Genomic DNA, 902,679 nt, shown 5'->3' on the forward strand with positions numbered 1-902,679 from the left:
TGAGAACTCACGCTTCAATCGATTGGGGATATCTGGTCGCTCTAGCTTAGCTTGCTTATAGCGATGCGAGCCTGGTTGTTTGCTCATCAGCCCGGCTTCTTGCATAAGCTTGCGTACTTTGAAGCGTCCGACATCGAAGCCTTCAGACTGCAGCATAGAAGCAAGAGTCCGACTTCCGGCAGAGCCACGACTCATGTTAAAGAGCTGCTTAACTCGGCTGACTAACCGAATACGATTGGCATCCGGCTTTCGTTGTTTAAACTCGTAGTAGCAGGAAGAAGCTACATCGAACAGCTCACAAAGAACTTTGACCGGTTCATGCTCCCTCAACTGGTCAATTAGCGAGAACGTTCGAGTTCGTCCGACATTAAGAGAGCTGTGGCCTTTTTTAGTATGGATTTTCTCTTTCCAAGCGATTAATCCTAGCTTCTAACTCTTGGATCTTCTGCTGTTCTGGCGTTAGAGCTTTAACCGCTGGCGTTTCTCCGCCGCGCTCAATCTTTAGTTGATCTACCCAGCGTCGTAAGGCCGTATCGCCGATATCTAAGGATCGTGCCGCCTCAGATATTGAGTAACCTTGATCAAGAACCAAGCTTGCGGCATCTACTTTGAACTCAGGAGAAAATGTACGTCGTTGTCGTTTTGTCATTGAACACCTCATTTACGGTGGAGACTTTACCACCTAATTTGGTGTCCGGGATCATTAAACCACTACACAAGCTCCTCTAGCACGGCTTGAGGATTTTTTTTGGCCTAATTTCTTTTTCATGATCCGCTCGTCTTAGAAGAATTCAAAGACTTATTGCTTTATTCGTATTGAAAAAATCAAAACCAGAAACATCGAATTGCATTGACAAAAAACCAGCAGCCTCACAACCACTGGTTTCCGAATCTCCAATTACAAACAGACCTTACACCTCAGTCCGCCCAAACGAAATCACCACCCTTTGGTTCTTCGCTTTACCCACTGGCGATGCATTACTCGCGATAGGCCTGCGCTTACCATAACCCTGCACCTGAATGCGGTCTTTCGGCAACCCTAAAGAGTGGAAGTAGTCCTGTAAAATCGTCGCACGTTTTTCCGATAACTGCTGGCTTTCACTCTTCGACTCTGATGAATCAGTAAACGCAGAAACTAAAACTAAATCAATATCTTGGTTAAAGCGCACGTACTCAGCAATCTGCTGCAAACGATGTTGCGAGGTCTTATTGAGCTGCTCACTATTGCGGTCATAGTGCAAGATAGTGAAAGAAATATCTTCAAAGCTGTACGGAAGCAAGTTGGCGACACAATCACTAAACACGTTGTACTTAGTCTGGAATAACACAGAAGATAGTGACACTTCGATGCGCTCGTCTCGGCTTTGCCAATCTTGGTAGCTAAACGTTGGATAGCGACCTTTTTCAAGTTCACTCAGGATGCTCCAAGCGGCTTGCCCACCTACGTAACCGTCGAACTGTTTAAAGAACTGCAAGTTGGTGATGCGGTCAGCACTGTCACCAGGACGCCATGGTGGTGGCATCGACACTAAACTTACATTGCGCGTTTCCCCCATCGAGCGGCGCATTTTAAGTTCAAAATCAAGGTTCTTCTTTTTGCTAGCGCGAGCGACGAATTCCGCATCGCCAAAGTTTGGGATCGGATGTACAAGGCGGCACTCAAGCGGTGTGTTACTTACCATTTCCCACTGCGACTGAGTGGGCGTTGCCACATAGCGCTTTTCCATTGCCGCATCCGCCGTTGGGATTGCCAGCGTAGGTAGGAGTAATGTGGTAAGTAAAGCTTTTAATTTCATACAGATAGATAACTCGATAGCATTTGCATTAGCGGCATGTCCTTGCCGCCAAAGCATTTAGATGGATCTCCGTATAGGTTATTGCAATTTCCCCGCCAACATAGCGCTTATGAAAAACAAAGCGCTCGTTTCCTGATGGCGCATCTCAGACAAGTTAGACTCTGACTACTTTTTGTACCGACTTTGTTCAACCAATATCTTAGACGAACCTTAGTTATTGAACCAAAGCCATGAGCGCTTGCTATCAATAGCCGTATAGAAGGCAAATTAAATGCCCGGTTTAGTTTTTTATGCTGACATAATCTGCAATAATGCCTGCTTCGTCACACTTGAAAACTCAAACATGTCTGTAGAAAACGAAGCACTTACCCTAAAAAAGCGATTCCGTGGTTACTTTCCCGTTGTTGTCGACGTGGAAACAGCAGGTTTTAATGCTAGCACTGATGCGTTACTGGAAATTTGTGCCATCACTTTAAAGATGGACGAAGAAGGTAACCTTGAACCTGCCACTGTGATGCACTATCACATTGAACCATTCGAAGGCGCGAACTTAGAAAAGGAAGCGCTGGAATTTAACGGTATTCGCGACCCATTCAGCCCACTTCGTGGTGCGGTGTCGGAGCAAGAAGCGTTAAAAGAGATCTACAAAGTGATTCGAAAAGAGCAAAAGCAACACGATTGCAGTCGCGCCATCATGGTGGCGCACAATGCGAACTTCGATCACAGTTTTGTGAGTGCGGCGAATGAACGTGCCAAACTTAAGCGCGTTCCGTTCCATCCGTTTGCTACCTTTGATACTGCCACTTTGAGCGGTCTCGCCTTTGGTCAAACGGTATTGGCAAAAGCTTGTAAAGTCGCAGGAATGGAGTTCGATAACAAGGAAGCCCACTCGGCTCTTTACGACACTCAAAAGACGGCTGAGCTGTTTTGCCGAATCGTCAACAAATGGAAGGCTCTTGGTGGCTGGCCGATTGTTGACGACAACCAAGAATAAACAAACACACATTTTTTAGAGATTATTATGAATCCTGTCGTTATTTCCGTTTGCATCATGCTGCTGCTCGCACTGATGCGCGTTAACGTTGTCGTTGCGTTAACATTCAGTGCCATTGTTGGTGGTGTCGTATCTGGTATGTCTTTGACTGATGCTGTTAGTGCCTTTGAAGGCGGCCTCGGCGGTGGTGCCACTATCGCACTTAGCTATGCGATGCTAGGTACCTTTGCTGTCGCAATTTCGAAATCTGGTATTACTGATCTACTTGCACAGAGCGTTATTAAACGCATCCATGGCAAAGAGAGTTCAGCAGGCACAACGGGTCTTAAATATGCGGTTCTTGTTGCGCTTATCTTAGTGACTATGTCGTCTCAGAACATTATTCCAGTTCATATCGCCTTTATCCCAATTTTGATCCCACCTTTGTTAGGCGTATTTGCAAAACTTAAGCTGGATCGTCGTCTAGTAGCGTGTGTGCTGACCTTTGGTCTAGTGACGCCTTATATGGTATTGCCTATTGGCTTTGGTGGTATCTTCCTAAACAACATTCTGCTTAAAAACCTGCACGACAATGGCCTTGAGTCAATAACAGCGTCACAAGTACCAATGGCGATGTTGTTGCCAGCTGCTGGCATGATCACCGGTCTTCTAGTGGCTGTGTTAGTTAGCTACCGTAAGCCTCGCGAATACGCAGAAACCGAGCTAACACAAATTGATGAAGAGCCTTCGCACATCAACAAAAAGAACATTGTTATTGCAATTGCAGGTATCGTTGCGGCTCTCGCTGTTCAACTAACCTCTGGCTCAATGATCATTGGTGCACTGGCTGGCTTCATGGTGTTCACTTTCGGCGGCGTGATCGCATGGAAAGAGACGCAAGATGTGTTCACTAAAGGTGTACACATGATGGCGATGATCGGCTTTATCATGATTTCAGCAGCAGGCTTTGCTGCAGTAATGAAACAAACTGGCGGCGTTGAAACGCTGGTTGAGGCACTATCAACAAGCATCGGTGACAACAAGCCACTTGCAGCACTGCTAATGCTGATTGTTGGTCTTCTGGTCACTATGGGTATTGGTTCTTCGTTCTCGACGATTCCAATCATTGCAACGATTTACGTGCCTCTAGCACTTGCATTTGGCTTCTCGCCAATGGCAACAGTAGCCCTTGTTGGTACTGCAGCTGCACTCGGTGACGCCGGTTCACCAGCTTCTGACTCAACCTTAGGTCCAACGTCTGGCCTAAACGCAGATGGTCAGCACGAACACATTTGGGAAACCGTGGTACCGACCTTTGTCCACTACAACATCCCACTGATTGTATTTGGTTGGATTGCGGCGATGGTGCTGTAGTCATACTCGCTTTGAGTAGATCCCTGCCTACGCAGGGATGACGTTCCGTAAAAAAAAGGCTTGGTCAATGACCAAGCTTTTTTGTCTCTTCTAAACCAAGACTATTTCTTTGCTTGTCTTGCTTCAAACGCTGCTAGCTGTTCTGGCGTTGCCTTTGGTTGATGGTTGGTTTTCCATTCATCGTAAGTCATACCGTAAACACGTTCGCGAGCGTCATCAATGTCTAAGTCCAATCCAGCGGTTTCTGCTTCGGCTTTATACCACTTGCTAAAACAGTTACGGCAAAACCCTGCCAAAATCATAAGGTCGATGTTTTGCACATCTTTATTGCTGTCTAGGTGCTCTAGAAGGCGACGAAATACCGCAGCGTCGAGCTTATCTTGTTGCTCTTGAGGTAGATCTTTATATTTGAAATCAGCCACTCTACTTTCCTTTTATTGTTGGTTTTTCTTCCTCCATCCTAACCAACAAACAAAAAAATGCCCAGTCGAAACTGGGCATTTATGACCTATGCGTCGTTTAACTCACCATGACTGGTTCGCGCTTTCACATCGTGGCTAAGCGCTTTATTTAGCTCGGCCTCAACGTGACCTGGCGATTGAGTGCGCGCCGATATCAAACGATACATCGCTGGGATAACGAACAAGGTAACCAAGGTCGCAAACGCCATACCGAAGAAGATGACCGTACCTACCGCGACACGGCTCTCATAGCCCGCCCCTGTCGAAAGGATAAGCGGGATTGCACCTGCTAGCGTAGTAAAGGCCGTCATCATGATTGGACGTAGACGTCTCGCCGAAGCGTCAATGATGGCTTTTTCAAACTCAATGCCTTTGTCGCGAAGCTGGTTCGCAAACTCAACAATCAAGATACCGTTTTTGGTTACCATACCGATAAGCATGATCATGCCGATCTGACTATAGATGTTTAGCCCTTGTTGCATGATAACCATACCCAAGAAGCCACCAAATACACCCATAGGCACGGTAAACATCACCACTAGCGGGTTCACAAAGCTCTCAAACTGAGCCGCAAGTACAAGATAAGCAACCAGTAGTGCCAAACCAAAGACTACCAAGATACTCGATTGATTCTCTTTGAAGTCTTTCGACTCACCAGCATAGCTCACCGAGATATCCCCCGGCAGCATCTCAATAGCTTGACTGTCCATAAAGTCCAGTGCTTCACCCAAGGTGTAACCATCGGATAGGTTAGCCTTGATGGTAATCGCTTTCTGCTTATTGTAGTGCGACAAACGCGTCGAGGACGCCACTTCTTCAATCGACGTCACTGCATCAAGTGTAACAAGCTCACCGGATTTGGTTCGCATGTAGATTTGGCTTAAATCGTTGGCGTTATTAAAGTGATTCTCATCGCCGCGCAAATACACGTCGTACTCTTCACCGCGCTCAACATAGGTCGTTTCAGTTTTACCACCTAGCATGATTTCTAGCGTATCGGAAATATCTGCGACACTAATACCGAGCTCAGCTGCACGCTCACGATCAATGGTTACCACCAGCTCAGGAGTTTTCTCGGAGTAATTCGTGCTTGCCCCCTCCATATATGGCGATTCTTCCGCTGCTTGCTCAAGTTTTTCCGCCCATGTTTGTAGTTCAGAGTAATCTGAGCCACCAATCACAAACTGAACAGGCTCACTAGAACCACCCCTAAAGCCAGGCATAAATGGGTAAACTTTAACATCGGCAATACCCGCAAGTGCTTGTCTAGCTTCACCGAGTGCTTCAAGCGCTGTTACATCTCGGTCATTCCAGTCTTCTAGAATCATAATTACGAAACCAGTCTGGTCACCAGCATTACCGCCAAATGCAGGGGACTGAATACTAAACGACTTCAAGAAGCCTTGTCCAAGCAAAGGCATTAGCCTCTCTTCAACGATGTCCATGTTCGCTGCCATACGGTTATAGCTGGTCGCGTCGGCACCACGAACGAAGGCAAAGATTACGCCTCGGTCTTCTGATGGAGTTAACTGCGCAGGCACCTGTTGCATCAGTTGGAAACTGCCGCCAACACAAGCGATGATAACAATCGGTGCTACCCAGCGAAGCTTGAGGGCTTTCGCCAACGCCAGCTTGTAACCGCGTTCTAACTTTTTAAAGCCACGATCGACAAACTGTGTGAAGCGGTTTGGCTTAACATTCGCTTTTAGGATCGTACTGCCTAATACTGGTGTTAGCGTCAAGGCAATCAGTGAAGAGAAGATCACCGACATGGCTAGCAACACCGAGAACTCGGTAAACAGCAAGCCAATCATCCCGTCCATAAACGAAATAGGTAGGAAAACCATCACCAGTACCAAGGTGGTTGCTATAACCGCAAAACCAACTTCTCTAGTTCCCTTATAGGCCGCTAGCAGCGGAGATTCACCACGTTCAATATGGTGGAATATGTTCTCGACAACAACGATGGCATCATCCACGACTAGGCCGATAGACAGAATAAGTGCCATCAAAGTAATCAGGTTGATAGAGAAGCCAAAGAAATAAGCTGCGATAAATGATGAAATCAATGAAACGGGTACCGTCACCGCCGGAATCAACGTTGCTCGAGCCTGGCCAATGAAGATATAGAGAACCAGAATAACCAAGCCGCCAGTGATAAATAACGTGTTGTAGACCTCAGAGATTGAGCGATCGATAAAAACAGTTGAGTCGTAATCGATAGCCAATCGAGTGCCATTTGGCAGGAATTGCTGCAACTGCTCAACTTCTTTATGAACAAGATCAGCCATTTCTAGCGGGTTGGCATCAGACTGAGGGACGATACCCATACTGACGTTGACGACACCATCACTCTTAAAGGTAGAGTTTTCGTTCTCGGCACCGACATAGACATCAGCGACATCTTTTAGATAGATAGGTGTATTGTCACTTGCTCGCTTTACTACCAAGTACTCAAAGTCGATTGGTGTATTATAAGCACGAGCAGTACGTACCGACATCACTGTCGCATCATTACGCACTTCACCACCCGGGCTTTCAATGTTCTCGGTTCGCAGTGCCGAGGTAATATCAGACGTCGTCACACCTCGCCCAGCCATGTAGGCAGGTTTCAGTTTGATGTACATGACCTGATATAGACCACCAGAAACATCAACAGAACTCACGCCGCTTATTAAACTAAAGCGATCGACCAAAACGCGGTTAACGTAGTCGGTCAGCTGAGTACGATCCATTTCCGATGAGCTAAGGTTGATATAGACCGAGGCCTCACCACTACCATTGTTTTTGAAAACAAGCGGATCATCCGCTTCATCAGGGAGCGAGCGCTGCGCACGAGCAACCGCATCTCGAACATCGCTGACACCCGTGTTTAGGTCATAGCCGAGTTCAAACGTCACCGTAATACGGGACATGCTGTTACGCGTCGTCGATTCAATTTCGTCGATACCGCTTATGCCTGATAACTGGTCTTCGATAACCGACGTTATCTGACTCTCGATAATAGTGGCTGACGCCCCTTCATAGCGAGTAGAGATAGAGACTACAGGGTTCTCGATATCCGGCATTTCTCGCACGGCGAGTTTGCTAAACGACACGATACCGAACACACAGAGCAGCAAGCTCAGAACGATAGCCGCTACCGGACGTTTAACGGAAACATCAGATAACAACATTAGCTGGCTTCCTTATCCGTTGGCTTTTTGTTGCCTTTCATGCGAGCAGCACTTGGCTCACCATTCGCGTTGACTTCAGAGACGGAAGCACCATCGCGCATGTTAACAATGCCCTGCACCACAATGCGCTGACCAATTTCAATCCCTTTCTCAATCACAACTTGGTTACCCACACGAGCGCCCAAGAAAACTTCAGTGCGATGGGCTTTATTGTTATCGTCGACAACATACACGTAGCGTTTAGTGCCTGAATATTCCAATGCTTGAACTGGGATAATTGGCGCTTCAATTGGTGGGAACTCCATACGAGCCTGTGCCAGCATACCTGGTTTTAAGCGGCTGTCTTCGTTTTCAAAATGAATACGAACACGCAGGTTCAGCGTTTCTTGATTCACGCGAGTATCTATCGCAACAACTTTACCGGTGAATACTCGAGTGCCCCATGCTGCAGTAAGCGCGGTAACATCCATACCCCTCTCGAGCATTGGAAGATAGCTTTCAGGAACTTGAAGATCGAGCTGCATCGTCGATAAGTCATCTAATGTCAGCAATTCAGTACCTACATTCACTAACTTACCGCGGCTGAAATCAATAAGACCCACTGTACCTGCAAAAGGAGCTTCTATATAAAGATCGTTGAGGTTGGCATTAGCCGCATCTAGACGCGCGTTACCGATATCAACAGCGGCCTTCTGAGCATCGATTTCTGTTTTGGTAATCGCGTTGCGATCAACTAAGCGTTCGAACTCAGCAAGGATACGCTTTTGGTCACGGACGTAAGCGCTTGCTTCTGCAACCGCCGCGAGCGCTTTGTCGTCGTTCAATTGGACAAGGAGTTGTCCCTTTTCAACGGTTTGGTTCGCGGTAACCTGAATGCGGTCGACAATGCCATTGACTTCAGAAGAGATAATCACCGATTCGTCAGCTTCTAATTTGCCGACAAGAGACAGTGACTGGGAAACTTGATGAATGGCAACTTGCTCAGTCACGACAGAAACCGCCCTAGCGCCAGCCTTTCCTTTGGCTAAGGTTGCTGGTGAAACACAGAGAATAGACAGTGCCAGCAAACCCATTATGGTTTTATTTTTCATTGTGTGTGTCTTTTAGTGTAAAAACTATGGATATTCTAGCGAGTTATACGCCCTATAACGTCAAGAAGTGTAAATGTTAACGCGCTAATCTATTTACAATTGTGGCTAATCTTTTTTAACCGTGTTGGCGTAGAACCACTATAACTCCCTGCTGTTTAAATAATAATGACTAAAAACACGCTTTTTAGCCGTCTCTGCCCAAAAAGGCACCATTCAGTTCAAAATCAGCAAAAAAGAGTTTACAGTCATACGCAGTTTGTTATGATGCGCTCCGAACTTGAGGGATGTGTTGGGAAAACATCAAACAAGTATAAAACCCTGGGGGGGTTCCCGAGTGGCCAAAGGGAGCAGACTGTAAATCTGCCGGCACTGCCTTCGATGGTTCGAATCCGTCCCCCCCCACCACATTTTGTTAGTTGATGATGTCAGCTAACCAACTTGAATCGACGCGTTGGGAAAACATCGACCAAGTATAAAACCCCTGGGGGGGTTCCCGAGTGGCCAAAGGGAGCAGACTGTAAATCTGCCGGCACTGCCTTCGATGGTTCGAATCCGTCCCCCCCCACCATATTTTGTTAGTTGACGATATCAGCTAACCAACTTGAATCGACGCGTTGGGAAAACATCGACCAAGTATAAAAACCCCTGGGGGGGTTCCCGAGTGGCCAAAGGGAGCAGACTGTAAATCTGCCGGCACTGCCTTCGATGGTTCGAATCCGTCCCCCCCCACCATATTTTGTTAGTTGACGATATCAGCTAGCCAACTTGAATCGACGCGTTGGGAAAACATCGACCAAGTATAAAACCCCTGGGGGGGTTCCCGAGTGGCCAAAGGGAGCAGACTGTAAATCTGCCGGCACTGCCTTCGATGGTTCGAATCCGTCCCCCCCCACCATATTTTGTTAGTTGACGATATCAGCTAACCAACTTGAATCGACGCGTTGGGAAAACATCGACCAAGTATAAAACCCCTGGGGGGGTTCCCGAGTGGCCAAAGGGAGCAGACTGTAAATCTGCCGGCACTGCCTTCGATGGTTCGAATCCGTCCCCCCCCACCATACAAAAGAAAAACCGACTCGCTTGAGTCGGTTTTTTCGTTTCTGCTGTTGGCTAATTCAACTACAGTAAATAGTAAATAACTCAAACATCCCAACAACGACTCTATCCACCTATGGATTCACGCCCGTGTGGTGAATCGAGATCCAATTCAGGCCCAAGCGGCACTACTTGCGTTGGGTTAATTCCCGTGTGACTAAAGTAATAATGACGCTTGATATGATACATATCGGTTGTTGCACTCACCCCTTCGACTTGATACAACTCTTTTAGATAGCCTTGAATGTTCGAGTAATCCGCAATGCGTTTTTTATTACATTTGAAGTGACCAACATATACAGCGTCAAAGCGAACCAAGGTAGTAAACAAGCGCCAATCGGCCTCGGTTAATCGATCACCGACGAGATAACGCGACGTTGCTAGGTGCTCTTCGATCTTATCTAGAGCATCAAACAAGCTATGGAATGCTTCTTCATAAGCATCTTGAGAGGTGGCAAAACCGCAGCGATACACGCCATTGTTGATGTTGGGATAGACAAACTCGTTCCAGTGATCAATGCCAGCACGCAGTGATTCTGGATAGTAGTCGTCATGATTTCCGGTTAATTCGTTGAACGCGGAGTTAAACATTCGAATAATTTCAGAAGATTCGTTGCTTACTATGGTGTTGGTTTTCTTATCCCATAATACAGGCACAGTAACTCTACCAGTATAATCAGGCTTCGCTTGAGTATACACCTGGTGCATTTTGGTGAATCCAAACAGAGGCTCTGGAAGACCAAACGCCCAGCCTTCTGATAGCATATCGGGGCAAACGACAGTGACATCAATATGCGGCTCAAGCCCCTTAAGTGAACGGAATATCAGAGTTCTATGTGCCCAAGGACACGCTAACGACACATAAAGATGATAACGGCCAGATTCAGGTTGAAACTCAGCATCCGCTCGATTCTCAACCCAGTTGCGAAAACCAGCGTCTTCACGGACAAATTTACCACCAGAGGCTTTGGTGTCATACCAAACATCGTGCCAAACACCTTCTACTAATTTCCCCATGACTCTGTTCCTCTTTATCATTTGATGATTCAAAGTATAGAGCGAAGCAAGTTGGAACTTGATAGGAAGGGTTTAACTATGTCGTTCAAATTCTTTGAATAACTAGTGATATAGGAAATGGTTTCCGGATTTCAGATACAAAAAAAGCGCGACCAAACATCTCGTCGCGCTTAGGCCCGTCACAGGCTGAAAATAGCTGCCCTAACCACTCACACACAAATGATTAAGGCTTTTCCTTGCTATTACATTACTGGGATACTCTAAACAGTTACGTTTAGGCACGACACTGCGTGTACGTCCGTTCCCTGTATTGTTGGTTTTTGTTGTGCGCACTGCTCTGTCGCTTGTGGACAGCGCGTGCGGAACACACAACCCGATGGTGGGTTAATTGGTGAAGGTAGATCGCCTTCCAGCATTTGAATCGTCTTAAAGCGCTCTAGCTTAGGATCAGGTATAGGTACTGCTGACATCAGCGCACGCGTGTATGGGTGCTTAGGATCTGCAAACAGTGCTTCAGATTCACCTAACTCTACAGCGTTGCCTAGGTACATCACCAATACGCGATCAGAAATGTGTTTTACTACCGACAAATCGTGGGCAATGAAAACTAAACTCAAACCTAACTCTTTTTGTAGCTCTTTGAGAAGGTTAACTACCTGAGCCTGGATCGATACATCCAGTGCCGATACAGGCTCGTCACAGATGATCATCTTAGGTTTTAGAATAAGCGCACGAGCGATACCGATACGCTGACACTGACCACCAGAGAACTCGTGTGGGTAACGGTTAATAACGTTTGGTAGTAGGCCTACCTTAGTCATCATTTCACGAACACGGTCTTTGACCTCTTCTTTAGAAAGCTCTGGATAGAAGGTTTCTAGCGGTTCAGCGATGATGTCACCGACAGTCATACGCGGGTTAAGCGATGCCAAAGGATCTTGGAATATCATTTGGATCTCTTTACGCGTATTACGACGCTCAACTTCACGCATCTTAGTCAAGTCTTGACCAAGCCACATCACTTCACCGTCTGTTGCTTCAACTAGACCGATGATGGCACGCGCAAATGTCGATTTACCACAACCAGATTCGCCTACTACGCCTAGCGTTTCGCCTTCGTATAAACGAACATTCACGCCGTCTACCGCTTTAAGGTTGGCAGGTTTGCTCCAAGGCCATGCAGACTTGGAAGCAATGCTAAAGTGAACTTTAAGCTCTTTAACGTCTAGAAGTAGTTCTTTGTTATTTGTCATTGCATTCATTTGGCCCAAGCCTCCCAATCAGAAAAACACGCACGTTGACGACCTTGACCAAAGTTCTCTAGCTTTGGTGCTTCTACGCTACACTGAGGTGTTGCACGGTGACAACGCTCTTGGTAAGGACAGCCAGGTGGTAGGCGCAGCAAGTTAGGTGGGTTGCCTGGAATCGTTGGTAGAATTTCACCTTCAGTATCCAAACGAGGGATCGCTTTTAGTAGACCTTCTGCGTATGGGTGACTTGGGTTGTAGAAGATTTCATCTACTGTGCCGTACTCCATAGTACGACCCGCATACATCACTAGTACTTTGTCACAAGAACCTGCAACCACACCCAGGTCGTGGGTGATCATGATGATTGCGGTATTCAATTCTGATTTAAGCTCGTTCAGAAGATCCATGATCTGTGCTTGAACGGTTACATCAAGTGCCGTTGTTGGCTCATCGGCAATCAAAAGCTTTGGACGACATAGTAGCGCCATTGCAATCATTACACGCTGACGCATACCGCCTGAAAACTCATGCGGATACATGGTGATACGCTTACGCGCTTCAGGGATCTTAACGGCTTCAAGCATGCGAACTGACTCTTCGAATGCTTCTGCTTTGCCCATGCCTTTGTGAAGCATGAGTACTTCCATCAACTGGTCGCTCACCTTCATGTAAGGGTTTAGCGAGGTCATTGGATCTTGGAAGATCATCGCGATTTGTTCTGCACGAACCTTGTTTAGCTCTTTCTCAGGCAGGTTAAGGATCTCTTTGCCTTCAAACTTAGCACTACCAGAGATGATGCCGTTTTTCGCAAGCAGACCCATGATAGAGAATACAGTCTGAGATTTACCCGAACCTGACTCACCTACGATACCGAGCGTTTCGCCTTGGTTCAGTGAGAAGTTGAGGTCGTTAACCGCGGTAACAATACCGTCCTGCGTGGTAAATTCGACACGCAGATCTTTTACATCTAATAAGCTCATATTACTTCCTTAGTCTTTATTATCTGTCTTTTGGATCCAACGCGTCACGAAGACCGTCGCCCACATAGTTAAAGCAGAACAGGGTTATTACCATAAATGCTGCAGGGAATGTTAGCTGCCAAATAGCAACTTCCATTGTGTTTGCACCTTCTTGTAGTAGTGCGCCCCAACTAGTCATTGGCTCTTGAACGCCTAGACCAAGGAATGAAAGGAATGATTCGGTCAGAATCATGCTAGGGATAAGTAGCGTTGAGTATACCGCTACGATACCAAGTACGTTTGGAACAATGTGACGAGTAATGATTTTCCACTTACTCACACCACAGACGTGCGCCGCTTCGATAAACTCTTTGCTGCGTAGGCTGAGCGTCTGACCACGTACGATACGCGCCATGTCTAGCCAAGCAATCGCACCGATTGCCACAAAAATAAGCACAATATTACGACCAAAGAATGTCACTAGTACGATAACTAGGAACATAAATGGTACTGCGTACAGGATTTCTAGAATACGCATCATGATGCGGTCAACACGACCACCGATAAAGCCTGAAGCTGCACCGTAAAGAGTACCAATCACTACCGCTACTAGCGCACCTAGTACACCAACCATCAACGAGATACGACCGCCTACTAGAGTACGAACATACAAGTCACGCCCCAGTGCATCGGTGCCAAACCAGTGCGCCGCACTTGGCGCAGAGTGCATCGCAGACCAGTTTGTATCGTCAAATGCATGCTCAGCAAGCATAGGTAGGAAGACAACCGCAAGCGTCATTAAGGCAAGGATAAACAAGCTGACCATCGCGGCTTTGTTACGCATGAATCGAATGCGTGCATCTTGCCAAAGACTGCGACCCTCTACCTCTAGATTTTCTGAAAACTTTTCTACTGCTTCTAAGTTTTCTTTCTTCGTTAGTATCATTACTTAGCTCCTTTAGTAACGAATTTTCGGGTCAATCATGGCAAGCAAGATGTCCACGACTGCGTTGAACAGAATGAATAGGAAACCAATCAAAATGGTGATACCCATTACTAACGAATAGTCACGGTTAAATGCTGCGTTTACGAACAGCTTACCGATACCTGGTAGACCAAAGATGGTCTCGATAACGACCGAACCTGTGATGATACCGACGAAAGCAGGTCCCATGTACGATACCACTGGCAGTAGAGCTGGCTTAAGCGCGTGCTTCAGAATGATGTAACGGTAGCTCAAACCTTTCGCACGAGCGGTACGAATGAAGTTACTGTTGAGCGTTTCGATCATGCTGCCACGGGTGATACGAGCAAACGTTGCCACGTAGAGCAGAGACATACCGATGATCGGTAGCGCCATGTATTGAAATGAGCCGTCATTCCAACCACCAGCAGGCAGCCAACCAAGGTTAATTGAGAAGATATATATCAGTACCGGCGCGAGTACGAATGAGGGCATAACAACCCCGAGCATGGCGGTGGCCATCACCCCATAATCGAGCCAACTGTTTTGCCGCAGTGCGGCTATGGTTCCTACCGTTACCCCCATAATGACGGTAAAGATGAACGCTAAGAAACCGACTTTTGCTGACACTGGTAATGCATTAGAGACCAGTTCATTTACCGAGAAGTCTTTATACTTGAACGAAGGACCAAAGTCGCCTTGCAAAATGTTGGTTAGGTAAGTGGTGTATTGCTCAAACACCGGCTTATCTAGGCCGTATTTTGCGTTGATGTTCGCCATTACCTCTGGAGGCAGTGGACGCTCACTTGAAAAAGGGTTACCTGGTGCGAAGCGCATCAGGAAAAAAGATACGGTGATCAATACCAGTAGTGTTGGTATTGCTTCAAAAATCCGTTTCATAATGAATTTAAACATAAACTCATCCATCCAGTCTGTGACAATTAAAAATAGCAATAGACGCTGCATGTGTTTCCACATGCAGTGCCTTCATAGTTATAGTTTTATGTGAGTAGGAACTACTCTATTGAATTACTTGAGAAGCAATTACTCTACGATGTACATATCTTTAGAGAACAGCTTATCTTCAGCGTTGTTTACCGCGTAGCCACCAACTTTCGGTGAGACCAAGCGAGATGTAACGTACTGATAGATAGGTGCGATTGGCATATCGCGCGCTAGCAGTTTTTCAGCTTCGATGTATAGCGCTTCGCGCTCTTCGTCGCTAGTTGCAGCCATTGCTTTAGCCATTACTGCGTCATACTCTTCACTGTGGTACTTAGGATCGTTAGAGCTGTTGTTAGATTGCATTAGTGACAGGAAGCTTGAAGCTTCGTTGTAGTCACCACACCAACCAGCACGAGTCACGTCGAAGTCACCTTGGCGGCGAGTATCTAGGTACGTTTTCCACTCTTGGTTTTCAAGCGTAACGTTAACACCTAGGTCTTTCTTCCACATAGATTGAACAGCAGTGGCTACTTTCTTGTGGTTTTCAGACGTGTTGTATAGCAGTGTGAAGTTTAGAGGATTGTTCTCATCGAAGCCTGCTTCAGCAAGAAGCTTCTTCGCTTCAGCAATACGCTCTTCCTGAGTCATGTTGCCGTACGCTGGAAGTGCTGGGTTGAAGCCCGCTGTGATTTCTGGCGTTAGGAAGTAAGCTGGCTTCTGACCTTGACCCATGATTGCGTTAGCAACGACGTCACGGTCGATAGTGTAAGACAGTGCTTTACGAACGCGAACATCGTCGAACGGTGCTTTTTGGTTGTTGAAACCGTAGTAGTAAGAACACAGGTTACCTTTCACGTTAACCGACTCTGGGTGCTCTTTCTGTAGACGTTTGAAGTGCTCGATAGGCAGTTCGTTTGTGATCTGAATTTCACCAGATAGGAAACGGTTCATTTCCGCTACTTGGTTTTCGATCGGTAGGAACGTTACTTTCGTTAGCTTAGTGTTTGCGTTATCCCAGTACTGAGTGTTTGGCTTGAGCTCAATACGCTCGTTTACCACCCAGTTGTCTAGAACGAATGCACCGTTACCAACAAAGTTTTCTGGTTTAGTCCACTGGTCGCCAAACTTCTCAACAGTCGCTTGGTGTACTGGCTTAACCGTTGTGTGACCCATCATCTTAACGAAGTAAGGAACCGCTTGCTCTAGTTGTACAACAAGAGTGTGGTCGTCAGTCGCAGTCACACCTAGTGTGTCTTTGTCTTTCTTACCAGCGATGATATCCGCAGCATTTTCCATCGTCGTCATTTCTAGGTACCACGAGTATGGAGAAGCTGTGTTTGGATCAACTGCACGCTTGAAACTGTATACGAAATCTTGAGCAGTTACTGGGTCGCCGTTAGACCATTTTGCGTCTTTGCGAAGGTGGAAAGTGAACTTAGTGTTGTCTGTCGTTTCCCAAGACTCTGCAACACCTGGAGTGGTGTTACCATCTGCGTCTTGGTTTACAAGGCCTTCTAGTAGATCACGAATTACGTGAGACTCTGGAACACCTTCAGTTTTATGCGGGTCAATCGACGCGACTTCAGTACCGTTACCACGAACGAGTTCCTGAACATCTGCCAATTTAACTTCTGATGTATTTTCCACTGCAGCCGGTGCAGGTTGTTGAGTTTGCTTTTCCTCTGGCTTATCGCCACAACCTACTAGCGCTAGCGACATACCTGCACTCACAAGTATCGCTCGCGTGATCTTATTCTTATACATGTATTAAACTCCAAGTTTTATTTTTGCATCCATGACTTCTTCGAAGAATTGCTAGAACGGTCAGCATTTTAGAACTATTTAGCTCAATATTTGAGCATAAAATTCTAAATCCTTACGAAGATTGCGGTTCACATTACCAATCTTCAAAGCAATTTGCCATATTTTTGTAGCGAAAATGGCATAATTCTCCTAGGAGAGATAAATAATAGATAAAAACTCCACCAAGTGGTGAAGTTACTGACTGATATCACTAGTGGACAATTTAACACCAGCGATAAATCTCGATAATTCTAATTTTTAACCACTAAACAGCATGTTTGACTAAAATCCCACCACACCATTTAACAATTCGTTTTCATTTTACCTATCACTCAGAATTATCAAACACCTAAAAACCAAATGTGATTGCAATCACATACATTCGGGCTACTTCCGTGCAACCTCGGATTAAGATCACAAAAAACCCGACCTCTGACTACCAAGAGATCGGGTAAACTGACGGCGCTACGCGGCTCAAGCGTGCGCTCAGATAAGGAGATGTGTCACTAGCAGACGCTACTTTGTCGCGCTTACTGGTTCCAACCGTTACTATGTTAAATATTTTTAACACTCCACCCAATAACCCTAATAGGGGATAAAAGGTGATCAGTGCACGCTCTTGCCACCAAAATACAGGGTTAGCGGGTCAATATTGCTGTCAGCAGGCACCGTAGATGCCGCTTCTAAGAACAGAGAGAACAGCTCTGATTGGGAAGATATTTTTAACTTATTGTGGATTCGCTTGCGATATACCTTCACAGTTTCTGTCGAGACTTCTAACAAAGGCGCAATCGCCTTAGTAGAGTAACCTTGCAATACTAATTGGGTCACCTGACATTCACGTTCACTAAGGAAGTCTTTGCCAAAGTTACTGAAAATATCATTCAACTGATGACCAATAGTACGTTGTTCTGGATGGCCTACCTGAAAGTGCTTGCAAATCGCGACACTGATCAGCTCATAAAAAGTATTCACGACTTCCACTTCATCGACATCTACGCTCGCCTTATTGCGCAGTCCAAGTGAAAGCACTAAACGCAAATTATCACCACAACTGGTGATGACTCCCACTTCTTTTTGCAACCCTGTTTGTTTATATATTTGGTGGTAGTAATCGCTACTGTAGAATTCATCTGGAGCAATATCATCGAGACGATAGACTCCTTCTTTTACTCCGCGGCGGATCAACTGATAGAACGGATCCAGCACCAAAGCGCTCATAAACTCTTTGTCGATAGCTTGGTCTTCGAAAAAACTCGTATCGTTGTAAAGCAAAACAGGTGCGTTTTCTCCACCAAAGCTCATCACGACTAAACTGTCATAACCAACAATCGCAGTTGTAAGCTCAGACAGTCGCTGTAGAAATGTTGCATCTCCAATAGCGGCAATTAATCGTGGATAGTGTCGGTTGAACTCACTCCATGCACCTGCTTGTTCCGTCATTGTCGTAGGTTGAGACATAGACACTCCTTATCTTAACTTCACATGCCTATTCAATTACCATGATTCTCGATGCTTGCTCAACTCAGTACAGACCCAACGTTCCGCTCTTCGCGGTTTTCACCGTTAGAACTATTCGTTTGTACAATGGGATGCGATTCTGCAATGGTCGCTTCTGCAATCAAAGCGCATCGATGAGTAAATTATATCTTCCATCGTGACAAATATATTGAATGATAAAAAGTAAATTACCCCGCTTTTAAGGAGCTGTGTCAAAGTTTCTACTGCAGAGCCTGACACTTATGTGACTTCACAACTCAACTCGTAACTCTATTGGGGTACATACCCAAAGCCAATGCGATCACATACTATTCACATTCCAATAACAAACGGAGTTGCATAATGAAAGGTCAAATGATGAATGTCCCTCTCACCATTACTGAAATCATGCGTCATGCGGATAAAGTGAACGGTGATACTGAAGTTGTCTCGGTGACTTATGACAATCCTCGCCACAAATATACCCTTAACGACGCATTTAAAAGAACTCGCCAGCTTGCCAATGCGCTGCAGTCACTTGGTCTAGAAAAAGGGCAGCGCATCGCTACGTTTGCCTGGAACGATTATCGTCATCTTGAGCTGTACTACGCCATCTCTTGTTCGGGTGCCGTACTGCACACGGTCAACCCGCGCTTATTTCCAGAGCAAATCGAATACATCGTCAATCACGCCGAAGATACCGTCGTGTTTTTCGATCCGGTTTTTGCGCCGCTCATTGAAAAGCTGCAGCACAATTTCCCATCAGTTCGTCACTATGTTGCCCTTTGTGATAAGGCGCACCTACCCGATGTCAACATTGCCAATCTAACCGATTATGAATCCTTGATTGACGATCAAAGCGATGAGTTCGACTGGCCAGAACTGGCCGAAGATGATGCGAGCTCCCTATGCTATACCTCGGGTACGACCGGACACCCGAAAGGTGTGTTGTATTCACATCGTTCTACCGTGCTCCATTCACTAGGTAGCGCACTACCGGATGCATTTTCGCTTTCTATCGACCAAACCGTTATGCCAATTGTGCCCATGTTTCATGTAAACGGATGGGGGCTTGCTTACAGCGCACCTATGACCGGCACCAAGCTCGTGATGCCGGGACCTAAGATGGCCGATGGCGTAGTGTTAAGCGACCTCATCAATAGCGAGGGTGTCACGATGACCGCAGGGGTACCTGTCGTGTGGCTGATGCTACTCGAGCATCTTAAAAACAATGACATTCAAGTACCGACACTGGATCGCATCGTAGTTGGTGGCTCGGCATGTCCAGAGCTACTAATCAATGAATTTGATGAGCTGTTCAATGTCTCGGTTCACCACGCCTGGGGGATGACTGAGATGAGTCCACTTGGCACTTTTAATAAACTAAAACCGAGCCTCAAGCAGCAGTCAGAAAAAGAGCAGATGAACTATAAGCTCAAGCAAGGGCGTATTGTATTTGGTGTCGATATGCGGATCGAAGATTGGCAGGGTCAAGAAGTGGAATGGGATGGCCATCAATTTGGTGCAGTCAAAGTAAGGGGACCTTGGATTGCTTCTGGTTACTATAAGCAAGGCGAGTCCGTTGACGACAATGGCTATTTTGACACGGGTGATGTCGCCAGCGTGGATCCCCATGGCTATATGTTGATCACAGACCGTTCTAAAGATGTGATAAAGTCCGGTGGTGAATGGATTAGCTCGATTGAGCTTGAAAACATAGCCGTCGGCCACCCTGATATCAAAGAGGCGGCGGTCATCGGTGTTCCTCATAAAAAATGGGGAGAAAGACCGCTACTGATAGCCGTTACCCACGATGTAGAAATCTCTGCCGAAGCGCTGCTTGACCATTTTGACGGTAAAGTGGCTAAGTTCTGCATCCCGGATGCGGTTGAGTTTATTAAAGAGCTCCCCCACACCGCTACTGGCAAATTGAGCAAGAAAGATCTGCGCAGTAAATACGCCGACTATATTCTAGGTTAATCCGTCCTCGCCTTACCTCTCCTACCGGGTCTTTGTGTCCTCACAGAGACCCGAACCTGATATGAAACACAATAATTACATCCATTAACATCTCTGTAACCCAATTGGGTACTACATCAATTGCTAATTAACGCTCACTATTAACATGTCTATAACAAACTGTTCAAGGATGGATAGGAGCTCAATATGCTAAACACTTTTATTAGCCCAAAACGGACGATTGATTCAAAAGCGCTAATCATCGCAGCTATGATGCTGGTGATGTTTGCGCCTAACGCGTTTAACTTTTTACCCTTTATGCTTGGCGGCGCTGCAGAAGCTATGGCACTCGATGATGCGCAAATTGAAAGCATCGCGATGTACGAACTTCTTGCCACAGCCCTCTCTTCTCTACTTTTTTCGCTACTTCTGATTCGCCGTGTTAACTGGCGTTACATTGGTTACATTGCCGCTATCGCACTGATTGCGGGTAACTACATGAGTATGACTGCGCAGGACTTCGATAGCTTTATCACCAGTCGTTTGATTGCTGGTAGCGGCCAAGGCATCGGCTATTCATTAGGTCTGGTGGGAATGAGTGTGACTAAGCACCCAGGTCGTAACTTTGGTTACATGATTGCCGCCCTCAATGTTTGGCTAATCACTTGGTTCATTTTGATCCCAGAGCTCATGGCAGAATTCGGTCTCAACGCCCTCTACCAATTCTTTATGTTTGCCTCTGCGTTATGCTTGGTCGCTTTCTGGTTCTACCCTGATAATGGCCGTGTTGACAAGGACAAAGAACTCTCTTCTGTACACGGCGATAGCGTCGACAAAAAGAAATACGTTGTCCCTATGATTTGGGTTGGTGGCGCATTCCTGGTTTACAGCTTAAGCCTTGGTATCATTTATCCGTATATCGAGATCATTGGTGCAGACATGCAAGCGTCTACTGAAGATGTCGGTTTGGTGTTGGCGGTAGGTTCAGTGATGGCCGTGATCGGTGGCATTCTGACTGCGGTTGTCGACAAGAAATATAGCCATACCACCATCATTGTTTCTCTTAGTGTGATTAACGCGGCGGTCTGTTTTGGTATGGCAAGCACCAACGACACCACATCATTCCTTGGCTTCTCTGCATTTTACATTATGCTTTGGAACATGATGTACGCTCGCTACTACACAGCACTAGCGACCACAGATAAGTCAGGTTACTTTAGCTCATACGGCCCAGAGATCGGTACAGTCGGTCTAGCGGCAGGTCCAATCGTTGCGCAGGCAGCAACGGCGACGGGCGATTTCCAAGGGCAGGTCGGCGTTGGTGCTGTCTGTATCGCAGTGGCAACCGTAATGGTGTTTATTGGTCTTGGTAAGTCTAAGCTGATAGATCGCGGGGTGGCTCGCGACTCTGACTCAGGACAGCAAAAAGCTTAAATTTAAATACATAGTCTAGGTAAAGCGTCGGTGTCACTGCCAACTGTCCGACGCTTTCATTGTGTTTAACTGTAAATTATCTATTGAGAGTTAACATCTGCCGGAAACACAATGCCAGTCTGACGGCGAACTTCAGTAATGATATGGGCAATTGTCAGCGAGCGCTGAGTCGCGTGTTCATCCATTTCTCCTTTCAAAATCATCGATGCAAAGGCCTTCGCTTCATACATCATGCTGTTCTCAACTTGTTCAGTTTCAAAATGAGTACGCTCACCACTTCGAGCATACAAATCAAAGCCTAAACACTCAGAGAAGTCAGCAAGTATCAGGCTACCCTCTTCCCCTTGGATTTCACTTGTTGAGTAGCTATTACTTACCTTCGAATGGCTTAACGTCACATCAAACTCAGGGTAACGAAGCAAAACGCTACCATGAGCATCAACCCCTGACTCCAACAAATGAGCACTTGCTTGAATCTGAGTCGGTGCACCAAACAACTCCACTGCAGCCGCCACGGAGTAGAAACCAATATCCATGATTGAGCCATTGGAAAATTCAGGGTTAAAGGTATTCGGGTTTTCACCATCAAGATACTTTTGATAGCGAGACGAGTACTGACAGTAGGTCAAATGAGCCTTGTGCAATCTTCCTAGGTTCGCTAGCGCTTTTTTAGCTTCAATAAAATTAGGTAAATAAGCCGTTTTGAAAGCCTCCATCAACACCACGTTGTTGGCTTTAGCCACTTCAAGCATCGACTCTACTTGCGCTAAGTTGGATGCCATTGGCTTTTCGCAAATGACATGCTTCCCCGCTTGCATCATTTGTATTGCTTGAGCACTGTGAAGGCTGTTTGGTGAAGCAATGTAAACCGCATCAATCTCTTTTGACGCCGCAAGTTCCTCTAATGAGTCAATAAATAGAGTAGCGCCAAGCGGTTCGCCGAATGCACGCGCTTTATCAAGCGCACGTGAATAAACCCCTCGAATCACAAACTGTTCGGTTTGCAGTGCCGCGCGAGCAAACTTCTCGCTAATCCAGTTTGTGCCGATAATTGCAAGCTGAAGCATAGTGTTCCCTTATCCTTTTTATTTTTTACTTATGTAGCTGTGGCTAAGATTACTCTTTGGCATCATCAATGCCAATATAGCTATGTATTAATTTGAGAAACGAGTATGAATTTGAGAAATGGATGACCCCATTTCGTAAATAAAAAAGCGGAATTAGAAAAGGCGCCATAAATAGGCGCCTTCATATAAAAATAGTTACGATACAAAAGTGAGATCAGAGCTGCTCAATGGCCGATTGAACTTTGTCAATCAACTCAGCGTTGGTGAGCTGACCCGATTCAAGGTCAAAATTATCGTAAAAGCTCGGAACAGAGACACTCGCTTTGACATTGCCGCCAAAATAAGGCGCGGAGTTGGTTGCCGCCGCAAGCACGTTTGCAGCGCCTCCAGGTCCTGGTGAAGTAGCGAGGTAGACTGCAGGAATGCCCTTAAATACTTCGCGTTCGATACGTGTCGCCCAATCAAACAAGTTCTTATACGCTGCTGGATGGTGACCGTTGTGCTCAGCAAAAGAAATGACTAATGCATCCGCGGTTGCAATCGCATCAAGAAACGTTTTTGCCCCCTCTGCCTGACCGATTTCTTTCTCTTTGTCTTCCGAAAATAGTGGAACATCAAACTGAGTAAGGTCAAGCACCTCGACGTCAGCGCCTTCAATTAAATTGGCGCTGTAAGTTGCTAGAGCTTTATTAATAGAAGTACTGCTAGTGCTTGCGCCAAATGCGATAACTTTCATAGTCGATTCCCTTTAGTCTCACGTAATGTTTGATTAAAGGTTAACCTATCTGCTTGATCCAGCAAGAGAGAAAATCCTATCTAGTTCATCGAATTATTTGAACAAGTACATTTTGCCTACGTCTTCGTTGCTAGGCTTGCCGTATTAAATAACGGCTTGTAGCTCTGTCCACAAGTCATTGACGATAACGCGGTCCGCTGGGCTCAGCTCTGACTTGGCCTCATCTAGGCTTGCTTGGATTCGAGTTTTAAATTCACCAATATCAACAACACCATCTTCTTCACACGATGCGGCAGACAGTGAAATGTGACCACGCAAGTAACCACCGGCAAATAGCTCATCATCGGAAGCTTGAGTGATTCGTGAATCAATGGTTTCTAACAGTTTTTCTTCGTATTCAATAATCATGTTGAGGCTCTTTAATAGTAATTCGATGATGGAGGCTATGCGCTAACGCACCACAAAGGTGTTATGAGTCAATTCAGGGGTTTGATAAAAGCTGCGCAATGCATCTGACAGCTGTTTTACGCGAGGTGGAATACCCTTTTCGAGGATAGAGGCAACCTCGGCATGAACCTTCCCCATAAATCCAAGACGATCCGGTTCAAAGTCGCCACTTAGGTTGTCGCAACTGACTGAAAACGGGAATCCAGCACTGGCCGCAAGGATCCACTCATAGGCTTGAGGACGGATCTCTACTTTCTCGAACTCAGCTTGTACCTCTGCCGTCCGACCGTCTGGTTGATACCAATAACCAAAGTCTTCCAACAACCTTCTCTCAGGGCCAGCGACACACCAATGAGCAATCTCATGTAATGCGGAGGCATAGAACCCTCTTGCGAAAACAATACGATGATAGTCGACCTTATCATCAGCTGGAAGGTAGATTGGCTCATCGCCACCTAACTCAAGCTTGGTGCGATAATCATCGAAAAAGGTGTGATTGAAAACAGTAATAAGATCTTGGTACTCGTGGTGCATAACAGTAGCGTAGCTATAATAATTGGCGTTATTGTGTATTCAATCGCAGGCGACGTAAAGGGCAAACTGTACAAAGCCAACTGAGCGGCTATATCTTTGTTGCGAAAACCGTGACTCACCCTAAAAAAGATTAGTTTAAGTAATCCGAAAAACGTTTGCGTGACAAATCATTTCATTCGTCAATATTGACACAAATCACTACACTATCGCATCTTCATTTTTCGAGTGTTAGCGTTATGTTACTCACCGTCTTATATATCATCGGCATCACGGCAGAAGCGATGACTGGCGCGCTCAGTGCGGGCCGACGCAACATGGATTGGTTTGGTGTCATGCTCGTTGCCAGTGCAACTGCAATTGGTGGTGGTACAGTTCGTGATATCTTGCTTGGTCACTATCCGCTAGGTTGGGTAAAACATCCTGAGTTTTTGGCCATTACTTGCTTTGCAGGGATCCTAACAACGGGACTGGCAAAATGGATTATTAAATTTAAAGGTGTGTTCCTAAGACTCGATGCTCTTGGTTTAGTTGTGTTTACCATTATCGGCACCAATGTTGGACTTGGCATGGGCTTACACCCATTCATTTGTGTAGTATCTGGTCTCGTCACTGGCGTTTTTGGTGGTCTACTGCGTGATTTGATCTGTCGCCAAACGCCACTAGTGCTTCATCAGGAGCTGTATGCATCTATTTCTGTCGTCGCAGCCTGCCTATATTTGGCACTGCTTGAGTACGGGTTATCGACGCTATCTACCACCGTCATCACATTGGTGGTTGGCTACACATTGCGTATGGCAGCGTTGCGCTTCAAATGGCGTTTACCTTCGTTTCAGTTAGACAGCGAAGAAGCGCTACACTAATTCGATTTCTAGTCTCAAATGACGCTGAAGCTGATATTCGCAACTTGAATATCAGCTTTATTGTCTCCCTTATCGTTCTATATATCACCTGTCGGTATAGTGAGTGTCATCCAAGGCAATCACCAATCAACGCCTTACAACGAAAAGGCGTAACAATACAGGTAATATTATGCTTTCATCAAAACTGCTGACATCGAAAACTCTTAAAGCCTTAGCTCTTGTGATGGCGCTATTCGCAACAGGATGTGCATCAAACAAAGCCACGAATGAAGACACAGCAAACCGCAATGAAGCACGTAATCGTGGCGCAATTGGCGGCGCCCTAATTGGTGTGACTGCAGGTGTGTTAACGGGTAGTCCAGAGGTGGCTGTTAAGGCAGGTACCGCAGGTGCAGTTGCTGGCGGCGTATCAGGCTCGATGAAAGATACCGCAGAAGCGCGTGAAACTGAACGTACAGAAATTTTGGCTGAAAGCCTACAGAAAGACACGCGTTCAGACTCAGAAAAACGCGTGGCTGAGCTAGAAGCTGAAATCCGCATCAAAGAGCTAGAAAAGCAAATTTCAGAAATGGAAAAACAGCAGCCAGCACCAACAGCGAACTCGACATCATCAGATTCTGAGCAGGAAAAGAGTAAGTCTTAACACGTCTTTGGCTAAAGTGTTCTGCATAAAAAGGTCGGCTTAAAACATCGGCTCCAACGGTTTTCCGTTGGAGCCGACTTGTTTACTCTTGCTCCTCACACACTCGGTTTTGAATCATGGGCGGTGCCGGCTCATAGTGACTCAGAGTCATGCTAAAGCGCCCTTCTCCACCCGTTAACGCTTTTAGCCTGCGGGAGTAATCCGCCAACTCGTTAATTGGCGATTTAGCGACCAAAATGGTGCTGCCATAAGTGCCTTGTTCGCTTCCGACGATGAGCCCTCGATTAGCAGAAAGATCGCCGGAAACATCACCGACATGTTGAGTTGGAATTTCTAAAGACAAGTCGACAATGGGTTCCAATACGATAGGGCCTGCTGCTTCGACAGCCTGCAAGAAGGCTTTTTTGCCAGCAATGACAAACGCAATCTCTTTTGAGTCAACCGAATGATACTTACCATCGAACACCGTCACTTCTATGTCTTTGATTGGATTGCCGGATATCGCCCCTTCTTCTAATGCCTGAACTATGCCTTTTTCCACTGCTGGGATTAACGCGGTTGGAATCGCGCCACCAACTACTTTGTTAACAAATCGGAAGCCAGCGCCACGCTCAAGCGGCCTTACTTTCAGTTGAACCTCACCAAACTGTCCAGCGCCGCCACTCTGTTTCTTATGACGATATTGCGCTTCGGCAGGCTTAGTAATGGTCTCGAAGTATTCAACGCTTGGCTGACTGGTTTCTACATCTAACTTGAAGACTTTTTGCATCTTTTCAAGCGCGATCTTGAGATGGAATTCACCCTGACCGCTAAGTACCGTTTCATTAGTGCGTGTACGGTGCTCTATCTTAAGTGATGGATCTTCTGCGGCAATCTTGGCTAATACGTCAGACATTTTCTGCTCATCACCGCGTTTTTTCGGTGTCAGCGTCAGACTGTACATCGACTCAGGGAAGTTTAGCGTTTTGAACTGCACGCCGTCTTCATCGTGAGAATCATGGATCACAGAATCAAAGGCAAGATCATCCACTTTCACCAATACGCACAGATCCCCCGCTTTAGCAGTGGTGATCTCTTGACGTTTCTTACCTTGTAAGTTGTATAGGTGGCCAACTTTAAACGCTTTACTGCTATCACCAACGAATAGCTGACTGCCCGCGGTAATTTCACCCTGAAAAACACGCACGTAAGCAAGCTTGCCCATATAAGGATCCACATTGACCTTGTAAACGTGCGCGACAGTATGGTCACGTTTGTCACAATCAATCGCTACTTGCTTACCATTTTTCTCTAGCATCGGTGGATTGCCTTCGTCTGGCATTGGCATAATTTCTGCCAAAGTGCGCAGCAACAGCTCACAGCCAGCACCCGTATCCGAGGAGACAAAACAAACGGGTACCACGTGACCGGTTCGGAGCGCTTTTTCAAACGGATCGTGGAGCTGCTCTGGTGTTAGTTCTGAGCCTTGCTCCAAATAGAGCTCCATCAACGATTCATCCATTTCAACAACCTGATCGACCAGTAGCTCATGGGCTTCATCGACGCCACTAAACAACGTGGTTTGCTCAGGATTTGGCTCAAAGTAGCAATCGACGACTTCCGCCGGCTTTTGTGACGGTAAGTTAATCGGTAAACATTGTGCGCCGAAGCGCTGCTCAATTTCTTCAAGTAATGCCAAAAGCTTGTCGGGGTGCTGATCGATCTTATTGATGATCACCATCTGGCATTTTTTCTGATCTTTTGCGAATCGGAATAAGCGCTCGGAGACTTGGTTGATAGAACTACCTGCATCCAGCACCAAAGCAGAGGTTTCAACCGCTGGAAAGATACTCATCGTGCGGCCGAGAAGCTCGACTTGTCCCGGAGTATCGATGAAGTTCATTTGATGGTTGCGCCACGAAAGAGTGACTGGGGTTGCTTCAACACTGTGCTGATAGTGAATAGACTGGTCGTCAAAATCGGTGATCGTGTCACCATCTTCAACATGACCTAGGTTATTAATGGCGTGGGACTCAAAAAGTAGACGTTCAACTAAGCTGGTTTTGCCAGTTCCTGTTTGACCGACAAAGGCAATATTTCTAATTTCATGTTGAGACATAAGACGCTCCTTAAATGATTGGAAACAAGCACTGTTACATTGAGTCGGCGGTTTCCCGCCTACTCGTCTTCCAAGTCATTTTTCGGATCCTTCTGTCCAAACAATGCACTCCCACATGATGGCTGAGTGACTAGTGTGAACCTATACCCACACAAATATTGTGACTAATTTCATAACGTATGGATTTTTGGGTATTTATTGCTTAAGACGTGATTTGGGACAAAAAATCCCTGCTGTTAATTAGCACGGCTAGTGGGGTGACGACTATTTTAGGACACCACCAACACCGTCATTCCTGTGCAGACAAGAATCTACTTAAGGCTTGGTGCTCGCTGTAAGAAGCCCCCTGCCTGCGCAGGAGTGACGATACACTGGGTCTTTGAAGGTGCCGATATGTGGGAGAACGACAAACTCCAAAACACCGTCCTTCCTGTGTAGACAGGAATCTACTTAAGGCTTGGTGCGCTGTAAGAAGACCCCTGCCTGCGCAGGAGTGACGATACACTGGGTCTTTGAAGGTGCCGATATGTGGGAGAACGACAAACTCTAGAACACCGTCATTCCTGTGTAGACAGGAATCTACTTAAGGCTTGGTGCTCGCTATAAGAAGACCCCTGCCTGCGCAGGAGTGACGATACACTGGGTCTTTGAAGGTGCCGATATGTGGGAGAACGACAAACTCTAAAACACCGTCATTCCTGTGTAGACAGGAATCTACTTAAGGCTTGGTGCTCGCTATAAGAAGACCCCTGCCTGCGCAGGGGTAACGATACACTGGGTCTTTGAAGGTGACGATATGTGGGAGAACGACAAACTCTAAAACACCGTCATTCCTGTGTAGACAGGAATCTACTTAAGGCTTGGTGCTCGCTGTAAGAAGACCCCTGCCTGCGCAGGGATGACGATATCTTGGGTATAATGTTGAACTGATTAAATCACTGGTGTCTCTGTTTGCACGCCGTGGTTCTGACCACGATGACGCAATAGGTGATCAAGCAACACAATCGCCAACATAGCTTCAGCGATTGGCACAGCGCGAATACCCACACATGGGTCATGACGACCTTTGGTGATCAATTGCGTTGGCTCACCGGTTTTCGTGATGGTTTCACCCGGTACTGTAATGCTTGATGTTGGTTTCAGTGCGATATTGGCAACAATATCTTGACCGGTAGAGATACCACCTAGGATGCCACCAGCATGGTTGCTGCTAAAGCCTTCCGGCGTCAGTGGATCGCGGTGCTCACTGCCTTTTTGATTCACTACATCAAAGCCGTCACCAATCTCGACACCTTTCACAGCGTTGATGCTCATTAGAGCATGGGCGATATCCGCATCAAGGCGATCAAAAATTGGCTCCCCTAGACCCACAGATACGTTGGTCGCAACCACTTGTAGCTTGGCACCAATTGAGTCACCTTGCTTTTTAAGATCGCGGATCAACTGGTCAAAAGCGTCTACTTTGTCGACATCTGGACAGAAAAACGGGTTATTTTCGATTTCGTTCCAATCTACTTTATCAATAGATACATCGCCCATTTGTGATAGGTAAGCACGAATTTCAACACCAAACTCTTGTTTAAGGTATTTCTTCGCGATAGAACCCGCCGCGACACGCATCGCCGTTTCACGAGCTGACGAACGGCCGCCACCACGGTAATCGCGGATACCGTATTTTTGGTGGTAGGTGTAATCCGCGTGTCCTGGTCGGAACTTGTCTTTGATTTCTGAGTAATCTTTTGAGCGCTGATCGGTGTTTTCGATCAGTAGACCAATCGACGTGCCTGTGGTTTTTCCTTCAAACACACCTGAAAGGATTTTTACCTCATCAGGTTCACGTCTTTGAGTGGTGTATTTTGATGTCCCTGGACGACGACGATCTAAGTCAACTTGCAGATCGGCTTCCGTGATTTCCAATCCAGGAGGGCAACCGTCCACCACACAACCTAGTGCGATGCCGTGACTCTCACCAAATGTGGTTACACGAAAATGTTGTCCGATGCTATTTCCTGCCATTACTTCCTCTGTCTGTCCGAACAAGCGCAGTGTCCGCAGCCTCTCTCTCAGCAATTTATACTAAGTGATACCAAGGATAAGTGGTACCAAAGCTAACTGTTAACGCTTGTCCTTTGCCTGTCTATTCTTCGTGAATTCATAGTGACGACAAAGGCTGACGTTGTAAACCCCCAAACGAAAAAACGCTGCAATTCTCATTGCAGCGTTACTTTATCTTAGAGTCAGTACTCGATTAATCTTTGTAGATCGAGAACTCTTCTGCGTGCTCAAGGATCTGATCGCGCGTTAGCATGAATACACCGTGGCCGCCGTTTTCAAACTCAATCCATGTGAATGGGATATGTGGGTACTGCTCCATCATATGAACCATTGAATTACCTACTTCACAGATAAGGATACCGTCATCAGTCAGATAATCCGGTGCATTTGATAGAATTCGGCGCACCAATTTCAGACCGTCAGTACCTGCCGCTAGGCCAAGTTCTGGCTCATGGGTGAACTCTTCTGGTAGTGAGTTCATGTCTTCTTCATCCACATATGGTGGGTTAGAGACGATCAGGTTGTATTTTTCTTTTGGCAAATCGCGGAAAAGATCTGATCGAATTGGGAACACTTGCTGTTCTAGACCGTGGTCTTGAACGTTCTGCTCAGCGACTTCCAATGCGTCTGTTGAAATATCAATGGCATCCACTTCGGCATCAGGGAAAGCGTGCGCGCAGGCAATCGCAATACAGCCACTACCAGTACACAGATCCATAATGCGAACTGGCTCATCAGCAAGCCAAGGCTGGAACTGAGCTTCAATCAGCTCACCAATTGGCGAACGTGGCACCAATACACGCTCATCAACAAAGAACTCTAGGCCACAGAACCAAGCTTTGTTGGTTAAGTAAGCTGTTGGTGTGCGGTCGTTAATGCGCTTGATAACACGCTCAACAACACGCAGACGCTCGCTGCTGGTTAGGCGCGAGTTTAAAACATGTGGTGGCACGTCAATCGGTAAGTACAGCGTTGGCAGGATCAGCTGAACCGCTTCATCCCAAGCATTGTCGGTGCCGTGGCCGTAAAACAGACCTGCTGCATTGAACCGACTAACGGTCCAACGAATCAAGTCTTGAAGTGTATGAAGCTCAGAAACGGCTTCTTCCACAAAAATCTTATCCAAAATTGCCTCCAAAAAGCGCTACAATACTGCCAATCTAGATGTTTATTGAGTTGTCCCAGTCCATGAGCAAAAAAGACACCAACGCTGATGACGATTTCGCCCTCTTTAGGGATGCAGTACAAGGCGTAAAAAAGTTGCAACAGGATACCATAGTCCAGCAGCCAAACAGAAATAAGAAACAAAAAGAGCAGAAAAGAACCAACCGCGAAGCCAAAGACGCGGAGTTTTATTTCTCTGACGAATTTGAGCCACATCTGAGCGATGATGGTCCGACTCGTTATGCGCGTGATGATGTGTCCACGTACGAAGTGAAACGCTTGCGACGCGGAGTGTATGTACCGGATGTGTTCTTAGACATGCATGGGATGACTCAGCAAGAAGCCAAGCGAGAGTTGGGGGCAATGATCGCCCATTGCATAAGAGAAAATGTGCACTGTGCTTGTGTCATGCACGGCATCGGCAAACACATTCTTAAGCAAAAAGCACCACTTTGGTTGGCTCAACATCCAGACGTGATGGCGTTCCACCAAGCGCCGCTTGAGTTTGGCGGCGATGGCGCGCTTTTGGTTTTACTTTCGATTCCTGAGAAATAACCTTTCTTCAGTTATTCTCTAAGGGTGAATGTGCCAAAGCACTTCGCCCTGCCTTCTCTGAACATCGTATTCGATGCACACCAGCCCAGACGTTGGGAACATAGGCGCACTGATGTCGCCGACAAACTCTGCCGTTAAATAACCAACCAACGGTAAGTGTGAGACGAGTAAAATCGACTCTAGACTTTCAATCTCAGCAATCGTTGAGACATACTCCACTACATCCTCAGCCTGACCGTAAGGCGTAATGTCATCAGAGGTGACGACGTCATCACTACTAAACTCTTGGCTGATCGCAGCCCACGTTTGCTGCGCTCTTAGATAAGGGCTCACAAGTACCTTATCAAAACGACCATACCCTTGCTGCTTACACGCTCTGGCAACGACAATCGAGTTGTCTTTGCCATGCTCAGTTAGGGCACGCTGCTCATCCGTTGGTGCATAATGGACGGCTTCGCCATGACGCATAATAAACACTTTCATATTAACACCCGCCTATTCAATGGTCGCACAAAGCAATCATCTCTAGCGCTTAAACCCTGCGCTATCTCTCGCAATTGCCTGCATATTCCGATAACTAGGGTATATACTTATTTAAAAAAATTAATTATATCAATTCACTTGCTAAAGGCTTCGACTTTCTTAACAATTTAAAGGTTAATACTTAAAAAGATTGTAAGTTAGTTTTTGTCTGTCTCCATGAAAGATTGTAAATAGTTGTTGGTTATCCCTGTTAGTACCAATTGTGAGACATCACTTTTGTCGCCAGACGCTTGGTTAAGCTGTCCCAAGCCACCGCTTAATCCGGAGAAGATACGTGCATATAAGTCCAAATGATAATCGCTCATATCGCTACCTCACTCTAAGTAATGAGTTACGCGTCCTGCTCGTCAAAGACGAGCACGCCCAAAAGTCCGCCGCAGCGCTTGCAGTGAACGTCGGCCATTTTGACGATCCAGACGATCGAGAGGGTCTTGCTCACTACCTCGAACACATGCTGTTCTTGGGCACGGAAAAGTACCCTAAAGTCGGAGAATTTCAATCCTTTATCAGTCAACACGGCGGCAGTAATAATGCTTGGACTGGCACCGAGCATACGTGTTACTTCTTTGACGTCTATCCAAATGCGTTTGAGAAAGGCCTCGATCGCTTCAGTCAGTTTTTCACTGCCCCGCTTTTCAACGAAGAAGCGCTAGATAAAGAGCGTCAAGCCGTCGATTCCGAATACAAGCTTAAACTTAATGAAGACGGACGCAGGTTATACCAAGTACAAAAAGAGACTATTAACCAAGCGCACCCTTTCGCCAAATTTTCTGTCGGCAATATTGAAACGCTAAGCGATCGCAATGGTGAAAGCATTCGCGGCGAGATTCTTCGGTTCCACCAGCAGCAATATTCTGCTGACATCATGACATTAGCCATGATTGGCCCTCATGAGCTGGATGAATTAGAACAGTGGGCAACAGACAAGTTTGCAGACATCGTCAATAATCAACGCATCAGCAAGTCCATAGACGTGCCTTTCGCCACCAAAGACAATACTCAAGTCATGGTACGCGTTGAACCCATCAAAGAGCTTCGTAAGTTAATCCTTGCGTTCCCGTTTCCTGCGACTCAGCAACATTATCACCAAAAACCTTTGTCTTATTTTGCCAACTTGCTGGGCTATGAAGGCAAAGGCAGCTTAATGCTGCATCTTAAAGAACTTGGCTGGATCACGTCCCTGTCTGCCGGTGGTGGCGCATCTGGTAGTAACTACCGCGAGTTTAGTGTCAGTATGACACTGACACCAACTGGGCTTGAGCACGTCAATGAGATGATTCAAGCGGTGTTCCAGTACCTAGAGCTCATTAAAACTCAAGGCATGCAGGAATGGCGCTACTTGGAAAAGCGTGCCGTCATGGAATCTGCGTTCCAGTTTCAAGAGCCTGCAAGACAAATGGACATGGTCAGTCATCTGGTGATGAACATGCAACACTACCCACCAGAGGACGTCATTTATGGCGACTACAAAATGGTGGGCTATGACGAAGCTATGCTGCTTGAGTATGCCCATTTCTTAACGACCGGAAATCTCAAAGCAACGCTGGTTGCCAAAGAGCAACACTACGACAAACAAGCGAAGTGGTACTTTACGCCATACTCGGTCATGGCATTCACTGAAGAGGAACTGGCGTTTTTCAATCAGCCTCTAAAAGAAGCGGAGCAGCCCTTCTGTCTGCCCGAAAAAAACCCGTTCATCAACTACGACTTGTCGACCTATCCACTTGAAAGCGAAGAGGCGCATCCTCAGCTTATAGAGGATTTAGACGGTTTTCGCCTTTGGCACCTTCAGGACAGTCAATTTAAGGTACCGAAAGGAGTGGTGTTTATCGCTATCGATAGCCCCCATTCGGTCGCTTCTTCCCGTAACATAGTCAAAACAAGGCTGTGTGTAGAAATGTTCCTTGACTCGCTCTCTGAGGAAACCTACCCCGCTGAAGTCGCAGGTCTGAGCTACGATATGTACGCCCACCAAGGTGGTGTCACCTTGTCGATTTCTGGTTTTAGCAAAAAGCAGCCTCAGTTATTGGAGATGATACTCCAGCGATTTGCGTCACGAGAGTTTAATCCCGCACGCTTTGAGAGCATAAAAGCGCAGTTAATGAGAGGTTGGCGTAACTCGGCGAAAGATCGCCCGATTTCACAGCTATTCAATGCCATGACGGGCATTTTACAGCCAAATAATCCACCAAACTCTGTGTTACTTGATGCACTAGAAACCATCACGGTCGATGAGCTACCTAGTTTTGTACAAGCGATATTATCTGAGCTGCACATCGATATGTTCGTGTATGGCGATTGGCATAAGCAAGGTGCATACGACATCGCCACCACGCTCAAAGATGCACTTCGTATCCACAATCAAAAATACGAAGAGAGTTTGCGACCTTTGATCATGCTTGGACGCAATGGCAGCTTCCAAAAAGAAGTGTTTTGCGATCAAGATGACTCTGCGATTGTGGTCTATTACCAATGTGAAGATATCAATCCACGTAGCATCGCACTCTACTCTCTGGCCAATCATTTGATGTCAGCGACCTTCTTCCATGAAATCCGAACTAAACAACAACTCGGTTATATGGTCGGCACCGGTAACATGCCTCTCAATCGCCACCCAGGGATAGTGCTTTATGTACAATCCCCAAATGCGGCACCAAGCGATCTTATTCGCTCTATCGATGAATTTTTGAATGCGGTCTACATGGTGCTGCTTGAGCTCAATGACTATCAATGGCACAGCAGCAAGAAAGGGCTCTGGAATCAGATTGCGACTCCAGATACCACGTTACGCGGCCGCGCTCAGCGATTGTGGATTGCCATAGGCAATAAAGACACCAGCTTTAGTCAGCGAGAGAAAGTGCTTGAGGAACTCAAATCATTAACACGCGCCGATATGATTCGCTTCGTTGTCAATGAGCTGAAACCGCGCACTGCAAATCGTTTGATTATGCATAGCCAAGGCAAGGCACATGTCGATGCCGAAAAACTTGAGTTAGGACTTGAAATAGGCTCGATTGAAGAGTTTCAATTAAGACCAAAAGACACCGATTTAGGATAAAAAACACCCCCTCTGTTGAGGGGGTGAATGTTTGTAGACCCTAAGTTTTCTGTGTAACGCTCTCTAGATTACTTATAAAAGTTCTCTTCTAGGCCTGCTCTCGTCACGAGTCCATCACAAGGTGCAAAGCGGTCACCGTATTTCTGAGCATGCTCATTCATTAAGTCGACGACTTTTTTGATACCCAAAGAGTCCATGTAACGGAATGGGCCACCCAAGAATGGCGGAAAACCGATGCCGAAGATGGCACCAATGTCACCGTCACGAGGGCTGCGAATAATGCCTTCATCTAAACAGCGTACCGCCTCATTAAGCATTGGCAGCACACAGCGGATCGCGATATCTTTTTCTGACATTGTCGCTTCAGGCTTAAGACCTAACACGCTATACACTGAGCTATCAACGGTCTTCTTCTTACCTTTGTAAGTGTAAAAACCTTTACCGGACTTCCGCCCTTTTCGACCATCATTCAACAGCTTGTCGAAGACGTCAGGCCCTTGGAATCGCTCACCCAATTCATTGACCAAAATCGGCATGATCTTAGCGCCAATATCCACGCCAACTTCGTCAAGCAGCGTAATCGGCCCAACAGGGAACCCGAAGTCTAATAATGCTCTATCCAATGACTCAATAGGTTCGTTCGCAAGAAGCACGTTCGCCGACTCATTCATATAGGGCGCAAGAATACGGTTTACATAGAAACCCGCTTGGTCTTTCACCACAATCGGCGTCTTACCTTGCTTTCTTGCAAACTGAACCATAGTGGCGATGGTCTCTTCTGACGTCGTCTCATGAGGAATGACTTCCACTAGAGGCATTTTGTCTGCAGGGCTGAAATAGTGCAGACCAACCACATTTTCTGGACGCTCAGCTTTTTCTGCAATCTGTGCGATTGGAATCGATGACGTGTTGGTCGCAAAAATAGTGGTTGGCTTCGCGTGCGTTTCCACATCATTCACCATTTGCTGTTTTAGACCTAAGTCTTCAAACACGGCTTCAACCACTACGTCCGCTTTATCGAATCCGGTAAAGTCGGTGCCACCTGCCATTTGCAGCATTTGCGCTTGCAAATCTGCTTTAGAAATAATGCGGCGCTTGCGCTTTTTCTCTAATAGCTTGAAGTTGTAACCCAGCGCGTTGACGATACCATCATTAGACACATCTTTAATTCGCACTGGCACTTTAGCTTTGCTGACTGTGACATGAGTAATACCCGCCCCCATTAACCCGCCACCAAGGACTACAGCGTTATTTACCGTGTTTGGCTTAGCATCACTACCAAATTCTTTCTTCATTTCAGTGGTTGCAAAGAAGATAGAACGCAGCGCTTTTGACTCAGACGTCATGACGAGCTCACCGAAACGCTTAGCTTCGTTTTCTAGCCCTTTCTTCATGCCTTTCTCGAGACCATAACGAATCACATCCAAAATAGCGTCTGCTGCTGGATAATTGCCGCGGGTTTTTTCGTTAGTCTTTTTCGCTGCCTGATCAAAAATCACCTTGCGGCCAAGGCCAGTACCCGCCATTAGCACTTCTTTCTTGCTCAGTTTCTTGGCTTTGCGTTTTTTGCCTTTTTCCAAAAACTGTTTAGCCACATCTAGCAGAATAGTCTTCGGTACACTCGCATCAACCACGCCAAGCTTTTTGGCTTTTTTAGCGCGAAGCTGTTTACCCGTTAAGATGAGATCTAATGATGGCAGCAAACCAATCAAACGTGGCAATCGTTGAGTACCGCCAGATCCAGGCAATAATCCAAGCTGCACTTCTGGTAAGCCGAGCTTAGTAATACCAGCATCACTACAGACTCGGTAGTCACACGCCAGCGCCAGCTCAAGCCCACCACCTAGACAAGGTCCGTGTATCGCCGAAACAACTGGGAAGGGCAAATCTGAAAGCTGCTGGAACATCTCTTGTCCTTTAGCTGCTAAAGACTGAGCTTCTTCAGCTGAAGTACAAGCATCAAGCATTCTTACGTCGGCACCAGCGATGAAGTTATCCGGTTTAAGCGAGTGGACTATCAGTCCTTTTAACTCAGATTTTTTCTGCTCTAACTCTTCAAACAGCTGCGCCATCTCTTCCGCAAACGCAGCTTGTAACGTATTCATTTTTTCGCCTGGCACATCGATGCCAAGCCATGCGATGTTCTGCTCATCTACTGAAAGATGAAAGGCTTTTTGTTCACTCATTATTCTACCTCCAGAACCATTGCTGCACCCAAGCCACCTGCTGCACACGCAGTATTAAGAGCAAGCCCTCCCCCGCGTCGCTTCAGTTCATTCAGCGTTTGCGTAATCATTCGCGCACCAGTGGCAGCGAACGGGTGACCGTAAGCAAGGGAGCCACCAAGAACGTTGAACTTATCCATGTCAATTTCACCGATCGCTTGAGAGCGACCCAATTTTTCTCGAGCGAACTTCTCGCTGGCAAACATCTTCACATTAGAGAGCGCTTGCGCCGCAAAGGCTTCGTGCATATCAATCAGCGTTAGGTCGGACAAAGAGATACCCGCGCGATCTAGCGCCATCGGTGTGGCATAGGAAGGCCCCATCAACATATCTTCACGCACACCAATTGCTGAGAAGGCGTAAGAACGGATATAGCCTTTGATTTCAAGCCCAAGCTCTTTCGCTCGCCCTTCACGCATCAACATAATCGCTGCTGCGCCATCCGTTAGCGGCGTACTGTTTGCTGCTGTAACGCTGCCATATTGTCTATCAAATGCTGGACGCAGTTTGCTGTAGCTAGAAAGTTCAGAGTCGTGGCGGATGTTGTTGTCTTCATCCAAGCTCTTCTTATAAGGCTCTGGAAACGCCGACATGACTTCGTCGCGCACTTTACCTTCTTTCCATGCTTGAGAGGCGAGAGTGTGAGAGCGGTGAGCAAGCCCGTCTTGTTCTAAACGAGTGATACCATGCGACTTAGCCATTTGCTCGGCAGTTTGGCCCATAGAAAGGCCTGTCGAGTACTCTGCGACGGCAGGTGGCACTGGCATCAAATCTTTAAACGATAGCTTTTTAAGAATATTGAGTTTTTGACCGACCGTTTTTGTTTTACTCAGAGCCAATAGGTTGGCAGCAAGTTTCTTGGATACGCCAATTGGTAGCACGGAAGATGAGTCTGCTCCACCAGCGATACCGGCGTCTATCGTCCCTGCCATGATACTTTCACAAACGTTGGCAGCGGCTTGGAAGCTCGTCGCACAAGCGCGAGTTACACTGTAGGCATCAGTATTAATGTCCATTCCAGTGCCCAGTACAATTTCACGAGCAATATTTGGCGCTTCTGGCATTTGCACTACTTGACCAAACACCACTTGGTCGATCAACTTAGGATCAATGTTGGTGCGCGCCATCATTTCGGCTACGACCATTTTTCCTAAGTCCACCGCTGGTACTTGACTAAATTCGGTACTTTGGCGGGCAAAAGGGGTACGAAGCCCCGCCACAACAGCAATTCGCTCACCATTTCTAGTGGTGAGATCGATTTTCCCCACGTCCTTACTGCTCATAGTTTCTCCTTCCTAAAGAGGTCTGACCACACGCATTGTAACGAGATTGTTAAGGATTTAAAACAACCGTTTGACAAATATCACTGGTTTTATTGAATAACGTGATAGGGTCGACCAAAATGGAATATGAGAAACGCGTAAAGTCGGCAACAATATGATGTGGGAAAACAAGAAGATATCGGCAGGATTTCAGGCAAAAAAAAACCACACAGATAATTTGTGTGGTTGGAATCTCTAAAGCAATTAACTTGCGCCAATTGAAAATAATCAGTTTCCTGATTAGGAGAAAGTAAAGTCAGCCTTCAAAAGGAAGTGTCATCTTGCTCAACATGTTAGTCCCGAAAGACCAACGAGATGACAGGGTTCACTATAACTGCTCCACAGGTCGGAATTTTGAACTAGATCAATTTTGTGTGACTTTACTGACACTGCAGAACAAAAAACACGGTTCACAGAGCGAAAATGGGGGCTCCTGTGTCATTAATTAAAAATTTTGGAAATAAATTCTCCAAACGTCCGGTCAACTCGGATATGGACAGACAAAGAAAATACGAAGCACTGGTGCGTGCTTATCATCGCGACCTTTTCCGATACGCGTATTGGCTATGCAAAGACAAGCCTATCGCGGAGGATTTGGTTCAGGAAACTTGCCTTCGAGCTTGGAAGTCATTAGACAGCTTGCAAGATGAAAAGGCAGCGAAATCGTGGCTTATCACTATTTTGCGCAGAGAGAACGCAAGACGTTTTGAACGTAAGCAGTTCGATCTGGTCGATATTGATGACTACGGCAACGATGCAAAAGTCTCTGATGACCCTCACCACCAACAGGAATGGCTTCAAGCACAGATAATGAAACTCGACGTCGAGTATCGCGAACCTCTTTTTCTGCAAGTCGTCGGCGGCTTTAGTGGTGAAGAGATTGGCAACATACTCGACTTAAACAAGAATACCGTTATGACTCGATTATTTAGAGCTCGAAACCAGCTTAAAGAGATGCTTGAGTCTGAGGATGCACATAGGGGGCAACAAAATGGATGAGTTAGAATTCCGTCGTCGCGTTATGTCCGATCCTAAGGCAAGAGATCCGGAGCTGTTGGACGCGACCAAAAACAGTGAGGCTAACGCCAAATACCTGGATGATATTCTAGGCCTAGATGCGCGTATTGAACAGGCAATGAAAGTTGACGTGCCTGACGATCTTGCCGATCGAATTTTGTTCAACCAGCCACCGGAAAATAATGTCGTTAAGGTTAGCTTTAGCAAAAAAGCGCTATCATTGGCTGCTTCTGTGATGTTTGCGTTTGGTTTGCTTGTTGGTCAAATTAACTGGGGTAATGTTGTCGTGTCTGACGCGCAAGCATCACTGCCAGAAATGGCCATGGAGCACTTCAACGCTGAGAAAAGCTTTATTGACTCTTTGGATGAAAATCCCTCAAAAGAGCAAATCAACGCCAAGCTATTGCCGTTTGCCTATCAGTTGGGACAAAGCTTTCCGTATCATGTGTTTTACATTAATCATTGTGGTTTTGGTGATTCAAATGCAATGCACATCGTGTTTGAAGGCGAGAAAGGCAAAGTCACTATGTTTCTCACAGGTATTGCCACTGACCACGTGGAAAACTTCGATAAAGATGGCATGGCAGGCATGGTTAAGCCAATGGGCGACAGTAGCTTTGTCCTCGTTGGTGAAGAAGGCGAAGATCTAGCGAAAATCGGCGAAACAATCAAAAAAGTCATGAATCCTGCGTAGAAATGTTGACTTAATAAGGCTTATCCTTTTCGGGTAAGCTTTTTTTGTACCCTCACTCAAATTTAGAGCACCAGCTCTAATAATCCGCATATTCGATGCATTTACTGCCAGTTAGTCGTCATTTATATACTTTTTACGTCATTTTTATTACTGGTCAGATTTCTAATGTCTATACTAGCGATTAGGATCAGCCCCGAATTGAGTTTTAACTCAATTTACACTAACGCCCATAAGAGGCGATTACAAAAAAGGATGTATACTAAATGACTACTTCGCGTCTGTATAAAAAAACACTATTAGCAGTGGCAGTCTCGTCACTCACTTTCGCCTCCCAACAAGCAGCAGCCGCTGGTTTCCAGCTCAACTCTCAATCTGCAACCGGTCTAGGCCGTGCGTTTGCAGGTGATGCTGTTATTGCCGACAACGCGTCGGTAATGTCACGTAATGCTGCGGCTATGACTTTGTTTGATTCTCACCAGTTTTCTGGTGGTGTGAACTACATTAAGACAAGTATTGATGTTAAAGATGTAAACTACAGCCCAATTCCTGGCGTACTACCAACTCAAAATTTAGGTAGCACCAACAACTCTAGTGGTACTCCAGTTCCTAATATTTACTATATCCATAAGGTAAATGACCGTTTGGCTCTAGGTGCAGGCATCTATTCAAACTTTGGTACAAACAACGAGTTTGACTCAAACTTTGGTGCAGGTACCGGTGGTGCTATTGACTCTGATGGTGACGGTATCCCAGATACTCCTTATCCAGATGCGTCTGTTTTTGGCGGTACTACTAAAATTGCTAGTGTGAACTACACCCTAAACGCAGCTTATCGACTTAACGACCAATGGAGCATTGGTGGTGGTATTGACATTGTCAGTGGTTCAGGCGAGTTAAAGCGTGATTTTTACGCGAATCAAGTTAATGCTGTTGATATTGATGTATCAGGCACAGGTATTGGTTTCAACTTGGGTACTGTCTATGAGCTAGACGAGAATAACCGCTTTGGCTTTGCTTATCACTACAGTCCAGAAATCGAAGCTGGTGGTACACTCAAATTAGGTGGCGTTGATACTGGTGAAAAACTGAAGCTTCCTCTACCAAGTATGGCGGAATTCTCTGGTTACCATAAGATCTCAGACACTAAGTTTGCAGTTCACTATAGCCTACAGTGGATTGGCTGGAGTGTATTCGACAAAGTAGAAACCACTGGTGGTACAACAATCAAAGACTACGAGTGGAAAGATGGTTACCACGTAGCGATTGGTGGTACATATTACCTAAACGACGCTTGGACATTACGTGCTGGTTACATGCACGATACGGCAGCACAAGACAAGCTAACCTCTATTTCGGTTCCTGATTCAAACCGTAATTGGTTCTCTGCAGGTGTTGGTTACAACTTCAACAAGCACCATGTAGTTGATTTTGGTTTTACTTACCTAATGGGTGAAGATGTTAATGTTCAAGAGACTCAGGTCCCTGGTATTACACAGCTAACTGCAACAACTAAAGCTAACGCAATCCTAGCTGGTATTCAATACAGCTACAGCTTTTAAGCGCTAGCTAGTCATACCTCAAAAGGGTCGATAATTCGACCCTTTTTGCTTTTCTGTACCTACTCTCACCTTCCCTCCTTACAGCTGTACGCTCAAACTTTACAACATCTCGATAACAACCAGAATATTCACCTAATATATATAACTCACCGATAGATAATCTTGAATGTGCACTTTTAGCCACAAAATAGTTTTAAAGTCATTACTCTAAAAATAGAATCTGCGCTCTAAACGCAATTAATTTGAGCGAACAATAATGATAAATACCAAATACTCTCCCCTTGCTATTGCAGTGGTATTGGGAACACTAGCGTCTACGACTGCGTCTGCAGCAGGCTTTCAACTTGCTGAGTACTCTGCTACTGGCCTAGGCCGAGCTTACGCTGGTGAAGCCGCAATGGCGGATAACGCCGGTGCACAGTGGCGTAACCCTGCAATGCTTACCTACCTAGAAGGTACACAAATTTCCGGCGGTGTGTTGTACGTTGAGCCTAATATTGATGTTAAAGGTACAGCAACGATTTTTGGCCAACCTGTATACACCGAAGCAAAAGATATTGCTCACAGTGCACCAGTACCAAACCTTTATATTTCCCACCAAATTAACGACAAATGGTTCGCAGGTTTAGCTCTAAGCTCAAACTATGGCATGGAGACCGAGTTAGACAGCGAGTTCAAAGCAACTCAATATGGTAATGAAGCGAAGATCATGACCGTTGAAGCTGTGGCAAACCTTGGTTACCAGATAAATGATGCATTCAGTGTTGGTGGTGGTATTCGTTTTGTAACTGGTGAAGGTAAGATTGGCGCAACGGCACCTTTCACACTTCCTACATCAGCAACTACAGCGATTCAAAAAGGCTCATACCTTAAATATGTCGAAGGCACTGACAGCTCATGGGGCTATGTTCTTGGTGCCGCATGGCAAATCAACGATAACCATCGCCTCGGTTTTGCCTACAAATCAGAAGTCATGATGGATTTTGACGGATACGGCGAAGGCGAAGTCTTCCACTTTCAAGGTCGTCGCGACGGCAAGCTTAGCGTAGCACTACCTGCAACCGCAGAAATTGCCTCTTTCCACCAACTAACAGACCAATGGGCGATGCACGCAAGCATTAACTGGACCCAGTGGAGCAGCTTTGAAAAACTAGAAGCTGAGTTTGTTGATGGCGTCACTTCTCCAATCAAGAACGAGAACTGGAAAGACAGCTACCGCTTTGCATTGGGTACAACCTATCAGTTGAACAGCAAACTTGCGCTGCGTGGTGGTGTCGCCTACGACATGTCTGCGGTTGACGACAAATACCGTACTACAACGATTCCAGAGACTGACCGTACTTGGCTTAGTGCAGGTGTTAGCTACGCCTTTACTAAGCAATTTACTTTGGATGGCGGTCTGACCTACATCATGGCTCGCGACGCGTCTATTGTTGAACCACGTGATAAGCTGGATGAAAGCGCGGCCGTGTTTGGCACGTTTGAAGGTGAAATCTCAGGTGATGTTTGGATTGCGGGTATTCAAGCTAACTACCGTTTCTAATCTCCTGATTTAACATCAAACGCAGTAAATTGATCGTCATCCCCTTGCAAAAGGGGATCTCATACAGCGCGTCGCAAACTCAAATTTTGAGTTAGTCGAACAATCTAAGTTGGTCACGCGCTTGGGGAGATCTTCACTTTGGTGAAGATGACGACCAGTTATGGACAAATACGTCACTCGATTGAGTGACGTTTTTCTTTTTACTCACTAGAACGATTCTTTAAAGCTACTCATCAAAGCTATCCAAGTAGTCATCGATATACGCTTCTTGCTCTTCATCGACCTCATCACTTACCACTTCAGCATTGTAGTTCTGGCGCTGAATATAGATATCACGAGTCAGTGCATATGGATCCGGTGAGCGTTCCAACGTTGCCTCTTGAGACACAACGAGCGCACGTTTCTCCATACCTTCTAACGCCCATTTGCCAAGGCTTGCCCAGAAATTGAGGAATGAAATAGGTGGGTAAAGACCATCAACTACGTCAGCACCCTCACGCAAGGTAATCGGCCCATAACCGGGTACCATGAAGTAAGGACCGGTGCCTACACCGTAGTGACCAATGGCATCACCAAACTCTTTCTTGTCGTGTTTTTCTATACCTGCAGCCGAAGCGATATCAATAAAGCCTAACAAACCAAGCGTACTGTTGATCCAAAAACGATTGAAATGATCGAATGCTTTTGAGCCATTGCCCATCACCGCATTGTTCACAACACTAAATGGTTCATCTAAGTTGGCAAGGAAGTTACTCACACCTGAACGTACAGGAACAGGCGTGTAATTCACGTAAGCAAGTGATACGGGTCTGACGAAGTACGGGTCTAGATAGTCATAGTTGAAGGTAAACATCGCTCGGTTGAAACCTTCAAACGGGTCATAAACATCGGTGCCTACTGACGTGTCGCTATTAAGGTCGACGCTACTTTGGGAAGCCTCAACACTGTATTCATTCACTGCGTCTTTTGGCGCATTAGTATTCTCTACCGATGCGTCAGTAGATTGAGACACGATAGGAGTAGCCGTTGCTTCCTGAGTAGAAGGAACTTGATTGTCTTTTGGTGCTGAAGAGCAGCCAAATAGAAATACGCTAGATACAAAAACGGCAAAAAGCGTAGACTTTTTGCCGGTTATTGCTGATTGCATAACCTCATCCATAAGCCAGTACAATCTGCGTCTGATATGTTAACTATTTTTCTATTTACTTGATAAGTAAGTAATTAACGTCAGATTGTATTAATAACCACTATGGATGAGTATAGCGGCATGCGACCGTCCAAGCTAGTTAAAGCAACAAGTTGGACACATTTTATTTAATCACACGCCATAGTTTGTTGATTAGTACTGCTGGTCAATAACAAGCTCTACGGTATCACCAAGTGCGGCAGGCTGGCTTTCACCAAACCAATCGCCATCTCGTGTTGCAACATTCCCATCACTGTCAATACGAGCTCTAACAATCAAACCATCAAGGCTAGATAACTTACGACCTTGCATCATGCTGTTGTTGTCATCCAGTACTACTGTGCGAGGGAATGTTCCTAGCGGGTAACGAGCTGCCGCTACTGGCATTGGAGAACCATCAGCCGGGTGCACAGACACAATCAGCGCAGCATCTTGAGGAAGGCTCACGTCTGATGACACGGTAATCGTGACAGCGACAGATTTGCCTTCAACAATTGGCTCACCCATTTTGGCTTGCGCATTTTCAATACTGCGAGTCAACATTTCATAACGGCTATCATCAGGACCAATCATACGTTGCATAACAGACCAATAACGAACCGCGGCTGGGTAATCCTGACGCTCAAAAGCATCAAATGCGAGAAGAGAAAGGACGCGTAGATCAACATACTCTTCTTTCAACAAGCTGTTCAAAAGGCCTCGAGCCTGATTCTGCTCTAATTCGTCTTGTGACATCATCAAAGCCTGCGCATAACCCAGCTTCACATCTGCATCATTTGGCTCAAGACGGTAGGCTTTTTCCATTGCATCTGTCGCTGTTGTCACGTCGCGGTTAGCAAGTGCAATACGACCAAGTAACAACCAACCGGTTGAATCATCAGGCTGATAATGCAGACGAGTACGAAGCGCTAACGTTAGGTCTTGCATCTCGTCTTCTGTCATTGGCTCAGCAGACTCACCCATCAAACGCTTAGAAAGTTCTGGCAAACGACCAGATACTTCTTGCCAATCCTGAACCTTACCAGCGCCACCGAAATGCATGTACAACCCGTAAGTCATGACGACAACCAGCACCACTGAAGGCACAAGAATCGTCATTGGCGATAAAGAAGTTTTCTTTGTCTCCGCTTGATTTGGAATGTCATCAAGCAGTGACTGCTTAAGATCGTCAATCAGATCTTGCTGGTTTTCTACCAAACCTTCGTTAGTTTCTTCTTCGAGCTCGGTCAGGCGATCTTTATAGAATGCCTTGTTTAGCTCGTCACGAAGTTGGTCATCATTATTGGCTTTCTTACTGTTTAGCGTCAGAGCCAATAGCACAATAGCAACGACGACAAGAACGACAGTTGATATCCAAAATAGTGTCATTACTGCTTATCTCCAGTCTCTTTGTCATCGAGTAAAGCCTTTAGCTTGGCTTCTTTGTCATCGCTCCACTGCTCACTTTTCTGGGCTTTCTGAATGCGATTGTTGCGGCTTCGTACCACAATTAATCCAAAGCCAAGCACGATAACAAACAGCGGCCCAAGCCAAAGTATCGACGTTGCGAGCGTTAATGGCGGGTTATAGGTTACAAAGTTACCGTAACGAGCAATCATGTAATCAACGATTTCTTGCTTCGATTTGCCCTCTTTAGTCATCTCATACACTTTCTGACGCAAATCTTGCGCGAGTTCAGCGTTTGAGTCACCAATCGTGTTGTTCTGACACTTAGGGCACCGCAATGTGTGGCTCAATTCTTTAAACTGATTCTCTTGCTCTAGCGAATCAAATTCATGAATCTCAATTGTAGCGTTTACCGCAAATGCCAAGACTAAGCTTGAGGCCAGCGCAACTAACCATTTTTTCATTGCTTCGCCTCCTCTAGCATCTGCTGATACAGCGGCTGAAGTTTTTCACTCCAGTTTTGCGAATTAACATCACCTACATGGCGATAACGAATGACACCGTTCGCATCGATGAGAAACGTCTCTGGCGCTCCATATACGCCAAGATCCAGTCCAAGCATACCGTCACCATCAAAAAGACTGATTAGGTATGGGTTACCAAGCTCGTTTAGCCACTGAACCGCTTTATTACGCTGGTCCTTGTAGTTAAGGCCAATGATTTTCACGCCATTTGCAGCAAGTTCATTGAGATATTGATGCTCGGCATAACAGGTTGGACACCAGGTCGCCCATACATTAAGTAGTAGAGGCTCACCTGTAAACACCGCTTGGTCATACAACTTGCCAGGTTCCGCCAAGTCTTCTAGACGAAACTGTGGTACTTGCTTGCCAATCAATACCGACTCTAATTTAGTTGGGTCATCACCGGCTTGGTTTCGACCTAACTGCACAGCGAAGACCGAAACTAGAATCAGAAAGGCAACTAACGGAATAAACAGAATTTTTTTATTCATTATGCCTCTCCTTGCGCTTTATCGGTTTTTCTAAAACGATAACGCTTGTCGCTGATTGCCAGCGCACCACCAATCGACATCATGATGGCACCAAACCAAATCCAACGTACGAATGGCTTGTGGTAGATACGCACTGCCCATGATTTACCGTCATCCAGTCGCTCACCCATCGCAATATAAAGGTCGCGCGTTACGCCACGATCGATCGCCGCTTCCGTCATCATCGACTTCGCCGTGCGATAGAAACGTTTCTCAGCGTGCAAGGTGTTGATGTACTTACCATCTTTGGTAATTTCAAAGTCAGCAATGTAGCCGTCGTAGTTAGGGCCGTCTTTATCACGCACGCCTTGGAAGTAGAAGTTGTAATCGTAAACCTGATAGTTTTCACCAGGAGCCAAACGAACGTCACGCTCAATACTGTAAATTTGCACCATCGCAATACCGATAATACTTACAGCAAGACCAAGGTGACCAAGGATCATTGCCCAGTGACTGCGAGGTAGCTTCTTAACACCTTCAGCAAACGAGTGGCGATGAGTTGCACGCTCGTACAGCTCAAAGCCGTGCATCGTAATGATCCAAGAAGCCATCAGCCAACCAAGAAACGCCATTCCAGTGAAGTATTCAGCTAGGACTAACATCATCAGTGCAGAGAAGGCCACTGAGATAATACCGGAGACGAGCATAGGTTTAGCTAGAGTCGATAGTTTGTCACGCTTCCAACGGATCAGCGGACCAATACCAAGTAGGAACGAAAACGGAATCATCAACCATGCAAACAGCATATCGAAGAAAGGCGCGCCGATAGATACTGAACCTAAACCAATTTGTTTGTGTACCAACGGTAACAAAGTACCAACCAATACGACAACCAACGCCGCCATCAACAGCACGTTATTACCAAGCAACGCGTTTTCTCGCGACAGCAAATCAAAATTGCCGCGTGCACGCACTGAAGCGCCTTTCAAGGCAAATAACAACAGCGAACCACCGATGACAAATACCAAGAAGCCAAGGATGAACATACCGCGCGATGGATCAGAGGCGAACGCGTGAACGGATACCAAGATGCCTGAGCGAACCAAGAAGGTACCTAACAGGCTCAAAGAGAACGCAGAGATCGCTAGCAATACCGTCCATGCTTTAAAAGTGCCGCGTTTTTCCGTCACGGCTAGTGAGTGCATCAATGCCGTACCCGCAAGCCAAGGCATGAAAGAGGCATTTTCTACTGGATCCCAGAACCACCAGCCGCCCCAGCCAAGTTCGTAATACGCCCACCAAGAGCCAAGCGCAATACCCATAGTTAGGAATACCCACGCCGCTGTCGTCCAAGGACGAGACCAACGTGCCCACGCCGTATCAAGACGACCTGACATGAGTGAGGCAATAGCAAACGAGAACGCAACAGAGAAACCTACGTAACCCATGTAGAGCATTGGTGGGTGGATGATCAATCCCGGGTCTTGCAATAACGGGTTGAGGTCACGGCCATCAACAGGGAAGAAAGGTAATGTTCTTAAGAATGGGTTCGAGGTAACAATAATGAACAGTAGGAAACCTACTGTGATCATACCCATCACCGCGAGCACACGAGCGACAGATTCTTGCGGCATACCGCGACTAAATGTCGCAACGGCAACTGTCCACGCTGCTTGGATTAACACCCACAGCAATAATGAACCTTCGTGTGCACCCCATACAGCGGTTAGGCGATAATACCAAGGCAACTGGGTATTCGAGTTACTCGCCACATATTGCAAAGTGAAATCATTAACGTAGAACGCCCATTCCAAGATAAGGAATGAAATAAGCAGCATGATGAACATACCCCAAGACAAAGGTCTTGCAGTATTCATCAGCATAGTGTTGTTTCGAGAGGCACCAAACAGCGGCAAGATACTCAACAGCACAGACAAACTGAGCGAGAGTATCAGCGCAAAGTGGCCGATTTCAGCAATCATAGACCGCTTCCTTGTTTTTGTTCTTCAGAGTATTCCAGTGGGGCGTGAGTTTTCTTCATCGCTTCAGCAATCTCAGGTGGCATGTATTCTTCATCGTGCTTAGCAAGAACTTCGAAAGCCTCGATTTTGGTCGGTTCAACCAGTACGCCTTGCGCCACAATGCCCTGCCCTTCACGGAACAAGTCTGGAAGAATGCCATCGTAGACTACCGTAACCTTCGGCCCGACATCGGCAAGGTCAAAACTCACACGCAGTGATTCAGAATCACGACTGACCGAACCCGCAACCACCATACCGCCGATTCGAAGACGCTGGCCGATTTCTGGTTTGCCGCCATTTTCTTTACCGTTCACCAATTCCGTTGGCGTGTAGAACAAATCCATGTTTTGGTTTAGCGCATAGAGAATCAACCCAACCGTCGCACTGATACCAACGAAAATGGCTAAAATAATGCCAAGCCTTTTCTTACGTCTTGGGGTCATAGTGTGTTCTCCATATTTTTCGCCGCGTCGATGCGCGCTTGTCTATCGACTTTGGCTTGTACATCTCTGAGCAATTTCTTGCCGCGTGACACGCTTGTCACCCAAAGAATCAACATAGCTAAGTAAGTAATACCGAAGGCACTCCACACATACGCCGCGTAGCCGCCCATGGCAAAAAAGTCGCTCAAGGATTCAAAGTGCATGGTGGTTTACCCCTTCTGATTCGATTGCGCAGCCAAGGCAACCACCCATGGTCTGTGGCCTTCTTTACTGATGATTTCGTTACGCAGGCGGATCATCGTCAGCGCACCGAAGAAAAATGCAAAGCCAAAAATATTCAGTAGCAGCGGCCACAACATATCGTTGGAGATCGATGGCTTCGCAAATTTAGTAATGGTTGCGCCTTGGTGCAACGTGTTCCACCACTCCACTGAGAAGTGGATAATCGGCAAATTCACCACACCAACGATCGCGAGAATACCCGCCGCTTTAGCGGCCGTTTTTTGATCATCGAACGCATGGTAAAGTGCGATAACACCAAGGTATAAAAACAGTAAGATAAGCTCAGAGGTCAGGCGTGCATCCCACACCCACCATGCGCCCCACATAGGTTTACCCCAAACTGCGCCAGTGAGAAGCGCAATGAACGTAAACACTGCACCGATGGGTGCCATAGCCAGTGCCGCCATACTAGAGAGTTTCAACTGCCACACTAAGCCAACAAACGCGGCGATGGCCATCGACATGTACACACCCATCGACCAGATAGCCGAAGGTACATGAATATAAATGATCCTAAAGCTGTCGCCTTGCTGGTAATCCGCAGGCGCGTAAGCAAGCCCCCAAACGGTACCAATAGAAAGGCACAGCAATGCAAGGGTGGCAAACCAAGGCAGTAATTTGCCACACAGCTGATAAGTGGTTTCGGTTTTGGCGTAAGGATGAAGCCATTTCCACATAGTGTTTCTCACTCTTTGACGACATTTTTCCCATTGCTTTAAGCTGTGATATTCGCTTTGGACAATGATATTAGCGTTATTATATTAGTTGACGCTGACTCTCAAGGCTGCACTGATGGCAAAGGGAGTCAAGGTCATCGCGCCCACCAGCATGGCCGCGAGCAAAGCTAACTGACCATTATACGCAACCCCTAAGGAGGCAGCATCAATCGCTGATGTAGCAAATATTAGAATTGGGATGTAAAGCGGGAGCACCAGTAGACTCAGCAGCACTCCTCCTTTTTGCAGCCCTACAGTCAAGGCTACCCCAATAGCTCCAATAAAGCTCAGTGTTGGTGTTCCTACCAACAGGGTCAGCACCACCGCAATCCATGTATTGCTATCAAGAGACAACAAAATTGCCAGCAATGGGCTGATAATAATAAGCGGCAAACCCGTAAGTAGCCAGTGCGCGATGATCTTTGCCATCACTACTAATTGCAGTGGGATAGGCATCAGCATCATCTGCTCTAAAGAGCCATCTTGAAAATCATCTTTGAACAGTCGTTCTAAGGAAAGCAGCGCCGATAGCAGCGCAGCCACCCATACAATCCCTGCTGAAATTCGCGCTAGCAGATTAGGCTCTGGGCCGATACTAAGCGGAAACAGCGTGATCACTATGATAAAAAAACCACAATGGGTTGAAAATATCCGCTTGGCGACGAAACGCAATCAGCAGTTCGCGGCGAACAATTTTCATCATGGAAGACAACATCATCGTTTAAGCTCCCAAGGTGATTTTTTTAAGTTTAGGGTTGTCACTAAACATATCTTGGTGCGTGGTAAGTAAAACTATCCCACCTTTGTTAGCGTGCTCCAAAAACAAGTTTTCCAGTACCTTTACCCCTTGCTTATCAATCGCAGTCAGTGGCTCATCAAGGATCCACAACATTTGCTCACTTAACCACAACCTAGCCAACGCCACGCGTCGCTGCTGCCCCGCAGAAAGCTGAGCCACCGGCACGTCTTCACGACCAGCGAGTCCAACTTGCGTTAGCGCAGTAAAAATTTGTTGGTCCGAAGTGAGAGGTGCGTGTATCGATTGATAAAATCTAAGGTTCTCAAACGCAGTGAGATCGCGCTTTACGCCAGTTTGATGGCCAAGAAACAGCAGTGATTGATGGAAGTCTTCTCGATTGGATTGGATAGACTCACCATTCCATTTGATGTCGCCTTCCTCTTTATCTCCCAATCCCGCTACGATGCGCATTAAGGTGGTTTTACCGGTCCCGTTGCGACCCTCAATCTGAACGAGATCACCGCCTTGTAACGAAAATGATAAATTTTCGAACAATATCCGCTCATCTCGAATCGCGGTTAAATTTGTAACTTCTAACATTCAATTAAACACTGGCTCGACTGGGCGTTCATCTTACCATAGCTACTTATGCGTGAAAGTGTAATGTTTAAATCGGCTTCACGAAACTTAGTAATAAACAATAAATTACTGTTCTCTAACTGAAATAACTACCCACAAAGTAGTATGTTCCGACACAAAACTTCACATTCGGACGCATGATAGGATACCAGACTGCATTCAGTCGGCTAATTAGAAAGGGTAAAAGAGTGTTACGATTGTTATTGAGGTGTTTTAAGGGCGTCAATTAGACATTAACACCCCGTGAATAAACAGATCGTCTAGCGTGGTCGTTTTTGTGGTGGATAGTTCGTTGCCGCTCGGCGCGCAGGTTGTGCTCGCTCTTTGTGCAGCGGTGGTACTTTTTCTTTGCCAGCAATCTTTTTCTGCAAAGAAAGCATCAGCTCAGCTTCGGCTTTTGGGAGTTCGCACTCTTCAATAAGCTCGTTAATGTCGGCGCCCAAGCGTACCATCTTGTTAGCGCGAGTGTATAAGCGCCCATCGTTGTCGACGTTCTCAAGTTCAAGAATACGTTCGGTAAGGTGGACGATGATTTCCTCTTGTTCAGAAACCTTTTGGCCAAGCCCTACCAATACGGAGCGAACTTCAAGTAACTGCTTATTGCACTTCTCGACTTCCTTTTCAAACGATCGCTTCTGTTGTCGTGCATGTGCCTTGTGCATGTTTAAGCCACGATGCACTTTCACCAACCAAACGAAAAGGATAACGACAATCGCCACCCCTCCCCAAAGAAGAGGTGACGTTAAAGACACAGCGTCAAACATTATAGGTAAGCCATCTCATCCCACTCATCTTCAGAGAGCAGTTTATTGAGGTCAACAAGGATAAGCAGTTTGCCATCACGGTTACTTACACCTTGGATAAACTTAGCACTTTCATCGGTACCCACGCTTGGTGTGGTATCAATTTCTGACGAACGTAGGTAAACCACTTCCGCAACGCTATCAACCAAGATACCAATCACTTGGCGCTCAGACTCAATCACAATAATACGCGTGTTGTCTGTGATCTCACCTTGCATCAAACCAAAGCGTGAGCGAGTGTCGATAACCGTCACAACGTTACCACGCAGATTGATAATACCTAGCACGTAATCTGGTGCACCTGGTACTGGAGCGATTTCAGTGTAACGCAGCACTTCGCGTACTTGCATTACGTTGATGCCATAGGTTTCTTCTTCTAGTTGAAACGTAACCCACTGAAGAACTTCATCGTTTGATTGTTCTTTTCTTAGTTCAACATCCATCGTTTGAGACATAGTCTTCCTCTCAATTTCATTCTGATCAGCGACGCTCTACGTCGTTTGACATCAATTTATTCAATCACTGTACTGATTTAACATCTAATCCAGCGTTAAGCATATCTATTAGTTCAGACACATGAACCAGCGCACACATTTGCTGTTTCACCATGCCTGCAAGCCACGGCCGCTTACCTGCTTTCTCACGCCAACGAACGGCAACAGGCTGAAGTTGTTCCGTGCCCTTAAGTTCTGTTGCAGCAAGTCCCCAGTTACTCTCACCGAGCATGACAATGTATTGATAGTCTTCTTTGTAACTATCATCTTTGAGCACATCCGGCATCACCCACATTGCTGTGTCGACGACATCAAGCTGGCTCTCTCGACTCGACTGTAAACCTAAGTACCAAGCAGGTCGCCCAATCAAATGACTTAACTCGCCCATTTGATGAATACCACCTAGCTCATCTAAAGGCACCGCAAACGTCATTCCGCCAACGTCAAAGTAGAGCACTTGAAAGCTCTCGGTACGTTCGTTGTTTACCCAAACGTGATCCGCACCACCGCCATTCGCGACGTCAGGTTGGGTTTCAACCGCTACACTTTGAGCCACTTCTATACTATCGGCGACTTCCACCGTCTCTTGAGCGTTGATTGATGACTGTAGATTATCAAGTTCATTCAGCTCAGGCGCAATGACAGTGTCAGCTTCTAATGCTTCAACATCCCAGCCTTGGATTTCACTCTCACTGGCTGCATCTACTGTCGGCTGTTCAAGGCTTGGCTCAGCTTGCGGTTCAATTTCAATGTCCACTTGCTGCTGAAGGCCGCTGAACAGTTTTTCCAGATGTTGCAAATCTGGCTGCTCCGCAAACGCTTCAAACTCCGCCTCCACCGACTGCTGCACATCTGGTGCGGCCTGTGTCATAAGAGGTGGCGTTGTATCATTCCAATCTGGCTCTGGCTCTGGCTCTGGCTCTGGCTCTGGCTCTGGCTCTGGCTCTGGCTCTGGCTCTGGCTCTGGCTCTGGCTCTGGCTCTGGCTCTGGCTCTGGCTCTGGCTCTGGCTCTGGCTCTGGCTCTGGCTCTGGCTCTGGCTCTGGCTCTGGCTCTGGCTCTGGCTCTGGCTCTGGCTCTGGCTCTGGCTCTGGCTCTGGCTCTGGCTCTGGCTCTGGCTCTGGCTCAACAGGAACATCTTCGAGCGCTTGCTCTTCGTCAAGCTGCAATTCGTCTTGTTCTAAACCAAGCAGCGACGCAAAATAATCATCCAGCGCCTGCTCACTTGAGAGCGGTGCGGTATCAGCTTTCATCTTGCGCTAGCCTCTCCAAGTAAATCAGCAACTGTTTGTAGGCAAAGACACCTCGACTGCCCGCCGCAAAATGTGACGCAGGCAAATGCTTTAAACTGGCATCGCGAAATTTAGTGTCTATCGGTACTGCCGAGCTCCACACTTGCGATGGGTAATCTTGTTTAAGCTGAGTCAAGGTTTGCAGCGATGCGCGTGTACGTTTGTCGTACATGGTTGGCACTATGGTGACCTTAAACGGACGCTGACGCGACTTTTGCATAATCGCAAGTGTACGCACCATACGCTCTAAGCCTTTCATCGCTAAGAATTCTGTTTGGACCGGAATTAAGATGCGATCACTTGCCGCCAGCGCATTCACCATCATGACCCCAAGGATAGGTGGGCAATCAATCAACACGTAATCGTAATCATCACGAATAGTCATTAGAGCGCGTTTAAGGATAAGCCCCATACCACTACGATTACCCATCACTCGATCAAGCGTTGCCAGCGACATGTGAGCTGGCAAAATATCGATATTTTCGATGTTAGTGTTGTGGATTAACGGCTTAACTCGACTATCACTGAACTCTTTAAGCTGGAACAGATCAAACAAACTGTGTGATAGATGATCTGAGTCCATGCCTAAGTAAGTGGTCAATGAGGCATGAGGATCGGTATCGATAAGCAATACACGATTACCTTTCTGGCTCAAAAGCCCCGCCAACGTAACCGTGGTTGTCGTTTTACCGACACCGCCTTTTTGGTTAGCAACACTCCATACGATCATGTTACGACCTCTTCAACTCAACCAAAATGCGTTCGGCAATACGATCAAGAGGCAGATCTTCTGAAGATATCCCTGCCTTGGCGACTGCTTGTGGCATACCGTAAACCACGCAAGAGTCTTCATCTTGAGCCCATACCGTCGACCCAGCAGATTTAAGCATGCGTGCACCTTCTCGGCCATCAGCCCCCATTCCGGTCAGTACCATCGACAATACTTTGTCGTGGTAAATCTTGGCCGCCGAGCCAAAGGTAACATCAACACAAGGTTTGTAGTTCATGCGTTCACCGCCATCAAGAATGCGGATTTTCGCACTCCCAGGGCGCCCTTCGATCATCATTTGCATACCGCCAGGGGCAAGATAGGCCACACCTGGTTGCAGTACATCGCCATTAGCAGCCTCTTTCACCGTGATTTGGCAGAGCGAGTTTAGCCTAGCCGCGAATGCTGCGGTAAAAGTTGCTGGCATATGCTGGATCAGCAAAATCGGATGAGGGTAATTGGCTGGCAATTTAGTCAGGATTTTTTGCAGGGCAACAGGGCCGCCTGTCGACGTACCAATCACCGTCAACTGATAGCTTTTGCCGCTACTGCGAAAACGCGCTGCAGGTGCCGCCGTTTTAGACGCTGATGCATCATCATTAGAGCGAGTGACTGCTGCTCTTGGCGCAGTGCTTGGCGTAGACATAGTTCGGCGCTCCGCCGTGCGTCTCAATAACGCTCTGCGGCTAGCAATTTGCTGCACGCGCTGCTGCAGTAAGCTAACTGCTTCATCTTTATTTCGTGCGATGTCTTCAAACTTCTTAGGCAAGAAGTCCAACGCCCCAGCTTCTAGCGCATCCAGCGTGGCTTTTGCGCCTTCATGGGTCAATGAAGAAAACATCAAAATAGGGGTTGGCTGAGCGCTCATGATCTCACGGACAGCAGTGATGCCATCCATGACGGGCATCTCAATGTCCATAGTGATCACGTCAGGCTTTAGCGCCAGCGCTTTTTCTACCGCTTCTTTACCATTGATGGCCACGTCGATAACTTCCAGACGTGGCGCAGCATTGATAATGTCGCTGACTCGGCGACGGAAGAAACTAGAGTCATCTACAACTAATACTTTTAACGACATAGACTTCCTTATCAGATACGCGATGCTGCAGCGTACTGTTTAAGCAAGTCCGGCACGTCAAGAATAAGCGCAATATGACCGTCACTGGTGATCGTTGCACCAGCCATACCTGGAGTACCTTGTAGCAAGCTATCGAGCGGCTTGATCACCACTTCCTCTTGACCAATCAAGGTATCAACAACAAAGCCAACACGCTGACTACCAATTTGAACAATCACGACGTGACCATGGCCGGTGCGCTGCTGAGCGCGACCCGCGTGTGGTGCTAGCCAGTCCTGCAAATAGAATAGCGGGATAGACTTATCACGAACGATAATCGTCAACTGACCATCAACCACATTTGTGCGGCTTAGATCCAAGTGGAAAATCTCATTCACACTTGCAAGTGGCAGTGCAAATGGGTTTTTACCAACACCCACCATCAAGGTCGGTAAGATCGCTAAAGTCAGTGGGACTTTAATAGTGATCTTGGTACCTTTACCAAGCTCTGAATCGATATCGATTGAACCGTTTAGAGTGTTGATGGCGGTTTTCACCACGTCCATTCCTACACCACGGCCAGAGATATCAGAAATCTTCTCTTTGCTTGAGAAACCCGGCATAAAGATAAGGTTAAAGCACTCTTTATCCGTCAAGCGAGACGCAGCATCTTCATCCATCATTCCGCGTTTCACCGCAATGGCACGCAGTTTATCAGGATCCATACCGCCACCATCATCGATGATTGCGAGCTCAATATGGTCGCCTTCTTGCGATGCTGATAAGGTAATTTTACCGGTACGGGACTTGCCAGTAGATTCACGGACGTCTGGCATTTCAATGCCATGGTCAACCGAGTTGCGCACCAAGTGGATCAATGGATCCGCGAGTGCTTCGACTAGGTTTTTATCCAGATCGGTATCTTCGCCTTGCATCTCAAGTACGATGTCTTTGTTTAGGCTACGTGCTAAATCGCGAACCACGCGAGGGAAACGGCCAAACACCTTTTTAATCGGTTGCATGCGGGTTTTCATTACCGCACCTTGCAAATCTGCGGTAACAACATCGAGATTCGAGACCGCTTTCGACATCTCTTCATCGTTGCTGTTAAGACCTAAGCTCACCAAACGATTACGAACCAATACCAATTCGCCTACCATGTTCATAATGGTATCTAGTGTTGACGTATCAACGCGTACACTTGCTTCTGCTTGTGGTTTCTTAGGCGCAACCGCTGTCGCTTTTTTCTCAGCCGGTAGTGATTTTTCACTGTTACCTACGCTGACAGGTGCAACAGTTGTTGCAGCAACAGGCTCTGCGACAGGTGCTGCAGGTTCAACTGGCTTAGTGTCAGCAGGTGCTTCGTTCATTGAAGCAGGCTTAGTCGCAGCATCTAGCTCATCAGGAGAGGGACCTTTACCTACACCATGCAGTTCATCTAACAACTTTTCGAACTCTTCGTCTGTCATCAAATCGCCGCCATCATTCGCAGAGCTAGCAGCGGGGGTTGGCGCTGGTTTAGACGGAGCAACTGGCGCTGGCTGAACACCATCCGCTGCAGATGGGCCTTTACCAACACCATGAAGCTCATCTAGAAGCTTTTCGAACTCGTCGTCGGTTATATCCGATGAAGGAAGATTGCTCGGCGCTGACGCGGAAGCTGGCGTTTCAACCACTGTCATGGTCGGTTTAGCGGTTGATTTCGTTGGACTGCAACCTTTACCGTGAAGCTCATCCAATAAACGTTCAAATTCGTCTTGAGTAATATCATCAATCGAACCACTCGCGGAGATCTCCGCAGCTGGCGCTTCTGACACTACCTCAGGAACGGATTCTGGAACAACGTCGACGACTGGCGGCGGTGGAGGTGGGGCTGCAGCTTCGTCAGCAGATTCTGGGCTACTTAAACGATGAAGCTCTTCAAGCAGAGTAGGATCGGCAGGATCAATCTGCTCCATATTTTGAACTGACTGGAACTGAACGTTTACCGTATCCAGCGCTTTTAACATGGTATCCATTAAGCTAGCATTCACCGAACGCTGTCCGTTACGTAATATATCGAACACGTTTTCTGCGCCATGGCAGGTATCAACCAGTTCGGTCAACGCCAAGAATCCGGCACCACCTTTCACGGTATGAAAGCCTCTAAAGATCGCGTTGAGCAGATCTTTATCTTCCGGGTTATTTTCTAGCTCAACAAGTTGCTCAGAAAGTAACTCTAGGATCTCCCCCGCTTCCACTAGGAAGTCCTGAAGGATCTCTTCATCTAATTCGTAGCTCATAGTCACCCCTAAAACCCAAGACTTGACAGTAAGTCATCAACTTCGTCTTGCGAAGCAACAGCATCGTCACGCTCATGAGGATTTATGATTGGTCCTTCAACGCCAGAGGTCGCTTGCTTTGGTTTTGTTGTTATTGGTTGTTGTTCGTCACTGAACACTTTCAAGATTTCTACCAAGCGCGTTTCCACTTCACTCACTAACGTGATGACGCGTCGGATGATCTGTCCAGTAAGGTCTTGAAAGTCCTGTGCCATAAGGATATTGGTCAGTTGAGTACGCAATTCGGTACTGTCCCCTTCCACCTGACTGAGTAAGTCATCAATGCGATGACACAGGTCTTTAAACTGCTGTAGCTCGAGCCTGCCATGCATTAGCTCGTTCCACTGAGGGCGTACCTGAGTTAAACACTCATGTAAACTGTCCGCCATTGGCAAACAGCGTTCCACCGCATCCATGGTTGTATTCGCTGAGACTTCGGTCTTATTGATGACGTATTCAAGACGATCGCGCGCTTCTGGGATTTCGTCAGTAGCAATCTCGTTAAGACGAGTATCGTAACTGAATTCCGTCAGTGCATCGTGTAGGTCACGGGTTAGCGCACCAACTTCTTGAAGCACTTTGCGCTCACTGCCACCTTGAATCATCATGACCAGCTCGTCCGCTTCTTGTTGCTTGCCTTGTTCTAACAAATCAACAAGTTGCTTAGCTTGTTCCAATGAAATCATTCTGATGTAGCCGTCTGCTATTTATGGCGTCTTATAAACGCTCAAAGATTTTATCTAGTTTTTCTTTTAGTGTTGCCGCAGTGAAAGGCTTAACGATATAGCCGTTTACACCTGCTTGCGCCGCTTCAATAATTTGTTCACGCTTAGCTTCTGCAGTGATCATAAGAACAGGCAAATGCTTCAGCTCTTCGTCCGCACGAATATGGCGAAGCAGATCAATACCTTGCATGCCAGGCATGTTCCAGTCAGTCACCACAAAGTCGAAATCGCCTTTCTTGAGCATTGGCAAAGCCGTCAAACCATCGTCGGCTTCTAGCGTGTTGCTAAAACCCAAGTCGCGCAAAAGGTTTTTAACGATACGACGCATTGTTGAAAAATCGTCAACAATCAAGATTTTCATGTTTTTATTCAAAGTTGCCTCCACTGAAAGCAAAATCAGTGTTTATTAATTATTATCGGTCCAAGCGCTTAGCTTGGTGCGAAGACGCTGCATGGATTGACTTAGTATTTGGCTAACGCGCGATTCGCTGACGCCCAATACCTCACCTATCTCCTTCAAATTTAACTCTTCATCATAATACAGGGATAACGTCAACGCTTCACGCTCTGGGAGCGATTTTATTGATTCTATTAACGCTTCGCGAAATGCATCATCCGCGACACCCTGAAAAGGCGAGTTAACTTCTTCATCTGCAACAGATACAGAGTCTTCGGATATGCCAAGATCTTCAATACCAACAAGTTTTGAGCAGTTAATATCTGACAATGCCTTGTGATATTGTTCTAGGCTCATTCCTAAATGGTTGGCGACTTCCGTATCGGTCGGGTCACGATTAAGCTCCACCTCCAATACCGAAATCGCCTGCGAAATATCACGACTGTGCTTGTGTACCGAACGCGGCACCCAGTCACCTCGACGAATATCGTCTAGCATCGCTCCTCGAATGCGAATGCCAGCGTAGGTCTCAAAGCTTGCACCTTTGCTACCATCATAATTTTTTTGTGCTTCAATCAAGCCGATCATTCCGGCCTGAATCAAGTCTTCTACCAACACGTTAGGTGGTAAACGCCCAATTAAATGGTGAGCGATTCGTTTCACCAATACTGAGTATTTCTCCAAGAAAGCTTGCTGACCACTCAAATTGGCATGCTGGTCATAGGTCAAAGCTTTATTCACCAAACGGTTCCTCTAATACTTCCGGTCTGTTGAGTAGTCTCTCGACAAAAAACTCCAAGTGGCCACTTGGTACTTTTGGTATTGGCCAAGTCAGCGCTTTGTTGGCAAGCGAGCTCATCGCCAATGCCGCCGGTGAACGTGGAAATGCATCCACTACAATTTTTTGTCTCTTCACCGCTTGTCGCACTTTATCATCTAATGGAATACAGGCGACTAACTCCAGGCTCACATTCAAGAATCGCTCTGTGACTAGTGTCAATTTTGTGAACAATTCTCGGCCTTCTCGGTAGCTACGAACCATGTTCGCCACCACTTTGAAACGCTGCACTTGGTGCTCGCGGCTCAGCAATTTAATCAATGCATAGGCATCAGTGATCGACGTTGGTTCATCACAGACCACCACAACGACATCTTGCGCGGCGCGCGAGAAACTGACCACCATGTCAGAAATACCTGCTGCAGTATCCACCAGCAACACGTCCATTTCTTCTTCCAAGCTACCAAATGCACGGATAAGTCCCATGTGCTGCGCATGACTCAGTTCCGTCATGCTTTGGGTACCCGACGTCGCTGGAATGATTTTGATGCCGTGTGAGCCTTCAACGATAGCGTCTTTTAAATCGCATTCGCCCGCCAGAACATGACCCAGATTTTTCTTAGGTCGGATGCCCAGCATGACATCGACATTAGCAAGACCTAAGTCGGCATCAAGTACCATCACTTTCTTGCCTTGGCGCGCCATGCAAATGGCCAAACCAAGCGTTACGTTAGATTTACCTACGCCGCCTTTGCCGCCGGTGACAGAGATAACTTTAGTTAAAGTTGGTTTAGTCAAACGTCTTAGGCCACTGGCCTGATCATGTATCATGTTATTTGTCATTTTCGCTTGCATCTAAACCCCCTCCATATCACTGTTCCAGAAGTGAGGTTCATTCTCTGTCGACTTCTCTAATAATTCGTTGGCTTTCGCGACCATGTATTTTGGCTGCGCGATCACGATGTCTTCCGGTACTCGCTGACCATTCGCAATGTAGGTCACCGGTAGTGCATTTTGGACAACGACACTAATAAACTCACCCAAACTCAATGACTCATCCAGCTTGGTCATAATACAACCAGATAGCGGAATGCGTCTAAAGTGATCCAGTGTCTCTTGCAGTACTTGTCGCTGCGCTGTAGCAGGCAAAACAAGGTAACTGTGAATCACTTCGCCACTCTCTTGCATCAGAGTGTCTAACTGTTCGGACAAACGCACATCGCGCTGACCCATACCGGCGGTATCTATCAACACCAAACGTCGATTTCTCAACTGATAGAGTACATCGGCCAATTCTTCAGAATCTTTAGCGACTCTTACCGGGCAACCCATAATGCGGCCATAAATCGACAGCTGTTCATGAGCACCGATACGATAAGTGTCTGTAGTCACCAAGGCGACATTGTCTGAGCCATACTCCATCGCCGCACGCGCAGCGAGTTTTGCCACAGTCGTGGTTTTACCGACACCTGTAGGACCGAGCAGCGCAACGATGCCACCTTTGCGTAGAATATCTTGCTTACTAACAACAATCTGATCGGAAACCAAAGACAGCAACGCTTTCCACGCTTTTTGTGGCGGTGTGTCTTCTGGAATATAGCAAGCAAGCTGGTCAGAAAGCTCAGGGGAGATCCCCATGCGCTCAAGGCGTTTAATCAACATGGCACGCAGCGGCTCACGGCGCTCAACTTCTTGCCACATTAATCCGGAAACTTGATGTTCGAGCAAACGACGGATCGAGGACATATCCTCTTTCATCGCTTCGAGCTCTTCACCAAACTTACCATCGCGGCCACTACTTGATCTGCGTGTCTCACGAGCATTATCTAAATAGCCTTCGTCAGAGCGGTAAGCGGGACGAGCACTTTCTTGGCGGTCACGGAAAGCCGTCTCAGAACGGTTTTGCTGAGCATACTGCAAGCGGTCGCTGTTTTGATAGCCATCACTCACTGAACGAGAATCGCCGGCATACTTACTGCGCTCCGACTGACGTTCAAGTAATGCTGAGAGTGAATCTGGTGGTGTATTCTTCGGCTTGCTTTGCTCGTTGTCGTTGCCGCGATAGTTTTTTAGCATATTCGCGAAACGATCGGTCATCGATGGTAGTGCGCTACTGGTCGGTGCGGCGCTGCTCTTTTGCAAGTTCACCACATCCTCTTTGAGGTCGCGACCATAGCTCGGCAAAGCCGAACGCGATGGCGCCGCTAGAGCATTGCTGCCCATTTGACGCTCTGGCTGCGCAGTATCGCCATCAATAGCAGCCACGATTTCTACGCCGCCCGCCACTTTTTTATTCGACATGATCACAGCATCGGCGCCAAGTTCTTCTTTAACTTGGAGCAGAGCTTGCCTCATGTCTCTGGCGAAAAATCGTTTAATTTTCAAGTGTTACATCCATTCAATGTGCAATGTCCGGCTCATCGGTGTTAAGACCGGCGACCAGTACTAAGGTTAATTACCTACTGCCTGCACGATTCTAATCTGTTTCTCATCAGGGATTTCTTGGTAAGACAAGACTCGCAAGTTCGGAATGGTATTTTTCACGAATTTAGCGAGCGTCGAACGCAATACACCCGATGTTAGCAGCACAGCTGCCTCTCCTTTTAGCTCTTGCTCTTGAGTCGCTTGTGTTAGCGAAGCTTGAAGTCTTTCGGCTAATCCAGGTTCAATGCCTGCGGATTCACCGCCAGACGCTTGCATAGTTTGATGCAAAATTTGTTCCAGCTCAGGTATCAGGGTAATCACTGGAAGCTCTGGCTCTATGCCGTTGATTTCCTGAACAATCAGGCGTTTCAGCGAGATACGAACCGCTGCCGTCAATACGTCAGGTTCTTGACTCTTGCCGGAGTATTCCGCCAAAGTTTGGACGATAGTACGGATATCACGGATAGGAATCGCCTCATGCAGCAAGTTCTGTAGAACCTTGACCACAGTACCCAGCGGCAATTGCTCTGGGACAAAATCTTCCACCAACTTCGGAGCGCTGCGACCAAGCACTTCCAGAAGGTTCTGCACTTCTTCGTGCCCTAATAGCTGAGCGGCGTTGTTGGTCAAGAGCTGACTCAAATGAGTGGCAAGCACTGTGGATGAGTCTACGACGGTATAACCAAGCGCCTGGGCGTGTTCTCGCTGCGCTTCTTGAATCCACACCGCTTCTAGCCCAAATGCAGGGTCAATGGTTTGCTCACCATCAATCAGGCCATAAACTTGTCCAGGGTTAATCGCGAGCTCCTGATCGGGACGAATTTCGGCTTCTCCCACAGCGACCCCCATCAAGGTAATGCGATAAGAGTTAGGCGTCAGCTCTAAGTTATCGCGAATATGCACCGCAGGAATGAGAAAACCAAAGTCTTGGGAAAGCTTTTTACGAACACCCTTCACACGTTCAAGCAATTCACCACCTTGGTCTCTGTCTACTAGTGGAATTAAACGATAGCCCACTTCAAGACCAATCACATCAACGGGCTGAACGTCATCCCAAGAGAGCTCTTTTGGCGGCGCAGCCGGGTCATTGCTGTTGGCACCCACCTCCGCCGGTAGGTTCTTCTCATCCGCTTTAGCTTGCTGTTTACGGTGCATCCAATAGGCGCCACCACCAGCCAACGCAGCCAAAAGTAGAAACGCAAAGTGTGGCATACCCGGCACAATACCCATCACACCCAAAATACCGGCGGTGATAGTCAATGCTTTCGGGTTATCAAAAAGCTGGAATACAACCTGCTCCCCCATGTCTTCGTCAGTATTTTGACGGGTCACCATGATGGCGGCAGCAATGGAAAGTAGTAGCGATGGGATTTGAGCAACCAAACCATCACCAATGGTCAGCAACGTGTAGATTTGCAGGGCTTCGGTAAAGCCGAGCGAGTGCTGCATCATACCAATGCTGAGACCCCCAACGATGTTGAGAAACAGGATCAAGATACCTGCAATGGCATCGCCCTTAACAAATTTGGATGCACCATCCATCGAGCCGTAGAAGTCAGCCTCTTTGGTCACTTCGAAACGGCGCAGGCGTGCTTGGTCTTGGTCAATGAGACCAGCGTTAAGGTCAGCATCAATCGCCATCTGTTTACCAGGTAGGGCATCGAGGGTAAAGCGAGCACTTACCTCGGAAATACGTCCCGCACCTTTGGTAACCACCATGAAGTTAATGATCATCAAAATCATAAACACCACGAGACCCACGGCGTAGTTACCACCGATAACCACGTTACCAAACGCTTCAATTACGTTACCGGCAGCGCTGCCCCCTTCATGACCATAGAGTAAAACCACACGAGTAGACGCCACGTTTAGCGCTAAACGCAACAAAGTAGCAATCAGCAGTACGGTTGGGAATGCGGCAAAATCAAGAGGACGACGGGTATAGACCGATACCAGCAAGACCACCATGGCCAATGCGATATTAAAGGTGAAGAACAAGTCGAGCAGAATTGCCGGGATCGGCAATACAATCATCGCAAGCGCGGCAAGCACCATAACCGGTGCACCGATAGCAGGTAGCGCTCGACGCGGAATGTTCGGCAACTTATCGGCAAAAGGTAACGTCAATTTCATTACGGATAGTTCACTGCTGGTCTCCACTTTCCTTGGAGACTCGGGTTGTTTCTTTTAATACAGACTAATGTGCAAGAATTACGCCACTAACGCGCGCCATTTTTTTGACACCACTAATTTGCCACCCACGATGACAAAGTCGTATTAGTAACGCATATCTTTCGGGATAGTGACCTGCTCATTTTGCAGCTTAGGCCGCTGTCCACCCTTTTTGCGATACTGCTTAAGCTGATACACATAAGCGAGAATTTGCGCCACCGCAGCAAACAGTCCATCAGGGATTTCTTGTTCCAGCTCTGTGGTGTGATAAAGCGAGCGAGCTAATGGCGGTGACGGGATAACATAAATATTGTGCTCTCTCGCCACTTCACGGATCTTCAGCGCCATGTGATCCACACCTTTTGCGACCACAATTGGCGCTTTGTCTTGGCCTTGTTTATAGCGAAGCGCTACGGAAAAGTGCTCAGGGTTAGTCACAATCACATCAGCTTGAGGTACTTCTGCCATCATGCGCCGTTGAGCGGCTTCCCGTTGCAACATACGAATACGCCCTTTCACCTCAGGTTTACCCTCGGTATCTTTGTATTCGTCTTTCACTTCTTGCTTGGTCATTTTCAGTTGGTTGGCGTGCTGCCAGATCTGAAACGGGATATCTATCGCTACCACAATGAGCAACGTCGTACTTATCAGCAAAATAAAGTTAAGCAAGATATCCAGCGCGTGGAAGATGTTCTGGGGATAGACCTCCATACTGAGCTGGAATAAGTCCGCTCGCGAGGCGTTAACCAAATAAAACGCCATCCCGGCAACGAGCGCGACTTTTAAAATCGACTTGATAAGCTCCACCCAACTTTGCATCCCAAGCATTCGCTTCACACCGCTAAGTGGGTTCATTTTCGACAGCTTTGGCATCGCTGCTTCCGCCGAAAAACTAATGCCCCCGACGCCCGCGGCGCCGACAAGCGCAGCAACGAACAACACAACCAAGATAAGTGTCAGTGGTAGCAGCAAGCTCGACAGTGCACCGAGCACAACATCAAAGAGTTTGGTGGAGTCGTAGATTTCTTCTCGGGTTAAGGTGAATAACCGCGACATTGAACTAAACAATGCGCGCGCTAACCCTTCGCCAAACATCATCAGTGACAGCGAGCCAACAATCAGTACGGACACCGATGCTAGTTCTTTGGATCGCGCCACCTGTCCCTTTTCGCGAGCTTGTTTAAGCCGCTGGGGGGTGGCGTCTTCGGTACGTTCTTGGCCGTCGGATTCTGCCATGATCAGCCCTCCCCTAGCACGCGAGATCGATCAAGCGACACACCTGACCTTCTACTTGTAACCAATAGAGCTGATAGTGACTATACAGCCCCGCCATAATGTACCAACAGATCATCAAACCGATAAGTAGCGCAAACGCAAAACCGAGCGAGAAGATGTTAAGTTGTGGCGCTGCACGAGTCATAACACCAAAAGACAGGTTGACCGTTAAAAGCGCGATAATACCGGCCAGCGCCATACTCAATGCGGTCTGAAACATGATGCCTAGCCACCCAGCCATTTCGCGAAAATCCGCGCTGGACAGATGTCCCGAGCCCACTGGCAAGGTCTTAAAACTCATCACCACCAGTTGAATCATCTTAAGATGGCCATCGGTCGCAAGGAAAAACATGGTAGTGAGAAATAGAAATAGCTGACCTAACACCGGCGTATTTTGACCGTTCGCAGGGTCAACCATAGAAGCAAAACCTAGGCTCGATTGCATACCTAATATCTGGCCGAGCATAACAAAGGTCTGCACCATAAATACCGTCACCATGCCCATCGCAGTACCGATAAGTATTTGCTCAGCAACAGTGAGGAAACCTTGAAACGACAACAACTCAATGGTTTGAGGAATGGCTGGTATCGAAGGTGACACCGCCAGCGTCAGCGCAAGCCCTAAGAACAATCGAATGCGAGGTGATACAAAGTTCGCCCCAGTAACGGACATCACCATCAACATGGCGGAAATACGCACATAAGGCCAAAAGAAGTTGGTTAGCCAATCAAGGACGTCACTCGCTGGGTATTCCATGCGGGCTTACCATAGTACCAATGGGAGACGCTCGATGATTTCATAAAAAAACTCCATCATCATCTGCGTGCCCCAATGGGCAAACGCCATCAGTGCCAAAATAGTGACAATCAATCTTGGCAAAAAACTTAACGTCTGCTCGTTAATCGAAGTCGCGGCTTGAAAGATAGCCACAACAAGACCGACTAAAAGGCTCGGCACTACGATGGCACAAACCAGCAGCAATACCAGCCACAGCGCATCTCTAAACAGTTCGACAAACATCTCAGGAGTCATAATGCTACTCCAGCTACAAGGCGAAACTGCCGGCCAAGGTGGAAAGAATCAGATTCCATCCATCCACCAGCACGAACAACATCAGTTTAAACGGCAAGGATACAATCATCGGTGACAGCATCATCATACCCATTGCCATCAAAATGGACGCCACGACCAAATCAATGATAAGAAATGGCAAAAACAGCATAAAGCCAATTTGGAAGGCTGTTTTCAGCTCCGAGGTAATAAAGGCCGGGATAAGCACCGCCATAGAGACGTCTTCTGGGTTCTGTGCGGTTGAGCCAGACATTTCAACAAAGGTCTCCAAATCTTTGACGCGCGTTTGCTTTAGCATAAAGTCTTTGATGGGCGCTTGTGCTTGTTCAAAGGCTTGCTTGGCACTGATCTGCTCATTGAGGTAGGGCTGCACAGCTTGCTCGTTCACCTGATTGAGCACCGGGGACATAATAAAAAAGGTCAAGAATATGGCAATACCAATGATCACCTGATTGGACGGCGTTTGCTGCAAACCCATTGCTTGGCGCAAGATGGACATCACCACAACAATTCGGGTGAAGGAGGTCATCAAAATTACCATGGCAGGCAAGAAGCCTAGCATGGTCATCAGTGCCAATATTTGCAGGTTGACCGAATAGTCTTCACTGCCGTCTGGATTAGTCGTCATAGTAAATGCTGGAATGCCAGGCCCCGTGCCAAAGGCACTGGATGTGGTTGCACCGGCTGCGCCTCGGTCGCTGCGCATTTCGCTGACGGTAACGCTGCTACTTGGAGCAGCAGAGCTTGAGATAGGCGTTGCTAACTCTTCTTCAGCAGCACTCACACCAACAGAAAACAGTGGCGCAGCAATCAGCAATAAACAAACAACAACAAGTCGAATAGAGTTAGTCATTGTGAGTCTGCTTTTTCATGATTTTCGACAACTGACTAGCAAATGCAGGTTGAGAGACTTCACTCTCTTCAAGCGGCTTCTCAAGCTTTGAGATAAGTTGAATCGATTGTGAGGTAATACCCACTAAAAACTGCTCTTCACCCGCTTCTACGATCGCGATGCGCTCTTTGGTACCAACAGGGATTTGGCGAACAATCTTAAGCCCTTGCTGATTGACCAAAGAGGGCACTTTCATGCGTTTTAACACCCATGCCAAACCCAAGATCACAGCAATCACTAATACGAGTGAGCCAAGCGTGGCAGCAAAATCAAACGGCGAACCGCCGTTAGCTGAAACTTCTGCCGCGGCATTCGCGATTCCAGAAGTCATAAACAGCGCCGCCCCTATCGTGGACAACCAATATCGATTCAATGTCATCAGCCTAATTCCATTCACAAAATTTGATTAGCGCAACTTCTTAATGCGCTCTGTTTGACTGATCACGTCCGTTAAACGAATACCAAACTTATCGTTTACCACAACCACTTCGCCGTGGGCAATCAAGGTGCCGTTGACCATGACATCGAGCGACTCACCTGCAATACGGTCAAGTTCAACCACCGAACCTTGGTTAAGTTGTAGCAGGTTACGAATACTGATCTGCGAGCGCCCTACTTCCATCGAAATAGTGACCGGAATGTCCATAATGGTGTCGAGCTTACGACGCTCATCATCAGTAATTGGTGCAGGTGAATCTTCTAGCTCATCCAGTGGCGCCGCCAGAACTTCATCCACATCTACATCAGGCGCCATTGGATCTTCACCCAGTGCCGCTGCCCACTCGTCCGCTAATTTTTGGTCATCACTGATTGTCATTGGTTATCTCTACTTCTGTTATTCTGTTGCACCGCGCGCCTGCGCAGTTTGATTATTCTTGGTCTAAGCCTTCAACGTGCTCAAGCTCTGCCATGATGTCTTTACCAAGGAAAGCTAGGTCAGTTTTCACTACATCTGGTCGGCGAATTTTCTCCGACACTTGCACTGCGACTTTCTCGCCAGTGCGCCCCATCTTCACTCGGAAGGTTGGCAAATCTTCGACAAACATAGTGGCGTTCTCAGGCATCTCGATTGGGATAATATCGCCTGCTTGCAGCTCCATAAGATCGCGCAGCGACACATCTTTCTCTAATAAGTTGACGCGAAAGTTAACCGGAACATCCATGATTTCTTCACGCAGCGCGCTGCTCCAGCGTACGTCGGTTTCCATCTTGTCGGATTGGACACCCGCATCGAGCAGTTCACGAATGGGTTCCACCATGGAATAAGGCATGACAACGTGGAAGTCACCGCCACCACCATCGACTTCAATGTGGAAAGAACTCACCACAATAACCTCGGTTGGACTGACGATGTTCGCCATACTCGGGTTAACTTCTGAGTCTAAGTACTCAAACTCAACGCCCATCACCGGCGACCACGCTTCTTTGTAGTCCTCGAACACCGTTTTCATTAACAGCTGAATGATACGGCGCTCGGTTGGCGTAAACTCACGACCTTCAATCTTGGCGTGGAAACGGCCGTCTCCACCGAAAAAGTTCTCAACTAAGATAAATACCAAGCGTGCTTCCATCGTGATCAGTGCCGTACCTTTTAGTGGACGGAATCTCACCATGTTTAAGCTAGTCGGAACGTACAGAGTGTTTTGGTACTCACCAAATTTCATCATCTGAACGCCGTTAATCGACACTTCGGCTGTTTTGCGTAACATGTTAAACAAGCTGATGCGCATGTGGCGCGCAAAGCGCTCGTTAATCAGCTCAAGCGTTGGCATACGACCGCGAACAATGCGGTCTTGGGATGAGAAGTCAAAATGGACGACATCAGCTGGATCCTGACCCAGGTCGTCCTCTACCTCATCAACGTCGTCCACACCGTGCAGTAGCGCATCAATCTCATCTTGGCTTAATAAATCGGTCACAATGCACCTATTGGATTACAAAATCGGTAAATAACACACGCTCAACCACTGGCGAACCTACTACTTGGCTGAGGCTTGCTTGAACATCAGTGGTCGCCTGATCACGAAGCTCGACACGACCTGTCGAACTGCGCAGTTGCTCTACCGTCGCAGAGGCAAACGTTGAAAGCAGAGTGCTTTCAATTAATGGTGAATGGTAACGCGCTTGACTCTCGTTATCTAAGCCACGCACCATAAGCTGAACTTTGATCTGCACCATACGATCGCGCTGCTTGCCAGATGCATTAAACACAAATGGCTGGGCGAGATTGACATAAGAAATCGGGTCAACAGGTACCGCAGCACCTCCAGAAGCACTTTGGGTAGGCGATGATGCGCTCACTGTGTCATCTGAGCTCAAAATCCAGTATGCGCCACCTCCTACACCAAGTAGTACCACGACAGCGGCAACAATAATAATCAGCATCTTTTTGCTGTTGTTTTTTGCGGGTTGTAAACTTTCTTCAGCCATAACTCTTCAACTACTGCGTTACTTTGTTTTAGACATAGTCACTTCTACTTTATGCATCGTAATTTTTACCTTATGCATCGTAATTTTTACCTTATGCATAGTAACTTATGCCATCTTTATTCTGTTTTACTGCGACTTCAACGCTCGTGCCATTTTCAACACTGTCTACGTCACCGCTGCCATTTGATGCGCTATTCCCAGAGCCGCCCGTACCAGACCCGTTTGACGCATGGCGTTGCTGCTGACCTTGCTGCTGTACGGACGTGTCCGCCAACTGAATGCCTTGCTGTGACAACATTTCACGCAGCCTTGGCATCGCCTGGTCAACCATATCGCGAGTCTGCTGGTTTTGAACGGTAAAGTGCACCGTTGCCGAATCGTTGTTAAGGCTCATGCGAATTTGCATGCGTCCTAACTCAGGTGGATCAAGACGAATATCGACGTGCTTTAAGTTCTTCGACATCATCATTTGTACACGCTCAGCAACCTGATCACTGGCATTTTCTTTTGTCAGTACCATTGGTGATTGAACCGCAGAGGCGGCCGGCGTCTGCTGCTCAGCACGCAATTGCTGGGTCGCCGTTAATGCGCCTGTTGCTTGTAGCGCGGTGTCATTACCCAAACCCGCCGGATTTTGAGTTTTATTAGCGCCTTTAATTCCATTGATATTCGCCCCAGCCACTTGCGTGCCCATCGGCGAACCTGCTTTGGTTGCATCGGTACCACCAAGCTCTTTACCACCCGTCATCATCGCTGCGGCAGCGGCCATTTCACCAGCGGGTTGGCTGGCGGCTTGAGCACCTTGAACCGGTATTTGAACCGAACTGACTTGTGCACTAACTTGCGCCTGAGCTTGAGGAGCAGCGCCAGCAGAAAGTGTGCCAGCCTGAGACGTTGCTGCAGGCGGCATTTTATCCGCTGCCAAAGCAGTACCGGTAAGTGCTGCTTTCGCTTCTGATTTGGCGGCAAGTTCCGCGTCGGATTTACTCCAAGCAATGTTTGCTTGCGGCTTGCCCTCGCCTTCAGCGGCGAGCGTAGTTTTAGCTTCAGAGGCTTGCGTCAATTTACCGTCAGAAGCGTGGGCACCCGCCGCTGATGCCGCGAGTACTGTATTCGAACCTTGAGCCTGTTTACTGGCTAGCTCTGTCTTATCGCCAGTTAGCGAAGAGGTTATTTGTTCCGCTGTCTGCGAAGAAGGCTGCGATGAAGGCTGCGCTTGCTCGGCGGCGACAACGCCTGCTGCTACTGCGCCTGCAACTTTCTCAGTTTCACCATCAACGGGATTTTTTAGGGCTTTATTGGATTCGTCTAGACGCGAAAGCAGTTCTGCATTTTCAGACATGGCTTTCTCGGCATCTGCGCCAGTTTTCGTCGCATTGTTGCCAGGCTGGTCTACTGAAGCCTTGTTTTCTGATGAAGTCTTGGCTGCGGCTAAATCCGCGGACTCTTCAGCGTTAATTTGAGTAGCACCCGCCAGCGCTGCCTGATCTGTCATTTTTTTGACAGGCGAGTCTGAGTCTTCACCCTTCGCAGCACTCTCAACCTTATCCGTCTTTGCCGCTTTTACATCAGATACCTCTTCATCAGAGGAGTCTTCTTTACTGGATTTCGTCTGCGTTGCCGCATCTTCCAGCATGGCATCTGTTGACTGAGAGCTGGTCTTTGATTTGGCTACACTGCCCTCAACCTTTTGATCAGCTTCAGACTTTTCTGGAGATAGCGCGTCTTTGAACTTATCCCAAAATCCCGGGCTTTCGGCCGCATCACTCTCAGAGACTGAAGTTTTCCCTTCACTCTTTGGTAGCACGCTACTCGATACGCTGTTATTTGAAATCGACAGACTCATTCCATTTACGCCCGTTATTTAAAAAGGTTGCTGACTCGGCGGAAACTTGCCGCCCATATTCTCTAGGCAGGTCGATGCAATTTTTATACCGAGTATCATGCCTAGTTTCGTCGGAAAGTGGAGGCCAGAAAGTCTAGGTAGGGAAATTAACGTGCCTGGCGACGACGGGCGAACAACAAATTGGAGAATTCATCCATTTGCTTTTGATCGCGCTTCGCTTCGAGCTGAGCTTTCTCTTTGGCTTTTTTCTCAATCAACCACTCGTAAGACTGGCGCTGTTTGCGAGTGTTGTGCCAATACTCTTCACAGTCATCCACTTGCTGCTTAAAATGCCCTTCGGCTGATTTTTGCTTAGTAAGTGTTTCATCTAACTGAGTGAGGAAGCGATTGAGGTGTCCATATTGGCTAGCCGTTAATCCCTCTTGTCCGCGAGCGACCAACTGGTTGCAATAATCGAGTCGGTACTGCTCGATTTGTTGAACTTGCTGATAGTATCCTTCAAGCTCAGTGCGAGCTTTGTTTAGTGCCAGCACGGCTTGTTGTTCGTTATCTTTCGCTTGCTCAAGCAAAAACTCTAGGGCGTTTTCCATACAATTACGACTCTACGGACAGAAGCTGTTTCAACATGCCAAGGCACATATCGTAAGGCACGCTTTCTCGCATACTTTGTTGTAAGTATTGGTCGAGTTTTGGCTTCAATGTGAACGCGCTATCGATGGCCGGATCGGTTCCCGGCTTATAGGCACCAATCGATACCAAATCTTGATTTTTACGGCAAACGGACAGAATTTGTCGCACGGCTTTGGACATCAGGACATGCTGATCATCGGTAATTTGTGGCATGACACGACTCACCGATCTTTCGACATCAATAGCTGGGTAGTGACCGGCATCCGCCATTTCACGCGATAGCACAATATGGCCGTCTAGAATGGCTCGCGAAGCATCGGCAATCGGATCTTGTAGGTCATCCCCTTCCGTGAGTACCGTGAAAAATGCCGTAATCGAGCCCTGATTGACGTCACCATTACCGGCACGCTCGACCAAGGCGGGCAGTTTAGCGAACACCGATGGCGGATAGCCTTTAGTCGCTGGCGGCTCACCAACAGAGAGGGCAATTTCACGCTGCGCTTGGGCAAAACGGGTTAGCGAGTCCATGAGCAGCAATACATCTAAACCTTGATCGCGAAAATACTCTGCAATGGTCAAAGCCGTTTGACAGCCTTTCAGGCGCATCAGCGGTGAAGCATCAGCAGGAGCGGCCACCACTACTGAGCGCTGACGTCCCTCGGTACCTAAAATCTCTTCTATGAACTCTTTAACTTCGCGGCCACGTTCACCAATGAGACCCACCACAACCACCTGTGCAGTCGTGCCGCGAGTCATCATGCCAAGCGTCACCGACTTACCCACGCCGGAGCCGGCAAATAAACCAATACGCTGACCTTTACCTACGGTTAAAAGACCATTGATGGCTTTAAGACCAACATCCAAAGGTTCCGTGATTGGCTTTCGAGCCAATGGGTTGATAGGCTCAGCATTAAATGAAGCGCGCTTTTCCGTGTAGATGTCGCCAAGGCCATCGAGTGGATTACCCACGCCATCAATGACGCGACCAAGGAGCTCCATTCCAACAGGCAAACCCGTTTCTGACGCCATTGGGGTCACTTTTGCCCCCGGCAATACGCCCGTGATTTGCTCACTTGGCATTAGATAGAGATGTTCGCCCGAAAAGCCAACCACTTCGGCGTCCATATCACCATGCATGGTTTCCACTTTACATAGACTGCCGATAGGCGCTTTACAACCGATCGCTTCGAGCGTTAAGCCCACCACACGAACCAGTTTTCCTGACGCAGTCGCCCTGGATTTATGGCCTTCGAGCTTATAGTTGGCCAGTCGCTGAGCCAGCGGCTGCATTACTCGCCCCCTTGGTGGCGATTGGCACCGCAAAAGCTTTGCAGAACGTTTTTAACGCGATCTTCCAGTTTGTAACTCACGCTAGAATCGCCCGCTTCAATGTACATATCACCGCGATTGAGCGACGGCTCAACGGCCAATGTCCAATTGCGAATGTTTAGCTCATCATCACCATAAGCGGCACGCACGATATCAACATCAATTGGGTTGAGTTTTAAGGTGATCGCATGACCTAAGATAGGCAGAGCTTCCACAGACTGCTTGATGGTATCAAGGATGATCTGTGGGTTGGTTTGAACTTCGACATGCACCACTTCTTTGGTCAGTGCCAGCACCATGTCCACCAGCTGCTTTTCAACTTGGTTGTTCATTAGCTCAAGCGGGTTAGCGAATTGATTGGCTAACTCCATGAAGGTGTCGACTTGCTGTTTGATGTACTCTTCACCTGCTGCAACGCCTTCCGCTTTACCCAGCTCTAAACCCTCGCTATGACCGGCAGCAAGACCTTCCTCTTTGCCTTTGTCGTAACCTTGCTTAAAGCCTGCTTCTTGGCCTTGGAAAAGACCATCTTGGTAAGCGCCTTGTTTGATTTGCTCGATTTGTTCCTCGGTGAGCATCAACGGCTCTTCTTCCTGAGCGGCCTCTTCACGTGGAGTCCAGCTTGGGTCGTAGTTAAGCGCCGTTTCTCTGGCTTCTTGAGTCACTTGAGAGGTGTAATCAGGCAAGCCCCATGAGTGAGCTTGCTCTACAGTGTTATCTTCAGATGGGCGTAAAAAGCCGCGTTTTCGATCACCAGACATCGGCAAACCTTCCTTTAACTGGGATTACAAGAACTCGTCTGCGCCACCGGACAGCATGAGCTCTCCGTTGTCGGCCATACGCCTTGCAATGGTCAGCACTTCTTTTTGCGCTGCTTCCACATCCGCGACACGCACTGGCGGCATCGCTTCGATGTCTTCACGCATCATATCAGCAGCACGTTTCGACATATTGTTGAAGATCTTCTCTTTCAGACCTTCATCGGCACCTTTCAGTGCACGTTGCAACACATCTTGTGGAACGTCTCTAAGCAGCTTCTGAATACCTTGATCGTCAACTTCGATCAGGTTTTCAAACACAAACATGAGGTCTTGAATCTGGGTCGCCATGTCTTCGTCTTGGTCGCGGATTTGATCCATGAGGATACCTTCGACGTTGTTGTCTAGGTAGTTCATGATCTCGGCCGCTGCCTTCAAGCCGCCAATCTTGGCCGCTTGAGCGCCGGCTTGACCTGCGAACTGTTTCTCCATGATTTCGTTTAGCTCTGCCAATGCAGACGGCTGAACTTCTTCGAGGTTGGCAATACGCATCATCAAATCAAGGCGAACACGTTCAGGGAACTGTGACAAGATTTCGGCTGATTGGTCTGCTTCTAAATAAGAAAGCACAATGGTTTGGATCTGTGGGTGTTCGTTATGAATGATGCTCGCCACTTGGCGTGGATCCATCCATTTCAATGAATCGAGACCTTTTGAACCGGTACCCAGCAAGATTTGATCAACCAGGTTGTTAGCTTTGTCTTCACCGAGTGCAGCAACCAGTGCATTACGCATGAAGTCTTCACTGCCCATACCGATGTTGGTGTATTTCTGAATGTCTTCCAAAAATGCGCGGTGTACAACGCCGACTTTATCCTGGCTCAGGTCAGTTGCCTTCGCCATTGCGCTACCAACACGTTGAACCTGCTTAGGCTCAAGGTGGCGAATAATACTCGCCGCGTCAGATTCATTCAGACTCAGCAGCAAAATAGCCGCTTTTTCATCGCCACCAATCGAGGAAATATCAACGCTAGATTCCACTATTTGGCCACCATTGGCCGCTACAATATCGTTTGCCATTAGTTCTCAGCCATCCAGTTTTTCACTACTTGCGCAGCCAGTTCAGGTTCGTTGGCCACCAGTGCACGCACCGCTTTCAACACGTCTTCATCTTTATGTAGGTTCGGCAAATCAATGCCGGAGCTAAATTCAAACAGTTCACTGCCGTCGATATCGGTGCCAATCAAGCTAGTTTCTCCATCCGCACCAAGCGGTAGACCATCAGGGCCGTATAACTGCTCGTCTTCTTCTGCTGCGGCAGGGTTAAGCAGTTTCTTCATCGCAGGACGGATGAGCACCATCACGACAACCACGATAACGAGCGCACTTGCGAACCAGCGGATCCAATCATTGAAGTTTGGATGCTCCCAAATTGGCACATCTGGCAGAAGCTCAGCTGCTGGCTCTTCGAAGGTCATACTAAGAACATTCAATAAGTCACCACGATTTTCACTAAAGCCTACCGCACCCACGAGAATTTGACGCAGTGCTGCTAGCTCACTTTCAGAGCGCGGCTCGTAGGTCACTTCACCGGTATCGGGATTGACTTTCGCGCGGTTTTTGATGGCAACCGCAACGGTTTGGCGGTTAACAACACCTGTTTGTTTACGCTCATGGCTAATGGTGGTATCGAGTTCAAAGTTGCGCGTGGCTTCTTTATGTACTGAGCCTTGCCCCATCACAGAACCATCTTTCATCTGCGCCACATCAGTCGGAATCGACGCATCGGCGGGCGGTTGATTGCTCAGCGCACCTGGCACACCGGCAACCACATTGCCGTTGTTATAATCTTCTAGCGTGTATTCGCTTCGTGTAGCTGGGGTATTAGGATCGAAACGCTTGCGCGTTTGCTCTACAGCACTAAAGTCGAGTTCGATATCTACTTGAGCGGTGTAGTTGCCCAATCCCAAAATTGGGATAAGGACTGAATCAATTTTCTCACGCAATGCTTGTTCTTGGTTACGCTCAAGCTCTTGCTCTTTGCGTCTTACCATTGACGTCGCATCTTGAGACCCTGAGTTAAGAAGACGGCCATGCTGATCAGTAACGGTAATGCGTGATGGCTTCATACCAGGTACAGCACTCGCTACCATATCGACCACAGAATCGACTTCTTGCTGTTTGAGAGACGCCCCCATCGCCAATGTCAAAAATACCGAAGCAGACGCTTCTTGGTTATGGCGAACAAACACGCTTTGTTTTGGCAGTGCGAGCAGTATGCGCGCGGTGCGCACTTGCTTCATTTGTTCGATGGCTTTAGCAAGCTGCCTTTCACGGCTGAGTTTGAGGCGCTCTTGCTCAAGACGCTGAGACACACCAAACCCCATATCTTGCATCAAGATATCGTCACCAGCGTTCGACGAGCGGTTAAGTCCGGCACGCACCATATCGAGTTTGAGGCTGTTGTATTCGCTTGCAGGTACGCTCAAAGAGTTGCCACTAAGCTTATAGGCGACTTTTTTCTGATCTAGGTAATCGAGAACCGGGATCAATTCTTCGGTTTCGTATACCCCAAGCGGGCGCATTTCGGGCTCTTTGACCCAGAAAAATAGCATCACAATCAAAGCGACACAGATTGAGATAGACAGCACCAGTACAATTTGTCGTAGCAGATCGAGATCGCCGACGGCCAAATCAAACTTGGAGCTGCTTTTTTCATTAATGTCAGGATTTTGACTATCGCTTGCGATGTCTGTGCTGGAGACCATTGCGGTATCCGCACCACTGTCCATGACTGCGACGTCGGTCGACTGGTTATCTTGAGCCACTTATTATTACCTAGATTACACGGGCATATTCATGAGTTCTTTATAGGCTTCGACGAGCTTATTTCTCACTTGGATGGTTGCTTCGAAAGCGACACTCGACTTGTTGCGAGCAATCATGACGTCTGACAATGAGACATCTGCGTCACCACGGTCAAAACGAGTTTGTAGATCACCAGAGGTTTTTTGGAGACCATTTACGTTATTCACTGCTTGGGACAACATGTCGCCAAAGTTGGCACCCACTTGATGGGCGGTCGCTGTCGGCTTTGCGTTTGAGGCTTCAAACATCATCGCCTGCATTTCATGGTTTAGTCCGTCAACTTTCATGCTGTACCATCTCCTGTCAATAAATTGACAGTTTCCTTTCTAAAATCTGATTTTTCTGGTTGATTGAAATAAAACAGCAAAAATTATGCCACGCTTTCCCCGATGCTGACCAGCTCCGAGGTCAAATAAATTATGACGTTTAGCTAGGGATCTCAATTCCCGCATCGCGCATTTTAGCGAGCTTGTAGCGTAAAGTGCGTGGGCTGATGCCCAGCTTCTCTGACATCTCTTTGCGACGACCTTCACACTCTTTTAATGTGTCTAAGATAATCGCAAACTCTTGGTCACGAAGCTCGCCGCCAAGTCCTTCACCACTCGCCACCGGACGAGCCAGTTCAGACTCGACTTCGGCTACCGGAGCAACCATTGGAGTAGCGATGGATACTGGGTCGGATACTGCTATTTGTAGGCTCGATGCATCTTGCCAATCCACGCCTTCAAGCAAAATATGCTCAGCCGCAACTTGGCTTTGATCACAAAGAATCAGAGCGCGCTGCACCACGTTGTCGAGCTCACGTACGTTGCCAGGCCAAGGGTAGCTTTGCAGTTTCGCCAAAGCTTGTTCAGTAAACTCTGGCACCGGCATACCTAATTTCTTACAGTGACGCTCCGTTAAGTGGCGAGCGAGAGGCGCGATGTCACCCGTACGCTCGCGCAGCGCAGGCCACGCAATTGGGAACACGTTAAGACGGTAATACAAGTCTTCACGGAAGTTGCCTTCTTGAACGTACTGTTTGAGGTCACGGTTACTGGTTGCTAGAACACGAACATCAAGAGCGATACTTTTACGGCTTCCAAGACGCTCTACTTCGCGTTCTTGCAGAACACGCAGCAGTTTTGCTTGCAGATTAAGATCCATTTCACTGATTTCATCAAGCAAAATAGTGCCGCCCTGCGCCTGTTCAAACTTGCCCGGACAAGCTTGGATGGCACCGGTAAAGGCACCTTTTTCGTAACCAAACAGCGTTGCTTCTAGCATGTTGTCTGGGATGGCTGCACAGTTAATCGCAACAAAGGGACCATCAGCACGCAGTGACTTGTTGTGAATGTAACGAGACATCACTTCTTTACCTGAGCCGCTTGGACCCAGCACCATCACGCTGGCATCGGTTTTGGCCACTTTTTCCGCGAGTGTCAACAACTGAATACTTTTCGCATCCGCTACCACAGCGTCGCCATTGTCGTCCGACTTAACGGGTGCGTAACGGCTAACCATATTGAGCAGAACTTCAGGGGCAAATGGCTTCGCCATGTAGTCGATAGCACCTTCTTTCATTGCTGCTACGGCATCTTCAATGTTGGCGTATGCCGTCATTAGAAGAACAGGCAGATTCGGCCAGTGCTGCTTGATATTGCGAAGCAGCGCCAAACCACCCATGCCAGCCATCTGAACGTCAGAAACCACTATGTCTACAGGTTGCGTTTTTAGTTTCACTAACGCATCTTCCGCGCAATCCGCTTCAACCCATTCATAGCCAGCAAGCGCCAGCGTATCGACTAATGCTTCGCGAAGACCTTCATCATCTTCAACGATCAATACTTTGCTCTGAGCCATCAGTTATGTCCTTCGTCCGTTACTTCTTGATCCGACGGTGTTTTTGCCAGTGGCAAGCACATGGTAAAACAAGCACCATCATTCTCTTCTGATATTAATTCCAATCGTCCCTCGTGGGCACGACACACCATTTGCACCACAGCAAGTCCAAGACCCGTGCCTTGAGAGCGTGTGGTGAAAAATGGTTCCATGATTTTTTGTTGTAGCTCTTTCGGTATACCAGGGCCGCTGTCTTGTACCGAGATTTTCAACTCGTTATTTACCGGTCTAAAGAAAACATCGACCTGAGAGCCCTTGCCTGCAATTTGCACCGCGTTAAGCACTAGATTACTCAGTGCTGACGCTAGCGCGTTCACGTTGCCTAACAGCGGTGTCTGTTCTTGTTCGACTTCCAAGCAGTAGTCGATTTGATTGCTTTTAAGCGTTGTCTCGACCATAGGCTGATATTCGGCAACCAAATCACCAATAGTAAATGGCTTAATCACCTTGTTGTCGCCGCCCTTAGCGAACAGTAGCATGTCGTTAACCTGCTTTTCGAGATCATGCAGTCTATCGACCAATTTGACTTGAAAACGCTCGCGCGTCGCTTGTGGAAGGTTCGGTGCGGCTAAGTTTGATGCATATAGCATTGCACTCGATAGCGGCGTGCGAACCTGGTGTGCCAATGAAGCCACCATGCGCCCCAATGACGACAGTCGCTGCAAATCACTGACCCGTGATTGCAATAAACGAGTTTCCGTCAAATCGGTAATCAGGATCAGTTGCCCAGTCGATGACGCTGAAATAGCCAAACGTACTTTGCGGCCATTACGCAAAGATACCTCATGCCCGTCATCTTCTTTTGGGTCGAATACGACTTGAATAAGATGAAACCACTTTTGACCCACTAGCGGGATCTCGAGAATGCGGTGTGCTTCTGGATTCGCTTCACGCACTACCCCTTGGCTATCGAGCAAAATCACACCGGCGGGCATCGCTTCAATGACTTGCTGATAACGCTCAACTTGTGACTCAAGAGAATCTAAGTGCGAACTGGATTCAGGTTCAGACTGCGAGGTTTCGTTGACCATCTGATTCATGTACGAGGCTTTCCTTCCATTAATACTGCTCGTAGAAATACGTAAGCCCATAAAAGACTATAGCCCGACCATGCAAAAGACATGCCGAGCTATATTTGTTGTTTTTCAGACACTTAATGGCGTCAATTATTTGTCGTCAATTTTCAAGCGTGAGCTGCGTCAAATTTACTCTGTCTGTGGTGAAGAGAAAGCGATGAACACCTAGCGATGAATGGCGTACTTACGCATTTTCTCAACTAGGGTGGTACGGCGCATACCCAGCATATCAGCAGCACGAGCAACGATGCCATCTTGCGCATCCAGCGCTTGGTTAATCATATTAACTTCAAGATCTGCCAGCATCTCTTTCAGGTTCACACCTTCTGGAGGCAGTGACTGAGGCGCATGTTGTGAGTCAAACTCAGGTTCATCATCAAAAGAGAAGTCATCTGAGAAGATACTATCCAGTGCGTCTCGCTCCTGCTCTTCGATGGTCTTGAGTGTATTCATCTCTGGTTGGAATTCCGGGATGTCACTGTAGCGATACTTCACCGGAAGATGGTTTACATCAACTAGGCTGTTTGGATACAGGATCACCATACGCTCTACTAGGTTAGCGAGTTCACGAACATTGCCGGGCCAATCGTGCTCCATCAATGAGTTAATTGAGCGCGGTGCAAAGCAGATTGGTTGACCACCTTCCGCTTCCATGCGTGCTAGAAGCTCTTGAAGTAGCAGTGGAATATCGTCTTTGCGCTCACGAAGTGATGGCATCTCAATTGGGAACACATTTAGGCGATAGTAGAGATCTTCTCGGAACTGAGTCTCTTGAATCATGGTTTCAAGATCGCGGTGCGTCGCCGCTACAATGCGAACATTAGCCTTGATCACTGATGTACCGCCAACACGTTCAAATACTCGCTCTTGAAGTACACGCAGAAGCTTCACTTGCATTGGCATTGGCATATCGCCAATTTCATCGAGAAATAGAGTGCCGCCTTCAGCGAGCTCAAAGCGCCCTTTACGTGCAGTGATTGCGCCAGTAAACGCCCCTTTCTCGTGGCCAAACAGTTCACTCTCCAGCAGATCTGGTGGGATTGCACCACAGTTAACCGGTACAAACGGGCCTTTGCGACGACTGGAATGATAGTGAATATTGCGCGCCACCACTTCTTTACCAGTACCCGATTCACCTAAAATCAGCACATTCGCTTCTGAACCAGAGACTTGCTCAATTAGATGGCGAACCTCTTGGATACCAGAGCTTTGGCCAACTAGGCTGCGAAACAGGGTATTCTTGCGCGTCGCGGATGGGACTTGTACGCCTTTACGCCCCAAAAACTCGCGGCAATGACGCAAAGCATCGCTGAGCTGCGGGTAATTGAGCGGGAATTCAAGTTCACCAACAAAACTGGTCAGTGATTCAACTGCGCCCGTAAACTCACTAGTGACAAGGAGTGGGATGTGATTTGACACAGCAAGCTGAGCCAGCAAGGCGTTGGAGAGGGTCGCGCTTTGCAGTGCACCAACGATGCACCCAGACCAGGTCTGAGTCCAATCAATTTGATTGATGTCGCTCGATGAAATTGCAACGCAGTGCTCACCTACAAACTCAAGGATAGTCTGAAGGTTATTGCGCACTTGCGAGTCGTCAGCAATAACAAGAAGTTTAGCTAAGTCTTGCATGTGTCAGGAATAATGCCTTGGTAAGTCAACCTATTCATCTGCACACAGCCGCATAATTCGTGCGACAAATGCGCTTTATAAACGTCATAAGAGTTTTATAAAACAGATGCTTAGGTACAAAAAAAGCGCCATCAGGCTAAGAATGGCGTCTATTCTATTGGCATTAATATAAGAAGGCAACTGACACACCGCCAGTTTAAGAGGTTTATTCCGCTTAAATACCTACTTCTTGAGCAGTTAGGTTGTGATAGTTAGAAGGGATTTGGTCCCACGCTGACTTGATTTCACGGATGATCTCAATTACGTCATCAATTGGCTGCGGGTTGTTTTCATGGTTTGCCTCGGTAATCTGACCGATCATGAATTCGTACAATTGATCTAAGTTTTTAGCGATATCGCCACCATCGTCCATAGAAAGGCAGCTACGCAGGGCAATAATGATGTCGAGAGCTTTACCAATACGCTCACCTTTTACAGGAATGTTGCCTTGCTCCATCGCTGCTTTTGCTTGGATTAGCCTTTCAATAGCACCACCCATAAGCATTTGGATAACTTTGTGCGGTGAGGCAGCCGTCAACTGACTGTCTACAGAAACTTTCTTGTATGCTTGCAATGAACCACGCATCACTATCCTCTCAAATAAATTTTTTGTACTGCTGTAAGGAACGTTTACCGTGTCGGTATTTTCTTAACGACTGTCCCAGTTGTTCCGTTTTTGATTCCATCAGCTGGGCAATATGGCGAGTCGACTCGACCACATGCTGCCACTGAGCACTTTGCTGCAGGTTCGGATTCCTTTTGCAGACATCAATAATGGTTTTGATTAACTGTTCTCTTTTATCGACCAACTGATGAATTTCTTCAGTCTCTGGGTCAATATTTTCTATCAGAGATAATAAACGGTGATCTAAATCACTTAACTCATTGAAAACAAGCATTTAATTAACTCCATACGGATAAATATTATGATAGAGCATTCATCATGCCAGCAAGCTGCGCCTGCATTTTTCCGGTCGCATCTTGCATCGCGGCGAACTTGTCTTGGGTTCGCTTTTCAATGCCTTCCATACGCCTGTCTAGCGAGGTTTGGTCGTCATTGAGGCGATAGTTTTGCTCCGATAAACTCTTCTCTCGAGTACGGATAGAGCCGGTCATTCCCGTCATGCTATGAATCGCATCTTCGACCTTCTTGGCAAAACCGTTATTACCACCAAAGAAATCACCTAAATTGCCAAAGTTATTATTGAGCTGCTTATCAAGCAGTTGATAGTTAATTTCAAGACGCCCTTCCCGTGTCGTGGTGATACCGAACTCAGTGAGGGATTGCAGATCTTTTGGTGCGCCTTCGACACTGCTTGAAAATACGCTTTTTAGCCTGGAATCGGCGCTACGTACGATACTGTCACCCGCGAGTGGCCCTGCTCTTCCCGTGGTCGGGTCAACTTTGGATAAATCCTGAGAGACTTGGAAGAACTGGTTGTAAGCATTGACGAACTGTTCGATGTCGGCACGCACACTATCTCTATCGTACTCAACGCCGATTTCGGCCGCTCGCTCGCCAGGTTTGGTGGTACCTTTTAAGGTTAAGTCGACACCTTCAATCGCATCTTCAATGACATTGTTGTGGCTAGAGAGCTCAGCAACACCATCAAGAAGGACGACCGAATCTTGCGCAGATTGGACTTCAGACATCCCCATGTAAATTTGCATTGAACGTTGAGCTTCAGCGAGTTCTGACTGGATTGCCTCGACTTTTTCTAACCGTTCGCGCTCTTCTGGCGACAGTTTTTCGCGCTCTAGTTTTTTGGCCTCTTCTTCCGTCATATCGCCATCGGCCACGGCCTTCACGATCGCCGCTTTCTCAGCGGCAAGCTCATCTTCGAGTTTGGCTTGCGCCTCTTCAGGGGTGACGTAAGAGTCGGTTAAGGTACCAGAGGCGGTGTTCGACCAACCCGGGACTTGTTTCGATTTTTCAATCGCTTTTTCATCAAGCTCAGGTTCTGGAGCTTGATAGGAATCCATTAGGGTGCCAGACGCCGTTTCGGTCCAACCAGGAATGGTATCTTCAGGGCGGCCAGAATTTGCCTCCTGAGGGCTTTCGGGATTGGCTTCGCCTTCTTGCGCTGCCTGCTCAACACTTTGCGTGTCTTCAGCCGCTTTCCCATCAACGGTTTGACCATCGCCGGTTTCTTCACCTGGCAGAGACTCTTGAGCCTCACCTACAGCTTGCTCTTGTTCACCGTCTTGTGGCGGCAAGCCAAGTACACTTAACGCTTCTGCTTGCGCTTGTTCGAGATCGCGCACGCGCTGTTCTATGGTTTTGAACTCAAAACGGAACAGATCATTACCTGGCTCAGCTTCAACGCCAATCGTGAGCGCCTTCTCAGCACCAGATTGATCAGAGGCAGCAATGAGCCTTGGTCCATTACGGTCTTTGATGATTGAGGCTCGAACGCCGGGGTTGTCACTGGCGCCATTGATGGCTCTCACCACATCAGTGAGTCTGGAATTTTTACGAAGGGATAAATCGAATTGCTCGTCGCCAAGGGAAATTTGCAGCTTACCCGTCCCAAATCGCGTGTCATCAGGGATGACATCTGAGGCAATTTTGTGGCTTTGTGCAAGCTGCAAGACATCGACAGCGTATTTGCCAGCGATCGCATCTGTGGTCGCTGTGGCTGTGACAATATTTTCTTCAGTGCTGTTTACACTTCGCAGTGCAAACGCTTTTTCCTGACGAAAATTTGCCATCAGGTTTTTCATCGTATCGAGTGATTCTCGGAGCCGTCCATAGGCACTGATACTGGTATCAATTTTTACGCGTTCAAAATCAATACGTTGCTGCTTTGGTATGCGCTCCGCATCGACGATTTTGCTCACCATGGAATTGATATCCATGCCAGATGACATCCCTATCGGGCCCATTATTCACCAAACTACTTCAAATCTATACCCACCTGAACTCAATTGAGTCAGGCATTACACCAGCATGTCTATGGTTAACGAGCCATGCTGTTCGATGCGGCGTAAAACGTCGAGCAGTTCTTCATCCGGAAACTGGCGGATCACATCCCCCGTTTCCTTGGCATACACCGTGAAAATGTTGCGTCCAGATTCTTCGTCGACACTAAACGCTAATCCCGTATTCATGTCGCTTAAAAATTTATCCAGTCGCTCGACCATTTTCTCGCGCTCAACATCATTAAGTTGCTGTCGCTCGTTGGCAATGCGTTGAATGACTTCGGTGACTTTCTTGTTAGTCAGCTCCGGCGTCTCGGTTTTATTGACCTCGTCAACCGACTGAGATTTCTCTTTATTCTCGATCGTTAGCTGTTGCGAGGCGGCATCTTTAGTATTTTTTGAAGCAAGTTCTGTGCCACTCGATGAGGCAAAAGGCTGAAGGTTCGATGCGTAGGATGAAATGTCCATTCTCGCTCTCCCGTTTCTAACCTCGTATTGTCCAACTCCAACAAAGGTACTTCTTGTTGAGCAATAACATTGAAATTGGAAGTTGACGGTAAAGGGATGTTACCGCCAACCAACCTGCCTAAGGTCTACGACGAAATTAGCCTAGTAGGCTAAGTGCCGCCGATGGAGACTGTTTAGCTTGAGCAAGAATCGATGTACTTGCTTGTTGCAAGATTTGATTCTTAGTCATAGACGTCGTCTCTTTTGCGTAGTCCGTGTCTTTAATGCGGCTGTTTGACGCATTCACGTTCTCGTTGATGTTGCTAAGGTTGTTGATTGCGTGGTTGAAACGGTTTTGGAAAGCACCAAGTTCAGCACGCTGAGAGTCAACACTCTTAAGTGCGCCATCAAGCACTGCAACCGCTTCTTGAGCGCCAGCTACCGATGTTACATCGATATCTTTCACTGTCACATCTTGACCCGCGCCGATGCTAAGATCAGATGCTAGAGAGCCACCAAACGTCACATCGCCCGTTACTTTTTGCGTTGAAGCGTAAAGCTGCAGTTTGCCATCATCGCCAACAGACGCTTTCACATCTTCACTTTGACCATTGATGTACGTCGCTAGCTGCTCGATGTCATCACCTTCTTTTGCGGTGATATCCAAGCTAACAGCGTCGCCTTGTTTGTTGGTGTAAGACATCGTCAGGTTAGCACCTGTGCCAACAGCCCAATCTGCGTCTGCGCTGACTGTTGAACCGTAGCTCTTACCACCCATTTCAGCTGTATCAGAACGTAAGTTACCCATAGAAAGCATTACAGCTTCACCAGAGTCGGCACCGATTTGGAAAGATTGTGTGCCGTAAGTACCGTTAAGAAGACGGTTACCACCGAAAGAGGTAGTTTCTGCGATACGGTTAAGTTCGTCGTTAAGCGCTGTTACTTCTTCTTGAATAGCAACACGCTCTGACTTTGAGTTTGAGCCGTTAGAAGATTGAAGCGATAGGTCACGCATACGTTGCAGGATATTGGTGGTCTCGTTCATCGCACCTTCTGCAGTTTGCGCGATAGAAATACCATCATTCGCATTTTTCACCGCCATATCTAGACCGCGGCTTTGCGACGTCAAACGGTTAGAAATCTGTAGACCCGCAGCGTCATCTTTTGCGCTGTTGATTTTATAGCCAGAAGACAAACGCTCCATTGATTTTTGTGTACCTTCCGCAGCGGTATTCAGATAACGCTGGGCGGTCATTGCAGACACGTTAGTGTTTACATTAATTGCCATATTGATCTCCTTAGGCATTTAGGGGTAGATGGCCTCTGTGTCTCTCACCTCACGTTGGCACATCTGATTTCATTTCTCTCAATCCCTGTAACGGCGATTCATTTAGAAGCTTTAGAAAAAAAATGTGTTTTTTTTATCGCAAATTCAATTGATTGAATAAATGTGAGTTTGATCGTGATAAGCCAGGTGTATTGACAGTAGAAAATGACTAAGGCTGGGAGAAATCATGGGAGCGTTAAAAGGGCGAAAAAAAACCAGAGCCGAAGCTCTGGTTTGTATAACTGGTTAGGTATTTGATTAACCCAGTAGGCTAAGTGCCGCGTTTGGCGCCTGTTTCGCTTGCGCCAAGATTGAGCTTGATGCTTGCGATAGGATTTGGTTCTTAGTCATCGCCGTCGTTTCTTTCGCGAAGTCAGTATCTTTGATACGGCTCTTCGACGCGTTCACGTTCTCGTTGATGTTATCCAAGTTGTTGATTGCGTGGTTGAAACGGTTTTGGAATGCACCAAGCTCTGCACGGTGGCTGTCCACGTATTTTAGAGCTGAGTCTAGGATAGCAACCGATTCTTGCGCGCCGCCAACAGATGTTACATCAATCGTGTCTACTGTCACCGCTTGGCCTGCTTGCATGTCTAAGTCACTTGCTAGACCACCAGAGAATGCCACTGCGCCATCAACTTTGTTGTTACCAGCGAATACTTGTAGCTTACCATCTTGGTCAACAGACGCTTTCACCATGTCAGTTTGACCATTGATGTACGTCGCTAGTTGCTCAACGTCATCACCTTCTTTCGCGTTGATGGTGATAGATTGTGCGTCGCCAAAGCTGTCTGTTAGATCAATCGTTAGGTCGTTAGCACCTGCCGCTACGCTCCAGTCTTTGTCTTTCGCGTTAGCAGCTTGGTAGCTAGTGCCACCCATTTGTGCGTTGTCAGAGCGCATATCACGTAGGCTCAGCATAACCGCTTCACCGTTGTCAGCACCAATTTGGAATGACTTAGTACCGTGTGTGCCGTTAAGTAGCTTGTTACCACCGAAAGACGTGGTTTCTGCGATACGGTTTAGCTCGTCATTTAGCGCTGTCACTTCTTCTTGAATCGCAACACGCTCAGCTTTTGAGTTAGAGCCGTTTGATGATTGAAGTGATAGGTCACGCATACGTTGCAAGATGTTGGTGGTCTCGTTCATCGCACCTTCAGCGGTTTGTGCGATTGAGATACCATCGTTAGCGTTACGAACAGCAACATCAAGACCACGGCTTTGTACGTTCAAACGGTTAGAGATTTGTAGACCCGCAGCGTCGTCTTTCGCGCTGTTGATTTTATGACCTGAAGCTAAACGCTCCATTGACGCTTGCTGAGATTGGTTTGCGTTGTTTAGGTAACGCTGCGCTGTCATCGCTGATACGTTTGTATTTACATTCACTGCCATGTTGTTTCTCCAATTGATTTTCCGGTGTAGCGGTTTCCGACGTCTCGGAAAACCAAGTAGTTCTCTCAAAGTTAATCTTTTAACGACACGGTGAAAAAAACCTTTAGGAAAAAACGGAAAAAATTTAAATAAAACATCCGTTTGATTACGAAATGAGCAAACAGCAATAGATTGCAAAAAAAGTGCTAAAGATCTCTCATTGGCGGCCGAAACAATCAGATTTTTCGCTTTAAAATTGGCTTAGAGAGTACGGAATGGAAGAGGTTGAGGTGGCAAAAGGTTGAGTGGATAAACAGATTTCTGGTAACACAAAAAAGAAAAAGCCCCTATTCCTTTGAGAGAACTGGGGCTGGATGGAAGCCATGGCCTGTGTGGAGATCAAGAGAAATGAACACAATCCGGCGTTCCGACATACCTCATGGCCGTATCAGGGCAGGTTGAGAGAGAGAGCCCCAACACTTTCACAAGGTATGCTTGCCAAGCATTAAGATAATTGCGCCACGTCTGGCTAGGTATCTTCTGCTTTATCTGGATGTCTTACTATTGTAGTAGAGACATCGCAGAGTTAGGCAACTGTTTCGCTTGAGCAAGAATCGAGGTACCTGCTTGTTGCAGGATCTGGTTCTTGGTCATAGCGGTTGTCTCTTTAGCGAAATCGGTATCCTTGATGCGGCTATTCGACGCTTCAACGTTTTCTTGGATGTTCGCCAAGTTATTAATACTGTGACTCAGACGGTTTTGCTTCGCACCAAGGTCTGCACGCTGCGCGTCGACATACTTAAGCGCTGAATCGAGTACCGAGATAGCGTTTTGCGAGCCGGCTACCGTGGTCATGTCAATATCTTGTACCGTGGTTTGCAGTCCAGTGTTAGTCAGATCTAAGTCCGACGCAAGGCCACCAGAGATCGTTACATCTCCTTCTAAGTCTGGCTCCGCGATAAAGATTTGCAGCTCACCGTTATCACCCACCGATGCATTTACCAAGTCAGACTGACCATTGATGTAGGTCGCTAGCTGCTCGATGTCATCACCCGCTTTCGCAGCAATGTCTACGGTTACCGCTTCACCCGCTTTCGTGGTGAACTCGAATTTTAAGTCAGCGGCATTCGGTGCTACCGACCAGCTTGAATCTTTTGCATTCGCTGCAGTAAACGTGGTGCCGCCCATACGGAAGTCGTCAGCACGGATGCTAGTTAGGCCCATGATCATGGCTTCACCAGAATTAGCACCGATTTGGAATGATGCATCGCCAAACGAGCCGTTAAGCAAGCGACGACCACCAAACGAGGTGGTTTCTGCAATACGGTTTAGTTCCGCTTGCAGAGCTGTCGACTCTTCATTGATAGCCTGACGCTCTGATGGCGAGTTAGTGCCGTTTGACGATTGAATCGCGAGATCACGCATACGCTGCAGAATATTGGTCGACTCATTCATCGCCCCTTCTGCCGTTTGTGCAATCGAGATACCATCGTTAGCGTTTCGCATTGCCACGTCCAAACCACGAGACTGCGCAGTTAGGCGGTTAGAAATTTGCAGACCCGCTGCATCGTCTTTGGCACTGTTAATTTTGTGGCCTGATGACAAACGTTCCATCGACGTATTTAAGTCATTCGAAGACTTATTGAGATAACGCTGCGCGGTCATCGCAGAAACGTTAGTACTTACTGTAATTGCCATTTTGCTCTCCTAAATGAGTTCGCAAGCGCTTCAAGTTGGATTGCGAAGCGGCCAGATAGCCGTTGGCAACGACTGACCGTCTACATCCACCTGATACCCCGTATCAGATGGAGTATCTGTTCAAATTCTCTGCCTGAGCCCTGCCAAAACGGCAAAGCACAGTGGTTCAATTTAGTTAATACAAATCACGTGCCAAGTTTTGGAACCTGAATCATGTTTCGCTTAAGTTATTAACAATCAATAAGTTAAACCCATAGCATTCATCACACAGATGCATTCTGGGAAACTTATTGATAAGAGTGGCAATGTGGCTGTACGCTGTTTTGCCGCTCTTAACTTTGCATTCCTGCTCCTAAGGCTTGGCACATAGGGCAACCGAGAACACAAAGCGAAGAATTATAAATAGTTAAATAAAGTCAGATCTTTGGTCTTACCAAACGCAAGCTGCGAGGCTTGCAGCGCTCTTGAATTCTCTTCAAATTCAATCACCGCTTTTGAGTAATCCAGATCCTCAAAATTGCTTTTCGAGCGCGCTAGCGAGATTTTGAAATCTTCATGCTGCGCCTCTTGAATATCTAATGTCCCGAGCCTTGCGCCGGTATCAGTGCGCGCCTTAGTCAAATGCATAAACGCAGTATGAAATTGCTCTGTGGCTTGATGCAGCTCAGCACTGGCACTGGCATCGGCGACATCGTTATCCATTCCGACAATGGCATCGCGAAACGTATCGAAAACACTAAAGGTTTTTTGTGGTTCAAGCTCAATGGCATCACCCGGCGTGATTTGACCTCGAACGCGAATGTTCAACCCTTCGAACTCAACACCAGTTTTCGGATCGTAGTCGTCCGCTTTCACCACTGCGCCATCGCGCTCTAGCTGATAGCCAAAGCTATCATTGCCCATATCGACAAAAGTCACTTTGTAGCGGCTCTCATCACTGGCGTTACTGTTGGTGGCTCGTTGCAATAGCAGCTCTGAAGCATTTTGCAGCTGATAGTTTGCTGAATAGTCGCCAAATGGGTTTTCAATTTCCATAAACAGCTTGCTGCCAGGATCGCTGGTCGCAATTTCCATGCTGTTTGAAATACGCATCTTGCGTTGGTAGTCATCACCGGCGTACGACATCTTGCCATTGCTATCAACAAAAAACGGCTGAGTACGACTCTTAGTACCTGCAAACGTGTAGTTGCCGGATTCATCTTGCGTGTTTGCTAGTGCCAAAAAGTTCACCGCCAACTCTTCAATTTGGCGCGCCTTAGCTTCGCGGTCTTGTGGCGACAGCGCACCGTTGATCGCTTCCATGGTTAAGCGCTTGGCGTGGTCGGCAAATTGCTCGGTTTCACGCAGCATCACTTCTTGATGCTCTAGACGGTTACGAGACAGCACGATTGAGTCAGTATGCTGGTTTAGCTGTTCGGTTTGCTGACCCACTTTCTGCAGGTAGTGCACCGCTAGCGGATCATCCGCAGGCTTTTGTAGCTGTTTACCTGACGCTAGCTGCGCCTGGTTGTGGTGAATTTTATTTTCCTGACGACGCAGGTCATTTTGAACAGTTTGATAGTTATGAAAACTAGAAATGCGATTCATCATGTTCCATTACCTCCTATCGCAATGCCAAAATGGTATCGAAGGTTTCATTGGCCGCCTGCATCACGCGTGATGAGGCCATATACGCCTGCTGAAACTTCATCATATTTGCCGCTTCTTCATCTAGGTTTACCCCAGAGATGGACGCGATACGGCTTTTCGCCGATTCGTGTTCAAGATTGGCCACTTCTTGCAATCGAGTTGCCGTAGACGCTTTCAGGCCAACCTCGGTATTTAGATTGTGATAAACATCGATTACCGTCGAGTTACCACCATTCAACGTTTTGTCTGTTTGAATGTTGATCATTTTGCGAAGGTTACCGTTATCACCTTGCGCTGGGTTTAGGTTTGCGGCAAACCGGTCGTTGGGTAGCGCGCCATCAGTCAGCTCAAAGGTCGTGCCCAAGATGGTAACAGGATCGGTTGGCGGATATAGCTGAGGCGTCAGTAATACATTGCCTTGCTTATCCGTGACTGCAAATTCTTTCCCGGTTGGCGATACATGGACTTCGAACTCACGAAGTTGGCCTGCGCCAAGAATGGTAAATTTAGCGTTACCTTGAGCACGTGTAGAAGAAGCCTCAAAGCTGTTTGCAGCGATAGTTTTTGGATCATCGGTCGCCATTTTCATCGTCGCAGCGCCATTTCGCGTAGGTCTTAGCAGGACTTGCTCACCTACTTCAGGGGCGTTTTTGATGTTGACCAGCATGCCATCTAGATAAAACGCACCCGAGCTAACATTCACGTCCACGGTTTGCTTTTCACCATTTGGTTTGGTGACCAAGTAGTTATTGCCATCAAATCGCAGCTCGTATTCACCGCCTTGCAGTTCGCTCGTATCGGCAATGTATACCGCCATATCGGCTTTAGAGTTTGGCGCAGTCACCACTCGTGATTTGGCAATCACTTCGCTATTTACGTCAACGAAAATGTCGGCACCCACTTGACCATTAAGATCCAAACCTTGATTTTGCAACTTGTTGACTTCAAAAGAGAACGCGGTGGCGAGCTTACCTAACTCGTCCATAATGAATGGGATCTCTTTATCACGCAGATCCAACATCCCTTCGATCTTACCGCCAATGTCATCGGCTTTGATTGGTTTGATCCCCTTGCCTTCGACCATGGCTAAGCGTCTTTGGTGAACGTCGGGCGAGCCGTCGATCATCTTCAATTGGCTTGCTTCCGTGCCAGAGACTAGAGTGTGGCCATTGCCAATGTGAACATTAAACCCTTCTGATTGAGCCTTAGGTGTCACCGTTACTTTGGTGTACTCCGATAGCTCTTTGATAAGCAGCTCGTGCTTATCCATCAAATCAATGTGCGGCCCTGGTGTTCTCACCATTAGACGATGAACGTCGCGGATCTCATGAGCAAGCTGGTTAACACGCTCAATACCCATATCCAACTTTTTGTTGGCGGTATCGGCTTGCTGACGCATCGATTCGTGAAAGTTGTTCATGGTTTGACGAATCAAATCCGCCTTTTCAAGCACCACAGTACGAGCACCAATATCATTCGGTGTATCGGCAAGCGTTTTGACTGAATCAAACCAGTCATTAAGGTTTTCTGGAATTTTTTTCGACGCCACCGATGACAGCATGCCCGACAACAAATCGAGATTGGACAAGCTCTCATTGCGAAAATTCATCTGAGTGGTGGCCATATTGAGCTCTTTGACGGCAAACTGATCCCAAGAGCGGCGAACATTTTCCACATGCACACCCATACCGTAGGTTTGCCCACCAAACTGCCTAGGGTCACTGGTACCCTGAACTACAGATTGACGGCTGTAACCATCTGTATTTGCATTAGAAATGTTATGACCAGTCGTGGTTAACTGTCTCTGAGCTGTGAGTACACTTTGTGACCCTAAGTTCAGAAGATCTGACGCCATATCGCCCCCAAAAACCTCAAAATCGGGCAATAATCATCATGATTTGCCCGTCGTTGATAGTTAAAATGCAACATGTATGCCAGTTGCTAGAAAATGCCGGAAGCGAATGTTTTTATGGATAAAAAACGACCGATGAACGACCGTTTTCTTAAGCTAGAAACGACATCGCTCGGCAAAGATGCCGAGCGATGGTAATTAGAATCTTGATGACAACTAAAGCGCCATGTCATCAATCTGCTTTTTAACCCTAAGTACCTTATCGGCATAGCTTGGGTCGGTGGCGTAACCTGCTTGATGAATATCACGAATGAATGACTCAGAGCCTTCACTGCGATTTAGTGCCGATTGGTAGCGTGGGTTTTCATTCAAGAACTGCACATAGTCATTAAAGCTATCTTCATAGGTGCGATAAGAGCGGAATGCAGCACGCTCTTGCACTGGCACATTTTGGTGGTATTCCAGAGTTTGCGTTGCCACCTTATCACCACCCCAACTGCGATCTGCTTTGATGTTGAACAGGTTGTTACTGCTACCTTGGCTATTGTTGACCACTTTTTGTCCCCAGCCCGTTTCCAGTGCCGCTTGCGCTAGAAGGAGTGAAGAGTCCACACCCAAAGAACTCGCGGCGCGATCGGCGTAAGGTTTCAGTGAGCTCACAAAAGTCTCTGGCGTTGCAAAATCGACTTGTTTGGCGTTCGTTCTTGTTCCATCAAGTCCCAATGCTGCAGCTGTACGACGCGCCTTAGCTTCATCGTACTTGGCTTCACGCTCTGGCAAATCAAACGACTCATTGCGCACACGAAGTTCATGATTGCTTGCCGATTGAGCTTCAGGCGCACGTGCCGCACCAAGCTGAGCAACAATCATGTCCGCAAGCCCAAGAGAGCCATTCGCGCTTAGCTCACTCGACATCTGTTCATCGAGCATTTGACGATAAAACTGGTTGTTTTGGTTCATGGATAAGTCTGACTCGAAATGGGTATTCGCATCACGCATCGACTTAAGCATCATGGTGGTAAAGATTGACTCGAACTGACGCGCTGCCGCTTTCAGCGCTGCGTCATCGTCCCCTTCTTTACCGCTGACAGCTTGCTGACGAAGTTTGTCTAGGCTACCGATATCGTGAATAAATCCGATATCGTTGGGATTTTTCATCATGTTAGCGCTCCTAGATTACGATCAGCTGGCCTTCGATAGCGCCTGCTTGTTTTAACGCTTGTAGGATAGCCATGAGATCCGATGGCGCCGCGCCTACTTCATTCACCGCACGCACCAAATCATCCAGTGTTAAACCCGGCTCAAACTTAAACATTTTGCCTGATCCTTCAGTCACTTGAATGTCTGAATTAGGCACAACCACCGTTTCACCACCAGCGAATGCGTTAGGCTGACTAACACGTAGGTTTTCTTTAATGGCGACCGTCATACCGCCGTGAGTCACTGCCGCTGCTTTTAGCTTGACGTGTTTACCCACAACGATGGTGCCAGTTCGAGAGTTAACAATGATTTTTGCGCCGCTGTCGGCGGTATCAAATTCCACGTTTTCAACCGCAGATAGGAAGGCAACGCGCTGGCTTAAGTCACGTGGCGCACGAACGCGTACCGAAGTTGCATCCAATGCGTTCGCCATTTGCGGCCCCAAGAAGTCATTGATGGCATTCGCCATGTTTTGTGCAGTGGTAAAGTCTGACTCTAGTAGGTTAAAGGTGATGTAGTCACCGCGAGAAAATGGGCTTGGTACTTCACGTTCGACCGTCGCACCACTTGAAATCATACCTACAACTGGGTTGTTACCAACAATCTTTGAGCCATCTAGACCTTCGGCACTAAAGCCACTCACAACCAGGTTACCCTGAGCGACCGCATAAACCTCACCATCCAAACCTTGCATGAAGGTTTGCATCAGTGTGCCGCCGCGGAGGCTTTTTGCCGCGCCGATAGAGGACACGGTGACATCAATCTTTTGCCCCGGCTTTGAGAAAGCCGGCAACTCTGCGGTTACAATCACCGCGGCCACGTTTTTGAACTTAGGCTTGAAACCGATCGGCATTTGAATACCGAATTTTTCCAGCATTGAACGAAAGCTCTGCTCGGTAAACGGCGTTTTTTCACCGGTACCTGGTAGACCCGTTACCAGACCATAACCCACCAGTTGGTTACTACGCACACCGGCAACTTCTGACACATCCTTGATGCGTGCCGCTTGCACACTTGCCGCGGCAAAGCACAAACCCAATAGTAAAAACGTAAACTTTTTCATGATGTTACCCTAAAAACAAACAAACCCTCTTAGGAGAGGGTTTGCCGCTTACGATTCGATTAATCCACTCCTATAGGGAGACATTAAAAAATCGTGCCAAGAATCCAGGTTCTTGCATATCTTGTTGAGTTCCAGTGCCAGAATACTGAATTCGTGCGTTAGAAATACGATTTGACGCAATGGTGTTATCAAACTCAATGTCATCTGGACGAATGGTGCCACTAAGTCGAATGTACTCGTCACCGGTATTCAATGTTAACCATTTTTCGCCGCGAATCACCAGATTGCCATTTGCCAATACCTCAATGACTTCAACGGTAATTGAACCAGAAATGCTGTTGCTTTGGTTTGCTGATGCATTGCCTTTAAAGTTATTGTCGTTTTTAAGCTCATAAGAGAAGTCATAGTCGTTAATCGTCACCGGACGACCACCCACCGCCAATGGCTCCATAGATGAGTCATTGGCTTTCGACAAATCGGCATCGGCACTTTTTGCCGCTTTGGTGGCTTCATTCAGCTCGACAGTGATGATGTCGCCAATACCACGTGGTTTGGAATCATCATACCAATCGCGAGCGTAATTGGTGTTAAACAGTGAACCTGTCGCCGCCGCATAATGCTCTGGCTTATTTTTTGGGTGAATCGGCGCCCAGGCAGGATCGTCAGCAACCGGATCCGTTCGGCCGCGTAGCGTATCCACAATGCCAGTTGATTGAGAGCGATCACCCTCGACGGCATCAACCGCTGTGGTGCTATCAGCGACTTCGTCGACAGTTTCTTGCGGGCCAAACTGCGCACAACCAGACAACACAGCCAATAGCGAGATACAAAACAGTTTTTTCATAAGTCAGGCCTCTAGCTACAGCTGCTGGTTAGCAAAGCTCATCATCTTGTCAACTGACGAGATCACTTTGGAGTTCATTTCATACACGCGCTGCGCTTCAATCATGTTGACCAGTTCTTCCGTCACGTTCACGTTTGATGTTTCTAGTGTTGATTGACGAATTTTACCAAAGCCATCAAGACCTGGAATGCCTTCGTTTGGATCGCCACTGGCGCCCGTTGGCAAGTAAAGGTTTTGACCAATCGGCTCAAGGCCGCCTGGGTTAATAAAATCAACGGTCGTGATGTTACCGACCACTTGATTATCTTGTTGGCCACGCACACGTACTGACACTTCACCATCCGTACCCACGGTAATCGAAATTGCATCTTCTGGAATGGCAATTTCTGGCTCTAGCGCATAACCTGCACCCGACGTCACAATGATGCCTTCATCGTTTAACGTGAACTGACCATTACGGCTATAACCGATGTTGCCGTCTGGCATCAGTACTTGGAAGAAACCATCGCCTTCAATCATCATATCTAGACTGTTCGTCGTGGTTTGTGCATTGCCTGGTGTGTGGATTTTCTGGGTCGCAACCACTTTTGAACCGGCACCTAACATTAAGCCACTTGGCAGCTCTGTGTTTTGCGATGACTGACCACCAGGTTGATTAATGTTTTGATAAAACAGATCTTCAAATACCGCGCGGCTTTTCTTGTAGCCAACGGTTGAGGCGTTCGCCAAGTTGTTTGAGATGGTTGAAATATTGGTTTGCTGCGCGTCTAAGCCAGTCTTACTTACCCAAAGTGCCGGATGCATATTCTTCCCCTATGTCCTTACCAATTAACCCATGCGAAGCAGTGAATCAGACGCTTTGTCCATGTCTTCTGCTGTGCTCATGAGTTTCACCTGCATCTCAAACTGACGCTGCAGATCAATTAAACTTGTCATCTCACCAACGGCATTCACGTTACTGCCCTCAACCGCGCCGGTCATCACTTGCACGGCGGCAGACGCTTCAAAACCAAGCGCAGGATCTTTGCTGCGGAACAAACCGTTAGTGTCTTTGAATAGTGAGCGGTTATCTGTGTTGGTGAGTTTGATTCGATCCACCACTTCCATCTCATCTGCTGGCGCGTCTTGAGGAATAACCGATACCGTGCCATCACGGCCGATTTCGATTTTTCTTAGTGGGATTGGCACCGTGATCGGTGTACCACGCTCACCAAGAACCAAATGGCCGTTGCTGTTCGCTAGAAGACCATTTTGATCAACACGCAAACTGCCGTTACGGGTGAGGCCTTCTTTGCCGGTTTTATCCAGCACAGAAATCCAACCTTGGCCTTCAATGGTGACATCGAGATCACGACCTGTGGTCACAACACTGCCCTGCTCAAAGCTATGGCCTGGACGCTCTGTCATGCTAAACACACGGCTTGGCAACCCTTCGCCATACGCTTGCATTGAGCGCGCTTGGGCAAGGTCGGCACGAAAGCCAGGTGTGCTTGCGTTAGCAAGGTTGTTCGCTCTTAGCTGCAAAGCTTGCATATTTTGCTTCGCTCCGCTCATGGCGAGATACAGGGCACGATCCATTGATAGCTCCAACATTCAAAGTACTAGAGCGTTAAAGCAATCTCTGTGCCAAAAAATATTATTTATATTTATCAGTAATATAGGAAGATTTTATAGGCATAATTGCCAGATCGGCAAGGGCGGCAGGCGCGGCAATGGCAAAGGAAAACGGCAACGCGGCACCGGGCGGCAAAGCATTGCTGAAAAAACGCACAAAGCCGCGTGACAGGCAAACGCCCATCACGCGGTCAATCAATTGTCGAGCTAGGTCCGATTAACGAATTTGCAGGATGTTTTGTTGCAGCTGGTTATGTACATCCAATGCACGAGAGTTCGCTTGAAAGTTACGCTGCGCTGAAATCAAATCCACCAGCTCTTGAGTCATGTCGATATTCGACTGCTCAAGGGTGCCGTTATTAACGGTACCAAAAGAGCCTTTGTTGGATTCACCCCAGATCTTTTCACCAGATGCAGAAGTCGAATCCCACTGAGTACCGCCTTTCTTGTCAAGGCCTTGCTCGTTTGCAACTCGAACCAATGCCACACGGCCAAGGTTCACGTTTTTGCCGTTTGAGTAAGTACCCAACACGTTGCCTGCTTCATCAAAATCAACTTTAGTCAAAAAGCCTGGCATCGCGCCATCTTCATCCAGCTTAGTGATTTCAAACGGAGCAGCAAATGATGTATGTGTGCCCAGCTTCAGGTTAATTGCCTGTGAAGGATCAGCGTCGTTCAAATCAATACCTGCGGTCGCGAAATCAACGGTTTTCACTGGCGCGCCACCATTCACCTGGTTAAAGGTGCCATCATTTTTAAATGTAATGGAGTGACCCACGTGGCCGTTTGCTGCCGTCGTATCACCACCGTCAATGTTCAGTGGCTTTTCACCCTGACCATCCGTTAGTGTGTAGAACGCATTCCAAGTGTTTGGCGTGGCTGGGTTGCTTGACTTGAGGTAGTAGGTGGTCATCTTGTAAGACTGACCTTTTGAATCGGTCACTGTTACCGATGTTGCACGGTCATAAGACGTTTCATCGTTAAAGTTAAACAGTGTCGGATCGTTTTCTTCCGCGCTCGCTGGCAGGTTCGCACCTAGTTCAACGTTCTTCGTCGCTTCAGGAACACCATATTCCGCTCGAACTTCAATCGGCTCTGCTTCATAAGAAGTCACTTGGTCAGTTTTTGGATCGACCTTATAACCAAGCAGGAACTCATCGTTAGACGTTACGAGCATGTTATCTTTGTTTAAGTGAAACGCACCGTTACGCGTCAGTTCGTTTTGCTGCGGAGTAAGGCGATCTTTTGCCACTGCAAAGAAACCTGTGCCGCTGATACGAAGATCCATTGGGTTGTTGGTATAAATACTTGACCCTTCATGGAACTGCTGCGCGACTTTGCTCGCCTGCGCACCGCCACCCGGAGTGGTTTTTGCGTTAGTGAACAAAGAGTTTGAGTACACATCACCAAATTCAGCACGCGACTCTTTAAAGCCGTATGTGTTGGCGTTGGCAATGTTGTTACTGGTGGTGTTCAGATCTAGCTGTGCCGCAGATAGACCGCTTAAAGATACATATGACATTCCTAATCTCCTAATCTAACCAGCGGTTATGCTTTGCCGACTTCCAGTACTTCTGCTAGTCGAACTGGACTTTCAAAGCCAGCTAGGTTGAGCAGTACGTTTCCATCGCCTTTACCAAGAAGTACACTGTTGACGTTGGCGTACGTCGACACTTCAAACTCTCGGCTTTCTCCTTCCATCAAGCCAGAAGCTTTCACTCTGTACTTGCCAGCAGGCATTGGATTACCTTGATCATCTTTGCCGTCCCATTCTACGCGTGCATCGCCACCAGGCTGTGCACCTACATCGAAGGAACGAACCAATTGACCCATTTCATTTTCTACACGAACAAGCACGTTATCCATTGATTGCGGCAGCTTCACCATTGCAGCCATACCGGCATCAGCAGGTTTGATACCTGCTGCCCCAGGCACCAGAACGTCACGTCCTACTAACGAAGACGCCTGCAACGCTTGGTTAGAGGTCATTGATGAGTTAAGGCTTTCGAACTGAGTGTTCATTTTGCCAATACCATCAACGGTCGCGAACGACGCCATTTGCGCAATCATTTGGTCATTACTGACCGGCTTAAACGGATCCTGTTGAGACAACTGCTTAGTGAGTAGTGACAGGAAGTCTTCTTGCTTGAGATCCTGTTTACCCGTGCTCTCTTCAGTCTTGCTTTGATCTTGCAGTTTTTTTAATTGGTCAAGGTAGGATAAACTGCCTTGACCAACATTGTTGATTCCAGCCATGTGCTATCTCCTATCTCTATTTACCCATTCGCAGTGTGCTCATGAGCATCTGCTTACTCGCATCCGCCACCTGAACATTGGTCTGGTAAGAGCGAGATGCTGAGATCATGTTTGCCATCTCTTCCATCACGTTAACGTTCGGCTTGTAGATGTAGCCTTCATCGTTCGCCAATGGATGATCTGGGTTGTATTCCGCGCTAAGTGGTTTATCACTTTCCACAATGCCCATCACTTTCACAGGCACGGTGTGGTCGCGGTTATATTTTGCTTTGCTCAGCTCAGCACCAAACACGGCATGGCGTGCCTTGTAGGTGTCTTTCGCTGAACTACTAATGCTGTCGGCATTGGCGAGGTTACTTGAGGTGGTGTTTAGACGAACCGATTCGGCGCTCATCGCGCTACCCGTTACATTGAAAACGTTAAATAAGCTCATCTAAATTACTCCCCTTTGATCGCTTTGGTCATGTTTTTGAACTTGCTTCCTAGAAAATCAATAGAAGCTTGGTGACGCAATTGGTTCTGCATGAACAAGTTTCGCTCTAGATCCACATCGACGGTATTGCCGTCGCCCGTATCTGGTTGAGTCGGCGTACGGTACAACACTTCGCCAGAAACATTGGTGGAGGCAGAAATGTGCCGTCCATCGGTGCGACTAAGACCAATACTTGCCCCTGAGCTTGCCGCTTTTAACGCACGGTCAAAGTCCATCCCTTTCGCCTTAAAGCCAGGAGTATTTGCCTGTGCAATATTGGTAGAGATGACTTCTGCATTCTTTTCACGTACCCCGACGGTATGTTGGTGAATGCCTAGTGCATTGTTAAAAGAGATGGCCATTTAAACCTCATCGTTCAAAAACAGGTGCCTGTCATAGTTACAAAGCAATATCCGCGCCAAAAATGTTTACCAATGTAAAAATTGCCTTCATTTTCGTGCAAGCGGACGATTTAGTGAGTGCTATAACGATAACTGTCTAGCAAACACTGCGCCAATAAGGCGTTGGATGATTCGGAATGTCATCGCACCGCTCATCCAAAGCGGCGCTATGGGTGAGCATAGCAAATAAAAAAGCCTTGGTGATACACCAAGGCTTTGAGAAGGAGTAACCATTAACGTAAATAGTTAGGATTTGAGCTTGTAAATAATGCCCGGGTTACAACGCACCATTTCAAATTGGTCAGTCAAACCCGTCAGCGACTCTGACGCGCCTAGCAGCAAATAACCGCCAGGGTTTAGGCTACGTGCCATTTGGTTGAGTACTTTGGCCTTCATATCCGGCGAGAAGTAAATCAATACGTTGCGACAGAAAATAATGTCAAACTTACCCAGCAACGCGTAAGAGTCCATTAGGTTCTGAGGCCTAAAGTTGACCAAACGCTTGACGTTGTCTTTGACTTTCATCTTACCGTTGCCCGCATCTTCAAAAAACACGCGGCGACGCTCAGGCGACAATCCGCGTCCTAGCGCTAGATTGTCATATTCACCGACTCGGCACATGTCGAGCATGGTATTGGAAATATCCGTGGCAGTGATCGACACATTTGGAAGTAAACCAGGCTTCTTGGTTTGCGTCTCTAAAATGGTCATGGCCATCGAATACGGCTCTTGGCCTGATGAGCTTGCCGCTGACCAAATTTTTATTGGTCTTTTGTTTGCCGCCGCTTCAGGTAGGAGCTTATCGGCAAGCACCGTAAACGGATAACCATCGCGAAACCATAAAGTCTCGTTGGTGGTCATGGCATCTACTGCGGCAATGCGTAACTCGCGGTTACGTCCAATGACAACCTCTTTTAACAGCTGTGACAAAGTGCCTAAACCAAACTTTGATACCAATGGGCTCAAACGGCTACGCACTAAATATTGCTTGCTATCACCAAGCACAATGCCGCATTGGGATTCCAAAAAGCGGCTAAATTCACGATACTCTTGATCGCTAATGGTTATCGCTGTCATTCAATTCTCTATACTACTTTACTAAAGGCTTGCTTTTTAAGGCTGCATTTTACACAGCCGACAAGCTCTCATTTTTTACTTTTAGTCAGCGATGACTGCGGCTTTTACAGCGCCTCCAAGCTCTTCTGGGTTGAACTTGGCGATAAACTCATTGGCGCCCACTCGCTCAACCATCGCTTGGTTAAATACACCACTTAACGAGGTATGAAGGATAATGTGCAAATCTTTCAGCTCAGCGTGACGGCGAACCTCTGCCGTTAACGTGTAGCCGTCCATCTCTGGCATTTCAATATCAGAGATAAGCAGGGAAATTTGGTCGTGAATGTTACCTTCAGCGGCCATTTCTACCAGCTTGTTGTACGCTTCTTTGCCATCTTTAACCAAAATGGCTTCAAAGCCAATAGACTCTATCGCTCGTTGTACCTGTTTTCTCGCAACAGCCGAGTCATCGGCAATCATAATGCGTTTTACCATTGGCTTCTGCTTTTTCTGCTCTGCCACAGCAATTTCTTCGACAATGCGATGATCCATTTCCTCACGCACTGGTGAAATCTCCGCAAGGATCTTTTCTACATCAAGAATTTCAACCAGCTCATTATCAATATTGGTGACGGCAGTCAGGTAGTTTTCTTTACCAGCACCTTCTGGAGGCGGCAAAATCGACTCCCAGTGCATGTTGATAATGCGTTCAACAGAGCTGACTAAAAAGCCTTGTACACTGCGGTTAAACTCGGAAATGACAACAAAGCAATTCTCAATATCGGTGGTTGGTCGACCACCTACTGCTAAGCTCAAATCAATCACTGAAATAGTCTGACCACGGATGTGCGCGACCCCTTTCACTAACGGATTTAGGTTAGGCATACGGGTGAGCTTTGGACACTGCAGCACTTCTTTAACTTTGAACACGTTAATACCGTAACGCTGGCGGCCCATCAAACGAAAGGTCAACAGCTCTAGTCGGTTTTGACCTACTAGCTGAGTTCGTTGATTCACCGAATCCAAGATACCGGTCATAAGTTCATCTCCATCTCAAACTTTTAAGCTAAAAAAGTGATAGTCTATCTCGGCCTCAGAGAATCCGAGAAACAGAATGCTGTATTATAAGACATCTTTTTTGCATACTTCCAGCCGCACTTTTAGGCAAAAGTGTCACTGGCTTTGCCTCTTTATCGTCTGGCACGCGATATTCTTTAGCGTATTAACGCACGCAGCAACGCCTGAGCAAATAGAAAACATTCAAAAGGCTGCCCAAGCTCATGTTTTAGAGACCATTGAGCAGCCCCTTGGTGGTGAAATCGTGGCAACCCCTGGCCGGATAGACAGTCGCATCCATGCAACTGATTGCCCTTCACCACTCGAAACCTCATCGTCGACAACGAGAAATACCAGTAGCAATGTAACTGTATTGGTTGAATGCCCAGAAGATAACTGGCGTATCTACGTGCCGGTTAGAATGTCTATTTCGATGCCTCTGGTGACGGCGACAAGGCCACTCTCTCGCGGCAGTTTGGTGGAAGCTCACGATGTCTCCATGACCATGGTGGATAAGAACCGCGCACGACGTGGCGGTTTTAGCGACATGAACAGTGTCGTTGGTGCTAAACTTAAGCGCAACGTAAAACTGGGTGATGTTATCGAGCGCAACGATGTCTGCGTAGTTTGTCGCAACGAAAAAGTAGTGATTCGGGCTGTAAAAAGCGAGATGACCATCTCCACTAGGGGCACGGCACTGTCGGATGGCGCTCATGGCGATCAAGTAAGAGTGAAAAATGACAAGTCTCAGCGTATAATTGAGGGAATTGTCACCGGTGTTGCAGAAATTACCGTTAATTTTTGATTTTTTTCTAAAGATTTTGATTTGCACGTCGATATGGACGGTATACACAAATACATTGTGTGACATTCAAGGCTACAATACGTGGCCACAACCAACGCAATATTGAGCAATTTTATAAGGCGAAACTATGGCAGGCATTGATAACATTCGATCTGGACAGACGCTAACGACGACAAGTCGCGCACCTGCTCGTTCGGACGCCAGCAAAGAAAGCGCGTCAACTCAAGTTGGTCAACCTTCAGCAAAGCAAGACGCTGTCACATTGAGCCAAGGCGGTAAAGCCATTGGTCAAATGCATCAGCAAATGGCTAGCCAACCTAGCTTTGACTCGGCAAAAGTCGCAGCAATCAAAGACGCGATCGCAAACGGTTCTTACACCGTTGATGCAGAAAAGCTGGCTGATAACATGATGAAGTTTGAAGACGAACTTGGCGGATTACGATAATCGCGTCCGCAGACTCACTAAATTTTAGGTACAGGTAATGGCAGCACTTGTTGATTTGATTGACTACCAACTCAAAAACGCAAAAGCCCTGTCTCTTCTTCTTGCGGAAGAGACCAAAGCCATCGCGGCGCGCGAATCCAGCGAGATCGAACGCATTGCAAAAGAAAAGATGACGCTAGTCGGCCAATTACAACAGACCGATAAACGTTTAAGTGAACACCAAGACGTTCACCGTCTCACCGATGAAGCACCACTAGCCCAAAAAGTGGCCGACATTAAGTCGATCGTTCTCGACTGCCAACAACTTAACGACATCAACGGCCAAAGCTTGCAGCGCGCTCAGTTAAGTTTTAATAAACTCAACAACCTAATGCAGCAAAGCCACGGCAAAATAGGCATGACCTACAACGCTGGCGGGCAAACGCATACCTTATCGACACTCGGCACTAACCTAAAAGCTTAGAGCGAACGCTTAGAGTTGAACCTTTATCCTCACTATGCCATTGGCTCTGCAGCCAGATAAAACCCCGTCGACACTCGATTTTTTCCATCTTTTTTGGACTGATACAAGGCTTTGTCTGCTCGCTCAAGATTGTCTTGCAGTGTGGCACTCCTATCGACATTCGTTACCCCTACCGAGCACGTCACGGGCAAATAAAGGCTTAACTGGCTGTCGGCAATCGATTTTCGAAGACGCTCAGCAATCCGAGTGGCAACGGTGTGGTTTTTAGCACTGCAGATCACGACAAACTCTTCCCCACCCCAGCGGCCAATTACCGCATCTTCGCGCAAATGCGCTGTCAACGTGGTAGCAAGATTCACCAGTATCGCATCCCCTTCGTTATGTCCGTAGGTATCGTTAATGCGTTTGAAGTTATCGATATCCAACAGAATCAAAAACAGTGTCTCTTTAATGTCCAGTCGCTGTAAATAACGCTCCTGGACACCTTGACGGTTATAGAGACCCGTGAGTTTATCTAGCGAGGCCAGTTTTCTGTATTTGTCCCGCTCTCTATTGGCATGGGTTAAACTCATGTCCAGAAGTGACGCTCTATTCTGATTTGCCTGAAGAGAACGTTTGAGAGCAATAAGACGCACTAACACATCGACAGTGACGGCAAGCATCCATGCCGCCACCAGAACAAACTGGACTTCAAATAGCGTTAGCCATTTACCGACAAACTCCACAGAGCGCACCGTTATCGTGGTGTTTTTTCTGGCATGACTGTCGCCAGTCGCAATTTGAATGTCCGTGACATTATCAAGCCGCGCCGAATGGTCAGAAATTTTAGAGTGCAAAAATGACCACCATGAAGGCACGTAAAAGTTGGCAATCGGTAGCGAGTAGGAATAAGTGGGCTGATTAACAGGAATGATGGTTTGCAGATTGGCTCTAGAAATGGTCGCGGTTGATATTGCATCATGCTCGGCATTAAGCAAATAAACCAGTACCGAATCCTGAAGATCGGAGGCTTCTGAATAAGACAGCTTGATTTGCACAGAGTGAAAACGCCGTAAATCCAGCCCTTGCACTGCTCGTGAGGACGTTGGGATCATCACACTGCAAAAAGGAAACGTATTGGAGCGGCGAGTCTGACACGTAAAACTCAAGGTGCTATCGCGCTGAACAAAATGTCCGAGAGAGTTGCCGCCGTTGATGGCATCATTCATCATCGAGATTCCTGGAACATCAAGGTCAATACGCTGAGTGACGTTCATTCCCCAGTGATACCACGCCAGAAAGCTCAAACTTAGAACGGCCAGCACCGCATAGCCATTCTCTCTTCTAATAATACTCTGCCAATGCACTATACTTCCCTCCCTGAAAGAAAGCGCTTACTATATGTAGGGTATATTAGCTGATTTTAAATTACCCGTAATCAATAGAAACTGATCGTGAAACCGTGTTTTCAATCACATCTATAGTGACAAAATTGAGATAATAGACCACCATTCTCATACCCTATTATCGCTTTATTGATACCTTACACAATCCCATATATTGCCTTTTAATTAGATACTTACGCTACTTAATTTATTAGATCACAAAATTGAATTCCAATACTAGCCAGCCGGCAAGGCCTGTTGCTAATGTTGTCAATGTCATCATGATTTTATAAAGTCATCGTTTACCACAACACATGGACGTGGGGTTACACTATGAAAGCGCTTACCGAATATCGAGAGGCCATTACCTCTAGCGAGCTTAGGGAACACCCTCGCTTTGCTATGCGTTACGCAAAAGGCTCTATCAGGAAAACTGGCCTATTTTCAAGCTATACCACGATGAACATTATCGATATATCTAAAGGCGGCATCGGTGTGGAGTGTCAAAAAATGCTGATGGTAGGGGAACGCGTCGAGGTGAAGGTCGGTAACAAGAGGTACACTGGCCAAGTGGTGTTTGGTAGCCAGATGTTAGGCAGCCGTCAACTTAGGATTGGCATTCAGTTCACCGACAAGCTTGGCATCTCAGACATGCTGTTTTTTGGCGCCCCGGTGCAAATTGCGATGGCTTGACCCATAAACAAACGGGGCGGCAATGGTTTACATTGCCGCCCCGTCATATTCCAACTGCCTTTAGCAAGACCACTGTATTAGAACAAGGTTTGACGCTTCTTCTCTGGAACACGGCGAATTTCACCGTAATCACGCAACCTGTCCATTTTTTCAATATCCAGTATTAGCTCAGTGACGTAGCTGTCGCCGACTTTGTAGCTGCGTACAACTTCTGCTCCGCGGATAACGCCATCCACTGCACCAGTCGTCGACTCAACACCTAGACGCTGGTCTTGAAGATCCGCTCTTGCTGACACGCGCAGGCCATAAACTTGCTCTGCCAGTTCACGATACGCATCAATCTTTGAAGCGCGCATTGCGCGAACTTGCTTCTCTTCATCATTACGACCAGTCTGCTCACTGATGCTGGCATAGCCCACCGCGGTCAACGTATTCTGATCCATCGCGCCAATTGGAGTACAACCAATCATGACCATCGCGATTAAGGCGGCAAAAATTACTCTCATCTTTATGTCCTATGGGCGTAAAATCACTGTCGTTGGCGTTGTCATGGTTGGGTCTGAACGAATCAATACACCATCTTCAGTACGCATTTGATTAAGCGTATCTAGGTCACGGCCAATTCGATCTGCTGGCAAAAAGCCTTGCGCTGACGCAACGACAATTCTCGATTGCATCCCAATCACACGAGCGTTCACCAACACACCGCCCTCTTGACGCAGCATGGTACCAGTCAGGACAAATTGAATTTGCTGCTCTTGGGCAAGATCTTTCCAGTCACGACTGAGTGCAAAGTCACCCTGGCTCGTCACCTGGATGGAGCCTGTAGTCTTAAAATCCACCACCTTAAAGCCGCGACGCTGCAACTGATGAATAAACCCTTCTGACACAGAGTTACCCAGCCAGTTAGTCGCATCCATATTCTGCAAGTCAACAAAAGAAGCCACGGCAACCGGCGTGCGTGATGACACACTGGTGTTCGAATTCACCAACTCTTCCGTTAAGCTCTCTACAAAGTAATCCATGGTATGACGAGGACTCTCCATCAGCATAAACTTGCTGCCCGAGTACGACTCTTTACCGTTATAGATTGGTGAGTAGGCACAAGCAGTCAGCGTTAACACTGACGCCATCAGTAGCCACTTTTTCATTTCACACTCTCCAAAAAGTTATTAATTGGGTCAATTATGGCAACCTTGATTCAGGTTGGAACAATCTTTGCTTTTCTCATTCTGTCCTAAATAAGAAAGTCCACTCCAATATTCGCTAGAAAATAGTAAGCAAATATTGTTCCGCATTTGGAAAGGTTGTATGAAAAATATCGTTTCTTCTTTAATTTCAACAGCATTGCTGACATTAAGTGCCAGTAATGCCTATGCCGAGTGGTATGAAGTCACGGGCACGTCGACCATTGTCTCCTCTGAAAAGGCGGCAAGGATCTACGCGCTTGAAGATGCCGTATATAAGGCGGTCGACTTCTCTGGCGCCGACATCGGCAGCCTATCGACACTGGCGCCAATGCTAGAAGACGATAAGGAACAGTACCAGTTCATTGACTCCGAGGTTCGTCACATTGTCATCGACGACAAATACGTAAGCGGCAACCAGATGGTGGTAAAAGCGCGTATCGACATCTACCCAACGGCAAAGGCTTGCCATAAAGAGCAATATAAAAAGACCATTGGCGTTGCCATGTTCGACATTGTTGATCCGCAGCAAGCGGTCATGGGTCAGATCTATAAGCTGGGTGAAGATTACAGCGCCGTCATCGACAAGCAGCTTGCCGCGCGCTCTTACAGCTTCGTTTCTGTGGGCACTACCCGTTACGAAATCAACAAGCGCCAGCCTGAACGAATTAAGATGATCGCTGATGATCTTGGTGCGCAGTACATTGTCACTGGCGCGATTAAAGATCTCACTGCGACAATCGATGCAGGTGGCCTATTGAGAGATGATCGCATCAACCGCCAGTTCGCCATGGACATGGCTATCTTTGATGGCAAAACTGGCCACGAGATCTTCCAGCACACCTATCGCGAAATTGCCCAATGGCCATTTGCGAAAACCAGTAAAGTTGATACCAAGAGCGCTCGCTTCTGGACATCCACCTATGGAGAGATGATGCAACGAGTCAGTCGCAATATCATGCTCGACTTGGAAGCAGAGATTTCCTGCAAGATGACGCTACCTGAAGTGGTGGCCACCTACGGCAACAAAGTAACCATCGACCTTGGCCGCGTACACGGCGTACAAGCTGGCGACCAACTGCGCCTATGGCACACTGGTTCCTTCATTGACCAAAACGGCTTACCACGCAATAAGGTCAGCCGCAGCGACATTACATTAACCGTCTCACGCGTTTATGAGCGTGATGCTGAAGCGACGGTTGATCAGCCAACGTTGGCCAACAGTATTCAGATTGGCGATGTAATGCACAAACAAAACTAATAGTATGAATACGGGCTTAACTTATTCATATAATTGAGTAATATAAGCCCTAAGCTCCCGTGGCACAGCTGGATAGCGCGGCCCCCTCCTAAGGGGCAGGTCACAGGTTCGAATCCTGTCGGGAGCGCCATGTAAAACAAGGACTTAGCTATTGCTTCAGCTAAGTCCTTTTTGTTTGTGTCCACCAAACGTACACGGCTATACACCAAAAACAAAAAGCGGCTTTGTTGCACAAATCTAATACACTGAATATTAAGATGAGGGAGATTAATTCACAGACTATGATTTCATGCTTAAGTCCCGCTAAAAAACAACTTACTGGCACAAGTACAATAACGCTTTGATCAACAAAGGTTCACTCCTAAGCTCAATCAGGCAACAAATCCTCTGTGGGTGAAAGTGGTTTTCCTATAGCCATTTGGCACTTTTATGAACGCCACAACTTTTAGTTTTCTAGAGAAACCGCTGTTTATGACCTAGACTTCTCCGAGTATTGTTGAGGATTGTTTGTCTTCGATAAATCAACCACACCTTACTTAGGAGGTCGTATGAAAAAGTGCGCTGTTGCCGCATTGGCCATGTCATTATTGTTTGTTACAAATGTATTCGCCCAGCAGAATACCGCGGGCGGTGGCTTCAAAGGACCAAGCGCCGAAGACAATTTAAACACGGTGCAAGATATTTTGGATGCGACATGGCTATCTGATGGCACATACGTGACGGTTGTCGGAAAAATCACGATGTCGCTTGGTAATGAACTCTATACATTTACAGACAGCACAGGCTCGATGACAATCGAAATTGATGATGACGAATGGCGTGGGCAAACGGTAACCCCCGACCATACAATAAAGATCAAAGGTGAAATTGATAAAAACGACAGTGATAGTGCGGTTGATGTGGAATCGATTGAGATAGTCCAATAGATAGCTTTTGTCGCAATGAATGACCAAGAGACGTTGAAAAGACACACCTCACCATTACAAACAAAGCGACCTAAATAGGTCGCTTATCATTAATGAAATACCTGACTACAGAACCTGAAACATCGCCTATCCGCTATCAGTTCCTGAAATGCTGCCTTTTCAAGTTTCAGTGAGGTTTCATGAACACCCGCTTCAATGTACACATGATCAAGGTGAGTAAGTAGTTCATCAAATGCTAGGACATTGAAGGAGCGCACACTTCAGCATAAAAAGGACTATTACTTATACTCCATTAGGTAGTGAAGAAATAGTGGTGAGGAGCAAAGGGATATGCTACCCCATGAGGCGTTTGGTACGTATCCCTTTCTATGTTGGGCTGTCTCTGTCAAAACTGACGAAGTAGCCCCGACTGATAGCTCGATATATCAAGCTGCAAATTGTACGCTTCAGTCAATCCATCCAGTTTTGACTGCGCTGCATCTAGGCTCGTCATTACAATCGTATTATCATCAAGTTGCCACAACTGGCGTGATCCTTCGTAACTAAACTGAAGCGCTAACATGGCATCAGCATTGCCTTGTTCTGCCGCAGCCAACAACTTTCTGTTTTTCCGGTAAATAAGGTTAAGCTCTTTCTTTAACTGCCACACATACACGACTTCTTTCATTTTTGGGTGTTGTTTAAGTTTTAACAGGGTAAAACCTAGACCCAATGCACTCACCACTACGCCAAGAAGATTCCAATGAAAATGCGAGCCCGTGTCTGATGGTAAAAAGAATATCAAGCTTTGAGATATCGCTAAGCTGGAGACACTTAAGCTCACAATACATGCAACGATGACGATGTTTAGACGTGAGCGATATAACTGCTTGTCGATAGATTGTAATTGCATTTTGAATCCAATGGCGAATAAGGTGATTACGCTTTTCTAACCTTTAGAAGAACTGCTCTTATCAAAGGCTAGAAAACCAGTAGCTAGGGCAAACATTATCAAGCAACTGGCAATATATCCACTGTAAAAGTAAAGCATTAAAGCATTAAAGCATTAAAGCATTAAAGCATTAAAGCATTAAAGCATTAAAGCATTAAAGCATTAAAGCATTAAAGCAGCATTAAAGGGACAGCATTAAAAGCATTAAATAAAAGCATTAAAGGGACACACACCTTAAAAACCAAACGCAATCAAAATTGAAGCATTAGCAGACAGCCCTCTCGTTCAGACAAAACATGGAAGATTTGAGTACGTCAATACGTGTAGGAAGTAGTTTGATGAAAGTAAAGACGCTATCAGGCACTCATAAAGTAAGCACTTAGTGGTACTTTGAATTGACTTATAAATTGATTCGAAACTTTAAGCTTACTCTAAACGATACATGTAAAGCTTCTGCTTGTTTAGCACTGTTTTCGTCTGTTCAGCCAACATGGGCGCCCCGAGTGCGGTTGCCCGAGATTTCTCTATCTGCGTACATACTTTTAGCCAATTTAATTGATTGATGTTTAGACGCTCCAATACTGGTGGAATCTTGTCTCTCATGGAAGCTTTCCCATCCCGAAGTTGACGAGCGGTCCAATCCACTAACTCGATGTAATCGACTAATCGAAACGGAATACCATCCAACATACGATTGCCGGGGTTGCCCACAAAAGGATGAAGACAAGGCGCTGTTGCTTGATTACGATTAAGTGTGTCAATTCTGAGCTTTATGGATGTATATTCCGAATCTTCTGGCGTTTTGGCTATTCCAGCCCGCACTGGATTTAGATCGACGTAAGCCATTGCGGCGGCCAATGCTTTTTCGTCAAGCAATGCCTGGCTTTTGAATCGGCTTTCCCAAAAGTGACCAGTACAATTATCCTCTCGGTTTGCTCTACAGGCGATGTCAAAGTTGAGCTCTTTAATGAACCAACTGAGGCTCCACAGTCTTTCTCTCCACGTTTCTATTATCTCTAGACACTTTTCTTCCTCAGCGTGAGACGAGAGCTGCTGAGTCTGCCAACGTTGAATTAGACTAGGCAGTTTATGCTCACTGCCCCAACGCTCCACTACATCATCAAGAGTAAGTGTTTGGGCGGATTCCCTGTTGAGATTTAGAACCAAGTGATAATGATTACTCATGATGGCATAAGCACAAATGTCAATGCAGTAGACTTGAGCAAGCGCATAAATCTTTTGTTCAATCCATTTACGTCGGTGTTCATAACTCGTGTTGGTTGAGGCATCCTCACCACATAGGAAACTACGGCGAACACAGCGAGAAACGCAGTGGTAATAGGAAGTTGCATCTATAGAAACAAGTTTTTTTCGAGCCGTTGTCAACGTTTTATCCTCCGTTTAGTCTGAAGGAACTCTAGCAGTCAATCACTAGAAACACCGTTGACAGGCCGCCAAATTAGGCAAAATCATACTATTTTCATACTTTTTGGTGTGTGTCCTAGCAAACTCTCTTGCTAGCAAACTCTCTCCAAAAGAGTGTGAGATTGCTTTTCTGTCAAATTCCGTCACCATGGACACCATCAAAGTACCACATAAGAAAAACAATGAAATCATTACCATGGAACGCCTGGTTGCTTGCGCTAGTGCAGCCTTTTGTCCTGTCTGTTGGCGCATTGAATGTGTTTTTAGGCGGGATTGTCGGCGCGCAGCTTCATTCTGATCCTACGTTCGCGACCTTGCCAGTCACTGCGTTGATTGTCGGCGTATCGCTGAATGTTTTTCCCGCAGCTCGAATCCAAAAAAAGCTTGGCAGAAAGCGAGCCTTTATTTTAGCCGCTATCGTAAGTAGTGCCAGTGCTTTGGGTGCCGCTTGGAGTATCGAGGTTGGCAGCTTTTGGGGGTTCTGCGCGAGTGCATTCTTACTTGGTACTCAGTTGGCGTATGTGGGTCAGTATCGTTTTGCCGCGATTGAAAGCTGTGAAAGTCCTGCTCAGCACCCAAGTGTTATTAGCTTAGTTTTAGTCGGTGGTATCGCTGCGGCGTGGGTTGGACCCGAGTTACTCAACTTAGGACAGGCAATCACCCTATTCGATGCTGAATATGCGCGCGCGTATGCTGCGCTCGGTATTCTAGAGCTGATTGGCGCAGCTATACTTGCTGTTGCGATGAAGCCACTGAATATCCAAGAGAACATCACTGAAGCGGGTGACAGTAGAACCTTGTCGGCGCTATTTCAGCAGCCCGTGCTGTGGCTAGCGATAGGCTCTGGTCTCACGGCATACGCAGTAATGGCTTTTCTTATGACAGCAACCCCACTCGCCATGTCAGGACACGGGCACGATATTCAAAGTGCTAAGTGGGTTATCCAAAGTCATGTTATGGCGATGTACCTTCCCTCACTCGTCACCCCACTTATCATTAAACGTATTGGTGTCTATAAGCTCATTACTCTCGGCTGTGTGGTCTTCCTCGCTTGTATCGCGGTTGCGCTATTGGGTCACTCTGTTCATCATTATTGGTGGGCATTGGTTGCGCTAGGAGTCGGCTGGAACTTTCTGTTTATTGGTGGCACCTCACTATTGCCGCAAACCTATAAACCGAGTGAGCGCTTTAAAGTGCAAGCGGTGAACGATTTTTCAATCACGGCCTTTCAAGCTTCTGGTTCGCTCGGCGCTGGGATCGTGCTCTTTACTCAAGGCTGGACATGGATGCTGCTTGCCTCGCTATTCCCAGTAAGTTTGTTGCTGTTGCTCAACGTAGTAATCAAGAAACGGCAATCGTTTGAGGAGACGAGCATCTAATTATTTAGTCAGATTCACATCACCTAATTAAGTCATTATTTTAAATAGAATTAGACCGTAAAAAGCATTTATTCCTGCAGAGCAGGCGCATAGGAGAATCACTTGACCCAAAAAATACGCTGGGGCATCGCAGGCCTAGGCAACATTGCCCATCGATTTACAAAAGATCTCATCGCTCACGTTGAAAACGGAGAGCTCTTTGCCGTTGCGGCAAGAGATCTCGGCCGCGCCGAAGAGTTTTCTAAGCAATATGGCTGCGAAACAAGCTATGGCTCTTACGTTGAGTTGGCTAACGATAGCAATATTGACGCTATCTACGTGGCGACTATCCATCCGTTTCACAAAGAGCTGATAAAGCTTTTTCTTAAAAATGGAAAACATGTACTGGTTGAAAAGCCCGCTCTCACTAATTTGGCCGACTGGGATGCGATGGCTGCGCTCGCGAAAAGCAATGGTCTACTTCTCGCTGAAGCGATGAAAAGCGTTACATTTCCGGCGTATCGCGCAATGAAGCAGTTTATCCTCGACAATAAAGTTGAAATTACCTCAGTTGAAGCATCGTTTGGCAACTGGCACGAGTACGACGGTGCTTGGCATCTGTTTAACCCTAAGCTTTGTGGTGGCGCGACGTTAGATGTCGGCGTTTATGGTCTTTGGCTATACGCGGATCTATGTCGACTTGCAGGTTGTGCGATTAACATTCCTACTGTCGAGTACGTTCAAGACAATGAACAAAGTAAAGTCGACGAGAACGCTACCTTTTCATTTGATGATCCATTGAAAGGCCGCATTTGCGCCTCAATTACACGCGACCTGCCACGAAATGCCATTATTCGAGGGCCAGAGCTAGAAATCGTTATGCACGAAAAATGGTGGAGTTCTTCGACCATAGACATTACCTACCAAGGTGAAGTGACCCAAATCGCTATGCCAATCAAAGGTGGCGGATTTGCTAACGAAATCGAGCACTTCTCATCATTGTTGCAAAACAATGTCCATCAATCGGATCTCCTAAACCATGAAACGAGTCGAAATGTCGTTCGTGTTATGGAGACCTGTTTGAACCGTGGCGGTTATGCAAGTTTAGTTCAAAGCTCAGAGAAGTAATACGTTATTACTTGGCTTTTCATCTGCTTATTTAGACCGCCTAACAAGGCGGCCTTCGCTCCATATTCTCTCCGGCTGCCTCAATTCTTGAGATGTTCCTTTGCTGATTCTCAGCTTAATACTCAAATTAAAAAACCTTTCTGACACAAGTTTAAATAATTGTTTTTATTAACAAAAAATTGGCACATTCCGTGCATAAACTTCATCGCGTAGAAAGGAGACATTTTATGAAAGGATTAGCACTAGGAGTAGGACTTGTAAGCTGTGCGGTTACAGCGGCATGGAGTACTGAGTATCATTACCCAACAGGCGGTGCCGAAATTGGTTACAGTTTAATAGGCAAACCTGATGCAACCGTTAATGTTGGAGATTCCTTACCTACCGACTTATTAGAATGGATAGACAGCATGTTACCTCCGGGACAGAAAGTAAATCCGGGTTACATTGCAACGGATGCAAAAAGTAATATCGAGATTGATCCTGAATTTGCTGACACAGCTTGTGTTTCGTTTACCTTTCTCAATGAAGGGGCAAGCTTCAACAATGTGTTTGGCTATTTTGTTTTTGATACGGACACACCACCCACCACACGCAGCGAAGTTGCACAGCACCAAGTTGTCTTTCCCCAATGCCTCTAAGCCGCCCGCAGGGGAAATGCTACAAGGTGATCAACTCACTTACCAAATCCCCCTTCAAGCAGGTCAGAGCCTAGGTTTTTATGTGGTACCTAACGGTTGGGGTTGGCTAGGTGAGTACGGCAAAGTCCCTTATGACGGACTATGGCGACAACCTTTTTACTCTTTGTCGGCACTCAACCCTAAGAGAAGTAAAGCAGAACGCTATCACAATGTGGTTTTTGTCGATGAGGAAAACGAATTCTTAGTCATCGGTTTTGAAGATACTCTATACAGCAGTGGGGATAAGGACTTCAACGATTTATTATTCTCTGTCAACGTGACGCCGTTTGCCGCTTTGGATGGAATTGATGACGCTTCAGACAGCCAGTACATTCCTTTGACAGCTTCGGAAAACTCACAACAGGGTGAAAGTACAACGACTTATTATCCAACCGCCAGCACCTATGCGACGCTCGCTTTTGAAGATCATTGGCCTTACGTCGGTGACTTTGATTACAACGATGTCGTCGTCCGCTACCAGATGACGCTTCAAAAAACGCCATCCAACGAACTTAAATCCTTAGAACTGGATGCTACGATTCAATCTTTAGGAGCGGATTACCACAATGCACTTGCGTGGCGAATTCCTAACTTAGGCTCAGACAATATTGAAACGGTCACCCTTACACTCAACAACACGCCTGTGTCACACAACATTGTTCAAATGGATGGCGAAGACGCCCTGTTTATACTGAGTGAAGATCTGCACCAAGACGTGAACACAAGCTGCGGCTTCTTCCGCAGCAAACGAAATTGTCAAATTCCATCGAATGGTGAGGTTACATGGTTCAATTTGTAAATCACTGTAAAACAAATTGAATGACGGCTTGAAATTGGTAGCGTATAGACATGACTTCTTAACGCACGCGGTTTAATTCGGACACCTCATCATGCAAACAAGAACTTGGAAAGACAGCTTAGTCAAAACACAATACGTCATGGATAGCGTATTGCTGATCGGCTTCATTTTGGTCTGCATTCCCAAAGTCACCGGAACGTGGGCACACGAGTGGTTGAGCCTGCTGTTCATTATCCCGCTTATTATCCACTTACTGCTGCACTGGGACTGGATGATGGCCTTGCCTAAGAACTTTGTTCATCGCCAATCCAATAAAGATCGATTTAACGCTATTTGGGATGCCCTTTTCTATCTGGTTATGCTGATGGCGACATTGAGTGGCTTCCTTGTTTCAGAAGCACTGCTTCCACAATTAGGATTACCTATCGATATCTTGCCTGTTTGGTCTAAGCTGCACCACGACCTAGGTAATCTGGTTATGCCGATGCTTGGTGTACACCTTGCTCTGCATTGGACTTGGATCAAAACAATGACCAAAAAAATGATTCAGAAACGCGATACAAAGGCAGGTGCTCAATGAAATATCTGGCAAAAAACTGGCAGCAAAGAACGATCATTATTGTTCTTATTTCATTGATTTTCAGTGGATTGATGTGGACGATAGAGTTTTCTTCATGGGCGGAGTCTATTAACAATTCTGCCATGATGACTGAATCACATAGCGATGAAAAATCCGCGCCATTTATATTCATGCTCGTGATGTCCTTCGTGAAATTGCTCGTACTCACGTTAGTTCCCTTTACTGTCACTTACGGCCTTGTTGCGCTTGTCAATAAAGTGAGTAAAAGCCAAAAACGTTCCGCGAAGACGATGCACACTCAACGCAACCGTTAGCGACACACAAATAATCTGGTAATGAGGTAACTACCTCACGCTTCAAGCGCCAGCTAAAGCTAATCCTTTATTTTAACTGGCGTGGAGCGAACTCCTAGCTTACTGTTTATAAGAGGCACACTTGATATCACTCCTGAAGTAACACGAGTGGACAGCATGTAGGGGGAAATTTGGCCAGCGTTATCCAAGAATGCAACCGTGAACTCAATAAAGTTGTCCAGTATTATCCGGAAGAAGCGCGCGATAGTGTTGATTGCCTAATGGCACAACTATTATGCTGCGAAATCTTTTTGATCCAATTTCCAATCCTCAACCATTTTAGAGGTAAAAGCTCTCCTTGGTATCATGTGCAGAACTTGCGTCATGCCCTGCTAACTAGCCCTCATCAAGGTGCTGTAAAGTGTTATGAAGAGCCGATATTTCAGGGTTGGTCGATGGCAAAAATTGATGACGCCCGTGTCTATGAAAAACCAATTCCAGACAGAGTGCGAAAAGCTTATGTCGACTATCAAGGCTTTCTTGAGCAGCTAAAACCTTAAGGTCGCTAACACCTAACTTACTGGTCTTGATAAATAATACCATTCAACCTGTCAATACCAAGCTTCCGAAGCCCCCTCGATCATGTCACAGCACACACATTGCAACAGCTTGAACTCTCAAAAAACTTCTGAACCTGAATGCGCTTTGTGTTAGGATGCTCGACCATTTTATGATGTGGGTCACACTTTTAACTACATGGCCACATTTAAATCCACAGCGCGATAAATTAACAGCGCTCCGTGAACAGTGATAATTTAATGTCAAATTCCAATACGGTTGAGGCTTGCTCAACCGCATCGATATCAGCGTATGATGCGATTCATCCACCTGAACGCATCAAGAGCCTTGCTGAAAAACTAGAAATGAACAACCCTGTATTCTGGCTCAGCGGTTCTTTCCTAACCCTCTTTGTCCTCCTTGCATTGACACACCCTATTGCCCTCTCAAGCGCTGTGAACTCCGGCTTTGATCTCGCTACTCGTTATTTTGGTGCCTTTTGGCAGCTACTCTTAATGGCTAACTTCATCATTGGCTTGGCCCTTTGTTTTGGTCGAACTGGTGATGTGAGACTTGGTGGTATGGCGCGTCCCGATGTAGAGAGCTTCAAATGGATGTCGATTGTGCTCTGTACGTTACTTGCTGGCGGCGGCGTCTTTTGGGCGGCGGCCGAACCAATTGCCCACTACTTGTCTCCACCACCACTATTCGGCTCTTCGTCCCCGGAAAACAACGCTATCAACGCGCTGTCACAATCTTTTGTACACTGGGGCTTTCTCGCATGGGCAGTATTAGGGGGGTTATCGTCAATCGTGCTAATGCATCTGCATTACGACAAAGGCCTGCCACTTAAACCCCGTACACTACTCTACCCATTGCTCGGACAGCGCGCCATTGAAGGTTGGATTGGCAATACTATTGATGCTTTAAGTATCATCGCTGTTGCCGCAGGTACTATTGGCCCGATTGGTTTTCTTGGCCTTCAGATCAGTTATGCGATGCAAGCGCTGTTTTCTATTCCCGACACCTTTGCCACTCAGGCGACGGTGGTCGTCATTGCGATGCTTTTTTACACCTTGTCTGCACTGAGCGGCGTTAATCGTGGCATTCAATTAGTCAGCCGCTACAACGTCATTCTTGCTGCGGCGCTTATCTTGTTCATCTTAATCGCGGGACCAACCGGCTTTATCATCGACAGTTACGTTCAAGGTCTCGGTACCATGATCGATCAATTTGTACCGATGGCAATGTACCGCGGTGATACTCAATGGCTGAGTTGGTGGACCGTATTCTTTTGGGGCTGGTTTATTGGCTATGCACCTATGATGGCCATTTTTATCGCGCGTATTTCACGCGGCCGCACCATTCGACAGTTAATTCTCTCCATTAGCATTGCCGCTCCATTGGTGACGTGTTTTTGGTTTACCATCGTAGGTGGCTCTGGACTGGCCTTTGAGCTGGCTACACCTGGTATCATTAAAGCTGGTTTTGAAGGGTTCAATATGCCAGGTGCGCTACTGGCTATCACTATGCAACTGCCATTTCCGTTGCTGATTTCAATCCTATTCTTAATTTTAACCACCACCTTCATTGTGACCACCGGCGACTCAATGACCTACACCATTACTATGGTGATCTCCGGCGACAAGGAGCCCAATGCTCTGATTCGCGCTTTCTGGGGAGTCATCATGGGTGCAGTGGCGATCGTGTTAATTTCAATGGGCAGTGGCGGTATTTCTGCATTGCAATCTTTCATTGTGATTACTGCGGTACCAGCGTCATTCATTATCGCCCCAAGTCTTTGGTATGCGCCTAAAATTGCCAATAACATGGCGAAGGAACAAGGCTTATAAATCACGAAGCCGACCTAAAAGGTCGGCTTACTTTTTGTCATTAACGCTGAATCCAAAACCACTCAAACTACTATGGGCTATTTAACTTCCAATCCAATCACGGTTTGTTGATTGTCGAGTGTAAGGTGAATGGTTCCACTCCCGTCCAGCGGTGCTCGATTTTGAGTATCAACAACTTCCAGCGCTAACTTCACCATCGCACCACTGTTCATTTTTATCAAATAGGCTTTATTATTAACGTACGCACTATTCTCAATCGGCGGAAAATAGAGCACAGCGAACTCTTGTTTATAGTCTTCGTAGATAGAAAAGCAACGTTTAGAATCAGACTGACACTCTGCTATCTCTGCAGATATCGTGGTGCGGTATTTGTCCGTCGTATCACGCAAGATATGAATATACTGCGCTTGATTATGTGGCTTCCCATAGAAATGGTCATCATCTTGGCAATAAAGCCTAACCAGATCACCTTTGCTGCTGTGAGATACCGTAAGGTGCTTATCGACTGCATGATGGGTTAACGTACTCTCACTGATCCAAGGAACATCGTAACCGCGATGATCCATTTCTGATAGCAAATATACCGCTTCCATATCGCCATATAGCGCGTCGAGAAACGTGTATTGGTAGCTGCCATTTTGTGCCTGATACTCTTGCGCGGCGCCTTTGGAGTAGCTTTGACTCAATGTAAGCATAGTCCCTGATTTTGGCTCCGCGATTTCCAGTTCAAGCTTACTCTCGCGCCCGTATCGATAGGTTGTAATGCCATTGCTGGCCTTGCAAAAGCTGACCGATTTACCGTTTCTCAATTCACAGCCAGCAACACGCTGTTCCTCGGTCATACATAAATCGTTTGATTGCACCATGGTTGAAAATAAACAAAGCGCGGCGGCTAAACATAGGGCTTTGTTCATACTCTTCCTCTCTTCAATTACTGGAACCAGTTGTTTTTACACAACAATTATCGACAGTAATAAGAGGATTCGCCGCGCCGAGATCGCTAAATAAAGCTAAGATTGTCAATAGTTTGGAAAGTTTTCGAGTGAGCTATCAGTAAAGGAAAGAGACAATGAACACCCAGCTATCTTCATGCCAACTCACTCGCAAAATGTCACTGACTTATCATCGCAAAAAGTCGCGCTCTACTTTATCGTGAAATAGGCTTACTCGCTCAAGCACCGATTCTAAATGTTGGCGCTCCAACGTCGACAGCTTGGCCAAATCGATATCATCATTAACCTTGCAAAGATCGGTGTACTCGTCGATTTGGTTCATAAATCGTAGCTGCCATATATGATCAAAGATATACAGCATGTCACGAAGCGTCGGGGCGTCCAACTCCTGCTTTGCCGCCAAAAGTTTAAGACGAGTGACGGTATTACTCTCACGAATATCATGTTTTAACGCGTACAGACGACAGAAGATCTCCATTGGTCTTAAGCATTGCTTGAGGTTCAAGGTTAACTGCCCTTGATGATTCTCCACTTTGATCTGTTTCGTCGCGGTCAGTGGGATCTCATGCTGCAGGCAGTTATGTGCGTACGTTGTAAAAAACGATGGTTGGCGCTTGAGCTGATGTTGAATATTGTCGTGCATCGCATCCACTAGTGCCCCTTCACCATAGGTCGCGCGAATATCGAAAAACACATTCAGCTCCAGTATCGACTCAGCGGTAGCGTCTGCTATCCAGCGTTCAAAGTTGCGATTCCACTCATCAAGGCTCAAACACCACTGGTGATTCGACGCCATAATCAGTCCTTCGCAATAACGATATCCTGCACGATTGAGCATAGAGCAGACATTTTCAGCCAAGCTCAAAAAATAGCGGCGAACTTGCTTTAACTCAGTCGGCTCTAACGTGGCACCATCAAACACAATGGCGTTATCTTGATCGGAAAACAGCGTCATGTCGTGACGCGCGTTACTACCAAAAGAAATAAAGGTAAACGGTACCGGTGGCTCACCAAGCTCAATCGTCGCCAACTGGATAAATCGGCAGATAGCCGCATCGTAGGCAGTACCTATGGTTCGGCGCAATATTTCAGGACGGCAGCCAGACTCTATCATCTGACGGATAACGACCGTCAATTGATTCAGTGTTTCCACAGCATGGCCTGGCGAATGGCTTTGTTCTATCTTGCTGATGATATCAGCGACCATAGGCTGATAGTCACGCACCTCATCGATAACGCCAAAACTACCGCCATAAATCTTGCGGGTTATCGGCCTGAACGACAGTACGTGCCCCTGTTTTTCAGACAAGAAGATACGCGATGAGCTAACAATGATATCTAGGGTATTGCCGTGTTTAGTGATAAGTTGCGCTTCAAACTCCCCAGGCTCAACTCCACCATCAAACAGTGCCTCAAGGTGCGCCAGCACTTTGGTGTTTTGAGGTGATTGAGTAAATAATCGAGACCAAATATCTTGCTGCTCAAAATCGTGTTCACTATAACCTACCATGCGATGAAGACAGGCATTGGAGTATATGATCTGCCCATCGGTCTCCAAAATGTAGCCTTCATTCGATGATTCGACTAAAGCACGATAGCGATCTTTCGCTTCATGTAGCGCGATTTCGGCGCGCTTTTTCCGATTTTCAATCACTTTGCTTTGCGACATAACAAAGCCGATACACACTACAAGACCGGCAAAAATCGCGGCAAAAATGGCGTAAAGCGTCCCTTCTAGCTTGTCGATACCCTGCTGGACATCGTCCAAATAGACACCTGTACCTATGATCCATTGCCACTCGTCAATGCCCTCCACATAAGTCAGTTTCGGCGTGGTCACATCCGCTTGGTCATTCCACTGCCACAAGTATTCCAAAAAACCATGTTGGTGGTTATCGACTAGCTTAGTGAACTCGACAAACACAGCAACACCGTCGTTATCTCGATAGTCACTGAGGTCTTGTCCTGTTAAGTCAGCGCGATAGGGGTGCATCACCATCGTTGGCTTACTGTCGATAATGAAGAAGTAATCGCGATTGTTAGGCCCATAGCGCATGGTTTCAATTTCATTCTTCGCGCGGATTTGCGCCTCTTGGAGGCTGAGCTCGCCTTTTTGCTCAAGCTCAATGTAGCTATCGACAATACTCACCGCAGAGGAGGTCAGCTGCGCCAACATGTTGCGCTTTTGCTCGACCATCGACTGCTCAACAAAGGGGACAATGGCGAAAATAATCGCAGCAACAAATAACACCAGCGCCAAAATCGAGGGGGCAACAATACGCAAGGTAAAGCGGTTTAACAGTCCGCGATTTTCAGAATGACGTGCATGTAAACCATCAAAGTAATCCATCAATTCATTGGCGCTCAATACAGCACTGAGTTCATCGCCGTCATGGGCATCGTGGTATTTGGTTTGAAACGTGCCATTTTCAAAATCAGCACGGGAAGGAATATACCCGTCGTAATCATCACGAATATGAGTTTCAAACACATTGCGTATCTGCTGGCGCGAATACTGGCCACTGAACTCTTGATACGCCTCGTTCAGCGCTTCTTTACAGTGCCGAAATCGACGGTGATCGTAGGGATCGCGAGTCACTGTCCCTTGCTTTAGAGCATGATCAAATCGATCGTGTTCAAAAAAACCATCAATCCATTTATGAATGTCTTCGGCACGGAGTCCGAATAATTGCTCCGTTCGATTGGCGTGCTCTGATATCTTCATTATCGCTAGGTGTTTGATTTCATAAGTTAATAACAAGAACCTGTGCTCGGCCTCGCAACTACAACAAAAAACTCACTTTACCCCGCGATCATTGGTGACATGCTAATCCAAATCAATAAAAGCCGTTTTCAATTTATTTACCTTTCATTCAATAGTGAAACACGGATCCAGCTGGTACCGATCATGGGTGCTGGCTATCACTAAGGAGAACACAAAGTTATTAAGTCTCCCTTCTGGCATTAAAAGAAGGAGCGCGGTAGCGGCTGGGATGCCGACTCGTATCAATCGAAGGTTGGTATGCCGTGCGCAAGTAGCCTTAAGTGCCGACTGGTTGTTCTCCCTCTCACAAGGGAAAGAGACGTATGTCTGGAAGTAGTAAAACCTTTTATAGGGATATGCGCCGTAAAGCGCAAGAGTTTGAAAGCAGGGAAGAATTTCTGAACCATGATCTTAAGATCATGAGCTTCAGACGGTGGGGTATTCACTTACCCTTTCGTGATTACAGTATCGAGATAGAAGACTGGGTACCGGCGATTGCCGCCACCATAGGGAAAGTGGTCATGGTGACAGCCATGGTCGCAGTGTTCGCAGCACAGTTTGGCCTATCACCGGAATTTGTCGCAGAAAACGTCCGATACGAGCTACTCATTGCGGGTGCTCTATTCGTTATCTTGTTTTCTGCGATTCTTAACCCCAATGCGAACCTTGCTGGAACACATGGGCCAATGATACCGCTGATACCCCTTGTGGCTGCCGCAGGTGGACACCCACTCGCCCTAGGTATAATGGTGTGCGCATTCGGGATGATACTCGCGCTCACCAAAGGGGGCTCCAAGTTGATGACCCTCACCGGGGTCGGCGTACGGGGAGGCTTGCTGATTTACTTAGGAGCCGTCGGCCTAATCAGCCAAATCAATAAAACCGAAGCATGGGCAAGCGCTAGCGGCCATGGCTATATCTCGTTTGCGGTGATTGGTGTCACTGTGTTGGTGTACGCCTACCTGGCTAAAGTGAACAAACGCTGGCTAGCTATCCCGCTTTGCTCGGCGATTGCCGGTATTGTCGCGTACGCCATGGGCGCAGAGTTTGCTTTTACTACCGAACCTGGCTTACCACATTTAAGTCCATTCTACTGGTGGGGTGAAGACACAGGTTGGAAGCTGGGCTGGCCGACGCTTGAACACTACATTGCGGTTGTACCGTTTGCACTTTTGGCTGTGGCGATGTGGTCACCTGACTATTTAGGTCACCGTGTATTCCAAGAGCTGAACTATCCAAAAGAAGCCAAAGGCGTACTGATGAACGTTGACGATACCATGATGGTGGCATCGATTCGTCAAGGTGTGGGCTCTTTACTTGGCGGCTCGAATCTCGCCTCTTCTTGGGGTACCTACATGATCCCAGCGGCTATCGCCAAGCGCCCTATTCCTGGTGGCGCGCTGCTTACGGGTATTTTGTGTATATTGGCCTCAGTGCTGGGCTATCCAATGGATTTAGCCATGTGGGAACCGGTGCTGCGCGTTGCGCTGATTGTTGGTGTGTTCCTGCCTCTACTTGAAGCAGGCATGCAGATGATTCACAAACACAAAGACTCACTCAGTGCGGGTATCTGTATTTTCTCGTGCGCATTTGTGAACCCGGTGTTCGGCTGGGCAACGACTATGCTGCTCGATAACATGGGCTTCATTGGCGATAGCGAGCGCGCTAAAACCCTGTCCAAAAAGGACAAGTACCTAATCCCAGGTCTGGCGTTTGTGGTCTGTATTGGCTCACTCGCAGTCGTCGGTCAATTGCCGGGTATCCCTGCTTTGATTGGTAACTAATCCCACGCTTTATTGACTCTCACCCAAGCGCCTTGTTTTAGCAAGGCGCTTTTTCTCATCTCACTTTAATCGTAACGCGATGTCGCTCGGCAGAGAGACATAATGATCCCAAAGCACACACCCTGAGTAATCATTGCGGTGCCGCCATAACTGAAAAACGGCAACGGGCTACCCATGACAGGTAATAGACCACTGACCATACCGGTATTGATAAACGCGTACAAAAAGAAGCTGAGCGCTAGCGCACCGCAAACCAAACGGCTATAGGCATGATGGCAATGACAAGCGAGCCACAAGGCTCTCAGCGTAATGAACAGATAGAGCGACAGAAGCAAAACGCAACCAACAAACCCCCACTCTTCTGCAAACGCAGAAAAAATGAAGTCAGTGTGACTTTCTGGAATAAAGCCCAACGAGCTTTGAGTGGCGTTCGTCCAGCCCTTCCCCGTTACCCCACCAGAGCCAATAGCAATATGGGACTGGATAATTTGATACCCCGAACCGAGTGGATCACTTTGCGGATTTAAGAACTGCAAAATGCGTTTCTTTTGATAGGTTTCTATCACAAAGAACCATAACAAAGGGGCAGAGGTTGCCACTAGAGCGACAAAGCCTCCGATGATCTTCCAACTCATGCCAGCGAAATAGAGCACAAACAGCATGTAAATCACGCCAAAGATTGCTCCATCCAAGTCTGGCTGAATAAAGATTAGACCCGCGGGAATGGCAGTCATCAAAATAGCCGCAATCAGCCGTAAGCCACTTGGTCTTGTGCCTTCCCTTTGAATAAACCAAGCCACCATCATTGGAACCGCAAGCTTTACCAACTCTGAAGGCTGAAAGCGAACCCCAGCTATACTTAGCCAGCGCTGAGAGCCATTACTGCTATCTCCTGCCAGCACCACACCGATTAGCAGGATAATGGTGAGTAAGTAAAGATGCGGTGAGAAACGTCGATACTGTTTCGCCGGGATCGAAGACATAATCAACACGCAGGTCAGTGCAATGCCGCAGCGCATCAAATGATTGGTCATCATCGCTTCGCTGTAACCACTGGCACTCCAAATGGTGAGCGAGCCAAGCATCATGATCGAGATAATCGCCAGCAAGATACTAAGGTCGAGCTGCGGAGTCTTAAAATTTTTCAACATGGGATTCTAATCAGAGGCGCTGCAAACGCCTCCTATGTGTGAGCTAGGAAATAGGACAGTATTAAAACTTATTGAGACGACGTTTCTTGTCACCGATAAGCCTACGCAGACGCCAGGTCGCAAAGGTGAAGATCGCCGCACAGAGCGTTGCAACAGGTGCTGCCATCAACACCATGGTAGCAAAACGGCTAATAGGCTCAGGCAGGGAAGGTAAGAGAAATCCTACGCCGGCCAGCAGGGCAATCCACAAGCTGGCACTGAACCAAGCAAAGTAGTGGAAACGCTGTACTTCATGCAGTCGAATCCCCATCACCATAGGTACCAGGCAGCGAACACCGGGAGCAAATCGAGCCATGAAAAGGGCAATAAGCCCATGGCGACCCAAAAGGTTATCCACCATTTTCATGTTGCTCTCAGGGACTTTGTTTACCCACCCTTGGACGACAGGCAAACGGTTTAACCAGCGCCCTTGTAAATACGCAAGCCAACTGCCCACGGACGCGGCAATGATAAGCAGCGCAAACGCGAGAAATGGGTTAAGAACCCCTACCGCAGACAAGGTACCCACCAGCACCACGACACTATCGCATGGCAAAGGTGCCGCAGGCAGGAAGCTGCTTTCTAGAAAAATAAACAAAGAGACCAAAACATAGATCAGTACCGCACTGCCAGGCGACAGCAGTGCGTCGAAGTCTTGATGCCATATAGCAATCAACACCTCTTGAGTCGCATCAAACATAGACACTCCAAAAGCTTAACGAAATGAGGAAGTTAAATCTTTGAAAGTGTGACTAACGCGAGTGAATGAAACGAAATTGTAGGTTGGACTCTTGCCAGCCACCGAGCCGAGGATTAGCAAAGGCGAGATAGCTGCTTGGGAAGGTGCATCTTAACTGCGAAAGCACAAACCATGAGGTCAGTGAAAACGCGACAATCAACCAAGGCAAGGGATCGCTCGGTCGGAACTGAGCTTTGTGTGATGGTACTCGCCATGTAGAAGGACGTAAAAGTTGATTCTCGTTAGCGAGGTCGGGCGCCCGCTCTGGATTTACGACCGCAGGCTGATAGGAATACCTCGTCTCACTAATAGACTCGGCGACGCTGCTCAAAAGCAACATCGTTAGCAAAGTCAGCAGTAATGGGAAGAAGTTAATCGTTCGCTTCACACAGAAAGCCTAGTAGTGGGATCTGCTTATATGTACTGCTAAGCGCTCAAAAAAGCAATGAGAAATTAACGACTCTTGGTAGCCTTAAAACTCTCGATTCATCTTCGATAAGCACGAGATAAGCAAAGCCTCTTGCCCCTCATCAAAATGGCGGGTGATGTCTTTGACCAAACTCTGGTGCAATTGGTTGTGGTGACGGTGAATCGCTTGCCCTCCCTCGGTCAAACCCACCACAATCGCGCGGCGATCATTAGGGTGTGGGAAACGCTCAATCAAGTTTGCAGCAACCAGCTTATCGACCTGTACCGTCAGCGTGCCGGTCGTGATCCCCAACTTGTCAGCAAGCTCCTTCATTCGCATTGCACCATGAGCACCCAAAACCTCTACGGTGTGTACTTGCGCCAATGAATACCCTGTCTCTTTAACAACGGACTGCTCCCAAGATGACATCTTGTCGTAAAACTCGGTCAATAGCTGGTTTAGCGTTTCTAGATTCTGCATTAAGTCGAACGTACTTCTAGTGTGAGATGGCTAATCTTATCAAACTTACTGAGTTTTTGTTTATACGCCTGCAAAGAAAGCGGGTCTTTAGACACTAAGGTAATGGCCGCAGCATAATGATGACCGCTCACTCTCCACATATGCAAATCAACCACGTCTGCTGAGGGGGCGAGTTCATGACGAATCTCAGTTCGATACGTTTCCTCTACGCTCTCATCGAGCAAAATAGGGCTGGTTTGTTTCAAAAGGTTGAGCGTCCACTTACCAATAACCACAGCACCAACAATGCCCATAAATGCATCTAGCCAATTCCAACCATAGAGCTTGCCAAGAATCAAAGCGCCGATAGCTAACAACGAGGTCAATGCATCCGCTAAAACATGCATGTAGGCCGCTCTTAAATTGTGGTCATGGTGATGATGCGAATGTCCGTGCTCATGTGAATGGTCATTGTCATGCGAGTGATGATGAGAATGATCGTGATGATGATCGCCAAGCAAAAACATACTCGCGACATTCACGGCAAGTCCTATAAAAGCCACGACAATTGCCTCATTAAAATGAATCGGCTGTGGATTGAACAATCGATGCACCGATTCGACGACCATCATAAGCGCCACAATACCTAGAGCAATAGCACTGGTATACCCCCCAAGCACGCTGACTTTACCTGTGCCAAAGGAAAACCGCTCGTTGTCCTCATGTTTCTTAGCATAGCGATAGGCAAATAACGTGATACAGAAAGCAGCAGCATGTGTCCCCATGTGCCACCCATCAGCCAAGAGTGCCATGGAGCCGTAAAAGGTTCCCGCCACTATCTCGACGACCATAGTGGTTACAGTTAGCAGCAGCACATAGAGCGTTCGTTTTTCACCTTGGTGATTATGACTAGAGAAATTATGTGAGTGAGGGGCGGATTCAAAAGGCATTAGGCACACTTTGTTTGACAATCAAAATACTTGACAATCAATGTAGTTTGATTATCAAACAAAGTCAAAAGTTTAAACGCCTAGATCCTGATAATCTTTGAGAATCGACTCAATCCAAAGACATTGATAGAAATAAACTATCAACTAAATAGGAGTAATTTACTTCTGTTACTGAGAATTATTATCAATAATGACCTCATCAACACAGATTAACGTTCATGAGGGTAACGTAATGATCAAGACACTTACTTTTGCAGGTATACACTTCTCTATCGCGACTATGGTTGCGTTTTCTCTGACTGGAGACTTCTTGCTTGGTAGTCTGGTCGCTATGGTAGAGCCGACTATCAACACTGGCGCGTTTTATCTTCATGAGAAGCTTTGGCAAAAACTGCCTTACCTAAAACGTCATGAGTCAAAGACTCAAGTGAAAACGGCAAGCTTTGCTGTCATCCATTTTGGCGTGGCGTTTAGTGTTACTTACCTACTGACTGGCGATGCCTTTATTGGTGGTCTAATGGCAACGATTGAACCCGCTATTAACTCGGTTGCTTATTTCTTCCATGAGCGTGTATGGCAACGCAACAAACACAACGTGGCACCACTTAGCATCACTAAAGCGGTAGCGGCATAACTCGCAAAATCCTCACTATCCAATGTGTCAGCGCGCTCCTATCAAAAGTGCTGACATATTGGACAACGCATCACGAGCAAATCCAATAGGGGTCAAGTCTTGCGTTTTGCCTTTCAAGGTTGATCCTTTATAGTAGAACGTTCATACACTTATGAGACGACCCCCACCGTTATGAGCAGACCACTACGAATCGAATACCCAGGCGCCCTCTATTATGTGAACTCGAAAGGCAACGACGGACAGTCTGTTTTTCAAGACCGTGAAGATTTTGAACTGTTCCTTCAAGTGCTCGATCACACCGCAACGCGCTACAACTGGATGGTTCATAGTTACTGCTTGATGAAGAGTCAGTATCACCTGCTGATTGAAACGCCAGATGGCAACTTAAGTATCGGCATGCGCCAGCTTAACGGCGTCTACACACAGCGCTTTAATCAAAAACATGGTCGCAGTGGACACCTATACCAGGGGCGTTTTAAATCCATTCTGGTCGAAAGAGACGCGCACTTTCTCGATGTCGGTCGTGACATTTTGCTCAGCCCAGTCAAAGCGAATATGGTCGTGGATCCAGAAAGTTATCCGTGGAGCAGTTGGGGCTACCTCAACGGCAGCAAAACAGCACCAACATGGTTTGTCAGTAAGCCCACTCTCGAATCTTTTGGCACAGATCGCGAGCAAGCATTGAGCCACTACAAACAGTTTGTTCTCGAAGGGAAAGAGTGCAATCCATGGCAACATCTAAAACGTCAAATTTTCTTGGGCGATGAGGACTTTATTCAGCGCCACCTTACGCAACTTGAATCGCTGACCGGGGAGCTTGGTGAGATCCCAAGTGCCCAGCGACGCTCAGCACCTCTTAGCCTGAAAGAATATGAGCAGAAAGCCAATAGCCGAGATGAAGCCATTTGCCTTGCGTTTCGCAGTGGTGGCTACACACAAAAGCAGATCGGTGCCCACTTTGGCCTGCACTACTCACGCATCAGTCGAATCGTGTCTAAAGGGCAAGCTTAGTCACCAGCCGGTTAGTGCCATACGAACAAAAGCCAGCAATGTTCAAGTGACATTGCTGGCTTTTTTACAGGTAGGAGTCAGTTACTGGTTTGTGCCAAGCGGCGTACCATCCGCCGACACATAGTACTGATTGATAATGCGTCCGTATGGGTCAAGAGCGTTATGGAATATACGAACCACATCGTCCTTTTGGCCACCAGAAACTTGGGTCATCCCCTCACCAATGGTGACACGGCTACCCTCGCCTTCTTGCTGAGGATGATATAGATACAAATCGCCTTCAGTGACAAACGTACTTGGTCTTGACCATTGGTAGACAAACTCATCCTTACGTCCGTTAAGCTGTTTTACTTCAGCCATGTACGGCGTCATTTCCAGCTGTGATGCTGGCGGCTCAGTCAGATAAATCTGTTTGTCCAAAACTTGAGCATCAAAGTGGAATGCCACTGTATATGTTTGGTTACTCGGGATTGCACCAGCTTCACTTATTGGGTACCCAGAAAGCATACCGCTAACAAAGTTGCCACTATCGACGAGATGGCAACTGGTCGAGTTCGGCGTACGGTAGACTTTATCCATCTTAATCACCTGGTCGGACGGCGATGTCACGGTGACAGAATTTAAGCCATCAATTACCGAGCTAAGCGGCGCTAACTCATCGAAAAACTCTGGATTGCCGAACTGCCACTCCCCCACTTCAGGAACCAACTCGCAGTCAGAGGCCGTCAAAAAACCAGACGTTTCAAACACCCAATCAAACGTATCAAAGTCACCCCAATTATAAGGTTTCGTCGCTTGGTTTAACTTGTATACCGCGTAAAAAGAGGTCGGGTATGGCTTATCGTCACCAAGGAACTTCAGCTTGCCTTCATCAAGCTCAAACCAAGCTTGGTCGCGCGCAATACTACTAGACGTGCTGGCTTCAAATGCCGTGGTATACCCTACCAGATAACGCTTTATCTCAGGCTGACTGTCAAGCAGCACTAAATCGCGATAACGCTCTAAAGACGCATCCTCTTCATTCGGCAAAACATTAAAATAGTTTTGATGCAGCTCTGCTCGGTTTGCACCAAACCAATGTGCTTCTGGCGCTAAGAACGCTTCAAACCCGGCCTGATCATCTTTAAGAAGAATCATGGCTTCGAGTATCTGCGAGGCTTGATTAAGCAGCGCCAGTTCTAACTTGAGCGTCTCCATCCCATAGTCCTCAGGCAACAACTGCTCCCCTTGCCAACCTTGCGCATAGGTAAGCGTTAGAGAGTGTTTAGGGTTAGGCCGGTAAGTCACCACAGCGCCATCAGAGTGATACTCTAACGCTAAAGCGGATAAGATAGCATCGAGTTCAGTGTGATCAGCTGGATAATACTCACGAAGCAAGTCGCTGTTTAGACCCACTCCCGCTGCTTCAAACAATGGTTTTAGAGTGTACTTCAACTCAACTTGCGCGGCTTCAATCGCTGCCGCAGTGAACTTAGACTGGTGCAGCTCAAAATCTTCAAACACAAGCTCAGCATCAACGCCCGCAACCTTACCAATAAGTAAGCGTGTTAGCGGGTTTAGATTCAAGTGCTGAGACATGTTATCCATCAAAATGGTGTACTCGTTGATGGCTTTAACACCAGAGGCTCCATCGATCTTAAGCAGCGTTGGATACACCAATTGCCCAGCATTGGCGATGGTAAAATCACCACCTTTTGGCGCTGTGTACACCATGCTATTGAGAACCGTTGTTCTATTGGGGCTTGCATCGACCTGTGCCAAGGCGATACGCCCTTTGATCCCACCACCAGCCGATGCTAGCCCTTGAATTGTCGAAAAAGAGGGATTGGTTTCGTTGGTATCACTGTCTTGGCTACAGCCACCCAGCATCATCCCCAAACCAACCAAGATAGAAAGCGCTTTGATGTTCATTATGTTCCTAAGCCATTACTGCTAAACGACATTCCGTCTCGCATAAAAAGAATTTGGCGGAGTCTAACTCAACCTTATCCTGTGGCTCCAAACAATAAAATCTATCGTGATCATGATTGCCGTTAATCAACGACTAAACTCACCCACACTGCGTCTTTAGCAAAGCTCAAATGTCATAAATGCGTCCAAAAACATGCGCTGAATATCACAATTAATTGAAATTTAATCTTTTTGCACAAACCAAATGCAACACTTATCACACAAATACCTTCACTATGACAGTAGACTCTGGCGCTGAATTTATAAAAATAGAGCCAATTTATGAAGACAATAAAAACAACACTCGCATTACTTGTAGGAGCAGTGGTGCTCTCTGGATGCAATGACTCCGACAAGCAGGCAGTGGCAGAGTCAACTCAAGTGAAAATCGCAACCTACAACCTCTCTTTTGATCGAGCAACCTTTGCCGATTTAGTTGCGGAAATGCAAATAGCTCCAGAGACTCAGCAGCAACTGGTTACCACCTACCTTGATGGCACTATCGACGATGCTGACAAAAGCCAAGCGGAGAAGGTCATCCAAATCCGAAATGTTGCGGCGATTATTCAGAAAAACCGTCCTGACGTGCTCATGATGGCGGAGTACAACAATGATGGTGCCGGTGAAGACAAAGCTGCGCTGATCGGCTTTCAAACCAACTACCTCTCGGTCGCTCAAAGCCTAGATGGTGCGAGCGGTGATGCTAACTTAGAGCCGATTGAGTACCCTTTTTCGGAGTCTTACGCGACCAATACCGGCCTACTTTCAGAACTTGACCTTGATAACAATGGCGTTGCTGGCCAGCTACCGGGCGACGCTTGGGGCTTTGGGTTTTATCACGGCCAATACGCGTTTGCACTGATGTCCAAGTATCAAATAGATACGGCCAATACACGCACATTCCAAGAATTCAAATGGAAAGACATGGCAGGCGCTGAGATACCAACCATTACTCTTTGCGATGACGCCAACAACCCAATTCCTGCTGGTATGGCTTGCGGTGACAACTGGTATACCAATGAAGAGTGGCAACAGGTAAGACTGTCTTCCAAAAACCATGTGGATGCACCGATTATCATTCCAACAGCCGATGGTGATGAAGTGGTACACTTGTTGATGTCTCACCCTACACCACCAGTATTCGATACGGGTAAAAACAAAGCGCAAAATGCCGCGGAAGTAACGTTTTGGCATGACTACATTCAAGGTAAAGACTACTTCTACGATGATGACGGTAGCACAGGTGGACTTGATAGCAGTGCCAAATTTGTGATGATGGGCGACCAAAACCTTGACCCTGTTGCTGGCGATGGTATTAGCGCGGTTATGCAAGCGCTGCACAACGACCCACTCGTCAATCAAGCGGTTTCAAATGGTGAGCTGTACCCAACAAGCTCAGGTGCGGCAGAGCATGCTACTGACAACAGCTCTACACACCCAGCGCCTAATCGCCTCACTTCAACCTTTGGTCTAGCTGTCGACTATGCTCTCCCTTCTCAGACGTTAAACATCGTTGATTCTGGGGTTTACTGGGCAGCAAGTTACGAAGAAGGTCGTTTGCTGTTTAATGATTCACGTATCGGAAAATGGGGTAATGGAAAGGATGTCTCGTCCGATCACCGTATGATTTGGATTAAAGCGGAGTTCTAACTTTTCCTTATTCACATTCGCCTTAGCGGCCAAATCCGACGCTTAAGTCATCGCTAAGGCGAATGGTCACTACTGACTATCTGGCCTCGCCTCCTTTTTGCCTGCAAGCCGTCATTGGCATTCGAGTTGATTTCCCGTCAATGGTGCAGTCCACCAAAAAGCCAATTTTCCCGCCACTTTGACTGGCAAAGCTAGCACTTGAGAGCAAGAGTAGCGCCCCCATACCGGCGGCAATCATCCATTTCATAACGTGTCTCCTTACTTACAAAAGACACCATTAATTATGTATGAGAATGATCATTTCGCCACGCGTGTCAGCATGTGTCACCGGATAAAACTAGGCTCGATCGGAAACGAATTGTGCGATACAGCTCACTTACGACATTTAACTATCTGAATAAATGAACAATTTGTGCATGTTGACGGAAGAGTAAGTTAGAATCGGCAAGCCTAATAACATAGAGTCGGCATTAAGACTGACCCAAAAGGCATATCAGAGTAACAATAGCAGTAAGGTAAATAAATGAATCGAATCGTTCATGTACCCGCGCATTTTTGCGAAGTGGGAAAACATGAAGCTGTCGACTATAGCGATTCTCCCGTGTGGCGAAAAACGGGGTATTCCAAATCGGTAGTGGACAGTGTCCGTCTAGCAGAAGATCTGCAAAAAGCGGTCGCGACACTCAATCATGATGGCTTTGAGGTGGTCTCTATTACCCCAATCACGAGTGGTGACTATGACTTTAAAGCAATACTTGAGGCGGGTGGAAGAGGTGAAAATGGTTACGGTGGTTATGGCTATGGTTACGGCTTTAGTTATACGCAAGGACTGATTGTTACCGCCAAACGCATTCAAGCTGTCTAAACCTAATTAGAAGTCTCTAAACACGACCAAATGTTTCTGTAGAGAAGATTGCATACTGAATTTTACATTCTGCCACGCTCTGCTCATCGCGCTTTTTGAGCAACATGGTAAGATCGAGCTATACCAATTCGCTCCTTTTCCGCATCCTATTGATTGGTAAAAAGGCCGACCGGGATCAGCACCCAGTCGGCCTTTTTGTTTGTGCTTTATCAACCAAATAGCATTAAGAAGCGGTCGCGTGCTGCTCTAGCTCTTGGTGTGTCGCGGTTGTCACGTATTGACCATCTAGGTAGAAGTCAACGCTGTCTTGGCCGCTTACGCCTACCAACGTGCGTGCTTTGCCCGCATCATCCAAAAATTCCATTTGCATTGTGCTGTCGTCAAGTTTCGATAGTTTCACTGGCGCTGTTGAGAACTTCTTACCTACTTTGTGGTTTACTTTAATGTAAGCCTTAGCCGGTGTGTCAGCGACGGCTTTTTTCTTTGTGATAGGGTTCGTACCCGTCCAGAACTCAATAGAGTTAACAACAAATAGGTCAGCAGCCGCTGTGATCGCGTACACTGGTGACATCAAAGTATACAGACCTGCGCGCGCGTAACGGTTATCGACACCCTTTAGGTTCACTTCGTACATTAGTGCACCTGTTGTCGCCATTTGGCCGATACAGCCTGTTAGCATAGTAGACATTAGCGCCGCAGCAATTGTTGTTTTGATCAGTTTCATCACTTAAACACCTATTGCCTGTCCGCGTATTCAAAGACAAGCAAGTTGATTGAAATCATTAGAAAAACACCAGTCAATACCACTGACGTTTTCATTCTCACCACCAATAAATGGCGCGGGATTATAACTCCAATCAAATAGAGTGCTAGGAAGGCAAAACGGGAAAAATCGACGCGTTAACAAAGGTGATCAAATTCACCAATATTTGTACCAAAACGAGGACAAAACTAACTTTTTATTCAATAAGTTACGTATAATTCGTTTTTTTGTAGGCCAGCTGATGTGATCACCAGCTGGTTACAAAAAAGCAAACTAGGCCAGCCTTTCCCTACAACAGCACCAAACTTGCCGTGCCTAAGAAAGCGAAAAAACCGACGACATCAGTGACTGTGGTGAGGATAACCGAACCTGCCAGAGCCGGATCAAGGTCGAGTTTATCGAGGATTAATGGAATCAACACCCCAAACAAGGCTGCGGTGATAATATTAACGACGATCGCCAGAGCAATCGTGCCGCCAAGCAGTGGCGATTGAAACCACAGCCCTGCTACAGCGCCAATAATCAACGCCCACAGCAGACCGTTGATCGCACCAATGCCAAGCTCATTTTTTATCAGCGCAAACCGGTTTCCTGCAGTGATCTGATTTAGCGCCATAGAGCGCACCATCAAGGTCAAGGTTTGGCTACCTGCAATGCCGCCCATGGAGGCCACAATAGGCATCAGAACCGCCAGCGCGACCACTTGCGCGATCACATCTTCAAACAGACTAATAGTTACAGAGGCAAGAATAGCAGTGAGGAGGTTAATGCCGAGCCACACACCACGTTTTTGTGAGCTTTTAAGAATCGGCGCAAACAGGTCATCGCCTTCGTCCATACCAGTACCCGCCATAAGGCGCGTTTCGTAAATTTCACGCTGAGTACTTAGTGCGAACTTCCAATCGATCTCACCTAGCAGTCGTTTACGCTCATCTAGGACAGGAAGCGAGGTAAACGCAGAGCGCTCCATGGCATCGACGGCTTCAGCGAGCTCTAGTGTGGCACTTAACGTGCTCACATGCTCCAGCACTAAAGACTTGATGCGTGTCGATGACTCTGCGCCGACCAACTCAGCGTATTCGACCATACCGCGAAAGCGGTGCTGTTTATCGATCAGATAAACGTAACCCGATGGCTCATGGGTGTACTTATCCACCAGCACTTTGGCACGGGCGACGGAAATATTAAATGGCAGTGCCACCACTTTACGCTCAACCCAGCGACCCAGCTCTTCTTCTTGGTATTCATTCGCAAGGTCGTAAAGCTCTAGCTCTGCAGGCTCTAGGAAGGAGATGGCCTCTTCGATGATCTCATCAGGCAGTGAGTCAGCCCATTCAATCAACGATAAGTTGTCGAGCTTAGCAAGGGTAAGCTTTAACTCGGTTTCAGATAGAGCATCGAGGATCGATACACGCACTTCACCACGAGACTCGGTAAGGACATCAATGTGGCTTTCGAGCGGCAGCTCGCGCCAAAGCCTAACCCTTTGTTCAATGGGAAATGCTTCTAGAATAAGCGCAATCGATGCGGCATCAAGGCCTTGCTCGATATATTGATTGAGGATCTGTGGCTGCTGCGTGTCTTCGGCCTGTGAGATTTGATCGATGTGAATTGAGAGATCTTGAAATTCGCTCACTAAGGGCTCCCTGAAACCATTCGCGTTAATAGAGTACCCTCTATCATAGCGAATAGGTCACAGCGCCACATTCATAATATTGATAAATATGAGCAATTGTTCAACGAACAACCATTTTGATTACTGTTCTGTCCACTGAAAGACGATTTCGCCTTGAGTCATGGTTAACGTTACTGCGCTTTCGGCGATCGCCTCCGGTGATAGCTGACGAATGTCTTTTTCAACCACCACCAAGTCAGCCGACTTGCCGACTGTAATTGAGCCCGTGAAGCCGTCAATCCCCAAACTCTTCGCCGCATTCATGGTGTAGGCGTCAATGGCAGCATCAACCGATGGCAATCCCGTGTCCTGCATCATGATGCTGTTCGCGATACCAACCAAAGGGTTAATGTCGTGAACATTCCAATCACTGCTGAGAGTTAAATTTGCGCCGGTATCAAAAATAGCGCGCAAGTTCATAAGCCTGTGAGCACGCACAGCGCCCAAGAAGGCTTTTGCCCATGCATGGTCTTGAAAGGCCACATAGTCAGAGCCCACCTGAAAGTCTGCTGTCACCGCAAGCTTTGCAAAACGAGGGATATCTTGCTCATTGACCAACTCAACATGGGTCAAGGTGTACGGCTTATTGCTACCGAGGTTACGAACATGCTCAATGGCATTAAGTGATTCGTGCACTGCTCCATCACCAATGGCATGAATATGAGCACTATAGCCAAGCTTATCGAGAGCACTGAGCCAGGTTTTCATATTCTCAGGAGGAATGTAGTTGAGACCTTTAGGGCGATTGGGCAGATAGGTCTCTCTATAGGGCGCTAACAGCTTGGCTGTGCCATTGATAATGATGCCATCGCTGTACATCTTTACTTGATTGACGATCAGCTTGTCGCTTGGTGATACCTCAGCTGTGTAAATGGACTCGAGGAACTCAAGCTGCTCTTTCATATCCGCATCAGGATAGATCCACGGGCGCAGCAGCACGCGTGACGTCAACGCTTCTTGCTCTCGAGCATGTTGCCATACTTCAAACCAACCTCTTTTCCAGTAGAGCCTGCCATCACCAATGGTGGTAATACCGTGCTCTGCCGCAGCCGCTAAGCCATTGAGTAGCCCTTGATAGCTCTGCTCAAATTGTGCCTTCAAACTGTTCCAAGCGATTTCCATGATCGCATCCCCTGCACTGTCTAGCAGCACGCCATTGAGATTGCCCTCTGCATCGCGCAGCAATGCGCCGCCTTGAGGGTCAGAAGTATACTTGGTAATGCCTGCCAGCTTTAACGCTTGTGAGTTCACCCACATCGAGTGTGAGGTCTGCTCCATTAAAATCACCGGACGGTGAGGGAAAACAGAATCAAGCAGCGTAATTGGAGATAGCTCACTGCTCTCTTCCATTATCATTTCGAGGGAAAAACCATAGCCAAGTAACCATCCGTCAGAACTGGCTTGCTCACGACAGTATTCAAGGTAAGGCCGCAACTCTAAGAGACTTGCAGAGGCACTGAGTTCGCAATTGCCCCCTGCTTCAGAGGCGGCTTCAAAGACGTGATTGTGGTTGTCAATAAATCCTGGAAGCAGAAACTGCTGCTCGAGATCGATAATTATTGCACGAGAATCGACACTGGATAAAACTTCATCGGCTGTGCCTATTTGAGTTATTACCCCGTTTTCAATCACTACGCTATTAGCTTTAGGATGCTGATAGACAACAGCATTAACCAAAACCATATTTTGCGACGCAGTTAACGTTAAAGGATAAAGCAATAAAAGCGAGCTCAACAGCCAAGCTTTCATTCGACTAGTTGCAACTATCCACTGACTTCTAAGCTGTTTGTTTCTTCGCACGACGCATAACCTAGACCAATAACTAAAACCAAGAGATTATCAATAAAAATACTTTAAAATTATAAGCTTAATTGAATAACACAACAGAGTTTTCCGCTATTCACTTTTATTTATAGAACTGTAAGTATATACACGGCTTATATAAAATCTGAACCAATATCACACAACAACAACGTTAGGTATATTTTCATGTGCAAGTGTAAACGGCGATTCGCGATCGTTAGAATCAAGCGCAGTTTATGGCAAAAGCTCTCTGGCATCAAAGAGCTTTTCCGCTGCCGAGTTTGTGGGGAGGATCTGATCGTCCGCTAAGGTTTCCCCACTACCAATAGCGCTGTCTGGGCTGAAACTCAGGCGGCGCTTTTTTTCGCAGCGCGCTTTGCATCCGCCCAAAATTCCTTCCTAACATGATGCGTATCTGACTGTAGGTTTCATAGGCCAATAGCTTCCACGCTGGCGCTGTCCAATATCGAGTGTACATGTGTTTCATCGCTGCGTTCACATCGGGAGACATGCGTTTTACTTTGTTTGCTAGCGTTTGGGCTGCCTCCAGTGGCACTTCACAGACCTCTGTTACCAATCCATATTTTAACGCTTCTTCTGCTGACAACTCTTGACCACAGATAGAGATGAGCATCGCTCTGTCCTTTGGCATCACCTCACGCAAGGCAATAGAGCCAGCCATGTCCGATGTTAAACCCATCTTTGATTCCATAATGGATAGATTCGCCTTTGGCGAGCAAATACGAAAATCAGCACCAAGCGCAATTTGCATCCCAGCGCCCCAGCAGTAACCGTCGATTGCCGCAATGACAGGGACTGATAATTTGCGCCAGTTACTGCTTACCTGTTGAGCGCGGTTGGACTGACCCGGCCACCATTTGAACAACAGTTTCGCCGCATTGCTTTTATTGGTCATCATGGATTTAAAATCGAGACCCGAACTAAAGTTGTCCCCGGAACCCGTCAAAATCACCGCTCTGAGTTGGCGATCTTTACGTAGCGCACGACTCACGCGAATCAGCTCTTCGAACATCCCCATATCGACACCATTAAGCTTATCTGGGCGATTTAACGTCACAGTCACCACATCCTCAGTGCGGCTGACTTTGATCCTTTTATAGTCCATCCTTATTCCTTTATTTTGCTGGCTTTTTCATCAGTGTAGTGAGCGCTGGCAGAAGCGTTAGAATGTTTACTCAATAATGAGAACCCCATCGTGTATAGCACTGGCCTCATATACGCATTGCGACAAAGCCCCAACCGAATGTGATGTCTGACCAAAACTGACAATACAATCATTTATTTTTTCGATGTCGCTTACGTTATTGAGCTGTGTTACTTGTTTTGAGCATTTAGCGTGATTGAATGAAAGCGTTAGATTGGATGAATAGGAAGTAGAATCCATGATTAAGGAAAATCAGCAAAAACCTCACCACGACTCAACCACAGTGATCCAATATCAGGATAGCGATCCATGGTGGTTTAGTGTCTTATTAGTCGTATTTACCTACCTATTGTTAGCCTTTGTGCTCCCAGATCAATTGTCTAAGGGCGATCAAGATACCGCCGCCTTCATTGATACAGTAAGTCGTTTTGCACTCCCCATTGCGATGACATGGTGTATTCCTTCACTGGTAACGCGAGCTAAGCAACTTATCATTAGCAAAAGACAGTTCGCTTAAAAATTAGACATTTGTCATTTTTAATGGTGGATGCTTAATTCGTCCACCAAAAGTTTATTTTTTCACCTTATAGGCAGAACTTCTCAGGTTTACAAACAGTTAGCTCTAGCACGTTATATACCCCACAAAAATGTGAGTAAGATCACCTTGATCGTACTTTTTCATGGTGTTATCGTGGTTTTGATGACGAAAATGTGACCACAAAGGAGTGTGCTTTGCCGAATATTCAAGTGAGCCGTTGGCGTGTTGAATCTTGCCCTAAAGCATTAGAGCAAAAAATCATCTCAGCCGTCGCCTACAAGGAAATGAAGGGAACTATTTCTGATTTTGAGTTGTGTCAGATATTCGGAGAAACCGTTTGGAAGAGCGGTGAGGATTACCATACTCATGCAGTATCGGTGTTAATTAACGAAGCCGAAAAGTGCTGCAGAGTGATACCTAGACAGTTTGCTTAACTGTTTTAGTCGCATTAAAAAGGTCTACCCTAGGGTAGACCTTTTTTGTATCTGACTTTGTTGTCTCTGAAACGCGACTTAGCTTTGCGAATAAATCGTCTCTAGCGTCTCATCTTTACGCTTCCAGACCTCGTTGAGCCAATTGTGGAAACGGCGCTTGAATACTTTGTCATTAAAGTAATCACCGTTAAGATTTTCATCCATTTGATAGACATCTATCTTAACCACTACTTTGGTGAGCTTACCTTTCAACAAGTCCTTAAACGGATCTTCGCGGTTTTCTGGGTACGCCAGTGTAATGTCGACGACACCATCTAATAGATGATTCATAGCATTAAGTGTGAACGCAACGCCACCTGTTTTTGGCTTCAACAAGTGTCTATATGGCGTTTTAACCGTGACCAATTTTTCTTCGCTGTAACGCGTACCTTCAACAAAACTGATCATAGTGGTGGGTACATGTTCAAACTTCTTACACGCCTTACGAATCGCATTGAAATCATCGTTGCGGCGCTCTGGGTTCTTTACAAGGTAAGCTTGCGAGTGCCTTTTCATAAATGGCATATCAAGTCCCCAGCACGCAAGGCCAACAAACGGGACATACAATAGGCTCTGTTTAAGCAAGAACTTACACATCGGCATTTTATTTTTCATTACCGAGGTAATGATAACGATGTCCGCCCAACTGAGATGGTTAGACAGCAGCATGTACCACTGCTCTGGTGTCAACTCATCGCCGCCTTCTATATCCCATTCGATATTGTTGTTCAGATTAAGAAGCCACAAATTAATCGTTGCCCAAAGCCACATCTGCTTATTAGATAAGCTCGTCATCAGAGTCTTAACAGACGCAAGAGGTAGGGCTAATTTAATGATCGAGAATGTACAAACCACGACAGCCGTGATAGCCGTATTGACCATGACAAGAAAAGAATTAATGAAAAGACGTAGATTGCTAAACATACCAATTGTTACAGAGCGTAAAAGAGGCAGCAATCATAGCAACTTTTAACCAAACGTATAGTAAAGCTTTGTCATTCAGATATTGCTTTGTAAAAAACAACTAAGAAAACACTTAAATTACATAGTCTTAGAAAATTACCGAACAATAGTCCTCCGACCAGAAATGAAAAAGCCTTGTGAACAAACAAGGCTAAAGATCGTCATTTTAAGCCAACCAGCCAGCAAAATGTCCCACTAAATACAAACAGAGCCCTGCCATAATACCGGCAACAATATCATCAATCATAATACCGAGGCCGCCATGCATACGTTTGTCGAGCCAGCCGATAGGCCAAGGCTTTACCATGTCAAAGAAGCGAAACAGCACAAAGCCTGTGATTAACCACTTCCAATCATCGGCAGGCAATTTGAGTGCGGGTACAATAGCCATGGTGATCCAAAAGCCAGCAAACTCATCCCAAACGATTGAGCCGTGATCATGCACGCCCATGTCTTGAGAGGTGACGTCACAAATTTTTATACCAATGATACAGGCGATAACCACGGCAATGAGGTAAACGCTTAACGGCAGCTGAACCAGTAGCAGGTACAAAGGGATCGACGCGAGCGTCCCCATGGTGCCGGGGATAATCGGTGACAAACCACTACCAAAGCCTGTTGCTAGCAGGTGCCACGGATTTTTAAGTGAGATTAAGTCGAGAGGATTGCTCATTGATTTCCCTTAAAATGATCAAAACCGTCGAGTTGCCAGTCCACTGGCGCATCGTCGTTGTGAAGCTCTATATATTCTGTGCCGGTCAGTTGCCCAATACAGGTAAACGGCGTATTACTTAACGCCACTTCAAGTTGACCGCGATTGGCCTCTGGTACCGTAAAGCATAGTTCGTACTCTTCACCACTGGTCAGTGCATATTGCTGAGCAAGTGCCCGGCTACCGACAAACTGCAGCAGTTCTTTTGATGTCGGAAGCGCTGCAACATTAAGCCTTGCGCCAACCTTAGAGCGTTTCAGAATATGCCCTAAATCAGCCACCAGCCCATCAGAAATGTCGATGGCTGCTGAAGCAATATCTCGCAACGCTATACCCGCTAGTACGCGTGGCGTGGCTTCAAAGTGACGTCGTTGTAGCTCTTGATTGAGGCTGGTATCCGCGCTGATGTTGTTCTCTAAAATCACATCAAGTCCCGCTTTGGCATCACCAAGTTGTCCGGTGACATAGACCCAGTCTCCTGACTGGGCACCATGGCGAGTCAACGCCTTACCTTCAGGTAGTGTGCCTTGAACAGTAAGAGTGATAGTAAGTGGACCTTTAGTGGTATCGCCGCCAATCAGTTGAATACCATAGTAATCGGCAAGCTTAAAAAACGCATTGGAGAAACGCTCTAGCCATGCCGTATTGATTTCAGGCAACGAAATACCCATAGAAACCCAAGCAGGGGAAGCGCCCATGGCCACGAGATCACTGATGTTTGACGCGAGGGCTTTGTGAGCAATTTGCGCAGGATTAGCGTCAGCGAGAAAATGAGTGCCCGCCACTAAGGTGTCGGTACTAATGGCAATATGAGAGCCAGCAGTAGGGGCGACAATCGCACAATCGTCTCCTTGAGCGAGGATCACATCCTTTCGGTTTTGCTGCTTATGAGCAAAGTACTTATCGATTAAACTAAATTCACCAGACATCTTGTCGACTTGGCAACGAAAAGGTGAACAGAGTATATAAAAAAGGCCAGCAAATTGCTGACCTTTTTACGAATAGACAAACGTTGTTTGTTACTTCTTACGAACGTGTGGTGCTGCTTTATCTAGTACACCGTTAACAAACTTGTGGCTGTCTTCTGCAGCGAATACTTTTGCAAGTTCGATTGCTTCGTTAATAACCACTTTGTAAGGTACGTCTTCACGGCGTGTCATCTCGTACATCGCTAGGCGAAGTAGCGCAAGTTCCATCATGTCTAGGTCTTGCATTGGACGAGAAACAAATGGACGTAGCTTGCTGTCTAGCTCCGTGTGATTCAACGCGACACCCGTGAGTAGGTCACGGAAATATACAACGTCAGTCTCTGGCGCAGTCAACGCAGGCTCAGCAGCATGATGTTCTTCTTCATCATACTTACCACCTGATAAGAACTGTTCTTCAACAGTGGCAACATTTTCTTTAGTAATTTGCCAAGAATAAATTGCTTGCAGAGCAAATTGACGTGCATTACGACGTGCGGCTGGTTTCACACTGGCCCCCATTAGGAATCGATTTCAGAAAGAACGTTGATCATTTCAAGCGCGCTTAGTGCAGCCTCTGCACCTTTATTACCAGCCTTGGTTCCTGCACGCTCGATAGCTTGATCGATGGTATCAACAGTCAATACACCAAAGGCTACTGGTAGGCTATATTCCAGAGACACTTGTGCAAGACCTTTATTACACTCACTACAAACATAGTCGAAATGTGGTGTACCGCCACGAATGACTGTACCTAGCGATACGATTGCATCAAACTTACCTGTTTTCGCAACACGTTGAGCAACAAGTGGTAGTTCAACTGCGCCTGGGCAGCGTACAACCGTGATGTTGTCTTCGCTCACTTGACCGTGACGTTTCAAAGTATCGATAGCACCCGATAGTAGGCTTTCATTGATAAAACTATTGAATCGTGCAATTACAATAGCAATCTTTGCGTTCGGTGCTGGGAAGCCACCCTCGATAACTTTCATATGCTTTCCTTATAAACTATGTTCATCTCGCGAGAATCGACGGATTCTAGCACAAGTCATTTATTAATATCTACCGCTAACTTCGTCCAGACAAGGCTTTAGCAAGGTGTCCAAAAGTAGGGCGCAGTCTTGATAACAAAAAGCCTTTGCTTATCAGAAGCAAAGGCTTGATAGGTTACTCTGTGACGTATTCCGTGACCGTCAAACCAAAACCACCGAGGGCATGGTATTTTTTGTCTGCTGATGACAGCAATTTCATTTCATGCACGCCAAGGTCAGCTAGAATTTGAGAGCCCACACCTACGCGGCGAGATGTGCCCTGCTTTTTCGCCATAGTAGGTGCTGTGCCGCTATCTTGCTGTTCGAACATTTTCATCTTGTGAATCAAGAAGTCAGTGCTCTCTTCATTACCCAGTATGACCAGCACACCACCTTCATTGCCAATGCGCTTCATCGCTTTTTCCAGTGTCCAGCTGCGATCTGAGTTACGGTTTGAGCGCAGAATGTCAGTGAACGTGTCTTGCAAGTGAACACGAACCAGTGGCGTGTTTGCCGTCAAGTCACCAGCACACATAGCGTAGTGGATTTGGTTATCGATGGTATCGCGATATGTGACCAGCTCAAACTCACCAAATTCTGTCGGCAAGTGACACGCAGCAACGCGTTCAATCGTTGTTTCGTTGTTGTTGCGGTACTCGATAAGGTCAGCAATCGTACCTAGTTTGATGTCATGCTTTTCAGCAAACACTTCAAGATCTGGGCGACGCGCCATAGTGCCATCGTCGTTTAAAATCTCAACGATCACCGATGCTGGCTCAAGTCCCGCCAGTTTTGCTAAATCGCAGCCCGCTTCAGTGTGACCTGCGCGAGTTAGTACACCACCATCTTGAGCAGCAAGTGGGAAGATGTGTCCTGGCTGAACAAGATCGGCCGCTTTGGCATCTTTCGCAACAGCCGCTTGCACAGTGCGCGCGCGGTCGGCAGCAGAAATACCGGTAGTCACACCTTCAGCGGCTTCAATCGATACGGTAAAGTTTGTGGTGTATTGCGCGTTGTTGTCTTGCACCATAGGAGGCAAACCTAGGTTTTCACAGCGCTCTTTGGTCATGGTTAGGCAGATAAGGCCACGACCATGGGTTGCCATAAAGTTGATAGCTTCAGGGGTAATTTGCTCAGCGGCCATAATAAGGTCGCCCTCGTTTTCACGATCTTCATCATCCATTAGGATGACCATTTTCCCTAAACGGATATCTTCAATGATTTCTTGCGGCGTACTAATTGGCATTTCACGTTCCTGTTATTGCGCTTGTTTTTATCTGGGTTTTGCAATTCTTAGATTTTCGAGAACTAGATTCGCGAGATTAGGCAAAACCGTTTTGTTGTAAGAATTCCATCGTCAGTCTCGACTCAGGCTCAGAGTGAGTCTGCGCTTGAAGTAATCGCTCCATGTAACGAGCCATAACATCGACTTCAAGGTTTACTTTTCGCCCTACCTGGAACTGGTCGATGGTGGTCTCTTCTGACGTATGTGGCACGACAGTTAGCTTAAACGCATCTTTGCGAAGATCGTTCACTGTCAAGCTAATACCATCCACAGTAATCGAGCCTTTTTGGGCGACATACTTAGTGATTTCCGATGGCATCTGTACCCAATACTCAACTGCACGACCGACTTGCTGTCTGTCGACAATCTCACCCACGCCATCGACGTGACCAGAGACAATATGACCACCGAAACGCGTGGTCGGTAACATGGCTTTTTCAAGGTTGACCTTGTCACCCACGCTGTAGTTGGCAAAGCCGGTTTTCTTTAGCGTCTCTAATGATAAATCCGCTTGGTAACTACTGTCAGTGAACGCCACCACAGTTAGACACACACCATTGGTCGCAATACTGTCGCCGAGTTTTACATCGGCCATATCCAGTTTGCCAGCATCAACGGTAACACTGATGTCTTCCCCTTTTGGCGTAATCGCTTTTAGGGTACCAACGGCTTCAATAATTCCTGTAAACATCTTCTATTTCTTTTTTAGCTGTGGCGTGGCAACGATTCGAATATCACTACCCACCATACGAATGTCTTTAATATCGAGATCGATAACCTGTTGCATCGACTCAAGCCCAAGCGCGCCGATCAGTCCTCGGCCATCAGCCCCCATAAGCTTAGGTGCTAAATAGACGATAAGCTCATCGACAAGCTGCTGCTCTATCATAGAGCTCGCCAGAGTTGCGCCCGCTTCCACCCAAACATGGTTAATTTGGTGCTCTTCGGCTAGTACATCTAGCGTTTGGGCAAGGTCTAGCTGCTCGCTTGAACCTGCTGGGATGTTAAGATCGCCACCTTCATGAGCCACTCGGAGGATAACGCCTTCGGTGCTGAACAGTTTTAGATCAGAGCTGAGCTGATTTTGTCTGTCCAATATGACACGAACTGGCTGACGAAGCTCTGTGGAGTCAATCACCGAATGAACTTGGCTTGGCAGTTCATTCCAGCGAACATTTAGAGATGCATTGTCGTCAATAACGGTGCGGCTAGTAGACAAAATAGCGCCAGCTTCAGCACGATACGCCTGTACATCGCGGCGCGCTTCAGCGCCTGTGATCCACTGGCTTTGACCATTAGCAAGTGCGGTTTGCCCATCGAGACTGGCCGCCATTTTAAGCTGAACGAAGGGACGATTGGTTTCCATTTTCTTTAGAAAGCCTCGATTTAGTGCTCGCGCATCTTGCTCCAAGATGCCAACCTGCACTTCAATACCCGCCTCTTCAAGCATGGCAAAACCACGCCCAGCGACTTGCGGGTTTGGATCGGACATGGCACAGACGACTTTCGCGACACCCGCTTTAATCAGCCCTTCGGCACAGGGTGGCGTGCGCCCATAGTGGGAACATGGCTCTAGGGTGACGTACGCCGTCGCGCCCTTAGTTTGCTCACCCGCCATACGCATTGCGTGCACTTCGGCGTGCGGCTCACCCGCTTTCTTATGGTATCCCTGCCCCACAATGACATCATTTTGCGTTATCACGCAGCCGACATTCGGATTTGGAGCAGTGGTGAAGCGGCCTTTCTTGGCAAGGTCAATCGCTAAACTCATCATCTGATAGTCAATAGCGCTAAACTGACTCATAGTAATCCATACCTATCGCTGATTTTGGGGTGGCTGTTAGTCTTCCAAGCGAGCGATTTCTTCACCGAACTCGCGAATGTCTTCAAAACTACGGTAAACAGATGCGAAACGGATATAGGCCACTTTATCCAGCTCTTTCAGCTGAGTCATGACTAGGTTTCCTATCATTTCACTTGGGACTTCACGCTCGCCGGTAGCGCGAAGTTGAGATTCAATATGACTGATCGCAAGTTCAATCGAGTCTGCACTTACAGGACGCTTTTCTAGCGCTCGCTGAATGCCACCGACCATCTTATCCTTGTTGAAAGGCTCACGATTACCATTGGATTTAATCACCTTTGGCATAACCAGTTCGGCGGTTTCAAAGGTGGTGAAACGCTCACTGCACGCCAAACATTGACGACGACGACGCACCTGATGGCCATCGGCTACCAGTCTGGAATCGATAACTTTTGTGTCATTTTCTGAACAAAATGGACAATGCATAACACCTCCTATGGTTTAGACCACAGTTTAGCGAAAATTCACCTATTAAGAAATCCACTATTTAGTCCGTAAAGTAACGTAATTAGGTGTAATCTTGGATTGCGTCACACTCTTGCCAGCCAAATTCACTCATTAGACTCTGCCAAACCGAATCAAACCCTGCTTGAATACGTATTGGCTCGCCAGTAATTGGGTGGTTGAACGCCAAACAAGACGCATGCAACAGCATACGATGGGTATCGTAATGCTCCCTAAACAAGCGATTGTGCCGGCCATCACCATGAGTCGTATCACCGACAATCGGGTGACTTAAATGATGCATATGACGACGAAGTTGGTGCTTACGACCCGTCTTTGGCTTCATTTCCATTAAGCAGTAGCGGCTAGTTGGAAAACGACCTGTCGAGTATGGCACTTCAACCTTAGCCAATGGCTGATAGGCGGTGACCGCTGGCTGCGCCTCTTTTTCTTGGTCGGCAAACTTATCGGCAATTTTGTCGAGTTCCACTTTCAGTGGATAGTCTAAAACATCGCCTTGCTCAATCCAGCCACGAACAATGGCGTGATAGGTTTTCTCAATATTGTGCTCGGCAAACATCGGCATCGCTTTCGCTGCTATCTCACTCGAAAGTGCAAATAACAACACACCCGATGTTGGTCTATCCAAGCGGTGCAAAGGAAAAACGTGCTGACCAATTTGATCACGCAAAGTTTGCATGACAAAACGTGTTTCATTTTTATCTAGCCATGAGCGGTGTACCAACATACCCGCAGGCTTATTCACCGCAATGAGGTACTCGTCTCGGTAGACAATCTCTAGTAGCTCAACCTCTGGTAAAGCTGTCGATTCACTCATTTTGCGGCCTCATCTATCTGTTTAAGTACCATTAGAACCTCGGCCAACTCAGGACGTCGCTTCCACACTTCTTCAAAGTATGGCGTGATTTCAAACCCTTTTGGGGTGTCGCCACCGGCCTCAATCAGGGACTCCATTCGGGCAATAAAAATCCATTGCAACCACTCTTGGGGCTCAAGGGTATCTACTGCGAACGGCTGTTGGCTACTCAATGCCACTATATTTGGGGCGTTAAGCTGCCAAAGTGAGTGTTTTTTAAGCTGCTGTTTCAGCTCAACAAGTAATAACTTCATAGATCTATCTAGTAGCGCGACGAACTATTTCACGACTTTGCATCATCGCTATTGAAAATGGTCGTCAATGACTTGAAAATTGGCGATAGAATACCATTTATTGTTCTATACCCAAACCGTACTAGGAACCCCTCCATGGAAACCATTCATACTTTGACGGATCTATTGGTCAACAGTGGCTGCCAATATCACATCTACGATATCTCAAGACGCGTACAACTGATTGATAACGATCAGTTTGCTGCCGTCGAGCGCGCTAGTCAGCCTTACCCTTATCCGATTCAAAGACAGGCTCAGTTTGCCATCGCCTACTGGAACGAAGAAAAACAGCCTTGGATTTGGTTCCTTAAATTCCAGCTTGATGAGCGTGGATTACTGAGCCAAGTCGATGTCGGCCAGTTTCTAAAATACGTTCTTGAAGCAATGGGGACACGTCTTGGAAAAGAGATGAGCGAGGAGCAGCAAAAAAAGCTGTCAAACAACCCATTTACGTTTAAACCAACAGACGACAAGTTAGCTGTATTCCATAGCTTATTAAGAGCAGAATTGGATCTGACCACCAGCCAATACTATCAGCATGCACGTGACTACTTCCGTGGCGACCTTGGCTGGGATAACTGGCAAACGGTTGGACTGCAAGGCATCACCGATATGGCAACTAGGCTTGGACGTGATGAAAACGGTCGCTTGATCCGCACCAGCCTGCGTCACCTTGCCAGCGAGCCCCGCTATGCCCTGCTTGGCGCACTTGAGCATGTGGCGTTGCCAGAAAAGCTCTCTACAACGCTGCGCGAACTTGCTCAATTTGAATGCGAGTCCGACGAGCCGGATCTATTCTTGTTAGCCGCTTATGCTCGTGCGCTATCGGGTGGCAAGCCAGAGCAGCTAGAGTCATTAGTTACTGATATTTTAGCCAGTGCGCGCTTGAGTCATCTGGAAGTGCTGATTGCCATAGCAGGCCGTGCATGGCAGCCTCTGACTACGCCAGCCTTAGCCGAGAAGTTCTTGGTACGCTTGGCTCAAACTGGCAACCAAGGCTTGTTTAATCAATTATTTGCCGATCTAGTGATGATGCCGAGCCTGCGTTTAGTGCTTTTGCCACTGCTGCATTCTAGCCCATCACCAGAGCTCGCCAGCGCATTGATCGCGTTGCAACAGGCGGCAACACAAGGAAAAACTCACTAGGAAGGTGAAATGATAGATAATCTTTTGATGATATTGGCGCTGAGTGTGTTCTGCTTTGTATTTTGGCAGCAGCGGCGTCAATCTGAGATTGCCAAGGCGGCGGTGACACGTCGCTGTAAGGAGTTAGATCTGCAAATGTTGAGCGTCTCGTTTGGTGCTCACAGACTTAGAGATGCCAACGGCCGATTCGGTTGGCACACTATTTATGAGTTTGAGTTTTCAGCACTCGGTGACGACTATTACCAAGGAAAGCTGGTGATGAAAGGTTTTCATGTGCTGAACTTTCACTTTCCAGCACACCGAATGTAGATTGAAACTGATAGTACGGGCCATGCTCATCTTCCGCTTGTCCGTACTGTTCAAACCCGAGTTTACTCAGCAATCGAATCGAAGAGGCATGGTCAATATCGACGTTCGCTTCAAGCCTATTAAGCCCTAAAGTATGGACGGCATCAGGAATAAACGCTCTTAATACCTCTGTTGCAATCCCTTTGTTCCAATATTGCTTGTCAAAGATATAGCCTATCTCTCCTTCACCCTCCGCTCCGCGCTCAATGAAAATATGCCCCATATAATCGCGCGTACGCAGATCCAGAGCCGCCATCGCATAGAACTTTGAGTCGCTCAATATGGTATGAAACAATCGACGCGCAGTGGCTAGGGTATGAGGACCATTCATGTGTTTACGATTTTTCGCACACACGTTAAGCATCAGAAAATCCGACTCCAGATAGTCGGTATAGGGGACGAGAATGGTTCTGCGAGTAACTATTGTCATTGACTTCCTTTTCGTAACTGAATACCCAAATAACCTAATATAGGCTTTAGGCTCTGTGTTCTTTAGATTAAGTGCGACACTTACAAGAGAAGTATGAAAGTTAGGGTTTATAAATAAGAAAAGCCCCAACACTTGCGTATTGGGGCTATAGTCTTACTCGCAGCAGTCCGGCTACTAAAAATGCTCCATGCATCATCCGTAATAGTGGCTGAATCCTTCAGCTATATCCATTCGTCGCCGTCCTAGCGGTGTCCATCTCATCCAATGACGCTAACTATCCCAGTCAGCTCGCTTCACTTGTTCCTTGAGCGGTGTCCTTGACCATCATCCTGATGGGGTTCCTTGCACTCTTCCTGAGTGTATCCATTTCCCTAAAAATCACCGTCCTGATGATTGTTCGCTTCCCGCGCTATCCTAACTTCCGTGCTGGTTACGTTTCCCTTGGTAACCAAATCTTCTTCCTGAAGATGACCTTCCAATGTCATTCCTGTTCCGTGTCAGCATCCTTCCGACAGGTTCTAATTTACCCTAATGGCGATTCTGGACAATCTACCCAATTCAAAAAGTTTTTCGTCGACACTGTTAATTAAAGGTTAAATACCATATTTAACATGAGCTTATTGATTTTCTCTTCCAAATTTCTGGCGATTTTTTCTCTTTATCTCACAGCTCGTGTGAGAGATCTCGCACAGGGTGTTTCCAAATTGGCTAATGTCTTAGATTCACTCGCTTTAAGTCACTGGTGATGACCGTCACACAAGCTCCATCTGTACCTCCCTTAGATTCGAAGGTACTATTAATGGCTAGCCTATTTAACGGAATAACCAACATGATAACCAAAGATGTCTCCGCTGAGATTGAAGCTGCAATCAGCTCATTGCACGCAGAGGGAAAAGAGCCAACCGTCGCACTAGTAAAAGCGCGTTTGAAGACTAAAGTACCTATGCCTGCGCTGATCACCGTGATCAAATCTTGGAAGAGCAGTCAACATGTACCAAAAGTTGAAATCGCTGCTGAGAAAGCAGAGCAACCTCTAGAGCTAAGAGTGAAGGAATTAGAGCAGCAAGTTGCCACACTGACTCAGCGATTGACTGCATTGGAGCAATCTCGTGACTGAACCGTTAAAACAAGCCGTTAAGATTTGGGTCGATGCCGATGCATGCCCAAAAGTGATTCGAGAAACACTGTGCCGAGCCGCGGAACGCACTGGCTTAACCTGTACCTTTGTTGCTAACCACAGCGTACCTGTACCGAAACGAGACAATATCCACTCGCTAACCGTACCTGCTGGGTTTGACATTGCAGACAATGAAATCGTGAAAAGAGTCAACGCCGGTGACTTGGTTATCACGTCTGATATTCCTTTGGCAGATGAAGTGATCACTAAAAATGCTTTGGCGCTCAGCCCACGCGGTGAGCTTTATACTAAAGATACCATTAAGGCTCGTCTTAATATCCGTGACTTTATGGACACTATGCGCTCTAGTGGAGTTCAAACTGGTGGTCCGGCACCACTTGGGCAGACAGAGCGCCGTGAATTTGCCAACCATTTAGACAGATTTTTGGCAAGAGCAACACGCTAGGTTGAAATGACCACCTCAAAACAAAAAAAGAGTCAGCCGATATTCGACTGACTCTTTTTGTATTCAATGTAGTCAAGCGTTATGGACGCGGTAAGTAATCCGCTTTACCCACCCACTTGTAGCTGGTTAACTCTTCTAGCCCCATAGGGCCGCGAGCATGGAGTTTCTGCGTTGATACCGCAACTTCTGCACCAAGACCAAATTGAGCGCCGTCCGTGAAGCGTGTCGAAGCATTTACGTAAACTGCAGCTGAGCCTACAGAGTTAATGAATTTCTCTGAGTTAATTAGGCTGTTAGTCATGATCGCATCAGAGTGGCTAGCGTTATGAACGCGCATATGGTCGATGGCTTCTTCAACATCTGCCACAACTTTCACACCTAAAGTGAAACTCAGCCACTCGGTATCAAAGTCACCCTCACCTGCGTCACGCAAATCATCAAAACCTGCCAACATCGCTTTCGCTTTTGGCTCTGTGACCAGTGAAACTTTACCTTTCAAGCGCTCAGCGATCATTGGTAGGAATTCAGTTGCGACTTTCTCGTGCACAAGCAGAGTATCTAATGAGTTACATGCCGATGGACGTTGCACTTTTGAGTTCTCAACCACATCCAAAGAACGAGCAAGATCCGCACTATCATCAACAAAGATATGGCTAATGCCAAAGCCGCCGATGATAACTGGGATGTTACTGTTCTCTTTACACATTTTGTGAAGACCAGCACCACCGCGCGGGATGATCATGTCTACGTAGTCATCCAGCTTAAGTAGCTTAGAAACCAGTTCACGATCCGGTTTTTCAATGTACTGTACTGATGCCGCAGGCAGACCCGCTTTATCGAGTGCAGACTGGATCACTTTAACCAGTTCCATGTTAGAGAAGAAGGTCTCTTTACCACCACGAAGGATGCTGGCGTTACCGGTTTTCAAACACAGTGCTGCGATATCAATCGTAACGTTTGGACGTGCTTCATAAATCACACCAACAACACCAAGTGGCACGCGGCGGCGCGATAGGCTCATGCCGTTTTCAAGCACTTTGCTGTCGATTTCACTGCCAACAGGATCAGACAGAGTGATAACGTTGCGAACGTCATCAGCAATGCCTTTCAGGCGTTGTTTGTTCAGCAGCAGACGATCAAGTAGCGCTTCTGTTAGACCGGCTTCACGACCTAGGTCGATGTCTTTCGCATTCGCAGCCAAAATAACGTCGGCGTTTGCTTCAAGTTCATCGGCAATGATTTGCAGTGCGCGATTCTTTTGCGCCGTTGACGCGGTCGCCAAAGCAAAGCTGGCTTGCTTCGCGTTTTGGCCTAGTTTAATCATGTCCATAACGGTTCCCTTTATTCTTAATCTTGAATGACGACCATATCGTCGCGATGAATCACTTCTGCACCATAATCATAGCCAAGCGTATCAGCAATTTCTTTACTGTGCTTACCTGCTATTTTGGACAGATCGGCATCGGAGTAGCCACAAATTCCTTTTGCAACTAAAGCCCCGTCATTGGTCGTCACACGTACCACTTCACCACGAGCGAAGCGGCCTGAAACTTTTATAACCCCTTTAGCAAGTAAGCTACTGCCCTTGCCTATTACCGCATTCACTGCGCCTGAATCGATAACAATGTTACCGGTTGCTGCAGGGCCTGCGAGTATCCAACGTTTACGATTTTCCAATGCTTCTGGTAGAGGCAAGAAGCGAGTACCTTGAGGCTCATCAGATAGTGAGTCAAACACCACGTTTTCCGCACTACCCGCTGCAATAATAACTTCAATCCCTGCTCGGCGTGCAATGTCTGCCGCTTGAAGCTTGGTTGCCATACCACCGGTTCCTAATGTGGTACCGCTGCCACCTGCGATCTTGCGAAGCGTTTCATCAATCGTTGTCACTTCACGGATCAACTCTGCATTTGGGTCTTTGCGAGGATCGGCGGTAAACAAACCGCGTTGGTCGGTAAGCAGCAACAGCTTATCCGCACCACACAAAATACCCACCAATGCCGATAGATTGTCGTTGTCGCCAACCTTAATTTCACTGGTCGCAACTGCGTCGTTCTCATTCACCACTGGAATGATGTCGTTCTCAACCAAGGCATTGATGGTATCGCGTGCATTAAGAAAGCGTTCACGATCTTCAAGATCGGCACGCGTTAGCAGCATTTGGCCGATTTTAAGCCCGTAAATAGCAAACAAAGACTCCCATACTTGAATAAGCTGGCTTTGACCAACAGCGGCTAAAAGCTGCTTACTCGCCATCGTTTTGGGAAGTTCGGGGTAACCTAGGTGCTCGCGACCCGCCGCAATTGCACCTGACGATACCATTACAACGGAGTGTCCAAGCTTTTTCAGCTCAGCACATTGTCTGACCAGCTCAACCATGTGCGCTTTATTTAGCGCTAGGGAACCACCTGTTAGGACACTAGTACCTAACTTCACCACTACCGTTTTTTTGTCGGCAGTTTGACGAGTAATATCCAAAGTTATCTCTACTTGTTTGACGTGAAAAATTGAATAAGGAGTGATGTTTTAGCAATCAAACATCATTTGTACAAGTAAAAAAGCAAAGCGGGGGGCAAAGAGGCACAAAAAAGGCTCCAAAGCTGCTCAAGGCTGGCTCTGGAGCCTAATGACAGGCGGTTATACAAACTCTACTGAGTCGTCATGAATAGAGACAGCGAGTTCGAACTTATCCTTAAGTGTCGCTTCCAATTTTTGATGAAACACCTCTTGGGTGCGATTTATTTCGTTAATAGCCGATTTTGGTGCCGATTCTAAAATCCACTCGCCTGTTTGGTTGTAGCGACCGATTTGATACGTCGCCTCAAACTGCCCATCTACTAGGGCTAAATCGAGCCACCAGCCCCAAAACTCTCTATCTTCTGGAGATTTGGCATCATCCACGCACACCGAAAGGCAGTCAAAGTGATAGCTACCGTCTTTACTCAAGGTTTCTCGTAAATACGGACCAATAGCTTTAAACGCAGCAATTAAGCGATAGTGAGTAGGGGTTTTCGCCGTTTCTGACATAGGGAAACTCCGTTTCTATATGAAATAGGGATAAAACATAAATAGCGATAATAAATTGTGTTTAATTTATATTTTTATCATGCACTTGATTACACAATCATTTCACATAGTTCACTAAATTTGCACAAATGTCACTTTAAAAGTTCGTCCTCCAACCACTTGATGGCCATTTCGAGGGATTGCGCATATCCCTTAGCTATGCCTTTTGCAGGTATCTCACGTGCTTTGCCATATTGACTAAACATCGCTAACAAGCGGTTATCGGATAGCGGCGACACAATATCCCCTTCCATACTCATTGCCAAAATAGGCACTTTAGTTCGGCGAGATGATAAGAAGCCTTGAATTTTCAGCGACCATGCCATCAGTTGCCCAGCAAGGCTATTAATGTCTACCGCATCTTTCCCAAGACGAGACGCTAGCATATCGATATACATTTTCGGCATCGACTGAATGATCTTCGGTGTCGCTAAACAGTGGTGAATTGGTGCACCAAGCGTCACGCACGCTTTAATTTTATCTGGCTCAAGAAACGACAAACGAGCCATGGCGTTGCCGCCAAAACGAAAGCCGAGCAAACCCACTCTAAAATGGTCAACCCAAGGAATATTTGGCAGCTCTTGTATTACCGCTTGGTGCAGACAAGAGGTATCTTCGGTTAGTGGCCAGTGTGAGCTGTGCCCTATCGATGGCATATCCACCGTCAACATCGCGATACCGGCCGGCGCTAGGTAGTCTCTAAATAAACGCCACATATCGGTTTGCAACGAATCAAGTCCAGCGCTAACAATGACAACAGGCTGAGGTTTTTCGGTGCTTACCAGGTGAAGGTTAGCGGTAATGCGTCGATTCTGATAAGGAATCTCAACTTGCTTAATGATGTGACTGGTGTGTTTCGCGGCTTCATTGTAGGCGTTATTTGCCAGAACCTGAGCTTGCAGTGCCAAGTTGTCATTTTTAAGATGGGGGTAGCCTGCGATACTAAAGCTAAGCGATGCTTTAAACAGCTCTTCCGCCGCAGCATCGCCTTGCAAATCATTGGCACGCTTTTGATGCATCATGCCATGCTTAGTCCACTCATAGTTCCAGTTGCCACCGTGGTACCCCATAACGGTATCCAGCCACTCATCAACCGTTCTCGAGTGTTCTGAAGAGGCAATTTTTGCCAATACCGACTCTAATTCAATCGGATCCATCCCTTGCCAAACCCACTGCAAACGCAATAAGTTGCGATACCAAGAGGTTGGCTGCTGTGATCGACGCTCCTCAAGCACTCGGATACTGCTTGGCATATACCGGATAAGGTGGGAGGTTTCTTTAGCCTGCTTGTTTTTTTCAAACAAGGTTTCAGAGATGTTTTTGCTGACTTCTTCGGACATACGCGCACCTAGCATTACCTGTTAACAGCAACAATATAATCGAATAATCGCGATTATTCAGTGTTTTTGTCTCTCAATTGCTGCAAATTACTCGATGATTGACGCCGAAACTCAGTTGGCGTTTGACTTACTAGCTTTCGAAACTGGTGTCGGAAGGTACTTTCGGAGGCAAAGCCGCAATGGTAGGCAATGTGTGACACCGTTGAAGAGGTCGTTGCTAGCAGTTCTTTAGCGCGATCCACTCGTGCTCGCGTTAGCCATTCAATCACAGGGAGCCCTACAACATTCTTAAATGTTCGCTGAAAAGTACGCGGCGTCATATCCATCTGACTGGCAAGAGAGTCCACATTGTGAGGTTCAGACAGTCTCTCTCTTACCCAATCCATAACTTCCGCAATCTTAGTCTGCGAAGTCGCCATCGCTTCTTGAGAAACGATCTGTAGCTGTTCACCATCTCTGTATGCCGGTATCACCAAGCGCTGTGCCACCATATTGGCAATTCTATAACCATAATCCTGACGTACGATATAGAGCATCATGTCCAATCCCGCCGCTGAGCCCGCTGAGGTCAAGATATTGCCATCTTCGATGTACAGCGAAGATGGGGACACCCGAAGGCTTGGATAGCGTTGTGACAGTAGGTTTGAATGATGCCAATGTGTCGTCACCGCTCGACCATTGAGTAACCCTGCTGCTGCGAGCACAAATGCCCCTGTGCAAATACTACAAATACGTGCGCCTCGTTCATGAGCTCGCTTTAGTGCATTGACCAATACCTCTGGGGGCTGCTCATTAACATCTCGCCAACCAGGAAGAATGATTGTGTCGGCTTGCTCTAGTATCTCTGGACCGTGCTCAAACGTCACCGACACGCCCCCTATCGCTTGCACCGTACTTGACTCTATCCCACACACTTTAAACTGATACAAATCAACGCCAAGCTCTGGTCGTTCAAGTCCAAAAATTTCCACCGCACAGCCAAACTCAAAGGTTCTCAGTAACTCGAATCCCACTAAAACAACAGCGTGTGGCAACGAGTTGGCATGATCTTGATGCATTTTGTCCCTATCCATTCTGTTGTATGAGCCTTTTTGCTTATAGCCTTTGGTAAAGATTACCACACATGGACTTTAGCCAAGCGATGAACCTGACGACCTACTTCAAATTATTCCTTTCTGCTTTTTTTTGGGGAGGCTCGGCCATCGCAGGGAAAATAGCGATGGAGACCTTTTCTGTCTCTATGGTCACTATATTAAGATTCGGTATTGCCGCTTTGGTGTTAGCGCTGCTTTATCGGCGACAGATTCAGCGCTATTCCATGCCAATAATGCGCCATATCAAGGTAGCGCTCACCGCCTTCTTTGGGATCACCGCCTGCTACTACTTCTACTTCCGAGGCCTTGACCTATCAAGTGCATTCAACGCAGGTGTCATTGAAGCAACGATTCCTTGTCTAACACTGTTTATCGCTACTTGCAGCGGAAAACGAGAGAGTCTCACCAAAGTGGTTGGCTTTATCGCGGCCTATGTGGGGGTTATTTACATCGTATTTGATGGGCAATTGGATAAACTGCTCAGTATTGAGTATTCCGTTGGCGACCTGTTGCTTCTGCTTAGCACATTCTGCTTTGCTGTTTACAACATTTTTGTCGAACGCAACAAACAAGATACGCCAAACAATCTGTTTATGTACTATATCTTCCTGTATGGAAGTCTGTTGCTGCTTCCGTGGCCACTCATTGAATGGGCAATGACAGGTAATGCTATGGTATTGAAGCCAATAGGCTTCGACGCCATTGTTGCCATCCTATTTATGGCCTTGGGTGGCTCTGTAGTGGCATATCTATTTTTCAACCAAGCAATTTCCGTTATTGGTGCAGCCAGTGCGTCCTCATTTATTAATCTAGTACCCGTAATTACCGTGTTTCTGTCGGTGTTCTATCTCAAGGAAGACATCTCAGTCAGCCAATGGATAGGCTCCGCTATCATCTTTGTCGGCGTGGCTATTTCGAACTATGAACCGAAGCGTCGCCAAAAAAACATCAGCCAACAATCTAGCTGACGGATTTACAGACAGGACAATTCAAAGTGTATCGCCAGTGGTTCCAGTAATCGCTAGACGAAAAAAAACCGCGATATCAACTATCGCGGTTTTTTTAAACATCACTGTTTACTTTTGCTTACGGTTAATTGGCTCAACGTAAGACAGTGCCATATCCCATGGCTGCTCGATCCAACAATCTTGGTCGATATCAACAATATATTCGTCAACTAGCTCAACGCCAGCAGGCTTAGCACACACTGTTACTAGCTTAGCTTTAGGGTACATTTCACGGATTTTACGAGCCGTGTCGCCGCTATCCACTAGATCATCAACGATTAGGTAACCTTCACCGTCGTGCTCTGGTGCTTTTAGTACCGTCATATCACGTTGGTGATCGTGGTCGTAGCTAGAGATACATACTGTATCTACATAACGAATACCTAGCTCACGAGCTAGAATCGCTGCTGGTACTAGACCGCCACGACTTACACCGATAATGCCTTTCCACTGTTCAGCTGGCATTTGACGCTCAGCGAGTTGACGGCAATATGCGTGCATATTGTCCCAAGTGATGATGAATTTGTTAGCCATAATAATAACCTAATTAAACCGTATTCGAGACTTAAGCAGCCACAATGTACTTGATGACAAAGATTGCAGACATTACCCATACACTCATAGATACGTCACGACCTTTACCACTCAATGCCTTAATAGCCGCGTAAGCGATGAAGCCAAGTGAGATGCCTTCTGCAATTGAGAATGTAAATGGCATCAGCAAGCAAGTTACAACAACCGGTGCCGCTTCAGTAATGTCTCTCCAGTCGATACCAACTAGACCAGACATCATGAGAATTGCTACATAGAATAGCGCACCCGCGGTTGCGTAAGCTGGGATCATACCCGCCAAAGGCGAGAAGAATAAAGCAAGTACAAACAAAATGCCAACAACAACTGCAGTAAGACCAGTACGACCACCTGCCGCAACACCTGCTGTACTTTCTACATAAGAAGTCGTGTTTGATGTGCCGAGTAGCGCACCTACTGATGTTGCTGTTGAGTCAGCCAGTAGTGCTTTATTAAGACGTGGGATCTTACCATCTTTACCGATTAGGTCTGCTTTTTGAGCAACACCTACTAGCGTGCCTGCCGTGTCGAACAAGTCAACAAATAGGAAAGCAAACACAACAGAAATCATACCGATTTCGAACACTGCAGAGAAATCAAGCTGCATGAACGTTGGTGCAATGCTTGGTGGCGTAGACATAATGCCGCCCCACTGAACATCACCAAAAATAAGGCCTAGACCTGTTACTGCAAGGATAGCAATCATTACCGCGCCTTTCACACCACGGTGAACAAGAGCGATAGTAATGAAGAAACCTACAGCAGCTAACGTAGCTGGAAGAGAGGTAATGTGACCTAGAGATACAAGCGTCGCTGGGTTATCAACTACGATACCCGCGTTCTTTAGAGCAATCAGCGCTAAGAACAGACCAATACCCGCAGAGATACCAGTACGAAGCGACATAGGAATGGAGTTAATGATCCACTCACGGATCTTAAACACACTCAAGAGAATGAATAAAATACCAGAACAGAATACCGCCGCCAGCGCGACTTGCCATGTATAGCCCATGCCCAGCACTACCGCGTAGGTAAAGAAGGCGTTTAGACCCATACCTGGCGCTTGAGCAATTGGGTAGTTAGCAACAAAGCCCATGATAAAACAGCCAATCGCAGCTGCTAGACAAGTAGCAACGAATACTGCGCCGCGATCCATGCCGGCATCAGCTAGAATTGCTGGGTTAACAAAAATAATGTAAGCCATCGTCAGGAAGGTAGTAATACCTGCGATAATCTCAGTGCGCACTGTAGTGCCATTTTCACTGAGCTTGAACAGCTTCTCGAGCATAATCGAATCCCTAAAAAGTGTAAAAAGTAAACGGTTGCGTAAACGATTGGCGCGAATTATAAGGTTATCAAAACGCAAATTCCAGCTAGAATTTAGACTCTAATCAACATATTTTCCGCTTGATATGAAACCTATTCGGTAACGACTGCTAACAAATTGAAATAGTTACCGCGTTTGCGCCCTATTTCATCATAGCGATAAGGTGAGATAACTGGACAAAAATTCACCATCCTTTTTGAGATTAAGATGGCATTTCTTAGAAAAAGGCAAAAAAAACGCCACTCCAGAGAGTGGCGGTAGAATAATTTGGTCATCAATTGGGGTATATAACCAACAACAAATTCTCAATTTAGGGGAAAATCTTAATGACTATCTACCGTAGTAGACATTGTACGCGAAGTCTTTCGTGTATACGTTTTGGTTGGTCCAAAACATCGCGCTTGCTAAACCTTGCATAACATCACCTTCTAACAAAACAAATAATGGATAATGGATAAAGTTGCTTTGAATCTCGGTTCCTTGGAGGCGATAAATCGGGCTCAATCCTTGAACAAGCTATGTTGAATCACTCAACTGTTCAAAAGAATACCATATTGGATTTAAATTACAAGACTTATGGCGATCTAAGTCACATAAATTTCATAATCATTGAAATCCACTGCCAATTCTGTAATTTTATTACGGATGGCATTATCACCAATATGCATACCAGTGCATTTTATAAATCATTCCAGTAACACGCGACATTACATAATTGCTTTGCTTTTACTACTCGTTGTTTACAACTAATGGTATCCTTCTCTTTATCTTAAATAAGCTAGAAAACCAGATGTTCTCACCTCGAATCTAAACATCTGGGGAATAACAATCTAGCCTAGTCTGCATAAAGGAGAGTTCCGTGTCTGAATTCCATTCTGAAATCAGCAAGTTGTCACCGGCACCGGTTTGGCAATTTTTCGACAAAATCTGCTCAATCCCACACCCTTCAAAACATGAAGAAGCCCTAGCACAGTACATTATTGGCTGGGCGAAAGAGCAAGGTCTTGATGTAAAACGCGACGATACAGGCAACGTATTCATTAAAAAGCCAGCAACGGCAGGCATGGAAGACAAGAAAGGTGTGGTTCTACAAGCGCACATCGATATGGTGCCTCAGAAAAATGAAGACACTGACCACGATTTTACTCAAGACCCAATCCAGCCATACATTGATGGTGAGTGGGTAACCGCAAAAGGCACAACGCTTGGTGCTGACAATGGCATCGGTATGGCAACTTGCCTGGCTGTACTTGCTTCAAACGATATCAAACACGGTCCACTAGAAGTTCTATTGACCATCGATGAAGAAGCTGGCATGACTGGCGCATTCGGCCTAGAGGCAGGCTGGCTAGAAGGTGACATTCTTCTAAACACTGACTCTGAGCAAGAAGGCGAAGTGTACATGGGTTGTGCGGGCGGTATTGACGCAGCCATTACGTTCGACATCACTCGTGAAGCAGCACCTCAAGGCTATGTTGCGCGTCAGCTAACACTGAAAGGTCTGAAAGGCGGCCACTCTGGCTGTGATATTCACACTGGTCGCGGCAACGCCAACAAACTGCTCGGCCGCTTCTTAGCGGGTCACGCAAAAGAGCTTGATGCTCGCCTAATTGAATTCCGTGGTGGCAGCCTACGTAACGCTATTCCACGCGAAGGTTTTGTTACTCTAGCACTACCAGAAGAAAACCTACCGAAGCTAGAAGAACTTTACAGCTTCTACACTGAGCTAGTGAAATCTGAGCTAGGCGCTATTGAAACTGACATTGTTAGCTTTAACGAAGCAACTGATCTTAGCGATGTGTTCGAGTCTTACGCTCAATCGCGCTTTATCGCAGCACTGAATGCTTGCCCGAATGGCGTTATTCGAATGAGTGATGACATTGAAGGTGTCGTTGAGACCTCACTAAACGTTGGTGTGATCACGACGCAAGCGGATAAAGTTGAAGTACTATGCCTTATTCGCTCGCTTATCGATTCAGGCCGCTCTCAAGTAGAAGGCATGTTGGCATCGGTCGCAGAGCTTGCGGGTGCGACGATTGAATGTTCTGGCGCCTACCCGGGTTGGAAGCCAGATCCAGAGTCAGAGATCATGGCTATCTTCCGTGATATGTACGAAGGTATCTACGGTCACAAACCAAACATCATGGTGATCCACGCGGGTCTAGAATGTGGTCTATTCAAAGAACCGTATCCAAACATGGACATGGTCTCTTTCGTCCCAACTATTAAGTTCCCTCACTCGCCTGACGAGAAGGTGAAAATCGACACGGTTGAGCTATTCTGGAACCAAATGGTAGCACTACTAGAAACGATTCCAGCGAAAGCTTAATTAAGTCAGAACTGTGATTGATAAGCCGATGTTTAACCAAAACGTCGGCTTTTTTGTTTCACATCAATTGTGCCTTTTGAGTTTCCTCTGCAGCCTGTGTATATTGAGACCAGTTATCATTTATAGAGAAAGACATTATGCAAGTTTACGGTTGTTGTGATTTGGTTCGCGAAATCTACGCACAAATTGGCAGTGGCGATCAAGCCTACATTCCACAAGCAATTTCATGTGCCGTTCGTACTCTAAACGAAGTGGCTGCAAATGAAAGCCTACCAAAAGATATCCGTGAGCAAGCGGCATTCGCGGCAGCAAACCTTTTGATTTCGGATTTTGAAGATAAGTAGAAACTAAAGATGAATCTAGCCAACTTTGAAACTATGGATCCTGTGATGCTAATGAGTATCGTCAACATGAAACTGCGTGACGACTTTGGAGGAGATTTAGATAAACTCGTCAACTACTTCGACATCAGTAAACCTGCTCTTATCGAAAAGCTTGCCAGTGCTGGCTTTGACTTCCTAGAAGATGCCGGTCAGTTCCGATAGACAAAAACACCGCTAAGGGAAACCTAGCGGTGTTTTTTTCATTCTTGATTCATAGTCAGTGTTTAGCCAAATGACGCCCAAATCACGGTAACAACAAGTACTGGGCACACAAACTTCACGTACCAAGGCCATACCCTACCAAACCAGCCAAGTTGAAACTCTGGGCAGCCTTGTTCAAGCTCTTTAATCTTACTCGCGCGGCTCCAAACCCAACCACCAAACAAGCAGAATAACAGTGCGGCAATAGGCTGTAAGTATTGCGTCGCAACCATAGCGACAAATCCAAACAGATCACCAAAGTTAAATACGATGTAGATACTAAACAGCGCAATAAGCGCACCGAGTACCCAACTGGTTTTCTTACGACCGGTGTTAAAGCGCTCATCGACAAGGGCAACCGGACACTCCAGCATCGAAATAGATGACGTTAGCGCTGCAATGGTCAATAGCAAGAAAAACACCACTGAGAACACTAAACCAAGCATGCCCAATGACTCAAACATCAGTGGTAATACCGTAAAGACCAAGGTATCTGAGCTCAATAGAGAGCCATCTTCTGCATAAATCTGAACGCCTTTTTGCATCGCGACAAACATCGCCGGCATCACCACAAGGCCTGCAATAAACGCCACTGAGGTATCCACCAAGGTCACATTCATTGCCATTTTCGGCAGGTTCTCTTTTTTCGACAAGTAAGAGCCGTAAATAAGCATCGAACAGCCACCAATCGTCAGCGAGAAGAAGCCTTGTCCCATGGCCGCGAGGATGAGTTTTCTGTCCCACACTTTTTCAAAATCTGGGATCAGATAGTGTTTAAGCCCTTCAACTGCGCCCCGCTGCATCATGATATAGATAAACAGCAATCCAAAAAGGATGAACAGCGATGGCATCAAACGTGTCGACCATTTTTCAATGCCCTTCTTTACCCCGCCTTGAACAATCAACACCGTCAGCAAATAGAAAAGCACTGTACCAAATACATTTCTTTCGACACTAAAACCTTTGAACCAGTCCGCAAGTGACGTCAGACCGGCAATGTCTGCCAGTGCGCCAAACAAGAAGCAAATCAGCCAGCCGCCGACGATGGAATAGAACGCCAATACTGCGCAAGGCACCGCGAGGCCAATCCAACCGACTATGCCACCAACCACCTTGCCGATAGGATGGGAGGTAAGAGACTTCATGCTATCGACAGGGTTGGCTTGCCCATGTCGACCGATGGCCATTTCCACCACTAACATAGGAAACGCCACGACCAATATCATGACTAAATACACCAATAGGAAAGCACCACCACCGTTGCTGGCGGCTTGTGTTGGGAAGCCCCAAATATTACCCAATCCTACGGCTGCACCTGCAGCGGCTAAAATGAAGCCTAAACGAGAACCGAAATGCTCCCTTGGAGCCGTCGCTAAGTTTGAATTATCCACTGTAAAGATTCTTATGTACTAGTTTACTGGTACATTAAGATAAAAATCGATTATAAGCAATCAATTTGGCGCAATAAACTAACGAAGACAAAAAATGCAAACGTAAGTATTAATTTACGAACAATACTTAGAATAGGTTCGACTCGCTGTTTTTTTTGCACGCTATTTGTTCGGTTAACACTGTTACCCGTCTGCTCGGTCAGTTCATGTTGAGCGTAAGCCCCCCTAGTTCGTCATTCCTGCGCAGGCAGGAATCTACTCAAGGCTTGGTGCGGACTTAGAGATTAGATGGTAAAGACTTGATAGTCCTTAAGCTCCGGAATAGTTTTCTGCAACTGCTGCTCTTGCTCTGCGACATCATTTAGCGAGTCACAATAGTCTTCTGCCTGCTGCTTTAACGACTCTGATTGCTCTTTCATGGTGTCCAACATTTTTGCTTTGAGCTCATCCATCTGCTTAGAGAGCTCTGTAAGATTTAACCCACCCTCTTCACTCATCTTTTGTTGTAATGCGGTAAATGCGCTACTAAAGAACTCTTTGTTGAAGACCTCTTTTGCCTTGGCTAAATCTTGCTCCCAATTGTCCATAAAACTGCTAAAGGCTTCCGATTTGAGAACAAAATCACCGTTGTCTTCGTAGCGAGATTGCACATCAGCAAAAAACTCACCGACCGCTTGTTTGACGCTTTGAAACGCCTCAGAGTTATCGAAACTCTCTGCGACGTCATCGATGAGTTCATTGGTCAGCTCAAGACCATTGGCCGCGAGTTCTTTCGCTTGCGGCACGTACTTGTTCATATTCTCTCGATAGCTTTCCAAGGCATCTTGTTGTAGCTGACTCAATTCAATCGCTTTACCGTCAATGAACAGATTGTTGTCTTCATCAATTAGGACTTTAGAGCTGGCTTTAACGATTTCGACTTGCTCGCCATCTAGGTGAACTTCGTTCTTAATGTCCACTGCGCACTGTCCAAAAGCATAAGCATTGCCCGCCACTAATGCACTGCTAAGTACGACACCGCTAAGCAGCGCTGTTGTAGTTGGAAAAAGTTGAGGTAATTTCATAGCACACCCTATTGTTCAGATCGTCTGTACAATTCTCAAAGCGATCCAAAGTCTTTACTGAATCGAGATAATAGCATAGTGCTGCACGGAATCTCTGATGGCCAGACTCACTTCGTCGTCTTCATACTGCCCAAGCAAAGCCTTACCGAGTGGCGAATGTGGTGTCAACACAGTGAGTTCAGCCAACCCAGAGTTCGTTAATACCCTTGCATCCTTTATTGTGACGCCTCCGCCACAGGGCAACATCCAATACCATGCGATTTGCTCATCATCATTCTCGACACAGACTAAAGCTGTTAATCCAACACTGTCTTGTTCAGAAAATTCACGCAACGTCGTACGCTTTAACGTTGCGATGTCGTTCTTTATTTGCTCTAAACGCATCGCCTGACCATGTGCCAAATAGGACGCTTCCAGTGCTAACGTGTCATATTTGTGCTCTGGTACGGTTTCTTCATTGGTCGCAGCATCTACGGTTTGCTCCATGGCAGAGACCAGTGTTGTCACTTTGCTTTCAAGTTCATAAATCACTGCGGTCAGCAGCGCGCGCTTGTCCATATTATTCCTCAAACATTGACAGTTGCCGAGCTTGCTCTAAAGGCTCTAGCATCACGCTCAGCCCCAGCAGTCGAATTTCTCGTCCTTGTTGTCTCTCCAGTACCTCGCGAAGCAGGTCTTTGAAATAGGCGAGATCGAGCTGGTTGTGCACATGTTCAATGGTGGTTAACTTAAAGTCTGCAAACTTTACCTTAATTCCCTGTTTGATGACATTACGTTTCGGCGTCGCTCTTGCGAGGCGAGATTCGAGTTCAGGATACAGCTTGTCTTCAATCACCTGCCAACACTCATCGAAACTGGAGATATTGACGCTAAAGGTTCTCTCGACACCAATCGACTTTCTTTCCCGCTCTACGACAACTTGTCTCTCATCAATGCCATGACTTTTCTTCCATAAAGAAGCGCCCATACGACCAAAACGCACAATCAAGTCTCGGTAGTCACTATTGCGAATATCCAAGCAGGTAAAAAAGCCGGCATTATTGAGCCTATCTAAGCTGACCTTACCGACACCCGGTATTTTGCCCAAATCCAACTCATCGACCACTTGTTGTACTTGATCGGGAGGGATCACAAACTGCCCATTGGGCTTATTCATATCCGAGGCAATCTTTGCCAAAAACTTAAGCGGCGCCACCCCAGCAGAAGCGGTCAGTTGCAGCTCGTTCCTGATATCGGCACGAATACGCTCAGCAATGCGCGTCGCTGAGTTTTGGCAGTGAGGTGAGTCTGTGACATCCAAGTAAGCCTCATCTAGCGACAACGGCTCAATGAGCGAGGTATAACGAGCAAAAATCGCACGAATGTGCTTTGAGGTTTCTTTGTAGACTTCCATTCGCCCAGGGACGAGCAGCAAATTGGGGCACAGCTTTACCGCTTGAGCCGTTGGCATCGCCGAACGAACGCCAAACTTTCTCGCTTCATAATTACAAGTGCTGATCACCCCACGCTGGCGCTCACTGCCACCAACGGCAAGGGGCTTACCTTGATAATGTGGATTGTCGCGCATCTCTACCGCAGCGTAGAAGCAATCCATATCAACGTGGATGAATTTTCGAATAGAGTCAGACACGGCATTGAACTGTTTATTTATACAGTCAAAAGTATACGCCGATTTTGAGTGAGAACCAAACAAAAAGACCAGAGCGTTGCTCTGGTCTTTTTTATTCAGCTATCAGCTGGCTTATTGATTATGCAATGCGATCTTTTTCCCAAGCGGCCAGCTTCTCTGCTCGGGCTTGCTCACGTGCTTCACGCTTTTTACGAGCATCACATGGCTCTGGGCAGTTACAAACTTTATCAATGCTTAGCGCACCGAGACCACCACAGCTGCCTTTGACCACTTTCTTTTGGAAGATGTAACCAACAGACATGGCAACAATCACCGCAAGAAAAACGCCGAAAGTAATTAGAAATGTACTCATAGTTGTCACCCGTTACTTGTTGAGGTAAGGCTTGAACGCGCTTGATGCGATTTCATCAAACCCATCTTCTGTTTTTACAATAATAAACGCTGGAATACCATTTTGCTCGGCAACTTCCAGTGCTTGCTCTTCACCCAGTACCATCAAGCCCGTCGCTAAGCCGTCTGCTGTCATAGAAGACTTATCAAGAACCGTCACTGACACCACTTTGTTGTTGATAGGCTTGCCCGTTTTCGGGTCGATAATGTGTGAGTAGCGAACACCGTCTTGCTCAAAGTAATTACGGTAGTCGCCTGATGTAGCGATCGCCATATCACCTGGCTCAATGATTTCTTGAACACTACGTTCATCCGTCGCTGGTTTTTCAATCGCGATACGCCATTTCACGCCTTCACGGTTAAGACCTTTCAAGCGCATCTCACCACCGACTTCAACCATATAATCTTGAACGCCGATACGCTCTAGATATTCAGCGAGAACATCGACTCCCCAGCCTTTTGCAATCGTCGACAAATCCACATACAGACCATGCAGATTTTTCTTTAACGTCGTGTCAGTTGCAGAGAGATGCTGAATGCCCGTTTGCGCTTTGCGCTCTGCAAGCTGCTTAGCCGTTGGTACGACTTCTGGACGCGCCTCCGGTCCAAAGCCCCAAAGGTTAACCAAAGGTCCTACCGTAACGTCCAAAGCACCTAATGTTACTTCATTGAGACGAATAGCTTCTTTCACCACAATCGCGGTTTGTTTCGATACAGGAAATGCCTCTGTGCCGTAGAAACGGTTGAAGCGGCTCAACTCAGAATCTTGGCGATAAGTCGACATTTGGTCGTTCACCTGTTCTAGTAAGCGATTAAGCTCTGCCTGAATGGTTTCCGGTTTTGGGCTATGGTCGGTCGCAATGTATTTCACATTATAAATCGTCCCCATTGTCGGGCCGCTCAAATGCACTTGCTCACGATTGTTACCACAAGCGGTTAGAAGTACCGCAGCTAGCATTACGGCTAGCACTAATTTCAACTGTTTCGTTAGATGAAACTTAGTTAGATGAAACATGCCTTTACTCACCTAATGAATTTAAAATACTTACGTTTGCCACAGCTATTGATGTTGTCGCAAATGAAAGCACTCTGTCTATATCGATTTAAAAACAAATGGCCGGCTCCCATGAACCAGCCATGTTCTTTACTTCAATAAAGATTAACCACCGAAGTCATCTAGAAGGATGTTTTCATCTTCTACACCAAGATCTTTCAGCATGCCGATTACAGCCGCGTTCATCATTGGTGGACCACACATGTAGTATTCACAATCTTCTGGCGCTTCGTGATCTTTGAGGTAGTTCTCATAGATTACGTTGTGGATGAAGCCTGTGTAACCATCCCAGTTATCTTCTGGCATTGGGTCAGACAGTGCTACGTGCCACTGGAAGTTATCGTTCTCAGCTTGTAGGCCATCGAAATCTTCTACGTAGAACATTTCACGGCGAGAACGAGCACCATACCAGAATGACATCTTACGCTTAGAGTTCAGACGCTTAAGCTGGTCAAAGATGTGCGAACGCATTGGTGCCATACCAGCACCACCACCGATGAAGACCATCTCGTTGTCAGTCTCTTTCGCGAAGAACTCACCAAATGGTCCAGAAATCGTACACTTGTCACCTTCTTTCAGTGACCAGATGAACGAAGACATGATACCAGGTGGTACATCAGGATTATTAGGCGGCGGCGTAGCGATACGCACGTTCAGCATAATAATACCTTCTTCTTCTGGGTAGTTAGCCATTGAGTATGCACGAATGCACTCTTCGTTAACGACAGACTCATAGCGGAACAGGTTAAACTTGTCCCAATCTTCACGGTACTCTTCTGGTACGTCGAAGTCAGAGTATTTAACGTGGTGAGCAGGCGCTTCAATCTGGATGTAACCACCAGCACGGAAAGGTACCGATTCGCCATCAGGGATTTGTAGCTTAAGCTCTTTGATGAATGTCGCTTTGTTATCGTTAGAGATAACAGAACATTCCCACTTTTTAACGCCGAAGATCTCTTCTGGAAGCTCGATGTCCATGTCAGTCTTCATTGCTACCTGACACGCTAGACGCTCACCTTCACGTGCTTCACCTTTAGAGATATGGTCAAGCTCGGTTGGTAGAATGTCACCACCGCCAGATTTCACTTTTACGCGACACTGACCACAAGAGCCACCGCCACCACAAGCAGATGATACGAATACGCCAGCGCCGGCTAGTGCATTCAACAGTTTGCCACCTGGTTGTGTGGTGATCGCGAGATCAGGGTTTTCGTTTACAGAGATCGTGATGTCGCCTGTTGGTACTAGCTTAGATTTGGCGAACAAAATCACCAAAACTAGGGCTAGAACAATCAGCGTAAACATCACTACACCAAGAATAATGTCCATTGACTATTCCTTATACCTTACAGTTGAACACCAGAGAATGACATGAAGCCCAGTGCCATCAGACCTACCGTGATGAACGTGATACCAAGACCACGAAGACCAGGAGGAACGTCAGAGTACTTCATCTTCTCTCGGATACCTGCTAGCGCAACGATAGCTAGCATCCAACCCACACCAGAACCAAAGCCGTATACGACAGATTCTGCAAAGTTGTAATCACGCTGTACCATGAATGATACGCCACCAAAGATCGCACAGTTCACCGTGATTAGCGGTAGGAAGATACCCAGTGCGTTATACAAAGGTGGGAAGAAGCGGTCTAGTACCATCTCTAGGATTTGTACTAGCGCTGCGATTACACCGATAAAGGTAATAAAGTTCAAGAAGCTAAGATCGACACCAGCTACTAAAGCATTTTCTCTTAGAACTAGGTTGTACAATAGGTTGTTCACTGGAACCGCAACGGTAAGAACAACGATAACTGCTACACCTAGACCAAAAGAGGTCTTAACTTTCTTAGATACGGCCAAAAATGTACACATACCTAAGAAGAAAGAAAGCGCCAAGTTTTCAATGAAGATCGATTTAACGAGTAGACTAATATAATGTTCCATGACTACCTTACTCCTTCGCTTCTACTTGTGCTGGCTTAAAGATACGAATTGCCCAAATCATAAAGCCGATTAGGAAGAACGCTGAAGGTGCTAGAAGCATCATACCGTTTGGCTGATACCAACCTCCGTTACTCACTAGTGGCAATACTTCCATGCCAAATAGCTTACCAGAACCTAGAAGTTCGCGGAAAAACGCAACAGTTAGCAGCACAAAACCATAACCTAGACCATTACCGATGCCATCAATGAATGACGGTAGAGGTGCAGACTTCATTGCGTACGCTTCAGCACGACCCATTACAATACAGTTAGTAATGATCAAGCTAACGAATACTGAAAGCTGCTTTGAAATGTCGTAAAGATACGCTTTCAACACCTGGTCAACCACGATTACCAGTGAAGCGATAATCGCCATCTGCACGATGATACGCACACTATTTGGCATGTGGTTACGAATAAGAGAAACAAACAGGTTAGACAATGCAGTTACAAAAATAACCGCAACCGTCATAACAAATGCTGTCTCAAGTTTGGTGGTCACTGCCAATGCAGAACAAACACCAAGAACCTGAAGCGCAATCGGGTTGTTATCCAACACTGGTGCGAGCAAGCTCTTCTTCATTTCTTTAGCATCAGCCATTAGTTTAGACCTCCGTCACGAACGTTTGCTAGGAAAGGACCAAAGCCCATGTCACCCAACCAGAAGTCGAAAGTACCTTGAACGCCATTTGCAGTCAGTGTTGCACCAGATAGGCCATCAACACCGTGCTCAGAACCTTCTGGAGCACCACCTTTAACGATCTTAATTGCTGGTTTGAAGTTCTCATCGAAGAGTTTCTTACCAACAAATTGTGAACGCCACGTTGGGTTCTCAACTTCACCACCAAGTCCAGGGGTTTCGCCTTGCTCGTAGTAAGTAATACCGTTAACAGTATTACCATCAGTTTGTACTGCTACGAACGCGTACATCATTGACCAAAGGCCGTTGCCATGTACCGGTAGAATCACACTCGTGACTTCGCCACCCTGTTTAACTAGGTAAACAGTACCAACGTTTGCACGACGAAGAATTTTCGCTTTGTCTTCATCTGCGGTAAGACGAACTGACTGATCTGGATCTTTAGCAGCGCGACGCTGGTCATATGCTTCAGCGTTACCGTCAACGAACTCACCTGTTTCAAAATCAACCAAACGAGGTTCGATGAACTCATGATATAAGTCTGCAACAGAGCCTTCAGCGGTAATACCAGCTACGTCGACAATTTTAGACTGCTTATCTAATTTCGCATTAGCAACCTGTTTATCTTTTAGAAAGACTGCAGCGGTCGATACAACGATTGAGCAAACTAGGCTCAACGCGATAACAACAAACAGCGTCTTTTTAATGCTATCGTTATTACTTGCCATAGCGAGCTTCTCTCCGTTTGATGTTCTTCTCGATCACGAAGTGGTCGAATAGAGGTGCGAACAGGTTAGCAAATAGAATTGCTAGCATCATACCTTCTGGGTAAGCCGGGTTGACTACACGGATCATGACACACATTGCGCCAATCAAAATACCGTATGCCCATTTACCATTGTTAGTAAACGATGCCGATACTGGGTCTGTTGCCATAAAGAACATACCGAATGCAAAACCACCCAGTACTAGGTGCCAGTGCCAAGGCATAGCAAACAGAGCATTTGTGTCAGAACCAACAACATTAAACAGCGTTGCTACCGCAACCATGCCGATCATTACACCCGCAATAATGCGCCAAGACGCTATGCCCATGTACACGATCATTGCCGCACCAATCATAAGTGCTAGCGTTGATACTTCACCAATAGAACCAGGAATGTTACCGATGAACGCGTCCATCCAAGTGATTGTTTGGCCGGTGATGTTGTTGATTAGTGCGCCTTCGCCGCCTTGTGCCCATTGGCTAAGAGCCGTTGCACCAGAGAAGCCGTCAGCTGCAACCCATACCACGTCACCCGAGATTTGCGCTGGGTAAGCGAAGAATAAGAAAGCACGACCAGCAAGTGCTGGGTTAAGGAAGTTACGACCCGTACCACCAAAGATTTCTTTTGCAACAACAACACCAAAGGTAATACCTAGTGCAGCTTGCCAAAGTGGAAGTGTTGGTGGAACGATCAATGCGAAAAGAATAGAAGTTACAAAGAAACCTTCGTTAACTTCGTGCTTACGCACCATACAGAACAACACTTCCCAGAAACCACCAACAATAAACACTGTTGCGTAGATAGGCAGGAAGTAAGTTGCACCTAGAATCATCTTACTGCCCCAACCCGCGTCGGTACCTAGCGTGCCGCCAATACCTTGAGTTAGCCAGTAGTGCCAGTTACCATCGATAACACCCGCAAGCTCTGCGCCAGTGTAAAGATGGTTAAGTGCCATAACCGCTTGGTTACCCGCATTGTACATACCCCAGAACATTGCTGGGAATACTGCGAACCAAACCATGATCATGATGCGTTTTAGGTCAACGCTATCACGGACATGCGAGCTGCGCTTCGTGACAAGACCCGGCGTGTAGAATAGCGTTGCCGCTGCTTCGTACAGTGCAAACCATCTTTCATGTTTGCCACCTGGCTCGAAGTGATGCTCGATATCCTCGATGAATTTCTTAAGCATGGGATTACCCTTCCTTCTCAATCTTGTCTAGGCACTCACGTAGGAGTAGACCGTATTCGTACTTACCTGGACAAACAAAGGTGCATAGCGCCATATCTTCTTCATCCAGTTCAAGAGCACCAAGACGCTGAGCGCTGTCTAGGTCACCTGCACATAGATCACGAAGTAATAACGTAGGCTCCATATCTAGAGGCATTACTTTTTCGTAGTTGCCGATTGGAACCATTGCACGATCACTACCATTGGTTGTGGTTGTCATGTTGAACAACTGACCTTTGAATAGGTGACCAAGGAATGATTTGGTGATTGAGAACTTGTTCTTACCAGGCGTTGCCCAGCCAAATAGTTCCTTCTCACGACCTTCACGAAGTACAGACACTTGCTGGTGGTAACGACCTAGATAGGCGTGTGGACCAGTAGCATGAGTACCAGAAAGCACAGAACCAGAAATGATTCGAACTTCACCAGGCATCAACTCGTTATCTGTTACATCTTCTAGGCTAGCGCCAATCTGAGTTCTAACCAAACGAGGGTTATTGACTACAGGGCCAGCTAGAGACACAACGCGATCCGTATACAATTCACCTGTAGTGAAAAGCTTACCGAATGCAATCACATCTTGATAATTGATGCTCCAAGCAACGTTGTTCGCGCCGACTGGATATAGGAAATGCATGTGAGTGCCTACTAGGCCTGCTGGATGCGGACCATTGAAGACATGCTCTTCGACATTGGATTGAGTTGAGCGAGGAAGACTAGTGCCTGATTTGCAGACATACACTTTACCGTCTGTCAGTTTCGACAGTAGGTCAAGACCTGCAACAAACGCGTCTTTTTGCTCGTTGATAATCAATTCAGGCTCTGCTGCTAGTGGATTCGTATCCATAGCAGTCACGAAAATCGCTTGAGTCGTAGAATCGATCGCCGGAACCTTGCTGAACGGACGAGTACGCAACGCAGTCCACATACCAGACTCAACCAATTGAGTTTTGATCACGTCGCGATCAAGACCCGCTAGTTGGTCAGCTGTGTAGCTATCGAAAGTAACTTGCTCGTCGCCTGCCACTTCAATCACAACGGATTGTAGGACACGCTTCGCGCCACGGTTAACTTCAATAACCTTACCGCTTGCTGGAGAAGTAAACTTAACGCCTGGGTTCTTTTTGTCTTCAAAAACAACCTGACCTTTTTTCACTTCATCACCAACGCGAACATGCATCGTTGGACGCATACCCACGTACTCTTCGCCAAGCAAGGCGACTTTAGTGATGGACTTACCATCATTAATCACCTGGGAAGGAGTTCCTGCGATAGGAAGATCCAAACCCTTCTTTATTGTAATCATACGCACTTGCACTACTTTTATCGGGAAAAAGATTCTTTTAAATTGCGTAACATTTAGACACGACATTGAGTGTCTGGCTCTGGCTTCTTTTTTGGCCAAAGCAGCAACATCACTTTAACAATCTCGTCATGGGATCGATGCGAGATTTTTCTGGAGCGGTAGTTTAGCATCTTTTACAAAGGGTATGCCACGACCAATCCCAGCAATAGCCGCTTTATTTGGAAACTTTTGCTACATCTGGGGTTGCGAATATGTGTAACTTTGACCAAACGCACAAACTGCTATTAATGCTTTTAAAAATAAGCAATTGGCTTTTTCACAATCTGAAACATTCACCATCATCAAAATCACATAACATTATATGTTGATACGCTGTTAATTATTTACCCCCAAAGAGGTAGGCAAAGTCGCGACTTTACCAGAACAAATTGACGGTGATTATCAGTAAACCCTTACCTTGTTGCTAAACTGTGTCCTAAGTATCTATTGTTGGTACCGCATCACTAAACAGGTATGCCGTTACTTACCGCTACCAGCACAATTTGGACTAGCGGGGGCAAGTTGGTTCTCTTCGTTCCACTCTTCAGGAGTGTAGGTGTGAATCGCTAAGGCATGCACCGAACCTGCGAGCTCTTCGGCAAGCACAGTATTGACCTTACGATGCCGAGTAATAAGACGCTCGCTAGAAAAATCTTCACTGACGATAATGACCTTAAAGTGACTTTCTGAGCCTGGCGGGACATTATGCGTGTGACTTTCATTGCGAACATCGAGATGTGTTGGATGGAAAGCTTGATGGAGCTTGTGCTCGATAGATTGTTGAATCATCTTACTTCCTTGGGCTGAAACCGACATTTATTTTTATATTGTCGGTAAAGTATATACTTTACTTAATCAATAATCTTCCCTTAAATCACATTCTGCTTGGCTTAGTTGAGAGGATTTTGTCAAAATACAACCATTGTCACCAATTCAAGAAATTATGAAAACTGAACTGAACCTACTTGAGCGCAGCTACTCGCTTTTTCGCTACCCAAAACTTGCCAATGAGCAGCTCCAAGCATGGGATGCGGGTGACGAGTATCTGATTCAACACGTTGAAGAGCTCGCTTTGCCCAAGTCATCGAATATTCTGATCCTCAACGATAACTTTGGAGCCCTTAGCTGTTGGTTTAGTAAAGAGCATAAGGTGACTACCGTCACGGATTCTTTTGTTTCCCTGCAAGGTATCAAAAGCAACTTGTCGGCCAACCAACTCAGTGGAGTGACCCTTCTCAATTCTACGGATGCATGGCCAAGTGACATCGACCTCGTGCTGATGCAAATCCCACGCAATAATCGCTACTTAACTTGGCAGTTAGACCAACTTGCCCAAAAGTACGCAGGCCGCTGCCAGCTAATTGCGGTGAATAAAGCGAAAGAGATCCACTCCTCAACACTGAAACTGTTTGAGAAGTTTGCAGGCTCCACCACGACCTCGCTGGCGTGGAAAAAACACCGCCTAGTGTTTACTGAGCTATCTCGTGCTGCACAAAAACCCGCTGTGGAGGCCTATACGACTTGGCCGGTTGAAGGACACGAGCTAACTCTTGCGAACTTACCCAATGTTTACTCCGGTGAAAGCTTGGATTTGGGCGCTCGCTTCATGTTAGAACATCTATCCAAACTCGATGCGGACAATAAAGATGTCGTCGACCTTGGCTGTGGCAATGGCGTTTTATCGATAAAACTCAAGCAGCTTTCCCCAACCGCTCGCATTACTGCGGTCGATGAGAGTTTTATGGCATCAGCCTCGGCAAAACATAACTTTAAACTTAATCAGTTAGACGACGCTCAATGCAAGTTCATCACGAACAATTGCTTGGATGGCTTTGAAGCGGCCTCACAAGATCGTGTCATCTGCAACCCACCCTTCCATCAACAGCAAGCCGTCACCGATCACATCGCTTGGCAAATGTTCTGTGATGCAAAGCATGTTCTTCGCCCTAAAGGCGAATTAATGGTTATCGGCAATCGTCACCTAGGCTACGATAAAAAACTGACGCGTCTCTTTGGCAAGCACAATGTTAAGCTTGTCGCCTCCAATGCCAAATTTGTTATTTTACAGGCAACTAAGTAAAGATTGAGTCATAGTTGTCTCTAGGCAACGTGCATAAAAATAAGAATTCGCTATGATGCCAGCCATCGCTCGGTTTGGCTTCAATAGTATTAGAGTGTGAAAAGGAATCATTAATGAAAAAGCTCGTTTTAGCGGCTTCCGTCGTACTGCTTGCTGCATGTGCAAGCCCTCAACAAGAACAAGTCAATTTTGCGCCTAAAGCGACAACTAGTGCCGCTAAAGTCGTCGAAAACAAATCGATGTCACTCTCTAGTAAAGACGTACGAACAGCTCAATACGTCGCACTGCTCGACAATGGCCGCTCTAACATTACGCCAGTACATACTCGTCAAAATCTTCGTATCGGCATTGAAAATGCGCTAGTGAATCAATTTTCATCGCAGGGCTACCAAGTCACCGTCAACAGCGAAAATGCGCTTCAAGTTGAAGTGCAGGAGGCATTAGTCTCGGTTAAACATACCGTGATGGAAAATGACATGACTGCAAATGTTGTGCTCGAAGTTACCGCCGAGAATGCCAAAGGTAAGCTGGTAAAAACTTACACGGGTACGGCGAAGCGCTCAGGCCTTATGAGCGCATCTAACGACGATATCGAAACCGTACTGAACGACACTGTTAACTTGGTACTCAAAGAGATCGCTAACGACAAAGAGCTGCAAGACTACATGAAGGAGCGTTTCTAATGCTAAAAACGGCTATTGCTACCCTAGCGCTTGTTGCAACGAGCGTATTCGCTGGCCCTAAAGTTGCCGTGGATACCAACTTAGGCCGCTTTGTGGTTGAACTTAATCAAGAAAAAGCGCCGGTAAGCGTTGAGAACTTTCTAAAGTACGTGGATGACGGCAGCTACGTTAACAGCCAGTTCCACCGTGTGATCCCAGGCTTTATGGCACAAGGCGGTGGCTTTGCTAAAGACTTTAAACGTCTACCAACCTATGCGCCTATTGAAAATGAAGCATCAAACGGCTTGGATAACGATGCAGCAACCATTGCAATGGCGCGTACCCGCGATCCAAACTCAGCGACGCGCCAGTTCTTTATCAACTTCATTGACAATGATTTCCTCAACTACAGCGTGACTAACCCTGGCTATGCCGTATTCGGTAAGGTTGTTGAAGGTTTTGACGTAGTACAAAAAATGGGGCAAAAACCAACTCGCAGCACCCGCGGAATGAGCGATGTGCCACTCGATCCCATCATTATCACTAAAATGGAAAAAATCAGCGATTAACACCAAAAAGAGAGAGGTTCGCCTCTCTTTGCTTGTTATGCGTATCCATTCCTTTTCGCTGCACTCGCAAGGAGCACACCTGTGGAACAACAAATGAATTGGCTTGATACGGTCAAAAGTTACTGGGATAAAAGGCTACTTTGGGTCTTTATGATGGGGTGCTCAAGCGGCTTCCCATGGGTTTTGATTGGATCGAATATGTCTGGCTGGCTAAAAGATGCTGGACTCACTCGCGCTGCTATCGGTTACTTTGGTTCTGTGTTTGCGGTTTATGCCATCAACTTTCTTTGGGCACCTTTGGTCGACAGGGTAAAGCTTCCTATTCTGCATAGTACACTTGGTCAGCGCCGCAGCTGGATTTTCCTTTGCCAGAGCTTTATTTTGGTCGGGACACTGTTTATTGCAGGCGTAAACCCAGCGAACAACCTGATGTTTACATCTATGTTGGCACTGTGCATCGCCATTTCATCAGCGACGCAAGACATTGCGATTGATGCTTATCGTATCGATACTTTTCCAAAATCAGAGTCCAATAAACTACCACAAGCTTCTGCAATGGCTGTTATCGGTTGGTGGACGGGTTACTCATTACCTGGCTACTTAGCGTTTGTTAATGCTGACTCTATGGGATGGAATGGCGTTTACTATGGCATGGCAGGCATCGTTGTCATCCTTATGCTGTTTACTCTATTCGTTAGTGAACCTAAAACTGATCGCGAAGCACTGCAAGCACAAGCCGAAGCTCGTCACAACAAAGTGGTCGGCAGTCGCTTTACCAGCTGGATTTCCGTCACGGTCGTAGAGCCATTTTTGGACTTCTTTCGTCGCAATGGCGTTCAAGTTGCGATCACCTTACTGCTGTTCGTGTTCTTGTTTAAGATTGGGGAAGCCTTCTTAGGGCGCATGTCGATTACCTTCTACAAAGAAATTGGCTTTAGTAACGAGCAAATTGGCTACTACTCTAAGCTTATTGGTTGGGGGGCGACCATCGTCTTTACACTACTAGGCAGTATGGTCAACGTTCGCTTTGGCATTGTAAAAGGATTGATGATCGGCGGCATTGCAATGAGTGCCAGTAATCTGATGTTTGCATGGATAGCAAAAGTTGGACCAAACGAAACTTTGTTCTTAGCTACAATCATTGTTGATAACTTCACAACGGCATTTTCGACCGTAGCATTTGTTTCCTTCCTGACCATCCTTACCGGCCAAGCATTTTCTGCTACTCAGTACGCGCTACTCGCGTCTCTGGGTAACTTCGGTAGGACCACATTGGCATCGTTCAGCGGTGAAATGGTAGACGCCCTCAATGACTGGAGCTTGTTCTTTATTATTACATCGCTGATGGTGATCCCTAGCCTTATCATGCTGTATTCACTACGTCATTATTTTAATGACCTACTTGAAAAAGCGAGACATAGAGACGAGAGCCCAGCATCTAAAGAGCAAGAAAACCTGTCTCAGTAGCACTGCCATTACAACGAAAAAGGCTCGCATCAGTGCGAGCCTTTCATTTGGTTGAAGCTTTCATATCAAGCTCTAAGGATACATCCCTTTTCCGAAGCGGTTAAAGACTCTCGCCACCCCTTGGGTGAAAATCATAGGCTCGGTCAGAACTGACAAACACAAACAATCTTGTCCGGATGCTGTCTGAGGCGCGTGCTTGGTGTCGCCGTCTTCGCGAATGAAATCGCCTTCGTGATATTCACCATTCTCGTCACTGAAACTGCCATGGAGAACCAGAGTCGACTCAAAACCTTTGTGCGTATGTTGAGGTACTTGTACGCCTTCAGTGATATACAACAAACTCACTCTGCAGTCTTCGTCAATCTCAATGTTTGAGGTAAACACTTTACCGCCATAACTCTTCCACTCTCCCATTCGCTCTACGAAAGGTTTGAGCGTTGCAGGCACCTTAAACGACTTGCCATTCACCTCAACGGTTGCTGCCGTCCTAACCTTCGGTTTACTAAAGTCGGCATCTAACGTCATGATGTCGTTCATCATGGTATCGAACACTAGAGCGAGCTCAGAATCAGAGATGGCGCCCTCAGTACCGCTGGCGACCAAATCCTCAGCAGCCTCTTCCTCGTACTTAGCCACCAATTGACGGCAGTGAGAGCATGTTTCTAAATGCGTAGCGACGGCAGCTCCATGAGCGGAATCGATCTCCCCAGTCGCGTAGCACTTCAAAACTTGTTTATCTGGGTGGTAACTCATATTACTCCGCCTCCATTGAATGTCTTAATTTTTCTACAGCTAATCTGAGACGGGACTTAACAGTCCCCAGCGGGATATCGAACATATCGGCCACTTGCTGGTGAGGAAGCTCCTCTAAGTACACAGCTCTGACAACCTCTCTTTGTGCTTTTGGCAAATCCTCCAAAAAATTCAAAATTTGCTCTTTTAAACGATCAGTCTCAGGCGAATAATGCTCAACAAAATCTGGCGGACAATAATCTGTTGGCCAGATATCGTCAGCATGCACGTGCAACTCTCTACCCTTCTGTTTGCGAAGCATGTCGTAACACAAGTTTCGTGCGATGGTGTAAATCCAAGTCGACAGCGAGCTCTTACTACCGTCAAAAAGGTGTGCTTTCTGCCAAACCGTAGCCATTGCCTCTTGAACCATTTCGATCGCTACTTGCTCGTTGCCCATGTGCTTGTAAGTGAACTGCTTGAGGCGAGGAGAGAAGTAACTGAACACAGTGGCAAAGGCGCGCTTATCGCGCTGTTTTACCTTCTCCATACACTCTGCCCACTCTTGCTTGGTGAGCGCCTCTGGACTCTCTACTATCATGCTTATGTCCCTAAAGTTGATATCGCAACATTACTGCCTTACCAGATCATAATACGCTATGTTAAACGAATTGGATCACTAATTAGTCAGCTCAGTGCCGCGTTTCCTCTTGAATATCCCCCGACTTGAACGCTTCGGTGAGAAAATTGACCGCGGTACTGCAATCAGGTTGCGTCACTAAATGTTCGAAGTGGTTGCACTCCAGCGGCAAGACTTCAAGCCATCGCTGACTGACCCAAGCAGCGTCATCAAAAAAACGATGAAGATATAAGTCGCCAATTTGAGGGAATTTCTTATAGACGTCTTGCAAGCGTTCTCCGAGAATTTGGTTCTCATCGCTGAGCTCTTCTGTAGCCCACCCTTCTAACCAATTTACCGAGGCAAATCTAAGGCCGTCGTCATATGCCCCCACGTCGGTCACCCGAAACTTCTTGATACCGGATACCGTAATTCCCAACATACCGTCGTCAAGCGTTTCAAAATCGACAATGCTAACGAATGTCCCGATCTCCGAGACATTCTTTGGAATGGTGCTTGAGTCTCCACTTATAAGACAGACACCAAAGCCTGTTTCGTTCTTGAGGCATTCGGTGACCATTCTTTTGTAGCGAGGCTCAAATATCCTCAGCCTCATTTTTCCTTCTGGCAAAACCACTGAGCGCAGTGGAAAAAGCATAATCTGTGACATGATTGTTCCCTTTGTTACTACATCAGTGTTTACGCCTGTAATTAAAATACGATCAGCACCACATTGTTAACAAGTGCAATTGAATGTTAACTTCCAGCCAAAAAAAATTGATCGATTTGTGTACGTTTTATAGAAGTTCCCTTAATCCTTTTTGTTTTGTGATAGGTATCACAAACTTTAGTAAACGTTTGCGGTGTTGCACATTTACTTTGGGATATAAATCGCTATCATGCCCACCCATCGGATGAGTTCGCACGGACAGCGGCCAATTTACAGTACAACTTGAAGAGTTTTCACACTATGCGTAAATCACTTTTAGCTCTTGGCGTTGTTGCAGCAGTTGCTGCAGTGCCAGCATCTGCAGAATATCTATACGGTTTTGGTGGTGTTTACCTTGATCACCAGAGCTGGGATCACGGTCCAAACGCAATCCAAGATGGCCAAGACGGCAAAGGTCGTAACCAATTCGTACTAGGTATCGAAGGTGGTGCAGGTTTCACTTGGGGTGAGCTATATGGTTTCTACGACCGCGAGAGCGTAGAGAAAAGCTCTTCTGAGCAGAAAAACTCGATGAAAGGTACTGCGCACGTTTACCTAGGTGACTCTGGCGTTTCTCTATACGGTCAGGTTTACCACCACGATAACCCTAACCAAAGCGAAACTAACCGCGTTCTTGGTCTTGGTTACACAGCGCTTAAAGGCGATAACTGGTTCTTCAAACCATGGGTTGGTGTTCACGACATCACGTCTTGGGATTCTTTCTCACCAAACCAACGCGTTAACGGTAGCAACGGTTACATGGCTGGTTGGACCGCACGCTACGGCTTCGAAGCATTTGGTCAAAACTTCTCATTCGTTAACTGGAACGAGATCGAGTTCGATCGCAACGACGAATACGCTCAAAACCAAGGCGGTAAAAACGGCCTAAACGGTGCGTTGCTATTCAACTGGCACGCAACTGAGCACCTAACTGCTGCTATTCAATACCGTTACTTCAACAACAAACTTGGTGTTTACGGTTCATCAGGTAGCAACCAGCAACATTACGGTGACGCTATCATCTACCGTATGCAGTACAACTTCTAATTCTCAGAATGTTAGAAGTTCGAAAAAATGGCGCTCTCGCGCCATTTTTTGTATCTAAAATTCGCGCACTAAGCTTTCGACCAACTTAGCTAACTTTGCTATCCTTCTCGCTTCATTCACTACCCGTAGATAATTGTGAACATTACCATTCTAGGCCCTGGTGCCGTTGGTTCCTTATACGCTTACAAACTTCATCTCGCTGGTCATTCTATTTCTCTTTGGGGACGTACTTCATCTAGCAAAATCGAGGTAACTCTCGATGATGGGGAAAGCATTGCGTTCAACAATCAAAGCCTTGAAGATTTGGAACGATGTGACCTGTTGGTTGTGACTGTAAAAGCGTGGCAAGTGAAAAGCGCGCTACTGCCGCTCCTGACTCATCTTCACCCAGACGCTATCATTCTGTTTTTGCACAATGGAATGGGAACCGTTGATAGCCTATCGGAGCAGCTAGCACATCGGCCTGTGCTGCTGGGTACGAGCACACACGGTGCTCTCAAGGTAAACAGCTCTACCGTCCACCATACAGGTATCGGACAAACACTCATCGGCGCATGGAACAAAAAAGGTCAGCAGTGCGAATTTGTCGCCGAGGTCTTTGATCATGGTTTCTCTCCGGCACAGTGGCACAGCATTATCCAACAAGCGTTATGGACTAAGCTGGTAATCAACTGCGCAATCAACCCGTTGACCGCCATCCTCGACTGTCGCAATGGTCAACTGGCAAACCATGAGTATCGAGAGCAACTATTTAGTATCGTAAAAGAAGCGGTTACTTGCGCAAGGTTCGATGGGGTCGAGTTAGATGCACCGGTTTTACTCGACACCGTAGTGAATGTGGCTAAATCTACGGCACAAAACTACTCGTCTATGCACCAAGACATTTATAATAAAAGGCAAAGTGAAATCGATTTTATCAACGGTTACGTGGTCAATATTGCTACTAAACACCATGTCGATATACCGAATAACTTATCCCTGTATCAAAAAATTAAGCAAATAGAAGCAAGCTGGAGCCAGCATGACTAAAAAGGTACTTGTCCCTATCGCCCCAGGCACGGAAGAAATGGAAGCCATTACCATCATAGATATTATGGTGAGAGCAGGTTTTGACGTCACCGTGGCGAGCGCTGACTTCGATGGCGCATTGACGATGAAAGCCTCCCGTGGGGTAACCTTAACGGCCGATTGTAAATTGGTAGATATTGCAGACGACGAGTTCGACGTTATCGCACTGCCTGGCGGTGTCGGTGGTTCGGAAGTATTCCGTGATAGCACACTATTGGTAGAGATGGTTCGCCAACACAAATACGATGGCAAACTCTTGGCAGCCATTTGCGCAGCGCCTGCTCTTGTGTTACAGCATCATCAGCTATATCCAGATGCCCTAATGACTTGCCACCCAAGTTTTAAGTCTCATATCTCTGAAAATCGTTGGCGCGATAAGCGCGTCACCATGGATATCAACCACAACCTAATCACCAGCCAAGGACCAGGTACTGCGCTTGAATTTGCCATCGAGATCATCATTGCACTCTGCGGTAAAGAAAAAGCATGGGAAGTGGCTGAACCTATGGTTACCAACCCAACTCTGCACTACCACAAGATGGGAAAGTACGATGACTGATTTGCAAGCAATTCGTGACCAGTTCCCAGCGATTGATGGCGAGACAGTTTATCTAGACAGCGCGGCGACGACACAAAAGCCGCAAGCGGTGATCGATTGCATTACCAACTACTATCGCAATCAAAACGCCAACGTCCATCGTGGTACCCACTCGCTGACTGCACTGGCGACATCGCGTTTTGAAGCGGCACGTGAAACGGTCGCGCGTTTTATTAACGCCAGCAGCGAGAAAGAGATCATCTGGACAAGGGGAGCGACCGAGGCGCTTAACCTCATCGCTCAAACTTACGCTCGTAATCAATTACAGCCAGGTGACGAGATCTTGGTCTCTGAAATGGAGCACCACGCTAACATCGTTCCGTGGCAAATTGTCGCCGAGCAAACCGGTGCCAAAGTGGTCAAGGTACCAATGGGTCAAGGTTGTCAGTTTGACCTCAATGTATTCCGAACATTGGTAAGCAGCCAAACTAAAATCGTCGCCGTGGCTCAAGTCACCAATGTGACTGGAACCGTGCTGCCACTCAACGACATCATCGCCATTACTCGCACCAATAGCCAAGCCATCGTAGTAGTCGATGGCGCGCAAGGCGTGGTACATCAACCGACTGACGTTCAAGCGCTGGATGCCGATTTCTACGTCTTTTCGGGACATAAACTCTATGCACCTGCAGGTATTGGCGTGCTGTATGGAAAACTCGCTCTGCTCGAAGCAATGCCACCCTGGCATGGCGGCGGAAAAATGGTCGAGAAGGTCTCGTTTGAGGGGACAACATTTAGTGAGTTGCCAGGTAAGTTTGAAGCTGGAACACCCAATGTTGCCGGCGCTTTGGCGCTTGCCTGCTCTATTGAATGGCTAAGTCAATACAGCCATACCGATCTTGAAAAGCACATCTGTGCGCTACAAAAACGCGCCTACGACGCCCTTAACCAACTCGATGATATTCAAATCATCGGCTATCAGCCTGGTGCTAGCGTCATCACCTTTGTCATGGATGGCGTGCATCATCAAGATTTGGCCACGCTACTCGACCAGCAAAATGTAGCCGTACGGGCTGGACACCACTGCGCTCATCCGCTTATGGACGCGCTAGGCGTGAAAGGTACCGTGCGAGCCTCGTTCGCAATCTACAACTCTGAGCAAGATGTTGACCGCTTTATTGCGGCGGTAGAAAAAGCCGTTGATATGCTTTAAACGCAAAAGGCCACTGGTAGGAATGCCCGCCAATGGCCTTTTTATAATCACTGCATTCGATGCGGCTGCTAAACGCTGTTAGAGTGTGCGCTGCGCCTGTTCGCGAATTGTATTCACGATGGCCTTGAGGCCATTCCCGCGTGAAGGGCTAAGGTGGTTGATGAGGTTCAACTGCTCGAAATAGCCTTCGAGATCGAACTCAACGATTTGCTGTGAGGTTTTGCCATTGAAGGCGGCCAACACAATCGCAATCAAACCACGAACGATACGTGCATCAGAATCCGCTTTAATTACCCAAGCCTCATCAACCTGTTCAAGCACTAGCCACACTGAACTTTCACAGCCCGCCACCAGCACTTGCTCTTGTTTATCAGCGTCATCCATGATGGGTAATTTCTTACCCCACTGAATGACTTGGCGGTAACGATCTTCCCAGCCTTTCAACTGAGTCATCGTATCGACAATTTGCTGCGCTTGGATTTCACTGCCAAATGGATAGCTATTACTCATCTCGACTGCCTATTACTTCGCTGCGTACTTTTGCAGAATTTTTTCAACAATGCGCGATACCGCGACAAAACCAAATGTCGCAGTCACAACCGTTGCCGCGCCAAAACCGCTGGCACAATCCATACGTTTTGGACCTTCTGCTGTGGATTTCACGCCACACACGCTACCGTCCGCTTGAGGGTATTTAAGCTGCTCGGTCGAGAACACACAATCGATACCAAACTTACGAGCCGGGTTCTTAGTGAAGTTATGATGACGACGCAAGGTATCTTTAAGCTTTTTAGCTAGCGGATCTTGAATCGTCTTGGTCAAATCCGCCACCATGATTTGCGTTGGGTCAACCTGACCGCCCGCACCGCCGGTCGTGATGACCTTAATTTTGTTACTGCGGCAATAGGCCAGTAATGCAGCTTTCGGCTTGATGCTATCAATCGCATCCAGCACGTAATCAAAATTTTTGCTGATGTACTCGGCTACATTGTCTGGAGTAATAAAGTCATCCACCAGATTCACTTTGCACTCAGGGTTAATGAGCTTAACGCGCTCTGCCATCACTTCGATTTTACTTTGACCTACGGTACCCGACATCGCATGGATTTGACGGTTAATGTTAGTCACGCAAACGTCATCCATATCTATGAGTGTTAATTCACCCACGCCGGTTCTCGCTAGCGCTTCTACTGCCCACGATCCCACACCACCAATGCCGACCACACACACGTGAGCTGCACGTAAAATGTCGACCTCACTATGACCATAAAGTCGGCGTGTGCCACCAAAACGTTGGTTGTAGCTGTCAGAGGCAAGTTGGTTCAATTCGCGCATGGGTTACCTTGCATTGTCCAAGTAAAAAAGAAGAGTGCGATTTATACGCACTCTTACTAAAAAGGTCAACTCTGTCGGCGAAGCAGCCGCTAATTGCAATGGCCTATTTGCTTTTGCTATCCGCTTCGGTATCAGGCTTGTCTTGCGAAGAGGTAGAAGATTTAGCCGACGCTTCAGGCAGGTTTGCTGGAGTGGTCTTCTCTCCTGGCATCAACCAAGGGTCTGCCGTTGTCGAGTTTTCTAAACCCAATTTCCACACGCGGCCAAAATGCTTGTAGTGACCAGCTTGAGTGCCGGCAAACTCGCCCATACCATGATAGAGATCGAAGTGGTTACCCTTCACTGCGCCACCAGTATCGAGCACGATTAGCAGTCTTAACTCATGTGCACCACTCCAAGTACCATCGGCGTTAAGCAGTGGCACTTCCGCCAGTATCGGAGTCCCCATTGGAAATGCAGAGCGATCGCCCGCAACCGATGCCATCGGTAATAGTGGAATACCTGCAGTACCTCTTACTGGCGCTGCGTTTTGAGGCTGGAAGAATACAAACGATGGGTTTTCCTCTAACAATGCCTGAACCGTTTTCTCATCTTGTGCCATCACCCAATCTTTGATCGCTTTGAGTGACATTTTCTCTTTTGGCACTTCACCGCGTTCTATCAACACACGGCCAATACTCACGTACGCTTTATTGTTTTTTCCTGCGTAGGCAAAATACTCTAAGGTGTCGTCATCTTCAAAGTGAACGAAGCCACTGCCTTGCACTTCCATAATAAATGGATCGATGAGGTTTTCGGCATAACCTAGTTCAAGTCCCTGGCCATTGAGTGCACCGCCATAAATTTCTGCGCGAGTTGGACATTCTTGCTGACAATCTGGCATCGAGTACACCGGATAGCGGAACTTCTCATCCGGCTCGTGACGAAGCTCCATTACAGGTGAGAAATAGCCAGTGAAAAGTACATTACCTTTGTTATCACCGCCGCCAAGTTGCGCCGCTTGAACTCCGTAATTTGCCAACTGTTTAGGATCACCACTTTGAACAGCCCATACTTCTAGCTGTTCGTATAATGGTTGATAGGTTTTCGCCATAGATGGCGAGGCAGTGACCACCTCATTCGCTTGGGCAGCAAATGTATGAAAGTTGCGAGGTTTGTTGGATTCAATTTGCTCTGTTTTATTTAGTAGGCTAGTGAAATCACCATCGTGTTTCTGCTGAGCGCGATCGCTTTGCGCGCAGCCAAACACCAATAAAACAGAAGCAAGAGGCAATATACGTTTGATCAAGTTAGTCATCCCTTATGGTTCGTGCAATCAGGATGGCAAACTCTATAAAAAAGCGCAATAAAACCGACGCTTATCTCAGGTCTTTTTTGTGTTTTCCTGACAAAACAAACGTTGGGTTGTAATGAGTTGGTGAAAGCTGTCGAATCTCGGTCTTGTTGCGGTTAAGAAATTGATAACGATACTCGGTCACCCCAACGGTAAACCAAAGCTCTGTCGCGGACAGTTCAAAAGAGGTGGCGACCACTCGGTTATTGATCACCACCTTGTTGTCACCAAGCTCAAACGACGCTCTCGCATAAGGAGCTACATCTTTCTCTACCCACACCCCAAACACCTCGGCTTTGGGGTTAATGTGGTCTTGAACTCGGCCATATAAATCGTTGTATAGGCCAACCACAGAGGCTGTGCCCACTAGTGCCAACAAAATTAGTGCTCGTTCCAACCATTTATTGGGTCTAATCGTACTGCGAGGCGTTAACGTGACATCCACGTTACTGACAATACCACTCTCTTTGCCTTCACTCATAGTTCGCCTTCTTCGCTATTCTGGATCAGTGTGTCACTTGATTCATAACGGGGCAAGTCTCTCCATCGCTCCATGCTAAATTTCCCTTGCGCATTATTGAATAAAAAGTCATTATTTCAACATAAATAAACCACGAGTAATCATTGTGAAGATCCGCAGTACCGCCCTAGTAAAAGGATTTCGGCAGTCCACTCCGTATGTTAATGCTCACCGCAACAAAACCATGGTCATCATGCTGGGTGGAGAAGCATTCACCGACAAGAACTTCACCAATATTGTGAGTGACATCGCGTTGCTACACAGTTTGGGCGTCAAGTTAGTGCTGGTGCATGGCGCAAGGCCGCAAATAAACCAACTTCTTGAACACAATGATTGTCACTGTCCGTATCACAAGGGCATTCGCGTCACGACAGAAAAGTGCTTAGATTACGTGATGCAGGCAACGGGGCGTCTGCAACTGGATATCACTGCACGTCTCTCTATGAGCCTGAATAACACCCCCATGGCGGGCAACCAGCTCAATGTTATTAGTGGCAACTTTGTCATTGCCCAACCGCTCGGCATTGATGATGGCATAGACTACTGCCACAGTGGTCGCGTACGCCGCATTGATATTCAGGGTATCAATCGCGTTCTTGAGCAAGGTTCAATCGCTCTACTCGGTCCGGTAGCGGGCTCGGTAACCGGTGAGACCTTCAATCTTCTCTCTGAAGAAGTGGCGACCCAAGTTGCTATAAAATTAAATGCAGATAAGTTAATTGGCTTTTGTTCAGAGCAAGGGGTGCTCGATGAAGCCGGCAATGCCATCGCTGAGCTGTTCCCTTCTGAGGTCAATCAACTGATTGAACAGCTTGAAGCCAAAGAGCTGTCTGATGAAGGCCATAGTAGCGGGACTCTGCGTTTCTTACGCGGTGCGCAATCTGCTTGTCGTGCAGGGATTCCACGTTGCCACTTAATTAGTTATAAAATCGATGGCGCTCTGATTCAGGAGCTGTTCTCTATTGATGGTATCGGCACACAGATCGTAATGGCCAGTGCTGAGCAAGTCAGACAGGCTGACATTGATGATATTGGCGGCATTTTTGAGCTGATTCGACCTTTGGAAGAAAAAGGGATTCTGGTTCGCCGCTCTAGAGAGCAGCTTGAGCAAGAGATCCACCAGTTCACCTTGATCGAAAAAGATGGTCTGGTCATTGGCTGCGCAGCACTTTATCCCTACCAGCAAGAAAAGATGGCCGAAATGGCTTGTGTGGCGATCCATCCTGATTATCGCGATGGCAATCGCGGCGTCCTGCTCCTGAATCATATGAAGCAGCAATCAAAAATGATGGGGATTGAGCATATTTTCGTACTCACCACACACAGCCTGCACTGGTTTAGAGAGCAAGGTTTTCTCGAAGTAGGAGTAGAATCGCTGCCGATGGCGAAACAAGACCTCTATAATTTACAAAGGCGCTCAAAGATCCTATCGGTCTCGGTGTAGCTTTTACAAAAACATTCATGGCGACTTTCAATTTATGAAATCGATTGCTGTCATGAATTAGCACAAATCGTTTTACAAAAGGTCAACTCCTGTTTAAAATTCACCCAAATCACAGCTATTTATGTGACAGGACTCCCAAAAAGCAACGTGCTGGCGGGCAGTGCAAGGAATGCTAGGTGAACACCACATTCAAGAGTGACATCTATGCGAACGGTTATTTGTAATTCGATTCAAAGTTTCTGGGATATGGCGGAAAACCACTTCCTAGAAGGACTCAACGTCCACTGTGTTTTTCCTGTATCCGAAAAAGTCAAATCGTTAATGGCGATTTACCAGCAGCAGTATCGGATCAAGCAAATCACCTACTCTGAGGTCTTTAATCCAGCCTAACGCGGCCTAATTATTCCCAGACCAAATTATTACCAGAATAGGTACTGCCAAGGACGGTAGAGCTTCTCCCTTAGCCACTTTCCGATTTAGCCACACAATTATCTTTCCCAAAACTATTTATTAAACCAACCTCTATTACGCAAAACGCAATGACAGCCCACTGTGACGCAGCGTTTTATGACGTATCCCCTTACCCAAGACTTTGCCATCGGCCACTAAGGTGAAACGAGTTTTTGCGCGGGTAATTCCGGTGTAAATCAGCTCTTTGGTGAGCAGCGGGCTAAATTCGCCCGGCAATATCATAAAGGTATGTGCAAACTCACTGCCTTGAGATTTATGAATCGTCATGGCATAAGCCGTTTCATGCTCTGGCATTCGACTCGGCAATACCGACTTTATGCTGCCATCAGGGAGCTCAAAGAAGACCTTCAGCCTTGGTGTTTGCGCACTATGATCCCATAGACAAATTCCAATATCACCGTTGTAAAGCCCAAGCCCATGATCGTTTTTCGTCACCATTAATGGTCGTCCCACATACCAAAGCTCCTCACCGCGCGAAATCAAACCGCGCTGCTTAAGACGCGACTCTATTCTCTGGTTGAGTCCGGTCACGCCAAAATCGCCCTCTCGCACTGCACACAGCAATCGGTTTTGTGCGAATAGGCCTAAGACTTGACGCGCCACGCCGTGCTGCCAATTCACCAAAGCATCCGCGCTTTGCAACGATTCACCTTGTGGTGACGCTGCTCTGGATTCGGTCAAATACGGCTTGTAAGCCCGCACCATAGAATCAATCAGTTTTTGATAGCTATCACCACTGAGTGGCAGCCATTCAATATCCTCAAACCCTTTGATCCAAACTTGTTCGAAGCCCCGGCTACTTGCAGCGTTAACCTGTTTAGCCAGTTGGCCAATGCCGGAGCGCGCGTCAAAACGGTAGCTTTTTTGCAGAACGCAAAGACTATCAGCGAGTGGCGATACCAACTGCTTGGCAGTACGCCCAAACTGACAATCAAACTGAGTGAGTGCTTTCACCCGTTCGTTTTGTTTTTGGCTGTAACCTTGAGACGAGAAGTCACAGATATCGGATAGCACCGCACCCGCTTCTACTGAGGCGAGCTGATCTTTATCACCTAATAAGATAAGCCGCGCGTGGCTTGGCAGGGCATCGAGTAATCGGTGCATCATAGGCAAATCGACCATAGAGGCTTCATCGAGCACCAACACATCCAAATGCAAAGGATTGGTTTTATCGTGCCTAAACTCAACACGGCCAGGAATGGCACCAAGCAATCGATGCAGGGTACTCGAATCGGTTGGAATGCGCTGTTTAAGATCCGGTGACAGCGCCAAGACATCCACCGCTTTACCAATCGATTCAGTCAGACGCGCCGCCGCTTTCCCCGTTGGCGCAACCAACTTAATGGTGGGCGTTTCTCCTTGCGCGCTCGCCTGATGCACCATTGCCGCGAGCAGTTTGGTGACTGTCGTGGTTTTACCGGTACCAGGGCCTCCGGAAATGACGGCAAAACGACGCGTGAGCGCTACCGCAGCCGCTACCTTTTGCCAGTTCAAGCAGGCAGTGAGCGGAATTGCAACATCCAACAATTGAAGCTCACTGGCGGAGTTCGCTGACGTCACAATGCGATCCACCTGATCCCAATCGATCGAGCCATCATCAACAACGTCTAGGAAATCACACACCAATTGCTGTCGTGAAACTTGGTTGTTTTGTTCTGCAGGGATCAAAGCGATTGCCGAGTACAGATAGTGATACTCTCGGGCAAACAGCTGATCAAGGATCTGCGCCGCTTGCTTAAGTTGAGAGTTCGGCAACTCAATCGGCGTCGCCATCGACAACAGGCGCTCTGCGATGGTTTGCTCATAGTAAAAATAGCGCTGCAAATAGAGCCGATTTTGCTGCCAGACTAGAGGTGTGACCGTGCCTTCTAAGGATGCACCAGGCGCCAACACACTGATCGTTGACGCACTTTCCATGACCTGCTGCCAATTAACCTGATTGACCTTATCTTCCAACGGCGCAGCAGCGGCGCCATAGAGTCCAATCAGGCTTGGTAAAGGTGGTAGATCCTGCTCAGCTACGTCGCTATCTAAGTCACTATCTAAGTTGACACAAATGTGGCCTTGACCAAGCTGGCTACTTGCGAGTGCCGCCAGCCACATCACTTCATCGGGAAACTCAGTTTCAATAGATGCGACAAACTTGGCGAACTGATGATCCAGCGGTCGCAAACATTTTTTATCAACCAGATCGGCAATCCAATGTGAAAAAGCGCGCTGTGCAGTCATTAAAATCCAAGCCCCATTTGTTGATTCTCTCCGTCGCCGGTATCACTGTTATCAGTATCGATGGCATTCGCCGATAGTTCACCGGAAATAAGCGCATCAAGGTTTTCAATCATTGCCTTTGTAGGACGCGCGTTGAAAATTCCCGCGTCGGAGTTCGGCTCAATGCCGCGTAAGAACAGATAGTAGACGCCGCCAAAATGCTGCTCATAGTCGTAATCGCGAATACGCGTTTTTAAGAAGCGATGCAGCGCCAACGCATAAAGTTGGTATTGCAAGTCATAGCGATGATCGACCATGGCATGTTCGAGCTGAGCTCGCTGGTAACTGCTGCTATCTTCACCAAGATGATTCGATTTCCAGTCGAGGACGTAGTACTTGCCTTGATGCTCGAACACCAAGTCAATAAAGCCTTTCAACATGCCTTTGACCGTATAAAAGCCCAACTCATGAGCCTTGGCAGATAAGCTGTCGTGGCGCTGAATCACTCGATTAAGCGAAGGGGCATCCAGCACATCTACCGGCAATAGAAACTCCATCTCCACCAAGCGCTGCACGGGGCTTTTATCTCTAAGATATAGGTTCTCACCGTCTAGCGCTGTGTTCATCACCTGATCCACCAGCAAAACAATCACTGGCAGCCACTCTGCGTCATACTGCTCTTTGGCTAGCAGCTCGGCGATGACCTTTGCGTTATGCTCAGAGCCAGCGGGCTCGGTAAACTCGATTTCTTCAAATACCGTGTGAAGGAAGGTGCCTGGACGAGCGCCTTTTGGAAAATGGAAGATGGTTTTCTCCGGCTCCAACAGCGGGTCAAGCTGCTGTTCGTCTGAAGAGTCGATATCTAAACCCGACTCTTCAATAAACACCTCATCACTGTTGCCATGGTGACTCTGTTTTACCAAGGCCGAATAGCTCGTCAGACGCCAATCACGGTCAATGGTGTGACGCTGAATTTTCGCGCCGAGCTCAGGCGTGGATGCTAACGGTAAACGATACGACTCACCATCGGGCTCTGGTGGCGCAGTGATGGCAATATCACTGCAAGATTTAGCTAATTGGTTCAGCATGGTTTCTAGCTCGCTGACGCCCAGCTCTTGGCCATTTTGCACCAAGAAGCCTAGCGCACTGTGGTGCACGCCGGTGGGCTCTTTAGTAGAGCGGCCGTTGCGAAGCGGCGCAATACCGATAAAACAGCCATACACAGATCGAGTCAGCGCTACATAGATAAGACGTAAGTCTTCCGCTAGGCGTTCTTTGTCTGCCTGAGCCAGTGCAGCTTTGGACTTTCTAAGATCCAGCACCGATTCCTGATTTGTAGCATCATAGTATTTCGCTTCCATCGCCTCGCGATAGCTGACCACAAACGGCAAGTAAACCAAATCATATTCAAGGCCTTTCGACTTATGAATCGTGATGATTTGCACTAGATTTCGCTCCGACTCCAAACGCTGAATGTGCTCATCGGATGCACCTAACCCTTGCTTAGCATCTTCGATAGACTGGGCAAACCAACGTAGCAATGCGGTGTCACTTTCCACATCTTGCCTAGCGGCTTGCAATAGCTCACCCAAATGCAAATAGTCGGTCAGTAAACGCTCTCCACCTACGGTAGCCAATAGCCGATTCGACATTTCTCGCTTAAACAGCACCGAGCGCAGCATGGGCAATACACCGCGCGACTGCCACAACTGACGGTAATCGCGAAACTCAGCAATCACTTGCTCCCACAAATTCTCATCGTTGTTCAGGCCATCAAGCACGTCAGCGGGTAGCGCAAACAACTCTGAGGCGAGCGCACTTTTTAGTAGTCGTTCATCGTCTTGATACCAAATCGCTTGTAGCAGGCGCAGCATATCTTCTGCTACCGCGCTGGAGAAAACACTATCTCGATTCGACAGATAAACACTGGCAATGCCGCGCTCAGCCAGCGCTTGTTTGATCAGTTGCCCTTCACTTCCGGTTCGAACCAGCACAGCAATATCACCCGCTTCAACCGGATGTTCGCTATCACCATCGGCAAGCACTACCTGTTTGGTTTGCGATTCCATCAGCACCGTTTTGATGTGCTGAGCCGTGGCAGCAGCCATATGCTGCTGATAGTCACCTTTAGCGACAGGCGCATCGGCGTCTTGGAGCCAAAACTGCAGCGCAGGTTGACTCTCACCATGTTGTAGCCACTGACGTTTTCCAGCTTTAGGGCTGGCATTGACCGGATAAAAGGGTATGTCGCTGTCGTACAAGAACGGCGAATCTGCCTGTTCAAACAGCGCATTGACGCTGCTGACCATACGTTCACTGGATCGCCAGTTGGTGCCCAAGGTGTAGTGATCCACAACCTGATTTCTGGCTTGGATATAGGTGAAGATATCCGCGCCACGAAAACCGTAAATCGCCTGTTTAGGATCGCCAATCATAAACCAGCCACACTCGGGATTATCCAAATACACTGAGCTGAATATTTGGTACTGAAGTGGATCGGTATCTTGGAATTCATCGATCATCGCCACTGGAAATTGGCTGCGAATTTTTTCGGCTAAGCGCTCGCCGGATTCCAGCTCTAAAGCCGCGCTAAGCTGAGTCAGCAGATCATCAAAAGAGAGCCACTGCTTTTGCTGTTTGGCTAACGCTAATCGCTGTCGACACGCTTTAATCGCCATTGCGAGTAACGGGGTTTTCAGCTCAGGAGGCGTGGCTAGAAAGGCTTCAATCTCGGCAAAAATTGCCATCGTTGGCGGCTCGCCTTTGGGCGTTTTTTCAATCAGTACCGCTTGGGAGAACTTTTCAAGTGCGCTTGGTAAGCTGTAATCTAGCGTCTCTTGCTGAGCCCATTCAGTAATGCTTGCCACCCAAGTCGGCAGGGATTTTTTGGTGTAACTGCGTTTATTCACATCAGACTGGGCGATGCAAGTCACCACGTCGTCACTGACTGCCAACCAGCTAGCTTTTAGGGTTTTAATTGTATCTAAATTGGCTTGATGTAGAGCGGCAATGTCGACACCTTGACCATCGCTATCCGTGGCTGAGTCAATATCTTGCAAGGTGATCGCAGGGCCTGTCAGGTATCGACCGATATCACTTAGTAGCGCACTTGGCGTTGCCCAAATTTTGCGGATTTCAGACGCCATCGCAAGGTTTAGCGGATAAAACTGACTGCGCCAAAAATCTGCGGCGACCTGCGCTTTTAACCGGCTTTCATCCGTCACGAACTCGTTGTTAAAACGAGAGCCTGATTCGAACGCATTTTGGGTCAGCATGCGCTGACAGAAGCCGTGAATGGTGTATACCGCCGCTTCATCCATTTGGCGCTCAGCCTGAAGCAAGGTTTCTGTGGCGTAGCGATGATCACTCACTTCCAAAAGCAGTGGCTGAATAACCGGATCGTCACTTTCTCCTCGGGCAAAAGCAATACGTGCCTGATGGATACGGGCGCGAATACGGTCGCGAAGCTCTGCCGTCGCCGCTTCGGTAAAGGTCACCACCAAGATCTGGTCAACCGTTAGCGGTTGACGATGACCACTGCCATCTTTGCCATGACCGAGCAGCAATCTTAGATAGAGACCTGCGATAGTAAAGGTTTTACCCGTACCCGCGGATGCTTCAATCAGCCGGGCACCATGCAATGGAAAGGTCATGGTGTTCAGCGCAGTCGGTTTCGATACCGATGCACTAGCTAACGCTTGGCCTGCCGCATTCTCTGAATACTGTGGCGAATCGCTATCCAAAAATGGGTTGTCTGAAGAGTGCTCATTTGGCTTCATGTCTGAACTCTACTGTGATCTAACGCTTAAAATCTAATTTAAAACAATCGGATATAATTAATAACTATGTAAGTTGCGATCCCATTCACGGAATTAATCACCCTCACACTCTACTATTCCGCTCAGAAATACGGGTCCCTCTGACCCTCCCCGGCCGTCCAGCACTCTCCCTACACACTATAATTAAGACTGGCGGCCACTCCCTTTCAAAGGCCTTTCTTTCGATTAGAAAGGCTCTCAAGGATAAAGGCTTCAGCCCGTTGAGCTTGCCGAGTAGTACTCTTCTGCACTGATACTCATTGTTCGCGGCGCTTCCAATACTAAGTGCGCGAGTGTTTTAGCTTCACTAGCCAATGCTTCACTCCATTCATTCCAAACCCGAGAGATATAAGGGTTGTCTCCTTCACCGATCTGCATGAAGCCCCCCTGGAAACGGCCAGCCATTTTACTGAGCATTTTTTCATCACTCGGTGTCCACTGGCCGCGGCTGTAGTTAGCCTCAATACCCGCCAGTGCCGTTTCAGGGAAATAGCAAAGCGGCTTATCTAGACCTTGCAGATACAAGCTGACTAGCTGGGTTAAATAATCCTTGGCACTCTCAGCACTAAGCGCTGGATAAATGCGATGCACTACGCCTTCTTTTTTATCGTAAGCCAGCATATGAGTTTTACTTTGTCTGCCTGCCACGGCCACCAACAGATGATCTATCCATGCGGCGAGATAGTCGGTAGCGCGCAGCCTACCGCTTCGATAGCGCACCACACCGCTTTGATAACACCCGGTTACCCAGCCTTGCAGCGCGACATGACAATCATCAATGTCTAAGGTCAAGTCGACTTCGACATCTTCAGCTTCTTGGCTCACTAACGGCGCAGTAGCCTGCGCCAACTCTTGGGTTTGCGACACGTTTGCGGCAAACTCCAGCTCGCCAAACTCATTGACGGGCAAATAGCCCTTGGCTTTTTGTTCCGCTTTAAATGCGTGCAGTTTATCGCCTTCAATGTGACCTTTGGCCTCTATCATGGCATCTAATAAAGATTTACGAAGACCAAAACTTTCCAATCCACTCAGCGCAAATGGCTCTTCATCTTCTAGTCCGAGAAGGCTTTCCTCAAAGTTAACTTGCAGACGTCGATTAAACAGATACTGCACCGGCAAGCGCCAGAAGCGCTGTAACTCGGTCAACTCCAATTCGACCTTTTCACCTTGCGCTCGGGCAATGGGCTCTAAATTAAACGGCAGCGATAAGCTTTGCGTCGCCTCAAGCGTTGTTTGCTGCGCCGATGGCAACCACTCAGCGGCGTAACTTTGTAGTGCACTCGTAGCATCAAAGTGAGCAGCGCTGAATGGCACCATAGGGTATTCACGCAGCAGTGATTGAGTGAGCTTGGCGCCAGAGCTATCAACGTCTAACGCTTCATCACCTTGCAAACAGTAGTTTTGCTCACAGTATTCTAAAAGCTCTGAAACCAACACCGATGGCACGCGCTCAGTATTGTCTTGAATGGAACGCCCAACGTAACTGATGTAGAGGCTTTGCTGCGCTGAAAGCAGCGCTTCTAGGAATAGATAACGGTCATCGTCGCGTCTTGAGCGATCGCCTGGCTTGGTTCGTCCTACCATGAGGTCAAAGCTCTCAGGCGGCACACTCCGCGGGTATACCCCGTCGTTCATACCAAGCAGGCACACGGTATTGAACGGGATAGAGCGCATTGGCATTAGGGTACAAAAATTGACTTGTCCTGCCAAAAAGCGCTGACTAACGCGTGAGCCAGAAAGCTTATCAATGAAGTACTGACGCACGATGCGCGGTGCCAGTGCCTCGTCGTATCGCGCATCCAATAACTGATCGCCAAGTGCCGACAAAGTATCGCGAATCGACTTAACAACGACCTCACCTTCAATATCCACGGCAAAAAAGTCATCAACCAATTGATTGATGCCGCGCTGCCACTGCTCGATACCCATGGTGTGATTTAACACCTTGCGATAATGCGCCAGCTTATCGATAAACTGCGCCAGTTTACCGGCAGTCTCTGCTTGCATGCCTTGAGTTTGCTCGTAAGGAGAAATGCTCTCGTCGCCGACCATTAGTAGGCCTGCGTGCTCACTCACCGCATAACCCGCCAACATACGAGAAATACCAAACATCCAAGAGTTTTGACCAAATTCAGGCAAATCAAATTCGCTTGCCGTTTGGTTATCAATGCCCCAGCGGATCTGCGCCTCTTCCACCCAAGCACGCAGCAGCGAAAACTCTTGTTCACTGATATCAAATCGCGCCATGATTGCTGGCACTTCCAACAGCTCAAGCACTTCACTGCTGGTGCAGCGTAAGTCAGGCAGTTGCAAAAGCTGGTTAAAGGCGTTGAGTAGCGGGCTTTCTTTATCGGCCGTGCGATCAGAAATAGAGAACGGAATGTAACGCTCACCAGAGGCATTGCCGAACACCGCTTGAATCGCCGGGCTGTAGGCATTGATATCAGCCACCATGACGATGATGTCACGCGGCTTCAATTCCGGATTGCGGTCGAACATCGCCAGCAAATTATCGTGCAGCACTTCCACCTCGCGCATTGGGCTATGACAAACATGCACCGATAGCGAGGTATCTTCAGCGGCAATCGCTGGCTTGTGGCTTGATGAGAGCAGTAAGGCATCATCTTGATGCTCTTCCAGATTAAGAATATCTGCCTGAAGGTTGCCAAGCAGGGTGGCTCTATCGACATCAACAAAGGCTTCAATCTCGTTAGATTCAAGTTGTGACAATAGATACAAGTTATCCCTGCCGAGTTTACCGATCGACGCAAGCAAGCTGTTGCCCACTTCAGAGAGATGCAGCTCGTCGTCTACGTTCGCTTCCACATCGCCTTTGAGCTGCGGCGCCATCTCCCACTCGCCTTCTTGCCACTGCTGGCTGTCGGCAAAGGCATCGATATCATTAAGCTGCTTGCGCTTGGCCGCGGCAAGCTTTGCTAAGTATTTACGATCGCGCACCTCACCCCAATAGAATCGGCACGGATTGGTAAACATCAGATGAACATCAATATGCTCACCTAGGGCTTTTAACGCATCGAGATAACGAGGCGGCAGTGAAGAGATACCAAACACGAATAGACGCTTGGGAAGCTGATTGAGCCCTTGAGCTTTGATATCTTGATTGTTGGTAAGTACGTCAATGAAGTGCTCATATAAGTTGGCACGGTGATACGGAGACTGACCAAGCGCCACAGTATGATCGTACAGTGCTTGCCAAAGTTTTGGCTGCCACGGCTGCTCGTCTTCAAGCTCAAAAACCGGTAAACCGGCTTCCCACGCGGCTATCCATTCGGGACGATATACCAAGTATCCATCGTAGATATCGGCGATTTTTTCTGCCAGTTGATAGCGTTTCGATGCATCTTGGTCATCGGTTAAATATTGGGCGAGCGGCGCAAAGTCCGGGTCGTTTAAGTGCTCAGGCAAAAGGTGCATGATCTTCCACGTCATCGCTTCTTTGTTGAATGCACTGCGCGCAGGCACATCATCTAACACTTGAACAAAGCGATCCCATATAAAGGTGGCTGGAAGTGGGAAGTCAATGTTGGCCGCAATACCAAACTCTTGTGCCAACGCCATTTTCAGCCATTGAGACATGCCTGGGCTTTGGACGAGAATTTGTTCTTTCTCAAACGGGTTTTCAATAGGGTCGAGTTTGATGAGCTGAACCAACAAGGATTTAAGCACATCTATCTGATTTGAGTGGTAAACGGTGAACACGTGACGGCGCGCCTTTCGCTAATTTTCCTCCCTCAAGGTTAACACAGTCCCTGTGTATCTAAGACCTTTTACGCCGTGATATTTGCTTGTTTGGGTAAATAAGCAACGAGGTAACGAATCGCAACGTAGCTAACAACAATCGTCGCCACAACAAGCTCAATATTGGCAAGCGCGGTGATCTGTTTCACCATCTCAACTGGGGCGTGTTGTGCGCTCATCCAAGCCGCGAGTTTGTATTGCGCCGTTGCGCTGATCACCATTGGGAAGGTAAAAGCAGCGTAGCCCGGGCTGAATGGCAAGCGCATCAATTTGATAAACGCAAGGTAGATGAACAGTGTCATCAACACACCAATACCGAATAGCAGCGCAATAATGATAGCAGATGGCTCTGACGCAACCGTTAGGTAACCGGCAAGCGATAAGCTCGCTGGCGCTGCCATAATTGCCATGGTTGGTTTTGCTGCATCTGGGATCTCATGAGTAAACACCAAACGGTAAATCATGGTTGGCAGCATGACCGCGTAAGCAACAAGGCCAAATACTAGAGCACTGTTGGCAATCCATGCTAAATCTGGGTTACCCGAGAAAGCCACATCCGCAACGATAATGCCGACTGGTGGTACAAACCAACTTGGTACCATGTGGTGCAACTCGAAGTCGCGCATGCGGTGGTAAGTAAAGCTTGCCAAGAACACGATGTGCAGCGCCACAGCGCCAAGCCATAGTGCGTCACCAACATTAGGTGCAAATTGACCGACTGAGTGAGACACAACCATGGTTGCCATCGCAAACGTTGGGGCAACACTGCCTACCACAGGGTGTGCAAGTTCCTGACGCAATACGTGATTATGGAACAAGTATTTGTAGGCAAGGATAATGAGTAGCACACTGGCAATAGCAGCACCTGTCCACTGGGCAACATGATCAAGCGGAAGCGCATTTTCCCAGCTCCAGCCAAGGCTGGCGATACCTAGAGCCAATCCAGCCATTGGGGTTGGCGCCGCTTTTACTCTGTTATGTGCTTTTGTCACTCTCGCAATCATCACAATCACCTCAATTCTTCAGTTGAGGTGATTGTAAACCTTGCTTATGTTTATATATATTCAATTATTCAATCTACTCGTTAAGTTAAACTGAACATGAAACCACATATCTCGTTAAAACAGCTCAAGGTCTTTGTTGCGGTGACTCAGCACCAAACGCTTACTGCAGCTTCGGACACGCTTTTTCTCTCTAAAGCGGCGGTCAGCATGTCGCTGAGTGAGCTAGAAAAACAGATAGGTCACGCCCTGTTTGATCGGGTCAACAACCGCTTGGTCATCAATCAAGAGGGACAAAAACTGCTGCCCCTTGCCGATGAACTGCTCAGCCGAAGCCGAGATATTGAATCGCTGTTTGGTGATGAGCAGAGTTATCGCGGCGTACTGCGTATCGGTGCCAGTGATACGGTAGGCAACCAAGTCGCACCATTTCTGCTCAGTGATTTTCGCGACGAGCATCAGCATAAGTCCCAGCAACTGTTTATATCCAACACCGCTTTGATCTGTCAAAAGCTCATCGACTATCAACTCGATATCGGCCTAGTAGAGGGTAAAACCTTGCACCCTGAACTTGATAGCTACCCTTTTAGTGAAGATGAAATGTGCATAGTGGTGTCTCCCAAGCATCCTCTTGCTAAAAAATCGTGTGTCACCCTAGAGGACTTGGAAAATAGCGACTGGATTCTACGAGAACCAGGTTCTGGCACAAGGGAGTTTTTCCTAAGAACCGTTGCCCCCAGAATTGAGATTTGGCATGAAGCCTTTGAGCTCAATACCACCGAAGCCATTATTAACAGCGTATCCGCCAATCTTGGCTTGGCCTGCCTCTCGACTTTAGCGACACAAAGCGCCATTGATGATGGTCGCTTAGTGCCTATATCAGTTTCGCTCGACATGAAACGCCGCTTTTGGCTGCTGGTTCATAAGGAGAAGTACCAAAGCCCCCTACTGGAACGCTTTATCTTGTTTTGCCAGCAATGGCGTGCGACGACTATAGCCAAAAAAACGCGCCGCAATACGAGTAGGAATTAGGCAAACAGCTCTCACTTTTGCGCCCTCGACTGGACATTAACTTTGACCCTCTGTATAAACAGACAGTATTAGAATCTTAAATTTAACTAGAGGATTAACCATGGCTGTAATCGTCAAGTACGTGGTGGAACGCAACGGAGAAGAAAAGATGACTTTTACCTCTAAAGCAGAAGCTGACGCTTATGACAAAATGTTGGATATGGCGGATGAGCTGTTTTCTCTGCTAAGTGAAAGCAAGCTTATCGAAGATGAAGAGAAGCAAGAAGAGCTATCGCTATATCTTGCACAGCGTAAAGAAGAAGTGCTTTACGCTCTTGGTGCGAAGCGCAAGCCAACGCCAAAAAAGCCAAAAGTGGTTAAGCCTGTTGAAGAGCAAGATGCAGAAGACGCAGCCTAATGCGTTAACTTGCTAAAATTGCAAAAGTAAATCAAATAGCCAGTAGAACGCAGAGTTTTACTGGCTATTTTGCTTTTTGCGCCTGAGTAAGTATTTGCGAGCGAATAAGCGAATGCAAGCCGCTAAAATTTCTTATTAGGAAAAAACATCGCTGAAAAGACAAAGGGTATCGTTTTACAGACTTTTGTCGTTTTTGCCCTTTCATCTGCCATCACGTCTCTTTAAGATGATTGCTAACAAATCAGTCAAGGTCGCCGCCAATCGCTGCGGCTTTGAGACAAATCTATACATGGAGACATAGAGTCATGGCAGCATTCTCAATCGCTTTTGGTACTGCAACCAAAAACCGCGACGGTAAAATCATCGAAGCATTCTTTCCTCACCCACGCCTAAACCCATCTGATGCGCTTATCGCAGCAGTGGCAGAGGTATCTGGTTATGCGGAAGGCAACCAAGCTATCGAAATTTCTGCGGCGCAAAGCGCGGCTCTAGCAACCGCATTCTCTAGCAATGATGACGCAAAAAACGCCGCATTTGCCGAAAAAGCAGCAAGCTCTTCACAGCCGCTAGTACTGGTTGTACTGGCGACAGACGAGAAGCCTCAATCTGTTGCAGAAGGCTTCCTAAAACTGCAACTTATCTCAAACCGCCTAGTACAGCCTCACGGTACAGTACTTGATGGCATCTTCGGTCTACTTCACAACATCGCTTGGACTAACCAAGGTGCAATCGACCTTCCAGAGCTGGCTGAGCGTCAAATCGAAGCACGTCTAGCAGGGAAAACACTCACTGTCGATTGCGTAGACAAGTTCCCTAAAATGGTTGATTACGTGGTTCCAACTGGCGTTCGTATCGCAGATACGTCTCGCGTACGTCTTGGTGCTCACGTTGGCGAAGGCACAACGGTTATGCATGAAGGTTTCATCAACTTCAACGCAGGTACAACTGGCGTGAGCATGGTTGAAGGTCGTATCTCTGCAGGTGTTGTAGTTGGTAATGGCTCAGACATCGGCGGCGGCGCGTCTATCATGGGTACGCTATCTGGTGGCGGCACGGTTGTTGTCTCTATCGGCGAAAACTCACTACTAGGTGCAAACGCGGGTCTTGGTTTCCCACTAGGCGATCGTTGTACTGTTGAGTCTGGTCTTTATGTAACGGCAGGTTCTAAAGTACGTATGCTGGACGCGTCTGGCGCAGAAGTTGAAATTGTTAAAGCTCGCGACCTCGCTGGCAAGCCGGATCTTCTGTTCCGTCGCAACTCAGTAACCGGTCAGATTGAATGCCTGACGAACAAAACAGCCGTTGAACTGAACAGCGAGCTTCACAGCAACAACTAATTCTCGGTTGCTGAAGGGTTAATACCCCAAAACAGAAAACCTCAGTCCATCTTTTGGTACTGAGGTTTTTTATATCAACTAACGCCCAAACACTAAGTTATTGAGCGCGCTAGATATCCAGATCTTTGTTCTCGATGCTCACGGCAACCGGGCGACTTATCATATTCACTAACATGATCGAACGCGCTTCTCCGTCAGCTTCTTGGAAAATCGCTTCGATACCCGCGAACTGACCACCCGTTACGCGAACTGTCTCACCGTGCTTTGGTAAGCTGTCTGTTTCCGGTTCATCCGGAAGCTCCGCTAACAGCTGCAACTCGTCAATAAGTGCAGAGTCGACCTCTTTGGGATGAGAGCCAAAACGGATGAAATCGACCACACCGCGCGTAGAGCGCACTGTGGTGAAAGATGGACCTTGTTCGTAATCAAATTCTACAAACACATAAGAAGGAAAGAGCGGCTCTTTCACCTTCTGTCTTTTTCCTCTGAGGATCTTTTCTACTTCTACTTCAGGGTAGTAGCAGGATAAGCCTTGATTCTCGAGGTGCATTTTCGCTCGGCCTTGTTCACCGCGCTTACAATAAAGCAAATACCAACGTTTCATTTTAACTGTTCGATTTAACTATTTAATTTGATTATTCGATGTTTTTGTTTGTCTGCATCGTACCACTAAACCCAACACTGTGCCCGTATAACCCTCTCTTGTCTGCGATCAAACCGATGAAAAATCCGAATAGATGGTGAACGGTAAAAATGAAAAGTTAGATTGCAGCACGAAGATTACGTACCATCACTGAAAAATTTTCTTACATTTCATTGCTTTAAACATTTATTTCACAAACTCTACAAAATCAACCCCTTGCGGATTTTAATGTTGTCAGGTATACCATTTGGCACATTAAATTCTTTGATGATAAAAATTAGTAAAACTTATGACAGCACAACGCAACATCTTCGGCCACCCTCGCGGCCTATTCCTACTGTTCGGTACCGAACTTTGGGAACGTTTCTCATATTATGCTATGCGCGCAATATTAGTTTTGTTCCTAACAGACACCACAATCAATGGTGGTATGGGCTGGTCTACTAAAGATGCTCTAGATCTCTATGGTATCTATACTGGACTTGTTTACATCACTCCGCTTATCGGTGGTTACATTGCCGACAACTACCTAGGTCAACGTAAGTCCATCATCATCGGTGGCGTACTAATGGCTGCAGGCCAGTTTGTGTTAGCTGCTGCGGCATCTGGTGCACCAAGTGCCGAGATGTTCTACGGTGGTCTAGCACTGCTTATTGCTGGTAACGGTATGTTTAAGCCAAACATTTCGACCATGGTAGGTGACCTTTACGCTGAAGGCGACAACCGTCGTGATGGCGCATTCACTATCTTCTACATGGGTATCAACCTCGGTGCACTATTAGCGGGTATCGTTGTTGGCTCAGCAACCAACTCGTTCGGTTGGTCAGCAGGTTTTATCGTGGCAGGTGTCGGCATGGTAATCAGCCTAATAATGCAAATGACCATGGCAAACTCATGGCTAGGCGACATTGGTAACGTACCTGCAGCTGCACGTGCTCGTGAACTGAACCCATCAAAAACTAAAGCACCACTCACTCGAGAAGAGATGGATCGCTTGAAGGTTATCCTAATTATGGGTCTGTTCGTTATCGTTTTCTGGGCGGGCTTCGAGCAAGCGGGTGGTTTGATGAACATCTACACCCAGCAGTACACCGATCGCATGATTGGCGACTTTGAAGTACCAGCAGCCTGGTTCCAGTCTCTAAACCCATTTTTCATCATCACTCTTGCACCAGTACTTGCCGCTATCTGGGTGAAACTGGGCAAGCGTGAACCAAACTCTCCGGTTAAATTTGCACTTGCACTGTTTTTCCTTGCAGTAGGCTTCCTTTGCATGGTTGGCGCCGTACTTGAGCAAGGTGGCGACACCAGCGTTAAAACCTCAATGCTATGGTTAGTCGGCGCATTCTTCTTCCACACACTAGGTGAACTGTGTCTATCTCCAATTGGTCTATCACTGGTGACTAAGCTTGCGCCACTGCGCCTTGCATCTTTGATGATGGGTGCATGGTTTGGTTTCAACGCCATTGCGAACTACGTCGCAGGTGTAGTCGGCTCACACGTAGGCGAGCTAGGTGCTATGGCAATCTTTAGTGGTATCGCTATCACAGCTGTTATCTGTGGCGTTATCCTACTGTTGTTTGCTAACACCTTAGTAAAATGGATGCACGGCGCAGAGCAAAGCTCAGTGAGCAATGCAGAACAAGTAGAAGAGCAGCAAGCTCAAATCGCTTAATTGTTTATTCGTTGGATCGAATAGAAATGACAAAGGCCAGTCAACATGACTGGCCTTATTTGTTTAAACTCGTTTAATTTGACGCGCTAAGCGTTGTTCACCAACTCTGCCATCATGGCGACATGGGCATCTGAGTCGTTAAGACACTCGATGTAACTAAAGCGCTCACCTCCAGCTTCAATAAAGGTCTCTTTGGCCTCTATAGCGATTTCTTCCAGAGTTTCCAAACAGTCGACCGAGAATGCTGGCGTCATAACATCGATGGTTTTGATACCCTCGCCTGGCATCTTCTCTAGGGTTTTGTCAGTGTATGGCTGCAGCCACTCTTCACGACCGAATATCGATTGATAGCTCATTCCCATCTGCGATTCATCCAAACCGAGCTCTTGGCGCAGCAGGTCAGTGGTTGCCTGACAATGCAGTGGGTACACATCCCCGTTGTCTGCATAGCGCTTTGGTATGCCGTGGTAGGAACATAACAGGTAATCAGCACGGCCATTTTGCTCCCAGTGAACTCTGACCTTGTCAGCGAGCGCTTTGATGTACATTGGATGATCGTGATAGTCACGAATCATAGAAAAGGCCGGTAAGGTTGAAATCGACTTACACACCTTCGCGATACCATCAAACGCGGCTGCTGTTGTGGTGCCCGAGTACTGCGGATAAAGCGGCAGTACCACTATCTTTTCTACACCTTGATCGAGCAGTTTAGTGATCCCGCTTTGCAGCGATGGATTGCCGTAACTCATGCCAAGTTCAACAGGGAGGTTGATTGATTGAGCCAGCTTATCGGCCTGACGCTTAGAGTACACCATCAGCGGTGAGCCCTCGTCCATCCATACCGATTGATAAGCTTTAGCGACCTTAGGAGAGCGAATAGGAAGAATGATACCGTGCAGCACCGGACACCAAATCCAGCGGGTCATATCTACGACGCGATGATCGTGCAGAAACTGCTCTAAAAAGCGTCTCACCCCTTTTGCTGTCGGTTCATCTGGCGTGCCAAGGTTAACCAACAACACACCCATTTTTGACGAATCGCTCATAGACTTCCTTTGTTTTTAATAGTATTTCTAAGCGAATTATATACCTATGTGCGCTTTTCTTGGATCAAAAAAAACGACCTCGAAAGGTCGTTTTTTTAGCGAATTCACAAATGTCGATTAAGACAGTGCTTTTTCGATGTCTGCGCTAACGTCAGCCACTTGCTTAGTACCGTCAAATTTTAGGTACTTAGTGCTGCCTGCTTCTGCTTCTTTACCGTAGTAAGAGATTAGTGGTGCAGTTTGATCGTGGTATACACCTAGACGAGCACGAACGGTTTCTTCTTTGTCGTCATCACGTACCACTAGGTCTTCACCTGTTACGTCATCTTTACCTTCCACTTTAGGTGGGTTGTAAACAACGTGGTAAGTACGACCAGAAGCTAGGTGAGCACGACGGCCAGCCATACGCTCTACGATTACGTCGTCAGCAACGTCAAATTCGATCACGTAGTCTACATCTACGCCCATCTCTTTTAGGCCATCAGCCTGAGGGATCGTGCGTGGGAAGCCGTCAAGTAGGAAACCTTTCTCGCAATCGTCTTGAGCGATACGCTCTTTGATTAGACCAAGAATGATGTCGTCAGATACAAGTTGACCTGCATCGATAACTGCTTTCGCTTTCTTACCAAGCTCAGTGCCTGCTTTGATTGCTGCACGTAGCATGTCACCAGTAGAAATTTGTGGGATACCATATTTTTCCATGATGAATTGAGCTTGTGTGCCTTTACCTGCACCTGGAGCACCTAAAAGAATGATGCGCATGACTTGTCCTCTTATATAAAAAAAGATTTATACCGAAGCCTACTGCTTTGATGCCCAATGGGCATGTTTGCTGCGATACGTTTCGGTATAAACGGTTTATTCAAAAATAGTTGAATCTTTTACTTGGCGCGCATTCTATCATAGAAATCGCTTGCTTGACGCCAAAAGTGTCTAAAGATCCTGCTTTGCACTCTAAAGTTACCTAAAAGTGTGCGTTTAGCCCTGGGAAAACAAGAGCTCGAATCCTCGAGCTCTTGAATTAGACTAGGGTGTCAAACTCTGCAAGGGAATTAGACTTTAGCCAAAAGCTTGTTGATCGCACCCAAGAATTGCGAAGGGTCGGTCATTGAGCCACGCTCTGCGAGCATCGCTTGACCAAGTAGCACTTCAACCCAACGGCCGAATGCTTCTTCATCGGCTTCATCTGCCATGCGCTTAACCAGCTCATGCTCAGGGTTAATCTCAAAGATGTACTTCACCTCTGGTACTTCTTGACCCGCCGCTTCTAGCAGCTTCGCCATTTGTGTACCCATTTCGAAATCATCAGTGACGACTACCGCTGGTGTGCTTGCTAGCTTGAACGTGGTGCGAACTTCTTTAACGCGCTCACCTAGGTAAGTTTGCGTGCGCTCAACCACTGACTTGAACTCTTCTTCCGTCTCTTTTTGCTTCTCTTTCTCTTCTTCGCCTTCGAACTTGCTCAGATCAAGACCCGCTTTAGTGATTGACTGGAACTGCTTACCATCAAACTCAGTGAGGTAGTTCATTAGCCATTCGTCGATACGGTCATACATCAAGACAACTTCAATGCCTTTCGCTTTAAACTGCTCAAGGTGAGGGCTATTCTTCGCGGCTGCGTAGCTGTCTGCTGTTAGATAATAGATCTTATCTTGGCCTTCTTTCATGCGCTCAACATAAGACGCTAGAGAAATCGTCTGCTCAGCTGAATCCACTTCCGTCGAAGCAAAGCGCATTAGACCAGCGATTTTCTCTTTGTTCGCCATGTCTTCGGCAGGACCTTCTTTTAGCACTAGGCCAAACTCTTTCCAGAAAGACTGATATTTCTCTTCGTCATTCTTCGCCATGCGCTCAAGCATAGTGAGCACGCGCTTAGTACAGGCACCACGCAGCGATTGAGTCACTTTGTTGTCTTGAAGGATTTCGCGAGAAACGTTTAGTGGGAGATCATTTGAATCTATCAAACCGCGCACAAAACGCAGGTAAGACGGCATAAACTGCTCAGCGTCATCCATAATAAACACGCGTTGCACGTAAAGCTTTAGACCGCTCTTGTGGTCACGGTTCATCATATCCCATGGTGCTTTTGCTGGGATGTAAAGCAGGCTGGTGTAGTCGTTTTTGCCTTCAACACGGTTGTGGCTCCACACCAGTGGATCCGCGAAATCGTGAGAAACGTGTTTGTAGAACTCTTGATATTCTTCGTCTTTGATATCAGATTTATTACGAGTCCAAAGCGCTTGAGCTTTATTGATTTGCTCCCACTTACCTTGGTCGGTCTCTTTACCTTCTTCGTCACGCTCAAGGGTCCAAATAGACACTGGAATACCGATATGATCAGAGTACTTACTGATAACATCACGCAGGCGCCATTCTGATAGGAACTCTTTACCTTCTTCACGCATGTGAAGCACGATGTCCGTACCGCGAGTCTCTTTGGTGATGTCTTCGATGGTGTAATCACCTTCACCAGCAGAGTGCCATTGCACAGCTTGATCCGCTGACGTGCCTGCAGCACGAGTGCGCACGGTCACTGCATCAGCCACAATAAAGGCAGAGTAGAAACCAACACCAAACTGGCCAATAAGCTGTGAGTCCTTACTCTGCTCTTCAGACAGTTTGGCAAAAAACTCTTTGGTTCCAGATTTAGCGATCGTTCCAAGATGCTCAATCACATCGTCACGAGTCATACCAATACCGTTGTCCGAAACGGTCAAAGTATTGTTCTTTTCATCAAACGATAACTTAACGCCCAGGTCAGCATCGCCTTGATATAGCTCTGTATTAGATAGGGCTTGAAAACGCAGCTTGTCGGCGGCGTCTGATGCGTTTGAAATCAGCTCTCTTAGAAAAATTTCTTTGTTTGAATACAGAGAGTGGATCATAAGGTGAAGAAGTTGCTTTACCTCAGACTGAAAGCCACGGGTCTCTTTGTTCTTAGTCTCAACGGTGCTCATGCTATCTCCATTTACACATTTCATACCGAGTTTCGCTAAAGTCATACTCGATATCGCTACGATTAGTTGATTAAAGAGATGAGGATGAAGATTGTAAATTCAAGGTAAAGATAAATAAAAATACTGTTTTTTTGATTTGTTTTTATTATCCTACTGCACCTGACTATAAAAAAATCCTAAAATTCTATAATTGGCTCTGAAGACATGCAGCGCCTGAATATCTGTTTCGTCGCGTTGCGGCATTAAAAAGAAGAATGCAATGAGTAACATAGGCACTAAGTTTATACTCGGCCAGAGGTACATTTTTGACCCAAACAGCAATTCGTTGGTCGACCAAACCAATAACGATGAAGTCGTTCGTCTTGGTAGTAATGAAAGTCGCATCCTACTTCTACTTGCTGAAAGACCGAATGAAGTAATCACTCGAAACGAACTGCATGATTTCGTTTGGCGTGAACAAGGCTTCGAGGTTGACGACTCTAGCCTTACGCAAGCTATCTCTACGCTGCGTAAAATGCTAAAAGATCCAACAAAATCTCCGCAGTTTGTCAAAACGGTGCCGAAACGTGGCTACCAGTTGATCTCAGCCGTTGAACGCTCTGCACCCAAAGCGTCCTCTGACACACTAGATGAAGCACCGGTTGCCGAACTTCCAGCAGATAAACTGGAAGCAGTAACTATTGCAACTGCACCAACAGCAGCCACTGTTGCTATCGCACAAAAACCAAAAACACCACCCAGTGTTTGGGCGATGATTGCGGTAGCTATCTTGTTACCGATAGTAGTCTTAATGGTCACCAACCCTGCACAATCGACCTTTAAACCACTGAGCGTAGTCAATGAAGTTCAAATTGTGACGCCAGAAAGTCACCCTGACGTGACAAGCTGGTTGCCAAAAATTGAGCAATGCGTAGCGAAATACGTGGAAACACACACTGGTGACATGCTACCGGCACAAGTGATTGTCACTGGCGATCAAACCGATCAAATCGCTCTCAACTTCATTCACACTGTCGATCATTCAAGTGAGAACAGCACAATGCGTATCTTCACTGAACAGTCTGATTTGTCTAAAGTGTGCCAGTAAGGAGTCGTAACCGATGAAAATGAAATACGCCGCTATCTTACTGGCAATCTCAACTGCGTTGAGTGCCTGGCTATATTGGGGAAGCGATCTCAAGCTGGAGCAAGTGCTGACCTCCAACGAATGGCAATCGAACATGGTTGGCATTATTGCCGCAAGGCATTATCCAGATACGGATATCGGTCCATTGAGCCGTCTAGAAATGTCAGCAAACGTGAAGTACTTACCAGGCGGTGAGTATATTCGTGAGTCTTCGATGCGTCTTTTTGGTGACGATCCAGAGACTCACACGCTGATTAAAATTTCTGAAATGGGCACGTGGACAATCAGTGATAACTATCTTCTGATTTCGCCACGCGAGTTTAAAGACACAGCAACCGCACAATCTGATGAGTTTACTCATGAGCAACTTGCGATGATTAAGCAATTTCTGAAAATGGAAGCGCAGCAAAGTCGCCGTATCGATATTGTAAACGAGAACACACTGCTGCTGACCAGTTTAAACCAAGGTTCTTCAATCCTATTTTCAAACTAACTTAGTTCAGATATAAAGTATTCAAAGGAGGCGCAAGCCTCCTTTTTAATCATGATAACAGGGATGAATATGCAAAAACCGACCATCGACATTTACTATTGCCGTCAGTGTAACTGGATGCTGCGCGCCACTTGGATGACCCAAGAACTGCTGCACACTTTTAGCGAAGAAGTGGAAACGATCCGTCTACACCCAGACACCGGTGGGCGATTTGAGATCTATTGTAACGAAGTTCAAATTTGGGAGCGTAAGCGTGATGGCGGCTTTCCAGAAGCGAAAGTTCTTAAGCAGAAAGTGCGAGATATTATCGCGCCAGATCGCGACTTGGGACATGTGGACAGTACGATCCGCTAAAAATAAAAAAAAACAGAGCAAAAGCTCTGTTTTTTTTATTTTTAGAATAGGTTAGCCCAGTAGGCTCAATGCTGCATTTGGTGCCTGCTTCGCTTGCGCCAGGATTGAGCTTGATGCTTGCGATAGGATTTGGCTCTTGGTCATCGACGTCGTTTCTTTCGCGAAGTCAGTATCTTTAATACGGCTCTTCGATGCGTTCACATTCTCGTTGATGTTATCCAAGTTGTTGATTGCGTGATTGAAACGGTTTTGGAATGCACCAAGTTCGGCACGGTGGCTGTCCACGTATTTTAGAGCTGAGTCTAGGATAGCAACCGATTCTTGCGAACCACCAACAGATGTTACATCAATCGTATCGACCGTGACTGCGTTGCCTGCTTGCATGTCTAGCTCGCCTGCTAGGCCGCCAGAGAAAGCCACTGCGCCATCAACTTTATTGTTACCAGCAAACACTTGCAGCTTACCGTCTTGGTCAACAGAGGCTTTGACTAAATCCGTTTGACCATTGATGTACGTCGCTAACTGCTCAATGTCATCACCTGCTTTAGCGTTAATAGTGATGGATTGCGCATCACCGAAGCTGTCTGTTAGGTCAATCGTTAGGTCGTTAGTACCTGCTGCTACTGTCCAGTCTTTGTCTTTTGCGTTGCCTGCTTGGTAGCTACTGCCACCCATTTGAGCATTGTCAGAACGCATGTCACGAAGGCTTAGCATCACAGCTTCACCATTATCAGCGCCAATTTGGAATGATTGAGTACCATAAGTACCGTTGAGCAGCTTGTTTCCACCGAATGAGGTTGTTTCTGCGATACGGTTTAGTTCGTCGTTTAGTGCTGTTACTTCTTCTTGAATCGCAACACGCTCAGCTTTTGAGTTAGAGCCGTTTGATGATTGAAGTGATAAGTCACGCATACGTTGCAAGATATTGGTGGTCTCGTTCATCGCACCTTCAGCGGTTTGTGCGATTGAGATACCATCGTTAGCGTTACGAACGGCAACATCAAGACCACGGCTTTGCACGTTCAAACGGTTAGAGATTTGTAGACCCGCTGCGTCATCTTTAGCGCTGTTAATTTTGTGACCAGACGACAAACGCTCCATTGAGGTTTGTTGGGCTTGGTTCGCGTTGTTTAGGTAACGCTGCGCTGTCATCGCTGATACGTTTGTATTTACATTCACTGCCATGTTGTTTCTCCAATTGATTTTCCGGTGTAGCGGTTTCCGACGTCTCGGAAAACCAAGTAGTTCTCTCAAAGTTACTTTCTTTATCGTCCTTAAAACCTAACACTTGAGATAAAAAATGAACAAAATTGTGATTTTTTGAGCTATCGAATAGAAGATGTGACAGAAATGGTAAAAAGAAATGTTTTATCAAAAAAAGACTAAAGTTCGACTTTAAACGGTCGATGCCCTTAGCCTTGTAATAGAGTTAACGCCAAGTTCGGCGTTTGTTTCGCTTGAGCTAATACCGTCGTACTCACTTGCTGCAAGATTTGTTGCTTAAGCATTTGAGTGGTCTCTTTGGCATAGTCGGTATCGCGGATACGACTTTGTGATGCGGAAAGGTTCTCTTCCATATTGGCGAGATTATTGATGGTATGGTTGAGACGATTTTGAGTCGCACCAAGCTCTGCTCTGTGGCTATCAACAAACTTCATCGCTTTATCTAGCACGGACACTGACAGTTGCGCGCCGCCGACAGTACCAATGGACATGTCGTTGACGGTCACGACTTGGCCAGTCTGCAAACCGACTTCACTGGCAAAGGTGCCAGAAAAACTCACCGCTCCGGTCACTTTGTCCGAATCAGCGAAAATCTGAAGTTGGCCATTCTCATCCACCGAAGCGGCAAACACATCGGTTTGACCATTAATATAAGTGGCGACCTGCTCTATATCATCACCTTGTTTGAGTTCAATCGCGACAGATTGATTGACACCTTGAGCATCAACATAGCTGAATGCCAGAGCATTATTACTCTGCCCGACTCGCCATTCAGGTGGTGCGCTGTTTCCGGCTTGATACACAGCACCGCCCATGGACAATTGATCTGTTCGCAAATTCGCAAGCCCGACTTGCAGCGCTTCTCCCGATTGAGCACCAATTTGAAACTCTGAACTACCAAACGTGCCATTCAGGAGCTTCCGACCACCAAAGCTAGTAGTCTCTGCGATACGGTTTAGTTCATTATTTAGCGCAACAAACTCTTGTTCTAACGCTTGTCTGTCTTGTGAAGAGTTAGCACCGTTGGCACTTTGCAGAGAAAGATCACGCATGCGCTGTAGGATTTGTGTTGCTTCATTCATCGCCCCTTCTGCTGTTTGCATGATGGAGATACCGTCATTGGCGTTGCGCTGTGCGACGCCAAGCCCACTGATCTGAGCATCGAGTCGATTGGCAATCTGCAATCCCGCAGCATCGTCTTTGGCGCTGTTAATACGATGCCCAGACGACAAACGCTCTAAGGACTGGCTGAGCGCTTTGCTCGCCGCACCTAAGTGGTTTTGCGCCACCATTGCGCTGACATTGGTATTTACAGTGATCGACATGTCGCTTCCAAAAACAGGATGAATTGAATAGCTTAGTTATCGACCAACACTTTGGAAACTTGAGAGATATAGAGAGGAACTCTCAAAGACAAGTGATATGCCTTTGAGAGTATCTTATGGGAAATTGGCTGCGCTTAACCTTTGACGGTTAACGCCGCTAGCATTGTTTGTGACGGAGCAAAGAAGTAAGCACCTGTGACCGCTTTAGTAAAGCGAAGCAATTGATCCGTTTTGCCATCAGTAGCGCCGTACATGCTTTCTAGCATTGCGTCGAAGTTGTGAACCGTATTGCAGTAAGCAATGAACAGAAGACCGTGAGGGCCACTAACCGTGCCGTAAGGCAAGCTATGACGAACGATTTTCAGTCCCTTGCCTTCTTCTTTAATGTCAACTCGACCCACGTGCGAGGCAGCTGGAACATCCTCGAGCTCGATACTGTCTGGCTTAGTACGGCCAACAACTTTCTCTTGCGCAGCAACGTTCAAACGGTTCCAAGCTGGTAGGTTGTGCTCAAAGCGCTGTACCATGACATAGCTACCACCAGCGAACTCACCGTCTGCGACTAGAGCTACCTCAGCACGCTGTTCACCTTTCGGGTTCTCAGTACCGTCAACGAAATCTGTCATGTCTCGCGAATCCATAAAGCGGAAGCCTTGTGTTTCATCGACAATTGTAACGTCTTCAGCGATTTGACCCATTAACTTGCGCAGCAAATAGAAATGCAAGTCGTGGCGGTTCGAGTGACAGTGAGCCAGTACATCCACATCTGACGATGGTGCAAAAATATCGCCCTCACCAAGCTCAGTGAACGGCTTTAGCTCAGACGGCATGGTTTGTTCTAGCTGAGACCAAAAAGAGTGAGAGAAAGCCACAGATAGTGTTAACTGAGCACCGGGCTGAGCTTCATTCAGCTCTTCCACTAACGCGGGTAGCTTCTGAAGGGCATCTAGCACCTGTTGAGCATTCTGATTGACTTTGAGTTGGGTGTATAACGCAAAAGGCTCAGCCTCTGGCGCAATCGCACTTTGTGGTAATGACATTATCTTTCCTCTGTTTTTTCGCTCAGTGTATTTTTTAACAGTTGTTGATTGTATGACCTTGATCAGGAACTTAAGTGATTTTTGCTGGAAGCGCCAAGCTGTCTGCCACACGACGACTGTTGACCAAGTAGATCGCAAACCAAATCAAAGACACCAACGTCACCGCATTAGTCCAAGTAAATTGCCAATGCTGCAAATCAACCAAATAAACGGTGTGTGCGAGCTGAAGTATCACAATAAACAAAGTCACTGGCTTCAACTGACTGACAATGAAGTTGGTGTTTGTTGAGTCGCTTTTTCTGAGCCCAACCAGCCACATTCCAACCACGATAGGTAAGCCCATCGCCAGCCCGAGGTACAGCATAGTATGGTTTGGGTAAACATACTGTAATATGGTACTCCCCTCTTGGCGACTCGCCCCCGCGACGACAAAGACCACCCAAGCACGAATAAGGAACGCCCATCCCAGCCAAAGTAAAATCGGTGTCTTTAACAAGCCGTGTTGATCATATTGTTCGATGCCGTAGCGCATTGTACGTCTCTATTTTTAACTCATATCAAAGTATATGGTGCTAACCCGCGAATCATTCAAGGTTCGCGCAATCATTGTGCTAAGATGCTCGAAAACTCTCGCGCGGAAATAGCATGAAGAACGATAAAACTGCCCCTTCAGTGGAAACTCAGCAAGAAGCAATGAGAATTGCTAAAGCTACCCAAAAGCCAGGGCAAACCAAAGAGCAGACCAAATTAATCGCTCAGGGCATCGAAAAAGGCATTGCTCAATACAAGAAGCAGCAAAAAGAGCGCAAGCGTCAAGCGGATAAAGCGCTCAAGAAACAGAAACGAGCCAAGCAACAGACTCATCAAGAAGCAGTCAACGAGCCGCAACCCACATCAGTAGAAAAAAGCAAATCCCGTCAAGATATGCTGCCATGGGCACTACTTGTCGTAAGCTGGATAGGGTTTATCAGCTATGTCGCGATTTAATCGATTCCTAAGCAAAACAGGATGGGGAATAACGCTCGCTTCTTTTACCTTGTTATCAGGCTGCTCTCAACCTTTTAATCAATTGCAATCCGAGCGAGCTCAGACGGTTGAGGTAAGAGCCGATGCAAACATCGATGTATCTCAATGTCAGTGGAAAGGAGATGTAAGAGGCTCAGAAGGTCATTGGTATACCTACCTCTTCTTTAGCAACAAGTCTCTCACCGAAGGCGCGGTCAACGAAATAAAGAATCAGACGGCGGCTTTAGGTGGTGATACAGTGTTACTGCTCACCCCTGTCGACTTTGAAACCTCAGTTACCCTATTTGGCAGCGCCTATCGCTGCAAAAAATAAAGCCGAAGCTTAGCTTCGGCTTTATTTTTCATTCTCATGCACTTTGGGTTACCGCGCACAATGAGTATACAAACCCTTTTGCAGCGAGGCTATACGCCCAACGTGGTTTCAATATCGTCTTGACGATCAATAACCCACTGGCTGTCAAAAGGCCCCCAGTCTGATAACTGGTAATAACCATCATTGTGTCGACGCCCATCTTGAACAAACATGAGCTCAATGCCGATACCAGGTAGCGCTTTGATAACATCTTGAATGGTACGGCGAGGCCAACCCGTTTTCTCGATTAGTTTTGGCACATTCGGTCTTTCAATGCTCTCGACGAGCAAGGCAAGATAGAGACGACGTGCAAAAACAGGACTCAGTTCCATTGACACCTCCTATTTATGTGCTTTTCCAATATATTGCATTTCCATTTGGCCGTTTTGCGCTCGATCAAGTTCTCGCTCATCGTGTTAATTTCGAAATTCAACAATTTGTAACCTTAAGTGGCGAAAACAAGCATAAAAACTGTGACCACTGACAAGGTTTTGTTTAACACGGCACTTCTTGATAGGATGCTTAGACACAAGCAAGTGTTGAGCGCCAATTTCTATTTCTAAGCGCTCAACACACAATAATAAAGTAAACAGTTCAACGCCCATAAGGAAGTCATCATGGCCACAACGATGTTTGGTATTCCCAACTGCGACACGATTAAAAAAGCAAAAAAATGGCTTGAAGCCAATGAGTTAGACTATCAATTTCACAACTACCGTAAAGATGGTATCAGTGAAGAAATGGTTCGCCAGTTCTGCGAACAACTTGGCTGGGAACAAGTGGTCAATAAACGCGGCACCACCTACCGTCAACTGACTCAAGAGCAAAAGGACAGCTTGAATCAAGAAACGGCGATTTCGCTACTTGTTGAACACTCAGCAATGATCAAACGCCCTATCCTAGATGTGGACGGCACGCTGCATATCGGATTCAAAGCAGAGCAATACCAACAAGTGTTTAGTGTGTAATTTAGCCGCCAAATTAACTCCCTCTCATTAGTAAATTTAGAAACAAGGATCCTCAAGGATGAATGACAGCCCAGTATTGGCTCTTGCAAAAGATTTAATTAGCCGCCAATCCGTGACACCAGAAGACGCCGATTGCCAGAAAGTGATGATCGAGCGCCTAGAAAAACTCGGTTTTGATGTCGAAGTCATGGTATTTGAAGACACCACTAACTTTTGGGCTCGTCGCGGCACACAAGCGCCACTGTTTGCGTTTGCTGGCCACACTGACGTAGTTCCTGCGGGCAATCTCGACCACTGGCATACGCCTCCATTTGAGCCAACTATCATCGACGGTCATTTGCACGGTCGCGGCGCGGCGGACATGAAAGGCTCACTCGCCTGTATGATTGTTGCGGTTGAACGCTTTATTGAGAATCATCCAGATCACACTGGCTCGATTGGTTTCTTAATCACCTCTGACGAAGAAGGTCCGTTCATCAATGGCACTACACGCGTCGTAGACACCCTGATGGCACGCGATGAAATCATCGACATGTGTATTGTCGGTGAACCATCCAGCACGCACAGCGTTGGCGATGTGGTTAAAAATGGTCGTCGTGGTTCCATAACCGGCGATCTAACCGTAAAAGGTACGCAAGGTCACGTTGCTTATCCTCACCTAGCAAACAACCCAGTTCATCAAGCGCTACCTGCGCTAGCAGAGTTAACGGCAACTAAGTGGGATGACGGCAACGAGTACTTCCCTCCAACGAGCTTTCAGATCCCAAACCTGCATTCAGGCACTGGCGCGAGCAATGTGATTCCAGGTGAGTTCAACGTGCAGTTTAACTTCCGTTTCAGTACAGAACTGACCGATGAAACCATCAAGAGCCGTGTCCATTCAACGCTAGACTTGCATGGACTGGATTACGACCTTAAGTGGACGCTAAGCGGTCACCCGTTCCTCACGGATAAAGGTAACCTGCTTGATGCCATCGTTAGTGCGGTAGAAGAAGTGAATCACCATAAACCTGAGCTCCTAACAACCGGTGGCACCTCTGATGGTCGTTTCATCGCTCGAATGGGTGCGCAAGTTGTTGAGCTCGGGCCTGTCAACGCCACCATCCACAAAGTAAATGAGTGCGTGAATGTCGCTGATCTTGAAAAACTCACTGACATGTATGAACACACTTTGATTAACTTGTTCGCTAAGTCCTAAGTCACGTTGAGAGCACTAGGTAGAAGGTAATATGCAGATAGCGCAGCTTGTTGGGCAGTCCACAGATGCCTTGGTTGACACCACAATTGGGAGTAAGTCGTTTTTGGTGCACGAGCAGGTGCAAGCTGACCTACTGACACTAGTGAATGCAGCAAACCAAGCAGGATTTGAGCTATTCCTAGCAAGCGGCTATCGCTCGTTTGAACGTCAACTGACAATTTGGAACAACAAAATGGCGGGCACAACGCCAATTTTGGATCACAACAGTCAGCCGATGGCGTCAGAGCAAATGAATGAGCTAGAGAAAGTTCAAGCGATCTTAAAATGGAGTGCCCTACCCGGCGCGAGTCGCCATCACTGGGGCACGGATTTCGATGTCTACGCTGGTAATTTTCTTCCAAGAGACACTAAGTTACAGTTGGAACCTTGGGAGTATTTAAATGGCCACCAGCGTGAGTTTTACCTCTGGCTTAAAGAGTGCGCACCTTTGTATGGTTTTTTCTTCCCTTATGGCAAAGACCTAGGCGGCGTAGCGATGGAGCCGTGGCATATCAGCCACCGCCAAGCGAGTTCTACTTGCTTAGCGCACTTTTGTTGCAATAAATGGCGACAAGTTTTACAGCAATCGGATATTTTGGGACGTGAGGCGATACTTTCTGAGCTCGATTCCATCTACAATCAATATGTGACCAACATAAACCGTTAAGAGCAGACAATGATTGAATGGCTATTTAACCCTTGGGTAATCATAATCGTGGTACTGGCTGTGGTGATTGGCAACATTGCTGCGCTCAAACACACGGCAAACATGAAGTTTGATCAAAGTGACAAGGTTGATTCGCGTAAGAATCAGCTAGACCGTCTCAACGAGTTAGACAAAAAAAAGTACAGCGACACCCCGAATGATGAGCACAATAAGCCTCAGTAACCTTATCACTGTGGGTTGAAGCCACAGTTTAAACCCGTGTTATGCGCATAAAAAAGGACCTTAACGGTCCTTTTTCGTGAGTCTTGATGAAGGCTATACCTTTATCATTGCTCTTTCTTGATAACTGTCGCGATAAGCGGCTCAAGTGAACGTAGTAAGTTCTCAGCAACAGGTTTACCATCACTGTCGGTCACATTGATCGACGTACGGTTACCTAAATCACCAAACAAGAAAGTATACTCGCCCGGCTCAAGGTCTATAGGCTTAAGACCAACCTCATTCCAGAAGTCATCATCTGGTGACGCATATTTCGCTTTCGCTGTGCCTTGAGACTGGTTGCGCTCTTCAATGGTAAAGCCCATTTTCGGTAGTAGCGTTGGAAGCTCTTGCCACAAGACATTGTATGGCGTACGTGCAATGATGACCGGCAAGCCACTACGGTCTGTACCCATGCTGATTGGGATAGATTTAACCAACTCTTGAGCTCGCAGCGCCGCTTCTTCACGAAGGTCGCGGTCATAACGCGCCGTGACTAAGTTCGTCATCAAAGTGTTGTAACGCTCTTCATTGACGCGGGTAACTGGTTTCACTGAGCCACCTTCACGCCAATCGATCAGCTTCATTTTAAAACCATAACGATTACTGGCCTCAAAACGAGTGATTTCGTAACGGCTGCCAATTTCAACATCTTCGTCTTCCGACACCCAAGATACCCAATCAGTTTCGATGCGATCGTCGGCCTCTTCAACCGCTTGAACATTGATTTCGGCCAGCATGGTTTTCACCGTTGCCCAAACCTTGTCCATTTCATCTTGTTGAAGTAGCCATAGCGTTACTTCTGAGCCCTGTCGTTCTACACGAGCGCCTGGGATCAGCTCTAAGACTTGTTGCGGTGGACGAATATCGACTTCACGACCGATTCCACCAGAAAAGTCACCTTGAGGGATCTCATAGTTAGGGTAAAACTGAGGAGTCGCGCCTTCAGGTAACGTCCAGCTTCTTAGATCTGGTGATTCAAGGTAGTTGAAGTCATCTTTGGCTTCGCGACGGTTTTTCGGATCACTTGAGCACGCGGCTAAAACAATAACAGCTAACGTAGAGACCGCTAGCTGACGTGAAAATTTCATTGATACTCCCTTATATAAGAGGAGCGTATCGCTCCTCTTACTCATACAATTTAGTAAATGCAGGCTTCTGTCAGTGCTTTCGCCACAATCGGTTTCGCATTTTCAGACAGCTCTGTCATTGGCAGTCTCAGGTCGCCATTTGCGATGAGACCCATTTTGTGCGCCGCCCACTTAACTGGGATCGGGCTTGATTCAACAAATAAATTCTTGTGCAGAGTCATCAGGCGCTCATTGATAAGCTTAGCTTCTTCAAACTTACCTTCTAATGCTAAATGCATCATGTTTGCCATGTCTGCTGCTGCGATATTGTTGGTCACAGAGATAACGCCTTTACCGCCCATTTGAACAAAATCAAGGCCAGTCGCGTCATCACCACTTAATAAGATAAAATCTTCGCCACAAAGTTCACGATGAATTTGAACTCGAGACAGATCACCCGTCGCATCTTTCAAAGCAACAATGTTTGAAATCTCTGCCAAACGCGCAACGGTTTCTGGCTGCATATCCACACCAGTGCGGCCTGGTACATTATAAAGAATCTGTGGAATGTCAGTTTCTTCAGAAATCGCTTTATAGTGCTGGTACAAGCCTTCTTGTGTCGGCTTGTTATAATAAGGAGTCACACTCAAGCAGCCTGCAATGCCGACGTTGTTAAATAGACGGCTAAACGTAATCGCTTCATGAGTGGCATTGGCACCAGTGCCAGCAATAATTGGTAAGCGGCCATCAGCGAACTCAACGGTTTTCGCGACGACTTTTACATGTTCTTCAACCGTTAATGTTGCTGACTCCCCAGTTGTACCAACAGCAACAATGCCATCCGTACCCGCAGCAATATGATACTCGACCAGTTTTCGTAAACTAACAAAATCGACTTCGCCATCGGTGGTAAGAGGGGTTATAAGCGCAACAATACTTCCTGAAAACATGGTGATCTCCCTAAATTGATACTTACTGCATGGTACTGTAATGCTATTGATAAACACAAGAGCTGAAAAACAGATCCCATCAAGAAGTGGATGAATAATGTCAGATTTCAGATATGAGGCAGGTGTAAGATGCGCTATTTCGCCTAAAAGGTGTCAGTGGCGGGTTAATTTTGCTCTTGGGCACCCAAGCTGCTTACATAATCGGCACCTTAGCACTCACCACGGGTATTAAGATTTTTGATTTGCGAGAATCGGTTACATCAATCACAAGAGCTTTGCCCATAGCTATGCTAACATATAGCCAACAAGGAACTTAGAGTGACACTATGAATCAGTATTTAGTGATTACCGCAGTTGGCTCAGACCGACCAGGGATCTGCAATGAAATCGTCCACCTCGTTGCCAACGCAGGTTGTAATATCATCGATAGTCGCATCGCCATGTTCGGCAATGAGTTCACGCTCATCATGCTGATATCTGGTAACCCAAGCTACATCACTCGCGTAGAAACCACTTTGCCGCTTTTAGGTCAGGAACATGATCTGATCACCATGATGAAACGTACCTCCAAACACGACTCAATCCCGAATCAATACACTGTGGAAGTGTTTATCGAATCCGAGGATCGCGTTGGGTTAACCGAGGAGTTTACCCAGTTCTTCGCCGATAAAAACATTGGTCTCGCCTCGCTCAGCGCGCAAACCATTGTCAAAGAAAGGGCGGGTACCGACGTTGATCAGTTCCAAATTGCGTTAAGTGCCAACGTCGAAGAAGACTGCAATCTAATGCAGCTTCAGGAAGAATTTGAAGCGCTTTGCAATCAACTTTCTGTAAAAGGGTCGCTAAACTTCATCAGCGGCGGCCACTAAAAATAGCAATTCGATCTTCAAAGGAATTTCAATGAACACATTGACTGCGGGCACACCAGCCCCACAATTTTCACTGCTCGACCAAGATGGTAATACGGTTACTTTGGCAGATTTTAAAGGCAAGAAAGTCCTGTTTTATTTTTACCCTAAAGCGATGACACCTGGCTGTACCGTTCAAGCGCAAGGCCTTCGCGATACCAAAGCAGAGCTAGACGCTCACAATGTGGTTGTTCTGGGCGTGAGCATTGACCCAGTAAAGCGCTTAGGTAAATTTATCGAACGTGACCAACTTAACTTCACGCTATTGTCAGATGAAGACCACGCTGTCGCAGAGCAGTTTGGGGTGTGGGGCGAGAAGAAGTTCATGGGCAAAGTCTATGACGGCCTGCACCGCATCAGCTTTTTGATCAATGAAGAAGGTGTGATAGAGCACGTGTTCAACAAGTTCAAAACTAAGACTCACCACGAAGTTGTATTGGATTACTTGAACAGCTAAACCTTCCGTAAAGTTTGCTTATAGAAAAGCCGCTCTTTTGAGCGGCTTTTTACTATGAATGTTATTTGCTTCTATGTCGCGGGCTGTATTGGGTCATCATGGCTTGGCAGTGCATTCCATACCGCTTTCACAAGCGTCGCCAACGGTATCGCAAAGAACACGCCCCAAAAGCCCCATAGGCCTCCAAACACCAATACGGCAACGATGATCGCCACAGGGTGAAGGTTTACCGCCTCAGAGAACAAGATCGGCACCAATACGTTTCCATCCAGCGCCTGAATGATGCCATAAGCCACCAGCAGCCAGTAGAATTGTGGTGTTAACCCCCATTGGAACAAACCAACGATCGCCACAGGCACAGTGACAGCTGCAGCGCCAATGTAAGGAATAAGTACAGAGAAGCCGACAAGGACAGCAAGCAGTACCGCATAGCGCAAATCTAGAATCGCAAAGGTGATGTAACTGACTGTACCTACAATGAGGATTTCCAGCACTTTACCGCGAATATAATTAGAGATTTGTTGGTTCATCTCAATCCATACTTTGTTGGCTAAGCGGCGGTTTCTTGGTAGCACGCCGCTCGCCATATCCACCATCTCGTCTTTGTCTTTCAATAAGAAAAATACCAACAGCGGTACCAGAATCAAATACACGGCAAGCGCAGCTAAACTCACTAAAGACGCCACTGAACCTTTAACTACGTTCTCACCAAGCAGCAAGACTTTATCTTTAACGTTACTAAAAATAGTCTCGACGATATGCACTTCAGCAAGGTCTGGGTAGCGTTCTGGAATAGACGCCACAAACTGCTGTAAACCGCTGTACATGTTGGGAATATCATTGAGAAGGTTACCGATCTGATTCCATATGGTCGGTACCAAACCAAAGATAGCCATCAGCATCAAACCAATAAACGCTAGAATCACGGTTATGACAGCAACCGTACGCGGTAACCCGAGCTTTCTTAGCTGACTTACCGGCCATTCGAGTAAGTAGGCCAGAACAATCGCAACAAGCAGTGGGGCAATCAAGTTGCCAAAGAAGTAAATGGTGATAAAACCAAATAGCAAAATAACCACCAGACTTACCGCATCTGGATCTGAAAAACGTCGTTTGTACCAACGACGAACCATGTCTAGCATTCGCTATCCTTCTTATTAACTATCGTCATTACGGTAACCTCACCCTGCTGCTGGCACTGCACGTCAGCTTTATGCCTGAGCAGATAATTGCTGCAATCACGAACGGACTGACTGTCTACGATTCGAACCTTTAGTGTCTGGTTGAAGCCGAGTGCTTTATAAGCTCGCTTCACCAAAAGCAACGACATAGGACAACGCTCTTGCTCTAAATCGAGTTCAATGTGCGTCATCAGCTTGTTTTCACTCGTCATCTTGCACACGCAGTATGTGATTTACCTTCAATGCGTCTATTGTAAAGACTTTTTCAGGCATCCCCAACCTGTATGTGTTACAGAACGCCAATTACCTCAGCAATGTATCACCAACAAACAATACCCAAAGTCTATCTTTGTCACGGATAAGTCCTTTTCTAACGCCTATCCGTATGCAAAAATGTTGCCCTAGAGGATATGGTAGGAAACCCAGCGTCAGTTTTGTGGTCTTACTTACCAATTATAAAGGAGTTACCTCACCAGCATGTTGAAACGTACCCGCTCGTTGCTTTGCTTATGTATTGCAGCCACATTATCTACTCCCCAAGTGTCGTACGCCGAAATGGATCTGCCCGATATCGGCACGGCTGCGGGTGCAACCCTAACCATAGATCAAGAGCTTATCTATGGCGATGCCTACATGCGTATGATTCGTGCCAGCTCACCCATCATTAACGACCCTGTGCTCAACGAATACATAGACTCGGTTGGACATCGCTTAGTCTCCAGCGCTAACGATGTGAAAACGCCGTTCACTTTCTTTATGATCCGCGATCGAAACATCAACGCATTTGCCTTCTTTGGCGGATATGTTGCGCTTCATTCAGGCTTATTTCTGCATGCTCACTCAGAAAGTGAGCTTGCCTCTGTTATGGCGCACGAAATTGCCCACGTGACCCAGCGTCACCTGGCACGCAGAATGGAAGACGAAGCACGCCGCTCTCCGGCAACGGTTGCCGCGCTAGTAGGTTCACTACTGCTCGCTATCGCTGCCCCTCAAGCAGGCATGGCGGCGCTAACGGCAACAACCGCAGGCTCAATGCAGGCTTCTATCAACTACACCCGTAGTAACGAAAAAGAAGCAGACCGTTTTGGCATTGCCACCTTGGCGCGCGCTCAATTCGATGTGAATGACATGCCTCGCTTTTTCGGCCGCCTCGCCGATGAATATCGATACGCCAGTAAGCCACCACCAATGTTGCTGACTCACCCATTGCCAGAAGATCGTATTACCGATACCCGTGAACGTGCTCAGGCTTACCCACCGCTGCGTGTACAGCCATCAATCAGTTACCACTTGGCTAGAGCACGCATTGTTGCTCGCCATGCGGGCATCAAATCCGATGCGGCAATGGATTGGTTTAAGCGTACCGCCAGAAAGGCACCACCGAAAATTCAGAACTCGTTTGAGTATGGTAAGGCGTTGGTCTATCTCGACACGAACCAGCTAGACAAAGCCGAAGCAATACTCGATAAATTGCTCGAACATGATCCGAACAACAACTTCTATCTTGATGCAGCATCAGATCTTTACATCGCGAAAAAGCAGCCTGAAAAATCAGTCAAACTGATGGAAAGCTCACTCAAGGTCAAACCGAATAATGCGGTTATCACTATCAACTATGCCAATGCGCTGCTTGAAAGTGACAAAACGGATGAGGCTATCAAGGTATTGCAGCGCTTTACCCACGATAGGCCAAAAGACACCAACGGCTGGCACTTGCTATCTGAGGCCAATATTAAACTGGGTAACAGTGCAGAAGACTTGGCAGCACGCGCTGAACTTATGGCGTTAAACGCTCAGTGGGATAAGTCGATTCAGTTCTACTCGCAGGCCAGCCAACTCGCCGAACTCGGAAGTTTAAAACAAGCTCGCTATGACGCACGAATAGACCAACTATTGGTCGCCCGTGACCGTTTCATGGCACTACAATAAAAACAGAAAGGAAACCTTATGTCAGTCACCATTTTTCATAACCCACGTTGCTCAAAAAGCCGTCAAACACTATCGCTATTAGAAGAAAAAGGCATTGAGCCAGAGGTTGTGAAGTATCTAGACACACCGCCAACGGTTGAAAAGCTAAAAGAGATCTTTGAACAGCTTGAATTAGAAAGCGTGCGTGCGATGATGCGTACCAAAGAAGATATCTACAAGCAGCTCAACCTCGCTGACCCAAGCTTGACCGATGACCAACTATTCCAAGCGATGTTTGAGAACCCTAAGCTTATCGAGCGCCCAATCGTCGTGACTAACGGCAAAGCCAAACACGGCCGCCCACCAGAGCAAGTGCTTGAGATCCTATAATGTCTTGCCAAATATTGGTGTTGTACTATAGCCGTCATGGGAGTACCCAACGGCTGGCTCGCGCCATAGCCCGCGGTATTGAGTCGATAGAGGGCTGCGAAGCGCTGCTGCGAACCGTGCCAGAGCTGGAAGGTGAGCGAGAATCACAAACCGATGCTATCGCTACTCTCGCCGAGTTAAAAGCTTGTGATGGGCTCGCGATGGGAAGCCCAGTTTGGTTTGGCAATATGGCAGCGCCATTAAAACATTTCTGGGATCAAACCACCTCGCTTTGGCTCAGCGGTAGTCTCATCGATAAGCCGGCTTGTGTGTTCACTTCATCATCATCGATGCATGGCGGACAAGAAAGCACGGCTATGAGTATGATGCTGCCGTTACTGCACCATGGCATGATGCTGATGGGGATTCCTTATAGTGAGCCAAAACTTCACTCGACCACCACTGGCGGCACCCCATACGGTGCTTCTCATGTAGCGAACAACGGTGTACAGCTGAGCGAAGAAGAGTACACGTTAGCGACGGCGCTTGGCCAACGATTGGCGTCCACCGCAAGCAAGCTAAAAAACGCTAACTAAAAACTAATCTGTATCAAGGACTAGGTACAATCGATGAGCCGTAATTCCCCAATCAACACTGCAAACATGCGCGCCTTTGCCCTAAGTGCCAACTTTGCCCTGCTCTTTTGGGTAGGCTTATGGCACGGCTATTTGTCGCCGCACCCGCACATCAACCCGTACGCTTTAACTGTGGCCTGGTTGATCCCTTTGCTGCTACCTCTGCCAGGCATACTAGCGGGGAAACCTTATACCCACGCTTGGGCAAACTTTGTGTTGATGCTGTACTTTTTACATGCGCTGACTCTGCTATACGCCGATGAGGGCGAGCGATGGCTAGCTCTTGCGGAGCTAATTCTCACCAGTTTCGCCTTTGTAGGTAATACCGTTTATGCTCGCCTGAAAGGCCGAGACATGGGATTGAAGCTACCTAGGTTGTCATCGGTAGAAAAGAAAGAGCGAGAGCGCTTTGGAAAATAGCAAAGCACTCGTAGAAATGAGTTGAGTCATTGAAGAGTTTAGCGATAAATACAAAAAGGAGGCATCATGCCTAATGCCGATCAGTTAACAACTAAATGATCGGTTGAACGATCCATTCAAAGTGTCAAAATCCGAGTGTATTCAATGCACTCGGATTTTTTTTATGTTTTTAAGACAGGCTCTTAACCAAGTTCATCAATTCTCTGCAGAGCAACTTTCGGGTTTATCTGATCTGCTTTCTCCAGAACTCATTTCCCAGTGTTTGGAAGATACAGGAATTACGACTATTCGCAGACGAAGGTTACCAATGGAAATGATGGTTTGGAGTGTTGTTGGGATGTCTCTGTATCGCCATTTGTCCATGGAGAAGGTCGTCTCGAAGCTGGATATTCTTCTCCCAGGTAAGAAGCCATTTGTTGCTCCGAGTGCAGTAATTCAGGCAAGACAAAGGCTGGGCTCCGATGTCATGAAATCCGTCTTTACTCAAACGCAGAAACTATGGAATGACAAAACGCCCCACCCAGACTGGCATGGTTTAACACTTCATGCGGTCGACGGTGTAGTCTGGCGAACCCCTGATACTAAAGACAATGATGAGCGCTTCAGTCGAACTCGGAATCAAAAGTGCTCGTCCGAATACCCTCAGGTCCGAATGGTCTGCCATATGGAGCTGACAAGTCACCTTCTAAATAGTGCATCGTTCGACTCTACATCAAAGAGCGAAGTGGACTTAACTACGGAGCTCATTGAGCGCTCTCCCGACCATAGCCTAACTATCTTCGATAGAGGTTTTTACGCTCTAGGACTATTGCACCGTTGGCAGACAACAGGGTAGAGAGGCATTGGCTTATTCCAATGCGTAAAGGAGCTCAATACACAATGCTTCGCAAGTTAGGGCGTGGGCAAGAGTTGGTCGAATTAAAGCTATCCCCTCAAGCTAGGAAAAGTGGCACGATGCACCAGAAACACTGGAAGCTCGATTGATAACTAAGACTATTAAGGGTAAGGAGGTACGGTTGTTAACCTCGATGACTGACCCCTTGCGCTACCCAGGAAAAGACATCTCAGAGCTTTATGGACATCGATGGGAGATAGAGTTGGGTTATCGAGAGATGAAACAATATATGCTTCAAAACAACCTGACTCTAAGAAGCAAAAAGCCCGAACTAATAGAACAAGAACTGTGGGGGATGCTGTTGGCCTATAACTTACTTCGGTTCTTAATGTGCCAAATGGCCTACGACCAAAACAAGGTAATGCCTTACCAGATAGGCTTTAAACAAGCTTCGTTGTTCTTAATAGGACAGTTACAACTCCTTCCTGCCGTCGCACCTGGAAGAATCCCGGAGGTGATGAACTATATCCTAGATATGGCTGAGAGTTTTACGTTGCCAGAAAGGCGAGATAGGAGCTATCCAAGAGCGGTAAAAAGAAGGCCCAGTCGCTATGCGACTAGGCCTTCTAAAAGGTGTTAGCTTCTTAACTTACAAGCATTAGGCATCATGCCTCCTTTTTCAATGGGATAACGAAAGTTATTGTTACCGTTTAATACAGCCACTCAAAGCTAAGTTCAGGCTGCGCCGGCTTTCCCACCTCGGTCACACCTTCAGTCACAAATTCTTCGGTCACTGTATCGACTGGCGCTACCGCACTCTCACTCTGTTCAACTGCCAAACCTTGTTCTGATGCGTTTGCCTCTTCCGTTGCTAGCACTTCGCTGTCTTGAACGGGCGCTTGCACTGGAACCTCGACTGGTGCTTGCTCAAGTTTTTTCACCAAACCCAATTTCAGTACTTCTTCTTCAAACGCTTCTAGTGAGCCAAGCAGAGACACACGCATTGTCACAACATCACCACTCACTTCAGCTACATCGACTTTAGCTGTTGAGGCTAAGCGGCCAAGAGCACGCTCAAGTGTGAAAAAGGCATCTGCACTACTCATGCGTGAGAAAGACACGGTAACCATGCCTGCACTCTCTCCAAGCGTCGTCGCTGCATTTTGAGAGGCATAGTAATCGCTAATCTCATCAATAGCGCTAGCCATAGCCAGTTCACCGGATGTTGAACCCGTCACTGGCGCTAGTGTATTTCTACCTAATTTGTCTGGCGTTTGGTCGTACAGGGTGTAGCGAAGATTATTGCCTTGCAGACGAATCACCGCAATAGCATCAACCGGGTAGCGCGCCGTTGCCTCGGCAATAGGGTCGACAAACCCACCCCAAAGATCCGTGGTTTGGATCCCTGTGATATCGTCAAAGTCACCAATTGGGAACGTAATTGGCAACCCGCGGCGATTCGCTTCTTTTTTCAGCTGGCTAGCGGCTTGTGAGTTACTATGCTCCCAAACGATTGTGCGGTCATAGCCACTGTCTTCCACCAGCCATACCATGACATTCTTACGATCAACAGGCCATGACGGTAAATCAGCTTGCGTCAGTAGCGTATTGATTTGCTGGCTATTGAAGCTCAAGCGCATCGCCTGCTCACCATCCACTTGAGTGTAACCAAGCTGAGTAATGTATTGAGAGCTCTTACCTAATGCCTTTTTGACAACCGGGTTGGACGCTGCATTGAGATCGCCACTGGCCTTAATCAACACCTCTAACATGCCTTTTTGGCGTGCCAATTCATCGGCATTCGGCTGCTGGGCATCCACCACTACTTCCGTCGAATAGATATCGACTTTTGTCAACGCATACGCTGGCAAAGCACACGCGGCGGCCAACAACCAAGCTAAATAACGCATAAGCATCCTAAATTACAAACAGATAAGCGGAAATGATAAGCAAGTATGCGTTTTGGAGCAAGCTCACTACTTCAAGGTTTGGTCAATAAGTGGATTTACTGGCTCGCATCTATGGATCAAATAGTAACTCACTCAAGCTATTGAGATTCAGGCTACAAAAACGGCGTTCTCTTTAACTAGATCATTAAGTAAACGATTACAAGATGCTAGAATCCCATCCGTTTTGCTTAACTCTTTTTGACTTGCTTGGAAAATCATTATGAAAACGATCTTACAAGGCTCGCAAATGCTGTTTGTCGCATTTGGCTCCTTGGTACTCGTACCCCTTTTAACCGGTCTCGATCCTAACGTAGCACTATTTGGTGCAGGTGTCGGCACCTTACTGTTTCAATTAGTAACACGCCGCAGTGTGCCAATCTTCCTTGCCTCTTCGTTTGCTTTCATCGCGCCGATTATGTTTGGTGTGCAGACTTGGGGTATCGGTGCCACCATGGGAGGCCTAATGGCTGCGGGGGTCGTCTATGTCCTTATGGGGGCACTAATCAAAGTAAAAGGCGTGGAAATCATTCACAAGCTACTACCGCCAGTCGTTGTTGGCCCTGTAATCATGGTTATCGGTCTGGGTCTTGCCCCTGTCGCGGTAAACATGGCACTTGGTAAAACAGGTGATGGTGCCGTTCAGCTTATCGATGGCAACGCAGCACTGTGGATCTCTGCAATCTCTCTTATTGTGACCGTTGGTGTCAGCGTGTTCGCAAAAGGCTTCCTTAAACTTTTACCTATCGTAAGTGGTATTTTGGCAGGTTACGTAACGAGCCTCTTCTATGGTGTGGTTGATTTCACTCCTGTTGTTGAAGCATCTTGGCTATCGCTACCTAACTTCACTGCGCCAGAATTTAACATCAACGCGATTTTGTTCATGCTGCCAGTTGCCATCGCTCCAGCGGTTGAACACGTGGGTGATATGCTAGCTATTTCAAACGTAACCGGTAAAGACTACCTGAAGAAACCAGGTCTTCACCGCACAATTGCAGGTGACGGCGTGGCTACGATTGCAGCATCTTTGGTCGGTGCGCCGCCAAATACGACTTACAGTGAAGTAACAGGTGCTGTAATGCTGACTAAAGCATTTAACCCGGTAATCATGACATGGGCTGCTGTCACCGCTATCGTGCTTGCACTAGTTGGTAAGCTTGGTGCGATTCTACAAACCATTCCTGTTCCAGTGATGGGCGGCATCATGATTTTGCTATTCGGTTCTATCGCAACTGTTGGTCTGAATACACTAATCAAAAACAATGTGGATCTGCATAAATCACGCAACCTAGTGATCGTTGCGATTACCTTGGTATTTGGTATCGGTGGTATGGCATTTGGTATTGGTGACTTCAGCCTTCAAGGCGTGAGTCTGTGTGGTATTGTTGCGATTATCCTCAACCAGATCCTGCCTCACGATCTTGGTGAGAACAAGGTTGTCGATAACGCTCAAATGGAAGACTAATTCCTACTGATACAAAAAAGGCTGACCAGTTGTCAGCCTTTTTACTATTTCCTATTTACAAGCAGAAAGTCGGAACTTATAGCGTACCGAAGATCTTGTCACCCGCATCACCTAGACCAGGTACGATGTAGCCCTTGTCGTTTAGGCATTCATCGATAGCGGCTGTGTATAGCTCAACATCAGGATGTGCTTTTTCTAGTGCTTCGATACCTTCTGGTGCAGCAACCAATACTAGAACTTTAATGTGCTTACAGCCTTTCTCTTTTAGAAGGTCGATAGTCGCGATCATTGAACCACCCGTTGCTAGCATTGGGTCAACAACAAGAGCGATACGCTCGTCAATGTTTGATGCTAGCTTGTTAAAGTATGGCACTGGCTCAAGTGTTTCTTCATCACGATAGATACCAACCACACTAATACGTGCGCTAGGCATGTGCTCAAGAACGCCGTCCATCATACCAAGGCCTGCACGCAGGATTGGCACTACGGTCACTTTCTTGCCTTTGATTTGGTCAACTTCAACTGGGCCGTTCCAACCTTCAATCGTTACTTTCTCAGTTTCAAAGTCTGCTGTCGCTTCGTACGTTAACAAGCTACCCACTTCCGTCGCAAGCTCGCGGAAACGCTTGGTGCTAATGTCCCCTTCACGCATCAAACCAAGCTTGTGTTTTACTAGGGGGTGTTTAACTTCAACAACTTTCATTTCCAACTCCGGCAAAATTTCACAAAACCTGCAAATTATACATGGTTTCTTTAACTATTTCAGTTAGCAATGTGGGCAAAGTGGTATTTGTACGCAATAAAATGTCACAACAGACTGTAAATACACAGATTGATGCTTCGAGGAAATAGTTTGTATTTTCTTACGCAAACGTTTTCCTTTTTGGATAAACCCCTGTTAGAATAGCGCCGCTTTCACATCCATTTATTTATCGAGGACTGTCCCGTGAGCGGAAACAACACTTCCCTAAGCTATAAAGACGCTGGTGTAGATATTGATGCAGGTAACGCATTAGTTGACCGTATTAAAGGCGCGGTTAAGCGCACTCGTCGCCCTGAAGTAATGGGAGGCATCGGTGGATTTGGTGCTTTATGTGAGTTGCCAACAAAATACAAACACCCGGTATTGGTATCTGGTACTGACGGTGTAGGTACTAAACTGCGCCTAGCCCTAGACATGAACAAGCACGACACCATCGGTATCGACCTGGTTGCTATGTGTGTGAACGACCTGATTGTTCAAGGTGCTGAGCCGCTATTCTTCCTCGACTACTATGCAACGGGCAAGCTTGACGTTGATACTGCAGCTGACGTGGTATCCGGTATTGCCGAAGGCTGTATCCAAGCAGGCTGTTCACTCATTGGTGGTGAAACTGCAGAAATGCCAGGCATGTATGAAGGTGAAGACTACGACGTTGCAGGTTTCTGTGTAGGTGTCGTTGAAAAAGAAGACGTCATCGACGGTACAAAAGTCGCTGCTGGTGATGCACTTATTGCCGTGGGTTCAAGCGGCCCACACTCAAATGGCTACTCGCTTATCCGTAAGATCCTAGAAGTATCTGGCGCAGATAAAAACGAGAAACTAGGTGAGCGCACTATCGGTGAGCACCTACTAGAGCCAACTAAAATTTATATCAAATCAGCTCTTAAGATGATCGCTGAACACGATATCCATGCCATTTCTCACATTACTGGCGGCGGTTTCTGGGAAAACATCCCACGCGTACTGCCAGAAGGCACTAAAGCTGTTATCGACGGTACTAGCTGGGAATGGCCTGCTATCTTCAACTGGCTACAAGAGAAAGGCAACGTTGATACGTTCGAAATGTACCGCACTTTCAACTGTGGTGTAGGTCTTGTTGTTGCTCTTCCTAAAGCACAAGCAGATGCAGCGGTTGAACTTCTAAAAGCAGAAGGCGAGAACGCATGGGTTATTGGTGAGATCGCAACTGCAGAAGCTGGTGAAGAGCAAGTAGAGATCAATTAATTTCATGAAGAATATCGTTGTTTTAGTTTCAGGTAATGGAACCAACTTACAGGCCATTATTGATGCCTGTGAGTCGACTATCTCGAATGCGAAAGTGCGTGCTGTTTTTTCTAACAAAGAATCGGCATTTGCACTGGAACGTGCGCGTAATGCTGGCGCCGAGGCGGAATTTCTCGACCCTAAGCTAAGCGAAACACGAGAAGCATTTGATGCTGAATTGATGCGTCGAATCGATGTGCACAATCCTGATCTATTAGTACTAGCGGGCTATATGCGTATTCTTAGTGGTGAGTTTGTTCGTCACTATATGGGTCGAATGATTAACATTCACCCATCATTATTGCCTAAGTATCCAGGTTTGAATACGCATCAACGTGCGATCGATAACTGCGATGAACACCACGGCACCAGTATCCACTTCGTTACAGAAAAGCTGGATGGTGGGCCGATTGTTCTGCAGGCGAAGGTCCCTGTGTTCGATGACGATACGGTTGAAACACTAGAGCAACGAGTTCAAAGCCAAGAGCATAAGATTTACCCATTGGTAGTGAAATGGTTTGTCGAAGATCGCTTGGTCATGGATGGAAGTAGAGCCCTATTAGATGGTGTCGCTCTTGGGCCACAAGGCTATGCAGACAAATAGCTAAACCACGATACGGCTGTATAAACCAATCAAAAAAAGCGAGTGATGTTCATCACTCGCTTTTTCATTTTTCTAACCACGTTTTAAGAACGGCATAGCTGTACGAACTACAACGGCTCTATAGGTGCTTGGCTTTTGGGCTTAGCTTCTGCAAATTCTACGTCTACAAGCTTATCCACATTACCACCAACACGCTCACCAAAGTGGAACAGGTTATATTCTCCTGGCTTCATTCGATGCCACGTTTCATTACCTGTTAACGGCTGAGTTGCCACGACCGAAACAACATCATTCGGGGTCGTCTCTTCTTGAAAGTTAATCGTGACATCTTCATCCAATAAAGTTGCTTTACCAAACGGTGCTTTTCGCGTAATCCAATAAAGGTGATTGGTGCAATAAGTCATGACGTATTCACCATCACTCAGCAGCATGTTATAGACACCAAGCTCCCTTAGCTCGTCGCAACATTCTGCTACGTAGGCGAACATTGCCTCCATATCTTGCGGTGGCTCTGGAAAGCGCAGTTCTAGCTTTTGAAGCAACCAACAAAACGAGAGCTCGCTGTCCGTTTCACCCACGGGTCGAAAATGCCCCGTATTAAGTTTCTGGTAATCCGTTAACTGACCGTTGTGAGCAAAGGTCCAATAACGCCCCCACAACTCTCGAGTAAACGGGTGGGTGTTTTCCAAATTCACTTGGCCACGGTTGGCTTGTCGGATATGACTCACCACAGATCGACTTTTAATCGGATAGCTTTGTACCAGCTCAGCTATCTTCGAATCGCAGCTTGGCTGCGGATCTTTAAAGGTGCGAAAACCTTTCCCTTCATAGAAGGTGATCCCCCAACCATCTTTGTGAGGGCCAGTATTACCGCCCCGTTGAATTAGACCGGTAAAGCTAAAACAAATATCTGTTGGCACATTGGCGCTCATGCCAAGCAATTCACACATTGAGTTCCCTACTCTTTTGATTCCTAGTTGTCATCACAATAGCAAGCGGCTATTCCATCTCTTTTTCAACCAGCTGGATGATGATGTGGATGATTTTAATATGGACTTCTTGAATGCGGTCAGCGTAACCAAAGTGTGGTACGCGAATTTCAATATCCGCCAGACCCGCCATTTTACCGCCATCTTTACCCGTTAAAGCAATGGTTTTCATACCTTTTGCTTTCGCCGCATCTATCGCCTTAAGAATATTACCAGAGTTACCAGACGTTGATAGACCAAACAGCACGTCACCACGGCGACCTACTGCTTCTACGTAACGAGAAAAGACAAAGTCGTATCCGAAATCGTTACTCACACAAGAAAGGTGGCTAGGATCAGAAATCGCAATACCAGCGTAACCCGGACGGTTTTCACGATAGCGACCCGTCAACTCTTCAGCAAAGTGCATGGCATCACAGTGCGAACCACCATTACCACAAGACAGCACTTTACCCTCTTGCTTAAAAGAATCAGCGATCATCTTCGCAGCTGCTTCAATCTGAGCAATGTTGTGGTCGTCACTTAAGAATTTATTCAGTACTTCAGCAGCTTCAGTTAGCTCATTTCTAATCAAGTCTTGGTACATAGTGTTGTTCTCTTTGTTTTTTCGCCATACCTATGCGATGGCTGTTGATTCTGAGTTTACCTATAAACCGTCAACTCTGTCGATAGATGGCATATGACCACGGCACCAATTTCATCATTATTGTTGCTCAAATTGACCTTTGGCAGACAAAGTGCTGCCTAGGCCGCTTATTTTGCAATCAACTAGAGCAATTACTTGACAGATTTTACATCTGTGCAATATTTTAATTACAATTATTACTGGTACGACCTCTTACCTTCAACGTACAGATAAGAGTCAGTGCCACCGCAAACTGACCCAAAACAACAATAAGTACCTAGATAAAGGAACCATCATGGACATCTTGCTCTCTCTCGTCGCCTTACTCGGCGCTATTGGTATCAGCTTTTATCAACGAGCGTCGCTGGCAAAATCCCTTTTGTTAATCACCTCAGCAATGGTGCTTGGCACGCTACTGAGTGTATTCGGTGCTATCTCATGGGCGCTCTATATCGCCACTGTGGCCGTGCTGTGTCTACCATCGATTAGACAATCACTTGTCTCTGCTAAAGCGCTCGCAATGTTCAAAAAAGTCCTCCCTGCTATGTCGCAAACCGAGAAAGAAGCTCTGGATGCAGGCACGGTTTGGTGGGAAGCGGAACTATTTAAAGGTAAGCCTGATTGGCAAAAGCTGCAAAACATCACTCCATCAAAGCTCACAGAAGAAGAACAAGCTTTTCTAGACGGCCCTGTCAATGAAGTGTGTGCGATGATCAACGATTACCAAATCACCCACGAACTGGCGGATCTTCCACCAGAGATTTGGCAATACCTAAAAGACAATAAATTCTTCGCGATGATCATCAAAAAGCAGTATGGCGGTCTTGAATTTTCCGCTTACGCACAGTCTTGCGTGCTGCAAAAACTGTGTGGCGTATCGAGCGTTGTCTCGTCAACAGTAGGCGTGCCGAACTCATTAGGTCCAGGTGAGCTTCTGCAGCACTATGGCACAGAAGAACAAAAAGACTACTACCTGCCAAGACTTGCCCTTGGTAAAGAGATCCCATGTTTTGCCCTAACCAGTCCAGAAGCGGGCTCTGATGCGGGCTCGATTCCAGACTTTGGCGTCGTGTGTAAAGGTCAATGGGAGGGCAAAGAAGTATTGGGTATGAAGCTCACTTGGAACAAGCGTTATATTACCCTCGCGCCAGTAGCCACTGTGCTGGGTCTTGCTTTCAAACTGAGAGACCCTGACGCTCTGTTAGGTGACAAAGAAGATCTTGGCATTACCTGTGCTCTTATCCCGACTCACCTAAAAGGAGTGGAAATCGGAAATCGCCACTTCCCACTTAATGTACCTTTCCAGAATGGTCCAACCCAAGCTAACGAGCTCTTTGTTCCGATCGATTTCATTATTGGTGGCCAGAAGATGGCCGGCCAAGGCTGGCGCATGTTGGTAGAATGTTTGTCTATTGGCCGTGGTATCACCCTGCCATCAAGCTCAACGGGTGGCATCAAGACTGCGGCTCTCGCAACCGGCGCTTACGCTCGCATTCGTCGTCAATTTAAACAGCCTATCGGTCACATGGAAGGCATTGAAGAGCCACTAGCACGCCTAGGTGGCAATGCGTACGTGATGGACGCAGCAAGTCACCTAACCGTGACAGGCATCGACCTAGGGGAAAAACCATCGGTTATCTCCGCCATCGTTAAATACCACTGTACTCATCGAGGACAGCGCAGCATCATCGACGCGATGGACATTGTTGGCGGTAAAGGTATATGTCTTGGTCCTTCAAATTTCCTCGGTCGTGGCTACCAAGGCGCGCCCGTAGCCATTACGGTAGAAGGTGCCAATATCTTAACTCGCTCGATGATCATCTACGGTCAAGGTGCCATTCGCTGTCATCCTTACGTGTTGGAAGAAATGGAAGCCGCTCACTCAACGGCTTCAAATGCCGTGAACAAGTTTGATAAAGCATTAGCCGGTCACGTTGCCTTTACAGTGAGTAACCTAGTGCGCAGTTTCTGGCTAGGTCTAACCGATGGTCGTGGTTCTTCTGCACCCCATAAAGATGTCACTACACGTTACTACCAACAGCTCAACCGTTACAGCGCGAACTTAGCTCTACTATCGGATGTCTCCATGGCCGTACTTGGCGGCTCACTGAAACGCAAAGAGCGCTTATCTGCTCGCCTAGGCGATATCTTGAGTCAGCTTTACCTAAGCAGCGCAACGCTTAAACGCTATGACGTTGAAGGACGCAACAGTGAAGATTTACCTATGCTGCACTGGGGCATGCAAGATAGCTTGCTGCAAGCCGAGCAGGCATTGGATGACTTCTTAGCGAATTTCCCGAACAAAGTCATTGGCCGTCTATTGCGCATAATTGTTTTACCGTTTGGCACAGTACGTAAAGCGCCGTCTGACAAACTAGACAGCCAGGTTGCGCGTATTCTGCAAACTCCTAGCGCAGCACGTACCCGTTTAGGTTATGGTCAGTACTTCGAACCAACTGAGTACAATGCGGTTGGTCGCATTGAGCAAGCGCTAGACATAATTCTACGCGCCGAGCCTGTGTTTACTAAAGTGTGTAAAGCCATTGAGCAGCGTCGTCCATTTACCCAACTGGATAAAATAGCGGCAATTGGCTTAGAGAAAGGCATCATTACTCAAGAAGAAGCACAGCTGTTGACCACAGCAGAAGCGCATCGTCTATACACCATTAACGTTGATGACTTCTCACCGGAGGAACTGGCAGCAAAGCCCGTTTATCCAGCAATGGAGGAAGTTGCGTAATCGCTGATTAACGTACAAACAAAACAAAGCCAGCAAGGGAAACCTTGCTGGCTTTTTAATTGACAACTTTTGGTATATAGCTTTCAGTGTATCGTTTTTTAGTCTGTCGCTATTTGGCCAAGGCTAATATCAACCTGGCATTTTCAACTGCATTTCTGGCAACGACGCTTTAATGACTCTGCGGCGTCTGACGAACCACCAAATCAAACCACCCACCACAACCAACACCACATTACCCACCGCGATCGCGATGATGGCGTTTTGACGCACCTGTTGGCGATGTGCCAATACCTGTGCTTCTTGCTCCGCTTTTTTCCTTGCCTCACGGGCTGCCTGCTGCATTTGCTCCGCTTTCGCAAGATCAATAGTGCCCACTACACTAAAGGTACGATTTGGCAACTCAAACACTAGAGGTCGTCCGGAGGCCGATTCATTGGCATAGACGTTACCAGACCAGCTATAAGTACCGATTTGATCGCTATCGTGAAACGACACTACCATGTCATTTTTATCTTTATCTGCTTGACTCTGAGCGACGCTTTGGCTGTCATCTGGCTGTTGCAGTTCAATCGACGCGGCAAGCGAGCCGGTCTCCAAAGTCGCAGGTTCACCGCGGACCACTACCTGATGCGGACTCTCACCTTCCCCTTGAACAAAGCGTGTGACAAATGGTGTTGGGTAGATAAAGACTTCTTGTTCAAGCGCGCGCAAGAACACACCGTTGCCAGTGGTAATTCGAACGTTATATTTTCCCGGCTCGACCGAGATAGGCAACTCTACGGTAAACACACCGTCACCGGAGCGCTCATCTAACCCCTCACCACTATCAAAGAACTCGCCAATGACAATAGGCACCGGCGCTATCTTTTCACTCTGCTGGCTATTTTTCTGGGTCTGCTCTTCTAGATAACGGGTCATCACCACGCGAAGGTTAACCCTATCAAGAATGTTTTCTACAATTAGTGGCTCATCGTCACTCATCAACCGAGCGGTGAACTTTAGCTTTTCGCCTTGATAAATACGTTGAGGGAGTGTCTCTGCTTTGAGGCTTAACTGAGAAATGATTTGAATATTATTTTTCGGACTTACTTTGCCGATCGCCTGCCACGGCCCCGGCATAGGGCGCTCGATAGTAATCACATCAACCGTAGGCTCTTCTATCCAGCGAACATGAGACGGGTGACGCCAAGCATAGTATTTTTTACCATCGGGTCTAACGAGTGTGACAGGCTTAGAGCGCTCTTGCCGATAGACTAAGAAAGTAATCCTATCGACGGTTTCATCGACCCGAAAGCGGTTTTCGAGAAAAGGCATTGAGGATTCACTCGCGACCGCACCCACTGTCAGCAACAACCACATGGCTATCGCTAGCATTATCCTCTGCATGACTCTCTCCTACTGACGCCAGAGACAACTGCCGCCTTTTTCAACGATATCTAAACGCGCACTGTGCGCATCCAATTCATCGGCAGAGGCCATCAAAACCTTTAATGATTTTCTTGAAGATGTGAGGCGCTTAATAGATTCGCCATCAGCATCACTGCCATCTGACCGCCCCGCATTAAACTGCATTGACGTTTGACCACCGGTCATCGCCAGATAAACATCAGCCAAGATCTCCGCATCGAGCAATGCGCCGTGGAGAATACGTGCCGAGGTATCGATGGTGTAGTGTTTTGCCAAAGAATCGAGGTTTTTTCTCGCCGGCATATTGGCCATGCGCTTTGCCATGGCAAGGGTATCGGTGACCTTACAATATTGGTCGGTGGTGCCTATTGAGGCATCCAACATTCCGAACTCATTGTCCATAAAGCCCACGTCGAAGGGCGCGTTGTGCGCCACAAGCTCTGCGCCTTTTATGAAGTCTAAGAATTCTTCATGCACTTGCTTGTAAACCGGCTTGTCGAGTAGAAACTCATCGGTAATACCGTGAACGTCAATCGCATCAGGCTGGATTGGCATGTCAGGCTTAAGATAAACGTGAAAGTGACGACCAGTCAGTTTGCGATTGATGATCTCAACAGCACCAATTTCAATGATGCGGTGTCCCATATAGTGAGGACCACCCTCACGATTCATACCCGTGGTTTCGGTATCGAGTACCACGATTCGGCGCTGTTCTGGATTGTGACTGGTATTCATGGCGTTTTGTATGTCAGACTATGTGGATAAACGTTCAAGACTCTATAGTATCAAATCATGACGAAGCAGGTTGAAATTTTCACAGACGGCTCTTGTTTAGGCAACCCGGGCCCTGGCGGTTACGGCATTGTGCTGCGTTACAAGCAGAATGAAAAGACCCTAGCCAAAGGCTACACACTCACCACCAATAATCGTATGGAAATGCTGGCCACCATCGTCGCATTGCAAGCGCTTAAAGAGCCGTGCGAAGTGATCCTTACCACCGACAGCCAGTACGTGCGTCAAGGTATTACGCAATGGATCCATAACTGGAAAAAACGTGGCTGGAAAACCGCGGACAAGAAGCCAGTGAAAAACGCTGACCTTTGGAAAGCGCTCGATACCGAAACGGCGCGTCATACGGTTGATTGGCGCTGGGTTAAAGGTCACGCAGGTCATCGTGAAAATGAGATGTGTGATGAGCTTGCCAGAGCGGCGGCGGAAAACCCAACCGAAGAAGATACCGGTTATCAGCCTAGCTAACGTACGTCACCAGACTGCTGTTTATCTGCGGTTCGGTAACTGACGCTTGCGGGCGTCAGTTTCTTTTTCAAGCGCCAGTGCGGTTTGATCGGTTTTAGCGGATAGGTACGCTTTCTCGCGACGATAAAATATAAACTGCCCATTGGCGATGCCCAATCACCCATACTGCTCTCTAGCCAAGTCCACATCGTGCGATAACGTTTCATTGGAAACAACGCATAGGTGTCGGCATACACGACTTGGTAATTAAGTACCCCAAGCCAATCTTTAATGCGACCCGGCGTGAACATGCGGCCACTCCAAGGAAAATTGTTTTTACGCCATGGCATCAAGCTTGCCAATCCCGTAAAGCTCATGGGATTGAACCCGGTCAAAATCAAATAGCCATCATCCATCATCACCCGATCAACTTCGCGCAGTAAACGATGTGGATCTTCCGCATACTCAAGTTGGTGCGACATCACTATCGCATCAAAACTCTTTTCTAAAAATGGCAATTCGTAGCGGTCAGCGATAACATTGTGAAGAGGGTTTTTAACATCAAGATTAACTTGATGCTGAATATTGCAATTGCAGCTGGTTAACTCGCAGCTCAAACCACCTAACTTAAGTAAGTGGTAACCAAATAACTTAGGGCACCACTCGTCAAGGCGCGTTTGAATCGACTCTGATACCCATTGCCCATTGGCGAGTTCATCCCAGGAATGAGGATGGTCTACTTTTTTCTTGCTGCGAGCTGGTTTCATATTCGGGCAATCTCCCAAACCGAACTGGAGAAACAACAATGTTACATATCAAAAGCATACCTGCATTTAATGACAATTACATCTGGCTTATTCAAAATAACCAAAACTTGTGTGCCGTTGTCGATCCAGGCGACGCAGAGCCCGTAATTAACTACCTAGAGCAGCACGAGCTTGAGCTTGTAACTATTCTTGTGACCCACTATCATTGGGATCATACCGGCGGTATCGCCAAACTGATTGAGAAATATCCTTCTATCAGTGTCATTGGTCCTGAACACTCTGCTACTGAACACCTGACCCATAGGGTAGCCGAAGGTCACCGCATTAACCTTTTCCACGAAGAGTTTCTAGTATTGAACTTGCCTGGCCACACACTCGATCACATTGGTTATGTCGGTGATGGTAAGCTATTTTGTGGCGACGTTTTATTCTCAGCCGGTTGCGGGCGCATTTTTGAAGGCACGCCAGAGCAAATGTACAACTCACTGCAAAAGCTCACGCTTCTCCCGGAAGAAACCGAAGTGTACTGTACGCACGAATATACGCTGAGCAACCTCGCTTTTGCGCTAGCCGTTGAGCCGCATAATGAGTTCTTGCACCAATATCGCGATGACGCGAATCAGAAAAGAGCCAAAGGACTTCCGACTTTACCTACATCAATTGCCGTGGAAAAACGCATCAACCCGTTCTTGCGTACCACGCAAACCGAAGTTGTGAACTCGGTAGCAAATCGTAGTGCGAATAATGATCCTTTAGCCACTTTTACCGCATTACGTGAGTGGAAGAACGAATTTTAACGTTTTGCTGCTTGTTTGGCCCAACGCCTATTAGTATTATGCTCAGCCGTTCAAGTAAGAGGTTGTAGCAAACACAATGCATAAGAAATACAGTTGGGCATTTGCCCTGTTGCTGGCTGGTTGTCAAATGACTCAGCCAGATACAAGCAGCACCACAACAGAGCCAACCAACTCTCCTGCAGAAACAGCGACAACTAAAACAACAAAGCCCGTTTCCGTTAACACTCCTGAAGTAAAACCTGCATCGAAAGCACTCACGCCTCAACAACAAGAGGACGTTTGGAAGCGTATCGCGATGCAGTTGGAGATGGAGATCCCGGATAATGCGAAAGTCGATTACTATCGCAAATGGTACATCAAGCACCCTAATCACTTAAAAACGGTCTCGCAGCGCGCTAAACCGTTTTTATATCTCATTACTGAAGAGATCGAAGCGCGTGATTTGCCGCTTGAACTGGCACTACTTCCTATCGTAGAAAGCTCGTTTGATGCGTTTGCATACTCACACGGTAGTGCAGCGGGATTGTGGCAATTTGTTCCAGCCACTGGCAAAGCGTTCGGCCTAGATCAAACTTACTGGTTTGATGGTCGCCGCGACGTAACTCTGTCGACCAATGCTGCGCTCGATTACCTGACACAGCTTAACCGACGCTTTGACGGTAACTGGAATCATGCGATAGCGGCCTACAACAGCGGCGGCGGCCGAGTCTCTAGCGCGATTCGAAAAAATCGCAATGCAGGTAAACCTATCGACTTCTTCTCGCTAGATCTACCGAAAGAGACCAGTGGCTACGTTCCGAAACTGTTGGCTTTGGCTGATATTCTCGCCAACGCAGAGAAATACGGTGTTGATATCCCTGCGATTCCAAACCAACCCGCTCTTGAACTTGTCGAGCCAAATGAGCAGCTTGATCTAGCGATTGCGGCAAAGTATGCGGGTATCTCAGTGAAGGAGCTACAGAGCTACAACCCAGCATACAACCAATGGGCAACGGCACCAAATGGTCCACAAACCCTACTGCTGCCGGTCAATAGCGTTGAAAAGTTCCGCGTTGAGCTGGAGAAGAACCGTGGCAAAGGTATGCGTCTAGTACGCTACAAGGTGAAATCAGGTGATTCACTCAGTGTTATTGCTCAGCGCCACCAAACCACCACTAAAGTTGTTCGCAACGCGAATGGCCTAAGCAACAATAATATCCGCGCTGGTCAATACTTGTTGGTGCCGACGTCAACCAAAGACGATTCCACATACAGTTTGAGTGCGTCAAATCGCCTAGCCAAAACACAATCTACCTCACGCGGTAACTACAAAGTCACCCATAAGGTAGAAAGCGGTGATAGCTTGTGGTCGATTGCGAAAGCGAACAAGGTGTCACACCAGTCATTGGCAAAATGGAATGGTATGGGACCAAGAGACACATTGCGTGTTGGTCAAGAGTTAGTGATTTGGAAGAGTGCTAGCGATGGCGCTATCATTCGCACCATCTTTTACTCGGTTCGCAGCGGCGACACCATTAGCGGTATTGCTCACAAATTTAAAGTACGCACCAATGATGTAGTGAAGTGGAACAGCCTTCAGAAAAATAAATACCTTAAACCAGGTCAGAAGTTAAAACTGTACGTTGACGTCACTAAAACCAGCGCCTAACCGTTACTTCAGCGCTATAAATTGTAAAGCCAGTCTATTGACTGGCTTTTTTACACCTGTTGATCGTTCGAAAGGACTTAAACAAAAAAACGCCAAGCAGTTAGCTTGGCGTTTTTCTATTAAACTCGTCGAGTGAGCGAGGCGCGCCTCCCTATGGGCGGTACACTTTAACGTTGCTGAAGCCTTGTTCCTGCAAGTATAAGGCTTGCAAACGGCTCATTACACCACGGTCACAATACAACAGGTACGTTTTCGATTGGTCGAGGTCACCAAACTTAGTGCCTAGCTTGAAGAACGGCAGATGTTTCACTTCTACGTTATCAAGCTCTAACGGGCTTGCTTCTTCCTCTTCTGCACTGCGAATGTCTAGTACAATTGCATCGTTTTCAACCGATTCCACTTGCTCAACCTCCGGCGCCTGCTCTTGGCTCTCTTTCTCGATATCACGGATATCGATCATACGAGCATCAAGCACCACTTGTTCAAGTACAGCGAAATCAAATTTCTCTTCTTCCGCTTCAAGCTTCGCTTTAACTGCTTTGACCGTTGGCTTACGAGAGATCACGCCACAGTATTCAGGCATGGTCTTAGCAAAATCTTCGGTACCGATTTCACGGGCAAGATCGATGATGTCTTCTTTGTCCCAGTTGATAAGAGGACGAAGGATCAACGTATCTGTCACGCCATCGATATGGCGAAGGTTAGTCAGTGTTTGACTCGATACCTGACCCAAAGCCTCACCAGTAACCAAAGCTTCAATGCCGTATTTCTCAGCAAGCATACCACCCGCGCGCATGAACATGCGCTTGAGGACAACGCCCATTTGGCCGTCTTCAACTTTTTCAAGGATCTCAGCAACAACCGGCTCGAAGTCTACCGAGATGAACTTCACCTTCGCCGACGAGCCGTACTTGTTCCAAAGGAAGTGAGCTACTTGCTTTACGCCGATCTCGTGCGCAGGGCCGCCAAGGTTAAAGAAGCAGTAATGCGTTTTTGAACCACGCTTAATGTGCAGGTAACTAGACACGCCTGAGTCAAAACCACCCGAGATAAGGCTCAACACATCTTCTTGAGTTCCTAGCGGGAAGCCACCAAGACCTTTGTGACGTGCGATAACCTGATTAAGCTTGTCGTTCGCCACTTCGATATTGACGGTCACATCAGGCTTCGACAGCTTCACACGAGCGCTTTCTACCGCTTGGTTAAGGCCACCACCTACATAACGCTCAAGCTCAATCGAAGTAAAGTCATGCTTGCCACGACGCTTCGCACGTACCACGAAGGTTTTTCCCTCGATACGTTTGCCATTAAGATCAAGAACTTGCTCATAGATATCGTGCATATCAGTAAAGTCAGATTGCTGAACTTCAAGCACATGGTGGATACCAGGGGTCTGAGTCAGGATCTCCAATACTTCTCTATGATATTGGTCTGAACTTGCACTCACTTCAATGTGATCACGACGGTTAAACACCGCCACCGATTCCGTACGGCGCTGGATAATGATTCGCAGGTTGCACTCAAGGATCCTTGTAAAGCGCTTACGCACTGAATCGCTTTTTACAAAAATCTCTGGATGGGGCTTTACGATAAATCTCATAGTCTTTTCACATCTCGTTGCAATGCTGTCTGAGCGCGACAGTATGGGGAAACACATATCAACTGTAGTACAAATTCGCTCAACTCAGAGTGCAAACAATGAGACTTCACTGAGCGATTGTTCATTAGGGGCGCAAGTATACCCGCAACCTTTATAAGATGCGAGCAATCCACCCAATTCAAAAAAAGGGGGGTACTCAGCGATAAAAAAACAGAAACGCCAGAGCAAAGCTCTAGCGTTTTTAGAAGTCATGGCAATCACTTAACCATTAGTTGCCATCGGCCGATACCTCATCGGTATACACCGGCTCTCCTTGCATGATACTGATTTCAACTCTGCGATTTCGAGCCCGTTGTCGCTCGGTATCATTCGGTCCTAGCGGCTCTGTATCGGCGACGCCAATGACCCTAAGCCTTAGATGAGAGAAACCTTTCACCTTTTCCATCTCTTGCGCTACCGATACCGCGCGCTGTGAAGAGAGATCCCAGCTTGAGCGATAGAGCTCAGAATCGAGTGGCAGGTTATCTGTATGCCCGGAAACACGAACCTGACCTGGAATGTCTTTAACAAGATCGGCAACTTGCCTTACCAAGGGCCTAAACTTAGGCTGTAAGAACGCAGAATCTTCAGGGAATGCGCCTTTTTCTTGAATACGAATAACAAGCTGCTGCCCTAGGTTTTCCACCTCGACGGCACCTTGGTTGATCTCTTGCTGCAGCGCCTGCTTGATCACTTGCTCCAACTCTTCAAGATCTTCGTTTTGCTGTTCACTATCTGAAGATGCAGTACCAATCTGATTCTTTTGAGTACGGTCGGCGGTTTGACCGCCGGTGATCTTGCCATCATCACGCTGATTGCCCCCCGCCCTATCCGAATCTCCCTCTTGAAACTCTAAAGTCTGCTGGGTGATATCAATGGTTTGCTGCATGATCACATCAATTGGCGTCGGTTCAGGTCGGCCTGGTCTGAATTCTTGAGCAATAATACTGGTGCCCTTAGGAATGTCTTTCACCTCAAGGCGGTTTTGCACACCAAACGCAAACTTCATCGAACCTGCTATTTGTTTAAACTTCAGCACGTCCATTTCGGAAAACGACAGCAGCAGAACGAAAAAGCACATCAACAGCGACATGAGATCAGAGAAGGTCGCCATCCAAGCCGGAGCACCTGGAGGTGGACATTTACATTTGCCTTTCTGTTCCATCACTTAATCCCGTTACTAGTCACCACGGAAACGCTACTCGCCATCGAGATCGAACGCGCGCTTGTTTTCATTGATGTAATTTTTAAGGTAGCCATCGATAACGCGAGGGTTCTGGCCATCTTGAATTGCCAACACACCATCCATTATTAGACGACGATTAAGATTCTCTTGTTCCCTACGTAGAGTCAACTTATCGGCAATTGGAAAGAACAACATGTTCGCAAGCATCGCACCATAAAGCGTGGTTAATAGTGCAATCGCCATCGCAGGACCAATGGACTTAGGGTCGTCCATATTCGATAGCATCGCAACCAAACCAACCAAGGTACCAATCATGCCCATTGCGGGTGCAACATCTCCGTAAGCTCTAAACACTGCCGCACCTTTTTCGTGACGCTCGTCAGTAAGGGCGATGTCTTTTTGCATCGCATTGCGCACCACTTCTGCATCATGGCCATCGACGAGAAGATCAATGCCCTTTTGCATAAAGCTATTTTGAATGTCCATTTCCTCGAGCGCTAGAAAACCACCTTTACGCGCTGCGTCAGCCATTTCAACAATCTTAGCGATCAGATCCTCTGGTTCATCGGTTTTGAATATAAACGCTTTACTGGCGATTTTGGCGGCACCAAAGAATTGCCCTAGCGTGAATTTCATCAAGACGACAAATGTCGATCCCCCGATAACGATAAATACCGACGTAGTATCATAGTAAGTCATGATGCTGCCACCGAGCACCATCGCAATAATTATCGAAGCGACCCCACCAATGAGGCCTATCAGCGTTGCTAAATCCACTCAACACTCCATAGAAAATTTGACATCTTAGCCACTCAGACGAACCGAAAAGCAGCCCGAGTCTATCTCGTTACTTTTAGGTTATCGACCAAGTGGCCATATCTTTAAGTGATTTATGACCACAAAATCACAAAATTGCGTCGCCAACTGTCAGAACTCCTTCGCTTCCATTCGCTTTCTACAGAGAAGATAACGGCTTAGCTGGCAATATTGACGTTTTTTTTAGCAATCAAAATCCGCACAGTGGTTGTTAACAGCATTTTTCGCACCATAAGTTTGACCATCGCTAGCCGCTCATGTAACGTTCGATCATTTCATAAAAAATAAGTACGTTATGGCGACTAAGAAACCTGAGAACATGTCGTTCGAAGCGACAGTAGACGAGCTCGATACACTCGTAGAACAACTGGAAAACGGCGATCTGGCACTGGACGATGCGCTGAAGAAGTTCGAGCGTGGTATCGCCCTAGCGAGAGCTGGACAGCAAAAGCTGACCGAAGCGGAACAAAAAGTTAGCATCTTATTGGCTAAGGATGATGACGCCGATCTTCAAGACTTTACTCAGCCGTCAGAATAATTTCAAAAGTGAGTATCCCCATGATTGAGACTTTGAAGTCTTATCAAACCCGTAACAACCAGCAGCTGGACGCTTGGTTGGATGGCTACCCCTTTCAGCAACAACGACTGATTGAAGCCATGCGCTACGCCCTGCTTTTGGGTGGCAAGCGTGCGAGACCATTCTTAGTCTATGCCACTGGCTCTATCTTTGGTTGCAGTGAAGAGCAGCTCGACACACCAGCCGCTGCGATTGAGTGTATTCACGCCTATTCTCTCGTCCATGACGATTTGCCGGCTATGGACGATGATGAATTACGCCGCGGCAAAGCAACTTGCCATATAGAATTTGATGAGGCCACCGCGATTTTGACCGGTGATGCTCTGCAAACGCTAGCCTTCACCATATTATCAGAAGGGACTTTGGCGCCATTTGCCGAGTCGCAACGTATTACTATGGTAAAAGAGCTTGCGCGTGCTTCTGGTGCTGCGGGTATGTGCATCGGACAGGCATTGGATCTCGAAGCTGAAAACCGCCAAGTTACATTGGATGAGCTTGAGCGTATCCATCGCCACAAAACGGGCGCACTGATAAAATGCGCGGTTCAACTGGGCGCATTGGCAGCGGGTGATAAAGGTCGCGAATACTTGCCACAGCTTGAAACCTACGCTGAAGCCATTGGCCTCGCGTTCCAAGTTCAAGATGATATTTTAGACATTGTGGGTGACACCGAGACCCTTGGTAAGCCTCAAGGTTCAGATGTTGAACTGAACAAGAGCACCTACCCTGCATTACTGGGATTGGAAGGCGCTCAACAAAAAGCCACACAGCTTTTTGAAGAAGCACTTTGTGCTTTGCAAGCGATACCCTACAATACTCAACTTCTCGAAGACTTCGCCCGATACGTCATCGAGCGCAACAACTAGACTATATTAAAGCGCTAAATAACTATGACACTTGATATTTCAAAGTATCCGACACTGACATTAGCAAACACGCCAGAAGAACTTCGCCTAATGCCGAAGGAATCTTTACCTAAGCTGTGTGAAGAGCTTAGGACGTATTTGCTAAATTCAGTGAGCCAGTCTAGTGGACACTTGGCTTCCGGACTTGGCACGGTGGAACTCACCGTCGCCTTGCATTACGTCTACAATACGCCTTTCGACCAACTTATTTGGGATGTTGGCCATCAAGCCTATCCGCATAAGATCTTAACGGGTCGTCGTGAGCAACTTTCAACCATCCGTCAAAAAGATGGTCTGCACCCATTCCCGTGGCGTGAAGAGAGTGAATACGACACTCTGTCTGTTGGTCACTCTTCGACATCGATCAGCGCTGGACTGGGCATGGCGATTTCTGCCGCCAAAGAAGGTAAAGATCGCAAAGTCGTCAGCGTCATTGGTGACGGCGCAATCACAGCGGGCATGGCGTTTGAAGCGCTTAACCACGCTGGCGATGTGCATCCTGATATGCTCGTTATCCTAAACGACAATGAGATGTCGATTTCGGAAAACGTCGGTGCGCTGAACAACCACCTAGCTCAAGTACTGTCAGGAAGCCTGTACACCTCTATCCGTGAAGGCGGTAAAAAGGCGCTATCTGGCCTTCCGCCAATCAAAGAATTGGTCAAGCGCACCGAAGAGCACCTTAAAGGCATGATTGTTCCTGGAACCTTGTTTGAAGAACTCGGCTTCAACTACATCGGCCCTGTCGATGGTCACGATGTGAATGAACTGGTAAAAACGCTAAAAAACATGCGTGAGCTTAAAGGCCCTCAGTTCCTGCACATCATGACTAAGAAAGGTAAAGGTTATGAGCCTGCTGAGAAAGACCCTATCGGTTATCACGGCGTACCTAAGTTTGATCCGTCGCACTCAACCTTACCGAAAAGCAGCTCAAGCAAACCAACATATTCGAAAATCTTTGGCGATTTTTTATGTGATATGGCAGCTAAAGATCCATCGCTAATGGCGATTACGCCAGCGATGCGTGAAGGCTCGGGTATGGTTCGTTTCTCTAAAGAATATCCTGGTCAGTACTTCGATGTTGCTATCGCTGAGCAGCATGCTGTAACACTAGCAACAGGAATGGCTATTGCTGGTAATAGACCAATCGTCGCGATTTACTCGACTTTCTTACAGCGTGGCTACGACCAACTGATCCACGACGTTGCGATTATGGATCTGCCAGTGATGTTCGCCATCGACCGTGCAGGCCTTGTTGGTGCAGACGGTCAAACCCACCAAGGTGCGTTTGACCTTAGCTTTATGCGCTGTATTCCGAACATGGTGATCATGGCACCAAGTGATGAGAACGAGTGTCGTCAGATGCTTTACACCGGTCACATGCACACAGGTCCAAGTGCTGTTCGCTATCCTCGTGGTAGCGGTAATGGTACGGCACCAGAAGCTGAGTTTACCGCTTTAGAGATCGGTAAAGGCCGTATTGTTCGCGAAGGTGAGAAAGTAGCGATTTTATCATTCGGTACCTTCTTGGACAGCGCTTTGGTTGCAGCAGACAATCTCAATGCTACCGTGGCTGACATGCGATTTGTTAAACCTCTCGATGAGGCGCTTATCCGTGAACTGTGTGACAATCATGATGTGATCGTCACTCTCGAAGAAAACGCTATCGCTGGCGGCGCTGGCGCTGGGGTGATTGAGTTTATGATGAGTGAGAAGCTAATGAAGCCAGTGCTTAACCTTGGTCTTCCCGACAAGTTTATCGCACAAGGCACACAAGATGAGCTTCACGCTGAACTCGGCCTTGATGCTGCTGGCATCGAAGCCTCTATTCGCGATTACATCTCCAAGTAGAGACGCATCCACAAGTTAAGCAAAGAAAGCGACTCTAGGGTCGCTTTTTTATTGCTAGTTTGTCTCGTTCAGAAGACACAAAAAAAGCCGCAACCTAAGTTGCGGCTTTTCAAATTCATTGCATGGCAATTATGCGTTTGCTTCACGCTCAGCGATAAACTCTAGCGCCATCTTAATACGAGCAATCACGCGCTCTTTGCCAACAAGCTCCATAACAGCATCAACTGAAGGTGATTGACCACCACCAGTCACTGCAACGCGAAGTGGCATACCGATTTTACCCATGCCGATTTCTAGCTCTTCACAAACCGCAGCAATCACTTGATCTTTAATGTTTGCTGTTGTCCACTCTTCTAGCGCTTCTGTTTTAGCAAGCGCAACTTCTAGTGGCTGTTTAGCAACACCACGCAAGTGCTTCTTCGCAGCACCCGCTTCAAACTCAGAGAAATCTTCGTAGAAGTAACGGATCTGCTCTGCAAGCTCAACAAGCGTATTGCAACGCTCACCTACTAGCTTGATCACTTCTGTGATAGCTGGACCATTCTCTGTGTTTAGTTTCTGCTCATCTAGGTGCCATTGCAGGTGCTTAGCAACGTATTCAGGCTCAGATGTCTTGATGTAGTGGTTGTTCAGCCAGTTCAGCTTATCTGTGTTGAACGCTGATGCTGACTTAGAAATCGCATTCAGTGAGAACAAGTTAATCATCTCTTCTTGAGAGAAGATCTCTTGGTCACCGTGAGACCAGCCTAGGCGCACCAAGTAGTTGTTTAGTGCATTTGGTAAGTAGCCTTCGTCACGATATTGCATAACAGACACGGCGCCGTGACGCTTTGACAACTTAGCACCATCATCACCTAGGATCATTGCACAGTGAGCAAATGTCGGAACTGGTGCACCGAGTGCCTCGTAGATGTTGATTTGACGTGGCGTGTTGTTGATGTGATCTTCACCACGAACCACGTGCGTGATCCCCATATCCCAGTCATCTACGACCACTACGAAGTTGTAAGTAGGCGCACCATCGGTACGGCGGATGATAAGGTCATCCATTTGGCTGTTCGCAATCTCGATACGACCACGGATTTGATCATCAAATACTACGCTGCCCTCTTTCGGGTTGCGGAAACGAATCACACATGGGTCACCATCTTTAGCCGCCGCATTCGCTGCAACGATTTTTGGGTGGTTTGCATCGTAACGAGGGATCTCTTTGCTTGCTTCTTGCTCGGCACGGATCTCTTCGAGAAGCTCCTTTGGTGCATAGCACTTGTAAGCTTTGTCTTCAGCAAGTAGCTTGTCGACCATTTCGTTGTAACGATCAAAACGCTTCGACTGGTAGTACGGGCCCTCGTCCCACTCAAGTCCCATCCACTGCATACCTTCAAGGATCGCATCTACCGCTTCCTGAGAGTTACGCTCAAGATCCGTATCTTCAATACGTAGAACGAATTCACCGCCTTGGTTTTTAGCAAATAGCCAAGAGTAAAGTGCAGTACGCGCACCACCGACGTGAAGATAGCCAGTTGGGCTTGGAGCAAAACGTGTTTTAACCGTCATCGAAAGTACCTTGTTGTCAACGTCGCACAATGCTTGTCATCGTGCGTTGCAAATTTTGGGCGCTATTTTATCACCTTACACTAATTCTACAATCTCTATACCTAAATGAGATGAAACCACTTGACCTTACCCTTGAGGGAAGGTTTATGTTTAGCATTAATAGACAAGTATCGAGGTTGGTTATGGTTACTTACACACTCAATTTATCAGGCTTATCCTGTATGGGTTGCGTAAAAAAAGTGCGCAATGCACTGGAGCAGGCATCGGCTAACATTGAAATCAAACAGCTTGATAAACACGCGTTAACTGTCTCGACTGATGCCAACATCGATGACATTATCCAGCCTATCGCCAACCTAGGCTTTGAGGCAAAACCTGTATGGTATTTTGAGTTATCAGGTCTTAACTGTGGCAAATGCGTCGCAAAGCTTCAGGCTCAGCTTGAAACACTCGACTCAAGCAATATTATCGCGTTAAGTAAGCAATCACTTACCATTGAATCAAATCTTGGCGTTAATCTCATCCAAGACAACATTGAGCAAGTGGGCTTCCAAGCAGTATTGAGCGATGCCCCGCAAGCCGAGATCGCTAGCAGTGAGCTAAACAATACAACAGAAAACAAGCCTAGCGATTCCGTGAAGGCTTCAGCCACCAGCTCACCGGCTTCATCTCAATCAGATTCCAGCATTCAACTACTTATTCAAGGGATGACATGTGCCAGCTGCGTCTCGTCCGTCGAAAAAGCGCTGCAATCGGTAGTTGGCGTTGACAAAGCACGAGTCAACCTTGCAGAACAAAGCGCGTTAGTACTTACTAGCTTAACTAACTCAGATATTGAACAACCACTGCTTCAGGCGATCAAAGAAGCGGGTTATCAAGGTGAGATAGTTGAAGACTTAGCTTCAACACAAAAAAAACAGCAGCAATCGCTTCAACAGCATCAAGCACTGCAAAAACGCAATACGTATTGGGCATTGGCCATGGGCGCACCTCTCATGCTGTGGGGGTTACTTGGTGGCAGCATGACGATACAAAACTCTACGGATCAGCTTGCTTGGGGCGTTGTTGGCTTGCTGTGTCTGTGGCTTCTTGCCACCGCTGGTCGTGCCTTTTATGCCAACGCATACCAAGCCCTTAAGCACAAACGCGCAACCATGGATACATTAGTCGCCCTTGGCACGGGTGCAGCCTGGCTTTATTCCATGTTGGTTGTACTCATGCCATCTTGGTTTCCAGAAGCATCACGCCATGTCTATTTTGAAGCGAGCGCGATGATTATCGGTTTGATCTCCCTCGGTCACTTTATTGAAGCGAAAGCAAAAGCGAAAACCAACCAATCCTTACAGGCACTGATGAATTTGCAGCCTCAAGTCGCGACGGCCATTATCGACGGTCAAGACATTAGCCTTGCGGTGGGTGACATTCAACTAGGGATGTTGCTGCGCATTAAACCGGGAGAAAAAGTGCCCGTTGATGGCGAAGTCATTGAGGGTCATAGCTATCTGGATGAGTCGATGTTAACGGGTGAGCCAATTGCGGTTTTAAAAGGCGTTAAGGATAGCGTTTCCGCTGGAACCGTAAATACCGATGGCAGCTTGGTGATCAAAGCGACTGGGATTGGCGCAAATACCATGCTTTCGAGAATCATCCACATGGTAAGAGATGCTCAAAGCAGCAAACCTGCTATCGCCAAGCTTGCGGACTCTATTTCCGCGGTATTCGTTCCCGTTGTCGTAGCTATTGCACTGCTTGCTGCCTTGGTCTGGTTTTTCATTGGGCCAGAGCCTAAGGCAAGCTATATGCTTGTTGTGACCACCACAGTACTCATAATCGCCTGCCCATGCGCTCTTGGGTTAGCGACGCCGCTATCCATCACTGTGGGTATCGGTAAAGCAGCCCAAGCAGGCATACTGATTAAAGATGCGGATGCGCTGCAAAAACTCAGCAAAGTCAACGCCGTGGTATTTGATAAAACCGGCACCTTAACGCTCGGGCAGCCGAGAGTGCAAACCGTCCATCCTATCGGTATCAGTGAAACAGAACTGGCTAAGTGGGTTGTGCCACTTGAAAAACGCTCGGAGCATCCGCTCGCTAAAGCGGTTACCGACTATTGGAGTGGCGCTAATCCCCTTGAGCCAGAGCAGTTTGAGAACCTAAAAGGCAAAGGCGTGCAAGGCATTGTAGATGGAAAGCGAATCGTTATTGCTTCAATCAATCACATTAAAACACTGGGTATCGACCTACAGGCACTTGAAATCCCTCTTGCTCAGGCCGCCAATCAAGCACATACACCAATCGTCGTTGCTATCGAGGGTCAAGCCGTCGCATTAATTGCAATTGCAGACGGGATAAAAACCGATGCCGCGAATGCCGTCAACTCTCTAAAAACACAAGGTATTCACACTATTATGCTAACTGGCGACAACCAGCATGTTGCTAGTGTCATTGGAGAACAACTAGGCATAGATGAAGTCATTTCTGAGGTACTGCCGGACGAGAAAGCCGCGCACATTGCCTCACTAAAGGGCCGCCATCAACATGTTGCAATGGTAGGCGATGGTATTAACGATGCACCAGCACTTGCGCTGGCCGATGTGGGCATTGCAATGGGCACTGGCAGTGATGTCGCCATAGAAAGCGCTCCTATGACGCTACTCAACAGCAATCCAGCCAGTGTCAGTTATGCCATCTCGCTATCGCGCGCGACGGTACGTAACATTAAGCAAAACCTATTTGGCGCCTTTATTTACAACACCCTAGGGATCCCTATTGCCGCAGGTGTACTGTATCCTCTGTTCGGATTTTTGCTTAGCCCGGTTTTTGCGGGCGCAGCAATGGCACTTTCGTCGATTACTGTCGTAACTAATGCCAATAGATTGAGAAAGTTTCAGCACAAAGGCTAACCGCTGCCATATGCGATATTGATAGCTTTGCAGCTCATTGTTTCTAAAGATAATTACTTAAAAGGAAGGATTATGTCGACCACTAAACGAATGATAAAACTGGCTACATTATCACTGGCCGTATTCACTGGCTCGGCGTTTGCAACCAACGTACTGACCTACAAATCTCCTTACTGCGGCTGCTGTAAGGATTGGGTTACTCATATGAAAGATGCTGGCTTTAACGTCACGGTAGAAGACCATAAAAACATGAACCCGATTAAGCAAAAATTAGGGGTCACACCAGAGCTCGCCTCGTGTCACACCGCGGTGATCGGTGATTATGTATTTGAAGGTCACATCCCAGCAGACGATATCAAAGCATTTTTAGACAACCCACCTAAAGGCGCCAAAGGACTTGCAGTACCTGGCATGCCAGTAGGCTCGCCAGGTATGGAGTATGGCGATCAGAAAGACCCATACCATGTCTATGCTTACAATGAAAAGGGGCAGGTTTTTTCTTACCGCTCGCATAACATGTAATCAAAAGCGCCCACGTTACCGTGGGCGTTTTTACATGGAGCCAATGCATCAAACAGTTGGTTAGAAATGGTAGCTACCACCAACAACAAACGCCGAGTTTGCAGTACCACGCGGGTAATAAGGCGTTCTAAAGTGTCCCTGACTTTTGTATTCAAAATACGGCTGAAACGCATACTTGGTTAGCGTGAGCCTAAACTCATGATCCATCGCATTGTCGCGATAATTGTAATAAGGGTAGTAAGCTCCGCCCATATGAATCACATTGTTATAGTGTAATTTAATAGGATGCGATTTCAGTTGGTATGCGATCTTGTTGTCAAAGCGATAATCGATGTCCGGCTTATAACCGAAACGGTCATGCTGCGCATACGCTTCCACACGTGTACGGTGACTAAGCGAAACCCCCTCATCAAAGTCATAGCCAATCTTAAATAAAGGTCGATACTGCATTGTCTCGCCAAGCTGCATCAAATGCTCGTACCCGGCTCCTAGCCAAAAGTTTTTCGACATTTGAAACTTCTGCTCGATCCCCAAAGTCGTCAGAGGTGCCCGTGCTGAGTGACCGTAATAGACATTATCATGGTGATGATGGTGACTGTGTGGCGTTTGACCAATTGGAATATCTTCAATCTTAAAGCGTACTGTCGTATCCGTATCAAACGTGTGACCTGCTTCCATTTTAGCGGTGGTCTTTGATTCATAGAGATAGGTGCTGTTGAATTGGAGATTGCCCTCGATGTACGAAGAGGCGGCGCTGGTTCCAAAACTCGAGAGAGTGAAAAGCGCAATCAATAAGTGTCGCAAAAAAGCTTCCTTGTGCTTAAAAATTTGCGGCAATAATGAGGGGATATGAATGAAACGCAAGTTCTGACATTGTCATCGCCAAGCTAATTGAAAAAGAACAAAAATACATGTAAGAACTTATTTTTCAAACACTTAAAAACAAAAATCAAAAGTGCAAGTCAGATGCACGTCATCGCTGACGACTGTTCATACACAATACTGACTTGCCCGCTACCCTACTATACAACTCTTGTGTGCTTTAAAACTTTGAAAAAAACTACCAAAAAAAATAAGCCGGGCTGAACCGGCTTATCTCACGATATTTATGAACTCACAATCGGCCAAGGCTTTGGTTTGACCGACCATCGTTGTATCTCATGCGAAATCGCCAATCTAGTTCATCACACACTCCAGCATACGGCTTACCCATAATCCCTAACTTATAGGCATCCTGACTACAATACTCTTCTCGACCTTTCTCATAGCCATCTAAATAAGCAGCAAAAAGCGATTCCTGTGTGAGCTCTAGCCACTCCTGATCTTTTTTAATAAATCCTTTTTGGCCTTCTTCATATCCGAATTGACTCCATGACTCAGTAGAACCATCCGTTGGTAAGTTTGTCGCCGCGCATCCCGCTAATACCATGGTGAGTAACATGGCTCCCAGTGTCGTCCAGTTTCTCATGAACACCTCCAAACGTCAGAGTTGAGTGATTTGAGCGTTTGTACGAAAACGCACCGAATGTGTTCATTATCACGTATTCAAAAAAAGTCTTCACTACCCAAGAGACCAAAGCGGTGGTTATTGCGAGACATCACTTGAATTTAACACCAGATTTTACATTCATTACATACAAAAAAGGCTCCCGACGGAGCCTTTTTTCAGGGGCAAATAACTTCTTAGAAGCCGTAAGAAGCACCGAATACCAATGCATTGTTTTCGTTGTTCGCTTGGTTACGGTACTCGATGTATGGTTGAACACCGCTACGCGTCCAAGTTGCACGAAGCTCGTGATCCATAGAGTTGTCAGCATCACCTTGCTTGATCACATAAATGTTGTTGTAACTAACCGCTAGAGGCTGATCTTGGAAAGCGTAAGCGATTTTGTTGTCTAGACGAGTTTCGTCGTTAGTTTTTACACCGCCACGTACGTCATCCGCTTGGATGTGGTGACGAGTACGGTTGCTTAGAGAGATACCGTTGTCGAAGTTGTAACCGATTTTAATAAGTGGACGGTACTGGAACGTCTCACCCGCTTGAATTAGGTGATGGTAACCTGCTGCTACCCAGAAGTTGTCATTGATGTTGAACACTTGCTCTGCACCAAGAGTCGTGAACGGAAGAGGGTTGTTTGCAGCGCTTGGGTCAATTTTGCCTAGAGGAATACCATCAAACTCCACTAATAGTGTGGTGTTAGAATCAAAAGTGTGACCCGCTTCTAGTGTAGACGTCTGTTTTGCGCCTTGTAGGTAAGTAGAGTGAAATTGAACGTTACCAGTTACGTAAGAAGAACCAGCGAATGCGCTTGTTGAAGCTACTGCTAGAGCGGTAAGAGCGAGAACTTTTTTCATGGTTAAAACACCTTTAATTGATTGTGTGTGGGCGACTTATGTTGTCGTCTTGTTACATTGCCGATTTGGCTTGAGCACAATATAACGACATTTATTTCGCGCCAACAAATAATAAGCGCCCTTTAGTGATCTTTATCACCAAACACAAATCAAATAAAATATAAATACAATAAAAACAGAGATTTAAATGAATATAAAAACCAATATCTATTTTTGTAAAGCGATGTAACAAGATCGTCATCACAAAAAAAGCCCTAGAAATCTACAACAAATACTGAAAATGGCAGAAAACCGTAGACATCCCACTCACAACAGACACTAAAACTGTGATCTAGGTGATTAATTTTAGAAAAAACAACGCTGTTTTTTAACTAGCAACACCACTTAATTCACCACAAAATATAAGTATCAAATGCCCGACTTAGTCGACTAAGGGGTAACAAAGCCGACTATGTTCGTGTCTATTTTTGATTATGCTGGTTAATCAACTCAAGAAAGTCTTCAAACCCGACAAAACCTGAGGCATGTAGCACCGTCGCGTCAAAATCCATTGGGCTACCAGCTGTATCTAACAGTGAAAAGTCTAAGCTTTGTTCAAACGCTCGTGCATCCGCTTTGTCACGAAATAGACGATAAGATAACTGGCTCTCGCCTTTTGGCAGGGTAAACTCCAACACTATAGGGTTTGAGCGATGTTTTTCCTTCATGGTGTTATAGGGAACTGGCTGCTCAAGTGTCACTAGAATCTGATTCTCTCCTTTAGGTAAGTTCAGCAATTGCTGGCTGACTAACCACTCTTTATCGACCGCTTTACCATTAACCACATGTACCACGATACCTCTACTCAGCGATAGAACACTGTCCTCGTTCGCTTTTGCACCACAGGTGACTAACAATGCCATCAGAGCCATTACTATCTTTTTCATGCTTTACCTCTAGATAGGGAGGCATTGCCTCCCTGAAATTAACCAACGATTAGAAAACGTACTCTACGCCTACAGAAACTTCATTAAAAGAGTCCGACTTCCAGCGTCGGTAAGCAACATCTTGCCCACCTCGTACTGGCACCTTGTTGTCTCCCATACGCACATCTCTGGCACGAAAATAAAGAACCGCTGTTGGGTCAACATAATACATAGCTTGGAATGAGATCACGTCATCATCAGTACCCGCAAGCTTTTTGCCATTCACGTGCAGTTCCTCATTTTTCGCATAACCCAGTTTGAACTGCCAATCAGCAATGTCGTACATGATGGCACTTGATAAAGCGTTTTGTTTCTCTTTTCGTCCCGTGTCGATACCCGAGGTCACTGAAGCGTCTTGCCAGCGGTACTGAGTGAAGAATGAAATACCGTTGTCAAACCACCCTTGTAGACTTGCTAAGTAGGTGTTGTTATCCCAAATTCGGCTATCCGAAACCTTCTTTTCTGTCGTTCCCGGCTTTTCATAGCTCAAGGTTTCCTTGGTATTGCGGTTAAGCTCATACGCCCCCGACACCAAAAACGGCCCAACTTTATAGTGCGCTGCACCGCCCTGCCACCAGCCTTGATCATTACCAACCGCCGCTGCCTTAGTTCGACCGTAACCGAGGTCAACAGATAGGCCACCCCACTCCGGTGAATCCCAACGGACTGTATTGGATGAGCGATCTTGGAACTTAGCACCACCAATTAGTCCCCCCCAATCCCAAACGTCACCCATACCAGGGTTGGCACCAGGCCAATCAACAATTTCATACATAGGCGTCAGCACTCGACCTAAGCGAATTTGCCCAAACGAGTCCCAATCTTCGAAACCGACAAAGGTATCACGCTCCCCCAAGCCACCGCTTGCTTCATGGTTCTTATAGGAAGGGTCAACATAGCCCGATTCTATCTGCCATATAAACAGAGGCTTAAATTTGGCAAACTGTTTGCTGCCTCGAAAACCTATTCGGCTTTCATTATTGGTTTGAAAACCTTCTAAGTTCGGTGAGTTTTCATAATCACGAACGTGAGCTTGCAGAGCAATTTTTCCGTATACCTCGTATTTCATGCCTGCTTTGATTGCTTCAATATCGACAATGTTATCGGACGCAAAAGCCCCTGCCGACAAACACGTCAGCATTAGTACTGTTTTTTGTTTCATTGCTTTTTCTTAATTGTGGCCTCCCTTTCTCAAACATCCTTTGTTGTGCGCAAGAAAGGGAAGCGTTGGAGGAAAGGGATCTAGTTTTCAGAGGTTAAGGTGGTCACGCGGCTGGCTCTTTTAGCTTGATAATCAACACTGCGTATCCAAATTTCGCCGGAAACACTTGGAACACGGTTTACCTCATAGCTTTGCCAACTTGCGCCGCGGTCTCGCGAATACTGAAGTGCCACGCCGGGGAAGGCGCTATTCATATAGAGCTTACCTTGCTCAATCACAGCGCCTGGCACTGGCAACCTGTAGTGAACATTGGCTTTAGCGAGCTTATTCAGTTCACGCTGCCCTAGAGCATTGGCGAATCGATTGAAATCTTTGGTTAGTGCCGCTTCGTCTACATAGTTAGATTCTTGGCTGTACGCTCTTGTAGCCTGATAATCCAGCTCCCACTCTGCTTTGTGCCAAGCACGCTCAGCCGCTGCGATGACACGCGGGAACACCATATATTCATATTGTGCGTCAGTGCGAACAGTCTCTGACCATAACTGCGCTGACATGCCATAAAATGGTGCCGCCTCTACTGATCCTTTGGCACTAAATCCGTTTCCATCACGATCAACAGAGGTTTCGGCGTTTTGCGGCAGGTTGTCAGGTGCAAAGGCAAACATTTTTCTTGAATGGTTGTACCGTGTCGCCCAGTAGTAACCGCGCTCTTTTGGATCAAACTCATATGGAAAGTCCATATAAAGATAATCTGGACTCGAGATGATCACCTGATAACCTTTGTTCGCCCATTGATACGCTGATGTTGAGCCGCCCCAATAGAGCGTATCCCAGAAATTGACACGAGTTTGTTTCGTGGCGAATTCAGCAGCGCTGTTCGCTGTTTTAAGGCCATCTTGCCAAGCTTGAAATGCGCCGACATTCAATTCTGCCGCCGACTTGGCAACCTGCTTGGCAAAATAACTCGGTAGTGCCTGCACTGAGTCAACCGTGTTATTAGCAATAAGCGCCTGACATTTTGGCGACTTCTCAAATGGATGATGTTCTGCGCTGAGCTCAATCTCACCCTTGCCAAGCACTTTAGCTTTCGAGCTTACATCTTGATAACCACCTAGCTTTTTGATGTTTTTCGCTTCATCTCCGCCAAAATGCCAAGTCGTCAATGGCACTCCTGCTGCCTCATGCATAGCTAAAATTTCAGTCATTACTTTTTTCACGAAGCGGTGAGACGAATCAAGGCATGGATTTAGAAAGCTTTTACGGTCGTAGAACTGAACCGTCGTGACATTGGATGTATCTTGAGGATCGAGCAATCGAAACTCATTGGCCTTTTCCATCTCACCGAGCTTAGCGTACTTACGATGGCGCGCTTCCATAGACACTACAGCCGCTCTGGCGTGCGCTGGCATGTCGATTTCTGGAATGACTTCAATTTGACGCGCTGCGGCATATTGCAAGATATCGATGTAATCTTGTCGGCTGAAGAAACCCGATCCAAAGTTATCGCTAGTAGGCCCAGAGCCAAGCTGAGGCAACAAGCAGCGAGTTTCCGATTTATCGAAACATCGCTTAGCACCAATGTCTGTAAGTTCAGGCAAACCTGGGATTTCTAGACGCCAACCTTCATCATCTGTAAGGTGCAAATGAAGTTTGTTGAGCTTATACGCCGCCATTTGATCTAGGGTTTGGAAAATTGCGGACTTGGAATGAAAGTTTCGCGCCACATCCACCATCACGCCGCGATACTGATACCGTGGAGCATCGGCGACATCAACCAAAGGCAACACCGTCGGTTTTTGGATATCCACCAGAGAAAAAATGGACTGAACCGCATAATACAAACCAGTCTCATCAAAAGCGGTAATGGCTATGCCGCGATCGGTAACCGAAAGTTGGTAACCGCCATTGACCCGAAGCTTGCTATCTAGTGCATTGGGATCAATATCGCCATAAACCTTTTGCTCACCTTGCCCAGCCAGTCCCAACGTCACCGCTCGATGCTCAATGGCTTCTAACGCTTCGTTAGAGAGTGGCAATGACGTAAAATCTAGCCCTTGGCTTATGTCCAAATTTCCTTTGCTTAAGCGAACTTGATTAGGCGTTGGTACTATATGACTTGCGATATCGAGTTGGTCTAAGTCTTGGTTTTGCTCGAATCGCGTTTTTGGCGTCATCAGGGTATTGTTATCCGTCGACACACGTTTTAATAGGCTCGGTGCAATGGGTTTAACAAACTGACTTAGATCCTCAGTGTCCATTTGCTTGAGCACTCTAGGCTCTGCCTGTTCATGATTCACAAATGCTCGCGGCATGAAGTCCGATGCAAACAACTGCCAATATTCGCCGATCACCGGAATATCTAGACTTTCACCTTGCTCAAGACCTTTAAACGCAACTGTTGGTTTAAGCTCATATAAGTCACCTGTAAGGCGTGCTATCGTGAACTGTTCGCTATCCAAAGACAAAATAATACGCACACTGTGTATGTACAAAGACCAGTCTTTGTTGTTGATAGCTTGACCTTGATTGCTAAGCGTCATCACACTTTTATTGCATAGCGCCCAATCAGCTCCCAATGTTTGGCAAGGCAAGTTATTCACGTCTGAGGTGTTGGCCTCAACCTGATAATGAATCAACAGATCTTCTGAAATACGATCCACCAGTTGTTGTGGCGTTTGCGTCGCATGGGACATTCCTGATGCCAAGATGGCTAAGCTAATCATGCAGTTACGGAACATGAGTTCTCCGGATGGAAGTAAATTATGCGGCACAAGTTATCTTCCCCTTCAGCAGCTTCAATTAGCCCTCCAAATAACTGTGATCTCCATCGTTATCAGAAAAACAAACAAAAAGTAAAATCAATAATTACAGCAGCTTAAAACCATTGTGTCGTGATTTTTCAGAATACCCGCCCAACAATATGACGCTTTTGTTACAGTGAATTTTAGAACTTCTTCCCCATATTCAAACCAATTGATATCCTTTGGTTATCCCTTATTTTCATTGAGCTTAAAAATGTTAGTCGTCTCGCAATTCACCTGGTCAGCATTTAAACCCCAAAAGTCCATTTTGACGTTTTCTACGTTACTGATTTCATTACTTTCTTTTGTTGCCTCCGCAGAGCCTCTGCTATACAAAGCACAAAAGGGGTCACAAACACTGTATTTATTCGGCACCGTTCATGTTGGTTCTAGGTCTCAGCAAGCGATAAACCAGCCTGTAGAAATGGCAATCAAGCAAAGTGACGCGCTCATCTTAGAAGCTGAACTCGGGGGCAATATCAACTTTCCCAGCCTTGTTGAACATTCAGTGAGGGATGTATTAACAAATAACGAACTAGCGCAGCTCAATGAAATTGCCTCAGAGACCCAGCTTAATATTGATATGCTAAAGTCCCTGCCCTCATGGCAAGCCGCTTTGGCATTACAGCAACATGTTTTTACAGCACTCGACTTTCATGCTGAGTTTGGCGTAGAACACCAGCTCAGCAACTGGGCACAAACTCATGCCCTCCCTGTCAAAGGGCTCGAGTCGCTACAATTTCAAATAGACTTACTTGCGAATCAGCCGCAAGGCGGAAAGCAAATGCTGCTTCAAACAATCGAAGAATGGCCGTATACCGAAAACAACATCCTATGTTTGATCAAGTCATGGAGTCATGGCGATGTCGCTAACCTTGAGGCGATGCTGCATATCGACAGTGATAACGACGACTTTTACCAGCGGTTTCTAATCGACAGAAACAAAAGTTGGGTTCGAAGCTTAGTAACGTCATCGGAGTATCAAAAGGGGACATATTTTATCGCGGTTGGGGCATTGCATTTAGTTGGGCAAGAGAGTGTGGTGGCGTTACTTAAGCAGCAAGGATTTATTATTGAACAGATAAGTCATTCAAAATCGGCTCACTGCAGTATGAAAACGCATGTATAGCGTCTTAAACCTGAGACACTATAAGACAACAAAACGATGAAAAACTGCAAAGACGAGTGACTTTTTCGGAATTGACTGCTTTTGTCACAACAAGTCTGTGCACGTTAGTAAAAAAACGCTATAAATCAAATTATTAACCTCATCCTGAGTTAGATATTGTTAGAAACAAAGTAATGCTAGATAGGTTGTTTATTCGATTTCATTCATTTAGTCAGTAATGCTACTCTAAAACAATTCTTTTTAATTTCAGCATATTATTTATTCTCGCAAACAATTAAGTCATACTTATTTGGAAATAAAAATTTTTTTATTTTTTCAATATTTTTTGATCTTTATTCTCTGATACTCATACTTAGAACGACTCGCCAAATTTGCGAGATATATCACATTATCTGTATCGATTGAGAGGGAAGGTTATGAAATACATCAAAGCACTGTTGTTAGGAGGCGTACTCGCATTCTCATTGCCAAGCGCAGCATACCAAAGTTCAGCAGCCGGTCCATTTGTAGACTGCCAATTACCGGACGGCTCTCGTACTTTTGTACCACTTGTGGTTTGTCAGCGAGCCGGTGGGGAGAAACTGTTTTAGGTCATCGGTCTCTGTACAACAATCTATGGCTGTATGCAACTAGCGCGTGCAGCCCTTTTTTAAATCGTCAACAATCGGGCAAGTTGAGTTTTCGTCACCCGGACATAGAGATATCCAATCAATTAACTGACTCTCTATGGTGTGCAGTTCTAGAATTTTTTTCCTAACCTCATCTAATTTCTCAGTCGCCTTTTTTTTTACTTCGGCACTCATGCGCTGTTCGTTCATCGAAATAAGTACCAACTCACGGCACTCATCCAAAGTAAAACCTACACCTTTAGCTCTAGCAATAACCCTTAGTTCTTCAATATGATGCTCACCATAGACTCTATACCCATTACCTTCTCGTTCGGGCAATGAGATAAGCTGCTTGTCTTCATATAAGCGGATCGACTTTGCCGTTAGCCCGGTACGCTTGGCCACTTCACTAATGTTCATTACTTACCTTCGTTTCACATTGGACAACAGAGTGATAACTGTCTCGCAAAAATATGTTCTTCCTTCTCCAGTTTACATAGCACTGCTATTATTCGCGAAACAAAAAAACTAAAATCATGGTTACCCTACACAAAGATTGCCATACAGGCAAAGTCTAAAGGAGTGGCAATGAAGCTAAAATACCCTATGCTAGCGAGTCTCATGCTCGCACCATCAATCGCATTCTCAGCCGTTACCGTTAAAGTACCAAATGGCATTCAAGTATTAACCGTAAACGAAAAGGATTCTGGCTACTCGAGCTTTGGCTTTGATTCTAAAAACGACATTCAACTTGAAGATGGCGTCAATCAGATCGTATTCCGTATCTCCAAAATCGTCATGGAGACGGGCTCAGAAAAAACAAAGTATAAATCTCAACCTTTGGTGGCAACATTTGAAGGTAAAGATGCTGTTTTGGCATTTGATGTGCCCAACATAAAAACTCTCTATGAAGGCAGCATGTTTAATGACAAACCCACATTTGATATCAACGTAAGCTCCGGTGAAGTCGTTAATGTTAATAAGGGTCAACTAGGTCTCACCTTTAGCCTTGCAGCAGATATGGTAAAAGAGGTTGAAAACTACAACCAAACTGACCAACCTGCAAGCTTAAAAAATTACCGTAATCCTACGTTAGTAGTAAACGAAAAAACGACCGTTCACTATGATGATCTGAAAGCAACATTTAAGTCCGCATCATTGGAAGATAGAAAGAAATTCCTAACTTGGGCTATTAGTAATCTCGATGACTAATGGTTAGCATTTCCCGATATAGAAACTCGCTATTGAACTAGCGAGTTTTTTTGGGCATCTCAACTAGAAAACAAAAAAGCCGGCTCCAAGAGCCGGCGAATTAGGCAGTATAATGTATTGAGATTAGAAGTAGTATTCTAAGCCCAGACCCCATCCAAACTCAGCAGACGATTCATCTTTAGAGATCATGTAAGGACGAACATAGGTAATTGCTGAATCATCCAAGAAGTATAGTGCCTGCGCTGATACAATATAGTCAGCTAAACCAGACAATGATTCACCGTTAACTTCAGGATCCAAGTTAGCTGCATAATTAACTTTGAACTGCCAGTTCTCTACGCCACTATAAACAGCTCCCAAAGAATAACTGTTCTGTGAAATCTTGTCACCAAACTGAAGCAAGTCTACCTCTGTGTCTGGGTCTGTAGAAGTATCCGTCCAAGTCAACTCTTTATACTTAGCTTCTTCCATTTTAAATGCGCCATTAAACGCAAAGGTGTCAAAGTTTAACTCGAAGCCAACTAAAGCAGCATTAGTATCTGAGCGTCCAGTTACATCATCCTTATCGCCCACTAAAGGAGCACCAGGATTTTGCTTAAGGAAATTAGAATATGCGGTATTCAGCGTGTCAAACTTTCTGTCTTTACCATATTCATAGCCACCATGCAGTGTTAGAACGCCAACCGTATAATGCGCGCCCAAGCCATAGAAGTTAGAGTCAGCGCTTGCTTCGTCACCACGACCCGCAGCTAGGTTAAACGTAAAACCGCCTAGGTTAGCAGAGTCATAACGCACCATATTTGATTGACGATCGTAGCGTGCACCACCTAATACATCGCCGCCCCAATCAAAGATAGCACCAGCACGCTGACCTGAGTATGGCCAGTCAATGATTTCGTATAGAGGCGTCAGCATACGACCAATACGGATACGACCTGCATCTTCAAACTCAAAACCACCGTAGGTATCACGAACACCTAGACCGCTACCAGCGCCGTCGTCGCCAACGTTACCGCCTTCAAGTTGCCAAATAAACTTAGGACCGCGAGCCAATTCATGAGAACCGCGTAAACCAAAACGAGATTCATTTTCTAACTTAATTGGAGCATCACCGCCGCCAATTTTGTCTTCGCCAAATTGCCAAACAGAAAGTGCAATCTGACCATAAAGATCAACTGTATCTGTTGCTGGTTTCGCTTGAACTGCCCCTGCCATTGTTAATGACGCCACTGCTGCACCTAGAATGGTGCGTTTAAACATTTTTTCCATGGAATTAAACTCCTAAAAATGGGTATAGCTGCTTTCCATAATTCACACTTAAGTTGGCCGCCGAAGAGTGAATCATTTCCTTTTTATTTTAATCAGAACTTCTGATTAATTTTGCTGTCTACACTGTGTGTATCCATATTCACTAGACTAACTTCGCGAGAAAAAATATCAATTCAAGACTTATTTTGGGTAAAAAAAATAGGAGGCACTACAAATTTTGGGGTGAGTTATTGATGGAGATCTTATTTTTTAGACGCACTTTAATGAAATGCTTTACACTGATAAAACAACGCTATTTTGGTGGTTTATCAATACATTTCCGTGAAGTGACTCGCATGGTATTTATTTTATTTGAGTTATTAAAAATATAGAGATTGTGATATTTGATTTTCAATAACCATTGCACTAAGGCAGAATAATTTGATATTACTCGCAAAAAAAAGCCCCGCTAAAAGCAGGGCTAGTTTCCAATAAAGCAGCTTTAATTAATTAACGTAATCAAATCCGCTTCTGTTTTTATTTCAATACCTAACTCTTGCGCTTTCGCTAGCTTAGAACCCGCATTCTCACCAGCAAACAAAATATCTGTTTTCTTAGATACGCTGCCCGTCACCTTCGCTCCGAGTGCTTGTAGCGCTGCTTTAGCATCATTGCGGTTTAGTACTGATAGTGAACCGGTCAATACCACTACCTTCCCTGCAAGTGGCTGAGGAGCGTCTTCTGCGAGTTCTTCAATAGCTGGCCAATTTACACCCGCTTCAATTAATGCGGTGATCACTGATTGATTCAATTCTGCTTTAAAGAAGAACTGAATGTGCTTAGCGACAATTTCACCCACGTCTTGAACTTCAATAAGCTGGTCGTGAGTAGCTTTGCTTATGGCTTCTAGCGTTTTAAAGTGTGCAGCTAAGTTAGCAGCGGTGGCTTCCCCGACTTCGCGAATACCCAGTGAGTAAAGAAAACGAGCTAGCGTCGTTTCTTTAGATACGTTGAGGGCACTCACCACATTTTGTGCCGATTTAGGCCCCATACGTTCCAAGATTGTCAGTTGACCAGCAGACAATCGGAACAGATCGGCAGGCGTTTCTACCATCTCTTTATCCACCAGCTGCTCAATTACTTTTTCACCTAAACCATCTACATCGAGCGCTTTGCGCGATACAAAGTGCTTTAGCGCTTCTTTACGCTGAGCTTGGCAAACTAGGCCGCCGGTACATCTTGCTACAGCTTCACCTTCGATGCGCTCAACGAGCGAGGAACAAACTGGGCAGTGTGCTGGGAACGTAATCTCTTTGGCGTCGTCAGGACGACGCTCTGGCACGTAAGAAACGATTTGAGGGATAACGTCACCCGCACGGCGAATAACCACACTGTCGCCGATCTTAACGCCAAGACGTTCAATCTCATCTGCGTTGTGAAGCGTGGCATTACTTACCGTTACACCACCAACAAATACAGGCTCAAGCTTCGCCACTGGCGTAATCGCGCCTGTGCGACCCACTTGGAAGTCGACCGAGTTCAGCACAGTGATCTCTTCTTGTGCTGGGAATTTGTACGCAATCGCCCAGCGCGGAGCACGAGCGACGAAGCCAAGCTGCTCCTGAAGCGCAATCTCGTCAACTTTGATAACCACACCATCAATCTCATACGCTAGCTCATCGCGCTTCTCTTGAATGGCTTTATGGTATTGCTTCACTTCCTCAATACTGCTCACTCGTTTGGTCTCTGGCCCCATAGGGAAACCCAGTGATTTTAGTTTCAGGAAGCGATCATAGTGGCTTGTCGGTAGCTCAGTGCCTTCAACCACACCTAGACTATAGGCATAAAAGCTAAGCGGTCTTTTAGCAGTAATGCGCGAATCTAACTGGCGCAGACTGCCCGCTGCCGCATTTCGTGGATTAACGAATACTTTCTCGCCCTTTTTCGCAGCGATTTCGTTGAGCTTGTCAAAGCCTGCCTTTGGCATGAAGACTTCACCACGCACTTCGATACGAGCAGGGATATCATCGCCTTGCAGCTTAAGTGGAATAGCACTAATAGTGCGAACATTCTCAGTAATGTTTTCACCCGTCGTACCATCACCACGTGTCGCCGCTTGAACAAGGATGCCATTTTCATAAAGAAGGCTCACCGCTAAACCATCGAGTTTCACTTCGCAACAGTAATCACCGATGCTGGTTCGATTGAGGCGCTCGCAAATTCGCTTATTAAAGCCATCGAGATCTTCATCAGAAAACGCATTATCGAGAGAGAGCATAGGGATTTCATGCTGAACTTGGCTAAAGCTATCTAACGGTAAACCACCCACTCGCTGACTTGGAGAGTCCACCATCACCCATTCAGGGTGCTCCGCTTCAATCGCGATCAGTTCTTGCATCAGGCGGTCGTACTCGACGTCCGGGATCTCAGGGCTGTCTTCAACATAATACTTCACACCATGATAGTGGAGCTGTTGCTTGAGTTCGTTTAATCGTTGTTGCGACATGTTATACCTTGATAGTATTGATAAAAAAGGCTCCTTAGGAGCCTTTTTTGCTTCGAATTTATTGATTTAAGCGCTGGCTTTCGCTCGGTTAAAATCTTTGATTTGCTGGCGATAAGCATCCAGTCTTTGTGGCGTCATTAGATTGCGCAGATCATCAAGTACATTGCCGCCAAGATCGTCAGAGATCTGTTGTGCGGTACGCAGCATAAGCTTAAAGTTTTGATCAGCTTCGCCAAAACAAGGCAGCGTCATGAAAAATGAGATGCCTTTCGTTGTAAAAGTTGCAGGGTCATCATGTTTAAGCGTGCCTGGCTGCATCATATTAGCGACGCTAAATAGTACCTTACCAGTACCTGAGGGGTCAGTATGACGGTGGAAAATATCCATCTCGCCATAGATCAGGCCGTTTTGACGCATGCTATCAAATAGCTGAATACCGTTAAATGGCTCTTCGCCAGAGCAATGGACATTAAGAACCAACACCTGCATTTCAGGCTCTTTTGGCTCTTCCTTAACCTCTTTCGCGCTATCCGCCAAGTTAACCACGGCTTGAGGCTCTTGCTCTAAGTCTTCATCCAATGAATCTAGATCGATGCGAGGTTCACTCACATCAATGTCGTCATTTTCTTTACTTGCGGTAAATGAGGGCAATGGCTCTTGTTCATCTTTTTCTTGAGAAGAGACAAAATCTGGCTCAATTTCTTCAGCTTGTTTTGGCTGCTGTGAAGACTCTTCAACCAGAGATTCGGCTTTATACAAAGGCTCTGAAACGTCACTATCAGAAGAACTAGCCTCTAGCGGATCGTAAGCAGGCTTTTGCGCATCCAATCCAAAATCAGGCTCGGTGCGCGTTTTTCTGATGATTTCAAAGTCATCTTCAGGAGCGACGTATTCATCGTCGGCGTTATCATTGTCGTCCAACTTTCCTAGCGGTCTGTCACCGAATTTCTTTTGACCTTCTTTTTTACTCGACCACAAGCCGTGAAACAACAGCGCCGCGATAGCTAAGGCACCGACAATAATGAGTACGAATCGCAATTCCTGCATTGTTTGCTCTCAATGTTAAAAATAGTCCTTAAAGAAGCGCTTACACACTTCAACTTTGTCTACTTTACCAAAACTCTATAGATGATTAGAACACCTAAGTATAAGAAGTTTGTGATTTCGTAAACCCTTTTTTGTTATAGTCGAAATCATAAGCAACGCAAAAACCAGATAAAGGACACCAATTTTGAACAAAGCAAACACTGGGTTTGGCTACTTCATGCAAGGTTTTCAAATCGCTTTTATGCCCGGGATCAGACGCTATGTGCTGATGCCCCTTTTAGCCAATATCCTTTTGGTGGGGTCCGCGATGTATTATTTATTCTCCCACTTGAACGCTTGGATTGAAGGTTGGCTTGGCTACCTACCTGAGTTTTTATCTTGGCTAAGCTATATCTTGTGGCCTTTGTTAGCGCTTACTATCCTAGCGACCTTTTCCTACTTTTTTAGCACTCTAGCTAACTTTATAGCCGCCCCATTTAACGGCTTGCTGGCAGAGAAAGTAGAAGAAATGCTCACTGGTAATAAAATTAATGATGAAGGACTCATGAGCGTTGTCAAAGATGTGCCGAGAATTATGGCGCGCGAATGGCGCAAACTCCTCTACACCTTGCCTAAAGCTATTGGGCTGTTCTTATTACTCTTGATTCCAGCTATCGGCCAGACAATCGGCCCTTTCGCATGGTTTATCTTTACCGCTTGGATGTTGGCGATTCAATATTGTGACTACCCGTTTGATAACCACAAAGTCCCTTTCAACGACATGCGCCTGTCGATGAAACAAAAACAAGGTAAGGCTTACGGCTTTGGCATGCTGGTGTCTTTGTTTACTGCTATTCCAATTTTAAATCTGTTTATCGTCCCTGTCTCAGTATGTGGCGCGACGGCAATGTGGGTGCAAGAGTTTAAACAACATAGCTAGCAAACAAATAACTAAACATAAGCCCCTTGATTGGGGCTTGGTATCACTCAAGGTTTTAATGGCTTACGACTAAAGGACTTATTACCACATTTAGCACAATCGCCGATCACGGTTGGATGGTTGTACTCGGTTTTATGACCACACTGCTCACACACCAATACTCCAAGCCCTATCATTTCACCTGACGTGTAAACACCCTGATGCTCTAAATCTTGGAACAACTCGACCCATTCCACTCTCGTTCGGTCAGTAATGTCCAATAGCCCTTGCCAAATTGAGTTAGCAATCATTAGATAGAAGGGACCGCTTTTACTCTCTTCGTAATTATCAGCAAACTCTTTGAGATCCGATTTAACATACGCGGAGATCAGCGCCATCTCGTCCTTGGTCATGTCGTTCGCAGCTTCCACCACTTGTCCCGACTTTTCAAACACGTGCTGTAACTCTTCTGGACTATGTTTGAGGTTCTCAACCACATCTTCGATCATTTCTTCATAACTGGTTTTACGCTTAGGCATACATCCCCCTGTTATTGGCTATTGTTGACCGAGCTTCCTTTAGGTATTCTATGACGATCTATTAGTCTCTGTAGTAACAGAACTCACAAATTCCAAGATAACCGGACATCATCGATGCAAGAACAATACAACCCACAAGACATTGAACGTAAAGTTCAACAGCATTGGGACAACAATGAAACCTTTGTTGTAAGTGAAGACCCAAATAAAGAAAAATTCTACTGCCTGTCAATGTTCCCTTACCCAAGCGGACGACTGCACATGGGTCACGTACGTAACTACACCATCGGTGATGTGGTATCTCGTTTCCAGCGCCTGCAAGGTAAAAATGTAATGCAACCAATCGGTTGGGATGCATTTGGTCTGCCTGCAGAAAACGCAGCCGTTAAGAACAACACGGCTCCTGCGCCTTGGACTTACGAAAACATCGAATACATGAAAAACCAGCTTAAACTGCTGGGTTTTGGCTACGACTGGAACCGCGAGTTCGCAACTTGTACGCCTGAGTACTACCGTTGGGAGCAAGAGTTCTTTACTAAGCTATACGAAAAAGGCCTAGTGTATAAGAAGACTTCTTCGGTTAACTGGTGTCCAAACGACCAAACCGTTCTTGCAAACGAGCAGGTTGAAGATGGCTGCTGCTGGCGCTGTGATACTCCAGTTGAGCAAAAAGAAATTCCACAGTGGTTCATTAAGATCACTGAGTACGCACAAGAGCTTCTTGATGACCTAGACAACCTTGAAGGTTGGCCTGAAATGGTTAAGACCATGCAGCGCAACTGGATTGGTCGCTCTGAAGGTGTTGAGCTTAAGTTTGCCGTTAACGGTCAACAAGATCTAGAAGTCTACACAACTCGTCCAGACACTCTAATGGGTGTAACGTACGTAGGTATTGCGGCAGGTCATCCTCTAGCGGCGATCGCGGCTGAGAACAACCCTGAGCTTGCAGCGTTCATCGAAGAGTGCAAAAACAATAAGGTTGCGGAAGCTGAGCTTGCGACAATGGAGAAGAAAGGTATGGCGACTGGCCTTACTGCTATTCACCCATTGAACGGTCGTGAAGTGCCAGTTTACGTGGCTAACTTCGTACTGATGGACTACGGCACAGGCGCGGTGATGGCGGTTCCTGGTCACGATCAACGCGACTTTGAGTTTGCGACTAAATACGGTCTAGACATTCTTCCTGTGATTCAGCCTACCGATGGCAGCGAGCTAAACATCTCTGAAGAAGCTTATACCGAGAAAGGCGTTCTATTTAACTCTGGTGAGTTCGATGGTCTTGAGTTCCAAGCGGCATTCGATGCCATCGCAGCAAAACTGGAAGCAGAGGGCAAAGGCCACAAGACGGTAAACTTCCGTCTACGCGACTGGGGTGTATCTCGTCAGCGTTACTGGGGTGCTCCAATCCCAATGGTGACCACTGAAGATGGTGAAGTTCATCCAGTACCAGCAGACCAACTACCGGTTATTCTTCCAGAAGATGTGGTGATGGATGGCGTTACCAGCCCAATCAAAGCCGACAAAGAGTGGGCGAAGACCACATTTAACGGCGAACCAGCACTTCGTGAAACAGACACGTTCGACACGTTCATGGAATCTTCTTGGTACTACGCACGTTACTGTTCACCACAAGCAGATGACATCCTAGACCCAGAAAAAGCAAACTACTGGCTGCCAGTAGACCAGTACATCGGTGGTATCGAGCATGCTTGTATGCACCTTCTGTACTCGCGCTTCTTCCACAAACTGCTTCGTGACGCAGGTTACGTAACGTCTGATGAGCCGTTTAAGCAGCTACTATGTCAAGGTATGGTCCTCGCTGACGCGTTCTACTACGAAAACGACAAAGGCGGCAAAGAGTGGGTTGCACCGACTGACGTTGCTGTTGAGCGTGACGGTAAAGGTCGCATCACTTCAGCGAAAGACGACCAAGGCCGTGACGTTGAGCACTCGGGCATGATCAAGATGTCTAAGTCAAAGAACAACGGTATCGACCCTCAAGAGATGGTAGACAAGTACGGTGCAGACACAGTACGTCTATTCATGATGTTTGCATCTCCTGCTGATATGACACTTGAGTGGCAAGAGTCGGGCGTTGAAGGCGCTAACCGCTTCCTAAAACGTGTTTGGAAACTGGTGAATGAGCATTCATCGAAAGGCGCAGCAGAAGCAGTAGATACTGCCGCTCTTTCTGGTGACCAAAAAGCACTTCGTCGCGACGTTCACAAGACTATCGCGAAGGTAACGGACGATATCGATCGTCGTCAAACGTTCAATACAGCTATTGCAGCTATCATGGAACTCATGAACAAGCTAGCGAAAGCGCCTCAAGAGTCAGCGCAAGACCGTGCGATTCTAGATGAAGCACTAAAAGCGATAGTGGCAATGCTTTACCCTATCACTCCACATATTTCATTCGAAATGTGGGTCGCTTTAGGTGAGTCGGACGTCGACAACGCAGTATGGCCAACACACGACGAGAAAGCACTAGTCGAAGACGAGAAGCTGATCGTTGTTCAAGTAAACGGCAAACTGCGCGCTAAGCTGACTGTGCCTGCTGATGCGTCTAAAGAGCAAGTTGAAGAGCTTGGTCTGAACGACGAGAACGTCACCAAATTCACAGACGGTAAAACTGTTCGTAAAGTGATCTATGTACCTGGTAAGCTGCTGAATATTGTAGCGAACTAATCATCATCACTTTATGATACTAAGAGTCGCAGCGAACAACTGCGGCTCTTTCGTCCATTTTAAGCAAAGCCTTATTTAAGTTTCTACTTCGGAAATTTACATAAGCCTTTTCAACGAGAGCCTTCGGTAGCTATGTTTCGATTCAAACAAAAACTAACACAAGCCAGTTTTATTCTTCTTCTCTCTTCTCTACTGACAGCATGTGGATTTCAGCTACGTGGCGAGTACTCTGTACCCGAAGACATTACCGCTATCTCTGTCACGAGTTATGATAAGTACAGCAAAATCACTCGCTTGGTAAAAGAGCAACTGCGCCTCAGCCAAATTGAGCTAGTGACGCCAAACAAAGATGTTCCGAATATTCATATCATTGGTGAAACCATTACCGACCGTACTCTATCTCTGTACCAAAACACACGTGCTGCCGAGAAAGAAGTAGTGTACGAAGTCAACTATCGAGTCACCGTTCCTGATCTGGGCGCAAAAGATTTTACTGCGACTATGACTCGCAGCTACCTAGACAACCCACTTTCAGCGCTCGCTAAGTCGGCTGAGCGTAAGCTTATCGAAGATGAAATGCGCGAGTTTTCTGCGCAGCAAATGATGCGTCAAATGGCAAGACTTAAAACTGAAATTCAAGAGTTTGAGGAAAAGCAACACCTTGAAGAATCGAATAGCAATACGCAAGACAACTCACCGTCTTAACAGGTAACCGATTGTGAGAATTTTTGCTGACCGCCTTTCTGAGCACCTTACGAAGCAATGGCACCACTGCTTCTTATTGTTTGGTAATGAGCCACTATTCGTTCAAGAGAGTAGAGATGCGGTTATTCGCCACGCTAAGCAGCTTGGCTTTGAAGAGCATCACCGCTTTAGCGTCGATAACTCACTTGACTGGAATGAAGTGTATGATTGTACTCAAGCACTGAGTCTATTCTCGTCAAAGCAGATCATTGAACTCAGCATGCCGGAGACTGGTGTTAATGCCAGTATTGCCAAACAGCTCGCGGACATAGCACCTACTCTGCATGAAGATATTGTGCTTATCATCACTGGCACCAAGCTCACCCGAGCGCAAGAGTCTGCGAAATGGTTTAAGGCGCTGGGCGGCTGCCTAGTTAGCTGTAACACGCCAGATATTAAACAGTTACCACAGTGGGTCATGAGACGCTGTCGAGCAAATCAATTAATGCCTGACGGGGAAGCCGTTCAACTACTGTGCCAATGGCATGAAGGCAACCTATTTGCTTTGTCACAAAGCCTTGAAAAACTCGGCCTGCTCTACCCTGATGGCCAATTGACTTTGCTGCGGGTTCAAGAGTCGCTCAGCAGACACAATCACTTCACTGTATTTCATTGGGTTGATGCTGTTTTGGAAGGCAAACCAAAGCGTGCCCATCGCGTGCTAACCCAACTTGAGGCTGAAGGTGTAGAAGCAACAATTTTACTCCGTACGATTCAAAAAGAACTGGTACAGCTTGGTAAGATGCAAGCCATGTTAGCTCAATCGTCACTTGGTCAGGTGCTTGATCAGTTTCGAGTATGGCAAAATAAAAAGCCGATCTATAGCGCCGCATTAAACCGGTTATCACCAGAAAAACTGCGCAAAAATATCCAATTGCTCAGCGCCATTGAGGTGCAGGTGAAAACCCAATACGAGCAAAGTCCTTGGCCATACTTGCAGCAACTCTCGCTTAACCTGAGCAGTGCTGACAGCGGTCTGTCTTTGCAACCATAAAATCGTGATATAATTACCGATCGATTGAGTAGCGATACTCCCCTAACTATATACATACTGAGGAATCTCTTTTGCAACGCGAAGAATTGAAACTTTTTCTAGCTGATAAAGCGGACGATATGAAAGCACAAGACATTGTCACCCTAGATGTTGAAGGCAAGTCTAGCGTTACAGACTTCATGATCGTCTGTACCGGCACTTCTAGAAGACACGTCATTTCAATTGCGGATCATGTTGCTGCAGAAGTGAAAAAGGTAGGCCTAGAACCACTAGGTATCGATGGCAGCACCGAGGGTGAATGGGTTGTACTGGATATGGGTTCAACCATGCTACACGTAATGCAAGAAGAGCACCGTGAGCTATACCAACTAGAAAAGCTTTGGAGCTAACAGTTTGAAACTTCAACTGATCGCCGTTGGCACTAAAATGCCTAAGTGGGTAGAAGAAGGCTTTCAAGAATATCGCCGCCGCTTCCCACACGACCTGCCACTTGAGCTCATCGAAATAACCGCAGGTAAGCGAGGCAAAAATGCCGACATCGCGCGCATCCTTCAAAAAGAAGGTGAAGCGATGCTTGCTGCCGTGCCAAAGGGCAATCGTATTGTCACCTTGGATATTCCCGGTAAAAAATGGGATACGCCACAGCTCGCCGAGCAGCTGGAAAGCTGGAAGCTCGACGGCCGTGATGTTTCCATTCTGATTGGTGGTCCTGAAGGATTGGCTCCAGCTTGTAAAGCAGCCGCAGACCAGAGCTGGTCTTTGTCTGCGTTAACCCTTCCTCACCCGCTGGTGCGCATTGTCATGGCGGAGAGCTTGTACCGAGCGTGGTCAATTACCGCTAATCATCCGTATCACAGAGAGTAATTGAGCTAGCGATGAAACGTAAACGCAGCCAGATACGGGATCATCAGGCCGAAGCGCGACTATTTAAAAGTCGCGCTATTGTGGCGTTTGTTGGTATCGTTGTAATGATGTTGGTGCTCGTCGCTAACCTCTACAACATCCAGATCAACCAGTATCAAGACTATAAAACCCGCTCGAACGATAACCGCATCAAAGTCGTGCCTATCGCGCCTAATCGCGGGCTCATCTACGACCGCAATGGCATTTTGCTGGCGGAGAACCGTCCTGTCTTCAACCTAGAAGTCACACCAGAAAAAGTCAAAGACATGGATGCAACCATCCAGGCGCTAAGACAATATCTGGATATCTCACCTGAGCGTGAAGAAGCCTTCAATCGCGATCGCAAGCGTACTCGCCGTTTTAAATCGATCCCGCTTCTGACCCAATTGACTGAAGACCAAGTCGCGATCTTTTCCGTTCATCAACATAAGTTCCCTGGCGTTGAAATAGCTGCGAACCTAAAACGTTTCTATCCCTACGGTGATGTGCTTACTCACGTAATTGGTTATGTATCCCGCATTAATGATCGAGACATGCGCCGCCTGATCCGCGAAGAGCAAGACGCAAATTATCAGGCGACACGCGATATTGGTAAGCTCGGTATTGAGCGCTACTACGAAAATATTTTGCACGGCACCGCTGGCTATCAGGAAGTGGAAGTGAACAGCCGTGGACGCGTATTAAGAACCCTCAAGTTCGTGCCACCTCTTCCTGGTAAAGACATCGTTCTGAACCTGGACATAACGCTTCAACTTAAGGTTCACAAACTGCTCGATGGCAGACGTGGCTCAGCGATCATTCTTGATCCAAGTGATAACGGTGTATTAGCAATGGTATCCAGCCCAAGCTACGATCCAAATGCATTTGTGAACGGCATTTCGAGCAAAGGCTATCGCGCACTACTGGAAGATAAAAACCGACCACTAGTAAACCGCGCAACCCTTGGTATTTATCCACCCGCTTCAACGGTTAAGCCGTTTATCTCGGTCGGCGCACTTCAAGAAGGCGTCATTACCACCAAAACTACACGTAATGACCCGGGCTACTGGCGTATTCCAAACTCGAAGACACGTCCATTCCGTGATTGGTTGCGTTGGGGTCATGGTAAGGTTGATATTCTCAAAGCGATTGAAGAGTCGGTGGATACCTTCTACTACCAAATTGCTTACGACATGGGCATTGATCGCCTATCGAAGTGGATGATGATGTTTGGTTTCGGCGACTACACAGGCATTGATATCTTCGAAGAGAGCAAAGCCAATATGCCAACACGCGAATGGAAGATGGCCAGACACAGAACACCGTGGTATCAAGGTGATACCATCCCTGTCGGTATCGGTCAGGGTTACTGGACAGCAACGCCAATGCAGATAGCCAAAGCAACCTCAGTTCTGGTTAATCGCGGCGAAGTACTCTCTCCACATCTATTGCGTGCGACCATAAATAATGGCGACAGCTTTGATCATCAAACCTTAAGTGAAGTTGACTCGAGACCCCCTATTACCGGTGTACAAGAGCGCTACTGGGATATTGCTTTAGAAGGTATGCGCCGGGTAAACCACGGCGTTAAAGGCACAGCTCGACGCGCGTTCGCCAATATGCCTTTTCAAAGTGGTGGTAAATCGGGGACTGCACAGGTGTTTAGCTTGGCAGAAGACGAAGAGTACAACGCTGAAGAGCTCGCAGAGCATCTGAAAGACCATGCATTGTTTACCGGCTTCGCCCCGTTTGAGAATCCTGAGGTCGTGGTTACTGTCGTACTTGAGAACGCCGGTGGTGGTTCTAGCAACGGAGCGCCAGTCGCTCGACAGCTGTTCGACTTAGCATTGGCAGAAAAGGAAGAGAGTGAAGAAGAATGAGATTTGATCCTTCCACCGGTCAAAGCCGAGTGATGTTCGAACGCTTCCACATCGATTTGCCTTTGGTGCTCGGAATTCTGGCACTTATGGGTTTTGGTCTTGTAGTAATGTACAGCGCCAGCGGCCAAAGTATGGCTATGATGGACAGGCAAGCAATGCGTATGGTACTTGCTCTAGTGGTAATGGTTGTCCTCGCCCAGCTATCGCCAAGAACCTATGAAACCTTAGCTCCCTTAATGTTCTTTGCGGGCGTCATGCTGCTGTTTGGCGTGCTGTTCTTTGGTGAAGCCTCAAAAGGGGCTCAGCGCTGGCTAAATTTGGGCTTTGTGCGCTTTCAGCCCTCAGAGCTTCTTAAACTGGCGGTACCCTTGATGGTGGCTCGTTACATTGGTAAGCGTTCACTACCCATCACGTTTCAGACCTTAATCATCTCGCTAGTGATGGTGTTCGTGCCCACAATATTAATCGCCAAGCAGCCAGACCTTGGGACTTCCATTTTGATTGCCGCCTCGGGGATCTTCGTTGTCTTCTTAGCTGGTATCAGCTGGAAAATTATCTTTGGAGCCGTGCTTGCGCTGAGTGCCTTTGTCCCGGTGCTTTGGTTCTTTTTGATGCGTGAGTATCAGAAAGTACGCGTACGTACCTTGTTTGACCCCGAATCGGATCCACTGGGCGCGGGTTATCACATCATTCAAAGTAAAATTGCTATCGGCTCTGGCGGGATCACTGGTAAGGGCTGGATGCAAGGCACTCAATCACAGCTCGAGTTTTTGCCTGAGCGTCACACCGACTTCATCTTTGCGGTTATTGCTGAAGAGTGGGGAATGTTCGGAATTCTATTGCTGCTTACTCTCTATCTATTCATTATCGGGCGAGGCTTATATCTAGCCAGTTCCGCACAAACTGCGTTCGGTCGAATGATGGCTGGCAGTATCGTTCTTAGCTTCTTCGTTTATGTTTTTGTAAATATTGGTATGGTGAGCGGTATATTACCGGTAGTTGGTGTACCATTGCCGCTGATCAGCTACGGTGGCACCTCCATGGTGACCCTCATGGCTGGATTTGGCATTCTGATGTCAATTCATACACACCGAAAAGCATTCTCAAAGGCAACCTAATGAACAAACGGAATGACACATGGCGCCAGCGCCTTTCTTGGCTGGGTTTGGCCTTAGGGCTGACCGCCCTAGCTGGGTGCTCTTCGTCATCAGACAGTCGCTATGACCTGAAAGACGATGTGGCACCTAGCGCGCCTATTTCTGTCGATCATATTGAAGGCGCGGTGCCAAAGTATGAACCATACAGTCTCGGGGGTAATAAGAGTTACCGCCTGCGCGGCAAAAGCTACACCGTGATTAAAGACCCAACAGGTTTTACAGAGCGTGGCGAAGCATCCTGGTATGGCAAAAAGTTCCATGGACACTTAACCTCGAATGGCGAAGTGTACGACATGTACTCAATGTCGGCAGCCCATAAGACTTTGCCTCTACCGAGCTATGTTAAAGTTAAAAATCTTGATAACGGAAAAGAGACCATTGTTCGTGTTAATGACCGTGGTCCTTTCCATGACGGCCGTATTATCGACCTAAGTTATGCAGCAGCAAACAAGCTAGATGTGATTAAAACGGGTACGGCTAACGTCGAAATTGAAGTGATTATCGTCGAAAAACCATCTAGTCAACATGAGCTGAGCAAGCACCCGGAGTACACTATTCAAGTCGTTGCCTCACCTCATAAAGATCGCATCGACAACTTGTCCAAGCAACTGAGTGAAAAGCTATCTGTCGACACCTTTCTTACCCCGGTAAACAAGAACTATCGACTGATGCTTGTCCCCTTTAAAGATTACAAGCAAACTCAAGACGTACTGGAGCAGGTGCAAAAGATTGGCTACCCCTCAGCTTTCGTCAAAAAACTGTAAACATCATTGACATAAATAACCGTTGTTACTTAGTGTAAGCTATCTAGTTTGCAGGCAACATTCTGTTACTATACGAACTATTACTCAAACGCATTCGAAATGAATAAGAATAAATCTTCTATGAAATTTGTAACCACTATTGCTCTTTCCGCAACTTTGGCAGCAACTTCTGCCTTTGCGGCACCTGTTGTCATGCCTGATGCACCTCAAATCGCAGCGAAAGGCTTCGTTTTGATGGACTACAACTCTGGTAAGGTTCTCGCTGAGAAAGAGATGAATACTCAGCTCCACCCGGCAAGTTTGACCAAAATGATGACCAGCTATGTTATCGGCCAAGAGCTAAAGCGCGGTAACATCTCACCACAAGACGAAGTGACCATCAGCAAAAATGCGTGGGCAAAGAACTTCCCTGATTCATCAAAGATGTTCATTGAAGTAGGCACCAAGGTTACCGTTGATGAGCTAAACAAAGGCATCATCATTCAATCGGGTAATGATGCTTGTGTCGCGATGGCTGAGCACATTGCAGGCTCAGAAGATGCATTCGTTGACCTTATGAATGCATGGGCGAAGTCTATCGGCATGACCAACTCGCACTTTGCTAACGTGCACGGTCTAGACAATCCGAATCTGTACTCAACCCCTTATGATATGGCTCTTCTGGGTCGCGCGCTTATCAAAGACGTGCCAGATGAGTACCGTATTTACTCTGAGAAGAAATTCACCTACAACGGCATCACCCAATACAACCGTAACGGTCTACTTTGGGACAAGAGCATGAACGTTGATGGCATCAAAACTGGCCACACAAGCAAAGCTGGCTACAGCCTAGTGAGCTCAGCAACTGAAGGTAAGATGCGTCTTGTTGCCGTCGTGATGGGTACTAAGAGCGCCAACGCTCGTAAATCGGAAAGTAAAAAGCTACTGAGTTACGGCTTCCGCTTCTTCGAGACGGTTAATCCACACAAAGCAGACGAAACCTTCGTTGAAGAAAAAGTATGGATGGGTGACAAAGACGCCGTCGCGCTAGGTGTGAACCAAGACACTTATGTCACACTGCCACGCGGCCAAGCGAAAAACCTAAAAGCAAGCTTCGTACTTGAAAAGCAGTTAGAAGCACCAATATCTAAAGGCGATGTCGTTGGTAAGCTATACTATCAACTAGAAGGCGAAGACGTAGCTGAATACCCACTGCTTGCTCTTGAAGATGTTCAAGAAGGCAGCCTGTTCAGTCGCTTGTGGGATTACATCGTATTACTTTTCAAGAGCTTTTTCTAAGCCCTAGCGTTTAACGCCAAAGTAATCGAGTCATCGTAAAGCCGCTATAAGCGGCTTTACTTTTTCATTGGCTTGAGATCGTCCACGTAAGGCATTACTATTCGCACCGTTATAAAGAATTGGTATTTTTTGGAGTCCCTACTATGTTGACCATCAACTCTGATGCAAAACTCAAAGACCTACTCGAGTTCCCTTGCTCTTTTACCTTCAAAGTGATGGGTTACGCTAAACCAGAGCTTCCTGAAAAAGTGCTGGAAGTGATCCAACGCCACGCGCCAGGGGACTACAGCCCAACCATTAAGCCAAGTGCAAAAGGCAACTACCACGCTGTATCTATTAACATTACAGCGACCTCAATCGAGCAGGTAGAGACCCTTTACAAAGAACTTGGTGATATCGACATTGTTCGTATGGTTCTATAATAAATTGAAAGTTTCAAATTTATTTGAAAGCAGCTTAGGCTGCTTTCTTTTTATTTATCAATCAGATAAATATCCAGCATCATGTAATGGTTAAGAATTCGTTATTTATTAGTAGTTCAAAACCATCAACATGTTTATAATGCGAATACTTTATTAAGTAGCAGCGAGGTGACTGGTGGAAAATCAGCTAGTTGTAAGGAAGCTTGGGCGAAAAGACTACGAACCAGTCTGGAAAGCCATGCATGATTTCACTGACAATCGAACAGACGATACACGCGACGAAGTGTGGTTAGTGGAGCACAACCCTGTCTTTACTCAGGGACAGGCAGGTAAAGAAGAGCACCTACTCAACACTGGTGATATCCCAGTCATTCAAAGCGATCGCGGCGGACAGGTCACCTATCATGGTCCTGGTCAGCTCGTTGCCTACTTTCTTATCAATTTGCGTCGTAAAAAAGCTTGGCGTTCGCGAGCTGGTTACGCACATCGAAAACCTCGTTATCAACACACTTAACGCGTATGATATTGAGTCAGCGGCTAGGCCCGATGCCCCTGGAGTGTATGTCGATGGTAAAAAAAGTCTGCTCCCTTGGTCTGCGTATCCGTAAAGGGTGCTCATTTCACGGACTGGCGCTAAATATTAATATGGATCTCTCCCCTTTCCTTCGTATCAACCCTTGTGGCTATGCTGGGATGGAAATGGTTCAAGTGAGCCAACTGGGTGATCCAAAAGAGGTCTCGACTGTCGAAGACCAAATGATCAAAGCACTATTAGAAATACTTGATTACGAGCAAGTAGAATTCAGCGAAGAAGCATAAGACGATGAGCAAACCTATCCAAATGGAAAAAGGCGTCAAGTACCGTGACGCTGACAAGATGGCATTGATTCCCGTAAAGAACATGCCTACCGAGCAAAAAAAAATCCTTCGTAAGCCTGAATGGATGAAGATCAAGCTGCCAGCGGACAGTCAGCGTATTCAAGACATCAAGTCTGCAATGCGCAAAAACGATCTTCACTCGGTATGTGAAGAAGCCTCATGCCCTAACCTGGCTGAGTGCTTTAACCACGGCACAGCAACTTTTATGATCCTTGGTGCTATCTGTACTCGTCGTTGTCCTTTCTGCGATGTAGCTCATGGCCGTCCAAATGCGCCAGAAACTGGTGAGCCGCAAAAGCTTGCGCAAACTATTAAGGACATGAAGCTTAAATACGTAGTGGTTACCTCTGTGGATCGTGACGACCTGCGTGACGGTGGTGCTCAGCACTTTGCAGACTGCAACCGTGAAATCCGCGCACTTAACCCAGAGATCCGCATCGAGACCCTGGTACCTGATTTCCGTGGCCGTATGGATGTAGCGCTTGAAGCACTAAAAGATAACCCGCCAGATGTGTTTAACCACAACTTAGAGACAGCTCCACGCTTATATCGTAAGGCGCGCCCGGGTGCGAACTACAAATGGTCACTTCAGCTTCTTCAGAAGTTTAAAGAGATGCACCCTGACGTACCGACTAAGTCTGGCTTGATGATGGGTCTGGGCGAAACCAAAGAAGAGATTGTTGAAGTACTGAAAGATCTCCGTGCTCACGGCGTCACTATGCTTACACTGGGTCAATACCTAGCACCAAGTCGTCATCACTTACCGGTTGAGCGCTATGTACCGCCATCAGAGTTTGATGAGCTAAAAGAGATCGCCCTTGAACTTGGCTTTACCCATGCAGCCTGTGGTCCATTTGTTCGCTCGTCGTACCATGCAGACCTACAAGCAAAAGGCGAAGAAGTGAAATAGCATTACTTTTTAGAAGTAACATTGCCTTTTTCGGACATAAAACACGGATTCGCTGTTGAAGCAATCCGTGTTTTTTTTGAGAAAAATATGCAACATGACAATCTCATACTCGCATTTTTGCTATTTTTAGGTAGGCTTAAATAAAAAGTTTCACCCAATCAAGGACGTAACATGAAGTTATTGAAAATTGGTTTGCCTATTCTCGCGGCAACTGTGATTGCAGGCTGTGCGCAGAACACCCAGCAAGACAACTATTTAGAAGCGTCATTCGAGCTATGTAATACTGAAGTAAACCTATACTCGGTTAGCGACGATGGTCGCGTTCGTATCGTTTGTAAGGACGGCGCTAAGTTCGCACTGAACAGCGAGAAGACGCTGGATATCATGCGCGATATCAATATTGATTATTGTAATGGTGAAGGCCTAGGTCAGTTTAGCGAAAGTCGTAAATATTACTCATTCCGCTGTAAATCAGGCACTCTGCTCAACATTAATAAGTAACATTACCTACGACTTAAAAGTTTCAAGCACTAAAAAAGCGAGCATTTAGCTCGCTTTTTTTTTGTTCGCTTTAAAGCCGTAGAGAATTACGCGTAAACAGGCAGACGCTTACAGATCTCTAGTACTTTTGCTTTCGTTGCTTCAATCACTGATGCATCGTTGATGTTGTCTAGAACATCACACATCCAGTTAGCAAGCTCAGTCGCATCTGCTTCAGTGAAGCCACGGCGAGTAATCGCAGGTGAACCAATACGGATACCAGACGTTACGAATGGGCTGCGTGGGTCATTTGGAACTGAGTTCTTGTTAACCGTGATGTTTGCTGCGCCAAGAGCGGCATCCGCTTCTTTACCTGTGATGTCTTTGTCGATTAGATCAACAAGGAATAGGTGGTTTTCAGTGCCGTTAGATACGATGTTGTAACCGCGCTCTTGGAACTGTGCAACCATCGCTTTTGCATTCTTAACAACGCGCGCTTGGTACTCTTTAAACTCTGGCTCCATTGCTTCTTTGAACGCGACGGCTTTACCCGCGATAACGTGCATTAGAGGACCACCCTGACCACCAGGGAATACTGCAGAGTTCAGTTTCTTGTACATGTCTTCGCCTGCATTAGACAGGATAAGACCACCGCGAGGACCCGCTAGAGTTTTGTGCGTTGTTGTTGTTACCACGTGAGCGTGTGGCACCGGTGTTGGGTAAACACCTGCAGCGATAAGACCCGCAACGTGCGCCATATCAACGAATAGGTAAGCATCAACCTTGTCTGCAATTTCACGCATGCGAGCCCAATCTACGATTTGGCTGTATGCAGAGAAACCACCGATGATCATCTTAGGCTTGTGCTCAACAGCAAGCTGCTCCATCTCGTCGTAGTTGATTTGACCCGCTTCGTCGATACCGTAAGGAATCACGTTGTAGTGCTTACCAGAGAAGTTTACTGGTGAACCGTGAGTCAGGTGACCACCGTGCGCTAGGCTCATACCTAGAACTGTGTCGCCTGGGTTAAGCAGCGCCATGTACACTGCGCTGTTCGCTTGAGAACCAGAGTGCGGCTGAACGTTCGCGTACTCACAACCAAATAGCTCACACGCACGATCAATCGCTAGTGTTTCCGCTTTATCAACATACTCACAACCACCGTAGTAGCGCTTACCCGGGTAGCCTTCAGCATACTTGTTGGTTAGCTGAGAGCCTTGCGCTTCCATTACGCGCGGGCTGGTGTAGTTTTCCGAAGCGATTAGCTCGATGTGCTCTTCTTGACGTAGTGTCTCTTCTTGAATTGCTGCAAATAGCTCCGCATCGTAATCAGCGATGTTCATATCACGCTTAAGCATCTGTATCTCCTGACTCAGATTGTTCTGAAAGTTTCAAAAAAACCACACAATGACCAAAAGCAAACGTTTTCGTCACCACATTTGATGACTCGCATGATACATAATTTGATCTAGGTCATAAAGAGAAAATTGGAAATTTCTCATGCAGTTTTTTCATAGTGAACCTTAGGCTTCATCATATGCCCCGATAAAGTGCATCGTTCGAATGCGCTAAGTGTCAATAATTCCATTTACACAGTGTAAAAATTGAATTACATAGGTTTACCGTAAATTTACCCTTCAAGCTACCGAAAACATCAACTTTTCAATAATATTGCGGCGTTTATTGACTAGAAGAATTTAAAATTGATGCAAAAACACACACTCAAAGAAGACTGGATAGCGATTCTAACTGGCACCTTTATCGTCGCTCAGGGAATATTCTTTCTTCAGTCGGCTCAACTTTTAACTGGCGGCACCACAGGTCTTGCCCTTCTTATGAGCCAATTTGTACCAATTTCTTTTGGTACGCTTTATTTCGCCCTAAACAGCCCATTTTACCTACTTGCTTGGAAACGCTTCGGTAAACGCTTTGCGGCTAGCAGCGCCATTTCTGGTGCCTTAGTATCTATTATTACGGACAACATGCATCGAGTGGTCACACTGGATAACGTCAATACTATCTACTGCGCGATCGCCGGTGGCTTATTGATGGGTCTTGGTATGCTGATTCTATTCAGGCACCGCTCAAGCCTAGGTGGCTTTAATGTGTTGTGTCTGTTTATCCAGGACAAGTTTGGAATTTCGGTCGGTAAAACGCAGATGGCGATTGATAGTGCCATTCTTGTTGCGTCGTTCTTCTTTGTGTCGCCGTCGATTATTTCGATTTCGATTCTTGGTGCGGTGATGTTGAATTTGGTATTGGCGATGAATCATAAGCCGACTAGGTATGTGGTGACTTATGGGTGAGACTCGCTTCGCTCACTTTTTACCCCTCCTAGCCTCCCCTTATTAAGGGGAGGAACTACTGGCTCGCTATCGCATCGCCTTATGTAAAGGTGCAATGTTACGTCAGTAACGAGCAATGATTCTCCCCCTTTATAACGGGGCGCGTAGCCGGGGGAGCTAGAGGGGGTCAATCTCTTGATCTTGTTCTTAGTTTTTATCAACCAACAACACCAACGTCTCATAAGGCCTCAAAACCACCTCACCCTTCAGTTCAACCTCACCAACAACCCCACAATTACTCAACACAGCACGACTCACCAAGCCATCAAACTGCTCCGGCAACACCACGCTAGTTTCTTCACCATAATAGTTGTTCAAGCACAGCAGCATCGCATCTTCACTCTCACGCAAGTAGCCATGAACCTGAGTGTGCTCTGGGAACAAATCCACATAGCTACCGTCAGTAATCACCGCTAACTGCTTACGAAGCGCAATGAGCTCTTTGTAGAAGTAGAATACCGACTGCTCATCTTCAACCGCTGCCTCAGCGTTGATCTGAGGATAATTTTCAGCGACGCCAATCCAAGGCGTACCTTGGGTAAAGCCAGCGTGTTTGCTGTCATTCCATTGCATAGGTGTGCGAGAGTTATCACGAGATTTCTGTCTTAGGATAGCCATCATATCATCATGAGAGGTATCGCCCTGCTCAACCATCAGCTGATACATATTAAGGCTTTCGACATCTCGATATTGGCTCATATCCGTGAAGCTCGGATTGGTCATGCCGATCTCTTCACCTTGATAAATATATGGCGTGCCTTGCATCAGATGGACAGACGCTGCCAGCATTTTTGCTGACTCAGTTCGGTATTGCTGATCATTGCCAAGGCGGCTGACCACGCGAGGTTGGTCGTGGTTACACCAGAACAGTGCGCCCCAGCCTTTCCCATTTAGACCTGTCTGCCAGTGGTTAAAAATCTGTTTTAGCTGCTGGAAATCGAAGTCCGCTTTCGTCCACTTATCTCCATTTGGGTAATCGACCTTTAGGTGATGAAAATTGAACACCATCGAAAGCTCTTTGTTATCGAGTGAACTGTATTGCTGGCAATGCTCTAGAGTCGTTGAAGACATTTCACCAACGGTGACCGAGCCATACTTCTGGAATACCGCTTCGCTGATCTCCTGTAAATACTCATGAACGCGCGGACCGTCAGTGTAAAAACGGCGACCATCACCAATATCATCATCAGCAAAGTCTTGCTGTTTTGAGATAAGGTTGATCACATCAAGCCTAAAACCATCCACGCCTTTCTGTGCCCAGAACTCGATGACCTGTTTTACTTCTTCACGAACTGTTGGGTTTTCCCAATTAAGGTCAGCCTGCTCTTTGGCAAATAGGTGCAGATAGTATTCATCGGTGGCTTCATCTAATGCCCATGCAGAGCCACCAAACTTTGACTGCCAGTTGTTGGGTAATTTGCCTTCATTGGGTTTCCAGATGTAGTAATCACGGTACGGGCTTTGTTTATCTCCAAGTGCCGACTGGAACCATTGATGTTCGGTTGAGGTGTGGTTAACAACGATATCCATAATGATGCGGATACCTTTCTGATGGGCAGCAGCGAGCAACGCATCAAAATCTTGCATGGTGCCAAAGTCAGGGTTGATCGCATAGTAATCAGAGATGTCGTAACCGTTATCAATCATTGGTGAGGCATACACTGGAGTAAGCCAGATCGCGTCTACACCTAACTTCGATAAGTAATCAAGCTTCGAGGTAATCCCTTTGATGTCGCCCATTCCTTTATCACCGCTATCGCAAAAGCTCTTAGGGTAGATTTGATAAATCGTGGCTGTTTTCCACCAGTCTTTTTGAGCAGTTTGACTCATAGGTTTAATCTCACTTACCAATTTGGAAATTCGTCAAAATAAAAAGCAAAGAAGTGGCTCAATGTGAGCCACTAATGGGGGTTACGCGCTCGCAAGCTCTAGCTCACCTTTTGATTGAGCGCGTTTGTACAGGAACAAAGTCAGTAGAATCGGCACGGCCATTGCTACTAGCATCGCCATGAAATACACCATCCAGTATTGCGGCTGAATTGATAGGATGCCTGGTAGACCGCCGACACCGATACCGTTCGCCATCACGCCTGCACTGCCACAGATAGCTGCCGCAATTGCACTACCAATCATTGCACTCAGCATTGGGAACTTGTACTTCAGGTTGATACCGTACATAGCAGGTTCAGTGACACCTAAGTAAGCCGAGATAGCAGCGGGGACTGAGATATCACGCTCACCCTCACGCTTACTGATAATGATGATGCCAACAACAGCAGATGCTTGAGCGATATTAGACAGTGCGATCAAAGGCCAGATTGGCGTACCACCTAGGTCTTGCATAAGCTGAAGGTCAACCGCATTGGTTGTGTGGTGGATACCAGTAATAACCAGCGGTGCGTATAGGAAACCAAAGACCACAGAGCCAAGTACTGCAAAATCACCCGTCATCGCAGCTTTTGCCGCAAACGCAACACCATCACCTAGCACGCGACCAAACGGGCCGATGAAAGCATGAGCAAGAATGACCGACAGAATGATTGATACGAATGGCACCACAACCAGATACAAGTAGCTTGGGACAATACGCTTTAAGTTGGTTTCAATTAGCGCCAGTGCCACACCTGCCAGCATCGCCGGGATCACCTGAGCCTGATAGCCCACCTTCTCAATCACAAACAATCCGAAATCCCAAACCTCTGGCACTTCTTTACCTATGAGATAAGCATTCATCAGCTGGGGCGATACTAAGGTGACACCCAGCGTGATACCAAGAATGGGCGTACCACCAAGCTTTTTCACCGTAGACCAACACACACCAACCGGTAGGAAGAAGAAAATAGCTTCACCGATAAGCCATAAGAACGAGTGAACAGTTGCCCAGAACTGGCTGATTTCCACTAAGGTTTTGCCATCGAACATACGGATGTCGCCGATAACATTGCGGAAGCCAAGAATCAAACCACCTGTGATAATCGCCGGCAAAAGGGGAACAAAAATTTCGGCTAAGTGCGAGATACCACGCTCTAGAAAGTTCATGTTCTGGCGCGCAGCCAGCTTGGCATCGTCTTTAGATGCCGCTTTCTTACCTGTTGAGTCAATCAACATTTTGTAGACTTCATCAACTTCAGTGCCAATCACCACTTGGAACTGACCTGCATTGGTAAAGCAGCCTTTAACAATCTTGAGGCTCTCTAGTACCGACTTGTCGGCTTTATCGGTATCGTTAAGAACGAATCTTAAGCGAGTTAAACAGTGGCTAACACTGGCAATGTTGTCAGCTCCGCCAACACCGTCGATGATCGCTGCAATGTCTTGCTGGGCTATTTTGCTCATCGTTTGTACACCTTTTCCTGATATAGAGACGTAGGGTTAAGACGTCTAGGTCCATTTGTCTCGTTATATTAATAATATCGCAACATGCGAATGGGAACATTCCCAAAGATTGAGTTAAGTGTGCCATGGAACAATCAAAACAAAAATGGGAACAGTCCCATTAATTGAGTATGATCACAATAATTGTTGATAAATGCGTCAAGTTGATTAGTGGAACTGCTACGAAAAAGAAGCCGTGATTACACTGCTTCTTGCGTAAGATGAGAGATGGATTTATTGCCAGTAAGCTGACTAATCAATAGGTTAGCTGCTTTTTCTCCCGCTTGCTGATAGCCGGGATCAATGCTGTAAATATTAGGGAACAGGAAAGAGAGCAGTTCATTACCACCGACGCCAGTCACCACGATATCTTCTCGGCCAAGCTCTTGCAGGCGTTTGATCGTGCCAAGCGCTAAGGTATCACTGGCACACACGATCGCTTGTAATGAGTCCGTCACTACTTCATCGACAAGCTGATAAGCACTTTCATGATGAAGCTCACCGGTGCGATAAACAGCATGCTGATCGTTATCATCACACCATTTTTGAAATGCGTTAAGGCGTGCCAAGCCCGTGGTTTTATCCTTAGGATCGACACCAATATAGGCAAGTTGATTGACGCCTTGCGCCTGCAATTTATTCAAAACCGCTTGGATCAATCCTTGATTGTCGTAGTTGATGGAGGAGACTTGATCGGTATCCATGGCAATGACCACCACCTTCTCCTGCCACAAAGACACTCTATCGATATCAAGCTCCGTAAAACCAAACACAATGACACCTTCAACGTTGCGTTTACGCAGTACGCTTAGATGCTCGTTGGTTTTATCGGGATCGAACTGACTCTCCATGATCACCACATCGTAACCTGCAGAGTAAAGCACATTGAGCATGCTGCTCACCGCTTTGTTCTCTGAAGGCGAGTCGAGACGCGAGATAATGACACCAATGACCTTTTGCACTCCGCCCCCACGCATCGATTGCGCCGACTTAGAGGGCACATAGCCATGCTCTGCAATCACACGCTCCACTTTCTCGCGAGTTTCAGGTTTTACTTTAGGATCGTTAGTGAGCACGCGAGAGACGGTTGATTTACCGACTCCCGACAGCTTTGCAATATCAAGTATGGTGAGTTTTTTGCTCATGGTTATCTAAAAGCTTAGTATCCGTTTTTTGGTATGCTTCGTGTGGTCATCATACAGCTTTTATCGGTTTCACCCGCAATGGTAAGCATGCCCTTTCTGCCCTTACTAAACAGCTCAACCTCTGATTCAACTTGAGATTGACCATCAAGTGAATACTTCACGCCTGACGCAGAAGGGACGCGGTGCAGATGATATTCTTCGCCATCGATAAGCAGCAAGACTTGCTCACTCGATAACTGGGTTACCTGAAAGCTCTGGTTATCGCACTGATACTGGAGGACATGATAAGGGTTTTCAGGTTCCACCTGATCCGAACTACTGCACGCCACCAAACCGCCAACCATCATAGCCGTAACCAATCCATGTTTAACTAATGCACTCATAATGACTCCTTTAGGATCAAACGATTACTTAGTTAAGTATTGCGGCACATCGCGGATACTATCAAGTACCACAGTTGCGACAGACTCACCGCGCTCGGTGACCGGTTTGCCAGTACGTACTAAGATCTTGGTGCCAACGCCAGCTGCTTCAGCTGCCATCATATCTTCGGCTTTATCGCCGACCATGACTGAGTTTTCCATATCAATCTTTAGGAAATCACGAGCAGAGATAAACATGCCCGGTTTTGGTTTACGGCAGTCACAATCTTGTTTGTAATCACCAATGCCATGCTCTGGGTGATGTGGACAATAATAGATACCATCGAACTCGACGCCATTATCAGAGAAGTTCCAATCCATCCATTGAGTTAAAGAAAGGAAGCGATCTTCGGAGAACATACCGCGAGCAATGCCTGATTGATTGGTCACCAACACCAGCATATAGCCCATGTCCTGCAGTTTTTTCGTCGCTTCAAAAACGCCTTCAACATACTCAAAGTCGTGTTCATCGCTAACGTACCCATGATCAACGTTAATGACGCCATCACGATCCAAAAAAACAGCTGGTTTTGCCACAGTTCACTCTCTTGTTATAGATAGGTGCTAATAACCTGAATTATTACACGCTTTTATAGTCACGGCACTATGAAAATGCCGTTTAGACGTCTAGACGTAAAAATATCTATTGACACTAAAAGGTGAAAACCATAGCATCTTCTATCAATTGAGATGTAGTTCAAACTTTTATGCTACTCACGGACTTCAGGTTGCTTAGATGATCGAAATTAATCAAGTAAACAAAGTGTTTTATCAAGGCGCTAAGGAAATCAACGCCTTGGCAGACATCAATCTGCATATCGCAGAAGGTACCATCTTTGGTGTGATTGGCGCCTCTGGTGCGGGTAAGAGTACGTTGATTCGCTGCGTAAACATGCTTGAAGCGCCAACGTCGGGTGAAGTCATCGTTGACGGTGTTGACCTGACTAAGCTATCGAAATCCGAGCTTTCAGAAGCGCGCCGCAACATTGGCATGATTTTCCAGCACTTTAACTTGCTTTCATCTCGCACCGTATTTGAAAACGTGGCACTGCCACTTGAGCTTGCTGGCAAAGAGCGCTCACATATCGAGACTAAAGTGACGGATCTTCTAAAGCTCGTCGGGCTGGCAGATAAGCGCGATACTTACCCTGCCAATCTAAGTGGTGGTCAAAAGCAGCGTGTCGCGATTGCTCGCGCACTATCGTCAGATCCTAAGGTGCTGCTTTGTGATGAAGCCACCAGCGCACTCGACCCTGCGACGACTCAATCGATTCTTGAGCTACTGAAAGAAATCAACCGCAAGCTTAAGATCACCATTCTTCTAATTACTCACGAAATGGACGTGGTAAAAAGCATCTGTCATGAAGTCGCAATCATTGGCGACGGTCACTTAGTTGAGAAAGGTACTGTTGGTGAAATCTTTGCCCATCCGAAAACTGAACTTGCGCACCAATTCATCCGTTCAACGCTCGACCTGTCGATTCCAGAAGACTATCAAGCAAGACTGCAAGCTGAGCGCGTTGATGGCAGCTACCCGCTTGTTCGCCTAGAGTTTACCGGTGCTACTGTAGATGCGCCGCTAATGACGCAAATTGCACGCAAATACAATATTGATGTCAGCATCCTAAGCTCCGATCTTGATTACGCGGGCGGCGTAAAATTCGGCATGATGGTGGCAGAGCTGTTTGGTAATGAGCAAGACGACAACGCGGCGATTCAATATCTTCGTGACCACAATGTAAAAGTAGAGGTACTTGGCTATGTCCTTTAACACTGTCTCAGACTGGTTATCTCTAAACAGTAACCTACTATTAGGGGCAACATGGGAAACCCTATATATGGTTGCCGTAGCAGGAGTGGTTGGCTTCGCCGTCGGTATCCCACTGGGTGTTATTCTGCATACCACTAAAAAAGGTGGCTTGCTAGAAAACATGCGTTTAAACAGTGTGCTAGGTGCCATTGTTAACGTGGGTCGTTCGGTGCCTTTCTTAGTATTAATGGTAGCGATCATTCCACTGACCAAGATTTTGATTGGCACCTTTATCGGTACCACGGCAGCTATTGTTCCACTGACGGTTGGTGCGATTCCATTTGTGGCACGCCTTATTGAAGGCGCACTACTTGAGGTGCCAACAGGTCTGGTAGAAGCCGCACAATCAATGGGCGCAACACCATACCAAATCATTACTAAGGTACTGCTTCCAGAAGCATTACCTACGATTGTCAATTCGGTGACAATCACCCTAGTGACACTAGTAAGCTACTCAGCAATGGCGGGTACCGTCGGCGGTGGCGGGCTAGGTGACGTAGCCATTCGCTATGGTTTCCACCGATACGATGTGACCATTATGGCCGTGACCGTGGTGATGCTCATTGTATTGGTACAAATTATTCAGTCTATCGGTGATGCCGTTGTTCGCCGCGTAGACCACAGATAATCGAGATTTTAAGATTTATAACAAGGAGAGAGTCATGAAATTCAACGTTAAGAATTTACTCGCAATTGCAGCTGCTGCATCAGCACTTATTCTATCTGGCTGTGGTGAAAAAGAAGTCGACACCAGCAAGATCAAAGTCGGTGTGATGGCAGGTGCAGAAGCACAAGTTGCAGAGGTCGCAGCGAAGGTTGCTAAAGAGCAATACGGTCTAGACGTTGAGCTAGTCACCTTCACAGACTACGTAACACCAAACGCAGCACTGGACGATGGCTCTATCGACCTTAACGCATTCCAACATAAGCCATACCTAGACCAGCAAGTAACGGATCGTAACTACAAGCTGACTATCGCAGGCAACACGTTTGTATACCCTATCGCGGGCTACTCGAAGCAAGTTAAGTCTGTGGATGAAATCCAAGACGGCGCACGTATCGCAGTACCCAATGACCCAACAAACCTAGGTCGCTCACTACTGCTACTTGAGCAACAAGGTCTACTAACTCTACGTGAAGGTGTTGGTCTACTGGCGACAGTTCGTGATATCGAAGAAAATCCAAAGAACATCACTATCGTTGAGCTAGACGCAGCACAACTACCACGTTCTCTTGATGACGTAGCGCTATCTATCATCAACACAACTTACGCAAGCTCTATCGACCTAACACCTCAACGCGACGGTGTGTTTGTTGAAGACAAAGAGTCGCCATACGTAAACCTAATCGTTGCGCGTGAAGACAATGTGAACGCAGAAAACGTTCAGAACTTCGTAAAAGCGTACCAAACAGAAGATGTGTACAACGCAGCTTCTGATATCTTCAAAGGTGGCGTTGTTAAAGGCTGGTAATCTCACCACCTTTGCACCAAACATCAAAAAGGGGTTGAAGCTTAGCTTCAACCCCTTTTGTATTTTCAATCGATAAATCTGCTTACTTTAGGTGATCCCAAGAAATATTGGAGACGATTCGGCAAGAATCGCACTTAAAGTAAAAGATGTCGTGCAGCGGCTCATCAAGCAACCACTCTCCACCACATTTCGGGCACTTACGTGCTTTTTCTTCCTCGAGGCTCTTACCGCCCACCTTGTACAGATAGTAGTACGTTGGGATTTGGGTAATGTACTCGATACGACCGCGAATATCCCAGCCACGACGGAACAGGTCACTGCCTACCTCAGACAGCTCTCGCAATGCTGCGTGCTCTGCTTTACAGCCACCTGCCATTTGAATTTCATCGCAAGCTTGCCACTCGGTTTGCCATTTAATCACCGTCTTATGGTCGCCATTGAGTGTCGGTGGGTTACGGTACAGCGGGATTGGCAGCAAGGTTTCACCACTTCGAAGCGGTGAACAGGTGTGCACATACGTGGTGTACAGCACTTGCCAGCTCGGCGTTTCATCTTCTGCTGCTTGCTCTGAATTGATATCACGACCCAGCAAGCGAACCTTAGGTGCCAACAGGCAAGCATCCGATAAACGCTTTAAACATACTTTTACGAAATCTGAGTGGTTACTTGGATGCAAGCTATCTTGCTCAGGACATACCGCGCGAACAAAGAATTCCCCCTTCCCCATCACCACCGGAAACTCGCGCCCTAACACTTGGCCGTTATAGCGCAGCGCGTCCATCAGACCGTTAATGCCCTTCTCTACCGCGCTGATCGTAGTGTTATCAAAACACTCAAAATGAAGCTCTACCACATACATAATTAAACGTCAGGCTCCAGACCGTTGAGGAATGTCTCGATATTCTCGGCAACCACATCGCGGCGATCAGTACCCAGACGCTCAAGAATCACGTTACCAGAGATGTTACAGATAGAAATCACATCCATATCAGCATCGGTGGCCGCAATGAATACGGTTGGTTTGAGCTTAAGGCGGCGCTGAGTCACTAGGTGACCCAAAATGTTCTCTTGCAGGCGAGTGAAATCATCATCGCTCCACACTTGCAGCAGCGTCAACTCGTTGCCCTGCCATGTGGCATTCATATCTGCGCTATACTGATGCCCATAGAAAGCTTTAATGTCATCGTGTAACGTTAGCTCTATCCCTTGCTCGATATTTTCCAAACGCTCAGGGACGTCGCGGACGCAGGCACGCCAATACACCGATTCGTCATCTTTGCGATCAATACAAGGGGACACTAAGCCATGAAGCTCTTCACTGGCTGGTAGTGTTTGATGCTTTTCTTGCCAAGCCTGTTGATAGCGCTGTGAAAACGCCTCTAAAGCTTGTTGTACACTTTGATTCATATGCTCTCCACTCATCCTTCAATTGTTCGGCGATTTCCGAGCACAAAGGATGACAGCTATTCAGGGATCTCGTAAAATTCGTTTTATTCTAATCGAAATATCACACAATTATGAGCAAATATTCCAACGCGAAAGAGCTTTCAGGACTCACACTGGGTCAAAAGACCGATTATGCCAACCAGTATGATGCTACCCTTTTGCAACCTGTACCACGAAGCCTAAACCGTGACGACCTTGAACTCGGTGATAGCTTGCCATTCCAGGGCTGTGATATTTGGACTATGTATGAGATCTCTTGGCTCAATGCCAATGGCTTGCCACAGGTCGCTGTTGGTGAAGCTTACATCCCAGCAACCAGTACCAACCTTATCGAATCTAAGTCATTTAAGCTGTATCTCAACAGCTACAACCAAACGCGATTTGATTCATGGGATGAGGTGCAAAGCACCATCGCCGGCGATCTATCAATCTGTGCCGGTGAAACGGTGACGGTAAAGCTTATCCCAGTAGGTGACTTTGAAAACACCCAGATCGTTGGCATGAAGGGCGAGTGCATCGACAACCAAGATATTCGTATCGACAGCTACGACTTTGATGCAGCACTGCTTGAAGGTGCATCTGGAGAGGAAGTGGTTGAAGAAGCACTACATAGCCACCTGCTAAAATCCAATTGCCTTATCACCAATCAACCTGATTGGGGCAGTGTCGAGATCCAATATCACGGCGCAAAGATCAACCGTGAAGCCCTGCTACGCTACCTTGTTTCGTTCCGTGAACATAATGAGTTTCACGAGCAATGTGTTGAGCGTATCTTCACAGATATTATGGCGTACTGTAAGCCAACAGAGCTAACCGTGTATGCTCGCTACACGCGCCGTGGCGGTTTGGATATCAACCCGTACCGCTCAAACCAGCACAGCGCACCTTCTCACAACATGCGTATGGCACGACAGTAAGCACTCTCAATTAATGGAAACCGTCATGGGCTCAAAAATTTGGACAGTATTGGCTCTGCTTTGCTCACTGATTGCAGGAGCAGCGCACGCTAAAACGTCCTTTACGTCTCCGATTTTAGTAGAGGCGGATAAGTTGGTAGATATTGAACCGGCAAAAGCACTGGAGATTGCCAACAAGTATCTGACCGATCGTACCTTTGCTGAGCCTAATGACGACCGACTACCGAAACTCAAGCGTGATGACACTGACCAGCGTATTCGCACACCGCTAAGCAGTGTCAATGCGCTGCAGATCGTTGCCAAGGCTCAGTTCAATCTAGGTGATAGCCAAGCTGCCATGCAGAGTTTGCTGCTTGCTGAGTCGATGACCGAAAAATACCAATTGCTGTTTTTGGCGCTGGATGTGCGTATCCTGAAAGCTAGGCTGCACTGGCTTACCACGAACGAAGCAACCAAAGCCTTGGCGACACTCGAGCAAGTTGAGCGCGACCTTGAGTCAATTCGCAAAGGACAAAACATTGCCAATCGAACCAGCTATCGCATCAAGATTTTGCAAGCACAGATCGCTTCTAACGAAAACGATTTTGAGCTAGCCAATAGCCTGTTCCAAGCGGCGCTGTCTTATATTCCGAATGACAAGCTATCAAAATGGCAAATCGACTTTCATACCAAGTTTGGTAAGCACTATTTACATCACCGTCGATACAACGAAGCCCTGTCTGAACTGCTACTCGCTTACTGGTCTGCCATTGAGCTTAACAGTAGCGACCAGCTAGCGAGCATCAACCAACAGCTTGCACAACTATTTATGCAACGCCAAGTACTCGACAAAGCGCTTGAGCACTTGTCACAGGCGGCTGACTTCTACGGTACCTACCCAGAATCCCCAATTCTTGCTGATGTGCTCAAGCAAATGGGGGATGTGTATTATTTGCAAGGTAAATACAACCTAGCGTTAGTGCACTACTTCAACGTGATTGATCAAAAGAAGACTGATAAGAACATCGAAAAAGTTATCGATATTCGCCTCAGTCTTGCTTCTACCTATTTACAGCTCTACAACTACCCATTGGCGGAGCAGTATTTGGCACGTGCTGAAAAACTACTTAGCTACTCAGATCTGCCAGAGCTAGAAACCAAAGCGGCGCTGCTTGATGCGGGACTTGGTTACTTCCAGCAAGATAACAAGCAAGTAATTGGGCAAGCGAAACGAGCATTGACACTCAGCCAATCACTCGCCATGAGCGAGTCTCTTGAACAAGCTTCACTCGAGCAGCAAGCGTATCAATTACTTGCACTCGGTTATGAGCAAAGTGGCAAGTTTAAACAAGCACTCAGCAACATTAAAAAAGCCAACTCACTGCGTATTTATCAACAAGCTCAGCTCAATCAAATCAGTGAAGAAGCATTCCGTAAGCAAAGACAGTTTGTCGAGCAAGGTCTGCATTACGAAATCCAAGAGCAAGAGCTTGCTGAAGCGCTAGAAAAACAAAACAAATTTCAAAAAGTGGCGCTTGGCCTATTCTGTATAGCCTCGCTGTTGGCACTGATGGTCCTGCGCCTAAGCTACACCAATAGGCGCAATAAGAATGAAGTTGAACAGCTGAATGAAAACCTGTTTACCCACGCGCGTTCAGGTCTGCCGAATCTGCGTCTTCTCAATGCTAACTTGCCAAGCTCTCTGCAACGTACTCAGCGCTACTTTGAGCAGTGGCAAGTCGGCGAGCTTATCAATGAGCCGCTCAGTGACCGCTTACGCTTTGTGATGATTGATGTGCCGTTTCTTCGCAATATGTATCTGCAAAACGGTTACGAAGCAGGCTTAGAGTTGGAACGCGCATTTGGTGAGTTTATTCGCAGTAAAATTGAAGCGCCAGCTCGTATCTATCACTTTTCTGATGCTAACTTGCTGTATATCGAGCCAAGTATCAAGCCACGCACGGCGGAAAGCCTATTTGAAGAGATTCAAAGTTGGATCAATGAGTTTGAGCAAGATCGTAAGATCAATCGCATCGTACGAGTCGGCATGGCCAACTACCCATTCCTGCCTCGCGCATACACCGCCATCAACGACAAAGAGCTGCTCGATATCTTATTAGTCGCCACACACATGGCGCGCGAAGTCAGCATGCGTGAAAGCCAAAGTCATTGGGTTTACCTCAAGGCGATTGATAATGCGCCAGCAGCAAGCCTTGCCACCGACAATGTCAGACAAGCCTGTCGCACAGCGATAAAACAGGGGTTAATAAAAGTTCACTCTTCTTCTCAGAATGAGGACGGGTTCAAAAAATCGTTGATGAGTGAGTAAAAAGTCCGCAGTTGAACACTGAATAACGTGACGTTGTGATGTTTTTTGATATTATCGATCAATACATCAATAAGATTCCCATCTGGTTTGTTTTAAAGGATTTATGAGCTCACAGGATAGCGAGACATTAGAGCATCTCCACCAGCTTAAAGTGCAGGTGGAGCAATTACGTGTAGCTCACCGCGATGCTTCGCTTAAGTCGCGTCGTGAACAAGCCATCCTCAAACGTTTCATTTCGACACTCAGCAATAGTCATATTGGTGCCCACTCGCGCATTGACGATAAACTGATTGAACTCCGCCAAGAATTAGAGCATAACAAGGACATTAGTACTCTGGTGCCCAAGTTTGCCATCTTGGAGCGTCTCATCGGCCAAAGGTCCGTTTCGATGGAAAAACAACAGCTATCATTGGAAGAGCAAACAAGGCGCAGTGGCGAAACACTGCAGCGCATTGGTGGCTTGCCTGCTCAAATCAAACGCGACCTGAGGAACGTATTGGCTTTCAACGATAAAAGTTCGTTGAAGCTTACTGACAATGCCGTCAAGCTGCTGGCCATTTATGAGCGCGCGACCAAGATAATCACTTCCAACTCTGCATTATTACCAAAAGAATCGGAGCCAACCGAGAATAGTGGTTTACTACAGAATCTCAATGAAGAGCTGCAAAACCTCATTACTGAACTTGATTTCGATGGTGAACCGGGTGAACAGTTATTCGAGATCCGTTATAAACTACTAACGGACGCTTCATCGAATCAATTACTCGAGCATACCTTGCAGGTGTTAAGACTGGTCATTGACGCCACTAAATATGAACGCCGCACCTCGCAGCAGTTCCTAGAACAAGTCAACGGCTCACTTTCTTCGTCACTGAAGAACAACTCGCAAAACCTCGATCAAAGCCAGATCTACTTCGAGCAGCGCCAAAATATGAGCAAGGAGCTGCACAACCTGGTCTCTAGCGGTAAACGTGGCATTGCCTCAGTGCAAGACTTAGAGGAAGCCAAGCGTGCGATGACGCCATTGTTTGCTCAGCTTGCGTCATTAACGGAGCGTCTGCAACATGCCGAAGTAAGAGAAGCTGCGCTGATTGAGCAGATGGCACACAACAAGAACCAGCTTGAAGCACTTTACGATAACACACAAGACTATCGTCGCCGTTTAGAAGACCAGTCTCAACGTATGCTGCTCGACCCACTGACCAAGGTTTATAATCGCACAGCTCTTTTAGATAAGCTTGAAATTGAATACCGCCGCTGGCTGAAGAATCAGCACCCACTCTGGGTTGTGGTATTTGATATCGATAAGTTTAAGAGCATCAACCACAACTTTGGTTACAGTGCCGGTGATAAAGCACTAAAGATCATCGCCAAAACCATCGCCAACTCGGTCGACAAAACCGATACCGTCGCACGCTTCTCTGGTGAAGAGTTTATTTTGATCATGCCCGAGCAGAACGAAGCAACAAGTTTGGCAAAAGTACGTGAGATCCAGAAAAAAGTCAGTAATTTGCCGTTTAAGTTCCGCGACCAACTGCTCACGATTACCTTAACAGCAACCAGTGCGCTGTTTAGCCAAAATGACATTCCTGAAGATGTGTTAGAGCGCCTACACAAAACCTTGTCCCACACACAAAAGCTTGGCCCGAACCAGCTCGCGTGGAACCCATAATCTCGCTATATTTTTCAGATAGTTATAGAAACCTTCCTGACATTTGCTACTCTAATAGTTAATCGCTTGTAAATTTTGGCCAAAAGCGCCCGTATAAACCTTGCGATAGATAACTATAACAATGAACCCAAAACACCTGCGTTCTCGATTCAGTGGGCACCCGAACAACCAACTTTCTCTTGCCCCACACAAAAGATCGCAGTATTCGGTTCTAGATAAGGAATTTGCTTATGATCACTCACATTAGTCCCGCGGGTAGCATGGATCTTTTGTCTCAACTCGAAGTTGAGCGCCTTAAAAAGACCGCGTCTAGTGACCTATATCAGCTGTATCGCAACTGTACGTTAGCGGTACTTAACTCTGGCAGCCACACCGATAACTCAAAAGAGCTACTGGATAAACACCAATCCTTTGATGTCAACGTCATGCGTCGTGAGCGCGGCATCAAGCTCGAACTCACCAACCCACCAGAGCATGCGTTTGTCGACGGTCAAATCATCAAAGGTATTCAAGAGCACTTGTTTTCGGTGTTGCGTGATATCGTCTACGTCAACATGCACCTTGCAGACAATCAGCGCCTAAATCTGACCAACTCGACCCATATTACCAATCTGGTGTTTGGTATCCTGCGTAATGCAGGCACTTTGATTCCCGGTATCGACCCAAATTTGATTGTCTGCTGGGGCGGTCACTCCATCAACCCCACTGAGTATCAGTACACCCGTGAAGTAGGTAACGAGCTTGGTCTTCGTGAGCTGAACATCTGTACCGGTTGTGGTCCTGGCGCGATGGAAGGCCCGATGAAAGGCGCAGCGATTGGCCACGCCAAGCAGCGTTATACCCACCAGCGCTATCTAGGCCTGACTGAACCGTCCATCATTGCTGCTGAGCCGCCAAACCCTATCGTTAATGAACTGGTCATCATGCCAGACATTGAAAAGCGTCTTGAGGCGTTTGTGCGTATCGCTCACGGTATTGTCATTTTCCCTGGTGGCCCGGGTACAGCCGAAGAGCTACTCTACATACTGGGCATCATGATGCACCCGAATAATACTGAGCAGCCGATGCCAATCGTGTTAACGGGTCCAAAAGAGAGTGAAGCGTATTTCCGCTCTATTGATGAGTTTGTGCGCTCGACACTCGGTGAGGAAGCCACCAAATACTACGAGATCATCATTGCTGACCCAGAAAAAGCCGCCAAGATCATGAAGCAGGCCATGCCAGCAGTAAAAGAACACCGCAAGAAAAATGGCGACGCCTACAGTTACAACTGGTCACTGCATATCGAGCCGGAGTTCCAACTGCCATTCGATCCAACCCACGAGAACATGGCTGGACTCGATCTTCATCTGAATCAGCGCCCAGAAAACTTGGCGGCAGCACTGCGTCAAGCCTTCTCAGGCATCGTCGCTGGTAATGTGAAAGCAGAGGGTATCCGAGAAATTGAGCGCCATGGACCATTTATGATTGATGGAGACAAAGCCTTGATGAAGAAAATGGACAAACTGCTCAGCGATTTTGTGACTCAACAGCGCATGAAACTACCGGGTTCTGAGTACATTCCGTGTTATCGCATCGCGAATGGCGAATAAAACCTGAAACTCAGTAGCGTTTTATTTACAATAAAGCCACGTTTCCTCGTGGCTTTAATTTTATGTCAATTCATCTTGTTATCATCGATGCTCTAAACCTGATCCGCCGAGTCCATGCGGTGCAACCCGATCCCACTGACATAGAAAGAACCATACAGACTACCTCTCGTACACTACGCCGCATCGTTGATGAAGCGCAACCGACGCATATTATTGCGGTATTCGATCACCACGAACAAGACAGAGGCTGGCGCGGGGACATCCTGCCTGAATACAAGCAGAACAGAAAGCCAATGCCAGAGCCGCTCTACAATGGTCTAGATAAAATCCAAGATGCGTGGTGGCAGCTCGGTATTGATTCACTGCTCTCCGAAGGCGATGAAGCGGATGACTTGGTAGCAACACTTGCCGTTAAAGTTGCCAGTCATGGTGAGAAAGTCACGATTATCTCGACCGACAAAGGTTATTGCCAACTGCTCTCCCCGACTCTACAGATACGAGATTACTTCCAACATCGCTGGCTGGATGCGCCTTTCATTGAGCAAGAATTTGGCGTAAAACCAGAACAGCTTTCCGATTACTGGGGACTAACAGGCGTGAGTTCGTCACAGGTACCAGGCGTTGCTGGAGTTGGCCCAAAGGCAGCAAAAGAGATTTTGACCACGTACAACGACATTGAGTCGGCGTATGCCTCTGATGAGCTTGCAGCTAAATATCGTAAGAAGCTCGATGAGCACATCGAGATGGCGAGAAAATCAAAGCAAGTATCGGCACTCAAAACAGATATTGAGCTCGGTTTTAATCTGCAGGATATTCGATTTGAAGGCCTAGGCACGAATACCTAGACCTTTTAGAGACGCTCTAAACCAAATTAGTATGGTGAGATATTGGATAGCACTTGAATATGCACCGTGATTTCCTCACGGTCATGGTACAAGTGCTTCGCTTGCAGCTTGAACTTCACCTTGTTCTCAATCAGGAAGATCTTTAGGTTCTCAATGTCTTGTAGAACCTCATCATAACGACCTTTCATTGGCAGTTTAAGGTTGAAGATCGTCTCTTTCGCCCAGCCACGAATCAACCACTCACCCATTAACTGTGCAACGCGAGACGGCTTCTCGATCATGTCACACACCAACCAAGTGACGTTCTTGCGCGGTGGCTCAAACTTAAAGCCATCTTCTTGATGGTGCTTAACTTGACCAGTTTCCATTAGGCTATCTGCCATCATGCCATTATCAATCGCATGGACGAACATAGAGCGGCGAACCAACTGATACGTCCACCCACCAGGACACGCACCAAGGTCAACACCCCACATGCCTGATGCTAAGCGCTCATCCCACTCTTCTTTGGGAATGAACACGTGAAATGCTTCTTCTAGCTTTAACGTTGAGCGGCTTGGCGCATCTGCCGGGAACTTAAGACGTGGAATGCCCATAAAGAACGCAGAGTTGTTGTTCGGGTGAGAGTAACCCACATAACAATGACCCGGTGCGATAAAGCAGATGTGTAATACCGGCTTTTTAGCATGCTCTTTATTAAACAAGTAACCCTTGCCACGCATCGCTTGACGCACTGGCACGGTAAACTTACGGCAGAACTTGAGCAGCTCTTTCGCTTCGTTGGTGTCTGGAGTCTCAATACGGATATCGCCACAACGAGGGAAGCCTTCCACTTCATCGAGCGCAGCAAGTAGCGGAGAAATGCGATCATCGGATGGCAGAGCTTCAAGCTCGCTAGCAATCGCAAACATTTGACGAGCGAAGATAAGCGATTGGAAATCAATATCGCGGATAAGCCTGTCCGCATCACCGTCTTGGTAACACTCAAAAATCACGTAGCCTGAGTTGTTTTTGACTCGCGGGAAGCCGAATACCTCTAGGGCTGTCGCTTTGTCTTGAATTTCGCCTGCACACTCTTTCTCGAACCCAGAGCGGCAATAAAGCATTACCTGTTTCACTGATTGACTCCATCTTTGTTTGTTTCGTCAGTCATCTGATATCCAGCATAAGCGAGGAACCCCCAACCTATCATAAACATCACCCCGCCCAGTGGAGTAATGGGACCAAACCACTTCACTCCTGTTAGCGCTAGGGCGTATAGACTACCGCTAAAGAAAAGGATGCCGATGATAAAGCAAATCGCGGCGCGATGAAATGCCTTTTGCGCTTTCTCTGCCCGGCTATGTAATGCAAAAAGCGCACATAACAACAGTGCTAGGGTATGGATAAACTGATAGGTCACACCCGTTTCGAAAACGCCCAGAAGATAAGGCGACAGAAAGCTTTTAAGGCCATGAGCCGCAAATGCCCCTAGCCCGACACTAAGAAGTCCCGACAACGCAGCAATAATAATGAGTGTACGACTACGCACTGGCTTCTTCCATATCATTGATGCCTTTAATAAACAGCGCTAAACGATCGGCGGCCATTTGGCGGTTTTGCGCTTCGGTGAAACCCGACGATTTTCTTGGTTTAAAGCTGTGGTCGCCATCGGGTACAAAGCTCACTTCGACCTTATCTGAAAGAATAAAGTCTGCAAATTCTTCTTGCTTACCAAAGGTGTCACGCTCACCTTGTAAGATAAGACATGGCTTTGTCATCGTCGCCAAGTGGTCGCCTTTGAAGTTTTCTGGCTTACCCGGCGGGTGAAAAGGAAAGCCTAAACAGGCAATTGATTTCACTAGTTCGTGCTCAGAGAGCAGTGACGCCATTCGTCCGCCCATCGACTTGCCACCAATGACAATAGGCGCGCCGTTAGCAACGTGCTCTATTACCTCTGTCATCGCCTCAAGTAGCTTTGGCGCGCGATCTGGCGGTCGCTTTTTGCCGTCTTCTGCACGTTTCACCATGTAAGGGAAGTTGAACCTGACAACGCGGATACCCTTTGTAGATAAACGAGCAGCCATATCTTGCATAAAGTCATGCTCCATACCCGCGCCAGCACCATGAGCAAATAAAAACAGCGGACCGCGCTCTGGTCCATCAATAATAAGCTTAGTCATCTAATAATACCTCTTGCTCACTTTGTGCTTTAGCTAGCATCCAATCTCTGAATGTAGCGATTCGTCCCATGTCGGCCTGTTTATCATGGCACACTACATAGAACGCATTTTTACTGACCAATACTTCATCAAATGGCGCAATAAGTCGACCAGCATCCAGCTCTGGCTGAGCGAGAACATTATTTCCTAATGCAATGCCTTGGCCGTGTGCTGCGGCTTGCAGAACCATAGTGGAGTGACTGAAGATCGGACCATGATTGACGTTCACGCCTTCAAGGTTATTTTGTTTAGTAAACTGCTTCCAGTCTTTACGCGAGGTATCATGCAGCAATGTGTGCTTAGAGAGATCTTCAAGCGTATTGAGTGGTTTAGAGCCGAGCAAAAGAGCGGGGGCACACAAGGGAACCAAAAACTCTTGATACAGTTTGTCAGCACGCAGTCCCGGCCAGTTGCCGCGACCGTAGTAAATCGCAACGTCAACGTCGTCGGTTAACGACCCTTCATCCATATCCACCGCTTTAATACGCACATCGATATCAGGCTCTTGCTCATTAAAGTCAGCGAGGCGAGGCACAAGCCACTGAATGGCAAAGCTAGGTGGTAAGCTGATGGTCAGAGCGCCCTTCTCACTGCGCTCTAGCACCTTATCGGTCGCTTCGGCCAAAGATGTGAAAATATCTTTGATATCAAGAAAGTAGCTTTGGCCTTCTTCGGTAAGTAGCAACGAGCGATTTCGACGGCGAAACAGCTTTAGACCTAAAAATTCTTCAAGCGCTTTGATTTGATGACTGACTGCCGCTTGAGTAACAAACAGCTCTTCCGCCGCTCGAGTAAAACTCAAATGGCGCGCGGCGGCCTCAAAAACTTTGAGCGAATTGAGGGGAGGCAAACGTCTCGACATAACGACTCTCCAATGCATTAGTTTTTTTAATCTGAAACATTATAATTTGTCCATTGCCGAACAGCCAGAGAAATTCTATATTTCACCCCGTAAACGCGAGTCTGAACGGCTCGGTTCTCTCTAGAACCGATTGACTTGCGCTTGCGATGTTGTGTTTGCAATCTCGATTTTCGAGTTAGGTAGAATTCTACCACCACACCTTGGCTAGTTATCCCCTAGTTGATGTGTGTACTTCCTGTATTTTTGACCTGTCTGTCAAATTTTCTTACACCGCCTATATGGCGGTGTTTTTTTATCTAAATTTTATTCACTTACTCAGTGATAAATTGTCCCATAAAAAAACGGCCACCCAAGGTGACCGCTTTCTATAGTTTTGTTAATAGCTGAGCTAATCGTTTTTCGTCGGATTAGTCTTACAGACCTGCATCAGCAAAGACTTGATTCACAATCTCTTGTGCTTCAGCTTCGATCTGTTTTAGGTGCTCATCACCCTTAAAGCTTTCGCAGTAGATTTTGTAGATATCTTCTGTGCCTGAAGGACGCGCAGCAAACCAACCATTTGCCGTCGTCACTTTAAGACCGCCGATGGCTGCACCGTTACCAGGAGCGTGAGTTAGACGAGCGGTAATCGCATCGCCAGCCAGTGTTTCCGCCGATACCATTTCTGGTGACAACTTCTTAAGTACGTTCTTCTGCTCTGTATTTGCCACAGCTTGAATACGATTGTACTTAGACTCGCCGTGTTTAGCCGCTAGCTCTTCATAGTACTGCTGTGGGTTCTTACCCGTTACCGCGGTAATTTCTGCTGCTAACAGGCAAAGAATGATGCCATCTTTGTCTGTTGACCAAGGCGTACCATCTTTACGAAGGAAAGACGCACCAGCACTCTCTTCACCACCAAAGCCAAACTCACCGTTATAAAGGCCATCAACAAACCACTTGAAGCCAACTGGCACTTCGCACAGTGTACGGCCAAGGTCAGCAACAACACGGTCAATCAGTGCACTTGATACCAGCGTCTTGCCCACAGCAACATCATCACGCCATTCGCTGCGATGACGGTATAGGTAATCGATACATACTGCTAGGTAGTGATTCGGATTCATTAGACCTTTTGGTGTGACGATACCATGACGGTCATAATCTGGGTCATTACCAAATGCCAAATCATAATCATCTTTAAGCGCTAGAAGGCCTGCCATTGCATATGGCGATGAGCAGTCCATACGAACCACACCATCTTTATCAAGCGACATGAATTGGAACGATGGATCAACGGCTTCACTTACCAAGGTTAGATCTAGGTCGTACGCTGCACCAATTTGACGCCAGTAGTCGATGCCTGAACCGCCCAATGGATCAACACCAATCTTAAGGCCTGCTTTTTGAATCGCTTCCATATCGATAACGTTGACTAGGTCATCAATATAAGGCTTCACCAAGTCACGCTCTTCAAACAAATCATCCGCTTTAGCAACCGCGATAGGTAGACGCTTCACATCTTTCATCTCGTTGCTGATGATTTCGTTAGCACGATCTTCAATCGCTTGAGTGAGCTCTGCTTCAGCAGGACCACCGTGAGTTGGGTTGTATTTGATACCACCATCTTGCGGTGGATTGTGCGAAGGTGTGATCACAATGCCATCGGCTTTTTTATCGCTCATTAGATTGTGCGTTAAAATCGCATGTGAGATACCTGGTGTTGGCGTGTAGCCGTTATCTACTTGCGCAATAACATGAACACCATTCGCAACCAATACTTCAACCACAGTCGCGAACGCTGGCTCAGACAAGGCGTGGGTATCTTTACCCACAAACAGTGAGCCTGTCGTGCCTTTCTCTGCGCGCACTTCTGCTACCGCTTGTGCAATAGCAAGAATGTGGTTTTCGTTAAACGTCGCTTTGTCCGCGCTGCCGCGGTGACCAGAGGTGCCAAACTGAACACTTTGTGCCGTGTTATCCGCTTCTGGTTGAATTAGGAAATAATTGGATACTAGCGCTGGAATGTTATGAAGGTCTTGTTGCAAAGCCTTCTGGCCCGCGCGTGGGTGTATAGCCATAACTGACGTCCTTTCAAATTTAAGCTTAAAAATACAAAAAACCTCATAATACTCGTTTAAGTTTGAACATTATGAGGTTTAAATCGAAAATCTTAGATAGAAGCCGTGACTTTCTCGATGAGCTCAGCGGGGAACTCCATCATGGTCATCACCTGTTCGACCATCTGCCTTTTGCGGCTAGTATTGGTGTTGGTAATCACCCAAAGCGGCGTATTTGGAATGGCTTTTGGCTTGGTCGTATTACCGCTTTCTAGTAGCGTCGCTTCATTGTTTGCGAAGTAGACTCGCTTGCGGCCTTTTACTTGTGTCGCCTCAGAAAAGCTTTCTGGGTTCAAGCGATGCAACGTAGATAGCACCAGCATAAAGCGATCAATGGCTTTTTTCAGTCCAGCGAATTCGTCAGAAATCAGTAGAGAGCGCATCTCTTTTACTGAATCAACGGTTTCTGCTTTTGGTGCCTGTTTACTCACGACAATCGTCTTAGCGGCAGCGGGCCTCTGTTCCGTCTCGGCTGCATCTACCTTTAATAAACGTCGTAAGATATCTGAAGCACTTTCGCCAATGTGGTGGGTCTGGCTTGCAATGTAACGGTATAGATCCTCATCAACCTCAATTGTTTTCATTCGCTTTTCACAATCTCTATGTTTAAACTCTGGATGATTATAACGAGTTCCGCGATGAACCTCCACGTTAAACACATCACGAATAACAGAAAATGTCAGCTTTATTAAACTACAAAAGAGAAGGTCAAGGTACACCAGTCGTTCTAATCCATGGACTGTTTGGTGACTTGAATAATCTTGGCGTGCTCGCCAGAGAACTGAAACAGGATCATGATGTCATTAGTGTTGATCTCAGAAATCATGGTCGCTCATTTCATAGTAACGATCACGATTATGCATTAATGGCGAGTGATATCATCACGTTACTAGAAGATCTCAACGTCGAAAGGCCTATTATTATCGGCCACTCAATGGGCGGCAAAGTCGCCATGAAACTGTGTGACTTTGATTACCCGATTGAGAAGCTTGTGGTGATGGACATGTCCCCAGTTAAATACACCATCCGCCGTCACGATAATGTGCTCGCCGGCCTCAACGCAGTCTGTCAGCAAACTCCGAAGACTCGCGTCGACGCCATGGCAGTCATGAGTGAACATATTGAAATAGAGGGCGTGCGTCAGTTCTTGGGTAAGTCACTATACAATGCAGGTGAGCATATGGAGTGGCGCTTTAACCTTAAAGGGTTGGAGAAAAATTACTGGAACATTCTAGACTGGCAGCCAATCAGCAAAACCGACACACCCGTTTTGTTTCTTAAAGGTGCGGATTCCGATTACCTGCAAGTCGATCATCAAGCACAAGTACAACAGCAGTTTGCGCAAGTTAAGGTGCACATTGTTGCCAATACCGGACACTGGCTGCATGCAGAAAAGCCTAACGAAGTGCTACGTGCGATACGCAAATTCATTTAATTTTGACCTACATCGTAAGCAGGTTGATTTCCATGGATTAACTTTACCGAGCAACAATGGTATAGTTCCGCGCAAGCATATTGGCACAAAGGAATACCATGCTTTACGACTATATAGATAAACTCGAGTCCATTGGTTTGGATCTGTTGTTTGCATCGATCTTTTTTCTGATCGGCATGGCAATCAAAGATGTACTAAAACAAGGCAATGTCCCGGTGTTTGGTCGACGTATTGTGTGGCTTGTACTGTTCTTAGGCTGTGCAGGTTTTGTCGCGAAAGGCATTATTCAGCTAAGCTGGGAAGGTACAGGACTAGGCTAATTACCTCCATTCCTGAGTCCAACGAAGACAGATAAAAAGGTACTGAATTTATGGCAAGTGTAGGTCTATTCTTTGGTAGCGATACTGGCAACACAGAAGCTATTGCAAAGATGATCCAAAAACAATTGGGTAAACAGCTCGTTCACGTTCAAGACATTGCTAAAAGCAGCAAAGAAGACATCGACAACTTCGATCTTCTTCTACTTGGCATCCCAACTTGGTACTACGGCGAAGCACAAGCAGATTGGGATGACTTCTTCCCAGAACTTGAAGGCATCGACTTCTCAACTAAGCTAGTAGCTATTTTTGGCTGTGGTGACCAAGAAGATTACGCAGAGTATTTCTGTGATGCGATGGGCACAGTGCGTGACATCGTTGAAGCGAAAGGCGGCACGATCATCGGCTACACACCAACTGAAGGTTACGAGTTTGAAGCATCTAAAGCGCTAGTTGAGGGTGATGAATCTCAATTTGTTGGTCTATGTATCGATGAAGATCGCCAGCCAGAGCTTACTGACGAACGCGTATCAAACTGGACTAAGCAGATTTACGAAGAGATGTGCCTAGCTGAGCTAGAAGACTAATCTCTACGCTTTAAAAAAACCTCCTAACGGAGGTTTTTTTGTATCTGAATATGGCAACAACAAACCTTACGTCTAGGCATTAACCGACTCTGACTCCACATCCCGGAACTGCGCCTTTTTACGAATGTAGAGCTTACGCTGGATAGTCGACACTATCTCACCTTTGTCATTTTGAATATGACTGACAAACTCAGGAAAACACTTCTCACCTGTCTGAGTGCTCTTCAAAATGTCCTCTAGCATATCTTGGCTAATGACAAACTCTGCCCGCAAATCAGAAAACCCCGGCTTAATGAAGTCAATGCTCGCTTCCTTATCCCAAACATAATATTGCTCACGTAAAATCCCCATTAACATCAATGAGTAAATAGGATCCGTCATTGAAAAAATGCTGCCACCAAACTGAGAACGATTGGCGTTTTTGTTCCACCATCGCAATTTCAAACGCACTTTGACACTGCGAAAATCATCACTGATCTCCTCTATACGGATGCCCGCTCCCCAAAAAGGTGGCCAGATGTTCAGCGCGAACTTAACGTACTTAGGTTTGTATATTTTGGCGAGTCGTTTATCCATCTGATTCATCCATTACTGCAAGTCCATTAAATGTAAACAGATTGTAACTGGTCAGACGTGTTTGTAAAGTGACACAGTTCCACTTCTATGTTAATAGTTAGTAACCCTTTGAACTTCACGGTTTATTGTTACGCGCTAGTACCCTATAATGGACGGATACATGAAATCTGTTTATTGCTGCAGATCATCACAGGAAAGTTTATGTCAGACAATAACAAGGCACTTAAGGACGCGGGACTGAAGGTCACGTTGCCTCGACTAAAAATTTTAGAAGTACTGCAGAAGCCAGAGTACCAACACATTAGCGCAGAAGACTTGTATAAAAAGCTTATCGACCTTGGCGAAGAGATCGGTCTAGCGACAGTTTATCGCGTACTTAACCAATTTGATGATGCTGGCATTGTTACTCGCCACCACTTTGAAGGTGGTAAGTCAGTATTTGAACTATCAACTCAACATCACCACGACCATCTAGTCTGCCTAGACTGTGGTGAAGTGATTGAATTCTCTGATGACCTTATCGAGACTCGTCAGCAAGAGATCGCAGCGAAATACAACATTGAGCTGACTAACCACAGCTTATACCTATATGGTAAGTGTATTGGCGGTGCGTGTAAGACTGACCCTAAGGCACATAAGCCTAAGTAAGTCTTTATTTTGATACAAAAACCAGCCTAATGGCTGGTTTTTGTGGGTTGGGTTTGGTGAGTGCTGTTTTTTACCCCTCCTAGCCTCCCGGCTACGCGCCCCGCTTTTAAGGGGAGGGACTATAGGCTCGCTGCGCATCGCCTTATAAAAAGTGCAATGTTACGTTAGTAACGAGCAGTGGTTCTCCCCCTTAATAAGGGGGAGTTAGAGGGAGTAAGCTCTACAAGCTCTTAAACCTACTTCCCTTCAATCTTCGCCCAAGTATCACGAAGACCAACCGTACGGTTAAAAACCAAAGACTCAGCAGTAGAATCTTTAGAATCCGCACAGAAGTAACCCATACGCTCAAACTGGTAACCTTGCTCCGCTTTCGCTACTGCCAAGCTTGGCTCAACGAAGCCGTTAATTACAACCAGTGAATCTGGGTTGATGGTTTCAGCAAAGTTATCTGCCGCTGCCGGGTTTGCTACGGTAAACAGACGATCGTATTGACGAATCTCTGCAGGAAGACCTTTATCCGCTGATACCCAATGGATAACGCCTTTCACTTTACGGCCGTCTGCTGGGTTTTTACCTAGCGTTTCTGGATCGTAGCTACAGAAGATAGTCGTGATATTACCCGCGTCATCTTTCTCTATACGCTCAGCTTTGATCACATACGCGCCACGTAGACGAACTTCTTTACCTAGCACCAAACGCTTGTACTTCTTGTTCGCTTCTTCGCGGAAGTCTTCACGTTCAATCCAAACTTCACGAGTAAATGGAACTTCGCGAGTACCCATTTCTTCTTTATTTGGATGGTTAGCAAGCGTTAACGTCTCACCTTCGCCTTCGTAGTTTTCGATAACAATCTTAACAGGGTCAAGTACCGCCATCGCACGAGGTGCGTTCTCGTTGAGGTCTTCACGAATACAGGATTCTAGAGAACCAAACTCGATCATGTTTTCCTGCTTAGTCACACCAATACGCTTACAGAACTCACGAATTGATGAAGGAGTAAAGCCGCGGCGACGCAGACCAGAGATCGTCGGCATGCGTGGGTCATCCCAACCGTGAACCAATTTCTCAGTTACAAGTTGGTTTAGCTTGCGCTTAGACATCACTGTGTATTCAAGGTTTAGTCGGCTGAACTCATACTGACGAGGCTGACAATCGATAGTGATGTTCTCAAGTACCCAATCGTATAGACGACGGTTGTCTTGGAACTCAAGCGTACATAGTGAGTGCGTAATGCCTTCTAGCGCATCTGAGATACAGTGAGTGAAGTCATACATCGGATAGATGCACCACTTGTCACCTGTTTGATGGTGTTCAGCAAAGCGAACACGATATAGAACAGGATCGCGCATCACCATGAACGATGAGCCCATATCGATTTTTGCACGTAGACATGCCGTAGCTTCTTTGAAGCCGCCGTCACGCATTTTCTCAAACAGCGCTAGGTTTTCTTCAATTGAACGGTCGCGGTAAGGGCTTGGCTTACCTGGTGCGGTTAGCGTACCACGGTACTCGCGGATCTGCTCTGGACTTAGCTCGTCAACGTACGCTAAGCCTTTGTTAATTAATTCAACCGCATACTCGTAGAGCTTGTCGAAGTAGTTTGATGAATAGCACACTTCACCAGACCAATCGAAGCCCAACCAGCTTACATCATTCTTAATTGACTCAACGTATTCAACGTCTTCTTTTTCAGGGTTGGTGTCATCAAAGCGCAAGTTGCACTGACCCTGATAGTCCTGAGCAATACCGAAGTTCAAACAAATAGATTTTGCGTGACCGATGTGCAGGTAGCCATTTGGCTCCGGCGGGAAACGAGTATGCACGCTAGTATGCTTGCCATCCGCTAAATCTTTATCAATGATTTGGCGAATAAAGTTCGATGGACGAGCCTCAGCTTCACTCATCTATAACACCTCTATGTTTTAAGTATTGTCAGATATATAAACGCTAATGATCCACAATTCTTTGAGAAACCTCAACAAGAACTCGCATTTTCATTAGATTATTTTAGTACTGATTTATAGACAGGTGTAGTGGTCAACAAATTCCGGACACTAACTTAAGCCGATTTTCGGCAGTAACTGGCGATAGCCCATCATTTGCTTGATGAGGCCGTTGCCTATTGTAGTAATCCATCAAGTAATAGCTGATATCCTTCTTTGCCTGAGTTTGGGTCAGGTATCCAGTAGCTGGTATCCATTCGGTTTTTAAGCTTCTAAATAGCCTCTCCATAGGAGCATTATCCCAGCAGTTACCTCGACGACTCATGCTCTGAGTTATGCGATATCGCCAAAGCCTTTGACGGTATTTAAGGCTACTGTATTGGCTTCCTTGGTCTGAGTGGAACATCACGTTGCTAGGCCGTCCTCGTTGTTCCCAAGCCATATCCAAAGCTTTGCAAGTCAACTCTGCGTTGGGTTTGTCTGATAGCGCCCAACCCACTACTCTGCGACTAAATAAGTCGAGTACAACAGCCAGATAACTCCACTTTGAACCGGATCAGATGTAGTAATATCGCCACACCAAACGTCATTTGGAGTGGAAACTGAGAACTCACGCTTCAATCGATTGGGGATATCTGGTCGCTCTAGCTTAGCTTGCTTATAGCGATGCGAGCCTGGTTGTTTGCTCATCAGCCCGGCTTCTTGCATAAGCTTGCGTACTTTGAAGCGTCCGACATCGAAGCCTTCAGACTGCAGCATAGAAGCAAGAGTCCGACTTCCGGCAGAGCCACGACTCATGTTAAAGAGCTGCTTAACTCGGCTGACTAACCGAATACGATTGGCATCCGGCTTTCGTTGTTTAAACTCGTAGTAGCAGGAAGAAGCTACATCGAACAGCTCACAAAGAACTTTGACCGGTTCATGCTCCCTCAACTGGTCAATTAGCGAGAACGTTCGAGTTCGTCCGACATTAAGAGAGCTGTGGCCTTTTTTAGTATGGATTTTTCTCTTTCCAAGCGATTAATCCTAGCTTCTAACTCTTGGATCTTCTGCTGTTCTGGCGTTAGAGCTTTAACCGCTGGCGTTTCTCCGCCGCGCTCAATCTTTAGTTGATCTACCCAGCGTCGTAAGGCTGTATCGCCGATATCTAAGGATCGTGCCGCCTCAGATATTGAGTAACCTTGATCAAGAACCAAGCTTGCGGCATCTACTTTGAACTCAGGAGAAAATGTACGTCGTTGTCGTTTTGTCATTGAACACCTCATTTACGGTGGAGACTTTACCACCTAATTTGGTGTCCGGGATCATTAAACCACTACAAGGTGATTCGCAAGGTTCGGAAGGCATAAAAAAAGCCTCTCGGGAGAGAGGCTTTGGTATGGAAGTCAATGAGTCAGAGAGTGATTATGGCAGTTTCACTTCTGATAGGTCTTCACCAGCGCCGATAGACTTCATTTCGCCAGCGATGATTTCTGCTAGAGGGCCAAGGATAACTTGTAGGTTGTTTTCACCTAGTTTAACCACACCTTTAGCACCTAGTTTCTTAAGAACCTTCTCGTCAGCAACAGAGCGGTCTTTAAGCGTTAGACGTAGACGAGTGATACAAGCATCGATAGACGTTAGGTTATCGTGACCACCTAGAGCTTTTAGGTATTGGCGAGCTAGGTCACCGCTTTTGCCTTCACCAGCTGCAACTTCTACTGCTTCGTCATCGTCTTCACGACCAGGCGACTTCAGGTTGAATGCGCGGATTGCGAAGCTGAATGTGAAGAAGTATAGAGCACCGAATGCTAGACCGATTAGTAGTAGTACGAATGGCTTAGTTGCTAGACCCCAGTTTAGGATAAAGTCGATTAGACCTGCAGAGAAGCCGAAGCCGTGTAGCGTACCGAACATGTTAGCAACCACTAGAGCAAGACCAGTAAATACTGCGTGCATTGCGTATAGAGCTGGAGCTAGGAATACGAACATGAATTCTAGTGGCTCAGTGATACCTGTTAGGAAAGAACAGAAAGCTACTGAGAATAGAGCGCCACCAACTTGGCTGCGTTTTTCAGCTGGTGCTGCTAGGTACATTGCTAGTGCCGCACCTGGTAGACCAAACATCATTACAGGGAAGAAGCCGTTCATGAATACGCCAGCGCCTTTGTCGCCGCCGAAGTAGCGGTGTAGGTCACCAGACTTAACTGTTTCAGTTACTTCTTTCACTGTTGCAGTGATTTCAGGCGTTACTGAGTTAGCAAATTCGAATGTGTGAGACTGACCAGCGACTAGAGTCTTAGCAAGAGCAGGGTCAACACAAAGCTGTTGTAGTGCAGGAAGTGCTTGACCAGCAGCTTGAGCGCCAGTTACTAGAACTTCTTGACATGTACCCATGCCGAACCAGAAGTACGAGTTTAGTACGTGGTGTAGACCTACAGGGATAAGTGCACGGTTGAGTGTACCGTATACGAATTGGCCAACTGCGCCAGATGTAGATACTGCATGTGCTAGCGCGTCTAGGCCACCTTGGATTGAAGGCCAAACCACACCGGATACCGCACCTGCGACTAGAGCAAACAGACCTGCCATGATAGGTACAAGTCGCTTACCAGAGAAGAATGCTAGCCACTCAGGCAGACGAGTTGCGTGGAACGCGTTGTAACAGTGACCTGCGATGATACCTGCGAAGATACCGCCGAAGAACGACATGTTTACGTCAGCGTTGATAGTTGTTGCTGTTGCTGTCAGTACGAAGTAAGCAACCGCACCAGCAAGACCTGCTGCACCGTTACCATCTTTAGAAAGACCAATTGCAATACCTAGACCGAAAAGAAGAGGCAATTGGCCGAAGATCGCACCACCAGCTTGTGCCATAAATGGAATGTCTAAAAGGTCGCCTTGACCCAAACGTAGTAGAAGCGCCGCAATTGGTAGCGTTGCGATAGGTAGCATCAATGCCTTACCTAGCTTCTGCGCATATCCTAGAATATTCACCTTAAGTTCCCCCTATAGGATTTAAATTTTTGGACGACTTATTTTAGCCGTTCAATTTAGTCCTATTCAGTGTATGGAATTAAATTCGCCCCGCAAATTAAAACCTTATCAATTGTGATCCTAATCACCAGTTTTTGCCAAAATACAGGCTTTTTGCTAGCGAGATCATAAAACTTATTTTATCATACGAAAAAATAGCCAAATCTAAGTAGGATTCTGGCCATGAGAGTTGCAAACACAAGCAGTTAAATTGCGATATAAATCAAGTTTTATACCGTATTAAAACGCTAAAAAACGATAATAACTCTCATGTAATCATTGAGTTACTTTGATTACTTTAACTATTTACAACTTGCTGACTAAAAATTTGTTTCGTTACTAAGAGCTATAAATCAATATGATTCAAGCACTGCGTCGTAACGGGCTAGAGAGAATACAACACAAGGATTCACTAACTATGTATGCATTAACGAACGGTAAGGTCTTCACAGGTACTGATGTTCTGACCAATCATGCGGTGATCATTGATGGCGACACCATCCAATCTATCGTCCACGAATCAGAGCTGTCTGCCTCTATTGAGCGTATCGACCTTAACGGTGCGAACCTAAGCCCAGGTTTCATTGACCTACAGCTCAACGGATGTGGTGGTGTGATGTTTAATGACGAGATCACAGCAGAAACCATTCATATCATGCATAGAGCCAACCTAAAATCTGGTTGTACTAGCTTCCTACCAACGCTTATCACATCTTCTGATGAGAACATGCGTCAAGCTCTATCCGCGGCGCGCGACTACCACAACCAGTACCAAAATCACTCTCTAGGTCTGCACCTTGAAGGTCCTTACCTAAATGTAGCGAAAAAAGGCATCCACAGCCCGGACTTCATTCGCCAATCTGATGAAGCGATGATTGATTTGATCTGCGAGCACCGTGATTTGGTTGCCAAAGTAACGCTAGCGCCTGAGCAAAATGCTCCAGAGCATATCGAGAAGCTTCGTGACGCAGGTATTGTTGTCTCTATCGGTCACACCAACGCCACTTATGAAGAAGCGCGTAAAGGTTTTGATGCAGGTATCACATTCGCCACTCACCTGTTCAATGCGATGACGCCAATGACAGGCCGCGAACCCGGTGTTGTAGGTGCAATCTACGACTCATCTGACGTATACGCGGGCATCATTGCTGATGGTTTCCACGTGGATTACGCTAATATTCGCATCGCGCATAAAGTGAAGGGTGAAAAGCTCGTATTAGTGACGGATGCCACAGCTCCAGCGGGTGCTGACATGGAATACTTTATTTTTGTCGGTAAGAAAGTATATTACAAAGATGGTAAGTGCGTAGATGAAAACGGCACCCTAGGTGGCAGCGCACTGACCATGATAGAAGCGGTTCAAAATACAGTTGAACACGCTGGTATCGCTTTGGACGAAGCTCTTCGCATGGCAACGCTCTACCCAGCAAAAGCCATGGGGGTCGACAATAAACTTGGTCGCATCAGAAACGGCATGGTGGCTAACCTGACGGTATTTGATAGAGACTTCAATGTTCAAGGCACGGTTGTTAACGGACAATACGAGCAAAATTAAGCATGAATGGCGGACAAATAGGTAACGTAGATTTAGTAAAACAACTCAATAGCGCAGCGGTTTACCGTTTGATAGACCAGCAAGGGCCTATTTCGCGTATTCAAGTTGCAGATGTCAGCCAGCTGGCGCCTGCGAGCGTTACCAAAATTACCCGCCAACTGCTTGAGCGCGGCCTCATTAAAGAGGTCGCTCAGCAAGCTTCAACCGGCGGCCGTCGCGCTATCTCCCTCACAACCGCTGTGGAGCCATTTCACTCAGTAGCGGTTCGCTTAGGTCGAGACTACATCTCATTTTCTTTGTATGACCTAGGTGGCAAAGAGCTCGCGTTTTCTCACAAAGAGCTGTACTACACCAATCAAAACGAGCTAAGCGAAGGCTTACTTGTTGAGCTGCGTGAGTTCCTAAAAGAGCACAGCCCTAAAATCGAACAGTTGATTGCTATTGGCGTCACTCTGCCTGGTTTGGTTAACCCGACAACAGGTGTGGTCGAGTACGTACCGAATACCGACATCGATAAACTTGAGCTCGCCGATCTGGTCAAACAGCATTTCAAAGTCGAGTGTTTTGTTGGTAACGATGTGCGTGGCCTTGCGCTAGCCGAACATTACTTTGGTGCGAGCCGCGATTGCCAAGATTCAATCCTGGTCAGTGTTCACCGTGGTACCGGTGCAGGTATTATCGTTAACGGTCAAGTATTCCTAGGCCATAACCGCAACGTCGGTGAAATTGGGCACATCCAAATTGATCCGCTCGGTGAGCAATGTCAATGTGGCAACTTTGGCTGTCTTGAAACAGTCGCATCAAATCCTTCTATCGTTAAGCGCGTGCGCACACTGATCGATCAAGGCTACGAGTCAACACTGGCGCTCAAAGAGCACATCACCATTGAAGATATCTGCTCACACGCACTCAATGGTGACGAACTGGCGAAACAAAGCCTGGTTCGCGTGGGCAACCAGCTCGGTAAAGCCATTGCCATCACGATTAACTTGTTCAATCCACAAAAAGTGATCATCGCTGGTGACATCACCATGGCGAAAGACATTGTATTCCCGGCTATTCGTCGTAACGTTGAAAACCAATCTCTGACGACCTTCCACACTGACCTTCCGATTGTGGCGTCTGAAATTGATAAGCAACCAACGATGGGCGCTTTTGCGATGATCAAGCGAGCTATGCTTAACGGCGTTTTGTTACAAAAACTCCTTGAAGATTGAACAAATGTTGCGAAATAACTCAGCACGCTGAAGACAATTTCGAGTAGAATATAGGCCGCACAATCGTGCGGTCTTTTTTATCGTGGATAGTTAATAAAAAATATATGGAATTAATTCTCATCACTGTCGCCTTCGTCGCAGGCTTTCTCGCACTCAAATGCCAACTCCCCCCTTTAGTGGGCTTCCTGCTCGCTGGTTTCCTTTTGCATGACTTTGGCTTTGAGTCGACCCCCACTATTACCACTCTTGCCGATCTTGGTGTGACGCTATTGCTGTTTACCATTGGCCTGAAGCTCGATATTAAGACCTTACTGTCCAAAGAGATATGGGCAGGTGCCACAGTGCATAACTTACTGTCCACATTATTGTTCGCACTGTTATTGCTGGGGCTTAAGTTCCTAGGAGTGACTAGCCTTGCCAGCCTAGACATCAACCAACTCATTCTGCTTGGCTTTGCCCTATCCTTCTCGAGTACCGTATTTGCCGTCAAAACCTTGCAGGAAAAAGGCGAAATGAACGCTACCTACGGCACGCTCGCTATCGGTATCTTGGTTATGCAAGATATCTTCGCGGTGGTTTTCTTGACTGCTTCCACTGGTAAATTCCCAGAATGGTATGCCATCGCACTGTTTGGCTTGCCGCTACTGCGCCCGCTGATGTTTAAGTTCCTTGATAAAGCCGGCCACGGCGAAATGCTGGTACTAAGCGGTATTTTCTTTGCGCTAGTGATGGGAGCCGGTCTGTTCGAACTTGTTGGGATGAAAGCGGATTTAGGAGCGCTAATCCTTGGCATGTTGCTCGCATCGCATCGCAAAGCCTCCGAGCTGTCAAAGTCTCTCTTTAATTTAAAAGAGCTATTCCTCGTTTGCTTCTTCCTAAACATTGGCTTGGCCGACGAACCCACCATGCAGGGCTTTATACTTGGTGCGTTACTGGTACTACTATTGCCACTCAAAGGCATACTCTACTTCGTTGTCATCAACGCCTTTAAGTTTCGCGTTCGCACCTGCCTTCTTACCACGCTCACGCTATTCAACTTTAGCGAGTTTGGTCTAATTGTTGGCGGCCTGGCTTTCAAGCTTGGTTGGATCTCGGGAGACATTTTAGTCGCACTCGCCATTGCAGTATCGCTGTCGTTTATCATCTCAGCACCACTAAATCGTGTTGGTCACGCCATTTATCTGCGCAGCGCCAAGTGGCTCAAAGAGCAAGCCGCTGAGAATATCAACACTCGCGATCAATTTATCAACCCTGGTGAAGCTCAAGTGTTGATTTTAGGTATGGGTCGTATTGGCAGTGGTGCCTACGATGAACTGTTCGAGCGTTATGGCAAAGTCTGTCTCGGCGTCGAGGTGCGAGAAGAGGCGGCTAAGCAGCATCAGCAAGAAGGTCGCAACGTCATAGCAGGTGATGCCACCGACCCTGACTTTTGGGAGCGCATACTCGATACGGCTCATGTAAAACTGGTTTTACTCGCCATGCCCCACCACCAAGGGAACCAAACGGCGCTTGAACTGCTGCAAACCAAACAGTTTAAAGGTCAGGTTGCTGCGATTGCAGCTTACCCAGACCAACTTGCTGAACTCGAAGAGATGGGCGTAAGCGCTGCATTTAACATATACAGCGAAGCCGGCAGCGGTTTTGCTCGCCACGTATGTGAACAGCTACAACCTAACCTTAAATAATCGCCTTCAGTCAGCCACTTTTTAGTGGCTGACTTTTCCTTTCTGGCCAAAAAATAGCCCAAGATAGAAAATATTTACCATAAATCAGTTTTTAGTGAATGAATTTTAAAAAGACTCCACTTTTATTTTATTTTTCATTCCTCACGGTTGCTTTTTTTTGAGCAGATGGCAAATTGAACTCAACAGCGTTAAATTTCATCTAAAAGGAAGTTGTATGTGTTCAGTATTTGGTATTTTAGACATTAAAAGCGATGCCGCAGCCCTACGTCCAGTGGCTCTTGAAATGTCTAAGAAACTTCGTCACCGTGGCCCAGATTGGTCCGGTATCTATGCCTCAGATAAAGCAATTCTAGCGCATGAGCGTCTAGCGATTGTTGGTCTAAACAGTGGTGCGCAACCTCTGTATAGCCAAGATAAAAAACACATCCTTGCTGTTAACGGTGAAATCTATAACCACAAAGAAATTCGTGCACGCTATGAAGGTAAGTACGAGTTTCAAACCGACTCTGACTGTGAAGTTATCCTAGCGCTTTACCAAGACATGGGTGCAGACCTTCTTGAAGAACTAAACGGTATCTTTGCATTCGTACTTTACGATGAAGAGAAAGATGAGTACCTAGTAGGTCGTGACCACATTGGTATCATCCCGCTCTACCAAGGTTATGATGAACACGGCAACTACTACGTGGCATCAGAAATGAAAGCCCTAGTGCCTGTTTGTAAGACCATCAGCGAGTTCCCTCCTGGTTGTTTCTACGGCTCTAAAGATGCTGAACCTCAGCGCTACTACATTCGTGACTGGAACGAATATGCAGCAGTGCAAGGCAACACCACCAGCAAGGAGGAGCTAACTGAAGCGCTTGAAGCAGCAGTAAAACGCCAGCTTATGACTGACGTACCTTACGGCGTTCTACTCTCTGGCGGTCTAGATTCTTCTATTACTTCAGCGGTGGCTAAACGTTTTGCAGCTATGCGTATTGAAGATGATGAGCAATCTGCAGCATGGTGGCCTCAGCTTCACTCATTTGCGGTAGGTCTAGAAGGTGCACCTGACTTGAAAGCGGCTCGCGAAGTGGCTGACCAAATCGGCACCGTACACCACGAAATGACGTACACCATTCAAGAAGGCTTGGATGCGATCCGTGATGTTATCTATCACATCGAAACATACGACGTGACGACAATCCGCGCATCCACACCAATGTTCCTAATGGGTCGTAAGATCAAAGCAATGGGCATCAAGATGGTACTGTCTGGCGAAGGTGCTGATGAAATCTTCGGTGGTTACCTCTACTTCCACAAAGCGCCAAACGCGAAAGAGTTCCACGAAGAGACCGTTCGTAAACTGCTAGCCCTTAACATGTTCGACTGTGCTCGTGCTAACAAATCTCTAGCAGCTTGGGGCGTTGAAGGCCGAGTGCCATTCCTAGACAAAGAGTTCATCGATGTGGCGATGCGTCTCAACCCAGAAGACAAGATGTGTGGTAACGGTAAAATGGAAAAACACATCCTGCGTGAGTGTTTTGAGCATTACCTACCAGAGTCTATCGCGTGGCGTCAAAAAGAGCAGTTCTCAGACGGCGTTGGTTACAGCTGGATTGATACGCTAAAAGAAGTGGCGGAAGCTAAGATCACAGACCAGCAAATGGAAACCGCGGCATTCCGCTTCCCATACAACACTCCGACAACGAAAGAAGGTTATGCATACCGTGAAATCTTTGAAGAGTTGTTCCCGCTAGAGTCAGCAGCGAAATGTGTACCGGGTGGCCCATCTGTCGCTTGTTCTTCAGCGAAAGCGATTGAATGGGATGAATCGTTCCAAAACTGTGTCGACCCATCGGGCCGCGCGGTACAAACGGTTCATAACGACGCTTACTAATCGCTAGACACAAAAACCAGCCTCGGCTGGTTTTTTTGTGTCTACAACTTAACCTGGATGACCATCTACCCTTGGCGTCACGAGCATTTTTCCAAAATAGAAAACATACATGGCAAACGCCAGCGTCCAGAGACCCGCACTCACATCGACAAGAATGAACATATGCTGCGGCCACAAGGCTACGCCAGCACTACGTATCACCGCCGCTACAATTACGGCAACAAAAGCAATCGTCATATTCGGGCCTTTATATATTGCTCGCCCTGTGTGCCCCATCGTCACTCGGCTTATCATCGCAAGCACCACCCCACCCAGAGCACCAACCGCAAATAGATGCAACATTGCATGAGACGCAAACGCGTCAGAGAGTAACCCGCGACTTAACAAGCTTAACGGCAAACAGAGATACGTCAGCATCAATGACCACACTAGCGGTTCAGAGAGAGTTAACCAAGGTTTCCATCGAGCCCAACGAGCCAACTGAGTGACACCGGCGACGAGCATCAATGGTTGACCTAACGTCGCAAAAGAGAGGGGGAAAAAGCTCAATACAAACAGGGCCAGCAACGGCAAAGTTGCCCCCCACTCCAACCACACAATAGGCTGAGGCTTGTCATACTGAAAACGGCGAGCAGCAAAGAAAGGAATCACTCGGCCGCCCATTATTGACAGCAATAAAGTAAACCACCACAACATGGCTTGCCATACTGCGCTTGAGCTAAATGGCGGCATACCTTTGATCGTTGCGTAGCTAGCAAAGTTAGCAAAAATAGCCAACATAAACAGCGGGACAAAAAACAGGTTACGCCAACCTTTAGCTCGATAGACTCTAAAGCCGACTTCATAGGCCACCAATGCAATGAAAAGTGATTCAATCGATGAGATTAGCCACAAAGGCGTCGGTGTCCAAAATAGTACTCTCGTTATCGTCCAAAGTGCCACCAATAACAACAGTCGATAATGTTTAGTGCCGTTCACTCCCGTCCAGGTCTGCACGGCAGTGAGCACAAAACCAACCACAATCGCCATCGAAAAACCAAAAATCATTTCATGAGCATGCCACCACAAGGCAGGTACCGCCAATGCGCTCGGCTGACCATGCTGAAACATCACAACCCAAGCGACAACCGCAAATACCGCGTAGATGCTTCCCAATAAGAAAAAAGGACGAAACCCTAAACGCAGCCACGCAGGAATGGCTTCTTCTGCCTTTTTATCAACGATGTTAATCATACCAATCACTCTATAATCCAATCTTGTTGACTAAAGCACAAAATGTACCAATTAAAAAAACTATAATTATCAGATACGTAAAAAGTACCTAGTCATAAAAAGAGTCCTATTGACACGGAGTGTATTTGTGTCATTTTGACTCTAAAGGTGTCATGTGACTTAACTTCAATCGCCGACATTATTGTAACCTCGCCGGCGTGCGCCTTACCCCAAATGGAACAAAATTCGCTTTTTCACAGACAATAATTTCAAACTCAGTTTTTGCTGTGATTATTGTGTTGTGTTTATAGCCATTGAGAGTAAACTTGCCGCCCATTTAACCAAAACCCCAACAATACTAGGTGAAAACAATGTCGAACCGTGCTTCAGCGCTCAGTAATAGAATGAACATCGTTGCGCTGACGTGGCCTATTTTTATCGAGGTATTGCTGCGCACAGCCCTGAATACCACCGACGTATTCATGCTAAGTGGCTACTCCGATCAAGCGGTTTCTGCTGTCGGTGTGATCACTCAGATCAGCTTCTTCCTCATTGTGATCTCAATGATGGTCAGCAGTGGTACTGGGATCTTGATCGCTCAATACAATGGTGCCTCCAAATTCGCTGAGGCGGCACAAACAGGTGTCGCGAGTATTCTGCTGGCACTTGTTGTGGGTTTTGGATTGAGTTTAGCGCTATTTTTAGGTGCCGAGCATTTTATTGCCTTGTTTGGCCTAGAAGAGCAGGTGGCAGACTTTGGTTACGATTATCTGATCATCAGTGGTTCAATGACCTTTAACGTGACGCTGGGTATTGTACTGACGACCATTCTTCGCAGTCATGGCTATTCTCGCTCACCTATGATGATCAACCTGATCGCCGGTGTGATTAACATCGCAGGTAACTACATCGCCCTGTATCAGCCTTTTGGACTGCCTGTCTTTGGCGTCAGCGGTGTGGCTACCGCAACGGTGGTGAGTCAACTGATTGGTACTTTGCTGATGATTGGTATGGTGCGGGCGAAAAAAATCGAGCTACCCTTTGCCACATGGCGCGATATTCCAAATCAGCTTTATAAGAAAATCATTAAGATTGGCGTTATGAACGCTGGCGAAGTGCTGTCTTATAACATGGCGCAAATGGCGATTGTTTACTTTGTGGTGCAAATGGGTACCGCGTCATTGGCTGCGTTCACTTACACACAGAACATCACGCGTGTCTCGTTTGCTTTTGCCTTAGCGCTCGGTCAGGCGGGACAAATCCAAACCAGCTACTTCATAGGGAAAGGTTGGTCTGATGATATTCTCAATCGCGTGCAAAAGTACTATCTCGTCGGCCTTGCCGCATCGATCAGTATTGTGGTGAGCTTGTTTATCTTCCGCTACCCACTGATTGACCTGTTCACTCAAGATCCAGAGATCGTTACTTTAGTCGCACTTCTCATCGGTGGTTCTATTTTTGTTGAGTCTGGTCGCGTCTCTAACCTGATCTTTATCGCGGCTCTCAAAGGTGCAGGTGATATCAAGTTCCCGGTGCAAATGGGTATTTTAAGCATGTGGGGTGTTGCCGTTATGTTTGCCTACTTACTCGGTATTCACTGGGGCTACGGCATACTTGGCGCCTGGATAGCAATTGGTATGGATGAGTGGCTGCGTGGGATTGTGATGATCCGTCGCTGGCGCTCAAAGGTTTGGACACGCTTTGCGCTGACCTAGTCCTTCCGCACTCCCTAGACCTATCAATAAAGAGCTCGAGCCATCATGGCTCGAGCTACAAATTACTTTTCTCGTATCGAACGCAGTATGGATTCATACAATGCTTCTTTAAGCCACTTGGCCTTATCGTTAAGCTGAGACTGCTTTGGCCAAATAAGGGAAATATCAAAATCCGCTACTGGAACAGGAGGAGGCACAGCAGTAAGGTGCGATTGCATCAAACTGATTTGCGCCATTTTTTTCTGGAACGATGGCAAACATCGCTCGCCCACTGACAAGCCGACCAATCGTAAGAAAGTTGCGTGATACCGCAGTGACTGCGCGACTGAGCCCAACGGCATCCAAGTGCTTGTCCACATTACTTGAGAACGCGCCTTCTGGGCTAACCAAACAGTGAGGTAAAGAGACGAAAGTTTCGATATCGACCTGTTCAATATCTACCATAGACTGGTCATATATGCAGACATGCTTCTCGGTATACAACTTCTGACTTGCAAACTGCTCATCAAGTTCAGGAATGCTACCAATGATCATATCTAGGCTCTCCTGCTCACTAAGTTGCTTGTAGCTGTTTCGGTTCACATTGACAAAGCTAACTCGAGAATGAGGCGCATCGGACAAAATGGCATCGTAAATCACGGGTCCAAAAATGAACTCGGCATAATCGGTCAAACCAATTTTACACACCCCTCGATACTCATTTGGATCAAACTCACTGCTAGGTAGCACCTTATGCTCAACCAGATTAAGGATTTGTTCCACAGCAGGAAATAGCTCACTCGCTCTCTCAGTGGGCACCATTTGATGCCCTTTGCGCTCAAATAGCTTGTCCCCACACAGTTCACGCAGTTTTGCCAAGCTATGACTCATCGCAGACTGACTGACAAAGCATTTTTGTGCAGCGAGCGACACACTTCGTGTCTGATACAGCCGATAAAATACAATCAGTAAGTTGAGATCTATACGTTTCCAGTCCAGTTTTTCTTGTCCCATTTTATTCATAGTAGATATCAAAACTATCGATTTGAATCATTATATCTCAGGCTCTACTATCAGTACCAACTGAAAATTTGATTATCAATTGGGTTATATTGTGTCTACTCAACCTTCCGCTGCGCAAAACGAAGCACATGACAATGAGCAATCATCACTGTTTGCTATCTTCAAAATCTTTTTCGGCCTTGGCTGGGTAAGCTTTGGCGGACCTGCAGCGCACATTGGCTATTTTCGCAACACCTTCGTTGAAAAGCTCGGCTGGCTACGTGATGAAGAGTACGCTCAGATCGTTGCTCTGAGTCAGTTCCTCCCAGGCCCCGGCTCGAGTCAGGTTGGTTTTGCCGTGGGGTATCAACGCGCTGGCCTTGGTGGGGGCATCATGGCTTTTTTGGGCTTCACCTTACCTTCCGTGATACTTATGTTGCTTCTAGCGGTACTCAGTAGCCAGCTTACTGAATCCAGCTATTTTCAAAATGTCGTACATGGTTTGAAATTATTGGCTGTACTCGTGGTGGCCGATGCTGCATGGGGTATGTACAGGAATTTCTGTAAATCTCCGCTCACTGTCACTTTATGTATCGGTACCGCCATTGCCCTACTGCTATTTCAAAGCGTCGCAAGCCAAGTGTTGGTACTCGTGATTGCTGCAGCTGTTGGCGTGCGCTATCTCGCCCATGGTAATGTCACCAAAGACAAGCCAGCCTCTGCCACCCGCTCATTTTCATGGCTACCACTTGCAAGCTTTTTTGTGTTGCTGCTCACTCTTCCCCTTGTTGGCACATACTCATCATCGGTACAGCTATTTTCCGATTTTTATCAAGCGGGTAGTCTAGTGTTTGGCGGCGGGCATGTGGTTCTGCCATTGCTGCAAAATATTGTTGGCGATCAGCTTACGCAAGATGCCTTTTTGACCGGGTATGCTGCTGCTCAAGCCGTTCCAGGCCCAATGTTTACCTTTGCTACCTATATCGGTTATGAGCTTATGCCGTCAGCGCCTTTGCTCGGTGCCATCATTGCTACCCTTGGCGTTTTTGTGCCTGGCTTTCTACTGCTTGTTGGCGTGCTGAAAAACTGGCAACAACTGGCTGCTATTCCTGCTGTATCCGGTGCATTGGTTGGCGTCAATGCTGCTGTGGTGGGACTGCTGCTGTCCGCTCTGTATCAACCGGTGTTTACTAGCGCAGTCATCACACCGCTCGATCTCTGCTGGGTGCTATTAGGAGCACTATTAATGAAGCAGTTCAAGTTACCGATCGTTTGGATGGTCATCTGCTTTGCTGCTGCCGGATTCATGGCGCCAAGTGTTGCAAATTTAATCTAAATCAAAGTTATAGCGGATTACTGCTGTGATAGCTCGCAACCTATTAAAAGCATTTCTACACTAATTATTGGGGGCGAATGCCCCCTGTGATACTAGCAATAAAAGGGTTAATGGTAATAAAAGACAATTAATGACTCAATTCACCTAAGACATGCATGCTCCATCAGAGTACACACCACTCGATATGCCTCCATGACAAAGGGTGATATTCAGGAGGTGAGTTATGGATAGCACAAAACTAGGTCAATCTCTGCATACGAGCTCAAATGCCGATACTATTGGTGAAGCGATTAAACACACCCATCGCAAAATCTCTCATCAAGCTCCTGAAATTGTACGACTGGCTTTTGCCAGTTACGACGATGTGCGAGGCACACTGAAGACTTTTGCGCACAGCACAGAACTTGGCAGCCCACTACTTCATTACAGTGCGCCAATCAACAGTCAGTCCTCTCTTGGTAAAAGCATTACTCGCCAACAAGCGCGGGTGCTCAATGACATCCTATCAACCGTAACCAGTGCTAGTAGACATTCACATTGGTTGCTCGAACAAGGCTATCAATCATCGTTAACGCAACCTATTTTCGATGATGGCCAATTTCTTGGCATGCTGTTCTACGATGCCACTCAACCGCACTACTTTGACTCCGCGACCCGAGAAGAACTCGTCGCCCACTCAACACCACTGCTCGAAGTGATTACTCATCAACGTCGCTGCGTCAACGCGATGACAGACTTGGGTCATGTAGTGAGACGCACCAACTTTGAGCACCAAGATGAGAGCTTAGATCACGCCTACCGGGTTGGTCAGTTTGCTCATATTATCGGCACCGAGCTTGCGCAGCTTTATCAGTTGGATGATGAAACTTTGGATCATATCGTGCAGTTTGCTCAGTTGCATGATATTGGGAAATACTCAGCGCTTGGCACCTCTTCGCAAAGTCTATGGCTTGAAGATTGGGGGAATCACTTACAACTGACCGCTCAAATCCAACACGGTTTAAATCTAGTTAATGATTTGGCACGACAAATCCATGAGCAGCAACACACCTGTGTGCAATTGCTACGTGACATCATTCAATATCATCATGAATATTTAGATGGCAGTGGCGCCCCACTTGGTTTGCGCCACGCTGACATACCAGTGTCAGCTCGCATTGTTACTGTTGCTAACATTTTTGATGCTCTAACAAGTCATCGCTATTACAGCGAATCTTGGTCATTGACTCACGCCCTGCTTGAGCTCGAAAAAATGGTGGCCATGGGCAAGCTTGATGGTAATTGTGTACAAGCACTTCGAGCCCAGCAAGACGCTGTCAGGCTTGTGATGCAGTCGGTTCACGTACCAAGAGTTTAACGCTCATGTAAGCGCAAGTGATCTCATAGCTTGCGCTCGATGTTGAAGTGACTCCTCGTAAACAGATCTGAGTTTTTACTCAAATTATGTGCTAAAGGCCTCATTTATCAGTCACTCCCTTCTTGCAGTCCCTAATCACAGTGACTAGTATTGTATTGTTAACAATCAATTAACATAACTACAACTATAAAATCTATCGTTCTACACGCAAACGGAGTTCAAGAATGATACAGCCTAATAACGAAACGACTACTTCTAGCTGTACGCTACCGCCGCCCAATGAAATGATCCTAAAGTGGGCGCATGAAAAACCGAATGAGGTTTACCTCAAACAGATCATCAATCGTGAGTTCGTAGAATTTACTTATGCCGATGTTGCTGATAAAGCGCTGAGACTCGTCAGCGCACTACGATCACTTGGGGTGCAGCCGGGTGATAAAGTCGCACTGATATCGAAAAACTGTGCTGAATGGTTCATCTGTGATTTAGCTATGATGCTTGGCGATTATGTCAGCGTACCTATTTTCCCAACGGCCGGCCCTGACACTATTGAGTACTGCTTAACACACAGTGAGAGTAAAGCGCTTATTGCCGGTAAGCTTGATGACCCAACGGCAACCAGTGAAGTCATCAGTGGACTGGATTCGCTTATCACCGTTTCACTGCCTTACGATACAGCGCCGAGCTGCCAACACAGCTTTACTCAGCTTGTAGCCGATCATCAGCCAAGTGAAGAGCGTCCAGTGCACTATGACGACAAACTGATGTCTTTGGTTTATACCTCTGGTACATCTGGTCTTCCAAAAGGGGCGATGCTGACTTATGGCGCATTCAACTGGTCAGTACAAAGGTTGATTGACCACATAGGAATTGAGCCCAACGACCGCTTATTCTCATACCTACCACTGGCACACATTACAGAACGTGTCTACATCTTCGGCTCGTCGGTCATCGGTGGCGTACCAACAGCTTTCCCAGAATCTCTCGATACCTTTATCGAAGATGTGAAGATGCAGCGCCCAACGCTGTTTATCTCAGTACCACGATTGTGGAACTTGTTCCAACAGCGAATCCAAGACAAGCTGCCACAGAAAAAGCTCAACATCTTACTGAAGATCCCATTTGTAAATTCACTTATTAAGAAGAAGCTCGCCGATGGCCTAGGCTTAGACCAAGCTCGTGTGTTGGGCTGCGGATCAGCGCCAGTATCGCCAGCTCTACTTGAGTGGTATCACAGTGTCGGCCTTAACATTACTGAAGCTTGGGGGATGACCGAATCGTTCGCCTACAGCACGATTAATCATCCATTCAGAGCCGACAAAATTGGTAGCGTGGGTAATGGAGGGCCAGGGATTGAGCTGAAAATTGCCGACGATGACGAGATCATGGTGCGCAGTCAGGGTATGTTCTCCGGCTACTACAAAAATGACATTGCCACTCAGGAGTCTTTTGACAGCGACGGTTGGCTGCATACCGGTGATATTGGTGTTATCGATAGCGAAGGCTATTTAACCATTCGCGGCCGTAAGAAAGACACTTTTAAAACAGCAAAAGGTAAGTTCGTTGCTCCTGTACCGATTGAGAACAAGCTCGCAGAATACAGTCGTGTCGAGATGATGTGTCTGATCGGACTAGGCCTGCCAGCGCCTATCTTATTGGTCGTGCCTCACGACTTCCCTAACTTTGACCGTGAGCGCTACGCACGAACCGCAGAGCGCGTCATCAAGCGTATGAACCAAGAGTTAGAGTCCCATGCTCAAATCAAAGGTGTGTTGATGGTTAAGGAGCCATGGAGCATTGAAAATGGCTTGCTAACCCCTACCTTGAAAATTAAACGTCATCTTCTCGAGCAGAAATACCACGAAGTGGGTCAAAACTGGCCTAAAGGTCAGTTGGTGGTGTGGGAAGAGTAACTACTCTTTAATCAAGAATAGGCGACCTCAAGGTCGCCTATTTTATTTCCAGAAAGGTCTATGACTTTCTTGTTTCGCCTCATAGGGGCTAATGCCGACATCATCAAGCAATCGGTCTGACATCTCTGCAAGTGCTTTTCGAGTTCTGTAATTTCGATACCAAACGCTAAGTACAGTTAAGATATTCTTTCTCAGTTGAAATCCATCGTTTTCCAGCTCTGTACATTCGAGCTTCGTAATTGTTCTGTCCATTTGTTTTCCCTCCGTCTTTTCGTATAATTTTTGTGCACACAGAGAAAACTGACAAACGATCTATCCTGTCATTGAGTTAAGGAAAACTTAAGTGAAAGAAAAACTCCCTCCACTACAAGGGCTGTATTATTTCTATCAAGCAGCCAAGCTTGGCAGCTTTAAAGATGCGGCAGCAACGCTTTATGTCTCGGCAGCGGCGATTAGCCAGCAGATACGGCAGTTAGAAGAGCTGCTTGGTTGCGAACTGTTTTATCGACAGCACAGAAAAGTCATGCTCACTGCTGAAGGGCACTCGCTCTTTAAGGAGTTGAGTCAGGGGTTTGAACATATCCTGCGCGGCGTTCAGAGCATTCATAACGACGCAGAGCCCAATCGGCTTTCAATCTCCACCCTTCCCTCTTTTGCGCAGCATTGGTTGGTGCCTAGAATTCAGAGCTTTCGTGAGCAGCATTCAGAACTTAGTCTGCTTCTCGAACCAAACAACAAACTGGTTACTTTCAAAGACGATTCAGTGGATATCTGTATTCGCTATGGTGAGGGGCATTACCCTGATGTAGAGAGCCGACTTTTGATGGAGGATATTATCTATCCCGTTTGCCATCCCCTGTATCAGCAGCAATATGGAATCCACACTATCCATGATCTGCATAAAGCCGACTTAATTGAAGATACATGGCCTGATATGGATTGGAGTTTATGGCTCAATCATGTCGGCGCGCCTATCGGCACGCGAACGCTCCAGTATAATGGGGCGCACTTTGTGGTAGAGGGGGCACTGTCTGTGCAAGGTGTCGGATTGATTAAACACAGCCTGGCTTATCGATACATTAAAGAAGGGACATTAGTTCGTATTGGCGATTTCGCATTAAAGCCTCGATTCGCCTACTACGTATGTGCACCGGTAAATCATTTCAATCGCCCTAAAATCCAAACTTTTTTGTCTTGGCTAAGCAAAGAAGTGGATGAGTTTAAGCGCTGTGATATGTCGCACCTCACCATCATCGATACCGACTACGTTCTAAGACCAAGCTCTCTGTAGAACCTAATAATTAGGCTATAAAAAAACCCGCCGAATGGCGGGTTTTTACTATCTGAAGTTAAAGACCAATTACTTGTTGTCTTCTTTCGCTTTAGCGATAACTTCTTCAGCAACGTTTGCTGGACATGGTGCGTAGTGTTCGAACTCCATAGAGAACTGACCACGACCTGAAGTGATAGTACGTAGGTGACCGATGTAGCCAAACATTTCTGATAGAGGAACGTTAGCTTTAATACGAACACCAGTAGTACCAGCTTGCTGGTCTTTGATCATACCACGACGACGGTTAAGGTCACCGATTACGTCACCAACGTGATCTTCTGGAGTGAACACGTCAACGTGCATGATTGGCTCAAGAAGCTGTGCACCAGCTTTTGGCATAGACTGACGGAATGCACCTTTCGCTGCGATTTCGTAAGCGATTGCCGAAGAGTCAACTGCGTGGAATGAACCGTCGAATAGCTCAACTTCTACGTCTAGCGTAGGGAAGCCAGCTAGAACACCGTTGTCCATCATGCTCGCGAAGCCTTTCTCAACTGCTGGCCAGAATTCCTTAGGAACGTTACCACCAACAACTGAAGAAGAGAACGTGAAGCCAGAGTTCGCTTCGCCTGGTTTGATACGGTAGTCGATTTTCGCGAACTGACCAGAACCACCAGATTGCTTCTTGTGCGTGTAGCTATCTTCAACTGGTTGAGTGATAGTTTCACGGTAAGCTACCTGTGGTGCACCTACTTCTAGCTCAACGCCGTAAGTACGCTTAAGGATGTCTACCTTGATGTCTAGGTGAAGTTCACCCATACCTTTAAGGATAGTTTCACCTGAATCTTCATCAGTCTCAACTTGGAAAGATGGATCTTCTGCAACCATTTTACCGATCGCAATACCCATTTTCTCAGTAGAACCTTTGTCTTTTGGAGAAACAGCAATAGAAATTACTGGTTCTGGGAAGATCATAGCTTCTAGAGTACATTCGTGCTTAGGATCACATAGAGTGTGACCAGTTTGAACGTTCTTCATACCAACAACAGCGATGATGTCACCAGCTTGTGCTTCAGTAAGTTCGTTACGCTCGTCAGCCTGCATCTCACACATACGACCGATACGCTCTGTTTTACCAGTCGCAGAGTTAAGGATAGTGTCACCCTTCTTCAAGCGGCCTGAGTAAATACGGATGAACGTAAGAGCACCGAAACGGTCGTCCATGATTTTGAATGCTAGTGCGCGTAGTGGCTCATCTACAGATACTGTAGCAACTTCACCAGTCGCTTCACCAGTGTCTGGATCTGTTAGAGGTTGTGGGTCAACTTCAGTTGGAGCTGGTAGGTAATCTACAACAGCGTCAAGGATTAGCTGAACACCTTTGTTCTTAAATGCAGAACCACAGAATGTTGGGAAGAACGCTAGGTCACGAGTACCTTTACGGATACAACGCTTAAGGTCTTCGATAGAAGGCTCTTCACCTTCCATGTAAGCTTCCATTAGGTCGTCGTCTTGCTCTACAGCAGTCTCAACTAGCTCTTCACGGTAAGCTTCTAGATCGTCAACCATATCAGCTGGAACGTCTTGAACTTCGTAGTTTTCTGGAAGACCAGAATCATCCCAAACGTAAGCTTTACGGCTTAGTACGTCTACAACACCAACGAAATCGTCTTCACGACCGATAGGCAGAGTCATTACTAGTGGGTTAGCACCTAGAACGTTCTTAACTTGGTCAACAACGTTAAAGAAGTCTGCACCCATACGGTCTAGTTTGTTAACGAAGATCAGACGAGATACTTCTGATTCGTTAGCATAGCGCCAGTTTGTCTCTGACTGAGGCTCAACACCACCAGAACCACAGAATACACCGATACCGCCGTCTAGTACTTTAAGTGAACGATATACTTCAACTGTAAAGTCAACGTGTCCCGGAGTATCGATAACGTTTAGGCGGTGGCCGTTCCACTCACAAGTTACCGCAGCAGACTGGATTGTGATACCACGCTCAGCTTCCTGCTCCATGAAGTCAGTTGTAGACTCACCGTCGTGTACTTCACCAGTTTTGTGGATTTTACCAGTAAGCTTAAGGATACGCTCAGTGGTGGTAGTTTTACCCGCATCAACGTGCGCGAAAATACCAATGTTTCTGTACTTTGATAAATCTGCCATTGTCTTACTCTGTTTATAAGGTATAAATTGCGCGCAGAGTATATCACAATCTGTAAAGACCGATACCTCTGCGTGCATGTGTATTAAAAAAAAGTTATCCGAACCCGACTCGATAACACGCTACCTTGGGAGAAATGGTCTCTCAAGGCTTACGTCATCAAGCTTCAACGGGTTTGGGAGTTGTTACCAGATCGCAGTTAATTTTAGCTGCTCTTGGTGATTTTTCGATGTCATTTCGCAAAATCATACTTTCGTTGGCGGTATTCTACCTGAATTCAAGCAAAAACCACCATTAAAGTTCATCAAATGCTGAAATCGCTTCTGAAAGCTTCTTCACGCCGTGTATCTGCATGCCTTCAATGCCGCCTTTTGGCATGTTCGCCGCTGGAACAATCGCTTTTTTAAAGCCGTGTTTAAACGCTTCCATTAAACGCTCCTGGCCACTGGGTACCGGACGAATTTCACCCGCAAGACCCACTTCACCAAACACAACCACATCTTTTGGCAATGGACGGTCACGGAAACTGGAAAGCAGTGCCATAACTAAAGCAAGGTCAGCGCTGGTTTCTGTAACCTTCACACCACCCACTACATTGACGAATACATCTTGATCCGCCATTTGAAGCCCTCCGTGCTTGTGCAGTACCGCTAGTAACAACGACAAACGGTTTTGCTCAAGACCAACAGCCACTCGGCGCGGGTTCGCCAGTTGGCTATAATCCACCAGCGCTTGGATCTCAACAAGCAGCGGGCGAGTCCCCTCCCAAACCACCATCACTGAACTGCCCGAGGTTTCTTCTTCACCACGAGACAGGAAGATAGCCGACGGGTTACTGACTTCTTTTAAGCCCTGCCCTGTCATTGCGAACACTCCCAGCTCATTCACCGCGCCAAATCGGTTCTTGTGGCTGCGAAGTGTTCTAAATCGGCTATCGGTGCCCCCATCGAGAAGTACGGAACAGTCAATAATGTGCTCGAGCACTTTAGGGCCAGCTAACGTACCATCTTTAGTTACGTGGCCAACAATGAAAATCGCCACATTGTTTTGTTTTGCATAACGAGTTAATGCCGTCGCCGATTCGCGAACTTGAGCCACGCTACCAGGAGATGACTGAACATCAGCCACATGCATAACTTGAATCGAGTCGATAACCATCAACTTTGGCTGTTCTTTTTCAGCGATTTGGCAAATACGATCGACATTGGTTTCAGACAACATTTTAAGATGCTCTTTAGGCAGCCCTAAACGAGAAGCTCGCATCGCTACCTGCTGAAGCGACTCTTCGCCAGTAACATAAAGCGTCGGCATCTGTGAGGATAACCAACACATCGCTTGCAATAGGAGTGTCGACTTACCCGCACCAGGGTTACCACCAATCAGAATCGCTGCGCCTGGAACCACGCCGCCACCTAACACTCTATCTAGCTCTTTGAAGCCGCTGGTAAAACGTGGCACCTCTTGCAGGTCAATCTCAGACAGTGTTTGAATTGTCGATTCGTTTGCACCACCAGCATAGCCCGTTAGTCGCTCGTTGCGCGCGACTTGCGGAGATGCTGCTAAACGCACCTCACTGATCGTATTCCAACTGCCACAAGCATTACATTGCCCCTGCCAGCGTGGGAAATCTGCGCCACAATCATTACACACATAAGCTCTTTTCGCTTTTGCCATATTTTGAACTAACCTACTTACTCTGGTGCTATAAATGCACTGGGTTGCATTAATTATTGATTAATCTATTAGTTTTGAGCATCCAAACGCTCAAAGTATTGTCAAGTTATGACAATACACAAAGAATAAGGTGCAAGAATAACTTATCTTTCTTGTACATACCGTTAAGGTTTTCGGCATGGTAGCCGATATAGGGCATTACGCTGTACTTATTTTGATGAAATCCATCATCACAGGGACACTTTAACAAAACTCATGCAGCAAACAGAAATACTTTCCATCGCAGAGCGCTTGATATCAGCCTATCACGCAGAAGACTTCGAACTAGTGCTGAATCAAGTCACCGAAGGTGAATCTCCTTCTACCAAGTTGTTGGTAAAAATGGAGCTCAACCGTCTTATGGCACCGTGTCACAAGCGTATAGACTTACGTGGTCGCGTATCAACGAACTGCCACGAATATCAATTAGACGGACTGTCTCACTGGCTCGACGATCGTGCATTTAACTCCTACCATCACCTAACCCGGAAATACGGCGGTTATACAGAGGGGGTGTGGGAGCTTTTGGTCGATAAAAAAACCCTTAGCAACCTTGGTGATGAGCAGCGCAACGCCCACCGCGGCGATCTCACCGATCCACAAAGCCCATATGCTGCCAGCCCAATTAACTTAGGGTATGACCTAAAACGCAAAGAATGCCGTTTAAAAGTGGAATCGCAAGTCTCCATAACACTAGAAAATGGTGAAACCATCATTGGCCTCAGTGTCGACCTATCGAGTTCCGGTGCCAAATTCAAAGTCCCAGGCACCTTTGACTACGATTTAGGCCAGATCATTAGTGTGAGTTTCGATGAGCTTGCCGAAACCAGTCAGCTTAAAGAAATCACCAAGCCAATCGAGTATCGCGTTCTAGGCGTCGATGGGCTGCATGGCGTCTCACCTGTGAAATACTTGCGAACTCTAAGACTAACTCGCACTAACGCGGTTGAGCTTGTAGTTAATAACATGCTCAATACTGAGTCCAAAAAAGTTCGCCATGACAACCAAGATCGCATTACTCGTGCCCGTACCCGCGGTTTTGAACACACCTATCTTAAGCATGCTTGTAATCTACCGCTGTTTTTCAGCGGCAATGATCTTAAGGTCGCCTTGCTTACCGAAAACAACCAAGACATCTGGCGTTATTGGAATGACGAGCGTAACCAGCAATCACTGGCCTCATTATTCTCCACTGAACGTATGGAGATGTTGGTAAAGGCCGGAATCAAAGGTTGTAGCAACGTTCTTTATACCTTTACCCATGAGCACAACGGCATGAAGCTGTTTTACTCAATGATGATGCCAGAAGCCGAGCGCCAAGAGCGACAACTGTTCTGGCACGTGGGTGGACGACGCGCTAGCTGGCGCGCATTCCGTCTATCGGTGTTTGAACTTTCCACCGACGACATGCTGACTATTTCAAAACATTACGGCGAACTGGTTGGGCACGATGAAAAACTGACCCACTTTGGTATTTTGCAAGAGATCAGTGACGACAAGTCGGCCAGTGACTATCTGTTTACCGAAAAGCCGCGTCTACCAGCCAGTTCTTTGAACCGGTTTAGGCACCCGAGAAACGTCAAATCGCAGCCGCGTGGCCTGTATTTTGATGCAAAATCTCGTCGCAAGGAGCCCAGATATCAGTTTCGCTCCCCACTGGTGACGACAACACCGGACGGCACCACTATAGCAGGCGCCACGGTCGACTTATCCAAACATGGCGCCAGCATTCAGCTCACCGAGCCGCTTAACATACCTTCGGGCTCTCTTATCTCCATCGACTATCTAGAGCTAAAGCGCTACAACCAACGTATTCCACTTAACCAGGTGCCCTACGAAATCGTTCGTTTATCTGCAGATAGGAAGACCATTCACCTTAAAATTGTCGAGTCAGGTAAAACCGTCAAAACCATTGCGTTTTTCCGCGGTATTATCGAGAGCAATCAGGACAAATTGGTGGCTCAGCAAGAGATCTTGCCAAGCTCATCACTACTTGAAGCCCTGCATAATGTACTGCTTGGAAAGATGGTCTCGACACCCGTTTACGTCGATAAACGCGGCACATCTGTCAAATGTCGCTCGGTTGGGGTTAACTTCCCACTTCCTGGTTACTTACAGTTTTTTGAGCGTATCGGTCACGAGCAAAAGCTTGCGCTCGAACCTATCTTCAAAGGCCGCAGCAATTCGCTATTAGCTGAGCCTCTCAAGCGAAAGCCGGGAGCTAAGCCTGTCGCATTCGAACTGTACATAGGTGTGCTCAAGCTTGGGGATAGGATCCAATCGATTCACACCAAAGTACGCGATGAATTTGAATCAACCCAACAACGCATCAACTTTATTAAAGATGCGCTCAATATGGGGGAGCTCTATATCCTCCGGGTTACTTCAGGCCCAGTGTATGATGCCTTGACCACACTAATGAAAAAAGACATCAATGAACTATTGTCGTTAAGCCTCAGTCATGCGCGAAATCTTGAAAATGAAATGACCGCCATTATTGGCTATTGCGAATTGGTAGATATCACAGAAGAAGTGTTGATTCGCCTAGAGATGAATAGCTAACCGCGAAGCCTTGAACCGCTTACGAAAAACGGCCCCTACTAGGGCCGTTTTTATAAGCTTTACTGGATAAGCTCAAGCTTACCAGCCGATTTTTTTCTGCTTTGCCAGCAGCCCCGAAAGAATACAAACAATTCCGCCTAAACCTGCGTGCCTGATCGCTACCTGAGCCTGCGCTTCCACTTTTGGTTTCGCATGATAAGCGATGCCAAGTCCTGCTGCGCCCATCATTACTAAGTCATTGGCACCATCCCCTACGGCGATAGTGTTATGTGCTTCAACATCATACTCTTCGGCGAGATCTAGCAAGATGTCCGCTTTGGTTTGAGCCGATACCACATCACCCACGACTTCACCTAATAGCTTGCCTTCTTTGATTGCTAGTGTATTAGACTGAGCAAAATCCAAGTTCAACATCTCTTTGAGATGATCCGAAAAGTAAGTAAAACCACCAGAGGCAATCGCCGTCTTCCAGCCATAGCTTTGCAGCGTTTTGATCATCTCTTGAAGCTCTGGCATCAATGGCAGTGACTCACGAACCTCGGCCAAAATTGACTCATCGGCGCCTTTTAGCGCGGCGACACGTTGACGTAAGCTTTGCTCAAAGTCCAACTCCCCCTGCATCGCGCGCTCTGTCACCTCAGAGACTTGCTCACCAACGCCAGCAAGTATCGCGATCTCGTCAATACACTCGATTTGAATCGCGGTAGAATCCATATCCAGCACAATAACGCCTGGCTTGTTGAGATCAGGTACGTCGCACAAGCGTGCGTAATCGACATTCAATTCATCCAATATTTGGCTATGCTCAGCAGTTAAGTTGCCCTCCATTAGCGCAACCTCATAACGACCGACTTGCCAAATATCTAAAATGCGAGTGGTTTCTCCAACGTAAAAGTCCAAATCGTTGAACATGTCTGTCGACAGGTACTGTGCGTACACAATCCATGTTGCTGTACGTCGCTCTAAAGAATGAGCGAGAAGCGTCTCTGGGAATCGTTGTTTAAGTGGAATACGCTTACTGATTGCAAGCGGCTTAATAGCATCCATGGCTAATCCTTCCTTTAAATGTGCTCCCAAAACGTTACCTATTGCAATTTAGTTGTGCAAGCATCAATATGAACCAATTCGTCATTTCTTAGTACTTTTGCACTTTTATGGATGGTTCACTGTTTTCGTTTAGAAACTTTTTACGCTTAGTCGCGCTTTGTCTGATTGGTGCCATGGTGTTTTTTATCACCACCAATAGTGTGCTGATCAGTAAAGGCAACGAGCGTATTCAAGCCAATCAGCTCGAAGTTCTCTCCAAAGTTCTGATTTCTCAAGCCTCGCAATCGGCAAGACAGATGCTGATCGACCAAGATCAAGAGCGACTTGGAGCCTTGACCAACCAACTTGCTAGCGAGCGCCTAGTACTTGATGCGACCGTCTATGATTCAGAAGGGGTCAAAGTTGCAGCCAGTGATGCAGCAAAGACGGTTCGTGACGTGTTGGGACTCGATACCCCGCTGTCTACTGCGAGTATCGGCCGCCAGCAGCTCGTCGAACCGATCATTAACGACAACACCATTATTGGCTTCGTGCGCATTACCTTTGAGACCGGTAAAGTGACCGCTATCTCTGATCATCACTACCGCAAGAGTGATCGCTTTATGTACATGATGATCTTAATGAGTTTCTTATGTGGACTATTGCTGATGGTGCTGCTTCGCAAGCAGCCAAAGAATAAAGGCGAAAACCTATTGCTTAAGCAGCCTTAACAAAATAGTAGTCAAAACTAAAAAAGCCTCGCATTCGCGAGGCTTTTTCTATTCAGAAGGAACACTAAATTACTCAGCGTCACCCAGAAGAACGGAATCCAGTGCAATTTCCATCATTTCGTTGAACGTCGTTGCACGCTCATCAGATGTGGTTTGCTCACCCGTTTTAATGTGGTCTGAAACGGTACAGATAGCCAGAGCTTTCGCGCCATACTCTGCAGCAACACCGTAGATGCCTGCCGCTTCCATTTCCACACCAACAATGCCGTATTTGTCCATCACGTCGAACATTTCTGGATCTGGCGTGTAGAACAGCTCTGCTGAGAACAGGTTACCCACTTTTACGTCGATACCGCGTGCTTTTGCTGCTTCTTCCGCGTTTTTCACCATTTTGTAGTCAGCGATTGCTGCAAAGTCATGGTTCTTGAAGCGAATACGGTTCACTTTCGAGTCAGTACATGCGCCCATGCCGATAACAACGTCGCGTACTTTAATGTCTTCGCTTACCGCACCACAGCTGCCCACACGGATGATTTTTTTCACACCAAAGTCTTTGATAAGTTCAGTCACGTAGATTGAGCACGAAGGGATACCCATGCCGTGGCCCATTACTGAGATACGACGACCTTTGTAAGTGCCTGTGTAACCGTACATATTACGAACATCACACACTTGTACAGCGTCATCTAAGAAGGTATCCGCGATGTATTTTGCACGTAGTGGGTCACCCGGCATCAATACTACGTCAGCAAAATCACCCATTTCCGCATTAATGTGAGGAGTTGCCATTATTTTTTCCTTTATGTTGTTCGTGTAAATTTTAGGGTTGGAGCAAGATACGGCTAAGCACCTAAGGTACTCAGCCACTGTTAATTATAGGAAGTTCTTCCCGTAATCCATTGAGGATGTACCAAAGTAGCTTGCAAGGCTTTGACCAATATCAGCAAAGCTGTCACGAAGACCCAAAGAACCTGCTGGTACTTTTTGGCCGTAGACAATAACCGGGATATGCTCACGAGTATGGTCAGTACCCTGCCATGTTGGATCGCAGCCGTGGTCCGCTGTTAGAATCAGCACATCGTCTTCTTGCATCAGTTCAATGACTTCATGGATGCGTGAGTCAAAGTACTCAAGCGCTGCAGCATAACCTGCCACATCACGGCGGTGGCCGTATGCGGAATCAAAGTCGACAAAGTTAGTGAAAACGATGGTGTTATCACCTGCTTTTTGGATTTGCTCTTTCGTTGCTTCGAAAAGCGCAGGAATACCGGTTGCTTTCACTTTTTGAGTGATACCGCAATTGGCGTAGATATCGGCAATCTTACCGATAGAGACCACTTCGCCCTGCTTCTCTTCAACAAGCTTAGTCAGCACTGTTGGCGCTGGCGGCTCAACAGACAGGTCGCGACGGTTACCCGTGCGCTCAAATTGGCCTTTACCCGCACCGATAAATGGGCGCGCAATCACGCGGCCAATGTTGTAATCCTCTAGCTCTTCTCGGGCAATTTGGCAAAGCTCTAGTAGGCGGTCAAGACCGAAAGTCTCTTCATGACACGCGATTTGGAATACCGAGTCTGCAGAGGTGTAGAAGATAGGTTGCCCTGTCTTCATATGCTCTTCACCTAGGTCATCCAGCACTTGCGTGCCTGATGCGTGGCAGTTACCTAGGAAGCCATCAAGGCCCGCGCGATCAAGAATGCGGTCAGTCAGCTCTTTCGGGAAGCTGTTTTGCTTGTCAGTGAAGTAGCCCCAGTCAAACAGAACTGGAACACCGGCAATTTCCCAGTGACCTGACGGAGTATCTTTACCAGAAGATAGCTCAGCCGCGTGACCGTAAGCACCGATGATCTCAACGTCGTCGCGAAGACCAAGAGCAAGCTTACCGGTTGACTCTTTATGAGCCATCGCTAAGCCTAGTTTAGAAAGATTTGGAAGCTTCAATTCGCCGCTGCGCTGATCGTTGTCAGCCAGACCTTTCGCACACTGCTCTGCAATGTGACCCATTGTGTCTGAGCCGACATCACCAAATTTGTCCGCATCCGCGGTAGCGCCAATGCCAAAAGAATCTAACACTAAAATAAATGCACGTTTCATAACTTTCTCTCCGTCCTTATGCTAGGTCTTCCGCACGAATATGGCGGTATACACAAGGCGTTTCTGTATAAGGTTCATCTGAGACAGTAATCGCCGCTTTCAGCGCACTTGCCGCCTCTTGCCACTGAGCTTCACTGCGAGCATGAATCATCGCGAGTGGCTTGTCTTGGTTTGCCGTTTCGCCAAGCCTAATGAATTGGTCGAAACCGACCGCGTAATCGATAGCATCAGTAGCTACGCGGCGACCACCGCCCATACCTACTACTGCCATGCCGATTGCGCGCGTATCCATAGCAGAAACGATGCCTTCGGCATCTGCAAACACCGGCTTAATGATTTCTGCTTTTTCTAGGTAGTTGTCGTAGTTTTCAACAAAATCAGCTGGGCCACCAAGACCTTTCACCATTTTGCCAAAACACTCAGCCGCTTTGCCGTTATCGAGTACCTCGTTAAGCAAAGCTTCTGCTTGCTCTGTATCTTCTGCAAGCTTAGCCAGTACCAACATCTCACTACATAGCGCCATGGTCACTACGTACAAGCGTGAGTTACGGTATTCACCCGTTAGGAACTGCACTGCTTCCCGCACTTCAACAGCATTACCCGCAGACGATGCGAGTACCTGGTTCATATCGGTCAGGATAGCCGTCGTCTTAGTACCCGCACCATTAGCAACAGCAACAATAGAATTCGCCAGCTCTTCCGATGCTTCATAGGTTGGCATGAAAGCGCCCGAGCCCACTTTGACATCCATAACCAGAGATTCTAGGCCTGCGGCTAGCTTCTTCGACAAGATTGACGCTGTGATTAGCGAAATATTATCCACTGTTGCGGTGATATCACGAGTTGCGTAAACACGCTTGTCTGCTGGCGCAAGATCGCCAGTCTGACCAATAATCGCAACACCAGCATCTTTGGTCACTTCACCAAACACATCATTGGTCGGCGTAATGTTGTAACCCGGAATAGATTCCAGTTTATCCAGCGTACCACCTGTGTGGCCAAGGCCACGACCAGAAATCATAGGGACAAAGCCACCGCAAGCGGCAATCATTGGGCCAAGCATTAGCGACGTCACATCACCAACACCACCGGTTGAATGCTTATCGACAATCGGCCCGCCAAAATTCATATGGCTCCAGTCGATAACCATGCCAGAGTCACGCATGGCACAAGTCAGTGCAATACGCTCTGGCATGGTCATTTCATTGAAGAAGATGGTCATCGCAAATGCTGCAATTTGACCTTCTGATACCGTGTCTTTCGCAACGCCTTGAATGAAGAAGTTGATCTCTTCCGCGCTCAGTTCATGACCGTCGCGTTTTTTACGAATAATTTCTTGTGGTAAATACATTAGAGCCTCCACAGCGAAGTGCTGAAGTACAGAATAAGTGTAGGGTAGAAGTTGCGGGATTTGGGAGTGGTGGATTTTACCCCTCCTAGCCTCCCCTTATTAAGGGGAGGAACCACTGGTTCGCTTTCGCATCGCCTTATAAAAAAGTGCAACGTTACGTCAGTAACGAGCAGTGGTTCTCCCCCTTAATAAGGGGGAGCTAGAGGGGGTGAAAGCGCAGAACCAACGACCTACACTCCCGCAAAGTAACTTAGTAAGCGCTAGGATCCGCCGTCTCGTCAGTTACTTCTAATGTATTCAGTAGGTTGGTCAGTAGGCTTGATGCACCAAAGCGGTAGTGCATGTTGTCTGCCCAGTCTGCGCCTAAGATGTCGTCTGCCATTGCTAGGTACGCTGCTGCATCTTCTGCAGTACGTACGCCGCCAGCAGGTTTGAAACCAACTGTCTTTGCTACGCCCATATCGCGGATAACTTCTAGCATCATGCGAGCATATTCTGGCGTTGCGTTAACTGGCACTTTACCTGTTGAGGTTTTGATGAAGTCAGCGCCTGCTTTGATACAGATTTCTGATGCTTTCTTGATCAGAGCTTCTTCTTTTAGCTCGCCGGTTTCGATGATCACTTTCAGAAGAATGTCGCCACACGCTTCTTTACACTGTTTCACTAGCTCAAAACCCACTTCTTCGTTGCCAGCGATAAGTGCGCGGTATGGGAATACTACGTCTACTTCGTCTGCGCCGTAAGCAACTGCTGCTTTGGTTTCTGCTACAGCAATTTCGATGTCATCGTTGCCGTGTGGGAAGTTCGTTACCGTCGCGATACGTACTTCTGGCGTACCTTGTTCGCGAAGGGTTTTCTTAGCAATAGGAATAAAGCGAGGGTAAATACAGATCGCTGCTGTGTTACCCACAGCGGTTTTCGCGTCGTGACACAGTGCGATCACTTTTTCGTTTGTGTCGTCGTCATTTAGCGTGGTTAGATCCATAAGTTTAAGTGCACGTAGAGCTGCTGATTTTAAATCGCTCATTTCTATCTCCGGTCAATATATTCAATTAATTATCTGACAAACACGTCAGCAATAAATGAACGGACTTGGTTCCTTGAAGACTCGGTAGGGCAAACTCACTGCCTTACCAATTGCTATCCTTGTCACCGCACAGTACCTGCTCGTTAAGATCACCTGATTCCTATCTGGGTGAGAACTGGCTCTGGCTGTATAACCCATGAGTCTGCAATAAAGAAAAAACATCACGAGTTACTGAGTAGCCTATACAGTATAGGAGCGATATCTAAAACGGTAGTACTGATTAAAACGCAAACGGTTTGTATCTCAAAAAAAGTTCCGTTGTCCATCATTCATCCCTTATCCCAAAAGGACTATTGAGGTTTTCTGGTCCCCAAAAACCAAAAAAAGCCCCGCAGCAATCTCTTGCTACGGGGCGATTTATAATGGCGTCTATATACTGTTTAACCTAACGCGAGCAATTACATGCCAGCTAGAGTTAGACAGAAGCCTGCAATCGTTGCAGCCATCAGGTTAGATAGCGTACCAGCGATTACTGCTTTCACACCCATGCGAGCGATATCACCGCGACGCTTAGGCGCAAGGCTACCCAGACCACCTAGTAGGATTGCGATAGAAGATAGGTTCGCAAAACCACATAGAGCGAATGAGATGATTGCCTTAGTTTTCTCAGAAAGAACAACTGGCGCTGCTTCGCTTAGGTAAGGGGCAAACTGAGAGTATGCTACGAATTCGTTCGCAACGGTCTTCATACCGATGAACTCACCCGCGATAGTCGCTTCAGACCATGGCACACCTAGTAGGAATGCTAGTGGCGAGAACAACCAACCTAGAATCATTTCTAGACGTAGTTCAGGCATACCAACCCAGCCACCGATGCCACCAAGCATACCGTTAACTAGTGCGATAAGGCCGATGAATGCGATTAGCATTGCACCTACGTTAAGTGCTAGTTGAAGACCTGCTGATGCACCGCCCGCTGCTGCGTCGATAACGTTAGCTGGCTTGTCTTCGCCTTCTGCACTCATGTCATGTAGCTGATCAACTGGCTCTTCAGTTTCTGGCTTGATGATTTTAGCAAACAGAAGACCACCTGGTGCTGCCATGAATGATGCTGCAACTAGGTACTCGATTGGCACACCCATTGATGCGTAACCTGCTAGTACACCACCAGCGATAGAAGCTAGACCACCACACATTACTGCGAATAGTTCAGATTGCGTCATCTTAGGTACGAAAGGACGTACCACTAGAGGTGCTTCTGTTTGACCTACGAAAATGTTAGCTGCTGCTGACATAGATTCCGCACGAGAAGTACCTAGTGCTTTTTGCAGGCCGCCACCAAGAATCTTGATAACCCACTGCATAACACCTAGGTAGTAAAGTACAGAAATAAGCGCAGAGAAGAAGATTAGTGTAGGTAGTACACGGAAAGCGAAGATGAAACCGCCGCCGCCGAATACTTCAAACATTTTACCTGATACTAGGCCACCAAATAGGAATGACGTACCGTCATTACCGTAGTTGATAACGTTAGATACAGCGTCAGAGAAGCTGCGTAGTACTTCTTGTCCCCATGGAACGTAAAGAACGAATGCACCTAGTGCAAATTGGATAGCGAATGCGCCAGCCACGGTTCTGATATTAATAGCTTTGCGGTTGTCAGAAAGCAGTACTGCGATTGCAATAAGTGCGACCATACCAACCAGGCTCATAAACAGGCTCATAGTTTATGACTTCCTTATAATTAATAATTTGGCGTGTAACAAAATTTGAAGCTCAAAAGCGGGGGCGATTATACAAACCCACAGAAAAGAAAGTAGTACCCCCCTCACACTTTCGTCCTGAACACATGGGGGATACACTAAAGTTTGCGACCTAGATCACAAAAAGCAAGTGCAAACGATTTCGAATTCACAAATTAACGCATTTTTAGTCACAAAATCTAAACGTCAATTTGCCATTATTTGATAACTGTGAGGCAACCGTTTGCCCAGATTCATTTCGCAGCTCAATTAAAGACGTTAGCACCATGTTTACCATTTTGGGTTCGTTAGGAAGCCCTTGATAACCACTTAATGGCATATCAGGGGCATCCGTTTCTATTAACAAACTTTCCAACGGAATCGCGGCGATAGTAGCGCGTGTTTTCTTCGCTCTTGGATACGTGATCACACCGCCAACACCGATTTTTAACCCCAATTTGATGAAATCCATTGCCTGTTGAACGCTACCGCTAAATCCATGAACCACACCACTATATTTAGGAGGATTGCGTTTTAATAACGCCACCAAATCCTGATGCGCTTTTCGACAATGGAGTAAAATCGGCAATTGGCTCTGGTTAGCAATATCAATCTGAGCGTTGAGATACTGTTTTTGCAGCGTTTCATTTTCCCGGCCATGGTAGAAATCCAGACCGCATTCACCAATAGCGACACACTTTTCAGGCACTGAAGAGACAACCCTTGAGGCCAAATTATCCAGACTGTGTTCACTCAACCCATCGAGAAACTGTGGATGAAAGCCGAGTGCGTAATAGATGTCTTCATTCTGCTCACTAAGTATTTGAACGGCTGCCCAGTTACTTTCATTAATAGCAGGGACAATGATTTTCTCGACCCCTTGCTGTTTCGCATCGCTGAGCACTTGCTGCAAATCTTTTTGCTGTGCAAGTAAATCTAAATGACAGTGACTATCTATCATCGTCTTGCGGCTCTTTCTTGTATGGCACACAACTGCGCCTATTTTCTGGTGTTAAACCAAGTGACTCACACCATTGATCATATCTAGCAAGCCATCTCTTGAACAACTTCAACATGATGCTCCGCTCCTTCATCTAAAAACATTGTAATCGATTGCAATAACAAGATGTTGCGCTTCGATATACAAAGAATAGCTGTAATAGTTAGTGTTTTGTCACTAAGTTGTGACTTACACCTCAATGCTGCCATGCAAGGCGTTTTTTTTGCACACGCAAACGATAAAATGTCGCACATTGTTTGTAAACTGAACGGTTTGCTATCAGCATGACTGTTCATATATTTACAAACGACTACTTTCTAGGCACGAGTAATTTGGACATCGCCTAGCCTATCGAAACGTCAATGATGCCCCATCATTCGACACTATAAGGGAATTGATCGTGAAAAAAACTATTCTAAAAATGTCTGCACTTGCAGTGGCAGTAACTTCTTTTGGTGCATTCGCAGCAAAACCAGCAGTGGTTTACGATACAGCCGGTAAATTCGACAAATCGTTTAACGAAGCTGTATTCCAAAACGGTGTTAAAGTTTTCAATGCAGACAAAGGCATCAAAGTACGTGAATTTGAACCACAGAATGAAGCACAGCGCGAGCAAGGCCTACGCCGTCTAGCAAGCCGTGGTTTCACTCCAATCGTGGCGGTCGGCTTTAACATGGCATCTGCTGTTGAAAAAGTCGCGACTGAATTCCCAGACATTCAATTCACTATCATCGATATGGTAGTCGACAAGCCAAACGTTCAATCTATCGTCTTTAAAGAGCACGAAGGTTCATTCCTAGTGGGTGCGCTTGCCGCTAAAGCGTCTAAGACAGATAAAGTAGGCTTCGTTGGTGGTATGGATATCCCATTGATTCGTAAGTTCGAGTGTGGCTACCGCCAAGGTGCGAAATACGCAAACCCACAAATCGAAACCTTCCAAAACATGACTGGCTCTACGCCAGCAGCATTTGCTGACCCAGCAAAAGGCTCTGAGCTTGCGAAATCACAGTTCTCTAAAGGCGCTGACGTTATTTACGCAGCAGCTGGCGGCACAGGTATGGGTGTTTACCAAGCAGCGAAAGATGCGGGCAACTTCGCTATCGGTGTTGACTCAAACCAAAACCACCTACAACCAGGCACTATGCTGACTTCAATGGTTAAGAAAGTAGGCGTTGCCGCTTACAACACATGGGAAGATGCAGAGCAAGGCAATTGGGAAGCTGGCATCAAGGTACTAGGTCTTAAAGAAGGTGCGGTTGAGTGGGCATACGATGACTACAACAAAGATCTGATCACACCAGAAATGAAGACTTACCTAGATGGTCTTAAAGCTGACATCGTATCAGGCAAAATCGCCGTTCACGACTACATGTCTGACAACACATGTAACATCTAACGACTTCTCATTCAGAATGAAGGCCTAGGATTGGTATTTTTATCAATAACCTAGGCAACCATAACAACGCCGTTGCCCTCAAGCAGCGGCGTATAATTATAAGGCAGTATCTAGTGACACATGGACAACCTATTGCCATCGAACTCAAGCAGATCGATAAGCGATTTGGCGCGGTGCACGCCAACAAAACTATCGACCTCAAAGTTCCGCAAGGCACGATTCACGGCATCATTGGTGAAAATGGTGCAGGCAAGTCCACTCTTATGAGTATTATTTACGGTTTTTACCACGCAGATGCAGGCGAGATGACCGTCAATGGCGAACGTTACAAGCCAGCGAACTCTCAAGAAGCCATCAAGGCAGGCATCGGCATGGTGCACCAACACTTTATGTTGGTGGAAACTTTTACCGTACTCGAGAACATTGTTCTCGGCGCTGAAGATGGATGGAAGCTACAAGAGAGTCTTGGCAAGGCTAAGAAGAAACTCAAAGCACTGGCCGAAGATTATGGTTTGGAAGTCCCTTTAGACGCCATTGTTGGCGAGCTTCCGGTAGGTCTTCAGCAGCGAGTGGAAATCTTAAAAGCGCTCTATCGCGGAGCAAAGATCTTGATCCTCGATGAGCCAACCGGCGTGCTTACTCCTCAAGAAGCGGATCACTTATTTAAGATCCTCGACAAACTGCGTCAGCAAGGTACCACTATTATGATCATCACGCACAAGCTGCGTGAAGTATTGGCGATCACCGATAACATCTCCGTTATGCGCCAAGGGGCGATGGTAGAGCATGTTGTTACCGCCGACACCAATAAAGAGCAACTGGCTGAGCTGATGGTGGGACGCAAAGTTCGCCTCAAAGTCGATAAGTCAGAAGCCACTCCAAAGAAAGAGCTGATCAAAGTCGACAACTTACAGTACTTCGATGACGCAGGCGTCGAGCGCGTGAAAAGCGTGAGCTTCGGAGTGCGTCAAGGCGAAGTCGTCGGTATCGCTGGTGTTTCTGGCAACGGGCAATCAGAAATACTCGCCCTGCTTTCCGGCATCCTCCAGCCTTATTCTGGGAGCATTGACATCAACGGCAGCCACATTGATAAGCACACCATGCTCGATCCGCAGCAAGTTCGCGCGATTGGTGTGGGGCATATTCCAGAGGATCGCCACAAACAAGGGCTTATCAACAAGTTCGAAGCGCAGGAAGCCTATATCCTTGGCTACCATCACCTGCCGCAATACAACAAAGGTCTTTTGCAAGACAAGCAGGCCATCAAAGAGAGCTGTCAGGCGAGCATGGATAAGTGGGATGTGCGTCCTAACGACACCACTCTGAAAACCGCTAACTTCTCCGGTGGTAACCAGCAAAAACTGGTGATTGCCCGTGAAATGGAGCAAAACCCGGATGTGCTTTTGGTCGGACAGCCAACCCGTGGGGTTGATATCGGCGCCATTGAATACATCCACCAGCAAATCATTGCAGCGCGTGATGCCGATAAGGCAGTACTTTTAGTCTCGGTAGAGCTTGATGAAATCTTAAGCCTTTCTGACCGAATTCTGGTCGTGTTCGATGGCGCGATTGTCGGCGAAGTTTCGATTAAAGATGCCGATGAGAAAACCTTAGGTCTTATGATGGCAAACATCATGCCTGACCACCTTAAATCGGCAGCCGCCGATCAGCCACAAGGAGAAAGTGCATGAGCCAAGCAAAAGTTCCAGCTTGGGTAACCGTGGCTCTGCTACCAGCGATTAACGTGTTGGTGGCGTTCCTAGTGTCTGCCCTGCTGTTTATGTATATCGACATCAATCCGATTGATGCCGCAAAAGTGATGTGGACGGGTGCCTTTGGCTACGCCGAAGGCTTTGGCTACACCATGTATTACGCCACAGGCTTTATTTTTACCGGACTTGCTGTTGCCGTCGCGTTTCACGCGGGTCTGTTTAACATCGGTGGTGAAGGTCAAGCTTACATTGGTGGCCTCGGTGTCGGTCTTATCTGTCTCACCTTAGGCGAATATGCCCCTTGGTATATTGTGTTTCCGGTAGCGATTGTTGTCGGCGGCTTATTTGGCGCAGCTTGGGCATTTATCCCTGCTTACTTACAAGCCAAACGCGGCTCACACATCGTGATCACCACCATCATGTTTAACTTTATTGCCTCATCGCTGATGGCGTATTTGTTGGTCGATATCCTCAAGCCAGAAACGACAATGGCAACAGAAAGCCGTGTCTTTGCAGTTTCAAGTTGGCTACCAAAGATGCATGAGATCCTCGCGGTCGTTGGGATTGAGATGGCACCAAGCCCAATGAACCTGAGCTTTATCTTTGCTCTTTTATGCTGTGTGTTTGTGTGGCTACTGATGTGGCACTCACGCTGGGGTTACGAAATCCGCTCTGTGGGCTCTAACCCATCAGCTGCTGATTACGCAGGCATCAAGTATGTGAAAATCATCATCTTAACCATGCTTATCTCTGGCATGTTGGCAGGCTTCTTTGGCCTCAACGTACTTCAAGGTGAACTGCACCAAATCAAGCTGAACTTCGTTGAAGGCTTTGGCTTTACCGGTATCGCTGTCGCACTTATGGGTCGTAACCACCCGGTAGGTGTACTGCTGGCAAGCTTGCTGTTCGGCTTCTTATACCAAGGCGGTGCGGAGCTGAGCTTTGAGTACGGTGTTGACCGAAACATCGTTGTGGTACTGCAAGGTTTGGTGATCCTATTCTCTGGCGCACTGGAGCACATGTTCCGTCCTTCTCTAGAGAGAACCTACCTCAAACTGTTCGGCAAAAAACAAGCTGAACAACAAGCAGAGAAAGGAGTCGCTTGATTATGTTTGAAACGATTATTCTCATGCTTGATGCCACAATGCGTGTGGCAACCCCGCTTATCCTTGCCTCACTTGCCGGTATGTTTTGTGAACGCTCGGGTATCGTTAACATCGCTCTAGAAGGCAAGTTGCTCGCGTCGGCGTTTGCTGGTGCAGCTATGGCACATATTACTGGCTCGGCTTGGCTTGGTCTGTTTGCAGGCATTGGCGTATCTGTGTTACTTGCCCTGCTCCACGGCTTTGCTTCGATCACCCACCGCGGAGATCAAGTGGTCAGTGGTATGGCAATCAACATCCTCGCTGCCGGTCTCACCATTACCCTTGGTCGTCACTGGTTCCAACAAGGTGGTCAAACACCAGCACTATCTGGCAACGCACGATTTGCGCCTATCACCTTCCCGGGTGCTGATGCGGTTGCGGATGTGCCTGTGCTTGGTCTGCTTTACTCAGAGCTTATCAGTGGTCACTCGATTCTGGTTTACATGGTGGTGTTCATCGTCCCAGCTTGCTGGTACCTGCTATTTAAGACGCGCTTTGGACTTCGTCTGCGCGCGGTAGGCGAGTCACCATCAGCCGTTGATACCGCGGGTATCTCAGTGGTTCGTATGCGTTATGCTGCGGTCGCTATTTGTGGCGTACTGGTGGGTATCGGTGGCGTTTATTTGTCTGTAGCACAAACGGCGCAGTTCATTCCTAACATGAGTGCAGGTAAGGGCTATATGGCTCTGGCGGCGCTTATCTTTGGTAAATGGCGACCGTTTACGGCAATGGCTGCGTGTTTGCTGTTTGGCTTCTTAGACGCATTAGCGATTCGTATGCAGGGTGTATCGATTGGTGATTTCCCAGTTCCTGTACAAGCGATTGAAGCGATTCCGTATGTGTTGACGGTGTTCTTGTTGGCTGGGTTTATTGGTAAGGCGGTGGCGCCTAAGGCGATTGGGGTGCCTTATACTAAGGAGCGTGAGTAGAGCGCTGCTAACGCTTCGCGTTTACCCCCTCTAACTCCCCCTTATTAAGGGGGAGAACCTCGGGCTCGCTCCTATCGTCGCATCGCTGAACAACTATAGTCAGGCGACGCGTTAGCGAGCCAGTAGTTCCTCCCCTTTATAAGGGGAGGCTAGGAGGGGTAGGCTCTTAACTCCCCCCACTCGCCAAACAAAAAAAGCCGCTCTCCCGAGCGGCTTTCCCATTCAATCAACCAGCATTAGTGCTCACGCGTCGCACGGAACTTAACATCTGGGAAACGCTCTTGCGCTAGGTTCAAGTTCACCATAGTCGGTGCAACATAGCTTAGGTTGTTGCCACCATCCAACGCTAGGTTGGTTTGGTTCTTACGCTTGAACTCTTCGAGCTTCTTATCGTCATCACACTCAATCCAGCGTGCTGTCGCAACGTTCACGCTCTCGTAGATCGCTTCAACGTTGTACTCAGATTTTAGACGCGCAACAACCACGTCAAACTGAAGCACACCAACCGCGCCAACGATCAGGTCGTTGTTCTGTAGTGGACGGAATACCTGTACTGCACCCTCTTCAGATAGCTGAACCAGACCTTTCAGTAGCTGCTTCTGCTTCAATGGATCTTTTAGGCGAATACGGCGGAATAGCTCCGGTGCGAAATTTGGAATGCCAGAGAACTTCAGTGATTCACCTTGAGTGAAGGTATCACCAATCTGGATAGTACCGTGGTTGTGAAGACCAATGATATCACCAGCATAAGCATTTTCTGCTCGCGCACGGTCGCCCGCCATAAAGGTTACTGCGTCAGAGATGCTGACGTTTTTACCAGTGCGAACGTGGTTCATCTTCATACCTTGCTTGTAGGTACCTGATACGATACGCATGAAGGCGATACGGTCGCGGTGCTTAGGATCCATGTTTGCTTGGATCTTAAATACGAAACCAGAGAACTTGTCTTCTGTTGCTTCAACGTCACGCTCATTTGCTTGACGTGTTTGTGGCGCTGGAGCCCACTTAGTCAGACCATCTAGCATGTGGTCAACACCGAAGTTACCAAGAGCAGTACCGAAGTAAACTGGCGTCAGTTCGCCTTTTAAGAATGACTCTAGGTCAAACTCAGGGCATGCGCCCATTACTAGCTCAAGCTCTTCGCGCACGCTCTCTGCGAGATCAGCACCTACGGCTTCATCAAGATCTGGGTTATCAAGACCTTTGATGATGCGTACTTCTTGGATTTCGTGACCGTGGCCAGATTCGTAAAGAATCGTTTCGTCACGGTGGATGTGATAAACACCTTTAAACTCTTTACCACAACCAATTGGCCAAGAGATTGGCGCACACATCATGCCAAGTTCGCTTTCTACTTCGTCCAATACTTCCATTGGGTCACGAACGTCACGGTCGAGTTTGTTCATGAAGGTAACGATAGGCGTATCGCGAAGACGGGTAACTTCCATCAGTTTACGAGTACGATCCTCGACACCTTTCGCAGCGTCGATAACCATCAAGCAAGAGTCTACCGCCGTTAGTGTACGATAAGTATCTTCCGAGAAGTCTTCGTGTCCTGGGGTATCGAGAAGGTTTACCAAGCAGTCGTTGTATGGAAACTGCATCACGGAAGTTGTTACCGAGATACCACGCTCTTTTTCCATTTCCATCCAGTCCGACTTCGCGTGCTGTGCACTGCCACGGCCTTTTACTGTACCTGCTTTCTGAATCGCGTTTCCGAATAACAGTACTTTTTCAGTAATGGTGGTTTTACCCGCATCCGGGTGAGAGATGATCGCAAACGTTCTACGCTTAGAAACTTGTTGCAAAAATTGAGGATTTGACATGAATCTCGATCTTCTTGATTTGTAGAATAGCGTTTGAAGGCATTGGCTCAACCACTACTCGAAGGCGTCGAAAAAATAATGGGCGCTATTTTCACCGATCTAGCTTTGATTCTCAATCACTAGTTTCCCTCAGGCCGTCTTATCTCCGGACAGCTGATTGATATGGGAGGCTTTGTCTCTGAAGTTAACTGCTGCGCCGCAAGAATCATCGTCACGATGATTTTGGGGCTGGAGCCTTCCAGCCCACTTTTTTGATCATAACTGCCAAGCATGGCCGACGGTAATATAGTACGCCCACTCTTCTGGCCCTTTAGCTGCGTCGACACCCACCCTCATATTCAGTTGGCGCGCAACTAAATAGCGAAAACCACCACCGACAACGCTTTGATACTCCGCATCAGAAAAACTCTGACCATCCTCAACTGCTTTACCCGTTCCTGTAAACCCAACAATCGACCAACGTGGCGTCACATCATAGCGAGCTTCAAGCTCAGCCAAGGCCATGTCTTGGCCTTGGTAGCGCATCGCGGCAATACCACGCATATTGATAAAAGGACGTGCATAGTATGGCGCATCGTCGCTCACCGTTTGATAGTCGCCACGCACACCGATGATGAGATCCTCTCGCACTGGCGCAAAGTAATTCACCTGAGCTCGCGCTTTTTGGTAATCCACATCGCCGCCAAAGGCTGTATTGTGAAAATCCGTACTGAATTTCGCTTTTAGGCCATCATTAGGGGTAAAGATCGTATCGCGGCTATCGTAAGTCACTTTTAATTCGACACCAGCGTCTTCAAGATCGAAATCGATCGGTGGGATACCCGGAATGGCATTGCCTATATCAAATGTACTTTTAGAAGAAAGAAGTGAGTATTTCGCACCGACAAACCAATTGCTGCCGGCAATCCGATAATCGATATCTTGCATAAAGTAGAGACCATCGATGTTGAAATCGAACGGCACATCGCCTTGGTAATACTTTAAGTTGAACGAGCCGTAAAATAGACCGCCTTGGTAACGCCACGCATCTTCCTGCCAAGAGCCAAAGTGAAACGCTCCTGTGAGCCAAGAGCCATTTTCGGTTCCCGCGGCAGCGACCGCTGTCACGCTAGGTGGCAATCCAACGACTTCATCAGGGTTTTCTTTACGAAGCTGCTTGCGCTTTTCAGACTCATGGAAAAACAACATTGCAGCACCACCACCGACGCCGACCGCAGGATCAGTGATGATGATAGGTACCGGCATAAAACCAATAGCATTGTCCAACACCCATTGACTGGCATCGAACATACCGTCTTTGGGGTCAATGAATTGCTGCATCGCCCCTACATTTGTAGAAACACATAAGGCTGAAATAGCTGCCAGAAATATCTTACTATTCGTCTTTTCCATGACCTCTCCTTGCACGCAAAACGCACAATATCACTGAGTATTGATAGTTACATAATAATCACGTTTAGGTAACAAAAACCACTGAGTTAGCGGCATTTTTTAGTAAAAATGTCAGCCTATCCGCTCGCTGTAAGCATTTAGCTCGTCTATAGTTAGTAGTGATAAGTCCATGGTTTAGGTTATTATTTTAACGGCATGCATACCTTTATATTGGTATGAGTAGCGAGTGATATCTAGTTTTTCATCAAGAAGTGAACTCGTTACTATTTTTCAATGTCCTAAAGTGGCAAAATACGCAGATCCTACAAAAAGAGAGTCAGAAACGGTGTCAGAACAAGCTCCATTAGATATTCGAATCGAAGAAAATCAAACCCGTGTGAAGGATCAACTTAATCGTATTCTTTCCAGTAAAGCGTTCGACCAAAGCCCGAAGATGAAGCAGTTACTCTCTTTCGTCGTCGAACAGACTTTGGCGGGCAATGGAGATCGACTCAAACAGTTCACCATCGCGACCGAAGTGTTTGATCGTGATGCCGACTTTGATCACCAAGCTGACCCAATTGTACGTATTCAAGCGGGGCGTGTTCGCCGCACACTTGAAACCTATTACCTAACGGAAGGGGTAAACGACCCGTTGGTGCTATCGATCCCTAAAGGTCGTTATAGCCCGATTTTTACCCCGCAGATCCCTCAAGCGGCACGTCAATCAACTACACTAGCCCAAATGGTGGGTGACACCAATAAGGCACTCAACCCAACTCTGACTGTACTGCCGTTTTTGTCGCTCTCCGATGATGCCGAGAAGCGCTTCTTCGCCGAAGGTTTTGGTGAAGAGCTTGCCACTGAGCTAGCCCGTTTTGACATGCTTAAAGTGGTATCGATGCACGCGCTGGGTGACACCAATATCGACCCTCGCACCTCTGCTGACGTAAAAGGTCTGGGCGAAAAACTCAATGTCTCTTTTATCACCTCAGGCACTATGCAAGCCCTTGGCAACAAGGTACGCATTTACGCTAAGCTTTATCGCACTGACAGCGGTGAGCAAGTCTGGGCTGAGAAGTACACCTGCGATTTAGCCACCGACGATTTGTTCTCTGTGCAAGATGACATCATCGCCGAAATCGTCGCTGAGCTTGCTTCAAGCTTTGGCATTATCCACCGTGAGATCTACGCCAGCTGCAATCAGAAAAAGATTGAGCATCTGTCGACGTACGAAGCAACCTTGCGCTATCGTCATTACCTCATGACACTGACCGAAGATACCCACCTGCAAGCGATGCAGGCACTACTAAGCGCGGTGCAAAACGAACCGGATATTGCCCTGCTACATGCCATGCTGGCCGTGCTCTATTTCGATGCCGAAATGCTCGGTATGGGACAGGTAGACAATGCAGTAGAAACCGGTCTGAATCACGCTCGTCGTGCCGTGGAGCTTGAACCAAGCAACCAAGAAGCACAAATGGCGATGCTGATGGCGTATCAGCTAAAAGACGATGTGAGCGGCATTATCGAAACCGTTGATAAAGTACTCGCTATCAACCCGAATGCCGCCTATCAAATTGGCCTATGTGGCTGGGCATTGTGCATGGCGGGAGAGTTTGAACGCGGCCTTGAGCTTCTAGAAAACTCCAAAGCGCTCAACCCATTCCGCCCGCCGTGGTTTTCATTGGTTTCTGTGGTGTACAAAATCATGCAAGACGACTTTGACGGCGCGGAAAAATCCATCAGTAAGCTGTCGCTACGCCGCCTATTCTGGGTACCGATGCTGAAAGCTGTGATTCAAGTGTACAAAGGCGAGTTCAAACAAGCTCAAGCCAGCTACAAAGAGATGCTACAAATCCGTCCTGACTTTGAGGGCAATGAAGAGCGCTACCTAGGTGCGTTTATCTCCAGCCCCGCGATTAAGAACAAGCTGCTTGAAGGGCTTGCTCGTTTGTAATCCAAAGGAAGCAAATAGTAGATAGCAAAAGAGAGCCAAACGGCTCTCTTTTTAGTTTACGGTTCATTAGGTTGACAGTCAGTGCGAGCTAGTAATCGTAGATATCATCTTCATACGCCTCTTCAAGATAGTCCTCTTCGATTTGCTCCTCGACTATCTCTTCCGCGATGTACTCTTCTTCAATGATCTCTTCTGCCACCACTTCTTCGGCAATGTACTCTTCTTCGATATACTCTTCGGCCAAGTATTCTTCTGCGATGTACTCATCTTCAATGATCACATCGGTGGCTACTTCGCACTCAGCTTCATAATACGCGCCATCAATTGCACCGCCAACCGCGCCAGCGCCGCCGCCGATTAAGGCTCCCGTTTTTGCACCATCACTGCCATCAACAATGCCGCCAACAATCGCACCTGTAACCGCACCATCGACTGCACCAACGACAGCACCTTCGGCTTCTTGATCACAGTAGTAACCAAAGCTCATCGAGCTTAGCATCATCAAACAGGCACCAATAATTAGACTTAACTTGTTCATTCTACTCTCCTACTGCGCAAGCTGGTTGTAAGCATCGATACTCATGCCTGCGCTAAATCCGCCGTCGACACCAATCGACTGACCATTCACAAAACTGCTGTCTTCTGACGCTAAAAAGTGCACCACCGCCGCGACTTCCTCTGGCTTCGCAATGCGCCCAAGTGGTACTGCACGTTTTTCCATTCGAAGCTGAGGCTCACCGCCTGACGCGTAAGCGCGCGGGGTATCAACAGAGGTTGGGCACACGGCATTGACGCGAATTTGCTTAGTGCCAAGCTCAAGTGCCGCGGTTTGGGTAATGCCTAACACCGCCCATTTAGAGCTGGCAAGCGCGCCAAGATATGGCACCCCTTGAGTACCCGCCACAGAAGCGATATTAATAATGCTGCTGCCCTTTGGCATGTATGGCACCGCATGTTTAATGGTGAGTGCAGTACCCAGCGCGTTGACTTCAAAGTTGGCGTTATATTCGGACTTTTTGGATTCCATAATGGTGCTGTAACCATTGGTCGAGCCCGCACAGTTCACCAGTACATCAATTTGCCCAAAACGTTCAAACGCAATCGCCATCAACTCACTTAATGAAAACTCATCGGTGACGTCGGCATAGACATAGTGTGCCTCTAGGGTTTGCAATTCTGGTTCATTGGCATTGATGCCAGCAATCATCAGTTTGGCGCCAGCATTGATTAGACGTTTGGCTATCGCTTCACCGATACCCGAAGTACCACCAATTAACACCACAACTTTGTCTGTGAGCTGAAAAGGCATAGACATTGTTCTGCGTCCTCATTGATTAAACAGGGTTAAAATTTCACTGTGAACCAGTGTAACGATTGAGCGCATTTGACAGCAGTTAGTAACTGGAAACGATCCAGTAACAGGCAGTAAATAAGTTGAAAAATAAATGAATTTTATTAATGAAGGGATTTTTGAAGTATGAGACTAAGGCATCCTTGCCTTAGAGTTGAGAGGAACTGTTTTGACTACCGGGTTAGAAGAACCAAGTCGCACCAATGCGAACTTCACGGTTGCCATCAAGGTGTTTCATGCGTGACTCGCCACCCGCTTTGAAGAAGTGCTCTGAGTAGGTCAGGTTACCCCAAATACTGCCGTCAGATGTTAGCGGTACACCACCTTCAAAGTTAAGCTCAAGCGACTGCTCGTTCTTACCGAATGCGTTGTTGTAGTTAGCATATTGTGGGTTCACTGTTACGTAGTGACCTTGCTCTGATAGGTAGAACGAGTTGAACCAGTTTGCTTGCCAACCGTTCTCTGAACGACCGTTGTCGTACTCGTTACGCATCAAAGCCACATTTGGGTAAGAAACCCAGTTTTCAAACGGGGTGATCACTTTCGCGACCGCACCGACTGCTGCCGTTTGCTCAGTGCCGCTTTGTTTCGCTACCCAGTTAGAGCCATAGCTGATGTAATCAAGCGAGAAACCAATTTCAGGAAGCACTTCTGAGCCAGTCGCGTGTACTTGGAAGTAACGTGCACGGATACGAGACAGACCAAAGTCCTTCGACTTACCGTCTTGTCCGTCTAGGTTGGTTTGAAAATCAGTTTCAAATTGACCTAGGTAACCGATGTTCTCGTTATACGAACCTGCCATGTTCAATTGCAAGCGAGTTAGGCCATCTTTGCCTTTCGCGCCAGAATCGAATTTTAGGTAGGTTTGTGGGCGAGTTACATCAGCAGGATCATTCGTTTGCTCTTCAGTAGCTTGCGCATTGAACGCTAGCGCGGCAAGAATTGCTGCAGAAAGAGTAGAAAAGTGCTTCATGTTTTTAATCCCATGATTATCAATAATTGCTGGGAAGTATGAAGCACTGGTAGGGTAATCGAAGTAACTCTGGGTAATGTAACCTATATACAAACCAGAAGGATGAACATCATTTCTATCGCTACATTTTATACATGATGGACAATAGAACTACCTCGGCGTCCGACCGTCACTACACTGAAAACATGAAGTGATAGCACATGATGACTGCGTCTTCGCGCCCGTGCTCAGTTGGGTAATAGTCTCGGCGTCTGTCTACTTCGTTGAAGCCTTCTGATAGGTAAAGCGACACTGCGGCGCTATTACTTTCACGCACTTCAAGCCAAGCGCTGTCAGCTTGGCAAGACTCACAGTAGGCCAATAGGTGCTGAATCAACTGACGGCCATAACCTTGTCCTTGATGACGCGGCGACACTGCAACGTTGAGTAATGAAACTTCCCCTACCACATTCTGAGCGTAGAAGTAGCCCACCACTTTATCATCTTCAAGCATCACCACATTGTGGGCACCACGTCCATTTAGCTCAGTAAGCATCGACGTTTTCCAAGGGTGGCTGTGGGCTTGCTGCTCAATCGCGATGACATCATCAAGGTGTGTTTCACTCATCTGAGTGAAGCTAATATTACTGTTTGGCACGGATTTGATTCCAAAGTTGACGCTTGTGGGCATCTTGACCTTCTATCTCTGCCAGCGGTGGCGAGATTAAAGTACGTGGTGATTGGTTGAGCTGCTTGGCATGTTGTTCTGTCCATTGACCCAGCCGCTGTTGCGCCGATTCAACGCCACAAAGCCAAATCCAACCCGGCATCGGCTCTGCATCCAATTGACTGAGCATGTCCGGCGTAATATGCAGCGCCTGTGACAGTTCAAGCTTCATCGCTTTGAGGATCTTTTCGAAAAAGGCAACCTTGTCACCTTGTGGTTTCATCGGCGAGACAAGTAACAACTGACAAGATTCGGGCAAAGAAAAGCGAGCCTGAGCACTGTGCGGTAGTCGCTCAGGATGTGTCAATTCCCAGGTCTGGATCCCCATCAACTGTAACGTAGTGCGGTTATGCATAGATTGGCCTGTTCTCAGAGTTGAGCAAAGATGTTGCGCCGTCAGAGGCGATTGAGCGAAGTGTAACAGAGCAGATAGGGTTAGCCAAACGACGAGCCCTTCCAAAAACGTATGTAGGCCATAAGGGTATGGCCTACGATTAACGACAAACTTAGGCTGAGGTCGATTACAACTCTAAGAATTCAGGACTGTACTCAATGGTGCCCGTTTTGCCTTCCAATAACTCTGGAATCGTCTGTTCGGTTAATGACTGCACTTGGAATGCGCCCTCTGGCACTTCCCACTGGCACTTTAAGCCAAACTCACTGGCAGAGGTAAAACCAAATTTCGAGTAGTAGTTCGGGTCACCTAGCACCACACAAGCAGGATAACCAAAATCGAGTAACGTTTCGAATGCCTCTTTAACCAAAGCTTTCGCGATACCTTTACCTTGGTGTGACGTCGCCACAGCAAGTGGTGCAAGCCCTTGCCAAGACAGCTCTTCGCCATCTATCGATACTGGTGTAAACAGTACATGACCAATCACCTCGCCTTCATCACTGCACGCAACCAAAGAGAGCGTTAATCGGCTGTTTTCACGCAGCACCATGACCAGATTGGCTTCGGCGTCGGTTTCAAACACCGACTTCAGTAGGCGGTCAATCGCCAATATGTCGGCAGGTGCCTCAGTTCGAATAAGCATTGGACACCTCTTTCACCTCAGAGTCGGGTTGCAACCCTTTATGTACAAATTCAGCTAAGTGCATGAGTGCAGATAGCATCGGCTTTGGCAGCGCATCAAGATCGACACTGTCCATCAAGTTTTTCACTTCTAGACCCAACTCAGTATCGCCTTCGATACTTAAGCGGCGTTGGAAGAATAACGTATCCGGGTCTTCTTTACGACCAGCGATCAAAACTAAGTCATTGAGATTACCGCTGAAGCTGACATCTTCTTGTGGCTCAAAATCGGCAACAATCAGTGATTCATCGCTGTAGGAAATGTACCAACTGAGGTTTAGATCACGAATATGAACTTTCAACCACTTGTCTTCAAGAAATTCGAAGTCACCATCCTCAAGTGCTTCTTTAAAAACGGTTTTTAGTCCTTCAAGCAAGGCACGATTCTGAATTTTGTTCGGCAGAAAATGGACTGGAGATCGCAAAATTTGTGCTGCGTTTTTAACTAGTTGACTACGAATCTTGTCTAACACGCGGTTTTTCCGTTAGTTTGTACTTAAGAAACGCCATAATACGGTATTCGTACAAAAAAAATCCTGTTGTGCGTCAAAAATTTTTTGCTTTTGTCTTAACCCTTTCCTAACCGATAAATCACAGTTATAGTGTGTGGGTTACTGATATATAAGCGCTTCAGAGAACTGGTAGTACATTGATGTCATCCAAATTGTTAAAGGAATACTTTGCTAAGTTAACGTCTAATAGCCCCTTCTTTTTTGCTATTTTAGACGACGAGCACCGTTATTGGATGGTCAATGATCGCTACTGCGATGTGGCCGGACTTACTCACAGCGACCTCATAGGCATGAATGATCATGAGGTACTTGGCACCCGTTTCTACCACCAGCTCAAACCTTATTACGAACGCGCCTTTCTTGGTGAGTCGATTGAGGCAGAAGTCACACTCGACGAATCGGACATCGAATCTAGCCTGCATTTTAGTGTCTCTCCCATTGAGCTCAATGGTGTGGTTGAGTATGTGGTTTTTCATGCTATTGATACCTCTGAAAAACAGATCATTACCCGTTCACTCGAAGAGTCTGAAACTAAGTTTTTAAAGCTGACAGAGCTGATTCCTGATGGGCTATTGTTAGTCGAAGATGGTTGTATTATCTCAGCCAACCCAGCGTCGGCACGACTATTTGGTTACTCAAGCCAAAGTGATTTACTGGGCGAGTCACTCACGCGTTTGCTTCGCAACGAAAGTGATAACCAGCGAGTGCAACTCGATCTGCATCAGGTCAATGCCAAAGTGCCACTGCACTTTATGACCAGTGAGTATTGTGGCATCCAACGACGCTTGGCGTTGCATGTCGACACTGCGAATTTATTTGGTGCCAATGCGCACTTAATCTTAGTGCAAGACCTAGATGAAAAGCCAAGCCCAGTGACACAAACCAGTCACGAAGATGCCAACATTGATGCGCTAACGAAACTCTATAATCGCCTTGGTTTTACCCGCTGTCTCGATCATTTTATTGAGGCTGGTACGCCGTTTGTCATGCTCTATCTGGACATAGACAACTTTAAAAATATTAACGATTCACTTGGCCACCACATTGGTGACCGAGTTATCCAAGAAGTGTCGGCACGTCTTAAGCGCTACTTGCCGCAAGAGGCGGTGCTCGCTCACTTAGGCGGTGATGAATTTGGCATCATTTTGCCGGAACCCGATAGCAATATCGCTGCCGACGAACTGGCAGAAAAAATCATCGGCTTAATTAATCAGCCCTTCGATCTACACCACTTTAGCAAACGACTCGCCTGCTCCATCGGTAGCGTACAATCGCCGAACGACGGCAATGATGCGCGTATCCTGCTGCAAAATGCCGACACTGCAATGTACGAAGCCAAGGCGCGCGGTCGTAACCGATTAGTCAAGTTCAATGACCAGATGAACAAAGAGGCGCGAATGCGTCTATGGCTGGAAATTGAACTGCAAAAGGCGCTGCAACAAAATGGCCTCGAGGTTTGGTATCAGCCTAAAGTTAACGCGCGCGATTTCAGCATCAATGGCGCAGAAGCTCTGGTGCGTTGGAAGCACCCTGTAGAAGGCTACATCAGCCCAGCCTCTTTCATCCCAGTTGCTGAGCAAGCGGGCTTGATCGAAAGTCTTGGCCGCGTGGTCATGCGCGATGTGTTTACTACCGTTAAACGCTGGAAGCTACAGGGCATTTTACCAGGTCGCGTGGCGATCAACTTATCCCCAGAGCAGTTTGGTAACCCTAAACTCATTGATTATATGGAGCGCCTACTGCGCAGCACTGGACTCGATCCTAGCTGCATTACCTTCGAGTTGACCGAAAGTGCCGTCATGAGCAACAGCGAACACACGCTGCAAATGCTGAACTCTATTAAAAAGCTTGGCTTTGCACTGTCGATTGATGACTTTGGGACGGGCTATTCTTCGCTCTCGTATCTGGCTCATTTCCCTATTGATGAACTTAAGATCGACCGCGCTTTCATCATGGATATTGATACCCTGCCTAAGCAGCTAACGGTGATTGAAAACATCATCAACTTAGGTAAATCACTCAACTTGTCTGTGGTGGCCGAAGGGGTGGAAACGCGTCATCAGGCGACGCTGCTGTCAAATCTCAACTGTAACTCTATTCAGGGTTTCCACTTCCACCGTCCGCAGCCTAAGCACGAAGTGGAAGCGCTATTTGCCCAAAATCGTCGCCACCGAAACTAGTTATAATTGTTATCCAAAGAGGCCCGATGTTGACCTTTCAGCAAACTTACCTCTTTGGTGTTAATTCATTGCTTATTAAGCGAAACCTGCCTTATATCAAACTCGCCTACAGTAACTTTTCATAAAATGCGCTCTACTGAAAGAATTATGGTATTGAGCATATGGAACTCTTATGCCCAGCGGGTAACTTACCTGCATTAAAAACGGCAATTGATTGCGGTGCCGACGCCGTCTATATCGGCTTTAAAGACGACACCAATGCCCGTCACTTTGCGGGTCTTAACTTTACAGGTAAGAAGCTTGAGCGCGCGGCTCAATATGTTCACGACCACAACAAGAAACTGCACATAGCACTGAACACGTTCGCTCACCCGAATGGATTTGAACGCTGGACTAACGCGGTCGATCAAGCCGCCGATCTCGGTGTGGATGCGTTGATCGTTGCCGATATCGCAGTACTCGATTATGCAGCAAACAAATATCCGGATCTTGAACTGCACCTATCCGTTCAAGCCTCAGCGACCAACGTGGCAGCCATCGACTTCTATCACAAGAACTTCAATGTCAAACGCGTCGTACTGCCGCGCGTGCTGTCGATCCATCAAGTAAAACAGCTCTCTCGAAACATGACCTCTGATGTCGAGTTAGAAGTGTTTGCCTTCGGCAGCCTTTGTATTATGTCGGAAGGTCGCTGCTACCTATCTTCTTACCTGACAGGCGAATCACCAAACACAGTAGGCGCATGTTCTCCGGCAAAATATGTACGCTGGCAAGAAACAGAAACCGGCTTAGAATCACGTCTAAATGACATTCTGATTGACCGCTACGCACAAGGTGAAAACGCCGGCTACCCTACTTTGTGTAAAGGCCGATTTGAGGCGGAAGTGGATGGTGAGCGTAAGCGCTACCATGCTCTTGAAGAGCCAACCAGCCTGAATACCTTATCTATGCTACCTGAGCTGTTTGCTGCCAATGTTGCATCAGTGAAAATTGAAGGCCGCCAACGCAGTCCTGCCTACGTAGAGCAAGTGACTCGTACTTGGCGTGAAGCGATTGATATGTACCAACGTAATCCAGAGCAATACCAGGTAAAACCAAGCTGGGACAACGCTCTGGCGAACGTTTCTGAAGGTACACAAACCACTCTCGGTGCTTACCACCGTAAGTGGCAATAAGGAGCAAACGACATGAAATATGCATTAGGCTCACTGCTGTACTTTTGGCCAAAGCAAGATGTAGAGAGCTTCTACGAGCAAGCAAAATCTAGCTCTGCCGATATCATCTATTTGGGTGAGAGCGTTTGTTCCAAACGCCGTGAGATGAAACCTGCTCATTGGTTTGATATTGCTAAAGAGCTCAGCGCATCTGGTAAGCAAGTGGTGCTGTCCACTATGGCACTGCTCGAAGCGCCGAGTGAAGTAAATATTATGAAAAAGTACATCGACAACGGTGACTTTGCGATTGAAGCTAATGACGTGTCCGCTATCCAACTGGCTAGCGAAAGCAAGGTACCCTTTGTCGTGGGACCTGCGGTCAACACCTACAACGCCCGCACGCTGCAGCTGTTTGCTAAGCAAGGCATGATTCGTTGGTGTATGCCAGTCGAGCTGTCACGAGAGTGGCTTGAGAACGCCATGAACCAAGCAGACGACTTAGGCATCCGCGGTCAATTCGAAGTAGAAGTGTTTAGCCACGGTTATCTGCCGTTAGCTTACTCTGCACGCTGCTTCACTGCTCGCGCGGAAAACCGAGCGAAAGATGACTGCGAAACCTGCTGTATTAAATACCCGACAGGCCTTCAAGTAGAGAGCCAAGAAGGTCAGTCAGTATTCAATCTAAACGGAATCCAAACGCAATCTGGTTATCAGTACAACCTAATCAACGACCTTAAATCGATGGAAGGCTTGGTTGATGTTGCACGTTTGAGCCCACTTGGACTGGATACCTTTGCAGAAGTGGATCGTTTCAGAGCCAATGAAGACGGCAGCAATCCACAAGCCTCGCTCGATCGCCAGTGCAACGGCTACTGGCACCAGATTGCTGGCCTCGATATTAAGCAAATCTAAACCAAAGAGCCTCGCTAATCAGCGAGGCTCTTTTTCAATGGCAAGGTTCCAATTCAGTGGCGTTAAACCGTTGCCGTCTCATAGCCATTCGCACGCAGTTTGCGAATGTCTTTCCACATCATGGCTCCAACCACCAAACTCAACGCGATGTTAGACAGCGGATACGCTATCCACACACCGTTCACCCCCCAAAGCTTTGGCATGGCGTAGAGGAATGGCAGTTGGATCAGCATGTTTCCTAATGTCACGAACAGGGCTTTTCGGTTGTGACTGATCGCTTGATAATATGCGGCTGCCACAACGATGAACCCATCAAGGAACATTGAGAACAAATGCAAGCGGATACCGACTACCGTATATTCGATAAGTTGTGGCTCACTGGAGTTAAACACTGAAACCGCTTGGTAAGGAAACAGGTTAAGGAGTCCCACAAAAACCGCACCACCGAGTACGGAACTGAACATGGCGACATTGAACAGCTTACGCATGTTGTCTTCACGACGAGCGCCATAGTTGTAGCTCAATAGTGGCTGCATCGCATTAGCGATGCCTTCGGCAATTAGGTAATAGAAAGCAACGATATAACCCAAGATGGCGTATGCACCGACCAAGGTCATCGACCCGTACTCCGCAAACAGAGCGTTATGCAGTGCTACCATAAAAGAGCCATAGGCGTACATGAAAAAGCTTGTGACGCCAATGGAGAATATCTTAGGTAACAGTGGCCACTGTAACCTAAAGTCACGCAGTGAAAGGCGCATTTTCGCTTTTGAGGTAAAGAAATATCCTACACCCAACACTGTCACCACAGCTTGAGCTATCGCTGTTGCGAGCGCTGCACCAGTAAGCTCCCAATCGAGAATAGCGATAAACCAGTAATCAAGGACGATATTGATCACCGCGCCAAGCACCATCAAGATAGTCGCCATATTTGGGCTATCGTCGTTTCTCAATAAGAACGGCACTGCAATTGAGCCGAGTGTGAACACACCGCCAACGATCAAGATGTCGAGATACTGCATCGCGAGATCGTACATGCGTCCCTGTGCGCCTTGAATCAGGATCATCTTGTCGGCGTATTGCCAAAGTAAGACAGCAACAACTGGACTCAACGCTAGCAATGCCATTAAACCGGTTGCCAAAGCTTGCTTCGCACCAACAAGATCGCTCTCACCTTGTTTGATCGACGCCAGCGCTCCAGTACCGACACCAATCATCATACCAAGACCAAGAATGACACTAATCACTGGCCAAGCGACATTGATGCCCGCAAGGCCGTCGCCTCCCATATACTGTCCAATAAAGATGCCGTCTACCACTTGGTATAAGCCGTTGACCAGCATAGCGGCAACGGTAGGTACGGCATAACGCCAAAACTGTTGGTAAATTGATTTTTGATTCATCACGACGTTACTACGATTATTTGTTATCAAATGACTCTTCAGAGTCTTACTGTTGATTAAGAACGAATAGGTATTAAGGTTTTAACGCTTTAGTTAGAAGCTGATTGAGTTCGGTAAACTCGCTGTCTGTGAGGTTCACCTTTAATTTATCAGCAACTACCCTATAAATTTCCAGCTCTGACGCTAGAGGGATACGCGCCTTCTCTGTCAGTACTACCCGTTTAGCACGAGCGTCTTCTGGACACGCTAAACGTTCCACTAGCCCCTTCTTCTCCAACCGCTTGACCATATTGGTGGCTGACGGCTTGGACACCTCTAACTCTCGAGCCAAGTCAGTGAGCCTAATCGGCTCCTCGGAGGCTTGCACGGTTTTGAGATAGTCATATTCATTAAAGCTAAGGTGAGATAATGGATCTTCTTTACAGTAACTGCGCCAAACCTTAGCAGTGAGGCGTTCCATTCTCTCTAAATTGACTTCTATAGACATTCACGTTATTTATTAATTAGCTTGGCTAACTATTTTAGAGGTATTGGAAGTAAACTGCAACGCATAAAAAAACACCAGCTTATCGCTGGTGTTTTAAGGTATTGGATTTATTGAGAGAAACTAGGCGTCGCTTGGTTCTGCGTTCGCTTGTTCTTCTTGCTGTTTCTTCGCTTCTTCTGCTTGCTGAGCGCGAACAATTTCAAAGATTTTGGTGAGCTCTAGGAATGCGTACTTATGCTCTGCAAAATCATACACATTTTGTGCGATCGCTAGCTTGTAGAGCGAGACGGCGGTTGGGTAGTCACCGTCGATTTGATGACGCTTAGCAAGGTAGAAGTACACCTCAGTCAGACGCTCTGCCAATACATTATTGTCTCGGCTGCTCGCTAGGATCGCTTGGAATGCTTGCTCTTCTGACACTTGGTCAAGCATCAAGGCAACCAAAATCCAGCCCCAGTCGTTATTGCGAGCAAGATACTGTTTATTTAGCGTAATAGCCGCTTCCGATGGGCTCGCTTGGCGAGAAATGATGTAAAGCCACAGCGCTCGGTACGGATCCGATGGATTCTCTTGGTAGTAACGCGTCATTCCTTCAATCGCTAGAGGAATACGGTCGCCGTAGTACAGTGCGATAGAACGGTTGCGAAGTGCGTAAGAGTTGGCAGGATCCAGCTCTAAGCTTGAATCAAACGCTTCATACGCAGAGTCAAAATCACCGATCTGAGTGAAGTATTGACCGACTTGGTTGAACACCACTGGCTGAGCTGGGTTTAATTGAAGCGACTGGTTGAAATCAAGCTGCGCCAAATCGCGCATACCTAGGCTATTGAAATAAGAACCACGCTCGAAATGCATTTTCGCGCGCACATCGTTATCGAGATCGCTGCGCTGAAGTAGCTGAGTCAGTCTTGCAACCTGGACTTCATATTGAACATTGGCTTGTAAAGGCACTGCCATCGGTGGATTCAACCACTGCTGATCTTGCGTTGATGAGTTGGATGCACAACCCGTCACTACGGCCACTAAACTCAATCCTAAGATTCGAAACCACTTCACTATATTCTTCTCCTTAATGCCTGCTATCGCTAAGCGTAACTGACGGCTTTTATTAATTTTTTTGCCGTGCTGCTTTAATGGTATAGCAGGTAATTTCCTTCGCGCACTAAAAAAGGGGGCGATTGCCCCCTCTTTATAGCATGCTTTTAGACGCAATGGTCTAGAAATGCGAATTATTCTGCGTCAGGTGCCGCTTTTTCATTCGCAGCTTCAGCTGGCTGTTCTACCGCTTCTTTCATGCTTAGACGTACACGGCCTTGGCGGTCGATTTCAAGTACTTTAACTTGAACTTCTTGGCCTTCTTTCAGGTAGTCAGTCACTTTCTCAACACGCTCTTGAGCGATTTGAGAGATGTGTACTAGACCATCTTTACCTGGAAGAACCGTTACGAATGCACCGAAGTCTGCTAGACGAGCAACTTTACCCGTGTAGATCTTACCCACTTCAACTTCTGCAGTGATAGCTTCGATACGAGCAATCGCATCTTTCGCTTGGTCACCGTCAGTCGCAGCGATCTTGATAGTACCGTCGTCTTCGATCTCAATCGTTGTACCAGTCTCTTCAGTTAGCTGACGGATAACCGCGCCACCTTTACCGATAACGTCTTTGATCTTGTCTGCGCTGATCTTCATTGTGTGGATACGCGGAGCGAACTCAGAGATATCTTCACGAGCACCAGAGATAGCTTCATCCATTACAGAAAGGATGTGCTTACGTGCACCTTGCGCTTGGTTAAGAGCAATTTGCATGATCTCTTTAGTGATACCTTCGATCTTGATGTCCATTTGAAGTGCAGTGATACCAGTGTTAGTACCTGCTACTTTAAAGTCCATGTCACCTAGGTGGTCTTCATCACCAAGGATGTCAGAAAGAACAACGAAGTCGTCGCCTTCTTTAACAAGACCCATTGCGATACCCGCAACAGAAGACTTGATTGGAACACCCGCATCCATAAGTGCTAGAGACGTACCACATACAGAAGCCATTGAAGATGAACCGTTAGATTCAGTGATTTCCGATACAACACGAACTGTGTATGGGAATTCATCAACAGAAGGCATTACTGCTGCGATACCGCGTTTAGCCAGTTTACCGTGACCGATTTCACGACGCTTAGGAGAACCTACAAAACCAGTTTCGCCAACACAGTATGGAGGGAAGTTGTAGTGTAGTAGGAAGTGATCTTTACGCTCACCTGTTAGCTCATCGATGATTTGAGCATCACGCTGCGTACCAAGAGTCGCAGTTACGATTGCCTGAGTTTCACCACGAGTGAATAGTGAACTGCCGTGAGTACGTGGAAGAACGCCAGTACGTACATCTAGTGCACGAACCATGTCTTTTTCACGACCATCGATACGTGGGTTACCCGCGATGATGCTACGACGAACAACTGTCTTCTCTAGATCGTGGAAGATAGTGTGGATTTCTTTAAGATTCGCTTCTGAGTCTTCAGCAAGAAGAACATCGTTCACTTCAGCTGCAATCGCGTGGATACGATCGTAACGAGCCATCTTTTCAGTGATTTGGTAAGCTTCAACAAGCTTAGCTTCCGCTAGTTCAGCGATGCGATTGTTAAGAGTCGTGTTCTCTTGTGGAGCAACCCAATCCCAAGCTGGAGTAGCAACTTCTGCTGCGAACTCGTTGATTGCTTTGATAACAACTTGCTGTTGGTCGTGGCCGTAAACCACTGCTGATAGCATCTCTTCTTCTGTTAGGTTGTCTGCTTCAGACTCAACCATAAGAACAGCGCCTTCAGTACCCGCAACGACTAGGTCTAGTTTAGAGCTTTCTAGCTCAGTGTTGCTTGGGTTTAGTACTAGTTGACCGTCAATGTGACCAACACGTGCTGCACCGATAGGGCCGTTAAACGGGATACCAGAGATAGCAAGAGCAGCTGAAGTACCGATCATTGTTACCATGTCTGGTTGAACGTTCGGGTTTACAGACATTACTGTCGCGATTACCTGAACTTCGTTTTTGAATGCGTCTGGGAAAAGAGGACGAATTGGACGGTCGATTAGACGTGCAGTCAGTGTTTCGCCTTCAGAAGGACGACCTTCACGCTTGAAGAAACCACCAGGGATTTTACCTGCCGCGTAAGTACGCTCTTGGTAGTTTACAGTTAGTGGGAAGAAGTCTTGACCTTCCACAGCTTCTTTTTTACCAACAACAGAAACGAATACTGACGTATCGTCCATTGTTACCATTACAGCTGCAGTAGCTTGACGTGCGATAACGCCTGTTTCTAGCGTCACAGTGTGGTTGCCGTATTGGAACGACTTAACAACTGGTTTTTCGAACATTGTATTTCCTTTTTTCTGGAGCAAGTCCAGATCATTTGATTGTGCGCTCAATGCATTACAAATCGCGACTAGTTCAAACAAACTTAGCTCGTTGCTTTAAACAGCTTAAAGCGAGCAAATGTGCTTGGAATAGTCGCGACCCTGCGGTCGACAAAATGGACTGTAATGTACTGAGCAGATTGTGGCTAAACGAATGCGCGTTAGACAACTCTGTTTAGACGGGACGTAGTATAAACTACTTAGTGGAAGTTTTGCTATTAACTAAAGAATTTAGCCAACAAAAAAGGGGCATATAGCCCCTTTTAACAAACTTTCTATGCAGACGCTGATTAGCGACGTAGGCCTAGACGTTTGATTAGGTCTTGGTAGCGAGCTAGGTTTTTACCTTTTAGGTAATCTAGAAGCTTACGACGACGAGAAACCATACGTAGAAGACCACGACGGCTGTGGTGATCGCCTTTGTGTGCTTTGAAGTGACCTTGTAGGTGGTTGATAGAAGCTGTAAGTAGAGCTACTTGAACTTCTGGTGAACCAGTGTCGCCTTCGCCTTGTGCGTATTCTGCAACGATTGCTGCTTTAGTTTCTGCATTCAGAGACATAATTCTCTCCTAATAAGAGTAGATTTAAAAGTTGTAGCAGCCAATCTCTGATTCAGCCGCTACGCGAAGCGGGGATTATAAGGGTGGGATTAATTAAAGGCAAGAGGTTACGAGATAAAAAGGTGGAGACACTTTGAGTCTCGCATTCTACCCCCTCTAACTCCCCCGGCTACGCGCCCCGTTATTAAGGGGGAGAACCACTGCTAGCTCCTATCGTCGCACCGCACGTAAACAACTAGGCGATGCGCCAGCGAGCCAGCAGTTCCTCCCCTTTATAAGGGGAGGCTAGGAGGGGTGCTCTTAAGCTCTATAGCTCTATAGCTATATAGCTCTATAGCTTCAAAGCTCTCAACCACCAACCTTACAACACACCCTACTGCTGCTCTTCCTCACGAAAAACAACCAAACGCTTAGGCGCAAGCTTACCATCGTCATTCATGGCACCAACACCAATAAACAAACGCTCTTCACCCATAGTCATACGCACTGGCGCATCCACTGGCAAACCTGAAACCTGCACCGGCTGACCATGCTGAAGCAAATCACCAAGCACAGGCGATACATTCGCTTCTTGAAGGTCTTGTACTGCACTGTCCATTGGCATCAGCAGTGGGTCAAGCAGCTCGCGCGGCTGACGCTCTTCGCGCTGTGCCTGCTCGAATAGCTCGTTAAGCTGCTCAAGGGTCACCATGTTCTCATAAGGGTACTTAGCAACAGCGGTACGGCGCAGCATCGTCACGTGTGCGCCACAGCCTAGCATTTCGCCCAAATCATCGACGATCGTACGGATGTACGTACCTTTCGAGCAGTGTACTTCCATCTCCACTTCATCACCTTCAAAGCGATGTAGAACGATTTCATACACAGTGATCTTGCGCGCTTCTCGCGGCACTTCGATACCTTGGCGAGCGTACTCATAAAGCGGCTTACCTTGATACTTCAATGCAGAGAACATTGATGGCACTTGATCAGACTCACCACGGAACTTGTCGATGCACTCATCAAGAAGCTCAGGCGTTACGTTGATTTCGCGAGTTTCTACGACTTCGCCATCAGAATCAGAGGTATTGGTGCGTTCACCAAGTTTAGCGATAACGCGGTAGCGCTTGTCTGAATCCAATAGGAACTGGGAAAACTTGGTGGCTTCGCCCAAGCAAATTGGCAGCATGCCTGTTGCTAGCGGGTCAAGAGCACCGGTGTGCCCTGCTTTCTCAGCGAAGTAGATGCGCTTTACTTTTTGCAGAGCGTCATTCGATGAGATACCGGTAGGTTTATCTAGAAGGATAACGCCGTTGACTGGACGTCCCTTGCGACGTCTAGCCATTATTGCTCTTCTCCCTCAGCACCATTTTCTTCGCTACGACCAGCTTCATCTTGCTTACGCTTGTCTTCGCTAACCACTTCGCTCACTAGGTTAGACATACGCATACCTTCGACAAGTGTGTTGTCGTATTGGAAGCGTACTTCTGGCGTTAGGCGTAGGCGAATGCGCTTGCCTAGCATCATACGAATATGAGCTTCGTGCTCACGAAGTGCTGCAATGCTTGATTCTGGGGTTTGCTCACCAACACATAGGAAAGTAACGAATACTTTTGCATAAGCTAGGTCACGAGACACTTCTACGTCTGAAATCGTCACCATACCAAGGCGAGAATCACGAACTTCGCGTTGAAGGATAAGAGCAAGCTCTTTTTGTAGTTGCTGCGCAACACGTTGTGTGCGGCTAAATTCTTTTGACATTTCATTTCTCACTATAGAAAGAATGGGGGGATGGTAATAACCAGCCCCCCATGGCGTATTCAACAACCATCAATACTCAAGTTTGATACTGAGTAGCGATTTTGTCTATTAGTCTAGAGTACGTTTGATTTCAACGATTTCGAATACTTCGATTTGGTCGCCAACGCGAACATCGTTGTAGTTCTTAACGCCGATACCACACTCGTAACCGTTCTTAACTTCTTGAACGTCATCTTTGAAGCGGCGTAGAGATTCTAGTTCACCTTCGTAGATTACAACGTTCTCACGCAGTACGCGGATAGGGTTGTTACGCTTGATAGTACCTTCAGTTACCATACAACCCGCGATTGCGCCAAGTTTTGGAGACTTAAATACGTCACGTACTTCTGCAAGGCCGATGATTTCTTGCTTGAATTCAGGAGCAAGCATACCGCCCATTGCTTGTTTCACTTCGTCAATCAACTGGTAGATGATTGAGTAGTAGCGTAGGTCTAGGTTTTCTGTATCTACAGTACGGCGAGCAGAAGCATCAGCACGTACGTTGAAGCCTAGGATGATAGCGTTAGAAGCTGCTGCTAGTACTGCATCAGTTTCTGTGATACCACCAACACCAGAACCAACGATGTTTACTTTCACTTCTTCAGTAGACAGTTTCAGTAGAGAATCAGAGATTGCTTCTACAGAACCCTGTACGTCGGCTTTCAGTACTACGTTAAGCTCAGCAACGTCACCAGCAGTCATGTTAGAGAACATGTTTTCTAGTTTCGCTTTTTGCTGACGCGCAAGTTTCACGTCACGGAATTTACCTTGACGGTAGTTTGCTACTTCACGAGCTTTACGCTCATCACGTACAACTGTTGCTTCGTCACCTGATGATGGAACACCAGATAGGCCAAGGATCTCAACCGGGATAGATGGACCAGCTTGCGTCACTTCTTTACCTAGTTCATCACGCATCGCACGTACACGGCCGTATTCTTGACCACAAAGTACGATGTCACCCTTGTTCAGCGTACCAGATTGAACAAGAACAGTAGCAACTGGACCACGACCTTTATCTAGGAATGATTCAACAACCACACCCGATGCCATACCGTCAGCAACCGCTGTTAGCTCAAGTACTTCTGATTGAAGTAGGATAGCTTCTAGAAGACCGTCGATGTTAGTACCTTGTTTCGCAGAGATGTGAACAAACATGTTCTCACCGCCCCACTCTTCAGGGATAACGTCGTATTGCGCCAGTTCGTTCTTAACGTTGTCTGGGTTTGCGTCTTCTTTATCGATCTTGTTCACTGCAACAATCAGAGGAACGCCAGCCGCTTTCGCGTGTTGGATCGCTTCGATTGTTTGTGGCATTACGCCATCGTCCGCAGCAACAACTAGAACAACGATATCCGTCGCTTGAGCACCACGAGCACGCATTGCAGTAAACGCCGCGTGTCCAGGAGTATCAAGGAAGGTAATCATGCCGTTGTCAGTTTCTACGTGGTATGCACCGATGTGCTGGGTAATACCACCTGCTTCGCCTGATGCAACGTGAGTGCGACGGATGTAGTCAAGTGTCGATGTTTTACCGTGGTCAACGTGACCCATGATAGTAACAACAGGTGCACGAGATACTGCTTCTGATGTTTCATCACGGTCAGACAGTACCGCTTCTTCCAGTTCGTTCTCTTTACGTAGAACAACTTTGTGACCCATTTCTTCAGCAACAAGCTGTGCAGTTTCTTGGTCGATAACTTGGTTGATAGTCGCCATCGCGCCCATCTTCATCATCACCTTGATAACTTCAGTTGCTTTAACAGACATCTTGTTTGCTAGCTCAGAAAGGACGATAGTCTCGCCAATCACAACGTCTTGCTTAGCAACTTGAGCGGTCTTATCGAAGCCGTGCTGCATAGACGTAGGCTTAGCCAATTTGCCTTTTCTACCACGTTGGTTACGACCACCGCGACCACCGCGGTTGTCTTCTTGTGGGCTTGCTTTCTTCTTACGACGACGAGGCGCTTTCTCTTCTTTACGGTCTTGAGCATCTTCTGCTTCACGAGCGTACGTAGAGGTTGTCGTGTGGTAGTCTGCTTTTTCGTTGTCTTTAGATTTTTTCTCTTCTTCAGACCAGCGTGCGGCATTCTCTTCCGCTAGTTTGCGAGCTTCTTCAGCTAGACGAGCCGCTTCAGCTTCCGCCTTACGTTGCGCCTCTTCTTCTTGACGACGTTTTAGTTCGTCTGCTTCTTTCTTCGCTTCAGCATTCTTTGCGTTCATTTCTTTCTTAGCCTTTTCCGCTTCTTCGCGCTTAGCAGTATCTGCTTCAGGTTGCTCCGCCTCACGTTTAGCGTTTTCCTCTGCTAGACGTTTTTCTTCGGCTTCGCGCTGAGCTTTCTCTTCTGCTTCACGCTGTGCTTTCTCTGCAGCTTCACGTTTGGCTAGCTCTTCGGCTTCACGTTGGGCACGCTCTTCCGCCTCACGATTTGCTGCATCCTCAGCTTCACGTTTTGCTTGCTCGTCGATCGCACTGCGCTTGACATAAGTGCGCTTCTTGCGCACTTCTACTTGTACATCTTTGCTCTTACCGCCACCGGCAGAAACAGACAGAGTGCTACGAGTTTTACGCTGAAGCGTAAGACGAGTAGGCTCTGACTCACCAGATGTATCACCATGTTCTTTCTTAAGGTGAGTAAGAAGCGTTTGCTTCTCTTCATCATTCACCTGATCGCTTTCTGATTTTTTCAGACCAGCATCAGCAAGTTGTTCAATTAGGCGTTCAACTGGCGTACCAATCTCTTCGCTAAGTGCTTTAACCGTAAGTTTTGTCATGCAACTACCTCCTTGCTGATTATTATTCTTCGTCGCCGAACCAACAGATGTTACGTGCAGCCATGATTAGCTCGCCTGCGCGTTCTTCTGTTAGCCCTTCAATGCCCTCTAGCTCATCGACACCTTGATCTGCAAGGTCTTCAAGAGTAGCTACACCTTTTGCAGCCAGTTTGAATGCCATTTCACGCTCTAGACCTTCTAGTGCTAGTAGGTCATCTGCTGGCTCAACACCTTCGAATGACTCTTCTTGAGCAAGAGCAAGTGTTGTTAGGGCATCTTTTGCACGGCTACGAAGCTCTTCTACAAGCTCTTCGTTTAAGCCGTCGACTTCTAGAAGTTCATTAACTGGCACGTATGCCACTTCTTCTAGCGTAGAGAAGCCTTCCTCAACAAGCATTTCCGCAAAGTCTTGCTCGATGTCTAGGTGCTTCATAAAGTTTTCGATAGAAGCTGATGCTTCTTCTTGGTGTTTCTTCTGAAGGTCTGCAACCGTCATAACGTTTAGTTCCCAACCCGTTAGTTGAGAGGCTAGACGTACGTTTTGACCGCTACGACCGATAGCTTGCGCTAGGTTGTCAGCTTCAACTGCGATGTCCATTGCGTGTGCATCTTCATCAACGATGATAGAAGCAACGTCTGCTGGCGCCATTGCGTTGATAACGAACTGAGCTGGGTTATCGTCCCAAAGAACGATATCGATACGCTCGCCGCCAAGCTCACCAGAAACCGCTTGTACACGTGCACCACGCATACCCACACACGCACCCACAGGGTCGATACGCTTGTCGTTGGTTTTCACGGCGATCTTCGCGCGAGAACCTGGATCACGTGCCGCGCCTTTCAGCTCGATAAGCTCTTCAGCAATCTCTGGCACTTCCACACGGAATAGCTCAGCTAGCATTTCTGGCTTAGAACGAGTAATGAATAGCTGGAAGCCGCGAGCTTCTGGAGCCACTTTGTATAGAAGACCACGTACACGGTCACCTGGACGGAAGTTTTCACGAGGAAGCTGGTCATCACGTAGGATAACGGCTTCTGCGTTGTTACCAAGGTCTAGGATGATAGTGTCACGGTTAACTTTCTTAACCACACCGGTCACTAGATCGCCTTCGTTGTCGATGAACTGTTCAACGATTTGCGCGCGCTCAGCTTCACGTACTTTTTGTACGATAACTTGCTTAGCCGTTTGCGTGGTGATGCGGTCAAACGTTACTGACTCGATCTGTTCTTCAACGAAGTCACCAATTTGAACAGACTCGTCGTCGTACTGTGCCGCTTCAATAGAAATTTCTTTCGTTGGGAATTCAACTTCTTCTACTGCCATCCAGCGACGGAAGGTTTCGAATTCACCTGTTTTGCGGTCAATGGCAACACGTACATCGATTTCGATTTCGTGTTTTTTCTTAGAAGAGGTTGCTAGTGCAATCTCTAGCGCTTCAAAAATACGCTCACGAGGAACAGCTTTCTCGTTAGAAACTGCTTCTACTACCGCTAAAATTTCTTTACTCATTTATCTAGCCTCTAAGCTTTTATTATTAGGGACCTAAAATTTAGGGATAAGGTTAGCTTTGGAAATGTTGCTTAGCGCCATTTCTTCTTCGGTACCATCGGCAAGGATGGTCACTGTCTCGCCATCAATAGATTGGATTACACCTTTCCACTTACGACGGTTGCCGACAGCCATTTTCAACACGATGCTGACCTCGTGACCAATAAACTGTTGGTAATGTGCTGCTTTGAAAAGTGGTCTTTCTAGGCCTGGTGAAGACACCTCTAGGTTATAAGCCACCGTAATTGGGTCTTCGACGTCCATTACTGCACTTACCTGATGACTTACTTCTGCGCAAGCATCAACAGTAATACCATTTTCATGGTCGATATAGATTCGAAGGGTAGAATGCTCACCAGCACGGATGAACTCTAAACCAACAAGCTCGTAGCCAATTGCCTCTACAGGCGCTTCGAGCAATTCTGTAAGTTGTCTTTCTAAACCAGTCATTTAACCACTCCAGAAACAAAAAAAGGGCATATAGCCCAATTTAAATTCCAAGCACTTGTATTTGCTGCCTTTTAAAAAGCGCAAATAACAAAAAACCCCGAAAGTCGGGGTTTTTTGTTGCTGGACCCTGATCATCGAGAAAAAGTAACACCCTAAAAACATAGCTGGTGTTTTCTCGATGTGCAGTGATTTTTTCACACTGCTAAACTTGCAATCCATCAACACTTGGAAAGTATTGGTTGCGGGGGCCGGATTTGAACCGACGACCTTCGGGTTATGAGCCCGACGAGCTACCAAGCTGCTCCACCCCGCGTCCGACTTGCTGAGCATTATACGCTCACCAAACTGTATTACAAGTTTATAAATAATGGTGCCGAGAGAGGGACTCGAACCCTCACACCAAAGGCACTAGCACCTCATGCTAGCGTGTCTACCAATTTCACCATCTCGGCATCTAAGTTTCTTGATTCGTTAGAACCAATCGACTTATTGAGGGATCTCGTCGCTGTTTTCAGCTGGAACATCACTCGCTGTATCAGCTGCTTGCTCAATTACTTGACCTTGAGTAGGGTCAACCCATTGAGACTCACCTTTGTGAGTGTACATGTTGCCAAGTACTAAGCTGATAACAAAAAATACGATTGCAAAAACTGCAGTCATTCGGGTTAGGAAATTTCCTGAGCCACTAGCACCAAACACTGTGTTTGAAGCGCCAGCACCGAATGAGGCTCCCATATCTGCGCCTTTACCTTGTTGAATCAACACTAGGCCAATAACACCGAGCGCAGCCAACAGGTAAATCACAAGTAGAACTTGAATCATGTGTCCACCTATGTTCCTAATTGTTGAGCCAGCGCCGCTTTCCTTGCAGAACGCATTGAAAGCCTGGCTATGACCTCCTAAGCGAAGGCGGTGGCAATACTAGCGAATGCCGCACTGACTGACAAGAGAAAAATGACAAAAATCTTCCGCCGAGCAACTGACCGCTCAAAAAAAGGGCAAAAGAACAATTACCAATAAGAATAAGCGAGTAATCATATAAAAAATAAGCAAGAACCAAAAGAACTAATTTGGTTCTTGCTCATACTAAATTGTCGAGACTTAGCAGTTTTCTTTTACGATATCAGCAATGTATTGTGCTGATTTATTCACTAGCGCATCATCTTCGCCTTCAACCATGACTCGCAACAAGGGCTCAGTGCCCGATTTGCGAAGCAGCACACGACCTTTATCGCCAAGATCGGCTTCTGCTTTTGCAACCGCCTGCTTCACAGCGTCTGCTTCTAGCGGATTCGCATCGCCACTGAAACGAACATTGATCAGCACTTGTGGGTATAAGGTCATACCGCTGGCAAGCTCATTAAGTGACATCTTCGCGCCAACCACTGATGCCAGTACCTGCAGCGCAGCGACAATGGCATCACCCGTCGTCACTTTGTCCAGTAGGATAACGTGGCCTGAGTTTTCTGCGCCAATACGCCAGTCACGCTCAAGCAACTGCTCCATTACGTAGCGGTCACCAACGGCGGCACGTACAAATGGAATACCAAGCTGCTTAAGGCCATTTTCCATACCGAGGTTGGTCATTAGAGTACCAACAACGCCACCTTTTAGCTCGCCACAGCGAAGCGCGTCACGAGCAATAATGTAAGCGATTTGGTCGCCATCCACTTTGTTACCCAAGTGGTCAACCATAATGATGCGGTCGCCGTCGCCATCAAAAGCAAGACCAAGAGCTGCATTCTCTTCAACTACTTTTGCTTGTAGCGCACGCACATCTGTCGCACCTACTTCCGCGTTGATGTTGGTACCGTCTGGGTCAACCCCTATTGCGATAACGTCTGCACCTAGCTCTTTAAATACCGAAGGCGCGATTTTGTAGGTTGCGCCATGCGCACAATCGATAACAATTTTTAGACCCGCAAGGCTTAGGTTGTGTGGGAAAGTACTCTTACAAAACTCGATATAGCGACCAGCAGCATCGTTAAGACGGCTCGCTTTACCAAGCTCAGAAGATTCAACACACTCGATGTCTTTATCCAGCTCTTCTTCAATTGCAAGCTCAATAGCGTCAGGCAGTTTCGTGCCTTCCGATGAGAAGAACTTAATGCCGTTGTCGTAGTAGGGGTTGTGAGATGCAGAAATCACGATACCCGCTTCCGCACGGAACGTCTGGGTAAGATATGCTACTGCCGGCGTTGGCAGCGGTCCGGTGAAGATCGCTTTAAGCCCAGCTGCCGATAAACCCGCTTCGAGTGCCGATTCCAGCATGTAGCCTGAGATACGCGTATCTTTACCAATGATCACTTTCTTAGTGCCTTGCTTTGCAAGCACTCGACCAGCAGCCCAACCTAGCTTAAGTACAAAATCCGGTGTGATTGGGTACTGGCCCACTTTACCTCGAACACCATCGGTACCAAAATAACGTCGTTGTGACATTCTATTTCCTTATTCGTTTTTATAGATTTGATTGCATCATCTGGACGATCTTCACCGCCTCGACTGTTTCAGCCGCGTCATGAACACGGATGATTTGCGCCCCTTTCGCAGCAGCAAGAGTAGCGCAAGCTAAGCTCCCTGCTAAACAGTCCGCAGGTACTTTATCAAGCAGCTTAAAAATCATTGATTTACGCGACATACCGGCAAGCACTGGCAGTCCAAACTGATGAAATTTGTCCAAATGCGCTAGCAGATGATAATTGTGTTCCAGTGTTTTGCCAAATCCGAAGCCGGGATCCAAGATTAATTGTTCGCGCGTAATACCTACCGCTTCACAGGCTGCGATACGCTCCTGTAAGAATTGCGCCACGTCTGTCAGAAGATCTTCATAGGTAGGGTTGGCTTGCATCGTGCGCGGCTGCCCCTGCATGTGCATAAGACAGATCGGCACACCCGCGGCTGCGGCGACCTCCAGAGCGCCGGGCTCTTGCAGGGCACGGACGTCGTTGATGATATCTGCACCGGCCTCTACGGCTTGGCGCATGACTTCTGCCTTACTGGTGTCGACGGAAATCCAAACACCAAATCGCTCACGTATTGCCCTAATCACGGGGATAACTCGTGCCAACTCTTCTTGCAGCTCAACATCAGGAGCCCCTGGGCGCGTTGATTCACCACCGATATCAACAATCGTCACACCTGAAGCGATCATCGCTACAACCTGCTCAAGCGCAGCATCCACTGAATTGAATTTGCCACCGTCAGAAAAAGAGTCAGGGGTGACATTGACGATACCCATCACTTGTGGTGTATCGAGAGAGAGAGTTTTCTGGTTTGCTTGTAAAATCATAACTGCTTTAAACGACAAAAGCCCCGAGCTAGGCTCGGGGCTTAATCAGTAGTGGTTATTCTGAGTCTTTCTTAGTTGGCTCAGAAGACACATTTTCAGCCTTAGTTTCTGAGTCCGCGGCTGGCGCTGCTGGCTCTTCTACTTTCGGTTCTTCAGCTTTAGGCTCAGGCTTCGCCTCTGCCTTTTCTTGCTGGGCTGCGGCTTGGTCAGCCCAACCTGCTGGCTCACGAATATCTGTTTTACGCTCCATCAGGTCATCAATTTGACCTGCATCGATGGTCTCGTATTTCACGAGAGCATCTTTCATAGCATGCATAATATCCATGTTGTCTTCTAAGATCTTTCTAGCGCGATCGTAGTTACGGTCAATCAAGAGACGTACTTCTTCGTCAATCAGCTTAGCCGTTTCACCCGATACGTGTTTCGTTTGAGTAACGCTACGACCTAGGAATACTTCACCTTCATCTTCTGCGTACAACAAAGGACCCAGTTTTTCAGAGAAGCCCCATTGTGTCACCATCTTACGAGCGATGTCTGTCGCACGTTCGATATCATTTGATGCGCCTGTCGATACTTTGTCTTTACCGTAGATAAGTTCTTCAGCTAGACGGCCACCATATAGACTTGAGATCATTGACTCTAGGTGCTGGCGAGACATGCTTACACGGTCTTGCTCTGGTAAGTACATAGTTACACCCAGCGCACGACCACGTGGAATGATAGATACCTTATACACAGGATCGTGCTCAGGAACCAAGCGACCAACGATAGCGTGACCCGCTTCGTGGTATGCCGTTGACTCTTTCGTTTCTTCAGACAGAACCATAGAACGGCGCTCTGCACCCATCATGATCTTGTCTTTCGCAAGCTCAAACTCAACCATAGATACGTTGCGTTTGTTACCGCGAGCCGCAAATAGTGCTGCTTCGTTAACTAAGTTAGCAAGGTCTGCACCAGAGAAGCCTGGTGTACCACGTGCGATCAATGATGGCTCTACGTCTGACGCTAGAGGTACTTTACGCATGTGTACTTTCAAGATTTGCTCACGGCCACGTACATCAGGTAGACCAACCACGACTTGACGGTCAAAACGACCAGGACGAAGTAGAGCTGGGTCAAGTACGTCAGGACGGTTGGTTGCTGCAATAACGATGATACCTTCGTTACCTTCGAAACCATCCATCTCAACCAGCATTTGGTTTAGGGTTTGCTCACGCTCATCGTGACCACCACCAACACCAGCGCCACGCTGACGGCCTACCGCATCGATTTCATCGATGAAGATGATACAAGGTGCTGCTTTTTTCGCTTGTTCGAACATGTCGCGCACACGAGATGCACCCACACCCACGAACATTTCTACGAAGTCAGAACCTGAGATAGTAAAGAACGGAACCTTCGCTTCACCAGCAATGGCTTTAGCAAGGAGCGTTTTACCTGTACCAGGAGGACCAACCATTAGAACACCCGTTGGGATCTTACCGCCCAGTTTCTGGAATCGGCTTGGATCACGTAGATAGTCTACTAGCTCTTTAACGTCCTCTTTTGCTTCGTCACAACCTGCAACGTCAGCAAACGTGGTCTTAATCTGTTCTTCGCTCATCATGCGAGCTTTACTCTTACCAAACGACATGGCGCCTTTGCCACCGCCGCCTTGCATCTGGCGCATAAAGAAGATCCAGACACCGATAAGAAGAATCATTGGGAACCACGAGATGAAGATAGTGCCTAGCAGGCTCTGCTCTTCTGGTGGAGTACCCGAAACTTTTACGTTTTGGTTAATTAGGTCATCAAGAAGTTTTTGATCATAAACCGGCATGTAAGTCACAAAGCGACTGCCACCACCACGGCGAGTAAAGGTTATCTCGCTGTCTTTGAATTGAGCTTCCTGAATCTGGCCATTGCCAACTTCCTGTACGAACGTGGTGTAATCTACCGCTCGACCGTTACTTTCCCCCGGTCCGAAGCTTTGGAATACCGACATCAACACAACGGCGATGACTAACCACAAAATTAAATTCTTTGCCATGTCACTCAAGGTGTCAGCCTCTCGATAACTAATTGTAATTAAAGGTAGGGTACTACAGTTTTTAGGCTGTAGCTACATTGTTAATTTTGTCTTTGTAAACTAATGTTCAGCCTTTGAAGCCATTAGCTACAATAAACACCTCACGAGAGCGAGCTCTAGATGAGTCCGGCTTGCGAATCTTCACCACTTTGAAGGCTTCACGCACCTGTTTTACGTAATCATCAAACCCTTCGCCTTGGAACACTTTCACTACGAAACTGCCGCCAGGGGCTAAAGTTTGATGACACATATCTAATGCTAGTTCAACAAGATACATAGCTCTAGGTTGATCAACAGATAAGTTTCCAGCCATGTTAGGAGCCATATCTGACATTACTACGTCGACCATATCCGGTTGGATTCTTTCTAGTAGTGCATCAAGCACCGCTTCTTCACGAAAATCGCCCTGAAGGAAGCTCACACCAGAGATAGGATCCATCGGCAGCAAGTCACAAGCAATCACTTGTCCCTCGTCGCCAACGACTTTAGCAGCGTACTGAGACCACCCACCAGGAGCAGCACCAAGGTCAACCACAGTCATCCCAGGTTTCAGTAGCTTATCCTTGTTTTGAATCTCTTCAATCTTAAAGATAGCACGTGAACGATAGCCTTTTCTTCTGGCCTCATTGGCATATTTATCATCAAAATGCTCTTTTAGCCAACGACCCGAACTGGCCGAATGTTTTTGCTTACTCATTCAATTTCCAACTCAATAAGGGCATGCCCTTAGAATAAAGTATAGTCTTCGTCATTAGATGGCGTTAAAATACGACTTTTCAACCCTAATAGTAAATAAATTTGGCCGCGTTATGAACCTAAGCACCAAACAAAAGCAGCACCTAAAAGGCCTAGCACACGCACTTAAACCCGTTGTGCTTATGGGCGCAAATGGACTAACAGAGGCTGTACTAGCGGAAATCGAAATCGCTCTTGACCACCACGAACTGATTAAAGTGAAAGTGGCGTCAGAAGACCGTGAAACTAAACTGCTGATTATCGACGCGATTGTGCGCGAGACAAAAGCAGAAAAAGTTCAGGTTATCGGTAAGACTCTTGTTCTTTACCGTCAGTCAGAGCAAAAATCGAACTGCCACGCAAGTAATTAGCCCAGCAGTTGGTTTTATAGAAACAATTTGTTTCAAAGTGGGAAAGGTCGCTTAGGCGGCCTTTTCATTTTTCTGACAAGGTGTGTTTGCCAAACGAGGACAACACCACCAACATGCAGGCACAAAAAAAGCCGCCAATTTGGCGACTTTCTCACAACCTTTCAGTCAACAACGCAGCTTAAACGTAAGCTACTTTGTCGATTTCGAAGTCTTTTTGACCGCCTGGGGTCACGATAGTTACTTCGTCACCTTCCATTTTACCGATAAGGCCACGAGCGATTGGTGAGCTAACTGAAATACGGCCGGCTTTGATGTTCGCTTCGTCATCACCCACGATTTGGTAAGTTTGCTCAGCATCCGTATCGATATCAATCAAAGTAACGGTAGAACCAAAGATGATCTTGCCTGTGTTGTCTAGCTTAGTCACGTCAATCACTTGCGCGACAGATAGCTTGTACTCGATATCACGAATTTGCGCTTCACAGATGCCCTGCTCTTCACGAGCCGCGTGGTACTCTGCGTTTTCTTTTAGGTCACCAAGTTCACGAGCTTCTGCAATTGCTTCAGAAATCTGTGGACGAAGTTTAAGTAGACGATCTAGCTCTTCACGTAGCTGCTGTTCGCCACGTACAGTCATTGGAACCTTTTCCATTATAACAACCTCTTTTCCAAAGCACCCTTTGGACAATAAAATCCTACTCAAGCAAGCCTGAGTACAATTTGAAAAATAAACTGGATTAAGCCTAGTGTAATCAATCCGTGGATACAAATCACTGTGATTCGGATTCTGAGCTAATAAGGGAACACTTATTGCTGGCACTGGCTGTGGTGCTCTTTCTGATAACAATCAGAGTTATTCTTTTAGAGCAACACAACAATATAGCCTAGTTGGCTTTGATTTCGCAAGGTAAACCACGCTGACGACAGTATGAAAGTGTGAGCGAGCTTGCGTCCGTTTCGCTGCACTGTACGAAGACTATTCGAAGCGACTTTTTTGCGAAAATTTAACGCTTTATCTCGACTTAATAGGTTGTTAGCCTACATTAAAAATTAAGCCCATCCTGATGAATTCGCTATGACAGCCAAACTCCCACTCACCTGTTTACTTATTTTCTCCACTGCGACGTTTGCAGGCGGTGTCGATGCAACCAAACACCTTCCTTACGGAAGCCGCAGTGCACAGCTCATCGCGCCACTCTCAGCTCCGCAACAGGCGCTAATTGAGAACAATACTGAGCAGTTTTTTCCCCCTGCCAGCACACTAAAAGTCGTTACAGCGCTGGCAGCCAAGCTGGCGCTACCTGATAGCTTTCGATTTGAGACCACACTCTATACCTCAGGCAATGACCTCATTATCAAATACTCGGGTGACCCAACATTTAGCCGTGCTTCACTCACCACAATGCTAAAACAGGCCAAATCAGAGGTGGGAGCTCGATTTAATAATGTTTGGTTGGATGACAGCGTGTTTACGGGTTACCAGCGCGGTGTTGGCTGGCCTTGGGATATTCTTGGCGTTTGCTATAGCGCACCAGCCTCTGCGATTACGCTTGATGGCAACTGTGTTCAAGGCGCGTTATACACTAATAAGAATGGTACGACACGCATCAATGTGCCTTCACATCAACCGATTAGTGCGTCGACCTCCGCTAAGAGCGTCTCTAAGGACTACCAAGAGCAGAGCTATTGCGATCTGCAGCTTGAAGTAAGCCCTAACAATCAATACTCGCTTAGTGGCTGCGCTGTTGAGCGAAAGTCGCCAATACCACTCAAGTTTGCCGTTTCGTCACCTGAGCAATTTACCGTCGATGTCATCAAATCAGAGCTTTCGCGCATCGGCGTGAGTTTATCCGGTGAAGTCAAAGTGGGTACGCCAAACATCAAGGGACAAAAGCCGCTGTTTATTCAGCGCTCACGGCCTCTCAATGACTTGCTCGCAGTGATGTTACAAGACTCCAATAACCTGTATGCCGATAACATCACTAAAACCCTTGGAATGAGCTATTTTAACCAGCCAGGCTCCTTTATTAATGGCACTGAAGCGATAAAAGCCATTATTAAGCAAAAGGCTGGTATCAACCTTGATCTGGCAGTGCTGGAAGATGGCTCTGGACTGTCACGTAATAACCGCGTCACCGCCAGTCAAATGCGCGAGATACTCAGCTACATCCACAACAATGACAGCACACTCAAGCTCGCTCGCCTCATGCCCGTTTCTGGCAACAACGGCACGCTAAAGTATCGTTCAAGTATGCGAAAGGCACCGGTTAAAGGCGCATTAGTGGCAAAAAGTGGCTCTCTGTTTGGCACCTATAACATGATGGGATTTGGTCTTGGCAGTAAAGGGGAGCGTGAAAGCTTGTTTGTCCAATTTGTCACTGATTACCATCCAAAGAAAGCGACCAACAGCAAACCAGTGGAGTCACCGTTAACACAGTTTGAGAAGGCCTATTATCGCCAAGTAGTTGATTACAGTTATTCATTGGAGCGCTCAAACAATAAAGCGCAGCCGTAGCTGCGCTTTATCATCGTAATATCGACTTAGTAGATTGTGGTCAATTAAGATAAACCTAGGAAATGATTGACCACAGTAAAGTAAATCCACATACCTGAGATATCGACAATCGATGCCAATACTGGGCTCACCAGTACTGCAGGATCGAGTTTAAACACACGAGCGATGATAGGCAGAACGCCGCCTAACGTTGTCGATACCGTGACCTGAATAAACAGCGCCACCGCTATCGCCATCGCGATAAGGTTGATATCAAAGCCGCCAGCAGAATTCACATCACCAAAGACGAGAATACGCCCAACCATCACCAGAGCTACTGCGGCAGCCAGACATACCGCGACACGACTCTCCTTCCAGAGCACCTCTAACCACTGCCTCTTTCGAAGCTCACCGGTTGCCAATGCGCGTATCACAAGAGTTGCGGCCTGGGTACCGGTATTACCACCAGCGGCGGCAATCACTGGCATGTAAACGGCCAATAGTACTAATTGGCTCAAGGTATCTTCGTACTGTGCAATGATAAGCCCAGAAACGATGCCTAGCAGTGCTAGGGTAACAATCCATCCTATGCGCTGCTTGACGTGTTCGAGTACACCCGTCGTCAAGTAACCACCTGTGGTCTCCGCTTCTGAGTGGATCAACCCCAAATGGTGGGCGTACAGTCTTGCGCGTTTATCGTGCCCTTGCAAATCAAGCTCTTCAATCAAGAACTGAACTTGTCCTAAGGCACAGTGCTGCAGCACACCTACCGCTTCATCGATCGGCATTACCGTAAGCAGGTTTAACTGCTGATCTGTTTCGTATTGCAGAAATGCTTTCGTTGCAGCACTGATCTCCTCTTCAGAGAAGCGAGGTGCTGTATTTTCAATATATGTATTGCTCATTACCGTCATGGCGAATCTCCCGATTAGCGTTGGTAACGACCATCAGAAAGTCGGCTCACTAATTGACAAAATAATGCCAAAAGCATGACCAGATGCTAAGTACGAAGACATAGTCTAGGCGCACCAATGTCAGGCCATGTACACAGCCAAAACACGCATCAAAAGGCATACTCATTGAGTGACTCAATAGTAGTAAAGGAGAAAAATATCAGGATGTTATAGAAGGGAAACACACCTACCTCAACGGTAGGAACGAAGATCGCAATTACCGACGCGAGGCTATTTTTCTCCTTTCATACTAGGAGGATGGTCGGTATTGTTCATAGTTATCTCCGAAAAAACTACCCTACTGGTAGCGCGGCGTAGGATACCAAAATACGCCCATGAGTAAAGCCCATTTTCCCCTATGGAAATCATTTTTTACGTTTGTTCATATAAGTGTCATATCACATGTCTCGTTCTACTCTTCTAGCATCCTCTCTAATGCTTTGCGCCGGTGTTTTGCTCTCTGGCTGTGATTCTTCAAATAGCGCAGGAAATGCGCCTTCGCAGCCACCAAGAACCAATCGTTGTGATGTCGATTGGCAACAAAGCTTCACCGATCTCAACCGAGACTGGACTCGCTCCCAATACGATCACCATTGTGATGAAACAGCGCAACCTGCGCCGCAGTTCACGACAAGTTCGGACGCCTCATCCTCGGTTCACTACGCGAATATTTTTGATGGTGAGCGTGAGCGCTATGGTTACAATCCAAGATTCATCCCCGGTCGTCCCTATTTTGATGCCAATAACCTACCATGGATGATCGTCAACAACATGAATCAGTTCAACGTCGGCGACGGTCAGCCTGGCTATCATCAAGATCCGGTGACTCTAGAGAAAACCAATAAGCCGCTACACGCACTGACTTACGATGACCGTGTCTATTCATCTCTATATAGCGACGCCAATCCATGTACCGACTGTGACTCATACTTAGTGAGATTGACACCAAACGGTGAATGGATCAGCACATCGCTAAGAGCTATGGAGCAAGAGTTTGGGTTTAGGCAAAACGCCGATGGGCTAGATGGCTATCGCTACCGTTATATTGAACAGGTGTATTTTCAAGACAATGGTGATGTCTTTTTCAAACTCGACCATGGTGCTATCCGCTATCAGGCACAAACCCAAACTTGGCAGGGCTATAAAAAGAACTGGTTAGCACAAACTGAAATGGTGGGGAATGGTAGCCAGGCACCGCTATTCATCCGCACATCGAACAACAACAGCGAATACGCCATCTCTCGCTTAATCGACATTGGTAATGATGAACTCGATTGGCAAGAAGAGACGCTATCACTGCCAATTCACTTAGGCTTGTATCGAGGTAGCAAGCCCGTCATTTGGGAAGGCAATACCCTACATATCGCAGCCATTAGCTACGATGAGAGTGCACTGAATCGTCTTGATTACAACACGGGGCAATACTACGTCCGCTATCAACTTGGCACTGAGCAAGCAGACGTCCTGTTTATGGGCTGGAGCGGCTCAACCTCAGAGGCAACACCGGACGGTCACAACCAACCTATCCTTTTGCTCGACAGCCAAAAACGATTGCACTTTATTTCTGGTGCTCACAACCACCAGATCTGGCACCGCTACTCGTTAGAGCCAGTAACCAATAACGATTGGAACAATGGAAATAATTTATGGGGCAACGTAACAGCAAACGACAAATTTTCATACGGACGAGAAACGCCCGTTGGCCGCTATCCAGAAGAGACATCCAGCGATAACAACGTGAATTACGTCGGTCAGCCAATAGGGCGCTATACCTATGTACACGCAGTTATCCAAAGCGATGACAGCATTTTACTCGTTATGCGCAACACAGCGCCCGCTACAAGTGCACCAAGCGGCTATCGACTTGAATGGATAGCCGGTACGCCACAAACAAATGGTCAATACCAGTGGCAAGACAAAGGTGTCATCGTGATGCCAAACTGGCAGCAGTATTCAAACTACACTCAAAAACTGCATCAGGATAAACGCGGGAATCTATACCTGTTGTATACCTATGAGATCCAAAACTTTAACGATGATACTTGGTTTAACCAGATGCTGCGTGTTTCAAAATCAAGTCAACAAGAGTGTGAGCTGCTGTCTGATGCCAAGGATTGCATTCATGTGGTTAGCGAGCACTATCGCCGCTGGCCTAACGAAATACTGGCCGGTAGTCCAAGTCGTTACAGTCAACAATTCCAGCACCACCCAGTATTGCTGGTCAGCTCCGATAAGGGTAATACCTGGCGCTTAGCTACCACAGAAGCACTGCTGTCCCAGCAAACCAAATAGCTAGAAACTCAATAATGAGTATCGATCAAAAACGCCGCGATTAAAACGCGGCGTTTTTATTCAATCGATTGGATTCAGGGTTAATCCACCACTTTAACTTGAAGCTCTCTTGGTACCTCAAAGAACATGTTTTCTTCTCGGCCTAACACTTCCTCAACATCATCAGCGCCCAGCGCTTTGATTCTATCTATGATTTGATTGACTAGCTCTTCTGGCGCGGATGCACCGGCTGTCACGCCAACCAAACCTTTTCCTTCAAACCACTCGGCTTCAATCAAATCAGGCGTGTCTGTCAGGTATGCCGGTGTGCCCAGCTTTTCCGCAAGCTCTTTAAGGCGCGTTGAATTCGAAGAGTTGGTTGAGCCGACGACAACCATAACATCCACGGCACCGGCCAGTTCACGAACCGCATCTTGGCGGTTTTGCGTTGCATAGCAGATATCGTCTTTACGAGGACCTTGGATCTCAGGGAACACTTCGCGAAGCTTATCAATCACATCAGCGGTTTCATCCACAGATAGCGTGGTTTGACTCACGTAATGAAGATTACTTGGATCTTTGACCTCAAGCGTTAGAACATCTTCTGGACGCTCAACAAGGTACATGCCACCAGTCTCACTTGAGTACTGACCCATTGTCCCTTCCACCTCTGGGTGACCCGCATGACCGATAAGTACCACTTCCATATTACGGCGACTCGCACGAGCCACTTCCATATGTACTTTGGTTACCAGCGGACAAGTGGCATCAAATACCGTCAGTTCACGCGCTTTCGCTTCTTTACGAACCGCTTGAGACACACCGTGAGCTGAAAAGATCACAATGTTGTCATCAGGCACTTCACTCAGTTCCTCAACAAAGATCGCACCACGCTGCTTAAGACCTTCAACCACAAAACGGTTATGTACCACTTCATGACGAACATAGATTGGCGGTTGATACATCTCAAGCGCGCGCTCAACAATACTGATCGCTCGGTCTACACCCGCACAAAAGCCACGTGGGTTAGCTAGTTTAATTTTCATTTCATTACTCATTGAGGAACCGCTATTACTTATCGTATTAATCTAGGTCTGTCTTGTCGTTATTCTACTTCGAGAATTTCAACTTCAAAGGTGACATCTTGCCCTGCCAACGGGTGATTAAAGTCTACCGTTACCGAATCACCCGCAATGTCTGTGATGATACCCGGGATCTCCATGCCATCAGGACCTGAGAAGGCCATTATTGTACCGACTTCAACTTCAGAGTCACCCACAAACTTTGCGCGATCCATATGGTGAACATTGTCAGGGTTTGGCATACCGAACGCATCCGCGGCCTTTAACTCAATCGCTTTGTTGTCACCGGATGACAAACCCACCAAGCACTTTTCGAAATTCTCACTTAAACTGCCGTCACCAATAATAAATTTCGCAGGCTTACCCATATTGTGGGTGCTATCTGCGACCGAGCCATCGCTCAGCTTGATGGTGAAATGTAGGGTGACAGCGCTATCTTTGGAAATGATGCTCACGTTACGGCTTCCTTGTGTTATTGAGTCTGTGTTGATTGATTACGCACAGTAGCTCTTTATCATTTAGCTTGTTATATAAAAAAGCGCCGTGCATATCAACGCACAGCGCTTAAGGTTATTCGTTATCTGCGCTACTTTTGCTCTTTATTGCGAAAGCTATCGATAATAATCATCGCCGCACCAATACAGATCGCCATGTCTGCTAGGTTGAAGGCGGGCCAATGATAGTTACCCCAGTAGAAATCCAAGTAGTCGACAACAAAGCCATGAACAACGCGATCAAAGACATTACCCACTGCGCCGCCAATGATCATCGCGTAAGCAATGTTGTTCCACTTCTCTTTTGCCGGAAGCTTGCTCATCCAATACGTTAGCATGCCAGTGACGACAAACGCGATACCGGTAAACAGCCAGCGCTGCCAGCCTGCTTGGTCACTCAAAAAGCTGAATGCGGCACCGTAATTATGGACATAAAGCAGATTGAAAAATGGCAAGATCTCAATTCGATTCGCCCAGCCGTAGCCCATGTTATCCATGACCACGAGTTTGATGCTGATATCAGCAATAAAAATCACTACCGCTAGCCATAGCCAGCGCACACCTGATTGTCGAAATGTGATTGCCGTTTCGCTCATCTGTTTCCTTTCTCGCTACCTTTGGTAGCAAACATTCAATGAATTATATATTCAATCAGTTAGCTGATAAAAACAACCCCAGTAAAAACTGGGGCTGTTAAATCTTTCAAAAGTTCCGGTTAGCTTACCATTAAGCGAACTTACGAACTTCGCCTTCACCGTCTACGTTCGATACGCAGCGACCACAAATCTTTTCGTGACCAGCAATCGTACCAACGTCCGGAGTGTGGTGCCAACAACGGTCACACTTCTCGTTTTCAGTAGCGGCTACTTCAACGAATAGGCCTTCTAGCTCTGTCGCTTTCGCTGTATCTGTCTTCTCAGACATTGGCTTAACCATTGCTGCAGACGTAATAAGAACAAAACGTAGCTCATCTTCTAGCTTGCCAAGCTTCGCAATTAGCGCATCATCAGCAAACAGTGTGATTTCAGCCTGTAGTGCACCACCAATGGTTTTCTCACTACGCGCCGCTTCTAGCTGCTTGTTCACTGCATCACGAACCGTTTGGATTTCAGCCCAGAACTCGTTGTTTAGCTCTTCGCCTTCAGCAAGACCGAATAGACCTTCGAACCATTCACCCGTGAAGACAAACTTATCACGGCTTTCTCCATTTGGAAGAGAAGCTGGCATTTCGTTCCAGATTTCGTCAGCAGTGAACGACATGATAGGTGCCATCCAACGAACAAGTGCTTCAACGATGTAGTAAAGCGCTGTCTGACAGCTGCGCTGTGCATGGCCGCCCAGTTTCGCTGTGTACTGACGGTCTTTGATAACGTCTAGATAGAATGAGCCCATTTCGATAGAGCAGAACTGCATTAGACGCTGAGTCACGCCGTGCGTGTTGTACTCTTCGTACGCTTTTACAATCTCTTCTTGAGCCGCTAGTGCACGACCTACCGCCCAACGATCCAATGCCACCATTTCTTCTGCTGGTACCAGGTCAGTTTCTGGGTTGAAACCGTTTAGGTTTGCCAGGAAGAAGCGAGCTGTGTTACGGATACGACGGTAAGCATCTGCAGAGCGCTTAAGGATTTCATCAGAAACCGCGACTTCACCTGTGTAGTCAGTCGATGCTACCCATAGACGCAGAATGTCTGCACCTAGCTTGTTAGTCACATCTTTTGGCGCAACAACGTTACCGATTGACTTAGACATCTTACGGCCGTGACCATCAACCACGAAGCCGTGCGTTAGCACTTGCTTGTATGGTGCTTCGTCTTTCATCGCGATAGATGAAATTAGCGAAGACTGGAACCAACCACGGTGTTGGTCAGAACCTTCTAGATAAAGGTCTGCACTGTTGCCATTGAACTCTTCACGAGAATCAACAACAGAGTAGTGGGTCACACCAGAATCGAACCAAACATCTAGTGTATCCAGAACTTTCTCGTACTGGCCAGCTTCGTCGCCCAGTAGGTCTGCAGTTTCTACATCCCACCAAGCTTGAATGCCTTTCTCTTCTACTAGCTGAGCCACTTTTTCAATCAGCTCTAGCGAGTTTGGATGAAGTTCTGCCGTCTCTTTGTGAACAAACAGAGCGATTGGCACACCCCAAGTACGTTGACGAGAGATACACCACTCAGGGCGACCTTCAATCATACCTTCGATACGGCTTTGACCCCACTCAGGCATCCACTCAACACCCTTGATTGACTCTAGTGCTTTAGCACGTAGTCCCGCTTGATCCATAGATACGAACCACTGAGGTGTTGCACGGAAGATGATTGGCGTCTTATGGCGCCAGCAGTGTGGGTAGCTGTGCTCGTAAGCGTGATGATGAAGTAGCGCACCTTTTTCTTTCAGTACTTCTACAACGGCATCGTTAGCTTTAAATACGTGCTGACCCGCGAATAGCTCAGTATCAGGCAAGTAAACGCCGTTTGAACCTACTGGGTTAGCGACTTCTAGATCGTATTTTTGACCGACCGCGAAGTCTTCTTGACCATGGCCAGGTGCTGTATGAACCACACCAGTACCTGATTCAGTCGTTACGTGATCGCCTAGGATCGCCGGAACGGTGAAGTCGTAGAATGGGTGGTTGAACTGAGAAAGCTCTAGATCGGCACCTTTCGCAAAACCAAGGTTGTGGAAGTGCTCGATACCAGCACGATCCATCACGTCTTTCGCTAGCTCAGAAGCCACGATAATACGCTCTGGGTTGTCGCCTTCAGTTTGGATAAGTACGTACTCAAGATCGTCACGTAGACATACCGCACGGTTAGCAGGTAGTGTCCACGGTGTTGTTGTCCAGATAACAATTGAGATATCGCCCTGGCCTTCATGACCTTCGCTTAGCTCAAATTTAGACAAAAGCGCAGCTTCGTCGGCCGCTTTAAAGCGTACGTCGATAGAAGGAGAAACTTTATCTTTGTACTCAACTTCTGCTTCAGCAAGTGCCGAGCCACAGTCTGTACACCAGTGAACTGGTTTAAAGCCTTTTAGTAGGTGGCCTTTGTCTGCGATCTTACCTAGTGCACGAATGATGTTTGCTTCAGTTGCAAAGTCCATCGTGCGGTAAGGCTTGTCCCACTCTCCAAGAATACCTAGACGCTTGAAGCTCTCTTTTTGACCTTCAACCTGGCCTGCCGCGTACTGGCGACACTTCTCACGGAATTCAGCCGCGGTCACTTTTTGGCCAGGCTTACCCACTTTCTTCTCTACCATCAGTTCGATAGGTAGACCGTGGCAATCCCAACCTGGAATATAGGGTGAATCAAAACCTGAAAGTGTTTTGGATTTAATAATAATGTCTTTAAGAATCTTGTTTAGAGCGTGACCAATGTGAATGTCACCATTCGCATATGGAGGACCATCGTGTAGAACGAAGGATTTTTTGCCTTTTTTAGCTTTACGGATCTCACCGTAAAGATCTTCTTTATACCAACGCTTAAGCATTTCTGGCTCACGATTGGCCAGGTTGCCGCGCATTGGAAACCCTGTTTCAGGTAGGTTCAGGGTATCTTTATACTCACTCATCGATTCTTAATTCCGTTGTATTGGGCGACAGTTAGACATTATGTTAGCGGTGGAATCTTCCGCTAACCCTTAAACTGACGTAGCCACACCCTTGCTACATCAGCATCCAATTCTATTTGCTGCTTAAGCAGCTCCAATGACTCGAATTTTTTCTCATCACGGATTTTGTGAAGCAGTGCCACTTCAATTTGTTGACCATAAAGGTTGCCCTCGTAGTCAAAAATATGCACTTCAAGATCGGGCGTTGTCCCCGCGACCGTTGGCTTTTTACCTACATTAGCAATGCCTGGTAGCGGCTTATCATCCACACCGAATACCTGCACAGCATAAACGCCACGCACCGGCACGACATAGCGCTTAAGTGAAATATTGGCGGTCGGAAATCCAAAACCACGCGCTAACTTTTGACCATGGGCAACACGCCCTGACAAAGTATAGTGACGCCCCAACATTTCTGCGCTTGCATCGAGCTCGTCATTGGCAAGAGCCTGACGAATGGCCGTTGAACTGACTCGAGTCTCTTCAACAAGAAAACTTGCCGTATTCACGACTTCAAAACCGAACTCATCGCCCGCTTTTTGAAGCATCTCGAAATTACCTTCGCGCCCTTTACCGAAGCGGAAGTCATCGCCGATGACAAGGAACTTAACACCCAATTTGTCCACCAACAAGTCTCGAATAAAAGACTCCGCAGTTAAGCTGGCAAATCGTTGATTAAAGTTCACGCACAACAGGCGATCCAGTTCCATTTTCTCAAGCAGTTCGTACTTATCACGTAATCGAGTCAAACGCGCTGGCGCTTTATCTTTCGCAAACAGCTCCATCGGTTGTGGTTCAAAAGTCATCACAACCGCAGGCAAACCAAGCAGAGATGCTCTCTGTTTTACCTGGCTCAGTACACGTTGATGCCCAAGGTGGACACCGTCAAAGTTGCCGATGGTTAAAACGCAGCCATGGTGCTGATTTTTAAGGTTATGTATGCCTCGAATGAGTTCCATGAAACGACCAAACCACCTGCTTGAGTAAATATTACGAGTGTGAAACCGACGGATTATAACCAATCATTGTTAATCTGTCGCTGCTTTTACGTCTTTCGGACGAATTCCCAAAATAAGCAGTGCCACCAAGTATGTCACCCCTCCAAGACCAATCAGTACCGTCAAGCTAACAATACGCTCAGATAAGCCCCAACTAAGCCACTGCTGCATGTCTTGTAGCTGCCACAGCAATACCGCCACCATAGCGGCTACAGCAATCACTAGACGAACGACAAAGCCAACGGTTTTCTTGGTAATGCGATAGACATTTTGACGATGAAGTCCACGATAGAGCAGCGCCATATTAATAAAGGCAGACAACGCTGTTGCCATTGCCAGACCAACATACCCATAGAAATAAGCAAAGATCGCATTGAAGACCATGTTGGTCGCCATAGCAACAATGCCATATTTCACTGGCGTCTTCGTATCTTGGCGCGAGTAATAACCTGGCGCGAGTACCTTAATCAACATAAAGTTAAGTAGACCGGATGCATAAGCTAATAAAGATAGAGACGCCTGATCAACATCATGAGGAGTAAATTCACCACGCATGAAGAGCACCATCAACATCGGCTTTGCGAGCACCATTAATCCCAACATCGCAGGTAAGCCGAGTAGGATAACCATGCGTACGCCCCAATCCATGGTGTGAGCAAAACCTTCACTTTGAGCGTCAACGTGCTTACGTGATAGCGCCGGCAAAATCACGGTAGCAATGGCAATACCAAACAAACCAAGCGGGAACTCTAAAAGACGGTCAGAGTAGTAAAGCCAACTGATTGAACCTGTGGCTAGGAAACTGGCAATAAAGGTATCGAACAGCAGGTTAATTTGGCTCACCGATACACCGAACAATGCAGGAATCATCAAGGTACGGATCTTAGTCACCCCAGGATCGCGCCAGCCCCACTTAGGCCTAACCAATACCCCCTCTTTAATAAGGAAGGGAATTTGGAACGCAAACTGGACAAAGCCACCTAAAAACACCCCAATTGCCAAGCCAATTTCCGGCTGTGCCAGGTTTGGTGAAAGGAACCACGCACAGGCAATGATCATCACATTGAGAAAGACGGGCGTAAAAGAAGACACCGCAAACTTGCCTAAGGTGTTAAGAATCGCCCCTGATAGCGCAACAAACGTAATAAACCAGAGATACGGGAAGGTGATTTTAAGCATCAAGCTGGCGAGTTCAAACTTCGGAGCCGCAGGGCCATCATTGAGCCAATCAAGAAACCAACCAAAACCAAATAAAGCGGTAACAACGCTCGAGCCAAGAATACCGAGTAGCGTCACAATAGTGACAATCACTCCCAACGTACCGGACGCTTTAGCGATTAAATCTCGAGTTTTATCTTTATCACCAGAGGCATGATATTCGGTAAGTACAGGAACAAATGCCTGAGAGAAAGCACCTTCTGCAAAAAGGCGTCTAAGAAAGTTGGGGATTTTATTGGCAAAGAAGAAGACATCAGCGCTCGCCCCTGCCCCCATTAGATTCGCCACCACCACATCACGAACCAGTCCCAATACTCGAGACACCAGCGTCATGGCACTGACAATCATGCCGGACTTAAGAAGGCGTTTACTCACGATAACCTCTGAATTACCTAGCCAATGCTTTGCTATTTATCGGTTTCAATAGCCTTTGTTATTGAAGAGAGGATTAGTATTAGCATTGGTCGAAAAATACTGTTAGAATCCCCGCCATCTTAACCGCGATAGCCCACAGATATCAAAAATTGTTTTGTATCGTCGGGTTTTTGCACAAATCATTTGACAATTGAGCGCAAATGAGGGATATTCCTCGCCCTTAAATTGTCACCGAACTAAGTTTTTGGGAGTTAGACCCTTGGCAAACAGTAAATCTGCTAAGAAGCGCGCTATCCAAGCTGAGAAACGTCGCCAGCACAACGCTAGCCGTCGTTCTATGATGCGCACTTACATGAAGAAAACAATCGCAGCTATCGAAGCTGGCGACAAAGAAGCAGCAACTTCAGCATTTGCAGAAGTTACTCCAATCCTTGACCGCATGGCGACTAAAGGCCTTATTCATAAGAATAAAGCTGCTCGTCACAAGGCTCGCTTCTCTGCTGCAATCAAAGCTCTATAATCTAGACTTTGTATTGTGTTAAAAAAACCGGCTAAGGCCGGTTTTTGTATCTGCATTTTCTATATTGACAGTTTTCTTTGTTAACAAGAAAACACTCGCTACGACAAAGTAGCGAACGTTATGGCTTACTCATCACTGCAGTACATACCATGCAACGTTTCAATCAACTGGCGAACTTCGCTGCTGCTCAGGGTATAAAACACCGTTTGTGCTTCTTTACGCGTGGAGACCAATCCATCGCGGCGCAACCAAGCTAAATGCTGAGACAGTGCTGATTGACTCAATTCCAAACGCGCACACAACTCACCGACCGACAACTCTGTATTGTGTAGCATACACAGAATTTGCAGGCGTCTCTCATTAGCCATCGCTTTTAAGAGTACTACCGCTTGTGATGCGTTTTTCTCCATATCCTGCAAGTTCATAATCTACCTCTAGTTATTTGGTGATACCGTTGTCAATGTGCCAGTCTTTGCCACAGAAAATCATAACGCTGGCAATTTCCGACACATTTTACATGGTTAGCACGCGCATGCTAACGCTTTGTTTAATTAACTGTTGTTGACATGAATAAATTGATAACTAACTCTAAAGTTAAAACGCAAGTAGATCAGTAAAATCCGCTTCACAGACACTTTTTACCGCTGGATGTTGGATCATTCGTTCTGCGAAAATTACGTAATACTCTTCTTTAATGTCTTCAATATCTCCAATCAACTGCAAGTTACGCTTATCTTTTATTTCCGACATATAGATACTCGGCGCCAAGAAGATGACATCGTCTTTGTACATAGAGAAGGCTTTCATCAACGCAACATCGTCAAACTCACCCAAAATATTCGGCTGAATTCCCTGTTGGTCAAACCATTGGATAACTTTACGACCCATGGATGTACGACTACCAGGAATAAGCAGCCGAGTCTGTTCAAGTACTTCAGGAAAACGTACGTTCTCCAAATGCCCAGAAGTAAAGAAGCTCATGCGACTTTCGCCCAGCTTTTTACTGAACAACCCCGGGCTTTGGCTGGAATCCACTGGACAATCAGACAGAATCATATCCAGCTTATGCTGAGCCAGTTGCTCTAACAGCATTTCGTGCGTTGATTCAAAGCAGCGAAGGTGGATGTTGTTATCTTCAGGAATAGTCGTCATTAAGATCTTACTGACTAGACGTTTAGACAGCGCATCCGCGACACCAACATCAAACAGTAGGTTGGAGCGCTGGCTGTAATTAACGATATCCAGCATCTCGTAACTCAGCCCAAACATTCGATCTGCGTATTTATAGACCAGTTGTCCTAGCTCGGTTGGCTCAACACTGCGACCATTTCGCTTAGTCAATTTGCCATCCATACGCTCTTCTAGCGCTTTGATTTGTCCGGTAACCGTTTGTGGAGTCAAAAACAGCGCATCGGCTGCTTTGGTAACTGAACCTTGTTTGCACACCATCCAGAAGTAGTACAAATGGTTATAGTTGAGATGAGACATTCTAAATCGCCTAAATTGAGTGACTCTCTTTTATAGCAAAATCTCGCCACGGCAACAATGTTCGATATAACCGATGACAAAAACAACTTACCCTTCATTTTTACGAAATAAGCACTGTCACATTCGCCACACTACTGTCATATAAATGACAAAGTGGTCAATATAAATCGATTTAATTCATCAATCACGTCAGATTAATCTCTTTTTCTCAAAAAGGATCAACCCCTTAAATATCAAGAATTTAAATGCGTAAATGCAAATTTACAGAACAAAAATCAACCGATGATCGCACTTAAATCACATAGAAATAGTTTCGTCATATTTCTGTAATATTCGAGTTCTACTATCGCGTCAGATTCAACAACAGGCCGCAAATAGATTAACCAAGGCCAAACGGAGAAAACTATGATGAACCAAGCAACTACAGCGACGACTCCTATGTCGACTACGACGCGTTGGCTGCGCTGGGCTAACTTGGCATTCATGCTTTACCTATTGCTACTTGCTGTTTCTATGGTAGGTAGTGGCTTTAAAATGGCGACAGGCGAGCACGCAAAAGTGCTATTCGAGTTTGCTTCTCACCCAGTAGCAGGCTTGATGATTGGTTTGGTTGCTACGGCACTGATTCAGTCTTCTAGTACTGTTACGTCTATTATTGTTGGTCTGGTAGCCGGTGGCTTACCTGTGACGACTGCAATCCCAATGATCATGGGTGCAAACATTGGTACTACCGTCACCAATACCCTAGTCAGTCTTGGTCACGTTCGTTGCAACACCGAGTTTAAGCGTGCTTTTGCAAGTGCTACGATTCACGACTTCTTCAACTTGCTTGCTGTCGCTATCTTCCTGCCGCTAGAAATGATGTTCGGTGTGCTAGACAAGATCTCTAGCTGGCTTGTATCGCCAATGATGGCGACAGGCGATATGAGCATGGGTGGTCTTAACTTCATCAAACCAATCACCAAGCCAATAGTGAGCGCTATTCAAGAGCCGCTGAGTGCATTTGGTGACGTGACCGGTGGTGTACTACTTATTGTTCTTGGTATCGCGACTATCTTCGTTGCTATCACTGTGATGGGCAAACTCATGAAGAGCCTAATGGTTGGTCGTGCTCGCGAAATTCTAAAGAACGCAATTGGTCGTGGCCCTATTCACGGTATCGTGTCTGGCTCTATCGTGACAGTACTGGTTCAGTCTTCATCAACAACCACCAGCTTAATGGTTCCGCTAGTCGGTACGGGTGCTCTGAAAGTTCGTGACGTGTACCCATTCACGCTAGGTGCGAACATTGGTACTTGTATCACGGGTCTGCTTGCTGCCACTGCGGTATCTGGTGAGTACGCTGTGTTTGCTCTGCAGATTGCTCTAGTGCACTTGGTGTTCAATATCATGGCAACGGTATTTATCTTCGGTATTCCGTTCCTGCGTGAGCTTCCAGTGAAAGGCGCCGACTTTATCTCTGATATGGCTATCAAGAACAAAGCCGTTGTGGCGGGTTACCTAGTGTCTATCTTCGTGATTATCCCAGGTTCGATTCTAGCCCTGACTGCTTAACAACGAATTCACTGGCGCCGCTAAATGGCAATGGTAAAGAATAAAAAAACGCTCAGCAGATGCTGAGCGTTTTCGTTTTTAGAAGTCACCATAATCGTAGGCGTCATAAGCATCGTACGCGTCGTAATGATCGATAAGATCGGCTTCATCGACGTAGTCCCAATAGTAATAGCGGTCATAATAGTAGTTGTAGTACGGGTCGCCGACATAATAGGTTTTGATGCGTTTATCTTCCGTCCAAAGGTAGTAGTTTGACGCCTTTAACACCGGGACAGAAAGCGTTTGCTCACCCACTTTGATATCCGTTTGTCCCTCAATGTTGCCGACAAAAGTCATCGGTTTACCTAGCACAAAGATCTTCGGGTCTAAAAATCGCTCTACCTTAACGACAAAACGGCTACTTCCCTGCCGGGTCTCATCTGGTCGCCCTTTCGCATCAAGCTCAAAATAACTGATTTGCAACTCACTACTGCTTGCCGACGGGTTAGTAAGTTTTGCGACCACCCCACCCCAGCGCGCTGGCTGACCTTTATAAGGTGTCGCATCAGGGTTCGCATCTTGATAACTGACCAACAGCTTTTCATCGGCAACTTTGATCTCATCGGGGCCGCTACTGCAGCCCACCAGTAAGGCTGCCAATATCCATACATACGCTCGCATTTTCTGCTCTCCTATTTTTCGCTCATTTCATTATGAGTCAACCGCTTAACGCTTCGCAAGTTACAACCTATTGTTGAGTCTTTGCATCCTATTATTGACACATCACTTAGCGACGCAGACCGCCAATACAGCACAACAATACCAAGACTAGAAACTAACCCAAGATTGACGTTGACCAACTTACCGAAGTTTAAGTCGTTGTTTACTCTATTACGTAATCACTATGTATAGGACTCTGTCATGAAAACAAAAATTCTACTTCTCAGCACACTTATCGCCTCACCAAGCTTTGCATACTACTGTGACCAAACCGCAGAAGGCGCTATCGATGGAGCAGTAGATGGTGCAATCACCGGCGCTGTTGTCGGTGGTATTGTTGACGGCGGACGCGGCGCAGCTGCCGGTGCTGCAATTGGTGGCGGTACGGGTGCGGTTGTAGGTACTGTTGATGGCGCTTACGATGAAGAAGCGTGTGAAGTCGTTACTGATGTCGCTGTAGAAGACGAAATCGTGGCTGAAGAAGTCGTTGAAGAAGAAATTATCGAAGAAGAGATCGTCGACGAGGAAATCGCTGAAGAGTACTACTACGACTAACGTTTTACCTTCACATTTTGGCAGTTACCTAGAGGTAACATCCCCCTATGTTACTGCCAACCTTCTCCCTCCAGCGATAAACTGCAATCAATAAACTCGACGAAAAGGTCCAGTATGCACAAAATCGCACTTGTTACCGGTGCGTTTCAAGGGATCGGTCTCGCCACATCTGAAATGCTCATGGAACAAGGTTTCCACGTGATCATGGCGGACATCCAATCTTGCAGCGCCCTCGCCAATGAACTCCGTCACAAAGGCTACCTGGCATCGCACGTTAAAATTGATCTTGCGATGTCTTCAATGTTTCCGGCTATCGCCAACAAGATAGAGGAAGAGTTTGGTCGTTTAGATGTGTTGGTCAACAACGCTTCAATCTTAGCGGATTTTGGCAAGCATCCATCACGGATCGATGAGGACACTTATCGACGAGTGATTGAAATCAATCAGATTGGCCCATTCTTGCTTACACGAGCTTTAACCCCGCTACTGAAAAAATCCGCCGGGGCTCGTGTGGTCAATGTATCGAGCCAAGCGGCTCAGCTTTCTCAGCTCGCCAATATGAACTCCCCTTGGAGAGATGATGTCTGTGCAGCCTATCAGTCCTCAAAAGTTGGTGTTAACGCCAACACAGTCCTGTTTGCCAAAGAGCTTGAACCATTTGGTATTAAGGTGAATTCCTACTGCCCTGGTTGGGTCGATTCCGGCATGAATCTAGATGAACTGCCTGAATACGGAGACAAGGTGAAGCTGAAAACACCACGAGAAGGCGCCGACACTGCGATTTGGTTAGCGACACTAGAAGAAGATGGTCCAACCGCAGGCTTTTTTACCGAACGTGAAGCCATTAGCTGGTAAAGAAGCTTTTAGTCAGCAACAGAGCTATATTAGCTGGTCACAAAAAACGCCGAGCAGACTGACCTGCTCGGCGTTTTTGTTCGACTCTTTACATGAAACGTTATACTGAAAACGGATAACGAATCGGCTCGTGACTCTCGTACCCAATCACTTCAAAATCATCCAGCGTTACCCAAGTTTCTAGATCTTCTAGTGACTTAATTTTTGGGTTAATGCGAAACTCTGGCGCAGCCAAGGGCTCACGTTTAAGCTGCACGTCACGCATCAGCTCAAGCTGATCTTCATAAATATGCGCATTCACAATCTTGTGGTAAGCCAGACCCGGCTTCTTGCCGGTGATTTGCGCCATGATGGCCAAGAACACATACACCTGAACCATATTGAAATTAAGTCCAAGCGGCACGTCACAAGAGCGCTGAGTACTGTTTAGATATAAGGTGTCACCCAATAGAGAAAAGTGGTGGCTGTACATACAAGGACGTAGGCACCCCATATGAAATTCACCTGGGTTGTAGAAATTAAGAATTTCACCACGGTCATCAACGCCCTTTGAAAGGTCATCAACAATCTTGCGAAGCTGGTCAATATGGCCGCCATCCGGCTTCGCCCATGCTCGGCCTTGAACACCATAGACACGTCCCATATCGTCTTCGCCTTTACGATATGGATTGTTTAACCACGCTTCATTGAGGTTAGCGTTGGCATCCCACGTTTTGGTGCCCAACTTGCGAAAATCTTCCGCATTGTCATAGCCGCGGATGTAGCCAAGTAGCTCAGCGACTGCTGCTTTCCAAAAGCTCTTGCGAGTTGTGACCAATGGAAAGGCATTACCAGCAACATCGTAAGTAAGATCGGCATTAATCACGGTTAAACAACGTTTACCAGTGCGCTCGTTCTCAACCCAAATACCCTCGTCAACGATTCGCTGACATAAGTCTAAATACTGCTTCACGACAATTCCTATTACTTCGATACTTTTGGAGTGGTTGCACCGTTGACTTTATAAGCCCACGCGACCATCAAGCCGCCAATGATCATCATTGGCAATGAGAGGATTTGACCCATTGAGATAAATCCACCAAACAAACCTAGGTGGGCATCCGGCTCGCGCACGTACTCTACCATAAATCTAAAGGTTCCATAACCAAGCAAGAACAAGCCAGAGACAGAGCCTTCTGGGCGAGGTTTACGAATGAACCAGTTCAGAATTAGGAATAACACCACACCTTCTAACGCAAACTCATACAATTGAGATGGGTGGCGAGGTAACGGACCGCCGTTGGGGAAGATAATCGCCCATGGCACATCTGTCACGCGTCCCCAAAGCTCACTATTCATGAAGTTGCCAAGACGCCCCATGCCTAAGCCAAACGGCACTAGTGGCGCAATAAAGTCCGCAACATTGAAGAAAGTGCGACCGTTTTTACGTGCGTACCAAAACATCGCCGTGATAACACCCAGCAAGCCGCCGTGGAATGACATACCGCCAGTCCACACTTTAAATAGATAAAGCGGGTCTTGTAGCAGCTCTTCAAAGCCGTAAAACAATACGTAGCCGACGCGACCACCGATAACTACTCCAAGAAAGCCGGCAAACAGAAGATCCGACACTTGCTCTCGAGTCCAACCTGAACCTGCCTTATCTGCGCGTCGATTTGCAAGCCACAAAGCGAAAGCAAAACCGATCAAGTACATCAAACCGTACCAACGGACAGACAGCGGACCTAACTCAAACAGAACAGGGTCAATATTTGGAAACTGGATATATCCCTGAGACATAAAACGCTCACTTAAAGTTATTAAATAATGGGGCTAAAACATCATAGAAAATGCCACGAACAATAGAAAGACTGCAAAAATCTTTTTAAGTTTCGGTGTTGGCATTGTCGTCGCCAACTTGGCACCAAATCGCGTCGTCACCATGGAGGTAGCGGCAATCGCAAACAAAGCTGGTAGGTAAACATAGCCGACACTGAATTCCGGCAGCCCTTCGGCCTTCGCACCATGAAACACGAAGCCTAACATGCCTGCCAGTGCAATCACACAACCACAAACAGAAGAAGATCCCACCGCACGGCGCATTTCAACGCCATGTTTACTCAAAAATGGCACCGACATCGAACCGCCACCGATGCCTGCTAGGCTCGAAACCATGCCAATTCCCGCACCACAGCATGTGGTGATAAATGGAGATGGAAGATTTCGTACCGTTTGAGACTTAATTGATAGGAACATTTGAATCGCTAACATCAGCACGATAAAAGCAAACACCTTTGGCAGGTAATGCGAAGGGATCCACTCTGCGATGTAAGAGCCAGCAAACCCACCGATGACCACACCGGGTATGAGCCACTTAATCACAAACAAATCAACATTGCCTAACTTAAGGTGATTTATTGCCGATGAACCAGAGGTAATAATGATCGAAGCCAGAGAGGTCGCGAGTGCTATATGCATGACTAAATCACTACCAATGCCAAACTTAGGCAGCAAAAACGCCAGGGCTGGTACAACAATCAGGCCGCCGCCAATCCCCAGCAGACCCGACATAGTTCCTACTACAGCACCAAGCAGTAGCAACAGCAATATCAATTCGTAATTCACAACAAGACCAAAATATAAGAGTTAAAATTTACCTGCACGGATGAAGCCTGCAAGACCTTTGGCCTCAAAGAAATCGCGCATTTGATTGTAGATGGTTTTTCCATAGGGTTGCATCAGCGCTTTGTCAGCAAGTTGTTTAAGCTCATCGAGTGAGCTCTGCGCAAGCAAGTATTTCACTTTTGCCACGTTAGAGGTGTTCATACTCAAGGTATCGTAACCCAAGCCAACGAGTAGAAGCGCGCCAATAGGGTCACCGGCTAACTCGCCACAGATACACACAGGTAAGTCATAGGCTTGGCAAGTCGCAAAAATGTGTTTCATTGCCGCAAGCACTGAGGGGTGCAACGTTTCGTAGATGTCTGCTACTTGCGCATTATTGCGATCAACCGCCAATAAATATTGGGTTAAGTCATTGGTGCCCACCGAAACAAAATCGACTCGCTGTGCCATGAACGGCAAAATATACAACATCGATGGGACTTCAATCATCACACCGATTTGTGGTTTTTTCACCTCTGGATGAGCATCATGCACTTCCTGATAAGCTTGTTCAATCAGGGTTGCCGCATCATCAAACTCCTGCACCGAAGAGACCATAGGCAGCAAAATGCTCAGATTATCAATGCCAATGCTAGCACGAAGCATCGCACGCAACTGAATCAAAAAGATATCAGGATGATCTAGGGTAAAACGGATCCCACGCCAACCCAAAAATGGATTATCTTCCTCGATAGGCAAATACGGCAACGCTTTATCGCCACCAATATCCAATGTACGCATGACGACTCGCTTATTCGAGTAAGCACTTAGCACAGAACGATATTGATGCAGTTGCTCTTCTTCCGATGGAAACTGCTGCTGCAATAAGAACGAAATTTCGGTGCGGTACAAGCCGACGCCATCAACGTTTTTGTTGATTGAAATACTGGTATCAGCACTAAGACCCGCATTGAGCATAACTTGAATACGCTGACCATCTTTGGTGGCGGCCTCAAGGTCAGCCGTCGACTCCACCATTTGTGACAGTTCCGACTCCTCACTGACCAGCTCTCGGTATTCCAATAGCAGCTCTTGGCTAGGGTCTGGGAATATTTCACCGCTGTAGCCATCAACAATACCGAGCTTGCCACTAAGCAGCTCAGGGTTAGTATTCACCCCCATGACCGCTGGAATGCCCATGGCTCTAGACAAAATTGCCGCGTGCGAGTTAGCCGCGCCTTCCAGCGACACAACTGCAAGCAATTGCTGTTTCGGAATAGACGCTAAAATCGAAGCGGTCAGCTCTCGAACCACTAAAATCACGGGCTCGTTAAACTCGTGAATGGGGTACTCTGTATCATGGAGGAAGAACAGCAATCGCTGCCCAAGCTCTTTAATGTCTTGCGCCCGCTCGCGTAAATACACATCGGACATTTTTGCAAAGCGGTTAGCGTAACTTTCGACGACTTGGCGCAGTGCCCAATCGGCTTTATCCCCTTTTTGGATCTGAGCTTTGAGGTCGTTTCTCAACATCGGATCGTTGAGTAAGTGGGTAAACAAGTCAAATATGGCCAGCGCATCTTTATTAAGCTCCAAATCGAGCTTTTTGCGCATGCGCTTAAAGTCCGCCAGCGCATGTTCTATCGCAACCGAGAGCATCTCTTGCTCACGTGCCACATCAAGCGTGGACGCAGGGAATACGTCACTCAGGTCTGGCTGAGTGTTGTCCCACCAAATAGGGCCAATCGCAACACCAGAAGAAGCCCCGATGCCCTTAATGACAAGCGCAGCATTATCATCAAAAAAGCCATGTCCCTGGGCGATCGCATGAGCAATCAACACCGCGATCTGCGCAGACAATGTGACCAGAAAAGACTCTTCCATTTCACTAAATTGTCGGGAGCTTTTTTGCTGCACGACCAACACACCGAGCACTTGCTTGCGATGGATAATAGGCGTGCCAAGAAAGGAATGATAGAGGTCTTCCCCCAGTTCAGGGAAGAACTTAAATGCGGAGTGTTTGGCGGCCTCTGCCAGGTTGATAGGTTCGGCGGTACGCTTAACTAAGCCGACCAAACCTTCATTGAAGCCAATATGAATCGTATCACCTTGGAAGGTAAGCCCTTGGGTCGCCATGAGCTCTAGGCGCTGCTTATCGTCGTTGGCAAGATAAATAGTGCAGCACTCGGTATTCATCGCTGAACACGTTTGCTGCACTAACATCTCGAGGGCTGCATGCACGTCTTCTACTTTTGAGACGTGCTCAACTATATCCCTTAGTTGCGATAGCATACTTACCCTCTTCGATGCTTTCTTTTGCCTTTAAATTTTCGTTCTTTAAACGGCATCGCTAGCGAAGCAAACTCTTTCATCGCACGGCGGTAGACATCACGCTTGAACGAAACCACTTGTCTAACTGGGTACCAATAACTTACCCAACGCCAACCATCAAACTCAGGGGTATTACCGCGCTGCATATTGATTTTGGACTCATCGCAGTCCAAGCGCAGTAAAAACCATTTCTGTTTTTGCCCGATACAGACCGGTTTCGAATCCCAGCGCACCAAACGCTTAGGTAACTTATATCTTAACCAGTGACGACTGACCGCAACGATTTTAACGTCGTTCTTAGTCAATCCCACTTCTTCATACAGTTCTCGATACATGGCCTCTTCAGGGGATTCACCTTCGTCAATACCGCCCTGAGGAAACTGCCATGAGTGTTGTCCGTATCGTTTAGCCCAGAAGACCTGACCATGGTTGTTACAGATTACAATACCAACATTAAGTCGGTAACCATCGCCATCTATCACTGGCCAACCTCAATTAAATTTTCATTACCTTGATTTTTCCACATATCCCCAACTTGAGCAAACTTATGGATGTGTAAATTTGAACAATTACCACTTCTTTGTAGTTCACTGGATAAGATTCAAACAACATCGTAGTTATCAACACCACAATGAGACATAGGCCACATTTATTCACCTTTTCTGTGAATAACTGTGTGCAGAATCGTTGATCTCTCTAAAAAATCGTAGAAAAACTAGAACCTACTAAACTATCCCAAAAACAGAACAATATAATAAAGTCATAATAAACATAAACATAAAATCAAAACCATCATGTCTTATGCGTAGTTCTTAAGATTTTGATTTGCCACCATTTAGATCGGTCAAAGATCCACCACAGCTTGGTTTATCCACATTAGGATTGCCAGTTTTCATACAAAGCCCGATATTTCAAGCAGTTTATCAGGTCAAATATACTGATTATTTATCCATGCATTCATTTTTAATGGCAATTAAGCAATCTAGCTGTGGATAACTATTTAATAGATCAAGTTTGCAGCGAAGTGATCCTTTTTTGTACAGAGCTAGAATTCGTTCTCATGGTAAACTAGCGGCGGTTAGAAAAAACAGCGACATTAACACCCATGAACACAGCACCAAAATCCGAAGCCGAACTGTTAGAACGCGCCCGTCAAATCGCTGGCATGAGCTTTGGCGATCTTGCCAAGCCAGCCAATATGCGTGTACCTGACAATCTCAAGCGAGACAAGGGTTGGGTTGGTCAATTACTGGAGTGGCACCTTGGTGCAACGGCTGGCAGCAAACCTGTACAAGATTTTCCTGAAATCGGTGTCGAGCTAAAGAGCATCCCAATTGGCTACAATGGCAAACCACTGGAGTCGACCTTCGTTTGCGTCGCCCCTTTAACAGGGATCACTGGGTTAACTTGGGAAGCCAGCCATATTCGAAATAAACTGTCGCGAGTCCTTTGGCTACCTGTTGAGGGTGAGCGCGAGATTCCTGTCGCAGAGAGGCGTGTGGGATCTCCGCTTATCTGGAGCCCTTCGAAGCAAGAAGAGGCATTGCTTAAAAACGACTGGGAAGAGCTCATGGATTTGATTGCACTCGGTGATGTTAATCAAATTACCGCCAGAAGCGGTGAAGTACTGCAAATAAGGCCAAAGGCCGCCAACAGCCGAGCGAAGACGGAAGCGTATGGCACAAATGGTCAGCCAATAAAAACCCTACCCCGAGGCTTTTACCTCAGAGCGAGTTTTACGAGCTATATCTTAGAAACCTACTTTGCTTAATACCTGTTTGCCGCTACAGAGACACGCTCAGTGCAAGTTGAGTTCAATATCACAGTAGCGATTCATCTCTGCGCTGCCGCACTCATCGTAGGCGTTATGAAGCCGTAGATAAGCTTTTTCTACACCGAGACGTGTCAGTGCTTCTTTTACAGAATCTAAAGATTCGTAATGAATAGGCTCATCATCTTGTTTAATGGGTTCGAGTTTGTGCTTGTATTCCACTGCAAGTAAATAGTGTGAAATATCAGCACAACCGATCACAAACACTTTAGGTGGCTTATAACTCTCTTTATGATGTCCGTGTAACCAACGATCGAGCTGATGTTTTTGCATAGTCCACCTCCTCTGCTTTGTGGATAATGCGTGACTTATCACTATCAGTTTAGCCAAGGCGCAGCCAGTTGCGCATAAAATGAGCAGAACTTTTATAAAAACGGGGTATAGTGGAATCAAGTAACAACAAGCAAGGATGGCTCAATGAAATACCACAAGCTCCCACACTCTTCGCTCGAAGTCAGTAAAATCTGTTTGGGAACCATGACATTCGGTGAGCAAAACACCAAGCAAGAAGCCTTTGAGCAGCTTGATTATGCCGTTGAACGCGGGATCAATTTCATTGATACTGCAGAGATGTATCCAGTTCCACCCAAACAAAACACTCAAGGGTTAACTGAATCTTATATCGGTGACTGGCTATCGCATTCTGATAAAAGACAAAAAGTCGTTTTAGCAACCAAGGTCGCAGGCCCGCGCAACGTCCCTTACATTCGCGAAAATATGAGCCTAGATCGCCGCAATATACATCAAGCTCTCGATGACAGCCTCGCTAGATTAAAAACCGACTATATCGACCTTTACCAGCTTCATTGGCCCCAGCGCAAAACTAACTGTTTCGGCCAACTTAATTACCCTTATCCTGACGACAATGAAGAAGTTACCTTAATTGAAACGCTCGAAGCACTAAACGAGCTGATTAAGGTGGGAAAAATTCGCTACATTGGCGTCTCCAACGAAACGCCATGGGGTGTAATGACACTGCTCAAGTTGGCGGAAAAGCACGACTTGCCAAGAATCGTTTCCATTCAAAACCCTTATAATTTACTTAATCGAAGCTTTGAAGTGGGACTGTCGGAAATCAGTCACCATGAAGGGGTTGAGCTACTCGCCTACTCGCCATTAGCCTTCGGCTGCTTGAGCGGTAAATACCTTGAGGGACAAAAACCTGAAGGCGCACGTTGCAGCCTATTTGAACGCTTTGTCCGTTACTTCACGCCTCAAGGCATTGAAGCAACTCAGGCTTATGTCGATCTTGCCCATAAACACGGCCTAGATCCATCACAAATGGCCCTGGCATTTGTGAATCAACGTCCTTTTGTGGCCTCCAATATTATTGGTGCCACCAATCTCGACCAACTAAAAAGCAATATCGATAGTATTGACGTCACCTTGTCCGATGAACTGTTAGAAGAGTTACAAATAATAGGGGCAAGGTATTCAAATCCTTGCCCCTAATCGTGTTTTCTAGCGCGTTTTTGAGGGATGGAAAAATGACTCAATCTCGCTATATCAAGAACTCGGCGGGCAGTGACACTGCCCGCCTTGAGTTACGTAGCTAATCTTGACTGCAACTCTCGACGTAGATGACGAGCTTTGCGTTTAGCGACAACTTGAGGAGCTGCGACATGACCAAGTGGACGACCTTCTTTGTCTAAGCCGATGTCTCTTAGTAGGGGCTCGTTGTGAAGCGGCAATTGATACGCGCTACGACGGTAGCGTCTTTTCCACTCACGCTCTTCTTTTTGAATGTCAGCTTTAATTAGCCATGTTGCGATAGTTAGATAAACAGAAGTACGCATAATAATCTCCAGATTATGAAATAAAGAGGAGAGAAATAGCAGTCTAGGAAAGATATAAAGACTCTTATGTGACTGCTATTTCCGCAGCCTCATAAGGTTACGGATTAATTAAGCTTGTGCTGAACTTGCTACCGGTTTGTCGGTAACAGTGGCGGTCGAAACTAGACCACACATATGATCAGCATCAGTACGGCGAACAGCACAAGCGTTGATAAAAGAAATACGATTCATCATTTTCTGTGCCTCCATACTGACTTTATTAATCCTGAAATTTGGGTAAATGAGCGTCTCGCTCACGGTTAATTCTTATGCAGTTCGTTTATTAAATCAACAAAGCATATATAAAAAAGTGAAAAACAAATGAATACTCTAGTGATGACGATCAAGAGTGTTTTAATGCCGAGTATTTAATCAATCACCTACAAAAATACGGTGATTAATTTTATTTAAGCAAAATACAACCTGATATTATTTCAAGCCCACTTAGTGCGAGCTACATCAACCTTCCGTGTAATTGCAATGTAAACCACTTAAAACGGCGTCAATTTCAACCAAAAAAGGTGCCGAAGCACCTTTCATTGTTCAAAACCTATCCGTTACGCTAGATAGTCTCTTCTGTGATCAAGTTGTGCTTGTTCAACAAGCGATACATCGTCGCCCGCGAAATACCTAACTCTTTCGCCGCTTGCGTTACCTGCCCGTTGTGACTATCGAGGACTAAAATAAGCGCATCACGCTCTGAGCGTTCACGAATACTTTTCAAACTACGTTTACCAGAAAACGTACCCGGTAGCTCAAAGTGTTTTTTCGATAACACCTCTTCTTCAGTCATTAATACCGCTCGCTTCACCTGATTCAGTAGCTCCTTCACGTTTCCAGGCCAATGATAATAAGTCAGTGACTTAATTGCATCGTCGTCAATAGATTTCACAGGAGAATTAAATTCTTTAGCAAATTGGTTTATGTAATGTGTCACCAATAGTGCAATATCTGTCGCACGCTCTTTAAGACTAGGGACATTAATTCTTAACACATTAATGCAATGGAAGAGCTCCTCGTTAAAGGTACCGTCACCCAAGGCTTTCTCAATATCTGAGGAATCCGCCGCTAAAATACGCACATCAAATTCCTTGATGCCTTTAGCCGTTTCGATTTGCCCATCTTGATAGAACTTTAACAAGTTAAGTTGCTGCTTAGGTGGCAGAGTAAATATGTCGTTGAGGACAATGGTGCCGCCAGATGCTTGATCAAGCAATGAACTCTGAGAAGCGTCATGCATACCAAAAAACTCATTTTCGAAACGAGCATCCGAAAACGCACGACAATTGACAGCAATAAACGGTTTTTGCGAGCGAGCTGAACAGCGATGAATCGCCTTGGCGACCGACTCCTTACCTGCTCCAACTTCACCGTGGATCATAATACTCACGTCTGTTGGACCAATACGACGAATTTGGTCACGTAGTCGTCTAATGGGCAGCGATTGCCCGACTATACCTAGGTCGTTATCGTTGCCATTGTGCGGCCAAACTTTTTGCTCAAGTTTGAGCATACCAAGCTGGTGACCAATGGTACTCATGAGTCTTGAGTCTGGAATTGGCGTGGTGAAGAAATCGATACAGAAATTGACGATAAATTGGCAAATCGTATCTGAGCTAAGTTGCGACTCACGGATAAACGCTATCCAACGCACCTGCTTATGCGTACTAACGAGTTTCGCGATACCATTTAAGCTAAAATCATCCCGCGTGAGATCGACAATACCAATACATGGTCCAATCTCAGAAAACAGTGCATCTGCTTTGCGAAGATCAGAGCATTGCGTGCAGCGCCAACCCGCTTGCTCTAAAACAGATAGCCAAGGCTCATAAACTCCACCCACCACGACCAAAGAGCCGGGGATTGAATCCATCCGAAATTCGGTTCCCATTACATCATTCCTATTATTGTTTTTAGATTCAATAGCTCCATTCTATGCATGTGGCGCTATCTATCAAAGACGACTATCGCGTTTAAAACGTACAGAGGTGTCTCACATTTAAGACTAGTGCACGATTTGTAACTTTTCTATAAACATTCAAAGGAATTTGGCATAAAAAGCCTCTCCGCAGAGAGGCTTTGTAAGAAGTCATAACCTTAGCAGAGAGCTTACTGCTGAGGACGCATCGCTGGGAATAGGATAACGTCACGGATGGTGTGCGTATTAGTAAATAGCATCGCCAGGCGGTCGATACCAATACCTTGACCCGCTGTTGGTGGTAGACCGTGCTCTAGTGCAGTGATGTAGTCTGCATCGTAGTACATTGCTTCGTCATCACCTGCGTCTTTCGCATCAACCTGTGCTTTGAAGCGTGCGTCTTGATCTTCTGCATCGTTAAGCTCAGAGAAGCCGTTCGCGACTTCACGGCCACCGATGAAGAACTCAAAGCGGTCAGTGAAGAATGGGTTGTCATCGCTACGACGCGCCAGTGGAGAGATATCTGCTGGGTAGCCAGTGATGAACGTTGGCTGGATTAGCTGAGGCTCAGCCGTCTCACCAAAGATCTCTTCAAGAAGCTGGCCACATGTCCAGAACGTCTCTACTTCAACGTGTACAGACTTAGCAATCGCTACCATCTTGTCACGGTTAGTTAGGTCTTCTTCTGTCAATGCTTGGATTTCAGCGTGATCTGGGTTGTAGTGTTTGATCGCTTCAAACATACTCATACGTGCGTAAGTGCCACCAAACTCAACGGTTTCGTCACCGTAAGGCATAGACGTTGAACCTAGAACATCCATCGCTACCGTGCTTAGCATCTCTTCAGTGAGATCCATCAGATCTTTGTAGTCAGCGTATGCTTGGTAGAATTCCATCATAGTGAATTCTGGGTTGTGACGTGGCGATAGGCCTTCGTTACGGAAGTTACGGTTGATCTCGAATACGCGATCAAAGCCACCAACCACTAGACGTTTTAGGTAAAGCTCAGGGGCAACACGCAGGAACATGTCGATATCAAGTGCGTTATGGTGCGTGATAAATGGACGTGCAGTCGCACCGCCAGGGATCACGTGCATCATTGGCGTTTCGACTTCTAGGTAGCCTTTTGAGCTCATGAAGTTACGAATTGCTGATACAAGCTTAGAGCGAATGATGAATGCGTGACGAGAGTCTTCGTTAACGATTAGGTCAACGTAACGCTGACGGTAACGCATCTCTTGGTCAGTTAGACCGTGGAACTTCTCTGGTAGTGGACGAAGTGCTTTCGTTAGCAACTCGTACTCTTCCATGTTCACGTAAAGATCGCCTTTACCAGACTTGTGAAGTGCACCTTTCACACCGATGATGTCACCGATATCAAGGCCTTGGTATTTCTCTTTTAGCTCTTTTTGAACATCTTTTGCTGCGTATGCTTGGATACGACCAGACGTTTCTTGAATCGCTAGGAATGGACCACGCTTAGCCATAACACGGCCTGCGATTGCCACTACGTGGTTTAGCTCTTCTAGTTCTTCTTTCGTCTTCTCACCAAATTCCGCTTGAAGGTCGCCTGCTAGGTGTTCACGACGGAAATCATTTGGGTGGCCGTTGGCTTTGCAGCTTTTACGGATATGATCCAGCTTGCTACGACGCTCAGCGATCAGCTTGTTTTCTTCAGGTGAAGAGGCTTCTTGTGCGTTTTCGTTTTGAACAGCATCAGTCATTTTTCGATGTATCCTGTTTTAAAAGTGGTGAAAAGCTTACAGGCCTGATTTTAGGCTAGCTTCGATAAATTTGTCCAAGTCGCCATCAAGAACCGCTTGAGTGTTACGGTTTTCAATGCCAGTACGCAAGTCTTTAATGCGTGAGTCATCAAGTACGTAAGAGCGAATTTGGCTGCCCCAACCGATGTCAGATTTAGCATCTTCGTTCGCTTGCTTCTCTGCATTTTGTTTTTGCAGTTCATGCTCGAACAATTTTGCACGTAGCTGTTTCATCGCTTGGTCTTTGTTTTTATGCTGAGAACGATCGTTCTGACACTGAACCACGATGTTAGTTGGAACGTGAGTAATACGAACCGCAGATTCCGTGGTGTTAACGTGCTGACCACCCGCACCAGAAGCGCGGTAAACGTCGATACGAAGATCAGACGGGTTGATCTCGATATCAATGTTGTCATCAATCTCTGGATAAACAAACGCAGAAGCAAATGAAGTGTGACGACGGCCGCTTGAGTCAAATGGTGACTTACGAACTAGACGGTGAACACCTGTCTCTGTACGTAGCCAACCATAAGCATACTCGCCAGAGACCTTCACAGTCGCGCCTTTAAGGCCAGCGACTTCACCTTCTGATACTTCGATGATTTCTGTCTTGAAGCCTTTCGCTTCTGCCCAACGAAGATACATGCGTAGCATCATGTTGGTCCAGTCTTGCGCTTCCGTACCACCAGAGCCCGATTGCAAGTCGATGTAGCAATCTGACGCATCGTGGTCACCGGCGAACATACGACGGAACTCAAGCGTTTCTAGCTTGGCTTCCAGTTCAGCAAGTTCTGGTTCAATTTCATCGAAAGTTTCTTGGTCTTCTTCTTCAACCGCAAGCTCAAGAAGACCGTCTACGTCTTCCACACCTTGGTCAAGAAGGTCGATGGTTTCAACAACCGCTTCTAATGAGGCACGTTCTTTACCTAGTGCTTGCGCACGCTCAGGCTCGTTCCATACATCCGGTTGTTCAAGTTCTGCGTTGACTTCTTCTAGACGCTCTTTCTTAGCGTCATAGTCAAAGATACCCCCTCAGGATATTTGTGCGTTCAGACACATCCTGTAGGCGGTTTTTGATAGGATTGATTTCAAACATATTTGCTCAGCATTTATGAGTAGAATTTAACCGCAGAATTCTACTCAAAAATGTGACGAAGATACAGGAAAATATCGATTTTCCTTGACCGAAATATCAACCCCCTATCGAGGCTCAATATGGTCGACCATCAGTTGCAATGACTGGTTTCCACGAAAGTCATTGATATCCAGTTTGTAAGCGAGAGTGACGGTTTTCACCGAAGCATCTGGCCAACGGCGTAAATCCACATTAAAGGCGATCGCATCCAGCATAATATTGGTGCCAAACCCTTTATGCATCGGCTCAACCATCAGCTTGAGGTGTTTTTCTCCAACCAGCTTTTGATGCAGCACTTTAAACTCACCATCAAACACAGGATCAGGGAACGCTTGTCCCCAAGGACCTCCAGCACGGATCTGCTCTGCGGTATGCATGGAAAACTCTTCCGGCGTTAACTCACCATCCGACAAGATAATACCTTTTAACGCGGTATCACCCAGCTCTTCACGCACCACCTCATCAAACAGCTTACTAAAGCGCTCGAAGTCTTTTTCCATGATGGTAAGACCGGCTGCCATCGCGTGACCACCGAACTTTAAAATCAATCCCGGGTTCTGGGTATCAATACGGTCAAGAGCATCACGCATATGCAAACCTTGGATAGAACGACAAGAACCCTTAATTGTTCCTTCGCCACCATCGGCAAACGCTATCACCGGGCGATGGAATTTGTCTTTGATACGAGAAGCCAAAATGCCAATCACACCTTGGTGCCAATCACGCTGGAACAGCGCTAGGCCATACGGCAGCGCCGCCTTATCACTAATTTGCAAGCGCTCACAAAATGCCAATGCCTCTTGCTTCATGCCTTCTTCGATGTCTTTGCGCGTCTGGTTAAGACCATCAAGTTCACTGGCCATCCGGCGAGCAGCGTGGAGGTTATCCGACATCAAAAGCTCAACACCAAACGACATGTCATCCAAGCGACCAGCGGCATTGATTCGTGGACCAAGCGCAAAACCAAAATCGGATGCCACCAGCTTTCTTGCATCGCGCTTAGCAATTTCAATCAAAGCTTGAATGCCGGGTCTAGCTTTGCCCGCTCGAATTCGCTGCAGGCCTTGATGCACCAAAATGCGGTTGTTCTCATCCAAAGGCACCACATCGGCAACGGTACCAAGCGCCACCAAATCAATCAGCTCCATCAATTTTGGCTCAGCCATACCTTGCTCGGCGAACCAATTGCGCTTTCTCATATAAACGCAAAGTGCCATCATAAGATAAAACGCGACGCCAACACCCGCTAGCGCTTTCGATGGAAACCCACACTCATTGAGGTTGGGGTTGACCATTGCATCTACATTCGGCAGCTCTGAACCCGGTAAGTGGTGGTCAGTCACCAGCACCTTGATGTTATTGTCTTTGGCGTACTGCACCCCGGAAATCGAAGAAACACCATTATCAACAGTCATGATGACTTCTGCACCAATCTCGATAGCTTGATCGACCACTTCAGGGCTTAGACCATAGCCATCTTCAAAACGGTTCGGCACCAGATAGTCTACATTTCGACTGCCTAGCATACGCAGCGCCAATACAGAAAGCGCCGAGCTCGTAGCACCATCAGCATCAAAGTCACCGACAACGATGATGCGCTTTTGCTGCTCAATCGCTTCAAACAGCAGCTCAACAGCGGGGTCAATTCCCGCTAGTTGTTGGTAGGAATGCAGCCCTTTGGCCGCTTTTTCCAATTGAGCGACATCACTCACACCACGGCTGATGTACAGACGGCGCAGCAAAACAGGTATAGAGTCAGGAAGTATCGAAATATCGACGTCAGGGCGGCGTTGGATTTCTATCATAAAATGCAATGGGGCCTTAAAAGGCCCCAATCCTAATCGTTATTGAATTTGTTGTAGACGCTTTAGAAGATCAGCAGGAGGAAGATAGCCACCCACCATTTCACCGTTTGGTAGGAAAATAGCTGGCGTACCACTGATACCTAGTTCGCGTCCAAGCTCATAGTGCTTAGCTACGGTCTCTTGACACTGCTTCAGGTCACCATCAAACACCGCTTCTTTGCGGTTAACTTTAGCATCGTGCATCGCGTCTGCGGGATTTTCTGAACACCAGATTTTCGCCATTTGGTCAGCAACCGAGCCCGTCGCTCCTTGTCGTGGGTAAGCAAGGTAGCGCACTGTAATTCCAAGGTCGTTGTATTGTTCCATTTGACTGTGCAGTCTCACGCAGTAGCCGCAAGTAATATCAGTGAATACCGTCACCACGTACTTTTCGTCTTTTGCTTTGTATTCAATGACTGTATCCGCAAATGATGCGATTTTTTCAGCATTGATTGGCGCTTGGCGCTCAGCAATCACATCTTTGTAATTGCCGTCAGCATCGATAGAGTACAGTGTGCCGGCAATGAAATGATCACCTGATGGTGATGCGAACAAGATACCGCCAGGTGTGCGAACTTCTATCAGACCCGCGATATCTGAAGCCACGATTTCTGATACCTCAATGCCGATTTTGGCAAATCGTTCACGAATGGCCGCTTCGTCTGCTGCAGAACTCGCCGCCGCCGCTTCAACGACAGTTGCTGGTGTTGCTTGGCTTGGTTGAGACTCTTCTGCACCGCAAGCCGTCACGAAAAATGGCAGAGAAAGTAGAGTTAAGCGGCGTAATACGCTCATTAAAATCACCTTTGTATAGAAAACGTTAAATTAAGCCCTTGGATGATGCTGGCTATGAATGTTCTTCAATCGTTCAGTTGCTACGTGAGTATAAATTTGTGTCGTAGATAAGTCACTATGCCCTAGCAACATCTGTACGACACGCAGATCTGCGCCATAGTTCAATAGATGCGTCGCAAAAGCGTGTCTTAGTACGTGTGGCGACAATAACTCGGTATCAATATCAGCCAGCACAGCATAGAACTTAATACGGTGCCAAAAGGTTTGTCGGGTCATCTGCTTGGCTCGTTTACTTGGAAACACCACGTCCGAGGTTTTCTCACCAAGCAACTGAGGGCGACCTTTATCGATAAACTCAGAGATCCAATCAATGGCGTTCTCGCCCATGGGCACCAAACGCTCTTTGTTACCTTTACCCACAACACGTACCACGCCTTGTCTTAGGCTGATATTTTCCATCGTCAGGCTCACAAGCTCAGTGACACGAAGGCCTGTTGCATAGAGCAGCTCTAGCATCGCTTTGTCACGCAACTCTATAGGATCGTTCGGATCGGGCGCTTCCAGGAGTGCCATCACTTGATCTTCGGTTAAATCTTTCGGTAGTCGCTTAGGGAGTTTTGGGCTCACCAATAGAGCGGTTGGATCGTCCGAGCGCAGTTTTTCTCGGTGCAGATATTGGAACAACCGACGGATCGCAGACAGCATTCTCGCTCTTGAGCTTTGTTGGTAGTTTTGATCCGCCAACCAGCTTTGATACTCCTGCAAGCCCGCTAAGCTAATAAAATCCAGTTTATAGTTGTGCTCATGCATCCATTTCAACAACTTCACCAAATCATTTCGATAAGACGCCAAGGTATTTTCTGACAATCCTCGCTCCATCCACATAGAATCGAGAAATTGCTCCACTAAGCCCTGATCTTGGATATTGACGTCGCTCACGACTACCTCTTGGATGTTTATACAGTACTTTGAACAGAGTAAGCGAGAAAAAACCAGATTGCCATAAAAACCAACACCTAGCGAATAAGCGCTGCAAAGATGGTCGAATTCAGAGTAGAATCTTGGCCAATCATCACAACCAAGTTACAGTGAAGTTATGAAAATAGGCTTATTTTACGGCTCGTCCACCTGCTACACCGAGATGGCTGCAGAGAAAATCCGCGACATCATCGGCCCTGATATCGTCGACATATTCAACGTAAAAGAGACGCCTATTACCAAGATGAGCGAATATGATCTGCTTATCTTAGGCATTTCCACTTGGGATTTTGGTGAACTCCAAGAAGACTGGGGCGCTATTTGGGATCAAATCTCCGGTGTATCACTCAGTGGTAAAGTCGTTGCTTTATTCGGGTTAGGTGACCAGGAAGGCTATGGCGAATGGTATCTCGATGCCATGGGCATGCTACACGACGAGCTTAAACCAACCGGCGCTCAGTTTATTGGTTATTGGAATAATCAAGGCTACGAATTTGAAGCGTCAAAAGCACTCACCGAAGATGGCAGTCAGTTTGTCGGTCTCGCTTTGGATGAAGACTCTCAATACGAGCTTAGTGATGAGCGCATTGCAAGCTGGGTTGAGCAGATCCTTGTAGAGTATCAGCAAACGCTGTAATGCTTACAAAGTAAAAAATTTCTAAACAAACGGCGCCTATCAAGGCGCCGTTTTTAGTTCTCATGAAGTCTTACAAGCAGACTTTACTATTAGCATGCTCAACTAGGCAGCTTCTTGCTCAAGACTTTGGTCACTACGGCCAATAAAGCACATGCAGACAATCGCAACAAACGTTGGCATTACCCAACCCATGCCCACACTAAACAGTGGCAATGCATTGAAAGCTGATACATCAATACCTGCTACTTTCGCAGCATCGATCATGGCAAATGCTAGTGATACCAAGATAACCACGCGGTAAGCAAGTTTCGGGTTCGCTAGGTACTTACGAGTAAAGGTCAAAGCTACTAGTGCAATCGCAACTGGGTATAGTGCAAACAGGACTGGAACCGATAGCGAGATAAGCTGCGCCAAACCAACGTTTGCTACTACAGCACATGCAACACCAATGATCACAACCCATTTCTGGTAGCTGATAGACGTGAGTGAGCTGAAGTAATCAGAACACGCTGAGATCAGACCGATCGCTGTTGTCAAACACGCTAGCAATACAATCACAGAAAGTACGACCTGCCCGTATGGACCAAACAACGCTTGTACGTATTGACTCAAGATGGCACCGCCGTTGTCTGCACCTGCTGCAACCGTCGCGCTCGTCGCACCTAGGTAGAACAAAGAGATGTAAACAAAAGCAAGACCCGCAGCAGCAATTAATGCTGAGCTAATCAGGTACTTAGTCGTTGCTGCTTGCTCAGTAATGCCTTTCTTACGCAGTGCATCCACAATCAACATACCAAACATCAAAGAGCCAAAGGTGTCCATGGTGTTGTAACCTTCAAGGAAACCTTTGGTCAGAGGCTGGCTTAGATACTCTCCGACTGGAGCAATCATCTCACCCTGTGGGTCAATGAATACCGCACCTGCTAGAACAATTAGGCCAACAAACAGAACGGGTGTAAGAACCTTACCGATAACATCAATCAGTTTGCCTTGTGACCAAGCAAATGACATGGCAACAGCAAAAAACAGAATTGAGAAAATCGTTAGGTGCATTTGGGCTGCGTCAGCGAAGAATGGGCGAATCGCCATTTCATACGCAACCAGACCAGTACGAGGCGCCGCGAACGCAGGGCCGATAATAATAAAGATCAGTACCGCAATAAGCGTCGCAGCCTTCTTTGGCAAATCTTTCGTCAGGTGCTCCCAAGAGCCTCCTGCCACTGCAACAGCAATAATGGTAATAAGAGGAAGACCTACTGCAGTGAGAAGAAAACCGGTCATCGCTGGGAGCAAATTCTCACCCGCTAATTGACCCGCTAGTGGTGGAAAGATGATGTTGCCAGCACCAAGGAAAAACGCAAACAGCATAAAGCCGACTGCTATAATATCTGTTGTTTTTAACGTCTGTTTCACAGATATGCCCTTACTTGTTATGTTGTGTTTCTGTAGAAGGAATCTTGGTTCCCTCGTAAAATAAGGCGGGCATAATGACGAATCACTAGTCAATAAGCAATAGATATAGATATAAACACTATATAAATTTGTTTAATTGATTCGAAAGCAGTTTGATTAACTAAAGTAAATGCCAAGACTGGAATTTTATCTCGATCATTTTCCTACACACATTACTTACATACAGAACATATCACTACTCAACAATTTAACAACAGTACCTATCACTCAAAAGCAAACGATTAACAAAATAACTTATGACTCGTAGCACATCAAAAACGAAAGGCTTTCAATTCAAACAGTTCGCAATTCTAGATGGTCATTCCGGGATGCCGGTTAGCACCGATGGGGTACTTCTTGGTGCGTGGACACAATATACCAACGCAGAGCGACTGCTCGATATCGGTACCGGTACAGGCCTTCTAGCCTTGATGAGTGCGCAGCGTTATCAAGATGCAGCGATTACAGCGATCGATATCGACAGCACGGCCATTAATGACGCCAAACGCAACTTTGCGGACACCGAATGGAGTGCGCGTCTAACACTGCTTCAAGGAGACGTACTAAAGCAGAGCTTTAGCGAGCGTTTTACGGGGATCATTTGTAACCCACCCTATTTCAATAGCGGTGAAGTCTCGCACAATGCCCAGAGAGCCACTGCTAGACATACTCACACCCTAGCGCATGAGCAATTACTAGAGCGCTGCCACAGTTTACTTATTGAGGAGGGGCAAGCCAGCTTTGTCCTGCCAACAGCAGAAGGTGAGCAGTTCATCGCAATGGCTAAGCAGCAAGGTTGGTATTTAACACGCCTATGCCGAGTACAAACCACCCCTAAAAAGCCTTGTCACCGTCTGCTGTTTACCTTGAGTAAGGTATTTGAAGAGTGTAAAGAGGAGCATTTAGTTGTCCATGGCGACGTCGGTGGATATTCTGCGGACTTTATTACTCTAACTAAGGACTTTTACCTTAAAATGTAAGTGCGCCGCGCGTTCGTTTGAGTATAATAGCCGCCCTACTTTTTCCCTGTTTGATGTTTTTTGTTCAGGGTTAACCTACGTCTTGTGGAGACACTATAGTGATCAGAACCTTTGCCGAACTCGATCTAGATCCAGTCCTTTTAGAAGCGATTGAAGAAATGGGCTTTAGCCGCCCAACTGACATCCAGGCTCAGGCTATTCCACAAGCATTGGATGCAAGGGATATTCTTGCCTCTGCACCAACAGGAACAGGTAAAACCGCTTCCTTTGCTATTCCAGCAATCCAATACTTACTCGACTTCCCTCGTAAAAAGGCAGGTCCAGCACGTATTTTGATCCTCACGCCAACTCGTGAGCTGGCAATGCAAGTAGCAGAACAAGCGACTGCACTCGCGAAGTACACTCGCCTTAAAGTCGCGACCATTACCGGTGGTGTGACGTACGATTCTCACGCCGCAACGCTGGCAGAGACTCAAGATATCGTGGTGGCAACGCCAGGTCGTTTGATGGAATACATCGAGGCAGAGCGCTTTGACTGCCGTGCTATCGAATGGTTAGTACTTGATGAAGCAGACCGCATGCTGGACTTAGGCTTTGGTCCAACCGTTGATCGCCTGTCAGCAGAGTGTCGCTGGCGTAAGCAAACATTGCTGTTCTCTGCAACGCTTGAAGGTCGTGGTGTTGAAGGTTTCACTGCCGATCTTTTGAAAAATCCAGCCGAGCTCGAAGCGCAGCCATCAACTCGCGAACGCAAAAAGATCACCCAGTGGTATCACCGCGCCGATGATGCGAATCACAAACTGAACTTGCTAAAACGCATCCTGACCGAGCAAGCTCAGCGTACTATCGTATTTGTAAAGACGCGCGAGCGTCTAGGCGAGCTTCGTCAGCAACTAGATAGCGCGCAGATCCCATGTTCGTGGATCCAAGGCGAAATGCTACAAGATCGTCGTAACAACGCTATCAGCCGCTTTCGTGATGGCCAAGTGAACGTCCTTCTCGCAACCGACATCGCTGCACGTGGTATCGATTTGCCGGATGTCTCTCACGTTATCAACTACGACATGCCACGCAGTGCCGATGTCTATCTACACCGCATCGGTCGTACCGCTCGTGCAGGTAAAAAAGGCATAGCTATCTCTATTGTGGAAGCACACGATCAACCAATGATGGATCGCGTCGCTCGCTACACCAAAGAGACCATCAAAGAACGCTTCATCGACGGCATGCGCCCAACGCATAAAAAGCCAGTCTTCAAGAAAAAAAAGCCAAAGAAAGACGACAAGAAGAAAGCGGTGAAGAAAAAGAAAAGCGCTAAGAAGAAATAACAAACTAAGCCAACACTTCGGTGTTGGCTTTTTAGTTTCTGTGCCTAACGTTGGTTTATTTTCTCCACAGCATTGAAGGCGGCACATCAGGCGCAGTCTTAGTTAACACTATCCAATCAAACCCTTCTCCAAATGAATCTTTTCCATACCAATCCAGTCGGATAAACATATCTTGATAACCATCTCGGTTAAAATCCGCTCGAGCCAGTACCACATAGTCAATGACCATATTATCAATCTGAACTTTCACATGGTGTTCACCTGACTTAATTAGGTTTAGCTTAGAGCTATTCGCACCTAATAAACCTCTTCGATCATCCAACTCCTGACCACCAAGGTAAGGAACCGCTGTTACAGGGATAGTTTTTAGCAAATCCAGGTCAAATTCTCTTTCCCAATAACTTACCGCCGTATCTGGCGAGCGAAAATACCAACTCGCTCCATGACAGCTCGCTTTGAGCCACTCCCATCGGGCAAACTCTTGATGAGCAATTACGTCATCGCCTATCGCGAATACGTCAACACAATTGTTTACTATGTATTCTTCCCCCCCAAAACCTGCAAAAGAAATTTGGAATGTGACATCTTGCAATGTGTCACCATCGGTACTTACGTGGTCAAAAGTCATTGGATTAAGCCAACGAGGTGCCATCAAAGAACTGTCCGATTCGTCTCCAATCGATGGAGAACATCCATACAACCAAATACAACAAAACAGTATCGAAACGAAAGGCAGATTTAGGTTTGTTCTGATCATTTCTATCACCCTATGGTTGGAGCTTTTGTGCTGAATTGAGTAAATCTGACACATACTTATTTCTCATTGGAGCAATCCCCATACGATTGCTATGTTTGGCTGCATCTCCCCACCTGTTTGCTTTTAGAGAAGAATTAAATTTGATGAACTGATTTCTCAGCTTCGTCAACCCTAGGTTGAACACCATATCAAACAAAGCCATTTGAACTTGATGGGGCATAGCATCAAACGATTGTGGAAAGCCATTGGCGGTGTTATAGAATCCAGAAGCTCCAAATCGTCTACCAAAAGGTAACCTCTTAATAGCATCATACTCCGCCTGCTTTTCGGGCAGAGATGCTAAAGCCAATGAACGACCGCTTCCTTTCTTGTACATTTTTACCGTTGCCATCGATGATTTATTTGGCACCATATGACCGACTCCGACGGTAATTTTTCCAACTGTATCTAAATATAAATGCGGAATACGCCCCTCATACCTTTCGATATTCTTACTAACTTCACTTTTCACAATTAGGGTCAGGGGCATGAATGTTCCTTAGTTAAGTGTGGAGGTCATGGCCTAACGGAAAGCCAAAGCGCCAATACGCAACCTTACACATAAAAGTAATCTCTAAACTTAACTATTTTTTACCGTTTGCTCTCGAGAATTGAACCGCCCCTCGACCCAAATCACAGGGTGAAACATAAATCTATTCAGTACTAAACGCCAAAAAAAGACAAAGCTCGCATTTGCGAGCTTTGTCTTTAATTCTATGCTGTGAGAATCACTGCTCTTCGCGCTTGAACACCAATTCAGTCGCCGTCGATTCTTCTTCAACAAAGTAGTAGCCTGCGACATCAAATGCCGTCAGCTTTTCAATCGAATCAATTCGGTTCTCGATGATGTAACGTGCCATCATGCCGCGCGCTTTTTTAGCGTAAAAACTGATGACCTTGTATTGGCCGTTCTTACAATCTTTGAATACTGGCGTGATCACCTTGCCATCGAGCTGTTTTGGCTTAACTGCCTTGAAGTACTCGTTGGATGCTAGGTTGATCAGCACATTGTCACCTTGTGCATTAAGAGCATCATTGAGCTTGTTGGTGATAATGTCGCCCCAGAATTGGTATAGGTTCGTACCACGCTCGTTGGCAAGCTTGGTGCCCATTTCTAAACGATAAGGCTGCATCAAGTCCAATGGCTTAAGTAGACCATAAAGGCCAGAAAGCATGCGTAAGTGCTGCTGAGCAAAGTCAAAGTCATCCTCTGACAAACTTTCTGCTTCCAGCCCTGTGTAAACATCACCTTTGAAAGCAAGGATTGCCTGGCGAGCATTGTCTGTTGTAAACGTTTGTGACCACTCTTCAAAACGCGCCACGTTCAAGCCAGCGATCTTATCGCTCACCTTCATCAAAGCAGAGACATCGGCTGGGTTAAGCTTACGACACTCTTGAATAAGCTCTGCAGAATGCTCGATTAACTCTGGTTGAGTGAATCGCTCAGTGGCGAGCGGTGACTCATAATCTAGGGTCTTTGCGGGTGAAACAACGATAAGCATGACTTTACTCTTTTAGTATTGGTTTGCTTCAGTATAAAAAAAGCCACGCACTTTCATCAATGAAATAGTGCATGGCTTTTTCTATTTTTGAGATAGGCAAAAGCGATTACTTGTTCGCTGCATCCTTAGCATCGTACCAAATACCCTCTTCTAGCTGAGATTTCAGCTCTGGGTAGTCATTGGCATCAAAGGTTGGAACCTTGCCTGCTTTTAGCTGCTGATTGTAGTCTTTGGCAAGTTTGATCACGATACCCGATAGCAGGATGATCGCAATTAAGTTAACTATGGCCATCAGACCCATGGACACATCCGCTAGCGCCCAAACCATTGGCAGAGTGGCCACTGAACCAAACATCACCATGCCTAGTACGATAACGCGGAACAGGCCAAGACCCGCCTTATGGTTATGCTCTAGGAAGATAAGGTTTGTCTCTGCGTACGAGTAGTTAGCAATAATAGAGGTAAACGCGAAGAAGAAGATCGCAACCGCTACAAAGATACCGCCCCAGTCACCAACTTGAGCACTCAATGCACGCTGAGTCAGCTCGATACCTGTAATTTCACCGTGCGGTACATATTCACCTGACATTAAGATGATAGCCACAGTCGCCGTACAGATAACGATAGTATCGGTAAATACGCCTAGCATTTGCACGTAACCTTGAGACGCAGGGTGTGGCGGATAAGGCGTTGCTGATGCTGCTGCGTTTGGCGCAGAACCCATACCAGCTTCGTTTGAGAACAGACCACGCTTGATACCTTGGATCATCGCTTGAGCGATAGCATAACCTAGGCCACCAGCAGCAGCTTCTTGAAAGCCGAATGCGCTCTTAAAGATGTAAGCAATCACATCTGGCACTTTCTCAATGTTCATGAACATCACGACAAATGCCAGAACAAGGTACGCCAGCGCCATTACTGGAACGATAAGCTCCGCTGTGCGCGCAATCTTACGTACGCCACCAAAGATAACGAATGCAGAGATAAGTACAATCACCACACCCACGATCATTGGATCAAAACCAAACGCGGTATTCATCGCATTGGCAATCGCGTTAGCTTGAACCGCGTTGAACACCAAACCAAAAGCAATAATAAGGAAGATAGAGAACAATACGCCCATCCAGCGCATGCCTAGACCTTTTTCCATATAGTAAGCTGGACCACCACGGTAGTTACCGTCGTCATCTTTGGTTTTGTATAGCTGTGCTAGAGTACTTTCTGCGAATGATGTCGCCATACCCAGCATTGCAATTAGCCACATCCAGAAGATAGCACCAGGGCCACCTGCTGTTAGCGCGACAGCAACACCTGCCATGTTACCTGTGCCTACACGAGCAGCAAGACTGGTACAAAGTGCTTGGAAAGATGAAATACCAGCAGTGTCTGCTTTACGGCTGTTTTTCAGCACACTGAACATGTGACCGAAATGGCGGAACTGAATAAACCCAAGGCGTACTGTAAAGTAAATCCCCACACCTACGAGCAAGTAAACAAGAATCGATCCCCAAAGTAGATCGTTCATTAGATTAATAACGTCTGTCACTTTAAACCTCACTTAAAGTTAGAGTCCGAGCTGCACTTCCTAGTGCGTCCTAAGCGCCATGGTCTTCTCCATCCGTGAAGTTTTGTTCATTTCTTTCTTTTTCACGGCAACTTAGCTTGTATTTCTTACCACTTGAGAACGGCATACAAGTCGGCGTATTTTTTGACGGAGCGGATTTTGCAGCCATGTTCACGAAAAAGCAATACGCAATTGGTAGTATATTGTTGTTATTTTTCACCTTAAAATCACGAAAAGTTAACACTAAGCAAAGCAAATGATTCACTTTTTCGCCTCAAATTAGCATCAAATATACAACAACCTAAAGGTGTTAGGCGCAAAGCGCTTAGGGTTAGGCAAAATTAGTACAAACCTTGTTAGCACAACGGGTCTACGCTCATTTACCAAACGAGGTACTTTTTAGCAGTTATCAGGCAATGAGAATGCTTATCGTAGCACGCAAACGTTGCCCTTCAGCCTGATTCGCACAGGGCGTTAACAAAACTCACTGAACCACTCTTTTGCAATTTGTGATTTAAGTGGTCATTTTTTATTCGAATCTAAGCTCTAAAAATGTGAGATTGAGTTCAAAATGGCATAAAACATTCATAGTCTCGAAACAAATGAGAAACATATCAAAGTTAGTCTGCGTAAGAATGTGGTACTTAAAGGGCTCCGTAGGGAGAACAAAACAAGTGAGGTAGCTTATGGATGGCTTTGAACTGGATGAGATTACGGAAGTAGACGCACCTAGAGGGCGCGCCGCTCGCTCGAAACCTGTCAAAAGAAAATGGCGAGAAATTGAGGCTATTAAAGACAGGCAGCGCCTACAAAAAGAGCTTAACGACATGGACATCGGTCTGGACTTTGCGCTTGACGACGTCGACCTTTAATTTATCACTCAAACACACATTAACGAATTTTCGGTGGAGGCGAGCCTGAAACGCCCCTACCGATACTAACAAAGCCCTCAGATTGAGGGTTTTGTTTTATCTAGCTTTCTAGTATCAACCTCTCTTAGCATCGACCTTGACGAAATAAAATGCCAATATAATAGGCTCTTGGACGAGGTGGAGATTCAATAATGGTCTCAAAACGGAAACCTATACATCTGAATCGGGTTGAAAAAGTGGTGGACTATATTCACCAGAACCTAGATAAAGCGCTTTCCGTCAATGATCTGGCCGACATAAGCTGTTGGTCTCGCTGGCAACTCCAACGCGTATTCCAAGAGCAAACCAACCACAATCTTGCTCAGTACGTACGAGAGCAGAAACTCAGCCGCGCCGCCGAGCAGTTACTTAATAGCATGACCAAGATCGCCGACTTGGCGCTGGTATTTGGCTTTAACTCAGAGAATAGCTTTAGTCGCGCCTTCAAACAGCAGTTTGGAGTCTCTCCACGTCAATACCGAGTAAGCGGTAAGCTAAGCGGTATTCGCTTACCGTTGACCAATAGCGCGGATCTCCCTCTTGATCAGGCTGCAACTCAAGTGGTTCGTATCGAGAACCAGCCTCAACGCACATACTATGGCGTATATGGCCCGATCGACACACTTTATGCCACCAATCCACAGTTTAGTGACCAAGTTGCTAATATTTGGGGAACATTTACTCGCACGGTTCTAAAACAGTCTGATAAACCGTGCGCCCACTATTATGGGATCATCGACACCCTTCATTTATTGCCAAACACACAAGTGCTGTATTGGGCGGCCAGCGATGATGAACAATTCTCTACGCATCCAGATCTCGAGTCGATCGTCGTCCCAGAGCAAAGCTACGCCGTCGTGACTCACCTTGGGCCAACCTCTACATTGCCACAAACGCTAAAATGGGTACTTAATGTTTGGCTTCCTCAGTCAGGCTATATAGGTAAAGAAGGGTTTGAAATTGAGCGCTACCCCCGTGACTATGACGTAAGCAGCCCACACGCTCATATGGATTTCTGGCTTCCTATAGAAAAAATGGCCCTTAGCTAGCGTAGATATCGCGGCAAAAGTTGCACCAAATTGTTAAGTATTAACTCAACAAACCGAATAGAATTGCAAATGAAATTAATTATCAATAGCATCTACATGCTCTTTGCGATTCTTTTTCTATGATGTTAAAAACAAAACTCAAGCCAATAGCAGTGGCGATAAGCATGCTAGTGACATTAGCATCTGTCGCTAGTGCCGAAGAAACTGTACAGTCAAAAGATACCCAAGCCGACGAGCAGATGACGGTTTTGGGGAAAACTTACCGCAACACCGCAACGAAGACTTCGTTATCCCCTGAAGAGACACCGCAAACTCTGAACGTCATTGAAAGCGAGCAGATGGAACAGCGCGGCGTTCAATCCGTCATGCAAGCCCTGCGTTACGCTCCGGGCGTCTCAACCGAGAACAAGGGCGGCGCTGTCGTATTAACCGACTGGGTAAAAATTCGCGGTTTCGATTCATCAAACAACTACTATGATGGATTGATGCTCCCCGGTCTGCCTGGTTGGAATGCCAAGCCCCAAATTGACCCAATCGCGATGGAGCGATTAGAAATTTTCAAAGGCCCAACATCTGTGTTGTACGGCACCATGCCTCCTGGCGGCATGGTCAACATCATCGCTAAAACACCTAAGTTTGAAGAAAGCACCAAGGTCAATCTCGCGACAGGTTTCAACAATCTACTTGAAGCCTCTATTGATAAGACGGGCGCACTTAGCGACAACGTGGCTTACCGCTTTATTGCTCTTGGCCGCAAAAAAGATACGCAAGTCGATCACGTGCAAGAAGAGCGCTACGTTATCGCACCATCTATCGATTGGAATGTTTCAGACAAGACGTTTGTGAACTTCAACCTCTACTACCAAAATGACCCTCAATTAGGGCAGAACGTGACCGTTCCTCTTGCAGCGTTCGAGTCTGGTAAAATTTCCCCTTCAACATTTGCAGGTGATGTGAACTACAACGACATCAGTCGCGAGTTCATGCTGGCAGGTTATAAGATCAAGCACGACTTCAACAACGATTGGTCTTTCTTTCAAAACTTCCGCTATATGACGACAAAGTTTAATCAAAAGAGCACAAATAGCGGTGCTTTCGACGAGAAGACAGGCGAACTACAGCGCACAGCTTATAGCACTGATGAAAGTTCAAAAGGCATCAGTGTCGATAACCAACTCTCTGGCTTCGCAAGCACTGGTGCTCTAGATCACTACTTACTATTTGGTGTTGACTACCGCTCTATTGAAGGTGACGTAGACTACAACTCCTTCGATGGCGTAAAGAGTATCAACCTCTACAACCCAGATAATAATCAGCTTAACCCTAACGATTTCAATAGAAACTACTACTCAAATACGGACGTTTCTATGAAGCAGTTAGGAGCTTACTTCCAAGATCAAATGTTGATCGACAATTGGGTATTCATTGCCGGTGGTCGTTACGACTGGGTTGAGTCTAAGACTATCGGCTCTGCTAACGGCGCAGCTCCAACAGACACGGTAACCCGCGACAGTAACTTCTCGTATCGTGTTGGTGGTATGTATCAGTTCGACAACGGTATTTCTCCATTTGCAAACTTTGCGACCAGTTTCGAACCAAACGCTAAGCTTGATGCCAATGGCAACAACCTAAAACCAGAGAAGGGCGAACAAGTGGAAGCCGGTGTTAAGTACGCGTCTTACGACAGCACAACAACCGCATCGGCGGCGTTATTCCACATTAAAAAACGCAACGTAGGTGTGCGTAAAGATGGCGCCTCTCCTTACGAAGCCATCGGCGAAGTACGTTCCCAAGGCCTAGAGCTTGAAGGTCGCACACTGGTGAATGACAACCTAGACCTTATCGCCAACTACACCTACACCGATATGGAAATCACCAAAGATGAGAACCCAAATAATGTAGGTCAAAAAGCGATTTACGTACCTGACCATGCGGCTAATCTATGGGCAAACTACACCATGCATGAAGGTGCCATGCGCGGGCTGCGCATTGGTGGTGGCGTACGTTACGTTGGCGAAACTGTGAAGAATAATGCGGCTAACGTGAATGCAGGAATGCTCCCATCGTACACGCTCGTTGACCTGTCTATCGGCTACGACTTAGGGGAAGTCAGCTCAACATTGAAAGGCGCTTCAGCTAACTTAATTGCTAACAACTTGTTCAACCAAGAGTACTACACGTGCTGGAATGAAAGTTACTGTTGGTACGGCCAGCAGCAAACTGTACAAGTCAACGTGAAGTTCGACTTGTAAATCGCACGCAAGTCATGCATAAGCGCTGCTTTCTAGCTTATAAAAGGTCAAAATGGAAAGGTTAAACCACACAGAACACCAGGCTCAGTTGCTCGCACTCACTCACGTATCGAGTCAGATTTCGCCGCTACTCGATGTTCTACACGAGACGAATAGCGTCATTTTGCCTGAAGTAATGGCCGAGACGTCTGATCCATCCGCGACGATTGAGCAGTTGTATCAATACTGGCAAACCCACTATCCGGAAGCAGGGCGTGCCTATTGGCAAACTCGCACCTGGACAATGTTGATCTGGCAACCAATTACTCTCGCTTTAGTGGCGACATACTACGCGAAGCGCGTACCTCCCTTGAGCCAATTACGTCAGGGAGTGAGCTTTCAAGTGGTCTAGTTGCCAACTTCGATTTCCTTGACTCTAAATGGCAAACCGGCGATCAACATCAGCGCCAAGTCATTGCCGCTAAAGAACTAAAAAGGCTTATAGCGCAGTTAGCCAATCAGGTTGAGGGGATATTCCGCCTTCCCATCACGCGCTTTGGTCGCCTTGAAGTAGACAATCAAGGAGAGCACTATATTCAACGACGCAGTTGCTGCATGCACTACAAACGTGCGGACGGTGGCTATTGCCAAGGATGCCCGAATGCCCCACTGTCAAAATAGGACTCCTATCATACGCAAGCGCTACTTTTGCTACTAACGTTTACATCAAAAGCCAACAAGCAATGATTGCCACGCACTATTTCTGTTAACAAATGAGACACAAAGTACAAATGACATTCATTATCAATAAATCTATACATCCCCTGCTGATTAAAATAGAATAGTGTCATTTTTATTCAGGCTGGTATTCACCAGTGTCGCCATCCAGTGATGGCCGCCCTTTAGCAACAATAGGCTTCTAAAATGAACAAAACGGCTCTTCGCCTGACTTTGTGTTCGCTGCCACTGCTGAGTTTGACCAGCTTTGCGAACGCAAACGATCTCAACACTGCTCGCAATGTCGAAGCAAAGACCATTACACAGAGCGCGCAAAGCCAAGCTCGCATCAACCAAAGCAGCGACAAAGCCTTTGAGCTTAAATCTGACATTGCCATGCTTGAGCAAGAGGTTGCCAACCTTGAGGTTTATGAGCGCCACCTAAAAGATGTGGTGAATAACCAAGAGCAAGAAATGGCCAGTATCGATGTTCAACTTGAACAAATCAGTGATACTCGCCAAGGTGTTGTGCCTTTGATGTACCAGATGCTCGAAGGTCTGGAACAGCACATTGCTAGCGACAAGCCGATTCGCCAGCAAGCTCGCCTAGCAAGACTCGATGAGTTAAAAGCGTTGATGCCACAGGCTGATGTGAGTGATGCAGAAAAGTATCGCCGCATTCTTGAGGCTTACCAGATTGAGATGGATTACGGCATCAAGCTAGGTAGTTACCGTTCTCTTATTAACGTCGGCAGCGAGATCGAAGCTGAACAATTGTATCTTGGTCGTTTGTCATTGGTTGCTCGCAGCCTAGACCGAAACCAATACTGGACTTGGGATAGCCTCCAAAATAACTGGGTTGCTGTCGATGCAGCTCTGGCGCCACAGATTGATAAAGCGTTTGCCATTGCCAACAGGCAAGCTTCTCCTGCTCTAATTGAGCTTCCAGTGTCTCTACAAAAGGATCCAAGCTAATGCGCAATTCCGTATTCCTCGCCGCACTGCTTGCATTCGGCTTGTCACAACCAAGCTTCGCTGCGGACTCTCTGACATCAAAAGCACAGACAGCACAGCAACAAGAACGTGCTCACAACAGTGAACGTGAAGCCAAGTTCAAAAGAGAAGAACAATCGCTTGCTGCGCGTAAAGCACAACTTGAAACTCGCAAAGCTGAGCTTGAAGCCAGCATCGAGTCATTGAGCACTGCATTTTCGGAAAACGAGCGCACTTTGGCAGAGCAACAAAAGAAACTGCATTTAGAAACAGGCAGCTTAGGTGAACTGTTTGGCGTGGTGCGTCAATCCGCGAAAGAACTGCAAGTCGAACTTGAGCAATCTGTTGCAAACACACAGCAGTCTGCGCAAATTCAAGCAATAGACAACATTGTTGCCGCCAAAACGCTACCATCGATTCAAGAACTTACTGGCCTATGGGAAGCCTACCAAGCGCAAATCGCTTCAAGTGCTACCTATGCTGACGTTAAAGTCCCGTTTGTTAACGGCGCCGGTGAAATCACCACGATTAACGCGACTCGTCTAGGTAACTTTGCGCTACTTGCTGAACACGGCCCAGTTGACTGGAACGGTAAACTGGCGAGCGATTTCCCTCGTCTACCAAAAGAAGTACCGACATCGGCAGAAACAGCGGGCATCGTGACAGGTCAAACCGCAACGCTTATCGACCCAAGCCGCGGAGACATCTACAAGCAACTTGCGGATAACCCAACCCTTGGCGAGCGTTTTGCCCATGGTGGCATTGTCGGTAAGATCATCGCCGCTCTCTTTGCCATTGGTATGATCATTGCACTGTACCGTGCTGTGGTTCTTACCACGACAGAACAAAAGATTAAGAAGCAGCTTAAGACTCCAGAAACGCCAACCGACAACCCGTTAGGTCGCGTACTCAGCGTCTATAACAGCGAGAAAAAACTGCACGTAGAAGCCCTTGAGCTGCGACTCCTTGAATCTATCATGGATGAACAGCAGCATCTCGAACGCGGTTTGAGCATGTTAAAACTTCTGGCAGCACTTGCTCCAATGCTTGGCCTACTCGGCACCGTTACGGGCATGATTGAAACCTTCCAGGTCATCACACAATTTGGCAACGCTGAGCCAAGAGTGATGGCTGGCGGCATCTCAATGGCGCTTGTGACTACGGTTCTTGGTTTGATTACTGCTATGCCGCTGCTTCTTGCTCACAACCTGTTGAGCTCAAAAGCAGAAGCAATCCGCAACGTTTTAGAAAGACAGAGTGTGGGTCTAGTGGCTGAGCAAGCTGAAGCGCAAACCATGGAGACTAAGCAAGCGTATGCCGCATAACCTCTTTAGTTGGTTGCCAGGAAGCGAGCACTTAAATCAGTTTATGACACAAGGTGAGCCAGTGCTTTGGTGGCTGGCCGCCGTGGTGTTCATCTTCTGGGTGGTGGCCGTTGAGCGTGTCATCTATTTCGCTAAGATCTTTCCCTCTGAAAGAAAAACCTGGGTGGATAAATGGGCGACGCGCCAAGACCACTACTCTTGGTATGCGCAGTCACAACGCAACGCCATGCTTAGCGAGGCAGAGAATAAGCTCAAGCAAAACATTAACTTGCTGAAGTGCCTATTAAGCCTGTGTCCGATGCTTGGTTTGCTCGGTACTGTAACCGGCATGATCACCGTGTTTGATACCCTTGCAGCGCAAGGCAGTGCGCAACCAAGATTGATGGCAGCAGGCATCTCTATGGCGACTATCCCGACAATGGCGGGCATGGTTGCTGCACTTTCCGGCATGCTAGCCTTTTCCCGTATTCAAAAATGGAGCAGAAAGAGCCTGCTTCAACTTGAGCAGCTACTGCGTAGTGAGCGTCAAACCGCTATTGCTAAAACCAGTCAGTTTGCTGATGGAGACTCACAATGAGATTAGGTCACCGTAGAAAACAAAATGATGAAGCCAACATCGATATGACATCGATGCTCGACATTGTCTTCATCATGCTTATCTTCTTCATCGTTACAAGCTCCTTCGTGCGGGAGTCCGGCGTTGATGTTAACCGCCCTCAAGCGAGCCATGCGGTCAGTCAAAAAGATGCTGGCATCTTTGTCGCAATCACATCGTCCAACGACGTTTATATCGACAAACGCCGTGTGGATGTTGAGCGAGTGCAGGCGACCATTGAGAAGCTGCTTCTAGAACAACCCAATGCCTCTATGGTTATTCAAGCCGATAAACATGCCTTCAATGGTACCGTTGTCGAAGTCATGGACAGTGCAAAAGGCGCTGGCGTCACCAAGATTGCACTGGCTACGGAGAGTCCATAGATGCTTCGAGTACTTGCGAGCATACCGTTGGCCGCCGCCCTCGCGTTTGCCCTATTCTCGTTTATGAGTTGGATGATCGATATTGGCCCAAAATCTAAGCCAGATGAGAAGCCAAGGTTGAGCTATGACCTCGTTATGGTTGAACCCGACAGTGAGACCGCAAGACGACAACGTACCTTGCCAGAGCCACCAAAAATGCCATCCACCCCGCCGTCTGCAGCAGTGGTTGAGCAAAGCTCTCAGGTATCTAGCGTTCAAACGCCAAGCACTCCACAACTGCCGAATATTTCGGTATCGACTCAGGTTGCGGGCGTGTCGCTAAACGCACCGACTGTGCCGGACATTGGCCAAAACCAACAAGTCATGCCATTGCATCGCAAAGAGCCACGTTATCCACGTCGTGCTTTGCAGCGCAATATTCAGGGCTATGTGGTGATGTCTTTCACCATTGATGAGCGTGGTCGTCCAACCGATATCGAAGTAGTAGAAGCCAACCCTAAGCGCATGTTTGAGCGAGAAGCTATGGTCGCGTTAAAACAGTGGAAATATCAGCCTATGGTCGTCAATGGTAAGGCAACGCCTCGTATTGGCCAGACCGTAAAACTAGAGTTTAAGTTGAATCAATGAGTAAACGTGTATTAACGCTCTTTGCCCTATCTCTTAGCGTGTTAACCGGAAGTGCATTCGCAAGCCAGGAGCTTGGAATGCGCACCGCAGCTCAGGTATCCAAAGCCTACGAGCTAGAGCAGGAAGAGAAACTTAACGAAGCCATCACGCTACTAGAAGGGTTAAAGCCTAACGCGAGCTTTGACAAGGCGTATGTAGCTCGCATGCTCGGTATCTACTATTGGCAAGCCGAGCAACCAAAGAAAGCCATCACGCAATTGCAGATCGCCATCGATACAAAAGCGTTTAAAGATGAACAGGGTTGGCAAACAGAGCGTATGCTTGCCGAGCTTATGCTCTCCGAAGATATGCCAGAGAAAGCGCTGGTTCACTTTAACAACTTGACCAAGGCAGCAAACTCGTACGAAAAGCTGTCGAAGCAGCAGATCACCGGAGTTTGGTTAAACAAGGCTCGCGCTCACTACCTACTTCAAGAGTGGAAGTCGTTACTTGCAGCGATTAAACAATACCATCAGCTCGATAGCACGCCAAAACTGCAACCATTGAGCTTACAGCTAAGTGCTGAGATGCAGCTAAACCATCTAAAAAGTGCGATTCTCACCACGCAAAAGTTACTCGCTCTGCAGCCAGACAACGTCATGTGGTGGCAGCAGCTTAGTTCACTGTATATGCAAACCAAACAGTACAAGTTGGCGCTCGCGACATTAGTCTCCGCCCAGCGAGCAGGTATTCAAGTCCCTGACAATTTGAAGTTGAGTAAAGCGCAGCTCTACTCTCAACAAGGTATTCCCGAAAAAGCGGCAGAGTCGTACGCTGACTTGCAAGTGAAAGAGACCGATATCGACACCATCATCAAGCAAGCTAGACATTGGCAGATGGCTCGCGAGTGGACAAATGCACAAACGGCGTGGCTCGCAGCAGCAAGGCTAAATGGGAAATACTATGAAGAAGTTTCGCGACTTGAATTGCAACGAGGGGATTTCAAACAAGCATTGGCTTCACTTCGCAAAGTGAAAAGCATGCCAGAGCAAGAGCGATTGCTACTGGAGGTACGTGCTTATGTTGGAATGAAAGACTACGCAAAAGCGACGAAGGTGGCCGAACAAGCACACCGAATTAAGCCAACCACGCAAAGCGCTGATTGGCTGCAATATCTACAACAGATGAGTCGAGCACATTAAGTCTTCCCAGTGCGCTTTACTCGCAGAAATGAAACTCATAATTCCCTCTACGGAGGGAATTATTATTTATAGACCCCTAAACACTCTCCAACTCGTTTTGTCTAACCCGCTGGGCAAGTTGTTTATAGCGGTCGGCAATCGTCTCTCCAAACACCGGATCATCCTCTACTACAGTCCACAGACTCTCAACCTGTTGCCAATCTGAAGTCGTAAAACGCTTTTCAATCAATGGCAACACGGAATGCTCTTCCAAATCGAGGTGCTTTTTCTGATCTTGGATAAACTCAGATAATCGCCCAATGAACAGCTCTTGCGGTACCACCGCATCGTGCAAAATCATTTCCACAATGTCTAAGAAAGAATGTGTTTTCTCTGACAGCGCTTGGTGATCCGATTCTAAATTATCGATATGCTCTTGTGAGCCATATTTCTCAATAAAGTAGTGGTAAAGAATGTCTTCTTTGGGGTGGTGGATTTTCTCTGAGTGATTGGCAAGGTAATCAACAATCTCTTTGATCACCCCGTAATTGATAGATTGCTCTTGCTCGAGCAAATGCACTTTTCGATTCAATATCGCCAGCAATCGCACCATATAGCCGTGCTCACGCCTAATCCTTTCGATCATCATAATCCTTCTCCCATATCCATACTCCTTATAAGTGTATAAGAGAATCTGGAAGCGTGTTTTGATGATGCTCGAAAAACCGCCAACTCAGAGGATAAAGCTAGTCGAGTCGTGGCTGCCAATTAATAGTGGGCTTACCGAGTTCTTCTAGTAACTGGTTCGTCTTGGAGAAATGGCTACAGCCAAAGAAACCCCGACGTGCAGACAAAGGCGATGGATGCGGCGCAGTCAACACATGATGCTTTTGACGATCAATCATCGACCCTTTCTTTTGAGCATGAGCACCCCAAAGCAAGAATATGATGTTCTCACTATTTTGGTTTAGCACTTCAATCATTTTATCGGTGAAGGTCTCCCAACCTAGCTTAGCGTGAGAGTGTGCCTGCCCCTGCTCGACTGTGAGTACGGTGTTTAGAAGCAATATACCCTGTTCAGCCCAGCTTTTGAGATAACCATGTTCTGGGATCTCGAACCCGGGAATATCCTGAGCGAGTTCCTTGTACATATTGACGAGCGACGGCGGCGTCTTTACACCCGGCAGAACCGAGAAACAGAGACCATGCGCCTGATTGGGACCGTGATAAGGATCTTGACCAAGAATCACCACATTCACATCGGCAAATTCGGTATATTGAAAGGCATTGAACACATCGCTCGCTGGAGGGTAGATGGTTTTACCCGCTTCGCGCTGCACCTCGACAAACTCTAAAGTTTGCTGAAGGTATGCTTGCTGTTTCTCTTTACCGATGACGTCTTGCCAGGTGAGTGTTGTCATTGTCGTGCCCTAGATGGTGAAATCTGGGGCGTAGTCTATCACTCAACGGAGGGTCACCACTACTGTCATTTGGCTTTACGCCAAGCACCTTTGACGCACAACTTGAACGTCAGTGCTGTTTTTAGTTCGTTAGTATATTAATGATGCTGATTCTTCATCTGTGGTGTTCGGTAGTGCCCGTGACAATGAATATGACGATTTGGACTTGGGAAACGCGATGAGCGTGTTGTGTTTGGTCTTGGAGCGGCTGGACGAGTCATAATGGCACCTACCTTTGAGAGTCACAGATTTATGCAACATGCATGTAACTCAGTATGAAAGAAAGATGCCAAAAACGCATAATCCAATAGTAATAAATTAACTATTTATCGCAAAATGTCTCAGTTTTTGGATTTCATCGGCCCATATTTCGGGCTCTATTGTCTCTAAAATCAGAGGGATAGCATCAAATCGCTCATCTTTGGCAATATACTCAAAACAAGCCCAACCGATCTCACCTTTACCCAGTGAATGATGGCGATCCACCTTACCTGCCAACGGGATCTTTGAATCGTTTAAGTGCATAGCCCTTAAATAGTGCATGCCTACGACACGATCAAACTCCGCAAACGTCGCCTCACACGCCTCTTTTGTTCGCAGATCATAACCCGCAGTAAACGTATGGCACGTATCAAGACAGACACCGACGCGTGATTTGTCTTCTACCTTATCGATAATGTGCGCTAGGTGCTCAAAACGCCAGCCTAGGTTTGTCCCTTGCCCCGCCGTATTCTCAATCACCGCAATCACATTAGGAACGACCTTGTGCGCTAAATTGATAGATTCAGCGATTCGATCAAGACACTCCTGTTCAGAAATCTTCTTTAGGTGACTGCCTGGATGGAAGTTAAGTAACGTTAGCCCCAACTGATGACAGCGCTCCATTTCATCAATAAACGCCGCTCTAGACTTCTCCAATTTCTCTTGTTCAGGGGCGCCTAAGTTGATTAGGTAAGAGTCATGAGGAAGAATTTGTTCCGTGCGGAAGCCGTATTTTTGACATTCCGCTTTAAAGTTTTGAATGACTTTTTCATCAAGCGGCTTTGCCACCCATTGACGCTGATTTTTAGTAAATAACGCAAACGCGTTTGCGCCAATCGCATGGGCTCTTTGTGGCACATTATCCACACCACCAGCCGCAGACACATGCGCACCAATAAATTTATTCATCTTTGTTTTCACCCGATCAAGATCACAATTCTAGAACTGTTATTTAGCGATCTTATACTTTCAGTTTTAGCTATGGAAATCGTTGTTTTTTGGTTTCCAGAGCAATAAATCGGCTCATTTTGTTGTTTTATTACAACAAAATGATCACTCAAATAAATTTGAATACTTAAAATAACATTTAAACACACCATTTTTAAAGGTTTAGTTGACCTTGGTCAAAAAATTAACCCTTAAGTTTTTAATGTTTTTTGTTGTAATTTGATCTAAATCAATACTAAAATAACCACAACGAGTTATATATAGACCAGCTCAACAAAATTTGAAAATTAACACCATAAGTTTACCACTCTAAAAGTGGATTAGGAGATAGTGATGATTCAAGGTATCCAAATTACTAAAGCAGCAAACGACGACCTACTAAACTCAATCTGGTTGATCGACGGTGAGAAAAACGAGGCTCGTTGTGTTGCAGCAAATGCTGGTTTTGAAGCAGACCAAGTTATCGCTGTTAGCGACCTAGGTGAGTACGAAAGCCGTGAAGTAGCCATCGAAGCTGCTCCAAAAGTCGAAGGCGGTCAACACCTAAACGTGAACGTTCTTAAACGCGAAACTCTAGAAGACGCAGTAGCTAACCCAGAGAACTACCCACAGCTAACTATCCGTGTTTCTGGTTACGCAGTGCGTTTCAACTCGCTAACTCCAGAACAGCAACGTGACGTTATCGCTCGTACCTTTACTGAGTCTCTATAATTCGAGACGCTAAGTAAACGAATACTAAAAACAGACGCATAAGCGTCTGTTTTTTTATGCGTGTAAATCGGCAATCAACCGATACAAAAACCTCCCGTAGGAGGTTTTTGATGCGCACTTAATAAACACTGCAGCCTAAACTGTGTCATCCCTGCGCAGGCAGGGATCTTCTCAAAGCGCGCTCACAGCATCTAAGTATTACTTCAACGTCACACGAGCAAACTTACGCTTACCCACTTGGTAAACCGCTTGGCCTGCTGCTGGCACTAGCTTAGTATCTTCAACCTTTTCGCCGTCAATCTTCACCGCACCTTGGCGGATCATGCGCATAGCATCAGATGTTGAGCTCACAAGACCCGCTTCTTTTAGTAGGTTACCGATTGGAAGGCCTGCATCGAAGTCGAACTCAGGCATCTCTTCTGGCATCGCACCTTTTTGGAAACGGTTGATGAACTCTTTTTCCGCCGCATCAGCGTCTGCTTCTGAGTGGAACCGAGCAATGATTTCTTTGGCAAGCAAGATCTTAACGTCACGAGGATTCTTACCATTCTCGATGTCCGTCTTAAATTGAGCGATTTCATCTAGCGGACGGAATGACAATAGGTCGTAGTAGTTCCACATTAGATCATCGGAAATCGACATAATTTTTCCGAACATCTCTGATGGTACTTCACTGATACCGATGTAGTTGTTCGCCGACTTAGACATCTTTTTCTCACCGTCTAGGCCAACAAGCAGTGGCATGGTCAGAATAACTTGTGGTTTCTGACCGTGTGCTTTTTGCAGTTCACGCCCCATAAGTAGATTGAACTTCTGGTCAGTACCACCAAGCTCTACATCCGTTTCCATCGCTACTGAATCGTAACCTTGAAGCAGTGGATACATAAACTCATGGATTGCGATTGGCTGGTTATTACCATAACGCTTTTTAAAGTCATCACGCTCAAGCATACGAGCAACAGTTTGGTTTGCAGCAAGGCGAATCATGCCCTCTGCACCAAGCTCAGATAGCCATTCAGAGTTGAATGCAATCTTAGTCTTTGCAGGGTCTAGGATTTTAAATACCTGCTCTTTATACGTTTCTGCGTTACGCAGCACGTCTTCACGCGTTAGCGGTGGGCGAGTAGTGTTCTTACCCGTTGGGTCGCCAACCATACCGGTGAAGTCACCGATCAGGAACGTCACGTCATGACCTAGGTCTTGGAATGCACGTAGCTTATTGAAGATAACTGTGTGACCCAGATGAATATCTGGCGCAGTTGGATCGGCACCCAGTTTAATGCGAAGAGGACGGTTCTCTTTTAGCTTCGCAATCAGTTCTTCTTCTGGAATTAGCTCGTCGACACCGCGTTTGATTTCAGCCAACGCTGCTTCAAGGTTCGCCATTCTTGTTCACTCCCACAGATTTGGCAAAAATAGTTTAGTTCGACATCTTACTTGAATAGCGATGTTTTTTGAAACGAGTTAGACTATTTGGTTTAGGAAATTACAAAAATAATGTTGAATTAAACGCTCATGGTCTCTGTTTTAAAGCGCTTGCCTTGGCTACACCGCGCGCTCATCGCCTTTTTTAGTGCCATTATCGTCGTCGCACTGTTTCTGCCTGATATTTCAGAGCTCGACGATAGCAACGACCGACTCGAAATTGGCAAGCACTACACGCTCTCCATTGACAGCGATGCATTCCCTGCTGGCAATGCATCTCCACCAAGCGTGGTACTAAAATGGGAAGAACATACGGTTCGCGCTGGAGAGAGTGCCGCAATTTTATTTCAACGTCTTGGACTTTCCCCTCGCCTACTTCATGACCTTATCTATACCAACGATGACATTAAGAAGCAGCTTTCACGCTTACGCCCAGGCGACAAATTGACCTTTGGTTTTGATGAGAACAGTGACTTCGTACAGTTAAAGCGCCGCATCAATGACTACGAAACATTTAAGGTCACCAAATCCGATAAAGGCTTTGCCTCTAGCTGGGACAAAAAGCAGGTCGACTACCAATATAACTATGCGCAAGCAGAAATCAGCTCAAACTTCTGGAATGCGGGAATTGGCGCTGGACTGACTGCCAACCAAATCATGGAGCTGGCGGGAATTTTTGGTTGGGATATCGACTTTGCGTTAGATATCCGCTCTGGCGATTACTTTAAGCTGCTATACCAAGAGAAAGTGGTCGAAGGTGAAGTAATTGGTCGCGGCAAGATCATCGCGGCTATCTTTAAAAACCAGAATGATACGTTTACCGCTATCTTTGATGATAAAACGGGTAACTATTACGATGAAAATGGCCGAGCAATGAAAAAGGCCTTTTTACGTGCGCCTTTGGATTTTCGTCGTGTAACCTCCAACTTCAACCCGAACCGACGCCATCCAGTGACCGGTAAAGTACGTGCCCACCGGGGCACTGACTATGCCGCGCCTGTTGGCACGCCAATTTGGGCAGCTGGTGACGGTACCGTTATTAAATCAAGCTACAACCAGTTTAATGGTAACTATGTATTTATTAAGCACAGTAACACCTTTATTACCAAGTACTTACACTTGCAAAAACGTAAGGTAAAAACCGGTCAGCGAGTGAAACAGGGACAAACTGTCGGTACACTTGGTGGAACAGGGCGAGTCACAGGACCTCACCTACACTATGAATTCTTGGTTAATGGCGTGCATAAGAACCCAAGAACGGTCAAACTGCCGCAATCGAAGTCTCTGACGGGTAAAACGAAGCAAACCTTCTTAGCCAATGCGCAAAACCGCCTCAATACTCTAGATAGATACAGTGAGCTGCTTTACGCCAACAACTAGCAGCAGAAACTAAAAAGCCCCAAGCATTTGCTTGGGGCTTTTCGTTTACGAGGGTTTCAGTAATTAGAAACCTATTGCTTGTTAGGCGTATCGCGGTACATCTCTTCGATCTCATCTTGATAACGGTCGTTAATCACCTTGCGGCGCAGCTTCTGCGTCGGTGTTAACTCCCCTTTATCCATAGAAAAACCGTTAGGGAGCAGTTTAAACTTCTTCACCTGTTCAAACTTAGCCAACTCTTTTTGCAGTTCAGTGATGCGCTTTTCAAACATCTCCACCACTTGGTGGTGCTTGATGAGCTCTAAGCGATCTTGGTAAGCAATGTTTAGCTCTTTGGCATGCTCTTCGAGCGTATCGAAGCAAGGCACAATCAAAGCAGATACAAACTTACGAGTGTCCGCAATGACCGCAATTTGCTCGATATAATGGTCTTTACCGATCGCACCTTCAATTGCTTGAGGAGCAATGTACTTACCATTTGAAGTTTTCATTAGTTCTTTAATGCGGTCGGTAATAAACAGATTACCGACAGCGTCAAACTCGCCTGCATCGCCAGTTTTCAAGAAGCCATCTGCATCAAAGGTCTTAGCGGTTTCTTCTGGCAACTTATAGTAGCCACGCATCACCATAGGGCCGCGCACTAAGATTTCGTTATTGTCACCAATCTTCACTTCCGCGCCGGGCATCGGCATACCGATGGAGCCTGGGTTGTAGCAGGTATCATCCCAGCAAGAAACAGTCGCCGTGGTTTCCGTCATACCGTAACCAAGCTTGACGTTAATGCCAATTGCTTGGAAGAAACGGCCAATGGTTTCATCCAATTTAGCGCCGCCACATGGCATGAAGTTAATGCGACCGCCTAATAGTTCACGAAGTTTACCTAGCACAATCTTGTCCGCCAGCGCGTAACTCTTCTTAAGTAAGAACGAAGGCTCCACATTGTCTTGGCGGCACTGCGCCATTTTCGCGCCCATGTTCACCGCCCAGGTAAATAGGATCTTGCGGTGAATCGGTGCTTTAGATACACGTTCGTGAATTGCTGAGAAGATCTTCTCGTAGAAACGAGGCACAGCACTCATTACCGTTGGACGGATCTCGCTAAGAGCATCTCGCACTTGCATCGTATCTTGTAGGTAGCAGTTGGTGCCGCCTCGGTACAATACATAAAAAGTCCATGCACGCTCAAAAACATGCGAAAGCGGCAAGAAACATAGTGAGACATCACTTTCGCTAAGGCTTAGCCTTTCATCGTGTCCTTGTAGCTGAGCCGCAATATTAGCGTAATCTAACATTACCCCTTTCGGCTGGCCTGTAGTACCAGACGTATAGATAAGTGTTAGCAAATCGTCATAGTTAGCTTGTTCAATTCGCGCGTCTAATTCTGGTTGGACGTCACTGCTTACGTCGGCAGTAAATTGCTGCCAAGTCATAGAGAAATCATTGTCCGCGAGAACGATCTCTTCGCTCATCGCGACGATCAGCTCTAGCTGCTCACATTCTTCATAAATGGAGACTGCCGCTTCATATTGCTCTTGCTCGCCAACAAATAGAATACGGACGTCGGCATTTTGTACGATGTAGCTGGTTTGGGCTGGCGTATTAGTAGGGTAAATGGGTACAGTCACTGCGCGAACTTGAAGCGCAGCCAGATCAGCAATGGTCCATTTCGGCATGTTATTGGAAATGATACCAATTTTATCTTGAGGTTGGATTCCTTTTCCGAGTAGAGCGAGTGACAGCGCATCTACGCTAACGCCAAACTCTTTCCAGCTAATCCCTTGCCATACATTGTTGATTTTATGTCGTAAGGCGATCTTGTCGCCACCTTGTGCGATTCGCTCACGAATCTTCGTTACGATATGGAAATCTAAATTAGCCATGTTCTATCTTACCTTTTAGCTTACACATGTAAGCCTTTTTGAGCGCACAAGTGTACCTGTGCCGCCGAAAAAGGCAACAGACCGACATCAAAGTTATCAATAATTCCTGGTAGCTTTACCGCCCAGTGATAATAAGATTTTGAACAATATGAAAAAAGCCCTGAATACATAGTAGTCAGGGCTTTGAGAATTAAGTTGTAATGGATTATGACAAAGCAACCACTTCGCCACAGATAACCATCAGTTGATCACGTAGCCAGATGTGACCTTTATCTTTTTCACTAGATTCGTGCCAGCTCAGGAAGCCGCTGATCTTGTTGTTTTCAGTTGGCAGCGTCAGTACTTGAAGCTGATCTTTGTTTACTGCGTTTTCAACCAACCAACGTGGAGCGATGGTCACTAGCTCAGATTGACCAACAACGTAAAGTACGTTGCTTAGGCTAGTACCTTCGTAAGACGCTTGGCACTCTAGGTCACGGTAAGCTTGCTCTGAAAAGCTACGAACACCGTGTACTTTTGATAGCTTAGCGTGCTTTTCGTTCGCTAGCTGAGCTGTGCTTACTGCACCGTGAATGCGTGGGTGGTTTTTCGCTGCTACGACAACCAATTCATCTTGGAAGATCTCAGTGCTTGAGAAGCCTTGAGCGTCGTAACGAGCGTAATCGATAACGAAGTCGATCTCTTGGAAGCGCATGCGGTCAGCTAGCTGACGGTCTGCTTCTGCATCTAGGTGAAGCTGAACGTGTGGTGCTTGCTCAGAGATGGTTTGCATGATTCGTGGCGCAAAACGCATATCACAAGGAGAGCAAATCGCCATCTTAAATAGACGCGTTGAAGTCTCAGGAGTAAAGATTGAACTTGGTAGCTCGTTGCGGATCAATTGAAGCGCTTGACGCACAGGACCAAATAACTGACGAGCACGCTGAGTAGGCTGAATACCACGACCTTGGCGCATAAATAGTTCATCGTTGAACATCACTTTAAGACGCGCTACTGCGTTACTTACTGCAGGTTGCGACATACCTAAATTATGCGCCGCGCGAGTGATATTCTGCTCTTGCATCACTGCGTCGAATACAGTCAATAGGTTTAGATCTACGCCGCGTAATGTGCTTTCCATGCGGTAACTAGCGATTGCGCTCATAGCATCTTTTTTGTCTAACATTTAGTAAGCCTCGTGTAATTTCAATCTCGACTATTGGGGGTAGGTAACCAATAAAACAGAACAATGAGAACAGCGTCATCGCCAGTGGTGTACCTTACGTCATTCTATTAATCCTCTGCATACTTCGAGGACGAAACCAACTATCCACCAATAATTAACTCAACACCAACAAGATTGACAAAGAATCATCAAATTTTATCGAGAAAAATACAATGACCTTAAACAACAATAAGTTAAACCACATATAAAAAAAGATAAATTATATCTTTAATAACTTTTGTTGGACAGAGCGCCCAGATACATAACCAGACACTATGTCACTCAACCAAAGGGGAGAACAGAGCCTATTTAATACATGCGCAAAAGGCAACCACAACTATTCGCATAGCATATAGTTAATATCTATCGGTATAGAATATTTTTGAAAACCAAAGAGGTGCGTACGGTTGCATACAATCGATTGCAATAACATCAAAACCCGAATCAAAGTGCGATTCGGGTCTTGTTATTGCTATGCCCAACTAACCTCAAGATTAGCTGGGTTATCGTGACGTAAACTTAAACTGAGGCGTAACTAGGAAAGTCAACTTTGTCCCAAAGACGCTTACGCAGATTGGCGCTGCATGACCAATCCCCGCTTACTAGCCAATCGGCAATGCCTTCGGCAACATTTGGATAAAAAACCCGTTCAGCTTGTTTCTCATCTAACCAATCGCGAATCACACTGGCATCAAGAAAGTCCATAGATTGAGCAAGCCCCAAACTATCAAGCGTTGCTGCATTGCTTTGCTGCTCAAATTGACCGTCCAACGGCTTAACGAGTAACTTTTTGCCTAAGCTGAGCGCCTCTGACGGCAACTCAAAGCCACCGTTAGCGATAACACCAGCACAGCGATGGAGATCGCATTGAAAACTCTCGTGGCCAAGCGGTTTCATCAAAATGTTTTCTATCTGAACGTGCTCAATATTCTCTGGGTGATAACAGATAAAGTTGTTTTGGCTAAATCTAAGCAACAGGTCAACAATAGCTTCAGTATTTTCAAATGGAAGGTAGACAAGAATAAAGTCTTCGGAGGTCACATCCTCTCCAGATGTATGCACAATAGGTGGCAGAATAGGCTGCCCAAAATGGTACCAGTGTAGGCCTAGCTGATACTGTGACGGAGCGAAGTGCTGAATCACCGAATCATCCAGCCAGTTTGCGCCTTTTTGAGGCACATCAAACAGAAATGCATTTTGATGGCTAATGCTTACAGTGGGAATGTTCTGCTGCTTTGCGGCCCAAGCAGAAACGGGTTCAAAGTCATTGACCACCACATCATAACCAGAAACATCGAGCTCTCTGACTTCACGAATAAAGTGGGGCAGACTGTTCTCAAACGCTGTTTTCATATAGTTCACACGGCCATTTTCCGTCATGAAGCTAAACCCGCGCCGCGTTTGGTAATCACCAAACTGCTGCATCGAGAAGTACTTACTTTTCTCTCGACCAGAAAATAAAAAATCGACTTGCACATCATGATTGGCTAGCGCCTGACTCATCGCTCTTGCCCTAGCAATATGGCCATTACCCGTACCCTGCACACCATAAAGTATCTTCATTTACACGCCTCCTAGCCAAGCTTGTACATATTCAAGCGCAACGTAAGCCGATGACATACCCAGTACCGCACCAATCACCACATCGGTGAGAAAGTGCACACCAAGCAGAATGCGTGAAGCGCCAATTAACACTGCCCACATCAGCGCTGGGTCGTGCCACTGAGGATAAAACTGGCCAATAATGGTCGCCATCAAAAAAGCGGCCGCAGTATGTCCCGACGGTAAACTGTAGCGATCAGAGGGGGTAATAAAAGCGTGCAGTAAATGAGAAAATTCTTCAGGCCTGCGACGCTTGAAGCTGTTTTTCGCTAACCAGTAAATCGGTAACTCGATAGCAAACGCTAATAAGGCCGCCGTAAAAAACAGCTTGCCAACCGGTTCATCTAAGCAAAAAACAGCGATGCCAAGTAACAGGTACAAATGACCGTCGCCCGTTCGAGACACCCAACGACTTACCGATGCTACTTGAACGTTAAAGCGATGCTTAAGACAAAACAATGAAAAAGCCAAATCTATTCTTGCTATGGGTTCAATCGTTCGCACAACCTACTCCTTGTTAGACGCGCAGTTCATGATCAAAAAGTAATCAGCAACAATGACAATTCGGTGACGATTTATTGGAGAAATGATGAAAGTTAGCGCTAGAGGAACCCTAGTCACTAACTTTCATTTGATTAATAAGATGAAATTTATGGCGTATTACAGCTCTTCATGTTTATGAACCAGTCCCCAATCCGCGAGGATGGCGTATGCAGAAGGAATCATGAACAGCACCAAAGCTGTGGACGCAAAAATACCGAACACAATAGAGATAACCAGAGGCTGAATGACTTGAGCCTGCAAGCTGGTTTCAGTTAGCAAAGGCAACAAACCGGCTGCAGTGGTCATCGACGTTAAGAACACCGCTCTGAAACGCTCACGACTCGCTTTCACCACAGAGTCATGGACGGAGTCACCCTCGTCAACGTGGTGACGTATGTACTGCACCAATAAGATAGAGTCGTTAACGACAATCCCCGCCAATGACACAAAGCCCATGATACTTGGCATACTCATCGCGTGCCCTAGTAGCAAATGTCCCCAGACCACACCGATAAAGGCAAGCGGTATCGCCAGCATTACCACAAACGGCTCTAGGTAACTTCTGAACTGATAGCTAAGGATGGTGAATACACCAAACAGACCCAGCAGAAATCCTTTTGCCATCGACGCGCCCGTCTCTGCGCTATCTTTGGTTTCACCCTCAAAGTCAAAACGCAGCCCTGGATACTCTTGTTGCAGCTTCGCCACTTCTTCGGCTTGGAACTGTCTAATGATATCGGTTGAGCTCGCTTTAGTGGTATCAACATCACCGAACACGCTGACCGTTCTCAAACCGTTGACGCGTTGGATACGAACGTAGTTACGCTGAAAATCGAGCGTCGCGACGGATGCCAACGGTACTTGCGAGCCATCCGCTAAGAAAATTGGGAAGTTCGATAACTGCTGAATGTCACCAATATCTTGCTTGTCGAGCTTCACTTCAATCTTAATGTTCTCAACACCCACTTGGATCTCATCGGCGGTTTGGCCAAAGAAAGCCGCACGCAACTGACTTGCGATCATCTGACCGTTAATCCCAAAGCTCTCAGCACCAGGTCGCAGTTTGACTAAGATCTCTTCTTTGCCGAGGCGCATGTCATCGAGCACGCCACTCACACCATCAAATTCATTCAGGTATTGCTGTATTTCAACCGACGCGGCTTTCAGCATGTCCAGATCGTCGTGTGCAATGCGCACTTCAATAGCACGACCACCCGGACCCATCGTTGGTTGCTTGAATACCATAGAAATTGGGTCTGCAAGCTCCCCCACATCCTCACGCCAAGCATCGATAAACTCATCGATGAGCGTATTGCGAATCTCTGCACTAAGCAGATCCAGCCTGACCGTCGCTATATGGGGGCCAGATTCATTGGCATCTTGGTTAGTGTTGAACTGACTGGTGATCTGCTTCACCAAGGTTTCACCACCTTCCACCTCTTCACTCCACTGCTTATTGAGCTTTTCAGCAGATAGAACGATTTTATCGACCACTCGCTCTGTCTGAGACAAAGATGCTCCTGGCGGCAGAATAATACGAGCTTCGGCAATGTCCCCATCCAATGCTGGGAATGGGTTGAACTTCACTACACCACCAGCCAGTAGACTCACAGAAATAAGCAGCGCCGCAAACACGCTACCCATAAAGGCATAACGATATGAAACGACTTTATCTACCGCATTCACAAGCGTGGTATTCCTAAAGTGTTCAAAGCGCTCTAACAACACACGTTTAAACTTCAAAGGCTGTTTGTCACGGTTATGCTTGTGCAATGAATGAGACAAATGATTTGGCAGAATTAAGAAGGCTTCAACCAGACTCAATGACAAGACAAGTATTAGCACCTGAGGTACTGCCCTTAGTACGGCGCCCATCTCCCCTTGTAAGAACAGCAAGCTACCGAAAATACACACCGTGGTTAAGAAAGAGGAAATAACACCCGGCAGCACTTTCTTAACGCCATTGATAACCGCATCATCAATTTTCTGCCCACGGTCTAAGTGCGCCTGTATCGACTCTGCGATCACGATGGCATCATCCATCATGATACCAATCGCCATTAGAAGCCCCACCAGAGACATGATGTTAATGGATAGCCCAAGATTCGCCATCAAGAACAGGCCGCCAAGGAACGCCACTGGCAAGCCCGCGGCCACCCAGAATGAGTAACGGAAACTGAAAAACAGCCACATGGTCGCAAATACCAGCAAAATACCTTGCCAGCCGTTTTTTACCATCATGGTCAGACGATCCCACAATATGGATGACATATCATTGGTCAATTCAAGCGTAACCCCCTCAGGGGCAATCAGACGCTGCGCTTCTACAAACTCCGTTACCTTCTCTTTCACACGTAGCGCGTCATCTTCCTTGTTCTTACTGATTTTAAGCAAAGCCGAAGGCTTGCCATTAAACAGAACTTTTTGTTCATCCAGTTCGAAACGGTCGGTAATAGTGGCGACATCTTTGAGACGAATTAACGCGCCACTTGGGCTTGAGCCCACAACGATCGACTCTAACTCTTGAGGCGTAATACGCCTCTCATCAAAGCGAATCAAAAAGTTCTTATCTTCCGTTTCGACATTGCCGCTTGGGAGCTTAATGTTTTGATGACCAATCTGGGTAGCAATATCACCGATACTTAACCCTAGCTGACGCATGATTTGAGTATTGAGCTCTACACGGTATTGGTGATCAGAAAAGCCACTGACATCGACGAGCGAGACACCATAGTCAAGTTTTAGCGTGCGCTTTAACTGCTCAGCGTACGCTTTTAGCTCTGGCCAACTGGTCTCAGCAGTAATCGCAACATCCACTACGGGTTCGTTCCAATCCAGCTCTTGTACCACTGGTGATTCAATCTCATCAGGAAAGTCATTGATCGCGTTGATCTGAGTTTGAACATCCACCAGCATTCGGCCAATGTCGGCTTTTTCATCAAGCTTGAGGGTCAATCTTGCTGAGCCTTCAATCGCTTCACATTTGGTCTCTACGATGTTTGAAAGGCCGTCAACCGCATCTTCCATACGCACACACAAGCTCTCTTCCACTTCTTGCGGCGAGGCACCAGGGTAAGTGATCGCGGCCATAATGTAGGGAGGATCGAACTCAGGAAAGGTCTCACGCTTGATGGTCGACAGCGAGCTGATACCGAGTATCAGCAGCGCCAGCATCAGTAGATTCGCCGCCGTTGGGTGTTTGGAGAAAAATCGAATCATTGGGTAACCTCTCCAACACCGTGATCATCACTTTGACTATCACGCAACAGCATCCCCTCAATGGCTGGCAAGATATCATTGAGGATCACCTTTTCACCCGCTTCAAGATTACCAGAAATGATCACCTGGTTGTCACGGCGATATTCGACATTCACATCGCGCATTTCCAAACGATTTTCCGCGTTCATCAAATAGATCTTATCACCGTGCAAAGCTCGCTCAGGGACAGACCAAGACTGCTGTTTTTGACCTTCAATTGTCGCCTTCACAAACATGCCATTAACCAGCACAGGAGTCCCTGCCAAGCCACTACTGCTTGGTAATTGCGAGACCTCTAGGATCACTCCTGCGGTTGCTTGGTTGGCATCAACCGTTTCACTCACGCGCGCGACTTTCGCTGGCCACGTTGCAGTAAGGTTGCCGCTACTGAGTTCGACTGTCGCTTGTAACTTACCTAGCTCGCCGCGCTCGGTTTGGTCTTCATCCCATGAGAGGGTGTCCGAAAGCAGTTGTAAGTCATGGATAGACAATTGCGCTTCCACTTCCATGACATCGTTTAGGTGCGCGGTGACCATGGTTTGCTGTAAGTTCACCACCTGATTGATCTCAGCATCAACCTCTGAGATACGCATCGTCATTGGCAGCGCAATACGAGTTTTCTCTAGCGAGCGCTGCGCTTCATCGGCTTTGGCTTGATTGACCTTAACCAATGCTTCAGATACACCACGCTCATCTGGCATCAGCGCCAATTGATTTTCAATCTCTTGGACTAGCTTCTCCTGTGAAAGCATATTTAGCTGCTGAGTATCAACATCGGACTGTGAAGTGAGCCCGCGCTTATTCAGATCCACGCGGCGCTGATACTCGTTTTCTGCCAGCTTCAAACGATTCATCTCAATCGACAAAGTCTGCTTTAGGTTTGTCTCTTCCTGATCAAGACGCGCCAGTTGAGTCTGACTGGATTTCAAATCAGCAATGGCTTGAGATAGCTTGAGCTCATAATCTAAAGGGTCAATTCGGAGAATTTCTGTGCCCGCGGCTATCACTGTGCCTTTCTCAAGGTTAGGGTGCTTATAAGTAACCGCGCCCGTCACTTCAGCAATGGCTTGCCACTGCACTTTCGGCTCAGCGCGACCAAAACCAATCGCCATTGGTGATGACATCTGAGGTTGTAGCGGCATGATATCCACCACACGTGAACGATCGCCTGCAGGTTTGGTTGGTACATCAGGGCGCAGGTTCACGGCGGCAATTAAAGCCACAACGCCAACTGCAAGTGCTGGAAAAAAAAGGAGTTTTTTATTGATAGACTTCATAGAGATATGATTCTTTTAATTAGGATGGGTCACGCAACAACCCACGCTTAAGCAAGGCGATGTTATGTTCGAGGAGTTCGTTTAAAAATTCTTCATTGACTTCAATGCCATGCAAACTCAGAAGACCAGGCGGTGCGACAAATGGAAACACCATTAGACTAATGAGTGAAATTTTGCACATACGTGGGCTCAGCCCTTCACGTAACAACCCGAGCTCAGACATTTTATTGAACATGAAATCTTGGTCTGGACGACCAATGTCTGCAAACACCTTTTCAAACAAGCGACGCTGCGTGGCTGACGGAGGCATGTGCATGACTTGGGAGATCAAGCGTGGAAACTGCGGTACTTTATTCATTTCAAAATAATAAGTACGCATAAAGTCAGTAAGATTGCCGTAATCGCCATTTTTCATCAGCGATTCCATTTTGCTTTTCATCGGCTGTAAGGTCTCGCGCACCATGGTCTCAAACAAGCCTTCTTTGTTGCCAAAGTAGTAGCGAATCATGGCAATATTAACGCCCGCCTTTTGCGCGATAAGGCGTGTCGACACTTTGTCATATGGCATTACTACGAACAGATCACGAGCATGGGTAAGCAGCTTGTGCCTAGCATCCGTGCGTTCTTTGGGGCGACCAACTTTACGTGTGGCCTCAATCGCGTTCGTCATACCAATCCTTGCTTTTATTAATCATCGATTAATTGTAGAGTAAAGCTTGTTCAATCCGCGAACAGTTAAATTCATCAAATATTAATCAGATGATTAATTATAAATTGGCGACCACCTCCCTCTCTTAGCATATAGAGCGAACTGCTCCGATATCCATAAAAATTCAGATTAACCCTTGACGCATGAAGCTGAGTGCGGTACTAATCTTGTAACTTATTTTTGTGGAACGCATAACAGTGTCATTACGTTTTTCTCTACTCCTGAACCTCCTCCTTATCGTGAAAAAATCGCGCGGGTAGGTAGTGGACGAAAAACACCACATAAAGAATTCCAAAAACCCGCTTACACAAGCGGGTTTTTTTATATCGATTGAACTGGACGTAAACGATTAACCTGGATAAAGAGGAAGCAAATATGAACGATCAGGTGATTATATTCGACACCACATTGCGTGACGGCGAACAAGCACTTTCAGCAAGTCTAACAGTGAAAGAGAAGCTGCAAATTGCTTATGCGCTCGAGCGTCTAGGTGTTGATGTTATCGAAGCTGGTTTCCCTATCTCCTCTCCGGGTGATTTTGAATCGGTGCAGACGATTGCGAAACACATTAAAGATAGCCGCGTATGTGCCTTGTCTCGCGCCGTAGCGAAAGACATTGATGCGGCGGCTGAAGCGTTGAAAGTAGCGGATGCGTTCCGTATCCACACCTTCATTTCAACCTCGACCGTCCACGTTCAAGACAAACTGCGCCGCAGCTACGACGATGTGGTTGAGATGGGCGTAAAAGCGGTCAAGCATGCTCGCAACTACACCGATGACGTTGAATTCTCGTGTGAAGACGCAGGTCGTACCCCTATCGATAACTTGTGTCGTATGGTGGAAGCCGCTATCGATGCTGGCGCTCGTACCATCAACATTCCAGACACCGTAGGCTACACCGTCCCAAATGAATTTGGTGGCATCATCCAGACCCTTTTCAATCGCGTTCCAAACATCGACAAAGCCATCATCTCTGTGCACTGTCACGATGACTTGGGTATGTCAGTGGCAAACTCTATCGCAGCAGTACAAGCTGGTGCTCGTCAGATCGAAGGTACTATCAATGGAATCGGTGAGCGTGCAGGTAACTGCTCACTAGAAGAAATCGCGATGATCATCAAGACTCGTCAAGAGTTCTTAGGTGTGCACACAGGCCTTCAGCACCAAGAAATCCACCGCACCAGCAAGCTAGTGTCTCAGCTATGTAATATGCCGATTCAGGATAACAAAGCGATTGTTGGCGCGAACGCGTTCAGTCACTCTTCAGGCATCCACCAAGATGGCATGCTAAAGAATAAGAATACTTACGAGATCATGACGCCTGAGTCTATTGGTCTAAAAAACAAAGCGTTGAACCTAACTAGCCGTTCTGGTCGTGCAGCCGTCAAGAGCCATATGGATTCAATGGGTTACAACGAGCATGAGTACAACCTAGATACCTTGTATCAAGATTTCTTGAAGCTTGCAGATCGCAAAGGTCAGGTATTCGACTACGACCTAGAAGCATTAATGCACTTTGCTAACTTGCGCGAAGAAGACGACTTCTTTAAGTTGAACTACTTGAGCGTTCAATCAGGCAGCATCATGGCGACCACCAGCATTAAGATCCAATGCGGTGACGAAGAGAAATGCGAAGCGGCAGTAGGTAACGGTCCGGTTGATGCACTTTACCAATGTATCTATCGCGTAACGGGTTACGACATTGTGCTAGACAAGTTTGATTTGACAGCAAAAGGCGAAGGTGAAGATGGCTTAGGCCAAGCGGATATCATCGCCAACTACAAGGGCCGAAAATATCACGGTACGGGGGTCTCAACCGACATCGTTGAGGCTTCAGGTCAGGCACTACTTCATGTTATCAATAGTATCCATCGTGCTGATCAAATCGAAGTGATGAAGCAAAACAAAGTTGAAGCGGTATAAAAGTTAATACTCGGCTTCTCTACTAGACGGAGCCGAGCCAAAAATTTGTTTGCTCGTACTACAACGAGTAGACCTAAAAATATAAGCAAATACAACATTTAAGGAAATTAGCCCCATGGCAGGTACTTACAAGATTGCGGTTCTACCGGGTGACGGTATTGGTCCAGAAGTAATGGCTCAGGCTCATAAAGTGCTTGATGCAATTTCAGAGAAACACAACATTACCCTAGAGCGTGAAGAGTTTGATGTAGGTGGCATTGCTATTGATAACCACGGCTGCCCGCTTCCAGAGGGCACGGTAAAAGGCTGTGAAGAGTCAAACGCGATTCTGTTCGGTTCAGTTGGCGGTCCTAAGTGGGAACACCTGCCACCAAACGATCAACCTGAACGTGGTGCGCTACTTCCACTTCGTAAACACTTCCAACTGTTCTGTAACCTACGTCCTGCACAGATTCACGCAGGCCTAGAGGATTTCTCTCCACTGCGCGCAGATATCTCCGCAAAAGGTTTCGATATCGTGGTAGTTCGTGAGCTTACTGGCGGTATCTACTTCGGTCAGCCAAAAGGTCGTGAGGGCGAAGGCCCAACAGAGAAAGCCTTTGATACTGAGGTTTACCACCGCTACGAGATCGAACGCATCGCTAAGATCGCGTTTGAATCAGCACGCCTTCGTAACAAGAACGTTTACTCAATCGATAAAGCCAACGTTCTACAAAGCTCTATCCTATGGCGCGAAGTAGTGGAAGAAGTTGCGAAGGATTACCCAGATGTGACGCTTAACCACATGTACATCGATAACGCGACGATGCAGCTTATTAAAGACCCTGCACAGTTCGACATCATGCTTTGCTCAAATATCTTCGGCGATATCATCTCTGATGAGTGTGCGATGATTACAGGTTCTATGGGCATGCTGCCATCAGCAAGCCTTAACGAAAGTCAGTTCGGTCTTTATGAGCCAGCAGGCGGTAGTGCACCAGACATCGCCGGCAAGAACATTGCAAACCCTGTTGCTCAGATCCTTTCTGCTGCGCTGATGCTACGCTACAGCCTAGGTGAAGAAGCGGCGGCACAAGATATTGAAGCGGCCGTGAGTAAAGCCCTAGCAGCGGGTGAGCTTACCGCTGACCTAGCGGGTGACAAGCCAGCGCTAAGCACCTCTGAGATGGGTGACAAGATCGCTGCATACGTACTGAATTCATAATTAAAAACACTGCCCTAGCCGATGGCCGTTCTATTCGGCTAGGGGAAGCAAGGAATTAAGCAATGTCAAAAACTCTATACGAAAAAGTCTACGACGCTCATATCGCCGTCGAAGCAGAGGGTGAAAACCCAATCCTTTATATCGACCGTCACTTGGTTCACGAAGTAACTTCACCACAGGCTTTCGATGGCCTACGTGAAAAAGGTCGTAAAGTGCGCCAAGTAGGCAAAACATTTGCCACTATGGATCATAATGTGTCTACCACCACTAAAGACATCAACGCTTCTGGTGAGATGGCACGGATCCAAATGGAGACGCTATCGAAAAACTGTGAAGAGTTTGGCGTGACTCTTTATGACATCAACCACAAATACCAAGGCATCGTCCACGTTATGGGTCCAGAGCTGGGTATTACCTTGCCAGCGATGACTATCGTATGTGGTGACTCTCATACCGCGACGCACGGTGCATTTGGCTCTCTTGCCTTCGGTATTGGTACCTCAGAAGTTGAACACGTTCTAGCGACGCAAACTCTCAAGCAATCGCGCGCTAAGACCATGAAAATCGAAGTTCAAGGTAAAGTGGCTCCTGGCGTGACAGCAAAGGACATTGTTCTTGCGATCATTGGTGAAACAACGGCAGCTGGCGGTACTGGCTACGTGGTGGAGTTCTGTGGTGAAGCCATCACTGATCTTTCTATGGAAGGTCGTATGACGGTATGTAACATGGCTATTGAGCTAGGCGCGAAAGCAGGTCTTGTCGCACCAGATGAGACAACGTTTGAATACCTAAAAGGCCGTAAATTCGCCCCTCAAGGCGCTGAATGGGATGCTGCTGTCGAGTACTGGAAAACATTCAAAACTGATGCTGATGCGACCTTTGATGCGATCGTCACACTAAACGGCGCGGACATCAAACCTCAAGTCACTTGGGGTACTAACCCAGGTCAAGTTATCGCCGTTGATCAGCCAATTCCCGCTCCAGAAAGCTTCGCCGATCCTGTTGAGAAAGCATCAGCAGAAAAAGCGCTGGCTTACATGGGTCTAGAGGCGGGTAAATCGCTAAAAGATTATAAAGTAGACAAGGTATTTGTTGGCTCTTGTACTAACTCTCGTATCGAAGACATGCGTGCAGCGGCAGAAATTGCCAAAGGTCGTCAGGTTGCTTCTCACGTTCAAGCGCTTATCGTACCTGGCTCTGAGCAAGTTAAAGCTCAGGCAGAAGCGGAAGGTTTAGACGCTATCTTCAAGGACGCAGGCTTCGAATGGCGCCTACCGGGTTGCTCTATGTGTCTTGCCATGAACAATGACCGTTTAGGCCCACAAGAGCGCTGTGCATCGACCAGTAACCGTAACTTCGAAGGTCGCCAAGGTCGTGATGGTCGTACGCACCTAGTAAGCCCTGCGATGGCCGCGGCAGCCGCCATTGCTGGACATTTCGTTGATATCAGAGAGCTAGACTAAGAAGGAACATACCATGTCAGGATTTAAACAACACACCGGCTTAGTCGTACCTCTTGATGCCGCCAACGTCGATACCGATGCGATTATCCCTAAGCAGTTCCTGCAAAAGGTAACTCGTACGGGGTTTGGTCAGCACCTATTTCACGACTGGCGCTTCCTAGACGATGCGGGTAAACAAGATAACCCAGAATTTGTGATGAACGCGCCTCGTTACCAGGGAGCGAGCATTCTGCTTGCGCGCGAAAACTTCGGTTGTGGTTCATCCCGTGAGCACGCCCCTTGGGCACTGGCCGATTACGGCATCCAAGTGATGATTGCCCCAAGTTTCGCAGACATCTTCTACGGTAACTCCATCAATAACCAGATGGTACCAGTTCGTCTTACCGAGCAAGAAGTTCATGAGCTGTTCACTTATGTTCAGGCGAATGAGGGTGCTGAGATCACCGTTGATCTAGAAGCAATGAAAGTGACGGCAAATGGTCAAACTTACAGCTTTGAAATCGATGAGTTCCGCCGTCATTGCCTACTGAACGGTCTTGATAACATCGGCCTAACGCTTCAACACGAAGAGAAGATTGCGGCTTACGAAGCGAAGATCCCTAGCTTCTTGAAATAAATCGCTAACGATTTAGTTGAACTATCCAATCCCAGCCCTACTTTCTTAGTAAGGCTGGGATTTTTTTATATAGATTGTCACTACACTGAAAGAACTCGGCCAAGAGTCGGGTCTGTTGGATTAATCACTTAACGGAATGGATATTCGCTATGCTACGTGTTCTCTCTTTGGTTTTTCTCATGTTTACCACCAGTGTTTTCGCAGCACCAAAATCTGAGCTTTGGTCGTATTGGGATAAAAGTAATGACAGCAACACGCAAAGTGTCTCCCATCAAGACTGGCAGAGCTTTCTAGACCGCTACTTGGTCACCGAAGGCGAGAATACTCTAGTGCGCTATGTCCGTGTTTCTCCCAACGATAAGCAAGCACTCAAAACTTACATTAACGACCTAGCCCGAATAGACCCTAGACTGCTCAGCCGCGCTGAGCAGTATGCCTACTGGGTCAACCTCTATAACGCCATCACTGTCGATTTGATCCTTGATGAGTACCCAGTGAAATCCATCACTAAGCTTGGAGGGCTATTTAGCTTTGGACCGTGGGGTGATGAGGTCATTACTATTACCGGGCAAGCGCTCACCTTAAACGATATTGAGCACCGCATACTGCGCCCAATTTGGAACGATCCTAGAACACACTATGCCGTTAACTGTGCCAGCCTTGGTTGCCCAAATCTGCAGACTCAGGCATTCACTACCGATAACACCGAAGCACTGCTAGAAAGTGCAGCCAATGCATTTGTGAACTCATCGAAAGGCGCTAGCATTTCTGGCGACACCATAACTCTGTCGTCTATTTATGAGTGGTTTGAGGCAGACTTTGTGCAAGATGGCGGTGCATTGAAGCATATGGCGAAGTATCGCCCTGATCTTGCCAATTTCGATGGCAAGATCAAATACGATTACGATTGGAACTTAAACAGTAAGTAAGGGTTAAAAACTTGAGCCTGGCTGCTTCAAGAACTCGATTTCGTCCAAGGTAGAGGCTCTACCTAAAATCTCATTTCGGTGAGGGTATCGTCCAAATCGCTCGATAATCGCTTTGTGGCGATACTCAAAATCTAGGTTATTTTCTATTCCATTGCTTTTAAATAACCGTACCGCTTCTTCATGTATTTTCAACGATTCGCTGTGCATATAGGGCATGTAAAGAAAGGTGCGCTGTTCGGATGTTAACTTTTCATCAGCACCGCTCGCGACTGCCTCTTGAGCTAATGCCAAAGCCATAGGATCCGAGGAAAAAGACTCGGGGGTTCCTCTAAACAGATTTCGAGAAAACTGATCAAGAACGATCACTTCCGCAAGTCTGCCTTCGGCCGTTGAGCGCCAATGATAGAGTTCCCCTTGGCGCGCTTGTTCATGAAGCGCTGCAAACCTTTGAGTAATAAGCTCATCTAGCGCTGTATCTCCAGAAAACCAATCCTTTGGTGATAACTCTTGAAACCAGAAATCGAGTACATCCTTGTCGGTTAGCATTATTTGAACCCTTTCACTTTTTTGATGAGATCATAAGCGTTTTGGATCTCTTGCGATTTCTCTTTTGCTACGTTCATCATCTCTGGAGGTAGACCTTTCGCCATAAGCTTATCTGGGTGGTGTTCATTCATTAGCTTTCTGTAAGCACGTTTAACGGCTTTTGAATCAGCATCCTCAGAAATACCCAGCACATCATAGGCATCAGAAAGCTGCGAGGCGCTGCTTGCTTGCTGCCAATTTCCCTGCTGACCACCTTGGTAGTGACCACCACCAAAGTTGCCACCGCCTTGCTGGAAGCGGAATGCCGCTTCTTGCATACGCAGGCGCTGTTCAAGCTGTTGAGCCGAGAAGCCTAAGCCTTGTGCGATACGATGCAAGACCTCTCGCTCTGTCGGGTGAACACTACCATCTGCGAACGCAGCCGAGATTTGAAGCTCTAAGAAAAACTGCAATAGGTCATGGCGACCACCAGAGGAGATACGTACTTTATCAAGTACACGTTCAAGCGGAAATTCAGCTGATTTACCATCACGAAACGCTTCTTGTGCCGCACGTTTTTGCTCATTGTTGAGGTTCATGCGATCCATCATGATAGTCGCTAGCTGGATCTCTTCTGGTGTCACCTGCCCTTTAGCTTTGGCAACGTGCCCCATCACCGCATAAGCAGCATTGAGAAACTCTTCTTGACGCTGCGCTTGGTCCGCACCACCAAACCCGCCGCGATTAAACCCACCACGAGCAAAGCCGGATTGGTTGAGTCGGCGCGCTTTGTCAAACTGGTGCCCCAAAAACAAGCCAAACAGCGCCCCTAACGGGCTACCAAACAACATGCCGAAAAATACGCCTAAAATTTTACCTATCATGTGATGTATGTGCTCTTTATTTATGAATTTTTGCGCTGATTCGCAGTCTACTAGTGTCGTTGAGGTCAATTTCCTTTATGATAGAGACCGTCTTATAAACGATTCAATATCAATCGAATTCAACTGAATGAATCAAGTTAAACAGGATAGTACAACTCGATGTCACGTTTTTCCCGCACTTATCTAGCGGCCTCTATTGGTGCTGCGCTGCTAGCGTCTTACGCAAATGCCGAAGAAACATCGAAAAACAGTGGACAATCCATGCCACCAGCAGAGCAGTGCTCTGTTGATACTGCACAAAGTTCAGACTCCAATCAAGAGCCAATCAATATTGAGGCCGACTCTCTGGAGGCCATCAATGGCGAGCGTGCAACCTACAAAGGCGACGTGGTGGTTGTCCAAGGTAATAAAACCATTACTGCTGACAGCGTGACGCTCCACCAAGACGACAACGTCGTCGTCGCTGAAGGCAATGTCACCATTGACGATGGCCAGTTTAATGCCGTATCTGACAAAATCACTAACGATTTAAATAAAGATGTCATTACTGCTGAAAACACGCAGTATAAAATGTTGTGTGGGGGTGGACGCGGCGATGCTGTGTACATTTCAAAAACGGGCAAGTCGCTCTATCAAATCAACGATGGCTCGATCACCACTTGTCCAGAAGATGACAATTCATGGCGCTTTCTAGCCGATGACATTCGAGTCGATCAAGACAATGAAGTAGCTACCCTTTACGGGAGTCGTGTGGAAGTAAAAGATGTCCCGATCTTCTACATGCCTTATATGACGATGCCTACCAGTAACAAGCGAAAAACCGGTGTCCTATTCCCGTCACTTTCACTAGGCTCAAAAAACGGCCTGGAGCTACAGATCCCAGTTTACTGGAACCTAGCCCCTAACTACGACTTGCTTACCACTTTCCACTACATGCAAACGCGTGGCTTGCAACTAAAAGGGGATTTTCGCTATCTGACCTCAACCAGTAGTGGTGAATTGAAAGGCGAGTACCTTGCTGACGACCAAAAATACCCTGAAAAAGATCAGCGCTGGGCATTCCAATACAAAAATAACAGTAATTTTGGTCAGCACTGGAAATTGGATGTCGATTACTCTCAGGTAAGTGATAACGACTACTTCCAAGATCTCGATTCTAGCATCGGTAGCCGCTCAGAAGGTCAACTGTCGCAAAAAGGGACTGTTGCCTATCGCGAGCAGTTCTGGGATGCAGCGATCACGGTTCAAGACTTCCAAATTCTGGTTGATGATACTAAGCCTTACCGCTTAATGCCGCAGTTTGAATTTAACTACTACCGCCCTGAAATTTATCAAAACCTGAACTTTGATTTGGTCAGCAGTATCTCTCGCTTTGAGACCGACGATGAGAAAAAGCCTTCGGCGACTCGTGTTCACGTGGAGCCTGGCATCACTCTGCCTCTTTCAAATACTTGGGGTACTTGGACAACCGAAGCTCGCTACCTCTTAACGCAATATAATCAAGAAATTGACAACCTAAACATCGCTGATGTCGGTCCGTTGGAAGAGAAAGTCACTCGTGCATTGCCAGAGTTTCGCACTCATGCGGGCATGGTGTTTGAGCGCGATACCGCCTCTATTAATGGTTACACACAAACCCTAGAGCCGCAGGTTCAATACTTGTACGTGCCAGAAGTTGATCAAAGTAATATCTTTAATTACGACACCACTTTATTGCAAACCGATTACTACGGCCTGTTCCGTAGCCGCCGTTTCAGTGGCGTGGACAAAGTCGCAGCAGCCAACCAAATTAGCTACGGTGCGACGTCGCGTTTTTACGATGGTGGACAAAAAGAACGTCTAGCAATCTCATTTGGTCAAATTTACTACCTTGATCCGGCAAGTAAAAACCCAAATAGCGCCACCGACAATGAGTCTTCAAACTACTCATCATGGGCAATTGAGACCGATTTTAACTACAACGATCGCGTGTTCTACCATGGCGGGATTCAATATGATATTGATTCATCTTCGGTATCACTCGCCAATAGTGCAGTCGAGTATCGGGTCGAAGACGACTTCATCCAAGCCAACTATCGCTACGTGACCAAAGAGTACATCGAAAGTATTAACAGCTATAGCAACGATGAACTGTCAAAGTTAACACGTAACGGTATAAACCAAGTTGGCCTTTTAGGTGGTTATCAAATTAACCGCAACTGGATCGCAACTGGTCAGTATTACTATGACATGACCGAGCGCGTATCCATTGAATGGCTGGCCAAATTAGAGTATCAATCGGATTGTTGGTATTTTGGTGTCGACTACAGCCGCCAACTTCGTAGCTGGGAGTCTGGTATTGTGGGTATTGGCGGCGCTAACTTCGAAGACAACATTCGATTTAGCTTTGGTATCACAGGTCTTGGTGGCAGCTCACGTGCCCCTGAGCCACCAAATGGTAACGCGCTGAAATACGGCAGACCGTTTATACTTAACCAATAATCGCCAAGCCGTCACACGATGACATCATGCAAAGAACTTAATTCACTTCACAGACTCATAGTCTGTGAAGTTTTCACTGGGAATATCGATGAAATTTATTAGTACACTCTTTTCAACTTGCCTATTGGCGGCCATGTCGTTTCAAGCAGCAGCGGAGCCCGTTGAGCTTGACCGTGTTAGAGTCATTGTTAACGATGGCGTGATTTTGCAAAGTGATATCGACTCAGCTACCAAAACCCTCACAGCTAACGCGCGTAAGAACAACCAAGAGCTGCCTTCAGACGATATTTTGCTAGAACAGATCTTAGATAAACTGATCCTAGAAAAACTGCAGCTTCAAGAAGCTGAGCGTATCGGTGTTCGTATCGACGATAACCGCTTGTCACAAGCCCTTGGCGATATCGCAGCGAACAACGAGCAAACCCAAGAGCAGCTTCGTCAAACGGTCGCCGAAGAAGGCCTATCATGGGAAGCATTTCGCGAGCAAATTCGTGATGAAATTGCTGCCAGTGAAGCACGTAATGCTATGGTAAGACAGCGCATCAACATTCTTCCTGCAGAGGTTGATAACCTTTCTGAGCTGCTCGCGAAAGAAAGTGACGCGACAGTGACTTACAAGATCCGCCACATTCAGCTTCGCTTTAACGATGGTGAAGATAAGAGCGTTCAAGAGAAGCAAGCAGAAACCATTATCGAACGACTAAACGGCGGTGAAGACTTCGCAACCATGGCCTATACCTTCTCGAAAGGTCCAAAAGCACTAGAAGGTGGTGATTGGGGCTGGATGCGTAAAGAGGAAATGCCAACTATCTTTGCTGACCAAATCAACATGCAGACCAAAGGAACCATCATTGGTCCATTTCGTAGCGGCGTTGGTTTTCACATCCTGAAAATCGAAGACGTGAAAGGTCTAGAAACCGTCTCTGTGACTGAAGTAAATGCCCGTCATATTCTGATCAAGCCAACGGTTATCCTTAGTGATGAGGGCGTGAAACGTCAGCTCAACACCATTATTCAAAAAGTTCAATCTGGTGAAGCGAGCTTTGCCGAAATGGCTGAACAGTTCAGCCAAGATCCAGGCTCAGCAGTACAAGGTGGTGAACTCGGCTATCAAACCCCAGAGCTTTATGTGCCTGAATTTAAGCACCAAGTGGAAACCCTACCGGTTAAACAGATCAGTGAACCATTTAAAACCGTTCACGGCTGGCACATTGTAGAAGTTCTGGATCGCCGCGATGTCGACAAAACAGGTTCTGCGATGCAAAACCGTGCATACCGTATCCTATTTAACCGTAAGTTTAATGAAGAAGCATCAGCATGGATCCAAGAACTTCGTGCGAGTGCCTTTGTAGAGATGGTTGAGGACGAAGAGAATGCAACCAATTAAGCGCATTATCGTTACCGCCGGTGAGCCGGCGGGCATCGGCCCCGATTTGGCGGTAGCTTTGTCGCAAAAATCATGGCCACATCAAGTGGTCATTTGCGCAGATAAGTCACTGATAGCGAATCGAGCTAAGCAACTTGGTATCAACGTCGAACTGGTTGACTTCGACGAGCAGAACTTTGATTCCCAACAGCAAGGGCGCCTGGTCATTCTCCATGAACCGTTATCCGTTCCTGCAAAAGCTGGCGTTCTGGATGAAAGAAACGGTCAGTACGTACTAAATACCCTAGAAAAAGCCGCAAAAGGCTGTATGAATGGTCAATTTGATGCTATTGTCACCGGCCCTGTGCACAAAGGGGTGATCAATCGCGCTGGCGTTAGCTTCAGTGGCCATACTGAGTTCTTTGCTGAGGTATCCAATACACCACTTGTGGTGATGATGCTAGCAACGGAAGGGTTAAGAACGGCACTGGTTACAACACACCTTCCTTTAACGGAGGTGCCTAATGCCATCACCGAGGATCGCGTAACGCGAATCGTCGACATACTGCATCACGATTTGGTCACCAAGTTTGGCATCAAAACGCCAAACATCTATGTCTGCGGCCTAAACCCTCACGCGGGTGAAGATGGCTGCCTAGGTATGGAAGAGATTGAAACCATCACTCCTACCCTAGAGAAACTTCGCACAGAGAAAAATTATCAGCTTGTTGGCCCACTACCCGCCGACACGATATTTAATGACAAATACTTACGCGAAGCAGATGCTGTCTTAGGCATGTATCACGATCAAGTCCTTCCTGTATTGAAATACAAAGGCTTTGGTCGTTCAGTAAACATCACTCTTGGTCTACCCTTTATAAGGACATCGGTTGATCATGGCACTGCGATTGATCTTGCTGGCACAGGCCAAGCAGACTTTGGCAGCTTTGAGACAGCGCTGGCGTACGCAATAGACTTAGTAGAGAGCAGACAATGAGAAATGATGTCCACTTAGGGCACAAGGCCAGAAAACGCTTTGGTCAGAACTTCCTGAACGATCCGTACATCATCGATGGTATCGTATCTTCAATTAACCCAAGACCGGGCCAAAACCTGGTTGAGATCGGTCCGGGTCTTGGCGCGATTACTGAGCCAGTGGGTAAAGAAGTCGACAAGTTTACGGTTATCGAACTCGACCGTGACTTGGCACAGCGTCTGCGTACTCACCCAGATCTTGCTGACAAGCTAACGATTCACGAAGGCGATGCAATGCGTTTTGACTTCACTCAGCTGGTGAAGCCAAACAACAAACTGCGTATCTTTGGTAACCTACCATATAACATCTCTACGCCTTTGATGTTCCACCTATTTGAATTCCATAAAGACATTCAAGACATGCACTTTATGCTTCAAAAAGAAGTAGTTAACCGTCTAGCAGCAGGGCCAGGCAGTAAAGCTTATGGCCGTCTAACGGTCATGGCGCAGTACTACTGTAAAGTGGTACCTGTACTTGAAGTTCCGCCAACAGCATTCGTGCCGCCGCCGAAAGTTGACTCAGCGGTTGTGCGCCTAGTGCCTTACGAGGAGCTACCGTACCCAGCAACCAGCCTTAAATGGCTCGATCGCGTATGTCGCGAAGGCTTCAACCAGCGTCGTAAGACCGTGCGTAACTGCTATAAAGCACTCATGTCGGCAGAAACCCTGGAAGAGCTTGGTGTGAACCCATCAATGCGCCCAGAGAACCTGACGCTGCAACAGTTTGTTGACATGGCAAACTGGCTCGACGCCAACCATGGATAATACAAATCAATAACAGAAAAAACGCTCACTAGCTTGCTATTGAGCGTTTTTTGTCATATCTGAATATGCACTTCAAGCAGTTAGGAGATTGACATGGAGTCGACCACGCCATGCATTAAATGCCAAGTACACACTAAGTACGTTGAAGAACAATCCGATCCAGACAACAACCGTTATGTTTTTGCCTACATCATTACTATCAAAAATCTAAGTCAGGAAACGGTTCAACTGATAAGCCGACGTTGGCTCATTACCGATGCCAATGGCAAACAGCTTACCGTAGAGGGCGACGGTGTCGTGGGTCAGCAGCCAGTGATAGAGAAAAATGATGAGTATACCTACACCAGCGGTACCGCGATCGAAACGCCACTCGGCGTGATGCAAGGGCACTACATCATGCTAGATGCCAACGGCAAACAGTTTACCGCCGAAATTGAGCCATTCCGCTTAGCCATTCCCAACATACTGAATTAAGGAACACTGTGGCCAACTACATTGTCGGAGACATTCAAGGCTGTCTCGATGAACTGCAGCTTTTATTAGCTAGCGTTAGCTTTAACCCGCAACAAGATACCATTTGGTTCGCTGGCGATCTCGTCGCAAGAGGACCAAAGTCTTTAGAAACACTTAGGTATGTTAAATCACTAGGAGATGCGGCTAAGGTTTGTTTAGGCAACCACGATTTACATCTTCTTGCGGTGTCTTTAGGCGTTCACAAAACAAAGCCAAAGGACAAAACGTTACCCATCCTCGAAGCGAGCGACAGAGACGAGTTACTTAACTGGCTAAGACAACAACCATTATTGCTTGAACATGATGAGTTTGTCGTTTGTCATGCGGGGATCTCACCACAATGGACACTGAAACAAGCGAAGAAATGCGCAAAAAAGGTAGCAAAAAAGCTACGCGGAGACGATTGGCAGTCACTGATCAAAAACATGTATAGCAACGAGCCGGACGCCTGGTCTTCTGAACTCAAAGGGATTGAGCGACTTCGCTATACCATCAATGCTTACACCCGAATGCGATTTTGTTTTCCTGATGGTCGCTTAGACATGGGTTGCAAGCTCCCTCCTTCAGAAGTAAATCCGAGTGAATATGTACCCTGGTTTGCCCTACCATCACGTGAGCCACTGAGTAAAACTGTGATTTTTGGTCATTGGGCAGCGCTGGGTGGTTATGTCAGCGAAGAGGTCATAGGGCTTGATACCGGCTGTGTATGGGGTGGGGAACTGACCATGATCCGCTGGGAAGACAAAGCGCTATTTAGTCAGCCTGCGCTGTAACAATCGATAAAACTCGCCAGTCAATGAACTGGCGAGCTGTAAAAACTTAACGCTCTAACACCACAAACTCCATGTTGTAGGCATTTTTTTCATCCGCACTGTAATGCTCACTATGGCTCTGCTGCCAACCTTCTCCCCAGTCAGGAAATTGCGTATCTCCATCAAGCTTGGCATCAATATGGGTCAGATACAGTTTATTTGCCATCGGAAGACAGTGACTATAGAAGCTACCGCCACCAATGATCATCGCTTCTTCGACATCGCTAACCAGCTCCAATGCCTGTTCAAGCGAGGTCACCGTATCCACACCTTCGATAGACAGCTCACTGTTACGACTCACAACAATATTGCGACGCCCCGGTAGTGGGCGTCCGATAGACTCATAAGTCTTACGACCCATAATCACAGGCTTACCCATCGTGCAGCGCTTAAACCAAGCAAAATCAGCCGGTAAATGCCACGGCATTTGGTTGTCCTTACCAATGATACGATTGTCTGCCATAGCGGCTATCATACTGATGATCATGATTGTTTATTCCTAATTAGACGATTGGGCGACGGCGGTAGAATAACAGCCCTGGCATCGCAAGACCAACCGCGAGTCCTGCGATAATGAACATCGCCTTCAAAAAGTTCTCAAGAAGCGTTGCTAGCAGCTCTGGGGTGTAGCCTAAGTGATTGATCTCCACCATCGCAATCATGGCTTTGAAAGCAAATACACCTGGCACCATAGGGATCAAAGCGGCGACTGTGAACACTTTTGGATGAGCCAAAAACTTATGAGACCAATGCACACCAATCATACCAACCAGAGTTGCGGCAAAAAAGGTCGCCCACTCAATCGGCACCCCGTAATGCATCATTAAAAAACGCGAGCCATGACCGATCGCGCCACCAATAGCGCAGTACGCCAACGCATTTTGCGGCACGTTAAATACCAGAGCAAAACCCACCGCTGGTATGGCGGCAAAAAACATATCATTAAGTAGAGCGAGTAGCAGTTCCATCATTACTGTACCCACCCTAATACGTTGGTAATGCTCATCGCACCAACGATACCTAAACAGGTCGCGAGCGTTAGTAAGCTTGCCATCACAAAGCGGGCAATCCCCATATTAATGTAGCCTTTGAGCATATCGGCCACCGAGTTAATCAGCGGAAAACCAGGCACCAACATCAGTACCGAAGAGGCCATCACTAACTGTGGCTTGTCTCCGATTCCATAAATCACGGCTTGTGCGGAGATGAGCGTAGTGACAAAAGCAGTGATCGCGAAATTGAGTAGCGGATTGAAGTGACGATGACCAAACTCCTGACGCACAATCATGCCCAAGCCAGACGCTAAAAAGGTCATACCAAACACCGCCCAATCTCCTCCGGCTAAGCGGCTAAAAGCAGCACAAGAAAGACCTATCATCACCACCACTAACCAGCGGTTGTAACGTTCTGGGCTGATTTGGTTAAGCTTTTTTTGAGCCAGTTGATAGTCGAGAATGCCCTTTTCCATCATGATGCAGATGCGCTGAATCTGCGTAACGACCCGCATATTCAAGCCGCGATCTGGGCTTCGACGTGCCGTGGTGACGCAATGTTCGTTGTAAACAGTAGTGACGACTAGAGAGCTAGCAGAGAGCGATACTTCCACTTCATCCATGCCCGCTGCTTTGCCGATTCGATGTGTAATGTGACCAACCAGGGTGCTTTCAGCGCCATGAGCTAACAGCATTTGGCCTGCTTGAGCAATCAGCCGAGAGACTGCTCTTTGATTAGGTGCCATGTATCCTTCCAAGCATGTTGTTCTAGGCAAATGTTTTGCCAATCCATAATTTATTTGGCCGATTGGTTTCTGCCAAACAAAGTGCAAACGTTTGAGCCGGTTAGTTTGCCTCAGTTTCTGAGTCAGAGAAATGATTTAGGTACAAAAAAACCGCAATAACAATTGCGGTTTTTCATTCTAGATGCGGATTTAGTCACGAACGTAGACAACGTGGCCGTCATCTTCTTCGTCATCCCAATCATCCCAGTCATCGTCTTCAGTAATCACGTCTTTACCTGACATGGCATCTTTGTGGTAGTCATCCCACATGAAGTCGACTTTCTCTTCTTCAGAGACCTCTTCTTCCGCACGTGGTAGCGTTTCCATAAAGTCAGCTAACTTGTAGCAAAGCTCTTTAGTACCGCTCTTGTTAACCGCAGAGATCTTAAAGTATTCATCTTCCCAGCCAAGCGCATCAAGGATCTCTTGGATCACTTCATTTGCTTCTTCTTCTGGCATCAGATCAACTTTGTTGAATACCAACCAACGTGGCTTATCAGCCAGTTTATCACTGTACTGCTCAAGCTCATCGATGATGGTCAATGCATTTTCGATTGGGTTAGATTGGTCGATAGGCATAATATCGATCATGTGAAGCAGCACGCGACAGCGCTCTAAGTGCTTCAAGAAACGAATACCAAGGCCAGCACCATCCGCAGCACCTTCGATTAGACCTGGAATGTCAGCCACTACAAAGCTTTTCTCAGGAACCACACTCACAACGCCAAGACTTGGGATCAAGGTCGTAAATGGGTAGTCGGCTACCTTAGGTTTCGCAGCAGATACCGCGCGAATGAAGGTTGATTTACCTGCGTTTGGCAAACCAAGCATACCCACGTCTGCAAGCAGAAGTAGCTCAAGACGCAACTCACGCATTTCACCTTTGGTACCTAGCGTCTTTTGACGAGGTGCGCGGTTAACCGACGATTTAAAACGCGTGTTACCAAGACCGTGCCAACCACCTTTAGCAACCATGACTTTTTTGCCATGTTCAGCCACTTCTGCCACGATTTCGTTGGTGTGAATATCAACCGCACGAGTACCTACTGGCACTTTCATGACTTTATCTTTGCCACGCTTACCAGTACAGTTACCACCACGGCCATTTTCTCCGCGTTCCGCTTCATAGAAACGCTGGAAACGGTAGTCGATCAACGTGTTAAGGTTTTCATCTGCCTCGATATAGATATCGCCGCCGTCGCCGCCGTCGCCACCATCTGGGCCACCTTTCGCTACAAATTTCTCACGCCAAAAGCTAACAACACCGTTACCGCCGTCGCCCGCTTGGACTTTTACTACCGCTTCATCAACGAACTTCATCTCTTACTCCGACTACTTCTTCGCTTACCCACCATAAGGATAAGACGTCATCACGACGCACCTTATGGCTTCATTCGATTATCACTACATTTTAGCAGATGACAGAGACGACTCCCCACCAAGCTAGACCCTGTCTAAACCTAGAGTTTCGTCTCTATCGACTGCCTTCATTTTCAATAAAAATTAAAAACCCCGCCGACTCGGCAGGGCTTTTGAATTCAGCTTGAAAGCATTGTGTAATTTAGCGAGACGCTTAATTACTCAGCTTCGATGCTAACGAATTTACGGTTCTTAGGACCTTTAACTTCGAATTTCACTTTACCTTCAGTAAGAGCGAAAAGAGTATGGTCTTTACCGATACCAACGTTAGTACCAGCGTGGAACTTAGTACCACGTTGACGTACGATAATGTTACCTGCAAGAACAGACTCACCACCGAAACGCTTAACACCTAGACGTTTGCTTTCTGAATCGCGGCCGTTACGAGTAGAACCACCAGCTTTTTTGTGTGCCATTGTTAAACTCTCCTAATCGATTAAGCGTTGATGCCAGTGATTTTCACTTCCGTGAACCACTGACGGTGACCTTGTTGCTTACGAGAGTGCTTACGACGACGGAACTTAACGATTTTAACTTTATCGCCACGACCGTGTTGTACTACTTCAGCAACCACTTTGCCGCCCTCTACTAGAGGAGCGCCAACTTGAATATCTTCACCGTTAGCAACAAGAAGAACTTTATCAAATTCAACAGTTGCACCAGTTTCAACGTCTAATTTCTCTAAACGAAGAGTTTGACCTTCGCTTACACGGTGTTGTTTACCACCAGATTGGAAAACAGCGTACATATTTTACTCCGCTTTTTCCGCACAGCCTTTTGATTGTTATTTCAACAAATAGGGTGTGCGCTAAACTAATCATCAATAGGGCGCAGATTCTACGCGAATGATTACCCTATGACAAGCCATATTTTGAAAAAATTGGCGAAACACTAATCGCCAATCGAAAGTGCCGCAATAATGCCCTTTCACCATGTATTAATCAACGTTTTTTAGTGTATTATTCACAGATTATAACCAACGATTAAGCCTTACAGGCTCTAAGCTCAACCGGGTACGTAATGGATTTTAAAGCTATCCAAGCACTGACTGCCGATGATATGGCAAAAGTGAATGAAACAATACAAGCACAATTAAACTCTGAAGTTAGCCTTATCAATCAGCTTGGTTTTTACATCGTGAGCAGCGGTGGTAAGCGATTAAGACCACTTCTTGCTATCCTGTCAGCCAAAGCGCTGGGGTATCAGGGCAATGCTCACACGACAGCTGCTGCTTTTATAGAATTTATACATACTGCCACTCTATTACATGATGATGTGGTTGATGAGTCCGACATGCGACGCGGGAAAGCAACGGCAAACGCGGCGTTTGGAAATGCGGCGAGTGTATTGGTGGGTGACTACATCTACACACGCTCGTTCCAAATGATGACAGCACTCGGCTCACTGCGTATCTTGGAGCTAATGAGTGATGCGGTGAATGTCATTGCAGAAGGCGAAGTTCAACAGTTAATGAACTGTAACGACCCTGATACAAGCGAAGACAGCTACATGCAGGTTATCTATTCTAAAACCGCGCGTCTATTTGAAGCCGCTACGCAAGTTGGCGCGATACTCAATGACGCTACGCCAGAAGTAGAACTTGCCCTACAAAACTACGGTAAATACTTAGGTACCGCGTTCCAGCTTATCGATGATGTCATGGACTACACCTCTAGCGGTGAAGATATGGGTAAGAATGTTGGTGACGACCTTGCAGAAGGCAAACCGACTCTACCACTTATCCACGCAATGCAACACGGTGAAGCACACGAGAGCGAGATGATTCGCGAAGCGATTGAGAAAGGTAATGGCCTGGACAAAATCGACGCCATCATGGCGACAATGGAACGTGTCGGCTCGCTTACATACACCGAAGACATCGCCTTTAGAGAAGCAGATAAAGCGATTGATGCGCTTTCTGTGGTTCCTGATAGCGAATATAAAGAGGCACTCGTCGCACTTGCCTATATGGCAGTTAAACGCAGCGCATAAAAAAGAGGTAGCGGCTCGAGTTGCTACCCCTTTTTACTTTGACTTCGCTCAGCGCTATCCTAGTAGTATTGTTCGCAGCCATTATGCAGTTGTTGGTCTTCTTGGATCTCGTCGGCGTCTAACGCCCACTGAACATCACTGCCAAGTGGCTCGACCAATACCGAATTAGACGTTTTGTCGATTACTAATACCTGACCCACGCCATGCTGGGACTCGACCCACATCCCCTTACGTACTTTGTCTATTTCCATCATCCATCCCCCCATCTTGCAACACTGTTTTTACGTGCTCCTTAAGGGATAGATCAAAAAACCCAGTCTAGTAAAGACTGGGGTTGAATATTAAGCGGCTAAATTAGCAAGGTTCGGTGATTATTTCGCGAACTCAACACCAATCTCGATGTCTTTGTTTAGCGTTTCAAGCATGCCATCTAAAGCTGCTTTCTCGTAATCACTTAACTCACCGTAGCTAAGGATAGCTTCTGCGCCATCTTTACCTAGCTTAACTGGCTGTGCGAAGAAAGGAGCGTGTTCACCATCGCCTTCAACGTACGCGCATTCGATGACGTTTTCTTCACCTTGTAGGCCTTTCACTAGCGCTAGACCAAATCGACACGCCGCTTGACCCATTGATAGCGTTGCGCTGCCACCACCCGCTTTCGCTTCAACAACTTCAGTACCTGCGTTTTGAATGCGCTTGGTCAACGCTTCTACTTCTTCAGCCGTAAACTCAACACCTTCTACTTGAGAAAGAAGAGGAAGAATCGTGACACCAGAGTGACCACCGATAACCGGTACACGCACATCGCCTGGATCTTTTGCTTTTAGGTCAGCAACGAAGGTTTCTGAGCGAATCACATCCAGTGTTGTCACACCGAACAGCTTACGCTTGTCATAAACACCGGCTTTCTTAAGCACTTCTGCTGCGATTGGCACAGTCGTGTTCACTGGGTTTGTAATGATACCAATACACGCTGTCGGGCAAACTACCGCGATTTTTTCCGCCAAAGATTTCACGATACCAGCGTTAACATTGAATAGATCAGAACGATCCATACCTGGTTTACGTGCAACACCCGCTGAGATTAGCACCACATCGGCACCTTCAAGCGCTGGCGTTGGGTCTTCACCGGCATAACCTTTGATGGAAACTGGCGTCGGGATGTGGCTAAGGTCAGCCGCTACACCAGGAGTTACAGGGGCAATATCATAAAGGGCTAAATCAGAACCTGCTGGAAGACGGTTCTTAAGTAGTAGAGCTAGGGCTTGACCGATGCCACCCGCGGCACCAATAACAGCTACTTTCATGGTAGTTCTCCTTGAGATTGGTATCTCTTATTCATAGTTTTGTAGGGTAATTTTTCATCAGCTAGTAAAAAGCTATAGCATTCACTAATCGATTACAATCAATTAACCCCAGCTTTGCGAGGTCACGCAACTCGCTAATAACGTGCCACTAAACTAGCACGTAAACCCCCTCGTTAAAACCCACCTTTTACCTTGTTAATTATGAGGTTATGGTATTTTTCCGTGACATAGGTTTAAGTGATATTGTCGGCAGAAACCATGGATAAGTTGGTTAACATAGAGGTTCTGTGCCACAATACGGCGATCACTGCGAGTAGAACGAAGAATAAGAGGCGTATATGCGCAATAATGACAAACAAGATAATCTGGTTCGCGCGTTTAAAGCGTTATTAAAAGAAGAGCGATTTGGCTCTCAAGGTGAGATTGTCGACGCGTTAAAACACGAAGGGTTTGAAAATATTAACCAATCAAAAGTGTCGCGTATGTTGACTAAGTTTGGCGCAGTGAGAACCCGCAACGCCAAAATGGAAATGGTTTATTGTTTACCTGCTGAACTTGGCGTTCCGACTGTATCGAGTTCACTGCGTGAACTGGTACTCGATATCGACCATAACAACGCGTTAGTCGTCATTCATACTGGTCCCGGAGCTGCACAGCTCATCGCTCGATTGTTAGACTCACTGGGTAAAGCTGAAGGTATCTTGGGCGTTGTCGCTGGCGATGACACCATCTTTATTACTCCAACGCTTACAGTCTCTACGAAACAACTATTTGATTCTGTATGTGATTTGTTTGAATACGCTGGTTAAGTTTTAAACGTTAACATTCAGAACAATCTGTCACGGAGCAATCCGTTCCGTGATACTCATCACATCTTAAAAAAATCAAACTCTACCCCTTAAATTCGTCTTAATTATCTGTTTTATTTGACTTATATTCCAAAAATACATCGCCTCCTGCCATTTCTAGCACAGACAAATCCCCTATATCTATTAACAATCCAGTAATTTTCTTCCAATTTATTTGGTATGATTGCGCCACTTTTTCAACATATGGATTGAAAAAGATGCCGTTTCCACATAGGAAACCTCTGAAGACAACTATAGTTATTCAGGGCTAATAATGAATAAGGAAGGGAAATTCATGGCATTTAAGAAACTTGTTAAAATCGGTGCTATTGCCGCTGCAATAATGGGCGCAGGCGCTGTTAATGCTCAAGAGTTCATCACAATCGGTACAGGTTCGGTAACGGGGGTTTATTACCCTACTGGCGGTGCAATCTGTAAGCTTGTGAATAAAGGCCGTAAGGAACACAACATCCGTTGTTCAGTAGAGTCCACTGGTGGTTCTATCTACAATGTCAACACTATGCGTGCTGGTGAGTTAGATTTCGGTATCGTTCAATCTGACTGGCAATATCACGGCTACAACGGCACGAGCAAATTTGAAGAGCAAGGCCCTTACAAAAAGCTTCGTGCGATGTTCTCTTTGCACACAGAACCATTCAACATCATCGCTCGTTCTGATGCTGGTATCAACAACGTGACTGACCTAAAAGGTAAGCGTGTGAATATCGGTAACCCTGGTTCTGGTGACCGCGCAACAATGGGCGTTGTCATGGATGCAATGGGTTGGACTAACGATGACTTCAAACTGGCTTCTGAACTAAAAGGTTCTGAACGTTCACAAGCTCTTTGTGACAACAAAATCGACGCGTTCGTTTATGTTGTTGGCCATCCAAACGGATCAATCAAAGAAGCAACAACATCTTGTGAAGCTAAACTAATCTCTGCGACTGGCGAAAAAATCGATGAAATCGTTTCAGCAAACCCTTACTACGCTTACAGCAATGTACCGGCAGGTATGTACCGTGGCACAGAGGGTGACGTAAACAGCTTCGGTGTTGCCGCCACTATGGTAACCACATCAGACGTTTCTGACGAAACAGCATACAATGTGGCTAAAGCAGTATTTGAAAACTTCGATACATTCAAACGTCTTCACCCAGCGTTCGCTAACCTGAAGAAAGAAGACATGGTGAAAGCAGGTCTATCTATCCCGCTTCACCCAGGTGCTGAGAAGTACTACAAAGAAGTCGGTCTACTAAAATAAGACCACTTCGTAGGGGAGGCATCGCTTCCCCTACAGCTTTTCTATTATGAGTAACACTCAAAACAATTAACACCAGTGCATCCAACTGGTGTGGCTATTTGGGCTCTCTTTCCAAGCCCGTCATTAAGAGCCCAAAAACACAACAACTGCTACACGTTTGCATCCATTGACTACAATGTTAAATGCGAAATAGGTTCGTGCCTTTTTAATTAGCCTTTGGCTTAAACGTCACGAATCCAAAAATAATAAAGGACAACGTACATGACGCAGACAACACAACCGTCGCAAGATGTGCAAGACATGGTCGCACAGGCTGACACTGGCGCACGAAGCCCTAAGGGGATCCCTGCCAAAATTCTTTGGTTCGTGCCGCTATGTTGGTCACTGTTTCAACTTTGGTACGCTTCACCACTGCCATTTATATTTAACTTTGGCGTACTGAACGACACTGAAGCGCGCTCTATTCACCTAACCTTCGCTATTTTCCTAGCGTTTACCGCCTATCCAGCGATGAAGAATTCGCCTCGAGACAGAATTCCTGCCATCGACTGGATTTTGGCGCTTGCAGGCAGTTTTTCTGCCGCCTATATCTATTTATTCTATACCCAGCTTGCTGGGCGCTCTGGAGCACCGACGACAATGGATATCGTCGCTGCAGTCACGGGCATGGTGTTGCTATTAGAGGCGACACGCCGTGCACTCGGTCCACCGCTGATGGTGGTCGCTGCGGTGTTCTTGCTGTATACCTTTGGTGGCCCATACATGCCGGACGTCATCGCGCATAAAGGTGCAAGCCTTAACAAAGCGATGTCACACCTATGGCTCACCACTGAAGGTGTGTTTGGTGTTGCACTTGGTGTATCGACCTCGTTTGTATTCCTATTCGTACTATTCGGCGCAATGCTTGAACGTGCTGGTGCGGGTGCATACTTCATTAAAGTTGCGTTTTCACTGCTTGGCCATATGCGCGGCGGCCCTGCAAAAGCCGCGGTGGTTGCGTCTGGTTTATCTGGCCTAGTGTCGGGTTCATCGATTGCCAACGTAGTAACCACAGGTACCTTTACCATTCCACTGATGAAGCGTGTTGGCTTTCCTGGCACTAAAGCTGGTGCAGTAGAAGTGGCCGCGTCCACCAATGGACAGCTCACACCACCAATTATGGGTGCAGCGGCATTCTTGATGGTGGAATATGTCGGTATCTCTTACGTTGAGGTTATTAAAGCTGCACTTCTGCCAGCACTGATTTCTTATATTGCTCTTATCTACATCGTTCACCTAGAAGCATGTAAGGCTGGTATGACGGGTCTTCCTCGTCGCCACACCCCAACACTGGTACAAAGCCTGCTGTCGTTTACCGGTACTATTTTGGGTCTGTGCGTCATCAGCGCCGTAGTCTACTACGGTATTGGCTGGACTAAAGGTGTGTTCGGTGATGCAGCAACACCTATTGTGGGTGCAGTTCTCCTGCTTGCTTATGTTGGCTTGTTACGCATTTCGGCTAAGTACGCCAAAGAAGGCGGTCTTGAGATTGATGCAGAACTAAATGAGGTTCCTGATCCGGGTCCAACCATTAAGTCTGGTTTACACTTCTTGCTACCAATCGTGGTACTGGTTTGGTGTTTGACGGTTGAACGTTTCTCACCAGGTCTGTCCGCATTCTGGGCAACTGTGTTTATGATCTTTATCCTGATCACTCAGCGTCCTTTGATTGCTTTAATGGCGAAAACCAATGATGTTACCGAAGAACTTAAAGCGGGCTTCGTTGACCTAGCAGAAAGTCTTGTCTCTGGTGCTCGAAACATGATTGGTATCGGCGTGGCCACAGCGGCTGCAGGTACCGTAGTGGGTGTTGTTACTCTAACCGGTATTGGCCTTGTGATGACCGACTTCGTTGAGTTCATTTCCGGCGGTAACATCATCTTGATGCTGCTGTTTACCGCGGTTATCTCACTTATCTTAGGTATGGGTCTACCGACAACGGCGAACTACATCGTAGTATCAACACTGATGGCGCCAGTGATTGTAACGCTTGGCGCGGCACACGGTCTTATCATCCCACTGATTGCTGTTCACTTGTTCGTGTTCTATTTCGGTATTCTTGCTGATGATACGCCACCAGTAGGTCTCGCCGCCTTTGCTGCTGCAGCCATTGCTAAGTCAGACCCTATCCGTACCGGTATTCAAGGTTTTACCTACGATATTCGTACTGCCATTCTGCCGTTTATGTTTATCTTCAATACACAGCTATTGATGATGGGCATTGATTCTTGGTGGCATTTGGCACTGACGGTGATTTCAGCGATCATTGCGATGCTTATCTTCTCTGCAGCGACGCAAGGGTGGTGGTTTACTAAGAACAAGTGGTGGGAAACGGTGCTGCTTCTAGCGCTCACTTTCACCTTCTTCCGACCGGGTTTCTGGTGGGACATGATCTATCCAGCTAAGGTTCTTTCACCTGGGGTTGAGATAGCTCAAATTACTGAAAACCTAAATGTTGGACAATCACTTGAGTTAAGAGTCGCCGGTGAAACACTGGAAGGTAAATACGTCGAGAAGACCGTTCGTCTACCATTTGAAGATGACGCCGTTGGTGCAGACGATCGTATCTCATCTATGGGTCTAATGCTTAATGAAACTGACGGTAAAATGATTATCGATATGGTTGAATTTGGCAGCCCAGCTGAGGCATCTGGTCTAGACTTTGACTGGGAAATTAAATCTATCGTGCAGGAAGCGGATAGACCAATGAAAGAGTGGGTATTTGTACCTGCCCTGCTTTTACTTATTGCTATGGCGATGAATCAAAAGCGTCGCGCTCGTCGTGAAAACCTGAGCGCATAGGTAAGTTAGGCTCCAAGTTTAATGCTTGGAGCCTTCTACCTTTAAACGGAACGGATAATACTAGCCAAGCTTATGCTTTACCCTATGCTAGTAGGGTAGGAACCAAAAAGAGAAATAACATGTACAAGCAAATCCTTGTTCCTGTCGATCTGAATGACAAAGGCTTTTCAGACAAAGCCGTCGAAATCGCCGTTTGGCACGCCAAACACTCCAATGCAGAAGTGCATCTGCTGAATGTTCTGCCTGGCATTCACATGTCTATGGTCGCAAGCTACTTCCCTAAAGATGCGGCAGCACAAATGAAAAATGATGTGAAAGCACAATTAAAAGCGTTTGCCGAGCAGCATATCTCCGAAGATGTGGTGTACAAGGTACATGTTGCAGAGGGCAAGCCTTATGCGACTATCCTTGATTATGCCGAGCGCCTTGGCGCCGATCTCATCGTCATGCCAAGCCATAAACGCTCGAAAATTGATAAGGTTGTCCTTGGATCTGTGGCGAGTAAAGTGGTGCAAAATTCGCCTATTAACGTGCTGGTCGTAAAACCACAGACAAGTTAAGCCACAGGCAAGCTAACCGTATGCATACTATAAAGCCCCACCTCACGTGGGGCTTTTTGTTTGTGCGGTTTCTAAATGGCGCTCCTCTATACCACTCGGTTCTGATCAACGCCTTCCATCGCGACTTCAAGGTTACTGACCAGTATTTCGCACAACTTGGTTATCGATGAATCGCTACCCCACGCGACATGCGGCGTCAGTATTAAGTTGGGCAGTTGCTGATTGGCGACTAACGGGTTATCCATAGGCGCAGGCTCTTCGATAAAGACATCAACGCCAGCACCGGCAATATCTCCCTCTTTTAGTGCTGCGATAAGCGCCGCCTCATCAACCAAGCCACCACGACCGGTATTAATAAGCACGGCCGTCGACTTCATTTTACTCAGCGCAGCAGTATCAATCAGGTTTCGAGTTTCTTCAGTGAGTGGGCACAGCAGCGCTATCGCATCACTACTGGCTAAACACTCCTCAAATGCGACATACCCTGAGCGGCACTGGGCAGCACCTTTACGTTCAGCAAACTGCACCTTAATACCGATGGCACGTGCCAATACCGCCGTAGCCTGCCCTAACGCACCACTACCAATGATACCGAGTGTAGAGCCCGCCATATCTTGAATTGGATGAGTAAAGAAACAGAACTTGTTTTGCCGCAGCCACTCGCCCGCAGCAATATCACTATGGTAGGCCAAAAGGTTTCGCTTTAAGGCAAATAGCAAACCAATGATGTGTTCAGGGACGGATTGGGTCGCATACCCTTGAATATTGGTGACGCGAATGCCACGCTGTTGGCAGTAGTCCAAATCCACATTGTTGACGCCTGTTGCTGCAACGGCGATGTGCTCAAGCTTGGCTGCGTTACTCAACACATCGGCTCCCAAAACCACTTTATTGCTCACCACAATATCAGCGTCAGCAATTCGCTGTTTCACCTCATGAGGTTCAGTTTTGGAGTAATTGACCCATTGGTGGTCAAAAGCAGGCGTAGGTATAGGAATGTGAGCTGGGATCGTATCTCGGTCTAGGAATACAATCTTTTTGGCGGCCATGACCTCTCCTTTGATGTTCACGGCCGACAGTTATTTATGGCCGAGGAAGAGTCTTATAATCCGGTAATTGTGGCGCTGGGTCAAAGTGCTCAATCACAAGTTGCTCGGTCTGTGGGTAAAAATCACACGGGACAAAAATCGCCTGAAGCTGCTCGGTTTGTGGATGATAGAAACAGAGCTCTGAGGCATGCAGCTCTAGACGGTCAGAATAGTTCATGGCCTCTTCATGAGCATAGAACTCATCACCCACAATAGAATGACCGAGAGCCAGCAAGTGAACGCGCAATTGATGAGAGCGCCCAGTGATCGGAAACAGACGAACGATACTGGTTTCCTCTTCCCGCTCAACCACTTGGTAGTAGGTTTGTGACGGCTTACCATGCTCATAGCACACCTTTTGGCGCGGGCGGTTTGGCCAATCACAAATCAAAGGCAGATCAATCAGCCCTTCACTCTCTTTCGGCGTGCCCCAAACGCGAGCATAGTAAATTTTGTGCGTCAGACGGTATTGAAACTGTTTCTTTACCGAACGCTCTGCCTCTTTGGTTTTCGCCAGCAGCATAAGGCCTGATGTCGACATATCAAGTCTGTGCACCACCTGAATATCAGGGTAGTCGGTGACTAAACGGCTCCACATACTATCGTAATGCTCCGCCGCTTTTCCAGGAACCGACAACAGTCCAGAGGGCTTGTTGACCGCAAGGATGTGATCATCCTCATAGACAATATCAGTCCAAGGATCAGTGGGTGGGGTGTAGCTTAGCATGGCCATAACAAGGTCTCGCAATGGAAATCAGAATAGCTGACAGGAAAAACAAAAGGCGCAACTTACGCTGCGCCATTGTATCAATCGCATCTCGGGTTGGCGAAATGCTTAATTAAAAAGCCGAATATATAAGCTTAGTTATGGCTGACGACAATCAAGCGCAGCGAATCAAGCTGACCTTGTGCCTTATTGATGTAGCCATCTAGCTCAGCAATTTGAGACTCAATCGCTTCAATCTCTTCATCACGGATATTTGGGTTAACCGCTTTCAAGGCTTGCAGACGCTCAAGCTCGCCGTTAAGACTCGCGTACATCGCTTTGTGCGCATCTTCACGAACTGCAGTCACCTTCTCTTCAACCGCGCCGTTACCCGCTTCAATTAGACGATGAACGTCCGCTTGAACTGAGCCTACTAGCTTGCTCGCTAGATGACGGTTTACTGGGCTAAGTTGGCGGTTGAAGCCTTCAAACTCAACTTGTGAAGAGAGATCGTTGCCACGGCCATCCATCATCATGCGAATTGGTGTTGGCGGTAGGAAACGGCTAATGCCACTTTGCTTCGGTGCTTGCGCATCCACAACGTAAACCAACTCAAGCAAAATCGTACCCACTGGCAGCGCTTTGTTCTTCAGTAGCGATACTGCACTCGTGCCTACACCTTCACTCATCACCAAGTCGATACCGCCTTGGATCATTGGGTGCTCCCAACTGATAAAGTTCATATCTTCACGAGACAGCGCGGTATCACGATCAAACGTAATGGTCGCACCATCGTATGGAAGACCTGGGTAGCTTGGCACCATCATGTGCTCAGATGGAGTCACCACAAGAGCATTCTCACCTTTGTCGTCTTGGTTTAGACCTATGGTGTCAAAGAGGCTCAGCGCAAATGTCACTAGGTTAGTATCGCCGTCCGTTGCTGAGATCTTCTCTACAATCTGCTGCGCCGCTTCGCCGCCATTGGAGTGCATTTCTAGCAGGCGATCACGGCCTTGCTCCAGCTCGTGTTTCAGCTCTTGGTTGTATTGACGAGAACCTTCAATCACATCATCAAGCTCACTGATATCACCGCTGGCTAGCATGTTAATGATGCTTTCCTGGTAGCGGTCATATACCATGCGCCCCGTTGGACAAGTTTCAGCAAACGCATTCAGACCTTCGTTAAACCAACGCGCTAGAATGCCTTGCGACGTGCCTTCTAGGTAAGGGACGTGTACATCGATATCACGTTTTTGACCAATACGATCTAAGCGACCAATACGCTGCTCTAGAAGATCTGGGTTGAATGGCAAGTCGAACATCACAAGCTGGTTAGCAAACTGGAAGTTACGACCTTCAGAGCCAATCTCACTACAGATCAGAACCTGAGCACCGCCCTCTTCCTGCGCAAAATAAGCCGCCGCTTTATCACGCTCTAGAATCGACATGCCTTCGTGGAAGACAGTCGCGCGAATACCTTCACGCTCACGCAATGCTTGCTCAAGTTGCAGCGCAGTACTCGCACGAGACGCAATGACCAAGATTTTCTCACTGCGTTTCGCGGTGATCTTCTCAATCAGCCAGTTAACTCGCGAGTCAAACTGCCACCAACTTGAATCTTCACCTTCAAACTCTTGGAAGATCTCTTCTGGGTAAAGCATCTTCATGGCGCGCGCTTCAGGCGTCATCTTACCGCCAATCATGCCAGAAACACGCATTGAAGTGGTGTACTGCTGCGGGATTGGCATCGGCACCAAGTTAACATTACGTGTAGGGAAACCTTTGATGGCGGCGCGAGTGTTTCTAAACAATACGCGACCTGTGCCGTGACGATCCATCAGATTATCGATAAGCTCTTGGCGCGCTATCGCTTTCTCTTCATCACTGGCCTTACTTTCTAGCACATTAAGCAGTGGCTCTACATCTTGCTCGGACAGCAGTTCGGTAATTTGGTTTTTAGCATCATTCGCCAGAGATTGACCTGAAAACAGCGCTGTTACCGCATCGGCAACCGGAGCATATTGCTCTTCTTCTTTAACAAATGCGTCGTAGTCAAAGAAACGATCTGCATCGAGAAGACGCAAACGGGCAAAGTGGCTTTCGCGGCCAAGCTGCTCAGGAGTAGCAGTCAGTAGCAGCACGCCCGGCGTTTTTTCTGCTAGCGCTTCAACCACTTGGTATTGACGGCTTGGCTGCTCTTGGCTCCACTCTAGGTGGTGTGCTTCATCGACCACCAACAAGTCCCACTCGCCTTCCAGCGCTTGTTCAAAACGCTTGCGGCTCTTGCGAAGGAAATCCAGTGAACACAACACAAACTGCTGAGTATCGAACGGGTTTTCAGCTTCCGCGTACGCTTCAATACAACGTTCTTCATCAAAGATAGAGAAATGCAGGTTAAAGCGACGCATCATTTCGACAAGCCACTGGTGCTGCAGGGTTTCAGGTACCACGATCAACACACGCTGCGCTCGACCAGATAGTACCTGCTGATGAATGATCATGCCCGCTTCAATGGTCTTACCTAGGCCTACTTCATCGGCAAGCAGTACGCGAGGCGCGTAGCGGCGACCCACTTCATGGGCAATAAACAGCTGATGAGGAATTAGGCCTGCACGCATACCACACAGACCACGCATTGGACTCTTGTGTTGTTCATACTGGTTGCTCAGCGCGCGGTAACGCAGCACAAAGTTGTCCATGCGATCGATTTGACCCGCGAACAATTTGTCCTGTGGCTTGTTAAAGCGAATTTGGTGGCTTAGAAAGATCTCGCGCAAAGCGACATTCGCTTCTTCAGTATCTTGACGGGTACCCACGTAAGTGAAGATACCTTGGTCTTCGATCACTTCTTCAACTTCTAGCGACCAGCCTTCTTGGCACTCAATGACATCACCGACATTAAACGTAACTCGGGTGACAGGCGCATCACTACGAGCGTATACGCGATTCTCTTCTGATGCTGCAAACATAAGTGATACTGTTCTCGCATCCAGTGCGACGACCGTACCCAAACCTAAATCACTTTCCGTATCGCTAATCCAGCGCTGCCCTAAAGCAAATGTCATAGAGAGACTACCTCAATTCGTGTCGATTTTTGTCATTTCAGCGGTAACACAGCCTGCCAAATCGTGGCGCACTGAGCTCAATACTCCGCCCAAATAATAGTAGGTGATAGAGCAAATTTTGCTCACCCCATCCCCTAGATGAAAGGTCGCTAATCTTACTTGAAGGCGTGATACAGGTCACGCCAATTACAAGGAAAAGCTGAGTTTTTTTTGAATTGTCGTGGTTGACATCAAACTGCAAAAAAACAGTGTCATTTCTGAGAACGAAAGTAACATTTTTCACTTATACTCAGAATGTAAACGTTAACGACATATGACTACTCGCCAAGCCCTGATAGTCACCTCTCTCGTTAGCCTTACAGGGAATCAGGTTCAATTCGATATCATTCCAATTGAACGTAACACGGTTGACTCACTAAGATAGGACATCAGAGCCAGCGTAGATCCCCAGCATTGCTAGAACTAGTGAAACGGCTAGAACCAGCGAATGTGGACAGACAGTCTGACTCGATCGCCATCTGAGTTAACCGCAAAGGACAAGCGCCAGTTGCGGCAAGGAGACTCTATGGGCGATACCGACCGTAAAATTTTCGTTCTCGACACCAATATCCTTCTCCACGAACCTCACGCCATTTTTTCCTTCAAGGAACACGATGTCGTCATTCCGATGACGGTTCTCGAAGAGCTCGACCGAATTAAAGACAGCAAACGCGATGTCGCGCGTGATGCTCGTGTCGCCATTCGAGCCCTCGAAGATATTTTCAAAGACGCCACACCAGACGAGATTTCAGAAGGCATTCCGTTTTCCAGCAACATCGAGGCAACGGGCACCATTTCCATCCTCGCCGATTACGTACTGCAAGAAACCGTCAAAGCCTTTGCCGACAAAGAGGGAGACAACCGGATACTGAACGCAGTGCTCTATCTGCAGAACAAACGTTCACCACGCGAGGTGGTGCTGGTGACGAAAGACATCAATATGCGACTACGCGCTAAAGGGGCTGGCGTACGTTTTGTTGAAGATTATCGAACCGACCAACTGATTGATGATGTGCAGTATCTGACAAAAGGCTTCCAAAAATCGCAAGGCGCGTTTTGGGAGCACATTGATGAGGTTGAAACCAAAACCTTGGCCAGCAAGACCTATCACACCTTCGACCGAGAGGCGATTGACCCAACCTTCATCAACCAATACCTCATCGACGAGTCGAGCGACTTTGCAGGGCGAGTTGCCGACATCGACGATGATAAGGTGACGATTCGCGACTTGAGCCAAGAGCGCATGCTGTGCCGTCAAGCGTGGGATATCAGACCGAAAAATATCTACCAAGGCATGGCGATGGATGCCCTACTCGACCCGGACATTGACTTAGTCATTCTCACGGGTGCGGCAGGTAGTGGTAAAACCTTACTTGCCATGGCTGCTGCACTGGAGATGACCATAGAGCGTGGCATGTTCGATAAGATCATCGTAACCCGAAACACGCCGGACATTGGTGAGTCGATTGGTTTCCTACCGGGTACTGAAGAAGAGAAGATGATGCCGTGGTTGGCGGCGATTACCGACACCCTTGAAGCGCTGCACAAGAACGATCACTGTACTGAAGGGTCACTCAAATACATTTGCGATAAGGCTAACATTCAATTTAAGTCGATTAACTTTATGCGCGGTCGCTCGATTCAAAATGCGTTTGTGCTGCTTGATGAGTGCCAAAACCTAACCGCATCGCAAATTAAAACCATCATCACACGCTGTGGTGAAGGCACCAAAATTGTTTGCTCTGGCAACTTAGCGCAGATTGACTCGCCTTACTTAACGCCGGTGACATCAGGGCTCACTTACATGGTAGAGCGATTTAAGAACTTTGGTGGCAGTGCCAATATTCACCTCAATGGTGTGGTGAGAAGCCGATTGGCGGAGTTTGCTGAGGAGAATTTGTGAGTCTTTCGCGGGATAGCAATACTACGGAATGACAATACTGGGTCATAAAACTAGTGCGTCATAAGAGAAGGCGTCATCCCCTTGAAAAAGGGGATGACGTTATATCAAATGACGGGATACCGAATGACAGTAATTATAGTCGTTCGTGTAAAGTTAGTCCGTGCCACCAACAGTTAGGGAATCCAGCTTCAAGCTAGGCTGACCCACGCCGACTGGCACGCTTTGTCCCGCTTTACCACACACGCCCACACCGCGGTCAATCGCTAAGTCGTTACCGACCATGGACACTTGCTGCATCGCTTCAATGCCGGAACCAATTAGTGTTGCGCCTTTCACAGGGGCGGTAATCTTGCCGTCTTCAATCAAGTACGCTTCTGAGGCTGAGAACACAAACTTACCCGAGGTGATGTCCACCTGACCGCCGCCAAAGTTTGGCGCATATAGGCCTTTCTTCACCGTTGAGATGATCTCTTCAGGAGAGTGCTCACCCGGCAGCATGTAAGTGTTGGTCATACGCGGCATTGGTAAGTGCGCATAAGACTCACGACGCGCGTTACCCGTTGGGTTCACGCCCATAAGACGCGCATTGAGCTTGTCTTGTAGGTAGCCTTTCAATACACCGTTTTCGATCAGGGTATTGTACTGACCATGTACACCTTCATCATCAACGTTAAGTGAGCCGCGCAAATCTTGCAGCGTGCCGTCATCAACAATGGTACAAAGGTTTGAAGTGACTTGCTCGCCAACCTTGCCTGAGAAGACTGATGACTCTTTACGGTTGAAGTCACCTTCTAGACCGTGACCTACCGCCTCATGGAGTAGTACGCCAGGCCAACCGGCACCGAGTACCACAGGCATCATGCCAGCTGGAGCGTCAATCGCTTCAAGGTTAACCAGTGCTTGGCGAATTGCTTCGTCTGCGTAGTTGTAAGCAACCTGCTGACCTTCTTCCGTTGATAGAAAGAAATCATAACCATATCGGCCACCACCGCCCGCACTGCCGCGTTCGCGACGATCGCCTTTTTGCGCGAGCACGCTAATAGATAGTCGAACCAATGGACGAACATCACCCGCCAACGTGCCATCGGTTGCCGCGACCAGCATCTGCTCATACACACCGCTTAGGCTCACTGACACTTCTTTGACCAATGGCTCTTTGGTGCGGATGTAGGCATCGAGCTGTTTCAGCAGCTCGGTTTTTTGCTGCTTTTCCCAGCTTTCCAGCGGGTTCACTGCCGCATAATAGGCTTGGTTGTCGCTGCGGGTCAGCGCTTTAACTTGAGCGCTTTGACCTTGCTGGGCAATACCGCGAGCTGCGACTGCGCTCTGCTTCAGCCCTTCAAGAGTGATTTGGTCGGAGTATGCAAAACCGGTTTTCTCACCGGTTACAGCGCGCACACCAACACCGCGGTCGATGTTAAAAGAGCCATCTTTGATGATGCTGTCTTCAAGGACTAAAGATTCGTGCCAGCTGGATTGAAAATAAATATCTGCATAGTCAATTTGGCGAGTCGCAATGCTCGCCAGCGTAGCTTCAATATCTTGCTCAGAGAGACCAGTTGGGCCTAGTAGCGCGTCTTCTATGCGTTCCATATTTGATTGCTCTTAGTAAGTATAATTAGTGGAGATGTTGCTCGAAGCGGATATGCTTAGCGACAGGCATACTCTGCCTTACCTCTTCGACCACATCAAAATTCAATTCGGCAGTAATGGTGCCCGCTTGCTGCTCAAGTTGACCTTGGATCTCGCCCCAAGGAGACACCACCATAGAGCGCCCCCAAGTCTCTCGACCGCATGGGTGAGTACCACATTGATTGGCGGCAACGATCCAACATTGGTTTTCGATAGCTCTTGCTCGCAGCAGCACTTCCCAATGTGCCTTGCCAGTCACCGCGGTAAACGCAGCTGGCACAACAATCACGTTAGCGCCTTGCGACCTAAGTGCGCAGTACAAGTGCGGAAAGCGCAAATCATAACAGATAGATAGCCCAATCGCGCCAAAATCTGTCGGCACCATAGCAATGTTGCCCCCGGCCTTAAAGGTTTCGGACTCTCGATACGTCTTGTGGGCGTCATTCACATCGACATCAAACATGTGCAGCTTGTCGTAATGATTCATACGCTGACCATTAATGTCAAAGACCAATGTGGTGGTCGACACTTCGCTTTCGGAAATGCGAATAGGGAAGCTGCCAATGATCAGATTCACGCTATATTGTTTAGCAAGGTTGGCAAGCTTGGTTTGAAACTCACCCTGCCCCAAGTACTCTGCGTGCTGATGGTAGTCTCGGCGCTGGCCGAATACCAACGCATTTTCAGGCGTTAATATCCAGCGCATGCCTTTGTCTGCCAAAAACGCCACTTTTTGCTCAATGTGCTCAAAGTTACGTTGCGGGTCAGGCCCAGAGGTCATTTGTATGATTCCAAAGCGTTCCATGCTCATAGACGACTTATTTCTCCTTTTTAAGATCCTCTGGCAGCGTGTATTCACCGCTACTGCGGGATATTTCACTCACGGTCGGTGAGTCAAGCGGCCCTTTAACCGAGTAGTTGACTTGCGTGACTACCTCAACGACAGGTGAGATCACTGTCGTCACAGCCAACACGACTAGCGCCGTTTGTGGCGTTACCGCAAACGCGGTGATAATAGGAATGCCAGAGGTCATGTCTGGGGTAAAGCTCACCTCTGCATCTACAGTTTGTTTAGAAAGATCAGCCAACCCTTTGATTCTCATATCACCGGCTACCGCGTCCATCTTAATGTCGTTAGTGACAAACACGCCATCACGCACTCGGCCGCTGCCTGTTATTGAGTTAAAGGCCATGCCTTTATCAAACACATCCGAGAAATCGAGCTGCATCTTGCGAATAATAGAATCAAGACTGAACAGACCAAGTAGTCGCGCCGCACCGCTAACGTCGGAGATCACCCCTTTGCCAAGCTTAGTATTCATGTCACCATTGACGGTATCAAGGCGCATTGACCAAGGCGCCCCATCCCAATCAAGTTTGGCTTTCATTTCAAACGGCGCGCGTTGAATACCCGTTGTGATACCAAAACGTTCCATAAGATCGCTGTTGTTTTCACCTTTTACCGCGAAGTTCACTTGAGTCTTATTCTGGTCATCAGACACCATCCAACTGCCATCGATATCCACTTGGTTGGCGCCACTAGAAAGCTGCAGCTTGTTCCAAACCAGCTTATTGCCCTGCCTAGAGACATCCATATCGACCTTACCCACTTTGTAACCTTGGAACCAAAAGTTATCGATGGTCAGCAAGGTATCGGGCAATGCGTTAAATAGCGAACGCTCAAAATCCGTCACAATTGGTGCTTCTGGGTTTTCCTGGGTGATAATTGACTCATCTTGGTCAGCAATCTCATCGAGTTCCGGCACATAAATATGAAGACGGTTCAACGCGACATGGAGTTCATTGTTATCACTGTAGCTGGCTTCACCTTTCGCCTCTTGGCTATCCAGTGCAAACTGCCAACCACCCTTTTTATATCTAGCATCGAAATTAACATCGTGCCATTCAATTCCGCCTAATATCAGTTCTTTAGCTTCTACACTGGCACGCTTTGGCAGTGGTAGTTCGGGCTTCGGCAAGTCATCCAGCACCGCTTTTTTGTCACTCGGTGGCTCTTTAAATACCTCACTCCACTTATCGAAATCGATAGTGTCTGAGCGCACTTGGAAGTGATGGCCGACAATTGGGCTAATTTTAAATCCACCCTCACCAAGCACTAAGTTAGTCGCTTTAAGCACAGGGACCGGCTGAGTGATATCAATTTCAGTTTGATATTTCACCGACGGCAATTGCAAGCGAGCGGTAATATTTTCCTGATTACCTGAAGCCTGAAGCCTTGCTTTCCCTGCATCACCAAACGACTTGCTCAGTGGATAAGGGTAATCGCTGGCAATCGTGACTAGGTTTGCATCCAAATCAAGCTGATAAGTAAAACCCACATCATTGAGCTGGATGTCGACATCCAGGTGCCAAGGTGCATGCCCTGATAAGCGGCTTACGACCTTATCACCAATGTAAGGTTCAAGTGGTGCTGTACTCCAATCGCCAACGGAGTTGATCTTCACCGCATAGCCTTTGCTTGCATTTTGTCCTTGGAAGTCCAAATTGATTGGCTGATCAAGCAAGTTCGCTGATAATCCCGTTGCTTTAACCACGTCATTATCGAACTCGATACGACCTGAGACTTGCTCAAGCGTCATCGGTGGAGCATCAATCTCAACATGATTGTCACTTAGGTCAGCATGACCCCAAGCTCTAGATGGCGTGTCATCCCCCCCAAATGGAATGTAGAGCTGAAAATCAGCGGTAACGTCGCCACTGACTTGAACCGCTGTTAGCGCAGCACCAACCGAGTCAACCAATGGTGAAGCGGTCATGTAGTCACGTACCGCACTGCCTTTGCCAGCCGCTTTCGCTCCAATTTCAAGATGACCATCACCACGAAGCTCGGGAATTCGACCGGTAATACGCTGCCCTTTCACATCCATTAAAGTCGCAGAGCGCGAATCGAGATACATGCTCTCGTTTTGGAACAACAAATCGAGCTGCAGATCCGTAAGCGGCGGCCAATTGGTGTCAAAGCTGAATTTGGCATCACGCAGGCCAACAAACGCCTGGAACATACCGTTGTTGTCGCGATACGGGAAATCAGAGAGCTTGCCGTACCACAAAAGCTTAGAGGTGTTCACGCGACCCGCTTGAATCGCCGCAGATAGGTAATCCGTTAAGCTTTGCCCCATTGCTAGAGTTGGCAGGTAACGCCACACCTCCCCTGCGTTGTATAGGTCAGCCTCAGCATAGAAGGACAAGAATGGACTATCGTTCTTAGGGAAATCGAGCCGGAAGGCACCAAGCACTTGCAAATCTGGTGTGGCAGCCGTGACTTTATCCGACCACAGTGACCAGCCTTGCTCACCATGATTCTCCCAATGAATGTCAACCAAGCCTTGCTTGATATTTAAAGGCGCTTGGAATACATCGCCGTACGGGAACTTATCATCAATAACCGACACTCGCGCATAAGCCCGCTCAGTGTTCCCGCGCAGATGGCCTGAGACATGAGAAAATCCAGGTAACAGTCCCCATTGCGATAACGACATTTGCTTTAATGACGCCGAATACTTAATCGAATCAGCACCTGCAAGTTGAGAAATACGAATGTCTTCGATGCGGCCGCCCGGGTTAAGTCTCGACAGCCATTGGTTAATAGTCTCGTTGTTAGCCAGTGTCGCCAATGGTTTTAAGCTATCAACATCGAGCTCAGAGACATTGACTTGCCATTGATTATCACGATTCCAATCAACGGCAATATCCAACTCAGGCCAAGTCACTTCATCAGTACGAGCCTGGACTTGGTGCACATTCAACTGCCAACCCGATGTGGATGGCAGTAAATGCAATACCGCAGACTCAACTATCAGATCATGTTGCTGATTGCCACTTTCCCAACTGAGCTCAGAAGGAAGCACATCCAAATAGACTTCTTTTGCTTTGCTATTATCTAACTCAAGCCAAGCTCTTAGGCTGACCGCCCCAGATTCAATGCCAGTTTGCTGCTTCTGCTCATCCGATAGCCACGGAGACAACGACATTTCATCCACTGTGACGTAAAAATCTCCCGTCACACTGGTCAAAGAGCCGTTATCAACAAAGTCCGCTCGCACTTCAAGCGCATTGAGATTAGCATCGGCGATGGACACCACGCCTTGCGCTAAGTGGCGACGTTTTTCGTTTCGCCACTGCAAATTCTCAATATCTAACTGACGAGCTTCATCAGAGATAGCGGTGTAGTGAATGGTCGAGTCCGCTACCGTGAATCGATCAAGCTGCCTCAACAGTAAGTTATCCAAACGTTGGATCAACTGCTCACCGCTTTTTGCAGGCGCATTGGTAACCGGCTCCTCCGGTGTACTCTCCGTCGCCTTGAGCAGATCCACCGAACGAACGTCTAGTGTCATGCCGTTGATCACCATATCCGCCAATACAGGCTGACGCTGCAACACGGTTTGTACCAGGTCGAATTCGAGCTCAAGGTTGGTCACTTCAAACTGGGTTTCAGGACTGTCTGGAAGACCGACGGATACCCCTTGCAGTGAGATTGACGGGTGAGTATTACGCCAGAAACCACGTACGTCTTTGAGCGAGACATTCAGTCCTGTACCTTGGTTTATCCAAGTAACGATTTCAGGTTGGACTTTGTTCAGTTGAGGCAGGCCGACACGCAGCACTGTGACCGTGGAGGCAAGTAGCACCAGCACGGTCAGTAACAGCCAGAGAAATAGGCGTATGATTTGATTAACGCGAGGACTCACAAACTTCTCATCACATCATAACAACATCAAATTGTTCTTGAATATACAGTGGTTCTGCTTGAATACGCACTTGCTTGCCAATAAAGACTTCAAGTTCCGCGAGTGCATGTGATTCTTCACCTTCTAGCGCTTCCGCAACAGCAGGTGCCGCATAAACCACAAAATTATCAGCATCGTAAGCTCGGTTGACTCGGGTGATCTCTCGTAGGATCTCATAACAGACGGTTTCCACCGTTTTCACCGAACCACGACCTTCACAAGTTGGACAACCGCTACACAGCACGTGTTCAATACTTTCACGGGTACGCTTGCGGGTCATTTCCACCAAACCAAGCTGAGTAAAGCCATTGATATTGGTTTTTACGCGATCTTTTGACAGTGCTGCTTCAAGAGAAGCCAAAACACGCTGACGGTGTTCATCCAGCCCCATGTCAATGAAATCGATAATGATGATACCACCTAGATTACGCAGTCTCAGTTGGCGAGCAATCGCCTGAGTCGCTTCAACATTGGTATTAAAGATGGTCTCTTCTAGGTTACGGCGACCGACGAAGGCACCCGTGTTGATGTCTACCGTGGTCATGGCTTCGGTTTGATCAATGATCAGATAGCCGCCCGATTTAAGATCGACCTTGCGCTCCAATGAGCGCTGAATTTCGTTCTCCGTATCAAACATGTCGAAGATCGGCTTATCGCCTTCATAGAGCTCTAACAGTGACTCTAATTCTGGAACAAATTCGCTGGTAAACTCTTTTAGGCTCTCAAATATCAAACGAGAATCGACCTGAATGCGGGTGATTTCGGTACCAACGAAATCACGCAAGATACGATGCGCTAAACCCAGCTCACCATACAAGGTAGAACGTGTCTTGTATTTAGTACGGCGCTCGTTGATTTTAGTCCACAGGCGCTTAAGAAACGCGGCATCTTGCGCCAACTCTTTCTCATTCGCCCCCTCAGCCGCGGTACGAATAATGAACCCGCCATTCTCATCGCAGTAATCAGCGACAACTCGCTTAAGGCGTAGGCGTTCATCTTCACTTTCAATACGCTGAGAAACCCCCACGTGGCTCGCTCCAGGCATGAATACCAAGTATCGTGAAGGTAGGGTGATATCTGTGGTTAGGCGAGCGCCTTTGGTGCCCAGTGGGTCTTTGACCACTTGCACCACAATGTCTTGCCCTTGGCGCACTAGCTCAGAGATGTCGCGTACTTGAAATTGTTTTTTCTCGTTCTCGGCAACACATTCGGTGTGAGGGACAATATCGGAGGCATGAAGAAACGCGGCCTTTTCCAGACCGATGTCGACGAACGCCGCTTGCATCCCCGGAAGCACGCGACTGACTTTACCTTTGTAGATGTTACCCACGATGCCTCGTTTGGCTTCGCGTTCAATGTGGACTTCTTGAAGAATTCCACTCTCTATCATCGCAACTCTTGTTTCACTGGGAGTTACGTTTATCAACAGCTCTGCACTCATGAGCGCACCTCAATATTTTAATTATTTATAAATTCTTGCAAGAGCTGGTCAGTTTCATACAGCGGCAGTCCCACTACGGCGTAATAGCTGCCCTCGATCCGAGTAACAAAACGCCCACCTAATCCTTGGATACCATAACTGCCAGCTTTATCTCTCGGTTCACCACTGTGCCAATATCGTTCTATTTCTTGTTGGCTAAGTGTTTTGAACCACACATCCGTGGTCACCACCACCGATGCTTGCTTTAATTTGCTTACCACGCTAACTGCTGTCAGCACCTGGTGTTTTTGACCTGACATGCTACTCAACATGCGGTTGGCATGGTCAAAGTCGTGCGGTTTTTCCAACACATGACCATCGAGCACGACCACGGTATCGGAACCCAAAACTACGCTCTCTTGATGACTCAAAGCAAGACCTGCTAAGGCTTTCTCTAACGACAAACGCGCCACGTACTCTTGCGGCGCTTCATTGTCTTGCTGCTGCTCTTCAATATCGGGACTAACGATGGAAAATTCGTAGCCCAGTTGAGTCAATAGTTCTCTGCGGCGTGGTGATGTGGAAGCCAATACAACGCGTGATACAGACTGATTACCTGACATGCCAATGCCTTCTTACTCGACGAAGCAATAAAAACATCCATGGCCAGAGTATACAGTTAATCAAACCACTCCACAGCGACATTGGATTAAAAGTCACGTCTTGGATCAAATACTCGCCGAAAAAGATGCATACTTCGAGCACCATAGACAACAGCGCCATAATGGTTGCTTGTTGCCACAATGCCATGTTTCTCAACACCAAAAAGTTAAGCGCGATGACGTAAACCACAATCGACATCATCATGCCGCGTATGCCAAGCGTCGAGCCGACCAGCAGATCCCACACCAAGCCAACAAACAAGGCAGTACCCACATTAACGCGGTGCGGCAGTGCCAGCACCCAGTAACCGAGTACCAAAAATAGCCATGAAGGGCGGACAAAATCCAAAACACCCGGCCATGGGATGGTCTGCAGCACCAATGCCACCAGCAGCGACGTGCCAATCACCATATGACTGCGAAAAGAGCTGTTAGCCATAATTGTGTGTTAATCCTTTATTCTGCATTGAGGATATCTTCCACTTCCTGCTGCTGCCTATCATTATTCGGCCAGATCAAAAGTAGGTAGCGTAAACGGTCAAAATCAACCACGGGTTCAGCGATGATATTAGCGAACTCACGACGATTATCACGTTGCACCGATTTAACGTGTGCCACTGGATAACCTTCAGGATAAATGCCACCAAGACCCGACGTCACAAGAAGATCGTCAGGCTGAATATCGGTACTGGTAGGAATGTGCTCCAGTTGGATCTCATCAATTGAACCGTTGCCAGAACCAATAACACGGATGTCATTGCGGATCACCTGTACTGGGATCGCGCTGTTGGTATCCGTCAATAGCATAATTCGACTATTGTGCGCACCAACGAATGTCACCTGGCCAACAATACCATTTTCATTGATAACTGGCTGACCTTCGTAAACGCCATCAATACGGCCTTTATCAATCACCACCTGGTGACGATAGGGTGACGTGTCCACTGCCATTACCTCGGTGACCACTTTCTTCTCACCCCTCACAAAAGACGAGCCAAGCAGTTCACGAAAGCGCTGATTCTCTTCACGATATTGATCGAGCAAGATAAGGTCGCTTTTCAAACGCAGTACTTCACGTTTAAGGTTGATATTCTGCTCAGCTAAGCCTTGACGCGTATTAAGACGCTCATAGACTCCATCAAACATACTACGCGGTAAGTTGGCAGCATATTGAATAGGCGCAACAGCACTGTTCAGCAGATAGCGGAAATTGGAGAATGTGTCTAAACGACTATCAGCCAGCATTAAGCCGGCTGATAGAGTTACAGCAAGAAATAACCGAAGTTGTAAGGACGGACCCCGACCAAATATTGGTTTCATGTACTCATAACCTTGATGCGGACTCTAGTTTCAGTACCACACCAAAACTAGAGAGAAACCATTATTCTTCAGTAAATAGATCGCCACCGTGCATGTCGATCATCTCAAGCGCTTTACCGCCACCACGAGCCACACAGGTCAGTGGATCTTCAGCGATAACAACTGGAATACCCGTTTCTTCAGTCAATAGACGGTCTAGATCACGAAGTAGTGCACCACCACCCGTTAGTACCATGCCGTTTTCTGAGATGTCAGATGCCAGCTCTGGCGGACACTGCTCTAGCGCAACCATCACAGCCGATACGATACCTGTTAGCGGCTCTTGAAGTGCTTCTAGGATCTCGTTTGAGTTTAGGCTAAAGCTACGTGGCACACCTTCAGCAAGGTTACGACCGCGAACTTCGATCTCTTCAACCGTGTCACCAGGGTACGCAGAACCGATTTCGTGTTTGATCTTCTCAGCCGTTGCTTCACCGATCAAGCTGCCGTAGTTACGACGCACATAGTTGATGATCGCTTCATCAAAGCGGTCACCACCGATACGAACTGACGATGAGTAAACCACGCCGTTTAGCGAGATCACCGCCACTTCTGTTGTACCGCCGCCGATATCGACCACCATAGAACCCGTTGGTTCTGAAACGCGTAGACCAGCACCAATTGCTGCCGCCATCGGCTCATCAATGAGGTAGACTTCACGAGCACCTGCGCCAAGCGCAGATTCACGAATGGCACGACGCTCAACTTGCGTAGAACCACAAGGCACACACACAAGTACGCGCGGGCTTGGCTTCAATACGCTGTTGTCGTGAACTTGCTTAATGAAGTGCTGGAGCATTTTCTCAGTCACGTAGAAATCAGCAATTACGCCGTCTTTCATTGGACGAATGGCAGAAATGTTACCAGGTGTACGACCTAGCATCTGTTTCGCTGCATGACCGACGGCCGCAACGCTTTTGGCTGAACCCGCACGATCTTGACGGATAGCTACAACAGAAGGCTCGTCTAGGACGATACCCTGTCCTTTTACATAAATCAGTGTGTTGGCAGTACCTAAATCAATCGATAGGTCGTTAGAAAACATGCCACGCAGTTTTTTAAACATATTCTTCGCTCGTCCTGCAAGAATTAGAAGACAAAAATTGCACTAAATGTACCAATGCCGCGCCATCACAGCAAGGCATTGAAGCAGAAACATTGGAGGAAACCCCCATTTTCTTACAGTTTCCTTACTTAACGCAAAAAATTCACAGGATTTATTGGCAGTCAGCCATTATACCGCCCCAACCAATAGTGCCTACGGCGGCTCCAATACATCTCGATATGCGTTTATTCCCCTCTAACCCTCTCCCCCAAATACTGCTGAATGCGAACCACCACATAAAACCCACCAATAACTCCATTGCTAATGATATTTTACCAACCAGAATCTGGTATCCTATGCATGCTTTTGCTCTCCACTTTGATTAGCTATGGTTTTTCGATGACACGTACCCGCTTCACATTGCTCGCATTAGGCAGCGCCCTATCCACACTATTGCTCTCTGGTTGTAACGATGACACCAGCGTATCGCTTGGCGATCCTATTCCAGTTGCACCAACTAAGTCTCATGGGCCAGCTTGTGACGCCAGTGCCGACACGCAGACCATTCGCTTTATCCACGTCGCAGATCTACACGGCCACTTCGGTTATCGCGAGCAGTTCTATAGCAAAATCAAACAAGCTCATGTCGATGCGCTTGCCGAAGAGCCCTATACCCTGTTTACCAACGGTGGTGATGACTATGAAAAAGGGACGGTTGCCGAGCAATTATCAGGGGGCTATGCCACGCTTGAGGCCACGCAAGCGTTGGAGTTTGATTATCGCGTGATTGGTAACCACGACTTTGCCTGGGGGCCTGAGCAATTACTGGAGTACGCAAAAGATGATGTATCAACAGTCCTTGCCTCCAACACCGAATACTATGGCAATGACCCTGCGGGATTTGCAGGGGTAGACTTTGCTATTGCAGAAGTGGGCTGCATTAAGGTGGGTGTCTTTGGCATGACGTCGGGGCCATGGAATGAGCTCGATGAAGAGATTAAGCCTCAAATAGACTTTATCGACGATTTCAGAATGCGTTGGGACTGGAACGAGCGCGCTCGCGAGATCATCGCCGCCTATGGCGATCAAGTGGACTATATGGTGATGCTCAGCCACCTTGGTCATGGCACCGATGTTGCTCTAGCGACCTTTGTTGACGGCATCGATCTTGTGCTCGGCGGACACACTCACGACTCACCAAAGACCACTAGAGTAAATGGCACAACAGTACTGCTGCCTGATTTTAATGCCAAAGGTTACACCGACGTCACCGTAACGTTTGACCTAGCCACCAAAACCGCAATAACGCCCGAAACCATTGCCGAACTTGATATTACCGAATCGTTACCCGTTAACGAGACAACCAAACGTCGTATTGATGGCATCATGGGAACTTACGCTCCCGATGCGAACACCGAAATTGCTGTATCGCTCAAACAGCCAAGCCGCGATGGCATCTTGGATATTCTGCATGACAGTTTGACCGACTTTACAGCCCCCAAATCAGGGATCAATTACCAGATAGATGCCAGCTTCCTCAATCGCGGAGAAATTGAAGATAGCGAAATCTGGGCTCCAGGTTCGTTGACCCAAGAAGACTTTCATCACGCCTACCCGATTGAGCGCCAGCCTGCCAATACGCCAGGTTTCTCATCACTGTATCAAGTGAGCGTATCAGGCGAAGCGCTTAGCGCTATGCTTAATTATGAAAGTGGCCTTGATTACCATGGTCCAGCGTTAGACGATATCGATTCAGCCAAAACCTATCAAGTAGGCCTCTTTAAATCGGCTGCTTGGAATCCTGAGCTGTTCTTTAATGGCAGTTATTACCGCAAAGAAGATGCAGAATTTGTTGGCGAAGCTTGGGAGATTTTTGATGCCTACGCCCGTGAGCGTACCGCAAACTGCCAATACATCGACACTGACGAACTTCTGTTCAGCTGTGATGAAAACGCCCCGAACATTACCTCTGTTTGGAATTTTGAAGATGCGAACGATATCTTTGCACCAGAGCAAAACATCGCTTCGAGCCTTACGCTCACGAATACGTCGGATGAACCTTTATCTTGCAATGACGAACTGCTGAACTGCGGCACAAGTGAATCTTTTTCTCTGCCACTGCTTCCCGATGGTAGCAACGCTTCGGTAATAGAACTAGGCGCCTTAGGAGCATCAGATAACGGTCGCTTCCAGCTTGCTACAGAACTTGATACTAACGGTGACTTCGCCGATCAAGACCGCCTCTCTTATTACACTATCGTTTTTGATGCTCTATGGCCTGAGCTAGAAAATGACAGCAGTAAATACCGAGCGATAATCGATGCTGACACCAGCAGCAGCGCACCCGATATCTTCCTATCGCCGGAAGGCGAGATAGGTCTCGCACCGAATTACGCAGGACTTATTAAGGCCAATACTTGGCATCGTATTGCCATGGTGTTTTTTGCGTCAGAGACAGAAGATGTCGCCTACAAACTCTACATTGATGGCGAGCACATTGACACTATGCGCTATCCTGGGCTTGGTGAGCGATGGGCAATGAATAGAAAAGGCTTAGCGCTGTTCACTGATACTGCCATCAACAAATACGAATCAGGAACGGTTTATCTCAACTCATTGATGTTTGCTGCCCGCTCATTGACGGACATCGACATCGCTAAACTGGGTGGTGCTAAAGAGACACTCAACTATGTACCATCAGTGCGTGTTTTAAACCAAACCGTTGAACGCGCCTACCAAAATGCCCCTGTTGACTGGGCAAACAAATGGGTCAAACAGCGCGCTAAATTCTTCAAACAGCCCCCGCAGTAAACTCGACAAAAAGCAAAATGCGCGGACTAGAAATAGTCCGCGTACAGTCTTAGTGGATCTGGCTGTAGCCGAGCCTTACGCCAGTTAGGATCGAAGTGATACTTGAGATAGACATTGAATACACTCGGCTGGTAATCACTCGAAAATTGCTGCGATACATAGCCAACAAAGCTCCAATGGTCACTCATTCGATACTCGGTATAAAACTGCAGTCCTGCACTCACGCCACTTGATGACGAAGCTGTGCCGCCTGGGATATTGTATGGCGCATCAAAGGAAGCGTTCGAAAGAGAAACCGTGCCCCTCACCCCATATGTCCAATCAAAGCTGTGGCGACGATAATATGAGACAGGCAAAGACAACGATGTGTAGTTTTGCGGACTGTAGTATTTACCATGACCGATAATTACCTCATTGACGTTCTTCTCGTAGCCCATGTAAAACACAGCCCCACCTAAAGAGAACACCTCATCATCGCTACTAATAAAGTTGTAGTAACTACCCAACATGCCAGAGGTTCTATCGTTATCAGCGACATTGTTGCCAGTTAGCTGATGGTACTCAAGATAACCCCAAACGCCGTATGGGCGTCCGTCATTCCAAGACGCGCTCACCGTGGCGCCACTGCGAGTCACACCGCCAAACTCGGTGGTAACGCCTGTGCGATCCGTCACTGATAATCCAGAATAAGAGATAAAGCTCGCGGTAACAGGGCGCTTAGAGACATTACCTCGCAAAGTCACATCGCCCCACTCGGTGATCCCTTCAATGCCGCCTACCCAATCGGTATATCGAAAGCCAACAGGGGTGGTGCCAAGATCCGCTTGCCAGTTTTCAGCTTCCCAACCAACAGAGAAGGCTTGTCCCACTCGGTCACGCTCAAACTCAATATTGGTATCGTAATACGTTAACGTGCCGCTATTGAGGTAAACGCTGTCAGTACGAAGCTTAAGGCGACCGTCCCACTCAGGGATAGCAATGCCAAGCTCAAAAGGAACAGTGAGGTATTTAGAGCCACCCGGCACATTATTAAACTCACCGCCCACAATGAAATAGGACTGATGACGCTCATCAATTCTATCGAGTGTGGCAATAATGTCGTTGGTCATCCAGTTATCATCGGCATCGCGATACGCGCTACCAATATCTCGGACTCGGGTCAGCCCCAAACGCTCTTTATCATCCAAAAGCAAAGCTTGACGCGAATACTGCTGAGTCAACGCATCGCTAGATTGAGACAACGACGCTTCTTGCAACTGCCAATAATTGAAAGCGTTCAGAGGTTTTAATGGCAAATGGTTGTTGAAAAAGTTGATGTAGGACTGATTGTCGGTTTCCAGCGCCAAAGATAAGCTGCTAACGATTTGCTCGTTGCTAAGCTCAAACACGCGCTGCGCTTGAATATCCAACACAGGGTCGATGTATTGTGGCGCAGCGCTGAGCCAAGTGCTCAGCCGCTGTTGAGAAAGTACAACACCATCGTTAAGACTTGCCAAATAAATCTCTGACGCTGCTTCAACCTCGTTTTCAGCCAGCAGTCTATCGGCATCAAACAAGCTCTGGCGCTGCTCAATAATGTCTGACAGTACTTTGCGTTGCTCTGCTTCTTGATAGATAGCGCGGTGAAAATTAGCACTGTCGATATCAAACGCCGCTTGCGACATCAGCTCAAGCTCTGGCGTACTAAGCGACGCGATATCCACTGCGTCCATTTCTGCTTGAGCGCGCTCATCAAATGGTGTCTCTGACCACAATACAATCGCAGTTGGACGATCATGACGGGCAACATTCTCAATAAAGGCGATCAGCTCATCACCTCTAAGCTGCTGCTCAGCGATTTGTTGGCGGTAGTATTCAAGTTTTACACGAGAATAGGTAGAAAGCTCCGCAGACGTAAGCTGCTGAGCGGGCGATTGATTCACAACCGCGAACGCTTCATCCCAGCGCCCTTGACCCGACAAATACAAGGTATAAGCGTGAGTATGTTCATTATCTTGGTGCTGTTGATAAGCACGGCTCATCACAGTATCTGCCAAGCGGCGCTGGTTTAAACGCAGCAACTGTTCAGCAATGTCTTTGTTTAACCAAGGTAGGTAAGCATCACTGTCGAGTACGTGTTTAAACTGCGCGCGAAATAGCGGATCATTTTCTGGCAGAGACTTGCTTTTAAGCAGCTTATCATAAACCACAAGGTGCTCGACCTCGGCTGCATACGCTGCGATTTGCTCTATTTGTGCCGGTTTGAGCGTCTGCAATGCAGCATACTCCCCCGCATGCCCTTTATTTGGCGCATAAGTTTGCACCCAAAGTTGCAGCGCAGAACTATTGTCTGGCGCCAAGGTCAGTGCTTTGTTGGCAGCCTGATGCGCTTGGGAATACTCTTGCTGCGCCAGATAAACCCGCCCTTTGATGATATAAGCAAAAGGCTCACTATTGTCGAGAGACAATGCTAAGTCCGCTTGCTGCATTGCCTTATCGTATTGCTCAGCACTCAGAGCACGCCTCGAAGCATCGAGTGCTTGCCAAAAGCGAATCGAATTGATCTCAGATTGGTAAAAATCGATGAGGTCTGGCGAATCATCAAGCTGCTGCGCTTGCTTAAACGCATTCACTGAAGCTCGATAATTATTGTTATGGTAATGGTAGCGACCAAGTGCAACTAAGATTTCCGGATCGTTTGGGTACTTGCGGTTGGCCGCTTGCAGTGCCTTGAATGTGGTGGCGTCATACTGACGATTTTCAATGCGCGCAAACGCAGCGAGCTTGCCACGGTATACGGGGTCTTTGCGCAGCATCTTTTCTCGATCCCAGCGCTGCTTAGCTGTTTCGTATTGCTGTTGAATACCTAAGTTCTCTGGATGATAACTGGCTATCAGCTCATGAGTATCCATCCACTGTTGAGACATAGGCTCAGTTTGTAGCTCAGTCATCCAAAGAGTACTGGCGAACACGCCAAGACGAGAGTCATTCGCTAAGTCACGATAAATCGCTAACGCTTCTGGCTCTCGCCCATAGCGCGAGAGGTGCCGAGCAAGACCTAAGCGAATTTCACCCACATTGGGAAACGCGCGATCCAACTGCTGATACGCTTCAAGTACCTGCTCTTGGTACTGTGGAAATGTCGATTTGAGTCCAAGATAATCAAGCTCACTAATAATATCTGGACGCTCGGAACCATAAAGCTCCTCAAACAGTTTTAACGCAGCTTCGTTTTGACCGCCGCGCTGCAACAGCAAGGCTTGATTGTATTGATCGCGCTCTGTGGTATGTAATTCAAGATAATTGCCAAAGGCTGAAACCAAAGCTGGATCGGCTTGATTATTCAATTGCTTAAAAAGAACACTTGCTTCATCAGATCGATTGTTTCTTACCAACCAGCGCGCCTTCGCGAACAAGGCTTCGGGACTCTCTGGAGTGATCGCTAGCCAACGCTCTACTGCCGCTTCAACTAAGGTCTCGTCCTGTTTGAGCTCACCGATCACTATCTGATTTTCAAGCCAGTCTGGTGCTGAGCGGTAAAACACCGAAGGTACATCGCTGCCCCACGCAGAGGAGCAAAGTACACTCAAAAGCGCAGCAGAAATTTGGCTCGATGCTCTCGTTACCTTCACGGCTGACCACTCTCCGCCCACGGCACTAACAACTCTCCTTGGCCATTGAATCGATATTGATTGTCGTACCAGCCTAATCCAAATAACGCTAACACATTGTTGTAATACTCGTTATTGCGATCGGTGACGAGGTTTTCACGCACTCGTTCTGCCCAGTTTGATGTCACCTCTTCGTCTGCGTTCAAGCCGATCAGAGGTAATAGCGCTGCATCAAAGCCAATAGGAGCACTCTGCTCCATTTTTCCGCTCTGCGCATAAGTATTAAGCGGTGTGTACTGCTGCTCAATGGCCAGTGAGACAAAAGGCTTAAACGAGTCAACAATTGGCAGTGCGCCTTCCATGTCACTTGGCATCATCCCAGCCCAAAGGTAACTACGGATCGCATTGTAGTTGCCAATATCCGTGGTCTTTGCGTCATAACTAATTGTCTTACCATCATAGAGCAACCAGTCCGGACTCACGCCCTTGCGCTGACTGTCGAGAAGCAATGCGAGAGAGCCGGAGTACAGTTCGCGCCACGGTCTCGCAGTATCGTGATGGGCGAAGGCAGCTAAAACAGGTAACGGTACATAACTTGGGTTAAGTTTGACCTTGTCACCTTGCTCAAAGCCTTGTTTGCCGGGCAGAAGCTGTCTATTACCCGCACCAAAAGAGACCGTTTCTTCTTTGAGGATGCGCTTGGCTAATAGGTATCCAACGTTTTGATAGTAATCACTGCCCCATAAGCGTCCCGCTTCAATCAAGGTATACGCTATCCACAGATCCGAATCTGACGCCGAATTGCTGTCGATAATGCCGTAACCTTGCGACGTTTTACCCCATAACCAAGCAGGCAGGCGAGCAGTAAGATCGCCACCAGCAAGGTGCTGTTGAGTCCAGTTATATAGCGTATCGAACGCAGCTTTATCATTAGCGACAAGGGCAAAAAACATCGCATAAGACTGCCCTTCCGATGTGGTGATAAGTCTGGCGTCAGAGCCATCGACAATGCGCCCCTCAGCGGTCATGTAGACAGATTTAAACTCCTGCCACTGCTGCCAAGTCTCGGCTTGGCTCACGGGTGCAACAGTACTTAGCATCATGGCAAATGCGAACAACCATGTTCTCATCATTAGGCTCCTTTGTGAGTGCTAACCTGACTCGCCAAGCGGCGTCTTGCATAGCGTGAAAGCATACGCCACATCACCATAGTAAAGGCCACAACCAATAGCAGTGCGATAGCGACCATCAACATAGGTCTATCAGAGAAGTGGTACCAAACCAGGTCATAGAGCGGCAGTGAACCGACATAATAGTAGTCACCAACTTGATGACTCACGATGTCACTTAGGGTGATCGCCACCGCTGAGCCACTAACGTTATTGGCTCGATCGTTCATTGCACCATACAAAAGAGGAACGGAACCATCATTACGAGCAGACAACACGGTTACTGTGCGCTGTTTAGAAAACGGCGATTCAAAGCTGGCAATAGACGCAAACTCGCCACGAGCTCGCACGTTGGCGCTCACCGTTGCTTGGCGACCCGATAGCTTTGCCAGCCCTTGCGTTTGTGGCTTTTCAGACACGGTTGTCGCCTCAATAAAGCGACCGGCCTCGCTAGAGCTAACGTGCGTTAACGCCGTCGATGTGAGATCGAGCTTAGTCGCCGCCTGCACGCCCAGTACCAAAATATCTTTGTCACTTAAAGCCGACTCATCCCATTGCTCAGACAAACTGAACTGATAAGCAGGTAAACCGGTTTTCTTAGCGATAAAGCCGACGGTATTGAGCAGTAGCTCGACTTCTTTTGCGCTTGGCTTAGGGGGGATGACTACAGCAGTTTCAGACAAGTCGGCCATTCGTGAATATGGGAAACCCGAGCTAACAAACGACTGTGCATCCGGCATACGGATGTAATGTGGGAAACCAGAGAAATCGAGTGTCGACGCGCCATCAATCGCCGCATAATTGATTGTCGGTCCAATCCCTTCACAAACACCGGTTGATACATTGGCTATTTGAAAATTGAACGCCAGCGTGTTGTTTTGGGAGATCTTAAACCCTGGCAGTTGAGTTGATGACTTGCCGGTAAACGACTCGGTACCTAAAATAGGCACTCGCCAAGTGTCTTGCTCACCTTCACTTCTGTTTTCATCGAGCGGAAACGCACGTACAAAGCGATCGTTAACGGAAATATTCAAACGCGAGGTTTTGGTGCCTTTTAGTGGTGGCGAATAGCGATAGCTGAGTTTCATTGGAACGCTGTTCGCGTTCCAAGTAAACAGATCCGGTGGCAGAGTAAAATCAACACGAATAGGGTTTAGCTCGACCCCTTGCGACTCAAGCTGGTAACTCCCCTCAATAAGCTCAGAGAACTTAACGGCTCTGCCTGTCGGCAACCAGTTGGGCGCATCGTAAGGTTTACGTGGAGCAACATTCGTCACGCTGTTGATGTACGCAACTTCGCCCGACATCAACTGACTGCCAGCCACTAAACCGCGTGCCGCTAATTCCAGTTGCTGCTCATCTTTACCCAATACCAACAGCAGCTTCTTTCCCGGAACCGTCGGGTGTGTGACCATTTGGATCGTTGGTTGAGTGATCTCTGGTAGATCTTTAACTAGGTCTGGTCGATGATCATTGGTCGCAAGCACAATAGCATGCTGGCTCGGCGCATCTTGCTGGTAAACCGGGAAACTCACCTCTCGCCATTTTGCTTGGCTAGCAAAATAAGACGCCACTACTGAAGCAGAATGCAGATTTTGAGTACCAAAATCGCTCGGCAATACCACTGGAATGGTGACGTTTTTTAGGTCACGTGCATCAAAAAACGGCGCGGGAAGTAAACTAAGTTCGTTAGCCACATCAATATTACGCACATCAAGGGTAATGCGACTCGCTGAACCTAGCTCCCACCATAATGCCGGATCGCTGGCATCGCTACACTCTTGGTCGATGCGACCAATGAGCTCGAACTTGATCTGATTGTAGTTTTTGAAGAAACGACCATCGAGACGGATGGTTTTCTCAAGCTTGTGGGCACCATCTTGCTGGAAGTCGACGACATCCATCAGCTCTTCATTGAGATAGACACGAAGATGTGACACGCGTGCGCGCAATGCTGGAGAAGGCGAAAAGTACAAGTCTAACTCGCCACCCGTTATGATCTGATCAAGGCGAGAGCCAAACCCAAGAAAAGCAGTGCCACCGCTACCACGAATGGTGATCGACGAAGGACCAGCAATCTCGCTGAAGGTATAGCTTACTTGCTTGGGAGACGTATCAACAAAATCAGCCATAGCAGAGGCAGACAGCAAACAGCTCGCCCCGAGCATCACTCGCGTTAACGCGTGAATCAGTTTCATTCTAATATCCTATACAATCCAGCGAGGACGATAGGAGGCAAGGTTCCTCATCATATCGACCCACTTAAAAACTGCCACTCTGATTACCGAGGGGCTAAACTCAATCATTTTTCTTATTCCAACCGCGCTGGCATAGAGCATACTTTTCAAACTCTCTAGCGGCTTGTCGTGTTCATAGGCTTGCTGCCACTTAGACCATGTGTCTGAGCGGGCAAACGTACACTGAACAAAACGTTTTTCTTTTTCCATTGTCATAGGCAAGAGCTGGGTGCCGACCACTCCATCACGACTAAAGCGTACGACGCAGCGAAACGACTCTTTAATGCCATAGCGCTCTAGCGCTACTAGGATCTCGTCACCAAGTTGAATTTCAATGGCTGGATCTATCTGCATACCAAGGCCACTAAACGAAAAATCTTTAAGTGTCGCCGGGTAATGGTGTCCCGATGTGGTCATAAACGACACTGGATAATTGACGTCAATACGGTGCGCCATACGCACTTGTTTTTCTTCGGCAGCAACCGCTAATGCAACTCCGAGCACAATTAAGTTGTAGATGACCCAGAACAAATTCACCAGTACGGTAGTCGTGTCGGTAAACTGGTAATCAAACAAACGATAAACACCCACTGCAAACCCGAGGAGATTGAGTAGTAGCAAACCGATAATAGGTTTACTGATGTCCCAATCGAAGAAACGCTTGTCAATCAATCCACCTTTCGCCGTCACGTTAAATCGGCCGCGTCCCGGTGCGAATAAAGCCACGGTGGTTGGAATCGCGATATACCAAGCCAATACCGTTTCATACACCTCCCCCCAAAACGAGTGGCGGTACTGACCCTGTATCCGTGAGTTAGCCACGTTGGCGTGAAACATGTGCGGCAGTACAAACAGTACGATGGCAATTGCTGGGGCATAGATGATGTAGGCATCTAAAATCAAAAACGCCAGAGGCGCGATCATAAAAATCAGCCGTGGAATACCACTTAAGAAGTGCATCATGCCGTTGAGGTAACACAATCTCTGCTGCCAAGATAATCCTTTCCCAAGTAACGGGTTATCGGTTCGAAAAATTTGCGCCATGCCGCGCGCCCAGCGAATACGCTGACCGACGTGTGCCGACAAACTATCCGTAGCAAGACCAGCCGATATTGGCTCTTTGAGATAAGCACTGCGATAGCCTAATCGATGCATTTTTAGTGCGGTGTGAGCATCTTCCGTCACGGTTTCTACTGCAACGCCGCCCACTTCTTCCAACGGACCTCGACGCAAAATCGCACACGAGCCACAGAAAAACGTCGCATCCCACATGTCATTACCATCTTGAATCAAACCATAGAACAAGTTGCCCTCGTTCGGAAGTTGGCGAAAACGCGACAAGTTACGTTCAAACGGATCCGGCGAGAAAAAGTGGTGTGGCGTTTGTACCAGTGCCAAGTTGGGATCTTTTACAAACGCGCCCATCGTCACCTGAAAGAACGCTCGAGTGGGAATATGGTCACAATCGAAGATGGCGACATAATCACCACGAGTTTGTTTTAGTGCGTGGTTAAGGTTACCGGCCTTAGCGTGCTCATTGGTAGGCCTACGAATGTAGCCAACCCCCGCTTGTTCAGCAAACGCCTGAAATAAATCACGTTTACCATCATCCAAGATATAGATATTGAGCTTGTCTTTTGGCCAATCGATCGCGGTTGCCGCCAGTACCGTGGCTCTAACCACATCCAATTCTTCATTGTAGGTGGGAATGAAAAGATCGATACTCGGCCAAGTTTTTGGATCGTCGGGCAAGGTTTCCGGGGTGCGATTCAACGGCCAAATGGTCTGGAAGTAACTTAAAATCAACACCATCCAAGAATAGGTTTCTGCCATCAGCAGCACCAAGCCAAGCATCATATCCAGATCTTTGTCCCAATTGATGGTCGACGAATATCGCCACCACAAATACCGACAGGAAGCGATAAGAGAGAGAATGATCAGCAGCATGTTCGGCAAGCGACCTTTTACCCCGCGGACAGAAGCAGCAACTGCAGCTAGCACCACCACAAACACAATTTGCGCAGTAATGGAAAATGGTACGGTCAAACACAGTATCGTCAACACAATAAGTACGATATAGAGCAAGCTATCAGGGATGAAATGGTTTGCTGTGCGCTTTACACCCTGCCCTTCAAGTTGGTCATCAATGGCTGTCACGGCAGTCGCCGAAAAGCGTCGACAAACGGTGAAGAAACGCGAAATCACCTGATTGATAGCGCGGAGATGACGCGTTAAATGCCACTGCTGCCACGTAAAGTTTTGCTTAATTAATGCTAACCAACACAACTGAATGAGCAGGCGGAAGTTGTCACTAAAGCGAAAGTGATTCAAGTCAATCTGTGGGAACGCGCGCTCCCAGTCTGAGCGTGTTGGCATCACCCGTGTGCCTGCCAGCAAAATCAGAAAGCATAGCAACAGCAGCGTGTGTCGATTCTTTAGCGCTAACTCGGGTAACTGAATCGAACCGCTAAACTGACGAAGCAGGTCTGGTGAAACAAATCGGGCGACAAACATGATTATGAGCGAAGCTGGTTCTTTTCTACCTGAGACAACACAACGGTTGCCAACTGTCTAAATTCAACCGCCGCATTGGAGCGTGTTGCAGCAGTCATCACATTACCAAGCATGGCAAAAGCTTCTTGAATCGCAATGTCATAATAAAGATGTGCAGAAATAAGTCGGGTACCGAGCGCCTCTTCCAGCACCAAAGTCATATCTCGCAGCAAGGCAATGTCATGACGGCACTGGTTAAGAACAAATAGGGTTTTGTCGTCGGGAGGGTTCTGCGCAATTTGACGGTTTAACATTGTTACGCACATCGGAGTTGGATTGACAACTCGCAGTCTCAGCAACGCGCTAGCATGTGTTGGTGACAGCTCAATATCATGCGGCGCAGAAACAATGATGATCTCAAATTTATCCTGCGCAGCCGCTAGCATTTCATCTAAGTAGCTGGCGTACTCACTCGAGGTCAGCATTGTACTGCCGTGAGGCAAGAAGTAACTGCCAATCGGATCTCTTAGCAATGCTTGCTTCCAGCTTTCATCACAGCGCACAGCATCTGTCCATCCAGAAGCTTTATCCGTTGGATGGCCAAACCAGGGTCCCTTAAGATTCTTAGGGTCAAGGTCAACCAAAAGTACTTTATGTCCAAGTACGGTATAGGCAGCCGCAAGGTTCGCGGCGACAGTGCTTGCCCCCACTCCCGCATGAATACCTTTTACCAACAATATGGACATGAAAAACTTATTCCTCTTTTAACGATGCCAGAGATGGCGTCGTCTTATTATTAAGCGTAGCAAATGCTGGCTCTGGCGATTCACTCTGCGCTGTATTTTCTGATTGCAAAAAATTCCATTTACTTTGCGATAACCTTATTTCGTCGCTACGTTCCAGATTCTGATACCCAGAAATAGGAATGCCGTACGATTTATAAATTTGTTCGACATCGGTGGTATGGTTTTGCATTACCTTCTACTACTCAGCTTAAGATAAGTTTGTTCTAAATTTGTACGCATAGTACACTACGCTCCAACTAATATCACTATTACTTATGGTAATTAGGCTAATGATTCAGCAAATCATACACATTAACTCTTGGCAGGCTTTGGAAAATCTGTTATTCCACCACGAAAAAGCCCCACTTTTTGAGACTAAAGCTGACCTATTTACCTCTCCATCTGGTAAGGATTTTCTTACACAATCTGACAAGCTCAGTGTTAAATCTACCGAGCTAATCAATCAAAACTTCTCGCGGATATTCCTATCTAGCCCAGCTATATCAATGGCTGAGTTTTTGGATGACCTATCAAGATTGCCTATTAATAACAATGTTCATATCTGTATATTGCTCGACTTAGAGCAGAGTTCAAAACTAGATGTTAATTTTGCGATCGAAAAAACAACAATTGATTTTATAAATATTACAATTCTGTTACTAGATATTAATAATTCGATTAATCCTGAGGAATATAAACAATCATTACGGGGGGGAAGGATATTTCTTGGTGAATTAAAACAGCATAATCAACAAACTTTTATCAAGGCTATCCATTATCAAGATGGTCAAACTCAATTGGCCAATAAGCTATTTTTATTATCAGGTAATGAGAGCGATCAAGTTAACAAGCAGGTTTTGCCCGTACTGGTTTCCTCTCAAGCAGCAAGTCGTGACTTTGTCGATGAGCATGGATTCCAGCTATTTGAGCAATTTGACATCCCTAATGCGGTACTCGAAACCAGTGTAGCCACTGTTGTTGTACTCCCTTGCAGCGGTTTTGATGACATCAAGCGTATCGCTAAAACAATTCTCCATAACAAGAAGCGTTATGGGAACAGTGTGCACTTTGTCGTTAAAGAGCTAAAACCTTGTATTCGCTACAATGATTTCCACATGTTCATCACCGCAGGTGCTCAAAGCATTGTCGATCACACGAAAAGCAATGCGGTGCTTTACGACCAAATACGCTTGGCGTCGATGACAAAAATGGAGGCAAATTACCTGTCAGAAACCTCGCTGTTTCGACAGTTTGAAAGCCCTATCAATGAAAGTGGGTTTATTAGCTACGACTCATTTAAATCACTCACGCTAAATGCCATCGAGGTTTGTCGTAATACGCAGATTGAGTATGCGTTGGTCGAGTTAACCCCTTTCTCTTCAGTACCACTTAGTGAGGCGATGTCCTATAGTCAAATGAAGCGCCAAGGGGATATTGCCTGTCAAATTGATGGCCGCATTTTGATATTTTTTAGCTCATTAAGACGTTATGAGATCCATCAAGCGTTATTGAACGTGTTCGCGGTGGCGCCGAATGAACTGTTTATCGAACAGTCACAATACACGGATGCTGGTGAGATCGTAGCGCGACTTTCCAACATACAAGGTATCAACTACCCAGAACAACCAAGCATCACAGAAGCAGAACCTGACAATGCGACACCGGCCAGTCGTTTTGCTTCCCGTGTAGATTGGGATCAACTATGAATATTGAAGACTTTTTAACGGTCGCAGGCGTATTTACCGCTGTTGGCCTAGCACTCGGTATCGTCGCACCAAGTATCGTGCGTCTCTTATCAAGGCTAATTATAAAACTCAAAAAACGTCCTAAGCATTTACGAGAAACCAAGTTTTAATCATGGATAGAACCAAACCCTCAGCTCACATTTCACTCGGTTGGTGGACACTCTACTTTGCCCTGAAATTGGCACTGTACGCCAGCGATACTCTGAGCTTTTCACCGCTCTACAATTTCAGTTTGCTCTGCTTTGTAGTGATACCACTGCACAGTCGCTGGCTCAACATTACCCGACATATGATTGCGATTGGTCTAGCACTGCTACTGCTACACCATGATTCCTATTTGCCACCACTGGAGCGGCTATTTAGCCAGTGGGATTTAGTCAGCCAATTCGACACCGTCTATCTGTTGTCACTGGCTAAAGATTTTATTTCCCTAGACTTCCTATTACTTGGCTTTGTACTCATCGTTGGCTATCTCTATTTGAGCCAGATCCTACGTTTATCCGCGTTTGTCGTCATAGGTATGGTGATCGCGTCTATTCCAAGCTCATTTTGGCAGATGTCATTAACCACCAGCCAAGCCGTAGAGACGACAGCCAATAACACAAGCAATAATACACCAACTACAACGGCACCTACTCAAGTTGCCGTGGATACTTCATCAGAAGGTCTCACCACGTATGTAGGACAATTCTTTCGCGACCAAGCCTCTAAGACATCGAGTCTGTCGAACATAGACGCACTAACAACGCAGCCTAACTTTGACATTCTGTTTCTGAGTGTCTGCTCATTAGCTTGGGATGACTTGGAGTATTCGGGCAACATCGATCACCCGATCTTTAAAGAATTCGATATCCTGTTTAAGCACTTTAACTCAGCAACGTCTTACAGCGGACCTGCGGTACTGCGTATTTTGCGAGCTAACTGTGGTCAGCAGTCTCACGCCGACTTATTCAATGACAATCTGACTGCGCAATGTTCTTTGTTTGATCAGCTTGCACGCCTTGGCTATGAGAAAGAAGTGTTTATGAACCATGACGGTAAATTCGATGGTTTCAACAAACACATTGCCAATAACATCGGCAACTTTTCGCCAGCCGTTGATATTGAGACCATGACACCGTCGCAATATGCGTTCGATGGCACTCGGATTTATAGTGATGGGCAAATCCTCTCTCAGTGGGAGCAAATCAACCATACCAAGCCTACAGTCAGTCTATATAACACCATTAGTATTCACGATGGTAACCGAGTGGTGGGTCAATCTGGTTCACGTTTAGTAACCTACAAACGCCAACAAAAAATCTTGCTAGATGAGCTGTATGCCTTCTTCCAAGCTTTAAAGACGAGTAAACGCAATGTCGTTGTCGTGCTGCTGCCCGAGCACGGTGCGGCGGTGCGAGGCGATCGCATGCAAATCTCTGGAATGCGTGAAATACCAACCAAAGCCATTACTAATGTACCGGTTGGCATAAAGTTCTTTGGTGACGTAGCGATTCAAAACCGCAGTCAAATCGATGTAGAGCAGCCAGTAAGCTTCTTAGCGCTAAGCGATCTGCTTGCCAATATCTTAACTAGCAACATGTATGAGGGCAACGCAACGTCTCTGACGTCACTGACCCAGGGCTTACCGACGACGCCGGTTATCTCGCAGAACTCAGGTACGACTATGCTCGAAGTGAATGACACTCAGTTCTATAGCTTCGATGACCACTCTTGGACTGAGTACCGACCGCGTATCAACTAGTCGTTCGTAAGTTGCTTGATAAAAAATAAGCGCCCTTAAGGCGCTTATTTTTTGACTCACCGTTAGGTTCGCTTCCAGCGATTACGGCGCCCTGGTTTAATCGATGTGGTTTTGGCCTGCGCCTCTGGCAGCAAGTGGGTCTCAGCTGCAAAGTAGCGCCCTTGACCACCTTTGACACCAAGGTCTATTAACGTATGCCACTCTTTCTTGGTCTCAACACCAACGGCTATAACTTGGGTAGGTGCATCACCACACGCCCCCACCATACTGCGCACGAACAATTGGTTCTCGTCGCGCTGATCGATACGCTTAACCAAGCTGCGATGCAGTTTCAGGTAATCCACTTTCAGATCTTTAATGTAGTGAGTACTGACGATCGAGCGACCCGCCTGACCAACGATGACGGTACATCCCAAACCAGACAGCATTTTCACTACCGGACGGATGTAGTCCAAATGCTGCACTAAGCGCGCCTCAGAAAACTCAAAACTAAGCTGACTGCGGACACTGACAGGCAACTGCAGTAGCTCGTCCCTGAACCACTTGAAGTAGTTTTTGTTAGCAAAGGGCACCACATATACGTTAATCGACACTGGCAGAGTAATCTTACCCTGCTTAATGCTTCTGAATACTTTACCTAACACAGCGCGATCGAAATTAGACTCATAGCCCACTTGCAATAAAGCTGAGTGGAAGCGAGAGGCTTTGACGGTGCCTCGCTCTGGATCATCGATACGTGCAAACAGTTCTTTGTGCAGCGGAGCGAGCTCTTTGCCCTTTTCATACAAGTAACAGGGCTGAGCATAAATCAGCAGATTTTCAGGCAGCAGTGCACGGTCAAATAACGTACGCCAACGAACACTACCGCGCTCGTCAAACTTCTGAACTTGTTTTTGGAAGCGGCTCCAGTTATTCACTTTTTGCAGCTGCGCACTCTTAAGCGCCGTTTCCGCCTCTTCCATAATGCGTCCGCGACGCTCACCTTCTGAGTACATACTCACGCCAATGTGGCACCAGTTGTCTTCATCCAAAGGAACCGGCGGCGGCGCTTTCTCCATTTGACGGATGCACTGACTTGCCAAGGCGGCGACATCTTTAGAGCTTTGATGGGGAATAAATATGGCGAAGTCTGCATCGTAATAGCGAGAGAAAATCGCATCGGGGTATTTTTGTACCGCTTGAGACAGCACTTCCCCAACTTCAATGAGAAAATCGTCTGCCTCAGATTTTCCAAGCTTCTCTTGTGCTTGATCCCAATCTTCGATACGGAACAAGATCACGCCACCTTGCGCACCACTCTCTTGCAGAGCAGACTCTAACTTACTATCAAACAGAATTCGGTTGGCACTGCCTGTAAGAGGATCTAAAAACGTCTGGGTGCGGATAAAGGTGTCAAAACGGCTACGTTCTTGACGCGCATCTTGCAGCTCTTCAATCAGAATATCTAACGCCTCACTGGCGGTGTACGGCCATTCACGCTCATCGCCTTTCGCGTATTGTTCAACTCGGCCGCCGAGGATCATCCTTCCTCGCTCTTCCAAAAGCTCTGAGCCAACGAGCTGCTGGCGAAGCCATTTTACCCCTTGCATCAAACAAAATACGATGAGGCCAAACGCGAGTGTCACCGACCACATCGCTTCAAGGGAGTAGCGCACATCAAGATAAGGAGGCAATGCAACAAACTCGACACGATAGCCTTCGTTTCGCTCGAGATCGAAGCTTTGCTCGTACACTATGGTTCTGTCGAGCATCGGCGAGGTATTTTTATAACGATAAACGACGCCAGCTGAAGACTTCAGCTGCATTTCAATAATATTGCTGGCTTGCAGCATTTTGGGCATCCAGCGCTGCATCATGTAGGCGGCATCGGGATCCTCAAGCTCTTTATCGATGACCTTTATGATCCCTGTAAGATGATGATTGAGATACTCTTGTCCCATACGCTTGATGGACAAGGTACCACCCACGAATAGAATAAAAACCGCACTCATTACAATGACTGTAACAAAAGCGACCAAGCGCGTGCTCAGTTTTAGAGTGGGGGTTTGCCTCATAGTTTGCCAAAGTCCTTTTTGAACGAAGTGTCGCTATCGCCTGCCAATTATCAAGAGTAAAACAGCCAGGCAGCTGATTGTTTGTTATATCAAATTTAGCCAAAACCGTTAAGTCACAAGCCATGGCAGGGTTCTAAGAAACAAAAAAAACCGCGACAAATGTCGCGGCCTTTCAGCATCTGTACTGTGAATAGGCTTCACTGCGCACAAGGGTGTTCGATTTAGAACGGAATGTCGTCATCGAAGTCCATTGGTGGCTCATTGTATTGTGGCTGCTGTTGAGCAGGCTTTTGTTGAGCGGGTTGTTGAGCTGGCTGTTGAACTGGTTGTTGTGGCTGACCCCAACCTTGCTGTTGCGGCGCTTGCTGCTGCATGCCACCTTGGTTCATGCCACCTTGCATAGGAGCACCACCACCTTGACGGCCACCTAGCATTTGCATCACACCGTTGAAGCCTTGTACTACAACTTCAGTTGTGTAGCGGTCTTGACCATTTTGATCTTGCCATTTACGAGTCTGTAGTTGACCTTCAATGTATACCTGAGAACCCTTTCTTAGGTACTCACCAGCCACTTCCGCTAGCTTGCCGAATAACGCAACACGGTGCCACTCAGTTTTCTCGCGCTGTTCACCAGTCGCTTTGTCACGCCACGATTCCGAGGTCGCGATTGTAATATTCGCCACGGCACTGCCGTTTGGCATGTAACGAATTTCTGGGTCGTTACCTAAGTTACCCACTAGAATGACTTTGTTTACTCCACGGCTTGCCATGTTTTGCTCCGTAACCACAGTGTGTTTTAAAATAGCCCAGTAGGATACCATGAACCCACAAGACAGCAACAGCGCTTATGTGAACTATCCTACAATCCCAACTCGGTGTTTGAATATAAGTCTAGCGCCGAAATTTCAACCCATCTAGGCACACCGCCCACCTTATACACATATCAATTACTTAAAATAGTTTAAGTCTCTCTCATTTCGTGCTGCCAACACTAGCCGCTCACCCATATATACACCAACATGCACATTAATTCAGCGATAAAAATTATTAGTGACGATGAGAAGAAACAGTTACAAACGCACCATACAACACGTCAGCCTCGGTCAAGATCTCGAAGTTACCGAACGAATTGAGGCGCTCTCCAATCTTTGCATTAATCCTATCGAAACCATTGAACCCCAAGATCTATTGAACGCAGCGACAGGACCTAGAAATCGAATCTTACTGTTTGACTACGAAGAATCGCTAGATCTATTTAAGCAGGTATTGAACCTCCCCCTTGCCAGCAAAAACTTTGAGACCATTTTGATCAATGTACCTCACCGCTTAACCACTGAAGAGATCCTCAAGTACGGCCATTTAAAAGGGCTGTTCTACAGCCATGAAGATGGCAATAAGATTACTTTTGGCTTCGGTGAGATAATTAATGGTAAAAACTGGCTGCCAAGAGATGTCGCCAGTCAATTACTGCACCACTATCGATACGTGGTTTCTGCTAACACGTGCACGACCGTGGTCGACTTAACCTCTCGTGAAATTGAGATTCTGCGTTGCTTGCAGTCAGGTGCCAGTAACCTAGAGATATCTGGAGACCTCTACATTACCGAGTCAACGGTCAAGTCACACTTGTATCAGATATTTCGCAAGCTATCGGTAAAAAATAGACTGCAGGCCATCGCCTGGGCCAATCAGCACCTATTGTCTTGAATGGCTTTTGTCTTCATCGATTACTGCCTTATAAGCTTGTCATCGTTTAGGCTCTCGATTCACAAATAACTCGCTTTTTTGCACTCGATCTCTTTGTCTGTATGTGAACCGAACTTCACAACATTTCTACTGTCATAACCGCTCGTTAGTCTGTAGACTTAATCCCATTCGCCACAGTTGGCAATGAATTCAAACGTATAAAGATAAAGGGTCTTATCATGATTAAGAAGTGCCTATTCCCGGCAGCGGGTTATGGAACTCGTTTTCTTCCGGCAACGAAATCGATGCCAAAAGAGATGATGCCAGTGGTGAACAAACCACTGATTGAATATGGTGTAGAAGAAGCTATTCAGGCTGGTATGGACGGCATGTGCATCGTAACGGGTCGTGGCAAACACTCCATCATGGATCACTTTGATAAAAACTACGAACTTGAGCACCAAATCAGCGGCACCAACAAAGAAGAGCTACTGGTTGATATTCGCGATATCATCGACTCTGCACAATTTACCTACATTCGCCAGCGCGAGATGAAAGGTCTTGGCCACGCGATCCTGACAGGTCGTGAGCTCGTCGGTGACGAACCTTTTGCCGTTGTATTAGCTGATGACCTTTGCGTCAACGAAGACCAAGGCGTATTGGCGCAAATGGTAGCGCTATACAAGCAGTTCCGCTGCTCAATCGTTGCTGTACAAGAAGTACCGGAAGATGAAACCCACAAATACGGCGTGATCTCTGGCGAGATGATCAAAGATGACCTGTTCCGTGTTGATGACATGGTAGAAAAACCAGAACAAGGTACTGCGCCAAGCAACCTTGCCATCATTGGTCGTTATATCCTGACTCCAGATATCTTCGAGCTGATCGAGCAGACTGAACCAGGTAAAGGTGGCGAAATCCAAATTACCGACGCTCTTCTTAAGCAAGCGAAAGCGGGCTGCGTATTGGCGTACAAGTTCAAAGGTCAACGTTTTGACTGTGGTAGCGTAGAAGGCTACATCGAAGCGACAAACTACTGCTTTGAAAACCTATACCTAAAAGATGAGAAAGCCGCTGAGCTCGGTAAGCACGCGACAAAAAAAGCATAAGCGAATTTCAAGTCTATAATCATTGAATAGAGCGCGACGTAATTTCACTACGTCGCGCTTTTGTTTTTGACCTGTTTTTTTATCCAGTATTTCTTTGCACAAACTTCACACTATGTAATACTTGTCACACTACGTTTTACATGAGTGGCAATAATGGACAATATCGAAGTTAGGGGTGCTCGTACCCATAACCTGAAAAACGTCAACCTGACAATTCCTCGCGACAAACTCACAGTGATCACTGGCCTATCAGGCTCTGGCAAGTCATCACTCGCCTTCGACACTCTTTATGCCGAGGGGCAACGTCGCTATGTGGAATCTCTGTCCGCTTATGCAAGACAATTTCTATCCTTAATGGAAAAGCCTGATGTTGACCATATTGAAGGCCTGTCACCAGCGATCTCAATTGAGCAAAAATCGACATCTCATAACCCACGTTCCACGGTAGGTACAATCACCGAAGTCTATGACTATTTAAGACTGCTTTATGCGCGTGTCGGTGAGCCGCGCTGTCCTACTCACAAAGTGCCACTTGCAGCCCAGACGGTCAGCCAAATGGTCGACAAGGTGCTCGAGCTGCCGGAAGGCTCAAAGATGATGCTACTGGCGCCAATCGTCAAAGAGCGCAAAGGTGAGCACGTCAAAACATTAGAAAACCTTGCCGCACAAGGCTTCATTCGCGCTCGTATCGACGGTGAAACTTGCGATCTTTCCGATCCACCCACCCTAGAATTGCATAAAAAACACACCATTGAAGTGGTCGTTGACCGCTTTAAAGTGCGCGACAATTTACAGCAACGTCTTGCTGAGTCATTTGAGACGGCACTGGAACTCTCTGGCGGTATTGTCGGCGTAGGTTGGATGGATGAACCCGAGAAAGAAGACATTATCTTCTCAGCGAACTTTGCATGTCCATATTGTGGCTACAGCCTGCAAGAGCTGGAACCGAGACTGTTTTCTTTCAACAACCCAGCGGGCGCTTGTCACACCTGTGACGGCTTGGGTGTACAGCAGTATTTCGACCCAGAGCGTGTGATCGTTGATGACAGTTTAAGTATTGCGGATGGTGCGATTCGTGGCTGGGATCAGAAGAACTACTACTACTTCCAAATGCTGACCTCGCTCGCCAAACATTATGACTTTGATTTGTTCGCGCCATTTAACTCGCTGCCTAAAAAGATCAAAGACGTGGTTTTGACCGGTTCTGGCCGCACTGAAATTGAGTTCAACTACGTCAATGATCGTGGTGATATTCGTGTGAAACGCCACCCATTTGAAGGGATCCTCAATACCTTAGAGCGTCGTTATCGTGACACCGAATCCAACTCAGTAAGAGAAGATCTCGCTAAGTACATCTCGACCAAGTCTTGCGGCACTTGTGGCGGTACTCGCTTACGTGAAGAAGCGCGCAATGTGTTTGTCGACGATACCACGCTGCCAGAAATCGTTGAGATGAGCATCAGCGAAGCGATGGACTTTTTCAAGTCTTTGCAGCTAGAAGGACAGCGTGCTCAGATTGCCGAGAAGGTCATGAAAGAGATCAACGACCGATTGCACTTCTTGGTCAACGTTGGACTGAATTACCTCAACCTATCACGCAGCGCAGAAACACTTTCAGGGGGTGAAGCTCAGCGTATCCGTTTAGCAAGTCAAATTGGTGCTGGTCTCGTCGGGGTGATGTATGTACTGGATGAGCCGTCCATCGGTCTCCACCAGCGTGACAATGAACGCTTACTCAACACCCTAACCCACCTGCGTGATTTGGGTAACACCGTATTGGTGGTCGAACACGATGAAGATGCTATTCGCACCGCTGATCACGTCATTGATATTGGCCCTGGAGCCGGTGTACATGGCGGTTCTGTGGTTGCCGAAGGCACTATCGACGATATCGTTGCTTCTGAACAATCATTAACTGGTCAGTACCTCAGCGGTAAGCGTGAAATTGCGATTCCAGAGCATCGCACACCAATGGATCCGAAAAAAGTGGTCACCCTACAAGGTGCGACTGGCAACAATCTGAAGAGTGTTGACCTCACTATTCCTGTAGGCTTGTTTAGCTGTATTACCGGCGTTTCTGGCTCAGGTAAATCAACATTAATAAACGACACCTTCTTTAAGATCGCCCACACTCGGCTTAACGGGGCAACGACTGCCGAGCCTTCACCATATAAGAAGATTGAAGGTCTAGAGCATTTTGACAAAGTAATTGATATCGACCAGAGCCCTATTGGTCGAACACCACGCTCCAACCCAGCGACTTATACCGGCATCTTTACTCCAATCCGTGAGCTGTTTGCTGGTACTCAAGAAGCACGCTCTCGCGGCTACAAACCGGGGCGCTTCAGTTTTAATGTTCGCGGCGGGCGCTGTGAAGCATGTCAGGGTGATGGCGTAATCAAGGTAGAAATGCACTTCCTCCCAGACGTGTATGTGCCTTGTGATGTATGTAAAGGTAAGCGCTACAACCGTGAAACCTTGGAAGTACGCTATAAAGGCAAAACCATTGATGAAGTGCTGCAGATGACGGCAGAGGATGCGCGTGAGTTCTTCGACCCAGTGCCTGTGATTGCCCGAAAACTGCAAACCCTAATGGATGTGGGTCTGTCGTACATTCGACTTGGTCAAGCTGCGACTACCCTATCAGGCGGTGAGGCACAACGTGTCAAACTAGCACGCGAACTTTCTAAGCGTGACACAGGTAAAACCCTCTACATTTTGGATGAGCCAACCACTGGTCTTCACTTCCATGATATTGAGTTATTGCTTTCGGTACTGCACCGTTTGCGCGACCACGGCAATACCGTTGTCGTCATTGAGCATAACCTTGATGTCGTTAAAACGTCAGATTGGGTGATTGATTTAGGCCCAGAAGGCGGTCAGGGTGGCGGCCAAATCATTGCAGAAGGGACACCAGAAACTGTGTCCCAAGTCGAAGGTTCGCATACCGCACGCTTCCTAAAACCTATGCTAAAAGGGTAAATTAGAGCATTATCACGGGAGGCCAATGTTGGCCCCCGTTATTTTCTTGGATTTTACTCGTCACAACTATGGCTATCATTCATACCAATGGCACTGAACTAGAGCCGATTAAGGTTCGCCCGCCACTCAATCGCAAGTTTATGACCGCTATGGCGGTGCTATTTCTCGTTGCGACGCATTTCTTTTGGCCTAATCCAGGCGGAACTGGGCTAGCGCTGTCATTCAATAACACAGCTTGGATAGCCTTCGCATTCGCGTTAGGGATTGGCCTGTATCAGCTTGGTACTAACCAAGCCCTTAAGTACAGCAAACTGACTGTAGGTCTTGGGCTTGCCTGTCTATTAATGAGCGCTCCACTACTCTACAGCCACCCTGATATTGAATCGGTAATGCCACGATTTATCGGCTTATGGAGTGGATTTTTACTGTTTGTGTTATTGCAGCAGTTTCAGTTTACCAATAAGCAAAAGCAGCGCTTACTGTGGTTGGTGGTACTCGCTGCCGGTATCCAAGCGCTGTTCGGCTATGTTCAGTATTTCCTTCTTAGCGCTAACAATCCATTAGGGTACGACGTACTAAGCAATCGCCCGTATGGAATTTTCCAGCAGCCTAATGTGATGGCGAGCTTTCTAGCGACCAGTTTTGTGCTGTCCGGCTACTTGCTCGCAAGACAAAAACACAAATACAACTGGCACATCAGTGATGTCTCTATTTTGTATTTAATGCCAATCATAGTATTACCTCTAGTTGTCGTTCTCGGCTCTCGTACCGGTTGGATCGGAGCAATGGTTGGCTTCATCTTGCTGGTACCTTACCTCTATCGCCACTCCACACGGAAGCGCTTTAGAGGCTGGACACTGGCAGCTCTAGCCGGACTAGCTTTAGGCCTACTGATGGGTTTTGCCAATTCTGGCAGTCAGAGCCTGATCACCAAAAAGGCTCAACTAGAAGATATCCGCTCAACCATCTACGGCCAGTCACTGGATATGCTGATTGAAAAACCGTTTACGGGTTACGGTCTGGGAAAGTTCGAATCTGAATACTTGATTTATACCGCGAGGCAGCATCAACTCAATGATAGCTTTGCCCCTGGGATACCTGCACTTGATCACCCTCACAACGAGCTTCTGCTATGGGGTATCGAAGGTGGATTGCTGCCGATTCTAGGGATCTTACTGGCCGCGCTGTTCGTATTGAGTCGTATCTATACTGCCAAACCCGGTACTCGACTAGCGATTTTTGCTCTATTTGTGCCTATCTTTCTGCACAGTCAATTGGAGTACCCATTTTATCACTCGCTGATCCACTGGATCACTTTCGTGCTATTGATTTACTGGGTCGACCAACGCACACCAAGGCTTAAAAGCGTCTCTTTCAGCAGTATTACTAAAACCACCTGCCGAGTATTTTCATTACTGATACCAATCCTGGTCAGTGTCTATATGGTCGCGGCCTTACACACTAACTATGTACTTACGCAGTTTGAAAAGTCACAGCCAGTGAATGCGAGTCTGTTAGAAAAGGTTTCGAATCCAGTAGTATGGAAAGATCGCTATCACTGGGATCTCTATAGCACCTACCTCAAACTTGGCTTATCCACCAACAACCCTGAGTACATACAGCCTTACATTGATTGGTCTGTGGAGGTCATTAAGAGCAAGCCAAGACCTGCTTTTTATCGCAATTTAATTTTGGCCTATCAAGGCAGCGGCGAGATAAATAAAGCGCAGCAAGTCCTTGCTGAGGCTGAATATCTTTTCCCGCAGCAAAGCTTTGGATTGGTTACGGTAAAACCTGTTAGCCATGCTCAAGAGACGCAATCTCAAGCCGAGTCTCAGAATAAGTAGCCGAACAGATAGAGACACCAAAACGCTCGCTAGATAAATCTAGCGAGCGTTTTTATCCTCCCCACTCATAGAGTGCGGGAATATCTATGATGTCGTTGTCAAAACGAATAGTCACCGACTGAGGTTCAATCGCCAGGAGTTGAATAGAGTTTAGACGGTCACCCTCTTGAAGCTCTTGACCATTCACCTTTATCCATCGGCGATTAACATCGGAAGAATACATATGAGTTTGGAAGTTGAGCGCGGGTAGCCGTCCGCGATAACGGGCCTCACTGCTTTCAAGAGCAATGTGGTCGGCGTTACGTAATCGCGGATCGCTCGGCTCATTATTCATCGCTGCTGCGACCTTACGAGCGATTTCTGGATCCAAACCCGATAAGTCTAGGTCGTCGAGCCCAAACGGTTCGTCACTACTATTTTGCGTTGTAGCATTTTGAGCTGTAGCTTGGCGACTTTGTGTGGAGGCCGGTACCACAACCTGCTGCCCTAATGGTTCATTTAAGTCCGAATCGGATGCCACAGTGACTGCGGATGACACTGGCAAACTCACTACCGTCGATGATTGACTGCGTTTTGGCAATGGCTTTAATTCGCTTAGCTCTGGGTATGGTAATACGCTATAGCTATTCTCAACCTCTGGCTGCGCCATCAAAGAGTGCGAAACAAGTGTGGCGACGAGCAGGCTTAGGGGCTGGATACGACTCATTGTAAGGCCTCCTGCGGCTCATCAATGTTTAACCTTGGTTCCTTTAACGTGGATGCGCTTAATGTTGGCGCATCAGTTTGTGTCATCAATTCAAGCTTTTTCAGTGTATTGCGCCCTGCAATGCCGTCTACATCCATCTTTTGCCAACGTTGGAACAGCTCCACTTTTCGCTCTAAGGCTTTATCAAACACATCGCTTCCGGACGCAGGCTCACCTAAGACTTGAGATAGCTTGCTGTCCAATATAGCGACCTGCTCTCCCCGTTGGTTCAAACGCAATGTGGTGTAGATATCACGCTGCCAAATTGAGTAGTACTCACCTGTCCACAAAGCTTCTAACCAACTCTTTGACATCACAATACGCTCGCGACCATTGAGGACTTCCACCTCATCGCCTCTGACACGATAAAGCACCACATAGCTTTCATCGCCCAAGTGATACAGCGGCATTACCACAGGCAAATTCTGCTCTATGATTTGTCCTAAAGTGCCAAGATATTTCTGACATTGGAATAAACTGTTTGCACCTGACTCACACATGCCATCTAGCACACCTGCTTGGTAGCCCCATACCGCGTAAAGCTCTTGGATAGCCGCAATCTTGTCATCACGCGCAAACAGCGATTGTAGCAGCTCTACTGGATAGTCAGTTTGAGTACGAAGGTTCTGAACTACGGACGCGGGAACAGGCTCGGTGATTGCTGCTGGCTGAGAAACTGCACTCTCGCTGGCAACTTGCTGCGTTTTGGTTAGTAACATAGTTTGTTGAGCCCATGACAGTGCATCGGCGCCCTTCCAGTAGAGCCCGGCAGCAACGCTAACACCCAGCAGTGCGGGAAGTGCATAGCGGCTAATAGCTTGTCGCAGCTCAGATTCTTGCGCGCTGTTGCCTACCCCTGGCGCTTGAAACGACAGAATATCCTCACACGCTTTTTGAGCCGTCGATTTCGAGACGCGCTTTTCACCCGAGTGGTAGGCGTATTGCAGCGCCTTATCACTAATGAGGTTAATCAATCGAGGGATACCTTGACTCGCTTTATTGATCACCGCCACTGCAGATTTACTGAACAGCGATGCGTCGCCACCTGCGGTAGATAAGCGAAATTCAATATATTGGCGCGTCTCACCTTCAGATAGTGGCAAGAGATGGTAACGCCCGGTAATACGCTGCGCGAGCTGACGAAGCTGCGTAGTTCGCAGTTTCTGTTGCAACTCTGGCTGACCGATAAGAAGTACCTTAAGCAGCTTACGGTCATCCGTTTCTAAATTCGTAAGCAGACGAAGCTGCTCAAGCACTTCTGCCGATAGATGCTGCGCTTCATCAATGACCACCAATGTGTTGATGCCCAGCTGCTCATTGTGCTGCAAGTAGTGGTAGATAGCTTGGCTCAACTGCTTTAGGGAGGCTTGCGGCGGATAGTCGATGGAAAACTCATCGCAAATGGCCTCAAGGAGATCTTGGCTAGAAAAAGTGGGATTAAGGATCAGTCCCGACGCGGTTTTATCATCTAACGACGCCAGCATGGCTTTCGCCACTGTGGTTTTTCCGGTACCGACTTCGCCTGTGAGCATAGCAAAACCGCCGCCTTGCCCAAGTCCGGCTTGCAGATGCTGCATCGCTTCACGATGGCGCTGACTCAAAAACAAGTAGCGTGAGCTAGGTACAATCGAGAACGGCACTTCTCGAAAACCAAAATAATCCTTATACATGGGTTAACCTTACAATATCAGTCAAAGCAAAGTACCATTGGCACACAGGAATGCCAACGGCTAAGTAGTAAAAAGGGGAGCCAATTTGCAAGTCTATCTTGTTGGGGGCGCAGTACGCGACCAGTTGCTTAACATTGAAGTCTATGACAAAGATTGGGTCGTGGTTGGTGCCACACCTGAGCAAATGTTGACACAAGGCTACCAAGCGGTTGGCAAAGAGTTTCCGGTTTTTCTTCACCCAAAAACCAAACAAGAACACGCACTAGCCCGCACTGAGCGTAAGTCTGGCAATGGTTACACTGGTTTTGAATGCTTTTCATCACCCGATGTGACGCTAGAGCAAGATCTGATGCGCCGCGATCTCACCATCAACGCCATCGCTCAAGATGATCAGGGTAATCTTATCGACCCCTATCATGGCCAAGCCGATTTAGAACAACGCGTGCTAAGGCATGTCTCTCCTGCATTTAGTGAAGATCCGCTGCGTGTATTGCGAGTGGCACGATTCGCAGCCAAACTGGCGCACCTCGGCTTTCACGTCGCTCCTGAGACTATGGCGCTGATGCAAGAAATGGTTGAACAAGGTGAACTGGCGTATCTGACCGCCGAGCGCGTGTGGCAAGAATGGCATAAATCTCTCACGACCTCGTCTCCGGAGGTTTTTCTCGACATTCTGCATCAATGTGGCGCGCTCAAGGTGGTGCTTCCAGAACTAGACGCACTATTTGGCGTCCCACAACCAGAACAATGGCATCCAGAAATCGACACCGGCATTCACACCCTTATGGTGGCTAAGCAAGCCGCCAAGTTGAGTGAACAAACAACGGTTCGATTCGCCGCTCAGGTGCATGATTTAGGTAAAGCGCTAACCCCAAAAGAGGAATGGCCAAGCCACAAACTGCATACCCACACTGGCCAGAAAGTGATTAAAGCGCTGTGCGCGCGAGTGCGAGTTCCGAATGACTATCGCGACTTGGCGCTAGCGGTCTGTGCCCAGCACTCCAATGTCCACCGTGCCTTTGAACTCAAGCCAAGCACGTTCGTGAAGATTTTCGCCAAGCTGGATGTGTGGCGAAAGCCAGAAAAGCTAGAGCACGTTCTACTGTGCTGCCAAGCGGATCATCAGGGAAGAAAAGGACTCGAGAATGAAGCCTACCCGCAAGCGGCGCGCTTCAGGCTTGCCTACCAAGCCGCCATTAATGTGGATGTACAATCCATCATTGGCGATGGCTTTAAAGGTAAGGCGATAAAAGAAGAGCTCGACAAACGCCGAGCTCAAGCAATAGAACAGGTTCTAACTCATCAGCAAGAAGGCAAATAGACCGAAACCTAGAATCAATCGATAGATCACAAACGGTGTCATGCCCATGCGTGAAATCAGCTTCAGGAAGAAGTGAATGCAGATGTAGGCACTCACAAATGACACCGCAATGCCAGTAAGCAAGAAGCCAACATGGATAGGCTCAGTGCCAGTCGCCAGCTTAAGGCCTAGGTACGCGCCCGCCAATGTAATGATTGGGATTGACATCAAGAATGAGAAACGCGCTGCGGCTTCACGCGTAAAGCCAAGATAAAGCGCTGCAGTAATGGTTGCGCCAGAGCGTGACGTGCCCGGAATAATCGCCATCGCTTGTGCTAGACCAATAAACAAAGCTTTTTTCCAGCCCGCTTGATACTCGTCATCCGCTAGCTTGGCGTTTTTATCCACCCACCAAAGCAGTAAACCAAATACGATCGTCGTGGTCGCAATGACATAGGCACTGCGCAGATAAAGCTCAATGATGTCTTTCATCAGTAAACCAAAGATACAGGCGGGAATCGTCGCTAGTACGATCATCCACGCCAACTTGGCTTCTTTGCTGCGCTCACCCTTGAAAATCGAACCAAACAGGGCGCTGAATAAGGTCACTACTTCCTTACGGAAATAGATCACCACTGCGGCCAACGTGCCCACGTGTACGGCGACATCAAAGGCTAACCCTTGATCTTCCCAGCCCAAAATGGCGGAAGGCAAAATCAAGTGAGCCGAGCTAGAGATAGGCAAGAATTCGGTAAACCCTTGCACCAGTGCCAAAATAAAGGCTTCAAAATAACTCATGTTTAACTACTACCAACTAAAATTGAAAATCGATTCTTTTCAGCGAGTCCACATCAGACATGGTCTCTAAGATCTGTTTTATGGTTCGTCCGTCTTGAGGAATCACCAACTGCGGGTCGAGATCATACAGCGGCTGTGTGACAAAGGAATATTTAAATATATCTTCGCGAGGTAACAGCGGTTTTTTTTGTGAGATTTCTTTTCCGTACAACAATATATCCAGATCGAGCGTTCGATCTTGAAACTTTGCCGCATCAGCAGCGCGCCCCCACTTCACTTCAATATCTTTTAGCGCTGAAGACAATTCATCAAGGGCAAGCTCGGTATCGAGCCTCGCGACCATATTGAAAAACTCATTGCCCTCAAAACCAAACGACTCACACGCGTACACAGGCGACAACGCTAAGTTAACGCCAATAGTATTTAACTCTTGGTATGCCGCTTTGATGTGTTTCTCGCGCTCCACATTGGTGCCAATGCCAATGTAGGTAGTGATCATGCCTGACCTCGTTCAATCACTACGCCAACGCCTTTCGCTTGTGGCACTGCACCAGGTTTCGCCAAGCGGATTTTGACCCATGGCACATTGAATTGCTTTTGGATAATGGCAGCGACTTCTTCCGCTACACGCTCAACCAGCAAAAAGCGGCCATTTTCAATGTGATTCAACACCGCTTCGCTCACTTTGGAGTAATCTAAAGCATCGGCAACGTCATCGCTTTTGCCTGCTGGCGCATTGTCGTGTGCCATCTCAATATCAAGAATAAGCTTTTGTTTAATCTCTTGTTCCCAGTCATACACCCCAATGGTAGTGATCACTTCGAGCTGCTCAATGAATACTTTATCCAATGCCATGATTTGTCCTTTGATTAGAGGTCGGATACCCATTTGTCGGGAAAAAACGTACTATTTTCGTTATGATATCAGTCCCTATGGATAATTTCTTGCGAAAAGGACACCCATGACACTAATAGCACTTGCTATGATCATCGCAGCATACTTACTCGGCTCTGTGTCGAGCGCCGTGTTGATCTGTCGTCTACTGCGCCTTCCTGATCCAAGAACGGTCGGTTCTAATAACCCGGGCGCGACCAATGTCCTGCGCACCGGCGGCAAAGGCGCAGCACTCTCCGTTTTGCTGTGTGACATGCTCAAAGGCACCATTCCTGTTTGGGCAGGTTACTACTTAGGAATCGATGCAGTAGTACTTGGCGTGATTGCCATTGCCGCTTGTCTTGGGCATATGTACCCACTGTTTTTCCACTTCAAAGGTGGCAAAGGGGTAGCGACAGCACTTGGCGCTATTGCTCCGATAGGTTGGGATCTCACCGGCCTAATTACCGGAACCTGGCTGTTGGTTGCGGTTTTATTTCGCTACTCCTCTCTCGCGGCCATCGTAACGGTACTTATGGCGCCAGTTTACACTTGGATGGCACGCCCTTTATTTACTCTACCTGTTGCGATGTTGAGTTGTCTTATTCTGCTCAGGCACCATCAGAATATTCGCAGGTTGGTTGAAGGCACAGAGCCGAAGCTAGGTAAGAAGAAAACGTCGTAGCGTTCCACTTTCAAAAAAAGAGCAGCCTGTGGCTGCTCTTTTAGTATTTGTAGATAGCCACTAGGCATGCTGCGATAAAAACTCTGTCAACATCGCCGTCACGTAGTCAGGTTGCTCTAGATTACTGATGTGCCCTGCTGACGGGATCACGTTGATCGAACTGCCTGTGATCAGATCATTCATCAAGTATGACTCAAGCACTGGACGAGGTTTATCCTCAGCGCCTACTGCGATCAATGTCGGTAGTGCGAACTTTTCAATGTCATCACACAAATCGCGGCGACCGAATACCATGCGACCGATTCGTGCCACTTGTTCTGCCTGCTCACCAGACAGAGCAGCCAGCTTAGCTTCAAAGCTCGCGACAAGTTCCGGATTATCCTGCGTAGCATTACTGGCGAAGAACAGAGGAACGACCGCCTCTACAATTGGAGCGGGTACCATTTTAAGCTCAGCAATCGTGGCCAGCATTGAGAAGTATTTGGCGTGCGCTACTTCTGGCTCCAGACCAACAAACGTATCCATCAGCACCAAACTTTTGACTCGTGCCGGTGCTAATGCTGTGAGCTCTGAGCCCCACATACCACCAACCGATAGGCCAACAATTGAAAATGTTTCAATACCAAGATCATCCATCAAAGCAAGCAGGTGCTTTGCATAATCCGTAAGATTACCCATTGACGCAGGTGCTGCTTGCGACTCTCCGTGAGCCCATAAATCAGGAACAATACAGCGATAGTGCTGGCTAAGCGCGTCAATTTGCGGCTGCCACATCTGGCTGTCCCACAAATAACTGTGGCCTAACAGAATAACCGGGCCTTCGCCGACATCCTGATACGCCATAACTTGTCCTTCAATCGTAAATTGCTTCATGTCACTCTATTCCCTAATCAATAATAACCAATACGTTGCTAACCCAGACTCTAGCACGGTCTGTCAGTCACAGACTTTAGGAGTTTTGTGAAAAAATGTCATTAAAAAAGGCCACTTACGTGACCTTTATGGTTAGCCTTTGATCGGGCTTAGCTGATCAATCGGCCAGCGTGGTGTCGCCTCTACCGAAAGCTCAGCGGCTTCACCATTTTTCAAACGCTGCATACCCGCATAGGCAATCATTGCACCATTGTCAGTACAAAACTCGGTACGTGGGTAGTAGACTTCACCGCCCATCTTGTTGGCTAACGCTTCTAGCTCTTTACGCAAGAAACGGTTAGCACTCACGCCACCAGCAATCACGATGCGTTTCATACCGGTTTGCTTAAGTGCGCGCTTACACTTGATCGCTAACGTCTCACATACCGCTTCTTGGAACGCATAAGCGATATCAGCACGAGTTTGCTCACTATCATCGTTGGCAGCAATGGTATTTGCGGCAAACGTCTTAAGACCGGAGAAGCTCATGTCTAGGCCGGGACGATCCGTCATCGGGCGCGGGAACTTAAATCGGCCAGGTGTGCCTTTGTCCGCAAGCTTAGACAGCAGCGGACCTCCTGGGTAATCCAGCCCCATCAGTTTTGCCGTTTTATCAAACGCTTCACCTGCCGCATCATCAATAGACTCACCAAGGATCTGATACTCACCGATGCCTTTCACTTCAACGATCATGCTGTGACCACCAGACACCAATAGAGCTACAAATGGGAATGGCGGTGGATTGTCTTCTAGCATAGGGGCTAAAAGGTGGCCTTCCATATGGTGAACCGGTACCGCAGGCACACCCCAAGCGTAAGCGATGCTGCGGCCGATTGTCGTACCCACTAATAATGCTCCAACCAAACCCGGACCTGCGGTATACGCCACGCCATCGATGTCTTTAGGAGTAAGATCCGCGTCCGCAAGTGCTTTTTTGATCAACGGGATCGTTTTTTTCACGTGATCGCGTGATGCTAATTCAGGAACCACACCGCCGTAATCCGCGTGCAGTTTTACCTGGCTGTAAAGTTGATGAGATAGCAGTCCCTTCTCATCGTCATAGATTGCGATGCCAGTTTCATCACAAGAGGTTTCAATACCTAGAATGCGCATATTGTTCTCGACTTATTTCGAAATTGGCGCAATATTACCGCGTCATGGGCTCGCAAACAAATTTTGTACAAGAGATAGGCGACAAAGTACTTTACAAAGCCCTAGCGATCGGATTAAAATTCCGCACCATTTTTGATCTAGCTGGTTTTACGCTTAGAACAAAGGGCTCAAGCATGAACTCTTAGTACTAACCAAAAAGCGCCAGCATTAATGAACAGTTAACCCCTGAGGTGAAAGGCATATGCCAGTAGTTAAAGTACGTGAAAACGAACCGTTCGACGTTGCACTACGTCGTTTCAAGCGCTCTTGCGAAAAAGCAGGTATCCTTTCTGAAGTGCGTCGTCGTGAGCACTATGAAAAACCAACTACAGTTCGCAAACGCGCTAAAGCAGCAGCTCAAAAGCGTCACGCTAAGAAGCTAGCTCGCGAAAACGCTCGTCGCGTTCGCCTGTACTAATAACTAGGTCCCAATAGGATTTTAGTTATGGCTCTGATTGATAAACTCAAAGACGAGCAAAAATTAGCGATGAAAGCCAAGGACAAATTGCGCCTTGGTACTATTCGTTTAGCCTTAGCAGCCGTCAAGCAACGTGAAGTCGACGAACAGATTACTCTGGGCGACGATGACATTCTTGCTGTGCTGACTAAAATGGTTAAACAGCGTCGCGATTCTGTCACGCAATTTGAAGCAGCAGGTCGTCAGGATCTCGCTGATGCTGAGCAAGCTGAAATTGCCGTACTTGAGGATTTTATGCCTCAACCACTGACCGATGATGAAGTTGCAGCACTAATCGATAGTGCCATTACCGAATCTGGTGCAGCGGGCATGCAAGACATGGGTAAGGTAATGGGCGTGCTTAAGCCTCAAATTCAAGGCCGTGCAGATATGGGTAAGGTAAGTGGTCTAGTTCGCGCTAAACTCGCTTAACCGCCCAACCAAATTGCAGCAAGCCGTGCTATCCTTTGGAACGCACGGCTTGTTTGTATCTCTCTCTTGTAAAAAGGTTTTATGGCAGGAAAAATCCCTCGTAGCTTCATTGATGACCTTCTCGCTCGACTTGATATTGTCGACGTCATTGACACGCGCGTAAAACTAAAAAAACAAGGCAAGAACTACGGTGCTTGCTGTCCTTTCCACAACGAAAAGACCCCTTCTTTCAGCGTCAGCCAAGAGAAACAGTTCTACCATTGCTTTGGCTGTGGTGTGCATGGCAACGCCATCGACTTTCTCATGGAGTACGAACGTCTCGAGTTCGTTGAAGCTATTGAAGAGCTGGCATCATCGTTGGGTTTGGATGTTCCAAGAGAGCAGCAAAGTGGACAACCGGGTAATTTCTCCAAAGGGCCTACCGCCAATAGCGAACAAAAACGATCTTTGTATGATCTAATGGGAACGATCGGTCAGTACTATCGCGATCAACTTAAAGTTTCCACCAATAAAGTCGCTATAGAGTATCTGAAAGGCCGCGGGCTCTCTGGAGAGATTGTCCAAAAGTTTGGTATCGGCTACGTCGCTGACGAATGGGACAGTGTACGTAAAAACTTTGGTCAGCAAAAAGCGACGCAAGACATGCTAGTGTCCGGCGGCATGCTGATTGAAAACGACAAGGGGAATCGTTATGACCGTTTTCGCGGTCGTATTATGTTCCCGATCCGTGACCGACGCGGACGAGTGATTGGATTTGGTGGGCGCGTTTTAGGTGACGGCACACCAAAGTACCTCAACTCACCAGAAACACCGATCTTTCATAAAGGCAAAGAGCTTTATGGACTCTATGAGGTACTGCAAGCATATCGCGAGCCGCCTCAGGTTTTAGTTGTCGAAGGCTATATGGATGTAGTCGCTCTAGCCCAGTATGGCGTTGATTATTCTGTCGCCTCACTCGGTACATCGACCACAGGCGATCACCTTCAAGTTCTGTTTCGCCAAACCAGCACCGTAGTGTGTTGTTACGATGGTGACCGAGCGGGTCGTGATGCCGCTTGGCGTGCAATGGAAAATGCATTGCCCTACCTCAATGATGGTAGGCAATTGAAGTTCATGTTCCTACCGGATGGGGAGGATCCTGACTCATTCATTCGCCAACATGGCAAAGACGCGTTTGAAACAGCAGTGCAAAACTCGATGCCTCTGTCAGAGTTTATGTTCACCTCACTGATGCAGCAGGTGGATACCCGAACCAAAGAGGGCATGGCAAAGCTCAGCACGTTAGCGGTGCCACTTATCGACAAAGTGCCTGGTGGTACATTGCGACTATACTTGAGAGAGCTGCTCGGCCGTAAGTTGGGCTTGGTTGATGAAAGGCAGCTTCAACAGCTTATTGACAAGCAAGGTCGGCAAGAAACGCGAGCTCAGCCTCATAAAGAAATCAAACGCACACCAATGCGTGAAGTCATCGCTCTACTTTTGCAAAATCCGAGCTATGCTGAAATGGTACCTGATTTGTCCACAGTGAGAGACTTATCACTGCCTGGACTTAATTTATTTGTGGAAGTGGTTGATAAATGTCAAGCACATCCCCATATGACTACAGGCCAGCTATTAGAACAATGGCGTGGAAGTAGTAATGAGGCACTTCTGTCTCGTCTCGCAAGTTGGGTAATTCCACTTGACGATGACAACCAAGAAGACGTATTTATCGATTCATTGGACAAAATACTGTCTCAATGCATTGAAAAGCAAATTGAAAACCTGCAGGCCAAAGAAAGAAGTGTCGGCTTATCAGTCGAAGAAAAACGGGAGCTGCTAGCCTTAATGCTAGACTTAAAAGCGTAACCCAATTCAGTTAGTCAGCAACGAATAAATTTGTTAATATTAGTGGTTTGCATTTCGCATACTAAAATTCCTTCACCAGATCTTAAGTTGGATATCGTCTATGGACCAAAATCCGCAGTCACAGCTGAAGCTACTTGTCATTAAGGGCAAGGAACAAGGCTATCTGACCTACGCAGAAGTAAATGACCACCTACCTGAGGAAATCGTCGATTCCGAACAGGTAGAAGATATTATTCAGATGATTAATGACATGGGTATTAAGGTAGTAGAGACTGCTCCTGATGCTGATGACCTTGCACTGAATGATGACAACAACATTACTGATGAAGATGCAGCCGAAGCCGCTGCAGCTGCACTTTCCAGCGTTGAAAGTGAAATCGGTCGTACTACTGACCCCGTCCGCATGTACATGCGTGAAATGGGTACCGTTGAGCTATTGACTCGCGAAGGCGAGATTGACATCGCAAAACGCATTGAAGATGGTATCAACCAAGTTCAAAGCTCAGTGGCAGAGTATCCGGGTACTATCCCTTATATTCTCGAACAGTTTGACAAAGTACAAGCGGAAGAACTTCGCCTAACTGACGTTATCAATGGCTTCGTAGATCCAAACGAAGATGAAACAGCGGCGCCTACGGCTACGCACATCGGCTCTGAACTGTCTGAATCCGACCTTGAAGACGAAGACGAAGAAGATGCAGAAAGTGATGACGACTCAGATGATGAGGAAGAAGAAGATACAGGTATCGACCCTGAGCTTGCTCTAGAGAAATTCACTGCGCTTCGCAATACTTACCAAGATCTGCAACTTGCGGTAAACGAGTTTGGTTACGATAGTCCTCAAGTAGCGAAGTCTCATGAGCTTGTTCAAGAAGTATTCCGCGAGTTCCGTCTAACGCCGAAACAGTTCGATTACCTAGTGAACGAATTGCGCACGTCGATGGATCGTGTACGTACTCAAGAGCGCCTGATCATGCGTCAAGCGGTTGAGTACGGCAAAATGCCGAAGAAATCATTCATTGCCCTATTTACGGGCAACGAATCAAGCGAAGCATGGCTTGACGAAGTATTAGCATCAGACAAGCCATACGCAGAAAAGATCAAGCGCTACGAAAATGACATCCGCCGCTCTATCCAGAAGCTGGACATCATCGAAGAAGAAACGTCGCTTTCGGTTCAAAACATCAAGGACATCAGCCGTCGTATGTCTATCGGTGAAGCTAAAGCTCGCCGCGCGAAAAAAGAGATGGTTGAAGCAAACTTACGTCTGGTAATCTCAATCGCGAAGAAGTACACCAACCGTGGTCTACAGTTCTTGGATCTGATCCAGGAAGGTAACATCGGTCTGATGAAAGCGGTAGATAAGTTTGAATACCGTCGCGGTTACAAGTTCTCGACCTACGCAACATGGTGGATCCGTCAGGCTATCACGCGTTCAATCGCTGACCAAGCTCGTACGATCCGTATCCCTGTGCACATGATCGAGACGATCAACAAGCTAAACCGTATCTCTCGTCAAATGCTTCAAGAAATGGGTCGTGAGCCACTTCCTGAAGAGTTGGCAGAGCGTATGCAAATGCCTGAAGATAAGATCCGCAAAGTACTGAAAATCGCTAAAGAGCCAATCTCTATGGAGACACCAATCGGTGACGACGAAGATTCGCACCTAGGTGATTTCATCGAGGATACCACGCTAGAACTGCCTGTAGACTCAGCAACAATGACAAGTCTACGCGTCGCAACGAAAGACGTTCTAGCCGGCCTAACACCTCGTGAAGCGAAAGTACTGCGCATGCGCTTTGGTATCGATATGAACACTGACCACACTCTAGAAGAGGTTGGTAAGCAGTTCGACGTAACGCGTGAGCGTATCCGTCAGATCGAAGCAAAAGCACTGCGTAAGCTGCGTCATCCAAGCCGCTCAGAAACACTGCGCAGCTTCCTTGACGAGTAATCGCATCAAGCTTTAACAAAAAGGTGAGCACTAGCTCACCTTTTTTGTATCTACCGGGTTTAAGTGACTAAAAAGCAAGCGCAATTAGCCTACACTGCATCTAGACACTCGCGCAGCCTTCCCCTATAATCATCCACCTATTGGCCCCTTAGCTCAGTGGTTAGAGCAGTCGACTCATAATCGATTGGTCCGCAGTTCAAGTCTGCGAGGGGCCACCAAATTCTAGAAAGGCGCATGGAGTAATCTATGCGCCTTTTTTACATCTCTAACGTAATAACACGTGTTCTTGCGGCATTAACCATGTCTCATTTTATACGTCGTTACACATCTTACGCGTTTAATGCTTTACTTCTGTTATCAAGCGATGAACACTGCGCTGTAGAAAACAAAACAGTAACAACTTAGAGTCAGCACACTATTATGAGCACCACAACGGCGAAAAAGTCGAATCCCCTATTTGAGATCCTATTCAACGTATTTATCCCCTCTTTCATTCTGATGAAGTTTAGTGGTGATGAGCATCTAGGTACTGCGATGGCGCTGGTTGTCGCTCTGCTGTTTCCTGTGCTCTACGGCGCAATGGATCTGATCCGTAATAAGAAGTTTAACTTTATTGCCGCCCTGGGCTTTGTCAGCGTGCTTCTAACCGGTGGTATTGGTCTTTTGGAGTTAGATACTCGCTGGTTAGCACTAAAAGAAGCGCTAATTCCGGGTTTGATTGGTCTAGCTGTGCTGGCCTCTACATTCACGCGCTATCCAATGATGCAGAAACTGCTTCTCAACGATACTGTACTCAACCTGGCACTGATCAATGAGCGCCTAGAGCAAAGCGGTAAAACGCAAGCATTTGAACGCTGTCTAATGTCATCGAACTACTTATTCGCCAGCACGTTCGCATTTTCATCGGCGATGAACTACTTCCTTGCAACCTGGATAGTTACTAGCCCAGCAGGTACAGCGGCATTTAACGAAGAATTGGGCAAGCTGACCTTATACAGCTACCCGGCTATCGCGATCCCTAGCATGCTTATGATGATGGGTATTTTCTACTATGTATGGCGTCAAATCCGCGCCTTCACTTCACTGGAAACTGAGCAGATTTTCCACACTAAGTAACGGCTCTACAAATCACGACAAAGCCTGAGTACATTTAGTACCTCAGGCTTTTTTATACGCTCCACACGACATTGTGCGGGTTGCATTGGCTTTCTCATATACTCACTTGCAACCACGGCAATTGACGTTTTGCTCGCACCTTTCCTCACCTTCATAAAAGAGAAAACAAACGCGCACAGCGATACCTCACCGTAAAATTTAGCGGCGTAAAATAAGCTTTCTATTGTTAAGTAATGGCAGAAAATACATCATCATTTATTGCTATTTACGTACCATCTACGATGAAACTTCACCAGTTTGCGATAGTCATCACAACAAATCGACCATCCTAGTTTTCAAAGTAAATTAACGAGTCAAACTGGCAAGTGATCCTTGTCAACATTTGTCGCTAGAACTCCGAAACCATGAATAGAAAATTATCATATTGATAGTAAACACTTACACACAATCATAATTTAAGCTCAGCAAGTGACGTAGGTCACCGTCCTAAGTTGATTAAAAACCCGTCAAAAGCCACTGTTTTTAACGTTTTTGACAGTGCTCGTTATTATTTTGACGTTTTTAACGGAGAGCGTAATTGATAAATTGTGCTTTAAGGTGTTTTCTTAGTAACGCCTAAGGCCTACAGGCCACTCTTTAGGAATGATTGAAGAGGTAGGCTTTAGCAACCATGTGAGAGGGAAGCAACTGGTCTCTCTGTGAAACAAAAGCAAATAGTAAGGAATAGCTATGCTTGCGCATATTAAAAAAACAGCACTAGCGACAGCAATTATTGCAACCGCAGTTACAGGTTTTAGCTCTGTAGCGACAGCCGCAGAACGCAGCGAACTGACTATCCACCCTAAAGAGTTCAATACCTTTGTACGTAACTTCAACCCATTCTTGGGTACGACCTACTTGCACACAACAACCGACTTCCTATACGAGCCGCTTGTTGTTTTTAACGAAATGCATGGCAATGAGCCAGTATTCCGTTTAGCAGAAAACTTCACTATCGCTGATGACCTAATGTCAGTGACCTTTGATATCCGCAAAGGCGTGAAATGGTCTGACGGTGAAACGTTCGATGCAGACGATGTGATTTTCTCCTTCAAGCTTGTTCAAGAGAACTCAGCGCTTGACCAAAGCGGTATCAACTCTTGGGTATCTAAAGTTGAGAAAATCAACGACTACCAAGTGAAGTTCTACGCGACAGAAGCTAACTCTAACGTTCCATATGAAATCGTTAAGGTACCTGTTGTTCCTGAGCACATTTGGAAAGACGTGAAAGAACCAACAACGTTCCTAAATGAGAACCCAGTTGGCTCTGGCCCATTCACAGTAATCGACACGTTCACTCCTCAGCTATACGTTCAATGTCGTAACCCGAACTACTGGGATAACGATAACCTAGAAGTTGACTGTCTGCGCGTTCCACAAATCGCGAACAACGACCAGTTCCTAGGTAAAGTCGTTAACTCTGAAATGGACTGGACGTCGTCATTCATTCCAGACATTGACCGCACTTACGCTGCAGCATCACCTAACCACCAGTACTGGTACCCACCATCAGGTACTCAAGCGTTCCTAGTGAACTTTAAGCACAAAGATCCAGTAAAAGCGGAAGCACTAAGCAACGTTGATTTCCGCCGTGCATTCTCTATGGCTCTTGATCGTCAAACTATCATCGACATCGCATTCTACGGCGGTGGTACAGTGAATGATTTCGCATCAGGCCTAGGTTACGCATTTGCGACTTGGTCTGACGAAACAACGCACAACAAGTACAAAGGCTTTAACACGTACGACGTTGAAGGTGCTAAGAAACTGCTTGCTAAAGCGGGCTTTAAAGATGTAGATGGTGACGGCTTTGTTGACACTCCATCTGGTAAGTCATTCGAGCTTCTAGTTCAATCACCAAACGGCTGGACTGACTTTAACAACACAGTTCAACTTGCGGTAGAACAGCTTGCTGAAGCTGGCATCAAAGCAAAAGCACGTACACCAGACTTCTCTGTGTACAACCAAGCAATGCTAGAGGCTAACTACGACGTAGCGTACACCAACTACTTCCACGGTTCAGATCCACACAAGTACTGGAACACAGGTTATAACTCTGCGCTTCAAGCGGGTGATGGGATGCCACGTTTCGCAATGCACTTCTACCAAAATGCAGAGCTAGACAAGCTTCTAAACAGCTTCTACAAAACAGCAGATAAAGGTGAGCAGCTAGAAATCGCTCATGGCATCCAGAAGATTATCGCTCAAGATCAGGTAACAATTCCTGTCATGTCTGGTGCTTACATGTACCAGTACAACACAACTCGCTTTGCGGGCTGGTGGAACGAGCAAAATCCTAAGGGTCGTCCAAACATCTGGGCAGGTATCCCAGAGCGTCTACTTCACGTACTGGACCTAAAACCAGTTAAGTAAGTAAACACAAACTAAAAGCGGTACGTCCGTACCGCTTTCCTCCCCCAAACGTGATTTATAGATACGTGGCGCTCGTCGTCAGGGGGTTACTCGTTTCAAATTTTGAGATGAGGCTACCAGCCACAAGGAAAAAGCTGGGTAATTAAGGTGTGAGTTATGGGTTATTTTTTAAGACGTTTGTCCTTTTATTTGGTGGCACTTCTTGTTGCAGCCACCATCAACTTTATTATTCCTCGTGCAATGCCGGGCGACCCGGTCACGATGATGTTCGCGAACGCAACAGTACAGGTTACCCCAGAGCGTATTGCAGCAATGAAAGAGCTGCTTGGTTTTGTCGATGGTAACTATTTCGTTCAATATCTTCACTACATGAAGAACATTCTGAGCTGGGAGCTCGGTACTTCTATTAAGTACTTCCCGCTATCAGTAAACAGCCTACTAGGCAGTGCATTTGGCTGGTCACTATTCTTGGCTGGTACCGCGGTTATCCTTTCTTTCTCTATTGGTTCGGTACTTGGCATCTTCGCCGCTTGGAAACGTGGTTCTAAGTTCGATACGTTCATCACTCCTGGCATGCTGATTATTCAAGCAATGCCACAAGTCGTTATCGCAATGATGGCCATGTTCATCTTCGCGATTGGCCTTAAGTGGTTCCCTACAGGCTACGCTTACACTGCCGGCCAGCTCCCTGACTGGACAAGTTGGGAGTTCATCAAAGATGTGCTGTATCACGCAGTACTACCGCTTATCTGTGCAACCGTGATTCAAATCGGCGGCTTCTTAGTAAACATGCGTAACAACATGATTAACCTGCTCAACGAAGACTACATCACCATGGCCAAAGGCAAAGGCCTGAGCGAAAACCGCGTGGTCTTTAACTACGCCGCTCGTAACGCACTACTGCCAAGTGTCACGGCGCTTTCGATGTCTCTTGGTGTGGCTATCGGTGGTCAATTGATTATCGAAATCATCTTTAACTACCCAGGCCTTGGCTCAGTACTACTCAACGCAATTCACGCACGTGATTACCAAGTACTTCAGGGGCAGCTACTCATTATGACTCTGTTTATGCTCTTCTTTAACTTAGCGGCAGACATGCTTTATGTCGTGCTTGATCCTCGTCTACGTAAGGGAGGCAAATAACCATGAAAGGTTTCTTACAGCTAGTATGGCGCAATGGAACGGCCAGACTTGGACTCTCAATCATTGGTTTGTTCGTCTTTGTGGCGGTTGCAGCACCGCTGATTACCAAACATGCCCCAGATAAACGTACTGGTAACTCTCATGAGTACCCAAGTGTCATCGTGAAAATGGCTCAGTCTAACCCTGACGGTTGGGTTGCCACCAATCTCGCCGATGATCGCCGCACTCTACTGATGTCGAAAAAAGCCGATCACACACTGGGCACAACCCGTATGGGTCGTGATGTTTGGTCACAAGTCGCTTATGGCGCACGTGTTTCATTAATGGTTGGCTTTGGTGCAGGTCTTACGGTGTGTTTTCTAGCAACGGTTATCGGCATCTCTGCGGGTTACTTTGGCGGCCGAGTGGATGAAGTACTTACCGCAGCGATGAACATCATGTTGGTCATTCCGCCATTCCCACTCCTCTTCGTTGTGGCAGCCTTCATTGGTGAAGCAGGGCCACTGACCATCGCACTGGTGATTGGCTGTATGTCGTGGGCCTGGGGCGCGAGGGTTATCCGTGCACAAACCCTTTCTCTACGTGAAAAAGAGTTTGTAAAAGCCGCAGAAGTACTGGGTGAGTCACGTCTTCGCATCATCTTTGTAGAGCTACTACCAAACCTTATCTCTATCGTTGGTGCGAGCTTCATCGGTTCGGTGATGTACGCCATCTTGATGGAAGCGACCATCTCATTCCTAGGTATGGGCGATCCAAACACGATCAGCTGGGGCATCATGCTCTACAACGTGCAAACCTCATCAGCAATGCTTATTGGCGCTTGGTGGGAAGTCATCGCACCGTGTTTGGCACTGACCTTCTTGGTAACGGGCCTAGCACTGCTTAACTTTGCCGTCGACGAAATCGCTAACCCTCAGCTTCGTTCACACAAAGGCATGAAGCGCTGGAAGAAAATCCAAGCACAAGACAAAAAAGAACGCGAGGTTGAAGTCGCGCCACAAAATGCACTATGGAGCGGAGATCGTTAATCATGTCAGACCCACTAATTTCAATCCGTAACCTTTGTGTTGACTATATTACTGATGCCGGCGATGTCCGTGCCTGTAACAACGTCAGCTTTGATATCGGCAAGGGCGAAGTATTTGGCCTAGCTGGTGAGTCGGGCTGTGGTAAATCCACCGTTGCTTTCTCATTGATGCGCTTGCATAAGCCACCTGCATACATCAGCGGTGGTCAGGTACTGTTCAATGGTGAAGACATTCTTCAATACAGTGACGAACGCATGCAGTCGTTCCGCTGGAGTGAAATGTCGATGGTGTTCCAAAGTGCGATGAACGCACTAAACCCAGTACTCACCATGGAAGAGCAATTCTGCGATGTGATTATGCGTCACACTAACTTAACTCGTCAGCAAGCAGTAAAGCGCGCACAAGGTCTGTTAGAAATCGTCGATATTCACCCAAGTCGTTTGAACGACTACCCACACCAATTCTCTGGTGGTATGCGCCAGAGATTGGTTATCGCGATTGCTTTAGCGCTGAATCCAAAGATGATCATCATGGATGAGCCAACCACAGCACTCGACGTGGTCGTGCAGCGCGAGATCTTACAAAAGATCTACGCACTGAAAGAAGAGTTTGGTTTCTCTATCTTGTTCATAACCCACGACATCTCTTTGATGGTCGAGTTCTCCGATCGCATTGGCATCATGTATTCCGGTGAGCTTATCGAAGTGGCACCGTCAAAACAGATCCTTGAGTCACCATACCACCCTTACACCAAAGGTCTGGGTAGCTCATTCCCACCTTTGACGGGCCCAAAAACCAAGCTGACGGGTATTCCAGGCAACCCACTGAACCTTCTGGAAATACCACAAGGGTGCCGATTCCAAGCTCGCTGCGAACGTGTCCACGAAGCGTGTACGCGAGTACCCACTAAGCTGCGTCAAATCGAGCACAACCGTTTTTCTAACTGCCACTTGTACGGTGAACCTATTGCCGTTGCGCAAGAGTTGTCATAACGACCACCAGCGAAATAAGTAAGTACTAACAAGGATTTCTGGAGAACCATTATGAGCAACTTTGGTGAACTACTGATAGAAGGCAACAATGTTGTTAAGGACTTCCCTATCAACAGTAATGCCCTATCTCAACCTATGATGCGAGCCATTAACGATGTCTCGTTCAAAATGTACAAGAGCCGCGGCCTTGCCGTGGTTGGTGAGTCGGGCTCGGGTAAATCAACGACCGCTAAGATGATCGCTAAGATGTATGCCCCAAGCGGCGGCGAAATCAAATATCGCGGCCGTGACATTCAAGAGATCAAATCAAACCGCGATCTGATGCAATACCGCGAAGGCGTACAAATGGTATGGCAAGACCCGTTTGGCTCGCTAAACCCAACCCATACCATTTTCCACCACATCGCGCGTCCGCTGCTGATCCACAACAAAGTCAGCAAAGGCAACAAAAAAGAACTCGAAGAGCGTGTATACAGTCTTTTAGAACAAGTGGGCTTGATCCCGCCAAAAGAGACCGCAGCGAAATACCCGCACCAACTCTCTGGCGGTCAGAGACAGCGCGTTAACCTAGCCCGCAACATCGCTGTAGGTGCGGAAGTCGTGCTAGCAGATGAGCCAACATCGATGCTCGACGTATCGATTCGTGCCGGTGTTCTCAATCTGATGGAAGAGATGAAGTTTGAGAAGCAAATGTCGCTGCTCTACATCACCCACGACATTGCAACCGCACGCTACATAGCAGAAGACATTTCAGTGATGTACGTCGGCCATATGGTGGAATGGGGCGATACCGATGAGGTCATTGCTAACCCACAACACCCGTATACCCAGCTTTTGGTTTCAGCTGTACCTGATCCAGCGAAGTCTATTCATGAAAAACTGGCTGGTAACAAAGGTGAGATCCCGCTTTGGACGCCAGAATCTGTCGGCTGCCCATTCTCAGGTCGCTGTACACACGCTACCAGCAAATGTCGTGAAGCACTGCCTGGTGTCACTAAACTGTCTGACAACCACTTTGTCCGTTGTTATTTATACGAAAACTAAACTTTTTGGCTCCCGTTTTGGGAGCCCATCCATACCGAGAGAGAAGTAATGGAAGAAAACATGCAGCTGCTGACCAACCACATTGGCTACCATGCGAACAGCGAGAAGCGTGCCATTTTGATGGCATCACTCGCTCAACACGAAGTCGCAAGCGCATTCTTAATCGATGCGCAAAGTGATGAGATTGTGCTTGAGCTTAATCCTATCGGTGGTTCCAAAGTGGATAATTGGCACATGGGTGTTTTCTTCACCATCGACTTTAGTCAGTGGACAGAGCAAGGCCGCTACTATTTACGTTACCAAAACATCAAATCACAGACGTTTGAAGTGGGCGACACCTCGCTCCACAACCGCAGTTTCTCCGACATTATTCACTACTTCAAATCGCAGCGCTGTGGCGGTGAATTTGATATCGCAGACAAGAGCGCTCCCATTGTGGGGAGCTCACAACGCGTTGATGTGCACGGCGGCTGGTATGACGCGTCTGGTGATGTGAGCAAGTACTTAAGTCACCTGTCCTATGCCAACTACCTAAACCCCCAGCAAATTCCTATGGTGGTTTGGAATATGCTCAAAGCCCACGACTTGGTAGGCAAAGAAGCAGAACCTAATTTCGTCACCTCACGACTACTTGAAGAAGCGTTGCATGGCGCAGAGTTCCTTAAACGCATGCAGCACCCTAGTGGTTTCTTCTACATGACGGTATTTGATAAGTGGAGCAAAGATACCGCGCAGCGAGAAATCTGTGCCTACGAAACACAGCTTGGTCATAAGAGAAATGACTATGAGGCAGGCTTTCGTCAAGGCGGCGGCATGAGCATCGCAGCGCTCGCGAAAACCAGTCAGGTCGCGAGCCTGACTCGCGAACAATCACACGATTATTTGGAAGCAGCAAAAAAAGGCTACTGGCACCTCAAAGAGCACAACAACCGTTATTTGAACGACCAAACAGCTAACATTATCGACGAATACTGCGCACTCATGGCCAGCATCGCCCTATTCCAAGCCAGCGGCGAGCAGCAATACTTGAGCGAAGTTCGCGACTGGGTAGAGGCACTAAATCAACGCGCTCAAAGTGACCAGCAGCACAGCTTCTACTGGTCAGCGAACTCAGATGGTAGCCGCCCTTATTTCCACGCCGCCGAGGCGGGGCTACCCGTGATAGCACTGACCGAATATCTCGCCATCGAGCCAGATCGCCAGCGTGCATTGCAAGTTCAATCACTGCTGACTCAAGCCTGCCAGTTTGAAGTGTCCATCACTGATGATGTTTACAACCCATTTGGTTATCCAAGACAGTATGTAAAAGCGGTAGACGGAGACAAACACAATGCATTTTTCGTCCCGCACAACAACGAATCTGGTTACTGGTGGCAAGGTGAAAATGCTCGCATCGCTTCCCTTGCCTCCATGGCGCTACTAGCTCAGCCACATCTTGTTAATGATGAGCTTAAAGCTCAGCTCGAACACTACGCCAATGACTGTATCAACTGGGTCCTCGGCGCTAACCCATACGACATGTGCATGCTCGATGGGCATGGTCATAACAATCCAGATTACCTACCTGAGATTGGCTTTTTTAACGCCTTAGGGGGGGTGTGTAATGGCATCACATCTGGATTTGAAGATGAATCCGATATCGCCTTCAAACCCGAAAAACACAAAGACGACATGCTACAGAACTGGCGCTGGGGAGAGCAATGGATCCCTCACGCAGGCTGGCTTCTGCTGGCTCTAGCGCTGTGGCAACAACACTATAAAAAATAAAGGGAATCATCATGGCTCGGTATAAAGTAGGTATCGACGGTGGGGGAACCTCCTGCCGCGCTCGAATTATCGATGACAATAACCAACTCGTTGGCGAAGCCAAAAGCGGCAGTGCCAACATCATGCTAGGCGCAGAACTGGCGATGCAATCTATCATCGATTCCATCGAGCAAGCAGCAACGCAAGGCGGCTTAGACGCGTCATCGTTTTCACAAATGGACGTTGGCCTTGCGCTTGCCGGTGCCGAACACAAAGCCAGTTACCACGCCTTTATGAATACCGCACACCCGTTTGCCAGTGTGACGCTCAATACTGATGGCTATGGCGCTTGTTTAGGTGCCCACCAAGGCGAAGATGGCGCAATTATGATTGCTGGCACCGGCTCTGTTGGCCTTTGCATTCAAGGTAATACGCAGCATGTCGTTGGTGGCCGAGAATTCCCAATTTCCGACCAGGGCGGCGGCGCAGTAATGGGACTAAGACTGATTCAGCAAGTGCTACTCATTCAAGATGGCATCAAGCCGCCTTCCCCTCTCGCTGAGATTGTTATGACCCATTTCAACCACGATATTGATGCAATTGTTGAGTGGTCTAAGAGCGCACTACCGCGCGATTACGGGCAGTTTTCACCGGCAATTTTTGAATACGCCTACCTCAACGACAACTTAGCCAAATCGCTGCTGCAACAGACTGCAGACGATATTGAAATGTTCCTTTGCGCGCTAAACCAGCGCGGTGCTGACAAGATCTGCCTGATGGGCAGCATCGCTGAACGCATCTTCGATTGGTTATCGCCTGCCGCACAGCGCTGGATCGTCGCTCCACAAGGAGATGCGATGGATGGTGCCTTGATGATGGCAGGCACTGAGAAACACAACCTGTACTAGTAAGGGGCGGATATGGATTTTCGTGTCGATTTAGCCATTGTAGAACGCTTGCCAAAAGGCTGCCGCTTTGGCTTAACCTTGCATAACTTGTCTGAGAAAAGCCATACCAATTGGCAGCTGCATTTTGTTTTCGAGCGTTTTATTACGCCAGACAGCTTATCTCAAGGCAACCTTACGCAGGTCGGCACCTTCTGTAGCCTCAACATTGAAGGGACGCCTCTATACGCTAACAACCATGTATACGTTGAATTTTGTATTGCCACAGCACCTTTAAAATCACTCAATGATGGCATTCGAGAGGCCTACCTCAATACTGATAGCTTAACCCAGTATCCGGTGACCACATCCCCTATTGTACTTGGTTCAGGAGAAGACAAATCTAATCCAATTGGCGATGTCTTTGAAGGCAGACACGGTCTGATCCCAGAGCCACAATCCATCGAACTTGGCGACAGCGTGTATGAGCTAACGCGTTACAGCCAGATCTGCGTCGAAGATCAAGCGATGCAATCGGTCGCCAATTGGCTTAAGGATGAGATCGATCGTTTGTTCTCGATCACGACCAAGTCCATCGGTCAGCAAGATATTCGTTTTCGACACTCACCAGTGCTAGACAATGAAGCCTACAAACTGCGTGTTGATCACACCGGAATTGAAATTGAATCCAATGGCAACGCCGGGTTTGTGTATGGCTGCGCAACGCTGATGCAATTGATGGACTTTGATAAAGACCGTCACACCTTGTATGTCCCTCACGTTCAAATTCACGATGCTCCGCGTTTTCGCTATCGCGGCGTCATGCTCGACAGTGCACGCAGCTTTCAGCCAATAAGCGAAATCAAGCGTCTTTTGAACCTCCTTGCTCACTACAAGATCAACACCTTTCATTGGCACCTGACTGACGATGAAGCATGGCGCCTTGAGATCCACGCCTTTCCTGAACTGACTGAAGTGGGTGCGTGGCGCGGTGCTGAGCGCGCTTTAGAGCCTCAACTGCACAGTATCCAGCGCGACTATGGTGGTTACTATACCCAGCAAGAGGTGGCTGAGATTATTGAGTACGCCGCAGCGCGCAACATCCAAGTCATACCTGAAATTGACGTCCCGGGTCACAGCCGTGCCGCGATCAAATCGTTGCCACATCTGCTTGTCGACAAAGAAGACAGCTCTAGCTATCGCAGTGCCCAGAACTACTGCGATAACGTACTTTCTCCCGGCTTACCAGGCACCTATCAGTTTCTTGATACTGTATTTGAAGAAGTGGCGGCTCTGTTTCCTTCACCTTTCATTCATATTGGCGCCGACCAAGTTCCGGTTGGAGTATGGAGTGACAGTCCAAGCTGCCATACATTGATGGCAGAGCATGGTTATCACAATCCAAAAGATCTCCAAGGCCATTTACTGCGTCATGTTGAAGATAAACTGAAATCACTCGGCAAGCGCATGCTGGGTTGGGAAGAAGGCAACCTAGTCAACAAAGTCAGTAAAGACACCATTGTTTACTCTTGGCTAAGCGAAGAAGCGGCGATTAACTCCGCCAAGCTCGGCTACGACGTCATTCTACAGCCAGGTCAAAGCACCTATCTCGACATGGCGCAAGACAACAACACCACCGAACTCGGCGTGCATAGCGCGAACGCCATTACCCTAGAGAAAGCCTATCACTATGAGCCGCTGGCTCAGCTGCATCCAGATGATCCCGTAAAGAAACGCATTTTGGGTATGCAAGCGGCTGTCTGGACAGAGAGGATCACCTCACCTGACACACTCGACTATATGATGTTCCCACGCCTTACTGCATTAGCAGAAACTGCGTGGAGCACCAGTAACCACAAAGATTATCGCGCCTTTCTGTCGCGGCTTAAACGCCATCTTAGTTTACTCGACAGGCAGCACGTGAAATACAAGCACCCTTGGCCGACAGGGCAAGGAATACAAGGCGCGCAATATCAAACGCAGCGCCAACAACAAAACAACCGGTTTTAATTTCCCCAATAAGGATATCATCATGCAATACGGCTACTTCGATAACGAGAACCGAGAATATGTTATCACTCGTCCCGATGCCCCTGCTCCTTGGACTAACTACCTAGGGACAGAAAAATTCTGTACCGTCATCTCGCACAACGCGGGCGGTTACTCGTTCTACAACTCCCCAGAATACAATCGCGTCACCAAATTCCGTCCTAACGCGACGTTTGATCGTCCTGGGCACTATGTGTATCTACGTGATGATGAGACGGGCGACTACTGGTCAATCTCTTGGCAGCCTGTGGCAAAAAGCCTAGATGAAGCCGATTACGAAGTGCGTCACGGCCTGTCTTACTCTAAGTTCAAATGCCAATACTCCGACATCGAAGCCACCAAAACCCTATTCGTGCCAAAAGGTGAAGATGCGGAAGTATGGGATGTAGTGATCCGCAACACAGGCGACAAACCGCGCACTATCAGCGCGTTCTCATTTGTCGAGTTCTCGTTTAGCCACATTGCCTCAGACAACCAAAACCATCAGATGTCACTCTATTCTGCGGGTACCAGCTATCAAGATGGCGTGATTGAGTACGACCTGTTCTACAACACCAATGACTTTGAAGGTTACTACTACCTAGCGTCTACGTTCACTCCGGACAGCTACGATGGTCAGCGTGATAACTTCCTTGGCTTGTACCGCGATGAATCAAACCCGATTGCCGTCGAAAAAGGTCAATGTTCGAACCATACCCAAACCTGTTACAACCATTGTGGCTCTTTGCATAAGCAATTTACTATTGCCCCAGGTGAAGAAGTGCGTTTCGCATACGTACTGGGTATTGGTAAAGGCAACGGCGAGCGTCTGCGTGCCAAGTACCAAGACTTGTCTGAAGTCGATGCAGCCTTTGATGCGATTAAAGCACACTGGGATGAGCGCTGTGCTAAGTTCCAAGTGACGTCGCCTAACGAGGGTCTGGACGCCATGCTTAACACATGGACGCTGTACCAAGCGGAAACCTGTGTAGTTTGGTCACGCTTTGCATCTTTCATTGAGGTCGGCGGTCGTACTGGTTTGGGTTATCGCGATACCGCGCAAGATGCGATGGCTGTCCCTCACTCAGCACCGGAAATGACACGTAAACGCATCGTTGATCTACTGCGTGGTCAGGTGAAAGCGGGTTATGGTTTGCACCTATTCGATCCAGATTGGTTCGATCCTGAAAAAGCCGATGTTGAACCATCAAAATCACCAACGGTGGTTCCAACCCCAAGTGATGAAGATAAGATCCACGGCATTGCCGATACCTGTTCCGATGACCATTTATGGTTAGTACCAACGATTTGTCGCTACGTGATGGAAACAGGCGAAACAGACTTCTTTGATGAGGTGATCCCTTACGCTGACGGCGGCAATGCGACCGTTTACGAGCACATGAAAGCGGCACTTAACTTTACCGATGAGCACGTGGGTGCCACAGGTATCGCCAAAGGTCTGCGCGCGGACTGGAATGACTGTCTAAACCTAGGCGGTGGTGAGTCATCCATGGTGGCTTTCCTACATTTCTGGGCACTGCAAGACTTTGTTGACCTCGCACGCAACCGTGGTGAGCTTGATGATGTCGCCTACTACCAACAAATGGCGCAAAAAGTTCAAGACGCCTGTGAAACGCATCTTTGGGATGAAGACGGTGGCTGGTATATCCGCGGTATCACCAAAAACGGCGACAAGGTCGGTACCAGTAAACAAACCGAAGGTAAGGTTCACCTTGAGTCCAACACCTGGGCGGTGGTGTCTGGCGCAGTGAGCGATGAGCGCGGCAAGAAAGCCATGGATGCGGTTGATGAGTACCTCTACTCAGACTACGGCCTACACCTTAATGCGCCATCATTCGCGACACCAAACGATGATATCGGCTTTGTCACTCGTGTTTATCAGGGCGTAAAAGAAAACGGCGCGATCTTCTCGCATCCAAACCCATGGGCATGGGTCGCTGAAGCGAAACTGGGGCGCGGCGATCAAGCGATGAAGTACTATGACGCGCTCAACCCGTATAACCAAAACGACATGATCGAAACGCGCATTACAGAACCATACTCTTACGTGCAGTTCATCATGGGTCGTGACCACCAAGACCATGGCCGTGCTAACCACCCTTGGCTAACGGGTACCTCTGGCTGGGCTTACTTCGCCGCGACCAACTATATCCTAGGTGTAAGACTGAGCTTTGATGGCCTCGTGGTTGACCCATGTATTCCAACAGAGTGGCCGGGATTTGAAGTGACTCGCCAATGGCGCGGTGCGACGTATCAAATCAAAGTCGACAACCCAAACAACGTCAGCAAAGGCGTGAAATCTATCACCCTAAACGGCGAAGCGATTGAGGGTGCTATTCCACCGCAAGCGGAAGGCAGCGTGAACCAAGTTCATGTGGTATTGGGCTAATTCGCTCGGCAATGATGAGCTCTTGTGTGAGCTCATCATTGGTCACACTGCATGAGCAGATAACCTCTTAGGAGAGAGAGATGATCAAATTTGGAACAGGCGGCTGGCGCGCCTTTATTGGCGAAGAGTTCACTAAGGACAACGTGAAGCTCGTCGCTCAGGCGCTCGCCAACATTATTAAAGCTGAAAATGTTGCCGATCGCGGGTTCGTGATTGGCTATGACCGCCGTTTTTTATCCGACAAAGCGGGATGTTGGTTTGCAGAAGTATTGGCTGCCAACAGTATCCCAGTGAGCTTTATCGATAAGTTCGTACCTACCCCGATTGTTATGTACAAGGCGAAAAGCATGGGCTGTGCGTATTCTGCGTGCATCACCGCGTCTCATAACCCGGCAGATTACAACGGCATCAAGGTGTTTATTGAAGGTGGTCGTGACGCTGATGAGGTGATCACCGAGAAAATCGAAGCACAAATAGCTACCCTGACTCATCAAGAAGTCATTTCTGGCGATTTCGAGCTGTGCGTCGAGCGCGGCGCTATCACCGTTATTAACCCAATGAACGAGTTTGTTGATTCGATCATCGACCTTATCGATATCGATGCTATCAAACAAGCCAATCTTAAAGTGCTCATCGACCCGATGTTTGGGGTGGCGAAAAACGCACTGCAAACGGTACTTATCAACGGACGCTGTGATGTGGACGTCATCAACGATGGCAAAAACCCAGACTTTGGTGGCTTAATGCCTTCACCAAGTGCGGCAACCCTATATCGTCTTAAGCATCTAGTGGCGGCAGAGGGCTACGATATCGGTATTGGTACCGATGGCGATGCTGACCGTCTTGGCATCATTGATGAGCAAGGTAATTTCATTCACCCTAATGAAGTCTTACTACTGCTCTACTACTACCTACTTGAGTACAAAGGCTGGAAAGGCTCGGTGGTTCGCAATATCGCTACCACGCACCTACTGGATAAAGTTGCAGCCGACTACGGTGAAAAGAGCTTTGAGGTTCCCGTAGGCTTTAAGCACATCAGTAGCCAAATGGAAGCCGACGACTCACTGATTGGCGGAGAGAGCTCAGGTGGTTTAACCATTCGCGGCCACATCAAAGGTAAGGACGGCGTATTTGCCTCTAGCCTGTTGGTCGAAATGCTCAGTGTTACTCAGAAGACGCTCTCGGAACTGCTATCAGAGATCTACGGCAAGTATGGCTACGCCTATACCGCCGAAGGCGATTGCACCTTTAAACCATCACAAAAAGACAGCCTGTACCACAAACTCTACATCGAAAAACTGCTCCCTGAGTTTGAGTACGATATTGATAAGGTTAGCTACGCTGATGGCGCGAAAGTGTACTTTAATAATGGCGGCTGGGTGATTGCTCGCTTCTCTGGAACCGAGCCACTGCTACGCATCTTCTGTGAAATGGAAGACAAGGAACAAGCAGAATATGTTCTTCAACAGATGAAAGACTTTTTGTCTTTGTAGTCACTGTTTCCTTTTCTTTTTGCCCTAAGCGGTCTCGACTCACCTTCTTGACCGCCCATTAGCAAAAAGCTCCCTATAGGTGGAGAACATCTTTGCCCGGAACGACTGTCTCCGGGCTTTTTTGTAGTAATCCACTACTACCAAACATTGTAAAAAATTTGTTAACGTCAGAATTCGGCGATTCACTTCCCAACCACGACAAGCAACAAGGAGAGAACACGATGGCTAAGGTACTTATTATTGCAGGCGACTTTGTGGAAGATTATGAACTCATGGTGCCCTTCCAAGCGCTACTCATGCTGGGACACCAAGTCTCGGTGGTCTGCCCTGAAAAGAAAGCAGGCGAAACCATCAAAACCGCGATACATGATTTTGAAGGCGACCAAACCTACACCGAAAAGCCGGGGCACCTATTTACCCTCAATGCAGACTTCAGCAGCATTGATGCCACTGACTTTGATGCCCTACTTATCCCTGGCGGACGTGCACCAGAATACTTAAGACTGAACTCAGAGGTGATCGAGTTAGTACAAGCGTTCGCAGCAACGCAAAAACCGATTGCCGCAATTTGCCATGGCGCACAGCTACTTGCAGCCGCCAACGTCATTGAAGGGCGCACTATCTCAGCCTATCCAGCCTGTGCCCCAGAGGTGAAACTCGCTGGTGCCAGCTACGCTGATATTGAGGTCACCGACGCTGTTACCGACGGCCAGTTTGTCACCGCGCCAGCATGGCCTGCGCATCCGGCTTGGTTAGCTCAATTCAACAAACTGCTAACCTAAGACTAAAGCACAACAGACAATCACGAAGTAGCCGCTATGCTATTCAAACCCACTGTTCATTGGAGCCCTCACAAATGTGTGAAATCTACTCTGGTGCTGAGACTAACTTGTTTGAATTGAAGTCGCGTAGCGTGCGCATTGACGGAGTCGTCACCAGCATTCGACTGGAAGCCGTATTTTGGAAGATCATTGAAGAGATTGCGGAAGACGCCGAGATATCGGTGGCGGAGTTTCTATCGAGGATTTATCGAGAAGTGGTCGAAAAGCGAGGCGAAATCGGTAACTTCACCTCTCTGCTTCGTGTGGCCTGCACCACCTATCTGAATAATGGTCAGCGTATCGAGCTCTAGTTTCCACAGCACGCATTAAGCAAAAGCAACGATGCCTTGGGCATCAACACTCACCGCGACACTTTGGCCAACATCAAGTGCTTGTAATGAGGTCGCCAGTACGCGGGTGCCTTCAATATCCACCACATAGCGGCAATGATCACCCATAAACTGCTGCTCAATAACCGTAATAGTGCTTTTATCTGATTGGGTCAATTGAATGTGCTGTGGACGCACCAAGAGTTGGCAATCAGCGCCGTGTTCAATCAAGGCACAGGACTGGGCTTCAACTTGGCCGATAGCCGTCTCGAAGGTTGTGTCATTGACATGCTTGGCTTGCAAGTAGCTGCCACCTCCTAAGAAGTCCGCAACGAACTTACTTGATGGGCAGAAATAGAGCTCCGATGCCGAGCCATATTGCTCAATCACACCTTGGTTCATCACTGCCATTTTGTCGGCAAACGCGAACGCTTCTTCGCGGCTATGAGTCACGAAAATGGCAGTCACACCCTGCTTTTTGAAGATTTTTCGGATCTCGCGGATCAGCTCGTGGCGCACTTGGGTATCGATGTTGGAGAATGGTTCATCCAGTAGCAATAGATCCGGTTTGTAGGCCAAACTGCGCGCGATCGCTACTCGCTGCTGCTGACCACCCGATAACTGATGAGGATAACGGTCAATGAACTGTTCTAAATGCACAAGTGACAGCATTTCCTTCACGATTGTATCTTGCTCTGACTTCGAAATGCCCTTAAGTCCAAATGCCACGTTCTGCGCCACCGTTAGGTGAGGAAACAGCGCGTAGTCTTGAAAGATCATGCCAATGTTGCGCTGCTCTGGCGGCATCCAAGTTTCACCATTATCAATCTCACGCTCACCCAGCGTCATCTTACCTGCTGAGAGCGGCAATAGACCGGCGATGGCTTTCAGTAAAGTCGTCTTACCGCAGCCACTGGCGCCTAGCAAACAAACAATTTCACCTTGATTAACCTCTAGAGACAAGTTCTCAAGGATCGTTTGATCGTCATACTGACAAGATAAATTTTCAATCGACAGTGCAGTGGTCATCAGTGATTTTGCTCCAATGAACGGTTTACAATAATGAGCGGCAGTAAGCCAACTAGTACCAACAAGACGGCTGGCATCGCAGCAAGCTCCAGATGCTCATCTGAGGCAAAGTTAAATACGTAGGTGGCCAAGGTTTCAAAGTTGAATGGACGCAGTAACAGTGCAGCATTGAGCTCTTTCATCGACTCTATAAACACCAAAAGGCCTGCAATCAAAACGCCACGTTTAATGAGCGGCAAATGCACGCGAACCAACATCTGGTTCTTCTTACAACCCATTGTGCGCGAGGCCATATCAAGCGAAGGGGAAACCTTGCTGAGACTAGTTTCAATACTGCCAATCGCTACCGCAGAAAAACGCACCACCATGGCAAAAATCAGCGCAAACATCGAGCCAGAGAAGATCAGGCCAGGACGCTGCCAGTCCATTGCTTTAGCAAAATCATTTACCGAATGATCCATAAACAGAACGGTCACCATCACACCAATCGCTAAAACCGTTCCTGGTACGGCATAACCCAGAGACGAGGCTCGCATGAAAACAACACCCTTGCGACTTGGATCTAGGCGGCGATAGAAGTTAACCACCAAAGCGACGATCACACCGATGATGGCGGCAATGATAGAGACCTGCAAACTGTTGATGGCATAAGTCTGGAACTCTTCTGTCCAACTTTGCTCAAAGTACTTGTAGGCATAAATCACTAACTGACCAAGCGGGAAGATAAACGCTGCCGATACCAATCCCCAACACCAAGTTAATGCCGCCCACTTCTTCCAGCCACGTAACTCATAACGAAAATCTTCATGGCTATTGTACTGACTTTGAAACAGTTTCTGCTTGCGGCGACTGTAACGCTCTGCACCTAGCAGGAGTACAATCACTACCATCATCACGGCGGAAATTTTGGCTGCCGCACTCAAGTTGGAATAGCCAAGCCAAGTGTCGTAAACCGCCGTGGTTAAGGTACTGACTGCAAAGTAGCTTACCGTACCAAAGTCACCAATGGTTTCCATCGCCACCAGCGACAAACCCACTGCAATTGATGGGCGAGCGAGTGGCAATGAGATACGCCAAAAGCTTTCCAACGGCGAGCACTTAAGCAGCCTTGCCGATTGCAGCAAAGAGACATTTTGCTCCATAAATGCCGCGCGGCACAGCAGATAGACGTAAGGATAAAGCACTAAAGACAACACAACCGTGGCGCCACCAACCGTGCGAATATCCGGGAACCAGTAATCGCCCGCTTGCCAGGCAAACACATCACGCAACCACACTTGAATAGGGCCGGCAAAATCAAACCAATCGGTGAAGATATAACCAATAATATAGCCCGGCATCGCCAAAGGCAGCACCAGCGCCCATTGCAATACTCGCTCCGTCGGCAGGCGGCACATAGCCATCAGCCAAGCACTTGGCACACCAAAAATAAGCGAAAGCAGTAGAACGCCAACCACCAATTTGATGGTATTGAGGATATAGGTGGGCATCACCGTCGACATCAGGTGTGCGAAAAGATCACTTGATTCACCAAGTGCGGTATAGAAGATCGCTAAAATAGGCAAAACCAGTAGCAGAGTAAGCACTCCACTACTGGTTTTCCAAACAACATTTTTTTCTTTCATTGCCTAAACATACATCAGGCGACGCGAAGTCGAGAAGTCATAAACCAGATTGAATAAGGGGGCATTATACCCCCTTTTTTCGATTATAGGTCGAACTTAACTTCATCTAACAATTTGATCGCTGTGCTGTGGTAACCAGCAATGTCGTCTAGCGAGATAGTATCTGCTTTGAAGTCACCCCAAGATTCCACAAGCTCAGAGCGCTTAACGCCTTCTTTCACTGGGTACTCGTAGTTCACTTCTGCGTACATTTGCTGAGATTTTTCGCCTGTTAGAAACTCCATTAGCTTCAGTGCATTTTCTTTGTTTGGCGAATATTTCGCCATTGCCATGCCACTCACGTTAACGTGTGTGCCAGTGGTTTCTTGATTAGGGAAGTTGATGTAAACCGCATCAGCCCACGCTTTTTGCTCTTTATCATTAACCATTTTGCCTAGGTAGTAGCTGTTACCTAGAGAAACATCACAAAGGCCTTCTTTGATCGCTTTAACTTGAGCGCGGTCGTTGCCTTGTGGCTTACGAGCTAGGTTCGCTTTTACGCCTTCTAGCCACTCTTTCGTTTCTGCTTCACCATGGTGAGCAATCATAGATGAAACCAAAGATACATTGTAAGGGTGCTTACCGCTACGAGTACAGATTTTGCCTTTGTATTCTGGGTTAGCAAGGTCTGCATAGTTGAACTCTGCACCTAGCTTACCAACACGGTCACGTGATGAGTAAACGTTACGAGTACGCAGAGTCAGTGCAAACCACTCATTCTCTTTATCACGGTACTGAGCAGGAACGTTCGCGTTAATCACGTCGCTATCTACCGCTTGAACAACGTCCTTATCAGTCAGCTCTGCAAGGCGGCTGATGTCCGTTGTTAGCACAACGTCAGCAGGGCTGTATTCGCCTTCTTGCGCAAGCTTCTCTGCCAAGCCTTTCTTAGCAAACTTAACGTTTACCTTGATGCCCGTCTCTTTAGTGAATTCATTGAACATTGGTTCAACAAGGAAAGGTTGACGGTAAGAGTAAACGTTGACTTCTTCCGCAGCCATCGCTGGAGCGGCAAAGCTTGCTGCGATTGCAGAAAGAGTTAGCAGTTTTTTCATTGTTTAGTTCCTTTAATTCATAATGAGAACGTTTATCAGTTGCGTTATTATATTCATAATGATTTGGAAAACAATGATCTGATATAAAAAAACCTGCCAAATATGGCAGGTTTTTAATAAAAGTGTAACTAAACGTTACTTCATGCTAACAAACTCTGGGTAAGCACCTACACCACAGTCATGCATGTCCATACCTTCTAGCTCTTCTTCTTCCGTTACACGGATACCGATGGTTGCTTTCAGTACCGCCCATACCGCTAGGCTCGCTGCGAATACCCAACCGAAGATAACTGCCGCACCTAAAAGCTGTGCACCGAACGTTGCATCACCGTTGCTTAGTGGAACAACCATTAGGCCGAAGAAACCACACACACCGTGAACTGAGATAGCACCCACTGGATCGTCAATCTTAAGCTTGTCCAGACCGATGATGCTGAATACCACTAGCGCGCCACCTACTGCACCGATTGCTACAGAGTAAACTGGTGATGGAGACAGTGGGTCTGCTGTGATTGCTACCAGACCAGCTAGTGCACCGTTAAGAATCATCGTTAGGTCAGCTTTGCCCCAAGTTGTCTTACACACTAGCATTGCTGCGATTGCACCCGCTGCTGCTGCTGCGTTGGTATTTAGGAAGATTTGACCAACCGCTGTTGCGTTCTCGAAGTCAGAAACCATTAGCTGAGAACCGCCGTTGAAACCGAACCAACCTAGCCATAGGATGAACGTACCAAGTGTTGCTAGCGGCATGTTCGAACCTGGGATTGGGTGGATTTCACCGTTTTTACCGTATTTACCTTTACGAGCACCCAGTAGTAGAACACCTGCTAGAGCTGCTGACGCACCGGCCATGTGAACGATACCTGAGCCTGCGAAATCACTGAAGCCAGCTTCTGATAGGAAACCGCCGCCCCATGTCCAGTAACCTTCCATTGGGTAGATGAACGCTGTTAGCACTACAGAGAAGATTAGGAAAGACCAAAGCTTCATACGCTCAGCAACCGCACCAGAAACAACTGACATTGCTGTAGCTACGAATACTACCTGGAAGAAGAAGTCCGACTCTAGAGAGTGGTCTGCGCCTTCACCTTGAGTGCCAATTAGCGCACCAAATGATGGTAGCCAACCGCCTTCACCGTTATCAACATACATAATGTGATAGCCCACGATGAGGTAACAAGTACACGCAATCGCGTAAAGACAGAAGTTTTTGGTTAAGATTTCTGTTGTGTTCTTTGAGCGGACTAAACCCGCCTCTAACATGGCGAAACCTGCCGCCATCCACATTACTAATGCGCCTGAAATAAGAAAGTAAAAAGTGTCCAGCGCGTAACGCAGTTCGCTCACAGTCGTTGCTAATTCCATAATAAGTTCTCCAATCCCTTAAAGTGCTTCAGCGTCCATTTCGCCCGTACGAATACGTACTGCTTGGGCTAGGTCGTACACAAATATTTTTCCGTCGCCAATCTTGCCGGTTTGAGCAGCGTTAGTGATCGCTTCAATAACTCGGTCTACGTTGTCTGCGTGCGTCGCAATCTCAAGTTTTACTTTCGGTAGAAAGTCCACTTGATACTCCGCACCACGATATAATTCTGTGTGTCCTTTCTGACGGCCAAATCCTTTGACCTCAGAAACGGTCATTCCCTCAATACCAACATCTGCAAGTGCTTCTCTTACATCATCGAGTTTGAATGGTTTAATGATTGCGTTAATAAGTTTCATGGCATCCCCTTCGCCTTTTATCCCTGTTACGTATTCTAGTAATCAAGGTACGTGCCAACTTTTTAACTCATTGAAAAACAAAGGATTGATATTTTCATGTTGCACAAATGAAAATACCTTGCACTTAGTTGGTGCAAGGTATTCACAAAAATAATGCGTTTAATGTTATTAGCACTAGGAGTGTGCAAATTTGGGGCAAACGATCAGCACCTGTTATGAATAAAGCGCTCCCATTGCTCCAAAACTGAACAAAAATCTTCCAGTCCACACTCGCTATGGCTCTCGCTCTCGTAGACAGAAAACTCTTCATCCATCTCCATTAAGCTATCAAAAGCTAAGGAATTTTCGTAAACATGAACCTCCGAGTCCACCACACTTAATGAGATCTCTTTACCTTGCCACTTAAACTCATTGCCCGAAAACTGGGCAGCTTTAGTGAGCAAAGCTGTTATTTCCGTGATGGTGTGGTCACTGGTACTGATCTCTTCTTGTAGTAATCGGGCTATCACTTCTTGGCCCATTTCACATCTCACTAGGTACTCCCCAGTAAAGCTGTTTTTAATAAACTCGAATTCCATCACTGTTTCTCTTGGTAATCTCGCGGTGAGTATACCTTAGTTTGCAAGACAATCGGGTATACTCAAAAGCATCTTCCGATAACATGTTCAACGTATGCAGCTTAACTCTCTCATTGCTAAACAAATTGTCGATCGTGCGAAAAAGATCATCGATTACTCTATTAACGTGATGGATGAAAATGGTGTCATCATTGGCTCAAGTGATCCTTCGAGGCTGCATCAGATCCACGAAGGCGCGCTACTAGCGATCCGCGATAACCGCACCTTAGAGATCAATGACTCCGTTGCCTCTACCCTTTCAGGGGTTAAAAAAGGCATCAATCTACCTATTATCTACGACGAGAACGTGATTGGAGTTGTGGGTATCTCTGGTACACCGGAAGAGGTACGCAGTTATGGTGAGCTGGTCAAAATGACCGCAGAGCTTATCGTAGAACAGGCGGCCTTAATGTCGCAGGTGCAATGGAATAAACGACATCGCGAAGAGCTGCTTTTACAACTAATAGAAGGCTCGAGTTTAAACGAAGGCCAATTGCTCTCTATCGCGCAAAGGCTTGATCTCGACCTTGCTCAGCCTCGTGTTGCTACTGTGATCAAAGTGATCCCACGACCAGGAGAGCCAGTAACGCTTGAACACCTACAAAAGCTGGTGCATCTATTGGAGTATCCGGAGCGCGATAACATCGTCGGGATCGCTTCGGTATCAATGAATGAGATCGTGGTATTAAAGCCGGTGACGATTATCAATGACTCGTGGAGCCGCAAAGAAGAAGAGAAGCGTGTGGCAAAGCTGCTAAAACGTATCGACCAAGAGTGTGATTTTTCAATTCAAATGGCGATAGGTGACTACTTCCCAGAGCTGGTCGGTATTGCTAAATCCTATGAAACCGCCAAAGCGACGATCGAAAGTAGCCACAGTCTAGATGGCCCTATTTTGTTCTATCAAGACCGCAAGTTATCGGTACTAATAAGCAGCATCAAACACGATCCATGGCGCGCCAATCAACTAAAGACTCCGATTGAAAAACTGATTGCCGCGGACAGCAAAGGCGCGCTGTTGAAGACGTTGCGCACTTTTTTTGAGCAAAACTGCGATCTAGCTCAAACTTGTGAATCCCTCCATATACACCGTAACACTTTGCGATACCGACTCGACAAAATAGAGCAATTAACCAACTTAAACATCAATAACTTAGATGAAAAAGTACAACTCTACCTCGCGTTAAAATGTTTGTAACAAAATGGTTAATTTGTGCATCTGCACAAATTAACCATAACCATCAGTGATAAATTCGTCAGTTCGCATAAAGAAAACCTCCCCCTAAATGGCTACTCTTCCGCTCAATAAGGGCTTTTAGACCCAACGAAAAAATTATTAAAATTGCGGAAAACAAACCATGATTGAAGTCTCTACCTTAGGCGCACTAGCAGCTCTGATTGTTGCCATTGCCCTTATTCTTAAGAAAGTTCCACCTGCTTACGGCATGATCATCGGCGCCCTTGTCGGTGGTGTTGTCGGCGGCGTTTCTCTCACCGATACTGTTGCTCTAATGATCGGTGGTGCACAAGGCATTGTCACTGCAGTGCTACGTATTCTGGCAGCGGGTGTTTTGGCCGGCGTGCTAATCGAATCCGGCGCTGCAACTTCTATTGCTGAAACCATTGTCAAGAAAGTAGGCGAAACTCGCGCGCTTCTCGCCCTGGCGATTGCCACTATGATTTTAACTGCGGTTGGCGTATTCGTTGACGTGGCGGTTATTACTGTATCACCAATAGCACTGGCGATTGCACGCCGTGCTGACATCTCTAAAACTGCAATCTTGCTGGCGATGGTCGGCGGTGGTAAAGCGGGTAACGTGATGTCGCCAAACCCAAATGCGATCGCTGCTGCAGACGCATTCAACGTTCCTCTTACCTCGGTAATGGCCGCGGGTGTTATCCCTGGTCTGTGTGGCATGATCTTCGCCTACTTCATCGCGAAAAAGCTGGTAAACAAAGGCTCTAAAGTAGCAGAAAGCGAAGTGGTTGCGGTTGACCACTCTAAGCTGCCTACATTTGGCGCTGCCATTGTTGCCCCTCTCGTTGCTATCGCACTACTTGCGCTTCGCCCTATTGCTGGCATCAACGTTGACCCGCTTATCGCACTGCCACTAGGTGGCCTAATCGGTGCTGTCGTGATGGGACGCTTTGCCGATACCAACCACTTTGCAGTATCTGGCCTATCGCGCATGGCGCCAGTAGCTGTAATGCTTCTTGGTACAGGTACTCTTGCTGGCATCATCGCTAACTCAGGTCTTAAAGACGGTCTTATTGATGTGCTAACCGCGTCTGGCTTGCCTTCTTACCTTCTCGCGCCAATTTCTGGTGCCATGATGGCATTGGCAACGGCATCGACCACAGCAGGCACTGCGGTTGCATCCAGCGTATTTAGCTCAACCATTCTTGAACTCGGCGTTCCTGCTCTAGCGGGTGCCGCCATGATTCACTCAGGTGCTACTGTATTGGATCACATGCCACACGGTAGTTTCTTTCACGCCACAGGTGGCGCCGTGCATATGGATATTCGCGAGCGTCTTAAACTCATTCCTTACGAGTCTGCGGTTGGTCTAATGATCGCGTTCGTTTCGGTAATGATCTTCGGTGTATTCGGTCTATTTGTTTAAGGTTTAATTATGAAAATTATCATCGCTCCAGATTCATACAAAGAAAGTCTTACGGCCATGGAAGTTGCCGACGCTATTGAGGCAGGATTTAAGAAAATCTTCACCGACGCCGAATACATCAAACTTCCGATGGCAGATGGCGGCGAAGGCACAGTGCAGTCGCTTGTTGATGCCACTGGCGGTTCTATTGTTAGTTGTGACGTAACAGGACCGCTCGGGCAAACCGTTGAGGGCTTCTTCGGTCTGATGGGTGATGGTTCAGCCGCCATCATTGAGATGGCGGCTGCATCCGGTCTTCATTTGGTAGAACCAGAAAAACGCAACCCACTGGTAACCACCACCTTTGGTACCGGTGAATTAGTAAAAGCAGCGCTGGATCGTGGCGTAAAACACATTATCGTCGGCATCGGTGGTAGTGCGACCAATGACGGCGGTATTGGCATGGCGCAAGCTCTAGGTGCAAAACTGCTTGATGCCGACGGCAATGCACTGGGGTTTGGTGGCGGTGAGCTAAGCAAGCTTGCGAGTATCGACCTTGCTGAGCTGGATCCTCGCCTAGCGGACATCAAGCTAGAAGTGGCGTGTGATGTAGATAACCCGCTATGCGGCCCGAAAGGTGCCTCTCATGTGTTTGGCCCGCAAAAAGGGGCAACGCCTGAGATGGTTGAAACTCTAGACAGTAACCTTGCGCGCTACGCAGAAGTGATTAAATCGACCAATGGTCGTGACGTAGTGAATACCGCTGGCGCTGGCGCTGCGGGTGGTCTAGGTGCTGCACTATTAGGTCTATTCGATGCCGAGCTTCGTCCAGGCATTCAGATCGTAATGGATGCAGTCAACCTTAGCGAAGTGGTAAAAGATGCCGACCTTGTGATTACTGGTGAAGGTCGAATTGATAGCCAAACTATCCATGGTAAAACGCCAATTGGTGTGGCGCGCACCGCTAAGCAATACGATATTCCAGTTATTGCGATAGCGGGTAGCACGGCAAAAGATTGTGAGGTGGTGCATGAGCACGGTATCGATGCAGCTTACAGCGTAGTACTTGGTGCGACTGACCTGCCAACAGCTTTGAAAGAAGCGGCATTTAATGTCGAGATGACATCTCGCAACATCGCTGTTGCGATGGCGATGAACTTCAGCAAATAGTTTCCTTTACTACAAAAACAAAATGCCCACTCAATTGAGCGGGCATTTTTTATGTCATTCCACTAGCCGTGTATCTGTGCAGACAGGAATCGGCTAAAGGCTTGGTGAACGTTGCGAAAAGATCCCTGCCTGCGCAGGGATGACGTCGACTTAGGCGTATCAGGTCTTTTTAGAACTCGATGTTACGACCGAAGTTCATTGGCCAGTTTGTTGGGTTCTTTTTGCCTTCACGGATGTGGCGACACTCTGCCAACCATGTCAGTAGTTCCCAACCGAATGCTGCTGTTAGTAGCGCATCTTTCTCGTCAGAGTTCTTCTGAGGAGCAAATTCAGCAATATCAGCACCGACTAGGTTGATACGCTTAGTCGCACGAAGCTTACGGAAGATATCGTAGTACATGCGCGCAGTCACACCGAATGGATCTGGGCTTGAGTTTGCACTGTGATCGAGAAGATCTAGGCCATCTAGGTCAAACGTTAGGTATACTGGACGACCATCGCCTTGCTTCTCAAGGATCTGCTCAACAATGTAGTCGATGCCTAGGTCGTAGATTTCATCCGCTAGGAAGAAGTTACCACCAATCGCTTTCGCCTTACCTTGCTGTGATGCACACCAGCGACCACGCATACCAAGACTGACACTGGTAGATGGATCCATTGCACCTTCTGATGCGAGACGGCAGTACCAGTTACCTGAGTATGACTCGTAGTCAAAATCTTTGCGAGTCAGTAGGTCAAAGTGACCGTCAATGTGGATTAGCGATACAGGGCCGTGAACTTTAGCCAGTGCCGCAGGACCTGGGTAAGCCACAGTGTGGTCACCACCAAAGAAGAATGGCGTGATACCGTGATTAATAACCATGTCATCAACAACTTCTTGCGCGGCACGCATTTCTTCATCTAGGTTGAATTGACCTAGGCCATCCCAGTTTCCGTAGTCGATGATGTTACACAGTTCGAACGGCATAGTGCCATCTTGGTGAATCATGCCCATACCCGTTTTTGATGCTTCACGGATAGCAGCAGGACCGAACTTGTGACCACCAGCGTTTGGTGAGCACTTATCCATGGTTAGACCGTACATTGCAATGTCAACGCCTTCGAAGCTGTTCACATATGGCGCACCAAATGCACCAACGTGCTGCTTACCTAGCAAACTAAATGCTTCAACGCCTTGCTCAGCCATGCGAGCTTGCATAGGAGCAATGTCTTCGTTGATGTAGAAATCCGCATCTGACTTGTTCCAGTAGATGTCTTGGTATAGGTCTAATTTCTCTTTCGCAATTTCAACACGTTTTGGCTTAAACATGGATAATTCCTCTAGTTATTGGAGTAACCGCTCAGGCGACTTCTCAAGATAGGGTTATTATAGTGGCTAAACTGGGATTTATTAATTACACTTCAGGACAGCAAAGTGACATTTCGGGACAACATCTGTGTATTCTTTGAACCACCAGCACTTTTTACAGGCGATTATTGGTCATTGGGAATCGATCGTACGCCAATCTCTAGGCCATGATTTCAACGCTCAGCAGATTTTACGTAAAGCCGACATCATGCGTATCAATCAAGGGCACTACCACCCAATCCAAGTCTCCCAGGTGCACCAACTGATCAATCTAACGGTAAACCAACTGCACATCGATGGACTGGGGCTGCGCATCGCAAAGCGACTCAAGCTACAAGATATGGGCGCCTGGGGCTATGCGATGATCAACTGTCAAAATATTAAGCAGTTGCTCGATACCGGGTTACAATTTTCGTTTGTGACCAAAGATTATGTGGATATTCATATTGGCTACGATAGCGAATGGGCTTACATCACCATTGTTGACCGCTCTGAAGGACGTTCTGCGCAGCACTATAATGTTGAAGAGTCTCTGTGCCACTACTACCTTGGACTCAAAAATTTTCTTGGCGACTTGTTCAAATCTCAATATGTTTTTGTCGATTTTTCCTACGAAGAGCCAAGTTACGCTCCATTGTATCGAGAGATATTTACCGACAACTTGAGTTTTAACGCCAACAACAATCAATTGCGCTTTCCCGTCAATTGGGTGCACCATGACATTACGCTACAACCCGCGATCATTGCTCATATCGCCACCGTGCAAAGCCAGCGACTCGACAATAGCCTCGACTCTCCGCTGAGCTACCAAATTCGCTTTAAACTACTCAGTCAAATGAAGTATGGCTTACCCACCATGGAAATGGTGGCAGACGACCTCAACATGACCTCTCGCACGCTTAGACGCAAACTCGAAGCGGAACACACCACCTTTAAGCAGCTGGTATTGGATACCCGAATGCAGCTTGCCAAAGAGTATTTGGCGAATTCCTCGCTGCCGATTGCTGAAATTGCAGAGCTACTCAACTACCACTCTGCACCACCCTTTTTTCGAGCGTTCAACAAGTTTGAGGGCTGTAGCCCAAAGCAATACAGACAGTCCGCCTCAAAATAACCCTACCAATCTCACTAAGCCAGTAACAGTTGGTTACAAGCAAAAACCCAGTCCAAAGGACTGGGCTTAAAATCATGTGCGTATGATTTTCAATTATTTACGGATAGTTTCCGCAGCGCGCTCAGCGCCAACTTTCGCTTCCCACTTCGCGTTTAGCTCTTCGATTGAAGTGCCAGAACGCTCTAGGAAAGACTTGAAACCGTCCCAGTGAGCGTCCATTACTTGGTGCTCATCAGTTGCGTTTGCTAGTGCTTTTAGGCCCCACTCGTCTGGGATGTAAACATTGTCAAAGCCAGCGCGTGGACGGTTTTCTTTGATTGCTTTAACGAACATGTCGCTCTTACGCTTCACTTCTTCGATTGGGCCGAAGTGGCTTGGGTCGATAACTAGGATGTAAGAACCACCTACTGGACATGGCGCATCTTCCATAGTGAAGAAATCACTTGGTACTGCTGGAAGCTCAGGAGCAATCTTACCTTTCGGGTTGATGATTGCTGTCATTACTTCGTTCCAGATGTTTAGCGAGTAAAGACGTGGCGTTAGGAACGTCCATGGTGCTTTACAGTCAGCAACACGGCCGTAACCTTCAATTAGAGAACCCCATTTACGCGCGTCAGCCGTTAGCTCACCAGTATCTTGGTCAACTAGAGCTGCAACGTGTAGGTCGCGGTCATTTACGATAGCATCACAGATGTGAGAGTCGTAACCTTCACCGATCATGATAGACGTTACTAGAGGTAGCTCTTCACCGCCTACTAGTGCAGCATCGAACGGAGGGCAAGACATTGCTGGATCCATACCGCCGAATGGTGCGTTTAGAGGTACAGAGTTGTTTGAAGACATTGCGAACATGCCTTCTTTCATTGCCATCTGTGTGTAGTTAGAGAAGTTACCGCCGTCACAGTGGTCGTAACCAAATACGATAGAGATACCGTGCTTGCGAGCTTTCTCGATAGCTGTTTGTGCCATTAGAGTACAAACATAGTGACCAGAAGACTTCTTACCGTTGTAAACTGCCCAAGTATCGCCTTCAGACTCGATTTCCGGCGTAGTAGATGGATCTAGGATACCAGCTTCGTAAGGGATCGTAACCGCTTCGATTACACCAAGACCTTGGTGTAGTTTACCTTGCAGGCCACCTACTAGTAGGTTGTGCGCTAGGATATCTGCGTGAGTTTGGTCAGCACCGATGTGCTTCCAAGATTCAGAAACGATGAATGAGAAATACTCGTTGTTAAACGTAGTAGTAGGGCTGGTCACTTTAGCCATGATCTTTTCCTCTAGTAAGTAGGGATACGTTTTATTGAACTGTTATCACTTTAGCGCATCTGAGCTAATTCATAAGTAACATACTGGATACTGTTACTCCACCGTTACCCATTTTAGTTAACCTACTCACAAAAATCAGGTACAAAAAAAGCCGCTCTTTTCAGAGCGGCTTCATTAAATAGTCTTAAAAATCAGCGATTAAGCTTGACCTTTAACTTCTTTAAGACCGTTGTAAGGTGCTTTTTCACCTAGAGCTTCTTCGATACGAATTAGCTGGTTGTACTTAGCAACACGGTCAGAACGGCTCATAGAACCAGTCTTGATTTGACCTGCAGCTGTACCTACCGCTAGGTCAGCGATAGTTGCATCTTCAGTTTCGCCAGAACGGTGAGAGATTACAGCTGTGTAACCTGCGTCTTTAGCCATCTTGATAGCAGCTAGAGTCTCAGTTAGAGAACCGATTTGGTTGAACTTGATAAGGATAGAGTTAGCTACGCCTTTCTCGATACCTTCAGCAAGGATCTTAGTGTTAGTAACGAATAGGTCGTCACCTACTAGTTGAAGCTTGTCACCTAGTAGTTCAGTTTGGTGCTTGAAGCCATCCCAGTCAGACTCGTCTAGACCGTCTTCGATAGAAACGATTGGGAAGTTGTTCGCTAGCTCAGCTAGGTAGTGGTTAAACTCTTCAGAAGAGAAAGTTTTACCTTCGCCTTTCATGTTGTAGATGCCAGCTTCTTTGTCGAAGAACTCAGATGCTGCACAGTCCATAGCTAGAGTCACGTCTTTACCTAGTTCGTAACCAGCAGCTGCAACAGCTTCTGCGATAACTTCTAGAGCTTCAGCGTTAGACTTAAGGTTAGGAGCGAAACCACCTTCGTCGCCAACTGCAGTGCTGTAGCCTTTAGACTTAAGAACTTTAGCTAGGTTGTGGAATACTTCAGCACCTACACGTAGACCTTCTTTAAGAGTCTTAGCACCAACTGGTTGGATCATGAACTCTTGGATGTCAACGTTGTTGTCTGCGTGCTCACCACCGTTGATGATGTTCATCATTGGTAGAGGCATAGAGAACTGACCAGCAGTACCGTTTAGTTCAGCGATGTGCTCGAACAAAGGCATGCCTTTAGCCGCTGCAGCCGCTTTAGCGTTTGCTAGAGAAACAGCTAGGATAGCGTTCGCGCCGAACTTAGACTTGTTTTCAGTACCGTCTAGGTCGATCATTACTTGGTCAACGTCAGCTTGAGCTTTAGCGTCTTTACCAACTAGAGCTTCAGCGATTGCACCGTTCACAGCTTCAACAGCTTTAAGAACACCTTTACCTAGGAAACGTGCTTTGTCGCCGTCACGTAGCTCAAGAGCTTCGCGAGAACCAGTAGATGCGCCAGATGGAGCCGCAGCCATACCTACGAAACCGCCTTCTAGGTGAACTTCAGCTTCAACAGTTGGGTTACCACGTGAGTCGATGATTTCACGACCTAGAACTTTAACGATCTTAGACATTAATGTTTCCTCTCATTAAATATAAATGTCAAATTTAGGGCAGCCGCACAACCTTCGCTGCCGCCCGTATCCTTTTTACTTTTCTTCAGTACCGCGCTGGTATTCACCTGCTGCCTTAACAAAGCCAGAGAATAGTGGGTGACCATCGCGTGGTGTTGAAGTGAATTCTGGGTGGAACTGCGCAGCAACAAACCATGGGTGTGCTGGGTTCTCGATCACTTCAACCAGTTTCTTGTCTGCTGATAGACCAGAAACTTTTAGACCTGCTTTTTCAATCTGAGGACGAAGTACATTGTTGACTTCATAGCGGTGACGGTGACGCTCGTGGATCTTCGCATTGCCGTATAGTTCGTACGCTTTCGTTCCTTTTTCAAGGTGACATAGCTGGGAACCTAGACGCATTGTACCGCCAAGATCAGAGGTTTCAGTACGTTCTTCAACTTTACCTTCACCATCAACCCACTCTGTGATCAAGCCTACCACAGGGTATTTCGTCTCTTTGTTAAATTCTGTTGAATGTGCGCCTTCCATACCCGCTACGTTACGAGCGTATTCAATAAGCGCAACTTGCATCCCTAGACAGATACCTAGATAAGGTACTTTGTTCTCACGAGCGTATTTCGCAGCAAGGATCTTACCTTCAATACCGCGGTCACCGAAGCCACCTGGAACAAGAATAGCGTCTAGACCTGCTAGTGCTTCTTCGCCTTTGCTCTCAACATCTTGTGAGTCAACGTACTTGATCTTCACGTTCAGACGGTTCTTAAGACCCGCGTGCTTAAGCGCTTCGTTTACCGATTTGTACGCATCTGGAAGCTCAATGTACTTACCAACCATACCAATAACAACGTCTGCTGTTGGGTTCGCTTCTTCGTAGATAACCTGTTCCCACTCAGATAGGTCTGCTTCTGGAGCGGTGATACCAAAGCGAGTACAAACAAGATCGTCAAGACCTTGTGCTTTAATCAACTGAGGGATCTTGTAGATAGAATCTACGTCCTTCATTGAGATTACCGCTTTCTCTTGTACGTTACAGAACAGAGCAATCTTCTTACGCTCGTTTGCAGGGATCGCACGATCACTACGACAAACAAGAATATCTGGTTGGATACCGATAGATAGAAGCTCTTTCACCGAGTGTTGCGTTGGCTTAGTTTTCACTTCGCCTGCAGCCGCTAGGTAAGGAACTAGAGTCAGGTGCATGAACATTGCACGCTCACGACCAAGCTCAACCGCTAGCTGACGGATTGCTTCCATAAATGGTAGAGATTCGATATCACCAACTGTGCCACCAACTTCAACGATCGCAACGTCGTGGCCTTCAGAGCCAGCAATGACACGATCTTTAATAGCGTTTGTGATGTGTGGGATAACCTGAATAGTCGCACCTAGGTAGTCACCACGACGCTCTTTACGTAGAACGTCAGCGTAAACACGACCAGCAGTAAAGTTGTTGCGTTTTGTCATCTTGGTACGGATGAAACGCTCGTAGTGACCAAGGTCCAGGTCAGTTTCAGCGCCATCTTCCGTGACAAACACTTCACCGTGCTGAGTTGGGCTCATTGTGCCCGGATCAACGTTGATGTAAGGGTCAAGCTTCATCATGGTCACTTTAAGACCACGTGCTTCTAAAATTGCTGCAAGAGATGCTGCTGCAATACCTTTACCTAGAGAGGATACTACCCCGCCAGTAACAAAAATATAATTTGTCGTCATGTTTAACCTGAAGTTGGTTGAATGAGGGAAAATGGATTTCTTCTGGACGGGATGCAAATATACCAGAAGCCCATTACCGCCACAACGTGAAACTTATCACATTCAAAATTTTTATTTTTTGCTTCAAATCAATAGTAGAAACGTACACCAGTGAGAAGCCGTTCACAAATCCGAGCAGTTTTCTTGTTTTTTTACATCATTCCAAAACGCATCCAGCTCTTGAAGACTAAAGTCTGTCAGTAACTTACCTTCACCCGCAGCACGCGTTTCTACACCCTTAAATCGGCGAGAAAATTTGTCGTTGGCTTTTCTTAGCGCCACTTCAGGATCTTTCTTCAAATGGCGCGCAAGATTCACTACTGCAAACAAAAGATCGCCCACTTCTTCTTCCAGTTTATCTTCGTTTACATCGACTTGAATCGCTTCTTCAACGACTTCTTCAATCTCCTCTTGAACCTTCTCGACCACCGGCCCAAGTGCATCCCAATCGAAGCCAAATTTTGCGCAACGTTTCTGTATTTTGTTGGCTTTAGAAAGCGCAGGAAGCGACTGTGGTATTGAGTCTAGAATACTTTGCGCGGTTTTGCCTAGTTGCGCTTTTTCCTTCTGTTTCTCAACCTCCCAGTTGGCATTGATCGCCGCTTCATCTTCAAACTCAACGTCAGAAAAAACGTGCGGGTGGCGGCGTGTGAGCTTCTCGTTAAGCCCTTCTACTACCTCATTAAAATCAAACAAGCCCTGCTCTTTGGCCATCTGACTGTAGAAGATGACTTGGAAAAGTAAGTCGCCCAACTCTTCTTTTAGGTTCGGCCAATCTTTGTTGTGAATCGCATCGACAACCTCAAAGGTTTCTTCGATGGTGTGAGGAACAATGGTTTCGAAGGTTTGTTTTCTGTCCCATGGGCAGCCTTTTTCTTCATCGCGGAGCTGCGCCATGATGGTGAGGAGTTGGTCTATAGGTTGGGTCATGTTAAGTTCCTGGTTACGACAAGGGCGAGTGTGGTAGCACTCGCCCTTGGTTGTGTTTTTTTGGTTGGGAGCGCGTGGTTTTTTACCCCTCCCAGCCTCCCCTTATTAAGGGGAGGAGCATACTGGCTCGCTGCGCATCGCCTTACAAAATACGATGCGACGCTAGGAGCTAGTATAGGTTCTCCCCCTTAATAAGGGGGAGCTAGAGGGGGTAAAATCGCCAAGCTTAAAATAGTACGCTAAACTACCCCAACCGCTTCACATTCATCACATCTTTAATCTGCTCAATACGCTTAGTCACGCGCGACAACACCTCAATATTGTTCACTTCCAGATCAAAGTCCATGATAGATAGCTGACGCTTGTAATCACTGCGGCTCTTCATGCTGGTCACCTTGATCTTTTCGTTGGTCAACAAAGCGGTGATGTCTTTAAGTAGACCACCACGCTCCATCGCCTCAACACGAATTGTCAAAATGTATGAACCAACAAACCCGTTACCCCAAACCGTATCGATAATACGCTCTGGCGCGTGGTGGCTGAGCTCTTCTAACTGCTCACAGTCGGCGCGGTGCACTGAGATGCCGCGTCCTTGGGTAATGTAGCCTTTTATCTGATCACCTGGAATTGGCTGACAGCAGCGCGCTAAGTGAGTCATAAGGTTATCAACCCCCTCCACCACTACCGCATCTTTATGCGGGCGACTTTGCGCTGGCGCTTTGTTTTCTGACTCTTGCAGCTTCTCAAGCGCTTGCTGATCTTCTTCTTCCGCGGTTGGCTTGTTTACCAAGGCGTTGATGTGGTTGATGATCTGGTTGATACGCAGATCGCCACTGCCGATACCTACATACAGCTCATCCGCAGAGTTTACGTTGAAGCGCTTCAGGGCGTATTGCTCAGCGTCTTTAAGTGTAGCTCCGATCTTGGCCAGTTCAGCCTCAAGGATCTCACGACCCGCTTCGAGATTCTTCTCGCGGCTTTGCTTTCTAAACCACGCATTGATCTTCGCGCGCGCTCGACCAGAGTGTACAAAACCCGTTGACGGATTGAGCCAGTCACGAGATGGGTTAGGTTCTTTCGCCGTGATGATTTCAACCTGATCACCCATTGCTAGCTTGTGGGTAAACGGAACAATACGTCCAGCTACCTTAGCGCCAATGCATCGGTGTCCCACTTCAGAGTGAATGTGGTAGGCAAAATCAAGCGGTGTCGCGCCCATTGGTAGGTCGACCACATCACCGCGTGGAGTAAATGCATAGACGCGATCATCAAACACCTGACTACGAAGCTCATCAAGCATCTCGCCAGAGTCTGACATTTCCTCTTGCCAGTCGAGTAACTTACGCAGCCAAGTGATCTTCTCATCGTATCCGCTGCGGCCACTACTGCCGCCTTCCTTGTACTTCCAGTGCGCAGCAACACCCAACTCGGAGTCTTCGTGCATCTGCTTAGTGCGGATTTGGATTTCAATGGTTTTACCTTCTGGCCCCAAGATCACAGTATGAATCGATTGGTAACCATTCGGTTTTGGGTTGGCGACGTAATCGTCGAACTCACTAGGTAAGTGTTTATATTTGGTATGCACGACGCCCAGTGCCGCGTAGCAGTCTTGCAAACGCTCGGCGATGATTCGCACCGCACGCACGTCAAACAGCTCATCAAAATCCAGACTCTTCTTCTGCATCTTACGCCAGATGCTGTAGATGTGCTTTGGACGACCACTCACTTCTGCAAGGATACTAGAGGCTTGCATCTCACTGGTGAGGTCATCAACAAAGTCTTTGATGTATTGCTCACGGACGATACGACGCTCGGAAAGCTGCTTGGCAATTTGTTTGTAGGTATCTGGCTGCTGGTAGCGGAAGGCGTAGTCTTCGATTTCCCATTTGAGCTGACCGATACCCAGACGGTTAGCGAGTGGTGCGTAAATGTTGGCACACTCTTTTGCGGCCGCACGGCGCACGTCATCTGACTCATCTTTCACTTCACGTAGGTTACAGATACGCTCCGCAAGCTTAATCACCACGCAGCGGAAGTCGTCTACCATCGCAAGTAGCATGCGACGTACATTATCGACCTGTCCCGACGCCTCAGAGTCTTCAAGGGTGACATTGAGCTGACCGATGGCGGCCATTTCTTCAACGCCGTCGATCAGTTTGATGATTTCTTTACCGTAGTTTTCTTCTAGTAGCTCACGATCGTAAAGGCCACTAGAGACGACTGGATAGAGCTGTGCTGCCACCAACGTGGCTTTATCCATAGACAGGGTAATGAGGATTTCATTCATCTCTCTCCCGCGCCACAACAGCAAGGCCCCTTGCTCACTATCGGCAACGATTTCCTCACACTGACGGTAAACGTCTTTCAATCTTTTTGAGGTGTTTTTATCTTGCTTAAGTGACGCAATCCAATTATCCAAATTGAACTGCTCTTCTGGGTTCAAATGCGCGCTTCTTACCGCAACCATTTCTTTTTCTTCCTAGTTTATTGGTTCGCTAACCTATCCCAGTTAGCGTTATTACTATGACATCTGCATTATTTTTCAAACAACGCCATCGACTCAAGATGACTGGTATGAGGGAACATATCCATCATACCCAAACGAGTCAATGTATAGCCTTGTTCGAGTAGGCTCTGACTGTCTCTCGCAAGGGTAGCAGGATTGCAAGAAACATAAAGGACACGTGTCGCACCTAATGCGGAAACTTGGTCCACCACACCGCTCGCACCCGCTCTCGCTGGGTCTAACAAAATCTTATCAAACTGCTGGGATGCCCAAGGCTGCTGCGACAGCTCTTGTTCCAAATTCGCCTGATAAAATTCGACATTCGAAAGGCCATTAAGTTTCGCGTTGTCCGCCGCCCAATCGACCATGTCTTGTACCCCTTCAACACCAACCACATGGGCGCTTTGCTTAGCAAGCGGCAAGGTAAAATTGCCGAGGCCACAGAACAGGTCTAGTACGCGTTCGGTTGACTCTGGTGCTAGCCATTCAAGCGCTTGAGCCACCATACGCGCATTAATCGCTTGGTTAACTTGAATAAAGTGCGATGGCAAAAATGGCAGCTTCACGCCGACTTCGCCATAAAACGGCTGCTCGCCGACGACTCTATCGAGCTGATTTGCTTCTGGCATAAGGTAGAGCGTCACGCCGGCTTGCTCTGCAAATGCTTTCAAACGCGCTTGGTCTTTACCAGTCAAAGGCTTGGTATGACGAATTACCGCAACCGGCTCAGCGTCACCAAGCACAAGTTCAAGGTGTCCCAAAGTCGCTGGCTGCTTGAAGTCAGCAAAAATACTACGTAGCTGAGGGATCAAAGCATTGAGCTTGTCATCAAGCACAGGGCAATGGTCGACATCGACAATCTGATTGCTCTGCTTACGGCGAAAGCCCATCACTAGACCGCGCTGCTTCTCGAGGTGGATACTAAGCCTTGCTCGGCGGCGATAACCTAGCCCTTCGCCAGTAATGGATGGGGATAAATCCAGCGTTTGGCCGGCAAACTTTGTCATCAACTGCGACAATACGCGCTCTTTGTTGGTAATTTGTGCTTCGCGCTCTAAGTGCTGTTGATTACAACCGCCACACTCATTGTAGTGCGGGCAAAATGGTTCAACACGCTGCTCAGCGGGCTTGAGTATTTTGATGAGATTCGCTTTAGCAAATTTGGCTTTGCTTTCGGTCAGCTGCACCAACACCTTCTCATCCGCAAGCGCGCCCTCAACAAACACTGGTTTGTTGTTGAGGTAGCCGATACCGGCACCGTGGTGATCCATGCGTTCAATTTGCACTTCTTGGTGCTTTTTGGAGAAAGAGGTTTTCTTTGTTGGTTTAAAAAAACGTGCCATGACCAATTCCAAGGCAAAGCATTAATGCTTTGCGCCTATAAAATATTGTTAGAGTTTCACTATTCTGGGTCTGAATGATTGTCGAACAGCGCTGCTTTGATTAAGCTTACGTCATCTTGAGGATGCAATACTGGGTATTGTCCCATATCCCCCCATCAGATGACACTCTGTTGGTAAATAATGATGTCGAATTAACATGACCAGATACGGCCTTCGCGCTCGCGTAATCACATTAACCTTGGCACCGACCCTTATCATCGGTCTTCTTCTTAGTGCCTTTTTCTCATATAACCGTTATCACGACCTTGAGTCACAGGTACTTAATGCTGGTTCAAGTATTATTGAACCGCTAGCGATTGCCAGTGAGCAGGGGCTTGTGAATCAAAACCGAGAGTCGGTCAGACGCCTGATTAGTTACGCGCACCGTAAAAACTCCAAGTTTGTCCGCAGTATCGCCGTCTTCGACGCTTCTCATGAGCTGTTTGTTACCTCCAACTTTCATCCAAATTTCGACACGCTGACGTTTCCCAAGGACAAACCCATCCCGTTTCTTAGCTCCTCTGAGTTTGGCGACAACACCTTAATTCTCAGAGCTCCTGTGATTGCAGAGAGTCAGCTCGCGACCGATGCCCGAGAGCTAACCCCCACAAGTCAAATGCTTGGCTACGTGGCGATTGAGCTTGACCTATCCTCGCTGCGATTGCAGCAGTATCAGGAGGTCTTCTCGGCCATCTTGGTTTTGGTGCTAGGGCTTATTCTGTCCGGCATCTTTGCCTATCGTTTGATGTATGACGTCACTCGCCCTATCTCACACATGAAAAACATGGTGGATCGCATCCGCCGAGGTCATCTGGATGTGCGTATTGAAGGCAAAATGCACGGTGAACTCGACTCGCTAAAAAATGGTATCAACGCCATGGCAGTATCACTGTCTGAATACCACGTGGAGATGCAGCACAGTATCGACCAAGCCACCTCAGACCTTCGTGAGACGCTTGAGCAGCTTGAAATCCAGAACGTGGAACTCGACATCGCTAAAAAGCGCGCTCAAGAAGCTGCTCGGGTGAAATCTGAGTTCTTGGCCAACATGTCTCACGAGCTACGTACACCGCTCAACGGCGTGATTGGCTTTACCCGTCAGATGCTAAAAACTCAACTCACCAACAGCCAGACTGATTACCTACAGACTATCGAAAAATCGGCCAACAACCTGCTCAACATCATCAACGATATTCTCGACTTCTCGAAGCTTGAAGCGGGTAAACTGGCGCTAGAAAACATCCCATTTGAGTTCCAAGACAGCTTAGATGAAGTGGTTGCTCTGCAAGCCACCAGCGCCCACGAAAAAGGCCTTGAGCTGACGTTGAAAGTGGATCCGAAAATCCCAAGCGGCCTAGTCGGCGACCCGCTGCGTATTCAACAGATCTTAACTAACCTAGTTGGCAACTCGATTAAGTTTACCGAGCGCGGCAATATCGACATTTCGGTGGAGCTAAAAAGCAGTAAAGAGGATCGTGTCGAGCTGCAATTTATGGTTCGCGATACCGGTATCGGCATCTCCGAACGCCAGCAAGCGCAGCTGTTCCAAGCGTTTAGTCAAGCCGATGCAAGTATCTCAAGACGTTATGGCGGCACCGGTCTTGGTCTGGTTATTACCCAGAAATTAGTTGGTCAAATGGGCGGTGATATTAGCCTCACCAGTCGCCTGCACCAAGGCTCTACATTCTGGTTTACCGTGAAACTCAGCTCAACCGACATTCCAATGCTCGACCCTATCGACCCTGCAGTTATCCATAACAAGCGACTACTGCTGGTAGAGCCGAACATGCAAGCAGCGTCGGTGCTGCAACAAACGCTTACCAACGAAGGCGTGATGGTCACCTACCGCTCTACATTGCCAGAGCGTGTCGAGTCGTTCGATTACATTATTGTTTGCTTACCGACCAATGAAGAAGTGCCGCTCGCAGTCATTGAAGAGTGGATCACACGCTGCAAACAATCGACGTCAAACATCATCATAGGTACGGCTAGCACCCAGTTGGCACTGTCAGATTACCTGATGCAAACGCACCAAGTGCAATGTTTGACTAAACCCCTGTCACGCAAAAAGCTGCTGCAATCGTTAGTCGATAAACAGCCTGCTCAGCTAGCGCCTGCAGTCGAGGTGATTTCAACAGAAAAACGCAGCCTCAACGTCATGGCTGTAGACGATAACCCAGCAAACCTTAAGCTTATCACTGCGCTGCTCTCTGAGCGCGTCGAAACCGTGGTGTCTTGCACGAGAGGTCAGGCTGCAGTGCAAAAAGCGCAAGAACAGCACTTTGATATCGTGTTCATGGATATTCAGATGCCGCAAATGGATGGCGTGACGGCTTGTAAGCTCATTAAAGAGACTCAGCAAAACGCAGCCACACCTGTGGTTGCGGTAACGGCTCACGCAATGAGTGGTGAACGTGACCGCCTACTTTCAGAAGGCATGGACGACTATCTCACCAAGCCGATTGATGAAACTATGCTACTTCAGGTACTCAACAAATGGGTGCCTGTGCGCCCAGCAGAGCCGGAAGCCTGCTTAGACTTTGTCGCCCCTACCGATGTTAGCGCTGCGGCTGAAGCCACACCTATCGTGGTGGAAAAGCCAACATCACAAGTCATTGACTGGAATGCAGCGCTTAAACAAGCAGCCAATAAAGAAGACCTCGCCATCGATATGCTACAAATGTTGGTCGACTTTATCCCTGAGGTGGGTGAGCTTGCCGACAACATACTCGACAATGGCTTTGACGACGTGGATCAAGTGATCCACCTAATCCATAAGCTGCATGGCAGCTGCTCATACTGCGGTGTACCACGACTCAAATCCATCTGTGCGACGATAGAGAAAGCCCTGCGTGCGGGGGACAGTCTGGAAGACATTGAGCCTGAACTGTTTGAACTGCAAGATGAGATGGAGAAGGTGTTGAAAAGTTCTGAGTTATATCTGAAGGGAAAAGAAGAGTCGGGATCTTAGATTCCAACGCCTAGATCGTTCTAGCTTTCTAATATAACCGTTGCAACAGCGTAGTGTCGCTCATCAGAAATAGAGAGGTGGTTAGAGACCACCCCCATAGAAGCCGCAATCTGTGCGGCTTTTTTATTGAGCGTTAGGATGGGCTTGCCGTGCTCATCGTTGGACACTTCAAAGTCGTGAAATGTCACCCCATGGGCAATACCGGTACCGAGCGCCTTAGAGGCGGCTTCTTTGACAGCAAAGCGCTTCGCTAGAAAGCGCCCTTGTTGCTTTAGATTTTGGAACTGAATCAGTTCATTGTCAGTCAAGATACGCTTAGCAAACGCCTCACCCGTTCGTGATAACGCCTTTTCTACACGCTCGATTTCCGCAATGTCTGTTCCAAGCCCTAAGATTGCCACTCAATATAGCCTCTACTCGTTATTTACCGCGCGCGGATTAACCGTGGCGCGCCGCTTCCATGACCGCTTTCATGTCGGCAACGGCTTTATGAAGACCATCAAACACAGCGCGGCCAATAATTGAGTGACCAATGTTCAACTCGTAGATCTCTGGCAATGCCGCGATAGGACCAACGTTGTGGTAAGTCAGGCCGTGACCCGCGTTAACCGTGATACCGATGTCAGCCGCGTAGCTTGCACCAGCCGCGATCTTCTTCAGTTCGTCTTGTTGATCCTCTTCGGTTTCTGCATCCGCGTAGTGACCGGTGTGAAGTTCGATAAATGGCGCACCTGCTGCTTTCGACGCATCGATCTGCTCGCGGTCAGCATCGATAAACAGAGACACTTTAATGCCAGCTGCCGTAAGCTTCTCTGTCGCTGCTTTGATTTTCTCAAACTGACCTTTAACGTCTAGACCACCTTCAGTAGTAAGTTCTTCACGCTTCTCTGGTACCAGACACACGAATTCAGGCTTAGTTTTTAACGCGATGTCGATCATCTCATCGGTCACTGCCATTTCTAGGTTCATGCGAGTCTGAAGCGTTTCACGCAAGATACGCACGTCGCGGTCTAGAATGTGGCGGCGGTCTTCACGAAGGTGAATCGTGATGCCGTCGGCACCGGCACGCTCAGCAATTTCTGCTGCGTGTACTGGGTCTGGATACTTAGTACCGCGAGCATTACGTAGGGTCGCGATATGGTCAATATTGATACCTAAAAGGATAGAACTCATCGATGATTACTCCATGATCAGGACTGCTTCACTCGAAACAGCTCCCTGCTTTTTAATGGTTTTCCGCCAAGATACGGCTTTAATGCTATGCGTGTAAAGCGTTTTGCCGCTTGTAACTGTGTTTTACTCAGGAAACGTCGCTCACTGATGGCAATGAGCTCTTCACCTAAAAAGGTCAGGTTGTCTCTCCGCACACTGGCAATGAATCCCTTCTGCTCCCGATAACGATAAGTCATTGTCGGATCTATAGGTTCGCCGGTACCAGCACAATGCAAGAAGTCTACACCGTATCCCATTGCAGAAAGGAGAGCGAGTTCAAAACGCCGCAAGGCAGGTTCAGGATTGGTATTATGGGCGAGCTCTGTTAAAGCTTGAAGATAGTCGTGAAATAATTCAGGAAACGGGATCTCACTTGCCAACACGCGAGCAATCAGCTCATTCACGTACATGGCAGAATAGAGGTTCACACCGGTTAACGGCAGACCAAGACTGATGGCTTCCGCTTGCCTCAATGTCTTCATTGAGCCATTGCCGGACCACTTTAACAGTAATGGGGTAAAAGGCTGTAGAGCGCCTTTGAGGTTCGAGCGCTTACTTCGAGCGCCTTTGGAAAGCAGCGTGACGCGACCAAATTCCTCACTAAATACATCGAGTATTAAGCTCGATTCACTGTAAGGTCTTCGATGCAAAACAAAGCAGCGTTGCAATCCATCCATAGGTCATATTCTGTCTAAAAGGGATCAGAGCGGCTGGTGCCACTCTGATCTACGGTATTATTTATTTTCGATATCGTCGATGTAGCCAAGAGAGCGCAGCGCACGCTCATCATCAGCCCAACCTGATTTCACTTTTACCCAGGTCTCTAGATACACTTTACGATCGAACAGCTCTTCCATATCAAGACGAGCTTCACGGCCGATAGTTTTGATTTTCTCGCCACCCTTACCGATCACCATCTTCTTCTGGCCACTACGCTCAACAAGAATCAGCGCATTGATGTGGAAACCATCCGTATCAGGGTTGTAATCAAAGCGTTCAACCTCAACCGTCACCGAGTAAGGGAGCTCGTCACCCGTGAATCGCATCAGCTTTTCACGCAGAATTTCAGACGCCATGAAACGTTGAGAACGGTCAGTCACGTACTCTTCAGGGAAGTGGTGAACCGCTTCAGGAAGGTGGTTGCGAACGTGTTGACGAATCACGTCGATGTTTTTGCCGTGCTTAGCCGAAATCGGCACTACATCAACAAATTCCATTTTCTTGGTCATCTCTTGCATGTGCAGCATTACGTCGTTGCGATCTTTGACGTTGTCTACTTTGTTGATACATAAGATAACCGGGAAATTTGATTTACGTAGCTTGTTCAGCACCATCTCATCATCGTCAGTCCACTGCGTGCCATCAACAAGGAATAGCACTAAGTTCACATCACTTAAAGAGCTGTTTGCCGCACGGTTCATTAGACGGTTGATCGCGCGCTTCTCTTCAATGTGCAGACCCGGAGTGTCCACATAAATCGCTTGGTAGTCACCTTCGGTGTCCACACCCATGATGCGGTGACGCGTTGTCTGCGGTTTACGTGAGGTGATCGAGATTTTCTGTCCTAAGATGCGGTTTAGCAGCGTCGACTTACCCACGTTAGGGCGACCCACAATAGCGATAAAACCACAGTGTTGATCACCTGTGCTTTCTTGAGTTTCAGAGCTCGTTGACTCACTTGACGAAGCGAAGTACGCATCGAGATCGAATTCTTGATCAGAGTTTGGTTTATCAGACATTGGTCAGTTTCTCTAGAGCCAGTTCCGCAGCCGCTTGTTCTGCCTTGCGGCGGCTGGTGCCTTTGCCGATAACAGGCTTATCCACACCTGCTATTTCACAGGAAACGGTAAACTCTTGGTTATGCGCTTCCCCTTTAATATTAGTCACTGTATAGACAGGGAGTGGTTTTCTTCGACCTTGTAGAAACTCTTGTAGGCGAGTTTTCGGATCTTTTTGCGACACACCGGGCTGGATCGCTTCAAGGCGCGACTGATACCAGCTCAATACAATACCGCGAACCATCTCGACATCGCTATCAAGATAAATTGCACCAATGATCGCTTCAACAGCATCAGCCAAGATGGAGTCACGACGGAATCCGCCACTTTTCAGCTCGCCTGGACCTAATTTTAAGTAATCTCCCAAGACGAATTCACGCCCTAGCTCAGCCAGAGTGTTACCTCTAACCAAGGTGGCACGCATTCGACTCATGTCCCCTTCGTTTACCTTAGGAAAACGATGGTAAAGATCGTCAGCAATGACAAAACTTAAAATTGAATCGCCCAGAAATTCTAGTCGTTCGTTATGGTTGCCGTGGGCGCTGCGGTGAGTCAGCGCCAGCATCAACAGCTCGCTATCATTGAACTGATAGCCGAGCTTTTTTTCTAAAAGTTTAATAGGAGAATTCATGCTCTCTCGTTCAGTCTATTCCACCGATGCGATTAAATCTGACACCAGTTGGGATCCATGTAGGCAGAATGCTATCTGCACCACGTTCAAATTCGAAGCTAACCCAAATGCCCACGGCTTTGCCTACTAGGTTGCCTTCTGGCACAAAGCCCCAGTAACGACTGTCGGCACTATTGTCACGGTTATCACCCATCACAAAGTACTGACCTTCTGGCACAACCCATTCGTTCACGCCGTTGCGAGGCTGATATTGATCAACACGGTCGCGACGCAGTGGATTCACCAGTACTTGGTGACCGACTTCACCCAGCTTTTCATCCATTTGGATAAGCGGGATACCATTTTGGATAAACGGACTGTCTTGGACATTAGACAGCTTAACCGGCTTACAGCTTGACTCACCAGGACGCTGAATACAGATATCCTTACGAGCGCTGTAACGAACCGTATCACCCGGCAGGCCAACCACACGCTTAATGTAGTCAATGTTTGGCTGCGGTGGGTACTTAAATACGACAACATCGCCTCGCTCAGGTTTGCCAGTTTCAACCAACTGAGTTCGCCATACTGGATCTTTTAGTCCATAGGCATACTTCTCAACTAGGATGAAATCACCAACCAGTAGTGTTGGCATCATTGAGCCTGATGGGATTTGGAACGGTTCGTAGATGAACGAACGCAGCACCAAAACAAAGGCAATTACAGGGAAAATTGAAACACTATTCTCAACAAACCAAGATGGAGCGACCGCTTTGTTTGCTGTCTCTTCATCAATTTGATTTGCTTGCGCTTGGATACCCGCCAGCTTCTGCTGACGCTGCTTTCTCAATACGAGCTTATCCAAAACCCAAACAACACCAGTCACTAACGTCACGATGACGAGGATCAATGAGAAGGTATTAGCCATTCAATTCCCTTAATTTTCGTATCTTTAAAAATAACGAAAGTGAAAGCACTCACTGAGCACTTTCACTTCTGCTGTATTATGTCGCCACGTCAGGCAAAAGGATTAGTCTTTGCCTACGTGTAGAATCGCAAGGAACGCTTCTTGAGGCAGCTCGACGTTACCGATCTGCTTCATACGCTTCTTACCTTCTTTCTGTTTCTTCAACAGTTTCTTCTTACGGCTCACGTCACCACCGTAACATTTCGCGATTACGTTTTTACGTAACTGTTTCACAGTAGAACGCGCAATGATGTGGTTACCGATCGCAGCCTGAATCGCAATATCGAACATCTGACGAGGGATGAACTCTTTCATCTTCTCAACCAATTGGCGACCACGAGTCTGAGATTGATCTTTGTGAGTAATGATTGCTAGTGCGTCTACCGTATCGCCGTTCAGCAGTACGTCCACACGCACCATGTTCGACGCTTCAAAACGCTGGAAGTTGTAGTCCAGTGATGCATAACCACGAGACGTCGACTTCAGACGATCAAAGAAGTCGAGTACGACTTCTGCCATCGGGATATCGTAAGTCACAGCAACTTGATTACCGTGATAAACCATATCTACCTGAGAGCCACGTTTCTCAACACAAAGCGTAATGACGTTACCTAGGTAATCTGATGGTACCAGGATATTACAACGCGCAATTGGCTCACGGATTTCTTCGATATCGTTGATTGCCGGCAGTTTCGCTGGACTATCAACATAGTGAAGTGAACCGTCAGTTTTCTCTACTTCGTAAACTACCGTCGGCGCTGTCGTAATCAGGTCTAGGTCGTATTCACGCTCTAAACGCTCTTGGATGATCTCCATGTGAAGCATACCCAAGAAGCCACAACGGAAACCGAAACCAAGTGCAGCTGAACTTTCTGGCTCATAGAACAGTGACGCATCGTTTAGGCTAAGTTTGCCTAGTGCATCGCGGAAGTTTTCGTAATCATCAGACGATACAGGGAATAGACCCGCGTATACCTGAGGTTTTACTTTTTGGAAGCCTGGTAGTGCAACTTCACAGCCATTCTTAGCCGTAGTCAGTGTATCACCTACTGGCGCGCCAAGGATGTCTTTGATACCACATACAACCCAGCCAACTTCACCAGTGTTAAGCTCTGTCGTGTCAATCTGCTTTGGTGTGAAAATACCTAAACGATCTACACCCCAAACTTGCCCAGTGCTCATCACTTTGATCTTGTCATTCTTCTTCAGTTTGCCGTTTTTAATACGAACCAAAGAAACAACACCTAAGTAGTTATCGAACCAAGAGTCAATGATAAGCGCTTGCAGTGGATCTTCTGGGTTGCCTTCTGGCGCTGGGATCGCTTTTACGATCTCTTCAAGAACGTCGTCAACACCCAGACCGGTCTTCGCAGAACAGCGAACCGCTTCCATCGCGTCGATACCGACGATCTCTTCGATCTCTTCAGCAACGCGCTCTGGCTCTGCCGCTGGAAGATCGATCTTGTTGAGAATTGGAACTACTTCAAGTTCCATTTCAATCGCCGTGTAGCAGTTAGCCAGTGTCTGAGCTTCAACGCCCTGACCCGCATCAACAACCAGTAGTGCGCCTTCACAGGCAGCCAATGAACGTGATACTTCGTACGAGAAGTCAACGTGTCCTGGAGTGTCGATAAAGTTTAGCTGATAGGTTTCCCCATCTTTCGCCGTGTAATCCAGAGTAACACTCTGAGCTTTAATCGTGATACCGCGCTCGCGCTCTAGATCCATAGAATCAAGAACCTGTGCCGCCATTTCACGGTCGCTTAAGCCGCCGCAAACTTGGATCAAACGGTCAGACAGCGTCGACTTACCGTGGTCAATGTGGGCGATAATAGAAAAGTTACGAATGTGCTTCATAGATTTGGTGTAGCTAAACTCTTAAACAATTAGGGAATGAAATAGCGGAAAAAACACGCATTTCAATTAAGTTGGCAGATTCTACCCAATTTCGTTGCGGTTCGCACCTTATTTAGGCAATGGACTGCCCGAGCACCCGCACCAATTCAACCTGTTGGTGCGATGCTGCTTCCATTGGTGACACCCATTTTTTCGCGAGTCGGAAACCAAGGTAAGCAGAAACTGCTGAAAAACCAATCACCACCAGCTCACTACCGCCAAGCAGTGGCGCCAGCCACAACTGGCCAGCCATCGCGCCTAAAAATAGAAAAAGCAGGGGCAATAAATAGATCAATGCCGCCGATTGCAGCAGACTTTTCTCTGGAAACGCAATTTCAACAACATCGCCAGGGTTGACGGTTTTGGAGGTCAGTAGATGCCAGCTCAGTTGCTTGTTTCCGACCGCTTTAGTGACTATACCGGTTCCACAACTGTTTTTTGATTGGCAAGAGCTGCAACTGGTTTGTTGGTCGCAGCTCAATTTAACTTGGTAACGATGACCACGGCTTTTAACCGAGGTCACCGTTGCAAGAGCGGTCATCATGGGGTTACGCCTTCATCTGCTTGCTGTACTTTGTTCAGTTTAACAGATTGTGCGATACGCTGCGCGGTGGCAGGAGGAATGTCGCCAACCACAGAGACCTGCATGTCTCCAGTGACAATGCTGTGCACTGTGCGGCGTCCTTGGCGAATTAACTGGCCTTTCATCGAGTTACTGTCTCGATCTGAGACATACACAGAGAAGCTAAATAAGCCATCGGTGTACATTTGACTCTCCACCACATCTTCAGTGGCGATCATGCGATAACGATTAAGATCTTTCGGAGTAAAGCCACTTGGTACCCAACCAACTTGCCAGAAGGTTTGTTCGATATTGCCTTTTGGCAGCGACAATACCGCAGGCAGTTGTACTTCATCGAGTGAGCTAAGCATGGTCGCGATGTGGTCGTTGATGGAGTATGAAATCACACGATACTGTTCGAGGATCTCACCATCTCGGTCGAGAAGATCAGCGCGCAATGGAAGCTTGCTTTTTTCATCCACCCACAACACATAGGAGTAGCGAAGACCGTCTTTTGGTACCACACGAAATACTTGTGCCGCCGCTCCAGCTTCTCTGGCACGGCCAACGCGAACATAGTCGTAATACTGGCTCAGTTTTTTGATATCACTGTTAAGCAGTGGCATCAAAGGTGCCACCATCTTGCCCGACTCTATTGTGAACGGATCGGCGCCAGGTTCGATGTAGCTGACTTCGTTGCCACGGCGGATAACCTCGCGAACCGGGCCACTCAAGTAAACCAAATGCGCCAATTGCTGCTCTTCATGCCTCGCATGTCGATACAACAAAGGCTCAATACTGTTCTTTTTGATCAGGATATAGGACAGTTCGTAGTTCAATTGCTGACTGGCGTCATTCATTTGATGCAATAAAGCCTCTACAGAAGATTGCTCTTCTGCAAAGGCCGAGTTAGCAAACAAACTGAACAGCAATAACGAACTGGTCAGAAGTTTTTTCATTCAATTACCGATTCTGTATCCGTAGTCAGAGACGATTGATCGTCACTGTTTAAGCGTAACTGTAGCTCATAGTCTTGAAGCAGAGCATTAATGCGGCGACGCTGCTCTTGCACGTTAGTGCTTTCATTCTGGTTAGTTCTCGCGACTGAATCACGAGTCAAGCTTACCGGCTCTGCACTACCCGCAAATGGGATAGTTTGCAAAACAGGTAGCTGCTCAATTTCAGGTTGCGTTGCATCTTGTCCAGAGAACTGCTGCACACCTAAAATAACGGCGAGCGATACACACGCTGCAATGCCCACTTGGCCAAACTGAGTTAACCATGCAGGTAGCTGACGTTTCGCTTGCGACGGTGTAGGTTGTGCCTCAATCGGCATCACTGTCTCTTTACTTACCGCTTGATGTGCTGGCTCATCATCGAGTGCCAGTGCGACGCTCTCAGCAATATTCCAATCCAAGCTCTGTGGCTCATCGCCACGCATTACATCACCGATTAGGTGGTAGTTTTGCCAGGTTTGTTTGCTCTCCTGATCATTCTCAAGCGCTTCGATTAGCGCGTCGTCGATCAGGTCTCCGTCCATGAATGCTGAAAGCTTCTGTTTGTCAGCCATTATATTCACCATAGTTGTAACTAGTTTTAGCGTTGAAGAAGAGGCTTAATCTTCTTCTCTACCGCTTCACGAGCACGGAAGATACGCGAACGTACCGTTCCTACTGGGCAATCCATTACTTCTGCAATCTCTTCGTAACTCAAACCATCGAGTTCACGAAGGGTCATTGCAGTCTTCAAATCTTCTGGTAACGCTTCAATTGCAGCGAAAACTGTTCGCTTCAATTCATTCGACAACGTTAAGTTCTCAGGGTTCGAAATTTCTTTCAAAGCGTTACCGGTTTCAAAAAATTCGGCATCTTCTGCGTCCACATCGCTGGCCGGTGGCCTGCGACTCTGCGCAACAATGTGGTTCTTTGCGGTGTTCACTGCTATGCGATACAACCAAGTATAGAAGGCGCTTTCACCTCTAAACGTTGGGATCGCACGATACGCTTTAATAAACGCTTCTTGGGCTATGTCCGCTACGTCGCCCGAATTGCTCACGTATCTTGATATGAGATTGCAAACCTTGTTTTGATAGCGCAAAACCAACAGGTTAAATGCTTGTTTATCTCCACTTTGAACGCGCTCAATCAACACCTGATCGGTCGGCTGCTCGTTCATGCGAGCGTTCACTCCTATTCGTTCTCACCCTTACCTTCTCAGATATGAGTATTAATTATGCATATTGTAGTCTTGACACCACCGCTAACATGAGCACTATTGTGACTCTATGCAAATGGGAAAGTTCAAAACTTTCTGGATTTTTTTGTTATTTGTCATTCACAATGTGATTTGGCGCCCACTACAATGGGCTCAACTCACTAGAATGGATTAGTTAACGCCACAACACAACGAGTTTTTCAACCCGTTCCACATGGCGGTAATCCAATTAGCAAGTGCCCTTCGCCAGCTGCATTACGCAGCTTCCTATCGTGCACTTTTAGCTGGGTAGAGTTTGCTAGCTCTACCATAGGTCAGGATTTTAATAGAATTATGAACACAAACCGAGAACATCTTTGTGATGTTTTAGTTATAGGAAGTGGCGCTGCTGGTCTTTCTCTCGCGCTACGAGTTGCTGAGCGCGGTAAGGTTATTGTTTTAAGTAAAGGGCCGTTGAGTGAAGGGGCAACCTATTACGCTCAAGGCGGTATTGCCGCAGTTTTCGACGAAGCCGACAGCATCGAGTCACACGTTAATGACACCAATATTGCCGGAGCTGGCCTGTGTGAAGAAGACACGGTGCAGTTTATTGCAGAAAACGCGAAAGAGTGCGTGCAATGGCTGATCGATGGCGGTGTTCCATTTGACCAAGTTGAAACCGAAAAGGACGAAGCACCTCGTTATCACTTAACGCGTGAAGGCGGACACAGCCATCGTCGTATTCTGCACGCAGCAGATGCAACGGGAATGGCGATGCAGACTACGCTGCAAGACAACGTGCAGAATCACCCAAACATCGAAATCTTTGAGCGCTACAACGCCCTTGATTTGATCACGGAAGATAAAGTGGGTGGCAGCAAAGACAAAGTTGTTGGTGCCTATATTTGGAACCGCAACCAAGAACACGTTGAAACCGTGCGCGCTAAGTTTGTCGTGCTGGCAACAGGCGGCGCATCAAAAGTGTACCAGTACACCTCAAACCCAGACGTTTCTTCAGGTGATGGTATTGCAATGGCATGGCGCTCTGGTTGCCGGGTTGCTAACCTAGAATTCAACCAATTTCACCCAACGTGTTTATTCCATCCAGACGCACGTAATTTCCTGCTAACCGAAGCGCTGCGAGGCGAAGGGGCTTACCTAAAACGCCCTGATGGCACCCGCTTTATGCCGGACTTTGATGAACGCGAAGAGCTAGCGCCGCGTGATGTGGTTGCTCGTGCTATAGACTTCGAGATGAAACGACTAGGTGCAGATTGCATGTATCTCGACATCAGTCATAAGCCGGAAGAGTTTATCATCAAGCACTTCCCAACCATTCACATGCGCTTGCAAGATCTCGGCATCGACATGACCAAAGAGCCGATCCCAATTGTTCCGGCGGCACACTACACCTGTGGTGGCGTCATCGTAAATAAGTCGGGTCGCACGGATCTTGAGCAGTTGTATGCGATTGGTGAGGTGAGCTACACCGGTCTTCACGGGGCAAACCGCATGGCGTCAAACTCACTGCTTGAGTGCGTGGTATACGCTTGGTCTGCGGCCAAAGACATCATGGAAAAATTCGACAGCGCAACTCATCCAGACACATTGCCAGCTTGGGATGAAAGCCAAGTCAGCTGCTCTGATGAAGAGGTCATCATTCAGCATAACTGGCACGAGCTGCGCCTGTTTATGTGGGATTACATGGGCATTGTACGCACTGATAAACGACTTGAGCGCGCACTGCGTCGTATTCAGTTACTTCAACAAGAAACTCATGAATACTACAGCCACTTCAAGGTATCGAACAACCTGCTAGAACTGCGTAACCTGCTGCAAGTTGCTGAGCTGATGGTTCGCTGTGCCATGCAACGTAAAGAAAGCCGCGGTCTGCACTACACGCTCGACTATCCTGAGATGCTAGAAAACAGTGGTCCAACGATTCTGGAGCCGTAATTAATCCTCCTAATCAAGTTAGAACCGAAAGCAGCCACCTCACTGGCTGCTTTTTTATTGCCACCCTTTTACCACTACCGCTAAATGCCGGTAACTTCGCTCTGTGGTGGCTGTACGCCAAATAAGCCGCCAACCGTGTTTAGCATCGTAGAGGGCAATCACCCATGATGATAAGGCGAGATTAAAATGCGCCTTATTTAGCCTTTCTTCATTAAGGTGCCACTTATCGTCTTTAAAGCGCAGACGCCCAGTGGCACAAGGCCGTATCATTGACGTCGACACAACCACACCCCATACCAATGGCAAGATCGCTAGAGGCAGAGGCGAAAAGAGAACGGCGAAACAAATCGAGAATTTGACTAGGCTATCAATAACCGAAGGAAGGGAACAAGAAGACAGGTGCAGGTCAAGATGAGGAACCTCGCCCTGCCCCATATAATTCGATTAGCGAACTTTACTTAAGTTGTGTGCCACGATTTTGTCGACCATCGACGCGTGACCTAGGTTTTCGCTACGCCCATGCCCCATCACCCAAGTGAACAAATCCGGGTCGTCGCATTCCAGCAGCGATACGAAGTCATGTTGCTCTTGGTCATTGAGAGTATCAAAGCACTCCTCAAAGAAAGGCATAATCACGACGTCGAGCTCCAACATACCTCTACGACACGCCCACTTGATGCGCGCTTTTTCTTCACTAGAGTACATTCTAATCTCCATCTACTACTCATTATTGGGCGAGTGTAACAAGCAAGTGCATGTCCCACCACACTCTGCATCACACAAACTCAACTTTGCTCACAAGATTTCGTGCAACAAGCCCTATTTGGGTTTCCAAGCTTATTGAACTATCCATTGATACTATATCCATTGACACTGAGCAGTTTAAGCTGACAAATGGTAACGTCGCGATTAACATATCAACCATGTATAACAAAGAGATCACAACCTATGGAATGGCAACCTAGCATTCAAGCACTATCCCTTACCCCAGAGACAACGCTTCCCGCACTGATGTTGACGCCGCTCAGCTCTTGGGGCGCGATTGAACTGACGGGTGATGACCGTAAGTCTTACCTTCAAGGTCAGGTGACCTGTGATGTGGTCTCATTGGAGGCACAGCAATCCACGCTAGGCGCTCATTGTGATGCAAAAGGTAAAGCCTGGAGTGTGTTTCGCTTGTTCCATACAGAACAAGGCTACGCGATGTTTCAGCCACTATCAGCGATTGGTCAAGAGTTAGTTGAGCTGAAAAAATACGCCATCTTCTCTAAAGTTGAATTCACCCAAAGCAGCAAAGCGTGCATCGGTGTGATGGGAGGGCAAGCTCAAACGTGGGTTGATGAGCATTTCCCATCAGCAGGTGACGTTAGACAGCAAAATGGCAGCAGTGCAGTACGCATTGATGAAAGGCGTTGGCTGGTACTGGCAAGCGATGAACTTATTGAATCCCTAGACGCTCAAGAGACTCAGTGGGTGCAAGAATCTATCTGGACTCAGTTCGACATTGATGCAGGGCTACCTACTCTGAGTGCAAAGCAACAAAACCAGCACATTCCTCAAGCGTTCAATCTACAGGCATTGGATGGTATCAGTTTTGCTAAAGGCTGTTACACCGGCCAAGAGACGGTCGCTCGAGCCAAATACCGCGGCATTAACAAACGCATGCTAGCGACACTCACTGGCCGTTTAACCGCAGCCGTGACTTGCGATGAGGAAATCATCATTGAACGCTCTGTCGGTGACAACTGGCGTAAAGCAGGCGATGTCCTTAGCGTATTCCAATACGATGACCACACATTTAAGGCGTCAATCATCATCAACAACAACCTAGATGACGACGTTGAATTCCGCCTAGCGTCTCAACCAGATAGCCGCCTGTCATTGTCACTTCCACCATATTCGCTCGATAGCGAATAAGCACAGTGTCTTCACTGATGACTGACGTACCCGAAATTGAAACTGCGATCACACAATATTTGACGCAAAATGGCATTCCATTTCGGGTACTGATGCAGCAGCGTGAAGCCGTGTCGATTGAAGACGCGGCAATGCTGCGAGGCATCACTCCCAACATGATGGTTAAAACCATGGTGTTGAAAGACATGGGGAATCACTATGCGCTAGCGTGCTGTCCAGGCGATCGCCAAATCGATCCTAAAAAGGTTCGAGCGGCACTGCAATCTAGGCGCATGACTTGCGTTGACAGCCAAGATATCGAATTGCTAACCGGCTACAAGCTTGGCACAGTAACGCCACTATTACTCAAAACCCCAATGCCCATCCTGTTTGACTCGACGCTAAAAGCAACGTCTACCATTACTATTAGCAGTGGCGAGCGTATTGCTGGCATCGAACTGGCTTTGGATGACCTCACCAGACAATGCTCACCACTCTGGAGCGACATCATTCGTTAATCGTTGTGACTCGCCTGCTTGCCAATCCAATGTCTATCGCCGTCAACGCCACCAGCGCGTAATTGTCCTAGCGTTAAATTTAGCGCTACAAAATGCAACATTTTGTCTACCAAGGATGATCAAGTGTGAACTTAGTCGGATTTTGCCACACGCAACAATGAAAAGTTATACATTTATTCAGCATAAATAGTCACGACGTCAATTTTGCGTTATGGTGGTTTTGTGTCCAATTTAATCCCAAGGTTAAATTGAAACACACACTAGAGTGAATCTCTGCCTAGGGCAGTAACTCCACTTTTGTGTAATGCATCTGTGACATTTGGCCCGCTGTGCGGGCTTTTTGTCTTGTTTTTCTCCCACATACTTTCCAATCCCATTCGGTCATGAATGTGTAAATTTGTATGTCAGATGACAACTTTTCTTGCTTTGTCCGGTCTATTAATACGTAACTATTGTGCGGCGGTTATAAAACCAACCATCGAGATCATGCGATATTGTTGATTCTCACTTTTCACCAGCTAGGCTACCAGAAACAATATTGAAGTAAGAATGGAAGCCCCCAGAATGAGCTTTTGTGCTAAGTATCACGTGGCATTGGCGATAAGTTAGAAGAAATGCAAAACGTAGCACAAAACAACAAAGTGACGCCAACAAGAGGGCAATTAAGCCTCCTTAATCACACAATTTAGTAAGGGTTTTATCTATAATTCCCGAGCTAGGACAACGTTAGGTACACTATAAGGAAGGTTAAATGAGACTGTTTAAGCGCTATACGCCAAGTATGATTGCTAAACACATAAGTCGATTGTTTAAGGGAAAGATCTACGTTTATGGACTCGGTGGCTTTGAGTTCGACAACGGCAAACTGATCATCCCTGAACGTGCAGAACAGCGCCATTTCAAAGCGGTAAAAGAGATCAACCAAGAAGTCATGAGACTGAGGTGCGCGTACGCCTAACTGAAATTTTAGTCAAACTTGCCACTGCGTCTCATCCTCATTTCGTTTCTACTACGCAAGCAAGAATACCACGCATTAAAAAGGACAGCTCAAGGCTGTCCTTTACGTTTCCTTCAATCAAACGCTGTTTATTAGTCTTGACTTACCAATGACTTAGCAAGCTCCGGCAGTCGACCTCGCATCCCAAGAGCTCGACTCATGATCTCTTGTTTCGCACCAGGTAACTGCCCGACCAGGCTCATACCAATACCACGGATCATTTTCTTCGCAGGATTATCACCTTCGAACAAGTCTTTAAAACCCTGCATCGCTGCGATCATTTTCGCCGCTTCGGCTTTACGCCAGCGCTCATACTCACGCAAATGACGCTTACGCCCCACATCTTTCCCTTCATGCCACAGCTTTTTCAGCTCTTGAGCTAGGCTTGCCGCATCCAGCAGACCTAAGTTAACCCCTTGTCCAGCAAGTGGGTGGATGGTATGCGCCGCGTCGCCGACTAGTGCTACACGCTCAGTTACAAAGTCACGAGCATATCGCATGGTAAGAGGGAATACACGACGTTCTGATTGCACCTGGCACAAACCCAAACGGCTATCAAACTCTGCCGTCAACGCTTTGTTGAACTCGGCATCAGACATCTTTGCCAGCTTTTCAGCGCGGGTAGGCTCAGTTGACCAAACGATGGAGCACAAGTTGTCTTCATTCATCGGCAAAAACGCCAGAGGGCCTTGAGAGGTGAACACCTGACGCGCCACTTTGGCATGATGATCTTCAGTGGTGATATTAGCCACGAGCGCACTGTGTCCATAGTCCCAGTGGGTAAGCGGAATATCTTGCTGCTTACGAACCCAAGAATTCGCGCCATCGGCACCGACAATTAGCTTGCTGGTAAACGACTGACCGTTGTCCAGTGTCGTCCAAACTTCACTTTCACCAATCGCCATCGACTGGCAACGATGTGGCATGAAGAGCGTCACATTGCTTTGTTGCCCGACTTGCTCGAGCAGCGCCAACTGAATGACCCTGTTTTCAACAATGTGGCCTAAGTTAGGCTGGGACATTTGACTCGCAGAAAACTCGATACGGGCAAAACTGTCTTGCTCCCAGACCTCCATCGCCTGATAAGGCGCATTGCGATGCTTGGCAATCGCTTCCCATGCGCCTAGGTTTTTGAGGATCATTTCACTGGCTCGGCTCAGTGCCGAGACACGAATATCAGGATCACCAGAGAGATCTTTTGAAGGCGTCGTGCCCTCGACAATCGCAATTCGCAACCCCGTATCTTTCAAAGCACGCGCTAACGCGAGTCCCACCATTCCGCCACCGACGATGGCGATATCAAAACTTTGCATCTTCGTATTACCTATTCACCACACCCAAAGCACGATTAAACACAGGTGTCTTAAGCCGTGGGAAATTGTCCATCATTGCCAATCCAAGATTTCGCGCCATCTTGAGCGTTAATAAATCATTGGAAAATACGCGCACCAAACCTGACGTCATAGTTATTGTGAGCTCTCGATCAGTCTGACGTTGCGCTTGAAACTTAGTTAGATTAGCGTAATCGCCCACATCTTTTCGGTTTTCAAGCAGCGATTCCACCAATGTCGCAACATCGCGAATGCCCAAGTTGAATCCTTGTCCAGCGATCGGGTGCAATGTCTGCGCCGCATTTCCCACCGCCGCAACGCGATGAGCAACGATTTGTGGTCTGTATCTCAACAAAAGCGGGTAGCTCACGACCGAACCGACACGAACAAAACGCCCCAGTCGCCAACCAAACGCTTCTTGAAGCGCATCTAAAAACTCATTGTCTGGCAACGCTTGTACCGACTTGGCCTGCTCTGGCGGCATGCACCACACGAGTGAGCTTCGCGATTGTGACATAGGCAGCAACGCAAGCGGGCCATGCTCGGTAAATCGCTCAAACGCTCGACCGCTTGGCGCTTCACTGGTTAGCACATTGGCGATAACGGCCACTTGCTCAAAATCTTGGGTATGCTGTTCTAGCCCTACCGCCTGACAAATAGCTGAATCCGCACCATCCGCTGCAACGACCAATTTCGCCTCTAGCTGCAAGGTTTCATCTTGAGGCGAGCGAATGTCAACGGTGACAGCTTGCTGATGCTGTACGACTTCACTCACAGAATAAGGACAGAATAAGTCAATGTGTTCGCGCTTAGCGAGTTCGTTATTAAAACGTCTACCTATCTCGGCAAGCTCAACAACGTAACCCATCGCATCAAGGCCTTCTTTATCGGCATAGAAGTCGGTCATGCCGGCATGACCACGGTCTGATACATGAATGTGAGTGATGGGTGTGGCATGATCCTCAATCACATGCCACAGGCCGTAACCTTTCAGGATCTCGACAGTACCATGTGACAAAGCAATAGACCGGGCATCAAACCCAGGATGAGCTGCATTGTCTTGTGCAAACGACTCGACAACCGCTATGTTGAGTGCATGATCAAAGCTAGTGTCCAGCGCCATAGCGAGCGTCGCTCCCGCCATCGCTCCACCAGCAATAACAACATCATACTTTTTGGGCACAGACTTTCTCCTTGTTCGCCAACCTGACCCGCACCTAGATTAGTGAATCGTCGGTGATTCAGCCGCTTTACTTGGTTTTACGCCAAACTCAGCGTGAATAGTCAATACGCAAGCTTTAACGTGCTCAATAACCTGTTCTAGCAATTGCGCTTGCTCTTCTAGATCGTCATCTTCATCGATGCCCAGTCTAGCAATTTCTTCCAAGTCACCCAGCGCTTCTTTGGTATCGGCCGACGCTTTTGCTAAAGGAGCGTTAATGAGTCCGAGTCCCGAAATAAAGTGGTTCACCCACTCGCTGAGGCCATCTGCTTGCTCAAATAAGCTAGCGTCTACGCCCTCGCCAGGAATAAACAAAGCAAGCTCAAAGCTTTGCTCTTCCGTCAGTTCTTTGATCGATAAATCCAACAGCGCTTTTGAACGGGTTAATAGAGATTGAGGCCAACCTAGACCATCATTGGTGTAGTCAAACAACAGAGGTTGCCAGCTGTCATCTTTCAAACCTAAACCGCCACTTAACATGCCAACCAATAGGCCGTGCAGTTCAGCAGGGGAAACGGCAAGGCCGGCTTGTTGTAGCTCTGTCGCTACCGCAATGTAATCGGGTAGTGTTGATTCACTCATAACGATTCTCGTTGTCCTGTAGGGCAGCCAACTGGGTCACCAGTAGTGCCGCTTTTATTCGAATTGGATGTGCAATGCTACCACTTCCCACTCATGGCGGAAATGGTGTCCCACTCGTTTCTGAATAGCTTTTGTGCGAATTGTCGATTTCGTGTGTGATTAGCCACGCATTTGGCACGGAGTCACCAGAAAAGCTTGAATCTTAATGTGGCTTTACCTATAGTTTCTCCCTCAACATTACCGCTATTGGTGATACTTAAAAGAGTTCTTGTCATTATGGAAAATCAAGCTGTCGAAGTGGAAATTTTGGGTAAACTGACTCGGGTAAATTGCCCAGAAGATCAGAAAGATACCCTTGTTCAAGCGGCGAAAGACTTAGATAACCGATTGCAAGAAATGTCCCAAAGGACTAAAGTAACCAACGAGTTGAAACTGCTTACCATTGCGGCGCTTAATATGTCATATGAGCTTAACAACCGCAGTAATGAGTCACTTCAAGAAGTGACTGAGATGAACGAGCGCATGGAGCAGCTCGCGGCATCACTTGATGATGCCATAAGCAAAGTAAAGCAAGGACAGCAAGCCTAATTTTACCCTGGGGTGTGCGTCAGTGGATTTAAGTCCCTGAGCCGATAAGCAATACCAAAGGGTTAGTACTTGATAGCTATTGAGCAAGCTCGGCTCGTATCGAGAAGCCTACGGTTATCATTGCTGATCCGCCTTGAACCAGCTGGTTCAAGGGCCACAATCCTCAACGGCACTCTGGGGTATTCCTAATGTCACCATCGACTAGGCAGCATATTCGAACCTTGATTCGGGGCCGCCGACAAGCTATCCGTTCAGATCAGCAAGCTCACTACGCTCTCGACTTGGTCGAACGCGCCAAGCAGCTACCCGAACTCCGCGCTGGTCAAAAAGTCGCGCTTTATCTAGCCACTGATGGCGAACTGGATACTCAACCTATGATTGAGTGGTGCTGGCAACAAGGAATAGAGACCTACCTTCCGGTTATCCATCCTTTTTCCAAAGGCCATCTCCTATTCTTGCGCTACGCATACACCACGCCTCTGGTGCACAATCAATATAAAATCCTCGAACCAAAGCTTGATAAGCAGACGATATGTCCTGTCGCTGATCTGGATGTCATCTTTACACCACTTGTTGCGTTCGATGACGATGGTCAACGCCTCGGAATGGGTGGAGGCTACTATGACCGAACCCTCGCACCGTTTGCCACGAATCAGACTGGTCCAAATGCCATTGGACTGGCTCACGATTGCCAGCAAGTCGGCAGGCTACCAATTGAATCATGGGATATTCCGCTTAGTACCATCATGACGCCAAGCAAAATCTGGCGCTGGTAAAAACAGTCTCGAAAAGAGCAATCGATTGCTGTTTTTTGCTGTTTTTCTTCATTTCGCCAACTTAACCGTCATTTTTTGCGGTTTTTGATATATAATTCGCCCGCATTTTGACCTTAATTCTAAACATTGGGATTTCACCATGACTCAAGACGAGATGAAGAAAGCCGCTGGTTGGGCAGCACTTAAGTATGTTGAGAAAGGCAGCATTGTTGGTGTAGGTACCGGCTCTACTGTTAACCACTTTATTGATGCGCTAGGCACAATCAAGGAAGACATCAAAGGTGCAGTTTCAAGCTCTGTCGCTTCAACTGAGAAGCTAGAAGCACTTGGCATCGAAGTATTCGACTGTAACGATGTAGCAGCGCTTGATGTTTACGTTGACGGCGCAGATGAAATCAACGCAGCTCGTGACATGATCAAGGGCGGCGGTGCTGCATTGACTCGTGAGAAGATCGTAGCCGCTATCTCGGACAAATTTGTGTGTATCGTTGATGGCACCAAAGCAGTCGACGTACTGGGTAAGTTCCCACTTCCTGTAGAAGTTATCCCAATGGCACGTTCATACGTAGCACGTGAACTGGTAAAGCTTGGCGGTGACCCTGTGTACCGTGAAGGTGTTGTGACCGACAACGGCAACGTGATCCTAGACGTGTACGGCATGCAAATCACCGATCCAAAAGCGATGGAAGACAGCATCAACGGTCTAGCGGGTGTTGTGACAGTGGGTCTATTCGCGCACCGCGGTGCCGATGTGATCATCACTGGTACGCCAGAAGGCGCAAAAATCGAAGATTAATGACACGCGCGTTCACGCTATCACTGGCCTTATAACTGGCCGATATATTGAACGCGATTACGTCATTTGACTACAAACGGCACCCCTGGTGCCGTTTTTTCGTTTTCCTATAAGAAAATTATGCCTTATTCCGTAATTTTCTTACCCATCGTTAAACTTTTTTGTTACTTTATTGGTCACAAGACGCACAAGGAAAACGTTTGCCTCAAGCAGTTGGAAGCTCCCTCCCTGATATTCTCACTGTCAAATGTGCGCCAATTTAGCCCAAATTTCCCATGTTAAGGATGAGTTCAATGGCCAAAGTTTCACTGGAAAAAGACAAGATTAAGATTCTTCTGCTGGAAGGTTTGCATCCATCTTCTGTAGAGGTTCTTCAAGCTGCCGGTTACACCAATATCACTTACCACAAAGGCTCGCTACCTGAAGACGAGTTAATGGAAGCGGTAAAAGACGTTCACTTTATCGGTATTCGCTCCCGCACTAACCTGACAGACAAGGTGATCAATGCGGCAGAGAAACTTGTGGCGATTGGCTGTTTCTGTATCGGTACTAACCAAGTTAACCTTGAAGCTGCGGCTAAGCGCGGTGTACCTGTCTTCAACGCACCATTCTCAAACACGCGAAGTGTGGCTGAGCTAGTCCTTGGTCAAATCCTATTGCTACTTCGTGGCATTCCAGAGAAGAATGCTCTCGCTCACCGTGGCATTTGGAAGAAGAGTGCGGACAACTCTTATGAAGCTCGTGGTAAACGCCTTGGTATTATCGGTTACGGTCACATTGGTACTCAGTTGAGTATCATTGCAGAGAACTTGGGTATGCGTGTCTACTTCTACGATATCGAGAACAAGCTGTCTCTTGGTAATGCGACACAAGTGCACACCATGACTGAGCTATTGAATAAGTGTGATGTTATCTCACTGCACGTTCCAGAAACTCCTGGAACCAAGAACATGATGGGTGCGGCAGAGTTCGAGCGTATGAAGCCAGGCTCAATCTTTATCAACGCGGCGCGTGGCACTGTGGTTGATATCCCTGCCCTTTGTGACGCCCTTGAAGGCGGTCACCTGGCAGGTGCAGCGATTGACGTGTTCCCAGAAGAGCCAAAAACCAATGCAGACCCGTTTGAGTCACCGCTATTGAAGTTCGACAACGTGATCCTTACTCCGCACGTTGGTGGTTCTACTCAAGAAGCACAAGAGAACATTGGTGTTGAGGTTGCTGGCAAGCTAGCGAAATATTCAGATAACGGCTCAACGCTATCAAGCGTGAACTTCCCAGAAGTATCACTGCCAGAGCACACAGACTGTTCGCGCCTACTGCACATTCACCAAAACCGCCCTGGCATCTTAACGCAAATCAACACCATCTTTGCGGATGAAGGGATTAACATCGCGGGTCAGTACCTACAGACTGCTGCGGATATCGGTTATGTAGTAATTGATGTTGAGACAGCGCGCTCGGAAGAAGCGTTGGCGAAATTGAAGCAGATTGAAGGGACGTTGCGAGCGCGTATTCTTCACTAATTTGTTTGAAGAGCTTTACCCCTCCTAGCCTCCCGGCTACGCGCCCCGCTTAAAGGGGAGGAACCACTGGCTCGCTGCGCATCGCCTTATACGAAAACGGCGATGCTACGATAGGAGCAAGCCTACTGTTCTCCCCCTAATATAGGGGGAGCTAGAGGGGGGTATAATGCGCTGAACTTACAACAAATTATGCAATTAAAGTAGACACCTTAGCTTATAGCAAGCACTACTAACCCACTAAACTCCCCAAAACCATCACTCACCAATCCGATAAGTCACATCCACCCGATCACGAATCGTAATCACCGAATCCTGATAACTATTCGACTCCGCCTTGCTATCCATCGCCATCGCACGCATCACCACCGGCTGGTTCATCTGCTGACGGTACTCAATACGCCACACATTGCCAAGCTGCTGATCAAACCCTTTCGCTAATGAAGACGCTTTGCTTTGCGCATCTTTTATCGCCGCCATACGAGCCGCTTCTTGATACTGACCTTGGTCTTTCACTTTTAGTTGAATGTTATCGACCTGATTGATCCCGGACTCCAGAGCAAGATCCAAATAGTTATTAAGCTTATCGAGATCCATCACTTGAACCGTCACCGTACGAGACGCTCGATAGCCAATCAGTTCAGGCTTGCCCTTTTCTGGGTAGTGATACTGCGGTGAAAGATAGAGATTTGAGCTTTGGATATCTGCTTTGTCGATACCATTCTTGGTTAAGTCATCAAGAAATTTGTCGACGACAGAATCCACACCTTGCTTGGCTTGGTCAGCATCCATCTGAGACTGAACCACGCGAACTGAAAACTCAGCCATATCCGGCTTGGCTTGGATTTCACCGTAGCCTGTTGTAGAAATGTGGGCAAATTCCGGCTGACTCGCAAACACCGGAGCCGCAAATAGACTGACGACTAAACTACCAACAACTAATGACTGTTTCATGAAGACTCCTCGTCTTATTTTCTTATACTCAATATTAGGCATAGGTTTGGATTATAGGTTCCCAGACATTAAAAAGCTGACAGAACATTGACCAAACACCATCTGTCACTACTGAGGCAAAAACTGCCTAGCGTGGCCAATAATGGCATCCGACACCTCACTCAGCACTCCACTTTCAAGCTGCCAGTGGTGCCAGTAAATTTGGTGTGACAGCAAGATATTGGGCGTCAATTCAATCAAGGCGCCAGACTCGAGTTCATCTTGGATTTGCAGCTTAGGAATAAGGCAGTAAGCCACACCCGAGACTGCCAATTTCACGAACGCTTCTGAGCTTCGTACTGTATGTTTAAGTATGTTGCCACGCATAATATTGAAGTGTTGATTCACAAACTTCTGATGCATTTTGTCGTGTTGGTCATAGGCAACGGCTGGCGCTTTCATCAAGGTTTCCCGGTTCACACCTTGGCTGAAGTATCGTTTGATAAAACTTGGGCTCGCCACACAAAGATAGTCAACGCGTCCTAAGTAATCGGCGACACAGCCAGGAATCGATTGTGGCTCTAGACTTATTGCCCCCACCACTTCCCCGTTTTTGAGCTTTTCTATGGTTCGACCTTCATCATCAACAATAAGATCAAGCTCTACGCGCTTGGACTCTAGAAGCGGAAACAAACTCGGTAACAGCCAAGTCGCTAGACTATCTGCGTTCGTAGCAAGAGAAACCGATAACGGCTTATCGCCAAGGTCGGCAGCAAGCTCAGGCACCAGCTCTTGTTCTAGCAAACGCACACGACGATATAGCCCAAGCAACTTTTTCCCCACCGCGGTTGGTCGTGGTGGCTGTTCTCGAACCAATACTGGTTGCGCCAACCATTTTTCCAGTTGCTTCACGCGTTGAGATACGGCAGATTGAGAGATATACAAGTGCTCCGCTGCTTTATCGAAGCTTTTTTGCTCAACAATCGCATCCAGTGCCTCTATCCATTTATAGTCTAATCCGCGCATCTTTTAACCCCTCAAAACAGTCATTAGCAAAGCTTATTTCTCATTAATATTATTAACTTTCCTAATCATAATCGAATCGCTATTCTCTCGCTCTCTTTTATGCAGTGGTGAGGAAATTAAAGTGAATTTTTGGGTGCTTCTTCAAGGTTTCGGATTGGGTGCGACAATGATTATCCCAATTGGCGCTCAGAACGCTTATGTATTAAATCAGGGTATTAAACGTAATCATCACCTGACAACGGCGACGGTGTGCAGCCTGCTAGACATGACGTTCATCTCACTAGGTATCTTTGGTGGCGGTGCGATATTGTCGCAAAACGAACTACTACTAACGGCAGTAACTCTAGGTGGTATCGCTTTTCTAACCGGTTATGGTTTGCTCTCTTTGCGTAGTGCATTTAAAACACCAGCAGCAAAAGAGTCATCAGGTGAAGTCCTTGCTCGCGGAAGACGAACCGTGGTTTTAGGTGCCCTTGCGGTAACCGTGCTAAACCCACACTTGTATTTGGATACTGTGGTGATTCTAGGCTCGATCGGTGGCCAGTTTGAAGGTAATGACCGAATTGCCTTTGCTATAGGTACTGTACTGGCTTCCTTTGTTTGGTTCTACTCGCTCTCGATGGGGGCGGCAAAACTCGGCCCAACACTATCAAAACCTAAGGTTAAGAAAGGTATCGACTTGGCGGTAGCGGCCATGATGTTTACTATTGCTCTACTACTTACAAAAGGGTTAATGGAGTAAACCTGAATGGATAGAACAGAAAGCATCTATCTCGCCAACCTTACGTTATTGGAGACCTTGTCGGTCTCCTTTTCGAAATGGCAGCATGAGCCTATTCTGGACTTTGAAACAGATGTTCGTATAGCAAAAGAACTTGGCTGGACAGGTCTGCACAGCAAGAGCCTATTCTTAAAAAAGAAAGGCGGCGGGTTTGCTCTGTTTCTAACCGATAAAGACTCTAGGTTAGACAAAGCTCAACTAAAACTCGCGCTCGGCAAACGTACCTCTATCTGCAGCAATGAGGAAATGATTGAGCAGATTGGTTGTGTCCCTGGCGCGGTATGTCCGATAGGACTCCCTGAAGACATCACCATTGTTGTCGATAGCCGTTTATTTGATGCCGAAGAGATTCTTTATACACCGGGTAAACCTGATTGGACATTTGGTATTGATGGTAGCGCTCTCAAACAGGTGCTAGACAGCGTTCCAAACCAAGTCATTGAAATAGAAAAAGGAGAAGCCTAGCTTCTCCTTTTTTACATTTGATATTAACGCCTGGACGATCAGTCCACTTTGTTTAAATGCACATCCATCTGTGGAAATGGAATTTCAATACCTTCTGCATCTAACGCTTCTTTGATCGCTTGTAGCGTATCGAAGTACACATCCCAGTACTGCTCAGTACGAACCCATGGGCGAACCACAAAGTTCACAGAAGAGTCAGCAAGAGCGACTACACCAACGGTAATGCCAGGCTCTTTTAGAATACGCTCATCTGCTTCAAGCGTTTTGCGAATCACTTCTTGTGTCTTCTTCAAATCCGCACCGTAAGAGACGCCAATGACGTGGTCGATACGACGAGTCGCATGACGCGAATAGTTGGTGATTGGAGAGCCAATGACCGATGCATTTGGTACCACAACCATTTTGTTGTCAGGTGTCGTTAGGATAGTTTGGAAGATCTGAATAGAATCTACTGAGCCAGCAACACCACCAATCTCTACATAATCGCCTGACTTGAATGGACGGAAGCCAACAATCAATACACCAGCAGCAAAGTTAGACAGCGAGCCTTGCAGCGCAAGACCGATAGCCAAACCAGCAGCACCAATAACCGCAACCACTGATGCGGTTTGTACACCGATGCGACTTAGTGCAGCAATCAGCACGATAACAAACAAGGTGTAACGTACGATGCCGTGAATAAACTCGACAACGGCCTTATCCATTTTCTTCTTGTGCAGCAACTTAGCTACGCTGCCGGCAATCGCTTTAACCACGATGTTACCAATGAACAGGATAAGCAGTGCAGAAATGATATTCACACCATACTGAACTAGAAGATCAGAGTTGTTAGTTAACCATTTCTCAGCATGAGACAAACTGTCTACAAGGGGAGTTTCAATATCAACAGACTCATTGGCCATATTGTGTACCTCTAGGATAATGATGAGCAAAGCGAGTCTTAGCTAATACCACTGACTTATTAGCAAAGGCGCGCAAAAACGTTAAAGCATATCGATTACAAATACCAATACACAAAACATAACAAAAGGTTACGCAATCAAGAGCGGTTGTGCCAGTTTTTTTAATCACATCACGTTATTTTCCACCAGGCATAAAAAAAGCCGCTCTAAAGAGCGACTTTTTTCATCTTACTATCAGTTAAATCTTATTCGATTTAATCTTATAGTACGTCGATAGCGTTTAGGTCAGCGAAAGCTTTCTCTAGACGAGCAACCATTGAAGATTGACCTGCACGTAGCCATACGCGTGGGTCGTAGTACTTCTTGTTTGGCGCAGCTTCGCCAGTTGGGTTGCCGATTTGACCTTGTAGGAAATCAAAGTTCTCAGCCGAGTAAGTACGGATACCGTCCCAAGTTGCCCACTGTGTATCAGTATCGATGTTCATTTTGATAACACCGTAGCCGATAGACTCTTGGATTTCTGCTTCAGAAGAACCAGAACCACCGTGGAATACGAAGTTTAGAGCGTTAGGTGCGATACCGAACTTCTCTGCACAGTATGCTTGAGAGTCACGTAGGATAGTTGGAGTTAGAACAACGTTACCTGCTTGGTAAACACCGTGTACGTTACCGAAAGAAGCCGCGATAGTGAAACGTGGGCTGATAGCCGTTAGTTTCTCGTATGCGTACGCTACGTCTTCTGGAGAAGTGTAAAGCTCAGATGCGTCCATGTGAGAGTTATCAACGCCGTCTTCTTCACCACCAGTACAACCTAGTTCAATCTCTAGAGTCATGCCCATTTTCGCCATGCGAGCTAGGTATTGACCAGAGATTTCGATGTTCTCTTCTAGAGACTCTTCAGAAAGGTCAATCATGTGAGAAGAGAATAGTGGCTTACCAGTTTGAGCGAAGAACTCTTCACCTGCGTCTAGAAGGCCGTCGATCCATGGTAGTAGTTTCTTAGCAGCGTGGTCAGTATGAAGAATAACTGGAACACCGTAAGATTCAGCAACTGCGTGAACGTATTTTGCACCAGCAACTGCACCTAGGATTTGCGCGCCTTGACCTTCAAGCTTAACGCCTTTACCAGCGAAGAAGCCAGCACCGCCGTTAGAGAACTGAACTACAACTGGAGCTTTAACTTTAGCTGCAGCTTCAAGAACACCGTTGATAGAGTCAGTGTTAACTACGTTAACTGCAGGAAGAGCGAAGTTGTTCTCTTTAGCAACTTCAAATACTTTCTGAACGTCATCGCCAGAGATAACACCTGGTTTTACGAAGTCGAAGATCTTAGACATGGAATAAGTCCTATTTTCTGTCGTTTTAAATAAAAATTGGCAATCGTTTGCTCACAATGGGCGGCATTGTATCAAAGTTAACCAGCCATTGCAGCATAGATAAAAGCGGACTCATTAGTCCGCCTTATAAAAAGATAATTATGCTTTAGCACGCTCTTCAAGCATTGCTACTGCTGGAAGTACTTTACCTTCAACAAACTCAAGGAAAGCACCGCCGCCTGTAGAGATGTAAGAAACGTCAGCTTTGATACCGAACTTGTCGATAGCTGCTAGCGTGTCACCACCACCTGCTACAGAGAAACCTTCAGATTCAGCGATCGCTTTAGAAATGCCTTCTGTACCCGCTTCGAAGTTCTTGAATTCGAATACGCCAACAGGGCCATTCCATAGGATAGTTTTAGCATCTTTTAGGATTTTCGCTAGTTCAGCTGTTGAGTCTGGACCTAGGTCGAAGATCATGTCGTCGTCTTGAACTTCAGATACGTGCTTGATTTCAGCCTCTGCGTTCTCGTCGAATGCTTTTGCACATGCAACGTCAGTAGCAACTGGAATTGCACACTCGTCCATTAGCTTCTTAGCTGTGTCTACTAGGTCTGCTTCGTATAGAGACTTACCTACGTTGTGACCAGCAGCTGCGATGAACGTGTTCGCGATACCACCGCCAACAACAAGTTGGTCAGCGATTTTAGATAGAGACTCAAGAACCGTTAGCTTAGTAGAAACTTTAGAACCACCAACGATAGCCACCATTGGACGAGCTGGTTTGTCCATTGCTTGACCTAGTGCGTCTAGTTCGTTAGCTAATAGAGGACCTGCACACGCAACTGGCGCGTTCATGCCAACGCCGTGAGTAGACGCTTGTGCACGGTGAGCAGTACCGAATGCATCCATTACGAAGATGTCACATAGTGCTGCGTACTTCTTAGATAGCTCTTCTTCGTTCTTTTTCTCGCCTTTGTTGAAGCGAACGTTTTCAAGAACAACAAGCTCACCCGTGTTTAGCTCAAGACCGTCTAGGTAATCTTTAGCAAGCTTAACTTCACACTCAAGTGCGTCGTTTAGGTAGTTAACAACAGGTTGTAGAGAGAACTCTTCTGCGTACTCGCCTTCAGTAGGACGACCTAGGTGAGACGTAACCATCACTTTAGCACCAGCTTCTAGACAGTGCTTGATGGTTGGTAGAGACGCAAGGATACGAGCGTCAGATGTTACTTTACCGTCTTTAACAGGTACGTTCAGATCAGCACGGATAAATACGCGTTTACCTGCTAGATCCAGGTCAGTCATCTTGATTACAGACATGTTTAGTCCTCTCAACTAAAAAATAAATAAAGTTTTTGAAACCCGGCTTCTTGCCAAGTTTTAGAATTCATCAACTGGTTACTTATATTGGGCTCATGAATATTAATTTCAACCTTCAAAATTAATATTTTCCCCAAGAGCGCCCTTGATACTACTGAGACGCTTGCATTGCTAACGCGGTGTCTAACATGCGGTTAGCAAAGCCCCACTCGTTGTCACACCACACCAACATTTTGACCAGACGACCATCACTCACTCGAGTCTGTGTCCCATCAACAATGGCGCTGTGTGGGTCGTGGTTAAAGTCCACGGAAACCAGCGGTGCTTCAGTATAGTCAACAATGCCGTCTAATGTACACCGAGAAGCATTAATAATGACTTGATTTACGTCATTAACTTTCACATTCGTATTTATAGTTACACTAAGATCCATAGCGGTGACATTAATTGTTGGCACTCTTACAGAAATTGCTTCAAATTTGTTAGAAAATTTCGGAAAGATGCGTTCGATGCCTTTGTGAAGTTTGGTATCCACAGGAATGATGGATAGACTGGCAGAGCGTGTACGGCGTAGATCACCATGATACGCGTCGATAACCTGTTGATCATTCATTGAAGAGTGAATGCTAGTAATGGTGCCAGAGTCGATACCAAAGGCTTCATCTAACGCTTGGATAACCGGTACGATACAGTTTGTGGTACAAGAGCCATTCGAGACAATGTTATGATCTTTGGTAAGAGTATGATGGTTAACACCGTAAATAATGGTGTTATCAAGATCATTGCTGCCAGGGTGAGAAAACAACACTTTCTTAGCACCAGCTTCGATGTGCTTCATGCCATCAGCGCGACTACCGAACACGCCAGTACAATCTAGAACAATATCGACTTCTAGATTCTTCCAAGGCAGTAAACTAATGTCTTCTAAGTGCAAAATACGAATGGTGTCGAACTGACCATCTTTGTGAGTCAGATACAGATGCTCTTGGTCATGGGTGACTTTTTTATCAAAACGACCATGACTGGTATCGTATTGAAGCAAATGAGCCATCGCTTCTGGCTGCGCAAGTTCGTTTACGGCGACGACTTTGATTTGGTCGTTCTTCTCGCTTTCGTATAGCGCTCTGAGTACATTCCGTCCAATGCGTCCAAAACCATTGATTGCCACTCTTAGCATCGCATTACGCCTTTTTTGTTCACGTGATAAGGGCTTGCATGGTAACCGATCGACCGACATTTCGCATTACGTGATTAGCAATTTGATTGCGCTATTTATCACCAATAGTTGCGATGCATATCTCTTATGCGCTCACTTTTTCTTTCAATAGCCCTGTTACACTTAAATGAGAGTCATGATCTTGTGTCTTTTAACCACACAGTTTTTAACGCACAGGAGGTGTTCTCTATGACAAGCTCAACTTACTGCCAAGCTTGCAACAAACCCACCAGTCACAAAGAGATGCTGGTACGCAAGCCAAGCAGTTACGATACCGAGCCATCCTTAATGGGCAAGATTAAGCTGTTTGCGCATACGTTTATTAATGGCGGCCATTACTACGATATGGATCGCTACATAACCTGCCAAGACTGTGGCAAACGTACACTTGAAAACAAAGGCAAAGAGTTTGAATAGCCACAAAAAAACCGAGCACTAGGCTCGGTTTTTCATTTCAAGATGAAGGTGCTTATGCAAGCAGCCCTTTTGCCGTGTTCACAACGTTTTCCGTTGTGAAACCAAACATCTTGAATAGCTCGCCTGCTGGTGCAGACTCACCGAATGTCGTCATACCGATGATCTTGCCACCGAAGCCAACATACTTGTACCAGTAATCCGCAATACCCGCTTCAACCGCGATACGCTTAGTCACTGCCGCTGGAAGAACCGCTTCACGGTATGCTTCATCTTGCGCGTCAAATACGTCAGTTGAAGGAAGAGACACAACGCGTACTTTCTTGCCTTCAGCCGTTAGCTCAGCGTAAGCGTTTGTTGCTAGTTCAACTTCAGAACCGGTTGCGATAAGGATCAGCTCAGGCGTGCCTTCACAATCTTTCAGGATGTAACCACCTTTAGCAACGTTTGCTAGCTGCTCTGCGTCACGCTCTTGCTGCGTTAGGTTTTGACGAGAGAAGATTAGCGACGTAGGGCCGTCTTTACGCTCAATCGCGTATTTCCAAGCGACTGCAGACTCAACCTGGTCACATGGGCGCCATGTGCTCATGTTTGGCGTTACGCGTAGTGATGCGATTTGCTCAACCGGCTGGTGCGTTGGACCGTCTTCACCCAGACCGATAGAGTCGTGCGTGTAAACTTGGATGTTTTGCACTTTCATCAGTGCAGCCATGCGCATTGCGTTACGAGCGTATTCCATGAACATTAGGAATGTTGCACCGTACGGTACGAAACCACCGTGCAGAGCAATACCATTGATGATCGCCGTCATACCGAATTCACGTACACCGTAGTGGATGTAGTTGCCAGACGCATCGTCAGCCGTTAGAGACTGAGAACCAGACCACATGGTCAGGTTTGATGGTGCTAGGTCAGCAGAGCCGCCCATGAATTCTGGAAGCATCTTACCAAACGCTTCTAGCGCGTTTTGAGACGCTTTGCGTGATGCAATGTTTGCTGGATTCGCTTGAAGGTCAGCGATGATCTTGCTTGTAGCTTGTTCCCATTCAGCAGGAAGCTCACCGTTCACACGACGCTTAAACTCAGCCGCAAGTTCTGGGTAAGCCGCTTCATAAGCTGCTAGCTTCTCGTTCCAAGCTGCTTCTTTAGCCGTGCCTGCTTCGTTTGCATCCCACTCAGCTTTGATATCAGCTGGGATTTCGAATGGACCGTGCTCCCAACCTAGGAATTCGCGTGCTGCTGCAATTTCGTCGTGACCTAGAGGTGCACCGTGACAGTCGTGAGAGCCCGCTTTGTTTGGCGAACCAAAACCGATGATAGTTTTAGTACAGATAAGTGTTGGACGTGGATCCGCTTTTGCCGCCTCGATCGCTGCATTGATCGCGTCAGCATCGTGACCGTCTACCGCTGGGATTACGTGCCAGCCGTATGCTTCAAAGCGCTTAGGCGTGTCATCAGAGAACCAACCTTCCACTTCGCCATCGATAGAGATGCCGTTGTCATCCCAGAAAGCGATCAGCTTGCCTAGACCTAACGTACCCGCTAGCGAACACGCTTCGTGAGAGATACCTTCCATCAGACAGCCATCACCCATGAAGACATAAGTGAAGTGGTCAACGATGTCGTGACCTTCTTTGTTGAATTGCGCTGCAAGGGATTTCTCAGCCAGTGCCATACCAACCGCGTTAGTGATGCCTTGACCTAGTGGGCCAGTCGTCGTCTCGATACCTGGTGCATAGCCGTACTCTGGGTGACCTGGCGTTTTCGAGTGCAGTTGACGGAAGTTTTTAAGATCGTCAATTGATAGCTCGTAGCCGCTTAGGTGAAGCAAAGAGTAAATCAGCATTGAGCCGTGGCCGTTTGATAGTACGAAACGGTCGCGGTCAGCCCACTCTGGGTTTGACGGGTTGTGATTTAGGTGAGAACGCCAAAGAACTTCAGCGATATCTGCCATACCCATTGGTGCACCTGGGTGACCTGAGTTAGCTTGTTGAACACCATCCATGCTTAGCGCGCGGATTGCATTAGCGAGTTGTTTACGAGAAGACATGTCTGCTCCTGAGTGCATTAAGCGAATTCCAAGTTTTTCATAGACTGATTGAATAATCAGCGGCCGCTATTGTCGCAAAGCCATATAGTCTCTGCAAACGATTTACCGTCATTTTTTGGCATTATCGCCGAATAATGTCGCCGGAATGTGGCGATTCACATACAAAACAGGCAAACGTTTGGCTATATGTTAAAAGCAAAAATCGCTTGCTAATCGAACATTGATGACTAGAATAGACGTCTAGATGTAGATACACCTACTATATATCATTGAATTTATTACAAGTGAGTGATTAGACACTCGCTTAAAAACAGTAATTGGAGCTCTCATGGCTAAGCACCTGTTTACTTCTGAGTCAGTATCAGAAGGCCATCCAGATAAAATCGCAGACCAAATTTCTGATGCGGTTCTTGATGCAATCCTAGAACAAGATCCAAAAGCACGTGTTGCTTGTGAAACTTACGTTAAGACTGGCATGGTGATGGTGGGTGGTGAGATCACTACTTCAGCATGGGTAGACATCGAAGAGCTAACGCGTGAAACCGTTCGCGAAATCGGCTATGTTCACTCTGACATGGGTTTTGACGCGGATTCTTGTGCTGTTCTGAACACCATCGGTAAGCAGTCTCCAGATATCAACCAAGGCGTTGATAAAGCAGATCCTAAAGAACAAGGCGCGGGCGACCAAGGTATCATGTTCGGTTACGCAACGAACGAAACTGACATCCTAATGCCAGCACCGATTACTTACTCTCACCTTCTTGTTCAAAAGCAAGCGGAAGTGCGTAAGAACGGCACTCTACCTTGGCTACGTCCAGACGCTAAGTCTCAGGTAACGTTCCAATACGACCAAGGTAAGATCGTTGGTATCGATGCGGTTGTTCTTTCTACTCAGCACTGCGATACCATCTCTACCCCTGATCTGCGTGAAGCGGTTATGGAAGAGATCATCAAGCCAGTACTACCATCAGAGTGGATCAACAAAGAAACGAACTTCTTCATCAACCCAACCGGTCGCTTCGTAATCGGCGGTCCTATGGGTGACTGTGGTCTAACAGGTCGTAAGATCATCGTTGATACCTACGGCGGCGCGGCTCGTCACGGTGGCGGTGCATTCTCTGGTAAAGATCCATCAAAAGTTGACCGCTCTGCAGCATACGCAGCACGTTATGTAGCGAAGAACATCGTAGCGGCTGGCATGGCTGACCGTTGTGAAATCCAACTGTCTTACGCAATCGGTGTTGCGGATCCAACGTCTATCATGGTTGAGACATTTGGTACTGAAAAAGTCTCTCACGACATCATCGTAGAAGCCGTTCGTCAAAACTTCGACCTACGTCCATACGGTCTGCAAGAGATGCTAAACCTGCTTCAGCCTATCTACAAGAAGACTGCAGCATACGGTCACTTCGGTCGCGAAGAGTTCCCTTGGGAAGCGACAGACAAAGCAGCGATCCTGCGTGAGTTTACTGGTCTGTAATTACTCTTAACCTGAGTTTTTTACTCCAAAAAAGCCCTCAAAATTTTTTTGAGGGCTTTTTTATTTTTTAATCCTGTCTTTTCAAATACTTTGTTACAAAAATGTTAATTCACTATCTTGTAGCTTGTATTTAATACCCTTCTGAAAATTGTGTTTTCCTCTAACACGGTCAATAGTTAGACAAAAGTGCCCTTGCGAATAGACCGCTTTGAGAGTTTGTTCGTATGCAAAATAGAGCGCTTAAGAAGGGAAGACGCTAACAACGGAAAATGGCTGGATTTTGCAAAGGTAAATGCAAGTCTATTGCCCGACGTATCCATGATGATTAGCGCCATGCCCTGATAAAACGAAGGCCAGTTTGTCAATCAGGGAGGACATATGCCTCGAACCGTTAATTCTGATGACTTCCAGAAGAAACATGAAGTCAGGGATCAAGATTACGCTAAAACCATTCCATCTAACCAGCTCAGTGTGTCTGCACCATTTCATTGGTTAGCACTTGGGCTACATGACCTTATTCGCATGCCGATCATCAGCGCTTTTTATGGGCTCTGTTTTACTGCCGCTGCCGTCGCTATCGTGCTTCTGGTGCAATGGCAAGGCACGCACCTAGTGATCATGCCAAGCTTGGTTGTGTACATGTTGATTGGTCCGTTTCTCGCTTTAGGTCTCTATGATGCAGCATGGGAAAGAGAGAAAGGTCATAAACCAAGTCTATTCCACTCTATGAAAGCCATTGGGCGCAACTCCACCTCGCAATGGGCGTTTGCGGTACTCTTGGCCGTCGCCATGATCTTTTGGATGCGCATAGCGGCTCTGCTGCACGCACTCTACCCCTCTGTACAAGGTGCACCACTCTCTGAATTTGCTCCATTCTTGATTACCGGTAGCGTAGTTGGTGCGGTGATTGCGGCTATCATCTTCTCCATCTCAGCATTCTCTATCCCACTTATGATGGAGCGCCGTGTCGACATTATGACCGCTGTGTTCACCAGTTTTAATGCCGTCAAATCTAACGTACCAGCCATGATTGTTTGGGCTCTGATTATCTGCGGCGGGATCTTGATTGGTTTTGCCACATATGGCATAGGAATGATCGTGACAATGCCGATCCTTGGTTACGGCACATGGCACGCCTATCACGAGACCATCAAAAAGAAACACCACGCGTAACACGTTGGCATACTCAGCCAACCTCAGTAGAATGGCGCCCTGTTTGGGCGCTTTTTTATTGTAGGTTATACCCCGTGGATGCTTCGCTTTCTGAGCAACTTCATTATCAAGCCATTAAGACTCTGTCTCGCTGCACTGAGCAAGCTCGCCAGTACTTTGAGCGTGATTTCCCAGTCCCAGCCCTTAACTATAAGTTGCGTGGCAAGGCGGCGGGTAAAGCCTACCTACAATCGTGGGAAGTACGCCTCAATCCCGTTCTGTTTGTCGAAAACCAGCAAGACTTTATTGAAGAGGTCATCCCACACGAAGTCGCCCACTTGATCACTCATGCACTATTTGGACGGGTGCGCCCACACGGCAAAGAGTGGCAAATGGTCATGAGTCAGGTATTTGGTATCGCCCCAAAAACCACACACTCTTTGAATGTGAGTTCAGTACAAGGGCGAACTTTCGAGTATCGCTGCCAATGTGACACCTTTGCCGTCACGGTTCGTCGTCACAATAAGGTAATGCGCCAACAAGCCAGTTATCGCTGTCGTAAGTGCGGGGATACTATCGAGTTTACTGGTAAGCAGCTAAGCTAGTTACATGATCTAACTATCAATAGCTAAGGTCTTTTTTGCGAGTTACACTAGGTTATCCCAACCTTTTATAGACCTTGCTATGATCCGCCAGTTATTCGTTACGGCCTTTTTATTGTCCGCCGTTCTTCCCATTACTGTTCACAGTGCACCGCCAAATAGCTTTAGCAAAGCAAAAAAAGAAGCAGTCAAAATTTATGCCGACCACCCAATAAGTTTTTACTGTGGCTGCGATATTCAATGGCAAGGTAAAAAAGGCACCCCGGATCTGTCCGCTTGTGGCTATCAGGTTCGTAAGCAACAAAAACGTGCCAGTCGCATCGAGTGGGAGCATGTGGTGCCTGCGTGGCAATTTGGCCACCAGCGACAATGTTGGCAACAAGGCGGACGCAAAAACTGCACGCGCAATGACAAGCATTTCAAGCTGATGGAAGCAGACTTGCACAACCTGACGCCAGCGATTGGTGAAGTGAATGGTGATCGTTCAAATTACAACTTCTCACAGTGGAATGGCATGGACGGGGTCAGCTACGGCCGCTGTGAGATGCAGGTTAACTTTAAGCAGCGCAAGGTCATGCCGCCGGATCGTGCACGTGGCTCTATCGCTCGTACCTATCTTTATATGAGCCAAGAATATGGCTTTAAGCTGTCTAAACAGCAGACACAGCTCATGAATGCCTGGAATAAAACCTATCCTGTCGATGCTTGGGAGTGTACTCGCAACGAGCGTATTAAGCGCATTCAAGGCAACGACAATCCGTTCGTGGCACAGGCGTGCAAAAATCCCAGCTAAATCCTACGCCAAGCCCTTGTAATTTCGGGGGCTGGCATCCATCTTATACCTCAATACTGTTTGTTGTTTGGAAATTGTTATGCGTATACCTCGACTCTATCACCCTGAAACGATTCAATCTTTGGGCACACTTGCGCTCAGTGATGATGCCGCAGGACACATCGGCCGAGTGTTGCGTATGAAAGAAGGTCAAGAGGTACTGCTGTTTGATGGCAGCGGTCATGAATTTCCAGCCACTATTACTAACGTTGGCAAGAAAAGCGTTGATGTCGATATCCGCGAGAAAATCGCAGTCAGTATCGAGTCACCGCTCGATCTTCATCTCGGACAAGTCATTTCTCGTGGCGACAAGATGGAGTTCACCATTCAGAAGTCGGTCGAACTGGGCGTCAACACCATCACACCACTCATCTCAGAACGTTGCGGCGTTAAGCTCGATGCCAAACGTTTTGAGAAAAAATTGCAGCAGTGGCAAAAGATCGCCATCAGTGCCTGCGAACAATGTGGCCGTAACACGATCCCTGTGATTCGTCCGATCATATCGCTTGAAGAGTGGTGTGCAGAGCCATCTGACGCGCTCAAGCTCAACCTTCATCCAAGAGCCAAATACTCAATCAATACCTTGCCAGAGCCAGTTCAAAAGGTTCGTCTACTTATCGGTCCAGAGGGCGGATTATCAGCGCAAGAAATTGAAATGACGGAACAATATCAATTCGAAGAAACCCTGCTTGGTCCTCGCGTACTGAGAACAGAAACGGCCGCGCTTACGGCGATCACGGCACTTCAAGTACGCTTTGGCGATTTAGGTTAACGGGAGAAAACAATGCTCAAACTCGGTATCGTGATGGATCCAATTTCCTCCATCAACATCAAGAAAGACTCTAGCTTTGCAATGATGCTGGAAGCCCAGCGTCGCGGTTATGAAATCCACTATATGGAAATGAATGACCTGCACCTAGATCAAGGCACTGCTGTCGCCGACACCAAAGTCGTCAAGCTCAAAGAAGATCCAAACGGCTGGTATGAATTTACTTCAGAGCAAACCATCGAACTGTCAGAACTTGACGCAGTGCTGATGCGTAAAGATCCTCCGTTCGACACTGAATATATCTACGCGACCTACATCCTAGAACGTGCAGAAGAAAAAGGCACGCTCATCGTCAATAAGCCTCAGAGCCTACGTGACTGTAACGAAAAGCTATTCACTGCGTGGTTCCCAGAGCTGACACCAACGACTATTGTGACTCGCAAAGCAGACAAGATTAAACAGTTCCGTGACCAACATGGTGATGTGATCCTAAAACCACTCGATGGTATGGGCGGCGCATCTATTTTCCGTGTTAAGCAAGACGACCCTAACGTTTCAGTGATCATTGAAACGCTGACCAATCACGGCCAAAACTATGCGATGGCACAAACGTTCGTTCCTGATATCAGTAACGGTGACAAGCGTATTCTCGTTGTTGACGGCGAACCAATGCCGTACTGCCTAGCGCGTATCCCTGCCAAGGGTGAAACCCGCGGTAACTTAGCTGCTGGCGGCCGTGGTGAAGCACGTCCCTTAAGTGAGACAGACAAGCAAATTGCCGAAGCTGTTGCTCCCACTTTGAAAGAGAAAGGCTTAATCTTTGTAGGACTGGATGTTATTGGTGACAAACTGACAGAAATCAACGTGACCAGCCCAACCTGTATTCGTGAAATCGAAGCCGCCTTTGACATCTCTATTACCGGCAAGCTAATGGATGCTATCGAGCGTCGTTTAGGCAAATAGCCAATAGTGGATGTAGATAGGGAGAAACGGGTATGAACTTAGCTAATCACTTTCTCGTTGCCATGCCAGGGATGAAAGATCCCTACTTTCAGCGCAGCGTGATTTATGTGTGCGAGCACAACGATGAGGGCGCGATGGGCATCATGATCAGCACCCCAATTGATGTGACTGTCGCAAACATGCTTAAGCAAATACAAGTTGAACTCCCTATCGCTTCACAAACCACCCACAGCAAGAGCCTCGACGAGCCAGTACTGAACGGCGGCCCCGTGTCCGAGGACCGTGGGTTTATCCTACATAATCCTAAAGATCAGTATCAATCGAGCATTCAGATCACCGACCGGGTATCAGTCACTACATCCAAAGACATTTTGGCGGTACTAGGTACCGATGCTCAACCTGAAAACTATATCGTCGCCCTCGGTTATTCTGGCTGGAGTGCAGGACAGCTGGAGACAGAGCTGGCTGAAAACTCTTGGCTCACCATAGAGGCGGATCCAAGCGTTATCTTTGACACTCCAGTGGAAGAGCGTTGGAGTAGTGCGGTGGGTATGTTAGGGTTTGATATCGCTCAGCTTTCAGCGGATGTCGGTCACGCATAGACTGCATTGCGCATAGCCCTCGTCTTTACAAGAATAGTGCCTTCACAAACAGAGAACTTATGACATCCAGAACCATCGTTGCTTTCGACTTCGGAACCAAAAGTATTGGTAGTGCTATCGGCCAAGAGGTCACCGGCACAGCAAGCCCACTAAAGGCTTTCAAGGCCAAAGACGGTATCCCCAACTGGGATGACATCGAAGCAACACTCAAAGAGTGGCAACCCGATCTCATCGTTGTTGGCTTGCCAACAGATGTGCGCGGCAAAGCGCTTGAAGACATTACTGCACGCGCTAAAAAGTTTGCTAACCGCGTTCATGGCCGTTTCGGTTACCAAGTTGAAATGCACGATGAAAGGCTGTCTACAGCCGAGGCTCGCTCAGAATTGTTTGAGATGGGGGGTTACAAGGCATTGTCAAAAGGCAATGTCGATTGCCAATCAGCAGTTGTGATCCTAGAGAGCTGGTTTGAAGCGCAGTGGGCTTAAATCTGATTTAAAACAGAAAAGGATGGCAAATGCCATCCTTTTTAATTTTCGCCAGCCGCCTTTCTACTCAAAGCGACATAATTCAATTAGTCTACTTTCAGCTCTTGCAACATAGACTCAGGCAAAGCAAGTTCATCATTCTTATTCACTTGAATGCCCGCTTCAATGATGTTTTTAGCGATCGCTTTCGCTTCATCTAGTGAGTGCATCGCCGCAGTACCACACTGATACTCATTAAGCTCAGGGATCTTGTTCTGGCTCTCAACTTTCAGTACGTCTTGCATTGCATTTAGCCAAGCATCAGCAACTTGCTGCTCTGATGGCGTACCAATCAAGCTCATGTAAAAGCCCGTGCGACAACCCATTGGAGAGATATCGATGATCTCAACCTGCTCACCATTTAGGTGCGCACGCATGAAGCCAGCATATAGGTGCTCTAGGGTGTGAATACCACGCTCAGACAAGATGTCCTTGTTTGGAGCCGTGAAACGCAGGTCGAAAACAGTAATTGTATCGCCTTTAGGGGTTTGCATTGTTTTCGCAACGCGTACCGCTGGAGCGTGCATTTTAGTGTGGTCTACCGTAAAGCTATCCAGTAGTGGCATGATATTTTCTCCTTGGTTTACTCACGGCTCCAGCCTTGGATTAAGACCGTGAGAACTGTGTCTTTTAAGAACTGTGTCTTTAGCGTGATTGTAAGTGGCGCAGCAGCGCTGCGCAACCTCAGTAGACAAGCTTAGTTAGCGACCTGGGCTTGCTCCGGTGATAAATAAGCAAAGTAATCAGACAAGAAGTCATCGAAGTTGACGCTATCCGCCGATTCAATACTCAACTGAGCAGAAACCGAACGCGTTACCTCATCTTCCATCACTTGAGTCGTATACGTTTTGTACTCGTGAGAAAGGTTCTTCTGACGGTACTCTTTACCCAATTCGCAGCCCACTTTACCTAGTCCACCTAGTTCTTTAGTTTTCGCCAGTAGCTGACCAGAAATAGACAACTCAGGGTTTTCATTCCATACCTCAAGCCTGTCACACACCGCGCTGTACTCGCTGCCACCGTGTGCTGCATCCATATGCTTCGCGATATCACGAAGATCGGTAAAGACACGCTTGACCCAAGACTGGCTATCAAGCACTTCACCATCACAACCAATTTGTAGCTGCAGACCAACCTCACGGCCTTCGACGATTACTTTGTTCCAGTTTTCGCGCCAGCATGCGAGTTCACAATCATCCATTGGCTCGGAATCTTTAAGTGCACACCAGGTTAGGAATAGATCAAGGAAGCGAATTTGCTCAGCGGTAATGCCAATTGGACTATATGGATTCACATCCAACGAGCGAACTTCTATGTATTCAACCCCACCACGAGACAGTGCCTCTGACGGTTTTTCACCACTTTTCGCTACACGTTTCGGTCTAATTGGCGCATACAGTTCGTTTTCGATCTGCAGCACATAATCGTTCAGCTGACGGTACTCACCATCGACTTTGACGCCAATCTTGGCAAAGTCTTGCGATGGGGTATGAATCGCTTGATTCAGCCCTTCCAGATACTGGTCAAGGCTGTTAAAACCAATCTTTAAGGCACTTTGTGCGCTATTGGTGTAACCAAGATCGCTCAATCTCAACGAGGTGGCTTTTGGTAAATACAAGGTGCCACCCACTTTTTCAAATGGCAGTTTAGTCTCTTTACCTTGTAAGAATGATGAGCAGATAGCAGGAGATGCACCGAAGAAATACGGGATCAACCAACCGAAGCGGTAATAGTTTCGAATCAAACCAAAATAAGCTTCCGACTTCGCATCTTGACGCGTTTTCTTGTCTTGTTCACCGAACAACGCATCCCAGAACGATTCAGGGAATGAGAAGTTAAAGTGCACACCAGAGATAATCTGCATCAAGCTGCCGTAACGATGCTTAAGACCTTGACGGTATAGCGTCTTCATACGTCCCGAATTGGACGTACCATACTGCGCTAGAGCAATGTCGTCTTCTGAGCCAACATAGCAAGGCATCGACAACGGCCATAGCTTCTCGTTACCCAGTTTGGTTTGTGTGAAGTGATGAATATCGGATAACTGATTAATCAGCGTGTCGACATCACGTGATACTGGCGTTATGAATTCCAGCAGAGACTCAGAGAAGTCCGTGGTGATGTATTCATTGGTGAAGGCTGAGCCTAACGACTTAGGGTGAGGCGTTGTCGCCAATCGACCATCGTCGGTGTAACGCAGCGATTCCCGCTCCACTCCGCGTCCGAACTCTTTGAACACGGCCTGATGTTTAGCAACTTGATCCAGTCGCTGAGCAAATTTAGTCACAATGCGATTCGCTTATAGTTTGTTATTCCAATTGAAAAACGGATACATTAGCGAACACTAAGTAAGGTGTTCGCTAAATCACCTATTCCCACTATATGGTCATGTTACTGAGAGATTTCAAGCTCTGTAATTGGAATATTCAGTTTCTCTAACTGTGGCTTCAAACGCTTAGCATCGCCAACCACTATCAATTGGTATTGGCTAGGGTCAAACCACTTCGTCGCCAGCGCATTCAGCGTCGATTTATCAACGGTGGCAACAATATCATTGCGCTGCTTCAGGTAATCCTTATCCAAACTATAGGTTAAAATCGACGAAAGCAGGCTGGCTTTTTGACTTGGTGTTTCATACGTCAATGCATCTTGCTGCCCAACGGCTAGACGCATAAATGCCAGCTCCTCATCCGTCATACCGTTCTCGCTGTAGTTTTTCAGCTCTGCGATCATTTCTTCAAGTGAGGCTAGCGTCGCATCAGCGCGCACCTGAGCGCTAAACACAATTGCACCCACCTCTCGATTACTTGCAAAATAGCCACTTGCACCATAGGTATAGCCTTTATCTTCCCTTAGGTTCTGGTTAATACGGCTATTAAAGTTGCCAGCCAAGTTAAAGTTAGCGAGGCGACTTAGGTAGAGCTCACCCGTGGCGTCAAACGGCAAACCTTGACGTACCATACGAACGATACTTTGCGGCGCAGAGGGTTTATCCACCAGGTAGATTTTCTGGCCCGCCAAAGAAGGGATGACCTCTGGATCAATCAGCGGCGCTGCTTCCCCTTGCCATAGCGACCAAAACGCTAGCTGCTCGGTAATTTGCTTCTTGGAGATATCCCCCACCACGACAATTTGTGCCCCTTGCGGTGTGTAGTGCTCGCGATAGAACGCTTTGACGTCATCCAAAGTGATGGATGAAATAGAGGCATTACTGCCGTCTGAAGAGCGGCCAAATACGCTGTCGCCATAAAGCACATCACGGGTTGCTTGCGAGGCCATCCAACTCGGTTTTTGGTGCTGATAAACCAAGCCTTCAAGCGTTTGTGCTTTGAGGCGGTCGAAGTCTTCTTGCTTCATCGCAGGGTTAAACAGCATGTCTTCGAGAAGCGTCAGTGTTTGCGGCAGATTTCGCTCCAGAGCAGACACAGAAACACGCGTGGTATATGCCCCTTCGCTAAACCCAATCTGACTGCCTAAACGATCAAGCTCAGCTTGTAGTTGCTCAACTGTACGGGTTTTGGTGCCCTCTTCCATCATAGAAGCGGTCAGCCCCGCGAGTCCCTCTTTCCCTTTTGGCACATAACGACTGCCTGCTGGTAGTTGGAAATGGATCTCCACCGTTGGCGTTTCAGACGTTTCAGTACCTAGCAGTTCACTGCCATTATCAAAGTACACTTCGTACAGCTCTGGAATTTTCGCGCTAACGGCCTCGGCCACTTTCGGCATAACACTACGATCAAAGCTGTCTACTGGACGACGGAAATCAAGATCCGCTTCAGTCACTTCGTTATACTCAGGTAGCGTGCGCGCTGGCGTTACGAATGTTGCAGGTTGCACTGCGATATCAGTGCGCCCTTTCGGCACCACGCTGAGTGTGACCTTATGTTTGTCTTCGATAAACGTTTGATAAGCCGCGCTCACCGCCTCTGGAGTGACCGCGCGAATTCGCTCTAGTGTTTGCTCTATGCGATCAGGCTTGCCATAGAAGGTTTCATTCGCGGCCAGTTGAGTGACCTTACCTTTGACACTTTCTAACGCATACACAGCACCGGCTTCAGAAAGGCCGTTGATTTGCTGTAAACGCTCTTCACTGATGCCTTGCTTTTCAAAATCATCCAAGGTGGCGAGTAAGTCATTGTAAAGCGACTTTAGTCCATCTTTATCGGTGGAAGCCCCCATCGCATAAACATAGAAGTTACAAGCGAGCTCGTTACAATCACTGAATGCGCCTGCATCAAGTGCCTTTTGGGTTTTAATCAGCTTTTGATACAACAAACCATTGGTACCGCCACCAATGGCGTCGGCCATGGCATCGAGCACAACTTGGTCGTGCGCACCGCGATAGCTTGTCGTTGGCCAACCGATCACCACCATTGGCTGACGAATGCGATCTTCTAGGGTGATATAGCGATCTTCTGGCAATACTGCAGGCTGCTTAGGTGCTTTCTCAACACTTGGCACCTCAGGGATGGTGCCAAAGTATTTATGGATCCACTCTAAGGTTTGCGCTTTATCGATGTCGCCACCAATGGTCAATACCGCATTGTTTGGCCCATACCAGCGTAAAAAGAAGGCTTTCAAATCGTTGACGTTAACACGGTCAAGATCCTCCACGTAACCGATAGGCTGCCAAGAGTACGGGTGACCCTCTGGGAACATGGCTTCCCCCATGCGCTCCCAGATTAAGCCATAAGGGCGATTATCAAAGTTCTGTGCACGCTCGTTTTTTACCGTATCACGCTGAATTTCGAATTTACGCTGGGAGACCGCACCCAGTAAGAAGCCCATGCGATCGGCTTCAAGCCACAGCATTTTCTCTAGCTGGTTCGACGGGACCGTTTCAAAGTAGTTGGTTCGATCTCGGGTCGTGGTGCCATTAAGGGTACCGCCCGCTTCCGTAATGATCTTAAAGTGCTGCTGGTCGCCAACATGCTCAGAGCCTTGGAACATCATATGTTCAAAGAAGTGAGCGAAACCGGACTTACCAATTTCTTCACGCGCCGAGCCAACATGATAGGTCACGTCTACGTGCACCAAGGGATCTGAATCATCGGGTGCTAAGATCACCGTTAGACCATTATCCAACTGGTACTTAGAGTACGGGATCATCACCCTATCGGGATCGGCTTTCATTTCCTCAACAAGGGTAATACCGGGAGGAAGTGCGCTTGCTGTTTGAGTCGAAACGTCGCTGTTACTGCAACCGTAAACAAAAACGACCGACAGCAAGCCGAGCCAGATCTTTCTCATAAGAGCTCCTTAAAGATCGAGAAAACTAAAATAGTCCATAGAAGATGGCTGTCAGCGCGATATAGCGCAGCGCCTTGCCTATGGCTATCAAAATAACGCAAGGAAGAAATTTCATTCTTAGCCAACCTGCCGCTAAACAGAGCGGGTCGCCAATCACGGGTAACCAACTGAACAATAAGCTCCAGTAACCATACTTTTGCAGCCAAGCTATGGCTTTATGACCGTGCTTCTCGTTTTGAGTTCGATTCGGCAGCCAAATTCCTATCCAGTAGTTGGTCAAGCCGCCTAGCGTATTACCTACCGTGGCGACCACAATGATCCATACGGGCGAGTACTGTTGCAAACTCAGTGTCGCAACTAAACCTGCTTCCGACCCACCAGGTAAAAGCGTGGCACTTAAAAATCCTGAAATAAAAAGAACGGCGAGAGCGGAGTCGGCAAACCAAGACTCCGCGAGATATTGAGAGAATGTTTCTAGCATTGCATATTAAGAAGTACTTTACCGCGTGTACGGCTGGTTTCGACTTGCTGATGAGCCTCGACCACTTGTTGATAAGGGTAAACATGCTGGATCTCTGTCTTCAGCAATCCAACACCCACCATATAGAGTAATGTTTCCATCTGCTTAGCGTCTGGCGATACCAGCATCCCGCTGGCTTCAAAACCAAGCAGTTTGGCTTTTTCGCATACCAGTTCCGCAGTGATAGTAGGAATAGTGACAACACGAGCATTGTCTTTCAGACACTTAAGTGCATCTAGCGCAGTATCGCCGCCAACCAGATCGATCAGTACATCCACATCGCTCAAACGCTCTGAAGCAGGAGCGAACTCATAGTTAATCGCGTGCGCGCCCAGCGTAGCCAAGTAATCTAAATTACGTTCGCTACAGGTGGTATACACTTCCGCTTTTGCTGCAACTGCAATCTGCACTGCGATATGCCCTACACCGCCAGCGCCGGCTAGAATCAACACTCGGTCACCCTCTTGAACTTGAGCTTTATTGATAGCTTGTGCCGCGGTTTGTCCGGCTAAAGGCAACGCTGCAGCCGCTTCAAGGGCGACAGAATTTGGAATGAGAGTAAGCTCCGATTCAGGGATACACACATACTGGCTGTAACCGCCACCACGCACTGGGAAACCGATAAAGCCTACGATCTCTTCGCCGACCTCAAACTTCTCCGCGCCTTCACCTAATCCTTCAACCGTGCCTGCGATATCATAGCCAGGAACCCAAGGAAGATTGTCTTTGTTCTCGGCGGCTGCCCAGCCAAGTCCAGCACGAGTTTTCACATCAATCGGATTGATCCCCGAATACGCCACTTTCACCAACACCTCTCCGGCCTGTGGCTGTGGGATTTCGATTTCCTGAAACGATAAAACCTCTGCAGCACCAAACTCTGGAATCACGACCTGTTTACACTTCATTGCAGCTTCCTCTTACTGACTAAGACTTCATAGTAACGATTTCCATCCATGAGTCTAGATTATCTTTTCATCGTTCAGTAGCAAGTATGTAACAAATTCAATCACTTTAGCTAGCGACTATGTTCACCTTTAACATAAACAACGCAGCAAAAAGGGAAGCTTACGCTTCCCTTTTTAATAACAGCTTATCGCCAATGAATTAGCCAACGAGCGCTAACAAGATACCTGCTGCGACCGCAGAGCCCAGAACGCCAGCAACGTTTGGTCCCATTGCATGCATCAGTAGGAAGTTTTGTGGATTCGCTTGAAGACCAACCTTGTTCACAACACGCGCCGCCATCGGCACTGCAGAAACCCCTGCTGCGCCAATAAGTGGGTTAATGTCTTCTTTTGAGAACTTATTGAGGAGCTTCGCCATCATAACGCCTGCACCAGTACCAATACTGAATGCTACAGCGCCGAGTGCCAAGATACCTAGCGTTTCGAAGTTCAAGAACTCTTCAGCTTGAAGCTTCGAACCAACACCGAGACCTAAGAAAATAGTGACGATGTTGATAAGCTCATTTTGAGCCGTTTTTGAAAGGCGATCGACTACGCCTGCTTCACGCATCAAGTTGCCCAAACAGAACATACCGACAAGCGGTGTGGCTGATGGTAAGAACAAAATCGTCATCAGAAGCACAGCAAGTGGGAACAGAACTTTTTCCCCTTTGCTGACATGACGAAGCTGAGCCATCTTGATAGTACGCTCTTCTGGCGTCGTTAACGCTTTCATGATCGGTGGCTGAATGATCGGCACCAATGCCATGTAGCTGTAGGCCGCAACGGCAATTGCACCCAGCAAATCAGGAGAGAGACGACTTGCTAAGAAGATAGCTGTTGGACCATCAGCACCGCCGATGATAGCGATAGACGCCGCGTCCTGCATGGAGAACTCCATGCCCGGTACATAGTTCAGCAAAATTGCACCAAATAAGGTCGCAAAGATACCAAACTGCGCCGCTGCTCCTAGCCATAAGGTTTTCGGGTTGGCAATTAAGGCGCCAAAGTCCGTCATTGCCCCTACACCCATAAAGATAAGCAGAGGGAATACCCCTGACTCAATACCAATGTAGTAGACGTAGTAAAGCAAACCACCTGGCTCAGTAAAGCCAGCATTTGGAATGTTCGCTAGGATCGCACCAAAGCCGATAGGCAAAAGCAGCAAAGGTTCAAAACCCTTGCGGATCGCTAAGAACAGCAAGGTGCATCCGACCATGATCATGCAGATCTGGCCGAATTCAAAGTTAGCGATCCCTGTTTCTGACCATAAGGTCATCAATCCTTCCATGGTACTCCCTTACGCTAAGCTAACGAGAGGCGCGCCAACAACAACTGCGTCACCTTCTTTCACGTGTACATCTTGAACCACGCCACTTTGCGCTGCGCGAACTTCGGTTTCCATCTTCATTGCTTCTAGGATAAGTAGCACGTCACCCTCTTGAACCTGCGCACCAGAAGCAACGTTCACTTTGAAGATGTTTCCTGCAAGTGGCGCTGCTACCGCTTCAACATTGGTTGCTGCAGGTGCAGGAACTGCCGCTGCTGCCGGAGCTTGAGCGGGCGTTACAGACGTTAGCTCGCCTTTAGGGCCAACTTCAACATCATAAACCTGACCATCGACTTTCACGCTGTAGGCTTCGATACCTTGAGCTGATGTCGCAGGGGTCGCCGCTGGCGCAGCAGGTTTCGCTTCTTCTTTGCCTGGTGCTGGTTCAAATGCATCTGGGTTATGACGATTTTTCAGGAATTTAAGACCAACTTGTGGGAAAAGTGCGTAAGTAAGAACGTCGTCCACAGTGTCTTCAGCCAGAGAAATGCCATCCACTTTTGCTTTTTGTAGCAGGTCATCGGTGAGTGTGTGTAGCTCAGCTTCCAAAAGATCTGCTGGGCGACAAGTGATTGCTTCACCGCCATCCAGTACCTTAGCTTGTAGCTCAGCATTCACTTCTGCAGGTGCTTTGCCGTATTCGCCTTTGAGTACGCCCGCTGTTTCTTTGGTAATACTCTTGTAGCGCTCACCAGTAAGCACGTTGATCACCGCTTGAGTACCAACGATCTGAGAGGTAGGTGTGACGAGAGGGATGAAGCCCAGATCTTCACGTACGCGTGGGATCTCTTCTAGAACTTCATCAATGCGATCTGCCGCGCCTTGCTCTTTAAGCTGGCCTTCCATATTGGTAAGCATGCCGCCTGGTACCTGAGCAATCAGGATGCGTGAATCAACGCCCTTAAGCTGACCTTCCCATTTCGCATACTTCTTGCGAACTTCACGGAAATAAGCCGCAATCGGCTCTATTTGCTCAAGTTTCAGGTTGGTATCACGCTCAGTACCTTGCAGCATTGCTACCACAGTTTCCGTTGGCGTGTGACCGTAAGTTTGGCTCATTGAAGAGATTGCGGTATCTAGAATATCTATACCGGCTTCAACAGCTTTTACAGCCGTCGCGGTAGAGAGACCCGTTGTGGCATGGCAGTGCAGCGCTAACGGCACTTCACACGACGCTTTAATGCGTGAGATAAGCTCTTCCGCTTCGTATGGCTTAAGTAGGCCAGACATATCTTTAATACATAGCGAGTGACAGCCTAAATCTTCTAGGCGTTTAGCAAGGTCTACCCAAGTGTCGATGTTGTGAACTGGGCTTGTGGTGTACGACAGCGTACCCTGCGCATGCGCGCCCACATCAACCGCAGCTTTCACCGCTTTTTCGAAGTTACGAACGTCGTTCATCGCATCAAAGATACGGAACACATCCATGCCGTTAGCATGAGCACGCTCAACAAATTTCTCGACCACATCATCTGCGTAATGACGGTAGCCCAATAGATTTTGGCCACGGAGCAGCATTTGCATTGGCGTGTTCGGCATGGCTTTTTTCAGCTCACGCAAGCGCTCCCAAGGATCTTCACCCAGAAAACGAATACACGCGTCAAAGGTTGCTCCCCCCCACGTTTCCAAAGACCAGTAGCCAATTTTGTCGAGCTCAGCTGCGATCGGCAACATATCTTCGATACGCATACGCGTTGCAAACAGAGACTGGTGGGCGTCACGAAGTACCACGTCCGTGATAGCGAGTGGTTTAGACATGCTCATAAACTCCTTTTTAAACTTTTAACTCAATCTATTTAGCAGCCGACGTGCGGTATTGATGAACAGCAGCAGAAATTGCTGCAACCACATTCGGACTAACGCCATTTGAGGGGGATTGTTGTAATGTATTTTGAGTAGGAACTGCGATCGGCTCTGGTACTTCTTGTGGTACCAGTTTCGACATTAACCGAACGAGATAAACGAGGATTGTTAGGAAAACGAATACGACAACCATACCCGTAAGCATTAGGGTGGCTGCATCTCCTAGCAGGCTTCCAATATTAGTCATGTTGCGTCCTTTCTTTGTCATCCTGACAAGTTACTCAATCATTGTCTGTGGCGTCACTGCACACTGATTGACTGGCAATGGTCTTGCATCGATCCATTGCAAGAGGTCTAGGATTATCTCGATTGGTGAAATTTTGTCAATTTTGTTTAATCTAACACCGTCATTAAAACGTCATTCAAATGAAAAACTATGATGTGCACGACAATTTGCGGTGCATTTCAAGTTATGTAGAACTTCATACTATGACCTGACCTAAGGTTTCAACATAAACAAACTAAAGTTGAAAAACTGGGACACGCTTAAAATTACCGCAATTTTTCGTTTAAAAACATTACGTTGTAATAATAAGGTTATTGATATGATAAATTTTTGTTAATAAAAAACCCCGCCGAAGCGAGGTTTTTTTTAAGAATGGCGCGCTCGGAAGGATTCGAACCTTCGACCGCCTGGTTCGTAGCCAGGTACTCTATCCAGCTGAGCTACGAGCGCGCAACAAGTTTTCGCATTGTCAGGTGACGCTGCAGGGCATTACCCTAAGTCTCTATAAAGAAAGAAAATGGCGCGCTCGGAAGGATTCGAACCTTCGACCGCCTGGTTCGTAGCCAGGTACTCTATCCAGCTGAGCTACGAGCGCGCAACAGTTTTCGCATTGTCATATGACGCTGCAGGGCATTGCCCTTTTCTCTACAAAGTAGAATGAATGGCGCGCTCGGAAGGATTCGAACCTTCGACCGCCTGGTTCGTAGCCAGGTACTCTATCCAGCTGAGCTACGAGCGCGCAACAAATTTTCGTGTTGTCAGTTAACGATGCTTGGGCTTCCCCGTTTTTCTCCAAGAGATAAAGCTCTAAAAGAGAGAATGGCGCGCTCGGAAGGATTCGAACCTTCGACCGCCTGGTTCGTAGCCAGGTACTCTATCCAGCTGAGCTACGAGCGCGCAATAAGTTTTCGCATTGTCATTTGACGTTACAGGGCATTACCCTTGTTCTCTATAAGAGAACTTCCTCTCCCAAAGGGCACTCTCTACAAAAAAGAGAATGGCGCGCTCGGAAGGATTCGAACCTTCGACCGCCTGGTTCGTAGCCAGGTACTCTATCCAGCTGAGCTACGAGCGCGCAAGGATGTGAAGCATATCACATTTATTTTCTTTTTGAACAAAAAAATTGACTTAAACAGTCAATAAATGGCGGTGAGGGAGGGATTCGAACCCTCGATACGGCTATAAACCGTATACTCCCTTAGCAGGGGAGCGCCTTCAGCCTCTCGGCCACCTCACCGCATGTATTTCTTTCCGAAGAGAGAAATGGCGCGCTCGGAAGGATTCGAACCTTCGACCGCCTGGTTCGTAGCCAGGTACTCTATCCAGCTGAGCTACGAGCGCGCAATATGTTCAATAAGAACAGTGTCATACAACACAGTGCAAGAATGGCGGTGAGGGAGGGATTCGAACCCTCGATACGGCTATAAACCGTATACTCCCTTAGCAGGGGAGCGCCTTCAGCCTCTCGGCCACCTCACCGTCTTGCGGAGGCACATATTACGATTTACCAAAAATAAGTCAAACATTTTCTTGGCAAAAATAGGAAAAAACAGACTAAGCGTTGGCAATTTAACCAAACCACCATTTAATCGTAGCTTTCCTAAGCAAAATTCACCTTTGTGCCACTAGTTAATGGCGAATTTCACGCAACAAAAAGGCCAGCAATATGCCAGCCCTTTCGGTTAGAATTAGTAGTTGCCAGGTGCAACGTTACCATTTCCCTTTTCCGCTTGAATGCGCATGTAGATCTCTTCACGATGCACGGATACTTCTTTCGGAGCATTCACACCGATGCGAACTTGGTTGCCTTTTACACCCAATACAGTAACAGTGACTTCATCACCAATCATCAACGTTTCACCAACACGGCGAGTCAAAATCAGCATTCTTAGCTCCTTGAGTAGTCTCTAATTATCTTGCTACGAAACTTATTATCCAACAAAAGTTATATTTTCGTAAACTCTCTTATGAAAAGTATTTACCCCAAATGTACCTGTTTCACGTCTTCCACTACGGTGCCACTGGTGATAATGGTGTTATCATGCAGTACGACTGCCGCTTTGTCGATAGCTTCAGGCTCTATTACCAATGTAATTGAGTGTTTATCCTCACAAAAGTGTAGAACAGATATGTCTGAATGGTTGAGAAGTTGTTGATATTGTGACGCTTGCGCTATGGCCTCGACGCCAATCATAGTAATTAACGCGACGTCTTGTTCCGCAACGAGTTTATTTTCAATCACCAATTTAAGCTTGTCGGAACAATCTGACTTGAGCAAAAGCTGACTAAAGTGCTCATCGTGCAGCCATTCGGCTTCATCCACACCGAGCATTTCTTTCTGTTTGTCGACCACATCGACATGAGACTTAGCAATTTTGAGCAGGCGCATCTGCTTTCTCAATGCAACACCTTGAACCTGGGCTTTCGCTTGTTCGCCGACCACCAAAGTGCCCTGTCCTGACTCAAAGCTTGATAACACACGCAGCGGCACCTGATGTTGCCAAGCGTAACTCACGCAAGGGAGGTGCAATACTTTCGCTCCTTTGCGCGCCATTTCGTGCATAGTAGGAAAATCAATTTCTGGCCACTTTACCGCATTGGTGACGACCCGTGGGTCACAGCTGTAAACACCATCTACATCAGTATAAATCTGGCATTCTTCGGCATTGAGCACACCAGCTAAGGTTACTGCGGTGGTGTCAGAGCCACCGCGTCCAAGCGTGGTGATATCGCCAGATTCATTAACGCCCTGGAAGCCGGCAACTATGACGACTTTGTCTTGGTCTAGATACTGGTCAATAACAGAGGTGTCGACGTGACTAATCGTGGCATTGTTGTGGCGACTATTGGTAGTAATTTGCGCTTGTGCTCCAGTCAGCGATACTGCGGCATGCCCTAGCTTGTTTAAAGCCATAGAAAGCAATGCCATTGAGACTTGCTCTCCGGCCGCTAGAAGCACATCGAGTTCGCGCGCGTTCGGTACGCTATCGACCTGTTTCGCCAGATCCACCAAACGATTGGTTTCCCCTGACATTGCAGAGACAACGACAACGACCTGTTTGCCTGTTTGTTTTGCACGAATTACTTGCTCTGCAACGTTACCAATACGTTCAACAGAGCCAACAGAAGTTCCACCGAACTTTTGTACGATTAGTGGTCTTTTCACCAGTCTTCACCTTCCCAAGACAACGTGAGTTGTCAGATTTTGAAACTGCGACCATCAAGGTCGCTCCTTATAGATAGGCGACGCTATTTACCTCGCCTATTAAATTTATGTGCCGCTTTATAGTATGCAATTGATACACTGAATAAGTAGTGACCTAAAGCAACAATGCCCAATCAACTTACATTGATTGGGCATTTTCATTGTTGGTTCAGAGCGTTATAGACGTTCTTCTAACCAACCACGAATAGACTGCAGTGCTTCTGGCAGTGCATCGACATCGGTGCCGCCAGCTTGCGCCATATCAGGGCGACCGCCGCCTTTACCGCCTACTTGCTCAGCCACCATCTTAACAAGATCACCCGCTTTCACTTTGCCAGTTAGGTCTTTGGTCACACCTGCAATCAAACCAATCTTGCCATCAGCAACGTTTGCAATGAACGCAATACCGCTGCCCATTTGGTTTTTAGCGTTGTCCATCATAGTACGTAGGTTTTTGCTATCCGCACCTTCAAGTGCAGCAACCAGTACTTTAGTACCGCCGATCTCTTCGACTTTACCCATGATGTTGGCACTTTCTACCGCTGCTAGCTTATCTTTAAGCTGAGCAATCTCCTTTTCTAGAGATTTCGCTTTGCTTGCCGCATCGCCAAGTTTTGCTTCGTACTGTGCCGCTGTCGCTTCTAGCGCATCCAGAGCTACTTCACCTGTTACCGCTTCAATACGACGGATACCCGCAGCGATGCCACCTTCAGAAGTGATCTTGAATAGACCAATATCACCAGTGTTGCTTGCGTGGATACCACCACAAAGCTCCGTTGAGAACTCGCCCATAGACAGAACGCGAACTTCATCGTCGTACTTTTCACCAAACAGAGCCATCGCGCCTTTTGCTTTCGCAGACTCAATGTCCATAACGTTGGTTTCGATCACGTGGTTAGTACGGATCTGTGCGTTTACCAGGCGCTCAACTTGTTTGATTTCCGCTTTGGTCATCGCTTCAAGGTGAGAGAAGTCAAAACGTAGATTGTCAGGCTTCACTAGTGAGCCTTTCTGTGTCACGTGCTCGCCCAGAACCTGACGCAGTGCTGCGTGTAACAAGTGCGTTGCTGAGTGGTTTAGCGAGATAGCTGCGCGGCGCTCTGCATCTACAGTCGCGGCTACTTCATCGCCCTTAGCAAGTACGCCTTCAACCAGCTCACCGTGGTGTGCAATCGCGTTACCTAGCTTTTGAGTGTCTTCTACTTTAAATAGACCCGCTGATGTTTTCAGTACGCCAGCATCACCACATTGACCACCAGACTCTGCGTAGAACGGCGTCTGTTCAAGAACAACAATCGCTTTGTCGCCAGCAGACAGTGCTTCCACTTCATTGCCTTCAACAAACATTGCCGCCACTGTGCTGTTGCCTTCGGTGCCTGTGTAGCCACAGAACTCAGTGTCGGTATCAACTTTGATCGCAGCGTTGTAGTCTGTGCCAAATTGGCCAGCTTCACGCGCACGTTGACGCTGAGCTTCCATCGCCTTCTCAAACCCTTCTTCGTCGATAGCAAACTCACGTTCACGAGCTACATCGTTGGTCAGGTCAGCTGGGAAGCCGTAGGTATCATAAAGTTTGAATACGGTTTCGCCGTCTAGCACTTTCTCGTCACCAAGATTATCAAGCGCTTCCGTCAAGATTGTCATACCACGTTCAAGAGTACGACCGAAGTTCTCTTCTTCGATACGCAGTATTTTTTCCACAACTGCTTGTTGCTTCTTAAGCTCCTCACCTGCCGTACCCATTACTGATGCTAGGGTGCCAACCAGTTTGTAGAAGAAGGCACCTTGTGCGCCAAGCTTGTTACCGTGACGAACTGCACGACGGATAATACGACGAAGCACGTAGCCACGGCCTTCGTTTGATGGCATTACGCCGTCAACGATTAGGAATGAACACGAACGAATGTGGTCGGCAATCACGCGCAGTGATTGGTTAGAAAGGTCTTCGTAGCCGATCACTTCTGCTGCTGCTTTGATTAGCGTTTGGAACACATCGATTTCGTAGTTTGAGTGAACGCCCTGCATGATTGCAGAGATACGCTCGATACCCATACCCGTATCTACCGATGGTTTTGGTAGCGGTTCCATAGTACCGTCGGCGTGACGGTTGAACTGCATAAATACGTTGTTCCAGATCTCGATGAAACGGTCACCGTCTTCTTCCGGCGTACCAGGACGACCGCCCCAAATATGCTCACCGTGATCGTAGAAAATTTCTGTACATGGACCACAAGGGCCAGTGTCACCCATCTGCCAGAAGTTGTCTGACTCGTATGGCTTACCGCCTTTTTTTGTCGCCAATGCGAATAATACGGTCTGCAGGAACACCAACTTGCTTGTTCCAAATCTCGAATGCTTCGTCGTCAGTTTCATAAACCGTAACCAGCAGGCGATCTTTAGGCAGTTTTAGCGTCTCAGTTAGGAATTCCCAAGCAAAGCTGATGGCATCTTCTTTGAAGTAATCACCAAAGCTGAAGTTACCCAGCATCTCAAAGAAAGTGTGGTGACGAGCAGTGAAGCCAACGTTCTCAAGGTCGTTGTGCTTACCACCAGCGCGAACACAACGCTGGGCCGTAGTGGCACGAGTGTAGTTACGCTTCTCTAGGCCAAGGAAACAGTCTTTAAACTGGTTCATACCGGCGTTAGTGAAAAGCAGAGTTGGGTCATCGTGTGGAACCAACGATGAACTGTCTACGATTTGGTGCCCTTTGCTCTCAAAGAACTTAAGGAACGCGTTGCGAACCTCGTCTGTGCTCATGTACATGCAGCTCTTCCTGAAATAATTCGAGTTAGATTTTGGGGACATATTGTAACCCCATGAGTAAGGATTCGCCTAGTCTTCTGGTAAAAAAGGCATTAAAGGTAAGGAAATGACACTTTATTCAAGTGAGGACAAGCAGTTGCAGGCACTCCCGCATGGCATTTATTCAGTTTCTAGTGAGTCCAGCGCGTAGTTTATCTGCTCAAAAGAGAAGCCTCTGTACTGTAAAAATCGCACTTGCTTGGCGTACTCTTTAGGATCGCTCGCCTTTCCGTGACGGAACTTTTTCTCGGCCGTGGTTTTAGCCAGCTCAAACCAATCGACTTGTTCTTCCATCATGGCCTCATTGACCACAGACTCTGCGACACGTTTTTGATTCAGCTCCTGACGAATACGGCGCTCGCCATGACCTTTATAGATATGTTGACGCACTTGGCTTTTCGCAAAGCGCAGATCATCGAGGTAACGATAAGACTTACACAATTCAATCGCAGCCTCGACCTCTGACTCTTCATAACCTTTGAAGCTAAGCTTTTGATACAGCTCATACTCACCATGATCACGACGACTAAGCAATTGAATAGCGGTCTCGTTAGCTGACAGCGTCGGTGGCTTTCGTTGATACATATAGACTAGTGGTTTGGTAGGGAAAACAGATACAACAAAGCCCCGCAGTGCAGGGCTTTGTTTAATTCAGATGAAGATTTATAGCTCTTCTGCCGGCGCTTCACCAGTTTCCGCTTCTTCAGGAAGTGCAGGTGTTAAAAGCAGTTCACGCAGCTTGCTATCAATCGCTTGCGCCGCTTCTGGGTTCTCACGAAGGAACTTACACGCGTTTGCTTTACCTTGGCCAATCTTGTCGCCATTGTAGCTGTACCAAGCGCCCGCTTTCTCAACCAACTTGTGCTTAACGCCTAGGTCAACCAGTTCGCCGTAACGGTTGAAGCCTTGACCGTATAGAATTTGCGTTTCCGCTTGCTTAAATGGCGCTGCGATCTTGTTCTTAACCACTTTAATGCGAGTTTCGTTACCCACCACTTCGTCGCCTTCTTTGATAGAGCCAGTACGGCGGATATCAAGACGAACAGACGCGTAGAATTTAAGTGCGTTACCACCCGTAGTCGTTTCTGGGTTACCGAACATAACACCAATCTTCATACGAATTTGGTTAATGAAGATACACATACAGTTAGACTGCTTTAGGTTACCTGTAAGCTTACGCATCGCTTGAGAAAGCATACGAGCTTGCAGCCCCATGTGGCTATCGCCCATCTCACCTTCGATTTCCGCTTTTGGTGTCAGTGCTGCAACCGAGTCGATAACCATTACGTCAATCGCGCCAGAACGTGCCAGTGCGTCACAGATTTCAAGTGCTTGTTCACCTGTATCTGGCTGAGACACAAGTAGCGCGTCGATATCAACACCTAGCTTCTTCGCATAAACAGGGTCTAGCGCGTGCTCAGCATCGATAAACGCACAGGTTTTACCTGCTTTTTGAGCAGCTGCAATACACTCAAGAGTAAGCGTTGTTTTACCTGATGACTCTGGGCCGTAGATCTCAACGATACGACCCATTGGCAGACCACCAGCGCCCAGCGCGATATCAAGAGAAAGTGAGCCGGTTGAAATGGTTTCAACGTCCATGGTACGGTTATCACCAAGGCGCATAATTGAGCCTTTACCAAATTGCTTTTCAATCTGACCTAATGCAGCGGCTAACGCCTTCTGTTTATTCTCGTCCATTACTTTCTCCACAACTATCCTTTACGGATATACGCTTTAGGCAACTTACATGCTTGAGCTGTTTTAATCAGGTGAGCAGCGTGTTCAATACGCTGCAAGATGTGTTTCATTATACTGTTGATTCATACAGTGTCCATACCTGTATGAAGATTTTTTTGTGACCTTGATGTGAGTTCCAAAAGAGTCTTTTAAATTCCATACGTTTAGCAAAAAACCAAGATTAATATAAACACTTGGTGTGACTAGCTAAATGGCTCTTCGTCGGTCATATGCTCAAGCAAGGTTGTTAAGGCATGGCAAACCGCTTTCGTGCGAACCTCAGAGCGATCGCCGGCAAACAAACACGTCTCTACTTTTTGCCAACCTAATGACGATGCCCAAGCAAAACAAACAGTGCCCACAGGTTTATCTTCGCTGCCCCCTCCAGGGCCCGCGATTCCACTAATGGCTACACTCAGTGTGCCATTCGAGTGACGCAGTGCGCCTAGCGCCATTTCCACAACCACGGCCTCACTGACCGCGCCAAATTGACCGAGCGTTTTTGAACGCACACCAAGCATTTCCATTTTGGCATCGTTACTGTAGGTAATAAACGCACGATCAAACCAAGTCGAGCTACCCGCAATATCCGTGATAGCAGTGGCAACGCCACCGCCTGTGCATGACTCGGCTGTAACGAGTATCTGGTCGCCTTGTTGTAATAGCTGACCCAATTGTGTACTTAACTCAGTTAGGTTTTGCATTTCCCCTACTCCTCGCCTCAAACTGAGGCTAACTGTGATGTGGCATCATGTTAACGAGCATCATTGAAGACTCTGCCCTTTTCGCCCTCGCTGCTTTGACGTATCCTAGGCGGCAACGAAAACCAGTAGCAAAGAAGTGACAGTGAAAGCGGAACAAAAACACACACCAATGATGCAGCAGTATCTGAAGCTAAAAGCCGAAAACCCAGATATTTTGCTGTTTTATCGAATGGGCGACTTTTACGAGCTGTTTTACGATGACGCCAAGCGCGCATCGCAACTGCTTGATATCTCGCTAACCAAACGTGGTGCCTCCGCGGGTGAACCCATTCCAATGGCGGGTGTCCCTTTTCATGCTGTCGAAGGTTATCTTGCCAAACTGGTGCAGCTTGGTGAATCGGTCGCGATTTGCGAACAGGTAGGCGATCCAGCGACCAGCAAAGGGCCGGTAGAGAGACGAGTTGTTCGTATCGTGACACCGGGTACCGTCTCTGACGAAGCTCTACTATCAGAACGACTCGATAACCTGATTGCCGCAATCTATCACCAAAACGGTAAATTTGGCTATGCCACTCTAGACATTACCTCTGGTCGTTTTCAACTTTGTGAACCTCGTAGTGAAGAAGCGATGCTGGCCGAACTGCAACGCACGGCGCCAAAAGAGCTTTTGTTCCCGGAAGACTTTAAACCGGTGGACATTATGGCCAATCGCAATGGCAACCGCCGCCGCCCGGTATGGGAATTTGAAATCGATACCGCAAGACAGCAGCTGAACCAACAATTTGGCACCAAAGATCTTGTCGGCTTTGGTGTAGAGCAGTGTGAACTTGGGCTTTGTGCTGCTGGCTGTTTGATCCAGTACGTCAAAGACACCCAAAGAACCGCTCTGCCTCACATTCGATCGCTGACGTTAGACAGCCAAGATCAATCCGTGATCCTAGACGCCGCAACAAGACGCAATCTAGAGCTCACGCAAAACCTCTCTGGCGGTCATGACAATACGCTCGCTGAAGTGCTAGATCATACTGCAACGGCCATGGGTAGTCGTATGCTTAAGCGCTGGATCCACCAGCCAATGCGCTGCCAAAAAACGCTGAACTACCGCCTAGATGCGATCTCCGAGATAAAGCAAGACGCCCTTTACGCAGAGCTAGCGCCAACGCTCAAACAGATCGGCGATATTGAACGCATCTTAGCGAGACTGGCACTGCGCTCCGCAAGACCGCGTGACATGGCACGTCTTCGCAGCGCACTGCAGCAATTGCCTGAATTGGCGCTGAGCCTAGAGACCGTCGTTCACCCATACCTCAAGCAGCTCGCTGAATTCTCTGCGCCAATGGACGCAATGGCCGATCTGCTTGAGCGCGCCATCAAAGACAACCCACCTGTTGTGATTCGTGACGGGGGCGTGATTGCCGATGGTTACAATGCAGAGCTAGACGAGTGGCGCGATCTTGCCAACGGCGCAACCGCATACCTAGACAAGCTTGAACACGATGAGCGTGACCGTCACGGCATCGACACCCTTAAGGTAGGCTTCAACAATGTCCACGGTTTTTATATCCAAGTAAGCCGTGGTCAAAGCCACCTTGTGCCGCCGCACTACGTTCGTCGTCAAACGTTGAAAAATGCCGAGCGCTACATTATCCCAGAGCTTAAAGAGCACGAAGATAAGGTATTGAACTCAAAATCAAAAGCGCTCGCCATAGAGAAGAAACTCTGGGAAGAGCTGTTTGATTTGCTATTGCCAAGTCTAGAACAGCTCCAAAACCTAGCGTCCGCTTTGTCGCAGCTCGATGTACTGCAAAACTTAGCTGAGCGAGCAGAAAGTCTAGATTATTGCCGACCAACCTTAACCGAAAAAGCGGGCATTCAGATTCAGTCAGGTCGTCACCCAGTGGTCGAGCAAGTAATGGATGAACCGTTTATTGCCAATCCAATAGCGCTCAACCCAGAGCGTAAGATGCTGATCGTTACCGGTCCAAACATGGGTGGTAAATCAACCTATATGCGCCAAACCGCACTCATCGCGCTAATGGCACACATCGGCTGCTATGTGCCTGCGGAATCGGCTGAAATCGGTTCATTGGATCGTATCTTTACTCGTATTGGCGCCTCTGATGATCTTGCCTCTGGCCGCTCGACCTTCATGGTTGAGATGACAGAAACCGCCAATATTTTGCACAATGCTACTCAAAATAGCTTAGTGCTCATGGATGAGATTGGTCGCGGCACCAGTACCTACGATGGCCTGTCGCTCGCTTGGGCAAGTGCTGAGTGGCTGGCAACCAAAGTTGGCGCGATGACTCTATTTGCAACGCACTATTTTGAGCTAACAGAAATGCCAAATCAGTTACCGAACCTTGCTAATGTCCATTTGGATGCGGTTGAGCATGGTGACTCGATTGCCTTTATGCATGCGGTACAAGAAGGCGCTGCTAGCAAATCTTACGGCCTTGCGGTTGCGGGTCTTGCGGGCGTGCCAAAGGCGGTGATTAAAAACGCGCGCCAGAAGCTGACACAACTTGAGCAGATTGGTCAGAATCCCTCGCGTGCAGAATCGCAGCAGGTGGATATTGCCAATCAGCTGAGTTTGATCCCTGAACCTAGTGAAGTGGAAGAAGCGTTGGCGCAGATTAATCCGGATGATTTAACGCCGCGTCAGGCGTTGGAAGAGTTGTATCGGTTGAAGCAGTTGCTTTAGTTTTTAAGTCAAAAGCTTACCCCTCCTAGCCTCCCCTTATAAAGGGGAGGAACGAAGCCTCGCTGCGCATCGCCTAGTTATTAGAGAGCTACATGAGTGACACAGAGTTGTTCGCTGAGTGCTACGTCGAACTCTTGTCGTTGGCCATCGAGTTCTACGGCTAGGTTGTAGAGATCCTCTTTATTCGGGTGTTCTGGGTCTGCGTATTTAGGTGCTTCTATCTGAAACAGCGCGGATGCCTGATTAGCGCGAACGTCTATCGGCAAAAAGTAGGTCATACCATCAAACTTAACCGATGCCGAGACAAGGCCTGCACGAAACGTTTGATAATATAAGTCGACTTTGAATTCACAGCCGCCACCGTGGTGCCAGATCTGCTCCATAGCCACATGCTCAAGACGTACGTGAGGTATGAACTGCAAATAAGGTATTTGCCAAACGCCCATGCGATCTTCGCCGCGGGGCTTTTCTTGGACAAGTGAACATGTTGGTGCGCTGTCCATCTCCATTAGCAGGTCATCTTCATCATACTCAAGAAATAGGATCTCGACTCGATTTGGGCCTTGTTGAAGATGGGCTCGGATCTCTTTGCGATAACTCGTCTCGCTGCCATCACAATCAATGACTGCACGTCCGTTTATTCGCACTTCTGCATAGTAATCAACACCACCAATGACCAGATCTACCGCTGGGTTCGCCAACTCAGCATCTGTGAGTTCAAAGTCGTGCATTAAGTGCCACTCTTGGTCACGAATCGCTTGCTCCGATAAGCTTTCAGGGAGTACTTGGCTCAGTGCACCAGGTAACGTCAGATCATCTTGAGGGATGGAGAGATCGGTAAGGGGGGAGAGTTGCCAAAGACCGGCGAGATTCATCTTCATTGATTATATTGACCTAGATCATGTTAGGCGAAGTATAATCAAATCGAATTTGGAAAGATAGCAAGATCAAAAAAGGTCAGCGCAGCTGACCTTTTCATCAAGACTTATTCGTCTTCATCATCCTCTTCAGGGTAAAGCGCATCTTCGCCCTCGTAATACGTACCCCAGCCATCGTAGATGATGTCGTATTTCTCTGCCAATTGAACCAGCTTTTCAACCTGAGCATCAATTTGCTCAGCGTTTAGTGTTGATTCCATTGTCGCATCACAACAAAGTAGCTTATTGCCATCTTCGTCTTCAGTTTCTTCTGCTTCTAAAACCTCGAAGCCCATCTTGAACGCTTCAACAACGGCTTTCTCTAGACGATCAAAGTCTTCTGCGAACAGGTGGTGCTCGATCTCGTAAAGAGCTTCTGGATCACTTCCATCTTCAATTAGCGCTTGAATGATATCGCGAGTTTCTTCCTTTTGAAATTCGATCAGTTCTTCAACGGACATATACTCATCTTGTTGAGACATAAAGTGCTCCAGCTATAAATAGGTTAACGGCATGAATAATACGAGAAGTCGCCGGAGATCGAAAGATCAAAACGAGATCTTTGCTGACTATTTTTCGAAATCGCATCGGTGACAAAGTATGATCAAGATCACATATACATAAATTTAACATTTTCATGACCGAAGACTTCCCTCTTTTTAGGTGTATTGATTGTGGGCGCAGAGCTCAGCTTAAATAGCCGAAAATTTATAGATAAAGCATGCATATCCGCCAGAGCGTCAAACACTGCCCAGCTTTTTGTTTTATTCATTAATCAATCATAAATCCATCGCAAAATGGTTATTTATTCAAATGAAAAACATGAGTATTGAGGAGGGGTGAGCATAAAACACTGCATATCCAAGCATTCATCCTCCCATGTAAATAGCCAAAAAACCGCCATCTTTGTCTGTATTGAAACCATCAATCAATCAATTTAACTGCAAAGCAATCGGTTACCAGTGATATTTACTGGTTATTAAACTTGCATCTTGATAACAAGCTTGTCATAAATAGCGGCAGATCAAGCTGAAAGGAATCGTAATGAGTAAGTTGTATGTCGGCTCGGAAGTCGGTCAATTACGACGCGTTTTGCTAAACCGTCCAGAAAGAGCCCTAACCCACCTCACCCCATCTAACTGTCATGAGCTATTGTTCGATGACGTACTGGCAGTTGAAGCGGCCGGCGAAGAGCACGATGCTTTTGCAAGCACATTGCGCAGCCAAGACGTCGAGGTTTTGTTGCTTCATGACTTGCTAGTAGAAACCCTCGCAGTAGACGATGCCAGAACCTGGCTACTCGATACGCAAATCTCTGATTTTCGCTACGGACCTATTTTTGCCAGCGAGCTGCGTCAATATTTAGCGCAAATGGACAACGAGCATTTAGCGACTGTGCTGCTTGGTGGACTTGCCTACTCTGAGCTGCCAATCAAAACACCTTCGATATTGCAAAAGATGAGCAGGCCGCTCGACTTTGTCATCGAGCCTTTACCAAACCATCTCTTCACTCGTGATACCTCTTGCTGGGTGTATGGTGGCGTCTCGTTAAACCCGATGATGAAGGCGGCTCGTCAACGCGAAACCAATCACCTTCGAGCTATCTACCGCTGGCATCCTACATTTGCAGGACAAGATTTCATCAAATACTTTGGTGATGAAGACCTCCATTACGACAACGCCAACATTGAAGGCGGAGACGTACTCGTCATTGGTAAAGGGGCGGTGCTGATCGGTATCTCTGAGCGTACTACACCGCAAGGCGTGGAAAATTTGGCAGCCAGTTTGTTCAAATCAGGGCAAGCAAGCCAAGTCATTGCCATCGACCTACCTAAGCATCGCTCATGCATGCACCTAGATACAGTCATGACCCACATGGATGTCGACACCTTCTCAGTCTATCCAGAAATCATCAATGACAAGCTCGATACTTGGCGTTTAACCCCATCGAATAACGGTCAAATGCAAGTTGAGAAGCTACCAAACTATCTCAAAGCACTCGAAAGCGCACTGGATGTCGATCAGCTTAAGATCATAACCACCGGCGGCGATAACTACGAAGCCGAGCGAGAGCAATGGAACGACGCCAACAATGTGCTGACAGTTAAACCTGGCGTTGTCATTGGCTATGAACGCAACGTTTACACCAATGAGAAATACGACAAAGCCGGCATTCAAGTGTTGACCATTCCAGGGAACGAACTTGGTCGTGGTCGTGGCGGTGCTCGCTGTATGAGTTGTCCAATAGAACGTGATGGCATTTAAACATAACTATTTACAAAAGCCCCAAATAAGGGGCTTTTTTTGCGCTTAAACAAAATAATTATTCACAAAATAAGAATTTGTATGTATAAATAGAATCAACAATTAACACAGAGGTACGGACCATGGCTTACAACATACGGAACAGGAACTTTCTCAAGCTTCTCGACTTCACACCAAAAGAAATTCAGTTTTTGCTCGATATGTCCAAAGAGCTCAAATCGGCAAAATACGCTGGCACAGAACAGAAAAACTTGGTTGGCAAAAACATTGCGCTTATCTTCGAAAAAGCATCGACCCGTACCCGATGTGCTTTTGAGGTAGCAGCCTTTGATCAAGGTGCACAAGTTTCTTATATCGGCCCTTCTGGCTCGCAAATTGGTCACAAGGAATCGATGAAAGATACAGCGCGTGTGTTAGGCCGTATGTACGATGGCATTGAGTATCGCGGCTTTGGTCAGGCGATTGTCGAGGAATTAGGTGCACATGCCGGCGTTCCTGTATGGAACGGTCTTACCGATGAGTTCCACCCAACTCAAATCCTAGCTGACTTCCTAACCATGCTTGAGCACGGCAAAGGCAAACAGCTGCACCAAATCAAGTTTGCTTACTTAGGTGACGCGCGCAATAACATGGGCAATTCACTTATGGTAGGCGCAGCCAAAATGGGCATGGACATTCGCTTGGTGGCACCAAAAGCATTTTGGCCAGAACAGAGCTTAGTCGATGAATGTCAGACCATTGCGCACACAACGGGCGCGACCATCACCCTAACTGAGGATGTACAAGCCGGCGTTAAAGATTGTGACTTCCTATATACCGACGTTTGGGTATCGATGGGCGAATCTGCCGAGGCATGGGAAGAGCGAATCGCTCTAATGAAACCTTATCAAGTTAATATGGCGATGATCGAAGCAACAGGGAATAAAAACGTGAAATTTATGCACTGTTTGCCCGCTTTCCACGATGACCAGACGACTATAGGCAAAGAAATTGCGGATAAATATGGACTCAACGGCCTTGAAGTGACCAATGATGTGTTTGAGTCTGAATATTCAATCGTTTTTGATGAAGCTGAGAACCGTATGCATACTATCAAAGCGGTCATGGTGGCCACTTTAGGCAGCTAACAAAGTTGGCAATAATTGACGCTAAATGTTTGATGTAATCGCTTGCGCTCGCAAATTTTGGGCGTATAATTCTCGGCAATTTGTCTGGGGAACGATTAATGGCGCAAGCGAGTTTGACATCACTACACACTCTCGATAAGCAATTTGCTTATCACGCACCGTTATTATTTCCTATCGAATTCTAAGCCTCCCAATATGGGGGGCCTTTTTATGGTCGTTAATCTCTAATTCACTTAGAGAAAGTATCTGGTCTGGTTGTAACTATAGGGAAGATAAACATGGCGAATACGCTCTATCAAAAGCACATTATCTCGATTCCGGAACTGTCACGTGAGGAGCTAGAACTCATTGTGAAAACCGCGGGTCATCTAAAATCCAACCCTCAACCTGAGTTAATCAAGAATAAAGTCGTGGCAAGCTGCTTCTTCGAGCCATCGACACGTACCCGACTTTCTTTCGAAACGGCTATCCAACGCATCGGCGGTGATGTGATTGGTTTTGACAGTGGCGGTAACACTTCGCTGGCGAAAAAAGGCGAGACACTGGCAGACTCTGTACAGGTCATCTCTTCATACGTTGATGCCTTCGTCATGCGCCATCCACAAGAAGGCGCAGCGCGTCTAGCTTCTGAGTTCTCTAACGGCGTGCCGGTTATCAATGCTGGAGACGGTGCAAACCAGCACCCAACACAAACCCTGCTTGACCTGTACTCTATTTATGAGACGCAAGGTCGTTTAGATGATATCAACGTTGCATTTGTGGGCGACCTAAAATACGGCCGCACGGTTCACTCATTGACCCAAGCGCTGGCGAAATTCGATAACGTACGCTTCTTCTTCATCGCACCAGAGGCGCTAGCGATGCCAGATTACATCTGTGAAGAGCTAGAAGAAGCCGGCATTCAATTTAGCCTGCACACAGACATCGACAGCGTTGTACCTGAACTTGATGTCCTTTACATGACACGTGTACAGAAAGAGCGTTTTGACGAATCTGAGTACGCGCACATTAAGTCGGCGTATATCCTGTCTGCAGAGACACTGAAAGATGCACGCGACAATCTTAAAGTCCTACACCCACTGCCTCGTGTGGATGAAATCACCGTAGACGTTGATAAAACGCCTTACGCGTATTACTTCCAACAAGCAGAAAACGGTGTGTACGCTCGTGAAGCATTGCTTGCCCTTGTTCTTAACGAAGCACTTTAAGGAGAGATTGTCATGGCTAAAGAAACCCAATTGCAAGTTGAAGCGATCAAAAACGGCACCGTTATTGACCACATCCCAGCAAACATTGGCATCAAAGTGCTGAAACTGTTTGCGATGGATGAATCAAAGCAGCGCGTGACTATCGGCCTGAACTTGCCGTCATCAGCACTAGGCAGCAAAGATCTGCTAAAGATTGAAAACGTGTTTATCACGGAAGAGCAAGCGAACAAGCTAGCACTGTACGCACCACATGCCACAGTGAACCAGATTGAAAACTACGAAGTGTGCAAAAAGCTGGCGTTAGAGCTACCAGAAACCATCACCGGTGTTTTTGAATGTCCGAACAGCAACTGCATTACGCACAACGAGCCAGTAGACAGCAGCTTCAAGGTATTCGAAAAGCACGAAGACATCCGTTTGAAGTGTAAATATTGCGAAAAAGTTTACTCTCGCGAGATCGTGACTGAGCGCTAGAATTAATCACAAGTCAATAGTCATTCAAGCCTACAATATTTCTCATTGTTGTAGGCTTGATTTTTATTTGTCCTAGAGGCAGTCTTAAGCTCTTACTAATCCCATCATAATGGATACAACGATGACAAAAGTACTTCATACAGAGTCTGCACCAGCAGCAATTGGCCCTTACGTTCAAGGTGTTGATCTAGGCAACATGGTACTGACTTCAGGCCAAATTCCAGTGAACCCTCAAACAGGTGAAGTGTCAGAAGACATTTCTGAGCAAGCACGTCAGTCTCTAGACAACGTGAAAGCTGTAGTTGAAGCATCTGGCCTGACTGTTTCAGACATCGTAAAAATGACGGTATTCGTTAAAGACCTTAACGACTTTGGTACTGTGAACGAGGTGTACGGCAAGTTCTTCGATGAGCACAATGTAGCGAATTACCCAGCACGCTCTTGTGTTGAAGTTGCGCGTCTTCCAAAAGATGTGAAAATTGAAATTGAAGCGATCGCGGTTCGCAAATAATCGCTTCGGTTGAAGAGAAAAAGGGTTGCCATTGGCAACCCTTTTTTAGTTATTTCTTCGCGTTAAGCTCGGCGACTTCGGCGTCTAGCTCAGCGAGCTTCTCTATCATTTGTTCGCGACAAACATTCGCCAGTTTGCGCACATCTTCTTTGCCGTAGCCTTCAATAGAGATAGGTGGCAACATCTCAACGATGATATGACCATTATCCCACTTATTCAGCTTTAAATGGCTTGTGCTACTGCATACGATAGGAATGATTGGCACCTCTGCGCCAATAGCTGCGTGGAAAGCGCCTGTCTTGAACGGAAGCATACCGCGACCGCGAGAGCGCGTTCCTTCAGGAAACATCCATACAGATAGATTGCTCTTTTTTATGCTATCCACAACTTGATCGATCGTGCCTTTCGCTTTGCTGCGATTGGCACGGTCAATCAAAATATTACCCGTTAGGTAGTACAGCTGACCGAAAAGCGGCATCCACAATAAGCTCTTCTTACCTACCGTCACCACGTTCGGCGTCACCGCTGAAGAAACTGTGAACAAATCCCAGTTATTCTGGTGGTTGGCAATATAGATGTGCTGGCCACGTTTGTACGCGTCTTCTGGAAGGCGCAGATCGAGCTTCACGCCAAGGATCTTCGACATAGCGCCAAAGTAGCGGCCAAAGGTAAACACATGTTTTGGATTTCTTGGGCTGAGCAGGCAATAGCCACAGCCAAATACAAACATCACAACGGCGAAAATAGCCACTGCAATGCAGCGAAGTAAAGCAACCATTTTGTTCTCCGACAATGGCTTCAAAAAAAAGCCGAAACCCTTGGATTTCGGCTAATTGAATCTTAAATGTTGTTATTCATCGCCCGCGACACGGGTAATGTTGGCACCCAGCGCTGACAATTTGTCTTCAATGCGCTCATAGCCGCGATCGATGTGATAGATGCGGTCAACAATGGTCTCGCCTTGTGCAATACAACCTGCAATAACCAAACTCGCTGAAGCACGAAGGTCGGTTGCCATCACTTGAGCACCGCTCAGTGATTCCACATCACCACAGATAACCGTGTTACCTTCAATTTCCGCTTTTGCCCCCATACGCATTAGCTCAGGCACATGCATAAAGCGATTTTCGAAGATAGTTTCCGTGATCACGCCGCCGCCTTTCGCCATCATATTCAATAGCGTAAACTGCGCTTGCATGTCCGTTGGGAAGCCAGGGTGAGGCGCAGTGCGAATCGATACAGCTTTGAGCTCACGACCCGTCATATCCAATGAGATCCAATCATCGCCAGTCTCAACGTTAGCACCCGCTTCTTCAAGCTTAGCCAGTACCGCCTCAAGCAGATGTGCACTGGTATTGCGGCAAACCACTTTACCGCCAGATACTGCTGCAGCGACCAAGAAGGTACCCGTTTCGATACGGTCTGCAACCACGGTGTGCTTACCACCAGAAAGACGCTCAACACCTTCGATAGTGATGGTATCTGTACCCGCGCCAGTCACTTTGGCACCAAGCTTATTCAGGAAGTCTGCGGTATCAACAATCTCAGGCTCGCGCGCTGCGTTATCAAGCACGGTCGTACCTTCAGCAAGCGTTGCAGCACACATGACTGTGATGGTTGCGCCAACACTGACTTTATCCATCACGATATGCGCGCCTTTTAGGCGACCATCGACTTCCGCTTTCACATAACCATCTTCAAGCGTGATGGTCGCGCCTAGCTGCTCTAGACCGTGAATATGAAGGTCCACTGGGCGGGCACCAATCGCACAACCGCCAGGCAGTGATACTTGACCTTTACCAAAGCGAGCGACAAGCGGGCCAAGAGCCCAAATAGATGCACGCATGGTTTTCACCAAGTCATAAGGTGCACATAGCTCATTGATTTCGCTACCATCAACGTGAACAGAACCGTTACGATGCACTTTAGCACCTAGGCGGCTCAGTAGCTTCATCGTCGTATCAATATCGCGAAGATGAGGGACGTTGGCGACTTCAACCGGCTCTTCAGCCAGAATAGAAGCAAATAAAATTGGCAGTGCTGCGTTCTTAGCACCAGAGATCGACACTTCGCCACTCAGCGGCGTGTTCGATCCAATAACTCGAAACTTATCCATTAATAAACCTTAAAGAGACATCAGCTTTTTATCACGAGCCCACTCTTCTGGAGTATAGGCTTTAATTGATACTGCGTGGATGTCATTACGCTGAATGTATTCCATCAGCGGAGCGTAAATCGTCTGCTGTTTTTTAACTCGGCTCATGCCTTCAAATTGAGCATCTACCGCGATGACTTCATAGTGGCTACCTTCGCCTTTGACGATAAGCTCTTCTAGGTTCAACGCGCTTTGTAATAGTTCCTGTACTTTTGTGCTATCCACAAGATACTCCTAAATGTGTTTCTCTATGACTGATTCAACGTTGTATAGCTGAAACAGTATGTTCAGCTCATCGGGCACGAAGCTGAGCATTATATGACACTTTCGATTTTTTGCATGCTCTAATAAGTGGATTAACATCACCAATCCGGCAGAATCGAAGCGCTCGACCTGTTCTAACGTCAAATTCATCTCTGGCTGAGTGAAGTTAATGCGTTGAACATCACGCCAAAGTGCCGGCACAGTATCGCGGCTTATATTACCCACCAGTGCCAAGCTTGTGTCAGTACGCTGTTCTAATTTTGCTTCCATTACTTCCCGCTGCCCTCAAAACGGATTGGCGCTTTCGCCAACTGTTCAAGCTCATCAGCAACCGAAAGGATGCCCTCTTGACGGATCTTGGTGTTCCATTCCGATTGCTTACTGGAGAGCAGACTGATGCCTTCGGCAATCATATCAAACGCTTTCCATTCACCGGTTTTCTTATCCTTACGGAGTTTGAACTCAAGATTAATGTTCGGTCGCGGCGAGTCCATGATGGTCACTTTTACGCCGATAATAGACGTCTTGTCGTCGATTTTGGGTTCAGGACCAAATTTCACCTCCTGACCAGTATATTGCGTCAGTACTTGTGCGTAAGAGGTAGCCAAATAAGCTCGAAAGGCATTGATGAACTCCATCACGTCTTCACGTTTAGCCCCTTTTAAATTGGGGCCCAGTAGTTTGAGTGCCGCATAGCGATAATTCACATGTGGCATCAGTTCTTCTTCTACAACCACTTTCAAGTGTTCAGGATCGCCCTTGATGGTGTCCTGCTCCGCACTAAGGCGCGAGAAAGCTTGATCCGAGACCTTGATAATCATGTCATAAGGCTTGGTCGCATCAATTGTATCTGCCATTGCATTGGCTGAGAGCAATATTGCCACTATCAGCGCCGAACACATTTCAAACCATCGCTTCAACATCCCTTACTCCTTGCTGCTCTCATCAGAACCACCGATGCTATACAGCACTTGGCCAATCATATCTTCTAGCACCAATGCCGATTTCGTGTCTTCGATTCGGTCACCATCCGCTAAGTAGCCTTCATCATCAAAAACAAAGCCTGGTACCAGTCCAATATACTGCTCGCCTATCAATCCCGAGGTCAGTACTTGTGCACTAGAGGTGTCCGGAAACTGATAGTCACTGCTGATCGCCAAACTCACGACCGGTAGAAATGACTCTTTGTCGAGATGGATATCGCTCACTCGTCCAATGACCACGCCGCCCACTTTGACTGGGGAGCGCACCTTTAGACTGCCAATATTGTCGAATCGGGCTTCTAGAGTATAAGTATCACCAGAGCCTAGACTCTTGACGTCAGCAACCTGAAGAATCATAAACAAGATTGCGCTAAGGCCTAACAACACAAAACTGCCTACCCACAATTCCAACTTTCTTGTCTGTTGCATTAAGAGTTCCTTTAATTATTGTTTTAAGCTTAGTTGCCAAACATCAAGGCAGTAAGAACAAAATCTAATCCGAGTACCGCGAGCGAAGAATGCACAACAGTACGTGTCGTGGCTTGGCTAATACCCTCGGAAGTTGGGATGGCATCATAACCGTTAAATAAAGCAATCCAAGTTACGGTAATCGCAAACACCACACATTTGATCGTACTGTTACCAATATCGCGGCCTAACTCCACCGAAGATTGCATTGCTGACCAGAAACTACCATGATCGATACCTTTCCAGTCCACACCCACTAACTGTGCCCCCCAAATACCTATCGACATAAAAATCATCGCCAATAGAGGCATGGAGATGACCCCCGCCCAAAAGCGCGGCGCCACAACACGTTTTATCGGATCAACAGCCATCATTTCTAAACTAGATAGCTGCTCAGTGGCTTTCATCAAGCCGATTTCAGCAGTAAGCGCAGAGCCTGCGCGCCCGGCAAAAAGCAGCGCTGTGACCACAGGACCAAGCTCTCGAAGTAGCGATAGCGCCACCATTTGCCCCAGGCTACCTTCCGCGCCGTAATCCACCAGCACCACATAACCTTGCAGGCTAAGAACCATGCCAATGAATAGTCCAGAGACTAAAATGATCGCCAGAGACTGCACTCCGACGTTATAAAGCTGTTTAATTAGCAATGGGAAATGCTTTTTCGGCTGCGGACGAGATAACACCACACCCAGCAACATAAACGTCGCCCGACCCCATGCATAACCCACAGAAAGCGCGCGCTGACCGACTTTTTGAACCCACAACGAAAGCGATGCCATATTAAAATAGCTCCTGTTCTAACGGAGAGGCAGGAAAGCGAAATGGCACCGGACCATCGGCTTCGCCTTTGAGGAATTGTTGTATTTGAGGAGCTGGGTTATTGCGCAGTTCATCTGGCGTCCCTTTGGCAACAATTTTGCCATTTGCCAGCAAGTAGACCCAATCAGCAATCGACATCACCTCAGGCACATCATGGGACACGACGACAGAAGTGACATTTAGTGCGTTATTGAGCTTACGGATAAGCTCTACTAGCACCCCCATGGTAATGGGATCTTGGCCGACAAACGGCTCATCATAGAGAATCAACTCGGGATCAAGGGCAATGGCTCTTGCTAATGCAGCGCGTCGTGCCATACCGCCTGAGAGTTCGCTCGGCATCAACTCTGCCGCGCCTCTTAGTCCAACCGCTTCGAGTTTCAGCAGCACAAGCGTGCGGATCATAGATTCATCTAATTCGGTGTGCTCACGCAGTGGAAATGCCACGTTGTCAAACACTGTCAAATCAGTAAACAGTGCGCCCGATTGGAACAGCATGCTCATTTTTTTGCGAACTTGATAAAGACGTTTACGAGACAACGTTGGAATATTGTCGCCATCAAACCACACCTCTCCTTGGTCAGGCATCAACTGCCCACCAATCAAGCGTAGTAGTGTCGTTTTACCAATTCCCGAAGGTCCCATTATGGCGGTCACTTTACCTTTTGGCACATGCAATTCTATGTCATCAAAGATAACTCGTGAACCACGTGAAAAAGATAATCCGCTAATAGAAACCAAGTCATTGTTTGACATAGACTTCCTTATCTCGAATTCCAAGCTTCATAACCTTTCATGATAATGATACCTGGCCGTAATTAAAACCCTAACATTCACTCAGTTGTATAAACAATTCAACATAATACTCCAGATGAATAAGCCATTCCCTGTTTTGAGCTTCCTAGCTTCGTTCAACAAACTATCAGCTTGCTGATAGTAAAGGTACGTAATTAACAGTGTTATCGGTATTTTATTTATTGATTGGCTTCCATTTTGGATGACAAAGCGTCAAAATTAGCCGCCAATTGTCTCAGAAAAAAAAAGTGGAATTAAACATGCTCGAAGCCGTGGTGTTTCTGATTATTGGACTGGTTTTTCTCGTATGGAGTGCGGATAAACTGGTATTTGGTGCTGCCGCGTTGGCACGCAACGTAGGTATCTCACCACTGGTGATTGGCATGACCATTCTTGCGATGGGCTCTTCTGCCCCAGAAATGATGGTATCTGCCACCGCAGCGCTAGAAGGAAAAACAGACACCGCTGTAGGTAACGTACTCGGTTCCAACATTGCTAACATCGCACTCATCCTCGGCATTACCGCGATGATCAAGCCACTTTCTATCTCATCAGCCGTTCTGAGACGTGAACTCCCGCTGATGATCGCGGTCACACTGATTGCAGGTCTTATTCTTTGGGATAGTCACCTTGGTTTCGTTGAAGGTGTCATCCTGTTCGCTTTATTTGCTGCCTTCATCCTAGCCATGCTACGTATTAGCAAGGCTGAAAAAGAAAGCGGAAACACCGATGCCTTACTAGACGATCAAGAATCTGAAGTACCGGAAGGCGTCAGTAATGCCAAAGCCGCGATGTGGGTAGTCATTGGTTTGATTGTGCTTCCCCTAGCGGCGGATCGTTTGGTCGACAGCGCGGTTGTTATCGCTCAGTACTTTGGGATGAGCGATCTGGTGATAGGTCTAACTATCATCGCAATAGGTACCAGTTTACCTGAACTTGCCGCCTCTCTTGCCGGCGTGCTCAAAGGGGAAGATGATATGGCCGTAGGCAATATCATCGGCTCCAACGTATTCAACATCCTTGCCGTTATGGGTATCCCAGGCGTCCTTAATCCATCGCTTTTGAGTGAACATGCGATGGGTCGAGATTTCTGGGTAATGCTAGGGCTATCTTTGCTCCTTGTCGTTATGGCTCTTGGCAAGTCGAAAAGTATTAATCGCATCGAAGGGGGCATTTTGTTTGTGCTCTTCTTAGGTTATCAAGTGTATCTATTTGCCAACATGGCGGCTTAGGAGCAATTGTATGTCTGAATTTGATTTCATTGGCAGTGCCAAACGTGTTCTAAATACCGAAGTTCAAGCGTTAATGCATATTGAGCGCTACTTTGACGGACATTTTGAAGCGGTATGCCAAGCCATTTTGAATCATCAAGGTAAAGTTATCGTGATGGGAATTGGCAAATCTGGGCATATTGGTAAGAAAATCGCTGCAACTCTTGCAAGCACAGGTACGTCGGCGTTTTTTGTGCACCCAGGTGAAGCGGCCCATGGCGATCTAGGCATGGTAGAAGCTCGCGATCTAGTGATTGCGATTTCAAACTCAGGCGAAGCGCATGAAATCATCAGTCTGTTCCCTGTTTTCAAACGCTTGGGGATTACTACCGTCAGCATGACCGGTAAGCCAGAATCGACAATGGGTAAGCTTTCCGATTACCATTTACAAATCACGGTACCTAAAGAAGCTTGTCCATTAGAGCTTGCTCCTACGTCGAGCTCGACAGCGACACTGGTGATGGGTGATGCTCTGGCCATGGCGCTGCTTGAAGCTCGCGGTTTTAGCGAGGAAGATTTTGCCCTCTCTCATCCAGGTGGCGCACTAGGTCGCAAGCTACTTCTGAAACTAAGCGATATCATGCACACTGGTGATGCACTTCCGATGGTCAGCCCGAACACTTTAATTCGTGAGGCTCTACTCGAGATCTCCAATAAAGGGCTTGGTATGACGACCATTGTCGACGACAAGCAAACCCTGCTTGGTATTTTCACCGATGGAGATCTACGCCGTATTCTCGATCGACGCGTGGATATTCACGAGACGACCATTGGCGAAGTCATGATCACGACGCCAACCACGGCAACGCCAAACATGTTGGCGGCAGAAGGACTAAACTTGATGCAATCGAAGAAAATTAGTGGTCTAGTTCTACTGGAACAAAACAAAGTAGTCGGTGCATTAAACATGCATGATTTGCTCAAAGCAGGAGTAGTGTAATGTCTGAGTGCGTTGAAACACTTTATGGCCCAATCCGTAAAGGGACGGTAGAAAAAGCCGCGGCCATTGAGCTATTAATCTGCGACGTTGACGGCGTGTTTTCTGACGGCCTTATATACATGGGCAACGATGGTGAGGAGCTAAAGACGTTCCATACTCGTGATGGCTATGGTGTCAAAGCATTAATGAGTGCCGGAGTACAAGTGGCCATCATTACTGGACGTAGCTCAAAGATTGTAGAGAACCGTATGAAAGCCCTTGGCATCACATTGATTTACCAAGGTCAAGATGACAAAGTAGTCGCTTACCAAGACATTTGCGACAAGCTAGGCATTGTCCCACAGCATACCGCTTACATCGGCGATGACTTGATCGACTGGCCTGTTATGGCGCAAGTTGGCCTCGGTATTTGTGTGGCTGATGGTCATCCACTATTAGCAAAAAAAGCAGACCACGTAACAACGATTCGTGGTGGACATGGCGCGGTTAGGGAAATCTGTGATCTGATCCTAGAATCAAAGGGAGAACTTGAGCTTCACAAGGGTCTAAGTATATGAGTTTATCTCGTATTCTTTACAGTTTACTTGCCATTGTTATCGCAGGTAGTGCTTACTACCTGTACAGCAAGGATGATAAAAATGTCATCCAAATTGAGCCGGACATTGAACTGCCGGCGTTTAGCGGTACCAACTTACACAATATCTCCTACAGCGATACGGGAATCCGCAGTTATAGCATCACCTCTGCGCATCTAGAGCACTTCTCGAAACGAGGAGAAACCGTATTCCAACAACCCATTGTGCGTATTTTTGCCAACGGTGAAATCCAAGAGTGGGAGATCTCTGCAGAAACAGCAGTATTGGATAAGGAAGAAGTGTTAACGCTTCATGATAATGTGGTTGCCCGAAACTTGCTCCCTGAGTCAGGGTTTGACACGCTATCGACGCAAACCATGAGTATCAAGCTCGAAAATCGCGATTTTTGGGCCGACAACAAAGTGATCATGCTTGGTCCACAATTTGAAACGCAAGGTGATGCAATGAAAGGAAACTTTGCTAATCATCTCGCGGAACTTTACAACAAAGTGAATAGTAAATATGAAACTCTCGCACCTTAGTCTCAGCCTGTGTCTGCTATTGCCAACCGCCGCACTGGCATTGTCGACCGATACTGAACAACCGGTATACATTGACTCAGACACCCAGCAGCTCGATATGAAGAGCAACAAAGTGACATTTGCGGGCGATGTGAAGTTAAAGCAAGGCAGTATCAACATTAATGCTGACAAAATCGTCGTGACCCGCGAACCGCAGACGGGAACCATAGAAGTGATCCAAGGATTTGGTGATCTGGCAACCTTTTCGCAGTTAACTGACGATGGTAAAACCTTGTATGGCGAAGCCAAAGAGCTTCACTACTCACTAAAAGATGATCAGCTAACGATGAAAAAGCAAGCAATGTTGTCGCAAGATGACAGTGTGATCCGTGGTACCACGATCAAATACCGAATTTCATCTCAAAAGCTGGTTGCTGACGGTAACGCCAACGAACGCGTTTCTACCGTGTTGCAGCCACAACAAGTTCAAGAGAAGTAGAGTCCAATATGGCGTTACTGAAAGCTTCGCATTTGGCGAAAAGCTACAAAAACCGCAAAGTAGTCTCTGACGTAAGCCTATCGGTCGAATCTGGTCAGATTGTCGGACTACTCGGCCCAAATGGCGCAGGTAAAACAACCTCGTTCTACATGATCGTTGGTCTGGTAGCGCGTGATGAAGGTAGCATCACCATCGATGGCAATGACATCAGTATTCTACCTATGCACAGCCGCGCCAAAATGGGCATCGGTTATCTGCCTCAAGAAGCTTCGATCTTCCGTAAGCTCAGTGTTGAACACAACATCATGGCGGTACTGGAAACGCGCAACGAACTGACTCAAGAAGAAAGACAGGACAGACTCGAAGATTTGCTCGACGAGTTTAATATCCAGCATATTCGTAAAAGCGCAGGTATGGCGCTCTCTGGCGGTGAGCGTAGACGCGTAGAAATCGCTAGAGCACTGGCTGCAAACCCGCAGTTTATCCTGCTTGATGAACCCTTTGCTGGGGTTGACCCAATTTCTGTAATTGATATAAAGAAAATCATCGAACACTTACGCGACAGAGGGTTAGGTGTACTCATCACCGACCACAACGTGCGCGAAACGCTAGATGTCTGCGAAAAAGCCTACATCGTGAGTCAAGGTCACTTGATCGCGGAGGGAAGTCCTGAAGATGTTCTCAATAATGAACACGTAAAGCAGGTTTATCTCGGTGAACAATTCAGACTATGATTTAATAGGCATGGATACAATATTAATAATAGGCTCATAACACTGCATGAAACCCTCATTACAACTCAAGCTAGGTCAACAGTTAGCAATGACGCCACAGCTGCAGCAAGCAATTCGCTTACTGCAATTGTCGACGCTTGATTTGCAACAAGAGATCCAAGAAGCGCTGGACTCAAACCCACTTCTCGACGTTGAAGAATCTGCCGAAGAGGTAAGCAATGACGACAAGCCCACTGCTGAGAACAAAGATGAGAGCCCAACTGCAGAAATAATCAGTGAGCCTGAGCTTAAGGACAGCTCTGATCAAATTGAAAAATCAGAGATCTCCAACGAGCTAGAAATGGATACCACGTGGGACGATGTCTACAGCGCTAACACTGGTAATACCGGCATTGCCGTCGACGATGACATGCCCATTTATCAGGGTGAAACCACTCAGTCACTACAAGACTACTTGGTGTGGCAACTCGATTTAACCCCCTTTACGGAAACCGATCGCGCCATTGCTCTAGCCATCATTGATGCTGTAGACGACTACGGCTACCTGACACTCTCTTGCGAAGAAATTTTAGAAAGTGTCGATATTGAAGACGTTGAGCTCGATGAAGTCGAGGCTGTACGCAAACGCATTCAGCAATTTGACCCTCTAGGCATTGCATCTCTCAACCTTCAAGACTGCTTACTGCTACAACTTGCGACCTTCCCTGAAGATACGCCATGGCTTGCCGAGGCCAAGTTAGTCCTTACTCACCATATTGACCAGTTAGGTAACCGTGACTACAAGTTGGTGATTAAAGAGACCAAACTTAAAGAAGCGGAACTACGTGAAGTCATGAAGCTGATTCAGCAACTTGACCCACGCCCTGGCAGTAAGATCACCCCAGATGAAACCGAATATGTAGTGCCTGATGTATCGGTGTTCAAAGACCGTGGTAAATGGGTAGTGCAGATCAACCCAGATAGTGTGCCTAGGCTAAAGGTCAATCAGCAGTATGCTCAGCTAGGTACCGGCAACAGTGCAGACAGCCAATACATTCGCTCTAACCTTCAAGAAGCGAAATGGCTAATCAAAAGCCTCGAAAGCCGGAATGAAACCCTATTAAAAGTGGCTAAGTGTATTGTGGAACATCAGCATGATTTCTTCGAATATGGCGAAGAAGCGATGAAGCCAATGGTGCTAAACGACGTTGCACTCGCGGTCGACATGCATGAATCCACCATCTCGCGTGTGACAACACAAAAGTATATGCATACACCACGCGGCATCTTCGAGCTCAAATATTTCTTCTCAAGCCATGTGTCGACCGACAATGGTGGAGAATGCTCGTCAACCGCTATACGTGCCCTAATCAAGAAGCTTGTTGCTGTGGAAAACCCAGCCAAGCCATTGAGCGATAGTAAAATCGCAGCTCAACTCGCTGACCAAGGAATTCAGGTCGCTAGGCGAACCATAGCGAAATACCGTGAATCGTTGGGCATCGCCCCATCCAGTCAGCGTAAACGCCTACTCTAAGGTCATTAACTAAGAAGGAAAGTCTATGCAAATTCAAATTACAGGCCACCATGTTGATCTCACTGAGTCAATGCAAGACTACGTTCACAGTAAATTTCAGAAGCTCGAGCGCTTTTTTGAGCATATAAACAACATTCATGTAGTTTTAAAAGTTGAAAAATTAGACCAGATCGCCGAAGCTACGCTCCACGTAAATCAAGCTGAAATTCACGCAGCCTCCAATGATGAGAGTATGTACGCTGCAATTGACTCGTTAGTAGACAAACTGACCAGACAACTGAATAAGCACAAAGAAAAGTTAAGTAATCACTAACATGCAAATAAGTGAAGTATTGACACTGGACTGCACCAAAAGTGCAGTCCCTTGTACGAGCAAAAAGCGCGCGCTTGAGATCATTAGCGAAATCGCCGCGCAGCATACTGGAAAGAACTCAACAGAACTGTTCGAGTGCATGCTGAGCCGAGAAAAAGTCGGCAGCACAGGTATCGGCAATGGTATCGCCATCCCGCACGCTCGTATGCAAGATAGCGACAGAGCCGTAGCGGTATTGCTTCAATGTCAAGATGCCGTCGACTTTGATGCTATCGATAATCGCCCTGTCGATCTCATGTTTGCTCTGCTTGTGCCAGATGCACAATGTAAAGAGCATCTAAAAACACTCTCTTGCATGGCAGAGCGTCTTAACGACAAGGCGGTTCTAAAGCAACTTCGTAATGCTCAAAGCGATCAAGAGCTTTACGACATTATTGTTAGTCACTGATCAAGGAAACCAGCAGACATGCGTTTGGTTGTGGTAAGTGGACACTCAGGGGCTGGCAAAAGCGTCGCCTTGCGAGTCTTAGAAGACTCTGGCTACTACTGCGTCGACAATCTTCCCGTCGACCTTCTCGGCCCATTTGTTGATTCAAGCCAAGACACACAGCAAAGTGTCGCAGTGAGTATCGACATTAGAAACCTACCTAAAAATCTTGCTCAGCTATCACTGACTTTGGATCAGCTTTCGCTAAAGCATGACGTCAAGCTGCTGTTTCTTGATGCCAGCAAGTCTGTGCTGCTTACTCGCTATAGTGAAACGCGACGTATTCACCCACTGTCGCAGCGTGAAGACAAACTTTCTCTTGAGCAAGCGATCGATTTAGAGCACACACTGCTCGCACCGATCAAAGAACAAGCCGATTTCGTCATCGACTCTAGCGAACAGTCTATTCATGACCTGAGTGAAACCATTCGCTTTCAGATTGAAGGACAAGAGAAGAAAGATCTAGTAATGGTATTTCAGTCCTTCGGGTTTAAATACGGTATGCCAAATGACGCGGACTACGTGTTTGATGTGCGCTTTTTACCTAACCCGCACTGGCAACCAGAACTTCGTCCAATGACCGGCTTAGATGCGCCTATCAAATCATTTCTAGAATCCTACCCAGATGTGATTGAACTCAGACAGCAGATCCAAGGCTTTGTCGAGCGCTGGCTTCCGTTACTCGAAAAGAACAATCGCAGTTATTTGACCGTGGCAATCGGCTGTACCGGTGGCAAACACCGCTCAGTGTACATTACACAGCAAATTGGAGAGTACTTTGAGCAGCTCGGCCATAAGGTTAAAATCCGTCACGCTTCACTCGAAAAACACCAATAGGAACATCAATGTCTCACTCACGCACTGTGCTTATTCTTAATCGTCTTGGTCTACACGCCCGCGCAGCGGTCAAACTGGTTGAGTTAGCGCAGAGCTTTGATGCAACAGTGACCATCTGTAACCACGAACAGAAAGAAGCCACAGCTGATAGCGTGATGGGATTATTGATGCTTGAATCAGCGCAAGGTGAGAACATCACCATCAAAGCAACAGGTTCTCAGGCTGAAGCAGCACTCAATGCCGTCTGTGATTTGGTCGAACACCGGTTCGACGAAGACGAGTAACCTCCTTCCCTGGCCTACTCCAGACAAAAAACTTTCTCGCCATTGATAACTTGTTATTAATTAACAAGCAGAATTAGGCTACTATTCAGTACATTAACAAGCAGTTGAGTGTAGGGGGCATCCATGGCAGAGCAAATAGAATTCGATCAAGCTCACCAAACCCTCCAAGAAGTCACAGAAGCGCTGGAAAACGGCCGCTTCGTATTCGTTCGTAGACAACTTCAGGACATGGAGCCTGAAGATATTGCCCATCTTTTAGAGGCCTCACCACGCAAAAGCCGTGAGGTATTGTGGCAGCTGACTGACCCTGAAGATTACGGCGAAATCCTCGATGAACTTAACGAGGATGTTAAAGATGCCTTAGTCTCGAAAATGGCGCCAGAGAAGCTTGCTGAAGCGACCGAAGGCATGGACACCGATGATGTGGCTTATGTCCTTCGTAGCCTTCCTGACGATGTTTCCCGTGAAGTCCTATCGCAAATGGACACGGCAGATCGCTTGCGCGTCGAGACCGCCCTTTCTTATCCTGAGGATACCGCCGGCGGTATCATGAATACCGACGTTATCACCATTCGTGGTGATGTTGATGTCGATGTAGTTCTACGTTATCTGCGCATGAAAGGCGAGCTACCAGAGGCTACCGATGCGCTCTATGTTATTGATGAAGAAGATATGCTGATTGGTCACCTTTCTCTGACCACTTTGTTAACTACTCAACCCGATATCAAAGTCAGTGACGTAATGGATGACGCCGATGAAGCTATCCATGTTGAAACCAGCGATTCCGATGTCGCCTCATTATTTGAACGCCGTGACTGGGTATCCGCACCGGTAGTGGATAGTGACCACCACCTTGTCGGTCGCATTACCATCGATGACGTAGTCGACATTATTCGTGAAGACGCTGAACACTCCATGATGAGCATGGCGGGGATGGACGATGACGAAGACACATTCGCTCCAGTGGTAAAATCCGCTAGACGACGCAGTGTTTGGCTTGGCGCTAATGTACTGGCTGCGCTTGCCGCTGCTTCGGTGTCCAACATGTTTGAGGCTACTCTTGAGCAAATGGCCGCCATCGCAGTATTGATGACCATAGTGCCATCTATGGGTGGTGTCGCTGGTAACCAAACAGTGGCACTGGTGATCCGCGGCTTAGCATTGGGTCACATTGGCGAAAGTAACCGTAGAGAGTTACTCTTAAAAGAAGCAGCGATAGGTTTTCTTAACGGGATCCTTTGGGCGTTGATCATAGGTGGTATCGTCGTTGCATGGAAAGGTGATTGGATGCTTGGCGGCATTATTTCAGCTGCGATGATGACAAACTTACTTGTTGCTGGTGTCGCAGGGGTAACTATCCCTATTCTACTCAAGAAGATGAACATCGACCCAGCACTAGCCGGAGGTATGGCACTGACGACCATCACCGATGTCGTTGGCCTCTCGGTATTCTTAGGTCTCGCCACTATCATGATTGCATAAAAAAGAAGGCTCCATCGGAGCCTTCTTTTTTATCTATAACTTTCTTCTTAACAACAGCAATGCAATGGTGAGGAACACTAGGCTCGGCCCCAGAGCACCAAACAGCGGTGACATGCCATACACCAAACTCACCGGACCAAAGAACTCACTAGAAATATAGAAGGTAAAACCCGCTATTACACCCGATAAGATCCGCGCACCCATAGTCACACTGCGCAGTGGACCGAAGACGAAAGAGAGCGCCATCAACATCATTACAGCCACCGATATAGGCTGCGTTGCCTTACGCCAAAAGGCCAGTTCATAGCGTGACGCATCTTGCTCAGAGTCTTTTAGGTATTGGGTGTAATCCCAAAGTCCACTCAACGGCAGCTCATTTAGATCAACCGTCACAATCGCTAACTTGTCAGGCACTAGCGATGTTTGCCACTCTTGGCTATCGATGGTCTCTTTACTCAGTACGACGCTGTCAGACATGTCCGTCACCTGAATGTCGTGCATCTGCCAACTGTTATTACCCAGATAGTCTGCGCGATCGGCGTATATTGTTGTCACCAAGTGCTTATCAGTATCGAAGCGCCACAGATTCAAGCCATAAATAGATTCGCCATCAACCTTAGAAATAAATATAAAGTCATTGGCATCGCGCGCCCAAACCCCATTTCGCACTGAGACAATACTGCCCCCAGTAATAGACTGCATCCTTAGATCACGAGCCATTTGCTGGGTGGTAGGAGCACCCCACTCTCCAAGCGCCATCACCGCGAGCATTAAAGGTACTGCGGTCTTTAGCACCGAAAAGCCGATGCGCATTTTGGAAATGCCCGCTGCCTGCATGACCACAAGCTCAGAGCTACTGGCCAACATACCAAGACCAATAAGCGAGCCAAGCAGCGCAGCCATGGAGAAGAACAGCTCCACATCACGTGGCATACCTAGCAGTACAAAGTACATGGCCGCCAGCATGTCATAGCTACCTTCACCAACAGAGCGCAGCTGCTCGACAAACTTGATCACCGCCGACAAACCAACAAACACCGACAGTACCAACAAGATAGTGGTAATAATGGTTCTGCCAACATAGACATCTAAAATTCGAAACACGTTTACGCTACCTCTTGCGGCTTACCGCGTCTTTTGCGACGCCACTTTTCTCGGACTCGTCTCACAGGTACGGTATCCCAAGTATTGACACTAATCGCTGCGACCAACAAGGCAAAATTCACCGGCCACAGACCAATGTAGGTTGGGAATGCGCCATCTTCTAGTGCCGATTTCATCGCACTGATCGCCATAAAGTAAGCGAAATAAACGAATATCGCCGGCCCCATCTTGGCAAACTTACTTTGCCTTGGGTTCACCGCTGACAGCGGTACCACCAGCATGGTCAGCAATGGAATACACACCACCAGGGATAGTCTCCAATGAAGCTCTGCTTGCGCTTTAGGCGCGGGATCAGAGAGCAAATCCAGCGTTGGAATCGCCATCCATGAACGACCTCTTGGCTGCACTTCACGCTGGCCAATCACCCCTTCATACTCAGAAAACTCCGTTATCATATACTCTAGCCGTGTAGGCACGCCTTCATAACGCGTACCGTCATACAAAGCGATAACCTGCCTGCCATCGCTCAACTCTTTCACTTCGCCGGATTGAGCAGCAATCACGCTCGGCAACACTGAATCTCTCGGACTAAGCTGCGCGACAAATACGTTATCGAGTTTACGATCACGAATATCGTCGATAAACACCACAGAAGAACCATCTGGCGTGCGCTGGAAGCTACCCGTTTGAATGAGCTCAACTGAGTTTTCCGAAGCCAGTTTTTCACGGATCTGCACTTCTTGCTCTTGAGTCCAAGGTGCTAGCCAAAATGCATTAAATGCCGCTAAAGACGTAGTGATCACCGCCAGATACATCGCCGCACGGATCAAAAATTTATTACCAATGCCGGTCGCGTTCATGACCGTGATTTCACTCTCGGCGTAAAGACGGCCAAATGTCACCAAAATACCGATATAGATACTCAGTGGGAACATTAACAGCCCCATGGTTGGCATGCTGATCCCCGCCAACGTCATAATCAACCCGGCGGGAATATCTCCATCCGACGCATCAGCAAGCACTTGGATAAATTGACGACTGAAAAACACGAGAAAGAGCACTAAAAAGATAGCTAATTGGCTCTTAACTGTTTCTCTGATCAAATATCTAACAATAATCACAGTGAAAACACCTATACAAAACTTGTTTTTTTGATTGAATCGCTATAGTTTTCGGATAAACCTTTTATTTTTTACTTTTTTGATCGATTCTTATCTTTAGATTATAGGCCGAACTGGCACATAAAATTCAAACACTAATAATCGATTATCTAACATTTAGTTCTATTTGTCTTTAGGATGTAGGAGTACGCATGGAGTTTAGTGTAAAAAGTGGCAGCCCAGAGAAGCAGCGCAGTGCTTGCATCGTAGTTGGCGTTTTTGAGCCACGTCGTCTCTCTCCAGTTGCAGAGCAACTGGACAAAATCAGTGATGGCTATATCAGCTCACTGCTTCGCCGTGGCGACCTTGAGGGTAAGCCAGGCCAAATGCTTCTTTTGCACCAAGTACCTGGAGTACTGTCGGAGCGTGTGCTTCTTGTTGGTTGTGGTAAAGAACGCGAGCTTGGCGAGCGTCAATACAAAGAAATTATCCAAAAAACCATCAGCACGCTGAACGAAACAGGTTCAATGGAAGCCGTTTGCTTCCTGACTGAGCTTCACGTTAAAGGCCGCGACACGTATTGGAAAGTGCGTCAGGCTGTGGAAGCGACCAAAGATGGTCTTTATACCTTCGATCAATTTAAGAGCAGCAAGCCAGAAACTCGCCGTCCACTTCGCAAACTGGTATTTAACGTACCAACTCGCCGTGAACTAAACCTAGGCGAAAAAGCGATTGCCCACGGTCTAGCGATTGCATCAGGCGTGAAAACATCCAAAGATCTTGGCAACATGCCACCAAACATTGCGAATCCAGCTTACCTTGCTTCTCAAGCTCGTCGTCTCGCAGATGATTACGAAACCGTAACGACTAAGATCATCGGTGAGCAAGAGATGGAAAAACTGGGCATGACCTCTTACCTAGCGGTAGGTCGTGGCTCTAAAAATGAATCTATGATGTCTATCATGGAGTACAAGGGCAACCCAGAGTCCGAAGCAAAGCCGATTGTTTTGGTTGGTAAAGGTTTGACTTTCGATTCAGGCGGTATCTCACTTAAGCCTGGTGAGGGCATGGATGAGATGAAGTACGACATGTGTGGTGCGGCATCTGTAATGGGTACCATGAAAGCACTTGCGAAGCTAAACCTGCCTATCAATGTTATTGGTATCCTTGCGGGCTGTGAAAACATGCCAGGTAGCAACGCTTACCGTCCAGGCGACATCCTAACTACCATGTCAGGTCAAACGGTTGAAGTGCTAAACACTGACGCAGAAGGCCGCCTGGTACTGTGTGACGCACTGACGTATGTAGAGCGCTATGAGCCAGAGTGTGTGGTTGACGTGGCTACGCTAACAGGCGCTTGTGTGATCGCTCTAGGTCACCACATCAGCGGCGTTATCTCTAACCACAACCCACTTTCTCACGAGCTAGTTAATGCTTCTGAGCAAGCGGGTGACCGCGCTTGGCGTCTACCTATGGCTGACGAGTACCAAGAACAGCTAGCAAGCCCGTTTGCAGACATGGCAAACATCGGCGGTCGTCCTGGCGGCACTATTACAGCTGGCTGCTTCCTATCGCGATTTGCGAAGAAGTACCACTGGGCTCATCTAGATATCGCGGGTACAGCATGGAAGTCGGGTAAAGCGAAAGGCTCTACCGGCCGTCCAGTCTCAATGCTTGTCCAATTCTTGCTTAACCGCAGTGGCCAAGAGACTGAAGAGTAATCAAAAAAAGGGCCGCAAGGCCCTTTTTTAGTTTTGGGCACCAGCAACTCTTTTGTATACAGAAGTCACGATATGAATACTGCAACATTCTACATTATTGGAGAAGACTCCGAACAAGCGACACAGCAAGGCTGGTTTGCTTATGTGCACTTTCTCAGTCGTCATTTCGTAGGGCAAGGTGCCAAACTCTACATCAATTGCACCGATAGACAGCACGCGGAAGCGGTAGCGGAACTCTTCTGGCAAGTCTCACCAGAGCAGTTCATCGCTCATAATTTGGTGGGCGAAGGTCCCAAGAATGGCACGCCTGTTGAAATTGGTTTTGAGGGCCTTAAACCCAGCTGGAACCGTCAATTGGTAATAAATATGGCCAATAGTCACGCAACCTTTGCGAACTCCTTTGGTCAAGTGGTAGACTTCGTCCCTTGCGAAGAAAAAGCTAAGCAAGTTGCGCGAGAAAGGTATAAAATTTACCGTCAAGCGGGCTATCAGCTACAAACCATTGAGATTCAACATTCAGAATCCTAATCAAGGTCAATCCTTATAAGTAAGCGTGATTCTATCTGCGTTTATTTATAAGGTTTGGCAAATTTCTTTCACAGATTAAAGTAAGTATCCAGAAAGCTATGGAAAAGACATATAACCCACAATCTATCGAACAAGCTCTGTACCAAGCTTGGGAAGAGAAAGGCTACTTTAAGCCACACGGTGACACATCTAAAGAATCATACAGCATCATGATCCCGCCACCGAACGTCACTGGTAGCTTACACATGGGTCACGCTTTCCAAGATACCATCATGGATACTCTGATCCGTGCTGAGCGCATGAAAGGCAAAAACACGCTTTGGCAGGTAGGTACCGACCACGCTGGTATCGCAACGCAAATGGTAGTTGAGCGCAAGATTGCTGCTGAAGAAGGTAAAACTAAGCACGATTACGGTCGTGATGCGTTCATCGACAAAATCTGGGAATGGAAAGGCGAGTCTGGTGGCACTATCACCAAACAGCTTCGTCGCCTAGGTGCTTCTGTAGACTGGGATCGTGAGCGCTTTACTATGGATGACGGCCTGTCGAACGCCGTTCAAGAAGTATTTGTTCGCCTATACGAAGACGATCTCATCTACCGCGGTAAGCGTCTGGTTAACTGGGATCCAAAACTGCACACTGCAATCTCAGATCTAGAAGTAGAAAACAAAGACAAAAAGGCCACATGTGGCACTTCCGCTACCCACTAGCGGATGGCGTTAAAACCACTGAAGGCAAAGACTACATCGTTGTTGCAACCACTCGTCCAGAAACCATGCTGGGTGATACTGGTGTTGCCGTAAACCCAGAAGATCCACGCTACAAAGATCTTATCGGCAAAGAAATCCTGCTTCCTATCGTTGATCGCCGCATCCCTATCGTGGGTGATGAGCATGCCGATATGGAAAAAGGCACGGGTTGTGTGAAGATCACGCCAGCACACGACTTCAATGACTACGAAGTAGGTAAACGTCATCAACTACCGATGATCAACATCCTAACCTTCGATGCGAATATTCGTGACGCCGCTGAAGTGTTTAACACCAACGGTGAAGCATGCGATGCATACGCAACAGAGCTTCCTGCGAAATACCACGGCATGGAGCGCTTTGCTGCTCGTAAAGCAATCGTGGCAGAGTTAGAAGAACTGGGTCTTCTTGAAGAGATCAAAGATCACGACCTAACAGTCCCTTATGGTGACCGTGGCGGCGTGGTTATCGAGCCAATGCTAACTGACCAATGGTACGTTCGCACTGCACCTCTTGCTGAAACAGCGACCAAAGCGGTTGAAGACGGCGAAATCCAGTTCGTACCTAAGCAATACGAAAACATGTACTTCTCTTGGATGCGCGACATTCAAGACTGGTGTATCTCTCGTCAGCTATGGTGGGGTCACCGTATCCCTGCATGGTACGACAATGACGGTAATGTCTACGTAGGTCGCACTGAAGAAGAAGTTCGTGAGAAGAACGGTCTAGCTCCTGTTGTCGTGCTGCGCCAAGACGACGATGTACTGGATACCTGGTTCTCTTCAGCACTTTGGACATTCGGCACACAAGGCTGGCCAGAAAATACAGATGATCTGAAAACTTTCCACCCGTCAGATGTACTGGTCACCGGTTTCGACATCATCTTCTTCTGGGTTGCACGCATGATCATGATGACCATGCACTTCTGTAAAGATGAAAATGGTAAGCCACAAGTACCATTTAAGACGGTTTACGTTACGGGCCTAATCCGTGACGAGAACGGCGACAAGATGTCTAAGTCGAAAGGTAACGTACTTGACCCAATCGATATGATTGATGGTATTGACCTAGAGTCTTTGGTTGAGAAGCGCACTGGTAACATGATGCAGCCTCAACTAGCGAAGAAAATCGAGAAGAACACTCGTAAGACATTCGAAGATGGCATTGAACCTTACGGTACTGACGCACTTCGCTTTACCCTAGCAGCAATGGCATCTACCGGTCGCGATATCAACTGGGATATGAAGCGTCTTGAAGGTTACCGTAACTTCTGTAACAAGCTGTGGAATGCAAGCCGTTACGTACTGATGAACACTGAAGACCAAGATTGTGGCTTCGGCGAAGGTGACATCGAGTATTCACTAGCAGACAAGTGGATCGAATCTCAGTTTGAGCTAGCAGCAAAAGAGTTTAACGCTCACCTAGACAACTACCGTCTAGACATGGCAGCGAACACTATCTATGAGTTCATCTGGAACCAATTCTGTGACTGGTACCTAGAGCTCACGAAGCCGGTTCTTTGGAAAGGCAACGAAGCTCAGCAACGTGGTACGCGTCGAACGCTGATCACGGTACTTGAGAAGACGCTTCGTCTAGCTCATCCAGTACTGCCATACATCACTGAAACTATCTGGCAAAGCGTGAAGCCGCTAGTAGACGGTGTTGAAGGCGACACAATTATGCTTCAAGCTCTGCCTCAGTTTGAAGAAGCTAACTTCAACCAAGAAGCGCTTGATGACATCGAGTGGGTGAAAGCATTCATCACTAGCATCCGTAACCTTCGTGCAGAATACGACATTGCACCAAGCAAAGGTCTGGACGTGATGCTAAAAGTTGCTGATGAGAAAGACGCATCGCGCCTAGAAGCAAATAAAGCAGTACTCGCTTCGCTTGCTAAACTAGAAGGCATCAAGGTACTGGCAGAAGGCGAAGAGACACCAGCATGTGCAACCGCACTGGTTGGTAAATCAGAGCTGATGATCCCAATGGCAGGTCTGATCGACAAAGATGCCGAGCTAGATCGTCTAGCGAAAGAGATCGCTAAAACTCAAGGCGAGATCAAGCGTATCGAAGGTAAGCTAGGCAACGAAGGCTTCGTGGCAAAAGCGCCTGAAGCGGTTGTTGCTAAAGAGCGTGAGAAGCTAGAAGGCTACAAAGAAACGCTAGTTAAACTTGAAGAGCAAAAGCAAACTATTGCTGCGCTATAATTAGTAAACCTAAAAACATAAGCCGAGAGTGGTAATACTCTCGGCTTTTTTTGTTTTCAACGTCAGTGGACAGGGTTTGACGTCAGTTATCTAGAGTTACAAAGACTACTTCAACACAGTCTCAAGCGCCTTCAAACAAAGCGCAACGTTCTCTCTTCTGGCTCCATAACCCATCAAGCCGATACGCCATGCTTTTCCTGCGAGCGCACCAAGACCCGCACCGATCTCAAGGTTGTATTCTTCTAAAAGCTGCGATCTTACTGCGGCATCATCCACGCCTTCTGGAAGATAGACAGCATTAAGTTGTGGTAGACGACTTTTCTCTTCAACCACAAAGCTCAGACCTAGGTTTTCCAACCCTTAACGCAGCAGCATATGCATATCTTTATGGCGCTGCCATGCATCCTCTAGACCTTCGTTTTTCAAAAGTACCAATGACTCATGAAGCGCGTAAAGGCTGTTTACTGGCGCCGTGTGATGATAACTGCGCTTACCTTCCCCACTCCAGTAACCTAACACCAAGCTCTGATCCAAGAACCAACTCTGAACAGGTGCTCGTCGAGACTTAATCACTTCAATAGCTGCAGGGGACAGAGTTACTGGTGACAAACCAGGAACACAAGAGAGGCACTTCTGGCTACCAGAGTACACTGCATCCAACTGCCACTCATCGACTAAAAGCGGCACACCACCGAGCGAGGTCACTGCATCCACGATAGATAGCATGTTGTGCTGCTTAGCAAGCGCACCTAGCACCTTCGCATCACTCACTGCGCCTGTAGAGGTTTCAGCATGCACAAACGAAAGGATCTTCGCATCGGGATGTTCAGCAATCGCCTGTTCGACTTTAGACACCGAAACAGGTGCTCCCCACTCATCATCCACAACAATCGGCTCGCCGCCGCAGCGAACCACATTTTCACGCATGCGCTCACCAAACACACCATTGCGGCACACGATAACCTTATCACCTGGCTCGACTAAGTTTACAAAGCAAGTCTCCATGCCTGCACTACCGGGAGCAGAAACCGCGATTGTAAACTCGTTCTCAGTTTGGAATGCATATTTTAGCAGCACTTTCAGCTCATCCATCATACCGATAAATAGCGGGTCAAGGTGGCCAATCGTTGGACGGCTCAATGCTTGCAATACTTGCGGATAGATATCAGATGGGGCCAGGTCCCATTAGGGTTCGGTGAGGGGGGCACAAAGCTTGAAATGGTCATGGACAGTTATCCTATTAGGTTATTGTAGTTGTTGGGAAAAACATCACGTTGGACGTTAATGCGATCTACAATGGCGAAAAAACAACATTTTTGCAACATCCAACCACTCAAGTTTTTCATGTGAAATGCATAAACATCCATTGACTTTTGACACGCAAAAACGTTGAATAAACACACTATCTGTAGCCAATCGTTTTCATTGACGTTCTCGATACTACAGCGGAAGAGGAGCATTGCCCAGGCAAGTGATTTGTGAAGCCGCAACTTCAATACAATTCACTCATGGGGAGCAGTGCCGAGATGAACTAAAATTGTCGGATTTAGTTTGTCGGTTAAACGGGCTGAATCCCTTTAACTGTCACCAATATTTGGTGAAGAGCTTCTGAGGTCTATTCTAATATTCAGATTCCTCTGCTCTATTTCTCTCTTCAAACATCGGATGTTGGGTTACCAACCTTAAACTTTAAACTGGAAGTCCTGGAGAAACACTGTGAGCGCATTCAATGTAGCTAAATTTGGCGGAACAAGCGTCGCCAACTTCGAAGCCATGAGCCGTTGTGCCGAAATCATCGAAAATAACCCGCAAACCAAATTGGTGGTGAGTAGCGCTTGCTCAGGCGTGACCAACATCTTGGTTGAGCTCGCTAACGGCGTTAAAGACGAAACTCATCGTGCCGAGCTAATAAGCAAACTTCGCGATATCCATACTGACATTATGTCAAAGCTCAATGACGTCAGCTCTATTGAAGCGCGTGTTGACGCTTTAATTGAAAAGGTAGCGACGCTTTCTGAAGCGGCATGCATTGCCGCTACTCCAAAGCTGACCGATCACCTAGTGGCATGTGGCGAGCGTATGTCAACGCACATTCTTACTCGCTTAATGCAAGAACGTGGCATAGATGCCGTACGTTTTGATATTCGTGAAGCGCTTAAGACTGACAGTGATTACGGAAAAGCAGAACCCAATATCGAAGCGACCAAAGCAGCAGCTAGCGAGAAGCTGGTTCCGCTTTGCAAGCAACACGTTGTAGTTACGCAGGGCTTCATCGGTTCAGATGAAGATGGCGAGACTACCACACTAGGTCGTGGCGGTAGTGATTACAGCGCAGCACTGATTGCTGAAGCAGTAGAAGCTGCAGGTCTGGAAATCTGGACAGATGTACCAGGCATCTACACTACTGACCCACGCATTGCACCAAACGCTCGTCCAATCCCAGAGATCAGCTTCAGTGAAGCCTCTGAGATGGCGAATTTCGGTGCTAAAATTCTTCACCCTTCAACACTACTGCCAGCGCTTCGCCACCAGATCCCAGTCTTTGTTGGTTCATCAAAAGCGCCACAAGAAGGCGGCACTTGGGTACGACAAACGGTAGAGAGCGCGCCTTTATTCCGCGCGCTAGCTCTACGCAATAACCAAACCATGGTAACACTGCGAAACCCTCGCATGTTCCAAGCCTATGGCTTCTTGGCAAACGTGTTTACTGTGCTTGCCAAGCACAAGATTTCTGTAGATCTCGTGACGACGTCTGAAGTCAGCGTCTCGTTGACTCTTGACCAAACAGATACCGGTGGCGGCGCGCCAGAGCTCCCACTTGAAGCACAGCAAGAGCTGGAGCAGCTTTGTACTGTTGAAGTAAAACAAGGGCTCAGCCTTGTTGCACTAATCGGCAACAACATGAGCGAAACCAAAGGCTCGGCAGCGGAAGTATTCGATACTCTAGACAGCTTAAATATCCGCATGATTTGCTACGGCGCTAGCCCTCACAACCTTTGCTTCCTTCTAGACGAAGGCGAAGCGAAGGATGCAGTAAAAGCATTGCACGAAGATTTGTTTGAATAGACGATAAACATTAAACAAAGGCGGTAGAAATACCGCCTTTTTTGCATCTATTGGATTGAGCTTCAAAAAGCTAAAGACGTAAAAAAGCCCTAGTCTTTCGACGGGGACGCCCAGTCTAGGGCTTAGTATAAGTGGCGGAGTGGCGGGGGTTGCCATCAACCGGGACTCGACTTCCTTTAAAAAGGAAGCAACCAAATTTTAGATAATAGAAAACCCGATGCTTTCGCATCGGGTTTTCTAATAAGTGGCGGAGTGGACGGGACTCGAACCCGCGACCCCCGGCGTGACAGGCCGGTATTCTAACCAACTGAACTACCACTCCGCAGTGGCATACTTGCTATTGCAAGTGTCCAAAATTCAAAGCCTGGCGATGTCCTACTCTCACATGGGGAAACCCCACACTACCATCGGCGCTATTGCGTTTCACTTCTGAGTTCGGCATGGAAATCAGGTGGGTCCACAATGCTATGGTCGCCAAGCAAATTCTGTTTTGCCTTCAGATTTTCTGAAAATCTGAAAACAATAAATCCGGAAAGCTGTTAATGCGTTCTCTACACATTCAATTTGTTCTTGCTTTGAGTCCAATCAAAACCCTTTGGGTGTTGTATGGTTAAGCCTCACGGGCAATTAGTACAGGTTAGCTCAACGCCTCACAACGCTTACACACCCTGCCTATCAACGTTCTAGTCTCGAACAACCCTTTAGGACACTTAAAGTGCCAGGGAAGACTCATCTCAGGGCTCGCTTCCCGCTTAGATGCTTTCAGCGGTTATCGATTCCGAACTTAGCTACCGGGCAATGCCATTGGCATGACAACCCGAACACCAGAGGTTCGTCCACTCCGGTCACTCTCGTACTAGGAGCAGCCCCTTCAATCTTCCAACGCCCACGGCAGATAGGAATCGAACTGTCTCACGACGTTCTAAACCCAGCTCGCGTACCACTTTAAATGGCGAACAGCCATACCCTTGGGACCAGACTTCAGCCCCAGGATGTGATGAGCCGACATCGAGGTGCCAAACACCGCCGTCGATATGAACTCTTGGGCGGTATCAGCCTGTTATCCCCGGAGTACCTTTTATCCGTTGAGCGATGGCCCTTCCATTCAGAACCACCGGATCACTATGACCTGCTTTCGCACCTGCTCGAATTGTCATTCTCGCAGTCAAGCGGGCTTATGCCATTGCACTAACCACACGATGTCCAACCGTGTTTAGCCCACCTTCGTGCTCCTCCGTTACTCTTTGGGAGGAGACCGCCCCAGTCAAACTACCCACCAGGCACTGTCCGCAGCCCCGATAAGAGGTCAACGTTAGAACATCAACACTACAAGGGTGGTATTTCAAGGACGGCTCCACGAATACTGGCGTACTCGTTTCAAAGCCTCCCACCTATCCTACACATGTAGGGTCAATGTTCAGTGCCAAGCTGTAGTAAAGGTTCACGGGGTCTTTCCGTCTAGCCGCGGGTACACTGCATCTTCACAGCGATTTCAATTTCACTGAGTCTCGGGTGGAGACAGCGTGGCCATCATTACGCCATTCGTGCAGGTCGGAACTTACCCGACAAGGAATTTCGCTACCTTAGGATCGTTATAGTTACGGCCGCCGTTTACCGGGGCTTCGATCAAGAGCTTCGACCTAAGTCTAACCCCATCAATTAACCTTCCGGCACCGGGCAGGCGTCACACCGTATACGTCATCTTACGATTTTGCACAGTGCTGTGTTTTTAATAAACAGTTGCAGCCACCTGGTATCTGCGACTCCCCATAGCTCCATCCGCAAGGGACTTCACCGCGAGGAGCGTACCTTCTCCCGAAGTTACGGTACCATTTTGCCTAGTTCCTTCACCCGAGTTCTCTCAAGCGCCTTGGTATTCTCTACCCGACCACCTGTGTCGGTTTGGGGTACGATTCCTTACAATCTGAAGCTTAGAGGCTTTTCCTGGAAGCATGGCATCAATGACTTCACTACCGTAGTAGCTCGACATCGTGTCTCAGCCTTAAAGAGAGCCGGATTTACCTAACTCTCAAGCCTACGCACTTGAACCTGGACAACCGTCGCCAGGCTACCTAGCCTTCTCCGTCCCCCATCGCAATTGTAAGAAGTACGGGAATATTAACCCGTTTCCCATCGACTACGCCTTTCGGCCTCGCCTTAGGGGTCGACTCACCCTGCCCCGATTAACGTTGGACAGGAACCCTTGGTCTTCCGGCGTGGAGGTTTTCACCCCCATTATCGTTACTCATGTCAGCATTCGCACTTCTGATACCTCCAGCAGACCTTACAGTCCACCTTCAACGGCTTACAGAACGCTCCCCTACCCAATGACCTAAGTCATTGCCGCAGCTTCGGTTTATAGCTTAGCCCCGTTACATCTTCCGCGCAGGCCGACTCGACTAGTGAGCTATTACGCTTTCTTTAAATGATGGCTGCTTCTAAGCCAACATCCTAGCTGTCTAAGCCTTCCCACATCGTTTCCCACTTAGCTATAATTTGGGATCTTAGCTGGCGGTCTGGGTTGTTTCCCTCTCCACGACGGACGTTAGCACCCGCCGTGTGTCTCCCGGATAGTACTTACTGGTATTCGGAGTTTGCAAAGGGTTGGTAAGTCGGGATGACCCCTAGCCTTAACAGTGCTCTACCCCCAGTAGTATTCGTCCGAGGCTCTACCTAAATAGATTTCGGGGAGAACCAGCTATCTCCAGGTTTGATTGGCCTTTCACCCCTAGCCACAAGTCATCCGCTAATTTTTCAACATTAGTCGGTTCGGTCCTCCAGTTGATGTTACTCAACCTTCAACCTGCCCATGGCTAGATCACCTGGTTTCGGGTCTATATCCAGAGACTGAACGCCCAGTTAAGACTCGGTTTCCCTACGGCTCCCCTAAACGGTTAACCTTGCCACTGAATATAAGTCGCTGACCCATTATACAAAAGGTACGCAGTCACACCACGAAGGTGCTCCTACTGCTTGTACGTACACGGTTTCAGGTTCTATTTCACTCCCCTCACAGGGGTTCTTTTCGCCTTTCCCTCACGGTACTGGTTCACTATCGGTCAGTCAGTAGTATTTAGCCTTGGAGGATGAATTTTCCATATTCAGACAGGATATCACGTGTCCCGCCCTACTCGATTTCACTGATGATGAGATGTCGACTACGGGGCTATCACCCTTTACTGCGGCACTTTCCAGAGCCTTCGTCTGTCTCATTAAAAGCTTAAGGGCTAATCCAATTTCGCTCGCCGCTACTTTCGGAATCTCGGTTGATTTCTCTTCCTCGGGGTACTTAGATGTTTCAGTTCCCCGGTTCGCCTCGCTGAGCTATGTATTCACTCAGCGATAACTGCTTATGCAGTTGGGTTTCCCCATTCAGGAATCCCAGACTCAAAGGTTATTACTACCTAATCTGGGCTTATCGCAAGTTATTACGCCTTTCATCGCCTCTGACTGCCAAGGCATCCACCGTGTACGCTTAGTCACTTAACCATACAACCCCAAAGAGTTTCAAAGAAACCTCGAGATTGTCGTTAAACAACCAAAGTTGTCTGCAATTTTTATACATGATGCAGACTCGATTTTGCCGGACTCAAATAACTCTTTGTTTCCGCTTTTTAAGAAAAAGCAGAGGCAAAAAGTGGACTTTCGTCACTTCCAAGAACACTTGAATGTGTGTTGGTACCTAAATGATTAAATCATCTAGGATTTGAGAACTTTTAAATGAATAACATTAATCAAATGTTATTCGTCAGCTTTCAAATTGTTAAAGAACGAGATTTGCTTTCTAGTTAAAGAAAGAAACCATTTTTAAATATTCTCAAAGAGAAAACACTTAAAGATGGTGGAGCTATGCGGGATCGAACCGCAGACCTCCTGCGTGCAAGGCAGGCGCTCTCCCAGCTGAGCTATAGCCCCATCAGTGTTGATGCTTATCGCCAATCATCTGGGAGGAAGATTGGTGGGTCTGAGTGGACTTGAACCACCGACCTCTCGCTTATCAGGCGAACGCTCTAACCACCTGAGCTACAGACCCAAGCATCGTCTTTAATTCATAAACCTAATCAATCTGTGTGAACACTCATCGCAATAATCTATTCGTATAAGGAGGTGATCCAGCCCCAGGTTCCCCTAGGGCTACCTTGTTACGACTTCACCCCAGTCATGAACCACAAAGTGGTGAGCGTCCTCCCGAAGGTTAAACTACCCACTTCTTTTGCAGCCCACTCCCATGGTGTGACGGGCGGTGTGTACAAGGCCCGGGAACGTATTCACCGTGGCATTCTGATCCACGATTACTAGCGATTCCGACTTCATGGAGTCGAGTTGCAGACTCCAATCCGGACTACGACGCACTTTTTGGGATTCGCTCACTTTCGCAAGTTGGCCGCCCTCTGTATGCGCCATTGTAGCACGTGTGTAGCCCTACTCGTAAGAGCTATGATGACTTGACGTCGTCCCCACCTTCCTCCGGTTTATCACCGGCAGTCTCCCTGGAGTTCCCGACATTACTCGCTGGCAAACAAGGATAAGGGTTGCGCTCGTTGCGGGACTTAACCCAACATTTCACAACACGAGCTGACGACAGCCATGCAGCACCTGTCTCAGAGTTCCCGAAGGCACCAAAGCATCTCTGCTAAGTTCTCTGGATGTCAAGAGTAGGTAAGGTTCTTCGCGTTGCATCGAATTAAACCACATGCTCCACCGCTTGTGCGGGCCCCCGTCAATTCATTTGAGTTTTAATCTTGCGACCGTACTCCCCAGGCGGTCTACTTAACGCGTTAGCTCCGAAAGCCACGGCTCAAGGCCACAACCTCCAAGTAGACATCGTTTACGGCGTGGACTACCAGGGTATCTAATCCTGTTTGCTCCCCACGCTTTCGCATCTGAGTGTCAGTATCTGTCCAGGGGGCCGCCTTCGCCACCGGTATTCCTTCAGATCTCTACGCATTTCACCGCTACACCTGAAATTCTACCCCCCTCTACAGTACTCTAGTCCGCCAGTTTCAAATGCAGTTCCGAGGTTGAGCCCCGGGCTTTCACATCTGACTTAACGAACCACCTGCATGCGCTTTACGCCCAGTAATTCCGATTAACGCTCGCACCCTCCGTATTACCGCGGCTGCTGGCACGGAGTTAGCCGGTGCTTCTTCTGTCGCTAACGTCAAATGATGCAGCTATTAACTACACCACCTTCCTCACGACTGAAAGTGCTTTACAACCCGAAGGCCTTCTTCACACACGCGGCATGGCTGCATCAGGCTTGCGCCCATTGTGCAATATTCCCCACTGCTGCCTCCCGTAGGAGTCTGGACCAGTGTCTCAGTTCCAGTGTGGCTGATCATCCTCTCAGACCAGCTAGGGATCGTCGCCTTGGTGAGCCATTACCTCACCAACTAGCTAATCCCACCTGGGCTAATCTTGACGCGAGAGGTCCGAAGATCCCTCTTTGACTCGAAGGCGTTATGCGGTATTAGCCATCGTTTCCAATGGTTATCCCCCACATCAAGGCATATTCCCAGGCATTACTCACCCGTCCGCCGCTCGACGCCGTTAACGTCACCCGAAGGGTCAGTTAACTCGTTTCCGCTCGACTTGCATGTGTTAGGCCTGCCGCCAGCGTTCAATCTGAGCCATGATCAAACTCTTCAATTTAAGATTTTGTTCGGCTCAATGAATACTGACTTCAAAACTCATCCTTACTCAAAAGTAAGAAGTAATTTTAAAGCTATTATCGTTCCAACAGAACGATAATGAATTGACTGTGCCAAGACTAAGTTCTTTTACAAGAAAGTAATCTCGATTGGTCACTCAGTTCATTGAAAACCTAATTTGATACCGAGGTATCTAATTTGATTATCATCAACGAGTGCCCACACAGATTGATAGGTTTATATTGTTAAAGAGCTTTGCTTTCAACACCTTAGTGCGTCAGCGAGGTGCGTATAATACGCTTCTCACTTTGAAAGTCAACATAAAATTCTAAGAAACTTTAGAACTCTATGGTGACTTGCTTATTAAATAAGCAAGTGCGAACCTTTTGTCTTCACTTTTCAAAAAAGTGAAAATAAATAGGAGCCTGGCGATGTCCTACTCTCACATGGGGAAGCCCCACACTACCATCGGCGCTATTGCGTTTCACTTCTGAGTTCGGCATGGAAATCAGGTGGGTCCACAACGCTATGGTCGCCAAGCAAATTCTGTTTTGCCTTCAGATTTTCTGAAAATCTGAAAACAATAAATTCGGAAAGCTGTTAATGCGTTCTCTACACATTCAATTTGTTCTTGCTTTGAGTCCAATCAAAACCCTTTGGGTGTTGTATGGTTAAGCCTCACGGGCAATTAGTACAGGTTAGCTCAACGCCTCACAACGCTTACACACCCTGCCTATCAACGTTCTAGTCTCGAACAACCCTTTAGGACACTTAAAGTGCCAGGGAAGACTCATCTCAGGGCTCGCTTCCCGCTTAGATGCTTTCAGCGGTTATCGATTCCGAACTTAGCTACCGGGCAATGCCATTGGCATGACAACCCGAACACCAGAGGTTCGTCCACTCCGGTCCTCTCGTACTAGGAGCAGCCCCCTTCAATCTTCCAACGCCCACGGCAGATAGGAATCGAACTGTCTCACGACGTTCTAAACCCAGCTCGCGTACCACTTTAAATGGCGAACAGCCATACCCTTGGGACCGACTTCAGCCCCAGGATGTGATGAGCCGACATCGAGGTGCCAAACACCGCCGTCGATATGAACTCTTGGGCGGTATCAGCCTGTTATCCCCGGAGTACCTTTTATCCGTTGAGCGATGGCCCTTCCATTCAGAACCACCGGATCACTATGACCTGCTTTCGCACCTGCTCGAATTGTCATTCTCGCAGTCAAGCGGGCTTATGCCATTGCACTAACCACACGATGTCCAACCGTGTTTAGCCCACCTTCGTGCTCCTCCGTTACTCTTTGGGAGGAGACCGCCCCAGTCAAACTACCCACCAGGCACTGTCCGCAGCCCCGATAAAGAGCTAACGTTAGAACATCAACACTACAAGGGTGGTATTTCAAGGACGGCTCCACGAATACTGGCGTACTCGTTTCAAAGCCTCCCACCTATCCTACACATGTAGGGTCAATGTTCAGTGCCAAGCTGTAGTAAAGGTTCACGGGGTCTTTCCGTCTAGCCGCGGGTACACTGCATCTTCACAGCGATTTCAATTTCACTGAGTCTCGGGTGGAGACAGCGTGGCCATCATTACGCCATTCGTGCAGGTCGGAACTTACCCGACAAGGAATTTCGCTACCTTAGGACCGATTATAGTTACGGCCGCCGTTTACCGGGGCTTCGATCAAGAGCTTCGACCTAAGTCTAACCCCATCAATTAACCTTCCGGCACCGGGCAGGCGTCACACCGTATACGTCATCTTACGATTTTGCACAGTGCTGTGTTTTTAATAAACAGTTGCAGCCACCTGGTATCTGCGACTCCCCATAGCTCCATCCGCAAGGGACTTCACCGCGAGGAGCGTACCTTCTCCCGAAGTTACGGTACCATTTTGCCTAGTTCCTTCACCCGAGTTCTCTCAAGCGCCTTGGTATTCTCTACCCGACCACCTGTGTCGGTTTGGGGTACGATTCCTTACAATCTGAAGCTTAGAGGCTTTTCCTGGAAGCATGGCATCAATGACTTCACTACCGTAGTAGCTCGACATCGTGTCTCAGCCTTAAAGAGAGCCGGATTTACCTAACTCTCAAGCCTACGCACTTGAACCTGGACAACCGTCGCCAGGCCCACCTAGCCTTCTCCGTCCCCCCATCGCAATTGTAAGAAGTACGGGAATATTAACCCGTTTCCCATCGACTACGCCTTTCGGCCTCGCCTTAGGGGTCGACTCACCCTGCCCCGATTAACGTTGGACAGGAACCCTTGGTCTTCCGGCGTGGAGGTTTTCACCCCATTATCGTTACTCATGTCAGCATTCGCACTTCTGATACCTCCAGCAGACCTTACAGTCCACCTTCAACGGCTTACAGAACGCTCCCCTACCCAATGACCTAAGTCATTGCCGCAGCTTCGGTTTATAGCTTAGCCCCGTTACATCTTCCGCGCAGGCCGACTCGACTAGTGAGCTATTACGCTTTCTTTAAATGATGGCTGCTTCTAAGCCAACATCCTAGCTGTCTAAGCCTTCCCACATCGTTTCCCACTTAGCTATAATTTGGGACCTTAGCTGGCGGTCTGGGTTGTTTCCCTCTCCACGACGGACGTTAGCACCCGCCGTGTGTCTCCCGGATAGTACTTACTGGTATTCGGAGTTTGCAAAGGGTTGGTAAGTCGGGATGACCCCTAGCCTTAACAGTGCTCTACCCCCAGTAGTATTCGTCCGAGGCTCTACCTAAATAGATTTCGGGGAGAACCAGCTATCTCCAGGTTTGATTGGCCTTTCACCCCTAGCCACAAGTCATCCGCTAATTTTTCAACATTAGTCGGTTCGATCACTCCAGTTGATGTTACTCAACCTTCAACCTGCCCATGGCTAGATCACCTGGTTTCGGGTCTATATCCAGAGACTGAACGCCCAGTTAAGACTCGGTTTCCCTACGGCTCCCCTAAACGGTTAACCTTGCCACTGAATATAAGTCGCTGACCCATTATACAAAGGTACGCAGTCACACCACGAAGGTGCTCCTACTGCTTGTACGTACACGGTTTCAGGTTCTATTTCACTCCCCTCACAGGGGTTCTTTTCGCCTTTCCCTCACGGTACTGGTTCACTATCGGTCAGTCAGTAGTATTTAGCCTTGGAGGATGAATTTCCCATATTCAGACAGGATATCACGTGTCCCGCCCTACTCGATTTCACTGATGATGAGATGTCGACTACGGGGCTATCACCCTTTACTGCGGCACTTTCCAGAGCCTTCGTCTGTCTCATTAAAAGCTTAAGGGCTAATCCAATTTCGCTCGCCGCTACTTTCGGAATCTCGGTTGATTTCTCTTCCTCGGGGTACTTAGATGTTTCAGTTCCCCCGGTTCGCCTCGCTGAGCTATGTATTCACTCAGCGATACCTACTTATGTAGGTGGGTTTCCCCATTCAGGAATCTCAGACTCAAAGGTTATTACTACCTAATCTGAGCTTATCGCAAGTTATTACGCCTTTCATCGCCTCTGACTGCCAAGGCATCCACCGTGTACGCTTAGTCACTTAACCATACAACCCCAAAGAGTTTCAAAGAAACCTCGAGATTGTCGTTAAACAACCAAAGTTGTCTGCATTTTTATACATGTGCAGACTCGATTTTGCCGGACTCAAATAACTCTTTGTTTCCGCTTTTAAGAAAAAGCAGAGGCAAAAGTGGACTTTCGTCACTTCCAAGAACACTTGAATGTGTGTTGGTACCTAAATGATTAAATCATCTAGGATTTGAGAACTTTTAAATGAATAACATTAATCAAATGTTATTCGTCAGCTTTCCAAATTGTTAAAGAGCTTAAAGCAAAAAGCTTTAATCAATGACTAAACATTAATTAAAGCTCTTTCGTCTTTATCAATAAAAACCAATCAATCTGTGTGAACACTCATCGCAATAATCTATTCGTATAAGGAGGTGATCCAGCCCCAGGTTCCCCTAGGGCTACCTTGTTACGACTTCACCCCAGTCATGAACCACAAAGTGGTGAGCGTCCTCCCGAAGGTTAAACTACCCACTTCTTTTGCAGCCCACTCCCATGGTGTGACGGGCGGTGTGTACAAGGCCTGGAACGTATTCACCGTGGCATTCTGATCCACGATTACTAGCGATTCCGACTTCATGGAGTCGAGTTGCAGACTCCAATCCGGACTACGACGCACTTTTGGGATTCGCTCACTTTCGCAAGTTGGCCGCCCTCTGTATGCGCCATTGTAGCACGTGTGTAGCCCTACTCGTAAGGGCCATGATGACTTGACGTCGTCCCCACCTTCCTCCGGTTTATCACCGGCAGTCTCCCTGGAGTTCCCGACATTACTCGCTGGCAAACAAGGATAAGGGTTGCGCTCGTTGCGGGACTTAACCCAACATTTCACAACACGAGCTGACGACAGCCATGCAGCACCTGTCTCAGAGTTCCCGAAGGCACCAAAGCATCTCTGCTAAGTTCTCTGGATGTCAAGAGTAGGTAAGGTTCTTCGCGTTGCATCGAATTAAACCACATGCTCCACCGCTTGTGCGGGCCCCCGTCAATTCATTTGAGTTTTAATCTTGCGACCGTACTCCCCAGGCGGTCTACTTAACGCGTTAGCTCCGAAAGCCACGGCTCAAGGCCACAACCTCCAAGTAGACATCGTTTACGGCGTGGACTACCAGGGTATCTAATCCTGTTTGCTCCCCACGCTTTCGCATCTGAGTGTCAGTATCTGTCCAGGGGGCCGCCTTCGCCACCGGTATTCCTTCAGATCTCTACGCATTTCACCGCTACACCTGAAATTCTACCCCCCTCTACAGTACTCTAGTCCGCCAGTTTCAAATGCAGTTCCGAGGTTGAGCCCCGGGCTTTCACATCTGACTTAACGAACCACCTGCATGCGCTTTACGCCCAGTAATTCCGATTAACGCTCGCACCCTCCGTATTACCGCGGCTGCTGGCACGGAGTTAGCCGGTGCTTCTTCTGTCGCTAACGTCAAATAATGCAGCTATTAACTACACCACCTTCCTCACGACTGAAAGTGCTTTACAACCCGAAGGCCTTCTTCACACACGCGGCATGGCTGCATCAGGCTTGCGCCCATTGTGCAATATTCCCCACTGCTGCCTCCCGTAGGAGTCTGGACCGTGTCTCAGTTCCAGTGTGGCTGATCATCCTCTCAGACCAGCTAGGGATCGTCGCCTTGGTGAGCCATTACCTCACCAACTAGCTAATCCCACCTGGGCTAATCTTGACGCGAGAGGTCCGAAGATCCCCCTCTTTGACCCGAAGGCATTATGCGGTATTAGCCATCGTTTCCAATGGTTATCCCCCACATCAAGGCATATTCCCAGGCATTACTCACCCGTCCGCCGCTCGACGCCGTTAACGTCACCCGAAGGGTCAGTTAACTCGTTTCCGCTCGACTTGCATGTGTTAGGCCTGCCGCCAGCGTTCAATCTGAGCCATGATCAAACTCTTCAATTTAAGATTTTGTTCGGCTCAATGAATACTGACTTCAAAACTCATCCTTACTCAAAAGTAAGAAGTAATTTTAAAGCTATTATCGTTCCAACAGAACGATAATGAATTGACTGTGCCAAGACTAAGTTCTTTTACAAGAAAGTAATCTCGATTGGTCACTCAGTTCATTGAAAACCTAATTTGATACCGAGGTATCTAATTTGATTATCATCAACGAGTGCCCACACAGATTGATAGGTTTAAATTTTTAAAGAACATTTTCTTCAAAACTCTGCGTTTCGCTTCCGTTTGAAGAGGCGGCTATTCTAACGAGATGATTCTCAGTGTCAAACACTTTTTTCTAATTTTTTTGATTTTTTCAAATCTAACTAGAAGACCATCTTGTAAGCTGAATGCCTTACTGACTATCGCCTCGAACCCTTGTGGGCTCTGCCGTGTCAGTGGAATCGCATTATAGAGAGCCTCATCACATTAGCAAGCCTTTTTTTAGAAAAAATACAAAAATAACGCTTAACCGTGTCTTTTTCATCCAAAGGCGTATTTATTCAACTTTATCCTACTTGTGAGCACAACTTATCCACAGAGTTATTAAAAAAGGAGGGCTCAGCCCTCCTTTTTTAATAATGTGAGCAAAGGTTAAATACCAGAACCGTCTGTCTCACCGTCGTCTTCATGCAAACCACACTCTCGTTTTAAACCGTTAAAGCGTGTTTCCTCTTCTTTCATACCTGGTTCCCACTTCACTGTAGAGTGAATGTCACCCAAAGATAGGTACCCGGCTTCTTTAAGGGGGTGGTAACTCAAGCCATGCTCTTCTATATAGCTATCAACTTGTTCGTTGCTCCAATCGATGATTGGTAAGAACTTAAAACGGCCATTTTGAATCGCCAGTACTGGCAAGTTAGCTCGACTCTCTGACTGCTCACGTCTTAGGCCAGAAAACCAAGTGTGAACATCCAACTCTTCGAGTGCCCTTTTCATTGGCTCTACTTTATTAAGCTGGTTGTATTGCTTGAGTCCATCGAGCCCTTTTTCCCATAACTTACCGTAGCGAGCCTCTTGCCAAGCTGGCGAGATGTTCGCTTTATATATATGTAGGTTCAGATCTAGTTGCTTCTGAAGCTCATCTATAAACTGATACGTTTCTGGAAATAGATACCCAGTATCGGTAAGCACTACCGGAACGTCTGCTTTTACACTTGTTACTAAGTGAAGCATAACCGCTGCCTGAACTCCGAAGCTTGAGCTTAGGATATGCCCACCTGGCAAATTCTCTAGCGCCCACTCAACTCTCTGCTTCGCAGTTAATAGCTCAAGCTGACCATTTAGCTCTGCTAGCTTTAAAATTTGCTCGGTTTTAGTCAGTGATAACAGGTCTTGAAGCTCTAGCGCTTTTCTCTGACCTTGCACGCTTTCGCTAACTGAGCCTTGTTTAACTGCTTTTTTCTGGGAAATAACGTCTCTAGGCATAGAAGTCCCTTTTCGATACTTTGACTTCTTCTATAATCCCAGCGCGGATAACGAAGTCACCAAATGCTTCACCTTCGTTACGTTGCTCCGCCCATTGACCTACCAAAGCATCAATCTCTTCTAGGATTTGCGCATCCGTAATGTTCTCTTTATACATCTTAGGTACACGAGTACCTGCTTTGTTGCCGCCTAAGTGCAGGTTGTATCGACCAGGCGCTTTACCAACTAAACCAATTTCAGCCAGCATCGCTCGACCACAACCATTTGGACAACCGGTGATCCTCAAGATGATGCTCTCATCACTTGGGATCTGGTGTTTATCCAGAATGCTCTCTACATCAGTAACAAAGCTTGGTAGGAAACGTTCCGCTTCTGCCATGGCAAGAGGACAAGTTGGGAAAGCCACACACGCCATAGAGTTTTTGCGCTGCTCAGATACCGCATCGTCCATCAGACCATGTTCACGAGCGATCTTCTCAATCTTGGCTTTGTTTGACTTAGATACCTTAGCGACAATCAGGTTTTGGTTCGCCGTCATCCTAAAGTCGCCTTTGTGAATCTTAGCGATCTCAGCTACACCAGTTTTAAGAGGCTTACCTGGGAAGTCGAGCAGTCGGCCATTCTCAATGAATAGTGCTAAATGGTATTTACCATCGATACCCTCAACCCAACCAATTCTGTCGCCACGCTCAGTAAACTCGTATGGGCGGCTTTGCTCGAAGCTAATCCCTGCACGTTTTTCAACTTCTGCTTTAAATACATCAATACCAACACGGTCAAGTGTGTACTTAGTTTTGGCGTTCTTACGATTTGAACGGTTACCCCAGTCACGCTGAGTCGTTACAACCGCTGCAGCTACATCAAGCGTTTTTTCTAGAGGAACAAAACCAAAGTCATCGGCACGTCTTGGATATGTCGAGGTGTCACCGTGAGTCATGGCAAGACCACCGCCAACAAGAACGTTGAAGCCCACCAGCTTGCCGTTATCAGCAATAGCGACGAAGTTCAGATCATTGGCGTGCACGTCCACATCATTTTGTGGTGGGATCACGACTGTCGTTTTGAACTTACGTGGTAAGTAGTTTTTACCCAGAATAGGTTCGTCTTCGTCTGTGCTTTCTACTTTCTCACCATCAAGCCAAATCTCTGCATACGCTTTGGTTTTCGGCAGCAAATGCTCACTGATCTTTTTCGCCCACTCATAGGCTTCTTGATGTAGCTCGGATTCCACAGGGTTGGTCGTACATAGCACGTTACGGTTCACGTCACCGGCTGTCGCAATAGAATCAATACCGATAGAGTTCAGCGTTTGGTGCATTAGCTTGATGTTTGGCTTAAGCACACCGTGAAACTGAAATGTTTGACGAGTCGTTAAACGAATACTTCCATAAAGAGAATGGTCAGTCGCAAACTTGTCGATAGCTAACCATTGCTTAGGCGTGATAATACCGCCCGGCATACGTGCACGAAGCATCACGTTATGCAGAGGTTCTAGCTTTTGCTTAGCTCGCTCGTTACGGATATCACGGTCATCTTGCTGATACATACCATGGAAACGAATAAGCTGGAAGTTGTCAGCGGTAAATCCACCGGTGATACGATCTTGTAGATCGTTCTCAATGGTTCCGCGCAGTAGGTTACTCTGCCCTTTTAGACGCTCGTTATCAGACAACGGCCCCAACTCTTCACCCAACACTTCTTGAATAGTGGCTGATTGCTTGCTCATTAGTACACATCCTTCTGATAACGTTTTGCTTTTCTTAGTTCGTTGACAAATTCTTCTGCCTGGTCAGCTTCTTTTCCACCATGCACCTTAACAATCTCAATCAGGGCATTGTGAACATCTTTGGCCATATGGTTGGCATCGCCACATACATAAATGTGGGCACCTTCCTGTAACCATTGCCATACCTGCTCACCTTGCTCTAGCAATCGATGCTGAACATACACTTTCTCGTGCTGGTCACGGCTAAAGGCCACATCCAATCGGTTTAGCACACCTAATTTCAGGTACTTTTGCCATTCCACTTGATATAGGAAATCTTGAGTGAAAGTGCGATCCCCAAAGAACAACCAGTTTTTGCCAGTGTCGCCTTGGTTATCACGCTCTTGAATGAAGCTTCTAAATGGCGCAATACCCGTACCTGGACCCACCATAATCACAGGCGTATCACCATTTTCTGGTAGCTTGAAGTTATTGTTGTGCTCAACGAATACTTTGACTTCACCACCTTCTTCCAATCCACGCGATAGGAAGTAAGACGCGCCGCCAAATCGGCTTTCTTCACCTGCTTGATACTCAACAAGCCCAACCGTCAGATGAACTTCTTCATCCACTTCTTCTTGGCTTGATGCAATGGAATAGAGACGTGGGGTTAAACGGCGTAGTAGACCCAGTAATTGCTCGGCCTCTAGTTTTGCTTTCTTCTCTTTAAAGACATCAATCACTTGAGTATTCGAAGCATACTCGCGAAGTCTGTCTTTATCAGCCGCTAGCTTCTCAAGCTTCTTGCTGCCTGAAATCTCCGCGTATTGCGCGACTTGCTGAGGATTTGCCGAAGTGATCTCATAGTGCTTAATCAGCGCAGAGCGCAAAGATAAGCTCTCCCCATCCACATCCACACTTTCAATGCCTGATAAACCGACTTGAGCAAGAAGTACATCCACCAGCTCACTGCTGTTCTCGAACCACACACCCAGCGCGTCGCCCGGCTTGTAAGTGATGCCTGAGCCTTCAAGATCAATCTCGATATGACGAACATCTTTGCCAGAATCACGACCCGTGATCTTTTGGCTAGTCAGTAATGTGGCGGTATATGGATTTTTCTTGGTGTAGTTAACCGTAGCGGCTGCAGTTGCAACAGGCAGTGTCACAACATCTGCCGGTTGAGAGGCAAGATCCTCTTTGATGACCTCTAGCGCTTTCGCTCGCCACTCACCCGCTGGTGCGTCGTAATCAACGTCGCAGTCGATACGATCAATAAATGAGGTGGCACCTAACTTGCCTAAGTATTCATCAAAATCTTTACCCGTTTGGCAGAAGAACTCATAGCTAGAGTCGCCTAAGCCAATAACACCATACTTAAGGTTCGGAAGTTTTGGCGCTTTCTTAGATTGAAGGAACTCATGTAGTTCTATCGCGTTATCAGGCGCTTCGCCTTCTCCGTTTGTAGAGGCAACAACGATGACGTGTGTCTCTTTCGCTAGGTTTTTACCTTTGTAGTCACTGGCATCAAATAGCTCAACATCGATACCAAGCGCAGAAGCTTCTTCTTTTAGTTCCTCAGCAACCCCTTTGGCGTTGCCCGTTTGAGAGGCAAAGATAATGGTCAGCTTACCTGCAGGTACAGCAGCCGCAGCTGTATTCACTGCGCTAGCAACTGGAGTCAGCGTTGAAGGTGCACCCGCCTGACTCAATCCCCAAAAATACCCGCTTACCCATGCAAGCTGGTTTGAAGATAGGTTCGTTGATGCTTGTTGTAGTTGTGATAGCTGCTGATCGTTAAGTGGAGCAGCTAGGCTTGGTAATTCTTGAGAATTGTTATTACCGTTCGGCGACTGTTTTACGTTTGAAGACATTGTCACGACATCCCTAATCATTGCGTGACGATAGATTAACCAACCACCTTAATAACAAGAAAGAATAGATATGAATGTTTTATAACTTTTTGGAAGAAGAGGTTCGTTTGGAAGGGAGACTATTTAGCCTCAATACGAACCTCAGTGAAGCCGACGGCCAGCGCTGACTTAGACGCCTTGTCGAGATCATTGTACTGACACTCTGCGCCATGAATATCCGTCAACATAACGAAACCGCCCTGTTTGTGGCGAAACTCAACGATCCAACCGCCTTCAGATTCGGCGGGTTCAATGATCGCTTCTGCCAGTAAATCTTGATGGAATAAATACTTCAATTCCGTAATTGTCATGGCTCCCTCCAGAAATCCTATAATGACCGACGCCCTTGGTCATATAGATAACTATAGCAATTGTGCTTATCCCTGTAGGGTTATTTGTGATCAGTTTGTTAATTTGTGGGCGCCATTACCTTTTTATAGATCCAAATCGCTATAAGGAACGCGATAATGTAAGGCAAGAGATTGAACACAACCCCGACCATGCCCAATAGAAACATTACAGCAAACGACACCACAATCGCCATTGTCACCGTGACAAACGTAACGCCAGTCATTACTAGAGTTGCAAGGAATACCAAAACGAAAATTAGTTCAAACATAACCTCTCCCATTTCGTTGCTAGTTTAAGTCTTTTGAATTACTTAAATGGATTGCAGGAAACGTTCCAACTTTCATAAACCTTAAAAATCATAGACATAGTCAAAAACAAAAACTCCGACACGCTTTCGCACAGTCGGAGTTGGTATTTATCGCCAAATGATTGGTAAATTACACATCCAATTCAGATGGGATTTTTGCTAGTGCTGTTTCAAGCACTTCAATGCCTGCACCTTTCTTATGTGCATTTTCACTGATGTAACGACGCCACTGACGAGCGCCCGGCATTGCTTGGAACAAACCAATCATATGACGCGAGATATGACCAAGATACGAGCCGTTCGAAAGCTGACGCTCAATGTACGGGTACATCTCTTCAACCACTTGCTTACGCTTTTTCACTGGTGTGTCTAAACCAAAGATAAGCTGGTCAACCTGCGCGAGGATATACGGGTTCTGATAAGCCTCACGACCAATCATCACGCCATCAAGATGCTGCAGGTGCTCTAGAGATTCTTCTAGCGTTTTTACGCCGCCATTCACCGCCATATTCAGATGTGGGAAGTCTTTCTTAATTTGGTAAGCGCGAGGGTAATCCAACGGTGGGATCTCACGGTTCTCTTTAGGGCTCAAGCCACTTAGCCAAGCTTTACGTGCGTGAATGGTAAACTGATCCACACCGCCCTTCTCAGATACCGTAGATACAAACTTAGTCAAAAACTCATACGAGTCTTGATCGTCGATACCAATACGAGTTTTTACCGTCACTGGAATATCAGCCACTTCACGCATCGCTGCCACGCACTCAGCCACTAAATCAGGTTCAGCCATCAGGCATGCACCGAAGCGGCCATTCTGAACGCGATCTGACGGGCAGCCTACGTTTAGGTTTACTTCATCATAGCCACGCTCAGCAGCAAGCTTTGCACAGGTTGCCAAATCAGCAGGATTTGAACCACCTAGCTGAAGTGCCACTGGGTGCTCTGCTTCGTTGTACGCTAGAAAATCACCTTTACCGTGAATGATCGCACCAGTTGTCACCATCTCGGTGTACAGCAAAGTTTGTGATGACAGAAGACGATGGAAGTAGCGGCAATGTCTATCTGTCCAATCGAGCATCGGTGCCACGGATAAGCGGTTTGATTGGAAATTGCTTGTGTTATCTGGCTTGGTCATTGTTTTACCTAATAATTTTACCCATCAAATCCGCTTTGAATATCGTGGAATTTTCCCAAATTTCGTCCTATAGTACCCCTTACAGTACCCCTCAAAGAGTAGGACGACGGAATGGCTTCACTCTCAATCGAAAAGCGGCAACTTAAAAACGGTGAATTCCGCTATAAAGCAACAATCATCGTCAAGAAAAAGCAGGCAATCATACACAGAGAGTCAAAGACTTTCAAAAAGAAAGAACACGCTCGCACCTACGGTAAGAAACGCCTATCCGACATTGAATTAAACGGTGTAAATAGTACCAAAACAGTCCCCCTTTCGGTACTCCTCGATAAGTTCATGGCGGATAAGGATTTATGGAACAACACAGGGCGAACCAAGCGCTACGTCATAGAGATGCTTAGAGATTGTGATATAGCGCGAATAGACACCAACGAACTCAAAACTAGCGACCTAATCCAGCACTGCAAAAATCGCCGTGGTGCAGGAGCAAAGCCTGCAACTATTTATCACGATATTGCTTATCTTCGTTCTGTAATGAAGAAAGCTAACCCTGTGTTCGACATAGAAGCCAACTATAAGATCTTTGATGAAGCAGTACCGGTACTGACTGATATGCAGCTTATTGGAAAAAGTGAGAAACGAACCCGCCGCCCTACTGGTGACGAACTCGAAGCGCTGAAGCAAGGATTGATTGAACGTCAAAACGCCAGAGCGAATGGACAAGCTCGAATCCCATTTGTTGATATCCTTGAGTTTAGTATTTTGACTTGCATGAGGATTGGTGAGGTTTGCTCTCTGCGTTGGGAAGATATCAACGAAGAACATAAAACTGTGGTTGTGCGTGACCGTAAAGACCCGCGCAAGAAACAGGGAAATCACATGATTGTTCCTTTGTTGGCAGAATCGTTTGATATTGCTATGCGCCAGCCTAAAGAAAGCGAGTTGATTTTTCCTTTTAACTCTAGAAGTGTGACCGCTGGCTTTCAAAGAGTTCGAAACAAACTTGGTATTAAAGACTTACGCTACCATGATTTGCGCCGTGAAGGAGCTAGTCGTCTATTTGAGAAAGGGTACTCTATTGAGGAAGTAGCTCAAGTTACAGGGCATAGGAATTTGAACGTTCTTTGGCAGGTTTATACTCAACTTTATCCTCATAAGCTACATAGAGCGTTATAAATGGTGGGGTAAAGTTTTGATGGCATTTTTTGATGAAAAGTGATACTTGGTCATCTCAAGGTCATAAGGCTGCGTTGGATAGACGTTGTACGCATATACAAAGTATTTTTTCATCTCCATTCTAAACCAGAACTCAAGTGTCTCCATCGGCAGTATTGATGCCTTCAGTAAGTTCCTTACAAACATCTCTGGTTTATGCTTAGAGGACATATTCATTAATAAACTATCCTTTTGCCTAAAGACATAAAGATCTAACTGATGTCGTAGCTCATCAAATCCATCCAAACTGGATGAACTCTTTAGAGCTCTAGCGTGCTCAATAGATAAACTGTGAATGTTCTCGAGTACAGAATAGATAGTCTTGTCAGAAGACAATAGTGTTGAGAGGTGGTTTACTACTGGTCTTGGAGAAGACAAATCCGAAACTGTCTTTGTATGCAGATACCCCATGTCTCTAGAAGTAATTTCAACTATCATTTTCTCATCAATTTTGTCGCTATAGTTCCCTACATTCAGCAAGGCTTTCATTAAAGATGAGTATTGAAGAAAAGTGATTGCTTCACTGCAAACAAGTTTAGCTTGTTGCATTCGTTTATACTCAATATTTGACTCTACGACTACTAAATTGAATGCCACTGCAACTAGCAGGGATGTCAGTACTGCGAATTGTGTAGAGTTAGTCTCAACCTCAGGCAACACTACAACTATACATGTTAATATTAGCGATTGAAGCCACCTTAACCTGTAAGACGAAAGAAAAACGTTAGCAAAAAATACGATAAAGCCATTGAAAAGCCACTTTCGTTGAAATGGATTAAAGTTAACCCATGCATTAATAAGCCTATATTTTTCAAGCTTTACGACTGTAAGTATTAAAATGAGATTTGCTAAAGCTAATAGCCCTACCGAATCAAGAAACTCTATTAGAGCGAGATTCAAGGTTAACGAGACCAAAAAGTAAATACAAAAGATAATGTTATTTGACAAACCAACCCCTCAGCCATAGCCCACATAAATATACTAACGCATATAAAAGACTCAAACCACCTATGCTTCTATTGCTCCTCTCTATGGCTCATTGGGTATTTTCAAGTCGAGTAACACGAGCATCTATTTTATCTACAATCAACCGTAGCCACTTCAGATCAGTCCTAAGTGCAGCTCCCACTCCAATACCACTAGATAAAGCGCTCACTGCGGCAACAATAATGGTTTGATACTCAGCCATTAAACTCATCCCTAATTGCCTCCCACAAACCAACCAAAATCGGCGCAGCCACACCAATCAAGCCACCCAATTGCAGACCTTCAGGCGTCACACTCGCAGTTAATAGTTCAGGGTGCCCCGTTGCCAGCGCTACACCTGCTCCAATAAGCGCAAGCCCCTTCTTGGTTGATGCCTGTTTCAAATCTATTTTCATTGCTGTTACTCCTAGCCATTGATGCGCTTCCAGATATAAGCGCTGATTAAAGCGGTCAAGATGCCAACCGCTAGACGTTGAATTACTTCTTTTTGGGTCATGCTAGTGCTACCCCTTGCGCTGCATCTTCTAATGAGTAGTAACGCCCGACTTCCATAATCGACATGGAATGCACTAGGCGAGTCATAAACTCATCATCAAAGAGATTAAGCGGCGTACTGGCGCCCACGTTGAGGCGACCCGCCACGAACTGCACATAGTTGTCCGTGTCGTTGTTATCGCTCTTTGGCGCAAAGCGGCTGATAATTCCTTGAAGGGTGTTTAGCCCATAAAGGTTTTGGTAGTTGCGAATAAGCTTAGTCGCTGCTCGAAAGCCGTACTTCGAGTGCGAGAAGGTTTCAAACGCTTTATCTTTGGATGGCGTTACTTTGCCCGTCCAAGCATTGTTACTAATGCGAATGTTGAGCGGGTTGTTGTTACGAATCCCGCGATTGAGTTGTGATTTCACGATATTTACCCCTTTGGGTGCGCCAATCATCAGCGCACCAACTATCAGAACAATGATGATTAGACGCATGGTGATTACTCTGGCATTGGTGGTGGCGCAATGACTTCAGACCCGACTAGTCGCAACGTTCCCGAATCTTCAAACAAGATATTCGCCGCGTTGAACTTGGTATCTGCTCCGTCCAAGTCACCGTGCATTTTGATACCGATTTCAATGGGAAACCCTTCCGAATATCGGTCGAATATTTCCACTATGTCACGAACAAAAACCGTCACGACACACTCGCCTAGAAAAGAGAAAAAGCTTTGACCTGTTGAGCCCTCACCAGCCCTAACTAGATGGATTTTCTCATCAAAGATATATATCTCTGATTCCATGATGTAAGAGCTCATCGAACCACGCACAAAACGACTGAGTGACACCTTTTCAGCATCGGTTAAATCGGTTCCACCGTTTGCCCAATCTATGCGAAATGGAATGTTCAAACTGAACGTGAGTGCAACCATAGCGGCGGGGTCTTCATCTTTAAACTGCTCAACCAAACCATTCACCATCACTTTTGTTTCTGGGTCGTTCTGGTACTGGTAAAACGCTTTATCTCCCGCCGTATTGGTGCTCGGCATGAGTTTTTTTAACGCAAATTTCTTCTCGTTAAAGCCCGCGCTCATTGATGTGCTGGGAATTGGGGTAACCATAGTTTGTATTAACTCGGTGCTACCGCCGCCACCCAAACCACTAAGCAAGTCATAAAGAAACTCTATTTTGTTGCGGCTGCTGCCCGTGGGTAACGCTGGAAAGTTAGACATGATTAATACTCCAATACCTGCGCTTTATCGGGCGCGGTTCCTGTTAATGTGAATGTAGCGGCAGTTTCAACCGTGAGCTTTTCGCCTGCCGTAAGCTCAAAACCGTTAAGACTAATTAGCCCTGCGTTAGCGCTACTGGCTTTGATGATGACGCCTTTACGGGCGGGGTTAGCGGGTACCTCCAACGGCATTTCTCCGCTGTGTACTGAAAGCGCACTACCAGAGAGCACTTTGATTGTTTGCCCTGCTGCCAGTTCAACGCTTGGCATGGTGCCAACATTCACCGACTGACCGCTTTTAAGCTGAACGTCAGGCAGAGTTTTGATGTCAACTTGCTGACCATCTTCAATCTGCACTTTTGGCAAAGAGGACACGCCCACGCTTTGCCCTACTTCAATTTCGACTTTGGGTAACTCGGTCACCCCTACCGTTTGACCAGGCATGAAACTGACAGAGGGCATGGTTTGAATATCGAGCTTTTGACCTTCCACTGGCGGGGTGAAATCACCCACACCATGCTCAAGAGACAGCGCCCCTTCACCAGAGAGAAGGATTCGGCCTAATGGCTTGCCATAACGCAGCACTGAGCGATTGGGTAGCGAGAAGCTTTCCCCTGTCTCGTCAATTCGCACCGATAACTTGCCCGAAATCGACTCAACAAAGAGCCATGTAGAATCAATGGTTAGGGGAATGGTTTGCCCCTTAGTGAGATTTAGGTTCATTTGCCTACCGCCTTAACCAGCACAAAGCCCAGCACCAGCACAATCACTGCCATGAGTATCAATTGCTGTTTGTTGAGTGCGCTTTGCCCGTTGTCTTGTTTGAACTTTGCAAGCTCGGTGAGCTTGGCAAGATTCTCGGTGTTTTGAGCCGCTTGGTTACCCGCAAGCCCTGCCATCATTTGCAGGTTTTCGCTATTGGTCGAGCTGAACTCGTTGAGGGCACCCGCCGCGAACTTGAGACTGTTGTCCGTGTTGCGCTCCACTAAACCGAGCGATTCACTCATTGCCCCACTTGCGAACTCATAAGACTCATCTAGCGCATCCCCTGCAAACGCAAAGGACTCATCCACCGTGTCACTGGCAAAATCAAGAGTTTGCTCGCCAAAGGCAAAGGCTTTATCCACGGCGCCGTGGTCGGTTGCGGTGATATTGAGCGTTGAATCGCTCACCCCGCTAACCGCTACGCCTAAGTTGTCGCCGTCAATGGCATTCTGACCACTGACGTTTTTAGTATTCGTTGTTGTATTGCTTGAGGAGCTACCGCCACCACCCATGCTACAACCTCCACTTTAGGTATTTGGCGTTGCCGTGGGTCGATTCCGTCACACCACCTAGCCGCTTGAGTAGCCTCACCACTAAAGGAAAATAAGAGTGGCAAGCCATTGCGGTTAAGTCGTTTTGCTTCACGAACTCGGAAAGCACACGGGTAGCCTTGAGCGCGTTTTTGCCTACCGCCGCCCAAATGAAATAGGTATCGCCGCGCACCTCACCCGCCAGTAAGCAATCTACCTCTTCCCCTTGGATGTGATAGACGCTCACGCGCCCCGCCTCAATCTCATGCAGCATCACTGCAAAGTCATTGGGGCAAGCACGAAAAGCGGGTTTCAGTGCGTCAATCGACGCTTGGCTTTTGGTGACGACGCGAATCATTTTTTGCGCATCCAGACAATGAGCACGGCAACCACCCCAGCAATAATCAACCAAGTCGGCACACCGCCGCCCATGTTGATCCCACCCACGGATTGACCAGAGCTATTGCTTGAACGTGACGACGAAGGCGCCGCCGCGCCGCCACCTGCATTGATGGGCATCGAGCCGCTATTGGTCAGAGAATCAAAACCAATCATTTACCACCTCAGCTTGAACCAGATGACCAGCGCAATCACTGCGAAAACCATCCACTTTGCTTTGTTGATTTCCTTGGCGGTGAGGTAACCCAATGTCACCCCCGCCAAGCCTAAGTACGCTAATGGCATCACTTGCCCCCTTTGAGCGCAAAAGCAAAGCCACCGAGTAGCACTAGCGCAATGAGCACGATGATTGCCACGGTCTGCCACTGCATGCCGCCAGAGGTGGTATGCACAGGTTGCCCGTTGGGTTGCTGATAGTCGTTATTGTTGGCGCGGTTCTCGTCAGGGCTGGCAGATTTAGCGCGGTCTAACTCGTTATCCATCTTGATACCAAGCCAATCCTCACCAAAGCCACCGACCACATCGACGGCACCACCCACAAGCTCACCCGCACCCTCTAAGATGCCATCGAACCAACCGCCACCACTTGTGGCGGTTTGCGTCACACTAGGGTTTTCCATCGGTCACCCCCTTACTTTGGTTGTGCGATAACGCCCACTTGCTCAATCGCTTCAATCAGCACGGGCACACTTCCGTGTTGTGATTTATCAAGCTCGAATTGCAATTGCTTCATTGCATTAGTTGGCAAGCGACCCTCAACGCCGAAACCAGTGCGAACAAAATCAAGGCTGAACCAACCTGCGTTTTGCTCTAGACCTGAAATCGCCAAGTCAAAAGCGTTATCCGCTTTGGTAACGTTGATTTCTTCCACGCTGTCACGCAGGACACGAACACGGTCAATAGACGAGTCTTTGAAGTGCACACGCTTAAGTGAAAACAGGGGTGAACGCTCGGCAAAGTCGAACGGGGTGCGACCTGTCGCGCTGGCGAACCAAGTCAGTGAATAGATACGTGGTAGGTAAACACGCTTTGATTGTGCGGCTGTCGTATGAGAGCGAGCACGGATACTTGGCGCAGGCGTACCACCCGCTTTTGAGGCAAGCTGGATATACACAAACCAGATTTCGCCTTGCAGCGTGACCAGTTCACCAGTACGAACGCCGCCTTTAGTACGAAGGGTTAAATCCGCAAATGGGATAACGTAGCGACCTTCTTGAGTAAATTGCTTACGGTGTTCTTGAAGGTCAACCAAGTCTTGACCTGTCAGGTTGTACACTTCCTTACCGTTCAGCGTGATACGTACACGCTCAACATCGGCAGGGTCAGTAATATCAGTGACCAGTTCGATGGATTGGTAAGTTGGACCACTGACCAAGCGCAATGTGGCTTGGTTGCCCCAATTCACACCCTCAACAGGGTCTAAATCGAGTGGGCGCGGGTTAAATGGCGTGTTTAGTAGTTCCATAGCTTAAAACCACCCTGAGTTACCATTGATTTGCTCTTTGATAGGCTTGAGCGCGCCTACGTTGTTAATGACTGCCAATGCAATCAACATGACCACGATGGTCATTAGCATTGTTTTGTGCGTTGCTTTCATGTGTTTCCCCTGCTTCACAGCGTTGGAACGGTTAAAGGAGTCATTATCAAATCAGGTGGCGGGGATTTCGTCACTAAGGTTCAACCTATAGGTATAACTTTTAACCTATAGGTTGAAATGAGAGGTTAGCGGTAGTTTCGAGAGAGCCTTTTGCCCGTTTCGCAGTTCAGCGCGCCGCGCTCTAGGTTGCCAATGCCGTCACGAATAATCAGGTATTCAGCAATCGCTTTGCCGATACACTGCTTATTGACCTTGGCACTTTTGAGATCGGCGACTTCGTTGGAGTGAACGCCTTTTTGCTTGGCGACCCAATCAGCATCAACGCCAGAGTTCACCGCACCGAGCCACCACACGCTTGATTGATTGGTGACGGTTTTGGGCACCTCCTGACCACGCTGAAAAATGGTGTGAACGACATGACCAAACTGGCGACCACCACGGAGCAATTCTCCCGTTTTGCCTTCGAGCTTGCCTGAGGTTTCCGCGCAGCTTGCCAGCTCCTCAATCACCACATGCAGTTTGGGTTTATGACCATCGCCGAGCGCCCAAGCAATCGCGCTGAAGGTTTCAAGCTCAGACATACACGCGCCCTTTGGGGGAATGTAGGCGAGCTTGAACGAACAGCCCGAACGGCGCCCTTGCACTGCCGCCTTGATAAACTTGGCAGGGTCAGTAAAGCCGTGGCACATTTGCCCGTGAAACTTCTGCCCTGCGTAGTTGCGGTACGGGTCAAAGAACAGAGCTTGTGACTTTTTAGGTACGAGCCCCATGTATTTCACTGCACTGGTTTTGCCGCTGCCCGTGCCGCCAAGGTACACGGTGTGCTCGGCGTCATGGGATGGGTTGGAGTTAATCGGGTTTACGATGAGAGTCACGCTCGACCTCCTGCTGCTTTTTCAGTTCGAGGGCAGTTATTTGCTTTTTCGACGCCCACCACAAACCAAGGATTGCCAAGGCAAGGGTCATGATATTCATGTAGTCGCCGCATTGGTCGAGAAGCGCCCCGCCGTATTGCTTGGCAACAGGGCGAGCCGCATTCACCACGCTTTGCTTGGCGCGCTCATCAAACTCAAAATCAATATCTTTGAGAATCGACACGGCTTGCTCAACCACCACAAGCCCCGTGGTGACCAGTGCATCAAACGCCTCACTGGTATCGACCTCTGGCTGACTTTCAGTTGAAGCTAACGCGCCTTCTTGTGCTGATGGCTCATTGTTAAGGTTGGCAATGTACGCATCCAACTCATCAAGGTTGTCAGCGCTTGTTTCAACGGTTGGGTTACTCATGGCTATCGCCCTCCTCACTCGGTTGTGGTTTGGCTAACATGCGCTTGATGGCAAACAGCAACACGACAATGACGCCAAGACAGGCGGCAACCTTGAAGATTTGCGGTTTCAGGCTTGTCTCTGGCGGTGTTGGCTCAGTGGTTTCAGTGGTACTTGATTCGGTTGGTGGCAGCACTTCAGCGGGAGGGGTTACCGTAGGCGAAAAACTCTCAACGCTTTCAACACTCGCTTCAACCGTTGATTCAACCGACTCATCAACCGTTAGCTCAACCTTGTCAGATAAGGCTTGGAGCGCATCGGCGGTTTCGGTCATGTTGTCAGTGCAATAACCGCTCACGGTTTTGCTCATTGAACTGTTGCCGCAACTGGGGCACTTGTAATAGAGCAAGCCAAGGTTGCGACCGTTCTTGACCGTTTCCCCGCTATCTATCAAGCGACCTTCACCCACCATGTGAACGGTGGCAGTGCTGCGACAAACAGGGCACGGCACATAGCCGCGCACTGGATTGGGCGTTTTACTCATCGGTGGTCGCCTCCTCAATATCTGCATTCAATTGCTTTTCTAACGCTTGTTTGCGCTGCGCTCGAATCACTCGGTTTGATTTGGCGACGAGTTTTGCTTTGTCGATAAGCTTTGGGTCTAAGCCAAGCATGGAAAGCGGGTCTGCGCCGCCCATGAGGACTTTGGGCGCCAGTGATAAAAGCTCACTCGGTGACAGGTCTTTGACGGTATCAAACGCCGTTTCTAACTCCGCTTCCAGTGTGTCAATGGTGTTTAGGCGCGCAAGCTCGGCTTGGCACTCATCTTTGGTCATGGTTTTCATGGTGTACCCCTGTCTCTCGACGTTGGTTGATTATTTTTACCTATATGACATTTGTCACATAAAATTCATGCGGTTAGAGGTGTTAACTCCTACACTTAAATTGGGCGTTGGACTACTACCACTGTTTAGACACTTCCAAATCTGAACTGGATTCAACGCCCAAACCTTTCCCTATGATTGCCCCTGATTCACATCGTTGGCACTTCCTACGTTATACCTCTCGCGGCGAACTCCTCCCACTCTGGCGAGCCAAACCTATCTAGCTCGTTGAACAGGAAAAAGTTATCAATGATTCGTTGTTGTCTTGGTGGCGAAATTTTCTGCGTACAATTATTGCCACTAGACCAAGGCGCAAGCTCCCGCTTGCTTGAAGAAGCCTCCGACAAGTCGGAAGGCTTTTTGATGAGCTTCCACTCTATCTCATGGGTGAGCACTTCTAGACCGCTTCCACGAAGTCCAATAACACGCGCTGTCATTTCGCCGTATTTGTTCTCTTTGGCTTCTTTCTTGGTGGTAATTGGGCGCATGGATTGCGGCAGTCGGTGACCGCCCATGTAATCGAAAAAGGCGGAGAAAAAACCCGCATCAGCCGCACGGCGCGCCTTCTCAAAGGTGCAATATTCTTGCTCATCGCTAATGCGTCTTAGCTCGCGCCATACCGTGACAGACGGTGTTTTTTGAAATTGGAACTGACGAAAACAAAAGGTGCGCGACCATGAAGTGACGTTTTTCACTGTGTCTTGCAGCTTGGCTTTTTTGTTGTCGAGATCCGATAAATCCTCAAGCCCAAAGCCGTCAACGTTCTTAGAAATGTACTTGGCAAGGTAAGCCACGGCGCCGCCTTCGGTGCCGTCCAGCATCTTAGCTTCAAAGCGCGCTTTCATAGCTCGGTGTTTTGGGTCACCGTTCTTGAAATAAAGCTCATCGCTGTCACGCTGAAATTGGTATTCCTGCAGCATTCTGATAAACACGGGCATTTGCTCAAGCGGCATGAAAAATACGCCGTGCCAATGCGGTGTACCGTCTTGGTGTGGCTCCACAACTCGCATCCCGTAATAAGTTAAGTCATGGCGCCCCGCCCATGCTCGAAAGCGATTCCAAGACATAGATAGCCAAGCATGAGCACCTTTGGGTGTGCCACCGTCCCAATGGGTATTTTCAATCCAGTATTCACCGCGCTTGGTGAGCCTATGAAAACGGCTTGGTGCGGTCATAGTGATAAAAATAGCGGCGTGGTTGTTTGAGTCGGCATACTCCTGACAGCCAGCAATACGGGTCATGAGTTCATGACGACGATTAACAGGGTTGGACTGCGACGACTCATGCACCTGTGACATTTCCACTACATCCCCCTCAACGGATTCAATCGCCATGAGTTCTAGCCACTCACGCTGTCGCTCTTGGCGAATCTTGAGCCACTCACACGCCGAAATTGACGCATAAGGGGAAATGTGCGGCGACACCATTCCCGCCGCCCTGCGCGCATTCTCAAACGCTGCAATGGTCTGTTTGTCGATTGCTCGGCGCCATACGCCCTCATCAAGCAAACGGGCAAGGATGGAATACGCCTCATCTTCATCGTTGGCAACTTCAAATTGAGGCATCCAAAGACAAGCCCCAACATATTCATGAATGCGTTTAATCGCATCAAACGCCGTGCCGCCTGTCTTGACGACAAACTCAAAGTGAAAACTTGCGCGCCCTGATAGCTCAGTAGCAAGGCGAGCACGTTTTAACTCTGTGTTGATTGTCCAATATGGCTCTGGCAATACGCCAAGTGCAGACGATGCCGCCGCGCTGCGTGACTCAATGAATTGCAATGCGCGCTTAAAGCCGTACTTACGAAAACGAACTGCTGACGCTTTATCAAGGTAGTTGCGAATGTCATTAGGTAGCTTGAACTTATTAGCAACTTGGTGAGCGAACTCAAACACGCGCTCTTTGGGCGTGGCACCACATAGCGGTTGATGCTTTTCCGCTACCATTGCCAAATGCGGCGCCGTGGCTTGGTTTTTCATCACATACGTTGCAAGCTCCTGACGCAGATTGGTCGGGAGCTTAGTCAACGGATTATTGGTGGTCTTGCCGATTTTCTGCATTGATTAACGCTTAGTCCAAGTCAGAGGGTTAACGTTGAGTTTGCGAGCGCGTGGGCGGTTCAAGCCAAGCTCAGAACGTAGCTTTTGAACCATACGCGCTGACTTTTCACTCTTGTCAGGGTCGAAGTTGGCGCACCCCGCCATATCTTCACAGGGTGCGTGTATAGGGTCGCTGATTGGTGCGTCAACAATTGAGATTGCTGGGGTATAGTCAACGTCCAAACTAAACCTCCAAACTTTCTAGAAGCTCAACATCTTGCTTGAGCTGCAAATATACGGGATGCAAAAAAGCGAACTCAGGAGAGCTAGGGCTAAGCCAATCCAAACGCGCTTTGACTATCTTGAAAAGCTCCATCGCTTCGCTCGAATGCGAAAAATCAATATTGATTGCATGTAGTGGCGTTTTCATAGTGCACCTCCGTTTACTGACTGCCAATCACTCATAGCTTCAGCGTGGCGTTGGTCGATATACGCTGCGAGATCTTCAATTTTGATTAGTGATGGGCTGCGCTCAGAATCACGCAACTTGAAGGTAGGAACGGGAAAGTCACAAGCCTTAGCTCGCTGCTCTGCCGTTTTGGGTGTGATGCCGAAAAACTCTTGGCATACCTGCTTTAGTTCAACTGTAGGGCTTTCGAATCGTGCCAGTAGTGCAAAATTTGTGTTCATAAATCACCTATGCAATGATGGTGAGTTAACTAAGAGCAACTATAATTAACTCAAGAATGTCTCAATTACGTCACGAGACATTATTGGATCATTTTTATGTCATTGCAACACCTTTGAGCAACTTGGAGCACACAATGAGCACTGTTGATGAGCAAATTTCAGAGTTAAAGAAACTGACCAATACGTCTAAAAACACAGATTTATCAAAGGCTTTGGGGGTTTCACCTTCAACAATTCAAACTTGGCGTGGACGTGGAAAAATTCCTGAAGATATTTTCATTAAAGCGAACCAGATCGCCAAAAGTGGCTCATTAGCTCCAAGAGGCTATCTTGAGCTGAAGTTTTTCGATATCGAAGTCAGTGCGGGGCATGGTGCGCTTGTTGAGAAGGTAGAAGAATCAAGCGCAATGGTGTTCAGTGAAAGGTTCATTCGACAAGAGCTAGGCTTTAACCCTAACAATATCTTTCTAATGCCAGTGCGCGGTGACAGCATGAGCCCAACACTTCAAAACCAGAGCGTTGTGATGGTAAACCGTGTTGATGGATTCACGACTGACGGTGTTTATGTATTCCGATACGATAGCCGCTTGATGGTGAAAAGGCTTCAGTTCTTGCCAAATGGAATCAAGGTTGTGAGTGATAATGCTGCTTATGAGCCGTGGGAGCTAAGTCGAGAGGATATTAAAGGGGCTGACTTCGAGATTATTGGGGAAGTGGTTTGGTCAGGACAAAGAATGTAGGAGTTAATTAAGTTGGCTATTAAATTTTCGCCTAAGGTTGGGCAAATATTGATGTGTGACTTTCACGGCTTAAAACAACCAGAAATGATAAAAAACCGCCCTGTTCTCGTGGTAGGAACAAAACCCGATGGGCACCAGTTGGTTACAGTCGTCGCACTTAGTACCGTAGAGCCAGAGAAGCAGCAAAACTACCACATGAAATTAGATGATAACCATCTACCAAGAAACAAGTTTTTCAGCCGTGGTACCACTTGGGTTAAAGCCGATATGATTTACACATTAAGCTTCGAGCGCTTCAACTATGTTTCCTTGGGGGTCGATAATGGAAAGCGAGTGTATTTCAAGAATCGTTTAGGAAGGGAGACTATGAAAAAGGTCTATACGTGTGTTTTGCACGGGTTGCACTTGGGTGGTTTAGCTGACCATTTATAATCGCTTGTAATTACTCCTAATTACTAAAAAGCATACGTATATCGCATAAATCTATTTGCTTTTTTTCTAGCTGCAACATAAGATCACGGTGTCAAAGCTTCTTTGGTTAATCCCAAAACGGAGCGCTAAGACTACATTTTTGAAGTGTAGCCAGCCCACTTATCAGGCGATAACAAGCCAGTGTGGTGCTGCTGTAAAGACCCTCGCCTAGGCGGGGGTTTTGTCTTTTCTAGGAAACCAAAAATCTCTCACCAGTACCCCTATAGTACCCCTTAAAACTCACAACCCCTTACACAGCAATAGAACCAATCCAATCGAGCATGGGCGCAACGGATAAGCGGTTCGCAGTGTATTTACTAGTTTCTTCAGGCTTCATATGGTGTTACTCGAAATCTTGATGCTGTATATATACATGAACTTGCTAGAATTGCCCCCAAATGTCCCCTCCATAATCATGTGGAAGAAGCAGGACAAATGACATCATTCAGCAGTGCAACGTATACTAAAAAGCGTCAAAACGCTTCATTGTAGACGTCGTCTTCAAAAATAGGTCGGAGATTATACACAGAGATTCGAAAACATTCAGAAAAAAAGCACTGCTCTCTATTGTTAACTGACGTATCGGACTCTATAAGACATTCAATTGTTCAGCGACAACCAAAACACTGAAGACAGAGATCTGCTCGCTGATTAGCTCAATTTGTCGGTAGTCCAAATCTTCAATGTCGTTTTTGTCGGGTTCATCAAGCCTAAGCGTAGAACCAAGCATCTTTTCCAACTCTTGAACGTCTTGTTCCGAGTATCTCTGCTTTATCTTACTTGTCTCCCCTAATGTACATTGGTACATCTTGAGCTCAGACAAATACAAAACGACCCGTTTCTTATCATCTTTAGTCAAAGATTCAAACCAAGGTGTTATTGGAAACGTTTCAGCATTGCGGCTTCGGATGTCAAAGCACTCCGAGTGTCTATTGTTCCACTCGACCAATAAATCAAAGCGGTCTAAAGTTGTTTCAGCGGCGCACGCCGAGAGTGGTAGAAGAAGCAGAATCCTACTAAAGTGCAGCTTCACTTATACACCTCCAAAACTTTTGTTCCGACCCACTTGTTGTCCATGTAAGAGGTTCTGCTATTTGCAAAACCCTGTCTTTTGAAATTTTAGAAACACTCGACATCGCCTCGCCAAAGATCTCCCAATCGTATTCACGAATTGTAATCATGGTTTCAACCGGCTTCCCTGTCACACTTGGACTAAAAAATATCTGATAGAGCGGTGTTGAAGCAATCGCAAAGCCCAACATTCCCCCCCGATTAATAATATCGTGAACTTGTGATACTGCCGTTTTGCTTGATGGACTAAGTTGCAGGTCATTAACTTCACAATATCCCACTCTCAACATACCGCCTCCTTTCTCCAATGCCATATTATTATGCTGGTCATCGCACCGAAAAAAGACTGATTTAAGTTGAAGCCGGTCGTAAAAATCTCACTCAAACCACACTCTAGAATTGTGAACTGTGGCTGCTCTTATGTCGTCAACTCGGCTTTGCAACTTACAACTAGATACGCTGCCAACAATTCTATAATCGAGACTAACGACCTACCGAAGGAATTAGTATAAAATGAACAGAATTCGCAAACATAGGTGGACATGTGGATCAGAAGCTAATCAAACAACTAGAAGAAACGTGCTCGGCGCGAGGGGTTCGTTTAACGCCTCAGCGTAAGCGTGTGTATGAGCTGATTTGTGACAGTAATAAGGCCTCAAGTGCCTATGAACTCCTTGACCAACTCAAGGTCACTGAACCGCAGGCAAAGCCACCAACGGTATACCGAGCACTGGACTTTCTTTTAGAGCAAGGATTTATCCATCGCGTTGAATCGACTAACAGTTTTGTCTCTTGTTGTTCATTTGGTGAGCATAAGCACTACTCGCATCTGCTGATTTGTGACAAGTGCGGTAATGTCGTTGAACTACAAGATGATATTCTGATAGCCTTGCTTAATAGCAACGTTGAAAAACATGGCTTCCAGTTTTCAAATCACGTCATAGAAACTCATGGCACATGTCAGACGTGTTCATCATTGGAAGAATCGAACAAATAGAAGAAGTTATGCGCGCTGAATTTGTAAATCCGTTTTTAGCCTCATTGATGAATGTGCTAAAAACGATGGCTTCAATGGAGATCAAGCCACTTAAGCCAAGAATAAAAAAAGACGAGATCGCTCGAGGCGATGTGTCTGGCCTCATCGGTATGGTAGGCACACAAACCCGTGGTTCAATGTCGATTACGTTTGAGGAAGGGCTTGCCCTTGAAATCATGCAGAACATGCTGGGTGAAAAACCACATGGGTTGAATGAAGAAGTGACCGATATGGTGGGTGAGATCACCAACATGGTGACGGGCGGAGCGAAACGTATCTTGGCAGAAAACGGCTTTGATTTTGATATGGCAACACCGGTTGTGGTATCAGGTAAAGGCCACACCATCCGACACAAATGCGATGGCGCGATCATCATCATGCCATTTACCTCAGACTGGGGTAATGCGTTTATTGAAATTTGTTTTGAATAAACACATATCGCTAAAATGCAAAAAGGGCGTCATGATTATGACGCCCTTTTACTATCTTTGGTAATGCCTTGAGGGTTATTCCCCCGCCACCTTCATCGACTCCAGCAAAATCGAGCCAGTTTGGATTTGTGAACGTGTCTCTACATCATTACCTACAGCAACAATTTGTTGGAACATTTGTGCCAAATTGCCCGCAACCGTAATTTCAGATACTGGGAATTGGATTTCACCGTTCTCAACCCAGAAACCTGCTGCGCCGCGCGAGTAGTCGCCAGTTACGATATTCACGCCCTGCCCCATCACTTCAGTCACCAATAGACCAGTTCCAAGCTGCTTGAGCATGGCGTCAAAGTCTTGGCCTGTCGATTTTACGTACCAGTTGTGGATGCCGCCAGCATGACCAGTTGGCGTCATGTTCATTTTACGCGCCGCATAGCTGGTTAGAAGGTAGGTCGCCAGTTTACCGTCTGTGATGATGTCCATGTCGCGCGTAACAACACCTTCATTGTCAAACGGGCTTGATGCCAGTCCGCGTAGCACGTGAGGCTTTTCTTGTATCGAGAACCAATCTGGCAAGATTTGCTCGCCCAGTTTGTCCAATAGGAATGAAGACTTGCGATACAGGTTACCACCACTGATACCCATCACGAGGTGACCTATCAATCCAGTCGCAACATCGTTGGCAAACAGTACTGGGTATTGACCAGTTTTGATCTTTCGTGCGTCAAGACGCTCAATCGTTTTCTTCGCTGCTTGCTCACCTACAGACTCAGGTGTCCAAAGATCGTCACGATGGCGAGCGAGTGTATAGCTATAGTCTCGCTCCATGTCACCGTTTTGGCCTTGGCCGATCACGCTGCAACTTATACTGTGGCGGCTTGATGCGTAACCCGCTAGCAGGCCGTGAGAGTTACCATAAACCTTTACCCCATAATGACTATCGTAGCTCGCGCCATCACTTTGTTTGATTTTGTCGCTGTACTCCAGCGCTGCCTTTTCAGCAGCAATGGCTTTTTGCGCCGCCATATCTGGGTTTGGCTCATCAGGGTGGAAGAGATCAAGGTCTGGAATATCAGTCACCATAAGCTCTTTTGGCGCAGGGCCTGCGTATGGATCTTCTGACGTGTATTGAGCAATATCCAGCGCAGCTGCTACCGTTTGAGCAATCGCTTTTTCGCTCAGGTCAGAAGTTGAGGCGCTGCCTTTTTTCTGTCCACGGTAAACTGTAATACCTAAAGCACCGTCACTATTGAACTCAACGTTTTCCACCTCGCACATACGCGTCGATACGCTAAGCCCCGTGCTTTTGGTGATCGCAACCTCGGCCGCATCTGCACTTACCGAAGCCATGTCCAATGCTTTCGCAACTGCCGCTTCTAGCTCAGCTTTTTGCTGAGCAACTTGCTCTCTTACGTCCATATTTATCTAATTCTTTGCTAATAACTGAGTCTAGAATAACAAGGTTTTCGCATTCTCCCCAGATTTCTTGCTAAAATAGCGGATATTCGTAATGAGATAGTGATATAGGCAGACATCATGGCACGCAAAAATCAGAAAGCGCCTTGGGAAGAGGAAGAAGAGATCATTTGGGTAAGTAGAACCGAAATGAAGAACGACATGGAAGAGTTGCAAAAGCTCGGTGAAGAGCTCGTTGAGCTAAAACCTGCTGTGTTGGATAAATTCCCACTTAGCGAAGATCTGAGAGAAGCGATCGCAGATGCGCAGCGCTTTAAAAATGAAGCTAGGCGTCGTCAGTTGCAATACATTGGTAAGCTGATGCGTACCGAAGATCCTGAGCCGATTCAAGCGGCGCTCGATCGTGTACGCAACAAGCATTCACAATCTACTGCAGCTCTACATAAGCTTGAGCAATTGCGCGACCGTATCATTGCTGAAGGTGATGAGGCGATTGCAGCAGCAATAGCACTTTATCCTGAGCTAGATCGTCAGCGCCTGCGCCAGCTTGCTCGCCAAGCAAACAAAGAGAAGCAAGCCGGGAAGCCTGCAAAAGCATTCCGTGAAATCTTCCAAATGCTTAAGCACGAAGAAGAGCAAGAGTTTTAAGACTGTTCTCGACTGAGTATCACGAAAGGCAACTGAGCAGTCAGTTGCCTTTTTATTTATGGGCGCTAGTGCGCCGCCTGGACAAACTCAGCCAATGCCGCATTCGGATGCACATCCGTCAGCTCACCAATGTCCCCTTGCGCTTCAATGCAGCCATTCGCCAAATAGGCAAAGCGATTCGCTATGGCGCGTGCATCACTTAAGTGGTGCGTTACCATGATCACGGTGACTTGTTTCTCGCTCGCTAGCTGTTTCACCACACTCAGCATTTCTTTACGAAGAATAGGATCAAGGGCAGAAAAAGGCTCATCAAGTAGCCATATAGGATGAGGCTGTACAAAGCAACGCGCAAGCGCCACCCGCTGTTTTTGACCACCTGATAGCTCTGAAGGGAGTCGCGTTAACATCTCTCCGAGCCCGACTTTTTCTGCTGCATTACGCACTGTCTTTCTGTCAGCTTCATTGAGTTTAAGAGCGGGACTTAGTCCTAAGCCAATGTTGTCAAACACTGATAGGTGATCAAAAAGATTGTGCTCTTGAAATAGCATCGACAACGGCCTTTGATGAGGCTCAAGCCTATCGATGTCCTTCCCCTCTACTTGAATTGCCCCGGATTCAGGCTGACAAAAGCCAGATACTAGTGCCAACAATGTCGATTTTCCCGCACCACTTGGACCAATCAACGAGACGATGTCGCCTTGGCTTACTTCAAGTTCAAAGTGGAACCAATCACTATGGTAGCGATAGGCGACGTTATTTAGGTGCAACATGACGAGAGCCTTCCTGAAAGTGTTTTTTGGTTGAGCTAGCTTTTCTAGACGTTCTATTCAGTGTATCGGTCAGTGAAAAAATACCGATACTCAATGCAAACAGCACCAAGGATACTACGGCAGCCGATTCGAGCTGATAGCTGCCCATAAGCTGATAAAGATACAGTGGCAGGGTATTAAAATTTTGGCTACCGAATAGGGCAATCACGGTAAGGTCACCCATAGACAAAATGAAGCTTATCGAAAATGCATGCAGTATCGGTGCTCGAATAGCGCGCCATTCCATCAACCAAAATCGGCGCAGTCCGTGCATTCCGAGACTTTGCCATAGCGGATAGTATTGACTAGCAAGGCGCTGCATCGGCTGATTCAAGGTCTTAATCACATAGGGCAGCGCCATTAGGGCATTGACCAACACGACAATGCCAAACGCTAGGCTGAACACATTTGTCATGCCTCGCAGCATCAAGAAGGTAGCAGTACTAAGGACTAACGCTGGTGTCACCAGAATAACGGTTCCCACAAGCTCAAGGCTGTCCGCTCGTCGAGCTTGGGACTTAAGCCTAAAAACCCGCGTTGTTGATAGCAAGACAACGCCCACCAGCAGAGCAATACTCCCTGCTAATGCCGCCACTTGCAGCGAAGTACCCATAGCACTCCAAAAGCGCGAATCGGTAAATACGTCAAACAATTTCGAGTTCAAACCACTGAGCAAAATAGCCAGAATCGGAGGTATCACGAGCATTAGGGTTGCCATGATCCAAATGCTATCCCAGCCCTTTTTAAACACCGTATCTTTGGGTTGCAAGCTAGACGTCGCGTGAAAATTACTCTTACCGGAAACGGGTTTACTAAATCGTCCAACAAACATCACCAAAACGGCACAGATTACCATTTGCCAAAGTGCTAGCACCGCGCCAGTGGGCAAATCAAAGTCGAACTTAATCGCTTGATAGATAGCCAGCTCGATGGTGGTCGCTTGTGGTCCGCCCCCAAGTGCCATGACAGTTGCAAAGCTAGTAAAGCAAAGCATAAACACCAAACCAATAACGTGAGGAAGATGCGACTTTAGCCTTGGCCATTCCACTAACCGAAAGCATTGCCAACTGTTCATGCCAAGATGAAGTGCCAACTTTCGCTGCTCCTCTGGCACGCCCTCTATCGTTACCAACAATAGCCGAGTAGCAAAAGGCAGATTGAAGAACACGTGAGCGAGCAAAATACCATTGAGCCCATAGATGGAAAAAAGCGCTGAGCCACCAGCGAACCATTTGGCAATCACTCCTTGGTTACCATAGATAGCCACAATGCCAAACACGCCAACAAGCACAGGCATGACCAAGGTTGTGGCAAACAGCTTGAGTAGCCACTCTCGCCCCCAGAAATGGCGACGCGAAAGCGCATGAGCCACGGGGACAGCAAGTCCAACACTTAACAGCGTCGAGAGGCTAGCTTGCCAGAAACTGAATTTGGCCACGTGCTGATAATAAGGATCTCTAAACAGCAGACTAATATCATCAATGGAAGAATAGGAAAGCAGTGTCCACAAGGACGCAACGACATATAGGCCAATGAGCAGCGCAACCACTAAGCCGGCTTTGGGAATTCGAATCACAGTGACCTCTAGGGAAGAACAAGATTTCCAACGGTACGTTATTCTCTAGTAAGAATAACGTACCGCCGAATAGACAGCGTTACTTAATCAACGCAGATTGCCATTCAAGGATCCACGCCTTGCGATTATTCGCCACTTCGTCAGGAGAGAAAGACAACGCCTTGGCGGGAATGGTTAGGCTCTCAAACCCAGCGGGTAAGTTGCTATCCACCACTGGGTACATCCAGTTACCCGTAGGTATGTTGGATTGAAAGCTATCAGAGACAATAAACTGCATAAACTCATCGGCAAGTTTCTGGTTGCTGCTTCCTGCCACCTTGGCAGCAACTTCTATTTGAGTGTAGTGACCTTCTGCAAAATCAGCCGCTGCGAAACGTTGGTCTTGCTCTGCAATAATGTGGTAAGCCGGAGATGTCGTGTAAGACAGCACGAGATCCGACTCCCCTTCTAAGAACATCGAATACGCTTCAGACCAACCCTTAGTCACAGTGACGGTTTTCTTCGACAGTTGCTGCCATGCAGCGCTTGAATCATCCCCATACACAGACTTCATCCACAGCAGTAAGCCTTGGCCTGGTGTCGACGTGCGTGGGTCTTGGTAAATCACTTTAAGGTCATCACGCTGTTCAACCAACTCTTTAAGGCTTTTAGGTGGGTTCTTTACCTTCTCTTTGTTGTACACAAAGGCAAAGTAGCCGTAATCAAATGGGACGAATACCTCATCACTCCAACCATTCGGCAATACTACCGATGACAAATCAGCACCGTGGTTAGCAAGCAGCCCCGATTTTTTCGCCTCGCTCATTAGGTTGTTATCAAGACCAAGCACGACATCTGCTTGAGTGCTGCTGCCTTCCAAGCGAAGTCGGTTGAGGATAGACACGCCATCATCAAGCGCTACATAGTTGAGATCGCAACCACATTGGGCTTCGAATGCTTTTTCAATCGCAGGGCCTGGCCCCCAATCGGATGCAAATGAGCTGTAGGTATAAACGGTCAGCGATTGTGCCGATGCTATGAGTGGAGTTGAAAAAAAGTGCTGTCGCTAACGCGATTTTGCTGATTGAGTGGTTTTTCACTGGTTCTGTCCTTAGTTATTGTTTTGAGACCCAGAGAAAACGCGCGATGTGGGAGTGCATCCAATAAATTGGAGCTAGAGTGTCTACTTAGCCGATTAATAGCAAAGGAGCCTCATCCCTACGCCAGCATTATCTGGATCAGGGCTGTTACTTAACGTACGCGGGTATCAGGCTTGACCTTCTCTCAGCACCACTGCTAGTGCACCCCGTGAGTTACAACCTTTGAGGGCGAATTGTAACCTTTTCGTCACAGATTCGCCAAATCTATCCTTAATATTCGTTAGCTAACGTCGATCTATCGCTGATCGTAGCCCCAACGCGGCACTAGATTTTGTTCCAGCCCCATATGATCGAGCACCCTAGCCACGATAAAGTCCACCAAATCTTCAATAGATTTGGGCTGATGATAAAAGCCAGGCGCTGCAGGCATAATGGTGACCCCCATTTGGGAGAGCTTGTGCATGTTCTCAAGGTGGATGGTTGAGAACGGCGTTTCACGCACCACCAACAGCAGTTGCCCTTTCTCTTTGATCACTACATCAGCGGCACGCTCTATTAGGTTATCTGACATGCCGTGAGCAATCGCTGCTACGCTACCCGCCGAACAAGGACAAACTATCATCTGCTTCGGCGCAGCTGAACCAGAAGCCACGGGCGAGAACCAATCTTCTTTACCACACACAATCAGCTTTTCTGGCTTGCAGTTTAAATGCTCTGTCAGAGCTTTGTGGGCAGCATCTGGGCCGCTTGGCAGCTTAATATCATGCTCGGTGGCAAGCACCACGCGTGCTGCCGACGAAATCAATAGATACACGGTGTAATCTTGAGCAAGTAAACACTCGAGCAGGCGCATACCGTAAGGCGCCCCAGAGGCACCAGTAAACGCAAGGGTAATGGCTTTGTCTGCCGATTTCATTAGGCTAACGCCTCCAATAATTTCTGATGAATACCACCAAAGCCACCGTTACTCATCACCAAGATCTGATCGCCAGGCTCACCCTGCGCTGCAATCTTAGCCACCAACGCATCAATGTCGCTGTCAACTTGAGCGGGCTGGCTGCACGCATCGGCAATGTCTTGTACCGACCATTCAATACTGTCTGGCTGAAACAAGAACACTTGGTCGGCTTTAGTGAGTGATTGGGCAAGCGTCTCTTTGTGCACACCACGTTTCATAGTCGCACTGCGCGGCTCCAACACCGCGAGAATACGTTTATCGCCGACCTTGTTACGCAGACCATCTAACGTCAGTTCAATTGCCGTTGGGTGATGGGCAAAGTCATCGTAGACCGTCACCTGATTCACTTCGCCTTTTAACTCGAGGCGTCGCTTGGTGTTGATAAACTTACCCAGTGCCTCACACGCTAAATCTGGCGTAACACCTACGTGTCTTGCACCTGCAATCGCCATCAGTGCATTATCGACATTGTGGTCACCCACCAAATCCCATTTCACCTCGCCCACTTTCGCACCATGCAAGAACACTTCAAAATGAGAGCCGTCGGCAATCAGTTTGTTAGCGTGCCAATCTGCACCAGCACCCGTATGTTCAACTTCACTCCAGCAGCCTCTACCTAAAACATCTCCGAGCGCTTTGTCGCTTTTCGGTGTCATGATCCTTCCGTTACCCGGAACCGTGCGTACTAGATGATGGAACTGCCTCTTGATCGCTTCAAGATCATCAAAAATATCCGCATGATCAAACTCAAGGTTATTCATGATCAAAGTGCGAGGATGGTAGTGAACAAACTTAGAACGTTTATCGAAAAAGGCACTGTCGTATTCATCCGCTTCGACCACAAAGAACATCGACTCACCCAGCCTCGCCGATTGTCCAAAGTTGCCCAAAACGCCGCCCACCAAGAAGCCTGGTGTATAACCGCAGTCTTCTAAAATCCAGCTAAGCATACTCGAAGTCGTAGTTTTTCCGTGCGTTCCAGACACGGCCAATACCCAGCGATCATGCAAAAGAAATTCCTGAAGCCATTGAGGTCCAGAGGTGTACTTAAGGTTGTGATTAAGGACATATTCGACACAAGGATTACCTCGACTCATCGCATTACCAATCACTACGAGATCGGGCGCTGGGTTGAGCTGCGCAGGGTCAAAACCTTCGATGATTTCGATTCCTTCCGATTCCAATAGAGTGCTCATTGGTGGATAGACGTTTGCATCACTGCCCGTGACTCGATGCCCAAGTTGCTGGGCCAGTACAGCAGCGCCACCCATAAAGGTGCCGCAGATGCCAAGGATATGAATATGCATAACTTGCTCTCTTAAATTCCGTTGCGTCTTAGTTTACGCCATTGTCGCTATATATACCCAAAGCGTGTGTTAAAAGCGAGAAAGTTAGTGGTTAGACAAATAAATGTGACATTCATCATACAAATTACCACTCTGTACTCTTACTTCATTACCATTAAAAAGTTCTGCCCCCTACAATATCCATGTGTGTTGATGAATACCCCCAACTCGCGCAATCGTTTGATTTCGCGTCATTCCACACACATACCCCCAAGAAAATAAGTAAAAAGTTAAGGATATAACATGTCTGATATGCGCACCCTTGGCGAATTCATTGTTGAGAAGCAACATGATTTCCCCCACGCTAGCGGTGATCTCTCCTCTCTTTTGTCCTCGATTCGACTTGCTGCAAAAATTGTAAACCGAGAAATCAACAAAGCTGGCCTTGTTGATATCACAGGTGCTGTTGGTACAGACAATGTTCAAGGCGAAGCTCAGCAAAAGCTCGATGTCTATGCGAATGATAAGTTCAAAGCCGCGCTAGAAGCACGTGACCAAGTTTGTGGTGTCGCGAGTGAAGAAGAAGATGAGGCAGTCGCGTTCAATAAAGAGCTCAACAAGAACGCAAAATATGTTGTGTTGATGGATCCATTGGATGGTTCGTCAAACATCGATGTCAATGTCTCGGTCGGTACTATTTTCTCTATTTACCGCCGTATCTCACCAGTAGGCACACCTCCAACTCAAGAGGACTTCCTACAACCAGGCAATAAACAAGTCGCGGCTGGTTATGTAGTCTACGGCTCGTCAACCATGTTGGTATACACAACAGGTAAAGGCGTAAACGGCTTCACTTACGACCCATCTATCGGTAGCTTCTGTCTTTCACACGAAAACATGTTGATACCTAAAGATGGAACTATCTACTCAATCAACGAAGGTAACTACATCCGCTTCCCTATGGGTGTGAAGAAGTACATTAAGTACTGCCAAGAAAACGTACCAGAAGAGAAGCGTCCATATACCTCACGCTATATTGGCTCACTCGTATCTGATTTCCACCGTAACCTACTTAAGGGTGGTATCTACCTTTACCCAAGCACGCAGAGTCACCCTAGCGGTAAACTGCGTTTGCTGTATGAGTGCAACCCAATGGCATTCATCATGGAACAAGCGGGCGGCGTCGCGTCAGATGGTACCCAGCGTATTATGGATATCAAGCCGACAGAGCTTCACCAGCGCGTACCATTCTTTGTAGGTTCAAAGAACATGGTTGAACAAGTCGAATCCTTCCTCGAAGAGTACCAAGACTAATAACTTCGAAGTGCCTCTCAATGAGGCACTTTTTGTTTTAAAAGTAACCAAGTATACTGACTGTAAACGATTCGTGTTTCAGCCCTCAGTTCCTTACGCCTAAAGGAATATCGAACAAAGAAAAGGAAAGTCAAAAATGAGCTTAAACAATGTACCTGCGGGTAAGTCACTCCCAGATGACATCTATGTCGTCATTGAAATCCCTGCAAACGCTGATCCCATCAAGTATGAAGTCGATAAAGACTCTGGTGCCGTATTCGTTGACCGCTTTATGTCAGCCCCAATGTTCTACCCTTGTAACTACGGCTATGTAAACCACACTCTATCACTGGATGGTGACCCGGTAGACGTGCTGGTTCCAACTCCGTACCCGTTGATGCCAGGCTCAGTGATTCGCTGCCGCCCAGTAGGGGTACTGAAAATGACCGATGAGTCAGGCGAAGATGCTAAAGTGTTCGCAGTTCCACACAGCAAACTGAGTAAAGAGTACGACCACATCCAAGATGTAGACGATATTCCAGAGCTTCTAAAAGCGCAAATCACGCAATTCTTTGAGCGTTATAAAGAACTAGAAGCAGGCAAATGGGTGAAAGTCGATGGCTGGGCAGATGTTCAAGCTGCGCGTGATGAAATCCAATCATCGTATGAACGCGCTCAAGGCAAGTAGGCTTTAGACAACCGGTTTACTCCGACTGACTAATACAAACATCAAAAAGGGCTCACCAACTTGACGTTGGTGAGCCCTTTATAAATCGTGGAGGTTTTAGTAAGAAAGAGGACGTTAATAGCGACTTCGAGACGCTTTGCCGTTGTTATACCAAATCCGAAACGTCGGTCGGATATCATCGCAAATACCGCGATACAACTCGCCTTTTTTACCGAGTATTTTCGGATCTTGCTGACAGTACTCCTGTCGGCCTTGCTCGTAGCCTGCTGAATACGCTTGATACAATTCGCTATCAACACTGACATGTGATGACTGCTTCAATTCATCATCACCCTGTTTTTCATAGCCAACCAGCGCTTGCTGCTCTCCAAACTGAAACCAATCTTGCTGCGAGGTACTGCTCGGCTCGCTTTTTTGAGCGCACGCCACCAGTGTCGCGGCAAACAATGAAACCCAAATTATTTTCATTGCTCCTCCTTATTACCTGCGTCGCCGTTTGCCAGAGAAATCGCTTAATCAACGGCGATTGCGAGCATTCTTACCTCGCCAGTACTCTTCGTTATAGCGGCGGTCGAGGTCATTGCAAATGCCATAATAAATTTTACCATCATAGCCAAGTATAAATGGATCCTGCTTACAATAGTCCGCTTTACCTGTTGCATAGCCTGCTTGATACTGAGCAAATAGCTCAGCGGACAACTCAGGGGCTTTTTTTGCCAAATCAGATTGGCTTTCAATGATGTAACCTTTCATCGCCCATTGATAACCAAAATCTTGCCAGCTTTGAGCGCTTTCTTCGGTTGGTGGTTTGAGCTGCACACACCCTGACAACAGCACAAATGCCGTAACCATTATCCCTTTTCTAAACATAGATCCTCCTTGCCACTTAGGGTTGTACGAGCCACAACCCCATCGGCATCACTGTTTATCAATCCACTTCAAATTGGTATAGGAAGGTGACAGAGCTATACAGACCAGAAACGGCTTCGACATAGAAGTCTTCAATAATGCGATAACGCACCGTAAACTCACCCAACGAGTTGAAGATACCCACGCCATATTTAACCTGTAACCCTGGCAATACGTAGCCGCTTACCGTGACCTGAGAGTCATCCCCAGAGCCTGCTGTATCGAGTTGCAGATCTTGCACACCAAATGCTTGGCCAATATCACCAACCACTTTACCGCTTCGCGCTAGACTCAAACCAATCAACGTCGTCGTTAGGGCGTTGCCGCCAGTTTCACCATCGATATCTTGTCCACGCAACAAGTAAGAAAGCGCGTTCGCCTGCGGCATGGTTGGATCCGAGAAAATATCAATTTTCGGCTCAGTCGCAAGACCAGATACTTTCACACCCGCCTTCACATCATCTGCCGTTGTATCAGGGTTACGGATTGCCGTGATGTTGACGTAGGGTTGATCGACTGGGCCTGTCAGGAGGATCTTACCTTCTTCAATCAACAAGTCCTGACCAAATGAGCTATATGAACCATCGATGATATTGATTTCACCCTGTACAAATGGCCCTTGGTCTTTTTGAGACACATGCAGTTTACCGCGCAGTCCGCCCTTAAGACCGAAGGCTGAGATAGTAAAGTCGTTACCAATGGAAATCGACACATCAGTCTCAACGTTAAATGGTACCGCCGCTTCTTCATTGACAGGGGTCATATCTGGATTCAATAACACTTGGTCGCTAGAGACAGCGACCGCACTTTGCGGTAGCTCCTCTACCAAAATACGCCCCCAAGGCAATCCGATAGAACCGGTGATTTTCGCTAATGTCGGATTGGCCTCAATCGTCATGTCTGGCACCACCTTCACTTTCACCATAGGTGGTACGTCAACATTAAGCTCATCAGCAAACACTCTTAACTTGGTTCGCCACGCTTTTAAGTCTTGCCAGTTACCATCACCTTCCAGCTTAAGCTCACCATCATTGGTTTGGATATTTGCATCAAGCAGCGCATTGTATCCATTGAAAGCAATATCGACCTTGCCAGACTCAACCTGAATCGGCGAGATATCACCTTGCAACGACAAATCCGCAACCGAGAACTGCCCATAAAGCTCTGGATGCAACGCATCACCCTTGATCTTAATGTCCGCCGCTAAATTCGCCTTCAACTGGTTAAATTCACCCACCAACGGCTGCAAAAAATCGAGATTAAATGTTGAAAGATTCAACTCACCATCAATCGTTTTTTGTTCGGCGAGCACATTTGGCAAGGTCACCTTACCAGAGAGGTCACCATTGTCGGTCACATCAATCAGCCAACTCGCGTCAAGCTTGTCATCGGCTAGGTTTGCTTTCACGCTCACCGACTCCCAACCCACCACCAATGGCGTTTCTAGATTTTGAGTCACGGTACCTTTTGGTAGTGCCACATCCAACTTCACTTGTGGGGATGTCTCAGGCGCCCATTTTGCCCAAGCAGTAATATTCGCACTGCCCTCTACCAGCATGTTTTCTGGGATATAAGCCTTAATTTGCTCAAAGTCGAAGTTTTTCACTGTGACTAAAGCTTCACCAGACTGCCCCGCCTCGATGTCTTTTTCGAGACATACTCGAGAGTCGGCCTGTTTCCAGCAATGCGCAGCAACATTGGCCACTTGCTTATCAATATCGACTTTGATTGCCACTGGCTCAGTTAAATCAAGAGGGCCTTGCTCAGTCTCAAGATGCACTTTCGCCAACTCGCCATCCCAAACTAGGTTAGGCTTATCCGTGAGTTTACCGCTGACCGCTAGATTTAAAGACGCTATCTTAGAAACCACATCTAGAGCTAGCGTATGTGCTGCTTGAGTACCGGAGAGTGTCAGACTAGCGGAATCGACAACTTGATCTTGATAGTTAACGCCGCGCGCATTGAGTCGGAGATCCGCTTGCGCGCTCTCAATTGGCAGAGGTTTAGCCGTACCGGATAGAGTTAACGCCTCAAGACTTGCTTCGTCCTTCCACTGAATCTTTTCGATACTAAGATCAGTGGCAATATCCGGCTCTTTCATGTCCCCCTTGAGGTTAAGCTTACCGCGTAGAATACCAGAGAGATCCGGCACTGATTTCGCCAGTTCGGGGAAATCGATATCGACGCTCATATCCCAGTTTTGATCAAGCTTACCGCGTGCATTAAGCTGGTTAGGACCATGGGCGACCGAAAGCCCTTGGGTATCGACCTTGAACTCCCCTTTACCGGTTTGATCGGACGCATCAAGCTGACCTTTGATGTTAATAGGGTAGTTTCTAAGTATGCCGACGATATCCAATGTCGGCATTGACACTTGCCAGCCCCCTGCATCAGTGAGAGAGCCAGACGTCACTAATTTGCCGCTAATATCGCCCTCGGCTTCTGGCCACTGCAAACCCGGCTGAATGTTAGTGAGGTTAATATCGCCTTGCCAATTCACAGGTGCCGACCAGTTCGCCATCACTTGACCCGCAACATTACCGCCTAGCGTGTCAATGGAAAGCTTACTCAAATCAATATGCTCTAAATCGCCAGCACCCTCCAAATCCACAGCAAGGTCAGGAATCTCTTTGCCTGAAGCTGACGCCGCTAGATTAACTTCATAACCTTCTAACGAGCCTTTCGCTCCTAAGGTATCGATAGATACTTGGTAATCTGATTCACCGCTCAATGGCCAATTTGCTTTGGCGCTCGTAATGGTTGCATCAAATGGAATTGTCGGCTCTAGCGGTTGAACTTGTCCTTTTAATAAGCCCGAAATGAGTCCTGAAAACTCACTATCAAGCTGAAGAGTTTGCACACTACCCGAAGCATTGAGCTTCAGCTTCTGTCCCGTAAAATCGGTTTGCTTAAGGTGCGCGCCTAAATCAAGGTCAAGTGGATAGCCATCTTTCAGGGTCACCTTGCCTTGTAGACTGGCATCGACCAACGGCATTTCCAGCTCTAGCGCTGACACATCCACATCGTGCTTACCCGCCTTACCAACGAGCTTGAGCCTATCGACAATCACAGGCTCAGACTGATCGAGTTTAAAATCGAGGATCTCAATCCCGGTAATATTGACGAATAGAGGGATTAATACCTCAGGCAGTTCAATCGCCGCCGCAGGTTCGTTTGATGCCGCCGGTGCTTCTTCACTCGTTTGTGCAGTTTCCGTTGCAGGTGGCAGCGCAACCACAGGAGAGGTTAACTTTGTCTCGCCGACCGTTAAGTTAGAGCCCGTCATCGACAGTGCGGTTGAAAAGCTATCCCAACTCACCTTAGTGCCAAGAATATCCAAATGAATATCGTCAAAATTGACCTGACCAATCGCCACTGGAATTGGCAGCGTTATTTTGGTTAATGGCTCTGTAGGCTCGGGAGAGGGCTCGCTTGGTGCCACTTCCGGCATACTAAAATCAAGCCCTTGAATCGCCAGTTCATTCACACAGACTCTTGGATCTGACAGGCAATTGAGATCGACAGCCAGCGTCAGCGATTGCGCATTTAAGTCAATAAACAAGCTTTCATCTTTAAAGCTCACATCGTTAATCGTGAATCTGGGAAACAGCGCCCCTTGTGTCTCACCTACTTCAAACTGTGGCAAGGCTTTATTTACCCCCCACAATACGCTGTTAAGACCGGCATTGGTAAACAGTGCAAACGCTAACGTCGCGAGAATCAGTAAAATCAGAGTAATGAGGCCAATTGAACACCATTTGGTGACTCGCCAAACTTTCGACATCATAGTTCAGGCCCTAAGCTAAAGTGAATGCGCCATTCGGCTTGCGGTTTAGTATCCAGTCCTTTCGCATAATCGAATTTAACCGGGCCGACTGGAGAGACCCAACGTATGCCAAAACCGGCACCACGCTTCCATTCGGGATCGTCATCAAAGGCATCACCAACATCAACAAAGGTAGCCGCCCACCAGTTACCTGTTAGGCGATATTGATATTCAAGGCTGCTGGTCGCGAGATATTGGCCACCCGTTTTATTACCCGCATCATCGACAGGGGAAATGCTCTCGTAATCGTAACCACGCACACTGTTGTCACCACCAACATAAAAACGCAGCGATGGGGAAAGTTTGGAAGGATCACTGGCAATGTTGGCACCAATATCCACCTTGAACAAACCACGATGATTCTCACCTATGCTAGATATCCAAGTCGAGGTACCGCGAAGCCTAAACACCGAGGTTTCAGACAGCGCCCGCTCGTCACCTACTTCAAACATAATAGTTTGTTTGTTGCCACTCATCGGCAAGACGCCACCGCGTGAGACGACGCGAGAATAAGAAAGCCCGGGCAACACAAACTGACCTAGCTCACCTTGTGAATTAAATTCATAGTTCTCAACCAAGTACCGCAAGTAAGCAGTTCGATGCCAGCCGCTATCCAGCACCCAGTGACGCTCAAACGCTAGGTTCGATTCCAAGGTCTTTTTGTCGCTTCGGTTGACGTTTTTCAAACCGTATTGAATGACGTAGTAGTCTTTAAGCACATCGTCGAGAGGGATTTTATAGCTCGCCGTGACCTGCTGTTCAGGAATGGATAAGTCCAAGCTGGTTTTGAAACTATGACCATGCTCGTTCAACCACGGCTTTTTCCAGCCAAATTTCACTTTTGCTCCCACGTCTGTGGAATAGCCAAGACCGGTTTCAAACTGGTTACGCACTTGAGGTGCCAATGACACTTTCATTGGCAGTTCTCGCCCTTTACCCACTTCAGACAGTTCAGGCTCGACAAATACCGATGAAAACCACTCGGTATTGGATAAGTTTTGGTTGTGCTCACCCACCTTGGCAACTTGATATTCATCGCCAACTTTATAGGGCTGCAATGACTGCACTTTCTGAATATCGATTTGACTGCCCGTTATGGTTACCTTACCAAACTGGTAACGGATACCACTGTCATAGTGAAGTCTCACAATCGCTTCATTCCGCTCCGGGATCACTTCGAGACGGCTCATGGTATATGCGCCATCAAAGTAGCCTTTTTGCAGCGCTAAATTACGAATGCCCGATTTCAAACTGTCATATTGATTGTGATTGAGCGTGTCCCCCTCTTTGAGCGGCGAGATACGAATGAGGCGCATGAAATCCTCATCCTTTTCAGCTTCACCCGTCAGCTGGACATCCACCAGCTTAATGCGGGTTGGCGGCCCTGGGTTAACTTTGACCGTCAATTCATCGCCACGCTCATTCACGGAAAAGTCGATCTTGGCGTTGTAGTACCCCAAAGCATTGAGTGCTTCGTTGATTTCTTTAGTGAGCCGAGATTGGAATCGCAGCGACGTCGAGTACTCATTCTCCGCGATCGCGGAAACGTAGGCATTAACGTTATCTTGCAGTGCGCCACTTAACCCCTGAACATCCAAAGACACGCTCCCCTCTGCAAAAACGAGTGCGGGCGATAAGGTCAAGAATAGCGGTGGTAAAAGTCTCTTTATCATGCTTTATTGTGAGGCTGTGATGCGTTTATTTTTGTTGTTACGTAGAATGATAACTCTGATTGATAAAGAAGTCTTCAGACAAGGGTGAAACAGATAAGTGACTACACTCATTTTGTTTTCAGACGCTTTGCATTTGAAATACTAGTCTAAAAAAGGAACAGACGATGCGTAAACAAGAAATGATTTCCGCCGACCAAGCACTTCCGGGTCGAGATAACGCCATAGCGAATATGGAGCCGCACTTTATCAATCAATCTGACCTTTACGCACCACTTAACGCGAAGCAAGAGAGCATTGTTTTAGGGTTAGGCTGTTTTTGGGGTGCAGAGCGCTTGTTTTGGCAATTACCGGGCGTGGTTTCAACGTCTGTTGGCTACTCTGGCGGGTTTACGCCTAACCCAACTTACGAAGAGGTATGCAGTGGTTTAACCGGCCACACCGAAGTGGTTCGCATCGTATTCGATACCACGCAAACCTCGCTAGCTGCCATTTTGCGCACATTTTGGGAAAAGCACGATCCGACTCAAGGAATGCGTCAAGGCAACGATATCGGTACCCAATACCGCTCAGCGATTTACACCACAAATAACGAACAGGCAGAGATTGCCAAGCAAACGCAGCAACAATATCAGCAAGCGCTTGGAGACACTGGTATCACCACTGAAATTGCCCCTCTTGACGAGTACTACTTTGCCGAGGTCTACCACCAGCAATATCTTGCGAAAAACCCGAATGGCTATTGCGGTATTGGCGGCACCGGAGTGTGCTTTCCACCAGAATTAAACTGACACCTACAAAAATGCCCTCGCAATTGCGAGGGCATTTCATTTTAATTTGTTTAGCCTTTTTAGAGTGCCAATGCGGCAATCTCTCCGTTTATCTCTTTAAACGCCACCAGTTTTTGCCTGTCCTCTACTTCTGGAAGCAGCACCTTGCCGTTATCAAAACGAAACAATCCAATTCCTGCAATAAAGAACTGACCTTTAAACAACGTCTTTACGAACTTCGCAATTTGACGCGGACGATAAACCGTAAACTTACGCAGCATAACCTAACCTCAATATCCGTTTGAGTACATCTAATCGTGACCACATTTCTGCGAGTCATTTCGCAATATAGTTTGCGTTCGATTGAAATTATACTCGAAATTCTTGAGGACACAAACAAAAGTTAACAACTTTGCAACAAGCTATAAATTGCTGTTATGCTTGAGATGATTTTATTGAGAGACAGACAATTCTTGGTCAAATCATCACTCATTACATTGTGGCTCACCATGAGTTCACCTAAGGTAGCCGCCCACTAAAAAATAACGGAAACTATTACAATGAAACTAAAGCCTCTCCTAACTCTTGCGATGCTGCTTGTGCCAGCATTTGCTATGGCAACCAACCTACAAGTCGGTGGAAATGCTCGCTCTGTATCGGTCAGTGATCACGGTGAACTTATCCTAAACAACGACGCAATCAACTACCAAGCTTGGAGCACTAATGACATGCTAGGTAAAGTTCGTGTCATCCAAGCAATCGCCGGCCGCAGCAGCTCAAAAGAGATGAACGCGCCACTGATGGCTGCTATCACCGCTGCCGATTTTCCAAAAGAGAGCTATCAAACCACAACTGTCATCAACCAAGACGATGCGATGTGGGGTACCAGCTCTTTCGTTAAATCTTCCGCAGAGGACAGCAAAAAAGAGTTTCCTTGGTCATCAATGGTACTCGATAAGCACGGCTTAGTATCGAATGCTTGGCAACTAGCCGCAGAAAGCTCAGCGATTATCGTTCAGGACAAGCAAGGTAAAATCCTGTATGTCAAAGAAGGCGCGTTAAGCGAAGCAGACATTCAGCAGGTATTAGGTCTGGTTAAAGACAATATGTAACCTGTGGTAAAAGATTCTAAAAAGGAGCCTTCTGGGCTAATGCTTGTAAGTTAAGAAGCTAACACCTTTTAGAAGGCCTAGTCGCATAGCGACTGGGCCTTCTTTTTACCGCTCTTGGATAGCTCCTATCTCGCCTTTCTGGCAACGTAAAACTCTCAGCCATATCTAGGATATAGTTCATCACCTCCGGGATTCTTCCAGGTGCGACGGCAGGAAGGAGTTGTAACTGTCCTATTAAGAACAACGAAGCTTGTTTAAAGCCTATCTGGTAAGGCATTACCTTGTTTTGGTCGTAGGCCATTTGGCACATTAAGAACCGAAGTAAGTTATAGGCCAACAGCATCCCCCACAGTTCTTGTTCTATTAGTTCGGGCTTTTTGCTTCTTAGAGTCAGGTTGTTTTGAAGCATATATTGTTTCATCTCTCGATAACCCAACTCTATCTCCCATCGATGTCCATAAAGCTCTGAGATGTCTTTTCCTGGGTAGCGCAAGGGGTCAGTCATCGAGGTTAACAACCGTACCTCCTTACCCTTAATAGTCTTAGTTATCAATCGAGCTTCCAGTGTTTCTGGTGCATCGTGCCACTTTTCCTAGCTTGAGGGGATAGCTTTAATTCGACCAACTCTTGCCCACGCCCTAACTTGCGAAGCATTGTGTATTGAGCTCCTTTACGCATTGGAATAAGCCAATGCCTCTCTACCCTGTTGTCTGCCAACGGTGCAATAGTCCTAGAGCGTAAAAACCTCTATCGAAGATAGTTAGGCTATGGTCGGGAGAGCGCTCAATGAGCTCCGTAGTTAAGTCCACTTCGCTCTTTGATGTAGAGTCGAACGATGCACTATTTAGAAGGTGACTTGTCAGCTCCATATGGCAGACCATTCGGACCTGAGGGTATTCGGACGAGCACTTTTGATTCCGAGTTCGACTGAAGCGCTCATCATTGTCTTTAGTATCAGGGGTTCGCCAGACTACACCGTCGACCGCATGAAGTGTTAAACCATGCCAGTCTGGGTGGGGCGTTTTGTCATTCCATAGTTTCTGCGTTTGAGTAAAGACGGATTTCATGACATCGGAGCCCAGCCTTTGTCTTGCCTGAATTACTGCACTCGGAGCAACAAATGGCTTCTTACCTGGGAGAAGAATATCCAGCTTCGAGACGACCTTCTCCATGGACAAATGGCGATACAGAGACATCCCAACAACACTCCAAACCATCATTTCCATTGGTAACCTTCGTCTGCGAATAGTCGTAATTCCTGTATCTTCCAAACACTGGGAAATGAGTTCTGGAGAAAGCAGATCAGATAAACCCGAAAGTTGCTCTGCAGAGAATTGATGAACTTGGTTAAGAGCCTGTCTTAAAAACATAAAAAAAATCCGAGTGCATTGAATACACTCGGATTTTGACACTTTGAATGGATCGTTCAACCGATCATTTAGTTGTTAACTGATCGGCATTAGCCTTCTGGGCTCCTTTTTTGTTGTTTTCCGGTCATAAAACTCAGGCTGAGTGTTGTTTCCTCTGGAAAATATCCTTATTTGTTATAACATAACAAACAACAGTTAAACGAGAACCGATCGCATCGTTCTCACTGGAGACCTCTGCACCCGGCTTTTTCAATAGTATTTTCACCTGCATAGGTACCCCGTATTTTTACCTCGCTATTAAGGATTAATCATGAAACTAAAGATGACACTCTTAGCTGGTCTTGTCGTATCGCAGTTCGCTGTCGCTGAAGATCAATTTCGTCAACACGATGCCCATGTGCATGGCCATGTAGAATTTAACATTGCTCAAGATGGTCAAGATCTTTTAGTGGAAATCACCGCTCCAGGTGCTGATGTGGTGGGCTTTGAACACGCGCCAAAAACAGACGCTGAGAAAGCAGCAATGGCTGATGCTAAAACAAAACTGAACAATGTGAACAGCATCCTTACCATTCCAGCGGCGGCGAACTGTAAGTTGGTTGAGGCTCATATAGAAAATACGCTAGAGAAAGGTGAACATCACGACGAGCATGATCACCATGACGAGCATAAAGATCATGATGATCACAAAGGTCACGACGATCATAAGGGACATGATCATGAAGGTCATGACCACCATGATGACCATAAAGGACATGATGAACACGAACATCATGATGAGCACAAAGACCACGACCACGACCACGACCATCATGATGGCCACGGTGAATTCTCTATTCAATATCAATTCTCTTGTGAAGACGTCGCTAAAGTCTCTCAAATTGATACACAATGGTTTACACACTTCCCTGCAACTGAGAAAGTATCTGTGAACCTGCTAACGGATAGCGCACAGTCGGCAACGGAACTGACATCAGGTAGCACAACTATTAAATTCTAAACCGTCCAACCCTCAGGCCTCGCCCGAGGCTTGAAGGTCGTTTTTAGAGGACACTATGGCTAGCGTAATCAAACTCAAAGACGTCACATTTAAGTGGCAGCCCGACCAAGCTCCAACTCTTGATATTCCCTCTCTCATCATCGAACAAGGTGAGCATTTATTTCTCAAAGGCCCAAGTGGTTGTGGTAAGTCGACATTACTCGGTTTGCTCACCGGTATAAATACGGCCACCAGCGGTGATATCTTGGCACTCGATCAAAGCTTAACTGCGCTTTCAGCGTCAAAACGCGATAGATTCCGCGCCGACCACATCGGTTATATTTTTCAACAGTTTAATTTGATCCCTTACTTGTCAGTCATCGACAATGTCACGCTGCCTTGCCACTTTTCGCAAAGACGTAAAGAAAAGGTATCTGGCTCGCTAGCTGATGAAGCAAAGCGACTTCTTGACCACTTGCGTCTGCCATCCAATTTACTGCAAAAGCCAGTTATTGAACTCAGTATTGGTCAGCAGCAACGCGTAGCGGCTGCTAGGGCACTCATCGGCCAGCCCGAATTCCTGATAGCTGACGAGCCGACCTCAGCCTTAGATCACGATAACCGTGAAGCCTTCATCGAGCTGCTCATGGAACAAGCGAACCGCGCTGAGTCGACACTCATCTTCGTCAGCCACGATCCAACGCTCGAGCCTTTATTCAAGCGTACTGAAAACCTACAAGATATTAATCAAGTGAGGCCGCTATGAGCATCACATTAAAGCTGGCGTGGAAAAGCCTACTCAACCGTAAAACCACGGCACTACTCACCATTCTGACAGTGGCGATCTCAGTTATTTTGCTAATGGGCGTGGAGCGAATTCGAACTCAAGCCAAAAGCAGCTTTGCCAACACAATTTCTGGCACAGACTTAATTGTGGGTGGGCGCTCGGGACAAGTGAACTTATTACTCTACTCTGTGTTTCGTATTGGTAACGCAACCAACAACATCGACTGGAAAAGTTTTGAAGAATTTAGCAATCATCGCGCGGTAAAATGGGCGATCCCTATCTCTCTCGGTGATTCTCATCGCGGCTTTCGAGTAATGGGCACTAATCACAGCTACTTTGAGCATTATCAATATGGTCAAAAGCAGCATCTCTCTTTAAGCAAAGGGGAAGAGTTCGATAGCTTATTTGAAGCGGTTATCGGCTCAGAAGTGGCTAAGAAGCTTGGCTATGACATCGGCACTGAGATCATTATTGCTCATGGCATCAGCGATGTGGGTTTTAGCCGCCATGAAAATACGCCATTTAAAGTCGTGGGCATTTTGGCACCCACCGGCACCCCGGTTGATAAAACAGTTCACGTGTCACTGGAAGCCATCGAAGCCATTCACGTCGGTTGGGAGTCGGGTGCAAACCTTGGCAACAATCCAAGTAAAGAACAGCTACTCGAAATGGATTTCCATCCCAAGCAGATCACGACGATGATGATTGGACTGAAAAGTAAAATCCAAACCTTCGCCTTGCAGCGCCAGATCAACACCTATAAACAAGAACCGCTCAGCGCAATCCTCCCTGGTATTGCATTGCATGAACTTTGGGGAATGATGAGCGTAGCAGAGCAAGCGCTGTTGATTGTCTCGGTGTTTGTGGTCGTAGCAGGTCTTATGGGCATGCTATCAAGCTTATTGACCAGTCTTCAGGAGCGTCGCCGCGAAATGGCGATACTCAGAGCAATGGGGGCAAGGCCGCGCCATGTGTTCGTTTTACTGATTAGTGAAGCCACGGTTTTAACCACTATAGGTATCATTTGCGGTGTGGGTGGAATGTATGCGATGCTTGCGGTCGCAGCGCCAATCATTACCTCAAGTTACGGGATTAATATTGCCTTATCTGGGATCAGTTCACACGAATGGATGCTACTTGGGTTTGTGCAGTTAGCAGGCATTATTATTGGCTTCTTCCCTGCGCTGCGTGCGTACAGACAATCATTAAGTGATGGCATGACCATCCGTATTTAGTGGGACTTCGATGAAAACCTTGAAAACGCTACTTTGTGGCTTACTGCTATCCCTGAGCGTACTGGCTGCGCCACTGGCGATGGCTGAAACTGACTCAGATGTATTAACACTTGATTGGATTGATCTCATTCCGGAGAAAGAGCGCAATCAGTTTGATGCGATGGGGATGCCTTCAGTCGATCACTCCGGTGGTGTGATGGAACAATCGAAAGTCGGTACCGTGCGCCAAGAGCTCAATGGCAGTAAGGTGAAAATTCCTGGCTTCGTGATCCCACTCGAGGGGGATGAAAATGCGGTAACGGAATTTCTATTGGTACCCTACTTCGGTGCCTGTATCCACGTTCCACCACCGCCGCCAAACCAAATCATCTACGTGAAGTTCAAAGAAGGCGCACCTGTACACCGTCTATGGGATGTAATCTATGTAGTAGGTACGCTAAAAACCGAAACCATCGACTCAGAGCTAGCGCAAACTGGCTACTTAATCGATGGTTATGAGATCGAAGACTACGATGATGGATATGACGAAACCGAGTGGTAATTGAGCCACGTTGCAGTTACATACGAAACCGTTAGATACGAAACCGCGTGCTAGGCTGTTAGCCTATCAATGTAGAAAGATAGCCCAGCACGCCAATATAGACACACAGCAGCAAGACAACCGAGACCTGCTTTTTCATTTTGCTCTGTGGCGTATGACTCTCTAACGAGTGATTGTCTCTTGAGTGCCTCATAACGCCCTCCTCTATTATGAAGCATAAACTTAACAAAATTTTAGCATTTATCCTAGAGTTTTTACAACCGCTTCTCACATCCGTCATTTTCGGACATCAGCTCACATAAATTACGCTGGTTTTTGCACGAAATTCCCGCTAAATTGAAGGCTTATTGCACATTATTGCTTCGTTTTCGCTTCATATTGAGTCTGAGTAATGAGTCATCATCCCGTTGAGAGCAAGCCTGCTAAAGTAGAATCCACCTCGTCCAGTGACTCTGGGCAAAAGAAAGCCCATCACATGAAAGACAGCGCCAGTCGTTTACGTGCGATTGCCGAATCTCATTACCTCGATGCCCTTATCCGTGAGGAAACGCCAAGCCAATCATTATTTGAACGAGCCATGCTGCGTGAAAAACAAGGCAAAGAGCAGCGCCAGAAAAACCTGGAGCAGATCATCAAAGCAGCAATGGCAGCGTGCAAGAACGAAGTGGCGGGAGAACCTGATTTTGACTGGTTAGTACGCTATTTTGATATGGCGAAAGAGATCCACAACTCGTCGATGCAAAAGCTTTGGGCTCAAGTGCTAAAACGCGAAATCACCAATCCCGGAGCCACTTCGATGAAGGCACTTAAAACGCTTAGGGACATGACCCCTAAAGAAGCGCAAACTCTACAAAGAGCCTCTTCATTGGCTTGCAGCTTTGGGACAGACAGCAGTCGTAAGTTGCTGCTGGGCATTAAACATCAAACAGGGTTATTCAGCTTTTCTCGTCGCGAGAGTGTGGATGAATTGAGTTTAGGCGAGTATCAATTGCCATATTCTAGCATTCTGCTGTTGGTCGAGTTAGGTGTATTGCTGGCAACAGAGCTTGAATCAGGAGAGATCAGTAAAGATGCACCCTTAAAGCTAACCTATCAAGGCCAAGAAATGACGCTCGCAGCGAAAACCAAAGGCATCACGTTGACCTACTACCGCTTTACGCCGACCGGCAATGAGCTATGTCAATTGCTTGGTCATCGCAGCAACGCTCAATATCAGGAGCAATTGGTGGCGCTGCTGAATCGAAAATTTGTGGTCAAAGGTGAGCTGCCAACCTCTTTTCATCATACGGTATAGCAGCCCTATTGATTAGCTGATGACTTGCTTAGCCTTGAGTATCGCGAAACATTGCTCCACCAGCTCGGCGACGGCATAGTCGCCGGCTTTAAGATGGATCTCAGGGTTAAGCGGCGCTTCGTACTCAGAGTCGATACCGGTAAAGTTAGGGATCTCGCCAGCACGCGCTTTCTTGTACAGTCCTTTTGGATCGCGTGATTCGCACACCGCTAAGCTCGCATCGACAAACACTTCCATAAACTCGCCGTCCGGTAGCAACTCGCGAACCAAAGCTCGCTCTTCTCGATGTGGAGAGATAAACGCAGAGAGGACAATCAGGCCAGCATCCGCCATTAACTTAGCCAGCTCACCAACACGGCGAATATTCTCACGTCGGTCTTGCTCCGAGAAACCTAGATCGCGGCAAAGACCGTGTCTGACGTTATCACCGTCTAACAAATAGGTATGGTAGCCACGAGTTGCTAGTTCTGTTTCGAGCGCCCCAGCAACGGTGGATTTGCCTGCCCCCGATAAGCCAGTAAACCACAGTACTACAGGCTGCTGTTTTTTCAATTCAGCACGCTCTGACTTGGTCACTACATGTTGATGCCAAATCACGTTTTCATCTTTTTCGATAGTGTCAGAGGCTTGTACAGTATTCGACATAACTCGTCCTTAGGTAACGCCGTTAAAAAGGAAAAAAGTAAGGGATAAGAGTGAGCACCAACACCGAGTAAACGATGGAGATGGGAATGCCAATCCGCATGTAATCTTTAAGCTGATAATTACCCACGCTATACACCAATAGGTTGGTTTGATAGCCGTAAGGAGACACAAAGCTTGCGCTCGCCCCGAACAGCACTGCCATGATAAACGGCATAGGATCGACGCCATAGGCGACCGACATGCTGTAGCCAATCGGAAAAGCCAGTGCCGCGGCGGCATTGTTAGTAATCAATTCGGTCAGTAAAAGTGTTACTAAGTAAGTGGCCACTAACGCGCCAAATACTCCCCAGCCATTGAACATCTCGATGAACATGTCACCCATACGCTCAGAAAGGCCGGTTGAAATCATCAATTGAGCAATGGAAAGTGCTGAGCCGACAATCACCACAATATCAGTTGGGAAGCGGCGACGCAGCTCTCCTAAATTAACGATACCAAACGCCAATACCGCTATCAGATACAGTGCAAGCCCTTTGATGATAGGCAGCACGTTAGTAAGTGCTAACGCTATGACCGCAACAAAGCCAAACAGAACATAGCTAGACTTCGCTAGATCAAGCTTGGCACTGGAGTCTAAATCGTTGACCAGTACGAACTCTTTGCGATGCTGACGACGAAGTGCCTCAAAGCGTTTACCCGGAGCGAGTACTAACGTATCACCCGCTTGCAGTGTGATGTTACCTAGTCCACCTTCCAAGCGCTCATGACCGCGACGAATCGCCACGACTACCGCATCAAAGCGATCTCGAAACTGACTCGACTTGAGGGTGTTATTACAGAACGTCGCCGACGAACTCACCACCACTTCCAGTAGATTCTGCCCATTAAGATGATGCTGGCCAAAAAAAGTTAAGCCGGTAATTTCTTGTAGCGTCGCGACACTTTCCACATCACCGCAAAACAGCAAACGGTCTTTGGCTTCTAATACAAAGTCAGGACCAACCGATGCCAATGTTTGGCCATCTCGAACCACTTCGGCAAGGAACAGCTTTCGCAGTGCTCTAAGGTTATTTTCGGCGATACTACGTCCCACCAATGGTGAACCAGATTCCACTCGTGCTTCTAAGAAATACGGTAGATCATCTTGGTTAATGTCATCGTAGTTCGGTAAGAAATAGCTAAGCGGTATGAGCACCAGCACGCCACCGAGCAATACACTCAAACCAATCCAAGTTGGCTCGAAAAAACCTAAACTCGGTAAGCCTACATCCTCAACAAAGCTATTGATAATGAGGTTGGTTGAGGTACCAATCAGCGTCAGTGTGCCACCGAGAATGGCGGCATAAGATAGCGGGATAAGTAACTTGGATGGTGCGTGGCGTTGATTGCGCTTGATAGCACCAATTAACGAGACAACCACCGCCGTGTTGTTAGTGAACGAGGAAAGCAGTGCGGTCGAGATACCCAGTTTAGCGACAACTGCCCCTAAACGCCCAGTCGCAATAGAGCGGCTAACCCAGCTAATTAAGCGTGTTTTCTCTAGCGCTGCTGAGGATAAAATCAGCAACACAAGTGTCAGCAGTGATGAGTTGGTGAAATTGCTCGCAACCGCATTGATATCTATCATGCCAGCAATAAACGCCAAAAACGCAGCGCCTGCAAAAATAAGGCTCGGTTTGATCTGGGTTGCTATCAAGCAAGTGATGATGGACATCAGTAAAGCTAGCACCACTCCTTGTTCCCACATCATCCTATTCCTTAAGTAAAGTCACTGCGTTGTTATTATGGGCTCTAGCGATAGTTAAAGCCCATGGTTACGGTTGTATTGAGCAGATTATATTTTTGCGTCCCACTCAGGGAAGTGCTTCATGATCAGAGCTTTAAGCTCTTTCTCAAAGGCACCCATACGCTCTTGCGATGAACGCTGCTCTTCCGCCAAAGCTTCACGAACTAGGCCGGCACCCACTGTCACGTTAGTGAGGCGATCAATAACAATAAAACCACCGGTATCTTGAACCGAATCGTAGCTATCAATGGCTACAGCCTCCGTCAGTGACCACTCACACAAACCAATGCCGTTTAACGGCAATGAGTCTGTCTTAAACGATTTCAGCGAGTTGATGTCGTACTGATGGCGAATCGCATCTAACTGACCCTGCGTTTGCTTACCCGCAATCTTGATGTCGTAGCTGCGACCTGCTGCTAGTGGTTCATCCGTCATCCATACCATATCCGCTAGTAGACGATTTGATGACGCAACACGTGCGTCTTGCTTAACAATCAAGTCACCACGGCTGATATCAATTTCATCGGTCAGCGTTAACGTCACCGCTTGACCAGCAAATGCGCTTGGCAAATCACCATCGAAGGTCACAATACGCTCAACTTTAGAAGTCTTACCGGACGGCAATGCTTTAATTTCATCGCCAACGCGGATTTCACCGGAGCCAATGGTGCCGGAAAAACCGCGGAAATCGAGGTTTGGTCGGTTAACGTACTGAACTGGGAAGCGGAACTCGCCTTGCTGTTTGCCTTGGTCGATGTCTACTTTCTCAAGTAGATCAAGCAAAGACTCACCTTGATACCAGCCCATCTTGTCACTCAGATCCACGACATTATCACCCTCTAGGGCAGAGATCGGGATCATCTGAATGTCGATGTCTTTGCCTAGATTTTCAGAGAAAGTCAGATACTCATCGCGGATCTCTTCATAGCGCTGCTGGGAGTAATCGACCAAATCCATCTTGTTCACCGCAACAATAAAGTGCTTTAAACCAAGTAGACTGGAGATAAACGAGTGACGACGAGTTTGATCGAGCACGCCTTTACGTGCATCAATCAAGATCACCGCAAGATCACACGTCGATGCGCCTGTTGCCATGTTTCGCGTGTACTGCTCATGTCCTGGAGTATCAGCAATAATGAATTTACGTTTTTGGGTCGAGAAGTAGCGGTATGCCACATCAATCGTGATCCCTTGTTCACGCTCTGCCTGCAAGCCATCGACAAGCAAGGCTAAGTCTGGCTTTTCACCGGTCGTACCAACACGTTGGCTGTCTGAGTGAACGGCCGCCAGTTGATCTTCATAAATTTGTTTCGAGTCGTGGAGCAAGCGACCAATTAAGGTACTTTTACCATCATCAACTGAGCCACAGGTTAGGAATCGAAGTAACGATTTGTACTGGTGCTGACTCAGGTAACCTTCAATACCGAGCTCGGCAAGTTGTGCTTCTACTGCGCTGTTCATAATCTGTTCCTTCGATCCTTAAAAGTATCCTTGACGTTTCTTAAGCTCCATCGATCCTGACTGATCGTGGTCGATCGCTCGTCCTTGTCTCTCACTGGACGTTGCGACAAGCATCTCTTCAATAATCCCTGTGAGCGTGGTCGCTTCCGACTCGATAGCACCAGTCAATGGGTAACAACCGAGCGTTCTAAAGCGCACACTCTTGTGTTCAACCGTTTCATCCGGACCGATCTCCATGCGGTCATCATCCACCATGATCAACATGCCATCGCGCTCTACCACTGGACGCGGTGCTGCAAGATACAGAGGCACGATTTCAATGCCTTCTAGCAAGATGTATTGCCAGATATCGAGCTCAGTCCAGTTAGAGAGTGGAAACACACGGATGCTCTCACCTTTGTTGATTTGGCCGTTGTAGGTTTTCCACAACTCTGGACGCTGGTTCTTCGGATCCCACGTATGGTTCTTATCGCGGAATGAGTAAACACGCTCTTTGGCACGAGATTTCTCTTCATCACGGCGTGCACCACCGAATGCTGCATCAAAACCGTACTTGTTGAGCGCCTGTTTCAGACCTTGCGTTTTCATAATATCGGTATGCTTAGATGAGCCATGCACAAACGGGCTACAGCCCATGGCTAGACCTTCTGGATTCTTGTGCACCAAAAGCTCGAATCCGTAGTTCTTTGCTGTACGGTCGCGAAATTCAATCATCTCTTTGAACTTCCAATCGGTATCAACGTGCAGCAATGGGAATGGGATCTTACCTGGGTAAAATGCCTTACGCGCTAAATGCAGCATCACCGACGAGTCTTTACCGATCGAGTACATCATGACGGGATTATCAAATTCCGCCGCGACTTCGCGGATGATGTGAATACTTTCCGCTTCCAACTGTTTAAGGTGTGTGAGTCTTTCTTGGTCCATGAGTTGTGCTTCCTTTGTTCATGTTGACGTGACTTGGCCAACACACGACTGATTTAGAATATGAGTGAGCTATCCTCTTAGGGATTAAGCTCTAATACTTTGTAGTGTTTCGATTTGGCTTGGCTGCACACTATCTTCACCAAACCAAGAGAGTTCATCGGCTAGCGAGACCACTTCACCGACAACAATCAGTGATGGCGACTGCGCATCTTTGGCCATCTCCGGTAGAGTCGCCAACGTGCCACGTAAGACCTTTTGGGTTACCTGTGTCCCGCGCTCAATAATCGCAACAGGCACGCTAGAGCTGCGGCCATGTTCAATAAGTTGCGACTGGATATAGTCAGATTTCATTAGCCCCATATAGATAACGAGAGTCTGATTGCCACGCGCCAACGTAGACCAATCCATGTCATCGCTATCCGGTTTTAGGTGCCCAGTAACAAACAACGCCGATTGCGCGTAGTCTCGATGAGTCAAAGGGATACCCGCATAAGCTGTCGCACCAGCGGCTGCGGTAATGCCCGGTACGACTTGGAATCGAATGCCGGCTGTAGCAAGAACTTGCAGCTCTTCACCACCACGACCAAATACGAATGGATCGCCACCTTTAATACGAACGACTTTATGACCGCTCTGGGCAAACTCGACCAACAGTTGATTGGTTTTCTCTTGAGGAACGCTGTGATGACCGGCTCTTTTGCCCACACAAACTAAAATAGTACTATCTGGTACCAGCGCCATAATTTCTTCAGAAACAAGATAGTCATAGAGGACAACGTCAGCTTGTTGCAGCAGGTTTAATGCTTTTATGGTCAGTAGTTCAGGATCACCAGGACCGGCGCCGATTAAAGCCACCTCGCCTTTATTGAGCTGTGATTTAGCCAGCCTAGGCTTATCGTGGCTGCTAACCAAAGTGGGTGTGGTTCCCTTGCCCGGCTGGTTAGTAAAAGTTGAGTTCATAATGGCAATCCTTCGCATATCGAATGATGGCATTATGACCACTCGCCTATATTACTGGAAATTCTAAAATTTCATTTTTTATTCCAAAAGCCACTAAAGAAGCTATTTAGCCTGAAAATATGTACAGATTTCGAGCTAACTCGCCGCATTGAACCTCTATCAGTTGTAGTCTTACTGATAAAGGTGAGAGATCGGTATCATAACCCCAGTAAGTAACAAATACAGATCACACTTTTATAGTCATAGAGACATTTATTACATCACAAATTGATACACTTAACGCGTTTTTGAATCACCCTCGAATTAGAAGGATATGAAGATGAAAGTGGCAGTGAACCCCATTTCTATCGCTGTGCTAGGCGGTATGCTAGCAATGGCAGGCCCAGCAATGGCTGACGAGATCAAGTTAAGAATTATCGAAACGACGGACATTCACACCAATGTCATGGATTATGACTACTACAAGGATAAGCCGTCCCAGAAAATCGGCTTGGCTCGTGCTGCTACTTTGGTGAAAGAAGCTCGAGGTGAGGTAACGAACAGCGTATTGGTGGACAACGGTGACCTACTTCAAGGTAGCCCGATGGGTGACTACATGGCATCGAAAGGTATCAAGCCAGGTGAAATCCACCCTGTTTATAAAGCGATGAACCAGCTTGATTACGATGTAGGTAACATTGGTAACCACGAGTTTAACTACGGCCTTGAGTTCCTTAAAACCTCATTGGAAGGCGCTAACTTCCCTTACATCAGCGCTAACGTATTTGACAAAAAAACCGGTGACCACTACTTCAAGCCGTACCTGATCAAAACTCATACGTTCAAAGACATCGATGGCAATGCACATGAAGTTAAAGTAGGTTATATCGGCTTTGTACCACCACAAATCATGGTTTGGGATAAGAAAAGCCTCGAAGGCAAAGTGTTTGCTGAAGACATCAAAGCTTCAGCTGAAAAGCTTGTGCCACAGATGAAGAAAGAAGGTGCGGACATTATCGTTGCAATCCCGCACTCAGGTGTTTCAAGCGATCCGTATAAAGCCGGCGCAGAGAACTCGACGTACTACCTTTCTGAAGTAGAAGGCATCGATGCGATTGCGTTTGGTCACTCTCATGCGGTCTTCCCTGGCAAAGGTTTTGACAATATCCAAGGCGTCGATAATGAAAAAGGCACCATCAATGGTGTTGCAGCCGTGATGCCAGGACGCTGGGGTAGCCACGTTGGTGTCATGGATCTTGTGCTTGAGCAAGACGGTGACAGCTGGAAAGTAGCTGACGCACAAACAGAAGCTCGTCCAATCTTCGATGCAGCTAACAAAAAGCCAATTGCTGAAGCAGATCAAGGTATTGTCAACGCGGTTAAAGGCGACCACAGTGCGACACGTGATTTCGTTAACCAACCGATTGGTAAAGCGAATGACGTAATGTACAGCTTCTTAGCGCTAGTTCAAGATGATCCTACAGTACAGATCGTTAACCTTGCGCAAAAAGATTATGTTGAAACCATGATCCAAGGCGACCCGGATCTTGATGGCCTACCAGTGCTATCAGCCGCTGCGCCATTTAAAGCCGGCGGACGCAAGAACGATCCTGCTAACTTTACCGAAGTAGAATCGGGTCAACTTACATTCCGTAACGCAGCCGACCTATACCTATACCCAAATACGCTCGTAGCATTGAAAGTAACGGGTAAAGAAGTGAAGGAATGGTTGGAGTGTTCTGCGGGTCAGTTTAAACAAATCGATGCGAACTCTAACAAGCCACAATCATTGATCGATTGGGACGGTTTCCGCACCTACAACTTTGATGTGATGGATGGTGTTGAGTATCAAATCGATGTCACTAAACCAGCCCGTTATGACGGCAACTGTAAACTACTGGATGAAGGCAGCGAGCGTATCGTTGGCCTGACTTATAACGGTAAACCAATCGACATGAAGCAAACCTTTATCATTGCGACCAACAACTACCGTGCATACAGCAACAAGTTCCCTGGTACAGGTAGCGAGTTTATCGCGTTTGATTCTCCAGATGAAAACCGCTCTATCGTTGCTAACTACATTTCAAAAGTAAGTAAAGAGAAAGGCGAAGTCACGCCAAGTGCGGACAACAACTGGTCATTTGCTCCAATTAGTACAAGCGCTAAGCTGGACGTGCGCTTTGAAACCTCTCCATCAGAGAAAGCGGCGCAATTTATCAGCGACAAAGGTCAATACCCAATGAAAAAGGTAGCGACTGACGATGTTGGCTTCGCCGTTTACCAGATCGACTTGCAGAAATAAGGTGATCTAAATTTAGTATTGCCTTAGTGAATCTAGCCACGTGTAATGCGTGGCTTTTTTATTGGCCTCGGTTTAGTCTAAGAATGATTAGCCGTTGATAGCAATAAAGAGAAGTACATCATGATTATCTGGAAGACAAAAACGTTCACTGAACTCAACACGACTGAGCTATATGAGTTGATCAAACTGCGCGTCGACGTCTTTGTGGTTGAACAAACCTGCCCTTATCCAGAACTGGATAACAAAGACCAAGTTGAAGGCGTACACCATCTACTAGGCTACCAAGGGAGTGAACTCGTCGCCTGTGCGCGACTGCTACCGAAAGGGACCACCTACGATCAAGTGAGTATTGGCCGTGTCGCGACAAAGCAGACGCATAGAGGGGGCGGTTTGGGTCATGACTTAATGCTGCAAGCAAAACTCGAGTGTGAGCGTCTGTGGCCCAATGAGAGCATCCAAATCGGTGCGCAATCTCACTTACAAGGCTACTACTCAAAACATGGCTTTAGTGCCTGCTCAGATGAATACCTAGAAGACGATATCCCTCATATTGACATGAGGCTTCTCAAATAACGGTCACTTAAACAACAAAGACTTGGACTAAAAAAGGGGCTTGCGCGCCCCTTCTTGTCTCTATTTATTTACTGCGACCAAATCCGCCATCAGACAAACGGAAGAACATGATAGACTGGTCTCCACGCTCAATCTGTAAGATATCTAAACTACCTTCTTCATTGAACTTGAATCGAATTAGCTGACCTTGCTTTATTCGGCTTAGTGGTTTGTCACTGCCTTCAATGCGTGCCAGCGCATTCAAGTCTGCCATCGGCAATTGGTTAGTGCGGAATACGCGCGCGAGCGTGTCACCCTTTTTCACCGTGTACTCACGCCAATCCGTTTCAACTGGCTCTTCCACGTTAACCTGCGACGACTGCTCACTCAATGGCGCGGTATTGACGCTGACCGCGACTCGTTGATTGGTAGGTGTTACTTGAGGCGCCTCGGCCTTTTGACCAGGCAGAAGCATCAATACAATAACAACAGGAATGAGAACGCTCAAAACCCTTCTGTGTAGACGCGGCAAACGATGCCATAGCGCCTTAGCCTTATCACGTATCGCAGACAATCGAGACAAGTCGATTTGCTTTAGACGCGATAAATCGAGCGCTTGCCATTTATCTTTCAGCACTTGAACGTGGTCAACTTTCTGCTTTTTACGGTGACGACGATTCATTCCCATTGGTCTCCTACTAAACAACCGTCTCAGTTTAAGAAAACCTGCGTTCAGAGTATAGAAAAATCGCAGGTCTGCTAATTTATAACCGCCTAATGTCACAAGTTTAACAACCAAAACGAATTAATTAGTAAAAGTTGGTTAGAGCGTTTCGGTTTAAAGTCAGAACTGGTATGCTTTCGTCTTCATTCGAATAGCAAGAGAGACCGTCATGTCTGACGTGAAATTAGAAACTGTAGAACAGAAAGCAAGCTATGGTATTGGTCTACAAATGGGCCAACAACTAGCAGGTAGCGGCCTAGAAGGTCTAAACGTAGATGCAATCGCTAAAGGTATTGCAACTGCACTAACTGGTGACATGCCAGAGATCGAAATTGACGAGATCAACAACGCACTGCAAGAGCTACACACTCGCGCAGAAGCACTACGTCAAGAAGCAGCAAAAGCAGCTGCAGCTGACGGCGAAGCATTCCTAAAAGATAACGCTCTTCGTTCAGAAGTAACGGTTCTTGAGTCTGGTCTTCAATACGAAGTCATCACTGAAGGTACTGGCGAAATCCCATCTGCAGACAAAACTGTACGTGTTCACTACCACGGTGAGCTAACAGACGGTACTGTATTCGACAGCTCTGTATCTCGCGGTCAACCAGCTGAGTTCCCAGTAACTGGCGTAATCAAAGGCTGGGTTGAAGCTCTTCAACTGATGCCTGTAGGTTCTAAGTGGAAACTGTACATTCCTCAAGACCTAGCATACGGTGAGCGCGGCGCAGGTGCAGCGATTCCTCCGTTTGCAGCACTAGTATTCGAAGTTGAGCTACTAGACATCATCGCTTAATCTCAGCTCTGATACTCAATTTTTAAAAGCAGTGACTCGTCACTGCTTTTTTATTGTCTAACCTTAATGGGATAGACAATAAAATGGACGATATCATGAGAACTCTTCTAACCCTTTCTACGGCACTACTAATTTCAGCACCAACTCACGCTGCACTTAATCTCTCTGGCGTATCCGCTGACGATGCAAACAGTTTACTTTCTAGTGCAAACTCGATGATGAACGCAAAAGACTCGCCAGTCGTGAATGACTTAGTCAACAATCTTTCTGTTTCCCCTGAACAAGCGACAACTGGCGTAGGCGCGCTTCTCTCTCTTGCGCAGAGTTCACTAGGTTCAGATCAGCAAGGTGAACTAAGCTCAATGATTCCTGGAATGGACGCGTTAACTAGCTCCGGTCTTCTATCTTCAATACAAGATATGGACAGTGTAAAAAGTGCTTTCTCATCAGTGGGTCTAGACCCTGCAATGATTTCAAAGTTCGCGCCTGTGGTATTGGAGTATCTGGGCTCACAAGGGGCAAGTTCAGGGTTGATGGATTCGCTGACATCACTTTGGCAGTGATAGGGAATGGGTACTTCTATTTACGATCGATGACCAAGATCGCAGATAGCAAAAAGCCGAGCATAAATGCTCGGCTTTTTTAGTTCTACGAACTTTACTGATTACTCAGCAGCAGCTTCTTCAGATGCTTCTGGGCGATCAACTAGCTCAATGTAAGCCATTGGAGCTTTATCGCCAGCACGGAAGCCAGCTTTTAGGATACGAGTGTAACCGCCCTGACGAGCAGCAAAACGTGGACCTAGTTCGTTGAATAGTTTCGCAACTACTTCGTTATCACGAGTACGTGCAAATGCTAGACGACGGTTAGCAACACTGTCAGTCTTAGCTAGTGTAATCAAAGGCTCAACTACGCGACGTAGCTCTTTTGCTTTAGGCAATGTAGTCTTGATTACTTCATGACGTACAAGAGAGCTAGCCATATTGCTGAACATCGCTTTGCGATGGCTGCTGTTGCGGTTGAGTTGACGACCACTCTTACGATGGCGCATGACCTAATCCTTCTAACTAGTATCGATTAATCTTCAGCGATAGACGCTGGTGGCCAGTTTTCTAGGCGCATACCCAGAGACAGACCACGTGATGCAAGTACGTCTTTAATCTCAGTAAGAGATTTTTTACCAAGGTTTGGCGTTTTAAGTAGCTCAACCTCAGTACGCTGTACAAGATCACCGATGTAGTGAATCGCTTCTGCTTTTAGACAGTTAGCAGAGCGAACTGTTAGTTCAAGATCGTCTACAGGACGCAGTAGAATAGGATCGAACTCCGGCTTCTCTTCCTTCTCCTCAGGAACACGTACATCACGAAGATCTACGAATGCATCCAATTGCTCAGCTAGGATAGTAGCTGCGCGACGGATTGCTTCCTCAGGTTCTAGAGTACCGTTCGTTTCCATATCGATAACGAGCTTGTCTAGGTCAGTACGTTGCTCAACACGTGCCGCTTCTACAGCGTAGGCAATTTTGTCTACTGGGCTGTAAGTCGCGTCAACTAGCAAACGACCGATTGGACGCTCATCTTCTTCAGTATGGATACGAGCTGAAGCTGGAACATAACCACGACCACGTTCTACTTTGATTCGCATAGAAATCTCAGCATTGTCATCCGTTAGGTGACAAATAACGTGTTCTGGGTTAGCGATCTCTACATCACCATCATGGGTGATGTCACCTGCAACAACAGGGCCTGAGCCTGACTTGTTAAGCGTAATAAACACTTCGTCTTTGCCCTCAGCAACGCGAACAGCTAGACCTTTCAGGTTAAGAAGAATCTCAAGGATATCTTCTTGTACACCTTCTTTAGTGCTGTACTCGTGCAGAACGCCTTCGATTTCAACTTCAGTCACTGCACAACCTGGCATTGACGAAAGCAAAATACGGCGAAGCGCATTACCTAGAGTGTGACCAAAGCCACGCTCTAATGGCTCAAGAGTTACTTTTGCGTGTGTCGTGCTAACTTGTTCGATGTCAACAAGACGTGGCTTAAGAAATTCTGTTACAGAACCCTGCATTGTGTCCTCTCTTTAGTTTAAACCTTACTTAGAGTAAAGCTCGACGATCAAGTGTTCGTTAATGTCAGCAGATAGATCTGAACGCTCAGGCATACGCTTGAATGTACCTTCCATCTTGCCAGCATCTACTTCAATCCAAGTTGGTTTTTCGCGTTGTTCAGCAACTTCTAGAGCCGCTTTAATACGAGCTTGCTGTTTAGCTTTCTCGCGGATAGAAACAACGTCGTTAGCCGTAATTTTGAATGAAGGAACGTTTACAACATTACCGTTAACTAGGATAGCTTTGTGGCTAACTAGCTGACGTGCTTCTGCGCGAGTTGCGCCAAAGCCCATGCGGTAAACTACGTTATCTAGACGACCTTCAAGAAGCTGAAGTAGGTTTTCACCAGTGTTGCCTTTAAGGCGAGCTGCTTCTTTGTAGTAGTTACGGAATTGTTTTTCTAGAACGCCGTAGATACGACGAACTTTTTGCTTCTCACGAAGCTGAACGCCATATTCAGATAGACGACCGCGACGAGCGCCGTGTACACCTGGTGCGTTATCGATTTTACACTTGGTATCGATCGCGCGTACGCCTGACTTAAGGAATAAGTCTGTACCTTCGCGACGGCTAAGCTTCAGCTTAGGACCCAAATATCTTGCCATGATTCTTCTCCAATTATCCTAGAAACGTTATACGCGACGTTTCTTAGGTGGACGACAACCGTTATGAGGGATTGGTGTCGCGTCAACGATGTTCGTGATGCGGAAACCAGCAGCGTTCAGTGCACGAACCGTAGATTCGCGACCTGGACCTGGACCCTTAACCATAACTTCCAAGTTCTTTAGACCGTATTCTTTAGCCATTTCAGCACAACGCTCAGCAGCAACCTGTGCAGCGAACGGAGTAGACTTACGAGAACCACGGAAACCTGAACCACCTGCAGTTGCCCATGCAAGAGCGTTACCTTGACGGTCAGTAATGGTTACGATTGTGTTATTGAAAGAAGCATGGATGTGCGCAACGCCATCTGCAACTTGCTTGCGTACGCGCTTACGAGCGCGAGTTGGTTGTTTAGCCATTGTACTCTACCTTCCCGATTATTTCTTGATCGGCTTACGCGGACCCTTACGGGTGCGAGCGTTGGTTTTAGTACGCTGTCCACGTAGTGGTAGACTGCGACGATGACGAAGACCACGGTAACAGCCAAGGTCCATAAGACGCTTGATGTTCATTGATACTTCACGACGTAGATCACCTTCTACAGTGTATTTAGCTACACCATCACGCAGTTGATCGATCTGCTCTTCAGTTAGTTCACTGATCTTAACATCTTCAGCAATACCCACTTCAGCTAGAATAGCTTGAGAGCGAGTTTTACCGATGCCGTAGATCGCAGTTAGTGCGATTACAGCGTGTTTTTGATCAGGAATGTTAATGCCTGCTATACGGGCCATTATTCACTCCTAGTGTTTCTTAAAAAGAATAGCCGCAGCAAAGCCCGTTATGGATACGCTGCGGAGTGCTACTTCTTTTGCACGCAAAAGGTAGGCCGAGGAATATACTCGACCATACCTTATATTTCAAGTAAAAATTTCTGCTTAATTAGCCTTGGCGCTGTTTGTGCTTTGGCTCACTGCTACAGATAACACGCACAACACCGTTGCGCTTGATAACTTTACAGTTACGGCAGATTTTTTTAACGGAAGCACGAACTTTCATTGCTAAACTCCGTAGATGAAATCTGAGACAATCGCCGAATTAACGGCCAACGCCTTTCAGATTTGCTTTCTTCAACACAGAATCATACTGTTGTGACATCAGATGAGTCTGTACCTGTGCCATAAAGTCCATAATAACTACCACTACGATAAGTAGTGAAGTACCGCCGAAGTAGAAACGTACGTTCCACGCGACCATCATGAACTCGGGAATCAGACAGATAAAGGTAATATATAGAGCACCTGCAAGGGTAAGTCTAGTCATTACTTTATCAATGTATTTCGCTGTCTGCTCACCTGGGCGGATGCCGGGTACGAATGCACCTGACTTCTTCAAGTTATCTGCTGTTTCACGCGGATTGAAAACAAGAGCCGTGTAGAAGAAACAGAAGAAAATAATCGCTGCTGCATAAAGCATTACATACAGCGGTTGACCTGGGCTAAGAGCCAATGACACGTCAGTTAACCAACCGAACGCGCTGCTCTCACCATTCTGACCAAACCACTGAGCCAGTGTTCCTGGGAACAGGATAATGCTTGAAGCAAAGATTGCTGGAATAACACCTGCCATGTTGATTTTCAACGGTAGGTGTGTGCTTTGTGCAGCGAAAACCTTACGGCCTTGTTGACGTTTAGCGTAGTTAACGACGATACGACGTTGACCACGTTCCATAAACACAACAAAGTAAATCACTGCGAAAGCGAGTACAGCAATCAACAACAGAAGAAGTACGTGCAGTTCACCTTGACGCGCTTGCTCGATTGTTTGACCGATTGCAGAAGGCAATCCAGCAACAATACCTGCAAAAATTAGAATGGAAATACCATTACCAATTCCACGCTCTGTAATTTGTTCACCTAACCACATTAGGAACATGGTACCAGTTACTAAACTTACGGTTGCAATTAGCGTAAACATGGTTTGGTTGATAACAACCAGATTATTGACCATGTTTGGAAGGCCAGTTGCGATACCTATTGCCTGGAATGTTGCAAGTACAAGCGTACCATAACGCGTATATTGGCTAATCTTACGACGCCCTGCCTCACCCTCTTTCTTGAGTTCGGCTAACGCTGGATGAACTACCGTTAGCAACTGGACAACAATCGACGCCGAAATATACGGCATGATGCCCAGTGCTAAAATAGATGCACGCTCTAATGCACCACCGGAGAACATGTTAAACATTTCTACGATGGTACCTTTTTGCTGTTCGAACAAATCGGCAAGTACAGCTGCGTCAATACCAGGGATCGGCACAAAAGAGCCGGCACGGAACACTAAAAGTGCGCCTATCACGAATAAAAGTCTAGACTTAAGTTCGTTTAAGCCATTCTTTGCACTACTAAAATCTTGTCCTGGTTTCTTAGCCATCTGTACCTCATCCCTCGAGATTATTCCTCGATTTTACCGCCTGCAGCTTCGATTGCAGCTTTAGCGCCTTTAGTCACGCGTAGACCTTTAACAGTCACAGCTTTGTCGATTTCACCTGAAAGAACAACTTTAACAAATTCGATGTTCTTAGTGATAACGTTAGCTGCTTTAAGGCTGTTTAGATCTACAACGTCACCAGTTACTTTCGCTAGCTCAGCTAGACGAACTTCAGCAGACACTAGGCTCTTACGAGAAGTGAAACCGAATTTTGGTAGACGCTGTTTCAAAGGCATTTGACCGCCTTCAAAACCTGGACGAACACTGCCGCCAGAACGTGATTTTTGACCTTTGTGACCACGGCCACCAGTTTTACCTAGGCCAGAACCGATACCACGGCCTACGCGCTTCTTAGAAGGCTTAGAACCCGCAGCCGGTGATAGAGTATTCAAACGCATTCTGATTACTCCTCAACTTTAACCATGTAGTAAACCTTGTTGATCATACCGCGAATGCACGGTGTATCTTCAAGTTCTACTGTGTGGTTGATTTTACGAAGGCCAAGACCTTTAAGACACGCTTTGTGCTTAGGTAGGCGACCAATTGAGCTCTTAGTTTGAGTTACTTTGATAGTTGCCATGGTGTTCTTACTCCGAAATAGATTCAACAGTTAGACCACGTTTAGCAGCAACCATTTCTGGTGACTTCATGCTACCTAGAGCATCGATCGTAGCACGAACGATGTTGATAGGGTTCGTAGAACCGTATGCTTTAGATAGTACGTTGTGTACACCTGCAACTTCTAGTACTGCACGCATCGCACCACCTGCGATAACACCCGTACCTTCTGCTGCTGGCTGCATGTAAACTTTAGAGCCAGAGTGGCGACCTTTCACCGGGTGGTGAAGAGTGCCTTCGTTAAGCGCGATCGTAGTCATGTTACGACGTGCTTTTTCCATTGCTTTTTGAATCGCAGCAGGTACTTCACGAGCTTTGCCGTAACCGAAACCTACGCGACCGTTACCGTCACCAACTACTGTTAGTGCAGTGAAGCTCATGATTCGACCACCTTTAACCGTCTTAGAAACACGGTTAACGGCGATTAGCTTTTCTTGCAAATCACTAGCTTGTTGTTGTTCTTTAGCCATCTTCCAACCCTACCTTAGAATTTCAGACCAGCTTCGCGAGCAGATTCTGCTAGCGCCGCTACTCGACCGTGGTATTGGAAACCAGAACGATCGAATGCAACAGCAGATACGCCTTTTTCAAGAGCGCGCTCAGCAACAGCTTTACCAACTGCTTTAGCTGCATCGATGTTACCAGTACTCTTAACTTCTTCACGAATCGCTTTTTCAACAGTTGAAGCGGCTGCGATAACTTCAGAGCCGTTCGCTGCGATTACTTGAGCGTAAACGTGACGAGGAGTACGGTGTACTACTAGGCGAGTTGCACCCAGTTCTGCAATCTTACGACGTGCACGTGTAGCACGACGGATGCGAGATGCTTTCTTATCCATAGTGTTACCTTACTTCTTCTTAGCTTCTTTAGTACGCACATTTTCATCTGCGTAACGAACACCTTTACCTTTATAAGGCTCAGGCTCACGGTAAGAACGAATGTCAGCTGCAACTTGACCAACTAGTTGCTTATCACAACCAGTAATGATGATCTCAGTTTGGCTAGGACACTCAGCTTTAATACCCGCTGGCAACTCGTGCTCAACTGGGTGAGAGAAGCCAAGTGTTAGGCCTACAGCGTTGCCTTTGATAGCAGCACGGTAACCAACACCTTTAAGAGTTAGCTTCTTAGTAAAGCCTTCAGTAACACCAACAACCATGTTGTTAACTAGTGCACGAGCAGTACCTGCTTGTGCCCATGCGTTAGCAACACCGTCGCGAGGACCGAATGTAAGGTTGCTCTCTTCTTGAGCGATAACTACTGCGTTGTTTAGAACGCGAGTAAGTTCACCTTTAGCGCCTTTAACAGTAACTTCTTGGCCGTTTAGTTTCACCTCTACGCCAGCTGGAATAGCGACAGGTGCTTTAGCAACACGAGACATAATCTACTCCTATTAAGCTACGTAACAGATGATTTCACCGCCAAGACCTGCTTTACGTGCAGCGCGGTCTGACATCAGACCCTTGGAAGTGGAAACAACAGCAATACCCAAACCGCCCATCACAGTTGGTAGCGAGTCTTTATTTTTGTAGACACGCAGACCAGGACGTGAAACACGTTTGATTTGCTCAATTACTGGTTTTGCTTGGAAGTACTTAAGTGTAACTTCTAGCACTGGTTTTGCTTCGCCTTCAACAGCGAAGTCAACGATGTAACCTTCAGCTTTCAGTAGTGCAGCGATTGCAACTTTAAGCTTTGAAGAAGGCATTTTTACAGCAACTTTGTTTGCTGCCTGACCGTTACGAACGCGGGTCAGCATATCCGAAATCGGATCTTGCATGCTCATAAGATTTACTCCAAATGATTAAGTGGCAATTACCAGCTAGCCTTACGAAGTCCAGGAATCTCGCCTTTCATGCAAGCTTCGCGAACTTTGATACGGCTTAGACCGAACTTACGTAGGTAACCGTGTGGACGACCAGTTTGGTTGCAACGGTTGCGCTGACGTGAAGCACTTGAATCACGTGGAAGAGCTTGCAGTTTAAGTACTGCGTTCCAACGATCTTCTTCAGATGCGTTTACATCGCTGATGATAGCTTTTAGAGCTGAGCGCTTTTCAGCAAACTTAGCTACTAGCTTCGCGCGTTTAGTTTCGCGCGCTTTCATTGATTGTTTAGCCATAACAGTAACCCTTCACCTTACTTACGGAATGGGAAGTTAAAGGCAGCCAGCAGAGCTCGGCCTTCCTCATCGTTTGCAGCAGACGTCGTAATAGTGATGTCTAGGCCACGAACACGGTCTACTTTATCGTAGTCGATTTCCGGGAAGATGATTTGCTCGCGAACGCCCATGCTGTAGTTACCGCGTCCGTCAAAAGACTTAGCGCTAACGCCACGGAAGTCACGTACACGTGGAAGTGCGATAGAGATTAAACGCTCTAAAAATTCCCACATACGTTCGCCACGCAAGGTTACTTTACAACCAATTGGGTAGCCTTCACGAATTTTGAAACCTGCAACAGATTTACGCGCTTTAGTGATAAGAGGCTTTTGACCAGAGATCGTTGCCATATCAGCTGCTGCGTTTTCTAGCAGTTTCTTATCGTTGATTGCTTCACCAACGCCCATGTTTAGGGTGATTTTCTCAATCCTAGGGACTTGCATGACGCTTGAGTAGTTGAATTGTTTGGTCAATTCAGCAACTACAGACGACTTGTAGTAATCATGCAGTTTCGCCATAGTAGAACTCCAAATTACTTTCTATTAGTTAGAAACAGTTTCGCCGTTAGACTTGAAGAAACGAACTTTCTTGCCATCTTCGATACGGAAACCGATGCGGTCAGCTTTACCAGTAGCCGCGTTAAAGATTGCAACGTTAGAAGCGTCAATTGCTGCTTCTTGCTCAACGATGCCACCTTGTTGACCTAGAGCCGGTTGAGGCTTTTGGTGCTTCTTAACAAGGTTGATACCTTCAACGATAACTTTACCAGTTGCTAGAACCTTAGTTACTTTACCTTTCTTGCCTTTATCTTTACCAGCAAGAACGATTACTTCGTCATTACGACGGATTTTAGCTGCCATTATGTAGCTCCTTACAGTACTTCAGGTGCTAGTGAAACAATTTTCATGAATTTCGCATTACGAAGTTCACGAGTCACTGGACCAAAGATACGTGTGCCGACTGGTTGCTCAGTAGTGTCGTTCAACAATACACAAGCATTACGGTCGAAGCGAATGACAGAACCGTCTGGACGACGTACGCCTTTACGGGTGCGAACTACTACCGCCTTCAGAACATCACCTTTTTTTACTTTACCGCGAGGAATTGCTTCTTTCACAGTAACTTTGATGATGTCGCCGATGTGTGCGTAACGACGGTGTGAGCCACCCAGAACCTTAATACACATTACCTTGCGCGCGCCAGAGTTATCTGCTGCGTCAAGTGTACTTTGCATTTGGATCATTGTTAGTGCTCCGCTAAATATTAAAAACTAGACCCTCTCGGGTCGGGCTGCCTCTTTAAAGGGACGCGAATTGTACCACCCTTTTTTTGTGATTGGGTAGACAAAAAAAATAAGCGGCCCCAAAAATAATTTGGAGCCGCTTGATTTCGCTAGAGAAAAACGATTAAATTTTCGCTTTTTCTACGATGCTTACCAAAGTCCAAGACTTAGTCTTAGACAGTGGACGGCACTCACGAACTTCAACAGTGTCGCCAATGCCACACTCGTTGTTTTCGTCATGTGCGTGTAGTTTAGTCGTACGCTTTACGAATTTACCGTAAATTGGGTGTTTAACCATGCGTTCGATTGCAACAACAATAGACTTATCGCCTTTGTTGCTAATTACACGACCTAGTTGAGTACGGATTTGTTCGCTCATTATGCGCCTGCCTTCTCAGTCAAAACAGTTTTCACACGTGCGATATCACGGCGTACAGCTTTTAGAGTATGAGTTTGCTGAAGCTGACCAGTTGCAGCTTGCATGCGCAAGTTGAACTGTTCACGTAGCAAATTCAAAAGCTCAGCGTTAAGCTCTTCAACGTTTTTTTCGCGTAGATCTTGTGCTTTCATCACATCACCTGCTTAGTTACAAATGTAGTTTTGAACGGCAGTTTGCGAGCCGCTAGGCGGAACGCTTCACGTGCCAACTCTTCAGGTACACCGTCCATTTCGTACATAACCTTACCAGGTTGGATTTGGGCTACCCAGTACTCAACGTTACCTTTACCCTTACCTTGACGAACTTCTAGTGGTTTTTCTGTGATAGGCTTGTCTGGGAATACACGAATCCAGATTTTACCTTGACGCTTAACGTGACGCGTCATTGCACGACGTGCCGCTTCGATCTGACGAGCAGTAAGACGACCACGACCAACAGCCTTAAGACCGAATGTGCCGAAGCTTACGTCTGTACCTTTAGCTAGACCACGGTTGCGACCAGTCTGAACCTTACGGAACTTAGTACGTTTAGGTTGTAGCATCTGTCGACTCCTTACTTACGGCCTTTGCGCTGCTTCTTAGGCTTGTCGCCTTTTGGCTCTACAGCGTTAGCTGCTGGCATACCGCCTAGAATCTCACCTTTGAAGATCCAAACTTTAATGCCGATCACACCGTATTGGGTGTGAGCCGAAGAAGTTGCGTAATCAATGTCAGCACGTAGAGTGTGTAGAGGCACACGGCCTTCACGGTACCACTCAGAACGTGCGATTTCAGCGCCGCCTAGACGACCACTTACTTCCACTTTGATACCTTTAGCGCCAAGACGCATAGCATTTTGTACCGCACGCTTCATAGCACGACGGAACATAACACGACGCTCAAGTTGAGACGCGATGCTATCAGCCACAAGTTGGCCGTCTAGCTCAGGCTTACGTACTTCAGCGATGTTAATTTGCGCTGGTACACCTGCGATTTTAGCTACAGCTGCGCGTAGCTTCTCAACGTCTTCACCTTTCTTACCGATAACAACGCCAGGACGAGCAGTGTGAATAGTCACACGGATGCTCTTAGCTGGACGCTCGATAACGATACGTGAAAGAGACGCTTTTGCTAGTTCCTTAGTAAGGAACTGACGTACCTTGAAGTCGCCGTCTAGGTTGTCAGCGAAATCTTTGGTGTTAGCAAACCATGTAGCATTCCAAGGCTTAACGATGCCAAGACGAATACCATTAGGATGTACTTTCTGACCCATTGCTTATCTCCTAGTCTTAAGCGTCTGCAACAACAACAGTGATGTGGCAAGAACGCTTCAAGATACGGTCGGCACGGCCTTTAGCACGAGGCATAATACGCTTCATGATAGGACCTTCATCTACGAAGATTTTTGCGACTGAAAGATCGTCGATATCTGCACCTTCGTTGTGTTCCGCATTCGCGATTGCTGATTCAAGAACTTTCTTAACTAGTTCAGCAGCTTTTTTGTTGCTGAAAGTTAGTAGTTCAAGAGCTTGATCCACGCTTTTACCGCGGATTTGGTCTGCAACTAAGCGAGCTTTCTGAGGAGAAATACGAGCAAAGTTATGTTTAGCGATAGCTTCCATCATCTACTCCTTATTTCTTCTTAGCTTTCTTATCCGCAGCGTGGCCGCGGTAAGTGCGAGTTGGTGCAAATTCACCCAGTTTGTGACCGATCATTTCTTCGGTAACGAAAACTGGTACGTGCTGACGACCATTATGGACAGCGATGGTCAAACCAATCATTGATGGGATGATCATTGAACGACGGGACCAAGTCTTAACAGGCTTTTTGTCTCCGCTTTCCACCGCTTTCTCTACCTTCTTCAGCAAGTGTAGGTCAATAAAAGGACCTTTCTTGAGAGAACGTGGCATGGCGATTCCTCTTTATAGATTACTTATTACGACGACGTACGATGTACTTGTCAGTGCGCTTGTTCTTACGAGTCTTAAAGCCTTTAGTTGGCTGACCCCAAGGAGATACTGGGTGACGACCACCAGAAGTACGGCCTTCACCACCACCGTGTGGGTGGTCTACCGGGTTCATTACCACACCGCGAACGGTTGGACGAACACCGCGCCAGCGGCTAGCACCAGCTTTACCTAGTTCACGTAGCATGTGCTCAGCATTACCAACTTCACCGATTGTTGCACGGCCTTCTGATAGTACTTTGCGCATTTCGCCAGAACGTAGGCGTAGAGTTACATATGCACCATCGCGAGCGATGATTTGTGCGTATGCACCTGCAGAACGAGCAATTTGTGCACCTTTACCAGGCTTAAGTTCAACACAGTGTACTGTAGAACCTACTGGGATGTTGCGCATCGGCAGAGTGTTACCTGCTTTGATAGGCGCATCAACACCAGACTGGATAGAGTCACCCGCTTGGATGCCTTTTGGTGCAATGATGTAGCGACGCTCACCGTCTGCGTATAGAACTAGAGCGATGTTTGCACTACGGTTTGGATCGTATTCTAGGCGCTCAACTTTCGCTGGGATGCCATCTTTAGTACGCTTGAAATCAACCAAACGATAGTGATGCTTGTGACCACCACCGATGTGACGTACTGTGATACGACCGTTGTTGTTACGACCACCGTTCTTAGAGTTTTTCTCTAGAAGTGGAGCGTAAGGCTTACCTTTGTGAAGGTCAGCGTTAACAACTTTAACTACGTGACGACGACCAGGGGAAGTCGGCTTACATTTAACAATAGCCATTGTTTAACTCTCCTGTTATTCCGCACCGCCAACGAAGTCAAGATCTTGACCTTCCGCCAGAGTCACATACGCTTTCTTAACGTCGCTGCGGCGACCTTGGCGTAGACCTTGGCGTTTAGTCTTACCCTTAAGAACAAGAGTATTTACAGACTTAACTTCAACTTCAAATAGCTTTTCTACAGCTGCTTGGATCTCTTTCTTAGTTGCATCTTTAGCTACTTTGAAAACGATAGTGTTCGCTTTCTCAGCTGCCATAGTTGCTTTTTCAGAGATGTGCGGAGCACGTAGAACTTTTAGGATACGCTCTTCAGTGATCATGCTAGCATCTCCTCAACTTGTTTAACTGCAGCTGCAGTAATAACAACTTTGTCGAACGCGATTAGAGATACTGGATCGATACCAGCAACGTCACGTGCGTCAACTTTGTATAGGTTACGAGCAGCTAGGAATAGATTCTCATCTACTTCGCTAGTCACGATTAGCGCATCTGTAAGCTCAAGCTCTTTAAGCTTAGCTACAAGCTCTTTCGTTTTTGGAGCTTCTACAGAGAAGTTATCAACAACGATTAGACGCTCTTGACGAACTAGCTCAGAAAGAATGCTCTTCATAGCACCGCGGTACATTTTTTTGTTAACTTTTTGGCTGTGATCTTGTGGTTTCGCAGCAAAAGTAACACCACCTGTACGCCAGATTGGGCTACGAATTGTACCAGCACGTGCACGGCCAGTACCTTTTTGGCGCCATGGCTTAGCGCCACCGCCAGATACTTCAGAACGAGTCTTTTGAGCGCGAGTACCTTGACGAGCACCTGCTGCATAAGCAACAACTACTTGGTGTACAAGAGCTTCGTTGAAGTCACGTCCGAAAGTAGTCTCGGAAACAGTTAGTGCATCAGCACCTTTAACCATCAATTCCATTACTTACTCCTAGACGTTAAGCTTTAATAGCTGGTTTTACGATCACGTTGCCGCCTGTTGAGCCTGGTACTGCACCTTTAATAAGAAGCAGATTGCGCTCAGCGTCAACACGTACGATCTCTAGGTTTTGAGTCGTTACACGCTCAGCACCCATGTGACCTGCCATTTTTTTGCCTTTAAATACGCGACCTGGAGTTTGGCACTGACCAATTGAACCCGGAGCACGGTGAGACAAAGAGTTACCGTGAGTAGCATCTTGAGTAGAGAAGTTCCAACGCTTAACAGCGCCTTGGAAGCCTTTACCTTTAGAAGTACCAGTAACGTCTACTTTTTTAACGTCGTTGAATAGTTCTACGTTTAGCTCAGCGCCAACTGCGAACTCTTCGCCGTTTTCCAAACGGAATTCCCAAAGACCGCGACCTGCTTCAACACCTGCTTTCGCAAAGTGGCCAGCTTCTGGCTTAGAAACACGGCTAGCTTTCTTAGCACCTGCAGTTACCTGGATTGCTGCATAACCGTCTGCTTCAAGTGTACGTACTTGAGTTACACGGTTCGCTTCAACCTCAACAACTGTTACAGGGATAGAAACGCCTTCTTCGGTAAAAATGCGGGTCATACCCACTTTACGTCCGACTAGACCAATCATTCTTCTAATCTCCCTTAACCTAGGCTGATTTGAACATCAACGCCAGCAGCAAGATCAAGACGCATTAGAGCGTCAACAGTTTTGTCTGTTGGCTCAACGATGTCGATCAAACGCTTGTGAGTACGGATTTCGTACTGGTCACGTGCATCTTTGTTGACGTGTGGAGAGATAAGAACAGTGAAACGCTCTTTACGAGTAGGTAGTGGAATTGGACCACGAACCTGTGCGCCGGTACGCTTAGCTGTTTCAACGATTTCCGCAGTCGACTGGTCGATTAGTTTATAATCGAAAGCCTTTAGGCGGATACGAATACGTTGGTTCTGCATGAGACAGAGCTCCAATAATTAAAAATTACACAAACAATATCGCCACTCATACTCGCGAAGGCGAGAGAATGCCGATTGATTTATGTGAAACCGTAGCACTCTAATTGAGCGCATTGTCAGCTAATTTTCGATTCACTCAACTGCTAGGCAGAGAGTCAATTGTATTAACTGCGAACATAAGCTGAGTCTACGTTACTAAGCACTTGCCGGAGGCAAATTACTTACTCCTCTTTGCTCATTGGTTCACAACTGAACTAAGTCAGTGGGCGGTATTATACAGATCACAAAACGGGATGCAATAGGTGGGGGAAAAATAAACGAATTTACTTTTAGGGTCTAGTCATGGACAACTAGACCCTGGTGTATGATGCGCTACTCTTCGTCAACAAACTGAGCTTGAAGATAGTTTTCAATACCCACTTTCTCTATCAGTCCTAGCTGGGTTTCGAGCCAATCCACATGCTCTTCTTCGTCTTCTAATATGTCTTGGAACAGATCACGAGAGACAAAATCGCGACTATCTTCTGCGTAAGCGATCGCATCTTTTAGGTCAGGTATTGCCATCATTTCGAGTTTAAGGTCGCACTCCAACATTTCCTTAGTATCCTCACCGACCATGAGCTTACCTAAATCTTGTAAATTGGGTATGCCTTCTAAGAATAAAATCCGCTCAATCAGATGATCGGCGTGTTTCATTTCATCGATAGATTCGTGGTATTCCTTATCGGCCAGGTGCTTTAAGCCCCAGTCTTTGTACATTCTTGCGTGTAGGAAATATTGATTGATGGCAACAAGTTCGTTACCGAGAATTTTGTTGAGATGTTGAATGATGATTGGATCGCCTTTCATGACAAAGCCCTCCTCTTTGGCTCAGTATTAACTGTAGAACCAATTAGAGAGGTGTCAAAGCAACCTGGCGAAGGTTTTGGGGTTAGCTTACTTTTGCAAACTGCATAGCCTGTGTTTCGCTGAGGATTTCTTTAGCTTGTTTAACGCATTTACCACACTGTGAGCCGAGAGAAGTGCACTTTCTGATGGTACGCATATCAGTGATACCTTCTTCGATAGCAAGCTTACGCAATTTTTTATCAGAGATGCCGTGGCATAAACAAACAAACATAAATCAACCTTTCACAATTCACGCTGAAGAATATAAACGAGAATTGTTAGCATTACCAGTGCTACTTACCTCCAAATCGACCTAATTGAGGTAAGTCCCTGAAGCGACATTAAATTTATTTTTCATATAAAAAAAGAGGAGCCTAAGCTCCTCTTTTCGCGTTTATTGCGATTATCAACTAAATATTAGTCGAAGATCTTAGCAACAACACCAGCACCTACAGTACGGCCACCTTCACGGATAGCGAAACGTAGACCTTCATCCATTGCGATTGGAGCAATTAGCTCAACTTTCATTTGGATGTTGTCGCCTGGCATTACCATTTCTACGCCTTCAGGTAGAGAGATGTCACCAGTTACGTCAGTTGTACGGAAGTAGAACTGTGGACGGTAGCCTTTGAAGAACGGAGTATGACGGCCGCCTTCGTCTTTAGAAAGTACGTATACTTCAGACTCGAACTTAGTGTGTGGGTTGATTGAGCCAGGAGCTGCAAGAACTTGACCACGTTCAACGTCATCACGCTTAGTACCACGTAGAAGTGCACCAACGTTCTCACCAGCACGACCTTCGTCAAGAAGCTTACGGAACATCTCAACACCAGTACAAGTAGTAACAGTTGTATCTTTGATACCAACGATTTCTACTTCGTCACCTACGCGTAGGATACCGCGCTCGATACGACCAGTTACAACTGTACCACGACCTTGGATCGAGAATACGTCTTCGATTGGTAGTAGGAACGGTTGGTCTACTGCACGCTCTGGCTCTGGGATGTAAGAGTCTAGTGCTTCAGCTAGTTCAACGATTTTCGCTTCCCACTGCTCTTCGCCGTTTAGTGCGCCTAGTGCAGAACCTTGGATAACTGGTAGGTCATCACCTGGGAAATCGTACTCAGAAAGAAGTTCACGAACTTCCATTTCTACTAGCTCAAGTAGCTCTTCGTCATCAACCATGTCACATTTGTTCATGAATACGATGATGTAAGGGATACCAACCTGACGGCCTAGTAGGATGTGCTCACGAGTCTGAGGCATAGGGCCGTCAGTTGCAGCAACAACTAGGATACCACCGTCCATCTGTGCAGCACCTGTGATCATGTTCTTAACATAATCCGCGTGTCCTGGACAGTCTACGTGTGCGTAGTGACGTGCTGGAGTGTCGTACTCTACGTGAGAAGTAGCGATAGTGATACCACGCTCACGCTCTTCTGGAGCGTTATCGATAGATGCGAAGTCTTTAGCTACACCGCCGTAAACTTTAGCAAGAGTAGTACAGATAGCTGCAGTTAGAGTTGTTTTACCGTGGTCAACGTGGCCGATAGTACCAACGTTAACGTGCGGTTTAGTACGTTCAAATTTTTCTTTAGACACGATCGTGTTCCTTCCTAGTTATGATTCGCCCCGAGAACAAGTTTAAAGTCGGGGCGCGCCAGAATTTGCTATTTTATGCGTCAATTTTACTCAACGCAACAGATTCATTACTAAACAATAGCTGATTAGCTGCGCTGTGCAATAATCGCATCAGCCACATTCTTTGGAGTCTCAGCATACTCGCTAAATTCCATAGAATATGATGCGCGACCTTGGGTCGCACTACGCAAGTCAGTTGCGTAACCAAACATCTCAGAGAGCGGTACTTGTGCACGGATGATCTTAAGGCCTGCGTGGCCGTCATCCATACCTTCGATCATGCCGCGGCGACGGTTAAGGTCACCAACAACATCACCCATCCAATCTTCTGGAGTAGTTACTTCAACCTTCATCATTGGCTCAAGCAGAACAGGTTGTGCTTCAAGCGCACCTTTTCTGAAGGCCATCGAGCCGGCGATCTTAAACGCCATCTCGCTAGAGTCGACATCATGGTAAGAGCCATCATACAGTGTCGCTTTGATATCCAGTACAGGATAGCCAGCAAGCACACCGTTGTTCATCTGCTCTTCGATACCTTTCGATACCGAGCTGATGTATTCCTTAGGAACCACACCACCCACGATCTCGTCAACGAACACAAACCCTTCACCCGCTTCAGACGGCTCAAGCTTAAGCCATACGTGACCATATTGACCACGACCACCTGATTGGCGAACAAATTTGCCTTCAACTTCTGTGCTGCCGCGAATAGTTTCACGGTACGCAACCTGAGGTTTACCCACGTTACAATCAACACTGAATTCACGCTTCATACGGTCTACGATGATGTCTAGGTGAAGCTCACCCATACCTGAAATTAGCGTTTGGCCAGTTTCGTCATCGGTTTCCACACGGAACGACGGGTCTTCTGCTGCCAGTTTACCTAGCGCAATACCCATTTTCTCTTGGTCAGCTTGAGAGCGAGGCTCTACCGCGATCTGAATAACTGGCTCAGGGAACTCCATGCGCTCAAGAATCACTTTGTGGTTCTGGTCACATAGGGTATCACCTGTTGTTACGTCTTTCAGACCAATCGCTGCTGCAATGTCACCCGCACGAACTTCTTTTACTTCTTCGCGCTTATTTGAGTGCATTTGAACGATACGGCCAAAGCGTTCACGCTTTTGCTTCACTGAGTTATAAACGGCATCACCCGAGTTTACGACACCTGAATAAACGCGCATAAACGCGAGGGTGCCTACAAACGGGTCGGTTGCAATCTTAAATGCAAGTGCAGCGAACGGTTCGTTGTCGTCAGCGTGACGCTCCACTTCATTCTCATCATCGTCGATACCTTTAATCGCAGGTACGTCTACTGGAGAAGGAAGATATTCGATAACCGCGTCTAGTACCGCTTGCACACCTTTGTTCTTAAATGCACTACCACATGTTGCGAGCACAATTTCATTATTTAGTGTACGAGCACGTAGACCCGCCTTGATTTCAGCTTCCGTTAGTTCGCCTTCTTCAAGGTATTTATCCATCAACTCTTCGCTTGCTTCTGCAGCGGCTTCAACCATGTTGTTGCGCCACTCTTCAGCTTCATCTTGCAGTTCCGCTGGAATATCTTCGTAAGTGAAGGTCATGCCTTGATCGGCATCATTCCAGTTGATTGCTTTCATCTTGATAAGGTCGATGACACCTTTGAACTCATCTTCTGCACCAATGTTTAATTGGATTGGAATTGGGTTCGCACCAAGACGATCTTTAATTTGGTCCACAACGCGTAGGAAGTCTGCGCCTGCACGGTCCATCTTGTTCACAAATACCATACGTGGAACGTGATATTTATCAGCTTGACGCCATACAGTTTCAGACTGAGGTTCAACACCTGATGAGCCACAGAATACAACCACTGCACCATCAAGCACACGCAAAGAACGCTCTACTTCGATAGTAAAGTCAACGTGTCCAGGGGTATCAATGATGTTTACGCGATGATCTTGGAATTGTGCTTCCATACCACGCCAGAAGGTAGTAGTCGCAGCAGATGTGATAGTGATACCACGCTCTTGCTCCTGCTCCATCCAGTCCATGGTTGCGGCACCATCGTGAACTTCGCCGATTTTGTGAGAAAGGCCAGTGTAGAACAGAATACGCTCACTTGTGGTTGTTTTACCTGCATCTACGTGAGCAACGATACCGATATTACGATAGCGCTCAATAGGAGTTTTACGAGCCACGATTGTATCCTCTTACTAAGGTTAACCTTAGAGTATAGAAAAGTGCTGCGAGAGAACCTCGCAGCACTGAAAAGGTATTACCAGCGGTAATGAGCAAACGCTTTGTTAGCGTCAGCCATGCGGTGAACGTCTTCACGTTTCTTAACCGCAGTACCTTTGTTCTCAGACGCGTCTAGCATTTCAGCAGCTAGGCGTTGAGCCATAGATTTTTCACCACGCTTACGCGCAGCTTCAACCAACCAACGCATAGCAAGTGCGTTACGGCGAACCGGACGAACTTCTACAGGTACTTGGTAAGTTGAACCACCTACACGGCGAGATTTAACCTCTACCGCTGGGCGAACATTTTCAAGAGCTTCTTCAAATACAGCTAAGTGGTCTTTGCCAGACTTCTCAGCCATAGTTTCTAGTGCACCGTAAACGATTTTTTCAGCAGTTGATTTCTTACCGTCAACCATTACGATGTTTACAAATTTTGCCAGCAGCTCAGATTTGAACTTTGGATCTGGAAGGATCTTACGCTGACCAATTACGCGACGACGTGGCATGGAATTTCTCCGTTGTCTTATTCTTCAGGTTATCCAAAACTTTACAGTTTCTTCAAAAATTAAAATTTTAATTTTAGTGTTTGGCCTTACTTAACGCTTCTCTTTAAAAAAGAAGGGCATTAAGACTTAGGACGCTTCACACCGTACTTAGAACGACCTTGTTTACGGTCATTTACGCCAGCACAGTCAAGTGCGCCGCGAACAGTGTGGTAACGTACACCCGGAAGGTCTTTAACACGACCGCCACGGATTAGAACAACTGAGTGCTCTTGAAGGTTGTGACCTTCACCGCCGATGTACGAAGTTACTTCGAAGCCGTTCGTTAGACGAACACGACATACTTTACGAAGTGCTGAGTTAGGTTTTTTTGGTGTAGTAGTGTAAACACGAGTACATACACCACGTTTTTGTGGGCACGCTTCTAGTGCAGGCACGTTGCTTTTAACAACTTGCTTTGCACGAGGCTTACGTACCAACTGGTTAATAGTTGCCATTAACTAGCTCCTGATTTACTTGAAAGTAAGCTTTGTGAAAAATCTAGCCCCAATCACCAATGGCAATTAGGGACGCAAAATTCTATGCAGCAGTGAGAGGTGTGTCAAGAAATATACAGATCTTTTTTGGAATATGCGTGTCTCAGTATCGATGACTAAGACATAAGAAGGCGGATTAATCCCAAGTCGTACTGGCGATGTGACGTTCCGTGAGCTCTACAAAGCCTTTAAAATCGGCCACTTGCAAAGACCCATCATCATTTTTAACCAGGCCACGCGCATCCATGTCTGGTTCTAGAAAGTAGCACTGCCAATCTTGAGTCGTATCTACGCTTGTTTCTAGGCAGCTTGTTGCAAGATAGCACGCACTCTCGACAAAAAGGACGTCATCCCCTTTTTTCAGGTATGTTCTGGCCTGTTGGAAGCCTGCTTCGCTTTTAATAATGTGCAGCATGGTAATCCTAGAAGGTTAATACTTTATGACACTGATTGAGTTCATCAGCAATCGCGGATGCTGAGATAACCTGAGCAGAGATAAGCAGATCTTCTTCTACTAAGCGATAACGCTGCATGCTTTGCTCACAGATAAACACTTGCTCAATGTCGTAAAGATCCATCAGTTTGAATGCGCTGATGTAGTCTCTAGATAGAATAGACTGAGTCTCCTGCCCTTTGCGCAGTTGATTCACACCATCGCCGACAAAGAACACTTTGATGTCTTCAGTAAACGCAGACGTTGCGAGAAGCGCATCCAGCCCTTCACGACCAGCCGAACTCGCATGCGGTAGTGAGTTAAATACAAAAGCTAATGTCGTCAAAACTGCACCACCCTATCTTGAGTGAGCATCGCACTGGCAAGACTACCTAGCCCAGCTTGCTCGAAACCGGTCGCTAAGTTGTCGGCATCTCGCTGATGCTGCGACGCCTCATCGCTCCCTAACACACCACGGCGCAATGAAGCGGCAACGCAAGTTTCTAAACGAACACCATGCTCTGTAGCGAGCACTTGCCAGGCAGAGACCAAATCGAACTCATCGTTAGCAGGTACTGTTAGTCGCGAAGCATTGTTAACGCCATCTTGATAAAAAAAGACACTGACAAGCTTGTGCCCTTTGGCAATCAGCGCGTTGGCAAATTGGTAAGCATTACGCGCCGACTGGCTTCCGTACACGGAACCATTTACCACTAGACTGTAAGTCAAAGCAGACAATTACTCGTCCTCGGTTTTACGCTGACGAATGTACAGGTAAACCGTATGCTTAGAGATATTCAGTCTATCGGCAACGCGGTTAATCGCATCTTTAATATCAAAGATGCCCTTATCATACAGCTCCATCACTATCTGGCGGTTCTTGGTGTTGTTCGACACCGACTTATCAGCATTGATATCTTCGATGGTGCGTTCAACTGTTTGGTCAACCAGCTCTTCTACATCGCTAGCAAAGTTAACCGATGATGCGGCGTCTTTTGCTTCTTGCGTTGGCATGAACGATTGTAGGATCTGGGAGAACGGGGCATCGAGGTTGACGTTGATACACAAAAGCCCTATCACACGATTATCACCATTGCGAATCGCGATAGTGATCGACTTCATCAATACGCCGCCTTTCGCGCGAGTAAAGTAAGAGCGGGAGAAATTGCGCTCTGAACCTTCAATGTCTTTCAACATTTTTAGTGCCAAATCTGTGATAGGTGAGCCAACCTGTCGGCCGGTGTTTTCACCATTGGCAATTTTCACAGCAGAAGTATTTAAAGACTCCAGCGAGTGCAAAACAATTTCACAGAACGGTCCGATCAAGCTCGCAAGCCCATCTACCACCGCTTCATAGGATTGTAAGATGATTTTATCGTGCTCACTGAATGGCGCCACATCGACGGACTCCATTTCGAGCAGCTCATCTGGGTTGGTAATTTCAGTCACAGTCATTGGACCCTAAAGATAAAGAAAAAATGCTTTAAAAAAATTAACGTAAGTTTATCAGAAAATTTGAGCGCTACCCTATGTATGTCGCGAACTAGTGATTTAGGGCAAAAAAAGTGCGTTTTTTTATCGCTTCAATCCCAACTTGGACGGTAAACCACCATAAAAAAAGCTCACCGAAGTGAGCTTTTTTCCGAGACTAATCAAACATTACTGAGTTGCTTGAGTATCATCGCCTTCAATTTTTAGAAGTTCAACTTCGAATACTAGCGTTGAGTTCGCAGGGATAGTCGGAGTATCTTGCTCACCGTATGCTAGCTGTGGCGGGATAACAAACTTGTACTTAGAACCGACTTTCATTAGCTGAACACCCTCAGTCCAACCTGGGATCACGCGGTTAAGAGGGAATGTTGCAGGCTCACCACGGTCGTAAGAGCTGTCAAACTGAGTACCGTCAATCAAAGTACCCTTGTAGTGCACTTGAACAGTATCCGTGTCTTTTGGTTGCTCACCAGTGCCTTCAGTTTCTACTTGGTAAAGGAGACCAGACTCAGTTGCTGTCACACCTTCTTGTTTAGCAAACTCAGCACGGAAGTCGTCACCGGCTTTCATTGCTGCCGCTGCTTTCTCAACCGCTTGCTGCTGCATGGTTTCAGCAACACGCTTGTCTAGACCTTCCAGCGCTGCGCGAATTTCGTCTTCGCTTAGCTCAGCATTACCAGCGAATGCTTGCTCAATACCTTTAAGAACCAGCTCTTTTTTCAGTTCGATACCAAACTCAGCTGGTTTCTCAATACTCGTGCTTAGGTAGTTCGCGAAAGAAACACCAATAGCGTAAGCTGCTTTGTCATCTTCTGTTTTAAAGTGAACCGCTTTGCCTGTCTCAGCTTGAACTTGCTCTTGCGCTGCTGGCTCTACTTTTGGTTCTTCTTCTTTTTGACAACCGACTGCCAACATAACTGTCGCAGCAAGCAGCGACACTTTAAATAGTGATTTCATTTATTTCTCCAATGATGGACTTCTTGTAGACTTAATACCTAGCCATACTATAAAAACTTGTTCAATAGTTATGCGTAACTAACTAAATCTAGTAACTATTTCCTATTAGCTCAAGCTATAAATATACTAGCTTAAACTCAATACTCAACGTGGAATAACAGTAATGATGCGAATAATATCTCATTCTGTGCTGTGGCTAATTGTCATCGGCTTGTTAAATGGCTGCTTATTCTCCACCGAATCAGAACAGCGCTGGGAACTCGCCCTAGAGGGCTCAACCGCCATTGCGCTTAGTCGCGACGCCCGATTTGCTTTACTTTATTCCAAGCAGCAACACCTTCAGCTTTGGGATCTCGAGCAAAATAAAATCCTATCTCGCTTAGGTATTCAAGATCCCGACGAGAACATTATTTCCCTCATCCGCTTTAGCGATAATGGCCGCTTTGCCATCACCGCGACCCAAACCAACTTTGCGATTTGGGATTTGGCTTGGTCACAATCAACCGGCCTTTGGTCTGTCGCTGACGGGCTTATCCAAGACATTGCCTTAGGTAACAGCGGAGACGAAGTATTAATCGGCCTTAGCAACGGTAAAGCAATATTCATCGATTTAGTCACCGGAAGGCGGCTAGAGTTCCTTGCCCATGTTGAAAAAGTCAATTCTGTTGCTTTATCACCGAACGGAAAATACGCGCTTTCGGGGGGAAATGATCATAATGGCTATTTTTGGAGTACCGAGTCTGGGCAAATATTACAAAGGTTTGAGCATTCACAACGAGTCGGCACTGTCGAACTGCAGCGTGATGGCCGCTACGCCCTAACCTCAGATACCGGTAATGATGCAATTATTTGGGATTTGCAAACTGGCGATAAAGTCAGTGAATTAAGTACTTGGACGCGCCAACTTATTTTCTCTTCAGCACGATTTTCTGATGATGGTAAGCGACTTGTCACCGGTTCCCCTTCCTCTCGACTCATGGTATGGAATACCGAAACGGGTAAAAGGCTGGAAGGCTACGAAGTGGAACTGCTAAAAGATGTTCGCCCACCACGGGGAGTAGTGTATGATGCCGCCTTTGAGAGCAACCAGCGCGTGCTTTCTGCCTCGTCAGCTGGCGTTATCCAAGCTTGGAAAATTAGTGAGTGACCTTATGAGTAATAAAGAGATTCAAGCTCTCGAAGAGAGAATTAACGATATGGAATGCAAAATGGCCTTCCAAGAGCAAACTATCGAAGAGCTTAACGATGCGCTGACTCAACAGCAGCTACTCATCAGCAAGATGCAGGATCAGATGAAATATGTGGTTGGCAAAGTGAAAAACATGGATACCTCAAACTTAGCGGATCCATCGGAAGAGACACCGCCTCCCCACTATTGATATTTCATTAGTAAATACCTCTTATTTTTCAGAATCTTGACTAGTTTGTCGTCACCCCTGCGCAGGCAGGGGTCTACTTACCGCCTTCAGTAGATTCCTGCCTGCGCAGGAATGACATCTTCGAGCTAAATACCTAGAGCGCGCGTTGACGAACCGCTTCAAACAAACAAATACCCGATGCCACTGACACGTTTAGGCTCGACACTGCGCCCGCCATAGGGATCTTGATTAGGTCGTCACAGGTTTCACGCGTTAGACGACGCATACCGTCACCTTCTGCACCCATTACAACAGCTAGAGAGCCAGACAGCTTCGCTTGATAGATATCATGTGTTGCTTCACCTGCTGTGCCCACAATCCAGATACCTTTCTCTTGCAGCGCACGCATAGTACGCGCCAAATTAGTGACACGGATAAGTGGTACTGTCTCTGCTGCGCCACATGCTACCTTGCTGACCGTCGCAGTCATGGGTGCAGAGCGGTCTTTCGGTACAATCACCGCCGCCACACCGGCTGCATCTGCGTTGCGCAAGCATGCACCAAGGTTATGCGGGTCAGTCACACCGTCTAGGATAAGCAATAGCGGCTGTTCATGCTGCGCTAGTACATCATCGAGATCGTTTTCATTGAGCTGCTTCGCCGGTTTTACCTTAGCGATAATGCCTTGGTGATTGGCACCGCTGGCTTTGTCATCTAACGTTTTTCGGTTCATTTGCTGAATCGACACACCAATTTGGTTGAGTTCGTTCAACAGCGGCATCAAGCGATCGTCTTGACGCCCTTTTAGTACATAGGCTTCCACAAAGCGCACTGGATCTTTTTCAAGAACCGCTTTGATCGCGTGGATACCGTAGATAAATTCATTACTCATGGAATAATCCTGAATTCGTTATTTCTTCTTCGCTTTGCCACGAGCCTTGTTTTGGCGCGCTTTGTTATTGCGAGATTTGGTTGCTTTGGACTTATTACGTTTGTGAGGAAGTACATCCTCTTCCTGTCCATCTGGGCGTTTTGTGGCTTCGACCATCGGCTTCGCTGCTTTCGGGCTGCGCTTGCCTCTGACCTCTGCGACTCGCTGTTTCGCTTTGGCTTTTTTCTTCTCAGCTTCAGCCATACGTTTTTTCGCGGTCTTTCCTTTGCCGCGTAGCTTACGACTTGTTTCGACTAATTCAAAGTCTATCTTTTTGTCATCGAGGTTTACTGATAGCACTTTAACCTTAACAGCATCACCAAGTCTGTAGATAGCACCAAAGCTTTCCCCGATAAGTCTCTGACCAATAGGGTCAAATTGATAGTAGTCATTTGCCAGTGATGAAATATGTACCAAGCCATCGATGTGCAGCTCTGTTAAGCGCACAAAGAAACCAAAGCCAGTCACGTTGGCAATTACACCATCAAGCTCTTCGCCGACGTGGTCTTGCATGTACTCACACTTGAGCCAGTCTGCCACATCTCGGGTTGCGTCGTCGGCGCGACGCTCGGTCATCGAACATTGCTCGCCGTAGTAATCCATATCGTCAAACGAGTAGTGGTAGCCACCCGTTGGTGTCCAGCGATCGGTATTACGACCTTCTTGTTTTGCAATAAGGTACTTGATTGCACGGTGCAACAGCAAATCTGGGTAACGACGAATTGGTGAAGTAAAGTGCGCATAGCGTTTTAGCGCCAAACCAAAGTGCCCCGCATTGTCCGCGTTGTAAACTGCCTGCTTCATAGAACGCAGCAGCATAGTTTGAATCAGCTCTTTATCCTGGCGCTCACCAATCTTTTTAATAAGCTCAGCATAGTCGGTCGGCGATGGCTCAAGACCACCAGATAAGTCCAGGCCTAGCTCACTTAGGAAATCTCTAAAGCCTTGCAGTCTCTCTTCACCCGGAGTTTCGTGCACTCGATATAGCGACGGCTCTTTGGCCTTCTCTACTAAGGAAGCAGAAGCAATGTTCGCCAGAATCATACATTCTTCGATGATCTTGTGAGCGTCATTGCGAACCACAGGCTCAATGCGGTCGATCTTACGATCGGCATTGAAAATAAACTTAGTTTCAACGGTCTCAAACTCAATCGCACCACGATTATCACGTGCACGCTTAAGTACTTGATACATGTTGTGCAGCTCATGAAGATGAGGAACCACGGCGCTATAGCGCTCACGTAGCTCTTCGTTACCCTCTAAAATATCACTCACCTTGTTGTAAGTAAGACGCGCATGAGAGTTCATTACCGCTTCGTAATGTTTGTAGCCCGACAACTTACCTGTATCAGAGATGGTCATTTCACACACCATACACAAGCGCTCCACCTGTGGGTTGAGTGAACAAAGGCCATTGGACAGTACTTCAGGAAGCATAGGCACGACCTGAGATGGGAAGTAGACCGAGTTACCCCGTACGATAGCTTCTTTGTCGAGTGGCGTGTTTGGGCGGACATAGTAGCTGACATCCGCAATCGCTACCCACAAGCGCCAGCCACCGCTTTTCTTGCGCTCACAGTAAACCGCATCGTCAAAGTCTCGCGCGTCTTCACCATCGATGGTGACAAGAGGCAGGTCACGCAGATCAACGCGCCCCTCTTTGGCCTCTTCAGGCACAAACTCGCCGAACTGCTTCACTTGCTTTTCGACTTCTTCAGGCCACTCATGAGGAATTTGATGAGTGCGAATGGCAATCTGCGTTTCCATACCCGGCGCCATATTCTCACCAAGTACTTCTACCACTTGTCCCATCATGCCACGGGAGCGACTTCCGCGATCGGTCACTTCAACCACGACCACATTGCCCATACGTGCACCGCCTCGGCGCTCATTAGGGATCAGGATATCTTGGCTGATTCGGGAATCATCCGCCACAACATAGGCATAACCGTATTCCATGAAGAAACGACCGACCACCTGTGTCTTGCGCTCCTCAAGCACGCGAACCAAACGACCTTCTTTTCGACCACGTTTATCGGTACCCGATGGTTGAACCAATACGAAATCGCCGTGTAGCAAGGTGCGCATTTGATGATGTGGCAACAGCACATCATTGTCTTTATTCATGCTCCCTTCAGGTCGAACCCAGCCGTGGCCGTCTTTATGACCAATCACATAGCCTTTGATCATTTCGAGCTTATCAGGCAGGGCATAGCATTGACGTCGAGTAAACACCAACTGGCCGTCTCGCTCCATCGCACGCAGTCGACGACGCAAGCCTTCATATTGCTCTTCACCAGACAGACCCAAAGCTTCAAACAGATCGTTTCTGTTCATTGGGACATTAACGCTTTCTAGGAAGTCAGAGATGAATTCTCGGCTTGGGATGGGGTTTTCGTAGTTCTCCGACTCTCTTGCAGCAAAAGGGTCGTCTACTTTTATATCGCTAGGCTTTTTCGACATCGTCAGACCTATATTTTAGGAGGGATAGGTCGATTATAACTGACGGAGCAGATAAGCTACAGAATTGCTTTAGCTTTCTGTATCTAATTCATCAGATAGATGATGGGCTCAGATTACCAAAAGGCCGTGCGACGCTTAGCGCGAGCAATGATATTTTCCGGCATACGCAGCTCAAGGCCGCGTCTTAACATGGAAATACGTTTGTGTTTGCGACCATCTGGTGTGACTGAGTTGTACAGCCAACGATAGGCGTCTTCGTAGTCAAGTGGACTGCCGTAATCTCGCAGCAGAAGCTCGGCTAATTGGATGCGGGCGTCGATGTTGCCCATAGAGGCCGCTTCACGAAAATACGGGATAGCACGTTCTTTGTCCTGCTGTACAAAGGTACCTTTTGAGTAGTATCGACCTAGTTGCTCAAGCGCAACAGGTAAGCCTTGATGAGCGGCATTTTCCATATAGTAGAGGCCAAGCTCAACATCTTGAGGCACACAAACACCCCAAGCCAACATATCACCGTAAAGGAATTCATAAGACGGTAAGCTGATGCGCGTGGCGCGTGCCATGATATCTTCAACCAACTGGCAGTTGTCTTCTTTGACACGAGCAAGGTGGCGGTTTTCTTCAATTAAACCAATCAGTTCGTCTTCTGAGTAAATGGGGATCGGGGCGCCAAGCTCCTTGCTCTGCACCGACTTCACAGAGCCAAGTAGCGCCATGCAAACAAGTGCTGCCAGTTTGTGTCGCTTTATCACTTTTTCCTGCTCCTCATGCTCAACGTCCGTCCATTGTACAAAACTCATCAATGGTCTCATTTTTATCGGCAGACGTCCGCCACGCTTTAGAAAAAACGGCAATATTTTGCCACTTTTCTTCTATGCATAGGCAAAGCCGTCAAATACTTGGCACAAGATCACAGTATGAAGTGTGAGAAGCTAAATAACAGGTAAAAGCCAGCGAATTATCGCTGGCTTAGCTGTCTTTGGAGACCGATTAAGATTCGAATGGGTGAACCTTGATAATTGTCTCGTTACGGTCTGGGCCGGTAGAAATGATGTCTACTGGTACGCCCGTTAGATCTTCAATGCGCTTGATGTAGTCTAGTGCCGCTTGAGGAAGCTGCTCGATAGACGTTGCACCAAATGTTGTCTCAGACCAACCTGGCATTGTTTCGTAGATAGGTGTCGCTTGTTCAAATGACTCAGCAGCCATTGGCGATACTTCTAGGATAGAGCCATCTTTCATCTTGTAACCGGTACAAATTTTTAGCTCTTCTAGACCATCTAGCACGTCTAGCTTAGTTAGACAGAAACCAGAGAGTGAGTTGATTTGGATTGCGCGGCGCATTGCCACTGCATCGAACCAACCAGTACGACGCAGACGACCAGTCGTTGCGCCGAACTCGTGACCAACGGTACCTAGGTGCTTACCGATTGGGTCTTGCTTGTCTACACCGTCGTAAAGTTCTGTCGGGAATGGACCTGAACCTACACGAGTACAGTACGCCTTAGTAATACCAAGGATGTAACCGATGTGACGAGGACCGAAGCCAGAACCTGCCGCAACACCACCTGCAGTAGTGTTAGAAGACGTTACGTACGGGTAAGTACCGTGGTCAATATCAAGAAGTGTACCTTGAGCACCTTCGAACATGATCTTATCGCCACGCTTGCGCGCTGCGTCAAGTTCGTCAGTAACGTCGATAACCATTGAAGTGAGTAGATCTGCATAACCCATGCATTGCTCTAGTACATCTTCGTAGCTAACAGTCTCAGCTTTGTAGAAGTGCTCTAGTTGGAAGTTATGGAACTCCATCACTTCTTTTAGTTTCTCTGCGAACACTTCTTTGTCGAACAGGTCGCCAACACGTAGGCCGCGACGAGCAACTTTGTCTTCGTACGCAGGACCGATACCACGACCAGTCGTACCGATCGCTTTCTTGCCACGAGCGATTTCACGCGCTTGGTCGATAGCGATGTGGTAAGGAAGAATTAGAGGACAAGCTTCAGAAACGAAAAGACGTTCACGTACTGGAATGCCGCGCTCTTCTAGAGGCTTCATTTCTTTAATTAATGCTTCAGGAGATAGAACAACACCGTTACCGATAACGCACTTAATGTTGTCGCGAAGAATACCTGATGGAATCAAATGAAGAACGGTTTTTTCACCGTCAATGACTAGAGTGTGGCCTGCATTGTGACCGCCTTGGTAGCGAACCACGTATTTTGCATCTTCAGTTAAAAGGTCTACGATTTTACCTTTACCTTCGTCACCCCATTGGGTGCCCAGAACGACTACGTTATTTCCCATCTTTCCAATCTGATTGCTAGTTAAAAAAGGATTCTAGCACCGAAATCACATTTATGCAGTCATTTTTTAAGCATAAAGCGGGCACACAAGGATAAGTAGCTGATGCTGATTAATAAAAAGTCAATGTTTGCGACTAGTTTAGCAGCATTATCGTGATCACTGCCCCTGCAACGACAAGACAGCCACCGACTCTGCGAATTTGCTCGTCGGGCTGCTGGGCAAGCTGTAACACCATATTACGCCATCCTTTTGGTGCTAATAACGGCCCAAGTCCCTCAACAATCAAAACCAAACCTAGTGCGACCCATAATGATTGAGACATGTTTATTCTCCAAAAAGATAGGGCTCCCTAAGGAGCCCTATTATACGGTTTATTAAACTCTTATTTCGCCGCTGGTGCGCCGTTCATGTCATTCATGTAACGGAAGAACTCGCTCTTAGGATCCAGAACGAGGATATCGCTCTTGTCCGCAAAAGACGTCTTGTACGCAGATAGCGAGCGTAAGAAGCTAAAGAACTCAGGATCTTTGCTGTAAGCGCCAGAGTAGATAGCCGCAGCTTCTGCATCGGCGCCACCTCGTGTTACACGTGCGGTTCTGTCAGCTTCTGCTAGCAGTGTTGCCACTTCTAGTTCCGCTTGTGCACGAATAACCTCAGCCTTCTCACGACCTTGCGAGCGGTGCTTACGAGCAACTGACTCACGCTCTGCACGCATACGACGGTAGATCGACTCACTGATTTCATCAGGTAGGTTGATTTTCTTGATTCGGAAATCCACCACTCGAACACCTAAATCGGTCATGGCACTATCACGTGTATCGTTCAATACGTTACTCATGACTTTGTCACGTTCACCATCAATTTCTAGTGCTTGGCGAGCCGCTTCTGTTGTCACTTCTTCACTGTCTGCACTCTCAGGAAGTACATCGGTGTTACGAGGACCAGAAACGATTTGTTTAATCTCACGCGCACCGATTTCAGAACGAAGTACGTCCGTCACTTTACGCTCAAGAAGCGCTTCTGCTGTTAGTGCGTCACCGCCACCCGTTGCTAGGTAGTATTGACGGAAATCTTCAATCTTCCACTTAACATAGGTGTTAATGATTACGTCTTTTTTCTCAGACGTAACGAAACGGTCACCGCGTCCATCCATTGTTTGAATACGCGCGTCTAGTGTTTTCACGCGGTCAAACAATGGCATCTTGAAATGCAGACCTGGCTCGTAAATACGAGAAACCTGGTTATCATCAGCAAGAACACGACCAAATCGAATTACGATGCCACGCTCACCCTCAGGGATCACGAACAAAGACATCAGCATCAATGCTAAGGCAACGACTAATACTGGTATCATCAATTTACGCATTATTAGTATCTCCCTTGACGAGTCGAGTTGTTACGAGACGAATTGTCATTTGATGAAGAAGTAGTAGTTGAAGGATCTAGTTGAATCTCTTCATAAACCGACGTTTCCTTTGGCTTACGACTGCTAGAAGCTCCCTCTTGACCCGCTAACTTATCAATTGGCAGGTACAAAAGGTTGCCGCTCGACTCAGAGTCAATCAACACCTTAGACGTATTCGAATAAACCTCTTCCATTGTGTCGAGGTATAGACGGTTACGCGTTACTTCTGGGGCCGCTTGGTATTCAGGTAGCAGTTTCTCAAACTGAGCCACTTGACCTAGCGCTTCGTTAGTGATGCGTTCAGAGTAACCTTGCGCTTCTTTCTTCAAACGCTCAGAACGACCTGTCGCTTTAGGAATGATTTCGTTTTTGTACGCTTCTGCTTCACGGATGAAACGCTCTTCATCCTCACGCGCTGCGATAGCGTCATCAAACGCATCTTTAACTTGCTCAGGCGGACGCGCCGACTGAAAGTTGACGTCTACGATAGACAAACCCATGTCGTAGTTGTCGATGATTTCGTTCAATGTTTCTTGTGTGCTCTGACGGATTTGCTGACGGCCGCTGGTCAGAATACTATCCATTAGAGAATCACCGATTACTGCACGAAGCGCAGAGTCAGTTGCCTGGCTCAAGCTATCGTCTGCATTAGTGACCACAAATAAGTATTTGTACGGATCAGAAACGCGGTATTGAACATCCATAGAGACAGACACTACGTTCTCGTCTTTTGTCAGCATCGTACCAGAGGCGCGCAAAGAGCGAATCGCCTGAACGTTCACCGGTTCATACTCATCAATAAAGCGAGGACGCCAGTTCAGACCCGGATCAACAATGCGGTCAAACTTGCCTAAGCGAAGCACGACGCCACGCTCACCTTCGCTAATGGTGTAGAAGCCGGAAAAGAACCAAATGACCACTGCGATCAATACAATCACGCCGAAGCCAATTGCACTGCCGCCGCCGCCAATGGATGGGCTACCGCCACCACCACGCTTGCCAAATTTACCACCGATTTTTTGACTCAGCTTATTAAAGACTTCATCTAAATCAGGCGGTCCTTGATCACGACCACCGTTATTTCGGTCGCCTTGATTACGGTCTCCACGATTGTTGTTCCCCCAAGGGTCCTTATCGCGGCCGTTATTTCCATTATTATTACCAGGCTCATTCCACGCCATTAGGAAGCTCCATCATTTAGTATGACGTTATACTGTAGCAGTCCTTTAAGTAACTATAAAGCCACTCAAAACTGCCCCTTCTCTTTTTTCAAGTCTAGACCAATCTACTTGTTGCATCCGAATATCAATCAACAAGTTACCTTCAGAATCATACTCTTCTTGTTGAATACAATTCATCTGGAAAAATGTGCTCCGAAAACGCCCTTGATACTGGGGTGGAATTCGCAGCTGGTACTGAACCATTTGGCTTGCTAAACGCTCTGTGAGCGCGTCGAACAACAGTTCGATGCCTTGCCCTTCCATTGCAGAGACCCAAACGGTTCTCGGAATACCTTCATCATCACGTTCTATACGTGGACGCTGGCCATCTAGATTATCTATCTTGTTCATTACGACGAGAGTTGGTACCTCATGGGCATCAATTTCTTCTAGCACGTCATGAACAGCTTGAATATTCTCACGAAAACGCTCGTCACTGGCATCGACAACATGTAACAAAATGTCAGCTTCCTGCGTTTCTTGCAAGGTTGCCTTAAATGCTGCGACGAGATCATGCGGAAGATGACGGATAAATCCGACCGTGTCCGCTAAAATTGCCGAACCTACGTCCGCCAATTCAATCTTTCTTAGTGTGGGATCTAGGGTTGCGAATAGCTGATCAGCTGCGTACACCCCAGCTTCAGTAATGCGGTTAAATAGCGTAGATTTGCCCGCATTGGTGTAGCCCACCAGGGAAATCGTTGGGATTTCGGCTCTACTTCTTGCACGTCTGCCCTGCTCACGTTGCTTAGCAACCTTCTCCAAGCGACGCAATATCGCTTTGATACGATCACGCAACAATCGACGGTCAGTCTCCAGCTGTGTTTCGCCGGGACCGCGCAGACCGATACCACCTTTCTGCCTTTCAAGGTGCGTCCAACCTCGGATCAATCGAGTCGAGATATGACGAAGCTGTGCTAGCTCAACTTGCAACTTACCTTCGTGGGTACGGGCGCGTTGGGCAAAAATGTCGAGGATCAGACCGGTACGATCCAACACTCGACATTTACACAGACTTTCAAGGTTACGCTCTTGGGCAGGGGAAAGGGCGTGATTAAAAATCACAATATCCGCACCGGTTAATTGCACCGTTTGTGCGATTTCTTGCGCTTTGCCTTCCCCTACGTAGTACTTAGGGTGAGGGGATTGTCGGCTACCCGTTACTGTTTGCAACGCGTTAACGCCTGCAGAAGAAACCAGCATTTCAAATTCGCTGAGATCTTCCCACTCACCTTCTTGCGTGAAGTTGATATGAACAAGTACAGCCTGCTCACCCGATTCATAACGGTCAAACAAGCGACCAACTCCTATTTAAATATCTGTTTTTAAGGGATTTATTATTAATCTTCAGATTTCTCTTGTTGACGGTCGCCGCCAGTACGCTCACCACTGTGATGGCTAACAGCACGGGCTGGAACAACCGTTGAAATCGCATGCTTGTAAACCATTTGGTTTACAGTATTTTTCAGAAGGATCACAAACTGATCAAACGATTCAATCTGACCTTGTAGCTTGATGCCATTCACTAGGTAGATAGAAACTGGGATACGCTCGCGACGTAGTGCATTTAGGAATGGGTCTTGAAGAGATTGCCCCTTAGCCATTTTTATTTTCCTTATATTAGTATTGTAGTTTTAATTATTTAGCTATTGGTGCACTGCAATTTGGTGCTGCCTTTGCATCTGAGCTAAACCAATGAAATACCCCTTAGTTTTATAATCATAGAACAACAATCGTCTTTGAAAACAAAACTCAGTTCCTTTTTGGGTATTTCTACGCAAAAGCGCCCACATTATACACAGTTAATACCATCAGATGCTATGGCGTCTGTGAGAGTTTTCATTGAATCCTCAATGTGTTCGCTATCAAGCCAAACCAAATCATCCCAACTCCTTAACCAGGTGATTTGTCGCTTGGCCAATTGTCGAGTCGCGCAGATTCCACGGAAAATCGCATCATCTAACGTGCTCTCGCCATCTAAGTACTCCCACATCTGTCTGTAGCCGACACAACGGATCGACGGCAGATCTGGGTGAAGATCTTCACGAGCATATAACGCTTTGACTTCATCTTCAAAGCCTGCTTGTATCATTTTCTCGAAGCGCAATTCAATCCGTTTGTGTAACAAAGCGCGATCTTTGGGCGCTACCGCAAATTGTTTAACGCGAAATGGCAGTGGTTCACCCTTAGTCTCAGTCAATTCTGTCAATGACTTACCAGAGATTCGATACACCTCTAGCGCACGTGATAGACGCTGTGGATCATTTGGATGAATCCTCTCTGCTGAGACAGGATCTATCTGTTTTAGTTCATTATGGAGTACTTGCCAGCCCTTCTCCTGTGACTCTTTTTCAATTTGTGCTCGGATCTCTGGATTGGCGGCTGGTAGTGGCGACAAGCCTTGAAGCAAAGCTTTGAAATAGAGCATAGTGCCACCCACTAGCAGCGGGATCTTACCTTCTGCGTGAATCTTAGCGATTTCATTCAGTGCATCACGACGAAAGTCAGCCGCAGAGTAGGACTCGGCGGGATCGAGAATATCAATCAGTCTGTGCGGCGCCAATGCGAGCTCTTCGGCATCGGGCTTAGCCGTACCAATATCCATGCCTTTATAGATAAGCGCAGAGTCTACACTGATAATCTCAACTGGATATTGCTGACGAAGACGTATCGCTAACTCAGTCTTACCAGAAGCGGTAGGACCCATTAAAAACAGAACTAGGGGTAATTGTTGGCTCATGATGAAAACGCTGCAATTGTGGCCGTAAAATCGACAGGGCGGACAAATTTAGGATCGCTCAAAGGTAGCGTACCGTCGTAAAGCTGCTCAAGATTACCGAGTAACTGAACAGATTCAGATAAAGTGTAGCTACTTTTCACTTGCAGCACTTTTTTCGTTAGCCATAAGCTCAAACGGCTCGGGCTAAGGTCTTGCTGCTCAAGGGTCGCCAAGTATGACAGCATTTCATCAATTAACAATTGCAAATTTTGCTGCCTGAGCGGTGCTGGTACTCCCATCACCATGAGCGCTTGCTTATTGCGAACAGCAAGATCGATACCAAAGCTGAGCAAGAGATCTCGCTGCGCTGTAGCAACTTGCTGCTGCATGTCGCTGACTTTTAGCGAAAGCGGAACGAGCAGTGGCTGCATTCTCAGTGGCTGACCTTTCGGATCCAACTGAGCAAACAGCTTATAAAACTCCGCCCTGCGCAATGACACCAGTGCGCAGCACGGCTCTGCTTTCACCAATACGTATGTCGCATCCACCATAGTGATTGCTTTACCAATGCGCTCAATCTCAATCGATACAGGGGCGGCATCTTGCTTGAGTGGCGAGACCTCCGCTATTCCCGCTTCCGGCTCTGCTATATCGGGTGTTTGCATCAGCTCTTGGTACACGCGAACTTCTTCTGCCGTCGGCGCCGCTTCTTGTGCTTGCGGCTTGGCTTTCGATGCACTAGCTTTTCGACTCGAGTTCCATTCATTACGAGCGTATGGCTCTTCTACTCTGTGGGAAGAGCCATTCGGCTCACTGTATTCACGTTGAGTGCGCTCGCTTGCTGACTGAGTACTTGGCGAAAGAGTACTTGGTGAATCCGTATTTGTTGAACGTGTATTTGGTGAATGATAATCAGCACGTCCCGGATAAGCGGGGATGCTCTCCACCGCATGTATCAATGACTCGGACACACTCGCACCACCAGAAGTCGCCGAAGACACTGGCGGCTGCGCTTGTGTCATTTCAGTAGGCACATAAGAAGAAGCTGATTCGACTTGGTCTGACGCAGTTATCGGCTCAACATGACTGAATGCCGAGTTAGACGTCACCGGCGCATCAATGGATTTCGCTTGCACCAGTGCGTCGCTCAGCGCCTGATAAATAAAGTCATGCACTAATCTTGCTTGATGAAAACGCACCTCGTGTTTGGCTGGGTGCACATTCACGTCAACCTGATGTGGGTCGATATCGATAAACAAGATATACGCTGCGTACTGATCGGCTGCCAAACTGTTCTCATAGCTCTGGCGAATTGCGTGGTTGATGAGCTTATCCTTCATCATACGACCATTCACATAACAGTATTGCAGATCACTCTGCGCGCGTGCGCCTTCTGGCGTAGTGATCCAGCCATGCAGCTTAAGGTCATTGTGCTCAAGCTCAATTTTAAGCATATGACGAACAAACCCGGCTCCACATACTGCGGCTATGCGTTTTTCTAACTGAGGTTCTGTTTTCGCTGCGCGGTACTGACGCACCAGTTTGCCGTTGTGTTTGAGATTGATCGACACGTCAAAGCGGCTCAGCGCGATACGCTTCAACAGCTCATCAATATGATTAAACTCCGTCTTTTCTGTTCGCAAAAACTTACGGCGTGCTGGGGTATTAAAAAACAGATCCAACACTTCAAGCGTGGTACCAATCGGATGGGCAGCAGGGGTTAGCTTCACCGCCATGTCGCGTCCTTCCGCGTATGCACTCCAAGCTTGTTCTTGAGTTGCAGGGCGAGACGTCAGTGTGAGTCTTGCTACCGAGCTAATACTCGCCAGCGCCTCACCACGAAAGCCCAAACTCATGATGGCTTCTAGGTCATCAAGGGTATGAATTTTCGACGTCGCATGTCGGCTTAACGCCAATTGCAACTCGTCTTTAGGAATGCCCTTACCGTTATCTCGAACACGGATAAGCTTGGCGCCCCCCTTTTCGATATCAATATCGATACGAGTGGCACCTGAGTCTAGGCTATTTTCAACCAGCTCTTTGACTACGGACGCTGGCCTCTCAACCACTTCACCTGCGGCGATTTGGTTCGCCAATCTTGCAGGTAAGATCTTAATCGTCACAACGCTTCTCCGAATCCATCAATTTGAACATCCATCACTTGTGCGGGATCAGCAGCACTTGCCCCACTGCAAGTGAATCAGAGCGCAGCTTGTTAGCTTCACGAATACTACTGACGCTCACGCCATATCGAGAGGCAATTTTGCCTAGGTACTCTCCGCGCTGAACTTTGTGCTTACGCAGAGGCAGATCTTTTAAGCTGACGGTTATCTTCAGCTTTTGACCCAACTTAAGTACGTCCGATTTTAAGCGGTTCTCACGCTTAATATCCGCCACCGACACTTTGTATTTACTCGCCACTTTCCCTAAGTAGTCACCTTTGACCACGGTGTGTGTAAGCGTCTTGGTTTCTACCGTGTTTACTTTAGAGCTCACTTGAATCGGGGCACTATTTCCCGGAATAACCAAGGTCTGGCCCACAGCCAGAGACGTACTTTTAAGGCTGTTCGCACTCTTAATAGCCGAAACCGACGAGCCATATTTCTGAGCAATCACCGATAAAGATTCGCCACGTTTCACGGTGTGCTTACGCTGCTGACCACGATTAGCAAATAAGGTGCCTTCTGGTGGGTTCGCTTCGAAGTATTGAACAATCGCTTTTGCCAACGCGCGCGCTAATTTGTCTTGGTGACTTCTTGTCGTTAGTAGACGCTCTTCGCTTGGGTTAGAAATAAAGCCCGTTTCGACTAACACGGACGGAATATCTGGCGACTTCAATACCGCAAGACTGGCATTCACTGGCTCTTTCTTATGTAGGTGTGCGACCTTACCCATCTCTTTGAGGATCTTGGTTGCAACCTTATAGCCTTCTTTTTGTGAATGGCTAAACTGCAAATCGAGTAGCGTTTGGCTTACGTTTCTATCGTTAGTGTTTTTAGCGAGCACTTCTCCCGCGCCACCAAGCAGTTCCGATTGCTGTTCATGATTCTCAACCCAGCGGGCAATTTCAGTATTTGCACGGCGTGTGTTCAATACAAACACAGAGCCACCACGAGGCTGCGGCGTTCTAAATGCATCAGCGTGAACAGAGACCAAAAGGTGCGCACCATTCTTACGAGCGATGTTGGAGCGCTTGTTGAGGTTAACAAAGTAGTCACCGCTACGGGTTAATACTGCCTTCATTCCTGGAATCGCATTAATTTGAGCTGCCAGCTTTTTCGACACGCTCAATGTAACGTGTTTTTCGTATTTCTTAGTCGGGCCAATTGAGCCTGGATCTTCACCGCCGTGGCCGGCATCAATTGCCACAACAATATCGGCATTACCCCGTAGCTGGGAAGCATCACGGCTGACCTCCGTTTTGCTCTTCGGTGTACTCGATGTCGCTTGACTGGTTGCTTTGCCATGTGGCAGGTCAATCACCAATCGATGGCCGTACTGACCACCTGGAGTAGGATTGAGCTTAAAAAGCTGTGGAGTCGCGGACTTCTTTAACTCAAACACGAGGCGATAAGTACCTTTGTTAGGAGGTGAGCTCTTGCGGATCTTACTCAACACGGGGCTATCAGATACGCCGATAGGTAGTTTTGTGTTTAGCGAGGTGTTTTTAAGGTCAACGACAATTCGCGAGGGACCACTCAATGAGAAATAACTGTAATCCGCTTCGGACTTGAGGTCGATCACCACGCGCGTTTCATCCGGAGAAGGCCAAACACGAATACCCTCTAGCGCATTAGCAAGAGTGACGGCAGGAAACAGTAAACACAAAGGCAGCATGATTTTCATCATGCTGCTAAGAAAACGACTGATCAATTTAACTCCAACTGACTAATTAACTCTTTTCCATAATCGCTATTTGCCGTGAAGGCGATTTCCCTTGCGTCTCCAACGTACCGGATATCAATATCTAGATCAGCAGAAGGCAGAATGCCTTGCCCCTTCTCTGGCCACTCTACCAAGCAGATGGCATCTTCAGAGAAGTAGTCGCGAATACCCATAAACTCCAGCTCTTCTGGATCCGCTAAACGATACAAATCAAAATGATAGACGTTCCATCCTTCAAGTTGGTACGGTTCAACCAAGGTATAAGTTGGGCTTTTTACGTTGCCTTGATGGCCAAGACTTTGAATAAAGCCGCGACTAAAGGTGGTTTTCCCCGCTCCAAGGTCACCGTGCAAATAGATTGTTGTTTGTTTTGAACAAAGATTTGCTAGTTTAGTTCCAATTAAAATCGTTGCTGATTCATCTGCTAAGGAAAATTTTTTAGTACTCATCACATTTTTCTCTGAGTGGTGCCTTTGAGAGCCGAAATAGTAAACTGTGTCGCTTTTCACAGACAAGTGATCTTCTGTAAGTAATCAGAAAATTTACCATTATTTTCAATTTATCCCTACTGTGAAAGTACAAAATAGTCGTCGAAAGTTTATACAAAGCAATGAGACGCTTTTCTGGCCAAGTGGATCCACGCTTTTTTAGCGTTCATACTTGGGTCGCATTGCATTTGAGTATAGAATACGCGTCCTTTTCTACTTGGGTAATCGTGATGGACTTAGACAAGCTGGCCAGCGACATTAAAGTTTGGGCACAAGAACTCGGTTTTCAGAAGGCTGGTATCAGTGATATCGATCTTCTCGATCAAGAGGCGATACTCAAGCAGTGGTTAGAAGCGGGTTATCACGGCGACATGGCTTGGATGGAAACTCACCAAGACCTACGCATCCATCCCGACAAGCTACACCCTAATACCTGTCGCATCATTAGCGTTCGTATGGATTACCTTCCTGAAGAAGCAGGCTTTGCATCCAATTTAGAAAACCAGCATGCGGGTTACATTAGCCGCTATGCGTTAGGTCGCGACTATCATAAGTTGATTCGCAATCAACTCAAAAAGCTTGGACAGCGAATCGAGAAAGAAGTCTCGGAGCTAGGCTACCGACCTTTTGTCGACTCTGCTCCTGTGCTTGAGCGCCCTATTGCTGAAAAGGCTGGCCTGGGTTGGACAGGTAAACACTCACTTCTACTAGATAAAAACGCCGGCTCTTGGTTTTTTCTTGGTGAACTGTTTGTCGATCTGCCGCTACCTGTTGATACGCCGCTAGAGAATCAGTGTGGTAAGTGCAGCGCATGTATCACGTCATGCCCAACAGGTGCCATACTTGAAAATGGTGTTGTCGATGCGAGACGCTGTATTTCCTATCTCACGATTGAATACAAAGGCGTGATACCCGAATCCCTTCGCGCAGCGATGGGGAATCGCATTTATGGCTGTGATGATTGTCAGTTGGTTTGTCCGTGGAATCGCTTTGCCGAACTTGGCCAGCAACCAGATTTTCAAAGGCGCCAGGCTTTCAACGATACCGATCTGTGTGTTTTGCTTAATTGGGATGAAACGACATTTCTTAAGAACATGGAAGGGTCTGCTATTCGACGTATTGGGCATGAGCAGTGGCAGCGCAACATCATTATCGCAATCGGTAATGCGCCCTATTCTCTGCGCTACATCGATGCACTAGAACAAGTGCAAGGCCAGTCTGTACTGCTTGATGAACATATACACTGGGCTCTTCAGCAACAAACAAGCCAATTGCCCAACTTTTCAGATCACACACTAACATCCAAAAACCAGCGTTTGATTCGAATCGTTCAGAAAGGCTTACCTCGTGATGCCTAGTCGCCAATGGACTCAGAAAAATCAAATTAATTTTCTTGACTGACATCCCAAAATTGAATTTGTGGAAAAACTACATTTTCATCGACTGTTAGTCGTTGAGAAAACAGGTTAAACACAGATTGAATATATGACTAGGATCAAATAAATGTCACTTGGTGATCATTTTATTGTCAAGTAAAAAGTAAAAACAAAATGATATATCCGATAAAAAACAACAACTTAAAGCCATTCGACTCATGAGTCGACTGTGTGTATTGATGTAAAGATCTTTCAGTTTATTCTCTTCATACCTATTCAAAAACAATTTATCAACCAACTTATCCACAATTTAGCAATGTGGATAACTCTGTTAATTTAAGTGTAACTGACCCTCAGCTAAGGCAATAACCTACTGCGTTGGCGGCGTGTAGAAAATAGAGTACACAGCAAAAAATTCGACGATGTAATCCAATGATATCGACGATGATTTAGCTTTAAATTTTAGGGAGTGATGCTTCTCAGCATTAGGAAAGAGCATGCGGTAGTGGGACTAAGTTTCTCAACTTTGCTATCTCTACGAGATGACCGCGTCTTTGTCCATTTCTAGGGGAAAATGGAGCGACACACGAGGTTCGAACTCGTGACCTCAACCTTGGCAAGGTTGCGCTCTACCAACTGAGCTAGTGTCGCATATCAACAGCAAGTGCTATTGACTAAATTTGGTTGCGGGGGCCGGATTTGAACCGACGACCTTCGGGTTATGAGCCCGACGAGCTACCAAGCTGCTCCACCCCGCGTCCGTATTGTGTCACCGTTAAGTACGATGAAAACTATTTATTTGGAGCGACACACGAGGTTCGAACTCGTGACCTCAACCTTGGCAAGGTTGCGCTCTACCAACTGAGCTAGTGTCGCATATCAACAGCAAACGCTATTGATTAAATTTGGTTGCGGGGGCCGGATTTGAACCGACGACCTTCGGGTTATGAGCCCGACGAGCTACCAAGCTGCTCCACCCCGCGTCCGTATTGTGTCACCGTTAAGTACGATGAAAACTATTTATTTGGAGCGACACACGAGGTTCGAACTCGTGACCTCAACCTTGGCAAGGTTGCGCTCTACCAACTGAGCTAGTGTCGCATATCAACAGCAAACGCTATTGATTAAATTTGGTTGCGAGGTAGGATTTGAACCGACGACCTTCGGGTTATGAGCCCGACGAGCTACCAAGCTGCTCCACCCCGCGTCCGTAGTCACCATTCAAAGCATGATGAGAGCTTATTAATTTGGAGCGACACACGAGGTTCGAACTCGTGACCTCAACCTTGGCAAGGTTGCGCTCTACCAACTGAGCTAGTGTCGCATATCAACAGCAAACGCTATTGATTAAATTTGGTTGCGGGGGCCGGATTTGAACCGACGACCTTCGGGTTATGAGCCCGACGAGCTACCAAGCTGCTCCACCCCGCGTCCGTAGTCACCATTCAAAGCATGATGAGAGCTTATTAATTTGGAGCGACACACGAGGTTCGAACTCGTGACCTCAACCTTGGCAAGGTTGCGCTCTACCAACTGAGCTAGTGTCGCATATCAACAGCAAACGCTATTGATTAAATTTGGTTGCGGGGGCCGGATTTGAACCGACGACCTTCGGGTTATGAGCCCGACGAGCTACCAAGCTGCTCCACCCCGCGTCCGTATTATGTCACCGTTAAGTACGATGAAAACTATTTATTTGGAGCGACACACGAGGTTCGAACTCGTGACCTCAACCTTGGCAAGGTTGCGCTCTACCAACTGAGCTAGTGTCGCATATCAACAGCAAACGCTATTGATGAAATTTGGTTGCAGAGTAGGATTTGAACCGACGACCTTCGGGTTATGAGCCCGACGAGCTACCAAGCTGCTCCACCCCGCGTCCGTATTGTGTCACCGTTAAGTACGATGAAAACTATTTATTTGGAGCGACACACGAGGTTCGAACTCGTGACCTCAACCTTGGCAAGGTTGCGCTCTACCAACTGAGCTAGTGTCGCATTGAACGTCTTTCGTCGTTCAGGGCTGCGAATTATAAGAGCATTTTTTTGTGATGCAAGTCCTTATCAGTAAAAAAATGATCTTTTTTCTCGTTTGATGAAAAAGCACACAATTTTTCGATAATCTTCTCTCTATCGCAGCCCAAAGTCCTTGTTTTTAACAAGTATTCAACGATCAAATCGTGAAAATAGTTTCACGGTAGTACTTGAGTTCGGCAATCGACTCACGAATGTCATCCAAAGCTAGGTGCGTACCCTGCTTGGAAAAACCATCCAGAACTTCCGGTTTCCAACGACGAGTCAGCTCTTTAATCGTGCTGACATCAACGTAACGGTAGTGGAAGTACTCTTCAAGCTCAGGCATATGCTTGTATAAGAAACGGCGATCCTGACCAATACTATTACCACAAATAGGCGACTTACCCTTAGGCACCCACTTCTCCAAAAACGCGATAGTCTCACGAATGGCGCTCTCTTCATTGTGCTCACTCGTTTGAACACGTGCCACCAGCCCGCTTGCGGTATGGGTGTTCGTGCACCAATCATCCATTTTCGCTAGTTCCGTTTCAGGTTGATGGATGGCAATAACCGGTCCTTCAGCCAAGATATTCAACTCGCTATCGGTCACAATGCTCGCGATCTCGATGATTTTGTGTGTCTCAGGATCCAGTCCAGTCATCTCTAGATCGACCCAGATCAAATTGTCATCGCTGAAAGACATAACGCCCTCGTCTATTTGTTTTCTGTCAAAAGAGGTACTATACCGAAATTAAATTCAGTAACCAAAATGGTTTGATGCGATTCGCATCAATGAAATATCGTGGCGAAAAAGGAAAAACTGACCAAAGGTCAAGTGCGTCGAGTACGCAGTAATCAAAAGAAGAAACTAGCAAAAGAAGAATCCATCCAGTGGGATGAGACTATGCTTGGCGGTGTTAAGCAGGGGCTAGTGATCACTCGATTCGGCCAACATGCGGATATCGAGGACTTAGAAACCAAAGAAATCCACCGCTGTAACCTGCGCCGTGGTATCGAATCTTTGGTGTCTGGCGACCGCGTAAAATGGCGCATTGGTCTGGAATCAATGCATGGCATATCTGGTGTTGTTGAAGTAGTAGAGCCTAGAACATCGATGCTAACTCGCCCTGATTATTACGATGGCTTAAAACCTGTTGCTGCCAACGTTGATCAAATGGTGATTGTGTCTTCGGTTGTGCCAGAGCTTTCACTAAACATTATCGATCGTTACCTGATCGCATCAGAAACCCTGCAAATTGCACCATTAGTGGTACTTAACAAAATCGACTTGATACCAGAAGACGAGCGTGACGTCTTCTATCAGATCCTCGATGTATATAAGAACATCGGCTATACGGTGCTTATGGTAAGCAAGGAGTCGGGCGAAGGCATTGCCGAGCTAGAGGCGCACCTCAAAGACAAGATCAACATCTTCGTAGGGCAGTCCGGCGTGGGTAAATCCAGCTTAGTGAATGCGTTGATGCCAGAACTCGACGTAGAAGAAGGCGCAGTCTCCGAAAACTCAGGTTTGGGTCAGCACACCACGACCGCAGCAAGACTGTATCACTTCCCATCGGGTGGCGATCTGATTGACTCGCCGGGAGTACGTGAATTCGGCCTTTGGCACTTAGAGCCAAGCGAAGTCACGGAAGCGTTTGTTGAATTCAAGCCCTACCTTGGCGGCTGTAAGTTCCGTGACTGCAAACACCTAGATGACCCAGGCTGTCTACTGCGTGAAGCCGTGGAAGAAGGGAAAATCGATCCAGTTCGATTCGATAACTATCACCGCATCATCGAGAGTATGGGTGAAGGTAAAGCCAACCGTCAGTACTCACGCAGCAAAAAAGCCGATCTGTAATTCTTAGAACGTTCTGCCATTCTGACAGAGTCGGACAGGTTTAACAGTCTGTCCGTCTGCTTGTCACAATTTGCTGACATTTGAAGCGATTTCCATTAGTATCTCGCGCCCTGAAGTAATATCAATCAATTAACGTTGGAATTTTAGACAATGGATAAAATTAAAGTTGGACTGCAATACTGGATACCTCAACACGGCCTAACACGCCTAGTAGGTAAACTGGCATCAGCAAAAGCAGGCGGTCTAACAACAGCGATCATTCGTTGGTTTATCAAACAATATAACGTCAACATGGATGAAGCGCTGCACAGCGACCCAAAGCACTTCAAAACGTTTAACGAGTTTTTCGTTCGTGAGTTAAAGCCGGGTATGCGCCCTATCGCCGAAGGCGAGTCTGTTATCGCTCACCCAGCGGATGCATGTGTTAGCCAATTTGGTCCTATCACTGACGGCAAGCTTATCCAAGCGAAAAACCATGACTACACCGCTCAAGAACTGCTTGGTGGCAGCCCTGAGCTTGCAGCAGAGTTTGTAGAAGGTGAATTTGCGACTCTGTACCTATCACCGCGTGACTACCACCGTGTTCACATGCCATGTGATGGTACGCTGCGTCAGATGATTTATGTACCAGGTGACCTATTCTCTGTAAACCCACTGACGGCTGAGAATGTTCCAAACCTATTCGCACGTAACGAGCGTGTGGTTTGTATCTTCGATACCGAGTTTGGTCCTATGGCACAAGTGCTGGTAGGCGCAACTATTGTTGGTGCTATTGAGCTAGTTTGGGCAGGTACTGTGACGCCACCACGTGGTAACACCGTATACACTTGGGATTACCCTGCAGAAGGCGATAAGGCTATCATCCTTAAGAAGGGTGAAGAGATGAGCCGCTTTAAACTAGGTTCAACAGTTATCAACCTGTTTGCTAAAGACAGCATTCGTTTTGATGACAGCATGAAAAACAATGCGCCAACGGTAATGGGTACACCTTTCGCGCATGCCCTAGGCCTTGAAACTAAAGCTTCTGAGACTGAAACCGACTCTAATAGCTAATCAACTTAGCAAGCTTAATCATTGAGAACGGCGCCACGGCGCCGTTTTTGCCTGTAACACATCCATCAGCAGCATCACGTCATGATTACCGCATTGATTCTTGACGCAAAACAAAACACGCTCCAAATCTTCCCTCGACTTTTCAAAACTTTAACGCCTGTCCAAGACCGAGCGGCGTTTATATTTTAACCTATGCGGCAGTCTCACTTTTAACCCAGGTGCCGCCCCATGCCAAAAATGAATAGCGGGACACTAATTAGGCTGCTTATCTGCTTTTTAGTGCCCTTTGGCGTCTTGATGATGCCGATTGATTGGATACCCATCGACGATCTCACGCTTATCCAACACCGTTTGTTGGCCATTTTCCTGCTCGCTGCCTTACTTTGGGTGCTGGAACCCGTACCTGTCTTTGCTACGTCAATATTGATTATCGCCCTTGAACTAGTGATGATTTCAGACAAAGGGCTGCATCTGTTCCGTACGCCACCTGCAGGCCATGATATCGGTGAGCTCCTGGTGTATACCGACATCTTCAGCGCCTTTTCCTCGCCGATAATCATTCTATTTATGGGCGGATTTGCACTGGCGATTGCGGCCTCCAAGTATGAGCTTGATAACAACCTAGCTCGAGTCCTGCTGCGCCCTTTTGGCAACCAACCTCGCTTTATCATGCTTGGTTTAATGCTGATTACTGCTGTGTTCTCGATGTTCATGTCCAATACTGCCACTACAGTAATGATGCTGGCGCTGCTTGGTCCCATTGTGGCCTCTGCGCCAAAGGGAGACTTAGGTATTAAAGCCTTGGTACTATGTATTCCTATCGCTGCCAATACGGGTGGTATTGCGACCCCTATCGGAACCCCTCCCAATGCCATTGCTCTGCAGTACCTAACTGGTGAGAACAGCATCGACTTCCTGCAGTGGATGATGATGGGTCTACCCTTTGTGATCATTCAGCTCACTATCGCTTGGTTCCTGCTGCAAAAGCTATTCCCTTCTTCAGAAGACAAAATGGTGCTCAAGCTGGAAGGGAAATTCCAGCGTAACTGGCGTGCTATGGTGGTGTATGCCACTTTCGCAGCGACCATCTTGTTGTGGATGACCACCAAACTGCACGGCATGAACACCTACGTGGTCTCTATCATCCCACTTGCAGTGTTTACCCTAACCGGCATCATGGGTAAAGAAGAGCTCAAACTGATCAACTGGGATGTGTTATGGCTGGTTGCCGGTGGTATTGCCATTGGTATCGGCCTCGATAAAACTGGACTCGCCGAAGCGCTTGCTCATGCCATTGACTATGAGTCTTTGTCACCGGTCGCGGTCGTCATTACTCTGTCGATTGTTTGCTGGTTGATGGCCAACTTTATGTCCAACACCGCGACCGCCAACCTACTTATGCCCATTGCCGCCGCCATTGGTGCCTCTATGGAGAGTTTGGCCGCCATAGGTGGCTTACAAGGCCTATTGGTTGTTGTCGCGTTCTCAGCCTCTCTCGGCATGATTTTGCCCGTCTCTACCCCACCTAACTCATTGGCCTATTCAACTGGGCTTATTGAAAGTAAAGACATGGCGAAAACCGGACTTATCATCGGTCTTATTGGCCTAGTTCTCGTCTACGCGGCGATGCTGATCTTTACCTAGTCCCCGAAGTGGAATCCTCTTGCTAAGGTGAGAGGATTTCAATTGCACTTTCTAAGACCTCATAGTAAAACCTAGTTAAATCATCGAATAATCAATGGTGCTCGCATCGCAGCACTGAGCAAGGACTAGGGATAGCAATGGGATTTGAATGGCTGGCACTGATCGCTGCCTTTTTGTGGGCGGTTTCAAGCATTATCTCGGTTAAGCCAGCCAAACATTTGGGCTCATTTTCCTATAGTCGATGGCGAATGGGCTGCACTGCCCTAATACTGTCTTCAATGGCCGCCATCACTGGAGGCTGGACAAGCGTCGAATCCGCTCACATCACACCAATGATGCTCTCGGGTTTAATCGGCATCTTTATTGGTGATACTGCACTGTTCGCGTGTTTGAATCGAATGGGACCAAGACAGGCAGGACTGCTGTTTTCTTGTCACGCAGTATTCTCTGCCGTACTAGGCTATTTTCTTTTCTCAGAGACCATGTCACCCATTGAGCTTGTAGGATCTGCATTGGTTTTCTCTGGCGTCGCTACCGCAATTTTCTTTGGCCGCAGAGGCTCAAACAACAGTAAAACGAGTGAGCTTGAAACCATCAAAGGCAATGTTTGGTTTGGAGTGGGTTTGGGGGTCACTGCCGCACTGTGTCAGGCGCTAGGCGGCATTATTGCCAAGCCTGTGATGCAAACCAGTATCGACCCCGTCGCGGCCTCAGCGATTCGTATGATCACCGCATTTGTCGCCCATAGCCTGTTCTTATTGACCGGCGCTAAGCACGCAAAAAGTTTGAACCCTATTAACTGGTCCATTTTTGGTATTACCGCGCTCAATGGCTTTCTCGCCATGGCAGTCGGCATGACGCTTATTCTGTTTGCTTTGCAGACAGGCAATGTGGGCATGGTCGCGCTGCTCTCATCAACCACACCGATTATGGTATTGCCGCTACTTTGGATTTACACCAAGCAAAGACCCAATAAGTACGCCTGGCTTGGTGCCGCGTTTGCTGTCATCGGCACCAGTATTTTGGTGAGTTAGGCTCTCGGGAAAGGAAAAGCGACAACCTCATCAATATGACTTGCTCCCAGAGCGAGCATAATTAGCCTATCGATCCCCAGCGCTACACCAGCGCAAGCAGGCAGACCCGCTCTTAACGCCTCTATCAAATGATGATCGATCGGCTGAGGTGCAAGACCCATTTGTCCCCGCTTTTGATTGTCTTCTTCAAAGCGCGCTAATTGCTCTTCCGGGTTGTCCAGCTCATGAAACCCGTTCGCCAGTTCAATACCTTTAAAATAGACTTCAAAGCGGTCAGCAACGCGCTCATCTTCTGGGTTCACTTTGGCTAGTGCGGCTTGTGAGGCTGGAAAATCGTAAACAAAGGCAGGCGCGTCTTTGCCGATTTGAGTCTCAACTCCCATGCTAAACAGCAGCTGTAATAGCGTATCGCGATCTTGCTCTTTATCAGCGATATCACTCAAGCCTAGCGGTGCTGCAGCTTCTCGTAGCGCAGACATCTCTGCACTCAAAGGACAAACGCTAAGGTGCGTGATAAACGCCTGCTGATAAGTCATACGCTCAGCACGACCACAGCCGAGAACCATCATCAGTAACTCGTCCATCTCATCCATCAACTGATGGTGATCAAACCCAACGCGATACCACTCAAGCATGGTGAACTCTGGATTGTGATGACGACCGCTCTCTTCATTACGAAATGCTTTGTTTATCTGATAGATAGACCCACTTCCTGCGGCAAGCAGTCGCTTCATATGAAATTCGGGGCTGGTCATAAAATAAAGCTGGCGTCCATCAGCATAACCCGGACCAACAAACTCGGTTTTAAAGGTATGTAGATGCACATCGGTCACCGTGGCATGACTCATTGCAGGAGTGTCGACTTCCATTACCTCTCTTGTCATAAAGAAGCTACGAATAGACTGAATCAGCTTGGCACGTTTTTTAAGTAACGCTATAGACGCTGTGGGCTGCCACTGGTTGGTAATCATTATCAAACTCATTAGTTAATGTTATTAATTATTGTAAGTGCGGACTCAAAAGTTCTCAATCACAAGTGATATTAATCACACATCATAGAAATACTATGCCTCGCCATGCATTACCGGAGAAAAAACCTAACTCAGTCAATTTTTTTGCCACGACGCTTATCTAAACTGATTGCCTTGATAAAAAAGCTTTCAAGCCTTTAACTATAACTCGCGAGCAAAACTCGCTCTCACACACTGGAGGATAACTGTGAAAACAATTACCACAGATATCGCAGTCATCGGCGCAGGCGGCGCTGGTCTTCGTACTGCCATTGCAGCAGCAGAAGCTAACCCAGAAATGGAAGTAGCTCTGATTTCTAAAGTCTACCCTATGCGTTCACATACCGTGGCAGCTGAAGGTGGTTCTGCGGCTGTAATTAAGGATGAAGATAGCCTAGATAACCACTTCAACGATACCGTTGGCGGTGGTGACTGGCTTTGTGAACAGGATGTTGTTGAATATTTCGTTGAAAATGCCACACGTGAAATGATCCAGATGGAACAATGGGGTTGTCCATGGAGCCGTAAAGAAAACGGTGAAGTGAATGTCCGTCGTTTCGGTGGTATGAAAGTAGAACGCACATGGTTTGCAGCGGATAAAACCGGCTTCCATATGCTACATACTCTGTTCCAAACGTCGATGAAGTACGAGCAAATCAAACGATTTGATGAGTATTTTGTGGTTGACCTACTTGTGGTTGAAGGCGAGGTTCAGGGCCTGATTGCAATTCATATGTCTGAAGGTGAACTGGTCACTATCAAGGCAAAATCAGTTGTCCTAGCAACCGGCGGCGCGGGTCGTGTTTATCACTGTAATACTAACGGCGGCATCGTGACTGGCGACGGTATGGCGATGGCGTATCGTCACGGTGTTCCACTACGTGATATGGAGTTTGTTCAGTACCACCCAACAGGTCTGCCTGGCACAGGTATTCTAATGACCGAAGGTTGTCGTGGTGAAGGCGGCATCATCGTTAACAAGAACGGCTACCGTTACCTACAAGACTATGGCATGGGCCCTGAAACACCGGTTGGCCAGCCAAAAAACAAATACATGGAACTGGGTCCTCGTGACAAAGTTTCTCAAGCATTCTGGCATGAGCAGCAAAAAGGCAACACCATCAAGCACCCACTGGGTGATGTGGTGCACCTTGACCTTCGCCACCTTGGTGAAGAGTACCTACAAGAGCGTCTACCGTTCATCTGTGAGCTCGCAAAAGCGTACGTCAACGTTGACCCTGCAAAAGAGCCAATCCCAATTCGTCCAACCGTGCACTACACCATGGGTGGTATTGAAACCAACGGTACTTGTGAAACTCGTATTCAAGGTCTATTCGCTGTTGGTGAATGTGCGTCCGTCGGTCTTCACGGTGCGAACCGCCTAGGTTCTAACTCTCTCGCTGAATTTGTCGTCTTCGGCCGCGTTGCCGGTGAGCAAGCGGTTGAGCGCGCTAAAGCGTTCAAGGGCTGGGATGACAGCGCTATCGAAGAGCAAGTGAAGGCAGTAGAAGCACGCATTGCTGCACTGATGAATCAAGAAGGCGATGAAAACTGGGCAGAAATTCGCACCGAAATGGGCCACACCATGGAAGCAGGCTGTGGTATCTACCGCCAAGAAGATCTGATGCAAGCGACGCTTGATAAGATTGCGGAGCTGAAACAGCGCTATAAGAAAATCAGCATTAAAGACAAAGGTAAAGTATTCAACACTGACCTGCTGTACGCCATTGAGGTGGGTTACGGCCTAGAAGTGGCTGAAGCTATGGTTCACTCTGCAATCTTGCGTAAAGAGTCTCGTGGTGCGCACCAACGTCTCGATGACGGTTGCACTGAGCGTGATGATGAGAACTACCTAAAACACTCGCTAGCCTTCTTTAACGAAGACAGTGCGCCAAGCATTGACTACGGCAACGTCACCATCACTAAGTCGCAGCCTAAAGCGCGTCTATACGGTGAAGCAGCAGAAAAAGCAGCAGCAGAAGAAGCGGCGAAGCAAGCTAACAAAGATCAAAATGCGGAGGAGCAAGCATAATGTCAGCAAACCGTATTCAGAAAGTGGAAATCCTGCGCTACGACCCAGAGAAAGACGCAGAACCGTATTTCCAAACCTTCGAAGTACCGTTCGATGAGACCATGTCTGTGCTCGATGCGATTGGTTACATTAAAGACCACCTAGACAAAGACCTGTCTTACCGCTGGTCTTGTCGTATGGCGATTTGTGGCTCTTGCGGCATCATGGTGAACGGCGTGCCAAAACTGGCGTGTAAGAGCTTCCTCCGTGATCATCAAAATGGTCTGAAGATTGAGCCTCTTGCAAACTTCCCAATCGAGAAAGACTTGATTGTCGACATGACGCCGTTTATCGAGCGCCTAGAAGCCATCAAGCCATACATCATTGGTAACGACCGTAAGCCAGAAGATGGCACTAACATCCAAACCCCGGAGCAAATGGCGAAGTACAAGCAGTTTGCTGGTTGTATCAACTGTGGTCTTTGCTACGCGGCATGCCCTCAGTTTGGTCTAAACCCTGAGTTTATTGGTCCTGCTGCACTGACACTGGCGCATCGTTATAACCTCGACAGCCGTGACAATGGTGCGGCTGAACGTATGAAGATGATCAACGGCGAGAATGGCGCTTGGGGCTGTACGTTTGTGGGCTACTGCTCTGAAGTGTGTCCGAAGAACGTTGACCCAGCAGCGGCAGTAAACCAAGGCAAAGTGGCGTCTTCACAAGACTTCGTTATTGCCATGCTTAAACCACAGGAGGCATAGAATGAGTAACAGAAAACCTTATGTTCGTGAGATGAAGCGAACTTGGTGGAAAGATCACCCATTTTATCGCTTCTACATGCTACGTGAAGCCACCGTACTGCCACTGATCCTATTCACTGTCTTCCTGACATTTGGTCTAGGTTCGCTAGTGAAAGGCCCAGAAGCTTGGCAAGGCTGGCTGGACTTTATGGCTAACCCAATTGTTATCGCGATCAACATCGTGGCGCTTGCGGGAAGCCTGTTCCACGCGCAAACCTTCTTCAGCATGATGCCACAGGTCATGCCAATCAAACTGAAAGGCAAGCCAGTAGAGAAGAAGACCATTGTCCTAGCACAGTGGGCAGCTGTTGCAGCTATCTCACTAGTTGTTCTCATCATTGTATAAGGAGTGAATCGTGATTAATCAAAACCCAAAACGCTCTGACGAACCCGTATGGTGGGGACTGTTTGGTGCCGGTGGTACATGGTTTGCCATGATCACCCCTGTCACTGTACTTGTGCTGGGTATCTTAGTACCAATGGGCATTATTAGCCCAGAGGCGATGAGCTATGAGCGAGTGGCAGACTTTGCGACTAGCATCATCGGTGCTCTATTTATTATCGCTACGCTAGCACTGCCAATGTGGCATGCAATGCACCGCCTACACCACGGCATGCACGATCTTAAGATCCATGCGGGTGTGGTTGGTAAGATTATTTGCTACTTTTTTGCAGCACTCATCAGCGCACTATCGATTATCTTCATCTTTATGATCTAGTCATACTCGAGCAAACAAAAAGGCAGCGAACTCGCTGCCTTTTTTAATGTGACCTGTTCAGAAATCGGACACACCCTTACATTGTCGCCCTCTCTCTATCGATAGAATCATCAGCAATAAATAACAACAAGAGATGTAACAATGAAAAAGTCTATTTGCGTACTCATGATTTCCGGTGCGCTATTTGGGTGTGGTTCTACCGTAACAATGGAAAAGTCACAAGCGGTTTCTCAGCAGCCTGAATTGCTGCTTAAAACCGATGGCACTTTTTGGGGCTTTGGTCCTGAGGGAACGTTCGATATCGCAGGTCGCTACCACGGTAAATACTCGCGCAGTGCTTCTACTAGCTCTTGGTTCAATACCATCAATACCAAAGACGGAGAGATGGTTGCTGAGGTGACGCGTAATGATAATGGCGAGACTTGGACGCTAGTATGCAGCGGTGGTGGCACCAGCGTCGATATCGGCAGTTTCTCATTTGGCGGTAATGACCCGTATATTTGCCAAATCAGTGAGGCTGGTAAGAGTGTTGGCGAGTACAAAATGGAACGTAAATCGGAAGCCATCAGCTTATCGACCGCCAAAAAAGAACAAGGCTTTATCCGCTTGAACAGCACTCACTTCAACGTCGCTTCCGTGCACGATGGTGAAGGGCTGATGATGAGTGTTGATAACCCACTGGGGTACAGCTTTAGTCGCGGCAGTGTCGAAGTCGCAGCTGCACAAACCAATGGCGGTATCACGCTACAAACGTTAGCCGATTTGCCAGAAGCAGAAATGGACACTCTAGCATTAGGTACTGTTGCCAGCGCACTTAGTTGGCGTCCTGAAGAGTAACCCCTACTCCCACACCAGAAACAAAAAAGGTCGCCATTTGGCGACCTTTAGAATTTTTCAGTTTAAGATGATTACTTAACGCGACCTACGTATTCCGCAGTACGAGTATCAACTTTGATCACTTCACCAATCTGGATAAATAGTGGTACACGTACCACAGCGCCAGTTGTTAGTGTTGCAGGCTTACCACCAGTACCTTGTGTATCACCTTTCAGACCTGGATCCGTTTCTGTTACTTCCAGCTCAACAAAGTTAGGCGGAGTCACAGTAATTGGGTTACCATTCCAAAGAGTAATCATACAAGTGTTGTTTTCTACCAACCATTTCGCGTTGTCGCCAACCGCTTTAACGTCCGCAGCGATTTGTTCGAATGTTTCGCTGTTCATAAAGTGGTAGAATTCACCATCTGTATATAGGTAGTCTAGGTCGATGTCCATCACGTCAGCAACTTCAACAGTTTCGCCAGACTTGAAGGTTTTCTCTAGAACTTTACCAGACAGTAGCTTACGAATTTTAACGCGGTTGAACGCTTGACCTTTACCTGGCTTCACGTATTCGTTTTCTAGAATTACGCAAGGCTCGTTGTCCAGCATTAGTTTAAGACCGCCTTTAAATTCATTGGTGCTAACAGTAGCCATTGTATCCTCTTAGTGTTCTTCGAGTTAAATTTAATGTCGCCTATCATAACCCGAAATCTTGTTTCTGTTGAGCAAAACTGGCTCAAACAGCTATCGAATGCGATCTCAGACCCTTACAAACTGCTTGAGCAGTTAGAAATTGAGGCGACCCCTTGGGAAAACGGACTCAAAGCAAGACGCTTGTTTCCCATGCGCGTTCCTCAAAGCTTTGTCGATCGCATGGAAAAAGGCAACCCGTACGATCCTTTGCTAAGACAGGTACTGCCTCTTAGCCAGGAGTTTGAAATCCATGATGGCTATTCAACCGACCCACTCGAAGAACAAGATAGTGCTGTACCAGGCCTTCTGCACAAATACCGCAATCGCGCTTTGATGATTGTAAAAGGTGGCTGTGCGGTGAACTGTCGCTACTGCTTTCGCCGCCATTTTCCGTACGATGAGAACAAAGGTGGCAAAAGCAACTGGCAACTGGCTCTCGACTACATCGCAAATAAACCTGAGATTGATGAGATCATCTTATCTGGCGGCGATCCATTGATGGCCAAAGATAGTGAACTTGCTTGGCTGATTGAACGTGCTGAACAGATCCCACACCTCAAAACACTTCGCATTCATTCTCGCCTTCCGGTCGTGATACCAGCGCGAATTACTGAGCAGCTTTGTCACTTGCTCGCAAACACTCGTCTTAACACTGTGCTGGTTACTCATATCAACCATGCCAACGAGATAGATAATGAGCTCAAGCTAGCAATGGCGCGTATTAAAGCTAGCGGTACGACACTTCTCAACCAAGGCGTACTGCTTAAAGGAGTCAACGATAGCGTGGATGCTCAGTTCGAGCTCAGCCACGCGCTGTTTGGCGCAGGAATTCTGCCGTATTACCTGCATGTACTCGATAAGGTACAAGGTGCAGCGCATTTCTACATCAGTGATGAACAAGCGAAAACGATCATCCAAGGTTTGATTGCTCGCGTGTCGGGCTACCTTGTGCCTAAGCTCACGCGAGAAGAAGGCGGTAAGGCGAGTAAAACGCCGCTTGATCTGCATCTCGAGTAATTTTTTCCGTCTCGACAAAATGATTTTGTTCGATCAGGCGGTCTTTTAGTCAGATACTGCGCTTTTTAGGAGGCAATGTGGAACTGACACAACTACTCGATATGGGGCCGTTCTCATGGCAAGCGTTGGGGGCCTGTGTCCTCAACGGCGCCCTGGTTGGTCTTGAACGACAGACTCGTGGTAAGCCGGTAGGTATTCGCACCGCTATCTTAATCGTATCAGGTACTTACCTGTTTATGTCCATGGCGGTATCACTATCCCCTAACACGCTAGATCAAGCGCGAGTACTCGGGCAAATCATTACTGGTGTTGGCTTTTTGGGTGCAGGGGTGATGATGACTCAAGATGGCAAGATCCATGGGGTGACGTCAGCTGCGGTGATCTGGGTGTTGGCCGGTCTCGGCATGATGATAGGGCTGGGGCATCACAAAGAATCGGTGATCTTAACGGTTTTAGCGCTAACGGTACTCCTTGGCGTGGACAAGATTGAAAGCAGCTTTAAGAGCTTGCGACGTGGTGTGCACCAAACCATGCAAAACCGCAACCGAACGCGCAAATAAAAAGCCCTGCTTAGCAGTAATGCTTGTAAGTTAAGAAGCTAACACCTTTTAGAAGGCCTAGTCGCATAGCGACTGGGCCTTCTTTTTACCGCTCTTGGATAGCTCCTATCTCGCCTTTCTGGCAACGTAAAACTCTCAGCCATATCTAGGATATAGTTCATCACCTCCGGGATTCTTCCAGGTGCGACGGCAGGAAGGAGTTGTAACTGTCCTATTAAGAACAACGAAGCTTGTTTAAAGCCTATCTGGTAAGGCATTACCTTGTTTTGGTCGTAGGCCATTTGGCACATTAAGAACCGAAGTAAGTTATAGGCCAACAGCATCCCCCACAGTTCTTGTTCTATTAGTTCGGGCTTTTTGCTTCTTAGAGTCAGGTTGTTTTGAAGCATATATTGTTTCATCTCTCGATAACCCAACTCTATCTCCCATCGATGTCCATAAAGCTCTGAGATGTCTTTTCCTGGGTAGCGCAAGGGGTCAGTCATCGAGGTTAACAACCGTACCTCCTTACCCTTAATAGTCTTAGTTATCAATCGAGCTTCCAGTGTTTCTGGTGCATCGTGCCACTTTTCCTAGCTTGAGGGGATAGCTTTAATTCGACCAACTCTTGCCCACGCCCTAACTTGCGAAGCATTGTGTATTGAGCTCCTTTACGCATTGGAATAAGCCAATGCCTCTCTACCCTGTTGTCTGCCAACGGTGCAATAGTCCTAGAGCGTAAAAACCTCTATCGAAGATAGTTAGGCTATGGTCGGGAGAGCGCTCAATGAGCTCCGTAGTTAAGTCCACTTCGCTCTTTGATGTAGAGTCGAACGATGCACTATTTAGAAGGTGACTTGTCAGCTCCATATGGCAGACCATTCGGACCTGAGGGTATTCGGACGAGCACTTTTGATTCCGAGTTCGACTGAAGCGCTCATCATTGTCTTTAGTATCAGGGGTTCGCCAGACTACACCGTCGACCGCATGAAGTGTTAAACCATGCCAGTCTGGGTGGGGCGTTTTGTCATTCCATAGTTTCTGCGTTTGAGTAAAGACGGATTTCATGACATCGGAGCCCAGCCTTTGTCTTGCCTGAATTACTGCACTCGGAGCAACAAATGGCTTCTTACCTGGGAGAAGAATATCCAGCTTCGAGACGACCTTCTCCATGGACAAATGGCGATACAGAGACATCCCAACAACACTCCAAACCATCATTTCCATTGGTAACCTTCGTCTGCGAATAGTCGTAATTCCTGTATCTTCCAAACACTGGGAAATGAGTTCTGGAGAAAGCAGATCAGATAAACCCGAAAGTTGCTCTGCAGAGAATTGATGAACTTGGTTAAGAGCCTGTCTTAAAACATAAAAAAAATCCGAGTGCATTGAATACACTCGGATTTTGACACTTTGAATGGATCGTTCAACCGATCATTTAGTTGTTAACTGATCGGCATTACTGCTTAGCAGGGCTTTGTCGCATTTCTACTCTTTAAATCAGAGTGCTCATTACTTCGCAAAGTTGATGATAGGGAAGCACTTAAAGAAACCGTTGTCAGCACAGTTGATAAGACCAATCTGTACGCCATCGATGTTGTTTGTCTTGTTGAAAAGACCAAACTGGAAGTTAGACTTGTTTGAGAAGCTCGCAATACCAATGTCTGCCATTGTGTAGCCTTCAGAGTAGTTCACCGCACTCCAGTTGAGACCTTTCACATCGTTAGTCACGTTCACCGCTGCAAGGTTCACACCCGTCGTTTTACCTGTGTTCCAGTTGAAGATACCTAGAGAAGCACCTTTCATTTCTTGAGTTACTTTAGAAGCACCAAAGAACAGACCGAAGTTCACACCCGTTGTACGCTGAGTTTCAGACATACCTAGTACAGAGAAATCCACACCTTTTACTTCGTTCACTTGGCCGTGAAGAACTGCTAGACGTACGCCACCGACTGCGTTTGCATCCGGTGCGTTGAAACCGTTTAGTGATGAGAACATCACTGGCGTGCTTTCTGCTAGCGCCAATGGTGATGCCATTGCTGCTGCCACTGCTAATACTGCTACTGCCTTTTTCATAATAGTCTCCACTGACTTTTTTTGTTATCAACTGATAAGTGTAGGTGATGCTAGTGACGCTGACTATAGGCTTTGTCAGAGTTTTGTCATATTCTGCAACACTCTCACAGAATATTGGTTAATTATGAAACAGGTACAAAAAAGCCGAAGGTTTCCCTTCGGCTTTGTCAGAATCCTCTGATGGATTACATCATACCTGGCATACCGCCCATGCCGCCCATATCAGGCATTGCTGGAGCGTCTTTCTGAGGTGCGTCAGTCACCATCGCTTCTGTTGTGATCATTAGACCAGCAACTGATGCCGCGAACTGAAGTGCAGAGCGAGTTACTTTAGTAGGATCTAGGATACCCATTGCGATCATATCGCCGTACTCACCTGTTGCAGCGTTGTAGCCGTAGCTGCCTTCGCCTGCTTTCACGTTATTTGCAACGACAGACTCTTCGTCGCCTGCGTTTGCTGTGATTTGACGAATTGGCGCTTCCATTGCGCGAAGTGCAACGCGGATACCAACAGTTTGCTCTTCGTTGTCACCTTCAAGGCCAGCAACTTTAGAAGCAGCGCGGATAAGGGCAACACCACCACCGGCAACTACGCCTTCTTCAACCGCTGCGCGAGTTGCGTGTAGTGCATCTTCAACGCGGTCTTTCTTCTCTTTCATCTCAACTTCAGTTGCTGCGCCAACTTTGATGACCGCAACACCGCCAGCTAGCTTAGCTACGCGCTCTTGAAGTTTCTCTTTATCGTAGTCAGACGTCGCTTCTTCGATTTGCTGACGAATTTGAGCAACACGGCCTTGAATCATCGCTTCTTCACCCGCACCATCGATGATAGTTGAGTTTTCTTTAGTGATGGTTACACGCTTAGCCTGACCTAGGTCTTCTAGCGTTACTTTTTCAAGGTCTAGACCGATTTCTTCAGAGATTACCGTACCACCTGTTAGGATAGCGATATCTTGAAGCATAGACTTACGACGGTCACCGAAACCAGGAGCTTTAACAGCTGCTACTTTCACGATACCGCGCATGTTGTTCACAACAAGAGTTGCTAGCGCTTCGCCTTCTACATCTTCTGCAATGATAAGCAGTGGACGAGATGCTTTAGCTACTGCTTCTAGAGTTGGTAGAAGCTCACGGATGTTCGACACTTTTTTGTCGATAAGCAGAATGAACGGGCTCTCTAGATCAACGCTACCAGCTTCCTGGTTGTTGATGAAGTAAGGAGATAGGTAACCGCGATCGAATTGCATACCTTCTACTACGTCTAGCTCGTCTTGTAGAGCCTGACCTTCTTCAACAGTGATAACACCATCACGACCAACTTTCTCCATTGCTTCAGCAATGATGTTACCAACAGTAGAGTCAGAGTTTGCAGAGATAGTACCAACCTGAGCAATTGCCTTAGTGTCTTCACAAGGAACAGACAGCGCTTTTAGCTCTTCAACCGCAGCAGCAACTGCTTTGTCGATGCCGCGCTTAAGATCCATTGGGTTCATGCCAGCAGCAACCGCTTTTAGGCCTTCAGAAATAATAGATTGGGCCAGTACAGTCGCTGTCGTAGTACCGTCACCAGCAGCATCGTTCGCTTGAGATGCTACTTCTTTAACCATTTGTGCGCCCATGTTTTGGAACTTGTCTTCAAGCTCGATTTCGCGCGCTACAGATACACCATCTTTAGTGATAGTTGGTGCACCGAAAGATTTGTCTAGAACTACATTACGGCCTTTAGGACCTAGTGTTACTTTTACTGCATCCGCTAGAACATTTACACCTTCTAGCATTTTAACTCGTGCGTCATTACCAAACTTAACGTCTTTAGCAGCCATTGTTTATTCCTTATCTAAATTCAGTGGATAGCTTGTTTAGAGTAAAAAATTACTCAACGTCTACTTAATTATTCAACGATAGCCATGATGTCATTTTCAGACATGATCAGAACTTCTTTACCGTCGATCTTTTCTGTCTTAGTGCCGTAGCCTTCAGCAAAGATCACCGTATCACCTACTTTCACATCTAGCGGCTGTACAGTGCCGTTTTCTAGGATGCGGCCTTTGCCCACAGCCAGAACTTTACCACGTGTTGATTTTTCTGCCGCAGAACCAGTTAAAACGATGCCACCAGCAGATTTAGATTCAACTTCTTGGCGCTCAACGATAACTCGGTCGTGTAGAGGACGGATATTCATCGGTCGATTCTCCTGATTATTTTCCATTTAGCTTATAGGGTTGCCTTCAAGGCCTTGTGTTGAATATGTTGGGGGCATTTCTGACGATCCCAAGGGCTAATTGCCAAAAAATTGTGACAAAAATAACGAAATTTAAGATTGGCACGCGAAACCTAAGCTACTGAGAGTCGGTTGTCGCGCCAACTGGTTAATTACTGTATTCTAGCCTCCTGTTAACCAAGCTTAGAATGCCATGCAAGACAAACACGGCCTGCTGTCCGCGCCGATATCTACTGTGCTTAGAAATATGACCGTGCCTATGGTCTTTGGCATGGTGGCGATACTGGCATTCAATCTTGTCGATACCTTCTTTATTTCGTTACTTGGTACTGAGGCGCTCGCGGCCATCAGTTTCACCTTTCCAGTAACCTTTGGTGTTAACTGCATCACCATGGGTATTGGCATGGGATTGTCGACCAATATTGGTCGCTTACTCGGCCAAGGGAATACTCAGCACGCAGCGCGTTTCTCCACACACGGCCTATTGCTTGCCGTGGTTTTGGTTGTGCTGGCTTCAACATTGGGTTTGTACACCATAGAGCCCCTGTTTAAGCTACTGGGCGCCAGTGATGACATCATTCCACTGATCCGCGAATACATGGTGATTTGGTACTTTACCGTGCCTCTTTTGGTGATCCCTATGGCGGGCAACAGTGCCATTCGCGCAACAGGCGACACCAAAACACCCGCAAAAATAATGATGCTTTCAGGCTTTATTAATGGTCTGCTCGACCCGTTGCTTATCTTCGGTATTGGACCGTTTCCTGAGCTTGGCATTCAAGGCGCAGCCATTGCGAGCGGCATTGCGTGGCTTGGGGCTCTAACTGGCTCATTGTACGTCCTGACCAAACGAGAAAAGCTGCTTGGTCAGCTCAAACCTTCTCAGCTATGGCAAGATTGGATTGCTATCCTACGTATCGGCACACCTTCAGGGCTCTCTACCGCAATGTCGCCTATCTCAGGGGCGATCTTAATGAAGATGCTCTCAGTACACGGTACCGCCGCCGTGGCAGCTTATGGTGCAGCGCAGCGTGTGGAGTCGATTTTGATCTTAGTGTTGATTTCTTTAAGCTCAGCTTTAACGCCATTTATGTCGCAAAACTTCGGTGCCAAGCAGCCAGAACGCAGCTTTGCTGGCCTATTCCTCAGCATGCGTTTTTCGCTGCTGTTTCAAATGCTGGTCTTTGTGATGATGGTGCCGCTCAGCATTCCTATCTCAGCCCTGTTCTCACAGGAACAAGCGGTTCGCGACATCCTATGGCACTATCTGCTCGTGGTGCCATTTAGCTATGGTTTTCAAGGCATTATTATGATGTTAGGCAGCGGTATGAATGCACTGCATGAGCCTAGTAAAGCCTTTATCTGGAGCGCGATGAGGCTGTTTGTGTTTACTCTGCCTGCTGCGGCATTGGGAAGCCTGTGGTTTGGCATCGAAGGGATGTTTATTGGCGTGGCTCTGGGTAATGTTATTGGCGGCGTCCTCGCCTACCTGTATGCGCTTTCGGTCAGGCGCAAGCACCTTCCCATGACGACAAGATAGACGAAAAAGAAAAGCCAAGGCACTGCCTTGGCTTTTTAGTATTCGCTGTACGCTTATTTAACCGAGTAAGCGCTAGATACCATCACCACCCATAAAGGTCTGTGACTTACCATTAAATTGCTGATCCATATCCAGCGATGGCATATCGGTTTTCGGCTTGCCTACGATCTTCGCAGGAACGCCCGCAGCCGTAGTATGCGGTGGTACTGGCTGAAGCACTACTGAGCAAGAACCAATTTTAGCCCCTTTACCCACTTCAATGTTACCGAGGATCTTAGCTCCAGCGCCAATCATGACCCCTTCACGGATCTTAGGATGTCGGTCACCGCACTCTTTACCGGTACCGCCCAGTGTTACGTTCTGAAGGATAGAGACATCGTTCTCCACCACAGCCGTCTCACCAATAACGATGCCTGTCGCATGGTCGAGCATGATACCTTTTCCGATACGAGCCGCCGGGTGGATGTCCACCTGACACGCGACTGAAATTTGGTTTTGAAGGTACGTTGCCAATGCGTTACGGCCTTGCGACCACAGCCAGTTGGCGACACGATACCCTTGCAGAGCATGATAGCCCTTCAAGTACAGTAATGGCATTGAATACAGAGAGACCGCAGGATCTCGATTCACCGTGGCACAAATGTCACACGCCGCCGCATCGGTAATGGTAGGGTCAGCGTTAAACGCTTGCTCCACCACTTCACGCACTGCCATAGCAGGCATAGAGGCCGTCTTTAGCTTATTGGCTAGGATATAGCTCAGCGCTGCACCAAAGCTTTCGTGGTTAATAATGGTGGCATGATAGAAGCTTGCCAGCATCGGCTCTTGTTCGGCCTGCTCTCGGGCTTCTCTGACAATGCACTCCCAAACATTTTGTTTTTCACAGTGTTTCATTTTTGATCCTACGATGGATAGTCAATTATCCGTCGAGCGATTATTGTTGCTCGGCTTTCTTGTCCCTTGCAAGGAGGTCTTGCGCGGCTAAACGCGCATCCTTCCCTTGATACAATACTTGATAGATTTGGTCAACAATTGGCATTTCTACGCCCATGCGTTGTGACAGTAGCCACACCTCTTTGGTGTTGCGATAGCCCTCAACCACCTGACCGATTTCAATTTGTGCAGTATCAACGTCTTTACCTTCACCCAAAGCAAGGCCAAAACGGCGGTTGCGCGATTGGTTATCAGTACAGGTCAGTACCAAATCACCCAACCCTGCCATGCCCATAAAGGTATCTTGCTTCGCACCCAGAGCAGCGCCAAGACGAGTCATTTCCGCAAGACCACGAGTGATCAAAGCTGTACGAGCATTGGCACCAAAGCCGATGCCATCAGACATACCAGCGCCAATGGCGATAACATTCTTCACGGCCCCACCAAGCTGCATACCAGTAAAGTCATCGTTGGCATACACGCGGAAGGTCTTACTGCAGTGGATTTTCTCTTGTAGATCCGCGACAAACTGCGCATCAGGCGAGGCAACGGCGATCGCCGTTGGTAGGCCAGCCGCTAGCTCTTTAGCAAACGTTGGACCCGACAATACCGCTAGCGGGTACTCTTCACCAATGATGTCGTGAGCGACATCTTTAAGCAGGCGACCCGTTTCAGGTTCTAACCCTTTGGTTGCCCAGCAAATGCGGCTGTCATCTCGCAAGTGTGGTTTGACACTGTTTAAAACGATACCAAATACGTGGCTTGGTACCACGACCAGCAAATCACGGCTCGCTTGTACGGCTTTGTTGAGGTCGGATTCAACAATCAGAGACTCAGGAAAATCAATGCCCGGTAGGAACTCGTGGTTAGCACGATCCGCTTCTAGCTTCGCCATGTGCTCTGGTTCGTGTCCCCAAATCACCACATTCGCGCCATTTCTCGCAAGCGAAATCGCCAAAGACGTGCCGTAAGAGCCTGCGCCCAATACAGTCATTGCGATTTCTTTTCCATATGCGTTATTCATAACACCACCCAATTTGTCGGTATGATTGCGTTTCGTTGTTATACCCAAGTGACCCTAACAGTGTAGCCACTCAAGACGACTTGGGTATAAGTTGCTGTATGCCAATAAAAAATGCACATCGCGATGCGCTGTGCATTTTCAAAAACATCCACTCTTTCTCGCAGAGTTACTCTGCAAGTGAGATTAAGCTTCCGCTTGACCTTCTTGCTGAGCTTGCTGCTGTAGGTAGTTCATGAACAATGCGTCAAAGTTAACTGGCGCAAGGTTCAGTTGTGGGAACGTACCTTTCATCGTTAGGCTTGAGATAGTTTCGCGAGCGTACGGGAATAGAATGTTCGGGCAGAATGCACCTAGGCAGTGTGCAAGTTGACCAGCTTCCATTTGCTCAGCAGTGAAGATACCACCTTGCTGAACTTCACATAGGAATGCAGTTTCTTCTGCGTTTTTCACTGTCACTGTCAGGCGAAGAACAACTTCGTATACGCCTTGGCCTAGTTCACGGCTTTGAGTGTCAAGATCTAGCTTAACATCTGGGTTCCAGTCTTTCTGGAACATATCTGGCGAGTTTGGCGCCTCAAATGATACGTCTTTTAGAAAGATGCGTTGGATTGTGAAGTTTTGTTGTGCTTCTTGTGGAGCTGCTTCAGCCATGATGATTTCCTTAAATACGTCTAAATTTGTCAAAACGTTAATGAGTTTTCATGCAGACTAGCCGAGCCGATGTTTGATGACTAGGCGAGCCGTGAATTCCGTGGCATTTATCACATCCCTTAGTCATAACTGCCGCGAAATTACTCAAAATTCTGTATTACTTTTTGCCTTTGATCAGCGGAAGGTTTGCTTCGCTCCAAGCCGCTAGGCCATTTTTCAGCAAGTACACTTTTTCAAACCCTGCTTTTGCAAGCAAGTTCGCGCTCTCTTGCGCCGTTTGACCAGTCTTACATACCACAATGATTGGGTCTGATTTGTGGTTTTCAAGGCTACCGAAAGAACCGTCTTTAATATCAGAAGGTAAAACGTGAAGTGCGTCAGTAATATGACCACGCTTGAATTCGTCTTTTGAACGAATATCCACCACGATGCCGTTCTCACGGTTCATCATGTGTGTCACTTGTGCTGCAGTCACTTCTTTATAGGCTGCGTTCGCTGATTTAAAGATGTTAGCGATCAGAGCAACAAATAGTGCAACCCACACTAGCGCCATGATCATGTTCTGTTGGAAAAATTCTAAATACTCTTGCATCACTTGTGCTCTTAGATAGTTGAACATTAAATCAGTCGAGGAGTATAGCGGCTTAGCCTCGCCGTGGCGAGAGGGGAAAATGTTTCGAACAGAGAATTGGGATCCTTCTCCTTGCCTTGCTTCACGCCAACACGCTAAACGCTATCACAGAGATAGAAAAAACCGATTAGTCAAAGCGACCAAACTCGGCGTATTAATAGAAATAAAGCCGAGGTACCTGACGAAAATAGCGTCTATGATTACCTCACGCAGAGAACAAACAGACGAATCAGCTAGATAAAACTGTAACCCAGCAACGGTAATCACAAACATTATTTGATCTGCCACTACAGTTATGGGTAAAAAGTGTAGTAAAATTACGCTAATTTGTTTTCTGTAAAGTTACTATCGATTTGATGAGGTTATAACTATGTCAGCTAAGAAGCCAATGGCTCTAGTGATTCTTGACGGTTGGGGTTACCGTGAAGACAACGCAAGCAACGCAATCAACAACGCAAAAACTCCAGTAATGGATAGCTTGTGGGCAAACAACCCACGTACTCTTATTTCGGCTTCTGGTATGGACGTAGGTCTGCCAGACGGTCAAATGGGTAATTCAGAAGTAGGTCACACTAACATCGGCGCTGGTCGTGTTGTTTATCAAGACCTAACTCGCATCACTAAATCAATCGCTGACGGTGAGTTCACTCAGAACGAAGCGCTGGTTGCTGCTATCGATAAAGCAGTAGCAGCGGGTAAAGCGGTTCACCTAATGGGTCTTATGTCTCCAGGTGGCGTTCACTCTCACGAAGACCACATCTACGCAGCAGTTAAAATGGCTGCAGAACGTGGCGCTGAGAAAATCTACCTACACTGCTTCCTAGACGGCCGTGACACGCCACCACGCAGCGCTGAAGGTTCACTAAAGCGTTTCGAAGAACTATTCGCTGAGCTTGGTAAAGGTCGCGTAGCGTCTCTTGTTGGCCGTTACTACGCAATGGATCGTGATAACAACTGGGATCGCGTACAAGTCGCTTACGATCTACTGACTCAAGGTAAAGCAGAGTTCACTTTCGACACTGCAGTGGCTGGCCTTGAAGCGGCTTACGCTCGTGAAGAGAACGATGAGTTCGTTAAAGCAACGGCTATCAAAGCAGAAGGTCAAGAAGATGCAGCGATCCAAGATGGCGACGCAGTTATCTTCATGAACTACCGTGCTGACCGTGCACGTCAAATCACTCGTACTTTCGTGCCTGAGTTTGATGGCTTTGAGCGCGCAGTATTCCCAGCGATCGACTTCGTAATGCTAACGCAATACGCAGCTGACATCCCACTATCTATCGCTTTCCCACCTGCGTCTCTAGAGAACACATACGGTGAGTGGCTATCTAAAGAAGGCAAAACTCAGCTACGTATCTCTGAAACAGAGAAATACGCACACGTGACTTTCTTCTTCAACGGTGGTGTTGAGAGCGAATTTGACGGCGAAGAGCGCCAACTTGTTGCTTCACCAAAAGTTGCGACTTACGACCTACAACCAGAAATGAGCTCAGAAGAGCTCACTGAAAAGATGGTTGCGGCTATCAAGTCTGGTAAGTACGACACTATCATCTGTAACTATCCAAACGCAGACATGGTTGGTCACACGGGTGTTTACGAAGCAGCTGAGCAAGCTATCGAAGCTCTAGATGCAAGCGTTGGCCAAGTAGTAGACGCTATTAAAGAAGTTGGCGGTCAAATGCTGATCACGGCTGACCACGGTAACGCAGAGATGATGGTAGACCCAGTGACTGGCGGTACGCACACTGCTCACACTAACCTACCAGTACCTCTAATCTACGTAGGTGACAAAGCGGTTGAGTTCAAAGAAGGCGGTAAACTGTCTGACCTTGCTCCAACGATGCTAGCAATGACTGACATGAAAATTCCAGCAGAGATGTCTGGTGACATTCTTGTTAAGTAATCACTCTTGCTGAGATGATTCAAACGCCGGTGCCTGTGCATCGGCGTTTTTGTTTGTACCTTTTTTATTTTGCGCTTTTTTTGCCTGAAAGGTGTCATGTATGGATATAATGGCAACATCGCTTTGAAGGCACACATTTTGGTCTGTCGTAGTGAACTATCAATCAGTTATAGTTACTATGTTCCAGTATATAGAGCAAACTCTGTCGCTGCGTTTAGTGGAATTAGGATGAAACCAAACAAATTTAAGCTTTTTAACTCTCATTCGTCAGCCCTACCCCGCTTGTCGGCACTGATGATGTGTTTAGGGCTGGCGCTGCCAAGCGCACATAGTTTTGCCAACCAAAATGAACTCACTGGCGTTAAAAGTGAAATTAGCCGGCAACAAAAGTCGCTCTTCACGCAACAAAAAGAGCTCGATAACCTGCAAAAGTCGCTGCGTGAGCAAGAGATCGGCATTTCGAATGCCGAGAAACAGATAAAAGCCACGACGCAAGCGCTCGCTCAAGCCAACAAAAATCTCGATGGCTTCCATAAACAAGTGGAAGCGCTGACCAAGCAGAAAAAGCAGCAGCAAGAGATCCTGGCTCAACTCGTACAAACCTATTACGTCACCAAGCAGAATAACTCCGCTTCTGGCGTACTGAGCACCGACCCAGATCAAGACCGCATTAGCCAGTATTATCAGTACCTGGCTAAAGCGCGTGCACAAACTTTAGAAGAGCTTGCAGACACCGAACTAAAACTGGCCGAAAGCGAGCGAGCCCTAGAGCTTGAGCGCAATCAAATCGCCCAGTTACTTGAGCAGCAAAAAGCGAAACGCGATGCGCTGGCGAAAAATCGCACCAGTCGACAAAGTACCGTTTCGAAAATCCGTCGTAGTATTTCCAGCGATAAGAACTATCTCGCCGAACTACAGCGCAATGAAACTCGCCTTAAAGCCGAAATCGCCAAAGCCGCCAAAGCCGCCAAGCTCAATCAAGTACCGATGGATGGCCTTGGTCGCCAGAAAGGACGTTTACCGTGGCCGATCAAAGGCAAAGTGCTGCACAACTTCGGCACCAAGCAAACAGGACAAGTTAATTGGAAAGGGATGGTCATTGCTGCTAACTATGGCACATCGGTGAAATCCGTTTATTCCGGCACTGTGGTGTTTGCCGATTATCTGCGTGGCTACGGGTTAGTCGTGTTACTTGACCATGGCAAAGGCGACATGACCCTATACGGCTACAACCAAACCCTACTGAAAAAAGAAGGCGATAAAGTCGCGGCAGGCGAAACCATTGCCCTGGCTGGAGACACTGGAGGTCAAGACACCTCATCTCTCTACTTCGAGATCCGCCGCAACAGTAAAGTACAAAACCCTAAGAGCTGGTTAAAACGCTAATCGCAGGCCGCTACTCATCATTATGAGTAGCGCGCTTCTGTCACTTCAATAAGCCTTGTAAGCTTGCTCTCTGGCAGGCCGTTGATTCCGCCTGCCGCTTCTCGTCCGCCACCGGTTGCAAACTGACTACATATTTCGCCCGCCCCTTGCTTATTGTTCAGCGGTGCTCTAACCGAGACGGTATAACAAGCTTCACCACTCGTATCCGTTCTAGGCACCAAAGAAACATGCGCTTGATTAGGGGATTCATTAGCAAGCCGATTGATCCAAGTACCCGACATTCGCCTCGCAGCAGCGCTATCCGGAAGTAATACCACTTTAAGTCGCGCGGACTCATGACGAGTTTGCGCCACACTCAGTGCTTTTTCATCCTGATCGAAAGCGGCTTTTAGCTCATGATAAGGCGAGTTTGGATCACTTAAACAATCAAAAGGATCATGGTAAGCCAAAAGCTTCTGATACAGATCCATCGGGTCAAAATGCAAATCTTCTAAGCTCTCACCATAGCCATTGTAATTGACCAAGGTGCCCAACTCTTTCAGTGCTTCGCGCTGCTCGCGGCTAAGTCCTAAATCAGACGCCAAGCTCTCAGCGCTTGCGAGCATATTGTCACCATACGCGGCCACGATTGCCCAGAGCCTGAACTGCCCTTGTAACTGCTGGTCAACAATCAGCGCAGTACAAGTGTTAGCATCGAGGTCAATATGGGCCTCAAGATGAGGGCTATCAGGAATAGCAGAGGCTTTGTGGTGATCGATATAGGTAATAGCAACATGATGATCCAAAAGCTCATTGAGCGCGGCTTGGTTCTTATCCATGGAGATATCCAGCACAGTCACCGAGCTTGCCTGCTCAACGGGCACACGCTGAAGTAAGGCGATATCACGCTTGATACCGGAGATGAGTATCGCGGTTTTAGGCTGCGCTAAACGCAATTGCAGTAGGGCTAATATGCCATCGGCATCGCCATTAAATACGTCATAGTGCACAGTCACACTCATCCTTTCATCGTCCCTGAAACCACAAACCCTACTAATAAAGTAGGGTTTGTAACAATACGAATTGGCTATATATCATGCCGTTAGCGAGTTTAACTCGTAGTCGAGCCCATCATACGCACGCCATCTTCGAGTAACGTCAGTTGCTCTTTGCCTCTTGAGGTCGCCAGTGGTTTCACCACATGAATCATCTGCAGCATGCCTTGTTGGATCACTTCTTCCGTAATCTTGGTGCGTGGTGACATTGCCGACTGATAGCTTAGCCAACCGACTGCCATCATGTGTAATGTCGTGACTAAAGACTTCAGCTCTTTCTCATTTAGCGTCAGTAACTCCAACTCAACAAAAGCACGTAAGATGTTAATAAGATTACCTTGTAGGCGTTCTTGTACATCAATGTACTCTTCGTGCAATTTGGGGTCGCGCTGAAGAATTTCCGGCAAGTTAGCGTAGAAGAAACGGTACTTCCACATCAGCGTGAAAATGGAATCTAGGTAGTGCTTTAGTAGCGCTAAGCTCTCTTGCTGACCTTGTACCGGAGTGAAGCGCTCAATAAGCTCTTGCGAATAGAGGGCAAAAATCTCACGAACGATCTCTTGTTTGTTTCGGAAATGATAGTAGAGATTGCCTGGGCTGATCTCAATGTGCGCCGCAATATGGTTGGTTGTCACGTTGCGCTCGCCATCTGAATTGAACAAGTCGAGGGCGGCGTAGACGATTTTGTCACGTGTTTTCATTCTAACTTTTCCTTTCCCTAGTTAGACTTAGTATACGTCTTGAACTAGTACACGAAAAGTTAATAGATTGTGAGATTCACTGGTTAGACCAACGGACACAAAAAAAGCACTCAATTTGAGTGCTTTTCAGTCATGCATATTGGCTAAGTAGACAATTACTCTACTTCGTCCATTTTACCTAGTAGGTTGCGAATGCGCTCTTGCCATTGGCTGTGCTCACGTTGCATCTGCTCAGACTTTTGCTCAAGTTCTTCACGGCTGCTGCGTAGTTCTTCAGCTTGCGATGCAAGTTGTGCTTTCTCTTCTTTCAATTCCTCAACTTCCATCTGAAGAAGAGCGATTGTGTCCACTGCAGTTTGAATTTTTGCTTCTAGTTGTTCCAGTACTTCAAAAGACATCTCGGCCTACCCTTGTTTAATCCTGTGAAATGAAAATGCTTCATCCTATAGTGCCCCATTCTACTCAGCCTAGAGAAGATAGACACGCTCTATATTGCAGATTTTTCACTATTCGGTCAAAAAAGCGCCGCAAACTCACCCAAGCTTTACCTACCAAGCACAACAGAGCAAAGTTTTGTTTGTCACGATGCTCAATCATTCAAGATTTTAGCGACAAGATCGCGTCCGAACAGAGAAAAAGGCAAACGTTTCCCTTTTGATATGCTAGAATTCGCGCCGTAAATCATTTGTCAATTTTCATTAGATTGGAGTCAGTATGAAGCGCGATTTAGCAATGGCTTTTTCACGAGTTACCGAAGGTGCCGCCCTAGCAGGCTATAAGTGGCTAGGCCGAGGCGACAAAAATGCTGCCGATGGTGCAGCGGTGGAGGTCATGCGCAGCCTACTGAACAAGACCGATATCGAAGGCGAAATCGTTATTGGTGAGGGTGAAATCGATGACGCACCTATGCTGTACATCGGTGAACAAGTGGGTATTGGCGGTGATGCTGTCGACATCGCTGTTGATCCTATCGAAGGAACTCGCATGACGGCGATGGGTCAATCCAATGCCCTTGCAGTGCTTGCCGCTGGTGAAAAAGGCAGCTTCTTGAAAGCGCCAGACATGTACATGGAAAAACTCGTGGTAGGGCCTGGCGCGAAAGGCGTGATTGACCTTAATAAACCACTGACTGAAAACCTAAAAAATATCGCAGCTGCACTAGGTAAAACCTTAGATACGCTAGTAGTGACAACGCTTGCTAAGCCACGCCACGACGCCGTCATTGCCGAGATGCAAGCGATGGGTGTTCGCGTTTTCGCTGTGCCAGATGGTGATGTTGCCGCTTCTATCCTTACTTGTATGCCAGATAGCGAAGTGGATGTCATGTACTGTATTGGTGGCGCGCCAGAGGGCGTAGTCTCTGCTGCGGTTATCCGCGCACTAGACGGCGACATGAATGGCCGACTACTGCCACGCCACGTTGTTAAAGGCGATACTGAAGAAAACCGTGCCGCAGGTGAAGAAGAGCTAGCTCGCTGCGCTGAAATGGGTGTTGAAGCAAACATCGTACTGCGTATGGAAGATATGGCTCGTAGCGACAACGTCGTCTTCTCAGCGACCGGCATTACCAAAGGTGACCTACTTGAAGGCATCACTCGTCAAGGCAACATCGCAACGACTGAGACCTTGCTGATCCGTGGACGTTGCCGCACGATTCGTCGCATCAAGTCTACGCACTATCTAGAGCGTAAGGATCCGGAAATCCGCGACATCATCCTATAAGTCAATAAAACTTTGTCAAAGGCGCTGATGGTTATCAGCGCTTTTTTTATATCTATGCAAGTCGATACTGCTGGAATGCCAACCTCAAGATTGTAAATCATTTGCTTTATTAACCTTATCCGCCATAATACCCCGACTATCTTTACCTCAGGCTGAACAAACGAACGGATTCACTGATGAAAGCCACCGACCACATCATAGACATCATAAAACGCGAAGGCGCTGTCACTGCCAAACGTATTGCGGAACGTTTAGGCATTACCACCATGGGCGCGAGACAACACCTACAAAGCCTTGAAGAAGAAGGCTTCTTAAAGTTTGAAGATGTCAAAGTCAAAGTCGGCCGCCCAAATAGGCATTGGTCACTCACAGCCAAAGGGCATGCTCGTTTCTCCGATCGTCACAGCGATCTCACCATTCAGTTTATCGATGCCATTGAAACCGTATTCGGCTCCGAAGGATTGGACAAAGTGGCTAAAGAACGCGAACAAAACACACTTGCGACCTATCGCCAACACTTTGAAACGCTGACGGATTTGCACAGCAAGGTCACCAAATTAGCTGAGCTAAGAGAAAAAGATGGCTACATGGCAGAGTGTGAGGAAGCCGGTGATGGCTACCGATTGATTGAGAATCACTGCCCCATCTGTATCGCCGCCACTCGATGTGAAGCGTTATGCCAGTCAGAACTTAATGTGTTTCAATCACTTGTTGGTGAAGATGTTGCTGTTAAGCGCGATGAACATATCGTCAAAGGTGAAAGACGCTGCGTCTACACCTTCCAAACAAAAGGCGAATAAGCTGTCTCACTACTGAGACATTGAAAGCTTTTTATTTTGTCTTCTGTCATTAGCTCCTAGGCTAACTATACAAACCAACTCAGGATCGGGTTAGGCAGTACCGTTAGTTAGCAGAGGAATGCAGACATGGCAGAGTCGATCTCACTCCCTTCATTTGAAGAGCTGGCAGCAATGGCCAAAGACAACCCAGAGCAGCTTAGCCAGCTTCGACATCAGTTGTGTGAGCAGTTCATTGCTGGTTGCTCCAGTGATATGCAGCCAAGACTGCACGCCCAACAGTCTCACATTGAACGGGTACTACAACGCGCCAAAAACCCGATACATGCCAATGTGCTCTTGAGAGAAGAGCTACATAAACAAATCGTCAAATTTGCCGATGCGCTACAAGGAGACTCGCAAACATCTCAATGCAGTGCAGACATCGTTCCTTTTGAGCGTGGGCAAAAGTGGCGCTGAACGATTGATACACCTTCTGTCATGTAGACATGGGGCACAAAAAAGGGAAGCCAATGCTTCCCTTTCGCCATTTTGAGCCGCTTATTGCTGAGGCTCATCACCGTATTGATTTTGACCGTCAGTGCCTTTCAAGAAACCACACTCCACCAAGATCCAAGCGCCACAGGCCAACGCAGCCAATGAAATCACACTTTGAACCAGTGAAGGCTGAGCAGCCGTTGCCGGATCCAGCGTTGGCAAACTCATGCGTCCAAACACGAGCGGCACATTTAATAGCAGCCACCAGCTTGATTTGTTGCGGTCGTGCCAACGTTTAGCAGTAATCGCCAAGTCAGGTATCAGCAGTACCACCAAGAGTACCGGCAGTAATAAGTGCACCACGTTTGGGAATAGATAGTTCAACCCCTGCGCACACACCATAATGGCTAGGTAATAACAGACATTCCACATCCAGAACGTCTTACGACCAATGCGGCCATTAAAAGAAAACAGTAACGACTTTAACGACATCAAATCACTCTCATATTAATTGGTAACCTTTTGAAAGCAGGCTTTGTCCATATCGCGGATATTCACCGTCAAGCTCTTAATATGGCTCGCCTGCTCTCTAAGTACTTCCATCAGCTTACGCGACAACTCGCGCTTTTGCTCGTCCGTTCGTCCAGACAGCAGCTCAAAGCTGATGTGCACAAAATCTTCGCTATCCCCGTACTCGCCAATCAACCAGTTATGACTGCGCAGTGAACGAGACTTCACCGAGTCAGCATCAAACAGCCCACAGTTGAGTGTTACACGGTGCAGATCTTCCAGTAGCCCTTGTACATTCAACCTTTCGTCGGCTGTATTCGAATATTCTAAAACCAGATTCGGCATACGACTTCCTTTTTTTGGCCAATAGCTGACAAGGTATAGCAAGCCGCGAGTAAAATGCCGAGAAGTATTCTATTATTCTGTTTACTGGATCACTTGGGCACGCCATTCTGAGCTCTCTAAATGGGGCAATTGTTAGGATAAGATACCAAAGCGATAAAGAAATGACCCCAATCATGATCTACGTGAATTAATCTGTTATATTCTTTCGTAATCACGTTTATTTTTTACATTCGTTTATTACAAACACTGATTTTGGAGAAAATCTCATGCGTCAACCTGTAGTTATGGGTAACTGGAAACTCAACGGCAGCAAAGCAATGGTAACTGAGCTGTTAACTGGTCTAAACGCTGAACTTGAAGGCGTAACTGGTGTAGACGTGGCGGTAGCTCCACCAGCACTTTACATCGACCTAGCTGAGCGTGTTATCGCAGAAGGCGGCAACAAGATCATCCTTGGTGCACAAAACACTGACCTAAACAACAGCGGTGCTTTCACTGGCGACATGTCTCCAGAAATGCTGAAAGATTTTGGTGCAACTCACATCATCATCGGTCACTCTGAGCGTCGTGAATACCACAACGAATCAGACGAGTTCATCGCTAAGAAATTCGCATTCCTAAAAGAGAACGGCCTGAAGCCAGTTTTCTGTATCGGTGAATCTGAAGCTCAAAACGAAGCTGGCGAAACTGAAGCAGTATGTGCACGCCAAATCAACGCAGTGATCGACGCTTACGGTGTTGAAGCACTAAACGACGCAATTATCGCATACGAGCCAATCTGGGCTATCGGTACTGGTAAAGCAGCAACTGCAGACGACGCACAGCGTATCCACGCTTCTATCCGTGCTCTAATCGCAGCAAAAGACGAAGCAGTAGCTGAGCAAGTAATCATCCAGTACGGTGGTTCTGTTAAGCCAGAGAACGCAGAAGCTTACTTCTCACAGCCAGACATCGACGGTGCTCTAGTTGGTGGCGCATCTCTAGACGCTAAGAGCTTCGCAGCAATCGCTAAAGCAGCGGCAGCAGCAAAAGCTAAGTAATCGAACCGATTACCAAAAGCCGGCTCCATTGAGCCGGCTTTTTTGTTTCTATGTGTCCGTCACTTTACTGCGGACAAACAAAAACCGCTGCCAAGGCAGCGGTTTTTCTATGCTCGAGAGAAGGCCGAATTAGAACAGCTCTTCCGCTACTTTGAATAGGTCAGTGCGCACTGGACGCTTCATGTTTTCGATAGCATCGATGATATCATGGTGAACCAGTTGCTCTTTCTGGATGCCCACACAACGGCCACCGTGACCTTCTAGAAGTAGGTGAACCGCGTAGTTACCCATGCGAGATGCTAGAACACGGTCGAAAGCTGTCGGACGACCACCACGCTGGATGTGGCCCAGTACTGTCGCGCGAGTTTCACGACCAGTACCTTCTTCAATCTCTTTCGCTAGCTCGTTCGCATCCATCATTAGTTCAGTAAGCGCGATGATCGCGTGTTTCTTACCTTTCGCAATACCATCTTGAATGTTGCTGATTAGCTGGTCTTTATTCAGACCAGTCTCTGGAGTAATGATGTACTCACAGCCGCCTGCAATTGCTGACATTAGGGTTAGGTCACCACAGTGACGACCCATGATCTCAACGATAGAGATACGTTGGTGAGAAGATGAGGTGTCACGTAGACGGTCAATCGCATCGATAACTGTGTTTAGTGCCGTTAGGTAGCCGATTGTGTAATCAGTACCTGCAATATCGTTATCGATAGTGCCTGGAAGACCGATACATGGGTAACCCATTTCAGTTAGCTTCTTCGCGCCCATGTAAGAGCCGTCACCACCAACAACAACCAATGCGTCGATGCCGTGCTTTTTCAAGTTCTCAATGGCTTTCTCACGAACTTCCACTTCTTTAAACTCTGGGAAACGCGCAGAACCTAGGAATGTACCACCACGGTTGATCACATCAGAAACGCTTGAACGGTCAAGAGGCTTGATGCGGTCTTCGTACAGACCAAGATAGCCGTCGTATACGCCGTACACTTCCAAACCCTCTGACAGAGCAGTACGTACCACGCCGCGTACCGCAGCATTCATACCCGGTGCGTCACCACCACTTGTCAAAACACCAATTTTCTTAATCATGCTCACCCTCGATTTGGCAATCTAATTTTAAATTGTAAGTATGTCGCCTTCGGCGGCGACATACCGAAATCTTTGTTATCGTTACACTAAACTCAGCGTGTTCCCCAAAACATCACTGACGTAACTTTATTACTTATGTAAGAGTATTACAGTTTATACTGGCTCGTACGTTGATTCACATCAGAATCGCACTTTTTTATCACGCGCATTGATAATAGACAATGGAATTTAACATTGCCATTACGGCAAAACCTCCTCCCACTGCATGTCACCATCTACGCCCAGGCTACTAAAAATCCTGCTGCTTTTGCTCAGCTTCTTCGCGAAGCACCACAGAATACGGGTCTTGGTGAATGATCACGTCCGCGCCAGGAAACGCCTTAATCACTTCTTCTTCCGCTTTGTCAGCAATGCGGTGCGCCTCGATAAGGGGCAGATGGTCATCTAACTCTAAGTGTAACTGAATGAAACGAACTGGCCCTGACGTACGAGTTCTTAGCTGATGCACACCAATCACCCCTTCCACGTCATTACACACCTGACGAATCACAACTAACTCTTCTTCCGGCAATTGACGGTCAAGCAGTGACTGTACCGACTCGTAAGCCATTTTTATCGCGCTGACTAAGATAAACACACCAATACCAATCGCAAACACCGAGTCCGCTTGCCCAACGCCATACCAACTCAATCCAAGAGCGACCATAATCGCCACGTTCATATATAAGTCAGTTTGATAATGCAGTGAATCAGCAGCAATGGCCTGACTGCCCGTTTTACGAACCACATATTTTTGAAACGCAACCAAGCCCGACGTCACGATTAAGGCAAAGAAACTGACATAGATACCCAGCTCAGGCGATTGGAGATCATGCGGCCTGAAGAAACGATCGATACCGTTAAGAATGAGAAAACAAGCAGAACCGGTTATGAACATCGACTGTGCCAACGCGGCCAGAGATTCGGCCTTGCCATGGCCAAAAGTATGTTCTTTATCAGCAGGTTGAAGTGAGTATCGAACAACAATCAAGTTGATCAATGATGCGGCAATATCAAGCAGTGAGTCGATCAAAGAAGCCAGTAAGCTCACCGAGCCGGTGACCCACCAAGTGATCAGTTTCGCTATTAACAGGATGGTTGCTACCGTGGTCGCTGCCCATGCAGCCGTAGTAACCAATTTCGCGTAGTTGTCCTTCATGCGCTGTGTGGTTTTTCCTTGAAGATATTTCTAAACACAAAGCAAGTATACTGATAAATGATGACAAAAATAGAAAAAGCGACCAAAAAAGGTCGCTTAGTATTCGCTATCGTTATCATGAAAGCTAGGAGTCTAGCTTCATGATACGCTAGATATTCCGATTACTCAGAAGCACGTTTTTCTGCACGCTTTTCCACTTTCGCGAAGCATTTTTCCATGCGCTCTTGGGACAGCTCTTTAAACGTCTCTTTCTGCTCTGGCGTTAAGATGCTCATCAGTTCATGTTGCTTCTCAAGCATCTTCACGCGGCGCTCGGCTTGCTTCTCAACCATTTGCGTTGCCAGTGCGTTCGCCGCATCCGCATCAAACGTATCGGCTAATACTAGATCTTGCATTTGCTGCTGACGTGCTTGCATTTCTGCTTTCTTAGCAGTGAAATCGCCATCAAACTTCTGTTTCATTTGCGCTTTAGTCGATTCACGTAGCTGCTTCATCTGCTCTTTTTGTGCGTCAGTCAAGTCTAGCTCGCGGAACATGCGTTTGCCGTCAAAACCGCCACACATGCCTTCGCCACCTTTACCGTGATGACCGCCTTTACTGCCACCGTATGCTAAGACACTTGCAGAGCCAAGCGCGAGTGGAAGAACAGTTGCAGCGATAACCCATTTTTTTGAAAATTTCATAATCTTTACCCTTATGTGATTCATGCCATGGCTGCCTCTGCAGCGCTTGAGTATAGAATAGAAGCTGAGGCGTAAAGCAACGTACAGCGAGCGTAAAGAATCGTAAAGATCGCTTTTTTGAGCCGCGAACGCTTTATTATTACAGGGCACAACAATACCGAGGTAAATCATGGCACACATTCTTCTTATCGATGACGACACCGAGCTAACCAGTCTTCTCAAAGACATCTTAAGCTATGAAGGCTTTGAGGTTTCAGAGGCCAACGATGGGTTTGCTGGCTTAGAGGCAATGTGCGAGGCCATTGATTTAGTGTTGATGGATGTGATGATGCCACGCCTCAATGGTATGGATACCCTCAAAAAGCTACGCGAAAATTGGGATACCCCAGTACTGATGCTTACGGCAAAAGGTGAGGAGATAGACCGTGTTATTGGTCTTGAGCTTGGCGCCGATGACTATCTTCCTAAGCCATTTAGCGACCGAGAGCTGCTCGCGCGTATCAAGGCCATATTAAGGCGCACCAGTAACAAGTCAGAATCGAGCTCATCCGATGGAATACGTTTTGACGACATTCAGGTCTTCCCAGCAAAACAAGAAGCGACGTGCCAAAGCCAGACTCTCGACCTAACCACCACTGAATTTGCGCTGCTGCACTATTTTGTCCAACACCCTGGGGAGACGCTGACCAAAGAAGCGCTGAGCCTTGAAGTGCTCGGCAAGCGCCTGTCAGCATTCGACCGAGCGGTGGATATGCACGTCTCTAACTTACGTAAAAAGCTGCCAGAAAAGAGCGATGGTAAACCAAGGATTAAAACCTTGCGCGGTCGTGGCTACTTATTGGTGAAGGAGTAAACATGAAACTGCCAAAAATTAGCAGCCTCTACGGACGAATTTTTGCGATATTTTGGTTTACCATGTTGCTGGTGCTAATCGCGGTACTAGCACTGCCCCACCTCGATCCTCGCGTTGCAAGAGAAGTCTCCACCGAGACACTCGGCCAAATCAGTGCTAATCGTGACAGAATTGAACGTCAATTTGCCAACGAGCCAAGTATTGGTCGCATAGTCTATCAGCTTGATAAGTCTGAACGCATGCACAATAAAGACCGCAAGACAAAAGGACCAAGCTTCTTCATTGTCGATAAGACCGGCAACATCTTAAGCACTCAAAAGCATGTCGATTTCAAAGAGCGCATGCTCAAAAACTTCATTACTTCGGTTGATACGTTCGACAAGCCGATGCAAAAACTCTACGGCCGCTACATGCTGGTTGGCCCTGTTTCGATTAACTTAGCCAAGCAAGAGTATGACCTTTATATCGGTATGCGCTGGAATCAACCTCCGCCGTTTCTACTCAGAATGTTTGATAAGCCATTCCAGCTATTGTTAGTAGTGATGGCCGTCAGCACACCGCTTCTGCTTTGGCTAGCATGGGCACTGAGCCAACCTGCTCGCCGTCTTGAGCGCGCCGCCAAGCGTGTTGCCAAGGGAGAGTTCAATCCAGATCCGACCCTCGAAACCGGCACGACAGAGTTTAAGCAAGCAGGACAAAGTTTCAATCAAATGGTACTGGCGGTAAATCAAATGATTTCCGGTCAGCAAAGACTGCTGTCAGACATCTCCCACGAGCTGCGTTCACCATTGACAAGGCTTCGCATGGCGACAGGCCTCGCGACCCGTAAACAAGGTGAGAGCGCAGAGTTGACCCGTATTGATACCGAAGCCCAGCGCCTTGAGCAAATGATTGCTGAGCTTTTGGAACTGTCTCGCATGAACACCGACAGCCATGTCACCCGAGAAAGTCAGCCAGCAAGCAGCCTTTGGGAGGAGATCTTTAGTGATGCTCAGTTTGAGGCCGAGCAAGTGGGCAAAACTTTGCACTTCTCAACGATTCCTGAGATCTCTATCGTCGGCAACCCTAAGCTGCTCATGAGTGCAATTGAAAATATCGTACGTAATGCGATCCGCTATGGTGAATCCGAGATCAATATCGCGCTGTATCAGCACGATGACATGCTGCACATTATTGTCGAAGATGATGGTCCTGGAGTACCTGATGATGAACTTGACGACATTTTTAGACCGTTTTATCGCGTCTCCACCGCTCGCGATCGCGACTCAGGTGGCACCGGTTTAGGACTGGCAATCACGCAAAGTGCCATCCTCCAGCATCGCGGCCAAATCATGGCGTCACGCAGTGAACTTGGCGGTCTAAAAATGCACGTAGAGCTGCCATTATAAATCAGGCAACGAAGCGATATTGATTCTACACTCTTTGTGGTAGCCTTCCGGCTCATGCTCAACACAATAAGAGAACCAAGTAGATGAAGATCTTCAGCAATTTCGAAAGTGGCAACATTGAAGTTGTCAGCATTGAGAATAAAGACGATATCCAGCTAAGGATACAAAACGACCATCAGTCTGAGTTTTATCAGTGGTTTCATTTCCGCCTAGAAACTCAGGCTGAACAATCCCACACCATCAAGATCCTTGATTTGGCTAAGTCAGCCTACCCTGAAGGTTGGAAAGGCTATGATGTGGTCGCTTCTTACGATCGCGAAGAATGGTTCCGTATTCCATCTGAGTTCGATGGCGACACACTGAGCTTCAACGTGCTGCCTGAGCGCGGCTCCATGTATTTCGCTTACTTCACACCCTACTCCTATGACCGCCACCTCGATCTCTTACACATGGCGCAAACCGAGCACCACTGCACTCTTGAGACCCTAGGCCACACGTTAGACAACAACGATATGTCGCTGCTGACTTTTGGCGAGCCAGAAGAAGGTAAGAAGAACATTTGGGTGATTGCTCGTCAGCACCCGGGTGAGACTATGGCGGAATGGTTTATGGAAGGCCTGATCCAGCGCCTTGTCGATGAAACCGACACCACAGCGCAAGCGTTGCTAGAAAAAGCTGTGCTCTACGTAGTGCCAAACATGAACCCAGATGGCGCAAACCGCGGCCACCTGCGCACCAATGCGGTTGGCGTCAACCTAAACCGTGAGTGGCAAACACCTTCTATGGAGAAAAGCCCAGAGGTGTTCCTAGTACGCGAGAAGATGCTGCAAACGGGCGTCGACATGTTCTTGGACATTCATGGTGATGAAGCGATCCCATACAACTTTGCAGCTGGCTCTGAGGGCATTCCTTCTTACGATGAGAGACACGCCGGTCTTGAGCATGCGTTCAAACAAGCACTACTCACTATTACGCCTGAGTTCCAAGACGACTATGGCTACGACAAAGACGAGCCGGGTAAGGCAAATCTAACCGTCGGCTCAAACTGGGTTGCAGAGCAGTTCCGCTGCCTGTCATACACCATTGAGATGCCTTTTAAGGACAATAACAACTATCCAGATCCTTTGTATGGTTGGTCGCCTGAGCGCAGTATTAAGTTTGGTCATGACATGGTAGCGGCGACGCTAGCTGTGACGGATAAGCTTTAATCTCAAAGGACACGCAATTAGAGTGTCTCGTCATTCCGCTAGCCGCGCGCCTGCGCACACAGGAATCTACTTGAGGATTGGTGCACGCTTTGAGTAGATCCCCGCCTGCGCGGGGATGACGATAGCCTTGGGGATAACGTTCTTTTTACGCTTCAGGTATACTCATTCCATTATTTAGTATGAGTCGACAGCCAATATGTTTGATATCGCCCTCTACGAGCCAGAAATTGCTCCAAACACCGGAAACATCATCCGTCTTTGTGCCAACTGCGGTGCAAACCTACACCTTATTGAACCGCTGGGTTTTGATTTAGAAGAGAAGAAAGTACGCCGTGCGGGTCTCGACTATCACGATCTTGCGCGCGTAAAACGTCATAAAGACTACGCGGCGTTTCTTGCTTACTTAGAAGAACACAACCCGAACTACCGCTTGTTTGCTTGTACCACAAAAACCACCGGCCATCATACCGATGCGAAATACCAGCAAGGTGATGTGCTGTTATTTGGTCCAGAAACTCGCGGCTTACCTGCAGAAGTGATTGAAAGCCTACCAATGGAGCAACGCATTCGCATTCCTATGATGCCAGATGCGCGCAGTCTAAACCTATCCAATGCGGTAGCGATTATTGCCTATGAAGCGTGGCGACAGTTGGGTTTTGAAGGGGCAGTTTAAGCCCTTTTTAACGAGAGCATTAACCGAGCCTGAATTTCAGGCAATAAAAAACCCAGCCGAAGCTGGGTTTTCAATACTTACAAGTAGAAACTTATCAATTACTTGATTTTAGCTTCTTTGTACATAACGTGTTGGCGAACAACTGGATCAAACTTTTTGATCTCAAATTTGCCTGGCATGTTACGCTTGTTCTTGTCAGTTGTGTAGAAGTGACCAGTACCTGCAGAAGATACTAGACGAATTTTCTCACGAATGCCTTTAGCCATTGCTTAATTCCTCTTATACGTTCTCGCCACGAGCGCGAATATCAACAAGAACAGCATCGATGCCTTTCTTATCAATAATACGCATACCCTTAGCGGTTAGACGTAGTTTAACAAAGCGTTTTTCGCTTTCTACCCAGAAACGATGAGTTTGTAGGTTCGGCAGAAAACGACGCTTGGTAGCATTTCGTGCGTGTGAACGGTTGTTACCCGTTACAGGACGCTTACCAGTTACTTGGCATACTCGGGACATGAATGTCTTCTCCAAATCGTTTCAGCTCGATATCAACCTTGGTGGCCGAACCTCAATTATAAGAGGCCATAACCATTATGGAATACCCATACAAGGCTATCAAAGGTCGCGCATTATACTAACTTGACATGCATTGCTCAAGACCCGAACAGATCCTTTTTTAAGGATTTGCTGATCTTTTTCACTTTGAGCTGATGTTGGTTGATAATTTAGTGCGCGAATCATAGCAGAAAATCACCAAAACAAAAGCTCTGTATCACAGTTATTACAATAAAAAACGCTTTCTACTGTTTAAGAGGCTAAATCCAGCCTCTTTCGGCAAACGAGACCACTTCCCCATCACCAACCACAAAATGGTCGAGCACACGAATATCCACTAGTCCAAGTGCATCGCTCAATCTTCTGGTGATCCTTCTGTCGGCCTGACTCGGCTCAGCAATCCCCGATGGGTGGTTATGCGCCAGTATTAGCGCCGCCGCGTTATGCTCTAATGCACGCTTAACGACTTCTCTGGGATATACAGAGGCCGCATCTATGGTGCCTTCAAACATCACTTCATCGGCAATCACTCGATTTTGGTTATCCAAAAACAGTATATAGAAGGCTTCTCGCTGGCGATCGCGCAGTATCGACATCAAATAGTATTTGGTGTGTTCCGGACTATTTAAGCTGTCTCCACGCTGCAAAGTTTCCGATAGATAGCGCTGACTCATTTCCAGTACCGCTTGAAGCTGCACATACTTGGCGACACCAAGCCCCTTGTGTCGGCAGAACTCGTCATTGGTGGCAGAAAACAGTGCCCGCAATGAACCAAAATCGGCAAGCAAATCGTCCGCAAGCTGAATCACATTCTTGCCTTTTATCCCGGTTCGTAAAAATATCGCCAATAACTCAGCATCGGAAAGCGCGTGGCTACCGCGGCTAAGTAACTTTTCTCGCGGCATCGAGTCTTTGGGGAGCTGATGTAATGTCATAAGCCTATGTATATTCGTGTGGATAGTGTCATAACTATATAGAGGGAAAATTAAACCTTAGGGAAGTTATGACGCATAACATCAAAAGCTGCAGTGAACAGGTGACACACTGCGAGCCTAGAGGTGGCTTTGTGTAACTGTTCAGTTTATTAGTGAGGGCTCATTGCAAAGGTGGAAAAAGCTTGTGCCAGTGGTACGACAGTAGCGGCGGAGCAAGGCTTTTGCTATCTTAGCCGCAGAAAATTGTAAGGAGCAAGCTATGCAAACTTTAGCGGGTAAGAAAATACTGCTTGGTATTAGCGGTGGCATCGCCGCCTATAAATGTGCCGAACTAACCAGACGCCTAATTGAACGTGGTGCCGAAGTTCAAGTCGTGATGACCAAAGCGGCAAAAGAGTTTATCACACCACTAACGATGCAAGCTGTTTCGGGAAGACCGGTATCTGATAGCTTGCTCGACCCTGCCGCTGAAGCCTCGATGGGACATATAGAACTAGCAAAATGGGCAGACTTAGTCCTGCTTGCTCCTGCTACTGCCGATCTCATCGGTCGCATGGCTGCCGGAATGGGCAACGACTTACTGACTACGTTAGTGCTCGCCACAGACGCCCCAATTGCCGTTTCGCCTGCGATGAATCAGCAGATGTATCGCAATGTCGCTACCCAAGAGAACATCTCGACGCTTTCCCGTCGTGGCATGATGATTTGGGGGCCAGCCGCCGGTGAACAGGCTTGTGGTGATATCGGCCCTGGCCGTATGCTAGAGCCGATGCAACTGGTTGAGCGCTGTGAGCAGTTCTTTGGTCCAAAACCCTTAGTGGGAAAATCGGTAGTGATTACCGCAGGTCCAACGCGTGAAGCGATTGACCCTGTGCGCTATATCTCCAACCACAGCTCTGGAAAAATGGGCTTCGCTCTTGCCGAAGCGGCCAGTCAAATGGGGGCTGATGTCACACTGATTGCCGGCCCTGTTGCGCTTACTACGCCAGTTGGCGTTAAACGTGTCAATGTGACCAGTGCACAAGAGATGCATCAGGCAGCATTAGACGCGGCAATCTCACACGATATCTTTATTGGCTGTGCAGCGGTCGCAGACTATCGTCCAACCGATGTCGCGACGCAAAAAATCAAAAAGACCGCGGACAACGATGATATGCAGATAGTGATGGTTAAAAACCCAGACATTATCGCTGATGTCGCTTCGCTAAGCACATCTCGTCCATTTACTGTTGGCTTTGCGGCAGAAACGCAAGATGTGGAAACTTACGCACTGGATAAGCTATCTCGTAAGAATCTGGACATGATTTGTGCAAATGATGTCTCTGTTGCAAGTCAAGGCTTTAACAGCGATTCAAATGCGATTACCGTGTACTGGCAAGACGGACAGCAAGCACTTGGTAGTGCAAAGAAAACCGAGTTAGGCCGCGCCATTCTCGAGTGCATCAGCGCCAAGCTCAATAACGTATAGTTCACTACCGCATAACCAGCTAACGCTAAGCAAGTAAAGGCCGCGTGGTGCGAACGCTGCGCCGCCTCACTCCCTCTGCTCGCCCACCTTGCGAGATAGATTGTTACACACTTCAACCATTTAGCACGTTGAACTGTGTGGATAAAACGCGCTTAGGTACACTAACAGATTCACCTATGGGCGTTATCGTGCTGATTTCGGCATGCAGTAATCAAAAGGAATAGGATTTATGTCCGCTACGAGAAAGTCGAACCGAAAAGAGGAGATCCTTCAGGCTCTTGCTCAGATGCTAGAGTCCAATGAAGGAACCTCTCGCATCACGACCGCAAAACTTGCCAAGCAAGTGGGTGTGTCTGAAGCGGCACTCTATCGTCATTTTCCAAGCAAAGCGCGTATGTTTGAAGGACTGATTGAGTTCATAGAAGAGTCGCTCATGTCTCGCATCAACCGCATCTTAGATGAAGAAAAAGACACCCTGACTCGCATTCGTCTAGTGTTGCAATTGATTTTGGCGTTTTCTGAGCGCAATCCAGGTTTGAGTCGCATTCTCTCTGGTCATGCTCTAATGTTTGAGAATGAACGATTACGTGACCGAATTAATCAGCTGTATGAAAGAATAGAGACATCTCTGCGTCAAATTTTGCGCGAGCGCAAAATTCGTGAAGGCAAAAGCTTTCCTGTAGATGAGAAGATCCTCGCCGCACAACTACTCGGTCAAGTAGAAGGCAGTTTGAACCGCTTTGTTCGTTCTGATTTTAAATACACCCCTACGTCCACCTTTGACGAGTACTGGGCGCTGCTAAAACTACAACTGCAATAACGCTAATGAAAACTGACAAAAAACCGGACTTCAGCTTATCACTGCTACATCCCAAACACTGGGGCGTGTGGGTAGGCTTCGGCCTGTTGGCGTTGATCGTCAACTTATTGCCATACGCACTGCTGTATAAACTCGGTCGTGGCCTTGGCAAATTCGCCATGCGCTTTGGCGGCAAACGCGCTCAAATCGCGCGTCGTAACCTAGAGTTGGCCTTTCCAGAAAAAAGCCAACAAGAGATCGACGCCTTTGTGGAAGAGAACTTTAAGAACTCAGGCATGGCGCTGATCGAAACAGGTATTACTTGGTTTTGGCCAACCTGGCGCTTTAAGCGCATTCTAGTAGAAAAAGACATCAGCGCGCTTAAGCAGCACGAAGCCAATAACAAAGGCGTACTACTGTGCTGCGTGCATGCACTTAACCTTGAGATTACCGCACGCGCTTTTGCTGTGCTGGGGCTCCCAGGATACGGCGCCTATCGTCCACACAGCAATCCTGCTTACGAGTTCATCCAGTACCGTGGTCGTACTCGCAACGGCAACAAACTGATTTATCGTACCGATTTAAAATCGATGATCCGCGTCATGCGCCAAGGTCACCGTTTGTTCTATCTTCCGGATCAAGATTATGGCCACAATAAGTCTGTGTTCGTGCCTTTCTTTGCCGTAGAAGAAGCCTGCACCACTACGGGCACCAGTATTCTGGCTTACACCAGTAAGTGCGCGATCGTTCCGGGCTCTGGTTTTAGAAATGCCGATGGTAAATATGAGATCATGGCTGACATCTCCATTGAAGATGAATATCCAAAGAAAGACGAAGTCGCCGCAGCCGCACTAATGAATCACTACGTAGAAAAAATCATTTTGCGCGCGCCAGAACAGTGGCTTTGGATGCACAAGCGATTCAAGTCGGTTCCTGACGAAACCAAAACTAACTCTCGCTATCTGTAACGAGTAGGCATTATGAGCAATCAAGAACATATCGATAAAAACCTCTATGATCCTCGTTTCCAGTGGGCATTTTTACACCCCAAACACTGGGGCACTTGGCTTGGCATCCTACTGGCGGTATTCCTAGCCTTTGTTCCCGCTAAGCCTCGCGATCGTTTTGCGCGCTATATTTCCGGGATCATTGTCGGTAAAAATGGTCGCGTCGTCAGACGTACCCGCCTCAACCTTGAAAAATGCTTTCCGGAGAAGTCAGAGCAAGAGATCCAACACATTGTTGAAGAGACCTTTGCCAAGGCAGGCCAATACCTACTGGGCTACTCTGAGTTTTTGGTACGCTCAACCAAGCACAACCAAAATCGCGGTGTGATGATTGGTGAAGAGAACCTGATGCCGCTACTGGATGCTGGAGAGAACGTGATCATCTTGGCGCCGCACGCATGGGCTGTGGACTACCCTGCGGTCATGTTAGCAGCTCAAGGCCACAAAGTGGCAACCATCATGAAACCGCAAAACAACCCAATCGGTGACTGGCTGATGCACGTCCAGCGTATGCAGTATGGTGGACGCATCTTTGCCCGTAGCGCCGGCGTGAAGCCGTTTGTTCGCTCTATCAAGGATGGTTACATCGGTTACTGGCTGCCGGATGAAGATCACGGCCCACAAAACTCTGTGTTTGTGCCCTTTTTTGCTGCAGAAAAGGCGACTCTAAAAGGGTTTGGTAAAATGTCTCGCCTATCTCGAGCCAAAGTCGTGCCAGTACTGCCCGCCTACAATGATCAAACCAGCAAATACGAAGTGCATATTCTGCCAGCTATCGACAACTTCCCGACGGGAGATGAAGAGCAAGACGCACGCGCGATGAACGCCGCAATTGAAGCGCTGTTACGTGACAAGCCTGAGCAGTACATGTGGAACTTATATCTACTTGAAACTCAGCGCGATGGTAAACGTATTTACGACAACATCTAGCCTGAGCTAAGTATTATCGCTCACCTCCCAAAGAGGCGGATAACAACCACTAAAAAAGCGCTTGCCGAGGCAAGCGCTTTTTTGTTCATCCATTAGTTAACATCACTACTTCTGGCAAACATCGCAAAAGAAGGTGTTTCGCTGACCTATCTTCATCTCTTTGATTGGCTCACCGCAGCTATGGCAAGGTTGTTTCGCTCGCCCATACACGTGCAGCTCCTGGGCAAAGTAGCCAGGCTTACCATCCGTTTGCGAAAAGTCTTTAAGCGTGGTTCCACCTTGAGTGATCGCTTGTGCTAGCACCTGCTTGATTTCCGTCACCAGCGTTTGCCACTGACCAAGCGTCACTTTATAAGTTGGTGTCGTTGGAAGAATGCCAGCGCTAAATAGCGACTCACAAGCGTAGATGTTCCCCACCCCGACAACATTAGCGTTATTCATAATGAAGGTTTTAATCGCGACCCGTTTGTTATTGGCGCGAGAGAGCATCCAATCGGCATTAAACTCGTCCGTAAGAGGTTCTGGACCACAGTTGTCCAAAAGCTCATGAGACTCTCCCGGAGCACACCACAACCAAGCCCCAAAGCGGCGTGGGTCGTTGTAGCGCATGACCTTACCGTTGCTAAGCACTAAGTCAACGTGGTCATGCTTTTCAGCCGGGGGTGGGTTTTCCAGTACTCGTAGACTGCCCGACATCCCCAAGTGGACGATGGCGGTGCCTTTTGGCGTGTCGAGTAGCAGATACTTAGCCCGCCTGCGAATCGCCGTGATGGGCTGACCATGTAAACCGTGGATCTCTTCAGGGATCCACCAGCGCAGCTGACGCTGACGCACCACGATTTCTTGAATGGTTTGTTCTAATAGATGCGGGCTAATCCCGAGGCGAGAAACTTCTACTTCTGGCAATTCTGGCATGATGTCTACGCTTAACTGGTCATGGACTGAGTGAACAAGAAATGGATGCGTTTATCTCGCATCCTGTGGCAGTAATTCACTGCCTTCAAAGCTTACCGCTACCCATAAGCCATTGTAGGTGTTGAGCAGCCAAAACTGATCCAACGGGTAAGCGGTAATGCGCTGCGGCTCTTCAACTTCTTGATACCAAACCTCGATTGTCATCGGATGCTCAAACGCAGGTTTGAGTTTCTGATACGTTTCGTCGTCAACTGGCGTGCCCTGCATCGCTTTCCAGCGCAATACCACGCTTTCAGCATCTTGATTCCACTTCTTAGGAATCGCGCGCCAGTTATCGCCTTGCTGATAAAATTGGATCCCAGCGTAGTTGATTTCTATTGGCTCAGCACTTGGGTCAAGCACCAAGCCTTCACTCGCCTGCGCTGCTGGCTCCAGCAAATATTGCTTTATCAGAGTCGGTGCGGCCATCATCAGCATAAAAAAAGCGATGCCGATAATAAGCACGTTGTTCCAACTGCGCCTCGAAAGCTTGATGCGGTTGAATATCATTAGTTCAGCTTGTTACGGTCATCATCGTCTTTACGTTCATACTCACCTTCAAAGGTGTTGCCATCGCGCTGATGGTCGCGATGGGAATCAAACGGCCCTTGCTGGAAGTCACCTTGATGAAAACCGCCTTGATGGAATCCTCCAGAAACGCTCTTCACCACCACTTTACTCATAAGATATTTAGCAATAGCCGCACGGGGTGCTGGCAGCAGTACCAACATACCCATCGCATCAGTCATAAAGCCCGGAGTGAGAAGTAGTACACCAGAAACCGCCAACATAACGCCTTCAACAATTTGTTGCGCTGGCATTTCACCTTGCTGCAGCTTCGACTGTACTGACATTAGGGTTTGCAGGCCTTGGCTACGCACCAGCGAGGCACCCACCACCGCCGTCAATAGCACTAAGCCAATAGTAGGCCATAAGCCCAAAAAGCCGCCGACTTGGATAAATAGCCCAATCTCAATGATTGGAACAAAAATAAATAGCAATAACAGTATCGGAAACACACGCTCCTCCTTGGTTTGCTGTCAGTTTACGCCTACCCTTTACTAAACCACAAATAAATTACTCGGATTCAACCGCTAAGCGCACAAAATGAGTTTTTCAAAATATAAATCGACTCAGTTAATGATGCGAATTTTATGAGGGAAATCTCATCTCACGAGGACTTTGCTGGCCTTTGCAATAATTAAGTGAAAAAGGTGATCTGGCTACTATTTTTATGTGCCACTTTGAGTAATATGTACCCCATAAGTCAGGACGTAATAACTAGCCAATTATTCTGGCGAATGGATTCTTAAAACAGATTTGGCAAAATAACTGTAATTAACGCAGAATTATTCTCTAAGGATCCAAAATATGGCGACAACTACTCTTGAGCAAACAGTTGCGACTCAAGCCACTCGTATTGAAGAAGATCTATTAGGCCAACGTCATGTCCCGGCCGATGCTTACTACGGCATCCACACACTACGCGCTATCGAAAACTTTAATATCTCCAATGTGACCATTTCTGATGTACCCGATTTTGTTCGCGGTATGGTCATGACCAAGAAAGCCGCTGCGCTCGCTAACAAAGAGCTTGGCGTGATTCCAAAAGACATCGCTCAATATATTATCCAAGCTTGTGATGTGATCCTTGAAACAGGCAAGTGCATGGATCAGTTCCCATCAGATGTGTTCCAAGGCGGTGCTGGCACCTCTGTGAACATGAACACCAACGAAGTGATCGCTAACGTGGCACTTGAACTGATGGGCAAAGAGAAAGGCCAATATGAGTTCATTAACCCAAATGATCACGTTAACAAAAGCCAATCAACAAACTGTGCTTACCCAACGGGTTTCCGTATCGCAGTCTACAACAGCGTACAAAAGCTAATCGATGCGATTGAATATCTAAAAGGTTCGTTCGAAGCGAAGAGCCAAGAGTTCTCGACTATTTTGAAAATGGGTCGTACTCAGCTTCAAGATGCGGTACCAATGACAGTTGGCCAAGAGTTCCACGCCTGGGCGGTAACTCTGAACGAAGAGATTCGTGCCCTTGAGTACACCTCAAAGCTACTACTAGAAGTGAACATCGGCGCAACAGCAATCGGTACTGGCCTAAACGCAGCTCAAGGCTATCAAGAGCTTGCAGTTAAGCACCTATCTGAAGTAACAGGCCTTGAATGTGTACCAGCAGAGGATCTTATCGAAGCGACCTCTGACTGTGGCGCGTATGTAATGACTCACGGTGCACTTAAGCGCCTAGCTGTGAAACTGTCTAAGATTTGTAATGACCTGCGCCTGCTTTCTTCTGGTCCTCGCGCGGGTCTTAACGAGCTCAACCTGCCGGAACTGCAAGCCGGCTCTTCTATCATGCCAGCGAAAGTGAACCCAGTGGTTCCTGAAGTAGTTAACCAAGTGTGCTTTAAAGTGCTTGGTAACGACAACACAGTATCCTTCGCAGCGGAAGGTGGTCAGCTGCAACTGAACGTTATGGAGCCAGTAATTGCGCAAAGCATGTTTGAATCTCTTGAAATTCTGAAAAATGCTTGTATCAACCTGCGCGACAAATGCATCGATGGCATTAGCGTTAATAAAGAAGTGTGTGAAAGCTACGTTTACAACTCAATTGGTATCGTTACTTATCTCAACCCTTACATCGGTCACCATGAAGGCGACATCGTCGGTAAGATCTGTGCTGAGACCGGTAAGAGCGTAAAAGAAGTGGTACTTGAACGCGGCCTTCTATCTGAAGAAGAGTTAGATGACATTTTCTCAGTAGACAATCTGATGAAACCTCAGTATAAAGCCAAACGCTACGAGTAATGATGCCTAAAGGCTCCCCTGTATGGGGGAGCCTTTTTAGTGCCTATTTCTCATTGGTAAAACTTATTCCCTAATATTATCTACAACGTCCGCTTGTCATCATGGTTGATAACGGACAATCGAAACAAGGATTGACTATGGTTGCTATAGAGCTTGCCGTCGTACTGCTGTTTATTTATTTAGGTGCACGTATTGGCGGTATTGGAATCGGTCTGGCTGGCGGTGCTGGTGTCATTGCCCTCTCACTGGTACTCGGCGTACCAACAAGCCAAGCTTACATCCCTGTGGATGTGATCTTAATTATTATGTCAGTAATCACTGCGATTGCTGCGATGCAAGTAGCTGGTGGTATGGACTGGCTGGTGCAAATTGCTGAAGACTTCCTTCGCAAACATCCAGAAAGAATCACCTTTTATGCTCCCATTGTAACTTTCTTGATGACGCTTATGGCAGGTACAGGTCACACCGCGTTTTCAACGCTTCCTGTTATCGCTGAAGTTGCAAAAGGCCAAGGGGTGCGACCATCACGCCCATTGTCGATTGCCGTTGTTGCTTCGCAAATCGCTATCACAGCTTCTCCTATCTCCGCCGCGGTGGTTGCTTTCGCGGCAATGCTAGCGCCAATGGGGGTCGATTATTTAACGCTACTTGCTGTGTGTATCCCAACCACCTTTATCGCCTGTATGGTCGGCGCCTTTGTCGCTAACTTCATGGGCAGCGAGCTGAAAGACGATCCTGTGTACCAAGAGCGTCTAGCTCAAGGCCTTATCAAGCTGAGTACCACTCAAGAGCGCAACATTCTGCCGACAGCAAAAACGGCGACCTATATTTTCTTAGGTGCAATTGCATTCGTAGTTTGCTACGCAGCAGCGATCTCTGGCTCTATCGGCCTGATTGAAGATCCTGCGCTTGGCCGTAACGAAGCAATCATGACCGTCATGTTGGCAGCAGCGGCAGCGATCACGCTAGTGACCAAGATCGATGCATCTAAAATTCCTTCTGCAGCAACGTTCCGCTCAGGTATGACCGCTTGTGTCTGCGTACTTGGCGTAGCATGGCTTGGTTCAACGTTTGTGAACGCGCACGTTGACGGCATTAAAGAGCTAGCGGGCGCGCTACTGGAAGACTACCCATGGATGCTAGCGATGGTTCTGTTCTTTGCCTCTATGCTGCTTTACTCGCAAGGCGCGACAACCGTTGCTCTAATGCCAGCAGCGCTAGCAATTGGTGTAGCACCACTGACAGCGGTTGCTTCATTTGCTGCAGTAAGTGCTCTGTTTGTACTGCCAACCTACCCAACCCTGCTTGCTGCGGTTGAAATGGATGACACTGGCTCAACACGGATCGGCAATTATGTGTTCAACCACCCATTCTTCATTCCGGGTGTGACCACTATCGCGACAGCCGTTGCGCTTGGTTTTGCATTTGGCGGCCTACTGATCGGCTAATCGCCAGCAAATGGATTGCAAAAAGAATTGAGAGCTGCGTTGTATCGCAGCTCTTTTTTTATCTTTAATGAAACATTTCTCGCTATCTTCCTGTCTTAACATCATATAACCTCATTATATTGTTAAACCTTGGTTGCATAGCGTTCATGACTCGACTACTTTCCCAATTTTTGCTGCTTTCCCTGACCACGTTGGCGTTGCCTAGCTGGGCTCTATTTGGAGACAACAACACCAGTAATGCCTTTACCCCGACTGGCACCAATACCTTTGTTCCTGTTGATCAAGCATTTCCAATGAACGCCTATCAGCAGGGCGATCGAGTCTATATCGACTGGCAAGTCAAACCTGACTACTACCTCTATCAAGACCGATTAAACTTCAGCGGTGAAAACGTCACCCTGGGTAATATTGAACTGCAACAAGGTGAGCCGTACACCGATGAGTTTTTTGGGGATGTGACGATTTACACCCAACCGCTGTTTGTTGAAGTGCCATTAAGCCAATATCAAGCCGGCGCAAAACTGATTGTGCAATATCAAGGCTGCGCCAAAGCAGGATTCTGTTACCCACCAGAAACGCGCGTTATCGACATTACGCCATTTAGCTTTGATGCCGTTTCCGATACCACTACTGACGTCCAACCGGCAGCGACAACTGCCGCAGACAACAGCAAGCCTGCAGAGTCACCACAGTCAGCGACGACAGGTACAAACACCTCGAACAGCAACAACGACTTAACCGACAAACTCGGGCAAAACTGGTGGACGCCAGCGCTGTTTTTACTGCTCGGTATTGGCCTCGCTTTCACGCCTTGTGTATTACCAATGTATCCAATCCTCACCAGTATTGTGCTGGGTGGCGGCAAGCGCAGTCATAAACAAGCGTTGCTGTTATCTATGGTCTATGTGCAAGGCATGGCGCTTACCTACACCTTGCTTGGCCTTGTCGTGGCTTCAGCGGGGATGCAATTTCAAGCCGCGATGCAGCACCCGTATGTACTTATTGGTTTGAGTGTCCTGTTTGTAGCACTGGCACTGTCGATGTTTGGCCTCTATACCTTACAGCTGCCAAGCAATGTACAAACTTGGCTCAATAACCTCAGCAATCAACAAAAAGGTGGCAACCTGTTAGGCGTGTTTGCCATGGGAGCCATATCCGGTCTAGTGTGCTCACCTTGCACGACCGCTCCGTTGTCCGGCGCCTTGCTGTACGTGGCACAAAGTGGCGACTTGCTGACTGGTGGTGTCGCGCTGTATGCGTTGGCGCTTGGTATGGGTATCCCATTGATTGCCGCTGCGGTCTTTGGCAACAAGCTACTACCAAAAGCGGGAAATTGGATGGAACGCGTAAAAATCCTGTTTGGCTTTGTACTACTCGCTGCACCTATTTTCTTACTTGAGCGTTTACTGCCAGAATTTTGGAGTAGCGTACTATGGTCTGGTTTGGGTATTGCCGCCTTTAGCTGGCTGTATCATCAAAAGAATGCATTACCATTTGGTGGCTGGAAGCAAAGCTGTGTCGGCATTATTGCAATTCTAGGTCTATTTGCGTCAGCGCAGCCACTACTCAATCACTGGCTTGGCGCACCGACAAGTAGCGAGTCCGAGATCAGCGTTAGCTTCACTCGAGTCAACAACCTTGCCGAGCTCAATGCTGAGCTAAACAAAGCTAAACTTGCCGGTAAACCTGTGATGCTCGATTTTTACGCCGATTGGTGTGTTGCATGTAAAGAGTTCGAAAAGTACACCTTCCACGATGCCAATGTTGAACCTGTGCTGGCCAACTTTGTTTTGCTGCAAGCGGATGTCACGCGCAATCAAGTACAGGATATCGAAATGCTCAAAGCGATGGATGTACTAGGATTGCCGACCATTGAGTTTTGGGATGCCAATGGCACGCAACTTCCAAGTGCGCGTTTAACCGGATTTGTTAGCGCTGAAGATTTTCTAGAGCATTTAAACCAATACACCCTACTCAATGAATAACGGATGAGGTTTTGCGTCCGCGTTCAGTAAAAAGTCGATTCTGCTCAGAGTTTTGTATTGATTCATTTGTCCAAACTCGACGCAGAATCAATAATAACGTTAACACTTTTGCAAAATAACTGAGACGCTATGGAACCGAGCTATACCATCATTATTGCTGATGATCACCCACTGTTTAGGAACGCGCTGTTTCAGTCTGTTCACATGGCGATCAGTGGTGCAAATCTGCTGGAAGCGGACTCATTGGAATCTTTGCTCAGTCTTCTAGAGAAAAGCGAAGAACCAGATCTGATATTGCTCGATCTAAAAATGCCAGGCGCTAATGGTATGTCCGGCCTTATCCACCTGCGTGCTGATTATCCCGATATTCCTATTGTGGTCATCTCCGCCAGCGAAGAGCCAAGTATCGTTTCACAGGTTAAGATGCATGGCGCGTTTGGATTTATTCCCAAGTCCAGTGATATGCGGGTGCTTATTAGCGCCCTAAACAAAGTGCTTGAAGGTGAACCTTATTTCCCCGCAGAGCTGCTCATTGATAACAGCGAAAGTAATGATTTAGCTGAGAAAATATCAACGCTGACACCACAACAATACAAGGTGCTTGGCATGCTCTCCGACGGTCTTCTCAATAAACAAATCGCTTATGATCTCAATGTGTCAGAAGCGACCATCAAAGCGCACATGACCGCCATCTTTAGAAAGCTTGGCGTTAAAAACCGAACCCAAGCCGTGATCCTATTACAACAAATGGAATCAGAAGGTTAGCTTTAAACTCGCCGACAGTTCATGCCCAAGCTGCTATTATGTAACTGGGCGTGAATAGGTTTATTAAAACATTGATACCAGCCACAATACGTTAAATAATAGCGCCGCCAGTTGTTACCGCTTTGGTTATCAATATTGAAAGTGCGGTTCTCCGTCACTGGCTCATGTTATCCCTCTGTTTCACCAAACTCTGGGAGGTTCGCTTTGCTCAGTATTCTCGTTACTCAATTCGTCGTGCTTTGGGCTGTCATTGACCCTATTGGCTCGGTACCCGTTTATCTTTCTCAAACCCAACATCTTGACGTCAAACATCGTCGTATCGTCGCACTAAAAGCAGTCGCGATAGCCTTTGGTGTGCTGTTATTCTTTCTTGTCGCCGGTCAGTTACTGCTTGAAGCGATGCAGATCCCTCTACCCGCGTTCCAAGCTGCGGGCGGATTAGTCCTTCTACTGTTCGCACTGACAATGATATTTGGTGAGAGCAAACCAGAAGAAGAAACCAAACTGAGCCAAGAAGTAAACCGAGATCAACTCGCCGACCTCGCCGTTTATCCGCTGGCGATCCCATCTATTGCTTCGCCGGGTGCAATGATGGCTATTGTACTTCTCACTGACAACCATCGACACTCTTTTATGGATCAAGGACTTACAGCGCTTGTAATGCTTGCCGTACTCCTTATTACTTTGCTGCTGCTACTCGGCGCCACCACGATTCAAAAGTGGATCGGCAATGTGGGTGCTGCCATCATCAGCAGAGTGATGGGATTGATCCTCGCTGCGGTGGCGGTGAGCAACTTATTGCAAGGTATCAAAGACTTTTATATCTAAGTTTATCGATAAACGTTAGACCTTTGGCTAGTTTAACATTAGATTAACATCACACTTTCATTCCCCCTCAATCTCAAGCGCCTGTTTTTAAGGCGCTTTTCTTATTTTTACAGTCGACTAAAGTTGCACTGAGTTATTGCCAGCAGCCTGCTACCTTATTAAACGTAACAATACGTTAACGCAAACATGACAAAGGAGAAGGCCATGGCGTTCGAATCATCAGAACAAGCTCAAGCCTATTGGAAGGAAAATCTAGGAATCATGGGTTCCCTACTCGCAGTGTGGTTTATTGTCTCATACGGCGCGGGAATTCTATTTGTTGACGCGCTTAATGCCATCCAGTTTGGAGGGTTCAAATTGGGCTTCTGGTTCGCACAGCAAGGATCGATATACACCTTTGTTGCGCTGATTTTCGTCTACGTCGCTCGCATGAACGCGCTCGACAAAAAGTACAATGTACAAGAAGACTAAGAGGCGCAAATAATGGATATTCAAACTTGGACGTTTATTCTGGTCGGTATCACCTTTGCGTTGTATATCGGTATCGCAATTTGGGCACGCGCAGGCTCCACTAGTGAGTTCTATGTCGCAGGCGGCGGCGTACACCCGGTAGCAAATGGTATGGCGACCGCAGCAGACTGGATGTCGGCAGCGTCGTTTATTTCGATGGCAGGTATCATCTCATTCATCGGTTACGATGGTGCGGTATACCTAATGGGTTGGACTGGCGGTTACGTACTCCTTGCACTTTGCTTAGCCCCTTATTTACGTAAGTTCGGTAAGTTCACCGTGCCAGATTTCATTGGCGATCGTTACTACTCTAAGACAGCACGTATGGTTGCGGTATTCTGTGCCATTTTTGTCTCGTTCACTTATGTGGCCGGTCAGATGCGTGGTGTAGGCGTGGTATTCTCTCGCTTCCTAGAAGTCGATATTAACCTTGGTATCGTCATCGGTATGGCCATTGTATTCTTCTACGCGGTTATGGGTGGTATGAAAGGGATCACCTATACTCAGGTAGCGCAATATTGTGTTCTTATCTTCGCTTTCCTAGTACCTGCAGTATTCACATCTCTGATGATGACAGGCTCAGTCTTCCCACAAGTGGGCTTTGGTTCTACCGTCACCGGTTCTGAAACTTACCTGCTTGATAAACTTGATGGACTCACTGAGGAATTAGGTTTCACCGCCTATACCGATGGGTCGAAGAGTATGGTTGACGTGTTCTTTATCTGTGCAGCACTTATGGTAGGTACAGCAGGTCTTCCACACGTAATCATTCGCTTCTTCACCGTTCCTCGCGTAAAAGATGCGCGTATCTCAGCAGGTTGGGCATTGGTCTTTATCTCTCTACTTTACACAACTGCTCCTGCGGTAGCAGCGTTTGCTCGCGTTAACATGATTGACACCATTAATGGTCCAGACATGAAAGGCGTTCAAGCGACAGAAGCACCAAGCTGGTATAAGAACTGGGAAAGCACAGGTCTTGTTAGCTGGGAAGATAAGAACGGTGATGGTCGTATGTTCTACTCAGGTGATGAGCGTAACGAAATGAAGATCAACCGCGATATCATCGTACTGGCTTCACCTGAGCTGGCTCAACTTCCAAACTGGGTAGTAGCACTACTTGCAGCGGGTGGTTTGGCAGCGGCACTATCAACGGCAGCGGGTTTATTATTGGTTATCTCGACGGCGGTCTCCCATGACCTGCTCAAGAAAGGCTTTAAACCCGATATGACCGATAAACAGGAGCTCATGTATGCTCGGATAGGCGCGGCAGCGGCGGTTATCGGTGCGGGTTACCTTGGTATTAACCCACCAGGCTTCGTGGCTCAGGTTGTTGCCTTTGCCTTCGGTCTGGCTGCTGCATCCTTCTTCCCTGCGATTATCCTGGGCATCTTCTATAAGAAGATGAACAAAGAAGGCGCCATCGCCGGTATGCTTTCAGGTATTTTGTTCACAGCGGCTTACATCATTTACTTCAAGTTTGTAAACCCTGCAGCAAACACACCAGACAACTGGCTATTTGGTATCAGTCCAGAGGGCATTGGTACTCTAGGTATGTGTCTAAACTTCACAGTGTCTATTGTGGTCAACAAGTTTACGGCTGAAGTACCACAAGACGTACAAGAAATGGTTGAGTCTATCCGCTACCCGAAAGGCGCTGGCGCGGCACAAGACCACTAATATTACCAATACGACAATAGAAAAAGCCGCTGCAATTGCAGCGGCTTTATTTCGTGCTAGCGAAAATTAAAATTAGTCGTAACGTGAGAAACGGTACTCAACATCAACGAAACCTTGATACATTGATGCGCCGTCAGCCGCTGCAACCGTTTTGACTTTCACATCTGCATCGTAAATTTCTACGCTGTTATGTTTCAAACTCTTGTGCGGTGTACGCAATATATGCACTAGCTCATGAGATGGAGTACTGGATAACGTCTCCATAATTTGATTGCCTTCTGCAATGGCCTCTGCTTCTGTCGCGTATACGCCTGTATGTACACCGCCGTTACCGTAAATGTTATCATACTGCGCGTACGATACTGCTGGAACCATCGCGAATACTGCTGCAAGAGATAATAGTTTTTTCATAATGACACCTCATAAATAGCACCCTAAAGTGCTCAACAATCAGGTGAACGCACCACAACCTAACGCTCAACCAACTCCTTCGTTACTACGAAGACCTACCTAAAAAACATTAAAAGCAATAGCAATAAAACCAATAGTCATAACGATTTTCATTCCTATCAAAGATTGCATTTGATTGCTTCTGCTACTTCACTGTTACTCAATACGACCCGACATAGGTCACATAAATTTCAAAAAAAATGTCGACTTAAGTACTAGAACCTTAAGTTTCCTTGGTTAACAGGCACCTAAACACGCCAAATTAATTGATTCAAGTCTCAATATAAATGTAACGATATGAAACTCTCTTTCCTTATGAATAAGAATAGTTGGAAATTCGTAAAGCGTCTGTCAAGTAAGGTAAAGATACGGTGATATTACGTAAAGACATCAGAGGCGCCCCCCTCATAAGCCAGAGAAATAACCCTAACAACAATGACGGCACACCTCTGAAACATAGAGAGGCTATGATTGATTGAGAATAGCACGCAGCTTAAGCGGCTTAACTGGCTTAGCAATAAAGGCAAAACCATTGGACTTAATACCTTCAAGCATCGACTCGGTGCGATCAGCACTGATGATCACCCCTTTAAACGAGTCACCTACCCGCAATCTAAATTGCTGAAGCACTTCAAGCCCGGTACGACCATTATCAAGTCGGTAATCCGAGAGAATAACGTCTGGCTCCCACCCTTGGTCTAAGTGTTTAAGACTGCCAACCAAATCAAGCGCAGTACGCACATCACAGCCCCAACGAGCGAGTAAGGTTTCCATGCCCACCAAGATATCAGGCTCATTATCGACGCAAAGCACTTTCAGATGCTTCAGTCCGGCGTCACTGGTTGCGGCTACTTTCACCGGCTCTGCTGCGACTTCCCTAGCCAAGTCGAGCGTAATCGAAAAGACACTGCCGCGATCTGGCCAAGAGCGCATTGAGATTTGATGATTGAGCACACGGGCAATACCTCGAGAAATCGCGAGCCCAAGCCCCAAGCCCCTATCAGCTCTCGCTTGGTCAACACGTGTAAACTCGTTAAAGATCTCTTTCTGCTTGTCTTCTGGGATACCAATACCGTCATCCCATACATCGATTCGTACTCGACCATTAACACGCCGCGCACCAAGCAAAACCTTGCCCTCAGGGTTGTAGCGAAACGCATTGGTCAAAAAGTTCTGCAATACACGGCGCAGCAACTTAGGATCGGATTTAACGATAAGCGAGCTAGAAACCACGGAGAAATCTATCTGCTTGCCTTTCGAGATAGCACTAAACTCAGCTTGTAATGTCTCAAATACTTCAGATAGATGAAAACCGCGAACATTGGTTTGCAGCTTACCTGACTCCAAACGTGAAATATCTAATAGGTCACCAATCAGCTCTTCCGCAGCGCCAAGGGCACTTTCGATATGCCCTGATAGCTTTCGCCCTTCCTCATCTTTACTGACCTCTGACAACGAGGAAGCAAACAGACGCGCAGCATTAAGTGGCTGCATCAAATCGTGGCTCACTGCGGCCAAAAAGCGCATTTTCGATTGCGATTCCGATTCTGAGCGACGTGTTGCCAATACCAAACGTTGGTTGAGTTGCTCAAGCTCGTGTGTTCGCTCTACGACACGTTCTTCCAACCGCTCGTTGGCATCACGCAACGCCATTTCCGCCTCTCTAAACACGGTAATGTCAGTAAAACTCATCACAAAACCGCCACCTGGCATTGGGTTGCCTTGCACTTCAATCACGCTGCCATCCGACCGAACGCGCGATGAGGTATGCGGGGATCCTTGCTCAAGGTAAAAGATACGCTTTCGTACATGTTCATTGGGATCGCCCGGACCACATAGGCCTTGTTCAGCGTTGTGACGAATCACATCCGCAATGGGTCGCCCGACTTGGATAAGTCCAGAAGGAAAGCTAAACAACTCCAAATATCGACGGTTCCAAGCGACTAACCTTAGTTGTTTATCCACTACGGCAATGCCTTGACCAATATGCTCAATCGCCCCCTGAAGCAGGCCACGGCTAAAGTGGTAAAGCTCCGAGGCCTCATCGACAATCGTCGCTACTTCTTCCAACTGCATATTGCGTCCTTGCAGCGCCGAAGTCAGTACCAACTTTGCAGACGATGCACCAAATACCCCGGCGAGGACACGCTCGGTATGTCTAATAAGCTCGGCGGATGCTTGCTGGTTCGGCAGTGGCTGATTGTCTTGCTGCTTCCAGTAATGGCGAAATGCACTGCGCACCCGCGTGCGCCCTACAAAACGTGAGGCAAGCATTTCGAGCTCAGCCACGGTCACGCGGCTTTGATACAGGCTGAGGTTTTCACTTTCAGGTAGCGGCGTACCCACAAATGAGGCCGACTGCAGACGCTCGGTCAGACTAGAGCGCGTCGCCAGCGAAATCACCACAAAACAAATCGCGTTCAATACCACAGAGATCAGCATTCCCCAGTCGGAGCTAGCGATGCCCCAGGAGATCAGCATTTCAGGCGGGGTGATAATACGCAGTAGTAAATTGGTACTCGCATCCCCCGCTAGAAGACCGGTTTCACTCATCAAGGTAATTAACCAAATGGCGAAACCGACAAACAGACCAACATAAACACCCTTACGATTACCTAAACGCCAATACATGCCACCAATCAACGCTGGCGCGAACTGGGTGATGGCAGAAAAGGAGAGAAAGCCAATCGCAGATAACGAGTGAATGGTATCGAGCGCCTGATAAAACAGCCAAGCGCCAAATAACAACACACAAATGAGGGCACGGCGAATGATCAGTAGTAGCCCAGAGAGATGTCGATGAGAACGGTGCGCCAGCTTGATGCGGCGCAGTAGCAATGGCATCACCAGATCATTAGACACCATAATAGCCAGTGCAATGGTTGATACTATCACCATGCCACTCGCCGCCGAGGTGCCCCCCAAAAAGGCTAGCAAAGCAATATTGTTTGCTTCGGCAAATTTGGGAATACTGATCACGAACGTATCAGGTGAGGTGCCCATTAATAGCCCTTGCCCTACCCAAGCAATCGGCAGTACGAATAGCCCCATCAATACTAAATAAGCTGGGAATAACCAACGAGCAGTATGCAAGTCCTGCGCGCGCTCATTCTCGACCACCATGGTGTGAAACTGGCGCGGCAAACAGACGATCGCCATCATGGTCAAACCCGTGTGGATCAATAAGGTGGGAATATTGGGAGATTGATAGGTACTCGAGGCAAGCTCGGTCAGCTTGATGTCGGGGCGCTCCCAAGCGAGATAAAGAATGAAAAACCCAACCACCAAAAAAGCCACTAACTTAACGATAGACTCAAACGCCACTGCCATCATCATGCCGCGGTGATGCTCAGTGTTATCAATATGGCGAGTACCAAACAGCATGGTGAAGATCGCCAGCGCACCAACCACAAACCAAGAGATATGCTTATCTTGATAACCCAGCTCAGACGCTAAGTCCGGGGCAACGACTTCAAGCCCCATGGTGATGCCGCGCAACTGCAGTGCGATATAAGGTAAGATTCCCGCAACTGCAATTAAGGTAACCACAACCGCTAAGCCTTGAGATTTGCCATAGCGAGCCGCGATAAAGTCTGCGATTGAGGTGATGTGCTCACGCTTAGCGATAAGGATAAGGCGAGCAATGACGCGCCAACCTAAGGTAAAAACGATGATTGGCGCGATATAAATAGGCAAGAAGGCCCAGGGGTTACTGCTGGCCTGACCGACAGTGCCGTAAAAGGTCCAAGAGGTACAGTAAACAGCAATGGATAGGCTATAAACCCAAGGCCGCCAGTTGGATAACCACTTTTTTTGTCTATCCCCGTACCATGCAATAAGAAATAAGATGCCCAAATAGGCCAATGACACGGGGACGACGATCCATCCTTGCATAAGTGATATCCCTTTAAAATCGTTAACTATTATTTAAAGGGTTATCACAAGTTTTCTCAAACTCCGTAACTCAATTCTGTGGCTCAGGCTGAGATTTTTCCTGGATATCTTTCACGCCATTTTTGCCTGGCTCGACTTTGATAAACAGCGCCAATACACCCATCGCCGCCATACCCCAGAACACATTCGCGCCCCAATTCTCATAGCCCCAACCACTCACAGCCATCATCAGAGCAATGAACGCGCCTAATGGGATCGCATTATACAGAGCCTGCAGCGCGACCATTTTGTTCGCTTCTGATTTCTGGATATACTGGATCGCCGCAATATGTGCGATGGCAAACGTCACGCCATGCAAAAGCTGAATCACCACCAATGCACCGACAGCGGTCGTCGAAGCCGTCAAACCCCAACGCACAATCACGCCCACTGATGAAATCACAAACAAAGTGCGTAGCGACCAGCCAGCAAACCATTTCTTGCTAAAAGCGAACAGCATCACTTCCGATACCACGCCCAAGCTCCACAGGTAACCAATCAGACTCTCTGGGTGACCTGCTTCTTTCCAATAAATAGAGCTAAAACTGTAGTACGCGGCGTGACTACCTTGAATAAGAGCAATCAAAACCAAAAAGCGAATCACTGACGCCTCTTTCAGTAGCGCGCTAAGCTTCGGTCTTACCTCATCATCATGGCTTTGCGATACCGGCATGGTCGCAGGATTACGCATCACTAGTAGCATTGAGATAACAAAGCCAGCCAACGCGGTGTAAACAATCATGTTGGCACCGAATTGAGAAGCAAGATAACCCACCACAGAAGAGCCTGCGATAAATGCCACCGAGCCCCAGAGACGTGTGCGACCATAATCAAGCATATTCCGGTTCGCATAATGGTTCGCTGCAGCATCCGACAACGGAACCACCGGACCAAAGCTCAAATTAAACAGCACAGTGACTAGCGCCAGCATGGCGAAGCTTGGTCCTGCAGCTAGGTGAGCGGCAACAAACAAAGTACACGCCAACGTCGCCCAGCGAAGTGCCGGCAATAGACTTTCTGCTTTATGGATTCGCGGCGTGATAAGAAGATTGGCCACACATCGAGTGGCAAAGCCCAATCCCATCAATAAGCCAACATCGGCAGCTGACACCCCTTGGTCTTCAAACCACAACGCCCAAAACGGTAGATACACACCGTAGGCAAAAAAGAAACCAGATAAATATTGGGAAACCCAAGCAAAAGGGGAAGGCGTTAACATGTCAATGAACCTTGCTACAACAGGATAGGCGGATTAAAAGTGGCGCTATTATGCAACGAGACCTTGCTCATAAAAAGGGAATTAATCTATAGCGTAAATTTCCCCCTATCCTGCGCAGTTAAGGCCTTCAGAAAAACACCGCTAACTGTGTTCGACTAAAGTCGTCTGGAGCTTGGCGACGAATTTGCCAGACTATAGCCATGATGGGAGAAAATGGAGCGCTCTGGTATGCCTGATAAATTCAATATGTCGTCACCACCTTTCGATCGACTCAGTGACAGTCAACAAACCGAGCTTCGTTCCGCACTCGATGTCGCCTATTATCGAGACAAAGACACCATCCTAAAGGCAGGTAGCAATGCCGACCATCTGTATATCATTATCAAAGGCTCCGTCGAGGAACGCGATAGCGAACAAAAAGAAGTCTACGCTCACTATACTTATGACGATATGTTTGATGTCAGAGCAATACTCAGTGAGACCGTCAAACATGATTACCTCGCCTTAGAAGACACGCTGGTTTACCTGCTTCCTAAAGAGGTATTTCTCTCGCTTTATCACAGCAACGGTCAGTTCGCCGCCTACTTCGACACTAGCCTGGCGACACGCCAACAATTGATTGAAGAGGCACAAAAGCAGCAAAATTTAGGCGAGTTTATCCTCACCAAAGTCGATGAAGACATCTACCATCCGCCCTTGATTTTGCCAGCAGATATGCCGATCACCACGGTGACCGAAACCTTACTCAGCCAAGGCGTGGATGCTGCGCTGATCGAACTTACCAGCGATGACCCTCGCGTCACAAAGAATGCCACGCCTTATGGCATCGTCACTCGCACTAACATGCTCCACGCCGTGGTACTCGACAAACTGAGCAGCGACACCGCCATTGGCAACATTGCCACCTATCCAGTGCATCAGGTGGAAAAACACGAGTTTTTGTTCAACGCTATGGTGACCATGACTCGCCAACGGGTGAAGCGCTTAATGGTGTGTGAAGGCAGCCAAGCCGTTGGCATGCTCGATATGACGCAAATTCTTAGTGCGTTCTCCACCCACTCTCACGTGCTATCACTCAGCATTGCCCGAGCAAATAGTATTGATGAATTGGCGTTGGCGTCCAATCGTCAGCAGCAATTGGTCGATAGCCTTGTGACCAACGGTATTCGCACCCGATTTATGATGGAGTTGGTTTCAGCCGTTAACGAGCAAATCATTGAGCGTGCCTTTGAGCTTGTGGTGCCACCCGCGATGCACAATCACTGCTGCTTAGTCGTCATGGGCTCTGAAGGGCGCGGAGAACAAATTCTCAAAACCGATCAAGACAATGCCCTCATTTTTGAGCCAGGTCTGGAATGGCCGAATCAACAAAAAGTGCTTGATGAGCTCAACCACACGCTCGCGCGCCTTGGCTATCCACTCTGTCCTGGCAAAGTCATGGTCAGCAACCCTCATTGGGTACGCACGACTGACGCATGGCAACAGCGCATTGATGAGTTGGTCGCTAGTGCCAATAGCGAAAGCGTCATGGAGATTGCCATTCTTGCCGATGCCAGAGCGGTGGCGGGCAACGAAGCTTTACTCACGCCGGTCAAGCAGCACTTGCAGCAAAAAATGGCAGGACAAGAGTTGATCCTAACCGAGTTCACTCGCCCTGCCCTCAACTTTGCGGTGCCACTGACCTTATTTGGCAACGTGAAAAGCTCCAAGCAAGGCGTGGATCTCAAACAAGGGGGGATCTTCCCTATCGTACATGGCGTCAGAGCACTAAGCATGGAATACGCCATTGATGCGACCAACACCTTTGATCGCATCGACCAGCTGGTGGCAAAACGAGTCTTAGAGCAGGCGACTGCAGAGAACTTATCTGAGGCACTCAAACACCTGTTTAAACTGCGTCTTCAGCAGCAGCTCTCCCACCATGACATTAGTAACGCCATACAGTTGGATGTTCTGGAGCGGCCCGAGCGAGATCTACTTAGACATGGTTTACATGTGGTGAAGAAGTTCAAGCAGTGGTTGGGTTATCACTATCAAATTCGCCACTAAAGTAGTGAGGTGAAACATGAATATTATCACCAGAGCCTATTGGCGCTATCGGACAAAAGGCACGCCTTACCAAGGCTTGTTCAGCAAACCCGAACCCGATGAGTTTGTATCGCTCGATTGTGAGACCACCAGTCTCGACCCCAATGTGGCCGACATTGTCACCATTGCAGCAACAAAAATCATCGATAATCGCATCATTACCAGTGCCCCATTTGAAGTACGTCTGTCAGCGCCAAAGACCCTCGATGAGGATTCAATCAAAATTCATCATATTCGCCATGACGACCTCAAGCACGGCATCAGCGAGCAGCAAGCGATCAAGGCGCTGATACAGTTTATTGGCAATCGCCCTCTCGTTGGCTACCACATCCGTTACGACAAAAAGATCCTCGATCGCGCCTGCAAAAAGCACTTAGGATTTCCATTGCCAAACGCGCTGGTTGAGGTCAGTCAGATCTATAACGATCAACTGCTGAAATTGCTACCCAATGGCTACTTTGACTTGAGCCTAGAAGCCATCTGCCGTCATTTACAGATCCCCACTTATCACAAACACGACGCATTGGAAGATGCTAAAGCGGCCGCCATGGTGTACCTAAAACTGACCCGAGGCACATTGCCGCCATTTCGACCTCAGAACTAAAATCGCGAGAACTGCGACCAAGATCTCATTACATAACCAATCTAAGCCATTAATTTAGTTCGATTTTTATTCAATACGCCTAAAGTCTAATTGCTCATTGCAGCGAACTAGCCGAGAGTTAATACACGACCTAGTTCAGCCCTAGCCCGCTAAGCTCAATTCAAAGGAGAGAAGCAATGAGTGAAGTTCATGTCTATCCGGTAAAAGAAAACATTAAAACCAACACCCACGCGGATAACGACACTTATCTATCCATGTATCAACAGTCTGTCTCGGATCCAGAAGGGTTCTGGGGCGAACACGGCAAAATCGTTGACTGGATTAAACCATTCACTAAGGTCAAGCAAACTTCTTTTGACACTGGCCACGTCGACATTCGCTGGTTTGAAGATGGCACCCTAAACGTCTCTGCCAACTGTATTGACCGCCACCTCGCAGAGCGCGGCGACGACGTTGCCATCATTTGGGAAGGCGATGATCCAGCTGACGACAAAACTCTAACCTTTAACGAACTGCACAAAGAAGTGTGTAAGTTCTCCAATGCGCTTAAAGCTCAAGGCGTAAACAAAGGTGATGTGGTTTGTCTTTACATGCCCATGGTGCCAGAAGCGGCAGTCGCGATGCTCGCGTGTACCCGTATTGGCGCAGTGCATACTGTGGTATTTGGCGGTTTCTCTCCTGAAGCACTGTCTGGCCGTATTATCGATTCAGACGCTAAGGTCGTTATCACTGCCGATGAAGGCGTTCGCGGCGGCCGTGCGGTACCGCTGAAAAAGAATGTCGATGAAGCACTAACCAACCCAGAAGTGAAAACCATCTCTAAAGTCATGGTGCTTAAGCGCACTGGTGGCGATGTGGCTTGGCATGAGCATCGTGATGTGTGGTGGCATGAAGCGACAGCAAATGCATCTGAAGTATGTCCTCCAGAAGAAATGAACGCTGAAGATCCATTATTCATTCTTTATACATCAGGCTCGACAGGTAAACCTAAAGGGGTGATGCACACCACCGGTGGTTACCTAGTTTATGCGACCATGACCTTCAAGTACGTGTTCGATTACCAGCCGGGTGAAACCTTCTGGTGTACCGCGGACGTGGGTTGGATCACCGGCCACACTTACCTCATATACGGGCTACTTGCCAATGGTGCTAAGACCATCTTGTTTGAAGGTGTGCCAAATTACCCAAATACTAGCCGTATGAGCGAAGTGGTCGACAAACACCAAGTGAATACCCTTTACACTGCACCGACGGCAATTCGCGCTTTAATGGCGAAGGGCGATGAAGCGGTTAAAGGCACTTCTCGCGACAGCCTACGCATCATGGGTTCAGTTGGCGAACCTATCAACCCAGAAGCTTGGGAATGGTATTACAAAACTATCGGTAATGAGCAATCACCTATCGTTGACACCTGGTGGCAGACAGAGACAGGCGGTATCTTGATTACTCCGCTTCCGGGAGCCACAGAGCTCAAACCAGGTTCGGCAACTCGCCCATTCTTCGGTGTACAACCTGCACTGGTCGATAATATGGGCAACATTGTCGATGGTGCGACAGAAGGTAACCTCGTCATCCTTGATTCATGGCCAGGGCAAATGCGCACCGTTTATGGTGACCATGAGCGCTTTGAGCAGACTTACTTCTCTACCTTCAAAGGCATGTACTTTACCGGTGACGGCGCACGCCGCGATGAAGATGGCTACTACTGGATCACAGGCCGTGTCGATGACGTACTGAATGTGTCTGGTCACCGTATGGGTACCGCTGAGATTGAATCGGCATTAGTAGCATTCGATAAAATAGCGGAAGCGGCTATCGTCGGTATCCCACACGATATTAAAGGTCAGGCCATCTATGCCTACATCACGCTAAATGATGGTGAGTTCCCATCTGCGGAGCTACATAAAGAAGTGAAAGATTGGGTTCGCAAAGAAATCGGCCCGATCGCCACACCAGACGTGCTGCACTGGACCGATGCGCTGCCGAAGACTCGTTCAGGCAAAATCATGCGTCGTATCCTACGTAAGATTGCAACCGGTGATACGAGCAATCTAGGCGATACGTCAACACTGGCTGACCCAAGCGTGGTCGACAAGCTGATTGCCGAAAAAGCCGAACTCGCTTAATGACTCTTTTGCAACTTGATAACAAGCCGCCCTGGATTGGGCGGCTTTTTTGTTTCAGGTTTTTTCAGCAGCTTGTCAAAATGTGCTCTGTGCTGCAAATTTTCTGCCAGACTACAGGTGATTAGACCAGTAAATTGCTGCTAAATGTTGTGAATTAGCTATAATCTTGGTCAATTTTTAAAAATACGAGCTAAATGAGCTTCTCAGCCGCTCCTATTTTTATGTAAACTTGGGATAAACCCCGTTTATTTCACGTTAACCGAAGATGGCGACAATATGACAGCAAAGTCTCGAATTCTAGTTTTAAATGGCCCAAATCTTAACCTTTTAGGTGTCAGAGAGCCGGGACATTACGGCAGTGAAACACTCTCACAAATTGTTGATAACTTAGAAAAGCAAGCGGCAAAAGCCGACATCGAGCTGTCCCATCTTCAATCTAACCGTGAATATGAACTGATTGAGGCCATCCACGCGGCATTTGGGAATACCGATTTTATCATCATCAACCCAGCAGCGTTTACTCATACTAGCGTGGCACTGCGTGATGCTTTGCTGGGAGTCTCAATCCCGTTTATCGAAGTGCACTTATCAAACGTTCATGCCAGAGAGGCCTTTCGTCATCACTCTTATCTGTCCGATGTGGCGCAAGGGGTGATTTGCGGATTAGGTCCACAAGGCTATGAATTTGCGCTTTCAGCGGCCATCAAGGCACTAAAAGCAAACTAACCAAATACTCTACGGCTTAATGCAAAGCCGTCTTACTCACAAGACGAAGAGAAAGAAACATGGATATTCGTAAAATTAAGAAGCTAATTGAACTGGTTGAAGAATCTGGCATCGCTGAGCTAGAAATTTCTGAAGGTGAAGAATCAGTACGCATCAGCCGAAACAGCCCAGCTACCGCACCAGCACCTGTTCACTACGCAGCAGCGCCTGCTCCAGTAGCAGCTCCAGCCGCGGCACCAGTTGCAGCTGAAGAAGCAGCACCGGCAGTACCAGCGGGTCACCAAGTTCTTTCTCCAATGGTTGGTAGCTTCTACCGTGCGCCAAGCCCTGACTCAAAGCCATTTGTTGAAGTTGGCCAATCAGTAAGCGCTGGCGACACTATCTGTATCGTTGAAGCAATGAAAATGATGAACCAGATTGAAGCAGACAAGTCTGGTGTTGTTACCGCTATCCTAGCTGAAGATGGTCAAGCTGTAGAATTCGATCAACCGCTAGTTATCATCGAATAAGCGGGGCTTTGACTATGTTAGATAAAATCGTTATCGCAAACCGAGGTGAGATTGCACTTCGTATTTTGCGCGCTTGTAAAGAGCTAGGTATTAAGACGGTCGCTGTTCACTCAACAGCGGATCGCGACCTTAAGCACGTACTGCTTGCTGATGAAGCCATCTGTATTGGTCCAGCTCGTGGTATCGATAGCTACCTAAACATCCCACGCATCATCTCAGCAGCTGAAGTAACAGGTGCTGTGGCGATCCACCCGGGTTACGGTTTCTTGTCTGAGAACGCAGATTTTGCTGAGCAAGTTGAGCGTTCTGGATTCATCTTCATCGGTCCAAAAGCAGACACGATTCGCATGATGGGCGACAAAGTATCAGCTATCACAGCAATGAAAAAGGCAGGTGTACCATGTGTACCTGGCTCTGACGGCCCACTAGACAACGATGAAGCGAAGAACAAAGCGCATGCCAAGCGCATTGGCTACCCAGTTATCATCAAAGCCTCTGGTGGTGGCGGTGGTCGTGGTATGCGTGTAGTTCGCAGTGAAGCAGAGCTGGTCGAATCCATTGCCATGACACGTGCAGAAGCAAAAGCTGCCTTCAACAATGACATTGTTTACATGGAGAAATTCCTAGAAAACCCTCGTCATGTTGAAGTTCAGGTCATCGCAGACGGTCAAGGCGGCGCAATCCACCTTGGCGAACGTGACTGTTCAATGCAGCGTCGTCACCAAAAGGTTGTCGAAGAAGCACCTGCACCAGGCATCACTGAAGAGATGCGTAAGTACATCGGTGAACGCTGTACTCGTGCATGTATCGAAATCGGTTACCGCGGCGCAGGTACGTTTGAGTTCCTATACGAAAACGGCGAGTTCTACTTCATCGAAATGAACACGCGTATTCAGGTAGAGCACCCAGTAACAGAGATGGTGACTGGCGTTGACCTAATCAAAGAGCAGCTACGCGTTGCAGCAGGCCAACCACTGTCGTTCACTCAGGATGACATCAAACTGCGTGGTCATGCGATTGAATGTCGTATCAACGCGGAAGATCCTGAGCGCTTCCTACCATGTCCAGGTACCATCACGCGCTTCCACGCGCCGGGCGGTATGGGCGTTCGTTGGGAATCGCACATCTACACGGGCTACACAGTACCACCGCACTACGATTCAATGGTCGGTAAGCTGATTACTTTCGGTGAGAACCGTGATGTAGCGATTGCTCGAATGAAGAATGCACTGGGTGAGATGTTCATTGAAGGCATCAAGACCAACATTCCTCTACAAGAAGCGATCATGAATGATGAGAACTTCCAACACGGCGGTGCTAACATTCATTACCTAGAGAAGAAGCTTGGCCTGAGCTAATCACTTCCCTCTTGAGAAAAACCCGCCACGGCGGGTTTTTTTATGCTGAGTGTCAGTGAATCTGCTACACTCTGCGCAAAATTCACCTTGCTAGGACCCAACTTATGCCTTGGATTCAAATTAAACTCAACGCGACCAATGAAAATGCAGAGCAAATCGGCGACATGCTGATGGAAGAAACGGGCGCACTGTCTGTCACTTTCCTAGATGCGCACGATACGCCTGTATTTGAGCCGCTGCCTGGTGAGACCCGTTTATGGGGCGATACTGATATCGTCGCACTATACGATGCCGAAGCAGACACCAAATGGGTGGTTGAGACAATTAAAGGCAGCAATATGCTACCGGAAGGTTTCGCTCATAAAGTCGAGCAGCTAGAAGACAAGGACTGGGAACGTGAGTGGATGGAGAACTTCCACCCAATGAAGTTTGGTGAACGTTTGTGGATCTGCCCAAGCTGGCGCGATGTGCCAGAACCCGACGCCGTCAATGTGATGCTTGACCCTGGTCTAGCATTCGGTACCGGCACTCACCCAACGACAGCGCTTTGTCTAGAGTGGCTTGAGTCGCTCAACCTTGAGGGAAAAACGGTCATCGATTTTGGCTGTGGCTCAGGGATCCTAGCGATTGCCGCGATCAAACTTGGCGCTGCAAAAGTCATCGGGATCGACATTGATCCTCAAGCTCTGGTTGCGTCAAAAGACAACGCGCAGCGCAATGGCGTAGCAGACCAGTTAGAGCTATTCCTGCCACAAGATCAGCCAGAAGGCCTGATTGCCGATGTTGTCGTTGCCAACATTCTTGCAGGCCCGCTTCGCGACCTGTCTGGCATCATCAAAGGGCTCATTAAGCCAGGTGGTGAACTCGCGATGTCAGGCGTGCTAGATACCCAAGCAGAAGACGTGGCGAACTACTACCGCGATGATATGAGCATTGACCCTATCGTTGAACTGAACGAGTGGTGTCGCATCTCGGGCAAAAAATAACCACTCTCGTTTAAATAGCAGTGTTTTAGGAGGCAAAAACACTGCTATTTTTGCTCTAAAAGGAATACTTTTAGTACTAAGCGACTGAAAATGCGACAATTTGCAGAAACAAATTGTAAATGCTCAAATATTAGTCTTTTCACGCACCGAAAAAATGCGTAAAATGCGCGCCCTTGCTTGTGTAAACCTGTGGCGATGTTTTGAAAATCGGACAATACCAACTTAAGAACAACCTCATTGTCGCACCCATGGCGGGTGTTACCGATAGACCGTTCCGTGAGTTGTGCCTTCGTTACGGTGCCGGTATGGCCGTCAGTGAAATGATGTCCTCAAACCCGAAACTGTGGAAAACAGCCAAGTCACAGCAGCGCATGGTGCACGAGGGCGAATCAGGTATTCGTTCAGTGCAAATAGCAGGTGCCGATCCAACACTTATGGCGGAAGCGGCACAGTTCAGTGTTGAAAACGGTGCACAAATCATCGACATCAACATGGGCTGCCCTGCTAAAAAAGTGAATAAAAAACTGGCGGGTTCTGCTCTGCTTAAGTACCCAGATATCATTGAAGATATTCTGCGCACCGTAGTCGATGCTGTCGATGTCCCTGTGACATTAAAAACCCGTACAGGTTGGGATACAGACAATAAAAACTGTGTCCAAATTGCAAAACTAGCCGAAGACTGCGGCATACAGGCGCTCGCCCTTCATGGTCGAACTCGTACCTGCATGTACAAAGGCGAGGCAGAATACGACAGCATCAAAGCGGTAAAAGAAGCTGTCTCTATACCGGTTATCGCTAACGGTGATATCGATAGCCCAGAGAAAGCGAAATATGTACTGGATTACACTGGTGCAGACGCTTTGATGATTGGACGTCCGGCCCAAGGACGGCCATGGATTTTCGAGGAAATCCAACATTACTTGGAAAACGGCACACTGATGCCTGAGCGCCCGACTTCGGATGTGCAGGGTATTTTGCTTGGTCATGTTCAAGCACTTCACCAGTTTTATGGTGAGTTTTTAGGTCCACGCATCGCGCGTAAGCATGTTGGCTGGTATCTAAAGGAACATGAACAGGCGAGTGAGTTCCGCCGTACCTTCAACGCGATTGAGGCTGCAAATGAACAGCTCGACGCATTGCAAGGTTATTTTGACAACGTTGCATCATAATTACGAGAAGAGCTAAACCGATTATGTTCGAACAAAATTTGACTTCAGAACCATTGACAGTTACTACAGTAACATCTTCAGACCAAATCACACAGAAGCCGCTACGTGACTCTGTAAAAGCGTCTTTAAAGAACTACCTTGCTCAATTAAATGGTCAAGACGTCACTGAATTGTATGAACTAGTTCTAGCGGAAGTTGAACAGCCGCTACTAGACACCATCATGCAGTACACTCGCGGTAACCAAACTCGCGCAGCAACAATGATGGGTATCAACCGCGGTACTCTTCGTAAGAAGCTTAAGAAATACGGCATGAACTAATTCGCCTCTAGCGAACTATTTGAGATTAAAGGGTCTGGAGCACACGCTTCAGACCCTTTTCTTTGTCCGAATCTCGCTCAAATCCCCCTCAACAACTAATCTTAGATTCCCTCTTGACCTCAACTTAACTTGAGGATTTACCGTTAACGTCAGCGATTGTTTTTATTCAAACACAAACAAGGAGACGTTATGAAAAGCTACGTAGAACACGCCAATATTACCGTAATAGATGCCGAGCACAGTGTTGGACTGCTACTTGCTGCACTACCTGACTGGTCGATCCGAGGAGAAGGTCGAACCGATGATTGGTTTGGTAAACCGATGCGCTGGTATCACGTTGGAACAGAAGAGAGTTACATCACTATCCAAGATGGCGGCGAAGGAGAGGCCGGAACATGGCAGCAGCCTTGGATTGGAGTTAAACACATTGGCATTGTGGTCGACGATCTAAAAAAGACCATTTCACGACTTGAAGACGCTGGTTACCCGCTTGATCACATGGGTGGCGAACACCCCTATCGTCAAAGTGCCTATTTTCAAGACAAGCATCATGTCCAGTTTGAGTTTGTCGAATATTTTTCTGAACTTGCCACTGAGCGCAATGACTATCAGTTATAGCTTTCGATTTGAGTCAACTTCAAAAGGAAGTGGGTTGTAATAAGTGGTTCTATACATAAGCAACCATGCCCACAAATGCAAAGCTGGGCTCAAACCCAGCTTTGTGACCCGCTTAATAATTAGACGATAGTGGCATAGAGTCAGCGCAGAACATGGCATAGGGTATAGCTATAACAACAATCAGCATGCCGAATGACTAAAGGTGATGCACTCTTTTTCCAAGAAAGGAATTCTTGCTATGACTACTCCGCTTCTGCGCCGCATTTCGATTCAACATCGACTGTTTCTGCTCATTGGACTCGTTTCCGTTGCTCTATTTATTCCACTCATTTTGGCACTGCTCGATTATCAGCAGTCATTAATGACCAACAAACAAAACAAGACCCAACACTTAGTGCAAACGGCTTATACCTTAGTGGAGCACTACCACCAGCAACACATCAAAGGAGAGATAAGTCTAGAACAAGCTAAGACAGGGGCAGCCAATGCCGTTCAAAGTCTTCGCTATGATGCCAATGATTACTTTTGGATCAACGATCTCACTCCCACCATGGTCATGCACCCAATGAAGCCAGCCCTCAATGGACAAGATCTTAGCCAAATTGCCGATCCCAACGGGAAGAAACTGTTTGTCGACATGGTTACCCTCGCTAAACAGCAGCAGTCAGGTCTGGTACATTACATGTGGCCAAAGCCAGGCTCTGAGTCTCCCGTCGAGAAAGTCTCATACATCAAACTATTTAAGCCCTGGGGCTGGGTAATTGGCTCAGGTGTTTATGTCGATGATGTGAATGCGCTCACTTGGCAAGCCATCCAAAAGGTATTGATGAGTGTCATTGCCGCTCTGGCTGTTATGTTGGCAATTGCCTATATCATTGGCCGCAGCATCATCAAACCATGCCGTGATACATTGGCGGCATTAGACGATATTGCCAGTGGCGATGGCGATTTGTCGCAGACCCTACCCGAAACCGGAAGTGATGAGCTGAGCCATATTGCGAAAGCGTTCAATCAATTCACCCACAAGCTCGAGAGCATCATTCGTGATATCAAGCCTGTCACCGAGGACATTACTCAAGCGGCCATCGCGCTAAATACCGTTGCTCAGCAAGGCGCAGCTCAATCAGAGCAACAGCAGCAAGCGGTCGATACTGTTGCCTCTGCGATGAATGAGCTTCATGCCAGTAACAGAGAAGTCGCGAATTCCGCCCAGCAGGCTGCTGAGGCCGCTCAGGAAGCGAGCTCTCAAGGTCAACACGGCGGTGAAGTGATTGAGCGTGCCACCTCACATATGCAGGCATTATCGATGCAGCTCACTGAAACGGACCAAAACATTCAGATGCTAGCAACAGAAACGCAGGAAGTGGGCTCTGTGCTTGAGGTCATTCGCGGCGTCGCCGAGCAAACCAATCTATTGGCACTCAACGCTGCTATAGAAGCCGCTCGAGCAGGTGAACAAGGGCGTGGATTTGCCGTAGTCGCGGACGAAGTAAGAACGCTTGCGACTCGAACTCAGAGCAGTACCGATGAGATTGAGCAGATCATTCAAAAGCTGCAAACCCAAGCGGCAGAGGTCAGCCAGTCAATGACGTTGACGCAACAGCAATCCACGGCAACTATCGAGCACACGGAACAAGCAAGACAAGCACTGCAGCAAATCGACCAACGCATCAGTGCCATTGCCTCTCTCAATGAGCTAATTGCCGCAGCGAGTTCTCAGCAAACCTTAGCGACCGATGAAATCAGTCAAAATCTGACGCAAATTGCCGATCATGGCAGCCAGTCGGCCAATGAGGCGAAAAAGCTGGCCGAAGCCAGTGAGCAATTGATGGAAAATGGCAACACTTTAAGTGTCGGTGTGGGCGCATTTAAAGTGCAATCGTAAGCCGCACTCAGTAATAAGGGAGGCAATGTCTCCCTTGTCTTCTCTTCGTCACGATTTTTCATCTGCGACTTCTAGAGCCGCGAGTATTGAGCAGTGGCTCGCGTCATGGTCATGTCCACAACAGGCATCATTGATCTTCTTAAGCGCGGCACGAATCCTGGTAAGTTCAGCGATTTTGTCATCAATGAGTTCAAGCTTGCTAGAGGTAATGGCTTTTACTTCAGAGCAGCTGTGCTCGGTGGCCTCAAGCTTAATTCCAAGCAGCTCTTTAATTTCATCTAAGCTCAGACCAACCTCTTTCGCCTTAAGAATAAAACGAACTTGCCTTTGACTCTCTTCATTATAAAGACGGTAACCCGAGTCACTGCGACCAACAGGAGCAATCAATTGGTTCTTTTCATAAAAACGCAACGTATCTGACGTCACCTTGCAGCGTTTTGCTAACTCACCTATTTGAAACATAACCGTTTAAATTAACCTCTTTGTTACAAAAGTGTTCTTTAGTAGGCTTTTTTGCACTTTTTTTGCCTATGCCAAACGATTGCGCGAGCTTTTTTGTAATAGATTGGTTAGAATACGCGCCATCGCCACCCCGGTGGTAAAAATACCAAGGGTATTTGCCCAACAGACGACTGGGTCGCCTCAATCATGAAAGAACCCGTCCTGTTTGGCAACTATCTTTAAATCCGCAGAGCAAACCAATCGTTTGCCCTGTACACAGCAACACAATCTGTGACTTTGAGGAAACAGAAGCATGAGTAACGCTCGTCCAATTCGCCGCGCTTTAATCAGCGTATCTGACAAAACTGGTATCGTTGAGTTCGCACAAGCACTAGCACAACGCGGTGTTGATATCCTTTCTACTGGTGGTACTGCTCGCCTTCTTGCTGAGCAAGGCATCGCAGTAACTGAAGTATCTGACTACACTGGCTTCCCAGAGATGATGGATGGTCGTGTTAAGACGCTACACCCGAAAGTACACGGTGGTGTGCTAGGTCGTCGCGGTCAAGACGACGACGTGATGGCGACTCACGGCATCAACCCAATCGATATGGTTGTGGTAAACCTATACCCATTTGCTGCAACCGTAGCAAAAGAGGGCTGTACGCTAGAAGACGCAGTGGAAAACATTGATATCGGTGGTCCAACTATGGTTCGCTCCGCAGCGAAAAACCACAAAGACGTAACTATCGTTGTTAACGCACACGACTACGAGCGCGTTATTGCTGAAATGGACGCAAACGACAAATCTCTTACTCTAGAGACACGTTTCGACCTCGCTATCGCAGCTTTTGAGCACACAGCCTCTTACGACGGCATGATCGCTAACTACTTCGGTACTATGGTTCCATCTTACGGTGAGAACAAAGAGGGTGATGCTGAATCTAAGTTCCCGCGCACGTTTAACCAACAGTTCGTGAAAAAGCAAGACATGCGCTACGGTGAGAACAGCCACCAAGACGCTGCGTTCTACGTAGAAGCAAACCCAGAAGAAGCGTCTGTATCTACCGCTCGCCAAATCCAAGGTAAAGCTCTGTCTTACAACAACATCGCCGACACTGACGCAGCACTTGAGTGTGTGAAAGAGTTTGATGAGCCAGCTTGCGTTATCGTTAAGCACGCCAACCCATGTGGCGTTGCGCTAGGTAAAGACATCCTTGAGGCGTATGACCGCGCTTACAAAACTGACCCAACGTCAGCGTTTGGTGGCATCATCGCCTTCAACCAAGAGCTAGATGCAGAAACAGCGAAAGCAATTGTTGAGCGTCAGTTCGTTGAAGTCATCATCGCACCTTCTGTTTCTGCTGAAGCAGTAGAAGTGGTTGCGGCGAAGAAAAACGTTCGCCTGCTAGAGTGTGGCGAGTGGACAACTAAGACGACGGGTTTTGACGTTAAGCGCGTTAACGGTGGTCTTCTGGTTCAAGACCGCGACCAAGGCATGGTATCGCTAGATGACCTTAAAGTGGTTTCTAAGCGTCAACCAACAGAAGAAGAGCTAAAAGACGCACTATTCTGCTGGAAAGTGGCTAAGTACGTTAAGTCAAACGCGATCGTTTACTCGAAAGGCGACATGACTATCGGTGTAGGCGCAGGTCAAATGAGCCGCGTGTACTCTGCAAAAATCGCTGGCATCAAAGCGGCTGACGAAGGTCTACAGGTTGAAGGCTGCGTAATGGCATCCGATGCATTCTTCCCATTCCGTGATGGCATTGACGCTGCAGCAGAAGCTGGCATTAAGTGCGTTATCCAACCAGGTGGCTCTATGCGTGATGACGAAGTTATCGCAGCAGCGGACGAGCATGGCATGGCGATGATCTTTACAGGCATGCGCCACTTCCGTCACTAATTCGTTTTTGGTTCTCCCCCTTGCTAAGGGGGAGTTAGAGGGGGTCAGTTTGCGAGATCGCTATTTACCCCTCCCAGCCTCCCCTTATTAAGGGGAGGAGCAAAATCAAAGGATATATTATGAACGTTCTAATTATTGGTGCTGGTGGTCGTGAGCACGCTCTGGGTTGGAAAGTGGCTCAGAATCCAAATGTTGAAACTGTTTTCGTCGCACCAGGTAACGCAGGTTCTGCGCTTGAGCCAAAGCTTGAAAACGTTGCTATTGACGTTGAAGACATTCAAGGCCTGGTAGCGTTTGCAAAAGAGAAAAACATCGAGCTAACGATTGTAGGTCCTGAAGCACCGCTTGTAATTGGTGTTGTGGATGCATTCCAAGAGGCCGGCCTAGCGATCTTTGGCCCGACTCAAGCAGCCGCTCAGCTAGAAGGCTCTAAAGCGTTCACCAAAGACTTCCTAGCTCGTCACACTATCCCAACTGGCGCTTACGCTAACTTCACTGAAATTGAGCCTGCATTGGCTTACGTTCGCGAGCAAGGTGCTCCGATCGTAGTTAAGGCTGACGGTCTTGCGGCTGGTAAAGGTGTGATCGTTGCGATGACGCTAGAAGAAGCAGAAGACGCAATCAAAGACATGCTGGCTGGCAACGCATTTGGCGACGCTGGTAGCCGCGTGGTTATCGAAGAATTCCTAGACGGCGAAGAAGCAAGCTTCATCGTGATGGTTGATGGTGAAAACGTATTGCCAATGGCAACCAGCCAAGACCACAAACGCGTTGGTGATAAGGACACAGGGCCTAACACTGGCGGCATGGGCGCTTACTCTCCGGCTCCAGTTGTCACGCAAGAAATCCACAACCGCATTATGGAAGAGGTTATCTACCCAACCGTTCGCGGCATGGCTTCAGAAGGTAACCCATATACAGGTTTCCTATACGCGGGTCTGATGATCGACAAAGATGGTACGCCTAAGGTTATCGAATATAACTGCCGTTTCGGTGACCCAGAAACTCAACCTATCATGATGCGTATGCAATCTGACATGGTTGAGCTTTGCCAAGCTGCGATCGACAAGAAGCTAGACCAAGTTGAGTCTAAGTGGGATCCACGTGCTTCTATCGGTATCGTTCTAGCTGCAGGTGGCTACCCAGCGTCTTACAACAAAGGTGATGTTATCTCTGGCCTACCAACAACAGAAGTGGAAGGCGAGAAGGTATTCCACGCAGGTACAGCAGACAAAGACGGCAATGTTGTGACTAACGGTGGTCGCGTACTATGCGCAACCGCACTAGGCAACACGGTATCTGAGGCTCAAGCGCGCGCTTATGAGCTGACTAAGAAGATCAGCTGGGACGGCATGTTCCACCGCAACGACATCGGCTATCGTGCGATTGCTCGCGAGCAAAAGTAATTGAGCCAAGTTCAAAATGACAAAGGGTGCCAATCGGCACCCTTTTTTAATTTGTTCTGGGAAATGTATTAAATCAGTTCAGGTCTTGGAATGCAGTCTTTGGCGCCATCGGCCAACATCAGTAACTGCTCTACCCTTGCGCCAGTCAACCGTGTGCTGCCCAAGAACGCCACATAGCTTTCCACTTCAGCCAAACGAGAAACCACAAAACTTGGTAAGCTCTGCTCAAACTTAATGTTATTGAATTCTATACCGCTGCACGTTTCTAGTGTCTCACCATCCCAGTGGCCTTGAACAAGCTCTAAGCCGTCACTGTCTTGCTCTTTTACTCGTTCAACTAACAGCGAAGCTTCACGTTGGTAATTTTCAAGCTGAGCTTTTTTCACTGGTAGCACTTTACCATTACGGCGGTACTGCTGATAAATCGCCTCACCCTCTTTGTTAAATCGTACGTGGATGCGGTAAGTCACGGATCCCGTTTCCAAGTCATTTTGTACCCCTTCACGTACAAACTCTCTCAGAGTATCGCCGCTCCAGCGATAATTTGATTGATACCAGCCGTAGTCATTCATGTTGACGTAATCAGCAGCACTATGAGGGCGAGTGAGTTTTTCGGTATACCAATAAAAACTGGTCGCATCACCCAATGTCTGGCCACCGGTATAGTCTGAAAATTGATTGATACTCGGAGAAGGAGAAGACGAACAGCCAAGCAAGCTAGCTGCGAGAAGCGAAACCAACAGTATTCTTTTCATAGTTGCGAGGCACCTCTATTGAACGCGCGATAAACGAATTACACCGAGTGACACAGTTAAGACAGTAAATGGTGCGTCGCGTTCAGTTAAATGAAGCTTAAAGTGAGGAGACAGATAGGTAATCGCGCTGATTCAAAACACGCTTAACAATCGATCCTGGGGAAGAATAAGATGGAGAGAACAGCACCGATGAAGCCATCGGTGCTGTAAAAATTATTTCACTGCGTCTTTCAGTGCTTTACCAGCAACGAATGCTGGAACGTTAGCAGCAGCGATTTGGATCTCTTCACCAGTCTTTGGATTACGACCAGTGCGAGCTGCACGGTGGTTTACTTTGAACGTACCAAAACCAATTAGTTGAACTTGGTCACCTTCAGTTAGCGCTTCAGATACGCCTGAAAGCGTCGCTTCTAGCGCTGCTTTAGCTTGTGCTTTAGATAGGTCAGCTTTTTCAGCGATAAAATCGATTAATTGGGTCTTGTTCATTAGGTTTCCCTTCTTCATGTTATCGAGTTAAAGCCCACTCTAAATCATAAAGCCCCCATCTGGCAAAGGTTTGTAGCGCTTCTTTATCGCTTATGACGTAGATTTAACCGTTTTATGAGCAATAACTCACAATTTGTTACCCAAAGATTAAGTTTGAAACCTTGTAATTTATTGCATAAAGTCCCATAAATGCACTGCGACTCAACTGATAAGCCTGATAAATTGGTCTGTCGCTACTGTTTTTAAGCACTCACCAACAATGCACAGGCTCATTTTTGCAGCAAAGTTAGGTTGATGTGTGCACTTACCTAGGAAATGAATGTTTCTTTTAACGGTTTATATTACTGTCGCTATTGGTGTCTCTTTTATCTGTTCGGTATTAGAGGCGGTACTTTTAAGTATCACCCCAAGCTATCTTGCTCAGTTGAGACAAAAGGGTCACCCTGCGGCAGAAAAGCTAACCAAGCTCAAAGCAGAGCTAGATAGACCCCTAGCGTCTATTTTGACCCTAAACACCATCGCCCACACTATCGGTGCGGCGAGTGCCGGTGCGCAAGCGGCAAAAGTGTTCGGTAGCCAATGGCTAGGCGTCTTCTCAGCAGTATTAACGCTGGCTATTCTGGTGTTGTCAGAAATCGTACCGAAAACCATTGGTGCGACCTACTGGCGTCAACTCGCTCCGGTTTCAGCCACTATCCTACGTTGGATGGTGTGGGCACTGACGCCATTTGTTTGGTTCTCAGAGCAAATTACAAAACGCCTAGCGCGCGGCCATGAAACGCCGAAAATGCGTGATGAGCTATCAGCAATGGCAATGCTAGCTAAAGAAAGCGGCGAGTTTGCGGAAGGCGAATCGAACATCTTGAATAACATTTTGAATATTCAAGACATCCCAGTAACGCAAGTAATGACGCCTCGTCCAGTGGTGTTCCGCGTACCGGCTGAGATGACCATCAATGAATTTTTGACTGAGCATAAAGAGACGCCGTTCTCACGCCCATTGGTGTACAGCCAGCAGAAAGACAACATTCTCGGCTTTGTACACCGCTTGGAGCTATTTAAGCTTCAACAGCAAGGCAGCGGCGAGAAGCAACTAGGATCGGTGATGCGCCCAATCCAGGTGTTGTTTAACACCATCATGTTGCCGAAAGCGTTTGAACAGATGATGGCGGCGCGCCTGCAAATCGCGATGATTGTCGACGAGTACGGCACCATTCAAGGCATCATCACTCTAGAAGACATCTTCGAGCACTTGTTGGGGCAAGAGATTGTCGATGAGGTGGACAAAACCACCGACATGCAAGAACTGGCTTATCAGCGCTGGGAAAACTGGAAAGAAAAACACAGCATCGTTGATAACTCAGACGATGATGACGAAGAAGCACCAGTCGAAAAGCCTGAGCCTCAAGCCCAAACGCCACAAAAAGCTGAAGAGACGAAAGACGAAACTAACTCTCAGGATAAGAAAGAGTCTTAAGCGCTCAATCTCAAAAAGCTCTGAATCTCTACAAGCACTCAAAATAAAATGGCCGCGAAGTTCGCGGCCATTTTTTTATATCCAGCAGGCTGTCGTTAGTGACTGCCTATCTCGTTGCCCAACAGGAAGTTCTCATCACTACTGACCACAACGCCATACTTGAGGAAGTTCTTACCGAGAATCATACTGTAGTGGAAACGAGAGCGGTCTTGCAGGTTCACACGTACTGTTTTCTCAACATCGCCAAGTTTCACGCGCATATTGACCACAGGGCGAACATTGGCCTTCTCCCCAGCTTTAGCACGAATGCGCATCACATCCACCACTTCGCGGGTAAATTCTTGCTTCATACCCATGTCATTGGTGTAGGTGAAGGTCACCATTTTCTTGCCATCTTTTTCAAACTGCTTGATGTTGGTCGCGTTCATTGAGCTGACGTCGGCACCCGTATCCAGTTTCACTGGGAAAGAGAGCCCTTCCACCGTGGCATTTTCAATATGCCCTGCCGTAAACACAGGGTAGGCATCGAGTAGGTTCTCACTGCGAGTATTCACCAGTACACCCGCCTTTGTGGCTTTCTTACCGATGATAAAGTATGGCTTATCCCCTTCATCGCTATCGAGTGCTTCAAGTGCAAACTCTACAGTAACGGTGCGATCACCAACGATAAACTCACCATCGACCACCGGCCTTACCGTATCGCCCACTTTGATGCGGCGTAAAATAGTTTTGCGGATCTTCTCTTCATTGCCTAAATCACTCGACAAGTAGTACTCCACTTTGTCGCGACCCTTAGCTTCAATGATTTCGAAACTGCTGACTTTCAGAAGCGGCGTGTTTACCGCAAACGACGGTTCGGCATCAAGCTGAACACCATCGAGGATCAAGCTTTCCGTTGGTGAGACCACCAGCGGCTTGTCTTTCATGCGAGCTGCAAAGCTCTGCTTTTTCTTCTCAAGCTTTCCTTTAGCGCCGGTATCGACAATAAAGTTCTTGTTAAGCGTATTCAGACCTAGACGAAGCTGAGTGCTCTGCTTCGAGCGATCTTTAAGGTAAACCTGAATCGTACCTTCAAAGTCTTTACCACCTTTAAATGGTACAAAGATCATTGGGTACTCATTGCCTGACACTGAAAGCATTTTCACTAACGGATAAGTGACACGTTTTTGTGCGCCTTCCTTGCCAACCAAATCGAAGCTTACTGAATTGGCTTTTTTGTCTACCTCAATATTTTGCGCATTGAGAATGCTGTAGTTGTTCGACAAAGAGATGCTGACGTCTACCGGCACATCTGTCACCGAGCCGGATTCTCGGCGACCAATCACTTGCGCGTCTTTTTGTTCTTGCAGGTAGTCGTATCCAGCCATAACCCAAGCGTTGTTGGCTAGGAAGGTCTTACCGATCAAAATTGGGGCGCTAAAGCCGCTTCGGTCGGTAAGGTTCACTTCCGTGTCCACGGTCTTGCCAGCAATGGTCATTGGCAAAGTGACAACTGGGCGGTAGATAGGCGTCGAACTGGTGCGGCTTCGAATGACACTGGTGCGCGTCAATGGGCGCTCCATTTCAATCTTTTCACCCGTGTAAGGGTGGCGCAAAGTGAAGTTCACTACGCCTTGGAAGTTGCGCTCGTCATTATCGAACTCTTTTAGCCACCAGTCACTCGCTGAGCCACCATACTCATCGACGATGGTTTGCATCAGCTTCTCGTCACTGAGTCCTTGGTACTTAGGATTGTTACTGATGACCTTAATGTCTTCAGCGTGCATTGATGTAGTATCAGCGCCCGTATCGATTTTACCGACAAATGGAATGCCTTCGAGCGCTTCAATATCTTGGTAGTAAACACTTTCAACGCGTCCAAGGACAATCTTATCCTCAATAGAAAGAACCGGTGCTTGTGTAGTAGAGAGATCTGGTGCAGCCATAGCCCACCCGCTTGTCATTGTGGCTAGAATTAACGCCAATTTAGTTGCTGTAGTTTTCATTTTAATACATCCATTCATCGACTGGCTCTAAATACGCATGAGTTCCTAAGACAACGGTCGACTCACTTCGTTTACCGACTCCTTTAAACTTTACAGAAAATCAACGGAATATCCACGCGATTATCAATAAATTAGCAATTCCTCGTTTGGTTTCACCTTTCTCCATAGCAGAAACGTGTATCAGAAACGTGGCGCAGAAAAATGACCAGGGAATTGCAAATCACTGCTGATGCCCTTATATCCTATGGATATCTAGGAGTGCCCGCGCACTCCCCACACAACAAAAAAGAGAATACACGGATGAGCCAAGCTATCTGTCAACTGATTGCTAAAGAGCTGAACGTCAGTCACAAGCAAGTTGAAGCCGCCGTTACCCTAATTGATGACGGTAACACAGTTCCATTTATCGCTCGCTATCGAAAAGAGGTCACTGGGGGGCTGGATGATACTCAACTTCGCACCTTAGACTCGCGTTTAAGCTACCTGCGTGAATTGGACGACCGACGTCAGACGATTCTGAAATCCATCGACGATCAGGGCAAGCTTACAGCAGAGCTGCGCAGTGAAATTGAGAATGCGGACAACAAAACTCGTCTTGAAGATCTGTACCTACCTTACAAACCTAAACGTCGCACCAAAGGTCAAATTGCTATTGAGGCCGGCCTTGAGCCTCTAGCCGACTTGTTGTGGACAAATCCAAGCAATGAACCTGAAACTGCTGCGTCGAGTTACATCGACAGTGAAAAAGGCATTGCCGACAGCAAAGCGGCTTTGGATGGCGCGCGTGCCATCATTATGGAGCGCATCGCAGAAGATGCCGACCTACTCGAAAAAGTGCGTCAATACCTAAATCGCCACGCTGAACTGCGCTCACGCGTTGTGACTGGCAAAGAGCAAGACGGTGAAAAGTTCAAAGACTACTTTGAACACGATGAGGCAATGAGCAAAGTGCCGTCTCACCGTGCACTGGCGATGCTTCGCGGCCGTAATGAAGGCTTCTTGCAGCTATCGGTTAACGCCGACCCTGCCAACGAAGAAAACGCTCGTGAGTCCTACTGCGAAACTCTGATTGCTGAGCACTACGGCATTCATCTTAGCCAGGCACCGGCAGATGCATGGCGCAAACAAGTCATCAGCTGGGCATGGCGCATTAAAGTCTCCATGCACATGGAAACCGAACTGATGGGCGCACTCAAAGAGCGCTCTGAAGTCGACGCGATTACGGTATTTGCCACCAACTTGAAAGATCTGTTGATGGCCGCGCCCGCCGGTCCAAAAGCCACGCTTGGCCTCGACCCAGGTCTGCGCACCGGTTGTAAGGTCGCGGTGGTAGATGCCACTGGTAAAGTGCTCGCAACCGACACCATTTACCCGCATGTTCCTCAAAAACAGTACGACAAAGCCGCCCATGCAGTGGATAAATTAGTTCGCCAATTTAACGTCGATTTGATTGCCATCGGTAACGGCACGGCATCGCGCGAGACCGATAGTTTTGCAGCAGATGTCATCAAACGCGGTAACTTAAAAGTGCAGAAGATCATCGTCAGTGAAGCCGGCGCGTCTGTGTATTCAGCATCTGAACTGGCAGCAAAAGAGTTCCCAAATATGGACGTATCCCTGCGCGGTGCGGTTTCTATTGCGAGACGTTTGCAAGATCCACTGGCGGAGCTTGTGAAGATCGACCCTAAATCCATCGGTGTGGGTCAGTATCAGCATGATGTAAGCCAGACCATGCTGGCTAAGCGTCTCGATGCCGTTGTGGAAGACTGTGTAAACGCTGTCGGTGTTGATGTAAACACCGCTTCTGCTGCGCTACTAACTCGTGTCGCGGGCTTATCTTCCACGCTGGCACAAAACATTGTCGACTACCGTGATGAAAACGGTCGCTTCGAAGCTCGTACCACACTTAAAAAAGTGGCGCGACTTGGCCCTAAAGCGTTTGAGCAGTGTGCTGGATTCCTACGTATCATGGATGGTAAGAACCCGCTTGATGCATCAGCCGTGCACCCAGAAGCTTACCCTGTGGTCAAAACCATTGCGGAGAAAACCGGTCGCGCAATGAAATCTATCATCGGTGACAGCAGCTTCCTTCGCACCGTCAATGCGGTTGATTACACCGATGAGACCTTCGGTCTACCAACGGTCACCGACATCATCCGAGAGCTAGATAAGCCTGGTCGAGACCCTCGCCCAGAGTTTAAAACGGCAACCTTCGCTGAAGGTGTCAACACTATCAACGATCTTGAGCCAGGCATGGTTCTCGAAGGCGTCGTTTCGAATGTGGCTAACTTCGGTGCGTTTGTGGATATCGGTGTTCACCAAGATGGTTTAGTGCACATCTCTGCGCTAACTGACAAGTTTGTCGCTGACCCGCGTGAAGTGGTGAAAGCCGGTGATATCGTAAAAGTGAAAGTCATGGAAGTGGATGCAGGCCGCAAGCGTATTGGTTTATCAATGCGCCTCAACGATGAACCTGGTGCGGATAACCGCCCCGCTCGTTCAAACAAACCCGCCCGTGGCAACCAGCGTGACAATCAGTGTGGCGGTCAACGTCAACGTTCAAATCACCAAGAAACAGGCAGCAGTGCGATGGGTGGGGCATTCGCTGCCGCCTTCGCGAAAGCGAAAAAGTAACCTGCCCAAAAAAGCAAAAAGAGCACCTTGAGTGCTCTTTTTGCTTTCTAATAGTAAGCGTTATCCAACGGCAATAATATCCGAGGGCGTATTCGGTGCCACCGAGTGTCCATAGTGATAGCGAATCACCGTACGTCGCTTGGCCATTTTTCCTGCCATCAACGCTTCTTGAAGCACTTTGGCAGGCAAGCGAAAACGCATCGCATATCCCTTACCTTGAGACTGACTGTAACTGCTCAGTGACAGCAAATAAAACAGGCGCTCAATCGGGTCTTCACGTTCGAGGGACGCTTCTTCAGCATCATAGTCTGGATGCTCAGCAGGATCCCATGCCGAACGTTTACGGCGTTTTTCTTCCTCATTAATTCGGCGCTCAGCATTCGTCCTTGCCAGTTCAACCGTAGGCACGATCGGTTCACGCACTTTGTTGTCACGCGCCGCCTGCTCAGTTTGTGGATTGACCGACGGGGCTATAACTGGGGCACTAACACTGTTGGGCGACACTATCATAGGTCACGCTCCTCTGCTGTGAGTGATTTTCGCCAAACCTCAACAACTAACCTAGACCGACGAGCAATCTATCTATTAGATTATCGGAAAAACAGTGCCAACCTTTACCTATTTGTGCAAAAAAACCGCAAAAATTAGCGATCTAACTCACGAACCCGCGCGATAAATTCAGCGGTTTCAGTAATAAAGGGAGCGTGGGAAGACGCGGTAAAAATATGACTTTGATGAGCCTCCATCTGTCTATCTAACAAACTGGCGACTCGCACCGGCACCAAACCGTCTAAGCGCCCATACCAGCGATGCACAGGCATGGTTAGCGCAGCAAGCTCACTGCGGTAATCAAGTTTATCTAACCACTGTAAACCTAACATCAATGCATCGGGGCAAGGCATAGGCCTAGAAAGCACCGCTTGTTTGAGTTGCTTAATATCTTGGCGTGCACTTGGACTACCCATGGCTTGCAGCGCCATAAAACGCTCAATCGTCACCGTGAAATTATCACTGAGCTGAGTCATAAACGCCGCGAGTACGTCTTGTTTAATCCCGCGCCACCCCTCTCCTTGGGAAAATTTTGGTGAACTCGCCAAGGTAACTAACTGACTGACACGCGCTGGATACTCATGGGCAATGTGTGTCGCAATCAACCCACCTAGTGACCAGCCAAGCCAAATGGCACGCTCTGGTGCTTCTGCTAGCAATGCGTTCACCAGCTCAGTCAAAGATTCGTAGCCAATTTGATGACTGTAGCCATAGCCAGGTAAATCAACCGTATGCACGGTGAAGTGCTCAGCCAGCTCACTAACGCATGCAGACCATACCGCGCCGTTCATGCCCCAACCGTGTACTAGCACCAAATCAGGTCCTTGCCCTTCCACCTGCCAATGTACTTTTGCCGAACTGCTCACACGATCTCCTACTGATTTGGTTCTTTTTCTGCTTCGAATTGTTCCATGCTAATAGGATTCCTTTACACGTCAACTCAGACCAATGCGATTTTTATCTCGGCTACCAAAACAATGTCATGTCTGCGGATTCACCATTAACCGCTCTCTTGGTCACAATCTATGGTGTGAGCACTGCCAGTCATTGTTTAACTTTGAACGTCATCGCTGCAGACGCTGTGGCCTGACTATGGACAATACCGCCGAGATCTGCGGCACATGCCTCACCACACCGCCTCCGTGGCAAACGCTGATTTGTCTTGGCGATTACCGGCCACCTCTATCATCTTTTATCCAGCGCATAAAACAACATAGGGAGCCTTGGTTATTGCCACCGCTGAGTAAATTGCTCGCAGAACGTATCAACGATGAACCCGCACCACTGCTGATTTGTGTCCCGACGCTGCTTCATGTCGAATTAAAACGAGGCTTTAACCTTAGTGAGCTTCTGATGCTGCAACTCGCACAGCAGTTGCCAGAGGTCGAAACCGCAGACAGCGTTTTTCGCAAACACCACCACACCGCAACTCAAAAAAACCTGAATCGGCAACAAAGACTGGAGAATGTACGCCAAGCGTTCTCTCTCCAACAAAGACCAACATCAAAACACGTCGCCATTATTGATGATGTGGTCACAACCGGCGCAACCGTTCGGCATCTGAGTGAATTATTACTTGAAGTGAACGTAGAAAAAATCGATATTTATTGTTTATGCCGTACCCCAAAGTAAGCCCACTGCTGGGTTATCAGCCAGATTGCGCAGAGGATGTGCAAAATTTTTTGGCATCTACTCGTGACAAGAGTAGAATGGGGGCAATAACCTACAATCTTACTCAGGTATTCGTCGTGTCAAATCCAATTACTATTACAGAAAGTGCTCAAAGCCACTTCGCTAAACTGCTGGCTCAACAGCCAGAGGGAACGAACATCCGTGTTTTTGTCGTTAACCCAGGCACTCAAAACGCTGAGTGTGGTGTGTCTTACTGCCCACCAGAAGCGGTTGAGTCGAACGACACCGAATTCAAGTATGAAATACTATCAGCCTACGTTGATGAGCTATCTCTACCATTTCTAGAAGATGCAGAGATCGACTTCGTTACCGACAAAATGGGTTCACAGCTAACGCTAAAAGCGCCAAACGCAAAAATGCGTAAAGTTTCCGATGATGCGCCACTGATGGAGCGTGTTGAGTACGCTATCCAAACTCAGGTTAACCCTCAGCTAGCGGGTCACGGTGGTCACGTAAGTTTGATGGAAATTACTGAAGAAGGGATCGCTATCGTCCAATTCGGCGGTGGCTGTAACGGTTGCTCAATGGTGGATGTAACACTAAAAGAAGGCATCGAGAAACAGCTTCTTCAAGAATTCTCTGGTGAGCTAACCGCAGTCAGAGATATGACAGAGCACGATCGCGGCGAGCATTCTTACTACTAGCAAGGATGGCTCATTGCCAAATTTGTTTTCGAATCGAGCGCCAAGGTAAACCTTTGCGCTCTTTTTTAGCACTACCATTTGGCGCGCGTCCAAATCCTATATATATTGATCACTAACTACTATTCGAGTGCCAAGTGCTTAATGTTTCAAACGATCAAGCGTTTCAGAAAACACTGGCACCCAGCGGAGGAGAACGCCCATGCCATCCAAAAAAGGACCTGAGATCTTAGCCCAAAAGACAGTAGCTGAATCTAGGCTATTTAAAATTGAGGCTTTAGACTTAGCGTTTTCGAACGGCGAAAAGCGCACGTATGAGCGCATGAAACCGAGTGGTCGCAATGCGGTCATGATGGTGCCGATCACTGAGCATGGGGATATCTTGCTGGTTCGCGAATATGCAGCAGGCACCGAGCGCTACGAACTGGGTTTTCCAAAAGGACTCATCGATCTAGGCGAGAGTGCTGAGCAAGCGGCGGTACGTGAACTCAAAGAAGAAATTGGTTTTGGCGCCAACACGCTAACACCACTCAAAGAGGTGATTCTCGCGCCATCGTACTTCTCCAGTCGCATGACTTTGTTTGTTGCTCAAGACCTCTATCCAGAGCAACTCGAAGGGGACGAACCAGAGCCTCTAGAAATCGTGAAATGGCCATTGGCACAAGCCGATGAGCTACTTACTCATCTCGACTTCTCAGAAGCACGCAGTATTACCGCATTGCTACTAATGCTAAGAATGAAGTCAGAGTTGGGGTTATAACGTGGCAACAAGACATTTAGATTTATCGCATCACCTTCCTGCTGTCATCGACATCGCGCGTCAGGCTGGCCAGCTTATTCTCGACATCTATGAGAACAAAGACTACGAAGCCTTTATCAAGGATGACGAAACCCCAGTGACCAGCGCTGACTTAGCTGCGCATAAACTGATTATGGAAAAGCTCTCTGAGCTGACGCCAGATATCCCTGTTTTGTCTGAAGAAGCAGCGGATATTAGTTTAGAGCAGCGCTCACAATGGAGCACTTATTGGCTAGTAGACCCGCTTGATGGCACTCAAGAGTTCATCGCCCGCAGCGGCGACTTTGCGACCATCATTGCATTAGTGAGCAACAACAAGCCAATCATGGGAGTCGTGTACGCACCGGTGTCCGGCGTGACCTATCACGCTTATGAAGGCAAAGGGGCATGGAAAATTCCAAGCCTAGGAGAAAGCCTGCGCATCAAAATACTCAAACATGAGATGCCACAGCAATCTATCGCTATTGCCATTAGCCGCCGTCAGAATATCAATCGCATCACAAAGCGAATGAGCTCTGCCTGGAACTATGACTTAGTGCCTCTTGGTTCTGCCGCGCTCAAAGCCTGCTTGGTCGCGGAAGGCGCTGTCGATTGCTATCTGCGCCTAGGACCCACTGGCGAGTGGGACACAGCGGCGACACAATGCATTGTTGAAGAAGCCGGTGGTACCATTGTTGATACCGAGCTAGAGCCACTCTCTTACAACGAGCGCGAAACACTCGAGAACCCTAATTTTATTGTGATTGGTGATCGAGATCTGCCGTGGGATCAGATCCTAGTACAAAGCTAACACGTCGCTGTAAACCACTCAAATACAGAAAAGGAGGCTTAGCCTCCTTTTCTGTTTAAACTAGCGCTCGCTTAAAAGCGCCCTTGATAATTAAACGAATACCGTCCTTCGCCATCTGGATTGCCAAGCCATTTCAACTGCTGACGCATGTTAGTCGGAAACTCAGATTCAGGCTTAAACCACGCCTGTGATTGATACTGTCTATTCGGCGTTACACTCGCAGAGAACTCACTCGACACCTGATTACTGTTTTGGCTACCCGCAGCTGAAAGCACACTGTCGTCACAAGATAAGTCTACAATTGTCGGCCCCAGTCCTAAGCTACCGATAGGCGACTCAATGTACCCAGCATTCCACGACAAACTCCCGTCACCACTGCCACACCATGGCGATGCATAATTGAGAGACTTAATGGCAAGCTCTAACTGCCCCCCCGCTTTAATCGGCACTGGAATAGGCGCGTACTGAACCACGGTATCTGCAGGTATTGAAGCAAGAACATTCTCAAGGTAAGCACCAGACATGCTCACACCAAAATTTCCCCGCCCCGATAAACCCAACGAGCTGCCGCGACCAAAGCGTAATGAATACTCCGGAGAGAGCGTCATAAGACTAGACCAACTAAACTGCCATGACACATCACCAATGGAATATTGCTGGAATCGAACATTCTGCGCATTGCCCTGCCAAATAGTGCCTGTAGTGCCATTCAGAGCGAGCTCTCTAGGCATAGGGGCATAGCTCATCACAACACTGGCAGGCAGGTGGTAAATCGCGCTAACGGCAAAAACTGTGGTACACAATAAGCTGTATTTGATGACTTTTTTTACCACTTAGCCACCTCTTTTAAATTGCAATCGGTTGACGTCAATAACGCCATTTTTATCGGTCTTGTCGATATCCAGGATCTCAACCGTCACACCGTGATTGTCTTGTAAGTAAAACAGCCAATTAACAAAGAACTCAAACGGAATCGGCTTAATCCATACCTGCAACTGATCGTTGCGTGGTTGCATACGAATGAGTTCAATACTGAATCGATTGGTCGACGAGGTAATCACGCGGTTAAGCGGATCCTTAGAGACAACCACCCCACCCGCTTGTCTCTGCTGAGATATATCATCCGCTTTTTGCTTCACCCATGTAAGCAGTTGCCTCTCCGACTGGATACGCGACTGCGCAAGCTCAGTACGCTGAGCAAAAGGGGCTAAGATTCCCCAATAAACAATGCCAAGCAAGATCACCAGTGAGCAAGCCACGACCAGTCGCTGCTCTCGCTGGCTGATACTCAGCCACCAGCTTTGTAGGTTCAGTAATAATCCTTTCATTACACTCTACTTCTTCTTAAGTACAAAGTTACCCATGACCACCTCGCCGTTACGGTTAAGTGGCCCTTGGGATACTTCAAATTGCGTTTCTAACTTCACTCGCGCCGCCTCGAAACTGTCAAAGTCGCGACTGGTGACATTCATGCGAACTTCATTACGGTTGCCATCGAAAGTAAAACTCTGCACTTGCATGCCATTCACTTGCCCTACCGTGTCGGGAAGTTTCGACAGCCACTCCAACACAGAGGCACTCGACAGGTCACTGCCTCCCAAGCTCTTCAGCTCATCATCCAGCTGGCGCTTAAGGTAGCTCACCGTAGGGATACGCTTTTTGTCTGGCAGAACCGCTCGGAAAATTCGTTCGCTTTCGGCTCGATAGGCCTCCGCTTGTGCCTCGTATTGATTCACCAGCACCACTTGCTGTGCGACTAATGCAACAATAAGCACTGAGGCCGCAATGGCGACTTTCTGCCAAACTTTCCAATGCCTTAAGAACGATGCTTTCGGCTTAAACTCACCGGTCATTAAGTTAGCACTCGCTTCTACGGTGCCTTTTGAAAGCAGAGCCATCGCAGGCTCTGGCGGCATGCTTTGCCAATCGATATGCAAAGATCGCTCAGCCAGCGACTTGGCAACCGGAGAGTAGCTCTCTATCACCACTTTGCTGTCATCGTCACTCGTCGATTGAACCAGGTAGTCGGAATCAATAACCGCATCCATCCAATCCTCATCGACAACGAGACCGCTTTGATTGCCCGTACGAAACAGCCACTGACCATCGAGATGAATCGCGCTCACATGCTCTGTTTGCGGCAATGCCAAGACATCGGGGATCACTTTTTTGATTTCTATGCCTTGCTCTGCAAAGCGGTCAATGACATGCGTTAGGTATTGTCGATCCATTGCAGCAATAGAAGCGCGGCCACCTTGTTTACTGAAAATAGTAAAGTGCAGTTCATCGACATCTTGTGCGATGTCATCTTCGACAATAAACGGCAACATCGACTCAAACTGACGCGCGCCACCTGCTGGGATCTCGACATCAGCAAAGTGCACATCCTGTCCACTCAGCATCAGCAACGTCACGCGCTGCTGCGCATATTCTTTTATGTCAGCGAGCTGGTCGAGGTTATTAAGCTCTCCGCTGGCTATCACTTCTTGCTGACTAGTTGACCATACCGCCCAATGTATTTGGCTATCTGGTTGGCTATTCAGGCGAACGGTTAAGAACTCGCTCACTAAATCCTCCAAATCGACGACGAACGACCGTCACTTCCTGCCTATCTTGGCTATAAATCAGGCTGCGAAGACGCATCCGCGACTCTCCAACAACAACCTGAGTGTCCATTTCAAAATAGGCACTGTCTACAGCAAGGTACTGTTGCGCTTGCTGTTTAGTATTATCATCCACGCTGGCCATCTGCGACTCAGCGAGAAACTTATCAATTCCGGACCAACCATCAAATGGACGGTTCTCTATCATTTGTCTCGCATTTTCGAGCGAGAGATTCGGCGCAAACAACGCTGATAACAGTCCAGCCTGCTCTTCAACCAGCGTATTTACATTGAGGCGCCAATCGCTTGTTGGCAACGCACATACAAGAGGGCTTATACTGAGCATCGCCTCACCGCTCATCTGATTAATCGCTCTAAGCTCTGAGCTATCAGCAATCAAACCATTGGCCGCCACATAGGCAGGAGAAAGCGATTCATAGTAGCTGTCTCCGACACCGGATACCGAGCGCACACTGGTCTCTTTATTGACAAACTCCCATGTGGAGTCCGCCACCTGCTCTGCTTGGTAGTTTTCGACCCCGCTTTCCTCGAGCAGCTTTTGGAAAAAGCGCACTAAAAATGGCTTGGTTGCGCTGTTTTGATTAGGCTGTACTGTCGATAAAGCATTAATATTAAAACAGGCCTGCATATCACGAATGTAGCCCGTCGCCTCACCATAATCGAGTGGATAAGTACGCTCTTCAATCGCCCAAGGCTGATTGAGGTTGACGCTGTCTTTATTGTCTTTGTAGCTCTCTTTTATCGCTACTGAAGCCAATGCTTCGACGCCAATCGCATACCAATAAGCTTGCTGATAATTCACCTGATTAGACGCGCGAGTAAATTGACTAAATAGGCGCTCCGACATCGTAGCTGCAATAGATACCATAATGGCAAGTAACAGAAGAATCACAATCAAGGCGACCCCTTTTTGGGATTTAACCGTCACTCTTGTCATGAGTTACCGCCTTGGTTGTTGCCCTGGTTATTACCTTGGTTATTGCCACCCTCTGAGCCATTGTTGTTGCCACCAGATGTCGCATTGAGCGTACCCGCTGGGGTCAGATAAATACGGTTAATTTCATCAAAATCCTCAAAACGGATTTTTACTTCCACTGCAACCGGCAGTGTCATGTCAGTTTGCCATTCATTAGTCCAAGATTCGCCATTGTAAAAACGCATATCAAACGCTTCCACCTTGGTAAATATGGGGAGCACCACAGGAGGCTCGCCCACACTAGTATCCGGATAACGCCACCACAAACGCTCAAGCTTACCTTCTTGAAGGCGGTAGCCTATCTTAGCCACTTCACCTCGTGGGAATTGGTTTTGCGGGTTAAGCCAACCTAGACGAGCAAACAGTAAACCGCGCCCTTCAGACTCCAATAACCCTTCTTGCCAAAGCATCAGACGAGACAAAGGCTCTTCCCCTTCATGACGAAACTGACGCAGCGCCAACTGCTTAAAGTCACTATCTAGATAAACAAAGCCACGCTGAATTTCTTGTAGTCGAGTGCTGCGCTCTAGAGAAAGCTCATTGCTGCGCTGCACCTGATTCACCACTTGATAGGCCGCTACGCTTAAGCTGGCAAAAATTGCAATGGCCACCAGAACTTCGATGAGGGTAAAGCCTTTAACACGGTTACTTGTCGACATAGCTTCTCACCGTCACTATCGGGCTCGCTTTCGCATCAGTGGCAACGCTCACATCCACCGCCGAGAGTAAGTTATCTGCCGTTTCAACCGGTTGAATGCTCCAATACCACTCGCGCCCCGCCAGTTTCTCTTTGCCTTTCTTAGCTTTAGGCTTTGCAGTGTCGAGCATAAGCTTAGCCATCTGATTGTCGACCACCATGCTGGCAAACGCCTTCTCTTCCAGATAGCTCAGAGTGTTAATATGCTGACTGACCGCTCGGATGATGGAGATGGCCGCCGTGGCAAATATCGCCAGCGCTATCAGCACCTCAAGCAGAGTCATGCCTCTAACGGTCTTTTTCATTCCAGTCTTTCACATCCATAAGCGCCAACTGCCCATTTTCTTTGACTTCGACGTACCAGGTTTGATCTTGCAATGCTCGATTCACCGGCGCGACAACAAATGCGCCTTCGGTAATCTCTCCGCTAGAGAGAATAAAGACTTGTGGTGGCTTTTCCGGCTTTTTCTCTTTTTCCACATCGTCAAACATGTCTTCATCGAACAAAGAGCCGGGCTCAAATAACCTGTCACTCTCGCCCCAGATACCCGTGCTTAAATCGAGTTTGATCGACAAGGTTTCTGGCAAGGTCGTCTCTTCTGGGATTTTACTGAGTGACACGCGCTGCCAACCTTCAGAAGTCAATTCGAGAAACACGTATTGCTTTTTGGCTTCATCAACACGTATACCAAAGTCTTTGCCTGCCAACATCGCTTCTTCATTGAACAGTTGTAGCCTTTGGTATAAACGCTGCGCTTGCTGTTTGGTGTCGTCACTTTGACTCTGAGGCAGGGTCGAAATCACCGCTACCGCACTGATAGAAAGCAGCACCAGTACCAGCATAATTTCGAGTAACGTAAAACCTAATTGACGACGTTTTGAGTGCAACAACATGGAGATTCACTTTGAACAAAGGAGAGGCGAACCACCTCTCCTATCATGTTTACTGGAAGTCTTGAATATTCCAGTTACCGATATCAGCCGCTGGGCCTTCACCGCCCTCTTGGCCGTCAGCACCTAGGGTAAAGATGTCGATAGTGCCTTTATCACCTGGGCTTAGATATTGATATTCGTTGCCCCATGGATCAGCTGGTAGACGACGAATGTAACCACCATCGCGGTAGTTACGCGGCTCTGGGTTGGTTGGTTTGGTGACCAGCGCTTCTAGGCCTTGATCCGTCGTTGGATAAACACTGTTATCCAGTTTGTACATATCAAGCGCATTCTCCAAAGCAACGATATCCGTCACTGCTTTCTGTTGGTCTGCCTTCTCTTTGTTACCCAGCAAGTTAGGTACGACAAAGCTTGCCAAAATACCCAAAATAACAACCACTACCATTACCTCTAGCAAGGTAAAGCCGGATTGTTTTTTCATTGTTTTTTTCATCTCTAACTCCAAATAAACGCCCTCAAATTGAGGGCAATTCTAACCATCTGACTGATTGGATTAACCAGACATCAAATTGTTCATTTCCAAAATCGGCATTAGGGTCGCCATCACAATAAACAGTACTAAACCTGCCATTAAGGCAATCAGTGCTGGGGTGAAAATGCCAAGGGCAATGTTCACTGTCGATTCAAAGTTTTGGTCTTGGTTGTCTGCCGCACGCGTCAGCATGCTCTCTAGCTCACCACTTTGCTCACCACTGGCGATCATGTGTAGCATCATAGGTGGGAATAGCTTGGTTTGCTCGAGTGCTTTACGAAGGCTAGCCCCTTCTCGCACATTATCAGCCGCCGTGGACACTTGCTTCTTAGCAAAATGGTTGGTCATCACATCCACAGAGACTTTCATCCCTTCTAGGATAGGAATGGCACTCGAGGTACAAATCGCTAAGGTACGTGCAAAACGCGATGTATTCAGGCCTCGGGCAATCTTACCAATAAGAGGAAGCCCTAACACTTTGGTGTCCCAACTCATACGGATAGACGGCTTACGAAGTGCGACTTTGATTAAATACAACGTCAGTGTAAAACCACCAAGCAGCAATAAGCCCCACTCTTGGATAAAGTCACTAGAAGAGAGCAAAAACTGTGTCGATGCTGGCAGCTCCTGCCCCATTTGGACAAACTGACCGACAATTTTGGGCACCACGGCTGCTAGCAAAAACGCCACAATCGATACCGCAAATACCACCAGCACGACTGGGTAAATCATCGCTTGTTGCAGCTTAGAGCGCATTTTCTGACGATTTTCAGCGTAATCCGCAAGACGCTCCAAAATAGAATCTAGGTGACCTGACTTTTCACCGGCTGCCACCATGGAGCGAAACAGCTCATCGAAGACATGTGAATAGTCAGCAAGACTGTCAGACAGCGTGTAACCTTCGGTGACTTTAGAGCGAATGGCCGCCAACATAGTGCGAATGCGTGGCTTTTCTGACTGCTCAGACACCGCTCGCAAACACTCTTCCAATGGCATGCCAGATTGAACCAGGGTAGATAACTGTCGCGTAATCAGTGCCAAATCAGGAGTACTTAAACCACGCTTAAACATCGGTGTTGCGTTGACGGTACCCGATGAATTTGACGATGCTTTGCCCTTGGCTTCAACAATATCAACCGGGATAAAGCCTTGCTCTTTTAGACGCTGGCGCGCTTGGCGAGCATTATCACCTTCTATCAACCCTTTGACTTGCTTACCTTTGGCATTGAGTGCCTTATATTCGAATGCCGCCACTTACGCTTCCTTAGTCACGCGCATGACTTCTTCAAGCGAGGTCACACCAAGTTTGACTTTATGGAAGCCATCATCACGGATACTTGGGGTATGAGAGCGCACTGCTTTTTCAATCGCCTGCTCACCTGCTTCGTCATGGATCAGCGATTGAACCTTGTCATTAACCATCAGCAGCTCATGAATACCCGTTCGGCCGCGATACCCTTTATGATTACAACGTTCACAGCCAACCGCTTTGTGCAGCGTTAACGGCTCAGGCTCAGCTAAACCAAACAGTTGCTTAGTGGCTGCATCCGCCTCGTAAGGTTGTTTACAGTCATTACACAGGGTACGTACCAAGCGCTGTGCCAATACACCCAGCAGTGATGAGGAGATCAAAAATGGCTCAATACCCATATCACGCATACGTGTGATCGCACCTACGGCCGTATTGGTATGCAATGTCGACATAACCAAGTGACCGGTCAATGAAGCTTGAACGGCAATTTGTGCCGTTTCTAGGTCACGGATCTCACCCACCATCACCACATCGGGGTCTTGACGCAAGATAGCACGCAAGCCTCGAGCGAAAGTCATATCAACTTTAGGATTCACCTGAGTTTGACCGATGCCATCGATATCAAATTCAATCGGGTCTTCAACGGTGAGGATATTGCGCTCATTGCTGTTGATCTCTTGTAAGCCAGCATACAGCGTGGTCGACTTACCCGAGCCAGTTGGACCTGTGACCAAAATGATGCCGTGAGGACGGCCGATAAGATGTCTAAAGTTGACATGGTTATCTGCCGTCATACCTAAGCTGTGTAGATCAAGACGAGTGGCGTTTTTGTCTAAAAGACGCATTACTACTCGCTCGCCGTGCGATGACGGCATCGTCGAAACACGCACATCCACTGCTCGGCCACCGATACGCAGCGAAATACGACCATCTTGTGGTACGCGTTTTTCAGCGATATCCAGCTTAGCCATAACCTTTACGCGCGAAACCAATAGCGGTGCCAATTTGCGGCTTGGTGCCAGAACGTCTCGCAGCACACCATCAATACGAAAACGGATCGACAGCACTTTCTCGAAGGTTTCGATATGGATATCAGATGCGCCTTCTTTGATCGCTTCGCCAAGCATGGCATTGATCAATTTAATGATTGGCGCATCATCATCGGACTCTAACAGGTCTTCATCTTGAGGCAGCTCTTCTGCCAGCGAGAAAAAGTCATCACTGTCCGCACCAATATCTTCCATCAGCTGTCTAGCTTCAGAGGAGTCACGCTGGTAAGCCTGGGTCAACTTGGCATCAAACTCGCTCGACGGCAGTGCATGCAAAGAAAACGGCTTTCGAAATACTCGCTTTACTTCCTGCAAGGCATTGAGCGCCAGTGGTTCTACATAATAGAGAATCGACTGCGACTCCTGCGCTTCAAACACTACTTTAAAGCGATTAGCAAAGCTAAACGGTAAGCGGTTAGCTAGCGGGCGATGCTCTGGGCTTTCCATCATTACTTCGCTTCCACTTGATCAATAAACGCTTGGATCTCTGATGGGTAACGCGCTGTCTCATTAAATTCAGGCAATACAGGAATGAAGCCATCATCCATCAGCTTAAGACCTTTGTCCGCCTTAAACAGCTGCTCAGCGCGAATGTAGTTGTACTTACGCTGCGTAATACCGTCTGATGTCATGCCGTCGCGAATGATGGTTGGCTTAATGAAGACCATCAAATTCTTCTTCTCAACCGTGGTCGAGGTCGACGTAAACAAGCGACCAAGGTAAGGAATATCACCTAAGAACGGCACTTTCGATTCACTCTCTGCCGCACGCTCATCAATCAAGCCACCAAGCACCAGCATTTGGCCATCTTGGATCATGACTGAAGTATTGAGCTGACGCTTAGCGAAACGCACGTCAACGGCACCGTTTGCACCTAGGACGTTAGAGACTTCTTGCTCAATGTTAAGCTGAACTGAGTTACCTTCGTTGATCTGTGGCACCACTTTTAGTTTGATACCAACCTCTTTACGATCAACGGTTTGGAATGGGTTGCTATTGTTTGAGCCCGCTGTCGACCCCGTCAGAACAGGGACTTCTTCACCGACGATAAACGAAGCTTCACCGTTATCCATTACGGTAATGCTTGGCGATGACAAAATGTTCGAATTTGACTGACTAGAAACCGCCGTGATGAGTGCTGTCCAGTCACCTAAGGCGATACCAACAGCTGCACCTTGTACACCGCTCAGTGCGCTTGCCAACTTACTAAAATCACCCGTCGTTGTCGTTTCAACGTTGTATGGGTTGCCATCAGCATCAACACGAGTTTCTGTAGTCTTCTTGTCTTTGGCTTCTTCCATACCAACCATCACGCTGCCGATAGACGCACCAGTGTTGCTAAACTGCACCACACTGCCGCCGTTGACCGAGCCCCACTGAACACCGAGGTTAGCACCATCTACGTCAGCCAGTTCAACAATTAGAGCTTCAATCAATACCTGCGCGCGGCGAATATCCAGCTGAGAAATCACCTCAAGTAGCGCCTTCATAATATCTGGCGGTGCGGTCAGTACTAACGCATTGGTATCTTGGTGCGCGGCAATCATGACTTCACTGCGATTGGCTGTAGAGCCTGATTTTGTTCCTGCTTGTTTCTCTTTTTGCAGATTGTCCGACACGCCTTTTAGCACATCGACCAAATCTTCCGCTTTGGCATATTTTAGGTATTGAACACGGTTATTGCCTTTGGTGGCCATTTCGATGTCCAGTTGACCAATCAAACGGCGCAAGCGCTGGCGCACTTTAGGGTCGCCAGAAATAAGAATTGAGTTGGTACGCTCGTCCGCCACCAGCTTAGGCTGTAAGAATGCAGGGGTATTTTTGGCATCCGTAGTTTTATTTAGCGCGTCGACAATACGCACCATTTCTGCTGCAGACGCGTTTTTCAGCTCCACCACTTCCACTTCTTTATCACCGGCTTGGTCAACACGCTTGATAATTTCCGCTAAACGGTTCACCACCGCAGCGCGGCCTGTGATCAGAATGATATTCGCCGGGTCATAATGCACTACGTTACCTGCACCAGCGTTATCATTAAGCTGCCTTAGTAGTGGTGACAACTCACGTACCGAGACGTTTTTAACCGCAACCACACGAGTGACCACTGTATCGCCTACGGCAATATCAGTATCTCCCACAACCGGAATCGCGGATGTTTTGGCGTCTTTGGCTTTGATGACTTTTAGAATGCCGTTATCCATCTCAACCACCGCGAAGCCATACACTTCGAGAACGTTGAGGAAAAAGCTGTAATACTGCTCTTCATTCAGCACGTCATAACTTCGCACATCGACTTTACCGCGTACGGAAGGATCTACGATGATGGTTTTGTCGAGGTTACGCCCAACAATATTGATAAACTCATGAAGGTCAGTGCCTTTAAAACTGGCGCTAAATTCATTGGCTGATACCGCGGGTACCGCCATCAGGCTCCCCATCAATAACCAGGTACTTGTTTTAAGCCAACTTTTCACTTATTGCTCCCTTGTAATACGGTCGACATGACTAAAACTGAATGAAGATGTCATGTTGCTGTCCATCGCGTTCAACGGTGAGGTTCAACTCGGTTAGGTCGGTGATGGATTGATAAATCTGCCCCATCGCAGCAGGGTCAGTTAGGTCAGCACCATTGAGTGCGATGGCGATATCGCCATTTTGTAAACCAACCGAATTGAACAGCTCAGGGTCGCGCCCTGGGCTTACTCGATAACCTGCTACCTTGCCATCACGCTTTACTTGAGAAAGCCTGACGTATTGGAATATTTGCTGTGGGTCTTGGGTAATGGTGCGACGGATCGCCGCTAACTTCTCTTCGGAGTCGATGGGATTGTTGCCAGCGATATTAGAAGCGGCGGCTTTCGGGCGCTGGTTCAACTCCAGCTTTTTATATTCGACCCCCTCAAGCATCACGGTTTCATCACGACCAGAGTTGGAAATGATAATCCGATCGATAAAAACTGCATTCACAGTCGCACGGGTACCATCAATCTGCTCACCGATGCCATAGGTACCTTGCTTACCTCGATGAGCAACCACCGCAAGGCTGCGCTCAGGGTTTGAGCTCACCACCGAACCAACGAGCACCACATTAAGGCGAGTCTTCGGAGCATCAGTCACCACTGGTGCTTGCACCACTTTTTGCTCTTTGCTGTAACGACCAAAGATATTGGCATTATTGATATCTGACGATTGCAACTTAGCCGTTTGCACATTATTCGTGGCAGTCACCGTCGTTGGTGCGACCCAGCGTGTTACGGAGTGCGATTGCGGAAACAACTGCCACAACAAAGCACCCGCGATCCAGCAGGAGATAACAAGTAACACTAAGGTGACAATAAGGCTAATTTGAGGCTGGTACTGCGTACAACGTCGTAAAAATGAAGTCAAAGAGGCAGCGGTAATGCCATTCGCCGATATAGATATTCCTTTCACCCTTTTAACTTCCTGCTAGATAATGAACTTTCCGATATTTCACTATGTTATAAATCTCGAAGATATAAGCAACTTTTTGCTCTTTGCTAACCGACAGACTATAGCATATCTGCTGTGACAGTAATGCTATTGCAACTCCGGGGTTGAATTTTTTAGACCTAAGCACCATTTAGTACACCAATAGCAAGATAAATCTATCACTAGTTCAGTTTGGCTTACCAATACTGACTTAGAAAGTAGGATTGACAATGAGTTCCGAGAATAATTCCGTTCGTTTGGACAAATGGTTATGGGCTGCTCGCTTCTATAAAACCAGAAGTATCGCACGAAATATGGTCGACGGCGGCAAAGTCCACTACAATGGACAGCGCTCGAAGCCGAGCAAAATAGTGGAATTGGGAGCAGTGATCGCCCTGCGCCAAGGTAATGAAGAGAAAACCGTGGTCATTGAGCGAATCTCCGATCAACGTCGAGGTGCACCGGAAGCCCAGACTCTCTACAGCGAGACAACTGAGAGTATCGCCAAGCGAGAAGACAACGCGTTGAAAAGAAAGCTGCACGCTCACAACCCAAGTCCAGAGCGTCGACCTGACAAGAAACAGCGTCGCGACATCATTAAATTTAAACACCAATAAGCTGGAGCTTCCTCAATGGCTAACAACATACTTAACCGCTACCTTTTTGAAGAACTGTCTGTGCGTGGCGAACTCGTACAACTGGATACAGCTTATCAAGAAATTCTATCAAGCAAGGACTACCCAGCTCCGCTACAAAAGCTACTTGGTGACCTACTCGTGTCCACCAGCCTTTTAACTGCGACACTAAAGTTTGAAGGCTCTATTACTATGCAGCTTCAAGGTGACGGTCCGGTATCACTTGCTGTCATTAACGGTGACCACAACCAAAAGCTTCGCGGTGTAGCGCGTTGGGAAGGTGACATTGCCGACGATGCCAACATCCATGACATGATGGGTAAAGGCTACCTAGTGATCACCATCACTCCAGATAAGGGCGAGCGCTACCAAGGTGTCGTTGGCCTAGAAGGTGACACTCTTGCTGAAGTTCTTGAAGGTTACTTCGAACGTTCTGAGCAGCTAAAAACACGCTTGTGGATCCGCTCAGGTGAGTTTGAAGGTAAACCACATGCGGCAGGTATGATGCTTCAGGTGATGCCTGATGGTACAGGTTCAGCAGAAGACTTCGAACATCTAGAGCAACTGACCAATACCGTAAAAGACGAAGAATTGTTTGGCTTAGAAGCCAACTCGCTACTTTATCGTTTGTACAACCAAGATAAAGTACAAGTATTCGAGCCGAAACAGGTTGAGTTTTTCTGTGGCTGTTCACGTGAGCGCAGCGCGGGTGCTATTTCAACGGTGGCACAAGAAGAGATCATGGATATTCTTGCACAAGATGGCGAAGTAGCGCTTCACTGTGATTACTGTGGTACCACGTACGCTTTTGACGAACCAGAAATCAAAGCGATTTTTGCGGACGCTCAATCCGCACCAGGTGATAGCACCGTGCACTAAAATCTGAACGTGTTCAGCCCAAAAAGCCAGTTCGTTAACGAACTGGCTTTTTTTGTTCGTTTTTTTTAACAATGTTGCAAAAAACATGAACAGAACATCTAACTAGAGGTGGTTTTAATGTGTTACATTTGATCTAGCGCAAAGGTTTGCTTTGAGGAGAAATCACCTAAATTCAATATGTGACAAAACACTTAAAACCATCAATAACTGATGACTAATTTTTGAACTACCTCCCTGTTTTCTCGGATATCCATTGCTAGCATGGAGTTCAAAATAAAAACAAAATAACAACTAAACAATTATTACTACAATTTTAAAATCCCTACAAAAAATCCAATAAGGAGCACCTATGACCGTTATGGACATTAACAAGGCTGCACAAATCGATCTAACCAAGTACGGAATCACTGGCGTAACTGACATCGTTCGCAACCCAAGCTACGAACAGTTATTTGAAGAGGAAACTCGCGAAGGTCTAGAAGGCTACGAGAAAGGCGTAGTTACTGAGCTTGGCGCCGTTGCTGTAGATACGGGAATCTTTACTGGACGCTCTCCAAAAGACAAATTTATTGTTAAAGACGCTACAACTGAAGAAAACATGTGGTGGACAAACGATAAGGTTAAAAATGACAACAAACCTATGTCCCAAGAGGCATGGAACGACCTTAAAACTCTAGTTACTGGTCAACTATCCAATAAACGTTTATTTGTGATCGACGGATTCTGCGGCACCAACCCAGATACTCGTCTATGCATTCGTATTATCACTGAAGTAGCGTGGCAAGCGCACTTCGTTAAAAACATGTTCATTCGTCCAACAGAAGAAGAGCTTGCAACCTTCGAGCCTGATTTCGTTGTTATGAATGGTGCTAAATGCACCAACCAGAAATGGGAAGAGCAAGGTCTTAACTCTGAAAACTTCACTGTCTTCAACCTAACAGAAAGAATGCAGCTTATCGGTGGTACTTGGTACGGCGGCGAAATGAAGAAAGGTATGTTCGCGATGATGAACTACTTCTTACCACTTCGTGATATCGCTTCTATGCACTGTTCTGCAAACATGGGTGAAGAAGGTGATGTTGCAGTCTTCTTCGGTCTCTCTGGTACGGGTAAAACCACACTATCAACCGATCCTAAACGCGCGCTAATCGGTGACGATGAGCACGGCTGGGATGATGACGGTATCTTCAACTACGAAGGTGGCTGCTACGCGAAGACTATCAACCTATCGAAAGAAGCGGAGCCAGACATCTACAATGCGATCCGCAGAGATGCGCTACTAGAGAACGTGACTGTTCGCAATGATGGCTCTATCGACTTTGATGATGGTTCGAAAACAGAAAATACTCGTGTTTCGTACCCACTTCACCACATTGACAATATTGTGAAGCCAGTATCAAAAGGCGGTCACGCGAATAAAGTGATCTTCCTATCTGCTGATGCGTTCGGTGTTCTACCACCAGTATCTAAGCTAACACCAGAGCAAACTAAGTACCACTTCCTATCAGGCTTTACGGCTAAGCTAGCTGGTACCGAGCGTGGTATCACAGAGCCAACGCCAACCTTCTCTGCGTGTTTTGGTGCCGCGTTCCTAACGCTACACCCAACTAAGTATGCTGAAGTACTGGTTAAACGTATGGAAGCTGCTGGCGCTGAAGCTTACCTAGTTAACACCGGTTGGAACGGTACGGGTAAACGTATCTCTATCCAAGATACTCGCGGCATTATCGATGCGATCCTTGATGGCTCTATCGAAAAAACGGAAACCACGAATATCCCTGTATTCAACCTAGAAGTACCAACTTCACTTCCAGGTGTGGATCCATCAATCTTAGATCCTCGTGAAACCTATGTTGACCCTCTACAGTGGGAAAGCAAAGCGGAAGATCTTGCTAAGCGTTTCATCGCGAACTTTGACAAGTATACCGACAACGCAGAAGGCCAAGCATTGGTTGCGGCAGGCCCACAGCTAGACTAATAAGTTAGATAGAAATCCAACTTTTTAACCCCAGCCCCTCATTTAGAGGGGCTTTTTTTCATCTATACACGCTAAATTATTGTTTATGTTGAACGATTAGGCTTTGTCACTGTGGTAAGAAAGATTGTTGCACTGTTAGTTGCACTCATGGCACTGGGTCTGCTTTCCATTTTGTTGGTATTTGGTGTATTGCATACTCAATACGCAAAGCCAGTGGTGAGCTACGCACTAGAGAAAGTACTTGATATCCATGTCACTAGTGAAGCCTTTCACTATCACTACCCTAATCAGGTCACGTTTGAAAACGCTCGATTCGAGATTGCGGAGCAGCCACCAGTCGAAGTCGCGAAGCTCTCTGTTTGGCTGGCAGGTAATTTATCGACCAAGCAACCCCTCACTGTTCAAGAATTGTTGATTGATGGCACGACCCTTAATGGCAGAGACCCATTACCTTTAGAACTGATTGAGCGCTGGCAGATCGAAAACCTGGCGATTGATCATTTAGATTACAGTGATAATGAACTGATCATCAACGATCTGCGCCTGCAAGTTAAAGGGCTTGTCGCTGGTGACTCACTCATGTCATCTCAAGGCGAAGTCCAACTAGAGGCTTCTCAGCTCAATTATCAAGGCTCTGCGCTGCACGATGTATTACTTGACGGCGTGTTTGCGAGAGATAACAGCAAGCTGTACGGCGTTTCCTTCACATGGAGCGGCGCAAGTATCTCTACACAAGCGCAGAAACTCGAACGCGGATGGTCATTGGTTAACACCACCATCAATCGCTTAAGCCTTGAGCAAACTCATCTTGATGACCCTTGGTTTTCTTTGTTTCAGAAGTATGTTAATCACATCAACAGCCTAGATATTCTTAACTCATCGCTAAGTTATAACGGCAGTAAGATCAGCAACATCAACGCCTCTGTTGAGGGCATAGAGCTCGATAAACAGCTATGGTCTCAGCAGCAAGCTTATCTCTCCATCGATGCAGATCAAGTTGTCTGGCAAGGGTTTGAGTTTATCGAGCCGACGATAGAACTCTATGCCAGTAAAGATAAGATCCAAATAGCCGACTTAGATACACGGCTTGAGCAAGGGCGCGTACAAGTGTCGGGAGAACTCACCCCCAACACAGTTAAGCTGGATAAGGTTAATATTGATGGCATCAAGTTTATCCAAGAGTCTGGTGATGCCTCTTTACTGACTCTGTTTAATGATATCAACGCCGACGATATCAAGACGATCACTATTGATAATGCGACCTTCAATCGCTCTCAGTGGATTCAACTGGCCAACAAGCCATTTTGGCAAGTCACTGGGTTCAATATGAAGGCCAATGACCTAGTCCTTAAAAAGGACTACCAGTGGGGATTGTGGCAAGGAAAAGCAACGGCATCTGCCAATAGTGCCAGTATCGACAAAGTGCTCGCAAATCAGATCATTATTGAAACCGAAAGCAAGCAGGGTAAATGGCAGTTAAATCGCTTATTTATTCCATTTGACCAAGGTTACCTAACGGCCAATGCTGAGCTCGACTTTACTGCGCCAAGCCAACCACTCAAAGTTAGTGCTAACGCTTTCTCACTGCCTGTACAGCTTACCCAATACCTAAGTAGCCCTGCTGCGCTAGGATTCACCGGTGCAGCCGATGTCGAGCTAGAGATGAGCGCTTTGATTGCTGATAAACACGCTTTCTCTCAAACAGTGTCTGGAGCGCTCAACGCAAGCTTCTACAATACTACAGCCGTTACAGAACATTCGCAGACGCCGTTTTCAGTCGATATTACACCGCTGAAATTAACCGCAGATAGAGGGAGAGTGGAGTTGGTACCATTTAAGATCTCTAGCGAAAACCTTAACGGTGAAGCGAAGCAGAGTATTGATTTGAGCTCGCAGCCTCTTGAAGCGCTCAACATAGAATTAACCGAGCCCTGTAAAAGCATCTACACGCTACACATCCTCACAGGCGTGATCACCGCTACACCAATAGAGGGCTGCCGATAAAAGTAGCCCCCACCATGAGATGAGGGCTAATCTGTTAACTCGACAGTAGCTTGTCGTGATAATTAGGTAACAGCATGTAGGTACCAACAAACTCGACCGCTGGTGTATCACCACTATAGATGGTCACGTTGATCACGATTCGTGCTTTCTTACCTGCGGCAAGTCTGTCCAAATCACCACTAATGCCATCTAATGATGTGACAGATACTGGGCTGGACTCCACGGGATGTCGATAGCGAATTCGACTATCTGCCAGCACGATATCCGCTACCAAACCACGTTCGCGCATCAGTAACCAAGTCATGCCCCAACCCGTTAACGTTGCCAACGTAAACGCTGAGCCAGCAAACATCGTATTGTGTGGGTTGAGGTTAGGATTCAACTGCGCACTGCATTCAAAGCGATAGCCAGTGTACTGGTTAATCTTGATACCCATCTTGTCACTAATAGGTATCTGCTGCTCCCAGCGCTCTTGTAGCTCTGCACACCATTCAGGTCTGCGAAGGACTTTGGCTAAAGGATCGAGCGGTTTCACCATTTGTTGGTGACGAACCGGCCCTTTTTGGTCATTAAGCTCACCCTGGCTGTTAAAGCCATTTTTCTCATAGAAAGAGATTGCATCTTCTCGGGCATTACATACCAAGCGCTTAACGCCTTCTTGACGAGCAAAGGACTCGAGTGCAACCAGCACTAATGACCCCATGCCTTTGTCACGACGACTACTCTTTACCGCCATGTAGCGGATTTGGCCTTCATTATCAGGCGTAATATACAAGCGTCCAATCGCCATGGGTCTTCCTCGCCCATCGACAATCATGCGGTGATGACTCATTTCGTCATACTCATCACGCTCAGATCCTACCGGCAGTCGCCACGGCTCACGCAACATCTGCCATCGAAAATGATAGTACTTACTGAGCTGATTTTCTGTCTTAGGAGTAATGAGTTTAAACATAGATATCCTTTCGCATGTAAACTTAACGCGTTACTCGTTTATACCTGCAACCAGAACGTCACAGGACCATCGTTAATGAGTGATACTTTCATATCAGCTGCAAACTGGCCGCGTTCTGTTGGTAATACCTGCTGACAATGGTCAGCAAAATAGTCATAGAGACGCTCAGCATCCGCCGGATGTGCGCCTTTAGAAAAGCCCGCTCGAGTCCCTTTCTTGGTATCCGCTGGTAGCGTAAATTGTGAAACCACAAGAACGCTGCCATCCACATCCTTGACGTTTAGATTCATTTTGCCGGCTTCATCTTCAAAAACACGGTAGGTAGTGACGCGCTCAACCAAGCGCTTTGCTTTGGCTTCATCATCGTCCTTTTCAACACCTAATAAGACCAACAGACCTTTACCGATTTCGCCGACCGTTTTTCCGTCAACCTTAACAGCAGACTCACTCACTCTTTGTATCAGTGCTATCACGCGGTTGTTCCTTTTGGGTCAATTGCTTCTTTTCGGCTGTCGATTGTATCACGGGGCTTTTCAGTCGCCAGTGTTCTTTCTCTCCTAGTGCTGCTGTGAACTCGGCACCAATCAAAACGATAAACCAGCACAAATAGATCCAGAGAAAGAGGATTGGAATGGCCGCTAGCGCCCCATAAATCAACTGATAAGAAGGGAACTGAGTTATGTAGTACGCGAAACCTTTCTTACTCACCTCAAACAACAATGTCGCTACGGCAGCGCCGATAATGGCATGGCTCAAATAGACTTTCTTATTAGGAACGAGAACATAAAGCCCAGTGAAAGCTAACAGTGCAAGAAAAGCGGGCAACCAGCCTAAAAAGAAACTAAATGCACCACTGAGTAGCTCATGCTCCAAGATCTTTAATGACGTGAGGTATGAGGTTCCTACAATACTGGCACCAACCAAAATTGGACCTAGAGTCAATATCATCCAATACATAGAGAAGGAAAACACCGGACGTCGCTTTACTTTGACTCGCCAGATGTAGTTGAGATTGTTATCGATATTGGAGATGAGCATCAAGGCAGCAACAAACAAAAAACCACTACCAATTGCTGTCATTCGACCTGTATTAGCGACAAACTCAGTGAGAGCTGTATAAACAGCATCACCAGCTGCGGGTACAAAATGTTGAATGATGAAGTTTTGTAGCACTTCACCAACATTGGCAAATATTGAAAACGAGGACAACACTGACAGCAGAACCGTCAACATAGGCACGATAGAGAGTAACGTAATATACGTTAGATAGCCCGCGTTGACATTCACTCGGTCATGAGACATGCGCTGAACCAAGTAGCGAACAAAGCACAGTAAGTTAGAAACAGGTTCTATGAGGTGACGAGGCAATTTGTCGTGCATTGTTCCTTAGCTCTCCTTGCTAATAGTGGTTGCTGTATGAGTTTGACACAATTCAACAACAAACTCGACCCGCTGTTGTACAGTCATTAACGGGATCTCAATAACTTGAAATCCTAGCCCTTGATACTGCATACGCAACGCTTGATGAATCGACAGTGCTTCCTCAAATGGATAAGGACGTACCTCATCTTGCACATAAGTCTCACGCGTTGGTTTACAGAATAAGACAGTCTGCTGATATTCTTTGTTAGCCTCGCTGAAGATATTGTCTGATACAGACAGGTTTCCAAATTCCAAATAAGCACACACATCAGGAATAGCCCGGTCGAGAAAGCTAAGCTGCTTTGATTGTTGAGCAAGACCTCTTTGAATAACCATTTCCTGGAAACACATTTCAGCAAAGCGTCCAAGTTGCGTCCACGGCAATACACCATCATTGAGTCTAGATTGTTGTTCTATGAGCAGCCTAGGAACCTCAGGAAATACCTGAAAACCCAATTCACCAAGTGCTTCTAGTAATGTGGTTTTCCCAGATCCCGTCCCACCCGAGATAATAAATGGAAATTGTAAGCTCATAATAGATAACTAGTTTAGAAACATGATTAAAGTGTAACTGAATCAGTAGCAAAATCATGCTAATAGTATTAAATAGAAGGGCTAGGAAACTTGATCGTGGTATTAATGTAATATTGATACACATACCGTAGATACGAAAACGCCCCAGCTTATGCTGAGGCGTGAAATTAAAGCTTGGCGATGTCCTACTCTCACTTGGGCGGTGCGGCGATCCGCAAGCACACTCTACCTTTCTAATACGAGCCTCAAATCTACTATACGCCAAATACGAAAACGCCCCAGCTTATGCTGAGGCGTGAAAATTAAAGTCTGCCGATGTCCTACTCTCACTTGGGCGGTGCGGCGATCCGCAAGACACACTCTACCTTTCTAATACAAGTTTCAAATCTACTAAACGCCAGATACGAAAACGCCCCAGCTTATGCTGAGGCGTGAAATTAAAGCTTGGCGATGTCCTACTCTTACTTGGGCGGTGCGGCGATCCGCAAGCACACTCTGCCTTTCTAATACGAGCCTCAAATCTACTATACGCCAAATACGAAAACGCCCCAGCTTATGCTGAGGCGTGAAATTAAAGCTTGGCGATGTCCTACTCTCACATGGGGAAGCCCCACACTACCATCGGCGCTATTGCGTTTCACTTCTGAGTTCGGCAAGGAATCAGGTGGGTCCACAATGCTATGGTCGCCAAACAAAATCTTGCTTGGGTGCACCTTGCGCAGCAAGATGACTCTAAATACTGGTGCTGATACCCAGACTCGAACTGGGGACCTCATCCTTACCAAGGATGCGCTCTACCACCTGAGCTATATCAGCATCGTGGTTGTCCTTCAGGACTAAAAAAGCCCGTCTTTTAAAACGGGCTCTTTAAAATT

Annotated in this window: 837 protein-coding genes, 34 tRNA genes, 7 rRNA genes, 1 other RNA gene, 12 pseudogenes and 2 riboswitches (1 of these 893 only partly in view); of the genes and pseudogenes, 333 read left to right on the forward strand and 558 right to left on the reverse strand. The window is 47.2% G+C overall.

Translation table 11 applies throughout. The features are described from left to right. Together PG915_RS11690 and motY are read right to left on the reverse strand one after the other, a co-directional pair. Window positions 1-649, reverse strand: a pseudogene (locus PG915_RS11690) (IS3 family transposase); it reaches 510 nt to the left of the window's first position. A 262-nt stretch (window positions 650-911) separates the two neighbouring features. Further along, window positions 912-1,796 (reverse strand): flagellar protein MotY, encoded by an 885-nt coding sequence (gene motY / locus PG915_RS11695; RefSeq protein ID WP_353496683.1) that lies wholly within the window; start codon window positions 1,794-1,796, stop codon window positions 912-914. Window positions 1,797-2,139: 343 nt separating this feature from the next. On the opposite strand from motY, the gene rnt reads away from it, so the two are divergent. Together rnt and PG915_RS11705 are read left to right on the forward strand one after the other, a co-directional pair. Continuing rightward, window positions 2,140-2,790 (forward strand): ribonuclease T, encoded by a 651-nt coding sequence (gene rnt / locus PG915_RS11700; protein WP_353496684.1) that lies wholly within the window; start codon window positions 2,140-2,142, stop codon window positions 2,788-2,790. A 27-nt stretch (window positions 2,791-2,817) separates the two neighbouring features. Continuing rightward, on the forward strand, window positions 2,818-4,143 hold the full coding sequence (locus tag PG915_RS11705) for a Na+/H+ antiporter family protein (RefSeq protein ID WP_353496685.1): 1,326 nt from the start codon (window positions 2,818-2,820) through the stop codon (window positions 4,141-4,143). A 101-nt stretch (window positions 4,144-4,244) separates the two neighbouring features. On the opposite strand, the gene PG915_RS11710 is transcribed toward PG915_RS11705, so the two are convergent. From PG915_RS11710 to PG915_RS11720, 3 genes are all read right to left on the reverse strand, one after another. Next, window positions 4,245-4,565: a DUF1244 domain-containing protein gene (locus tag PG915_RS11710; protein ID WP_042502329.1), complete on the reverse strand. Its 321-nt coding sequence runs from the start codon at window positions 4,563-4,565 to the stop codon at window positions 4,245-4,247. A gap of 86 nt (window positions 4,566-4,651) precedes the next feature. Next, window positions 4,652-7,780, reverse strand: a complete 3,129-nt coding sequence (vexH, locus tag PG915_RS11715; RefSeq protein WP_353496686.1) for a vibriobactin export RND transporter permease subunit VexH — start codon at window positions 7,778-7,780, stop codon at window positions 4,652-4,654. Next, entirely contained in the window at window positions 7,780-8,871 is a 1,092-nt protein-coding gene (locus PG915_RS11720) for an efflux RND transporter periplasmic adaptor subunit (protein ID WP_353496687.1), read from the reverse strand. Before PG915_RS11720 ends, vexH begins: the two co-directional genes overlap by 1 nt. A 320-nt stretch (window positions 8,872-9,191) precedes the next feature. Here PG915_RS11720 and PG915_RS11725 point away from each other — a divergent pair. From PG915_RS11725 to PG915_RS11745, 5 genes are all read left to right on the forward strand, one after another. After that, window positions 9,192-9,276: transfer RNA gene (locus PG915_RS11725), tRNA-Tyr, on the forward strand. Between the two features lie 78 nt (window positions 9,277-9,354). After that, window positions 9,355-9,439, forward strand: a tRNA-Tyr gene (locus tag PG915_RS11730). Between the two features lie 79 nt (window positions 9,440-9,518). Continuing rightward, window positions 9,519-9,603, forward strand: a tRNA-Tyr gene (locus tag PG915_RS11735). A gap of 78 nt (window positions 9,604-9,681) precedes the next feature. Continuing rightward, a tRNA-Tyr gene (locus PG915_RS11740) sits at window positions 9,682-9,766 on the forward strand. A 78-nt stretch (window positions 9,767-9,844) separates the two neighbouring features. Then, window positions 9,845-9,929: transfer RNA gene (locus PG915_RS11745), tRNA-Tyr, on the forward strand. Window positions 9,930-10,032: 103 nt separating this feature from the next. On the opposite strand, the gene PG915_RS11750 is transcribed toward PG915_RS11745, so the two are convergent. From PG915_RS11750 to PG915_RS11780, 7 genes are all read right to left on the reverse strand, one after another. After that, a complete protein-coding gene (locus tag PG915_RS11750) occupies window positions 10,033-10,983 on the reverse strand; it encodes a glutathione S-transferase family protein (RefSeq protein ID WP_353496688.1) in 951 nt (316 codons plus the stop codon). A 260-nt stretch (window positions 10,984-11,243) separates the two neighbouring features. Continuing rightward, a complete protein-coding gene (gene oppF / locus PG915_RS11755) occupies window positions 11,244-12,236 on the reverse strand; it encodes a murein tripeptide/oligopeptide ABC transporter ATP binding protein OppF (RefSeq protein WP_353496689.1) in 993 nt (330 codons plus the stop codon). 5 nt (window positions 12,237-12,241) lie between these two features. Beyond that, a complete protein-coding gene (locus tag PG915_RS11760; RefSeq protein WP_353496690.1) occupies window positions 12,242-13,213 on the reverse strand; it encodes an ABC transporter ATP-binding protein in 972 nt (323 codons plus the stop codon). A gap of 19 nt (window positions 13,214-13,232) precedes the next feature. Further along, entirely contained in the window at window positions 13,233-14,135 is a 903-nt protein-coding gene (gene oppC, locus PG915_RS11765) for an oligopeptide ABC transporter permease OppC (RefSeq protein ID WP_353498715.1), read from the reverse strand. A gap of 15 nt (window positions 14,136-14,150) precedes the next feature. Then, on the reverse strand, window positions 14,151-15,071 hold the full coding sequence (gene oppB, locus PG915_RS11770; RefSeq protein ID WP_353496691.1) for an oligopeptide ABC transporter permease OppB: 921 nt from the start codon (window positions 15,069-15,071) through the stop codon (window positions 14,151-14,153). A 129-nt stretch (window positions 15,072-15,200) separates the two neighbouring features. Next, entirely contained in the window at window positions 15,201-16,865 is a 1,665-nt protein-coding gene (locus PG915_RS11775; protein WP_353496692.1) for an ABC transporter substrate-binding protein, read from the reverse strand. A 645-nt stretch (window positions 16,866-17,510) separates the two neighbouring features. Next, a complete protein-coding gene (locus PG915_RS11780; protein ID WP_353496693.1) occupies window positions 17,511-18,365 on the reverse strand; it encodes a helix-turn-helix transcriptional regulator in 855 nt (284 codons plus the stop codon). 381 nt (window positions 18,366-18,746) lie between these two features. On the opposite strand from PG915_RS11780, the gene PG915_RS11785 reads away from it, so the two are divergent. Further along, a complete protein-coding gene (locus tag PG915_RS11785) occupies window positions 18,747-20,363 on the forward strand; it encodes a long-chain-fatty-acid--CoA ligase (RefSeq protein WP_353496694.1) in 1,617 nt (538 codons plus the stop codon). A 186-nt stretch (window positions 20,364-20,549) separates the two neighbouring features. Then, complete coding sequence (locus PG915_RS11790; RefSeq protein WP_353496695.1) at window positions 20,550-21,776, forward strand: MFS transporter; 1,227 nt, start codon at window positions 20,550-20,552, stop codon at window positions 21,774-21,776. An 80-nt stretch (window positions 21,777-21,856) separates the two neighbouring features. Here PG915_RS11790 and PG915_RS11795 read toward each other — a convergent pair whose 3' ends face one another. The 4 genes from PG915_RS11795 to PG915_RS11810 all read right to left on the reverse strand — a co-directional run bounded on the left by PG915_RS11795 (window position 21,857) and on the right by PG915_RS11810 (window position 24,560). Continuing rightward, on the reverse strand, window positions 21,857-22,843 hold the full coding sequence (locus PG915_RS11795; protein WP_353496696.1) for a Gfo/Idh/MocA family protein: 987 nt from the start codon (window positions 22,841-22,843) through the stop codon (window positions 21,857-21,859). A 214-nt stretch (window positions 22,844-23,057) separates the two neighbouring features. Continuing rightward, window positions 23,058-23,579, reverse strand: a complete 522-nt coding sequence (locus PG915_RS11800; protein ID WP_353496697.1) for an NADPH-dependent FMN reductase — start codon at window positions 23,577-23,579, stop codon at window positions 23,058-23,060. Between the two features lie 144 nt (window positions 23,580-23,723). Next, window positions 23,724-23,987 (reverse strand): YfcL family protein, encoded by a 264-nt coding sequence (locus tag PG915_RS11805; protein ID WP_353496698.1) that lies wholly within the window; start codon window positions 23,985-23,987, stop codon window positions 23,724-23,726. A 42-nt stretch (window positions 23,988-24,029) separates the two neighbouring features. Next, the gene (locus tag PG915_RS11810; protein ID WP_353496699.1) at window positions 24,030-24,560 is read right to left on the reverse strand and encodes an elongation factor P hydroxylase; all 531 of its coding nucleotides are present in this window, start codon (window positions 24,558-24,560) and stop codon (window positions 24,030-24,032) included. Between the two features lie 236 nt (window positions 24,561-24,796). Between PG915_RS11810 and PG915_RS11815 the strand changes: the two genes are divergently transcribed. Together PG915_RS11815 and PG915_RS11820 are read left to right on the forward strand one after the other, a co-directional pair. Beyond that, window positions 24,797-25,420, forward strand: a complete 624-nt coding sequence (locus tag PG915_RS11815; protein WP_353496700.1) for a trimeric intracellular cation channel family protein — start codon at window positions 24,797-24,799, stop codon at window positions 25,418-25,420. 169 nt (window positions 25,421-25,589) lie between these two features. Beyond that, on the forward strand, window positions 25,590-26,063 hold the full coding sequence (locus PG915_RS11820) for a glycine zipper family protein (protein ID WP_353496701.1): 474 nt from the start codon (window positions 25,590-25,592) through the stop codon (window positions 26,061-26,063). Window positions 26,064-26,145: 82 nt separating this feature from the next. Here PG915_RS11820 and fusA (PG915_RS11825) read toward each other — a convergent pair whose 3' ends face one another. From fusA (PG915_RS11825) to prmB, 3 genes are all read right to left on the reverse strand, one after another. Further along, a complete protein-coding gene (fusA, locus tag PG915_RS11825) occupies window positions 26,146-28,161 on the reverse strand; it encodes an elongation factor G (protein WP_353496702.1) in 2,016 nt (671 codons plus the stop codon). A 930-nt stretch (window positions 28,162-29,091) separates the two neighbouring features. Further along, a complete protein-coding gene (gene aroC / locus PG915_RS11830) occupies window positions 29,092-30,177 on the reverse strand; it encodes a chorismate synthase (RefSeq protein ID WP_353496703.1) in 1,086 nt (361 codons plus the stop codon). Between the two features lie 232 nt (window positions 30,178-30,409). Next, window positions 30,410-31,342 (reverse strand): 50S ribosomal protein L3 N(5)-glutamine methyltransferase, encoded by a 933-nt coding sequence (gene prmB / locus PG915_RS11835; RefSeq protein WP_353496704.1) that lies wholly within the window; start codon window positions 31,340-31,342, stop codon window positions 30,410-30,412. Window positions 31,343-31,404: 62 nt separating this feature from the next. Between prmB and smrB the strand changes: the two genes are divergently transcribed. Further along, window positions 31,405-31,935: an endonuclease SmrB gene (gene smrB, locus PG915_RS11840; protein WP_353496705.1), complete on the forward strand. Its 531-nt coding sequence runs from the start codon at window positions 31,405-31,407 to the stop codon at window positions 31,933-31,935. 18 nt (window positions 31,936-31,953) lie between these two features. Here smrB and sixA read toward each other — a convergent pair whose 3' ends face one another. Next, a complete protein-coding gene (gene sixA, locus PG915_RS11845; RefSeq protein WP_353496706.1) occupies window positions 31,954-32,418 on the reverse strand; it encodes a phosphohistidine phosphatase SixA in 465 nt (154 codons plus the stop codon). Between the two features lie 334 nt (window positions 32,419-32,752). Here sixA and PG915_RS11850 point away from each other — a divergent pair, with 334 nt between their 5' ends. After that, on the forward strand, window positions 32,753-35,536 hold the full coding sequence (locus tag PG915_RS11850) for an insulinase family protein (RefSeq protein WP_353496707.1): 2,784 nt from the start codon (window positions 32,753-32,755) through the stop codon (window positions 35,534-35,536). A 68-nt stretch (window positions 35,537-35,604) separates the two neighbouring features. Here PG915_RS11850 and fadJ read toward each other — a convergent pair whose 3' ends face one another. Together fadJ and fadI are read right to left on the reverse strand one after the other, a co-directional pair. Then, the gene (gene fadJ / locus PG915_RS11855) at window positions 35,605-37,722 is read right to left on the reverse strand and encodes a fatty acid oxidation complex subunit alpha FadJ (RefSeq protein WP_353496708.1); all 2,118 of its coding nucleotides are present in this window, start codon (window positions 37,720-37,722) and stop codon (window positions 35,605-35,607) included. Beyond that, window positions 37,722-39,044 (reverse strand): acetyl-CoA C-acyltransferase FadI, encoded by a 1,323-nt coding sequence (gene fadI, locus PG915_RS11860; protein ID WP_418642052.1) that lies wholly within the window; start codon window positions 39,042-39,044, stop codon window positions 37,722-37,724. Before fadI ends, fadJ begins: the two co-directional genes overlap by 1 nt. A gap of 462 nt (window positions 39,045-39,506) precedes the next feature. Between fadI and PG915_RS11865 the strand changes: the two genes are divergently transcribed. From PG915_RS11865 to PG915_RS11880, 4 genes are all read left to right on the forward strand, one after another. Further along, window positions 39,507-40,082, forward strand: coding sequence for a sigma-70 family RNA polymerase sigma factor (locus PG915_RS11865; protein WP_353496709.1), 576 nt, complete (start codon window positions 39,507-39,509; stop codon window positions 40,080-40,082). Beyond that, a complete protein-coding gene (locus PG915_RS11870; RefSeq protein ID WP_353496710.1) occupies window positions 40,075-40,794 on the forward strand; it encodes a DUF3379 family protein in 720 nt (239 codons plus the stop codon). Before PG915_RS11865 ends, PG915_RS11870 begins: the two co-directional genes overlap by 8 nt. Before the next feature lie 263 nt (window positions 40,795-41,057). Then, window positions 41,058-42,353, forward strand: coding sequence for an outer membrane protein transport protein (locus tag PG915_RS11875; protein WP_353496711.1), 1,296 nt, complete (start codon window positions 41,058-41,060; stop codon window positions 42,351-42,353). Window positions 42,354-42,612: 259 nt separating this feature from the next. After that, entirely contained in the window at window positions 42,613-43,896 is a 1,284-nt protein-coding gene (locus PG915_RS11880; RefSeq protein ID WP_420884624.1) for an outer membrane protein transport protein, read from the forward strand. 226 nt (window positions 43,897-44,122) lie between these two features. On the opposite strand, the gene PG915_RS11885 is transcribed toward PG915_RS11880, so the two are convergent. The 61 genes and pseudogenes from PG915_RS11885 to PG915_RS12185 all read right to left on the reverse strand — a co-directional run bounded on the left by PG915_RS11885 (window position 44,123) and on the right by PG915_RS12185 (window position 104,448). Continuing rightward, complete coding sequence (locus PG915_RS11885; RefSeq protein WP_353496713.1) at window positions 44,123-45,043, reverse strand: MlaA family lipoprotein; 921 nt, start codon at window positions 45,041-45,043, stop codon at window positions 44,123-44,125. 192 nt (window positions 45,044-45,235) lie between these two features. Continuing rightward, a complete protein-coding gene (gene ccmI / locus PG915_RS11890; RefSeq protein ID WP_353496714.1) occupies window positions 45,236-46,450 on the reverse strand; it encodes a c-type cytochrome biogenesis protein CcmI in 1,215 nt (404 codons plus the stop codon). Then, window positions 46,450-46,932, reverse strand: a complete 483-nt coding sequence (locus PG915_RS11895; RefSeq protein ID WP_112462189.1) for a cytochrome c-type biogenesis protein — start codon at window positions 46,930-46,932, stop codon at window positions 46,450-46,452. Before PG915_RS11895 ends, ccmI begins: the two co-directional genes overlap by 1 nt. After that, entirely contained in the window at window positions 46,929-47,483 is a 555-nt protein-coding gene (locus tag PG915_RS11900; protein WP_353496715.1) for a DsbE family thiol:disulfide interchange protein, read from the reverse strand. The genes PG915_RS11895 and PG915_RS11900 overlap by 4 nt, the downstream gene beginning before the upstream one ends. Further along, window positions 47,483-49,444 carry a heme lyase CcmF/NrfE family subunit gene (locus tag PG915_RS11905; protein ID WP_353496716.1) on the reverse strand — a complete coding sequence of 654 codons (1,962 nt, stop codon included), beginning with the start codon at window positions 49,442-49,444 and terminating at the stop codon, window positions 47,483-47,485. The genes PG915_RS11900 and PG915_RS11905 overlap by 1 nt, the downstream gene beginning before the upstream one ends. After that, a complete protein-coding gene (gene ccmE / locus PG915_RS11910; RefSeq protein ID WP_353496717.1) occupies window positions 49,441-49,926 on the reverse strand; it encodes a cytochrome c maturation protein CcmE in 486 nt (161 codons plus the stop codon). Before ccmE ends, PG915_RS11905 begins: the two co-directional genes overlap by 4 nt. Next, a complete protein-coding gene (gene ccmD, locus PG915_RS11915) occupies window positions 49,923-50,129 on the reverse strand; it encodes a heme exporter protein CcmD (protein ID WP_353496718.1) in 207 nt (68 codons plus the stop codon). The genes ccmE and ccmD overlap by 4 nt, the downstream gene beginning before the upstream one ends. Before the next feature lie 6 nt (window positions 50,130-50,135). Then, the gene (locus PG915_RS11920; protein ID WP_353496719.1) at window positions 50,136-50,885 is read right to left on the reverse strand and encodes a heme ABC transporter permease; all 750 of its coding nucleotides are present in this window, start codon (window positions 50,883-50,885) and stop codon (window positions 50,136-50,138) included. Between the two features lie 84 nt (window positions 50,886-50,969). Continuing rightward, window positions 50,970-51,639 (reverse strand): annotated as a pseudogene (ccmB, locus tag PG915_RS11925) (heme exporter protein CcmB). 6 nt (window positions 51,640-51,645) lie between these two features. Further along, on the reverse strand, window positions 51,646-52,263 hold the full coding sequence (ccmA, locus tag PG915_RS11930) for a cytochrome c biogenesis heme-transporting ATPase CcmA (RefSeq protein ID WP_353496720.1): 618 nt from the start codon (window positions 52,261-52,263) through the stop codon (window positions 51,646-51,648). 299 nt (window positions 52,264-52,562) lie between these two features. Continuing rightward, window positions 52,563-53,066: a DUF2802 domain-containing protein gene (locus PG915_RS11935; protein ID WP_353496721.1), complete on the reverse strand. Its 504-nt coding sequence runs from the start codon at window positions 53,064-53,066 to the stop codon at window positions 52,563-52,565. After that, window positions 53,066-53,560, reverse strand: coding sequence for a chemotaxis protein CheW (locus tag PG915_RS11940; protein ID WP_042478487.1), 495 nt, complete (start codon window positions 53,558-53,560; stop codon window positions 53,066-53,068). The genes PG915_RS11935 and PG915_RS11940 overlap by 1 nt, the downstream gene beginning before the upstream one ends. Window positions 53,561-53,624: 64 nt before the next feature. Then, complete coding sequence (locus tag PG915_RS11945; protein WP_353496722.1) at window positions 53,625-54,851, reverse strand: chemotaxis protein CheW; 1,227 nt, start codon at window positions 54,849-54,851, stop codon at window positions 53,625-53,627. Then, complete coding sequence (locus tag PG915_RS11950) at window positions 54,841-55,620, reverse strand: ParA family protein (RefSeq protein WP_353496723.1); 780 nt, start codon at window positions 55,618-55,620, stop codon at window positions 54,841-54,843. The genes PG915_RS11945 and PG915_RS11950 overlap by 11 nt, the downstream gene beginning before the upstream one ends. Before the next feature lies 1 nt (window position 55,621). Beyond that, entirely contained in the window at window positions 55,622-56,737 is a 1,116-nt protein-coding gene (locus PG915_RS11955) for a protein-glutamate methylesterase/protein-glutamine glutaminase (protein WP_353496724.1), read from the reverse strand. Window positions 56,738-56,748: 11 nt separating this feature from the next. Beyond that, the gene (locus PG915_RS11960; RefSeq protein ID WP_353496725.1) at window positions 56,749-58,998 is read right to left on the reverse strand and encodes a chemotaxis protein CheA; all 2,250 of its coding nucleotides are present in this window, start codon (window positions 58,996-58,998) and stop codon (window positions 56,749-56,751) included. An 8-nt stretch (window positions 58,999-59,006) separates the two neighbouring features. Further along, window positions 59,007-59,723, reverse strand: a complete 717-nt coding sequence (locus tag PG915_RS11965; RefSeq protein ID WP_353496726.1) for a protein phosphatase CheZ — start codon at window positions 59,721-59,723, stop codon at window positions 59,007-59,009. A 31-nt stretch (window positions 59,724-59,754) separates the two neighbouring features. After that, window positions 59,755-60,123 (reverse strand): chemotaxis response regulator CheY, encoded by a 369-nt coding sequence (gene cheY, locus PG915_RS11970; protein WP_006069980.1) that lies wholly within the window; start codon window positions 60,121-60,123, stop codon window positions 59,755-59,757. 45 nt (window positions 60,124-60,168) lie between these two features. Next, window positions 60,169-60,900: an RNA polymerase sigma factor FliA gene (locus PG915_RS11975; protein ID WP_353496727.1), complete on the reverse strand. Its 732-nt coding sequence runs from the start codon at window positions 60,898-60,900 to the stop codon at window positions 60,169-60,171. After that, window positions 60,893-61,780, reverse strand: coding sequence for a MinD/ParA family protein (locus tag PG915_RS11980; RefSeq protein WP_353496728.1), 888 nt, complete (start codon window positions 61,778-61,780; stop codon window positions 60,893-60,895). The genes PG915_RS11975 and PG915_RS11980 overlap by 8 nt, the downstream gene beginning before the upstream one ends. Window positions 61,781-61,792: 12 nt before the next feature. Beyond that, window positions 61,793-63,322, reverse strand: coding sequence for a flagellar biosynthesis protein FlhF (flhF, locus tag PG915_RS11985; RefSeq protein ID WP_353496729.1), 1,530 nt, complete (start codon window positions 63,320-63,322; stop codon window positions 61,793-61,795). A 66-nt stretch (window positions 63,323-63,388) separates the two neighbouring features. Further along, entirely contained in the window at window positions 63,389-65,494 is a 2,106-nt protein-coding gene (flhA, locus tag PG915_RS11990; protein WP_353496730.1) for a flagellar biosynthesis protein FlhA, read from the reverse strand. A 144-nt stretch (window positions 65,495-65,638) separates the two neighbouring features. Beyond that, window positions 65,639-66,769 carry a flagellar biosynthesis protein FlhB gene (gene flhB, locus PG915_RS11995; RefSeq protein WP_353496731.1) on the reverse strand — a complete coding sequence of 377 codons (1,131 nt, stop codon included), beginning with the start codon at window positions 66,767-66,769 and terminating at the stop codon, window positions 65,639-65,641. Between the two features lie 13 nt (window positions 66,770-66,782). Next, a complete protein-coding gene (gene fliR, locus PG915_RS12000; protein WP_353496732.1) occupies window positions 66,783-67,565 on the reverse strand; it encodes a flagellar biosynthetic protein FliR in 783 nt (260 codons plus the stop codon). 6 nt (window positions 67,566-67,571) lie between these two features. Beyond that, window positions 67,572-67,841, reverse strand: coding sequence for a flagellar biosynthesis protein FliQ (gene fliQ / locus PG915_RS12005; RefSeq protein WP_353496733.1), 270 nt, complete (start codon window positions 67,839-67,841; stop codon window positions 67,572-67,574). Between the two features lie 13 nt (window positions 67,842-67,854). Then, window positions 67,855-68,733 carry a flagellar type III secretion system pore protein FliP gene (fliP, locus tag PG915_RS12010; protein ID WP_353496734.1) on the reverse strand — a complete coding sequence of 293 codons (879 nt, stop codon included), beginning with the start codon at window positions 68,731-68,733 and terminating at the stop codon, window positions 67,855-67,857. Next, on the reverse strand, window positions 68,726-69,151 hold the full coding sequence (gene fliO, locus PG915_RS12015; protein WP_418642041.1) for a flagellar biosynthetic protein FliO: 426 nt from the start codon (window positions 69,149-69,151) through the stop codon (window positions 68,726-68,728). Before fliO ends, fliP begins: the two co-directional genes overlap by 8 nt. 27 nt (window positions 69,152-69,178) lie before the next feature. Further along, window positions 69,179-69,589, reverse strand: a complete 411-nt coding sequence (fliN, locus tag PG915_RS12020; protein ID WP_042497033.1) for a flagellar motor switch protein FliN — start codon at window positions 69,587-69,589, stop codon at window positions 69,179-69,181. 52 nt (window positions 69,590-69,641) lie between these two features. Next, window positions 69,642-70,691, reverse strand: coding sequence for a flagellar motor switch protein FliM (gene fliM, locus PG915_RS12025; RefSeq protein ID WP_353496735.1), 1,050 nt, complete (start codon window positions 70,689-70,691; stop codon window positions 69,642-69,644). 7 nt (window positions 70,692-70,698) lie between these two features. Next, window positions 70,699-71,202 (reverse strand): flagellar basal body-associated protein FliL, encoded by a 504-nt coding sequence (gene fliL / locus PG915_RS12030; protein ID WP_353496736.1) that lies wholly within the window; start codon window positions 71,200-71,202, stop codon window positions 70,699-70,701. Between the two features lie 91 nt (window positions 71,203-71,293). Further along, the gene (locus PG915_RS12035; RefSeq protein WP_353496737.1) at window positions 71,294-73,048 is read right to left on the reverse strand and encodes a flagellar hook-length control protein FliK; all 1,755 of its coding nucleotides are present in this window, start codon (window positions 73,046-73,048) and stop codon (window positions 71,294-71,296) included. 146 nt (window positions 73,049-73,194) lie between these two features. Beyond that, complete coding sequence (fliJ, locus tag PG915_RS12040; RefSeq protein WP_112480503.1) at window positions 73,195-73,638, reverse strand: flagellar export protein FliJ; 444 nt, start codon at window positions 73,636-73,638, stop codon at window positions 73,195-73,197. Between the two features lie 4 nt (window positions 73,639-73,642). Then, window positions 73,643-74,968: a flagellar protein export ATPase FliI gene (fliI, locus tag PG915_RS12045; RefSeq protein ID WP_353496738.1), complete on the reverse strand. Its 1,326-nt coding sequence runs from the start codon at window positions 74,966-74,968 to the stop codon at window positions 73,643-73,645. Further along, a complete protein-coding gene (gene fliH / locus PG915_RS12050) occupies window positions 74,968-75,768 on the reverse strand; it encodes a flagellar assembly protein FliH (protein ID WP_353496739.1) in 801 nt (266 codons plus the stop codon). Before fliH ends, fliI begins: the two co-directional genes overlap by 1 nt. A gap of 24 nt (window positions 75,769-75,792) precedes the next feature. After that, window positions 75,793-76,845: a flagellar motor switch protein FliG gene (gene fliG, locus PG915_RS12055; RefSeq protein WP_338164978.1), complete on the reverse strand. Its 1,053-nt coding sequence runs from the start codon at window positions 76,843-76,845 to the stop codon at window positions 75,793-75,795. Then, window positions 76,845-78,593: a flagellar basal-body MS-ring/collar protein FliF gene (gene fliF, locus PG915_RS12060; RefSeq protein ID WP_353496740.1), complete on the reverse strand. Its 1,749-nt coding sequence runs from the start codon at window positions 78,591-78,593 to the stop codon at window positions 76,845-76,847. Before fliF ends, fliG begins: the two co-directional genes overlap by 1 nt. Window positions 78,594-78,608: 15 nt before the next feature. Further along, window positions 78,609-78,920, reverse strand: coding sequence for a flagellar hook-basal body complex protein FliE (gene fliE / locus PG915_RS12065; protein WP_353496741.1), 312 nt, complete (start codon window positions 78,918-78,920; stop codon window positions 78,609-78,611). 139 nt (window positions 78,921-79,059) lie between these two features. Further along, on the reverse strand, window positions 79,060-80,475 hold the full coding sequence (locus PG915_RS12070; RefSeq protein WP_353496742.1) for a sigma-54-dependent transcriptional regulator: 1,416 nt from the start codon (window positions 80,473-80,475) through the stop codon (window positions 79,060-79,062). Then, window positions 80,475-81,545, reverse strand: a complete 1,071-nt coding sequence (locus PG915_RS12075; RefSeq protein WP_353498718.1) for a sensor histidine kinase — start codon at window positions 81,543-81,545, stop codon at window positions 80,475-80,477. The genes PG915_RS12070 and PG915_RS12075 overlap by 1 nt, the downstream gene beginning before the upstream one ends. Window positions 81,546-81,755: 210 nt before the next feature. Then, the gene (locus PG915_RS12080) at window positions 81,756-83,219 is read right to left on the reverse strand and encodes a sigma-54 dependent transcriptional regulator (RefSeq protein WP_353496743.1); all 1,464 of its coding nucleotides are present in this window, start codon (window positions 83,217-83,219) and stop codon (window positions 81,756-81,758) included. Between the two features lie 214 nt (window positions 83,220-83,433). Further along, window positions 83,434-83,844, reverse strand: coding sequence for a flagellar export chaperone FliS (gene fliS / locus PG915_RS12085; protein ID WP_353496744.1), 411 nt, complete (start codon window positions 83,842-83,844; stop codon window positions 83,434-83,436). Between the two features lie 10 nt (window positions 83,845-83,854). Further along, window positions 83,855-84,157, reverse strand: a complete 303-nt coding sequence (locus PG915_RS12090; protein WP_353496745.1) for a flagellar protein FliT — start codon at window positions 84,155-84,157, stop codon at window positions 83,855-83,857. Between the two features lie 25 nt (window positions 84,158-84,182). Then, the gene (gene fliD, locus PG915_RS12095; protein WP_353496746.1) at window positions 84,183-86,144 is read right to left on the reverse strand and encodes a flagellar filament capping protein FliD; all 1,962 of its coding nucleotides are present in this window, start codon (window positions 86,142-86,144) and stop codon (window positions 84,183-84,185) included. 54 nt (window positions 86,145-86,198) lie between these two features. Then, window positions 86,199-86,648 (reverse strand): flagellar protein FlaG, encoded by a 450-nt coding sequence (locus PG915_RS12100; RefSeq protein ID WP_353496747.1) that lies wholly within the window; start codon window positions 86,646-86,648, stop codon window positions 86,199-86,201. Between the two features lie 136 nt (window positions 86,649-86,784). Then, a complete protein-coding gene (locus PG915_RS12105; protein WP_353496748.1) occupies window positions 86,785-87,915 on the reverse strand; it encodes a flagellin in 1,131 nt (376 codons plus the stop codon). A 297-nt stretch (window positions 87,916-88,212) separates the two neighbouring features. Beyond that, window positions 88,213-89,346: a flagellin gene (locus PG915_RS12110; protein ID WP_353496749.1), complete on the reverse strand. Its 1,134-nt coding sequence runs from the start codon at window positions 89,344-89,346 to the stop codon at window positions 88,213-88,215. Between the two features lie 540 nt (window positions 89,347-89,886). Further along, the gene (locus PG915_RS12115) at window positions 89,887-91,023 is read right to left on the reverse strand and encodes a flagellin (RefSeq protein ID WP_353496750.1); all 1,137 of its coding nucleotides are present in this window, start codon (window positions 91,021-91,023) and stop codon (window positions 89,887-89,889) included. A 396-nt stretch (window positions 91,024-91,419) separates the two neighbouring features. After that, window positions 91,420-92,613, reverse strand: coding sequence for a flagellar hook-associated protein FlgL (gene flgL / locus PG915_RS12120; RefSeq protein WP_353496751.1), 1,194 nt, complete (start codon window positions 92,611-92,613; stop codon window positions 91,420-91,422). Window positions 92,614-92,626: 13 nt separating this feature from the next. After that, complete coding sequence (gene flgK / locus PG915_RS12125) at window positions 92,627-94,507, reverse strand: flagellar hook-associated protein FlgK (RefSeq protein ID WP_353496752.1); 1,881 nt, start codon at window positions 94,505-94,507, stop codon at window positions 92,627-92,629. Between the two features lie 213 nt (window positions 94,508-94,720). Then, on the reverse strand, window positions 94,721-95,665 hold the full coding sequence (gene flgJ, locus PG915_RS12130) for a flagellar assembly peptidoglycan hydrolase FlgJ (protein ID WP_353496753.1): 945 nt from the start codon (window positions 95,663-95,665) through the stop codon (window positions 94,721-94,723). Between the two features lie 10 nt (window positions 95,666-95,675). Next, window positions 95,676-96,767, reverse strand: a complete 1,092-nt coding sequence (locus PG915_RS12135; protein ID WP_338164992.1) for a flagellar basal body P-ring protein FlgI — start codon at window positions 96,765-96,767, stop codon at window positions 95,676-95,678. A 70-nt stretch (window positions 96,768-96,837) separates the two neighbouring features. After that, on the reverse strand, window positions 96,838-97,611 hold the full coding sequence (gene flgH, locus PG915_RS12140; RefSeq protein ID WP_353496754.1) for a flagellar basal body L-ring protein FlgH: 774 nt from the start codon (window positions 97,609-97,611) through the stop codon (window positions 96,838-96,840). A gap of 15 nt (window positions 97,612-97,626) precedes the next feature. Next, on the reverse strand, window positions 97,627-98,415 hold the full coding sequence (flgG, locus tag PG915_RS12145; RefSeq protein WP_112462175.1) for a flagellar basal-body rod protein FlgG: 789 nt from the start codon (window positions 98,413-98,415) through the stop codon (window positions 97,627-97,629). A 24-nt stretch (window positions 98,416-98,439) separates the two neighbouring features. Next, window positions 98,440-99,189, reverse strand: coding sequence for a flagellar basal-body rod protein FlgF (flgF, locus tag PG915_RS12150; RefSeq protein WP_353496755.1), 750 nt, complete (start codon window positions 99,187-99,189; stop codon window positions 98,440-98,442). A 58-nt stretch (window positions 99,190-99,247) separates the two neighbouring features. Continuing rightward, on the reverse strand, window positions 99,248-99,424 hold the full coding sequence (locus PG915_RS12155) for a hypothetical protein (protein WP_353496756.1): 177 nt from the start codon (window positions 99,422-99,424) through the stop codon (window positions 99,248-99,250). Window positions 99,425-99,442: 18 nt separating this feature from the next. Next, complete coding sequence (flgE, locus tag PG915_RS12160) at window positions 99,443-100,747, reverse strand: flagellar hook protein FlgE (RefSeq protein WP_353496757.1); 1,305 nt, start codon at window positions 100,745-100,747, stop codon at window positions 99,443-99,445. Window positions 100,748-100,773: 26 nt separating this feature from the next. Continuing rightward, the gene (gene flgD, locus PG915_RS12165; protein WP_353496758.1) at window positions 100,774-101,481 is read right to left on the reverse strand and encodes a flagellar hook assembly protein FlgD; all 708 of its coding nucleotides are present in this window, start codon (window positions 101,479-101,481) and stop codon (window positions 100,774-100,776) included. Between the two features lie 16 nt (window positions 101,482-101,497). After that, entirely contained in the window at window positions 101,498-101,914 is a 417-nt protein-coding gene (flgC, locus tag PG915_RS12170; RefSeq protein ID WP_042496991.1) for a flagellar basal body rod protein FlgC, read from the reverse strand. 5 nt (window positions 101,915-101,919) lie between these two features. Further along, window positions 101,920-102,315 carry a flagellar basal body rod protein FlgB gene (gene flgB / locus PG915_RS12175; protein ID WP_042496988.1) on the reverse strand — a complete coding sequence of 132 codons (396 nt, stop codon included), beginning with the start codon at window positions 102,313-102,315 and terminating at the stop codon, window positions 101,920-101,922. Between the two features lie 285 nt (window positions 102,316-102,600). Further along, a complete protein-coding gene (locus tag PG915_RS12180; RefSeq protein WP_353496759.1) occupies window positions 102,601-103,431 on the reverse strand; it encodes a CheR family methyltransferase in 831 nt (276 codons plus the stop codon). 81 nt (window positions 103,432-103,512) lie between these two features. Beyond that, complete coding sequence (locus tag PG915_RS12185) at window positions 103,513-104,448, reverse strand: chemotaxis protein CheV (RefSeq protein ID WP_042496983.1); 936 nt, start codon at window positions 104,446-104,448, stop codon at window positions 103,513-103,515. Between the two features lie 76 nt (window positions 104,449-104,524). Between PG915_RS12185 and flgA the strand changes: the two genes are divergently transcribed. From flgA to PG915_RS12200, 3 genes are all read left to right on the forward strand, one after another. Further along, entirely contained in the window at window positions 104,525-105,271 is a 747-nt protein-coding gene (gene flgA, locus PG915_RS12190) for a flagellar basal body P-ring formation chaperone FlgA (protein ID WP_353496760.1), read from the forward strand. Window positions 105,272-105,398: 127 nt separating this feature from the next. Beyond that, entirely contained in the window at window positions 105,399-105,716 is a 318-nt protein-coding gene (flgM, locus tag PG915_RS12195; protein WP_353496761.1) for a flagellar biosynthesis anti-sigma factor FlgM, read from the forward strand. A 37-nt stretch (window positions 105,717-105,753) separates the two neighbouring features. Beyond that, window positions 105,754-106,179, forward strand: a complete 426-nt coding sequence (locus PG915_RS12200) for a flagella synthesis protein FlgN (protein WP_042496979.1) — start codon at window positions 105,754-105,756, stop codon at window positions 106,177-106,179. A 32-nt stretch (window positions 106,180-106,211) separates the two neighbouring features. Here PG915_RS12200 and PG915_RS12205 read toward each other — a convergent pair whose 3' ends face one another. Beyond that, window positions 106,212-107,525 (reverse strand): GGDEF domain-containing protein, encoded by a 1,314-nt coding sequence (locus PG915_RS12205; protein ID WP_353496762.1) that lies wholly within the window; start codon window positions 107,523-107,525, stop codon window positions 106,212-106,214. A gap of 351 nt (window positions 107,526-107,876) precedes the next feature. On the opposite strand from PG915_RS12205, the gene PG915_RS12210 reads away from it, so the two are divergent. Then, the gene (locus PG915_RS12210) at window positions 107,877-108,236 is read left to right on the forward strand and encodes a PilZ domain-containing protein (RefSeq protein WP_353496763.1); all 360 of its coding nucleotides are present in this window, start codon (window positions 107,877-107,879) and stop codon (window positions 108,234-108,236) included. Window positions 108,237-108,313: 77 nt separating this feature from the next. Here PG915_RS12210 and PG915_RS12215 read toward each other — a convergent pair whose 3' ends face one another. Together PG915_RS12215 and PG915_RS12220 are read right to left on the reverse strand one after the other, a co-directional pair. Next, window positions 108,314-108,742 carry an LPP20 family lipoprotein gene (locus PG915_RS12215; protein ID WP_338165006.1) on the reverse strand — a complete coding sequence of 143 codons (429 nt, stop codon included), beginning with the start codon at window positions 108,740-108,742 and terminating at the stop codon, window positions 108,314-108,316. A gap of 9 nt (window positions 108,743-108,751) precedes the next feature. Then, window positions 108,752-109,387: a FlgO family outer membrane protein gene (locus PG915_RS12220; RefSeq protein ID WP_353496764.1), complete on the reverse strand. Its 636-nt coding sequence runs from the start codon at window positions 109,385-109,387 to the stop codon at window positions 108,752-108,754. Between the two features lie 160 nt (window positions 109,388-109,547). On the opposite strand from PG915_RS12220, the gene PG915_RS12225 reads away from it, so the two are divergent. From PG915_RS12225 to PG915_RS12235, 3 genes are all read left to right on the forward strand, one after another. After that, window positions 109,548-110,684 (forward strand): flagellar assembly protein FlgT, encoded by a 1,137-nt coding sequence (locus tag PG915_RS12225; protein WP_353496765.1) that lies wholly within the window; start codon window positions 109,548-109,550, stop codon window positions 110,682-110,684. A 53-nt stretch (window positions 110,685-110,737) separates the two neighbouring features. After that, a tRNA-Arg gene (locus PG915_RS12230) sits at window positions 110,738-110,814 on the forward strand. 418 nt (window positions 110,815-111,232) lie between these two features. Next, window positions 111,233-111,610: a YgiW/YdeI family stress tolerance OB fold protein gene (locus PG915_RS12235; RefSeq protein ID WP_353496766.1), complete on the forward strand. Its 378-nt coding sequence runs from the start codon at window positions 111,233-111,235 to the stop codon at window positions 111,608-111,610. 385 nt (window positions 111,611-111,995) lie between these two features. Here PG915_RS12235 and PG915_RS12240 read toward each other — a convergent pair whose 3' ends face one another. Both PG915_RS12240 and PG915_RS12245 read right to left on the reverse strand, forming a co-directional pair. Then, window positions 111,996-112,502: a DUF3087 domain-containing protein gene (locus tag PG915_RS12240; protein WP_353496767.1), complete on the reverse strand. Its 507-nt coding sequence runs from the start codon at window positions 112,500-112,502 to the stop codon at window positions 111,996-111,998. A 465-nt stretch (window positions 112,503-112,967) separates the two neighbouring features. Continuing rightward, window positions 112,968-113,927: a transposase gene (locus PG915_RS12245; protein WP_353496768.1), complete on the reverse strand. Its 960-nt coding sequence runs from the start codon at window positions 113,925-113,927 to the stop codon at window positions 112,968-112,970. Window positions 113,928-114,148: 221 nt separating this feature from the next. Between PG915_RS12245 and PG915_RS12250 the strand changes: the two genes are divergently transcribed. From PG915_RS12250 to PG915_RS12285, 8 genes are all read left to right on the forward strand, one after another. After that, complete coding sequence (locus PG915_RS12250) at window positions 114,149-115,345, forward strand: MFS transporter (protein WP_353496769.1); 1,197 nt, start codon at window positions 114,149-114,151, stop codon at window positions 115,343-115,345. A gap of 102 nt (window positions 115,346-115,447) precedes the next feature. After that, the gene (locus PG915_RS12255) at window positions 115,448-116,452 is read left to right on the forward strand and encodes a Gfo/Idh/MocA family protein (RefSeq protein WP_353496770.1); all 1,005 of its coding nucleotides are present in this window, start codon (window positions 115,448-115,450) and stop codon (window positions 116,450-116,452) included. A gap of 227 nt (window positions 116,453-116,679) precedes the next feature. Beyond that, window positions 116,680-117,090 (forward strand): hypothetical protein, encoded by a 411-nt coding sequence (locus PG915_RS12260; protein WP_353496771.1) that lies wholly within the window; start codon window positions 116,680-116,682, stop codon window positions 117,088-117,090. A 16-nt stretch (window positions 117,091-117,106) separates the two neighbouring features. Continuing rightward, the gene (locus PG915_RS12265) at window positions 117,107-117,928 is read left to right on the forward strand and encodes an LruC domain-containing protein (RefSeq protein WP_353496772.1); all 822 of its coding nucleotides are present in this window, start codon (window positions 117,107-117,109) and stop codon (window positions 117,926-117,928) included. Between the two features lie 91 nt (window positions 117,929-118,019). Next, window positions 118,020-118,508, forward strand: a complete 489-nt coding sequence (locus PG915_RS12270; protein ID WP_353496773.1) for a DUF4405 domain-containing protein — start codon at window positions 118,020-118,022, stop codon at window positions 118,506-118,508. After that, entirely contained in the window at window positions 118,505-118,822 is a 318-nt protein-coding gene (locus tag PG915_RS12275) for a hypothetical protein (protein WP_353496774.1), read from the forward strand. Before PG915_RS12270 ends, PG915_RS12275 begins: the two co-directional genes overlap by 4 nt. A 170-nt stretch (window positions 118,823-118,992) precedes the next feature. Continuing rightward, entirely contained in the window at window positions 118,993-119,361 is a 369-nt protein-coding gene (locus PG915_RS12280; protein ID WP_353496775.1) for a hypothetical protein, read from the forward strand. 258 nt (window positions 119,362-119,619) lie between these two features. Next, window positions 119,620-121,212 (forward strand): BCCT family transporter, encoded by a 1,593-nt coding sequence (locus PG915_RS12285; RefSeq protein WP_353496776.1) that lies wholly within the window; start codon window positions 119,620-119,622, stop codon window positions 121,210-121,212. A gap of 77 nt (window positions 121,213-121,289) precedes the next feature. Here the strand turns inward: PG915_RS12285 and PG915_RS12290 are convergent, their stop codons facing one another. Beyond that, the gene (locus PG915_RS12290; protein WP_353496777.1) at window positions 121,290-122,126 is read right to left on the reverse strand and encodes a hypothetical protein; all 837 of its coding nucleotides are present in this window, start codon (window positions 122,124-122,126) and stop codon (window positions 121,290-121,292) included. A 208-nt stretch (window positions 122,127-122,334) separates the two neighbouring features. After that, window positions 122,335-124,926 carry a DUF294 nucleotidyltransferase-like domain-containing protein gene (locus tag PG915_RS12295; protein WP_353496778.1) on the reverse strand — a complete coding sequence of 864 codons (2,592 nt, stop codon included), beginning with the start codon at window positions 124,924-124,926 and terminating at the stop codon, window positions 122,335-122,337. A 326-nt stretch (window positions 124,927-125,252) separates the two neighbouring features. On the opposite strand from PG915_RS12295, the gene PG915_RS12300 reads away from it, so the two are divergent. Beyond that, window positions 125,253-126,713: a DUF3360 family protein gene (locus tag PG915_RS12300; RefSeq protein ID WP_353496779.1), complete on the forward strand. Its 1,461-nt coding sequence runs from the start codon at window positions 125,253-125,255 to the stop codon at window positions 126,711-126,713. A 65-nt stretch (window positions 126,714-126,778) separates the two neighbouring features. On the opposite strand, the gene rodA (PG915_RS12305) is transcribed toward PG915_RS12300, so the two are convergent. The 5 genes from rodA (PG915_RS12305) to dmeF all read right to left on the reverse strand — a co-directional run bounded on the left by rodA (PG915_RS12305) (window position 126,779) and on the right by dmeF (window position 130,460). After that, the gene (gene rodA, locus PG915_RS12305) at window positions 126,779-127,864 is read right to left on the reverse strand and encodes a rod shape-determining protein RodA (protein ID WP_353496780.1); all 1,086 of its coding nucleotides are present in this window, start codon (window positions 127,862-127,864) and stop codon (window positions 126,779-126,781) included. 61 nt (window positions 127,865-127,925) lie between these two features. After that, window positions 127,926-128,603, reverse strand: coding sequence for a DedA family protein (locus PG915_RS12310; RefSeq protein WP_353496781.1), 678 nt, complete (start codon window positions 128,601-128,603; stop codon window positions 127,926-127,928). A gap of 52 nt (window positions 128,604-128,655) precedes the next feature. Next, complete coding sequence (locus PG915_RS12315) at window positions 128,656-129,030, reverse strand: hypothetical protein (RefSeq protein WP_353496782.1); 375 nt, start codon at window positions 129,028-129,030, stop codon at window positions 128,656-128,658. Between the two features lie 84 nt (window positions 129,031-129,114). Further along, the gene (locus PG915_RS12320; protein WP_353496783.1) at window positions 129,115-129,531 is read right to left on the reverse strand and encodes a MarR family winged helix-turn-helix transcriptional regulator; all 417 of its coding nucleotides are present in this window, start codon (window positions 129,529-129,531) and stop codon (window positions 129,115-129,117) included. Continuing rightward, a complete protein-coding gene (gene dmeF, locus PG915_RS12325) occupies window positions 129,531-130,460 on the reverse strand; it encodes a CDF family Co(II)/Ni(II) efflux transporter DmeF (protein WP_353496784.1) in 930 nt (309 codons plus the stop codon). Before dmeF ends, PG915_RS12320 begins: the two co-directional genes overlap by 1 nt. 232 nt (window positions 130,461-130,692) lie before the next feature. Here dmeF and PG915_RS12330 point away from each other — a divergent pair, with 232 nt between their 5' ends. After that, the gene (locus PG915_RS12330) at window positions 130,693-131,094 is read left to right on the forward strand and encodes a DUF2061 domain-containing protein (protein ID WP_353496785.1); all 402 of its coding nucleotides are present in this window, start codon (window positions 130,693-130,695) and stop codon (window positions 131,092-131,094) included. Window positions 131,095-131,265: 171 nt separating this feature from the next. Beyond that, window positions 131,266-132,105, forward strand: coding sequence for a transposase (locus PG915_RS12335; protein ID WP_353496786.1), 840 nt, complete (start codon window positions 131,266-131,268; stop codon window positions 132,103-132,105). 81 nt (window positions 132,106-132,186) lie between these two features. Here PG915_RS12335 and PG915_RS12340 read toward each other — a convergent pair whose 3' ends face one another. Then, window positions 132,187-134,016: a hypothetical protein gene (locus PG915_RS12340; RefSeq protein WP_353496787.1), complete on the reverse strand. Its 1,830-nt coding sequence runs from the start codon at window positions 134,014-134,016 to the stop codon at window positions 132,187-132,189. A gap of 321 nt (window positions 134,017-134,337) precedes the next feature. On the opposite strand from PG915_RS12340, the gene PG915_RS12345 reads away from it, so the two are divergent. Further along, on the forward strand, window positions 134,338-135,705 hold the full coding sequence (locus tag PG915_RS12345) for an endonuclease/exonuclease/phosphatase family protein (RefSeq protein WP_353496788.1): 1,368 nt from the start codon (window positions 134,338-134,340) through the stop codon (window positions 135,703-135,705). Window positions 135,706-135,781: 76 nt separating this feature from the next. Here PG915_RS12345 and PG915_RS12350 read toward each other — a convergent pair whose 3' ends face one another. Continuing rightward, window positions 135,782-135,952: a hypothetical protein gene (locus PG915_RS12350; protein WP_353496789.1), complete on the reverse strand. Its 171-nt coding sequence runs from the start codon at window positions 135,950-135,952 to the stop codon at window positions 135,782-135,784. A gap of 276 nt (window positions 135,953-136,228) precedes the next feature. Here PG915_RS12350 and PG915_RS12355 point away from each other — a divergent pair, with 276 nt between their 5' ends. Beyond that, window positions 136,229-136,570 carry a hypothetical protein gene (locus tag PG915_RS12355; protein WP_353496790.1) on the forward strand — a complete coding sequence of 114 codons (342 nt, stop codon included), beginning with the start codon at window positions 136,229-136,231 and terminating at the stop codon, window positions 136,568-136,570. 223 nt (window positions 136,571-136,793) lie between these two features. On the opposite strand, the gene PG915_RS12360 is transcribed toward PG915_RS12355, so the two are convergent. The 4 genes from PG915_RS12360 to PG915_RS12375 form a co-directional block, all read right to left on the reverse strand. After that, window positions 136,794-137,294 (reverse strand): DUF3332 family protein, encoded by a 501-nt coding sequence (locus tag PG915_RS12360; protein ID WP_353496791.1) that lies wholly within the window; start codon window positions 137,292-137,294, stop codon window positions 136,794-136,796. A gap of 328 nt (window positions 137,295-137,622) precedes the next feature. Next, entirely contained in the window at window positions 137,623-138,969 is a 1,347-nt protein-coding gene (locus tag PG915_RS12365) for a magnesium transporter (protein WP_353496792.1), read from the reverse strand. A gap of 120 nt (window positions 138,970-139,089) precedes the next feature. Continuing rightward, window positions 139,090-140,757, reverse strand: coding sequence for an amidohydrolase (locus PG915_RS12370; protein ID WP_418642264.1), 1,668 nt, complete (start codon window positions 140,755-140,757; stop codon window positions 139,090-139,092). Between the two features lie 373 nt (window positions 140,758-141,130). Continuing rightward, the gene (locus PG915_RS12375) at window positions 141,131-141,937 is read right to left on the reverse strand and encodes a crotonase/enoyl-CoA hydratase family protein (protein WP_353496793.1); all 807 of its coding nucleotides are present in this window, start codon (window positions 141,935-141,937) and stop codon (window positions 141,131-141,133) included. 277 nt (window positions 141,938-142,214) lie between these two features. Here PG915_RS12375 and PG915_RS12380 point away from each other — a divergent pair, with 277 nt between their 5' ends. Together PG915_RS12380 and PG915_RS12385 are read left to right on the forward strand one after the other, a co-directional pair. Continuing rightward, on the forward strand, window positions 142,215-142,493 hold the full coding sequence (locus PG915_RS12380; RefSeq protein ID WP_353496794.1) for a hypothetical protein: 279 nt from the start codon (window positions 142,215-142,217) through the stop codon (window positions 142,491-142,493). 215 nt (window positions 142,494-142,708) lie between these two features. Continuing rightward, window positions 142,709-142,948 carry a hypothetical protein gene (locus PG915_RS12385; protein WP_042496929.1) on the forward strand — a complete coding sequence of 80 codons (240 nt, stop codon included), beginning with the start codon at window positions 142,709-142,711 and terminating at the stop codon, window positions 142,946-142,948. Window positions 142,949-143,026: 78 nt separating this feature from the next. Here PG915_RS12385 and PG915_RS12390 read toward each other — a convergent pair whose 3' ends face one another. The 11 genes from PG915_RS12390 to PG915_RS12440 all read right to left on the reverse strand — a co-directional run bounded on the left by PG915_RS12390 (window position 143,027) and on the right by PG915_RS12440 (window position 151,382). Continuing rightward, window positions 143,027-143,911, reverse strand: coding sequence for an acyltransferase (locus PG915_RS12390; protein ID WP_353496795.1), 885 nt, complete (start codon window positions 143,909-143,911; stop codon window positions 143,027-143,029). Between the two features lie 205 nt (window positions 143,912-144,116). Next, the gene (gene pgpA / locus PG915_RS12395) at window positions 144,117-144,623 is read right to left on the reverse strand and encodes a phosphatidylglycerophosphatase A (protein WP_112462109.1); all 507 of its coding nucleotides are present in this window, start codon (window positions 144,621-144,623) and stop codon (window positions 144,117-144,119) included. Further along, window positions 144,620-145,591, reverse strand: coding sequence for a thiamine-phosphate kinase (gene thiL, locus PG915_RS12400; protein WP_353496796.1), 972 nt, complete (start codon window positions 145,589-145,591; stop codon window positions 144,620-144,622). The genes pgpA and thiL overlap by 4 nt, the downstream gene beginning before the upstream one ends. A 90-nt stretch (window positions 145,592-145,681) precedes the next feature. After that, window positions 145,682-146,149, reverse strand: coding sequence for a transcription antitermination factor NusB (nusB, locus tag PG915_RS12405; RefSeq protein WP_353496797.1), 468 nt, complete (start codon window positions 146,147-146,149; stop codon window positions 145,682-145,684). Then, window positions 146,149-146,619, reverse strand: a complete 471-nt coding sequence (gene ribE, locus PG915_RS12410; RefSeq protein WP_004741508.1) for a 6,7-dimethyl-8-ribityllumazine synthase — start codon at window positions 146,617-146,619, stop codon at window positions 146,149-146,151. The genes nusB and ribE overlap by 1 nt, the downstream gene beginning before the upstream one ends. Window positions 146,620-146,794: 175 nt before the next feature. Further along, window positions 146,795-147,904 (reverse strand): bifunctional 3,4-dihydroxy-2-butanone-4-phosphate synthase/GTP cyclohydrolase II, encoded by a 1,110-nt coding sequence (ribBA, locus tag PG915_RS12415; protein WP_353496798.1) that lies wholly within the window; start codon window positions 147,902-147,904, stop codon window positions 146,795-146,797. Between the two features lie 76 nt (window positions 147,905-147,980). Next, entirely contained in the window at window positions 147,981-148,634 is a 654-nt protein-coding gene (locus PG915_RS12420) for a riboflavin synthase (protein WP_353496799.1), read from the reverse strand. A gap of 3 nt (window positions 148,635-148,637) precedes the next feature. Next, a complete protein-coding gene (gene ribD / locus PG915_RS12425; RefSeq protein WP_353496800.1) occupies window positions 148,638-149,747 on the reverse strand; it encodes a bifunctional diaminohydroxyphosphoribosylaminopyrimidine deaminase/5-amino-6-(5-phosphoribosylamino)uracil reductase RibD in 1,110 nt (369 codons plus the stop codon). A gap of 36 nt (window positions 149,748-149,783) precedes the next feature. After that, window positions 149,784-150,233 (reverse strand): transcriptional regulator NrdR, encoded by a 450-nt coding sequence (gene nrdR, locus PG915_RS12430; protein ID WP_042496919.1) that lies wholly within the window; start codon window positions 150,231-150,233, stop codon window positions 149,784-149,786. Between the two features lie 82 nt (window positions 150,234-150,315). Further along, on the reverse strand, window positions 150,316-151,089 hold the full coding sequence (gene truC, locus PG915_RS12435; protein ID WP_353496801.1) for a tRNA pseudouridine(65) synthase TruC: 774 nt from the start codon (window positions 151,087-151,089) through the stop codon (window positions 150,316-150,318). Further along, window positions 151,086-151,382 carry a YqcC family protein gene (locus PG915_RS12440; RefSeq protein ID WP_353496802.1) on the reverse strand — a complete coding sequence of 99 codons (297 nt, stop codon included), beginning with the start codon at window positions 151,380-151,382 and terminating at the stop codon, window positions 151,086-151,088. Before PG915_RS12440 ends, truC begins: the two co-directional genes overlap by 4 nt. Before the next feature lie 135 nt (window positions 151,383-151,517). On the opposite strand from PG915_RS12440, the gene PG915_RS12445 reads away from it, so the two are divergent. Then, complete coding sequence (locus PG915_RS12445) at window positions 151,518-152,567, forward strand: DUF3549 family protein (RefSeq protein WP_353496803.1); 1,050 nt, start codon at window positions 151,518-151,520, stop codon at window positions 152,565-152,567. Window positions 152,568-152,576: 9 nt separating this feature from the next. Beyond that, the gene (locus tag PG915_RS12450; RefSeq protein WP_353496804.1) at window positions 152,577-152,876 is read left to right on the forward strand and encodes a DUF3301 domain-containing protein; all 300 of its coding nucleotides are present in this window, start codon (window positions 152,577-152,579) and stop codon (window positions 152,874-152,876) included. Here PG915_RS12450 and PG915_RS12455 read toward each other — a convergent pair. Then, window positions 152,767-153,345: a GNAT family N-acetyltransferase gene (locus PG915_RS12455; protein ID WP_353496805.1), complete on the reverse strand. Its 579-nt coding sequence runs from the start codon at window positions 153,343-153,345 to the stop codon at window positions 152,767-152,769. The genes PG915_RS12450 and PG915_RS12455 overlap by 110 nt on opposite strands. Before the next feature lie 829 nt (window positions 153,346-154,174). Between PG915_RS12455 and PG915_RS12460 the strand changes: the two genes are divergently transcribed. Together PG915_RS12460 and PG915_RS12465 are read left to right on the forward strand one after the other, a co-directional pair. Beyond that, entirely contained in the window at window positions 154,175-154,462 is a 288-nt protein-coding gene (locus PG915_RS12460; RefSeq protein ID WP_353498720.1) for a hypothetical protein, read from the forward strand. Then, window positions 154,455-154,928, forward strand: a complete 474-nt coding sequence (locus PG915_RS12465; RefSeq protein ID WP_353496806.1) for a YaiI/YqxD family protein — start codon at window positions 154,455-154,457, stop codon at window positions 154,926-154,928. Before PG915_RS12460 ends, PG915_RS12465 begins: the two co-directional genes overlap by 8 nt. Before the next feature lie 79 nt (window positions 154,929-155,007). Here the strand turns inward: PG915_RS12465 and PG915_RS12470 are convergent, their stop codons facing one another. The 5 genes from PG915_RS12470 to ftrA all read right to left on the reverse strand — a co-directional run bounded on the left by PG915_RS12470 (window position 155,008) and on the right by ftrA (window position 160,392). Next, window positions 155,008-156,258, reverse strand: a complete 1,251-nt coding sequence (locus PG915_RS12470; RefSeq protein WP_353496807.1) for a glutamate-5-semialdehyde dehydrogenase — start codon at window positions 156,256-156,258, stop codon at window positions 155,008-155,010. Between the two features lie 17 nt (window positions 156,259-156,275). Continuing rightward, a complete protein-coding gene (gene proB / locus PG915_RS12475) occupies window positions 156,276-157,406 on the reverse strand; it encodes a glutamate 5-kinase (RefSeq protein ID WP_418642026.1) in 1,131 nt (376 codons plus the stop codon). A 159-nt stretch (window positions 157,407-157,565) separates the two neighbouring features. After that, on the reverse strand, window positions 157,566-157,955 hold the full coding sequence (crl, locus tag PG915_RS12480; RefSeq protein ID WP_353496808.1) for a sigma factor-binding protein Crl: 390 nt from the start codon (window positions 157,953-157,955) through the stop codon (window positions 157,566-157,568). A 131-nt stretch (window positions 157,956-158,086) separates the two neighbouring features. Next, the gene (gene frsA / locus PG915_RS12485) at window positions 158,087-159,334 is read right to left on the reverse strand and encodes an esterase FrsA (protein ID WP_353496809.1); all 1,248 of its coding nucleotides are present in this window, start codon (window positions 159,332-159,334) and stop codon (window positions 158,087-158,089) included. A 53-nt stretch (window positions 159,335-159,387) separates the two neighbouring features. Continuing rightward, entirely contained in the window at window positions 159,388-160,392 is a 1,005-nt protein-coding gene (gene ftrA, locus PG915_RS12490) for a transcriptional regulator FtrA (RefSeq protein ID WP_353496810.1), read from the reverse strand. Between the two features lie 65 nt (window positions 160,393-160,457). Between ftrA and PG915_RS12495 the strand changes: the two genes are divergently transcribed. Then, window positions 160,458-161,396: a DMT family transporter gene (locus PG915_RS12495; RefSeq protein ID WP_353496811.1), complete on the forward strand. Its 939-nt coding sequence runs from the start codon at window positions 160,458-160,460 to the stop codon at window positions 161,394-161,396. Window positions 161,397-161,504: 108 nt separating this feature from the next. Here the strand turns inward: PG915_RS12495 and gpt are convergent, their stop codons facing one another. Then, window positions 161,505-161,969: a xanthine phosphoribosyltransferase gene (gene gpt / locus PG915_RS12500; protein ID WP_042477599.1), complete on the reverse strand. Its 465-nt coding sequence runs from the start codon at window positions 161,967-161,969 to the stop codon at window positions 161,505-161,507. Window positions 161,970-162,000: 31 nt separating this feature from the next. Beyond that, the gene (locus tag PG915_RS12505) at window positions 162,001-163,293 is read right to left on the reverse strand and encodes a solute carrier family 23 protein (RefSeq protein ID WP_112462098.1); all 1,293 of its coding nucleotides are present in this window, start codon (window positions 163,291-163,293) and stop codon (window positions 162,001-162,003) included. Between the two features lie 898 nt (window positions 163,294-164,191). Between PG915_RS12505 and PG915_RS12510 the strand changes: the two genes are divergently transcribed. The 3 genes from PG915_RS12510 to PG915_RS12520 all read left to right on the forward strand — a co-directional run bounded on the left by PG915_RS12510 (window position 164,192) and on the right by PG915_RS12520 (window position 166,206). Continuing rightward, a complete protein-coding gene (locus tag PG915_RS12510; RefSeq protein WP_353496812.1) occupies window positions 164,192-165,661 on the forward strand; it encodes an aminoacyl-histidine dipeptidase in 1,470 nt (489 codons plus the stop codon). Window positions 165,662-165,798: 137 nt separating this feature from the next. Then, window positions 165,799-166,005, forward strand: coding sequence for a YaeP family protein (locus PG915_RS12515; protein WP_353496813.1), 207 nt, complete (start codon window positions 165,799-165,801; stop codon window positions 166,003-166,005). A 9-nt stretch (window positions 166,006-166,014) separates the two neighbouring features. Continuing rightward, on the forward strand, window positions 166,015-166,206 hold the full coding sequence (locus tag PG915_RS12520) for a DUF4250 domain-containing protein (RefSeq protein ID WP_112462096.1): 192 nt from the start codon (window positions 166,015-166,017) through the stop codon (window positions 166,204-166,206). A gap of 62 nt (window positions 166,207-166,268) precedes the next feature. On the opposite strand, the gene PG915_RS12525 is transcribed toward PG915_RS12520, so the two are convergent. The 13 genes from PG915_RS12525 to bolA form a co-directional block, all read right to left on the reverse strand. Continuing rightward, window positions 166,269-167,636: a sodium-dependent transporter gene (locus tag PG915_RS12525; RefSeq protein WP_353496814.1), complete on the reverse strand. Its 1,368-nt coding sequence runs from the start codon at window positions 167,634-167,636 to the stop codon at window positions 166,269-166,271. 284 nt (window positions 167,637-167,920) lie between these two features. Continuing rightward, the gene (locus tag PG915_RS12530; protein ID WP_353496815.1) at window positions 167,921-168,700 is read right to left on the reverse strand and encodes a DUF2884 family protein; all 780 of its coding nucleotides are present in this window, start codon (window positions 168,698-168,700) and stop codon (window positions 167,921-167,923) included. Window positions 168,701-168,754: 54 nt separating this feature from the next. Continuing rightward, the gene (locus PG915_RS12535; protein WP_353496816.1) at window positions 168,755-169,258 is read right to left on the reverse strand and encodes a transcription elongation factor; all 504 of its coding nucleotides are present in this window, start codon (window positions 169,256-169,258) and stop codon (window positions 168,755-168,757) included. Window position 169,259: 1 nt separating this feature from the next. Then, a complete protein-coding gene (gene dinB / locus PG915_RS12540; protein WP_353496817.1) occupies window positions 169,260-170,330 on the reverse strand; it encodes a DNA polymerase IV in 1,071 nt (356 codons plus the stop codon). 118 nt (window positions 170,331-170,448) lie between these two features. Further along, on the reverse strand, window positions 170,449-170,682 hold the full coding sequence (gene nqrM / locus PG915_RS12545; RefSeq protein WP_353496818.1) for a (Na+)-NQR maturation NqrM: 234 nt from the start codon (window positions 170,680-170,682) through the stop codon (window positions 170,449-170,451). 12 nt (window positions 170,683-170,694) lie between these two features. Next, window positions 170,695-171,678 (reverse strand): FAD:protein FMN transferase, encoded by a 984-nt coding sequence (locus tag PG915_RS12550; protein ID WP_353498722.1) that lies wholly within the window; start codon window positions 171,676-171,678, stop codon window positions 170,695-170,697. Between the two features lie 201 nt (window positions 171,679-171,879). Continuing rightward, complete coding sequence (gene nqrF / locus PG915_RS12555; protein ID WP_353496819.1) at window positions 171,880-173,103, reverse strand: NADH:ubiquinone reductase (Na(+)-transporting) subunit F; 1,224 nt, start codon at window positions 173,101-173,103, stop codon at window positions 171,880-171,882. A 17-nt stretch (window positions 173,104-173,120) separates the two neighbouring features. Next, window positions 173,121-173,717, reverse strand: a complete 597-nt coding sequence (gene nqrE, locus PG915_RS12560; protein WP_038229250.1) for an NADH:ubiquinone reductase (Na(+)-transporting) subunit E — start codon at window positions 173,715-173,717, stop codon at window positions 173,121-173,123. A gap of 7 nt (window positions 173,718-173,724) precedes the next feature. Beyond that, window positions 173,725-174,357: an NADH:ubiquinone reductase (Na(+)-transporting) subunit D gene (locus tag PG915_RS12565; RefSeq protein ID WP_112462091.1), complete on the reverse strand. Its 633-nt coding sequence runs from the start codon at window positions 174,355-174,357 to the stop codon at window positions 173,725-173,727. Next, a complete protein-coding gene (locus tag PG915_RS12570; RefSeq protein WP_353496820.1) occupies window positions 174,357-175,124 on the reverse strand; it encodes a Na(+)-translocating NADH-quinone reductase subunit C in 768 nt (255 codons plus the stop codon). Before PG915_RS12570 ends, PG915_RS12565 begins: the two co-directional genes overlap by 1 nt. Then, window positions 175,114-176,355, reverse strand: a complete 1,242-nt coding sequence (locus PG915_RS12575) for an NADH:ubiquinone reductase (Na(+)-transporting) subunit B (protein ID WP_353496821.1) — start codon at window positions 176,353-176,355, stop codon at window positions 175,114-175,116. Before PG915_RS12575 ends, PG915_RS12570 begins: the two co-directional genes overlap by 11 nt. Window positions 176,356-176,359: 4 nt before the next feature. After that, a complete protein-coding gene (locus PG915_RS12580; protein WP_353496822.1) occupies window positions 176,360-177,700 on the reverse strand; it encodes a Na(+)-translocating NADH-quinone reductase subunit A in 1,341 nt (446 codons plus the stop codon). A gap of 519 nt (window positions 177,701-178,219) precedes the next feature. Next, window positions 178,220-178,528, reverse strand: coding sequence for a transcriptional regulator BolA (gene bolA / locus PG915_RS12585; protein ID WP_353496823.1), 309 nt, complete (start codon window positions 178,526-178,528; stop codon window positions 178,220-178,222). Window positions 178,529-178,682: 154 nt separating this feature from the next. Between bolA and PG915_RS12590 the strand changes: the two genes are divergently transcribed. The 4 genes from PG915_RS12590 to PG915_RS12605 all read left to right on the forward strand — a co-directional run bounded on the left by PG915_RS12590 (window position 178,683) and on the right by PG915_RS12605 (window position 182,517). Further along, window positions 178,683-179,819, forward strand: coding sequence for a methyltransferase (locus PG915_RS12590; RefSeq protein WP_353496824.1), 1,137 nt, complete (start codon window positions 178,683-178,685; stop codon window positions 179,817-179,819). A gap of 113 nt (window positions 179,820-179,932) precedes the next feature. Beyond that, on the forward strand, window positions 179,933-180,502 hold the full coding sequence (locus tag PG915_RS12595) for a YajG family lipoprotein (RefSeq protein ID WP_353496825.1): 570 nt from the start codon (window positions 179,933-179,935) through the stop codon (window positions 180,500-180,502). Beyond that, window positions 180,502-181,050, forward strand: a complete 549-nt coding sequence (locus tag PG915_RS12600) for a peptidylprolyl isomerase (RefSeq protein ID WP_353496826.1) — start codon at window positions 180,502-180,504, stop codon at window positions 181,048-181,050. The genes PG915_RS12595 and PG915_RS12600 overlap by 1 nt, the downstream gene beginning before the upstream one ends. A 93-nt stretch (window positions 181,051-181,143) precedes the next feature. Next, window positions 181,144-182,517 (forward strand): AmpG family muropeptide MFS transporter, encoded by a 1,374-nt coding sequence (locus PG915_RS12605; RefSeq protein WP_353498723.1) that lies wholly within the window; start codon window positions 181,144-181,146, stop codon window positions 182,515-182,517. 72 nt (window positions 182,518-182,589) lie between these two features. Here PG915_RS12605 and PG915_RS12610 read toward each other — a convergent pair whose 3' ends face one another. The 3 genes from PG915_RS12610 to PG915_RS12620 form a co-directional block, all read right to left on the reverse strand. Next, complete coding sequence (locus PG915_RS12610; protein WP_353496827.1) at window positions 182,590-183,270, reverse strand: ChrR family anti-sigma-E factor; 681 nt, start codon at window positions 183,268-183,270, stop codon at window positions 182,590-182,592. Window position 183,271: 1 nt separating this feature from the next. Beyond that, complete coding sequence (locus PG915_RS12615; RefSeq protein WP_353496828.1) at window positions 183,272-183,850, reverse strand: RNA polymerase sigma factor; 579 nt, start codon at window positions 183,848-183,850, stop codon at window positions 183,272-183,274. Window positions 183,851-183,941: 91 nt separating this feature from the next. Further along, window positions 183,942-184,538, reverse strand: coding sequence for an LON peptidase substrate-binding domain-containing protein (locus PG915_RS12620; protein ID WP_353496829.1), 597 nt, complete (start codon window positions 184,536-184,538; stop codon window positions 183,942-183,944). A gap of 300 nt (window positions 184,539-184,838) precedes the next feature. On the opposite strand from PG915_RS12620, the gene PG915_RS12625 reads away from it, so the two are divergent. The 4 genes from PG915_RS12625 (at window position 184,839) to csdA (ending at window position 188,443) form a co-directional block, all read left to right on the forward strand. Then, on the forward strand, window positions 184,839-185,624 hold the full coding sequence (locus tag PG915_RS12625) for an outer membrane protein OmpK (protein WP_353496830.1): 786 nt from the start codon (window positions 184,839-184,841) through the stop codon (window positions 185,622-185,624). Between the two features lie 135 nt (window positions 185,625-185,759). Further along, window positions 185,760-186,653, forward strand: a complete 894-nt coding sequence (locus PG915_RS12630; RefSeq protein ID WP_353496831.1) for a 2-dehydropantoate 2-reductase — start codon at window positions 185,760-185,762, stop codon at window positions 186,651-186,653. Next, window positions 186,646-187,251: a DJ-1 family glyoxalase III gene (locus PG915_RS12635; RefSeq protein WP_353496832.1), complete on the forward strand. Its 606-nt coding sequence runs from the start codon at window positions 186,646-186,648 to the stop codon at window positions 187,249-187,251. The genes PG915_RS12630 and PG915_RS12635 overlap by 8 nt, the downstream gene beginning before the upstream one ends. Then, the gene (gene csdA, locus PG915_RS12640) at window positions 187,244-188,443 is read left to right on the forward strand and encodes a cysteine desulfurase CsdA (protein WP_353496833.1); all 1,200 of its coding nucleotides are present in this window, start codon (window positions 187,244-187,246) and stop codon (window positions 188,441-188,443) included. Before PG915_RS12635 ends, csdA begins: the two co-directional genes overlap by 8 nt. Before the next feature lie 78 nt (window positions 188,444-188,521). Here csdA and PG915_RS12645 read toward each other — a convergent pair whose 3' ends face one another. The 4 genes and pseudogenes from PG915_RS12645 to PG915_RS12660 all read right to left on the reverse strand — a co-directional run bounded on the left by PG915_RS12645 (window position 188,522) and on the right by PG915_RS12660 (window position 191,592). Next, on the reverse strand, window positions 188,522-188,953 hold the full coding sequence (locus PG915_RS12645) for a SufE family protein (protein ID WP_353496834.1): 432 nt from the start codon (window positions 188,951-188,953) through the stop codon (window positions 188,522-188,524). Window positions 188,954-188,965: 12 nt separating this feature from the next. Then, window positions 188,966-189,778, reverse strand: coding sequence for a tRNA cyclic N6-threonylcarbamoyladenosine(37) synthase TcdA (gene tcdA, locus PG915_RS12650; RefSeq protein ID WP_353496835.1), 813 nt, complete (start codon window positions 189,776-189,778; stop codon window positions 188,966-188,968). Between the two features lie 196 nt (window positions 189,779-189,974). Continuing rightward, window positions 189,975-191,066 (reverse strand): annotated as a pseudogene (gene mltA, locus PG915_RS12655) (murein transglycosylase A); the annotation flags it as partial. 70 nt (window positions 191,067-191,136) lie between these two features. Continuing rightward, a complete protein-coding gene (locus PG915_RS12660; protein ID WP_353496836.1) occupies window positions 191,137-191,592 on the reverse strand; it encodes a DUF2850 domain-containing protein in 456 nt (151 codons plus the stop codon). A 145-nt stretch (window positions 191,593-191,737) separates the two neighbouring features. Here PG915_RS12660 and argA point away from each other — a divergent pair, with 145 nt between their 5' ends. Next, window positions 191,738-193,075, forward strand: coding sequence for an amino-acid N-acetyltransferase (argA, locus tag PG915_RS12665; protein ID WP_353496837.1), 1,338 nt, complete (start codon window positions 191,738-191,740; stop codon window positions 193,073-193,075). Between the two features lie 204 nt (window positions 193,076-193,279). Then, window positions 193,280-193,465 carry a hypothetical protein gene (locus PG915_RS12670; protein ID WP_353496838.1) on the forward strand — a complete coding sequence of 62 codons (186 nt, stop codon included), beginning with the start codon at window positions 193,280-193,282 and terminating at the stop codon, window positions 193,463-193,465. 135 nt (window positions 193,466-193,600) lie between these two features. Here the strand turns inward: PG915_RS12670 and recD are convergent, their stop codons facing one another. The 4 genes from recD to PG915_RS12690 all read right to left on the reverse strand — a co-directional run bounded on the left by recD (window position 193,601) and on the right by PG915_RS12690 (window position 204,335). Continuing rightward, a complete protein-coding gene (gene recD, locus PG915_RS12675; RefSeq protein WP_353496839.1) occupies window positions 193,601-195,775 on the reverse strand; it encodes an exodeoxyribonuclease V subunit alpha in 2,175 nt (724 codons plus the stop codon). Further along, on the reverse strand, window positions 195,775-199,407 hold the full coding sequence (gene recB, locus PG915_RS12680; RefSeq protein WP_353498724.1) for an exodeoxyribonuclease V subunit beta: 3,633 nt from the start codon (window positions 199,405-199,407) through the stop codon (window positions 195,775-195,777). The genes recD and recB overlap by 1 nt, the downstream gene beginning before the upstream one ends. A 378-nt stretch (window positions 199,408-199,785) precedes the next feature. After that, window positions 199,786-203,292 (reverse strand): exodeoxyribonuclease V subunit gamma, encoded by a 3,507-nt coding sequence (gene recC, locus PG915_RS12685; protein WP_353496840.1) that lies wholly within the window; start codon window positions 203,290-203,292, stop codon window positions 199,786-199,788. Between the two features lie 68 nt (window positions 203,293-203,360). Then, window positions 203,361-204,335: a TDT family transporter gene (locus tag PG915_RS12690; RefSeq protein ID WP_418642008.1), complete on the reverse strand. Its 975-nt coding sequence runs from the start codon at window positions 204,333-204,335 to the stop codon at window positions 203,361-203,363. A gap of 96 nt (window positions 204,336-204,431) precedes the next feature. On the opposite strand from PG915_RS12690, the gene PG915_RS12695 reads away from it, so the two are divergent. From PG915_RS12695 to dapD, 3 genes are all read left to right on the forward strand, one after another. Then, window positions 204,432-205,364: a LysR family transcriptional regulator gene (locus tag PG915_RS12695; RefSeq protein WP_353496841.1), complete on the forward strand. Its 933-nt coding sequence runs from the start codon at window positions 204,432-204,434 to the stop codon at window positions 205,362-205,364. Between the two features lie 100 nt (window positions 205,365-205,464). Next, window positions 205,465-205,761, forward strand: a complete 297-nt coding sequence (locus PG915_RS12700) for a YebG family protein (RefSeq protein ID WP_353496842.1) — start codon at window positions 205,465-205,467, stop codon at window positions 205,759-205,761. 305 nt (window positions 205,762-206,066) lie between these two features. Further along, complete coding sequence (gene dapD / locus PG915_RS12705; protein WP_353496843.1) at window positions 206,067-207,098, forward strand: 2,3,4,5-tetrahydropyridine-2,6-dicarboxylate N-succinyltransferase; 1,032 nt, start codon at window positions 206,067-206,069, stop codon at window positions 207,096-207,098. Window positions 207,099-207,207: 109 nt separating this feature from the next. On the opposite strand, the gene rfaH is transcribed toward dapD, so the two are convergent. Beyond that, window positions 207,208-207,702, reverse strand: a complete 495-nt coding sequence (gene rfaH, locus PG915_RS12710) for a transcription/translation regulatory transformer protein RfaH (protein WP_353496844.1) — start codon at window positions 207,700-207,702, stop codon at window positions 207,208-207,210. 328 nt (window positions 207,703-208,030) lie between these two features. On the opposite strand from rfaH, the gene PG915_RS12715 reads away from it, so the two are divergent. After that, window positions 208,031-209,416, forward strand: coding sequence for a peptide MFS transporter (locus PG915_RS12715; protein WP_353496845.1), 1,386 nt, complete (start codon window positions 208,031-208,033; stop codon window positions 209,414-209,416). 86 nt (window positions 209,417-209,502) lie between these two features. Here the strand turns inward: PG915_RS12715 and hemH are convergent, their stop codons facing one another. The 3 genes from hemH to htpG all read right to left on the reverse strand — a co-directional run bounded on the left by hemH (window position 209,503) and on the right by htpG (window position 213,419). After that, window positions 209,503-210,462 (reverse strand): ferrochelatase, encoded by a 960-nt coding sequence (hemH, locus tag PG915_RS12720; protein ID WP_353496846.1) that lies wholly within the window; start codon window positions 210,460-210,462, stop codon window positions 209,503-209,505. A 117-nt stretch (window positions 210,463-210,579) separates the two neighbouring features. Further along, complete coding sequence (gene adk / locus PG915_RS12725) at window positions 210,580-211,224, reverse strand: adenylate kinase (RefSeq protein WP_042497123.1); 645 nt, start codon at window positions 211,222-211,224, stop codon at window positions 210,580-210,582. Window positions 211,225-211,514: 290 nt separating this feature from the next. Then, window positions 211,515-213,419, reverse strand: a complete 1,905-nt coding sequence (htpG, locus tag PG915_RS12730; protein ID WP_353496847.1) for a molecular chaperone HtpG — start codon at window positions 213,417-213,419, stop codon at window positions 211,515-211,517. A 259-nt stretch (window positions 213,420-213,678) separates the two neighbouring features. Between htpG and PG915_RS12735 the strand changes: the two genes are divergently transcribed. From PG915_RS12735 to PG915_RS12745, 3 genes are all read left to right on the forward strand, one after another. Beyond that, window positions 213,679-214,506: a transcriptional regulator gene (locus PG915_RS12735; protein WP_353496848.1), complete on the forward strand. Its 828-nt coding sequence runs from the start codon at window positions 213,679-213,681 to the stop codon at window positions 214,504-214,506. Window positions 214,507-214,519: 13 nt separating this feature from the next. After that, window positions 214,520-215,038, forward strand: coding sequence for a regulatory protein ToxS (locus PG915_RS12740; RefSeq protein ID WP_353496849.1), 519 nt, complete (start codon window positions 214,520-214,522; stop codon window positions 215,036-215,038). Window positions 215,039-215,107: 69 nt separating this feature from the next. Beyond that, window positions 215,108-215,392 carry a SelT/SelW/SelH family protein gene (locus PG915_RS12745; protein WP_353496850.1) on the forward strand — a complete coding sequence of 95 codons (285 nt, stop codon included), beginning with the start codon at window positions 215,108-215,110 and terminating at the stop codon, window positions 215,390-215,392. A 51-nt stretch (window positions 215,393-215,443) separates the two neighbouring features. Here PG915_RS12745 and PG915_RS12750 read toward each other — a convergent pair whose 3' ends face one another. From PG915_RS12750 to PG915_RS12765, 4 genes are all read right to left on the reverse strand, one after another. Continuing rightward, the gene (locus PG915_RS12750) at window positions 215,444-216,577 is read right to left on the reverse strand and encodes a flagellin (protein ID WP_353496851.1); all 1,134 of its coding nucleotides are present in this window, start codon (window positions 216,575-216,577) and stop codon (window positions 215,444-215,446) included. Window positions 216,578-216,804: 227 nt separating this feature from the next. Further along, entirely contained in the window at window positions 216,805-217,941 is a 1,137-nt protein-coding gene (locus PG915_RS12755) for a flagellin (RefSeq protein ID WP_353496852.1), read from the reverse strand. Between the two features lie 134 nt (window positions 217,942-218,075). Further along, window positions 218,076-218,981, reverse strand: coding sequence for a Dyp-type peroxidase (locus tag PG915_RS12760; RefSeq protein ID WP_353496853.1), 906 nt, complete (start codon window positions 218,979-218,981; stop codon window positions 218,076-218,078). A 70-nt stretch (window positions 218,982-219,051) separates the two neighbouring features. Then, entirely contained in the window at window positions 219,052-219,513 is a 462-nt protein-coding gene (locus PG915_RS12765; RefSeq protein WP_353496854.1) for a DUF2919 domain-containing protein, read from the reverse strand. A gap of 113 nt (window positions 219,514-219,626) precedes the next feature. On the opposite strand from PG915_RS12765, the gene PG915_RS12770 reads away from it, so the two are divergent. Continuing rightward, entirely contained in the window at window positions 219,627-219,968 is a 342-nt protein-coding gene (locus PG915_RS12770) for a DUF2956 domain-containing protein (RefSeq protein ID WP_353496855.1), read from the forward strand. Then, window positions 219,955-220,320, forward strand: a complete 366-nt coding sequence (locus PG915_RS12775) for a DUF4156 domain-containing protein (RefSeq protein WP_353496856.1) — start codon at window positions 219,955-219,957, stop codon at window positions 220,318-220,320. The genes PG915_RS12770 and PG915_RS12775 overlap by 14 nt, the downstream gene beginning before the upstream one ends. Before the next feature lie 89 nt (window positions 220,321-220,409). Here the strand turns inward: PG915_RS12775 and PG915_RS12780 are convergent, their stop codons facing one another. Further along, window positions 220,410-220,691, reverse strand: a complete 282-nt coding sequence (locus PG915_RS12780) for a winged helix-turn-helix domain-containing protein (protein WP_042496808.1) — start codon at window positions 220,689-220,691, stop codon at window positions 220,410-220,412. 285 nt (window positions 220,692-220,976) lie between these two features. Here PG915_RS12780 and PG915_RS12785 point away from each other — a divergent pair, with 285 nt between their 5' ends. The 4 genes from PG915_RS12785 to PG915_RS12800 are packed head-to-tail and all read left to right on the forward strand — an operon-like array spanning window position 220,977 to window position 223,453. Further along, window positions 220,977-221,327: an ArsC family reductase gene (locus PG915_RS12785; RefSeq protein WP_353496857.1), complete on the forward strand. Its 351-nt coding sequence runs from the start codon at window positions 220,977-220,979 to the stop codon at window positions 221,325-221,327. A 58-nt stretch (window positions 221,328-221,385) separates the two neighbouring features. After that, entirely contained in the window at window positions 221,386-222,525 is a 1,140-nt protein-coding gene (gene dapE, locus PG915_RS12790; RefSeq protein WP_353496858.1) for a succinyl-diaminopimelate desuccinylase, read from the forward strand. A 31-nt stretch (window positions 222,526-222,556) separates the two neighbouring features. Next, window positions 222,557-223,231 (forward strand): M15 family metallopeptidase, encoded by a 675-nt coding sequence (locus PG915_RS12795; RefSeq protein WP_353496859.1) that lies wholly within the window; start codon window positions 222,557-222,559, stop codon window positions 223,229-223,231. 9 nt (window positions 223,232-223,240) lie between these two features. Then, entirely contained in the window at window positions 223,241-223,453 is a 213-nt protein-coding gene (locus PG915_RS12800) for a DUF2897 family protein (RefSeq protein ID WP_353496860.1), read from the forward strand. Between the two features lie 104 nt (window positions 223,454-223,557). Here PG915_RS12800 and bamC read toward each other — a convergent pair whose 3' ends face one another. Together bamC and dapA are read right to left on the reverse strand one after the other, a co-directional pair. Beyond that, window positions 223,558-224,580, reverse strand: a complete 1,023-nt coding sequence (bamC, locus tag PG915_RS12805; RefSeq protein ID WP_353496861.1) for an outer membrane protein assembly factor BamC — start codon at window positions 224,578-224,580, stop codon at window positions 223,558-223,560. 50 nt (window positions 224,581-224,630) lie between these two features. Continuing rightward, a complete protein-coding gene (gene dapA / locus PG915_RS12810) occupies window positions 224,631-225,509 on the reverse strand; it encodes a 4-hydroxy-tetrahydrodipicolinate synthase (RefSeq protein WP_042496796.1) in 879 nt (292 codons plus the stop codon). Between the two features lie 326 nt (window positions 225,510-225,835). On the opposite strand from dapA, the gene PG915_RS12815 reads away from it, so the two are divergent. After that, entirely contained in the window at window positions 225,836-226,378 is a 543-nt protein-coding gene (locus PG915_RS12815) for a glycine cleavage system protein R (protein WP_042496795.1), read from the forward strand. A 31-nt stretch (window positions 226,379-226,409) separates the two neighbouring features. Then, entirely contained in the window at window positions 226,410-226,874 is a 465-nt protein-coding gene (gene bcp / locus PG915_RS12820) for a thioredoxin-dependent thiol peroxidase (protein ID WP_353496862.1), read from the forward strand. Between the two features lie 71 nt (window positions 226,875-226,945). Here bcp and PG915_RS12825 read toward each other — a convergent pair whose 3' ends face one another. Together PG915_RS12825 and PG915_RS12830 are read right to left on the reverse strand one after the other, a co-directional pair. Continuing rightward, window positions 226,946-228,016, reverse strand: a complete 1,071-nt coding sequence (locus PG915_RS12825; protein ID WP_353496863.1) for an AI-2E family transporter — start codon at window positions 228,014-228,016, stop codon at window positions 226,946-226,948. Next, window positions 228,010-228,267: a sulfurtransferase TusA family protein gene (locus PG915_RS12830; protein ID WP_353496864.1), complete on the reverse strand. Its 258-nt coding sequence runs from the start codon at window positions 228,265-228,267 to the stop codon at window positions 228,010-228,012. The genes PG915_RS12825 and PG915_RS12830 overlap by 7 nt, the downstream gene beginning before the upstream one ends. Before the next feature lie 265 nt (window positions 228,268-228,532). Between PG915_RS12830 and PG915_RS12835 the strand changes: the two genes are divergently transcribed. The 5 genes and pseudogenes from PG915_RS12835 (at window position 228,533) to PG915_RS12855 (ending at window position 232,862) form a co-directional block, all read left to right on the forward strand. Next, window positions 228,533-229,984: a M48 family metallopeptidase gene (locus PG915_RS12835; protein WP_353496865.1), complete on the forward strand. Its 1,452-nt coding sequence runs from the start codon at window positions 228,533-228,535 to the stop codon at window positions 229,982-229,984. A gap of 18 nt (window positions 229,985-230,002) precedes the next feature. Then, entirely contained in the window at window positions 230,003-230,353 is a 351-nt protein-coding gene (gene arsC, locus PG915_RS12840) for an arsenate reductase (glutaredoxin) (RefSeq protein WP_112459673.1), read from the forward strand. Beyond that, the gene (gene wrbA / locus PG915_RS12845; protein WP_353496866.1) at window positions 230,353-230,928 is read left to right on the forward strand and encodes an NAD(P)H:quinone oxidoreductase; all 576 of its coding nucleotides are present in this window, start codon (window positions 230,353-230,355) and stop codon (window positions 230,926-230,928) included. The genes arsC and wrbA overlap by 1 nt, the downstream gene beginning before the upstream one ends. Before the next feature lie 33 nt (window positions 230,929-230,961). Further along, window positions 230,962-231,387 (forward strand): DUF2069 domain-containing protein, encoded by a 426-nt coding sequence (locus PG915_RS12850; protein WP_353496867.1) that lies wholly within the window; start codon window positions 230,962-230,964, stop codon window positions 231,385-231,387. A 163-nt stretch (window positions 231,388-231,550) separates the two neighbouring features. Next, window positions 231,551-232,862: pseudogene (locus tag PG915_RS12855) on the forward strand (IS4 family transposase). A gap of 70 nt (window positions 232,863-232,932) precedes the next feature. On the opposite strand, the gene PG915_RS12860 reads toward PG915_RS12855, so the two are convergent. Then, window positions 232,933-234,132, reverse strand: coding sequence for a DUF2066 domain-containing protein (locus PG915_RS12860; protein ID WP_353496868.1), 1,200 nt, complete (start codon window positions 234,130-234,132; stop codon window positions 232,933-232,935). Between the two features lie 259 nt (window positions 234,133-234,391). Here PG915_RS12860 and PG915_RS12865 point away from each other — a divergent pair, with 259 nt between their 5' ends. Beyond that, window positions 234,392-235,633 (forward strand): uracil-xanthine permease family protein, encoded by a 1,242-nt coding sequence (locus PG915_RS12865; RefSeq protein ID WP_353496869.1) that lies wholly within the window; start codon window positions 234,392-234,394, stop codon window positions 235,631-235,633. 76 nt (window positions 235,634-235,709) lie between these two features. Here the strand turns inward: PG915_RS12865 and upp are convergent, their stop codons facing one another. Next, window positions 235,710-236,336, reverse strand: a complete 627-nt coding sequence (gene upp, locus PG915_RS12870) for a uracil phosphoribosyltransferase (RefSeq protein WP_112459669.1) — start codon at window positions 236,334-236,336, stop codon at window positions 235,710-235,712. Window positions 236,337-236,579: 243 nt separating this feature from the next. Here upp and purM point away from each other — a divergent pair, with 243 nt between their 5' ends. Beyond that, a complete protein-coding gene (purM, locus tag PG915_RS12875) occupies window positions 236,580-237,620 on the forward strand; it encodes a phosphoribosylformylglycinamidine cyclo-ligase (protein ID WP_353496870.1) in 1,041 nt (346 codons plus the stop codon). Between the two features lie 4 nt (window positions 237,621-237,624). Next, window positions 237,625-238,263: a phosphoribosylglycinamide formyltransferase gene (purN, locus tag PG915_RS12880; protein ID WP_353496871.1), complete on the forward strand. Its 639-nt coding sequence runs from the start codon at window positions 237,625-237,627 to the stop codon at window positions 238,261-238,263. A gap of 107 nt (window positions 238,264-238,370) precedes the next feature. Here the strand turns inward: purN and PG915_RS12885 are convergent, their stop codons facing one another. Further along, the gene (locus PG915_RS12885) at window positions 238,371-239,213 is read right to left on the reverse strand and encodes a class II glutamine amidotransferase (RefSeq protein WP_353496872.1); all 843 of its coding nucleotides are present in this window, start codon (window positions 239,211-239,213) and stop codon (window positions 238,371-238,373) included. A 49-nt stretch (window positions 239,214-239,262) separates the two neighbouring features. Further along, on the reverse strand, window positions 239,263-239,838 hold the full coding sequence (gene lpcA / locus PG915_RS12890; protein ID WP_353496873.1) for a D-sedoheptulose 7-phosphate isomerase: 576 nt from the start codon (window positions 239,836-239,838) through the stop codon (window positions 239,263-239,265). Window positions 239,839-240,172: 334 nt separating this feature from the next. Between lpcA and fadE the strand changes: the two genes are divergently transcribed. Continuing rightward, on the forward strand, window positions 240,173-242,617 hold the full coding sequence (fadE, locus tag PG915_RS12895; protein WP_353496874.1) for an acyl-CoA dehydrogenase FadE: 2,445 nt from the start codon (window positions 240,173-240,175) through the stop codon (window positions 242,615-242,617). A gap of 129 nt (window positions 242,618-242,746) precedes the next feature. Here the strand turns inward: fadE and PG915_RS12900 are convergent, their stop codons facing one another. Both PG915_RS12900 and dnaQ read right to left on the reverse strand, forming a co-directional pair. Further along, window positions 242,747-244,003, reverse strand: a complete 1,257-nt coding sequence (locus PG915_RS12900; RefSeq protein WP_353496875.1) for a TIGR03503 family protein — start codon at window positions 244,001-244,003, stop codon at window positions 242,747-242,749. 9 nt (window positions 244,004-244,012) lie between these two features. Further along, a complete protein-coding gene (dnaQ, locus tag PG915_RS12905) occupies window positions 244,013-244,759 on the reverse strand; it encodes a DNA polymerase III subunit epsilon (RefSeq protein ID WP_353496876.1) in 747 nt (248 codons plus the stop codon). A gap of 57 nt (window positions 244,760-244,816) precedes the next feature. On the opposite strand from dnaQ, the gene rnhA reads away from it, so the two are divergent. Beyond that, a complete protein-coding gene (rnhA, locus tag PG915_RS12910; RefSeq protein WP_353496877.1) occupies window positions 244,817-245,281 on the forward strand; it encodes a ribonuclease HI in 465 nt (154 codons plus the stop codon). Here the strand turns inward: rnhA and PG915_RS12915 are convergent. Continuing rightward, window positions 245,278-246,027 (reverse strand): class I SAM-dependent methyltransferase, encoded by a 750-nt coding sequence (locus PG915_RS12915; RefSeq protein WP_353496878.1) that lies wholly within the window; start codon window positions 246,025-246,027, stop codon window positions 245,278-245,280. The two genes, rnhA and PG915_RS12915, sit on opposite strands and share 4 nt — an antisense overlap. A gap of 38 nt (window positions 246,028-246,065) precedes the next feature. Here PG915_RS12915 and gloB point away from each other — a divergent pair, with 38 nt between their 5' ends. Together gloB and PG915_RS12925 are read left to right on the forward strand one after the other, a co-directional pair. Further along, entirely contained in the window at window positions 246,066-246,824 is a 759-nt protein-coding gene (gloB, locus tag PG915_RS12920; protein WP_353496879.1) for a hydroxyacylglutathione hydrolase, read from the forward strand. Between the two features lie 76 nt (window positions 246,825-246,900). Next, a complete protein-coding gene (locus PG915_RS12925; protein ID WP_353496880.1) occupies window positions 246,901-248,472 on the forward strand; it encodes a lytic transglycosylase in 1,572 nt (523 codons plus the stop codon). Between the two features lie 151 nt (window positions 248,473-248,623). On the opposite strand, the gene thiI is transcribed toward PG915_RS12925, so the two are convergent. From thiI to pomA, 3 genes are all read right to left on the reverse strand, one after another. Beyond that, the gene (gene thiI / locus PG915_RS12930) at window positions 248,624-250,072 is read right to left on the reverse strand and encodes a tRNA uracil 4-sulfurtransferase ThiI (RefSeq protein WP_353496881.1); all 1,449 of its coding nucleotides are present in this window, start codon (window positions 250,070-250,072) and stop codon (window positions 248,624-248,626) included. Window positions 250,073-250,340: 268 nt separating this feature from the next. Then, window positions 250,341-251,276: a flagellar motor protein MotB gene (locus PG915_RS12935; protein ID WP_353496882.1), complete on the reverse strand. Its 936-nt coding sequence runs from the start codon at window positions 251,274-251,276 to the stop codon at window positions 250,341-250,343. Window positions 251,277-251,309: 33 nt separating this feature from the next. After that, window positions 251,310-252,074 carry a flagellar motor protein PomA gene (gene pomA, locus PG915_RS12940; RefSeq protein WP_353496883.1) on the reverse strand — a complete coding sequence of 255 codons (765 nt, stop codon included), beginning with the start codon at window positions 252,072-252,074 and terminating at the stop codon, window positions 251,310-251,312. Between the two features lie 334 nt (window positions 252,075-252,408). On the opposite strand from pomA, the gene xseB reads away from it, so the two are divergent. Genes xseB through dxs form a run of 3 tightly spaced genes read left to right on the forward strand, consistent with a single transcriptional unit; the run spans window position 252,409 to window position 255,446 of the window. Continuing rightward, window positions 252,409-252,651 carry an exodeoxyribonuclease VII small subunit gene (xseB, locus tag PG915_RS12945; RefSeq protein WP_353496884.1) on the forward strand — a complete coding sequence of 81 codons (243 nt, stop codon included), beginning with the start codon at window positions 252,409-252,411 and terminating at the stop codon, window positions 252,649-252,651. A 20-nt stretch (window positions 252,652-252,671) separates the two neighbouring features. Then, window positions 252,672-253,556, forward strand: a complete 885-nt coding sequence (gene ispA / locus PG915_RS12950; protein WP_353496885.1) for a (2E,6E)-farnesyl diphosphate synthase — start codon at window positions 252,672-252,674, stop codon at window positions 253,554-253,556. 24 nt (window positions 253,557-253,580) lie between these two features. Beyond that, window positions 253,581-255,446: a 1-deoxy-D-xylulose-5-phosphate synthase gene (dxs, locus tag PG915_RS12955; protein WP_353496886.1), complete on the forward strand. Its 1,866-nt coding sequence runs from the start codon at window positions 253,581-253,583 to the stop codon at window positions 255,444-255,446. A gap of 129 nt (window positions 255,447-255,575) precedes the next feature. Here dxs and gltX read toward each other — a convergent pair whose 3' ends face one another. After that, window positions 255,576-257,003 (reverse strand): glutamate--tRNA ligase, encoded by a 1,428-nt coding sequence (gltX, locus tag PG915_RS12960; protein WP_353496887.1) that lies wholly within the window; start codon window positions 257,001-257,003, stop codon window positions 255,576-255,578. 146 nt (window positions 257,004-257,149) lie between these two features. On the opposite strand from gltX, the gene PG915_RS12965 reads away from it, so the two are divergent. Both PG915_RS12965 and PG915_RS12970 read left to right on the forward strand, forming a co-directional pair. After that, the gene (locus PG915_RS12965; protein ID WP_353496888.1) at window positions 257,150-259,906 is read left to right on the forward strand and encodes a heavy metal translocating P-type ATPase; all 2,757 of its coding nucleotides are present in this window, start codon (window positions 257,150-257,152) and stop codon (window positions 259,904-259,906) included. Window positions 259,907-259,978: 72 nt separating this feature from the next. Next, window positions 259,979-260,428, forward strand: coding sequence for a DUF411 domain-containing protein (locus PG915_RS12970; RefSeq protein WP_353496889.1), 450 nt, complete (start codon window positions 259,979-259,981; stop codon window positions 260,426-260,428). Window positions 260,429-260,488: 60 nt separating this feature from the next. Here the strand turns inward: PG915_RS12970 and PG915_RS12975 are convergent, their stop codons facing one another. From PG915_RS12975 to PG915_RS13000, 6 genes are all read right to left on the reverse strand, one after another. Beyond that, window positions 260,489-261,232: a porin gene (locus PG915_RS12975; RefSeq protein WP_353496890.1), complete on the reverse strand. Its 744-nt coding sequence runs from the start codon at window positions 261,230-261,232 to the stop codon at window positions 260,489-260,491. Window positions 261,233-261,542: 310 nt separating this feature from the next. Further along, window positions 261,543-261,896, reverse strand: coding sequence for a DUF2799 domain-containing protein (locus tag PG915_RS12980; RefSeq protein WP_353496891.1), 354 nt, complete (start codon window positions 261,894-261,896; stop codon window positions 261,543-261,545). Window positions 261,897-262,111: 215 nt separating this feature from the next. Then, window positions 262,112-262,783 (reverse strand): oligogalacturonate-specific porin KdgM family protein, encoded by a 672-nt coding sequence (locus tag PG915_RS12985; protein ID WP_338165150.1) that lies wholly within the window; start codon window positions 262,781-262,783, stop codon window positions 262,112-262,114. Between the two features lie 461 nt (window positions 262,784-263,244). Beyond that, entirely contained in the window at window positions 263,245-263,709 is a 465-nt protein-coding gene (locus PG915_RS12990; RefSeq protein ID WP_353496892.1) for a DUF2057 family protein, read from the reverse strand. Between the two features lie 49 nt (window positions 263,710-263,758). Next, a complete protein-coding gene (locus PG915_RS12995) occupies window positions 263,759-264,910 on the reverse strand; it encodes a porin (RefSeq protein WP_353496893.1) in 1,152 nt (383 codons plus the stop codon). Between the two features lie 80 nt (window positions 264,911-264,990). After that, on the reverse strand, window positions 264,991-267,648 hold the full coding sequence (locus tag PG915_RS13000; RefSeq protein ID WP_353498726.1) for a beta-N-acetylhexosaminidase: 2,658 nt from the start codon (window positions 267,646-267,648) through the stop codon (window positions 264,991-264,993). 277 nt (window positions 267,649-267,925) lie between these two features. Between PG915_RS13000 and PG915_RS13005 the strand changes: the two genes are divergently transcribed. Together PG915_RS13005 and PG915_RS13010 are read left to right on the forward strand one after the other, a co-directional pair. Next, window positions 267,926-268,840 (forward strand): TraB/GumN family protein, encoded by a 915-nt coding sequence (locus PG915_RS13005; protein WP_353496894.1) that lies wholly within the window; start codon window positions 267,926-267,928, stop codon window positions 268,838-268,840. 416 nt (window positions 268,841-269,256) lie between these two features. Beyond that, window positions 269,257-269,430 (forward strand): hypothetical protein, encoded by a 174-nt coding sequence (locus tag PG915_RS13010; RefSeq protein WP_162631220.1) that lies wholly within the window; start codon window positions 269,257-269,259, stop codon window positions 269,428-269,430. Window positions 269,431-269,469: 39 nt separating this feature from the next. On the opposite strand, the gene cueR is transcribed toward PG915_RS13010, so the two are convergent. Then, window positions 269,470-269,868 carry a Cu(I)-responsive transcriptional regulator gene (cueR, locus tag PG915_RS13015; protein WP_353496895.1) on the reverse strand — a complete coding sequence of 133 codons (399 nt, stop codon included), beginning with the start codon at window positions 269,866-269,868 and terminating at the stop codon, window positions 269,470-269,472. A 168-nt stretch (window positions 269,869-270,036) separates the two neighbouring features. Between cueR and PG915_RS13020 the strand changes: the two genes are divergently transcribed. After that, window positions 270,037-270,660 carry a DUF2057 family protein gene (locus PG915_RS13020; protein WP_353496896.1) on the forward strand — a complete coding sequence of 208 codons (624 nt, stop codon included), beginning with the start codon at window positions 270,037-270,039 and terminating at the stop codon, window positions 270,658-270,660. Window positions 270,661-270,783: 123 nt separating this feature from the next. Here PG915_RS13020 and PG915_RS13025 read toward each other — a convergent pair whose 3' ends face one another. The 3 genes from PG915_RS13025 to zipA form a co-directional block, all read right to left on the reverse strand. Next, a complete protein-coding gene (locus PG915_RS13025; protein ID WP_353496897.1) occupies window positions 270,784-271,929 on the reverse strand; it encodes a porin in 1,146 nt (381 codons plus the stop codon). 481 nt (window positions 271,930-272,410) lie between these two features. Beyond that, the gene (ligA, locus tag PG915_RS13030; RefSeq protein WP_353496898.1) at window positions 272,411-274,414 is read right to left on the reverse strand and encodes an NAD-dependent DNA ligase LigA; all 2,004 of its coding nucleotides are present in this window, start codon (window positions 274,412-274,414) and stop codon (window positions 272,411-272,413) included. Between the two features lie 66 nt (window positions 274,415-274,480). After that, entirely contained in the window at window positions 274,481-275,461 is a 981-nt protein-coding gene (zipA, locus tag PG915_RS13035; protein ID WP_353496899.1) for a cell division protein ZipA, read from the reverse strand. Window positions 275,462-275,645: 184 nt separating this feature from the next. Between zipA and cysZ the strand changes: the two genes are divergently transcribed. Further along, window positions 275,646-276,380, forward strand: coding sequence for a sulfate transporter CysZ (gene cysZ, locus PG915_RS13040; protein ID WP_353496900.1), 735 nt, complete (start codon window positions 275,646-275,648; stop codon window positions 276,378-276,380). A 47-nt stretch (window positions 276,381-276,427) separates the two neighbouring features. Here the strand turns inward: cysZ and PG915_RS13045 are convergent, their stop codons facing one another. Continuing rightward, window positions 276,428-276,898, reverse strand: coding sequence for a zinc ribbon-containing protein (locus tag PG915_RS13045; protein ID WP_353496901.1), 471 nt, complete (start codon window positions 276,896-276,898; stop codon window positions 276,428-276,430). Between the two features lie 114 nt (window positions 276,899-277,012). On the opposite strand from PG915_RS13045, the gene leuS reads away from it, so the two are divergent. From leuS to PG915_RS13110, 13 genes and pseudogenes are all read left to right on the forward strand, one after another. After that, on the forward strand, window positions 277,013-279,586 hold the full coding sequence (leuS, locus tag PG915_RS13050; protein ID WP_353496902.1) for a leucine--tRNA ligase: 2,574 nt from the start codon (window positions 277,013-277,015) through the stop codon (window positions 279,584-279,586). 132 nt (window positions 279,587-279,718) lie between these two features. Continuing rightward, complete coding sequence (lptE, locus tag PG915_RS13055; RefSeq protein WP_353496903.1) at window positions 279,719-280,291, forward strand: LPS assembly lipoprotein LptE; 573 nt, start codon at window positions 279,719-279,721, stop codon at window positions 280,289-280,291. 13 nt (window positions 280,292-280,304) lie between these two features. Next, a complete protein-coding gene (gene holA / locus PG915_RS13060; protein ID WP_353496904.1) occupies window positions 280,305-281,324 on the forward strand; it encodes a DNA polymerase III subunit delta in 1,020 nt (339 codons plus the stop codon). A gap of 71 nt (window positions 281,325-281,395) precedes the next feature. Next, the gene (gene rsfS, locus PG915_RS13065; protein ID WP_112459641.1) at window positions 281,396-281,713 is read left to right on the forward strand and encodes a ribosome silencing factor; all 318 of its coding nucleotides are present in this window, start codon (window positions 281,396-281,398) and stop codon (window positions 281,711-281,713) included. 4 nt (window positions 281,714-281,717) lie between these two features. Further along, window positions 281,718-282,188 carry a 23S rRNA (pseudouridine(1915)-N(3))-methyltransferase RlmH gene (gene rlmH, locus PG915_RS13070; protein WP_353496905.1) on the forward strand — a complete coding sequence of 157 codons (471 nt, stop codon included), beginning with the start codon at window positions 281,718-281,720 and terminating at the stop codon, window positions 282,186-282,188. An 11-nt stretch (window positions 282,189-282,199) separates the two neighbouring features. After that, window positions 282,200-284,086 (forward strand): penicillin-binding protein 2, encoded by a 1,887-nt coding sequence (gene mrdA, locus PG915_RS13075; protein ID WP_353496906.1) that lies wholly within the window; start codon window positions 282,200-282,202, stop codon window positions 284,084-284,086. Further along, on the forward strand, window positions 284,083-285,204 hold the full coding sequence (gene rodA, locus PG915_RS13080) for a rod shape-determining protein RodA (protein WP_353496907.1): 1,122 nt from the start codon (window positions 284,083-284,085) through the stop codon (window positions 285,202-285,204). Before mrdA ends, rodA (PG915_RS13080) begins: the two co-directional genes overlap by 4 nt. Then, a complete protein-coding gene (locus PG915_RS13085) occupies window positions 285,204-286,007 on the forward strand; it encodes a septal ring lytic transglycosylase RlpA family protein (RefSeq protein WP_353496908.1) in 804 nt (267 codons plus the stop codon). The genes rodA (PG915_RS13080) and PG915_RS13085 overlap by 1 nt, the downstream gene beginning before the upstream one ends. Window positions 286,008-286,106: 99 nt before the next feature. Continuing rightward, window positions 286,107-287,285 (forward strand): serine hydrolase, encoded by a 1,179-nt coding sequence (locus PG915_RS13090; RefSeq protein WP_353496909.1) that lies wholly within the window; start codon window positions 286,107-286,109, stop codon window positions 287,283-287,285. A gap of 143 nt (window positions 287,286-287,428) precedes the next feature. Next, window positions 287,429-287,707 carry a DUF493 family protein YbeD gene (ybeD, locus tag PG915_RS13095; RefSeq protein ID WP_042496698.1) on the forward strand — a complete coding sequence of 93 codons (279 nt, stop codon included), beginning with the start codon at window positions 287,429-287,431 and terminating at the stop codon, window positions 287,705-287,707. A 175-nt stretch (window positions 287,708-287,882) separates the two neighbouring features. Next, a pseudogene (lipB, locus tag PG915_RS13100) lies at window positions 287,883-288,526 on the forward strand (lipoyl(octanoyl) transferase LipB). 4 nt (window positions 288,527-288,530) lie between these two features. Then, window positions 288,531-289,496: a lipoyl synthase gene (gene lipA / locus PG915_RS13105; RefSeq protein WP_353496910.1), complete on the forward strand. Its 966-nt coding sequence runs from the start codon at window positions 288,531-288,533 to the stop codon at window positions 289,494-289,496. Window positions 289,497-289,667: 171 nt separating this feature from the next. Next, the gene (locus PG915_RS13110) at window positions 289,668-289,997 is read left to right on the forward strand and encodes a hypothetical protein (RefSeq protein WP_042496692.1); all 330 of its coding nucleotides are present in this window, start codon (window positions 289,668-289,670) and stop codon (window positions 289,995-289,997) included. An 86-nt stretch (window positions 289,998-290,083) separates the two neighbouring features. Here PG915_RS13110 and glyA read toward each other — a convergent pair whose 3' ends face one another. Continuing rightward, on the reverse strand, window positions 290,084-291,334 hold the full coding sequence (gene glyA, locus PG915_RS13115) for a serine hydroxymethyltransferase (RefSeq protein WP_353496911.1): 1,251 nt from the start codon (window positions 291,332-291,334) through the stop codon (window positions 290,084-290,086). 348 nt (window positions 291,335-291,682) lie between these two features. On the opposite strand from glyA, the gene PG915_RS13120 reads away from it, so the two are divergent. After that, complete coding sequence (locus tag PG915_RS13120; protein WP_353496912.1) at window positions 291,683-292,282, forward strand: YitT family protein; 600 nt, start codon at window positions 291,683-291,685, stop codon at window positions 292,280-292,282. Window positions 292,283-292,468: 186 nt separating this feature from the next. On the opposite strand, the gene treC is transcribed toward PG915_RS13120, so the two are convergent. The 5 genes from treC to gmhB form a co-directional block, all read right to left on the reverse strand. Next, entirely contained in the window at window positions 292,469-294,151 is a 1,683-nt protein-coding gene (gene treC / locus PG915_RS13125) for an alpha,alpha-phosphotrehalase (RefSeq protein ID WP_353496913.1), read from the reverse strand. A gap of 81 nt (window positions 294,152-294,232) precedes the next feature. After that, window positions 294,233-295,657 carry a PTS trehalose transporter subunit IIBC gene (treB, locus tag PG915_RS13130; RefSeq protein WP_353496914.1) on the reverse strand — a complete coding sequence of 475 codons (1,425 nt, stop codon included), beginning with the start codon at window positions 295,655-295,657 and terminating at the stop codon, window positions 294,233-294,235. Window positions 295,658-295,896: 239 nt separating this feature from the next. After that, on the reverse strand, window positions 295,897-296,841 hold the full coding sequence (gene treR, locus PG915_RS13135) for a trehalose operon repressor TreR (RefSeq protein ID WP_353496915.1): 945 nt from the start codon (window positions 296,839-296,841) through the stop codon (window positions 295,897-295,899). 14 nt (window positions 296,842-296,855) lie between these two features. After that, window positions 296,856-297,224 carry an MliC family protein gene (locus tag PG915_RS13140; RefSeq protein ID WP_353496916.1) on the reverse strand — a complete coding sequence of 123 codons (369 nt, stop codon included), beginning with the start codon at window positions 297,222-297,224 and terminating at the stop codon, window positions 296,856-296,858. A 24-nt stretch (window positions 297,225-297,248) separates the two neighbouring features. Beyond that, window positions 297,249-297,800 carry a D-glycero-beta-D-manno-heptose 1,7-bisphosphate 7-phosphatase gene (gene gmhB / locus PG915_RS13145; RefSeq protein WP_353496917.1) on the reverse strand — a complete coding sequence of 184 codons (552 nt, stop codon included), beginning with the start codon at window positions 297,798-297,800 and terminating at the stop codon, window positions 297,249-297,251. Window positions 297,801-297,999: 199 nt separating this feature from the next. On the opposite strand from gmhB, the gene metN reads away from it, so the two are divergent. The 3 genes from metN to metQ are packed head-to-tail and all read left to right on the forward strand — an operon-like array spanning window position 298,000 to window position 300,545. Then, entirely contained in the window at window positions 298,000-299,034 is a 1,035-nt protein-coding gene (gene metN, locus PG915_RS13150; RefSeq protein ID WP_353496918.1) for a methionine ABC transporter ATP-binding protein MetN, read from the forward strand. Beyond that, window positions 299,024-299,701, forward strand: coding sequence for a methionine ABC transporter permease (locus tag PG915_RS13155; protein WP_353496919.1), 678 nt, complete (start codon window positions 299,024-299,026; stop codon window positions 299,699-299,701). The genes metN and PG915_RS13155 overlap by 11 nt, the downstream gene beginning before the upstream one ends. A gap of 34 nt (window positions 299,702-299,735) precedes the next feature. Further along, entirely contained in the window at window positions 299,736-300,545 is an 810-nt protein-coding gene (metQ, locus tag PG915_RS13160; RefSeq protein WP_353496920.1) for a methionine ABC transporter substrate-binding lipoprotein MetQ, read from the forward strand. 82 nt (window positions 300,546-300,627) lie between these two features. On the opposite strand, the gene PG915_RS13165 is transcribed toward metQ, so the two are convergent. Then, complete coding sequence (locus PG915_RS13165) at window positions 300,628-301,404, reverse strand: Zn-ribbon-containing protein (protein WP_353496921.1); 777 nt, start codon at window positions 301,402-301,404, stop codon at window positions 300,628-300,630. A 2-nt stretch (window positions 301,405-301,406) separates the two neighbouring features. Continuing rightward, complete coding sequence (syd, locus tag PG915_RS13170; RefSeq protein WP_353496922.1) at window positions 301,407-301,952, reverse strand: SecY-interacting protein; 546 nt, start codon at window positions 301,950-301,952, stop codon at window positions 301,407-301,409. A 110-nt stretch (window positions 301,953-302,062) separates the two neighbouring features. Here syd and queF point away from each other — a divergent pair, with 110 nt between their 5' ends. The 5 genes from queF to xni all read left to right on the forward strand — a co-directional run bounded on the left by queF (window position 302,063) and on the right by xni (window position 309,325). Continuing rightward, window positions 302,063-302,908 carry an NADPH-dependent 7-cyano-7-deazaguanine reductase QueF gene (gene queF, locus PG915_RS13175; RefSeq protein WP_353496923.1) on the forward strand — a complete coding sequence of 282 codons (846 nt, stop codon included), beginning with the start codon at window positions 302,063-302,065 and terminating at the stop codon, window positions 302,906-302,908. A gap of 25 nt (window positions 302,909-302,933) precedes the next feature. Then, on the forward strand, window positions 302,934-305,216 hold the full coding sequence (locus tag PG915_RS13180) for a tetratricopeptide repeat protein (protein ID WP_353496924.1): 2,283 nt from the start codon (window positions 302,934-302,936) through the stop codon (window positions 305,214-305,216). Between the two features lie 103 nt (window positions 305,217-305,319). Then, a complete protein-coding gene (locus PG915_RS13185; protein WP_353496925.1) occupies window positions 305,320-306,888 on the forward strand; it encodes a GGDEF domain-containing protein in 1,569 nt (522 codons plus the stop codon). Between the two features lie 230 nt (window positions 306,889-307,118). Next, window positions 307,119-308,480 carry a nucleotide 5'-monophosphate nucleosidase PpnN gene (gene ppnN / locus PG915_RS13190; protein WP_353496926.1) on the forward strand — a complete coding sequence of 454 codons (1,362 nt, stop codon included), beginning with the start codon at window positions 307,119-307,121 and terminating at the stop codon, window positions 308,478-308,480. A gap of 62 nt (window positions 308,481-308,542) precedes the next feature. After that, window positions 308,543-309,325 (forward strand): flap endonuclease Xni, encoded by a 783-nt coding sequence (gene xni, locus PG915_RS13195; RefSeq protein ID WP_353496927.1) that lies wholly within the window; start codon window positions 308,543-308,545, stop codon window positions 309,323-309,325. Between the two features lie 26 nt (window positions 309,326-309,351). Here the strand turns inward: xni and rlmM are convergent, their stop codons facing one another. The 6 genes from rlmM to seqA all read right to left on the reverse strand — a co-directional run bounded on the left by rlmM (window position 309,352) and on the right by seqA (window position 315,071). Next, a complete protein-coding gene (gene rlmM / locus PG915_RS13200) occupies window positions 309,352-310,443 on the reverse strand; it encodes a 23S rRNA (cytidine(2498)-2'-O)-methyltransferase RlmM (protein WP_353496928.1) in 1,092 nt (363 codons plus the stop codon). After that, a complete protein-coding gene (locus tag PG915_RS13205; protein ID WP_353496929.1) occupies window positions 310,440-310,856 on the reverse strand; it encodes a DUF423 domain-containing protein in 417 nt (138 codons plus the stop codon). Before PG915_RS13205 ends, rlmM begins: the two co-directional genes overlap by 4 nt. Further along, window positions 310,849-311,487, reverse strand: a complete 639-nt coding sequence (locus PG915_RS13210; protein ID WP_353496930.1) for an alpha/beta family hydrolase — start codon at window positions 311,485-311,487, stop codon at window positions 310,849-310,851. The genes PG915_RS13205 and PG915_RS13210 overlap by 8 nt, the downstream gene beginning before the upstream one ends. Further along, the gene (locus tag PG915_RS13215; protein WP_353496931.1) at window positions 311,480-312,388 is read right to left on the reverse strand and encodes a transcriptional regulator GcvA; all 909 of its coding nucleotides are present in this window, start codon (window positions 312,386-312,388) and stop codon (window positions 311,480-311,482) included. The genes PG915_RS13210 and PG915_RS13215 overlap by 8 nt, the downstream gene beginning before the upstream one ends. A gap of 413 nt (window positions 312,389-312,801) precedes the next feature. Next, window positions 312,802-314,448 carry a phosphoglucomutase (alpha-D-glucose-1,6-bisphosphate-dependent) gene (pgm, locus tag PG915_RS13220; protein WP_353496932.1) on the reverse strand — a complete coding sequence of 549 codons (1,647 nt, stop codon included), beginning with the start codon at window positions 314,446-314,448 and terminating at the stop codon, window positions 312,802-312,804. 92 nt (window positions 314,449-314,540) lie between these two features. After that, window positions 314,541-315,071 (reverse strand): replication initiation negative regulator SeqA, encoded by a 531-nt coding sequence (gene seqA / locus PG915_RS13225; RefSeq protein ID WP_353496933.1) that lies wholly within the window; start codon window positions 315,069-315,071, stop codon window positions 314,541-314,543. 92 nt (window positions 315,072-315,163) lie between these two features. On the opposite strand from seqA, the gene PG915_RS13230 reads away from it, so the two are divergent. From PG915_RS13230 to fldA, 3 genes are all read left to right on the forward strand, one after another. Beyond that, the gene (locus PG915_RS13230) at window positions 315,164-315,922 is read left to right on the forward strand and encodes an alpha/beta fold hydrolase (protein WP_353496934.1); all 759 of its coding nucleotides are present in this window, start codon (window positions 315,164-315,166) and stop codon (window positions 315,920-315,922) included. 98 nt (window positions 315,923-316,020) lie between these two features. Continuing rightward, window positions 316,021-316,242, forward strand: a complete 222-nt coding sequence (locus PG915_RS13235) for a DUF2788 domain-containing protein (RefSeq protein WP_042496654.1) — start codon at window positions 316,021-316,023, stop codon at window positions 316,240-316,242. A gap of 50 nt (window positions 316,243-316,292) precedes the next feature. Further along, on the forward strand, window positions 316,293-316,826 hold the full coding sequence (gene fldA / locus PG915_RS13240) for a flavodoxin FldA (RefSeq protein ID WP_112459625.1): 534 nt from the start codon (window positions 316,293-316,295) through the stop codon (window positions 316,824-316,826). Window positions 316,827-316,898: 72 nt separating this feature from the next. Here fldA and PG915_RS13245 read toward each other — a convergent pair whose 3' ends face one another. Continuing rightward, window positions 316,899-317,402, reverse strand: coding sequence for a DUF4442 domain-containing protein (locus PG915_RS13245; protein WP_353496935.1), 504 nt, complete (start codon window positions 317,400-317,402; stop codon window positions 316,899-316,901). Between the two features lie 201 nt (window positions 317,403-317,603). Here PG915_RS13245 and fcrX point away from each other — a divergent pair, with 201 nt between their 5' ends. Then, complete coding sequence (gene fcrX, locus PG915_RS13250) at window positions 317,604-318,050, forward strand: ferric iron uptake transcriptional regulator FcrX (RefSeq protein WP_353496936.1); 447 nt, start codon at window positions 317,604-317,606, stop codon at window positions 318,048-318,050. 236 nt (window positions 318,051-318,286) lie between these two features. Here the strand turns inward: fcrX and glnS are convergent, their stop codons facing one another. The 3 genes and pseudogenes from glnS to nagE all read right to left on the reverse strand — a co-directional run bounded on the left by glnS (window position 318,287) and on the right by nagE (window position 322,969). Continuing rightward, window positions 318,287-319,954, reverse strand: a complete 1,668-nt coding sequence (glnS, locus tag PG915_RS13255) for a glutamine--tRNA ligase (RefSeq protein WP_353496937.1) — start codon at window positions 319,952-319,954, stop codon at window positions 318,287-318,289. Between the two features lie 133 nt (window positions 319,955-320,087). Continuing rightward, a pseudogene (locus tag PG915_RS13260) lies at window positions 320,088-321,246 on the reverse strand (IS3 family transposase). Between the two features lie 151 nt (window positions 321,247-321,397). Further along, entirely contained in the window at window positions 321,398-322,969 is a 1,572-nt protein-coding gene (nagE, locus tag PG915_RS13265; protein ID WP_353496938.1) for an N-acetylglucosamine-specific PTS transporter subunit IIBC, read from the reverse strand. Between the two features lie 457 nt (window positions 322,970-323,426). On the opposite strand from nagE, the gene nagA reads away from it, so the two are divergent. The 4 genes from nagA (at window position 323,427) to asnB (ending at window position 329,344) form a co-directional block, all read left to right on the forward strand. Beyond that, entirely contained in the window at window positions 323,427-324,563 is a 1,137-nt protein-coding gene (gene nagA, locus PG915_RS13270; RefSeq protein ID WP_353496939.1) for an N-acetylglucosamine-6-phosphate deacetylase, read from the forward strand. A 2-nt stretch (window positions 324,564-324,565) separates the two neighbouring features. Then, entirely contained in the window at window positions 324,566-325,780 is a 1,215-nt protein-coding gene (gene nagC / locus PG915_RS13275; RefSeq protein ID WP_353496940.1) for a DNA-binding transcriptional regulator NagC, read from the forward strand. Window positions 325,781-325,884: 104 nt separating this feature from the next. Further along, complete coding sequence (locus PG915_RS13280; protein WP_353496941.1) at window positions 325,885-327,465, forward strand: cation:proton antiporter family protein; 1,581 nt, start codon at window positions 325,885-325,887, stop codon at window positions 327,463-327,465. A gap of 214 nt (window positions 327,466-327,679) precedes the next feature. Continuing rightward, window positions 327,680-329,344 carry an asparagine synthase B gene (asnB, locus tag PG915_RS13285; protein ID WP_112459620.1) on the forward strand — a complete coding sequence of 555 codons (1,665 nt, stop codon included), beginning with the start codon at window positions 327,680-327,682 and terminating at the stop codon, window positions 329,342-329,344. Window positions 329,345-329,392: 48 nt separating this feature from the next. On the opposite strand, the gene PG915_RS13290 is transcribed toward asnB, so the two are convergent. Next, the gene (locus tag PG915_RS13290) at window positions 329,393-330,577 is read right to left on the reverse strand and encodes an NnrS family protein (RefSeq protein ID WP_353496942.1); all 1,185 of its coding nucleotides are present in this window, start codon (window positions 330,575-330,577) and stop codon (window positions 329,393-329,395) included. Window positions 330,578-330,927: 350 nt separating this feature from the next. Between PG915_RS13290 and PG915_RS13295 the strand changes: the two genes are divergently transcribed. After that, complete coding sequence (locus tag PG915_RS13295; RefSeq protein ID WP_353496943.1) at window positions 330,928-332,271, forward strand: MATE family efflux transporter; 1,344 nt, start codon at window positions 330,928-330,930, stop codon at window positions 332,269-332,271. A gap of 62 nt (window positions 332,272-332,333) precedes the next feature. Here the strand turns inward: PG915_RS13295 and PG915_RS13300 are convergent. Beyond that, window positions 332,334-333,273 (reverse strand): annotated as a pseudogene (locus PG915_RS13300) (LysR family transcriptional regulator). A 148-nt stretch (window positions 333,274-333,421) separates the two neighbouring features. Here PG915_RS13300 and chrA point away from each other — a divergent pair. From chrA to PG915_RS13315, 3 genes are all read left to right on the forward strand, one after another. Further along, window positions 333,422-334,588, forward strand: coding sequence for a chromate efflux transporter (gene chrA / locus PG915_RS13305; protein WP_353498727.1), 1,167 nt, complete (start codon window positions 333,422-333,424; stop codon window positions 334,586-334,588). A gap of 223 nt (window positions 334,589-334,811) precedes the next feature. Further along, a complete protein-coding gene (locus tag PG915_RS13310; RefSeq protein ID WP_353496945.1) occupies window positions 334,812-335,945 on the forward strand; it encodes an HD domain-containing phosphohydrolase in 1,134 nt (377 codons plus the stop codon). 224 nt (window positions 335,946-336,169) lie between these two features. Next, a complete protein-coding gene (locus tag PG915_RS13315) occupies window positions 336,170-337,858 on the forward strand; it encodes an AMP-binding protein (RefSeq protein WP_353496946.1) in 1,689 nt (562 codons plus the stop codon). 42 nt (window positions 337,859-337,900) lie between these two features. On the opposite strand, the gene PG915_RS13320 is transcribed toward PG915_RS13315, so the two are convergent. Further along, complete coding sequence (locus tag PG915_RS13320; protein WP_353496947.1) at window positions 337,901-338,110, reverse strand: DUF1127 domain-containing protein; 210 nt, start codon at window positions 338,108-338,110, stop codon at window positions 337,901-337,903. 91 nt (window positions 338,111-338,201) lie between these two features. On the opposite strand from PG915_RS13320, the gene PG915_RS13325 reads away from it, so the two are divergent. Beyond that, window positions 338,202-339,149, forward strand: coding sequence for a LysR substrate-binding domain-containing protein (locus PG915_RS13325; RefSeq protein ID WP_353496948.1), 948 nt, complete (start codon window positions 338,202-338,204; stop codon window positions 339,147-339,149). A 69-nt stretch (window positions 339,150-339,218) separates the two neighbouring features. Here the strand turns inward: PG915_RS13325 and fusA (PG915_RS13330) are convergent, their stop codons facing one another. Both fusA (PG915_RS13330) and radA read right to left on the reverse strand, forming a co-directional pair. Further along, on the reverse strand, window positions 339,219-341,300 hold the full coding sequence (gene fusA, locus PG915_RS13330; RefSeq protein WP_353496949.1) for an elongation factor G: 2,082 nt from the start codon (window positions 341,298-341,300) through the stop codon (window positions 339,219-339,221). Between the two features lie 292 nt (window positions 341,301-341,592). After that, window positions 341,593-342,972 carry a DNA repair protein RadA gene (radA, locus tag PG915_RS13335; RefSeq protein ID WP_338165214.1) on the reverse strand — a complete coding sequence of 460 codons (1,380 nt, stop codon included), beginning with the start codon at window positions 342,970-342,972 and terminating at the stop codon, window positions 341,593-341,595. 255 nt (window positions 342,973-343,227) lie between these two features. Here radA and PG915_RS13340 point away from each other — a divergent pair, with 255 nt between their 5' ends. Continuing rightward, the gene (locus tag PG915_RS13340) at window positions 343,228-345,573 is read left to right on the forward strand and encodes a PilZ domain-containing protein (protein ID WP_353496950.1); all 2,346 of its coding nucleotides are present in this window, start codon (window positions 343,228-343,230) and stop codon (window positions 345,571-345,573) included. 78 nt (window positions 345,574-345,651) lie between these two features. Here PG915_RS13340 and serB read toward each other — a convergent pair whose 3' ends face one another. Next, window positions 345,652-346,620: a phosphoserine phosphatase gene (gene serB, locus PG915_RS13345; protein ID WP_353496951.1), complete on the reverse strand. Its 969-nt coding sequence runs from the start codon at window positions 346,618-346,620 to the stop codon at window positions 345,652-345,654. A gap of 107 nt (window positions 346,621-346,727) precedes the next feature. On the opposite strand from serB, the gene PG915_RS13350 reads away from it, so the two are divergent. Beyond that, window positions 346,728-347,330, forward strand: a complete 603-nt coding sequence (locus tag PG915_RS13350) for a YtjB family periplasmic protein (RefSeq protein WP_353496952.1) — start codon at window positions 346,728-346,730, stop codon at window positions 347,328-347,330. Window positions 347,331-347,399: 69 nt separating this feature from the next. Here the strand turns inward: PG915_RS13350 and deoD are convergent, their stop codons facing one another. The 7 genes from deoD to PG915_RS13385 form a co-directional block, all read right to left on the reverse strand. Continuing rightward, complete coding sequence (gene deoD / locus PG915_RS13355) at window positions 347,400-348,119, reverse strand: purine-nucleoside phosphorylase (protein WP_353496953.1); 720 nt, start codon at window positions 348,117-348,119, stop codon at window positions 347,400-347,402. Window positions 348,120-348,203: 84 nt separating this feature from the next. Then, complete coding sequence (locus PG915_RS13360) at window positions 348,204-349,424, reverse strand: phosphopentomutase (protein WP_353496954.1); 1,221 nt, start codon at window positions 349,422-349,424, stop codon at window positions 348,204-348,206. A gap of 16 nt (window positions 349,425-349,440) precedes the next feature. Beyond that, window positions 349,441-350,775 carry a thymidine phosphorylase gene (deoA, locus tag PG915_RS13365; RefSeq protein WP_353496955.1) on the reverse strand — a complete coding sequence of 445 codons (1,335 nt, stop codon included), beginning with the start codon at window positions 350,773-350,775 and terminating at the stop codon, window positions 349,441-349,443. Between the two features lie 250 nt (window positions 350,776-351,025). Next, window positions 351,026-351,802 (reverse strand): deoxyribose-phosphate aldolase, encoded by a 777-nt coding sequence (deoC, locus tag PG915_RS13370; protein WP_353496956.1) that lies wholly within the window; start codon window positions 351,800-351,802, stop codon window positions 351,026-351,028. A 458-nt stretch (window positions 351,803-352,260) separates the two neighbouring features. Next, the gene (locus PG915_RS13375; RefSeq protein ID WP_353496957.1) at window positions 352,261-353,526 is read right to left on the reverse strand and encodes a NupC/NupG family nucleoside CNT transporter; all 1,266 of its coding nucleotides are present in this window, start codon (window positions 353,524-353,526) and stop codon (window positions 352,261-352,263) included. 205 nt (window positions 353,527-353,731) lie between these two features. Continuing rightward, a complete protein-coding gene (locus PG915_RS13380) occupies window positions 353,732-354,505 on the reverse strand; it encodes a TatD family hydrolase (protein WP_353496958.1) in 774 nt (257 codons plus the stop codon). After that, entirely contained in the window at window positions 354,495-354,620 is a 126-nt protein-coding gene (locus PG915_RS13385) for a DUF5363 family protein (protein WP_353496959.1), read from the reverse strand. The genes PG915_RS13380 and PG915_RS13385 overlap by 11 nt, the downstream gene beginning before the upstream one ends. Before the next feature lie 324 nt (window positions 354,621-354,944). Between PG915_RS13385 and PG915_RS13390 the strand changes: the two genes are divergently transcribed. The 4 genes from PG915_RS13390 (at window position 354,945) to PG915_RS13405 (ending at window position 359,726) form a co-directional block, all read left to right on the forward strand. Beyond that, a complete protein-coding gene (locus tag PG915_RS13390) occupies window positions 354,945-355,940 on the forward strand; it encodes a BMP family lipoprotein (protein WP_353496960.1) in 996 nt (331 codons plus the stop codon). Window positions 355,941-356,053: 113 nt separating this feature from the next. After that, entirely contained in the window at window positions 356,054-357,631 is a 1,578-nt protein-coding gene (locus PG915_RS13395; protein ID WP_353496961.1) for an ABC transporter ATP-binding protein, read from the forward strand. Then, on the forward strand, window positions 357,628-358,758 hold the full coding sequence (locus PG915_RS13400; protein ID WP_353496962.1) for an ABC transporter permease: 1,131 nt from the start codon (window positions 357,628-357,630) through the stop codon (window positions 358,756-358,758). Before PG915_RS13395 ends, PG915_RS13400 begins: the two co-directional genes overlap by 4 nt. 2 nt (window positions 358,759-358,760) lie before the next feature. After that, window positions 358,761-359,726, forward strand: coding sequence for an ABC transporter permease (locus tag PG915_RS13405; RefSeq protein ID WP_353496963.1), 966 nt, complete (start codon window positions 358,761-358,763; stop codon window positions 359,724-359,726). Window positions 359,727-359,962: 236 nt separating this feature from the next. Here the strand turns inward: PG915_RS13405 and prfC are convergent, their stop codons facing one another. Together prfC and PG915_RS13415 are read right to left on the reverse strand one after the other, a co-directional pair. Further along, a complete protein-coding gene (prfC, locus tag PG915_RS13410) occupies window positions 359,963-361,552 on the reverse strand; it encodes a peptide chain release factor 3 (RefSeq protein WP_353496964.1) in 1,590 nt (529 codons plus the stop codon). 255 nt (window positions 361,553-361,807) lie between these two features. Further along, complete coding sequence (locus PG915_RS13415; RefSeq protein WP_353496965.1) at window positions 361,808-362,944, reverse strand: BamA/TamA family outer membrane protein; 1,137 nt, start codon at window positions 362,942-362,944, stop codon at window positions 361,808-361,810. A gap of 325 nt (window positions 362,945-363,269) precedes the next feature. Between PG915_RS13415 and PG915_RS13420 the strand changes: the two genes are divergently transcribed. Then, entirely contained in the window at window positions 363,270-364,883 is a 1,614-nt protein-coding gene (locus tag PG915_RS13420; protein WP_353496967.1) for a transmembrane adenylate cyclase, read from the forward strand. Between the two features lie 88 nt (window positions 364,884-364,971). Here PG915_RS13420 and PG915_RS13425 read toward each other — a convergent pair whose 3' ends face one another. The 7 genes from PG915_RS13425 to ubiT all read right to left on the reverse strand — a co-directional run bounded on the left by PG915_RS13425 (window position 364,972) and on the right by ubiT (window position 369,461). Continuing rightward, entirely contained in the window at window positions 364,972-365,421 is a 450-nt protein-coding gene (locus PG915_RS13425) for a hypothetical protein (RefSeq protein WP_353496968.1), read from the reverse strand. A 9-nt stretch (window positions 365,422-365,430) separates the two neighbouring features. After that, a complete protein-coding gene (locus PG915_RS13430; protein WP_353496969.1) occupies window positions 365,431-366,198 on the reverse strand; it encodes an SDR family NAD(P)-dependent oxidoreductase in 768 nt (255 codons plus the stop codon). Window positions 366,199-366,415: 217 nt separating this feature from the next. Next, entirely contained in the window at window positions 366,416-367,207 is a 792-nt protein-coding gene (locus PG915_RS13435) for a hypothetical protein (RefSeq protein ID WP_353496970.1), read from the reverse strand. Between the two features lie 172 nt (window positions 367,208-367,379). Beyond that, entirely contained in the window at window positions 367,380-367,814 is a 435-nt protein-coding gene (gene rimI / locus PG915_RS13440; RefSeq protein ID WP_353498728.1) for a ribosomal protein S18-alanine N-acetyltransferase, read from the reverse strand. A 16-nt stretch (window positions 367,815-367,830) separates the two neighbouring features. Next, the gene (locus PG915_RS13445; RefSeq protein ID WP_353496971.1) at window positions 367,831-368,268 is read right to left on the reverse strand and encodes a DNA polymerase III subunit psi; all 438 of its coding nucleotides are present in this window, start codon (window positions 368,266-368,268) and stop codon (window positions 367,831-367,833) included. A gap of 166 nt (window positions 368,269-368,434) precedes the next feature. Further along, the gene (locus PG915_RS13450) at window positions 368,435-368,950 is read right to left on the reverse strand and encodes a GNAT family N-acetyltransferase (protein ID WP_353496972.1); all 516 of its coding nucleotides are present in this window, start codon (window positions 368,948-368,950) and stop codon (window positions 368,435-368,437) included. Next, window positions 368,934-369,461, reverse strand: a complete 528-nt coding sequence (gene ubiT, locus PG915_RS13455) for a ubiquinone anaerobic biosynthesis accessory factor UbiT (protein WP_353496973.1) — start codon at window positions 369,459-369,461, stop codon at window positions 368,934-368,936. Before ubiT ends, PG915_RS13450 begins: the two co-directional genes overlap by 17 nt. A 179-nt stretch (window positions 369,462-369,640) precedes the next feature. On the opposite strand from ubiT, the gene PG915_RS13460 reads away from it, so the two are divergent. From PG915_RS13460 to PG915_RS13470, 3 genes are all read left to right on the forward strand, one after another. Continuing rightward, the gene (locus tag PG915_RS13460; RefSeq protein ID WP_353496974.1) at window positions 369,641-371,680 is read left to right on the forward strand and encodes a putative bifunctional diguanylate cyclase/phosphodiesterase; all 2,040 of its coding nucleotides are present in this window, start codon (window positions 369,641-369,643) and stop codon (window positions 371,678-371,680) included. A 161-nt stretch (window positions 371,681-371,841) separates the two neighbouring features. Then, window positions 371,842-372,855, forward strand: a complete 1,014-nt coding sequence (gene ubiU / locus PG915_RS13465) for a ubiquinone anaerobic biosynthesis protein UbiU (RefSeq protein ID WP_353496975.1) — start codon at window positions 371,842-371,844, stop codon at window positions 372,853-372,855. 12 nt (window positions 372,856-372,867) lie between these two features. Beyond that, window positions 372,868-373,746 (forward strand): U32 family peptidase, encoded by an 879-nt coding sequence (locus tag PG915_RS13470; RefSeq protein WP_353496976.1) that lies wholly within the window; start codon window positions 372,868-372,870, stop codon window positions 373,744-373,746. 62 nt (window positions 373,747-373,808) lie between these two features. On the opposite strand, the gene PG915_RS13475 is transcribed toward PG915_RS13470, so the two are convergent. The 17 genes from PG915_RS13475 to rlmE form a co-directional block, all read right to left on the reverse strand. Continuing rightward, on the reverse strand, window positions 373,809-375,149 hold the full coding sequence (locus tag PG915_RS13475) for an MATE family efflux transporter (RefSeq protein WP_353496977.1): 1,341 nt from the start codon (window positions 375,147-375,149) through the stop codon (window positions 373,809-373,811). 73 nt (window positions 375,150-375,222) lie between these two features. Beyond that, entirely contained in the window at window positions 375,223-375,636 is a 414-nt protein-coding gene (locus PG915_RS13480; protein WP_353496978.1) for a MarR family winged helix-turn-helix transcriptional regulator, read from the reverse strand. Between the two features lie 120 nt (window positions 375,637-375,756). After that, window positions 375,757-376,692 carry a lipoprotein NlpI gene (nlpI, locus tag PG915_RS13485; RefSeq protein WP_112459596.1) on the reverse strand — a complete coding sequence of 312 codons (936 nt, stop codon included), beginning with the start codon at window positions 376,690-376,692 and terminating at the stop codon, window positions 375,757-375,759. Between the two features lie 173 nt (window positions 376,693-376,865). Continuing rightward, window positions 376,866-378,998 carry a polyribonucleotide nucleotidyltransferase gene (gene pnp / locus PG915_RS13490; RefSeq protein ID WP_353496979.1) on the reverse strand — a complete coding sequence of 711 codons (2,133 nt, stop codon included), beginning with the start codon at window positions 378,996-378,998 and terminating at the stop codon, window positions 376,866-376,868. A 329-nt stretch (window positions 378,999-379,327) separates the two neighbouring features. Further along, the gene (gene rpsO / locus PG915_RS13495; RefSeq protein ID WP_005380094.1) at window positions 379,328-379,597 is read right to left on the reverse strand and encodes a 30S ribosomal protein S15; all 270 of its coding nucleotides are present in this window, start codon (window positions 379,595-379,597) and stop codon (window positions 379,328-379,330) included. 373 nt (window positions 379,598-379,970) lie between these two features. After that, window positions 379,971-380,921 carry a tRNA pseudouridine(55) synthase TruB gene (truB, locus tag PG915_RS13500; protein WP_353496980.1) on the reverse strand — a complete coding sequence of 317 codons (951 nt, stop codon included), beginning with the start codon at window positions 380,919-380,921 and terminating at the stop codon, window positions 379,971-379,973. After that, the gene (rbfA, locus tag PG915_RS13505; protein ID WP_103879120.1) at window positions 380,921-381,337 is read right to left on the reverse strand and encodes a 30S ribosome-binding factor RbfA; all 417 of its coding nucleotides are present in this window, start codon (window positions 381,335-381,337) and stop codon (window positions 380,921-380,923) included. Before rbfA ends, truB begins: the two co-directional genes overlap by 1 nt. A gap of 108 nt (window positions 381,338-381,445) precedes the next feature. After that, window positions 381,446-384,151 carry a translation initiation factor IF-2 gene (gene infB, locus PG915_RS13510; RefSeq protein ID WP_353496981.1) on the reverse strand — a complete coding sequence of 902 codons (2,706 nt, stop codon included), beginning with the start codon at window positions 384,149-384,151 and terminating at the stop codon, window positions 381,446-381,448. 22 nt (window positions 384,152-384,173) lie between these two features. Beyond that, entirely contained in the window at window positions 384,174-385,661 is a 1,488-nt protein-coding gene (gene nusA / locus PG915_RS13515; protein ID WP_353496982.1) for a transcription termination factor NusA, read from the reverse strand. 33 nt (window positions 385,662-385,694) lie between these two features. Beyond that, window positions 385,695-386,150 (reverse strand): ribosome maturation factor RimP, encoded by a 456-nt coding sequence (rimP, locus tag PG915_RS13520; protein WP_353496983.1) that lies wholly within the window; start codon window positions 386,148-386,150, stop codon window positions 385,695-385,697. A gap of 236 nt (window positions 386,151-386,386) precedes the next feature. Then, a tRNA-Met gene (locus PG915_RS13525) sits at window positions 386,387-386,463 on the reverse strand. Window positions 386,464-386,518: 55 nt separating this feature from the next. After that, a tRNA-Leu gene (locus PG915_RS13530) sits at window positions 386,519-386,602 on the reverse strand. A 34-nt stretch (window positions 386,603-386,636) separates the two neighbouring features. Then, the gene (secG, locus tag PG915_RS13535) at window positions 386,637-386,972 is read right to left on the reverse strand and encodes a preprotein translocase subunit SecG (RefSeq protein WP_353496984.1); all 336 of its coding nucleotides are present in this window, start codon (window positions 386,970-386,972) and stop codon (window positions 386,637-386,639) included. A gap of 279 nt (window positions 386,973-387,251) precedes the next feature. Further along, window positions 387,252-388,589 carry a phosphoglucosamine mutase gene (gene glmM, locus PG915_RS13540; RefSeq protein WP_353496985.1) on the reverse strand — a complete coding sequence of 446 codons (1,338 nt, stop codon included), beginning with the start codon at window positions 388,587-388,589 and terminating at the stop codon, window positions 387,252-387,254. 19 nt (window positions 388,590-388,608) lie between these two features. Continuing rightward, window positions 388,609-389,439, reverse strand: a complete 831-nt coding sequence (gene folP, locus PG915_RS13545; protein WP_353496986.1) for a dihydropteroate synthase — start codon at window positions 389,437-389,439, stop codon at window positions 388,609-388,611. A 55-nt stretch (window positions 389,440-389,494) separates the two neighbouring features. Then, complete coding sequence (gene ftsH / locus PG915_RS13550) at window positions 389,495-391,468, reverse strand: ATP-dependent zinc metalloprotease FtsH (protein WP_353496987.1); 1,974 nt, start codon at window positions 391,466-391,468, stop codon at window positions 389,495-389,497. 106 nt (window positions 391,469-391,574) lie between these two features. Further along, window positions 391,575-392,204: a 23S rRNA (uridine(2552)-2'-O)-methyltransferase RlmE gene (rlmE, locus tag PG915_RS13555; protein ID WP_353496988.1), complete on the reverse strand. Its 630-nt coding sequence runs from the start codon at window positions 392,202-392,204 to the stop codon at window positions 391,575-391,577. Window positions 392,205-392,316: 112 nt separating this feature from the next. On the opposite strand from rlmE, the gene yhbY reads away from it, so the two are divergent. After that, on the forward strand, window positions 392,317-392,613 hold the full coding sequence (yhbY, locus tag PG915_RS13560) for a ribosome assembly RNA-binding protein YhbY (protein WP_353496989.1): 297 nt from the start codon (window positions 392,317-392,319) through the stop codon (window positions 392,611-392,613). 178 nt (window positions 392,614-392,791) lie between these two features. Here yhbY and greA read toward each other — a convergent pair whose 3' ends face one another. Then, the gene (gene greA, locus PG915_RS13565; RefSeq protein ID WP_353496990.1) at window positions 392,792-393,265 is read right to left on the reverse strand and encodes a transcription elongation factor GreA; all 474 of its coding nucleotides are present in this window, start codon (window positions 393,263-393,265) and stop codon (window positions 392,792-392,794) included. A gap of 423 nt (window positions 393,266-393,688) precedes the next feature. On the opposite strand from greA, the gene dacB reads away from it, so the two are divergent. After that, the gene (gene dacB, locus PG915_RS13570; RefSeq protein ID WP_353496991.1) at window positions 393,689-395,128 is read left to right on the forward strand and encodes a serine-type D-Ala-D-Ala carboxypeptidase; all 1,440 of its coding nucleotides are present in this window, start codon (window positions 393,689-393,691) and stop codon (window positions 395,126-395,128) included. Between the two features lie 44 nt (window positions 395,129-395,172). Here dacB and PG915_RS13575 read toward each other — a convergent pair whose 3' ends face one another. After that, complete coding sequence (locus PG915_RS13575; RefSeq protein WP_353496992.1) at window positions 395,173-396,021, reverse strand: magnesium transporter; 849 nt, start codon at window positions 396,019-396,021, stop codon at window positions 395,173-395,175. A gap of 441 nt (window positions 396,022-396,462) precedes the next feature. On the opposite strand from PG915_RS13575, the gene PG915_RS13580 reads away from it, so the two are divergent. Further along, a complete protein-coding gene (locus PG915_RS13580; RefSeq protein WP_353496993.1) occupies window positions 396,463-398,352 on the forward strand; it encodes a BNR-4 repeat-containing protein in 1,890 nt (629 codons plus the stop codon). A gap of 80 nt (window positions 398,353-398,432) precedes the next feature. On the opposite strand, the gene ispH is transcribed toward PG915_RS13580, so the two are convergent. The 6 genes from ispH to murJ all read right to left on the reverse strand — a co-directional run bounded on the left by ispH (window position 398,433) and on the right by murJ (window position 406,110). Further along, the gene (ispH, locus tag PG915_RS13585; RefSeq protein ID WP_081935933.1) at window positions 398,433-399,389 is read right to left on the reverse strand and encodes a 4-hydroxy-3-methylbut-2-enyl diphosphate reductase; all 957 of its coding nucleotides are present in this window, start codon (window positions 399,387-399,389) and stop codon (window positions 398,433-398,435) included. Window positions 399,390-399,436: 47 nt separating this feature from the next. Next, window positions 399,437-399,868, reverse strand: a complete 432-nt coding sequence (gene fkpB / locus PG915_RS13590) for an FKBP-type peptidyl-prolyl cis-trans isomerase (protein ID WP_353496994.1) — start codon at window positions 399,866-399,868, stop codon at window positions 399,437-399,439. 131 nt (window positions 399,869-399,999) lie between these two features. Next, on the reverse strand, window positions 400,000-400,503 hold the full coding sequence (gene lspA, locus PG915_RS13595; RefSeq protein ID WP_042473570.1) for a signal peptidase II: 504 nt from the start codon (window positions 400,501-400,503) through the stop codon (window positions 400,000-400,002). Window positions 400,504-400,633: 130 nt separating this feature from the next. After that, window positions 400,634-403,480: an isoleucine--tRNA ligase gene (ileS, locus tag PG915_RS13600; RefSeq protein ID WP_353496995.1), complete on the reverse strand. Its 2,847-nt coding sequence runs from the start codon at window positions 403,478-403,480 to the stop codon at window positions 400,634-400,636. Between the two features lie 62 nt (window positions 403,481-403,542). Then, complete coding sequence (ribF, locus tag PG915_RS13605) at window positions 403,543-404,478, reverse strand: bifunctional riboflavin kinase/FAD synthetase (protein ID WP_353496996.1); 936 nt, start codon at window positions 404,476-404,478, stop codon at window positions 403,543-403,545. A 69-nt stretch (window positions 404,479-404,547) separates the two neighbouring features. Beyond that, complete coding sequence (gene murJ, locus PG915_RS13610; RefSeq protein ID WP_353496997.1) at window positions 404,548-406,110, reverse strand: murein biosynthesis integral membrane protein MurJ; 1,563 nt, start codon at window positions 406,108-406,110, stop codon at window positions 404,548-404,550. Between the two features lie 259 nt (window positions 406,111-406,369). Between murJ and rpsT the strand changes: the two genes are divergently transcribed. Further along, window positions 406,370-406,630: a 30S ribosomal protein S20 gene (gene rpsT, locus PG915_RS13615; protein ID WP_042473565.1), complete on the forward strand. Its 261-nt coding sequence runs from the start codon at window positions 406,370-406,372 to the stop codon at window positions 406,628-406,630. Window positions 406,631-406,755: 125 nt separating this feature from the next. Here the strand turns inward: rpsT and PG915_RS13620 are convergent, their stop codons facing one another. Together PG915_RS13620 and nhaR are read right to left on the reverse strand one after the other, a co-directional pair. Further along, window positions 406,756-407,055: an ArsR/SmtB family transcription factor gene (locus PG915_RS13620; RefSeq protein WP_042496542.1), complete on the reverse strand. Its 300-nt coding sequence runs from the start codon at window positions 407,053-407,055 to the stop codon at window positions 406,756-406,758. A 169-nt stretch (window positions 407,056-407,224) separates the two neighbouring features. Then, entirely contained in the window at window positions 407,225-408,118 is an 894-nt protein-coding gene (gene nhaR / locus PG915_RS13625; protein ID WP_112459583.1) for a transcriptional activator NhaR, read from the reverse strand. 408 nt (window positions 408,119-408,526) lie between these two features. Between nhaR and PG915_RS13630 the strand changes: the two genes are divergently transcribed. Next, a complete protein-coding gene (locus PG915_RS13630) occupies window positions 408,527-409,672 on the forward strand; it encodes a Na/Pi symporter (RefSeq protein WP_418642260.1) in 1,146 nt (381 codons plus the stop codon). 78 nt (window positions 409,673-409,750) lie between these two features. Here the strand turns inward: PG915_RS13630 and PG915_RS13635 are convergent, their stop codons facing one another. Further along, the gene (locus PG915_RS13635) at window positions 409,751-410,332 is read right to left on the reverse strand and encodes a Slp family lipoprotein (protein ID WP_353496999.1); all 582 of its coding nucleotides are present in this window, start codon (window positions 410,330-410,332) and stop codon (window positions 409,751-409,753) included. 240 nt (window positions 410,333-410,572) lie between these two features. Here PG915_RS13635 and PG915_RS13640 point away from each other — a divergent pair, with 240 nt between their 5' ends. Both PG915_RS13640 and PG915_RS13645 read left to right on the forward strand, forming a co-directional pair. Further along, a complete protein-coding gene (locus PG915_RS13640; RefSeq protein ID WP_353497000.1) occupies window positions 410,573-410,926 on the forward strand; it encodes a hypothetical protein in 354 nt (117 codons plus the stop codon). 114 nt (window positions 410,927-411,040) lie between these two features. Next, entirely contained in the window at window positions 411,041-411,781 is a 741-nt protein-coding gene (locus PG915_RS13645) for an SDR family NAD(P)-dependent oxidoreductase (protein WP_353497001.1), read from the forward strand. 100 nt (window positions 411,782-411,881) lie between these two features. Here PG915_RS13645 and PG915_RS13650 read toward each other — a convergent pair whose 3' ends face one another. From PG915_RS13650 to rppH, 5 genes are read right to left on the reverse strand one after another with little or no spacing between them, the layout of a single operon-like run. Next, window positions 411,882-412,733, reverse strand: a complete 852-nt coding sequence (locus PG915_RS13650; RefSeq protein ID WP_353497002.1) for a thymidylate synthase — start codon at window positions 412,731-412,733, stop codon at window positions 411,882-411,884. 11 nt (window positions 412,734-412,744) lie between these two features. Further along, window positions 412,745-413,560, reverse strand: a complete 816-nt coding sequence (gene lgt, locus PG915_RS13655) for a prolipoprotein diacylglyceryl transferase (RefSeq protein WP_353497003.1) — start codon at window positions 413,558-413,560, stop codon at window positions 412,745-412,747. A 33-nt stretch (window positions 413,561-413,593) separates the two neighbouring features. Beyond that, entirely contained in the window at window positions 413,594-414,385 is a 792-nt protein-coding gene (locus PG915_RS13660) for a sulfite exporter TauE/SafE family protein (protein WP_353497004.1), read from the reverse strand. 21 nt (window positions 414,386-414,406) lie between these two features. Then, window positions 414,407-416,656 (reverse strand): phosphoenolpyruvate--protein phosphotransferase, encoded by a 2,250-nt coding sequence (gene ptsP, locus PG915_RS13665; RefSeq protein ID WP_353497006.1) that lies wholly within the window; start codon window positions 416,654-416,656, stop codon window positions 414,407-414,409. Window positions 416,657-416,658: 2 nt separating this feature from the next. Further along, entirely contained in the window at window positions 416,659-417,177 is a 519-nt protein-coding gene (gene rppH, locus PG915_RS13670; RefSeq protein WP_353497007.1) for an RNA pyrophosphohydrolase, read from the reverse strand. Between the two features lie 623 nt (window positions 417,178-417,800). Between rppH and mutH the strand changes: the two genes are divergently transcribed. Beyond that, complete coding sequence (gene mutH, locus PG915_RS13675; protein ID WP_353497008.1) at window positions 417,801-418,466, forward strand: DNA mismatch repair endonuclease MutH; 666 nt, start codon at window positions 417,801-417,803, stop codon at window positions 418,464-418,466. Window positions 418,467-418,493: 27 nt separating this feature from the next. On the opposite strand, the gene PG915_RS13680 is transcribed toward mutH, so the two are convergent. Further along, a complete protein-coding gene (locus tag PG915_RS13680) occupies window positions 418,494-418,799 on the reverse strand; it encodes a DUF6482 family protein (protein WP_042496529.1) in 306 nt (101 codons plus the stop codon). 144 nt (window positions 418,800-418,943) lie between these two features. On the opposite strand from PG915_RS13680, the gene PG915_RS13685 reads away from it, so the two are divergent. After that, on the forward strand, window positions 418,944-419,978 hold the full coding sequence (locus PG915_RS13685) for an NADP(H)-dependent aldo-keto reductase (RefSeq protein WP_353497009.1): 1,035 nt from the start codon (window positions 418,944-418,946) through the stop codon (window positions 419,976-419,978). 92 nt (window positions 419,979-420,070) lie between these two features. Here the strand turns inward: PG915_RS13685 and PG915_RS13690 are convergent, their stop codons facing one another. From PG915_RS13690 to xerD, 8 genes are all read right to left on the reverse strand, one after another. Next, a complete protein-coding gene (locus PG915_RS13690) occupies window positions 420,071-420,322 on the reverse strand; it encodes a DUF1127 domain-containing protein (protein ID WP_353497010.1) in 252 nt (83 codons plus the stop codon). A 108-nt stretch (window positions 420,323-420,430) separates the two neighbouring features. Next, entirely contained in the window at window positions 420,431-420,556 is a 126-nt protein-coding gene (locus tag PG915_RS13695; protein WP_353497011.1) for a hypothetical protein, read from the reverse strand. Between the two features lie 367 nt (window positions 420,557-420,923). Continuing rightward, window positions 420,924-422,252, reverse strand: coding sequence for a sigma-54-dependent transcriptional regulator (locus PG915_RS13700; RefSeq protein WP_353497012.1), 1,329 nt, complete (start codon window positions 422,250-422,252; stop codon window positions 420,924-420,926). A gap of 218 nt (window positions 422,253-422,470) precedes the next feature. Then, complete coding sequence (gene lysS, locus PG915_RS13705) at window positions 422,471-424,003, reverse strand: lysine--tRNA ligase (RefSeq protein ID WP_353497013.1); 1,533 nt, start codon at window positions 424,001-424,003, stop codon at window positions 422,471-422,473. Between the two features lie 36 nt (window positions 424,004-424,039). Continuing rightward, window positions 424,040-425,138, reverse strand: a protein-coding gene (prfB, locus tag PG915_RS13710) for a peptide chain release factor 2 (RefSeq protein WP_112459573.1) whose coding sequence is annotated in 2 segments (ribosomal slippage) — window positions 424,040-425,062 and window positions 425,064-425,138 — 1,098 coding nt in all. Because the reading frame shifts where the segments join, the coding sequence is not laid out codon by codon here. 104 nt (window positions 425,139-425,242) lie between these two features. Further along, window positions 425,243-426,982 (reverse strand): single-stranded-DNA-specific exonuclease RecJ, encoded by a 1,740-nt coding sequence (recJ, locus tag PG915_RS13715; RefSeq protein ID WP_353497014.1) that lies wholly within the window; start codon window positions 426,980-426,982, stop codon window positions 425,243-425,245. Window positions 426,983-427,021: 39 nt separating this feature from the next. Beyond that, on the reverse strand, window positions 427,022-427,816 hold the full coding sequence (gene dsbC / locus PG915_RS13720; protein ID WP_353497015.1) for a bifunctional protein-disulfide isomerase/oxidoreductase DsbC: 795 nt from the start codon (window positions 427,814-427,816) through the stop codon (window positions 427,022-427,024). A gap of 30 nt (window positions 427,817-427,846) precedes the next feature. Next, window positions 427,847-428,755 carry a site-specific tyrosine recombinase XerD gene (xerD, locus tag PG915_RS13725; RefSeq protein ID WP_418641975.1) on the reverse strand — a complete coding sequence of 303 codons (909 nt, stop codon included), beginning with the start codon at window positions 428,753-428,755 and terminating at the stop codon, window positions 427,847-427,849. 157 nt (window positions 428,756-428,912) lie between these two features. Between xerD and fldB the strand changes: the two genes are divergently transcribed. After that, entirely contained in the window at window positions 428,913-429,431 is a 519-nt protein-coding gene (fldB, locus tag PG915_RS13730) for a flavodoxin FldB (RefSeq protein WP_353497016.1), read from the forward strand. Between the two features lie 102 nt (window positions 429,432-429,533). Here fldB and brnQ read toward each other — a convergent pair whose 3' ends face one another. Continuing rightward, window positions 429,534-430,844 (reverse strand): branched-chain amino acid transport system II carrier protein, encoded by a 1,311-nt coding sequence (gene brnQ, locus PG915_RS13735; protein ID WP_353497017.1) that lies wholly within the window; start codon window positions 430,842-430,844, stop codon window positions 429,534-429,536. A gap of 296 nt (window positions 430,845-431,140) precedes the next feature. Between brnQ and PG915_RS13740 the strand changes: the two genes are divergently transcribed. After that, window positions 431,141-431,863 (forward strand): tRNA1(Val) (adenine(37)-N6)-methyltransferase, encoded by a 723-nt coding sequence (locus tag PG915_RS13740; protein ID WP_353497018.1) that lies wholly within the window; start codon window positions 431,141-431,143, stop codon window positions 431,861-431,863. A gap of 98 nt (window positions 431,864-431,961) precedes the next feature. Next, window positions 431,962-433,191, forward strand: a complete 1,230-nt coding sequence (gene srmB / locus PG915_RS13745; protein WP_353497019.1) for an ATP-dependent RNA helicase SrmB — start codon at window positions 431,962-431,964, stop codon at window positions 433,189-433,191. Window positions 433,192-433,246: 55 nt separating this feature from the next. Here the strand turns inward: srmB and PG915_RS13750 are convergent, their stop codons facing one another. From PG915_RS13750 to PG915_RS13765, 4 genes are all read right to left on the reverse strand, one after another. Then, a complete protein-coding gene (locus PG915_RS13750) occupies window positions 433,247-433,948 on the reverse strand; it encodes a hypothetical protein (RefSeq protein ID WP_353497020.1) in 702 nt (233 codons plus the stop codon). 10 nt (window positions 433,949-433,958) lie between these two features. Beyond that, window positions 433,959-434,477 (reverse strand): hypothetical protein, encoded by a 519-nt coding sequence (locus tag PG915_RS13755; RefSeq protein ID WP_353497021.1) that lies wholly within the window; start codon window positions 434,475-434,477, stop codon window positions 433,959-433,961. Window positions 434,478-434,715: 238 nt separating this feature from the next. After that, window positions 434,716-435,489 carry a peroxide stress protein YaaA gene (yaaA, locus tag PG915_RS13760; RefSeq protein ID WP_353497022.1) on the reverse strand — a complete coding sequence of 258 codons (774 nt, stop codon included), beginning with the start codon at window positions 435,487-435,489 and terminating at the stop codon, window positions 434,716-434,718. Window positions 435,490-435,595: 106 nt separating this feature from the next. Continuing rightward, window positions 435,596-437,035 carry an alanine/glycine:cation symporter family protein gene (locus PG915_RS13765; RefSeq protein ID WP_353497023.1) on the reverse strand — a complete coding sequence of 480 codons (1,440 nt, stop codon included), beginning with the start codon at window positions 437,033-437,035 and terminating at the stop codon, window positions 435,596-435,598. 704 nt (window positions 437,036-437,739) lie between these two features. Between PG915_RS13765 and PG915_RS13770 the strand changes: the two genes are divergently transcribed. The 10 genes from PG915_RS13770 (at window position 437,740) to PG915_RS13815 (ending at window position 447,065) form a co-directional block, all read left to right on the forward strand. After that, window positions 437,740-437,925: a DUF3545 family protein gene (locus PG915_RS13770; RefSeq protein WP_042496493.1), complete on the forward strand. Its 186-nt coding sequence runs from the start codon at window positions 437,740-437,742 to the stop codon at window positions 437,923-437,925. Window positions 437,926-438,116: 191 nt separating this feature from the next. Next, window positions 438,117-439,013: an AraC family transcriptional regulator gene (locus PG915_RS13775; protein WP_353497024.1), complete on the forward strand. Its 897-nt coding sequence runs from the start codon at window positions 438,117-438,119 to the stop codon at window positions 439,011-439,013. A 164-nt stretch (window positions 439,014-439,177) separates the two neighbouring features. Continuing rightward, window positions 439,178-441,265: a TonB-dependent siderophore receptor gene (locus PG915_RS13780; RefSeq protein WP_420884603.1), complete on the forward strand. Its 2,088-nt coding sequence runs from the start codon at window positions 439,178-439,180 to the stop codon at window positions 441,263-441,265. Window positions 441,266-441,526: 261 nt separating this feature from the next. After that, complete coding sequence (locus tag PG915_RS13785) at window positions 441,527-441,925, forward strand: (2Fe-2S)-binding protein (protein WP_353497026.1); 399 nt, start codon at window positions 441,527-441,529, stop codon at window positions 441,923-441,925. Window positions 441,926-442,168: 243 nt separating this feature from the next. Beyond that, window positions 442,169-442,936, forward strand: coding sequence for a DUF3450 domain-containing protein (locus tag PG915_RS13790; protein ID WP_353497027.1), 768 nt, complete (start codon window positions 442,169-442,171; stop codon window positions 442,934-442,936). Then, window positions 442,936-444,279, forward strand: a complete 1,344-nt coding sequence (locus tag PG915_RS13795; RefSeq protein WP_353497028.1) for a MotA/TolQ/ExbB proton channel family protein — start codon at window positions 442,936-442,938, stop codon at window positions 444,277-444,279. The genes PG915_RS13790 and PG915_RS13795 overlap by 1 nt, the downstream gene beginning before the upstream one ends. Continuing rightward, a complete protein-coding gene (locus PG915_RS13800; protein ID WP_353497030.1) occupies window positions 444,269-444,856 on the forward strand; it encodes a MotA/TolQ/ExbB proton channel family protein in 588 nt (195 codons plus the stop codon). The genes PG915_RS13795 and PG915_RS13800 overlap by 11 nt, the downstream gene beginning before the upstream one ends. After that, window positions 444,853-445,257 (forward strand): ExbD/TolR family protein, encoded by a 405-nt coding sequence (locus PG915_RS13805; RefSeq protein WP_353497031.1) that lies wholly within the window; start codon window positions 444,853-444,855, stop codon window positions 445,255-445,257. Before PG915_RS13800 ends, PG915_RS13805 begins: the two co-directional genes overlap by 4 nt. After that, a complete protein-coding gene (locus tag PG915_RS13810) occupies window positions 445,258-445,884 on the forward strand; it encodes an energy transducer TonB (RefSeq protein ID WP_338165286.1) in 627 nt (208 codons plus the stop codon). Continuing rightward, complete coding sequence (locus tag PG915_RS13815; protein ID WP_353497034.1) at window positions 445,881-447,065, forward strand: tetratricopeptide repeat protein; 1,185 nt, start codon at window positions 445,881-445,883, stop codon at window positions 447,063-447,065. Before PG915_RS13810 ends, PG915_RS13815 begins: the two co-directional genes overlap by 4 nt. A 76-nt stretch (window positions 447,066-447,141) precedes the next feature. Here the strand turns inward: PG915_RS13815 and PG915_RS13820 are convergent, their stop codons facing one another. The 3 genes from PG915_RS13820 to nfo form a co-directional block, all read right to left on the reverse strand. Then, on the reverse strand, window positions 447,142-447,693 hold the full coding sequence (locus PG915_RS13820) for a hemerythrin domain-containing protein (protein ID WP_353497036.1): 552 nt from the start codon (window positions 447,691-447,693) through the stop codon (window positions 447,142-447,144). 97 nt (window positions 447,694-447,790) lie between these two features. Further along, window positions 447,791-448,465 carry a uracil-DNA glycosylase gene (ung, locus tag PG915_RS13825; RefSeq protein WP_353497038.1) on the reverse strand — a complete coding sequence of 225 codons (675 nt, stop codon included), beginning with the start codon at window positions 448,463-448,465 and terminating at the stop codon, window positions 447,791-447,793. Window positions 448,466-448,822: 357 nt separating this feature from the next. Further along, window positions 448,823-449,674 carry a deoxyribonuclease IV gene (gene nfo, locus PG915_RS13830; protein WP_353497040.1) on the reverse strand — a complete coding sequence of 284 codons (852 nt, stop codon included), beginning with the start codon at window positions 449,672-449,674 and terminating at the stop codon, window positions 448,823-448,825. 372 nt (window positions 449,675-450,046) lie between these two features. On the opposite strand from nfo, the gene grcA reads away from it, so the two are divergent. Beyond that, complete coding sequence (gene grcA / locus PG915_RS13835; RefSeq protein WP_353497042.1) at window positions 450,047-450,424, forward strand: autonomous glycyl radical cofactor GrcA; 378 nt, start codon at window positions 450,047-450,049, stop codon at window positions 450,422-450,424. Between the two features lie 198 nt (window positions 450,425-450,622). On the opposite strand, the gene tyrS is transcribed toward grcA, so the two are convergent. After that, window positions 450,623-451,810 (reverse strand): tyrosine--tRNA ligase, encoded by a 1,188-nt coding sequence (gene tyrS, locus PG915_RS13840; RefSeq protein WP_338165291.1) that lies wholly within the window; start codon window positions 451,808-451,810, stop codon window positions 450,623-450,625. A gap of 129 nt (window positions 451,811-451,939) precedes the next feature. Here tyrS and PG915_RS13845 point away from each other — a divergent pair, with 129 nt between their 5' ends. Next, window positions 451,940-453,229 (forward strand): peptidoglycan DD-metalloendopeptidase family protein, encoded by a 1,290-nt coding sequence (locus tag PG915_RS13845; RefSeq protein ID WP_353497044.1) that lies wholly within the window; start codon window positions 451,940-451,942, stop codon window positions 453,227-453,229. A gap of 71 nt (window positions 453,230-453,300) precedes the next feature. Here the strand turns inward: PG915_RS13845 and PG915_RS13850 are convergent, their stop codons facing one another. The 7 genes from PG915_RS13850 to PG915_RS13880 form a co-directional block, all read right to left on the reverse strand. Further along, window positions 453,301-455,109: an AMP-dependent synthetase/ligase gene (locus tag PG915_RS13850; protein WP_353497045.1), complete on the reverse strand. Its 1,809-nt coding sequence runs from the start codon at window positions 455,107-455,109 to the stop codon at window positions 453,301-453,303. 205 nt (window positions 455,110-455,314) lie between these two features. Further along, window positions 455,315-456,274, reverse strand: coding sequence for a transcriptional regulator LeuO (gene leuO / locus PG915_RS13855; protein WP_042496454.1), 960 nt, complete (start codon window positions 456,272-456,274; stop codon window positions 455,315-455,317). A gap of 558 nt (window positions 456,275-456,832) precedes the next feature. Then, a complete protein-coding gene (locus PG915_RS13860) occupies window positions 456,833-457,876 on the reverse strand; it encodes an MJ1255/VC2487 family glycosyltransferase (protein WP_353497046.1) in 1,044 nt (347 codons plus the stop codon). Further along, on the reverse strand, window positions 457,877-458,419 hold the full coding sequence (locus PG915_RS13865) for a phosphatase PAP2 family protein (RefSeq protein WP_353497048.1): 543 nt from the start codon (window positions 458,417-458,419) through the stop codon (window positions 457,877-457,879). It lies immediately after the preceding gene. 156 nt (window positions 458,420-458,575) lie between these two features. Next, window positions 458,576-461,677, reverse strand: coding sequence for an efflux RND transporter permease subunit (locus tag PG915_RS13870; RefSeq protein WP_353497050.1), 3,102 nt, complete (start codon window positions 461,675-461,677; stop codon window positions 458,576-458,578). Then, a complete protein-coding gene (locus tag PG915_RS13875) occupies window positions 461,674-462,993 on the reverse strand; it encodes an efflux RND transporter periplasmic adaptor subunit (protein ID WP_353497052.1) in 1,320 nt (439 codons plus the stop codon). The genes PG915_RS13870 and PG915_RS13875 overlap by 4 nt, the downstream gene beginning before the upstream one ends. Before the next feature lie 19 nt (window positions 462,994-463,012). After that, on the reverse strand, window positions 463,013-463,663 hold the full coding sequence (locus tag PG915_RS13880) for a TetR/AcrR family transcriptional regulator (RefSeq protein ID WP_353497053.1): 651 nt from the start codon (window positions 463,661-463,663) through the stop codon (window positions 463,013-463,015). Window positions 463,664-464,077: 414 nt separating this feature from the next. Here PG915_RS13880 and leuA point away from each other — a divergent pair, with 414 nt between their 5' ends. The 5 genes from leuA (at window position 464,078) to PG915_RS13905 (ending at window position 469,837) form a co-directional block, all read left to right on the forward strand. Then, window positions 464,078-465,625, forward strand: a complete 1,548-nt coding sequence (leuA, locus tag PG915_RS13885; protein WP_353497055.1) for a 2-isopropylmalate synthase — start codon at window positions 464,078-464,080, stop codon at window positions 465,623-465,625. A gap of 115 nt (window positions 465,626-465,740) precedes the next feature. After that, window positions 465,741-466,829 (forward strand): 3-isopropylmalate dehydrogenase, encoded by a 1,089-nt coding sequence (gene leuB, locus PG915_RS13890; RefSeq protein WP_353497056.1) that lies wholly within the window; start codon window positions 465,741-465,743, stop codon window positions 466,827-466,829. A 62-nt stretch (window positions 466,830-466,891) separates the two neighbouring features. Further along, the gene (leuC, locus tag PG915_RS13895; RefSeq protein WP_353497057.1) at window positions 466,892-468,292 is read left to right on the forward strand and encodes a 3-isopropylmalate dehydratase large subunit; all 1,401 of its coding nucleotides are present in this window, start codon (window positions 466,892-466,894) and stop codon (window positions 468,290-468,292) included. A gap of 13 nt (window positions 468,293-468,305) precedes the next feature. Further along, window positions 468,306-468,908, forward strand: a complete 603-nt coding sequence (gene leuD / locus PG915_RS13900; RefSeq protein WP_353497058.1) for a 3-isopropylmalate dehydratase small subunit — start codon at window positions 468,306-468,308, stop codon at window positions 468,906-468,908. 149 nt (window positions 468,909-469,057) lie between these two features. After that, on the forward strand, window positions 469,058-469,837 hold the full coding sequence (locus PG915_RS13905; RefSeq protein WP_353497059.1) for a DUF547 domain-containing protein: 780 nt from the start codon (window positions 469,058-469,060) through the stop codon (window positions 469,835-469,837). A gap of 3 nt (window positions 469,838-469,840) precedes the next feature. On the opposite strand, the gene PG915_RS13910 is transcribed toward PG915_RS13905, so the two are convergent. Further along, window positions 469,841-470,383, reverse strand: coding sequence for a DUF924 family protein (locus tag PG915_RS13910; RefSeq protein WP_418641968.1), 543 nt, complete (start codon window positions 470,381-470,383; stop codon window positions 469,841-469,843). After that, window positions 470,383-471,246 (reverse strand): co-chaperone DjlA, encoded by an 864-nt coding sequence (gene djlA / locus PG915_RS13915; RefSeq protein WP_353497060.1) that lies wholly within the window; start codon window positions 471,244-471,246, stop codon window positions 470,383-470,385. Before djlA ends, PG915_RS13910 begins: the two co-directional genes overlap by 1 nt. Window positions 471,247-471,405: 159 nt before the next feature. Between djlA and lptD the strand changes: the two genes are divergently transcribed. The 6 genes from lptD (at window position 471,406) to apaH (ending at window position 478,179) form a co-directional block, all read left to right on the forward strand. Continuing rightward, a complete protein-coding gene (gene lptD / locus PG915_RS13920; protein WP_353497061.1) occupies window positions 471,406-473,727 on the forward strand; it encodes an LPS assembly protein LptD in 2,322 nt (773 codons plus the stop codon). A 133-nt stretch (window positions 473,728-473,860) separates the two neighbouring features. Further along, on the forward strand, window positions 473,861-475,114 hold the full coding sequence (gene surA / locus PG915_RS13925; RefSeq protein WP_418642259.1) for a peptidylprolyl isomerase SurA: 1,254 nt from the start codon (window positions 473,861-473,863) through the stop codon (window positions 475,112-475,114). Further along, window positions 475,101-476,090 (forward strand): 4-hydroxythreonine-4-phosphate dehydrogenase PdxA, encoded by a 990-nt coding sequence (pdxA, locus tag PG915_RS13930; RefSeq protein WP_353497063.1) that lies wholly within the window; start codon window positions 475,101-475,103, stop codon window positions 476,088-476,090. Before surA ends, pdxA begins: the two co-directional genes overlap by 14 nt. Next, entirely contained in the window at window positions 476,087-476,893 is an 807-nt protein-coding gene (gene rsmA, locus PG915_RS13935) for a 16S rRNA (adenine(1518)-N(6)/adenine(1519)-N(6))-dimethyltransferase RsmA (protein WP_353497064.1), read from the forward strand. The genes pdxA and rsmA overlap by 4 nt, the downstream gene beginning before the upstream one ends. Before the next feature lie 93 nt (window positions 476,894-476,986). Then, window positions 476,987-477,367 carry a Co2+/Mg2+ efflux protein ApaG gene (gene apaG, locus PG915_RS13940; protein ID WP_353497065.1) on the forward strand — a complete coding sequence of 127 codons (381 nt, stop codon included), beginning with the start codon at window positions 476,987-476,989 and terminating at the stop codon, window positions 477,365-477,367. An 8-nt stretch (window positions 477,368-477,375) separates the two neighbouring features. Next, window positions 477,376-478,179: a bis(5'-nucleosyl)-tetraphosphatase (symmetrical) ApaH gene (apaH, locus tag PG915_RS13945; protein ID WP_353497066.1), complete on the forward strand. Its 804-nt coding sequence runs from the start codon at window positions 477,376-477,378 to the stop codon at window positions 478,177-478,179. A 46-nt stretch (window positions 478,180-478,225) separates the two neighbouring features. On the opposite strand, the gene folA is transcribed toward apaH, so the two are convergent. The 6 genes from folA to rplU form a co-directional block, all read right to left on the reverse strand. Further along, window positions 478,226-478,705, reverse strand: a complete 480-nt coding sequence (folA, locus tag PG915_RS13950; protein ID WP_353497067.1) for a type 3 dihydrofolate reductase — start codon at window positions 478,703-478,705, stop codon at window positions 478,226-478,228. Between the two features lie 16 nt (window positions 478,706-478,721). Continuing rightward, complete coding sequence (locus PG915_RS13955) at window positions 478,722-479,189, reverse strand: threonine/serine exporter family protein (RefSeq protein WP_162631228.1); 468 nt, start codon at window positions 479,187-479,189, stop codon at window positions 478,722-478,724. Then, complete coding sequence (locus PG915_RS13960) at window positions 479,189-479,956, reverse strand: threonine/serine exporter family protein (protein WP_353497068.1); 768 nt, start codon at window positions 479,954-479,956, stop codon at window positions 479,189-479,191. The genes PG915_RS13955 and PG915_RS13960 overlap by 1 nt, the downstream gene beginning before the upstream one ends. A gap of 189 nt (window positions 479,957-480,145) precedes the next feature. Next, window positions 480,146-481,315 (reverse strand): Obg family GTPase CgtA, encoded by a 1,170-nt coding sequence (gene cgtA, locus PG915_RS13965; RefSeq protein ID WP_353497069.1) that lies wholly within the window; start codon window positions 481,313-481,315, stop codon window positions 480,146-480,148. A 257-nt stretch (window positions 481,316-481,572) separates the two neighbouring features. Next, window positions 481,573-481,830, reverse strand: a complete 258-nt coding sequence (rpmA, locus tag PG915_RS13970; protein ID WP_004409945.1) for a 50S ribosomal protein L27 — start codon at window positions 481,828-481,830, stop codon at window positions 481,573-481,575. Between the two features lie 20 nt (window positions 481,831-481,850). Beyond that, complete coding sequence (gene rplU, locus PG915_RS13975; RefSeq protein WP_006074830.1) at window positions 481,851-482,162, reverse strand: 50S ribosomal protein L21; 312 nt, start codon at window positions 482,160-482,162, stop codon at window positions 481,851-481,853. 272 nt (window positions 482,163-482,434) lie between these two features. On the opposite strand from rplU, the gene ispB reads away from it, so the two are divergent. Beyond that, window positions 482,435-483,406, forward strand: a complete 972-nt coding sequence (ispB, locus tag PG915_RS13980) for an octaprenyl diphosphate synthase (protein ID WP_353497070.1) — start codon at window positions 482,435-482,437, stop codon at window positions 483,404-483,406. Window positions 483,407-483,465: 59 nt separating this feature from the next. On the opposite strand, the gene PG915_RS13985 is transcribed toward ispB, so the two are convergent. Both PG915_RS13985 and mdh read right to left on the reverse strand, forming a co-directional pair. Next, entirely contained in the window at window positions 483,466-483,660 is a 195-nt protein-coding gene (locus PG915_RS13985; RefSeq protein ID WP_353497071.1) for a hypothetical protein, read from the reverse strand. A 117-nt stretch (window positions 483,661-483,777) separates the two neighbouring features. Beyond that, complete coding sequence (mdh, locus tag PG915_RS13990) at window positions 483,778-484,713, reverse strand: malate dehydrogenase (RefSeq protein WP_353497072.1); 936 nt, start codon at window positions 484,711-484,713, stop codon at window positions 483,778-483,780. A gap of 338 nt (window positions 484,714-485,051) precedes the next feature. On the opposite strand from mdh, the gene argR reads away from it, so the two are divergent. From argR to PG915_RS14010, 4 genes are all read left to right on the forward strand, one after another. Continuing rightward, window positions 485,052-485,522 carry a transcriptional regulator ArgR gene (gene argR / locus PG915_RS13995; RefSeq protein ID WP_042473435.1) on the forward strand — a complete coding sequence of 157 codons (471 nt, stop codon included), beginning with the start codon at window positions 485,052-485,054 and terminating at the stop codon, window positions 485,520-485,522. A 334-nt stretch (window positions 485,523-485,856) separates the two neighbouring features. Then, a complete protein-coding gene (locus PG915_RS14000) occupies window positions 485,857-486,825 on the forward strand; it encodes a TAXI family TRAP transporter solute-binding subunit (protein WP_353497073.1) in 969 nt (322 codons plus the stop codon). 261 nt (window positions 486,826-487,086) lie between these two features. Then, on the forward strand, window positions 487,087-489,666 hold the full coding sequence (locus tag PG915_RS14005) for a TRAP transporter permease (protein WP_353497074.1): 2,580 nt from the start codon (window positions 487,087-487,089) through the stop codon (window positions 489,664-489,666). 119 nt (window positions 489,667-489,785) lie between these two features. Further along, on the forward strand, window positions 489,786-490,226 hold the full coding sequence (locus PG915_RS14010) for a universal stress protein (RefSeq protein ID WP_353497075.1): 441 nt from the start codon (window positions 489,786-489,788) through the stop codon (window positions 490,224-490,226). Between the two features lie 86 nt (window positions 490,227-490,312). Here PG915_RS14010 and PG915_RS14015 read toward each other — a convergent pair whose 3' ends face one another. From PG915_RS14015 to rapA, 3 genes are all read right to left on the reverse strand, one after another. Next, complete coding sequence (locus PG915_RS14015; protein ID WP_353497076.1) at window positions 490,313-491,275, reverse strand: D-2-hydroxyacid dehydrogenase; 963 nt, start codon at window positions 491,273-491,275, stop codon at window positions 490,313-490,315. Between the two features lie 34 nt (window positions 491,276-491,309). Next, entirely contained in the window at window positions 491,310-492,047 is a 738-nt protein-coding gene (rluA, locus tag PG915_RS14020; RefSeq protein ID WP_353497077.1) for a bifunctional tRNA pseudouridine(32) synthase/23S rRNA pseudouridine(746) synthase RluA, read from the reverse strand. 128 nt (window positions 492,048-492,175) lie between these two features. After that, complete coding sequence (rapA, locus tag PG915_RS14025; protein WP_353497078.1) at window positions 492,176-495,085, reverse strand: RNA polymerase-associated protein RapA; 2,910 nt, start codon at window positions 495,083-495,085, stop codon at window positions 492,176-492,178. Window positions 495,086-495,650: 565 nt separating this feature from the next. Here rapA and PG915_RS14030 point away from each other — a divergent pair. Then, complete coding sequence (locus PG915_RS14030) at window positions 495,651-497,027, forward strand: PhoH family protein (protein ID WP_353497079.1); 1,377 nt, start codon at window positions 495,651-495,653, stop codon at window positions 497,025-497,027. Window positions 497,028-497,180: 153 nt separating this feature from the next. Here PG915_RS14030 and tldD read toward each other — a convergent pair whose 3' ends face one another. The 8 genes from tldD to PG915_RS14070 all read right to left on the reverse strand — a co-directional run bounded on the left by tldD (window position 497,181) and on the right by PG915_RS14070 (window position 507,917). After that, a complete protein-coding gene (gene tldD, locus PG915_RS14035; RefSeq protein ID WP_353497080.1) occupies window positions 497,181-498,620 on the reverse strand; it encodes a metalloprotease TldD in 1,440 nt (479 codons plus the stop codon). A gap of 25 nt (window positions 498,621-498,645) precedes the next feature. Next, on the reverse strand, window positions 498,646-499,464 hold the full coding sequence (locus tag PG915_RS14040; RefSeq protein WP_353498731.1) for a carbon-nitrogen hydrolase family protein: 819 nt from the start codon (window positions 499,462-499,464) through the stop codon (window positions 498,646-498,648). 13 nt (window positions 499,465-499,477) lie between these two features. Next, a complete protein-coding gene (locus tag PG915_RS14045) occupies window positions 499,478-503,371 on the reverse strand; it encodes a YhdP family protein (RefSeq protein ID WP_353497081.1) in 3,894 nt (1,297 codons plus the stop codon). Window positions 503,372-503,381: 10 nt separating this feature from the next. Continuing rightward, window positions 503,382-504,851, reverse strand: coding sequence for a ribonuclease G (gene rng, locus PG915_RS14050; protein WP_353497082.1), 1,470 nt, complete (start codon window positions 504,849-504,851; stop codon window positions 503,382-503,384). A 17-nt stretch (window positions 504,852-504,868) separates the two neighbouring features. Then, window positions 504,869-505,453 (reverse strand): Maf family protein, encoded by a 585-nt coding sequence (locus PG915_RS14055; RefSeq protein ID WP_353497083.1) that lies wholly within the window; start codon window positions 505,451-505,453, stop codon window positions 504,869-504,871. Continuing rightward, the gene (gene mreD / locus PG915_RS14060) at window positions 505,443-505,931 is read right to left on the reverse strand and encodes a rod shape-determining protein MreD (RefSeq protein WP_353497084.1); all 489 of its coding nucleotides are present in this window, start codon (window positions 505,929-505,931) and stop codon (window positions 505,443-505,445) included. Before mreD ends, PG915_RS14055 begins: the two co-directional genes overlap by 11 nt. 17 nt (window positions 505,932-505,948) lie before the next feature. Continuing rightward, entirely contained in the window at window positions 505,949-506,812 is an 864-nt protein-coding gene (gene mreC, locus PG915_RS14065) for a rod shape-determining protein MreC (RefSeq protein WP_353497085.1), read from the reverse strand. A gap of 61 nt (window positions 506,813-506,873) precedes the next feature. Continuing rightward, window positions 506,874-507,917 carry a rod shape-determining protein gene (locus PG915_RS14070; protein ID WP_042473407.1) on the reverse strand — a complete coding sequence of 348 codons (1,044 nt, stop codon included), beginning with the start codon at window positions 507,915-507,917 and terminating at the stop codon, window positions 506,874-506,876. Window positions 507,918-508,295: 378 nt separating this feature from the next. Here PG915_RS14070 and PG915_RS14075 point away from each other — a divergent pair, with 378 nt between their 5' ends. Beyond that, window positions 508,296-510,707 carry a metallophosphoesterase gene (locus PG915_RS14075; protein ID WP_353497086.1) on the forward strand — a complete coding sequence of 804 codons (2,412 nt, stop codon included), beginning with the start codon at window positions 508,296-508,298 and terminating at the stop codon, window positions 510,705-510,707. A gap of 26 nt (window positions 510,708-510,733) precedes the next feature. Here the strand turns inward: PG915_RS14075 and PG915_RS14080 are convergent, their stop codons facing one another. From PG915_RS14080 to PG915_RS14105, 6 genes are read right to left on the reverse strand one after another with little or no spacing between them, the layout of a single operon-like run. Then, the gene (locus tag PG915_RS14080; RefSeq protein WP_353497087.1) at window positions 510,734-514,318 is read right to left on the reverse strand and encodes a cellulose synthase subunit BcsC-related outer membrane protein; all 3,585 of its coding nucleotides are present in this window, start codon (window positions 514,316-514,318) and stop codon (window positions 510,734-510,736) included. Then, on the reverse strand, window positions 514,315-515,430 hold the full coding sequence (gene bcsZ, locus PG915_RS14085) for a cellulose synthase complex periplasmic endoglucanase BcsZ (RefSeq protein WP_353497088.1): 1,116 nt from the start codon (window positions 515,428-515,430) through the stop codon (window positions 514,315-514,317). The genes PG915_RS14080 and bcsZ overlap by 4 nt, the downstream gene beginning before the upstream one ends. Next, window positions 515,430-517,664: a cellulose biosynthesis cyclic di-GMP-binding regulatory protein BcsB gene (gene bcsB / locus PG915_RS14090; protein WP_353497089.1), complete on the reverse strand. Its 2,235-nt coding sequence runs from the start codon at window positions 517,662-517,664 to the stop codon at window positions 515,430-515,432. The genes bcsZ and bcsB overlap by 1 nt, the downstream gene beginning before the upstream one ends. Before the next feature lie 9 nt (window positions 517,665-517,673). Next, window positions 517,674-520,217: a UDP-forming cellulose synthase catalytic subunit gene (gene bcsA / locus PG915_RS14095; protein WP_353497090.1), complete on the reverse strand. Its 2,544-nt coding sequence runs from the start codon at window positions 520,215-520,217 to the stop codon at window positions 517,674-517,676. A 2-nt stretch (window positions 520,218-520,219) separates the two neighbouring features. Further along, a complete protein-coding gene (locus PG915_RS14100) occupies window positions 520,220-520,942 on the reverse strand; it encodes a cellulose synthase operon protein YhjQ/BcsQ (RefSeq protein ID WP_353497091.1) in 723 nt (240 codons plus the stop codon). A gap of 7 nt (window positions 520,943-520,949) precedes the next feature. After that, window positions 520,950-521,171, reverse strand: a complete 222-nt coding sequence (locus PG915_RS14105; protein WP_353497092.1) for a hypothetical protein — start codon at window positions 521,169-521,171, stop codon at window positions 520,950-520,952. Window positions 521,172-521,271: 100 nt separating this feature from the next. On the opposite strand from PG915_RS14105, the gene PG915_RS14110 reads away from it, so the two are divergent. The 3 genes from PG915_RS14110 to bcsG are packed head-to-tail and all read left to right on the forward strand — an operon-like array spanning window position 521,272 to window position 524,470. After that, on the forward strand, window positions 521,272-522,687 hold the full coding sequence (locus PG915_RS14110; RefSeq protein ID WP_353497093.1) for a BcsE family c-di-GMP-binding protein: 1,416 nt from the start codon (window positions 521,272-521,274) through the stop codon (window positions 522,685-522,687). Beyond that, window positions 522,684-522,836 (forward strand): hypothetical protein, encoded by a 153-nt coding sequence (locus PG915_RS14115; RefSeq protein WP_353497094.1) that lies wholly within the window; start codon window positions 522,684-522,686, stop codon window positions 522,834-522,836. The genes PG915_RS14110 and PG915_RS14115 overlap by 4 nt, the downstream gene beginning before the upstream one ends. Before the next feature lie 2 nt (window positions 522,837-522,838). Next, window positions 522,839-524,470, forward strand: a complete 1,632-nt coding sequence (bcsG, locus tag PG915_RS14120) for a cellulose biosynthesis protein BcsG (RefSeq protein ID WP_353497095.1) — start codon at window positions 522,839-522,841, stop codon at window positions 524,468-524,470. 62 nt (window positions 524,471-524,532) lie between these two features. On the opposite strand, the gene csrD is transcribed toward bcsG, so the two are convergent. Further along, window positions 524,533-526,524: an RNase E specificity factor CsrD gene (gene csrD, locus PG915_RS14125; protein WP_353497096.1), complete on the reverse strand. Its 1,992-nt coding sequence runs from the start codon at window positions 526,522-526,524 to the stop codon at window positions 524,533-524,535. 221 nt (window positions 526,525-526,745) lie between these two features. Beyond that, window positions 526,746-527,294 carry a single-stranded DNA-binding protein gene (locus PG915_RS14130; RefSeq protein ID WP_112459523.1) on the reverse strand — a complete coding sequence of 183 codons (549 nt, stop codon included), beginning with the start codon at window positions 527,292-527,294 and terminating at the stop codon, window positions 526,746-526,748. A gap of 286 nt (window positions 527,295-527,580) precedes the next feature. On the opposite strand from PG915_RS14130, the gene PG915_RS14135 reads away from it, so the two are divergent. From PG915_RS14135 to PG915_RS14150, 4 genes are all read left to right on the forward strand, one after another. Continuing rightward, window positions 527,581-528,231, forward strand: a complete 651-nt coding sequence (locus tag PG915_RS14135) for a LuxR C-terminal-related transcriptional regulator (protein WP_353497097.1) — start codon at window positions 527,581-527,583, stop codon at window positions 528,229-528,231. Between the two features lie 218 nt (window positions 528,232-528,449). After that, the gene (gene galU / locus PG915_RS14140) at window positions 528,450-529,319 is read left to right on the forward strand and encodes a UTP--glucose-1-phosphate uridylyltransferase GalU (protein ID WP_353497098.1); all 870 of its coding nucleotides are present in this window, start codon (window positions 528,450-528,452) and stop codon (window positions 529,317-529,319) included. Between the two features lie 153 nt (window positions 529,320-529,472). Continuing rightward, window positions 529,473-532,301 carry an excinuclease ABC subunit UvrA gene (uvrA, locus tag PG915_RS14145; protein WP_353497099.1) on the forward strand — a complete coding sequence of 943 codons (2,829 nt, stop codon included), beginning with the start codon at window positions 529,473-529,475 and terminating at the stop codon, window positions 532,299-532,301. Between the two features lie 68 nt (window positions 532,302-532,369). Beyond that, complete coding sequence (locus PG915_RS14150; RefSeq protein WP_353497100.1) at window positions 532,370-534,148, forward strand: PglL family O-oligosaccharyltransferase; 1,779 nt, start codon at window positions 532,370-532,372, stop codon at window positions 534,146-534,148. A 52-nt stretch (window positions 534,149-534,200) separates the two neighbouring features. On the opposite strand, the gene PG915_RS14155 is transcribed toward PG915_RS14150, so the two are convergent. Next, window positions 534,201-534,854: a general secretion pathway protein GspB gene (locus PG915_RS14155; RefSeq protein WP_353497101.1), complete on the reverse strand. Its 654-nt coding sequence runs from the start codon at window positions 534,852-534,854 to the stop codon at window positions 534,201-534,203. Beyond that, window positions 534,851-536,563 carry an ExeA family protein gene (locus PG915_RS14160; RefSeq protein WP_353497102.1) on the reverse strand — a complete coding sequence of 571 codons (1,713 nt, stop codon included), beginning with the start codon at window positions 536,561-536,563 and terminating at the stop codon, window positions 534,851-534,853. The genes PG915_RS14155 and PG915_RS14160 overlap by 4 nt, the downstream gene beginning before the upstream one ends. An 85-nt stretch (window positions 536,564-536,648) precedes the next feature. Here PG915_RS14160 and PG915_RS14165 point away from each other — a divergent pair, with 85 nt between their 5' ends. Further along, window positions 536,649-537,884 carry a multifunctional CCA addition/repair protein gene (locus PG915_RS14165; RefSeq protein WP_353497103.1) on the forward strand — a complete coding sequence of 412 codons (1,236 nt, stop codon included), beginning with the start codon at window positions 536,649-536,651 and terminating at the stop codon, window positions 537,882-537,884. On the opposite strand, the gene PG915_RS14170 is transcribed toward PG915_RS14165, so the two are convergent. Genes PG915_RS14170 through folB form a run of 3 tightly spaced genes read right to left on the reverse strand, consistent with a single transcriptional unit; the run spans window position 537,858 to window position 539,516 of the window. Then, the gene (locus PG915_RS14170; protein WP_353497104.1) at window positions 537,858-538,661 is read right to left on the reverse strand and encodes an undecaprenyl-diphosphate phosphatase; all 804 of its coding nucleotides are present in this window, start codon (window positions 538,659-538,661) and stop codon (window positions 537,858-537,860) included. The genes PG915_RS14165 and PG915_RS14170 overlap by 27 nt on opposite strands. A 16-nt stretch (window positions 538,662-538,677) precedes the next feature. Then, window positions 538,678-539,160, reverse strand: coding sequence for a 2-amino-4-hydroxy-6-hydroxymethyldihydropteridine diphosphokinase (gene folK / locus PG915_RS14175; RefSeq protein ID WP_353497105.1), 483 nt, complete (start codon window positions 539,158-539,160; stop codon window positions 538,678-538,680). Beyond that, window positions 539,157-539,516, reverse strand: a complete 360-nt coding sequence (folB, locus tag PG915_RS14180; RefSeq protein ID WP_353497106.1) for a dihydroneopterin aldolase — start codon at window positions 539,514-539,516, stop codon at window positions 539,157-539,159. Before folB ends, folK begins: the two co-directional genes overlap by 4 nt. Window positions 539,517-539,622: 106 nt before the next feature. On the opposite strand from folB, the gene plsY reads away from it, so the two are divergent. Beyond that, a complete protein-coding gene (gene plsY / locus PG915_RS14185; protein ID WP_353497107.1) occupies window positions 539,623-540,219 on the forward strand; it encodes a glycerol-3-phosphate 1-O-acyltransferase PlsY in 597 nt (198 codons plus the stop codon). A 60-nt stretch (window positions 540,220-540,279) separates the two neighbouring features. Here plsY and PG915_RS14190 read toward each other — a convergent pair whose 3' ends face one another. Together PG915_RS14190 and tsaD are read right to left on the reverse strand one after the other, a co-directional pair. Continuing rightward, entirely contained in the window at window positions 540,280-541,092 is an 813-nt protein-coding gene (locus PG915_RS14190) for an alpha/beta fold hydrolase (RefSeq protein WP_353497108.1), read from the reverse strand. 132 nt (window positions 541,093-541,224) lie between these two features. Continuing rightward, the gene (gene tsaD / locus PG915_RS14195) at window positions 541,225-542,244 is read right to left on the reverse strand and encodes a tRNA (adenosine(37)-N6)-threonylcarbamoyltransferase complex transferase subunit TsaD (protein WP_338165347.1); all 1,020 of its coding nucleotides are present in this window, start codon (window positions 542,242-542,244) and stop codon (window positions 541,225-541,227) included. Window positions 542,245-542,485: 241 nt separating this feature from the next. Between tsaD and rpsU the strand changes: the two genes are divergently transcribed. The 18 genes from rpsU (at window position 542,486) to PG915_RS14285 (ending at window position 564,402) form a co-directional block, all read left to right on the forward strand. Next, window positions 542,486-542,701, forward strand: coding sequence for a 30S ribosomal protein S21 (gene rpsU, locus PG915_RS14200; protein ID WP_001145625.1), 216 nt, complete (start codon window positions 542,486-542,488; stop codon window positions 542,699-542,701). A 27-nt stretch (window positions 542,702-542,728) separates the two neighbouring features. Next, window positions 542,729-543,172 carry a GatB/YqeY domain-containing protein gene (locus PG915_RS14205; RefSeq protein ID WP_353497109.1) on the forward strand — a complete coding sequence of 148 codons (444 nt, stop codon included), beginning with the start codon at window positions 542,729-542,731 and terminating at the stop codon, window positions 543,170-543,172. A gap of 81 nt (window positions 543,173-543,253) precedes the next feature. After that, window positions 543,254-545,020: a DNA primase gene (gene dnaG, locus PG915_RS14210; protein WP_353497110.1), complete on the forward strand. Its 1,767-nt coding sequence runs from the start codon at window positions 543,254-543,256 to the stop codon at window positions 545,018-545,020. Between the two features lie 100 nt (window positions 545,021-545,120). Next, on the forward strand, window positions 545,121-546,974 hold the full coding sequence (gene rpoD / locus PG915_RS14215) for an RNA polymerase sigma factor RpoD (RefSeq protein WP_353497111.1): 1,854 nt from the start codon (window positions 545,121-545,123) through the stop codon (window positions 546,972-546,974). A gap of 142 nt (window positions 546,975-547,116) precedes the next feature. Continuing rightward, window positions 547,117-547,192: transfer RNA gene (locus PG915_RS14220), tRNA-Ile, on the forward strand. A gap of 202 nt (window positions 547,193-547,394) precedes the next feature. Further along, entirely contained in the window at window positions 547,395-548,090 is a 696-nt protein-coding gene (locus tag PG915_RS14225; protein ID WP_353497112.1) for a VC0807 family protein, read from the forward strand. Window positions 548,091-548,819: 729 nt separating this feature from the next. After that, on the forward strand, window positions 548,820-550,502 hold the full coding sequence (locus PG915_RS14230; RefSeq protein WP_353497113.1) for an ABC transporter substrate-binding protein: 1,683 nt from the start codon (window positions 548,820-548,822) through the stop codon (window positions 550,500-550,502). A gap of 156 nt (window positions 550,503-550,658) precedes the next feature. Next, window positions 550,659-551,645 carry an ABC transporter permease gene (locus tag PG915_RS14235; RefSeq protein ID WP_353497114.1) on the forward strand — a complete coding sequence of 329 codons (987 nt, stop codon included), beginning with the start codon at window positions 550,659-550,661 and terminating at the stop codon, window positions 551,643-551,645. A 2-nt stretch (window positions 551,646-551,647) separates the two neighbouring features. Beyond that, the gene (locus PG915_RS14240) at window positions 551,648-552,673 is read left to right on the forward strand and encodes an ABC transporter permease (RefSeq protein ID WP_353497115.1); all 1,026 of its coding nucleotides are present in this window, start codon (window positions 551,648-551,650) and stop codon (window positions 552,671-552,673) included. Window positions 552,674-552,675: 2 nt separating this feature from the next. Next, window positions 552,676-553,665 (forward strand): ABC transporter ATP-binding protein, encoded by a 990-nt coding sequence (locus tag PG915_RS14245; protein WP_353497116.1) that lies wholly within the window; start codon window positions 552,676-552,678, stop codon window positions 553,663-553,665. Window positions 553,666-553,716: 51 nt separating this feature from the next. Then, entirely contained in the window at window positions 553,717-554,709 is a 993-nt protein-coding gene (locus PG915_RS14250; RefSeq protein WP_353497117.1) for an ABC transporter ATP-binding protein, read from the forward strand. 60 nt (window positions 554,710-554,769) lie between these two features. Next, window positions 554,770-556,476: a glycoside hydrolase family 9 protein gene (locus PG915_RS14255; RefSeq protein ID WP_353498732.1), complete on the forward strand. Its 1,707-nt coding sequence runs from the start codon at window positions 554,770-554,772 to the stop codon at window positions 556,474-556,476. A gap of 11 nt (window positions 556,477-556,487) precedes the next feature. Continuing rightward, entirely contained in the window at window positions 556,488-557,363 is an 876-nt protein-coding gene (locus PG915_RS14260) for an N-acetylglucosamine kinase (RefSeq protein WP_353497118.1), read from the forward strand. Between the two features lie 12 nt (window positions 557,364-557,375). After that, window positions 557,376-559,349 carry a beta-N-acetylhexosaminidase gene (locus PG915_RS14265; RefSeq protein ID WP_353497119.1) on the forward strand — a complete coding sequence of 658 codons (1,974 nt, stop codon included), beginning with the start codon at window positions 557,376-557,378 and terminating at the stop codon, window positions 559,347-559,349. 22 nt (window positions 559,350-559,371) lie between these two features. Then, the gene (locus tag PG915_RS14270) at window positions 559,372-561,777 is read left to right on the forward strand and encodes a GH36-type glycosyl hydrolase domain-containing protein (RefSeq protein WP_353497120.1); all 2,406 of its coding nucleotides are present in this window, start codon (window positions 559,372-559,374) and stop codon (window positions 561,775-561,777) included. Between the two features lie 80 nt (window positions 561,778-561,857). Then, the gene (locus tag PG915_RS14275) at window positions 561,858-563,270 is read left to right on the forward strand and encodes a phosphoglucomutase/phosphomannomutase family protein (RefSeq protein WP_353497121.1); all 1,413 of its coding nucleotides are present in this window, start codon (window positions 561,858-561,860) and stop codon (window positions 563,268-563,270) included. A 221-nt stretch (window positions 563,271-563,491) separates the two neighbouring features. Continuing rightward, complete coding sequence (locus tag PG915_RS14280; protein WP_353497122.1) at window positions 563,492-564,052, forward strand: DJ-1/PfpI family protein; 561 nt, start codon at window positions 563,492-563,494, stop codon at window positions 564,050-564,052. 74 nt (window positions 564,053-564,126) lie between these two features. Then, window positions 564,127-564,402, forward strand: coding sequence for a ribbon-helix-helix domain-containing protein (locus tag PG915_RS14285; protein ID WP_042496304.1), 276 nt, complete (start codon window positions 564,127-564,129; stop codon window positions 564,400-564,402). A gap of 15 nt (window positions 564,403-564,417) precedes the next feature. Here PG915_RS14285 and PG915_RS14290 read toward each other — a convergent pair whose 3' ends face one another. The 6 genes from PG915_RS14290 to PG915_RS14315 form a co-directional block, all read right to left on the reverse strand. Further along, entirely contained in the window at window positions 564,418-565,449 is a 1,032-nt protein-coding gene (locus tag PG915_RS14290; protein ID WP_353497123.1) for an ABC transporter ATP-binding protein, read from the reverse strand. Then, window positions 565,449-567,074 carry an ABC transporter permease gene (locus tag PG915_RS14295; protein WP_353497124.1) on the reverse strand — a complete coding sequence of 542 codons (1,626 nt, stop codon included), beginning with the start codon at window positions 567,072-567,074 and terminating at the stop codon, window positions 565,449-565,451. Before PG915_RS14295 ends, PG915_RS14290 begins: the two co-directional genes overlap by 1 nt. Before the next feature lie 83 nt (window positions 567,075-567,157). Continuing rightward, window positions 567,158-568,168, reverse strand: a complete 1,011-nt coding sequence (locus PG915_RS14300) for a Fe(3+) ABC transporter substrate-binding protein (protein WP_353497125.1) — start codon at window positions 568,166-568,168, stop codon at window positions 567,158-567,160. Window positions 568,169-568,303: 135 nt separating this feature from the next. Further along, on the reverse strand, window positions 568,304-569,533 hold the full coding sequence (locus PG915_RS14305) for an ammonium transporter (RefSeq protein WP_353497126.1): 1,230 nt from the start codon (window positions 569,531-569,533) through the stop codon (window positions 568,304-568,306). 18 nt (window positions 569,534-569,551) lie between these two features. Then, window positions 569,552-569,890 (reverse strand): P-II family nitrogen regulator, encoded by a 339-nt coding sequence (locus PG915_RS14310; protein WP_038229080.1) that lies wholly within the window; start codon window positions 569,888-569,890, stop codon window positions 569,552-569,554. 203 nt (window positions 569,891-570,093) lie between these two features. Further along, window positions 570,094-570,468: a YacL family protein gene (locus tag PG915_RS14315; protein WP_353497127.1), complete on the reverse strand. Its 375-nt coding sequence runs from the start codon at window positions 570,466-570,468 to the stop codon at window positions 570,094-570,096. A gap of 94 nt (window positions 570,469-570,562) precedes the next feature. Here PG915_RS14315 and PG915_RS14320 point away from each other — a divergent pair, with 94 nt between their 5' ends. The 3 genes from PG915_RS14320 (at window position 570,563) to PG915_RS14330 (ending at window position 574,280) form a co-directional block, all read left to right on the forward strand. After that, window positions 570,563-571,705, forward strand: a complete 1,143-nt coding sequence (locus PG915_RS14320) for a sugar diacid recognition domain-containing protein (RefSeq protein ID WP_353497128.1) — start codon at window positions 570,563-570,565, stop codon at window positions 571,703-571,705. 160 nt (window positions 571,706-571,865) lie between these two features. After that, the gene (locus PG915_RS14325; RefSeq protein ID WP_353497129.1) at window positions 571,866-573,131 is read left to right on the forward strand and encodes a GntP family permease; all 1,266 of its coding nucleotides are present in this window, start codon (window positions 571,866-571,868) and stop codon (window positions 573,129-573,131) included. Window positions 573,132-573,140: 9 nt separating this feature from the next. Continuing rightward, window positions 573,141-574,280: a glycerate kinase gene (locus PG915_RS14330; protein ID WP_353497130.1), complete on the forward strand. Its 1,140-nt coding sequence runs from the start codon at window positions 573,141-573,143 to the stop codon at window positions 574,278-574,280. Window positions 574,281-574,449: 169 nt separating this feature from the next. Here the strand turns inward: PG915_RS14330 and PG915_RS14335 are convergent, their stop codons facing one another. Beyond that, the gene (locus tag PG915_RS14335; RefSeq protein ID WP_353497131.1) at window positions 574,450-575,589 is read right to left on the reverse strand and encodes an arginase family protein; all 1,140 of its coding nucleotides are present in this window, start codon (window positions 575,587-575,589) and stop codon (window positions 574,450-574,452) included. A 127-nt stretch (window positions 575,590-575,716) separates the two neighbouring features. Here PG915_RS14335 and PG915_RS14340 point away from each other — a divergent pair, with 127 nt between their 5' ends. Beyond that, the gene (locus PG915_RS14340; protein WP_353497132.1) at window positions 575,717-576,742 is read left to right on the forward strand and encodes a helix-turn-helix transcriptional regulator; all 1,026 of its coding nucleotides are present in this window, start codon (window positions 575,717-575,719) and stop codon (window positions 576,740-576,742) included. Window positions 576,743-576,835: 93 nt separating this feature from the next. On the opposite strand, the gene PG915_RS14345 is transcribed toward PG915_RS14340, so the two are convergent. The 6 genes from PG915_RS14345 to rlmD all read right to left on the reverse strand — a co-directional run bounded on the left by PG915_RS14345 (window position 576,836) and on the right by rlmD (window position 586,045). After that, window positions 576,836-578,011 carry an Ldh family oxidoreductase gene (locus PG915_RS14345; RefSeq protein WP_353497133.1) on the reverse strand — a complete coding sequence of 392 codons (1,176 nt, stop codon included), beginning with the start codon at window positions 578,009-578,011 and terminating at the stop codon, window positions 576,836-576,838. A 198-nt stretch (window positions 578,012-578,209) separates the two neighbouring features. Next, window positions 578,210-579,511: a phosphopyruvate hydratase gene (eno, locus tag PG915_RS14350; RefSeq protein ID WP_353497134.1), complete on the reverse strand. Its 1,302-nt coding sequence runs from the start codon at window positions 579,509-579,511 to the stop codon at window positions 578,210-578,212. Window positions 579,512-579,586: 75 nt separating this feature from the next. After that, window positions 579,587-581,227: a CTP synthase gene (locus PG915_RS14355; protein WP_353497135.1), complete on the reverse strand. Its 1,641-nt coding sequence runs from the start codon at window positions 581,225-581,227 to the stop codon at window positions 579,587-579,589. 162 nt (window positions 581,228-581,389) lie between these two features. Further along, entirely contained in the window at window positions 581,390-582,196 is an 807-nt protein-coding gene (gene mazG, locus PG915_RS14360) for a nucleoside triphosphate pyrophosphohydrolase (protein WP_353497136.1), read from the reverse strand. Window positions 582,197-582,440: 244 nt separating this feature from the next. Beyond that, window positions 582,441-584,663, reverse strand: coding sequence for a GTP diphosphokinase (gene relA, locus PG915_RS14365; RefSeq protein WP_353497137.1), 2,223 nt, complete (start codon window positions 584,661-584,663; stop codon window positions 582,441-582,443). A 68-nt stretch (window positions 584,664-584,731) separates the two neighbouring features. Continuing rightward, window positions 584,732-586,045 (reverse strand): 23S rRNA (uracil(1939)-C(5))-methyltransferase RlmD, encoded by a 1,314-nt coding sequence (gene rlmD / locus PG915_RS14370; protein WP_353497138.1) that lies wholly within the window; start codon window positions 586,043-586,045, stop codon window positions 584,732-584,734. A 196-nt stretch (window positions 586,046-586,241) separates the two neighbouring features. Between rlmD and barA the strand changes: the two genes are divergently transcribed. After that, window positions 586,242-589,055 carry a two-component sensor histidine kinase BarA gene (barA, locus tag PG915_RS14375; RefSeq protein WP_353497139.1) on the forward strand — a complete coding sequence of 938 codons (2,814 nt, stop codon included), beginning with the start codon at window positions 586,242-586,244 and terminating at the stop codon, window positions 589,053-589,055. Window positions 589,056-589,075: 20 nt separating this feature from the next. Here the strand turns inward: barA and acpS are convergent, their stop codons facing one another. The 11 genes from acpS to rpoE form a co-directional block, all read right to left on the reverse strand. Next, entirely contained in the window at window positions 589,076-589,456 is a 381-nt protein-coding gene (acpS, locus tag PG915_RS14380) for a holo-ACP synthase (RefSeq protein WP_353497140.1), read from the reverse strand. A gap of 37 nt (window positions 589,457-589,493) precedes the next feature. Then, window positions 589,494-590,228: a pyridoxine 5'-phosphate synthase gene (gene pdxJ, locus PG915_RS14385; RefSeq protein ID WP_353497141.1), complete on the reverse strand. Its 735-nt coding sequence runs from the start codon at window positions 590,226-590,228 to the stop codon at window positions 589,494-589,496. A gap of 17 nt (window positions 590,229-590,245) precedes the next feature. Continuing rightward, window positions 590,246-590,944 carry a DNA repair protein RecO gene (gene recO / locus PG915_RS14390; protein ID WP_353497142.1) on the reverse strand — a complete coding sequence of 233 codons (699 nt, stop codon included), beginning with the start codon at window positions 590,942-590,944 and terminating at the stop codon, window positions 590,246-590,248. Window positions 590,945-591,001: 57 nt separating this feature from the next. Continuing rightward, window positions 591,002-592,006, reverse strand: coding sequence for a GTPase Era (gene era, locus PG915_RS14395; RefSeq protein ID WP_353497143.1), 1,005 nt, complete (start codon window positions 592,004-592,006; stop codon window positions 591,002-591,004). Further along, complete coding sequence (gene rnc, locus PG915_RS14400) at window positions 591,999-592,676, reverse strand: ribonuclease III (RefSeq protein WP_353497144.1); 678 nt, start codon at window positions 592,674-592,676, stop codon at window positions 591,999-592,001. Before rnc ends, era begins: the two co-directional genes overlap by 8 nt. A 10-nt stretch (window positions 592,677-592,686) precedes the next feature. Then, entirely contained in the window at window positions 592,687-593,583 is an 897-nt protein-coding gene (gene lepB / locus PG915_RS14405) for a signal peptidase I (protein WP_353497145.1), read from the reverse strand. Between the two features lie 102 nt (window positions 593,584-593,685). Continuing rightward, window positions 593,686-595,479, reverse strand: a complete 1,794-nt coding sequence (gene lepA / locus PG915_RS14410) for a translation elongation factor 4 (protein WP_353497146.1) — start codon at window positions 595,477-595,479, stop codon at window positions 593,686-593,688. Between the two features lie 112 nt (window positions 595,480-595,591). After that, the gene (locus tag PG915_RS14415; RefSeq protein WP_353497147.1) at window positions 595,592-596,062 is read right to left on the reverse strand and encodes a SoxR reducing system RseC family protein; all 471 of its coding nucleotides are present in this window, start codon (window positions 596,060-596,062) and stop codon (window positions 595,592-595,594) included. Further along, entirely contained in the window at window positions 596,059-597,039 is a 981-nt protein-coding gene (gene rseB / locus PG915_RS14420; protein WP_353497148.1) for a sigma-E factor regulatory protein RseB, read from the reverse strand. Before rseB ends, PG915_RS14415 begins: the two co-directional genes overlap by 4 nt. Further along, on the reverse strand, window positions 597,036-597,662 hold the full coding sequence (locus PG915_RS14425; protein WP_353497149.1) for an RseA family anti-sigma factor: 627 nt from the start codon (window positions 597,660-597,662) through the stop codon (window positions 597,036-597,038). Before PG915_RS14425 ends, rseB begins: the two co-directional genes overlap by 4 nt. 14 nt (window positions 597,663-597,676) lie before the next feature. Continuing rightward, on the reverse strand, window positions 597,677-598,255 hold the full coding sequence (rpoE, locus tag PG915_RS14430) for an RNA polymerase sigma factor RpoE (protein WP_103882021.1): 579 nt from the start codon (window positions 598,253-598,255) through the stop codon (window positions 597,677-597,679). A gap of 372 nt (window positions 598,256-598,627) precedes the next feature. Between rpoE and nadB the strand changes: the two genes are divergently transcribed. Further along, window positions 598,628-600,229, forward strand: coding sequence for an L-aspartate oxidase (gene nadB / locus PG915_RS14435; RefSeq protein WP_353497150.1), 1,602 nt, complete (start codon window positions 598,628-598,630; stop codon window positions 600,227-600,229). 54 nt (window positions 600,230-600,283) lie between these two features. Here nadB and PG915_RS14440 read toward each other — a convergent pair whose 3' ends face one another. Together PG915_RS14440 and PG915_RS14445 are read right to left on the reverse strand one after the other, a co-directional pair. Next, entirely contained in the window at window positions 600,284-600,511 is a 228-nt protein-coding gene (locus PG915_RS14440) for a hypothetical protein (RefSeq protein WP_353497151.1), read from the reverse strand. 162 nt (window positions 600,512-600,673) lie between these two features. Continuing rightward, window positions 600,674-600,934, reverse strand: a complete 261-nt coding sequence (locus tag PG915_RS14445) for a succinate dehydrogenase assembly factor 2 (protein WP_353497152.1) — start codon at window positions 600,932-600,934, stop codon at window positions 600,674-600,676. Between the two features lie 243 nt (window positions 600,935-601,177). Here PG915_RS14445 and ygfZ point away from each other — a divergent pair, with 243 nt between their 5' ends. The 3 genes from ygfZ (at window position 601,178) to PG915_RS14460 (ending at window position 603,601) form a co-directional block, all read left to right on the forward strand. Continuing rightward, the gene (gene ygfZ / locus PG915_RS14450; RefSeq protein WP_353497153.1) at window positions 601,178-602,146 is read left to right on the forward strand and encodes a tRNA-modifying protein YgfZ; all 969 of its coding nucleotides are present in this window, start codon (window positions 601,178-601,180) and stop codon (window positions 602,144-602,146) included. 17 nt (window positions 602,147-602,163) lie between these two features. Further along, entirely contained in the window at window positions 602,164-602,643 is a 480-nt protein-coding gene (locus PG915_RS14455; RefSeq protein ID WP_353498733.1) for an aminoacyl-tRNA deacylase, read from the forward strand. A 751-nt stretch (window positions 602,644-603,394) separates the two neighbouring features. Next, the gene (locus tag PG915_RS14460) at window positions 603,395-603,601 is read left to right on the forward strand and encodes a DUF1107 domain-containing protein (RefSeq protein ID WP_353497154.1); all 207 of its coding nucleotides are present in this window, start codon (window positions 603,395-603,397) and stop codon (window positions 603,599-603,601) included. 131 nt (window positions 603,602-603,732) lie between these two features. On the opposite strand, the gene PG915_RS14465 is transcribed toward PG915_RS14460, so the two are convergent. Genes PG915_RS14465 through PG915_RS14475 form a run of 3 tightly spaced genes read right to left on the reverse strand, consistent with a single transcriptional unit; the run spans window position 603,733 to window position 606,775 of the window. Next, on the reverse strand, window positions 603,733-604,953 hold the full coding sequence (locus PG915_RS14465; RefSeq protein ID WP_353497155.1) for an FAD-dependent 2-octaprenylphenol hydroxylase: 1,221 nt from the start codon (window positions 604,951-604,953) through the stop codon (window positions 603,733-603,735). Window positions 604,954-604,960: 7 nt separating this feature from the next. Then, window positions 604,961-606,154 carry a 2-octaprenyl-6-methoxyphenyl hydroxylase gene (ubiH, locus tag PG915_RS14470; protein WP_353497156.1) on the reverse strand — a complete coding sequence of 398 codons (1,194 nt, stop codon included), beginning with the start codon at window positions 606,152-606,154 and terminating at the stop codon, window positions 604,961-604,963. A 39-nt stretch (window positions 606,155-606,193) separates the two neighbouring features. Continuing rightward, complete coding sequence (locus PG915_RS14475; protein WP_353497157.1) at window positions 606,194-606,775, reverse strand: YecA family protein; 582 nt, start codon at window positions 606,773-606,775, stop codon at window positions 606,194-606,196. 276 nt (window positions 606,776-607,051) lie between these two features. Here PG915_RS14475 and zapA point away from each other — a divergent pair, with 276 nt between their 5' ends. The 5 genes from zapA to serA all read left to right on the forward strand — a co-directional run bounded on the left by zapA (window position 607,052) and on the right by serA (window position 610,458). After that, on the forward strand, window positions 607,052-607,363 hold the full coding sequence (gene zapA, locus PG915_RS14480; RefSeq protein WP_353497158.1) for a cell division protein ZapA: 312 nt from the start codon (window positions 607,052-607,054) through the stop codon (window positions 607,361-607,363). Window position 607,364: 1 nt separating this feature from the next. After that, a non-coding RNA gene (gene ssrS, locus PG915_RS14485) (6S RNA) lies at window positions 607,365-607,548 on the forward strand. A gap of 3 nt (window positions 607,549-607,551) precedes the next feature. Beyond that, complete coding sequence (locus PG915_RS14490; RefSeq protein ID WP_353497159.1) at window positions 607,552-608,139, forward strand: 5-formyltetrahydrofolate cyclo-ligase; 588 nt, start codon at window positions 607,552-607,554, stop codon at window positions 608,137-608,139. A 139-nt stretch (window positions 608,140-608,278) separates the two neighbouring features. Then, window positions 608,279-608,935, forward strand: coding sequence for a ribose-5-phosphate isomerase RpiA (rpiA, locus tag PG915_RS14495; RefSeq protein ID WP_353497160.1), 657 nt, complete (start codon window positions 608,279-608,281; stop codon window positions 608,933-608,935). Window positions 608,936-609,228: 293 nt separating this feature from the next. Continuing rightward, a complete protein-coding gene (gene serA / locus PG915_RS14500) occupies window positions 609,229-610,458 on the forward strand; it encodes a phosphoglycerate dehydrogenase (protein ID WP_353497161.1) in 1,230 nt (409 codons plus the stop codon). Window positions 610,459-610,713: 255 nt separating this feature from the next. Here serA and PG915_RS14505 read toward each other — a convergent pair whose 3' ends face one another. After that, complete coding sequence (locus PG915_RS14505) at window positions 610,714-611,409, reverse strand: oxidative stress defense protein (RefSeq protein WP_353497162.1); 696 nt, start codon at window positions 611,407-611,409, stop codon at window positions 610,714-610,716. A gap of 108 nt (window positions 611,410-611,517) precedes the next feature. Further along, a complete protein-coding gene (locus tag PG915_RS14510) occupies window positions 611,518-612,414 on the reverse strand; it encodes a LysR family transcriptional regulator ArgP (RefSeq protein WP_353497163.1) in 897 nt (298 codons plus the stop codon). Window positions 612,415-612,535: 121 nt separating this feature from the next. Between PG915_RS14510 and PG915_RS14515 the strand changes: the two genes are divergently transcribed. Together PG915_RS14515 and PG915_RS14520 are read left to right on the forward strand one after the other, a co-directional pair. Next, entirely contained in the window at window positions 612,536-613,156 is a 621-nt protein-coding gene (locus PG915_RS14515; protein WP_353497164.1) for a LysE/ArgO family amino acid transporter, read from the forward strand. 6 nt (window positions 613,157-613,162) lie between these two features. Next, entirely contained in the window at window positions 613,163-613,660 is a 498-nt protein-coding gene (locus PG915_RS14520) for a YbaK/EbsC family protein (protein ID WP_353497165.1), read from the forward strand. A gap of 38 nt (window positions 613,661-613,698) precedes the next feature. Here the strand turns inward: PG915_RS14520 and mscS are convergent, their stop codons facing one another. From mscS to epd, 4 genes are all read right to left on the reverse strand, one after another. Next, on the reverse strand, window positions 613,699-614,562 hold the full coding sequence (gene mscS / locus PG915_RS14525) for a small-conductance mechanosensitive channel MscS (protein WP_042496213.1): 864 nt from the start codon (window positions 614,560-614,562) through the stop codon (window positions 613,699-613,701). 260 nt (window positions 614,563-614,822) lie between these two features. Next, complete coding sequence (gene fbaA, locus PG915_RS14530) at window positions 614,823-615,899, reverse strand: class II fructose-bisphosphate aldolase (RefSeq protein ID WP_353497166.1); 1,077 nt, start codon at window positions 615,897-615,899, stop codon at window positions 614,823-614,825. 138 nt (window positions 615,900-616,037) lie between these two features. Continuing rightward, complete coding sequence (locus PG915_RS14535) at window positions 616,038-617,201, reverse strand: phosphoglycerate kinase (RefSeq protein WP_353497167.1); 1,164 nt, start codon at window positions 617,199-617,201, stop codon at window positions 616,038-616,040. Window positions 617,202-617,352: 151 nt separating this feature from the next. Further along, window positions 617,353-618,378, reverse strand: a complete 1,026-nt coding sequence (epd, locus tag PG915_RS14540) for an erythrose-4-phosphate dehydrogenase (protein WP_353497168.1) — start codon at window positions 618,376-618,378, stop codon at window positions 617,353-617,355. Between the two features lie 219 nt (window positions 618,379-618,597). On the opposite strand from epd, the gene PG915_RS14545 reads away from it, so the two are divergent. After that, window positions 618,598-618,834: a hypothetical protein gene (locus tag PG915_RS14545; RefSeq protein WP_418642257.1), complete on the forward strand. Its 237-nt coding sequence runs from the start codon at window positions 618,598-618,600 to the stop codon at window positions 618,832-618,834. A 52-nt stretch (window positions 618,835-618,886) separates the two neighbouring features. Here the strand turns inward: PG915_RS14545 and tkt are convergent, their stop codons facing one another. Beyond that, window positions 618,887-620,899, reverse strand: a complete 2,013-nt coding sequence (gene tkt / locus PG915_RS14550) for a transketolase (protein WP_353497170.1) — start codon at window positions 620,897-620,899, stop codon at window positions 618,887-618,889. 310 nt (window positions 620,900-621,209) lie between these two features. On the opposite strand from tkt, the gene metK reads away from it, so the two are divergent. The 8 genes from metK (at window position 621,210) to ruvX (ending at window position 627,766) form a co-directional block, all read left to right on the forward strand. After that, on the forward strand, window positions 621,210-622,361 hold the full coding sequence (gene metK, locus PG915_RS14555; protein ID WP_353497171.1) for a methionine adenosyltransferase: 1,152 nt from the start codon (window positions 621,210-621,212) through the stop codon (window positions 622,359-622,361). A gap of 378 nt (window positions 622,362-622,739) precedes the next feature. After that, the gene (locus PG915_RS14560; protein WP_353497172.1) at window positions 622,740-623,534 is read left to right on the forward strand and encodes a DUF2189 domain-containing protein; all 795 of its coding nucleotides are present in this window, start codon (window positions 622,740-622,742) and stop codon (window positions 623,532-623,534) included. 74 nt (window positions 623,535-623,608) lie between these two features. Further along, the gene (locus PG915_RS14565; RefSeq protein WP_353497173.1) at window positions 623,609-624,118 is read left to right on the forward strand and encodes a SprT family zinc-dependent metalloprotease; all 510 of its coding nucleotides are present in this window, start codon (window positions 623,609-623,611) and stop codon (window positions 624,116-624,118) included. Between the two features lie 79 nt (window positions 624,119-624,197). After that, a complete protein-coding gene (gene endA, locus PG915_RS14570; RefSeq protein WP_353497174.1) occupies window positions 624,198-624,908 on the forward strand; it encodes a deoxyribonuclease I in 711 nt (236 codons plus the stop codon). A gap of 79 nt (window positions 624,909-624,987) precedes the next feature. Then, window positions 624,988-625,719: a 16S rRNA (uracil(1498)-N(3))-methyltransferase gene (gene rsmE / locus PG915_RS14575; protein ID WP_353497175.1), complete on the forward strand. Its 732-nt coding sequence runs from the start codon at window positions 624,988-624,990 to the stop codon at window positions 625,717-625,719. A 12-nt stretch (window positions 625,720-625,731) separates the two neighbouring features. Next, window positions 625,732-626,679 (forward strand): glutathione synthase, encoded by a 948-nt coding sequence (gene gshB, locus PG915_RS14580; RefSeq protein ID WP_353497176.1) that lies wholly within the window; start codon window positions 625,732-625,734, stop codon window positions 626,677-626,679. Between the two features lie 32 nt (window positions 626,680-626,711). Continuing rightward, window positions 626,712-627,281, forward strand: coding sequence for a YqgE/AlgH family protein (locus tag PG915_RS14585; protein WP_353497177.1), 570 nt, complete (start codon window positions 626,712-626,714; stop codon window positions 627,279-627,281). A 59-nt stretch (window positions 627,282-627,340) separates the two neighbouring features. Next, entirely contained in the window at window positions 627,341-627,766 is a 426-nt protein-coding gene (gene ruvX, locus PG915_RS14590; protein WP_112478579.1) for a Holliday junction resolvase RuvX, read from the forward strand. A gap of 86 nt (window positions 627,767-627,852) precedes the next feature. On the opposite strand, the gene luxS is transcribed toward ruvX, so the two are convergent. The 22 genes and pseudogenes from luxS to pncC form a co-directional block, all read right to left on the reverse strand. Beyond that, window positions 627,853-628,371 (reverse strand): S-ribosylhomocysteine lyase, encoded by a 519-nt coding sequence (gene luxS, locus PG915_RS14595; protein WP_353497178.1) that lies wholly within the window; start codon window positions 628,369-628,371, stop codon window positions 627,853-627,855. Between the two features lie 131 nt (window positions 628,372-628,502). After that, window positions 628,503-630,092 (reverse strand): glutamate--cysteine ligase, encoded by a 1,590-nt coding sequence (gshA, locus tag PG915_RS14600; protein WP_353497179.1) that lies wholly within the window; start codon window positions 630,090-630,092, stop codon window positions 628,503-628,505. A gap of 104 nt (window positions 630,093-630,196) precedes the next feature. After that, the gene (locus PG915_RS14605) at window positions 630,197-633,055 is read right to left on the reverse strand and encodes a M16 family metallopeptidase (RefSeq protein ID WP_353497180.1); all 2,859 of its coding nucleotides are present in this window, start codon (window positions 633,053-633,055) and stop codon (window positions 630,197-630,199) included. Window positions 633,056-633,080: 25 nt separating this feature from the next. Next, on the reverse strand, window positions 633,081-633,536 hold the full coding sequence (locus tag PG915_RS14610; RefSeq protein ID WP_353497181.1) for a YqaA family protein: 456 nt from the start codon (window positions 633,534-633,536) through the stop codon (window positions 633,081-633,083). Continuing rightward, window positions 633,530-634,480, reverse strand: a complete 951-nt coding sequence (locus PG915_RS14615; RefSeq protein WP_353497182.1) for an NADP-dependent oxidoreductase — start codon at window positions 634,478-634,480, stop codon at window positions 633,530-633,532. The genes PG915_RS14610 and PG915_RS14615 overlap by 7 nt, the downstream gene beginning before the upstream one ends. A 199-nt stretch (window positions 634,481-634,679) precedes the next feature. Then, window positions 634,680-635,810: a sodium ion-translocating decarboxylase subunit beta gene (locus tag PG915_RS14620; RefSeq protein WP_112460260.1), complete on the reverse strand. Its 1,131-nt coding sequence runs from the start codon at window positions 635,808-635,810 to the stop codon at window positions 634,680-634,682. A gap of 9 nt (window positions 635,811-635,819) precedes the next feature. Further along, a complete protein-coding gene (gene oadA, locus PG915_RS14625) occupies window positions 635,820-637,607 on the reverse strand; it encodes a sodium-extruding oxaloacetate decarboxylase subunit alpha (RefSeq protein ID WP_353497183.1) in 1,788 nt (595 codons plus the stop codon). A 34-nt stretch (window positions 637,608-637,641) separates the two neighbouring features. After that, window positions 637,642-637,899, reverse strand: a complete 258-nt coding sequence (locus PG915_RS14630; RefSeq protein ID WP_353497184.1) for an oxaloacetate decarboxylase subunit gamma — start codon at window positions 637,897-637,899, stop codon at window positions 637,642-637,644. Window positions 637,900-638,311: 412 nt separating this feature from the next. Continuing rightward, a tRNA-Arg gene (locus PG915_RS14635) sits at window positions 638,312-638,388 on the reverse strand. A gap of 68 nt (window positions 638,389-638,456) precedes the next feature. After that, window positions 638,457-638,533 (reverse strand) — tRNA-Arg (locus PG915_RS14640). Window positions 638,534-638,600: 67 nt separating this feature from the next. Beyond that, window positions 638,601-638,677, reverse strand: a tRNA-Arg gene (locus tag PG915_RS14645). Window positions 638,678-638,758: 81 nt separating this feature from the next. After that, window positions 638,759-638,835 (reverse strand) — tRNA-Arg (locus tag PG915_RS14650). A 101-nt stretch (window positions 638,836-638,936) separates the two neighbouring features. Next, window positions 638,937-639,013, reverse strand: a tRNA-Arg gene (locus PG915_RS14655). 69 nt (window positions 639,014-639,082) lie between these two features. Continuing rightward, a tRNA-Ser gene (locus PG915_RS14660) sits at window positions 639,083-639,175 on the reverse strand. A gap of 27 nt (window positions 639,176-639,202) precedes the next feature. Then, window positions 639,203-639,279: transfer RNA gene (locus PG915_RS14665), tRNA-Arg, on the reverse strand. Window positions 639,280-639,324: 45 nt separating this feature from the next. Continuing rightward, window positions 639,325-639,417, reverse strand: a tRNA-Ser gene (locus tag PG915_RS14670). Window positions 639,418-639,626: 209 nt separating this feature from the next. Then, window positions 639,627-639,824, reverse strand: coding sequence for a carbon storage regulator CsrA (gene csrA / locus PG915_RS14675; RefSeq protein ID WP_009847619.1), 198 nt, complete (start codon window positions 639,822-639,824; stop codon window positions 639,627-639,629). A 92-nt stretch (window positions 639,825-639,916) separates the two neighbouring features. Then, the gene (locus PG915_RS14680; RefSeq protein WP_353497185.1) at window positions 639,917-641,104 is read right to left on the reverse strand and encodes an aspartate kinase; all 1,188 of its coding nucleotides are present in this window, start codon (window positions 641,102-641,104) and stop codon (window positions 639,917-639,919) included. Between the two features lie 216 nt (window positions 641,105-641,320). Beyond that, a pseudogene (alaS, locus tag PG915_RS14685) lies at window positions 641,321-643,907 on the reverse strand (alanine--tRNA ligase). A 159-nt stretch (window positions 643,908-644,066) separates the two neighbouring features. Beyond that, entirely contained in the window at window positions 644,067-644,531 is a 465-nt protein-coding gene (gene recX / locus PG915_RS14690) for a recombination regulator RecX (protein WP_353497186.1), read from the reverse strand. 78 nt (window positions 644,532-644,609) lie between these two features. After that, the gene (gene recA, locus PG915_RS14695; RefSeq protein WP_353497187.1) at window positions 644,610-645,647 is read right to left on the reverse strand and encodes a recombinase RecA; all 1,038 of its coding nucleotides are present in this window, start codon (window positions 645,645-645,647) and stop codon (window positions 644,610-644,612) included. Window positions 645,648-645,889: 242 nt separating this feature from the next. Next, complete coding sequence (pncC, locus tag PG915_RS14700; RefSeq protein WP_353497188.1) at window positions 645,890-646,390, reverse strand: nicotinamide-nucleotide amidase; 501 nt, start codon at window positions 646,388-646,390, stop codon at window positions 645,890-645,892. A 142-nt stretch (window positions 646,391-646,532) separates the two neighbouring features. Here pncC and mutS point away from each other — a divergent pair, with 142 nt between their 5' ends. Then, window positions 646,533-649,094: a DNA mismatch repair protein MutS gene (gene mutS, locus PG915_RS14705; RefSeq protein ID WP_353497189.1), complete on the forward strand. Its 2,562-nt coding sequence runs from the start codon at window positions 646,533-646,535 to the stop codon at window positions 649,092-649,094. Between the two features lie 80 nt (window positions 649,095-649,174). On the opposite strand, the gene PG915_RS14710 is transcribed toward mutS, so the two are convergent. Together PG915_RS14710 and rraB are read right to left on the reverse strand one after the other, a co-directional pair. Beyond that, on the reverse strand, window positions 649,175-649,975 hold the full coding sequence (locus PG915_RS14710; protein ID WP_353497190.1) for a glycosyl hydrolase 2 galactose-binding domain-containing protein: 801 nt from the start codon (window positions 649,973-649,975) through the stop codon (window positions 649,175-649,177). Window positions 649,976-650,079: 104 nt separating this feature from the next. Further along, window positions 650,080-650,493 carry a ribonuclease E inhibitor RraB gene (gene rraB / locus PG915_RS14715; protein WP_112463127.1) on the reverse strand — a complete coding sequence of 138 codons (414 nt, stop codon included), beginning with the start codon at window positions 650,491-650,493 and terminating at the stop codon, window positions 650,080-650,082. A gap of 562 nt (window positions 650,494-651,055) precedes the next feature. Between rraB and arcA the strand changes: the two genes are divergently transcribed. From arcA to PG915_RS14740, 5 genes are all read left to right on the forward strand, one after another. After that, the gene (arcA, locus tag PG915_RS14720) at window positions 651,056-652,276 is read left to right on the forward strand and encodes an arginine deiminase (RefSeq protein ID WP_353497191.1); all 1,221 of its coding nucleotides are present in this window, start codon (window positions 651,056-651,058) and stop codon (window positions 652,274-652,276) included. Window positions 652,277-652,398: 122 nt separating this feature from the next. Beyond that, window positions 652,399-653,403 (forward strand): ornithine carbamoyltransferase, encoded by a 1,005-nt coding sequence (gene argF, locus PG915_RS14725; protein ID WP_353497192.1) that lies wholly within the window; start codon window positions 652,399-652,401, stop codon window positions 653,401-653,403. 278 nt (window positions 653,404-653,681) lie between these two features. Further along, a complete protein-coding gene (pyrB, locus tag PG915_RS14730; RefSeq protein WP_353497193.1) occupies window positions 653,682-654,611 on the forward strand; it encodes an aspartate carbamoyltransferase in 930 nt (309 codons plus the stop codon). Between the two features lie 12 nt (window positions 654,612-654,623). Further along, on the forward strand, window positions 654,624-655,085 hold the full coding sequence (pyrI, locus tag PG915_RS14735) for an aspartate carbamoyltransferase regulatory subunit (RefSeq protein WP_112463130.1): 462 nt from the start codon (window positions 654,624-654,626) through the stop codon (window positions 655,083-655,085). A gap of 121 nt (window positions 655,086-655,206) precedes the next feature. Next, complete coding sequence (locus PG915_RS14740) at window positions 655,207-655,596, forward strand: RidA family protein (protein WP_353497194.1); 390 nt, start codon at window positions 655,207-655,209, stop codon at window positions 655,594-655,596. Between the two features lie 49 nt (window positions 655,597-655,645). Here the strand turns inward: PG915_RS14740 and PG915_RS14745 are convergent, their stop codons facing one another. The 8 genes from PG915_RS14745 to mlaF form a co-directional block, all read right to left on the reverse strand. Then, window positions 655,646-656,374: a 1-acylglycerol-3-phosphate O-acyltransferase gene (locus tag PG915_RS14745; protein WP_353497195.1), complete on the reverse strand. Its 729-nt coding sequence runs from the start codon at window positions 656,372-656,374 to the stop codon at window positions 655,646-655,648. A 72-nt stretch (window positions 656,375-656,446) separates the two neighbouring features. Next, window positions 656,447-657,712, reverse strand: a complete 1,266-nt coding sequence (gene murA, locus PG915_RS14750) for a UDP-N-acetylglucosamine 1-carboxyvinyltransferase (protein WP_353497196.1) — start codon at window positions 657,710-657,712, stop codon at window positions 656,447-656,449. A 9-nt stretch (window positions 657,713-657,721) separates the two neighbouring features. Next, window positions 657,722-657,976: a BolA family iron metabolism protein IbaG gene (gene ibaG, locus PG915_RS14755; protein WP_353497197.1), complete on the reverse strand. Its 255-nt coding sequence runs from the start codon at window positions 657,974-657,976 to the stop codon at window positions 657,722-657,724. Between the two features lie 9 nt (window positions 657,977-657,985). Further along, window positions 657,986-658,285: an STAS domain-containing protein gene (locus tag PG915_RS14760; RefSeq protein ID WP_353497198.1), complete on the reverse strand. Its 300-nt coding sequence runs from the start codon at window positions 658,283-658,285 to the stop codon at window positions 657,986-657,988. Further along, window positions 658,285-658,917 carry a phospholipid-binding protein MlaC gene (locus tag PG915_RS14765; protein WP_353498734.1) on the reverse strand — a complete coding sequence of 211 codons (633 nt, stop codon included), beginning with the start codon at window positions 658,915-658,917 and terminating at the stop codon, window positions 658,285-658,287. The genes PG915_RS14760 and PG915_RS14765 overlap by 1 nt, the downstream gene beginning before the upstream one ends. Before the next feature lie 24 nt (window positions 658,918-658,941). Next, a complete protein-coding gene (gene mlaD, locus PG915_RS14770) occupies window positions 658,942-659,427 on the reverse strand; it encodes an outer membrane lipid asymmetry maintenance protein MlaD (protein WP_353497199.1) in 486 nt (161 codons plus the stop codon). 29 nt (window positions 659,428-659,456) lie between these two features. Continuing rightward, on the reverse strand, window positions 659,457-660,245 hold the full coding sequence (mlaE, locus tag PG915_RS14775) for a lipid asymmetry maintenance ABC transporter permease subunit MlaE (RefSeq protein ID WP_353497200.1): 789 nt from the start codon (window positions 660,243-660,245) through the stop codon (window positions 659,457-659,459). Window position 660,246: 1 nt separating this feature from the next. Beyond that, the gene (gene mlaF / locus PG915_RS14780; protein WP_353497201.1) at window positions 660,247-661,041 is read right to left on the reverse strand and encodes a phospholipid ABC transporter ATP-binding protein MlaF; all 795 of its coding nucleotides are present in this window, start codon (window positions 661,039-661,041) and stop codon (window positions 660,247-660,249) included. 299 nt (window positions 661,042-661,340) lie between these two features. On the opposite strand from mlaF, the gene PG915_RS14785 reads away from it, so the two are divergent. The 12 genes from PG915_RS14785 to mgtE all read left to right on the forward strand — a co-directional run bounded on the left by PG915_RS14785 (window position 661,341) and on the right by mgtE (window position 670,536). Continuing rightward, the gene (locus tag PG915_RS14785; protein ID WP_353497202.1) at window positions 661,341-662,312 is read left to right on the forward strand and encodes a calcium/sodium antiporter; all 972 of its coding nucleotides are present in this window, start codon (window positions 661,341-661,343) and stop codon (window positions 662,310-662,312) included. Window positions 662,313-662,322: 10 nt separating this feature from the next. Further along, the gene (locus PG915_RS14790; protein ID WP_353497203.1) at window positions 662,323-663,291 is read left to right on the forward strand and encodes a KpsF/GutQ family sugar-phosphate isomerase; all 969 of its coding nucleotides are present in this window, start codon (window positions 662,323-662,325) and stop codon (window positions 663,289-663,291) included. Further along, entirely contained in the window at window positions 663,291-663,848 is a 558-nt protein-coding gene (gene kdsC, locus PG915_RS14795) for a 3-deoxy-manno-octulosonate-8-phosphatase KdsC (protein WP_353497204.1), read from the forward strand. Before PG915_RS14790 ends, kdsC begins: the two co-directional genes overlap by 1 nt. After that, window positions 663,845-664,408 (forward strand): LPS export ABC transporter periplasmic protein LptC, encoded by a 564-nt coding sequence (gene lptC / locus PG915_RS14800; RefSeq protein WP_353497205.1) that lies wholly within the window; start codon window positions 663,845-663,847, stop codon window positions 664,406-664,408. Before kdsC ends, lptC begins: the two co-directional genes overlap by 4 nt. Continuing rightward, window positions 664,389-664,886, forward strand: a complete 498-nt coding sequence (lptA, locus tag PG915_RS14805) for a lipopolysaccharide transport periplasmic protein LptA (protein ID WP_112478596.1) — start codon at window positions 664,389-664,391, stop codon at window positions 664,884-664,886. Before lptC ends, lptA begins: the two co-directional genes overlap by 20 nt. An 8-nt stretch (window positions 664,887-664,894) precedes the next feature. Then, entirely contained in the window at window positions 664,895-665,620 is a 726-nt protein-coding gene (lptB, locus tag PG915_RS14810) for an LPS export ABC transporter ATP-binding protein (RefSeq protein WP_112478597.1), read from the forward strand. A gap of 46 nt (window positions 665,621-665,666) precedes the next feature. Next, window positions 665,667-667,133, forward strand: a complete 1,467-nt coding sequence (locus PG915_RS14815) for an RNA polymerase factor sigma-54 (protein WP_353497206.1) — start codon at window positions 665,667-665,669, stop codon at window positions 667,131-667,133. 25 nt (window positions 667,134-667,158) lie between these two features. Next, a complete protein-coding gene (gene hpf, locus PG915_RS14820) occupies window positions 667,159-667,446 on the forward strand; it encodes a ribosome hibernation promoting factor (protein WP_353497207.1) in 288 nt (95 codons plus the stop codon). Window position 667,447: 1 nt separating this feature from the next. Next, a complete protein-coding gene (gene ptsN, locus PG915_RS14825; RefSeq protein WP_353497208.1) occupies window positions 667,448-667,894 on the forward strand; it encodes a PTS IIA-like nitrogen regulatory protein PtsN in 447 nt (148 codons plus the stop codon). A gap of 18 nt (window positions 667,895-667,912) precedes the next feature. Next, a complete protein-coding gene (rapZ, locus tag PG915_RS14830) occupies window positions 667,913-668,770 on the forward strand; it encodes an RNase adapter RapZ (RefSeq protein ID WP_353497209.1) in 858 nt (285 codons plus the stop codon). Window positions 668,771-668,778: 8 nt separating this feature from the next. After that, a complete protein-coding gene (locus PG915_RS14835; RefSeq protein WP_112478598.1) occupies window positions 668,779-669,054 on the forward strand; it encodes an HPr family phosphocarrier protein in 276 nt (91 codons plus the stop codon). 123 nt (window positions 669,055-669,177) lie between these two features. Next, window positions 669,178-670,536: a magnesium transporter gene (gene mgtE, locus PG915_RS14840; protein ID WP_353497210.1), complete on the forward strand. Its 1,359-nt coding sequence runs from the start codon at window positions 669,178-669,180 to the stop codon at window positions 670,534-670,536. Between the two features lie 33 nt (window positions 670,537-670,569). Here mgtE and lptG read toward each other — a convergent pair whose 3' ends face one another. Together lptG and lptF are read right to left on the reverse strand one after the other, a co-directional pair. Then, window positions 670,570-671,640, reverse strand: a complete 1,071-nt coding sequence (lptG, locus tag PG915_RS14845; protein WP_353497211.1) for an LPS export ABC transporter permease LptG — start codon at window positions 671,638-671,640, stop codon at window positions 670,570-670,572. 2 nt (window positions 671,641-671,642) lie between these two features. Further along, complete coding sequence (gene lptF / locus PG915_RS14850; protein WP_353497212.1) at window positions 671,643-672,761, reverse strand: LPS export ABC transporter permease LptF; 1,119 nt, start codon at window positions 672,759-672,761, stop codon at window positions 671,643-671,645. A gap of 191 nt (window positions 672,762-672,952) precedes the next feature. Here lptF and pepA point away from each other — a divergent pair, with 191 nt between their 5' ends. From pepA to PG915_RS14865, 3 genes and pseudogenes are all read left to right on the forward strand, one after another. Beyond that, window positions 672,953-674,461: a leucyl aminopeptidase gene (pepA, locus tag PG915_RS14855; RefSeq protein WP_353497213.1), complete on the forward strand. Its 1,509-nt coding sequence runs from the start codon at window positions 672,953-672,955 to the stop codon at window positions 674,459-674,461. A gap of 72 nt (window positions 674,462-674,533) precedes the next feature. Beyond that, window positions 674,534-674,989, forward strand: a complete 456-nt coding sequence (locus tag PG915_RS14860) for a DNA polymerase III subunit chi (protein ID WP_353497214.1) — start codon at window positions 674,534-674,536, stop codon at window positions 674,987-674,989. A 98-nt stretch (window positions 674,990-675,087) separates the two neighbouring features. Beyond that, a pseudogene (locus PG915_RS14865) lies at window positions 675,088-677,945 on the forward strand (valine--tRNA ligase). 105 nt (window positions 677,946-678,050) lie between these two features. On the opposite strand, the pseudogene PG915_RS14870 reads toward PG915_RS14865, so the two are convergent. Beyond that, a pseudogene (locus PG915_RS14870) lies at window positions 678,051-679,171 on the reverse strand (pyridoxal-phosphate-dependent aminotransferase family protein). Between the two features lie 215 nt (window positions 679,172-679,386). Further along, window positions 679,387-679,561: riboswitch (Lysine riboswitch) on the forward strand. Between the two features lie 100 nt (window positions 679,562-679,661). Here PG915_RS14870 and lysC point away from each other — a divergent pair. Further along, on the forward strand, window positions 679,662-681,011 hold the full coding sequence (lysC, locus tag PG915_RS14875) for a lysine-sensitive aspartokinase 3 (RefSeq protein ID WP_353497215.1): 1,350 nt from the start codon (window positions 679,662-679,664) through the stop codon (window positions 681,009-681,011). Window positions 681,012-681,256: 245 nt separating this feature from the next. On the opposite strand, the gene PG915_RS14880 is transcribed toward lysC, so the two are convergent. The 15 genes from PG915_RS14880 to dusA form a co-directional block, all read right to left on the reverse strand. Then, window positions 681,257-681,333 (reverse strand) — tRNA-Asp (locus tag PG915_RS14880). Between the two features lie 40 nt (window positions 681,334-681,373). Further along, window positions 681,374-681,490, reverse strand: a 5S ribosomal RNA gene (gene rrf / locus PG915_RS14885). 127 nt (window positions 681,491-681,617) lie between these two features. Further along, window positions 681,618-684,500: ribosomal RNA gene (locus PG915_RS14890) — 23S ribosomal RNA — on the reverse strand. A gap of 350 nt (window positions 684,501-684,850) precedes the next feature. After that, window positions 684,851-684,926 (reverse strand) — tRNA-Ala (locus PG915_RS14895). A 41-nt stretch (window positions 684,927-684,967) separates the two neighbouring features. Next, window positions 684,968-685,044: transfer RNA gene (locus PG915_RS14900), tRNA-Ile, on the reverse strand. A gap of 67 nt (window positions 685,045-685,111) precedes the next feature. After that, a 16S ribosomal RNA gene (locus PG915_RS14905) occupies window positions 685,112-686,663 on the reverse strand. Between the two features lie 422 nt (window positions 686,664-687,085). Continuing rightward, window positions 687,086-687,202: ribosomal RNA gene (rrf, locus tag PG915_RS14910) — 5S ribosomal RNA — on the reverse strand. A 127-nt stretch (window positions 687,203-687,329) separates the two neighbouring features. Then, a 23S ribosomal RNA gene (locus PG915_RS14915) occupies window positions 687,330-690,214 on the reverse strand. Between the two features lie 390 nt (window positions 690,215-690,604). Next, window positions 690,605-692,155 (reverse strand): 16S ribosomal RNA (locus PG915_RS14920). Together the 16S, 23S and 5S rRNA genes with 3 tRNA genes alongside form the textbook arrangement of a ribosomal RNA operon. Window positions 692,156-692,788: 633 nt before the next feature. Beyond that, window positions 692,789-693,622 carry a phosphoadenylyl-sulfate reductase gene (locus tag PG915_RS14925; protein WP_353497216.1) on the reverse strand — a complete coding sequence of 278 codons (834 nt, stop codon included), beginning with the start codon at window positions 693,620-693,622 and terminating at the stop codon, window positions 692,789-692,791. Beyond that, the gene (cysI, locus tag PG915_RS14930; RefSeq protein WP_353497217.1) at window positions 693,615-695,348 is read right to left on the reverse strand and encodes an assimilatory sulfite reductase (NADPH) hemoprotein subunit; all 1,734 of its coding nucleotides are present in this window, start codon (window positions 695,346-695,348) and stop codon (window positions 693,615-693,617) included. Before cysI ends, PG915_RS14925 begins: the two co-directional genes overlap by 8 nt. Next, window positions 695,348-697,222, reverse strand: a complete 1,875-nt coding sequence (locus PG915_RS14935) for an assimilatory sulfite reductase (NADPH) flavoprotein subunit (protein ID WP_418641775.1) — start codon at window positions 697,220-697,222, stop codon at window positions 695,348-695,350. Before PG915_RS14935 ends, cysI begins: the two co-directional genes overlap by 1 nt. 98 nt (window positions 697,223-697,320) lie before the next feature. Further along, window positions 697,321-697,551: a hypothetical protein gene (locus tag PG915_RS14940; protein ID WP_042478735.1), complete on the reverse strand. Its 231-nt coding sequence runs from the start codon at window positions 697,549-697,551 to the stop codon at window positions 697,321-697,323. 98 nt (window positions 697,552-697,649) lie between these two features. Next, complete coding sequence (locus PG915_RS14945) at window positions 697,650-697,859, reverse strand: envelope stress response protein PspG (protein WP_353497219.1); 210 nt, start codon at window positions 697,857-697,859, stop codon at window positions 697,650-697,652. Window positions 697,860-698,028: 169 nt separating this feature from the next. Beyond that, window positions 698,029-699,033 (reverse strand): tRNA dihydrouridine(20/20a) synthase DusA, encoded by a 1,005-nt coding sequence (dusA, locus tag PG915_RS14950; RefSeq protein ID WP_353497220.1) that lies wholly within the window; start codon window positions 699,031-699,033, stop codon window positions 698,029-698,031. A 111-nt stretch (window positions 699,034-699,144) separates the two neighbouring features. On the opposite strand from dusA, the gene PG915_RS14955 reads away from it, so the two are divergent. Continuing rightward, on the forward strand, window positions 699,145-700,209 hold the full coding sequence (locus tag PG915_RS14955; protein ID WP_353497221.1) for a tyrosine-type recombinase/integrase: 1,065 nt from the start codon (window positions 699,145-699,147) through the stop codon (window positions 700,207-700,209). Here PG915_RS14955 and PG915_RS14960 read toward each other — a convergent pair. From PG915_RS14960 to PG915_RS15060, 21 genes are all read right to left on the reverse strand, one after another. Next, the gene (locus PG915_RS14960; protein ID WP_353497222.1) at window positions 700,204-701,196 is read right to left on the reverse strand and encodes a hypothetical protein; all 993 of its coding nucleotides are present in this window, start codon (window positions 701,194-701,196) and stop codon (window positions 700,204-700,206) included. The genes PG915_RS14955 and PG915_RS14960 overlap by 6 nt on opposite strands. 88 nt (window positions 701,197-701,284) lie before the next feature. Continuing rightward, entirely contained in the window at window positions 701,285-701,437 is a 153-nt protein-coding gene (locus PG915_RS14965) for a hypothetical protein (RefSeq protein WP_353497223.1), read from the reverse strand. Next, entirely contained in the window at window positions 701,430-701,630 is a 201-nt protein-coding gene (locus PG915_RS14970; RefSeq protein ID WP_353497224.1) for a hypothetical protein, read from the reverse strand. The genes PG915_RS14965 and PG915_RS14970 overlap by 8 nt, the downstream gene beginning before the upstream one ends. A 97-nt stretch (window positions 701,631-701,727) precedes the next feature. After that, a complete protein-coding gene (locus PG915_RS14975; RefSeq protein WP_420884605.1) occupies window positions 701,728-702,207 on the reverse strand; it encodes a structural protein in 480 nt (159 codons plus the stop codon). Window positions 702,208-702,212: 5 nt separating this feature from the next. After that, window positions 702,213-702,944, reverse strand: a complete 732-nt coding sequence (locus PG915_RS14980; RefSeq protein ID WP_353497225.1) for a hypothetical protein — start codon at window positions 702,942-702,944, stop codon at window positions 702,213-702,215. 2 nt (window positions 702,945-702,946) lie between these two features. Beyond that, complete coding sequence (locus PG915_RS14985; RefSeq protein ID WP_353497226.1) at window positions 702,947-703,666, reverse strand: hypothetical protein; 720 nt, start codon at window positions 703,664-703,666, stop codon at window positions 702,947-702,949. Beyond that, window positions 703,663-704,220 carry a chemotaxis protein gene (locus tag PG915_RS14990; RefSeq protein WP_353497227.1) on the reverse strand — a complete coding sequence of 186 codons (558 nt, stop codon included), beginning with the start codon at window positions 704,218-704,220 and terminating at the stop codon, window positions 703,663-703,665. Before PG915_RS14990 ends, PG915_RS14985 begins: the two co-directional genes overlap by 4 nt. Window position 704,221: 1 nt before the next feature. Beyond that, entirely contained in the window at window positions 704,222-704,596 is a 375-nt protein-coding gene (locus PG915_RS14995) for a DNAase (protein ID WP_353497228.1), read from the reverse strand. Continuing rightward, window positions 704,593-704,757, reverse strand: a complete 165-nt coding sequence (locus PG915_RS15000) for a hypothetical protein (protein WP_353497229.1) — start codon at window positions 704,755-704,757, stop codon at window positions 704,593-704,595. Before PG915_RS15000 ends, PG915_RS14995 begins: the two co-directional genes overlap by 4 nt. Before the next feature lie 36 nt (window positions 704,758-704,793). Then, window positions 704,794-704,922: a hypothetical protein gene (locus PG915_RS15005; RefSeq protein WP_353497230.1), complete on the reverse strand. Its 129-nt coding sequence runs from the start codon at window positions 704,920-704,922 to the stop codon at window positions 704,794-704,796. Continuing rightward, on the reverse strand, window positions 704,922-705,257 hold the full coding sequence (locus PG915_RS15010; protein ID WP_353497231.1) for a hypothetical protein: 336 nt from the start codon (window positions 705,255-705,257) through the stop codon (window positions 704,922-704,924). The genes PG915_RS15005 and PG915_RS15010 overlap by 1 nt, the downstream gene beginning before the upstream one ends. Window positions 705,258-705,268: 11 nt before the next feature. Next, a complete protein-coding gene (locus tag PG915_RS15015; RefSeq protein WP_338163416.1) occupies window positions 705,269-706,102 on the reverse strand; it encodes a major capsid protein P2 in 834 nt (277 codons plus the stop codon). A gap of 3 nt (window positions 706,103-706,105) precedes the next feature. Continuing rightward, a complete protein-coding gene (locus tag PG915_RS15020) occupies window positions 706,106-706,234 on the reverse strand; it encodes a hypothetical protein (protein ID WP_275426429.1) in 129 nt (42 codons plus the stop codon). A 125-nt stretch (window positions 706,235-706,359) separates the two neighbouring features. After that, the gene (locus PG915_RS15025; RefSeq protein ID WP_252013261.1) at window positions 706,360-707,109 is read right to left on the reverse strand and encodes a hypothetical protein; all 750 of its coding nucleotides are present in this window, start codon (window positions 707,107-707,109) and stop codon (window positions 706,360-706,362) included. Then, window positions 707,084-707,521, reverse strand: coding sequence for a hypothetical protein (locus tag PG915_RS15030; RefSeq protein ID WP_353497232.1), 438 nt, complete (start codon window positions 707,519-707,521; stop codon window positions 707,084-707,086). The genes PG915_RS15025 and PG915_RS15030 overlap by 26 nt, the downstream gene beginning before the upstream one ends. Next, complete coding sequence (locus PG915_RS15035; RefSeq protein ID WP_353497233.1) at window positions 707,514-708,044, reverse strand: hypothetical protein; 531 nt, start codon at window positions 708,042-708,044, stop codon at window positions 707,514-707,516. Before PG915_RS15035 ends, PG915_RS15030 begins: the two co-directional genes overlap by 8 nt. Then, entirely contained in the window at window positions 708,037-708,345 is a 309-nt protein-coding gene (locus PG915_RS15040; protein ID WP_353497234.1) for a hypothetical protein, read from the reverse strand. The genes PG915_RS15035 and PG915_RS15040 overlap by 8 nt, the downstream gene beginning before the upstream one ends. A 206-nt stretch (window positions 708,346-708,551) precedes the next feature. Further along, window positions 708,552-710,444, reverse strand: a complete 1,893-nt coding sequence (locus PG915_RS15045; RefSeq protein WP_353497235.1) for a replication endonuclease — start codon at window positions 710,442-710,444, stop codon at window positions 708,552-708,554. Between the two features lie 3 nt (window positions 710,445-710,447). Then, complete coding sequence (locus PG915_RS15050; protein WP_353497236.1) at window positions 710,448-710,666, reverse strand: hypothetical protein; 219 nt, start codon at window positions 710,664-710,666, stop codon at window positions 710,448-710,450. Window position 710,667: 1 nt separating this feature from the next. Further along, window positions 710,668-710,853, reverse strand: a complete 186-nt coding sequence (locus tag PG915_RS15055) for a hypothetical protein (protein WP_353497237.1) — start codon at window positions 710,851-710,853, stop codon at window positions 710,668-710,670. After that, window positions 710,850-711,113, reverse strand: a complete 264-nt coding sequence (locus PG915_RS15060; protein ID WP_353497238.1) for a pyocin activator PrtN family protein — start codon at window positions 711,111-711,113, stop codon at window positions 710,850-710,852. Before PG915_RS15060 ends, PG915_RS15055 begins: the two co-directional genes overlap by 4 nt. A gap of 134 nt (window positions 711,114-711,247) precedes the next feature. Between PG915_RS15060 and PG915_RS15065 the strand changes: the two genes are divergently transcribed. Together PG915_RS15065 and PG915_RS15070 are read left to right on the forward strand one after the other, a co-directional pair. Beyond that, on the forward strand, window positions 711,248-711,853 hold the full coding sequence (locus PG915_RS15065; protein WP_353497239.1) for a LexA family transcriptional regulator: 606 nt from the start codon (window positions 711,248-711,250) through the stop codon (window positions 711,851-711,853). A 12-nt stretch (window positions 711,854-711,865) separates the two neighbouring features. Then, window positions 711,866-712,285, forward strand: coding sequence for a type II toxin-antitoxin system PemK/MazF family toxin (locus PG915_RS15070; protein ID WP_353497240.1), 420 nt, complete (start codon window positions 711,866-711,868; stop codon window positions 712,283-712,285). 628 nt (window positions 712,286-712,913) lie between these two features. Here the strand turns inward: PG915_RS15070 and PG915_RS15075 are convergent. Both PG915_RS15075 and PG915_RS15080 read right to left on the reverse strand, forming a co-directional pair. Continuing rightward, a complete protein-coding gene (locus PG915_RS15075) occupies window positions 712,914-713,357 on the reverse strand; it encodes a hypothetical protein (protein WP_353497241.1) in 444 nt (147 codons plus the stop codon). Next, window positions 713,341-713,709: a hypothetical protein gene (locus PG915_RS15080; protein WP_353497242.1), complete on the reverse strand. Its 369-nt coding sequence runs from the start codon at window positions 713,707-713,709 to the stop codon at window positions 713,341-713,343. The genes PG915_RS15075 and PG915_RS15080 overlap by 17 nt, the downstream gene beginning before the upstream one ends. Window positions 713,710-713,939: 230 nt before the next feature. On the opposite strand from PG915_RS15080, the gene zur reads away from it, so the two are divergent. Continuing rightward, window positions 713,940-714,392 (forward strand): zinc uptake transcriptional repressor Zur, encoded by a 453-nt coding sequence (zur, locus tag PG915_RS15085; protein ID WP_112460381.1) that lies wholly within the window; start codon window positions 713,940-713,942, stop codon window positions 714,390-714,392. An 8-nt stretch (window positions 714,393-714,400) separates the two neighbouring features. Further along, window positions 714,401-714,862, forward strand: a complete 462-nt coding sequence (locus PG915_RS15090; RefSeq protein ID WP_112481216.1) for a chemotaxis protein CheX — start codon at window positions 714,401-714,403, stop codon at window positions 714,860-714,862. Between the two features lie 75 nt (window positions 714,863-714,937). Here the strand turns inward: PG915_RS15090 and pmbA are convergent, their stop codons facing one another. Next, window positions 714,938-716,281 (reverse strand): metalloprotease PmbA, encoded by a 1,344-nt coding sequence (gene pmbA / locus PG915_RS15095; RefSeq protein ID WP_353497243.1) that lies wholly within the window; start codon window positions 716,279-716,281, stop codon window positions 714,938-714,940. A gap of 117 nt (window positions 716,282-716,398) precedes the next feature. On the opposite strand from pmbA, the gene yjgA reads away from it, so the two are divergent. After that, window positions 716,399-716,926, forward strand: coding sequence for a ribosome biogenesis factor YjgA (gene yjgA, locus PG915_RS15100; RefSeq protein ID WP_353497244.1), 528 nt, complete (start codon window positions 716,399-716,401; stop codon window positions 716,924-716,926). A 65-nt stretch (window positions 716,927-716,991) separates the two neighbouring features. Here yjgA and thiQ read toward each other — a convergent pair whose 3' ends face one another. The 5 genes from thiQ to mpl all read right to left on the reverse strand — a co-directional run bounded on the left by thiQ (window position 716,992) and on the right by mpl (window position 722,655). Continuing rightward, a complete protein-coding gene (gene thiQ, locus PG915_RS15105; protein ID WP_353497245.1) occupies window positions 716,992-717,696 on the reverse strand; it encodes a thiamine ABC transporter ATP-binding protein in 705 nt (234 codons plus the stop codon). Next, a complete protein-coding gene (gene thiP / locus PG915_RS15110) occupies window positions 717,680-719,311 on the reverse strand; it encodes a thiamine/thiamine pyrophosphate ABC transporter permease (protein ID WP_353497246.1) in 1,632 nt (543 codons plus the stop codon). The genes thiQ and thiP overlap by 17 nt, the downstream gene beginning before the upstream one ends. Window positions 719,312-719,390: 79 nt before the next feature. Further along, on the reverse strand, window positions 719,391-720,329 hold the full coding sequence (gene thiB / locus PG915_RS15115; protein ID WP_353498735.1) for a thiamine ABC transporter substrate binding subunit: 939 nt from the start codon (window positions 720,327-720,329) through the stop codon (window positions 719,391-719,393). Window positions 720,330-720,488: 159 nt separating this feature from the next. Next, window positions 720,489-720,609: riboswitch (TPP riboswitch) on the reverse strand. A 76-nt stretch (window positions 720,610-720,685) separates the two neighbouring features. Next, window positions 720,686-721,306, reverse strand: a complete 621-nt coding sequence (locus PG915_RS15120; protein ID WP_353497247.1) for a flavin prenyltransferase UbiX — start codon at window positions 721,304-721,306, stop codon at window positions 720,686-720,688. After that, window positions 721,306-722,655: a UDP-N-acetylmuramate:L-alanyl-gamma-D-glutamyl-meso-diaminopimelate ligase gene (gene mpl, locus PG915_RS15125; RefSeq protein ID WP_353497248.1), complete on the reverse strand. Its 1,350-nt coding sequence runs from the start codon at window positions 722,653-722,655 to the stop codon at window positions 721,306-721,308. Before mpl ends, PG915_RS15120 begins: the two co-directional genes overlap by 1 nt. 282 nt (window positions 722,656-722,937) lie before the next feature. Here mpl and fbp point away from each other — a divergent pair, with 282 nt between their 5' ends. Beyond that, window positions 722,938-723,948 (forward strand): class 1 fructose-bisphosphatase, encoded by a 1,011-nt coding sequence (fbp, locus tag PG915_RS15130; RefSeq protein ID WP_353497249.1) that lies wholly within the window; start codon window positions 722,938-722,940, stop codon window positions 723,946-723,948. Between the two features lie 136 nt (window positions 723,949-724,084). Then, complete coding sequence (gene ppa / locus PG915_RS15135; RefSeq protein WP_353497250.1) at window positions 724,085-724,615, forward strand: inorganic diphosphatase; 531 nt, start codon at window positions 724,085-724,087, stop codon at window positions 724,613-724,615. A gap of 114 nt (window positions 724,616-724,729) precedes the next feature. On the opposite strand, the gene PG915_RS15140 is transcribed toward ppa, so the two are convergent. Genes PG915_RS15140 through PG915_RS15155 form a run of 4 tightly spaced genes read right to left on the reverse strand, consistent with a single transcriptional unit; the run spans window position 724,730 to window position 731,023 of the window. After that, complete coding sequence (locus PG915_RS15140) at window positions 724,730-725,083, reverse strand: DUF2799 domain-containing protein (RefSeq protein WP_353497251.1); 354 nt, start codon at window positions 725,081-725,083, stop codon at window positions 724,730-724,732. A 48-nt stretch (window positions 725,084-725,131) separates the two neighbouring features. Further along, window positions 725,132-725,485 carry a DUF2799 domain-containing protein gene (locus PG915_RS15145; protein WP_353497252.1) on the reverse strand — a complete coding sequence of 118 codons (354 nt, stop codon included), beginning with the start codon at window positions 725,483-725,485 and terminating at the stop codon, window positions 725,132-725,134. A gap of 58 nt (window positions 725,486-725,543) precedes the next feature. Continuing rightward, the gene (locus tag PG915_RS15150; protein ID WP_353497253.1) at window positions 725,544-729,311 is read right to left on the reverse strand and encodes a translocation/assembly module TamB domain-containing protein; all 3,768 of its coding nucleotides are present in this window, start codon (window positions 729,309-729,311) and stop codon (window positions 725,544-725,546) included. After that, on the reverse strand, window positions 729,308-731,023 hold the full coding sequence (locus PG915_RS15155) for an autotransporter assembly complex protein TamA (protein ID WP_353497254.1): 1,716 nt from the start codon (window positions 731,021-731,023) through the stop codon (window positions 729,308-729,310). Before PG915_RS15155 ends, PG915_RS15150 begins: the two co-directional genes overlap by 4 nt. 164 nt (window positions 731,024-731,187) lie before the next feature. Between PG915_RS15155 and msrA the strand changes: the two genes are divergently transcribed. Then, window positions 731,188-731,811: a peptide-methionine (S)-S-oxide reductase MsrA gene (msrA, locus tag PG915_RS15160; protein WP_353497255.1), complete on the forward strand. Its 624-nt coding sequence runs from the start codon at window positions 731,188-731,190 to the stop codon at window positions 731,809-731,811. Between the two features lie 59 nt (window positions 731,812-731,870). On the opposite strand, the gene PG915_RS15165 is transcribed toward msrA, so the two are convergent. Further along, window positions 731,871-732,071, reverse strand: a complete 201-nt coding sequence (locus PG915_RS15165) for a DUF1107 domain-containing protein (protein WP_112460392.1) — start codon at window positions 732,069-732,071, stop codon at window positions 731,871-731,873. A gap of 279 nt (window positions 732,072-732,350) precedes the next feature. On the opposite strand from PG915_RS15165, the gene PG915_RS15170 reads away from it, so the two are divergent. Next, the gene (locus tag PG915_RS15170; protein WP_353497256.1) at window positions 732,351-732,902 is read left to right on the forward strand and encodes a YtfJ family protein; all 552 of its coding nucleotides are present in this window, start codon (window positions 732,351-732,353) and stop codon (window positions 732,900-732,902) included. 58 nt (window positions 732,903-732,960) lie between these two features. On the opposite strand, the pseudogene PG915_RS15175 reads toward PG915_RS15170, so the two are convergent. Continuing rightward, window positions 732,961-734,272, reverse strand: a pseudogene (locus tag PG915_RS15175) (IS4 family transposase). 310 nt (window positions 734,273-734,582) lie between these two features. Here PG915_RS15175 and zrgA point away from each other — a divergent pair. From zrgA to PG915_RS15195, 4 genes are all read left to right on the forward strand, one after another. Beyond that, the gene (gene zrgA / locus PG915_RS15180; RefSeq protein ID WP_353497257.1) at window positions 734,583-735,272 is read left to right on the forward strand and encodes a zinc uptake protein ZrgA; all 690 of its coding nucleotides are present in this window, start codon (window positions 734,583-734,585) and stop codon (window positions 735,270-735,272) included. 55 nt (window positions 735,273-735,327) lie between these two features. Then, window positions 735,328-736,017: an ABC transporter ATP-binding protein gene (locus PG915_RS15185; RefSeq protein WP_353497258.1), complete on the forward strand. Its 690-nt coding sequence runs from the start codon at window positions 735,328-735,330 to the stop codon at window positions 736,015-736,017. After that, the gene (locus PG915_RS15190) at window positions 736,014-737,273 is read left to right on the forward strand and encodes an ABC transporter permease (RefSeq protein ID WP_353497259.1); all 1,260 of its coding nucleotides are present in this window, start codon (window positions 736,014-736,016) and stop codon (window positions 737,271-737,273) included. The genes PG915_RS15185 and PG915_RS15190 overlap by 4 nt, the downstream gene beginning before the upstream one ends. Window positions 737,274-737,352: 79 nt before the next feature. Then, window positions 737,353-737,814: a DUF3299 domain-containing protein gene (locus PG915_RS15195; RefSeq protein WP_418642300.1), complete on the forward strand. Its 462-nt coding sequence runs from the start codon at window positions 737,353-737,355 to the stop codon at window positions 737,812-737,814. A gap of 58 nt (window positions 737,815-737,872) precedes the next feature. Here the strand turns inward: PG915_RS15195 and PG915_RS15200 are convergent, their stop codons facing one another. After that, entirely contained in the window at window positions 737,873-738,007 is a 135-nt protein-coding gene (locus tag PG915_RS15200; RefSeq protein ID WP_353497260.1) for a hypothetical protein, read from the reverse strand. A 198-nt stretch (window positions 738,008-738,205) separates the two neighbouring features. Here PG915_RS15200 and PG915_RS15205 point away from each other — a divergent pair, with 198 nt between their 5' ends. Beyond that, window positions 738,206-739,108 carry a TIGR03899 family protein gene (locus PG915_RS15205; protein WP_353497261.1) on the forward strand — a complete coding sequence of 301 codons (903 nt, stop codon included), beginning with the start codon at window positions 738,206-738,208 and terminating at the stop codon, window positions 739,106-739,108. Between the two features lie 12 nt (window positions 739,109-739,120). On the opposite strand, the gene cysC is transcribed toward PG915_RS15205, so the two are convergent. From cysC to cobA, 5 genes are all read right to left on the reverse strand, one after another. Further along, window positions 739,121-739,753, reverse strand: a complete 633-nt coding sequence (gene cysC, locus PG915_RS15210) for an adenylyl-sulfate kinase (RefSeq protein ID WP_353497262.1) — start codon at window positions 739,751-739,753, stop codon at window positions 739,121-739,123. A gap of 22 nt (window positions 739,754-739,775) precedes the next feature. Continuing rightward, complete coding sequence (locus PG915_RS15215; RefSeq protein WP_353498736.1) at window positions 739,776-741,500, reverse strand: SLC13 family permease; 1,725 nt, start codon at window positions 741,498-741,500, stop codon at window positions 739,776-739,778. A gap of 87 nt (window positions 741,501-741,587) precedes the next feature. Continuing rightward, the gene (gene cysN / locus PG915_RS15220) at window positions 741,588-743,000 is read right to left on the reverse strand and encodes a sulfate adenylyltransferase subunit CysN (RefSeq protein WP_353497263.1); all 1,413 of its coding nucleotides are present in this window, start codon (window positions 742,998-743,000) and stop codon (window positions 741,588-741,590) included. Window positions 743,001-743,018: 18 nt separating this feature from the next. Next, window positions 743,019-743,927 (reverse strand): sulfate adenylyltransferase subunit CysD, encoded by a 909-nt coding sequence (gene cysD / locus PG915_RS15225; RefSeq protein ID WP_042502781.1) that lies wholly within the window; start codon window positions 743,925-743,927, stop codon window positions 743,019-743,021. Window positions 743,928-744,011: 84 nt separating this feature from the next. After that, window positions 744,012-744,887, reverse strand: coding sequence for a uroporphyrinogen-III C-methyltransferase (gene cobA, locus PG915_RS15230; protein WP_353497264.1), 876 nt, complete (start codon window positions 744,885-744,887; stop codon window positions 744,012-744,014). A gap of 319 nt (window positions 744,888-745,206) precedes the next feature. Between cobA and cpdB the strand changes: the two genes are divergently transcribed. Further along, window positions 745,207-747,168 carry a 2',3'-cyclic-nucleotide 2'-phosphodiesterase gene (gene cpdB / locus PG915_RS15235; RefSeq protein ID WP_353497265.1) on the forward strand — a complete coding sequence of 654 codons (1,962 nt, stop codon included), beginning with the start codon at window positions 745,207-745,209 and terminating at the stop codon, window positions 747,166-747,168. Between the two features lie 120 nt (window positions 747,169-747,288). Next, window positions 747,289-747,741, forward strand: coding sequence for a GNAT family N-acetyltransferase (locus PG915_RS15240; protein WP_353497266.1), 453 nt, complete (start codon window positions 747,289-747,291; stop codon window positions 747,739-747,741). 64 nt (window positions 747,742-747,805) lie between these two features. Here PG915_RS15240 and PG915_RS15245 read toward each other — a convergent pair whose 3' ends face one another. Further along, window positions 747,806-748,402, reverse strand: a complete 597-nt coding sequence (locus PG915_RS15245; RefSeq protein WP_353498737.1) for a LysM-like peptidoglycan-binding domain-containing protein — start codon at window positions 748,400-748,402, stop codon at window positions 747,806-747,808. Between the two features lie 211 nt (window positions 748,403-748,613). On the opposite strand from PG915_RS15245, the gene PG915_RS15250 reads away from it, so the two are divergent. Further along, window positions 748,614-749,237: an FKBP-type peptidyl-prolyl cis-trans isomerase gene (locus PG915_RS15250; protein ID WP_042502775.1), complete on the forward strand. Its 624-nt coding sequence runs from the start codon at window positions 748,614-748,616 to the stop codon at window positions 749,235-749,237. Window positions 749,238-749,332: 95 nt separating this feature from the next. Beyond that, window positions 749,333-749,800 (forward strand): DUF2780 domain-containing protein, encoded by a 468-nt coding sequence (locus PG915_RS15255; RefSeq protein ID WP_353497267.1) that lies wholly within the window; start codon window positions 749,333-749,335, stop codon window positions 749,798-749,800. A gap of 101 nt (window positions 749,801-749,901) precedes the next feature. Here PG915_RS15255 and rplQ read toward each other — a convergent pair whose 3' ends face one another. The 39 genes from rplQ to fkpA all read right to left on the reverse strand — a co-directional run bounded on the left by rplQ (window position 749,902) and on the right by fkpA (window position 772,235). Then, window positions 749,902-750,288, reverse strand: coding sequence for a 50S ribosomal protein L17 (gene rplQ, locus PG915_RS15260; protein ID WP_031493230.1), 387 nt, complete (start codon window positions 750,286-750,288; stop codon window positions 749,902-749,904). A 26-nt stretch (window positions 750,289-750,314) separates the two neighbouring features. Continuing rightward, on the reverse strand, window positions 750,315-751,307 hold the full coding sequence (locus PG915_RS15265) for a DNA-directed RNA polymerase subunit alpha (RefSeq protein ID WP_042478691.1): 993 nt from the start codon (window positions 751,305-751,307) through the stop codon (window positions 750,315-750,317). A 24-nt stretch (window positions 751,308-751,331) separates the two neighbouring features. Next, entirely contained in the window at window positions 751,332-751,952 is a 621-nt protein-coding gene (gene rpsD / locus PG915_RS15270; protein WP_042478689.1) for a 30S ribosomal protein S4, read from the reverse strand. 27 nt (window positions 751,953-751,979) lie between these two features. Beyond that, window positions 751,980-752,369, reverse strand: coding sequence for a 30S ribosomal protein S11 (gene rpsK / locus PG915_RS15275; protein WP_001118870.1), 390 nt, complete (start codon window positions 752,367-752,369; stop codon window positions 751,980-751,982). 18 nt (window positions 752,370-752,387) lie between these two features. Further along, complete coding sequence (gene rpsM / locus PG915_RS15280; RefSeq protein ID WP_005450559.1) at window positions 752,388-752,744, reverse strand: 30S ribosomal protein S13; 357 nt, start codon at window positions 752,742-752,744, stop codon at window positions 752,388-752,390. 148 nt (window positions 752,745-752,892) lie between these two features. Then, window positions 752,893-753,009 (reverse strand): 50S ribosomal protein L36, encoded by a 117-nt coding sequence (gene rpmJ / locus PG915_RS15285; RefSeq protein ID WP_042478686.1) that lies wholly within the window; start codon window positions 753,007-753,009, stop codon window positions 752,893-752,895. Between the two features lie 39 nt (window positions 753,010-753,048). Further along, window positions 753,049-754,383 (reverse strand): preprotein translocase subunit SecY, encoded by a 1,335-nt coding sequence (gene secY / locus PG915_RS15290; protein ID WP_338163374.1) that lies wholly within the window; start codon window positions 754,381-754,383, stop codon window positions 753,049-753,051. Between the two features lie 20 nt (window positions 754,384-754,403). Next, the gene (rplO, locus tag PG915_RS15295; protein ID WP_112460405.1) at window positions 754,404-754,838 is read right to left on the reverse strand and encodes a 50S ribosomal protein L15; all 435 of its coding nucleotides are present in this window, start codon (window positions 754,836-754,838) and stop codon (window positions 754,404-754,406) included. 5 nt (window positions 754,839-754,843) lie between these two features. After that, entirely contained in the window at window positions 754,844-755,020 is a 177-nt protein-coding gene (gene rpmD / locus PG915_RS15300) for a 50S ribosomal protein L30 (RefSeq protein WP_053438826.1), read from the reverse strand. Window positions 755,021-755,027: 7 nt separating this feature from the next. Further along, window positions 755,028-755,528 (reverse strand): 30S ribosomal protein S5, encoded by a 501-nt coding sequence (gene rpsE, locus PG915_RS15305; RefSeq protein ID WP_042478682.1) that lies wholly within the window; start codon window positions 755,526-755,528, stop codon window positions 755,028-755,030. 14 nt (window positions 755,529-755,542) lie between these two features. Next, complete coding sequence (gene rplR, locus PG915_RS15310; RefSeq protein ID WP_038228845.1) at window positions 755,543-755,896, reverse strand: 50S ribosomal protein L18; 354 nt, start codon at window positions 755,894-755,896, stop codon at window positions 755,543-755,545. Window positions 755,897-755,905: 9 nt separating this feature from the next. Continuing rightward, window positions 755,906-756,439, reverse strand: a complete 534-nt coding sequence (gene rplF, locus PG915_RS15315) for a 50S ribosomal protein L6 (protein WP_042502759.1) — start codon at window positions 756,437-756,439, stop codon at window positions 755,906-755,908. 12 nt (window positions 756,440-756,451) lie between these two features. Further along, window positions 756,452-756,844 carry a 30S ribosomal protein S8 gene (rpsH, locus tag PG915_RS15320; RefSeq protein WP_042502757.1) on the reverse strand — a complete coding sequence of 131 codons (393 nt, stop codon included), beginning with the start codon at window positions 756,842-756,844 and terminating at the stop codon, window positions 756,452-756,454. A gap of 29 nt (window positions 756,845-756,873) precedes the next feature. Then, window positions 756,874-757,179 carry a 30S ribosomal protein S14 gene (gene rpsN, locus PG915_RS15325; RefSeq protein WP_042502755.1) on the reverse strand — a complete coding sequence of 102 codons (306 nt, stop codon included), beginning with the start codon at window positions 757,177-757,179 and terminating at the stop codon, window positions 756,874-756,876. A 17-nt stretch (window positions 757,180-757,196) separates the two neighbouring features. After that, window positions 757,197-757,736, reverse strand: a complete 540-nt coding sequence (rplE, locus tag PG915_RS15330) for a 50S ribosomal protein L5 (RefSeq protein ID WP_006075572.1) — start codon at window positions 757,734-757,736, stop codon at window positions 757,197-757,199. 24 nt (window positions 757,737-757,760) lie between these two features. Then, complete coding sequence (rplX, locus tag PG915_RS15335; protein WP_042478676.1) at window positions 757,761-758,078, reverse strand: 50S ribosomal protein L24; 318 nt, start codon at window positions 758,076-758,078, stop codon at window positions 757,761-757,763. Window positions 758,079-758,089: 11 nt separating this feature from the next. Further along, complete coding sequence (rplN, locus tag PG915_RS15340; RefSeq protein ID WP_006075569.1) at window positions 758,090-758,461, reverse strand: 50S ribosomal protein L14; 372 nt, start codon at window positions 758,459-758,461, stop codon at window positions 758,090-758,092. Between the two features lie 163 nt (window positions 758,462-758,624). Further along, entirely contained in the window at window positions 758,625-758,879 is a 255-nt protein-coding gene (gene rpsQ / locus PG915_RS15345) for a 30S ribosomal protein S17 (protein WP_042478674.1), read from the reverse strand. Next, entirely contained in the window at window positions 758,879-759,070 is a 192-nt protein-coding gene (gene rpmC / locus PG915_RS15350; RefSeq protein WP_004736737.1) for a 50S ribosomal protein L29, read from the reverse strand. The genes rpsQ and rpmC overlap by 1 nt, the downstream gene beginning before the upstream one ends. After that, the gene (gene rplP, locus PG915_RS15355; RefSeq protein WP_006075723.1) at window positions 759,070-759,480 is read right to left on the reverse strand and encodes a 50S ribosomal protein L16; all 411 of its coding nucleotides are present in this window, start codon (window positions 759,478-759,480) and stop codon (window positions 759,070-759,072) included. The genes rpmC and rplP overlap by 1 nt, the downstream gene beginning before the upstream one ends. A gap of 11 nt (window positions 759,481-759,491) precedes the next feature. Next, entirely contained in the window at window positions 759,492-760,190 is a 699-nt protein-coding gene (gene rpsC, locus PG915_RS15360) for a 30S ribosomal protein S3 (RefSeq protein ID WP_112481252.1), read from the reverse strand. A gap of 16 nt (window positions 760,191-760,206) precedes the next feature. Then, window positions 760,207-760,539, reverse strand: a complete 333-nt coding sequence (gene rplV, locus PG915_RS15365) for a 50S ribosomal protein L22 (RefSeq protein ID WP_042478670.1) — start codon at window positions 760,537-760,539, stop codon at window positions 760,207-760,209. A 10-nt stretch (window positions 760,540-760,549) separates the two neighbouring features. Next, on the reverse strand, window positions 760,550-760,828 hold the full coding sequence (gene rpsS, locus PG915_RS15370; protein ID WP_031495622.1) for a 30S ribosomal protein S19: 279 nt from the start codon (window positions 760,826-760,828) through the stop codon (window positions 760,550-760,552). 19 nt (window positions 760,829-760,847) lie between these two features. Beyond that, window positions 760,848-761,672, reverse strand: coding sequence for a 50S ribosomal protein L2 (gene rplB, locus PG915_RS15375; RefSeq protein WP_042478666.1), 825 nt, complete (start codon window positions 761,670-761,672; stop codon window positions 760,848-760,850). 15 nt (window positions 761,673-761,687) lie between these two features. After that, on the reverse strand, window positions 761,688-761,990 hold the full coding sequence (gene rplW, locus PG915_RS15380; protein WP_353497268.1) for a 50S ribosomal protein L23: 303 nt from the start codon (window positions 761,988-761,990) through the stop codon (window positions 761,688-761,690). Continuing rightward, entirely contained in the window at window positions 761,987-762,589 is a 603-nt protein-coding gene (gene rplD / locus PG915_RS15385) for a 50S ribosomal protein L4 (protein ID WP_042478663.1), read from the reverse strand. The genes rplW and rplD overlap by 4 nt, the downstream gene beginning before the upstream one ends. Before the next feature lie 16 nt (window positions 762,590-762,605). Further along, window positions 762,606-763,235, reverse strand: a complete 630-nt coding sequence (gene rplC, locus PG915_RS15390) for a 50S ribosomal protein L3 (protein ID WP_112460406.1) — start codon at window positions 763,233-763,235, stop codon at window positions 762,606-762,608. Window positions 763,236-763,249: 14 nt separating this feature from the next. Further along, a complete protein-coding gene (gene rpsJ / locus PG915_RS15395; RefSeq protein WP_031495630.1) occupies window positions 763,250-763,561 on the reverse strand; it encodes a 30S ribosomal protein S10 in 312 nt (103 codons plus the stop codon). A 372-nt stretch (window positions 763,562-763,933) separates the two neighbouring features. Next, window positions 763,934-764,410, reverse strand: a complete 477-nt coding sequence (gene bfr / locus PG915_RS15400; RefSeq protein ID WP_112460407.1) for a bacterioferritin — start codon at window positions 764,408-764,410, stop codon at window positions 763,934-763,936. A gap of 82 nt (window positions 764,411-764,492) precedes the next feature. After that, the gene (locus PG915_RS15405; protein WP_042502742.1) at window positions 764,493-764,681 is read right to left on the reverse strand and encodes a (2Fe-2S)-binding protein; all 189 of its coding nucleotides are present in this window, start codon (window positions 764,679-764,681) and stop codon (window positions 764,493-764,495) included. 185 nt (window positions 764,682-764,866) lie between these two features. Continuing rightward, on the reverse strand, window positions 764,867-766,051 hold the full coding sequence (tuf, locus tag PG915_RS15410) for an elongation factor Tu (RefSeq protein ID WP_353497269.1): 1,185 nt from the start codon (window positions 766,049-766,051) through the stop codon (window positions 764,867-764,869). A gap of 125 nt (window positions 766,052-766,176) precedes the next feature. Continuing rightward, window positions 766,177-768,273, reverse strand: a complete 2,097-nt coding sequence (gene fusA / locus PG915_RS15415) for an elongation factor G (protein WP_353497270.1) — start codon at window positions 768,271-768,273, stop codon at window positions 766,177-766,179. A gap of 77 nt (window positions 768,274-768,350) precedes the next feature. Further along, window positions 768,351-768,821, reverse strand: a complete 471-nt coding sequence (gene rpsG, locus PG915_RS15420) for a 30S ribosomal protein S7 (protein WP_042478937.1) — start codon at window positions 768,819-768,821, stop codon at window positions 768,351-768,353. A 119-nt stretch (window positions 768,822-768,940) separates the two neighbouring features. After that, window positions 768,941-769,315, reverse strand: a complete 375-nt coding sequence (gene rpsL / locus PG915_RS15425) for a 30S ribosomal protein S12 (protein ID WP_004399892.1) — start codon at window positions 769,313-769,315, stop codon at window positions 768,941-768,943. A 175-nt stretch (window positions 769,316-769,490) separates the two neighbouring features. After that, window positions 769,491-769,769, reverse strand: a complete 279-nt coding sequence (gene tusB / locus PG915_RS15430) for a sulfurtransferase complex subunit TusB (RefSeq protein ID WP_353497271.1) — start codon at window positions 769,767-769,769, stop codon at window positions 769,491-769,493. A gap of 7 nt (window positions 769,770-769,776) precedes the next feature. Continuing rightward, window positions 769,777-770,133 (reverse strand): sulfurtransferase complex subunit TusC, encoded by a 357-nt coding sequence (gene tusC / locus PG915_RS15435; protein ID WP_353497272.1) that lies wholly within the window; start codon window positions 770,131-770,133, stop codon window positions 769,777-769,779. After that, window positions 770,130-770,525 carry a sulfurtransferase complex subunit TusD gene (gene tusD / locus PG915_RS15440; RefSeq protein WP_353497273.1) on the reverse strand — a complete coding sequence of 132 codons (396 nt, stop codon included), beginning with the start codon at window positions 770,523-770,525 and terminating at the stop codon, window positions 770,130-770,132. Before tusD ends, tusC begins: the two co-directional genes overlap by 4 nt. After that, window positions 770,526-771,242, reverse strand: coding sequence for a helix-turn-helix transcriptional regulator (locus PG915_RS15445; protein WP_042503248.1), 717 nt, complete (start codon window positions 771,240-771,242; stop codon window positions 770,526-770,528). It lies immediately after the preceding gene. Window positions 771,243-771,446: 204 nt separating this feature from the next. Continuing rightward, on the reverse strand, window positions 771,447-772,235 hold the full coding sequence (gene fkpA, locus PG915_RS15450) for an FKBP-type peptidyl-prolyl cis-trans isomerase (protein ID WP_353497274.1): 789 nt from the start codon (window positions 772,233-772,235) through the stop codon (window positions 771,447-771,449). Window positions 772,236-772,401: 166 nt separating this feature from the next. On the opposite strand from fkpA, the gene PG915_RS15455 reads away from it, so the two are divergent. Together PG915_RS15455 and PG915_RS15460 are read left to right on the forward strand one after the other, a co-directional pair. After that, window positions 772,402-773,382: a WD40 repeat domain-containing protein gene (locus PG915_RS15455; protein WP_353498738.1), complete on the forward strand. Its 981-nt coding sequence runs from the start codon at window positions 772,402-772,404 to the stop codon at window positions 773,380-773,382. A 4-nt stretch (window positions 773,383-773,386) separates the two neighbouring features. Further along, window positions 773,387-773,614, forward strand: coding sequence for a SlyX family protein (locus tag PG915_RS15460; RefSeq protein ID WP_042478959.1), 228 nt, complete (start codon window positions 773,387-773,389; stop codon window positions 773,612-773,614). A 133-nt stretch (window positions 773,615-773,747) separates the two neighbouring features. Here PG915_RS15460 and rlmB read toward each other — a convergent pair whose 3' ends face one another. From rlmB to tsaE, 13 genes are all read right to left on the reverse strand, one after another. Then, on the reverse strand, window positions 773,748-774,485 hold the full coding sequence (gene rlmB / locus PG915_RS15465) for a 23S rRNA (guanosine(2251)-2'-O)-methyltransferase RlmB (RefSeq protein WP_042478943.1): 738 nt from the start codon (window positions 774,483-774,485) through the stop codon (window positions 773,748-773,750). Between the two features lie 18 nt (window positions 774,486-774,503). Then, a complete protein-coding gene (gene rnr / locus PG915_RS15470; RefSeq protein WP_353497275.1) occupies window positions 774,504-776,987 on the reverse strand; it encodes a ribonuclease R in 2,484 nt (827 codons plus the stop codon). Window positions 776,988-777,100: 113 nt separating this feature from the next. Then, window positions 777,101-777,787: a flagellar protein MotX gene (motX, locus tag PG915_RS15475; RefSeq protein WP_418641785.1), complete on the reverse strand. Its 687-nt coding sequence runs from the start codon at window positions 777,785-777,787 to the stop codon at window positions 777,101-777,103. A gap of 190 nt (window positions 777,788-777,977) precedes the next feature. Then, the gene (locus PG915_RS15480; protein WP_353497276.1) at window positions 777,978-779,294 is read right to left on the reverse strand and encodes an adenylosuccinate synthase; all 1,317 of its coding nucleotides are present in this window, start codon (window positions 779,292-779,294) and stop codon (window positions 777,978-777,980) included. A gap of 133 nt (window positions 779,295-779,427) precedes the next feature. Then, window positions 779,428-779,616, reverse strand: a complete 189-nt coding sequence (locus tag PG915_RS15485; protein ID WP_353497277.1) for a DUF2065 domain-containing protein — start codon at window positions 779,614-779,616, stop codon at window positions 779,428-779,430. 60 nt (window positions 779,617-779,676) lie between these two features. Further along, window positions 779,677-780,660, reverse strand: coding sequence for a protease modulator HflC (gene hflC, locus PG915_RS15490; RefSeq protein ID WP_353497278.1), 984 nt, complete (start codon window positions 780,658-780,660; stop codon window positions 779,677-779,679). Between the two features lie 2 nt (window positions 780,661-780,662). Beyond that, complete coding sequence (gene hflK, locus PG915_RS15495; RefSeq protein WP_353497279.1) at window positions 780,663-781,880, reverse strand: FtsH protease activity modulator HflK; 1,218 nt, start codon at window positions 781,878-781,880, stop codon at window positions 780,663-780,665. A gap of 45 nt (window positions 781,881-781,925) precedes the next feature. After that, a complete protein-coding gene (gene hflX / locus PG915_RS15500; protein WP_353497280.1) occupies window positions 781,926-783,215 on the reverse strand; it encodes a ribosome rescue GTPase HflX in 1,290 nt (429 codons plus the stop codon). 44 nt (window positions 783,216-783,259) lie between these two features. Next, window positions 783,260-783,523, reverse strand: coding sequence for an RNA chaperone Hfq (gene hfq / locus PG915_RS15505; protein ID WP_353497281.1), 264 nt, complete (start codon window positions 783,521-783,523; stop codon window positions 783,260-783,262). A 188-nt stretch (window positions 783,524-783,711) separates the two neighbouring features. Continuing rightward, window positions 783,712-784,659, reverse strand: a complete 948-nt coding sequence (gene miaA, locus PG915_RS15510) for a tRNA (adenosine(37)-N6)-dimethylallyltransferase MiaA (protein ID WP_353497282.1) — start codon at window positions 784,657-784,659, stop codon at window positions 783,712-783,714. Then, window positions 784,656-786,761 (reverse strand): DNA mismatch repair endonuclease MutL, encoded by a 2,106-nt coding sequence (gene mutL / locus PG915_RS15515; protein ID WP_353497283.1) that lies wholly within the window; start codon window positions 786,759-786,761, stop codon window positions 784,656-784,658. The genes miaA and mutL overlap by 4 nt, the downstream gene beginning before the upstream one ends. Before the next feature lie 34 nt (window positions 786,762-786,795). Then, window positions 786,796-788,487, reverse strand: a complete 1,692-nt coding sequence (locus tag PG915_RS15520; RefSeq protein WP_353498740.1) for a LysM peptidoglycan-binding domain-containing protein — start codon at window positions 788,485-788,487, stop codon at window positions 786,796-786,798. A gap of 20 nt (window positions 788,488-788,507) precedes the next feature. Next, window positions 788,508-788,972, reverse strand: a complete 465-nt coding sequence (gene tsaE / locus PG915_RS15525) for a tRNA (adenosine(37)-N6)-threonylcarbamoyltransferase complex ATPase subunit type 1 TsaE (protein ID WP_353497284.1) — start codon at window positions 788,970-788,972, stop codon at window positions 788,508-788,510. 269 nt (window positions 788,973-789,241) lie between these two features. Between tsaE and queG the strand changes: the two genes are divergently transcribed. Next, window positions 789,242-790,369 carry a tRNA epoxyqueuosine(34) reductase QueG gene (gene queG, locus PG915_RS15530; protein ID WP_353497285.1) on the forward strand — a complete coding sequence of 376 codons (1,128 nt, stop codon included), beginning with the start codon at window positions 789,242-789,244 and terminating at the stop codon, window positions 790,367-790,369. 593 nt (window positions 790,370-790,962) lie between these two features. Here the strand turns inward: queG and PG915_RS15535 are convergent. From PG915_RS15535 to orn, 14 genes are all read right to left on the reverse strand, one after another. Beyond that, window positions 790,963-791,038: transfer RNA gene (locus PG915_RS15535), tRNA-Gly, on the reverse strand. Window positions 791,039-791,068: 30 nt separating this feature from the next. After that, window positions 791,069-791,145: transfer RNA gene (locus PG915_RS15540), tRNA-Met, on the reverse strand. A gap of 42 nt (window positions 791,146-791,187) precedes the next feature. Beyond that, window positions 791,188-791,263 (reverse strand) — tRNA-Gly (locus PG915_RS15545). A gap of 30 nt (window positions 791,264-791,293) precedes the next feature. After that, window positions 791,294-791,370 (reverse strand) — tRNA-Met (locus PG915_RS15550). A 42-nt stretch (window positions 791,371-791,412) separates the two neighbouring features. Further along, window positions 791,413-791,488: transfer RNA gene (locus tag PG915_RS15555), tRNA-Gly, on the reverse strand. A 30-nt stretch (window positions 791,489-791,518) separates the two neighbouring features. Then, window positions 791,519-791,594: transfer RNA gene (locus tag PG915_RS15560), tRNA-Met, on the reverse strand. A 41-nt stretch (window positions 791,595-791,635) separates the two neighbouring features. Next, a tRNA-Gly gene (locus tag PG915_RS15565) sits at window positions 791,636-791,711 on the reverse strand. A 30-nt stretch (window positions 791,712-791,741) separates the two neighbouring features. Next, a tRNA-Met gene (locus PG915_RS15570) sits at window positions 791,742-791,818 on the reverse strand. A 41-nt stretch (window positions 791,819-791,859) separates the two neighbouring features. Beyond that, window positions 791,860-791,935, reverse strand: a tRNA-Gly gene (locus tag PG915_RS15575). A gap of 30 nt (window positions 791,936-791,965) precedes the next feature. Further along, window positions 791,966-792,042, reverse strand: a tRNA-Met gene (locus PG915_RS15580). Window positions 792,043-792,084: 42 nt separating this feature from the next. Next, a tRNA-Gly gene (locus PG915_RS15585) sits at window positions 792,085-792,160 on the reverse strand. A gap of 30 nt (window positions 792,161-792,190) precedes the next feature. Beyond that, window positions 792,191-792,266, reverse strand: a tRNA-Met gene (locus PG915_RS15590). A gap of 42 nt (window positions 792,267-792,308) precedes the next feature. Beyond that, a tRNA-Gly gene (locus PG915_RS15595) sits at window positions 792,309-792,384 on the reverse strand. Between the two features lie 175 nt (window positions 792,385-792,559). Continuing rightward, complete coding sequence (gene orn / locus PG915_RS15600; protein WP_353497286.1) at window positions 792,560-793,105, reverse strand: oligoribonuclease; 546 nt, start codon at window positions 793,103-793,105, stop codon at window positions 792,560-792,562. 99 nt (window positions 793,106-793,204) lie between these two features. Here orn and rsgA point away from each other — a divergent pair, with 99 nt between their 5' ends. The 4 genes from rsgA to PG915_RS15620 all read left to right on the forward strand — a co-directional run bounded on the left by rsgA (window position 793,205) and on the right by PG915_RS15620 (window position 797,991). Further along, entirely contained in the window at window positions 793,205-794,260 is a 1,056-nt protein-coding gene (gene rsgA, locus PG915_RS15605; protein ID WP_353497287.1) for a small ribosomal subunit biogenesis GTPase RsgA, read from the forward strand. 150 nt (window positions 794,261-794,410) lie between these two features. Then, the gene (gene asd / locus PG915_RS15610; RefSeq protein ID WP_353497288.1) at window positions 794,411-795,313 is read left to right on the forward strand and encodes an archaetidylserine decarboxylase; all 903 of its coding nucleotides are present in this window, start codon (window positions 794,411-794,413) and stop codon (window positions 795,311-795,313) included. Window positions 795,314-795,541: 228 nt separating this feature from the next. Further along, window positions 795,542-796,957: an SLC13 family permease gene (locus tag PG915_RS15615; RefSeq protein ID WP_353497289.1), complete on the forward strand. Its 1,416-nt coding sequence runs from the start codon at window positions 795,542-795,544 to the stop codon at window positions 796,955-796,957. A gap of 137 nt (window positions 796,958-797,094) precedes the next feature. Then, the gene (locus PG915_RS15620) at window positions 797,095-797,991 is read left to right on the forward strand and encodes a DMT family transporter (RefSeq protein ID WP_353497290.1); all 897 of its coding nucleotides are present in this window, start codon (window positions 797,095-797,097) and stop codon (window positions 797,989-797,991) included. Here PG915_RS15620 and epmA read toward each other — a convergent pair. Next, window positions 797,988-798,959, reverse strand: a complete 972-nt coding sequence (gene epmA, locus PG915_RS15625) for an elongation factor P--(R)-beta-lysine ligase (protein WP_353498741.1) — start codon at window positions 798,957-798,959, stop codon at window positions 797,988-797,990. The genes PG915_RS15620 and epmA overlap by 4 nt on opposite strands. 250 nt (window positions 798,960-799,209) lie before the next feature. On the opposite strand from epmA, the gene frdA reads away from it, so the two are divergent. The 5 genes from frdA to PG915_RS15650 all read left to right on the forward strand — a co-directional run bounded on the left by frdA (window position 799,210) and on the right by PG915_RS15650 (window position 803,368). Beyond that, window positions 799,210-801,033, forward strand: coding sequence for a fumarate reductase (quinol) flavoprotein subunit (frdA, locus tag PG915_RS15630; RefSeq protein WP_353497291.1), 1,824 nt, complete (start codon window positions 799,210-799,212; stop codon window positions 801,031-801,033). Further along, complete coding sequence (locus PG915_RS15635; protein ID WP_042478869.1) at window positions 801,033-801,773, forward strand: succinate dehydrogenase/fumarate reductase iron-sulfur subunit; 741 nt, start codon at window positions 801,033-801,035, stop codon at window positions 801,771-801,773. Before frdA ends, PG915_RS15635 begins: the two co-directional genes overlap by 1 nt. Before the next feature lies 1 nt (window position 801,774). After that, window positions 801,775-802,158: a fumarate reductase subunit FrdC gene (gene frdC, locus PG915_RS15640; protein WP_353497292.1), complete on the forward strand. Its 384-nt coding sequence runs from the start codon at window positions 801,775-801,777 to the stop codon at window positions 802,156-802,158. 10 nt (window positions 802,159-802,168) lie between these two features. Beyond that, window positions 802,169-802,531, forward strand: a complete 363-nt coding sequence (frdD, locus tag PG915_RS15645; RefSeq protein ID WP_353497293.1) for a fumarate reductase subunit FrdD — start codon at window positions 802,169-802,171, stop codon at window positions 802,529-802,531. 141 nt (window positions 802,532-802,672) lie between these two features. Next, complete coding sequence (locus PG915_RS15650) at window positions 802,673-803,368, forward strand: hypothetical protein (protein WP_353497294.1); 696 nt, start codon at window positions 802,673-802,675, stop codon at window positions 803,366-803,368. Window positions 803,369-803,439: 71 nt separating this feature from the next. Here PG915_RS15650 and efp read toward each other — a convergent pair whose 3' ends face one another. Then, window positions 803,440-804,006, reverse strand: coding sequence for an elongation factor P (gene efp, locus PG915_RS15655; RefSeq protein ID WP_042478865.1), 567 nt, complete (start codon window positions 804,004-804,006; stop codon window positions 803,440-803,442). A gap of 33 nt (window positions 804,007-804,039) precedes the next feature. Between efp and epmB the strand changes: the two genes are divergently transcribed. Continuing rightward, window positions 804,040-805,062: an EF-P beta-lysylation protein EpmB gene (epmB, locus tag PG915_RS15660; protein ID WP_353497295.1), complete on the forward strand. Its 1,023-nt coding sequence runs from the start codon at window positions 804,040-804,042 to the stop codon at window positions 805,060-805,062. 101 nt (window positions 805,063-805,163) lie between these two features. Further along, complete coding sequence (locus PG915_RS15665; protein WP_353498742.1) at window positions 805,164-805,622, forward strand: MgtC/SapB family protein; 459 nt, start codon at window positions 805,164-805,166, stop codon at window positions 805,620-805,622. A gap of 38 nt (window positions 805,623-805,660) precedes the next feature. Here the strand turns inward: PG915_RS15665 and PG915_RS15670 are convergent. The 4 genes and pseudogenes from PG915_RS15670 to PG915_RS15685 form a co-directional block, all read right to left on the reverse strand. After that, window positions 805,661-806,990, reverse strand: a pseudogene (locus PG915_RS15670) (IS4 family transposase). 123 nt (window positions 806,991-807,113) lie between these two features. Further along, window positions 807,114-807,677 (reverse strand): VC2662 family protein, encoded by a 564-nt coding sequence (locus PG915_RS15675; protein ID WP_042502231.1) that lies wholly within the window; start codon window positions 807,675-807,677, stop codon window positions 807,114-807,116. A gap of 185 nt (window positions 807,678-807,862) precedes the next feature. Next, entirely contained in the window at window positions 807,863-809,500 is a 1,638-nt protein-coding gene (gene groL, locus PG915_RS15680; protein ID WP_353497296.1) for a chaperonin GroEL, read from the reverse strand. 68 nt (window positions 809,501-809,568) lie between these two features. Next, window positions 809,569-809,859 carry a co-chaperone GroES gene (locus PG915_RS15685; RefSeq protein WP_117235998.1) on the reverse strand — a complete coding sequence of 97 codons (291 nt, stop codon included), beginning with the start codon at window positions 809,857-809,859 and terminating at the stop codon, window positions 809,569-809,571. A 232-nt stretch (window positions 809,860-810,091) separates the two neighbouring features. On the opposite strand from PG915_RS15685, the gene PG915_RS15690 reads away from it, so the two are divergent. Further along, the gene (locus PG915_RS15690; RefSeq protein ID WP_353497297.1) at window positions 810,092-811,438 is read left to right on the forward strand and encodes an MATE family efflux transporter; all 1,347 of its coding nucleotides are present in this window, start codon (window positions 810,092-810,094) and stop codon (window positions 811,436-811,438) included. A 72-nt stretch (window positions 811,439-811,510) separates the two neighbouring features. Here the strand turns inward: PG915_RS15690 and cysE are convergent, their stop codons facing one another. The 4 genes from cysE to PG915_RS15710 form a co-directional block, all read right to left on the reverse strand. Then, the gene (cysE, locus tag PG915_RS15695) at window positions 811,511-812,332 is read right to left on the reverse strand and encodes a serine O-acetyltransferase (protein ID WP_112462392.1); all 822 of its coding nucleotides are present in this window, start codon (window positions 812,330-812,332) and stop codon (window positions 811,511-811,513) included. Window positions 812,333-812,372: 40 nt separating this feature from the next. Continuing rightward, window positions 812,373-813,395: an NAD(P)H-dependent glycerol-3-phosphate dehydrogenase gene (gene gpsA, locus PG915_RS15700; RefSeq protein WP_353497298.1), complete on the reverse strand. Its 1,023-nt coding sequence runs from the start codon at window positions 813,393-813,395 to the stop codon at window positions 812,373-812,375. A gap of 183 nt (window positions 813,396-813,578) precedes the next feature. Next, complete coding sequence (secB, locus tag PG915_RS15705) at window positions 813,579-814,046, reverse strand: protein-export chaperone SecB (protein ID WP_353497299.1); 468 nt, start codon at window positions 814,044-814,046, stop codon at window positions 813,579-813,581. Window positions 814,047-814,203: 157 nt separating this feature from the next. Further along, on the reverse strand, window positions 814,204-814,638 hold the full coding sequence (locus PG915_RS15710; RefSeq protein ID WP_353497300.1) for a rhodanese-like domain-containing protein: 435 nt from the start codon (window positions 814,636-814,638) through the stop codon (window positions 814,204-814,206). 409 nt (window positions 814,639-815,047) lie between these two features. On the opposite strand from PG915_RS15710, the gene gpmM reads away from it, so the two are divergent. After that, window positions 815,048-816,580 carry a 2,3-bisphosphoglycerate-independent phosphoglycerate mutase gene (gpmM, locus tag PG915_RS15715; RefSeq protein WP_353497301.1) on the forward strand — a complete coding sequence of 511 codons (1,533 nt, stop codon included), beginning with the start codon at window positions 815,048-815,050 and terminating at the stop codon, window positions 816,578-816,580. A 228-nt stretch (window positions 816,581-816,808) separates the two neighbouring features. After that, window positions 816,809-817,966: a murein hydrolase activator EnvC family protein gene (locus PG915_RS15720; RefSeq protein WP_418641789.1), complete on the forward strand. Its 1,158-nt coding sequence runs from the start codon at window positions 816,809-816,811 to the stop codon at window positions 817,964-817,966. 20 nt (window positions 817,967-817,986) lie between these two features. Here the strand turns inward: PG915_RS15720 and PG915_RS15725 are convergent, their stop codons facing one another. From PG915_RS15725 to zapB, 3 genes are all read right to left on the reverse strand, one after another. Continuing rightward, entirely contained in the window at window positions 817,987-818,955 is a 969-nt protein-coding gene (locus PG915_RS15725) for a DHH family phosphoesterase (protein WP_353498744.1), read from the reverse strand. Window positions 818,956-819,056: 101 nt separating this feature from the next. Continuing rightward, window positions 819,057-819,701 (reverse strand): TetR/AcrR family transcriptional regulator, encoded by a 645-nt coding sequence (locus tag PG915_RS15730; protein WP_353497302.1) that lies wholly within the window; start codon window positions 819,699-819,701, stop codon window positions 819,057-819,059. 155 nt (window positions 819,702-819,856) lie between these two features. Then, entirely contained in the window at window positions 819,857-820,099 is a 243-nt protein-coding gene (gene zapB / locus PG915_RS15735; protein ID WP_042502227.1) for a cell division protein ZapB, read from the reverse strand. 316 nt (window positions 820,100-820,415) lie between these two features. On the opposite strand from zapB, the gene glpX reads away from it, so the two are divergent. From glpX to PG915_RS15750, 3 genes are all read left to right on the forward strand, one after another. Further along, complete coding sequence (gene glpX / locus PG915_RS15740; RefSeq protein WP_353497303.1) at window positions 820,416-821,423, forward strand: class II fructose-bisphosphatase; 1,008 nt, start codon at window positions 820,416-820,418, stop codon at window positions 821,421-821,423. Window positions 821,424-821,599: 176 nt separating this feature from the next. Continuing rightward, window positions 821,600-822,223 (forward strand): helix-turn-helix transcriptional regulator, encoded by a 624-nt coding sequence (locus PG915_RS15745; protein WP_353497304.1) that lies wholly within the window; start codon window positions 821,600-821,602, stop codon window positions 822,221-822,223. A 126-nt stretch (window positions 822,224-822,349) separates the two neighbouring features. Further along, window positions 822,350-822,679, forward strand: coding sequence for a DUF3135 domain-containing protein (locus PG915_RS15750; RefSeq protein WP_353497305.1), 330 nt, complete (start codon window positions 822,350-822,352; stop codon window positions 822,677-822,679). Between the two features lie 81 nt (window positions 822,680-822,760). Here PG915_RS15750 and PG915_RS15755 read toward each other — a convergent pair whose 3' ends face one another. Next, window positions 822,761-823,189: a DUF805 domain-containing protein gene (locus PG915_RS15755; protein WP_353497306.1), complete on the reverse strand. Its 429-nt coding sequence runs from the start codon at window positions 823,187-823,189 to the stop codon at window positions 822,761-822,763. A gap of 15 nt (window positions 823,190-823,204) precedes the next feature. Beyond that, window positions 823,205-823,552: a 5-carboxymethyl-2-hydroxymuconate Delta-isomerase gene (locus PG915_RS15760; protein WP_042502220.1), complete on the reverse strand. Its 348-nt coding sequence runs from the start codon at window positions 823,550-823,552 to the stop codon at window positions 823,205-823,207. Window positions 823,553-823,818: 266 nt separating this feature from the next. Between PG915_RS15760 and tpiA the strand changes: the two genes are divergently transcribed. Further along, window positions 823,819-824,592: a triose-phosphate isomerase gene (gene tpiA / locus PG915_RS15765; protein WP_353497307.1), complete on the forward strand. Its 774-nt coding sequence runs from the start codon at window positions 823,819-823,821 to the stop codon at window positions 824,590-824,592. Between the two features lie 129 nt (window positions 824,593-824,721). On the opposite strand, the gene pfkA is transcribed toward tpiA, so the two are convergent. The 3 genes from pfkA to PG915_RS15780 all read right to left on the reverse strand — a co-directional run bounded on the left by pfkA (window position 824,722) and on the right by PG915_RS15780 (window position 827,565). Next, window positions 824,722-825,684: a 6-phosphofructokinase gene (gene pfkA, locus PG915_RS15770; protein ID WP_112462381.1), complete on the reverse strand. Its 963-nt coding sequence runs from the start codon at window positions 825,682-825,684 to the stop codon at window positions 824,722-824,724. A gap of 289 nt (window positions 825,685-825,973) precedes the next feature. Further along, window positions 825,974-826,882 (reverse strand): CDF family cation-efflux transporter FieF, encoded by a 909-nt coding sequence (fieF, locus tag PG915_RS15775; protein ID WP_353497308.1) that lies wholly within the window; start codon window positions 826,880-826,882, stop codon window positions 825,974-825,976. 161 nt (window positions 826,883-827,043) lie between these two features. After that, window positions 827,044-827,565, reverse strand: coding sequence for a CpxP family protein (locus PG915_RS15780; protein WP_353497309.1), 522 nt, complete (start codon window positions 827,563-827,565; stop codon window positions 827,044-827,046). Between the two features lie 169 nt (window positions 827,566-827,734). On the opposite strand from PG915_RS15780, the gene PG915_RS15785 reads away from it, so the two are divergent. From PG915_RS15785 to trmL, 4 genes are all read left to right on the forward strand, one after another. Beyond that, the gene (locus PG915_RS15785; RefSeq protein ID WP_353497310.1) at window positions 827,735-828,418 is read left to right on the forward strand and encodes a response regulator; all 684 of its coding nucleotides are present in this window, start codon (window positions 827,735-827,737) and stop codon (window positions 828,416-828,418) included. A 2-nt stretch (window positions 828,419-828,420) separates the two neighbouring features. Further along, window positions 828,421-829,806: an envelope stress sensor histidine kinase CpxA gene (cpxA, locus tag PG915_RS15790; protein WP_353497311.1), complete on the forward strand. Its 1,386-nt coding sequence runs from the start codon at window positions 828,421-828,423 to the stop codon at window positions 829,804-829,806. 83 nt (window positions 829,807-829,889) lie between these two features. Next, window positions 829,890-831,014 carry a M14 family metallopeptidase gene (locus tag PG915_RS15795; RefSeq protein ID WP_353497312.1) on the forward strand — a complete coding sequence of 375 codons (1,125 nt, stop codon included), beginning with the start codon at window positions 829,890-829,892 and terminating at the stop codon, window positions 831,012-831,014. A gap of 196 nt (window positions 831,015-831,210) precedes the next feature. Beyond that, window positions 831,211-831,687, forward strand: coding sequence for a tRNA (uridine(34)/cytosine(34)/5-carboxymethylaminomethyluridine(34)-2'-O)-methyltransferase TrmL (gene trmL, locus PG915_RS15800; RefSeq protein WP_353497313.1), 477 nt, complete (start codon window positions 831,211-831,213; stop codon window positions 831,685-831,687). A gap of 98 nt (window positions 831,688-831,785) precedes the next feature. Here the strand turns inward: trmL and rpmG are convergent, their stop codons facing one another. The 3 genes from rpmG to radC all read right to left on the reverse strand — a co-directional run bounded on the left by rpmG (window position 831,786) and on the right by radC (window position 833,177). Further along, a complete protein-coding gene (gene rpmG, locus PG915_RS15805; RefSeq protein ID WP_002535344.1) occupies window positions 831,786-831,953 on the reverse strand; it encodes a 50S ribosomal protein L33 in 168 nt (55 codons plus the stop codon). A gap of 13 nt (window positions 831,954-831,966) precedes the next feature. After that, a complete protein-coding gene (rpmB, locus tag PG915_RS15810) occupies window positions 831,967-832,203 on the reverse strand; it encodes a 50S ribosomal protein L28 (protein ID WP_004728407.1) in 237 nt (78 codons plus the stop codon). A 299-nt stretch (window positions 832,204-832,502) separates the two neighbouring features. Continuing rightward, window positions 832,503-833,177: a RadC family protein gene (radC, locus tag PG915_RS15815; protein ID WP_353497314.1), complete on the reverse strand. Its 675-nt coding sequence runs from the start codon at window positions 833,175-833,177 to the stop codon at window positions 832,503-832,505. Between the two features lie 259 nt (window positions 833,178-833,436). On the opposite strand from radC, the gene coaBC reads away from it, so the two are divergent. The 4 genes from coaBC (at window position 833,437) to lpxM (ending at window position 837,381) form a co-directional block, all read left to right on the forward strand. After that, on the forward strand, window positions 833,437-834,645 hold the full coding sequence (coaBC, locus tag PG915_RS15820) for a bifunctional phosphopantothenoylcysteine decarboxylase/phosphopantothenate--cysteine ligase CoaBC (protein ID WP_353497315.1): 1,209 nt from the start codon (window positions 833,437-833,439) through the stop codon (window positions 834,643-834,645). A 229-nt stretch (window positions 834,646-834,874) separates the two neighbouring features. Then, entirely contained in the window at window positions 834,875-835,465 is a 591-nt protein-coding gene (slmA, locus tag PG915_RS15825) for a nucleoid occlusion factor SlmA (RefSeq protein ID WP_042502207.1), read from the forward strand. A 5-nt stretch (window positions 835,466-835,470) separates the two neighbouring features. Beyond that, window positions 835,471-836,412 carry a Kdo(2)-lipid IV(A) acyltransferase gene (locus PG915_RS15830; protein WP_353497316.1) on the forward strand — a complete coding sequence of 314 codons (942 nt, stop codon included), beginning with the start codon at window positions 835,471-835,473 and terminating at the stop codon, window positions 836,410-836,412. A 12-nt stretch (window positions 836,413-836,424) separates the two neighbouring features. Further along, entirely contained in the window at window positions 836,425-837,381 is a 957-nt protein-coding gene (gene lpxM / locus PG915_RS15835) for a lauroyl-Kdo(2)-lipid IV(A) myristoyltransferase (protein WP_353497317.1), read from the forward strand. Between the two features lie 105 nt (window positions 837,382-837,486). On the opposite strand, the gene mutM is transcribed toward lpxM, so the two are convergent. The 3 genes from mutM to PG915_RS15850 are packed head-to-tail and all read right to left on the reverse strand — an operon-like array spanning window position 837,487 to window position 839,354. Continuing rightward, window positions 837,487-838,296, reverse strand: a complete 810-nt coding sequence (gene mutM, locus PG915_RS15840; RefSeq protein WP_353497318.1) for a bifunctional DNA-formamidopyrimidine glycosylase/DNA-(apurinic or apyrimidinic site) lyase — start codon at window positions 838,294-838,296, stop codon at window positions 837,487-837,489. Window positions 838,297-838,347: 51 nt separating this feature from the next. Next, window positions 838,348-838,845 carry a hypothetical protein gene (locus tag PG915_RS15845; protein ID WP_353497319.1) on the reverse strand — a complete coding sequence of 166 codons (498 nt, stop codon included), beginning with the start codon at window positions 838,843-838,845 and terminating at the stop codon, window positions 838,348-838,350. Next, window positions 838,845-839,354 carry an FxsA family protein gene (locus PG915_RS15850; RefSeq protein ID WP_353497320.1) on the reverse strand — a complete coding sequence of 170 codons (510 nt, stop codon included), beginning with the start codon at window positions 839,352-839,354 and terminating at the stop codon, window positions 838,845-838,847. The genes PG915_RS15845 and PG915_RS15850 overlap by 1 nt, the downstream gene beginning before the upstream one ends. Before the next feature lie 352 nt (window positions 839,355-839,706). Here PG915_RS15850 and aspA point away from each other — a divergent pair, with 352 nt between their 5' ends. From aspA to PG915_RS15885, 7 genes are all read left to right on the forward strand, one after another. Beyond that, on the forward strand, window positions 839,707-841,158 hold the full coding sequence (gene aspA / locus PG915_RS15855; RefSeq protein WP_353497321.1) for an aspartate ammonia-lyase: 1,452 nt from the start codon (window positions 839,707-839,709) through the stop codon (window positions 841,156-841,158). 137 nt (window positions 841,159-841,295) lie between these two features. Then, window positions 841,296-842,606 carry an anaerobic C4-dicarboxylate transporter gene (locus tag PG915_RS15860; RefSeq protein ID WP_353497322.1) on the forward strand — a complete coding sequence of 437 codons (1,311 nt, stop codon included), beginning with the start codon at window positions 841,296-841,298 and terminating at the stop codon, window positions 842,604-842,606. 146 nt (window positions 842,607-842,752) lie between these two features. Beyond that, window positions 842,753-844,591 (forward strand): protein-disulfide reductase DsbD, encoded by a 1,839-nt coding sequence (locus PG915_RS15865; RefSeq protein ID WP_353497323.1) that lies wholly within the window; start codon window positions 842,753-842,755, stop codon window positions 844,589-844,591. Between the two features lie 129 nt (window positions 844,592-844,720). Next, window positions 844,721-845,356: a response regulator transcription factor gene (locus tag PG915_RS15870; RefSeq protein WP_353497324.1), complete on the forward strand. Its 636-nt coding sequence runs from the start codon at window positions 844,721-844,723 to the stop codon at window positions 845,354-845,356. Window positions 845,357-845,560: 204 nt separating this feature from the next. Continuing rightward, entirely contained in the window at window positions 845,561-846,184 is a 624-nt protein-coding gene (locus tag PG915_RS15875; RefSeq protein ID WP_353497325.1) for a MarC family protein, read from the forward strand. Between the two features lie 204 nt (window positions 846,185-846,388). Then, window positions 846,389-846,655, forward strand: a complete 267-nt coding sequence (locus PG915_RS15880; RefSeq protein WP_006075415.1) for a DUF4212 domain-containing protein — start codon at window positions 846,389-846,391, stop codon at window positions 846,653-846,655. 12 nt (window positions 846,656-846,667) lie between these two features. Next, window positions 846,668-848,371: a sodium:solute symporter family protein gene (locus PG915_RS15885; RefSeq protein ID WP_353497326.1), complete on the forward strand. Its 1,704-nt coding sequence runs from the start codon at window positions 846,668-846,670 to the stop codon at window positions 848,369-848,371. 72 nt (window positions 848,372-848,443) lie between these two features. Here the strand turns inward: PG915_RS15885 and PG915_RS15890 are convergent, their stop codons facing one another. The 3 genes from PG915_RS15890 to PG915_RS15900 form a co-directional block, all read right to left on the reverse strand. Further along, on the reverse strand, window positions 848,444-848,782 hold the full coding sequence (locus PG915_RS15890) for a DUF3316 domain-containing protein (RefSeq protein WP_353497327.1): 339 nt from the start codon (window positions 848,780-848,782) through the stop codon (window positions 848,444-848,446). A gap of 504 nt (window positions 848,783-849,286) precedes the next feature. Beyond that, a complete protein-coding gene (locus tag PG915_RS15895) occupies window positions 849,287-852,715 on the reverse strand; it encodes a PAS domain-containing hybrid sensor histidine kinase/response regulator (RefSeq protein WP_353497328.1) in 3,429 nt (1,142 codons plus the stop codon). 70 nt (window positions 852,716-852,785) lie between these two features. Beyond that, complete coding sequence (locus PG915_RS15900) at window positions 852,786-853,973, reverse strand: 3-phenylpropionate MFS transporter (protein WP_353497329.1); 1,188 nt, start codon at window positions 853,971-853,973, stop codon at window positions 852,786-852,788. Window positions 853,974-854,201: 228 nt separating this feature from the next. Here PG915_RS15900 and PG915_RS15905 point away from each other — a divergent pair, with 228 nt between their 5' ends. The 11 genes from PG915_RS15905 (at window position 854,202) to PG915_RS15955 (ending at window position 866,362) form a co-directional block, all read left to right on the forward strand. After that, on the forward strand, window positions 854,202-856,022 hold the full coding sequence (locus PG915_RS15905) for a DUF294 nucleotidyltransferase-like domain-containing protein (RefSeq protein ID WP_353497330.1): 1,821 nt from the start codon (window positions 854,202-854,204) through the stop codon (window positions 856,020-856,022). Between the two features lie 16 nt (window positions 856,023-856,038). Then, complete coding sequence (locus tag PG915_RS15910) at window positions 856,039-856,665, forward strand: 3'-5' exonuclease (RefSeq protein WP_353497331.1); 627 nt, start codon at window positions 856,039-856,041, stop codon at window positions 856,663-856,665. A 176-nt stretch (window positions 856,666-856,841) separates the two neighbouring features. Continuing rightward, window positions 856,842-858,791, forward strand: a complete 1,950-nt coding sequence (acs, locus tag PG915_RS15915) for an acetate--CoA ligase (protein WP_353497332.1) — start codon at window positions 856,842-856,844, stop codon at window positions 858,789-858,791. 276 nt (window positions 858,792-859,067) lie between these two features. Further along, window positions 859,068-859,517, forward strand: coding sequence for a type II 3-dehydroquinate dehydratase (gene aroQ, locus PG915_RS15920; protein WP_353497333.1), 450 nt, complete (start codon window positions 859,068-859,070; stop codon window positions 859,515-859,517). 59 nt (window positions 859,518-859,576) lie between these two features. Further along, window positions 859,577-860,026 (forward strand): acetyl-CoA carboxylase biotin carboxyl carrier protein, encoded by a 450-nt coding sequence (gene accB, locus PG915_RS15925; RefSeq protein ID WP_353497334.1) that lies wholly within the window; start codon window positions 859,577-859,579, stop codon window positions 860,024-860,026. 14 nt (window positions 860,027-860,040) lie between these two features. Further along, complete coding sequence (gene accC / locus PG915_RS15930; protein ID WP_353497335.1) at window positions 860,041-861,384, forward strand: acetyl-CoA carboxylase biotin carboxylase subunit; 1,344 nt, start codon at window positions 860,041-860,043, stop codon at window positions 861,382-861,384. 104 nt (window positions 861,385-861,488) lie between these two features. Beyond that, a complete protein-coding gene (prmA, locus tag PG915_RS15935) occupies window positions 861,489-862,370 on the forward strand; it encodes a 50S ribosomal protein L11 methyltransferase (RefSeq protein ID WP_353497336.1) in 882 nt (293 codons plus the stop codon). A gap of 200 nt (window positions 862,371-862,570) precedes the next feature. Further along, window positions 862,571-863,539: a tRNA dihydrouridine synthase DusB gene (gene dusB, locus PG915_RS15940; protein WP_112462363.1), complete on the forward strand. Its 969-nt coding sequence runs from the start codon at window positions 862,571-862,573 to the stop codon at window positions 863,537-863,539. 23 nt (window positions 863,540-863,562) lie between these two features. After that, window positions 863,563-863,859: a DNA-binding transcriptional regulator Fis gene (gene fis, locus PG915_RS15945; protein WP_042478607.1), complete on the forward strand. Its 297-nt coding sequence runs from the start codon at window positions 863,563-863,565 to the stop codon at window positions 863,857-863,859. A gap of 189 nt (window positions 863,860-864,048) precedes the next feature. Beyond that, a complete protein-coding gene (locus PG915_RS15950) occupies window positions 864,049-864,477 on the forward strand; it encodes a VOC family protein (RefSeq protein ID WP_353497337.1) in 429 nt (142 codons plus the stop codon). Between the two features lie 238 nt (window positions 864,478-864,715). Continuing rightward, on the forward strand, window positions 864,716-866,362 hold the full coding sequence (locus tag PG915_RS15955; protein ID WP_353497338.1) for a methyl-accepting chemotaxis protein: 1,647 nt from the start codon (window positions 864,716-864,718) through the stop codon (window positions 866,360-866,362). 48 nt (window positions 866,363-866,410) lie between these two features. On the opposite strand, the gene zntR is transcribed toward PG915_RS15955, so the two are convergent. After that, window positions 866,411-866,824, reverse strand: a complete 414-nt coding sequence (zntR, locus tag PG915_RS15960) for a Zn(2+)-responsive transcriptional regulator (protein WP_353497339.1) — start codon at window positions 866,822-866,824, stop codon at window positions 866,411-866,413. A gap of 10 nt (window positions 866,825-866,834) precedes the next feature. On the opposite strand from zntR, the gene PG915_RS25095 reads away from it, so the two are divergent. From PG915_RS25095 to purD, 3 genes are all read left to right on the forward strand, one after another. Next, the gene (locus tag PG915_RS25095) at window positions 866,835-867,014 is read left to right on the forward strand and encodes a hypothetical protein (RefSeq protein WP_418642301.1); all 180 of its coding nucleotides are present in this window, start codon (window positions 866,835-866,837) and stop codon (window positions 867,012-867,014) included. A gap of 102 nt (window positions 867,015-867,116) precedes the next feature. Further along, the gene (gene purH / locus PG915_RS15965; RefSeq protein ID WP_353497340.1) at window positions 867,117-868,709 is read left to right on the forward strand and encodes a bifunctional phosphoribosylaminoimidazolecarboxamide formyltransferase/IMP cyclohydrolase; all 1,593 of its coding nucleotides are present in this window, start codon (window positions 867,117-867,119) and stop codon (window positions 868,707-868,709) included. 119 nt (window positions 868,710-868,828) lie between these two features. Continuing rightward, window positions 868,829-870,115, forward strand: a complete 1,287-nt coding sequence (gene purD / locus PG915_RS15970) for a phosphoribosylamine--glycine ligase (protein WP_353497341.1) — start codon at window positions 868,829-868,831, stop codon at window positions 870,113-870,115. 68 nt (window positions 870,116-870,183) lie between these two features. On the opposite strand, the gene PG915_RS15975 is transcribed toward purD, so the two are convergent. Then, on the reverse strand, window positions 870,184-870,870 hold the full coding sequence (locus PG915_RS15975; RefSeq protein ID WP_353497342.1) for a DUF1481 domain-containing protein: 687 nt from the start codon (window positions 870,868-870,870) through the stop codon (window positions 870,184-870,186). Between the two features lie 213 nt (window positions 870,871-871,083). Beyond that, window positions 871,084-871,356, reverse strand: coding sequence for a nucleoid-associated protein HU-alpha (gene hupA, locus PG915_RS15980; RefSeq protein WP_006073404.1), 273 nt, complete (start codon window positions 871,354-871,356; stop codon window positions 871,084-871,086). Between the two features lie 319 nt (window positions 871,357-871,675). Between hupA and PG915_RS15985 the strand changes: the two genes are divergently transcribed. Continuing rightward, window positions 871,676-872,833 (forward strand): hemolysin family protein, encoded by a 1,158-nt coding sequence (locus PG915_RS15985; RefSeq protein WP_353497343.1) that lies wholly within the window; start codon window positions 871,676-871,678, stop codon window positions 872,831-872,833. Between the two features lie 95 nt (window positions 872,834-872,928). Here the strand turns inward: PG915_RS15985 and PG915_RS15990 are convergent, their stop codons facing one another. Continuing rightward, on the reverse strand, window positions 872,929-874,818 hold the full coding sequence (locus PG915_RS15990) for an ATP-dependent zinc protease (protein ID WP_353497344.1): 1,890 nt from the start codon (window positions 874,816-874,818) through the stop codon (window positions 872,929-872,931). A 300-nt stretch (window positions 874,819-875,118) separates the two neighbouring features. On the opposite strand from PG915_RS15990, the gene PG915_RS15995 reads away from it, so the two are divergent. Beyond that, on the forward strand, window positions 875,119-877,452 hold the full coding sequence (locus PG915_RS15995; RefSeq protein WP_353497345.1) for a Tex family protein: 2,334 nt from the start codon (window positions 875,119-875,121) through the stop codon (window positions 877,450-877,452). Window positions 877,453-877,512: 60 nt separating this feature from the next. Here the strand turns inward: PG915_RS15995 and PG915_RS16000 are convergent, their stop codons facing one another. Continuing rightward, on the reverse strand, window positions 877,513-877,962 hold the full coding sequence (locus PG915_RS16000; protein ID WP_353497346.1) for an ATP-dependent Lon protease: 450 nt from the start codon (window positions 877,960-877,962) through the stop codon (window positions 877,513-877,515). Window positions 877,963-878,096: 134 nt separating this feature from the next. After that, on the reverse strand, window positions 878,097-878,867 hold the full coding sequence (gene bioH / locus PG915_RS16005; RefSeq protein ID WP_353497347.1) for a pimeloyl-ACP methyl ester esterase BioH: 771 nt from the start codon (window positions 878,865-878,867) through the stop codon (window positions 878,097-878,099). Window positions 878,868-878,949: 82 nt separating this feature from the next. Here bioH and PG915_RS16010 point away from each other — a divergent pair, with 82 nt between their 5' ends. The 4 genes from PG915_RS16010 (at window position 878,950) to cysQ (ending at window position 881,923) form a co-directional block, all read left to right on the forward strand. Then, window positions 878,950-879,633, forward strand: coding sequence for a ComF family protein (locus tag PG915_RS16010; RefSeq protein ID WP_353497348.1), 684 nt, complete (start codon window positions 878,950-878,952; stop codon window positions 879,631-879,633). A gap of 77 nt (window positions 879,634-879,710) precedes the next feature. Then, window positions 879,711-880,337, forward strand: a complete 627-nt coding sequence (gene nfuA, locus PG915_RS16015; RefSeq protein WP_418641794.1) for a Fe-S biogenesis protein NfuA — start codon at window positions 879,711-879,713, stop codon at window positions 880,335-880,337. Window positions 880,338-880,536: 199 nt separating this feature from the next. Then, the gene (gene nudE, locus PG915_RS16020; RefSeq protein WP_112460929.1) at window positions 880,537-881,094 is read left to right on the forward strand and encodes an ADP compounds hydrolase NudE; all 558 of its coding nucleotides are present in this window, start codon (window positions 880,537-880,539) and stop codon (window positions 881,092-881,094) included. A gap of 1 nt (window position 881,095) precedes the next feature. Continuing rightward, on the forward strand, window positions 881,096-881,923 hold the full coding sequence (gene cysQ / locus PG915_RS16025; protein WP_353497350.1) for a 3'(2'),5'-bisphosphate nucleotidase CysQ: 828 nt from the start codon (window positions 881,096-881,098) through the stop codon (window positions 881,921-881,923). 71 nt (window positions 881,924-881,994) lie between these two features. On the opposite strand, the gene PG915_RS16030 is transcribed toward cysQ, so the two are convergent. From PG915_RS16030 to gspC, 12 genes are read right to left on the reverse strand one after another with little or no spacing between them, the layout of a single operon-like run. Continuing rightward, window positions 881,995-882,756, reverse strand: coding sequence for a type II secretion system protein N (locus tag PG915_RS16030; RefSeq protein ID WP_353497351.1), 762 nt, complete (start codon window positions 882,754-882,756; stop codon window positions 881,995-881,997). Continuing rightward, window positions 882,757-883,251 (reverse strand): type II secretion system protein M, encoded by a 495-nt coding sequence (locus tag PG915_RS16035; RefSeq protein ID WP_353497352.1) that lies wholly within the window; start codon window positions 883,249-883,251, stop codon window positions 882,757-882,759. A 6-nt stretch (window positions 883,252-883,257) separates the two neighbouring features. Further along, complete coding sequence (gspL, locus tag PG915_RS16040) at window positions 883,258-884,490, reverse strand: type II secretion system protein GspL (protein ID WP_353497353.1); 1,233 nt, start codon at window positions 884,488-884,490, stop codon at window positions 883,258-883,260. Then, window positions 884,459-885,484 (reverse strand): type II secretion system minor pseudopilin GspK, encoded by a 1,026-nt coding sequence (gene gspK / locus PG915_RS16045; protein ID WP_353497354.1) that lies wholly within the window; start codon window positions 885,482-885,484, stop codon window positions 884,459-884,461. The genes gspL and gspK overlap by 32 nt, the downstream gene beginning before the upstream one ends. Continuing rightward, a complete protein-coding gene (gene gspJ / locus PG915_RS16050) occupies window positions 885,481-886,182 on the reverse strand; it encodes a type II secretion system minor pseudopilin GspJ (protein WP_353497355.1) in 702 nt (233 codons plus the stop codon). The genes gspK and gspJ overlap by 4 nt, the downstream gene beginning before the upstream one ends. Continuing rightward, window positions 886,169-886,525 carry a type II secretion system minor pseudopilin GspI gene (gene gspI / locus PG915_RS16055; RefSeq protein ID WP_112460933.1) on the reverse strand — a complete coding sequence of 119 codons (357 nt, stop codon included), beginning with the start codon at window positions 886,523-886,525 and terminating at the stop codon, window positions 886,169-886,171. The genes gspJ and gspI overlap by 14 nt, the downstream gene beginning before the upstream one ends. After that, on the reverse strand, window positions 886,509-887,108 hold the full coding sequence (gene gspH, locus PG915_RS16060; protein ID WP_353498745.1) for a type II secretion system minor pseudopilin GspH: 600 nt from the start codon (window positions 887,106-887,108) through the stop codon (window positions 886,509-886,511). Before gspH ends, gspI begins: the two co-directional genes overlap by 17 nt. Before the next feature lie 55 nt (window positions 887,109-887,163). Then, entirely contained in the window at window positions 887,164-887,607 is a 444-nt protein-coding gene (gene gspG, locus PG915_RS16065; protein WP_112460935.1) for a type II secretion system major pseudopilin GspG, read from the reverse strand. A gap of 60 nt (window positions 887,608-887,667) precedes the next feature. Then, complete coding sequence (gene gspF / locus PG915_RS16070) at window positions 887,668-888,900, reverse strand: type II secretion system inner membrane protein GspF (RefSeq protein WP_353497356.1); 1,233 nt, start codon at window positions 888,898-888,900, stop codon at window positions 887,668-887,670. Continuing rightward, window positions 888,901-890,397 (reverse strand): type II secretion system ATPase GspE, encoded by a 1,497-nt coding sequence (gene gspE, locus PG915_RS16075; protein ID WP_353497357.1) that lies wholly within the window; start codon window positions 890,395-890,397, stop codon window positions 888,901-888,903. Then, window positions 890,397-892,421 (reverse strand): type II secretion system secretin GspD, encoded by a 2,025-nt coding sequence (gene gspD, locus PG915_RS16080; protein ID WP_353497358.1) that lies wholly within the window; start codon window positions 892,419-892,421, stop codon window positions 890,397-890,399. Before gspD ends, gspE begins: the two co-directional genes overlap by 1 nt. A 31-nt stretch (window positions 892,422-892,452) precedes the next feature. After that, entirely contained in the window at window positions 892,453-893,379 is a 927-nt protein-coding gene (gspC, locus tag PG915_RS16085) for a type II secretion system protein GspC (protein ID WP_418641797.1), read from the reverse strand. 248 nt (window positions 893,380-893,627) lie between these two features. Between gspC and hslR the strand changes: the two genes are divergently transcribed. The 4 genes from hslR (at window position 893,628) to PG915_RS16105 (ending at window position 898,893) form a co-directional block, all read left to right on the forward strand. Continuing rightward, window positions 893,628-894,014: a ribosome-associated heat shock protein Hsp15 gene (hslR, locus tag PG915_RS16090; protein WP_353497359.1), complete on the forward strand. Its 387-nt coding sequence runs from the start codon at window positions 893,628-893,630 to the stop codon at window positions 894,012-894,014. 15 nt (window positions 894,015-894,029) lie between these two features. Beyond that, on the forward strand, window positions 894,030-894,911 hold the full coding sequence (hslO, locus tag PG915_RS16095; RefSeq protein WP_353497360.1) for an Hsp33 family molecular chaperone HslO: 882 nt from the start codon (window positions 894,030-894,032) through the stop codon (window positions 894,909-894,911). A 349-nt stretch (window positions 894,912-895,260) separates the two neighbouring features. Further along, complete coding sequence (pckA, locus tag PG915_RS16100) at window positions 895,261-896,889, forward strand: phosphoenolpyruvate carboxykinase (ATP) (protein ID WP_353497361.1); 1,629 nt, start codon at window positions 895,261-895,263, stop codon at window positions 896,887-896,889. 111 nt (window positions 896,890-897,000) lie between these two features. Next, entirely contained in the window at window positions 897,001-898,893 is a 1,893-nt protein-coding gene (locus PG915_RS16105; RefSeq protein WP_353497362.1) for an AsmA family protein, read from the forward strand. 34 nt (window positions 898,894-898,927) lie between these two features. On the opposite strand, the gene PG915_RS16110 is transcribed toward PG915_RS16105, so the two are convergent. The 6 genes from PG915_RS16110 to PG915_RS16135 form a co-directional block, all read right to left on the reverse strand. After that, window positions 898,928-899,848 (reverse strand): bifunctional GNAT family N-acetyltransferase/hotdog fold thioesterase, encoded by a 921-nt coding sequence (locus tag PG915_RS16110; RefSeq protein WP_353497363.1) that lies wholly within the window; start codon window positions 899,846-899,848, stop codon window positions 898,928-898,930. A 38-nt stretch (window positions 899,849-899,886) separates the two neighbouring features. Then, window positions 899,887-900,321 carry a D-aminoacyl-tRNA deacylase gene (gene dtd / locus PG915_RS16115; protein ID WP_353497364.1) on the reverse strand — a complete coding sequence of 145 codons (435 nt, stop codon included), beginning with the start codon at window positions 900,319-900,321 and terminating at the stop codon, window positions 899,887-899,889. Beyond that, window positions 900,293-901,228: a virulence factor BrkB family protein gene (locus PG915_RS16120; RefSeq protein ID WP_353497365.1), complete on the reverse strand. Its 936-nt coding sequence runs from the start codon at window positions 901,226-901,228 to the stop codon at window positions 900,293-900,295. Before PG915_RS16120 ends, dtd begins: the two co-directional genes overlap by 29 nt. Window positions 901,229-901,234: 6 nt before the next feature. Further along, window positions 901,235-901,804, reverse strand: a complete 570-nt coding sequence (locus PG915_RS16125; protein ID WP_353497366.1) for an AAA family ATPase — start codon at window positions 901,802-901,804, stop codon at window positions 901,235-901,237. 576 nt (window positions 901,805-902,380) lie between these two features. Beyond that, window positions 902,381-902,496 (reverse strand): 5S ribosomal RNA (rrf, locus tag PG915_RS16130). Window positions 902,497-902,544: 48 nt separating this feature from the next. Continuing rightward, window positions 902,545-902,620, reverse strand: a tRNA-Thr gene (locus tag PG915_RS16135). Window positions 902,621-902,679: the final 59 nt, after the last annotated feature.

The sequence above is a fragment of the Vibrio sp. CB1-14 genome (assembly GCF_040412085.2).
GTDB lineage: Bacteria > Pseudomonadota > Gammaproteobacteria > Enterobacterales > Vibrionaceae > Vibrio > Vibrio chaetopteri.

Coding starts and splice junctions, on each gene's coding strand:
- motY (WP_353496683.1), bottom strand. CDS start 1,796: ATGAAATTAAAAGCTTTACTTACCACATTACTCCTACCTACGCTGGCA.
- rnt (WP_353496684.1), top strand. CDS start 2,140: ATGTCTGTAGAAAACGAAGCACTTACCCTAAAAAAGCGATTCCGTGGT.
- PG915_RS11705 (WP_353496685.1), top strand. CDS start 2,818: ATGAATCCTGTCGTTATTTCCGTTTGCATCATGCTGCTGCTCGCACTG.
- vexH (WP_353496686.1), bottom strand. CDS start 7,780: ATGTTGTTATCTGATGTTTCCGTTAAACGTCCGGTAGCGGCTATCGTT.
- PG915_RS11720 (WP_353496687.1), bottom strand. CDS start 8,871: ATGAAAAATAAAACCATAATGGGTTTGCTGGCACTGTCTATTCTCTGT.
- PG915_RS11750 (WP_353496688.1), bottom strand. CDS start 10,983: ATGGGGAAATTAGTAGAAGGTGTTTGGCACGATGTTTGGTATGACACC.
- oppF (WP_353496689.1), bottom strand. CDS start 12,236: ATGACAAATAACAAAGAACTACTTCTAGACGTTAAAGAGCTTAAAGTT.
- PG915_RS11760 (WP_353496690.1), bottom strand. CDS start 13,213: ATGAGCTTATTAGATGTAAAAGATCTGCGTGTCGAATTTACCACGCAG.
- oppB (WP_353496691.1), bottom strand. CDS start 15,071: ATGTTTAAATTCATTATGAAACGGATTTTTGAAGCAATACCAACACTA.
- PG915_RS11775 (WP_353496692.1), bottom strand. CDS start 16,865: ATGTATAAGAATAAGATCACGCGAGCGATACTTGTGAGTGCAGGTATG.
- PG915_RS11780 (WP_353496693.1), bottom strand. CDS start 18,365: ATGTCTCAACCTACGACAATGACGGAACAAGCAGGTGCATGGAGTGAG.
- PG915_RS11785 (WP_353496694.1), top strand. CDS start 18,747: ATGAAAGGTCAAATGATGAATGTCCCTCTCACCATTACTGAAATCATG.
- PG915_RS11790 (WP_353496695.1), top strand. CDS start 20,550: ATGCTAAACACTTTTATTAGCCCAAAACGGACGATTGATTCAAAAGCG.
- PG915_RS11795 (WP_353496696.1), bottom strand. CDS start 22,843: ATGCTTCAGCTTGCAATTATCGGCACAAACTGGATTAGCGAGAAGTTT.
- PG915_RS11800 (WP_353496697.1), bottom strand. CDS start 23,579: ATGAAAGTTATCGCATTTGGCGCAAGCACTAGCAGTACTTCTATTAAT.
- PG915_RS11805 (WP_353496698.1), bottom strand. CDS start 23,987: ATGATTATTGAATACGAAGAAAAACTGTTAGAAACCATTGATTCACGA.
- PG915_RS11810 (WP_353496699.1), bottom strand. CDS start 24,560: ATGCACCACGAGTACCAAGATCTTATTACTGTTTTCAATCACACCTTT.
- PG915_RS11815 (WP_353496700.1), top strand. CDS start 24,797: ATGTTACTCACCGTCTTATATATCATCGGCATCACGGCAGAAGCGATG.
- PG915_RS11820 (WP_353496701.1), top strand. CDS start 25,590: ATGCTTTCATCAAAACTGCTGACATCGAAAACTCTTAAAGCCTTAGCT.
- fusA (WP_353496702.1), bottom strand. CDS start 28,161: ATGTCTCAACATGAAATTAGAAATATTGCCTTTGTCGGTCAAACAGGA.
- aroC (WP_353496703.1), bottom strand. CDS start 30,177: ATGGCAGGAAATAGCATCGGACAACATTTTCGTGTAACCACATTTGGT.
- smrB (WP_353496705.1), top strand. CDS start 31,405: ATGAGCAAAAAAGACACCAACGCTGATGACGATTTCGCCCTCTTTAGG.
- sixA (WP_353496706.1), bottom strand. CDS start 32,418: ATGAAAGTGTTTATTATGCGTCATGGCGAAGCCGTCCATTATGCACCA.
- fadJ (WP_353496708.1), bottom strand. CDS start 37,722: ATGAGTGAACAAAAAGCCTTTCATCTTTCAGTAGATGAGCAGAACATC.
- fadI (WP_418642052.1), bottom strand. CDS start 39,044: ATGAGCAGTAAGGACGTGGGGAAAATCGATCTCACCACTAGAAATGGT.
- PG915_RS11865 (WP_353496709.1), top strand. CDS start 39,507: ATGGGGGCTCCTGTGTCATTAATTAAAAATTTTGGAAATAAATTCTCC.
- PG915_RS11870 (WP_353496710.1), top strand. CDS start 40,075: ATGGATGAGTTAGAATTCCGTCGTCGCGTTATGTCCGATCCTAAGGCA.
- PG915_RS11875 (WP_353496711.1), top strand. CDS start 41,058: ATGACTACTTCGCGTCTGTATAAAAAAACACTATTAGCAGTGGCAGTC.
- PG915_RS11885 (WP_353496713.1), bottom strand. CDS start 45,043: ATGCAATCAGCAATAACCGGCAAAAAGTCTACGCTTTTTGCCGTTTTT.
- ccmI (WP_353496714.1), bottom strand. CDS start 46,450: ATGACACTATTTTGGATATCAACTGTCGTTCTTGTCGTCGTTGCTATT.
- PG915_RS11895 (WP_112462189.1), bottom strand. CDS start 46,932: ATGAAAAAATGGTTAGTTGCGCTGGCCTCAAGCTTAGTCTTGGCATTT.
- PG915_RS11900 (WP_353496715.1), bottom strand. CDS start 47,483: ATGAATAAAAAAATTCTGTTTATTCCGTTAGTTGCCTTTCTGATTCTA.
- PG915_RS11905 (WP_353496716.1), bottom strand. CDS start 49,444: ATGATTGCTGAAATCGGCCACTTTGCGCTGATACTCTCGCTCAGTTTG.
- ccmE (WP_353496717.1), bottom strand. CDS start 49,926: ATGACCCCAAGACGTAAGAAAAGGCTTGGCATTATTTTAGCCATTTTC.
- ccmD (WP_353496718.1), bottom strand. CDS start 50,129: ATGCACTTTGAATCCTTGAGCGACTTTTTTGCCATGGGCGGCTACGCG.
- PG915_RS11920 (WP_353496719.1), bottom strand. CDS start 50,885: ATGTGGAAATGGCTTCATCCTTACGCCAAAACCGAAACCACTTATCAG.
- ccmA (WP_353496720.1), bottom strand. CDS start 52,263: ATGTTAGAAGTTACAAATTTAACCGCGATTCGAGATGAGCGGATATTG.
- PG915_RS11935 (WP_353496721.1), bottom strand. CDS start 53,066: ATGTTTGACGCTGTGTCTTTAACGTCACCTCTTCTTTGGGGAGGGGTG.
- PG915_RS11940 (WP_042478487.1), bottom strand. CDS start 53,560: ATGTCTCAAACGATGGATGTTGAACTAAGAAAAGAACAATCAAACGAT.
- PG915_RS11945 (WP_353496722.1), bottom strand. CDS start 54,851: ATGAAAGCTGATACCGCACCGCTCTCAAGTGAGCAGGCGCTGGATGAT.
- PG915_RS11950 (WP_353496723.1), bottom strand. CDS start 55,620: ATGATCGTATGGAGTGTTGCTAACCAAAAAGGCGGTGTCGGTAAAACG.
- PG915_RS11955 (WP_353496724.1), bottom strand. CDS start 56,737: ATGTCGTTAAAAGTATTAGTTGTAGATGACTCTAGTTTCTTCCGTCGC.
- PG915_RS11960 (WP_353496725.1), bottom strand. CDS start 58,998: ATGAGCTACGAATTAGATGAAGAGATCCTTCAGGACTTCCTAGTGGAA.
- PG915_RS11965 (WP_353496726.1), bottom strand. CDS start 59,723: ATGATTTCATTGGAACAAGCTAAGCAACTTGTTGATTTGTTAGAACAA.
- cheY (WP_006069980.1), bottom strand. CDS start 60,123: ATGAAAATCTTGATTGTTGACGATTTTTCAACAATGCGTCGTATCGTT.
- PG915_RS11980 (WP_353496728.1), bottom strand. CDS start 61,780: ATGACAAATAACATGATACATGATCAGGCCAGTGGCCTAAGACGTTTG.
- flhA (WP_353496730.1), bottom strand. CDS start 65,494: ATGAAATTGACGTTACCTTTTGCCGATAAGTTGCCGAACATTCCGCGT.
- flhB (WP_353496731.1), bottom strand. CDS start 66,769: ATGGCAGAATCCGACGGCCAAGAACGTACCGAAGACGCCACCCCCCAG.
- fliR (WP_353496732.1), bottom strand. CDS start 67,565: ATGGAATACCCAGCGAGTGACGTCCTTGATTGGCTAACCAACTTCTTT.
- fliQ (WP_353496733.1), bottom strand. CDS start 67,841: ATGACTCCTGAGATGTTTGTCGAACTGTTTAGAGATGCGCTGTGGCTG.
- fliP (WP_353496734.1), bottom strand. CDS start 68,733: ATGACTAACTCTATTCGACTTGTTGTTGTTTGTTTATTGCTGATTGCT.
- fliO (WP_418642041.1), bottom strand. CDS start 69,151: ATGACATTGAATCGATATTGGTTGTCCACGATAGGGGCGGCGCTGTTT.
- fliN (WP_042497033.1), bottom strand. CDS start 69,589: ATGACAATCAGTGATGACCAAAAATTAGCGGACGAGTGGGCAGCGGCA.
- fliL (WP_353496736.1), bottom strand. CDS start 71,202: ATGGCTGAAGAAAGTTTACAACCCGCAAAAAACAACAGCAAAAAGATG.
- PG915_RS12035 (WP_353496737.1), bottom strand. CDS start 73,048: ATGAGTCTGTCGATTTCAAATAACAGCGTATCGAGTAGCGTGCTACCA.
- fliJ (WP_112480503.1), bottom strand. CDS start 73,638: ATGGAAAACGCCCTAGAGTTTTTGCTTGAGCAAGCGAAAGATAACGAA.
- fliI (WP_353496738.1), bottom strand. CDS start 74,968: ATGCAGCCGCTGGCTCAGCGACTGGCCAACTATAAGCTCGAAGGCCAT.
- fliH (WP_353496739.1), bottom strand. CDS start 75,768: ATGTCTGGTGATCGAAAACGCGGCTTTTTACGCCCATCTGAAGATAAC.
- fliG (WP_338164978.1), bottom strand. CDS start 76,845: ATGGCAAACGATATTGTAGCGGCCAATGGTGGCCAAATAGTGGAATCT.
- fliE (WP_353496741.1), bottom strand. CDS start 78,920: ATGAAAGTTGACGGACTAAACCATGAAATGCAGGCGATGATGTTTGAA.
- PG915_RS12070 (WP_353496742.1), bottom strand. CDS start 80,475: ATGGCTCAGAGCAAAGTATTGATCGTTGAAGATGATGAAGGTCTTCGC.
- PG915_RS12075 (WP_353498718.1), bottom strand. CDS start 81,545: ATGGTCAACGAAACCTCGCAGTCTGAACCTGAATCCAGTTCGCACTTA.
- PG915_RS12080 (WP_353496743.1), bottom strand. CDS start 83,219: ATGCAAGACTTAGCTAAACTTCTTGTTATTGCTGACGACTCGCAAGTG.
- fliS (WP_353496744.1), bottom strand. CDS start 83,844: ATGCGTGGTTCATTGCAAGCATACAAGAAAGTTTCTGTAGACAGTCAG.
- PG915_RS12090 (WP_353496745.1), bottom strand. CDS start 84,157: ATGCTTGTTTTCAATGAGTTAAGTGATTTAGATCACCGTTTATTATCT.
- fliD (WP_353496746.1), bottom strand. CDS start 86,144: ATGGGCCCGATAGGGATGTCATCTGGCATGGATATCAATTCCATGGTG.
- PG915_RS12100 (WP_353496747.1), bottom strand. CDS start 86,648: ATGGACATTTCATCCTACGCATCGAACCTTCAGCCTTTTGCCTCATCG.
- PG915_RS12105 (WP_353496748.1), bottom strand. CDS start 87,915: ATGGCAATTAATGTAAACACTAACGTGTCTGCAATGACCGCCCAGCGT.
- PG915_RS12110 (WP_353496749.1), bottom strand. CDS start 89,346: ATGGCAGTGAATGTAAATACAAACGTATCAGCGATGACAGCGCAGCGT.
- PG915_RS12115 (WP_353496750.1), bottom strand. CDS start 91,023: ATGGCAATTACAGTAAGTACTAACGTTTCTGCGATGACCGCGCAGCGT.
- flgL (WP_353496751.1), bottom strand. CDS start 92,613: ATGATGAATCGCATTTCTAGTTTTCATAACTATCAAACTGTTCAAAAT.
- flgK (WP_353496752.1), bottom strand. CDS start 94,507: ATGGCGTCAGATCTTCTGAACTTAGGGTCACAAAGTGTACTCACAGCT.
- flgJ (WP_353496753.1), bottom strand. CDS start 95,665: ATGATGAAAAATCCCAACGATATCGGATTTATTCACGATATCGGTAGC.
- PG915_RS12135 (WP_338164992.1), bottom strand. CDS start 96,767: ATGAAAAAGTTTACGTTTTTACTATTGGGTTTGTGCTTTGCCGCGGCA.
- flgH (WP_353496754.1), bottom strand. CDS start 97,611: ATGAAAAAACTGTTTTGTATCTCGCTATTGGCTGTGTTGTCTGGTTGT.
- flgG (WP_112462175.1), bottom strand. CDS start 98,415: ATGCATCCGGCACTTTGGGTAAGTAAGACTGGCTTAGACGCGCAGCAA.
- flgF (WP_353496755.1), bottom strand. CDS start 99,189: ATGGATCGTGCCCTGTATCTCGCCATGAGCGGAGCGAAGCAAAATATG.
- flgE (WP_353496757.1), bottom strand. CDS start 100,747: ATGTCATATGTATCTTTAAGCGGTCTATCTGCGGCACAGCTAGATCTG.
- flgD (WP_353496758.1), bottom strand. CDS start 101,481: ATGGCTGGAATCAACAATGTTGGTCAAGGCAGTTTATCCTACCTTGAC.
- flgC (WP_042496991.1), bottom strand. CDS start 101,914: ATGAGCTTATTTAACGTTTTCAATGTAACGGGTAGCGCGATGAGCGCC.
- flgB (WP_042496988.1), bottom strand. CDS start 102,315: ATGGCCATCTCTTTTAACAATGCACTAGGCATTCACCAACATACCGTC.
- PG915_RS12180 (WP_353496759.1), bottom strand. CDS start 103,431: ATGACAGCGATAACCATTAGCGATCAAGAGTATCGTGAATTTAGCCGC.
- PG915_RS12185 (WP_042496983.1), bottom strand. CDS start 104,448: ATGACCGGTATCTTGGATTCGGTGAATCAACGAACTCAGCTAGTAGGT.
- flgA (WP_353496760.1), top strand. CDS start 104,525: ATGCTGTATTATAAGACATCTTTTTTGCATACTTCCAGCCGCACTTTT.
- flgM (WP_353496761.1), top strand. CDS start 105,399: ATGGCAGGCATTGATAACATTCGATCTGGACAGACGCTAACGACGACA.
- PG915_RS12200 (WP_042496979.1), top strand. CDS start 105,754: ATGGCAGCACTTGTTGATTTGATTGACTACCAACTCAAAAACGCAAAA.
- PG915_RS12210 (WP_353496763.1), top strand. CDS start 107,877: ATGAAAGCGCTTACCGAATATCGAGAGGCCATTACCTCTAGCGAGCTT.
- PG915_RS12215 (WP_338165006.1), bottom strand. CDS start 108,742: ATGAGAGTAATTTTTGCCGCCTTAATCGCGATGGTCATGATTGGTTGT.
- PG915_RS12220 (WP_353496764.1), bottom strand. CDS start 109,387: ATGAAAAAGTGGCTACTGATGGCGTCAGTGTTAACGCTGACTGCTTGT.
- PG915_RS12225 (WP_353496765.1), top strand. CDS start 109,548: ATGAAAAATATCGTTTCTTCTTTAATTTCAACAGCATTGCTGACATTA.
- PG915_RS12235 (WP_353496766.1), top strand. CDS start 111,233: ATGAAAAAGTGCGCTGTTGCCGCATTGGCCATGTCATTATTGTTTGTT.
- PG915_RS12240 (WP_353496767.1), bottom strand. CDS start 112,502: ATGCAATTACAATCTATCGACAAGCAGTTATATCGCTCACGTCTAAAC.
- PG915_RS12250 (WP_353496769.1), top strand. CDS start 114,149: ATGAAATCATTACCATGGAACGCCTGGTTGCTTGCGCTAGTGCAGCCT.
- PG915_RS12260 (WP_353496771.1), top strand. CDS start 116,680: ATGAAAGGATTAGCACTAGGAGTAGGACTTGTAAGCTGTGCGGTTACA.
- PG915_RS12265 (WP_353496772.1), top strand. CDS start 117,107: ATGCTACAAGGTGATCAACTCACTTACCAAATCCCCCTTCAAGCAGGT.
- PG915_RS12270 (WP_353496773.1), top strand. CDS start 118,020: ATGCAAACAAGAACTTGGAAAGACAGCTTAGTCAAAACACAATACGTC.
- PG915_RS12275 (WP_353496774.1), top strand. CDS start 118,505: ATGAAATATCTGGCAAAAAACTGGCAGCAAAGAACGATCATTATTGTT.
- PG915_RS12285 (WP_353496776.1), top strand. CDS start 119,620: ATGTCAAATTCCAATACGGTTGAGGCTTGCTCAACCGCATCGATATCA.
- PG915_RS12290 (WP_353496777.1), bottom strand. CDS start 122,126: ATGAACAAAGCCCTATGTTTAGCCGCCGCGCTTTGTTTATTTTCAACC.
- PG915_RS12300 (WP_353496779.1), top strand. CDS start 125,253: ATGTCTGGAAGTAGTAAAACCTTTTATAGGGATATGCGCCGTAAAGCG.
- rodA (WP_353496780.1), bottom strand. CDS start 127,864: ATGTTGAAAAATTTTAAGACTCCGCAGCTCGACCTTAGTATCTTGCTG.
- PG915_RS12310 (WP_353496781.1), bottom strand. CDS start 128,603: ATGTTTGATGCGACTCAAGAGGTGTTGATTGCTATATGGCATCAAGAC.
- PG915_RS12320 (WP_353496783.1), bottom strand. CDS start 129,531: ATGCAGAATCTAGAAACGCTAAACCAGCTATTGACCGAGTTTTACGAC.
- dmeF (WP_353496784.1), bottom strand. CDS start 130,460: ATGCCTTTTGAATCCGCCCCTCACTCACATAATTTCTCTAGTCATAAT.
- PG915_RS12330 (WP_353496785.1), top strand. CDS start 130,693: ATGATCAAGACACTTACTTTTGCAGGTATACACTTCTCTATCGCGACT.
- PG915_RS12335 (WP_353496786.1), top strand. CDS start 131,266: ATGAGCAGACCACTACGAATCGAATACCCAGGCGCCCTCTATTATGTG.
- PG915_RS12340 (WP_353496787.1), bottom strand. CDS start 134,016: ATGAACATCAAAGCGCTTTCTATCTTGGTTGGTTTGGGGATGATGCTG.
- PG915_RS12345 (WP_353496788.1), top strand. CDS start 134,338: ATGAAGACAATAAAAACAACACTCGCATTACTTGTAGGAGCAGTGGTG.
- PG915_RS12350 (WP_353496789.1), bottom strand. CDS start 135,952: ATGAAATGGATGATTGCCGCCGGTATGGGGGCGCTACTCTTGCTCTCA.
- PG915_RS12355 (WP_353496790.1), top strand. CDS start 136,229: ATGAATCGAATCGTTCATGTACCCGCGCATTTTTGCGAAGTGGGAAAA.
- PG915_RS12360 (WP_353496791.1), bottom strand. CDS start 137,294: ATGAAACTGATCAAAACAACAATTGCTGCGGCGCTAATGTCTACTATG.
- PG915_RS12370 (WP_418642264.1), bottom strand. CDS start 140,757: ATGAAAGCTTGGCTGTTGAGCTCGCTTTTATTGCTTTATCCTTTAACG.
- PG915_RS12375 (WP_353496793.1), bottom strand. CDS start 141,937: ATGGACTATAAAAGGATCAAAGTCAGCCGCACTGAGGATGTGGTGACT.
- PG915_RS12380 (WP_353496794.1), top strand. CDS start 142,215: ATGATTAAGGAAAATCAGCAAAAACCTCACCACGACTCAACCACAGTG.
- PG915_RS12390 (WP_353496795.1), bottom strand. CDS start 143,911: ATGTTTAGCAATCTACGTCTTTTCATTAATTCTTTTCTTGTCATGGTC.
- pgpA (WP_112462109.1), bottom strand. CDS start 144,623: ATGAGCAATCCTCTCGACTTAATCTCACTTAAAAATCCGTGGCACCTG.
- thiL (WP_353496796.1), bottom strand. CDS start 145,591: ATGTCTGGTGAATTTAGTTTAATCGATAAGTACTTTGCTCATAAGCAG.
- nusB (WP_353496797.1), bottom strand. CDS start 146,149: ATGGGGGCCAGTGTGAAACCAGCCGCACGTCGTAATGCACGTCAATTT.
- ribE (WP_004741508.1), bottom strand. CDS start 146,619: ATGAAAGTTATCGAGGGTGGCTTCCCAGCACCGAACGCAAAGATTGCT.
- ribBA (WP_353496798.1), bottom strand. CDS start 147,904: ATGCCAATTAGTACGCCGCAAGAAATCATTGAAGATATCCGTTTAGGG.
- PG915_RS12420 (WP_353496799.1), bottom strand. CDS start 148,634: ATGTTTACAGGAATTATTGAAGCCGTTGGTACCCTAAAAGCGATTACG.
- ribD (WP_353496800.1), bottom strand. CDS start 149,747: ATGAGTCAGTTTAGCGCTATTGACTATCAGATGATGAGTTTAGCGATT.
- nrdR (WP_042496919.1), bottom strand. CDS start 150,233: ATGCATTGTCCATTTTGTTCAGAAAATGACACAAAAGTTATCGATTCC.
- truC (WP_353496801.1), bottom strand. CDS start 151,089: ATGAGTGAATCGACAGCTTTACCAGAGGTTGAGCTACTAGAGATTGTC.
- PG915_RS12440 (WP_353496802.1), bottom strand. CDS start 151,382: ATGAAGTTATTACTTGTTGAGCTGAAACAGCAGCTTAAAAAACACTCA.
- PG915_RS12445 (WP_353496803.1), top strand. CDS start 151,518: ATGGAAACCATTCATACTTTGACGGATCTATTGGTCAACAGTGGCTGC.
- PG915_RS12450 (WP_353496804.1), top strand. CDS start 152,577: ATGATAGATAATCTTTTGATGATATTGGCGCTGAGTGTGTTCTGCTTT.
- PG915_RS12455 (WP_353496805.1), bottom strand. CDS start 153,345: ATGACAATAGTTACTCGCAGAACCATTCTCGTCCCCTATACCGACTAT.
- PG915_RS12460 (WP_353498720.1), top strand. CDS start 154,175: ATGATAACCAAAGATGTCTCCGCTGAGATTGAAGCTGCAATCAGCTCA.
- PG915_RS12470 (WP_353496807.1), bottom strand. CDS start 156,258: ATGGACATGATTAAACTAGGCCAAAACGCGAAGCAAGCCAGCTTTGCT.
- crl (WP_353496808.1), bottom strand. CDS start 157,955: ATGTCAGAAACGGCGAAAACCCCTACTCACTATCGCTTAATTGCTGCG.
- frsA (WP_353496809.1), bottom strand. CDS start 159,334: ATGTCCGAAGAAGTCAGCAAAAACATCTCTGAAACCTTGTTTGAAAAA.
- ftrA (WP_353496810.1), bottom strand. CDS start 160,392: ATGCATCAAGATCATGCCAACTCGTTGCCACACGCTGTTGTTTTAGTG.
- PG915_RS12495 (WP_353496811.1), top strand. CDS start 160,458: ATGGACTTTAGCCAAGCGATGAACCTGACGACCTACTTCAAATTATTC.
- gpt (WP_042477599.1), bottom strand. CDS start 161,969: ATGGCTAACAAATTCATCATCACTTGGGACAATATGCACGCATATTGC.
- PG915_RS12505 (WP_112462098.1), bottom strand. CDS start 163,293: ATGCTCGAGAAGCTGTTCAAGCTCAGTGAAAATGGCACTACAGTGCGC.
- PG915_RS12515 (WP_353496813.1), top strand. CDS start 165,799: ATGCAAGTTTACGGTTGTTGTGATTTGGTTCGCGAAATCTACGCACAA.
- PG915_RS12520 (WP_112462096.1), top strand. CDS start 166,015: ATGAATCTAGCCAACTTTGAAACTATGGATCCTGTGATGCTAATGAGT.
- PG915_RS12530 (WP_353496815.1), bottom strand. CDS start 168,700: ATGAAATTACCTCAACTTTTTCCAACTACAACAGCGCTGCTTAGCGGT.
- PG915_RS12535 (WP_353496816.1), bottom strand. CDS start 169,258: ATGGACAAGCGCGCGCTGCTGACCGCAGTGATTTATGAACTTGAAAGC.
- nqrM (WP_353496818.1), bottom strand. CDS start 170,682: ATGAGTACATTTCTAATTACTTTCGGCGTTTTTCTTGCGGTGATTGTT.
- PG915_RS12550 (WP_353498722.1), bottom strand. CDS start 171,678: ATGCTAGCTGCGGTACTTCTAACCGCTTGTGGTAACAATCGTGAGCAA.
- nqrF (WP_353496819.1), bottom strand. CDS start 173,103: ATGGACATTATTCTTGGTGTAGTGATGTTTACGCTGATTGTTCTAGCC.
- nqrE (WP_038229250.1), bottom strand. CDS start 173,717: ATGGAACATTATATTAGTCTACTCGTTAAATCGATCTTCATTGAAAAC.
- PG915_RS12565 (WP_112462091.1), bottom strand. CDS start 174,357: ATGGCTGATGCTAAAGAAATGAAGAAGAGCTTGCTCGCACCAGTGTTG.
- PG915_RS12570 (WP_353496820.1), bottom strand. CDS start 175,124: ATGGCAAGTAATAACGATAGCATTAAAAAGACGCTGTTTGTTGTTATC.
- PG915_RS12575 (WP_353496821.1), bottom strand. CDS start 176,355: ATGCTTAAGAAATTCATCGAGGATATCGAGCATCACTTCGAGCCAGGT.
- PG915_RS12580 (WP_353496822.1), bottom strand. CDS start 177,700: ATGATTACAATAAAGAAGGGTTTGGATCTTCCTATCGCAGGAACTCCT.
- bolA (WP_353496823.1), bottom strand. CDS start 178,528: ATGATTCAACAATCTATCGAGCACAAGCTCCATCAAGCTTTCCATCCA.
- PG915_RS12590 (WP_353496824.1), top strand. CDS start 178,683: ATGAAAACTGAACTGAACCTACTTGAGCGCAGCTACTCGCTTTTTCGC.
- PG915_RS12595 (WP_353496825.1), top strand. CDS start 179,933: ATGAAAAAGCTCGTTTTAGCGGCTTCCGTCGTACTGCTTGCTGCATGT.
- PG915_RS12600 (WP_353496826.1), top strand. CDS start 180,502: ATGCTAAAAACGGCTATTGCTACCCTAGCGCTTGTTGCAACGAGCGTA.
- PG915_RS12605 (WP_353498723.1), top strand. CDS start 181,144: ATGAATTGGCTTGATACGGTCAAAAGTTACTGGGATAAAAGGCTACTT.
- PG915_RS12610 (WP_353496827.1), bottom strand. CDS start 183,270: ATGAGTTACCACCCAGATAAACAAGTTTTGAAGTGCTACGCGACTGGG.
- PG915_RS12615 (WP_353496828.1), bottom strand. CDS start 183,850: ATGATAGTAGAGAGTCCAGAGGCGCTCACCAAGCAAGAGTGGGCAGAG.
- PG915_RS12620 (WP_353496829.1), bottom strand. CDS start 184,538: ATGTCACAGATTATGCTTTTTCCACTGCGCTCAGTGGTTTTGCCAGAA.
- PG915_RS12625 (WP_353496830.1), top strand. CDS start 184,839: ATGCGTAAATCACTTTTAGCTCTTGGCGTTGTTGCAGCAGTTGCTGCA.
- PG915_RS12635 (WP_353496832.1), top strand. CDS start 186,646: ATGACTAAAAAGGTACTTGTCCCTATCGCCCCAGGCACGGAAGAAATG.
- csdA (WP_353496833.1), top strand. CDS start 187,244: ATGACTGATTTGCAAGCAATTCGTGACCAGTTCCCAGCGATTGATGGC.
- PG915_RS12645 (WP_353496834.1), bottom strand. CDS start 188,953: ATGAGTAATAGCTATCCATTTGGCAGTGAAATCCAAGCGCAGCAAATT.
- tcdA (WP_353496835.1), bottom strand. CDS start 189,778: ATGCGCGAATTGAACCAACTTGCCTCTGACAGCTACAACCAACGTTTT.
- PG915_RS12660 (WP_353496836.1), bottom strand. CDS start 191,592: ATGAGTGAAGGCAAAGAGAGTGGTATTGTCAGTAACGTGGATGTCACG.
- PG915_RS12670 (WP_353496838.1), top strand. CDS start 193,280: ATGCGAACGGTTATTTGTAATTCGATTCAAAGTTTCTGGGATATGGCG.
- recD (WP_353496839.1), bottom strand. CDS start 195,775: ATGACTGCACAGCGCGCTTTTTCACATTGGATTGCCGATCTGGTTGAT.
- recB (WP_353498724.1), bottom strand. CDS start 199,407: ATGACCTTTCCATTGCATGGTGCCCGGCTGATTGAAGCATCCGCGGGT.
- PG915_RS12690 (WP_418642008.1), bottom strand. CDS start 204,335: ATGATTGCGAGAGTGACAAAAGCACATAACAGAGTAAAAGCGGCGCCA.
- PG915_RS12695 (WP_353496841.1), top strand. CDS start 204,432: ATGAAACCACATATCTCGTTAAAACAGCTCAAGGTCTTTGTTGCGGTG.
- PG915_RS12700 (WP_353496842.1), top strand. CDS start 205,465: ATGGCTGTAATCGTCAAGTACGTGGTGGAACGCAACGGAGAAGAAAAG.
- dapD (WP_353496843.1), top strand. CDS start 206,067: ATGGCAGCATTCTCAATCGCTTTTGGTACTGCAACCAAAAACCGCGAC.
- rfaH (WP_353496844.1), bottom strand. CDS start 207,702: ATGAAACGTTGGTATTTGCTTTATTGTAAGCGCGGTGAACAAGGCCGA.
- PG915_RS12715 (WP_353496845.1), top strand. CDS start 208,031: ATGACAGCACAACGCAACATCTTCGGCCACCCTCGCGGCCTATTCCTA.
- hemH (WP_353496846.1), bottom strand. CDS start 210,462: ATGAGCGATTCGTCAAAAATGGGTGTGTTGTTGGTTAACCTTGGCACG.
- adk (WP_042497123.1), bottom strand. CDS start 211,224: ATGCGCATCATTCTTTTAGGTGCTCCAGGTGCAGGTAAAGGCACACAA.
- htpG (WP_353496847.1), bottom strand. CDS start 213,419: ATGAGCACCGTTGAGACTAAGAACAAAGAGACCCGTGGCTTTCAGTCT.
- PG915_RS12735 (WP_353496848.1), top strand. CDS start 213,679: ATGAGTAACATAGGCACTAAGTTTATACTCGGCCAGAGGTACATTTTT.
- PG915_RS12740 (WP_353496849.1), top strand. CDS start 214,520: ATGAAAATGAAATACGCCGCTATCTTACTGGCAATCTCAACTGCGTTG.
- PG915_RS12745 (WP_353496850.1), top strand. CDS start 215,108: ATGCAAAAACCGACCATCGACATTTACTATTGCCGTCAGTGTAACTGG.
- PG915_RS12750 (WP_353496851.1), bottom strand. CDS start 216,577: ATGGCAGTGAATGTAAATACAAACGTATCAGCGATGACAGCGCAGCGT.
- PG915_RS12755 (WP_353496852.1), bottom strand. CDS start 217,941: ATGTCGATCACTGTAAATACCAATGTCAGCGCAATGGTGGCGCAAAAC.
- PG915_RS12760 (WP_353496853.1), bottom strand. CDS start 218,981: ATGTCATTACCACAAAGTGCGATTGCGCCAGAGGCTGAGCCTTTTGCG.
- PG915_RS12765 (WP_353496854.1), bottom strand. CDS start 219,513: ATGCGCTACGGCATCGAACAATATGATCAACACGGCTTGTTAAAGACA.
- PG915_RS12770 (WP_353496855.1), top strand. CDS start 219,627: ATGAAGAACGATAAAACTGCCCCTTCAGTGGAAACTCAGCAAGAAGCA.
- PG915_RS12775 (WP_353496856.1), top strand. CDS start 219,955: ATGTCGCGATTTAATCGATTCCTAAGCAAAACAGGATGGGGAATAACG.
- PG915_RS12780 (WP_042496808.1), bottom strand. CDS start 220,691: ATGGAACTGAGTCCTGTTTTTGCACGTCGTCTCTATCTTGCCTTGCTC.
- PG915_RS12785 (WP_353496857.1), top strand. CDS start 220,977: ATGGCCACAACGATGTTTGGTATTCCCAACTGCGACACGATTAAAAAA.
- dapE (WP_353496858.1), top strand. CDS start 221,386: ATGAATGACAGCCCAGTATTGGCTCTTGCAAAAGATTTAATTAGCCGC.
- PG915_RS12795 (WP_353496859.1), top strand. CDS start 222,557: ATGCAGATAGCGCAGCTTGTTGGGCAGTCCACAGATGCCTTGGTTGAC.
- PG915_RS12800 (WP_353496860.1), top strand. CDS start 223,241: ATGATTGAATGGCTATTTAACCCTTGGGTAATCATAATCGTGGTACTG.
- bamC (WP_353496861.1), bottom strand. CDS start 224,580: ATGAAATTTTCACGTCAGCTAGCGGTCTCTACGTTAGCTGTTATTGTT.
- dapA (WP_042496796.1), bottom strand. CDS start 225,509: ATGTTTTCAGGAAGTATTGTTGCGCTTATAACCCCTCTTACCACCGAT.
- PG915_RS12815 (WP_042496795.1), top strand. CDS start 225,836: ATGAATCAGTATTTAGTGATTACCGCAGTTGGCTCAGACCGACCAGGG.
- bcp (WP_353496862.1), top strand. CDS start 226,410: ATGAACACATTGACTGCGGGCACACCAGCCCCACAATTTTCACTGCTC.
- PG915_RS12825 (WP_353496863.1), bottom strand. CDS start 228,016: ATGCTAGACATGGTTCGTCGTTGGTACAAACGACGTTTTTCAGATCCA.
- PG915_RS12830 (WP_353496864.1), bottom strand. CDS start 228,267: ATGACGAGTGAAAACAAGCTGATGACGCACATTGAACTCGATTTAGAG.
- PG915_RS12835 (WP_353496865.1), top strand. CDS start 228,533: ATGTTGAAACGTACCCGCTCGTTGCTTTGCTTATGTATTGCAGCCACA.
- arsC (WP_112459673.1), top strand. CDS start 230,003: ATGTCAGTCACCATTTTTCATAACCCACGTTGCTCAAAAAGCCGTCAA.
- wrbA (WP_353496866.1), top strand. CDS start 230,353: ATGTCTTGCCAAATATTGGTGTTGTACTATAGCCGTCATGGGAGTACC.
- PG915_RS12850 (WP_353496867.1), top strand. CDS start 230,962: ATGAGCCGTAATTCCCCAATCAACACTGCAAACATGCGCGCCTTTGCC.
- PG915_RS12860 (WP_353496868.1), bottom strand. CDS start 234,132: ATGCGTTATTTAGCTTGGTTGTTGGCCGCCGCGTGTGCTTTGCCAGCG.
- PG915_RS12865 (WP_353496869.1), top strand. CDS start 234,392: ATGAAAACGATCTTACAAGGCTCGCAAATGCTGTTTGTCGCATTTGGC.
- upp (WP_112459669.1), bottom strand. CDS start 236,336: ATGAAAGTTGTTGAAGTTAAACACCCCCTAGTAAAACACAAGCTTGGT.
- purN (WP_353496871.1), top strand. CDS start 237,625: ATGAAGAATATCGTTGTTTTAGTTTCAGGTAATGGAACCAACTTACAG.
- PG915_RS12885 (WP_353496872.1), bottom strand. CDS start 239,213: ATGTGTGAATTGCTTGGCATGAGCGCCAATGTGCCAACAGATATTTGT.
- lpcA (WP_353496873.1), bottom strand. CDS start 239,838: ATGTACCAAGACTTGATTAGAAATGAGCTAACTGAAGCTGCTGAAGTA.
- fadE (WP_353496874.1), top strand. CDS start 240,173: ATGGACATCTTGCTCTCTCTCGTCGCCTTACTCGGCGCTATTGGTATC.
- PG915_RS12900 (WP_353496875.1), bottom strand. CDS start 244,003: ATGCAGAGGATAATGCTAGCGATAGCCATGTGGTTGTTGCTGACAGTG.
- dnaQ (WP_353496876.1), bottom strand. CDS start 244,759: ATGAATACCAGTCACAATCCAGAACAGCGCCGAATCGTGGTACTCGAT.
- rnhA (WP_353496877.1), top strand. CDS start 244,817: ATGACGAAGCAGGTTGAAATTTTCACAGACGGCTCTTGTTTAGGCAAC.
- PG915_RS12915 (WP_353496878.1), bottom strand. CDS start 246,027: ATGAAACCAGCTCGCAGCAAGAAAAAAGTAGACCATCCTCATTCCTGG.
- gloB (WP_353496879.1), top strand. CDS start 246,066: ATGTTACATATCAAAAGCATACCTGCATTTAATGACAATTACATCTGG.
- PG915_RS12925 (WP_353496880.1), top strand. CDS start 246,901: ATGCATAAGAAATACAGTTGGGCATTTGCCCTGTTGCTGGCTGGTTGT.
- thiI (WP_353496881.1), bottom strand. CDS start 250,072: ATGAGATTTATCGTAAAGCCCCATCCAGAGATTTTTGTAAAAAGCGAT.
- PG915_RS12935 (WP_353496882.1), bottom strand. CDS start 251,276: ATGGAACAGAAAGGCAAATGTAAATGTCCACCTCCAGGTGCTCCGGCT.
- xseB (WP_353496884.1), top strand. CDS start 252,409: ATGGCGACTAAGAAACCTGAGAACATGTCGTTCGAAGCGACAGTAGAC.
- ispA (WP_353496885.1), top strand. CDS start 252,672: ATGATTGAGACTTTGAAGTCTTATCAAACCCGTAACAACCAGCAGCTG.
- dxs (WP_353496886.1), top strand. CDS start 253,581: ATGACACTTGATATTTCAAAGTATCCGACACTGACATTAGCAAACACG.
- gltX (WP_353496887.1), bottom strand. CDS start 257,003: ATGACGGTTAAAACACGTTTTGCTCCAAGCCCAACTGGCTATCTTCAC.
- PG915_RS12965 (WP_353496888.1), top strand. CDS start 257,150: ATGTTTAGCATTAATAGACAAGTATCGAGGTTGGTTATGGTTACTTAC.
- PG915_RS12970 (WP_353496889.1), top strand. CDS start 259,979: ATGTCGACCACTAAACGAATGATAAAACTGGCTACATTATCACTGGCC.
- PG915_RS12980 (WP_353496891.1), bottom strand. CDS start 261,896: ATGAGAAACTGGACGACACTGGGAGCCATGTTACTCACCATGGTATTA.
- PG915_RS12985 (WP_338165150.1), bottom strand. CDS start 262,783: ATGAAAAAAGTTCTCGCTCTTACCGCTCTAGCAGTAGCTTCAACAAGC.
- PG915_RS12990 (WP_353496892.1), bottom strand. CDS start 263,709: ATGAAAAAGATAGTAATGGCTCTGATGGCATTGTTAGTCACCTGTGGT.
- PG915_RS12995 (WP_353496893.1), bottom strand. CDS start 264,910: ATGAAACAAAAAACAGTACTAATGCTGACGTGTTTGTCGGCAGGGGCT.
- PG915_RS13000 (WP_353498726.1), bottom strand. CDS start 267,648: ATGTTCCGTAACTGCATGATTAGCTTAGCCATCTTGGCATCAGGAATG.
- PG915_RS13005 (WP_353496894.1), top strand. CDS start 267,926: ATGTTAGTCGTCTCGCAATTCACCTGGTCAGCATTTAAACCCCAAAAG.
- PG915_RS13010 (WP_162631220.1), top strand. CDS start 269,257: ATGAAATACATCAAAGCACTGTTGTTAGGAGGCGTACTCGCATTCTCA.
- cueR (WP_353496895.1), bottom strand. CDS start 269,868: ATGAACATTAGTGAAGTGGCCAAGCGTACCGGGCTAACGGCAAAGTCG.
- PG915_RS13020 (WP_353496896.1), top strand. CDS start 270,037: ATGAAGCTAAAATACCCTATGCTAGCGAGTCTCATGCTCGCACCATCA.
- PG915_RS13025 (WP_353496897.1), bottom strand. CDS start 271,929: ATGGAAAAAATGTTTAAACGCACCATTCTAGGTGCAGCAGTGGCGTCA.
- ligA (WP_353496898.1), bottom strand. CDS start 274,414: ATGTCGCAACAACGATTAAACGAACTCAAGCAACAGCTCCACTATCAT.
- zipA (WP_353496899.1), bottom strand. CDS start 275,461: ATGCAGGAATTGCGATTCGTACTCATTATTGTCGGTGCCTTAGCTATC.
- PG915_RS13045 (WP_353496901.1), bottom strand. CDS start 276,898: ATGCCTAAGCGTAAAACCAGTTATGAAGAAATGATCGAAGATGTGGTT.
- leuS (WP_353496902.1), top strand. CDS start 277,013: ATGCAAGAACAATACAACCCACAAGACATTGAACGTAAAGTTCAACAG.
- lptE (WP_353496903.1), top strand. CDS start 279,719: ATGTTTCGATTCAAACAAAAACTAACACAAGCCAGTTTTATTCTTCTT.
- mrdA (WP_353496906.1), top strand. CDS start 282,200: ATGAAACGTAAACGCAGCCAGATACGGGATCATCAGGCCGAAGCGCGA.
- rodA (WP_353496907.1), top strand. CDS start 284,083: ATGAGATTTGATCCTTCCACCGGTCAAAGCCGAGTGATGTTCGAACGC.
- PG915_RS13085 (WP_353496908.1), top strand. CDS start 285,204: ATGAACAAACGGAATGACACATGGCGCCAGCGCCTTTCTTGGCTGGGT.
- PG915_RS13090 (WP_353496909.1), top strand. CDS start 286,107: ATGAATAAGAATAAATCTTCTATGAAATTTGTAACCACTATTGCTCTT.
- ybeD (WP_042496698.1), top strand. CDS start 287,429: ATGTTGACCATCAACTCTGATGCAAAACTCAAAGACCTACTCGAGTTC.
- lipA (WP_353496910.1), top strand. CDS start 288,531: ATGAGCAAACCTATCCAAATGGAAAAAGGCGTCAAGTACCGTGACGCT.
- PG915_RS13110 (WP_042496692.1), top strand. CDS start 289,668: ATGAAGTTATTGAAAATTGGTTTGCCTATTCTCGCGGCAACTGTGATT.
- glyA (WP_353496911.1), bottom strand. CDS start 291,334: ATGCTTAAGCGTGATATGAACATCGCTGATTACGATGCGGAGCTATTT.
- PG915_RS13120 (WP_353496912.1), top strand. CDS start 291,683: ATGCAAAAACACACACTCAAAGAAGACTGGATAGCGATTCTAACTGGC.
- treC (WP_353496913.1), bottom strand. CDS start 294,151: ATGAGTCAAACTGCTCAAAAAGACTGGTGGAAAACAGCCACGATTTAT.
- treB (WP_353496914.1), bottom strand. CDS start 295,657: ATGAGCAAAATAGCCCAGCAAGACATTGCAGCGATCATCGACGGTGTT.
- treR (WP_353496915.1), bottom strand. CDS start 296,841: ATGAGCAAAAAACTCACCATACTTGATATTGCAAAGCTGTCGGGAGTC.
- PG915_RS13140 (WP_353496916.1), bottom strand. CDS start 297,224: ATGAGTGCATTAGTTAAACATGGATTGGTTACGGCTATGATGGTTGGC.
- metN (WP_353496918.1), top strand. CDS start 298,000: ATGATCGAAATTAATCAAGTAAACAAAGTGTTTTATCAAGGCGCTAAG.
- PG915_RS13155 (WP_353496919.1), top strand. CDS start 299,024: ATGTCCTTTAACACTGTCTCAGACTGGTTATCTCTAAACAGTAACCTA.
- metQ (WP_353496920.1), top strand. CDS start 299,736: ATGAAATTCAACGTTAAGAATTTACTCGCAATTGCAGCTGCTGCATCA.
- PG915_RS13165 (WP_353496921.1), bottom strand. CDS start 301,404: ATGTATGTGGTAGAGCTTCATTTTGAGTGTTTTGATAACACTACGATC.
- syd (WP_353496922.1), bottom strand. CDS start 301,952: ATGAATCAAAGTGTACAACAAGCTTTAGAGGCGTTTTCACAGCGCTAT.
- queF (WP_353496923.1), top strand. CDS start 302,063: ATGAGCAAATATTCCAACGCGAAAGAGCTTTCAGGACTCACACTGGGT.
- PG915_RS13180 (WP_353496924.1), top strand. CDS start 302,934: ATGGGCTCAAAAATTTGGACAGTATTGGCTCTGCTTTGCTCACTGATT.
- PG915_RS13185 (WP_353496925.1), top strand. CDS start 305,320: ATGAGCTCACAGGATAGCGAGACATTAGAGCATCTCCACCAGCTTAAA.
- ppnN (WP_353496926.1), top strand. CDS start 307,119: ATGATCACTCACATTAGTCCCGCGGGTAGCATGGATCTTTTGTCTCAA.
- xni (WP_353496927.1), top strand. CDS start 308,543: ATGTCAATTCATCTTGTTATCATCGATGCTCTAAACCTGATCCGCCGA.
- PG915_RS13210 (WP_353496930.1), bottom strand. CDS start 311,487: ATGACTAAGCTTATTATTGATGGACCAGAGCGCGGTCCGCTGTTTTTA.
- PG915_RS13215 (WP_353496931.1), bottom strand. CDS start 312,388: ATGTCGAGACGTTTGCCTCCCCTCAATTCGCTCAAAGTTTTTGAGGCC.
- pgm (WP_353496932.1), bottom strand. CDS start 314,448: ATGGCTATACACCCACGCGCGGGCCAGAAGGCTTTGCAACAAGACCTT.
- seqA (WP_353496933.1), bottom strand. CDS start 315,071: ATGAAAACAATTGAGGTTGATGAGGATCTATACCGTTACATTGCAAGC.
- PG915_RS13230 (WP_353496934.1), top strand. CDS start 315,164: ATGTCAGCTTTATTAAACTACAAAAGAGAAGGTCAAGGTACACCAGTC.
- PG915_RS13235 (WP_042496654.1), top strand. CDS start 316,021: ATGCTTTACGACTATATAGATAAACTCGAGTCCATTGGTTTGGATCTG.
- fldA (WP_112459625.1), top strand. CDS start 316,293: ATGGCAAGTGTAGGTCTATTCTTTGGTAGCGATACTGGCAACACAGAA.
- PG915_RS13245 (WP_353496935.1), bottom strand. CDS start 317,402: ATGGATAAACGACTCGCCAAAATATACAAACCTAAGTACGTTAAGTTC.
- fcrX (WP_353496936.1), top strand. CDS start 317,604: ATGTCAGACAATAACAAGGCACTTAAGGACGCGGGACTGAAGGTCACG.
- glnS (WP_353496937.1), bottom strand. CDS start 319,954: ATGAGTGAAGCTGAGGCTCGTCCATCGAACTTTATTCGCCAAATCATT.
- nagA (WP_353496939.1), top strand. CDS start 323,427: ATGTATGCATTAACGAACGGTAAGGTCTTCACAGGTACTGATGTTCTG.
- nagC (WP_353496940.1), top strand. CDS start 324,566: ATGAATGGCGGACAAATAGGTAACGTAGATTTAGTAAAACAACTCAAT.
- PG915_RS13280 (WP_353496941.1), top strand. CDS start 325,885: ATGGAATTAATTCTCATCACTGTCGCCTTCGTCGCAGGCTTTCTCGCA.
- asnB (WP_112459620.1), top strand. CDS start 327,680: ATGTGTTCAGTATTTGGTATTTTAGACATTAAAAGCGATGCCGCAGCC.
- PG915_RS13290 (WP_353496942.1), bottom strand. CDS start 330,577: ATGATTAACATCGTTGATAAAAAGGCAGAAGAAGCCATTCCTGCGTGG.
- PG915_RS13295 (WP_353496943.1), top strand. CDS start 330,928: ATGTCGAACCGTGCTTCAGCGCTCAGTAATAGAATGAACATCGTTGCG.
- PG915_RS13310 (WP_353496945.1), top strand. CDS start 334,812: ATGGATAGCACAAAACTAGGTCAATCTCTGCATACGAGCTCAAATGCC.
- PG915_RS13315 (WP_353496946.1), top strand. CDS start 336,170: ATGATACAGCCTAATAACGAAACGACTACTTCTAGCTGTACGCTACCG.
- PG915_RS13320 (WP_353496947.1), bottom strand. CDS start 338,110: ATGGACAGAACAATTACGAAGCTCGAATGTACAGAGCTGGAAAACGAT.
- fusA (WP_353496949.1), bottom strand. CDS start 341,300: ATGGCAGATTTATCAAAGTACAGAAACATTGGTATTTTCGCGCACGTT.
- radA (WP_338165214.1), bottom strand. CDS start 342,972: ATGGCAAAAGCGAAAAGAGCTTATGTGTGTAATGATTGTGGCGCAGAT.
- PG915_RS13340 (WP_353496950.1), top strand. CDS start 343,228: ATGCAGCAAACAGAAATACTTTCCATCGCAGAGCGCTTGATATCAGCC.
- serB (WP_353496951.1), bottom strand. CDS start 346,620: ATGGATGCTATTAAGCCGCTTGCAATCAGTAAGCGTATTCCACTTAAA.
- PG915_RS13350 (WP_353496952.1), top strand. CDS start 346,728: ATGGATGGTTCACTGTTTTCGTTTAGAAACTTTTTACGCTTAGTCGCG.
- deoD (WP_353496953.1), bottom strand. CDS start 348,119: ATGGCAACTCCTCACATTAATGCGGAAATGGGTGATTTTGCTGACGTA.
- PG915_RS13360 (WP_353496954.1), bottom strand. CDS start 349,424: ATGAAACGTGCATTTATTTTAGTGTTAGATTCTTTTGGCATTGGCGCT.
- deoA (WP_353496955.1), bottom strand. CDS start 350,775: ATGTATTTACCACAAGAAATTATTCGTAAAAAACGCGACGGTCATGAA.
- deoC (WP_353496956.1), bottom strand. CDS start 351,802: ATGAGCGATTTAAAATCAGCAGCTCTACGTGCACTTAAACTTATGGAT.
- PG915_RS13375 (WP_353496957.1), bottom strand. CDS start 353,526: ATGAGCCTGTTTATGAGCCTGGTTGGTATGGTCGCACTTATTGCAATC.
- PG915_RS13380 (WP_353496958.1), bottom strand. CDS start 354,505: ATGATAGATAGTCACTGTCATTTAGATTTACTTGCACAGCAAAAAGAT.
- PG915_RS13385 (WP_353496959.1), bottom strand. CDS start 354,620: ATGTTGAAGTTGTTCAAGAGATGGCTTGCTAGATATGATCAATGGTGT.
- PG915_RS13400 (WP_353496962.1), top strand. CDS start 357,628: ATGAGCCAAGCAAAAGTTCCAGCTTGGGTAACCGTGGCTCTGCTACCA.
- PG915_RS13405 (WP_353496963.1), top strand. CDS start 358,761: ATGTTTGAAACGATTATTCTCATGCTTGATGCCACAATGCGTGTGGCA.
- prfC (WP_353496964.1), bottom strand. CDS start 361,552: ATGTCAAATCCTCAATTTTTGCAACAAGTTTCTAAGCGTAGAACGTTT.
- PG915_RS13415 (WP_353496965.1), bottom strand. CDS start 362,944: ATGGAAAAGACGAATAGTAAGATATTTCTGGCAGCTATTTCAGCCTTA.
- PG915_RS13425 (WP_353496968.1), bottom strand. CDS start 365,421: ATGAACAAGTTAAGTCTAATTATTGGTGCCTGTTTGATGATGCTAAGC.
- PG915_RS13430 (WP_353496969.1), bottom strand. CDS start 366,198: ATGTCTATGCCTTTTCAGCTCACAGACAAAGTTGTGGTGTTAATTGGT.
- PG915_RS13435 (WP_353496970.1), bottom strand. CDS start 367,207: ATGAAGCACTTTTCTACTCTTTCTGCAGCAATTCTTGCCGCGCTAGCG.
- rimI (WP_353498728.1), bottom strand. CDS start 367,814: ATGAGTGAAACACACCTTGATGATGTCATCGCGATTGAGCAGCAAGCC.
- PG915_RS13445 (WP_353496971.1), bottom strand. CDS start 368,268: ATGCATAACCGCACTACGTTACAGTTGATGGGGATCCAGACCTGGGAA.
- PG915_RS13450 (WP_353496972.1), bottom strand. CDS start 368,950: ATGCTTATTCGAACTGAGGCACCTGCCGACATATTGGCGATTGACCGC.
- PG915_RS13460 (WP_353496974.1), top strand. CDS start 369,641: ATGTCATCCAAATTGTTAAAGGAATACTTTGCTAAGTTAACGTCTAAT.
- ubiU (WP_353496975.1), top strand. CDS start 371,842: ATGGAACTCTTATGCCCAGCGGGTAACTTACCTGCATTAAAAACGGCA.
- PG915_RS13470 (WP_353496976.1), top strand. CDS start 372,868: ATGAAATATGCATTAGGCTCACTGCTGTACTTTTGGCCAAAGCAAGAT.
- PG915_RS13475 (WP_353496977.1), bottom strand. CDS start 375,149: ATGAATCAAAAATCAATTTACCAACAGTTTTGGCGTTATGCCGTACCT.
- PG915_RS13480 (WP_353496978.1), bottom strand. CDS start 375,636: ATGTCTATAGAAGTCAATTTAGAGAGAATGGAACGCCTCACTGCTAAG.
- pnp (WP_353496979.1), bottom strand. CDS start 378,998: ATGTTCGAAAAACCAGTTGTTAAGTCGTTCCAATACGGCAACCACACT.
- rpsO (WP_005380094.1), bottom strand. CDS start 379,597: ATGTCTCTGAATGCAGAAACTAAAGCAGCAATCGTTGCAGAATACGCA.
- truB (WP_353496980.1), bottom strand. CDS start 380,921: ATGGCTAGACGTCGCAAGGGACGTCCAGTCAACGGCGTTATCCTTCTA.
- rbfA (WP_103879120.1), bottom strand. CDS start 381,337: ATGTCAAAAGAATTTAGCCGCACACAACGTGTTGCGCAGCAACTACAA.
- infB (WP_353496981.1), bottom strand. CDS start 384,151: ATGACAAAACTTACGGTTAAAGCACTTAGCGAAGAGATTGGTACGCCA.
- nusA (WP_353496982.1), bottom strand. CDS start 385,661: ATGAGTAAAGAAATTTTAGCGGTAGTAGAAGCAGTTTCTAACGAGAAA.
- rimP (WP_353496983.1), bottom strand. CDS start 386,150: ATGACTGGTTTAGAAAGACAACTTACAGAATTGCTCGAAGCGCCTGTA.
- secG (WP_353496984.1), bottom strand. CDS start 386,972: ATGATTCAAGTTCTACTTGTGATTTACCTGTTGGCTGCGCTCGGTGTT.
- glmM (WP_353496985.1), bottom strand. CDS start 388,589: ATGTCACAACGACGTTATTTTGGTACCGATGGTGTTCGAGGTAAAGTG.
- folP (WP_353496986.1), bottom strand. CDS start 389,439: ATGATTTTACAAGCAAACCAGAAAACTCTCTCTCTCGATACACCACAA.
- ftsH (WP_353496987.1), bottom strand. CDS start 391,468: ATGGCAAAGAATTTAATTTTGTGGTTAGTCATCGCCGTTGTGTTGATG.
- rlmE (WP_353496988.1), bottom strand. CDS start 392,204: ATGAGTAAGCAAAAACATTCGGCCAGTTCGGGTCGTTGGCTAAAAGAG.
- yhbY (WP_353496989.1), top strand. CDS start 392,317: ATGAACCTAAGCACCAAACAAAAGCAGCACCTAAAAGGCCTAGCACAC.
- greA (WP_353496990.1), bottom strand. CDS start 393,265: ATGGAAAAGGTTCCAATGACTGTACGTGGCGAACAGCAGCTACGTGAA.
- dacB (WP_353496991.1), top strand. CDS start 393,689: ATGACAGCCAAACTCCCACTCACCTGTTTACTTATTTTCTCCACTGCG.
- PG915_RS13575 (WP_353496992.1), bottom strand. CDS start 396,021: ATGACGGTAATGAGCAATACATATATTGAAAATACAGCACCTCGCTTC.
- PG915_RS13580 (WP_353496993.1), top strand. CDS start 396,463: ATGTCTCGTTCTACTCTTCTAGCATCCTCTCTAATGCTTTGCGCCGGT.
- ispH (WP_081935933.1), bottom strand. CDS start 399,389: ATGAGTAATGAAATGAAAATTAAACTAGCTAACCCACGTGGCTTTTGT.
- lspA (WP_042473570.1), bottom strand. CDS start 400,503: ATGAGCGAAACGGCAATCACATTTCGACAATCAGGTGTGCGCTGGCTA.
- ileS (WP_353496995.1), bottom strand. CDS start 403,480: ATGAGTGAGTATAAAGATACCCTGAACCTACCTGAAACAGGGTTTCCA.
- ribF (WP_353496996.1), bottom strand. CDS start 404,478: ATGGAACTCATTCGAGGCATACATAACCTTAAAAATCAGCACCATGGC.
- PG915_RS13620 (WP_042496542.1), bottom strand. CDS start 407,055: ATGAACTTGCAGGATATGGAGAAAAACGCATCACAAGCGGTAGTACTC.
- nhaR (WP_112459583.1), bottom strand. CDS start 408,118: ATGTCTCATCTCAACTATAACCATTTGTACTACTTCTGGATGGTGTGC.
- PG915_RS13630 (WP_418642260.1), top strand. CDS start 408,527: ATGAACCAAGCAACTACAGCGACGACTCCTATGTCGACTACGACGCGT.
- PG915_RS13635 (WP_353496999.1), bottom strand. CDS start 410,332: ATGCGAGCGTATGTATGGATATTGGCAGCCTTACTGGTGGGCTGCAGT.
- PG915_RS13640 (WP_353497000.1), top strand. CDS start 410,573: ATGAAAACAAAAATTCTACTTCTCAGCACACTTATCGCCTCACCAAGC.
- PG915_RS13645 (WP_353497001.1), top strand. CDS start 411,041: ATGCACAAAATCGCACTTGTTACCGGTGCGTTTCAAGGGATCGGTCTC.
- lgt (WP_353497003.1), bottom strand. CDS start 413,560: ATGTCTCAGGGATATATCCAGTTTCCAAATATTGACCCTGTTCTGTTT.
- ptsP (WP_353497006.1), bottom strand. CDS start 416,656: ATGCTATCGCAACTAAGGGATATAGTTGAGCACGTCTCAAAAGTAGAA.
- mutH (WP_353497008.1), top strand. CDS start 417,801: ATGAACACAGCACCAAAATCCGAAGCCGAACTGTTAGAACGCGCCCGT.
- PG915_RS13680 (WP_042496529.1), bottom strand. CDS start 418,799: ATGCAAAAACATCAGCTCGATCGTTGGTTACACGGACATCATAAAGAG.
- PG915_RS13685 (WP_353497009.1), top strand. CDS start 418,944: ATGAAATACCACAAGCTCCCACACTCTTCGCTCGAAGTCAGTAAAATC.
- PG915_RS13690 (WP_353497010.1), bottom strand. CDS start 420,322: ATGCGTACTTCTGTTTATCTAACTATCGCAACATGGCTAATTAAAGCT.
- PG915_RS13695 (WP_353497011.1), bottom strand. CDS start 420,556: ATGATGAATCGTATTTCTTTTATCAACGCTTGTGCTGTTCGCCGTACT.
- PG915_RS13700 (WP_353497012.1), bottom strand. CDS start 422,252: ATGGGAACCGAATTTCGGATGGATTCAATCCCCGGCTCTTTGGTCGTG.
- lysS (WP_353497013.1), bottom strand. CDS start 424,003: ATGACTGATGCTGTTCAAAACGAAAACGCACAAGAAGCCTCTTCACCT.
- recJ (WP_353497014.1), bottom strand. CDS start 426,982: ATGATAGAAATCCAACGCCGCCCTGACGTCGATATTTCGATACTTCCT.
- dsbC (WP_353497015.1), bottom strand. CDS start 427,816: ATGAGCGTATTACGCCGCTTAACTCTACTTTCTCTGCCATTTTTCGTG.
- fldB (WP_353497016.1), top strand. CDS start 428,913: ATGAAAATAGGCTTATTTTACGGCTCGTCCACCTGCTACACCGAGATG.
- PG915_RS13740 (WP_353497018.1), top strand. CDS start 431,141: ATGACTCGTAGCACATCAAAAACGAAAGGCTTTCAATTCAAACAGTTC.
- PG915_RS13750 (WP_353497020.1), bottom strand. CDS start 433,948: ATGATCAGAACAAACCTAAATCTGCCTTTCGTTTCGATACTGTTTTGT.
- PG915_RS13755 (WP_353497021.1), bottom strand. CDS start 434,477: ATGCCCCTGACCCTAATTGTGAAAAGTGAAGTTAGTAAGAATATCGAA.
- yaaA (WP_353497022.1), bottom strand. CDS start 435,489: ATGCTTATCGTTGTTTCACCCGCAAAGACCCTAGATTATGAGTCACCG.
- PG915_RS13770 (WP_042496493.1), top strand. CDS start 437,740: ATGGATGGCTTTGAACTGGATGAGATTACGGAAGTAGACGCACCTAGA.
- PG915_RS13775 (WP_353497024.1), top strand. CDS start 438,117: ATGGTCTCAAAACGGAAACCTATACATCTGAATCGGGTTGAAAAAGTG.
- PG915_RS13780 (WP_420884603.1), top strand. CDS start 439,178: ATGCTAGTGACATTAGCATCTGTCGCTAGTGCCGAAGAAACTGTACAG.
- PG915_RS13790 (WP_353497027.1), top strand. CDS start 442,169: ATGAACAAAACGGCTCTTCGCCTGACTTTGTGTTCGCTGCCACTGCTG.
- PG915_RS13795 (WP_353497028.1), top strand. CDS start 442,936: ATGCGCAATTCCGTATTCCTCGCCGCACTGCTTGCATTCGGCTTGTCA.
- PG915_RS13800 (WP_353497030.1), top strand. CDS start 444,269: ATGCCGCATAACCTCTTTAGTTGGTTGCCAGGAAGCGAGCACTTAAAT.
- PG915_RS13805 (WP_353497031.1), top strand. CDS start 444,853: ATGAGATTAGGTCACCGTAGAAAACAAAATGATGAAGCCAACATCGAT.
- PG915_RS13810 (WP_338165286.1), top strand. CDS start 445,258: ATGCTTCGAGTACTTGCGAGCATACCGTTGGCCGCCGCCCTCGCGTTT.
- PG915_RS13815 (WP_353497034.1), top strand. CDS start 445,881: ATGAGTAAACGTGTATTAACGCTCTTTGCCCTATCTCTTAGCGTGTTA.
- PG915_RS13820 (WP_353497036.1), bottom strand. CDS start 447,693: ATGATGATCGAAAGGATTAGGCGTGAGCACGGCTATATGGTGCGATTG.
- ung (WP_353497038.1), bottom strand. CDS start 448,465: ATGACAACACTCACCTGGCAAGACGTCATCGGTAAAGAGAAACAGCAA.
- nfo (WP_353497040.1), bottom strand. CDS start 449,674: ATGAATAAATTTATTGGTGCGCATGTGTCTGCGGCTGGTGGTGTGGAT.
- grcA (WP_353497042.1), top strand. CDS start 450,047: ATGATTCAAGGTATCCAAATTACTAAAGCAGCAAACGACGACCTACTA.
- tyrS (WP_338165291.1), bottom strand. CDS start 451,810: ATGGCGAACCTTGAAGCAGCGTTGGCTGAAATCAAACGCGGTGTCGAC.
- PG915_RS13845 (WP_353497044.1), top strand. CDS start 451,940: ATGGTCTCTGTTTTAAAGCGCTTGCCTTGGCTACACCGCGCGCTCATC.
- PG915_RS13850 (WP_353497045.1), bottom strand. CDS start 455,109: ATGGCTAATTTAGATTTCCATATCGTAACGAAGATTCGTGAGCGAATC.
- leuO (WP_042496454.1), bottom strand. CDS start 456,274: ATGTTAGACAAAAAAGATGCTATGAGCGCAATCGCTAGTTACCGCATG.
- PG915_RS13860 (WP_353497046.1), bottom strand. CDS start 457,876: ATGAAGATACTTTATGGTGTGCAGGGTACGGGTAATGGCCATATTGCT.
- PG915_RS13870 (WP_353497050.1), bottom strand. CDS start 461,677: ATGATTCGATTTTTCTCCAAACACCCAACGGCGGCGAATCTACTGATG.
- PG915_RS13875 (WP_353497052.1), bottom strand. CDS start 462,993: ATGAAGTCTATCAATAAAAAACTCCTTTTTTTTCCAGCACTTGCAGTT.
- PG915_RS13880 (WP_353497053.1), bottom strand. CDS start 463,663: ATGACGAACGCGATTGAGGCCACACGTAAAGTTGGTCGCCCCAAAGAA.
- leuA (WP_353497055.1), top strand. CDS start 464,078: ATGAACGATCAGGTGATTATATTCGACACCACATTGCGTGACGGCGAA.
- leuB (WP_353497056.1), top strand. CDS start 465,741: ATGGCAGGTACTTACAAGATTGCGGTTCTACCGGGTGACGGTATTGGT.
- leuC (WP_353497057.1), top strand. CDS start 466,892: ATGTCAAAAACTCTATACGAAAAAGTCTACGACGCTCATATCGCCGTC.
- leuD (WP_353497058.1), top strand. CDS start 468,306: ATGTCAGGATTTAAACAACACACCGGCTTAGTCGTACCTCTTGATGCC.
- PG915_RS13905 (WP_353497059.1), top strand. CDS start 469,058: ATGCTACGTGTTCTCTCTTTGGTTTTTCTCATGTTTACCACCAGTGTT.
- PG915_RS13910 (WP_418641968.1), bottom strand. CDS start 470,383: ATGCTAACCGACAAGGATGTACTCGATTTCTGGTTTCAAGAGTTATCA.
- djlA (WP_353497060.1), bottom strand. CDS start 471,246: ATGATAGGTAAAATTTTAGGCGTATTTTTCGGCATGTTGTTTGGTAGC.
- lptD (WP_353497061.1), top strand. CDS start 471,406: ATGTCACGTTTTTCCCGCACTTATCTAGCGGCCTCTATTGGTGCTGCG.
- surA (WP_418642259.1), top strand. CDS start 473,861: ATGTCGTTTCAAGCAGCAGCGGAGCCCGTTGAGCTTGACCGTGTTAGA.
- pdxA (WP_353497063.1), top strand. CDS start 475,101: ATGCAACCAATTAAGCGCATTATCGTTACCGCCGGTGAGCCGGCGGGC.
- rsmA (WP_353497064.1), top strand. CDS start 476,087: ATGAGAAATGATGTCCACTTAGGGCACAAGGCCAGAAAACGCTTTGGT.
- apaG (WP_353497065.1), top strand. CDS start 476,987: ATGGAGTCGACCACGCCATGCATTAAATGCCAAGTACACACTAAGTAC.
- folA (WP_353497067.1), bottom strand. CDS start 478,705: ATGATCATCAGTATGATAGCCGCTATGGCAGACAATCGTATCATTGGT.
- PG915_RS13955 (WP_162631228.1), bottom strand. CDS start 479,189: ATGATGGAACTGCTACTCGCTCTACTTAATGATATGTTTTTTGCCGCC.
- PG915_RS13960 (WP_353497068.1), bottom strand. CDS start 479,956: ATGGCACCTAATCAAAGAGCAGTCTCTCGGCTGATTGCTCAAGCAGGC.
- cgtA (WP_353497069.1), bottom strand. CDS start 481,315: ATGAAGTTCGTTGATGAAGCGGTAGTAAAAGTCCAAGCGGGCGACGGC.
- rpmA (WP_004409945.1), bottom strand. CDS start 481,830: ATGGCACACAAAAAAGCTGGTGGTTCTACTCGTAACGGCCGCGATTCA.
- rplU (WP_006074830.1), bottom strand. CDS start 482,162: ATGTACGCTGTTTTCCAATCTGGTGGTAAACAACACCGTGTAAGCGAA.
- ispB (WP_353497070.1), top strand. CDS start 482,435: ATGGATTTTAAAGCTATCCAAGCACTGACTGCCGATGATATGGCAAAA.
- PG915_RS13985 (WP_353497071.1), bottom strand. CDS start 483,660: ATGATGGAAATAGACAAAGTACGTAAGGGGATGTGGGTCGAGTCCCAG.
- mdh (WP_353497072.1), bottom strand. CDS start 484,713: ATGAAAGTAGCTGTTATTGGTGCCGCGGGTGGCATCGGTCAAGCCCTA.
- argR (WP_042473435.1), top strand. CDS start 485,052: ATGCGCAATAATGACAAACAAGATAATCTGGTTCGCGCGTTTAAAGCG.
- PG915_RS14000 (WP_353497073.1), top strand. CDS start 485,857: ATGGCATTTAAGAAACTTGTTAAAATCGGTGCTATTGCCGCTGCAATA.
- PG915_RS14005 (WP_353497074.1), top strand. CDS start 487,087: ATGACGCAGACAACACAACCGTCGCAAGATGTGCAAGACATGGTCGCA.
- PG915_RS14010 (WP_353497075.1), top strand. CDS start 489,786: ATGTACAAGCAAATCCTTGTTCCTGTCGATCTGAATGACAAAGGCTTT.
- PG915_RS14015 (WP_353497076.1), bottom strand. CDS start 491,275: ATGGCCGCCAAAAAGATTGTATTCCTAGACCGAGATACGATCCCAGCT.
- rluA (WP_353497077.1), bottom strand. CDS start 492,047: ATGGCCATGCTAAGCTACACCCCACCCACTGATCCTTGGACTGATATT.
- rapA (WP_353497078.1), bottom strand. CDS start 495,085: ATGACATTTGCTTTAGGGCAGCGCTGGATTAGCGATACGGAAAGTGAT.
- PG915_RS14030 (WP_353497079.1), top strand. CDS start 495,651: ATGGGCGATACCGACCGTAAAATTTTCGTTCTCGACACCAATATCCTT.
- tldD (WP_353497080.1), bottom strand. CDS start 498,620: ATGGAACGCATAGAAGACGCGCTACTAGGCCCAACTGGTCTCTCTGAG.
- PG915_RS14040 (WP_353498731.1), bottom strand. CDS start 499,464: ATGGAACGCTTTGGAATCATACAAATGACCTCTGGGCCTGACCCGCAA.
- rng (WP_353497082.1), bottom strand. CDS start 504,851: ATGAGTGCAGAGCTGTTGATAAACGTAACTCCCAGTGAAACAAGAGTT.
- PG915_RS14055 (WP_353497083.1), bottom strand. CDS start 505,453: ATGTCAGGTAATCAGTCTGTATCACGCGTTGTATTGGCTTCCACATCA.
- mreD (WP_353497084.1), bottom strand. CDS start 505,931: ATGGCTAACAGCTCTTTTCGCAGTCATATGGTGATTGGCACGTCGCTG.
- mreC (WP_353497085.1), bottom strand. CDS start 506,812: ATGAAACCAATATTTGGTCGGGGTCCGTCCTTACAACTTCGGTTATTT.
- PG915_RS14070 (WP_042473407.1), bottom strand. CDS start 507,917: ATGTTTAAAAAACTGCGTGGCATGTTTTCTAACGACCTATCGATTGAT.
- PG915_RS14075 (WP_353497086.1), top strand. CDS start 508,296: ATGACACGTACCCGCTTCACATTGCTCGCATTAGGCAGCGCCCTATCC.
- bcsZ (WP_353497088.1), bottom strand. CDS start 515,430: ATGATGAGAACATGGTTGTTCGCATTTGCCATGATGCTAAGTACTGTT.
- bcsB (WP_353497089.1), bottom strand. CDS start 517,664: ATGAAACTGATTCACGCGTTAACGCGAGTGATGCTCGGGGCGAGCTGT.
- bcsA (WP_353497090.1), bottom strand. CDS start 520,217: ATGTTTGTCGCCCGATTTGTTTCACCAGACCTGCTTCGTCAGTTTAGC.
- PG915_RS14100 (WP_353497091.1), bottom strand. CDS start 520,942: ATGTCCATATTGTTGGTAAAAGGTATTCATGCGGGAGTGGGGGCAAGC.
- PG915_RS14105 (WP_353497092.1), bottom strand. CDS start 521,171: ATGCAAAACCATACCACCGATGTCGAACAAATTTATAAATCGTACGGC.
- PG915_RS14110 (WP_353497093.1), top strand. CDS start 521,272: ATGATTCAGCAAATCATACACATTAACTCTTGGCAGGCTTTGGAAAAT.
- PG915_RS14115 (WP_353497094.1), top strand. CDS start 522,684: ATGAATATTGAAGACTTTTTAACGGTCGCAGGCGTATTTACCGCTGTT.
- bcsG (WP_353497095.1), top strand. CDS start 522,839: ATGGATAGAACCAAACCCTCAGCTCACATTTCACTCGGTTGGTGGACA.
- csrD (WP_353497096.1), bottom strand. CDS start 526,524: ATGAGGCAAACCCCCACTCTAAAACTGAGCACGCGCTTGGTCGCTTTT.
- PG915_RS14130 (WP_112459523.1), bottom strand. CDS start 527,294: ATGGCAAGCCGTGGAGTAAACAAAGTCATTCTAGTGGGTAACTTAGGT.
- PG915_RS14135 (WP_353497097.1), top strand. CDS start 527,581: ATGAGAAGAAACAGTTACAAACGCACCATACAACACGTCAGCCTCGGT.
- galU (WP_353497098.1), top strand. CDS start 528,450: ATGATTAAGAAGTGCCTATTCCCGGCAGCGGGTTATGGAACTCGTTTT.
- uvrA (WP_353497099.1), top strand. CDS start 529,473: ATGGACAATATCGAAGTTAGGGGTGCTCGTACCCATAACCTGAAAAAC.
- PG915_RS14150 (WP_353497100.1), top strand. CDS start 532,370: ATGGCTATCATTCATACCAATGGCACTGAACTAGAGCCGATTAAGGTT.
- PG915_RS14155 (WP_353497101.1), bottom strand. CDS start 534,854: ATGAGTCGTATCCAGCCCCTAAGCCTGCTCGTCGCCACACTTGTTTCG.
- PG915_RS14160 (WP_353497102.1), bottom strand. CDS start 536,563: ATGTATAAGGATTATTTTGGTTTTCGAGAAGTGCCGTTCTCGATTGTA.
- PG915_RS14170 (WP_353497104.1), bottom strand. CDS start 538,661: ATGAGTTATTTTGAAGCCTTTATTTTGGCACTGGTGCAAGGGTTTACC.
- folK (WP_353497105.1), bottom strand. CDS start 539,160: ATGATCACTACCTACATTGGCATTGGCACCAATGTGGAGCGCGAGAAA.
- folB (WP_353497106.1), bottom strand. CDS start 539,516: ATGGCATTGGATAAAGTATTCATTGAGCAGCTCGAAGTGATCACTACC.
- plsY (WP_353497107.1), top strand. CDS start 539,623: ATGACACTAATAGCACTTGCTATGATCATCGCAGCATACTTACTCGGC.
- PG915_RS14190 (WP_353497108.1), bottom strand. CDS start 541,092: ATGAAGCAATTTACGATTGAAGGACAAGTTATGGCGTATCAGGATGTC.
- tsaD (WP_338165347.1), bottom strand. CDS start 542,244: ATGCGCATTCTAGGTATTGAAACCTCTTGTGATGAAACTGGCATCGCA.
- rpsU (WP_001145625.1), top strand. CDS start 542,486: ATGCCAGTAGTTAAAGTACGTGAAAACGAACCGTTCGACGTTGCACTA.
- PG915_RS14205 (WP_353497109.1), top strand. CDS start 542,729: ATGGCTCTGATTGATAAACTCAAAGACGAGCAAAAATTAGCGATGAAA.
- dnaG (WP_353497110.1), top strand. CDS start 543,254: ATGGCAGGAAAAATCCCTCGTAGCTTCATTGATGACCTTCTCGCTCGA.
- rpoD (WP_353497111.1), top strand. CDS start 545,121: ATGGACCAAAATCCGCAGTCACAGCTGAAGCTACTTGTCATTAAGGGC.
- PG915_RS14225 (WP_353497112.1), top strand. CDS start 547,395: ATGAGCACCACAACGGCGAAAAAGTCGAATCCCCTATTTGAGATCCTA.
- PG915_RS14230 (WP_353497113.1), top strand. CDS start 548,820: ATGCTTGCGCATATTAAAAAAACAGCACTAGCGACAGCAATTATTGCA.
- PG915_RS14235 (WP_353497114.1), top strand. CDS start 550,659: ATGGGTTATTTTTTAAGACGTTTGTCCTTTTATTTGGTGGCACTTCTT.
- PG915_RS14240 (WP_353497115.1), top strand. CDS start 551,648: ATGAAAGGTTTCTTACAGCTAGTATGGCGCAATGGAACGGCCAGACTT.
- PG915_RS14245 (WP_353497116.1), top strand. CDS start 552,676: ATGTCAGACCCACTAATTTCAATCCGTAACCTTTGTGTTGACTATATT.
- PG915_RS14250 (WP_353497117.1), top strand. CDS start 553,717: ATGAGCAACTTTGGTGAACTACTGATAGAAGGCAACAATGTTGTTAAG.
- PG915_RS14255 (WP_353498732.1), top strand. CDS start 554,770: ATGCAGCTGCTGACCAACCACATTGGCTACCATGCGAACAGCGAGAAG.
- PG915_RS14260 (WP_353497118.1), top strand. CDS start 556,488: ATGGCTCGGTATAAAGTAGGTATCGACGGTGGGGGAACCTCCTGCCGC.
- PG915_RS14265 (WP_353497119.1), top strand. CDS start 557,376: ATGGATTTTCGTGTCGATTTAGCCATTGTAGAACGCTTGCCAAAAGGC.
- PG915_RS14270 (WP_353497120.1), top strand. CDS start 559,372: ATGCAATACGGCTACTTCGATAACGAGAACCGAGAATATGTTATCACT.
- PG915_RS14275 (WP_353497121.1), top strand. CDS start 561,858: ATGATCAAATTTGGAACAGGCGGCTGGCGCGCCTTTATTGGCGAAGAG.
- PG915_RS14280 (WP_353497122.1), top strand. CDS start 563,492: ATGGCTAAGGTACTTATTATTGCAGGCGACTTTGTGGAAGATTATGAA.
- PG915_RS14285 (WP_042496304.1), top strand. CDS start 564,127: ATGTGTGAAATCTACTCTGGTGCTGAGACTAACTTGTTTGAATTGAAG.
- PG915_RS14290 (WP_353497123.1), bottom strand. CDS start 565,449: ATGACCACTGCACTGTCGATTGAAAATTTATCTTGTCAGTATGACGAT.
- PG915_RS14295 (WP_353497124.1), bottom strand. CDS start 567,074: ATGAAAGAAAAAAATGTTGTTTGGAAAACCAGTAGTGGAGTGCTTACT.
- PG915_RS14300 (WP_353497125.1), bottom strand. CDS start 568,168: ATGAAAAAACTGCTAACTCTTTCTGCAATCGCAGCAAGCTTTGCCGCT.
- PG915_RS14305 (WP_353497126.1), bottom strand. CDS start 569,533: ATGGAATTAGCAACGACTGTGAGCGAACTGCGTTACGCGCTGGACACT.
- PG915_RS14310 (WP_038229080.1), bottom strand. CDS start 569,890: ATGAAACTTATTAACGCAATCATTAAACCATTCAAACTCGATGATGTA.
- PG915_RS14315 (WP_353497127.1), bottom strand. CDS start 570,468: ATGGAATTCGAGTTTATTAAAAACAGCTTTACTGGGGAGTACCTAGTG.
- PG915_RS14320 (WP_353497128.1), top strand. CDS start 570,563: ATGCAGCTTAACTCTCTCATTGCTAAACAAATTGTCGATCGTGCGAAA.
- PG915_RS14325 (WP_353497129.1), top strand. CDS start 571,866: ATGATTGAAGTCTCTACCTTAGGCGCACTAGCAGCTCTGATTGTTGCC.
- PG915_RS14330 (WP_353497130.1), top strand. CDS start 573,141: ATGAAAATTATCATCGCTCCAGATTCATACAAAGAAAGTCTTACGGCC.
- PG915_RS14335 (WP_353497131.1), bottom strand. CDS start 575,589: ATGTTTAAGCCAAAACGTGTTGAAATTGCGAAAGAGAAATTAGACCTA.
- PG915_RS14345 (WP_353497133.1), bottom strand. CDS start 578,011: ATGGCTAAAGTGACCAGCCCTACTACTACGTTTAACAACGAGTATTTC.
- eno (WP_353497134.1), bottom strand. CDS start 579,511: ATGTCTAAGATCGTTAAAGTTCTAGGTCGTGAAATCATCGACTCACGT.
- PG915_RS14355 (WP_353497135.1), bottom strand. CDS start 581,227: ATGACGACAAATTATATTTTTGTTACTGGCGGGGTAGTATCCTCTCTA.
- mazG (WP_353497136.1), bottom strand. CDS start 582,196: ATGACCCAACCTATAGACCAACTCCTCACCATCATGGCGCAGCTCCGC.
- relA (WP_353497137.1), bottom strand. CDS start 584,663: ATGGTTGCGGTAAGAAGCGCGCATTTGAACCCAGAAGAGCAGTTCAAT.
- rlmD (WP_353497138.1), bottom strand. CDS start 586,045: ATGGCACGTTTTTTTAAACCAACAAAGAAAACCTCTTTCTCCAAAAAG.
- barA (WP_353497139.1), top strand. CDS start 586,242: ATGACCAGATACGGCCTTCGCGCTCGCGTAATCACATTAACCTTGGCA.
- pdxJ (WP_353497141.1), bottom strand. CDS start 590,228: ATGAGTTCTATCCTTTTAGGTATCAATATTGACCATATCGCGACCCTA.
- recO (WP_353497142.1), bottom strand. CDS start 590,944: ATGGATGGATTGCAACGCTGCTTTGTTTTGCATCGAAGACCTTACAGT.
- era (WP_353497143.1), bottom strand. CDS start 592,006: ATGTCTGATAAACCAAACTCTGATCAAGAATTCGATCTCGATGCGTAC.
- rnc (WP_353497144.1), bottom strand. CDS start 592,676: ATGAATTCTCCTATTAAACTTTTAGAAAAAAAGCTCGGCTATCAGTTC.
- lepB (WP_353497145.1), bottom strand. CDS start 593,583: ATGGCTAATACCTTCTCATTGATCCTCGTCATCGTGACGTTAGTGACT.
- lepA (WP_353497146.1), bottom strand. CDS start 595,479: ATGAAGCACATTCGTAACTTTTCTATTATCGCCCACATTGACCACGGT.
- PG915_RS14415 (WP_353497147.1), bottom strand. CDS start 596,062: ATGATGACCGCTCTTGCAACGGTGACCTCGGTTAAAAGCCGTGGTCAT.
- rseB (WP_353497148.1), bottom strand. CDS start 597,039: ATGAAAAAACTTCTGACCAGTTCGTTATTGCTGTTCAGTTTGTTTGCT.
- PG915_RS14425 (WP_353497149.1), bottom strand. CDS start 597,662: ATGGTGAATATAATGGCTGACAAACAGAAGCTTTCAGCATTCATGGAC.
- rpoE (WP_103882021.1), bottom strand. CDS start 598,255: ATGAACGAGCAGCCGACCGATCAGGTGTTGATTGAGCGCGTTCAAAGT.
- nadB (WP_353497150.1), top strand. CDS start 598,628: ATGAACACAAACCGAGAACATCTTTGTGATGTTTTAGTTATAGGAAGT.
- PG915_RS14445 (WP_353497152.1), bottom strand. CDS start 600,934: ATGTACTCTAGTGAAGAAAAAGCGCGCATCAAGTGGGCGTGTCGTAGA.
- ygfZ (WP_353497153.1), top strand. CDS start 601,178: ATGGAATGGCAACCTAGCATTCAAGCACTATCCCTTACCCCAGAGACA.
- PG915_RS14455 (WP_353498733.1), top strand. CDS start 602,164: ATGACTGACGTACCCGAAATTGAAACTGCGATCACACAATATTTGACG.
- PG915_RS14460 (WP_353497154.1), top strand. CDS start 603,395: ATGAGACTGTTTAAGCGCTATACGCCAAGTATGATTGCTAAACACATA.
- PG915_RS14465 (WP_353497155.1), bottom strand. CDS start 604,953: ATGCAAAGTTTTGATATCGCCATCGTCGGTGGCGGAATGGTGGGACTC.
- PG915_RS14475 (WP_353497157.1), bottom strand. CDS start 606,775: ATGAGTGAATCAACACTACCCGATTACATTGCGGTAGCGACAGAGCTA.
- zapA (WP_353497158.1), top strand. CDS start 607,052: ATGGAAAATCAAGCTGTCGAAGTGGAAATTTTGGGTAAACTGACTCGG.
- PG915_RS14490 (WP_353497159.1), top strand. CDS start 607,552: ATGTCACCATCGACTAGGCAGCATATTCGAACCTTGATTCGGGGCCGC.
- rpiA (WP_353497160.1), top strand. CDS start 608,279: ATGACTCAAGACGAGATGAAGAAAGCCGCTGGTTGGGCAGCACTTAAG.
- serA (WP_353497161.1), top strand. CDS start 609,229: ATGGCCAAAGTTTCACTGGAAAAAGACAAGATTAAGATTCTTCTGCTG.
- PG915_RS14505 (WP_353497162.1), bottom strand. CDS start 611,409: ATGAAACAGTCATTAGTTGTTGGTAGTTTAGTCGTCAGTCTATTTGCG.
- PG915_RS14510 (WP_353497163.1), bottom strand. CDS start 612,414: ATGCGCGGATTAGACTATAAATGGATAGAGGCACTGGATGCGATTGTT.
- PG915_RS14520 (WP_353497165.1), top strand. CDS start 613,163: ATGGATAGAACAGAAAGCATCTATCTCGCCAACCTTACGTTATTGGAG.
- mscS (WP_042496213.1), bottom strand. CDS start 614,562: ATGGCCAATGAGTCTGTTGATATTGAAACTCCCCTTGTAGACAGTTTG.
- fbaA (WP_353497166.1), bottom strand. CDS start 615,899: ATGTCTAAGATCTTCGACTTCGTAAAACCAGGTGTTATCTCTGGCGAT.
- PG915_RS14535 (WP_353497167.1), bottom strand. CDS start 617,201: ATGTCTGTAATCAAGATGACTGACCTGGATCTAGCAGGTAAACGCGTA.
- epd (WP_353497168.1), bottom strand. CDS start 618,378: ATGCTAAGAGTGGCAATCAATGGTTTTGGACGCATTGGACGGAATGTA.
- tkt (WP_353497170.1), bottom strand. CDS start 620,899: ATGCACTCAGGAGCAGACATGTCTTCTCGTAAACAACTCGCTAATGCA.
- metK (WP_353497171.1), top strand. CDS start 621,210: ATGGCTAAGCACCTGTTTACTTCTGAGTCAGTATCAGAAGGCCATCCA.
- PG915_RS14560 (WP_353497172.1), top strand. CDS start 622,740: ATGCCTCGAACCGTTAATTCTGATGACTTCCAGAAGAAACATGAAGTC.
- endA (WP_353497174.1), top strand. CDS start 624,198: ATGATCCGCCAGTTATTCGTTACGGCCTTTTTATTGTCCGCCGTTCTT.
- rsmE (WP_353497175.1), top strand. CDS start 624,988: ATGCGTATACCTCGACTCTATCACCCTGAAACGATTCAATCTTTGGGC.
- gshB (WP_353497176.1), top strand. CDS start 625,732: ATGCTCAAACTCGGTATCGTGATGGATCCAATTTCCTCCATCAACATC.
- PG915_RS14585 (WP_353497177.1), top strand. CDS start 626,712: ATGAACTTAGCTAATCACTTTCTCGTTGCCATGCCAGGGATGAAAGAT.
- ruvX (WP_112478579.1), top strand. CDS start 627,341: ATGACATCCAGAACCATCGTTGCTTTCGACTTCGGAACCAAAAGTATT.
- luxS (WP_353497178.1), bottom strand. CDS start 628,371: ATGCCACTACTGGATAGCTTTACGGTAGACCACACTAAAATGCACGCT.
- PG915_RS14605 (WP_353497180.1), bottom strand. CDS start 633,055: ATGAGAAAGATCTGGCTCGGCTTGCTGTCGGTCGTTTTTGTTTACGGT.
- PG915_RS14610 (WP_353497181.1), bottom strand. CDS start 633,536: ATGCTAGAAACATTCTCTCAATATCTCGCGGAGTCTTGGTTTGCCGAC.
- PG915_RS14615 (WP_353497182.1), bottom strand. CDS start 634,480: ATGAAGTGTAAACAGGTCGTGATTCCAGAGTTTGGTGCTGCAGAGGTT.
- PG915_RS14620 (WP_112460260.1), bottom strand. CDS start 635,810: ATGGAAGGATTGATGACCTTATGGTCAGAAACAGGGATCGCTAACTTT.
- oadA (WP_353497183.1), bottom strand. CDS start 637,607: ATGTCTAAACCACTCGCTATCACGGACGTGGTACTTCGTGACGCCCAC.
- PG915_RS14630 (WP_353497184.1), bottom strand. CDS start 637,899: ATGACTAATATTGGAAGCCTGCTAGGAGATGCAGCCACCCTAATGCTT.
- csrA (WP_009847619.1), bottom strand. CDS start 639,824: ATGCTGATTTTGACTCGCCGTGTTGGTGAAACGTTGATGATTGGTGAT.
- recX (WP_353497186.1), bottom strand. CDS start 644,531: ATGTATCAACGAAAGCCACCGACGCTGTCAGCTAACGAGACCGCTATT.
- recA (WP_353497187.1), bottom strand. CDS start 645,647: ATGGACGAGAATAAACAGAAGGCGTTAGCCGCTGCATTAGGTCAGATT.
- pncC (WP_353497188.1), bottom strand. CDS start 646,390: ATGCAAAACCTAACTGAGTTAAGTACACAATTGGGTCAGCTATTACAA.
- PG915_RS14710 (WP_353497190.1), bottom strand. CDS start 649,975: ATGAAGATGAATCTCGCCGGTCTTTGGCAACTCTCCCCCCTTACCGAT.
- rraB (WP_112463127.1), bottom strand. CDS start 650,493: ATGTCTCAACAAGATGAGTATATGTCCGTTGAAGAACTGATCGAATTT.
- arcA (WP_353497191.1), top strand. CDS start 651,056: ATGAGTAAGTTGTATGTCGGCTCGGAAGTCGGTCAATTACGACGCGTT.
- argF (WP_353497192.1), top strand. CDS start 652,399: ATGGCTTACAACATACGGAACAGGAACTTTCTCAAGCTTCTCGACTTC.
- pyrB (WP_353497193.1), top strand. CDS start 653,682: ATGGCGAATACGCTCTATCAAAAGCACATTATCTCGATTCCGGAACTG.
- pyrI (WP_112463130.1), top strand. CDS start 654,624: ATGGCTAAAGAAACCCAATTGCAAGTTGAAGCGATCAAAAACGGCACC.
- PG915_RS14740 (WP_353497194.1), top strand. CDS start 655,207: ATGACAAAAGTACTTCATACAGAGTCTGCACCAGCAGCAATTGGCCCT.
- PG915_RS14745 (WP_353497195.1), bottom strand. CDS start 656,374: ATGGTTGCTTTACTTCGCTGCATTGCAGTGGCTATTTTCGCCGTTGTG.
- murA (WP_353497196.1), bottom strand. CDS start 657,712: ATGGATAAGTTTCGAGTTATTGGATCGAACACGCCGCTGAGTGGCGAA.
- PG915_RS14760 (WP_353497198.1), bottom strand. CDS start 658,285: ATGGAAGCAAAATTAGAACAGCGTACTGACACAAGCTTGGCACTGGTG.
- PG915_RS14765 (WP_353498734.1), bottom strand. CDS start 658,917: ATGTGTTCGGCGCTGATAGTGGCAATATTGCTCTCAGCCAATGCAATG.
- mlaD (WP_353497199.1), bottom strand. CDS start 659,427: ATGCAACAGACAAGAAAGTTGGAATTGTGGGTAGGCAGTTTTGTGTTG.
- mlaE (WP_353497200.1), bottom strand. CDS start 660,245: ATGGCATCGCTTTCGTTGTGGGTTCAAAAAGTCGGTCAGCGCGCGCTT.
- mlaF (WP_353497201.1), bottom strand. CDS start 661,041: ATGTCAAACAATGACTTGGTTTCTATTAGCGGATTATCTTTTTCACGT.
- PG915_RS14785 (WP_353497202.1), top strand. CDS start 661,341: ATGCTCGAAGCCGTGGTGTTTCTGATTATTGGACTGGTTTTTCTCGTA.
- PG915_RS14790 (WP_353497203.1), top strand. CDS start 662,323: ATGTCTGAATTTGATTTCATTGGCAGTGCCAAACGTGTTCTAAATACC.
- kdsC (WP_353497204.1), top strand. CDS start 663,291: ATGTCTGAGTGCGTTGAAACACTTTATGGCCCAATCCGTAAAGGGACG.
- lptC (WP_353497205.1), top strand. CDS start 663,845: ATGAGTTTATCTCGTATTCTTTACAGTTTACTTGCCATTGTTATCGCA.
- lptA (WP_112478596.1), top strand. CDS start 664,389: ATGAAACTCTCGCACCTTAGTCTCAGCCTGTGTCTGCTATTGCCAACC.
- lptB (WP_112478597.1), top strand. CDS start 664,895: ATGGCGTTACTGAAAGCTTCGCATTTGGCGAAAAGCTACAAAAACCGC.
- PG915_RS14815 (WP_353497206.1), top strand. CDS start 665,667: ATGAAACCCTCATTACAACTCAAGCTAGGTCAACAGTTAGCAATGACG.
- hpf (WP_353497207.1), top strand. CDS start 667,159: ATGCAAATTCAAATTACAGGCCACCATGTTGATCTCACTGAGTCAATG.
- ptsN (WP_353497208.1), top strand. CDS start 667,448: ATGCAAATAAGTGAAGTATTGACACTGGACTGCACCAAAAGTGCAGTC.
- rapZ (WP_353497209.1), top strand. CDS start 667,913: ATGCGTTTGGTTGTGGTAAGTGGACACTCAGGGGCTGGCAAAAGCGTC.
- PG915_RS14835 (WP_112478598.1), top strand. CDS start 668,779: ATGTCTCACTCACGCACTGTGCTTATTCTTAATCGTCTTGGTCTACAC.
- mgtE (WP_353497210.1), top strand. CDS start 669,178: ATGGCAGAGCAAATAGAATTCGATCAAGCTCACCAAACCCTCCAAGAA.
- pepA (WP_353497213.1), top strand. CDS start 672,953: ATGGAGTTTAGTGTAAAAAGTGGCAGCCCAGAGAAGCAGCGCAGTGCT.
- PG915_RS14860 (WP_353497214.1), top strand. CDS start 674,534: ATGAATACTGCAACATTCTACATTATTGGAGAAGACTCCGAACAAGCG.
- PG915_RS14925 (WP_353497216.1), bottom strand. CDS start 693,622: ATGCCTAGAGACGTTATTTCCCAGAAAAAAGCAGTTAAACAAGGCTCA.
- cysI (WP_353497217.1), bottom strand. CDS start 695,348: ATGAGCAAGCAATCAGCCACTATTCAAGAAGTGTTGGGTGAAGAGTTG.
- PG915_RS14935 (WP_418641775.1), bottom strand. CDS start 697,222: ATGATTAGGGATGTCGTGACAATGTCTTCAAACGTAAAACAGTCGCCG.
- PG915_RS14940 (WP_042478735.1), bottom strand. CDS start 697,551: ATGACAATTACGGAATTGAAGTATTTATTCCATCAAGATTTACTGGCA.
- PG915_RS14945 (WP_353497219.1), bottom strand. CDS start 697,859: ATGTTTGAACTAATTTTCGTTTTGGTATTCCTTGCAACTCTAGTAATG.
- dusA (WP_353497220.1), bottom strand. CDS start 699,033: ATGACCAAGCCAGATAACACAAGCAATTTCCAATCAAACCGCTTATCC.
- PG915_RS14955 (WP_353497221.1), top strand. CDS start 699,145: ATGGCTTCACTCTCAATCGAAAAGCGGCAACTTAAAAACGGTGAATTC.
- PG915_RS14965 (WP_353497223.1), bottom strand. CDS start 701,437: ATGGCTGAGTATCAAACCATTATTGTTGCCGCAGTGAGCGCTTTATCT.
- PG915_RS14970 (WP_353497224.1), bottom strand. CDS start 701,630: ATGAAAATAGATTTGAAACAGGCATCAACCAAGAAGGGGCTTGCGCTT.
- PG915_RS14975 (WP_420884605.1), bottom strand. CDS start 702,207: ATGCGTCTAATCATCATTGTTCTGATAGTTGGTGCGCTGATGATTGGC.
- PG915_RS14980 (WP_353497225.1), bottom strand. CDS start 702,944: ATGTCTAACTTTCCAGCGTTACCCACGGGCAGCAGCCGCAACAAAATA.
- PG915_RS14985 (WP_353497226.1), bottom strand. CDS start 703,666: ATGAACCTAAATCTCACTAAGGGGCAAACCATTCCCCTAACCATTGAT.
- PG915_RS14990 (WP_353497227.1), bottom strand. CDS start 704,220: ATGGGTGGTGGCGGTAGCTCCTCAAGCAATACAACAACGAATACTAAA.
- PG915_RS14995 (WP_353497228.1), bottom strand. CDS start 704,596: ATGATTCGCGTCGTCACCAAAAGCCAAGCGTCGATTGACGCACTGAAA.
- PG915_RS15000 (WP_353497229.1), bottom strand. CDS start 704,757: ATGCCCATCAATGCAGGTGGCGGCGCGGCGGCGCCTTCGTCGTCACGT.
- PG915_RS15005 (WP_353497230.1), bottom strand. CDS start 704,922: ATGCCATTAGCGTACTTAGGCTTGGCGGGGGTGACATTGGGTTACCTC.
- PG915_RS15010 (WP_353497231.1), bottom strand. CDS start 705,257: ATGGAAAACCCTAGTGTGACGCAAACCGCCACAAGTGGTGGCGGTTGG.
- PG915_RS15015 (WP_338163416.1), bottom strand. CDS start 706,102: ATGGAACTACTAAACACGCCATTTAACCCGCGCCCACTCGATTTAGAC.
- PG915_RS15020 (WP_275426429.1), bottom strand. CDS start 706,234: ATGAAAGCAACGCACAAAACAATGCTAATGACCATCGTGGTCATGTTG.
- PG915_RS15030 (WP_353497232.1), bottom strand. CDS start 707,521: ATGAGTAACCCAACCGTTGAAACAAGCGCTGACAACCTTGATGAGTTG.
- PG915_RS15035 (WP_353497233.1), bottom strand. CDS start 708,044: ATGAGTAAAACGCCCAATCCAGTGCGCGGCTATGTGCCGTGCCCTGTT.
- PG915_RS15040 (WP_353497234.1), bottom strand. CDS start 708,345: ATGAAAACCATGACCAAAGATGAGTGCCAAGCCGAGCTTGCGCGCCTA.
- PG915_RS15045 (WP_353497235.1), bottom strand. CDS start 710,444: ATGCAGAAAATCGGCAAGACCACCAATAATCCGTTGACTAAGCTCCCG.
- PG915_RS15055 (WP_353497237.1), bottom strand. CDS start 710,853: ATGAAAACGCCACTACATGCAATCAATATTGATTTTTCGCATTCGAGC.
- PG915_RS15060 (WP_353497238.1), bottom strand. CDS start 711,113: ATGAACACAAATTTTGCACTACTGGCACGATTCGAAAGCCCTACAGTT.
- PG915_RS15065 (WP_353497239.1), top strand. CDS start 711,248: ATGAGCACTGTTGATGAGCAAATTTCAGAGTTAAAGAAACTGACCAAT.
- PG915_RS15080 (WP_353497242.1), bottom strand. CDS start 713,709: ATGGCATTGGAGAAAGGAGGCGGTATGTTGAGAGTGGGATATTGTGAA.
- PG915_RS15090 (WP_112481216.1), top strand. CDS start 714,401: ATGCGCGCTGAATTTGTAAATCCGTTTTTAGCCTCATTGATGAATGTG.
- pmbA (WP_353497243.1), bottom strand. CDS start 716,281: ATGGACGTAAGAGAGCAAGTTGCTCAGCAAAAAGCTGAGCTAGAAGCG.
- yjgA (WP_353497244.1), top strand. CDS start 716,399: ATGGCACGCAAAAATCAGAAAGCGCCTTGGGAAGAGGAAGAAGAGATC.
- thiQ (WP_353497245.1), bottom strand. CDS start 717,696: ATGTTGCACCTAAATAACGTCGCCTATCGCTACCATAGTGATTGGTTC.
- PG915_RS15120 (WP_353497247.1), bottom strand. CDS start 721,306: ATGAAATCGGCAGACAAAGCCATTACCCTTGCGTTTACTGGTGCCTCT.
- mpl (WP_353497248.1), bottom strand. CDS start 722,655: ATGCATATTCATATCCTTGGCATCTGCGGCACCTTTATGGGTGGCGCT.
- fbp (WP_353497249.1), top strand. CDS start 722,938: ATGTCTGATATGCGCACCCTTGGCGAATTCATTGTTGAGAAGCAACAT.
- ppa (WP_353497250.1), top strand. CDS start 724,085: ATGAGCTTAAACAATGTACCTGCGGGTAAGTCACTCCCAGATGACATC.
- PG915_RS15140 (WP_353497251.1), bottom strand. CDS start 725,083: ATGAAAATAATTTGGGTTTCATTGTTTGCCGCGACACTGGTGGCGTGC.
- PG915_RS15145 (WP_353497252.1), bottom strand. CDS start 725,485: ATGTTTAGAAAAGGGATAATGGTTACGGCATTTGTGCTGTTGTCAGGG.
- PG915_RS15150 (WP_353497253.1), bottom strand. CDS start 729,311: ATGATGTCGAAAGTTTGGCGAGTCACCAAATGGTGTTCAATTGGCCTC.
- PG915_RS15155 (WP_353497254.1), bottom strand. CDS start 731,023: ATGATAAAGAGACTTTTACCACCGCTATTCTTGACCTTATCGCCCGCA.
- msrA (WP_353497255.1), top strand. CDS start 731,188: ATGCGTAAACAAGAAATGATTTCCGCCGACCAAGCACTTCCGGGTCGA.
- PG915_RS15165 (WP_112460392.1), bottom strand. CDS start 732,071: ATGCTGCGTAAGTTTACGGTTTATCGTCCGCGTCAAATTGCGAAGTTC.
- PG915_RS15170 (WP_353497256.1), top strand. CDS start 732,351: ATGAAACTAAAGCCTCTCCTAACTCTTGCGATGCTGCTTGTGCCAGCA.
- zrgA (WP_353497257.1), top strand. CDS start 734,583: ATGAAACTAAAGATGACACTCTTAGCTGGTCTTGTCGTATCGCAGTTC.
- PG915_RS15185 (WP_353497258.1), top strand. CDS start 735,328: ATGGCTAGCGTAATCAAACTCAAAGACGTCACATTTAAGTGGCAGCCC.
- PG915_RS15190 (WP_353497259.1), top strand. CDS start 736,014: ATGAGCATCACATTAAAGCTGGCGTGGAAAAGCCTACTCAACCGTAAA.
- PG915_RS15195 (WP_418642300.1), top strand. CDS start 737,353: ATGGCTGAAACTGACTCAGATGTATTAACACTTGATTGGATTGATCTC.
- PG915_RS15200 (WP_353497260.1), bottom strand. CDS start 738,007: ATGAGGCACTCAAGAGACAATCACTCGTTAGAGAGTCATACGCCACAG.
- PG915_RS15205 (WP_353497261.1), top strand. CDS start 738,206: ATGAGTCATCATCCCGTTGAGAGCAAGCCTGCTAAAGTAGAATCCACC.
- cysC (WP_353497262.1), bottom strand. CDS start 739,753: ATGTCGAATACTGTACAAGCCTCTGACACTATCGAAAAAGATGAAAAC.
- PG915_RS15215 (WP_353498736.1), bottom strand. CDS start 741,500: ATGTGGGAACAAGGAGTGGTGCTAGCTTTACTGATGTCCATCATCACT.
- cysN (WP_353497263.1), bottom strand. CDS start 743,000: ATGAACAGCGCAGTAGAAGCACAACTTGCCGAGCTCGGTATTGAAGGT.
- cysD (WP_042502781.1), bottom strand. CDS start 743,927: ATGGACCAAGAAAGACTCACACACCTTAAACAGTTGGAAGCGGAAAGT.
- cobA (WP_353497264.1), bottom strand. CDS start 744,887: ATGAACTCAACTTTTACTAACCAGCCGGGCAAGGGAACCACACCCACT.
- cpdB (WP_353497265.1), top strand. CDS start 745,207: ATGAAAGTGGCAGTGAACCCCATTTCTATCGCTGTGCTAGGCGGTATG.
- PG915_RS15240 (WP_353497266.1), top strand. CDS start 747,289: ATGATTATCTGGAAGACAAAAACGTTCACTGAACTCAACACGACTGAG.
- PG915_RS15245 (WP_353498737.1), bottom strand. CDS start 748,402: ATGAATCGTCGTCACCGTAAAAAGCAGAAAGTTGACCACGTTCAAGTG.
- PG915_RS15250 (WP_042502775.1), top strand. CDS start 748,614: ATGTCTGACGTGAAATTAGAAACTGTAGAACAGAAAGCAAGCTATGGT.
- PG915_RS15255 (WP_353497267.1), top strand. CDS start 749,333: ATGAGAACTCTTCTAACCCTTTCTACGGCACTACTAATTTCAGCACCA.
- rplQ (WP_031493230.1), bottom strand. CDS start 750,288: ATGCGCCATCGTAAGAGTGGTCGTCAACTCAACCGCAACAGCAGCCAT.
- PG915_RS15265 (WP_042478691.1), bottom strand. CDS start 751,307: ATGCAGGGTTCTGTAACAGAATTTCTTAAGCCACGTCTTGTTGACATC.
- rpsD (WP_042478689.1), bottom strand. CDS start 751,952: ATGGCAAGATATTTGGGTCCTAAGCTGAAGCTTAGCCGTCGCGAAGGT.
- rpsK (WP_001118870.1), bottom strand. CDS start 752,369: ATGGCTAAACAACCAACTCGCGCTCGTAAGCGCGTACGCAAGCAAGTT.
- rpsM (WP_005450559.1), bottom strand. CDS start 752,744: ATGGCCCGTATAGCAGGCATTAACATTCCTGATCAAAAACACGCTGTA.
- rpmJ (WP_042478686.1), bottom strand. CDS start 753,009: ATGAAAGTTCGTGCTTCCGTTAAAAAAATCTGCCGTAACTGTAAAGTT.
- secY (WP_338163374.1), bottom strand. CDS start 754,383: ATGGCTAAGAAACCAGGACAAGATTTTAGTAGTGCAAAGAATGGCTTA.
- rplO (WP_112460405.1), bottom strand. CDS start 754,838: ATGCGTTTGAATACTCTATCACCGGCTGCGGGTTCTAAGCCTTCTAAG.
- rpmD (WP_053438826.1), bottom strand. CDS start 755,020: ATGGCAACTATCAAAGTAACTCAAACTAAGAGCTCAATTGGTCGCCTA.
- rpsE (WP_042478682.1), bottom strand. CDS start 755,528: ATGGCTAAAGAACAACAACAAGCTAGTGATTTGCAAGAAAAGCTAATC.
- rplR (WP_038228845.1), bottom strand. CDS start 755,896: ATGGATAAGAAAGCATCTCGCATCCGTCGTGCTACACGTGCACGTCGT.
- rplF (WP_042502759.1), bottom strand. CDS start 756,439: ATGTCTCGTGTTGCTAAAGCACCTGTCGCTATTCCAGCTGGCGTAGAG.
- rpsH (WP_042502757.1), bottom strand. CDS start 756,844: ATGAGCATGCAAGATCCGATTTCGGATATGCTGACCCGCGTTCGTAAC.
- rpsN (WP_042502755.1), bottom strand. CDS start 757,179: ATGGCTAAACAATCAATGAAAGCGCGCGAAACTAAACGCGCGAAGCTA.
- rplE (WP_006075572.1), bottom strand. CDS start 757,736: ATGGCGAAACTGCATGATTACTACAAGTCGTCTGTAGTTGCTGAATTG.
- rplX (WP_042478676.1), bottom strand. CDS start 758,078: ATGGCAGCTAAAATCCGTCGTAATGACGAAGTAATCGTTCTTGCTGGT.
- rplN (WP_006075569.1), bottom strand. CDS start 758,461: ATGATCCAAATGCAAAGTACACTTGACGCAGCAGATAACTCTGGCGCG.
- rpsQ (WP_042478674.1), bottom strand. CDS start 758,879: ATGAGCGAACAAATCCGTACTCAACTAGGTCGTGTAATTAGCAACAAA.
- rpmC (WP_004736737.1), bottom strand. CDS start 759,070: ATGAAAGCACAAGATCTACGCGAAAAAAACGTTGAAGAGCTTAACGCT.
- rplP (WP_006075723.1), bottom strand. CDS start 759,480: ATGCTACAACCTAAACGTACTAAGTTCCGTAAGGTTCAGACTGGTCGC.
- rpsC (WP_112481252.1), bottom strand. CDS start 760,190: ATGGGTCAGAAAGTACATCCTAATGGTATTCGTCTTGGCATCGTTAAG.
- rplV (WP_042478670.1), bottom strand. CDS start 760,539: ATGGAAGCTATCGCTAAACATAACTTTGCTCGTATTTCTCCTCAGAAA.
- rpsS (WP_031495622.1), bottom strand. CDS start 760,828: ATGCCACGTTCTCTCAAGAAAGGTCCTTTTATTGACCTACACTTGCTG.
- rplB (WP_042478666.1), bottom strand. CDS start 761,672: ATGGCTATTGTTAAATGTAAGCCGACTTCCCCTGGTCGTCGTCACGTA.
- rplW (WP_353497268.1), bottom strand. CDS start 761,990: ATGATCACTGAAGAGCGTATCCTAAAAGTTCTACGTGCTCCGCACATC.
- rplD (WP_042478663.1), bottom strand. CDS start 762,589: ATGGAATTGATGGTTAAAGGTGCTGATGCACTAACTGTTTCCGAGACT.
- rplC (WP_112460406.1), bottom strand. CDS start 763,235: ATGATTGGTCTAGTCGGACGTAAAGTGGGTATGACCCGCATTTTTACC.
- rpsJ (WP_031495630.1), bottom strand. CDS start 763,561: ATGCAGAACCAACGTATTCGTATCCGCCTAAAGGCTTTCGATTATAAA.
- bfr (WP_112460407.1), bottom strand. CDS start 764,410: ATGAAAGGCGATCCAATCATCATTCAACATCTCAACAAAATTCTCGGT.
- PG915_RS15405 (WP_042502742.1), bottom strand. CDS start 764,681: ATGTTTGTTTGTTTATGCCACGGCATCTCTGATAAAAAATTGCGTAAG.
- rpsG (WP_042478937.1), bottom strand. CDS start 768,821: ATGCCACGTCGTCGCGTAATTGGTCAGCGTAAGATCCTTCCAGATCCA.
- rpsL (WP_004399892.1), bottom strand. CDS start 769,315: ATGGCAACTATTAACCAGTTGGTACGTAAGCCTCGTGCAAAGCAAGTT.
- tusB (WP_353497271.1), bottom strand. CDS start 769,769: ATGCTGCACATTATTAAAAGCGAAGCAGGCTTCCAACAGGCCAGAACA.
- PG915_RS15445 (WP_042503248.1), bottom strand. CDS start 771,242: ATGACTGTGACTGAAATTACCAACCCAGATGAGCTGCTCGAAATGGAG.
- fkpA (WP_353497274.1), bottom strand. CDS start 772,235: ATGAAATCACTATTTAAAGTGTCGCTGCTTGCTGCGACAGTTATGTTG.
- PG915_RS15455 (WP_353498738.1), top strand. CDS start 772,402: ATGCGAATAATATCTCATTCTGTGCTGTGGCTAATTGTCATCGGCTTG.
- PG915_RS15460 (WP_042478959.1), top strand. CDS start 773,387: ATGAGTAATAAAGAGATTCAAGCTCTCGAAGAGAGAATTAACGATATG.
- rlmB (WP_042478943.1), bottom strand. CDS start 774,485: ATGAGTAATGAATTTATCTACGGTATCCACGCGATCAAAGCGGTTCTT.
- rnr (WP_353497275.1), bottom strand. CDS start 776,987: ATGTCGAAAAAGCCTAGCGATATAAAAGTAGACGACCCTTTTGCTGCA.
- motX (WP_418641785.1), bottom strand. CDS start 777,787: ATGAGTTTTGTACAATGGACGGACGTTGAGCATGAGGAGCAGGAAAAA.
- PG915_RS15480 (WP_353497276.1), bottom strand. CDS start 779,294: ATGGGAAATAACGTAGTCGTTCTGGGCACCCAATGGGGTGACGAAGGT.
- PG915_RS15485 (WP_353497277.1), bottom strand. CDS start 779,616: ATGTCTCAATCATTATGGGTCGCACTAGGTTTGGTTTTGATTGTTGAG.
- hflC (WP_353497278.1), bottom strand. CDS start 780,660: ATGCGTAAATTGATGATACCAGTATTAGTCGTTGCCTTAGCATTGATG.
- hflK (WP_353497279.1), bottom strand. CDS start 781,880: ATGGCGTGGAATGAGCCTGGTAATAATAATGGAAATAACGGCCGCGAT.
- hfq (WP_353497281.1), bottom strand. CDS start 783,523: ATGGCTAAGGGGCAATCTCTTCAAGACCCATTCCTAAATGCACTACGT.
- miaA (WP_353497282.1), bottom strand. CDS start 784,659: ATGAGCCAACAATTACCCCTAGTTCTGTTTTTAATGGGTCCTACCGCT.
- PG915_RS15520 (WP_353498740.1), bottom strand. CDS start 788,487: ATGATGAAAATCATGCTGCCTTTGTGTTTACTGTTTCCTGCCGTCACT.
- tsaE (WP_353497284.1), bottom strand. CDS start 788,972: ATGAGTACTAAAAAATTTTCCTTAGCAGATGAATCAGCAACGATTTTA.
- queG (WP_353497285.1), top strand. CDS start 789,242: ATGGACTTAGACAAGCTGGCCAGCGACATTAAAGTTTGGGCACAAGAA.
- orn (WP_353497286.1), bottom strand. CDS start 793,105: ATGTCTTTCAGCGATGACAATTTGATCTGGGTCGATCTAGAGATGACT.
- asd (WP_353497288.1), top strand. CDS start 794,411: ATGGATAAAATTAAAGTTGGACTGCAATACTGGATACCTCAACACGGC.
- PG915_RS15615 (WP_353497289.1), top strand. CDS start 795,542: ATGCCAAAAATGAATAGCGGGACACTAATTAGGCTGCTTATCTGCTTT.
- PG915_RS15620 (WP_353497290.1), top strand. CDS start 797,095: ATGGGATTTGAATGGCTGGCACTGATCGCTGCCTTTTTGTGGGCGGTT.
- PG915_RS15635 (WP_042478869.1), top strand. CDS start 801,033: ATGTCAGCAAACCGTATTCAGAAAGTGGAAATCCTGCGCTACGACCCA.
- frdC (WP_353497292.1), top strand. CDS start 801,775: ATGAGTAACAGAAAACCTTATGTTCGTGAGATGAAGCGAACTTGGTGG.
- PG915_RS15650 (WP_353497294.1), top strand. CDS start 802,673: ATGAAAAAGTCTATTTGCGTACTCATGATTTCCGGTGCGCTATTTGGG.
- efp (WP_042478865.1), bottom strand. CDS start 804,006: ATGGCTACTGTTAGCACCAATGAATTTAAAGGCGGTCTTAAACTAATG.
- epmB (WP_353497295.1), top strand. CDS start 804,040: ATGTCGCCTATCATAACCCGAAATCTTGTTTCTGTTGAGCAAAACTGG.
- PG915_RS15665 (WP_353498742.1), top strand. CDS start 805,164: ATGGGGCCGTTCTCATGGCAAGCGTTGGGGGCCTGTGTCCTCAACGGC.
- PG915_RS15675 (WP_042502231.1), bottom strand. CDS start 807,677: ATGAAAAAGGCAGTAGCAGTATTAGCAGTGGCAGCAGCAATGGCATCA.
- groL (WP_353497296.1), bottom strand. CDS start 809,500: ATGGCTGCTAAAGACGTTAAGTTTGGTAATGACGCACGAGTTAAAATG.
- PG915_RS15685 (WP_117235998.1), bottom strand. CDS start 809,859: ATGAATATCCGTCCTCTACACGACCGAGTTATCGTTGAGCGCCAAGAA.
- PG915_RS15690 (WP_353497297.1), top strand. CDS start 810,092: ATGCAAGACAAACACGGCCTGCTGTCCGCGCCGATATCTACTGTGCTT.
- cysE (WP_112462392.1), bottom strand. CDS start 812,332: ATGAAACACTGTGAAAAACAAAATGTTTGGGAGTGCATTGTCAGAGAA.
- gpsA (WP_353497298.1), bottom strand. CDS start 813,395: ATGAATAACGCATATGGAAAAGAAATCGCAATGACTGTATTGGGCGCA.
- secB (WP_353497299.1), bottom strand. CDS start 814,046: ATGGCTGAAGCAGCTCCACAAGAAGCACAACAAAACTTCACAATCCAA.
- PG915_RS15710 (WP_353497300.1), bottom strand. CDS start 814,638: ATGCAAGAGTATTTAGAATTTTTCCAACAGAACATGATCATGGCGCTA.
- gpmM (WP_353497301.1), top strand. CDS start 815,048: ATGTCAGCTAAGAAGCCAATGGCTCTAGTGATTCTTGACGGTTGGGGT.
- PG915_RS15720 (WP_418641789.1), top strand. CDS start 816,809: ATGAAACCAAACAAATTTAAGCTTTTTAACTCTCATTCGTCAGCCCTA.
- PG915_RS15730 (WP_353497302.1), bottom strand. CDS start 819,701: ATGAAAACACGTGACAAAATCGTCTACGCCGCCCTCGACTTGTTCAAT.
- zapB (WP_042502227.1), bottom strand. CDS start 820,099: ATGTCTTTTGAAGTACTGGAACAACTAGAAGCAAAAATTCAAACTGCA.
- glpX (WP_353497303.1), top strand. CDS start 820,416: ATGAAGCGCGATTTAGCAATGGCTTTTTCACGAGTTACCGAAGGTGCC.
- PG915_RS15745 (WP_353497304.1), top strand. CDS start 821,600: ATGAAAGCCACCGACCACATCATAGACATCATAAAACGCGAAGGCGCT.
- PG915_RS15750 (WP_353497305.1), top strand. CDS start 822,350: ATGGCAGAGTCGATCTCACTCCCTTCATTTGAAGAGCTGGCAGCAATG.
- PG915_RS15755 (WP_353497306.1), bottom strand. CDS start 823,189: ATGTCGTTAAAGTCGTTACTGTTTTCTTTTAATGGCCGCATTGGTCGT.
- PG915_RS15760 (WP_042502220.1), bottom strand. CDS start 823,552: ATGCCGAATCTGGTTTTAGAATATTCGAATACAGCCGACGAAAGGTTG.
- tpiA (WP_353497307.1), top strand. CDS start 823,819: ATGCGTCAACCTGTAGTTATGGGTAACTGGAAACTCAACGGCAGCAAA.
- pfkA (WP_112462381.1), bottom strand. CDS start 825,684: ATGATTAAGAAAATTGGTGTTTTGACAAGTGGTGGTGACGCACCGGGT.
- fieF (WP_353497308.1), bottom strand. CDS start 826,882: ATGAAGGACAACTACGCGAAATTGGTTACTACGGCTGCATGGGCAGCG.
- PG915_RS15780 (WP_353497309.1), bottom strand. CDS start 827,565: ATGAAATTTTCAAAAAAATGGGTTATCGCTGCAACTGTTCTTCCACTC.
- PG915_RS15785 (WP_353497310.1), top strand. CDS start 827,735: ATGGCACACATTCTTCTTATCGATGACGACACCGAGCTAACCAGTCTT.
- cpxA (WP_353497311.1), top strand. CDS start 828,421: ATGAAACTGCCAAAAATTAGCAGCCTCTACGGACGAATTTTTGCGATA.
- PG915_RS15795 (WP_353497312.1), top strand. CDS start 829,890: ATGAAGATCTTCAGCAATTTCGAAAGTGGCAACATTGAAGTTGTCAGC.
- trmL (WP_353497313.1), top strand. CDS start 831,211: ATGTTTGATATCGCCCTCTACGAGCCAGAAATTGCTCCAAACACCGGA.
- rpmG (WP_002535344.1), bottom strand. CDS start 831,953: ATGGCTAAAGGCATTCGTGAGAAAATTCGTCTAGTATCTTCTGCAGGT.
- rpmB (WP_004728407.1), bottom strand. CDS start 832,203: ATGTCCCGAGTATGCCAAGTAACTGGTAAGCGTCCTGTAACGGGTAAC.
- radC (WP_353497314.1), bottom strand. CDS start 833,177: ATGACATTACATCAGCTCCCCAAAGACTCGATGCCGCGAGAAAAGTTA.
- coaBC (WP_353497315.1), top strand. CDS start 833,437: ATGCAAACTTTAGCGGGTAAGAAAATACTGCTTGGTATTAGCGGTGGC.
- slmA (WP_042502207.1), top strand. CDS start 834,875: ATGTCCGCTACGAGAAAGTCGAACCGAAAAGAGGAGATCCTTCAGGCT.
- PG915_RS15830 (WP_353497316.1), top strand. CDS start 835,471: ATGAAAACTGACAAAAAACCGGACTTCAGCTTATCACTGCTACATCCC.
- lpxM (WP_353497317.1), top strand. CDS start 836,425: ATGAGCAATCAAGAACATATCGATAAAAACCTCTATGATCCTCGTTTC.
- mutM (WP_353497318.1), bottom strand. CDS start 838,296: ATGCCAGAATTGCCAGAAGTAGAAGTTTCTCGCCTCGGGATTAGCCCG.
- PG915_RS15845 (WP_353497319.1), bottom strand. CDS start 838,845: ATGATATTCAACCGCATCAAGCTTTCGAGGCGCAGTTGGAACAACGTG.
- aspA (WP_353497321.1), top strand. CDS start 839,707: ATGGCGACAACTACTCTTGAGCAAACAGTTGCGACTCAAGCCACTCGT.
- PG915_RS15860 (WP_353497322.1), top strand. CDS start 841,296: ATGGTTGCTATAGAGCTTGCCGTCGTACTGCTGTTTATTTATTTAGGT.
- PG915_RS15865 (WP_353497323.1), top strand. CDS start 842,753: ATGACTCGACTACTTTCCCAATTTTTGCTGCTTTCCCTGACCACGTTG.
- PG915_RS15870 (WP_353497324.1), top strand. CDS start 844,721: ATGGAACCGAGCTATACCATCATTATTGCTGATGATCACCCACTGTTT.
- PG915_RS15880 (WP_006075415.1), top strand. CDS start 846,389: ATGGCGTTCGAATCATCAGAACAAGCTCAAGCCTATTGGAAGGAAAAT.
- PG915_RS15885 (WP_353497326.1), top strand. CDS start 846,668: ATGGATATTCAAACTTGGACGTTTATTCTGGTCGGTATCACCTTTGCG.
- PG915_RS15890 (WP_353497327.1), bottom strand. CDS start 848,782: ATGAAAAAACTATTATCTCTTGCAGCAGTATTCGCGATGGTTCCAGCA.
- PG915_RS15895 (WP_353497328.1), bottom strand. CDS start 852,715: ATGCAAGGATGGATCGTCGTCCCCGTGTCATTGGCCTATTTGGGCATC.
- PG915_RS15900 (WP_353497329.1), bottom strand. CDS start 853,973: ATGTTAACGCCTTCCCCTTTTGCTTGGGTTTCCCAATATTTATCTGGT.
- PG915_RS15905 (WP_353497330.1), top strand. CDS start 854,202: ATGCCTGATAAATTCAATATGTCGTCACCACCTTTCGATCGACTCAGT.
- PG915_RS15910 (WP_353497331.1), top strand. CDS start 856,039: ATGAATATTATCACCAGAGCCTATTGGCGCTATCGGACAAAAGGCACG.
- acs (WP_353497332.1), top strand. CDS start 856,842: ATGAGTGAAGTTCATGTCTATCCGGTAAAAGAAAACATTAAAACCAAC.
- aroQ (WP_353497333.1), top strand. CDS start 859,068: ATGACAGCAAAGTCTCGAATTCTAGTTTTAAATGGCCCAAATCTTAAC.
- accB (WP_353497334.1), top strand. CDS start 859,577: ATGGATATTCGTAAAATTAAGAAGCTAATTGAACTGGTTGAAGAATCT.
- accC (WP_353497335.1), top strand. CDS start 860,041: ATGTTAGATAAAATCGTTATCGCAAACCGAGGTGAGATTGCACTTCGT.
- prmA (WP_353497336.1), top strand. CDS start 861,489: ATGCCTTGGATTCAAATTAAACTCAACGCGACCAATGAAAATGCAGAG.
- fis (WP_042478607.1), top strand. CDS start 863,563: ATGTTCGAACAAAATTTGACTTCAGAACCATTGACAGTTACTACAGTA.
- PG915_RS15950 (WP_353497337.1), top strand. CDS start 864,049: ATGAAAAGCTACGTAGAACACGCCAATATTACCGTAATAGATGCCGAG.
- PG915_RS15955 (WP_353497338.1), top strand. CDS start 864,716: ATGACTACTCCGCTTCTGCGCCGCATTTCGATTCAACATCGACTGTTT.
- zntR (WP_353497339.1), bottom strand. CDS start 866,824: ATGTTTCAAATAGGTGAGTTAGCAAAACGCTGCAAGGTGACGTCAGAT.
- purH (WP_353497340.1), top strand. CDS start 867,117: ATGAGTAACGCTCGTCCAATTCGCCGCGCTTTAATCAGCGTATCTGAC.
- purD (WP_353497341.1), top strand. CDS start 868,829: ATGAACGTTCTAATTATTGGTGCTGGTGGTCGTGAGCACGCTCTGGGT.
- PG915_RS15975 (WP_353497342.1), bottom strand. CDS start 870,870: ATGAAAAGAATACTGTTGGTTTCGCTTCTCGCAGCTAGCTTGCTTGGC.
- hupA (WP_006073404.1), bottom strand. CDS start 871,356: ATGAACAAGACCCAATTAATCGATTTTATCGCTGAAAAAGCTGACCTA.
- PG915_RS15985 (WP_353497343.1), top strand. CDS start 871,676: ATGTTTCTTTTAACGGTTTATATTACTGTCGCTATTGGTGTCTCTTTT.
- PG915_RS15990 (WP_353497344.1), bottom strand. CDS start 874,818: ATGAAAACTACAGCAACTAAATTGGCGTTAATTCTAGCCACAATGACA.
- PG915_RS15995 (WP_353497345.1), top strand. CDS start 875,119: ATGAGCCAAGCTATCTGTCAACTGATTGCTAAAGAGCTGAACGTCAGT.
- PG915_RS16000 (WP_353497346.1), bottom strand. CDS start 877,962: ATGATAGTGTCGCCCAACAGTGTTAGTGCCCCAGTTATAGCCCCGTCG.
- PG915_RS16010 (WP_353497348.1), top strand. CDS start 878,950: ATGCGATTTTTATCTCGGCTACCAAAACAATGTCATGTCTGCGGATTC.
- nfuA (WP_418641794.1), top strand. CDS start 879,711: ATGGGGGCAATAACCTACAATCTTACTCAGGTATTCGTCGTGTCAAAT.
- nudE (WP_112460929.1), top strand. CDS start 880,537: ATGCCATCCAAAAAAGGACCTGAGATCTTAGCCCAAAAGACAGTAGCT.
- PG915_RS16035 (WP_353497352.1), bottom strand. CDS start 883,251: ATGAAAGGATTATTACTGAACCTACAAAGCTGGTGGCTGAGTATCAGC.
- gspK (WP_353497354.1), bottom strand. CDS start 885,484: ATGACAAGAGTGACGGTTAAATCCCAAAAAGGGGTCGCCTTGATTGTG.
- gspJ (WP_353497355.1), bottom strand. CDS start 886,182: ATGTCGACAAGTAACCGTGTTAAAGGCTTTACCCTCATCGAAGTTCTG.
- gspI (WP_112460933.1), bottom strand. CDS start 886,525: ATGAAAAAGACCGTTAGAGGCATGACTCTGCTTGAGGTGCTGATAGCG.
- gspG (WP_112460935.1), bottom strand. CDS start 887,607: ATGAAAAAAACAATGAAAAAACAATCCGGCTTTACCTTGCTAGAGGTA.
- gspE (WP_353497357.1), bottom strand. CDS start 890,397: ATGATGGAAAGCCCAGAGCATCGCCCGCTAGCTAACCGCTTACCGTTT.
- hslR (WP_353497359.1), top strand. CDS start 893,628: ATGAGTTCCGAGAATAATTCCGTTCGTTTGGACAAATGGTTATGGGCT.
- hslO (WP_353497360.1), top strand. CDS start 894,030: ATGGCTAACAACATACTTAACCGCTACCTTTTTGAAGAACTGTCTGTG.
- pckA (WP_353497361.1), top strand. CDS start 895,261: ATGACCGTTATGGACATTAACAAGGCTGCACAAATCGATCTAACCAAG.
- PG915_RS16110 (WP_353497363.1), bottom strand. CDS start 899,848: ATGTTTAAACTCATTACTCCTAAGACAGAAAATCAGCTCAGTAAGTAC.
- PG915_RS16120 (WP_353497365.1), bottom strand. CDS start 901,228: ATGCACGACAAATTGCCTCGTCACCTCATAGAACCTGTTTCTAACTTA.
- PG915_RS16125 (WP_353497366.1), bottom strand. CDS start 901,804: ATGAGCTTACAATTTCCATTTATTATCTCGGGTGGGACGGGATCTGGG.